The organism is Bradyrhizobium sp. SZCCHNS3052, assembly GCF_032484495.1.
Classification (GTDB): Bacteria; Pseudomonadota; Alphaproteobacteria; order Rhizobiales; family Xanthobacteraceae; genus Bradyrhizobium.
In genome coordinates, this window is record NZ_JAUETB010000001.1 from 977,977 (window position 1) to 1,756,685 (window position 778,709).

The 778,709-nt window shown below is 65.3% G+C and carries 709 protein-coding genes, 7 tRNA genes and 10 pseudogenes (1 of these 726 running past the window's edge); 339 read left to right on the plus strand and 387 right to left on the minus strand.

Features of this window, described 5'->3' with window-relative positions; translation table 11 throughout:
• A protein-coding gene (locus QX073_RS04435) for a DEAD/DEAH box helicase (protein ID WP_316225374.1) crosses the window boundary here: on the plus strand, positions 1-2,950 show its 3' portion. The gene continues 359 nt to the left of window position 1, outside the view; 2,950 of the gene's 3,309 nt are visible here — the last part of the coding sequence; its start codon lies beyond the left edge, outside the window; it ends in the stop codon at positions 2,948-2,950.
• A 46-nt stretch (positions 2,951-2,996) separates the two neighbouring features.
• Here QX073_RS04435 and QX073_RS04440 read toward each other — a convergent pair whose 3' ends face one another.
• A complete protein-coding gene (locus tag QX073_RS04440; protein ID WP_315712501.1) occupies positions 2,997-3,191 on the minus strand; it encodes a hypothetical protein in 195 nt (64 codons plus the stop codon).
• A 218-nt stretch (positions 3,192-3,409) separates the two neighbouring features.
• On the opposite strand from QX073_RS04440, the gene QX073_RS04445 reads away from it, so the two are divergent.
• From QX073_RS04445 to QX073_RS04490, 10 genes are all read left to right on the plus strand, one after another.
• Positions 3,410-3,766, plus strand: coding sequence for an ArsC family reductase (locus QX073_RS04445; protein ID WP_315712500.1), 357 nt, complete (start codon positions 3,410-3,412; stop codon positions 3,764-3,766).
• 275 nt (positions 3,767-4,041) lie between these two features.
• Positions 4,042-4,797 carry an ABC transporter ATP-binding protein gene (locus QX073_RS04450; RefSeq protein ID WP_315712499.1) on the plus strand — a complete coding sequence of 252 codons (756 nt, stop codon included), beginning with the start codon at positions 4,042-4,044 and terminating at the stop codon, positions 4,795-4,797.
• Complete coding sequence (locus QX073_RS04455) at positions 4,790-5,536, plus strand: ABC transporter ATP-binding protein (protein ID WP_315712498.1); 747 nt, start codon at positions 4,790-4,792, stop codon at positions 5,534-5,536. The genes QX073_RS04450 and QX073_RS04455 overlap by 8 nt, the downstream gene beginning before the upstream one ends.
• A gap of 113 nt (positions 5,537-5,649) precedes the next feature.
• Entirely contained in the window at positions 5,650-6,873 is a 1,224-nt protein-coding gene (locus QX073_RS04460; RefSeq protein WP_316225375.1) for an ABC transporter substrate-binding protein, read from the plus strand.
• Positions 6,874-6,952: 79 nt separating this feature from the next.
• The gene (locus QX073_RS04465) at positions 6,953-7,816 is read left to right on the plus strand and encodes a branched-chain amino acid ABC transporter permease (RefSeq protein WP_315712496.1); all 864 of its coding nucleotides are present in this window, start codon (positions 6,953-6,955) and stop codon (positions 7,814-7,816) included.
• 1 nt (position 7,817) lies between these two features.
• On the plus strand, positions 7,818-8,786 hold the full coding sequence (locus QX073_RS04470; protein ID WP_315712495.1) for a branched-chain amino acid ABC transporter permease: 969 nt from the start codon (positions 7,818-7,820) through the stop codon (positions 8,784-8,786).
• Between the two features lie 143 nt (positions 8,787-8,929).
• Complete coding sequence (locus tag QX073_RS04475) at positions 8,930-9,574, plus strand: DUF47 domain-containing protein (RefSeq protein ID WP_315712494.1); 645 nt, start codon at positions 8,930-8,932, stop codon at positions 9,572-9,574.
• A 14-nt stretch (positions 9,575-9,588) separates the two neighbouring features.
• On the plus strand, positions 9,589-10,596 hold the full coding sequence (locus tag QX073_RS04480; RefSeq protein ID WP_315749899.1) for an anion permease: 1,008 nt from the start codon (positions 9,589-9,591) through the stop codon (positions 10,594-10,596).
• Between the two features lie 140 nt (positions 10,597-10,736).
• Complete coding sequence (locus QX073_RS04485; protein ID WP_315749901.1) at positions 10,737-12,356, plus strand: peptide chain release factor 3; 1,620 nt, start codon at positions 10,737-10,739, stop codon at positions 12,354-12,356.
• Between the two features lie 250 nt (positions 12,357-12,606).
• Positions 12,607-13,140 carry a GDSL-type esterase/lipase family protein gene (locus QX073_RS04490; protein ID WP_316186910.1) on the plus strand — a complete coding sequence of 178 codons (534 nt, stop codon included), beginning with the start codon at positions 12,607-12,609 and terminating at the stop codon, positions 13,138-13,140.
• Between the two features lie 42 nt (positions 13,141-13,182).
• Here the strand turns inward: QX073_RS04490 and QX073_RS04495 are convergent, their stop codons facing one another.
• The 3 genes from QX073_RS04495 to QX073_RS04505 all read right to left on the minus strand — a co-directional run bounded on the left by QX073_RS04495 (position 13,183) and on the right by QX073_RS04505 (position 15,282).
• Complete coding sequence (locus QX073_RS04495) at positions 13,183-13,590, minus strand: helix-turn-helix transcriptional regulator (RefSeq protein WP_315749903.1); 408 nt, start codon at positions 13,588-13,590, stop codon at positions 13,183-13,185.
• Positions 13,587-14,453 (minus strand): S1C family serine protease, encoded by an 867-nt coding sequence (locus QX073_RS04500; RefSeq protein WP_316186911.1) that lies wholly within the window; start codon positions 14,451-14,453, stop codon positions 13,587-13,589. The genes QX073_RS04495 and QX073_RS04500 overlap by 4 nt, the downstream gene beginning before the upstream one ends.
• 97 nt (positions 14,454-14,550) lie before the next feature.
• Positions 14,551-15,282 (minus strand): aspartate/glutamate racemase family protein, encoded by a 732-nt coding sequence (locus QX073_RS04505; protein WP_315712486.1) that lies wholly within the window; start codon positions 15,280-15,282, stop codon positions 14,551-14,553.
• 161 nt (positions 15,283-15,443) lie between these two features.
• Here QX073_RS04505 and QX073_RS04510 point away from each other — a divergent pair, with 161 nt between their 5' ends.
• The 9 genes from QX073_RS04510 to QX073_RS04550 all read left to right on the plus strand — a co-directional run bounded on the left by QX073_RS04510 (position 15,444) and on the right by QX073_RS04550 (position 24,901).
• The gene (locus QX073_RS04510; RefSeq protein ID WP_315749905.1) at positions 15,444-16,037 is read left to right on the plus strand and encodes a hypothetical protein; all 594 of its coding nucleotides are present in this window, start codon (positions 15,444-15,446) and stop codon (positions 16,035-16,037) included.
• Positions 16,038-16,226: 189 nt separating this feature from the next.
• Positions 16,227-16,814 (plus strand): NnrU family protein, encoded by a 588-nt coding sequence (locus QX073_RS04515; RefSeq protein WP_315712484.1) that lies wholly within the window; start codon positions 16,227-16,229, stop codon positions 16,812-16,814.
• Positions 16,815-16,816: 2 nt separating this feature from the next.
• A complete protein-coding gene (gene panB, locus QX073_RS04520; protein WP_315749907.1) occupies positions 16,817-17,641 on the plus strand; it encodes a 3-methyl-2-oxobutanoate hydroxymethyltransferase in 825 nt (274 codons plus the stop codon).
• A 167-nt stretch (positions 17,642-17,808) separates the two neighbouring features.
• Complete coding sequence (locus tag QX073_RS04525; RefSeq protein WP_316186912.1) at positions 17,809-19,401, plus strand: class I adenylate-forming enzyme family protein; 1,593 nt, start codon at positions 17,809-17,811, stop codon at positions 19,399-19,401.
• A gap of 177 nt (positions 19,402-19,578) precedes the next feature.
• Positions 19,579-20,232, plus strand: coding sequence for a tetratricopeptide repeat protein (locus QX073_RS04530; RefSeq protein ID WP_316225376.1), 654 nt, complete (start codon positions 19,579-19,581; stop codon positions 20,230-20,232).
• A gap of 45 nt (positions 20,233-20,277) precedes the next feature.
• Complete coding sequence (locus tag QX073_RS04535) at positions 20,278-20,808, plus strand: hypothetical protein (protein ID WP_316173844.1); 531 nt, start codon at positions 20,278-20,280, stop codon at positions 20,806-20,808.
• Between the two features lie 82 nt (positions 20,809-20,890).
• Entirely contained in the window at positions 20,891-22,261 is a 1,371-nt protein-coding gene (gene der, locus QX073_RS04540) for a ribosome biogenesis GTPase Der (protein ID WP_316225377.1), read from the plus strand.
• A 29-nt stretch (positions 22,262-22,290) separates the two neighbouring features.
• A complete protein-coding gene (locus QX073_RS04545) occupies positions 22,291-23,544 on the plus strand; it encodes a TCR/Tet family MFS transporter (protein WP_316225378.1) in 1,254 nt (417 codons plus the stop codon).
• A gap of 136 nt (positions 23,545-23,680) precedes the next feature.
• Complete coding sequence (locus QX073_RS04550) at positions 23,681-24,901, plus strand: PLP-dependent aminotransferase family protein (protein ID WP_316225379.1); 1,221 nt, start codon at positions 23,681-23,683, stop codon at positions 24,899-24,901.
• Between the two features lie 99 nt (positions 24,902-25,000).
• Here QX073_RS04550 and QX073_RS04555 read toward each other — a convergent pair whose 3' ends face one another.
• The 3 genes from QX073_RS04555 to QX073_RS04565 all read right to left on the minus strand — a co-directional run bounded on the left by QX073_RS04555 (position 25,001) and on the right by QX073_RS04565 (position 28,251).
• Positions 25,001-26,227 (minus strand): ABC transporter substrate-binding protein, encoded by a 1,227-nt coding sequence (locus QX073_RS04555; protein ID WP_315712474.1) that lies wholly within the window; start codon positions 26,225-26,227, stop codon positions 25,001-25,003.
• 144 nt (positions 26,228-26,371) lie between these two features.
• Positions 26,372-27,511: a hypothetical protein gene (locus tag QX073_RS04560; RefSeq protein ID WP_316225380.1), complete on the minus strand. Its 1,140-nt coding sequence runs from the start codon at positions 27,509-27,511 to the stop codon at positions 26,372-26,374.
• A 101-nt stretch (positions 27,512-27,612) separates the two neighbouring features.
• Entirely contained in the window at positions 27,613-28,251 is a 639-nt protein-coding gene (locus tag QX073_RS04565) for a TetR/AcrR family transcriptional regulator (RefSeq protein ID WP_316192656.1), read from the minus strand.
• A 203-nt stretch (positions 28,252-28,454) separates the two neighbouring features.
• Here QX073_RS04565 and QX073_RS04570 point away from each other — a divergent pair, with 203 nt between their 5' ends.
• The 5 genes from QX073_RS04570 (at position 28,455) to QX073_RS04590 (ending at position 32,356) form a co-directional block, all read left to right on the plus strand.
• A complete protein-coding gene (locus QX073_RS04570; protein ID WP_316225381.1) occupies positions 28,455-29,330 on the plus strand; it encodes a DUF3313 family protein in 876 nt (291 codons plus the stop codon).
• Positions 29,327-30,568, plus strand: a complete 1,242-nt coding sequence (locus QX073_RS04575) for a patatin-like phospholipase family protein (RefSeq protein ID WP_316225382.1) — start codon at positions 29,327-29,329, stop codon at positions 30,566-30,568. The genes QX073_RS04570 and QX073_RS04575 overlap by 4 nt, the downstream gene beginning before the upstream one ends.
• A 23-nt stretch (positions 30,569-30,591) precedes the next feature.
• A complete protein-coding gene (locus tag QX073_RS04580) occupies positions 30,592-30,888 on the plus strand; it encodes a hypothetical protein (protein WP_315749924.1) in 297 nt (98 codons plus the stop codon).
• Between the two features lie 159 nt (positions 30,889-31,047).
• Positions 31,048-31,941 (plus strand): VOC family protein, encoded by an 894-nt coding sequence (locus QX073_RS04585; RefSeq protein ID WP_316225383.1) that lies wholly within the window; start codon positions 31,048-31,050, stop codon positions 31,939-31,941.
• 25 nt (positions 31,942-31,966) lie between these two features.
• The gene (locus QX073_RS04590; protein WP_316225384.1) at positions 31,967-32,356 is read left to right on the plus strand and encodes a 4Fe-4S binding protein; all 390 of its coding nucleotides are present in this window, start codon (positions 31,967-31,969) and stop codon (positions 32,354-32,356) included.
• Positions 32,357-32,398: 42 nt separating this feature from the next.
• Here QX073_RS04590 and QX073_RS04595 read toward each other — a convergent pair whose 3' ends face one another.
• From QX073_RS04595 to QX073_RS04615, 5 genes are all read right to left on the minus strand, one after another.
• A complete protein-coding gene (locus QX073_RS04595) occupies positions 32,399-33,142 on the minus strand; it encodes an SDR family NAD(P)-dependent oxidoreductase (RefSeq protein ID WP_316164687.1) in 744 nt (247 codons plus the stop codon).
• Between the two features lie 282 nt (positions 33,143-33,424).
• Positions 33,425-34,957 carry an amidophosphoribosyltransferase gene (purF, locus tag QX073_RS04600; protein WP_315712462.1) on the minus strand — a complete coding sequence of 511 codons (1,533 nt, stop codon included), beginning with the start codon at positions 34,955-34,957 and terminating at the stop codon, positions 33,425-33,427.
• Positions 34,958-34,980: 23 nt separating this feature from the next.
• A complete protein-coding gene (locus tag QX073_RS04605) occupies positions 34,981-35,607 on the minus strand; it encodes a CvpA family protein (protein ID WP_315712460.1) in 627 nt (208 codons plus the stop codon).
• A 175-nt stretch (positions 35,608-35,782) separates the two neighbouring features.
• Complete coding sequence (gene radA, locus QX073_RS04610) at positions 35,783-37,273, minus strand: DNA repair protein RadA (RefSeq protein ID WP_315712459.1); 1,491 nt, start codon at positions 37,271-37,273, stop codon at positions 35,783-35,785.
• 19 nt (positions 37,274-37,292) lie between these two features.
• Positions 37,293-38,018, minus strand: coding sequence for a sulfite exporter TauE/SafE family protein (locus QX073_RS04615; protein ID WP_315712457.1), 726 nt, complete (start codon positions 38,016-38,018; stop codon positions 37,293-37,295).
• 269 nt (positions 38,019-38,287) lie between these two features.
• Between QX073_RS04615 and QX073_RS04620 the strand changes: the two genes are divergently transcribed.
• Complete coding sequence (locus QX073_RS04620) at positions 38,288-38,575, plus strand: hypothetical protein (protein ID WP_410051858.1); 288 nt, start codon at positions 38,288-38,290, stop codon at positions 38,573-38,575.
• A 203-nt stretch (positions 38,576-38,778) separates the two neighbouring features.
• Complete coding sequence (locus QX073_RS04625) at positions 38,779-39,597, plus strand: LssY C-terminal domain-containing protein (RefSeq protein ID WP_316225385.1); 819 nt, start codon at positions 38,779-38,781, stop codon at positions 39,595-39,597.
• A 14-nt stretch (positions 39,598-39,611) separates the two neighbouring features.
• Here the strand turns inward: QX073_RS04625 and QX073_RS04630 are convergent, their stop codons facing one another.
• From QX073_RS04630 to QX073_RS04650, 5 genes are all read right to left on the minus strand, one after another.
• On the minus strand, positions 39,612-41,117 hold the full coding sequence (locus tag QX073_RS04630; RefSeq protein ID WP_316225386.1) for an MFS transporter: 1,506 nt from the start codon (positions 41,115-41,117) through the stop codon (positions 39,612-39,614).
• Between the two features lie 72 nt (positions 41,118-41,189).
• On the minus strand, positions 41,190-43,001 hold the full coding sequence (locus QX073_RS04635; protein WP_316225387.1) for an amidohydrolase: 1,812 nt from the start codon (positions 42,999-43,001) through the stop codon (positions 41,190-41,192).
• Between the two features lie 247 nt (positions 43,002-43,248).
• On the minus strand, positions 43,249-44,049 hold the full coding sequence (locus QX073_RS04640; protein WP_316173832.1) for a hypothetical protein: 801 nt from the start codon (positions 44,047-44,049) through the stop codon (positions 43,249-43,251).
• A 95-nt stretch (positions 44,050-44,144) separates the two neighbouring features.
• On the minus strand, positions 44,145-45,641 hold the full coding sequence (locus tag QX073_RS04645; protein WP_316225388.1) for an amidase: 1,497 nt from the start codon (positions 45,639-45,641) through the stop codon (positions 44,145-44,147).
• A 79-nt stretch (positions 45,642-45,720) separates the two neighbouring features.
• Complete coding sequence (locus QX073_RS04650) at positions 45,721-47,505, minus strand: amidohydrolase (protein ID WP_316225389.1); 1,785 nt, start codon at positions 47,503-47,505, stop codon at positions 45,721-45,723.
• 499 nt (positions 47,506-48,004) lie between these two features.
• On the opposite strand from QX073_RS04650, the gene QX073_RS04655 reads away from it, so the two are divergent.
• Positions 48,005-48,298 (plus strand): GlsB/YeaQ/YmgE family stress response membrane protein, encoded by a 294-nt coding sequence (locus tag QX073_RS04655; RefSeq protein ID WP_315712445.1) that lies wholly within the window; start codon positions 48,005-48,007, stop codon positions 48,296-48,298.
• A gap of 13 nt (positions 48,299-48,311) precedes the next feature.
• On the opposite strand, the gene QX073_RS04660 is transcribed toward QX073_RS04655, so the two are convergent.
• Positions 48,312-49,298, minus strand: coding sequence for a helix-turn-helix domain-containing protein (locus tag QX073_RS04660; protein WP_316194113.1), 987 nt, complete (start codon positions 49,296-49,298; stop codon positions 48,312-48,314).
• 104 nt (positions 49,299-49,402) lie between these two features.
• Here QX073_RS04660 and QX073_RS04665 point away from each other — a divergent pair, with 104 nt between their 5' ends.
• Positions 49,403-50,128, plus strand: coding sequence for an alpha/beta hydrolase (locus tag QX073_RS04665; RefSeq protein ID WP_316225390.1), 726 nt, complete (start codon positions 49,403-49,405; stop codon positions 50,126-50,128).
• 158 nt (positions 50,129-50,286) lie between these two features.
• A complete protein-coding gene (locus QX073_RS04670) occupies positions 50,287-50,790 on the plus strand; it encodes a hypothetical protein (RefSeq protein ID WP_315755755.1) in 504 nt (167 codons plus the stop codon).
• Between the two features lie 31 nt (positions 50,791-50,821).
• Here the strand turns inward: QX073_RS04670 and xth (QX073_RS04675) are convergent.
• Positions 50,822-51,589 (minus strand): annotated as a pseudogene (gene xth, locus QX073_RS04675) (exodeoxyribonuclease III); the annotation flags it as partial.
• A 156-nt stretch (positions 51,590-51,745) separates the two neighbouring features.
• Positions 51,746-52,573 carry a helix-turn-helix transcriptional regulator gene (locus QX073_RS04680; protein WP_316225391.1) on the minus strand — a complete coding sequence of 276 codons (828 nt, stop codon included), beginning with the start codon at positions 52,571-52,573 and terminating at the stop codon, positions 51,746-51,748.
• Positions 52,574-52,664: 91 nt separating this feature from the next.
• Here QX073_RS04680 and QX073_RS04685 point away from each other — a divergent pair, with 91 nt between their 5' ends.
• Both QX073_RS04685 and QX073_RS04690 read left to right on the plus strand, forming a co-directional pair.
• Complete coding sequence (locus QX073_RS04685; protein WP_316225392.1) at positions 52,665-53,555, plus strand: SDR family oxidoreductase; 891 nt, start codon at positions 52,665-52,667, stop codon at positions 53,553-53,555.
• Between the two features lie 225 nt (positions 53,556-53,780).
• Positions 53,781-54,350, plus strand: a complete 570-nt coding sequence (locus QX073_RS04690; protein ID WP_316194119.1) for a GNAT family protein — start codon at positions 53,781-53,783, stop codon at positions 54,348-54,350.
• A 166-nt stretch (positions 54,351-54,516) separates the two neighbouring features.
• Here QX073_RS04690 and QX073_RS04695 read toward each other — a convergent pair whose 3' ends face one another.
• From QX073_RS04695 to QX073_RS04715, 5 genes are all read right to left on the minus strand, one after another.
• On the minus strand, positions 54,517-55,131 hold the full coding sequence (locus QX073_RS04695) for a hypothetical protein (RefSeq protein ID WP_316184858.1): 615 nt from the start codon (positions 55,129-55,131) through the stop codon (positions 54,517-54,519).
• 475 nt (positions 55,132-55,606) lie between these two features.
• Complete coding sequence (locus QX073_RS04700; RefSeq protein ID WP_316184860.1) at positions 55,607-55,864, minus strand: hypothetical protein; 258 nt, start codon at positions 55,862-55,864, stop codon at positions 55,607-55,609.
• 900 nt (positions 55,865-56,764) lie between these two features.
• Positions 56,765-57,949 carry an alanine racemase gene (alr, locus tag QX073_RS04705; protein WP_316173826.1) on the minus strand — a complete coding sequence of 395 codons (1,185 nt, stop codon included), beginning with the start codon at positions 57,947-57,949 and terminating at the stop codon, positions 56,765-56,767.
• A gap of 45 nt (positions 57,950-57,994) precedes the next feature.
• The gene (locus QX073_RS04710; RefSeq protein WP_315712432.1) at positions 57,995-59,503 is read right to left on the minus strand and encodes a replicative DNA helicase; all 1,509 of its coding nucleotides are present in this window, start codon (positions 59,501-59,503) and stop codon (positions 57,995-57,997) included.
• Positions 59,504-60,144: 641 nt separating this feature from the next.
• Positions 60,145-61,395 (minus strand): cyclopropane-fatty-acyl-phospholipid synthase family protein, encoded by a 1,251-nt coding sequence (locus QX073_RS04715; RefSeq protein ID WP_316164701.1) that lies wholly within the window; start codon positions 61,393-61,395, stop codon positions 60,145-60,147.
• 422 nt (positions 61,396-61,817) lie between these two features.
• On the opposite strand from QX073_RS04715, the gene QX073_RS04720 reads away from it, so the two are divergent.
• A complete protein-coding gene (locus QX073_RS04720; RefSeq protein WP_316170409.1) occupies positions 61,818-62,594 on the plus strand; it encodes a hypothetical protein in 777 nt (258 codons plus the stop codon).
• 60 nt (positions 62,595-62,654) lie between these two features.
• On the opposite strand, the gene rplI is transcribed toward QX073_RS04720, so the two are convergent.
• From rplI to rpsF, 4 genes are all read right to left on the minus strand, one after another.
• Positions 62,655-63,248 carry a 50S ribosomal protein L9 gene (gene rplI, locus QX073_RS04725; protein ID WP_315826786.1) on the minus strand — a complete coding sequence of 198 codons (594 nt, stop codon included), beginning with the start codon at positions 63,246-63,248 and terminating at the stop codon, positions 62,655-62,657.
• A gap of 49 nt (positions 63,249-63,297) precedes the next feature.
• Complete coding sequence (locus QX073_RS04730; RefSeq protein ID WP_315749948.1) at positions 63,298-64,248, minus strand: hypothetical protein; 951 nt, start codon at positions 64,246-64,248, stop codon at positions 63,298-63,300.
• Between the two features lie 132 nt (positions 64,249-64,380).
• Positions 64,381-64,620, minus strand: a complete 240-nt coding sequence (gene rpsR, locus QX073_RS04735) for a 30S ribosomal protein S18 (protein WP_008963441.1) — start codon at positions 64,618-64,620, stop codon at positions 64,381-64,383.
• Positions 64,621-64,625: 5 nt separating this feature from the next.
• Positions 64,626-65,087 (minus strand): 30S ribosomal protein S6, encoded by a 462-nt coding sequence (gene rpsF / locus QX073_RS04740; protein WP_315712423.1) that lies wholly within the window; start codon positions 65,085-65,087, stop codon positions 64,626-64,628.
• A 371-nt stretch (positions 65,088-65,458) separates the two neighbouring features.
• Here rpsF and fabD point away from each other — a divergent pair, with 371 nt between their 5' ends.
• The 7 genes from fabD (at position 65,459) to gmk (ending at position 72,596) form a co-directional block, all read left to right on the plus strand.
• A complete protein-coding gene (gene fabD, locus QX073_RS04745; RefSeq protein WP_316225393.1) occupies positions 65,459-66,418 on the plus strand; it encodes an ACP S-malonyltransferase in 960 nt (319 codons plus the stop codon).
• A gap of 34 nt (positions 66,419-66,452) precedes the next feature.
• Positions 66,453-67,190, plus strand: a complete 738-nt coding sequence (gene fabG / locus QX073_RS04750) for a 3-oxoacyl-[acyl-carrier-protein] reductase (RefSeq protein WP_316170410.1) — start codon at positions 66,453-66,455, stop codon at positions 67,188-67,190.
• 437 nt (positions 67,191-67,627) lie between these two features.
• Positions 67,628-67,867: an acyl carrier protein gene (locus QX073_RS04755; RefSeq protein WP_006610957.1), complete on the plus strand. Its 240-nt coding sequence runs from the start codon at positions 67,628-67,630 to the stop codon at positions 67,865-67,867.
• 221 nt (positions 67,868-68,088) lie between these two features.
• Complete coding sequence (gene fabF, locus QX073_RS04760; RefSeq protein WP_315712404.1) at positions 68,089-69,354, plus strand: beta-ketoacyl-ACP synthase II; 1,266 nt, start codon at positions 68,089-68,091, stop codon at positions 69,352-69,354.
• Between the two features lie 277 nt (positions 69,355-69,631).
• Complete coding sequence (mltG, locus tag QX073_RS04765) at positions 69,632-70,921, plus strand: endolytic transglycosylase MltG (RefSeq protein WP_315767262.1); 1,290 nt, start codon at positions 69,632-69,634, stop codon at positions 70,919-70,921.
• Between the two features lie 124 nt (positions 70,922-71,045).
• Positions 71,046-71,933, plus strand: coding sequence for a YicC/YloC family endoribonuclease (locus tag QX073_RS04770; protein ID WP_315712651.1), 888 nt, complete (start codon positions 71,046-71,048; stop codon positions 71,931-71,933).
• Positions 71,934-71,936: 3 nt separating this feature from the next.
• A complete protein-coding gene (gmk, locus tag QX073_RS04775; protein ID WP_316170412.1) occupies positions 71,937-72,596 on the plus strand; it encodes a guanylate kinase in 660 nt (219 codons plus the stop codon).
• A gap of 12 nt (positions 72,597-72,608) precedes the next feature.
• Here gmk and QX073_RS04780 read toward each other — a convergent pair whose 3' ends face one another.
• From QX073_RS04780 to lptF, 8 genes are all read right to left on the minus strand, one after another.
• Positions 72,609-74,876: a hypothetical protein gene (locus QX073_RS04780; protein WP_316225394.1), complete on the minus strand. Its 2,268-nt coding sequence runs from the start codon at positions 74,874-74,876 to the stop codon at positions 72,609-72,611.
• Positions 74,877-75,257: 381 nt separating this feature from the next.
• Positions 75,258-76,316 (minus strand): alcohol dehydrogenase, encoded by a 1,059-nt coding sequence (locus QX073_RS04785; RefSeq protein ID WP_315712400.1) that lies wholly within the window; start codon positions 76,314-76,316, stop codon positions 75,258-75,260.
• A 27-nt stretch (positions 76,317-76,343) separates the two neighbouring features.
• Positions 76,344-77,204, minus strand: a complete 861-nt coding sequence (gene rsmA, locus QX073_RS04790; RefSeq protein ID WP_315712399.1) for a 16S rRNA (adenine(1518)-N(6)/adenine(1519)-N(6))-dimethyltransferase RsmA — start codon at positions 77,202-77,204, stop codon at positions 76,344-76,346.
• On the minus strand, positions 77,201-78,202 hold the full coding sequence (pdxA, locus tag QX073_RS04795) for a 4-hydroxythreonine-4-phosphate dehydrogenase PdxA (protein WP_316225395.1): 1,002 nt from the start codon (positions 78,200-78,202) through the stop codon (positions 77,201-77,203). Before pdxA ends, rsmA begins: the two co-directional genes overlap by 4 nt.
• The gene (locus QX073_RS04800; RefSeq protein WP_315712396.1) at positions 78,202-79,140 is read right to left on the minus strand and encodes a SurA N-terminal domain-containing protein; all 939 of its coding nucleotides are present in this window, start codon (positions 79,138-79,140) and stop codon (positions 78,202-78,204) included. The genes pdxA and QX073_RS04800 overlap by 1 nt, the downstream gene beginning before the upstream one ends.
• A gap of 104 nt (positions 79,141-79,244) precedes the next feature.
• Positions 79,245-81,755, minus strand: a complete 2,511-nt coding sequence (locus QX073_RS04805) for an LPS-assembly protein LptD (protein WP_315712394.1) — start codon at positions 81,753-81,755, stop codon at positions 79,245-79,247.
• The gene (gene lptG, locus QX073_RS04810) at positions 81,755-82,852 is read right to left on the minus strand and encodes an LPS export ABC transporter permease LptG (protein ID WP_315712392.1); all 1,098 of its coding nucleotides are present in this window, start codon (positions 82,850-82,852) and stop codon (positions 81,755-81,757) included. The genes QX073_RS04805 and lptG overlap by 1 nt, the downstream gene beginning before the upstream one ends.
• The gene (gene lptF, locus QX073_RS04815; protein WP_315749956.1) at positions 82,849-84,018 is read right to left on the minus strand and encodes an LPS export ABC transporter permease LptF; all 1,170 of its coding nucleotides are present in this window, start codon (positions 84,016-84,018) and stop codon (positions 82,849-82,851) included. Before lptF ends, lptG begins: the two co-directional genes overlap by 4 nt.
• A 339-nt stretch (positions 84,019-84,357) precedes the next feature.
• Between lptF and QX073_RS04820 the strand changes: the two genes are divergently transcribed.
• From QX073_RS04820 to QX073_RS04835, 4 genes are all read left to right on the plus strand, one after another.
• Entirely contained in the window at positions 84,358-85,893 is a 1,536-nt protein-coding gene (locus QX073_RS04820; protein ID WP_316225396.1) for a leucyl aminopeptidase, read from the plus strand.
• 9 nt (positions 85,894-85,902) lie between these two features.
• Entirely contained in the window at positions 85,903-86,355 is a 453-nt protein-coding gene (locus QX073_RS04825; RefSeq protein ID WP_315749957.1) for a DNA polymerase III subunit chi, read from the plus strand.
• A gap of 204 nt (positions 86,356-86,559) precedes the next feature.
• Complete coding sequence (locus tag QX073_RS04830; protein WP_315712649.1) at positions 86,560-87,054, plus strand: hypothetical protein; 495 nt, start codon at positions 86,560-86,562, stop codon at positions 87,052-87,054.
• Between the two features lie 15 nt (positions 87,055-87,069).
• On the plus strand, positions 87,070-87,888 hold the full coding sequence (locus tag QX073_RS04835; protein ID WP_316225397.1) for a phytanoyl-CoA dioxygenase family protein: 819 nt from the start codon (positions 87,070-87,072) through the stop codon (positions 87,886-87,888).
• Here the strand turns inward: QX073_RS04835 and QX073_RS04840 are convergent.
• Positions 87,885-88,118, minus strand: coding sequence for an acetyl-CoA carboxylase biotin carboxyl carrier protein subunit (locus QX073_RS04840; RefSeq protein ID WP_315712384.1), 234 nt, complete (start codon positions 88,116-88,118; stop codon positions 87,885-87,887). The genes QX073_RS04835 and QX073_RS04840 overlap by 4 nt on opposite strands.
• A 156-nt stretch (positions 88,119-88,274) precedes the next feature.
• Between QX073_RS04840 and QX073_RS04845 the strand changes: the two genes are divergently transcribed.
• Positions 88,275-88,673 (plus strand): avidin/streptavidin family protein, encoded by a 399-nt coding sequence (locus tag QX073_RS04845; protein ID WP_316225398.1) that lies wholly within the window; start codon positions 88,275-88,277, stop codon positions 88,671-88,673.
• A 131-nt stretch (positions 88,674-88,804) separates the two neighbouring features.
• Here QX073_RS04845 and QX073_RS04850 read toward each other — a convergent pair whose 3' ends face one another.
• From QX073_RS04850 to QX073_RS04860, 3 genes are all read right to left on the minus strand, one after another.
• Positions 88,805-90,670 carry an ABC-F family ATP-binding cassette domain-containing protein gene (locus QX073_RS04850; protein ID WP_315749962.1) on the minus strand — a complete coding sequence of 622 codons (1,866 nt, stop codon included), beginning with the start codon at positions 90,668-90,670 and terminating at the stop codon, positions 88,805-88,807.
• 51 nt (positions 90,671-90,721) lie between these two features.
• On the minus strand, positions 90,722-90,913 hold the full coding sequence (locus QX073_RS04855) for a hypothetical protein (RefSeq protein WP_315712381.1): 192 nt from the start codon (positions 90,911-90,913) through the stop codon (positions 90,722-90,724).
• Positions 90,914-91,102: 189 nt separating this feature from the next.
• A complete protein-coding gene (locus tag QX073_RS04860) occupies positions 91,103-91,372 on the minus strand; it encodes a sulfur globule protein precursor (RefSeq protein ID WP_315712648.1) in 270 nt (89 codons plus the stop codon).
• Positions 91,373-91,657: 285 nt separating this feature from the next.
• On the opposite strand from QX073_RS04860, the gene ndk reads away from it, so the two are divergent.
• Positions 91,658-92,080: a nucleoside-diphosphate kinase gene (gene ndk, locus QX073_RS04865; RefSeq protein WP_315712380.1), complete on the plus strand. Its 423-nt coding sequence runs from the start codon at positions 91,658-91,660 to the stop codon at positions 92,078-92,080.
• A gap of 78 nt (positions 92,081-92,158) precedes the next feature.
• Positions 92,159-93,022, plus strand: a complete 864-nt coding sequence (locus tag QX073_RS04870; RefSeq protein ID WP_315712379.1) for a TerC family protein — start codon at positions 92,159-92,161, stop codon at positions 93,020-93,022.
• Between the two features lie 37 nt (positions 93,023-93,059).
• Here the strand turns inward: QX073_RS04870 and QX073_RS04875 are convergent, their stop codons facing one another.
• Positions 93,060-94,145 (minus strand): substrate-binding domain-containing protein, encoded by a 1,086-nt coding sequence (locus tag QX073_RS04875; RefSeq protein ID WP_315712378.1) that lies wholly within the window; start codon positions 94,143-94,145, stop codon positions 93,060-93,062.
• Between the two features lie 118 nt (positions 94,146-94,263).
• Here QX073_RS04875 and QX073_RS04880 point away from each other — a divergent pair, with 118 nt between their 5' ends.
• Together QX073_RS04880 and QX073_RS04885 are read left to right on the plus strand one after the other, a co-directional pair.
• Positions 94,264-95,751, plus strand: a complete 1,488-nt coding sequence (locus tag QX073_RS04880) for an aldehyde dehydrogenase family protein (RefSeq protein ID WP_315826800.1) — start codon at positions 94,264-94,266, stop codon at positions 95,749-95,751.
• A 439-nt stretch (positions 95,752-96,190) separates the two neighbouring features.
• Positions 96,191-96,544, plus strand: coding sequence for a globin domain-containing protein (locus QX073_RS04885; RefSeq protein WP_316194125.1), 354 nt, complete (start codon positions 96,191-96,193; stop codon positions 96,542-96,544).
• A 7-nt stretch (positions 96,545-96,551) separates the two neighbouring features.
• Here QX073_RS04885 and ppx read toward each other — a convergent pair whose 3' ends face one another.
• The 4 genes from ppx to QX073_RS04905 all read right to left on the minus strand — a co-directional run bounded on the left by ppx (position 96,552) and on the right by QX073_RS04905 (position 101,715).
• Positions 96,552-98,051, minus strand: a complete 1,500-nt coding sequence (gene ppx, locus QX073_RS04890) for an exopolyphosphatase (RefSeq protein ID WP_316164845.1) — start codon at positions 98,049-98,051, stop codon at positions 96,552-96,554.
• Between the two features lie 42 nt (positions 98,052-98,093).
• Positions 98,094-100,289 (minus strand): RNA degradosome polyphosphate kinase, encoded by a 2,196-nt coding sequence (locus tag QX073_RS04895; protein WP_315712373.1) that lies wholly within the window; start codon positions 100,287-100,289, stop codon positions 98,094-98,096.
• A 135-nt stretch (positions 100,290-100,424) separates the two neighbouring features.
• On the minus strand, positions 100,425-101,102 hold the full coding sequence (locus QX073_RS04900; protein ID WP_316164711.1) for a DnaA ATPase domain-containing protein: 678 nt from the start codon (positions 101,100-101,102) through the stop codon (positions 100,425-100,427).
• A 58-nt stretch (positions 101,103-101,160) separates the two neighbouring features.
• Positions 101,161-101,715 (minus strand): CDP-alcohol phosphatidyltransferase family protein, encoded by a 555-nt coding sequence (locus QX073_RS04905; protein WP_315712371.1) that lies wholly within the window; start codon positions 101,713-101,715, stop codon positions 101,161-101,163.
• Positions 101,716-101,871: 156 nt separating this feature from the next.
• Here QX073_RS04905 and purM point away from each other — a divergent pair, with 156 nt between their 5' ends.
• Both purM and purN read left to right on the plus strand, forming a co-directional pair.
• Positions 101,872-102,945 (plus strand): phosphoribosylformylglycinamidine cyclo-ligase, encoded by a 1,074-nt coding sequence (gene purM, locus QX073_RS04910; RefSeq protein WP_315712369.1) that lies wholly within the window; start codon positions 101,872-101,874, stop codon positions 102,943-102,945.
• Positions 102,946-102,958: 13 nt separating this feature from the next.
• A complete protein-coding gene (purN, locus tag QX073_RS04915) occupies positions 102,959-103,612 on the plus strand; it encodes a phosphoribosylglycinamide formyltransferase (RefSeq protein WP_315712367.1) in 654 nt (217 codons plus the stop codon).
• Positions 103,613-103,757: 145 nt separating this feature from the next.
• Here the strand turns inward: purN and QX073_RS04920 are convergent, their stop codons facing one another.
• Entirely contained in the window at positions 103,758-103,967 is a 210-nt protein-coding gene (locus QX073_RS04920; RefSeq protein ID WP_315712366.1) for a cold-shock protein, read from the minus strand.
• Positions 103,968-104,333: 366 nt separating this feature from the next.
• Here QX073_RS04920 and QX073_RS04925 point away from each other — a divergent pair, with 366 nt between their 5' ends.
• Positions 104,334-105,479: an autotransporter outer membrane beta-barrel domain-containing protein gene (locus QX073_RS04925; protein WP_410052182.1), complete on the plus strand. Its 1,146-nt coding sequence runs from the start codon at positions 104,334-104,336 to the stop codon at positions 105,477-105,479.
• 4 nt (positions 105,480-105,483) lie between these two features.
• Here QX073_RS04925 and QX073_RS04930 read toward each other — a convergent pair whose 3' ends face one another.
• Positions 105,484-106,527 carry a LysR family transcriptional regulator gene (locus QX073_RS04930; protein WP_316191215.1) on the minus strand — a complete coding sequence of 348 codons (1,044 nt, stop codon included), beginning with the start codon at positions 106,525-106,527 and terminating at the stop codon, positions 105,484-105,486.
• Positions 106,528-106,582: 55 nt separating this feature from the next.
• Here QX073_RS04930 and QX073_RS04935 point away from each other — a divergent pair, with 55 nt between their 5' ends.
• From QX073_RS04935 to QX073_RS04945, 3 genes are read left to right on the plus strand one after another with little or no spacing between them, the layout of a single operon-like run.
• The gene (locus tag QX073_RS04935; RefSeq protein WP_316191216.1) at positions 106,583-107,224 is read left to right on the plus strand and encodes a hypothetical protein; all 642 of its coding nucleotides are present in this window, start codon (positions 106,583-106,585) and stop codon (positions 107,222-107,224) included.
• Complete coding sequence (locus tag QX073_RS04940; protein ID WP_316225399.1) at positions 107,211-107,834, plus strand: GNAT family N-acetyltransferase; 624 nt, start codon at positions 107,211-107,213, stop codon at positions 107,832-107,834. The genes QX073_RS04935 and QX073_RS04940 overlap by 14 nt, the downstream gene beginning before the upstream one ends.
• Positions 107,834-108,412: an isochorismatase family protein gene (locus QX073_RS04945; protein ID WP_316225400.1), complete on the plus strand. Its 579-nt coding sequence runs from the start codon at positions 107,834-107,836 to the stop codon at positions 108,410-108,412. Before QX073_RS04940 ends, QX073_RS04945 begins: the two co-directional genes overlap by 1 nt.
• 21 nt (positions 108,413-108,433) lie before the next feature.
• Here QX073_RS04945 and QX073_RS04950 read toward each other — a convergent pair whose 3' ends face one another.
• The gene (locus QX073_RS04950) at positions 108,434-108,610 is read right to left on the minus strand and encodes a hypothetical protein (RefSeq protein WP_315712358.1); all 177 of its coding nucleotides are present in this window, start codon (positions 108,608-108,610) and stop codon (positions 108,434-108,436) included.
• A gap of 28 nt (positions 108,611-108,638) precedes the next feature.
• On the opposite strand from QX073_RS04950, the gene QX073_RS04955 reads away from it, so the two are divergent.
• Complete coding sequence (locus QX073_RS04955; RefSeq protein WP_315712357.1) at positions 108,639-108,806, plus strand: hypothetical protein; 168 nt, start codon at positions 108,639-108,641, stop codon at positions 108,804-108,806.
• 90 nt (positions 108,807-108,896) lie between these two features.
• Here QX073_RS04955 and rnd read toward each other — a convergent pair whose 3' ends face one another.
• Positions 108,897-110,045, minus strand: a complete 1,149-nt coding sequence (gene rnd, locus QX073_RS04960; protein ID WP_315749976.1) for a ribonuclease D — start codon at positions 110,043-110,045, stop codon at positions 108,897-108,899.
• Between the two features lie 398 nt (positions 110,046-110,443).
• On the minus strand, positions 110,444-111,919 hold the full coding sequence (locus QX073_RS04965; protein WP_316225401.1) for a protein adenylyltransferase SelO: 1,476 nt from the start codon (positions 111,917-111,919) through the stop codon (positions 110,444-110,446).
• A gap of 260 nt (positions 111,920-112,179) precedes the next feature.
• On the opposite strand from QX073_RS04965, the gene aspS reads away from it, so the two are divergent.
• Positions 112,180-113,967, plus strand: coding sequence for an aspartate--tRNA ligase (gene aspS, locus QX073_RS04970; protein WP_315712352.1), 1,788 nt, complete (start codon positions 112,180-112,182; stop codon positions 113,965-113,967).
• Positions 113,968-114,125: 158 nt separating this feature from the next.
• On the opposite strand, the gene QX073_RS04975 is transcribed toward aspS, so the two are convergent.
• The gene (locus tag QX073_RS04975; protein ID WP_316225402.1) at positions 114,126-114,716 is read right to left on the minus strand and encodes a cytochrome b; all 591 of its coding nucleotides are present in this window, start codon (positions 114,714-114,716) and stop codon (positions 114,126-114,128) included.
• Positions 114,717-115,291: 575 nt separating this feature from the next.
• Between QX073_RS04975 and QX073_RS04980 the strand changes: the two genes are divergently transcribed.
• The 3 genes from QX073_RS04980 (at position 115,292) to QX073_RS04990 (ending at position 117,870) form a co-directional block, all read left to right on the plus strand.
• On the plus strand, positions 115,292-116,848 hold the full coding sequence (locus tag QX073_RS04980; protein WP_315712350.1) for an ABC transporter substrate-binding protein: 1,557 nt from the start codon (positions 115,292-115,294) through the stop codon (positions 116,846-116,848).
• 202 nt (positions 116,849-117,050) lie between these two features.
• A complete protein-coding gene (locus QX073_RS04985; protein ID WP_315712348.1) occupies positions 117,051-117,263 on the plus strand; it encodes a hypothetical protein in 213 nt (70 codons plus the stop codon).
• Between the two features lie 145 nt (positions 117,264-117,408).
• On the plus strand, positions 117,409-117,870 hold the full coding sequence (locus QX073_RS04990) for a hypothetical protein (RefSeq protein WP_316225403.1): 462 nt from the start codon (positions 117,409-117,411) through the stop codon (positions 117,868-117,870).
• Between the two features lie 111 nt (positions 117,871-117,981).
• On the opposite strand, the gene QX073_RS04995 is transcribed toward QX073_RS04990, so the two are convergent.
• Both QX073_RS04995 and QX073_RS05000 read right to left on the minus strand, forming a co-directional pair.
• On the minus strand, positions 117,982-118,608 hold the full coding sequence (locus QX073_RS04995) for a LysE family translocator (RefSeq protein ID WP_316225404.1): 627 nt from the start codon (positions 118,606-118,608) through the stop codon (positions 117,982-117,984).
• A 1,406-nt stretch (positions 118,609-120,014) separates the two neighbouring features.
• The gene (locus QX073_RS05000) at positions 120,015-121,991 is read right to left on the minus strand and encodes a hypothetical protein (RefSeq protein WP_316225405.1); all 1,977 of its coding nucleotides are present in this window, start codon (positions 121,989-121,991) and stop codon (positions 120,015-120,017) included.
• Between the two features lie 240 nt (positions 121,992-122,231).
• Between QX073_RS05000 and QX073_RS05005 the strand changes: the two genes are divergently transcribed.
• Together QX073_RS05005 and QX073_RS05010 are read left to right on the plus strand one after the other, a co-directional pair.
• Positions 122,232-124,544 carry an NADP-dependent malic enzyme gene (locus QX073_RS05005; protein ID WP_316184896.1) on the plus strand — a complete coding sequence of 771 codons (2,313 nt, stop codon included), beginning with the start codon at positions 122,232-122,234 and terminating at the stop codon, positions 124,542-124,544.
• A gap of 148 nt (positions 124,545-124,692) precedes the next feature.
• Complete coding sequence (locus tag QX073_RS05010; protein ID WP_316225406.1) at positions 124,693-125,148, plus strand: DoxX family protein; 456 nt, start codon at positions 124,693-124,695, stop codon at positions 125,146-125,148.
• An 8-nt stretch (positions 125,149-125,156) separates the two neighbouring features.
• On the opposite strand, the gene QX073_RS05015 is transcribed toward QX073_RS05010, so the two are convergent.
• From QX073_RS05015 to QX073_RS05030, 4 genes are all read right to left on the minus strand, one after another.
• Complete coding sequence (locus QX073_RS05015; protein ID WP_316225407.1) at positions 125,157-125,732, minus strand: dihydrofolate reductase; 576 nt, start codon at positions 125,730-125,732, stop codon at positions 125,157-125,159.
• Positions 125,733-125,751: 19 nt separating this feature from the next.
• Positions 125,752-126,714 (minus strand): polysaccharide deacetylase family protein, encoded by a 963-nt coding sequence (locus tag QX073_RS05020; RefSeq protein WP_316225408.1) that lies wholly within the window; start codon positions 126,712-126,714, stop codon positions 125,752-125,754.
• A gap of 159 nt (positions 126,715-126,873) precedes the next feature.
• A complete protein-coding gene (locus QX073_RS05025) occupies positions 126,874-127,449 on the minus strand; it encodes a glutathione peroxidase (RefSeq protein WP_315712337.1) in 576 nt (191 codons plus the stop codon).
• Positions 127,450-127,604: 155 nt separating this feature from the next.
• A complete protein-coding gene (locus QX073_RS05030; protein WP_316225409.1) occupies positions 127,605-129,347 on the minus strand; it encodes a L,D-transpeptidase in 1,743 nt (580 codons plus the stop codon).
• Between the two features lie 226 nt (positions 129,348-129,573).
• Here QX073_RS05030 and QX073_RS05035 point away from each other — a divergent pair, with 226 nt between their 5' ends.
• Both QX073_RS05035 and QX073_RS05040 read left to right on the plus strand, forming a co-directional pair.
• Positions 129,574-130,125: a CreA family protein gene (locus QX073_RS05035; RefSeq protein ID WP_315826939.1), complete on the plus strand. Its 552-nt coding sequence runs from the start codon at positions 129,574-129,576 to the stop codon at positions 130,123-130,125.
• Between the two features lie 576 nt (positions 130,126-130,701).
• Positions 130,702-131,064, plus strand: coding sequence for a hypothetical protein (locus QX073_RS05040; RefSeq protein WP_315750046.1), 363 nt, complete (start codon positions 130,702-130,704; stop codon positions 131,062-131,064).
• A gap of 53 nt (positions 131,065-131,117) precedes the next feature.
• Here the strand turns inward: QX073_RS05040 and QX073_RS05045 are convergent, their stop codons facing one another.
• Both QX073_RS05045 and QX073_RS05050 read right to left on the minus strand, forming a co-directional pair.
• On the minus strand, positions 131,118-131,891 hold the full coding sequence (locus QX073_RS05045; protein WP_316225410.1) for a hypothetical protein: 774 nt from the start codon (positions 131,889-131,891) through the stop codon (positions 131,118-131,120).
• Between the two features lie 39 nt (positions 131,892-131,930).
• Entirely contained in the window at positions 131,931-133,652 is a 1,722-nt protein-coding gene (locus QX073_RS05050) for a type I secretion system permease/ATPase (protein WP_315749991.1), read from the minus strand.
• 101 nt (positions 133,653-133,753) lie between these two features.
• On the opposite strand from QX073_RS05050, the gene QX073_RS05055 reads away from it, so the two are divergent.
• Positions 133,754-135,514 carry a 2Fe-2S iron-sulfur cluster-binding protein gene (locus tag QX073_RS05055; protein ID WP_316225411.1) on the plus strand — a complete coding sequence of 587 codons (1,761 nt, stop codon included), beginning with the start codon at positions 133,754-133,756 and terminating at the stop codon, positions 135,512-135,514.
• Between the two features lie 10 nt (positions 135,515-135,524).
• Here QX073_RS05055 and QX073_RS05060 read toward each other — a convergent pair whose 3' ends face one another.
• The 3 genes from QX073_RS05060 to QX073_RS05070 all read right to left on the minus strand — a co-directional run bounded on the left by QX073_RS05060 (position 135,525) and on the right by QX073_RS05070 (position 137,405).
• Positions 135,525-136,871, minus strand: coding sequence for an HlyD family type I secretion periplasmic adaptor subunit (locus QX073_RS05060; protein WP_315712331.1), 1,347 nt, complete (start codon positions 136,869-136,871; stop codon positions 135,525-135,527).
• A gap of 112 nt (positions 136,872-136,983) precedes the next feature.
• On the minus strand, positions 136,984-137,253 hold the full coding sequence (locus QX073_RS05065; RefSeq protein WP_315712330.1) for a DUF6719 family protein: 270 nt from the start codon (positions 137,251-137,253) through the stop codon (positions 136,984-136,986).
• Positions 137,253-137,405, minus strand: coding sequence for a hypothetical protein (locus tag QX073_RS05070; protein WP_315712328.1), 153 nt, complete (start codon positions 137,403-137,405; stop codon positions 137,253-137,255). The genes QX073_RS05065 and QX073_RS05070 overlap by 1 nt, the downstream gene beginning before the upstream one ends.
• Before the next feature lie 146 nt (positions 137,406-137,551).
• Between QX073_RS05070 and QX073_RS05075 the strand changes: the two genes are divergently transcribed.
• The 3 genes from QX073_RS05075 (at position 137,552) to QX073_RS05085 (ending at position 140,141) form a co-directional block, all read left to right on the plus strand.
• Complete coding sequence (locus tag QX073_RS05075; protein ID WP_316170426.1) at positions 137,552-138,832, plus strand: ArgE/DapE family deacylase; 1,281 nt, start codon at positions 137,552-137,554, stop codon at positions 138,830-138,832.
• Between the two features lie 125 nt (positions 138,833-138,957).
• The gene (locus tag QX073_RS05080; protein ID WP_315712326.1) at positions 138,958-139,356 is read left to right on the plus strand and encodes a PaaI family thioesterase; all 399 of its coding nucleotides are present in this window, start codon (positions 138,958-138,960) and stop codon (positions 139,354-139,356) included.
• Between the two features lie 128 nt (positions 139,357-139,484).
• The gene (locus QX073_RS05085) at positions 139,485-140,141 is read left to right on the plus strand and encodes an N-acetyltransferase family protein (RefSeq protein ID WP_409977870.1); all 657 of its coding nucleotides are present in this window, start codon (positions 139,485-139,487) and stop codon (positions 140,139-140,141) included.
• Between the two features lie 97 nt (positions 140,142-140,238).
• On the opposite strand, the gene QX073_RS05090 is transcribed toward QX073_RS05085, so the two are convergent.
• The 3 genes from QX073_RS05090 to QX073_RS05100 form a co-directional block, all read right to left on the minus strand.
• The gene (locus QX073_RS05090) at positions 140,239-140,544 is read right to left on the minus strand and encodes a hypothetical protein (protein ID WP_172109527.1); all 306 of its coding nucleotides are present in this window, start codon (positions 140,542-140,544) and stop codon (positions 140,239-140,241) included.
• 77 nt (positions 140,545-140,621) lie between these two features.
• On the minus strand, positions 140,622-141,320 hold the full coding sequence (locus tag QX073_RS05095) for a DUF2161 domain-containing phosphodiesterase (RefSeq protein WP_316173792.1): 699 nt from the start codon (positions 141,318-141,320) through the stop codon (positions 140,622-140,624).
• 95 nt (positions 141,321-141,415) lie between these two features.
• Positions 141,416-142,096, minus strand: coding sequence for an SDR family oxidoreductase (locus QX073_RS05100; protein WP_315749997.1), 681 nt, complete (start codon positions 142,094-142,096; stop codon positions 141,416-141,418).
• A gap of 131 nt (positions 142,097-142,227) precedes the next feature.
• Here QX073_RS05100 and QX073_RS05105 point away from each other — a divergent pair, with 131 nt between their 5' ends.
• Positions 142,228-142,926: an SGNH/GDSL hydrolase family protein gene (locus QX073_RS05105; RefSeq protein WP_315826818.1), complete on the plus strand. Its 699-nt coding sequence runs from the start codon at positions 142,228-142,230 to the stop codon at positions 142,924-142,926.
• 94 nt (positions 142,927-143,020) lie between these two features.
• Complete coding sequence (locus tag QX073_RS05110; RefSeq protein ID WP_315780518.1) at positions 143,021-143,236, plus strand: hypothetical protein; 216 nt, start codon at positions 143,021-143,023, stop codon at positions 143,234-143,236.
• Between the two features lie 29 nt (positions 143,237-143,265).
• On the opposite strand, the gene QX073_RS05115 is transcribed toward QX073_RS05110, so the two are convergent.
• Both QX073_RS05115 and QX073_RS05120 read right to left on the minus strand, forming a co-directional pair.
• Positions 143,266-144,009, minus strand: coding sequence for a tyrosine-protein phosphatase (locus QX073_RS05115; RefSeq protein ID WP_315749999.1), 744 nt, complete (start codon positions 144,007-144,009; stop codon positions 143,266-143,268).
• Between the two features lie 259 nt (positions 144,010-144,268).
• Complete coding sequence (locus QX073_RS05120) at positions 144,269-144,463, minus strand: DUF2735 domain-containing protein (protein ID WP_316172343.1); 195 nt, start codon at positions 144,461-144,463, stop codon at positions 144,269-144,271.
• 543 nt (positions 144,464-145,006) lie between these two features.
• On the opposite strand from QX073_RS05120, the gene QX073_RS05125 reads away from it, so the two are divergent.
• The 3 genes from QX073_RS05125 to QX073_RS05135 all read left to right on the plus strand — a co-directional run bounded on the left by QX073_RS05125 (position 145,007) and on the right by QX073_RS05135 (position 148,415).
• Complete coding sequence (locus QX073_RS05125) at positions 145,007-146,041, plus strand: glutamine synthetase beta-grasp domain-containing protein (RefSeq protein WP_315712320.1); 1,035 nt, start codon at positions 145,007-145,009, stop codon at positions 146,039-146,041.
• 188 nt (positions 146,042-146,229) lie between these two features.
• A complete protein-coding gene (locus QX073_RS05130; RefSeq protein ID WP_315751751.1) occupies positions 146,230-146,688 on the plus strand; it encodes a hypothetical protein in 459 nt (152 codons plus the stop codon).
• Between the two features lie 104 nt (positions 146,689-146,792).
• Entirely contained in the window at positions 146,793-148,415 is a 1,623-nt protein-coding gene (locus QX073_RS05135) for an ABC-F family ATP-binding cassette domain-containing protein (RefSeq protein WP_316170429.1), read from the plus strand.
• 58 nt (positions 148,416-148,473) lie between these two features.
• On the opposite strand, the gene QX073_RS05140 is transcribed toward QX073_RS05135, so the two are convergent.
• The 4 genes from QX073_RS05140 to QX073_RS05155 form a co-directional block, all read right to left on the minus strand.
• Positions 148,474-149,469, minus strand: a complete 996-nt coding sequence (locus QX073_RS05140; protein ID WP_316225412.1) for a DUF3592 domain-containing protein — start codon at positions 149,467-149,469, stop codon at positions 148,474-148,476.
• An 86-nt stretch (positions 149,470-149,555) separates the two neighbouring features.
• Positions 149,556-149,765: a hypothetical protein gene (locus QX073_RS05145; RefSeq protein WP_316225596.1), complete on the minus strand. Its 210-nt coding sequence runs from the start codon at positions 149,763-149,765 to the stop codon at positions 149,556-149,558.
• Between the two features lie 121 nt (positions 149,766-149,886).
• The gene (locus tag QX073_RS05150; protein ID WP_315712314.1) at positions 149,887-150,132 is read right to left on the minus strand and encodes a hypothetical protein; all 246 of its coding nucleotides are present in this window, start codon (positions 150,130-150,132) and stop codon (positions 149,887-149,889) included.
• Between the two features lie 168 nt (positions 150,133-150,300).
• Positions 150,301-150,735, minus strand: a complete 435-nt coding sequence (locus tag QX073_RS05155; RefSeq protein ID WP_315751747.1) for a DUF1810 domain-containing protein — start codon at positions 150,733-150,735, stop codon at positions 150,301-150,303.
• A 226-nt stretch (positions 150,736-150,961) separates the two neighbouring features.
• On the opposite strand from QX073_RS05155, the gene QX073_RS05160 reads away from it, so the two are divergent.
• Positions 150,962-152,005 carry a DUF2778 domain-containing protein gene (locus QX073_RS05160; RefSeq protein ID WP_315712643.1) on the plus strand — a complete coding sequence of 348 codons (1,044 nt, stop codon included), beginning with the start codon at positions 150,962-150,964 and terminating at the stop codon, positions 152,003-152,005.
• Positions 152,006-152,071: 66 nt separating this feature from the next.
• Positions 152,072-152,329: a hypothetical protein gene (locus tag QX073_RS05165; RefSeq protein WP_315712312.1), complete on the plus strand. Its 258-nt coding sequence runs from the start codon at positions 152,072-152,074 to the stop codon at positions 152,327-152,329.
• Between the two features lie 1,390 nt (positions 152,330-153,719).
• Here the strand turns inward: QX073_RS05165 and QX073_RS05170 are convergent.
• Positions 153,720-154,178, minus strand: a complete 459-nt coding sequence (locus QX073_RS05170) for a hypothetical protein (protein WP_316164724.1) — start codon at positions 154,176-154,178, stop codon at positions 153,720-153,722.
• 363 nt (positions 154,179-154,541) lie between these two features.
• Here QX073_RS05170 and QX073_RS05175 point away from each other — a divergent pair, with 363 nt between their 5' ends.
• Positions 154,542-154,778: a hypothetical protein gene (locus QX073_RS05175; RefSeq protein ID WP_315712310.1), complete on the plus strand. Its 237-nt coding sequence runs from the start codon at positions 154,542-154,544 to the stop codon at positions 154,776-154,778.
• Between the two features lie 129 nt (positions 154,779-154,907).
• Positions 154,908-155,498 carry an NAD(P)H-dependent oxidoreductase gene (locus tag QX073_RS05180; RefSeq protein WP_315751743.1) on the plus strand — a complete coding sequence of 197 codons (591 nt, stop codon included), beginning with the start codon at positions 154,908-154,910 and terminating at the stop codon, positions 155,496-155,498.
• Positions 155,499-155,567: 69 nt separating this feature from the next.
• Here the strand turns inward: QX073_RS05180 and QX073_RS05185 are convergent, their stop codons facing one another.
• Positions 155,568-155,816, minus strand: coding sequence for a hypothetical protein (locus tag QX073_RS05185; RefSeq protein ID WP_315712308.1), 249 nt, complete (start codon positions 155,814-155,816; stop codon positions 155,568-155,570).
• Between the two features lie 376 nt (positions 155,817-156,192).
• Here QX073_RS05185 and QX073_RS05190 point away from each other — a divergent pair, with 376 nt between their 5' ends.
• From QX073_RS05190 to QX073_RS05205, 4 genes are all read left to right on the plus strand, one after another.
• The gene (locus tag QX073_RS05190; RefSeq protein ID WP_316225413.1) at positions 156,193-157,080 is read left to right on the plus strand and encodes a LysR substrate-binding domain-containing protein; all 888 of its coding nucleotides are present in this window, start codon (positions 156,193-156,195) and stop codon (positions 157,078-157,080) included.
• A gap of 120 nt (positions 157,081-157,200) precedes the next feature.
• Positions 157,201-158,490, plus strand: a complete 1,290-nt coding sequence (gene gabT / locus QX073_RS05195; protein ID WP_316192638.1) for a 4-aminobutyrate--2-oxoglutarate transaminase — start codon at positions 157,201-157,203, stop codon at positions 158,488-158,490.
• A 40-nt stretch (positions 158,491-158,530) separates the two neighbouring features.
• Positions 158,531-159,829, plus strand: a complete 1,299-nt coding sequence (locus QX073_RS05200) for an ArgE/DapE family deacylase (protein WP_316225414.1) — start codon at positions 158,531-158,533, stop codon at positions 159,827-159,829.
• Entirely contained in the window at positions 159,826-160,752 is a 927-nt protein-coding gene (locus tag QX073_RS05205; protein WP_316225589.1) for a glyoxylate/hydroxypyruvate reductase A, read from the plus strand. Before QX073_RS05200 ends, QX073_RS05205 begins: the two co-directional genes overlap by 4 nt.
• Before the next feature lie 13 nt (positions 160,753-160,765).
• Here QX073_RS05205 and QX073_RS05210 read toward each other — a convergent pair whose 3' ends face one another.
• Together QX073_RS05210 and QX073_RS05215 are read right to left on the minus strand one after the other, a co-directional pair.
• Positions 160,766-161,143 (minus strand): hypothetical protein, encoded by a 378-nt coding sequence (locus tag QX073_RS05210; protein ID WP_316225415.1) that lies wholly within the window; start codon positions 161,141-161,143, stop codon positions 160,766-160,768.
• Positions 161,144-161,288: 145 nt separating this feature from the next.
• Complete coding sequence (locus tag QX073_RS05215) at positions 161,289-161,522, minus strand: DUF6894 family protein (RefSeq protein WP_315712301.1); 234 nt, start codon at positions 161,520-161,522, stop codon at positions 161,289-161,291.
• 207 nt (positions 161,523-161,729) lie between these two features.
• Between QX073_RS05215 and QX073_RS05220 the strand changes: the two genes are divergently transcribed.
• The 4 genes from QX073_RS05220 (at position 161,730) to QX073_RS05235 (ending at position 164,576) form a co-directional block, all read left to right on the plus strand.
• Positions 161,730-161,912 carry a hypothetical protein gene (locus QX073_RS05220; RefSeq protein WP_315712640.1) on the plus strand — a complete coding sequence of 61 codons (183 nt, stop codon included), beginning with the start codon at positions 161,730-161,732 and terminating at the stop codon, positions 161,910-161,912.
• Positions 161,913-162,135: 223 nt separating this feature from the next.
• Entirely contained in the window at positions 162,136-163,020 is an 885-nt protein-coding gene (locus QX073_RS05225) for a hypothetical protein (protein WP_316170433.1), read from the plus strand.
• Entirely contained in the window at positions 163,010-163,399 is a 390-nt protein-coding gene (locus QX073_RS05230) for a cytochrome C (RefSeq protein WP_315751740.1), read from the plus strand. The genes QX073_RS05225 and QX073_RS05230 overlap by 11 nt, the downstream gene beginning before the upstream one ends.
• 340 nt (positions 163,400-163,739) lie before the next feature.
• On the plus strand, positions 163,740-164,576 hold the full coding sequence (locus QX073_RS05235; RefSeq protein WP_315712295.1) for an HD domain-containing protein: 837 nt from the start codon (positions 163,740-163,742) through the stop codon (positions 164,574-164,576).
• A 10-nt stretch (positions 164,577-164,586) separates the two neighbouring features.
• On the opposite strand, the gene QX073_RS05240 is transcribed toward QX073_RS05235, so the two are convergent.
• The 6 genes from QX073_RS05240 to QX073_RS05265 form a co-directional block, all read right to left on the minus strand.
• Positions 164,587-165,261, minus strand: a complete 675-nt coding sequence (locus QX073_RS05240; RefSeq protein WP_315712294.1) for an HAD family hydrolase — start codon at positions 165,259-165,261, stop codon at positions 164,587-164,589.
• A gap of 194 nt (positions 165,262-165,455) precedes the next feature.
• Positions 165,456-165,863: a hypothetical protein gene (locus QX073_RS05245; protein ID WP_315826828.1), complete on the minus strand. Its 408-nt coding sequence runs from the start codon at positions 165,861-165,863 to the stop codon at positions 165,456-165,458.
• 106 nt (positions 165,864-165,969) lie between these two features.
• Positions 165,970-166,176 (minus strand): hypothetical protein, encoded by a 207-nt coding sequence (locus QX073_RS05250; RefSeq protein ID WP_315712292.1) that lies wholly within the window; start codon positions 166,174-166,176, stop codon positions 165,970-165,972.
• A gap of 133 nt (positions 166,177-166,309) precedes the next feature.
• Positions 166,310-167,206, minus strand: coding sequence for a hypothetical protein (locus QX073_RS05255; RefSeq protein WP_316164727.1), 897 nt, complete (start codon positions 167,204-167,206; stop codon positions 166,310-166,312).
• A gap of 521 nt (positions 167,207-167,727) precedes the next feature.
• Entirely contained in the window at positions 167,728-169,794 is a 2,067-nt protein-coding gene (locus QX073_RS05260; protein WP_315712289.1) for a PAS domain S-box protein, read from the minus strand.
• Between the two features lie 64 nt (positions 169,795-169,858).
• Entirely contained in the window at positions 169,859-170,596 is a 738-nt protein-coding gene (locus tag QX073_RS05265) for a Crp/Fnr family transcriptional regulator (protein ID WP_315712288.1), read from the minus strand.
• Positions 170,597-171,038: 442 nt separating this feature from the next.
• Between QX073_RS05265 and QX073_RS05270 the strand changes: the two genes are divergently transcribed.
• Positions 171,039-171,344, plus strand: coding sequence for a hypothetical protein (locus QX073_RS05270; protein WP_316225416.1), 306 nt, complete (start codon positions 171,039-171,041; stop codon positions 171,342-171,344).
• A gap of 31 nt (positions 171,345-171,375) precedes the next feature.
• On the opposite strand, the gene QX073_RS05275 is transcribed toward QX073_RS05270, so the two are convergent.
• The 6 genes from QX073_RS05275 to QX073_RS05300 all read right to left on the minus strand — a co-directional run bounded on the left by QX073_RS05275 (position 171,376) and on the right by QX073_RS05300 (position 175,238).
• Positions 171,376-171,933, minus strand: coding sequence for a DUF4142 domain-containing protein (locus tag QX073_RS05275; RefSeq protein ID WP_316225590.1), 558 nt, complete (start codon positions 171,931-171,933; stop codon positions 171,376-171,378).
• Between the two features lie 42 nt (positions 171,934-171,975).
• On the minus strand, positions 171,976-172,770 hold the full coding sequence (locus tag QX073_RS05280) for a DUF72 domain-containing protein (RefSeq protein WP_316225591.1): 795 nt from the start codon (positions 172,768-172,770) through the stop codon (positions 171,976-171,978).
• A 95-nt stretch (positions 172,771-172,865) separates the two neighbouring features.
• On the minus strand, positions 172,866-173,072 hold the full coding sequence (locus tag QX073_RS05285; protein WP_316225417.1) for a hypothetical protein: 207 nt from the start codon (positions 173,070-173,072) through the stop codon (positions 172,866-172,868).
• A gap of 128 nt (positions 173,073-173,200) precedes the next feature.
• Positions 173,201-173,398 carry a hypothetical protein gene (locus QX073_RS05290; protein ID WP_315751736.1) on the minus strand — a complete coding sequence of 66 codons (198 nt, stop codon included), beginning with the start codon at positions 173,396-173,398 and terminating at the stop codon, positions 173,201-173,203.
• Positions 173,399-173,436: 38 nt separating this feature from the next.
• Entirely contained in the window at positions 173,437-174,777 is a 1,341-nt protein-coding gene (locus tag QX073_RS05295; RefSeq protein ID WP_316225418.1) for a sorbosone dehydrogenase family protein, read from the minus strand.
• Entirely contained in the window at positions 174,774-175,238 is a 465-nt protein-coding gene (locus QX073_RS05300) for a DUF2231 domain-containing protein (RefSeq protein ID WP_316225419.1), read from the minus strand. Before QX073_RS05300 ends, QX073_RS05295 begins: the two co-directional genes overlap by 4 nt.
• Before the next feature lie 440 nt (positions 175,239-175,678).
• On the opposite strand from QX073_RS05300, the gene QX073_RS05305 reads away from it, so the two are divergent.
• The 6 genes from QX073_RS05305 (at position 175,679) to QX073_RS05330 (ending at position 180,847) form a co-directional block, all read left to right on the plus strand.
• Positions 175,679-176,530 carry a 3-hydroxybutyryl-CoA dehydrogenase gene (locus tag QX073_RS05305; RefSeq protein ID WP_315751733.1) on the plus strand — a complete coding sequence of 284 codons (852 nt, stop codon included), beginning with the start codon at positions 175,679-175,681 and terminating at the stop codon, positions 176,528-176,530.
• 794 nt (positions 176,531-177,324) lie between these two features.
• Positions 177,325-177,621, plus strand: coding sequence for a copper-binding protein (locus tag QX073_RS05310; protein WP_315712278.1), 297 nt, complete (start codon positions 177,325-177,327; stop codon positions 177,619-177,621).
• A gap of 88 nt (positions 177,622-177,709) precedes the next feature.
• Complete coding sequence (locus QX073_RS05315) at positions 177,710-178,486, plus strand: DUF2066 domain-containing protein (RefSeq protein WP_315712277.1); 777 nt, start codon at positions 177,710-177,712, stop codon at positions 178,484-178,486.
• Positions 178,487-178,599: 113 nt separating this feature from the next.
• Positions 178,600-179,442: an SH3 domain-containing protein gene (locus tag QX073_RS05320; protein WP_316225420.1), complete on the plus strand. Its 843-nt coding sequence runs from the start codon at positions 178,600-178,602 to the stop codon at positions 179,440-179,442.
• A gap of 132 nt (positions 179,443-179,574) precedes the next feature.
• Positions 179,575-180,297 (plus strand): DUF3750 domain-containing protein, encoded by a 723-nt coding sequence (locus QX073_RS05325; RefSeq protein WP_316164733.1) that lies wholly within the window; start codon positions 179,575-179,577, stop codon positions 180,295-180,297.
• 115 nt (positions 180,298-180,412) lie between these two features.
• The gene (locus QX073_RS05330) at positions 180,413-180,847 is read left to right on the plus strand and encodes a Rieske (2Fe-2S) protein (protein ID WP_315712272.1); all 435 of its coding nucleotides are present in this window, start codon (positions 180,413-180,415) and stop codon (positions 180,845-180,847) included.
• Between the two features lie 27 nt (positions 180,848-180,874).
• Here the strand turns inward: QX073_RS05330 and QX073_RS05335 are convergent, their stop codons facing one another.
• From QX073_RS05335 to QX073_RS05360, 6 genes are all read right to left on the minus strand, one after another.
• On the minus strand, positions 180,875-181,105 hold the full coding sequence (locus QX073_RS05335) for a zinc ribbon domain-containing protein (RefSeq protein WP_315712270.1): 231 nt from the start codon (positions 181,103-181,105) through the stop codon (positions 180,875-180,877).
• A gap of 229 nt (positions 181,106-181,334) precedes the next feature.
• Positions 181,335-181,550, minus strand: a complete 216-nt coding sequence (locus tag QX073_RS05340) for a hypothetical protein (RefSeq protein WP_315712268.1) — start codon at positions 181,548-181,550, stop codon at positions 181,335-181,337.
• A 475-nt stretch (positions 181,551-182,025) separates the two neighbouring features.
• Entirely contained in the window at positions 182,026-182,217 is a 192-nt protein-coding gene (locus QX073_RS05345) for a hypothetical protein (RefSeq protein ID WP_315712266.1), read from the minus strand.
• A 63-nt stretch (positions 182,218-182,280) separates the two neighbouring features.
• Positions 182,281-182,631 carry a zinc ribbon domain-containing protein YjdM gene (locus QX073_RS05350; protein ID WP_315751729.1) on the minus strand — a complete coding sequence of 117 codons (351 nt, stop codon included), beginning with the start codon at positions 182,629-182,631 and terminating at the stop codon, positions 182,281-182,283.
• 130 nt (positions 182,632-182,761) lie between these two features.
• Entirely contained in the window at positions 182,762-183,046 is a 285-nt protein-coding gene (locus QX073_RS05355; RefSeq protein ID WP_315712263.1) for a DUF2312 domain-containing protein, read from the minus strand.
• Between the two features lie 146 nt (positions 183,047-183,192).
• Positions 183,193-184,008: a transglycosylase SLT domain-containing protein gene (locus tag QX073_RS05360; RefSeq protein ID WP_316225421.1), complete on the minus strand. Its 816-nt coding sequence runs from the start codon at positions 184,006-184,008 to the stop codon at positions 183,193-183,195.
• 128 nt (positions 184,009-184,136) lie between these two features.
• Here QX073_RS05360 and QX073_RS05365 point away from each other — a divergent pair, with 128 nt between their 5' ends.
• Positions 184,137-186,206 (plus strand): methyl-accepting chemotaxis protein, encoded by a 2,070-nt coding sequence (locus tag QX073_RS05365; RefSeq protein ID WP_316225422.1) that lies wholly within the window; start codon positions 184,137-184,139, stop codon positions 186,204-186,206.
• 467 nt (positions 186,207-186,673) lie between these two features.
• Here QX073_RS05365 and QX073_RS05370 read toward each other — a convergent pair whose 3' ends face one another.
• Positions 186,674-186,868, minus strand: a complete 195-nt coding sequence (locus QX073_RS05370; protein ID WP_316225423.1) for a hypothetical protein — start codon at positions 186,866-186,868, stop codon at positions 186,674-186,676.
• A 173-nt stretch (positions 186,869-187,041) separates the two neighbouring features.
• Between QX073_RS05370 and QX073_RS05375 the strand changes: the two genes are divergently transcribed.
• Complete coding sequence (locus QX073_RS05375; RefSeq protein WP_315751727.1) at positions 187,042-187,275, plus strand: DUF2171 domain-containing protein; 234 nt, start codon at positions 187,042-187,044, stop codon at positions 187,273-187,275.
• Between the two features lie 36 nt (positions 187,276-187,311).
• Here QX073_RS05375 and QX073_RS05380 read toward each other — a convergent pair whose 3' ends face one another.
• On the minus strand, positions 187,312-187,893 hold the full coding sequence (locus tag QX073_RS05380; RefSeq protein ID WP_315826835.1) for a DUF488 domain-containing protein: 582 nt from the start codon (positions 187,891-187,893) through the stop codon (positions 187,312-187,314).
• Positions 187,890-188,126 (minus strand): DUF2945 domain-containing protein, encoded by a 237-nt coding sequence (locus QX073_RS05385; protein WP_315751725.1) that lies wholly within the window; start codon positions 188,124-188,126, stop codon positions 187,890-187,892. The genes QX073_RS05380 and QX073_RS05385 overlap by 4 nt, the downstream gene beginning before the upstream one ends.
• Positions 188,127-188,349: 223 nt before the next feature.
• Here QX073_RS05385 and QX073_RS05390 point away from each other — a divergent pair, with 223 nt between their 5' ends.
• Positions 188,350-188,637 (plus strand): hypothetical protein, encoded by a 288-nt coding sequence (locus QX073_RS05390; protein ID WP_315826837.1) that lies wholly within the window; start codon positions 188,350-188,352, stop codon positions 188,635-188,637.
• A gap of 52 nt (positions 188,638-188,689) precedes the next feature.
• Here QX073_RS05390 and QX073_RS05395 read toward each other — a convergent pair whose 3' ends face one another.
• Positions 188,690-189,046, minus strand: a complete 357-nt coding sequence (locus QX073_RS05395; RefSeq protein ID WP_316225424.1) for a CPCC family cysteine-rich protein — start codon at positions 189,044-189,046, stop codon at positions 188,690-188,692.
• Between the two features lie 257 nt (positions 189,047-189,303).
• Here QX073_RS05395 and QX073_RS05400 point away from each other — a divergent pair, with 257 nt between their 5' ends.
• Entirely contained in the window at positions 189,304-190,845 is a 1,542-nt protein-coding gene (locus tag QX073_RS05400; protein ID WP_316225425.1) for a hypothetical protein, read from the plus strand.
• 122 nt (positions 190,846-190,967) lie between these two features.
• Here the strand turns inward: QX073_RS05400 and QX073_RS05405 are convergent, their stop codons facing one another.
• From QX073_RS05405 to QX073_RS05415, 3 genes are all read right to left on the minus strand, one after another.
• Positions 190,968-191,207 (minus strand): hypothetical protein, encoded by a 240-nt coding sequence (locus tag QX073_RS05405; protein ID WP_316225426.1) that lies wholly within the window; start codon positions 191,205-191,207, stop codon positions 190,968-190,970.
• A 2-nt stretch (positions 191,208-191,209) separates the two neighbouring features.
• Positions 191,210-191,578: a hypothetical protein gene (locus QX073_RS05410; protein WP_316225427.1), complete on the minus strand. Its 369-nt coding sequence runs from the start codon at positions 191,576-191,578 to the stop codon at positions 191,210-191,212.
• A gap of 522 nt (positions 191,579-192,100) precedes the next feature.
• Positions 192,101-192,358 carry a hypothetical protein gene (locus QX073_RS05415; protein WP_316225428.1) on the minus strand — a complete coding sequence of 86 codons (258 nt, stop codon included), beginning with the start codon at positions 192,356-192,358 and terminating at the stop codon, positions 192,101-192,103.
• Positions 192,359-192,563: 205 nt separating this feature from the next.
• Here QX073_RS05415 and QX073_RS05420 point away from each other — a divergent pair, with 205 nt between their 5' ends.
• The gene (locus QX073_RS05420) at positions 192,564-193,061 is read left to right on the plus strand and encodes a hypothetical protein (protein WP_316225429.1); all 498 of its coding nucleotides are present in this window, start codon (positions 192,564-192,566) and stop codon (positions 193,059-193,061) included.
• Positions 193,062-193,317: 256 nt separating this feature from the next.
• Here QX073_RS05420 and QX073_RS05425 read toward each other — a convergent pair whose 3' ends face one another.
• A complete protein-coding gene (locus QX073_RS05425; RefSeq protein ID WP_316173758.1) occupies positions 193,318-194,829 on the minus strand; it encodes a P-loop ATPase, Sll1717 family in 1,512 nt (503 codons plus the stop codon).
• 169 nt (positions 194,830-194,998) lie between these two features.
• Positions 194,999-198,775, minus strand: coding sequence for a vitamin B12-dependent ribonucleotide reductase (locus tag QX073_RS05430; RefSeq protein WP_316225430.1), 3,777 nt, complete (start codon positions 198,773-198,775; stop codon positions 194,999-195,001).
• 817 nt (positions 198,776-199,592) lie between these two features.
• Here QX073_RS05430 and QX073_RS05435 point away from each other — a divergent pair.
• Positions 199,593-200,486 (plus strand): DMT family transporter, encoded by an 894-nt coding sequence (locus QX073_RS05435; protein WP_315751716.1) that lies wholly within the window; start codon positions 199,593-199,595, stop codon positions 200,484-200,486.
• On the opposite strand, the gene QX073_RS05440 is transcribed toward QX073_RS05435, so the two are convergent.
• The 3 genes from QX073_RS05440 to QX073_RS05450 all read right to left on the minus strand — a co-directional run bounded on the left by QX073_RS05440 (position 200,483) and on the right by QX073_RS05450 (position 206,301).
• Positions 200,483-202,741 carry a CHASE3 domain-containing protein gene (locus QX073_RS05440; protein WP_316186927.1) on the minus strand — a complete coding sequence of 753 codons (2,259 nt, stop codon included), beginning with the start codon at positions 202,739-202,741 and terminating at the stop codon, positions 200,483-200,485. The genes QX073_RS05435 and QX073_RS05440 overlap by 4 nt on opposite strands.
• Before the next feature lie 122 nt (positions 202,742-202,863).
• The gene (locus QX073_RS05445) at positions 202,864-205,182 is read right to left on the minus strand and encodes a CHASE3 domain-containing protein (RefSeq protein ID WP_316225431.1); all 2,319 of its coding nucleotides are present in this window, start codon (positions 205,180-205,182) and stop codon (positions 202,864-202,866) included.
• Between the two features lie 456 nt (positions 205,183-205,638).
• A complete protein-coding gene (locus QX073_RS05450; RefSeq protein WP_315712240.1) occupies positions 205,639-206,301 on the minus strand; it encodes a BA14K family protein in 663 nt (220 codons plus the stop codon).
• Between the two features lie 163 nt (positions 206,302-206,464).
• Between QX073_RS05450 and QX073_RS05455 the strand changes: the two genes are divergently transcribed.
• Complete coding sequence (locus QX073_RS05455; protein ID WP_315712239.1) at positions 206,465-206,875, plus strand: NADH:ubiquinone oxidoreductase subunit NDUFA12; 411 nt, start codon at positions 206,465-206,467, stop codon at positions 206,873-206,875.
• Positions 206,876-206,963: 88 nt separating this feature from the next.
• Here the strand turns inward: QX073_RS05455 and QX073_RS05460 are convergent, their stop codons facing one another.
• Positions 206,964-207,662 (minus strand): DJ-1/PfpI family protein, encoded by a 699-nt coding sequence (locus tag QX073_RS05460; protein ID WP_315826850.1) that lies wholly within the window; start codon positions 207,660-207,662, stop codon positions 206,964-206,966.
• 144 nt (positions 207,663-207,806) lie between these two features.
• Between QX073_RS05460 and QX073_RS05465 the strand changes: the two genes are divergently transcribed.
• The 5 genes from QX073_RS05465 (at position 207,807) to QX073_RS05485 (ending at position 212,039) form a co-directional block, all read left to right on the plus strand.
• Positions 207,807-208,748, plus strand: a complete 942-nt coding sequence (locus QX073_RS05465) for a GlxA family transcriptional regulator (protein WP_315712236.1) — start codon at positions 207,807-207,809, stop codon at positions 208,746-208,748.
• A gap of 125 nt (positions 208,749-208,873) precedes the next feature.
• On the plus strand, positions 208,874-209,152 hold the full coding sequence (locus tag QX073_RS05470; protein WP_316202057.1) for a hypothetical protein: 279 nt from the start codon (positions 208,874-208,876) through the stop codon (positions 209,150-209,152).
• Positions 209,153-209,307: 155 nt separating this feature from the next.
• The gene (locus tag QX073_RS05475; RefSeq protein ID WP_316225432.1) at positions 209,308-210,066 is read left to right on the plus strand and encodes an SDR family oxidoreductase; all 759 of its coding nucleotides are present in this window, start codon (positions 209,308-209,310) and stop codon (positions 210,064-210,066) included.
• Between the two features lie 22 nt (positions 210,067-210,088).
• Positions 210,089-211,339, plus strand: coding sequence for an FAD-dependent oxidoreductase (locus tag QX073_RS05480; RefSeq protein ID WP_316225433.1), 1,251 nt, complete (start codon positions 210,089-210,091; stop codon positions 211,337-211,339).
• A gap of 31 nt (positions 211,340-211,370) precedes the next feature.
• Positions 211,371-212,039, plus strand: a complete 669-nt coding sequence (locus tag QX073_RS05485; RefSeq protein ID WP_315712227.1) for an amino acid ABC transporter permease — start codon at positions 211,371-211,373, stop codon at positions 212,037-212,039.
• 127 nt (positions 212,040-212,166) lie between these two features.
• On the opposite strand, the gene QX073_RS05490 is transcribed toward QX073_RS05485, so the two are convergent.
• The 9 genes from QX073_RS05490 to QX073_RS05530 form a co-directional block, all read right to left on the minus strand.
• The gene (locus tag QX073_RS05490) at positions 212,167-213,045 is read right to left on the minus strand and encodes a transporter substrate-binding domain-containing protein (protein ID WP_315737759.1); all 879 of its coding nucleotides are present in this window, start codon (positions 213,043-213,045) and stop codon (positions 212,167-212,169) included.
• A gap of 133 nt (positions 213,046-213,178) precedes the next feature.
• Positions 213,179-214,192, minus strand: a complete 1,014-nt coding sequence (locus QX073_RS05495) for a Na+-dependent transporter (protein ID WP_316225434.1) — start codon at positions 214,190-214,192, stop codon at positions 213,179-213,181.
• Positions 214,193-214,294: 102 nt separating this feature from the next.
• The gene (locus QX073_RS05500) at positions 214,295-215,359 is read right to left on the minus strand and encodes a ketopantoate reductase family protein (RefSeq protein WP_316170459.1); all 1,065 of its coding nucleotides are present in this window, start codon (positions 215,357-215,359) and stop codon (positions 214,295-214,297) included.
• 261 nt (positions 215,360-215,620) lie between these two features.
• The gene (locus QX073_RS05505) at positions 215,621-216,235 is read right to left on the minus strand and encodes a YitT family protein (RefSeq protein ID WP_315712219.1); all 615 of its coding nucleotides are present in this window, start codon (positions 216,233-216,235) and stop codon (positions 215,621-215,623) included.
• A gap of 25 nt (positions 216,236-216,260) precedes the next feature.
• On the minus strand, positions 216,261-217,427 hold the full coding sequence (locus QX073_RS05510; RefSeq protein ID WP_316203573.1) for an amino acid aminotransferase: 1,167 nt from the start codon (positions 217,425-217,427) through the stop codon (positions 216,261-216,263).
• Between the two features lie 191 nt (positions 217,428-217,618).
• Positions 217,619-217,963 (minus strand): hypothetical protein, encoded by a 345-nt coding sequence (locus QX073_RS05515; RefSeq protein ID WP_316203574.1) that lies wholly within the window; start codon positions 217,961-217,963, stop codon positions 217,619-217,621.
• 63 nt (positions 217,964-218,026) lie between these two features.
• Positions 218,027-218,383: a cupin domain-containing protein gene (locus QX073_RS05520; protein ID WP_315712213.1), complete on the minus strand. Its 357-nt coding sequence runs from the start codon at positions 218,381-218,383 to the stop codon at positions 218,027-218,029.
• Between the two features lie 182 nt (positions 218,384-218,565).
• Positions 218,566-219,528: an alpha/beta hydrolase gene (locus QX073_RS05525; RefSeq protein ID WP_315712211.1), complete on the minus strand. Its 963-nt coding sequence runs from the start codon at positions 219,526-219,528 to the stop codon at positions 218,566-218,568.
• 45 nt (positions 219,529-219,573) lie between these two features.
• The gene (locus QX073_RS05530) at positions 219,574-220,347 is read right to left on the minus strand and encodes an SDR family oxidoreductase (protein WP_316203575.1); all 774 of its coding nucleotides are present in this window, start codon (positions 220,345-220,347) and stop codon (positions 219,574-219,576) included.
• Positions 220,348-220,560: 213 nt separating this feature from the next.
• On the opposite strand from QX073_RS05530, the gene QX073_RS05535 reads away from it, so the two are divergent.
• Positions 220,561-221,550 (plus strand): DUF2155 domain-containing protein, encoded by a 990-nt coding sequence (locus QX073_RS05535; protein WP_316164753.1) that lies wholly within the window; start codon positions 220,561-220,563, stop codon positions 221,548-221,550.
• A 6-nt stretch (positions 221,551-221,556) separates the two neighbouring features.
• On the opposite strand, the gene aat is transcribed toward QX073_RS05535, so the two are convergent.
• The 10 genes from aat to tcuA form a co-directional block, all read right to left on the minus strand.
• On the minus strand, positions 221,557-222,237 hold the full coding sequence (gene aat, locus QX073_RS05540; protein ID WP_316164754.1) for a leucyl/phenylalanyl-tRNA--protein transferase: 681 nt from the start codon (positions 222,235-222,237) through the stop codon (positions 221,557-221,559).
• A gap of 59 nt (positions 222,238-222,296) precedes the next feature.
• Positions 222,297-223,385, minus strand: a complete 1,089-nt coding sequence (locus QX073_RS05545) for a sensor histidine kinase (RefSeq protein WP_315712206.1) — start codon at positions 223,383-223,385, stop codon at positions 222,297-222,299.
• The gene (locus QX073_RS05550) at positions 223,382-223,819 is read right to left on the minus strand and encodes a response regulator (RefSeq protein ID WP_172109443.1); all 438 of its coding nucleotides are present in this window, start codon (positions 223,817-223,819) and stop codon (positions 223,382-223,384) included. The genes QX073_RS05545 and QX073_RS05550 overlap by 4 nt, the downstream gene beginning before the upstream one ends.
• The gene (locus QX073_RS05555) at positions 223,816-225,336 is read right to left on the minus strand and encodes a sensor histidine kinase (RefSeq protein WP_315712204.1); all 1,521 of its coding nucleotides are present in this window, start codon (positions 225,334-225,336) and stop codon (positions 223,816-223,818) included. Before QX073_RS05555 ends, QX073_RS05550 begins: the two co-directional genes overlap by 4 nt.
• A gap of 115 nt (positions 225,337-225,451) precedes the next feature.
• On the minus strand, positions 225,452-226,801 hold the full coding sequence (gene accC, locus QX073_RS05560) for an acetyl-CoA carboxylase biotin carboxylase subunit (protein ID WP_315712202.1): 1,350 nt from the start codon (positions 226,799-226,801) through the stop codon (positions 225,452-225,454).
• Positions 226,802-226,883: 82 nt separating this feature from the next.
• Positions 226,884-227,369 carry an acetyl-CoA carboxylase biotin carboxyl carrier protein gene (gene accB, locus QX073_RS05565; RefSeq protein ID WP_316164755.1) on the minus strand — a complete coding sequence of 162 codons (486 nt, stop codon included), beginning with the start codon at positions 227,367-227,369 and terminating at the stop codon, positions 226,884-226,886.
• Between the two features lie 50 nt (positions 227,370-227,419).
• Positions 227,420-227,899 (minus strand): type II 3-dehydroquinate dehydratase, encoded by a 480-nt coding sequence (gene aroQ, locus QX073_RS05570; RefSeq protein WP_316203576.1) that lies wholly within the window; start codon positions 227,897-227,899, stop codon positions 227,420-227,422.
• Positions 227,900-228,163: 264 nt separating this feature from the next.
• Complete coding sequence (locus QX073_RS05575) at positions 228,164-228,871, minus strand: DUF1236 domain-containing protein (RefSeq protein WP_316192618.1); 708 nt, start codon at positions 228,869-228,871, stop codon at positions 228,164-228,166.
• Between the two features lie 186 nt (positions 228,872-229,057).
• Complete coding sequence (gene tcuB / locus QX073_RS05580; protein WP_316203577.1) at positions 229,058-230,155, minus strand: tricarballylate utilization 4Fe-4S protein TcuB; 1,098 nt, start codon at positions 230,153-230,155, stop codon at positions 229,058-229,060.
• Positions 230,142-231,557 carry an FAD-dependent tricarballylate dehydrogenase TcuA gene (gene tcuA / locus QX073_RS05585; protein WP_316173741.1) on the minus strand — a complete coding sequence of 472 codons (1,416 nt, stop codon included), beginning with the start codon at positions 231,555-231,557 and terminating at the stop codon, positions 230,142-230,144. The genes tcuB and tcuA overlap by 14 nt, the downstream gene beginning before the upstream one ends.
• 205 nt (positions 231,558-231,762) lie before the next feature.
• Here tcuA and QX073_RS05590 point away from each other — a divergent pair, with 205 nt between their 5' ends.
• Positions 231,763-232,434, plus strand: coding sequence for a GntR family transcriptional regulator (locus QX073_RS05590; RefSeq protein ID WP_316225435.1), 672 nt, complete (start codon positions 231,763-231,765; stop codon positions 232,432-232,434).
• 122 nt (positions 232,435-232,556) lie between these two features.
• Here the strand turns inward: QX073_RS05590 and QX073_RS05595 are convergent, their stop codons facing one another.
• Positions 232,557-233,321, minus strand: a complete 765-nt coding sequence (locus QX073_RS05595; protein WP_315712195.1) for a DsbA family protein — start codon at positions 233,319-233,321, stop codon at positions 232,557-232,559.
• Positions 233,322-233,446: 125 nt separating this feature from the next.
• Positions 233,447-234,841 carry a M48 family metalloprotease gene (locus tag QX073_RS05600; RefSeq protein WP_316191228.1) on the minus strand — a complete coding sequence of 465 codons (1,395 nt, stop codon included), beginning with the start codon at positions 234,839-234,841 and terminating at the stop codon, positions 233,447-233,449.
• 152 nt (positions 234,842-234,993) lie between these two features.
• On the opposite strand from QX073_RS05600, the gene QX073_RS05605 reads away from it, so the two are divergent.
• On the plus strand, positions 234,994-236,193 hold the full coding sequence (locus QX073_RS05605) for a pyridoxal phosphate-dependent aminotransferase (RefSeq protein ID WP_315826864.1): 1,200 nt from the start codon (positions 234,994-234,996) through the stop codon (positions 236,191-236,193).
• Between the two features lie 7 nt (positions 236,194-236,200).
• A pseudogene (locus QX073_RS05610) lies at positions 236,201-236,353 on the plus strand (dicarboxylate/amino acid:cation symporter); the annotation flags it as partial.
• A gap of 116 nt (positions 236,354-236,469) precedes the next feature.
• On the opposite strand, the gene QX073_RS05615 reads toward QX073_RS05610, so the two are convergent.
• Positions 236,470-239,715 carry an Rne/Rng family ribonuclease gene (locus QX073_RS05615; RefSeq protein ID WP_316225436.1) on the minus strand — a complete coding sequence of 1,082 codons (3,246 nt, stop codon included), beginning with the start codon at positions 239,713-239,715 and terminating at the stop codon, positions 236,470-236,472.
• Between the two features lie 805 nt (positions 239,716-240,520).
• On the opposite strand from QX073_RS05615, the gene QX073_RS05620 reads away from it, so the two are divergent.
• The 5 genes and pseudogenes from QX073_RS05620 to QX073_RS05640 all read left to right on the plus strand — a co-directional run bounded on the left by QX073_RS05620 (position 240,521) and on the right by QX073_RS05640 (position 247,729).
• Entirely contained in the window at positions 240,521-241,843 is a 1,323-nt protein-coding gene (locus QX073_RS05620; RefSeq protein WP_315751757.1) for an N-acetylmuramoyl-L-alanine amidase, read from the plus strand.
• A 230-nt stretch (positions 241,844-242,073) separates the two neighbouring features.
• Positions 242,074-244,581, plus strand: a complete 2,508-nt coding sequence (locus tag QX073_RS05625; protein WP_315712186.1) for a penicillin-binding protein 1A — start codon at positions 242,074-242,076, stop codon at positions 244,579-244,581.
• A gap of 127 nt (positions 244,582-244,708) precedes the next feature.
• Positions 244,709-245,843, plus strand: a protein-coding gene (prfB, locus tag QX073_RS05630; RefSeq protein WP_315712184.1) for a peptide chain release factor 2 whose coding sequence is annotated in 2 segments (ribosomal slippage) — positions 244,709-244,777 and positions 244,779-245,843 — 1,134 coding nt in all. Because the reading frame shifts where the segments join, the coding sequence is not laid out codon by codon here.
• Positions 245,822-246,727 (plus strand): annotated as a pseudogene (locus QX073_RS05635) (NAD(P)-dependent oxidoreductase); the annotation flags it as partial. The gene prfB and the pseudogene QX073_RS05635, both read left to right, overlap by 22 nt.
• Before the next feature lie 57 nt (positions 246,728-246,784).
• The gene (locus QX073_RS05640) at positions 246,785-247,729 is read left to right on the plus strand and encodes a DMT family transporter (RefSeq protein WP_316225437.1); all 945 of its coding nucleotides are present in this window, start codon (positions 246,785-246,787) and stop codon (positions 247,727-247,729) included.
• A 15-nt stretch (positions 247,730-247,744) separates the two neighbouring features.
• On the opposite strand, the gene upp is transcribed toward QX073_RS05640, so the two are convergent.
• Both upp and QX073_RS05650 read right to left on the minus strand, forming a co-directional pair.
• On the minus strand, positions 247,745-248,380 hold the full coding sequence (gene upp / locus QX073_RS05645; RefSeq protein WP_315751689.1) for a uracil phosphoribosyltransferase: 636 nt from the start codon (positions 248,378-248,380) through the stop codon (positions 247,745-247,747).
• 53 nt (positions 248,381-248,433) lie between these two features.
• Positions 248,434-250,161: a cation:proton antiporter gene (locus QX073_RS05650; RefSeq protein ID WP_316225438.1), complete on the minus strand. Its 1,728-nt coding sequence runs from the start codon at positions 250,159-250,161 to the stop codon at positions 248,434-248,436.
• Positions 250,162-250,186: 25 nt separating this feature from the next.
• Here QX073_RS05650 and QX073_RS05655 point away from each other — a divergent pair, with 25 nt between their 5' ends.
• Positions 250,187-250,741 carry a DUF3124 domain-containing protein gene (locus tag QX073_RS05655; RefSeq protein ID WP_315751688.1) on the plus strand — a complete coding sequence of 185 codons (555 nt, stop codon included), beginning with the start codon at positions 250,187-250,189 and terminating at the stop codon, positions 250,739-250,741.
• A 12-nt stretch (positions 250,742-250,753) separates the two neighbouring features.
• On the opposite strand, the gene QX073_RS05660 is transcribed toward QX073_RS05655, so the two are convergent.
• From QX073_RS05660 to QX073_RS05680, 5 genes are all read right to left on the minus strand, one after another.
• Positions 250,754-252,904 (minus strand): methyl-accepting chemotaxis protein, encoded by a 2,151-nt coding sequence (locus QX073_RS05660; RefSeq protein ID WP_315751687.1) that lies wholly within the window; start codon positions 252,902-252,904, stop codon positions 250,754-250,756.
• A 792-nt stretch (positions 252,905-253,696) separates the two neighbouring features.
• Positions 253,697-254,131, minus strand: a complete 435-nt coding sequence (locus tag QX073_RS05665; RefSeq protein ID WP_315751686.1) for a GlcG/HbpS family heme-binding protein — start codon at positions 254,129-254,131, stop codon at positions 253,697-253,699.
• 35 nt (positions 254,132-254,166) lie between these two features.
• The gene (locus QX073_RS05670) at positions 254,167-254,826 is read right to left on the minus strand and encodes a glutathione S-transferase family protein (protein ID WP_315751685.1); all 660 of its coding nucleotides are present in this window, start codon (positions 254,824-254,826) and stop codon (positions 254,167-254,169) included.
• A gap of 114 nt (positions 254,827-254,940) precedes the next feature.
• Positions 254,941-256,410: a carotenoid oxygenase family protein gene (locus QX073_RS05675; protein ID WP_315751684.1), complete on the minus strand. Its 1,470-nt coding sequence runs from the start codon at positions 256,408-256,410 to the stop codon at positions 254,941-254,943.
• Positions 256,411-256,435: 25 nt separating this feature from the next.
• Positions 256,436-257,596 (minus strand): MFS transporter, encoded by a 1,161-nt coding sequence (locus tag QX073_RS05680; protein ID WP_315751683.1) that lies wholly within the window; start codon positions 257,594-257,596, stop codon positions 256,436-256,438.
• A 185-nt stretch (positions 257,597-257,781) separates the two neighbouring features.
• On the opposite strand from QX073_RS05680, the gene QX073_RS05685 reads away from it, so the two are divergent.
• Positions 257,782-258,729 carry a LysR family transcriptional regulator gene (locus QX073_RS05685; RefSeq protein WP_315751682.1) on the plus strand — a complete coding sequence of 316 codons (948 nt, stop codon included), beginning with the start codon at positions 257,782-257,784 and terminating at the stop codon, positions 258,727-258,729.
• Positions 258,730-259,082: 353 nt separating this feature from the next.
• A complete protein-coding gene (locus tag QX073_RS05690; protein ID WP_316225439.1) occupies positions 259,083-260,318 on the plus strand; it encodes a LysM peptidoglycan-binding domain-containing protein in 1,236 nt (411 codons plus the stop codon).
• Between the two features lie 63 nt (positions 260,319-260,381).
• On the opposite strand, the gene QX073_RS05695 is transcribed toward QX073_RS05690, so the two are convergent.
• On the minus strand, positions 260,382-261,746 hold the full coding sequence (locus QX073_RS05695) for a M23 family metallopeptidase (protein WP_315712165.1): 1,365 nt from the start codon (positions 261,744-261,746) through the stop codon (positions 260,382-260,384).
• 105 nt (positions 261,747-261,851) lie between these two features.
• Entirely contained in the window at positions 261,852-262,553 is a 702-nt protein-coding gene (locus QX073_RS05700) for a peroxiredoxin (protein ID WP_315826877.1), read from the minus strand.
• A 516-nt stretch (positions 262,554-263,069) separates the two neighbouring features.
• Here QX073_RS05700 and QX073_RS05705 point away from each other — a divergent pair.
• Positions 263,070-266,768 carry a DUF3971 domain-containing protein gene (locus QX073_RS05705; protein WP_316225440.1) on the plus strand — a complete coding sequence of 1,233 codons (3,699 nt, stop codon included), beginning with the start codon at positions 263,070-263,072 and terminating at the stop codon, positions 266,766-266,768.
• A gap of 50 nt (positions 266,769-266,818) precedes the next feature.
• On the opposite strand, the pseudogene QX073_RS05710 reads toward QX073_RS05705, so the two are convergent.
• From QX073_RS05710 to tyrS, 3 genes and pseudogenes are all read right to left on the minus strand, one after another.
• Positions 266,819-267,398: pseudogene (locus QX073_RS05710) on the minus strand (methyl-accepting chemotaxis protein); the annotation flags it as partial.
• Positions 267,399-267,521: 123 nt separating this feature from the next.
• Positions 267,522-268,781, minus strand: coding sequence for an MFS transporter (locus QX073_RS05715; protein WP_316225441.1), 1,260 nt, complete (start codon positions 268,779-268,781; stop codon positions 267,522-267,524).
• A gap of 55 nt (positions 268,782-268,836) precedes the next feature.
• Positions 268,837-270,090, minus strand: a complete 1,254-nt coding sequence (tyrS, locus tag QX073_RS05720; RefSeq protein WP_316164773.1) for a tyrosine--tRNA ligase — start codon at positions 270,088-270,090, stop codon at positions 268,837-268,839.
• Between the two features lie 193 nt (positions 270,091-270,283).
• Here tyrS and QX073_RS05725 point away from each other — a divergent pair, with 193 nt between their 5' ends.
• Together QX073_RS05725 and QX073_RS05730 are read left to right on the plus strand one after the other, a co-directional pair.
• Entirely contained in the window at positions 270,284-271,387 is a 1,104-nt protein-coding gene (locus QX073_RS05725) for an anhydro-N-acetylmuramic acid kinase (protein WP_316225442.1), read from the plus strand.
• 81 nt (positions 271,388-271,468) lie between these two features.
• Entirely contained in the window at positions 271,469-272,146 is a 678-nt protein-coding gene (locus QX073_RS05730; RefSeq protein ID WP_316170474.1) for a glutathione S-transferase family protein, read from the plus strand.
• Positions 272,147-272,336: 190 nt separating this feature from the next.
• Here the strand turns inward: QX073_RS05730 and QX073_RS05735 are convergent, their stop codons facing one another.
• Both QX073_RS05735 and QX073_RS05740 read right to left on the minus strand, forming a co-directional pair.
• Positions 272,337-272,984, minus strand: a complete 648-nt coding sequence (locus QX073_RS05735; protein WP_008971476.1) for an alpha/beta hydrolase — start codon at positions 272,982-272,984, stop codon at positions 272,337-272,339.
• Positions 272,985-273,302: 318 nt separating this feature from the next.
• Positions 273,303-274,151 carry a LytTR family DNA-binding domain-containing protein gene (locus QX073_RS05740; protein ID WP_315751673.1) on the minus strand — a complete coding sequence of 283 codons (849 nt, stop codon included), beginning with the start codon at positions 274,149-274,151 and terminating at the stop codon, positions 273,303-273,305.
• A 115-nt stretch (positions 274,152-274,266) separates the two neighbouring features.
• Here QX073_RS05740 and QX073_RS05745 point away from each other — a divergent pair, with 115 nt between their 5' ends.
• The 8 genes from QX073_RS05745 to QX073_RS05780 all read left to right on the plus strand — a co-directional run bounded on the left by QX073_RS05745 (position 274,267) and on the right by QX073_RS05780 (position 281,964).
• A complete protein-coding gene (locus QX073_RS05745) occupies positions 274,267-275,430 on the plus strand; it encodes a cysteine desulfurase family protein (RefSeq protein ID WP_316225443.1) in 1,164 nt (387 codons plus the stop codon).
• An 84-nt stretch (positions 275,431-275,514) separates the two neighbouring features.
• Entirely contained in the window at positions 275,515-277,011 is a 1,497-nt protein-coding gene (sufB, locus tag QX073_RS05750; protein WP_316225444.1) for a Fe-S cluster assembly protein SufB, read from the plus strand.
• Positions 277,012-277,125: 114 nt separating this feature from the next.
• Entirely contained in the window at positions 277,126-277,878 is a 753-nt protein-coding gene (sufC, locus tag QX073_RS05755) for a Fe-S cluster assembly ATPase SufC (RefSeq protein ID WP_315712154.1), read from the plus strand.
• 22 nt (positions 277,879-277,900) lie between these two features.
• Positions 277,901-279,214: a Fe-S cluster assembly protein SufD gene (gene sufD, locus QX073_RS05760; RefSeq protein WP_316225445.1), complete on the plus strand. Its 1,314-nt coding sequence runs from the start codon at positions 277,901-277,903 to the stop codon at positions 279,212-279,214.
• Positions 279,211-280,458, plus strand: a complete 1,248-nt coding sequence (locus tag QX073_RS05765) for a cysteine desulfurase (RefSeq protein ID WP_315712152.1) — start codon at positions 279,211-279,213, stop codon at positions 280,456-280,458. Before sufD ends, QX073_RS05765 begins: the two co-directional genes overlap by 4 nt.
• Positions 280,455-280,826 (plus strand): SUF system Fe-S cluster assembly protein, encoded by a 372-nt coding sequence (locus QX073_RS05770; RefSeq protein WP_315712150.1) that lies wholly within the window; start codon positions 280,455-280,457, stop codon positions 280,824-280,826. Before QX073_RS05765 ends, QX073_RS05770 begins: the two co-directional genes overlap by 4 nt.
• Before the next feature lie 61 nt (positions 280,827-280,887).
• Entirely contained in the window at positions 280,888-281,289 is a 402-nt protein-coding gene (locus tag QX073_RS05775; RefSeq protein ID WP_315712149.1) for an iron-sulfur cluster assembly accessory protein, read from the plus strand.
• 117 nt (positions 281,290-281,406) lie between these two features.
• Positions 281,407-281,964, plus strand: a complete 558-nt coding sequence (locus tag QX073_RS05780; protein WP_316225446.1) for a TfoX/Sxy family protein — start codon at positions 281,407-281,409, stop codon at positions 281,962-281,964.
• Positions 281,965-281,995: 31 nt separating this feature from the next.
• Here QX073_RS05780 and QX073_RS05785 read toward each other — a convergent pair whose 3' ends face one another.
• Together QX073_RS05785 and QX073_RS05790 are read right to left on the minus strand one after the other, a co-directional pair.
• Entirely contained in the window at positions 281,996-283,063 is a 1,068-nt protein-coding gene (locus QX073_RS05785) for a GGDEF domain-containing protein (RefSeq protein ID WP_315751668.1), read from the minus strand.
• 333 nt (positions 283,064-283,396) lie between these two features.
• Positions 283,397-284,854: a DEAD/DEAH box helicase gene (locus QX073_RS05790; RefSeq protein ID WP_316225447.1), complete on the minus strand. Its 1,458-nt coding sequence runs from the start codon at positions 284,852-284,854 to the stop codon at positions 283,397-283,399.
• A 479-nt stretch (positions 284,855-285,333) separates the two neighbouring features.
• Here QX073_RS05790 and QX073_RS05795 point away from each other — a divergent pair, with 479 nt between their 5' ends.
• Positions 285,334-286,833, plus strand: a complete 1,500-nt coding sequence (locus QX073_RS05795) for a caspase domain-containing protein (protein WP_410052357.1) — start codon at positions 285,334-285,336, stop codon at positions 286,831-286,833.
• Between the two features lie 8 nt (positions 286,834-286,841).
• Here the strand turns inward: QX073_RS05795 and QX073_RS05800 are convergent, their stop codons facing one another.
• The 4 genes from QX073_RS05800 to parE form a co-directional block, all read right to left on the minus strand.
• The gene (locus QX073_RS05800; RefSeq protein WP_316225448.1) at positions 286,842-287,609 is read right to left on the minus strand and encodes a glucose 1-dehydrogenase; all 768 of its coding nucleotides are present in this window, start codon (positions 287,607-287,609) and stop codon (positions 286,842-286,844) included.
• A gap of 30 nt (positions 287,610-287,639) precedes the next feature.
• On the minus strand, positions 287,640-287,825 hold the full coding sequence (locus tag QX073_RS05805; RefSeq protein ID WP_316225593.1) for a hypothetical protein: 186 nt from the start codon (positions 287,823-287,825) through the stop codon (positions 287,640-287,642).
• A 202-nt stretch (positions 287,826-288,027) separates the two neighbouring features.
• Positions 288,028-288,804, minus strand: coding sequence for an outer membrane beta-barrel protein (locus QX073_RS05810; RefSeq protein ID WP_315751666.1), 777 nt, complete (start codon positions 288,802-288,804; stop codon positions 288,028-288,030).
• A 238-nt stretch (positions 288,805-289,042) separates the two neighbouring features.
• Positions 289,043-291,106, minus strand: a complete 2,064-nt coding sequence (parE, locus tag QX073_RS05815; RefSeq protein ID WP_315751665.1) for a DNA topoisomerase IV subunit B — start codon at positions 291,104-291,106, stop codon at positions 289,043-289,045.
• Between the two features lie 271 nt (positions 291,107-291,377).
• Here parE and QX073_RS05820 point away from each other — a divergent pair, with 271 nt between their 5' ends.
• The 11 genes from QX073_RS05820 to QX073_RS05870 all read left to right on the plus strand — a co-directional run bounded on the left by QX073_RS05820 (position 291,378) and on the right by QX073_RS05870 (position 302,464).
• The gene (locus tag QX073_RS05820) at positions 291,378-291,908 is read left to right on the plus strand and encodes a DedA family protein (RefSeq protein ID WP_315712141.1); all 531 of its coding nucleotides are present in this window, start codon (positions 291,378-291,380) and stop codon (positions 291,906-291,908) included.
• A 245-nt stretch (positions 291,909-292,153) separates the two neighbouring features.
• Positions 292,154-292,804, plus strand: coding sequence for an FMN-binding negative transcriptional regulator (locus QX073_RS05825; protein ID WP_315712139.1), 651 nt, complete (start codon positions 292,154-292,156; stop codon positions 292,802-292,804).
• A gap of 10 nt (positions 292,805-292,814) precedes the next feature.
• Positions 292,815-293,807, plus strand: coding sequence for an N-acetyl-gamma-glutamyl-phosphate reductase (argC, locus tag QX073_RS05830; RefSeq protein ID WP_316203583.1), 993 nt, complete (start codon positions 292,815-292,817; stop codon positions 293,805-293,807).
• Positions 293,808-293,921: 114 nt separating this feature from the next.
• Complete coding sequence (locus tag QX073_RS05835) at positions 293,922-295,148, plus strand: threonine ammonia-lyase (protein ID WP_315712136.1); 1,227 nt, start codon at positions 293,922-293,924, stop codon at positions 295,146-295,148.
• Positions 295,149-295,186: 38 nt separating this feature from the next.
• Positions 295,187-296,314: an RNA ligase gene (locus QX073_RS05840; RefSeq protein ID WP_315751662.1), complete on the plus strand. Its 1,128-nt coding sequence runs from the start codon at positions 295,187-295,189 to the stop codon at positions 296,312-296,314.
• A 285-nt stretch (positions 296,315-296,599) separates the two neighbouring features.
• Entirely contained in the window at positions 296,600-297,859 is a 1,260-nt protein-coding gene (locus tag QX073_RS05845; protein WP_316225449.1) for an extracellular solute-binding protein, read from the plus strand.
• A 1-nt stretch (position 297,860) separates the two neighbouring features.
• A complete protein-coding gene (locus QX073_RS05850; protein WP_315712132.1) occupies positions 297,861-298,802 on the plus strand; it encodes a sugar ABC transporter permease in 942 nt (313 codons plus the stop codon).
• Entirely contained in the window at positions 298,795-299,643 is an 849-nt protein-coding gene (locus tag QX073_RS05855) for a carbohydrate ABC transporter permease (RefSeq protein ID WP_315826885.1), read from the plus strand. The genes QX073_RS05850 and QX073_RS05855 overlap by 8 nt, the downstream gene beginning before the upstream one ends.
• 22 nt (positions 299,644-299,665) lie before the next feature.
• Positions 299,666-300,763 carry a Gfo/Idh/MocA family oxidoreductase gene (locus tag QX073_RS05860; RefSeq protein ID WP_315712130.1) on the plus strand — a complete coding sequence of 366 codons (1,098 nt, stop codon included), beginning with the start codon at positions 299,666-299,668 and terminating at the stop codon, positions 300,761-300,763.
• Between the two features lie 10 nt (positions 300,764-300,773).
• Positions 300,774-301,418, plus strand: coding sequence for a ThuA domain-containing protein (locus tag QX073_RS05865; protein WP_316170481.1), 645 nt, complete (start codon positions 300,774-300,776; stop codon positions 301,416-301,418).
• On the plus strand, positions 301,415-302,464 hold the full coding sequence (locus QX073_RS05870; RefSeq protein ID WP_315712126.1) for a LacI family DNA-binding transcriptional regulator: 1,050 nt from the start codon (positions 301,415-301,417) through the stop codon (positions 302,462-302,464). Before QX073_RS05865 ends, QX073_RS05870 begins: the two co-directional genes overlap by 4 nt.
• A 9-nt stretch (positions 302,465-302,473) precedes the next feature.
• Here the strand turns inward: QX073_RS05870 and QX073_RS05875 are convergent, their stop codons facing one another.
• Positions 302,474-302,872: an MAPEG family protein gene (locus QX073_RS05875; RefSeq protein ID WP_315751659.1), complete on the minus strand. Its 399-nt coding sequence runs from the start codon at positions 302,870-302,872 to the stop codon at positions 302,474-302,476.
• 73 nt (positions 302,873-302,945) lie between these two features.
• Positions 302,946-304,751 (minus strand): class I poly(R)-hydroxyalkanoic acid synthase, encoded by a 1,806-nt coding sequence (locus QX073_RS05880; RefSeq protein WP_316225450.1) that lies wholly within the window; start codon positions 304,749-304,751, stop codon positions 302,946-302,948.
• A 138-nt stretch (positions 304,752-304,889) separates the two neighbouring features.
• Between QX073_RS05880 and QX073_RS05885 the strand changes: the two genes are divergently transcribed.
• The 5 genes from QX073_RS05885 (at position 304,890) to QX073_RS05905 (ending at position 310,171) form a co-directional block, all read left to right on the plus strand.
• Positions 304,890-305,309 (plus strand): hypothetical protein, encoded by a 420-nt coding sequence (locus tag QX073_RS05885; protein ID WP_316164783.1) that lies wholly within the window; start codon positions 304,890-304,892, stop codon positions 305,307-305,309.
• Positions 305,310-305,542: 233 nt separating this feature from the next.
• The gene (locus tag QX073_RS05890; protein WP_315712121.1) at positions 305,543-306,763 is read left to right on the plus strand and encodes an LL-diaminopimelate aminotransferase; all 1,221 of its coding nucleotides are present in this window, start codon (positions 305,543-305,545) and stop codon (positions 306,761-306,763) included.
• A gap of 39 nt (positions 306,764-306,802) precedes the next feature.
• Positions 306,803-308,122 carry a homoserine dehydrogenase gene (locus QX073_RS05895; RefSeq protein ID WP_315712119.1) on the plus strand — a complete coding sequence of 440 codons (1,320 nt, stop codon included), beginning with the start codon at positions 306,803-306,805 and terminating at the stop codon, positions 308,120-308,122.
• A gap of 204 nt (positions 308,123-308,326) precedes the next feature.
• Positions 308,327-309,328 (plus strand): class II fructose-bisphosphatase, encoded by a 1,002-nt coding sequence (gene glpX / locus QX073_RS05900; RefSeq protein WP_315712118.1) that lies wholly within the window; start codon positions 308,327-308,329, stop codon positions 309,326-309,328.
• Between the two features lie 123 nt (positions 309,329-309,451).
• Positions 309,452-310,171, plus strand: coding sequence for a haloacid dehalogenase type II (locus QX073_RS05905; protein ID WP_316203585.1), 720 nt, complete (start codon positions 309,452-309,454; stop codon positions 310,169-310,171).
• A gap of 10 nt (positions 310,172-310,181) precedes the next feature.
• On the opposite strand, the gene QX073_RS05910 is transcribed toward QX073_RS05905, so the two are convergent.
• Positions 310,182-311,270, minus strand: coding sequence for a methyl-accepting chemotaxis protein (locus tag QX073_RS05910; protein ID WP_315751656.1), 1,089 nt, complete (start codon positions 311,268-311,270; stop codon positions 310,182-310,184).
• A 308-nt stretch (positions 311,271-311,578) separates the two neighbouring features.
• Here QX073_RS05910 and recJ point away from each other — a divergent pair, with 308 nt between their 5' ends.
• Both recJ and QX073_RS05920 read left to right on the plus strand, forming a co-directional pair.
• A complete protein-coding gene (gene recJ / locus QX073_RS05915) occupies positions 311,579-313,420 on the plus strand; it encodes a single-stranded-DNA-specific exonuclease RecJ (RefSeq protein WP_316203586.1) in 1,842 nt (613 codons plus the stop codon).
• 869 nt (positions 313,421-314,289) lie between these two features.
• Positions 314,290-315,297: a serine hydrolase gene (locus tag QX073_RS05920; RefSeq protein WP_315712112.1), complete on the plus strand. Its 1,008-nt coding sequence runs from the start codon at positions 314,290-314,292 to the stop codon at positions 315,295-315,297.
• Positions 315,298-315,450: 153 nt separating this feature from the next.
• On the opposite strand, the gene QX073_RS05925 is transcribed toward QX073_RS05920, so the two are convergent.
• Positions 315,451-315,852, minus strand: a complete 402-nt coding sequence (locus tag QX073_RS05925) for a hypothetical protein (RefSeq protein ID WP_315751655.1) — start codon at positions 315,850-315,852, stop codon at positions 315,451-315,453.
• Between the two features lie 280 nt (positions 315,853-316,132).
• Here QX073_RS05925 and QX073_RS05930 point away from each other — a divergent pair, with 280 nt between their 5' ends.
• Positions 316,133-316,930, plus strand: coding sequence for an NYN domain-containing protein (locus QX073_RS05930; RefSeq protein ID WP_315751654.1), 798 nt, complete (start codon positions 316,133-316,135; stop codon positions 316,928-316,930).
• A 54-nt stretch (positions 316,931-316,984) separates the two neighbouring features.
• On the opposite strand, the gene QX073_RS05935 is transcribed toward QX073_RS05930, so the two are convergent.
• From QX073_RS05935 to QX073_RS05950, 4 genes are all read right to left on the minus strand, one after another.
• On the minus strand, positions 316,985-317,563 hold the full coding sequence (locus QX073_RS05935; RefSeq protein ID WP_315751653.1) for a hypothetical protein: 579 nt from the start codon (positions 317,561-317,563) through the stop codon (positions 316,985-316,987).
• Between the two features lie 317 nt (positions 317,564-317,880).
• Entirely contained in the window at positions 317,881-318,651 is a 771-nt protein-coding gene (locus QX073_RS05940) for a DUF6968 family protein (protein WP_316203587.1), read from the minus strand.
• A 91-nt stretch (positions 318,652-318,742) separates the two neighbouring features.
• Entirely contained in the window at positions 318,743-319,963 is a 1,221-nt protein-coding gene (locus QX073_RS05945; RefSeq protein WP_316203588.1) for a lytic murein transglycosylase, read from the minus strand.
• A gap of 60 nt (positions 319,964-320,023) precedes the next feature.
• Positions 320,024-320,578, minus strand: coding sequence for a MarR family winged helix-turn-helix transcriptional regulator (locus tag QX073_RS05950; RefSeq protein ID WP_316170488.1), 555 nt, complete (start codon positions 320,576-320,578; stop codon positions 320,024-320,026).
• Positions 320,579-320,632: 54 nt separating this feature from the next.
• Here QX073_RS05950 and QX073_RS05955 point away from each other — a divergent pair, with 54 nt between their 5' ends.
• Positions 320,633-321,103 (plus strand): carboxymuconolactone decarboxylase family protein, encoded by a 471-nt coding sequence (locus QX073_RS05955; RefSeq protein WP_315826897.1) that lies wholly within the window; start codon positions 320,633-320,635, stop codon positions 321,101-321,103.
• A gap of 59 nt (positions 321,104-321,162) precedes the next feature.
• Complete coding sequence (locus tag QX073_RS05960) at positions 321,163-321,345, plus strand: hypothetical protein (protein WP_315712101.1); 183 nt, start codon at positions 321,163-321,165, stop codon at positions 321,343-321,345.
• An 87-nt stretch (positions 321,346-321,432) separates the two neighbouring features.
• Here QX073_RS05960 and QX073_RS05965 read toward each other — a convergent pair whose 3' ends face one another.
• The 3 genes from QX073_RS05965 to efp form a co-directional block, all read right to left on the minus strand.
• On the minus strand, positions 321,433-321,696 hold the full coding sequence (locus tag QX073_RS05965; RefSeq protein ID WP_315712100.1) for a hypothetical protein: 264 nt from the start codon (positions 321,694-321,696) through the stop codon (positions 321,433-321,435).
• 61 nt (positions 321,697-321,757) lie between these two features.
• Positions 321,758-323,374, minus strand: a complete 1,617-nt coding sequence (locus tag QX073_RS05970) for a M23 family peptidase (protein ID WP_316203589.1) — start codon at positions 323,372-323,374, stop codon at positions 321,758-321,760.
• Positions 323,375-323,413: 39 nt separating this feature from the next.
• The gene (gene efp / locus QX073_RS05975; protein ID WP_315712097.1) at positions 323,414-323,980 is read right to left on the minus strand and encodes an elongation factor P; all 567 of its coding nucleotides are present in this window, start codon (positions 323,978-323,980) and stop codon (positions 323,414-323,416) included.
• 138 nt (positions 323,981-324,118) lie between these two features.
• Between efp and epmA the strand changes: the two genes are divergently transcribed.
• The 3 genes from epmA to QX073_RS05990 are packed head-to-tail and all read left to right on the plus strand — an operon-like array spanning position 324,119 to position 326,553.
• On the plus strand, positions 324,119-325,168 hold the full coding sequence (gene epmA / locus QX073_RS05980) for an EF-P lysine aminoacylase EpmA (RefSeq protein ID WP_316225451.1): 1,050 nt from the start codon (positions 324,119-324,121) through the stop codon (positions 325,166-325,168).
• Positions 325,165-326,259 (plus strand): lysine-2,3-aminomutase-like protein, encoded by a 1,095-nt coding sequence (locus QX073_RS05985; protein WP_315751646.1) that lies wholly within the window; start codon positions 325,165-325,167, stop codon positions 326,257-326,259. The genes epmA and QX073_RS05985 overlap by 4 nt, the downstream gene beginning before the upstream one ends.
• Before the next feature lie 36 nt (positions 326,260-326,295).
• Positions 326,296-326,553 (plus strand): hypothetical protein, encoded by a 258-nt coding sequence (locus QX073_RS05990; protein ID WP_315712092.1) that lies wholly within the window; start codon positions 326,296-326,298, stop codon positions 326,551-326,553.
• 49 nt (positions 326,554-326,602) lie between these two features.
• Here QX073_RS05990 and QX073_RS05995 read toward each other — a convergent pair whose 3' ends face one another.
• From QX073_RS05995 to QX073_RS06005, 3 genes are all read right to left on the minus strand, one after another.
• Positions 326,603-327,688, minus strand: coding sequence for a 3-deoxy-7-phosphoheptulonate synthase (locus tag QX073_RS05995; RefSeq protein ID WP_315751645.1), 1,086 nt, complete (start codon positions 327,686-327,688; stop codon positions 326,603-326,605).
• 230 nt (positions 327,689-327,918) lie between these two features.
• Positions 327,919-328,506, minus strand: a complete 588-nt coding sequence (locus QX073_RS06000; RefSeq protein ID WP_315712090.1) for an HdeD family acid-resistance protein — start codon at positions 328,504-328,506, stop codon at positions 327,919-327,921.
• Between the two features lie 129 nt (positions 328,507-328,635).
• Positions 328,636-329,664: a PrsW family intramembrane metalloprotease gene (locus QX073_RS06005; RefSeq protein ID WP_315751644.1), complete on the minus strand. Its 1,029-nt coding sequence runs from the start codon at positions 329,662-329,664 to the stop codon at positions 328,636-328,638.
• Positions 329,665-330,442: 778 nt separating this feature from the next.
• Between QX073_RS06005 and QX073_RS06010 the strand changes: the two genes are divergently transcribed.
• From QX073_RS06010 to QX073_RS06025, 4 genes are all read left to right on the plus strand, one after another.
• Positions 330,443-331,591 carry a PLP-dependent cysteine synthase family protein gene (locus QX073_RS06010; protein WP_315712086.1) on the plus strand — a complete coding sequence of 383 codons (1,149 nt, stop codon included), beginning with the start codon at positions 330,443-330,445 and terminating at the stop codon, positions 331,589-331,591.
• Between the two features lie 183 nt (positions 331,592-331,774).
• A complete protein-coding gene (hemA, locus tag QX073_RS06015) occupies positions 331,775-333,004 on the plus strand; it encodes a 5-aminolevulinate synthase (protein WP_315712085.1) in 1,230 nt (409 codons plus the stop codon).
• Positions 333,005-333,144: 140 nt separating this feature from the next.
• Complete coding sequence (locus QX073_RS06020; protein ID WP_315712084.1) at positions 333,145-333,723, plus strand: hemerythrin domain-containing protein; 579 nt, start codon at positions 333,145-333,147, stop codon at positions 333,721-333,723.
• Between the two features lie 172 nt (positions 333,724-333,895).
• Positions 333,896-334,021, plus strand: coding sequence for a hypothetical protein (locus QX073_RS06025; RefSeq protein ID WP_315712083.1), 126 nt, complete (start codon positions 333,896-333,898; stop codon positions 334,019-334,021).
• A gap of 275 nt (positions 334,022-334,296) precedes the next feature.
• On the opposite strand, the gene QX073_RS06030 is transcribed toward QX073_RS06025, so the two are convergent.
• Positions 334,297-335,049: a hypothetical protein gene (locus QX073_RS06030; protein WP_316225452.1), complete on the minus strand. Its 753-nt coding sequence runs from the start codon at positions 335,047-335,049 to the stop codon at positions 334,297-334,299.
• Positions 335,050-335,264: 215 nt separating this feature from the next.
• On the opposite strand from QX073_RS06030, the gene QX073_RS06035 reads away from it, so the two are divergent.
• The 4 genes from QX073_RS06035 (at position 335,265) to QX073_RS06050 (ending at position 336,622) form a co-directional block, all read left to right on the plus strand.
• Positions 335,265-335,597 (plus strand): Rieske 2Fe-2S domain-containing protein, encoded by a 333-nt coding sequence (locus QX073_RS06035; protein WP_316225453.1) that lies wholly within the window; start codon positions 335,265-335,267, stop codon positions 335,595-335,597.
• A gap of 213 nt (positions 335,598-335,810) precedes the next feature.
• A tRNA-Glu gene (locus tag QX073_RS06040) sits at positions 335,811-335,885 on the plus strand.
• A 165-nt stretch (positions 335,886-336,050) separates the two neighbouring features.
• Complete coding sequence (locus tag QX073_RS06045) at positions 336,051-336,308, plus strand: PilZ domain-containing protein (RefSeq protein ID WP_315826902.1); 258 nt, start codon at positions 336,051-336,053, stop codon at positions 336,306-336,308.
• 44 nt (positions 336,309-336,352) lie between these two features.
• On the plus strand, positions 336,353-336,622 hold the full coding sequence (locus tag QX073_RS06050) for a porin (protein WP_316173691.1): 270 nt from the start codon (positions 336,353-336,355) through the stop codon (positions 336,620-336,622).
• A gap of 5 nt (positions 336,623-336,627) precedes the next feature.
• On the opposite strand, the gene QX073_RS06055 is transcribed toward QX073_RS06050, so the two are convergent.
• Both QX073_RS06055 and QX073_RS06060 read right to left on the minus strand, forming a co-directional pair.
• The gene (locus tag QX073_RS06055; protein WP_316225454.1) at positions 336,628-337,269 is read right to left on the minus strand and encodes a glutathione S-transferase family protein; all 642 of its coding nucleotides are present in this window, start codon (positions 337,267-337,269) and stop codon (positions 336,628-336,630) included.
• 267 nt (positions 337,270-337,536) lie between these two features.
• The gene (locus tag QX073_RS06060) at positions 337,537-337,989 is read right to left on the minus strand and encodes a VOC family protein (protein ID WP_315712076.1); all 453 of its coding nucleotides are present in this window, start codon (positions 337,987-337,989) and stop codon (positions 337,537-337,539) included.
• Positions 337,990-338,579: 590 nt separating this feature from the next.
• Here QX073_RS06060 and QX073_RS06065 point away from each other — a divergent pair.
• On the plus strand, positions 338,580-338,882 hold the full coding sequence (locus QX073_RS06065; protein ID WP_172109121.1) for an HU family DNA-binding protein: 303 nt from the start codon (positions 338,580-338,582) through the stop codon (positions 338,880-338,882).
• Positions 338,883-339,350: 468 nt separating this feature from the next.
• On the opposite strand, the gene QX073_RS06070 is transcribed toward QX073_RS06065, so the two are convergent.
• Positions 339,351-339,500, minus strand: coding sequence for a hypothetical protein (locus QX073_RS06070; RefSeq protein ID WP_315712075.1), 150 nt, complete (start codon positions 339,498-339,500; stop codon positions 339,351-339,353).
• Positions 339,501-339,633: 133 nt separating this feature from the next.
• Between QX073_RS06070 and QX073_RS06075 the strand changes: the two genes are divergently transcribed.
• Positions 339,634-339,924 carry a hypothetical protein gene (locus QX073_RS06075; RefSeq protein ID WP_315712074.1) on the plus strand — a complete coding sequence of 97 codons (291 nt, stop codon included), beginning with the start codon at positions 339,634-339,636 and terminating at the stop codon, positions 339,922-339,924.
• 62 nt (positions 339,925-339,986) lie between these two features.
• Here the strand turns inward: QX073_RS06075 and QX073_RS06080 are convergent, their stop codons facing one another.
• Positions 339,987-340,151 carry a hypothetical protein gene (locus QX073_RS06080; RefSeq protein WP_315712073.1) on the minus strand — a complete coding sequence of 55 codons (165 nt, stop codon included), beginning with the start codon at positions 340,149-340,151 and terminating at the stop codon, positions 339,987-339,989.
• Positions 340,152-340,518: 367 nt separating this feature from the next.
• On the opposite strand from QX073_RS06080, the gene QX073_RS06085 reads away from it, so the two are divergent.
• The 3 genes from QX073_RS06085 to QX073_RS06095 all read left to right on the plus strand — a co-directional run bounded on the left by QX073_RS06085 (position 340,519) and on the right by QX073_RS06095 (position 342,373).
• Positions 340,519-341,280: an SIR2 family NAD-dependent protein deacylase gene (locus tag QX073_RS06085; RefSeq protein WP_316225455.1), complete on the plus strand. Its 762-nt coding sequence runs from the start codon at positions 340,519-340,521 to the stop codon at positions 341,278-341,280.
• A 200-nt stretch (positions 341,281-341,480) separates the two neighbouring features.
• Positions 341,481-342,134 (plus strand): cold-shock protein, encoded by a 654-nt coding sequence (locus QX073_RS06090; protein ID WP_315712071.1) that lies wholly within the window; start codon positions 341,481-341,483, stop codon positions 342,132-342,134.
• A gap of 162 nt (positions 342,135-342,296) precedes the next feature.
• A tRNA-Pro gene (locus QX073_RS06095) sits at positions 342,297-342,373 on the plus strand.
• Positions 342,374-342,697: 324 nt separating this feature from the next.
• Here the strand turns inward: QX073_RS06095 and QX073_RS06100 are convergent.
• From QX073_RS06100 to QX073_RS06120, 5 genes are all read right to left on the minus strand, one after another.
• Positions 342,698-343,390: an ABC transporter ATP-binding protein gene (locus QX073_RS06100; RefSeq protein ID WP_316170495.1), complete on the minus strand. Its 693-nt coding sequence runs from the start codon at positions 343,388-343,390 to the stop codon at positions 342,698-342,700.
• Positions 343,387-344,622 carry an ABC transporter permease gene (locus tag QX073_RS06105; RefSeq protein ID WP_315751634.1) on the minus strand — a complete coding sequence of 412 codons (1,236 nt, stop codon included), beginning with the start codon at positions 344,620-344,622 and terminating at the stop codon, positions 343,387-343,389. Before QX073_RS06105 ends, QX073_RS06100 begins: the two co-directional genes overlap by 4 nt.
• Positions 344,619-345,698, minus strand: coding sequence for an efflux RND transporter periplasmic adaptor subunit (locus QX073_RS06110; RefSeq protein WP_315751633.1), 1,080 nt, complete (start codon positions 345,696-345,698; stop codon positions 344,619-344,621). Before QX073_RS06110 ends, QX073_RS06105 begins: the two co-directional genes overlap by 4 nt.
• A gap of 42 nt (positions 345,699-345,740) precedes the next feature.
• Positions 345,741-346,145 (minus strand): translational machinery protein, encoded by a 405-nt coding sequence (locus QX073_RS06115; protein WP_315712066.1) that lies wholly within the window; start codon positions 346,143-346,145, stop codon positions 345,741-345,743.
• Positions 346,146-346,319: 174 nt separating this feature from the next.
• Positions 346,320-347,462, minus strand: coding sequence for an OpgC domain-containing protein (locus QX073_RS06120; protein WP_315712065.1), 1,143 nt, complete (start codon positions 347,460-347,462; stop codon positions 346,320-346,322).
• A 222-nt stretch (positions 347,463-347,684) separates the two neighbouring features.
• Between QX073_RS06120 and QX073_RS06125 the strand changes: the two genes are divergently transcribed.
• On the plus strand, positions 347,685-347,990 hold the full coding sequence (locus QX073_RS06125; RefSeq protein WP_315751632.1) for an ETC complex I subunit: 306 nt from the start codon (positions 347,685-347,687) through the stop codon (positions 347,988-347,990).
• Positions 347,991-348,014: 24 nt separating this feature from the next.
• Here the strand turns inward: QX073_RS06125 and QX073_RS06130 are convergent, their stop codons facing one another.
• Both QX073_RS06130 and QX073_RS06135 read right to left on the minus strand, forming a co-directional pair.
• Complete coding sequence (locus QX073_RS06130) at positions 348,015-348,503, minus strand: Lrp/AsnC family transcriptional regulator (protein WP_315712629.1); 489 nt, start codon at positions 348,501-348,503, stop codon at positions 348,015-348,017.
• A 13-nt stretch (positions 348,504-348,516) separates the two neighbouring features.
• Positions 348,517-349,161, minus strand: a complete 645-nt coding sequence (locus tag QX073_RS06135) for a TetR/AcrR family transcriptional regulator (RefSeq protein WP_316225456.1) — start codon at positions 349,159-349,161, stop codon at positions 348,517-348,519.
• A gap of 328 nt (positions 349,162-349,489) precedes the next feature.
• Between QX073_RS06135 and QX073_RS06140 the strand changes: the two genes are divergently transcribed.
• From QX073_RS06140 to QX073_RS06150, 3 genes are read left to right on the plus strand one after another with little or no spacing between them, the layout of a single operon-like run.
• The gene (locus tag QX073_RS06140) at positions 349,490-351,097 is read left to right on the plus strand and encodes a carboxyl transferase domain-containing protein (protein ID WP_316225457.1); all 1,608 of its coding nucleotides are present in this window, start codon (positions 349,490-349,492) and stop codon (positions 351,095-351,097) included.
• A gap of 2 nt (positions 351,098-351,099) precedes the next feature.
• Positions 351,100-353,103, plus strand: coding sequence for an acetyl/propionyl/methylcrotonyl-CoA carboxylase subunit alpha (locus tag QX073_RS06145; protein ID WP_316173685.1), 2,004 nt, complete (start codon positions 351,100-351,102; stop codon positions 353,101-353,103).
• A gap of 22 nt (positions 353,104-353,125) precedes the next feature.
• Positions 353,126-354,037 carry a hydroxymethylglutaryl-CoA lyase gene (locus QX073_RS06150; protein WP_316173683.1) on the plus strand — a complete coding sequence of 304 codons (912 nt, stop codon included), beginning with the start codon at positions 353,126-353,128 and terminating at the stop codon, positions 354,035-354,037.
• Positions 354,038-354,115: 78 nt separating this feature from the next.
• On the opposite strand, the gene QX073_RS06155 is transcribed toward QX073_RS06150, so the two are convergent.
• Genes QX073_RS06155 through dctP form a run of 3 tightly spaced genes read right to left on the minus strand, consistent with a single transcriptional unit; the run spans position 354,116 to position 357,042 of the window.
• Positions 354,116-355,474 (minus strand): TRAP transporter large permease, encoded by a 1,359-nt coding sequence (locus QX073_RS06155; protein ID WP_315712058.1) that lies wholly within the window; start codon positions 355,472-355,474, stop codon positions 354,116-354,118.
• Positions 355,471-356,016 (minus strand): TRAP transporter small permease, encoded by a 546-nt coding sequence (locus QX073_RS06160; RefSeq protein WP_315751628.1) that lies wholly within the window; start codon positions 356,014-356,016, stop codon positions 355,471-355,473. Before QX073_RS06160 ends, QX073_RS06155 begins: the two co-directional genes overlap by 4 nt.
• Before the next feature lie 3 nt (positions 356,017-356,019).
• A complete protein-coding gene (dctP, locus tag QX073_RS06165; RefSeq protein WP_315826912.1) occupies positions 356,020-357,042 on the minus strand; it encodes a TRAP transporter substrate-binding protein DctP in 1,023 nt (340 codons plus the stop codon).
• A 362-nt stretch (positions 357,043-357,404) separates the two neighbouring features.
• On the opposite strand from dctP, the gene QX073_RS06170 reads away from it, so the two are divergent.
• Positions 357,405-357,644, plus strand: a complete 240-nt coding sequence (locus tag QX073_RS06170) for a pentapeptide MXKDX repeat protein (protein ID WP_315755521.1) — start codon at positions 357,405-357,407, stop codon at positions 357,642-357,644.
• A gap of 119 nt (positions 357,645-357,763) precedes the next feature.
• On the opposite strand, the gene QX073_RS06175 is transcribed toward QX073_RS06170, so the two are convergent.
• Complete coding sequence (locus QX073_RS06175; RefSeq protein ID WP_315712052.1) at positions 357,764-358,117, minus strand: DUF6481 family protein; 354 nt, start codon at positions 358,115-358,117, stop codon at positions 357,764-357,766.
• 323 nt (positions 358,118-358,440) lie between these two features.
• On the opposite strand from QX073_RS06175, the gene QX073_RS06180 reads away from it, so the two are divergent.
• From QX073_RS06180 to QX073_RS06200, 5 genes are all read left to right on the plus strand, one after another.
• Positions 358,441-358,686, plus strand: a complete 246-nt coding sequence (locus QX073_RS06180; protein WP_315712050.1) for a hypothetical protein — start codon at positions 358,441-358,443, stop codon at positions 358,684-358,686.
• A gap of 11 nt (positions 358,687-358,697) precedes the next feature.
• Positions 358,698-358,868 (plus strand): hypothetical protein, encoded by a 171-nt coding sequence (locus QX073_RS06185; RefSeq protein WP_315751625.1) that lies wholly within the window; start codon positions 358,698-358,700, stop codon positions 358,866-358,868.
• 279 nt (positions 358,869-359,147) lie between these two features.
• Positions 359,148-360,032, plus strand: coding sequence for a hypothetical protein (locus tag QX073_RS06190; protein ID WP_410052301.1), 885 nt, complete (start codon positions 359,148-359,150; stop codon positions 360,030-360,032).
• 152 nt (positions 360,033-360,184) lie between these two features.
• Positions 360,185-360,571, plus strand: coding sequence for an NUDIX hydrolase (locus tag QX073_RS06195; RefSeq protein WP_315712048.1), 387 nt, complete (start codon positions 360,185-360,187; stop codon positions 360,569-360,571).
• 47 nt (positions 360,572-360,618) lie between these two features.
• Positions 360,619-360,813 carry a hypothetical protein gene (locus tag QX073_RS06200; RefSeq protein WP_316203593.1) on the plus strand — a complete coding sequence of 65 codons (195 nt, stop codon included), beginning with the start codon at positions 360,619-360,621 and terminating at the stop codon, positions 360,811-360,813.
• A 12-nt stretch (positions 360,814-360,825) separates the two neighbouring features.
• Here the strand turns inward: QX073_RS06200 and QX073_RS06205 are convergent, their stop codons facing one another.
• The 4 genes from QX073_RS06205 to QX073_RS06220 form a co-directional block, all read right to left on the minus strand.
• On the minus strand, positions 360,826-361,254 hold the full coding sequence (locus QX073_RS06205; RefSeq protein ID WP_315712045.1) for a group II truncated hemoglobin: 429 nt from the start codon (positions 361,252-361,254) through the stop codon (positions 360,826-360,828).
• Positions 361,255-361,349: 95 nt separating this feature from the next.
• Positions 361,350-361,763 carry a response regulator gene (locus QX073_RS06210; protein WP_315712626.1) on the minus strand — a complete coding sequence of 138 codons (414 nt, stop codon included), beginning with the start codon at positions 361,761-361,763 and terminating at the stop codon, positions 361,350-361,352.
• 141 nt (positions 361,764-361,904) lie between these two features.
• Positions 361,905-362,315 (minus strand): hypothetical protein, encoded by a 411-nt coding sequence (locus QX073_RS06215; RefSeq protein WP_315712044.1) that lies wholly within the window; start codon positions 362,313-362,315, stop codon positions 361,905-361,907.
• Positions 362,316-362,474: 159 nt separating this feature from the next.
• Positions 362,475-363,950, minus strand: a complete 1,476-nt coding sequence (locus QX073_RS06220) for a short-chain fatty acyl-CoA regulator family protein (RefSeq protein ID WP_315826916.1) — start codon at positions 363,948-363,950, stop codon at positions 362,475-362,477.
• 144 nt (positions 363,951-364,094) lie between these two features.
• Here QX073_RS06220 and QX073_RS06225 point away from each other — a divergent pair, with 144 nt between their 5' ends.
• Positions 364,095-365,732, plus strand: coding sequence for an isocitrate lyase (locus QX073_RS06225; protein WP_316225458.1), 1,638 nt, complete (start codon positions 364,095-364,097; stop codon positions 365,730-365,732).
• Between the two features lie 342 nt (positions 365,733-366,074).
• Here the strand turns inward: QX073_RS06225 and QX073_RS06230 are convergent, their stop codons facing one another.
• Both QX073_RS06230 and QX073_RS06235 read right to left on the minus strand, forming a co-directional pair.
• Complete coding sequence (locus QX073_RS06230) at positions 366,075-366,686, minus strand: LysE family translocator (RefSeq protein ID WP_316225459.1); 612 nt, start codon at positions 366,684-366,686, stop codon at positions 366,075-366,077.
• Between the two features lie 121 nt (positions 366,687-366,807).
• Positions 366,808-367,014, minus strand: a complete 207-nt coding sequence (locus tag QX073_RS06235) for a hypothetical protein (protein WP_316225460.1) — start codon at positions 367,012-367,014, stop codon at positions 366,808-366,810.
• A gap of 1,229 nt (positions 367,015-368,243) precedes the next feature.
• Here QX073_RS06235 and QX073_RS06240 point away from each other — a divergent pair.
• The gene (locus QX073_RS06240; protein ID WP_316164807.1) at positions 368,244-368,804 is read left to right on the plus strand and encodes a hypothetical protein; all 561 of its coding nucleotides are present in this window, start codon (positions 368,244-368,246) and stop codon (positions 368,802-368,804) included.
• Between the two features lie 441 nt (positions 368,805-369,245).
• The gene (locus QX073_RS06245; RefSeq protein ID WP_315712035.1) at positions 369,246-369,551 is read left to right on the plus strand and encodes a hypothetical protein; all 306 of its coding nucleotides are present in this window, start codon (positions 369,246-369,248) and stop codon (positions 369,549-369,551) included.
• A 1,409-nt stretch (positions 369,552-370,960) separates the two neighbouring features.
• Here QX073_RS06245 and QX073_RS06250 read toward each other — a convergent pair.
• The 6 genes from QX073_RS06250 to QX073_RS06275 all read right to left on the minus strand — a co-directional run bounded on the left by QX073_RS06250 (position 370,961) and on the right by QX073_RS06275 (position 378,542).
• Entirely contained in the window at positions 370,961-371,830 is an 870-nt protein-coding gene (locus QX073_RS06250) for an AbiJ-NTD4 domain-containing protein (RefSeq protein WP_316225461.1), read from the minus strand.
• Positions 371,831-372,062: 232 nt separating this feature from the next.
• Positions 372,063-372,668: a hypothetical protein gene (locus tag QX073_RS06255; protein WP_316225462.1), complete on the minus strand. Its 606-nt coding sequence runs from the start codon at positions 372,666-372,668 to the stop codon at positions 372,063-372,065.
• A 92-nt stretch (positions 372,669-372,760) separates the two neighbouring features.
• Complete coding sequence (locus QX073_RS06260; protein ID WP_316225463.1) at positions 372,761-373,924, minus strand: TylF/MycF/NovP-related O-methyltransferase; 1,164 nt, start codon at positions 373,922-373,924, stop codon at positions 372,761-372,763.
• A 469-nt stretch (positions 373,925-374,393) separates the two neighbouring features.
• Positions 374,394-374,469: transfer RNA gene (locus QX073_RS06265), tRNA-Lys, on the minus strand.
• 430 nt (positions 374,470-374,899) lie between these two features.
• Positions 374,900-377,605 (minus strand): glycosyltransferase, encoded by a 2,706-nt coding sequence (locus QX073_RS06270; protein WP_316225464.1) that lies wholly within the window; start codon positions 377,603-377,605, stop codon positions 374,900-374,902.
• Positions 377,606-377,960: 355 nt separating this feature from the next.
• Positions 377,961-378,542, minus strand: a complete 582-nt coding sequence (locus tag QX073_RS06275; RefSeq protein ID WP_315751613.1) for a beta-1-3, beta-1-6-glucan biosynthesis protein — start codon at positions 378,540-378,542, stop codon at positions 377,961-377,963.
• 435 nt (positions 378,543-378,977) lie between these two features.
• Here QX073_RS06275 and QX073_RS06280 point away from each other — a divergent pair, with 435 nt between their 5' ends.
• A complete protein-coding gene (locus tag QX073_RS06280; RefSeq protein ID WP_316225594.1) occupies positions 378,978-380,507 on the plus strand; it encodes a beta-(1-6) glucans synthase in 1,530 nt (509 codons plus the stop codon).
• Here the strand turns inward: QX073_RS06280 and QX073_RS06285 are convergent.
• Complete coding sequence (locus QX073_RS06285; RefSeq protein ID WP_284416120.1) at positions 380,467-380,847, minus strand: hypothetical protein; 381 nt, start codon at positions 380,845-380,847, stop codon at positions 380,467-380,469. The two genes, QX073_RS06280 and QX073_RS06285, sit on opposite strands and share 41 nt — an antisense overlap.
• Positions 380,848-380,955: 108 nt before the next feature.
• Complete coding sequence (locus QX073_RS06290; protein WP_316225465.1) at positions 380,956-382,308, minus strand: hypothetical protein; 1,353 nt, start codon at positions 382,306-382,308, stop codon at positions 380,956-380,958.
• Positions 382,309-382,443: 135 nt separating this feature from the next.
• On the opposite strand from QX073_RS06290, the gene glmU reads away from it, so the two are divergent.
• On the plus strand, positions 382,444-383,790 hold the full coding sequence (gene glmU / locus QX073_RS06295) for a bifunctional UDP-N-acetylglucosamine diphosphorylase/glucosamine-1-phosphate N-acetyltransferase GlmU (protein ID WP_315712025.1): 1,347 nt from the start codon (positions 382,444-382,446) through the stop codon (positions 383,788-383,790).
• A 9-nt stretch (positions 383,791-383,799) separates the two neighbouring features.
• Here glmU and QX073_RS06300 read toward each other — a convergent pair whose 3' ends face one another.
• Complete coding sequence (locus tag QX073_RS06300; RefSeq protein WP_315712023.1) at positions 383,800-384,027, minus strand: hypothetical protein; 228 nt, start codon at positions 384,025-384,027, stop codon at positions 383,800-383,802.
• A 228-nt stretch (positions 384,028-384,255) separates the two neighbouring features.
• On the opposite strand from QX073_RS06300, the gene glmS reads away from it, so the two are divergent.
• The 3 genes from glmS to QX073_RS06315 all read left to right on the plus strand — a co-directional run bounded on the left by glmS (position 384,256) and on the right by QX073_RS06315 (position 388,070).
• Positions 384,256-386,082 carry a glutamine--fructose-6-phosphate transaminase (isomerizing) gene (gene glmS, locus QX073_RS06305; protein ID WP_316170505.1) on the plus strand — a complete coding sequence of 609 codons (1,827 nt, stop codon included), beginning with the start codon at positions 384,256-384,258 and terminating at the stop codon, positions 386,080-386,082.
• Between the two features lie 379 nt (positions 386,083-386,461).
• Complete coding sequence (locus tag QX073_RS06310) at positions 386,462-387,076, plus strand: LysE family translocator (RefSeq protein ID WP_316225466.1); 615 nt, start codon at positions 386,462-386,464, stop codon at positions 387,074-387,076.
• 196 nt (positions 387,077-387,272) lie between these two features.
• Positions 387,273-388,070 (plus strand): DUF502 domain-containing protein, encoded by a 798-nt coding sequence (locus tag QX073_RS06315; protein ID WP_316170506.1) that lies wholly within the window; start codon positions 387,273-387,275, stop codon positions 388,068-388,070.
• Between the two features lie 44 nt (positions 388,071-388,114).
• Here QX073_RS06315 and QX073_RS06320 read toward each other — a convergent pair whose 3' ends face one another.
• Complete coding sequence (locus QX073_RS06320) at positions 388,115-388,489, minus strand: VOC family protein (RefSeq protein ID WP_316170507.1); 375 nt, start codon at positions 388,487-388,489, stop codon at positions 388,115-388,117.
• 281 nt (positions 388,490-388,770) lie between these two features.
• Between QX073_RS06320 and QX073_RS06325 the strand changes: the two genes are divergently transcribed.
• Together QX073_RS06325 and QX073_RS06330 are read left to right on the plus strand one after the other, a co-directional pair.
• Positions 388,771-390,648, plus strand: a complete 1,878-nt coding sequence (locus QX073_RS06325; RefSeq protein ID WP_316225467.1) for an autotransporter domain-containing protein — start codon at positions 388,771-388,773, stop codon at positions 390,646-390,648.
• 163 nt (positions 390,649-390,811) lie between these two features.
• On the plus strand, positions 390,812-391,663 hold the full coding sequence (locus tag QX073_RS06330) for an NAD(P)-dependent oxidoreductase (RefSeq protein WP_316225468.1): 852 nt from the start codon (positions 390,812-390,814) through the stop codon (positions 391,661-391,663).
• A 196-nt stretch (positions 391,664-391,859) separates the two neighbouring features.
• Here QX073_RS06330 and recG read toward each other — a convergent pair whose 3' ends face one another.
• Positions 391,860-393,962 (minus strand): ATP-dependent DNA helicase RecG, encoded by a 2,103-nt coding sequence (recG, locus tag QX073_RS06335; protein ID WP_316225469.1) that lies wholly within the window; start codon positions 393,960-393,962, stop codon positions 391,860-391,862.
• A 195-nt stretch (positions 393,963-394,157) separates the two neighbouring features.
• Between recG and QX073_RS06340 the strand changes: the two genes are divergently transcribed.
• Both QX073_RS06340 and mfd read left to right on the plus strand, forming a co-directional pair.
• Complete coding sequence (locus QX073_RS06340; RefSeq protein WP_315751602.1) at positions 394,158-394,445, plus strand: succinate dehydrogenase assembly factor 2; 288 nt, start codon at positions 394,158-394,160, stop codon at positions 394,443-394,445.
• The gene (gene mfd, locus QX073_RS06345; RefSeq protein ID WP_316170511.1) at positions 394,445-397,960 is read left to right on the plus strand and encodes a transcription-repair coupling factor; all 3,516 of its coding nucleotides are present in this window, start codon (positions 394,445-394,447) and stop codon (positions 397,958-397,960) included. The genes QX073_RS06340 and mfd overlap by 1 nt, the downstream gene beginning before the upstream one ends.
• A 12-nt stretch (positions 397,961-397,972) precedes the next feature.
• Here the strand turns inward: mfd and QX073_RS06350 are convergent, their stop codons facing one another.
• Complete coding sequence (locus tag QX073_RS06350) at positions 397,973-398,194, minus strand: hypothetical protein (protein ID WP_315712011.1); 222 nt, start codon at positions 398,192-398,194, stop codon at positions 397,973-397,975.
• Positions 398,195-398,409: 215 nt separating this feature from the next.
• Between QX073_RS06350 and QX073_RS06355 the strand changes: the two genes are divergently transcribed.
• Entirely contained in the window at positions 398,410-398,616 is a 207-nt protein-coding gene (locus tag QX073_RS06355) for a DUF2283 domain-containing protein (protein ID WP_315712010.1), read from the plus strand.
• Between the two features lie 86 nt (positions 398,617-398,702).
• Here the strand turns inward: QX073_RS06355 and QX073_RS06360 are convergent, their stop codons facing one another.
• Complete coding sequence (locus QX073_RS06360; RefSeq protein ID WP_315712009.1) at positions 398,703-398,996, minus strand: hypothetical protein; 294 nt, start codon at positions 398,994-398,996, stop codon at positions 398,703-398,705.
• Between the two features lie 346 nt (positions 398,997-399,342).
• Between QX073_RS06360 and QX073_RS06370 the strand changes: the two genes are divergently transcribed.
• Positions 399,343-401,457, plus strand: a complete 2,115-nt coding sequence (locus QX073_RS06370; RefSeq protein ID WP_316170512.1) for an MASE1 domain-containing protein — start codon at positions 399,343-399,345, stop codon at positions 401,455-401,457.
• Here QX073_RS06370 and QX073_RS06375 read toward each other — a convergent pair.
• Positions 401,452-402,114: a response regulator transcription factor gene (locus QX073_RS06375; protein WP_315751597.1), complete on the minus strand. Its 663-nt coding sequence runs from the start codon at positions 402,112-402,114 to the stop codon at positions 401,452-401,454. The two genes, QX073_RS06370 and QX073_RS06375, sit on opposite strands and share 6 nt — an antisense overlap.
• 581 nt (positions 402,115-402,695) lie before the next feature.
• Between QX073_RS06375 and opgC the strand changes: the two genes are divergently transcribed.
• The gene (opgC, locus tag QX073_RS06380) at positions 402,696-404,069 is read left to right on the plus strand and encodes an OpgC domain-containing protein (RefSeq protein ID WP_316192575.1); all 1,374 of its coding nucleotides are present in this window, start codon (positions 402,696-402,698) and stop codon (positions 404,067-404,069) included.
• A gap of 408 nt (positions 404,070-404,477) precedes the next feature.
• A pseudogene (locus tag QX073_RS06385) lies at positions 404,478-404,609 on the plus strand (IS3 family transposase); the annotation flags it as partial.
• 53 nt (positions 404,610-404,662) lie between these two features.
• Here the strand turns inward: QX073_RS06385 and QX073_RS06390 are convergent.
• The 3 genes from QX073_RS06390 to QX073_RS06400 all read right to left on the minus strand — a co-directional run bounded on the left by QX073_RS06390 (position 404,663) and on the right by QX073_RS06400 (position 409,394).
• Positions 404,663-405,895: a GGDEF domain-containing protein gene (locus QX073_RS06390; RefSeq protein ID WP_316194188.1), complete on the minus strand. Its 1,233-nt coding sequence runs from the start codon at positions 405,893-405,895 to the stop codon at positions 404,663-404,665.
• A gap of 112 nt (positions 405,896-406,007) precedes the next feature.
• Positions 406,008-407,516, minus strand: a complete 1,509-nt coding sequence (locus tag QX073_RS06395; RefSeq protein WP_315751594.1) for a class I adenylate-forming enzyme family protein — start codon at positions 407,514-407,516, stop codon at positions 406,008-406,010.
• A gap of 51 nt (positions 407,517-407,567) precedes the next feature.
• Complete coding sequence (locus QX073_RS06400) at positions 407,568-409,394, minus strand: extracellular solute-binding protein (protein WP_316225470.1); 1,827 nt, start codon at positions 409,392-409,394, stop codon at positions 407,568-407,570.
• A 261-nt stretch (positions 409,395-409,655) separates the two neighbouring features.
• On the opposite strand from QX073_RS06400, the gene QX073_RS06405 reads away from it, so the two are divergent.
• Positions 409,656-410,432: an invasion associated locus B family protein gene (locus QX073_RS06405; protein ID WP_315751592.1), complete on the plus strand. Its 777-nt coding sequence runs from the start codon at positions 409,656-409,658 to the stop codon at positions 410,430-410,432.
• A gap of 149 nt (positions 410,433-410,581) precedes the next feature.
• Here QX073_RS06405 and hspQ read toward each other — a convergent pair whose 3' ends face one another.
• Positions 410,582-410,914 (minus strand): heat shock protein HspQ, encoded by a 333-nt coding sequence (gene hspQ, locus QX073_RS06410; RefSeq protein ID WP_315711998.1) that lies wholly within the window; start codon positions 410,912-410,914, stop codon positions 410,582-410,584.
• A 144-nt stretch (positions 410,915-411,058) separates the two neighbouring features.
• Between hspQ and QX073_RS06415 the strand changes: the two genes are divergently transcribed.
• Positions 411,059-412,012, plus strand: coding sequence for an AEC family transporter (locus QX073_RS06415; protein ID WP_316167933.1), 954 nt, complete (start codon positions 411,059-411,061; stop codon positions 412,010-412,012).
• 6 nt (positions 412,013-412,018) lie between these two features.
• Here the strand turns inward: QX073_RS06415 and QX073_RS06420 are convergent, their stop codons facing one another.
• On the minus strand, positions 412,019-413,218 hold the full coding sequence (locus tag QX073_RS06420) for a UbiH/UbiF family hydroxylase (protein WP_315828488.1): 1,200 nt from the start codon (positions 413,216-413,218) through the stop codon (positions 412,019-412,021).
• A gap of 118 nt (positions 413,219-413,336) precedes the next feature.
• Here QX073_RS06420 and pcsA point away from each other — a divergent pair, with 118 nt between their 5' ends.
• From pcsA to QX073_RS06435, 3 genes are all read left to right on the plus strand, one after another.
• Positions 413,337-414,071 carry a phosphatidylcholine synthase gene (gene pcsA / locus QX073_RS06425; protein WP_315711995.1) on the plus strand — a complete coding sequence of 245 codons (735 nt, stop codon included), beginning with the start codon at positions 413,337-413,339 and terminating at the stop codon, positions 414,069-414,071.
• Positions 414,068-414,796, plus strand: coding sequence for a TerC family protein (locus QX073_RS06430; protein WP_315828489.1), 729 nt, complete (start codon positions 414,068-414,070; stop codon positions 414,794-414,796). Before pcsA ends, QX073_RS06430 begins: the two co-directional genes overlap by 4 nt.
• 185 nt (positions 414,797-414,981) lie before the next feature.
• Complete coding sequence (locus QX073_RS06435; RefSeq protein ID WP_316225471.1) at positions 414,982-415,956, plus strand: quinone oxidoreductase; 975 nt, start codon at positions 414,982-414,984, stop codon at positions 415,954-415,956.
• On the opposite strand, the gene QX073_RS06440 is transcribed toward QX073_RS06435, so the two are convergent.
• From QX073_RS06440 to QX073_RS06450, 3 genes are all read right to left on the minus strand, one after another.
• Complete coding sequence (locus QX073_RS06440; RefSeq protein WP_315711991.1) at positions 415,946-416,734, minus strand: hypothetical protein; 789 nt, start codon at positions 416,732-416,734, stop codon at positions 415,946-415,948. The two genes, QX073_RS06435 and QX073_RS06440, sit on opposite strands and share 11 nt — an antisense overlap.
• 121 nt (positions 416,735-416,855) lie before the next feature.
• A complete protein-coding gene (locus QX073_RS06445; RefSeq protein ID WP_315711990.1) occupies positions 416,856-417,134 on the minus strand; it encodes a hypothetical protein in 279 nt (92 codons plus the stop codon).
• A gap of 299 nt (positions 417,135-417,433) precedes the next feature.
• Positions 417,434-418,630, minus strand: coding sequence for an acetylornithine transaminase (locus tag QX073_RS06450; RefSeq protein ID WP_315751588.1), 1,197 nt, complete (start codon positions 418,628-418,630; stop codon positions 417,434-417,436).
• Between the two features lie 420 nt (positions 418,631-419,050).
• Between QX073_RS06450 and QX073_RS06455 the strand changes: the two genes are divergently transcribed.
• Positions 419,051-420,172, plus strand: coding sequence for a DUF2336 domain-containing protein (locus QX073_RS06455; protein WP_316225472.1), 1,122 nt, complete (start codon positions 419,051-419,053; stop codon positions 420,170-420,172).
• A 90-nt stretch (positions 420,173-420,262) separates the two neighbouring features.
• Here QX073_RS06455 and rimO read toward each other — a convergent pair whose 3' ends face one another.
• Positions 420,263-421,588, minus strand: coding sequence for a 30S ribosomal protein S12 methylthiotransferase RimO (rimO, locus tag QX073_RS06460; RefSeq protein ID WP_316185052.1), 1,326 nt, complete (start codon positions 421,586-421,588; stop codon positions 420,263-420,265).
• Positions 421,589-421,701: 113 nt separating this feature from the next.
• Between rimO and QX073_RS06465 the strand changes: the two genes are divergently transcribed.
• From QX073_RS06465 to QX073_RS06485, 5 genes are all read left to right on the plus strand, one after another.
• Positions 421,702-422,292 (plus strand): ANTAR domain-containing response regulator, encoded by a 591-nt coding sequence (locus tag QX073_RS06465; RefSeq protein ID WP_008965342.1) that lies wholly within the window; start codon positions 421,702-421,704, stop codon positions 422,290-422,292.
• The gene (locus tag QX073_RS06470; RefSeq protein ID WP_316225473.1) at positions 422,289-423,443 is read left to right on the plus strand and encodes a CmpA/NrtA family ABC transporter substrate-binding protein; all 1,155 of its coding nucleotides are present in this window, start codon (positions 422,289-422,291) and stop codon (positions 423,441-423,443) included. Before QX073_RS06465 ends, QX073_RS06470 begins: the two co-directional genes overlap by 4 nt.
• A 347-nt stretch (positions 423,444-423,790) precedes the next feature.
• Positions 423,791-425,584, plus strand: a complete 1,794-nt coding sequence (locus tag QX073_RS06475) for a NirA family protein (protein WP_316203606.1) — start codon at positions 423,791-423,793, stop codon at positions 425,582-425,584.
• Positions 425,581-427,182 (plus strand): sulfite reductase subunit alpha, encoded by a 1,602-nt coding sequence (locus QX073_RS06480; protein WP_316185055.1) that lies wholly within the window; start codon positions 425,581-425,583, stop codon positions 427,180-427,182. Before QX073_RS06475 ends, QX073_RS06480 begins: the two co-directional genes overlap by 4 nt.
• Positions 427,183-427,341: 159 nt before the next feature.
• Entirely contained in the window at positions 427,342-427,491 is a 150-nt protein-coding gene (locus QX073_RS06485; protein ID WP_315711980.1) for a hypothetical protein, read from the plus strand.
• A gap of 6 nt (positions 427,492-427,497) precedes the next feature.
• Here QX073_RS06485 and QX073_RS06490 read toward each other — a convergent pair whose 3' ends face one another.
• From QX073_RS06490 to pxpB, 3 genes are read right to left on the minus strand one after another with little or no spacing between them, the layout of a single operon-like run.
• Positions 427,498-428,265 carry a 5-oxoprolinase subunit PxpA gene (locus tag QX073_RS06490; protein ID WP_315711978.1) on the minus strand — a complete coding sequence of 256 codons (768 nt, stop codon included), beginning with the start codon at positions 428,263-428,265 and terminating at the stop codon, positions 427,498-427,500.
• A gap of 50 nt (positions 428,266-428,315) precedes the next feature.
• Complete coding sequence (locus QX073_RS06495) at positions 428,316-429,350, minus strand: biotin-dependent carboxyltransferase family protein (protein ID WP_315711977.1); 1,035 nt, start codon at positions 429,348-429,350, stop codon at positions 428,316-428,318.
• Positions 429,347-430,078, minus strand: coding sequence for a 5-oxoprolinase subunit PxpB (gene pxpB, locus QX073_RS06500; protein ID WP_316167951.1), 732 nt, complete (start codon positions 430,076-430,078; stop codon positions 429,347-429,349). The genes QX073_RS06495 and pxpB overlap by 4 nt, the downstream gene beginning before the upstream one ends.
• A 247-nt stretch (positions 430,079-430,325) precedes the next feature.
• On the opposite strand from pxpB, the gene QX073_RS06505 reads away from it, so the two are divergent.
• A complete protein-coding gene (locus tag QX073_RS06505; RefSeq protein ID WP_257164758.1) occupies positions 430,326-431,024 on the plus strand; it encodes a ribonuclease activity regulator RraA in 699 nt (232 codons plus the stop codon).
• Between the two features lie 48 nt (positions 431,025-431,072).
• On the plus strand, positions 431,073-431,480 hold the full coding sequence (locus tag QX073_RS06510; RefSeq protein WP_316167952.1) for a cupin domain-containing protein: 408 nt from the start codon (positions 431,073-431,075) through the stop codon (positions 431,478-431,480).
• A gap of 77 nt (positions 431,481-431,557) precedes the next feature.
• On the opposite strand, the gene QX073_RS06515 is transcribed toward QX073_RS06510, so the two are convergent.
• Complete coding sequence (locus QX073_RS06515; protein WP_316167955.1) at positions 431,558-432,430, minus strand: DUF2147 domain-containing protein; 873 nt, start codon at positions 432,428-432,430, stop codon at positions 431,558-431,560.
• Positions 432,431-432,521: 91 nt separating this feature from the next.
• Complete coding sequence (locus QX073_RS06520; RefSeq protein ID WP_316167956.1) at positions 432,522-432,998, minus strand: Lrp/AsnC family transcriptional regulator; 477 nt, start codon at positions 432,996-432,998, stop codon at positions 432,522-432,524.
• Between the two features lie 145 nt (positions 432,999-433,143).
• On the opposite strand from QX073_RS06520, the gene QX073_RS06525 reads away from it, so the two are divergent.
• Positions 433,144-434,163, plus strand: coding sequence for a 1-aminocyclopropane-1-carboxylate deaminase (locus tag QX073_RS06525; protein WP_316202341.1), 1,020 nt, complete (start codon positions 433,144-433,146; stop codon positions 434,161-434,163).
• A 908-nt stretch (positions 434,164-435,071) separates the two neighbouring features.
• Here the strand turns inward: QX073_RS06525 and QX073_RS06530 are convergent.
• Together QX073_RS06530 and QX073_RS06535 are read right to left on the minus strand one after the other, a co-directional pair.
• Positions 435,072-435,464, minus strand: a complete 393-nt coding sequence (locus QX073_RS06530; RefSeq protein ID WP_315712623.1) for a hypothetical protein — start codon at positions 435,462-435,464, stop codon at positions 435,072-435,074.
• Positions 435,465-435,536: 72 nt separating this feature from the next.
• Positions 435,537-436,328, minus strand: a complete 792-nt coding sequence (locus QX073_RS06535) for a transporter substrate-binding domain-containing protein (protein WP_315711968.1) — start codon at positions 436,326-436,328, stop codon at positions 435,537-435,539.
• Between the two features lie 84 nt (positions 436,329-436,412).
• Here QX073_RS06535 and QX073_RS06540 point away from each other — a divergent pair, with 84 nt between their 5' ends.
• Complete coding sequence (locus QX073_RS06540) at positions 436,413-436,928, plus strand: DUF1993 domain-containing protein (protein ID WP_315751578.1); 516 nt, start codon at positions 436,413-436,415, stop codon at positions 436,926-436,928.
• Positions 436,929-437,052: 124 nt separating this feature from the next.
• Here the strand turns inward: QX073_RS06540 and QX073_RS06545 are convergent, their stop codons facing one another.
• The 6 genes from QX073_RS06545 to QX073_RS06570 form a co-directional block, all read right to left on the minus strand.
• A complete protein-coding gene (locus QX073_RS06545) occupies positions 437,053-437,439 on the minus strand; it encodes a hypothetical protein (RefSeq protein ID WP_316202343.1) in 387 nt (128 codons plus the stop codon).
• Between the two features lie 193 nt (positions 437,440-437,632).
• Positions 437,633-438,631, minus strand: coding sequence for a hydroxyacid dehydrogenase (locus tag QX073_RS06550; RefSeq protein ID WP_315751577.1), 999 nt, complete (start codon positions 438,629-438,631; stop codon positions 437,633-437,635).
• Between the two features lie 28 nt (positions 438,632-438,659).
• Positions 438,660-439,760, minus strand: coding sequence for a sn-glycerol-3-phosphate ABC transporter ATP-binding protein UgpC (locus tag QX073_RS06555; protein WP_316202344.1), 1,101 nt, complete (start codon positions 439,758-439,760; stop codon positions 438,660-438,662).
• Positions 439,761-439,779: 19 nt separating this feature from the next.
• Positions 439,780-440,691, minus strand: coding sequence for a carbohydrate ABC transporter permease (locus tag QX073_RS06560; RefSeq protein WP_315711960.1), 912 nt, complete (start codon positions 440,689-440,691; stop codon positions 439,780-439,782).
• A complete protein-coding gene (locus QX073_RS06565; RefSeq protein ID WP_315711958.1) occupies positions 440,691-441,626 on the minus strand; it encodes a sugar ABC transporter permease in 936 nt (311 codons plus the stop codon). Before QX073_RS06565 ends, QX073_RS06560 begins: the two co-directional genes overlap by 1 nt.
• A gap of 124 nt (positions 441,627-441,750) precedes the next feature.
• On the minus strand, positions 441,751-443,091 hold the full coding sequence (locus tag QX073_RS06570) for an ABC transporter substrate-binding protein (RefSeq protein ID WP_315711956.1): 1,341 nt from the start codon (positions 443,089-443,091) through the stop codon (positions 441,751-441,753).
• Between the two features lie 469 nt (positions 443,092-443,560).
• Here QX073_RS06570 and QX073_RS06575 point away from each other — a divergent pair, with 469 nt between their 5' ends.
• Entirely contained in the window at positions 443,561-444,205 is a 645-nt protein-coding gene (locus tag QX073_RS06575) for a Spy/CpxP family protein refolding chaperone (protein WP_316187150.1), read from the plus strand.
• Between the two features lie 387 nt (positions 444,206-444,592).
• Positions 444,593-445,867: a hypothetical protein gene (locus QX073_RS06580; protein WP_316202346.1), complete on the plus strand. Its 1,275-nt coding sequence runs from the start codon at positions 444,593-444,595 to the stop codon at positions 445,865-445,867.
• 134 nt (positions 445,868-446,001) lie between these two features.
• Here QX073_RS06580 and QX073_RS06585 read toward each other — a convergent pair.
• A tRNA-Ser gene (locus QX073_RS06585) sits at positions 446,002-446,091 on the minus strand.
• Between the two features lie 339 nt (positions 446,092-446,430).
• Here QX073_RS06585 and QX073_RS06590 point away from each other — a divergent pair.
• Together QX073_RS06590 and QX073_RS06595 are read left to right on the plus strand one after the other, a co-directional pair.
• A complete protein-coding gene (locus QX073_RS06590) occupies positions 446,431-446,685 on the plus strand; it encodes a hypothetical protein (RefSeq protein ID WP_316167964.1) in 255 nt (84 codons plus the stop codon).
• Positions 446,686-447,017: 332 nt separating this feature from the next.
• The gene (locus QX073_RS06595) at positions 447,018-447,935 is read left to right on the plus strand and encodes a septal ring lytic transglycosylase RlpA family protein (RefSeq protein ID WP_315827623.1); all 918 of its coding nucleotides are present in this window, start codon (positions 447,018-447,020) and stop codon (positions 447,933-447,935) included.
• 87 nt (positions 447,936-448,022) lie between these two features.
• Here the strand turns inward: QX073_RS06595 and QX073_RS06600 are convergent, their stop codons facing one another.
• Positions 448,023-452,657: a beta strand repeat-containing protein gene (locus tag QX073_RS06600; RefSeq protein ID WP_316225474.1), complete on the minus strand. Its 4,635-nt coding sequence runs from the start codon at positions 452,655-452,657 to the stop codon at positions 448,023-448,025.
• 401 nt (positions 452,658-453,058) lie between these two features.
• Here QX073_RS06600 and QX073_RS06605 point away from each other — a divergent pair, with 401 nt between their 5' ends.
• The 4 genes from QX073_RS06605 (at position 453,059) to QX073_RS06620 (ending at position 455,342) form a co-directional block, all read left to right on the plus strand.
• Positions 453,059-453,601 (plus strand): phage tail protein, encoded by a 543-nt coding sequence (locus tag QX073_RS06605; protein ID WP_315751569.1) that lies wholly within the window; start codon positions 453,059-453,061, stop codon positions 453,599-453,601.
• Between the two features lie 83 nt (positions 453,602-453,684).
• On the plus strand, positions 453,685-454,212 hold the full coding sequence (locus tag QX073_RS06610) for a phage tail protein (RefSeq protein ID WP_315751568.1): 528 nt from the start codon (positions 453,685-453,687) through the stop codon (positions 454,210-454,212).
• Between the two features lie 49 nt (positions 454,213-454,261).
• A complete protein-coding gene (locus tag QX073_RS06615) occupies positions 454,262-454,810 on the plus strand; it encodes a phage tail protein (protein ID WP_315751567.1) in 549 nt (182 codons plus the stop codon).
• 55 nt (positions 454,811-454,865) lie between these two features.
• Complete coding sequence (locus tag QX073_RS06620) at positions 454,866-455,342, plus strand: GNAT family N-acetyltransferase (protein ID WP_315711946.1); 477 nt, start codon at positions 454,866-454,868, stop codon at positions 455,340-455,342.
• Here the strand turns inward: QX073_RS06620 and QX073_RS06625 are convergent.
• The gene (locus tag QX073_RS06625) at positions 455,339-456,292 is read right to left on the minus strand and encodes an alpha/beta hydrolase (RefSeq protein WP_316167972.1); all 954 of its coding nucleotides are present in this window, start codon (positions 456,290-456,292) and stop codon (positions 455,339-455,341) included. The genes QX073_RS06620 and QX073_RS06625 overlap by 4 nt on opposite strands.
• Before the next feature lie 179 nt (positions 456,293-456,471).
• Between QX073_RS06625 and QX073_RS06630 the strand changes: the two genes are divergently transcribed.
• From QX073_RS06630 to QX073_RS06670, 9 genes are all read left to right on the plus strand, one after another.
• Entirely contained in the window at positions 456,472-457,731 is a 1,260-nt protein-coding gene (locus tag QX073_RS06630) for a D-alanyl-D-alanine carboxypeptidase family protein (protein WP_315827618.1), read from the plus strand.
• A gap of 4 nt (positions 457,732-457,735) precedes the next feature.
• Positions 457,736-458,416, plus strand: coding sequence for a dTMP kinase (gene tmk / locus QX073_RS06635; protein ID WP_315827617.1), 681 nt, complete (start codon positions 457,736-457,738; stop codon positions 458,414-458,416).
• Positions 458,413-459,453, plus strand: a complete 1,041-nt coding sequence (locus QX073_RS06640) for a DNA polymerase III subunit delta' (RefSeq protein ID WP_316225475.1) — start codon at positions 458,413-458,415, stop codon at positions 459,451-459,453. The genes tmk and QX073_RS06640 overlap by 4 nt, the downstream gene beginning before the upstream one ends.
• A gap of 70 nt (positions 459,454-459,523) precedes the next feature.
• Positions 459,524-461,599 carry a methionine--tRNA ligase gene (gene metG, locus QX073_RS06645; protein WP_316225476.1) on the plus strand — a complete coding sequence of 692 codons (2,076 nt, stop codon included), beginning with the start codon at positions 459,524-459,526 and terminating at the stop codon, positions 461,597-461,599.
• Positions 461,599-462,390: a TatD family hydrolase gene (locus QX073_RS06650; RefSeq protein WP_315827614.1), complete on the plus strand. Its 792-nt coding sequence runs from the start codon at positions 461,599-461,601 to the stop codon at positions 462,388-462,390. Before metG ends, QX073_RS06650 begins: the two co-directional genes overlap by 1 nt.
• Positions 462,387-463,184, plus strand: coding sequence for an MBL fold metallo-hydrolase (locus QX073_RS06655; protein ID WP_316225477.1), 798 nt, complete (start codon positions 462,387-462,389; stop codon positions 463,182-463,184). The genes QX073_RS06650 and QX073_RS06655 overlap by 4 nt, the downstream gene beginning before the upstream one ends.
• 180 nt (positions 463,185-463,364) lie before the next feature.
• Positions 463,365-463,994, plus strand: a complete 630-nt coding sequence (locus QX073_RS06660) for an antibiotic biosynthesis monooxygenase family protein (RefSeq protein WP_316225478.1) — start codon at positions 463,365-463,367, stop codon at positions 463,992-463,994.
• A gap of 39 nt (positions 463,995-464,033) precedes the next feature.
• On the plus strand, positions 464,034-464,441 hold the full coding sequence (locus tag QX073_RS06665) for an NUDIX domain-containing protein (RefSeq protein ID WP_315827611.1): 408 nt from the start codon (positions 464,034-464,036) through the stop codon (positions 464,439-464,441).
• 110 nt (positions 464,442-464,551) lie between these two features.
• Positions 464,552-465,709, plus strand: a complete 1,158-nt coding sequence (locus QX073_RS06670) for an IS481 family transposase (protein WP_316171311.1) — start codon at positions 464,552-464,554, stop codon at positions 465,707-465,709.
• A gap of 103 nt (positions 465,710-465,812) precedes the next feature.
• Here QX073_RS06670 and QX073_RS06675 read toward each other — a convergent pair whose 3' ends face one another.
• The 3 genes from QX073_RS06675 to QX073_RS06685 all read right to left on the minus strand — a co-directional run bounded on the left by QX073_RS06675 (position 465,813) and on the right by QX073_RS06685 (position 470,488).
• Positions 465,813-467,456, minus strand: coding sequence for an acyl-CoA synthetase (locus tag QX073_RS06675; protein WP_316225479.1), 1,644 nt, complete (start codon positions 467,454-467,456; stop codon positions 465,813-465,815).
• A gap of 28 nt (positions 467,457-467,484) precedes the next feature.
• Positions 467,485-469,371: a TRAP transporter large permease subunit gene (locus QX073_RS06680; protein WP_316225480.1), complete on the minus strand. Its 1,887-nt coding sequence runs from the start codon at positions 469,369-469,371 to the stop codon at positions 467,485-467,487.
• Positions 469,372-469,459: 88 nt separating this feature from the next.
• Complete coding sequence (locus QX073_RS06685; protein WP_316225481.1) at positions 469,460-470,488, minus strand: TRAP transporter substrate-binding protein; 1,029 nt, start codon at positions 470,486-470,488, stop codon at positions 469,460-469,462.
• Between the two features lie 463 nt (positions 470,489-470,951).
• Here QX073_RS06685 and QX073_RS06690 point away from each other — a divergent pair, with 463 nt between their 5' ends.
• Positions 470,952-471,791 (plus strand): hypothetical protein, encoded by an 840-nt coding sequence (locus QX073_RS06690; RefSeq protein WP_315827608.1) that lies wholly within the window; start codon positions 470,952-470,954, stop codon positions 471,789-471,791.
• A gap of 60 nt (positions 471,792-471,851) precedes the next feature.
• Here QX073_RS06690 and QX073_RS06695 read toward each other — a convergent pair whose 3' ends face one another.
• The 6 genes from QX073_RS06695 to QX073_RS06720 all read right to left on the minus strand — a co-directional run bounded on the left by QX073_RS06695 (position 471,852) and on the right by QX073_RS06720 (position 478,407).
• Complete coding sequence (locus QX073_RS06695; RefSeq protein WP_315711925.1) at positions 471,852-473,321, minus strand: ATP-binding cassette domain-containing protein; 1,470 nt, start codon at positions 473,319-473,321, stop codon at positions 471,852-471,854.
• A gap of 8 nt (positions 473,322-473,329) precedes the next feature.
• Complete coding sequence (locus QX073_RS06700; RefSeq protein ID WP_315751553.1) at positions 473,330-474,259, minus strand: branched-chain amino acid ABC transporter permease; 930 nt, start codon at positions 474,257-474,259, stop codon at positions 473,330-473,332.
• A 2-nt stretch (positions 474,260-474,261) separates the two neighbouring features.
• Positions 474,262-475,137: a branched-chain amino acid ABC transporter permease gene (locus tag QX073_RS06705; RefSeq protein ID WP_315711923.1), complete on the minus strand. Its 876-nt coding sequence runs from the start codon at positions 475,135-475,137 to the stop codon at positions 474,262-474,264.
• Between the two features lie 75 nt (positions 475,138-475,212).
• Positions 475,213-476,445: an ABC transporter substrate-binding protein gene (locus tag QX073_RS06710; RefSeq protein ID WP_315711922.1), complete on the minus strand. Its 1,233-nt coding sequence runs from the start codon at positions 476,443-476,445 to the stop codon at positions 475,213-475,215.
• Positions 476,446-476,755: 310 nt separating this feature from the next.
• Positions 476,756-477,481 carry a site-2 protease family protein gene (locus QX073_RS06715; protein ID WP_315751551.1) on the minus strand — a complete coding sequence of 242 codons (726 nt, stop codon included), beginning with the start codon at positions 477,479-477,481 and terminating at the stop codon, positions 476,756-476,758.
• Positions 477,478-478,407, minus strand: coding sequence for a DUF2167 domain-containing protein (locus tag QX073_RS06720; protein WP_316225482.1), 930 nt, complete (start codon positions 478,405-478,407; stop codon positions 477,478-477,480). The genes QX073_RS06715 and QX073_RS06720 overlap by 4 nt, the downstream gene beginning before the upstream one ends.
• A gap of 247 nt (positions 478,408-478,654) precedes the next feature.
• On the opposite strand from QX073_RS06720, the gene QX073_RS06725 reads away from it, so the two are divergent.
• Positions 478,655-479,476, plus strand: a complete 822-nt coding sequence (locus QX073_RS06725) for a hypothetical protein (protein ID WP_315711919.1) — start codon at positions 478,655-478,657, stop codon at positions 479,474-479,476.
• A gap of 82 nt (positions 479,477-479,558) precedes the next feature.
• Here the strand turns inward: QX073_RS06725 and QX073_RS06730 are convergent, their stop codons facing one another.
• Together QX073_RS06730 and QX073_RS06735 are read right to left on the minus strand one after the other, a co-directional pair.
• The gene (locus tag QX073_RS06730) at positions 479,559-480,578 is read right to left on the minus strand and encodes a hypothetical protein (protein ID WP_316206949.1); all 1,020 of its coding nucleotides are present in this window, start codon (positions 480,576-480,578) and stop codon (positions 479,559-479,561) included.
• A 164-nt stretch (positions 480,579-480,742) separates the two neighbouring features.
• Complete coding sequence (locus QX073_RS06735; RefSeq protein ID WP_315751548.1) at positions 480,743-482,203, minus strand: GH1 family beta-glucosidase; 1,461 nt, start codon at positions 482,201-482,203, stop codon at positions 480,743-480,745.
• Positions 482,204-482,481: 278 nt separating this feature from the next.
• On the opposite strand from QX073_RS06735, the gene nthA reads away from it, so the two are divergent.
• The 4 genes from nthA to QX073_RS06755 all read left to right on the plus strand — a co-directional run bounded on the left by nthA (position 482,482) and on the right by QX073_RS06755 (position 485,116).
• Positions 482,482-483,117, plus strand: coding sequence for a nitrile hydratase subunit alpha (gene nthA, locus QX073_RS06740; protein ID WP_315827603.1), 636 nt, complete (start codon positions 482,482-482,484; stop codon positions 483,115-483,117).
• Positions 483,117-483,779 (plus strand): nitrile hydratase subunit beta, encoded by a 663-nt coding sequence (gene nthB / locus QX073_RS06745; RefSeq protein ID WP_315711914.1) that lies wholly within the window; start codon positions 483,117-483,119, stop codon positions 483,777-483,779. The genes nthA and nthB overlap by 1 nt, the downstream gene beginning before the upstream one ends.
• Positions 483,776-484,162 (plus strand): nitrile hydratase accessory protein, encoded by a 387-nt coding sequence (locus QX073_RS06750; RefSeq protein ID WP_315751545.1) that lies wholly within the window; start codon positions 483,776-483,778, stop codon positions 484,160-484,162. Before nthB ends, QX073_RS06750 begins: the two co-directional genes overlap by 4 nt.
• A 183-nt stretch (positions 484,163-484,345) precedes the next feature.
• Positions 484,346-485,116, plus strand: coding sequence for a hypothetical protein (locus QX073_RS06755; RefSeq protein ID WP_316172032.1), 771 nt, complete (start codon positions 484,346-484,348; stop codon positions 485,114-485,116).
• A 52-nt stretch (positions 485,117-485,168) separates the two neighbouring features.
• Here QX073_RS06755 and queC read toward each other — a convergent pair whose 3' ends face one another.
• Complete coding sequence (gene queC / locus QX073_RS06760) at positions 485,169-485,885, minus strand: 7-cyano-7-deazaguanine synthase QueC (RefSeq protein WP_316191247.1); 717 nt, start codon at positions 485,883-485,885, stop codon at positions 485,169-485,171.
• Positions 485,886-486,019: 134 nt separating this feature from the next.
• On the opposite strand from queC, the gene mazG reads away from it, so the two are divergent.
• Positions 486,020-486,838 carry a nucleoside triphosphate pyrophosphohydrolase gene (gene mazG, locus QX073_RS06765; RefSeq protein ID WP_316225483.1) on the plus strand — a complete coding sequence of 273 codons (819 nt, stop codon included), beginning with the start codon at positions 486,020-486,022 and terminating at the stop codon, positions 486,836-486,838.
• Positions 486,839-486,861: 23 nt separating this feature from the next.
• On the opposite strand, the gene QX073_RS06770 is transcribed toward mazG, so the two are convergent.
• Positions 486,862-487,764, minus strand: a complete 903-nt coding sequence (locus QX073_RS06770) for a LysR family transcriptional regulator (protein ID WP_315711905.1) — start codon at positions 487,762-487,764, stop codon at positions 486,862-486,864.
• Between the two features lie 130 nt (positions 487,765-487,894).
• Here QX073_RS06770 and QX073_RS06775 point away from each other — a divergent pair, with 130 nt between their 5' ends.
• The 3 genes from QX073_RS06775 to QX073_RS06785 are packed head-to-tail and all read left to right on the plus strand — an operon-like array spanning position 487,895 to position 492,727.
• Positions 487,895-489,268, plus strand: a complete 1,374-nt coding sequence (locus QX073_RS06775; RefSeq protein WP_316225484.1) for an MFS transporter — start codon at positions 487,895-487,897, stop codon at positions 489,266-489,268.
• Between the two features lie 23 nt (positions 489,269-489,291).
• Positions 489,292-490,977, plus strand: a complete 1,686-nt coding sequence (locus QX073_RS06780; RefSeq protein ID WP_316159505.1) for an FAD-dependent oxidoreductase — start codon at positions 489,292-489,294, stop codon at positions 490,975-490,977.
• Between the two features lie 16 nt (positions 490,978-490,993).
• On the plus strand, positions 490,994-492,727 hold the full coding sequence (locus tag QX073_RS06785) for a thiamine pyrophosphate-requiring protein (RefSeq protein WP_316225485.1): 1,734 nt from the start codon (positions 490,994-490,996) through the stop codon (positions 492,725-492,727).
• Positions 492,728-493,095: 368 nt separating this feature from the next.
• Here QX073_RS06785 and QX073_RS06790 read toward each other — a convergent pair whose 3' ends face one another.
• The 8 genes from QX073_RS06790 to dusB form a co-directional block, all read right to left on the minus strand.
• Positions 493,096-494,997 carry an HNH endonuclease signature motif containing protein gene (locus QX073_RS06790; RefSeq protein ID WP_316225486.1) on the minus strand — a complete coding sequence of 634 codons (1,902 nt, stop codon included), beginning with the start codon at positions 494,995-494,997 and terminating at the stop codon, positions 493,096-493,098.
• A 239-nt stretch (positions 494,998-495,236) separates the two neighbouring features.
• Positions 495,237-496,616 (minus strand): GTPase HflX, encoded by a 1,380-nt coding sequence (hflX, locus tag QX073_RS06795; RefSeq protein ID WP_315711897.1) that lies wholly within the window; start codon positions 496,614-496,616, stop codon positions 495,237-495,239.
• 27 nt (positions 496,617-496,643) lie between these two features.
• Entirely contained in the window at positions 496,644-496,892 is a 249-nt protein-coding gene (hfq, locus tag QX073_RS06800) for an RNA chaperone Hfq (protein ID WP_006613906.1), read from the minus strand.
• Positions 496,893-497,161: 269 nt separating this feature from the next.
• A complete protein-coding gene (locus tag QX073_RS06805; RefSeq protein WP_315711893.1) occupies positions 497,162-498,532 on the minus strand; it encodes a sigma-54 dependent transcriptional regulator in 1,371 nt (456 codons plus the stop codon).
• A 17-nt stretch (positions 498,533-498,549) separates the two neighbouring features.
• Positions 498,550-500,895: a PAS domain-containing sensor histidine kinase gene (locus QX073_RS06810; RefSeq protein ID WP_315751121.1), complete on the minus strand. Its 2,346-nt coding sequence runs from the start codon at positions 500,893-500,895 to the stop codon at positions 498,550-498,552.
• A 171-nt stretch (positions 500,896-501,066) separates the two neighbouring features.
• The gene (gene ntrC / locus QX073_RS06815; protein ID WP_315711890.1) at positions 501,067-502,509 is read right to left on the minus strand and encodes a nitrogen regulation protein NR(I); all 1,443 of its coding nucleotides are present in this window, start codon (positions 502,507-502,509) and stop codon (positions 501,067-501,069) included.
• A 9-nt stretch (positions 502,510-502,518) separates the two neighbouring features.
• Positions 502,519-503,706 (minus strand): nitrogen regulation protein NR(II), encoded by a 1,188-nt coding sequence (locus QX073_RS06820; RefSeq protein WP_315751120.1) that lies wholly within the window; start codon positions 503,704-503,706, stop codon positions 502,519-502,521.
• The gene (gene dusB / locus QX073_RS06825; RefSeq protein ID WP_315712620.1) at positions 503,703-504,656 is read right to left on the minus strand and encodes a tRNA dihydrouridine synthase DusB; all 954 of its coding nucleotides are present in this window, start codon (positions 504,654-504,656) and stop codon (positions 503,703-503,705) included. Before dusB ends, QX073_RS06820 begins: the two co-directional genes overlap by 4 nt.
• Positions 504,657-505,106: 450 nt before the next feature.
• On the opposite strand from dusB, the gene QX073_RS06830 reads away from it, so the two are divergent.
• The 4 genes from QX073_RS06830 to QX073_RS06845 all read left to right on the plus strand — a co-directional run bounded on the left by QX073_RS06830 (position 505,107) and on the right by QX073_RS06845 (position 508,511).
• On the plus strand, positions 505,107-506,288 hold the full coding sequence (locus tag QX073_RS06830) for a bifunctional 2-C-methyl-D-erythritol 4-phosphate cytidylyltransferase/2-C-methyl-D-erythritol 2,4-cyclodiphosphate synthase (RefSeq protein WP_316192953.1): 1,182 nt from the start codon (positions 505,107-505,109) through the stop codon (positions 506,286-506,288).
• 66 nt (positions 506,289-506,354) lie between these two features.
• Positions 506,355-506,966: a CinA family protein gene (locus QX073_RS06835; RefSeq protein WP_315711887.1), complete on the plus strand. Its 612-nt coding sequence runs from the start codon at positions 506,355-506,357 to the stop codon at positions 506,964-506,966.
• Complete coding sequence (locus QX073_RS06840; RefSeq protein ID WP_315827593.1) at positions 506,967-507,299, plus strand: hypothetical protein; 333 nt, start codon at positions 506,967-506,969, stop codon at positions 507,297-507,299.
• A 324-nt stretch (positions 507,300-507,623) separates the two neighbouring features.
• Positions 507,624-508,511: an alpha/beta hydrolase family protein gene (locus tag QX073_RS06845; RefSeq protein ID WP_316225487.1), complete on the plus strand. Its 888-nt coding sequence runs from the start codon at positions 507,624-507,626 to the stop codon at positions 508,509-508,511.
• A 36-nt stretch (positions 508,512-508,547) separates the two neighbouring features.
• On the opposite strand, the gene QX073_RS06850 is transcribed toward QX073_RS06845, so the two are convergent.
• Both QX073_RS06850 and QX073_RS06855 read right to left on the minus strand, forming a co-directional pair.
• On the minus strand, positions 508,548-508,895 hold the full coding sequence (locus QX073_RS06850; RefSeq protein ID WP_315827591.1) for a DUF1127 domain-containing protein: 348 nt from the start codon (positions 508,893-508,895) through the stop codon (positions 508,548-508,550).
• Between the two features lie 248 nt (positions 508,896-509,143).
• Positions 509,144-509,701, minus strand: coding sequence for an HD domain-containing protein (locus QX073_RS06855; protein ID WP_315751115.1), 558 nt, complete (start codon positions 509,699-509,701; stop codon positions 509,144-509,146).
• A gap of 861 nt (positions 509,702-510,562) precedes the next feature.
• On the opposite strand from QX073_RS06855, the gene QX073_RS06860 reads away from it, so the two are divergent.
• The gene (locus tag QX073_RS06860) at positions 510,563-511,825 is read left to right on the plus strand and encodes a methyl-accepting chemotaxis protein (protein ID WP_315711879.1); all 1,263 of its coding nucleotides are present in this window, start codon (positions 510,563-510,565) and stop codon (positions 511,823-511,825) included.
• Positions 511,826-512,199: 374 nt separating this feature from the next.
• On the opposite strand, the gene QX073_RS06865 is transcribed toward QX073_RS06860, so the two are convergent.
• On the minus strand, positions 512,200-512,673 hold the full coding sequence (locus tag QX073_RS06865; protein WP_316225488.1) for a type II toxin-antitoxin system RatA family toxin: 474 nt from the start codon (positions 512,671-512,673) through the stop codon (positions 512,200-512,202).
• Positions 512,674-512,683: 10 nt separating this feature from the next.
• The gene (gene lipA / locus QX073_RS06870; RefSeq protein WP_315751113.1) at positions 512,684-513,643 is read right to left on the minus strand and encodes a lipoyl synthase; all 960 of its coding nucleotides are present in this window, start codon (positions 513,641-513,643) and stop codon (positions 512,684-512,686) included.
• 135 nt (positions 513,644-513,778) lie between these two features.
• On the opposite strand from lipA, the gene QX073_RS06875 reads away from it, so the two are divergent.
• A complete protein-coding gene (locus tag QX073_RS06875) occupies positions 513,779-514,402 on the plus strand; it encodes a DNA-3-methyladenine glycosylase (protein ID WP_316225489.1) in 624 nt (207 codons plus the stop codon).
• Positions 514,403-514,510: 108 nt separating this feature from the next.
• Here the strand turns inward: QX073_RS06875 and QX073_RS06880 are convergent, their stop codons facing one another.
• From QX073_RS06880 to QX073_RS06900, 5 genes are all read right to left on the minus strand, one after another.
• On the minus strand, positions 514,511-517,375 hold the full coding sequence (locus QX073_RS06880) for a valine--tRNA ligase (RefSeq protein ID WP_316225490.1): 2,865 nt from the start codon (positions 517,373-517,375) through the stop codon (positions 514,511-514,513).
• Positions 517,376-517,684: 309 nt separating this feature from the next.
• Complete coding sequence (locus QX073_RS06885; RefSeq protein ID WP_315711874.1) at positions 517,685-518,428, minus strand: DUF2497 domain-containing protein; 744 nt, start codon at positions 518,426-518,428, stop codon at positions 517,685-517,687.
• 379 nt (positions 518,429-518,807) lie between these two features.
• On the minus strand, positions 518,808-520,193 hold the full coding sequence (locus QX073_RS06890; protein WP_316168010.1) for a TolC family outer membrane protein: 1,386 nt from the start codon (positions 520,191-520,193) through the stop codon (positions 518,808-518,810).
• Positions 520,194-520,475: 282 nt separating this feature from the next.
• Entirely contained in the window at positions 520,476-521,141 is a 666-nt protein-coding gene (locus QX073_RS06895; RefSeq protein ID WP_316170217.1) for a protein-L-isoaspartate O-methyltransferase family protein, read from the minus strand.
• Between the two features lie 133 nt (positions 521,142-521,274).
• On the minus strand, positions 521,275-521,460 hold the full coding sequence (locus QX073_RS06900; protein WP_316168012.1) for a hypothetical protein: 186 nt from the start codon (positions 521,458-521,460) through the stop codon (positions 521,275-521,277).
• Positions 521,461-521,717: 257 nt separating this feature from the next.
• Between QX073_RS06900 and QX073_RS06905 the strand changes: the two genes are divergently transcribed.
• The 6 genes from QX073_RS06905 (at position 521,718) to QX073_RS06930 (ending at position 524,949) form a co-directional block, all read left to right on the plus strand.
• Positions 521,718-521,792 (plus strand) — tRNA-Asn (locus QX073_RS06905).
• A 166-nt stretch (positions 521,793-521,958) separates the two neighbouring features.
• Entirely contained in the window at positions 521,959-522,462 is a 504-nt protein-coding gene (locus QX073_RS06910; protein ID WP_316225491.1) for an NUDIX domain-containing protein, read from the plus strand.
• Between the two features lie 15 nt (positions 522,463-522,477).
• Positions 522,478-523,323, plus strand: a complete 846-nt coding sequence (locus QX073_RS06915; protein WP_316225492.1) for an EamA family transporter — start codon at positions 522,478-522,480, stop codon at positions 523,321-523,323.
• Positions 523,324-523,553: 230 nt separating this feature from the next.
• On the plus strand, positions 523,554-524,018 hold the full coding sequence (locus tag QX073_RS06920; protein ID WP_315711869.1) for a response regulator: 465 nt from the start codon (positions 523,554-523,556) through the stop codon (positions 524,016-524,018).
• The gene (locus QX073_RS06925) at positions 523,996-524,400 is read left to right on the plus strand and encodes a response regulator (RefSeq protein WP_315711868.1); all 405 of its coding nucleotides are present in this window, start codon (positions 523,996-523,998) and stop codon (positions 524,398-524,400) included. Before QX073_RS06920 ends, QX073_RS06925 begins: the two co-directional genes overlap by 23 nt.
• Positions 524,401-524,769: 369 nt before the next feature.
• Positions 524,770-524,949: a hypothetical protein gene (locus tag QX073_RS06930; protein ID WP_315711867.1), complete on the plus strand. Its 180-nt coding sequence runs from the start codon at positions 524,770-524,772 to the stop codon at positions 524,947-524,949.
• Between the two features lie 114 nt (positions 524,950-525,063).
• Here the strand turns inward: QX073_RS06930 and QX073_RS06935 are convergent, their stop codons facing one another.
• Together QX073_RS06935 and QX073_RS06940 are read right to left on the minus strand one after the other, a co-directional pair.
• Positions 525,064-526,797: a methanol/ethanol family PQQ-dependent dehydrogenase gene (locus tag QX073_RS06935; protein ID WP_316170214.1), complete on the minus strand. Its 1,734-nt coding sequence runs from the start codon at positions 526,795-526,797 to the stop codon at positions 525,064-525,066.
• Between the two features lie 91 nt (positions 526,798-526,888).
• A complete protein-coding gene (locus tag QX073_RS06940) occupies positions 526,889-527,464 on the minus strand; it encodes a ubiquinol-cytochrome c reductase iron-sulfur subunit (RefSeq protein ID WP_316170213.1) in 576 nt (191 codons plus the stop codon).
• Between the two features lie 453 nt (positions 527,465-527,917).
• Here QX073_RS06940 and QX073_RS06945 point away from each other — a divergent pair.
• A tRNA-Cys gene (locus QX073_RS06945) sits at positions 527,918-527,991 on the plus strand.
• Between the two features lie 50 nt (positions 527,992-528,041).
• Here QX073_RS06945 and QX073_RS06950 read toward each other — a convergent pair.
• The 6 genes from QX073_RS06950 to QX073_RS06975 are packed head-to-tail and all read right to left on the minus strand — an operon-like array spanning position 528,042 to position 538,152.
• Entirely contained in the window at positions 528,042-528,215 is a 174-nt protein-coding gene (locus tag QX073_RS06950; RefSeq protein ID WP_316170212.1) for a hypothetical protein, read from the minus strand.
• Between the two features lie 50 nt (positions 528,216-528,265).
• The gene (locus QX073_RS06955) at positions 528,266-529,003 is read right to left on the minus strand and encodes a tRNA-uridine aminocarboxypropyltransferase (protein ID WP_315711862.1); all 738 of its coding nucleotides are present in this window, start codon (positions 529,001-529,003) and stop codon (positions 528,266-528,268) included.
• A 39-nt stretch (positions 529,004-529,042) separates the two neighbouring features.
• On the minus strand, positions 529,043-532,147 hold the full coding sequence (locus QX073_RS06960) for an efflux RND transporter permease subunit (protein ID WP_316225493.1): 3,105 nt from the start codon (positions 532,145-532,147) through the stop codon (positions 529,043-529,045).
• Positions 532,147-535,275 carry an efflux RND transporter permease subunit gene (locus QX073_RS06965; RefSeq protein WP_316225494.1) on the minus strand — a complete coding sequence of 1,043 codons (3,129 nt, stop codon included), beginning with the start codon at positions 535,273-535,275 and terminating at the stop codon, positions 532,147-532,149. Before QX073_RS06965 ends, QX073_RS06960 begins: the two co-directional genes overlap by 1 nt.
• A 29-nt stretch (positions 535,276-535,304) precedes the next feature.
• A complete protein-coding gene (locus QX073_RS06970; protein ID WP_316170210.1) occupies positions 535,305-536,708 on the minus strand; it encodes an efflux RND transporter periplasmic adaptor subunit in 1,404 nt (467 codons plus the stop codon).
• On the minus strand, positions 536,698-538,152 hold the full coding sequence (locus QX073_RS06975) for an efflux transporter outer membrane subunit (protein ID WP_315712618.1): 1,455 nt from the start codon (positions 538,150-538,152) through the stop codon (positions 536,698-536,700). Before QX073_RS06975 ends, QX073_RS06970 begins: the two co-directional genes overlap by 11 nt.
• A 366-nt stretch (positions 538,153-538,518) precedes the next feature.
• Here QX073_RS06975 and QX073_RS06980 point away from each other — a divergent pair, with 366 nt between their 5' ends.
• The 4 genes from QX073_RS06980 (at position 538,519) to QX073_RS06995 (ending at position 543,139) form a co-directional block, all read left to right on the plus strand.
• Positions 538,519-539,832 carry an NAD(P)/FAD-dependent oxidoreductase gene (locus QX073_RS06980; protein ID WP_316203366.1) on the plus strand — a complete coding sequence of 438 codons (1,314 nt, stop codon included), beginning with the start codon at positions 538,519-538,521 and terminating at the stop codon, positions 539,830-539,832.
• A gap of 7 nt (positions 539,833-539,839) precedes the next feature.
• On the plus strand, positions 539,840-540,682 hold the full coding sequence (locus QX073_RS06985) for a DUF1365 domain-containing protein (RefSeq protein ID WP_316203365.1): 843 nt from the start codon (positions 539,840-539,842) through the stop codon (positions 540,680-540,682).
• A gap of 108 nt (positions 540,683-540,790) precedes the next feature.
• Positions 540,791-542,023, plus strand: a complete 1,233-nt coding sequence (locus tag QX073_RS06990; protein WP_316203385.1) for a cyclopropane-fatty-acyl-phospholipid synthase family protein — start codon at positions 540,791-540,793, stop codon at positions 542,021-542,023.
• Between the two features lie 81 nt (positions 542,024-542,104).
• Entirely contained in the window at positions 542,105-543,139 is a 1,035-nt protein-coding gene (locus QX073_RS06995; protein ID WP_315751100.1) for a cysteine synthase A, read from the plus strand.
• An 85-nt stretch (positions 543,140-543,224) separates the two neighbouring features.
• Here the strand turns inward: QX073_RS06995 and QX073_RS07000 are convergent, their stop codons facing one another.
• Genes QX073_RS07000 through QX073_RS07015 form a run of 4 tightly spaced genes read right to left on the minus strand, consistent with a single transcriptional unit; the run spans position 543,225 to position 547,758 of the window.
• Positions 543,225-543,968, minus strand: coding sequence for an amino acid ABC transporter ATP-binding protein (locus QX073_RS07000; RefSeq protein WP_315711850.1), 744 nt, complete (start codon positions 543,966-543,968; stop codon positions 543,225-543,227).
• A gap of 22 nt (positions 543,969-543,990) precedes the next feature.
• The gene (locus tag QX073_RS07005; protein ID WP_315711848.1) at positions 543,991-545,511 is read right to left on the minus strand and encodes an amino acid ABC transporter permease; all 1,521 of its coding nucleotides are present in this window, start codon (positions 545,509-545,511) and stop codon (positions 543,991-543,993) included.
• A complete protein-coding gene (locus tag QX073_RS07010; RefSeq protein ID WP_315751097.1) occupies positions 545,508-546,713 on the minus strand; it encodes an amino acid ABC transporter permease in 1,206 nt (401 codons plus the stop codon). The genes QX073_RS07005 and QX073_RS07010 overlap by 4 nt, the downstream gene beginning before the upstream one ends.
• A gap of 28 nt (positions 546,714-546,741) precedes the next feature.
• A complete protein-coding gene (locus tag QX073_RS07015; protein ID WP_316203364.1) occupies positions 546,742-547,758 on the minus strand; it encodes an amino acid ABC transporter substrate-binding protein in 1,017 nt (338 codons plus the stop codon).
• Between the two features lie 315 nt (positions 547,759-548,073).
• Between QX073_RS07015 and metC the strand changes: the two genes are divergently transcribed.
• Together metC and QX073_RS07025 are read left to right on the plus strand one after the other, a co-directional pair.
• A complete protein-coding gene (metC, locus tag QX073_RS07020; protein ID WP_315827578.1) occupies positions 548,074-549,267 on the plus strand; it encodes a cystathionine beta-lyase in 1,194 nt (397 codons plus the stop codon).
• Between the two features lie 122 nt (positions 549,268-549,389).
• Positions 549,390-551,099 carry a Na/Pi cotransporter family protein gene (locus QX073_RS07025; RefSeq protein ID WP_316192957.1) on the plus strand — a complete coding sequence of 570 codons (1,710 nt, stop codon included), beginning with the start codon at positions 549,390-549,392 and terminating at the stop codon, positions 551,097-551,099.
• Positions 551,100-551,163: 64 nt separating this feature from the next.
• Here QX073_RS07025 and QX073_RS07030 read toward each other — a convergent pair whose 3' ends face one another.
• The 6 genes from QX073_RS07030 to QX073_RS07055 form a co-directional block, all read right to left on the minus strand.
• Complete coding sequence (locus QX073_RS07030; protein WP_172109779.1) at positions 551,164-551,502, minus strand: lipid-A-disaccharide synthase N-terminal domain-containing protein; 339 nt, start codon at positions 551,500-551,502, stop codon at positions 551,164-551,166.
• A complete protein-coding gene (locus QX073_RS07035) occupies positions 551,502-552,239 on the minus strand; it encodes a glycosyltransferase family 2 protein (protein ID WP_315711843.1) in 738 nt (245 codons plus the stop codon). The genes QX073_RS07030 and QX073_RS07035 overlap by 1 nt, the downstream gene beginning before the upstream one ends.
• 93 nt (positions 552,240-552,332) lie before the next feature.
• Entirely contained in the window at positions 552,333-553,124 is a 792-nt protein-coding gene (locus tag QX073_RS07040) for a phosphatase PAP2 family protein (protein ID WP_315711842.1), read from the minus strand.
• The gene (locus QX073_RS07045) at positions 553,125-554,867 is read right to left on the minus strand and encodes a glycosyltransferase family 39 protein (RefSeq protein ID WP_315711840.1); all 1,743 of its coding nucleotides are present in this window, start codon (positions 554,865-554,867) and stop codon (positions 553,125-553,127) included.
• A gap of 51 nt (positions 554,868-554,918) precedes the next feature.
• The gene (gene pbpC, locus QX073_RS07050) at positions 554,919-557,147 is read right to left on the minus strand and encodes a penicillin-binding protein 1C (protein WP_316225495.1); all 2,229 of its coding nucleotides are present in this window, start codon (positions 557,145-557,147) and stop codon (positions 554,919-554,921) included.
• Positions 557,144-562,360, minus strand: coding sequence for an alpha-2-macroglobulin (locus QX073_RS07055; protein ID WP_316225496.1), 5,217 nt, complete (start codon positions 562,358-562,360; stop codon positions 557,144-557,146). Before QX073_RS07055 ends, pbpC begins: the two co-directional genes overlap by 4 nt.
• 474 nt (positions 562,361-562,834) lie before the next feature.
• Here QX073_RS07055 and QX073_RS07060 point away from each other — a divergent pair.
• From QX073_RS07060 to QX073_RS07070, 3 genes and pseudogenes are all read left to right on the plus strand, one after another.
• Positions 562,835-562,911, plus strand: a tRNA-Arg gene (locus QX073_RS07060).
• A 131-nt stretch (positions 562,912-563,042) separates the two neighbouring features.
• Positions 563,043-563,777 (plus strand): annotated as a pseudogene (locus QX073_RS07065) (FkbM family methyltransferase); the annotation flags it as partial.
• A gap of 402 nt (positions 563,778-564,179) precedes the next feature.
• A complete protein-coding gene (locus QX073_RS07070) occupies positions 564,180-564,341 on the plus strand; it encodes a hypothetical protein (RefSeq protein WP_316225497.1) in 162 nt (53 codons plus the stop codon).
• A gap of 83 nt (positions 564,342-564,424) precedes the next feature.
• Here the strand turns inward: QX073_RS07070 and QX073_RS07075 are convergent, their stop codons facing one another.
• The 4 genes from QX073_RS07075 to QX073_RS07090 all read right to left on the minus strand — a co-directional run bounded on the left by QX073_RS07075 (position 564,425) and on the right by QX073_RS07090 (position 567,777).
• Positions 564,425-564,637: a hypothetical protein gene (locus QX073_RS07075; protein WP_315711835.1), complete on the minus strand. Its 213-nt coding sequence runs from the start codon at positions 564,635-564,637 to the stop codon at positions 564,425-564,427.
• Between the two features lie 69 nt (positions 564,638-564,706).
• Positions 564,707-565,231, minus strand: a complete 525-nt coding sequence (locus tag QX073_RS07080; protein ID WP_316225498.1) for a hypothetical protein — start codon at positions 565,229-565,231, stop codon at positions 564,707-564,709.
• A gap of 148 nt (positions 565,232-565,379) precedes the next feature.
• Positions 565,380-567,416 (minus strand): acyltransferase family protein, encoded by a 2,037-nt coding sequence (locus QX073_RS07085; protein ID WP_316225499.1) that lies wholly within the window; start codon positions 567,414-567,416, stop codon positions 565,380-565,382.
• 127 nt (positions 567,417-567,543) lie between these two features.
• Entirely contained in the window at positions 567,544-567,777 is a 234-nt protein-coding gene (locus tag QX073_RS07090) for a hypothetical protein (RefSeq protein WP_316225500.1), read from the minus strand.
• A gap of 777 nt (positions 567,778-568,554) precedes the next feature.
• On the opposite strand from QX073_RS07090, the gene QX073_RS07095 reads away from it, so the two are divergent.
• Complete coding sequence (locus tag QX073_RS07095) at positions 568,555-568,710, plus strand: hypothetical protein (RefSeq protein ID WP_315738062.1); 156 nt, start codon at positions 568,555-568,557, stop codon at positions 568,708-568,710.
• Positions 568,711-568,976: 266 nt separating this feature from the next.
• On the plus strand, positions 568,977-569,252 hold the full coding sequence (locus QX073_RS07100; RefSeq protein WP_315751081.1) for a hypothetical protein: 276 nt from the start codon (positions 568,977-568,979) through the stop codon (positions 569,250-569,252).
• A gap of 84 nt (positions 569,253-569,336) precedes the next feature.
• On the opposite strand, the gene QX073_RS07105 is transcribed toward QX073_RS07100, so the two are convergent.
• The gene (locus tag QX073_RS07105; protein ID WP_315827632.1) at positions 569,337-569,696 is read right to left on the minus strand and encodes a PRC-barrel domain-containing protein; all 360 of its coding nucleotides are present in this window, start codon (positions 569,694-569,696) and stop codon (positions 569,337-569,339) included.
• A gap of 478 nt (positions 569,697-570,174) precedes the next feature.
• Between QX073_RS07105 and QX073_RS07110 the strand changes: the two genes are divergently transcribed.
• Positions 570,175-571,188 (plus strand): SDR family oxidoreductase, encoded by a 1,014-nt coding sequence (locus QX073_RS07110; RefSeq protein WP_316225501.1) that lies wholly within the window; start codon positions 570,175-570,177, stop codon positions 571,186-571,188.
• A 171-nt stretch (positions 571,189-571,359) separates the two neighbouring features.
• Here QX073_RS07110 and QX073_RS07115 read toward each other — a convergent pair whose 3' ends face one another.
• Entirely contained in the window at positions 571,360-571,551 is a 192-nt protein-coding gene (locus QX073_RS07115) for a hypothetical protein (protein ID WP_315711826.1), read from the minus strand.
• A 684-nt stretch (positions 571,552-572,235) separates the two neighbouring features.
• Between QX073_RS07115 and QX073_RS07120 the strand changes: the two genes are divergently transcribed.
• Both QX073_RS07120 and QX073_RS07125 read left to right on the plus strand, forming a co-directional pair.
• On the plus strand, positions 572,236-578,496 hold the full coding sequence (locus QX073_RS07120) for a HAMP domain-containing protein (protein WP_409977885.1): 6,261 nt from the start codon (positions 572,236-572,238) through the stop codon (positions 578,494-578,496).
• Between the two features lie 13 nt (positions 578,497-578,509).
• Complete coding sequence (locus QX073_RS07125) at positions 578,510-580,003, plus strand: HWE histidine kinase domain-containing protein (RefSeq protein WP_315712612.1); 1,494 nt, start codon at positions 578,510-578,512, stop codon at positions 580,001-580,003.
• Positions 580,004-580,017: 14 nt separating this feature from the next.
• On the opposite strand, the gene QX073_RS07130 is transcribed toward QX073_RS07125, so the two are convergent.
• Entirely contained in the window at positions 580,018-582,300 is a 2,283-nt protein-coding gene (locus tag QX073_RS07130; protein WP_316225502.1) for an FdhF/YdeP family oxidoreductase, read from the minus strand.
• A gap of 285 nt (positions 582,301-582,585) precedes the next feature.
• Positions 582,586-583,146, minus strand: a complete 561-nt coding sequence (locus QX073_RS07135) for a type 1 glutamine amidotransferase domain-containing protein (RefSeq protein WP_315711823.1) — start codon at positions 583,144-583,146, stop codon at positions 582,586-582,588.
• Between QX073_RS07135 and QX073_RS07140 the strand changes: the two genes are divergently transcribed.
• The 3 genes from QX073_RS07140 to QX073_RS07150 all read left to right on the plus strand — a co-directional run bounded on the left by QX073_RS07140 (position 583,136) and on the right by QX073_RS07150 (position 584,719).
• Complete coding sequence (locus QX073_RS07140; protein ID WP_315711822.1) at positions 583,136-583,669, plus strand: hypothetical protein; 534 nt, start codon at positions 583,136-583,138, stop codon at positions 583,667-583,669. The genes QX073_RS07135 and QX073_RS07140 overlap by 11 nt on opposite strands.
• Before the next feature lie 440 nt (positions 583,670-584,109).
• Positions 584,110-584,301, plus strand: coding sequence for a DUF3072 domain-containing protein (locus QX073_RS07145; protein ID WP_316175373.1), 192 nt, complete (start codon positions 584,110-584,112; stop codon positions 584,299-584,301).
• A 130-nt stretch (positions 584,302-584,431) separates the two neighbouring features.
• The gene (locus tag QX073_RS07150) at positions 584,432-584,719 is read left to right on the plus strand and encodes a hypothetical protein (protein WP_315711818.1); all 288 of its coding nucleotides are present in this window, start codon (positions 584,432-584,434) and stop codon (positions 584,717-584,719) included.
• 14 nt (positions 584,720-584,733) lie between these two features.
• Here the strand turns inward: QX073_RS07150 and QX073_RS07155 are convergent, their stop codons facing one another.
• A complete protein-coding gene (locus tag QX073_RS07155; RefSeq protein ID WP_316225503.1) occupies positions 584,734-586,101 on the minus strand; it encodes a glycoside hydrolase family 3 N-terminal domain-containing protein in 1,368 nt (455 codons plus the stop codon).
• 213 nt (positions 586,102-586,314) lie between these two features.
• Here QX073_RS07155 and QX073_RS07160 point away from each other — a divergent pair, with 213 nt between their 5' ends.
• From QX073_RS07160 to QX073_RS07190, 7 genes are all read left to right on the plus strand, one after another.
• Complete coding sequence (locus QX073_RS07160; RefSeq protein ID WP_316225504.1) at positions 586,315-587,793, plus strand: DUF4173 domain-containing protein; 1,479 nt, start codon at positions 586,315-586,317, stop codon at positions 587,791-587,793.
• Between the two features lie 23 nt (positions 587,794-587,816).
• Positions 587,817-588,518, plus strand: a complete 702-nt coding sequence (locus QX073_RS07165; RefSeq protein ID WP_315751067.1) for a response regulator transcription factor — start codon at positions 587,817-587,819, stop codon at positions 588,516-588,518.
• A complete protein-coding gene (locus tag QX073_RS07170) occupies positions 588,515-590,116 on the plus strand; it encodes an ATP-binding protein (RefSeq protein ID WP_316225505.1) in 1,602 nt (533 codons plus the stop codon). Before QX073_RS07165 ends, QX073_RS07170 begins: the two co-directional genes overlap by 4 nt.
• A 285-nt stretch (positions 590,117-590,401) precedes the next feature.
• Positions 590,402-592,018: an ABC transporter substrate-binding protein gene (locus QX073_RS07175; RefSeq protein ID WP_316225506.1), complete on the plus strand. Its 1,617-nt coding sequence runs from the start codon at positions 590,402-590,404 to the stop codon at positions 592,016-592,018.
• Between the two features lie 24 nt (positions 592,019-592,042).
• Positions 592,043-593,020: an ABC transporter permease gene (locus QX073_RS07180; protein WP_315711812.1), complete on the plus strand. Its 978-nt coding sequence runs from the start codon at positions 592,043-592,045 to the stop codon at positions 593,018-593,020.
• Positions 593,021-593,022: 2 nt separating this feature from the next.
• Positions 593,023-593,853 (plus strand): ABC transporter permease, encoded by an 831-nt coding sequence (locus QX073_RS07185; RefSeq protein ID WP_316225507.1) that lies wholly within the window; start codon positions 593,023-593,025, stop codon positions 593,851-593,853.
• Complete coding sequence (locus tag QX073_RS07190) at positions 593,850-595,478, plus strand: ABC transporter ATP-binding protein (protein WP_316225508.1); 1,629 nt, start codon at positions 593,850-593,852, stop codon at positions 595,476-595,478. The genes QX073_RS07185 and QX073_RS07190 overlap by 4 nt, the downstream gene beginning before the upstream one ends.
• Here QX073_RS07190 and QX073_RS07195 read toward each other — a convergent pair.
• Entirely contained in the window at positions 595,475-596,785 is a 1,311-nt protein-coding gene (locus tag QX073_RS07195) for an FAD-binding oxidoreductase (RefSeq protein WP_316225509.1), read from the minus strand. The genes QX073_RS07190 and QX073_RS07195 overlap by 4 nt on opposite strands.
• Positions 596,786-596,935: 150 nt before the next feature.
• On the opposite strand from QX073_RS07195, the gene QX073_RS07200 reads away from it, so the two are divergent.
• Positions 596,936-597,793: a VOC family protein gene (locus QX073_RS07200; protein ID WP_316225510.1), complete on the plus strand. Its 858-nt coding sequence runs from the start codon at positions 596,936-596,938 to the stop codon at positions 597,791-597,793.
• Positions 597,794-597,833: 40 nt separating this feature from the next.
• On the opposite strand, the gene QX073_RS07205 is transcribed toward QX073_RS07200, so the two are convergent.
• From QX073_RS07205 to QX073_RS07215, 3 genes are read right to left on the minus strand one after another with little or no spacing between them, the layout of a single operon-like run.
• Positions 597,834-598,868: a 2Fe-2S iron-sulfur cluster-binding protein gene (locus QX073_RS07205; RefSeq protein ID WP_315711805.1), complete on the minus strand. Its 1,035-nt coding sequence runs from the start codon at positions 598,866-598,868 to the stop codon at positions 597,834-597,836.
• Positions 598,868-600,799, minus strand: a complete 1,932-nt coding sequence (locus QX073_RS07210) for an ethylbenzene dehydrogenase-related protein (protein ID WP_316165358.1) — start codon at positions 600,797-600,799, stop codon at positions 598,868-598,870. The genes QX073_RS07205 and QX073_RS07210 overlap by 1 nt, the downstream gene beginning before the upstream one ends.
• The gene (locus QX073_RS07215; protein ID WP_315711801.1) at positions 600,796-600,978 is read right to left on the minus strand and encodes a hypothetical protein; all 183 of its coding nucleotides are present in this window, start codon (positions 600,976-600,978) and stop codon (positions 600,796-600,798) included. The genes QX073_RS07210 and QX073_RS07215 overlap by 4 nt, the downstream gene beginning before the upstream one ends.
• 776 nt (positions 600,979-601,754) lie before the next feature.
• On the opposite strand from QX073_RS07215, the gene QX073_RS07220 reads away from it, so the two are divergent.
• From QX073_RS07220 to QX073_RS07260, 9 genes are all read left to right on the plus strand, one after another.
• Positions 601,755-603,617: a type I secretion system permease/ATPase gene (locus QX073_RS07220; RefSeq protein ID WP_316175366.1), complete on the plus strand. Its 1,863-nt coding sequence runs from the start codon at positions 601,755-601,757 to the stop codon at positions 603,615-603,617.
• Positions 603,618-603,620: 3 nt separating this feature from the next.
• Positions 603,621-605,576, plus strand: a complete 1,956-nt coding sequence (locus tag QX073_RS07225; protein ID WP_315711799.1) for an HlyD family type I secretion periplasmic adaptor subunit — start codon at positions 603,621-603,623, stop codon at positions 605,574-605,576.
• Between the two features lie 67 nt (positions 605,577-605,643).
• Positions 605,644-607,773: an autotransporter strand-loop-strand O-heptosyltransferase gene (locus QX073_RS07230; RefSeq protein WP_316225511.1), complete on the plus strand. Its 2,130-nt coding sequence runs from the start codon at positions 605,644-605,646 to the stop codon at positions 607,771-607,773.
• Positions 607,774-608,326: 553 nt separating this feature from the next.
• On the plus strand, positions 608,327-611,605 hold the full coding sequence (locus QX073_RS07235) for a hypothetical protein (protein ID WP_316225512.1): 3,279 nt from the start codon (positions 608,327-608,329) through the stop codon (positions 611,603-611,605).
• Between the two features lie 569 nt (positions 611,606-612,174).
• A complete protein-coding gene (locus QX073_RS07240) occupies positions 612,175-613,989 on the plus strand; it encodes a hypothetical protein (RefSeq protein ID WP_316225513.1) in 1,815 nt (604 codons plus the stop codon).
• A 228-nt stretch (positions 613,990-614,217) separates the two neighbouring features.
• Positions 614,218-618,444 (plus strand): sulfotransferase, encoded by a 4,227-nt coding sequence (locus QX073_RS07245; protein WP_316225514.1) that lies wholly within the window; start codon positions 614,218-614,220, stop codon positions 618,442-618,444.
• A 698-nt stretch (positions 618,445-619,142) separates the two neighbouring features.
• A complete protein-coding gene (locus QX073_RS07250; protein ID WP_315711792.1) occupies positions 619,143-619,736 on the plus strand; it encodes a formyltransferase family protein in 594 nt (197 codons plus the stop codon).
• Between the two features lie 298 nt (positions 619,737-620,034).
• On the plus strand, positions 620,035-620,385 hold the full coding sequence (locus QX073_RS07255; protein ID WP_315751045.1) for a hypothetical protein: 351 nt from the start codon (positions 620,035-620,037) through the stop codon (positions 620,383-620,385).
• 22 nt (positions 620,386-620,407) lie between these two features.
• Positions 620,408-620,875 (plus strand): hypothetical protein, encoded by a 468-nt coding sequence (locus QX073_RS07260; RefSeq protein WP_409977878.1) that lies wholly within the window; start codon positions 620,408-620,410, stop codon positions 620,873-620,875.
• A 6-nt stretch (positions 620,876-620,881) separates the two neighbouring features.
• On the opposite strand, the gene QX073_RS07265 is transcribed toward QX073_RS07260, so the two are convergent.
• Positions 620,882-621,112 (minus strand): hypothetical protein, encoded by a 231-nt coding sequence (locus QX073_RS07265; RefSeq protein ID WP_315711788.1) that lies wholly within the window; start codon positions 621,110-621,112, stop codon positions 620,882-620,884.
• 210 nt (positions 621,113-621,322) lie between these two features.
• Here QX073_RS07265 and QX073_RS07270 point away from each other — a divergent pair, with 210 nt between their 5' ends.
• A complete protein-coding gene (locus QX073_RS07270; RefSeq protein ID WP_315711787.1) occupies positions 621,323-622,213 on the plus strand; it encodes a DMT family transporter in 891 nt (296 codons plus the stop codon).
• A 198-nt stretch (positions 622,214-622,411) separates the two neighbouring features.
• Positions 622,412-623,872 (plus strand): caspase family protein, encoded by a 1,461-nt coding sequence (locus QX073_RS07275; RefSeq protein ID WP_315711785.1) that lies wholly within the window; start codon positions 622,412-622,414, stop codon positions 623,870-623,872.
• Positions 623,873-623,947: 75 nt separating this feature from the next.
• On the opposite strand, the gene QX073_RS07280 is transcribed toward QX073_RS07275, so the two are convergent.
• Together QX073_RS07280 and cysK are read right to left on the minus strand one after the other, a co-directional pair.
• The gene (locus QX073_RS07280; RefSeq protein WP_315711784.1) at positions 623,948-624,187 is read right to left on the minus strand and encodes a BrnA antitoxin family protein; all 240 of its coding nucleotides are present in this window, start codon (positions 624,185-624,187) and stop codon (positions 623,948-623,950) included.
• 2 nt (positions 624,188-624,189) lie between these two features.
• Entirely contained in the window at positions 624,190-625,152 is a 963-nt protein-coding gene (cysK, locus tag QX073_RS07285; RefSeq protein ID WP_315711783.1) for a cysteine synthase A, read from the minus strand.
• Positions 625,153-625,639: 487 nt separating this feature from the next.
• Here cysK and QX073_RS07290 point away from each other — a divergent pair, with 487 nt between their 5' ends.
• Positions 625,640-625,858 carry a hypothetical protein gene (locus tag QX073_RS07290; protein ID WP_315751042.1) on the plus strand — a complete coding sequence of 73 codons (219 nt, stop codon included), beginning with the start codon at positions 625,640-625,642 and terminating at the stop codon, positions 625,856-625,858.
• Positions 625,859-626,041: 183 nt separating this feature from the next.
• On the opposite strand, the gene tgt is transcribed toward QX073_RS07290, so the two are convergent.
• Positions 626,042-627,196: a tRNA guanosine(34) transglycosylase Tgt gene (gene tgt, locus QX073_RS07295; RefSeq protein ID WP_316225515.1), complete on the minus strand. Its 1,155-nt coding sequence runs from the start codon at positions 627,194-627,196 to the stop codon at positions 626,042-626,044.
• Between the two features lie 272 nt (positions 627,197-627,468).
• Here tgt and QX073_RS07300 point away from each other — a divergent pair, with 272 nt between their 5' ends.
• Positions 627,469-628,494, plus strand: coding sequence for an aspartate-semialdehyde dehydrogenase (locus QX073_RS07300; protein ID WP_316225516.1), 1,026 nt, complete (start codon positions 627,469-627,471; stop codon positions 628,492-628,494).
• Positions 628,495-628,533: 39 nt separating this feature from the next.
• Here QX073_RS07300 and queA read toward each other — a convergent pair whose 3' ends face one another.
• From queA to coaD, 4 genes are all read right to left on the minus strand, one after another.
• Positions 628,534-629,628: a tRNA preQ1(34) S-adenosylmethionine ribosyltransferase-isomerase QueA gene (gene queA, locus QX073_RS07305; RefSeq protein ID WP_315711775.1), complete on the minus strand. Its 1,095-nt coding sequence runs from the start codon at positions 629,626-629,628 to the stop codon at positions 628,534-628,536.
• A gap of 89 nt (positions 629,629-629,717) precedes the next feature.
• Positions 629,718-630,182 (minus strand): peptidylprolyl isomerase, encoded by a 465-nt coding sequence (locus tag QX073_RS07310; RefSeq protein WP_315799860.1) that lies wholly within the window; start codon positions 630,180-630,182, stop codon positions 629,718-629,720.
• 294 nt (positions 630,183-630,476) lie between these two features.
• On the minus strand, positions 630,477-631,040 hold the full coding sequence (locus QX073_RS07315) for a peptidylprolyl isomerase (RefSeq protein WP_315711771.1): 564 nt from the start codon (positions 631,038-631,040) through the stop codon (positions 630,477-630,479).
• A gap of 68 nt (positions 631,041-631,108) precedes the next feature.
• Entirely contained in the window at positions 631,109-631,603 is a 495-nt protein-coding gene (coaD, locus tag QX073_RS07320; protein WP_315827550.1) for a pantetheine-phosphate adenylyltransferase, read from the minus strand.
• Positions 631,604-631,896: 293 nt separating this feature from the next.
• Between coaD and QX073_RS07325 the strand changes: the two genes are divergently transcribed.
• Complete coding sequence (locus QX073_RS07325; protein WP_315827549.1) at positions 631,897-632,154, plus strand: hypothetical protein; 258 nt, start codon at positions 631,897-631,899, stop codon at positions 632,152-632,154.
• A 34-nt stretch (positions 632,155-632,188) separates the two neighbouring features.
• Here QX073_RS07325 and gyrA read toward each other — a convergent pair whose 3' ends face one another.
• The 4 genes and pseudogenes from gyrA to QX073_RS07350 form a co-directional block, all read right to left on the minus strand.
• Complete coding sequence (gene gyrA / locus QX073_RS07330) at positions 632,189-634,933, minus strand: DNA gyrase subunit A (RefSeq protein WP_316192966.1); 2,745 nt, start codon at positions 634,931-634,933, stop codon at positions 632,189-632,191.
• 171 nt (positions 634,934-635,104) lie between these two features.
• The gene (locus tag QX073_RS07335; RefSeq protein ID WP_315827547.1) at positions 635,105-635,503 is read right to left on the minus strand and encodes a DUF2306 domain-containing protein; all 399 of its coding nucleotides are present in this window, start codon (positions 635,501-635,503) and stop codon (positions 635,105-635,107) included.
• A gap of 14 nt (positions 635,504-635,517) precedes the next feature.
• Positions 635,518-636,149, minus strand: a pseudogene (locus QX073_RS34395) (HD domain-containing protein).
• Positions 636,150-636,263: 114 nt separating this feature from the next.
• The gene (locus QX073_RS07350) at positions 636,264-636,761 is read right to left on the minus strand and encodes a single-stranded DNA-binding protein (RefSeq protein ID WP_315711764.1); all 498 of its coding nucleotides are present in this window, start codon (positions 636,759-636,761) and stop codon (positions 636,264-636,266) included.
• Between the two features lie 462 nt (positions 636,762-637,223).
• On the opposite strand from QX073_RS07350, the gene QX073_RS07355 reads away from it, so the two are divergent.
• The 6 genes from QX073_RS07355 (at position 637,224) to uvrA (ending at position 645,139) form a co-directional block, all read left to right on the plus strand.
• Complete coding sequence (locus QX073_RS07355) at positions 637,224-637,979, plus strand: outer membrane protein (protein WP_315711763.1); 756 nt, start codon at positions 637,224-637,226, stop codon at positions 637,977-637,979.
• Between the two features lie 192 nt (positions 637,980-638,171).
• A complete protein-coding gene (locus tag QX073_RS07360) occupies positions 638,172-638,927 on the plus strand; it encodes an outer membrane protein (RefSeq protein ID WP_316170186.1) in 756 nt (251 codons plus the stop codon).
• Positions 638,928-639,191: 264 nt separating this feature from the next.
• Entirely contained in the window at positions 639,192-639,977 is a 786-nt protein-coding gene (locus QX073_RS07365) for an outer membrane protein (protein ID WP_315827543.1), read from the plus strand.
• A gap of 212 nt (positions 639,978-640,189) precedes the next feature.
• Positions 640,190-640,930, plus strand: a complete 741-nt coding sequence (locus tag QX073_RS07370; protein ID WP_315827542.1) for an outer membrane protein — start codon at positions 640,190-640,192, stop codon at positions 640,928-640,930.
• A 293-nt stretch (positions 640,931-641,223) separates the two neighbouring features.
• A complete protein-coding gene (locus tag QX073_RS07375) occupies positions 641,224-641,868 on the plus strand; it encodes a porin family protein (RefSeq protein WP_315827541.1) in 645 nt (214 codons plus the stop codon).
• Positions 641,869-642,145: 277 nt separating this feature from the next.
• Complete coding sequence (uvrA, locus tag QX073_RS07380) at positions 642,146-645,139, plus strand: excinuclease ABC subunit UvrA (RefSeq protein ID WP_316225517.1); 2,994 nt, start codon at positions 642,146-642,148, stop codon at positions 645,137-645,139.
• Positions 645,140-645,330: 191 nt separating this feature from the next.
• Here the strand turns inward: uvrA and QX073_RS07385 are convergent, their stop codons facing one another.
• The 3 genes from QX073_RS07385 to QX073_RS07395 all read right to left on the minus strand — a co-directional run bounded on the left by QX073_RS07385 (position 645,331) and on the right by QX073_RS07395 (position 647,366).
• On the minus strand, positions 645,331-645,660 hold the full coding sequence (locus QX073_RS07385; protein ID WP_315751036.1) for a hypothetical protein: 330 nt from the start codon (positions 645,658-645,660) through the stop codon (positions 645,331-645,333).
• Between the two features lie 237 nt (positions 645,661-645,897).
• A complete protein-coding gene (locus QX073_RS07390) occupies positions 645,898-646,212 on the minus strand; it encodes a hypothetical protein (protein WP_315711753.1) in 315 nt (104 codons plus the stop codon).
• A 161-nt stretch (positions 646,213-646,373) separates the two neighbouring features.
• A complete protein-coding gene (locus QX073_RS07395) occupies positions 646,374-647,366 on the minus strand; it encodes a lipase family protein (RefSeq protein ID WP_316165342.1) in 993 nt (330 codons plus the stop codon).
• 272 nt (positions 647,367-647,638) lie between these two features.
• Between QX073_RS07395 and QX073_RS07400 the strand changes: the two genes are divergently transcribed.
• Positions 647,639-648,283, plus strand: a complete 645-nt coding sequence (locus tag QX073_RS07400) for an HAD hydrolase-like protein (protein ID WP_315751033.1) — start codon at positions 647,639-647,641, stop codon at positions 648,281-648,283.
• A gap of 184 nt (positions 648,284-648,467) precedes the next feature.
• On the opposite strand, the gene QX073_RS07405 is transcribed toward QX073_RS07400, so the two are convergent.
• The 6 genes from QX073_RS07405 to QX073_RS07430 form a co-directional block, all read right to left on the minus strand.
• Positions 648,468-649,400 (minus strand): cytochrome D1 domain-containing protein, encoded by a 933-nt coding sequence (locus QX073_RS07405; RefSeq protein WP_315712611.1) that lies wholly within the window; start codon positions 649,398-649,400, stop codon positions 648,468-648,470.
• Between the two features lie 219 nt (positions 649,401-649,619).
• Positions 649,620-650,174: an SRPBCC family protein gene (locus QX073_RS07410; RefSeq protein ID WP_315711749.1), complete on the minus strand. Its 555-nt coding sequence runs from the start codon at positions 650,172-650,174 to the stop codon at positions 649,620-649,622.
• Positions 650,175-650,278: 104 nt separating this feature from the next.
• Positions 650,279-650,965, minus strand: coding sequence for a UPF0149 family protein (locus QX073_RS07415; RefSeq protein ID WP_316192969.1), 687 nt, complete (start codon positions 650,963-650,965; stop codon positions 650,279-650,281).
• A 762-nt stretch (positions 650,966-651,727) separates the two neighbouring features.
• Positions 651,728-652,498 (minus strand): AAA family ATPase, encoded by a 771-nt coding sequence (locus tag QX073_RS07420; RefSeq protein ID WP_315827535.1) that lies wholly within the window; start codon positions 652,496-652,498, stop codon positions 651,728-651,730.
• Positions 652,499-652,573: 75 nt separating this feature from the next.
• Positions 652,574-653,431: a PCC domain-containing protein gene (locus tag QX073_RS07425; RefSeq protein WP_316165335.1), complete on the minus strand. Its 858-nt coding sequence runs from the start codon at positions 653,429-653,431 to the stop codon at positions 652,574-652,576.
• A gap of 6 nt (positions 653,432-653,437) precedes the next feature.
• Complete coding sequence (locus tag QX073_RS07430) at positions 653,438-655,039, minus strand: acyl-CoA synthetase (RefSeq protein ID WP_316192971.1); 1,602 nt, start codon at positions 655,037-655,039, stop codon at positions 653,438-653,440.
• Positions 655,040-655,294: 255 nt separating this feature from the next.
• Here QX073_RS07430 and QX073_RS07435 point away from each other — a divergent pair, with 255 nt between their 5' ends.
• From QX073_RS07435 to QX073_RS07445, 3 genes are all read left to right on the plus strand, one after another.
• Positions 655,295-655,837, plus strand: a complete 543-nt coding sequence (locus QX073_RS07435; protein WP_315827630.1) for a DUF3828 domain-containing protein — start codon at positions 655,295-655,297, stop codon at positions 655,835-655,837.
• A 6-nt stretch (positions 655,838-655,843) separates the two neighbouring features.
• Positions 655,844-656,116 carry a GNAT family N-acetyltransferase gene (locus QX073_RS07440; RefSeq protein WP_315711742.1) on the plus strand — a complete coding sequence of 91 codons (273 nt, stop codon included), beginning with the start codon at positions 655,844-655,846 and terminating at the stop codon, positions 656,114-656,116.
• Positions 656,117-656,231: 115 nt separating this feature from the next.
• Positions 656,232-656,396 (plus strand): DUF1127 domain-containing protein, encoded by a 165-nt coding sequence (locus QX073_RS07445; RefSeq protein ID WP_315751025.1) that lies wholly within the window; start codon positions 656,232-656,234, stop codon positions 656,394-656,396.
• A 99-nt stretch (positions 656,397-656,495) separates the two neighbouring features.
• Here the strand turns inward: QX073_RS07445 and QX073_RS07450 are convergent, their stop codons facing one another.
• Positions 656,496-656,903, minus strand: coding sequence for a DUF3597 domain-containing protein (locus QX073_RS07450; protein WP_315827531.1), 408 nt, complete (start codon positions 656,901-656,903; stop codon positions 656,496-656,498).
• Between the two features lie 402 nt (positions 656,904-657,305).
• On the opposite strand from QX073_RS07450, the gene QX073_RS07455 reads away from it, so the two are divergent.
• Both QX073_RS07455 and QX073_RS07460 read left to right on the plus strand, forming a co-directional pair.
• Complete coding sequence (locus QX073_RS07455; RefSeq protein WP_315711738.1) at positions 657,306-658,217, plus strand: DUF2189 domain-containing protein; 912 nt, start codon at positions 657,306-657,308, stop codon at positions 658,215-658,217.
• A gap of 190 nt (positions 658,218-658,407) precedes the next feature.
• Positions 658,408-659,229, plus strand: coding sequence for a lytic murein transglycosylase (locus QX073_RS07460; protein WP_315711736.1), 822 nt, complete (start codon positions 658,408-658,410; stop codon positions 659,227-659,229).
• A 70-nt stretch (positions 659,230-659,299) separates the two neighbouring features.
• Here the strand turns inward: QX073_RS07460 and QX073_RS07465 are convergent, their stop codons facing one another.
• Positions 659,300-659,566, minus strand: coding sequence for a hypothetical protein (locus tag QX073_RS07465; RefSeq protein WP_315712608.1), 267 nt, complete (start codon positions 659,564-659,566; stop codon positions 659,300-659,302).
• Between the two features lie 472 nt (positions 659,567-660,038).
• On the opposite strand from QX073_RS07465, the gene QX073_RS07470 reads away from it, so the two are divergent.
• The 5 genes from QX073_RS07470 (at position 660,039) to QX073_RS07490 (ending at position 664,781) form a co-directional block, all read left to right on the plus strand.
• On the plus strand, positions 660,039-660,191 hold the full coding sequence (locus QX073_RS07470) for a DUF1127 domain-containing protein (RefSeq protein WP_006614327.1): 153 nt from the start codon (positions 660,039-660,041) through the stop codon (positions 660,189-660,191).
• A gap of 155 nt (positions 660,192-660,346) precedes the next feature.
• On the plus strand, positions 660,347-661,780 hold the full coding sequence (gene trmFO, locus QX073_RS07475; protein ID WP_316225518.1) for a methylenetetrahydrofolate--tRNA-(uracil(54)-C(5))-methyltransferase (FADH(2)-oxidizing) TrmFO: 1,434 nt from the start codon (positions 660,347-660,349) through the stop codon (positions 661,778-661,780).
• Positions 661,781-661,787: 7 nt separating this feature from the next.
• Positions 661,788-662,888, plus strand: coding sequence for a serine/threonine protein kinase (locus QX073_RS07480; protein WP_316170176.1), 1,101 nt, complete (start codon positions 661,788-661,790; stop codon positions 662,886-662,888).
• 66 nt (positions 662,889-662,954) lie between these two features.
• On the plus strand, positions 662,955-663,845 hold the full coding sequence (locus QX073_RS07485) for a TauD/TfdA family dioxygenase (RefSeq protein ID WP_316186127.1): 891 nt from the start codon (positions 662,955-662,957) through the stop codon (positions 663,843-663,845).
• Between the two features lie 243 nt (positions 663,846-664,088).
• The gene (locus QX073_RS07490; protein ID WP_315711730.1) at positions 664,089-664,781 is read left to right on the plus strand and encodes a TauD/TfdA family dioxygenase; all 693 of its coding nucleotides are present in this window, start codon (positions 664,089-664,091) and stop codon (positions 664,779-664,781) included.
• A 12-nt stretch (positions 664,782-664,793) separates the two neighbouring features.
• Here the strand turns inward: QX073_RS07490 and QX073_RS07495 are convergent, their stop codons facing one another.
• The 5 genes from QX073_RS07495 to yajC form a co-directional block, all read right to left on the minus strand.
• Positions 664,794-665,654 (minus strand): phytoene/squalene synthase family protein, encoded by an 861-nt coding sequence (locus QX073_RS07495; protein ID WP_316225519.1) that lies wholly within the window; start codon positions 665,652-665,654, stop codon positions 664,794-664,796.
• Positions 665,651-666,028, minus strand: coding sequence for an Mth938-like domain-containing protein (locus QX073_RS07500; RefSeq protein WP_315711727.1), 378 nt, complete (start codon positions 666,026-666,028; stop codon positions 665,651-665,653). The genes QX073_RS07495 and QX073_RS07500 overlap by 4 nt, the downstream gene beginning before the upstream one ends.
• Positions 666,029-666,070: 42 nt before the next feature.
• Positions 666,071-667,084, minus strand: a complete 1,014-nt coding sequence (secF, locus tag QX073_RS07505; protein ID WP_316170173.1) for a protein translocase subunit SecF — start codon at positions 667,082-667,084, stop codon at positions 666,071-666,073.
• 8 nt (positions 667,085-667,092) lie between these two features.
• The gene (gene secD / locus QX073_RS07510) at positions 667,093-668,694 is read right to left on the minus strand and encodes a protein translocase subunit SecD (RefSeq protein ID WP_315711724.1); all 1,602 of its coding nucleotides are present in this window, start codon (positions 668,692-668,694) and stop codon (positions 667,093-667,095) included.
• An 88-nt stretch (positions 668,695-668,782) separates the two neighbouring features.
• Positions 668,783-669,151 carry a preprotein translocase subunit YajC gene (gene yajC / locus QX073_RS07515; protein WP_006614336.1) on the minus strand — a complete coding sequence of 123 codons (369 nt, stop codon included), beginning with the start codon at positions 669,149-669,151 and terminating at the stop codon, positions 668,783-668,785.
• 203 nt (positions 669,152-669,354) lie between these two features.
• On the opposite strand from yajC, the gene QX073_RS07520 reads away from it, so the two are divergent.
• Positions 669,355-670,371, plus strand: a complete 1,017-nt coding sequence (locus QX073_RS07520; protein WP_316225520.1) for an ATP-binding protein — start codon at positions 669,355-669,357, stop codon at positions 670,369-670,371.
• Positions 670,372-670,422: 51 nt separating this feature from the next.
• Here QX073_RS07520 and QX073_RS07525 read toward each other — a convergent pair whose 3' ends face one another.
• Positions 670,423-671,877, minus strand: coding sequence for a LysM peptidoglycan-binding domain-containing M23 family metallopeptidase (locus tag QX073_RS07525; RefSeq protein ID WP_315751012.1), 1,455 nt, complete (start codon positions 671,875-671,877; stop codon positions 670,423-670,425).
• A 107-nt stretch (positions 671,878-671,984) separates the two neighbouring features.
• Positions 671,985-672,632, minus strand: coding sequence for a protein-L-isoaspartate(D-aspartate) O-methyltransferase (locus tag QX073_RS07530; RefSeq protein WP_315712607.1), 648 nt, complete (start codon positions 672,630-672,632; stop codon positions 671,985-671,987).
• Positions 672,633-672,899: 267 nt separating this feature from the next.
• Between QX073_RS07530 and QX073_RS07535 the strand changes: the two genes are divergently transcribed.
• Positions 672,900-673,283 (plus strand): response regulator, encoded by a 384-nt coding sequence (locus QX073_RS07535; RefSeq protein WP_315711720.1) that lies wholly within the window; start codon positions 672,900-672,902, stop codon positions 673,281-673,283.
• A gap of 8 nt (positions 673,284-673,291) precedes the next feature.
• Here the strand turns inward: QX073_RS07535 and surE are convergent, their stop codons facing one another.
• From surE to QX073_RS07595, 12 genes are all read right to left on the minus strand, one after another.
• Positions 673,292-674,059 carry a 5'/3'-nucleotidase SurE gene (gene surE / locus QX073_RS07540; RefSeq protein WP_315751011.1) on the minus strand — a complete coding sequence of 256 codons (768 nt, stop codon included), beginning with the start codon at positions 674,057-674,059 and terminating at the stop codon, positions 673,292-673,294.
• A 95-nt stretch (positions 674,060-674,154) separates the two neighbouring features.
• Positions 674,155-674,514 (minus strand): hypothetical protein, encoded by a 360-nt coding sequence (locus QX073_RS07545; RefSeq protein ID WP_315751010.1) that lies wholly within the window; start codon positions 674,512-674,514, stop codon positions 674,155-674,157.
• A gap of 102 nt (positions 674,515-674,616) precedes the next feature.
• Positions 674,617-675,948, minus strand: a complete 1,332-nt coding sequence (gene serS, locus QX073_RS07550; RefSeq protein ID WP_315751008.1) for a serine--tRNA ligase — start codon at positions 675,946-675,948, stop codon at positions 674,617-674,619.
• Between the two features lie 126 nt (positions 675,949-676,074).
• A complete protein-coding gene (gene tatC / locus QX073_RS07555; RefSeq protein WP_315751006.1) occupies positions 676,075-676,890 on the minus strand; it encodes a twin-arginine translocase subunit TatC in 816 nt (271 codons plus the stop codon).
• A complete protein-coding gene (gene tatB / locus QX073_RS07560) occupies positions 676,887-677,414 on the minus strand; it encodes a Sec-independent protein translocase protein TatB (protein WP_315751004.1) in 528 nt (175 codons plus the stop codon). Before tatB ends, tatC begins: the two co-directional genes overlap by 4 nt.
• A 116-nt stretch (positions 677,415-677,530) precedes the next feature.
• Entirely contained in the window at positions 677,531-677,764 is a 234-nt protein-coding gene (locus QX073_RS07565) for a twin-arginine translocase TatA/TatE family subunit (RefSeq protein ID WP_006614346.1), read from the minus strand.
• Between the two features lie 276 nt (positions 677,765-678,040).
• Positions 678,041-679,138 (minus strand): SMC-Scp complex subunit ScpB, encoded by a 1,098-nt coding sequence (gene scpB, locus QX073_RS07570; protein WP_316225521.1) that lies wholly within the window; start codon positions 679,136-679,138, stop codon positions 678,041-678,043.
• Between the two features lie 19 nt (positions 679,139-679,157).
• Positions 679,158-679,997, minus strand: coding sequence for a ScpA family protein (locus QX073_RS07575; RefSeq protein ID WP_315751001.1), 840 nt, complete (start codon positions 679,995-679,997; stop codon positions 679,158-679,160).
• Positions 679,994-681,022, minus strand: a complete 1,029-nt coding sequence (gene nagZ / locus QX073_RS07580; protein ID WP_316225522.1) for a beta-N-acetylhexosaminidase — start codon at positions 681,020-681,022, stop codon at positions 679,994-679,996. The genes QX073_RS07575 and nagZ overlap by 4 nt, the downstream gene beginning before the upstream one ends.
• 42 nt (positions 681,023-681,064) lie before the next feature.
• On the minus strand, positions 681,065-682,615 hold the full coding sequence (locus QX073_RS07585; RefSeq protein ID WP_315750999.1) for an SPOR domain-containing protein: 1,551 nt from the start codon (positions 682,613-682,615) through the stop codon (positions 681,065-681,067).
• 95 nt (positions 682,616-682,710) lie between these two features.
• Positions 682,711-684,696, minus strand: a complete 1,986-nt coding sequence (locus QX073_RS07590; protein ID WP_315827521.1) for an arginine--tRNA ligase — start codon at positions 684,694-684,696, stop codon at positions 682,711-682,713.
• 11 nt (positions 684,697-684,707) lie between these two features.
• Complete coding sequence (locus QX073_RS07595) at positions 684,708-685,874, minus strand: deoxyguanosinetriphosphate triphosphohydrolase (protein WP_315827520.1); 1,167 nt, start codon at positions 685,872-685,874, stop codon at positions 684,708-684,710.
• Between the two features lie 111 nt (positions 685,875-685,985).
• Between QX073_RS07595 and erpA the strand changes: the two genes are divergently transcribed.
• Positions 685,986-686,327, plus strand: a complete 342-nt coding sequence (gene erpA, locus QX073_RS07600) for an iron-sulfur cluster insertion protein ErpA (RefSeq protein WP_315711699.1) — start codon at positions 685,986-685,988, stop codon at positions 686,325-686,327.
• 18 nt (positions 686,328-686,345) lie between these two features.
• On the opposite strand, the gene QX073_RS07605 is transcribed toward erpA, so the two are convergent.
• From QX073_RS07605 to QX073_RS07615, 3 genes are all read right to left on the minus strand, one after another.
• Complete coding sequence (locus QX073_RS07605) at positions 686,346-688,661, minus strand: ATP-binding protein (RefSeq protein WP_315827519.1); 2,316 nt, start codon at positions 688,659-688,661, stop codon at positions 686,346-686,348.
• A gap of 762 nt (positions 688,662-689,423) precedes the next feature.
• A complete protein-coding gene (locus QX073_RS07610) occupies positions 689,424-690,164 on the minus strand; it encodes a metallophosphoesterase family protein (protein WP_315827518.1) in 741 nt (246 codons plus the stop codon).
• A gap of 417 nt (positions 690,165-690,581) precedes the next feature.
• A complete protein-coding gene (locus QX073_RS07615; RefSeq protein ID WP_315827517.1) occupies positions 690,582-691,487 on the minus strand; it encodes a LysR family transcriptional regulator in 906 nt (301 codons plus the stop codon).
• Positions 691,488-691,582: 95 nt separating this feature from the next.
• Between QX073_RS07615 and styA the strand changes: the two genes are divergently transcribed.
• Positions 691,583-692,830, plus strand: coding sequence for a styrene monooxygenase subunit StyA (gene styA, locus QX073_RS07620; protein ID WP_316225523.1), 1,248 nt, complete (start codon positions 691,583-691,585; stop codon positions 692,828-692,830).
• A 23-nt stretch (positions 692,831-692,853) separates the two neighbouring features.
• Positions 692,854-693,381, plus strand: a complete 528-nt coding sequence (locus tag QX073_RS07625) for a flavin reductase family protein (RefSeq protein ID WP_316225524.1) — start codon at positions 692,854-692,856, stop codon at positions 693,379-693,381.
• A 322-nt stretch (positions 693,382-693,703) separates the two neighbouring features.
• Here QX073_RS07625 and QX073_RS07630 read toward each other — a convergent pair.
• Positions 693,704-693,952, minus strand: a pseudogene (locus QX073_RS07630) (aldo/keto reductase); the annotation flags it as partial.
• 72 nt (positions 693,953-694,024) lie between these two features.
• Here QX073_RS07630 and xth (QX073_RS07635) point away from each other — a divergent pair.
• Positions 694,025-694,816 carry an exodeoxyribonuclease III gene (gene xth / locus QX073_RS07635; protein ID WP_316186114.1) on the plus strand — a complete coding sequence of 264 codons (792 nt, stop codon included), beginning with the start codon at positions 694,025-694,027 and terminating at the stop codon, positions 694,814-694,816.
• 14 nt (positions 694,817-694,830) lie between these two features.
• Entirely contained in the window at positions 694,831-695,700 is an 870-nt protein-coding gene (bla, locus tag QX073_RS07640; protein WP_316225526.1) for a class A beta-lactamase, read from the plus strand.
• Here bla and QX073_RS07645 read toward each other — a convergent pair.
• From QX073_RS07645 to pdhA, 25 genes are all read right to left on the minus strand, one after another.
• Positions 695,581-696,513 (minus strand): urease accessory protein UreD, encoded by a 933-nt coding sequence (locus QX073_RS07645; protein ID WP_316225527.1) that lies wholly within the window; start codon positions 696,511-696,513, stop codon positions 695,581-695,583. The two genes, bla and QX073_RS07645, sit on opposite strands and share 120 nt — an antisense overlap.
• Positions 696,510-697,154 carry an urease accessory protein UreG gene (ureG, locus tag QX073_RS07650; protein ID WP_316225528.1) on the minus strand — a complete coding sequence of 215 codons (645 nt, stop codon included), beginning with the start codon at positions 697,152-697,154 and terminating at the stop codon, positions 696,510-696,512. The genes QX073_RS07645 and ureG overlap by 4 nt, the downstream gene beginning before the upstream one ends.
• Positions 697,151-698,857, minus strand: a complete 1,707-nt coding sequence (gene ureC, locus QX073_RS07655; RefSeq protein ID WP_316225529.1) for an urease subunit alpha — start codon at positions 698,855-698,857, stop codon at positions 697,151-697,153. The genes ureG and ureC overlap by 4 nt, the downstream gene beginning before the upstream one ends.
• Positions 698,858-698,861: 4 nt before the next feature.
• The gene (gene ureB / locus QX073_RS07660) at positions 698,862-699,560 is read right to left on the minus strand and encodes an urease subunit beta (protein ID WP_315711684.1); all 699 of its coding nucleotides are present in this window, start codon (positions 699,558-699,560) and stop codon (positions 698,862-698,864) included.
• A gap of 16 nt (positions 699,561-699,576) precedes the next feature.
• Positions 699,577-700,254 carry an urease accessory protein UreF gene (locus QX073_RS07665; RefSeq protein ID WP_316225530.1) on the minus strand — a complete coding sequence of 226 codons (678 nt, stop codon included), beginning with the start codon at positions 700,252-700,254 and terminating at the stop codon, positions 699,577-699,579.
• Positions 700,247-700,696, minus strand: a complete 450-nt coding sequence (ureE, locus tag QX073_RS07670; RefSeq protein WP_316175322.1) for an urease accessory protein UreE — start codon at positions 700,694-700,696, stop codon at positions 700,247-700,249. The genes QX073_RS07665 and ureE overlap by 8 nt, the downstream gene beginning before the upstream one ends.
• A gap of 164 nt (positions 700,697-700,860) precedes the next feature.
• On the minus strand, positions 700,861-701,163 hold the full coding sequence (locus QX073_RS07675) for a putative quinol monooxygenase (RefSeq protein ID WP_316172807.1): 303 nt from the start codon (positions 701,161-701,163) through the stop codon (positions 700,861-700,863).
• Entirely contained in the window at positions 701,163-702,677 is a 1,515-nt protein-coding gene (locus QX073_RS07680) for an amidase (RefSeq protein ID WP_316172808.1), read from the minus strand. The genes QX073_RS07675 and QX073_RS07680 overlap by 1 nt, the downstream gene beginning before the upstream one ends.
• 86 nt (positions 702,678-702,763) lie before the next feature.
• Positions 702,764-703,465 carry an ABC transporter ATP-binding protein gene (locus QX073_RS07685; protein ID WP_315827507.1) on the minus strand — a complete coding sequence of 234 codons (702 nt, stop codon included), beginning with the start codon at positions 703,463-703,465 and terminating at the stop codon, positions 702,764-702,766.
• Entirely contained in the window at positions 703,462-704,190 is a 729-nt protein-coding gene (locus QX073_RS07690) for an ATP-binding cassette domain-containing protein (RefSeq protein ID WP_315711676.1), read from the minus strand. Before QX073_RS07690 ends, QX073_RS07685 begins: the two co-directional genes overlap by 4 nt.
• A 1-nt stretch (position 704,191) precedes the next feature.
• Complete coding sequence (locus QX073_RS07695) at positions 704,192-705,247, minus strand: branched-chain amino acid ABC transporter permease (protein ID WP_316172809.1); 1,056 nt, start codon at positions 705,245-705,247, stop codon at positions 704,192-704,194.
• Positions 705,247-706,113, minus strand: coding sequence for an ABC transporter permease subunit (locus QX073_RS07700; protein WP_315711674.1), 867 nt, complete (start codon positions 706,111-706,113; stop codon positions 705,247-705,249). Before QX073_RS07700 ends, QX073_RS07695 begins: the two co-directional genes overlap by 1 nt.
• A 65-nt stretch (positions 706,114-706,178) precedes the next feature.
• The gene (locus QX073_RS07705) at positions 706,179-707,417 is read right to left on the minus strand and encodes an ABC transporter substrate-binding protein (protein ID WP_316225531.1); all 1,239 of its coding nucleotides are present in this window, start codon (positions 707,415-707,417) and stop codon (positions 706,179-706,181) included.
• 101 nt (positions 707,418-707,518) lie between these two features.
• Positions 707,519-708,568 carry a substrate-binding domain-containing protein gene (locus QX073_RS07710; RefSeq protein WP_316194220.1) on the minus strand — a complete coding sequence of 350 codons (1,050 nt, stop codon included), beginning with the start codon at positions 708,566-708,568 and terminating at the stop codon, positions 707,519-707,521.
• Between the two features lie 198 nt (positions 708,569-708,766).
• Positions 708,767-709,243: a GNAT family N-acetyltransferase gene (locus tag QX073_RS07715; protein WP_316170153.1), complete on the minus strand. Its 477-nt coding sequence runs from the start codon at positions 709,241-709,243 to the stop codon at positions 708,767-708,769.
• A 47-nt stretch (positions 709,244-709,290) separates the two neighbouring features.
• Entirely contained in the window at positions 709,291-710,007 is a 717-nt protein-coding gene (locus QX073_RS07720; protein ID WP_409977886.1) for a tetratricopeptide repeat protein, read from the minus strand.
• A gap of 103 nt (positions 710,008-710,110) precedes the next feature.
• Positions 710,111-711,835 (minus strand): dihydroxy-acid dehydratase, encoded by a 1,725-nt coding sequence (gene ilvD, locus QX073_RS07725; protein WP_316225532.1) that lies wholly within the window; start codon positions 711,833-711,835, stop codon positions 710,111-710,113.
• Positions 711,836-712,071: 236 nt separating this feature from the next.
• Positions 712,072-713,043, minus strand: a complete 972-nt coding sequence (locus QX073_RS07730) for a tripartite tricarboxylate transporter substrate binding protein BugD (RefSeq protein WP_316165295.1) — start codon at positions 713,041-713,043, stop codon at positions 712,072-712,074.
• Between the two features lie 90 nt (positions 713,044-713,133).
• Complete coding sequence (locus QX073_RS07735; RefSeq protein WP_316225533.1) at positions 713,134-714,375, minus strand: threonine synthase; 1,242 nt, start codon at positions 714,373-714,375, stop codon at positions 713,134-713,136.
• Positions 714,376-714,500: 125 nt separating this feature from the next.
• Positions 714,501-715,922 (minus strand): dihydrolipoyl dehydrogenase, encoded by a 1,422-nt coding sequence (lpdA, locus tag QX073_RS07740; protein WP_315827499.1) that lies wholly within the window; start codon positions 715,920-715,922, stop codon positions 714,501-714,503.
• A gap of 32 nt (positions 715,923-715,954) precedes the next feature.
• On the minus strand, positions 715,955-716,191 hold the full coding sequence (locus QX073_RS07745; RefSeq protein ID WP_315827498.1) for a hypothetical protein: 237 nt from the start codon (positions 716,189-716,191) through the stop codon (positions 715,955-715,957).
• 39 nt (positions 716,192-716,230) lie between these two features.
• Positions 716,231-717,586 carry a pyruvate dehydrogenase complex dihydrolipoamide acetyltransferase gene (locus QX073_RS07750; protein WP_315711661.1) on the minus strand — a complete coding sequence of 452 codons (1,356 nt, stop codon included), beginning with the start codon at positions 717,584-717,586 and terminating at the stop codon, positions 716,231-716,233.
• A 2-nt stretch (positions 717,587-717,588) separates the two neighbouring features.
• A complete protein-coding gene (locus QX073_RS07755) occupies positions 717,589-717,894 on the minus strand; it encodes a DUF5076 domain-containing protein (RefSeq protein WP_015666657.1) in 306 nt (101 codons plus the stop codon).
• 18 nt (positions 717,895-717,912) lie between these two features.
• Positions 717,913-719,307, minus strand: a complete 1,395-nt coding sequence (locus tag QX073_RS07760; RefSeq protein WP_315827496.1) for a pyruvate dehydrogenase complex E1 component subunit beta — start codon at positions 719,305-719,307, stop codon at positions 717,913-717,915.
• 30 nt (positions 719,308-719,337) lie between these two features.
• Entirely contained in the window at positions 719,338-720,360 is a 1,023-nt protein-coding gene (gene pdhA / locus QX073_RS07765; RefSeq protein WP_315711659.1) for a pyruvate dehydrogenase (acetyl-transferring) E1 component subunit alpha, read from the minus strand.
• A 480-nt stretch (positions 720,361-720,840) separates the two neighbouring features.
• On the opposite strand from pdhA, the gene QX073_RS07770 reads away from it, so the two are divergent.
• On the plus strand, positions 720,841-722,520 hold the full coding sequence (locus QX073_RS07770) for a methyl-accepting chemotaxis protein (protein ID WP_316225534.1): 1,680 nt from the start codon (positions 720,841-720,843) through the stop codon (positions 722,518-722,520).
• A gap of 134 nt (positions 722,521-722,654) precedes the next feature.
• Here the strand turns inward: QX073_RS07770 and QX073_RS07775 are convergent, their stop codons facing one another.
• The 8 genes from QX073_RS07775 to eno all read right to left on the minus strand — a co-directional run bounded on the left by QX073_RS07775 (position 722,655) and on the right by eno (position 730,427).
• The gene (locus QX073_RS07775; protein WP_315711657.1) at positions 722,655-722,972 is read right to left on the minus strand and encodes a septum formation initiator family protein; all 318 of its coding nucleotides are present in this window, start codon (positions 722,970-722,972) and stop codon (positions 722,655-722,657) included.
• A gap of 78 nt (positions 722,973-723,050) precedes the next feature.
• Positions 723,051-723,761, minus strand: a complete 711-nt coding sequence (locus QX073_RS07780) for a GNAT family N-acetyltransferase (protein ID WP_316186103.1) — start codon at positions 723,759-723,761, stop codon at positions 723,051-723,053.
• Between the two features lie 26 nt (positions 723,762-723,787).
• Positions 723,788-724,579, minus strand: coding sequence for an aldolase (locus QX073_RS07785; protein WP_316225535.1), 792 nt, complete (start codon positions 724,577-724,579; stop codon positions 723,788-723,790).
• A gap of 145 nt (positions 724,580-724,724) precedes the next feature.
• Positions 724,725-725,282 (minus strand): NADPH-dependent FMN reductase, encoded by a 558-nt coding sequence (locus tag QX073_RS07790; RefSeq protein ID WP_316165286.1) that lies wholly within the window; start codon positions 725,280-725,282, stop codon positions 724,725-724,727.
• A 147-nt stretch (positions 725,283-725,429) separates the two neighbouring features.
• On the minus strand, positions 725,430-726,599 hold the full coding sequence (locus QX073_RS07795) for a serine hydrolase (RefSeq protein WP_316225536.1): 1,170 nt from the start codon (positions 726,597-726,599) through the stop codon (positions 725,430-725,432).
• A gap of 248 nt (positions 726,600-726,847) precedes the next feature.
• Positions 726,848-727,843 carry an MBL fold metallo-hydrolase gene (locus QX073_RS07800; protein ID WP_316186344.1) on the minus strand — a complete coding sequence of 332 codons (996 nt, stop codon included), beginning with the start codon at positions 727,841-727,843 and terminating at the stop codon, positions 726,848-726,850.
• Positions 727,844-727,962: 119 nt separating this feature from the next.
• A complete protein-coding gene (locus QX073_RS07805) occupies positions 727,963-729,105 on the minus strand; it encodes a zinc-binding dehydrogenase (protein WP_316225537.1) in 1,143 nt (380 codons plus the stop codon).
• A gap of 38 nt (positions 729,106-729,143) precedes the next feature.
• A complete protein-coding gene (eno, locus tag QX073_RS07810; RefSeq protein ID WP_315738192.1) occupies positions 729,144-730,427 on the minus strand; it encodes a phosphopyruvate hydratase in 1,284 nt (427 codons plus the stop codon).
• Between the two features lie 169 nt (positions 730,428-730,596).
• On the opposite strand from eno, the gene queF reads away from it, so the two are divergent.
• Both queF and QX073_RS07820 read left to right on the plus strand, forming a co-directional pair.
• Complete coding sequence (queF, locus tag QX073_RS07815; protein ID WP_316165282.1) at positions 730,597-731,073, plus strand: preQ(1) synthase; 477 nt, start codon at positions 730,597-730,599, stop codon at positions 731,071-731,073.
• Between the two features lie 25 nt (positions 731,074-731,098).
• Positions 731,099-731,404, plus strand: coding sequence for a hypothetical protein (locus QX073_RS07820; protein ID WP_316165280.1), 306 nt, complete (start codon positions 731,099-731,101; stop codon positions 731,402-731,404).
• Positions 731,405-731,718: 314 nt separating this feature from the next.
• Here QX073_RS07820 and QX073_RS07825 read toward each other — a convergent pair whose 3' ends face one another.
• The 6 genes from QX073_RS07825 to secG form a co-directional block, all read right to left on the minus strand.
• Positions 731,719-732,300: a hypothetical protein gene (locus QX073_RS07825; protein WP_316165278.1), complete on the minus strand. Its 582-nt coding sequence runs from the start codon at positions 732,298-732,300 to the stop codon at positions 731,719-731,721.
• Between the two features lie 736 nt (positions 732,301-733,036).
• Complete coding sequence (locus QX073_RS07830; RefSeq protein WP_316225538.1) at positions 733,037-734,248, minus strand: MFS transporter; 1,212 nt, start codon at positions 734,246-734,248, stop codon at positions 733,037-733,039.
• On the minus strand, positions 734,248-735,111 hold the full coding sequence (gene kdsA, locus QX073_RS07835) for a 3-deoxy-8-phosphooctulonate synthase (protein WP_316225539.1): 864 nt from the start codon (positions 735,109-735,111) through the stop codon (positions 734,248-734,250). The genes QX073_RS07830 and kdsA overlap by 1 nt, the downstream gene beginning before the upstream one ends.
• A 117-nt stretch (positions 735,112-735,228) precedes the next feature.
• Positions 735,229-735,555 carry an NIPSNAP family protein gene (locus QX073_RS07840; protein WP_316225540.1) on the minus strand — a complete coding sequence of 109 codons (327 nt, stop codon included), beginning with the start codon at positions 735,553-735,555 and terminating at the stop codon, positions 735,229-735,231.
• Positions 735,556-735,753: 198 nt separating this feature from the next.
• Positions 735,754-737,385: a CTP synthase gene (locus tag QX073_RS07845; RefSeq protein ID WP_315711639.1), complete on the minus strand. Its 1,632-nt coding sequence runs from the start codon at positions 737,383-737,385 to the stop codon at positions 735,754-735,756.
• A 167-nt stretch (positions 737,386-737,552) separates the two neighbouring features.
• A complete protein-coding gene (secG, locus tag QX073_RS07850; protein WP_316225541.1) occupies positions 737,553-737,936 on the minus strand; it encodes a preprotein translocase subunit SecG in 384 nt (127 codons plus the stop codon).
• Positions 737,937-738,146: 210 nt separating this feature from the next.
• On the opposite strand from secG, the gene QX073_RS07855 reads away from it, so the two are divergent.
• Together QX073_RS07855 and QX073_RS07860 are read left to right on the plus strand one after the other, a co-directional pair.
• A complete protein-coding gene (locus tag QX073_RS07855) occupies positions 738,147-738,713 on the plus strand; it encodes an XRE family transcriptional regulator (RefSeq protein ID WP_315711636.1) in 567 nt (188 codons plus the stop codon).
• Positions 738,714-738,715: 2 nt separating this feature from the next.
• Entirely contained in the window at positions 738,716-739,243 is a 528-nt protein-coding gene (locus QX073_RS07860) for a GNAT family N-acetyltransferase (protein ID WP_315711635.1), read from the plus strand.
• Positions 739,244-739,270: 27 nt separating this feature from the next.
• Here QX073_RS07860 and tpiA read toward each other — a convergent pair whose 3' ends face one another.
• Positions 739,271-740,026, minus strand: a complete 756-nt coding sequence (tpiA, locus tag QX073_RS07865; RefSeq protein ID WP_315750930.1) for a triose-phosphate isomerase — start codon at positions 740,024-740,026, stop codon at positions 739,271-739,273.
• Positions 740,027-740,248: 222 nt separating this feature from the next.
• Here tpiA and QX073_RS07870 point away from each other — a divergent pair, with 222 nt between their 5' ends.
• The 5 genes from QX073_RS07870 to QX073_RS07890 all read left to right on the plus strand — a co-directional run bounded on the left by QX073_RS07870 (position 740,249) and on the right by QX073_RS07890 (position 747,388).
• Positions 740,249-742,156 (plus strand): peptidylprolyl isomerase, encoded by a 1,908-nt coding sequence (locus tag QX073_RS07870; protein WP_316225595.1) that lies wholly within the window; start codon positions 740,249-740,251, stop codon positions 742,154-742,156.
• A 22-nt stretch (positions 742,157-742,178) separates the two neighbouring features.
• On the plus strand, positions 742,179-743,192 hold the full coding sequence (gene trpD, locus QX073_RS07875) for an anthranilate phosphoribosyltransferase (protein ID WP_315711632.1): 1,014 nt from the start codon (positions 742,179-742,181) through the stop codon (positions 743,190-743,192).
• A 16-nt stretch (positions 743,193-743,208) separates the two neighbouring features.
• Positions 743,209-744,027, plus strand: a complete 819-nt coding sequence (gene trpC / locus QX073_RS07880; RefSeq protein WP_316225542.1) for an indole-3-glycerol phosphate synthase TrpC — start codon at positions 743,209-743,211, stop codon at positions 744,025-744,027.
• A 2-nt stretch (positions 744,028-744,029) separates the two neighbouring features.
• The gene (gene moaC, locus QX073_RS07885; RefSeq protein WP_316165272.1) at positions 744,030-744,524 is read left to right on the plus strand and encodes a cyclic pyranopterin monophosphate synthase MoaC; all 495 of its coding nucleotides are present in this window, start codon (positions 744,030-744,032) and stop codon (positions 744,522-744,524) included.
• Between the two features lie 152 nt (positions 744,525-744,676).
• Entirely contained in the window at positions 744,677-747,388 is a 2,712-nt protein-coding gene (locus QX073_RS07890; RefSeq protein WP_316225543.1) for an EAL domain-containing protein, read from the plus strand.
• A 241-nt stretch (positions 747,389-747,629) separates the two neighbouring features.
• Here the strand turns inward: QX073_RS07890 and QX073_RS07895 are convergent, their stop codons facing one another.
• Positions 747,630-748,964: a S41 family peptidase gene (locus QX073_RS07895; RefSeq protein WP_315827483.1), complete on the minus strand. Its 1,335-nt coding sequence runs from the start codon at positions 748,962-748,964 to the stop codon at positions 747,630-747,632.
• Between the two features lie 420 nt (positions 748,965-749,384).
• Here QX073_RS07895 and QX073_RS07900 point away from each other — a divergent pair, with 420 nt between their 5' ends.
• The 3 genes from QX073_RS07900 (at position 749,385) to QX073_RS07910 (ending at position 752,023) form a co-directional block, all read left to right on the plus strand.
• Positions 749,385-750,521, plus strand: a complete 1,137-nt coding sequence (locus QX073_RS07900; RefSeq protein ID WP_316225544.1) for an alpha-hydroxy acid oxidase — start codon at positions 749,385-749,387, stop codon at positions 750,519-750,521.
• A 45-nt stretch (positions 750,522-750,566) separates the two neighbouring features.
• Positions 750,567-751,196 carry an HAD family phosphatase gene (locus tag QX073_RS07905; RefSeq protein WP_315750920.1) on the plus strand — a complete coding sequence of 210 codons (630 nt, stop codon included), beginning with the start codon at positions 750,567-750,569 and terminating at the stop codon, positions 751,194-751,196.
• 458 nt (positions 751,197-751,654) lie between these two features.
• Entirely contained in the window at positions 751,655-752,023 is a 369-nt protein-coding gene (locus tag QX073_RS07910) for a hypothetical protein (RefSeq protein WP_315750919.1), read from the plus strand.
• Between the two features lie 26 nt (positions 752,024-752,049).
• On the opposite strand, the gene QX073_RS07915 is transcribed toward QX073_RS07910, so the two are convergent.
• Positions 752,050-752,313 (minus strand): hypothetical protein, encoded by a 264-nt coding sequence (locus QX073_RS07915; protein WP_315750918.1) that lies wholly within the window; start codon positions 752,311-752,313, stop codon positions 752,050-752,052.
• Between QX073_RS07915 and QX073_RS07920 the strand changes: the two genes are divergently transcribed.
• The 4 genes from QX073_RS07920 to QX073_RS07935 all read left to right on the plus strand — a co-directional run bounded on the left by QX073_RS07920 (position 752,312) and on the right by QX073_RS07935 (position 755,976).
• Positions 752,312-752,929 (plus strand): alpha/beta hydrolase, encoded by a 618-nt coding sequence (locus QX073_RS07920; protein WP_315750917.1) that lies wholly within the window; start codon positions 752,312-752,314, stop codon positions 752,927-752,929. The two genes, QX073_RS07915 and QX073_RS07920, sit on opposite strands and share 2 nt — an antisense overlap.
• Before the next feature lie 216 nt (positions 752,930-753,145).
• Positions 753,146-754,357, plus strand: a complete 1,212-nt coding sequence (gene glp, locus QX073_RS07925) for a gephyrin-like molybdotransferase Glp (protein ID WP_316225545.1) — start codon at positions 753,146-753,148, stop codon at positions 754,355-754,357.
• A gap of 205 nt (positions 754,358-754,562) precedes the next feature.
• Complete coding sequence (gene lexA, locus QX073_RS07930) at positions 754,563-755,261, plus strand: transcriptional repressor LexA (protein ID WP_172109545.1); 699 nt, start codon at positions 754,563-754,565, stop codon at positions 755,259-755,261.
• A 274-nt stretch (positions 755,262-755,535) separates the two neighbouring features.
• Complete coding sequence (locus QX073_RS07935; RefSeq protein ID WP_315711618.1) at positions 755,536-755,976, plus strand: hypothetical protein; 441 nt, start codon at positions 755,536-755,538, stop codon at positions 755,974-755,976.
• A 389-nt stretch (positions 755,977-756,365) separates the two neighbouring features.
• On the opposite strand, the pseudogene QX073_RS07940 reads toward QX073_RS07935, so the two are convergent.
• The 4 genes and pseudogenes from QX073_RS07940 to QX073_RS07950 all read right to left on the minus strand — a co-directional run.
• Positions 756,366-757,436, minus strand: a pseudogene (locus QX073_RS07940) (ComEC/Rec2 family competence protein); the annotation flags it as partial.
• 38 nt (positions 757,437-757,474) lie between these two features.
• Positions 757,475-758,536, minus strand: coding sequence for a tyrosine-type recombinase/integrase (locus tag QX073_RS07945; RefSeq protein ID WP_410052361.1), 1,062 nt, complete (start codon positions 758,534-758,536; stop codon positions 757,475-757,477).
• Positions 758,461-758,775, minus strand: a complete 315-nt coding sequence (locus QX073_RS34400) for a helix-turn-helix domain-containing protein (RefSeq protein ID WP_410052271.1) — start codon at positions 758,773-758,775, stop codon at positions 758,461-758,463. Before QX073_RS34400 ends, QX073_RS07945 begins: the two co-directional genes overlap by 76 nt.
• Positions 758,776-759,081: 306 nt before the next feature.
• A pseudogene (locus tag QX073_RS07950) lies at positions 759,082-759,168 on the minus strand (IS5/IS1182 family transposase); the annotation flags it as partial.
• 92 nt (positions 759,169-759,260) lie between these two features.
• On the opposite strand from QX073_RS07950, the gene QX073_RS07955 reads away from it, so the two are divergent.
• Positions 759,261-760,004: a hypothetical protein gene (locus QX073_RS07955; RefSeq protein WP_316225547.1), complete on the plus strand. Its 744-nt coding sequence runs from the start codon at positions 759,261-759,263 to the stop codon at positions 760,002-760,004.
• A gap of 951 nt (positions 760,005-760,955) precedes the next feature.
• On the opposite strand, the gene QX073_RS07960 is transcribed toward QX073_RS07955, so the two are convergent.
• The 3 genes from QX073_RS07960 to QX073_RS07970 form a co-directional block, all read right to left on the minus strand.
• Entirely contained in the window at positions 760,956-761,663 is a 708-nt protein-coding gene (locus QX073_RS07960; RefSeq protein WP_316225548.1) for a restriction endonuclease, read from the minus strand.
• 501 nt (positions 761,664-762,164) lie between these two features.
• Positions 762,165-763,199, minus strand: a complete 1,035-nt coding sequence (locus QX073_RS07965; RefSeq protein WP_316225549.1) for a nucleotidyl transferase AbiEii/AbiGii toxin family protein — start codon at positions 763,197-763,199, stop codon at positions 762,165-762,167.
• Positions 763,192-763,791, minus strand: coding sequence for a DUF6088 family protein (locus tag QX073_RS07970; RefSeq protein WP_316225550.1), 600 nt, complete (start codon positions 763,789-763,791; stop codon positions 763,192-763,194). Before QX073_RS07970 ends, QX073_RS07965 begins: the two co-directional genes overlap by 8 nt.
• Before the next feature lie 114 nt (positions 763,792-763,905).
• Between QX073_RS07970 and QX073_RS07975 the strand changes: the two genes are divergently transcribed.
• Complete coding sequence (locus tag QX073_RS07975) at positions 763,906-764,997, plus strand: hypothetical protein (RefSeq protein ID WP_316225551.1); 1,092 nt, start codon at positions 763,906-763,908, stop codon at positions 764,995-764,997.
• A 551-nt stretch (positions 764,998-765,548) separates the two neighbouring features.
• Positions 765,549-765,758 carry a hypothetical protein gene (locus QX073_RS07980; protein WP_316225552.1) on the plus strand — a complete coding sequence of 70 codons (210 nt, stop codon included), beginning with the start codon at positions 765,549-765,551 and terminating at the stop codon, positions 765,756-765,758.
• On the opposite strand, the gene QX073_RS07985 is transcribed toward QX073_RS07980, so the two are convergent.
• From QX073_RS07985 to QX073_RS08000, 4 genes are all read right to left on the minus strand, one after another.
• Positions 765,755-765,916, minus strand: coding sequence for a hypothetical protein (locus QX073_RS07985; protein WP_316225553.1), 162 nt, complete (start codon positions 765,914-765,916; stop codon positions 765,755-765,757). The two genes, QX073_RS07980 and QX073_RS07985, sit on opposite strands and share 4 nt — an antisense overlap.
• Before the next feature lie 173 nt (positions 765,917-766,089).
• Positions 766,090-766,245 (minus strand): hypothetical protein, encoded by a 156-nt coding sequence (locus QX073_RS07990; RefSeq protein ID WP_316225554.1) that lies wholly within the window; start codon positions 766,243-766,245, stop codon positions 766,090-766,092.
• Between the two features lie 125 nt (positions 766,246-766,370).
• On the minus strand, positions 766,371-767,279 hold the full coding sequence (locus QX073_RS07995) for an ImmA/IrrE family metallo-endopeptidase (protein WP_316225555.1): 909 nt from the start codon (positions 767,277-767,279) through the stop codon (positions 766,371-766,373).
• Positions 767,269-767,658, minus strand: coding sequence for a helix-turn-helix transcriptional regulator (locus QX073_RS08000; protein ID WP_316225556.1), 390 nt, complete (start codon positions 767,656-767,658; stop codon positions 767,269-767,271). Before QX073_RS08000 ends, QX073_RS07995 begins: the two co-directional genes overlap by 11 nt.
• A 160-nt stretch (positions 767,659-767,818) precedes the next feature.
• On the opposite strand from QX073_RS08000, the gene QX073_RS08005 reads away from it, so the two are divergent.
• The 6 genes from QX073_RS08005 to QX073_RS08030 all read left to right on the plus strand — a co-directional run bounded on the left by QX073_RS08005 (position 767,819) and on the right by QX073_RS08030 (position 773,746).
• Positions 767,819-768,529, plus strand: a complete 711-nt coding sequence (locus QX073_RS08005; protein WP_316225557.1) for a multiubiquitin domain-containing protein — start codon at positions 767,819-767,821, stop codon at positions 768,527-768,529.
• Positions 768,526-768,858, plus strand: coding sequence for a hypothetical protein (locus tag QX073_RS08010; RefSeq protein ID WP_316225558.1), 333 nt, complete (start codon positions 768,526-768,528; stop codon positions 768,856-768,858). Before QX073_RS08005 ends, QX073_RS08010 begins: the two co-directional genes overlap by 4 nt.
• Positions 768,855-769,358: a hypothetical protein gene (locus QX073_RS08015; RefSeq protein ID WP_316225559.1), complete on the plus strand. Its 504-nt coding sequence runs from the start codon at positions 768,855-768,857 to the stop codon at positions 769,356-769,358. The genes QX073_RS08010 and QX073_RS08015 overlap by 4 nt, the downstream gene beginning before the upstream one ends.
• Positions 769,355-770,254, plus strand: a complete 900-nt coding sequence (locus QX073_RS08020) for a ThiF family adenylyltransferase (protein WP_316225560.1) — start codon at positions 769,355-769,357, stop codon at positions 770,252-770,254. Before QX073_RS08015 ends, QX073_RS08020 begins: the two co-directional genes overlap by 4 nt.
• A 130-nt stretch (positions 770,255-770,384) precedes the next feature.
• On the plus strand, positions 770,385-771,527 hold the full coding sequence (locus QX073_RS08025; RefSeq protein ID WP_316225561.1) for an ATP-binding protein: 1,143 nt from the start codon (positions 770,385-770,387) through the stop codon (positions 771,525-771,527).
• Positions 771,524-773,746, plus strand: a complete 2,223-nt coding sequence (locus QX073_RS08030; protein ID WP_316225562.1) for a S8 family peptidase — start codon at positions 771,524-771,526, stop codon at positions 773,744-773,746. Before QX073_RS08025 ends, QX073_RS08030 begins: the two co-directional genes overlap by 4 nt.
• A gap of 107 nt (positions 773,747-773,853) precedes the next feature.
• On the opposite strand, the gene QX073_RS08035 is transcribed toward QX073_RS08030, so the two are convergent.
• From QX073_RS08035 to QX073_RS08045, 3 genes are all read right to left on the minus strand, one after another.
• Positions 773,854-774,009 carry a hypothetical protein gene (locus tag QX073_RS08035; RefSeq protein WP_316225563.1) on the minus strand — a complete coding sequence of 52 codons (156 nt, stop codon included), beginning with the start codon at positions 774,007-774,009 and terminating at the stop codon, positions 773,854-773,856.
• 27 nt (positions 774,010-774,036) lie between these two features.
• Positions 774,037-774,357 carry a hypothetical protein gene (locus QX073_RS08040; RefSeq protein WP_316225564.1) on the minus strand — a complete coding sequence of 107 codons (321 nt, stop codon included), beginning with the start codon at positions 774,355-774,357 and terminating at the stop codon, positions 774,037-774,039.
• Between the two features lie 400 nt (positions 774,358-774,757).
• Positions 774,758-775,303, minus strand: a complete 546-nt coding sequence (locus QX073_RS08045; RefSeq protein ID WP_316225565.1) for a hypothetical protein — start codon at positions 775,301-775,303, stop codon at positions 774,758-774,760.
• 207 nt (positions 775,304-775,510) lie between these two features.
• On the opposite strand from QX073_RS08045, the gene QX073_RS08050 reads away from it, so the two are divergent.
• From QX073_RS08050 to mobF, 4 genes are all read left to right on the plus strand, one after another.
• The gene (locus tag QX073_RS08050; RefSeq protein WP_316225566.1) at positions 775,511-775,681 is read left to right on the plus strand and encodes a hypothetical protein; all 171 of its coding nucleotides are present in this window, start codon (positions 775,511-775,513) and stop codon (positions 775,679-775,681) included.
• 369 nt (positions 775,682-776,050) lie between these two features.
• On the plus strand, positions 776,051-776,371 hold the full coding sequence (locus QX073_RS08055) for a hypothetical protein (protein ID WP_316225567.1): 321 nt from the start codon (positions 776,051-776,053) through the stop codon (positions 776,369-776,371).
• Complete coding sequence (locus QX073_RS08060; protein ID WP_316225568.1) at positions 776,368-778,179, plus strand: type IV secretion system DNA-binding domain-containing protein; 1,812 nt, start codon at positions 776,368-776,370, stop codon at positions 778,177-778,179. The genes QX073_RS08055 and QX073_RS08060 overlap by 4 nt, the downstream gene beginning before the upstream one ends.
• A 3-nt stretch (positions 778,180-778,182) precedes the next feature.
• Positions 778,183-778,709 (plus strand): MobF family relaxase (gene mobF / locus QX073_RS08065; RefSeq protein ID WP_316225569.1); only part of this gene is annotated, 527 nt, incomplete at its 3' end.

Consider the following 778,709-nt stretch of genomic DNA (forward strand, 5'->3'; position numbering starts at 1 on the left):
GGTGGTGCTGCCGCCAGAGATCAGCGCGTGGCTCAATAAGATCGGCGCGGTCAGCCGTGGCGATAGCTATCCTCCCGCGGTGAGGCAGAGGTTGATCTATGGCGTGCAGCCCCATTCCGAGCCGGGAGGTGCACCTTTTCTGGTCGTCCGTCTGTGGTCGGTCCGGCTGGGCAAGGACGATAGCTTTGCCTCCGCGTTCGCGAAGGTCGATCAACTGCGGACAAGTGCCGCGCATGCGCCGGCGTTCTATCGCGACATCGACATCGCGATCGCGGCGTGGCTTGGACATCAAGTCTATCTCGACGGACAATGGGCGTTCCGGATCGGCTCTGCCGCGCTGCTGAAGCGCATCGTCGAGACCGGCCGGGCGTATTGGCGCGATCATACCGGGCCGCTGCTGCGCTGGGGCGACATCCGCGGCGGCCGCATCGAATGGCAGCCGGTCGGCCTGCGAGGCATCGGCGCAAGGCTCGTGGTCGATGGTCTGACGGCCCTGCATGCCGAGCCGCCCATCTATGCCGACGAGAACAGCGGCGTCGTCGGCGAGGCCGATCCCGGTATAGATCCGCGAACCGCGCATCACCTGCTGAGCGCGCCGACGTTGCCGAAGGCGCTGATCGGCGAAGTGTCCCGGCATCTCAGCCAGCGGCTGCCCGCGCTCGATCGCGCCCTGCTGCCGTCGCCGCCGAGCGAGGTCGTCAAGATCGAGGCCAAGCCGGTGCCTGTTCTGCGCCTGCGACGCGGACCTTATCCCGGCTATGGCTTCCGCGGCGTCCACACCAGCGGGCTTCCACTCGGCGTGATCCGCCTGGCCTTTCGTTACGGTCCGATCGAAATCGAGACCAAGAGCAGCGACAACGGGATGGAGGTGTTCCACGACGGACGGGTGCACCTCGTCACGCGGGCCAAGGCGGACGAGCGAAAGACGTCCAAGCGGCTGAGCGATCTCGGCCTCGTTCCGCTCAAGAAAGTCCAGACCTACAGCTTCGGTGGCCACGGTGACGATCTGACCTTCGCCGACGAAGGTCGCTGGCTGCAGTTCATGCATCTCGAGCTCGAGGCATTGCGGGCGGAGGGATTCGAGATACGGATCGATGATGCCTTCCCGTTCCGGATGGCCGAGTCCTCCGGCCTCATCGACATGGAGATCGAAGGGAGCGGGATCGACTGGTTCGAGTTCGGCTTCAAGATCGACATCGACGGCAAGCCGCATGATCTCGCCGAGCTGCTGGCGCGGCTGCTCGCGCAGCCCGGGATCGTTGACGCGCTGGCCGACGCCGACTCCACCGAGAAGCACATGTATGTGCCGCTGCCCGACGGCCGACACCTGGCGCTCGCGGCCGGCCGCTTCCTGCCGGTTCTGCTGGCGCTGCAGACGATGCGGCTGAGCGGCGGCGGCTTGGATGCGTCGGGCAGGCTCAAGCTGTCTCGTGCGCAACTCGTGCCGCTACTGGCGCACGATCCGGGCGCATTCAAGGGGCCCGATGATCTACGCCGGCTCGCGGATCTGGTGCGGCAGCATCGGCCGGATGAATTGAAGCTGCCGGCCGGCTTCACCGCCACGTTGCGCCCCTACCAGCGGCAGGGCGTCGCCTGGCTCGATCTTCTGCGGCAGGCCAACCTCGGCGGCGTGCTGGCGGACGACATGGGCCTTGGCAAGACCGTACAGGTGCTGGCACTGCTGGCGCTGGAAAAGGCGCGCGGCGCGCTGACGGCGCCGGTGCTGATCGTGGCGCCGACCAGCCTGATGACCAACTGGTGCAACGAGGCCGCCAAATTCGTTCCCGATCTGAAGGTGCTGGTGTTCCATGGCGCCGCTCGCAAGGAGCTGATCGCGCAGATTTCGGAGCACGACGTCGTGCTCACCACCTATCCGCTGATCGCGCGCGACCATGAGCTCATCCTGGGACGGGACTGGCACATGGCCATTCTCGATGAGGCGCAGACCATCAAGAATCCCAATGCCGCGACGACGCGCTGGCTCAATGCGATCAAGGCCAGCCACCGCTTCTGCCTGACCGGCACGCCGATGGAGAACCATCTCGGCGAACTCTGGTCGATCATGAGCTTCGTCAACCCGGGCTATCTCGGCGACAAGACTGCGTTCACGCGCAACTGGCGCACGCCCATCGAGAAGGAAGGCAATACGATGCGAGCGGCGGCGCTGACCCGCCGCGTCAAGCCGTTCCTGCTGCGGCGGACCAAGGAGGAGGTCGCGTCCGAGCTGCCGGCCAAGGTCGACATCGTGGAGACCATCGCGATCGACGGCAAGCAGCGCGACCTCTATGATTCGATCCGCGCGGCGATGGCGAAGAAGGTGCGCAAGGCGCTGGATGAGCGCGGCCTTGCCCGCAGCCACATCATCGTGCTCGAGGCGTTGCTGCGGCTGCGCCAGGTCTGCTGCGATCCGCGGCTGGTGAAGCTCGACGACAAGGTCGAGCGCCCCTCGGCCAAGTTGGACCGGCTGATGGAGATGGTCGAGGAACTGCTCAGCGAGGGGCGCAAGATCATCATCTTCTCGCAGTTCACCTCGATGCTCTCCCTGATCGAGGAGCGTTTCGAGACAGCTGATATCGACTACGAGCTGCTCACGGGCGACACCCGCGATCGCAAGCGGGCGATCGAGGCGTTTCAGAGGGGGGACAGCCCGGTGTTCCTGATCAGCCTGAAGGCCGGCGGAGTCGGCCTGAACCTGACGGCGGCCGATACCGTCATCATCTACGATCCCTGGTGGAATCCCGCCGTCGAGGCGCAGGCGATCGACCGCGCGCATCGCATCGGCCAGGACAAGAAGGTCTTCGTCTATCGCCTGGTGACGGCCGGGACGATCGAGGAGAAGATCGGTGAACTCAAGCTGCGCAAGCAGGCGCTGGCCGATTCACTGTTCGATCGCGAGGGCAATGTCGGCAAGGCGCTGACGGAGGAGGATATCGCCGCGCTGCTGTCCTGACGGCGTGTGGAGATGCGTTGCGCGTGGCATCCGTTATTTTGTGCGGTCACGCCAGCGCGATGCGCTCGCGCGTCTCCTCGACCCAGGCATGGGCGGCGAACCATTCATGGTAGATGCGGCAGTGCGGGCAGTATGCGCGCGAGAAGAACACGGGCATGCGCTGAAAGCGCGCGGCGTCCATTTCCATCCCTGTCTCGATGCTGCGGCCGGTCTGCGGACAACGGACCATGATCTTGCCCATTCGCGGTCTCCTGTTCGTGGGCCAGATACGCCGGGGATGCGAAGAAAATGTAATGCTCAGCCGACAGTTTCGTGGCAAAGGTCGGAGTGAATTCCGACCGCGGAACGCGCGGCGTCGCTGCATCAAAAGCGGGTGAATCCCGCTGCAAAATGCACGGCCGATTGTCGCAACGCGGGACATCCGCCGCGGTCGGACACGATTGTTTGAGGACGCGTGGCATGAGCATCACGATCTACGGGATCAAGAACTGCGACACGATGAAGAAGGCGCGCGCCTGGCTCGACGATCACGGCGTCGCTTACGAATTCCACGACTACAAGACCGCCGGAATCGACAAAGCTAAACTCAAGGCATGGAGCGACGAGCTCGGCTGGGAGGTGCTGCTCAATCGCGCCGGGACGACGTTCAAGAAGTTGCCCGACGCGGACAAGAACGGACTCACCGAGAGCAAGGCGATCGCGCTCATGCTGGCGCAGCCTTCGATGATCAAACGCCCGGTGCTCGATCTCGGCGGCCGCCGCGTGGTGGGTTTCAAGCCGGATCTCTACGCAAAGGACGTGAAGGCTGCGAAGTAGTTGGAGCCGCGATCGCCGCGCGCGTGCAGGAAAATGCCGGTGGTATGATTTTCTATGTCAGCGGGAAATACCGGCCGATTTCAACGCAAGGTCCGCCGGCCGCCTTGCGACGTCGTTGCCCAGCTTTCCGCCTTGCCTAACTCCCTCGATTGACGGCATATTCCGGCGCGAAGCGGTCGCGGGTGGCGACGAGGAATCGTCCAGCCGTCCGGCAGAGCCGCCGTACAGGAAGAAGCGAGGGCCAGGCGCTGACGGCGCCGGCTTGGGGGGAATCTTTGGCTGACGAGTTCATTCTCGAGACCCACGGATTGACGAAGGAATTCGCGGGATTTTTTGCCGTTCGCGATGTTTCGCTCAAGATCCGCCGGGGCACCATTCACGCGCTGATCGGCCCGAACGGGGCCGGCAAGACCACGTGCTTCAACCTGCTGACGAAGTTCCTGACGCCGTCGGCCGGCAAGATTCTCTATAAGGGTCAGGATATTACGGCGACGGCGCCGGCCGACGTGGCACGGCTGGGCCTGGTCCGCTCGTTCCAGATCTCGGCGGTGTTTCCGCATATGACGGCGCTGGAGAACGTCCGCGTCGCCCTGCAGCGGCAGCATGGCTCGTCGTTCGACTTCTGGCGCTCCAAGAGCGTTCTGAACCGCTTCAACAGCCGGGCGCTCGAGCTGCTCGACGACGTCGGCCTCAGCGAGTTCGCCAATATTCCGGCAGTCGAAATGCCCTATGGGCGCAAGCGCGCGCTGGAGATCGCGACCACGCTGGCGCTCGATCCGGAGATGATGCTGCTGGACGAGCCGATGGCCGGCATGGGCCACGAGGACATCGACAAGATCGCCGCGCTGATCAAGCGCATCTCCGCCAAATACACGATCCTGATGGTCGAGCATAATCTCAGCGTTGTCGCCAACCTCTCCGACACCATCACCGTGCTGACGCGCGGGCAGGTGCTGACGGAAGGGCCGTATTCTGAGCTCTCCAAGGATGAGCGCGTCAAGGAAGCCTATCTGGGAGCCGGACATGCCTGAGGTGATGACGGCCACGAAGCCAGGGCAGGCGGCTGCGACCAGCACCATTCTCGACGTCAACAACCTCGAGAGCTGGTACGGCGAATCCCACATTCTCCACGGCATGAACTTCAACGTGAATGCCGGCGAGGTCGTCACCCTGCTCGGGCGCAACGGCGCCGGCAAGACCACGACCCTGAAATCGATCATGGGGATCATCGGCAAGCGCACCGGCTCGGTTCAGTTCAACGGCCAGCAGCTGATCCGCATGACCTCCGACAAGATCGCGCGGCTCGGCATCGCGCTGTGCCCGGAGGAGCGCGGCATCTTCGCGAGCCTCGACGTCCGCGAGAACCTGCTGCTGCCGCCGGTTGTGCGGCCGGGCGGGCTGACGCTCGACCAGATCTTCGAGCTGTTTCCGAATCTCAAGGAGCGGCTGAAGAGCCAGGGCACCAAGCTCTCCGGCGGCGAGCAGCAGATGCTGGCGATCGCGCGCATCCTGCGCACCGGCGCGAGCTTCCTGATGCTGGACGAGCCGACCGAGGGACTCGCGCCCGTCATCATCCAGCAGATCGGCCACACCATCGCGCGGCTGAAGAAGGAAGGCTTCACGATTCTCCTCGTCGAGCAGAACTTCCGTTTCGCCTCGACGGTCGCGGACCGCTACTACGTGGTCGAGCACGGCAAGGTCATCGACGGCTTTGCCAATGCCGATCTGTCGGCCAACATGGACAAGCTGCATACTTATCTCGGCGTCTGACCAGCGCCAGCGACGCTGACCTGGCAGTTCCTTCCGCGGTTTCTCGCGGTTTCTTGGTAGAATCTCTTGGCAGTTCTCTTGGCAGTTTTCTTGGAAAGTTCTGGAAGTTGGAAATGAAGAGCAAATTCATCGCGTCGCTGTTGCTGGGAACGGCACTCACTCTCGCCGCTGGCAGCATCGCTTCGGCCGGCGACAAGACCGTCAAGATCGGCGCGCTGTCCGATCAGTCGGGTCTTTATGCCGATCTCGGCGGTCCCGGCTCGACGCTCGCAGCGCAGATGGCGATCGAGGATTCCGGCCTCACCGCGAAGGGCTGGAAGATCGACGTCATCTCCGGCGATCACCAGAACAAGCCGGATATTGGCACCTCGATCGCGCGGCAGTGGTTCGACGTCGACAAGGTCGACGTCATCGTCGACGTGCCGAACTCGGGCGTGGCGCTGGCGGTGAACAACGTCGTCAAGGAAAAGAACGGCGTCTACATCAATTCGGGCGCTGCGACCTCGGATCTCACCAACGCGCAGTGCTCGCCCAACACGGTGCACTGGACCTACGACACCTACATGCTCGCGCACACCACTGGCCAGGCGCTGGTCAAGGCGGGCGGCTCGACCTGGTTCTTCCTGACGGCAGACTACGCCTTCGGCGCCGCGCTGGAGCGCGATACCACGGCGGTCGTGACCGCCAATGGCGGCAAGGTGATCGGCGGCGTCAAGCATCCGCTCAACACCTCCGACTTCTCGTCCTTCCTGCTGCAGGCGCAGTCGTCGAACGCCAAGGTCATCGGCCTCGCCAATGCCGGCGGCGATACCACCAATACGATCAAGCAGGCGGCCGAGTTCGGCATCAATAAGGGCGGCCAGAAGCTTGCCGCGCTGTTGCTGTTCCTGACCGACGTCAAGTCGATCGGGCTCGACATCGCGCAGGGCCTCAACTTCACCGAGACCTTCTACTGGGACATGAACGACCAGACCCGCGCCTTCTCCGAGCGCTTCGCCAAGCGCATGAAGAACGGCGCGCCGCCGACCATGGTGCAGGCGGGCGTCTATGCCGGCTTGATGCATTACTTCAAGGCGCTGGAGGCGCTCGGCGAGAACCCGCATGACGGCGTCAAGATCGTCGACAGGATGAAGTCGATCCCGACCGACGATGCGCTGTTCGGCAAGGGCGAGATCCAGCCGAACGGCCGCACCATCCACACCGCCTATCTGTTCGAGGTCAAGAAGCCCTCGGAGTCCAAGGGCCCGTGGGATCTCTACAAGCTGGTCGGCTCGGTACCGGGCGACCAGGCCTTCACGCCGCTCGACAAGAGCGCGTGCGCCTTGTTGAAGAAATGAACCGCTGTGGCTCCGGCGGCTGAACGTCGCCGGGGCCGCCATCTTCTGGGAAACGCCGAGAGAAAACAGAAACAAGACGATGCAGGCCCTCTACGCACAGCTCCTGGTCGGACTGATCAACGGCTCGTTCTACGCGCTGCTCAGTCTCGGGCTTGCCGTCATCTTCGGCATGCTCAACATCATCAATTTCGCCCATGGCGCGCTCTACATGATGGGCGCGTTCTGCGCCTATTTCCTGCTGAACCTCGGCGGCATCAATTATTGGTGGGCGCTGCTGCTGGCGCCGATCATCGTCGGCATCTTCGGCATGGTCCTCGAGCGCACCATGCTGCAATGGATTGCCGGGCTCGACCATCTCTACGGACTGCTGCTGACGTTCGGACTGGCGCTGATCATCCAGGGCGTGTTCCAGAACTTCTTCGGCTCGTCCGGCCTGCCTTATGCGATCCCGGATCAGCTCCGCGGCGGCATGAACCTCGGCTTCATGTATCTGCCGGTCTATCGCGGCTGGGTCGTCATATTCTCCCTGGTCGTCTGTCTGGCGACCTGGTTCCTGATCGAGCGGACCCGGCTCGGCGCCTACCTGCGCGCGGCCACCGAGAATCCGACATTGGTGCGGGCGTTCGGCATCAACGTGCCGCGCATGATCACGCTGACCTACGGCCTCGGCGTCGGGCTCGCGGCGCTGGCCGGCGTGTTGTCGGCGCCGATCAACCAGGTGCGGCCGCTGATGGGCGAGCACATCATCATCGTGGTGTTCGCGGTGGTCGTGATCGGCGGCATGGGTTCGATCATGGGCTCGATCATCACCGGCTTCCTGCTCGGCGTGATTGAGGGACTGACCAAATATTTCTATCCCGAGGCTTCCAACACCGTGGTCTTCGTTCTGATGGTCCTGGTGCTGCTGGTGAAGCCGACGGGTCTGACCGGACGGGCGGCCTGACATGACATCCATCACCGACGCAACCCTGCCGATCACCCCGCGCGCGATGCGCGATGAGATGATCGTGTTCGTCATCATGACAGCGCTGCTGGCGATCGTGCCGTGGACCGGGCTGTACCCGTTCTTCGTCATGCAGGCGCTGTGCTTCGCGCTGCTGGCCTGCGCCTTCAACCTCCTGATCGGCTATGGCGGCCTGCTGTCGTTCGGCCATGCGATGTTCCTGGGAACGGCCGGCTATTGCAGTGCCCACGCGCTGAAGGTGTGGGGGCTGCCGCCCGAACTCGGCATCCTGACGGGCGTCGCCGGATCGTTCGTCCTGTCGGTGATCACCGGCTACATCTCGATCCGACGCCAGGGCATCTATTTCGCGATGATCACCCTGGCGCTGTCGCAGCTCCTGTACTTCATCTATCTGCAGGCGCCGTTCACCCATGGCGAGGACGGCATCCAGGGCATTCCGCAGGGCCGGATGTTCGGCATCCTCGACCTGTCCAAGCCGACGGTGCTCTATTACGTCGTGCTGGTCGGCTTCCTCGCCGGCTTCCTGCTGATCTTCCGCACCATCAACTCGCCGTTCGGCGAGGTGCTGAAATCGATCCGTGAGAACGAGCAGCGCGCGATCTCGCTGGGCTACAAGACCGACCATTACAAGCTGCTCGCCTTCATCCTGTCGGGGACGCTGGCGGGCCTCGCCGGTGCGCTGAAGGTGTTCGTCGCCCAGAATGCCTCGCTGACCGACGTCGAGGTCGGGATGTCCGGCCAGATCGTGCTCATGACCCTGGTCGGTGGGCTCGGCACCGTGTTCGGCCCCGTCGTGGGCGCGTTCGTGATCGTCGGCATGCAGCAATATCTGTCCGGCTTCGGCCAGTGGGTGACGGTGATCCAGGGCGTGATCTTCGTCGCCTGCGTGCTCACCTTCCGCCGCGGCGTCGTCGGGGAAATCGCCCATCTGTTCAAGCGATCCCTCTAAGTCATTGATCTGAAAAGAGATCGTTGAAAGGGCAGAAAGCGGTGGATGATCCGGCCACCGCTTCTGCTGGTGCGCGATCCGGAGTATGACAGTTCTGTGACTGGCCGGCCCTGGCCCGTTTCGGAATGGATGGATCTCGTCCCATGCTGCACTGGTTTCGCGCCGTCCTCCCGCGGGAGGAGCGGTTTTTCGATTTGTTCGCCCGCCACAACAAGGTGGTGATTCAAGGCGCCCATGCGCTGCAGGACATGCTGCAGGGCGGCGACGACATCCTCAGGCATTGCCAGCGCGTCAGCCAGCTCGAGAACGAGGCCGACAACATCACCCGCGAAGTGCTGACCGCTGTCCGCCGCACTTTCATCACCCCATTCGACCGCGGCGACATCAAGAACCTGATCACCTCGATGGACGACGCCATCGACCAGATGCAGCAGACCGCCAAGGCCGTGGTGCTGTTCGAGGTCAAGGAGTTCGAGCCGACCATGCGCGAGATGGGCACCTTGCTGGTCGACTGCGCCAACCTGATCGGAAAGGCGTTGCCGCTGTTGCAGGCGATCGGCCAGAACGTGCCGATGATCACTGCGATCACCGAGGAGATGACCAAGCTCGAGGGACGGGTCGACGATCTCCACGACATCGGGCTGAAGGAGCTGTTCCTCAAGCACCGCAACGCCAACACGATGGACTTCATCGTCGGCGCCGAGATCTATGACCATCTGGAGAAGGTCGCCGACCGCTTCGACGACGTCGCCAACGAGATCAATTCGATCATGATCGAACAGGTCTAGGGTAGGGCCGCGCCGTGGACGCTCAACTCGGCCTTCCGATCCTGGTCGGCCTCATCGCCGTCGCACTCGCTTTCGACTTCCTGAATGGCCTGCACGACGCCGCCAACTCGATCGCGACCATCGTTTCGACCCGCGTGCTCCGGCCGCAATATGCGGTGTTCTGGGCCGCATTCTTCAACTTCGTGGCGTTCGGCGTGTTCGGCCTCCACGTCGCCCAGACCATCGGCACCGGCATCATCGATCCCGCGATCGTCGACGCGCAGGTGATCTTCGCTGCCCTGGTCGGCGCCATCGTCTGGAACCTGGTCACCTGGGCCGCCGGCATTCCGTCGTCGAGCTCGCATGCGCTGATCGGCGGGCTGGTCGGGGCAGGGGTCGCCAAGGCCGGCATCTCGGCCACCGTGTGGAGCGGCCTGTCCAAGACCGTGCTCGCGATCGTGCTGTCGCCGCTGGTCGGGCTGGTGCTGGCGATGATCCTGGTCGCGATCGTGTCCTGGGCCTCGGTGCGCTCGACGCCGTTCGCGGTCGACCGCGCCTTCCGCATCCTGCAATTCGCTTCGGCCTCGCTCTATTCGCTCGGCCATGGCGGCAACGACGCGCAGAAGACGATGGGCATCATCGCCGTGCTGTTGTACTCGCAGGGCCGTCTCGGCGAGCAGTTCACGGTGCCGTTCTGGGTCGTGCTGTCGTGCCAGGCCGCGATGGCGCTTGGCACCCTGATGGGCGGCTGGCGCATCGTCCGCACCATGGGCCTGCGCATCACCAAGCTCAACCCGATGCAGGGCTTCTGCGCCGAGACCGGCGGCGCCATCACGCTGTTCCTGGCGACGTTCCTCGGCGTGCCGGTGTCGACCACCCACACCATCACCGGCGCGATCGTCGGCGTCGGCGCCGCCCGCCGCGCCTCGGCGGTGCGCTGGAACGTGGCCGGATCGATCGTCTACGCCTGGATCTTCACGATTCCGGCCTCTGCCATCGTCTCGGCGCTGACGTTCTGGCTGGTGTCGGTGCTCCGGCACTGATCCGGGGCGGGCGAGGGGGCAACTCGCCGGTTGGAGTTGCGGTGCAAAACGCCTATATGGAGGGCGCGCGGCGGCCGTGATCCCGCGCCTTTCCCATCAAATCGCCCGCTCTCTGGCCCCGAAACGACGTCCGCCGCCTCATGTCCGATACAAGTTTGACGACCGAACAGCCGTCCCGCTCCGCGCTCTCCGACGAGGTCGCGCGCCGGCGCACCTTCGCCATCATCTCGCACCCGGACGCCGGCAAGACGACGCTGACCGAGAAGCTGCTGCTGTTCGGCGGCGCCATCAACCTCGCCGGTCAGGTCAAGGCCAAGGGCGAGCGCCGCAACACCCGCTCGGACTGGATGAAGATCGAGCGCGAGCGCGGCATCTCGGTCGTCACCTCGGTGATGACCTTCGAGTTCGAAGGGCTGGTGTTCAACCTGCTGGACACGCCGGGCCACGAGGACTTTTCCGAAGACACCTATCGCACGCTGACCGCGGTCGACTCGGCCGTCATGGTGATCGACGCCGCCAAGGGCATTGAGGCGCGCACGCGCAAGCTGTTCGAGGTCTGCCGCCTCCGCGACATCCCGATCATCACCTTCATCAACAAGATGGACCGCGAGAGCCGCGACACCTTCGATCTCCTGGACGAGATCGAGAAGACGCTGGCGCTCGACACCACGCCGATGACCTGGCCCGTGGGGCGCGGCCGCGACTTCATCGGCACCTATGACATCCGCGACGGCGGCGTGCGCCTGCTCGAAGGCGGCGGCGCCAAGACCGGCGCGGCGCAGCAGATCGACATCGCCGAGCTCGGCAAGATCAACGCCAATCTCGACATGAGCCAGATCACCGACGAGCTGGAGCTGGTCAAGGAGGCCTGCAAGCCGTTCGACCTCGAGGCATTTCGCGAGGGCCACCTGACGCCGGTGTATTTCGGTAGCGCGCTGCGCAATTTCGGCGTCGGCGATCTGCTCGAAGGCCTCGGCCGCTACGCGCCGTCGCCGCGCGCGCAGGAGTCGAACCTGCGCAAGGTCGACGCCGCCGAGCCGCGCATGAGCGCCTTCGTGTTCAAGATCCAGGCGAATATGGACCCCAACCACCGCGACCGCATCGCGTTCGCGCGGCTGTGCTCGGGCAAGCTCAACCGCGGCATGAAGGCGAAGCTGGTACGCACCGGCAAGACCATGCCGCTGTCGAGCCCGCAATTCTTCTTCGCCCAGGACCGCTCGGTCGCGGACGAAGCCTTTGCGGGTGACGTCGTCGGCATTCCCAACCACGGCTCGCTTCGTATCGGCGACACCCTGACCGAGGGCGAGGATCTCACCTTCGTCGGCGTGCCGAGCTTTGCCCCGGAAATCGTCCGCCGCGTCCGCCTCACCGATGCGATGAAGGCCAAGAAGCTGAAGGAAGCCTTGCAGCAGATGTCGGAGGAGGGCGTCGTGCAGGTGTTCCGCCCGCGTGACGGTGCGCCGGCGCTGGTCGGCGTGGTGGGACCGCTGCAGCTCGACGTGCTCAAGGCGCGGCTCGATGCCGAGTACTCGCTGCCGGTCGAATTCGAGATCTCCGAGTTCTCGCTGGCGCGCTGGATCTCGTGCGACGACAAGAAGAAGCTCGAGGCGTTCATCGCCGCCAACAATTCCGGCGTCGCCGACGACGTCGACGGCGATCCGGTGTTCCTGGCCAAGAACGAGTTCTATCTCGGCTACACCAAGGAACGCGCCGAAGGCATCGTGTTCTCCAACGTCAAGGACGTGAAGAAGAAGGCCTGACGCTGCTGCTCTCCGGTCATTCCGGGGCATCGCGAAGCGATGAGCCCGGAATCCATTTTGCCTCTTGTACTGTCGCTCAATGGATTCCGGGCTCGCCCTGCGGACGCCCCGGAATGACGCGTAGAGAGAAACAGGACTCTTCCACAGTCGACTTGGCGCATGCTGCGTGATGAGACCCGTAGCGCCGCGCGCTTTTCGCCAGACGACTGGTGAGCTACGCTTCCTCTCACACCAAGCGGGGGAAAAGAAAATGCCAACGGGATCTTTGGGCCGCCTTGTCTGGCGCCAGATGGTGGCACTGTTAGCTGCGTGTGGCTTGGCGTTCGCGGCGATCGGAGCGGCAGACGCCGCCGAGGTGGTCGCGCTGGGCGCCAGCAACACCTATGGCAAGGGCGTCAATCGCGGCGAGGATTTTCCGGCCCAGCTCGAGGCCATGCTCCACGGCAAGGGCGTTCGGGTCAGCGTCGCCAACGCCGGCATCAACGGTGATACCACAGCCGGGATGCTGTCCCGCTTCGACAGCGCGGTCGATGGATCAACCCGCGTGCTGGTGCTGCAGCCCGGCGGCAACGACGCCCGCAAAGGGGTCGGCGACCAGCGCGCCAGCAGCATCAGCGCCATCATGGCCAAGGCCGCGCAGCGCCGCATCAAGGTCGTGATGGTCGAGAACGGCATGTTCCGTGGCCTGCCGCATCAGGTCGACGGTGTGCATCTGACCCCGGAGGGCTATCGCATGCTGGCCGCATCGCTGCTGCCCCGCGTGATGGGCGGCTTGCGGAAGTAGCTCGCCGCGAGGTCGTGAAGCGCGCCGCGCCGGCCTGCGGTCTCACAGCTCGATGATTCCCCGTCGCGCCGCATGCGCCACCGCATCGGTTCGGCCCGTTGCATCGAGCTTGTCGAGCAGCGAGCCGACGTGGAACTTCGCCGTATGTACGGAGATGCCGAGGCTGCGCGCGATCTCCTTGTTGGAGCAGCCCTCGGCCATCAGCGCCAGGACGTCGCGCTCGCGCGCGGTGAGCTGAAAATCATCGATCGCCTGGCCGTCGATCCTGTCGTCGCCGCTGCGCGCCTCATCACTGCCATGCAACGGCGCGACGGCGACGTCGGCGCTCTCGCCGGGCGCGACCAGCGTCAGGCCCGTGACATCGCCGAGCAGCGCCGCCAGCCGGTCGGCCAGCTCGGCATCGTCGACCGCGATCGCGATCCTGATCGGCGCGCGCGCCTTCTCGCTCACGCCGGCCTCTCGCCGATGGTCAGGGCGAACTGCACCGGCTCGCCGGCACGCAGCGCTGCGACCTCGACGACGGCGCCGACGCTGTCCGGACCGAGTTCGCGCATCATCGCGCGCATGCCCCTGAACGGCTCCTTGTTGAGAGCGGTGATGACGTCACCCTGGCGCAGGCCGGCGGCCGCGGCCGGGCCGCTCTTGTCGAGGCTCATGATCATCGCACCGAGTCCATCGTCGAGCCGGACCGGCTGCAGGCCGGCACCGAGATAGCCGCGAGCGATGCGACCATGCGTCTCGAGCTTGCTGGCGACCCGTTCGATCGTGGCCGCGGGTATCACGAGCGTCCGGCGCGGGCCGCGCACGGCCATTCCGATCGCGTGGCCCGCAGCGTCGAGCACGAGACCGCCTTCGGCGCTGTGCCGCAGCCTGGTGTCGAGCTCGATGCGCGCATCGATGTCGCCGCCGCGCAGGCTGCGCCAGGCGCCCGCCGATTGCGAGACCATCGCCAACGCCGCGGCCGGCTTGCCCTGATCGGCGGCGACGAGGATGGCCAGAGCACCGAGCGGCGGCACGCCGCCGGCAAGCGAGGCGGCCGCGACATCCTTGCCTTGGACGCGGAGCAGGGCGATGTCGGTGGTGTGATCACGCCCGGCGATCGTGACGGGGCGGGTCGTGCCGTCGGCGAAGGCGAGCACGATCTCGCCCTCCTCGGCGAGGGTCTCGTCCGCCGTGACGACGAGGCCCGGCTTCCAGACGAAGCCGGAGGCGCGCGTGCGGTGCGAATGGACCGAGACCAGTGATGGCGCTGCGGCGGCAACAGCGGCGGCCAGCGCGGAGGACAGTGAGGAGAGGGCGGACAGCTCGGGCATCGACGGCTCCATGGGTTGATCCCAATGTGGCGCGTCGATGGTCGTTGCGGAACTCCCCAGGTGGGCAGGCTGCGCTCATCCGGGCTACAAGTTGAAGTCAGAGCGTCGTCCGCGCCTTCGGCAGCGGAAAGGCGAGATCGCCGTGCTTCGACGTCTTCAGCCCCAGTCCGATCAGCGCCTCGGCGAAGCGCACCGCTGCGGCGACGCCGTCGATCACGGGAATTCCGAGCTCGGTGGAGAGGTCGTGCGCGAGATCGGCCATGCCGGCGCAGCCGAGCACGATGGCGCCGATACCGTCCTCGCGCAGCGCCGCCCGGCATTCGCCGAGCAGCGTGCCGCGGACATTGGCCTCGGGCTTGTCGAGGTCGAGCACGGCAACGTCGACGGCGCGCACCCTGCGGCAATGCTGCTCCATGCCGTAATTGCGCACGAGGTGCTCGGCGATCACCTTGGTGCGCGACAGCGTCGTGACGATGCTGAAATGGGTGGCGACGAAGCTCGCCGCATGCATCGCAGCTTCCGCGATGCCGAGCACCGGCACAGCCGACAATTCGCGCGCGGCGAGCAGGCCGGGATCACCGAAGCAGGCGATCACATGGGCGTGGCAGCCTTCTGCGTCTCCGGCCTCGACCTCCTTGAGCATGCCGACCGCGGCAATCGCCTCGTCGTAATGGCCCTCGATCGAGGCGGCGCCGAACCGCGCGGTGCGGCCGACGATCCGCGTCGACGGGCTTGCGCTGGCCTGGGCCGCCTTGGCGATCAATTCGGTCATCGTCGCCGTCATGTTCGGGTTGATGACGTTGATCACGGTCTCGCTGTGGCGGCTCATCGTCGCGTCCGTCTGCTGTCGCATCCTGCCGTGTTCTAGCCGAGTTCCGCTGTTACGGTCGAGAGCCGTTCGCGGCGCCGAACGCGCAGACGTGAACGGGATTGAGCTTGCGAATTCTGCGATCGGATCCAGCTTGGAGTCCATCCCAGCCCGAGAGTCCCATGCTCCGTGTCGTCGTGCTCCTCCTGCTGATGGTGGCCGCTCCGGTCGCCGCCGACGCGCGCCGCCAGCAGATCAATCCGGTGCCGTTCGCGCACACGCCGTGCAGCGTGCTCGACGAGCAGCCGTGCACGCCGTCGTTCTGCAGCGTCTTCGGGCCGTGGCCGTGTATTCCCGAGATGAACTATCCCTATGGCCAGAACCTGCAACTCACGATCGAGAGCCGGCCCGCCAAGGATCAGGAAGCCAAATATCAGAAGCCGGATCACGATCTCGACACGATCGGCGATCTGTTCGCAGCGCTGCGCGCGTGCTGGACGCCGCCGCCGGAGGACAGCGCCCGCGCCGGGATGCAGATGACGGTGCGCTTCAGCTTCAAGCGGACCGGCGAGATGATCGCGCCGCCACGCGTGACCTTCGCGACATCAGGCGCCCCGGCCGACACGCGCGCGACCTATCTGAAGACGATCAATTCCTCGCTCGACGGCTGCCTGCCGCTGAAGTTCACAAAGGGGCTCGGCGGTGCGCTCGCCGGCCGGCCGATCGCGATCCGCTATGTCGAGAATCGCGATCTGAAGAACACGTCGGAACGGTGATGGCGTCGTCCGCTGTGCTCCATCTCCCGACCGCATAGCCCGTCATGCCACTTCGGCTTTTCGAGCCGGCCCGGAACGACGGCGAGCGGGCGGGAGTGCCTGACGTTGAAATGCGCCACGTTGCGAGGCGGCCCCCGGAAATGATACCGATGCCCACGCACAGGTCGCGTGCAAGCGAAGGGGGACGCCGTGGGACTTCTGGTGATGGTGGTGGGGCTGGTGCTGTTTCTCGGCGCCCATGTGTTCACGACCCGGCGCGAGGCGCGCGCGAAGGTCATCGCGCGGCTGGGCGAGGGCACGTATAAGCTCGTCTATACTGTCGTGGCCCTTGCCGGCCTCGCCCTGATCGTCTGGGGTTTTGCCGCGTACCGCCACGACGGCGGCTGGATCCAGGTCTGGACGCCGCCGAAGGCGCTCAAGCACATCAATCTCGCCTTGATGCTGCCGGCGGTGATCATGATCGTCGCCGCCTACATCCGCGGCCGCATCTACACCGTGCTGAAGCATCCGATGCTGGCCGGCGTGAAGCTGTGGGCGTTCGGGCATCTGCTCGCCAATGGCGATCTCGGCGGCATCATCCTGTTCGGCTCGATCCTGGCATGGGCGGTGTTCGACCGCATCTCGCTGAAGCGCCGCGCCGACGCCGGCGGCCCGCCGATCCCGGTCGGCGGCGTTGGCAATGACGTGATCGCGGTGGTGGTCGGCATCGTCGTCTATCTCGCGCTGGCCTTCGCGTTCCATCCTGTCGTGCTCGGCATTCCCGTCATCGGGGGGTAGCGATGTCGGTGCAATCGACCGTCCGCCGCAAGACGGCTCCCGAGATTCGCGCCCGCAAGGGCGGCGAGCCGATCGTGATGCTGACGTCCTACCACGCCCATACCGCGGCGCTGGTGGATCGCCATTGCGATGTGATCCTGGTCGGCGATTCCCTCGGGAATGTGATGCACGGCTTCGAGACCACCGTGCCGGTGACCCTGGAGATGATGATCCTGCAGGGCTGCGCCGTGATGCGCGGCTCGCGCCAGGCGCTGGTGGTGGTCGACATGCCGTTCGGCTGCTACGAGGCCACGAAGGAGCAGGCGTTTCATGCGGCGGTGCGGATCCTCAAGGAGACGCAATGCGGAGCGGTCAAGCTCGAGGGCGGGGCGCGGATGGCCGAGACGGTCGCCTTCCTCAGCGAGCGCGGCATCCCGGTGATGGGCCATGTCGGCCTGACGCCGCAATCGATCAACACGCTCGGCTCGTTCCGGGCGCAGGGCCGCGACGAGGCGGATTGGGCCGCGATCGAGAACGACGCTGCGGCGATCGCACAGGCCGGTGCGTTCTCGGTGGTGATCGAGGCCGTGGCCGAGCCGCTGGCGCGCAAGATCACGCAGCAGATCGCGATCCCCACCATCGGCATCGGTGCCAGCGCCGCCTGCGACGGTCAGGTGCTGGTTTTGGAGGACATGCTCGGCCTGTCGCCGCGGGCGCCGAAATTCGTCCGCCGCTACGGCAATCTGGGTCCGGCGATCGACGAGGCGATCGAACGCTACGCGGCCGACGTGCGTACCCGTGCGTTTCCGGCGGCGGAACATGTCTACGGAATGAAGTCAAAGACCTGACGGGCGCCTCTCGCTTGATCGGCCCGTTGGCGTCGTGGTGCGCGCGGCGTCACGGGATGAATCTCCGGCGCTGGCGGAGATAGCCAAGCGCGTCATCCCTTGGTTATGTTTCAGGCTGGTCCGCGTCGCGGCGAACAACGACAAGAAGCCAAGCTCGGGGAAACTCCATGGACTGGTCGACCTATGTAACGCCGCCGATGCGGCGCGAAGCCCGTTTCGGCGATCGCGTGGTTCCGTTGTTCACGGAGCGGCCCGCGAACCTCTGGGCCATGGTCGAAGAAGCGGTGGAGCGCAACGGCGACGGCGAGGCGCTGGTCTGCGGGGCCGTGCGGCTGTCGTGGCGCGAGGTCGCCGCGACCGCCGCGCGGATCGCCGGCGGGCTGCAGGCGAGGGGCTTGCGCAAGGGCGACCGGCTGGCGCTGCTGCTCGGCAACCGCATCGAATTCGTGCTCACGCTGTTTGCCGCAGCCAAGCTCGGGCTGATCACGGTGCTGCTGTCGACGCGGCAGCAGACGCCGGAAATCGCCTATGTGCTGAAGGATTGCGGCGCCCGGCTGCTGCTGCACGAGGCTGCGTTGGCTGACCGGTTGCCGGCCGCTGCGGAAACGCCGGAGCTGGCGGGGCGCATTGCCGTCGACGATCGTCCGGCGCGGTCGGATTTTGCAGCGCTGGCCGATCATGCCGCGCACGAAAATCACGTCGAGGTGGCCGAAGAGGACACCGCGATGATCCTCTACACCTCCGGAACCACCGGCCGGCCGAAAGGCGCGATGCTCGCCCATTGCAACATCATCCACTCCTCGACGGTCTACGAGGCCTGCCTGGGGCTCACGCGGACCGACCGCTCGATCGCCGCCGTGCCGCTCGGCCATGTCACCGGCGTCGTCGCCAACATCACCAGCATGGCGCGCTGCGCCGGCACCTTGATCATCATGCCGGAGTTCAAGGCCGGCGAATATCTGAAGCTCGCCGCGCGCGAGCGCGTGACCTACACGGTCATGGTCCCCGCGATGTACAATCTCTGCCTGTTGCAGCGCGACTTCGACAGTCATGATCTCTCATGCTGGCGGATCGGCGGCTTCGGCGGCGCGCCGATGCCGGTCGCCACCATCGAGCGGCTGGCCGCCAAGATCCCGGGCCTCCGGCTGGTCAACGCCTATGGCTCGACTGAGACCACCTCGCCGGCGACGTTGATGCCCTCGGATCTGACCGCGCGCCATATCGACAGCGTCGGGCTGCCGTGTCCGGGCGCCAGCATCCTGGTGATGGACGGGCAGGGGCGGGAGCTGCCGCGCGGTGAGATCGGCGAGATCTGGATCGGCGGCGGCCAGGTCATCAAGGGCTACTGGAACAATCCCAAGGCCACCGGCGAGAGCTTCACCGCCGGCTATTGGCATTCCGGCGACCTCGGCTCCGTCGATGCCGACAATTTCGTCCGGGTGTTCGACCGGCAGAAGGACATGATCAACCGCGGCGGGCTGAAGATCTACTCGGCCGAGGTCGAATCGGTGCTGGCGAGCCACCCGGCGGTGGTCGAGAGCGCGATCATCGCCCGGCCATGTCCGGTGCTCGGCGAGCGCGTGCATGCGGTGGTCGTGACCCGCGAGCCGATGAGCGCCGAAGCGCTGCGCAGCTGGTGTGCCGAGCGGGTCTCGGATTACAAGGTTCCGGAAACCCTGACCGTGACCGCGGACCCCCTGCCGCGCAACGCCAACGGCAAGGTGATGAAACGGCAGTTGCGCGAAGCCTTGACGGCGTGATAGCCGCGTTCGGACCCTGTGGCAGAACCGGGGAGTAACGCCTTGATTCGGCTGGACTCGCCTTGCCACCGCCATGCCGATGCGGTATCGGCGCCGGCGCGCGGGCAACGGGCCGCTCGCGCGGCACTTCAAACGCATGCGCGCGCGCTCGCAGCGAACCTGACGGGATGTCCTTAGGTGTCTGAATTTATTGATGAAGTAGACGAGGAGGTCCGTCGGGAACAGCTCAAGAAGCTGTGGGACCGCTATTCGATCTTTATCATCGCCCTTGCCGTGCTGATCATCGCCGGCGTCGGCGGCTGGCGCGGCTACCAGTATCTCGAGGGCCAGAAGGCGGCCGAGGCGGGCTCAGCCTTCAACAAGGCCCTCGAACTCTCCGAGCAGAACAAGCATGCCGATGCGGAGAAGGCCTTTGCCGATGTCGCGGCCAGGGCCCCATCGGGATACCGCATGCTGGCCCGCTTCCACCAGGCTGCCGAGGCCGCCATGCGCGACAAGGCGGCTGCCGTGAAGATCTACGACGAGCTTGCTGCCGACCGCAGCATCGGGGCCGAGCCGCAGTCGATGGCGCGGCTGCGCGCGGCAGGTCTGCTGGCCGATACGGCGCCTTACGCCGACCTCAAGCAGCGCCTCGAAGGCGAAACGGCGCCTGGCGCGCCGTTCCGCCACGCCGCCCGCGAATTGCTGGCGCTGTCGGCGTGGAAGGCCAACGATGCCGCGGCGGCCCGTCAATGGCTCGACATGATTGCGCTGGATGGTGAGACCCCGCCGGGCCTGCGCTCGCGCGCCGAAGCGCTGCAGGCGCTATTGCCTGCAGTCGCCAAGAGCTGATCGCGAACCTCGCGACGGCGAACCGAGTTGATTGGAACGACGATCATGCGCCGCCCCCAACGTGTCATTGCCCTCACGGTCCTCGTTGCGCTTTCCGGCGTGCTGGGCGGCTGCGCGAGCGGGGGAAGTTTCGACCCCTCGGACATGCTCGACTTCCTGGACACCAAGAAGAAGCTGCCGGGTGACCGCAAGCCGGTGTTCCCGGAGGGCGTGCCGGGTCTCGAGCAGGGCGTGCCGAAGGAACTCTACAAGGGTGCCCAGCAGCAGCCGGTGACCGACCCAGGCGCTCAGGCGGCTACGCCGCCGGCGCCTCCGGTGGAGGAGCCCAAGGGTAAAAAGGGCCGGCGGCAGGCGGCCGTGAACAACCCGACGACGGCCGATCCGCAGGATGGCGAGGCTGCCGCGGTCGAGGAGGGCGCTGCCGCCGTTCCGCCGGCACCGAAGCCCAAGAAGATCGTGCGCCGCCGCACCACGGCACCACCGCCGGATGATGCTGCCCCGGCGCAGCAGCCGGCGGCCCAGCGATCCGGCGGCGGCTTCCCGGCGCCGATGCCGAGCGGCTCCTTCAGCCGTTAATCTCACCTGCGAATCGGCGGATCGCCCGTTCGGTTTTGCGGCCGAATGCGCTAAAGCTGCGCGCTCACGCGCACGGATCATCATGCCCTTCACCATCGCCATCATCGGCCGGCCCAACGTCGGCAAGTCGACCCTGTTCAACCGTCTGGTCGGGCAGAAGCTGGCGCTCGTCGACGACGTGCCGGGCGTCACGCGCGACCGCCGCGAGGGCGAAGCGAAGCTGTTCGATCTCAACTTCACGATCATCGACACCGCCGGCCTCGACGAGGGCCCCAAGGGCTCGCTGACCGCGCGCATGCAGGAGCAGACGGAAACCGCGATCGCGCTCGCCGACGCGCTGTTCTTCGTGATCGATGCCCGCATCGGCCTGACGCCCGCCGACCGCGCCTTCGCCGATTTCGCCCGCCGCGCCGACAAGCCGGTGCTGCTGCTCGCCAACAAGAGCGAGGGCAAGCATGGCGAGCTCGGCGCCATGGAATCTTACGCGCTCGGCCTCGGTGATCCCATCCAGATCTCGGCCGAGCACGGCGAGGGCATGGGCGAGCTCTACGACGCCGTCAGCAAGCTCGTTCCGCCCACCGACGACGAGGACGACGAGCGCGACGAGACCGACGAGGAACGCGCCAACAGGCCGATCCGGGTCGCGATCGTCGGCCGTCCCAATGCCGGCAAGTCGACCCTGATCAATCATCTGCTCGGCGAGGAGCGGCTGCTCACGAGTCCCGAGGCCGGGACGACGCGCGATTCGATCGCGGTCGAAATCGAGTGGAAGGGCCGCGGCTTCCGCATCTTCGACACCGCAGGTCTGCGCCGGCGCTCGCGCATCGAGGAGAAGCTGGAGAAGCTGTCGGTGGCGGACGCGCTGCGCGCGGTGCGCTTCGCCGAGGTGGTCGTGCTGATGATGGATGCGCAGAACCGCTTCGAGGAGCAGGATCTGCGCATCGCCGACCTGATCGAGCGCGAGGGGCGTGCCCTGGTCATCGCCGTCAACAAATGGGACCTGATGGACGGCAACCCCGGCCAGATCTCGATGCTCCGCCGCGATGCCGACCACTGGCTGCCGCAGGTCGCGGGCGCGCCGATCGTGGCGGTGTCGGGCCTGATGGGCGAGGGCATCGACCGGCTGATGCAGGCGATCGTCGAGGCCTACGCGGTCTGGAACCGGCGCGTGCCGACCGCGGCGCTGAACCGCTGGTTCGAGGGGGCGATCGCCGACAATCCGCCGCCGGCGGTGTCGGGCCGCCGGCTCAAGCTGAACTACATCACCCAAACCAAGGCGCGGCCGCCGAGTTTCGTGCTGTTCTGCTCGCGCGCCGACGCGATCCCGCAATCCTACTTGCGCTATCTCACCAACTCGATGCGCGAGACCTTCGAGCTGCCCGGCACGCCGGTGCGCATCACTCTGCGCGAGAAGGCCAATCCGTTCGCGCACAAGCGCAAGCGGCCGAACTGATCAGTTGCGGTAGCGGAAGCGGTCCGGCCATGGAAGCAAGTCCGCCGAGCGTCGCGACCGAAAGTGCGCCGGCCCCGCGCCGCGGCGCGGTCGCCTTCATCTTCGTCACCATCCTGCTCGACATGCTCGCGCTCGGGCTGATCATGCCGATCCTGCCGAAGCTGATCGAGAGCTTCGTCGGCAACGACACCGCGCAGGCGGCCCGCATCTTCGGCCTGTTCGGCACCGCCTGGGCGCTGATGCAGTTCGTGTTCTCGCCGGTGCTCGGCAGCCTGTCCGATCGCTTCGGCCGACGGCCGGTGATCCTGCTGTCGAACTTCGGCCTCGCCGCCGACTACGTGCTGATGGCGCTGGCGCCGTCGCTCGCCTGGCTGTTCGTCGGGCGCCTGGTCTCCGGCGTCACCTCGGCCAGCATCTCCACCGCCTTTGCCTACATCGCCGATCTGACGCCGCCGGATCGGCGGGCCGCGATCTTCGGCCGCATCGGCGCAGCGTTCGGTGCGGGGTTCGTGCTCGGTCCCGCCACCGGCGGACTGTTGGGTGACATCGATCCGCGGCTGCCGTTCTGGGCGGCTGCGGGGCTCAGCTTCGCCAACGCGCTCTATGGCTTCCTGGTGCTGCCGGAGTCGCTGAAGCCGGAACGGCGCAGTCCATTCCGGTGGCGGACGGCGAACCCGCTCGGTGCGCTGCGGTTGCTGGCATCGGACCGCATCCTGGCGGGGCTGTCGACCGTGAACTTCATCACCCAGCTTGCCCATGTCGTGCTGCCGTCGACCTTCGTGCTGTATGCGACCTACCGCTACGGCTGGGACACCCGCACCGTCGGCCTCACATTGGCGATGGTCGGCGTCTGCGCGATGATCGTGCAGGGCGGCGCGGTCGGGCTGATCGTCCGCCTGTTCGGCGAGCGCGGCGCGTTGATGCTCGGCCTGTCGGCGGGCATGGTCGGCTTCTTCATTTTCGGCGTGGCGCCGACGGGACCGCTGAGCTGGCTCGGCATCCCCGTGATGGCGCTATGGGGCGTGTCGGGCGCGGCCATGCAGGCTTTGATGACCCGCCTCGTCCCACCGGACAAGCAGGGCCAGCTACAGGGCGCAACGTCGAGCGTGCAGAGCGTGGCCCAGCTCGCGGGTCCCTTCCTGTTCACGCTGACCTTTGCCTATTTCATCGGAGCGGCCGCGCCGGCGCATCTGCCCGGCGCGCCGTTCCTGCTGGCGTCGGCGTTGCTGATCGTCGCTCTCCTGATTGCGGTGCGGACGCTGTCCTCGACAAAGAACAGCTAGACTAGCGCGCCGGCCTGAAGGTTCTCATCCGCTGACCCCACCGATGCAGCTCTCGCGCTCTCGCGGGACGGGGATTGCACACACTTCAAAATAGGTCAATAATGCTGACATAAATATCCGGATCAGGGGAGGAATATTGGTGAGCTGGAAGCCCGTCTACGCGCGCCGCGCGGATCGCATGAAGGCATCGGAGATCCGCGAGCTGCTCAAGGTGCTGGAGCGGCCCGGCATGATTTCGTTCGCCGGCGGCATCCCCGATCCCGCGCTGTTTCCTGCAGCAGCGGCGGCGCAGGTCTATGCCGATGCGCTGGCATCGCCCAATGTGGCTTCCGCTGCTCTGCAATATGCCGTCAGCGAGGGCTACGGTCCGCTTCGCCAGTGGATCGCCGAGCACATGACCGCGCAGGGCATAGCGGCCTCGCCAGACAACATCCTCGTCACCGCGGGATCGCAACAGGCGCTCGATTTTCTCGGCAAGCTGCTGCTCACGCCCGCGGATACGGCGCTCGTCACCGTTCCCACCTATCTTGGCGCGCTGCAGGCCTTTTCGGCCTACGAGCCGCGTTACGATTCGATCGGTCCACGCGCTGCGAACCGCACCCCGGCCTCCTACGCGGACGAAGCCGCGAAAGAAGCTGCGGGGGCGCGCGTGAAGTTCGTCTATGTCGTGCCGGACTTTGCCAATCCGACCGGTGAGACGCTGTCGCGTTCGGCGCGCGCCGATGTCCTGGATCTCGCCGGCGAGCTGGACGTGCCGGTGTTGGAGGACAGCGCCTATTCTGCCTTGCGTTTCGACGGCGACGAGATGCCGTCGCTGCAGTCGTTGGACGTCCGTCGCCGCGGCTCGCTCGATGCTTCCCGCGTCATCCATCTCGGAACGTTCTCGAAGACGGTCGCGCCGGGCCTGCGCATCGGCTGGATTTGTGCATCGCGCGCCATCATCAGCCGTCTCGTCCTCATCAAGCAGGCGAGCGACCTCAACGTGTCAGCGATCAATCAGATCGTGATGCACAGGCTCGTGAAAGACGGAGGGCATGCCGGGCTGATTGCACGGGCGCGCGCGCATTATCGGCTCAAGCGCGATGCGATGCTGAGGGCACTCGAGGCACAGATGCCGTCAGAAGCGAGGTGGACGCGGCCCGACGGCGGGTTCTTCGTCTGGCTCACCTTGCCGGACGGCGTGTCCGGTGCCGCCTTGCTCGACCGGGCCATGAATCAGGCCCAGGTGGCGTTCGTTCCCGGGGCAGCCTTCTTCCACGACGGCAGCGGCGCCAACACGATCCGCCTGTCCTATTCGCTGCCCGAGGAGGCCGTGATCGAGGAAGGCATCGGCCGCCTCGCGAGCCTGTTGCGCTGACGATGACGTGATTCGGCGCAGCGAATGTCGCATCGTCTGCGCAGCGGCACTGGCGGGACGCGATGCTAATCCACCGCATCCCGCATCGGAGCTATCGGCTTACTTCTTCACCAGCGGACAGTCGCTGGCCTCGAGCGGCTTGGCGGCATCCTCAGGCGCGATCTTGGCGATCAGCTTGTAGTAGTCCCACGGGTATTTGGACTCTTCGGGCTTCTTGACCTCGAACAGATAGGCCGGGATCAGGCGGCGTCCGTCGGCGCGCAGCGGGCCCTTGCCGAACAGCGGATCGTCGGTCGGGATCTCCTTCATCTTGGCCACGACCTTGGCACCGTCATGCGGATTGCCGCCGAGCGCTTCCAGCGTCTTGAGGTAATGCAGCGTGCCGGCGTAGTTGCCCGCCACCGTCATCGACGGCATCGTGCCCTTCGGCGACAGCTTCTGGAAACGCTTGGACCATTCGCGGGTCTGGTCGTTCAGATCCCAGTAGAACGACTCGGTGAAGGTCAGGCCCTGCGCCACCTTCAGCCCCAGCGCATGCACGTCGTTGACGAACAGCAGGAGTGCGGCGAGCTTCTGGCCGCCCTGGACGATGCCGAATTCCGAGGCCTGCTTGATCGAGTTGGTGGTGTCGCCGCCGGCATTGGCAAGCCCGATGACCTTTGCCTTCGACGACTGCGCCTGCAGCAGGAAGGACGAGAAGTCGGCGGTGTTGAGCGGGTGCTTCACCGAGCCCAGCACCTTGCCGCCGCTGCTGGTCACCACGGCCGAGGTGTCGCGCTCCAGCGCGTGACCGAAGGCATAGTCGGCGGTCAGGAAGAACCAGGTGTCGCCGCCGGCCTTGGTCAGCGCCTTGCCGGTGCCGTTCGCGAGCATGTAGGTGTCGTAGGTGAAGGAGATGGTGTTTGCGTTGCACGCTTTGCCAGTCAGGTCCGCCGTGGCGGCACCGGAGTTCAACAGGATCGAGTTCTTTTCCTTGACCAGGTTGGAGACGGCCAGCGCCACGCCCGAGTTCGGCGTGTCCATGATCACGTCCACCTTCTGCGTGTCGATCCACTGCCGGCCGATATTGACGCCGACGTCGGGCTTGTTCTGGTGGTCGCCGCTGATGACCTCGATGGTCCAGCCCTTGGCCTTCAGGCCGGAATCCTCGACCGCCATGTTGACGGCCGCGACCGAGTTGGGACCGCCGATGTCGGCGTAGAGGCTGGACATGTCGTTGAGCACGCCGATCTTGACGACCTTGTCGTCGGCGAAGGCGGAGCCGGCAAAGCTGAGCGTGGTGGCGGCAAGCAGCGCAGCCATCCGCCGCGCATGAGACGTCGTCATCAAAGTCCTCCCTGGTATCGTGTCACGGCGGGGCTTCTTGGGCGCCCTTTGCCGTCGGATTCCCTGGATAGCCGGTCTTGTCAGTTGCGGCAATGCGCCAAAAGGCGCGAGACGCGCCCAAGGTTTGTGCGTTTCGCTTGAGCGTTAACGCAGGGCGTCCGAGGTCAGCCGGAATTTCTGGATGCGCTTACCGGTGTCGACCTCGGCGGTATAAACGTTGCCCTGCCGGTCGACAGCCATCGCGTGCACCCAATGGAATTGGCCGGCATTGCGGCCATTGTGGCCGAAGCCGCCAACCACGCTGCCGTCATCCCGCCTGATGATGCGGATCTCATTGTTCTCGCCATCGGCAGACAGCAGGTAGGTCTGCTTCGGATCCGGCCAGATCGCGATGTCCCACACCGCGCCATTGCCGAGCGTGTTCTTTTCGAAGAACCATTCGGTCACGAATGTCCCGTCCTTCCTGAACACCTGGATGCGGTCGTTGATGCGGTCGCAGACATAGACGAGACCATCGTCGGCGATCTTCACGCAGTGCACGGGATTGCCGAACTGCTGGGCGACCGGTGCCTTGGGATCATACGGTGGCTGCCTGGCATCGTCAGGGACATGGCCATAGGCGCCCCAATGCCGCTTGTAGGCGAGGGTGGTGGCATCGAACACGATGACGCGGCGGTTGCCGTAGCCGTCGGCGACGTAGATCTCGTTCGCCTCCTTGTCGATCGCTGTCTCCGCGGGCTTGCCGAGCTGGGTGGTGTCGTTGGAGCCCTTGCTCGGCGCCATCGTTCCGATCTGAGCGACGAACTTGCCATCGAGCGTGAACTTCAGGATGGCGTTGTCATTGTCGGCATTGCCGCCGATCCAGACGAAGCCGCGTTCGTCGACCTCGATGCCATGCTCGCGGCCGACCCATTCATAGCCCGGGCCCGGGCCGCCCCAGGCGCGCAAGAGATTGCCGTCGGTATCGAATTCGAGCACCGGGGGCGCCGGCATGCAGCATTTCGATCGCGGCGGATTGAGCGTGGCGCCTTTCTCGTCGTCGGTCAGCGAGCGCGGCCGGTGAATGACCCAGATGTGGCCCTGGTGATCAACCGTGATGCCGCCGACCTGGCCGAGGATCCAGTTGTTGGGGAGCTGCTTCGGCCAGGACGGCTCGACGGCGAACGCGGGCACCTCTGCTGCGGCGCTGGTGCTGCGAGAGAAGAGGACGTTGCCGGCCGCAACGGCGAACAGCAGAATGACCAGGGCAGGCCTTGTCGCGCGTCCGCGTCGTGCTCGCGTCATGCCGTCCTCCCCGATATGTGCTGCGGTCATCCGCTTATGAACGCAGTCAATCGCGGGCATGGCGGAGTGTCAATCGCGCGGGGGGACGCCGATCGGCAGGCTCAGACCGGCGCCTGCTCCACCGCTTCCTTTTTCGGCGGCGTCCGCAACGTGGGCGGCCGCAGAAAGCGCGTCAGCATGAGCCGCAGATGCTCACTGCTCTTCTTGATGTCGACGTTCGGATTGCGGATCGGCAGCGCGCGTGCGCCGTCGACGATCACGAACAGGATGTTCGCGGTCGCCTCCGGATCGAGGCCGGGATCGACCTCGCCGCGGTCCTGTGCCTTGGTGAGGAAGTCGACCAGCAGCGCCCGCATCGCGCGCGCATGGGCATGGACGATGGCTGCAAAGTCGGCATTGCGGCAGGCCTCAGCCAAAGCCTCGGCGCTGAGAACCTGGGCCTGCGGCTGGTGAATGCTGGTGCTCTCGAGCTCCTGCACCAGGGCGTCGATCACGTCGGGCGAGGCCAGGATTGCCTGGAGGCGCGATGCAGCGTGGCTCAGATTCTGCTCGACCAGCGCCTGGATCATCGCCTCCTTGCTGGGGAAGTAATGGTAGAGGTGGCCCGGGCTGATCTTGGCGGCGGCGCAGATGTCGGTGGTGCTGGCGCCGTGAAATCCGTTCCTGACGAAGCACGACAGGGCGGCCTGGAGAATCTCCCGGCGCTTCTGCTCGTGCTTGACCGGATCGACCTTTCTCATCGCGTGTCCTGCCGGGCCAACTCTCGCCACATTCGTCGTTTCCGCCAACTGCTTGTAATATAAAATAATATTTCTCGCCGCTCTAATCTAGAGAATTTGATCTAGTTTAGTTGGACAAGCGCTACGGCTTGTGAGACTTAATTAGAGTGAGTTGTCTATCAATGGGTCTGGCCGTTTCGATGCGTCTCGCTCCGCTGAAGTCGATGACCCTGGTTTCCCTGGCGCTGGCAACGGCCGGCTGCGCCACCGCCCCGCTCGAGCGGGCCGGCTCGCTCAAGAACTACGATCATCTCGCCGACGCCAACGGCCTGGTGACGCGCGCGCAGATCAAGGCCAACAAGAAGGAGCTGCTCGAGGCCAAGACGATCCGGATCGAGCCGACCGCGTTTCCGCCGCGTCCCGACATCGCCCTCGACGAGAGCGAGCGCAAGCTGGTGGCCAACGTCATCAGCCGGGAAATGTGCCTGCGGCTCAGCGAGCGATTCCAGATCGTCGGACCCCGTGAGGAGGCCGATCTGACGGTCAAGGCGACCGTCACCCATGCCACGGCGACCAACGCGACCGCCTCGGCCGCCTCGCAGGCGGCGTCCATCGCCAAGAGCGTCGCGCTGCCGGGCGTCCCGGTGCCGGTGCCGCGGCTGCCGGTCGGGCTTGGCACGCTGTCCGTCGAGGCCGAGGCGCGCGACTTCGCCGGGTTCCAGAAGGCCGCAATGGTGTGGGCGCGCGGCGCCAACTCGGTCTCGACTGCCCGCATGGCCAATGACGGCGACGCCTACGACCTCGCTTCCGAATTCGGCGCCGACTTCGCGAAGCTGGTGTCGACCGGCGAGTCGCCGTTCGGAGGCGTCCCGTCGCTGACCTCGCTGCCTTCGGTGTCGAGCGTGCCGGCCAAGCTCGGCGCCGCTCCCAAATATGCCGCATGTGAGCAGTACGGACGTTTCCCCGGCCTGAAGGGCTTCGTCGGTGCCGGTCTGGGCCTGCCGCCGGGCTGGACCGACAAGGGCGCCGAGGAAGCCAGGCCGGACGCGCCGCAGCCGTCGCCGGAGATCGCAAGCGTGGAGCAGCAAGCGTCGCGATGAAGTCCGCCGCCTCCTTCCGCGTGCTTGTCCCGCGTGTCCTGCTCGCGTGCGCCGCGTCGCTGCTGCTGGCGGCGTGCGCAGCCGTCATGCCACGCAACGCGTTGCCGGAGGCGGCGGCTGTCAGCGCCGACCCGGTCGGCTTCCGCAAAGTCCGCTACTGGGGTGACGAGCCGGCGCCGCGCTTTGCCGAGGCCGCGATGTCACGCGCGTCGGCCGAACTCCCGATCTCGCGTCCGCTGAATTTCCTCGCGATCTCCGGTGGCGCCGAGAACGGCGCGTTCGGCGCCGGGCTGCTGGCCGGCTGGGGCGAGGCCGGCAACCGGCCGTCGTTCGACATGGTGACGGGCGTCAGCTCCGGCGCGCTGATCGCGCCGTTCGTCTTCCTGGGGCGCGAGCATGATGACAAGCTGCGCGAGATCTTCACCGCCTATGAGCGCAAGGACATCTTCACGGTCAACATTCCCGGCCTGCTGCAGGGCTCGGCGCTGGCCGACAACACGCCGCTGTCGCGGCTGATCGAGAAGTATGTCGATCGCGAGTTTCTCCGCGACGTCGCGCGCGAGAGCAGCAAGGGCAGGGTGCTGCTGGTCGGCACCACCAATCTCGATGCGCAGCGCCCGGTGCTGTGGGACATGGGCCGCATCGCAGCCGCCGATACGCCCGAGGCGATCGCGCTGTTCCGCCAGGTGCTGCTGGCGTCCGCGACCGTGCCGGGCGCCTTCGCTCCGGTTCGCATCAAGGTGCGGATCGGCGACAAGGACTACGACGAGCTGCATGTCGACGGCGGCGTGACGCGGCAGGTGTTCATCGGTCCGTCGGTGCTGCGCCTCGTCTCCGGCCGCGGCCCGCGCCGGAGCGTGAGCGGCGCGCATCTCTACGTCATCCGCAACGCCCGCATCGATCCGCAATGGGACAGCGTCGGTGCCGACGTGCTCTCGGTGACGCAGCGCTCGCTCTCCACCCTGATCAAGAACCAGGGCATCGGCGACATCTACCGCATCTACTCGGTGGCGAAGTTCAACGGCATCGACTTCAACCTCGCCAGCGTGCCGGCCGATTTCCAGGCCAAGGCCGATGGGCCGTTCGACCGCAGCTACATGACCGCGCTGTTCGATCGCGGCCACGACATGGGCCGCCGCGGCTATCCCTGGGTGAAGAGCCTGCCGGGCCTGCAAGCCAACGAGCACGGCATCACCGCGCAGATCCCGGCGCGCACGATGGCGGCTGCCGCGCGATGATCTGGCGAAGCTGCAGGTCTGTCGTGAGCTCCGCTGCGCGCGCCGTGCTGCTGATACCATTGCTGCTCGGCGGCTGCGCGACGTCGTCCACGCCGCCGCCCGACGCCACCACGCAGTTCCACAACACCTACAACTATCTCCCCGTCAACGACGTGCCGCATGACGACCAGCGTCCGGTGTTGTCGGTCGAGCAGCAGGAGAAGCTGCGTAAGGAGCTGATGGCGGTGCGCGATCGCCAGGCGCCGGCTGTGGCGAAGGCGGCTGCGGGCAAGTCGGCAGCCGCCAAACCCGCCGCGGCAGATCCTGCCGGACCGAGATAGGCGCCGGCCGCGGGCGGAGCGGCGCTGTCCGGCCCGGATCATTCACCCCGGAGAATGCGAGCCTCAACGGGGCGCCCGGCGATCAGGACGCGTCGGCCGTCTAACGTGGCCCCGCCGCATCGGGCGCGGCCGCAACGACGGACCAATCGGAGATCGCAGATGGACCATCTGACCTTGCCGCGAACCGGCGCATCCGGCGAGATCGCGACCTTCGGGCCGGTGCATCTGGAGGTCACGCATCTCGAGCGCGCGATCGATTTCTGGTGCGAGACCGCAGGTCTGCGCCTGCGCAAGCGCAACGGCGCGGCCGAGCTCGGCACGGCGGGCGAGACGCTCGTGGTGCTGCATCCCGGTGCGAAACGCCCGGCGCTGCGCGGCTTCTCCGGCCTCTATCATATCGCCATCCATGTGCCCGACCAGGCGGAATTCTCGCGGATGCTGCGCCGGCTGATCGCCAGCCGCACGCCGATCTCGCCGGTCGATCACGTGATGTCCAAGGCGATCTATCTCAACGATCCTGACGGGCTCGGCATCGAGTTCACGCTGGAGACGCCGGAGCGGTTCGGCGGCTACGGCACGTTCGAGACTGATTTCACCGTGTTCGATGCCGAAGGCCGGCCCTGCAGTGGCAGGAGCCCGCTCGACGTGCGCCACGAGCTGGCGCAGGCGAAAGGACCGCCGCTGTCGGCGCCGCTCGCCGACGCCGCGCGGATCGGCCATCTGCATCTGCACGTCCCGCGCATCGAGGCTGCGCGCACGTTCTACACCCGGCTTGGCTTCCTGCCCGGCGCATTCGCGCCACAGCTGGGGTTTGCCGATCTCGGCGCCGGCGGCGCCTACACCCACCGTATCGCATTGAACGTCTGGCAGGGGATCGATGCGCCGCCAGCACCCGCAGGCGTGGCGCGGCTGCGCGGCTTCTCGATCCGCTTCGACACCCGCGCGCGCCTCGACGCCGCGCTGCGCGGCTGTGACGAGGTGATCGTGCGGGGCGATCAGTACGTGCTGCGCGATCCCGCCGGCACCGCGCTGATGCTGACCGCCGAACCCTGATTCATCCGCCCATGGAGCCGACAGCGTGACCGACCAGACCGAGCCGACACCACCGCTCTCGAAGCGCACCAAGGCTGCCAAGGTGCGCAAGGCCGCGCAGCATCCGAAACGTCCGGGCGCCGGCTGCAAGGCCGAGCCGGGCAGCTTCGTGCCGGTCGTCGACCGCACCCGATGCGAGGCCAAGGGCGACTGCGTCGAGGTGTGCCCCTACAACGTGTTCGACGTTGCGCCGATCAGCGGCGACGATTTCCGCGCGCTGTCCTTCCTCGGCAGGATGCGCGTGCGCTTTCACGGCATGAAGACGGCCTACACGCCGAAGAGCTATCTCTGCCTTGCCTGCGGCCTGTGCGTGGTGGCTTGCCCGGAGCGCGCCATCGATCTCGTGGAGGTCGCGGCGGGTGACAGCGCGACGTAGGAGTGGAGCCTGCGACCGCCCTGGTGCCGTCGACGCGATAGTCTACGCCGGTGGCTGAAAGCTCTTCAGCGCGCGGGTCTTGTACTCGTAGAGCTTGCCGGTCTCGGTCCACGACGGCAGGCACATCGGCACGATCAATTCGGCGACCTGCTCGGGCGTCTCGAGCGTCATCGGGTCTTCACCTGGGAACACCGTGGCGCGCATGCGGGTGCGGATCGGGCCCGGGCTGAACAGGTTGACGCGCAGCGGCGTGCGCTCGGTCTCGTGCGCCCATACCCGAGCCAGGGTCTCCAGCGCCGCCTTGGTGACGGCGTAGGGGCCGAGATAGGCCTGCGCCTTGTGAGCGGCGCCTGAGGTGAGGAACACCGCGCGGCCGGCGTCGGAGGCCTTCAGCAGCGGCTCCATGCAGCGGATCAGCTGGAAGTTGGCGGTGAGGTTGACCGCGACGACGTCGTTCCACGGCTTGAGGTCGATATGGCCGAGCGGTGAGGAGGGGCCGGGCACGGCGGCATTGCCGACGAGGATGTCGAGCTTGCCATGGCGCTCATGCAGCGCGGCGCCGAGCCGGGCGATGCCGTCGCTGTCGGTCATGCTGAGCGGCACCAGGGTGGCGCCGCTGCCGGTCTCTTTCCGGATCTCGTCGTCGAGTTCCTCCAGCCCGCCCTGGGTGCGGGCGACGGCGACGACATGCGCACCGGCGCGCGCGAGCGCGCGGGCGGTCGCATGGCCGATGCCGCGCGAGGCGCCGGTGACGAGGGCAATACGATTGGCGAGGGGAAGGGTCATCACGATCATCTCTCAGCCGTCGTCCCGGCGAACGCCGGGATCCATATTCCGCGGCGGTTATGATGGAGTTGGGTGGCTGTGGCTAGTCCTGCCCGACAAACGACGGCCGGTGGTCAGGGCCTCCGGCATGTGCCGGGACGACGGCCGATCGAACGCCGTCATTCCGGGGCGAGGCCGTTAGGCCTCGAACCCGGAATCTAGAGGTCAGGCGCACAAAACAATTTCGAGATTCCGGGTTCGATGCTGCGCATCGCCCCGGAATGACGGTGTGGGGAGAGAGCCTCAGCTCGCCTCGGCCAGGAGCGACAACTGCTGCTGGGTCGGCTCGACCAGCGACTGGTCGGTGAGGTGGGTCGGATAGCTGCCGGTGAAGCAGTGGTCGGCGTATTTCGGCGCGGCGGGGTCGCGGGCCGGTTCGCCCATGGCGCGGTACATGCCGTCGATCGACAGGAACGCCAGCGAGTCGGCGCCGATCAGCTCGCGCATCTCCTCGAGCGAATGCGTCGCCGCCAAGAGGCCGCCACGGTCCGGCAGGTCGATGCCGTAATAGTCGGGGTAGAGGATCGGCGGCGAGGCGAGGCGGAAATGCACCTCCGTGGCGCCGGCGTCGCGCATCATGCGCACGATCTTGCGCGAGGTGGTACCGCGCACCAGCGAGTCGTCGATCAGGATGATGCGCTTGCCTTCGATCGCGGCGCGGTTGGCCGAGTGCTTCATGCGCACGCCGGATTCGCGGATCGCCTGCGTCGGCTGGATGAAGGTGCGGCCGACATAGTGATTGCGGATGATGCCGAGCTCGAACGGCACGCCCGAATGCTGGCTGTAGCCGATCGCCGCCGGCACGCCGGAATCAGGCACCGGCACGACGACGTCGACGTCGGGATGGCTCTCGCGCGCGAGCTGCGCGCCGAATGCCTTGCGGACCTCGTAGACCGAGCGGCCGCCGACCACTGAGTCGGGCCGGGCGAAGTAGATGTATTCGAAGACGCAGGGACGCGCCGGCTTCGGCGGGAACGGCTTGTGGCTGTGGGCGCCGTTTTCATCGAAGATCACGACCTCGCCCGGCTCGATGTCGCGGATGTAGCGTGCGCCGATCATGTCGAGCGCGCAGGTCTCCGAGGCCAGGATCGGGCAGCCCTCGAGCTCGCCATACACCAGCGGGCGGATGCCGAGGGGATCGCGGGCGCCGATCAGCTTCTTGTTGGTCATGCAGACCAGCGAGTAGGCGCCTTCGAGCGCGCGCAGCGCCTCGATGAAGCGGTCGATGAAATTGGTGCGGCGGGAATGCGCGACTAGATGCAGGATCACCTCGGTGTCGGTGGTCGACTGCATGATGGCGCCGGCGCGCACCAGCTCGCGGCGGAGCGTGAGCCCGTTGGTGAGGTTGCCGTTGTGGCCGACAGCGAAGCCGCCGGCATTGAGCTCGGCGAACAGCGGCTGCACGTTGCGCAGGATCGTGGCGCCGGTGGTGGCGTAGCGGACATGGCCGATCGCGGCATTGCCGGGCAGGCGCTCGATCACCTCGCGGCGGGAGAAGGTGTCGCCGACGAGGCCCAGGCGGCGCTCGCTGTGGAAGCGCGTGCCGTCATAGGAGACGATGCCGGCGGCTTCCTGGCCGCGATGCTGGAGCGCGTGCAGGCCGAGCGCGGTGATCGCGGCGGCATCATTGTGCCCATAAATGCCGAACACGCCGCACTCTTCGCGCAGCGTGTCTCCGTCAAGGTCTGGGTCTCTGAGGTAGGCTTGAGGTCCGAAGTCCAGATCCGCGTGAGTATCCGCTTGGGCTTCGCCGGAAGAATCGTGGTGCAGGTCCATCGCGCCTCTCTTCTGGGCTGAGCTCACTTGGCCGCGGGTTTCTCGATCAGCTTCTTCAAGCTGTCGCGGGCAGGCTTGCTATACCCATCGCCGCCCGCTCCGGGCGACTCGGTGTCAGTCTGGTCGTCGTCCGGCTTGTTCTTCTTGAATTTCTTTAAAATGGTGTTCTCGGGATCATCAGGCAAGAGCGACATCAGCCAATCCCCGGTTCCCTGCAGGACCACGCGGGATTTGGCACCGGTGACCCAGTCCGGGCGCTGCTTGTCCGGCACCAGCCAGCTGAAGAACAGGAAGGCGACGACCACGATCAGCAGGCCGCGGCCCAGTCCGAACAGGAATCCGAGGGTGCGGTCGAGCGCGCCGATGCGCGAATCGAGAATCATGTCGGAGATTTTGACCGTGATCACCGAGACGATCAGCAGGGTGCCCACGAAAGTACCGGCGACGACGACCACGCTCGCGACGGTATCGTTGTTGAAATAGGTCTTGGCGGTCGGCAGCAGCTTGGAGAATGAATAAAGCGTGACCAGGGCGGCCGCGCCCCAGGCTGCGATCGACAGCACCTCGCGCATGAAGCCCCGGACCATCGCGAGCAGCCCCGACACCAGCATCACGCCGAGCAGGATGAGATCGAGGATCGTTATCGGCATCGGCTGCTCAGGTCCGCTTCACAGGTCCAAGGTTCGCTTCGAATCGACGGAGGACCGCCCCCTCCGGGAGGAGGACAGCGAGGTTCCCCGGCAAGTCCGGACGGCTGCACGATCCCGTGTGGGCGACCGGTTGCGGCGTTGTATAGCGGCGAGTCACGCGAACGTCACGGTCCGGCTAGCCGTCCTGGCGGCGGAATCTCGCTGGTGTGGCATTTTTTTCGGCATGGCTGGGGCCGCGGCGGCCCTGGTCGCCGTCTTCGCGGCTGCTGTCGTGTCGGGCACGAGGCGTGCCGCGCGCGGCGATGTCGGCCACCAGGCTGGTCAATCCGCCGACGGTATTGAGGCTGAGCCCGGCGTCGCCGCCGGCCTCGCCGCGGGCGCGCTCCGGCAGTACCACGCGGCCGAAGCCGAGCTTGGCAGCCTCCTTCAGCCGAGCCGAGGTCTGCGCCACCGGTCGGACCGCGCCCGACAGCGAGATTTCGCCGAAATAGACCGCATCGGGCGGCAGCGGAGCGTTGACCAGCGAGGAGACCAGAGCCGCGGCCGCGGCGAGATCCGCCGCAGGCTCGTTGATGCGCAGGCCGCCGGCGACGTTGAGATAGACGTCGTGGCCCGACAGCTTGACGCCGCAATGCGCCTCCAGCACGGCCAGCACCATCGACAGCCGGCTCGGATCCCAGCCGACCACGGCGCGGCGCGGCGTGCCGAGCGAGGTCGGCGCCACGAGGGCCTGGATTTCGACCAGCACGGGGCGCGTGCCCTCGATCCCGGCAAAGACCGCGGTGCCGGGGCTGCCGAGATCGCGCTCGGACAGGAACAGCTCGGAGGGGTTGGTGACCTCGCGCAGACCCAATCCGGTCATTTCGAACACGCCGATCTCGTCGGTCGGGCCGAACCGGTTCTTGACCGCGCGCAGGATGCGGAACTGCTGCGAGCCCTCGCCCTCGAACGACAGCACCGCGTCGACCATGTGTTCGACGACGCGGGGCCCGGCGATCTGGCCGTCCTTGGTGACGTGGCCGACCAGGATGATCGCGGCGCCGGATTTCTTGGCGAACCTGATCAGCTTCTGCGCCGAGGCGCGCACTTGCGTCACCGTGCCCGGCGCCGATTCGACGGTGTCGGTCCACATCGTCTGGATCGAGTCGATCACGATCAGTCGCGGCACGCCGCCTTCGGACAGGGTCGCGATGATGTCCTCGACCGACGTCTCAGCCGCCAGTTGTACCGGCGCATCCGCAAGCCCGAGGCGCTCGGCGCGCAGCCGCACCTGGGCGACAGCTTCCTCGCCGGAAATGTAGACCGCGCGATGGCCGGCGCGCGCCAGCATCGAGGTCGCCTGGGTCAGCAACGTCGATTTGCCGATGCCGGGATCGCCGCCGACCAAGAGCACCGAGCCGCGAACGAAGCCGCCGCCGGTGACGCGGTCGAGCTCGGTCATGCCCGACGACAGTCGCGGCGCGTCGATGGTCTTGCCGGTCAGCGATTCCAACTGGAACGTGCGGCCCTTGCGCTTGGAGCGCAGCGAGACCGGCGCGGAGGTCGCGCCCGTCGTGTCTTCCTCGGCCAAGGTGTTCCACTCGCCGCAGGCCTCGCACTTGCCCTGCCAGCGCGAATAGGCCGCGCCGCAGTTCTGGCAGACGAAGGAGAGCGTGGTCTTGGCCATGAGGTGAGAATCGGTGCGGTCAGGAGTGGGTGGCGTTCCATAACATACTTAGGCCCGCGGCCAGCATGATGCCATCCATCACCACGCGGAACACATCGGGCTTCATGTGCAGCACGAAGCGCTTGGCGACGAAGGCGCCAGCCATCAGCGAGCCGCCGGCGATCAGACCCTTGAGCAGAATGTCAGGCGTCAGCGCGCCGAAGCGCTGGAAGGTGATGGATTTCGAGACATAGAGCCCGAGCGAGCTCGCGGCCTCGGTGGCGAGGAAGGCGCCTTTCGACAGGCCATAGAACAGGAACAGCGGCACGCTCAGCGGTCCGGTCGAGACCACGATGCCGGTGAGGAAACCGATGATCGCGCCGCCGAGCGCGAGATGCCAGAGGTTGGCCTTGAGGTCGTGCCGCGTCAGCCAATGCCGTACCGGTACCATCGCCATCAGGAACAGCCCGATCGTGATATCGACCGCCTGCGACGGCAGGATCAGCAAGGTGCGCGCGCCGAGTGCGGCGGCCGGAATGCCGGTGACCGAATAGGCCGCGCAGGCGCGCCAGTCGACCTCGCGCCACCACGCCAGGATGCGCGACAGGTTCGCCATGACCGCAGCGACCGCCATGATCGGCACGGCCTCCTTCGGGCCGTACTCGTAGGCCAGCACCGGCATCAGCATGATCGACGAGCCGGTGCCGACGATGCCGGACAAGGTGCCGGCCACGAGGCCGACCGCGAGAACGAAGAGGAAGCCCAAGATTTTCGCGCCTTCGTGATGGCGGGCAAGATCTCTCCCCGTCATTGCGAGCGAAGCGAAGCAATCCAGAGTCGCGCGCATGACTCTGCATTGCTTCGTCGCTTCGCTCCTCGCAATGACGGATGAGAGAAGCAGGGCCCAGGTGGTTAACGGGTGGTTCGAGCCGACTCGAAATCGGCGATGATTGTGCGTCCGCATCATTAAAAGTTGAAGCGTATTCCTCGCACGTCCGCCGATGTTCTCGGACGATGACGATGAGCAAAACGCCAATGTCCTTGCAGATGCGGCCGTCCATGACGGCAACCGCCGAGGCGGAGTTCCCCTGGTTCACGGCCGCGATGCTGGCCATGGAAGCCGGCGAGGTCATCCGACTCCGGCTGGAAAAATTCGCGCGCGGCGAAGCCGATGCGGGCGAGGAGGCGGAGCTGATGGTCAGCGAAAAGCTCGCCGCAGCCCTGGAGGCGACGGCGAAGCTGATGGCCGGCGCCAGCCCGGCGGCGGTCGTCGATCTCTATCGGGATTATGTCGCGGCCAACGCCGAGCGGCTGTCGGCGTAAGCCCCGCGCAGTCCGATTGCGTTGGACTGCGTATGTCGAGCAACCGGGCGCGGATGAGCTGGTCGAAACGCCGCCGACCGGGCGGTTTCATGCGTCCAGGTGCGGTGTTGCCATCGCGATGAAGATCGGACACCTTCCCGAAAGCACCGACTGCTGTTCACTCCTTTCGCCGGACCGATCCAGTGCGACTGCTCATACGCCTCATGCAACGCGTGCTGGTCGCCGGGCTGGGGATCTTCACGGTCTGGCTGATCGTCTTCGTGGTGTTCGAGACCGCGAACCGCAGGCTGCCTTGGATTGTCGCAGTCGGCGTCAGCTACGCGTTCGCGGCCTATGTCGTTCTGCCACGCGTGATCCGGTTGAGTCTCAGGATTCTTCAGAAGCGGCGAGTGCCCAGCTACACGATCACGGGTGATGGATTGCCCGGCGACCCCGTCAATCTCGCCCTGGTCGGGACGCTCCAACAGCTTCGCGCAAGCTTTGCTGCGGTGGGGTGGTCTGAAGCGGACCGATTGGGCCTGACGAGCTCTTGGGCCATGATCCGCGGCTTCGTCCTCGATACGCCTTACCCCACCGCTCCGTTCAGCACGCTCTATCTGTTCGGACGCGGCCAGGATATCGGCTTTCAGAAAGCCATCGGCAACAGCCCGCGACAGCGCCATCACGTCAGGTTCTGGGCTGTTGGCCTGGCACACGCAGAGCAAACCTGGAATGCAGGCGATTTCTGGTCCAACGCCGATCGGCCGGCGGTCGATGAATCCGCTCTGTGGGTCGGAGCCGGCACGAAGGACACCGGCCTATCGTTTACTCGATTGACGTTTCAGGTCACGCACGCCACCGATCCGGATGTCAACGCCGAGCGGGACTACATCATGGCCGAACTGATCAGGACACGATCGATCGAGATCGTGGAGCTGTACAAAGCCGGTCAGAGCCTCCCTGAGCGGGTCAATCACTACGTGACGGACGGTGACATTGCGTTGGCGAGCATGTTGGTCTCCACCACGGACGACGGCACATGATTGCCGTCGTCTGTCTAATGGACATGCTGACGAGCCTCTTTCGATGTCGTTCGCTCTGCTCGGGGCCGGACCAGGAAGGCGGTGCCGAGCAGGACGACCATCGCCACGCAGACGACCGTCAGGAACGCCTGATCGAAGGCGCGGTGAGCGTGCGAGGTGACGATGGCAGCGACTTCGGTTGGCAGCCGCTCGGCAGCGATCAGCGCCTCGTCGATGCTGTCGCGCGCAACGGCGGGAATGCCGAGGCCGTCGGGCAGAACCATGAACGCCGTATAGACTCCGGACAGGATGCTCCCGAAAATGCTGATGCCGATCGTGCCGCCGAGCTCGAACGACACCTCCTCGATCGACGCGGCCATGCCTTCGCGGCCTTCAGGCGCGTGATTCATCACGGAGTTGGAGGCGGCGGCAATGGATGCTCCGAGCCCGAGCCCGTTGATCGCGATGCAGACCAATTGCAGGGCCAGATTGGCGTTGTAGCAGAGCAGGTAGCCGGCCGCGCCGATGCCGGCGATCAACAGCGCGCCGGACATCGTGGTGGCGGCGCCCACGCGACGGAGCATGAGGCTCGCGAGCGGCCCGCCGATGAATGCACCGAGCGGGGCCGGCAGGATGTACAATGCCGCCTGCAGCGGCGAGTAGCCGAGGACGAGTTGCAGGCGCTGGCTGATCGCGAGCTCCGTCCCCGCAATGGCAAGTGAAGCCACGATCGCGGTGATCACGCTGAGCGTGAACTCGACGTTTCGGAACAGGGTGAAGTCGAGCAAAGGATCCTCGAGACGCAATTGACGGCGTACGAACACCGTCAACATGATGACCGTCGCGACAGCCGTGCCGCCAAGGACGACATAGGAAGACTGGCGACTGCCGAGCTCCTCGACGACGTAGGCGAAGCCGATCAGCCCGGCCATCACCTGCACTGAACCGAGGAGGTCCCAGTCGCGCTCAGCACGATCGGCCGGTGCAGGAATCAGCAGCAGGCCGGCGACCAGCGCCAGGACGACGAGCGGCACGTTGATCAGAAAGACCGAGCCCCACCAGAAATATTCCAGCAGGACACCGCCGACCAACGGGCCGACTGCCGCCCCGCTGGACGCAACGGCTCCCCAGATCGCGATGGCGAGCGCCCGTTCGTGGTCATCGGAGAAGGTGATGCGAATGATCGACAGCGTCGCCGGCATCATCAGCGCGGCGCCGATCGCGAGCAGGACGCGTCCGCCAACCAGGATCGTGGCGGTCGGCGAATAGGCGGCGACGACCGAGGCCAGTCCGAAGACGATGAGGCCGGCGACGAATGTCCTCTTGTGCCCGACGCGATCGCCGAGTGAGCCGAAGCCCGGAAGCAGACCGGCGACGACGAGCCCGTAGGCCATGACGATCCACAATTTCTCCGAAGCGGTTGCTCCGAGCTCATGGGTCAGGCTGGGCAGCGCGGTATAGAGCACCGTCATGTCGATGACGACGAGCGCCAGCGCGCTGGAGACGGTCAGGAGGATCAGCCAGCGATTACGTTTCGACATCGGCGAATCCGCCGGCGCAAAATTCTGTTCAGTCCGTGCATTCGCCATCTCGTGCACCGTCCTCATTCCCATTCAGAGTCTGTCGCGATGCGTGATCCGGCCGTTCATCATCGTCAGCTGAACGTTCACCTTGCCGATCTCGTGCGGCCCGACATCGAACAGGTTCTTCTCCAGCACGATCAGATCGGCCAGCTTCCCGACCTTGATGGAGCCGATCTTATCCTCCATGCGCATCTGGTAAGCTCCATTGATTGTGTAGCCTCGGATGAGCTGCGGCAGGCTCAGGCGTTCGGCAGCGGGCGGATGGACCAGGCCGTCGGGCTTGCCGGGCTCCTGGCGCGTATGGCCGGCCTGTACCGCCTCGAGCGGCTTGACCACGACCTTGGAGCCGGTCGCCAGGGCATCCATTCCGAACGACACTGTGACGCCTTGGTCGATGAACGTCTTGAAGCTGTACATGCGGCTCCAGCGCTCTTCGCCGTAGATCTCGCGGATGCGACGCTGGCTCGTATCCGGCACGCCCCACTGGATCTGGGTGTTCGCAATCAGGCCGAGCTTTCTGAAGCGCGCAATGTCCGAGGGCGCGGTGAGGAACGCGTGGCAGATGGTATGGCGACGGTTGCCGGGGCCCTGCCTGCCGAACGCGGCTTCGTATCCATCCAGGCTCATACGAACTGCGGCGTCGCCGACGGCGTGAAGGTGCGTATCGATTCCCTCCGCATGGGCTTCGCGCAGGATTCGATTCAACACGGGCGACGGCAACAATGGTTCGCCGCGCCAATCCTGGCGTCCGGCATAGGGATCCAGCAGGTAGGCGGTGCGGCTCAGCTCGGTGCCATCGACGATCAGCTTGAGCACCTCGGCCTTGACCAGCGGAGTGCGATAGCGCTTCCGATAGGCCCGAATGATCGGCAGCGGATCGACGTTGGGGTCGTTGTGATAGAGGCTGCCGATCACGCGTTGCAGCAGCTTGCCGCGGCTCTCGAGGTCGACCAGCATGTCGAAACCGTGATGCTGCTCGGTCGGCCAGGCGCTGAAGCCGGCATCGAAGAGGGTGGTGATGCCGGCGGCTGCGAGCTTGGGCTGCCATTCCTCGATGGCGGCGGCGGCCGACTTGAGGCCGAACGGTTCGATGCCGTGCTTTTCGAGCGTCTTCAGTACCGCGAACAGCGCGGGTACTTCCGAAATGAAGCCAGTCGGCTCGCCATTGGGATCCTTTTCGTACCAGGAGGAGCCGGGCACGACGTCGCGTGGGGTGTCCTTCGTGATGCCGGCCATCTCCAGCAGCTTGGAATTGACCCAGTAGCTGTGCAGATCGCAACTGACGAGCAGGACCGGCCGGTCAGGGAAGATCGCGTCCAGCGGTTCCTTGCGGGGACCCGAGGCGGGAAACGCGCCCGCGATCCATCCGAAGCCGAGAATGAACTTCTCGTCGGAATGCGTCTTGGCGTAATCGCGCAGGATCTCGGAGATGCGCTCAGGATCTTCCTCGTTGACCCAGGCGCCGCGGGCAAATGCCAGAGTGCAAAGATGCCAATGCGCCTCGACGAAGCCCGGCATCAGCATGCGGCCCTTGAGGTCGATGACCTCAGCCCCCCGTCTGGCAAACTTCATCGCTCCGGCATCGTCGCCGACATAGACGATCTTGTCGCCCTTGACGACGACGGCCGCCGCCCAGGGCTGCGAGTCTTCCACCGTGTAGACGCGCCCGCCGCGAAACACGGTCGTGCGATTGGGGGCGGCGAAGGCCGGAGCCGAGCCAGCGGCCGCGAATGCTGCGGCGGCAGCCGTTGTTGCAACCATCTGGCGACGGGTCAGTCCGCCGCCCTCCGGCTTCGACGCCGCGAACAGCGAACCGATGGCTGAGCCGCATGCGATGCACATTGTCCTGCTCCGAAAAGCCAGCGTTCCGCGTGAGCCGCATTATTCCCTGATCGAACGCTAAACTACGTTCCTCCGCGCCCGCCAGGATTGACCGCGATCAACTCGGCCTCAAAGGCGTCGAGCGTGCGCACGCAGACTGACGCTCTGGATGCTTGCTGATGGTGAAAATTCAAATCGAATGCCTCCAGACAGGATTGCAGACCGGATTGCTGCTCACGGCCACAGAGGCCGCTCGTTCCAAGCAGCGTCATTTTGGAAACAGGAAAGCCAGGCTGGCGCGAAACTGCCAATGCGATGCCTGGTCCGGCTTCAGCAGATTGTAGTACGCGCCCACCTCGGCATTGATCGGCTGCTTATCGACCATGAAGAGCTTGCCCACGCCGACGCCGATCGGGACGACCCAGCGATCATTGCCCTTCGCGAGCCAGTTCGCCGTAATGATGGGACTCGAGCTGATGTAGGACCCGTCGGAGAAGTTGTAGGTCACGAAGTACTGCAGCATCATCTGGTTCACCGGCGCGCGGTCGCTCGGACCTGCAAACGACCAGATGTTGTTGGCGAGCACCCCGAGCACCCATGGACCCGGCATGGTCAGCGCGACAATGGTCGGACCTGCGCTCCATTTTCCCGAACCGAGGGCGGGATCGGTCGCCGACGGATAGGAAAAGGTCGGGCCGACACCCCAGATGAGGGCGCCCGAATGGGACGGGGTGAGCGCGAAGATCTGGTTGATGTCGCCGACCCCGCCGATCCGGCCTTGCTCGGGGGAAAAGCGGATCTGGGCGATGCCGGGAATGGTCGTGCGCGTCACCAGATTCCAGTCGGCATTGAGCTGGAACGGGATGACCGGCTCGATCTTGAAGACGTCGGCCGTCTGCCGGTACGGGCCCGTATTCGGCATGGCGATATTCTCAAGGCCGACGCTGATCGTGTCCGCGATCGGGTTCTGCGCCGCCTTGGCCAGATCTTCGAGCGACGGCGTCTTGGCCTGCTGTGCCAGGGCGCCGGAGTCATGGCAGAGTGCCGAGATCAGGAGCAACAGAACCACGTGTCGGAAGGCTCTCGGCGTCCTTGTCGACCTCGCTGTCGAAGCGCCGCTCTTGCAGCCACTGTCTCGCGCCCGCACCGTGTGGCCCCGCTGCATCACGTGAAGGTCGGAAAACGCTCGCCCGCGAACAGGGACCGCCGGAGACGAGACCAGTTGGACGCGAACTGGAACGTGTCGAGATCGGTGTAGGTCTGGCCGATCACCTGCATGCCCGAGGGCATGCGGTCCTCGACCAAGCCGAGCGGGACATCGACGACCGGATAGCGGTTGAGCAGATTCCAGTGCCACGTCAGCGCCAAGCCCAGACCGGTGCCCACCCACGGGTCCACCTTGTTTTCCTTGCTCTTGAACATGTCGGCCCCGACAAGAGGCGTTGCCATGGTCGGCATGAGCAGGATGCGGTACCCCTTGCCGAACACGCGCTGCTGGACCTGGCGGTGCAGCCGCTGCAGCAGCTCTTCGGCTTCTTCGGCCTGGCGCGGTCCGACCGGGCCGACCTGGTCGAGCATTTCGGTCATGTAGGGCGAGAGCTGATCGCGATGCGCATTCGAGATCTCGATCGCAGTGCCGATGGACGTCGACATCAGCCCGCGGATGAAGACCATCTTGTGGGCCTTCGTGAAGCCGCAATCGACTTCGTCCACCGTGCAACCCGCGGCGCGCAGAGCCTCGATGCCTCTCAGCATCGCAGCCTTCACGGACGGTATGACGTCCGCAATGCCGGCGCCCCAATCCACGGCGATGCGCCACCCGGAAAGGCGCGGATAACGGGTGGGATAGTCGAGGCGAGGGCGCATCGCGGCCATCATCCGCTCGGACGGACCGACGATCGCGTTCTGGAGGCGGACGAGGTCGTCGAAGCGCCGCGCCATCGGGCCCGAGGTCGCGAACGGGATTTCCCCACCGGCCACGCGTCCGAACGGCGGCCTGAAGCCATAGAGACCGCATTGCGAGGCGGGAATTCGGATCGAGCCGCCCATGTCCGAGCCCATGGCGAGCGTCGTGAAGCCTGCGGCCAGCGCCGCGCCCGATCCCGCCGACGACCCGCCCGGAGAGTATTCGAGATTCCATGGATTGCGTGTCGTGCCCCAGGCGCGGGTGGACGCGCCGAGGAAGAGGTAGAATTCCGGCACGGTCGTCTGGAACGGCATGACGGCGCCGGCTGCCTCGAGCAAGTCGGTGATGGCCGAGTTTTCCGTTGCCGGCGGCGAGTCCTTGTAGAGGAGCGAGCCCTGTGTGGTCCGCCAGCCCGGCCTGGAGAATTCGTCCTTGATGGCTACCGTGATCCCTTCGAGCGGCCTCTGGTTGCCGCGCCGATAGCGGTCCTCGGACAGCTTGGCCTCCTTGAGCGCCTGATCGAAATGCTCGTAGGTGATGCAATTGACCTTCGTGTTGTAGGCTTCGATCCGCTTGATCTGCGCCTTCAAGAGATCGACCGGCGACGCCTTGCGGGCCCGGAACATGGCGATGAGATCGGCGACCGACGCGTAGCAGAGCGGATCGGCAGACTCGGCCCGCGCGGCCGGCAAACCGAGCTCGGACGCGACCAACGCCGCTCCCGCGCCTTTGATGAGCATTCTTCTGTCGATCATATGCGCCTCCGCATGTCCGGGAATCGGTCTGAGTATGTCGATGTGGTCCTGAAGGTGTCGGTCCGAGACGTCGCCGGAGTCAGCTTCGCTGTTCGTGCCTGACCTGACCGTTCATGACGGTCATCAGCACCTTTGTGTTGTGGATGTCGTGCGGGGCGACTTCGAAAAGGTTTCTTTCAAGCACGATCAGATCGGCGAGCTTGCCGACCTCGATCGAACCGACCTTCTGGTCGAGCCCGAGCTGATAGGCCGGGCCCATGGTGGCGGCGCGGATCGCCTCTTCGAGGCTGATCCGCTCGTCGAGCGGCACCAAAGCCGGCTGATCCGGCTTGTTCAACTCCCGCCGCGTGGCCGCGATCTCGATCGCATCCAGCGGCTTGTAGGTGCTGTAATAGCCGGCGGCCGGCCAATCGGTGCCGAGCGAGATGTTGGCGCCATGACGCAGGATCGAGCCGGTGCGAAACGCCTGCTCGGCGCGCGCGCCGACGCGCGGCCGCATCACGCCCTGCCAAGAGGCATCCGCCACCGACCATTGGGCGGAGAACTGCGCGGTGACGCCGAGCTTGGCGAAGCGCGGCAGATCGTCAGGTGAAACAAATACGAGATGCGCCAGCGTGTGCCGGCGATCGCGCGGCGGATTGGCCTTGATCGCGGCTTCGAACGCGTCCAGCGACAGGCGGTTGGCGCGATCACCGTAGGAATGGATGTGAATATTGAGGCCCGCCCTGTCGGCGCGGCGGATGATGTCCTTGAACTGCTCCGGCGGGACCAGCGTCTCGCCGCTCGTGCTCGGATCGTCGCTATAGGGGGCCAGCAATGCGGCGGTCCGTTGGGCTTCGCCGCCGTCGATGTTGAGCTTGAGAACGGGCGCCTGCACCAGTTCGGAATTGAAGCGTCGACGCAGGGCCTTCGCGATCGGCACGGGGTCGATCGCCGGATTGTTGTGGTAGGTCGATCCGACCACACGGAACGGCAGTTTTCCTTTGCGCTCCAGATCCTGATAGAGTTCGTAGCCTGTCTCCTCGGGCAGAACGAGCAGTCCGGCATCGAACACGCTGGTGATGCCGGCGGCCGACGCCTTCGGCAGCCACTGTGCGAGCGAGTCCGCAATATAGCCGGTCGTGAACGGCGAGACCGCGTTGAGGACCGGAAACATCGCCGGTGGCTCGACCAGATAGCCGGTCGGCTCTCCCGAGGCCGGGTCCCGCTCGAAGTAGCTGTAGCCGGGCAACGGATCCTTGGTCGCCTTGGTCACCTTGGCAATCGCCAGCGTCTTGGAATTGACCCAGGCGGAATGGCCATCGATCCCGACGAGAAAGACGGGCGTGTCCGGCCAGATCTGATCGAGATCCTCCTTGCGAGGGCCGGTCGGCGGAAAAGCATTATAGCGCCAGCCGAAGCCGCGGACGATGCCGGCCTGGCCCAGCTTGGCGCGATAGGCCTTCAGGGCGTCGAGCATCTCCTCCCTTGTGTCGTATTGAAGATCGACACCCCGAGTCACGACAGCGCCCGCTATCGGATGGATGTGTCCTTCCACGAAGCCGGGCAGCAGCATCCTGCCGGCGAGATCGACGACGCGGGTCTTCGGGCCGATGAAGGACCGGACGCCCGCGTCATCGCCGACATAGACGATGTGCTTTTGCTTGACGGCGACCGCGCGGGCCCATTCCCGGCCGCCGTTCACGGTGTAGACCGGGCCGTTGCGAAACACGATGTCGGCCTTGCCGCCGCCGGTTCGCGCCTCGGCGTTCGTCGGAGCGGACACCGAGGCAACGCCGGCTGCGGCGAACGCCGCGCCTGCCTGCAGGAGCCTGCGTCGTGACGGCTCGGCCTCGTTGACGGAGCCAAAATCAAGCTGGAGCAAACCACGGAATCTTGCCCAGTTGCATGCGATGCACATGCATTCACCCTTACACGCTCTGCGGGAAACGCATTCTTCTTGATTCCGCGGATCAAATGAACTCGGGGGAACTACGTAGCCCTTCGCGTGCGAAGCGTTCGCATGAGCCGTGCGTGTTCGAGACGATTAGATTCGAATGACTGTCATTTCGGGAGGAAGTACGCGACGTCCGAAGCGGAATGGCCAAGCAAGCAGGGCCGCATCACCTTGTCATGGACGCCGGCCTGCGCCAGTTTGCGATTGGGTTGCGAACTCATCCGATGTGCGGAGTTCAGCTCATGGCAACGAAATCGATGTAACCTGCAAGCGTGCGATTCGTGTGGCTCTGCGAGCAAGACCCCTGATCTGGCTGCTTCCGTGTAGCAACTGGCGGTCTCGCTTCGCTCGGCAATGTGTTCTCATGATCTTGCTGCTGGCCGTGATGCTCCAGCTGAGGGGTGACGGCAGACCGACGGAGTGAAGAATGTTCACACTGGCACATGCAGGGACTTGGCTCGTCGTCGGCTTGATTGGTGGCGGCCTTGCCGGAATCCTGGTGAAGCGCCGCCGAGCCGGTTTCGGGCTCCTCACCAACATCGGATTGGGATGCGTCGGCGCCCTCATCGGTGGTGTCTTGTTCAACCTGTTCGGGTTGTTTCCAGGCATGGGCAGCATCGTCATTTCGCTGCGCGATGTCGTCGCGGCGTTCGTCGGCTCGCTGGTCCTGCTGGCGGCAATCTGGTTGTGGGGCGCAGCCCGCGAACGGAGTCCGCGCTGACCGCAGGCGGTGGTCAGCCGGAGTGACGCGCGGTCTCCGCGCGCCAGTCGCGCGGGCGCATGCCGAAGCGCTGCTTGAAGCGGCGCGTGAAGTGCGACAGATCCGAAAAGCCCCAGTCGAAGGCGATGCGGCCGATGTCCCGGCCGCATCGGGCGGGATCGCGCAGATCGCGCGCTGCGCCATCGAGCCGGCGCTCCATCACCAGGTCGGAGAAGCTGGTGCCGGCGCGGGCCAGCAGCTTGTGCACGTAGCGCTCGCTGATCCCGACGACAGATGCGATGGTCGCCACCGTCAGGCCGGGCTCGCGCACCCGCTCGTGAATGGCGCGGCGTAGCGCCAAGGTCGTCGCATCGGCAAATGAGGTGGTCGCATGCGGCTCGCGGCGGCCGCGGCGCGCCAGGCTCAGCGCCACCAGATCGAGCAGCACGCCGAACAGCGCCGACGCATCGTCGGGCGCGAGCCGCAGCGCATTGGCGTTGAGGGAGCGCGCCGTCTCCACGATCAGTGCGCCGACGCATGGATCGTCGGACAGCCGCGTCGGCGCGATGTCCGGCTCCGCCGGCAGGCGGCTGCACAGCGCATCGGCGGGGACGCGGAACGAGATCACGCCGAGCGACGGCCCGCGATCGTGCTGCAGCACGAAGGTGCGATCGCTGTCGAAGATGCCGACCTGACCGGCGGACAGGCTGACATCGCATTCGTCCTGCAGGATGGTGCAGCGGCCGGCGAGCTTGAGGTTGAGATAGAAGCAGCGCTGGGTGGAAGCGGCGATGTCCGTGCGCGAGCGGCGTACGATGTGCTCGGGAAAGCTGACGCGGTTGATGGCGCCGCTCCCGAGGCTGATGCTTTGCACCTCCGCAGCGAATCCGATGCCGCGCGCCGGCTCCGGCGTCAAGTTCATGAAGGCCTGGCAGATCGCCTCGCGGTAATACGAGAACTGCTCCTCCGGCCGCACCGCCGCCGTATTCCAGCTCCGCTGCCGTTCCGGCTCGGCGCCCATCGGTTCACTCCGAGACCAATCGGGTTCAGTTGCAGCCAAGCGCCGCGGGCGCGGTCCGGCCCATAGTCCTTGCACCGCCTTCCATCGTGCAAAGGAACGTGATCATGTCAACCTACGTCCTGGTCCATGGCGCCTGGCATACCGGCGCCGAGCTCGAGGCGGTCGCCGCGCATATTCGATCCGCCGGCCACACCGTCCATCTGCCGACCATCCGCGGCAACCGCCCCGGCGACGCAAAGACCACCGGCCTCGACGAGGCGATCGCCTCGATCTGCGACTACTTCAGCGAGCACGACATCACCGACGCCGTGCTGATGGGGCACTCCTATGGCGGCATGGTCATCACCGGCGTCGCCGACCGCATCGCTCAGCGCATCCGCCGCCTGGTCTACTGGAATGCGTTCGTGCCCAACGACGGCGAGTGCCTCAACGACATGGTACCACCGCACTATGTTGCGCTGTTCGACGCGGTCGCTGCGGAGCGCGGCGACGGTTCGGTGGTGCTGCCGTTCCCGGTCTGGCGCGAGGCCTTCATCAACGACGCCGATCTCGCCACCGCGACGCGCACCTATGAGATGCTCAATCCGCATCCCAACAAGACCTTCACCGACAAGATCAAGCTGCGCGCCAATCCCGCCGAGATGGCAATCGCGAAATCCTACATCAACTGCACCGAGGACACGGCGCTGCCGCACTGCCTGCCATGGCATCCGCGGCTGTCCGGCAAGCTCGGCCTGTTCCGGCTGGTCCAGTTGCCCGGCAGCCATGAGCTGTGCTTTTCCGATCCCGGCCGGCTCGCGCAGGCGATCATGGATGCGGGACGCGATTGACGGCGCGTGTCGTCACGCTCCCGGTGTGGCGCCGGGCGGTCATCATTTCAGGTTGTGATCGGCATCACATTCGCCGGGAGCGCGATCGGCCAGACTGATCTCCGATGAATGCAGCCCAGCGGGGCATCCATCCTCGCCGCACCATCGGAGAACGCGTCATGGCCCAGCTCCATCTGACGTCCCCTCGCGGACTTGCATCCAAGGTGTCCGCCGCGAATGCGCCCGCGCGGCCGGCCGCGACCAAGGCCGGCTGGCTCGCGATGGCCGCCGGCGCGATCACGACCGTGTTCGCCGCGATCGGCGCGGTGAACAGCGTCCTTCCCGCGGCGTCGAACGTCGGCGCGGCCGTGCTCGAAGCGCTGAACGTGCCGGCCTGCCTGTCCTATGCCGATCGCTATGACGGCACGCAGAGCAGCTTCCGCAAGGAAGGCCAGCTCTGGCGCGAATATCCGCGCGGCTCGGAGACGTATAGTTACGAGTTCAAGGAGATCCGCCGCACGCGCCAGGAGATCATGCTGTGGAACGTGACGCCGCGTCCGAACGTGCCGGATGCCGCGAGCCTCGTCGTGCATCTGCCGGTGTGCGGCGGCATGGCGGTGCTGACTGAGGGCCTGCCCGAGCGCGCGACCAATCTGCAGCAGACCTGGCCCGACCGCGGCTGAGGCTCCGACGCGGACAGGCGAGTTCGGAATATTTCAGCACGATCCAGGCCGGTGCGTGGTCGCTGGCGCCGTCCTCGCCGCGAATGGCGCGGTCGACGCCGGCCTTGGCAAGGCGCGGCGCGAGTTGCGGGCTCAGCAGCAGGTGGTCGAGCCGCAGGCCGGCATCGCGCGGCCAGCGGTTGCGCTTGTAGTCCCAGAACGTGAACATCGGCGCGTCCGGATGCAGCATCCGGATCGCGTCGCACCAGCCTTGATCGACCAGCGCCTTGAAGGCGGCGCGGCTCTTCGGCTGGATCAGCGCGTCCTTGTCCCAGGATCGCGTCGGATAGATGTCGAGCGTAGCAGGCGCCACATTGTAGTCGCCGGCGAGCACGGCCGGCAGGTCGTCCTTGATGAAATCAGCCGCGTGTTTCTGCAGGCGTTTGAACCAGGCGAGCTTATAGTCGAATTTCGGCCCCGGCTGCGGATTGCCGTTCGGCAAATAGAGGCAGCCGACGACGAGGCCGCGCACCGCGGCCTCGATGTAGCGCGCCTCCTCGTCTCTGGGATTGCCGGGCAGGGCGGTGCGGGTCAGCACCGGCTCGGCCTTGCGCGCAAGGATCGCGACGCCGTTCCAGGTCTTCTGACCCTGCCACACCGCGCCATAGCCGGCCTTGGCGATCGCATCGACGGGGAAATCGGCCTGGGTGCATTTCAGCTCCTGCAGGCAGACGATGTCGGGCTTGGCCGCGCGCAGCCAGCGCAGCAGATTGGGGAGCCGCCGCCGGACATTGTTGATGTTGAAGGTCGCGATCTTCATGAGGCCCGTCGCCGTGGGGATGGTCCGGATGACCAAGCTCGCAATCGGCTTTTTGTTCACGCGGCAGCGTCGATGCAGCCAAGGCTGCCTACGAAAGCCCGGCCTGTCAGGCAACCCACGCGCTTCTCGGCGGCGCGAGTCGAGAGGCGCACGCATCTACTTCGGTCGCGACGTCACCAGCGCACGGATCTTGTCGGCATCCTCCGGCGTCGCGGGATTGTAGATCACCATGGTGAGGTCGGGCCGGCCATCGACGGCGAAGCCCGAAAATTCTATCGAGAGCGATCCGGCGACGGGATGCTCCAGAGCCTTCACGCCGTCACCGTGCCGCCCTTGCACATCGTTGTCGCGCCACATCGCCGCGAATTCCGGGCTCGTCGCGCAGAGCTCGTCGACCAGCGATTGGACATTGCGGGCCGCGCCGGCGCGGGCCACGTCGGCGCGGAAGGACGCGACCACATAGCGCGCCACGGCCTGCCAGTTGGGCTGTGCTGCGCGGACACGGCTGTCGTGGAACATCATGCGCAGAACATTGCGCTGGCCCTCCGGCAGGGTGCTGTAGTCGGTGAGGACAGCCGCAGCCGCCCTGTTCCAGGCGAGGATGTCCCATGTCGCCGTGCGAACGAAGGCGGGACTGTATTCCAGCGTGTCGAGCACGCGTTGGAGACGGGGTGAGATGCCGTCGATCGCGTGATAGCGGGCTTCGGGTGGCCGGCCGAGACCGAGCAGGAACAGATGCTCGCGCTCGGCGTCGGTCAGCATCATGGCGCGAGCGATGCGGTCCAGCACGTCGGCGGAGGGCGCGCCGCCGCGCCCTTGCTCGAGCCAGGTGTACCAGGTGGCGCTCACATTGGCGCGCTGCGCCACCTCTTCGCGCCGAAGCCCCGGCGTTCGCCGCCGCTGCAGCGGCAGGCCGAAGGCGGTCGGATCGAGCTTGGCGCGGCGATCCCTGAGATAGGTCCCGAGAGGGTTGGCGTCCGTCATCCTGTTAGCGATTATACCCGTATAAAGTCACGACTTTACCCGCATGAGCAGCCTAGCAATATCCCGGCGGTCTGAACAGGGAGTGTGTCTCATGCGCGTATTCGTCACCGGCGCCGCCGGATTCATCGGCTCCGAAACCACCAGGGAGCTGATCGCCGCCGGGCATCAGGTCATCGGCCTCGCGCGCTCCGCCGAGAACGTCAGCACGCTCGAGCAACTGGGCGCGCAGGTTCATCGCGGCTCGCTGCAGGACATCGAGAGCCTGAAGCGCGGCGCGAAGGAGGCCGATGCCGTCATCCATCTCGCCTTCATCCACGACTTCGCGAAATTCGCGGAGAACGGCGCGATCGACAAGGCCGCCATCGAAGCCATGGGCGACGTGCTGGCCGGTACGAACAAGCCGTTCATCGTCACCTCCGGAACGGGGCTCGTTGCGGCCAACGTGGTGGTCACCGAAGACATGCGGCGCGAGTCGTCAGCGCATGTCCCGCGCGTGTCCGAGCAGACGGGTCTCGCCTATGCGTCGCGTGGCGTGCGCGCGATGGCGATCCGCCTGCCGCAGGTGCACGGCGCCCCCGGAAAGGCCGGGCTGATCTCCTATCTCGTCGAACTCGCGCGACAGAAGGGCCGCGCCGCCTATGTCGGCGAAGGCACCGAGCGCTGGGCCGCGGCGCATCGATCGGACGTCGCCCGCCTGTATCGGCTTGCCCTGGAGAAGGGCATTGCAGACGCGATCTATCACGCCGTCGGCGAGGAGGGCGTCCCCATGCGCGAGGTCATCGAGGTGATCGGCCGCGCGCTGAACGTGCCGGTCGTGTCGATCAGCAAGGAGGAGGCGGGCGACTACTACGGTCCACTGGCGATGTTCGCGGGCCTGGACATGCCGGCCTCCAGCGTCCTGACACAGCAGCGCCTGGGCTGGACGCCCGAGGGCATCGGCCTGATCGCCGACATCGGCCAACCGGGTTATTTCAAGGCGTGAGCGTCGGCCGCGACCGCGGGAAGTGCACGAGCCAAGCGCAGGGGGCGCGCGAGTCTTGTGCACTGCCACCGGCCTCATGCGATCGGCACGACGCCGGCACCGTGTCGTCCGCGCGCCCCGCAATGACGGCGACGCGGAGATTGGGGCCTTCGGGCGAGAGGCGACTGAACGTAGCGCTCCTGCCGTCATCGCTGCTAGTCTGGTTCATCCCTGCATGAGCCCGCCATGGCAAAACAGCCCATCCCGCACCCGATCCTCTCGACCGCCCGCCTGCGCCTACGACAGTTCGATCCCGGTGACACCGAAGCGATGCACCGGTGCTTCAGCGATCCGGATGCGATGCGCTTCTGGAATCATCCGGTTCACACCAAACGGATCGAGAGCGAACGTGCCGTCCGCCGGTTCATCGATTGCACGCCGTCCTACTACCGGTTCTGGGCGGTGGCACAGGCCGAGACCGACCGCTGCATCGGTATGGTGAACTATCACGACGGCCACATGCGTGCGAAGCGCGTCACGATCGGCTACATCGTCGATCCTGCCCGGCAGCGCGATGGCATCGCCACCGAGGCGGTCGCTGCGATGCTCGATTTCTGCTTCGGCGAGCTCGGCCTGCACCGCGCGCAGGCGCTGATCCATCCGGACAATGCCGCGTCGCGCAAACTGGCCGAAAAGCTCGGCTTCCGCTGCGAGGGCCAGTTGCGCGACCACCTGCGCGTCGGCGGCGAATGGCGCGACGACATGCTGTATGCGTTGCTGAAGACGGATCCGCGCGGGTGGGGGCACAATGCGTAGCCCGGATGAGCGCCACGACATGCGGGACCCATGGCGCGGCACATCCGCAACGGTCTCGTGATTCCGGATGTCGCTACGCTCATCCGGGCTACGCTTGCTGTCTCGAGCCTTGAAAGGGACGCCGCAAATTCAGTACAGGCGGCGTCCCAAACTGTGCTGGGGCTAACTATGAGTTGGTTCGGGGCGGTATTCCTACTCGTCCAACGAGGTGTGATAAGAAGATCGCGAATAGGAGCAGATCCGTAGCAATTTGCAAACCTACGACCGTGTTTGCACCGGGCGGATAGCCGAGGGTGCCAAGAACCGTAATCGACGAAAACAGAGCGTCTTCCTTGCGTACGTTGGTTCCGACAATTTGATACCAAATAGCAAACATAAAAATGATCTGAGCGACGTTGCAGATAAATAGGATAAGTGATCGCTCCGTAGATTCGACGCTCCCCAAGACTTTTGAGAGAAAGACCACGTCCAACAATGCGACAACCGAGCTTGTCGAAAAATAAGCGCAAAGGGCGCCTGCCCATTCTCTCGGCGTAAGCCAAAATGGGATCACTAGCTCAATCGGTCGAAGCCAGAACCAAATCGTCAGTCCCAAGCAAACTGATACATAGATCTCGATCGCAATATCGGGGCGTCGGCGAGCAACGGGTATTTTCTGAAGATAAAAAGAAAGGGATAAAGGCCAGATCCAATAGAGACCAGTGGCGAGGATGGCTTCAAACCCTGCTAATGACCTCCATACTTTCGAGCCTTCCGCGGGCCATGGCAATTTTCGTTGCATATGGGTGCCCTCGACGCCTCAAGACCCGTGTGGTGTTTCAAACCGGGAGAAACTTGGCCGAAAATCTGGAAGAGTCCAGATAAAATAGAACTCACCACGCGAGTGCCGGGGGAACGCTAGCGACCCCTCGTGAGAGTCATAGAGCGTTATGGATTGGCTTGGGCGTTAGTCCCCCCGCGTTGGTCGGCAGATCGCGCCCCAGTCCCGGGCGGCCACCCGCCCCAGTGGGTGTGCGGTCGGCGGCTATGCCGCCGGCCCCCCCGTTTTATACAGTTCAGCACTGTCACCTTAATACCCATCCACCTGCTCATTGCGGGGACGTTGCCACTGCGTTCCAGCTGATTTCTTAATGATTGGATCATATCGATGATCCTGGTCCTCAGGCGGCGGTCATGCGTGGAGGTTAGGCATGAGTGACGATGTGCCTTGGTACGTAAGTCTCGTCATAGCCTGGTTGCCATTGATCATGTTCGTCTCAGCCGTTGTATGGAGCACGCGCCGGCTTCGGAGATCTCTGATGACCGACGACGGTCGCTCGCTGGTGCAGGTCGTCGGTGATCTGGCGGAGGAGATGAAGCGCGTGAATGATAGAAGATGGTAACCCGCCGCGCGGATCATCTGAGCCAGACTGACTGATATCGAAGGCAATCGTAGGGAAGAGCTCGGGTATGGCTAATGATGTGCCTTGGTATGTAAGCCTGATCGTCTCCTGGCTTCCCTTTTTCATGTTCATTGCCGCTATCCTATGGAGCTCACGGCAGCTTCGGAAATCGCTGACCACTAGCGATGGACGCTCGCTGGCACAGGTTGTTGACGATCTCGCGCGAGAGATGAAGCGGACGACCGAGATCGGTGACGAGGGGCGATCATAGGACTTGGCTCGCGTCTTGCTGTGCCCCCCATTCGGCGAGGCGCAGGAGCGATCGGCTGGACTAGAATCACCTGCGCCAAAGCACGATTTTCTCAGCAATCTCAACGCGAATCAGCCTGTCCAGTCCCTACCGCGAAAATATTCGACTTTCGTTTTTCAGAAAATTATGGTTCACTCCCGCCGTCCCGCCTCGACACGAGGGGCGTATCGCGATCGTCATGACACGCGGGGTGGGATGTGGTGGGCGCTTGGGGTCGCAGCATGGCTTGAGGCCGTGCGGACGAACGGCACGAGGCGCACGTCGAAGACGTATGGTCCTGGCATCCCGACGCTGATGCTACGCCGGTGGTGATGATGATCCGCCGGTCACGGGGGCAAGACAGCCGATCCCCGGGGAGAGTACGCATAAGGCGTAAAGCCATCGCGCGGGGAATGCCGGTTGACCGGCTGAACCTGTGGTGACTGCCGCCTGCTTTTTTTCTGCAGGCGGGCCATGGGTGAGGCCTTCACCCGGCATTCCCTGCGCCCTCGTCTTTCGAAGAGGGTGAAAAAGAGATGCAAGCCTCGGGCGTTACATGCCGCGAGAACGATGGCTCATGTCAGTTCACCGTCATTGCGAGCGCAGCGACTTGTCCGCCGTAGCTCGAAGAGCGAAGGCGGAAGCAATTCAGGGTGGTGTGCGGGACTCTGGATTGCTGCGCTCGCAATGACGATGTGGAAGCAGCTGTATGCACGTCAGACAGAGAGCGTTGCTGCGCGCGATCAGCTTTCCGCGGCCGCCGCGCCGCCCTTGTAGATGCGATGATAGCGCCGGCCGAGATTGGTCAGGACCTCGTAGCCGATGGTGCCGAAATGATGCGCGAGCTCGTCGACCGTGATGCCCTCGCCGAGCAGCGTGGCGAAGTGGCCGCGGCGGGCTGCCTTCGGCGGCAGGTCGGTGACATCCACCGCGATCAGGTCCATCGAGATGCGCCCTGCGATCGGGCAGCGTTGGCCGGCAATGATGACGTCGGCGCCGCGGGTGCCGTCGTTGGAGCTCGCCGCGCGGAAATAGCCGTCGGCATAGCCGGCGGAGAGGATCGCGATCTTTGTCGGGCGGCGCGCCGTCCAGGTGCCGCCATAGCCGACCGTGTCGCCGCGCGCGAGGTCACGCAGTTGCACGATGCGCGCCTTGATCTCGGCGACCGGCTGCATCGGATTGTCGGCCTCGGGCGTCGGATTGACGCCGTAGAGCGCGGCACCGGGCCGCACCATGTCGAACTGGAAGGCGGCACCGAGGAAGATGCCGGAGGAGGCGGCAAGCGCGGCGGGCACGCCGGTGAACACGCTGGCGACCTCGCGGAACGCAGTGAGCTGGCGCGCGTTCGACGGGCTGTTGATCTGCTCGGCGGAGGCCAGATGGCTCATCACCAGCGTGATGCCATGGTCGCCGCCCTGGATGCGCGGGATCATGCCCTGCGCATCGATCGGGCTGAGGCCGAGCCGGTTCATGCCGGTGTCGACATGGATGGCCGCGCCGCCCTTCCAGCCGGTGCGGCGGCAGAACATGTCCCATTCGGCGAGCTCGTTGAGGTCGCCGATGACAGGACGGCAGTTGATCGCCGCGTAGTCTTCGCCGGTGTTCTGGAAGAAGCCGTCGAGCACGTAGAGCGCGGCGCTGTCCGGCAGGGCGGCGCGGGCGACTTTTGCCTCCGCGAGCGTCGCGACGAAGAAGGTCTTGCAGCCGGCCGCGGCGAGCGTGCGCGCCACCTGGGGAATGCCGCAGCCATAGGCGTCGGCCTTGATCACCCCGGCGCATTCGGCCGGCACTGCGGTCTTTTCCAGTTTGCGCCAATTGGCGGCGAGCGCATCGAGATCGATGGTCAGCACGCCGGTGGCGCTGGCCGGGACAGCGTCGTCGACCGCCGAGACAGGTTGCTCGGCGGGTTTCTGTTCGGGAACACTCATGTGGCGCTTTTACGCGCCGCGGCGTCACGGTTCAACCGCGTCAGGTCAATAGTCGTGGTGCTGCGGCGGCAGGCCGTCATGGGCGAGGTCGCCGAAGCGGGTGACCGAGGCGTCGAAGTGCAGCTCGACCGTGCCGGTCGGGCCGTGGCGCTGCTTGCCGATGATCACCTCGGCCTTGCCGAGCGCCAGATCCATTTCCATCTGCCACTTCTGGTGCTCCTCGGTGCCGGGACGCGGCTCCTTGGCGGCCAGATAGTACTCGCCGCGATACACGAACAGCACCACGTCGGCGTCCTGCTCGATCGAGCCGGATTCACGCAGGTCCGACAGTTGCGGCCGCTTGTCCTCGCGATTCTCGACCTGGCGCGACAGCTGCGACAGCGCGATGATGGGAACGCTGAGCTCCTTGGCCAGCGCCTTCAGGCTGGTGGTGATCTCGGTGATTTCCTGGACGCGGTTGTCGTTGCCGCGCTTGCCCGAGCCCGACAGCAGCTGGATGTAGTCGATCACCAGGAGGTCGAGGCCCTTCTGGCGCTTCAGCCGGCGGGCGCGCGCCATCACCTGCGCGATCGAGATGCCGCCGGTCTCGTCGACATAGAACGGCAGCGACTGCAGCTCGATCGAGCACTCGCGCAGCTTCTCGAAATCGGCCTCGGTGATGCCGCCACGGCGGATGTGGCTGGAGGGAATGCCAGAGCGCTCGGCGATGATACGGGTGGCGAGCTGCTCGCCGCTCATTTCGCAGGAGAAGAACCCGACCACGCCGCCCTGGGCGGCGCGATAGGTCCCGTCCGGCTGCAATTCGGGAACATAGGCCTGGGCGACGTTGTAGGCGATGTTGGTCGCGAGCGAGGTCTTGCCCATGCCGGGACGGCCGGCGAGGATGATCAGGTCCGAGTGCTGCAGGCCGCCCATCTTGGCGTCGAGATCGCGCAGGCCGGTGGAGATACCGGACAGCTTGCCGTCGCGCTGGAAGGCCTTGGCGGCCATGTCGAGCGCGGTCGTCAGCGCCTGGGAGAATTTCTGGAACCCGCCGTCATAGCGGCCGGACTCCGCGAGCTCGTACAGCCGGCGCTCGGCGTCCTCGATCTGGTTGCGCGGCGCGAAGTCGACCGGCGCGTCATAGGCGACGTTGACCATGTCCTCGCCGATGCCGATCAGGTCGCGGCGCAACGACAGGTCGTAGATGGTGCGGCCATAGTCCTGGGCGTTGATGATCGTGGTCGCTTCGGCCGCGAGCCGTGCCAGATACTGCCCGACGGTCATGCCGCCGATGTCGACGTCGGCCGGCAGGAACGTCTTCAAGGTCACGGGCGTCGCGACCTTGCCCATCCGGATCAGGCTGGACGCGGTCTCGAACACGGTCTGGTGCAGCGGCTCGAAGAAATGCTTCGGCTCGAGGAAGTCCGACACGCGATAGAACGCGTCGTTGTTGACCAGGATCGCGCCGAGCAGACCCTGTTCCGCCTCGATGTTGTGAGGAGCGCTGCGATAGGCCGGCGTTGCTGCGTCAGCCGACGCCAGCTTGTGAACGTTCGAATCGGTGAGTGCCATGACCGCGTGTTTAGCAGCTTTGAAGGGGAGGGGATAAAGCGCCAGTCGCGCGCGAAGCGGAAGCGAAAGCTGAGCGCAATTCACCGTCTGGTAAATCTGGTGGATGAATCCGGACTCGCCAGATGCCGCGCTTGACGGAACCGACAGGACTCAACGCCGCGCGAGCGCGAGCGACACGCCGGTGCAATCAACCGGCGCGATCGTTCGACACGTCGGCGAGGCGGGAACGAGAGCCGGTACGGCAGGGCGTGCCAGGGCCGCGCGTGGATCCGCGCCCGGCATCAGACCAGCAGCAGATACAGGAGGGCGATCAGGGATGCTCCCACGCCCGCGGCGATCAGCGCGTAGTCGGTGCTGAAGTCGGTCTGGGGTTCCAACATGGCTCTGGCGGGGCTCGGGGACATGCCAGGACACTACGGCCGGGCTTCCCCGGGGTCTGTGAGCCAGTTCACAGACCGCACGATTTGTTTGAAAATTTGAGTCGGATGGGCATAATCTCGCGTTTGGGATGCAAGGCGTCCATCGAGCATCTCAGAATTGAAGTCGAGACCGGCGCGGCGCAGCCGAGGGAATGCGGCCGTCCGTCTCTGCAGGACCATTGCACTGGCGCCGCCCTCCGCTGTCGTCGCGGGCCGCGCGCGCTACTCACCCGCCATCTGCAGCGCCGGGCGGCTGCCGCGCTCGCGCGCCCGCAGCCGCGTCTCCTCACGGTGGACGTAGTCGCGCGTCATCGGCACGACGCCCTGGCGCTTCGTCAGCTGGATCTGGACATTCATCAGGTTCTGCTTGCGGAACCCCATTTCCGCGGCCGCCAGGTAGAACTCCCACATCCGCGCGAAGCGCTCGTCATAGAGCTGCACGGCCTCGTCGCGCCGGGCCATGAAGCGTTCGCGCCACGCCTTCAGGGTCTCCGCGTAGTGCAGGCGCAGGATCTCGATGTCGCAGACGAGGAGCCCGGCGCGCTCGATCGCCGGCAGAACCTCCGAGAGGGCTGGGACGTAGCCGCCGGGGAAGATGTATTTGGCGATCCAGGGATTGGTCGCATCAGGGCCCACGGAGCGTGCGATCGAATGCAGCAGCATGACGCCGTCGTCCGCGAGCAGCTCGGCGCTGCGGCGAAAGAAGGAGTCGTAGAAGGCGACCCCGACATGCTCGAACATGCCGACCGAGACGATGCGATCGAACGTGCCGGGCACGTCGCGATAATCCTGCAGCAGGAAGCGGGCGGAGGCGGAGAGGTGCCGTTCGGCCGCGCGGGCCTCGGCAACCTGCAACTGCTCGGCCGACAAGGTCACGCCGGTCACGTCGGCATCACACATCTCGGCCAGGTAAAGTCCAAGCCCGCCCCAGCCGCAGCCGATGTCGAGGACGCGATGGCGGCGGCCGATCAGCAGCTTGGCCGCGAGATGACGTTTCTTGGCGAGCTGGGCATCGTCCAGCGTCGCGTCCGGCGTCTCGAAATAGGCGCAGGAATATTGCCGGTCGGCATCGAGGAACAGCGAATACAGCCGCCCATCGAGATCGTAATGATGGGCGACGTTGCGGCGCGCGCGTGCCCGGATATTGAGCTGGCGCAGGTGCCGGATCAGATAGCGCAGCCACCATTGCGGCCTGGCCCAGTCGGGCACCACGGCCGGCTGGCTCATCACGATCGACAGCAGGTCCGCGATCGTTCCTCGTTCGACCACGAACGAGCCGTCCATATAGACCTCGCCGAGCGCGAGCTCGGGGTTGGCCAGAATCCGGCGCTCGGCTTCACGAGTCAGAAATCGTGCCGCCACGGGGACGCCGGTTCCATCCCCGCAGCTGAACGACGTGCCGCTGGCGGTCGTAAAGCTGATCGAGCCACGGCGAATGAAGCTACTCAACAGACTTCGCAGCAAACGGTCCATCCACACCACCCAACGAGCTATTCCCGTGAGTTGCTGACTTTCCCGGCCGTCGCACTCGACGCGTTGAGAACCGATTGGTTCCCTATCATCACGTTGTTATGTTACCCGGCGGGCACAAGCCGACGCCACTGCCATGAACACAACGCCGATATTCCGAACCGTCATTGATCGATGGACATCTCGGCGCAGGAACATCTGTGCGCTTTCATTCGCTCCGCAATCCGTTAAAAAGGCCGCGGCCGCCGGCCTTTTGGCCGGTGTCCGGCATCTGACCGCCGGACGAGGTCTGAAGGGATCGCCGTCGAAGGCGTGGAGCGACCGCAATGTCCGCTGTCACGTTCGGCTGATAGCGAGAGGAAACACGGCAGCGGATGTCGCGCGGGGCGGCGCCGTGTGGGCGAAACCATAGCTGGAGAATGAGAATGGTGGGCCGAGCGCTCAATTTGGCGACGGTGGTGGCGGTGTTCTGCATGGGCTTCGCGGGGGCCGCCGTTGCGCAGGAAAATCTCGATGCGGGCAAGAGTCCTGCGCAGATCTACAACGGGACCTGCGTGGTCTGCCACAAGTCGCCGCGCGGCCTGGCCAAGAACACCTCGGCCAGCTCGCTGCCCGGGTTTCTGCGCCAGCATTACACGACGAGCCCCGAGATGGCCGGCGTGCTCGCCAACTACCTGATTGCGAACGGCGCTGCGGATGCGCGATCAACGGGCCACTCCGGCAAGGAGACGCGGTCCGAGCGCCGCGCCCGGTCAGCCGCCACCGAGCCGCCCGAGGCGAAACCGGCCGCCGCGGATGCTGCTGCGAGCCCAGGCGAGCCGCGCCGCCGTTCGGGTCATCACTCCAAGCGCTCCGCGCCGGCCGAGGCGAGGCCCGACGCGGCAGCAGATCCAGCCGCTGCGCCGGCCGACGGCGAGGGCAGCGCGCCCGCGAAGAAGGGCCGGCTCGGCAAGCGCAAGAAGCCGGCCCAGGAGGGCTCGGCTGCGGAAGAGACGCGCGGCGAGCCGACCGGTGCGACCCGCCCGTCGGCGTCGCGCGAGGACAGCGCTGCCGGCTCCGAGCCGCCGCGGGTCGAGCCGGCAAGATCGAGCGAGGCCGCGCCGGCGCTGCGCGCCGACCCGGTCCCGCCGGTGACGCCGGCGCCGGCCACGACCCAGTCGGTGCCGTCGGATCCCTCGGTTCCGTCCTCGCCCTCGCGGTGAGACGACAATGAAAAAGCCCGGCTCGGGGAGCCGGGCTTTTCCGCAAATGGGCTGGCGCGCTTACTGCTGCGCAGGCTCGCCGGCAGCGCCCTCGTCCTGGGCCTCCGGATCGAAGAACTCGCCGGCGGCCGCGATCGCTTCGGCGGCGGCGTCGCGGTCCTCCTGGCGGGTCGAGATGTCCTCGCCGCGCTTGATGCGCTCGGCCTCGTCGGCGCTGCGGGCGACCGTCACGGTCACCGAGGTCTCGACCTCCGGGTGGATTGCGATGGTGATCGTCTGCTTGCCGATCGTCTTGATCGGGGCGTCGAGCCAGACCTGCGGCCGGCTCACGGTGATGCCGTCGGCGGCGAGGGCGGCGACGATGTCGCGCACCGAGACCGAGCCGAACAGCTGGCCGGATTCGGAGGCCTGGCGGATGATGACGATGTCGCGGCCGTCGATCTTCTCGGCGACCTTGGCCGCCTCGCCCTTGGCCTTGATGTTGTTGGCTTCGAGCTCGGCCTTCATGCCCTCATACTTGGCCTTGTTCTCGGCGGTGGCCCGCAGCGCCTTCTTGCGCTTCAGCAGGAAGTTGCGGGCGAACCCGTCCTTGACCTTCACGATCTCGCCCATCTGGCCGAGCTTGGCGACACGTTCCAGCAGAATGACTTCCATCGATGTTCTCCTTGTGATGTTCGGAAGCGGTTGGTGTGAGGTTGAACTTTTACGGCACCGGCAAAGGCGGCGGCTGCCGCGGGCCGTAACGGTGACGGAGGTCGAAGGCGGCGTCGGCGAGGCCGAGGACGATCATCGCCAGCATGGGGATCGGCCAGATGAAGGTCAGCATCAGCGCGTAGGCGAGACCGAGCCAAAGCGGCCGGGTGCGCAGCGGCAAGGTCAGCGTATGCAGGACCGCGAAGCCGGTGAGCGCATAGGCGGTCAGCAGCGCTGCGGCGGCGATTCGCGCCAGCATGCCGATCAGCCCGCCCGGGAAGCAGAACGCGATGATCGCAAACAGCGCCGGCAGCGTCATCAGCGGCAGCTTGGTGTCGCGCAGGCGCGGCCATGGGCGCATCAGCCGGCCGGAGATCGCCGTGATCTTTGCGGCCGCCAGGACGTTGAGCGACAGGATCGTGGTCATGATCACCGCGGCCATCGGCGGCGCCATGAAGACCAGGATCTCGACCAGCCGGGGAATGTCGACCGCATCGGTCGACGTGACGGTATTGCTGAGCACGCGCGACAGCAGCCGCCTGAGACCCTGATTGGTGGCCGTCATGTCGGTGCCGAAGGAGAACGCGGCAATCAGCGCTGCGATCACCGCGATCCACAGCAGGATGTTGCCGGGCGGATACCATTCGATGCCATCCTGGCCGGACGGGCTGGTCGTCGGACGGCCGAGCAGGACGAGGTGGCCGAGCCACCAGGCCGGCAGCGTCACGGAGACGGCAAAGGCGAGAGCGCGATCGAAGCCGAAGATGGCCAGCACGCAAGCGGTTGCTACGAGACCGCCGATGACGGCGCAAAGCCGGCCCCAGGCGATTGCAGCGACGAGCAGCGGCACGGGCGCGAGCAGCGCAAGCACGAGCGCCGTCATCACGCCCGATCCGGTCGAGGCGAACATGACCGCGGAGGCAGCGCCTGCCGCGAGCGCGATGAGAAGCGTTCCGATCATCAGCTGTCCCGCTCCCTTCGAGCGGTTAGAGGCGCCTTCGCCCCAACCATCGGCGACCGGACGACCCGGAAGCCTTATGAGAATTCAACGGAAGGAGCCGGCGGCGCGGGGCCGCCGGTCCGAGGTCCGCAATCAGCGGATGACGTAAGGCAGCAGGCCGAGGAAGCGGGCGCGCTTGATGGCGCGCGCGAGTTCGCGCTGCTTCTTGGCGGACACGGCCGTGATGCGGCTCGGCACGATCTTGCCGCGCTCGGAGACGTAGCGCATCAGCAGCTTGGAGTCCTTGTAGTCGATCTTCGGCGCGTTCGGCCCGGAGAACGGGCAGGTCTTGCGGCGGCGGAAGAACGGGCGACGTGCGGGGGCTTCAGCCATTGATCTTACTCCTCGTCCGCAGTTTCTTCGTCACGGGGCCGGCGCGGGCCGCGATCGCCACGGTCACCGCGATCGCCACGGAAGCCGCCGCCATCGCGCTCACCACGGAAGCCACCGCCGCGGTCGTCGCGCTCACGGTCGCGATCGGCCTTGCGCATCATCGCCGACGGGCCTTCCTCGAGCTCGTCGACGCGGACGCTGAGGTAGCGGATCACGTCTTCGCTGATCCGCTCCTGGCGCTCGATCTCGGCGATCGCCGCGGACGGCGCGTCGATGTTGAGCAGCACGAAGTGGGCCTTGCGGTTCTTGTTCATGCGGTAGGTGAGGGAGCGAACGCCCCAATTCTCGGACTTCGTGACCTTACCGCCGAGACCTTCGACGATACCGGTCATCTGAGCCGTCAGTTCTTCCACCTGCTGGGTGCTCGCGTCCTGACGCGCGAGGAATACATGCTCGTAAAGCGGCATGGCTGTCCTTTCCAAGTTGGCGCAAATCCCGGCGTCAAGCCCTTCGAGACCTTGTGGAAAGGACTCGCAGACGTCAGCTCAGAAGGCGGGAACACGGGACGACGGGCCGACTGGCCCTGCCACATCAAAGTCGCCTGGACAGCTTGGAGAGGTTAAATCCCCAAGGTTGAGCAAGGTGATTTGCTGGGACCGTCCGTTCAGCTCCCGGCTCGGGATCCACGGATGGCGCGCCTTATACCGATTTTCGGGGCCAAGGCAAGGGAAAGTGGTCGAATTGCGCCCGTCACGTGCTTGACATCACAGGGCCGGCCAGTGTCTTTCCGGCCAAAGTTACTCAATTCCAGGGATTTTGGAACGTTCAGGGGGCGGCCATGACGGCAGCATTCACTTTTCCGGGGCAGGGGTCCCAGGCCGTCGGCATGGGCAAGGCGCTCGCCGACTCCTTCCCGGTGGCTCGTTCGGTGTTCGAGGAGGTCGATGCCGCCCTCGGTGAGAAGCTGACGACCATCATTTGGGAAGGTCCGGCCGAGACCCTGCAGCTGACCGAAAATGCCCAACCCGCTCTGATGGCGGTCTCGATGGCAACCTTGCGGGTGCTGGAAACCGAGGCCGGATTCTCGGTTGGACGCGACGCCGCCTTTGTCGCAGGTCACTCATTGGGCGAATACTCGGCGCTGGCCGCCGCCGGCAGCCTGACGATTGCGGATACTGCCCGCCTGCTGCGCACCCGTGGGCTTGCCATGCAGAAGGCCGTTCCGGTGGGCGTCGGCGCCATGGCCGCGCTGCTCGGGATGGATTATGAGGCGGCTGTTGCGGTCGCCGAAGAGGCGGCCCAGGGCGAGGTCTGCCAGGCCGCCAACGACAATGGCGGCGGCCAGGTGGTGGTGTCCGGCAACAAGGCCGCCGTCGATCGCGCCGTCGAGATCGCCCGCGCCAAGGGCGCGAAGCGCGCCATGCTGCTGCCGGTCTCCGCGCCGTTCCACTGCAAGCTGATGCAGCCGGCGGCGGACGTCATGGCGGAGGCGCTGTCCAAGGTCACGATCAAGGCTCCGGCCTCGCCCCTGGTCTCGAACGTACTCGCGGCGCCGATCAGCGATCCCAACGAGATTCGCCGTCGCCTGGTCGAGCAGGTCACGGGTACGGTGCGCTGGCGCGAATCGATCGCATATATGGCGGGCCAGGACGTGACACGGTTCTTCGAGATCGGCGCCGGCAAGGTGCTCAGCGGCCTGGTCAAGCGGATCGCGGATGGTGCGGTCGGCGTCGCCGTCGGCGGCCCGTCGGATATCGTGGCCGCGAAGGATGCGCTGGCCGCGGCGAAAACGTCGTAAGTGGCCGCTTGGAAGCGGCATTGAGGAGAGTTGGATGTTCGATCTGAGTGGCAGGACCGCGCTGGTGACTGGCGCGACCGGCGGCATCGGCAACGCGATCGCGAAGGCCTTGCATGCCCAGGGGGCGACCGTTGCCGTTTCCGGCACCCGGCGCGAGGTGCTTGAGACCCTCGCCGGCGAGCTGGGCAGCCGTGTGCATGTGCTGCCTTGCAACCTGTCCGACGCGGCCGAGGTCGAGGCGCTGGTGCCGGCCGCCGAGCAGGCGATGGGGCAGGTCGACATTCTCATCGCCAACGCCGGCATCACCCGCGACAACCTGTTCGTGCAGCTCCGCGACGAGGATTGGGACGAGGTGATCAAGGTCAACCTGACCGCGACATTCCGTCTCTCGCGTGCCGCCACCAAGCTGATGATGCGCAAGCGCTTCGGCCGCATCATCGCGATCACCTCGATCGTCGGCGTCACCGGCAATCCGGGGCAGGGCAATTACACGGCGTCCAAGGCCGGCATCATCGGCATGATCAAGACGCTCGGCGCCGAATATGCCAAACGCGGCGTGACCGCCAACTGCATCGCACCCGGCTTCATCAAGACACCGATGACCGACGCTCTGAACGAGAAGCAGCGCGAGTCGATCCTCGCCAAGGTGCCGGCGGCGCGGTTGGGCACGCCGGAGGACATTGCTGCAGCTGCGGTGTACCTCGCCTCCAACGAGGCGGCGTATGTCACGGGGCAGACCATCCACGTCAATGGCGGCATGGCCATGATCTAGGCTCTGCCGTGGCTCGGAATGCGGCGAAAAGACGTCGCGACCACTATACCGGGCCGTGTGGTCAATGATTCGCGTGTATGGTAACCGGGCGGCTGATGGGGGCACGAAGAACGCCATTGCAGGATTTCCAAACCCTGTATATTGGCGGGGCGAGCTGCCATCGTTCGCCGGGCCTCCGTCGGCTGGTGCTGCTGATCCGGGTTCCTGTTTGAGCGCTCTGGATCGGAGGCGTACCGGCCGCATGGAGAGTGTGGATTGGAGTTTGTGAGTGGCCCCGTTTCCGAAGTTTTCGGACCGCAAGTCGTCCGCCAAATTTCGGTAAAGGGGCGCTGCGGGGCAAATCTGGTTTTGCGCGATCGCGAAGGAAGTTTAGCGGCCGGGGTGATGCGGATCATCCGGGGGTCGGGTCTTAAAGGAACAAGCACGAGGTTTGAACGATGAGTGAGATTGGCGAGCGGGTTAAGAAGATCGTGGTCGAACACCTTGGTGTCGAGCCCGAGAAAGTGGTCGACAACGCGAGCTTCATTGACGACCTCGGTGCTGACAGCCTCGATACGGTCGAGCTCGTCATGGCCTTCGAGGAAGAGTTCGGGTGCGAGATTCCGGACGACGCCGCGGAGACGATCCTGACCGTCGGCGACGCCACCAAGTTCCTCGAGAAGAACGCCAAGAGCTGACGCTCCGGCGAGAGTTGCGCGAAACCGGCCGATCCGTCTTGTGCGGTCGACCGGTTTCTTGCTGTTGGCGGCGTCGTGATGAGCCGTCATCTGGCGGCTGGCGATGGACGATTCGGACGCGCTGCCCGGCCAGAACGTGTTACTCGAACAATTGACCCGAGGTGCGGCGACGGCCGTCAGCCGATGCACAAGCGCTCAAGGTCGGGTCTGGAGAAACGAACATGAGGCGGGTTGTCGTCACTGGCCTTGGCATGGTTTCGCCGCTTGGCTGTGGTGTGGAAACGACCTGGCAGCGCATCCTTCAGGGCAAGAGCGGTGCGCGCTTGATCGAGTCGTTCGAGGTCTCCGATCTTCCCGCCAAGGTGGCCTGTCAGGTGCCGCGCGGCGATGGCTCCGACGGCACCTTCAATGCCGACCAGTGGATGGAGCCGAAGGACCAGCGCAAGGTCGACGATTTCATCATTTTCGCGATGGCTGCGGCGCGTCAGGCGCTCGATGACGCCAACTGGCATCCTGCGACGGAAGAGGACCGCTGTGCCACCGGCACGCTGATCGGGTCCGGCATCGGGGGCCTCTCGGGCATTGCCGACACTGCGATCCTCCTGAAGGAGCGCGGTCCGCGCAAAGTGTCGCCCTTCTTCATTCCCGGACGTCTGATCAATCTCGCCTCGGGCTATGTCTCGATCGAGCACGGGCTCAAGGGTCCCAATCATTCGGTCGTCACTGCGTGCTCGACCGGCGCGCATGCGATCGGCGACGCCAGCCGCCTGATCGCGCTCGGCGATGCCGATGTCATGGTCGCCGGCGGCACCGAATCGCCGATTTGCCGAATTGGCATGGCCGGGTTCTGCGCGGCGCGCGCGCTGTCGACCGGATTCAACGAGACGCCCGAGCGCGCGTCGCGCCCTTACGATAAGGACCGCGACGGCTTCGTGATGGGCGAGGGCGCCGGCGTGGTCGTGCTCGAGGAGTATGAGCACGCCAAGGCACGTGGCGCGCGGATCTACGCCGAGGTCTCCGGCTACGGACTCTCCGGAGATGCCTATCACATCACCTCGCCATCTCCGGACGGCGACGGCGGTTTTCGCAGCATGAGTGCGGCGCTGAAGCGCGCCGGTATCACGGCCGCCGACCTCGACTACATCAACGCGCACGGCACCTCGACTCAAGTCGGCGACGAGATCGAACTCGGCGCGGTCGAGCGCCTGCTTGGCAATGCCGCTTCGAAGATCTCGATGTCGTCGACCAAATCGTCGATCGGACATCTGCTCGGCGCGGCCGGCGCCGTCGAAGCCATCTTCAGCATTCTCGCGATTCGGGATAACATCGCCCCGCCGACGATCAATCTGGAGAACCCGTCGGTGGAAACCGCGATCGATCTCGTGCCGCATGCACCTCGCAAACGCGAGATCAACGTGGCACTGTCGAACTCGTTTGGTTTCGGCGGCACCAACGCGTCGGTGGTTTTACGGCGCGTGGTGACCTAGTGCGGAAGGACGGATGCCGCGCGGGCCGATTGTCGCTTGGTCACGCGGATATCCGACTGCAGCCACACTAGAACCCAAGACTTCGCGTGTCTTTCGCAGGTCGGCCTTCGGCGCCGATGCGGTAAGTGGATGCGCATGGCGGTGAGGCCCGGCGAAAACACCTTTTCGCCGTATTCGATGACGAGATGACGAATCGTTAAATGGGCGTGGACTTCAGGTCGCTTGCGTTGGGGAGCGCACGGCCACGACGAGAGCGACAGGACTGAAGGTTGCATCGATGAGTGAACGGCCGCCCATCTCGCCCCGCAGCCCGCGCGCAGCGCTGGAGCCGGAACGCGTGCCGCCGCCGCCGCGCCGCTCCGACCGCGCCCGCAATCCGTTCGTGGTTGTCGGCAACGCGATCATCACCTTGCTCATCCTGGCCATGCTCGGCGTGGGCGCGGCCTACTATTATGGACGGCAGATCCTGGAAGCGGCAGGACCGCTGCAGGAGGACAAGGTCGTCAACATCCCGCAGCGCGCGGGCAAACGCGATATTGCCGACGTGCTCGCGCGTGAAGGTGTGATCGACGTCAATCCGTGGATCTTCATCGGTGGAGTCTATGCCCTGAAGGCCAGTTCCGACCTCAAGCCGGGCGAGTATGCGTTCCAGAAGAATGCATCGTTGCGCGACGTGATCGGCGTCATCGTCGAAGGCAAGGTCGTGCAGCATTCGGTGACCGTGCCCGAGGGCCTGACGTCAGAGCAGATCGTGGCCCGCCTGTCCGAGAACGAGATCTTCACCGGCAGCGTCCGCGAGATTCCGCGCGAAGGCACGTTGTTGCCGGAGACCTACAAGTTTCCGCGCGGCACCAGCCGCGATCAGGTCGTGCAACGCATGCAGCAGGCGCAGAAGCGCGTGTTGGCCGAGATCTGGGAACGGCGTAGTCCGGATCTGCCGGTCAGGACGCCGGAGCAGCTGGTGACGCTGGCTTCGATCGTCGAGAAGGAGACCGGCAAGCCCGACGAGCGCAGCCGGGTGGCCGCAGTATTCGTCAACCGGCTGAAGCAGAGGATCAAGCTGCAGTCCGATCCGACCATCATCTATGGTCTGGTCGGCGGCAAGGGCACGCTGGGCCGTCCGATCAAGCGCAGCGAGATCACCCAGCCGTCGCCCTACAACACCTATGTGATCGAGGGCCTGCCGCCGGGACCGATCTCCAACCCCGGCCGCGCCTCGCTGGAGGCGACAGCCAATCCGGCGCGCACGCGCGATCTCTATTTCGTCGCCGACGGCACCGGCGGCCATGCTTTCACCGAAACCTACGACCTGCACCAGAAGAACGTCGCCAAGCTCAGGGCGATGGAGCGGCAGACCCAGAACGACACCGTCGAGCCCGACGAGGCGCCGCCTGCCGTCGCGGGTGGCGCGGCCGATCCGGCGGCCGGAGCGACCCCACGGGCGCCCGCAGCGGCAAAGAAGCCGCCGGCCAACCGCGCCACCGGCGGAGTTGCACCGGGGGCCGCACCTGGCAACGGCGCCCGTCAGGGGGCGGCGCAGCCGAGCCCGCCGGTCGTTCAGCAATAATTTCCCACGCATGTCGGCCGCGCAGAACCGGGCTTAACATTTGCCCAAAAGGCCGTAAGGTTCGCGCACTTTCGGCGGGGGTTGAGTCTGTCCCCGTTCCCAATGTGCCGGAGACATGGACGAAATGGCGCTGTCGAGCATGACCGGCTTTGCCCGTAGCCACGGGGCAAGCGGTCCCTACTCGTTCGAGTGGGAGTTGAAGTCGGTCAACGCCAAGGGATTGGACGTCCGGGTGCGATTGCCGCAGGGCTGGGACGAGGTCGAGGCCTTCGCCAAGAAGCGCGCGACGGAAGTCCTGTCGCGCGGCACGGTCTATGCGAATCTCACCGTCAAGCGCACCGAGACCGGGTCGACGGTGCGAATCAACGAGGACGTGCTGGCTGCGGTGGTGAAGATGGCGAGCTCGCTCGCCGGCAGGATTGACGCGGTCGCACCGAGCATTGACGGGCTGCTGTCGATCAAGGGCGTGATCGAGGTGGCCGAGCCGGAGAGTGACGAGGCCGAGGACAAGGCCGCCAAAGAGGCGGCGATTGCAGGCTTCGACACCGCTCTGAAACATCTCGTCGAGATGCGCCGGCGCGAGGGCGACACGCTCGGTCAGATCCTCAATCAGCGCGTCGACGAAATCGAGGCGTTGGCGAAAAGGGCGGAGGCGTCGCCGGGCCGCAAGCCCGAGGCGATCAAGGCGCGGCTGGCCGAACAGGTGGCAGCCCTGCTCGAAACCTCCGACCGCTTCGATCCCGATCGCCTGGCGCAGGAGGCGCTGCTGATCGCGGCCAAGGCCGACGTGCGCGAGGAACTCGATCGCATCGCCTCGCACATCGCGCAGGCGCGCGAGATGCTCGGCAAGGGCGGGCCCGTCGGCCGCCGGCTCGACTTCCTCGCCCAGGAATTCCATCGCGAGGTCAACACCACCTGCTCGAAGTCGAACGACATCGAGCTGACGAACATCGGCCTGGAGATGAAGACCGTGGTCGAGCAGTTTCGCGAACAGGTTCAGAATCTGGAGTGATCCATGGCGGCTCACGACGGAAGCTTCGATGGGGTCGAGCGGCGCGGGCTGATGTTCGTGCTGTCATCGCCTTCGGGGGCAGGCAAGACGACGCTGTCGCGCCTGCTGATCGAGCGCATGTCGGGCCTGCGGATGTCGGTCTCGGCGACGACGCGTCCGATGCGGCCTGGTGAGGTCGACGGCCGCGACTATCACTTCGTCGACCGGGCGCGCTTCGAGGACATGGCCAAGCGCAACGAGCTGCTCGAATGGGCCACCGTGTTCGACAATCGCTATGGCACGCCGCGCGCGCCGGTCGAAGCGGCGTTGTCGGCGGGCCAGGACGTGCTGTTCGACATCGACTGGCAGGGCACGCAGCAACTGCGCGAGAAGGCGCGGCAGGACGTCGTCAGCGTGTTCATCCTGCCGCCGTCCGCCGCCGATCTGGAGAAGCGTCTCCACACGCGCGCGCAGGACTCCAACGAGGTCATCCGCGGGCGCATGAGCCGCGCCAGCCACGAGATGAGCCACTGGGCGGAGTACGACTACATCGTCATCAACCGCAACGTGGACGATGCGTTCGCCGAGGTGCAGTCGATCCTCAAGGCCGAGCGCCTGAAGCGCGAGCGCCGGACCGGATTGACGACCTTCGTGCGCGAACTGCAGCGCCAGCTCGAGAGCTGAAACGCCTTCCGTCTACGCCCGCCGGCCGAGGCGCGCCAGGATGTCCTGGATGCCGTCGAGCTCATCATCCTGCTGAATGTTGCGCGGCCGCGGCCGCAGCGCCGGAGGCCGCGGAATGAAGTCGAGCGGCGGGGTCGCCGGATCCTCGAACGGCGTCGGCACGAACAGGGGACGCTGCTGCGACGGGCGCTGTGGCTGCTGCTGCGCCTGCGGTCTGTCGATAGGTAGCGCGGCGGGGATCGACGACCGCGATTCCAGGAGACTCATCAGTCGGGCCGCGGGATCATCATGCATGTGCACGACGTCCTGCTGAGCCTCGACGGAGAACTCCTCATGCTGCGGCTCTGCCTCCAGCTCGTCTTCGGGCAATGAAAAGCGCGACTGCAGAAGGTTGATCAGCGCCGCCGCAGGATCGTCGAGCTCATCGTCTTCGGCGGCAGGGGCTTCCGACATCATCGCGGGTCCGCCCACGGCGATGTCATCGTCAGGCTGAGGGGCCGGTTGTCGTGCCGCATGCGCGCGAAGCGTCTCGATCAGTGCGGCCGCTGGATCGGCTGGCGCCGTTGACGGCGCGCGCGGGGAGGCAGGCTGATCGGGCGTCCCGGGAACGGGCTGAGCGACGGGCTGGCCGCCACGCGGATGGTTCGTCAGATGTTGCGACGCCTGCGTGGTCCGGGGTGCAGCGTCCGCCTGCGTTGGCGGAGCCGTCTCAGCGAGGGCCGCTGCAGCCGGATCATCGCTAGCCTCGCCGGGTTGCGTGGCGTGCCGCTTGGCCGCGCGCGACACCAGCAGCGCGGCAATCACCTTGGCGGCGTCGATCGGAGCGCCGGCAGAGGGGGACGTGACATCGCTGCTTCGGGCCTTGCGCAGCGCCGACACGATTTCGCTGACGTCGACAGGGGCAGGTGGGGCGGCGGTCGCGGCAGCTTGCGCCGGTGGCGGGGCGGCTGGCGGCATTGCTGCGGCTGCCTGGATGCGGGTGGGATTCGCTGGTTCAACCCGCTGCGCCGCCGGCCAGGGCTCGGCGGGCGCGGTCGGTGCCGCATAGGTCGGCGAGCGCGGCGAGGCGGCTGCAGCGGCGGCGCTCGCCTGGGCTGCTGCAATCTTGGCGGCAGCGGCCTGCGCGGCGGCCATCTGGGCAGCCGTCAGTTGTGCCTGCGCCGGAGCAGCAGGCGATGCGGCAGTTGCGGCAACCGGCGATGGCGGCGCGTTGGTCGCAGCGATCTGTGCCCCGGAAGGCTCGGCCCGGCGCACTGCTGCGCGATCCACCAACTCATCGACCGCCTGCCATACTGCGTCGGTGGATTGTGATCGTTGCATCTCCGCAGCCGCGTCCCGGTCGCGTCGGCGTGCGGCCACGGCCGGGTGATCCTGATGCTGGGGAGACGGCGCCGGTCGCTGCGCACGGGGGTCGATCTGGTCCGTTGAAGCGGACAGCCGCGCGCTGGCGAGGTCGAGCGCCGAAGCCGGCTGGGAGCCGCGGCCGCCGCCTGGATGGGATGGTGCCGCCGGCATGCTGCCGCGGCTCGCACGCATCCCGCCCTGCGGCGCCTTGGACCGTGGTTTGATGCGACTGCGGCGCATCCGTACTGCGTCCGCGTGCCAGCTGCCGTTGCGCCGTTGCCGCCGCCCCATCCGGCTGAGCCGATAGAGCGCGCTGGCCAGCAGTCCTGAAATCGCGAGTGCGCCGATGACCACGAGCATGAGCACGTGGATGGGCGCTTCGGGCTTGCTCGGCTTGGGTGCGATGATCGGCCCGTCGGCAGTCGGCGCCGCATTCGCGTCCGGCTCCGCATTGCCGTCGTCGGCCATTGCCGGTGGTGGCGCATCGGCCGCGATCGGGTCCGCCTGTTGCGGCGGGGCAGAGGGCCAGGGCGAGCTATCGAGGCTGCGCGGCAGGCTGGTGTCCGATGCCGTCAGCGTCGTCGGCGTGGCGAGATTCTGCGGCTTCGGCGTGCCCCGCACGGCGAGATCGGCACGCAGCCGCGGCTGCGGCGCTTCGGCGAGGGCGTCGCTGGTGCGAGCGACTGGGCCATCGGTGCGTCTCGGCGTCAGTTTGGGTGGAGCGGGCTGGGCGAAGTCCCAGGGAGTCGGCTGCTGCGCGGCCCGCATCGGTGCCGCGGCGTCACGGGTATTGCCGTTGGCGTCTTTCAGATACCAGCAACGCCGATTGGTGCCACGATCGAAACGATAGTACCAGCGTTGCGCGTCAGACTTCTCTCCCGTCGGCTCGGTCAGACATTCCTCCGCCGCCAACACGACGCGCGGCAGCACGAGCACGACGGTGCCGGCGATTCCGGCTGCAATGGCAAACGCAACTCCTGCCGTTCGGCTTGCCATTGAAGACTCCGGATACGCTTACGCAACGGCGCGTTCTCGGAGAGAAGTTGGGTGGCAATGAGCCGCAATTCCGGATTAATTCTGTCGCGATCCTTTCGTGCCCGAGTGCGGCTTTTTTCCCACAAAAGGATCCGCATCCCGCCTCGATTTTGGCCGCGCTAGCGCGCCAAATCGGTCACATCCGTGAAGATGGACCTGACTTTTCACCCTCAGGGATCCGAGGCGCGGCGCCGACAACCTCTACGTTTGTGGACAAATGATTGGCCACGGCGGCAGCGGTGCAGCACCGCCGCCGCGTGCGATGTCGCAACGGACGAGGGATCAGTTCGTCAGCACCACACGTCCGACCACATGGCCGGCGCGCAGTGCATCGATCCACTTCTGTACGTCAGCCATCGGCTCCTCGCGCATCGGCGGCGGCTTGATCTTGCCGGCGCGCGCGAGCGCCATCAACTCGTGCGCCTCAGTCAGCGTGCCGACCATGAAGCCCTCGATGGTCATGCGCTTGTACACCCATTGAACCATCGGCAGGGTGAACTGGCCGCCCATCAGTCCGGAGACGACGATCTTGCCGCCGCGTGCAACGACGGACACCGCAAAGGCCATCGACTTCTCGTTGCCGGCGAAGTCGACGACCTCGTCGAAGCCGCCCTCGGTCTCCTTGAGGATGCGCTTGATCACATCCGGCTCGGCCGGATCGTAGGCCGTCGCGGCGCCATTCTTCAGCGCGGTCTCGCGCGCGGCCGCCGAGAGGTCGGCCACCGAGATCGGTTGCTTGAACATCGCCTGCGCGAACGACAGGCCCATCATGCCGACGCCGCCGAGTCCGATCAGCAGCAGATTGCGCTGGCGCGGCCGATCCACGAGGCGCTTGAGCGCGCCATAGGCCGTTACGCCGGAGCACATCAGCGTCGCGGCCTGATTGACCGGCAGCGGATCGTATTCCAGCAGATACTTCGCATCCGGCACCAGCACGTGGGTGGCGAAGCCGCCGTCAATCGAGACGCCGAGGAAGCGCTGCTTGGCGCACAAATTCTCGTCGCCATTGGCGCAGTCGCGGCATTGGCCGCAGCCGATCCACGGAAACACTGCGCGGCGCGCGCCGATCAGTTCCTTCGGCACGTCGGGTCCGACCTCATCGACGACGCCGGCAATCTCGTGTCCGAGCGTGAAGGGGAGGGTCATGCCGCGCGTGGTGTCCAGGCGCTTGCCGCCGCCGAGATCGGCATAGCCGTCCTGGATATGCAGGTCGGAGTGGCACAGGCCGCAGCGCTCGATGCGAACCAGAACTTCCCGGCCTTGCGGCTTCGGCGTCTCGACGATGGTTTCGCACAGCGGTGCGTCGAACTTGACGAGCGACTGACGGCGCATCAACGCCATGATGAAACTCCCTGAAATGCTTGTTGATTAAGACTTGTTCGCGTCGCGACTATTGGTCAATTCGCGGGCCATGGCAACAAAGCCCGACACCGGAATGGTCTCGGCGCGGCGGGTGGGATCGACGCCTGCGGCGGCTGCGAGCCGCGCGGGATCCGCCGGCAGCGACTTCAGGCTCTGCCGCAGCATCTTGCGGCGCTGGCCGAAGGCGGCGGCGGCGACCTGCTCGAGCGCGCGGCGGTCGCAGGGTTCGGGCGACGGGCGCGGCACCAGCCGCACCACGGACGACGTGACCTTCGGCGGCGGCACGAAGGCGGACGGCGAGATGTCGAACAGGATCTTGGTCTCGCAGCGCCAGTTGGCGAGCACGCCAAGCCGGCCATAGGCGTCCTCGTTCTCGCGCGCGACGATGCGCTCGGCGACCTCGCGCTGAAACATCAGCACCATCATGTCGTACCAGGGCGGCCACGGCTCTGCGGAAAGCCAGCCGATCAGGAGGTGCGTCGCGATGTTGTAGGGCAGGTTGGCGACGATCTTCGCCTTGGTGCTGCCGAGGTAGGGCCGGACGTCGAAGGTGCGGGCGTCGGTGCAGACGATTTCGAGCCGCCCCGGATAGCGCGCGGCGATCGCCTGCAGCGCCGGGATCGCGCGCTCGTCGTGCTCGACCGCGATCACGTGGCGCGCGCCGAGCGCGAGCAGCGCCCGCGTCAGGCCTCCCGGACCGGGGCCGATCTCCACCACGGTGGCGTCCTCCAGCGGGCCGGCGGCGCGCGCGATCCGGGCGGTGAGATTGAGATCGAGCAGGAAGTTCTGGCCGAGTGCCTTGCGAGCCGACAGCTGATGATCGCGAATGACCTCGCGCAGCGGCGGGAGGTCGTCGATCGCGCTCATGACGACTGGCTGGCCATGCGCGCCGCGAGCTCGAGCGCCGCGATCAGGCTCGCCGGATTGGCGGTGCCCTTGCCGGCAATGTCGAACGCCGTGCCGTGGTCGGGCGAGGTGCGGATGAAGGGCAGGCCGAGCGTCACGTTGACGCCCTCGTCGAACGCCAGCGTCTTGATCGGGATCAGTGCCTGATCGTGGTACATGCAGATGGCGCAGTCATAGGTCTTGCGCGCGGCTTCATGAAACATCGTGTCTGCCGGCAGCGGTCCCTGCACGTCGAGGCCGGCATTGCGCAAGGTTGCGATCGCGGGCGCGATGATCGTGTCCTCTTCGGTGCCGAGCGTGCCGTCCTCGCCCGCATGCGGATTGAGGCCCGACATCGCAATGCGCGGCCGCGATACGCCGAAATAGCGGCGCAGGCTCGCCGCGACGATTCGCGTCGTCGACGTGATCAGCGGGCTCGTCAGCTGGTCGATCGCATCGCGCAACGCGACGTGGATCGTCACAGGCACCACGGCGAGAACAGGCGACCACAGCATCATGACCGGCTGTGGCGTGGCTCCGCCATCCGCGGCGAGCTCGGCGAGAAATTCGGTATGGCCGGGATGCGAGAAGCCGGCACGGTAGAGCACGGCCTTGGCGATCGGGTTGGTCACGACGGCGCTCGCGCGTCCGGCCCTCACGTCGGCCACGGCCTCCCGGATCGAGCCGATGGCCGCCTCGGCACTCGTCGTGTCCGGGCGGCCCGGCAGGGCCGTCACGGCGTGCCCGGTGGGGACCACGGGCAGCGCGGTCGCAAACGCCTGCGCCGCTTGTTCGGGACGAACCTCGTCCACGGTGACGGGGAGGTCGAGCAGCTTGGCGCGCTGAGCCAGGAAGGCAGGATCACCGCGCACGTAGAAGGCGGGGAGTCCGAGCTCGGCGCGGCGCAGCCACGCCTGCAGGGTGATGTCGGGGCCGATGCCTGCCGGTTCCCCCAGGGTCAGCGCGAGCGGCTTCGTCATCAGCGATATTCGATCATCGCCGCCTTGCGGACTTCCTGCAGATAGGCCTTGGAGGTGGCCTCGTATTTCTTGGTGTACATCTGCTCCTTGATCTCGCGCTTCTTCGGCGTGTCGATCGTGGTCGGAGTCCGCGAGCAGAGCGCCACCATCTGAATGCCCTGCCGCGTCGCTTCCGGCGGTGTCAGGTGGCCGATCGGTGTGTCATCGAGCAGCTTGCGCAGATTCGGCGGAATGTCGGCGGACGTCTTGACGACGATTTCCTTGATGACCGCGTTCGCCGTCGTCTTGAAGATGTTGTTGGCTTCGGCGCAGGTCTGCACCCGTGAGCGCAGCGCCTCCGCCTCCTTGTGACGTGCTTCCATCAAGCCCTGGTTCGAGGAGTTCGACACGATCAGCACGATCGGCTGCATCTTGTACTCGAACGCCTGGCCCTGCTGATCGCCGTCGCCGCCGGCGGCGGCGACAGCCGCGGCGACGTCCTTGTCGGAGACGAGCAGGCGCTCCTTGTAGCGGCCGCGCACCAGGCTGCTCCAGACGATCTCGGCCTTGATGCGGGCCTTCAGCGTCTCCGGCCGCACGCCCTGGCTCTCCAGCGATTTGGTCAACTGTTCCGGGTTGAGTCTCATGCGAGAGCCCATGCCAGCAAACGATTGGTCGACGTCGGAGGCGGTCGGCTCGACGCCGAACTTCTTGCCTTCCTTGATTTTCACCTTGTCGTCGATCAGCTCGTCGATGATCTCCTGGCGGGACTGATGCTTGCGCGTGCTCAGGAAGTTCAGCTTGGTGCGCTGCTCGATGTCATAGTCGGTGATGGGATCGCCATTGACCATGACGACGATGCTCTGGGCGCGAGCCGACATCGTTCCGATGCCGCAGGCGAGTGCGGCAAGAGTGCAGATGGCCAGGGCCCGAAGGCGAGGAGAGAACGCGATCGTCATGACCAAGCTTCGCTGTCGCTATTGATCCAACTGGAAGCCGCGCCACGGCTCCCGACGAGGGACTTTCGAACCCCACGGAGCGGCCCGTCGGAGACTGGCCCGCACTACTGAAGGCCGCCAGCCCCGGTTCCCGTCGACGAGGTCGTGGCAAGCGTCCGAAGCCCGATCTGGAGCATATAGGCATGGCTCAGAACGGGTGGAGTGGTGCCTGCCGTATAGTTATACGACGTTACATAGTTGGCGGCCAGCACGAAACAGTCGTCCACATAGCCCGCGCCGATCACATACTGGTTGATCTTGTTGGCAGCGAGGTCCCACCGCGCGGCGCCCGTCACGACCCAGTTCGGTGCCACCTTGACCGAGCCGCTGCCCAGGATGCCCTCACGACGGGTGAGGTAACCGATCGCCGGATCGGCAGCATAGTTGCCGTAGGTCAGGGCCACCGACCAGCGGTCGAAGTTCGCCTTGGCTTCCGCCTCGAAGCGCTGGATGTTCAGGGTCTGCTGGTCGAACCGGCTGCGCATGCTGAACGTGTAGGTGCGGTTCGGCGAGTAGTCGACCCGCGCCACGTAGTCCGAGACGTTCTTGTCCAGGCCGGAGCCGATGGCGGTGTTGTTGGCGTCCTGCACCGCGAACGAGTTCATCCCGAACAGGTGATAGGACTGGCCGAACAGCACGTTGATGGTGCCGCCGCGGTCGAACTGCGTGGTCGCCTGGACGCCGACGTTGGCGCGCCCGCCGCCCTCGACGCGGTCGTAGCCGGAGAACTTGTCGACGCTGAACAGGTTGCTGGCGTCGAACACCATGCTCTGGGCGTCCTCGTTCGGCAGCCGGCCGGCATAGGTCTCGTTCGGCCGGATGATCACTTGCGCGATCGGCTCGATCGTCGTCGTGCCCCACGGCTGAACGTTGATGAACGGGTAGCGATATTCCAGGCCGACCGTCGGCATCAGCCGCAGCGCCTGGGTGTCGCCGGTCTGCAGGAAGTTGCCCACACCCGGCTGGTTCGAGACGTTGGCGTTGATCGCATCCGCGCGCAGGATCGCGAACGGCGTCCAGATCTGGCCGTAGGGATCCGTGAACGACCGCCGCCACTCCGCCTGCGCAGTCAGGCGGGTGTAGGTGCCGGGCGTGGCGCGCAGCAGGCACTGCGTCGGCAGGCGCGCAAGCGGGTCAGCCGATGTCGTCGTGCACAGGCCGTTGGTGTTGGCCGTGGTGGTGATCGGATCGAACACCGCCGTCTGGCGGCTCAGATTGACGAAGTTGGTCTTGTAGCTGAACTCGCCGCCGAACACGGGATAGTTCAGCACGTTCGAGTAATCCAGCACCGGATAGACCACCGGCACGGTCTGCTGGTTGCCCGAGAAGCTCAGATAGTGGATCGCCCTGACGTCGAAGAAGCTGCGGCTGCCAACGCCGGTCAAATACAGCTGCGAGATCGCCTCGGTCGGCAGGCTCATGAACGAGTTGAACGGGTCGCGGTACTGCGCCAGCCGGTAATCCGACAGGAACATGTAGTCGGACAGCAGGATGCCGTCCCAGCCCCAGACCCACTTGTCGTTGAGCGCGAACTGGCCCTTGGTGTCGACACCGCCGCGGAACTGGCGGTCGCCCGGCTGGCCGGCGAAGGCGTTGCGGTCGAGCTGATCGATGCCGTACAGGCGCACCTGATAGCCGCCATTGCTGAGGCGCTGGCGGAACTCGGTCTGCAGCAGCACGCCCTGCTTGGAGGTGATGCGCGGCGTGAAGGTCGCGTCGTAATCCGGCGCGATCGCCCAGTAATAGGGGATGTCGACGCCGAAGCCGTAGCCGCCGGTCTGGGTGACGCCGGGCATCAGGAAGCCGCTCTTGCGCTTCACGGTCGGATCGGGCGTCGAGAAGTAGGGGATGTAGGCCAGAGGAACGCCGAAGAATTCGAGCTGGGCGTTCTCGAAATACAGCATCTTCTCGGTCTGGTCGTGGATGATGCGCGCACCCTTGACCTGCCACAGCGGCGGCTTCTTCGGATCGTCCTTGCACGGCGCGCAGGCGGTGTACACGCCGTTCTCGAAGACGGTGTAATTGCCCTTGGAGCGGTCAGCGCGGGTCGCCGCCATCCGCGTCTGATCCTCGGTCTCGACGCGCAGCGAATCGACGAAGCCGTCACGATAGTCGTCCGACAGATCGAGGCTGTTGGCGTAGGTGATCTTGCCGTCGGCGTCGGTCATGCGGATGTTGCCTTCCGCATGCAGGCGCTTGGTCTTCTGGTCGTAGATCACCCGGTCGGCCTCGACCGAGGTGCCGTTGTAGAACAGTTGCACGTTGCCGACCGCCGACACGCGCGAGTTGTTGTAGTCGTAATCGACCTCGGTCGCCTGCACCAGCATCTGGTTGTCGTTGGCGACGCGCGGCGGCGGCGCCTTGGGCGGGCGCGGATTGTAGGTGAAGCCCTGCGCGACGGCAGGGGTCGGCGCCACGACCGCGGTCGCAGCAGCGACCATCAGGCCGAGCCCGCAGGCCAAAACGAATCCAAGTACGCCAGACCCGGCGCGACGCACGCGCGCGCAACCAACGCGCGCAACGGCATGCTGCCGAAGCGCGGCGAGCGCTGTCTGACGGACGGCAACGAACGACACTAGCCGTCCTCCTGGTAGAGCAAGGCCATGAAGCCCGTGAGGCCGCCGACGAACACCGGCAGCCACGCCGCAGCGATCGGATTCATCAACTCAGCCTTGCTCAAATCTTCAGTTACTTTCGACAGAACGTAGAGCAGAAACCCGGCGCCCACGCCACTCAAAACCATTTTCTGTACGCCACCCATTCGGAAGAACCTGAGCGACACGGACGCAGCCAGCATGACCATCGCAGCCAGCAAAAACGGCTGCGCGATCAGCTTATGATACTGCAGTTTGTACCCCGCGGTCGCGAAGCCCGAGCTCTCCGACGAGCGGATGTATGTCGGAAGTTGCCAAAACGACACAGTTTCGGGGGTGGAGAAGCTGTTTCGGACCTGTGCCGGCGTCAGGCTGGTCGGAAGAATGTACGTCGGTTCGTCGACCGGCGGCGCATCGAGGGAGAATCGGCGCACGGACCGGAAGACCCACCGGCCTTCTTCCAGGGTCGCCTCGCGCGCTTCGATTCGTTCCTTGAAGTGCTTGTCCGTATCAAAACGGAACAGGGTCAGTCCGGTCAGGCGGACGCCCTGCTGCTCGCTGCGCGCGGCATTGATGATGACAGAGCCGTCGGGGTTGATCTGGTTGAGCCAGAAGCCGGCCGCGTCCTGCACGCCGCCGCCCGGGGCGGCGCCGAACAGCTCGGCCTCCATGCGCTTGGAGAGCTCGCGCAGATTTGCCGACATCGGGTTGTAGAGGGTCGTCGCCATCAGCCCGAGCACGATGGCGCTTGCCAGCGCCGGCGCGATGAACTGCCAGGCGGAGACTCCGGCCGCGCGTGCCACCACGAGTTCGAGTCGGCGCGACAGCGCGAGATAGCAGGTCATGGCGCCGATCAGGACGCAGAACGGCATCATCTTCTCGAGCAATTGCGGCACCCGGAACAGCGACGTCTCCGCCACCATCAGCGCCGAGGCCGAGGCGAGCCCGGAGGTCTTGCGCACCATCTCGATGTAGTCGACGAGCACGAGCAGGATGAAGATGCTCGCGAACACGCCGACCGCCGAGACCAGGAAGCGGCCGGCGAAATAGCGCCCGAGCGTGTTGGTGACCATGCTCATGCGGTGGCCGGCCTTCCGAACAGGCGTGCGATCCGCGCGTTCGACCGGTTGATGGCTTCCATCAGCCGCGCCGGCGGTTCGACCACCACGCCGCCGATGATGATCCAGATGCTGAGGCCGAGCACGCCGAACAGCATGAGGTACTGCACCAGCGCCGCCATCGGCGTCTTCACAGTCATGACCGAGCAGGCGAAGCCCGCCATGCGGACGCCGAACACGGCGAGAATGGCGCTGCCGAACGAGAAGTTGCGGCTCTGGCGTGTCGTCCGCGGCGCGCCCAGGAATGCGAAGGTGAGGGCCGCGAAGGCGAACGGATAGATCGGCGCCAGGAAGCGGTCGTGCAATTCCTGGCGGAATTGTCCGGGGATCTGCTTGTAGATCGGATCGTTTTCGGCGGGCGCCATCAGTTCCCACAGATAGCGCTCGCGGATGCCGAGCGTGACGTCGCGGCCCTGGTTCGAAAACTTCGACATGTCGAAGGCGTAGCGGGCGAACGCGACCATCGCCGGCTCGCGCTTGCCGAGCTCGAAGCGTTCGAGATTGCCGTCCTCCAGCACCAGGAACGAGCCGTCGGCATTCTTCACGACGGTGCCCTTCTCGGCGATGATCGTGATTCGCTCCTTGGGGTCGCGGCGGTCGTCGATCAGGATGCCGGACAGCTCACCGCCGGGTTGGCGCTCGCGGATCCGGATGGTCAGGTTCTGGTCGAGCTGCGCGAACCGCCCGGGCTGTAGGATGTTGGCGAGCACGTCGGCGGTGATCTCGGCATCCCACTGCTTGATCCGACGCAGGCCGTCGGGGGCGAAGAAGGCGGCGATCACCGTCACCAGCACGGCTACCGCGCAGGTGGCATAGGCGAACGGCACGAACAGCCGGATCGGCGACATGCCGGCGGCGTTCATGACGATGATCTCCGAATCGGTCGCCAGCTTGTTCAGCGTGTGCGAGACCGCGATCATCAGCGCGATCGGCGCGATGACGCCGAGCAGGGAGGGAATCACGAGCCCGGTGATGCCAAGGAAGGTCAGGATCGTCTGGCCCTGGCTGGTCATCAGGTCGATGCCGCGCAACGCCTGCGTAATCCAGATCACGCCGGTGAGGCTGACCAACACCAGCGCGAACGACGCCAGCGTCGTGCGAAAGATGTACCTGTCGATGGACCCCATCGTCTGCGCTCGATCCCCAATCAGCAGTCCCGGAACGAGCGCTGCAGCCCCCCTTGAAACGGGTCCCCCAAGGCCGCTGTCGCCGTGACGTTCCAAGAGCAGTGAATATCATTACCATCTCGTTGATCCGTCGACAAAATGGCTGTGGCGTGGCGCCCCGAAAATACGGTCAAAATTTCATGATTGTGACTGGCCCGCCACGCGGCGCTTGGCAGCCGCGGTCCGGGCAGGCCATACTGCTGCCAAGTTGGGTTCCGAACTGCCGCCATCCGCGTCTGGCCCTTGAGGTTTTCGGCCGGACGTGGCGGCTCATCACGTCGAAATTTGGAGGATTGCTTGATGTCCGACGCCGTCAAGGTCGGCTTCGTCCCGCTGTCGACCGCCCCGCGTGGCATCGTTGTGGCGTTCTGCGATGACACCCTGCGACTTGGAGTCGCGACCGAGAAGGCGCTCGGGGGAGCCTCGGACCTGATCAAGCGCGCGGCCGGCGCAGCCCGGTTCAAGGGCAAGGATGGCGCGGTGTTGGATCTGCTGGCTCCTGAGGGAATCAAGATTCAGCGCTTGATCGTCATCGGCATCGGCAAGGGCTCGGATCTCAAGGACAAGGATTTCCTCAAATACGGCGGGACTTTAGCCGGAAAGCTGAACGCCGGAACTGAAGCGGTGGCGGTGCTCGCCGAGCTGCCTTCGGGACCGCTGTTGCCGGATCAGGTCAGCTCGCTGGCCGCCGGGATCCGGCTGCGGGCCTATCGGTTCGACCGTTACAAGACCAAGAAGAAGGATGAGGAGGGCGCCGTCAGCGCCAATGTCTCGATCGCCGTGGCGGACGTCGCGGCGGCCAAGAAGGCCTTCGCGCCGCGATCCCACGTGACCGACGGGGTGATACTGGCGCGCGATCTCGTCAACGAGCCGCCGAACGTGCTCTACCCGGAGGAGTTCGCCAAACGCGCTGCCGCCTTGCGCAAGCTAGGCGTCACCGTCGAGATCCTCGACGTGCCCGCGATGAAGAAACTCGGCATGGGCGCGCTGCTCGGCGTCGGCCAGGGCTCGGCACGGCCGAGCCGCACCGTCGTGATGCACTACAATGGCGGCAAGCGCGGCGAGCAGCCGGTCGCCTTCATCGGCAAGGGCGTGTGCTTCGACACCGGCGGCATCTCGATCAAGCCGGCCGGCTCGATGGAGGATATGAAGGGCGACATGGGCGGCGCGGCCTGCGTCGTCGGCCTGATGCATGCACTCGCCGCACGCAAGGCCAAGGCCAACGTGATCGTCGCCATCGGCCTGGTCGAGAACATGCCGGACGGCAACGCCCAGCGTCCGGGCGACATCGTCACCTCGATGTCGGGCCAGACCATCGAGATCATCAACACCGATGCGGAGGGCCGCCTCGTGCTCGCCGACGTGCTGTGGTACGTCGCGACCAAGTTCAAGCCGAAATTCATGATCGACCTGGCGACCTTGACCGGCGCGATCATGGTCGCGCTCGGCACCGAGCATGCCGGTCTCTTCACCAACAATGATGATCTCGCCGACAAGCTGTTCAAGGCGGGGCAGGAGACGGGTGAGAAGGTGTGGCGCATGCCGCTCGGCCACGAATACGACAAGCTGATCGATTCGCAGTTCGCCGACATGAAGAATACCGGCGGGCGCCATGGCGGCTCGATCACCGCCGCGCAATTCCTGCAGCGCTTCGTCAACGACACGCCGTGGGCGCATCTCGACATCGCCGGCACCGCGATGGGCGCGCCGAAATCGGAGATCAACCAGAGCTGGGGATCGGGCTATGGCGTCCGGCTGCTCGATCGGCTGGTGTGGGACTCCTACGAATCCAGATCCGACACCAAAGCCGAAGCCAAATCCGGCGCCAAGGCGTGACGCGGGGCGATGACCGAAGTCCTGTTCTACCACCTGCAGAACATGACCGTGGAAGGCGTGCTGCCGCCGCTGCTCGAGAAGTCGCTCGAGCGCGGTTGGCGCGTCGTGGTGCAGTCGACATCGGAGGAGCGCGCGGATGCGCTCGATGCGCATCTGTGGACCTATCGCGACGATTCGTTTCTGCCGCACGCCACCTGGCGGGTGGCCGATGTGGCCGACCAGCCGATCGTGCTCGCGGTGGAAGAAAGCAATCCCAACGGCGCGAACGTCCGTTTCCTGGTGGATAACGCGGCGCTGCCATCGGACTCGCACAGCTACGAGCGCATGGTGCTCGTGTTCAACGGCGATGATGCGGACGCGCTCGCGGCTGCGAGATCGGCGTGGACCGATTGCAAATCGCGGGGATTCGAGGTCACCTACTGGCAGGCGGATGAACGGGGGCGCTGGCAGCGCCGACAATGATACGGAGGCCCGTGAAGCGCCGATGATGGCAGCGCCGCGTGATTAATGATAATCTGCCGATTTACCGGCAGAGCGTTGGCAAAGTCACGAACGTGCCGCAAAGTGATGTTGGGACAACACGTTAGAGTGTCCACAGGTTGCAATTCAGCAAGGTTCATCGTGCGAGACCACACCAAACAGCTGACGCGCGCTCTGGCGTTCCTTGTGCTTGCCCCGGTCGTCGCCGGATGCTCGAGCACGCCCGATTTCCTGTCCAAGGACGCCGAGTGGTTCAACCGGCCGCAGCGCCTGTTCATCAGAAACATCTCGATCGACGCGCCGCCGCTGACGCCGGACAAGCCGGTCACGGCTGAGGATCTTGTGAGCGCCGAAGGCGCATGCCCGGGCATGGCGCCTGCGGCCGATGCTGCGGGCGCGAACGCGCTGGCGAATGATCCCGCCGCCGCGACGCCGGCTGCCGGCGGCACCGTCGCACTCGGCCACACCGAATGCGACGTGGTGCGCGGCATCGGTGCACCCGACAACGTCAACATCTCGAGCAATGGCGGCGAGCGCGTGGCCACGGTGACCTGGCTGCGCGGCGCACGCGCCGGCGTCTACACGTTCAGCTCCGGCCGCCTGACCTCGGTCGAGCGCGCGCCCGATCCGGGACCGGCGCCGAAGGTGGCGAAGCCGAAGGCGAAGAAGCGGACGAGCTGACGGCGGGAGGCGGCCATGCAAATAACCGGCCTCCGTCGCGAGTTGGAGGAGGCCGGGTATGCGGTGCGCCGTGATTTTCTTCCTCGCGAATTGTTGGAGGCCGGCAATCGAATCAAGTCTCGGGCCAGTCGTGAGGCGAGAGCGGAGCCCCATCTCGGGCTTGTTGTCTCGGTCAACTTTTCGGTCGATTTCGCGCCGATCATTCTCTTCGATGCACAATATGAATTGTTGGAGCGCGCCGGATACCGGGATGCGCGCTTTTTTGCTGGATTTCTGATCTCCAAGCCGGCCGGATGTCCGAGGCTGCACTGGCACCAGGATTGGTGGGGCTGGTCGAGCGCCGTGAGTTACGGCGCCACGCCTCCAATTCTCTATTTCATGTACTATTTGACCGACACGAGCGCTGCAAACGGATGCTTGCGCGTGCTTCCCGGCAGTCATCGGCGCAAGAACGATCTACATGAATTGATCGAGGGCAGGCCGACACATCCCGATCGGGTTCTGCCTGTCGACGACGTGCTGGTTTCCACAAGGCCAGACGAAGTTGATGTTGCTGTTCGGAAGGGGGATCTCATCGTTCGCGACGGCAGGCTCCTTCACGCATCCCATGCGAACAATTCGAGCGAAGACCGAGCCCTGATCGTATTGTCCTTCGTGCCGTTCTGGTCGGATCTCCCGGAGGGGCTGCAATGCGCCTTCGACAGAAAGCGGCCCAAGATCGAAAGATCCTGGCCGTCCGCCGAGGCCGAGCGCGTGCTGGATCGAGCGACGGTCTACAACGGCGCGTCGTCGCCGATCCATCTGCAGAGGACTCCGAACTTCGGCGACGATTAAGCTGCCGCGTCCTCCGCATCCAGCTCCATCACGACATCGGTCGCGTTCAAGGTATCGCCCGCTTTGCGCCTGACCTGACTGATTGTCCCGGAGTAGGGAGCTTTCACCGACAGTTGTGATTTGGCCGCCTCGATGACGTAGAGGACCTCACCGGTCTTCACCTTTTGGCCGGCCTTGACGCAGACGTCGTAGAGCAGGCCGTCAAGTCGAGCGTAAAGCTGCTTGTTCATGTTTCGTCCTCCTGAATCGCCTCAATCGAACCTCAAACATCAACGTCGGCTACCAAAAGTAGAGCAATTTTGATTCTGCTACAATGGCGCTTTCAATCTTATGGATGTATGTAGTCATCGTTGCTACCTCTAGCTCTGGGCATAGCGAGGCGCGCCATGAAGTGGTTCTTCAGCAAGTATCTTTTCGCAGGCATGATTGTCGTGGTTTCGTCGATTGCTGCGCTTGCCGACGTCCTGCCGGCGCCGTCGAGATGGACCAATCAACGAGGCTCGGTTCTCGAGATCTGGTCAGTCACCGATGGGCAGGTGCGAGGGCAATTCACCAACAACGCATCTGGGTTCGCATGCCAGGGTATTCCCTATCCGGTATCCGGCAGATCCGCCGGCAGCGCCGTTATGCTGGTCGTGACTTTTGCTCAGTGCAATTCCATCACGCGTTGGAGAGGCCAAGTCGGCGGCAATCAACTTCGGGCGAATTGGAATCTCTTCTACATTCAGCCCAACGGTGATCTCGGCAATCTGCCGGGTGCCGACCTGTTCCAGCGAACCAATTGATCCGGTCGCTCGCACCGATCCCGCCTTCAGCCGTGCTAGCCGCCGACCGCGAAGGCTTTCGGCTTGGAAGCAGCTGAAAGCCGAGCTATCGGCGACTTTCGGCCGAATGCCGATCCGAGGCTCGGGGCACTTCAGCTCCCCGCCTCGTCATGCAGCGTGCTGGCTTCCAGCCACTGCTCCTCGGCGCGCGCCAGCGCGTCGGCGGCATTGGCCCGCGCCTTCGACAATTGCGCGGCCTGCTTCGGGTCGCGCGTGAAGATGTCGGGCAGCGACAGCGCGCCGTCGATCTTGGCGATGATCTCGGTGATGCGGGCGATCTCGGCTTCGGCTGCCGCAATCTTCTGCTTCAGCCCGCTGCGCTTGTTGTCGCTGCGGGGCCGCTCGGTCTTCTCGGCGACCTGAGAGCGCTCGTTGTCGCGGGCCGGCGCGCTGCGCGTCGACAAGACCATGCGCCTGTAGTCATCGAGGTCGCCATCATAGGTCTTCACGGTGCGGTCGGCGACGACCCAGAGGCGGTCGGCGCAGGCCTCGATCAGATAGCGATCGTGCGACACCATGATCACGGCGCCGGGAAATTCGTTGATCGCTTCGGCCAGCGCGGCGCGGCTGTCGATGTCGAGATGGTTGGTCGGCTCGTCCAGGATGATCATGTTGGGGCCGAAGAAGGTCGCGAGCCCGAGCAGCAGCCGCGCCTTCTCGCCGCCCGACAGGCTCTTCACCAGCGTGTCGGCGGCCTTGCCGGAAAATCCGATCGCGCCGGCGCGCGCGCGCACTTTCGATTCCGGCGCATCGCCCATCAGCTTGCGCACGTGACTATACGGCGATCCAGTCTCGTCCAGCTCATCGAGCTGGTGCTGGGCGAAATAGGCGATCGACAGCTTGTCGGCGCGCGTGACCTTGCCGGAAAACGGTGTGAGCCGGCCGGCGAGCAGCTTCACCAGCGTGGACTTGCCATTGCCGTTGGCGCCGAGCAATGCGACGCGGTCGTCATTGTCGATGCGTAAGGTGACTCTGTTGAGCACCGGTTGCGCGGGATCGTAGCCGACCGAGGCGTTGTCGACCGCGATGATCGGCGGCGACAGCAGTCGCTCCGGTGCGGGGAAGGTGATCTCGTGCACGTCCTGGGTGACGAGCGCGGTGATCGGCTTCATCCGCTCCAGCATCTTGACGCGGGACTGCGCCTGGCGCGCCTTCGAGGCCTTGGCCTTGAAGCGCTCGACGAAGGCCTGCAGCCGCGCGCGCTCCGCTTCCTGGCGCTTGACCGCCTTGGCATCGAGCATCTCGCGGGTGGCGCGCTGTTCCTCGTAGGAGGAGTAGCTGCCGCGATACAGCGTGAGCTTGCAACGGTCGAGATGCAGGATCTGGTCGACGGAGGTTTCCAGGAGATCGCGGTCGTGGCTGATCACGATCACCGTGCGCGGATAATGCGCCAGATGATCCTCGAGCCACAGCGTGCCCTCGAGGTCGAGATAGTTGGTCGGCTCGTCCAGCAGGAGCAGGTCGGGCGCGGCGAACAGCGTTGCCGCAAGGGCGACCCGCATGCGCCAGCCGCCGGAGAACTCGGCGCAGGCTCGCGCCTGATCCGCGGCGGAAAATCCAAGGCCGCTGAGAATAGCGGCCGCGCGCGCTGGGGCGGAATGCGCGTCGATGTCGACGAGCCGGGTCTGGATCTCGGCGATGCGGTGTGCGTCATGGGCGGTCTCGGCCTCCTGCAGCAGCGCATGCCGCTCGAGGTCGGCCCGGAGAACCACCTCGATCAGGCTTTCGGGCCCGCTCGGGGCTTCCTGGGCCAGGCTGCCGATGCGCCACCGCGGCGGCACGGTGATGCTGCCGGTCTCCAGCGACAGTTCGCCGCGGATCGCCTTGAACAGGGTCGACTTGCCGGTGCCGTTGCGGCCGACCAGTCCGACGCGCGCGCCGGGCGGAATCTGCACTGAGCTCTGGTCGATGAGAAGCCGTCCGGCGAGGCGGATGGAGATGTCGGTGATGGAAAGCATGCGCGCCTTGTCACCGCGCGCGCGGCCAAAGGCAACCGCTTTGTCGCGGTCTCAGCGGCCGGAGAGGCTCATCCCGGTCTCGTCGCGCTTTCGCAACTCGTTCATCAGGTCCGCAAGCTGAGCCGGCAGACGAGAGCCGTCCGGCGGCAGGCTGCGTTGCAGGCGTTCGCCGACGGCCTCGCAGATCGACCGGCTGGTCTTGCGATCGAGCGCCTCGCTGAAATCGGCGGTGCGGCCAGACATGAGGGAGTTCCACGAGCAGTTGCAGGACGATGCCGTAACAAGTCGTGACCGCTCGATTTGTTTCCCGCTCCCGACCGGAAGACCCCGAAATGAGGTTGAAAATGCACAAAAAAAGCCCCGGCGTGGGGGAGACGCCGGGGCGATGCGAGTTCGGTGCGGCGGGGGGCGGGTGCCGCGCCGAGGCTCGTATCAATAGCAGCGGTTGATCCACCGCCAGCGCGGTCCCCACGGGGTCGGAACCACGCGGCGCACGTAGCAGCCGCCATAGCCGTAGCTGTAGACCGGGCCACCGACGAAGAAGCGCGGGCCGTAGAACGGACGGTGCCATCCGCCGTAGCCTCCGTGCCAACCGCCCCCATGCCAGCCGCCATGCCAGTGAGCCGAGGCGGCAGTCGGGGCGAGGGCGGCTGCGCCGAGGGCAACGGTGGCCGCCGCGATGAGGGAGAGTTTGCGCAACATGATCGTCTCCTGGATGACAGCGCTGGTGGCGCCGAAATTGTCCGACGGATGAGGCTGGGAGAGGGCGGCCACCGGTCGTATTGCTGGCTCGTCCTCGCCCGATGCCAACACCCTAGGAGCTTCGAGCTGAACACGGGTGGCACGGAGCCTTCAGACTATGTTCAGAATCGTGAAATTGTCGTAAGGCGTCGCGCTCCGGCAGGGAGCCCGGTCGCTTGCCGTCGGCCGATCGCGTCGATATAAGCCCGCAACTCACCGAAATCCCGCACCTCCAAGGACGATATCATGGCGATTGAGCGCACCTTTTCGATCATCAAGCCCGACGCGACCGAGCGTAATCTCACCGGCGCGATCAACGCGCTGATCGAGAAGGCCGGCCTGCGGATCGTGGCCCAGAAGCGCATCCGCATGACCCGCGATCAGGCCGAGACCTTCTATGCCGTGCACAAGGCGCGGCCATTCTTCGGCGAACTGGTCGATTTCATGATCTCCGGCCCGGTCGTGGTCCAGGTGCTGGAGGGCGAGGGCGCCATCCTGAAGTACCGCGACGTGATGGGCGCCACCGACCCGTCGAAGGCGGCCGACGGTACCATCCGCAAGCTGCATGCGAAGTCGATCGGCGAGAACTCGGTGCACGGTTCCGACGCGGCGGAAACGGCAGCGATCGAGATCGCGCAGTTCTTCTCCGGCAACGAGATCGTCGGTTGATCGATCCTCGTGCGGCTGAGGCCCCCTCAGCCGCACGACCTTCGTGCTCTGCGCTGAACTTATCTGAAAGGCCCGGCCGTGAACTGGCTATCGCAACTCGCCGATTCCGCCAGCTTCGGCCATGTGCTCGCTCAATTCGAGGCCGACCTGCAGAGCCCGGGCTTCTGGCTCGCGCTCGGCAAGATCGTCTGGATCAACGTGCTGTTGTCGGGCGACAATGCGCTGGTCATCGCGCTCGCCTGCCGCGGCCTGCACGGCAAGCATCGCTTCTGGGGCATGGTGGCCGGCTCCGGCATTGCCGTCGCATTGCGCATCGCCTTTACCGGCATCGTCGCCACCCTGATGGCGCTGCCATACCTGAAATTGATCGGCGGGCTGGCACTGATCGTGATCGCCGCCAAGCTGCTGGTGCCCGAGGACGAGAACGACGAGATCGCGGCCGGCACGACGCTGTGGCATGCGGTCCGCATCGTCGCGCTCGCCGACCTCGTGATGAGCCTCGACAACGTGATCGCGGTGGCTGCGGCCGCCAACGGCCAGGCGTCCCTGCTGATCATCGGCCTTGCCATGAGCATCCCGCTGATCATCGCGGGTGCCGCGCTGATCATGCTGGTGCTCGATCGGGTCCCGCTGCTGGTCTGGCTCGGCGCGATGCTGCTCGGCTGGGTGGCCGGCGAGGTGATCGCGACCGATCCCGCGATCGAGCCGATGCTGCACCATCTGCTCGACGGCACCGTCCTCATCAACATCGAGGCGACCTCGGCGCTGTTCGCCGGCAAGACCAATCTCGCGAGCCATGTCGATGTCATGGAGACGCTGATGTCGCTGATCGGCGCCGGTGTGGTGCTGATCGCCGGCTCGATCTGGCGCGGCCGCGCGCTGCAGCGTCAGGCCGAGAGCGAGCTGCAGCCGGTGCCGGCGCGCGGCGTCGATCTGCCGTAGCTGATCGTCAGGACGCGCCGCATCCGACCGGGCGGCGTCAGGACTCCGCATCCAGCCGATCGAGGAATTCGCGGACGGTGTGGACCGATCCCGTGGCCGCTGGCTGGTAGCCGGGCAGGGCAGCAACGGCGCGATGGAATTCGTCGCCCTTCATCACCTCGAGCACCCGCCGCATCGGGTCGGTTTCCAGAAACGATTTATGGCAGGCGAAGAAATAGTCCTCGGTGAGGATACGGATGAAGTCGAGCCCGAACTGCCGCGCGGCAGCCTCGACGCCGAAGCAGACGTCGGCCATGCCGCTCGCGACATAGGCGGCGACGGCGGCATGGGTGAACTCGATCTGCTGCGCGCCATTGATGCTGGTTTCGTCGATGCCTTGTGACGCGAGCAACTGATCGAACAACAGGCGGGTGCCGGAATCATGATCGCGATTGACGAAGCGCGCCCTGCCGTCGGCAAGATCGGCCAATGAACGGATGGACAGCGGATTGCCGCGCTTGACCATCAGCCCCATCTCGCGGGTCACGAAGCTGATGACGCAGTCCTGCTTGGGATCGAGCCAATCCCGGCAGGCCTGGATGTTCTGGGCACGCAGCTCGCCGCGCGGCAGATGCAGCCCCGACAGGTCGCATTCTCCTTGCGCCAGCGAGGCCAGCGAATGCTGGCTGCTGACATAGCGGACATCGACCCCGACGCCTGACTCGCGATCCAACAGCTCGCGCAGCTTGGCGACGGCAAAGCCGTGGCTGGCGTGAACGCGGATCACGCCAGGATGCGACTGCAGGAACGGCTTGATCTCGGTCACCAGCTCCTGCGCCAGATTGTCGAGCTGCGGGCCGAGGCGAGCCTGCATGCGCTCGCCCGCCCAGACCAGCTTGTCGCCGAACGCCGTGAGCTTCGATCCTTTGCCGCGCTGGGTCTCGACCAGCGGCACGCCGAAGAATTCAGACCACTGCTCGATCAGATTCCAGACGTGACGATAGGAAAGATGCGCGTCACTGGCCGCGCTGGTGATCTTACCCGTCCTCCCGATTTCACTGAGCACGCGGAGCATCACGACGATGCTCTGCGGGCCGTCGTCCTTGTAGAAGCGCCAGACAGGTTCGATCGCGATCCGCAACATCAGGGCCCGCTTGTGAAGTCGGCTTCATATGACCGCCGGCCATAGGCAACAGATATCATATTTACGAACAGATATTTGTTCTTACCTTCATTGGTATACAACAAACGGAGGAAATATGATGTCGATTGCATATGATTACGAGCGCGGCTCGAGGGGGACGTCCTATCTGACGAAGCCGTTCCAGCTCCTGATCGGCGGCAGGCATGTTCCCTCGGTTTCGGGACGCACCTTCACGTCGCTCAATCCTGCAACCGAGCAGGCGATTGCGACGGTCGCCGAGGGCAATGCCGAGGATGTCGATCTCGCAGTCGCCGCGGCCCGCAAGGCCTTCGAAGGGCCGTGGCGAACGATGCGTGCGGCGGAGCGCGGCGCGATCCTTCTGAAATGGGCGCAGCTGTTGCGCGACCATGCCGACGAGATCATCGAGCTCGAAAGCCTCGATGCCGGCAAGCCGGTGTCGGCGATCCTGCGCCAGGATCTTCCCGCCGCCATCGATACGCTCACCTATTACGCCGGATGGGCCGACAAGATCAGCGGTGAAGTCGTCTCCACGCGCGATGATGCGCTGACGTATACGGTGCGCGAGCCGGTCGGCGTGGTCGCGGCGATCGTGCCGTGGAATTTCCCGCTGATGATCGGGATGTGGAAGCTAGCGCCGGCGCTGGCCTGCGGCTGCACCGTCGTGATGAAGCCCGCCGAGCTGACGTCGCTGTCGGCGCTGCGGATCGGGGAGCTCGCGCTCGAAGCCGGACTGCCGCCCGGTGTTCTCAACATCGTGACCGGCCCCGGGCGCACCGTCGGCGAGGCGCTGGTCAACCACCCCGATGTCGACAAGGTCACGTTCACCGGCTCGCCCGGCGTCGGCCGCGGCATCATGAAGGCGGCGGCCGGCAACTTCAAACGCGTCTCGCTCGAGCTCGGCGGCAAGTCGGCCAACATCATCTTCGACGATGCGAACATCGAGGCCGCCGCGAAGGCTGCGGCCAGCGGCATCTTCTTCAACACCGGGCAGGTGTGCTCGGCCGGATCGCGGGTGCTGGTGCACGAGCGCGTGTATGACGAGGTGGTCGAGCGCCTGACCGAGCGCGCACGGGCGCTGCGGATCGGCGATCCGCTCGATCGCGCAACCTCGCTCGGACCGGTCATCTCCGAACGGCAGATGAAGACGATCCTCGACTATGTCGACATCGGACGCAACGAAGGCGCCACGCTCGTCACCGGCGGCCAGCGCGCGGCCGCCCGCGGCTATTTCGTCAGCCCCGCCGTCTTCGCCGGCGTCACGCACGACATGCGGATCTCGCAGGAAGAGATCTTCGGACCCGTGGTCAGCGTGATCAAGTTCAGGGACGAGGCCGAGGCGCTGCGGATGGCGAACGGCACGGCCTACAGCCTGGCCGCCGGCGTCTGGAGCCGCGACATGGGGCGCGTCCATCGCTTCGCCAAGCGCCTGCGCGCCGGCACCGTGTGGATCAACACCTATGGCTACACCGATGTGCGGCTGCCTTGGGGTGGCGATCGTGACTCCGGACTGGGCCGCGAGCACGGCACGGCCGCGCTGGACAACTTCACGGAGCCGAAATCCGTCTGGATGAACCTCGCGGTGTGAGCCAGGCGTCGGCTGACGCGGACGGCCGCCATTCGCATCGGCGGCCGTCTGCGCGATCCAACGGATCAGTCGGCCTTGGCGCCGGTCGGCGGCTGGCGTGTCGGCGTCCTCCGATGGCCTGTGAGAAGCACGATGGCCGTCGTGTTTGTTGCCGTTACCGTCTCCGATCACTGAGTCGGCCAGCCATCTTGGCGGCAGGATCACAAGCCAATCCACAGTGCTGCGGCACGGTGCCGCGCCTTTGCCAGGTACCGCAGGGCGCGGTCCTCTGTTTCTTATAATCTTGAACCCGTTCGCGCCGCCGCGACACCACCACGTCGAGCTCCACTGATCGGGCCATGATTGGAATTGTTTCGAATTGGACTTGCGCCTGTTGACTGCAGATGAGATTGCGCACGTCAAGTCGTCGTTCGACTTGGTATTTGCCAATGCTACACGGATGACGACGACGTTCTATGACCGCGTCTTCGAGCTCGCGCCGGAATGTCGGGCGATGTTTCCCGCCGACATGGACGTGCTGAAACGGGACTTCATCGCGACCCTGGCGGTCCTCGTCGGCAGCCTCGATCAGACGACTGGTCTGTTGTCGAGCACCGACATCCTCGGCCGCAATCATGCGCGCTATGGGGTCCGGCCTGAGCACTATCCGGTGGTCGGCGAAGCACTACTGTGGAGCCTCGCCAAAGGACTTGGTCCGCATTGGAATGATGAGGTCGAGCAGGCCTGGCGCAAGGTCTATGGCGTCATCGCCAAGCGCATGATCGCAATTTCGGTCGGCGCTCCGCGGTCCTGATCCGGATCTAGCTGCGCACGATCGAGCCGGAGCGGCCGACGAGGCGCGCGAGCTGCTTGAAGCGTCCGCCGACGCGGTCGGCGACGAGGTCGACCATCTGGTGCTCGAACACCAGCATCAGCTTGCGGTCCTGGGTGCGGAAATGCGTTGCGGGCAGCACGCCGGGCCGCGCCGCCGAGATCAGATGCGCGACGCGAAACGCGGTGCCGAGCAGGCGCGCACGATCGATCTGGGCCGGGCTCAGCTGCTCGGTGAGGGCAGGCGCCGCCGCCTCGTCGCGCAGGCCCTCGTAGCGGAAGAACACGGACAGCGCGACGAAGATGCGGCCCTCGTGGTTGATCGAGCCGAAATTGCCGTTCAGAACGATGCCGTAGGTCTGCTCGCCGCGATGGTCCGGATGCATGCGCCAGCCGATGTCGGACAACAGGCAGGCGGCGTGCCGCAGCCGGCGCTCGTCCTCGGTCTCGCGGATGTGCATCACGCGGAACAGGCGGTCGGTCCAGTCGATCAGCTCGCGGGCATGCTGGGCCGAGCGCGACAACAGCTCGTTGAGGCCCTGCGCCGCGCACAGCAGCCCGTCCTTGGCGCGCTCGGCGTCCGGAAGCTTGGAGTAGAGCAGGCCCTCGCGCACGCCGAAGGTCGAGAACACGACGGTCGTCGGCCTGGCGACGCGGATGATGTGCTCGAGCACCAGCGCAGCATAGGCAAGCAGCGGGCGCCGCGCCTCGGCGATCGCTTCGATGTCGGCCAGCATGTCGGCGGCGACGAGACGGCGCAGCCGGCGCACGAAGGCCAGCGCATCGGCCGCCGGAATCGCATAGCCGTGCATCACCCCGAGCGGATAGCCGCTCTGGATGATGTGGATGCGCGCCAGCGCGCGCCAGGTGCCGCCGACCGCATAGAAGGTGCGGTTCTGGCCGGCCAGCAGTTGCGGCAGGTCGGTCAGCGCCTCGCTCGCGATCCGCTGCGCCTTCTTCAGCGATTTCTCGGCGAGATCCTGCAGCGCCAGGCTGCCGAGCGGCAGGGTAACGCCGCTGCGGACCTGGTGCCCGCGCACGTCGATCAGCTCAAGTGAGCCGCCGCCGAGATCACCGACGATGCCGTCGGGCTTGTGAATGCCGGAAATGACACCGAGCGCCGAATAGCGCGCCTCTTCGGGGCCGGTGAGGATCTGGATCGGGACGCCGCAGATCTTCTCGGCCTTGGCGATGAAATCAGCGCCGTTCGAAGCATCGCGGCAGGCGGCGGTCGCGATGGCATGCACTTGCCCCACCCGCTGCACCTTGCACAACGCGCGGAAGCGCTTCAGCGCGGTCAGCGCCTTGTCGACGGCATCGGCCGCGAGCAGGCCGGTGGTCTGGACCTCGCGGCCGAGCCCGCACAGCGCCTTCTCGTTGAACACGGTCACGAGGCTGCGTTCCATCGCCTGGTAGACGACGAGACGGACCGAATTCGAGCCGATGTCGATGACACCGACGCTGGCGGACCTCGTGCCGGGCCGCTTCACCACGGCATGTCCCGTTGCAGAAGGCCCCGGTGCAGACAGCCCCTATGAAGGAGAGCGTTCATTCCGGCGCGTGAGCCGGCGCGGCGATGATTCCTTGAGCGACTTTCCACGGCCGGACAGACTCGGATTCGTCATGAAGTAATTGTGCAGGTTGAACGGCTCCTCGCCCTTCGCGGCCTTCATACGCGTTGACGACCCATCCGGCAACAATTGCCAGCTCTGCTCGGTGTCCTTGAGGTTCGCGACCATGATCTGTTCCAGAACCTGCTGATGCACGGTCGGGTTCTGAAGCGGGCAAAGCACCTCGACGCGGCGGTCGAGATTGCGCGGCATCATGTCGGCCGAGGAGATGTAGACGGCGGCCTTGGCGCTCGGCAGGCCCTGACCCATACCAAAGCAGTAGATGCGGCCATGCTCGAGGAAGCGGCCGATCACCGATTTGACGCGAATGTTCTCCGACAGTCCGGGGAGGCCGGGACGCAGGCAGCAGATGCCGCGCACGATCAGCTCGATCGAGACGCCGGCCTGCGAGGCCTCATACAGCGCGTCGATGATGTCTGGATCGACCAGCGAGTTCATCTTCATCCAGATCACGGCCGGCTTGCCCTGGCGGGCGAAGCTGGTCTCACCGTGGATGTGCTCGATCATGCGCTTGCGAAGCGTGAGCGGCGACACCGCCATCTTCTCGATGTCGATCGGCTCGGCATAGCCGGTGATGTAGTTGAACACCCGCGTGACGTCGCGGCCGATCACCGGGTCCGATGTGAAGTAGGACAGGTCGGTGTAGATGCGCGCCGTCACCGGATGATAGTTGCCGGTGCCGGTGTGGACATAGGTGGTGAGGCTGCCGCCCTCGCGGCGCACGACCATCGACAGCTTGGCATGCGTCTTCAGCTCCAGAAAGCCGTAGACGACCTGCACGCCGGCGCGCTCCAGATCGCGGGCCCAGCGGATGTTGGCCTCCTCGTCGAAACGCGCCTTGAGCTCGACCAGCGCCGTCACCGACTTGCCGGCTTCGGCAGCTTCCACCAGCGTGCGCACGATAGGCGAGTTGTTGGAGGTGCGGTACAGCGTCTGCTTGATCGCGACGACGTCCGGGTCGCGCGCCGCCTGCTGCAGGAACTGCACGACGACGTCGAACGACTCGTAAGGGTGATGGACGATCAGGTCCTTCTGCCGGATGGCGGCGAAGATGTCGCCGCCATGGTCGCGGACACGCTCGGGATGGCGCGGCACATAGGGCGCGAATTCGAGGTCGGGCCGGTCGACGCGCGTCAGTTGCGACAGCTCGTTCATCGCCAGCACGCCGTCGACCAGGAACACCTCGTCATCGGTGGTCGAGAGCGCATTCTGCACGAAGCGGCGCAGCTCCTCCGGCATGTTGGCCTCGATCTCGAGCCGGATCACCGAGCCGCGACGGCGCCGCTTCAGCGCGGTTTCGAACAGCCGCACCAGGTCTTCGGCCTCTTCCTCGATCTCGATCTCGCTGTCGCGGATGATCCGGAAGGCGCCCTGGCCCTTCACGGTGTAGCCCGGAAACAGCCGGCCGATGAACAGGCCGGTCGCCTGTTCCAGGGTGATCAGGCGGATCACGCCATCCTTGGAGCCGGGGAAGCGGATGAAGCGGTCGATCTTGCCGGGCATGCGGATCAGGGCGTTCATCGGGCGCCCGTCGGCGGAGCGGATCAGCTGCAGCGCCACTGTGAAGCCGAGGCTCGGGATGAACGGGAACGGATGCGCCGGATCGATCGCGAGTGGCGTCAGCAGCGGGAAGATGTTGGCGAGGAAGTGGTCCTCGATCCAGGCGCGCTCGCTCTTGGTGACGTCCTGACCGTCGACGAGCACGATGCCGAGTTCGCCGAGAAACTTGCGCAGGTCGCGCCAGATCGCCTGCTGGTCGATCGCGAGCTGCGACACCGTCTCGTTGATCAGCTTCAGCTGCTCGGTCGGGGTCAGCCCGTCGGGGCTGCGCTCGGCGATGCCCTCGCGGACCTGGGCGCGGATGCCGGCGACGCGGACCATGAAGAATTCATCAAGGTTGTTGGCGGAAATCGACAGGAAGCGCACCCGCTCCAGGGCGGGATGGCGCGGATTGACCGATTCCTCCAGAACGCGGCGGTTGAAGTGAAGCCAGGACAATTCCCGATTGATGAATCGCTCGGGGCTCGAGGCAATCTCGATGGACGGCGCGGCGACCGGTTCTTTCTCTGAGATTTCAGTAACTTGCTCGGTATCCATCGGAATTCGATCCATATCCATCCAGTCGCGAACCAGTCGCGAACGGTCGACCGTAGCCCAATCTGGGTAACCAGGGGATGACGTTGCCGGCACCATTGGGGTTCCGTGCCCGTCCGCCGTCAAGATGGCCGCGGGTCACAGCGGGCGGAGCAGCTCCGCCGCCAGCGCCCGGGTGACCGGCCGTCCGAGCCGCAGGGACTCGTCGTCCAGCAGTGCGACGGTCTGGCGGGCGGCGGCGTAGGACCGTTCGATGTGGCTTGCGAGATAGCTGACCACGGTCTCGTCGATCGCCAGTTGCCGGTCCGCGGCCAGCTTGACGATCAAGGCGCGGAACAGCTGGTCGTCGGGCGGTAGCAGCGTGACGACCGGGACGGCGCGCAGCCGCGACCTCAGATCGGCCAGGGCGATGGGCAGGGCCGCTGGGGCCTCGCGCGCCGTGATCAGCACGAAGGCCTCGTCCTGGCGGGCGAGGTTCAGCAGGTGAAACAGCGCTCGCTCGTCGAGATCGGTTGCCGTCAGATCCTCCAGCACCAGCGCGCCGGTGGCGAGCGCCCCAGGGACCACGCTCGCCTCGAGGGCATGCGCGGACAGCGATCGGGCGCCAGCCCGCTCGGCCCAGATGGCGGCGAGGTGGCTCTTGCCAGAGCCGTCGGGGCCGACCAGGAACATGGTCCGCGCCGGCCATTCCGGCCAGGCGTCGACCAGAGCGAGCCCGGCCGCGTTGCCCGGACCTTCGAAGAAATTGTCCCGCGTCAGGCTCTCCGCATGCGGCAGCGCGAAGGCCAGCTGACGAGGGGGGATATGGCCAGCCAAGATCGAATTGCTCCGTATCGTGTGGTGCGTGAGGTCGGGACGGGCCCTCCGCGGAGGATCACCGGACCTCGATGGTGCTCATGTGGCGCACCCAGTCGACGAGATACAGCCCGACCGACACGAGGGTAAAGACGGTGACCAGCACCATCAGCACCACATCGTAGGGCTGGGGCTCGAAGCCGAAGCTGAGCGAGGCCAGCACGAGCGCCGCGAATCCCACCTGGGCGACCGTGTTCAGCTTGGACACCATCAATGGCTTCATCGCGACCGGCCGGTCGAACAGCCAGGACACGATCACCGCCGAGACGATCATGATGTCGCGCGAGACCACCAGGATGACGATCCAGCGCGGGATCGCGCCCCAGATGCCAAGCGTGACGAAGATCGAGACCAGCAGCGCCTTGTCGGCGAGAGGATCGAGCAGCGCTCCCAACTCGGACCGCAGGTTGAAGCGCTTGGCCAGGAAGCCGTCCACGGCGTCGCTCACCCCCGCGACCACGAAGACCAGAAATGCGATCTCCATCTGGCCGGCCGCAATGGCCCAGACGACGATCGGAACCAGCAGGATTCGACCCAGCGTGATCAGATTGGGGATACTGTGGGGAATGGTCACGCAGCGGGTCCCGACGACGACTCGATCAAAAGACAATCCGATTCCGAAACAGGGCGAACCGGTCCGTTCCTAGATAGTATGGGGACGAGCCCCTTGCGAGCCATTGCGCGCGGCCGGATTCCGACGTAACCAGCGGCCAGATTAGGGGTTTTTACCATGACCGAGCGCAAGAACGGGCTCACTTATGCAGATTCGGGCGTCGATATCGATGCCGGAAACCGTCTGGTCGATCTGATCAAGCCCATGGTGCGCGCAACCGCCCGCGCCGGCGCGGATGCCGAGATCGGCGGCTTTGGCGGCCTGTTCGACCTCAAGGCCGCCGGATTCAAGGATCCGGTGCTGGTCGCGGCAACCGACGGCGTCGGCACCAAGGTGAAGATCGCGATCGAGACCGGGCTGCATGGCGGCATCGGCATCGACCTGGTCGCCATGTCTGTCAACGATCTCGTCGTGCAGGGCGCCGAGCCGCTGTTCTTCCTCGACTACTTTGCGTGCGGCAAGCTCGACCCGGAGGCGACGGCGTCGATCGTCGCCGGTGTCGCCGAAGGCTGCCGGGAATCCGGCTGCGCGCTGATCGGCGGTGAGACCGCGGAAATGCCGGGCCTCTACAAGGACGGCGACTACGATCTTGCCGGTTTCGCGGTCGGCGCGGCGGAACGTGGGACGCTGCTGCCGTCTCCCGACATCGCGGCCGGTGACGTGGTGCTGGGACTCGCATCCTCCGGCGTCCACTCCAACGGCTATTCGCTGGTGCGCAAGATCGTCGCCCAGTCCGGCCTCGGCTTCGATGCGCCGGCACCGTTCGCGCCGGTCCTGACTCTCGGCGCGGCGCTGCTGACGCCGACCCGGCTCTATGTGAAGTCGTGCCTTCGCGCCATCCGCGAGACCGGTGCGGTGAAGGGGCTCGCACACATCACGGGCGGCGGCTTCACCGACAACATTCCGCGCGTGCTGCCGAAGCATCTCGGCGTCTCGATTGACCTGACGGGCCTGCCGGTGCTGCCGGTCTTCAAATGGCTGGCGGAGCAGGGTGGCATTGCAGAGCGCGAGCTCTTGCGTACCTTCAATTGCGGGATCGGCATGATCGCGATCGTCAAGGCCGAGGCCGTCGATGCCGTCATCGAGGTGTTCACCGCGAATGGCGAGCACGTCGCACGGCTCGGCGAGGTCGTTGCTGCGACAGGGGACGAGCGGGTGATCTACACCGGCGCCCTCGATCTGGCTCTGTGAGACGGGTGAGCCGATGAAGCGCCGCGTCGCCATCCTGATCTCGGGCCGTGGGTCGAACATGGCCGCGCTGATCCACGCGGCGTCGCAGCCGGATTTTCCGGCCGAGGTCGCCATCGTGATCTCCAACCGAGCCGATGCGGCCGGACTGCAGAAAGCGCAGGAAAGCGGCGTCGCGATCGAAATCATCGAGAGCAAGCCGTTCGGCAAGGACCGCGCAGGGTTCGAAGCCAGACTGCAGCAGGCGCTCGATGCACGCGGCATCGAGATCATCTGCCTGGCCGGATTCATGCGCCTGTTCACGGCGGAGTTCGTGCAGCGCTGGTATGGCAGGATGCTGAACATTCATCCGTCGCTGCTGCCGTCGTTCCCCGGCCTTGATCCGCACGGCCAGGCGCTGCGTGCCGGCGTCAAGCTGTCAGGCGCCACCGTGCATTTCGTCATTCCGGAGACGGATGCTGGTCCGATCGTGATGCAGGGCGCGGTCGTGGTCAGGGACGACGATACGCCGGACACCCTGTCGACGCGCATTCTCGGCGTCGAGCATCGCATCTATCCCGAGGCGCTGAAGCTGCTGGCCAAGGGCCTAGTGCGGCTCGAAGGCGATCTCTGCCGGACGTCGTCCGTGGAGCAGGGCGATCACGCGCTGATCTGGCCCGTCGTCCGGTAGCTGTCGCCGGACGAAAAAAATCCCCGGCGGGGCCGGGGTACATCAAGGCTGACGAAGTCTGATCATCCGCGGCGAGCGAGCGTGACGCGGAGCTCGTGAGTTGGTTTACGAACCCGCGCTGTGGCGCCCTCCGCCGGGACGATGCTCACGAGAGCTTCAGGTTCTCTGCCGACGTCTTGCCGCGGCTCTCCACCAGATCATATTCGATCGTCTGGTTCTCGTTGAGCGTGGTCAGTCCAGCACGCTCCACGGCCGAGATGTGGACGAACACGTCCTTGTCTCCGCCAGCCGGTTTGATGAAGCCATATCCCTTGGTCGGGTTGAACCACTTCACGCTGCCCTTGTAGGTCGGCATCGCTGTCTCCTTCGTCTAGACGAAAAAAAGACGCGGCCACGCTCGCGCGTGCCACGCCACAAACGGGCTTCCCGGGATCTGCTCAATTTCCGAAGTCGCGAAACGCACAGTCGAACGGCCAATCCGATTGTACGGGAGATTGCAACACGATTTTCCGCCGATATCAAGGTTGGCGGACTGATGAGAACGCGTCGCGGCGTCGCGTCGCCGGCTGCTGCTGCAACTGCGTGGCTTGTGGCGCTGGAACCACAAATCCTTGCAGGGCAGCCGCGACATGGCAATCCTCATTGACCGCGATCGGGAACTGCGGGCAGAACATCGCTGCAATATTGAAGCGAATTTGAGCGGGCGGCGAACGGGGCATCGATGCGCGGGGCGTCTCAGGCCAGGCTGGATTGGCGAATGCGCAGCGGTGCATCCGGGGCGATGCTGCTCATCGGCGGGCTCGGTTTGGTCGCCGCTTCTTCGCCGTGCGCCGCGCAGGCCAGCCTGCCGAGCATCGCCGCAAGCCCGACACCAACGCCGAGCCCGCTGCCCAGTCCTGCACCGGGCGCGATCAGTTCCGAACGCTCGGCCGACCGAACCGTGCTCGATCTCGGCGCGAGCTTCCTCGAACGGCTCGGTACCCAGGCCACGCAGGGCGCCACCCGGCTGCAGCGGAGCAATCCCGGCGGCGGCGGCGCGCCGGAGGCTTCGGAACAGCCTCGGTTCCGGACCTGGGGCGAGATGTATGGCGTAACCGTCCGCAGCAATGCGCAAGGCGACTTCGTCGGCGACAAGAGGACGACTTGGGGCGGCGTCGCCGGTATCGGCATGCGTCTCGTGCCGGGTGTGAATGTCGGACTATCCGTCGACCAGAGCCGGACCTGGGTCGATGTGCCGCTGGCGCTGCAAGCGGCGACGCTCGATCTCACACAGTTCGGGTTCAACGCCTCGGTCGACCAGGGACCCTGGACCTGGGCGATCGCGGTCGTCCATGGCTTCGGCGGGATCAGTGCGCGGCGCGACACCAGCCTCGGTACGGCGACGTCGGTCTACGGCGCCCACATCACGGGCGTGCTGAGCGAGCTTGACTACTACTGGAGCATCGGTGAGAGCCGGATCGTTCCGAAGCTTGCGTTCGAATACACGCGCGCCACGACGGCGGCATTCCAGGAAGCGGGCGGGCTCGATCCGCTGTCGGTCAGCGGTACCTCGCTGGAGCGCGCCCGCGTTCTCGTCGGCGCCGAGTTCGGCCGCTACTTCATTGTCGACGGCAAGATCCTCGACGTCTCGGCCTATGGCAAGCTGGTCGACAATTTCAGCCAGAATCTCGGCGCGGTGACCGTCAGCCTCGGTCCGCAGAGCATCACGCTGCAGGGCCTTGGCGAGGGCCGCTACGGCGCCGACGCCGGCGCGGCAGTGTCGCTATCCCTGAATCGAACGGCACGCCTCTATCTCAACTACGATGCGAAGCTTCGCTCGGTGCTGCAATCGCACCAGGGCACGCTCGGCGTCGAGTTCAAATGGTAGCTCCTCATACGGGTTTCGGCGCGACGTAGCCGTTGAAGCCGACGACATCCCGCGCGGGCGCCATCAGAGGCACGAGATTCAGCGGATGGATGAACTCGTCCCGGAAGCAGGCATGGACCTTCGGATCGAAGATGCGCTTCAACCAGTCGATGACGACCTTGTGCCGGTCGGAGTTGCGAAACTCCTTGTGATAGGTCAGCCACAGATCCATGTGGTAGTTGATGCCGAGATCCACAGGAACGAGCGGCGCCCCGAGCGCGACCGCCGAGGTCGGCAGAAAGCCGATACCGGCGCCGCGCTCGACCGCGTAAAGCACGGCAACGCTCGAATTGGTTGAGATGCCGACGATGCCTTCGAGGGACTCCAAGCCGAGGATGCGCGCATAGCCGGTCTCGTCGAGCTGCACGCCGTGCTGCTTGATGATGCGGTGATCCTTGAGCTCCGCCAGTGATGTCGGCAGTCCATGCGCGTCGCGATAGGCTTCCGACACGAAGCCGTAGATGTGCAGACGGCCGAGCTTTGCAACGATCACGTCAGGGTTGGTCGGCCGTTCGAACTGGATCGAGATGTCAGCCTCCAGCCGCGACACGTCGGCCTGCTGCATCGCGCAGCTCAGATCGACGGTGATCCTGCGATAGGTCTTCTGGAAATCGATCAGTCGCGGCAGGATCCAGAAGTTGCCGGGGCCTTCGGTCACGGCGACGCGCACCGACCCCTGAGTGTCGGTCGACAGCGAAGCGCGCCGGAAGATGTTGAAGCTCAGCCGCTCCATCTGCTCGACGTCGAACAGCAACGATCGTCCCTCGTCGCTGAGCGACAGGCCGGATTGATCACGGATGAAGAGCTTGCATCCGAGCTCGTCCTCGAGCCGGTCGATCTTGCGCATCAGGGTTGTGCCGGTCAGTCCGAGAACATCCGCCGCGTTTCGGAAGCTGCGGTGACGCGTACAGAGCAGAAATGCTCTCAAATCCTCCCATGAGGGGTTAAGCGTTTCGTCAGACTTCCTGCGCTGCGTGGATGCAGCACCCCGATGCAAATGTTGCCGCATACACTCCAGCTCCGACAAGTATGATGACGTCATCAAAGCCAAGCTGGAAACATAGATGCAGAACCCTCACCGCGGAAGCACAGAATTCACGCTGCGACATCAGCTCGACGCGCTGCCGCGGACGGATCGGGTCGCGGCTCAGGCGGTCACGCTCGATCGGCTCGGCGAGCTCACGGCGCTCGCACGCCGGGAAATACCGGGCGTTCGTGCCTCAGAACACGAGCTTGCGGAGTTCTTGCGGCACGATCCGGAATCGATCTTCGCGCTCTACCGCGGCAGGAACCTGCTCGGCGGCATCGCCTTCCTCTATCTCAACTGCTCAGGCCTCGATGCGTTGCTCCTGGATGAGTTCAATTTGAATGATCCGCCGCGCAGATTTCTGGCGCGGCCGGACGAAGACGTAGCCGCCATCTATGTCTGGGCGCTCGTCGCGCAAGGGCGAGGAGCGATCGGTCTCGGCAATGTCGCGCAGGCGCTGCAAGGCGCGAGATTTCGCGCAGCCGACTACTATGCGCAACCATCGAGTCCGGAAGGGCGCGCGTTTCTCGGCGCGCTCGGCTTCACGCCGGTGCCGAGCTTTCAGCCCGATCTCTGGTGGTATCAGCGGCCGTGGAACCGGATGCCGGAGATGATCGCGCCTTCGATCCAGTCGATGAAGGGTTTCGAACAAGGGAGCATTGCGGATGCACAGCATTAGTTCGGCCATGGCGGCAAAGACAAATTCCCGCGCGATCACGGTGCGCATCGCGCGCGATCCGAATGACCTCATGCTCGTTACGGCGATCCGCTCGGCGGTCTACCTGACCGAGCAGGATTGTCCCATGGAGGAGGAGTTCGACGGCAACGATCTGGTTGCAGCCCACTTCCTCGGTTTCGTCGGCAAGGAGCCGGCGGGATGCGTACGCGTGCGCTTCTTCGGCGACTTCGCCAAGGTCGAGCGGCTGGCGGTGCGCCATCAGTACCGGCGTTCGCGGCTGTCGTTCAAGCTGGTTCGCGAGGCGCTCGACTATTGCAGGCGAAAGGGCTTCAAGAAGGCTTATGGCCACGCGCAGGATCGTCTCGTCGATTTCTGGGCGCATTTCGGCGCCAAGCCGCTCGGCCATAATCGCAAGCTCACATTCTCCGACTTCTCCTACACGGAGATGGTGCTGGACCTTGAGCCGTGCGACGATGCGATCACGCTCGACAGCGATCCCTACATGATCATTCGTCCGGAAGGCGACTGGGATCGGCCGGGTGTGCTCGATCTCTCGGCCGGCCGGCCGGCATCGTCGCCCTTGCACGACTTCGCCGCAGCGAGACCGTGATGGCGGGCCGAGATCTGTTCGGTGCCACCGAGGCGGATCCGCCTGTTCTCGTCTGCGCCGATCTGCAGTGCGAATATCTCGCCGAGGGACGCAGGCATCTGATCGCCGATGGCGACGTCGTCATGGCGCTGTGCCGGCAGTTGATCGCGCTCTGGCGCGACAACCTGTGGCCGGTCGTCCATCTCAAGCGGATCGCACAGGCAGCCTGGTTCAACCCGGCCTCCAACCTGACGAACTGGCTTCCGGACTTCAAGCCAACCCCGGGGGAGCTCGCGTTCGAGCATCCACTGCCCTCGGCCTATAGCTCGGCCCGGTTCGCCGAGTACATGGCGAACATGCGCAGCATGCGCTGCGTGCTGCTCGGCTTCTCGCTGGACGAGACGATCCTCTCGACGGTGGTGGACGGCTTTCACCGCAGTCACCGCTATCAGGTGATCGGAGACGCCGTCGCCTGCCGGCAGGCCTGCGCCGGCGACGCCGCGTTGTACAAGCTGGTTGTAACCAAGGTGATCGGCAATTTTGCCGGCGTCCTCGACAGCGCCGAGCTTATCGGCGCCGGCGGCCGGCTCGCGGTGTGACCGCGGCGGCTATTGGCGGTATCATCCTGAGGCGAGTCGTTCGGCCAGATCGATAATCATACGGCGATCGGCCGGATCGCTGATCTTGTTGAACGCGACGACGAGGCGAAGGGCCTCGACGACGTGCAGGTCGACCGGATTCTCGCTGAGCAGCCGCAGCAGCCTCTGTTCCGGCGGTTCGCAATCGTCTTTGCTCACGCGGCAGCTCCAGGACCGAGACCACGACATGACCCGAGAGGAAGAGCTCAAAGAGCTGGCGAGCAGCCTCCGGGCAGCCATCGCAAAGGCGCGCCAGCTCAATCTGCCGACCAGCGCCTACATCCTTTCGATGGCTCTGGTTGAGGTGTCCCAGACAATCGAGGCGGAGTTGAGGGGGCAGACCAGCGCCGAATGATGGGCGGCATCATGACCACCCGTGCCGCCTGCTGCAATCAACTTGGCAGACTCGGGAAGACGCAGCCGGCCAGAGCCGCTGCGACGCCGATCAGGCCCGGTCGACCCGGACGACGCGGCCCTTCTCGATGGCGAGTGCGAGCTTGCCGTGCTTCAGCGCGAGCGCGGCCTCGCCGAACAGCTCGCGGCGCCAGCCCTGCAGCGCAGCAACGTCGGCATTGTCATCGGCGGCGATCTGCTCGAGATCGTCGACGGTGGCGATGACCTTGCTCGCCACGGCGTGGCGTTCCGAGGTCATGCGCAGCAGGACCTTGAGCAGCTCGACGATCGCAGCGCCGTTGGAGTTGTTGCGCGGCTTTTCCAGCTTGGGCAAAGCGGCGAGATCGCGCGCCAGACCGCGCTGCACGGCGGCAACGATGTCGGAGCCCCATTTGGAGCGCTCGAAGCCCTTGGGCAGCGAGCGCAGATTGCCGAGCTTCTCGATCGTTGTCGGGGCATGGGTGGCGATGTCGCCGACCGCGTCGTCCTTCATCACGCGGCTGCGCGGCACGTCGCGGCTCTGCGCCTCCTGCTCGCGCCAGGCCGCGACCTCGATCAACACGGCCAATTCCTTCGGCTTGCGGACGCGGGTCTTCAGCCGCTCCCAGGCGCGCTCGGGGTGGAAGTCGTAGGTCTTCGGCGAGGTCAGGATCTCCATCTCCTCGCTGACCCAGTCGCTGCGCCCGCGCTTCTTCAGATCGGCATCGAGCGCGGCGAACACGTCGCGCAGATGGGTGACGTCGGCCTCGGCGTAGTGCGCCTGCTCCTTGGTCAGCGGCCGGCGCGACCAGTCGGTGAAGCGGTGGGTCTTGTCGGGGCGATGGCCGGTGATGCGTTCGACCAGTTGGTCATAGGCGATGCTATCGCCATACCCCAGCACCATCGCGGCGACCTGGGTGTCGAAGATCGGATGCGGCACGATGCCGGCGCGGTGCCAGATGATCTCGATGTCCTGGCGGGCGGCATGAAAGACCTTGAGGACCTTCTCGTTCGCCATCAGCTCGAAGAAGGCTTTGAGATCGATGCCCTCGGCCAGCGCATCGATCACCACGGCCTCGTCCGGGCTCGCCATCTGCACGACGCAGAGCAGGGGATAGTAGGTGGTTTCCCGCAGGAACTCGGTATCGACGGTGACGACCGGGTGGCGGGCGAGGCGGGCGCAGGCGGCTGCGAGGTCCGCGGTGGTGGTGATCAAGTCCATGAACGATCCATGACGAGGCTCTTACGCCGTCGTCCGAAAACGCTGACAAGTCAAGGGTGTCGGCAAAGGGTACGGGACGAATTCGTGTCCGCTTGTCGGCCCAATCCGCCCCGAACGCAAGCACCGCGACGCGAGCTGATCGCTCTATGGTTGATGATAGGGCGCGTCCGGCGCCGGTCAGCGATGCCGGACGCGGCCCGCAGGCCGGCGCGCCGAGGGCACCGCGAGCACGATCAGGCACAAGGCGATCATCGCCAGACCCATGAATTCGAACACCAGCGCGTCCACGTCTCAGGCCTCCCCGACTTGTTGGTTCAACTTGTCGGGGCTGCGTTGATCGTTTCTTAAGGGCCCGGGCGCTGTCAGGGCGATGGTGGACGCGAGGTTAAGACCGCGTGTCAGGTGCCGCAGAAGGTCTGCAACACCTGCTCCTCCGGCTGCGGCGGATCGGCATAATCAGCCCGGTCCGGCTGGTCGTCATAGGGCCGGGCCAGCACCGCATGCAGCTCCTCGAACGGCGCGTAGTCGTCGTTCTCGACCGCTGCCGTGATCACCGCCTCGATGCGGTGGTTGCGCGGGATGAAGGCGGGATTGACCTTGCGCATGGCCGCGCTCCGCTCCGCCGCCGTCTGCGGTTCCTCCGCCAGGCGCTGGCGCCAGCGCTGGGCCCATTCGTCGAAGCCGGTGGGATCCGCGAACAGGACGCGGACCTCGCTGAGATCGCCGCTGCCGGCGGCGTCGCTGAGACGGCGGAACGTCAGCGTGAAATCGGCTCGGGCCGCCGCCATCGCGTCGAACAATGCCTGCGCCAGCGGCTGGTCGCCCTCGCGCTGCGTGGCCAGGCCGAGCTTGCGGCGCAGGCCCGCCTGGTGCGCGTCCGTAAACTGGGTGGCGAAGCCGTCGAGCGCAGCCTCGGCCTCCTTGATCGCCTGGTCCTTGTCGTCGCCGAATAGCGGCAACAGGCACTCGGCAAGCCGGGTCAGGTTCCACATCGCGATGCGCGGCTGGTTCGCGAAGGCGTAGCGGCCGAACTCGTCGATCGAGGAGAACACCTGCTTGGGATCGTAGGCGTCCATGAAGGCGCAGGGGCCGTAGTCGATGGTTTCGCCGGACACCGAGGTATTGTCGGTGTTCATGACGCCATGGATGAAGCCGACCAGCAGCCACTCGGCGATCAGCTTGGCCTGGCGGGCGATCACGGCATCCAGCAGGGCGTGGTAGGGGCGCTCGGTACCGGCGAGATCCGGATAGTGCCGGTGGATGACGTGGTCGGCGAGCCGGCGCACGGCGTCCACGTCCTGGCGCGCGGCGAAATACTGGAACGTGCCGACCCGGATGTGGCTGGTGGCGACACGGGTCAGCACCGCGCCGGGCAGGGCGGTGCCGCGATAGACCTGCTCGCCGGTCACGACCGCAGCGAGCGAGCGCGTCGTCGGAATGCCCAGGGCCGCCATCGCCTCGCTGACGATGTATTCGCGCAAGACCGGCCCCAGCGCCGCGCGGCCATCGCCGCGGCGCGAAAATGGCGTCGGGCCGGAGCCCTTCAGCTGGATGTCGCGGCGGACGCCGTTGCGGTCGACGACCTCGCCGAGCAGGACCGCCCGGCCGTCGCCGAGCTGCGGCACGAAATGCCCGAACTGGTGGCCGGCATAGGCCATCGCGATCGGCTCGGCGCCCTCGGGCACGGTCTTGCCGGCCAGGATCTCGGCGCCCTCCGGCGTCTCCAGCTCGGCCGGGTTCAGCCCCAGCTCCGCGGCGAGAGGCCGGTTCAGCTTGATCAGACGAGGCGCTGCGACCGGGGTCGGCGCCACCCGGGCAAAGAAATTGTCCGGCAGCGTGGCGTAGGAGTTCTGGAAGGGGAAATGCACGGTCATGGCTCCAAGATAGGCGCGGGGCGGCCGCTTTTCGAGCCCAAACGGCCGTCAGGTGAGCGTTTCGGCGCCAGCTCAATTCAGCATCGGCGCCGACGTTGCGGTGAGGCCCAGGGCGGGCGGCCTTTTCCGGCGCGAAGCCGAAAAGGCCCGTTCCTGCGGTTGCCGCGCCGGGGCGGCTCGGCTAAACCCTGCGCGCATTCGGAGCGCGCCCCTGCGGCTGCGCCGATTCCTTCTCCTCACGACGACCATTCAGGACGACCATGCATCGCTACCGGACCCACACCTGCGGCGCGCTCCGCGAGAGCAACATCGGAGAGACGGTCCGGCTGTCCGGCTGGTGCCATCGCATCCGCGACCATGGCGGCGTGCTGTTCGTCGACCTGCGCGACCATTACGGCATCACCCAATGCGTCGTCGATCCGGACTCGCCGGCGTTCAGCCTGGCCGAGAAGCTGCGCTCGGAATGGGTCGTGCGCATGGAGGGCAAGGTGCGCCGCCGCCCGGCCGGCGCCGACAACAAGAGCACCGACAATGACGATCTGCCGACCGGCAAGATCGAGCTGTACGTCTCCGACATCGAGGTGCTCGGCCCCGCGGACGAGCTGCCGCTGCCGGTGTTCGGCGAGCAGGAATACCCGGAGGACATCCGGCTGAAATACCGCTTCCTCGACCTGCGCCGCGAGAAGCTGCACCAGAACATCATGACGCGCGGCGCGATCATCGATTCGATGCGCCGGCGCATGAAGGAGCAGGGCTTCTTCGAATTCCAGACCCCGATCCTGACCGCGTCGTCGCCGGAGGGCGCGCGCGACTTCCTGGTGCCGTCGCGCATCCACCCCGGCAAGTTCTACGCGCTGCCGCAGGCGCCGCAGCAGTACAAGCAGCTGCTGATGATGTCGGGCTTCGACCGCTACTTCCAGATCGCGCCGTGCTTCCGCGACGAGGACCCGCGCGCCGACCGCCTGCCCGGCGAGTTCTACCAGCTCGACGTCGAGATGAGCTTCGTCGAGCAGGAGGACGTGTTCGCGGCGATGGAGCCGGTCATCACCGGCGTGTTCGAGGATTTCGCCAAGGGCAAGCCGGTGACCAAGGGCTGGCCGCGCATCCCGTTCGCCGAGGCGATCCGCAAATACGGCTCCGACAAGCCCGACCTGCGCAACCCGATCGAGATGGCCGACGTCTCCGAGCACTTCCGCGGCTCCGGCTTCAAGGTGTTCGCGCGCATGCTCGAGGACCCCAAGAACCAGGTCTGGGCGATCCCGGCGCCATCCGGCGGCAGCCGCGCGTTCTGCGACCGCATGAACTCGTGGGCGCAGGGCGAGGGCCAGCCCGGCCTCGGCTACATCATGTGGCGCGAGGGCGGCGAGGGCGCAGGTCCCCTGGCGAACAACATCGGTCCGGAGCGCACGGCTGCGATCCGCAGCCAGCTCGGCACCAAGGAGGGCGACGCCGCCTTCTTCGTCGCCGGCGATCCCGACAAGTTCTGGAAGTTCGCAGGCCTCGCCCGCAACAAGGTCGCCGATGAGCTGAACCTGTCCGACAAGGATCAGTTCAAGCTGGCCTGGATCGTCGACTTCCCGATGTACGAGTACAACGAGGACGACAAGAAGGTCGACTTCTCGCACAACCCGTTCTCCATGCCGCAGGGCGGCCTGGAGGCGCTGCAGACGCAGGATCCGCTGACCATCAAGGCGTTCCAGTACGACATCACCTGCAACGGCTACGAGATCGCCTCCGGCGGCATCCGCAACCACAAGCCGGCGGCGATGGTGAAGGCGTTCGAGATCGCAGGTTACGGCGAGCAGGAGGTGGTCGACCGCTTCGGCGGCATGTACCGCGCCTTCCAGTATGGCGCCCCGCCGCATGGCGGCATGGCCGCCGGCGTCGACCGCATCGTGATGCTGCTCTGTGGCACCACGAACCTGCGCGAGATCTCGCTGTTCCCGATGAACCAGCAGGCCATGGACCTGCTGATGGGCGCGCCGTCGGAGGCCAGCACGAAGCAACTCCGCGAGCTGCACATCAGGACCAACTTGCCGAACAAGTAGTTCGGCGGACTGAGGGTGATGCACGAATCTTTGTCATTGCGAGCGCAGCGAAGCAATCCAGGGTGGCACGAGGACTCTGGATTGCTTCGTCGCCTGCGGCTCCTCGCAATGACGATCGTGTGGGGATCGCAGAGCGGTCGTCACGGGTCGCGCATCGTTCACGCGGCCGAACGGCCCGGCAGCATCCGTGTCAGGACGCCGTCGCGGCGGACGACGTGATGAAACAGCGCGGCCGCGACGTGAAGGGCCACCACGATCCACGCGATCCACTTGCCGACGACATGGTGGATTGCGTCGACCGGCGGCTCGAACGCCTCCCAGGTGATCCCCCAGCGCGTCTCGATCCAGCCGAATAGCGCCGTCTCACGGAAGTTCGGCAGCGCGAACGCTCCGAAGTCGGTGGCGGCATCGGTGCCGATATAGCCGGTCAGCGGCATCAGGATCAGCAGCACGTACAATCCCCAATGCGCTGCGTGCGCGAGCCACGCCTCGGCATCTGATGCATGCGGCTGATCGGGCTGAACGTTGACGAGCCGCCACAGCAGGCGAGGCAGGACGGACAGGCCGACGATCATGCCCAGCACCCAATGGACGTTGAGCACGGGCAATGCTTCCGGGGAAGTGTCGTCCATGAACCAGATGACATAGTACACGACGGCATAGGCCGCGATGAAGGCCGCGGCGCCGGTCCAGTGGAAGAGCTTGGCGATCGCACCGAACTCCATCGTCGTATTCTTCCATGGTATCACGAACCTCTTCCCACTGTTATGAGCTGCGATCTGCTGCTATCGCCAAAATCGGCAGCGAGCCAGCGATGGGCCGGCGGGTCAAGACGCTTCTCCCGTCAATTCAGTCTCACCTCGTCGTTATCGGATGCTGAGCTGCGGCATGTCGTCGCCGGTGACTCGAGACTGCGGCGCAAGATGACCCGGCCTTAAAGGCGTCGCTCTGCATTTGATGTTCTCGCGTTAATGCTGGTTAAGACTGCGAACAACTTCATCCGGGTCTCCGGTCGCGTCCAGGCAGCGCCGGACGCATCGGGAGCATCGCGCTGACGTGGTCGAGCGGCCGGCCAGAGCGGTCATCGTGCCCCTACGGCAAACCGTTGATTCTGAGAACTAATCGTTCGTGCCGCTTGTTAGTTCGGCACCTTGCGCGACGCGGCGCGTAACGCGATCGAGCGGTGTGGGCCGCTATGAGTTCCAGGCGGCACCGATCAGTCGAATGGCGGTTGCGGTGTCATGCAACCTGTCCTTAATAGGAAGCCTGTCTGACTCATGTAGTGAACATAGCCAACCAATCACAAGAAGACGGATAGTTCAAAATGACCGTTCGCTGGTGTGCGCTCCTGCTCGGAACTTGCCTCTTCGTCCCTGCCGCCTCTGCTGTCCCCATTTCCCCCGATGTCGTTCGTGATCTCGCCGCCCGCGTCGGACCGGTCGTCGGCCAGGCCGCGACGTGCCGTGAGATCGCCCAGGGGCGCGTCCAGACCATCATCGATCAATTCAGCGAAGTGATCCGCCAGGGCTCTTCGAATGGCGGCGAGCGCGATGGGCTCATCCGCACCTTCAACAGCTATATCGCCGAGGGGCGCGGCCGGGTCGCGTCCTCGCAGGTGAACTGTCAGACCGCAGAGCGCCAGTTGGCAGAGCTTGAGCGGTCACTCAGCCAGCAGCAGTCGGCGGCTCCCTCGCTGTCCTTCGCGCTGGCGCCGTCGACCGCGGCCGCGTCGACGCAGCCCACGGCCAACCTGCCGCCTCCGCTTCCGCACGGCGTCAGCGACACCGAGATCCGGTTCGGCACCGTCATCCCGTTCTCCGGAGTCCGCAAGGAGTCCGCGCGCCAGATGAAACTCGGCATCGAGACCGCGTTCGCCCGCGCCAATGATGCCGGTGGCATCAACGGCCGCAAGCTGCGGCTGATCGCTGCCGACGATGGCTATGATCCGACGCGGACGCTCGGTGCGATGACGCAGCTCTACGAGAAGGACCAGGTGTTCGGCTACATCGGCAACATGGGCACCGCCAACAATGCGGTGGCGATCCCCTATGCGCTGGAGCGTCGTGCGCTGTTCTTTGCGCCGTATAGCGGCTCCGCCGTCGTCCGCCGCGATCCGCCCGACCGCTACGTCTTCAACTATCGGGCGAGCTATGCCGAAGAGACCGCGGCGATCGTGCGCTATCTGATGAAGGTCAAGCGCATTCCGGCGAAGCAGATCGCCGTATTCGCGCAGAACGACGCCTATGGCGACGACGGCGCCAACGGTGTCGCCAAGGCGTTCCGCGCGAACGGCATCACCGATCCGATCATCCGCTATGGTTTCCCGCGCGGCACGCTCGACGTCGACGAGGCCGTCGGCAAGCTGAAGGCGCAGACCAAGCCGCCGATCAAGGCCGTGATCATGATCGCGACCGACCGCGCGGCGGCGAAATTCATCGAGAAGACCCACGAGGCGGTTCCAGGGCTGATCTATGCCAACATCTCGGCGGTCGGATCGTCGTCGCTCGCGGCCGAGCTGAAGCTGCTCGGCTCGAAATACACCAACGGCGTCATCGTCACGCAGGGCGTTCCCTCGGTCGCCGGCTATTCGAGCCTGGTGCTCGACTACAAGACCGCGCTGGAAAAGTACTTCCCCGGCGAAGCGCCGGATTACACCTCGCTCGAAGGCTTCATCTCGGCAAGCATCCTGATCCAGGCCCTGAAGCAGACGACGCCGCTCGAGACCGAGCGGCTGGTCGACACGCTGGAGTCGATGCAGAGCATCGACCTCGGCCTTGGCAGCAAGCTGTCGTTCGGACGCGCTGAGCACCAAGCTTCGCACAAGATCTGGGGCACCGCACTCGACGAGACCGGCACCTACCAGGCGATCGAGCTGGAATGACGGGCGGGGGGAGGCAGCCGAACTTGTCGTCCCCCCGTCAACGCCGCAGTGCAAACAACGTCCCCCGGCCGGCTTGCGGGCGGCCGGGCGACACGGATCCGACCTCGAGATCATGCCGGAACTGTTCGACGGATGCTTCATTGACTTGCAGGCGCAACAACCGTGAGCGACCGCAATGTCCATGCGAACACAGATTTCGGCGATGGTCTTCATGATGGTTCAGGCCGTGCTGTTCGGTGCGGGAGTTCTGACGATTCTTCTCACGCCGCTCAGCAATCACGCGATGCTCGCAATGCCGGTCATGATTGCCCTGAGCGTGGTGCTGTCAGCCATTGTCTCGTGGCAGATCGCACCGCGGCTGCGTGCGCGATATTGGCGCCGGCGTGGAATCAACCACGACCTGATCTCGGGCTGACGCCAGAGAGCGGCCCGCGGCCGCCCCGGCCCAGCTCGCTTCTGCGTCCGGCTGTCATCTGTGCGGCGCAGCACCAAAACAGGCGATGTCGTTTGAACCAACGCTGACCCGCGCGGTTAGACAGCATTCCCTTGGAGGATGAACCATGCGCGTTCCAGCAGCAGCGACCGTCGTGTTACTATCCTCTTGTCTCCTCTCCGCAGGCGCGTGGGCCCAGCAGGCCGACAGCACGCCGGGAACCAGCCAGACCCAGGCCGTTCCCGTGCAGCCGGAACGCACGCCCCAGCAGTCGGACCAGGCCCGTGAACGCGAGCGCCAGAGGGCCGAAGACACGCGGGTGAACCGCGACTGGACGACACAACAGCGCGATGACGACCGCATGGGCATGGATCGCATGGACATGGATCGGATGCGCCAGCACCGCATGGGCCGCATGATGGACCAGGACATGGACCATCGCACCACGGGTCGAAACGCGCGAATGCAACGCGATGATGACGATATGGATCGTCGCGCGCGCAGTTTCGATGGCGAACGGCCCTACCGGCGCGTCAAGATCTGCTACGAATACGAAAATGGCGACGAGTTCTGCCGCTATCGCGACTAGCTCAGCGGGGGTGGTCGCAAAGCAGCATCGGCTCGTGTGCGCCGGCATGGCGCTGCCGGCACGCCGCGCAAATGTGCGTATGAACGTGACGACTTGGCGCCAGTCTGGTCGTCAGCTCGTGCGCCGCGCCAACAACAGCGCGCCGCCAAGGCTGCACATGACGGCGCCAGACGCCTGCCGCATCCGCGTCACGAGGCTTGGCCGCTGGGCGAGACGATGCCGCGCCTTGGCGGCCCAGAACGTCACGACCAGGTCGACGCTGGTGTTGAGCGTCACCGAGATCAGCCCAAGCACGACGAACTGCGCGGCGACGTCGCCGGCGGGATCGACGAATTGCGGGATGAAGGCGAGGAAGAACGCCGCCGTCTTCGGATTGAGCGCCTCGACGATGATGCCCTCGCGAAACGCGCGCCGGCTGCCTGTCGTCGTCACCTCGGCCGGCTGGGCGACCCGGGCCTCCCGCCACGTCTTCATGCCGAGCCAGATCAGATAGAACGCGCCCGCGATCTTCAGCACCGTGAACGCCTCCGCGCTCGCCATCACCAGCGCCGACAGGCCGACCGCACCGGCGACGACGTGAACCAGGCCGCCGAGCCCAAGCCCCACGCTGGACGCCAGTCCCTCGCTTCGCCCGCCGGCCAACGTGCGCGCCACGATGTAGAAGATACCGGGGCCGGGCGTGAGCGCGACGACGAGGGCGGCGGAGAGGAATAGAAGGAAGGTGGGGAGGTCGGGCATCGGATTTCTTTGTTGGGTGAGGAGATGTGTAGGGCAATCCTTCGGACGTGGCAAAGCGGACTCAGACAGGGGGCGGCGTTTTTCGAGAGACGGCTGTAGGGGCCTGCCTCCGCTGTCGTCCTGTGCAAGCCGTGCCGTGCGACAGCGCGGTGCGGCGCCGACCCAGGACCCATCACCTCAGCGGGTTTGTGAGGAAAGGTTTGAGCGACGTGTGCGCGCCCTCCAACCAAATCCCGTGAGTATGGAGCCCGTTTGGTGCAAGCCCGGCCGGGTTCGCCTGGACGACAGCATTGGGGAAGAACAAGTTCGCATGTCCAGCAATCAATCTACTCCTGACAGATATCTGTTGCCGGGAACGGCGGTCCGTTATGATGGTGTCGAGGATGGTGTCCCGGAATATGGCGTCGTCGTGCACTGTTGGCTGGAGGAAGAGATCGGCGGCTACGATTGTTATGTTGCGTTCTTTGGATCACGGCATCCGGCGGGGAGGCCGGCCCATAAGCCCTACATCTTGCGATGCGCGTCGACATCTCTCACGGTTCTCACATGATCGCAGTAGCTACGTTGCACTCTGCCCGACAGGCAATCCCAGCAACTCCGCCATGCGCTAATTGCCCGTCGTGTTAGTTTGCCGCAGCTTTGCCCCTTGTACCGTCGGGCAAATCACCTTCACATTTCCGGCCATCCCGCCTCGATGAAGAGGGACGGTTCGCGGTCGTCACGAGGCGTGAGGCGGGGAGGCGGTGGCTGCACCGTGTTCGCAACGTGCTGATAGTGCGCGTCGACGAACGGCACGGTGCAGACGGTCAAGTCGCGTGGTCCTGACACCCCGATGCTGGTGTCAAGTTCGCGTCGATGCCTTCGGGCATCGCGCGGATGACGGGGGCAAACAAGCCGGTCCCCGAGGAGAGCGCGAAGCAGCCGAAAAGCCCATCGCGCAGGGAATGCCGGATGATCGGCAGCACCTGTGGTACCTGCCGCCTGCATTTTTTCCGCAGGCGGGCCATGGGTTGCGGCCAGCACCCGGCATTCCCTGCGCCCTCTTCGGATGAGAGGGCCGAACGACCGGACAAACTCGGGCGATCGCGCCGCGGGATTGAGGACGCGCGTCTTGGGGTGAAGGGGACTTGCCGTGTTCATCGATGGCGTAGCGCGAGTCCCAGTGCGCAGCATCGGCGGTTACGAGCACGCTCCCTCAGCGAGTCATTCCGGGTGCGCGCAGCGCGAGCCCGGAATCCATAACCACGACCGTGCGAGAAGGATCGAGATGCCTGCACCGTCGACTCCTTCGCCAATCATTGTCGGGAGTATGGATTCCGGGCTCGCGCTGTGCGCGCCCCGGAATGACGGAGGAGAGGAGGGCGGACTCTCTTCTCTCTCTCTCTCTCTCTAGATCAGGAAAGACATCACGGCGTGGTCTGGGCCTCGATCTTGAATTGCGCCAGCGCGCTTGGTGGGTCGATGGCGATGAGCTGGGCGAGCTGCAGGGCCGGGACCTTGGCGCGCGGCGAGAGCTTCAGCGTGAGGGTCTGGCGCGGGGTCTGGACGAAACGGCCGATGGCGTCGACCGCACCGGCGACATCGATGTTGTCGGCCGCGACCTGGGCGCCGATCGCCTTGATGCTATCGACCAGCGCCTTGCGCGCGGCATCGCGCGTGATCGCATGACCGCGCGCGTAGTTGGCGACGAGCAGGTCGACCGCGCCGAGATCGTGCAAGGTCAATTCCAGTCCGCTGGCTTCGATCTGCGCCGCCGCGGTGGTCGCCTGCTGCAGGTCGATGGTGAAGACGTCGCGCGGCACCTGCGACAGCGAGACATTGGCGGAGGCCGCGATGAGGTTGCTGACCTCGAGCTTGAACGGCTGGAGCGCGAACGCGCCCGAGCTCTCGGTCCAGCCGAGGCCGAGATCGGCGTCGAACGCGGCGGTGTCGATGCCGGCGATGAGGAGCGGCAGCAAGGCCGGATTGGACGCATCCAGCGGACCGGCCATCTTGGCCACCAGGTGCGCCTGGGTCGGGATGGGACCGACGAACTGGCCCCAGTCGAGGCTGAAATTGTCGATCTGGACCGGCTTGGTGCTCGCCTTGTAGGAGGTCGTCAGCCCCTTCAGCTCGATGCCGCCGATCAGCTTGAACAGCGCCATGGCTTCGGCCGCACCGGGCTTGGCCCCGGGGACGGCGAATTTGGCGGTGTGGCGCAGCAGGCCGCCCATGTCGAAGCGCTTGACCGCGAAGCGGCCGAGCTTGACGGGGCCGTTCGGGGTCCGTCCGTCGAAGCCCTCGAACGCGACGTCGCCCTTGCCGTCGTCGAGGTCGAACCGCGTCAGCGCGACCTTGACCGGGCCGTCGGGCGTCTCGACCGCCAGGCCTTTGACCTCGACGTTCTTGAACAGGACGCCATCATAGATGCTGGCGACCTTGTCGATGAGGTCGGGCGTCATGGCGCTCGTTCGCGGCGAGGTCGGCGTCAGGGCGGCGACCAGCGCCGGAAGCTGGATGCGCGACGGCCGCACGCCGAACTCGTCCATCGTCAGGCTGTCGATGTGGATGCGCATGCCGAGATCGGACGTGATCTCGTAGAGGCCCATCCCGGCGGAGCCGCTCAGGCGAATGGCACGATCGTCCTTGGTGGACTCGGCCGCGAACAGGCCGGCGATGGCGTTGACGTCGATGTCCTTGGTCACGATGTCGAGCATGCGGCCGCGCACCGTCTCGACCTTGCCGTTCGGCGGTTGCGCCGCCGTGCTGAAGGTGACCTCCTGGATCTTGTAGTTGCCGATTCGACCGTCCTTGATGTCGTCCACCACCAGCCCGGAATAGCCGAACTCGGTCGGCCCGACCGAGGGGCCGCCTTCCATGGTGCCGGTGACCCGCGGCACCGTGGCCGAGGTGGCGCTGATGGTGGCGAGCTGTTGGGCGAGGGCGCGGGCGGTCTCGAGCGCACCCGCACCGGCCGGGATCGCGGCGAGCCGCGCGGGGCCGGCGTAATCCCTCACCACCAGTTGCGGCAGCTTGTAGTTCAGGCGGAGCGGCGAGGGGCCGGCGATCTGGCCGGCCATGGCGATGTCGCTGATCTCGATGCTGGCGGCCGTGACATGCTCGGAATCATGCTGGCTCAGCCCGGTCGCGGTGATGGTGCCGAACGTGACGCTGGCCGGCGGCTGCGTGGCCGACTCGAGCTTGACATCGGCGATTGTCAACTTGCGGCTCCACAGGTCGAACGCGACCTTGCCATGGGTTGCCGTGGCGCCGCTCTGTCGGATCTGGGCAAAGCTTGCCTCGACCTCGCGCTCGGCGCGGCCCTGGGCGTACCAGGGCACGCCGACGAAGGCGGCGACGGCCAGCGCGACGGCCGTGACAATTCCGATCAGGATACGGGTCATTTGATGTGCTCCGCCCAAGGCTTAGGCAGCAAGTGGTGATGGTCTCAATGAAATCGATGGAGTAGGGATGTGCTTCTGCGAACTGGGGAATCGCTGGCCCGGGATGCCGGCGAGCATGGTTTCGGATGTTGCATGAAAGCCGCCCAACGTGCATCACATGCGCTTCCACCGGCCGGAAAAACCGACGTCTGACCGAGACTCAAGAGACCAAAAATCCGGGTCGGAAACGCTGGAGCACGTATGTCGTCGTCCTATTCTGAAGATCTTCGTTCCGCAGCCCTGGCCTATCACCGCCTGCCGCGGCCCGGCAAGCTGGAGATCCAGGCCACCAAGCCGCTCGCCAACCAGCGCGACCTGGCGCTGGCCTATTCTCCCGGCGTTGCCGCTGCGTGCACCGAGATCGCCGGCAACCCGGCCGAGGCCGCCTCACTGACCGCGCGGGCCAACCTGGTGGCCGTCGTCTCCAACGGGACCGCCGTGCTCGGGCTCGGCAATATTGGCCCGCTGGCCTCCAAGCCGGTGATGGAGGGCAAGGCGGTCCTGTTCAAGAAATTCGCCGGGATCGACGTGTTCGACATCGAGATTGCGGCCGACACGATCGACCGGGTGGTCGAGACGGTCGCGGCGCTGGAGCCGACCTTCGGCGGCATCAACCTCGAGGACATCAAGGGACCGGAATGCTTCGAGATCGAGGCGCGGCTCAAGGAGCGCATGAAGATCCCGGTCTTCCATGACGACCAGCACGGCACCGCGATCATCGTCGGCGCCGCGATCAAGAATGCGCTGTCCCTGGCGGGCAAGCAGCTCTCCGAGGTCAAGATCGTGACCTCCGGCGCGGGCGCCGCTGCCATCGCCTGCCTCAACCTGCTGGTGTCGATGGGCGCGCAGTGCAAGAACATCTGGGTCTGCGACATCGACGGTGTCGTCCATGAGGGCCGCAACACGCTGATGGATCCCTGGAAGGCGGTCTATGCGCAGAAGACCGACAAGCGGACCCTGGCCGAGGTGATCGGCGGCGCGGACATCTTCCTCGGGCTGTCCGCCGGCGGCGTGCTGAAGCCGGAGCTGCTCAAGCAGATGGCCGAGAAGCCGCTGATCATGGCGCTCGCCAATCCCAACCCCGAGATCATGCCGGAGGAGGCGCGCGCGGCACGGCCGGACGCGATGATCTGCACGGGGCGTTCGGACTTCCCGAACCAAGTCAACAACGTGCTCTGCTTCCCGTTCATCTTCCGCGGCGCGCTCGACGTCGGCGCCACCGCGATCAACGAGGCGATGAAGCAGGCCGCGGTCGATGCGATCGCGCAGCTCGCCCAGGACCCGCCGTCGGACGCGGTGTCCCGCGGCTTCGATACCGGCGAGACCCAGGGCTTTGGTCCGGGCTCGTTGATCCCCTCGCCATTCGATCCGCGCCTGATCCTGCGCATTGCGCCGGCGGTGGCGAGGGCGGCGATGGAGTCCGGCGTCGCCACGCGGCCGATCACCAATTTCGACGAGTACACTGCGCTGCTGGAGCGTTTCGCGTTCCGCTCCGGCCTGGTGATGAAGCCGGTGTTCGCCAAGGCAAAGACGCAGCCGGTCCGCGTGATCTATGCCGAGGGCGAGGACGAGCGCGTGTTGCGCGCCACCCAGGTGGTACTGGAGGAGAAGCTGGCGAGGCCGATCCTGGTCGGCCGTCCTTCCGTGGTCGAGGCCCGCATCAAGCGCTTCGGCCTGTCGATCAAGGCCGGGCGTGATTTCGACCTGATCAACCCCGAGGACGATCCGCGCTACCGCTCCTATGTGCAGAGCTATATCGAGGTCGCGGGACGGCGCGGCGTGACGCCGGATGCGGCGCGCACGGTGGTGCGCACGAATGCCACCGTGATTGCGGCGCTCGCTGTCGTCAGGGGCGAGGCGGATGCGATGATCTGCGGCGTCGAGGGACGCTATATGAGCCATCTGCGCCACGTCCGTGAGATCATCGGCTTCATGCCGGGGGTCAGCGACTACGCGGCGCTGGCGCTCACCATCACCAGCAAGGGCGCCTATTTCATCGGCGACACCCAGGTGCGGCCGGATCCCACCGCCGAGGAACTCGCAGAGATGGCCTCGCTGGCGGCCAACCACGTCACGCGTTTCAACATCAAGCCGAAGATCGCCTTCGTCTCGCACTCGGATTTCGGCGGCTACGACACGGATTCGTCGCGCAAGATGCGGCAGGCGACGGCATTGCTGAAGCAGCATCGTCCCGACCTCGAGGCCGACGGCGAGATGCAGGGCGACACCGCGCTGTCGGCGACCGCGCGCAAGGCGATTTTGCCGCATTCGGATCTCGAAGGCTCGGCCAACGTCCTGATCATGCCGAATCTCGACGCCGCCAACGTCGCCTATCAGATGATCAAGGTGCTGGCGGATGCGGTGCCGGTGGGGCCGATCCTGATCGGTCCGGCGCGGCCGGCGCATATCCTGACGCCGTCGGTGACGGCGCGCGGCATTCTCAACATGACAGCGGTGGCCGCGGTCGAAGCCCAGGAACGGGCGGGGAGGGCGCAGCCGACGCTGTTCGCGTGACGCTGCTGGCGTGATCGAAGTGTGGCGGAATTCGTCCGGTTTCGGTCGTATTCCGCCCGCCTTTATTGTTGAAAAGCGTTCGCGACGTCACATATCCGGCCCGGTGGGCCGGCGACACATCGTTTGAAGTTGATCCGTGAGGGCGAGAATGCCGGGTTTCATTACATTCGGGCGCGTTCTGTTCGCCGTGATCTTCATCTACACGGGCGCGACCAAGCTGTTCGGCATTCCCGCCACCGCCGATCTCATCGCCGCCAAGGTCACGATTCCCACGATGCTCGCGCCCTATGCGGCGCAGCTCGAGGCCGCTGCCAAGATGCCGATGCCGCAGATCCTGGCGATCGCGGCCGGCGCGTTCGAGGTGCTCGCCGGCGTGATGATCGCGCTCAACCTTCTCGGGCGTTTCTTCGCAGCTCTGATGATCGTGTTCGTCGGCGCGACCATCTTCTACTTCCATGACTTCTGGAACCAGGCCCCGCCCGACAACGCCAAGACCCTGATCGACGCGCTGAAGAACCTGTCGATCATCGGCGCGCTGTTCATGATCTTCGGCTATGGCAAGGGTCCGAGGGCACCGGATCAGAGCGCGTATGGAGACATCTAGAGGGAGCTCTAATAGAGGGAGCTCTCAGCGTTGCGTTTCCAGGCGGTCACGCTGACGTCGTGGGCAGGATCGAGCATCAGGTGATTGGCGGGCGTGTAGCCGTGGGCCGTCAGCACCTGCTGCGGCGAACGGTCGGGACCGACGCCGGGAAAGCACGGTGCGCCGCCGGGCAGGGAGACGTGGGGGGCCATTGACAGGAAGAAGGTGTCGTAGCGGTCCATGAACATCTCGAACACGACGGGACCGCCGATAACCGCCACCGTGCCAGAGCTGACGCCCGCGGCTTCACAGGCGGCTTCGAAGGAGGCCCCCGCCGGATTCCAAAGGGCGGAGAGCGGCTTTTCCGGATCCGGCGCCAGTCCCGCCACCTTCCCGGTCACGACGATGCGCCGGCGCTTCGGCGAGTTCGGCTGGTCCTCATAGGAGTTGCGGCCGTGGACGATCAGATCGGCGCCATCGAGAGCCTGGGAAAAGAATGCGGCGTCGCCGGGAAATTTCAGGGCGGGCGGCATCGCATTGCTCGCGTCGGCCAACATCCCGTCGGCCGACACGATCACGTAACCTTCGATACGAAGCTGGGTCACTGACGAAAGGAATCCCGTCTCATTCGGACACTGTCGTCACAACGCTCGACACCGGCCGTTGGCTCACCGTCGGCAGCTTCGCGACCTTGCTGAGCTGCTCGTCATACTGCGGCAGCGACTGCACCGGCGCCTTGGCGCGCATCGCGACCACCTTGTAGCCGCCGGCCTTGAGGCGGCGCAGCAGCTCGGGCAGGGCCTCGGCGGTGTGCTTGTGGAAGTCGTGCATCAGGATGATGCCCTTGCCGAGCTTGTCGAGCTTCTTGAAGGTGACGTCGATCACCGCCTGGGCATTGCGCGCCTTGAAGTCGAACGAGTCGAGATCGCAGGAGAAGATGCCGATGTTGCGGGTGCCGAGATAGGTCACGATCTCCGGCGGATGCTGCAATGCCGGGAAGCGGAAGAACGGCGCCGGAGAATTGCCGCCGAGCGCCCACTTCACGGCGCTGATGCCGAGTTCGATCTCTTCCTTGCGCTGATCCTCGGTCAGCTTCTTGTTGGTCAGCGCCGCATGCGACCAGGTGTGCGTGCCGACCGTATGGCCGGCATTGTAGACCTGCTTCAGGATCTCCGGATAATAGGTCGCATGCTTGCCGATGATGAAGAAGATGCCGGTGGTGCACTGGTCGGCAAGCGCCTTGAGCACGCTGGGCGTGTTCTCCGGCCACGGACCGTCATCGAAGGTCAGCACGACCTCGTGATCCTTCAGGAAGTCGAGGTCCTTGAAGTGCTCGAAGCCGAATCCCGGACCTCCGGTCGTATCGATCTCGACGGTGCGGCCGACGCCGAGCGCATCGGGGTTCATGCAGGGCGCGCGCGGCGGCTGCGTCTGGGCAGCGGCGGCGGGAACGGGGGCCGGTGCGGGAGCAGCAGCGGCCGGGGTCGGCGCCGCCGCCGTGCGCTGCGCCTGGGACCAGGCCGCGCCAGACGTCAACAGCGAAGCCGCCAAAGAGCTTGCGAACACCAATCCTGCTGCAATCCGCATCGTGTTTCCTCGGGGTTGTTGCAACGGGAGCGCCAGCGTCGAGAGTCGCTCCGTCATCCGGCCGGGATATTAGCCCAGCAGCCGGAGTGGCGCCAAAAGGAAACAAGGCAAAAACACGGGGAAGTTGCCAGCTTCCGCCGCATTCCTGCCGAGTGTTGCTCAGCCGTTCGCCAGCAACCGGGCAACTGCGGTCTTGACCCGCGTATCCGTCGGCTCAACCGAGGAGGCAAACACGTCGGCGATGTAGCCGTCACGGCCGATCAGATATTTGTGAAAGTTCCAGCGCGGCGTCTCCTTGGGCCGCGCCTCGGCGGCCCAGCGGTAGAATGGGTGGGCGTTGGAACCGGTGACCACCGCTTTTGCGGTCATCGGGAAGGTCACGCCATAGTCTTTGTTGGCCTGCTCGGCGATGTCGCCGGCGATCCCAGGCTCCTGGTTGAAGTCGTTGGACGGCACGGCGATGATCGTCAGCCCGCGCTCATGGAACTCGCTCCACAGCTTCTGGAGCCCGGTGTATTGCGGGGTGTAGCCGCACTGGGAGGCCGTGTTGACGACCAGCACCGGTTTGCCCGCGAAATCGGCGAGCCGAATCGGCTCACCGGCCAGCGCCGGGAAGGAGAAGCGATAGGCGGTCATCTTGCTGGCCGCATTGTCGGCACGAGCAGCCTGCGACGTGAGCGTCGCACCCGACAACGAGGCGCCGATGCCGAGAACAACCATCCTGCGATCGATCATGTGAATCTCCCTGAGCAGAGCCAGCCCCGTCAGCATGAATGTGCCCGCGCTCGACCGGCCGCTGCTTCAACGGCCGCCACGTTGCGCTGGATCAGACTGCGTTCCGGCACGGGGATACCCCTGCCGTGGGGCGGAAAGAGGGACGTCGTCGGTCGTCAGCGCAGCGAAAGGATGAACTCGGTGCCCTCGCCGGTTTCGCCCTGATTGATGCCTTGATCGGACACGATCAGCGAACTTCCGGTCGACAGGGCTTCGCCGAGCCACGTCATGACATCGGCGGGAATGGTGATGCGATCGAGCGCCTCGGCCGCGCTGCTCAGCTGAACGACCTGTTTCGGCTCGGCATCGGCGCCCGCGGACTTCTTACCCCGCCGGACCGCCCTGGCAGTGCCATCGTTCGCCTCGGTGCTCCGCGCCGAGGAGGGCAGCGAGACGACGGACCAGCGCATCGTCGCCGGATCGGCCTTGTCAGCCGTCGCGGTGAACACGTGGGTGCCGAGCGGCTTGTCGCCCGGTGCGATGGTGATCGGGGTGTTGAACACCGGAGCGAAGTTCTGCCGCACGTACAGCTTCGAATCCTTGCGGCTGATGAAGATCGCGATCTGGCTGTTGCGCTTCAATTCGGGCTTGGGCGCAATCGGCTTGTCCGGTGCGGCAACACGCGACTGATCCTTGGCGAGATCGTTGGGATCGACCGGCTTCGCCGGTGCCTCTGCCGCCGGTGTGGGCGGCGACGCAGGCTGCTCCGCGATCGGGGCGTCGGCAGGCTTGGACTCTACCGACTTGGACTCAGCAGGCTTGAGTTCGGTCGAACCGGTGGCTTCGGCGTTCGCCGATGCCTCAGCCGGCTTCTCGACAGCCGGAGCGGCCACCTGCGCAGCATTCGTGGGCTCGCTCGCCGGAGCGACGTCGCCGGGGGCAGACTTCGCCTCTGCGTCGGCGGTCGCGGGCTCAATCTTGATCTCGGCGACACTGGGCTTCAGATCGGCAGTATCGCTTTGAACCTCCATCGGGAGCGAGCGCGATGGTTCGGCGCTTGGGGAAGCGTCCGAGACCATCGGAGGGAGTCCGTTGGCGTTGCTGGCATCGGCGGTCCGCACCTGGCGCGACGCGGCGGGCGATCCTTCGCCGGAGCGCGGGCTCTCGGCATGACCGATCGTGGCGCGCAGATCCGTCGTCGCGACTGTGATCGCGGTGGTGACGGCGGCGCCCTTGTCCGACTTGATCGCTGCCGGCGCAGTCGCATCGGGTTGCACCGATGCGCTCGGCTGCGGTGCCTTCAGGGCAGCGAGCATCGGATGCGAGAAACTCGCAGGAGCCACTTCGCTCGGCGTGACCAGGACCCGGGATCCCATGCGCGTCCAGCCATAGAAGCGGGTTGCAAAGCTTGCCGGCATGCGGATGCAGCCATGCGAGGCTGGGTAGCCGGGCAGCACGCCCGCATGGAGCGCGACGCCCGACCAGGTGATGCGCTGCATGAACGGCATCGGGGCGCCGCTATAGATGTTGGAGCGATGGAATTTCTGCTTCTGAATGACGCTGAACACGCCCAACGGCGTGGAATGTCCCTTCATGCCGGTCGAGACCGGTGCTTCCGCGAACAGACCGTTTGCGTCGTAGACCTTGAGCTGCTGCTTGTTGATCGACACCGCGATCGTGACCGGTCCTTGCGGCTTGGCAGCCTCCTTCTCGGTCTTTGTCAGCTTGTCGAGGTGGCGCGCCTTGGGCTTGCGCGGCATGGCCGGGCGTATGGTCGGAGCAATGGTGACGGGCTGAGCGTCGTTCCAGTAGTAATATGACGCTGCGTCAGCCTGTGAGGTCGCTGCTATGGCAAGCGGAACTGAAACGATTGCTGCACAATAGAACCGCCCCCTGGCGGCTGCACGAACGCAGAGCATTCCGGCAAATCCTCAAGAACCATCTGGTCTTTAGTGTCGCAGACGGAGTCTGCGTTCACCAGCTTGGGGCTTCTGCCCTGCGTGATTTCGTTCCAATCGTAGCAGAAAAGCCTCACATCCCGTTAAACGGGTAGTGGAAGGTCACGGGCTGGAGCGCCTTCCTTGCAGGCATTTGTGTCCCTACATGGGCGGTATGCCGAGCATCGGCGGTATAACGGAGACCGACATGTCGTTCAGAGCCACCAAACGGTTTGATCTGTGGCTGAAAACCCTCGCTTGCCTGCTGCTTATCGGATTGTCCTCGCCTGTGATCTCAGCATACGCCGCGGACGAGCCGGATCTGATCTTCCGTCGGTCGACCGTGTTCAAATTGCTCAGCCCGAATGACAAGCTCGCGACCTATGGCGTTGATGATCCAGAGGTCGAGGGCGTTGCCTGCCACTTCACGGTGCCGCAGAAGGGCGGCTATGTCGGTTGGCTGGGCCTGGCCGAGGAGGTCTCCGACATCTCGCTCGCATGCCGGCAGATCGGCCCGATCAGGTTCAAGCGCAAGCTCGAACAGGCCGACGACATGTTCCGGCAGCGGCGGTCGCTGTTCTTCAAGAAGATGCAGATCGTTCGTGGCTGCGATGCCAAGCGCAACGTGCTGGTCTACATGGTTTACTCGGACAGGCTGATCGAGGGCTCACCGAAGAACTCGACCTCCTCCGTCCCGATCATGCCTTGGGGCAAATCCGATGACGGCGCAGTCCAGAAGTGCGGTGATTTCATTCAATAAGGGACCTGCCAAGGGACGATCGGCTGCCGAAAGCCTCGCTGGGCAATTTGTGCTTGGCAGGATCGTGGCAGCCGATCAGCCGGACCAGGCTCTGTGGCGTCGAGCCGGCATAGCCCTCGGTTCGCTGCTGCGCCATCGGCGTAGCCGGCGAGCCGCGGCGAGATACCTTCGGTTTGGGTGTGTGCAAGCGCCTGCCCATGGTGACCCTGCGGAGCAACGTCGGCCCCCAAACGCGCCGCGCTGCTGGGTCGCCGTAGCGATCTGGGAGGTTCTCCCTGCCGGCCACGGTTAACGCCAGGTCGTTAAGAAGCTCTCCATCGACAGATTGACGGTCGCCCCGGATCGCGCTGGCTCGGCCAAAGCAGGTGGCGCTTTAGATCACTCTCGTTTTGATTGTATTTTGTGTCGTCGGGTGGGTCGCGATGAAACGGAGCGGCGGGCCCATGAAACCATTTTGTGCCCGTGCCGCAGGCCGCTTGAAACGTGAAGCGGGTATGAAAGCGTGAGCGGCATGCGAATCGTGTCGTCGCGGCCTGCGTGGATGACATGACGAAAAACAAACACCAGCGGTCCACCATGCGTTTTCGACTGGATGCTGCGGCGCTTGCCGTGCTGCCGTGCCTCTTCTGGTCCTTCGTCGAGGCGCGGACGGCGACCCGATTGCCAGATCTGCGCGGCGAGTTCGTACGGCAGTGTGCGCCTCATATGCTCGACCGGTGGACGCATCCTGAAGCTGTCTGCTCCTGCCTGCATGACCATGCGGCCGCGATGGTGGAGGATGCCGACTTGCGTGAGGCGCTGCTGCGCGGGATCAGTGAGACCGGCGTGCCGACCATCGAGACCGATTGGGTGCCCGCACCGAAGCGAGCGGAGATCGGTCCCACGTTCACCAAGATCGCGAAGCCCGCGCTGCAGTGCATGTTCGATCCGGCCAACTGATTGGCTGCCTGAACCGAATGTCGATCCGCGTCCATCGTCCGCGGTGCTCGTCGTCAGTCCAGGCCATATTGCGACATCAATGACTGCACGTCCGGCCGGCGCATGATGCGCGAGATCCGGGTACTGATGGCATCCTCGTCGCTGTGTCTCGACGATCTCGCAGTAGGCTTGGGCGCAGGGCGGGCCGCTGCCGCGCTTGCACGGGTTGGCTGATGTCCCGCAGGAGCGGGCTTTTCGGCGGACGACGAGGCGGCCGGTTGCGTCCCCGTGGTCTGGGTGGCCGCCGCGGCCGGCAGGCCGGACTGGGGCGGCGCGGCAACGGGAGCGGTCGCGGGGACGAGGGCCGGTGAAGCTGCGGCCGTGACGGGCGGCGTCGCGGCCGGTGCCATCGGGCGTGTTTCGGTGGTGGCGGCCACGGGCGGTGTCGCGAGCATTGGATTCGACTTCTTGGCAGCTTCAGCAACGGGGGCGGCGGCCGTGAGCGAGTTGGTACGCGTCTGCGACGAAGCTGCCTCAGGCGCCGGGACGGGCGCAGCCAGTGCGGTGAGCGCCGGGGCTGGCGGCGAGATCGGCGCCGGCGGTTCGATCACCGGAAGCGGGGCGGCGATGGCTGCATTGCCTGCGGAGGCGGCCTCGCTGGTGATCTTTTCGCTGCGGTCGAGCTCGGGCTTCCTGATATCGCTGGGGACATTGAGGGCTTGAGTTTGCGCGTGGGCCAGCATCTGCCGCGCGGTCATCGGCGTCTCCGCCGAGGCCGAGATCGGCAACAGGACGGCGGTCGCGAAGGCCAGCTGCAGGGTCCTCGTAGACGATGTGAACTTGATCATGGCCGGCTCCTTGCGGTGTGAGATCTGCACTGGGTTCGTTCAGGCCGCGGCGCTGGCCGTCGCCCGGTCGTGGGCGACGACGACACGCTGGCCGCGCATCTTGGCGATCACCTCGTCGCGCGGGCCGAATGCCAGCGTCTTGCCGAAGGCCATCACCATGATGCGGTCAACATGCGCCAGAAGCTGCGGGCGGTGCGTGACGACGATCACGGTTCGGCCGGCGGCCTTCGCCTGGGCCATGGCCTGCGCCAGCGCCCGCTCGCCGTCCTCGTCGAGGTTCGAGTTCGGCTCGTCGAGGATCAGGAGCCGCGGATTGCCGTAGAGCGCGCGGGCGAGGCCGACGCGCTGCCGCATGCCGCCGGACAATGCCACGCCGCCTTCACCGATCGGCGTGTCGTAGCCGTTGGGCAGGCGCAGGATCACCTCATGCGCGCCGGCGGCCTTGGCGGCAGCGACAACGGCGGCCTCGTCGACCTTCGCAAGCCGGGCGATGTTGTCGGCGACGGTCCCCGAGAACAGTTCGATGTCCTGCGGCAGGTAGCCGATATGCTTGCCGAGCCGGTTTGGGTCCCATTGGCTGTAGGCGGCGCCGTCGATGCGGATCACGCCTTCGCGCAGCGGCCAGACGCCGGCCATGGCGCGCGCCATGCTCGACTTGCCGCTGGCGGAGGCGCCGACGATCGCGAGACTCTCGCCGGCCTTGAGTGAAAAGCTGACGCCCTTGACCGAGGGGCGGCCGGCCGCCGGCGGCCACACCACGGCGTTCTCGACGTCGATGTCGCCGCGCGGCGTCGGCAGCGCGGTCGGGGCGGCCGTGACCGGCAAGGCCTGGAACAGCTCCTCCAGCCTGCGGTAGGCCGAGCGGAATGCGATGATGCGCTTCCACTGCCCGACGACCTGCTCGACCGGGGCCAGCGCGCGGCCCATGATGATCGACGTCGCCATCATCGCGCCGGGCGAGATCTGCTGCTCGATCGCGAGCCAGGCGCCGATGCACAGCAGCGAGGTCTGCACCGCCATGCGCGCGAACTTGGTGACGGAATGCATCGCCGCGCCCCGCTCGACGAGGGTGCTGTGGGCATCGACCATCGCCGACTGCCGGCAGCTCCAGCGGTCCATGACAATGTCGCCCATGCCGAGGCCGCGCACGACCTCGCCATTGCGCAGCGCCGCCGCGACGAAGCGCGAGGCCTCGTTGGCCAGCGCGTTGGTGCGCTCGACGCTGGCGCGCGTGTAGAATTCGGTGAGCAGCGCCAGCGAGAACAGCACGATCGCGCCGAGCAGCGAGAGGATGCCGAGATAGGCATGCTGCAGAAAGCACAGCGCGACGAACACCGGCGTCCACGGCAGATCGCAGGCGATGGCGGCGGTGCCGCTGGAGATGCAGTCGCGGATGGTCTCGGCGTCACGGATGATCTGCTGGCCGAAGCGATGCCGCGGCGACAGCTCCGCCTTCATCATCGTCTCGAACAGCGGGTGGCGCAGCGTGCCTTCGAACTGCACGCCGGCCCGGGCCAAAACGCCGGAACGGGCGAATTCGAGGACGCCATACAACACCAGGAAGACACCCACGATGAGCGTCAGCATGACCAGCGTGCCGAGATTGCGGCTGGTGAGGACGCGGTCGTAGACCTGCATGGAATAGAGCGGCGAGGCGAGCATGCTCGCATTGATGAAGAGGCTGAGCACGAAGGTCGCGGTGAGCGCGGGAAAGCAGGCGCGGAGCGCGGTTCCCAGCGGGCTTCGGGTGGTGCTCGTCATGTCGGATCCCCTTGCGATGGTGCTGGGAGCTTCGCCTGGGGCACCCGTCGTCGACCGTGACTGACCTCACATAGCTCGAGGCTGATCTGCCGGCGCTTGAGTTGGCCGGTGGCAGCCGCTACCGGATGGTTCAGCCGTGCTCAGATTTCGCAGCTTGCCTGAATCACAGTGAGCTCATGCCTGCCGTAACGTCCCAGAACATCCGGCTCATGTCCGGCCTCGTCCTGTTTGCGTTCGCCGCGACGCATTTTCTCAACCATGCGGTGGGTCTGTTCAGCCTCGAGGCGATGGACGAGGTGCAGGAATGGCGACTGGTCGTCACCCGATCGTGGCCGGGAATGATCGTGCTGTCGGCGGCATTGCTCGCGCATGTCGTGCTGGCGTTCGCCAAGACGGTTCAGCGCGGCACGTGGCGGCTGTCCTCGTGGGAGTTTGTTCAGATCGCCACCGGATTTGCGATCCCGCTGCTGTTGCTGCCGCATGTCATCGAGACCCACATGGCTCATGCGCTGTTCGGCGTTCAGGATGGCTACCTCTATGCGCTGGCGTTGCTGTGGCCCAAGGCGGCCTGGATTCAGACCGCTCTGCTGCTGCTGGTCTGGATCCACGGCTGCGTCGGCCTGCATCACTGGCTGAAATTCCGGAGCTGGTACCGCCTCGTCCAGCCGCTGCTGGTTGTTCTCGCCGTCGCGGTGCCGATGGCGGCGCTGATGGGGTTCGTGGTGTCCGGACGCGCCGTCGCCACGTTTCTCGGCAATCCCGGCATGGCCGAGCAGATGCGCCAGGTCACCCATTGGCCGAGCAAACTCGACGGGAAGTGGATCGCCCTGCTGCAGGTTTCGGCGCAGATCGCGGTCGTCGCGCTGCTCGTTGCAGGCGTGACGATCATCGTGTTCCGTCACGTCGCGTCCCTCGCGGCGCCGAAGATCGCCATTGCTTTCACGGGTGGTGCGACGGTGCGGGCCGCGGTCGGTCCGACGCTGCTGGAGATCATCGGCAGCAATGATCTTTCGCAGCGATCCGACTGCGGCGGCCGTGCCCGCTGCGGTCTTTGTCGCGTCCGCGTTGATGAAGGTGCGGAGACGCTGGCACCGCCCGGCCACGCGGAGCGCGTCATGCTCGCCGACTTGGCGGCACCGGCGAATGTGCGCCTGGCCTGCCAGATCCGTCCGGCGGCGCCGCTGACGATCACGCGTCTCCTCGGCGGCGATCAAGCGGAGAGGGCGCCCCTCGTCGACCACCTTCCCGCCGAGCGCCGTGCGGTATGCCTGGTCCACGTCCGCGTCCGTCCGCTTGCGGCCATTGCGCGCGACCGGCTGCCATCCGACCTCGGGTTCATGATGAACGAGATCTTCGGCGCCATTGGCAGGGCGATCGAAGCCCATTCCGGGCGCATCGATCGTTTCCTCGGCAATGGCGTGCTCGCCGTCTTCGGCGAGGAGCAGGGAGCAGAACAAGGCTGCCGCGATGCGCTGCAGGCGATCGGCGCCATGGACGTGGTCATGGACCGCGTCAACGAAAAGATCGCCGCGGAGATCGGTCGGCCCGTCGAGCTGGCGATTGGTGCTCACCTTGGCGACATCGTCGTCGGGCAACTGACCCTTGGACGCACGTCGCAGGTGGCTGTGCTCGGGCTCGGGACGGAGTGGCCGGCGCTTCTAGCTGAATTGGCCGACACCAGAGGTTGGCAGCTCGCGATGTCCGGGGGCGTGGCGGCAGCAGCCGGCCTTGCTGATCTTGATGGAGCGATACGTGAGAGGCTTGCCGATCCGGAACAGGGCAGCGAGCTGGACGCCATCGGCGTGCGGCGTGCCCGCGATCTTGCTGTCGTCGCGGGCGCGCCACCGGTGCCGTCGGCATAGGTGTCTCGGCTCATTTCTCACGGAACGTCTTGGCGAGCGTGTTGAGCAGCGGGCCGACCAGATATTCGAGCACGGTGCGCTCTCCCGTGGAGATGATGACGTCGGCCTGCATGCCCGGCAGGATCTTCTCGGCGATCTCGGGCGGGATGGTCGAATAGTCGATCACGACGCGCGCCGAATAGTAGCTCTGCTTGGTCGCCTCGTCCGACATCGCGTCCGCCGAGACGCTCGAGACCTTGCCGAAGATCGTCGGCGTCGTGCGCGAGGAGAAATTGGAGAAGCGCACCTCGGCCCTCTGGCCGATGGCGACGCTCTCGATGTCGCGCGGCGAGACGTGCGCCATCACGTCGACGCCTTCGCCGACCGGAACGATCTCGGCGAGCGTATCACCGGGCTTCACGACGGCGCCGACGGTGTGGACTTTCATGTTCATGACGATGCCGTCGCGCTCGGCGCGGATGTCGACCCGGCGCAGCACGTCCTCGGCGATGACCAGCTTCTCGCGCAGGTCCGACAGCTTGGCCCGGGTACCGTCGAGCTGCTGGCCGACTTCGGTCAGATATTTCTGCAGCGTCTGGTCGATCTGCAGGCGCGTCTGCGCGGCCGTCTGCGTCAGCCGCGCGACGTCGGCCTGCGCCTGGCCGAGATCGCCTTCGACGCGGGCGCGCTCGCGTTCCAGCTCGAGGAACTTGTTGCGCGGATAATAGCCTGCGGCGACCGCCGGGCGCACATTGTTCATCTGCGTCTCGAAGCTCGCGAGCTGCGCGGAGAGCGCGGCGCGCTGGCGGTCACGGCCGGCGAACTCCTGCTGCTGCTGGGCGATCTGCGAGTTGAGGATGTTGATCTGGCTGATCAGGCCATTGCGGCGCTCGACGAACAGCCGCTGCTGGTCGGCGATGGCAAGCGCCGCCTCCGGCACGTTCTGGCGGTTGAGCAACGTGTCGGGAAACGTGATCATCCGCGCATTGCCGCGCTCGGCGAGCAGGCGCGCCTCCTCGGCCAGCGACGCGTCCATCTGCTTGCGAAGGAGGTCGGTGTTGGCCTGGGCCTCGGTCGGCTGCAGCCGAAACAGCAGGTCGCCGCGATGCACGGCGTGAGTTTCCTTGGCCAGGATCTCCCTGATGATTCCGCCCTCACGGTGCTGAACCACCTTGTGATCGCCGGAGACGGACACGGTGCCCGGTGCGATCGCCGCGCGATCGAGGGGGGCGTAGGCGGCCCATACGCCGAAGCCGCCGAACACCAGCGCAATCGACAGATAGCCGAGCAGGGCGTAGCGGCTGAAATCGGCCTTGACCGGCTGCGGCCGGTCGGCCGCTTCGAAGAAGCCGTGATCCTGCACCGCTGACATCGACATGCTGCGTCCCCGCTTGTCCACGGGCAGGAGCATCGTCGATGCGCGGCTGTGGGACTGTGCGGAAGGTCACGCGCCGGAGGTCGGCGGCGAGAGCCGCATCGAACGAGGTCAGCTACTTCTTCTTCGGCCCGAAGCGCGGCACGCATTTCGTGGTGCGGACAATACCGGTTTCAGCCATCTTGGAGCCGGAGACCTCCTTCACCTGGCCGGCGGGGCAGGTGCCGTCATCGACCAGCACGCGCTGGCCGAGCCGGAGATCGGTGATGTCCTGCTCGCGCCCGACATATTGCGCCTGCGCGGGTGCGGCAACCAAAAGCAGGACACCGAGGACGCCGAGAGGGCGCGCTGCGACATTCGCGAACGAGGAGATTTGAGAACGCATCACTTTCCTTCGATCTTCAGTCCGTTTGGCCCGATATTGATCTGGACACCCTCCGGCTGCTTCTTGGCCTGATAGAAATTGTAGCCGAGCACGATGATCGCCGCGCTGAGAATGCCGAGGAGGAAATAAAGGATATTGCGGTGATCCGACATGTTAAATTCCAAAGTATGTTGCGGTCATTTTCGTATGCGCGAATGTACGGGCGGCCTTGCGATTCTGAAAGCAGCGGCGAATCCGGTGCAACTCTGCATGAGATTGTGATTTGCTGCAGTCATCGGCAATTGGAACCTCGACAGGCATGATCACCCAGGACATTACGCAGCGCATCGTCGACGCCGTCGATGCCGACTTCGACCGGCAGCTCGCGACCACGAGCGACTTCGTCGCCATTCCCTCGACCCGCGGCGCCGAAGGGCCGTGCCAGGACATGTTTGGCGATCTCCTGCGCGCGCGCGGCTACGAGGTCGACGACTGGCACATCGATCTCGACGATCTCAAGGAGATGCGCGGCTACGGCCCGATCGAGCACGACTTCTCGAGAGCACGCAGCGTGGTCGGAACCTACCGGCCGGCGACGTCGGCCGGGCGATCGCTGATCCTGCAGGGCCATTGCGACGTGGTGCCGGCCGGTCCGCTCGACATGTGGGAGACGCCGCCGTTCTCGCCGGTGATCCGCGACGGTCGGATGTATGGCCGCGGCGCCTGCGACATGAAGTCCGGTACCATCGGCGCGCTCTATGCGCTCGATGCCATCAAGGCGGCCGGCTTCAAGCCCACGGCGCGCATTCACATCCAATCCGTCATCGAGGAGGAGAGCACCGGCGTCGGCGCCCTGTCGACCCTGCAGCGCGGCTACCGCGCGGATGCCTGCTTCATCCCGGAGCCGACCAGCGGCAAGATGGTGCGTTCTCAGGTGGGCGTGATCTGGTTCCGCCTGAAGGTGCGCGGCTTCCCGGCGCATGTGTTCGAAGCCGGCGTCGGCGCCAATGCGATTCAGGCGAGCTATCATCTGATCCATGCGCTGGAGAAGCTCGAAGCCGACTGGAACGAGCGGGCCAAGAGCGATCGTCATTTCAGGACGCTCACGCATCCGATCAACTTCAATCCTGGCATCATCAAAGGCGGCGACTGGGCCTCGAGCGTGCCGGCCTGGTGCGACGTCGATTGCCGCATCGCCATCCTGCCGGGCTGGTCGGTCAAGGACTGCCAGAACGAGATCCTCGCCTGCGTCGCCGCGGCTTCGCGTGATCACCGTTTTCTCTCCAACAATCCGCCGGTCGTCGAGTGGTCGGGCTTCCTGTCCGAAGGCTACGAGTTGACCAATTCGGCCGAGCCGGAGGCGGCGTTCGGCAAGGCCTTCACCGCCGTCTACGGCGGCGAGGTCCAGGATCTCGTCTTCACGGCGCTCACGGATACCCGCTTCTACGGGCTCAACTACAACATCCCCAGCCTCTGCTTCGGCGCGACCGGCGCCGCCATGCACGGCTTCAACGAATATGTCGAGCTCGACTCGCTGCGCCAGGTGACCAAGACCATGGCGCTGTTCATCGCGGAGTGGTGCGGGATCGAGAAGGTCTGAGCGGCGGCACGATCGGACCGAAGCAATGACCTCTCAGGTCATTGCTTCGGGTTCGAAGCCCGGCGCATCCAGATGCGGCGCTGACCCGCGAAGACGGGTCGTCCGATCAACGGGGGAGGGAAGGCATGACGCCACTCGACAAGATCAATGCGATGAAGATGCCGTTCGCGGAATTGAAGGGTGTGACCTTCACCGAGGCCAGCGCCGATCGCGTCGTGGCGCAAATGCAGGTGCGGCCGGATCTCTGCACTCTGCATCACACCATCCATGGCGGCGCCGTCATGGCGCTGGCGGATTCGGTCGGCGCGGCCGCAACCGTGATCAACCTGCCGCAGGACGCCAAGGGCACCACGACGATCGAGAGCAAGACCAACTTCATCGGCGGCGCCAAGGAGGGGACGGTGGTGACGGCAACCGCCACGCCCGTGCATCGCGGCCGCCGCACCCAGGTGTGGCAAACCCGGATCGAGACCGACGACGGCAGGCTGGTCGCACTCGTGACCCAGACTCAGCTCGTGCTGTGATGATTCGTACACAAACGAATCGTTAACTCACGCGATCCTTGCATGGCCGCATGTTCTCTCCGTAGAGCGCGGGGCTTGCAATGAATGTTGCGATGCACAATATAGCTCCTGTCTAGGGAAAGACGTCTGTGTGCGAGGGCTCTCGAGAGGAGTCTCAGGCAGTGTCACAGGTAGATACTTTTCGTCCCCGGCCGGGCTTCGGCTATGTGCGGACCCTCAGCCAGCACGAAGAACTGCCGTTGCTGCGCGATCATCTGTTGCGGCTCGATGCGGAAAGCCGGCACGATCGATTCAACGGCTTCCTCGATGACAGTTTCATCGAACGCTATGCGGCCCGCTGTGCGGCCGATGGCACGATCGTCGTCGCCTACATGGAAAATGGCATGGTGCGCGGCGCCGCCGAGCTGCATCCGCCGGAGCAGTCCGAGGACGGGCTTCCGGAGATTGCGTTCAGCGTGGAGGCTTGCGTGCGTCGTCGCGGGGTCGGCAGCCTGCTGTTCCAGCGCGTGATCTCGGAGGCGCGGTGGAAGGGCTATCGCAAGCTCCGCGTCACGACGGGATCGCAGAACCATGCGATGCGGGCGCTGGCTGCCAAGTTCGGTGCGCATCTGGCGTTCCGTCACGGCGAATCGACCGGCACGATCGATCTGACCGAGCAGCCCCAGGATGAGCTGGCGAAGCTCGTGATCGATGCGCCGATCGCGGCAGCGCGCGCGTTCTTCACCCTCAATCGCGCCTGCTGGAAGCTCGTGACCCGGATGTACGGCGACAAGCGCGCCGCCTGATCCGAGCCGTTGCTGCGACGACAAAGGCGCGACAGCGATCACCGCTGCCGCGCCTTTTCGTTTGATTGCATTGCCGATGCGCCCCGGAGGGCGGCGTTCAGGTGCCGGTGCGCTTGTCGAAATTGAAGCGGCGCACGGTGCGGCGTTCGACCACGACGGCACGCTGCTGCGTGCCCTGGTCGGCCGTGATGACGCGCGTGTTGGTGCGCGCGGCAACGCGGACTGCCTTCTTCACCTCGGGGAGCACCTGCTCGAGCGGCAGACCCATCAGCGCCGACGCGATCTCGGCCTGAGCCTGCACATCGTCGGTGATGCCTGACGCAGCGAAGATCGCTTCTTCCAGTGTCGGGGGATCACGCCTGACGCGACGCGGACCGTACTTGGTGTTCCAATCTTCGCTCATGGGGGCCTCGTGAATCGTCCGGGATACCTAGAAGCAGGATTGTTGCATTGCAATATATATTCCGCGGGGCAGCCCAGCTATGCGTTCACCATGTCGCGATTGGGCAACGCTGCCTGCGTCATGTGGATATCCTGGGGCCAGCGGCGCAAGGCCGCGAGCCCGGCTTTCGTGAGGACATAGACGCCGCGCTCGGCGCGGTCGAACCAACCATAGACGTTACGCTGCAAGATCTTCGGCGCATCCGGAATGTCCGCTCGGAGGTCGCGGACGCGTTTCGGCCCGCCCGACAGCGCCGAGGCGCAGGCCAGCGCCTGCTGCCGATAGGCCGTCATGATGGGAGCCCGGGTCGAGCCGCCAGCGACGGGGTCGCCCTTGCGCCGCTGATGCTCGATCACGAGACGCGAACGTTTCTTGGGGTTCTTGCGCGGCGCCGTGGTGGGCGGCTGCACCAGCACTTCGATGTGTCCGGCTGAGGTCACGGCCAGCATGCCGAAGCCGAGCCGGCGGCACAGATTGCGGTAGCGGGAGTCGCTTTCGCGGCCCTTGCCGCGTGCCGACAGGTTCGCCGCAACCCACACCTCGTCACAGGCACCGGCCCGATCGACTGCCTGCAGCAGCAGTTCCAGGTTGAAGACCTGCTTCAGCTCGCAGACGACGACCACCGGCGGGTCGTCGCCCTTGAGCGCCACCACGTCGCAACCGCCGATTTCCCCTTTGACCGAGAAGCCGAGGTTTTCGAGGAAGCGTTTGACGGGAAGGTAGAGCGCGGTTTCCAAGGGGCCGTCCGATGTGTGCGACTCAGAGCGCGCGCGAGTCTAGCCCGCCGAGTCCGGTGATGTCAGCGCCAAGTCGGGGTGAACGGCTGGCTTCGCTACACCCGGCCGACAACCGGTAGCAGCGCGCCGGTCACGCCGCTCGCGGCGTCGCTGGCTAGAAACAGAATGACCTCCGCGAGTTCCTGCGGCGTCACCCATTTGTCGAAATCGGCCTTGGGCATGCTGGCGCGGTTGGCCGGCGTATCGATCGTCGACGGCAGGACGGCGTTGACGGTGATCTTGCCCTTCCATTCGGCCGCGAGTGCTTCCGTCAGGCGATGCACTCCCGACTTGGAGGCCGCATACGGGCCCATGCCGGCACTGGCCTGGAGCGCGCCCATGGCGCCGATGTTGACGATGCGGCCCGTGCTGGAGCGGACGAGATGCGGAATCGCCGCGCGCGATGCGTGCAGCGCGGTCATCAGGTTGCGCGCATGCATCGTCTCCCAGACGGAATCGTCGCCGTCGGCAGTCGTCTCGAACGCGAACGCGCCGGCGATGTTGATCAGCGCATCCAGAGTGCCGAAGTGGGCGGCGACGGAGTCGATCGCGACCTTTGCCTGCTCGGGGTCGGAGAGATCGACGCCTCCGAGCTCGATGCGGTCGTCACTCGCCGGGATTTCGGCCTGGGCATGATCGATCCCGGCCACATGCGCGCCCCGTGCGAGCGCGAGATCGGCCACGCTGCGTCCGAGCGCCCCTTGCGCACCCGTAATGACAATCACTGCTCCGTTCATTCCGTCCCTGGTCTCCGTTGACGCGCCCCACAGCGCCGCTTGTTATACTATGGCCCTGCCGATGAGTTGCAATGGCCGGGCGGCCGGGGCATGCAATTGCAATCAGAAAGCGTGGTTCGTCAGAGGTGACCATGACCGCGACAGGCTCTCTCGAATTTCCCGACGTTTCCACCGGTTTTCCTCGTCCGATCAGACGGTTCAGGCAGAGTCTGGATGCGCAGCGCAAGACCCGGATCGTGGCGCTTGGCTCATCTTCCACCGCCGGCACCAACGGAATTGTCGCTTTTCCGGCCCGGATCGAGCAGTCGCTGCGCAAGACCAATTTCGGCTGCCTGATCGACGTCCTCAATCGGGGTGTGGGCGGACAGGAATCCCCGGAGGAGCTCTCGCGTTTCGAATGCGACGTGATTGCGGAGCAGCCCTCGCTCGTCATCTGGCAGGTCGGCACCAACGCCGCCTACAGGCCCGAGGTCTACAGTCCCGATGACGTCGAGGCGGCGCTGCGCGTCGGCCTTCGATGGCTGGCGGGGCTGGCCATCGATGCCATCGTGATGGACCTGCAATATACGGCTGCCATCGTGACGGTGCCCAGCAGGCTGGCGCGTGCCGAGGACATTCAGCGTCGCATCGAGAAGGTCACGTCTGCGGCCGACGTCAATGTCTTCAGGCGCTGGAATCTGATGAAGAGCTGGCATGAGGCCGGCCAGATTCCGTTGTCGGCGCTCGACGACGGGCACGGCGACCGCTTGCATGTGAGCGAAGCCGCCACCGCGAAGATCAGCGACGTTTTGGCCAGCGCCATCATGACGGCGCCGGTCGCGCTGGCCTGATCGATAAAATTAGCCGGACTTTCGTAAGTGGATTGCCAGCGCGGCCCGCTAGCCTGTCGCTATGCCGCTTGAGGGGCGTTGGAGCTTTGACATGATGAGACATCTGCCGGACCATGGTTTGCCGCTGGTACAGCTGAAGGAGCAGCGGCGGGATCTGGTGGTCGCCTTGCAGAACCGTGCAGGTCCGGTGACCGGCTGGGAATTGATGCAGATCGCGGCGGTTCAACAGGCGATTTCCGCATTCGAGGAGGTGATTGCCGATCTCGACGCGATGGAAGCCGCCGAGACAGCCGATATCGAAGCGGCCTGATCGCTCAAGCGTATTCGGGCCGCCCAGGCTCACAGCGTGAGATAGCGCTCCTGTAGCGTCTTCCGTGCCGCGCCGTCGATGCCGAGACCGTCGCGCAGGTAGGTGTCGACGTCGCCGAAATCATCACGCATGGCGTCGAACGCAGCTGCCAGGAACGAGGCCTGGACTGTCCCGATCGTCTGGACGACATCAGCGGGAAGATCCGGGTGAGCTGCAGTCTCGCGACGATAGAGCTGGTTCGTGAGCAGGTAATCTTCCAAGATGGCGTCATCCGGAACCTCGAGCGCGTGCAAGACCAGCGCGCAGGCCACACCGGTGCGATCCTTGCCGGCCGTGCAATGGATCACCAACGGGGCGTCCTCATTGAGAACATGCTGGAATAGCGCGCGGAAGCGCGGCGTGTAGCTGCGGACGTAGTTGCGGTAGGACTCGCGCATCAGCTCCAAGGCATGGTCGGTTGTGAGCTGTCCTCGTGTCGCCAGAGCCCGCAGCGCCGGCACCACGCTCGGCTCGATCGGCACGGAATGCACGGTGATCTCGGCGATGGTGCAGAGACCGGCAGCGCGCTCGTTGCGACCGCGGAAATCGAACGCCGTCCGAACGCCAAGCTCCCGCAGGACCGCGACGTCGGGCTCGGTCAGCTGTCCGAGATGGTTCGACCGAAACAGCTGCCGCCATCGCACGTGCCGGCCGTCCCTGCTGGGATATCCGCCGAGATCTCTGAAATTGCTGGCACCGTGAAGGCCGAGATGGCGGAGCGGATGGGCAGACATCAACCCATTCTAGGGGATGCGGGCTTCGATGTGAAACGCCGTTTCATCGACGCGACGCGTATGCGTAGCCTTCGACAGGACAGGGAAGACCATGAAACGGGTCACGACGGCGGCCTGTTTGACCCTGGCACGTCGAGCCCGCCGGCGGCCGTCAGCAGCGGCGAGAGACATGCAGACAGCGGCGCAAGAAAAAAGGGCCGGAACCTTGTCGGTCCGACCCTTCAGCAAAGGCGTGCTGGCGTCACGGTACAGTCTGACATCAGCGGTCCCACACCGGCTTGGCTTCCTGAATCGCCTCGTCATGATACCAGCTCGCGCTGTAGATCGTCGGCTGGATCGACGGCGCGATCGGCCGCTCAGGCGGCGATCCGGATTGGCGAGGTGCAAGACCCGCTCGCCCTCCGCGCGGAAACTGGTAGATCCTTGCGGATCCCTCGTCCACATTGGTGCCCATTCCTCATTCTCCTTCCATCGGCCACACATCAGGTTGCGCCCGACTCGTTCCGTTGTGGTTACCAGCGTCGATATCAGTGCTGCCCGGAGGTAATGCAACATGATCAAAACGAAATCACATGTTGCGCGTTTTGCAGGCATTTCTGCATGTGCTCCCCCAGCAGCAATGTTCATCTGACCAACACTTGGGCTGGACCAAAGGTTGCGGACAGAGCTCCAACTCTTTTCGAAAATGTCCCGTAACTGCTGACGGCTTGTTCGGCCTCTCTTGCGCGTCGCCGCAAATGCCAAGGAATCAAGCGGGTTTTCGACAAGCTCTCCGCTCCGCCATGCGCTCCGTGCAATCCCGGTCGCGCTGCTTTGCCGCACCCCTGACGTGCAAAACCGGCCGGCAGCTCGGCCCCGATCGGTCTTCGTCCATGCGACGGGACGTCGCGGGACTTGGCACATTCCATGCTTAAGAGTGCGCTGGCCGATCGTGGCCGGGTAAGCGGGGAGCCTTCGATTGCTGGGCTCCCACCTTTCGATAAGACAGAGAGGCTCAATGACGAAATACAAGCTCGAGTACATCTGGCTCGACGGCTACAAGCCGGTGCCGAATTTGCGCGGCAAGACACAGATCAAGGAATTTTCCTCTTTTCCGACCCTGGAACAGCTGCCTCTTTGGGGCTTCGACGGCTCGTCGACGATGCAGGCCGAAGGCCATAGCTCCGACTGCGTGTTGAAGCCGGTCGCCGTGTATCCCGACGCCGCCCGCACCAACGGTGTGCTGGTGATGTGCGAAGTGATGATGCCGGACGGCAAGACCCCGCATCCGTCGAACGCCCGCGCCACCATCCTGGACGATCCAGACGCGTGGTTCGGCTTCGAGCAGGAGTACTTCTTCTACAAGGACGGCCGTCCGCTCGGCTTCCCGGAATACGGCTATCCGGCGCCGCAGGGCCCGTACTACACGGGCGTCGGCTTCAAGAACGTCGGCGACGTCGCCCGCAAGATCGTCGAAGAGCATCTCGACCTCTGCCTCGCGGCCGGCATCAACCACGAAGGCATCAACGCCGAGGTGGCGAAGGGCCAGTGGGAATTCCAGGTGTTCGGCAAGGGCTCGCGCACGGCTGCTGACCAGATGTGGATGGCCCGCTACCTGATGCTGCGCCTGACCGAAAAGTATGGCATCGACATCGAGTTCCACTGCAAGCCGCTCGGCGACACCGACTGGAACGGCTCGGGCATGCACTGCAACTTCTCGACCAAGTACATGCGCGAAGTCGGCGGCAAGGAGTATTTCGAGAAGCTGATGGACGCCTTCAAGGAAGCTCGCGCCGACCACATCGCCGTGTATGGTCCGGACAACCACATGCGCCTGACCGGCAAGCACGAGACCGCTTCGATCGACACCTTCAGCTGGGGTGTGGCCGACCGTGGCGCCTCGATCCGGGTGCCGCATTCCTTCGTGAACAATGCCTACAAGGGCTATCTGGAGGACCGCCGTCCGAACTCCCAGGGCGACCCCTACCAGATCGCGTCTCAGGTCCTGAAGACGATCGCGATGGTTCCGACCGGCGCGAAAGCCGCAGCCTAAGACGCCGACCACAATACCCCGGGGCCGGGGGCTGATATGATGATCCGCCGGAGCAGCCGCTTCGGCGGATCATTCGTTTGGCGGGCTCGAACGATCGGAGGCCGACTCGGCCTTGATCAATCGCAAGTCCGGTTTCGATCGCAGCGGTATGTCTTTCCGTAGCGGTTTGTTTGGAAGCGGGGCATGGAATGAGCTATCGCAAGTGGGTTTCAGGCGTTCTGATCGCCTGTTCGGCCATCTCCCTGGCTGCAGGGCAGTCGCAGTCCAGTGCAGAACAATATCTGCCGCGGCTCGGCGACATCATGAATCTGATTCAGGTCAGACACGCGAAGCTCTGGTTCGCGGGACAGTCCAAGAATTGGGATCTCGCGTCCTATGAGCTCGCCCAGTTGAGGCAGAGCCTGACCGACGCCGCGGTCTTCTATTCGGGCCTGCCGGTGAACAATGTCACCACGCTCGGCCAGCCGATCCAGTCGATCTCGGACGCCATCGCCGCCAAGGATGGCAAGCGTTTCGCTTCCGCCGTGACCGAGCTGACGTCGGGATGCAACGCCTGCCACGCGACCATGGATCGGGGCTACGTCGCGATCCGCATCCCGACCGACAAACCGTTCGGCAACCAGGATTTTCGGCCTCCAGGCCGCTGACCGGCGCGGGGCGGACGGTGCGGGGAGGGCGCCCAAATTGCGCCTTCCACCGGCGCCGCGCATCGACTAAGAGCGGCGGCAACCTGTCCACCGCCTGAGCCCTCATGATCCGCCTCGATAACGTCAGCAAGCAAGTCGGCCACCAGATTCTCTTCATCGAAGCCTCCGCCGCGCTCCAGCGCGGCGAAAAGATCGGCTTGGTCGGCCCCAACGGGGCCGGCAAGACGACGCTGTTCCGGATGATCTCAGGCCGCGAGCAGCCCGACGAGGGGCAGGTCTCGATCGATCGCGGCGTCTCGATCGGTTATTTCAACCAGGATGTCGGTGAGATGTCCGGCCGCAGCGCGGTGGCGGAGGTGGTGGACGGCGCCGGGCCGGTGTCGTCGGTCGCCGCCGAGCTCAAGGAGCTCGAGGCCGCCATGGCCGATCCGGACCGCGCCGACGAGATGGACGACATCATCGCGCGCTATGGCGAGGTGCTGGCGCGGTTCGAGGAGCTCGACGGCTACGCGCTCGACAGCCGCGCCCGCGAGGCGCTGGCCGGCCTCGGCTTCTCCGAGGAGATGATGGACAAGGACGTCGGCCTGTTGTCCGGCGGCTGGAAGATGCGCGTCGCGCTGGCGCGCATCCTCCTGATGCGTCCCGACGTGATGCTGCTCGACGAGCCGTCCAACCATCTCGATCTCGAGAGCCTGATCTGGCTGGAGCATTTCCTCAAGGGCTATGAGGGCGCGCTGCTGATGACCTCGCACGACCGCGAATTCATCAACCGCATCATCAACAAGGTGATCGAGATCGACGCCGGCCAGCTCACGACCTATTCCGGCGACTACGATTTCTATGAGCAGCAGCGGGCGTTGAACGAGAAGCAGCAGCAGGCGCAATATGAGCGCCAGCAGGCGATGCTCGCCAAGGAGATCAAGTTCATCGAGCGTTTCAAGGCGCGGGCCTCGCACGCGGCGCAGGTGCAGAGCCGGGTCAAGAAGCTCGACAAGATCGAGCGGGTCGAGCCGCCGAAGCGGCGCCAGACCGTGGCGTTCGACTTTTTGCCCGCGCCGCGCTCGGGCGAGGATGTGGTAGCGCTGAAGAGCGTGTCCAAGAGCTACGGCAGCCGCCGCATCTACGACGGGCTGGACTTCATGATCCGGCGCCGCGAGCGCTGGTGCGTGATGGGCGTCAATGGCGCTGGCAAGTCGACCCTGTTGAAGCTCGTCGCCGGTAGCGCGGAGCCCGATGACGGTTCGGTGACGATCGGCGGCAGCGTCAAGATGGGCTACTTCGCGCAGCATGCGATGGACCTGCTGGACGGCGACGAGACCGTGTTCGAGTCGCTCGAGCATTCGTTCCCGCAAGCCGGTCAAGGCTCGTTGCGGGCCCTGGCGGGCTGCTTCGGCTTCTCCGGCGACGACGTCGAGAAAAGATGTCGGGTGCTGTCGGGGGGCGAGAAGGCACGGCTCGTGATGGCCAAGATGCTCTACGATCCGCCCAACTTCCTGGTGCTGGACGAGCCGACCAACCATCTGGACATGGCGACCAAGGAGATGCTGATCGCGGCCCTGTCGAACTTCGAGGGCACCATGCTGTTCGTCTCGCACGATCGTCATTTCCTCGCCGCGCTCTCCAACCGCGTGCTCGAGCTGACCCCTGACGGCCTCCATCAGTATGGCGGCGGCTATACCGAGTATGTCGCCCGCAGCGGCCACGAAGCGCCGGGCCTGCGCAGCTGACGACGCGGCCATACTCGTCGCTCGTGCTCTGCTTGCGCCTTGTTCGCATCATCCCCGGCTAGCTCATCTGGACGTGGGTGAAGACGAACAGGAACAGCGCGCCGATCGCGATCAGGATAATGCCGACCCAGAGCGGCGCCGCGACGCCGCTCTTGTTTGTGGGATCGAGCACGGCCGTCTCGGGTTGTATCGGATCGTAGTAGACGGTGACGTCGGTGTTGACCGGGTATTTGGCGGCGACGGCTTCAGCGCTCGACCTGTCGGAATGCAGCGCGGTCCAGCCCCAATTCCAATGCGTGCTGTGGAAAGAGCGACCATCCACCGTGTAGCTGTATTCGATCGTGACCCGGAAACGCTCCTCTTCCGTTTCTCGTCCGCGATCGTCCTCACGTCGTGTGATCTCCATCGTCACGCCGGAGCGCGTGATGCGTCCCGGCGTATTCGGCCAGGAGCGGCTCGCCAGGCGCTCCTGCCGCAGCTTCCAGTAGGAGGCGAGCGCGACGGCTCCGAAGCCGAACAGGGCGAACGGCATCAGGAAGGCGAACAGCGGCACGCCAGCCTCGGTCGTGAGCACCTTGCCGGCGAGCGAATGCGCCACCAACACGGCGGTCACGGCCGACAGCACGACGAACAGCGCCACAAGCGCCGCCGTGCCGCTGGCATTGGTAGGCTCGAGCACCGATTGCGAGGGGCGTTTCGGATCGTAAAAAACGCGGACCTTCGCGCCTTGCGGATATTTGCCGGCGATCTCGTCGGCTTGCAGGCGCGTGACGCGGCTCGGGCTGCCGAAACGGATGCGGCAACCTTCGTAGCTCTTGCCCAACACCTCGTAGCGGTAGCGGATGTCAGGCTTGGCATCGGTGTCATCTGCCGACCGATGCGTCGCCGCGACAGACACCGCCGAGGCCACGATCTCGCCCTCGACGACCGGCCAGGCGCGGCCGCCGCTGGTCTTCTTGCGCTGAAGCCAGAGTCCGTAGCCGGAATTGAGGGCGAGAAAGCCGAAGATGCCGGCGGCGACACGGGTCCAGAGCAGGGCGGATGCGGTGAGCATGTTGATCTCGCATGGGCCCGCCAGGGCGGGCGACATGCAGTGGTGTCCTGCGGGTTCCCCTCGGTTCAACAGTGTGCCGGTCCTCCTCAGCTCTCCACCACTCGCCCATCGAGTTCTTCGACGGTCCGCAGGGCCCGCTGAGCGATTACGTCCACGTTGAAGCCAACCCGGCCTACGCCCTGCATGCGGGCATCCTGAACGTGATCGGGCAGAAGGTCCGCGAGATGGTGCCGGCCGAGGGCTGGGTCGAGCTCTATGGCGGCGTGCTGCGCACTGCTGACCAAGCCGTTCGACATCGAGGCGCTCGCCGCCCGCGTCGTAGCTTGCCGATACGCTTCGCGCTGATGGAGCCCGCCGGCATGGCTTTGCCCCGCCAAGCATCATGGCGGGGCGCCAGTGTCGTCGGCCGCCAGCGCGTCAGCCGCCGGCCTCGCACTTCTTCATGAAGCTGGTCTTGGCCGCGCCGGCGAGCTTCTTGCCGTCGGAGCCGACCGCCTTGGTCTCACACGTCTCGGCCATGCACTTCTTCATGAACGAGGTCTTGGCGGCGCCGGCGAGCGCCTTGCCGTCCTTGCCGACGGCCTTGGTCTCGCAGCTGTCTTGGGCGAAGGCAGATCCGGCGGCGAAGGTCGCGAGCGCGGCAATCAGGAAAAACTTCTTCATGAGCGTGTCTCCTTGGGACAAACAACGCGGCGGATGGGACCCGCAAATCTGGGCGCGATCAAGTTTCCTGTTCGGGCTTGTCACCCGAAATCCGGCCGCAGGGCAGAGTTGGTTCATTACCGTGTCAGCCCTATGAGGCCGAGATGCGCATCTGCGGTAACCGTGTGCTCATGCGGTGCTGTGCTGCAGAAACGCGAGCGTCGCCGGGTCGCGCGCACCGTCGCAATAGCGATCGAGCGCCTGCGCGAAGATCCCGTTCGGGCTGATCGAATCGAACAGCGTCATGCATGAGCGGAATTTGGCATCGTCCGGAACACCCAGAATGTCGCGCAGCGACTTGCCCTGCACCGCGAGCACCAGTCGGGTGCATTCGACGAGCCGCGGGCCGAGCAGGGGATGCGCCAGATAGGCCTCGGCCTCGGCGCGGGAGCGGATCGCGTAGCGCTGCGCCATGGCGGACCTGCCGAGCCCCTCGACCTGGGGAAAGATGAACCACATCCAGTGGCTTTGCTTGGCACCGGCCGCAAGTTCGGCGGTCACGCGCGAATAAATCGAATCCTGTGCGTCGGCAAATCGGCCGAGATCATCCCATTCGGCGTTCATACATTCCTCCAACCGGCTGATTCATCGATATAATCGGCTTTCTGGGACGGTTGCGGCGCAGCCCGTGCGAGGCTTGGGCGTCGGTTCACGCCGGATCACTCCGGGCTGGCGTTTGTCTAGATTATGCCGCACTCTTGCCATCCTATGTCATGACGGGTCGAATCGTACCCCTTGGGGTCGGTCACCTTTCCCGGGTGGTCCGAAAAGGGGGTATATCGGGGACGTGATGGCTTCCAGTGAAGCAAGCGTAGACGTTCTGTTGTCGCAAGGCCGCTTCGGGCGCTCCGAAGCGATCGCACTCGTGCTTGCAGCACTTGCGGTCGCAGCGGGCGCGGCTGCATGGGTCGGAGCCAACAGCGATGAGACGTCGCTTGCGAGCGCGGCGATTCCGGCCGCCGCCGCGCCGTCCATGACCTTCGAAACACGTTTCGCGCCGGCCTCCGCCTCGGCCACGGCCTATTCGGAAAAAGACGCGGTTCGCGCGCTCGACCGTTTCGCCCTTCGCGGCGCGATCGACCGCCAATTGCTCGATGCCCGGGCCGCGCTGGTGAAGGGCATGGAAGCGCGTGATCCGGGCGCTCGCGACCCCAGCAACAGCGATTGGCGGCCGATGTTGACGGAGGGCAATACCGTCACGATGCCTGCACCGGGCGTGCCGCTGCCGCGCCCGCGCCCGTCCGTCGCCAACCTGCCGACCAGCCTGGTTTCGGCCAGTGCGCCTGAAGCGGTCGGACGCGTCGACGATCGCTCCATCCTGCAGAAGCTGTCCGACCTGTTGCCGAGCCCGACCAAGTTCGCCTCGCTCGGTCCGGATAGCGGCATCGTCCGATCCGGAATCGATCTCGGTGCGCTCGGCTATGACAAGACCGCCGTGTACGACATCAAGGCCAAGATGGTGTATCTGCCGTCCGGCATCGGGCTCGAGGCCCATTCCGGCATGGGCAGCCTGCGCGACGACCCCGAGCACGTCAATCAGCGCATGGTTGGCGCGACCCCGCCCGCCACCTATGACCTGAAGCCGCGCGAAAAACCGTTTCACGGCGTTCGCGCCCTGCGCATGAACGTGGTGGAAGGATCGACCCTCGGCCGGAGCGGATTGCTGACCCACCCCTATATGCTGGGTCCGGAGGGTGATTCGAACGGCTGCGTCTCGATCAAGAATTACGATCGCTTCCTGAAGGCGTATGATGACGGCGAGTTCAACCGACTCGTTGTCGTCGTCGGGCTCGAGGCTGGCACCCCGACGCGGACCGCGCAAAAGACCGAGTGACGTTTTGTTGCTGGGCCTCGGCGCGACCTCGGCGGTGACGCCCGTCGCATCTTCCGGAAGGTCCCCATGATTGATCCCGCAAACTCGGAAACGCGTCTGCGTACTACCTTCAACATCAAGGTGAACGGCAAGCCGGTCGTGATTTCGACGGTCGGGCAGGCCCATCAGTTCCTCACCAGCCTCAACGCCGTCGAGTGGATGGAGTTCAAGTCGCTGCACGACCAGGCCATGGCCGCCCTGCAGGCCGCGGCCGACAACGCCATCATGACAGTGCAGGCCACCAACGCCGTGCGCACGCTGTTCGTGAGCGCGAAGCTGTTGTGAGACTGGATCATCCCCCAGGGCACCCGCGGCCTCTGGCTCGTGTTGATGCCTGCTTTACATTCGGTGTCATCGCCCGGCTTGCCGCCTCCGCTAAAGCTGCGGCGCGCCCTGGCGCTCGTTGCCGCGTCGAAGCCCATCGGGCGAAGACGGGACCGGGCGACCCAGTACGCCGCCGCAGTCGTGATTGATCGAGAGGCCGCGGCGTAGTGGATGTCCCGCCGGAGCCTGTCCTCGGGCTCGCCGAAGGCGAGACCCGGGGGCGGGGCATGACGGCGGGTGGCGCCACGGTCTCTCAACATCGTCATGCCGGGGCGCGCGCATGCGCGAGCCCGGCATCCATAACCACGAGCGGGCGTGTCGGGCAGGTGTGTCGCTCCAGCGTGCTCCATCAGTTCTGCTGCAGCGTATGGATTCCGGGCTCGCGCTCCGCGCGCCCCGGAATGACACCGAGCGATTTGAAGCACCGTCCTGCGAAGTCTCATTCACGCACGCCCTCGCGTTCTCGCCGCGCTGATGCGCCCGAGTGATCCATCCGTCTTGCCCTCCGCACAGCAGAGGGCGCGGGGAATGCCGGGATGCTGGCCGCAACCCATGGCCCGCCTGCAGAAAAAAAGCAGGCGGCAGTCACCACAGGTTCAGCCGGGCAACCGGCATTCCCCGCGCGATGATCTTAACGGCTGCTTCGCGCGCTCCCCGGTGCGCCGGGCGTTCTGGTCACCGTGCACGACAACGCGTTTTGGGCGCGCCACCGTGGGGGCATCAGCGTCGGGATGCCAGGACCACGCGACTTGACCGTACGCGACGTCAGCGTTCGTCGGCGCAAGATGCGCTGCGCTGCCATCGCGTCCACCGCTCCTCCCGCTCCACGTCCGTGACGACCGCGAACCGCCCCTCCTGCGAGCGGGAGATGGCGCGACAAAAGCACTGAATTAGATTTAGGAAAAGCAGAATATTTTCGGCGGCGGGACTGGACAGGCCAAATCAGCTTGATGGGCCTGCGGAAAATCGTTTCCGCGCGCACCGCCGTTGCTGCCGATTCAGGCCCTGGAGGTGACGCCGCGAGATGGAAATGCGCCTTGATTTGCCCGACGGGCAGATGGTCGCTTCGTTCCGATGATCGTTGTTCGACCGAGAGCCGCGGGGCGAACATGTTTGTTAGTCGCCCGGCGCGCGCTGATCGCGAGGAAGCGAAGGCAGGCCGAAGCACGCTCGATCCGCGCCACGCGAAGCGACGGGGGATGGTCTTTGCGTGCATGCGGCGATGCACGCATGGGGGAGTCCAACGCCATTGCGCGGGAGTGGATCGGCGAGACCCAGGCCGGGCTGCCGCTGGAGCTGTTCTACGAAGGCGGCGAGTGACTCTCGCTGATGCTGCGGCGCGGCCGCAGCGTCAGTCGGCCATCTCGGCGGCGTCGAGCGCGATCTCCTCGCGCTCGGCCTTCTCGGCCGTCGGAGCGTTGGCGGTCTCGGCCGTTTCGAAATCGTCCTCGGCGATCTCCTGGACAGGAGCCTCCTGGACCTCGGCCGTCTCGACCTGCTCGGCGGCGAGTTCGGCGGCCACGACGGCCTCCGGCCCGGCGTCGTCATTGGCCGGCGTTGCGAACAGGTTGGGGGCGGGAATGGTGGTGGGCACCACCGGCCGCTGCTTGGCCTTGTACCAGGACGAAAACTTCTGCGAGATGCCAGCTTCGAACTCGGCGAGCGGCATGCTGTTGCCGTCCTCGTCGGTGATGACGACCTGCCAGCCTTCCGCCTCCATCACCTGTGCGTTGGCGAGAACGATGAGGGCGCTTTCGCGCTGCTTGCGGATTGTCTGCTGCTCCCGCTCAGCCACCATCGTGTACGCCATGAACCTGACTCCCACACCTGAACTCGGGACACGTGATGGTCCGAAGCACCATCAGGACGCCGCCACTACGCCGTAAGAGTGTGAGCGCGGCTGGGCCGGATTGCGTTCGCCTAATGACAATTTGGCGGCGTCTCACGGGTTCCGGCAGCGCAAAAGGAGTCGAAGATGCAACAGGCCGCAAAATTGTGGTGCAGGAACGAGAGCGCTTGTTGAAGGCGCGCCGCGACGTGTCATCATTTGATTCTGCGGCGGCAACTGCTTCGCGACATCAGTGAAAGCAGCGGGTGAACCGGACAAACAGCGGGCGAATTGGGGACGGCGATGCGAACTCATCTGTTCAGGATGCGGAATTGGAATGTGGCAATGGCAGGGCTTGCGCTGGCGATGGTCGCCAGCCCGCGCGCAGGCCATGCCTTCACGGAGGACGACCAGCGGCGGCTGTGCACGGGCGACGTGTTCCGGTTGTGCTCGTCGGAGATTCCCGATCGCGACCGCATCATTGCCTGCATGATGAAGCAGCGCGCCAGCCTCAGCGACGGCTGCCGCAGCGTGTTCGGCCGGCCATCCGAGCGCTCCGCGTCGGCCACGGTGACGCGCTGAGCCTGCCTCGCCTCGTTTCTGCAACCACGCGCCGCCGGTCCATCGATCTGCGGCGTGACCATAACTACCTCCATGACATGACGGCGTGGTAGTCTGGCGCGGATCGTCCGCGCCAGGAGTTGACGCGCCATGAGCTTCCGCATCCTCGTCCTCTACGGCTCCTATCGCTCCGACCGGATGGGCATCCGGCTCGCGCAATTCGTCGTGGACGGGTTGCGCGCCAAGGACCAGGACGTCGAACTGATCGACGCCAGGGCGGTCGGCCTGCCGATGCTCGACCGCATGTACAAGGAATATCCGCCCGGCCAGGCGCCAGCGGCCATGGCCGAGCTTGCGGCCAAGATCCGTGCCGCCGACGGCTTCGTGTTCGTCACCGGCGAATATAACTGGGGCATGCAGCCGGGACTGAAGAACCTCACCGACCACTTTCTCGAGGAATGGTTCTGGCGTCCGGCGGCGATCGCGAGCTATTCCGCCGGCCGGCTCTCCGGGGCGCGGGCCGCTACTGCGTGGCACGGCACGTTGTCGGAGATGGGCATGGTGGTGGTGTCGAGCACGCTTGCCGTCGGCCCGATCGGTCAGGCGCTGTCCGCCGACGGCAGGCCGACCGGCGATTCCGGCCAATCGCTGGAACGCGCGTTTCCGCGTTTTGCCGACGATCTCTTGTGGTGGGTCGAAGCGGGCAGGGAGCAGCGGGCGCGCCGGGCGCCACCTTACTGAGCGCGGGCATCAGTGCAGGCCGGAGCGCAAGCGCTCCGGCTCTCGCGCCAAGTCCGCGAACCAGGTCCGCTAACGTTGTTCGGCGCTGCCGGTCCCGTTGGTGACCGCGCGCTGACGCGCCGGGGCGCTTGCGCCCTGGCCCTGACAGGGCCGCTCCATCCAGGTCCCGTCGGGGGCCTGCTGGTAGGCGCGGCACGGCAGGGACGACGTGGTCTGATCATCCGGCTTGGGCGTCTGGGAGCTTTTCGCCAGTGCGGGGGCGGCCGTCGCGACGAGGGCTGCCAGCGAACCGACGTAGATCATTTGGCTGATCCGCATCTTGGGGGTTCTCCTGCTCGAAGCACTCCCGATTCAAAGTCGAATTGTGGAAACTTTTAGGCAAATGGCGCCTGCCATGGCGGGAGGCTTAAGGATCGTTTGCGACGTGGCCTGCCTCGTAAGGCGTCCGCGGAGGTCCCGGCCGCGCGTGTGGCTTTCTCCGGGCTGGCGTTGCGCCAATGCTGACGCTAAGAGCGGCATGACGCGCGAAAGCGCCCTCGTGACCGCGATGCGGCGCTCCGCCCGGAACGCCTTGTGCGGTCAACGGACGCCGCCATGGCAGCCGGCGCTCCGACATCAGCCGCGCGACAGACGGATCGTGGCGGTTCCGCTTCAGGGCGGGAGGGAGATCGCGCAGGCTGAGAACTGTGCGAGCATGACGAGACCCCGATTGCCCTCCCTGATCGCGCTGCGTGCCTTCGAGGCCGTCGGCCGCAAGGGCAGCGTGCGCGCCGCAGGCGACGAACTCGCCGTCAGCCACACCGTGGTCTCGCGTCATCTGCAGAACCTGCAACGCAGCCTGGGCGTGGCGCTGGTGCGTGCCGAGGGGCGGGGCCTCGCGCTGACCGAGGCCGGGCGCCAGTTTCATGCCGAGGTCAGCCAGGCCTTCGACATCATCGCCCGCGCGACAATTTCGGTGCGGCCCGCAGCGCGTCCGACCCTGAACATCTGGTGCATTCCGGGCCTCGCGAATCGCCGCCTGCTGGCGCGGCTGCCCGAGCTGAGCGGCCCGCCGCGCAACTGGGACATCAATCTGCAGCCGACGCTGGCGCACCCCGATTTGCAGCGCGGCGAAGCGGATGCGGAGATCGTCTATGCCGAAGCGGTCGACCGGAGCGGCGGCCTGGTCGCTGAGGAGCTGGTGCGCCCACGCGTATTCCCGGTCGCAAGCCCGGCCTATCTGGCAAGGTTTCCGGCGATCGCGACACTCCCGGGCCTCGCCAGGGCCTCGCTGATCCACGAGGAGTCCACCGCGCAATGGGAGCAATGGTTCGAGCTGGCGGGGTATCGGGAGCCGGTCACGTTGCGCGGCCAGCGGCTGTGGCACGCGCATCTCGCCATCGAGGCGGCCCGCTTCGGCCAGGGCGTCGCGCTCGCCAACGAGGTGCTGGTCGCCGATGATCTGCGCAGCGGTGCGCTGGTCGAGGTGATCCCCTCGGCACTCCGCATGGGAGCCTATCAGCTCGTCGCCCTTCGGGAGCGCTGGGACGAGCCCGCGATCGTCGCGCTGCGGGCTTGGCTGAAGAATGTGCTCGCCGCGTAGCTGCGCGCTCATCCCGCTGGGTCCGGTGCATTGCAGGCACCTGTCGTCGGGAACAAGCTGATTGATCGCGACGGCTCTCGGCGTAGCCTGCGGCTCGATTTTCCCACGAGGAGTTGAGCCATGGTTGCGAATTCGGCTGCGAACGAAGACCTGCTGGCGCGACGACACGAGGCCGTCGTCAGGGGCGTGAGCTATGCGACGCCGCTGTTTGCTGACCGCGCCCTCAACAGCGAGGTGTGGGACGTCGAGGGCAAGCGCTATGTCGACTTTGCCGGCGGCATCGCGGTGCTCAACACCGGCCACTGCCATCCGCATGTCGTTGCCGCGATCCGGGCGCAGCTCGACCGCTTCACCCACACCTGCTTCCAGGTGCTGCAATACGAGCCGTATGTGCGGCTGAGCGAGCGGCTCAACGCGCTGGCGCCGATTTCGGGGCCGGCCAAGTCGATCCTGCTGACGACCGGCGCGGAGGCGACCGAGAACGCCATCAAGATCGCGCGCGCGGCCACGGGGCGCAGCGGCATCATCGCCTTCACCGGCGCGTTCCACGGCCGCACCGCGCTCGCCAATGCGATGACCGGCAAGGTGATGCCGTACAAGAAGCATTTCGGGCCGCCGCTGCCAGGCGTCTGGCACGCGCCGTTCCCGATCTCAGGCAGCAACGTGACGGTCGAGGATACGCTGTCCTACATCAACTTCATCTTCAAGGCCGACATCGACGCCTCGCAGGTCGCGGCCATCATCATCGAGCCGGTGCAGGGCGAGGGCGGCTTCCACCAGGCGCCGCCGGACCTGATGCGCGGCCTGCGCCGCATCTGCGACAGCAATGGCATCGTGCTGATCGCCGACGAGGTGCAGACCGGCTTCGGCCGAACCGGAAAGATGTTCGCGATGGAGCACTACGACGTGCAGCCGGACCTGATCTGCGTCGCCAAGAGTCTCGCCGGCGGCATGCCGCTGTCCGGCGTGATCGGACGTGCCGCAATCATGGACGCCGCGGAGCCGGGCGGCCTCGGCGGCACCTATGGCGGCAATCCGCTGGCCTGCGCGGCGGCGCTCGCCGTGCTCGACGTGTTCGAGCAGGAGAAGCTGCTCGACCGCGCCAATGCGATCGGCGAGCGGCTGCGCGCGGCGATCGAGCGCTTCTCGCGCGCCAACAACCTGGTTCCGGTTTCCGGGCCGCGCGGTCCTGGCGCGATGGTTGCATTCGATATCCTGAAGCAGCGCGGCAGCGACGAGCCGGATTCCGAAATGACCAAGCGCGTGACCCGCGTGGCGCACGAGAACGGACTGATCCTGTTGTCCTGCGGCGTCACCGCGAGCACCATCCGCATCCTGGTGCCGCTGACCGCGTCCGACGAGATCGTGGACGAAGGGCTCGCGATCCTGGAGAAGTGCCTGGCCGCCTGACGCGCGGCCGAGATGAACGGGAAGGCTGGAGGTTTGAAACGTGACTGACGCTGCGGCGGCTGTGCCGAATGACGTGATGGAGCGGCTCGCCGCCGCTGTCGATGCCAACTTCGCCAGGCAGGTCGCCTTCCTGCAGCAGCTCGTGCAGTTCCGCAGCCTGCGTGGCGAGGAGGCGCCGGTGCAGGACTGGCTGGCTCGCGAGTTCGCGACCCGCGGCTATCAGGTCGACCGCTTCAGCCTCGAGGATGTCGACCTGATGCGCCATCCCAAGGCGGCGCCGATGGACAGCATCGCGCTCGACGGCTCGCAGCAGGTGGTGGCGACGCTGGACGGCGCGGGCAAGGGACGCAGCCTGATCCTGCAGGGCCACATCGACGTCGTGCCCGAGGGCCCGACCGATCTCTGGAACGATCCACCCTATGAGGGGATCGTGCGCGACGGCTGGATGATCGGCCGCGGCGCGCAGGACATGAAGGCCGGCGTCTCCGCGATGATCTTCGCGCTCGACGCGATCAAGGCCGCCGGCTTCGTGCCGGACGGACGCATTCACCTGGAGACCGTGACCGAGGAGGAGAGCACCGGCAACGGCGCGCTCTCGACCTTGATGCGCGGCTACACGGCGGATGCCTGCCTGATCCCGGAGCCGACCGGCCACACGCTGACCCGCGCGCAGGTCGGCGCCATCTGGTTCCGGCTGCGCGTGCGCGGCACGCCGGTCCACGTTGCCTATGCCGAGACCGGCACCAACGCGATCCTCTCGGCGATGCATCTGATCCGCGCCTTCCAGGAGCACACCCAAGGGATCAACGCGCGCGCCAAATCGAACGCATGGTTCGCGTCGGTGAAGGACCCGATCAAGTTCAACGTCGGCATCATCAAGGGCGGCGATTGGGCGAGCTCGACGCCGGCGTGGTGCGATCTCGATTGCCGGCTGGGCGTGCTGCCGGGCGAGACGCCGGCGCAGGCCATGGCCGGCATCGAGCAGTGTCTCGCGAAGGCGCAGGCCGCAGACAGCTTCCTGTCGGAGAATCCGGTCGAGCTGGTGTGGAGCGGCTTTCAGGCCGATCCTGCGGTGTGCGAGCCCGGCAGCGCCGCGGAGGCCGCGCTCGCCGAGGTACATGCGCGCGTGTTCGAGCAGCCGCTCGACGTGCGGCTCTCTACGGCGGTCAATGACACCCGCTACTATCAGGTCGACTATGGCATCCCGGCGCTGTGCTACGGGCCCTATGGCATCGGTCCGCACGCGTTCGACGAGCGCGTCGATCTCGACAGCGTGCGCAAGACCACGCTGTCGATCGCGATGTTCGTCGCGCAATGGTGTGGACTGCGGCCGGCATGATCACGGTCGCGCTTCTCAGCCGTCCCGGACTGATGGATCCGATGCAGGCGCTGCTCGCGCGCGAGCTGCCGGGCGTGACCGTCGCGTCATGGCCGGAAGCCGCGGCGCGCGGCGCCGAGCTTGCCGTGTGCTGGAAGCCGGAGCCCGGCGCGCTGGCGGCGATGCCGAAGCTGAAGCTGATCCATTCGATCGCAGCGGGCGTCGACAACATCCTGTCCGATCCGACCGTGCCGGACGTGCCGCTGTGCCGGATCGTCGATCCCGATATCTCCGCGGCCATGACCGAGTTCGTGCTGTGGGGGACGCTGTATTTCCACCGCGACTTCGACCGCGTGGTCAGCAATGCGCGCAACGGCGTGTGGCGGCGTTACGAGCAGCGTGCCGCGAAGGACCGTCGGGTCGGCATTCTCGGGCTCGGCGAGCTCGGCTCCGCGGCCGCGATCCGTCTCGTCGATCTGGGCTTCGCGGTGAGCGCGTGGTCGCGCTCGCCCAAGGCGCTCGCCGGTGTGCGGACCTATAGCGGCGCCGATGCGCTCGACGCCTTCCTCGGCGAGACGGAGATCCTGATCTGCTTGCTGCCGCTGACGGCCTCGACCGTGGGCCTGCTCGATGCCGGTCGCCTGGGCCGGCTGCCCAAGGGGGCCGCGCTGATCCTGTGCAGCCGCGGCGAGCACCTGGTGACGGAGGATCTGGTCGCGCTGCTTCGCAGCGGCCATCTGCGCGGCGCGGTGCTCGATGTCTTCGCGCATGAGCCGTTGCCCGCGGACCATGCGCTGTGGCGCGAGCCGGGCGTGCTGGTGACGCCGCACATGGCGGCGATCGCCTCCTGGGAGGTGATCGCGCAGCAGGTCGCGGAGAATGCGCGGCGGTTGCTGCGCGGAGAGCCGTTGCTGAACGTCGTGGATCGCGCCCGCGGCTACTGATCAGCCTGCGGGTCTACTCGAGCGTTTGCACCGGGGGCGCCACCGGACCGCGCGGCGCCGGCGGAGCGACAGCGATGGTCCGTGCAGGCGGGGGTGCGCTGCGCGGCGCGGCCTGCGGCTGCGACTCGGTCATCGCAGCCTGGCTGTCCCTGACCGGACGCCGGACCTGCTGCGACCGGGCTGCACGCGAGCGGCGGAAGCCCCAGGAGCGCGCGATCGAAGGACCTGCGGTATAGCCGACGACGGCGCCGGCAACGGCCCCGACCGGTCCAAATACGACGGCGCCCGACAAGGCGCCCAGCGCGGCATCGCCGCCGCGGTGCTCGTCGGCCATCGCCGCCGATGCCGTCAATGTCAGCGCCAAGGCCGCGGCCGTCAGCAGTCTGGTCATGAGATGTCCCCTCCGTCGCAACAGCGCCGAAATGGCGGACAAATGTGGCGAGAAGAATGCGAGGAGCGGAACTTGTAAGGAAGCCGGTAACCCTAATGCGGACACAATGTCTCAGCGCCGGGGAGGGCGCAGTTCGCAGCTCCGTTCAATGCATCGGGCCGAGCACCGACGTGAATGGCATGGCGATGATTTCCTCGCCGAGATCGTCGGAAATGTGCAGCACCCAGTCGCGCCAATCCTCCTCGCTCTCGGACGAGATCAGCGACTGCATGACGCGCTCGGCGTGATCACAGGCCTCGGCGAGATCGATGACCGCGGTTCCACGCCGATCGACGAGGAACTCATCGGGATTGGAGCAGTGGAAGAAGACCTGCGTCATGTCCGTCTCCTCAATCGCCCTCCGGCGAATCTCAGTCAGAAGTAACAGCGTGGCGGCGCGCGCGAAATCGGATTGATCACGTAAGGTAAATTACGGGGCGCAGTCTGGGCCGGTGGAACCGGACGTGCAGTGATCCAGCTCACGGAACGCATCGGCGCAGAGGAAGTTGTCGCGGACCATTCGATCCGGCGACAGGAGCTCGACATGATGTCTGAAGTCCAGATCCACGCGATCGCCCGGCAGATGCTCGAGATGCACGGCGCCTCGGCCGTCGCGCAGGCTGCGCAGAAGGCGCAGCAATGCGAAGCCAGTGGCGAGGCCGAGGAGGCCCGCGAATGGCGCCACATCGCGGACGCCATGAGGATGATGCGCGGTCCGCATCAGAGCTGACATCGGATTCCATTTTACCGAATATCGCCGCGCGGTCCGTCGGATCCGCCGACTGATGCTCCGCACCAGCCGGCGGTGGATACGTTCCGTCAAGGGGGACGTGTGCCGCATCTCATCCTGGTTTCCGACCCATTTTCCACGCAAGAATCGGGCAACATGATTCGGCAGTGGATTCGCCGCTGACCAACGTTGCCGGCGCGCCCGCCGTCCAGGGATTATTGCCATGGTCTTCTTCAAGCGTGAGCTGAGCCCCGTCGAGATCTTCGAGCGTGCGCTGAAGGACAAGCAGGCCGCGCGGCAGCGGCTGACGGACCGTCTCCGGGTGGCCGAGGCGGCACTGGACGAGAAGCGCGTCGCAGCGGAGCGGCTCGCCAAGGCCGGCGCCAGCAACGGGCAGCTCGATCGTGCCGAATCGAAGATGCAGGCCGTCGAGCAGAAGGCCAAGGCGCTGCGCGCATCCGTCGCCGAGTGCGACGAGCAGATCATCCTGGCGGAGCGCGCCTTCGCCGACGCGGTGGCGCAGCGCGACCGCGACCGCGCCGCCAACGACATCGAGGCCGTCGCCACCGCCATCGAGCAGGCGGTTCCTCGCTTCGAAATCGGTGCGGCGGCGCTCGTCGATGCGGTCACGCGCGGCCGCGCGGCGCTCAGCGAGGCCAGTCGTTTCGCATCCGATGTCGACGACATCCGCCGCGAGGTGCTCTCCGCCGCGGAGCTGATCTGCTGGGAGCTGCGCGCGGCCGCAAGCCGCACGCGGGCCGGCAACATCAATGTGGCCCTGCTGGCGCCGCCCGAGACGCGGCAACTGCCGGCGCCCGAGACCGACCGTCAGATGATCTATACGCTGAGCCCCCTGACTTGGCGCGAGGGCGAGGAGGTGAAGCGCGTCGCCGCGTTCACCATGACCGCGCTGCCCAAGGCCCTGCTGCCGCTGGCGCTGGCGCATCAGCACGTCGACTATCTTAACGCGCGCCGGGTCCAGACGCTGATGCACGTCCATGGCGGCGGACAGCAGCAGAGCGAGCCGATGCCCGACGATCCGGCGCTGGTCGATCTCGATGCGCTGGGTGCGCAGGCCGAGGAAAGCCCGCAGGCTGATGTCGCCTGAGCGCGTCCACGCGCGCAGGCGCGCCGGAGCGCGGCTGAGGCTTGTTGGATCGGCCGTGCTGCTGCTGATTGTCATCAGCGGTGCACGGGCGGAAAATCTCGATGCCGGCAAATCCGGTGCGCGGCTGTTTGCGGACAGCTGCGCCACCTGTCATCGCTCGGCACGTGGGCTCGCCAAGGGGCGCTTTCGCCTGACGCTCTATCTGTTCCTGCAGAAGCACTACACCAGCAGCGACGACGCCGCGTCGGCCTTGAGCACCTATCTGCAGTCGGTCGATGCCCCGGCAGCCGCACCGGCCCGCCGTCCCCCTTCGCGGCGCCCGGCCCATCGTGGTGAGACACGACCGCCGCGGCCGCCGCTGCCGGTGCGGGGACGTTAGCGAGCGCGCTGCACGTCGCGCTCCGCCTCTCTCGTCACGTGAGGTGAACGGGCCGCGGCGATCGAATTTGAGCTGCTCAGGTGCAGCCGCTCGGCCCGCAGTTTTCCGGTGTGTGCTCGTCCGGGTGTGGCCGATATCCTCGACCTGGGCTATGCTCGTCGGCCAAGGTGCTCGACGCCCCCGGGAGGCCGATCTCGCGCGTGTCCGTGCGAAGCTGGCCGTCCCGAGCCGGATCATCGTGACGTCTCAATCGTGCCACGAGCCGCGTTATCGTGATTGTGTTTTCGGGCGTTATGTCTTTTGACGTTGTGTTTAGGCTGTCTGAGGCGGGGCAGCGGCGATGATGACCTTACCGGAGCTCGCGGCAGCGGCGTTGGAGCGTTTCCTCAGCTCCTATATGCGACGCCGTTTCGGATCGTCTCATACCCAGTTGACGGAGATGCTTCCGGCAGCTGCGCGCATTGCGCTGGAATGCATCGGCAACAGCGATGCGCTGTATCACAACGTCGAGCACACCTTGCTGGTGACGTTGGCCGGCCACGAGATCCTGCGCGGCCGTGCGCTGCACAGCCACATGACGGCAGACGACTACGTCCACGTCATCCTGGCCTGCCTGCTTCACGACATCGGCTATGTCCGCGGCTTGTTCAGGGAAGACGATGTCAATGGCTTCGTCGTCGATCGCGGCGGCCGCAAGATCTGCCTGCCGCGCGGCTCCTCCGATGCCAGCCTGATGCCGTATCACGTCGACCGCTCGAAGCTGTACGTGATCAACCGCATCGAAGGCATGGCGCCGCTGGACAAGGACCGCATCGCCCGCGCCATCGAGGGCACGCGCTTTCCGCCGCTCGCCGGCCAGCAGTTCGACGAGGAGCAGTCGATCGTGCGCGCCGCCGACCTGATCGGCCAGCTCGGCGACCCCAACTACATCCGCAAGGCCAACGCGCTGTATCACGAGTTCGAGGAGGTCGGCATCAACCGGCAGCTCGGCTATGAGTCACCGGCCGACATCGTCAATCGTTATCCGCAGTTTTATTGGAACAGCGTCGCCCCGCACATCCAGACCGAGATCCGCTATCTCAACATGACATCGACGGGGCGCCAGTGGATCGCCAACCTCTATGCCAACGTGTTCCGCGCCGAACGCGACATCTCGCTGTCGGGCCCGCAGAGTTGACTGGCTGGAGTCAACGCCGGCCGCCGACCTCGTCGATGTGGTCGAGCAGGTCGGCCGGGTCCTCGTAGACGCGGATGGCGCCGGACTGGCGCAATTCCTCCGAGCCATAGCCGCCGCTCAACAGGCCGACGCCGAGCGCCCGGCAGCGGGTTGCGGCAAGCATGTCCCAGATGCTGTCGCCGATCACGACCGCGCGCTCGATCGGCGCGTCGAGGCGGGCGGCGGCGGCGAGAAACAGGTCGGGATCAGGCTTGGCGTAGCGGACCTCGTCGCGGGTCACGACGGCGCTGGTCTTGGGATCGACGCCGAGCGCGGCGAGATTGACGGCCGCCGTTTCCATTCTGCCGCTGGTCGCGATCGCCCAGGGGATGCCGGCATCGGTCAGGAAACCCAGCAGCTCGCGGGCGCCGGGCAGGGGCCGGACCTGGCCTCCGAGCTTCTGATAGGCCGCCGCATGCGCTTTCCGCAGCCGCTCGATCCGCTCGGGCTCGATGGCAAAACCTGTCTCGCGCAGCAACTGATTGGTGAACAGGCCGCCGCTCATGCCGATTTTGCGGTGGATGCGCCAGACCGAGAGCTCGATGTTCTCGGCATCCAGCGCCGTCTTCCAGGCGAGCACGTGCTGATAGACGCTGTCGACCAGCGTGCCGTCGAGGTCGAACAGGAAGGCGGTTTCGATGCGCATGGCTCGCTCCGGGCTGGATGTCTGCTGCGTAGCAGCTCAAGGCCAAGCGGCAGCGGCCATCCGGGTTCCTGCCCGCCGCAGGGCTGTGCCGGTGCCCGCTATGGCGGTGCGCTGGTCGACGACCGGCGCGTCATTCGGCCATTGCCGGCAACGCGCCGCGAGGTCTTTCCGCCAGCCTCGCGGCCGCTCCGGGGTCAGCCCTTGGGACGGATGAAGCCGGCCAGCGTCTTCTTCTGCTCCTCGCACCAGTTCGTCATGCCGAGGCGGCGCTGATCCATGTCGATGGCCTGCGTGGCGACGGCGACCTCCGCCATCAGCTCGTCGTCCTGCTTCTCGCCCATCTTGCCGCCGGTGTGCATATAGGCGATCGCCTTGCGCACTTTCTCGGTCGTGCCGTCAGGCATCTTCATGTCCTGCGCCTTCTGGACCAGATCCTGATAGACGACATCGACGCCGGGACATTCGACCTTGGTGGCGAACGCCTCCAGTACCATGGTCGTATACATGTGGCGTGGCTCGGCGCTGCCCGGTGTCAGGGCCGCCAGCAATGCCGCAATGGTCAATGCCGCAAGGGTTGACGTGTAAAGCAGACCGTTTCGCATTCTCTGGCTACCTCCCGCTTGTTTTCGGCGAGGCTAGCCTGTGGGCGAAGCGCGGGCAACAACGAGCGCAGTGCAGCACGCGCGAATTGATCGAAGGGGTCGCCGGCTACTTGTTCAGCCGCCGCTCCTGCTCCTTGAGCAGAACGTCGAGCTCCTCGCTCTGCTGCGCGAGGCGGTCGGCGTTGCGCTCCTCGTCCGCGGCACCCGACTGCGAGGCGGCCTGCTCGGTGATCTGGCGGATGTTGTCGCGCAGGATCGCGATGCGGTCTGCGAGGTCGGAGGCGGACAGGACGGTCGGATCGGTCAGGCTCATGAACCCCTCGGGGATGCGCATTGTCAGGCGCAGTTCCTTAGCTCGGAAAGCCGCGTCGCCACAAGTGGATCGACGACATCGATCACCGCTGCGCCGATCGGCGCGGACCAGCGCGGGCGCCTGTGCGGATCCTTCAGCGCACCGGCATTGGCGGGCGCACCACGGGCTGATCCGGATCGACCGGCGCCGACGGCAGCGGCATCGGGGCGGGCGGCGGAGGGGCCATGCTGGTTGCGGCCGGCGGCGGCATGCGCGGCCGGTGCGGTGCTGCCGCACCAGGCTGTGCCGGGGTCACGGCCGCCGTTGCAGGGCGCGCGGCCGGGCGCGGCGGCCGGATCGTCTGCTCGATGGCGCGCGGATCGAACGACCGTGCTTCCGCGGTCCGCTCGCTCGGCCGCTCGGTGGGCCTGTCGCTGGACTTGGCCTCGGCGACCCGCGCCATGTCGCGGACCATCTGCTCCTGCCCGGCCTTCAACTGTGCGAGGCTCGTCTTCAGCTCGCCGATCTGCTGGCTCAAGGCAGCGAGGTCGTGGGCCATCGATTGCAGCAACTGCGCCTGCTCCTGCGAGGTCGCGCCAACCGCGCTCGTTGCGTGCTCCTGCGCCTCGGCCGGCGCTTCTGCGGCCGCCTGCTGGGGCGCGGTCGCGGCTGGCTGTGCCGCGGCATCCTTGTCGGCGTTCGAAGCCAGCGAGATCCGCGGCATCCAATGCGCGATCATCTCCTGGGCCTGGTCTCCATAGCTCTGCCAGGCGGCTGCGGCGACGGCGCTGCCGACCGCGAACAGCACCGCCAGAATGGTGCGCACGGCCCAGGTGGCGAACGTGCTGCGCTCTCCGGTGACCGCGAAGTCGCTGGTCGCCTGCGTCCTGTAGTCAGGGTCGATCTTCGGCGAGGGCACGTCCGGTGGCCGTTGCGAGCTGCGCCTGTCCGCTTCGGCGGCAGTGCGATCGGCGCGGGCCGCCAGCACGATCTCGGGATCGATCACGGCATGAGGCTGCTGATCGCCGTCCTTGGTCGTCGTTGCAAGCATTGACGCTCCGTCCTCCGTTGTCGTCCGCCTCGCAGGCGGCGCTCGGCTCTGTTCCGATGCGTCGTCCTACCAACGCCTCGTGCACCCACGCTTCGCGTACTCACGCTGCATCGTACTGACGCTTCGTGACACCAACGTCGGATGACGACTGCGCCACGAAACGCTCGGCCTCTCCGGCCGCATCAGCACAGAACCTGGATACCGGTTGTCCCTCGTGCCCACGCATCTGCATGTTCACGGTGATCCATCTTGGCCAGAGCCGCATACTCGGGAACGTCCCATCATCGTTCCGTCGCGCCGACGCTCTGCTGATTCCCATTCTCATCGACACTTGGTCATATCCGCCCCAACCAAGGCGAAGACATGGCGGTTGCGCGACCCATGCGACCTCCACCTCTGGCCGCAGGCGGAGCATACCCCGAATGCACCGCGAAGGCTATGCCGACAGCGTTTCGCCGTGCCGGCGAGATCCTGGCCATTGTTACCGACCGGTGCCGCGAAATGAAGCGTCGATCGGCCCGTCAACGCTTGAGAATGTCGCCCGTGGGCACTCGGATCTCGCAGCAGAGGCCGCTCGGCTCGAAGCGCCGGACAACGCGGGCACCGACCTCGTACGGCAGCATCTGTTCCAGCAGCACGGTTCCAAAACCCTGGCGCTGCGCACCCAGCGGACGGCCGGACATGCCGGTCTCGGTCCAGTCGATGACCAGCCAGTCGGCCGCGTCGCGCTCATCGAGCCGCCATTCGATCCTGATGAAGCCCCGCGGCACTGTGAGCGCGCCGTATTTCAGCGCATTGGTCGCGAGCTCGTGCATGGCAAGCCCGATGCTCTCGGCCGCCTTCGGCTTCAGTCGCACCTGGGGGCCCGACAGCGAGAATTGCCTGTCCTCGCGCGCGGCACCGGCGCGCAGCTCATCGGCGATCAGTTCGGCCAGATCGAAACCGGCGAGGGGATCGCGCGTGACGACCGCCTGGATGCGCGACAGCGCAGTGATGCGGCCTTCGAGGTGACTGGCGAAATCCTCGACACTGTCGCTCGAGTCGCCCGTGCGGCGGATGATCGAGCGGATCACGGCGAGCATGTTGCGGACGCGGTGCTGCAGCTCGGCGAGCAGCAGCTTCTGGTGCTCCGAGGCCGAGACCAGCGCCGTGATGTCTTGGGTGATGCCGCCGATGCGCTGCACCCGTCCCAGCTCGTCGACCATGGGAAAACTACGGATGCGCAGCCAGCGCGTGACGTCGTCCGGCTGGCTGACGATACGGACATCCAGGCTGTCGCGCTGGCCACGCCGGGCGCGCTCGAGGCTCTCGATGGCGCGGGGCCGGTCCTCCGGCAGCATGAGCTCGGTCCACGATGCCAGATGGTCGCCGCGGAGCACAGCGCTGCGCGGGACGCCATAGATCGTCTCGAATGCGGGGCTGAGATATTCCCAGCGCAGGGTCTCGGCATCGCGGATCCACACGACGTCGGAGGATGCTTCGCCGAACTGGCGGAAGCGCGCCTCGCTGTCGCGCAGCGCGGCCTCGGTGCGCTTGCGGTCGTCGATGTTCATCGCGAGCCCGACCAGGGTGCCGTCGCCGAGGTCACGGCCGGCGAACATCATCCAGGCGCGTTCCCCGTCCTTGCGAAAATACTGCTTCTCATAGGGACCGATCCGGCCCGTCTGCCGCAGCAGCTCGATCTGGTCGCTCGATGTGCGCATCCATTCCGGGGGTGTCAGGCTCTTCCAGGTCAGCTCGCCGCTGTCGATGTCCTGGCGCGAATAGCCTGTCATCGCCAAGAAGGCCTCGTTGGCGTCGATCAGGGTGCCGGCTGCATGATCGAAGAACAGCACGCCGACCGAATCGATCTCGAGGAGGCGGCGCAGCCGATGATCGCCGGCATCGCCGCCGTTCGAATGCGGCTGCCGTGCGGACGGCCCTGCCTCCGGCAGCTCGCTGCACCCGAGGCAGACGGCAAGCTCGGGATCGGTCTGTGCGAGGGCAAGCACGTCCGAATCGATCGCAAGCAGGTGTACATCGGCCCAGAAATGGGCTGTGCGCAGATAGGCGAGGAAGGCCGCCAGCAGATCGAACCTGGTGTTGCCGAAGGCATGTCGGATTGCGCGCCGCGAGCGGTCGGAATCAGCACGCTGCATGAACAGCACCGACGCGGCCTCGAACAGGTCCGCCTCACCATCGCTGCCCGGCTCCGGGATGTCGAGCGGGGGCTGGACGAGTTCAAGCCGGTCGAGCGCCGCCGCGGCGCGCGCGGGATCCGCGAGCGGCCGCGCGAGCAGGTGACGCGCCCGATCGATCGTCTCCGGGCGAGACGTCGAGTCACCCGCGGGCTTGCCCAATCCGACCAGAAATCCGAAATGCCGGGTCAGACAATAAGGCGAGCGGTTGAGGCGCGACAGATGGACGGCGAGCCGCTCCTTGAAAAGGGCCGGAAGCGGGGTGTCGAGATAGGCGCATTTGGCGAACTGCCAGAGCTGTCGGGTCGCCTCAGGCGCTGACGGCGCCGACCTGAACAGGTTGGGCATCAGCCCGAGGCGCTGCACGATCTCCTGCTCGAAGGGTCCGTCCACCATGCGCTGTTCGACCATCGCCGTTTCCCCGGCAGAGTGCCGACACGGTCAGCATAGCGCAAGCGCCAGCGCTCCGAACCTCTCACTCATTCGCGTCGAGCTGACGGCCTTCGCGGTCCAAATGCAAGTAATTCGCGTTGAACAGGCCGGCGCTCATCAGGCGCTCGAGGTCCGGAAGTACCAGCATCTTGCCCTTGAGCACGATCAGGTTGCTGGCGCGCAGTTCCTGCAGCGTGCGGTTGACGTGGACCTTCGACAGGCCTGTCGCCTCGGCGAGATCTGCCTGGGTGAGAGGGAAGCTGCAACTGCTGTCGTCGGCCAGGCCCGCCAGGCGCAGCCGGAAGAACAGTTCGCACAACAGGTGAGCCATGCGTTCGGACGCGGTGCGTTGCCCGAGATTCATGGTCCATTCGCGCTGGATTGCGGCGTTGACCAGCGTCTCCCACCAGAACGCCGTCGCAATGCGCGGATAGCCGGCGCTGATCTCGTCGAAGAACTCGCGCGGCAGGTCGGCGATCGACACCGGCGTGATGGTGCCGATCGAATGGTCCATCTCGCGCAGGATGAAGATGTTGAGATCGCAGATATCGCCAGGCAGGAAGAACGAGACGATCTGGCGGCGGCCGTCCTCGAGCTGCTTGTAGCGGCAGGCCCAGCCGTTCAGGATCAGATGCACGTCCTTGGGCTTCTCGCCTTCGCGCGCGATGTCGGTGCGTGGCGCGAAGGTCCTTACCCGTTGAGCCGCCGCGCGGTTGAGCATCAGGCGGTCGGCCGCAGAGAGGCGGACGAAATTCTCGAGCTTGCGGACCAGATGACTCAAAGAGTGGTTCCCCCGAGTTGGTTTATTGGGGTTCCATTCGGTGCGACTTCAATAACTTATGTTAGCATGATACCGCGTTGACCGCTGATCTTTCTGCACCTGCGCGCGGAACCAAAGTGCGGCCCGCGGCCGGGGACTGCTGCGGCATCTTGGCGATGCTCCTGCCCTCAGCGATGCTCGGAGCTGGTCGACATCGCGCGAGTCCGACCAGTCCTTCGCGCCCCTGTCGTGGAACTCTCATGAAATCTGATGCGGCATCACCGTCGAAGCCCGTGAAATTACGGGACCCGATGCGTGATCGCGACGATCTGGCGCTCGGCGAAACCTGTGTAGTTAAGGCCCCCTTAGTTCCGGCTTCTGGGTTGATCAAAACAAGCAACTGGAAATGCATCAATGCGAGCCGGTCAGCTCTTTGCGGCATCGATGCTCTCGGTCACGGCGCTTGCCTGTGTTCTCGGGGGCCGAGGTGCTGGTATCTCACTATCGCGCCTACGCGAGCAGAACCGAAGCGATCAAGTCCGTCGACAAGGCCGGGCAGCAGGCCGACGCCGCCTTCGCCAAAGCGAAAGCGGCCGTTGAGACGCTCTCCGACAGCCAAGCCATCTTCGACGGACTGAGCGCTGCCAAGGCAAAGCTCACCGACGTGCGCGCGATGGTCGACCGCGCCGCAAGGCCGGATCGAGGTCGATCGCGTACGGATCGAGTCGAGCATCGATCAACTCGGCAATCCTCCGTCCGCGCCGCCTGACGACGGGACTGCACGGCACAGCATCCGAACATCATGAGGGCCAGCTCGGACCGGCGCTCATATCGTTCGCTCGCTTGCCCTTGTCGAGGTTCTGCGCCATTTCGAGATGATGCTGCAGGGCCGGCAGGGTTTTGCCGGCCCATTCCTTCAGCGCCGGATTGTCGCCGCCCTTCGCATAGCGCTCGAACAGCGACACCGCGTCCTTGTGGGCGCTGACCTGCATGTCGTCGAAATCCGAGCTGAAGTCCTTGCCGCTCGCGGCCTTCAGCTTGTCGAGCTTGCTCTGATGCGCGCTGTCGAGAGCGGCGGGCAGTTGGACCTTGACCTTGCCGCTCTCGACCATGCTCTTCAGCTCGGTCGACGTCTTGGTGTGATCCTTGACCATCTGCGCGGCGAAGCTCTTCTCCTGCGCGTTGCCCTTCTGCTCGGCGAGCTGGTTCGACTGTAGTTCGAACATGTCGCTGATGGCGACCTGCTTGACGAAGTCCTCCGTGCCCGGCGCAATGCCGAGCGCCGAATTCACCCCGGTCTTTTCGCCGACTGATTGGGCGAGGGCAGGGCCGGCCAGAATCAGGAAGCCGAGCGTGATGAGCGTGCGTCGCGCGGATCGTTCCTCTCGTTGGTTGCAGACCTAAACCGAGAGATGTGCACGATGTTCCGACGAGCTGGCGCGCGCTGCGCGGCCTGCCCGGTGAGAAGACGCCGCGAGCAGCCGGCGTAGCCGCAGAGCGTCGGCGGGTGCCGCACTCTTCTGGTCGTTGTCGAAATAGACGTAGACGTCGATGCCGTGCGACGCCCAGGCGCGCATGCGCTTGGCCCAGGCCTCGAGTGTCGCGTCCGGATAGTTGTCCTTGTAGCGGCCGCCCGGACCATGGCCGCGCACATAGACGAAATCGGCGGTGCGCCTCCACGGCGCCGGCGCGTCGTGATGGTCCGACAGGCAGAGCGAGATGTTCGCATCCCTCAGCAGGCGCATGATGGCCGGTGTGTACCAGCTCGGGTGACGGAATTCGAAGCTGTAGCGCCGGTGCGTCGGCAGCAGCGGCAGAAACGACTCGAGCCGTTCTGGATTCGCTTCGAATTGCGGCGGCAGTTGGAACAGCACGGGGCCGGCCTTGTCGCCGAGCAGCGACAGCCGGCTCTCCATCAGCGCGATGCTGTTGACCGAGCGCGCAGACAGGCGCTTCCAATGCGTGATGAACTTGGAGGCCTTCCATGCGAAAACGAAATCGGGCCCGGTCTGATCGCGCCAGCCGCGGACGGCAGCTTCCGTCGGTGTCCTGTAGAACACGCCATTCAGCTCGGTGGTCTCGAACTGGCTGGCGTAGTAGGGCAGCCGATGTCTGATCAGCAGTCCGGGCGGAAAGAACGCGCCGCGCCAGGACTCGTAGTGCCATCCCGATGTGCCTATCACGACCCGGGCCATCATCGTCCTCTCGCCGAGACAAGACCTCGAAAGCAAAGCGTCGTGATGGCGTTCGGGTTCCTTTCAAAGCCGCGGCAGACGATACGGCGCGTGGTCTAGCGCGCCGCGGCGTGCAGCACCGGCGCGCTCAACAGCTCGTTGATATGCGCCGCCGTCTCCGCCTGCATCGCCTTCTTCAGCATGATGTCGCGTTCGGGGCCTGCGGGAAGACGTGCTGCCGCCTCGCGGGCAGCGGTTGCAGCCTGCTGCAGCCGCTGGCGGAACGACACTGTCTGCTTACGCCGGTTCCGGGTGACGCTCATGGCGAACTCCTGTTGCTTCGAGCAGAAGTCTGCGAGCCTGTCGGCCTGGTGTCGCTAACACACGTTAGCGTGCAGTTCACTATCCCTGGAGGTTCTGTTGGAACAAGACGACAGTGTCGTGGTGCTGATTAGTTGTTCGATCGATCGGGTTCATTGCCCGGAACGCTGAGATGCACCTCGTGGCCTTGCTTGATGGCAAGCGTCGCAGCCGATGCAGCGGATTCGAACGCAGCCTCTTTGGTCGCGTAGTCGCCATGGGCGTTGCCGTCATGCAGCACGCTCCAATGATCGCCGACTGCAACGATGGCGTATTGAGCCAGTCCCATATCGTCCTCCATTCTTCGCGTCATTCGGCTGAAGGCCGTCAGCCGCCGGATGCCGTGACGCGCCAGACCGTATTGCCGACATCGTCGGCAATCAGCAGGGCGCCGGTCTTGTCGACGGCGAGACCGACCGGCCGGCCGCGCGCCTCGTTCCGATCATTGAGGAAGCCGGTCACGACGTCCTGGGCTTCCCCGTTCGGCTTGCCGCCATCGAAGGGGATGTAGACCACCTTGTAGCCGTTCAACGGCGTGCGGTTCCAGCTGCCGTGCTCGCCGACGAACGCGCCGCCGCGATAGGCCTGCGGCAGTGCGCTGGCGGTGTAGAACGTCATGCCGAGCGGCGCGACATGCGAGCTGAGCGCGTAGTCCGGGACGATGGCCTTTTCGACCAGGTCCGGCCGTTGCGGCTGCACGCGGGGATCGACATGCTGGCCGTAATAGCTGTATGGCCAGCCATAGAAGCCGCCGTCCTTCACCGAGGTCATGTAGTCGGGCACGAGGTCCGGACCGATCTCGTCACGCTCGTTCACGACCGCCCACAGCGCGCCGCTCTGCGGCTCGAAGCTCAATCCGTTCGGATTGCGCAGGCCGCTCGCGAATACCCGCCAGCGTCCCGTGGTGCGATCCACCTCGAGAATGGCGGCACGGTTCTTCTCGGCCTCGATGCCGTTCTCGGTGATGTTGCTGTTGGAGCCGACGCCCACATAGAGCAACCGGCCGTCGGGGCTCGCCACCAGGCTCTTGGTCCAGTGATGATCGATCGGGCCGCCCGGCAGCGCGGCAAGCGTCGTGCCCGCGTCCTTCATCTGGGTTTCGCCCGGCGTGTAGGGATATCGAACGATGGCGTCGGTGTTGGCGATGTAGAGATCGTTGCCGACCAGAGCGATCCCGAACGGCGAATTGAGATGGTCGATGAACACGCTCTGCTGTTCGGGAATGCCATCGCCATCGGCGTCGTGCAACAATGTGACGCGGTTGCTCGTTCCGGTGTTGCCGCCCGACGTGGCCCAGGATTCGACGAGGGTCATCACGATGTCCTTCGGCCGTTTCGCCGGCGGCGGGGGCGGCGCTTTCGATTCCACCACCAGCACGTCGCCGTCCGGCAGCGTGTAGAGCGAGCGCGGATGCTGCAGGCCGGTCGCGAGCGCCTCGATCTTCAGGCCCGGCGCGACTTTGGGAGTCTCGCCCTGTTTCCAGCCGACCACCGTGGCGACGTTCATCGGCGGCAACAGGTATTGCGTCAATGCGGGGAGCTTGACCTTGGCGCCGATCTCGGCGTTCGGATCGCCGCCTTCGTTGCACGCGGTGAGAGCAAGCGCGGATATTCCGAGCAGGAGGGCTGTGAGCAGAGGCGCGAGGCGGGAGGAGCCGGACGGCGTCATCGTGCGACTCCCACCCTGTGACGATACACGAGCGACCAACCGAGCCAGCCGGTGACGGGCAGGATCAGCACCGTGGCGAGCGACAGGATGAGGCCGGTCGGCACGACCGAGGTCCAGGCATCGCGTGAATGGACCAAGTTGTTGAAGAAGGCCAGCACCAGGGCGATGAGGTTGCCGGCCATGTGCGGCCAGGCCGGTGCCTGCGACCGGATCAGCCGATTGCCAAGGAAGTCGATGAGCCCGGCGATGCCGGCCAGCACGCCCATGATCAGTCCGACCAGCAGCAGCCAGGCGGAGATATCCGCCCACATGATTTCAGCGGTCCGCCAATAGGCGATGTCGGTGACGAACGCTCCGATGAAGCAGACGATAGGGAACGGCACCAGCATCGGGTGGATCGGATGCCGCGCGATCTGCGCCGTTGGCTCCAGGGATGGTCGGGTGGTTTCGGCGGTCGCCACGGCGGTCTCCTCGATTGGACCTGTTGCAGCGTGGAGAACCGTCGGCCTCAACAGGTGTTCCGATGACACCGACGGATTTGGCGTGGCGCTCACGCAACGTCACGCGACGGCCGCCGCCGCCCGGTCGCCCGTGCCGGCGTGTCGGTCAGCGGCTCCTGTTCAGCGGCCCGGTGCCGCGCGCGCTGTCGCCGGCCACGTCGTTGCGCGGCGCCGTCGGCGCGGGTGCGGGCGGCTGGCTCTGGCTGGGCGCCGTGCCAGTTGTCTGCCGGCTCTTCGTTTGGACCCCGGGGCGACCGTTCGCTTCCGATGCCGCCGAACCGCGGGGCAGCCGGCCCCTTCTCAGCCCGCCGCCTTGGGTCTACCCGGCCGGCCGATAGCCTGTTAAGCAACGGCGCAGGACGGGGCGGTCCCCGCGGATACGAGATTGAGAGGAAGCGGCAATGATTCAGACGGTCGGCATCATCGGAGCAGGCACCATGGGCAACGGCATCGCGCAGGTGTGCGCCGCCGCGGGCGTTCCGGTCGTCATGGTCGACATCTCGGAGCAGGCCGTGGCGCGCGGGCTGGCGACGGTGGGCTCCAGCCTCGATCGCCTGGTCAAGAAGGAGAAGATGACGACCGCCGACAAGGACAGGGCGTTGTCGCTCATCACCGGCACCGCCGACAAGGCGAAGCTGTCGAACTGCGACCTGGTCATCGAGGCCGCCACGGAGAACGAGGAGTTGAAGCTCAAGATCCTCAAGGACCTCTCTGCCGGTCTGAAACCCGAGGCGCTGATCGCGACCAACACCTCCTCGATCTCGATCACCAAGCTGGCCACCGCCACCGACCGGCCCGACCGCTTTATCGGCATGCACTTCTTCAATCCGGTGCCGATGATGGCGCTGCTCGAACTGATCCGCGGCCTGCAGACCTCGGATGCGACCCATGCGGCCGCCGCCGATTTCGCCAAGCGGATCGGCAAGGTCGCGATCACCGCGAAGAACAGCCCGGGCTTTGCCGTAAACCGCATCCTGTGCCCGATGATCAACGAGGCGATCTTCGCGTATTCGGAAGGCATTGCGACCGCGGCCGACATCGACGAGGGCATGAAGCTCGGCTGCAATCACCCCATCGGTCCGCTGGCGCTGGCCGATCTGATCGGTCTCGACACGATGCTGTCGGTGATGGAGGTGTTCTACAACGGCTTCAACGATCCGAAGTATCGGCCGGCGCCGTTGCTGAAGGAGATGGTGGCCGCAGGCCAGCTCGGCCGCAAGACCGGCAAGGGCTTCTACGACTACAGCAAGTAGCTGCGGCAGATTGCTTCGGCGGCGGGTGACGCCTGCACCCGCCGTGCATCAGGCGATGAAGGATTTCGTTTCGGGGACATTGGTCGGGGACATTGGGAATGCGGCGATGCCGCGAGCAGAGCCGCAGATAGCTACCACGCTCGCGCTGAAGCGATCCAGATGGACGGAACAGCGCCGGGCGGGCAAGGGGCCATGCCTCGCTGATGCAGCCCACTAAGCCGCGACCCGGCGTGCCGTTCGTGATTTGCCGCTATGCGATGGTCCGAAGCGAGTCCCGTCGCACTCAGCGGATCTGGTACGGAGGTGGAGTCATAGAACCTCCCTGCAATCAGATGGGTTGTTGTCGTTCGGACATCGCGGCGTCGTCAGGAACGGCCACCGAGATTGGACGACGCGGTTATCGTCCTCCCGGCTGCCTGTGCTGTCAAGGCGCATCCTGACGCATTGATGAATTCGGCGTTACGGGGCGTCGATACTGCGAGTGCAGGAAAACTTTGATCACGCGCTGGTCTGATGACAAATCCGTGCAAATCACTACATGAGGGTGGCCGAGCCGTGTCGGTCGAAGAAGGTTCGCGATTGCGCCCGGTCGAGCGCGCGTCGTCCGCAGCGGCGGAGACGATCAGCATGTTGTATGTAGGCGTAGTGCTTGGGGGCGACAAACGGGCTGCACGGCGCATTTGATTGTGGCGCGTTAGACGGCCCAAAGTCGTCAGCGACGAAGCTGAAGGTTCCGGGAACCAAAGAATTCGTGGTGTTTTGTTTGCCGCGAGAAGCAAGGCAGGAGAACAGCGATGAGAGCAGTTGGCATTACTCTGGCGACGGTCGCCCTGTTTGCGGGGACTTGGCCCGCTCTGGCAGCGGAGCAAGACACGGCGGGCATGGTCACGGGGATCAACCGTCTCAACGGCACGATCGCGATCAAGCGCGTTCCCAACGGGACCGTCGGCGCCAACACGGCCGGAGCGGCCCAGGAGTTCAAGATCAAGGACAATGCCATGATCGAGAACATCCACGCGGGCGATCGCGTGACGTTCTCGACGTCCGACGCCGCCACACCGACGATCGTCAAGCTCGACCGGCAGAAATAGCCGACATAGCCGGATCGAGGGCGCGATGAGGCAGAGGCAGTGCGGTGCTCTCCGCGGTTGGGGCGTATGGCGTCTCGGGCTCTGGGCGATGATGGTCGTCGGGGCCTGCACTATTGCGAATGCGGCCCCGACCGACCTGTACCAGGCGCAGACGGTCGTGACCGGTCAGGGCGAGGACAATCGCCGGGCGGCATTTGCAGCATGTCTGGAAGACGTGCTGATCAAGGTGTCCGGTGCATTTCAGCTCAGGAACGACGCAAGGCTCGCGCCACTCGAGGCGCGGGCAGCGGAGTTCGTCACCGGCTTCGATTATCACGATCAGATGTCGGGCAAGCCGAAGCACGACGAGCAGGGCACGCGCGACCGTCCATATGACTTGACTGTGTCATTCGATCGCGCGCGGATCGATCAGTTGCTTGCGAGCTTGAACATCAAGCCGTGGCCGGCGCCGCGCCCGTCGATTGCCGTGATCGTGGCGATGACGTCGGGCGGTCGTACTTTCTTCGTTGCATCCGACGACCGGAGGTCCGATCTGCAGCGCGACGCGCTGCGCGCAGCGGCCGTCAAGCGTGGACTCGAGATCGCTCTGCCAAGCGCCTCCGAGGTCTCGAAGGCCGCTATTGAGCGGACCAAGTTGAACGATGTCCAGCCCGCGGCGGTTGCGTCGTGGTTTCCCGGCGCTGATGTCATGCTCTTTGGAGATCTCACCTGGGACGATGCCGAACTGGGCTGGGTCACGCAATGGCGCCTCGATCGCGCTGGCAAGCAAGATCGGTGGCAATTCCGTGGCGTGACGTTCGACGAGGCATTTCGCCGTGCTCTCGGTGGAGCAGCGCAACTCCTCTCCGACAACGGAGCGCCGTGAGGTTGCCGCGATAGTCTGCAACCATCCCCGTGGACCGGATGCCTGAGCCGCGCATGCGGGGCGCGAGAGTCTCGCGCCCGAGCTCGCTCGGGCAAACAGACAGGAGGGCGCCCGTGGTGAAACTCAGACCGTGTCTTGTTGCTGCGCTGTTGATTGTCACGCCCGCCTCGCTGGCGGTGGCCGCGCCGGGCCTGGTGCGCACCGCGGCCACCATGCGCGCAGGACCCGGCCCCGGTTTTCCCGTCGTCGAGCGCATTCCAGTCGGCGCCAGGATCACCATCCATGGCTGCATTCAAGGCGGCGCATGGTGCGATGTCAGCTTCGGAGGCGAACGCGGCTGGGTCGCGGCGCGGACGCTCGCCTATCTGTATCGTGAGCAGTACGTCTACCTGCCCGAATATGTCGAGTACGTGCCGACTGTCGGCTTCACGCTGACCACCTATTGGAGCAGCTTCTATTTCGGACGGCCTTGGTATCATCGGCACGCGTTCTGGAACCGCTACTGGCATCGCCATCCGCCGGTCATGGCGCAGAATCCGCCTCAGCCTGGCATGACCCCGGGGATGCCGGGTCGTGGTCCCGGCGGGATGATCCAGCCTGGCGCCGGAGCGGGCGCGGTCGCCGGCACGGGCCAACGATCCGGACCGCCTTCGGGCATGCAAGGTCGTGTGCCGCCTGCGACTGCCGCCGGCCCCGGCGCACCTCCGGTCGTGGCTGGTGCTCCCGCTCGAGCTGCAACGCCACCCATGGTGCAGCCATTGATGAGCCGAAGCAGCGGTGCGCCGCAGAGCGCCCGCGCGCAGATGGGCGGCATGCGCATGATCGGGACTTCGCCGCAAATCGGTTTGGCGCATATCGGGGGCGGCCCCGCCATGGGCGCTGCGCGTGTCGGCGTCAGCGGCCCTCGCGGCGGCGGCGGGCGTTCCGGCCCGGACGGTGGTTTCCGCCGGCACTGAGTCTTCAGCGCTGCCCTGGTGTCCGGATTGTGAAGGTGGCGTGCCGGCCGGCGCTGGCGACGGCGGGCGCGATGACTACATGGCTGTCATTCCTCGGTGCCTCCATTGTTCTCGCCCATCGTGAAAAAGCCCGTGCTCGCTTTCCTCCTGCTCATCTTCGTGCCCATCTCGCTGTCGGCCGCGAACTATCTGCGCGGCGATCGTCGCGGCAGCTGGCAGACTGCGGACCGTTCGAGCGCGGGCCTGCTGCCATCGCCGGCGCAGCATGCCGACGCGATGGTGCGCGTATTCGCTGCGCGCACGGTGCGTTGGCGCGGCATCTTCGCGGTCCACACCTGGATCGTCGTGAAGGAGAAGGGCGGCCCGCGCTACACCCGCTACGACTACACCGCGTGGGGTGAGCCGATCCGGGTCGATGGCTTCGCGCCCGACGGTCGTTGGTTCGGTGCATTGCCGGAGACAGTGCTGGCCGTCGACGGCGATGAAGCCGAGCGGGTGATCCCGAGGATCCGCAGCGTGATCGAGAACTACCGCTTCCGCGCCCATGGCGACTACAACGCCTGGCCGGGGCCGAATTCGAACACCTTCGTGCAGGCGGCGCTGAACGCGGTTCCTGAGCTGAACGCCGTGCTGCCGCCGACTGCAATCGGCAAGGACTTCCCCTTTGACGGCTGGTGGGGGCGCACGGCCTCCGGGACCGGTCTGTTCGTATCGCTCGGCGGCTATCTCGGTGTCACCGTCGGGTGGATCGAGGGCGTCGAGCTGAACTTCTTCGGGGGAGTTCTCGGCGTCGATCTGCGCCGGCCGGCGCTGAAATTTCCCGGGATCGGCCGCCTCGGCATGCCAGCGGCCTGAGGCCCGCGATCTGCCTGTCAGGCACTGGCTGGCATGCTGCTTGCTGCGACCCTCTTCAGCGCGCCTGTGATGTCGCGGATGCGCCAAGAACGCCGGGCGAGGCGAGAAGAGGCGGATGATGAGCACGCTGTTTGCGATCTGCGCGACCTATGAGGTGGACGATGGCGCGGCGCGGGGCTTCGTTCTCCAGCGCCGCGAGCCCGACGGCAGCGCCAAGCCTTGGCCGATCCTGGTCACGCGCAAGGGCAACAATTTCTATGGCTTCGAGAATGCCTGCCCGCATCAGGGCGCCCGCCTCGACAAGCATCCGGGCGAGTTCATGGACGAGGAAGGCAATTTCCTCGTTTGTGGCGAGCATGGTGCGCAGTTCGACCTCGATACCGGACAATGCTTCATCGGGCCCTGCCAGGGCCGGACGTTGTCCCCGGTCGAGCTCGTGATCGACGACGGTGACATCTGCCTCTCCGGGATCGATCTGGACGAGGAGGATGGCCTCGACATCGACGATCCCGAGGATGACGTGCCCGAGGTGCAGATCACGTCGGACTGAGGCCGAGGGCCGGCGGCCGCGGCCGGGTCAGCGCTTCTTCCGTTCGGCGCGGCTGTAGTTGCTGAGGTGCCCCTCCCGTGCTGCCTGGCTGCGCGCGGCCTTGATCAGGCCGGGGCTGCGCGCTGGCGGCGCCGGCAGCGAGGGTAGGCGGGTCAGCTTGCGACTGCCGCAGGTCGGACAGACTGGCCTTTCAGAAATCCCGATCAGCAACTCGACATCCTCTGCGCAGGCTGCGCAATGGAAGCTGTAGAACGGCATGACGTCATCCCCTCATTGTCGCTGAGGGGCATTGCACGAAGCGGGCCAGCGCCATTGCGCATCGAATTCGCCGATTCAGGGCGCGTTTGCACGCTAACGGCAGCGTTTTTTGCTGCGCATGTCCCGAATGCGACGCGGCTGGGGTCGAACATTCGACAGCAGTGCAGAGCTCTTCCGCCCGGCCGGCAGGCCCCGGATATCCGGGCGCCAGCCGGACGTGCAAAGCGGATCAGGCGTTGGTCTTCGGCACGTACTTGCCGGCGACACACTTGTAACCCTGCAGATGCCACTCGTGATAGGGACCCTTGGACATCCAGTCTGCGATTCCGATCTGCGCGCTGACGGCGCAGGATGTCATCGTGATGCCGGACATCTCGCTGTTGGTGACGACCTTCTCCATGCAGAGCTGGCCGTTGCATAGCATTGCGACGAGAGTGACGAGCACGTTGATTCTGCCTCCAAAGAGTGGGACCCGGTCAGGATCGGGAAAGCAGAGTTCATGCCAAGTTATGAATCCACGCCGTGCTGCTACGGAACGGATTGCTACGGGTGTCACTTCATGGCGACAGAAGCGTGACGGATTCACTGCTTGGATCACGCAGCGTTCGGCAACCGGCCTGCGTTTGCTGCTCGATCAATTGGCGATTTGCCCGTGTTGTGCTGTTCGGCCTGAGTGCCGGGCCTGAGCCGGACCTGTTGCGTCAAATAACAGGCAGCGCCTGCGCAGTCCTGCGGCGCCCGCGGACATTGTTTTCGGTCTTCGGGCGGAATATCGCCGTTCATCGGGTGAATCAGAGTTCGATTCGCAAGGGTGTCTGCACGAACCGCCGATTCCCCGCATGATATTTGGCCGGATGCCGGACTTTCCGGTGGCGCTGATACCGACGCCCCGATGCCCGGTGCTGCGAGCCTCCGGTCCGTCAGGCCTCGTTCAATCCGGCACCTCGATCGGTCAGGATCTTCTGCCCCTTCGCCGTCAGCTCGTAGATGTCGCCGTCCTTGGCGACATAACCTTCGCGGATCAGTCCATCGAGTTCGTCCTGCCGGTCGGGCGAGAAGGCGATCGCCTGGCCGATATCCGAAAGCGTCGCGATCTGGTCGTCCGTCAGCATGGCCATCCTCCCGTTGTTGATCCGAACGCCATGGCGTCGCGAATGTTCCGGGAGCACTAGGCTCTACGCCTTGCGCACGAACTCCGACTTCAGGTTCATCTGGCCGATGCCGTCGATCTTGCAGGCGATGTTGTGGCCGTCGCTCGCCTCCTGCAGGCGGATGTTGCGCACCTTGGTGCCGCCCTTCACCACCGACGACGATCCCTTCACTTTCAGGTCCTTGATGACGATGACGCTGTCACCGTCGGCCAGAACGTTGCCGTTGGCGTCGCGGATGCTGGCGTCGTCGCCGGCCGATGCCGCAACGGCGGCGTCGCCGCTCCATTCATGGCCGCATTCGGGACAGACCCATAGCGCGCCGTCCTGATAGGCGTGCTCGGAGCGGCATTGCGGGCAGGTCATTGCGTCGGTCATCTCATCCTCGGGCGCGGGCAGAAGCGTAGCGCAGCGTTAGAGGCTCGGATGGAACCGGGCAAGGAAAATCCCGGGGGAGGGCAGCGCGCGGCGCAGATGGGCTGCGCGCCGCCATCGTCGGTCGGCAGCGTCACGCCGCCTTGCGCTCGGGGGTTTTGCTGGCCGGCCCGGTCTCGGCCGCTTCCATCGCCCGGAGATAGGTGTCGAGCAGCGTCTCGTGCTCGTCGCGCTCGTCCTGGTCCTGCTTCCTGAGCTTGATGATCTCCTTCAGGATCTTGACGTCGAAGCCTTCGCCCTTGGCCTCGGCGAACACTTCCTTCTTCTGCTCGTTCAGCTCCGCCAATTCGCCATCGAGGTGCTCGATCCGCTCGATGAAGGACCGGATGCGCGCGCCGGGAATGCCGATCTCTGACATGGTGACTCCTGTACTAATGGGACGGAGAAAATGCGCGGCAGTTCGTTGCCAATGTCTTAACGGGCGCGCTTTGCCCACATCAGTGAATCCGACGTGCTTAACGCGGAACCGGGCGGGCTGCGATGTTGCCGAGCGGGCGCCATGCGCTAGCTCTGCTCCGCCGTCGAGAGCTTCTGAAACTGCTTCTTCATCGCATTGACGCGGCCGAGATAACCGGCGACCGAATGGTCGCCGCAGCGCTCGCCATCCGCCGGCTTGAAGCCACGGCGCACGAACCCGGCCGCCGGCCCGGCGCCGCACAGATGAATGACGGCCGCGAGATCCTGCCGCTGCTGCGCGCTCGGCTTGGCACCAGGCTGCCGCGTGAGCACGGCGGAGACCTGGCGGTCGAGCGAGATCACCGTGAGCGCCACCGCATGCGCCGGCCATGCGCGGACGTACAGGCTCGGCGACCCACAGCCGTCGCTGACCACCTCGTGATCCCGGATGCAGAACCGTGCGGCGTCGGCAAAGGCGCCGTCGGTCATCTGGAACAAGCCGACGGCGCTGGACGCCGGCTGATACAGCGCGAACGGATTCCATGCGAAGCGCCAGCGCCAATAGGTGCGCGCCACCGGATTGCCCGAGCTCTCGGTCTGCGCCAGGGCGGCGAGCAGCTCCGGCGTGATCGATCGTGTCGAGCTCTCACGGAACAGCGCGCCATATTGGCGCCAAGTCTCCTCCGGCTCCTTGTCGAGCGAATGACCCGTCACCACGAACAGCTCGGTCGGCTTGCGCAGCACGTGATAGGCCAGATTGACCAGCGCGAAGGTCACGAGCAGCACGAAGGCGCCGCAGGCGATCTTGATCCACCGCGGCGCCGCGCCCGCCGTCCGGCCCAGCCACTGCGCACCGCGCCCCGCGATTCGCTTCGCATCGCGCAGCAGCGCGCGCCAGCGGCTGCCGCGTTGCGGCTTGCGCATTTTTTGTTGGTGTGGGGCAGGGGATTTCGGCAACTGATTACCTCGGCCGCCGGTGTGCCGGTCCATGGTTAAGGAAGAATTTGCGCAATCGCGTCATCCTGCCACTTTCTGGTGTGGGGCGGGGCGTGATGAAGAAATCGGTCAGTACTCTGCTGATGGTGCTGTTGTCGGTGCTGGCGGCGGGCATCCTGGTGTCCACGGCGATCCTGATGAGCGGCGCCGCGGGCCGCTATCGCGAGAGCGTCGCGACCGAGCAATTGACTGCGGCCGACAAGGCGATCTTCCAGAACGTCCTGGTCATGCGCGCCCACCGCGGCGACATCCAGAGCGTGCTGCTGAGCGAGGACGATCCGCGCGCCAAGCTCACCGAATATCAGGGCATCGAGGCCAAGGGCTATGACGGCATCGGCGCCGCGCTCGCCGGCGTCGACATGCCCGAGCGCGACGACCTCATGGCCGGGTTGAAATCGAGCTGGGACGCCACGGTTCCGCAGTTCAAGCTGCTGTTCGATGAAGCCGCGAAGCCGCGCTCCGAACGCGTGCTGGCGCGTACGCAGGCCTGGTACCAGGCAATGACCAAGACGCTGGACGTCGCCAACGCTGCCTCGCTCGCCGTCTCGAACCGCGCCTGGATGACCGATCCGGCGATCGCCAAGATGGTGCAGGCGCGGCGGCTGGCCTGGCAGGTCCGCGACCGCTATGGCCTGCAATGCTCGGCGCTGCGTCCCAACATCAACGCCTCCAAGCCGCTCGACGACACCCAGAAGGGCGCGATCGCGCAATGGCGCGGCACCGTCGCGGCCGGCTGGTCCGGGCTCGACGACCTCTTGGCGGGGGGCGGCAGCACCGGGCTCGCCGGGGCCGTGAAGACCTCGCGCGCCGAGGTCGAGGCCGCGCATCAGCGCATGGACCATCTCGCCAAGGGGTTTGACGGCAGCGGCAAGCCGGCGATGCCGGCGCCGGAATGGAACGCGTTCTGCCAGGGCCCGTTCGCCGGCATCATCGCCATCGGCATGACCGCGCTCGACGGCTCGATCGCGCGCGCCGAGGAGATCAAGACCGCGGCGCTGAGCAGCCTGATCGTCCAGTCGCTCGCCTTCATCACCGCGCTCGTGGTGGCCGGCCTAGCGCTGCGCGCGGTGCGCGTCCGCCTGATGCGCCCGGTCGGCGTCCTGATGCAGGCGATCCAGCGCATCGGCCAGCGCGACTACCAGACGCCGGTGCCGCAGTTCGCTCATGCCGACGAGTTCGGCGCCATGGCTGCCGCCCTCGAGGGCCTGCGCGAGAGCGCCGCCACCGCCGAGCAGCTGTCGCGCGAGCGCGAGCTCGACCAGGGCCGCCGGCTGGAGCGCTCGCAGGCGATCGACAGCGCCTGCAAGAGCTTCGACGACACCGTGCAGGCGGTCATCGTCAGCATGGGCAACTCGACCGGCCAGCTCGATTCCAGCGCCGGCGAGGTCCGCAAGCTGGTCGATGAGTCCACCGAGCAGACGGCCGCGGTCGCCAGCGCCGCGGAGACCGCGACCACCAATCTCGAGACCATCGCCGCCGCCACCGAGGAGCTGACCGCGTCGGTCTCCGAGATCGCGGCCCAGGTGCAGGCCTCGGCGGCCGATGCGCGCCAGGCGGTGGAGAAGGCGGCGCAGACCAACGCCACCGTCGAGATGCTCGACCGCGCCGCCAACCGCATCGGCGAGGTGGTTAAGATGATCACCGCGATCGCCGCGCAGACCAACCTGCTGGCGCTCAACGCGACCATCGAGGCGGCGCGCGCCGGCGAAGCCGGCCGCGGCTTCGCCGTGGTCGCCGGCGAGGTCAAGAACCTCGCGGCGCAGACGGCGACCGCCACCGACGACATCACCCGCCAGATCGCCGAGATCCAGGCCGCCACCGGCGAGTCGGTCGAGGCGATCCGCGCCATCAGCCACAACATCTCCAGCATCGACGAGAAGATGACGGCGATCGCCGCGGCGGTCGAAGAGCAGCGCGCCGCCACCACCGAGATCTCGCGCAACTTCCAGCATGCCGCCCAGGGCACCCGCGCCGTGACCGACACGATCGGCTCGGTCGCAGCGCTCAACCGCCAGACCGGCAATGCCGGCGCGGCGATGGTCGACTCCGTCCGCCGCATGTCCACCGATGCCGATCGTTTCCGCGTGGCGGTGGAGGGCTTCCTCGGCACCGTGCGCAAGGCGTAGCATCGCCAAGCGGGCGCGATCCCGCGACGCAGATGGCGCCCGAGCCTTGCCGGTCGTCGGCCCTCTGAAGGGAGAGGGCGCGGGGAATGCCGGGCGCTGGCCGCACCCATGGCCCGCCTGCAGAAGATAAGCAGGCGGCAGTCACCACAGGTTCAGCCGAGGCATCCCGGCATTCCCCGCGCGATGGTTTTCACGCTTATGTCGCGATCTCCCCGGTGTCCGGCTTGTTAGCCACCGTCGCACGGCGCGATCATCATCACCACCGCACTTGGCGCCAGCTTCGGGGCGCCAGGACCACGCGTCTTCACGTCCGCAAGCGTGCCGTTCGTCGGCGGGCCTCAAGCCCGCTGCGGCACACTCACAGCCACCGCATCTCCGGCCCACGTCTCGTGACGATCGCGATACGCCCCTCTCGGCGGGCCGGGATGGGCGTAGACAATCATGATTTTTGAAAAAGCGAAAGTAATTTATTTTTCACCGAAGGACTGGACAGGCCAGATCAGCTTGAGGCCGCTGATGAAAATGGCCTGTCGGCGCAGGCGGATTTTCGCGTCATTGCCAGCCGACGGGTCCGCGCCGAGGCGCAGCCCGTGGCAGGATCCGCGGCACTCCAGAATTCTCGTGCCGCCCTGGATTGCTTCGTCGCCTTCGGCTCCTCGCAATGACGAGAGTCCGTAGGGCGGGGTTTGGCGCAGCCGTAACCGCTGCCTGCGGAGGAATGGCGGATCACGCTGCGCTGATCCGCCCGACGGCTAGGTACGCGGACGGAACAGTTCGGGCACCCCGCCGGTTGAGGCAGTTTCAGACCCATCATCAGCCACGAAGGAGACGCGTCATGCAGGACATCAGGGAACACATGGAAGTCATCGGCGCCGACGGCGTGCATGTCGGCACCGTCGACCGCGTCGACGGCAACCGCATCAAGCTGACCAGGAAGGACAGCGGCGAGGGCAGCCACAAGGGGCATCATCACTTCATCGACAAGGGTCTCGTCGCCGAGGTCGAAGGCGACAAGGTGCGGCTGTCGGCCATCGGCGCCGTCGCGGTGACGATGGAGGAGGAGACCTAGCCTGCGGAGCGCGTCGGCTGCGCCGCGAGTTGCGTGTCATTCGTTGTTCGAGCCGGGATAGGTCAATTTGTCGCCGGCTCGCACCGCACCCTCAGATAACGTCGCCGCACGAACCTCGTCGTGGCCCATGAGATGATACACGGCGCGGCCGGCATCGATCAGGTAGTCGGCGACGATGCGACGATGACAGCGCCACCACACCGCCTCCGCGCACATGATGGCCGTGCGTTGCGCGGCCGACACGGTCAGCAGGCGATCGAAGCCGCGCCGGAAGTCATCGGACAGGGCGTAGTCAGCGTAATGATGGAAGCTCTTGTTGGTCCAGAAGCCGTTCGTGTCCGGTGAAATGCCGCTCGTCTTGCGCAGGCCGCCGAGCTCGGCAATGCGCAGATGGCCGATCTGATGGCGCGCGAGCTCGGCCGGAAGCACCTCCGAATTGTACTGCGGGTTGGTCCGCGAGCGCGGGATGCGCCTGATATCGACGACGAGCTGAACCTCGCCGGCCCGCAACAGCGTGACGAACTCGGCGATCGTCCGCGTGGAGTGCCCGATGGTGAAGACGGGAAGCGCGTCGCGCGCCCGTGTCATTGCGGTCTTGGCGGGTGAGTGCTCGGTCATCCCTGCGAACCGCGAGCCTCATCGCCGCTCACCCTGGTCAAGGCGCTCTCCTTGTGAGCGGCGATGTGCTCGCTCTTGTCGCTCTTGATCTCGTATTGCGGAGAGTCCTTGCTGGCGCGGTGACGATAGCCCTTGTAGTCGAAGTCGCGCACATGCACCGCGACGATGCGTCCGGTCACGCGGCCGGCCTCCGAGTTCCAGGAGACGTGGTCGCCCTTCGCAAACTTGGTCATCTGTCTGCTCTGTAAACAGCCGCGATCCGCACTTCACCCAGGAACGGCTCAGGCAAAGGCATGTTCCATCCATCGCTGGTCAATCCGCTCCGGCGAGCCGCGATTGCCTGGTCCCGCGGGATATCTGATCCAGATCAATCCGCAGCCGTCCGCGACCTTCAGAGTGCTCCTGTCGAGGTCGTGGCCGGATGGTCGATGTGACATGCAAAGGGAGAGCCGTTCCATGCGTACTTTTGCCTTCATGATCGTCTTGCTGGCGTCAGTCAGCCTCAATCCCTTGTTCGCTCAGGGGCAAGGAAAACCTTCCCCCAATCCCGCGGAGACCAAAGCGAGTTCAGGCGTGCCGGCAAGAGAGAAGGGGCAGTCGACCAGCGAACGTCAGAAGCAGCACACGCTGCATCGGATGGGACCCGGCATCGATTGGGACCACCGTAAGGCAGGTCGCGACTGGAAGATCTCTCCTCAGCGCGAGAAGAACGACGCTCATGGCAAACGAGACGGAGCGAGCTGAACGGCTCGTTCCCTGCGACATGACGCTAGCGCTTGGTGCTCGCCTGCGATCGCTATGCTGGCGTGGTGGCATCCAGCGATGACAACATCCGGCGTCTCCCGTCGGGCCGATGACGGTCCCGCATCGTGCGACGAGCTAGCGTTCGTCGTCCGCCGGGGGGGCGGACGCACGCACGATGCGCCGCCTCCGAGGCGCCGTGGGTCTTGAAATTGGCGCGTGCCTCGGTCAGCGACAGCGCTCCATTGGGACCACCACGGACGAGGTCGGCATCGTGGTCGTCCTGGCCGTCGTCCTCCCAATAGCAGACCGGGCAGATCTCGAACCCGCCGCGCTCACCCAGGGTGAGGAAGCGGCAGCACGGGCAGCGATAGCGCACCTCCGACGGCGGCTCGGTGACATCGCGATACATCAGGGCGTGATGATGCGAGTCTGAAAGACCTGCGTCAACGGCGAGCCGTCGGCGGGCCAAGCAGCGCGCATCTTTGCGAAGGCGATGCATTTGTCATAACAACTATAGGTTGATATTTTGATCGAGATGGGGACAAATCATCCTCGCCGAATCCGCGAGGCAAGCCTCACGCAGCGTTTCGTGTGGCTTGAGAGACGTGGCGTTTGGCCATGGTTCAGCTCCCGACCGGCTGGATTTCAATCACCAAGGAGTTTTTCATGCGCATTGGCTTTGCATTGTCGACCCTCTCCGTCGTCGTGGGATCGTCCGTTCTCGGCTGGGGCCTGACCGCGCCGCACCCCGCGCAGGCGTTCCTGGAGGACATCTGTATCCCGCGCGTGAAGGAAGGCTTGAGGAATTGTCTCGCGCCGGCCAGCGCGTGCCGCAATCCGGCGGAAGCGCTCAACCGGGGCTGCCTGCTCGAGGCGGTGCAGTTCGCCGTCATCCCGCCGGGCCGCAGCATGATCCACGCCGACTCCACCTATTTCATCGCCCAGGCGCTCGGCTATCGCGCCGACGTGGCGTATTGGATCGCCGCCTACAACGAGAATTCCGACTACGCGCAATATGCGCCGATCGATCAGTGCGGCGGGCAGGCGACATCGACCAATTCGGGCGCCAGCTACATCACCGCCAAGTTCAACGGCTTCCAGCGCACCAACAACACCACCGACGGGCCGCTCTATCATTATCTCCTGAACTTCTCACCGAATGGGCAGGGCACCGACGTGCACGGCGCCAGCGGCGTGCAGGCGGTGTATCCGTTCCACTATCCGCCGCCCGGCTATCCCGTGACCATCGACAGCGTCTATCAGGGCACGCTGTACGATCTCCGGCAATGGGCGATGAAGCCCGACGACGGCCCGGGCCTGCTGTGCACCGCCGGATACACGGTGCCGAACGGCTCCTCGAACTTCAGCGGCCCGCAATGCCTGGCGAACGTGCCGATCAGCGGCAACGTGCCGCTGCTGGAGAACTACGCCATCGGGCCGGCCCTCAACATCACCTCGGGACCGAAGGTGCTCGACAACAGCAACGGCGTCGTCGACTACACCCAGCTCAAATCCTGGCTGGACGACAAGAGCCGGACCACCGGCGTGCTGTTCGACGACCCCGGGAAGCCGCCGGTGCCGGTGCAGATCGCCAGGATCGGGCTCTATCTGCACTCCCTGCAGGATGCCTCGTCGCACGGCACCTTCTGTGGTGACGACGCGCCGTCGCCGCCGGGCGGCTCGGATGTCGGCAGCTACATGGCCATGAGCTCCGGCAGCATCAAGCTCAGCTTCGGCACCTATTGCGCGACGGGGCCGCATCTCGCGAGCCACGTCCAGGAGACCGGCACCGGCGACGCCAGCCTGCCGCTGCGCGACTATGTGGCGCTGAACAACACCGTCGACGAGCTGATCCTGTTCGGCAACACCGTCGCCAAGCCGCGCGGCTGGATCGTCAACCCCAGTCTGCTGCCGCCCAACGTCGTCGGCGCCAAGAGCGCCGCCGGCGACAGCGCGGCCGACCTGAAGTCCCGCCTCGTCGGCCGCATCGTGCAGGGCCAGCAATGGTCGCGTGCCGAGGTCTACGCCTCTGGCGTGGTCACCCTGCCGCTGCAACGCACCGGCGCCCAGGACCGCCTGAACACGATGAACGCCGCGCTGGGCGCCTATTCGAAGCGGCTGCTGGCCGCCAACCCCAAGCTGACCGCGCTGCGCCCGATGCCGGGCAATTCGTTCGACCCGAACGACAAGTCGGTGTGTTTCAAGTAGCGCCGTAGGGCGGGCAAAGCGCCGCCGCAAGGCGGCGCGTGCCCACCATTGCGAACCGCCCGCACCCTACGGGCTGTCCCGCTCATCCGAGCCTCCTGATGTTTCGTGCGCCGCTTTAGGGGTTATTCCGTCGTCGAAAGCGTCTTCCAGAGCAGATATCCGCCCAGCACGATCAGGATCATCGGCATGAGCGGCAACGGCAAGGCAAGAAGATCCCACAGGCCGGCCGCAAGAATGATGACCCCGATGACCACGCCGAACCTGTCGACCTTTAGGCTCCGTTGCGTCCGCACCATCTGTGCGCCCAGGATGAGGATGCCGACGCCCACCAGGAACCAGCCCCAGGGAAGCCCTGCGAGCATGACTACGCCAAGCCAGATGAAGAAGACGGCCCAAGCGGCTGAATCGATTTGACGGTGCGGATCGGGCGCGTCGTGGGATGGGACGAGAGATGCTTGCGAGTCGGCCATGATACTGCCTCCGCTTCTCTGACGATGACAGCTTGATGCGGATTCACTTCGACGCTGTTGATGCAGGTCAACCAAAGCGCGCGGGAAGCGCGTGGTCGTGTCCACAGCGTGGCGCCCGCAAAGCGTACGCCCGCGAGCACGACCGCCTCGTTCTCCAGCAGATGCACGCCGAACCGCGCCGCCTCGGCGCGCGCCAGCTTCAGCTCTTCGGGAAAGGTGCGGTGATCAAATTCATGGTTGCCCATCACCATGACGATCGGCACGCCATGATGTGGAGGTTCATGGCGGGCAGGGAGGCGGAGCCCAGGGCTCGCCGCGTAGGGCGCGTTAGCGAAGCGTAACGCGCCGCCCTGGTCAAGCGGCGGATTACGCTCCGCTCATCCGCCCTACGCTTGCTAACGCTCCTGGTCCGGCCGATCAGCACCATCCCTTCTTCCAGTGGCCCGGCGGACAGTGATGGCCGCGCCAACCCACCTTTCGGCCGCGACTCCAGCCGAAGGCCCGGTGACCGCCGCCGCGGCCCCAGCCATGACCATGACCATGGCCATGACCGCCTCTCACCTCGATGAGATCAGATGCGCCGCGATCGACCTGAAGGGGAGCGCGAGGCAACGCGCTGGCGGGCACGACCAGCGCGGTTGAAATCGATGTTGCAAGGATGAAGATCGCTTTGCGCATGTGACTCCCTCGGATGTCTGACGATGAACTGAGAGGCTTACGGCTTTTCTGTGTCTTCAAGCGAAAGGGGGGCCGGGAAGCGGGATCGAATCCCGTTCGCGCGCCCACTACTTCCTATGCGTGCTGGAGCCGGTGGTCGTCATGCGCTGGCCGGGAGCGCTCTCGGAATGCCCCGGGCCGGCGGCGGTGTTGCTCTGATGACCGGGCGCGTACTCCGAAGCGCCGGGCGCCGTCGACGTCTTGTTACGCTGCATCTGCTGACCGGGCGCTTTCTTCGACGCGCCGTGCGAACTTGCGCCGGTCTCTGCGGCGAACACAGGCGAAGCGGCGAACAGAGCCGCCGTCAAGACGATTGCCATCTTCATGAACGAACCTCCTTCGTTGTTGGTTCGTAGTAAACTGCGGCGTGTCGGCGATCGTTCCGCTGCACCGGGAAATCCTGGGGATCGTGTAGCGGACGCGGTATGATGTTCGGGGGCCTGAGAGTGCATCCGTCTCGGCAACCGCGATCCCGGATGTCGCTCTCGCTCATCCGGGTTACGAACGCTCATTCATGACAGGACCATCACCATGTCCCGCCTGAACCGGATCGACCTGCCCACCGCCGGCCGCCTCGCCATCGCGGCGCGGCCGAGGGCGGAGGACTGGCTGGCGGAGGACATCGCGGCCTGGGTGGGCGAGGGCATTGCCGTCGTCGTCAGCCTGCTGGAGCAAGCTGAGGTGCATGATCTCGGCCTGCGGCGCGAGGCCGCGCTGTGCGAGGGCCACGGCATGGTCTTCGTCTCATTCCCGATCCCCGATCGCCGCCTGCCTGACAGCCGCAGTGCGGCGGTGCGGCTTGCTGAGGGCCTAGCGGTGCGGCTGACGGAGGGCGAGACGGTCCTGATCCATTGCCGGGCCGGTATCGGCCGCTCGGCCGTCATCGCGGCGTGTGTGATGATTCGGCTGGGCATTGATGGAGCTGAGGCCTTCGACCGGATCGCCGCCGCACGCGGCGTGCGTGTGCCGGATACGGAAGATCAGCGGGAGTGGGTGAGGGCGTTCGAGCGCAAACAGATCGATCAGTAAAGTGCAGCGTCACCGTAACTCCCGCCCCCTCGCCAACATCGCCGGCGACCACGACCACATCGACCCCGGGCAGGGCCGCGATCGGCTTGATGTCGGCCATGTCGGCGTGGAGATCGGAGAAGGTTTGGAGGTGCATTGGGGCCGGGAGGTGGAGCCCAGGGCTCGCTTCGTAGGGCGCGTTAGCGAAGCGTAACGCGCCGCTTTCGGTAAGCAGCAGACTGCGCTCCGGCAATCCGCCCAACGCCTGCCAGGCACACTATCGATGACGAATATTGAAATAGTTTAGCAAGCCGTCGTGTACGGTTACGGGCATCTCATAGTCTAAATACTCCTCCTGTCGAAAGCTCCAGAAAAAACGAGGCTTTCCCTTCACGTGATCGATGTTGCCGATAATCCCGACCATGTACAATTGTTCTACCAGTTTCGCTGGGTCGACATCGACGTGTGGCTTTAGTGCTTCAGCAAGATCATTGGCGTTCGAGTAACGACGTCTCCGTATACCCATTCTGATTCCGGCTAGGACGTTCGCGGGATATTGTACCGAGATCTGTTCGAAGAGTTCAGTGGCAGAAATCCTGGCGTACTCGTTCAAGCACTCCTTTGTACCTTCTTCGGTTATTCGAGTGTGCCTTGGATGTACCTTTGCGTAGACCTTGAGAAACCGGATCATATCTCGGGGCTTGAACCACGAATTGTTCAGAAGAAACGACATGAAGTCGATTGGGTGACCAAAGTTGATAGTTTTTGGGATAAATTCGTCTGCGTTGATCTCAGTTCCGCGCGGAGCGCCAACAACGATTTTTTGAGTCAGAATTTCAAGAAGGGAATCTCGGTCCCAGCCCAAGAAGACGTCATTTCCGTCCATAACCTTACTGATTTCTGGGTCGAGCTCGTTGAGCTTGGTGCGTATTTCCGGACGCAGATTGCAGATAAAGTGCATATCAAGATCATTTGTTACGCAAAAATCGTTCAAGTAACAGCATGTACGAACGATGTCGCGGATGAGGCATAGTCTGGCTCGATACTCATCAGACTTCGTGTTGAGGTTTGAAATGACAAGTTCATCGACAAAGAAGTAGAGGCGGTATTGTACGCAATCGGCGACGAGCAATTGCTCTGCAATCCTATTGAATTCTGGAACAGTGAGTTCGTTGGATTGCGCTGCCAGCTTCGATGGGTCGAACTCAAGTTTCGTTTCCAGAAAATGCAGTGGTACCTTGACCTCGACCTTGAGGCTCTTTTTTATTCCGTCGATGATGCTGTTTGTACCCCCTGTGGTGCTTAGGCAAAATGCTGTAAAGGAATTGCTGAATCCTTCTGCTTGCAGGATCTTGGCGATCCTAATGAATAATATTCGTTTCCAGACTTCCTTGAAGTCGTATTGGCTTTCGATCGATGTCAATTGATCTAAACTAATAAGATTCATTCGTTGCGTTGAAGCGAAGTCTGTGTAGTCGTCCGGAGTAAGGTCGTCATAGAAGCTTATGAGGCCGCTCAAATATCCTTGACGTTGAGCTCGGTCGCTTTCCAAATACAGCTGACACGCCGTTTTTCCGGCGCCTTTCTGGCCAACGATTATGTAATTGGTTTTGTTGCTTAATGTACCAAGCGGAAAGGATATTGGATCGATGAAGGTTTCCATGAAATAGGATTGGCTGCGGAGGAATTCGCGCCTTGCGTCGTATTCGCCAAAATTGAACTCCGACAGCGTAATTGGTCCGGTGTGGCCTTTTGGCAAAGGAGCGCTCCCCAAAAACTTGGCAATCAATTCTGCGTATCTACTATTCTAGCTATTGATGTGATCCTTGCAACCATTGCGGGTTATTCTTGTGAAAGTGCTTTTGCTCTTGGTTCGATCGCAGCACTGCTTCAGCCCGGGCGAAACGTTTTCCCCCGGGCTGCTGCTCATATTCGTCGATCAAAGAATCTCGCTTCTCTTACGAACACCCCGTCGTGCTGCCGCAAGTATCGCACTTCATGCAGGTGCCATTCCGCACCAGGGTGAAATTCCCGCACTCCGAGCACATCTCGCCTTCGTAGCCCTTGGCTTTGGCCTCCGCACGGCGCTCGGCCTTGGAAGCCACTTGCGTGTTCGCCGTGCCGGCCTTGCTCCATTGCAGGGCCTCGAGCTTCTCGGTGGGCGAGAGGTCGTGCTGCGGCTCCTGCTTCAGGGCGACGGCGCCGTCGAGGGCGTCGCCGGTGCGGGCATGGGAGAGGGCGGTGAGATTCACCCCACCCCGATCGGAAGCGGAGCTTCCGATCGACCCTCCCCCTGCAGGGGAGGGTGACGAGGAGCCGCCGCGCATCACGACGAGGTTGTCGGTGCGGGAGCGGGTCAGGCCGCGCGAGACGTATTTCGTGGCCTGCTGGCTCGGGCCGTCCTCCGACGGCTTGCCTTCGTCGACACCGCGGCCGAGCGCGTCGAAATTGCTTTCGGACGGGTCGACATGGGCGAGGTCGAAGCGCGACATGTAGCTGACGGCGAGCTCGCGGAACACGTAGTCGAGGATCGACGTCGCATATTTGATCGAGTCGTTGCCCTGCACGGGGCCTGCCGGCTCGAAGCGGGTGAAGGTGAAGGCGTCGACATACTCCTCCAGCGGCACGCCGTATTGCAGGCCGAGCGACACCGCGATGGCGAAGTTGTTGATGAAGGAGCGCAGTGCCGCGCCCTCCTTGTGCATGTCGATGAAGATCTCGCCGAGACGGCCGTCATCATACTCGCCGGTGCGCAGGTACACCTTGTGGCCGCCGACGACCGCCTTCTGGGTGTAGCCCTTGCGGCGATCCGGCATCTTCTCGCGCTCGCGCATCACCACGATGCGCTCGACCAGCTTCTCGACGATCTTCTCCGAGACCTGGGTGGCACGCGCGGCCATCGGTTTGTCGTAGAAGGACTCGACCGCATCATCTTCGTCCTCATCGTCGGCGATGAGCTGCGAGTTGAGCGGCTGCGACAGCTTCGAGCCGTCGCGATAGAGCGCGTTGGCCTTCAGCGCGAGCTTCCACGACAGCAGATACGCCGCCTTGCAGTCCTCGACCGTGGCGTCGTTCGGCATGTTGATGGTCTTGGAGATCGCGCCCGAGATGAACGGCTGCGCCGCCGCCATCATGCGGATGTGGCTCTCGACCGAGAGATAGCGCTTGCCGATCTTGCCGCAGGGATTGGCGCAGTCGAACACCGAATAATGCTCGGCCTTCAGATGCGGCGCGCCCTCGACCGTCATCGCGCCGCAGATGTGCACGTTGGCGGCCTCGATCTCGCGCTTGGTGAAGCCGATCGCGGTGAGCAGGTCGAAGGTGGGGGCGGCGATCGCATCAGTGGTGACGCCGAGCTGCTTGACGATGAAGTCCTCGCCGAGCGTCCACTTGTTGAACACGAACTTGATGTCGAACGCGGTCGGCAGCGCCTTCTCGACCTTGGCGATGGCCTCGTCGGTGAAGCCCTTGGCCTTCAGGGTGGTGGCGTTGACGCCCGGCGCGTTCGACAGCGAGCCGTGACCGACCGCATAGGCCTCGATCTCGGCGATCTCGCTCTCGCGATAGCCGAGCACGCGCAGGGCTGCGGGCACGGCGCGGTTGATGATCTTGAAGTAGCCGCCGCCGGCCAGCTTCTTGAACTTCACCAGCGCGAAATCAGGCTCGATGCCGGTGGTGTCGCAGTCCATCACCAGGCCGATGGTGCCGGTGGGGGCGACCACGGTGACCTGGGCGTTGCGATAGCCGTTGGTCTCGCCGAGCGCGAGCGCGTCGTCCCAGGCCTGGATGGCGTGGCTGACGAGCGAGACCTGCGGGCAGTGGGCGTGGTCGAGCGGCACCGGGGCGACCGAGAGCGCCTCGTAGCCGGTCGCCTCGCCGCGCGCGGCGCGGCGATGGTTGCGGATGACGCGCAGCATGTGCGCGGCGTTCTTCTTGTAGCCGGGGAAGGATCCGAGCTCGCCGGCCATCTCGGCCGAGGTCTTGTAGGCGATGCCGGTCATGATCGCCGAGAGCGCGCCGCACAGCGCGCGGCCTTCCTTGGAGTCGTAGGACAGGCCCATGGTCATCAAGAGGCCGCCGATATTGGCATAGCCCAGGCCCAGCGTACGGAACTCGTAGGAGAGCTCGGCGATCGCCTTCGACGGGAACTGCGCCATCAGCACGGAGATCTCGAGCACGACGGTCCAGAGCCGGCAGAGATGCTCGTAGGCGCCGACGTCGAAGTGCTTCGTTTCCGTGTTGTAGAACGTCAGCAGATTGGCCGAGGCCAGGTTGCACGCGGTGTCGTCCAGGAACATGTATTCCGAGCACGGATTGGACGCGCGGATGTCGCCGGACGCCTTGCAGGTGTGCCAGTCGTTCATCGTGGTGTTGAAGTGCAGGCCGGGGTCGGCCGAGGCCCAGGCGGCGTGGCCGATCTTCTCCCAGAGGTCCCTGGCCTTCAGCGTCTTGACGACCTTCTTGTTGGTGCGGCCGATCAGGCTCCAGTCGCCGTCGGTCTCGACCGCGCGGAGGAAGTCGTCCTTCAGGGACACCGAGTTGTTGGAGTTCTGCCCCGAGACGGTGAGATAGGCTTCCGAATCCCAGTCGGTGTCGTAGATCGGGAAGTCGATGTCCTTGTAGCCCTGCTTGGCGAACTGGATGACGCGCTTGATGTAGTTGTCGGGCACCAGCGCGCGGCGCGCGAGCTTGATCTCGCGACGCAGCGCCGGGTTCTTCTCGGGATCGAAGCAGTCGTCGCCGGAGCCCTCGCAATTGACGCAGGCCTTCATCACGGCCTTGAGGTGCTTCTGGTTGATCTTGGAGCCGGTGACCAGCGCCGCGACCTTCTGCTCCTCCTTCACCTTCCAGTCGATATAGGCCTCGATGTCCGGATGGTCGGCGTCGACCACCACCATCTTGGCGGCGCGGCGCGTGGTGCCGCCCGACTTGATGGCGCCGGCGGCGCGGTCGCCGATCTTGAGGAAGCTCATCAGGCCGGACGAGCGGCCGCCGCCCGACAGCCGCTCGCCTTCGCCGCGCAGCCGCGAGAAGTTGGAGCCGGTGCCGGAGCCGTATTTGAACAGGCGCGCCTCGCGCACCCACAGGTCCATGATGCCGCCGTCATTGACGAGGTCGTCCTCGACGCCCTGGATGAAGCAGGCGTGCGGCTGCGGATGCTCGTAGGACGACTTCGACTTGGTCAGCTTGCCGGTCTTGTAGTCGACGTAATAGTGGCCCTGGCCGGGGCCGTCGATGCCGTAGGCCCAGTGCAGGCCGGTGTTGAACCATTGCGGCGAGTTCGGCGCGACCATCTGCTTGGCGAGCATGACGCGGAGCTCGTCATAGAACGCCTGCGCGTCCGCTTCCGAGGAGAAGTAGTTGCCCTTCCAGCCCCAATAGGTCCAGCAGCCGGCGAGACGGTCGAACACCTGCTTGGCCGAGCGCTCGCTGCCGTAGCGCTCGTTCTCAGGGAGAGCGGCCAGCGCCTCGGTGTCCGGCACCGAGCGCCACAGCCACGACGGCACGCTCTCTTCCTCGACCTTCTTCAGGCGCGCGGCGACGCCGGCCTTGCGGAAATACTTCTGCGCCAGCACGTCGGAGGCGACCTGCGACCAGAACTCGGGGACCTCGACATTCTCGAGCCGGAACACCACGGAGCCATCCGGATTCTTGATCTCGGACGTGGTCAGGCGGAAGTCGATCCCTGCATAGGGCGACTGTCCTTCGGTGGTGTTGCGCCGTTCAATCCGCATCGCGAGCCCCAATAGTTCTTGCCGGACCGCGCTTGGCGGCCGGGATCATTGCATCCAAGGGCGACGGCTGGAAGTCCCCGGACGCTGCCGGAAAATTCGTCTGCCGCCGCAGTTCAACCGGTTGCCCGGTCCGCATCTGTTCAGCCTCGAAGGCGAAGGCCTTGCGCCGTTGTCCGGCGTCTCGCCCCGTCTTCCTGCGCGGGGCGTGCAGCCCGTCCGCTGCCCGCACCGTCCGTTCTCAACGCGTCACTCCCGCCGTTCCGCTCCGTCGTCCCTGCAGGGGAGGCCCCCACATCTAGTGGGTTCCCCGTTGGGGCGCGGCGGCGCAGCGATGGTCCACAGGGCAGACGGCGACCCACGCCCGCTGCCGTGGCGACGGCGGCGTGGTCGTCTTCGAACCCTCTCGAGGGAAGCGGCCGGCCAGACCCGAAACATGACTGTGCGCCGAACCGGGCCGGAAGCTAGGACGACTCCGCTTCCCGCGTCAAGGACTAGTGGGGGTTCCCTAACCAAACACTAAATATGGGGGAAAGTACGGGATAACCAGGGCGTGTGCCGGTATCGTGATGGCCGTAACTATCGGCGAGTCCTCGCGGATTCGAAACCGAAAAAATTTGTGCCGCAGGCTGTCCACAGGGCTTCGTCCCGCTGTTCACAGGGGCAGATTTATTCGCGTGCCAATGACGTGTTTCGCTTGCATCGGCGGGACTCACGGGCGCCTACGGAGCGTTCGCGGGGCAGGCATGCCCCACAATCCCTGGTGTGGCCGGGAAAACGCCGGCAAGCTCATTGTCCCACGGACGGCGCCGGTGATTCCATGACAGACAAGCCAGTGGCCAGCGGGCGGATCACGCCCGCCGGGCTGATGTTCCTCGCCATCACCTCGCTCGGCTGGGGCTTCAACTGGCCGGTCACCAAGCATCTGGTCGGCGTGCTGCCGCCGCTCACTCTGCGCGGCACCACCGGGGTGGTCGGCGCGCTGCTGCTGGCGCTGCTGGCCGTCATCCGCAGCCAGAGCCTCGCCGTGCCGCGGGAGGTCTGGCCGCGGCTGATCCTGGCCGGGATGCTCAACGTCACCGCCTGGATGGTGCTGATGGGGCTGGCTCTGCTGTGGCTGCCGGCGAGCGAGGCGGCGCTGATCGCCTACACCATGCCGGTGTGGGCCTCGCTGCTGGCCTGGCCGATTCTCGGCGAGCGGCCGACGCTCTTGCGCGTGCTCGCGCTGGTGCTGGCGTTCGCGGGGCTGGCTTCGATCATGGGCAGCAACGGGCTCACCGCCAGCCGCGACAAGCTGCCGGGCATCCTGATGGTGCTCGGCGGCGCGTTCGGCTTCGCGCTCGGCACGGTCATGGCCAAGAAGCTCCCGATCAGGCTGCCGCCGCTGTCGGCGGCGGCCTGGCAGATCGGCATCGGCTGCGTGCCGATCGTGCTCGTGGGCTTCGCGGTCGAGCATTCCGACTGGACGAAGCTGGATCAGCTCGACTGGGCGCTGATGTTCTATTCCACTGTGATCCAGTTCTGCGTCGCCTATGTCGCCTGGTTCGCGGCGCTGTCGCGGCTGCCGGCCTCGGTGGCGGCGATCGGCACCATGGCGGTGCCGGTGATCGGCGTCCTGGCCTCCGCGATCGCGCTGCGCGAGCCGCTCGGGGCAGGGCAGGTGGCCGCGCTGGCCTTCACGCTGGCCGCGGTGGCGATGGCGACCCGCGGCTAGCGCCAGCCGGCCGCCGGCTTGCCGTCCAGCGCCTGCCGCACCATCTGCGCGAGCTCGGCGCGGCGATAGGGCTTGGTCAGCAGCAGCGCGTCCGGCACGAGCTGCCGGTTCTCGACCATCTCATCGCCGGTATAGCCGGAGGTGTAGAGCACTGGGAGCGCGGGGCGCGTGGTCATGATGGTTTCGGCGAGCTGCCGGCCGCTGATGCCGCCGGGCATGATGACGTCGGTGAACAGCAGGTCGAAGGGCTGGTTCCGCGCGGCGATGGCCAGCGCCTCCGAGGCCTGCGAGGCGACGAGGGTGGTGTAGCCGAGGCCCTGCAACTGCGCGAGCACGAAGTCGCGCACCAGCGGATCGTCCTCGACCACCAGGATCGTCTCGCGGCCATGCGGCAGCGCCTGCTCGTGCTCCGTCTCGATCTGCTGCGTCGCCTGCGCCGCCGGCAGATAGAGCCGGATCGTCGTGCCGCGGTTCTGCTCGCTCTGAAGCTTGACGTGGCCGCCGGACTGCCTGACGAAGCCATAGACCATGCTGAGGCCGAGACCGGAGCCCTTGCCGGCATCCTTGGTGGTGAAGAACGGCTCGAAGGCGCGGTCCTTCACCTCCCGCGGCATGCCGCTGCCGGTGTCGCTGACCGCGACCATGACGTAGGAACCGGGCACGATGCCGGGATTGGCCGCTGCATGGGCCGCGTCGAGCGTGGTCTTCGCCGTCTCCAGGAGCAGCCTGCCGCCATCGGGCATCGCATCGCGCGCGTTGATCGCCATGTTGACCAGCGCGTTCGCGAGCTGCGCGGAATCGACATGGGCGATGAGATCCTCGTCGGCAAGAACGGTCCTGATCTCGACCTGCTCGCCGAGGGTCGGCCGCAGCAGCTTGGCGATGTCCTCCACCGTGGCGTTGACGTCGATGTCGCGCGGACGCAGCGGCTGCTTGCGGGCGAAGGCGAGCAGATGCCGGATCAGCTCGGTGCAACGATCGGTGGCCCTGCCGATCAGGGCCGCGAACTCGGCCGCCGCCGGCCGGTCCTGCACCGCGTCGATCAGGACCTCGATCGACCCGGTGATGATCGTCAGCATGTTGTTGAAGTCGTGCGCGACGCCGCCGGTGAGCTTGCCGATGGCATCGAGCTTCTGCGCCTGCTGCAGCAGGCGCTCGGTCTCGTGCACGTCGGTGACGTCGTGATACACCAGCGCGGCGCCGCTGATCGCGCCTGCGGAATTGCGCAGCGGCCGCCCGCTGACCATCAGGCGAAACTGCGGCCGGCCGTCGGTCGGCTTGACCACGACCTCGCGGCGGTCGAACGACAGCCCGCACAAGGCGCGCGCGATCGGGAGCTCCTCATCGACGATGCGGGTGACGGCGTCGCTCTCGTAGAACTGGTTGGCGGCCTGCATCTCGGCGAAGGTCTTGCCCACATTCGTTCCCAGGAAACGTCCCATCGCCTGGTTCGACAGCATGATCGTGCCTTCGGGATCGACGACGAGGACGCCCTCGGCCATGCTGTTGAAGGTGTTCGTGAGAATGGCGGAGAAGCGGCGCAGCGCGTCATAGGCGGCGGCGAGATCGCTGCGCTGCTGCACGGCCTGGGCTTCCAGCGAGGTCGCGGTCTCCCGTGACCGGGTGAGGGACGAGCGCAGCGCCCGGTCGGAAAGATGAGCGCGCCGGACGAGATAGGCCGACATCAGGAGCAGCAGGCCGACGCCGGCGAGGTCGATCGCCAGCAGCCAGGATCCGGTTCGTCGCGAGATCGTGGCGCGGTCCGCCAGCAGCCGGCGCTCCTCATCGGTAAAGGCGTCGAGCGCCTGGTTGATCGTCGTCATCGCCGCCGGACCGGCCGCGCTCGCCGCCAGCGCCTGCAGGCCGTCGCGATCGTTCGCCGCGTGGCGACGGATCAGCTCGCCGGCAAGCTGAATGCGCCGCTGCACGATGCCATAAATCGATCGCAGCCGCTCGCTCTGCGAGGAATTGTCCCGGACGAGCCCTTGCAGGTCCGCCCAGGCCGCAGGAATAAGTCCACTCGTCGCCTGAAACTCTGCGATGAACCGGTCGGCTCCGGACAATGCGAAGCCGCGCGAGGCGGCTTCTGACTGTCGCAGCAGGGCGCGGAGCTCGGAGGATTTCTCCAGCACCTCCATCGTGTGCTCGACCAGGGCGGTATCGTTGCGCGCCTTGATGTCCAGTCCCGTCGACGCGGCGCCGATCGCGAGCAGGGTTCCAAGGCCGAGCCCGATCACCACCCGCCGACGGATCATCGGTGGCCTCCAATGGCGCGGGATGCCGTCGCGTCCTGCCAATTGCATGGGGTAGGTTTCCATTGGAATTTGTGGCGCCCAGATCCGTGACGATCGCAGTTCCGATCCGCGCGATGGTCAAGTCAGGAGAAGTGAGCGCGCGTCGGTGCGTCCTCGGAAAAGGCGTTCTCGGCCAAGGCATCATCGGCCAAGGCGTCATCCACGGGGCCTGCCAGCGCCAGCCGCACCATCTTGGCGAGCTCCGACTTGCGATAGGGCTTGGTGAGCAGCAGCGCAGCCTGGTCGAGGCGACCGTGCTCGACCATCGCATTGTCGGTATAGCCGGACGTGTACAGCACCTTGGTGCCGGGCCGCTGCCGCAGCGCCTCCTCGGCGAGCTCCTTGCCGTTGACGCCGCCGGGCATGATGACGTCGGTGAACAGGAGATCGAAGCTTTGGCCGGAGTCGATCTTGGCCAGCGCCTCGACCCCGGTCGATGCGGTGATGGTCTTGTAGCCGAGGCTCTGCAACTGTGAGACGACGAAGTCCTGCACCAGTGGATCGTCCTCGACGATGAAGATGGTCTCCTCGCCGCGCGGCGGCGGGGGCTCGGGCGGAGCAGGGCTCGCAGCCTGTCCCTTGGGCACAGGGATGTAGAGCCGGATCGTGGTGCCCCGTCCTTCCTCGCTGTAGATCTTGATGTGGCCGCCGGATTGCTTGACGAAGCCGTAGACCATGCTGAGGCCGAGGCCGGAGCCCTTGCCGGCTTCCTTCGTCGTGAAGAAGGGTTCGAAGGCGCGGTCGCGGACCTCCGGCAACATGCCAGTACCCGTGTCGCTGACGGCGACCATGACATAGGGGCCGGGCGTCACGCCGGCGTTGGCTGAGGCATAGGCCTCATCGAGCTCCACCCTGCGCGATTCCAGCAGCAGCTTGCCGCCATTGGGCATCGCGTCGCGGGCGTTGATCGCCATGTTGACCAGCGAGTTGGCGAGCTGCGCCGAATCGATGTGCGTGATCAGCGTCTCCTCTTCGAGGATCGAGTTGATTTCGATCTGCTCGCCGAGGGTCGGACGCAGCAGCTTTGCGATGTCGAGAATCGTGCTGTTGACGTCGCTGTCGCGCGGATGCAGCGGCTGCTTGCGGGCGAAGGCGAGCAGATGCCGGATCAGCTCGGTGCAGCGGTCTGCCGCCTGTCCGATCAGCGCCGCGGTCGCCGCGGCGGCGGGGCGGTCCTTCACCTCGTCGGCCAGCGTTTCGATGGTGCCGGTAATGATCGTCAGCATGTTGTTGAAGTCGTGTGCGACGCCGCCGGTGAGCTTGCCGATCGCATCCAGCTTCTGCGCCTGCTGCAGCAGCCGCTCGGTCTCGTGCGCCGTGGTGATGTCGTGATAGACCATCGCCGCGCCGGTAATGCCGCCCGCGGCGTCGCGCAGCGGGCGGCCGGAGATCATCAGCCGCAGCGTCTCGTCCCGGTCGGGCCGGTAGACGATCAGCTCGCGGCGGTCGAAGCTTTCGCCCCGCAACGCTCGCGGCGTCGGCAGGTCGTGTGCTGCGACAGGCGTCACGCCGTCGCTTTCGTAGACGCGGAGGCGCGCGCGGACGTCGGCCAGATTCTTTTCCGGGCTGTAGCCGAGCAGATGTTCGACCGCGGGGTTCGAGAATACCACCGTGTCCGTGGCATCGATGACGAGCACGCCCTCTGCCATGCTGTTGAACGTGTTCTGCAGGATCTCGGCGGAATGGCGCAGCTTCTCATGGGCGGCGATCAGGTCGAGATGCTGTTGCTCGGCCTTTTCCGCCAGCGAGTTGGCCTCGGCTTCGGAGCGGACCAGCGACGCGCGCAGCGCACGATCGTGGAGATAGGTCCGCCGGATGAGGTAGAAGGCGATGATCAGCAGCAGCGCGAGACCGCACAGGTCGATCGTGAGCAGCAGCGATCCGGTGGATTTCGACGTCATCGAACGCTGCGTCAGCAGCTTGCGCTGATCGGCAACGAAACGGTCGAGATGGGCCGTGATCTCGCTCATGGTCGCCGGCCCTTCGGCGCGGCTTCTGAGGGCTTCGAGCCCCGCACGATCCGAGGCGGCGTGCAACCGGATCAGCTCCGCAGCGAGCTCGACCCTGCGGACAATCAGGGCTTCGGTCTCGGTCAGAAGCTTCAGCGGTTCGGGATTGTCGGCCACGGCGCGCCGCAGCTCGACCATGGCGACCGGAATTCTCGTGCTGACATCGGCAAACTCCGTCCTGAACTGATCGTCACCGACGAGTGCGTAGCCGCGAGAGGTCGCTTCCGCTTCGCGTAGCAGCAGACGCAGATCGGAGGTCTTCTGCAGGATGTCGAGCGATGAATTCACCCAGGCCGCGTCGTGGCGCGACTTGATGTCGAGCGCCGTGGACGCGGCGCCGATCGCCAGCAGCGTTCCAAGACCGAGCCCCAATGCGAGGCGCTGATAGGTCATCTGCGTTTCTCAATCATCGACATGTCCGCCAGCTGGGCCGGGGATCATCGCGGCCAGCCCCATGCATCCGAGTTTCGATGCAGCTGCGTCCAAGCAGTGAAGATATGTCGGCAAGGCGCGCCTCCTTGTTCGAAGTTCTTGGCGCGTTCGCGGGCGGCAGGCCCAAGCTGCTCACCCGCGGCGTTTGCACTGCGCGAGTCCCGCGAAAATCCATGTGTCCATCAACTGATATCAACCAAGCCTGCGAAGCGGCCAAACGGGCAGAATCACGAGCTCAAACAATATTGGACCGAAACGGGACGATCATCTGCACGTCGCGGGGCACATTTTGGAATATGGGCGAAAATCGGCCTGCAACGTGGCGCATTAGACACAGAACAAACAACAATACGGCACGAAAAAGGCGGCGAGCATAGGCTCGCCGCCCTCTGTTGTCGCAGCTACTATGTCAGACTCTTACGGACATGGATGGCGAAAGCCATCATAGCCGAGATAGGTTCCCGAAGCCGGATCATACGAGCGGTACCTGCGTGCGCAGTAGCTCGGGTCGACGCCTTCGGTTCCAACGATGGCGACAGGCGCGGAGTCGTCATAGTACGAGTAGTCGGAGTAATAGTCGGGCCCGTAATAATACGGATCGTTGTAGTAGGCATAGCTGCTGCCCAATCCGATCCCGACGCCAACGCCGACACCCGGCCAGAAGCCGCCGCCGCGGTGATGCCAGCCGCCACGGTGACCGCCCTGCCAGCCGCCGCCACTCCAATTGCCGCCGCTCCAGTTGCCGCGGCCGCCACCCGTGTTGACGGCGACGTTGGCGCCGGCCGCCGGACCGCGACCCGCCAGCGCTGCGCCGCCAACGGCTGCGCGTCCGGCGAAGCTGCCGCCGCTCATCCCGGCGCCACCCGGGCCGGCCGCAAAGCCGCCGCGTCCGCCGCCGCCGATCGCTCCGCCGCCGCCACCACCGATGGCCGCGCCACCGCCCCCGCCGATGGCGGCACCACCACCGCCGCCCGGACCACGACCGCCGCCGGGACCCTGGGCAAAGCTCGTCGTCGCTGCCGCCAGCGGCAGAATCAGCGCCACTGCCGCCGCAGTGCTCCATCTCTTCAGTCTGGTCATCGCTATCGCTCCATCAGGGGGGAAAGTGACCTAACCGCAGGCCGCGGATGTCGTTCCCCGCCGCGAACCGATACATCGTCGCGGGCGGAGCGGTGCAACACTGGACAAGATGCGGGCGGGGTGGCATCAGAACCGGGACCTTCACAGAACCGGCCCCAAGCCCATGAAACAGTTCTTTCTAAAGCTCTTCACGTGGTGGAACGGCCAGACTTTCGGCACGCAATTGTGGACCTGGCGCTTCGGCGAGCTCGTGGGGCAGGATGCACAGGGCAACCGCTATTATCGGACTGCCGGCGGCAAGATCGACCCGGTGCTGCATTTCGAGCGGCGCTGGGTGATCTATAACGGCCTGGCCGAAGCCAGCCGTATTCCGCCCGAATGGCACGGCTGGATGCATCATATGGTCGACGTGCCGCCGACTCAGGAGGGCTACAAGCCGCGCGAGTGGGAAAAGCCGCATGAGCCGAACCTGACGGGGACTGCGCTGGCGTATCGCCCGGCCGGCTCGACCTTGGGCAGCGGTCGCAGGCCAAAGGCCACCGGTGATTATCAGCCCTGGACTCCTGGCGGCTGATTCGATTTCGCTCGAGATGACCCGATCGGAAAAGGCCGCCCCGAGCTCCGGGCGGCCTCTTTACTTTCGGGAGCCTGCCAAGCCTGCGCTACGCCGGGTTGGTCCTGAGGGCGGTCGCCGCATGCTCCGCTGCCTCGATTCGCCGCTTCCGGAACGGTGCGATCCGCTCCAGCATGCGTGACACCACCTCGGGCGGCGCCGTGTCGGGGGATCCAGCGGTGAAAGGGGGCGCCGGATTGTATTCGAGTCTGAGCTGGATTGCCTCCGCCGTCTGACGATCGACCAACTGCGCCACCAGGGTCAGCGCGAAGTCGATGCCGGCCGTGACGCCGCCGCCGGTGATCCGGTTGCGGTCGATGCAGACGCGCTCGGTGCTGACGGTTGCCCCGAACAGCGGCAGGCACTCGCGCGCGCTCCAATGGGTTGCCGCGCGATAGCCATCCAGCAGGCCGGCGGCGCCGAGCGCGAGCGAGCCCGTGCACACCGAGGTGACGTACCTGGCTCCTTCGGCCTGGCGGCGGATGAAGCCGATGACCTCGGCGTCATCGAGGATGGCGTCGACGCCGAAGCCGCCGGGAATGCAGATCACGTCCGCCCGCGGACAGTCAGCGAAGGTGGTGGTCGGCATCAGTGTGAGGACCGAGTCGGTCGGAATCGGCTCGATCCTCTTCCACGCCAGATGCAGTGTCGCCCCCGGCACGCTGGAGAACACCTGCACCGGACCGGTGAGATCGAGCTGGGTCAGATGTGGAAACAGGACGAGAGCGATCGAGAGCGGTTGGGCCATGGCGGTGCTCGCAGGTGTGGTGCTTGACGGCGGGCATTCTGCATGGTCCGCTGGATGGCGCATATGCCAAAGTTCCCTCGTTTCCGGACGGGCTTGGGATTTCACACTTGGGCTCACGGACTTGGGCTCACGGAGCCATCCACCATGATCGGCGTGCTCATCTACCCCGATTTTCAGTTGCTCGACGCCGCCGGACCGATCTCGGTGTTCGAGATCGCTTCGCGTTATGCGCGCGCCGCGCCATCGATCAGGGTCGTCGCCGCCACGCCCGGACCCGTGCGGTCGTCGTCAGGGGCCGAAATGCTGGCGCGCAAATTCGGTCCGGTGTCGGCGCTGACCACGCTGCTGATCGCTGGCGGCGAGGGCGTGGAAGCTGCGAGCCGCAACGCATGCACGCTGAACTTCGTTCGTAAGGTCGCGCAGCGCGGCACCCGGCTTGCCAGCATCTGTTCCGGCGCCTTCGTGCTGGCCGAAGCGGGCCTGCTGGACGGCCGGCGCGCGACCACGCATTGGCAGCGCACGCGGCAGTTCCTGCGAGCCTACCCCCAAGTGAAGCTCGAGCCTGACAGCATCTACGTCCGCGACGGCAATGTCTGGAGCTCGGCTGGGATCACTGCCGGCATCGATCTCGCACTCGCCATGGTCGCCGACGATCACGGCGAGGAGATCGCGCAGAAGACCGCACGTCAGCTCGTGCTGTATCATCGCCGCAGCGGCGGGCAGTCGCAGTTCTCCTCGCTGCTGGAGCTGAAGGCGCCGAGCGGCCGCTTCGCCGAGCTCCTGACCTGGGCGCGCGAGCATCTCGATGCGCCGCTGACGGTCGACGACCTTGCCGAGCGTGCCGGCATGAGCACGCGGCATTTCACCCGCGCCTTCGTGGCCGAGACCGGCACGACGCCGTCGAAGGCGATCGAGCGTCTCAGGCTGGAGGTGGCGCGCGATCGCGTGCAGGCTTCGCATCAGCCGATCGAGCTGGTGGCCGAGGCGACCGGCTTTCGCGATCCTGAGCGGATGCGCCGCGCCTTCATTCGCGCCTTCGGCCAGCCGCCGCAGGCCCTGCGGCGCGCGGCACGCCTCACCGCCTGACCTGGATCAGTGGACGAGCGGCCGCGGGCGACGATCCTCGATGGCAGTTGAGACAATTTAAAGTTGTGTGAGATGCGCGAAGCGCGCATAGTACGCGCATTGCCACTTTGTCCATGGAGGATACGATGCGCGTATTTCTGTCCCTGATTTTGTTTGCTGCTGCCGCGGTCGGCAGTGTCGACAGCGCTTTTGCGGCAAAAGCCGAAGTCACCGGAATGTGCGTCTGCAAGAAAGGCGGCAGCACGATCGAGACCTATAGCGAGACGATCTGTGTGAAGAACGATCATGCGGGCTGCACATCCGCGAAGGTCGCCTGCGTGAATGCCTATGCCGCCACCTGCAGCGGCAAGGGCGGCACGATTTCACAGTCGACCAACAAGTGCAAAGTCGGCGGCAAGTGCTGAGCGGCGAACTCAGCCGTTCGACCTGGACGTTCTGAACGTCCGAGGCGAAAGAAGTCCCGCGCGACGGACATCGGCGCATGTCCGTCCGCGTGTTGGCATCGGCAGATGTGAGACCTATAGTCCGCCCCGCGAAACCGAGGGGTAGACGAGGCGCGATGCGTGTCACCATCATCACCGGCAGCGGGGCCGGCATCGGCGCTGCGGTGGCGCGCCGCATGGCCTCACCTGGGCAGGCCTTGATGCTGCACGGGCAGGGGGCTGACGAAGCAGGTCTCGCGCGTCTGCGGAACGTCGCCGCGGCGTGCCGGGAGGCCGGCGCCGAAGCCGAGTTTCATTGCGGCGATCTGGCCAGGCAGGGCGTTGCCACCGAGCTGGCGGCTGCGGCACGAACGCGGTTCGGCCGGATCGACGCGGTGGTGCATGCTGCCGGCTTTGCCGACCGCCGCAGCTTTCGCGATCTGCCGCGCGACGGGCTCGACCGCTCACTCGCAGTGATGCCCGCGGCATTTCATGAGCTCGCCAGCGCCGCGCTCCCTGACCTCGTGCAGAGCACCCATGCGCGCGTGGTCACGATCTCCAGCTTCGTCGCGCACCGCTTCGTGCCGGGCGGCACCTTCCCGGCCTCGGCCGCCGCCAAGGCGGCGCTGGAGGCGCTGGTGAAATGCCTCGCCATCGAGCTGGCTGCGTGCGGCGGCACCGCGAATGTCGTCGTGCCCGGCTATACGCGCAAGGATGCGGGACGGCTCGGCTCGCTCGATCCGGCCGCGTGGCAGACGGCGGCGGCGGCCAATCCGCAGCAGCGCCTCGCCGAGCCCGACGACATCGCCGCGGCCGTGGCCTTCCTGCTGTCGAAAGACGCCGGCCACGTCACCGGCGCGGTGCTGCCGGTCGATGGCGGCCTGACCCTGATGTAAGCAGCAGATGGATCGAGAGACGATGGAGCGTGTGCAGCAGACAGCCGACGTGGTCGTGCTGGGAGCGGGGATCGTCGGCGTCTCCTCCGCCTACGCCATCCGGGAGCGCGGGCTCTCGGTGGTGCTGGTCGACCGCAAGGCGCCGGGCGAGGAGACATCGTACGGCAATGCCGGCATTCTCTCCTCCGGTTCGATCCTTCCGCTCAACAAGCCCTCGCTGTTCAAGGCCCTGCCGTCCTATCTCGGCAACAAGAGCGCGGCGCTGCGCTGGGATCCGGCATGGACGCTGCGCAATGTCGAATGGGTGCTGCGCTTTCTCGCCAATGCCGTGGAGTCCCGCGTCAAGCCGCGCGCCACCGCGCTGCATGGCCTGATCGGTGCGTCGCTGAGACTGCATCGCGACTGGATCGTTCGCGCCGGCGAGCCGCAGCGGATCCGCGAGACCGGCTGGCTCAAGGCGTGGCGCAGCGACGCTGTCGGAGCGGCCAAGGCGGAGCAGGCTTTCCTGGCCGAACACGGCATCAAGAGCGAGCTGCTCGACCGCCAGGGCATTTCCGCGCTCGAGCCCAATATGCTGCCGGTCTACAAAGTGGGACTGCTGCACAGCCAGACCGCGTCGGTCGACTCGCCCGGCAATGTGACGAAAGCCTATGCGCGGATGTTCGAGGGCGCGGGCGGCGTGCTGCGGCAGTCCGAGATCAGGGCGGTGCTGTCCGACGGGGACGGCTGGCGTGTCGTGCTCGGCGACGGCGAGATTCGCGCCCGCCATGTCGTGGTTGCGCTCGGTCCCTGGTCGCCGGATATTCTCAGGTCGCTCGGCTACCGGGTGCCGATGGCGTTCGAGCGCGGATATCACCAGGAGTTCACGCCCAACCCGGCGCGCATGCTGCACCGTCCGATCCACGACGCCGAAGGCAGCTTCCTGATGACGCCGATGGAGAACGGCGTGCGCGTCACCTCCGGCGTCGAGCTGACCGATCGCGATGCGCCGTCGAATTTCGCCCAGCTCGAGCAGGTGGTCCCGCTGGCGCGCGGCGTGGTCGAGTTCGGCGAGGCCGTGGCCCAGCCATGGCGCGGCGCGCGGCCGACCTTGCCGGATTCGCTGCCGATGATCGGGCCGGCGCCGCGCCATTCCGGCCTGTGGCTTGCATTCGGCAATCAGCATATCGGCTTCACCACGGGGCCGGCCACGGGCGCGGCGATTGCCGCGATGATCACGGGCGAGACGCCGTCGTTCGACGTCTCCGCCTTTGCTCCGAGCCGGTATCTGTGAGGGGCCGCGACCGCGTCACGCCGGAGCTGCGATGAACTATACCTGGGATTTCGCCATCCTCGCCAAGTACAGCCATCTGTTCTGGCTGGGGCTCGGCTGGACCATGGCGTACACGCTCGGCACCATCCTGCTCGGCTCGGTGATCGGGCTCGTCGTCGGCATCGTCAGGCTGCGCCGTCCGGTCGTGATCGACTGGCTGCTGATCGGCTATATCGAGCTGTTCCGCTGCACCCCGCTGCTGGTGCAGATCATCTGGTTCTACTACGCGTTCCCGGTGGTGATCGGCGTCAACATTCCGGCGCATGTCGCCGCGGTCACCGTGCTGTCGCTCTACGCGGGGGCGTTCTATGCCGAGATCGTGCGCGGCAGCATCGAGAGCGTACCGCGCGGGCAATGGGATGCGGCGCGCGCGCTCGGCCTGCGCCCGTGGCGGATGATGCGGCTCGTGATCCTGCCACAGGCCCTGAAGCCGATGCTGGCGCCCTACGTCAACCAGTCGGTGACGCAGTTGAAGAACACCTCGCTGGTGTCGGTGATCGCGGTGCCCGATCTCGTCTACAACGCGACGCTGATCAACGCCGACACCTATCGGCCGCTCGAGGTCTACACCATCATCGCGCTGATCTATTTCGCGATCCTGTTTCCGGCGACGCTCCTGGGCCGTCGCTTCGAGCGCGGCATGACGTACGACAAGGCGTGAGGCGATACATCATCGAATGCCTCCGTCATTGCGAGCGAAGCGTAGCAATCCAGGGCGGCACGCGCGGTCCTGGATTGCTTCGTCGCTGCGCTCCTCGCAATGACGCTAGGAGAGAGCGTGGCTTCGCTTAGATATTCACCTCGACCGGCACGTCCTCGGCCTTGACGCCGGCCAGCCCCAGGCCCTTGACGAACCATTCGCGCATCTGGCCGATGCCGCGGTTGTAGTCGATCCACACCGCGAGGAAGTCGCGCCAGCGCTTGTCGGCCTCGCGGCGCACGCCCATGCTGGAGGGGATCGCGACCGAGGGCGACTGCAGGATCTTGTAGGTGCCGAGATTGGGGTTCTTGGCGATTGCGGTGAGGCCCAGGATCAGCGCGTTGACGACGACGTCGACGCGGCCCGAGGCCATCTCCAGCATCACCTCGTCGCGCGACTTCAGCGACTTGATGGTCGCGTTCGGCGCAAAACGGCGCGCCACCGCCTCGTTGGCCGAGCCGACGTCGACGGCGATCTTGACCTCGGGCTTGTTGATGTCGGCCCAGGTCTTGGCCTCCATCCCCTTCTTCAGCATCGCGCCGAACGGATGCGGAAACACCGTGCCGCAGAAGTCGATGACCAGCGCGCGCTGCGGCGTCGGGTTGAGCGCGAAGCCAAGATCGATCTTGCCGGCCTGCAGGTCGAGCACCGAATTGCCGTAGGTCGACTCGACATATTCGAGCTTCACGTCGAGCAGCTTGGCGATGTCGTTGGCCATCTCGATCGAGAAGCCCGACCACGTGCCGGAGGCGAGGTCCTTGTTGAAATAGGGCAGCTCGCCCGGCAGCACGGCGATGCGCAGCACCTTGTTGGCGCGGACCCGGTCGAGCGTGTTGTCGGCCGCTTGCGCCGAGGCGGGCGTCGTCGTCATGGCGGACGCGAGCGCGGCACCGGAGCCGATGGCGAGCGCGTAGCGCAGCGCATCGCGGCGGTCTTCGGAAATTTTCTGATCGTCTGACGTGGTCACATAATCCTCCTGCACCAACAGCCACGGAGCGTAGCGCCGGCCTTGCACGCCAGCAACAACCATGTCGGCCTTGATAGTAAGCGGCTGGCCGTCGCGTCATGCCGAAGCGGCCGCATGCCGTTGCTGCTCTGCCTCATTCCGATGCAGGGCTGGTCAAGCCGTGATCGGTCCCGCCAGATGGAAGCGCCTTCGGACGCAGGCGCTCGGCGAGCGGCCGCAGCAACTGCGGGGCAAGGTGAATCGGGAACTGGCTCATCGCGAAATACAGCCAGGTGGTGCCGGGGATCGCGCCCTCGGTCGCCGCCAGCATCAGCCCCATGTTGCGCAGCGATACCATCATGCCGAGCGCCATGGCGCGTTCGCGGCCCGCGCCGCGAAACAGCAGCATCGTGGTACCAAGCAACAGCAAGAACACGGTGAAGGCGAGCAGCGCCAGTCCCAGCATGCGGAACGGGCTCGCGGCCAGGTCGGCCAGGAAATGAGCCATGATGGCGGAGGCGAACACGAACAGGATGAGGACGTTGAAGCCGTCGATCGGCGCGCGATGGCGGCGGATCGTATCGATGCCGAAGGCAAGGCGGATCGCGGCGGCCGCAGCCAGCGCGCCCGCAAGGATGGCGGCGAGCTTCAGCCCGAGCGCGGCCGGAGACAGTGACAATGTCTCGCCCAAAAACACATAGGCGAACAGCGGCGCCGTCAGCGGCACCAGCGCGGTCGAGGTCACCAGCGTGATGAGAACCAGCGTCGCGTCGAGCCCCATCAGCGCGGCGAGTGCGGGCGAGGCCATCATCGGCGAGGCCGTCCCCTGCAGCATCAGCGCGAGATACAGGTCGGGCGCGGTGGCATCGACGCCGGCGATGCGCCCAATCGTGCCGACCAGCGTCGGCACGGCGATCGTGGTCCATGCGGTCGCGGCCACCACCAGCAGCGGGCGGCGCAGATGCGCTGTTAGCATCGCGACGTCGACGCGCATGAAGGAGATGCAGAGCAGCAGGAAGATCGCCTGTGTGACGTAGGGCCGCGCCAGCTCGCCCAGCGGCGGCACGGCGATTGCCGCCAGCAGAACCGCGACGATGGCGCGGGTGCCCTGATTGCCGAGCCAGCTCAGGGCCTGCAGAGGAAAAGCGAGAGGCCCGAAGGACGGCATCTTCATTCCGAACGATGGGAATCAATGAACGCGCGAACCATGCGTCGGCCGCGCGTTCATGCAAAGTCACATCTGGTTACGGACGATGTCGGCGCCTGCGCATCACTGCGCGCTGGAGCCGCCGACCACGATCTTCTCGTTGAGCTTGAAGTCGACCGTCTGCACCGTCTGCTCGATCTCGGGGTTGGGCATGCCGAGCTGCTGCGAGATCAGCTTCACCAGAAGGTCGACGCGTTCGATGAACGGCGCGCCCGCGGCGACGGCGCGCGCGGCCGACGACGGCTTGAGCAGGCTCTCGGCCGCCTTGGCGTATTTCTCGAACGGCACCTGGTCGCTCGGATCGGCGCCGAGCTTGCGGGCGATGGCATCGACATGCTCGTAGATCGATTTCGACTGGGCGAGATTGCCATGAACGGCATCGCGGATCGCCTGCGGTTCACCGCGGGTGATGCAGCGGTAGTTGCCGGTGAGCAGCATCGACCACTTCGCCAGCGGCACGAACAGCGAGTCGAACACCTTCAGCTTCACGGGCACGTCCTGGCCGTCGAGCCTGACCGCGTCGATGTCGCGCTCCAGCTCGCGGAGCAGCGCGTTGTGCGTCTCGTCCTCGAACGCGGCGGCCTTGAAGTTGGTCGGCAGGCCGACATGCAGCACGTTGGCGGCTTCCTCCGGCGGACGGAAGGCCTGCGGATCCGGCGAGCACAGCGTGACCAGCCCGGGCGTGAAGCGTTCCCACACCGCGGGATTGGTGTAGGCCTCGTCGAGGTCGACGTTGGCGAGCGCCGGGATGCGCTTGAGATAGGGCAGCGGCGGCATGTTCATGATCGAGAGGCACGGCAGCTTGGCCTCGGCGATCTTCACCATCAGCACGCGAATGGTGTGGTTGGTGTACTGCGGCTCCTGCATCGCAAGACCGACCAGGTCGTAGCGCGACAGGTCGACGCTATCGGGCGTGGCCGCGTCGAGCTTGCCCGGCAGGTCGCGCGAGAAGATCGAGCGATGCGCCGGCTCGTCGCGCAGCTTGATGCGGACTTCCGTGCCGTCGCGGTTGATCAGCTCGGCTGTCTTCTTGCGGCAGACCAGCGTCACGTTGTGGCCGGCCATCAGCAGCTTGGTGCCGAGGAGGGAGCCGTAGGAGGCCCCGAGAATCAGAATGTTGCGTGCCATACCTTGGTCGTCCCCAGAGATCGGTTCGAGATTTTGCGTTCGCGTTTCTTGTTGGCGATCCAGCCGTACCGACGAGTCCGTCAGGCGTCCGGCAGGAGCGGACGGATGCGGTAACCCATTGCCTCGGTTGCTGGCATACCAGAGCTTTCATCCCACGGAATGCGCCGTCTGGCAAGGTGCAGCGCACTCGTGCGGCATCCGGCGCGTGTCACGGTGGGGCTATCCGAGCGCAGATCGACCTTGCGCTTGGAGCTCGGCCGTTCAGCTCAGCGCCATATAGCGCCCCGGCTTGTGGTTGATCGCGATGATGACGTTGACGATCACGATGCCGAGGATCGACAGCGCCAGCCGGTTCACGGGGATGACGAAGAACGCGGCGATCATGATGAGGAAATCGACGGCGAGCTGGAAATAGCCGGCGCGGATCTTCCAGTGCTCCTGCAGATACAGCGCCAGAATGTTGATCCCGCCAAGCCCGGTGCGATGCCGGAACAGCATCAACAGGCCGGTCCCGGTCAGGCCGGCGCCGATTACGGTGGCATAGATCGGATCGATATGGCTGATGTCGATCCATGACGTCGTCAGCCGTGAGAACAGGGCGACGAGCCCGACCGCGACAAAGGTGCGGATCGTGAACGGCCAGCCCATGCGCCGGACGGCCAACGCATAGAACGGCAGATTGATCAGGAAGAAGCTGACGCCGAAACCATAACCGCTGATGTAGCTCAACAGCAGCGACAGACCGGCGGTGCTGCCGACCAGCAGCACCGTCTTGCTGTAGATCAGCATGCCGAGCGACACGAACAGCGTGCCCAGCGTCAGCGCCATCGCGTCCTCGTAGAGCTTGTGCCGCTCCTGAGCGACGATCTCTGTCACGGCCTTGATCCTTGCAGGCGATGTTTCAAAGCGACTTGAACAGGCCGGCAACGCGCGCGACCTCGGCGAGCTTCAGGCCTGCAATGTTGATGCGGCCCGAGGTCGGCATGTACACGCCGTGCTTTTCGCGCAAAGTCATGACCTCGGCCGGCGTCACCGGCAGCAGCGAGAACATGCCTTCCTGGACGCCGATCGCGATCGTGTTGGACCAGCGCCCGCCGAGCGCCTCGGCAAAAGAGCGGCGCAGCGCGGCGAGGCGCTGGCGCATCGTCTCGAGCTCGCTGCTCCAGTCGGCATAGAGGTCCGGCGTGTCGAGAATCGTCTTGACGATCGCCGAGCCATGGTCGGGCGGCATCGAATAGCTGGTGCGGGCGATGGAGACGAGATTGGAGCGCGCGGTCTCGGCTGCGGCCTGTGCCGAGGCGACGGCGTAGAGCGCGCCGGTCCGCTCGCGGTAGAGTCCGAAGGACTTCGAGCAGGACACCGCCAGCAGCGCCTCGGGCAGGGCCGCGACCATTGCCCGCAGGCCGGCGGCATCGCCCTCGAGACCGGCGCCAAAACCCTGATAAGCGGAGTCGATCAGCGGCACGAGGCCACGCGCGGCCATCACGGCGGTGATGCGCGCAAAGTCCTCGGTGCTGAGCGGGGCGCCGGTCGGGTTGTGGCAGGAGGCGTGGATCAGGACGGCGTCGCCGGGCGCGGCGCGCTGCAGCGCCTCCAGCATGCGGTCGAGCTGCAGCGTCTGCGACGGAACGTCGAAGTAGGGATAGGTCTCGACCTCGAGCCCCGCCGCGGCGAAGATGCCGGCGTGGTTGGGCCAGCTCGGCAGTCCGAGCCAGATCTTGCCGGTGCCGGCCTGGCGGATCAAATCGGCGGCGAGGCGGAGCGCACCCGAGCCGCCCGGGGTCTGCACGCCTGCGGCATGGACCGAGGGCGCGGGGCCGCCGACGAGCGACCACAACAGGTCGAGGAAGAGCTGGTCGCCTTCCGGCGCCACATAGCTCTTGCTGTCCTGGCTCTCCCAGATGATGCGCTCCGCAGCTTTCACAGCGCGGAAGATCGGCGAATGGCCGGCCTCGTCGCGATACACGCCGACGCCGAGATCGACCTTGTCGGCTCTCGGGTCAGCCTTGAAGATGCCGATCAGAGCGAGCAGGGGATCCTCGGGCTGGCGGGTCAAGCGGTCGAACATCGGAGCGATCCTATTGGAGGAGGGGCCTGCCAGACGGCCATAAGCCGTCCTTGCGGGCGACGGGACACTATCTCGGTTGCAGCGCAAGAACAGCGGACATTTCGGCGATGCTCCGCTTCGTTCGCTGCATGGGCGGCCGTTGCGCCCTCAGAACTTGCCGTGGCCCGCCTGAGCGAACTGAGCGACAAGCGTCAGCGACTGCCTTCTGAGCCAGAACGGGGCTCGGGAGCCGGCTGTGGGGACTCGTTGCGGATCTTGCGCGCGCGCCTGGCGGCAAGCTGTGAGCGAACCCTGCCATCGACTTTGCGGCCTGTCGCACGTTGCCATTTCCGAAGCTCGGCCGCGGTCAGGATCACTTTCACGATCCGCTCGTCCGGGCGACTGCCGATCGTGTCGATGACCTCCTGAGCGCTGGCCAGCCATTCTTCATAAGTGTCGTGCAGATCCGGGCAGATCCGCCTGATGTCCTCCCACTCTTCGGGCTTGAACCAAGCCAGCGCAATCTCCAGAGTTGGCTCCGTGTTTATCCTGCTCACCTGTCCGCTCTGAATGATATCTCAAGCTCGCGGAGGCCCGAAGGTCTGACGCCTTCCGGCGAGTCAGATGCGCGGCTTGGGCGCGGGCACCCGGTCGGAGTCGCCGGAGTTCGGTTCGCCCTTGGGTTCGATCAGGAGCACCTTGACCTCCTTGGCCGCGCGCGGCCGGTGGACGACCCCTTTGGGGACGACGAACAACTCGCCGGCCTTCACCGTCCGCGACGGCTGCCCCTGAATGTCCATCTCCATCTCGCCTTCCAGGACCAGGAAGAAGTCATCCGTCGTGTCATGCTTGTGGAACGGGAATTCTCCCATGAACTTCACGACCATCACGTCATTGTCGTTGTAGTCCGCGACCACGTGCGGGTCCCAATGGCCTGAGAATTGGCTCAGCTTGTCGGCGAGGTTCACGGTCTTCATGTGGGAGTCTCCTGCTGCGAGGAATGAAATGTGAGCTGTCCAGTCGTCCCGGCCGGCTTGCGCGGGATGTAGCTGCTGCTCGAGCGCGAGCAAGCCGATCTCACACGCGACGACTTCGGCCGCATGTGAGCACGACCCGCGAACTCGCGGGTCGGTGCGTTCTGAGCTCAGCGCGGTAACGCTCAGATGCCGCCGGGCCGGTCGAGCTGCTTCAGCCAGGCGCCGATGTCGCGTGCGGCGACATTGGCCTGGTCGAGCAGCTTGCCCATCGTGAAGAAGCCGTGGAATTGGCCGGGATGGTTGCGATGCGTCACAGGCACGCCGGCCTCGCGCAAGCGGCGCGCGTAGTCGTCGCCCTCGTCGCGCAGCGGATCGGCGCCGGCCGTGAGCACATAGGCGGGCGGTAGCCCGGCTAGGGTTTCCGCCTTCGCCGGGGAGGCCCGCCAATCGTGGACGTCGGCGGCACTGTTGAGATAATGGTCGCGAAACCAGCGGATCACCGAATGCGTCAGCAGCACGCTGGTCTCGGGCTCGCTGTGCGAGGGATGGCTCATCGAAAAGTCGGTGGCCGGATAGATCAGCACCTGGCCTGAGAGCTTCGGGCCCTTGCCGTCACGCGCCAAGAGCGCGACGACGGCGGCGAGATTGCCGCCGGCGGAATCGCCGCCGACGCTGAGCCTGGCGGCATCGATGCCGAGCGCGGCAGCATTGTCGGCGATCCATCGTATGGCCGCGGCGGCGTCGTCGACCGCGGCCGGAAACTTGTGCTCGGGCGCGAGGCGGTAGTCGACCGAGATCACGATCAGTTCGCCTTCGTGCGCCAGCGCGCGGCAGACCACGTCATGCGACTCCAGATTGCCGATCACCCAGCCGCCGCCGTGATAGAACACCAATCCCGGCGCAAGACCGTTGGTCTGCCGCACCGTCCTTGGCCGATAGAGCCGTGCCGGGATTGTGCCATGCGGGGCAGGGATGGCGAGGTCCTTGACGTCCGCAAGCTCGGGCGGCTCGGGATTGCTCACGACGCGCGCGGCCAGATAGTAGTCCCGCGCCTCCTGTGGTGTCAGCGTCTCATAGGCCGGCCGACCGGCCTCCTGAAATGCTTTGTAGACGGCAGCAGCATCGGCATCGAGTTGCACGGGCATTGCAAAAACCTGTCGGGTTGAAAAGACGGTCACGTTGAAGGGACGTCAGGCGGCGGTGCGGCCGCCATCGACGGTGTAGGCCGCGCCGGAGACGTAGCTGGCATCGTCGGAGGCGAGGAAGGCGACGATCGAGGCGACCTCCGCGCCCTGGCCGAGCCGGCGCGCGGGGACGCGATCGACCACCTTGTCGGCCGGAACCGCGGCGCCGCTGCGCCCTTCGATGATTGCGCTCAGCATGCGGCTCTCGATCAGCCCGGGGCAGATGCAGTTCACACGCACATTGGTGCCGGTGCACTCCCAGGACGCGCTCTTGGTCAGGCCGATGACCGCGTGCTTGCTGGCGCTGTAGACGGCGATCTGCGGCGAGCCGATGAGGCCGGCGATCGAGGCGGTGTTGATGATCGAGCCGCGGTTCTGCTTCAGCATCATCGGCAGCACGTGCTTGAGGCCGAGAAAGACGCCGACGACGTTGACGTCGAGCACGCGACGGAACGCCTCCAGCGGATATGCGGTGATCGGCTTGATCTCGCCTTCGATGCCGGCATTGTTGAAGAACACGTCGATGGTGCCGAACCGATCGCACGCTTGTCGCACATAAGCCGCGACCTGGTCCTCGTCAGTGACGTCGGCGGCCACGGCGAGCGCCTCGGCGCTCGCCGGCAGGGCGGCCGTCGCGGCGGCGAGATCGGCCTCGCGCCGGTCCACGGCGACGATGCGGGCCCCGCGCGCGGCCAGCAGCCGCATGGTCGCGGCGCCGATGACGCCGGCCGCGCCGGTAACGACGGCCACTCGGCCGTCGAGACGGATCGAATCAGACATCGATTTCCTTCCCTTTGGCGCCGGTTCCGATCCGGCTCTTGATCACGACTATCTCATTGGAAGAACCGGCTGACCAGCACGCGGAGTGCTGGCAGCTCGCCCTTCCCCCGCCGTATTCGACATGTTAACGGGAGGGCTGATCGAGAGCGGCGGATGGGTCATGACGCGATTTGATTGTCCCGAACCCCGATTCGCCTGATAAAGCCGCGCGAGATGCACCGAACAATCGTCCTGACCGGTATCGCGGCATTGCTGGCCGCCACATCCCTCACGCTGTCCGTGCCGGCGCGCGCGCAGATCGGTACCATTTTCTCCGATCCCGTTCCGCGCCCGCCGGGCAACATTCCGCGCCGTGGCGAGCCGATTCCGCCTCCCGAGGAAGAGGAGGAGATCCCGGAGCTGCCGCAGGGCCGGGTGCTGCCGGCGCCAACCCGTCCGCCGCCAGGGCAGGGCGCCGCCCTGCCGGGTCCGGTCCAATCCCAGCCGCTGGCGCCGCCGCCGGGAACGACGATCCTGCCACAGAACAATCCTCCGGTCGCGGCCGTGCCGCCACCCGGCCAGCCGGGGGCTGCGCCTGGTCAGCGGCAGGCACCGCCACGCGGCGCACCCCAGAATGCAGCGATCCCGCCGAACGGCGCGGTACCGCAGACCCCGGCCACCATCCAGCCGGGCGACGAGGTCGTGACCGAACCGCCGGCGCAGAAGATCGTCAACAAGAAGGCGAGCTTCTCCGGGCTCGACAAGATCACCGGCCGCATCATCAATTTCGACGAGGATATCGGCGAGACCGTGCAGTTCGGGGCGCTCCGGGTAAAGACCGACGCCTGCTACACGAGGCCAGCCACCGAGGCCGCCAACACCGACGCGTTCGTGCAGGTCGACGAGATCACCTTGCAGGGCGAGGTGAAGCGCATCTTCTCGGGCTGGATGTTCGCGGCCAGCCCCGGTCTGCACGGTGTCGAGCACCCGATCTACGACATCTGGCTGGTTGACTGCAAAGAGCCGCAGACCACGGTTGTCAGCGCCGCCGCGCCGGATCAGAAGCCGGCCGCGGCGCCGCAGCCTGCGCAAAAGCGTCCGCCGCAGCAGCGGCAGGCGGCGCCCAGGCCGCCATCGCCGCCGCAGCAGAATCAGACCCAGCAGGTGCCGCCACCACCGCCGCCGCCCCAGGCGGGCGGACCGTTCGGCGGAGTGTTCAGATAACCTCGCTCAGCCGCGCGCTGCGATGATCGCGAGTGCCTCGGTGCCCGAGATCGGCCGATCAACCGCCAGCCTGGCGAAATTGGCGGCCGGCCCCCTCAGGGCCTTTTCGAGCAGCACGGTGTAGCGCCGGCGCGGGATCTCAACGGCGCCGAAGGTCTTGAGGTGCTCGGTGACGTATTGGGTGTCGAGCAGCTCGAAGCCCCCGGCGATCAGCCGCGCGACGAGATGCACGAGCGCGACCTTCGAGGCGTCGCGGGTGCGGTGAAACATGCTCTCGCCGAAGAAGGCGCGGCCCAGGCTGACGCCGTAGAGGCCGCCCACCAGCTCGCCATCCTGCCAGCATTCGACGCTGTGGCAATGGCCAAGCGCGTGGAGGCCGGTGTAGAGCTCGCGGATACGCTTGTTGATCCAGGTGTCCTCGCGGCCAGGCTGCGGCTCGGCGCAGCCATCCATCACCGCCTTGAACGCCTGGTTCACGGTCACGGCGAAGGCGTCCGACCGGACCGTGCGCGCAAGGCGCGAGGCGACGCGAAAGCCGTCGAGCGGAATGACGCCGCGCAGCTCCGGCTCGACCCAGAACAAGGTCGGGTCGTCGGCACTTTCGGCCATCGGGAAGATGCCGCAGGCATAGGCACGCAGCAGGACCTCGGGCGTAATCTCGGACGCTGCAGAGTCGCGCGTATTCATGGGATCAGCATAGCAGGCCGATGCCGGGCGCGCGATGGTTGCGTGCCGGCTGCGTCGGCTCAGCCGACCGCGGCAGCCGCGGGCTTGGGAGCATCTTTTTCGAGGCGGAAGCGGACCACGATCCTGGTGCCGGCATGGCTCGGATCGGGGCCGACGGTGGCGTCGAGCTTGGTCGCCATGGCGCTGACGATGCGCTGGCCCATTCCGGTCGAGCGCGGATCGCTGGTTGCGTTGAGGCCGACGCCGTTGTCGGCGATCGACAGCACGATGTCCTCACCTGCAAGCTTCAGCTCGACATGGATCGGGCCCGGCCCATCGGGGTAGGCGTATTTGACCGCGTTCATGACCAGCTCGTTGACGACGATACCGATCGCGACCGCGCGATCCGGGTCGATCTCGACCGGCTCCGCCTTCAGGGTCAGCCGCGACATCCGGTTGCCCTCGGCCGAGCGGCGCAGGTCGTCGAGCAGCGAATCCAGATACTGGTTGAGCAGCACGCTCTTGAGATCCTGAGACGTGTAGAGGCGGCGATGCACCTGCGCCACGGCGGCGACGCGGCCCATTGCATTGGTGAGCGCGGCCTTGACGTCGTCCTGGGTGCTGGAGTTGGCCTGAAGATGCAGCAGCGAGGCGATGATCTGCAGCGAATTGCCGACGCGGTGATTGACCTCGCGCAGCAGGACCTCGCGCTCGGCCGCCAGCGCCGCGTAGCGGTCGCGTGACGCCCGCACTTCCGCCTCCGCCTCGTCGCGGGCCTTCTGCAGCCGGGCCTGGCGCACCGCGCCTTCGGCCGCGACCTGCAGCAGGGGAATGAACTCGCCCTGCACGTCCTTGACCAGGTAGTCCGCCGCGCCGGCCTTCAGGGCCGTGACCGCGATCTTGGAATCCTGTGAGGCGGTGACGAACACCACCGGCGGCGGTTCGGGCAGCGCCATGATGCGCTCCAGCGTCTCGAGCCCGTCGAAGCCTGGCATGTACTGGTCGAGCGCCACGACGTCGATGCCGCCGCGCTCCAGCCGCTGCAAGCCCGCGCTGCCGTCGGCGGCGTGTTCCACCGTGAAGCCCAATCGCTTGAGCCCGCGCTCGACCAGCCGCGCCAGCGCTGCGTCGTCGTCGATATAGAGCAGCGTGGGGGCGGCGGAGCTCATGCGGCGGGCGGAACCTGGATGACGGAGAAGAACAGGCCGAGTTGGCGAATGGCGTTGGCGAAGCTTTCGTAGTTGACCGGCTTGGTGATGTAGACGTTGCAGCCGAGTTCGTAGCAGCGCTTGATCTCCTGCGAGTCGTCGGTCGTGGTGAGGATGACCACGGGCGCGCTCTTCAGGAAACTGTTCTGCTTGACCATCTTGAGGATGTCGATGCCGGTCATGTCCGGCAGGTTCAGGTCGAGCAGGATCAGCAATGCGTGCCCCTTGTGATCGAGGCCGGTGCCGTCAGCACCCAGCAGATACTTCACGGCATCTGTACCATTGGTGAACGGCTTGATCTCGTTGTTGACGCCGGACCGGCGGATGTTGCGCTCGATCAGGCGGGCGTGGCCTTCGTCGTCCTCGATCATGATGATAGTCACGGGCATGGTCATCGGTCTGAGTTCCGGTTTGAGGCGTTCCAGTTGATCGGGAGCGTGATGGTGAACGTGCTGCCCTGGTCGAGTTCCGACGCAACCGACATGGTTCCGCCGAGCCGGCGCACCAGCGCGCGGACATGCGCCAATCCAATCCCCTGACCCGGACGGTCCTGGGTCCCGGCGCGGCGGAACAGATCAAAGATACGTTGATGATCCCTGGGATCAATCCCCCGGCCGTTGTCCGTAACCTCGAAGATGGCAAAACCGAGCTTGGTACGGGCGCGAATGGCGATGTCGCCGGGAACGCCCGGCTTGAGATATTTGATGGCGTTGTCGATCAGGTTGGAGAAGATCTGCTCCAGCGCCAGGCGGTCGCTGACGATGGCCGGCAACGGTTCCACGCGGATGGTGGTGTCGGTTTCCGCAGCCTGATGCGCAAGCGTCGAGACGATGCCCTCGATCAGCTCGCGGGTATCGATCCGCACCGGCACGAACTCGCGGCGGCCCTCGCGGGTCAGGTTGAGGATGGCCGTGATCAGCCGGTCCATCTTGGCGATCGAGGATTTGATGAAGCCGAGCGCCTCGCTGAAATCCTCCGACAGCTGCTGGTCGGCGCCTTCGAGCTCGGGCTCGGCGCCTTCCGCCGGCGGCGGCGCGTCGGAGGCCGCCCGCGCCAGCGTCGCGATCCGCCGGAAGATGTCGTTGCGCAGCTCGTCGAGCTCGCTGGTGAAGCCCATGATGTTGACGAGCGGCGAGCGCAGGTCGTGGCTCACGATATAGGCGAAGCGCTGGATCTCCTCATTGGCCTCGCGCAGGTCCGCGGTGCGCTCGTCGACGGTGGCTTCGAGGTTGAGGTTGCTCTCGCGCAGCCTGGCCTCGGCCTCGTCGCGCGCGCTGGTCGAGCGGCGCACAAGGAGCACCGAGATGATCGCGAGCAGGACGACCAGGGCCGAGCCAGTCACCGTCACGACGGTCGCCAGCTGCTGGCTGCGGTCGGCATTGGCGGTGCGCAGCACGAACAGCCGCTCTTCCTCCAGCCGCATGCGATTGGCGAGATCGCGGATGTTGATGCTGGTGTTGCCGGAAGCGGCGCTCCGTACGAGCGCGGCGGCGGCGGCGAGGTCACCCTGCGCGGCCAGCTCCTTCTCGCGCCTGAACTGGCCGAGGCGGGTGTCGATTTCGGCGCGGACCTGGCGGAGCAGCTCGACCTGGGCAGGATTGTCGGCCACGAGTGTTCCGAGCTTGTCGAGCACCGGCGCGATCGCGGTGACGGCGGCGTCGTGATCGGTCAGAAACGTATTGTCCTGGGTCAGCAGGTAGGCGCGGGCGCCGCTCTCGGCCCGGCGGACCTCGAGCAGCAGCGCGTTGATCTGGTTCTCCGCCTCGATGGTGTGCACCACCCAGGCGTTGTCTTTGCGGGCCTTGTTGACGAGCAGCACCGAGGCCGTGCTGACGACGACCAGCACCAGGAATCCCGCCGACAGCAGCAGGATTTGTCCCAGCGTGCGCCTTTGTCCAATCTCAGGCGCCACCGCTCACTCGCATGCCAATTGAAATACCTGCCCCCTCAGCGGAACCGCCGAAAGAGCAGAACGCAGTGCGGGCTGAAGGGTTCCGGCGCGTCAGTGGAATTTTGCGGTTGGCCGCTCACTCCGCCTTCTGGCCAGCGAGGTACTGTTCGAGCCAGTGGATGTGATAGTCGCCATCGATGATGGCCGGCTCGCGGACAAGGGCCCTGAACAGCGGCAGGGTGGTCTCGATGCCGTCGACGACCATCTCGTCCAGCGCGCGCCGCAGCCGCATCAGGCACTCGACCCGAGTCTTGCCGTGGACGATCAGCTTGCCGACCAGCGAGTCGTAATAGGGCGGAATCACGTAGCCCTGATACACGGCGGAATCGATGCGGACGCCGAGGCCGCCAGGCGGGTGGTACTGCAGGATCTTGCCCGGCGAGGGCCGGAAGGTGACAGGGTTTTCCGCATTGACGCGGCACTCGATGGAGTGGCCGTTGATGACAACCTGGTCCTGGGTCATCGGCAGGTCGCCGCCGGCGGCGATGCGGATCTGCTCCAGCACGAGGTCGATCCCGGTGATCATCTCCGTGACGGGATGCTCGACCTGGATGCGGGTATTCATCTCGATGAAATAGAATTCGCCGTCCTCGTAGAGGAATTCGATGGTGCCGACGCCGATGTATTTCAGCTCCTGCATCGCCTTGGCGACGGTGTTGCCGATCTTGGCCCGGGCCGCTGCGTCAAGCACCGGGGAGGGGCCTTCCTCCCAGACCTTCTGATGGCGCCGCTGCAACGAGCAGTCGCGCTCGCCGAGATGGATGGCGCCGCCGCGGCCGTCGCCGAGCACCTGGATCTCGATGTGGCGCGGCTTCTGCAGATACTTCTCCAGATAGACCGAGGCGTCGCCGAACGCCGATCTCGCCTCGTTGGCCGCTGTGGTCAGCGCCAGCTGCAGGTCGGCCTCGGTGTGGGCGACCTTCATGCCGCGGCCGCCGCCGCCGGCGGCTGCCTTGACCAGCACCGGGAAGCCGATCTCCTTGGCGATCGCCATCGCGTCGTGGTCCGGAGTGACAGCGCCATCCGAGCCTGGAACGACGGGAATGCCCAGCCGCTTGGCCGTTTTCTTGGCCTCGATCTTGTCGCCCATCAGGCGGATGTGCTCCGCCTTCGGCCCGATGAAATGCAGATTGTGGTCCGCGAGAATCTCGGCGAAGCGCGCGTTCTCCGACAGGAAGCCGTAGCCGGGATGCACGGCGTCCGCGCCGGTGATCTCGCAGGCGGCGAGCAGGGCGGGAATGTTGAGATAGCTGTCCTTCGACGGCGGCGGCCCGATGCAGACGCTTTCGTCGGCGAGGCGGACATGCATCGCATCGGCGTCGGCGGTGGAATGCACCGCGACGGTGGAGATACCGAGCTCCTTGCAGGCCCTGAGGATGCGAAGGGCGATTTCGCCGCGATTGGCGATGAGGATCTTGTCGAACATGGTGCCTCGGGCGCGAGTGGCGAGTAGTGAGCGGCGAACATGGAATGGTGGACCATTCGCTTTCGCCGTCCGCTAGTCGCGCTTATTCGATGATGACGAGCGGCTCGCCGTACTCCACGGGCTGGCCGTCCTCGACCAGGATCTGCGTCACCGTCCCGGCGCGCGGTGACGGAATCTGGTTCATCGTCTTCATCGCCTCGATGATCATCAGGGTCTGACCGACGGACACCTTGGAGCCGACCTCGACGAACGGCTTGGCGCCGGGCTCGGGCGCCCAGTAGGCGGTACCGACCATGGGAGAGGGCACCACGCCGGGATGTTTTGACAAGTCCGCGCCGGCGGCTGCCGCGGTGGCGGCTGCGACCACGGGAACGCCAGCGGCGGCTGTTCCGATGGCCGAATGGACGGCCGCCGCAACGGTCACGTTGCGGGCAACGCGGATGCGAAGGCCGGCACGCTCCAGCTCGATCTCGGTCAGGCTGGTCTCATCCAGCAGCGCTGCGAGCTCGCGAATGAGCTGGCTGTCTTCGGATTTCGCGATGGTCTTGTCGTCGGGCTGGGGCGCCATGATCTGATCCGGAACGTTGGGTGCGTGAGGACTGTGACGTCAGGCTTGCGCTAGATGTCGGTCTGCGTGACGGCTTTGGCGCCGATCTTGGCGGCGAGGCCGGTGATCGCCAGCCGGTAGCCGTCGATGCCGAAGCCGCAGATCGAGGCAAACGCGGCCTTCGCGGTGAAAGAATGGTGCCGGAAGCGCTCGCGGGCGTGAATGTTGCTGATGTGCACTTCGACGGTGGGGATCTTCACCCCCATCAGCGCGTCGTGCAAGGCAATGGAGGTATGCGAGTAGGCGCCGGCATTGAGGATGATTCCGACCGCACCGCGGCTGCGGGCCTCATGGATGCAATCCACGAGCACACCCTCATGGTTCGACTGCCGGCACTCCGCCGTCAGGCCGAAGCGCGCGGCCGTCTCGACGCAGAGCCGTTCGACGTCTGCCAGGGTGGCATGGCCATAGGTCTCCGGCTCGCGGGTGCCAAGCAGGTTGAGGTTGGGTCCGTTGAGGACATAGATCGTGTTGTGCGCGGCGTCGGCCATTCCCATCCCGGCGGTGTGGCGGCAGTGGGCGGCGTTATAGGTAACAAAGCCGCCAAGGGGAAGCCTTTCGGCAGCCGGGCCGGCTGCCCGAGGCTTGGTCCGTCAGACGAAAAAACCGTCTTAAGTGTACGAAATTGCTGGTTAACCAGGTTTGTCCACGGGGCTGCACGGGCTGCGTGTGATCGCCCTTACGTGCTCTTTGCGCAATAGAATGGGGCGGGCATTGCTGCCCGCCCCATGTCCTCATCGCCTGCCTGGTCGGGATCAGGCGTCGAGAACTGCGACGATCTCGTAGGTGCGGGGATCGATCACGATGATCTGCTCACGCACCAAGATGAAGTCGTATCCGCGCCATTCCGGATAGATCGTCACGACTTCCGCAGGGAGCCGGTGGAAGTGAACGTCGCGCGGCACCCGGGTGCCGACCGAGATGTTGAAGTTCACGTTGGTCACCGGCTCGACGCGCTGGCTGCGGATCACGCTGGTGATCTTGGTGCGCTGCTCGGTGGTGAGCTTGGCGCCGGCGCCGGCCTGTCCGGTGGTGGTCTGCGACCGGTCGCTGCCGGTCTTGGTTTCGGCGTTCGTGCTGGTGCCGCTCTTGCTGTCGCGACCCTCGGCCTTCATGTTCTTGGAGCCGGCCTTGTCGGTCTCGGAGGTCGCGCCCTTGGCATTCGGACCCTTCATGCCTTCCTCGGCGCGCTGGCCCTTGGTCGCACCGGGCTTCTGCTCGGACTGACTGGAGCGCATGTCGGACGCAGGCGAGCCGCTGTCGCGATGCATCGCGCCGCCGGGCGCGTTCATGCCACCGCTCGATGCTCCGCCGGCAGCACCACCGGTCGCACCGCCCTGCATGGCTGCGCCGCCGGACTGTCCAGCTGCGCCGCCCGCACCGCCGGTACCTTGCGCATGAGCAAAACCTGCACCCGCCAGGAGCGCGATTGCAGCAACTGATACCATCAAGCGATTGGTCATCCTCTATCCTCCTCGTATTTGCACTGCCCGCGCCGACAACGGCAGGAGGTAGGAGTCGTTCCGTGCGTCGCCGATCGTTCCGGAAAAATGTCGCAGATCGCAACTTTATGAACGGATGCTCAGGGTCATGAATGCTGCATGACGACAACAGTGATCCGTTGCGTGTCGTCGGCGACCTCGCATGAGCTACGCGCCGTGACGTTCGCGCGCGTAGCGGACGAGCGCCAAGAATCGATAGAGGCCGTGCACGAACTTGCCGTAGGGCATCGTGATGAAGAGCGCGAACACCGCACCGAGATGGAGCGCGAGCAGCAGGCCCATCGTGCTGGTCTCGCGTAGCAAGAGGAGGGCGAGCCCGGTTGCGCCGGTAAGGACGAGCATCGCCAGGAACGCGACGTCCATGGCGCGACTGCCCGCATCCATCATCGCAGGCTCACGCCTGCGCTTGGCGGTGTAGAGTCCGAGCGGACCGACCACGATGCCCAATCCGCCCAGCGTGCCGAGCACGACCGGCAGGTCCCACAACGGATAGGGCGCCTCACGGTGCAGAAGATAGTGATAGAGCGTCGCGACGCTGGTCGATGCGACGCAGAGCATGAAGCCCCAGAACGTCAGATGGTGATAGAACCGCCGGGTGTCGCGTGGCCGCTCGTCCTCGTTGTAGCAGCCGACGCCGCCGCCATCGAGATAGCGCAGGCTGGCTGCGTCGCGAACGGCGCGCAGCAGTGGACGTGGGCGCGTCAAGGTCGAGCTCGGCTCGCCGATATCATTCCAGAACGCCCGAGCGCCCGTGATGAAGGCGATGATGGCCCACAGGAAGGCGGCGCCGAACAACAGCGCCATCGCGTTGTGGGGCATGAGCGCGTAGAACGAGCCGGGGCCGTGCCGGCTTGCAAACACCGCGGCGGGATCGTTGAAGGCCACGATGCCGACGATGAACGCGGCCATGCTGACCACCGCGATGAGCGACACCGCGAGACCATTGCGCCTGAACAGCGGCGCCAGCGCGTGCGGCCAGGCATAGTCGGCATAGCTCTCGTGCCGCAGCCGGGCCAGAACGGAGGGGACGCGAACGTCGAACTCGTGCGGGGGGGAGAACTGGCAGTCGACGTAGCAGGCCCCGCAGGCATGGCAGAGATTGGCGAGATAGTTGAGGTCGCCGCCGGTGAAGGCGCGGCGCATCTCCATTGCCGGAAACACGGCGCAGAGTCCCTCGCAATAGCGGCAGGAATTGCAAATCGTCATCAGCCGATCCGCCTCGGTCAACGCTTCACTGCGCTGCATGTGTCGCTGCTCCCTGGCCGGCGATACGCCCGAACACGCTGCCGATCGTCATGCCGATTCCTGCGGCATAGCCGCGGCCGAGCACGTTGCCGGCCATGATCTCGCCTGCGGCGTACATGTTGTCGGCGGGACCGCCGGACTTCATCATCATCTTTGCGGCGTGATCGACCCGCACGCCGAGATAGGTGAAGGTAATGCCGGGCCGAACCGGATAGGCGTAGTAGGGGCCGCTATCGATGCGGCGCGCCCAATGCGATTTCGGCGGCGTCAGGTTCTCGGTGCGGCAATCGTCGAGGATGTCGGGATTGAATTGTCCGTCGCGCACCGATGCGTTGAAATGCGCGACGGTGGCGGTCAGCTTGTCCGGATCGAGGCCGAGCCTGCCGGCGAGCTCGGTGATGCTGGCCGCCTCGATCGCGGGGTAGAGCGACGGCATGAACAGGTTCGCCGATTTCGCGTCGAAGATGATGTAGGCGATCTGGTCCGGCTGAGCGGCAACCAAGCGTCCCCAGATCGCGTAGCGCTTCGGCCAGACGTCCTCGCCTTCGTCGTAGAATCGCTCAGCGTTGTTGTTGACGACGATGCCGAACACGACGCAGTCGAGCCGCGTGATGATGCCGCCGTCATATTTGGGGGCGCGCGCATCGATCGCCACCGCGTGGCACTGGGTCGGATCGCCAATGCTGTCGACGCCGGCGCCGAGCAGCATGTCGAGCACCGTACCGCGATTGTTGGGCGTGCCGCGGATCAGGAAGTTGCGCGCGATCTCGCCCCAGCCCTCGACCAGCCTGTCGATGTTGGCTTCGAAGCCGCCCGCTGCCGCAACCAGCGCCTTGCCGCAGATTCGCGTCCTGGCGTCACGCTGTCGGATGATCGCAGCGTCGAAACGGGTCTCATCGATGTCGAGCCCGACGACCTCCGCCTCATACAGCACGTCGACGCCGAGCCGCTCGGCGGTGAGATACAACGCATTGAGCATGGCCCGGCCGCCGCCCAGGAAGAACGAGTTGGTCCGCCCTAAGCTCAGCGTCCCGCCGAGCGACGGCTGGAAACGCACGCCCTGTGCGACGATCCAGTCGAGCATGTCCTTGGACTCGCGGATCATCAGGCGGGCCAGTTGTTCGTTGGTCTGGCCTTCGGTGACGCGCAGGAGATCGTCCCAGAACTCGTCCTCGGTGTAGGGGCCGCTCAACGTCGCGGTCGCCGCGTCATGGGCGCAGCGCATGTTGCGGGTGTGGCGCGTATTGCCACCGCGATAGAACTTGGAGGCGGCCTCCAGCACGATGACCGAGGCCCCGGCGCGCCGTGCCGCAATGGCGGCGCAGAGGGCTGCGTTGCCGCCGCCGACCACGACGACGTCGTAGGTCAGGGGATGGTCGGCGAGATCGCTCTGATCAGTCATTGCAGGCCCTCGCGGACGCAAGGCGGCGGGGCCTGGATCGGCTTTGGTCCGCACAGCAACGCCATCGGCATGTCAGCCGTCGGCCAAGCGATGATGGATGGTACGGAAGTAAAGGCTACAGTGGGCATAGAAATAGTATGCTATTGTATACAAAAATATGCAAGATAGGCTGTTGTTCGCAACGAGATTGTGAAATGGTGACCCCATGTCCTCGGAAGCGCCATCGCTCACCATCGATCGTGACAACGTCTCTCTCGGCGAAGCGGTATTTCGTGCGCTGTGCCATGCGCTGGAGAACGGCTTCTATCGCTCCGGCGATCGGCTGCGTGAGGACGAGGTCGCCCAGAAGCTGAACGTCAGCCGGACGCCGGTCCGTGAGGCCTTCGGCAAGCTGGTGGCCAAGGGGTGGGTGCAGCCGGCTGGTGGACGCGGCCTGATCGTGCGCAGTCTCGACGAGAATGAAGTCCTCGAGCTGTACGCGATGCGGGAAATTCTCGAAGGCGCCGCCGCCCGGCTCGCCGCGCAGTATGCCGTGTCGGCCGAGATCGCGGCGCTCCGCGACATTCATGCACGCTTTGTCAGCGGGGGGGACGACGCCGCCGAGCTAGCGCGGCTGAACCGGCTGATGCACGGTGCGATCCAGCGCGCGGCGCGCAACCGCTACCTCGATGCCGCCCTCGAGGACATGCATGTCGCGACAGCGCTGCTGGGAACCACGACGTTTGCGGCCGAAGGACGTGCGGCAACTGCCGCGGCCGAGCATGGTGAGCTGGTCGAAGCGATCGCGATCCGCGATCCCGATCGGGCCGAGGCGATTGCACGCGGGCACATCCGCGAGGCACTTCGAACCCGGCTCGGCATGAAGCTGAAGGGATAGGCGAGGGCGCTGCCGCCACCCGGCTGCCGCTTCGCCACCGGCTCACGGCAAAAGCAGAAGGCCGGCTGAGACAGCCGGCCTTCGATTGATCCCGTGATGGCGAGACGCTTTGGCAGAGATGCTCAGCAGCTCGCCTTGCCGCAGCGGGCCGCGCTGATCTTCTCGCGCAGGCCCTCGACGCCGACGGCGCCGATCACGACCTGCTTGCCGATCACGTAGCTCGGCGTCCCGTTCATGCCCATCTCCTCGGCGAGCTTGAAGTTTTCCTCGATCGTCGCCTTGGCCTCGGGGCTCGCCATGTCCTTCTCGACGCGCGCCATGTCGAGCCCGAGATCCTTGGCGACCGCGAGCGCATGGGCCTTGTCGGCCTGGCCGCGGCCGCCCAGCAGCTTCTGGTGGAAGTCGAGATATTTCTGCGGGGCCTGCATGCGAACGGCGACGGCGACCTGCGCGGCCTCGACGGAGCCCTGGCTCAGCACGGGAAATTCCTTGAGCACGACCTTCAGCTTCGGGTCGCTCTTCATCAGCTCCATCATGTCGGCCATCGCGCGCTTGCAGTAGCCGCAATTGTAGTCGAAGAACTCGACGAAGGTGACGTCGCCATCCTTGTTGCCGAGCACGACGCCGCGCGGCGAGTTGAAAATGGTCTCGGCGTTCTTGCTGACGCTGGCCTCGTGCTTGGCCGCCTCGGCTGCCGTCTGGCGCTTCTGCAGCTCGGCCATCGCCTCTTCGAGCACCTCGGGATGCGCGATCAGGTAGTTTCGGACGATGGTCTCGATCTCGCCCCGCTGGCTGTCGGAGAAGCTCTCCGCCGACGCGAGCTGAGGCACGCCGCAGAGCGAAAGCGCGAGCAACATCGCGGGAATGAGCGTGCGGACTGACGGCATGAAGGAGGTCCTCTGGGTCAAATGATCGGGTCCTTGTCGATGGTCGTGACGGTATTTTGATATTCTGGATCGGATGATAGCAGTAGTTCAAAACTTCAGCGGGCGCCAACTCCGCTGTCCGACACCTACTGGCCGGAAAGCGGCTTTGCCGTGACGATGTCGTCGGCCCTGACCCAGCCCGGCGAGCCGACCGCGAAGCGGGTTTTTGCACGCGAGGCAAGCTCGCGCGCCGTCTTGTTGTCGCCACGCAGGAAGGCGGCCTGCGCCGAGGCGAGATCCGCCTCCGCATAATCGCCCTTGCGACCGTAGGCCATCGCGAGCTGGGAATAGCCGAGCGGCGCCTCGGATTCGCGCGCGACCGCCGCGCGCAAGATCGAGATCGCCTCGTCAGTGTAGGCTTTGTTCTCGGATGCCACCAAGGCCTGACCAAGTAACATCTCGATGAGCGGGGCGTTATTGGACAGGTGCACCGCCTTGCGCAGCGGAGCGATCGCCTCAGTGGGGCGGCCGCCCTCCAGCAGGGCCTGGCCGCGGACCTCGTAGAAATAGGCGTTGTTGGGTTGCACCTGGATCAGGGCATCGATCTGGCTCAGGGCGCTGCGCAGGTCGCCATGCAGGTAGGTGGAGATTGCCCTGGCGTAGCGGGCGGGCAGGCCGGTGTCCGACAATGGATAGCGCCGTGCCACCGTGTCCGGCCGTTCCATGAAGGCCGAGATCTTGGCACGGACCATGTCGTGGCGGAGCTGCAATGCGGGGTCGTCCTTCTTGTCCCAATAGGGGCTTTGGCGCGCGAGGCCCTCGAGCGCCTCGACGCGATCGGCCGGCATCGGATGTGATTGCAGATAGGGGTCGGCGCCGCGCGCGGCGAACAGGCTCTCATTGGTGAAGCGCTTGAACGTCTCGTACATGCCCTTCGGCGATTGCGCTGTCGCAGTGAGGAATTTCACCCCCGCACGGTCGGCGTTCTCCTCCTGCTGACGCTGATACGACAACAGCGATCGGCGGATGACCTCGCCCGGGGCCGACAGCGTCGCGGCGCCGGCATTGGCAAGGCCGCTGCCGCCGCCGCGCGCGCCGACCGCGAGGGCGCCGGCGCCGAGAATGGTGGCGATGATCATCTGGGTCTGGGCGGTGGCGAGCTGCTGGCGCAGCTTGGCGAGATGGCCGCCGGCGAGATGGCCGGTCTCGTGCGCGAGAACGCCGATCAGCTGGTTCGGATTTTCCGACTGCAGGATGGCGCCGTAATTGACGAAGATGCGGCGGCCGTCGGCAACGAACGCGTTGAAGGACGCATCGTTGATGATGACCATCTGGATGTTCTGCTTTTCGAGCCCGGCGACGCGCAGGATCGGCCGGGTATATTCACGCAGCAGCACCTCGGTCTCGGTGTCGCGCAGGATCGGCGGTCCCTTGCCTTGCTGCGCCGATGCAGGCGCGAGCGGCGCCAGCGTCACGGCCGCCGCGACGACCGCGGCAAGCCCGCCGGACAGTTTCTTGCGAAGCACGATACGGAGCGACATCAGGCGATCTTTGCAATTGGCGCGAGGCGCGAGACGGGCTATTGCCCACCAAACGGCGGAATGCGGCTCATCTGCGGCGAACGAGGCCCATGGGCTGACCCCGACCGGTTCACGGAGCGGGTCCGAACAGCCGGGGTCAATAGCAGATATCGATGGTGGATGCGACAGTGATACCGACATTGGAACAGCGGATCGCCGACCTGACGGCACCGTCCGCGCGCAGCAATGTTCCGCCGTTCATGGTGATGGACGTGATGGCTGCGGCCGAGCGGATCGAGGCGGGCGGTGGACATGTCATCCACATGGAGGTCGGCCAACCGGCGGCGCCTGCGCCACGAGCGGCCATTGCGGCCGCGCATGCCGCGCTCGATCAGGCCCGCATCGACTACACCTCGGCGCTCGGTCTGCTGTCGCTGCGACAGCGAATCGCGCGGCACTATCGCGAGACGCACGCTTGCGAGGTCGATCCGGCGCGGATCGTGATCACGACGGGATCCTCGGCCGGATTCATCCTGGCGTTCCTGGCCATGTTCGAGCCCGGCGACCGCGTGGCCGTGACCGTGCCGGGCTATCCGCCCTATCGCCATATCCTGACGGCGCTGGGCTGCGAGCCGGTGCTGATCGAGACCACGGCGGAGAACCGTCACGCCCTGACCGGCGAAGCGCTGCTCGCCGCGCACCGCAAGACGCCGCTGAAGGGTGTGCTGGTGGCAAGTCCCGCCAATCCGACCGGCACCATGATGTCGCGTGAGGCGCTGGGCGGTGTCATCGCAGCCGCACGCGACGCCGGCATCCGCTTCATCTCCGACGAGATCTATCATGGTCTGGACTACGCGTTTCCGGCGGTGACGGCGGCGGAGCTGTCGCGCGAGGCCCTGATCATCAACTCGTTCTCGAAGTACTTCTGCATGACGGGCTGGCGCATCGGCTGGATGGTGGTGCCAGATGCGCTGGTGCGGCCGATCGAGCGTCTGCAACAGAACCTCGCGATCTCGGTTCCGACCCTGTCGCAGATCGCGGCGGAAGCGGCGTTCGACGGCCGGACCGAAATGGAGGCCATCAAGCACGGTTACCAGGAGAACCGGCACATCCTGATCGAGGGTTTCCCGAAGGCCGGCCTGACCCGGTTCCTGCCGGCCGACGGCGCCTTCTACCTCTATGCCGACGTGTCCGACTTCACCTCCGACAGTTTCGACTTCGCCAAGCGGATGCTGGAGGAGACCCATGTGGCGGCCACGCCGGGCGTCGACTTCGATCCGATCCACGGCCGCAGCTTCGTGCGCTTTTCCTATGCGCGTTCGGCCGAGGACATGCGTGAGGCGGTGGCCCGGATCGCGCGCTGGTTAGGCTAGGGCGCGCGAGCCGCGTGCACTGACCAACATCATCGGCAACGGCATCGCCGCCGTGTTCGTCTCGTGGCGCGAAGACGAACTCGACCATGATCTCCTGCAGCGACGGCTCAATCAGCAGATCGATCCGTCGGATGTCGAGCCGGCCGTGACGACCGGCTGAGCGGCCTCCGGTCGGTCGTCACGGTCAAGAACGATCGCCATACGAAGAACGCCATATGAACAACGCCCGGCCAATCTGGCCGGGCGTTTTGCATCGAAGCGTCGGAGAGCGGGGGCTTACTGCCCGCCACCGAAACGGCGGGACCACCAGCCGGCCCGGCGCGGGGCCGCAGGGGACGAGGAATCGGTGGCCGCCGGTTCGGAGGCAACCGGTCCGGACGCCGCGACGTCGACAGCCGGAGTGGGTGCGCTGCTCTCGGCGACGTTGACGGCTGAAACCGCGCCCTCCGGCCTCGGCTCGGTGAGGAAGCTGACCTTCTCGCGAACCGTCGAACGGCGTGGGGTCTTCTCGGATTCCGTCTTCGGAGCCTCGCTCTGCTGCACTTCGGGCTGCCCCGGAGCAGCCTGTGGCATGGGCACGGAGGCGCCAGCGACTGACTCATCGGCCTCGGTTGCGGCCGACGCATGGACCGGCGCCGCAGGTTCTGCCGGCTCTTCCTCGTCGTGGTGGGAAGCGCCATTGCCGTCGAAATCGGCCACGGCGGCCTCTGCCTCCGATGCCGAAGCCGGCGCGAGCTCGTCGCCGATCGACGCGGCGAGACCTTCTTCCGCGCCACCGCGCCGACGACGACCGCCGCGGCGTCCACGCCGGCGCGGACGCCGCTCGCCGCCAGGCTGATCCGTCTGCTCGCCTTGTGCGAACGCAGGCTGTTCCTCCGACTCGTCGTCTTCGCCGTCGGTGTCCTCGGCTGACTGCTCGGCGGCAGAGCCCGGCTCGGCGGGCTGCAGTCCGGCCGTGCCTTCTGGGAGCGCGCCCTCGCGGGCCTCGCTGCCGCGGCCACGCCGGCGCCGTCGCCGCTTGCGGCGCGCGCCGTCCCGCTCGCCTTCGGCTGCGCTGCCGTCGGCTGCGTCCTCGGACAGGCCTTCGGTCTCCTCGGTCTCGACCTCGGATTCCGTCTCGATATCGAACGGTTCTTCCTCGTCGTAGATTTCCTCGGCCGCCAGCGGCGGGGCGGAGGCCTGCGCGGCGAGCAGCGCCTTGGCGGCCTCGAGCGTGTGCACCTGCTCGCCCCGATCGATGATGAAGGATTGCTGGCCGCTCACGCTCGGATCGGCGATGACGGCGAGCGAGACCTTGAAGCTGTTCTCGAGGTCACGCAGATGGCCGCGCTTGTGATTGAGCACGTAGAGCGCCACCTCGGTGCGGGTGCGGACCACGAGATTGTGGGTGGCGCCCTTCATCAGCGTCTCTTCGAGGCTGCGCAGCAGTTGCAGCGCCACCGAGGACACCGAGCGCACGTGACCGGTGCCGCCGCAATGCGCGCACGGCTCGGTCGAGCTTTCGAGCACGCTGGCCCGGATGCGCTGCCGCGACATCTCCAGAAGGCCGAAATGCGAGATCCGGCCGACCTGGATGCGCGCGCGATCCTGCCGCAGGCAGTCCGACAGCTTGCGTTCCACGGAGCGGTTGTTGCGCTTCTCGTCCATGTCGATGAAGTCGATGACGATCAGCCCGGCCAGGTCGCGCAAACGGAGCTGCCGCGCCACTTCCTCGGCCGCCTCCATATTGGTCTTGAGCGCTGTGTCCTCGATGTGATGCTCGCGCGTGGCGCGGCCGGAGTTCACGTCGATCGAGACCAGCGCCTCGGTCTGGTTGAGCACGATATAGCCGCCCGAGCGCAGCTGCACGGTCGGCGAGAACATCGCGTCGAGCTGGCTCTCGACGCCCATCCGGGAGAACAGCGGCTGGCCGTCGCGATACTGCTTCACCGCCCGGACATTGGTCGGCATCAGCATCTTCATGAAATCGTGCGCCTCGCGGTAGCCGTCTTCGCCGGCCACGAGGATCTCGTCGATCTCCTTGTTGTAGAGGTCGCGCAGCGAGCGCTTGATCAGCGAGCCTTCCTCATACACGAGGGTCGGGGCCTGCGACTTCAGGGTCATGTCGCGGACCGTTTCCCAGAGACGCAGCAGATATTCGAAGTCGCGCTTGATCTCGGGCTTGGTGCGGTTGGCGCCGGCGGTGCGCAGGATCACGCCCATGCCCTCGGGCACGTCGAGGTCCTGCACCACTTCCTTCAGGCGCGAGCGGTCCTGCGCCGAGGTGATCTTGCGGCTGATGCCGCCACCGCGCGCCGTGTTGGGCATCAGCACGGCATAGCGGCCGGCCAGCGACAGATAGGTCGTCAGCGCCGCGCCCTTGTTGCCGCGCTCCTCCTTCACGACCTGCACCAGCATCACCTGGCGGCGCTTGATGACTTCCTGGATCTTGTACTGCCGGCGCGGACGGAAGGTGCGCTCCGGCACTTCCTCCAGCACGTCATCGCCGCCGACGGATTCGACGAGCTCTTCCTCGATCTCCTCGCCGTCGTCCTCGTCGTCCTCATGGTCGCCGGACGCGGTGTCGGAGCCGTTCTCGTCGCCGGGCACGATGGTGACGCCGTGATCAGCATGTTCGCCCACGGCAGCGACGTCATCGTCGTCGTGCTCATCGTGATCATGCTCATGATGGTGGTATTCGTGATGCTCGTGCTCATCATGCTCGTGCTCGCCGTCATGATGCTCGTCGTGACCGTGGTGCTCATGGTCATGCTCGTCGTCGTGCTCGTCTGCCGCGACAGCCGGGCTGGCCGCCTCGGCAGGGTGCGAGCCGCCGGTCTGCGCGCTCGCGGCCTCCGCAGCTTCGCCGGAGGGCTGCTCGGCAGCAGCGTCATGGTCCTGCGCGGCGACGGCATCAGGCTGGCGGTCGGCATGCTCGCGCGATTCGTCGGCTGCGCCCTGCCAAGCTTCGCCCGAGGCGTCCCGACCTTGAGCCTCGACCGGGCCTTCGGAGAAGCCCTGCGCCTCGCTGGGAGCGGTCGCGTCGGCGTGCGGCTGATCGTCCTGCGCATAGGCGCGGTGGTCTTGCGCCTCGTGGTCGGCCTCGTGCCCTTCGGTCGGGGCAGGGAGGCCCGCCTCGGCGACCTCGACGATCTCGCTCTGGACCCGTTCGCCGCTGCCGCGGCGCCGTGAACTGCGGTGCCGGTTGCGGCGGCGGTTGGAGCGGTTCTCGCTTTCCTCTTCGGCTTCGCGGTGCGCGCGCTCCTCGGCCTCGATCAGAGCCTGCCGGTCGGCGACCGGGATCTGATAGTAGTCCGGATGGATTTCGCTGAAGGCCAGGAAGCCGTGGCGGTTGCCGCCATACTCGACGAAGGCGGCCTGCAGCGAGGGCTCGACCCGGGTAACCTTGGCCAGGTAGATGTTGCCGCGGAGCTGCTTGCGTTGGGCCGTTTCGAAATCAAATTCCTCGACGCGGTTGCCGCGGACGACAACGACCCGGGTCTCTTCCGGGTGGGTAGCATCGATCAACATCTTGTTGGGCATATTGGAACTCTTGGAGGCGACGGGCGCGATTGGCCGCGAGCGCGTGGCGCGCTGTCGGATGACGCGACGGTCCACCTGATTCGGGGGTGAGGGGAAGGCCTAAACGCAGCTGGTCGCGCCGCGCCAACCCTGATGCCGGCGGGGCGATTGGCCGGACGGGGGTCTGGCCCCGCATCGGCGCGGATCGTCCGCTGGTCATGGTTGGCAACTCAGTCTGGCGCATCAAGCGTCGGCCCGTCTGGAATATGTGGGCGGCAGCGGGTGCCGCCTTCTCTGTTGCCGAAGGCCAGATTGCGCCGAAACGCTTGCCTGGATCGAATACCCACCCTGTCACGGGTGCGGTATCAGGCTATACCGTGTCTGACCTGGTGCCCGGGCGGTCTCTGCGAGGAGGCGCCCTGACAGGCGCCACTCGGCTCGTGACCGGCTCTCCGTTGCGGCCGCGCGGGATCGCGCAGGCTTTGGTGGAGCGTCGGAAAGGCGCTGGACTCTTCGCAACGACCGAGGACCCGATATCGAGCACCCCGATCACGAAGCTTCCGGCGTTTCACCGGAGGTTGAACGCGACACAACCGGCAGTAAGGATTAGCCTTCAGCCCTTCGTACATACGAGGAATGGTCAGGTCGCGCAAGCGAAGCGTCGCGGAACCGCAACAATCGGTGGCCTTTAACGAAAATGACAAAATTTGGCGGTTAACCCCTGGGATTGGTTGCGGTAAGACGATCCCGCGGAGGCATCGATTTGGCAATTGGCCGGGCGAATTACCTTTCCTTGCTGGGATGCGCGTCGCTGTGCGTCACGCAAATGTTATGTGCGGCGGTCATTCCGGCCCGCGCCCAGAGCGGGCCGGTCGGCCAGGTGCCGCCTGCCGTGGTCGGGCCCGGGTTCCCCATCGCCACCGACGCACGGGTCGCCGGCGATTCCCGACAGACCCGATTCGTGCTCGATCTCGACCGGACGGTGCCGTTTCGAACCTTCCTGCTCAGCGAACCCTATCGCGTCGTCGTCGACCTGCCCCAGGTCAGCTTTCATCTGCCCACTGGAGCCGGGACCAGCGGCCGTGGTTTGGTGAAGGCGTTCCGCTATGGGATGGTGATGCCCGGTGGGTCCCGCATCGTCTTCGATCTCACCGGCCCGGCTCGAATCGCCAACTCCACGGTGCTGGATGCCGCCAACGGTCAGCCGCCGCGGCTGGTGCTCGAACTGGAGGAGGTCGACGAGGCGACCTTCGCCCGCGCCATCGGCAGCGACAGCCGTCTTGCGCCCAGGCCTGCCGATTCAGGTTCCGCGACGGCGTCGGTCGCGGTCGCAGGAAACCCCGCGCCGGCAGTCCGGCCGCCGCCGACGACGGTCGCCATCGCCCCCCCTCCGACGGATGGTCCGCCGGACACCCGGCCCGTGGTCGTGATCGACCCCGGTCATGGTGGTATCGACTACGGCACCCAGGGCGGCGAGGTGCCGGAGAAGAATCTGGTGCTCGCCTTCGGCCAGGCGCTGCGCGACCGGCTGGAACGGTCGGGCAAGTTCCGCGTGATCATGACTCGCGACGACGACACCTTCATCCCGCTTGGAGACCGGGTCCGCATCGCCCAGAAGCAGTCGGCGGCTCTGTTCGTCTCCATCCACGCCGATGCGCTGCCGCGAGGTGAGGGCACTGCGCAGGGCGCGACCATCTATACGCTGTCGGACAAGGCGTCCGACGTCGAGGCGGAACGGCTGGCCGAGGCCGAGAACCGGGCCGACCAGATCGGCGGGGTCAATCTGACCGAGGAGCCGGCTGACGTCGCCGACATCCTGATCGATCTGGCCCGCCGGGAAACCCGCACGTTTTCCAACAGGTTCGCCCGTGTGCTGATGAACGACATGAAGACGGCGGTGCATATGCATAAGCGCCCGCTGAAATCGGCCGGTTTCCGCGTGCTCAAGGCGCCCGACGTGCCATCCGTGCTGGTCGAACTCGGCTATGTCTCCAATAAGGGCGATATGGGGAACCTGGTCTCCGACGCATGGCGGTCGCGCACGGCGGACGCAATGGCGCGGGCGATCGATGCCTTTCTGGCCAAGCGCATCGCCAACGCGGGCCCCGAGAGGCCGGACAAGCCGGCGGCGGTACGCGCAAAGCCCTAGTTTGGCCACAGCAACATCCGTATAAACGTGCTGCGAGGCACCCGGAATCAGTGAGGATTCCTTCTCGGCAGACTTGTGATAGGCTTGACCGCTGATAGGCTTGACCATGCGTTTCTCTGGCATGGGTCACGCGGCATTGCAGCCGACCGTGTGATTTTTGGCGGTAGCGCCTGTGGGTGCGCCGCGTCCGAGCCGAGAGACGAAACAAGAGTTGGAACGGATATTCGCCGATGCGCTTTCTGGTGCGGTTTTTGGGCTTCCTGTTCGCGGCCGGTACCGTCTTGTTCCTGGTCGGTGTGGCAGCAGCGGCCGGCCTGATCTGGCATTTTTCCAAGGACCTGCCTGACTACTCCCAGTTGCAGGATTATGAGCCGCCGGTGATGACGCGCGTGCACGCGGTCGACGGCTCGCTGGTCGGTGAATATGCCCGGGAGCGCCGGCTGTACCTGCCGATCCAGGCGGTTCCCAAGCTCGTGATCAACGCCTTCCTCGCCGCCGAGGACAAGAACTTCTACGAGCATGGCGGCATCGATTTCACCGGCATGGCGCGCGCCGCCGTGGTCTACGCCCAGAACTTCGGCTCCAATCGCCGTCCGCAGGGCGCCTCCACCATCACCCAGCAGGTCGCCAAGAACTTCCTGTTGACCAACGAGGTGTCGTTCGCCCGCAAGATCAAGGAAGCGCTGCTGGCGATGCGCATCGAGCGCACCTACTCGAAGGACAAGATTCTCGAGCTCTATCTCAACGAGATCTATCTCGGCTCGGGCGCCTATGGCATCGCCGCGGCGTCGCTGGTCTATTTCGACAAGTCGGTGAACGAGCTCACCGTGGCGGAGGCGTCCTATCTCGCCGCGCTGCCGAAGATGCCGGGCAGCCTGCATCCGATCCGCAATCGCGACCGCGCCATCGAGCGCCGCAACTACGTCGTCGATCGTCTGCTCGAGAACGGCTGGATCAAGCAGGCCGACGCCGACAAGGCGCGCAAGGATCCGCTGACGATCGCGAGCCGCAACACCGGCGCCCACATCTTTGCGGGTGAATATTTCGCCGAGGAAGTTCGCCGCGACATCTTCGAGCGCTATGGCGAGAAGAAGCTCTACGAAGGCGGCCTGTCCGTCCGGACGACGCTCGATCCGAAGATTCAGGTCATGGCGCGCAAGGCCATGGTCGCCGGACTCGTGAGGTACGACCAGGAGCAGGGCTATCGCGGGCCTGTCTCCAAGCTCGATACTTCGGGCGATTGGGGGGTGAAGCTCGCCGACATCAAATCGCTCTCGGACATCTCACCGTGGCGGATGGCCGTGGTGCTCGAGACCAGTGACCAGTCCGCCCGCATCGGCTTCCAGCCGCCGCGCGAACTCGGCGGCGCCGTCAGCAAGGAACGCCAGACTGGCCTGATCACGCTTGACGGCGTGAAATGGGCGCGGGCTGCGACGGCCAACGGCCGTGGCAAGGTGCCGACGTCGGTCGCCCAGGTGCTGCAGCCGGGCGACGTGATCTATGCCGATCCGCTGTACAAGGAAGGCAATCCGGTCGAAGGCCAGTATCGCCTCGAGCAACTGCCCGAAGTGTCCGGCGCGATGGTTGCCATGGACCCGAACACCGGCCGTGTGCTCGCGATGGTCGGCGGCTTCTCCTTCGACCAGAGCCAGTTCAACCGCGCAACGCAGGCCTACCGGCAGCCCGGATCGTCATTCAAGCCGATCGTCTATTCTTCGGCGCTCGACAACGGCTATACGCCGTCGACCCAGGTCGTCGACGCACCAATCGAGATCGACCAGGGGCAGGGCGGGCAGGTCTGGCGCCCCGACAACTTCTCGAACGGCAAATATCTCGGGCCCACGACCTTGCGCAACGCGCTGCGTCTGTCACTGAACACGGTGACCGTGCGTCTCGCGCAGGACGTCGGCATGCCGCTGATTTCCGAATACGCCAAGCGGTTCGGAGTCTATGACGAACTGCCGAATTACCTCTCCTACGCCCTCGGCGCCGGCGAAACCACGGCCATGCGCATGGTCACGGCCTATTCGATGATCGCCAATGGCGGCCGTCGGGTGAAGCCGACCTTGATCGACCGCATCCAGGACCGCTACGGCCACACCATCTTCAAGCATGATGCTCGCGAGTGCCGCGGCTGCGACGCCCCGGACGGCTGGAAGAACCAGAGCGAGCCGCAGCTGGTCGACCGCCGGGAGCAGGTTCTGGATACGATGACGGCCTACCAGATCACCTCGATGCTCGAGGGCGTGGTGCAGGCGGGCACGGCGACCGTGCTGAAGGAGGTCGGCAAGCCGATCGCCGGCAAGACCGGCACCACCAACGAGGCCAAGGACGCCTGGTTCGTCGGCTTCTCGCCGGACCTCGCCGTCGCCATCTACATGGGTTACGACAAGCCCCGGCCGCTCGGTAGGGGTAATGCTGCGACCGGCGGTCATCTGGCCGCGCCGATCGCAAAAGACTTCATGAAGCTCGCGCTGGCCGACAAGCCGGCCACGCCCTTCAAGATCCCGGCCGGCATCAAGCTGGTCCGTGTCGATGCCAAGACTGGCATGCGCGCGAGCCCCGGCGATGGCGGCCGCACGATCATGGAAGCGTTCAAACCTGGTACGGCGCCGCCGGACAACTACTCGGTCATCGGTGTCGCCGACGCCGATGGACGCGTGATGCCGTCGCAGAGCGGCGGCCAGCCTGATGCTGGCAGCTTCATCATCCGTCCAGGCACGGGAAGCCTCTATTAGGCATTGGGCCGGGCTGAAACTGATGCTGGTGCGGTGCAGAGCGATTGCGCTTTGCGCCGAGCGCCGTTACATCCCCCTGTGAGAGATGATGCTGCGGCGCTTCGAGCCGTGGCCTGAAGAGAGCGACATGCGCGCGGAAATCGAGAAAATCGTAGAAGAGATCAAGCAGTCGGTCGGGCTGCTGAGGAGGCATCTTTGACGTCGAGACATCGACGGCAAGGCTGGCCGAGCTGAACAAGCTCGCCGAAGACCCCAATCTCTGGAACGACCCCCAAAAAGCTCAGCGGCTGATGCAGGAGCGGACCTCGCTGGAGGATTCGCTCACCGGCATTGGCAAGGTCGAGCGTGAGCTCAGCGACAACATCGAGATGATCGAGCTTGGCGAGGCCGAGAACGATCCCGGTGTCGTCACTGAAGCCGAGAATGCGCTGAAGGAGCTGAAGAAGGAGGTCGCGCGGCGCGAGCTCGAGGCGCTCCTGTCCGGTGAGGCCGACAAGTTCGACACCTATCTCGAGGTCCATGCCGGCGCCGGCGGCACCGAGAGCCAGGACTGGGCGCAGATGCTGCTGCGCATGTACGCCCGATGGGCCGAGAAGCACGGTTTCAAGATCGAGTATCTCGAAGAATCGTTGGGCGAAGAGGCCGGCATCAAGTCGGCGACCATCCAGATCTCCGGGCATAATGCCTATGGTTGGCTGAAGACTGAAGCTGGCGTGCATCGCTTGGTCCGAATCTCTCCGTTCGATTCGAATGCACGCCGCCACACCTCGTTCTCTTCGGTGCAGATCTTCCCGGTCATCGACGACAGCATCAAGATCGACATCAAGGAGTCCGATGTCCGCGTCGACACCATGCGGTCCGGCGGCGCCGGCGGCCAGCACGTCAACAAGACCGAATCGGCGGTCCGGCTGACGCACATCCCAACCGGCGTTGCCGTGGTCTGTCAGGCTGGCCGGTCACAGCACAAGAACCGCGCCCAGGCCTGGGACATGCTGCGCGCACGTCTCTATGAGATCGAGTTGAAGAAGCGCGAGGAGAAAGCGGCGGCCGACCAGGCGGCCAAGACCGAGATCGGTTGGGGCCACCAGATCCGCTCCTACGTGCTGCAGCCGTATCAGATGGTGAAGGATCTGCGCACGGGCGTGCAGACGTCCGACACCGCCGGCGTGCTCGACGGCGATCTCGACGAGTTCATGGCGGCGACGCTGGCGCAGCGCGCGTTCGGCACGACGCCAGGCGCTGCGATCGAGGACGTCGATTGAGCGTGGCGCGCGTTGCCTTCATCGGGCTCGGGCGCATGGGCCATGGTATGGCCGGTCGTTATCTCGACGCAGGCTATTCCGTGGCGGTCTGGAATCGCAGCCGGGCGAAGGCGGAGGATCTGATCGCGCGCGGCGCGCGCTGGTCGACCTCGCCAGCTGATGCGGCAATCGATGCCGATGCGGTCGTTACGATGGTGGCTGATGACGACGCCTCGCGCGCGGTTTGGCTCGGGCCGGATGGCGCCGCGGCCACCATGCGGGTCGGCACGATCGCGATCGAATGCTCGACCGTATCGCGCGACCATGCGCTGCGTCTGTCGCGCGAGCTGGATGCGCGCGGCGTGACCTATCTCGACTGCCCGGTGACCGGGCTGCCCGACGCGGCCGCGAGCGGCAAGCTGACCTTGCTGGTCGGTGCCGACGCTGCCGATCTCGACCGCGCGCGGCCGTATCTGGCGCCGATCGGCTCGGCCATTCGCCATTTCGGGCCCGTGGGCGCCGGGACAGTCTACAAGCTGATCAACAACCTGCTTGGCGCGATGCAGATCGCAGGTCTTGCGGAGGGGCTCGCAATCGCCGAGCAGGCCGGCCTCGACATGAAGCTCGTGCTGGAGGCGATCCAGAGCGGCGTCGCGGCGAGCCCCCAGGTTCTGCGCCACGCGCCGCGCATGATCGCGCGCAACTTCGCCGATGCAAGCTTCACCGCGGCGCTCCGTCACAAGGATGCAGCCTATGCGCTGCAGCTCGCCGAGCAGCTGCTTGGTGAGCGTCCCATCATGGCCCAGGCAGCCGTCGATGCCTATGCGCGGGCGAAGGCGGCGATGCCGGATGAGGACGAAGGCCGCATGATCGAGCTGGTGTCGCGGCCGAGATCCATGCCGTAGACACACCAACGGAAAGCGGGTGGACGGCGCGAGTCTTCGCCTGCAAGGCTCGCGCAGATGAAACAGCGGCTTGCGGCGATGACATCCCAGAACGAGAGCATGGACGCGCGGGACTGGTCGCTGCTCGGCCTGCTCTCGCTGCTGTGGAGCGGATCGTTCATCTTCAACGGCCTCGCCTTGAAGGAACTGCCCCCGCTGACGCTGGTGCTGCTACGCATCGTGCTGGCGGCGGCGATTCTGCTGCCGGTGGCGCGACTGCGCGGGCTCGGCTTTCCCAAGGGGGTTGTCGGCTGGCTGCCGTTCCTTGCCGTGGCGCTGTTCAACAATGTCGTGCCGTTCTGCCTGATCGTGATCGGCCAGACGTTCATCACCTCCGGCCTTGCTGCCGTCCTCAATGCGACGACGCCGCTGTTCACAATCGTGGTGATGGCCGCCGCGGGAGAGGAAAGGCTGTCGGCCCGGCGGGCAGCGGGTCTGGTCGTCGGCCTCGTCGGGGTCGTGATCCTGCGGGGCGGACCGGGGCTCGGCGGCTCGGCAGGCGGCTACGGCATTCTGTTCGGTCTTGGCGCGTCGCTCAGCTACGGCATCGCCGCGCTGCTGGTGCGCCGCCATCTCGCCCATTCGCCGCCGCTTGCAACCGCCACCTTCCAGCTCTCGGCGTCCAGCGTGATGATGCTGATGGTCGCCGGCGCGGTCGACCAGCCCTGGCGTCTCCCGCTTCCCGGACTGCAGACCTGGGTCGCGGTCATAAGCCTTGCGGCGCTGTCGACGGCGTTCGCCTATATCGTGTTCTTCCAAATCCTGCGCCGCTCCGGGGCGACCAACGTGATGCTGGTGACGTTGTTGATCCCGTTGACGACGATCCTGCTCGGGTCGCTGGTGCTCGGTGAAAGTATCTCGTTGGGAGAGATCAGCGGTGCGCTGGTGATCGGGAGTGCGCTGCTGGTGATCGACGGTCGCATCTTCAGCGTCATTCGCCCTTCACCGCGACCGTTCTGCTGAACTGCACGCGCACCATCACTTCGTGCCGAACATCCGATCGCCGGCATCGCCCAGACCGGGCACGATGTAGGCGTGGTCATTCAGCTTCTCGTCGATCGCCGCGGTCCAGATCGGGATGTCCGGATGCTCCTTCTCGAACTTGGCGATGCCTTCCGGTGCCGCCAGCAGGCAGACGAAACGGATGTCGCGGGCGCCGCGCGTCTTGAGCAGCTCGGCAGCCGCGCAGGCGGAGTTGCCGGTCGCGAGCATCGGGTCCATCAGGATCACCGTGCGGTCGCTCAGGTCCTGCGGCGCCTTGAAGTAGTACTCGATGGCCTGCAGCGTGTTGGGATCGCGGTAGAGTCCGATATGGGCGATGCGCGCGGACGGCATCAGCGCCAGCATGCCGTCGAGGAAGCCGACGCCGGCGCGCAGGATTGGCGCAAGCGTCAGCTTCTTGCCGGCGATCTTCGGCGCCTTCATCGGCGCGATCGGCGTTTCGATGTCGACCAGCTCGAGCGGCAGGTCGCGCGTGACCTCGTAGGCTAGCAGCATGCCGATCTCGTTCAACAGCTCACGGAAGCCCTTGGTCGAGCGGTCACGCTCGCGCATCAAGGAGAGCTTGTGCTGGACCAGCGGGTGATCGACGACGTGAACGCTCGTGTTTGCCATGATTCAAGTCCAGCAGGATCGCAGGTTCTGTGGGAGATGGATGCGTGCCGGGCTCATGGCAGCACCTCGCGGCGGTCGGCGAGCATCGTCTCCGCCTGGCTGCGGCGCTCGGAGAGGAGCCCGGCGCTGACGTCCTGGATCAGGTTGAGCAGCACCTGCGCTTCGCTGAGCCGCGGCACGGTCACGTAGTCGGCGCCGGCAGCGTAGAGGTCGTTGACGTCGGCGAGCAGGTCGGCGGTCGCGATGATCTTGGCCGTTGCATTGATGCTGCGGACATGGCGCACCAGCTTTTCGTTATTGGCACCCTTGAGCAGCGAATCCGGGATGCTCAGGATGATCAGCTCGGCCTGGCCCACCCCCGCATGAATCAGCGTGTCGACGTTGCTGATGTCGCCATAGGTCACCTGGATGCCGCGATCGGACAAGGTTCGGAATACGACCGGGTTGAAATCGACCACGCCGATCTGCTCCAGCAGCGCCGGCTCGTTGCGCTCGATCTCGCTGAGCAGGGCGCTTGCCGTGCGGAAGAATCCGAGGAGAACGATCGGCCGTCCGGCGCCGTGTCCGCCCTCATGACCGGCCTCGCCATCCTTGCTTGCATCGAGGTCGCGCAGACCGATCCGCTTGAGCAGCGGGATGCTTCGCCGCGCAATCGGATCGGAGCGCACGATGACGAAGGTCGAGAGCACCGCGAGCAGCACGAAGGCAAAGGACGCCGCGCTCGACGTGCCGTTCTTGAGGTGCCCGGCGGCGGCGCCGGTCTGGATCACCACCAGCGAGAATTCGCTGATCTGGGCGAGGTTGAGCGCCGGCAGCAGGCTGGCACGCAGGCCCTGCCGCATCATGTAGAGCGGTGTGAACGTCGTGAGCAGCCGGCTCGCCACCGTGAACAGCGCGATCACGAGCGCCAGCCCCACCACGGACATCGTCGGGATCGGGATGGTCATGCCGAGCGCGACGAAGAACAGCGTGATGAAGAAATCGCGCAACGTGGTGACCTTGGCGGTGACGTCGAGCGCGTAGGGGAAGGTTGATAGCGAGACGCCCGCGACCAGCGAGCCCATCTCGCGCGACAGGTGCAGCCTTTCAGCGATCTCGCCGATCAGGAAGCACCAGGCCAGCGCGCCGAGCAGGATCAGCTCCGGAGTACGCGCGATGCGATGGAACACCGGCGGCAAGACGTAGCGGCTGAGGAGCAGGGCGATCGCGACCAGTGTGCCGGCGCGGGCGAACGACAGCAGGATCACGCTGACATGGAGGTCGTCGAGGCTCGGCTGCACCGCCAGGAACAGGATCGCGAACACGTCCTGCAGCACGAGCACGCCGAGCGTGATGCGGCCGGGCAGGGTGTCGAGCTCGCGCTTCTCGTACAGCACCTTGACGATGATGACGGTCGAGGACAGCGCGCAGGCGACGCAGAGATAGAGTGCGTCGTAGCTCTCGGCGCCCATCCGCATGCCGATCGCGACGAAGAACAGGATGCCGAGCGCGGCACCCCCGAGCAGTTGGACCCCACCAGCGATCAGAATCACCGGGCCGGCACGGATGATCTTCTTGAGGTCGATCTCGAGCCCGATCATGAACAGCATGAAGATCAGGCCGAGCTCGGAGATCACCGAAATCGACTCCTGGGACTTGACCCAGCCGGTGCCGAAGGGGCCAATGGCGAAGCCCGCGACCAGATAAGCGAGAATCGAGGGCTGGCGCCATCTATGTGCCGCCAGTCCAAGCACCCACGCAAACAGGATGCAGAGCGTGATGTCGCCGATCAGTTCATGCATGAAGCAACCCCCAAGGCGGCAACTTATGTCGTGCCGCCGCGCAAGGAAACCCGCAATCTGTCACATCCGGACGGGCGCATTCGCGCTGCTGCTCATCGCAGCTGTTGCGGCCGGCGCGGCGCAGGCCGCCGACGACGTGACCACCGGTTTCGCGAGCTCGCTGACGCCAGTTCCGGCGGAGCCCGTCACGGTCACGGGCGCCGTCTATGTCCCCGTCTATTCCAGCGTCGCGATGACCCCGGGCCGGGTCCAGGCCGATTTCTCGGTGACGCTGAGCATCCACAACGCCTCCGAGCAGCGGCCGCTGATCGTCCGGCGCATCAACTATTACGATACGGCCGGCACGCTGGTGGAGGCGCATCTGCGCGAGCCCGTCGCCTTGAGGCCGTTCGCGACCGTCGAGGTCTTCGTGCCCATCAAGGACACCCGCGGCGGCACCGGCGCCAATTTCGTCATCGACTGGGCCGCGACCGGTGAGATTGCCGAGCCCGTCGTCGAGGCGCTGATGGTCGGCGGCATCGGCGCCGGCCATTACGCCTTCATCAGTCAGGGCCGCCCGATCCGGCTGACCGGGCGGTGAGCGCGGGGCGGCTCAGGCCGCCCGCACGTTGCCGAGAAATCGGTCGACCTCCTGCCGCAGCCGGTCGCTCTCCCGCGACAGCGACTGCGCCGCCGACAGCACGTTGCCCGAAGCAGAGCCGGTCTGCGAGGCGCCGCGCTGGACGTCGACGATGTTGGTGTTGACCTCGGTGGTGCCGCGCGACGCTTCCTGGATGTTGCGCGAGATCTCCTGCGTCGCCGCGCCCTGCTGCTCGACGGCGGCGGCGATGGTCGAGGAGATTTCCGACAGCCGCTCGATCGTCCTGCTGATCTCGCGGATCGCCGACACCGATTCCTGTGTCGCTGCCTGGATGCCCGAGATCTGCTGGGCGATCTCACCGGTGGCCTTCGAGGTCTGCTCGGCGAGCGCCTTGACCTCGGACGCGACCACGGCGAAGCCGCGGCCGGCATCGCCGGCGCGCGCCGCCTCGATGGTGGCGTTCAGCGCCAGCAGGTTGGTCTGGCCGGCGATGGTGTTGATCAGCTCGACCACGTCGCCGATCCTCGCGGCTGCCTTCGAGAGCTCGTTGACGCGGTCGTTGGTGGTGCGCGCCTGATCGACGGCGCCGTTGGCGATGCGCGCCGATTCCTGCACCTGGCGGCTGATCTCGGTCACCGACGAGGTCAGTTCCTCGGTGGCCGAGGCGACCGACTGCACGTTCGTCGCGGCCTGCTCGGACGCGGCGGCCACGGTGGTGGCGAGCTCCTGCGAGCGCGTCGCGGTCGAGGTCAGCGTGCCGGCGGACGTCTCGAGCTGCGACGAGGCCGAGGACACCGTCTGCACGATGCCGCCGATCGCGTTTTCGAATTCGCTGGCGAGCTTGTTCATTCCGGCCTTGCGCTTGACCTCGGCCGAGTGCTGCACGGCCTTCACTTCCTCGCTGTTGAAACGGACGATCGCCTGCACGGTCTGCAGGTTGCGCAGCGCCTCGCCGAGCTCGTCGTCGCGCTCCACCGGAATGCGGTTGTCGAGCTTGCCGGCGGTGATGTTCTGCATGGCGTCGTTGAGCACCTTGAGCGGCCGCAGCACCGCGCGGATGCTCTGCAGGCTGAACGTAGCGCCGATTCCGATACCGGCCAGGATCATCACAGAAATGATCGCGAGCACCACCAGATATTGTCTCTCGGCCTCCTCGTAGAGCGCCTTGCCTTCCTTCACCTGGATCTGAACGAGCTTGTCGAGTTCGTGCTTGGCGGCCTCGAACAGATCATGCCCCTTGGTGGCGATATGCTGGCTCGCCTCGTCGAACTTGCCCTGCTCGAGCAGAGCCAATCCCGGCCTGATGCCTTCCTCCAGATAGGCCTTGCGCTTGATCGCGAAGGCATCGGCGACGATCTTCTCCTCCGGCGTCAGGTAGCTCGCCATGTAGTCGGCCCAGACCTTGGTGATCCTGGCGCTGTTTCCGTCCACCAGCGCCCTGATGCCGTCGATCGGTTTTCCGGCCTTGCCGTTCGCCGCCGCAGACTGTTGCGACGACATGTTCTGCAAGGTGCGATCGTTGATCTCGAGCAATTGCGCCAGCGGGATCGTGCGATCCTCGTACAGCGACTTCATGGCGACGTTGGTGGAGCGGGTCGACAGCAGGCCGGCCGCGCCGATGATCAGCATGAACACGCCCAGCACCGCGGCCAAGGTCGTCAGGCGCGCCCTGAGCGTACCCGTGAAGAGCGACAGGCGGTCGAACACCGAGCGGCGGCGGATGACGCCCGCGCTGATCGCGTAGCCCTGCGCCTTGTTCTGATTCAACAGCCCGTAGACCTTCTCGGCCTCGGCGCGCTGCTCGGCCGGCAGCTTGGTGCGGATGGAGGTGTAGCCCGTGATCCGGCCGTTCTCGCGGATGGGGGATGCGCTCGCCAGTACCCAGTAGAAGTCACCGTTCTTGCGGCGGTTCTTGACGGCGCCGGCCCACGGCTTGCCTTGCTTCAGCGTGTCCCAGAGATTGGCGAATGCGGCCTCCGGCATGTCGGGGTGGCGGATGATGTTGTGCGGCTGGCCCATCAGCTCGTCGGGGGTGAAGCCGGCGGCATCGACGAACTGGTCGTTGAAGTAGGTCAGCTTGCCCTTCAGATCGGTGCGCGAGACGATCAGCGTCTCGTCGGTGATCGGGTATTCGTTGTGGGTGACAGGCAGATTTTTGCGCACGGTATGACTCCAAATTGTCCCACCTGCATGCGGACACTGGATGCAGAGTTTCAGATCACCGCTTAGAAGGCGCCGACTCCTTAAAAGTTGCGTAAAACCTAGGCACCGTACGACTACGCACTGCTCATAAAGGTTGCAATTTGTATGGAATGCTCGCTCTCGCGCGCAAGTATGTGATTCAGCGTGCAGAAAGAGCTCCCGCGGCGCGGTGCACCCGGGGTCTTCGGCAGCGCCCCCTCGACGCGAGGGTGCAGGGAATGCCGGGTGAAGGCCTCACCCATGGCCCGCCTGCGAGAAGAATGCAGGCGGCAGGTACCACAGGCAAAGCCGTAACCGGCATTCCCTGCGCGATGGTTTTAACAACTTATACGCGATCTCCCCGGGGACCGGCTTTCTTGCCCCCGTCATCCGCGCCAGCGCATCTGCACCGGCACGAACTTGGCGCCAGCATCGGGGCGCCAGGACCACGCGACTTCATCGTCCGCGACCGCCATGCCCGTCGTGCATCGCAGCCCGCGTCCACCGCATCCCGCCCCAACGTCCGTGACGACGCGTACGCCCCTCGCAGAGAGGGCAGGATGGGGGGATCATACATGATTTCTGGAAAAAAGAAATAACAAAATCGCGTGGGAGAATTCGGATGAGGGAGTTGCTGCCGGGCGTGGTCCTCCCCTTCAGCCGAATGATGGGCACCCGCCCGCGGTGGGGCCGGCCACGTCTTCGTGCTCCCGGCCAAGCGATGATCAGCCGCGTGGACCGTTTCGGCGGTCCGCTTGGCCGTTCTTCACCGGTTCACGCGCCGGGCGGCTCTTCCGTTCGAAAGCCCGCCGCGGCGATGCCGGCGATCGCGCAGGCTTCGTCATTGTCGCCGAGATCGCCGGAGATGCCGACGGCGCCGAGCACCTGCCTGTCCGGTCCGAGCACCAGGACGCCGCCGGGCGAGGCGACGAGGCGGCCGCCGGTCGTGGCTGATAGCATCGTGAAGAATGTCGGCATGTTGCCGGCGCGACGGCTCAGCTCGCGTGATCCGAAGCCCATGCCGAGCGAGCCGAAGGCCTTGCTGAAGGCGATGTCGAAGCGGACGATGCCGGCGCCGTCCTCGCGCTGATAGGCGATCAGGTGTCCGCCTGGATCGAGCACGGCGACCGCGAGCGGCGCGAGGTTCTTCGCACGCGCTTCGCGCAGCGCGGCGTCGATGATGATCACTGCGTCGGCGAGCATCAGCATGATGTGCGGTTCCTCATTCAATCTGCGATAGTGCCTCAGACGAACATCGCGAGGATGCCGAGAGGGTTCTCGGGCCGCGGAACGCGGAAACTGATCGTCTTCCAGTCCGCAGCGGCCGGCCGTTCCAGGCAGCGATCGAGCCAGCGGTCGACATGGGGCCATGGTGACATGTCGAGCGTGCCGAGCCGGGCCAGCGTCATGACGGCGGCGACATTCAGGTCGGCCACGGTGAAGCGGCCGCTGACGAGATAGGGCCTCTCGGTGAGATGCCGATCGAGGACCGCCAGCGGACGGCCGAGCTTGGTGAGCGCGATCCCGAGCTCGTCGGCATCGCGCTTGTCGGCATCGAACAGGACGCGATTGGCTGCGGCGAGAAGCAGGGGCTTCTCGATCTCGGTCACGACCCAGAAGCTCCACTGGGTGACGAGCGCGTCTTCTTCCAGGGTGGCCGGAGAAAGGTCGCTGCGGTAGCGGCGCGCCAAATGAAGGTTGATCGCGAGCGACTCGAACAGGCGGATCTCGTCGGAGACGAACGCGGGCACGCGTCCGTTGGGATTGATCTTCAGGAAGTCCGGCGTGTGGGTGCTGCCGTCGGTGAAGCCGGTCGGAACGTGCTCGAAGTCGAGCGCGAGCTCCTTCAGCATCCAGGCGCAGCGATGCGCGCGCGAGTGCATCGAGCCGTACAGACGTATCATGGTGTTTCCCCGGTTGTGACAGGCCTGCTGCGAGGCTCTTTGTCATTGGAGTGTTTGTCGTTCAGCGCGAGGCGCTGGCGGATCCGCGGCTGGCGCCTCCGGTGGCCGGATGCGTTAAAGGACGTCGGCGTTCACCCAGATGCCGTGGAAACCCTCGTGCACCCGGCACGGGAAGCGGATTGTCGCAATGGGGCCGGCCGACAGATTGCGTGCGTCGAGGATGACGAGATCGGTGCGGTTCTCCGCCCGCCGTCCGACGATGCTGAGCAGCCAGCCGTCGCCCTCGGCTGCGTGCGCGCTGCGGGGAACGAAGCATGGCTCCTCGGGCGAGCTCTCGGGGCCGGCGTAGTAGAAGTCGAGCTTGCCTGTCTCCTCGTCGAAATGTCCGAGGCAGGTGAAGGGCGGTCCCTTGGGGCCGAAGGGCAGCATCGGGCCGAGCTTGGGATTGTTGGTGCCGAACCAGAAGTGCCGGACGCGGGCCATCGCGAAGCGCTGGTCGATGACCGGCATCTCGCCGATGTGTCCGATGAAGCGCGAGATGTCGATGGCGCCAGATGCACTCGACAGATCGATCGTCCAACGTTCGCCGAAGGGCGGCAGCTCCTTGGCCTCGGGATCGCGGATGTCCGGGAACTGGCTGAGCCAGCCGGACTCCGTGACGAACTGGTCGAGCACCAGGCGGCTGCCGTGCTCCCAGGCGTTGAAGGTGTGGGTCTGCATCGCGAGCTTCGGCGCGGTGAACCAGCGGATGCCGGCCACGCCCTGCCGGCGCGGGATCACGGCGACATGGGTCTGCCTGTGGCTGTCCCAATGCCAATAGGGCTCGCCCTTCCTGACGCGATCCCAGTCGCAGACCATCGGGCAGATCACGAAGGCGATGTAGTTGCGTGATACCAGGAAGTCGTGGACCATCGAGCAGTAGGGCGCGGTAAAGCGCTCGGTGCGGGTGAACTCGCCGTCCGGCGCGATGGTGTAGAGCTCGATGTCATTGCTGGCCGTGCCCTCGCAATTATAGGCGAACGCGATGCACTCGCCGGTGAGCGGGTCCATCTTGGGATGGGCGGTGAAGGTGCGGCTCCGGAGCTGGCCGCCGAAATCGGTCTCGCCACGGGTCTCCAGCGTGACCGGATCGAGCTCGTAGGGGCGGCCGGATTCCTTCAGGGCATAGAGCTTGCCATGGTGCCACATCACCGAGGTGTTGGCGGTGTTGGCATCCTCGCCCGCCACCTCGGGTGAATCGGTGAACGGATTGCGATAGGCGCCGAACAGCGCCTTGCGCGCCTGCCGCTCGATCAGGAACTTGCGGGTACGGACGTAGCGCATCGCCAGATCGGCATGACCGTTCTGGATGCGGACCATGTGCACCATGCCGTCGCCGTTGAGGAAGATGTCCTTGCCCAGCAGAGGCGGGTAGGTGTGGTCGGCGCTGTTGCGGTAGTAGACGCCTTCCAGCCCCGCCGGAATGCGGCCGATCACCTCGAGGTCGTGCACCTCGCCTTCGATCCGCACCGGAGCTGCATAGCCGGAGAACACGATATCCTGCGGAAACTCCAGGCCGTTGTGCTGCGTGACGTGTTTGTTCATGGGACTCTCCTTGGGGGCAGGGGGCTCAGGCGGAGCGCAGCATGGCCGGTGATGCGGCGGTGCGTGCCTTGAAGGTCAGCATCAGGACGACGGCGAGCGTGGATATCGTTCCGGCCACGTAGCTCAGGCCGCCGTAGCCCAGGCTCTCCACGATCGCGCCGGCGACGGCGGGTCCCGCGGCCGATCCGATCATCATCATCGCCGGTGTCGCCGCGACTGCGCGCCGGCTCGGGTCGATCTGCGACAGCAGTCCGAACAGGAACGTGTGGGTGAAGATCACGATCGAGACGTAGGGGATCGCAAAGGCCGCGTAGGTCGAGAAGCCCTGGGCATTGACGATCACGAAAGCCAGCATGGCCTGCAGCAGCGGGCCGGCAATGCCGATCGCGATCGGCGACAGGCGTCGTTGCAGGGCCGCCGCCAGCGCGCCGGGAAGCAGGTTGATGAAGCCGACGGCGATCAGAACCTTGGTGACGTCGTCCTGCGACAGCCCCTTGTGATGGCCGATGCGCTCCAGGAAGGAGAAAACGAGCGACTGGTTGAAGGCGAGGCAGATCACGACGGCGATGATCAGCCAGGCTCGGCCGGGCATCGCGTGCAGCATCTCGCCGCCGGTCTCGGCGGCGGCGACGGAGCGCGGGAAGCCGAGAGAGGCCAGGAGCGCCGCGACCGCCATGCTGGCTGCGAACACCGCGAACAGCAGGCGCGGGCTGATCGCATGGATCAGGGCCGGCACGGTGGCGAAGAAGGCGACGCTGAAGACGGCGAGCGCGACATTGGCGAGGCCGAACAGGCGGTGCGGATTGTCGGTACGGCCCATCGTGCCGTGCGTCATCGACAAGGCGGCACCGGCTGCGAGGCCCGCGATGGCGTGGATGATCGGCAGAACCCAGAATGGCACCAGCTCTGGCGGCCTGCCGGCGAGATAGCCGAACGCCGCAGCGGCCACGATGAAGCCGCCGACCACGATGCTGCGCGCGTCGAGCCGCGTGAACGATCGCGCGGTCACCAGGCTCGCGAGCACGATGCCCGCCAGGAAGCTGGTGACGGTCGCACCCGCCTGCGCGGGCGACAGACCGTAGAATTCGATGAACGTTCCGACCCAGACCGGCAGCGCCACCAGGTCCAGCATGCCGGCCACGTGGCACGTGGCGAGCACGACTCCACCCGAGCTCGATCGGCTCATGTTTCCCTCCCCGTGAACGGACCAGTCGCGGGGGCCCCTTGGCCCGGGCTTTCGCGCCCTCTGCCGACGCTGGTCCGAGCACACGCTAGGTCGAACCCGTGATCCGGCAAAATCGATTGAATTGCGCATCGTCATCGATACGATCGATACCAAGTGACAAGTCCAGGGGAAGGGAGCGCGCTGCGATGCGGCTGGACAGGTTCGATCTCAATCTGCTGGTGGCGCTCGACGCGCTGCTCGACGAGCGCAACGTCACGCGGGCTGCGGATCGCCTCCGGCTCGGTCAATCCGCGACCAGCGCCGCGCTGGCGCGTCTGCGCGAGTTCTTCGAGGACGAGTTGTTGACCCAGGTCGGACGGCAGTTCGAGCTGACGCCGCTCGCCCAGGCGCTGGTCGAGCCGGTCAAGGACACGCTCGTTCGTGCGCGCGCCGCGATCAGCACGAGGCCGGACTTCGATCCCTCGACGATCAGCCGCACGTTCCGGATCTGTGCATCCGACTACGCGACCTATGTGCTGGTGTCGCGAGTGGCGATCGCGCTCGCGCAGCGCGCGAGCGGATTCCAGCTCGAGATCGCGCATCTGCCCAAGCATGTCGAGCAGGTGTTCGGGCTCGGCGACATCGACCTGCTGATATTGCCCGAGCAGTATGCATCACGGATAGCGCATCCGCAGACGCATCTGCTGTCGGACGATCATGTCTGCATGATGTGCCGGGAGCGGCCGTTGCGGCGTGGCAAGCTGTCCGAGGACGATTATTTCGCGGCCGATCACGTCAACGTCCGCCTCGGCGAAGCCGGCTCCTTCTCGTTCGAGGAATTGTTCTTCCCGCGCGCCGGCCGGCCGCGAAAGATTGCCTGTACGGTCGATTCCTACTGCCTGCTGCCCAGGATGCTGTGCGGGACGGACCGGATCGCGACACTGCATCGGCTGCTCGCGCAGGATCTGGCGCTGCATTATCCCGTGAAGTTCGTCGGCTTCCCGTTCGAGATTCCGCGCCTGAACGAGTCCATGATCTGGCCCTCGTTCAGGGATCAGGACCCCAGCCACAAATTCCTGCGCCAGGTGTTCGCCGAATGCGCGGCGCAGATTGCGTCCGAAGGCCGGAGCAGGGCACGCGCGTCGCGCAAATGACCGGATGTTGTCTCGTGCCCGTCGGTCGGCGACCATTCCGACCTGCTGCTCGGCCCGATCGCGGCGAAGGATCTGGCCTTGCGCAAGGCGCTCAAGGATGTGCTGGTGCGGCTCAGCATCGGCCTCGAGGAGCCGGGCGAGTTGGGGAAAGATTTGTCGCGCTTTGTCGATGCGCTCGGCGCGGCGTGAGCCGGCCGGGTCCGGGCGCGGCCGGGCCAGCCATGGGCGGCCTCGGCGGCCGGTATCCCGGAATTGTCCGGTGTCGTGCCCGCCCGGCTGCAATGGTGTTTCGCCGGACCGGATGGTATGGCTCGACACACGCGCGATCGACGCGACCAGCAATGGACCGAGGCATGATCATGAGCGGCAAGCCGGTGATCCGGATCATTCTTGGGGTCGCGGCCCTCATTGTCCTGGCGGCAGCGCTGGTCGTCGTGTTCGATCCCGCCCTGGTCCGTGACGTCCCGATCATCGGGCGGGACAAAACGGCCGCGAGCGGAGCGGCAATCCCGGCGGCCGAAGCGCCGGGGCAGTCCGCATCGGTTCCGACCGCCGAGCAAGCGCCGTCCGCCGCGGACCATGGTCGCGGCGCGAGCCCGCTTGCGACGATGCAGCAGCAGGCGAGTGGTCTTGCCGACGCGCTGGGCCCGCTGGTTCCACAGTCGGGCGCCGAAAGCGATGGTCCGGCGTTCGATGTCGTCAACGTCGCTCCTTCGGGTGACGCCGTCGTCGCCGGGCGCGCAGCGCCCGGCGCCACCGTGGAGCTGCTGCGCAACGGCGAGGTTCATGACCGCGTCGTTGCCGACCGGGCCGGACAGTTCGCCATGGTGCCGCCCCGTCTCCCTGCCGGAACCTACGATCTGACCCTGCGATCGAAGCTCGCCGACGGACACGAGGTGACGTCGAAGCAGAGCGTGGCGGTGAACGTCGAGGCCGGGCGGCAGCAGGCCACGGTGGCTCTGCTGTCGCCGGATGAGCCGACGCGCGTTCTGTCGAAGCCGGCCGGCGCGATCCCGCAGGCGCTGGCGGTGGACGCGGTGGATCACGAGACGAATGGCGTCCTGCGCGTCAACGGCCGGGCGCGTCCGGGCGCGACGGTGAGGCTTTATTTGAACGATCGCCTGATCTCATCGACGGTGGCGGGTGCCGACGGACGTCTCAGCATCGCGATCGGCAAGGACGTCAGCCGGGCGGGCAAAGACCGGATCAGGCTCGACGAGGTCGATCCGGCATCCGGCTCCGTCCAGGCGCGCGCCGAGGTCCCGTTGAGCCTGCCCGACGACGCGACGACTGCATCGCTGTCCTCGGCTGTTGCGGGGACCGAGAGGGCCAAGGCTCGCGCGGCCGCTCAGTCCACGCTGGTCGCAGCTGCAGGCAACCCGCGTGAGGCGATCGTGCCCGCTGCCAGAGGCGAGCCGAAGATGACGACGGTCACGGTCGCCCGCGGCGATAGCTTGTGGCACATCAGCCGCCGCCTGCTCGGGGGCGGCACGCGCTACGCGGTCATCTACAAGGCAAACCGGGAGCAGATCCGAAGTCCCGATCTGATCTATCCGGGGCAGGTCTTCATGCTCCCGGCCAAGCGATAGGCCCGGCTCCGGAGCGCCCCCGCGGGGCGCTGCACCGCACCAACTTGATGTGAGCTGACTGACCTAGCCCGCGCTCAGCCGGACGCCGGCGCGCAGGAATTTCTGCGGGTCGACGGCTTCGCCGTCGATGCGGGTCTCGTAGTGCAGATGCGGGCCGGTCGAGCGGCCGGTCGAGCCGACCTCGCCGATGATGTCGCCGATCTTCACATGCTGGCCGATCTTGACGTTGATCTCGGAGAGATGGCCGTAGCGGGTGGAGAGGCCGTTGCCGTGATCAACCTCGACCATGCGGCCGTAGCCGCCGGCCCAGCCGGCGTTGACCACCTTGCCGTTGGCGGTGACGCGGACCGGATCGCCGGTGGCGGCGCGGAAGTCGAGGCCGGTGTGCATGGCTGGGCGGCCGAGGAACGGATCGGAGCGCACGCCGAAGCCGGAGGTGAACTCGACCTCGCCGATCACCGGCTTGCGATAAGGCACCAGCGACAGCGTGCGGTTCATCTTCTCGACCTGGGCGCGGGTGATGCTGATGCGGTAGAGCTGGCGCTCGAACGGACCGGATTCGGCGCCGAGCTTGACCGGCACGAACGGGCCGCCCATGCCGCCCTTCGGCGCCGCCGCTTCGAGCTGACCCATGTCGAGGCCGAGATCGGTGATGACGCCGCGCATCCGGCGCAGCTTCGATTCCAGCGTCTCCTCGGCCGAGGACAGCATCGCGATCTGCCGCGCCTCGACCTGGTCGAGCGAGCGCGTCAGCCGCGTCAGCACGTTGTCGACGCCGGCGAGCTTGGTCGATGGGTTCGGCTGCGCGTTGGCCATCACGGGGCTGCGCGATTCGAGCCGGGCCTCGCGGTCCGGCGGCGCGGTGAAGATCACGGTGTCGCTGATCGGCGACGGCTTGGGCGTGGCTGGCGCCGACGGCGGCTCGATCGCGACAGGCGCGCGCGCCGGGGCGCGGATCGAGCCGGTGATGTCGGGCATGCTGCCGAGCGCGGTGGCGCGGCCTTCAAGCGCGCTCTGGCGCTTCAGGATCTGGTCGAGCTTCTGGTCGAACTGCTCCTGGTCGAGCAATTGCCGGCTGGTGGCGCGATCGACCTTGGCGCGTAGCTCGGCGATGCGGTCCTCATAGGCGTATTGCATCTCGGCCTGGCGCGCGATCAGCCGCGTCAGCACGTCGTCGCGAAACGCGAAATAGGTCGCGGTCGCCGCCGACCACAGCCCGAGCAGGCTGACGGTGCCGACCACGATCCAGAATACCACCGGGCCGATGCGCACCTGCTTGCCGGCATGCACCAGCGTGTAGTCGCTCTGCGACGCGGCCGCGACCGGCGCCGGATGGCTGACGGGGGCGCGCCGATGGTGATGGGCGTGCCCACGGTCATGAGAATGGTGCTGGGGATATTCGGCGTGATGGCCGGAACGATACGACATCGGCACTCCCGCGCCGGCCGGAGATCGTCGTTCCAGCGGCGTCATTTACGGGAGCGATTTGACCCCTGCATGGTTAATTTTCCGCCAACGCCGTCAGGCGCATTCTCAGAGCGCGCGCGCCGCCGCGAGCACCGCGTCGGCATGGCCGTCGACCTTGACGTTGCGCCACACTTTGGCGACGCGGCCGTCGGCGCCGATCAAGACGGTGCTTCGGATGATGCCGAGAAACTTGCGGCCATAGAGCGACTTCTCGCCCCAGGCGCCGTAGGCCTCCAGCATCTCATGTGTCTCGTCCGAGATCAGGGGCACGGCGAGATCGTGCTTGTCGCGGAAATTGTCCTGCGCCTTGACCGAATCGGCGGAGACGCCGAGCACTGCGGCGCCGGCGGCGGCGAAGTCCTTCGACAGGCGGGTGAAGTCGATCGCCTCCTTGGTGCAGCCGGGCGTATTGGCCTTGGGATAGAAGAACAGCACGAGCTTCTGGCCGCCGTAATCGGCCAGCGAAACGGTTCCGCCGCCATCGCGCGGCAGCTTGAACGCGGGTGCCTTGACGCCCTCGGCGAGGCCCGTTCCAGTGGTGGCTGGCGTCCTGGGCCCGGCCTTCGCAGCTCCCGTTTTGGTGGTCGCGGCTTTGGACGTCGCGGTCTTTGCGGAGGTCGTCTTTGCGGAGGTCGTCTTGGTGGCTTTCGTCACTGCCGGTTTGGCCGTCTTCTTGGTGGCCTTCTTGGCCGCGGTGGCGAGCCGGTTCCCGTCAATCGCCCCGTAGGACGCCGGGTTGGAGGATTTCTTTTGTGATTCCTTTGACATACGCCTTCCTTTCGTCGCTTTCGGCGGCTCAAAAATGAAAGTATCTCGGTTCTTGTCCGGTGTCCCGGGATCGATCTGGAATCCGTGCTTCGCGGCGCGCAGGGGATCGTGTCTCTTGCGATGAAGCGAAGATCACGGCTACCAGCAGGCGTGAGCACCAGCGCAGTTGAGCACAGTGCAATGACGACTCTCGTACCGTCTCCGGATCAGACGTCCCCGCCACAGAATTCGTCCGGCGGTGGAGAGGCGCCGGTCCGCTGGCGCGAGCAGGTGGGCAAACCTGACGGCGGCGGGGTATAGTGACGAGGATGTCGCGCGTCGTCCGCGCCGCCGGCGAAGCGCCAGCGGCGTGTTGACAGCACCCGCCGAAGCGTGACGGGATCATTTGGGGCATCGAGTCCTGCCGGCAGTGAGCACGCGCGCTGCGTGAACGGGCGGGGCCACACCGGCGACCAACCTGGCCGAGGCCAGGTTGGCACGAATGTTTCGGACACGAGGGGCCGGCACCGAGAGGCAATGGCAAGACAGACATCACCCCACCGGCCCCATCTGCAAGCGGACACCCAGGGCCAGCAGTGGGATGAGGCCGACTGGGATGTGGCCGACCAGTATGAGGCTGCCGCCGAGCACGACGAGACGGTCGGGCAGCGCGCCCGGCGCCTGTTGTCGCGGCCCGATTCGGGCGGGAGCACCGGTCGATTCGGCTGGGCGCGTCCGCGTCTGCCGGGCGGCCGCGTGGCCAAGCGGATCGTCATCACGCTGGCATCGCTCATGCTGCTCGTCGGGCTCGGCTTCGCCGGCCTGTGGCTGCGGCTCGGTGCGGGCCCGATCAGCCTCGATCTGGCGACGCCGTGGCTCGCGGCGGCGATCGAGGACAATATCGGCCACGGCAACACCGTCGAGGTCGGCGGCACCCAGATCGAGCGTGCCGGCCGGATCAGGATCGCGGTCCGGATCCGCGACATCATCGTGCGCGATCAGGATCACGCCATCGTCGCCAGCGCGCCCAAGGCCGAGGTGCGGCTGTCCGGCGCCGCGCTGCTGATGGGCCAGTTGCGTGCCGAGAGCCTCAAGCTGGTCGACGCCGAGCTCGCGATTCGCATCACCCCGGACGGCACCGTCACGGTGTCGACGGGGGAGACCACCAAGCCGCTGGCAACGGGCGTCGCCTCCAAGCGCGATGCCGGCCTGCCGCCGACATTCCCGCGACCGGGACAGGCCGCGCCACCGCCCAACGCACCGGGACCGCAGGCCGGCTCGCAGCCAGCACCGCCGGCCATGTCGACTGTGTCCGCGACCGCTGCGCCGAACGGCCTGCTCGCCGGCCTGGACTGGCTCGACAGCCTCAGCCTCACCGGGCTCGATGGCCAGAACCTGAACGAGATCGGGTTGAAGAACGGCGTGCTGATCGTCGACGACCAGCAGCGCGGCAACAAATGGACGTTCGAGAACATCAGCCTCAGCCTGCGCCGGCCGTCCGGCGGCGGGGTGGCGCTGAGCCTCGGCGAAGAGGGCGCCAAGCCGTGGCAGCTGCGCATCCTGGTCGGGCCCCAGGCCAACGGCGTGCGCACGGTGGACATCAAGGCCGACAAGGTCTCCACCAGCAACATCCTGCTGGCGATGCGGCTCAAGGATCTCACCTACATGGCGGACCTGCCCATGACCGGCGAGATCAAGGGCGAGCTCGCGCGCGACGGGCTGCCGACCTATCTGCGCGGCAAGATCAACATCGGCGCGGGCAAGATCATCGACACCGATACGCCCGACTATCCGATGGCGATCGACTCCGCCGAGATCAGCATGGAATGGGACGCCGGGCGCCGCGTGCTGATCGCGCCATTGAAGGTGATCTCGGGCGCCAACCGCATCACGCTCAACGCCAATCTCGAGCCTCCGAACGACACCGCAAACGACTGGCGGCTGGGTCTCAACGGCGGCACCATTCTGCTCGGCGCCATCGAAAACGAGCCACCGCTGATCTTCAACCGCATCTCGATCAACTTCCGCTTCGACACCGAGGGCAAGCGCGTGCTGCTGACGCAGGCGGAGGTCTCCAATGGCGAGATCGGCGTCGCCGGCACCGGCAGCGTCGACTATGCCGGCGAGCCGCGGCTGAAGCTCGGCTTCGCGGCGACGCCGATGCCCGCGCTGGCGATGAAACGGATCTGGCCGGCGCTGATCGTGCCGGAGGTGCGGGCCTGGATCATCGAGCGCATCGAGCGCGGCTCGGTGCAGCGGATCGACGTCGCCGTCAATTCGCCGACGCGCAACCTGCCGCGCAAGGGGCCGCCGATTCCCGACGATGGTCTCGACGTCAACATCGTCGCCACCAATGTCACCGTGCATCCGGTCGACGGCCTGCCGTCGGTGCGCGATGCCGACGTGAAGGCGCATGTCACCGGCCGCACCGCGACGGTGACGATCGGGCAGGGCGTCGCGGATACGCCGGCCGGGCGCAAGCTCAACTTCTCCGACGTCGTGTTCGAAGTACCGGACATGGCGCCGAAGCCGTCGCCGTCGCGGGTACGCATGCGCGTCGAAGGGCAGGTCGCCGCTGCCGCCGAGATCCTCGCCTCCGACCGGCTCAACGATCTGTCGTCGATGCCGATCGATCCCAACCAGACCAAGGGAACGTTCCAGGCCAGCGTCAATCTCGCGATGCCGGTCAAGGGCGAACTGACCAAGGCCGACACCAGCTACGCGGTCACGGCCGATCTCAATGGCTTTGCCGCCGACAAACTGGTGATGAACCAGAAGCTCGAGGCCAACACGCTCAAGATCGTGGCCAACACCGCCGGCTATCAGGTGAAGGGCGACGTCAAGATCAACGGCCAGCCGGCCACGCTCGACTATCGCAAGCCGACGGAAGGCGACGCCGACATCAAGATGCAGGCGATCCTCGACGATGCCAGCCGGGCTCGGCTCGGCATGGATCTGGGCACCGCGATCACCGGCAACGTGCCGCTCAAGCTCAATGGCAAGATCGCCGGCTCCAGCGATCGCGACAGCCGCATCGGCGTCGAGGCCGATCTGACCCAGCTCAAGCTCGACAACCTGCTGCCGGGCTGGGTGAAGAATCCGGGCAAATCCGGCAAGGCCACCTTCAACGTTGTCGCCAAGCAGCAATCGACACGCTTCGAGGACATCAACATCGAAGGCGGCGGCGTCTCCATCAAGGGCTCGCTGGAAGTCGACCAGAACGGCGACCTGATGAACGCCAACTTCCCGACCTATTCGCCGTCGGAAGGCGACAAGACGCAGCTCAAGGCCGAGCGCGGCCAGGACGGCGTGCTGAAGCTGTCGATGCGCGGCGACGTATTCGACGGCCGCGGCTTCCTGAAGTCGGCGATCTCGGGCACCAACAAGGACGCCGACAAGAACAAGGCACGCTCCAACCTCGACTTCGACGCCGAGGTCAAGCTCGGCGCCGTCGCCGGCTTCAACGGCGAGGCGCTGCGCAGCGTCGACCTCAAGTTCTCCAGGCGCGGCGGCGCCTTCAAGAGCTTCAATTTGACCGGCAAGGTCGGCCGCGACACGCCCGTCACCGCCGACATCCGCGTCGGCCGCGAGGCGCCGAGCGCCGATCCTCGCGCGCGTCGCCAGGGCCGCGAGGTGATCTATCTCGTAACCAACGATGCCGGCGCGCTGCTGCGCTTCGCCGACACCTATTCCAAGATGGCTGGCGGCGAGCTGGAACTGGCGATGGAGCCGCCGACGGCCGACTCCAGCCCAAAGGAAGGCCTGGCGATCGTTCGCAACTTCACCGTCAGGGGTGAGCAGGCGCTGGATCGCGCCGCCTCCGGCGCAGCACAGGGCGCCTCGCAAGGCATCGCCTTCACCATGCTGCGCGCGGAGTTCACGCGGCAGAACGGGCTGCTCTCGATCCGCGACGGCGTCGTCAAGGGACCGACGCTCGGCCTGACCATCGAGGGCAGCATCGACTACAACGTCAACCAGGTCCGGGCTTCGGGCACGATCGTGCCGCTGTACGGGCTGAACAACATGTTCAACCAGATCCCTATCGTCGGGCTGTTCCTCGGCGGCAGCAATGAAGGTCTGTTCGGCGTGACCTATGAAGTTGTGGGCACGCCAAGCCAGCCTGTGGTGCGCATCAACCCGATCTCGGCCATGCTGCCGGGCGTGACGCGCAAGATCATGGACTTCAACACCGGCAAGCAGCCATACCCGCCGGCGGAGCTGCCGCCGAACAATTGACGCTGCCGGCCGCCGGCGTTCGGCGACGTCAACGAACCGATCGATGCGGTTCAGGCCGCTCTGACGCCAGCAAGGAAGGTGTCGACCTCGCGGGAGAGCTGCTCGGCCTGCTTGGAGAGGTTGCCGGCCGCGATCCGCACGTGGCCGGCGGCGCTCCCGGTCTCATTGGCCGCCGTCGAGACGCCGCCGATGTTGGCGGTGACCTCGCGGGTGGCCTGCGCGGTCTGGGTGACGTTGCGCGCGATCTCCGCGGTGGCCGTTCCCTGTTCCTCGATCGCCGATCCGATCGTGGCCGCGATCGCGGACACCTCCTCGATGGTCAGGGTGATGCCGTCGAGCGCGCCGACCGCTTCCCGCGTCGCGTTCTGGATCTGGGCGATGCGGTCGCCGATCTCCTGCGTGGCCTGTGCCGGTCTGGCTGGCCAGGCTCTTCACCTCCGCCGCGACCACGGCAAAGCCGCGCCCGGCTTCACCGGCGCGCGCGGCCTCGATCGTGGCGTTGAGCGCCAGCAGGTTGGTCTGGCCCGCGATGCTCGAGATCAGCTCGGCGACGTGCTCGATCTGCTTGGCGCCATCGGCCAGGGCGCGGACGATCCCGTCGGTATGGCGCGCGCTTTCGACGGCGCGTCCTTGCCGAAACAACTATCATCAAGCTGCTTACTAAGCATGAACGCGTGGTTGTTGTGCGCCGTCCACTATGTGGACGGGCGGCTGTCGGAGCGCGAAGCACATCGTGCTTGGACCGCGGGCCAACTACGTGCGAAGGGCCGGAACGACCAGGAACGGGATCATGCCGATGACGACGCTCACGAGCGCGAGCAGAATGACGGCATCATAGCCGTGGGTGAGATCGTGGATGACGCCGCCGCTCCATGATCCCAGTGCCGATCCGAGCCCGCTGCCGATCGTGATCGTGCCGTAGATGGTGCCAAGCCGCCTGCCGCGGAAGATCTTCATCGCGGTCGCCGACAGGAGCGGCCCGCGCGAGCCGATCATGCTGCCAAAGCAGACGACGAAGCCGGTGAGCAGGAAGATGTTCGGCGAGAATTGCAGCGCCCACAGCATCAGGATTCCTGCGATCGATACGGCGTAGGAGAACAGCACCGACGGCCGCCGGCCGATCAGCCCGTCGAGGGCCGAGACGCCGAGCATGCCGAACAGCAGCACCACGCCCGAGAAGCCCCAGGCGGTGGCGGCCTGCAGCGGCGCAAAGCCGGCATCGATCAGATAGGCGACGACCTGCGGCGCGATCGCATACATGCCAACGGCGGTGAAGAAGAAGGTCGAGAACAACGCCCAGAAGGCGTGATGGCGCAGCGCCCGCGACAAGGTCCAGGCATCGCCGGCGAGTTCGTCGGCGACGGGCCTGGTGATGTGGGGCGCGCCGGCGGCAAACAGCCGCCAGGGCAGCAGCGCCAGCGGCACCAGCAGGATGAAGGTGGCGGCGCCGAACGCCTGATATGTGCTGCGCCACCCGATCGCGTCGATCAGCAGTTGCGAGCCCGGCAGCAGGATCAGCACGCCGGCGCCGGTGGCGGAATAGATCACCGCCATCGCGGTCGGTAGCTTCTTGCCGAACCAGCGGCCCAGCAGGATCGAGTTGGGGACGTTGCCGATCAGCGCGATGCCGATGCCGACGCACAGGCCGATGCTGATCTGGAACTGCCACAGCGCCTGCGCGTGCGCCGCGGCCGTGAAGGCGGAACCAAGCAGCAGGAGGCCGAGCGCATACACGGTGCGTGGTCCGGAGTGGTCGAACAGCCGCCCGATCAGCGGTGCGGCGAGGCCGCCGGCGAGGGCCGTCAGCGAATAGATCGAGACGACCTCGGAACGGTCCCAGCCAAAGCTGTCGGAGATCGGCTTGAGAAAGACGGTGAAGCTTTCTCCCAGCCCGCGGCCAATCACCGACAGCGCAAAGCAGAGACCCAGCACCACGAACGCCATGCGCGCGCGTGGTGGAGCTGTCGGGGTTTCCTCGGCTTGCGCAGGCTCTCGCGGCGCGCTGATCGTCATGCCCTGAGGGAGCGCCTTTCGGCCTTCCCTGACAAGCAGGCAAAAGCGAATGCGGCTATGCAGGCCTGACCAGCACGTGGCGCTTCTTGCCCAGCGACAGCTTGATCACGCCCTCGCTGGTCAGTGCAGCCGGCGTCAGCGCCATCTTCTCGTCGGTGACCGCAACGTCGTTGACGCGCAGGCCACCGCCCTTGATCTGCCGCCGCGCCTCGCCGTTGGAGCCGACGAGGCCGGCCTTGACGAAGGCGTTGAGCACGCCAAGGCCAGCGTCGAGCTCGGCCTGCGGCACCTCGACCGTCGGCAGGTTCTCGGCGATGGCGCCTTCCTCGAAGGTGCGGCGGGCGGTCTCGGCAGCGGTGCGTGCCGCCTCTTCGCCATGCAGCAAGGTGGTGGCCGCATCGGCCAGTGCCTTCTTGGCCTCGTTGATCTCGGCACCCTCAAGTGCACCGAGCTTCTCGATCTCGGACAGCGGCAGCGTGGTGAACAGCTTGAGGAACTTGACGACGTCGGCGTCCTCGGTGTTGCGCCAGTACTGCCAGAAATCATACGGGCTGCACTGGTCGGCATTGAGCCAGATTGCGCCCTGCGCGGTCTTGCCCATCTTGGCGCCGGATGCGGTGGTCAAGAGCGGCGTGGTCAGCGCGAAGAGCTGCTCGGTGCCCATGCGGCGTCCGAGCTCGACGCCGTTGACGATGTTGCCCCACTGGTCGGAGCCGCCCATCTGCAGCCGGCAGCCGGTGCGCCGCGCCAGCTCGACGAAGTCGTAGGCCTGGCAGACCATGTAGTTGAACTCGATGAAGCTCATCTCCTGCTCGCGCTCGAGCCGCAGCTTGACCGAGTCCATGGTCAGCATGCGGTTGACCGAGAAATGCCGGCCGATGTCGCGCAGCATCTCGATCCAGTTCAGCTTCGTCAGCCATTCGGCATTGTCGAGCATGATGGCATCGGTGGCGCCATTGCCGTAGCGCAGCACCTTGGCGAACACGCCGCGGATCGACGCCTTGTTGGCCTCGATCTCCTCGACCGTGCGCATCGCGCGGGTCTCGTCCTTGCCGGAGGGATCGCCGACCATCGTCGTACCGCCGCCCATCAGGGTGATCGGCTTGTTCCCGGTCTGCTGCAGCCAGTACAGCATCATCATGGTCAGGAAGTTGCCGATGTGCAGCGAGCGTGCGGTGCAGTCGTAGCCGACATAGGCGGTCGCCTGGCCCTTGGCGGCGAGGGCATCCAGCCCCTCGAAATCCGAGCACTGATGAATGAACCCGCGGCTCTGCAGCACGTTCAGGAAATCAGACTTGAAGCCAGTCATTGTCGGCGACTCTGAGCATTTGTTTACGGTATTGACCGCTTGTCGCGGGGACGTGCGGGAGGCACATGCCACGGATACGGGCGTTGTGGCATTATAAGATGCGCCGGGCTTGTACAAGCATGTGCACGGCCTGGGCGGGACCTCAAATCGGCCGTACTTGGCAAGCAGGGCAGGGTTTTCAGGTTCGACTGCAATGATTCTGACCGCACTTGGCCTCATGAGTGGCACCTCGCTCGACGGGGTGGACGTGGCCCTGATCGAGACCGATGGGCGGCAGATCAAGAGCCTCGGTCCCTCGGGCTACCGGGCCTATAGCGCCGCGGAGCGCAGCCTGCTGCGCGAGGCGCTCGCCGATGCGGTGCAGATCGAGCGGCGCGATGCGCGCCCCGGACGGGTGCGCGACGCCGAGCGCGTCGTGACGGTGGCGCATGCCGAGGCGGTCGCCGCGTTCCTGGCGCAGCACCGGCTCAAGCCCGAGGACATCGATATCATCGGCTTCCACGGCCAGACTGTGCTGCACCGCCCCGAGCGCCGCCTGACCGTGCAGATCGGCGACGCGGCCGTGCTTGCCAAGTCCGTCCACATCCCGGTGATGCACGATTTCCGCGCCGCCGACGTCGATTTCGGCGGGCAGGGCGCGCCGTTCGTACCCGTCTATCACCGCGCCCTGGCGCAGTCGCTGTCGCGCGCGGGGCCGATCGCCGTGGTCAATATCGGCGGCGTCTCCAACATCACCTATATCGACGGCGACGACGTGCTGATCGCCTGCGACACCGGTCCCGGTAATGCGCTGCTCGACGATTTCATGCACCGGACCACGGGACAGGCATTCGATCAGGATGGCCGCGTGGCGGAGCAGGGCAACCCGGACGAGGCCTGGATCACCAGCGCGCTGGAAATGCCCTTCTTCGCGCTGCCGCCGCCGAAATCTCTCGACCGCAATGATTTTGCCGCGCTGAAGCTGGGCGATGTGAAGCCGGCGGACGGGGCCGCGACCCTGACGGCGTTCACGGCCGCAGCGATTGCCCGCATCGTCCCGCTGCTGCCGAAGCCGCCGGCGAGCTGGATCGTCTGCGGTGGCGGCGCCCGCAACCATACCATGATGCGGATGCTACGGGAGCGTGTCGCGCCGGCGAGCGTGGAATCGGCCGATGCGCTGGGCTGGTCGGCGGACGCCATGGAGGCCCAGGCGTTCGGCTTCCTGGCGGTCCGCGGCATGAAGGGCCTGCCGCTGAGCTATCCCACCACCACCGGCGTGCCGTTTCCGATGACCGGCGGAGTGATCGCGCGACCATGATCCATGCATCTGCATGGACCTTGACAGTTCCATGCGCATGCATCTAGTTTGATGCGTCTGCATCAAACTGCCGAGGATGTCATGGCGCCTGCCCTGAAGCTGATCAGCCACAAGCTCTGCCCCTATGTGCAACGCGCCGTCATTGCGCTCACCGAGAAGGGCGTCGCATTCGAGCGGATCGACATCGATCTCGCCAACAAGCCCGACTGGTTCCTGAAGATCTCGCCGCTCGGCAAGGTGCCGGTGCTGGTCGTGCCGACGGCGCAAGGCGAGGTGGCGCTGTTCGAGAGCAACGTGATCTGCGAGTACATCGAGGACACGCAAGCCGGCGCGAGGCTGCATCCGGAGGACGCGCTCGCGCGTGCGCAGCATCGCGCCTGGATGGAGTTCGGTTCAGCGATCCTCGGCGATCTCTGGGGCCTGGAGACGACGCAGGATGCCGCGGTGTTCGCGGCCAAGCGCGAGGCGCTGACGGCGAAGTTCGTCCGCGTCGAGGCCGCGCTGGGCGAGGGGCCGTATTTCGATGGCGTCCGCTTCAGCCTGGTCGACGCCGTGTTCGCGCCGATCTTCCGCTACTTCGATGTGTTCGATGGCTACGGTGATCTCGGCATCTTTGCGTCGACGCCGAAGGTTCGGGCGTGGCGCGATCGGCTCGCGCAACGGCCGAGCGTGAGGACGGCGGTCAGCGCCGACTATCCGCAGCTGCTGCGCGCGTTCCTCGCGCGGCACGATGCGTATTTGTTGAAGCAGGCGGCGTAGGGAGGTTGTTGTCGTACCGAGCGCTCACGCCGCTCACAGTGCCATCGCCCGGCTTGACCGGGCGATCCAGTATTCCGAGACGCTGATGATCAGCCGAGAAGCCGCGGCGTACTGGATCACCCGCTTTCGCGGGTGATGACAGCAGTGCGTCAAGGGGCGTCCGTTCGAACATCCGGCAACGCGCGCGACCTCACCTCACATTGGCGAGGCGCATGTCGAGATAGGCGGTGATGGTTTCCATCAGCGGCTCGAGCTTGCCGTCGAAGAAGTGGTTGGCGCCGGGGATGACCTGCTGGTCGATCACGATGCCCTTCTGCGTCTTCAGCTTCTCGACCAGCGTGTTGACGTCCTTGGGCGGCACCACCGCATCGCGCTCGCCGTGCACGATCAGGCCCGAGGACGGGCAGGGCGCCAGGAACGAGAAGTCGTAGAGGTTGGCGGGCGGCGCGATCGAGATGAAGCCCTCGACCTCCGGGCGGCGCATCAGGAGCTGCATGCCGATCCAGGCGCCAAACGAGAAGCCGGCGACCCAGCAGGCGCGAGCTTCGGGGTTGATGGTCTGCGCCCAATCGAGCGCGGAGGCCGCATCGGACAGCTCGCCGGTGCCGTGATCGAACGAACCCTGGCTGCGGCCGACGCCGCGGAAATTGAAGCGCAGCACCGAGAAGCCGCGATGCGCGAAGGCATAGTAGCACTGGTACACGATCTGATGGTTCATCGTGCCGTGGAACTGCGGATGCGGATGCAGGATCATCGCGATCGGCGCGTTCTTCTGCTTCGCCGGATGGTAACGGCCTTCGAGGCGGCCGGCCGGACCGTTGAAGATGACTTCAGGCATCAGAGAATCCTTGGCAGAGCGTCGACCGACTTCGTCCATGCTTCATCTGGCGCCTCGCCGACGAGTTCAGCAGGAAAAGTGGTGATCGAGCGCCATCCGTTCGCTTGGACGGAGCAGCGCTGGCGTGACTGGAAGTTGGCCTTCTAGCATGGAGCGCGGGGCAAAAAGCAAGGATTTTCAACGCCCGGCAAGGCGGCTGCGGCAGGGATGCAGACCGGGCCGCCGATACAGCGGCGGGGCGAAGCGGTCGCGGAACGTGATCCGAATGCGCCTGCAATTCGATGAAAATACTGGCGTTTTCGTCTGCGGCCCGGCCGTTCAGCGCAGCGACGCCGTGTGCTCCAGTTGCGCAACGGCGCTGCGATAGCGGCGGCTGCCTTGCGCGGATTGTCCGTTGTCGAAGGTCAGGCCGAAATCGCCCGTTGGCAGGACCGAAAGCGCGGCGACCCGGGCCATGTTGACCAGCCGGCCACGGTGGATGCGGACGAGCGCGAAGCGGGCGAGCTCGACCTCGGCGGCTGACAAGGTGCCGCGGATCAGATGTCGCCTGCCGTCGGCCATGGCATATTCGACGTAGTTGCCGGCCGCGGCGACCCACAGGATGTCGGCCGGCGAGATGCGGATGCGGCTCGCGCCGTCGCGCAGCCAGAGCGTGGCAGGGGCAGGCGGCTCGGATCGCCGTGTCGGCTCTCGGACAGCGCTCGCGCGATAGCCGTCGTACAGCCAGAGCGTGGCACCGATGAGGAGCGCCGTCATGACGTCCTTGCGGAACTCGTACACGATGGTGGCCAGCGAGAGCTGGAAGTCGTACGCGCCGCCCGCGGTCCACATCAGCAGCTTGCGCAGCGTCACCATGCCGATCATGTGAAGCGCAGAGAAGGCGACCACGGCGGCAATTGCGAGCGCGATGTGACGTGCCATGGCAGCCGGGCCCAGCCGGATGGAACGAACCGTAGCGACCAGCAGCGGCGCCAGCAGGATGAGGACGACAATGCTCGTCATCTCCCACAGCAACTGCTTTTCCAGATCATAGGCCGCGCCCCGCCTGACGGCATCGTGGGCGGCGGAAAGGGCGTTGACGACGCCGATGCCGAGCGAGAGCCCGGCCATGATCGCGTAGAAGGTCCGATCATTCGGACGCAGCATCGAGCCGACAAGCTTGTTCATGGCACGGGACCCGCTATCTCAATCTTGCGCCCGACGATATCACGCTGGCCGTCGCGCATCATCATGGCGCGGGCGAGCGATGGTCGTTCGTGGCCCGAGTTGATAAGAACGAGCCATGGCCGACAGGATCTATCTCGACTGGAATGCGACGACCCCGCTGCGACCGCAAGCGCGCGCGGCGATTCTCGCCGCCATGGATCTGGTCGGCAATCCCTCGTCGGTTCACGCCGAAGGCCGCAAGGCGCGGCGGCTGACCGAGGAGGCCCGCGAGGTGATCGCCCGGGGGCTCGGTACCGTCGCGCGCCACGTGGTGTTCACCTCCGGCGGAACCGAGGCCAATGTGCTCGCCCTGAGCCCAGGCCTGCGCGCGCCGGCCGGCCCGGTCGAGCGGCTGCTGGTGTCGGCGGTCGAGCATGCCTCGGTGCTGGCCGGCGGCCGGTTCGCGCCATCAGCGGTGCAGACGATCCCGGTCGACGCCTCCGGCGTGGTCGATCTCGGCCGCCTGGAAGCCCTGCTGGCCGGAGGGCCGCCGGCGCTGGTATCCGTCATGGCCGCCAACAACGAGACCGGGGCGCTTCAACCGGCTTCGAAAGTTGCTGAGATCGTGCACCAGGCGGGCGGCCTGCTGCAGGTCGACGCGGTCCAGGCATTTGGGAAAATACCCCTCGATATCAAAGAGATGGGCGCAGACCTTGTAACCATCTCTGCGCATAAGATCGGCGGACCCAAGGGCGTCGGCGCGCTGGTTCTGGGCGCTGGTGTGGAGGAGCCGATTCCGGTTCTCCGCGGTGGCGGCCAGGAGCGCGGTCGCCGGGCCGGAACCGAAAACGTGGCAGGAATTGCCGGATTTGGCGCCGCGGCCGGTGCTGCCCTGGCTGGGCTCGAGGTCGACCTGCCTCGGATCACGGCGCTGCGCGACCGGCTGGAAACGGGCCTTCGTCAGACCGCTGGCGTGACGGTATTTTCCTCCGAAGCGGCGCGGCTTCCGAACACGACGCTGTTCACGGCGCCGGGGCTGAAGGCCGAGACGGCCGTGATCGGGTTCGATCTCGAAGGAATCGCGGTGTCTTCCGGCTCGGCCTGCTCGTCCGGCAAGGTCCAGCCCTCCCATGTCCTGGAAGCGATGGGCGCCAGTTCCGCAGCGGCCCAGGGAGCGGTGCGCCTCAGTCTGGGCTGGTCCACGACGGAGGCGGACGTCGATCGCGGCCTGCAGGCTTGGCGAAAGCTGTCATTGACCCTACTTAAAGGTGGCGACGAAACCGTGCTTGAGCGATTCTAAGGGCGTGATTTCGTCGAGGAAACGTCGTAAGACGGTTCCAGAAGATGTCCACCGCGGTCCTTGAAACCGCGAGCGGAGGATGGAATGCCAGCCGTACAAGAGACGGTCGACCGCGTCAGGCGGATCGACGTCGACCAATATCGCTATGGGTTCGAGACCGTCATCGAATCCGAGAAGGCTCCGAAGGGGCTTTCCGAAGACACCGTCCGCTTCATCTCGGGCAAGAAGAACGAGCCCGCCTGGATGCTCGAATGGCGCCTCGAGGCCTATCGCCGGTGGCTGACCATGACCGAGCCGACCTGGGCGCGCGTCGACTATCCGAAGATCGATTTCCAGGATCTCTACTACTACTCGGCGCCGAAGCCGAAGAAGCAGCTCTCCTCGATCGACGAGATCGATCCGGAGATCCTGAAGACGTATGAGAAGCTCGGCATTCCCTTGCGCGAGGTTGCGATCCTCGAAGGCGTCGAGCCCGTGCCCGGCGCCGGCAGCCCCGAGACGCGCAAGATCGCGGTCGACGCCGTGTTCGATTCGGTGTCGGTGGCGACCACGTTCAAGGAGGAGCTGAGGAAGGCCGGCGTGATCTTCATGCCGATCTCGGAGGCGATCCGCGAGCATCCTGAGCTGGTACAGAAATATCTCGGCAGCGTGGTGCCGACCTCGGACAATTTCTATGCGACGCTGAATTCGGCGGTGTTCTCCGACGGCTCGTTCGTCTACGTGCCGCCGGGCGTGCGCTGCCCGATGGAGCTGTCGACCTATTTCCGCATCAACGAGCGCAACACCGGCCAGTTCGAGCGCACGCTGATCATCGCCGACAAGGGCGCCTACGTTTCCTATCTCGAGGGCTGCACGGCGCCGCAGCGCGACGAGAACCAGCTGCATGCCGCCGTGGTCGAGCTGATCGCGCATGACGACGCCGAGATCAAGTACTCGACGGTACAGAACTGGTACCCGGGCAATTCGGAAGGCAAGGGCGGCATCTATAATTTCGTCACCAAGCGTGGCGACTGCCGTGGAAACAATTCCAAGATCTCCTGGACCCAGGTCGAGACGGGATCGGCGATCACCTGGAAATATCCGAGCTGCATCCTGCGCGGCGACAATTCGCGCGGTGAGTTCTATTCGATCGCGATCTCGAACGGCTATCAGCAGGTCGATAGCGGCACCAAGATGATTCATCTCGGCAAGAACACGACCAGCCGGATCATCTCCAAGGGCATCGCGGCAGGCCGCTCGCAGAACACCTATCGCGGTCTCGTCACGGCGCATCGCAAAGCCACCGGCGCGCGCAACTTCACCGCCTGCGATTCGCTGCTGATCGGCGACAAATGCGGCGCGCATACCGTGCCGTATATCGAGGCCAAGAATTCCTCGGCCACCTTCGAGCACGAGGCGACCACGTCCAAGATCTCCGAGGACGTGCTGTTCTACTGCATCCAGCGCGGTCTTTCGCAGGAGGAGGCGGTCGGGCTCGTCGTCAACGGCTTCGTCAAGGACGTGCTGCAGCAGCTCCCGATGGAGTTCGCGGTCGAGGCGCAGAAGCTGATCTCGATCAGCCTCGAAGGTTCGGTCGGCTGAGGCCACATTGCAGCGGGGCCGCGGCGCGGCCCGCTCGTGCTGACATCGATATCATTCGCCCTCGGACCCGATGGAATCGGTGGCGCCAGGGCAAGCGTTGAGCGGAAACAGATCATGGCACTACTCGAAATCAACAACCTGCAGGTTCGCGTCGAGGAGCGCGAGATTCTCCACGGCCTGACGCTGTCGATCGACGCCGGCAAGGTGCACGCGATCATGGGGCCGAACGGCTCCGGCAAGTCGACGCTGTCCCACGTCATCGCCGGCAAGCCGGGCTACGAGGTGACCGGCGGCGAGATCCTGTTCAAGGGCGAGGATCTGCTCGCCATGGCGCCGGACGAGCGTGCCGCCAAGGGCGTGTTCCTGGCGTTCCAGTATCCGGTCGAGATCCCCGGCGTCGCCACCATGACCTTCCTGCGCACCGCGCTGAATGCGCAGCGCAAGGCGCGCGGCGAGGAGGAGTATTCGACGCCGGACTTCCTCAGGAAGGTGCGCGAGATCTCGAAATCGCTCAGCATTCCGCAGGACATGCTCAAGCGCGGCGTCAATGTCGGCTTTTCCGGCGGCGAGAAGAAGCGCAACGAGGTGCTGCAGATGGCCCTGTTTCAGCCGTCGCTCTGCATCCTCGACGAGATGGATTCCGGCCTCGACATCGACGCGCTGCGCATCGCCGCCGACGGCGTCAACGCGCTGCGCTCGCCTGAGCGCTCGATGATCGTGATCACCCACTATCAGCGGCTGCTGAACTACATCGTCCCCGACGTCGTTCACGTGATGTCGAAGGGCCGCGTCGTGAAGAGCGGCGGCAAGGAGCTCGCGCTCGAGCTGGAGGCGTCCGGTTACGCCCAGTTCGAAGACGCGGCCTGAGCCTCGCGTGAATGGATCTGTGATGAACGTAGCTTTGGTCAAGAACGACAGCGGTCCGGCGGCGAGCAGCTTGCTCTCTGCCGCTTTGGGCCGTCTGCCCGGCACCGGCAAGGTGGCCGATATCCGGCGCGAAGCCTTCTCGGCTTTCGAGCGCACCGGCCTGCCGCACCGTCGTATCGAGGAATGGAAGTACACCGATCTGCGTGCGCTGATGCGCGAGGTGCTGCCGCTGGCCGACGCGCCGGACGCGGCGGCGCTGGCGCGGGCAAAAGCCGTGCTAGCTTCTGTTGCCGTCGACGGTGCTCGGAAGCTGGTGCTGGTCGACGGCGTGTTCGTGGCGGAGCTCTCGGATATTTCGGCCTTCGAGGATGGTGTCAAGGTTCACACGCTTCGCGAGGCGCTGCAGAGCGCCGGCAGCGAGCGGCTGCTGGAGACGACCGTCAACGATGCGATGGTCCTGTTGAACGGGGCGCTTGCGACCGACGGAGTCCTGATCTCCGTGGCGGACGGTGCAAAGCTCTCGCATCCGCTGCAGATCATTCACATCGCGACAGCATCGCAAGCATCGCGTGCCAGTCGCTCACATCTTTCGGTAGGGAACGGCGCGCAGGCCACCTTGATCGAAAGCGCGATCGCCGCCGATGGTGCCTCAGGCTATCAGGCCAATGACGCCGTGGTCGTCTCCCTCGGTGATGACGCTGCGCTGTCCACCATTCGCCTGATGCGCGATGCCAGTGACGCCGTTAACATCACTTCAGCCAAGTACGAGGTCGGTGCGCGGTCGAAACTCAATCTCTTCAACATGACGACAGGCGGCGCCGTCAGTCGTCTGCAGGGCTTCATTACTCTCAAGGGCGAAGGCAGCGAGCTGATCATCAACGGCGTCAACCTGCTGCGTGACAAGCAGCATGGCGACCTGACGCTCGTCGTCGACCACGCGGTGCCGGGCTGCACCAGCCGCGAAAACTTCCGCGCGGTGCTCGACGATCGCGCTCATTCCGTGTTCCAGGGCCGCATCATCGTCCGCCCCCACGCGCAGAAGACCGACGGCAAGATGATGACCCGTGCGCTGCTGCTGTCCGACGAGGCCGAGGCCGACTCGAAACCGGAACTCGAGATCTTCGCCGACGACGTCTCCTGCGGCCACGGCGCCACCGCCGGCGCGCTCGACGACAGCCTGTTGTTCTATTTGCAGGCCCGCGGCCTGCCGGAGAAGCAGGCCCAGGCGCTGCTGATCCAGGCCTTCGTCGGCGAGGCGATCGAAGCGATCGAGGACGATTCCTTGCGCGAGCGCGTCATTGCTGCTGCCCAGGACTGGATGGAGGCGCGCGCATGAGCACGCATCCCGCCGTCTCCAACGGATCCTACGACGTCGCCCGCATCCGCGAGGATTTTCCTGCGTTGGCGCTGCAGGTCTACGGCAAGAAGCTCGTCTATCTCGACAACGCGGCGTCTGCGCAGAAGCCGCGCGCGGTGCTCGATCGCATGACGCAGGCCTACACCAGCGAATACGCCAACGTGCATCGTGGCCTGCACTATCTCGCCAACGCCGCGACCGAGGCCTATGAGGGCGGCCGCGAGCGGGTCACGCGCTTTCTCAATGCACGGCGCAGCGAGGAGATCATCTTCACCCGCAACGCGACCGAGGCGATCAATCTCGTGGCGTCGTCGTGGGGCGGACCGAACATCGGCGAGGGCGACGAGATCGTGCTCTCGATCATGGAGCACCATTCCAACATCGTGCCCTGGCACTTCTTGCGCGAGCGCCAGGGCGCGGTGATCAAGTGGGCTCCGGTCGACGACGACGGCAATTTCCTGATCGACGAGTTCGAGAAGCTGCTCACGCCGAAAACCAAGCTGGTCGCTATCACCCAGATGTCGAACATGCTCGGCACGCTGGTCCCGGTGAAGGAGGTCGTGCGCATTGCGCATGCGCGCGGCATTCCGGTGCTGGTCGATGGCAGCCAGGCCGCCGTGCACCTCGCCATCGACGTCCAGGACATCGACTGCGACTTCTACGTCTTCACCGGCCACAAGCTGTACGGGCCGACCGGCATCGGCGTGCTCTACGCCAAGTACGACCACCTCGTTGCCATGCGCCCCTACAATGGCGGCGGCGAGATGATCCGCGAGGTTGCGCGCGACTGGGTCACTTATGGCGATCCGCCGCACAAGTTCGAGGCTGGCACCCCGATGATCGTCGAGGCGGTTGGGCTCGGTGCCGCGATCGATTACGTCAACTCGGTCGGCAAGGAGCGCATCGCCGCGCATGAGCACGACCTGCTCACCTATGCCCAGGATCGGCTGCGCGAGATCAACTCGCTGCGGCTGATCGGCACCGCCAAGGGCAAGGGCCCTGTGATCTCGTTCGAGATGAAGGGGGCGCATGCCCATGACATCGCGACCGTGATCGATCGGCAGGGCGTCGCGGTGCGTGCGGGCACGCACTGCGTGATGCCGCTTTTGGAGAGATTCAACGTCACGGCGACCTGCAGGGCCTCGTTTGGCATGTACAATACGAGGGAAGAGGTCGATCAGCTTGCACAGGCATTGATCAAGGCGCGGGAATTGTTTGCATGACCGACACGGCCGACGTCAAAACTCAGTCCGTCGAAACGCATTCGGCGCTGCCGCCGGAGGAGACCGAGCGGCTCTCCAGCGAGATCATCGCGGCGCTGAAGACGGTGTTCGATCCGGAGATCCCGGCCGACATCTACGAGCTCGGCCTGATCTACAAGGTCGACATCAAGGACGACCGCAGCGTCGACGTCATGATGACGCTGACGACGCCGAACTGTCCGGCGGCCGGCGAGCTGCCGACCATGGTGGAGAACGCGATCGCGAGCGTCCCGGGTGTCGGCGTCGTCAACGTCAGCATCGTCTGGGAGCCGCAATGGACGCCGGACCGGATGAGCGACGAGGCCCGGCTCGTCCTGAACATGTGGTGAGACGAGCGGGCACGAAGTTTGAATAGTAAGGGCGGATCACATACCCCGCCGGGATGACGCCATGACCAGCACGACGAATTCGACAGCGCCTGTTGCCAAGCCCAAGCCGCGGCCCCGCCCGCAGGTGATGCGGCTCACCGATGCGGCGGCCAAGCGCATCCGTGAGCTCACCGATCGCGCCGAGTCCGAGATCATCGGATTGCGTGTCGGTGTCAAGAATGGCGGCTGCGCCGGTCAGTCCTACACGGTCGAGTATGCCCATGATATCCGGCCGACCGACGAGGTCGTCGAGGACAAGGGCGTCAAGATCCTGGTCGATCCCAAGGCCGTGCTGTTTCTGCTCGGCACCGAGATGGACTATCAGGCTGACAAGATGCAGGCCCAGTTCGTCTTCAACAATCCGAACCAGATCAGTGCCTGCGGCTGCGGCGAGTCGGTGCAGCTCAAGCCGGCCGAGGTCTGATCGTCCGCTTCCAGCCAGTGCGGCTCCGGAGCTGTCGCGTTCCGGACATTGACACGCGCCACCTTCCCGACCGAAAACTCCGGGCGAGCAAGTGGGGTGTTGGCGGGAGCTGGCGCGATGGACCGCGAATTCCTGATCGATCTGTTCGCCGGCTTCGGTCCGGTCACGATCCGGCGGATGTTCTCCGGCTTCGGCATCTCCGCCGACGGCATCAACTTCGCGCTCGCGCTGCGCAGCGGCCTTTATCTCCGTGCTGACGAAACCAGCTTTGCCAGATTCGAGGAGGCCGGATCCAAGCCGTTTTCCTACGAGACCCGCGCGCGGACCATGACGGTGCGGTCGTATTGGCAGGTGCCGGCACATCTGTTCGATGACACCGACGAGTTCGCGGTCTGGGCGAGAGATGCATTCGCAGCGGCCCAGAGGGCGGCCTTGAGCAAGCGGACCAGCAAGAAGGGGGCGGCGCGGGGCAACAGACTGGTCCCGACCCGGGGTGGGGCGAAGCCTGGACCAACCAGGCCGGCAGTGAAAAAGACCAAGTCGGCCAAGACGGGAAAGGTGGCCAAGAGCGTTGACAAGAGCGCAGACAAGGGTCCCGCCGGTCGCAAAACACGCAGCGCGACAGTGGCGCGGGGCCGGCAGACGTCGCGCGCAGCATCATCGCGAGCACGCTGATGCTCCATATGCGTCGCTGGCGACCTTGCCGTCAGGCGACCTGACCTCGCGTCGTCGTCGCGTATTCGGGATCGTTCTCGCATACCACCTTGTTGCGGCCGTTGCGCTTGGCGGCATAGAGGCAGGCGTCCGCGCGCTCGATCAGGGCGTCGGTGTCATCGCCGGCCCGCAGCACGGATACGCCGACCGAGATGGTCACACGTCCGAGAATCTCTCCCGTCGATTTCTTCTTGAGCTCCTTTGCCGTGACGGCGCGGCGGATGTGATCGGCCACCGTCAGCGCGTGCTGTAGCGAGGTGTTGGGCAGCACGACGGCGAACTCCTCGCCGCCATAGCGCGCTGCGATATCCTGGCCCTTGATGGCGTGCTTCAGGGTCATCCCGACCAGGCGCAGCACCTGGTCTCCGGTGAGATGTCCGTAGGAATCGTTGAAGGACTTGAAGTGGTCGATGTCGAACATCAACAGCGACAGCGGCTGCTCGGTCGCGAGCCCCGACTGCACCGTCGTCTCGATCATTCGGTCGAAATATTTGCGATTGCCGAGGCCGGTGAGGGGATCGGTCAGGCTCTCGGCCCGAATCACCTCCAGGCTGTGCTGCAGCCCGCTGATCTCGTCCTTGGACAGCGTCAGCCGCTCTTCGAGGATCCGGTTGGTTTCGCGCATCTGCTTGGTCGAATGGGCCAGCGCCTCGATGATGTCGACCAGTTGCTCGCGGCTGGTGGCCGACGCGAGTCGTTGATCGGCGCCCGCGAGGCTCGCATCGTAGCTCGCCGTCCTGCCGAGAGCATCGGTGAGCATGTTCACCAGGTCGTCGATCTCGCCGACGACGCGCGCGCCGACCTTGTCGATGCGATCCGACGTCTTGAGCTGCGCGAGGTAGGAGTCGTAGAGCTGATCGAGATCGGACTGCGACAGCTTGCCGTTGCGCGAAAGCGTCTCGTTGATGATCTCGTTCAGCGGTGCGTTGTAGCCCGTCGCGTAGACGTACCAGACCTCGTAATTGCGCGGATTGGCCGAATGGCGGAGCGTTCTGATCTGGCTGAGCGCGACTTCGGCGAAGCCTATCGTGCGTTCGTGTTCGTCAAGCGCATTGACCACCACAGGTTCCCCCCAATCGCCCGCGTCGCCGTCGTCGTCACAGCAATGAAATAAACAATGCCGGCCAAGCTAAAGGACGTTTGTGAACCAGGGGTAAATACGGCCGTAGAGTCCCGGATGCGCCGCGCCGTGGATACGGGAACGGCAGCTCATATGTTCAATGAGCTACATAGGATGCTGCCGGGAACTTGCTGACGCGGGCTGGAACTGTTCGCTCGACGCACGCCTCGCCGAGAGCTCAGCGCTGTCGACTTAAGTCAGGTCTACGAATGCAGCGGCTGATGTTCCGGGCGACCGCATTGGGGGGAGCAGCCCGGAATCTTGTGCCCGCGCTCAGGGAAGCGGTGCCCGCACCGGGCGAAGCAGGAAGGCGGGCAGATGTGAGTGATCGGCGGGCTCGTTGTCGTGGTCGCGCCGCGGTCGCCGCGCTTCATTGCGAGGCTGTTCGTTGCGAGGCTGCTCCTTGCGAGCGCTCGGCGCAGGCCGCGGAGAATTTGCCTGTGCGGCGCGCGGAGCTGCCGCGCGCGGCTCGCGCTCCCGCGGGGCTGGATCACGCTCGCGCGGGGCCGCATCGCGCTCCCGCGCCTTGCCGCGGCTGCCGCGACGCGCGGCGTCACGCGGACGTCGCTCACGCGTATCCTCGTCGCTCGAGGATTCCTGCACTTCGTAGTCACCCTCGATCGTCGGAATGCCCTGTCCGATCAGCTTCTCGATGGCGACCATCGACTTCTGGTCGGCCGGGGCCACGATCGAGATTGCCGTGCCGGTCCGTCCGGCGCGGCCGGTACGGCCAATGCGGTGAACGTAGTCGTCGGAATGATGCGGCACGTCGAAATTGAAGACGTGGCTGACTTCGGGAATGTCGAGGCCGCGTGCGGCGACGTCGGAGGCGACGAGCAAGGGCAGTTCGCCCTTGCGGAATTGATCGAGCGCCGCGGTGCGGGCCGACTGGTCCATGTCGCCGTGCAGGGCGCCAACACTGAAGCCGTGCTTCTGCAGCGACTTGTGAACGATGGCGACGTCGCGCTTGCGGTTGCAGAAGATGATCGCGTTGTTGAGATCCTTGGCGTTCCGCAACAGCCTGCGCAGCACCTCGCGCTTCTGATGCGCCTCGCGTCCGGATGGGACCTGCAACTGGGTCACGGTGACGGCGGTCGTGGCCGGCTTGGAGACCTCGACCTTCTGCGGGTTGTGCAGGAAGGTTTCGGTGATGCGCCGGATTTCCGGCGGCATGGTCGCGGTGAAGAACAGGGTCTGGCGGGTGAAGGGGACGAGCTTGCAGATGCGCTCGATGTCGGGGATGAAACCCATGTCGAGCATGCGGTCGGCTTCGTCGATGACCAGGAGCTCCACGCCCGTGAGCAGCAATCCGCCGCGTTCCGTATGATCGAGCAGTCGGCCTGGCGTGGCGATCAGCACGTCGACCCCGCGGGTCAGCTTGGCGTCCTGGTCGCCGAAGGAGACGCCGCCGATCAACAGAGCGACGTTGAGCTTCTGTCCGGCGCCGTAGCGATCGAAGTTCTCTTTGACCTGGGCGGCCAGCTCACGGGTCGGCTCCAGGATCAGGGTGCGCGGCATTCGGGCGCGGGCGCGGCCCTTCTCGAGGATCGTGAGCATCGGCAGGACGAAAGCGGCGGTCTTGCCGGTGCCGGTCTGGGCGATGCCGAGCACGTCGCGGCGCGCCAGCACATGAGGAATCGCCTGTTCCTGAATGGGGGTCGGGGTGGTGTAACCAGTGGCCGCAACTGCAGCCAACACCTTGTCGGACAAGCCGAGATTGGAAAAAGACATCGAGCCTCTATGTCACGCGCCGATAGGCGACGGGGCCTCTATTCGACGCCGCCGTTAGGAATCGAGGGTAAAAGGCTGTGGTCGCGCTCAACCCCGAAACGGCATGCTCTAACGAAGCTGGGGGTTTTCTGACTAACGCCGACCCGCGGTCAATCTCTCAGGAATCGGATGCGATCCGGCCGCGCTGCTGCGGAAGATAGGGGCGAATTCTGCAAAGTCAATGGAAGAGGGGAGCGAAGTACCGAAAAAGCTTAATGTTTTTGCATTATTTGCAGGCAACCTGTCGTCGAGCTGTCGTATTCGGGTGCTCCGAAGCTTCCTACGGCCGGTCGCGGAAAGCGCTCTGGTCGAATTGTCGACGGAATTGCGGCGTGTGTTCGGCAGGGGAGCAGCCGCGTGTGCCGCCGGCATGAACCGGTGGCGCGGTGCCGTCGACTATCCGAAGGCGGCAGCCCACGCGATGAGGGCAGGGACGAACGATGAGATCGATGCGGACGTGGCTGGCGTGCGGGCTGGCGATGCTGGCAATGGTTCTGGCGCCGGCGGCCGCGCGTGCCGAGAAGCGCGTTGCGCTCGTGATCGGCAACAACGACTACCGCTTCGTGCCGAAGCTGCAGAAGGCCGTCAACGACGCGCGGACGATGGGCGACACGCTGAAGCAACTCGGCTTCAATGTCATGGTCGCGGAGAATCTCAATCGCCAGCAGTTCAGCCAGACACTGCTGGCGTTCGACAACGCCGTCGAGCCGGGCGACACTGCGTTCTTCTTCTATGCCGGTCACGGCTTCGAAATCGCCGGCCAGAACTTCCTGTTGCCGACCGACGTGCCCGCGGCCACCGAAGGCCAGGAAGAGCTGGTACGCGACGCCTCGATCCTCGCGGACCGCGTCATCGAGCGGCTGCAGAACAAGAAGGCGCGCACCTCGATCCTGGTGTTCGACGCCTGCCGCAACAATCCGTTCGAGCGCTCGGGCACGCGCGCGGTGGCGGGCGGGGGTGGCCTGGCGCCGATGACGCAGTTGCCGGAAGGCGTATTCTCAGTGTTCTCGGCCGGTCCGCGCCAGACCGCGCTCGACCGGCTCTCCAACGACGACGTCAATCCAAACTCGGTGTTCACGCGCACCTTCGCCAAGGAGCTGACGCAGCCCGGCGTCAATCTGGTGCAGGTGGCGCAACGCACCCGTCGGCTGGTCAGCGAGCTCGCCGAGACCGTGCGGCACAAGCAGATTCCGGTCTATTTCGACCAGATGGTCGACGATGTCTTTCTCAACGGCATGGCGAAGGGGCCGGCTGCAGCCGACAAGCCGGCCGAGCCGCAGCAGAAGCTGGCGGCACTGCCTCCCGTCTCGGCGCCGCGCATTCCGCCGGCGAACGAGAGCCTGAACGCACCGATTGCGATGTTCTCGCGCCACAATGGCGGCTGGACCGTCACCTTCTCGATCGCCGATCCGACGCTCGGCATTTCCTGGCGCATGGGTGAGGCAGGAGAGTTTCGCGAGACCGGCTTCATGGACGTGCTCGATCCGCGCACGCGCAAGCGCATGCCCAATCCCTCGATCCAGCTGCCGTCGGATGCGCCCGCGGGCACCATCCAGGTCCGCTATGTCGATGCATCGGGCGAGATGCAGGGACCGTTCCCGATCCGCTTCGAGCCGGAGGCCGCGCTGGTGCATGACCAGCGCAAGATCCTCGACATGACCGCGACGAGCTGGCTGTCGTTCCGCGAGTTCAACGGTCTCCTGGTCTACTACACGCACCTGATGTCGTATCGCTGCGCCATCCGCGAGGTCCGCATCGGCATCGACACGGCGGTGCCGGACAAGGTCCTCAACATGCCCGGCTGCGACATGCGCGATCCCATTGCGATTCCCTCCAACGCCACGCCCTATTTGAAGCTGCCGCCAGCGACGAAGTTCGTCTCGGTGGAGTTGACCTATCGCGACGGCAGCGTCTCCGAAATCAAGAGCTTTCGACGCTGAGACCTCGGCTAGGCCATGATCGAATAGCCACCATCGACGGGAATGGCTGTGCCGGTGACGAAGTCCGAGGCCGGCGAGCTCAAGAACGTCGCGATGCCGGCGAAGTCGTCGATGTCGCCCCACCGTGCCGCCGGCGTGCGCGCCAGCACGCGGTCGTGCAGGCCGTCGATCTGGCTGCGCGCCGCGCGCGTCAGGTCGGTGTCGATCCAGCCCGGCAAGATCGCGTTGACCTGGATGTTGTCGGGCGACCAGGCGCAGGCACAGGCGCGCGTGTACTGCACGATGCCGCCCTTGCTGGCCGCATAGGCCGGCGCGAAGCTGGCGCCGAAGATCGACAGCATCGAGCCGATGTTGATGATCTTGCCGCCGCCGTTCGCCTTGAGGGCCGGGTAGGCGGCCTTCGAGCACAGGAAGGCGCTGGTGAGATTGGTGTCGATCACCTGCTGCCACTCCTCCAGCTCGAGCACGTGCGGCGGCTTGCGGATGCTCATGCCGGCATTGTTGATGAGGATGTCGATGCGACCGAGCTCGCTGGTCACGCGCGCGACCATGGCGGCGACGTCGTCCTTGTCGCTGACGTCGGCTGTGACGGCGATGGCACGGCCGCCGCGACCGGCGAGATCAGCCACCGCCGCCCGTGACTTGGTTTCGTTGCGGCCGACCACGGCAATGTCGGCGCCGGCATCGGCAAGCCCGCGCGCCATCCCCAAGCCGATTCCGCCGTTGCCTCCCGTCACGATCGCAACCTTGCCACTCAGGTCGAAACGGCCCGCCATGTCGTGTCTCCATGTCGTTGTTGTCAGACGTCAGCAGGTGCCCTGCCAGATCATCACCAGGCCGAGTGCACCCATGCCGACGCCATAGCCGGCCCATTGCAGCTGGTTGATCATGAAGCTCGTCCGCGGCCATGCCACCACCCCGGTGCCCTGACCGACCCAGAGCAGGCCGATGGCGAGCACGAGCAGGCCGCCGATCATCAGGAATTTCCGCATGACCATGTCCTCCCTCGTCGACCGCGTCACAGCATCGGAAACGCTGCTGCCGTCTTTTTTGTGAAGTTTTGTGACGAGGAGGCTAGCGGCCGGCGCGGCAGATGACCAGCGGCTCCAGCCGCCAATATCCGAGCCAAAAACAAAAAGCCCCGGATCAACCGGGGCTTTTCGCAGAATTATTGAAAGACCGAGTGCGTTCGGCTCAGTACTTGACGACCGGGCCGGTCCAGTTGAAGCGGTAGACCAGCGAGGTGCTGATGGTCTGCACCCACGGCTTGAAGCTGACGGAGTCCGTGCTCAGAGCATTGGTGCCATCGAAGCGGACGGCAATGTCCTTGCGGTCGTAATAGGCCGCGCGATATTCGGTCTTCATGAACCAGCCCGGCGCCGAGATGCCGAAGATGTTCAGGTTGTTCTCGACGCCGCCGCCGACGAACCAGCCGTTCCGGTTGAACGAGTCGGTATGCAAGCCCGAGGCAGCACCGGTGAGGGTGGTCAGACCAGTGCCCGACCAATGCGATCCGGAGTAACCGGCATTGACGTACGACAGGACATTCGGAGCAACCAAATAGCCAATGCGAGCGCCCGCGGCCCAAGCATCCTGCATCTTGATGCGGCCAGTGAGGGCCGGCGCAATCTGATCCTGCACGGTGCCGCGCATGCTGCCGAACTGACCATCGGCGAACACGCCGAAGACCCAGGACGGATTGAACTGCCAGTCGTAGCCGGCGCCGACGGTGCCGAACCAGCCGTCGCCACCGACGCGCTGATCGATCGTCACCGGCACGCCGTTGAAGTTGGTGTGCGAGTCGGCATCCCAGATGCCGCCGCCGGCACCACCGAAGATGTAGAAGCCGGTCCAGCTCGGCGCCACCGGCATCATCGGAGCCTTCACGTAGGGGCGAGCTGCCAGATCAGCAGCCGAAGCGGCACCCGTGATCGCAACCAGCGCAGTGGCAGCAAGCAAAAGCTTTTTCATATTCAATTCCCCAAGATCGTCATGTCGCAGGTGCCGGGTTGCGGCGGCGATTCCCTCGCCAGATGTGCCCGAACTATAGCCGATTGGTGCCCAAAAGCTGTTGCAGGTTGAGCACACCGGAGGGGAAAGTGCGCTGCGGGATGCTCGGGATTCTCGTAACCCTCTGATTGGAAAGGTCGATTGTAGGCTCGCGCGAGCCAATGGAACCTGCAATCGAGGCGTGAAATCGGGTCAAAAGCTAGACGTCGAGCAGCTCGTCGCTGGCGAATTCGGCCTTTTCCGAAATGAAGGCGAAGCGGGCCTCTGCCTTGGTCCCCATCAGCCGCTCGACCGAGTCGGCGGTGCCGTCGCGATCCTCGGCCAGCAGAACCACGCGCAGCAGGGTGCGCTTGGCCGGATCCATGGTGGTTTCCTTGAGCTGGGCCGGCATCATCTCACCGAGACCTTTGAAGCGGCCGATCTCGACCTTGGCGTTGGCATTGAACTCGCGCTTCAGGAGCTCGTCCCGATGGGCATCGTCGCGCGCGTAGAACGTCTTGCTGCCATGGGTGAGCCGGTAGAGCGGCGGCACGGCGAGGTAGAGATGCCCCTCGTCGATCAGCGGCCGCATCTGCCGGTAGAAGAAGGTAATCAGCAGCGAGGCGATGTGGGCGCCGTCGACGTCGGCATCGGTCATGATGATGATGCGCTGGTAGCGCAGATCCTCCTCGCGATACGACGTGCCGGTGCCGGCGCCGATCGCCATCACGAGATCGGCGAGCTGGGCGTTGGCGGTCAGCTTGTCCTTGCCGGCGGAGGCCACGTTGAGGATCTTGCCGCGCAGCGGCAGCACCGCCTGCTTCTTGCGGTCGCGCGCCTGCTTGGCGCTGCCGCCGGCCGAATCGCCCTCGACGATGAACAGCTCGGAGCCTTCGGTGCCGGCGTCGGTGCAGTCGGCGAGCTTGCCGGGCAGGCGCAGCTTCTTGGTCGCGGTCTTGCGCGCCGTCTCCTTCTCCTGCCGGCGGCGGATGCGTTCCTCGGCGCGCTCGATGACGAAATCGAGCAGCCGGTTGGCCTGCACCGGATTGCCGGACAGCCAGTGGTCGAACGGGTCCTTGACGGCCTGCTCGACGATGCGCTGGGCCTCTGCCGTGGCGAGGCGGTCCTTGGTCTGGCCCTGGAATTCCGGCTCGCGCACGAACACCGAGAGCATGATGGCGGCGCCCGCCATGATGTCCTCGGAGGTGATGTTGGCCGATCGCTTGCCCTGGCCGACGCGCTCGGCGTGGTCCTTCAGGCCGCGCAGAAGCGCGCTGCGGATGCCGGATTCGTGCGTGCCGCCGTCCGGCGTCGGAATCGTGTTGCAATAGGAGGACAGGAAGCCGTCGGCATCGGCGGTCCAGGCGACCGCCCATTCACAGCCGCCATGGCCACCGGTGCGGCCCGACTTGCCGGCGAAGATATCCGGATGGACCAGCGTGTCGGCATGGATCGCTGCGGCCAGGTAGTCCTTCAGACCGCCGGGGAAATGGAACGTCGCCTCGGCCTGGACGTCCTCGATGCCCTTCAGCAGCGACGGATCGCACTTCCAGCGGATCTCGACGCCGCCGAACAGATAGGCTTTCGAGCGCGCCATCTTGAACAGGCGCTGCGGCTTGAACGTCGCCTTGGCGCCGAAGATGGTCGGGTCGGGTTGGAAACGCACCCGTGTGCCGCGCCGGTTGGCGACCTTGCCGACCTCCTCGAGCTTGCCCTTGGGATGTCCGCGTTCGAACACCATGCGGTAGAGCTTCTGGTTGCGGGCGACCTCGACCTCGAGCCGGGTCGACAGCGCGTTCACCACGGAGATGCCGACGCCGTGCAGGCCGCCCGAGGTCTCGTAGACCTTGGAGTCGAACTTGCCGCCCGCGTGCAGCGTGCACATGATGATTTCGAGCGCCGACTTCTTCGGAAACTTGGGATGGGGATCGATAGGAATGCCGCGGCCGTTGTCGGTCACGGTGAGGAAGCCTTCGGCGTCGAGCTCGACCTCGATGAAGGTGGCGTGGCCGGCCAGCGCCTCGTCCATCGAGTTGTCGATGACCTCGGCAAACAGGTGGTGCAGCGCCTTTTCGTCGGTGCCGCCGATATACATGCCGGGGCGGCGCCGCACCGGCTCCAGGCCCTCGAGGACCTCGATGTCACGGGCAGTGTAATCGCCCTCGGCACTCGCCGAGCGGGCGGCTGGCTTGGCCGGAGCCTTGCCCTTGGCGGCGAACGCCGCCAACGGGTCCGTGACGCTCTTGGCCTTGGCTTTTGCAGCTGATTTCAACGGCTTACCCATGGAATCTGATGTTGCGTGTGCGCAAGATGGAACGAATCGTTGGGCCTGACTATGCCATGGACCGGCATAAAACAATGACCCCGGGAAACAACGACGTTCACCGGCCCGCCACGTCTTGGCCGGTTCCGAACGTCGGATCGCCGCTGTTCACGCGGTTCAGCCGGTTGTTGTGACTTGAAGTGGGCGGGTTCGGTGGCGTACCAGTCTGCGCCATGGAACCGCGAAGGCCTTCAAGCACTTAAGCGCCGCGGAGCAGAAAGGCGTCGAGCAGATGGAAGATTTTGGCCGCGCGGTTGCCGACTTCGTGCGCGACCATCAGGCCTGGGCTGCTCCGATCGTCCTGCTGCTTGCCTTTGGCGAGTCCCTGGCCTTCGTCTCGCTCCTGATTCCCGCCTGGGGCGCCCTGGTCGCGATCGGCGCCCTGATCGGCGCCACCGGGATCAGCTTCTGGCCGATATGGCTGGCCGGGGGCATCGGCGCCGCGCTCGGCGACTGGGTCTCCTACTGGTTCGGCTACCGCTACAAGGACCGCGTCGCCCAGATGTGGCCGCTGTCGCGCTACCCGGAGCTGCTGCCGCGCGGCGAGGCCTTCGTGCGCGATTGGGGCGTGCCGAGCATCTTCATCGGCCGGTTCTTTGGCCCGTTGCGCGCATCGGTGCCGCTGGCGGCGGGCATTTTCGAGATGCCCTACATGGTGTTCCAGATCGCCAACTTCGTGTCGGCGCTGGTGTGGTCGGCGGTGCTGCTGCTGTTCGGCGACATCATCGGGCGCATCATGGAATGGCTGTGGCATGCGGTCTGACGCCAGCCCTGAACGCGCCGGGCCGACTTGCGAGCTTGACGCAGGAACCCGGCAGCCTTATAGGCCTGCCCCCATGATCAACGCAGCGACCCACATGATCGCCGAAATGCGCCGTCGTACCTCCGCGGTACGGGCGATGATCTGCGTCTAGATCACAGCCCCTGCCGCCGGATCCGATCCCGCGGCAGACTTTCTCCTTGCAGCGCGATTGATCAGGCGGCTCCTTCGTCCAGCAGGAGTTTCCGATGTACACGCCACCGCCCTTCAAGCCCGATCGCGCCGCGAGCCTCGGCTTCGCTGACGCGCGCGGCTTCGGCATGGTCTGCGCGTGGGACGGCACAAAGCCGATCGCGTCACCGGTACCGTTTCACCTGGGCGCCTTGAACGATGGCACGCCGCAGGCGTTCTTCCATGTCGCGCGCGGCAATCCGCTGGCAAGGATCGCCGACGGTACGACGCCCTGGCTGTTGGCCGTCAGCGGCGCCGATGCTTACGTCTCCGCCGATTGGTATGTGTCGCCCGACCAGGTGCCGACCTGGCTCTATCAGGCCGTGCATCTGACCGGTACGGCGCGGATCTTGTCGGAGGCCGAGCTCGCGCGGCAGACGGATGAGGTCAGTGCGAAGTTCGAGCAGCGGCTGCTGCCGAAGAAGCCCTGGACCTCGGACAAGATGACGGCGGGACGCCTCGAGGCGATGCGCAAGGCGATTGTGGGCATCGTCATGACGATCGATCAGGTCGAAGGCAGCTTCAAGCTCAACCAGCACAAGTCCGAGGCCGACTACGCGACGATCGCGACGAGGCTCGGCGAGCAGCCCGACATTGGCTCGCAACAGATTTCCTCTCTCATGCGGCAGGCGCGGCCCCAGGCCTTTGCCGGCGAAACCCAGACCTAAGGAGCGTGTCATGACCGTGATCGACAGCAACGTGCCGAAAGCTCACGCCGCCTCCGGGACTGCGACACGCGCCGTGTTCGTCGACGGCGGCTCGGGAACGACCGGCCTGGGAATCGCCGAGCGTCTCCGGCACCAGCCGGACATCGTCGTGAAGACGATCGCCGAGGACAAGCGCAAGGATCCGGCGGCCAAGCGGGCGCTGATGGCCGAGGTCGATCTCGTCATCCTTTGCCTGCCGGACGATGCGGCCAAGGAGACGGTGGCGCTGATCGACGGCATGGGCAGCTCTGCGCCGAAGGTGCTGGACGCGTCGACCGCATACCGGGTCGCGCCGGACTGGGCCTATGGCTTTCCCGAGCTCGCCGCCGACCAGGCCGACAAGATCCGGAATGCGCGCAAGGTCTCCAATCCCGGCTGCTATCCCACCGGCGGCATCGCGCTGCTGCGGCCGCTGGTCGATGCCGGACTGATGCCGCAGGACTATCCGGTCACGGTGAACGCGGTGAGCGGCTATTCCGGCGGCGGCAAGACGATGATCGCGGCCTTTGAGAATGGCACCGCGCCGAACTTCGAGCTGTACGGTCTCGGCCTCGAGCACAAGCATCTGCCTGAGCTGCAGCTCTATTCGCGGTTGACCCGGCGGCCGATCTTCATTCCCTCCGTCGGCAACTACCGGCAGGGCATGCTGGTCTCCGTGCCGCTGCAACTCGACACACTGCCGGGCAAGCCGTCAGGCTCGGACCTGCAGGCGGCCCTGACGAAGCATTATGCCGGCAGCAAATACGTCTCGGTGATGCCGCTCGATGGCGCGGCGGCCAAGAGCGGCCGGCTCGAGCCGGAGGCGCTGAACGAGACGAACAAGCTCGAGCTCTACGTCTTCGCCAGCGACCAGCATCACCAGGCGGTGCTGGTGGCGCGGCTCGACAATCTCGGCAAGGGCGCCTCGGGCGCGGCCGTGCAGAACATGCGGCTGATGCTCGGACTGCCCGATCTCGGGAGCTGAGACCGATCTGGATCGTCCGGCCGCAGACGCGCCGGCACGATCGGCAACATCATGCGAGGTCGGCGCGCCGCCGGCATCGCGTGCAATGACGCACGCTGAGGGATGGGCAGACCCATGACCGCCACTGATCTGAACGCGCTGCCCGTCACCGCCAACGATGTGCGGGCCGCCGCCGAGACCATCGGTGGCGCCGTGCTCGCGACGGCCTGCAACCAGAGCCGGACGCTCGGCGAGATCTGCGGCTGCAACGTCTGGCTGAAATTCGAGAACCTGCAGTTCACGTCGTCGTTCAAGGAGCGCGGCGCGCTGAACCGGCTGAATGCGCTGTCCGCCGAGCAGCGCGAACGCGGCGTGATCGCGATGTCGGCCGGCAACCACGCGCAGGGCGTCGCGTATAACGCGCGGCGTCTCGGCATTCCCGCGACCATCGTGATGCCGGTGGGCACGCCGATGGTGAAGGTGGAGAACACCAAGCGGCACGGCGCCGAGGTCGTGATTTCCGGCGCCACCTTGGAGGAGGCGGGCGCGTTCGCCAGGGAGCACGGCGCGGCGCACGGCATGACCATGATCCATCCTTACGACGATCCACTGATCATCGCAGGGCAGGGCACGGTGGCGCTGGAGATGCTCGCGGTGGTCCCCGAGCTCGATACGCTCGTGGTGCCGATCGGCGGCGGCGGGCTGATCTCCGGCATGGCGGTCGCGGCGCGCGCAATCAAGCCGGGCTTGCGCATCGTCGGCGTTCAGGCCGAACTCTATCCGTCGATGTACAACGCCATCCGCAGCAGTCAGCTGCCGATGCGCGGCGACACGCTCGCCGAGGGCATCGCGGTGAAATCGCCGGGCCGGATCACGACCGAGATTATCCGCCATCTCGTCGACGATATCCTGCTGGTCAACGAGCCGCAGATCGAGCGTGCGCTCGCCACGCTGATCTCGATCGAGAAGACGGTGGTCGAAGGCGCCGGCGCCGTCGGTCTCGCCGCAGTGCTCGCGCACCCCGCGCAGTTTGCCGGCCGCAATGTCGGCCTGGTGCTGAGCGGCGGCAACATCGACACCCGACTGATCGCCTCGGTGCTCACCCGCGAGCTCGCTCGCGAGGGGCGGCTGACGCAGCTGTCGATCGACATCGTCGATCGTCCCGGACAACTCGCTGCCGTGTCGACGCTGCTCGCCGATGCCGGCGCCAACATCATCGAGGTGTCGCATCAGCGAACGTTCTCGGACCTGCCGGCCAAGGCGACCCTGCTCGAGCTGGTGATCGAGACGCGCGACCAGGCGCATCTCAACGACGTGATGGCGAAGCTTGTCGCCGCAAATTTCAAGGCGCGCTGCACCTGAGCGCGCCTCCCAACGATACGGATTGTGGAACGTCAACGATGTTCAAGACCATTCGGCACATCTCCGACGTCGAGCCTGCGGTCGCTGGGAAGAAGGAGATTCGTTTCCTCTCCCAGCCCAACGGCATCACGCTCGGCTGCTATCTGTTCATGGACTCCAAGACCTTCGACTCGCCGGAGGCGCTGGAGTGCCGCGGCATCGCGTTCGACCGCTCCGGCCACATCGTTTCGCGGCCGCTGCACAAGTTCTTCAACGTCGGGGAGAAGGAATGGCTGGCGCCGGACCGGCTGCTGTCGCGTGACGACATCGTCGCGATCTACGACAAGCTCGACGGCAGCATGGTCGCGACCGCCTGGGTCGAGGGCCAGCTGAAGTGGCGGTCGAAAAAGTCTTTCAACTCGGATGTGGTCCATTTGGCTGCAGGGCTGCTGGACCAGCCAGAGCACGCCCACATCAACGCCTTCGCCAAGGAGGTCGCGAGCGCCGGCATGACCGCGATCTTCGAGCTGACCCATCCGGATGCGCGGATCGTCGTCGCGCAGGAGCAGCCCGAGCTGCGGCTGCTGCATGTGCGCGACAACGTCACCGGCCAATATGTCATGCTGGACAGCGGTCATGCCGTTCATGACCTGGTCGCCGGCCACGGCGTTCCGCTGGTGCATCGGTTCGACGGGCTGTCGCTTGCCGCCGCCATTGACTCGCTGGCCGACATGGAGGGCAGGGAAGGCTACGTCATCCAGTTCGCCAATGGCGACATGGTCAAGATCAAGTGCCCCTGGTACCTGCGCATCCATCGCAGCCTGTCGTTCCTGCGCGAGCGCGACATCGCCTGGCTGGCGCTCAATGAAGAGCTGGACGACGTCAAAGGCCACTTGGTCGAAGCAGGTGTCGATCTGGCCGCGGTGAATGAGGTGGAGGCGCGACTGAAAAGCATGCTCTCCCGCTTCCTGGATGAGATCGAGGCCGTCTATCAGCGTGACCGCGATCTCGACCGCAAGAGCTTTGCGATCGCCAACAAGGACAATCCGCTGTTCGGCCTGGCGATGCAGCGCTATCTCGGCAAGGAGGTCACCTTGCTCGACTGGTATGGACGCACGCGGCTGAAGGACGATTTCAGCCTGCGTCCGTTGGTCGACGAAACGCTGATCGACGCTCTCGACGGCTGAGGCCGCCAGCCGCCTCGCGCAGCGAGGTCGTGGACGTCCATTGCATTGCAGCAACACGCCTCCGCCGACGCGGTGCTTGCTGCCTTATCTGCACCTTTCTCGCTTCTTTGCGCCACGACCTGCTCACGCGGTCGAATGGAACTCACGCGCGCGGAGTGAGGCACGTCATTCCGGTCGCACGCGCGACGCTCATCGTCTGAGGTTGTCAGGTCAGTTTTTTAGTTGCGTACCTCAAAAAATGAGGACAGGATTACCGCAACAAAAAGGACGGTTGGGAGGATTGTGATGAGAGTGCTCGCGAAGCTGGGACTCGCGGCTGCCGCATGCCTGCTCTGGACCACCGCCGCGAGCGCCGACATCACCGTGAAATGGCTGCATATCGAGGTCAATCCGGCCCAGGTGAAGATCTGGGAGGAGGTGGCCCGCGCTTATGAGGCGTCGCATCCGGGCGTCAAGATCGAGATGCAGTTCCTCGAAAACGAGGCCTACAAGGCCAAGCTGCCGACCATCCTGCAGTCCAAGGACCGGCCGAACATCATCTATAGCTGGGCTGGCGGTGTCCTGAAGGCGCAGATCGAGGCTGGCGTGCTCGAGGACATCACCGAGCAGGTGAAAGGCTACAGCGACAGCGTGACTCCGGCGGCGCTCGCGGCATTCACCGATGGCGGCCACGTCTACGGCCTTCCGATCTCGCTGTCGCAGGTCGGCTTCGCCTGCAACAAGGAGCTGATGGCCAAGGCCAAGGTCGATCCCACGGCGATCAAGAGCTGGGACGATCTGCTGAGCGCCGTGAAGACGTTGAAGGCGGCCGGCGTGACCCCGATCGTGGTCGGCGGCGCCGACAAATGGCCGCTGCATTTCTACTGGACGCATCTTGCGGTGCGGATCGGCGGCAAGCCGGCATTCGACGCGGCGCTGCGCGGCGAGAATGGCGGCTTTGCCGGCGACACCTTCGTCAAATCAGGCGAGCTGTTCAAGCAGCTCGTCGATCTCCAGCCATTCCAGAATGGCTTTCTTGGCTTCAAGAACCCGCAGGCCGTCGGATATTTCGGCGATGGCAAGGCGGCGATGACGCTCGCGATCAGCTCCGTCTACAATCTGCAGCGGGCGCTCGCCGCCGACAAGGTCGGCTTGAGCGAAGACAAGATCTGCTGGTTCGATTTTCCGGTCGTGCAAGGCGGCAAGGGCGCGCCGACGGATACGCTCGGCGGCATCACCGGCTGGTTGGTCACCAAGGGCTCGCCCAAGGAAGCCGTCGATTTCCTGAAGTACTTCATCTCCAAGGACGTCCAGACACGGTTGGCGGCGGGAAATTTCATCATCCCGGTGGTGCAGGGCGCGGACGCCGGCCTCAACAATTCCTTCATGAAGCTGATCGCGTCCAATCTGGCCAAATCGAACTATCACCAGAACTTCTATGACCAGAGCCTCGGCCCCTCCGTCGGTCGCGTCGTCAACGATGTCTCCGCGGAGATCGCCGGCGGCAGCATGAGTCCGCAGGAGGCTGCCAAGGCGATCGAGGCAGCGCGGAAGCAGGGCAACTGACGTGGCACGTCCGATCGCGAGTTCGCCGGCGATGGGTGTATCGCCGGCATCGCTCTCCACGCGCGCGGTGGGCGGCCCGAGCTGGGACGGCCGCTTCACCGTCCTGATCCTGTTCCTGCCGCCTGCGCTGCTGCTGTTCACGCTCTTCGTGGTGCTGCCGATCGGCGAGGCCGCCTGGTACTCGGGCTTCAACTGGAATGGGTTCGGCAGGCCGACCCATTGGATCGGCTTTGACAACTATCGTTTCGTGCTGGAGACGCGCGCGTTCTGGCTCGCGCTGCGCAACAACGGCCTGATCATTGCGGTCTCGCTGTGTGTCCAGTTGCCGCTGGCGCTGACGCTGGCCCTGATGCTCGCGGAGCGGTTCCGCGGCGCGGTGGCGCTGCGGATGCTGTTCTTCATGCCCTATATCCTCGCCGAGATCGCGACCGGGCTGATCTTCAGCTTCGTCTATGACGGCGATTATGGCCTGGTCGCGTCGATCTGGCGCAGCTTCGGCGCCGAGCCGCCGCATCTGCTGGCGTCGACCGACACCGCGATGCTGGCGGTGCTGATCGTGATCGTCTGGAAGTATTTCGGCTTCCACATGATGCTGTTCATCGCCGCGCTGCAGAGCATCGACAAGAGCCTGATCGAGGCCGCCCGGATCGACGGTGCGACGCGGTCGCAGAGCCTGCGCCACATCGTCATTCCCTTGCTCTACCCGACGATTCGGCTCTCGGTGTTCTTCGCCATCGTCGGCTCGCTGCAGCTGTTCGACCTGGTGATGCCGCTGACGCGCGGAGGGCCCGCCGACTCCTCGAATACAATGGTGAGCTTTCTCTACAACAACGGCATCTCCCGGATGCGGGTCGGCTATGGCAGCGCCATCGGCGTCATCCTGTTCGTGATCTGCGTGACCTTTGCCTTCACCTACAAGCGATGGTTCATGCGCGATGAATAAGGTGGAGACGTTCCGGGCACCATTCGATCCCGCCGTGCTGTTCAAGACGGTGTTCCTCGCGATCGTCGCCATCTTCGTGCTGGTGCCGCTGCTTGCGACGCTGCTCGGTGGCTTCAAGTCGCTCGGGGAATTGCGCGTGAATCCGTTCGGCCTGCCGCAGCACTGGGCGTGGCAGAACTATGCCGATATCCTGTTCTCCGGGCGCTACTGGCAGCTCCTGCGCAATTCGCTGATCATCTCCACGCTGACGGTCGTTCTGACTCTCATCGTCGCGTCGATGGCGGCCTTCACCTTTGCCCATGTCCGATTCTACGGCAGCTCGATGCTGCTGAGCTATTTGACGCTCGGCCTGCTGTTTCCGGCGGCGACCGCGGTGTTGCCGCTGTTCATCAAGGTGCGCGATCTCGGGCTGCTCGACACCTATTTCGGCGTCGCGCTGCCGCAGGTCGCCTTCAGCCTCGCCATGAGCGTGCTGTTGCTGCGCCGCTTCTTCAAGGACATCCCCTACGAGCTGCTCGAGGCCGCGCTGGTCGACGGCTGCAGCTATATCAAATTCTTCCGCTACGTGACGTTGCCATTGTCGCGCCCGATCCTGGCGACGGTCGGCACCATTACCTTCGTCAACAGCTGGAACGCCTATCTGCTGCCGCTGGTGATGCTCAACACCGATGCGCTGTATCCATGGCCGCTCGGCATCATGGTCTATCAGGGCGAGTATTCGTCTGAGTGGCACCTGATCCTCGCCTTCATCACCCTGACCATCCTGCCAACGATCATCCTCTTCCTCCTGGCGCAGAAGCACATCGTTGCCGGCCTGACGTCGGGCGCGGTCAAGGGATGAACCGGACCTCACGGAGACCCCAATGAGAAAAGTCGGCATCGGCATCATCGGCTGCGGCAACATCAGCACCGCCTATCTGAAGGCGGCCCAGCGCTTCCCCGTTCTGGACATCAAGGCGCTCGCCGACATGCGCAGCGACGCAGCCGAGCGACAGGGCGCAGCCTTCGGCCTGCCGGCGATGCGGGTCGATCAATTGCTGAAGCGCGATGACGTCGAGATCGTCATCAATCTCACCGTGCCGCTCGCCCATACCGACGTCAGTCTCGCCGTGCTAAATGCCGGCAAGCACGTTCATTCCGAGAAGCCGCTCGGAATCGACGTCGCGGAAGCCCGCAAGGTGATCGAGCTTGCCGCGCAGAAGAACCTGCGGGTCGGCTGCGCGCCCGACACGTTCCTCGGCGGCGGCCACCAGACCGCGCGCAAGCTGATCGACGACGGCGCGATCGGCACGCCTGTCGCGGGCAGCGCGTTCTTCGGCTGTCCCGGCCATGAGCGCTGGCATCCGGCGCCGGGCTTCTATTACCTGCGCGGCGGCGGGCCGATGCTCGACATGGGCCCGTACTACATCACCGATCTGGTGCAGTTGCTTGGCCCGGTCGCGAGCGTGATGGGCTCGACCGCGCGCCCAAGATCCGAACGCCTGGTCACCAGCCAGCCGATGAACGGCACGCTGATCCCGGTCGAGGTCGCGACCCACGTCGCGGGCACGCTCGAGTTCGAGAGCGGGGCGGTGGTCTCGGTCACCATGAGCTTCGACGTTCCGAAGCACCGGCACGCGCCCATCGAGATCTATGGCGCCGAGGGCAGCATGCTGGTGCCGGACCCCAACCGCTTCGGCGGCGAGGTGCAGGTCGCCAAGACCGGCGGCGACTGGCAGACGATGCCGTTGACGCATGGTCACGTCGACGGTGAGTTCCGCTCCATCGGCGTGGCCGATATGGCGACCGCGATCCTGAACGACCGGCCGCATCGGGCCAGCGGTGCGCTCGCCTTCCACGTGCTGGAGGTCATGGAGGCGTTCCAGACCTCCGCAAGCGAAGGGCGGCGGGTCAAGATCGAGAGCCGCGTGGAGCGGCCGGCGATGTTGCCTGTTGGACGCGACACCGGACAGATCGACTGAGGACAGAGACATGCGCAAGGCAATGATTGTATGGGGCGGCTGGCCAGGACATGACCCCGATCTCTGTGCCTCGATGATTCGCGGCTGGCTCAAGGCGGAAGGCTTCGAGGTGCGGATCGAGACCACGACGGCCGCGTTCGCAGATCCTGCGATCCACGATCTGTCGCTGATCATCCCGATCTACACGATGTCCAAGATCGAGAAGGCGGAAGCGCTCAACCTCTGCGCGGCGGTGCGCCGCGGCGTCGGGCTCGCCGGCCATCATGGCGGCATGTGCGATGCCTTCCGGGATTCGGTCGACTACCAGTTCCTGTGCGGCGGGCAATGGGTCGCCCATCCCGGCAACATCATCGACTATCGGGTCGACTTGACCAGGCCGGACGATCCCATCATGAAGGGCCTGACAAGTTTCGAGCACCGTTCAGAGCAGTATTACATGCACGTCGATCCGGCCAATGAGGTGTTGGCGACCACGACCTTCACCGGAGAGCACGCCCCGTGGATCGAGGGGGTGGTGATGCCGGTGGTCTGGAAGAAGCGTTACGGCGCGGGCAGGGTGTTCTATTCCTCGCTCGGCCACCGTGCCTACGAGCTCGACGTGCCGGAGATCCGGACGTTGATGACCCGCGGCATGCTATGGGCGGCGCGCGAGTGACGGCTGACGCGAACCCGTTACCGGTCCGGGCCACGCTGGAGGACGTCGCGCGGACGGCGGGCGTGTCGCTCGCCACCGTCGACCGCGTCATCAACCGGCGCGAGGGCGTGCGTGCCAAGACCGTTGCCCGGGTGGAGGCCGCTGTTGCCAAGCTGGGTTATCGCGCCGACGTCGCAGCGGCACGGCTCGCGCGCGGCCAGAGCTTCCGCTTTGCCTTCGTGCTGCCGACCGGTGGCAACAGCTTCATGACCATCCTGACCGAGCAGGTCCAGCGCACGGCAGAGTGGCTGGCCGGTCAGCGCGGCTTCATCGATATCCTCCACGTCGACGTGTTCGATCCTGACGTGCTGGCCGGTGCGCTGGAGAACCTGTCGCCGGCCTATCAGGGCGTTGCGGTCATCGCGCTGGATCACCCCAGAGTGCGCGCCGCGATCGACGAACTCACCGCGCGCGGCGTCGCGGTGGTGACCCTGGTCTCGGACGCCCCGAGCTCGCGCCGCCTGCACTACGTCGGCATCGACAACCCTGCCGCGGGGCGGACGGCGGCCACGCTGATGGGGCGCTATCTCGGCGGTCGCGAGGGGACGGTTGCCGTGATCGCGGGATCATTGTCGCTGCGCGATCACGCCGAGCGGCAATTCGGCTTTCACCAGATCCTGTCCAGCGAGTACCCGAACCTGCTCGCGCTTCCGGCAATCGAAGGCCGCGATGAGAGCGAGCGCACGCGGGAGCTGACCGCCGCGCTGCTCGCGCGCCATCCGGATCTGCGCGGCATCTACTGTTGTGGCGCCGGCAACCGTGGCATCGCCGATGCCCTCGAGGCATCCGGCCGCGCCCGGGAGGTGGTCTGGATCACCCATGAGCTGACCCAGCACACCAGGCGGTTCCTGGTCCGCGGCACGTGCGACGCCATCATCAACCAGGATCCCGGCCACGAGGCGCGCTCGGCTGCGCGGGTCCTGCTCGCGCATTGCTCGGGCGAGCCGATCAGCCCCGATCAGGAGCGCATCCGCATCGACATCTTCCTGCGGGACAATCTTCCCTAGCCGACAGGCCTAGAGCCAGCCGAAGATCGCGAGCGCCAGGACGGCCTGGGCGATGAAGCCGACGACGAACGCAAGGGTGCGAAATACGGGCAGGCCGATCGCGTAGACGATGACGTGGGCGACGCGCGACCAGAAATAGACGGCGCAGGCGAGCACGGTCCATTTGGTCGAATAGTCGATCGCGTTGAGGATCAGCACCAGCGGCGCGAAGATCACGAGGTTCTCGACCGCGTTGTCGTGCGCGAACATCAGCCGGGTCGCCCACGGCGCGTGCGGCTTGTCGTTGCGGGAGGGGTTGGCCATCGCGCCCGTCAGGCCGCGGACCTGGCAGCGGTTCAGGATGTAGGGAACCCACAGCAGGCCGGTCAGAATGACCGTGAGCGTCAGCCAGAACAGTTCGCGCGTCATCGAGATCCCCTCAACTGATTCCCGTCCCGTCCCGGCGGGACGGAGCGTTTATAGTCAATCGCGGCGGATCGCGCTATGCGCGGACGCGGACATAGGAGCCCGGCGCATCCTCGAGCGGTGGATAGGCCTCGCTGCCGACGCCGCGCGCGGGAACCTCCTCCGGATCGAGCTGGCTCAGCCATTCGCGCCAGTCCGGCCACCACGAGCCCTTGTGCTCCAGCGCGCCCTTCATCCAGTCCTTCAGCGAGATGTCGTGGATCTGGTCATTGGTCCAGTACTGATACTTGCCGGAGGAGGGCGGATTGACGACGCCGGCGATGTGGCCCGAGCCCGAAAGCACGTACTTCACCGGACCGCCGAAAAATTGCGATCCGTACAGCACGGAGTCGGCCGGCGCGATGTGGTCCTCGCGGGTGGCGAGGTTGTAGACCGGCACCTTCACCTTGGAGAGATCCAGCAGCGTGTTGTCCAGCACCATCGTGCCCTGCGTCAGCCGGTTCTCCAGATAGCAGTTGCGCAGGTAGTAGGAATGGTTCGCCGCCGACATCCGCGTGGCGTCCGAGTTCCAGTGCAGCAGGTCGAATGCCTGCGGCGGCTGGCCCTTCAGGTAGTTGTTGACGACATAGGACCAGATCAGGTCGTTCGAGCGCAGCATGTTGAAGGCCATCGCCATCTTGCTGCCCTCGAGCACGCCCGAAGCCTGCATGTCGCGCTCCAGCGCCGAGATCTGGGTTTCGTCGACGAACACCAGCAGATCGCCGGCATGGGTGAAGTCGACTTGGGCGGCGAGGAAGGTCGCCGAGGTCACGCGCTGGCGGCGCTTGTCGGCGAGCCAGGCCAGCGTGGTCGCGAGCATGGTGCCGCCGACGCAATAGCCAAGCGTGTGCACCTTCATCTCACCCGTCACCTTCTCGATCACATCCATCGCGGTGAGCGGACCTTCCTTCATGTAGTCTTCCCAGGTCTTGGTCCCGAGCTTCTTGTCGGGATTGACCCAGGAGATCACGAACACCGTGAGGCCCTGATCGACGCACCATTTGATGAAGGATTTCTCGGGGCGCAGATCGAGGATGTAGAACTTGTTGATCCAGGGCGGCACGATCAGCAGCGGCGTGCGCAGCACGTTCTCCGTCGACGGCGCGTACTGGATCAACTGCATCATCTCGTTCTGGAAGATCACCTTGCCCGGCGTCGTCGCCATGTTGACGCCGACCTCGAGATTGGCCGGGTCGGATTGGCGGATCTTCAGCGAGCCCTTGCCGGCCTCGATGTCCTCCGCGAGCATCTGCATGCCACGCACAAGATTATCGCCGCTCGACGCTACCGTCTGCCGCAGCACCTCCGGATTGGTCAGGACGAAATTCGAGGGCGCCAGCGCATTGGTGATCTGGTTGACGTAGAACTCGGCCTTCTTGCGCGTGTGCGGATCGAGGCCCTCGGCATTGTGGACAAGGTCCTGCGCCCACTGCGTCGTCAGCAGATAGGCCTGCATCACGAAATCGAAGAACTGGTTCGACTTCCATTCCGGATCGGCGAAGCGCTTGTCGCGCGGGGAGGGCGAAATGGCCGGGGGTACGTCTTCGCCGGCGAGACGGCGCGCGGCCGAGCCCCACAAATCGAGATAGCCCTTGGCGATCTTGGTCTGGATGTCGCTGGCGCGATCCTTGTCCGACAGCCAGTAGTCGGCGACGGCGGTGAAGGATTTGACGACTTCGGTCAATTCGGTTGGTGGCCGGTCCTGAACTTCGCCCGTCTCGCGCGGCTTCAGGTAGGCCGAGAGCGCCTTGCCGCTGCTTTCCATGGCTTTCGCGATGTTCATCGCGAACGCTTCCGCATCGAATGTTTTTTCTGGATTGCTGCTGTTCTGAACGTCGGTCATGGCTGGATCACACTATCGCGTCGGGACCGTTTCGTCACCGAGCGAGATCAATAATCCGCGAGTTTGCGGCAAATTCGATTTCTGATTGTTGCGCTGCGAAAAAATCTCTCGCTTCCGACATCATGATCACGTAGCTGGATGAAATTCCTGTTCAAGCCGGTCACGTTTCGAGTGACAATTGGTTGTGCTGCGGCAAAATGCGCCGCGTTGCGGTTTGGCCGGGGACCGTCGACTGGAAGTTGGGGGCTGAGGGACGTGCGCGTGGGGACGCAGGGGCGAGGCTGGAGTTCGGGACGGCGCGCCCTTGTTGCGGGGCTCGTTGTGTTCGGCGCGCTCGCGCTTGCCGGGTGCTCCAGTCCAATAGCGGACATGCCTTCGCTCGACGCGGATGCGATCGCCCGGCCCAAGGAGCCGGGCGGGTATCTGCCCGTCAACGACGTGCCGCGCGACCGCGATGCGCCGATCATCTCGCCGCAGGAGCGCGACAAGATCGAAAAGGAGCTGCTCGCGGCGCGCGACCGCCAAGCCTCGGCGGGCACCAGCACCAGGCCCAAATGATCGGCCAGGGACAAGGGCTGGGCGATCGGCCGCCCGGAGCGGCGTAATTGTCTGGCGCGGCGCGGCGGCCATGATAAAACAACCGGAATCAACACCTCCGCGTGTCGTTGCCAGCCAAGCCGCGAGCCCGTGCTAAGCTCCTGATCCAGCACCGGTTTCAAGGCATGGCGTGCGCCGCCGCAGCGCCAGCTCTGCTGGCGAATCCGCCCCCGGTTGCCGGAGCCGAGAGACCCATGGAAGATTTCTATCGCATCCGCCGTCTGCCGCCTTACGTGTTCGAGCAGGTCAACCGGGCCAAGGCGGCCGCGCGGAACGCCGGGGCCGACATCATCGATCTCGGCATGGGCAATCCGGATCTGCCGGCGCCGCCGCACGTGCTGGAGAAGCTCAGGGAGACCCTGGGCAAGCCGCGGACCGACCGCTATTCGGCCTCGCGCGGCATCGTCGGACTGCGCCGGGCGCAGGCCGCCTATTACGATCGCCGTTTCGGGGTGAAGCTCAATCCCGACACCCAGATCGTGGCGACGCTCGGCTCCAAGGAAGGCTTTGCCAACGTCGCGCAGGCGATCACCGCGCCGGGCGACGTCATTCTCTGCCCGAATCCGAGCTATCCGATCCACGCCTTCGGCTTCCTGATGGCGGGCGGCGTGATCCGGTCGGTGCCTTCCGAGCCGACGCCGCAGTTCTTCGAGGCGGCCGAGCGCGCGATCATTCATTCCATCCCGAAGCCGCTTGCGCTGATCGTCTGCTATCCGAGCAACCCGACCGCCTATGTCGCGAGCCTCGACTTCTATCGCGACCTCGTCGCATTCGCGAAGAAGCACGAGATCCTGATCCTGTCGGACCTCGCTTATGCCGAGGTGTATTTCGACGACAAGAACCCGCCGCCGTCGGTGCTGCAGGTGCCTGGCGCGATGGATGTCGCGGTCGAGTTCACCTCGATGTCGAAGACCTATTCGATGGCCGGTTGGCGCATGGGCTTTGCCGTCGGCAACGAGCGCATCATCGCGGCGCTCGCGCGCGTGAAATCCTATCTCGACTACGGCGCGTTCACGCCGGTGCAGGTCGCGGCCACGGCTGCTCTGAACGGTCCCGACGACTGCATTCGCGAGATGCGCGACGTCTACCGCAAGCGCCGCGACACACTGGTCGAGGCGTTCGGCCGGGCCGGCTGGGAGATCCCGTCGCCGGAGGCGTCGATGTTCGCCTGGGCGCCTTTGCCGGAGAAGTTCAAGAGCCTCGGCAGCATGCAGTTCGCGACGCTCATGGTCGAGAAGTCCGGCGTCGCGGTGTCGCCGGGCGTCGGCTTCGGCGAACATGGCGAAGGCTATGTCCGCATCGCGATGGTCGAGAACGAGCAGCGCATCCGGCAGGCCGCGCGCGGCGTCCGCCGCTTCCTTGAAAGCGGGATCGAAACGTTGCACAACGTCGTTCCCATCGCCAACCGGCGCTGAGCCCTCCCGTACTTTCCTTTCGACAGGTTCTTTGATTCCATGGTCGCACCCCTGAGAGTGGGCATCGCGGGCCTCGGCACCGTGGGTGTCGAGGTCGTTCGTCTCATCGAGCGTGAGGGACGCGTGCTCACCGAACGCACGGGGCGCCCGGTGAAGGTCGTCGCCGTGACGGCGCGGTCGAAGGCCAAGAAGCGCGGCATCGATCTGTCCGGGATCAAATGGGCCAAGGATCCGATCGCGCTGGCGAGCGATCCCGAAATCGACTGCCTGGTCGAGCTGATGGGCGGTGCCGGCGATCCCGCGCTGTCGGCGATCGACACCGCTCTCAAGGCCGGCAAGTCGGTGGTGACGGCCAACAAGGCGCTGATCGCCAAGCATGGCCTGAAGCTCGCCAAGGCGGCCGAGAAGCATGGCGGTGCGCTGAACTTCGAAGCCGCCGTCGGCGCGGCCATTCCGGTGGTCAAGACCCTGCGCGAAGGGCTCACCGGCACCGGCATCAGCCGCGTCTATGGCATCCTCAACGGCACCTGCAACTACATCCTGACTCGGATGGAGCAGGAGGGGCTGTCGTTCGACGAATGTCTGAAGGACGCCCAGCGTCTCGGCTATGCCGAGGCCGATCCGTCGTTCGACATCCATGGCCACGACACCGCGCAGAAGCTCGCGATCCTGGCGAGCCTCGCCTTCGGCACCCAGGTGGCGCAGAACTCGGTCTATGTCGAAGGCATCTCCTCGATCGCGCCGGAGGACCTGCGCGCGGCGGCGGAGCTCGGCTACCGCGTCAAGCTGCTTGGCGTTGCCGTGCGCACCGCCAAGGGCATCGAGCAGCGGGTGCACCCGACGATGGTGCCGAAATCCTCCTCGATCGCCCAGGTGATGGGCGTCACCAACGCGGTCACGATCGACGGCGACGGTATCCCGCCGATCACGCTGGTCGGTCCGGGAGCAGGGGGCGCCGCGACGGCGTCCGCCGTCGTCGCCGACATTGCCGACGTCGCGCGCGGCATCCGCGCCGCGCCGTTCGGGCGTCCGGTCGACAGGCTGCAGGCGACCGAGAAGGCGCCCATGGAGCGGCACGAGGGTGGCTATTACATCCGCCTGATGGCGCGTGACCACGCCGGCACGGCCGCGACCATCGCCACCCGGCTCGCCGAGCAGAAGATCTCGATCGAATCGATCGTGCAGCGCCATCCCAATGGCAGCGAGCCGGCGAAGACGGCCGGCAAGTCTGCGCCGGTGCCGGTCATCCTGATCACCTATGCGACACACGAGGACGCCGTGCATCGCGCGCTCCAGGCGGTGCAGCGCGACAAGGTCATCAGCGGCAAGCCGCAGGTGATCCGGATCGAGAAGAACTAGCGCATGATGCCCAGGGAACCACTTGTCCCTGCTCAAACAAACGCGTGGCGTTTGGTATAGGTTCATGCTCAAACCGGGAGAATAGACAGGCGGGGAGCGGCCGTTCGTGCCGACCGCCTGACCCGGATGCCGCCCAGGGGGGCGGCGTGCGAGCGGTAGATTTTGATGGCGGATGTCCGCCTTGACGTCTTGAGGAGTTGATCGATGTCGACGCAGATTTCTGTCCCGCAACAATTGCTGCTCGAGCGCATCCTGACGCTGGAGCTGGTGCGCGTGACCGAACGGGCGGCGGTGTCGGCGGCGCGGTTGCGCGGCCACGGCCAGGAAAAGCCGGCCGACCAGGCGGCCGTGGATGCGATGCGCCGCGAGCTCAACAAGCTGCCGATCGAGGGCACGGTCGTGATCGGCGAGGGCGAGCGTGACGAGGCGCCCATGCTCTATATCGGCGAGAAGGTCGGCCTCAATGCCGGGCCCAAGGTCGACATCGCGGTCGACCCGCTCGAGGGGACGACCTTGTGCGCCAAGAACATGCCGGGCGCGATCGCGACCATGGCGATGGCCGATGGCGGCACGCTGCTGCATGCCCCCGACGTCTACATGCAGAAGATCGCGGTCGGCCCCGGCTACGCCAAGGGCGTCGTCGACATCGACGCGACGCCGGCCGACAACGTGCGACGGCTCGCCAAGGCCAAGGGCGTCGAGCCCGGCGCGATCACGGTGCTGGTGCTCGACCGTCCGCGCCACGCCGACATCATTCAGGGCGTCCGCTCGACCGGCGCTGCGGTGCGCCTGATCACTGACGGCGACGTCGCCGGCGTGATCCACTGTGCCGATCCCGACAACACCGGCGTCGACATGTATCTCGGCACCGGCGGCGCGCCGGAAGGCGTGCTGGCCGCGGTGGCGCTGCGCTGCATTGGCGGCCAGATGCAGTGCCGCCTGATCCTCGACACCGAGGAGAAGCGCGAGCGCGCCCACAAGATGGGCGTCGGTGATCCCAAGATGATCTACGGCATCGAGGACATGGCCCGCGGCGACTGTCTGTTCGCGGCCACCGGCGTCACCACCGGCTCGCTGCTCTCCGGCGTCAAGTTCCGCAAGGACGGCGTGATCGAGACCGAGACCGTCGTGATGCGCTCGGTCACCGGCACGGTGCGCTACATCCGCGCGGAGCATCGCCAGTTGGCGAAGTTCCACCTCGACTGATCCAGCACAGTCGTTCCGGGGCACGCGGAGCGTGACCCCGGAATCTCGAGATTGTGGCGCGAGATCCCGGGTCTGCGCGCTGTGCGCGGATCCCGGAATGACGAAATTGGAGAGCGGCTCAGCATGTCCGACCTGTCCATGGTCAAGGCGCTGGTGTTCGATGTGTTCGGCACCGTCGTCGACTGGCGCACCAGCCTGATCAACGACTTCACCGCGTGGTCGAAGACCCGCGGCATCCAGGGCGACTGGACCGCGCTGGTCGATGGCTGGCGCGGGCTCTATGTCGGCTCGATGGACGAGGTCCGCAGGCATCCGGAGCGCGGCTACGTCATCCTCGACGTGCTGCACCGGCGCTCGCTGGAGACGCTCGTCGCCCAGCTCGGCATCACCGGCTTGACCGAAGCCGATCTCGATCATCTCACCCGTGGCTGGCACCGGCTGCATCCGTGGGCCGACAGCGTCGCCGGGCTGACCCGGCTGAAGTCCAAATACATCATCGCGCCGCTCTCCAACGGCAACGTCGCACTGCTCACCAACATGGCGAAGTTCGCGGGTCTGCCCTGGGACCTCGTGCTCTCCGCCGAGCTGTTCGCGCACTACAAGCCCGACCCCGAAGCCTATCTCGGCGCCGCGCGTCTGCTCGGTCTTGCGCCCGGCGAGGTGATGATGGTCGCCGCGCACAACAATGATCTCGAGGCGGCGCAACGCTACGGACTGAAGACCGCCTTCGTCGCCCGCCCCACCGAATACGGCCCGCTGCAGAGCCGCGACTTCGAAGCCACCGGCGCCTGGGACATCGTCGCCGATGATTTCAACGGCATCGCCGACCGGCTCGGCTGCTGATCGCCCTGCCTCACGCGCCCGACACGATCACGCCATACCAGCCGAGCCCCTTGTAGGTCTCGTAACCGGGCGTGGCGTGGAACGCGACCATGCGCCCGGAGATGTCCTGATAGAAGCCGCTGCGTTTGCCATCGAGCTTCAGCGACACCCGCTCGCTGAGAATGCCCTGACCGTCCGAGGATGCGATCACGCGCAGATTGGAATCCACCAGCAGCACGCGGGCCTTGTCGCTCTCGCTGACGCGCACGCCCTGGACGATCGCGCGCGCCTGCGCTTCCCAATCGAAATGGATCGCGAGCACGCCAAGCGGCTTGCCATGCGCCTTGCCGTCCTCGCGCACCGAGGCGCAATAGGTCGCGACCTGGGCGTTGCCGAGCAGCGGCTGGCACTCGACGTCGCCGGCGACGTAGTCGTCGCCCGAGCGCAAGCCCCGCGCCTCGCGAAACCATTTGGTGTCGGCGACGCTCTGGCCGACGACGTTGAAGCGGTCGGCGCGGCCGTTGGCGATCACCTTGCCGCTCGGATCGCACAGCCACAGATCGAGATAGACGGTGTAGGCGGAGAGAATCACCGCGAGCCGTTCGGAGACGTGCGTGACGCGGGCGGCATCGGGCGCGGCGGCGCAATCGACCACGGCGGAGTCGGTCGCCCACCAGCGGACGTCGCAGGTCCGCTCATACAGATTGCGGTCGATCAGTTCGATCGCGTTCAGCGCCAGATCGACCATGCGCTCGCCGCGGGCGCGTTCGGTCATGCGCTCGATCGAGCTCTTCAGATTGCCGGTGCGCGTCGTGAGCTGGCCCTCCAGCTCGCGCGCGATGGTCTCGACGAGTTGGCCGACGGCGCGCACCTCCTGGGCCACCACGGCGAAGCCTGCGCCTTGCGCGCCGACCCGCGAGCTCTCGATCAGCGCGTTCAGCGCCAGCATCTTCATCTGGTTGGTGATCTGCTGGATCGATTTGGTCTTCTCGCAGGCGATCTGATTGACCTCGCCGGTGAGCCGCGCGATCAGCGCCGAGACGTCGGTCTCGTCATCCTTGGGAGTCGTTTGTGCCGGAGCGGCGGAGGGCTGCGTCTTCAACTCGGGCGCGGTCAGCATCGGCAATGAACTCCATGTTGCCGCGCCTCCTGGTCGGCACGAAGAGGGCGGACAAATCGGACGTAATAATTGATTGAAATGTTACGGAGTTCGCCTAATGGCTGTTTAATGCACTCCATCGAACGCAGCTCTAATTTTAGGCAACCAGCCGTATATGGCGGCATTTCCCTGATTTCCTGTGAGTTCCGCCAAGTTCTGGGACGATTCTGGTGGGTTTCATGGATGGAACCTGCTGAGGCAGGCCAGTTGCTGTAGATTCGACTGCGTCCATTTCGAATCGCTGCGCTGCAAGCGAGGCCCCGCGCATCATGGCACCATCCGCCCTTGCACTGCCCCTGAGCGCCCCGCAGGCGTTCCTGGGCGTGCGGCTGTCGCTGACCAACAAATTGTGGCGCGACCGGCTGGATGCGCGCGGCGCGGCGCGCGCGCTTACGATGGTGCAGCGCTATCAGTTGCCCGAGATGCTAGCGCGCGTGCTCGCCGGGCGTGACGTCGAGATCGACGCGGTCAACGACTTCCTCGATCCGACCATCCGCAAGCTGATGCCGGATCCGTTCACGGTGACGCAGATGGAGGCGGCGGCGCAGCGCATTGCCGACGCCGTGGTCAAGGGCGAGAAGGTCGCGATCTTCGGCGACTACGATGTCGACGGCGCGACCTCGGCGGCGCTGCTCGCCTGGCATCTGCGCCATTGCGGGCTCGATCCGCTGATCCACATTCCCGACCGCATCTTCGAAGGCTACGGCCCGAACGTCGACGCCATCCGGGCGCTCGCCGGCAAGGGCGCGACGCTGCTCGTGACGGTCGACTGCGGCACCACCAGCCTCGAGCCGCTGGCGGAGGCGCGGCGGCTCGGCATGTCCGTGGTGGTGATCGATCACCATCAATGCGGCGAGGAGCTGCCGGAGGTCGAGGCGCTGGTCAATCCGAACCGGCCGGATGATCTTTCCGGCCTCGGCTATCTCGCCGCGGTCGGGCTGACGCTGGTCACGCTGGTTGCGGTCAATCGCGAGCTGCGCGGCCGCGGCTTCTGGAGCAGCACGCGCCCGGAGCCGGATCTGCTCAGCATGCTGCATCACGTCGCGCTCGGCACCGTCGCCGACGTCGCGCCGCTGATCGCGCTCAACCGCGCCTTCGTCGCCAAGGGCCTGATCGCGATGCGCCGGCGCGACCATGTCGGGCACACCGCGCTGATGGATGTCGCCCGGCTCAACGGTCCGCCCGAAGCCTGGCATCTCGGCTTCATGCTGGGACCGCGCATCAATGCCGGCGGGCGCATCGGCCGCGCCGATCTCGGCGTGCGCCTGCTCCTGGAAAGCGATATCTCCGAAGCCGCGCGCATCGCCGCCGAGCTCGATCGGCTCAACAGCGAGCGCCGGATCATCGAGCAGCAGGCCGAAGCGCAGGCCGAAGCGGAGGCGCTGGCCTCGCTCGGGCTGGAGGACAAGGGCGCCGTCATCGTGACCGCATCCGAAGGCTGGCATCCCGGCGTGGTCGGGCTGGTCGCATCCAGGCTCAAGGAAAAGTTTGCCCGGCCGGCGTTTGCGATCGCGCTCGAGCCGGGCGGCATCGGCACCGGGTCGGGCCGCTCGATTCCGGGCGTCGATCTTGGCAAGGCCGTCCGCCACGCCGTGGAGCAGGGCATCCTGATGAAGGGCGGCGGGCACGCGATGGCCGCCGGCGTCACCTTGCGCAAGGAGCGGTTGGCCGAGTTTCGCGCCTTTCTCGAAAGCGCGCTCGCCGCCGACGTCGCCGACGCACGTCACGTCAACGAGATCCTGATCGACGGCGCCATCAGCGCGCGCGCCGCGACACCCGAGCTGGTCGCGACGCTCAATCGCGCCGGTCCCTTCGGCAGCGGCAATCCCGAGCCCATCGTGGCGCTGCCGTCGCATCAGCTGGTTTACGCCGACGAGGTCGGGCAGGCGCATCTCAAGCTGCGCTTCAAATCCGGCGACGGCGCCGCCGTGAATGCGATCGCATTCCGCAGCGTGGGCCAGAAGCTCGGCAACGCCCTGGTTCAGCATCGCGGCCAGATCCTGCACGTCGCCGGCACCCTCACCGTCGACCGCTACCAGGGTGTCGAGCGCGTGCAGCTGCGCGTGCTCGATGTCGCCGTGCCGGACCATGGGCCGGCGATGATCAGGTAGAGCAACATCGACGAGTCGTCCCGGACAAGCTGCGTGCGTCGTCGAAGCGCCGATCCTGACCCATATGCCGCAGCCGTTGTTGTGAGAACGAGATGCCCACCTCGATCGTGCCTCGAACTGCTCCCGGTAGGTATGGGTCCCGGCGCGGAGGCCGGGACGACATCGGAGTATGACGGCCGTCGCGCTTCCCATAATGCGCGCATGATTTCACATCCCGCCGCGCCATCGCGCCCGAGTGATGCATCGTCAAGGACCCTCCCGATGAAAGAGGGCGCAGGGAATGCCGGGTGAAGGCCTCACCCATGGCCCGCCTGCAAACAAAAAGCAGGCGGCAGTCACCACAGGCAAAGCCGTTTCAACCGGCATTCCCTGCGCGGAGGTCTTAACGCTTATACGCGATCTCCCCGGTGTCCGGCTTGTTAGCCACCGTCGCCCCCGGGATCATCATCTCCCAAGAGCTTGGCGCCAGCATCGGGGCGCCAGGACCACGCGATTTCACGTCCGCAACCTGCCGTTCGTCCGCGTACATCGAGCACGCTGCAACACGATCGCGGCCACCGCATCCCGCCCTCCACGTTCATGACGATCGCGAAACGTCCCTCTCATGAGGACGGGATGCGGATGTTATTTCCGATTTTCGGAACAAAAGCAAGCGGAAAGTTTGAGGGCGGGGCTGGCTGCGGCGGCCATCTGGCTGATGCTGCGGGTGAAAATAAAAAAATTGCAACGGGGCATGTTGCGTCATCGAGCGGTGGAGATCCGCGGCCATGCAGACAGAGACATCGATGGCCGGTGACCTCTGTACCGTCCGTCGGTCTTGCTCTAGCATTCTCGACATCGGTTTTGTCGAGACGGGAATGAACGTGCCAATGCGACGTCCGCTTGCCGTGCTGGCAATCCTTGCGATGGGTTGGTCCTGGGCTCAGGCCGAGCCGGGACTGCATTGGCGGACGGCAAGCCCGGACGAGACGCCCTGGTCTGCACCGATCGCACGCGAGGTGCAGGAGTTTGCGGTCGAACAGAAGCCGACAGCGATCATGGTCGTGAGGGACGACGACATTGTTGCCTCGTTCGGCGATCTCGGTGCGAAGGTCAATGTCCGGTCCGTGCGCAAGAGTCTGCTCAGCGCGTTGTATGGCATCGCCGTCGAAGCCGGCCGGATCAACCTCGACAGCACGCTTGCCGCGCTCGAGATCGACGACGTTCCGCCGGGGCTTTCGCCGGCCGAGCAGACCGCGACTGTGCGTCAGCTACTGATGGCGCGCTCCGGGGTCTATCATCTCGCGTCCTATGAGACGGGGCAGATGAAGCAGAGGCGGCCGGCGCGCGAGAGCCATCCGCCGGGCAGTTTCTGGTACTACAACAACTGGGATTTCAACGCGCTCGGCACGATCTATCGGCAGTCCGTCGACGACGTGTTCGCAAGCTTCGACAGACGGATCGGCCGGCCGATCGGGATGGAGGATTTCTCCGCCGCAGACGGCGTGTACGTGAAGGAAGCCTCCTCGTCGCATCCGGCCTATGTGTTTCGGATGAGCGCGCGAGACCTGGCGAGGTTTGGCCTGCTGTTCCTGAACGGCGGACGCTGGAATGGGGCTCAACTGATCCCGCCGACATGGGTGACGGAATCGACCAGCCGTCTCTCGGACACCGAGCAGCCCGGACGGGGTTACGGCTATCTCTGGTGGACCTTCAGCAGCGTCCGATCCGGCATCAGCGGCTATTTTGCCTCCGGCTACGGCGGACAGCAGATCGTGGTCGTTCCCTCGAAGCACCTGGTGGTCGTCGAGCTGGTCGATCTGGCCGTGAATCGGACAGGCGTCCGAACGCAGCGCTTCCTCGATCTCGTCGGCAAGATCAGCGCGTCGGTTCCTTGAGCAGGACGTCGATGGCCCTGGCGATCAACCTCCGATGCGATTGATTGCGTCGTGTTTCCGCCGGTGCGGATCGTGGCCGAACGCAAGCTGCCGCTGGCGACCGCGTAGGCGTTCGGTTCCCAGGGGAAAGGATGACGTCAATCGCGTCGGATGCTAGCGCCAGGACGGCTTCGGCAGATGATCGGGACTGAATTTTGCCGTCGGCCGGGGCGCGGGCGGAGATGGGGCGTCGTCGGACGCCGAGAACAGCAGCAACGCCTCGAACGGCACGTCGGGTGCTTCTGCGGCATAACCGGTGCACGTGACGGGCGTGCCTCTGCAGCATCCTTCGAGGCTGAGCGTCAGCTCGTCCGGGCCGAACAACGACGGCTGTCCCGGGGCATGGCGCTTCGTCTTGATGATGGCGGTGAAACGATCGCCATGGGCCTCGTAGCTTCCGGCATAGCTCAGCACGGTGTCGCCGCCGCACACCTTGCCGCCCACCAGCTCGACGATCCCGGTTCCCTGGCCTTTGGGGGTCCTGAACCAGGCCGAATAAGTGCCTTCCTTGATCATCTGCCGCAGATCCCATCGTTGGGTGGGCGCATCGTTGTGCGACCCAAATTAAGGGAAGGTGAAAACGATCGCCAGAACAGGCCGGGAACCCGGAATTTGTTCGTATACGAATGGTGGGGGGCGCAGCAGCGCATATCTCTGTGGCCTCTGCACGCCGCGCCTCGCGTGGCCGCGCCCTGTCGCGCATCGCGAGTCTCGTCATTCGCCTCAAGAAAATCATTCGAATGGACGTCGGCCCGCGTATAAGGAATGAGACCAAGGCCTACTCAAGGACCATCTGATGCCGTCCGAACCCCGCTCGCCGCGTCTGGCCGTCCTGATCGACGCCGACAATGCCTCCGCCAAGATCGTCGACGGGCTGTTCGAGGAGATCGCCAAGATCGGCGAGGCGAGCGTGCGCCGGATCTATGGCGACTTCTCCAGCCCGCGCTCGAGGCCGTGGGCCGATACGCTGGCGCGCCACGCGATCGTGCCGCAGCAGCAGTTCGCCTACACGACCGGCAAGAACGCCTCCGACATCACGCTGGTGATCGATGCGATGGACCTGTTGCATAGCGGACGCTTCGACGGCTTCTGCCTGGTGTCGTCCGACAGCGACTTCACCCGGCTGGCGGCGCGCATCCGCGAGCAGGGCATCGACGTGTTCGGCTTCGGCGAGCAGAAGACGCCGGAGAGCTTTCGGCAGGCCTGCCGCAGGTTCATCTACACGGAGAATTTGCGCAGCGACGCGGCGAGCAGCAAGGACGCGGACAGCGCTGCGGCGCCGAAGTCGCTGCTGCCGATCAGCGCGGCGACGCCGATGATCAAGAAGGTCATCACGCAGATGGAGAGCGAGGACGGCTGGGTCGCGCTCGGCGAGGTCGGCAAGCAGCTCTCCAACCTGGTCTCCGACTTCGATCCACGCACCTATGGCTGCCGCAAGCTCAGCGACCTCGTGCGCAAGACGGGCGGCTTCGAGATCGAGGAACAGTCCAAGGGCGGCGGCTCGGTGCGCATCCGCGTGAAGGCGGCGAGCGCGTCGCAGCCCAAGGCGCGGGCGTCGAGGTCCGGCCACCGCGAGGCGACGGCCAAATCGTGATCCAGTCGGTGGCAGCGTGTCGTGGTCGGAGAGAACTTGCGAGCGGCCACGAACTCAAGAGTACATTCGGCGGTGCACGGCCGCGAACATCACTCCTATGCGCGTATCGCCAGGTCGGAACATGAATCCGACGACAACGATAAGCAGCAACATTGAGCCTACAACGATCAGGGCGACGCCATAAGACTCCGCGCCGGATTCGGCCTGATGTTTGGAATTTGACGCTGCGGGTATGGAGGCGGGGAGGCTCTGGGGTAGAGACACTGGACCAACTTGCGCGACATCGATCCACCGCGCTGACCAGTTGGATCTGGTCATCGTCGTCTCGGGCGGGTCGTCTGATTCAGTGCTCGGCTCAAACGGCCGGGCGGCGGCCAACATTTCCGATCGCGCGTCGCGCCAATGCGGCGGCTGCTCCTTCTGCAGCTTGCGCTCGGCAGTTTGGCGTTCAACTCTCGCTATGTGGCGGCGCCTCGTCATTGGTGTGGCGTCCCAACAGTGGTTTGAGCCATGCCAGTAAATATGCACCGAACCGAAGTGATGACGCGCCTCGCTCTTGTTCATACACGAAGGAGACGCTTGCGATGGAGACGTCATGGTTGCCATGACGATGAGGATCAACGCGACACGCATGGCGTCGCTCCGTTGTTAGTTGATGTACACACGCATACTGATAAACATGCCGTCAGATGCTCGAAATCAGATCAAAAGAATGGGTAAATTGTGTCCAGTTGGACAATACGACTGTCCTATGAAGTTTGAGTTCCCATGGTGTAGTTCACGGAACCTGCAAACAATCCCCGCAATTCGTATTCGCCGCCCAGAGCTAGGGCACCGAAGTCTAGCCGGCGTGTGGGCGGCCAAGGTGTGACCGTGGCCGCAATCGAGGAGGCCCTCAGCCCTCCGTCATCGCGAACAATGACCAGTGGTCGTCGTACTCCGCGCCGTCGCTACGGCCGGGCCTCCGTCGTGAGCTTGTCGCGCATGTCGCGATGGACCTCTTGCTTCGCCTCGGGCGGACAGAACGAGATGAAGGGAAGATTGGCGTCTCCCGCCGGTGCGCCGTCCACGGCATCGGCCAGGTGATGCTCGTGCTTCTCCAGATGGACGCAGATCCGGTAAAGGCCCAGATACAAGGCCTGGAACGAATCCACGCCGGAGATGGCCATTTCGAACGGGTTGCCCAAGCCGCGAATTTCAATGTCACAGTACCAGGATCTCGGTCCGGCCCGTCTGGGCGCGGACAGTCTGGCGACGACGGCGGTGTCCGTCGTCACATCGCGCAGCACACGCTCGGCGACGACCTCGGTCAATTTCGTCTCGGGTACATTTTCCGGCGGCACCGACGGGATCGGACCAGGCAGGGCGTCGAGCAGCTCGCGGTCGCGCTCGGTGATGAAGCGCAAAGCCTCGGTCCGCGTTTGCGGAAAGCAGCAGTCTGCGATCAGCGGGACATCGACGTCACCGGGGTCTCCATTGAGGAAGGCGAGGCTCCCCTCGTCCTCCGTAAGCAGCCTGCAGAGGAGTTTCAGCCCCAGACACAGCGACTGAAACGAGTCGACACCGCTGATCCACTTGTCGACGGGGCTCTCCAACCCCTCGATGGCAATCCTGCAGCGCCACTCGAAGTCGTCGACCCGTTCGGGCGCGAACACCCGCGCGGCGACATCGTTGCCTGTCGCCACATTCCGGTAGGTGCGCTCGGCCACGATCATCGTCATTGCTCACTCCGGTCGATAGGTTCCTGATCCCGATGAATTCGTGCGGCGAGCGGTAAGCACGTATGCGCGATCCGACCCGCGCGGACGGCCGTCAGCCGCCTTGCCGCAGCTTCGCCAGCACCTTGAGCCCGCCATAGCCGTCGGCCGGCTGGAGGCCGGCCTTGGCCTGGAAGTCGCGGATCGCTTTCATGGTGTCGTTGCCGACGCGGCCGTCGGTGCCGCCGGTGTCGAAGCCGGCTGCGGTCAGGCGCTTCTGCATCTCCTGCACCTCGGCCAAGGTCAGCGCGCGCTCGGAGCCGGGGAAGGGCTGCAGGAACGGCGGTGCCCCCAGGATGCGGTCGCCGAGATGGCAGATCGCGAGCGCGTAGCTCATGGTCGGATTGTAGGATTTCACCGAGTAGAAGTTCGGGCCGAGCAGGAAGGCGGGGCCGCCTGCGACCGGGATCCAGAGCTGCGCTGACGCATTGGGCTGCGGGAACGGCTGGCCGTCGGCGCGGGTGACGCCGGCCGCCTGCCACGCCGCATAGCTGCGACTGCCAGACATGTTGCCGGGCGCGCGCACCTCGTAGCCCCAGTGCTCGCCGCGGTGATATTTGCCGCGGTTGACGAGATAGCGCGCGGTCGAGCCGAGCGCGTCGTCGGGCCGGCCGAACGGGTTGATCTTGCCGTCGCCATCATAGTCGAAGCCGACATTGAGCCAGACCTCGGGCATCCATTGCGTGTGACCCATGGCGCCGGCCCAGGAGCCGCGCATCTCCTCCGGCGTGCTCCAGCCGCGGTCGACGATCTTCAGCGCATTGGTGAGCTCGGTCTCCCAATAGGCCTTGCGCCGCGGCTCGTTCCAGGCGAGCGCGGCGAGCGCCGGAAACACCGGGCGCATGTGGTTCTGCTGCACCAGGGGATCGCCGAACGCGGACTCGACGCCCCACAGCGCGAGAAGCGTGCCGCGCTCGACGCCGAAATCCTTCTCGATGCGCGCGAACAGCGCCTCGTTCTTCTGCAGCGCGATCTTGCCGTTGATGACGCGCCAGTCGGAGACGCGACGGTTGATGTATTGCCAGAGCTGCTCCTTGAACTCCGGCTGGTTGCGCATCTCCTTGAACACGGTCATGTCGGGCTCGAGCCGTGCCATGACGCGGGTCCAGGTGGCCTGCGAGATGCCCTTGGCAAGCGCGCGGGCGCGAAAGCCGTCGCGCCAGGTCTCGAATTCGGCTGGGGCAGCCGCCGCTGGCAGCGCGGGGACGAGCAGCGCGGCAGCGCCAAAGCCGGAGCGGAGCAAGGCGCGGCGGGTCATGGAATCGGGCTGGGTCATGGCGCCAGTCTACCCGGTCAGGGCGGGGCGCGGCAAAGCCTTGGGAGCGGCGGGAACCGGCTAGGCGCCGTGGAGGTCGGCCGCGACGTGCGCCAGCCAGCGGCGGATGGTCGCGAGCTCGCTCCGTTTCAAGCCGCGGGCCAGCCTGCGCTCGATGATGGTGGCCTGCCGGCGCGCCTTGGCCAGCAGCGCCAGCCCGCGGCGCGTCAGGCTCCATCGCAGCATCCGACCGTGGACGGGATGCGGCGTCCGCTCGATGGCGCCGTCGCGTTCGAGATTGCCGATGATCACGTTGACGGTCTGCGGCGTCAGCAGCGCGACGCGGGCGAGGTCGGCGCCGGACTGCCCGGGATAGGCCTTCAGCATCGTCAGCACCACGAATTGCGGATGCGTCAGCCCGGTCGCGATGAGCGCGCGGTCGAGCGACAACCGCGCCGCGGCCTGCGCCTGGCGCAGCAGATAGGCAAGGTAGCCGTCCTCGCCGCGCTTGCCCTCGCCGGGCGATGGCGGGCGGGCCGCCGTCCTGGGTCGAGTCTGGGTTTGACTCCTGGGCCGACGCGCGGGGCCGGCCTTTCGCGGCGCTCGCGCGGTCGTCAATTCCGGTGCCTTGCGCATATCATCAGAGCCCTGATAAGTTGTCAGACATCTGATAACACGAGAGACAGGCCCATGTCACATGCGCGAAGCGAGTACACCGCATTCCGGAGCCAGGCGCCGGAGCTTTACGATGCCATCCTTGCGGTGAGTCAGCAGGCGGCGAAGGCCGGCCTCGACAAGCAGTTGCTCGAACTCGTCAAGATCAGGGCGTCGCAGATCAACGGCTGCGCATTCTGCGTGCAGCATCATGTGCTGCTGGCCGAGAAGCTCGGCGTGTCCGCCGACAAGATCAATCTCGTCGTGGTGTGGCGCGAGGCGCCGCAATTCTCGGCCCGCGAGCGCGCGGCGCTGGCGTTCACCGAGGCGCTGACCACGCTGCAGGGCGGCGTCAGCGACGAGGTCTATGCTCAGGCCCGGGCCGAATTCTCGGAAACGGAGCTGGTGTTCCTGACGTCGGCGATCGGCGTGATCAATCTCTGGAATCGCTATGGCGTCGCCTTCCGCTGGACGCCGGCGGAGCGGCCGGTGCGGGCGGCCTCGTGAGTTGTCCGGAACCGCAGCACGGCCCGGCGGGTTATACGCGGGAGGCAGAGGAGGCGCGCATGACCGGGACGGACGAACCGCTCAAGCCGGAGGATTTTCCGCTGGAAGCCGACAAGGAGCGCGTGCAGCGCCAGGACGGCAAGCCGATCGCAACGACGAAGAACGAGGCGATGGCGCAAGAGATTGCGGATCGTCTCAACGCCGAGGAGCACCGCCGCGAAGAGGACAAGTGGTCGGCATGACTTCTTGCTCCTTGGCCGTCTCCTTGGAGTTGCAAGAGACACATGCCGCTTGCAGTCAGCTCGAACCGATCAGCAAGGGGGCTGCGCTCAAAACGGATTCGCCGGCTGCGCCCGCTGGGGACCTTCCGGCTTCGGCTCGACCGCGAGGCTGGGGTCGGTCGGCATCACGCGCGCGCCGGCGGCGCGGGCGACCTGGCCGGTCATCGAATGCCGTGCCGCCTCGGCGGACTTGATTTCCGGCGGATGCCAGCGGTCGCGCACCAGCATCGTCAGCGCGCCCACGCAGAGCAGCGCAATCGCGGTTGAAACGAGCGCGGGTCCGGCTCTGCGATGCGGGTTGGCTGTCATCATCTGCGATCCTCCTGACCAGACAACCCGGAGCGGTGGGTCTCGGTTCCGGGCCCGCCGGCGATCAGTTCCGGTCGCGCCCTGCGGCGGCGTCGGCCGCTGGTCCGAGCGGTGACGATCCGAGTGCGCCGGTCGTCGACGGCGGCGACGCGGCGATCTCCTCCAGCCCGACCTCGCGGCCGCGGCCGCCGATCAGGCGCTCATAGGCTGTGATCAGCGTCACGTAGGGATTGACCCAGATCCAGCCGTCGCGCGTGAACAACTGGACGTCGAAATGCAGATGGCGCGTGGTGCCGTTGGGATGGTCGAGATAGTTCGAGACCACGCCGATCGGCTCGCCCTCGCGAAGGCTGCGGCCGTTGAGCAGGCCGTCGGCATCCATCGCCGCTGGATTCATGTGCATGTAGCGGAAGCGGATGTGCTCGGTGCCGCTGTTGACCTGCACCGTCACCGCCTGCTGCCGGGTCGAGCGGATCACGACGCCGTCGCGCACGGCGAGCACGCGCTGCCGCCACGGGTTGCAGCCGTCCGCGCCGTCGCGGCGCACAGGGCAGGCGCCCGGCCTGAGATCCTGGCCCTGATGGCCGAAGCCGCTGGCGCACTGCCCGACGTTGAAGCTGCGCGCCTCGCAGAAATTGTCGCGCCAGGGATACTGGCTCCATGGCTGGTCGAATTTGTCGCTCGCGCGCCGGCGGCCGAACGACTGCGAATGCACATAGGCCGGCGCATCCAGCGGATAGCGGATTTGCGAATAGACGGTGCGGTCGGCCCGCCCGCTCCGGCCGCGTCCGCCGCTGTTGGCGACGATGTCGCCAACAGGCCGATAGGTGAAATCGGCATCCAGCGTGAGCGGGCGCTCGGCGGCGAGCGGCGCGATCTCCGGCGGGATTCGCGACGGCTGTCCGCCGGCGATGCGCAGCGCCTTGAGAAAGCGTTCGGCGATGGGATAGGCCTCGCGGCAGGCGAGCCGGCGCGGCCGCGGCGCGCTGTCCAGGCACTGGATCGAGACCACGTAGGGCACGCCGAAGCGCGTGAAGGCGTAGCGGACATAGCCCTCGCGGATGAAGCGGCGCAGATCGGGATATTGCGCTGACAGCGCCTTGACGCCTTCGCCCTTGCCGCCGGCGGGATCGGCGACATCGTAGGTGAGGAGCGAGCCGGTGATCTGGATCTCGACCGGCTTTGCGAAGACGCGCGGCGGAAGGCCGGAGGTCATCTCCGGCGGCAGCGAGAACACGGCGTCGTAGCCGGACGGGCCGGCATCGAACAGGTCGGTCTGGAAGTCGGCCTGATAGCGCGGCAGATCGCGCGCCGCGATGGCGGCGCTGCGGCGCGCAGCGAGATAAGACGTGGCGTCGAACGGCAGCAAAACAGGGACCGGACTGCGTCCGATCCCCGTGAAGATGGTCGAGGTCACGCCGTTGAGCTGGACCAGCGCGGGCCTGCGCCGCGCATCGCCGGCCGAAACGCTGCTCCGGTGCGCGGACAGAGCGAAGTCGGCAGCGACCTCGGGCGCCGCGTTGAGTTCGGAGCGGAGCTGCTCCAGCGCCGCGCGCCAGTCGGCGCGGTTGATGGTGAGGGCGGGCGGAGCAAAGTCATCGGCCGCGCGCGTCGTGGACGGCGCGGCCAGCGTGATGATCGCCGCCAGGGCGGCGATGAGTGTGATGACCCGTGCCCCCAAATCCCCCCGCGCCCCCCGGCGTCAGATCCTCGAGATGCCTCAGTCCTTGGCGCGCTCGCAGTAGGAGCCGTCCTCGGTCATGACGACGATGCGGGTGCCGACCGTGATGTGCGCCGGCACGCCGGTGCGAACGCCGTTGGAGAGCACCGCCGGCTTGTAGGACGACGACGCGGTCTGGCCCTTGGTGACCGGCTCGGTCTCGACGACCTCGAGCGTGACGCGCTGCGGCAGCGTGATCGCCACCGGGACCACGTCGTGCATCGACAGCTTGACCGTCATGTTCTCCTGGAGATAGGCGGCCTGGTTGCCGACCACGTCCTTCGGCACCTGGACCTGGTCGTAGGTCTCCGGGTTCATGAAGTGGAAGCCGTCCGCATCCTCGTAGAGGTACGTGAAGTTGCGCTCCTCGATCGTAGCCTTCTCGACCTGGTCGGTGGTCTTGAAGCGCTCGGAGATCTTCACGCCGTCGCTGATTCGGCGCATTTCGATCTGGCTGACCGGGGTGCCCTTGCCGGGATGGATGTTCTCGGCGGTCACGACGACATAGAGCTTTCCATCTTGCTCAATGACGTTACCCTTGCGAATAGAGCTGGCGATGACTTTCAAAGCTGTTTTCCTGACACTGAAAAGGGGGCGCCGGACCAAGCCGGGGCGCCACGCGACGCGGAATGCGGTTTCGGGCGGCAACATACTGATTTTGTCCGGGGTTGCCAGTCTTTTGCGGCCCGAACGGGCGACCTCCTGATGTCCCGGGAGCCCGCGCCTTCGCCCTGGTGGTCGCCGCAGCGGCACGCCGATGTCAGGCCGTTCCTGCTCGCCCGGGCCGCCATCACCAGGGCGTTGCGGGCCTGGTTCGACGAGCAGGGGTTTACCGAGGTCGAGACCGGCATCCTGCAGGTGTCGCCGGGCAACGAGACCCATCTGCACGCACCGCGCACCGACCTGACGGCGCCGGACGGAACCCGGCACCGGCGGTATTTTCGAACCTCGCCGGAATTCGCCTGCAAGAAGCTGCTGGCGGCCGGGGAGCGGCGGATCTTCGAGTTCGCCCGTGTGTTCCGCGACCGCGAGCGCGGCGACCTGCACCTGCCGGAATTCACCATGCTGGAATGGTATCGGGCGGAGGTGCCCTACGACGCGATCATGGCCGACACGGTCGTGGTGATCGCCCATGCGGCTCAGGCGACCGGAATCCGGCGGTTCGCCTTTCGTGGCCGCACCGCGGATCCCTTCGCCGAGCCAGAGCTGCTGACGGTTGCCGGCGCGTTCGCGCGCCATGCCGGGATCGACCTGCTCGCGACCATCCGCGACGGTGCGGGCGACCGTGGGGCGCTGGCCCAGGCCGCCGCCGGCAAGATCCGGATCAGCGACGACGACACCTGGTCGGACCTGTTCAGCAAGGTGCTGGTCGAACATGTCGAGCCGCATCTCGGGCAGGGTCGGCTCACGGTGCTCCATGAATATCCGGCGCCGGAGGCCGCGCTGGCGCGGGTGGCGGCCGACCCCCGCGTCGCCGAGCGGTTCGAGGTCTACGCCTGCGGCGTCGAGCTCGCCAACGGCTTCGGCGAGCTCACCGACGCCGCCGAGCAGCGCCGCCGCTTCGAGCAGGAGATGGCCGAGAAGGAGCGCCGCTATGGCGAGCGCTATCCGCTCGACGAGGACTTCCTCGCCGCCGTGGCCGCGATGCCGCAGGCGAGCGGCGTGGCGCTCGGCTTCGACCGCCTGGTGATGCTGGCGGCCGGCACCACCAGGATCGATCAGGTGGTGTGGACGCCGCCGGCAGGTGAGCGATGAACAGGATCGAACGTCCGACCACGTTGCGCAGCGCCGAGGATCTCGTCGCGCAGGGCTTGGCTGACGCGGCGGACCAGCCGGCGCTGGCGCGCGTGGCGCAGCGCTATGCCGTGGCGGTGACGACGCATCTCGCCGACCTGATCGACGTCGACGATCCGAATGATCCGATCGCGCGCCAGTTCGTGCCCAGCACGGATGAGCTGAAGGCCGCGCCTGGCGAGCGCGGCGATCCGATCGGCGACGATTCGCATGCGCCGGTGCCGGGCATCGTGCACCGCTATCCCGATCGGGTGCTGCTCAAGCTGGTGCATGTCTGCGCGGTCTATTGCCGCTTCTGCTTCCGTCGCGAGATGGTCGGGCCCGGCAAGGACAATGCGCTGTCGGAGGAGGCCTATCGCGCGGCGCTCGACTACATCCGCGCACATGACGAGATCTGGGAGGTGATCCTCACCGGCGGCGATCCGCTGATGCTGTCGCCGCGGCGGCTGAAGGAGATCATGGCCGATCTCGCCGGCATCGATCACGTCCGGATCGTCCGTATCCACACCCGTTTGCCGGTCGCCGATCCCCAGCGCATCACGCCGGCGCTGGTTGACGCGCTGAAGGCGCCGGGCGCAACGACCTGGATCGCGCTGCATGCCAATCATCCGCGCGAATTGAGTCCGCCGGTGCGCGCGGCCTGCGCGCGGCTGATCGAGGCCGGCATTCCCATGGTCAGCCAGTCGGTGCTGCTGCGCGGCGTCAATGATGACGCGGCGACCCTGGAGGCGCTGATGCGCGGCTTCGTCGAGACCCGCATCAAGCCGTATTACCTGCACCATGGCGACCTCGCGCCGGGCACGGCGCATCTGCGCACCACGCTGGCGCAAGGGCAGGCGCTGATTCGAACGCTACGCGGCCGGGTGTCCGGCCTGTGCCAGCCCGACTACGTGCTCGACATCCCCGGCGGCTACGGCAAGGCGCCGGTGGGGCCGCAATACCTCACTGCGGATGAAACTGTTGAGCAGGATCATGCGGCAGCTGCGCAAACGCGCTATCGTGTGATTGACTATTGCGGTGAGGCGCACCTCTATCCGCCCGCCGCGGGATGAAGTGTCCTGCCGATTCCGCTGACACGGAGGAGCAACATGAAGAAATTTGCGATCGCGATGGGGCTCCTGATGGCCGTCACCGATGGCATCGCGCTGGCGCAGAGCGGCAGCGGCTCCTCCGCCGGCACCGGATCGAAGAGCGGCATGCCGCCGCAGGCGCCGGTCGGCCATCGTCAGGTGCGCCCCAGCGACCTGCCGAAGGCCGAGCAGGCCGAGGACAATTCGATGAGCGGCACGACCAAGGAAGACCGCGAGCTCGATCGCAAGATCAAGGGCATCTGCCGCGGCTGCTGAGCGCGATCTGCGGCGCGCCCGACGCGCGCCGCTTGATCGGTCGTGAGTGTTACGCCGAGCGCTCACGCGGGGAGTTGCGAAGCGCCGCACGCCGGGCGGCGACGGCTTCGGCGAGCTGCTCCAGCACCTCCACCGTCGTGTCCCAGCCGATACAGCCGTCGGTGATGCTCTGGCCGTAGGTCAGTGCCACGCCCGGCTTGACGTCCTGGCGTCCCGCGATGAGGTGACTCTCGATCATCACGCCCATGATGCGCTGCTCGCCTGCGGCGAGCTGGCGGCCGACGTCGGCGGCGACCAGCGGCTGGTTCTCCGGCTTCTTGCTCGAATTGGCATGGCTGGTGTCGATCATCAGCCGCGCCGGCAGTCCGGACTTGATCAGCTCGGCCGCGGCCTGCTCGACATGGGCGGCGTCGTAATTGGGGCCGCTGCCGCCGCGCAGGATGATGTGGCAGTCCTCGTTGCCGGTTGTGGCCGCGATGCCCGAACGGCCGCCCTTGGTCACCGCCATGAAATGGTGCGGGTGGGCCGCCGATTTGACCGCATCAGCGGCGATGCGGATGTTGCCGTCGGTGCCGTTCTTGAAGCCGACTGGGCACGACAGGCCGGAGGCCAGCTCGCGGTGGATCTGGCTCTCGGTGGTGCGCGCGCCGATCGCGGCCCAGGCGACGAGGTCGGCGATGTACTGCGGCGTCGTCATGTCGAGGAATTCGCATCCCGCCGGCAGGCCGAGATTGTTGACGGCGGACAGCACGCTGCGCGCGAGCCGCAGGCCCTTGTTGATGTCGAAGGAATTGTCGAGGCCGGGATCGTTGATCAGGCCTTTCCAGCCGACGGTCGTGCGCGGCTTCTCGAAATAGACCCGCATCACGATTTCGAGGCGGTCGGCGAGGCGCTCGCGCAAGGCGGCGAGGCGGCCGGCGTAGTCGACCGCCGCGTCGGGATCGTGGATGGAGCAGGGGCCGACGATGACCAGCAGGCGGTCGTCGCTGCCGGTCAGGATGGCATGGATCGCGTTGCGCGCGGCCATCACCACACGGGTGGCGGTGAGGGTGCGGGGGATTTCACCCATCACCTCCGCCGGCAGGCTCAATTCCTTGATTTCCTTGATACGAAGATCGTCTGTGGTGCTCAGCACGGCGGGCTCCTGGGTCTCTTGGGTGGGCACCTGCCGGCAATAAAAAAGCCGCCAGGTCTGGCGGCTCGTTCGGATATCTTGCTGCAATGTGTCAGATTGAGCGCGATCCTCCCGCCGCCAGCGAGTTGTCGTAGCTAAAGTACCAATAAAAGCTGGTGGCGGCGTTGATCATGCCCATCCTATAGCGGCCGCGCGGCCGCTTGTCATCCCGAAAATCGAGCCCTCCGGCGTCAACCGTTGCGCGCGGCGAGCGCCATGCCGATCATCGACAGCCCGCCGAACAGCAGGTTGATGCCGACCAGCAGACCGATCGCCCACAACGCCGTGCCGGGCAGACCGGAAATGATGATGCCGGCGATCGCGATGTCGACCACGCCCGAGATTGCCAGCCACGACCAGCGCCCGGACAGCTCGCGGCGGTGCTCCAGCGCATACATGATGGTGGCGACGCCTTCTGCGAGAAAATAGACGCCGATCACGATCGTTAGCGTCACCGTCCCCTGGACCGGCTGCGCCACCAGGATGACTCCGGCGACGATGGCGAGCACTGCCGACAACAGCGACCACCAGAAGCCGGGCATGCCGCGGGCCCAGAAGGTGAGCGCGAGTCCCGCGATGCCCGAGATCAGGAACATCCAGCCGAGGAAGATCGTGACCGCGAGGCTTGCCAGCGGGGTGAGGATCATCGCGAGCAGGCCGAGAACGGCGAGCAGGATGCCCTCGATCAGGAAGGCCTTCCAATGCGCGCGCACGGCTGCGCCCATCTGCGACTTCATGCGCTCGAGCTCGGGCGGAATCGTATCCTGGGGAAGGGTCATGATCGTCACTCCGGGCAAGCTCACGCGCTTAACGCCGCGGCCGCCTGCCCACGCACATGGTGAGGACCTGCGGCCCGGACAAGCGCGCAATGCGCATTTGGTTGCTCTGCCGGCCCCGCGATGCCGGGATTATGCCGTCGTCCGAATCCGGTTGCGACCGAAAACATAGATCGTCGTTGTGACAATCAGAAGGGCCATCCCGACGATGATCGCGGTGAGACCGAGGGGAACCAGAACCGCGGCGACATTGCGGTCAGGGTTGAGCAGCCAATGCCGGATGGAGGTCAGCACGAATCCGAGCCCGACGAAGCCGGCGGCGCCGCCGAGCAGGAGCAGCGCCCACATCCTGCGCAGCTGGCTCAGCCTTGCCCGCGCCACCTCGGTGCGCGGCGTGTGGTGATGGGCGACCCGGCGCACCAGCCGCACGGCAAGGGCGATCGACGAGAACCCGATCAGCACGCTGATGCCGCCGAGCCAGAGGCGCGCGGCGGTGTCGAGGGTCGATGCCCGCTGCAGCAACAGCAATGGATAGTCGAAGGCCGCATGCAGCATCACGGGTGCGGCCAGCACCAGCGCCCAGCTCGACAGCCGCGCCCCTTCGCGATTGTGGCGGTTGGCGCCAAGCGCCGTACTGGTGCGGGCGATCGCGAGATAGGCACCGGCAATGATGCCGAGCGCGCCATGAAACGGCACGGTGAGCACGCTGCGCAGCACCGCCAGCGAGCGCCACATCTCGGCATGCTGGACGAGATAAGCCAGGTTCTCGTAAGCCGCGAAGCCGAGCCCGACGGCGGCACCGTAGAATACCGTGTCCATGGCATTGCCGACCTGCCGGCGCCGCGACCACAGCGCGGCGATCACCGCGACCTTGGCGAGCTCTTCCGGCAAGGCGACGCCAAAAAGGGCCCGGACCGCCTGGGCGATCCAGGGATTCTCCAATGTCAGCCCGACATGCTGGAACGGCGTCCTGATAATGCCGAGCAGGAGCACGCTGGCTGCCCCGAGCAGGAAGGCGGTCCAGATCTTGAGCGGAGGGCCTGAATTGTCACCGGCGGCGACCACCAGCCAGAGGATCAGCAGCGCGGGCGCGATCGCGGCGGTGCCGATCACGGTCGCGAGGGCTTCGAGAAGGTTCATTTGCGATGGCAAGTAAGCCATGGTCTCCGATCATCCAATGCGGCGGGGCCGAACCGACCCTCCACCACCCGCGCGGAGAATGGATTTGACATCGGTCCGTGGCCGCACGGCAAGATCTACATGTCGGCAGAATGAGCCGCCCTTCAAGGGAAAGAACCCCGTCCGGGGGCTCGATTGGGGGAGGGACCGCTGCAGGGCCGAGTGCAGCCGCCGTCGGCTGCCGCCCGGCTGGTCTCAACGGGGCCGGGAGGCTCTCGGCGCCGTCGCATCGCCGCCGCGCACCGGGGCCTCCTGGCGCGGTTCGACCGGGGTCCAGGCGTCGGTGCGGGAGGTGGTTGGCGCCTGGGCGGTCGTCGGCGTTTCCACGCAGCTCAATCGTGGTGTCGGGTCGGCCACACGCCGGCATTCCAGACCTTCAGCGAAAGCGGCCTGACTGATCGCGCACGCGACCAGAACAATCGAAAGAACTCTCATGGTGCCCCTCGGAGCAGGCTTGGGTCGCCCGTGATGCAGGCTCGACTCGGTCGTGCCATTCGATGATGCCCAGCTTGGCCGCAAAAGCGTGCAAATATTTGACCATTCTCGCCGTCATTCAAAAATTCTTCCGAAATTCGCGCGTGCATTCCATGAGTTGCAAGCGATGCGAGCGTTTTTCGCTGGCGCAAACGCGAAGCCCTTTCGCTCCGTTGCGGTGCCAAGGCGCGGCAGCCGGCGCCGAACTGCCATTTGCCCCCAGCTTGCTCGGCATGGGCGGCCGGGCGGGCTTGATGCGGCGAAGGGATCATGGTCGGTTGCCGCGATGAATTCGCCGTCTTGGTCAGCTTCCGACAGAGCCTGTGGTCCACGCTATCGCCGTGGCTGGGTCGACGACGCCGTGGCGGCCATCGAGGCCGACCAGTGCCGGACCGCCGACACGCACTTGATCCGGCTGATCGTGCCCGCGCTCGCCGGCATCGACATCTACCTGAAGGACGAATCGACCCACCCGACCGGGAGCCTCAAGCATCGGCTGGCTCGATCGCTGTTTCTCTATGCGCTTTGCAACGGCCACATCCGGGAAGGCACGCCCGTGGTCGAGGCCTCCTCCGGGTCGACAGCGGTATCGGAAGCCTATTTCGCGCAGATGATCGGCGTGCCGTTCTACGCGGTGATGCCGCGCACCACCTCGGAAGAGAAGATCGCCGCGATCACGCATTACGGCGGCAATTGCCATCTCATCGATGACGGCCGGTTTCTCTATGCCGAGGCGGCCGCGCTCGCGAGCCGGCTCGGCGGCCATTACATGGACCAGTTCACCTTCGCCGAGCGCGCTACCGACTGGCGCGGCAACAACAACATCGCCGAGTCGATCTTCAACCAGTTGCAGGGCGAGCGCCGTCCGCTCCCGGAATGGATCGTGATGGGCGCGGGCACCGGCGGCACGTCGGCGACGATCGGCCGCTATCTGCGCTACCGCCGGCATCCGACGCGGCTGTGCGTCGCCGATGTCGAGCATTCGGCCTTCTTCGACGCCTTCTGCAACGGCGACAGCGCCCGGACGTGCGAACGGCCGTCGCTGATCGAGGGCGTCGGCCGTCCGCGCTGCGAGCCATCCTTCGTGCCGGGGGTCGTGGATCGCATGATGAAGGTGCCGGATGCCGCCTCGGTCGCGGCGATGAACGTCCTGACGCGGCGGCTGCGCCGGCCGGTCGGCGGCTCGACCGGGACCAACTTCCTGGCGCTGTGCCGGCTGGCGGCCGAGATGCGGCAGGATGGACAGAGCGGCTCACTGGTCACGCTGATCTGCGATTCCGGGGAGCGCTATCGCCAAACCTATTACGAGCCGCAATGGCTCTCCGCGCGCGGTCTCGACCCCGCGCCGTACGAGGCAGCTCTGTCCGCCTTCCTCGACACCGGTGCGCCGCTGCGGCTCGAGGTTGCCGATGCGGAGAACCCGCTGCGCGCCTGAACGCCTCCGAGGGCGTCGCGGACCGCGGCGAGCGGCATCCGGATGCCCGGCATCGTGCGCGATCCCTGATCTGGATCAACGAAGGACGCGACGGATTGCGCTTTGGTCCGACCCCGAACAGGCCTCCAAGGGCGCGCCGGAACGCAGGTTCGGGACGCGAGCAGGGGAAGGACGGATCAGGTGATGAACTACGACAGCTATTTCGACCGCGCCCTCGACCAGTTGCACCAGGAACGGCGCTATCGCGTCTTCGCCGATCTGGAGCGCCTCGCCGGCCGCTTCCCCCGCGCGATCTGGCATTCGCCGGAGGGGCCGAAGGATGTCGTGATCTGGTGCTCCAATGACTATCTTGGCATGGGCCAGCATCCGAAGGTGATCGGCGCCATGGTCGACGTTGCCGCGCGCATGGGCACCGGCGCCGGCGGCACCCGCAACATCGCCGGCACCAACCATCCGCTGATCGAGCTCGAGCGCGAGCTTGCCGATCTCCACGGCAAGGAAGCGGCTCTGGTGTTCACCTCGGGCTACGTCTCCAACGAGACCGGCATCTCGACCATCGCGAAACTGCTGCCGAACTGCCTGCTGCTGTCGGACGCGCTCAACCACAATTCGATGATCGAGGGCGTCCGCAAGGCCGGGAGCGAGAAGCAGGTCTGGCGGCACAACGACCTCGCCCATCTCGAAGAGCTGCTGCGGGCGGCCGATCCCGACCGTCCCAAGCTGATCGTCTGCGAGAGCCTGTATTCGATGGATGGGGATGTCGCGCCCTTGCACCGGATCTGCGATCTCGCCGAGCGCTATGGCGCGCTCACATACGTCGACGAGGTCCATGCGGTCGGCATGTACGGCCCGCGCGGCGGCGGCATCGCCGAGCGCGACGGCGCGATGGCCCGCATCGACATCCTCGAGGGCACGCTCGCCAAGGCCTTCGGCTGCCTCGGCGGCTACATTGCCGCCAATGCCAATCTGATCGACGCCGTCCGCTCCTATGCGCCGGGCTTCATCTTCACCACAGCCTTGCCGCCGCCGGTTTGCGCCGCCGCGACCGCCGCGATCCGCCATCTCAAGACCTCGCAGTGGGAGCGTGATCGGCACCAGGACCGGGCGGCGCGGCTCAAGGCCGTGCTGAACGCCTCGGGCCTGCCGGTCATGCCGTCCGACACCCACATCGTGCCGGTGCATGTCGGCGATCCCGAGAAGTGCAAGACGGCGTCCGACCTGCTGTTGTCCGAGCACGGCATCTACATCCAGCCGATCAACTATCCGACCGTGCCGCGCGGCCTGGAGCGGCTGCGCATCACGCCATCGCCTTACCATGATGACGGCCTGATCGACGCCCTGGCCGAGGCGCTGGTCGACGTCTGGGACCGGCTCGGCCTTGCGCGGGCGCCGCAGGCGCTGGCCGCGGAGTGAGCCGTTTCCGCTGACCCGTCACATCGGTCTGTCAGTTTGATCTGCCGCAATGCCGCCCGCGCTCGCGCGGGCGTAGTCTGTTGCGTTCAGGGAAAATGCCGGTTCGGCAAGGCCCAGCCGGCGCACAGGCGAGGGCGGCCATGGCAAGGATCATCGAAGCGCTGCTGCAGGAGCACGAGAATCTCGAGAAGCTTCTCTCGGTGCTCGAGCACGAATTGGAGCTGTTCGATCACAATCGGCGGCCGGACTACGACATCCTGCAGAGCATCATCGCCTATTTCGAGGACTATCCGCAGCGCTGTCATCATCCCAAGGAGGAGATGATCTTCGGCAAGCTGCGCGAACGCGACCCTGCCGCGGCCGCAGCCTATGGCGACGTCGACGACGAGCACGAGACCGAGGCGCAGCGGCTGCGCGGCTTTGCCGACGCCGTGAACGCGGTGCTGTCGGACCAGGAGATCCTGCGCGAGAGCTTCCACGCCGCCGTGCATGAGTTCATCGACAGCCAGCGCGAGCATCTGCGCAAGGAGGAGACCCTGCTGTTTCCGGCGGCGCTGCGCGCCCTTCAGGCGGAGGATTGGGCCGATATCGACGCCCGCATGTCGGACCGCAAGGACCCGCTGTTCGACGGCGACGTCGCCGAGAAATTCCACAATCTCGAGCGGACCATCCTGCGCTGGGAACAGGAGGCGGAGCAGGCGCGCGCCACCGCCGGCTGATGGCGTTTTGCCCAATTGCGCCCCGCGACCGGTGGACTATAGTTCCAGTGGGGGCAGGCACTCTTTCGCGGAGCTGGCTATGGCCGCTTTGAACACTGGGCTCGATCCGGTCCGAGGTTCGTCGAATGCAGGGGCAGGGGCAGATGCGGCCCGAACCCCTGCGCAGGTCCCGATGGCGCAGCAGAGTGCCTTTGGCAGCCATGGCTATGACATGTATCCCCAGGAACTCGTCCGGCTGTCGGGCTGCCAGGAGCAGGCGCTGCGCCGTGAGACGAAGCGCGCCTTGCAGCTGAGCTGACGGCCTTGTCCGATCTCGCCGCTCGATGGTCCCCGCGCTGGTTCATGGCCGGAACGCAAACCCGGGATCATGGTTGTAGTTCATGATCGTGGTTATTCCGGTATACGTGCGTTAACCTATCATTAACCAGATCGCGCGACCCTGTTCGCATACCCCAGGAATGCGACGGAACCGGACGGCCGGAGCCGGCAGTCGCGACAAGAGGCCGGCGGCGTAACGCCCGCCGGCCTTTTTGCGTGGGCGGGTCGGCTGGAATTGACCACCGCACCCTTGCGTCAGTTGCGCCGCGCCAGCGAGCGCAGGAAGCCCTGATATTCCTCGTTCAACTCCATATCGACGGCAGGCGCGAGCTTCAGCAGGACATTGGCGATGAACGCCTGGTCGTTGCGCGGCTCCTCCAGCACCTCGCGCAGCACCGGGACGTTGTCCTCGATGTGATGCAGAAAGGCGACGCCTTTCTCCGCCGTCTCGGTCCAGCACGCCCGCGTCCATTTCGCCAGCGGATACATGATCTCGTGGACGAAGTTCGACTTGCGCGCCTTCTCGAAGAAGCGCAGTCCGGCGCTCCAATATTCCTTGGCGCGCAGCGGCGGTGGCGGCAGATCGCCTGTCAGCATCTTCTTGCCGGCCTGGCCGACGAAATCGTCGAGCGTGGTCGGCGCATCGATCGTGGCGCGGAAGTGCCACAGCGCGAACGAGCCGGGAAAATCCTTGCCCATGCCGTCGAGCAAGGCGGTCTCGACCTTGTCGACCGCGGCCTTGTCGCCCTTCAGCGACGCCGTCATCGCGAAGGCGAACAGCGCGTCGTTGCCGACCTCGTGGACGCCGCCGTTCTGCAATTGCGCCGCCGACAATACGGGTGTCTTGCCGTCGGCAGGCACCACGGCCTCGCCGGCGCGCTGCGCCTTGATGAAGGCGGTGATCTCGAGCCAAGCCATGAGGTTGGCGATGAAGGCGTCGGGATCGACATGCACGATGGCGAGATTGAGCGGCTCCTTGCGTGTTCTCAGCTCGGTCATGTCGGTCATGTCGCACTCCGCCGCAACTCGCCGCCGAGCGGTCTGTCGCCTTTGCGACACGATGGCTCGTTCGACGAGAGATGCCGGGAAGGGCAGCAAGAAGGGTGCCATGGTCTTGTCGGGCTTGGTCTTGTCGGGCTCGCGGCCACAGCGCGGTCCGCGGAACGAGTTTTGCTCGTGGTCCTTCGATTGCGATGGGTCGCAATGGAGCATGAGGCCCGCGAATGTTCACCCGCGTCTGCAAGGCCGACACCATCGACGAAGGCGGCATGCGCCTCGTCATCGCCGACGCCCAGCTCATCATCCTTGCCTGGCCCGACAATGGCGAGCTCAAAGCGTTCCAGGGCGTCTGCCCGCACACGGCGGCGCCGATGGAGGAGGCCGGCTTCGACGGCCGCGTGCTCAGTTGCCCCGTGCACAATTGGACGTGGGATGCTTTCACCGGTACGCCGCTCCGCCCGCCGGAGAGCGCGCTGGCGCAATATCCGGTCAAGGTCGAGGACGGCGTGGTCTCCATCGACACGGACGGCATCGCTCCGCTGTTTGCGGCCCGTTGAGCACGCGGGAAGAGACCGGAAACACCGCCACGGGGTGGCTTGCCCGGCCGGCGAAACGCCTCTATACGTTCGGCGCGCGGCACGGAATCACCGTCGGTGGTTCAGCCGACCTCGCAGATCATCGCCTCAAGCGGCTGATTTGCTGAAGGTTTTACCGAAACGTGCAAGCGGCGATGGCACCGGGGCCTCGTGCCCTCTGGCATCGTGCGTATTGCTCCCTTCGTCTATCGGTCAGGACGCCACCCTTTCACGGTGGAGAGAGCGGTTCGATTCCGCTAGGGAGCGCCACTCCGCGCCGGCTTTCCTTCCATCTTCGATATCGAAACGGACGGTTTGCGCCGAGACGCGGTCGGCGCGAGGTTCTGCAGCGATGAATCGCACGCGCAGTCGGGGTCCGGTCAACCGTCCATTAGGGTCCTTGCCGTACTGCAACGGGCGAGCAGGAGCAGGATGATGGCCGCGCCCAAGAAGCGGGAAGCCCGCAAATCGATGAAGCAGCCGGCGTGGATCACGCTGGATGGCGGGTTCGCCGTGCGCCATTGCCTGGTTCAGGACATTTCCAGCGCCGGCGCCAAGCTGACCCTGCAGGACGCGGCGGCGCTGCCGGCGACCATCCGGCTCGCCTTCGCGCGCGACGCAAGAACGGGCCGCCAGTGCCGGGTGGTGTGGCGCCGCGGCGCCTCGGTCGGCGTCAAGTTCATCGGCAAATAGACGGCCGGTGTCGCTTCGCTGCGGCAGACGCGCTAACAAGCGGCATGTGTCGATCTCTCATCCTGGGCGCCCTCGCGGTGCTCGCCGCCGTGACCGTGGCAGCCGCCGGCTCGCCCGGGTCGTCGCTTCTTGCGCCATCGCTTCCCGGGCCGAAGGCGGCTGGACCGAATAAGGCCGCATCCCGTTCAGGCGCCGCTACCAGCAATCCCTGCGCGTCCTACGGCGCCAACTTCGTACGCGTCGAGGGAACCGATACCTGCGTGAAGGTCGGCGGCGCCCTGCGCGTCGAGATGGGCACCTCGACCAGCCGCTGAGGTGCTCACGACAGCGGCGGCGCGATGTGGAGGATGAAGGCCGGGCGTTGCGCGATCTGTCCGTACCAGCGCGCGAGGCTCGGCAGCTCCGGCTTGACGACACCTTCGACTCCGAACCAGCGCCGGGCATAGGCGCCAAGCGCAATGTCGGCGAGCGTGAAATGCTCGGCCTCGACGTGGCTGCGCGTGGTCAGATGCGCGTCGAGGATGCGCCACATCGCCGCGGCGTCGTCGGCCGCCTTCTGCAAGGCGGCCATGTCGCGCTGCTCCGGCGGCGTTCGCACCAGTCCCCAGAACAGCGGACGCTCGATCGGCTGCACCGTCGACAGCGTCCAGTCCAGCCAGCGCTCCACCGCGGCGCGGTGCCGCGGTGTCGTTGGATAAAGCGGCGTGCCGTCGCCATAAGCGAGGCAGAGATAGCGCATGATCGCGTTGCTCTCCCACAGCACGAAATCGCCCTCGACCAGCGTCGGGATGCGGCCGTTCGGATTCATTGCGAGATAGTCCGCCTCGTTGTTGCGGCCGTACTGCATGCCCGCGTCGATACGGTCATAAGCGACATCGAGCTCGGCGAGACACCACAGCACCTTCTGCACGTTCACCGAATTGGGGCGGCCCCAGATCGTCAGTCTGTCGTCGGCGGACACGTTCGGCTCCTCTCTGGGCGAGCGTCATCATTAGCCCATGTTACGCAAAAAGCCCCGCTCGAAGCGGGGCTTTTCCGACGAACGCATCGTTCGCGGCGATCAGTGGCCGAAGAACAGCCAGAGCAGAATGATCACCGGAATCGGCACGCCCAACAACCACAATAGAAGTCCTCGACCCATCTCGGCCTCCTCGTATCCTCTCCATCGATCGGAGCGACAACGCGAGGGTGGCCACGATGTTCCGGCTGGATCATGAAGGCGAATGACTCACCAATGTCCGGTGTTCGGCATCGACAGCCAGGGCTCGGCCGGCGCCTTCGGCTCGCCCTTCTGCAACAGCTCGATCGAGTGCAGATCGGGCGAGCGGATGAAGGCCATGTTGCCGTCGCGCGGCGGCCGGTTGATGGTGATGCCGAGCTTCATCAGCCGGTCGCAGGTGGCGTAGATGTCGTCGACCTCATAGGCGAGATGGCCGAAGAAGCGGTCCTCGCCATAGCTCTCCTCGTCCCAATTGTAGGTGAGCTCGACCAGCGGGGCGCCACGCGTCGGCGGCAGGCTCTTCAGCAGGTATTCATCTTCGGGTGCGCAGAGAAACACCAGTGTGAAGCGACCCTTGTCGTTGTCGATCCGGCGCACCTCCTTGAGGCCGAGCGCATCGGAATAGAATTTGAGCGCGGCGTCGAGATTGCGCACGCGCAACATGGTGTGGAGATAACGCATCGTGTCTTCTCTCCCTGAACTCGAAGCGGATGGTCAACGGCCGCCTGCGGACGCCGATCCATAGCAGCAATTCGCCCGCCCGTGTATCGAGCCTGATGCTGCGGCGGCGCCGGCTCGCTCGGATGTGCGGTGCGCGCGACGACGCATTCGACGGGGCTGCGCGGTGTTGCGAGAGCCCCTCCGTATGCCAGCGAATCGCTGTTTTGGCAGTGATTCGCGGCATGGATGGACGAGCGCGATGCGACCGCATGTAGGGATTTCAGCATGTTTCGCCTGCAATGTGCGGCCAAAATCACGCAGGACCGTCGAAAATGCCTGGAAATATAGGGGAAAATGAATCGCTTGCTCCGTTCGATCGCCATCGCAGCTTGACTTCTGCGCGCTCCGTTGGAATTTTGGCGCCGCTGTGGGTGCTTCGGGGCCCCTTGAAATGCAGGAGAATCCCGAAAATCGCGGGGTGATACGCCACTAGACGACTGAAGTCCCGGCTGTGCAATGCAGCCAGAAAGCCCCGACCAGTCTGCGCAGCAATGCGCTGATAGCCGCGCAGTCGTCACGTCATTCACCGGTATCAATCACAAGGAGATACGATGGCTACCCAACTTTCCAAGTCGCAACTGATCGAGAAGATTGCGACCTCGACCGAGCTGTCCAAGCGCGACGTCAAGAACGTCATGGAGACGCTCACCGACGTCGGCCACAAGGAGCTGAAGAAGAACGGCGTGTTCCTGGTGCCGGGCTTCGCCAAGTTCGTCGTCGTCAAGAAGCCCGCCGTGAAGGCGCGCAAGGGCACCAACCCCTTCACCGGCGAAGAGATGATGTTCAAGGCCAAGCCGGCCCGCAAGATCGTGCGCGCCCGCCCGGTCAAGGCCGCCAAGGACGCGGTTGCCTGATCTGAACCGTCAGTCACGGTCGTGATCACGTCAAAGGCCTCCTGAAAAGGAGGCCTTTTTCGTTGCGGGCTGTGTGGTTGCAGCGCGGCTGAGTGTTGCGGTCGCCGAAGCGCCGGCGTCCCCGGACCGCGAAGGTTGGCACCGCGGGGGCCCGAAAAACGACAGCAGCGCCAGCGCGACGGAATATCTTCGTCGCGTGGCGCCACCCTCGAAACTGGGCCCTGAAATCCCCAGTACTGATGTGTCTCGGGGAGGGGCAGGAAGGTTCAAAGGTCTTTGCGGGAAGATTGACCGGCCCGTACGCCCTCCGGCCTGCGCGGGAGCGCCGTCGCGCGCGCTGGGGAGAAGCCGGTGGATACGGCGCAGCAAGCCGTTGATCCGCGATCCGAAGAGCCCAGCCGAGGAGCTGTGGATAAGCGTTGGATCCGCTGTGGATGAAGGCCCGGCGCTCGCCCGCAAAGCTCGGCTTCAGCGGCGCTCGCCGGTCAGATCCGCTCCGTCGTCCGCAGCTATTTCAGGCGCCGCACCGGCCGCCTCGGTCCTGGGATGACAGGACGCAAGCACGACGAATCCGCCATAGCCGATGATGTTGAACAGAAGTTCCAGCCAGGATGCCATCGGGGATTTCCCTCATGGCGGTGAACGTGTGGCGACGGTCACGGTTCCAACGCGCGCGGCGGTGAGCCGGGCTGCAACCAACTCCCCCGCATCTGCGTTGTTTGGACGCATGGGAATTGGAGGACATTCGATCATGAGAAAGACATTGGCTGTTCTGGCGACCGCGGGCGCCGTCGCCATCACCGCGCTGGCGGCACCCGCGCCGGCACAGGCGCGCGGCATCGGCCCGGGTCTCGCATTCGGCCTCGCGGCGGGAGCGTTGACTGCCGGCGCGATCGCGGCCTCGCACCCGTATTACTATGGTCCGGGCTACGGCTACGATTACTACGACTACGGCCCGCGTTACGTCTACGCGCCCGGGCCGTATGCCTATTACGGCGGACCGTACTATCATCGCTACCACCACTGGCGTCATCACTGGTAAGCGCCAGTCGTGACAAGGAGAGCCCGGATGGCGAAAGCCTCCGGGCTCTTCTTTCATCCCTGCTATTCCGCGGCCTCGCCGCGCTGCGCCTTCTTCCACGCCAAGCGGGCATATTCCTCGCGTTCGCGCGCGAACTTCTCCTGGGTCGACTTGAACCGTGCAATCCTTGCGGTGATGTCGGCGCGCTCCTTCGCGCGGCGGTCGTCCTGCGTCTCGTTCTGCCTCACGGATCCTCTCTGCTCCGGTCGCTATCCGGCGAGCCTCGCCCTGAGACGCGTGACAAACTTCCTGGCGAATCGCTGGCGCGATGTGGATGTCCGATTGGGGCGTGATTGCGGACGGTCGGCCCCGGCTGCAGGCGGCTCGCGCGTTTTGCTGGGGACGGAAGGCGAGCAACGCCAACGTCTTCCGGTAGACACGAAACAATCTGACTCGCTTTGCTTGCAGTTGCGTCGTTCACGACCGGTTCCGGTGGATGCGGAGTGGCGCAACGACGCAGCCGAGCCGGACACGCCCAGAGGCGGGGGCCAGCTTGCCGTGCTATGAAGGGAGGACAATGATGATGCGAGGTTTCATGCTTCGGGGCCGCCGCTGATGATTGCATCCGATCTGCACGACGGGGTGAACCGCCTGGGAGACATGATCGCTGCGGCGCGGGTGATCGTCCCCTTCACCGGTGCTGGAATATCGACCGAGACGGGCATTCCGGATTTCCGTTCTCCCGGCGGTCTATGGACGCGCAACCGGCCGATCCATTTCGACGAATTCGTCGCCAGCCAGGAGGCGCGGGACGAGGCTTGGCGGCGGCGCTTCGCGATGCAGGAGACGTTTGCCGCGGCGCGGCCCGGCCGCGGCCACCTGGCGCTTTCGTCGCTCTACCGTGCGGGGAAAATTCCGGCCGTCATCACTCAGAACATCGACAACCTGCACCAGGACTCCGGTTTCGCCCCGGATCACGTCATCGAGCTGCACGGCAACACCACCTACGCGCGATGTATCGGATGCGGGCAGCGCTATGAGCTCAACTGGGTGCGCGAGCGCTTCGAGGCCGACGGTGCCGCGCCGGATTGCCCCGAATGCGCGGAGCCGGTGAAGACCGCGACGGTATCCTTTGGTCAGTCGATGCCCGAGCATGAAATGCAGCGTGCCAGCGAACTCGCGCAGCACTGCGATCTGTTCGTCGCGATCGGCTCATCGCTGGTTGTGTGGCCGACCGCGGGCTTTCCATTGATGGCAAAGCGGGCTGGCGCGCAACTCGTGATCATCAACCGGGAACCGACCGATCAGGACGACGTTGCAGACCTCGTTATCCACCACGACATCGGCGAAGTACTCGGATCGTTCGTCCGTAATTGAACGGAAATTGATGCATTTTTGTCGGCATCTCTGTTCATATGCCTCACTGAAACCGATTTTTATCTATGCGCGGCACGAGGGAATGTTATCTTTGATTCGAGAGATTCGCGTGACTCATCGTGGGTATAGGTGGTGAGCACGTGTATGAGGGCGCCGTTGCAGGGGTGGCGGCTCACAATTCATATGTGAGGTCCGGGGTTATGGGGTCGGACGGATTTGAGTCCAAGAAGCTTGGGGTGCCGGTCGTTGGTGTATCGACACCAACCCGGCTCGGGGCGGAATATCAAACCGGCGTCGCGCGCGACTCGGCAATCGATGCGATGACCGGTCTTGGCGAGAACCTCGTCGAAATCAGCGGTGTCATCAAATGGTTCGACGCCTCGAAGGGATACGGTTTCATCGTTCCCGACAATGGCTGGCCGGACGTGCTGCTGCACGTCACGGTGCTCAGGCGCGACGGCTACCAGACCGCCTATGAAGGTGCTCGCCTGGTGGTGGAGTGCGTGCAGCGCTCCAAGGGCTACCAGGCCTTCCGCATCGTCTCAATGGACGAGTCGACGGCGATCCATCCGGCGCAGATGCTGCCGCCGCGCACCCATGTGACGGTCACGCCGACCAGCGGGCTGGAGCGAGCCCAGGTCAAGTGGTTCAACCGGCTGCGCGGCTTCGGCTTCGTGACCTGCGGGGAAGGGAGCCCGGACATCTTCGTCCACATGGAGACCCTGCGCCGCTACGGCATGACCGAGCTGCGCCCCGGCCAATGGGTGCTGGTCCGCTACGGGCCCGGCTCCAAGGGCATGATGGCGGCCGAGATCCACCCCGAGACGGGCTCGCCGGCATTGTCCTCGCACTGAGCGAATGCTTGCTGCGACCACCGCATTTGACGGCCCCGGAACGGCGTTTCCTGGGGCCGTTTTTCATGCCGGCTCCATCTTCACGGACGGGCCGCAGTCTTGCTGCGGAGGCCGCGACCGTGTAGTGACGGGTCCTCGAGGACAATCGTCCTTCGAGACCATCGGGGTATAGCGCAGCCTGGTAGCGCGGCAGTTTTGGGTACTGCAGGTCGTTGGTTCGAATCCAGCTGCCCCGACCATCTCCGCAGCGGCGCGGCTTCCCAGGTGAGGCCAATTGCTGGTGCGAACTCCGGCTCGACGCTCACGATAGCGAGAAGGATTTCGGCCAGGCCGCCAGCCGTCAATCGGCACGAGCGACCGCGAGCGCGGCTGGGCCAAAAAAATTCGGATGCTCCCGCAGCGGCAAAACCCGGGAGCATCCGAAGTGTGCGGGTGAATCCGGGGAAGGAACATCCGCTGGTCGTCAGCATCCTCTGAATCGAAATCTCGCGTCTTTGCGCTAAATCAAATCAGGCGCAGGAGGCGGTTCGCGCGTCGGCCGTGCCGAGGTCGCCGGGGGCGGATCAGCGCGCCAGCTCGCCCTGCGCCAGCCGGCCGTCGATGATGTGCACGCGCCGTTGCATCTGAGCGGCGAGGTTGAGATCGTGCGTAACCGCGACGACGGTCTTGCCGCGCAGCGTGACCAGATCGCGCAGGATGCCGAACACCTGCGCGGTCGCGGCGGTGTCGAGGCTGCCGGTCGGCTCGTCGGCGAGGATCACCGGCGGATCGTTGGCGAGCGCGCGCGCCACCGCCACGCGCTGGCGCTGGCCGCCCGACAATTTGTCCGGCGTCTTGCGCAGATGCTCGGCCAGCCCAAGCGACTCCAGCAGCTCCTCGGCGCGCTGGGTGATGGCGCGCGGCGACAGCCGTGCCAGCGCGCGCATCGGCAGCGCGACGTTCTCGGTGATCGAGAATTCCGGCAGCAGGAAATGAAACTGGAAGACGAAGCCGAGCCGCGACAGTCGCACCTCGGCGCGCTCATCCTCGCTCATGCCGGTCGTCGAGCGGCCGTCGATCAGCACGTCGCCCTGGCTCGGCAGGTCGAGCAGGCCAAGCAGGTAGAGCAGGGAGGATTTGCCCGAGCCCGACGGTCCGGTGATGGCGATGAGCTCGCGCGGATGGATTACGAGATCGATGTTGGCGACCAGCGTCACCGGCACCTCGCCAGGCAGCACCTTCGTCACTTGCCGCGCCTCGATCAGGGGCGGGTTCACGTCGCCCCCCGGATGATGTCGACCGGATGCAACCGCGCCGCGGCGCGGGCCGGAAAGTAGCCGGCGACCGCGCTGGAGATCAGCGCGACCGCGCCGGCCAGCAGATAGTGCTTCAGCGAATACAGCACGGGCAGATGATTGTAGTCGGAGAACGGCGTCTTGAACTCGAGCGAGGCCAGCCCGCGGGTAAGCAGGTAGCCGAGCGCCCAGCCTAGGGCGGCACCGGTCAGGCCGATGAACAGCGCCTCGACGATGAAGATGGTGCGGACCGTGCGGTCGCGGAAGCCGAGCGACTTGAGGATGGCGATGTCGCGGGTCTTCTCGTGGGTGATGGTCGAGATGATGTTGTAGGTGCCGAAGCTCGCGACCAGCAGGATGGCGCCGACGATGGTGTACATCAGCACGTTGCGCAGCGTGATCGCCGCCAGCAGGTCCTCCTGCGCCTCCTGCCAGGAGACCGCCTTGTAGCCGGTCTGCTCGCCGATGCGCTCGCTGATCAGGCGCGCCTGCATCGGATCGTTGGTGCGGACGCGGATCTCGTTGATGATCCCAGTCTGGCGCTCCAGGATCTGCGCGGTGCGCAGCAGCACGTAGCCGGTGGTCTCGTCGGTGCCGCGGAAGCCGGAATGGAAGATGCCGACGACGGTCGCGTTCATGCTGATGCCCTGGGCCGAGGCGAGCGTGATGTTGGAGTTCACCCGCGCGCCGATCTTGGCCGCGAGCCGGTCGCCGAGCAGGATCGCGTGCGAGGACCGGTACAGCGAATTGAGATTGCCCTGCCGCATGTGGCTCGCCAGCGTCGAGACTTGGCCTTCAGTGCGCGGATCGATGCCGATGATTGCGACCGTCAGGTTGCGGCCGGCGAAGCGCAGCACGGCCTTGGACTGCACCGACGCCGTCAGCGCGCCCGGCACCCAGCCCTGCAGCGAGGCGATGGTGGCCATCGGGTTCTTGATGCCGGGGCGGCGGATATTCGGGGTCAATCGATGATATTCGGCCGCCGCATAGACCTGGTCGGCCGGCTGGCGGGTCGGCTGGCGCAGCTCGTCGGTGATCGAAATGTGCGGCAGCGCGTCGACCAGCGTGCGGATGAAGTCGTCCTGGGAGCCCTCCATCATTGCCGCCATCATCACCGAAAACGCCACGCCGGTCATCACGCCGGCGATCGCGACCAGCGTCTGGCGGGCGCGATGGCGCACATGGGTCCAGGCGATGGTCAGGACGAGGCTCATGGCACGGACGTCTCGGGCTCGATCACGCGAATCCGCTCGCCGTCCTTGATGTCGGCCGTCGCCGGCGCCGCGACCAGCTCGCCCTCGCGGGCGCCGTCGAGGATCTCGACCGCCGCGGAGCCGCGGATGCCGATCCGCACCGCGCGCCGGTGCACACGGCCGCCATCGATCACCATGAGGCTGTTGTTGACGACGGCATTGGCCGGCGCGAGCAGCGTGTCGCCCGTCTCGCGGCTAACGATGTTGGCCTCGACGCTCATGCCGACGCGCAGCGGCGTGTTGTCGGGCAAGCCGATCCGCACTCGGAACGTCTTGGCCACGGGATCACCCGCCGGCGTGATCTGCTTCACCGTCCCGGGCAGGGCCTGGTTGCCGAACGCATCGGCGCGTAGCAGCGCCTTCTGCCCGACCTGGACACGGGGGATGTCCTCCTCGTTGACGTCGGCGACGACCCAGAGCGGCTTCTCCAGGCCGACGCGGTAGAGGATGGTGCCGGGATCGACCATGTCGCCGACCTCGCCGTCCTCCTTGAGGACGACGCCGTCCATCGGCGCCACCAGCTTGAAGTAGTCGAGGCGCTGGGTCTGGGCCGCGATCTGGGCGCGGATGCGGGCGAGATCGCTTTCGGAGCGCTGGTACGCTTGCGAGGTGGCCGCGCCGCGTGCCAGTAGCTGCGTCTGCCGCTCGAATTCGAGGCGCTGGAATTCCTCCTGTGCGCGCAGATCGTTCAAGGTGGCCAGCGCCTCCTTGTCGTCGAGCCGCGCCAGCACGTCGCCGGCCTTGACCAGCTTACCCTCGCAGCGGCAGCGCTCGACGATGCGGCCGCGGACCAGGGGCGTGCTCCGCGACCACGTCTCAGGCTCCACCGCGCCGGTCGCATACACGATCTCGGCCGCCGTGCCGCGGGTGATGCGGGCGGTCGCGATCAGCGGTCCACGCACCCACCATGCGGCAAGCCCGGCCAGCGCGCCGAACAGCAGGATGATCGAGAGCAGGCCGCGCCACGGAAAACGACGCCGGCCGCGATCGACGGCCGGCGGGGCAGCAATGGCGTTGGATCGGTCCGGCGTCAGCATGTCCATGATCGAACGGACCCTGCGACGGGAGAAAGGCTATACTTAGCCGGCAGTACCCGTCGCCACGCGGGGCGGAGCCATCTTGAAGTGCTGTTTGGCATAGGCGACGATCTGGCGATCGGTCGGGTGATCGGCAGCTTCGACGCCGACGATGCGCTTTCCGACCGCAGGATGCTTCTCGTGCAGGTACTTGGCAAGCTCGGTCTTGGCGCCGGCCGGGCCGATGATCAGGATCTCGCCGGCGTCATCGAGCGCGTGCGCGACCTCCTCGAGGAAATTCTTGTCGGGCGCCGCGTGGCCGCTGCCGATCTCGTTGGCCTTGTGGTGCAGGTGCTTGGTCTGCAGGTGTGGATGCAGCGTCAACTCGTCGGCACCGGTCAGTCCGATATGGAACACCTTGGCCTCGCTGTGATCGAGCCACACGACGGCATGGAAATGGGTGGGCATATTCTGGTCCTTGTCAGCAAATCGCCGCGTGGCGGCCTTGCGCGTTCGCCATGGAACGCGCGCCGCCGAAGGCGGCACTCGTTGTGAAGCAAACCTTAGCGAGCCCGATCGTGGCCGGCTTGATGCAGGTCAACTGACGCGGGGACCACCCCCCGCGCCCATGATGCGCGGGGTTTACTTCGGCGCAGGCGGCTTCGGCAGCGGCTTGTCCTGCCGCTTCGACCAGGAGATGTAGTAGGCCACGGTGGTCATGATCGCGATGCCCGCCGCGCTGACGAGGATCTGCGCCAGCAGCGAACCTGAGCTCAGCATCAGGGTGAAGTGGCCGATGAAGGACAGGAACACGCCGACGCAGAACACCGCCAGCGACTGTTGGCCGCAGACGATGAGGGGATCGAACGCCTTCCACTCCAGGCCCGGCCATTCCTTCGGCACGAACCGGATGACCAAAATGACGATCACCACGAAATGTAGGAAGCGGTACGGCGCGAGATTGGTCTTGTCGTTGGGATTGAAGGCCGAATAGAGCCAGTTCGGAAACATCGATCCGAGCTCGGGGAAGCGGCCGGCCATCGTCATGACCAGGGCGAGCACCATATAGGCGATGCAGAAATACAGCGTGGCCGGCGCCATGATGATGCCCATCGAGCGGCGGGCACCGCCGAGCGCGCACCACGAGCCGAACACGAACAGCACCTGCCAGCAATACGGATTGAAGTACCAGGTGCCCGCCGGATAGGCCGCGAAATTCCAGCCCATCTGTCGCGCCACGAGCCAGAGCACGATCGAGGCGATCATGGTCAGGTCGGGCTGGCGCAGCATCATCCACAGCACCGGCGGGAAGAAGCCCATCAGCACGATGTAGAGCGGCAGCACGTCGAGATTGACCGGCTTGAATTTCAGGATCAGTCCCTGGGCCAGCGTATCGCTGGCGTGGTCGACGAGGCCTGCGACGTTGAACTCGTCGATGATCTCGGAGACGCCGAACCGCGTCGCCAGATAGCTGATGGCCACGATATAAATCACGAACAGCACGATGTGGGCGACGTAGAGCTGCCACACCCGCTTGAACAGCCGGGTGGCGCCGACGATGAAGCCGCGGTCGATCATCATGCGCGCATAGACGAACGAGGCGGTATAGCCGGAGATGAACACGAACAGGTCGGCTGCGTCGCTGAAGCCGTAATTCCGCGTGGTGATCCAGTTCACCACATTGTCCGGGATGTGATCGAGAAAGATCGCCCAGTTGGCGATTCCGCGAAACAGGTCGAGCCGAAGGTCGCGCCCTCGCTCGGGCAGCGTGGCATTGATTTTCATGGCCGCTTCAACGCACTGTTTTGAATGGAAAGCGTTCGGGGAGCAGAGGCGCCGTGGCAGTCGACCGAGATTGTCACGGGACGGCAGAATGACTATACGGGGCACGATAGACGGTCATGTCCAGGATGGGAATCACCGTTCCGTGCCGACGCTCGCCTGTACCCCATCCCGGCCGTTTCCGCCAAACGCATGACGACGCAGCTTCCAGGGGCTCTTCCAGCCATGACCGCACGCATTTTCAAGCCCGCCAAGAACGCGATGCAATCGGGCAAGGCCAAGACCCGGGACTGGCAGTTGGATTATGAGCCGGAGCAGCCGCGTTCGGTCGAGCCGCTGATGGGCTGGACGTCCTCCTCGGACATGAAGCAGCAGGTCACCTTGCGCTTCGACACCAAGGACGAGGCGATCGCCTATTGCGAGCGCAAGGGCATTCCCTATCAGGTGATCGAGCCGAAGGAGCCGGTGAAGCGGCAGATCGCCTATGCCGACAATTTCTCGTTCCGCCGCGGCGAGCCCTGGACGCATTGAGGGGCCGGCCCGGCCGTCATCCGTTCACCCTGTTTGAGGCGGCCCGCCGGGGATGGGCAGTGGAGCGTCCTTGGACAGGCCGAGCACCGGGAAGCTCCTGATGGCCCGGACGCCGGGCAGGGCGGCGAACTGGCGGAGCTGGCGGCTCATGCCTTCGACCCCGGTCGACACGCATTTCAGCAGAAAATCCGCATCTCCCGACAGCCGCCAGCATTGCTGGACCCAGGGCAACGTCACGATCGCGGCCTCGAACGATTCCAGCGCCGTCTGGTGCTGGCTGTCGAGCTGAATCGACACGAACGCGACCACCTCATAGCCCAGCGACCGTTCATCGATGCTGGCGCGGATGGACTTGATCACGCCGCTGCTGCGCAGCGTCCGCACCCGGCGCAGGCAGTTCGGATGCGAGATCCCCACCCGGTCGGCGAGCTCGTTGATGCGGATCCGGCCATCGGCCTGGAGCTCCGCCAGGATCCTGCGATCGATCGCGTCGAGCTCCGGGCTGCCAGCCATCGGCGCGGCCCGTTCAGCCGGTCGGGTGATCAGGCCGGCCACCGCCGCCCTGATCAGGCCCGGCGGTGCGGGGCATGACGCCCGAGAGCACGAGCTTCTCGTGGGCCGCGATGATCGCCTCCCTGGTGAGCCGGCCGCCAGGACGGTACCAGCTGCACAGCCCGGTCAGGAGCGCGATGATGGCAAAGGTCGCGACCTGGATGTCGTCGACGTCGAACACGCCTTGCGCCACACCGTCGCCGAGGATGTCGGCCAGCCGGCGCTCATAGGCGCCGCGCAGCGCCACCACCGCCTCATAGTTGCGGGGGTCGAGGCTGCGCAGCTCCGAATTGGCGATGAAGACCTCGCGCTTCCGGGTCATGTGATAGCTGACGTGGAAGGCGACGAACGCCCTCAGGCGTTCGACGGGGCCATGGGTGTCGCGCAGCGCTTGGTCGAGCTCGCGCAGGAGATTGTTGATGTGGTCCTGGATCAGCACCGCCAGCAGCTCCTGCTTGGTGCTGATGTGATTGTAGAGCGAGCCTGGCTGGATGCCGACCTCGGCGGCGAGCTGGCGGAGGCTCATGGCCTCATAGCCGTGCTGGAAGATCAGCCGCAGGCCGGCCTTGCGGATCGCCTCCATCGTCGTCGGACCATGTGACCCGATCGTGCGCGCCATCTCGTCCTCGCTGGACCATCCCGGTGCCGATCGCGGCGGATCCGCCACGATAGGGGGTCCCGTAGTGAAGTCTGAAAATTCCGTGGTCTCAAGCAAATGCTGCTCGCCCCGGACCCTACAACAATCCGCTTGAGAATAGAATTTAAAAACGTATGATCGTTTAATTCGAGAAGGACGGATGGCCGCGGACCGGGCCGCCGACGGGCAGGGAGGACAGCATGCGGGCAAAGATGGTACACCCGGGCTCTCAGCGGCCTGAACGGCCGCGACCGCTCTGACGCGTGCTCCCACGGCTTCCCCCTCCAGCCTCGCAACGAAGACGCCGGTCATGACGCTTCACTCCACGATCGATCCATCGTCCTCCGATTTCGCCCGCAATGCCGACGCCATGCGCGCGCTGGTCGCCGACCTCAGGACGAAGCTGGGGCTGGTCGCCGAGGGCGGCGGCGAGGCCTCGCGCAAGCGGCACCTGTCGCGCGGCAAGATGCTGGCGCGTCAGCGTGTGGACCTGCTGCTCGACCCTGGAACGGCGTTCCTGGAGCTGTCGCCATTGGCCGCGCACGGGCTCTATGGCGGCGACGTCCATTCGGCGAGCATCGTCACCGGCATCGGCCGCATTGCCGGCCGCGAATGCGTCGTCGTCGCCAACGACGCCACCATCAAGGGCGGCACCTACTACCCGATGACGGTGAAGAAGCACCTGCGCGCCCAGGACATCGCGCGGCAGAACAACCTTCCCTGCGTCTACATGGTCGATTCCGGGGGCGCGTTCCTGCCGCTGCAGGACGAGATCTTCCCGGACGAGCGGCATTTCGGCCGCATCTTCTACAATCAGGCGCAGATGTCGGCGCAAGGCATCCCGCAGATCGCGATCGTGATGGGCTCGTGCACCGCCGGCGGCGCCTATGTGCCGGCGATGTCGGACGAGAGCATCATCGTGCGCAATCAGGGCACGATTTTTCTTGGCGGCCCGCCGCTGGTGAAGGCGGCGACCGGCGAGGTGGTCACCGCCGAGGAACTGGGCGGCGCCGACGTGCATTCACGCCAGTCGGGCGTCACCGATCACTACGCACAGAACGACGCCCATGCGATCGGCATCGCGCGTCGCATCGTCGGCACGCTGAAGCCGCCGGGCGCGCGCAGCGCGCTGAACATGCGCGAGGTGCGCGAGCCGCGCTATGCGGCGGAAGAGATCTACGGCGTCGTGCCGGTCGACGGCCGCAAGCCGTTCGACGTGCGCGACATCATCGCGCGGGTGGTCGACGGCTCGGAGTTCGACGAGTTCAAGAAGCTCTACGGCCAGACGCTGGTGTGCGGCTTCGCCCACATCTGGGGCCATCCGGTCGGCATCATCGCCAACAACGGCATCCTGTTCAGCGAGAGCTCGCTGAAGGGTGCGCATTTCATCGAACTGTGCTGCCAGCGCAACATTCCGCTGGTGTTCCTGCAGAACATCACCGGCTTCATGGTCGGCAAGAAATACGAGGCCGGCGGCATCGCCCGCGACGGCGCCAAGCTGGTGACTGCGGTCGCGACCGCGTCGGTTCCCAAGTTCACCGTGGTGATCGGCGGCTCCTACGGCGCCGGCAATTACGGCATGTGCGGCCGCGCCTATGCGCCGCGTTTCCTCTGGATGTGGCCGAACGCGCGCATCTCGGTGATGGGCGGCGAGCAGGCCGCGATGGTGCTGAGCCAGGTCCGCCGCGACGGCATCGAGGCCAAGGGCGAGAGCTGGCCTGCGGAAGAGGAAGAGAAATTCCGCAGCCCCATCCGTGCGCAATACGAGGCCCAGGGCAATCCCTACTACGCGACGGCGCGGCTGTGGGACGACGGCGTGATCGATCCCGCCGATACCCGCCTTGTGCTCGGGCTCGGATTGTCTGCCGCCGCCAATGCCCCGGTCGAGCCGACCAAATTCGGCCTGTTCAGGATGTGATCATGGCTCGTCCCGGATTGTATCGTCGTTTTCGCAAGCTCCTGATCGCCAACCGCGGCGAGATCGCCGTGCGCGTCATCCGCACGGCACGCGCGATGGGATTGAAGACCGTCGCGGTCTACTCCGAGGCGGATCGAAACGCGCTGCATGTCGCGCTCGCCGACGAGGCGGTGCTGCTCGGCCCCGCACGCGCCCGCGATTCCTATCTCAACATCGAGCGCTTGATCGAGGCTGCGAGGCAGACAGGCGCCGAGGCGGTTCATCCCGGCTATGGCTTCCTGTCCGAGAGCGCCGAATTCGCGCAGACCTGTCTCGACGCGGGCCTGGTGTTCGTCGGGCCGACGGCCGCGATGATCACCGCGATGGGTTCCAAGTCCGGCTCCAAATTCCTGATGGAGCAGGCCGGCGTGCCGCTGGTGCCCGGCTATCACGGCGAGGCGCAGGACGAGGCGACGCTCGCCAATGAAGCCGCGCGGATCGGCTTTCCCGTTCTGATCAAGGCCTCCGCCGGTGGCGGCGGCCGCGGCATGCGCGTGGTCGATGCAGCCGGCGATCTCGCTGATGCCGTCACCAGCGCCAAGCGCGAAGCCAAGGCGGCGTTCGGCGACGATCGTGTGCTGATCGAGAAATTCGTCCAGAACCCGCGCCACATCGAGGTGCAGATCATCGGCGACAGCCACGGCAATCTGGTGTCGCTGTTCGAGCGCGAATGCACCTTGCAGCGTCGGCACCAGAAGGTGATCGAGGAGGCGCCGTCGCCGACGCTGACGCCGGAGCAGCGGGAGACGGTCTGCGCCGCGGCGCGTCGCGCGGCCGGCGCGGTCAACTATGTCGGGGCGGGCACCATCGAGTTCGTCTCCGACGGCCGCGACGTGTTCTTCATAGAGATGAACACGCGCCTGCAGGTCGAGCATCCCGTCACCGAGTTGATCACCGGCGTCGATCTCGTCGAATGGCAGTTGCGCGTCGCCTTCGGCGAAGCGCTGCCGCTGACGCAGGACCAGATCCGCTTGCATGGCCATGCCATCGAGGCACGCGTGTACGCGGAGAATCCCGCCAAGAATTTCATGCCCTCGGTCGGCACGATCAAGACCTGGCGGCTTCCCGCTGAAACCGGCGGCCTGCGCATCGATGCCGGCTATCGCGAGAGCGATGTGGTCTCGCCCTATTACGATGCGATGCTCGCCAAGATGATCGCCTGGGCGCCGACCCGCGAGGTTGCGATCGAGCGGCTCAACCGCGGCCTTGAGGACACCGACGTCCGAGGCATCGTCAGCAACATCCCGTTCCTGTCGTCGCTGCTAACGCATCCCGACGTCGTGGCCAACGCGATCGACACCGGTTTCATCGAGCGCCATCTGACACATCTGACCCAGTCGGGGGCGGTGGCCGGCGACCTCGAGCTCAGTGCCGCCGTCGCGGCCATTCTCATCGGCGAGCAGACCGCGGCCAAGGAGCAAGGCTCGCCGTGGCGCGCATCCGGTTGGATGCCGGTGGGACTGCGGCAGCGCGTGTTCTCGTTCCGCCAAAGCGCGGCGAATGAACCGCGGACCGCCACGCTGGCCTATGGTCCCAGCGTGCAGCGCCTGTCGATCGAGGGCCGTGAGACCTCGTTCTCGGCACTTCCGACTGATGACGGCGGCTTCGACCTTGTGTGCGACGGCGTCAAATCCCATGTGGTGGCCGTCATCGAGGGCCATGAGCTGTACCTGCGGACCCGCAACGGCCGTTTCGATCTGCATTGGATCGATCCGTTCGGCGGTGACGACGAGGAGCAGGCCGGCGAGGACAAGATCGTGGCGCCGTTGCCGGGGACCGTCGTGGCGCTGCTTGCGCAGGAAGGCGCCGTCCTGGAGAAGGGTGCGGCGATCCTGACGCTCGAAGTCATGAAGATGGAGCAGACCCTGCGAGCGCCGTTCGCAGGCCGGCTCAAGGCGATCAAGTGCAAGGTCGGCGACATCGTGCAGGAAGGCGTCGAACTGGCGGACCTCGAACCGTCCGCCTGATCCTCGAACCGAAGAGGTCGGCATGAGCGAGAGCGTGCGCATCATCGAAATGGGCCCGCGGGACGGCCTGCAGAACGAGAAGATGTCGATCAGCGTCGCCGATCGCATCGCCTTCATCCGCGCGCTGGTCGCGGCGGGCCTGACCACGGTCGAGGTCGGCGCCTTCGTCTCGCCCAAGGCGATCCCGCAGATGGTGGGCTCGGACGAGGTCATGCGCAGTGTGGCTGCGCTGCCCGGCGAATTCCATGTGCTGGTGCCCAACGTGAAGGGCTATGAGGCCGCGCGCGCTGCCGGCGCCAGGGTGATTTCCGTGTTCACTGCGGCCTCCGAGAGCTTCTCCCGCGCCAACATCAACTGTTCGATCGCGGAGTCGCTGGAGCGCTTCAAGCCGGTGATCGCCCACGCCAGGACCGACGGCATCAGGGTGCGCGGCTACGTCTCCTGCGCGCTGGGCTGCCCGTATGAGGGCGAGATCAAGCCGCAGGCAGTAGCCGGCGTGGCCAAGGCGCTGTGGGATCTGGGCTGCTACGAGGTCTCGCTGGGTGACACGATCGGTGTCGGGACGCCGCTCAAGGCAAAGCAGATGCTGCGCGCCGTCTGCGACGACGTGCCGGTGACGCATCTGGCGATGCATTTCCACGACACCTACGGCCAGGCGCTGGCCAATCTCTATGCGGGCATGGAGGAGGGCGTCCGCGTCATCGATGCCGCGGCCGGCGGCCTCGGCGGCTGCCCGTTCGCGCCGGGCGCGACTGGCAACGTCGCGACCGAGGACGTCGTCTACATGCTCGAAGGCATGGGCATCCGCACCGGCGTCGACATGACGAAACTGCTGGCCGCCACCAACGACATGAGCCGGCTGCTCGGTCGGCCACCCGTCAGCCGTGTTGCAGCGGCGCTGAACGCGAAGAACATGCGAGCAGCAAATGGCTGAAGGGGCGAATAGCGAGTAGGGAAAGGCAGACTCGCCGTATTCCCTATTCGCCACTCCCTATTCGCCATTCGCCGCGTGTCAGCGGCTGAGATCCGGCCCCATCACGAGATCCGGCAGCGCCGTCGAGATCTGCGGCACGAAGCAGAGCAGCAGCACGGCGGCCATCATCAGCAGGACGAACGGCAGCGTGCCCCAGATCACCTCGCGCAGCGGGATGTCCGGCGCGACGTTCCTGATGACGAAGATGTTCAGACCCACCGGCGGGTGAATCAGGCCCATCTCCATCACGATCGTCATCACCACGCCGAACCAGATGATGTCGAAGTTTGCTGCCCGCAGAGGCGGCAGGATGATCGGGGCAGTCATCAGGATGATCGATACCGGCGGCAGGAAGAAGCCGAGCACGACCACCATCAGCAGGATCGCGAACAACAGTTCCCAGCGCGGCAGGTGCATCGCCACGATGGACTCCGCAACCGACTGCGAGATGTGCAGGTAGCTCATCACGTAGGAGTACAGCAGCGACATGCCGATGATCAGCATCAGCATGGTCGATTCGCGCAGCGTCGCCTTCATGATGGGCGCGAGATCGGCCGGGCTCCAGACGCGGTAGATGATCGCGATCAGCACGAGCGCGAGGATGCCGCCGAGACCGGCTGTTTCCGATGGCGTGGCGAGGCCGCCATAGAGCGCGACCATGACGCCGGTCAGCAGCAGCACGAACGGAATCACGCGTGGCAGCACGGAGAAGCGCTGCGCCATCGTAAAATCGTCCTTGGTCAGGATGTCCGACCACGCGCCCGATTTCTCATAGACGGCTTTCGCGCGCGCATATTCCTGCCGGAAGCGCACCACCGAATAGACGCCGAACAGGGTCACCAGCAGCAGCCCGGGGCCGATACCGGCCAGGAACAGCCGTCCCAGCGATTTCTCCGCCGCGATCGCGAACAGGATCATCGTAATCGAGGGCGGCAGCAGAATGCCGAGCGTGCCGCCGGCCGCGATGATGCCGGCGGCGAAGCCGCCGGAATAGCCGCGCTTGCGCATCTCGGGAATTCCGGCCGAGCCGATCGCCGAGCAGGTCGCGGGGGACGATCCCGCCATCGCCGCGAACAGCGCGCAGGCGAACACGTTGGCGACGCCCAATCCGCCGGGCACGCGATGCAGCCACGCATGCAGCGCCGAGTAGAGGTCCTGGCCTGCGCGGGAGCGGCCGATCGCCGCGCCCTTGAGGATGAACAGCGGGATCGATAGCAGCGTGATCGACGCCATTTCCTCGTAGACGTTCTGCGTGACCGTATCGAGCGACGCGGCAGGCATGTAGATGGCCATGAACACGACGGCCACGGCGCCGAGCGCGAACGCGATCGGCATGCCCGCGAACATCGCAAACAGGGTCGAGAGTCCGTAGGCAACCCCAATTCCGAACACGCTCATCGACGCGCTCCGGTCAGCGGAGCCACGATCTGCAGCAGCATCTGCAGGCACAGCAGGGTCATCCCGGCGGCCATCAGGCCGTAAGGGATCGCCAGCGGCGGCGACCACATCGAATTCGAGACCTGACCATCGACCCAGGCCTCATGTGTCAGGGTCCAGGATTTCCAAGTGAAGAAGGCACAAAACAAAAAGCTCGCGACGTCGACCAGCCAGAGCCTGATCTTGTTGGCGAGCGGCGACATCAGCCCAACGAAGGCTTCGATGCTGACGTGGCCGCGATGCTCCTGCACATAGGCCGCAGTCATGAAGGTGGCGCCGACGAGCAAGAACACGGCGGCTTCGTCCTGCCAGTAGTTGGCGGCCTTGAACAGTGCACGGCCCGCCACGCTGTAGCTCAGGATGAGGCAGGCCGCGACCAGTGCGAACGCGGCCAGAACCACGATGATGCGATTGAGCAGCGAGACAACACGCTGGAGCGGCGCCAGCGGACCGCTGGCGCCGATGGCTGTCGTGGCCTCGGTATCGATAACGGGCGCGTGCATCAATCAGGCCGCGACGTCGGAAGCGAGCTTGAGGAGCTTGGCGCAGTTCGCAGACTTGCCGCCATAGTCCTTCCAGGCCGTGTCGCGGGCAATGTCGCGCCATTTGTTGACGGTCTCGACATCGAGCTCCACAACCTTCGCGCCCGCCTTTTCGTAGACCTTGGCAACTTCGATGTCGTCGTCCTGCGCGCCCTTGCGCCCGAACGCCTCCATCTCCGCGCCGACCGCCAGGAGGATGTCCTGCTGGTTCTTCGGCAGCTTGTCGAACGAGGCCTTGGACATCATCAGCGGCTCGAGCATGAACCAGTACGACGCCTTGGCGCCGGAGGTCAGGGCCTTCGACACTTCCTCCAGGCGGAACGAGATCAGGCTGGTCGACGAGGTGATGCCGGCATCGCAGGCGCCGGTCTGCATCGCGGTGTAGATTTCGTTCGATGGCACCGACAGCACCGAGGCGCCGGCGGTCTGCAGCACCATGTCCATCTCGCGCGAGCCGCCGCGCACCTTCATGCCCTTGGCGTCCTCCGGCGTCACCAGCGGCCGCGATCGGCTTGCAACGCCGCCCGCCTGCCAGACCCAGGTCAGCAGGATGATGCCCTTGTCGGCCAGAAAATCGCTCAGCGTCTTGCCGACCGGCTCATTCTTCCAGCGCATGCCCTGGTCGTAGGTCGTGACCAGACCCGGCATCAGCGCGATGTTGGTCTCAGGCACTTCGCCGCCGGCGTAAGGCATCGGATAGAGGCTGATGTCGAGCGCGCCCTTCCGCATGGCCGAGAACTGCGCGACGGTCTTGATGAGCGAGGAGTTGGGATAGATCTCGGTCGCGATCTCGCCGCCGGAGCGCTTCGCAACCTCCTCGGAGAACACCCGGCAGAGCCGGTCGCGGAAATCGCCCTTGTCAATGGTGCCGCCGGGAAACTGGTGAGAGATCTTCAGCGTCGTTGCTGCGTGGGCCGTACCGGTTCCAAAACGCAGCATGGCCGGCGCAGCGAGCGCGGATGCGATGACATGACGGCGTGTGAGCATGAGATTTCCCCTGAACAACTTCTGGTTGGGTTCCCGACCCGGTTCGTTGGCGTGACTTATACCAGCCAATCTGTCGAGCTTACCTCTAGCCGAACTAGACAGTTCGTTCGAGGCCAAATGCATGGGAAGCGACATATTGCTGCGGCGCACGTACCGGCCTGTGAATCCCTTGCGCGGTTGTACTAACATGATCTTGCCGGGCAAAATTGTGTCCTCGATTCCGGAACGGGACGCATTCGAGTCAAATTTGATCGAACAAAATTCTCGCCCGCGCTCGTAACAATCGCCTTCATCGGAACGTCGATATCCAAGAACGGCGCGTCCGTCGCCGTCGAACCCCGTCATACGAAGGAGCGATCATCATGACCAATCGTAGCCGCCTCATCCTCGGTATCTCCGCTGCCGCCCTCGCGTTCAACGTGGCCGTCGCGCCGGCGGCCTTCGCGGAGGACAAGATGAGCAAGGACGATGGGATGAAAAAGGGCGCGATGTCCCACGACGGCATGAAGAAGGACTCGATGGCGAAAGACGCCATGAAGAAGGACGATGCCATGTCCAAGGACGGGATGAAGAAGGACGACGGCATGATGAAGAAGAACTAGCTCGTCTCGCACGGCATCGTGCGATGGGACGACCGTATCAGTCCCATCGCCGATGAATTGAGGAGTCGCGCGATGCCGGACGCGACGACGCGCAGGTCTGGTGGCGGCGGCGTCGCTGCTTACTTCTTCTTTCCACGGGCCTTGCGCGCGGCGTAGCGCGCATCACGCTTCGCCTTCTGCTCGGCTTCCATCTCGGCCAAGCGGGCGGCTTCTTCTTCCGCCTCGCGCGCAAGCCGGGCACTCTCGGCGGCCTTGGCCTCTTCCTCGAGACGCTGCTGCTCAGCCTTGGCGGCCTCGCGCTCCAATCGCTGCTGCTCGCGGCGGGCGGCGGCGGCCTCGCGCTCCTGCCGTCGCTTCACGACTTCGGGATCGTCCGGTCCCGGCTGCGATTTGAACTTCTGCACGATGCTCTGGCGGGCCTGCTGCGCGGCCTTCTGCCGATCGGCAAATCCAGGTTCCTTGAATCCTCTCATGGAGACGTCGTCACTTCGCTATTTGGGTGTTCGATCAGGGTGTGGTCGGTCAGGGGCTGCACGCGCCGCCAGGCAATTCTTCCACGAGTTCGTGAACACGAGCGGAGGCCGACGCGAGCCCGTGTGTATAGGATCGCATGCGTCGATGACAAATGCTTTATCGCCGCTCCTCCACATCCGTCCTGCCTGGCGCTTGCATGGCGCTCGCCGGAGGCTATGTAACCATCCCCGTCGCTGACGCAGGTCGGCCGGCCGTGAGTCGCTTCACGCCTCGCGGGCACCAGCGCACCGCCCGGGTGCGACATCCAACGGAGTTGACCGGCATGACCTCTGTTCGCCGCGGGCGCATGGCGCTCGGCCTCGCGCTCGTCGCTCTCGTGGTCAGCGCATGCGTGATGACGGCGGTCCTCGCCCGCCCGAGGCCCGTTTCGGCCGGTGTGCTGGGTTCCGAATGGGAATGCGGGCAGCTGTTCTGGGTGACGAGCTGTACCCGGATCGAATCGATCTCGCCGGCATCGCGCCAGCAGCAGCAACCGCACGGTGAGGCCGCTGGCCTGCGTGCCGCCTAGGCGCACCGGCGATGAGTACGCAGGGGCCGGATAGACGTGGCGCCGTGGCGGCACTCGTGTTCGCGGCGCTCGTCGTGGCCTTCGGCTTGTGGCTGGCCCGCAGCCTGACCTCCGCAAGCCGGATGCAGGACTGCCTGATGTCGGGACGAACCAACTGCAATGTGATCGTGCCCGACCGGTGACCGCCGATCTGCCCGTACGGGATCGGCAAGGCCGCGCCGGCGAGTTTGCATGATCGGAGCGGCGAATCAGCCGGCGTCTCGGTTAACCTGACGGCAGCAGGTTGACGGCAGCAGGTTGACTTGGCCGCAAAATCGTCGGGATTCTACCCGTTTGTCGCGCAAACTATGGTGTGTCCGGACCATCCACGCCGAAGCCGGCGATCCGGGATCATCAATCCGCATCACACCCCGCGTGCGCGGCAACCAGCGCAGACGGCGGGCGATCAAGGGTAGGGGAGAATGACGTTGTCCAACCAGAGCACACGGTGGCTGCCCGCGTTCGCGATCCTGACCGCGGTCGTGATCCCCGCCCAAGCCTGGGCGCAAACCCAGGACCAGGCTGGTCCTGGCGCCGGGCATTCGCCCCAGGCCCGCCCGCCGGCTGTCATTCGCCAAGCGCCGACCCAGGGAGGGCAACCGGCCGGCCAGCCCCATGTCCAGATCCCGCGGCAAGCCGGCCCCATGGCCGGCCAGCCGCAGGGAGCACAGCCGGGCGCACCGCCGCGGGCTGCCGTTGGCCCTCAGGGACGTCCGCCGGGAGCCGGTCAGGGCTACGCAGCGGGCCACGGCCCGGGCCCTGGTCCGGCGATGGCCGGGCGGGGACCGGATGCGCGTTATGCGCACGGCCGGGTCGCGGTGCGCGACTATGGTGGGCAGTCTTATCGCGGCCGGGTCGGCTGGGAGGGTGGCCGATGGCGGCACGAGGTTCACAACGGCCGCCCGGGCTGGTGGTGGGACGTCGGCGGCGTCTGGTACTATTATCCCGAGCCCATGGAAGGGCCGCCGACCTACGTGTCGGAGGACTATGCTGACGATGTGGTCTATGCGCCGTCGGCGGCCTACGAGGCGCCCCCGCCGGTTGCCTACGAGCCGGCGCCGCCTCCGGCCGAAGTCGATCCGGGCGCCAGCGCGCTCGGGGGCGCGATCATCGGCGGGGTGCTCGGCGGTATCCTCACCGGCAAGGCGGGCGGTGCCGCGGCGGGCGCCGTGCTTGGTGGTGCCACCGGCGCGATCGCCGGCGCTACGGCTGCGGCGCGACCAGGCTACTATCTGTCGCAGGGCGATTGCTACTATCGATATCCGTCGGGAGAGTATGTGGCGGTCGATCCGCGCTCCTGCTACTGAGCGCTGCCGACGGTCGCGCTGCAGTGAGCTTGGTTGGCCGCTGCGGAGCTCTGGCCGAATCTCCGCAAAGCTCCGGAGCGGGAGTTGGAGCGAATCTTGATAGACTCCACTTCATTGTTCGTCACTGTTCGAGAGGTGAGAGCTCCGGGGCCATGACCAAGGCGTCCAAGCTGGTTGCCGCCAAGGGCGGAAGGGTTCTCCTGGTCCGGCGCCGGGCCGACGGGCGCTGGATGTTTCCGGGTGGCCGCAAACGCGCGCAGGAGACGGCGAAGGACTGCCTGAAGCGCGAAATCAAGGAGGAGCTTCCCAAGCTCAAGCTCGGCCGGCTGCGGCTGTGGAAGGAAGTCACCGCCAAGAACAAGCGCTCGGGTCGCAAGATGAGCGACGCCATCTTCATCGCCAAGCATGCCAAAGGGCGCCTGGAGATCGGAGACAAGAAGGAGATCGACCGCGCGGTGTGGCAAAAGCCCTACGGACTCAGCCTGACGCCGACGTCGCGCTACATCCGCGACCAGCTGTTTCCACGAAAGTCGGACTGAACCATCGTATGCTGGGAACATCCCGGCCGCTTGGGCGTTATCTGCCCATGCCTTACGATAGCACAGACAGACAGCCTCGCGTCCTCTCGCCGGAAGAGCGTCGGGCGCGTGACGCCACCCGCAGGGCTGATGCCGAGCAGGCCATGCGCGATCACGAGGCGGCCCAGCGGGCCTTTTACGCCAACCGCGAGCGGCTCAGGGCCGAGCGTCTGGCGCGGGAGGCCGCCACCAAGTCGGGCTGACGGGCGTTCCTGTCAGCTCGCCTTGCGGCTCCGGAACGCGTTCGCCATCCGCAGGAACGCTTGATCCAGCAACGCATACATGTCGCCGGTGATGTCGCAATCGAACATCGCGCGGCGCATGCATGTCATCCACTCGTCGCGCTCGGCGTCGCCGATCGGATACGGACGGTGCGCGGACATGATGCAGCGATGTTCGGCCCGCTCGAAATAAAGCGCTGGCCCGCCCAGCCATCCACTGAGAAATTCGAACAGCAACTGCTTGATCGGACCGAGATCGGCGTCGTGCATCGCGCGGATGCGGCTGGCGCCGGGCTCCTGGTCCATGATGGTGTAAAAGCGCTCCGCCAGACGGCGCACGCCGGCTTCGCCGCCGACGAGCTCATAGGGCGTCGCCTCGTTCACAACTGCTTCTGCTTCGCTGGCCGAATTCGCTGCCGTCATCGCATCTCATTTCCGCTCGCCCCTCTGCAGCCAACAAGCGGCAGAGGTATGGCGCCTTGATCTGGATCAAGCGGGAAAACGAGCGTGCGTTCGGGCTAGCGGATGCTGGCTTTGACGAGGCGCTGCCGGTCGGTGTCGGCGGCGATCTGGCGCAGCGTCTGTCGGAGCAAAGCGAGGTCGACCGGCTTGGAGAACGGCGGATAGACATTCAGGCCGAGGATCTTGCCGGCGCGGACCGTGACGTCGCGGGTCTGATCGTCGGAGCCGCTGATGATCAGCACCGGGGTGCGGGATTTGATGTCCGCCAACAGCTGCAACACCTCGGTGCCGGAGCGCTCGCCGAGATTCAGGTCGAGCGTGATGCATTCGAAATTGCGCCGGCGAAGCACGCTCATCGCGCCGTCGACCGAGTTCACGCCGGTCGTCGCAAAGCCTGCCTGCACGGCGATCTTGCGCAGGATCGACAGATGAACGTCGGCATCTTCGATCACGAGAAGTTCGTTCAGCATGGTCCCCGCGCGGCTGGTGTGTCGGCTACAGATGGACCCGCGGAACTTAAGAGGGGGTTTCTGATTTCCTCGTAAACATTCGATCCCGTAGAACAACGGAAAATCTGCACGCTATCCGCCATTGCCGCGGCGTCGCGCGGCTCAGAACGGCCGCCGGCTCGACATCGCGTTGGAGGAGCCTGGCAGATTGGTCGTCGGCGTCGAAGCGGGCGGTGGCAAGCGGCCGCGCGATTGGCGCCAGTGCTGGACGTGCAGGAGGATGCCGGCCACCAGCAGAGGCGCGACGGCGGCCACCGCCAGCAGCGGCGACAGCGGCTTGGGGGTGACCATCTCCATCGTCATCTCGCAGACCATCCAGATGGCTGCGGACGCCAGCACGAAGTCGCGGGAGGGGATGCGGAGCCAGTACAGGAAGCCGGTGATGATCGCGGCCGGCGCAATGATCGGGCCGATCATGTAGAAGTTCAGCTCGGGCGGCGTCACGGCGTCCAGAACCATCGATGCCAGCAGCCACAGGCTGAGGAACATCACAACGCCGTCGACGTATCTCATGGCCAACCTCCGCCGCGACATTTTGGCGCAATCTTTGTCCGGTTTATGGCTGTTCCGTCAAGGGGCATGGCGTCCCGGGCCGATTTGCAGCCCGATCCGGCGGATTCTCGCTCGCGCCAGGGATGCGGACCAGTTCCTGGTTCCACGACCATCCCCTGCTCAATCCGCCGAAAACCCGAACGGAACCGACGACGTCCGGAAATCGTCCGGCAGGATCTCGCGCCCGATCGGCGGCGCGGAGCGTGCCGCGCATTTCGGCCGGTGGCAGACCCGGCAGGCGACGCCGATCGGGGTCGGCGCGTCGGCGTCAGGCCCGTGGCCGTCCCGGGTATAGATCAGCTGGCCCGCATGCTCGGCGGCGCAGCCGACCGCAATCGCCCGCTCGACGCGGACGGCGCCATAGGAGCCGCCGCCGGCGGTCACGGTGCGGGCGATCGAGAAGAACCGGCGGCCGTCGGGCAGCTCCAGCCATTGGGTCACGATCTGGCGCGGCGTCTTGAAGATGCCATGCACCGACCACAGCGGGCAGGCGCCGCCATGCCGGGCGAACGGGAAGCCGGCGCCGTCGAGCAGCTTCGACACGTTGCCGGCGGGATCGACGCGGATCAGGAAGAACGGGATCCGTTCCGCGCCCGGCTTCTGCAGGGTGGTGACGCGATGCGCCGTCTGCTCGAAGCTGGTGCCGAACTGCCGCGCCAGCGCCTCGAGATCGTAGGCCCTGGCATCGACGGCTTTGGCGAAGATCGAATAGGGCATGATGATCGCAGCCGCCGCGTAGGCCGCGAGCGCGCGGCGCGCCAGCAGCTCGGCGGTCTTGCTGGCGAACTTGCCATCCTCGAGTGCCGCGCCGATTTCGGTGTCGAGCTCGAGATAAGCGAGCTGCCGGGCGAGCTCGAATTTCAGGCTCGCGCTGTCCAGCGAGTCCTCGATCAGCAACTGACGGCGGTGCAGGTCGAGCCGCCTGAGCGAGCCGAGCATCACGTTCGGCGGCATGTAGCGGACCTGGAGATTATGCCGGGCGCGAAAGCGCTCGATGAAGCCGGCCGGCCCGGCGGAGACCTGCGGAGCCCCCGTCGGCGCCCCCTGGAAGATGGCCTGCGCCAGCCGCTCGGCGGCATCGTCGAGCTGGGCAAAGTTGTTACGGCGGGCGGCGAGGAAGCGGCGGACATCGGCGACGGGATCGTTGGCGTCGAAGCCGTCATTGCCAACGCGCGGCGCGCTGCCGGCCGGCACCGGAGCGCGCTGCTCGGCCAGCGCGAGCTGCTCCTCGCGATACGCCGTGTAGAGGCGCAGGAAGGCCTCGGTCATGCCGGGATAGCTGACGGCGAGATCGCTGATCTCCAGCGCGGGGATGTCGATGTCGGAGAACATCGGGTCCTTGAGGACCGACTGCATCCGCGCGGTGTGGTCGGCGCCGCCGTCGCCGGCGAGATCGGCGAGGTCGATCTTGTAGGTCCGCGCCAGCCGCAGCAGCATGTCGGCCGTCACCGGCCTCTGGTTCCGCTCCAAGAGCGCCACGTAAGGCGCTGAGATTTCGAGGTCCGCGGCCATGTCGGCCTGGGTCAGGCCGAGCTCGCGCCGGAGCCGGCGCAGGCGCGGGCCCATGAAGATCGATCGTGCCGTGGCGGTGGTCATGGCCAAATTCCGGTCTTGTAATCTCCTTACAGCTATACACGAGAAGTTTGTAAAGTGTGACAAGTTTTCCGCGCAATGTCTGGTCCGCCGGCGCCGGGTGCTTACAACAGGTCCCAGGTTGTCCTTAACCAAGGGATCACGGACATGAACTTTCAACCGCGTGGACTGAACGACCAGGCTCTCCAGGGCCCCTCGTCCTACCAGGCCGAGGTCGAGGCGGCGCGTGCGCTGCTCGAGACCAACCCGACCTGGAACGGCGTCACCGCCGAAGCCGTGGCGCGCATGCGCCTGCAGAACCGCTTCAGGACCGGCCTCGACGTCGCCCGCTACACCGCGGCCGTGATGCGCGCCGACATGGCCGCCTATGACAATGATAGCACCAAGTACACCCAGTCGCTGGGCTGCTGGCATGGCTTCATCGCGCAGCAGAAGCTGATCTCGATCAAGAAGCATTTCGGCAAGACCGACCGCCGCTACCTCTATCTCTCGGGCTGGATGATCGCGGCGCTGCGCTCCGAGTTCGGCCCGCTGCCGGACCAGTCGATGCACGAGAAGACCTCGGTGCCCGCGCTGATCGAGGAGCTCTACACCTTCCTGCGCCAGGCCGACTCGCGCGAGCTGAACGATCTGTTCCGTGCGCTGGATGCGGCCCGCAAGGCCGGCGACAAGGCCAAGGAGACCGAGATCATCGCCAAGATCGACGGCTTCCAGACCCACGTCGTCCCTGTCATCGCCGACATCGACGCCGGTTTCGGCAATGCGGAAGCGACCTATCTGCTCGCCAAGAAGATGATCGAGGCGGGCGCCTGCGCGCTGCAGATCGAGAACCAGGTGTCGGACGAGAAGCAGTGCGGCCACCAGGACGGCAAGGTCACCGTGCCGCATGACGTCTTCCTGGCCAAGATCCGCGCCTGCCGCCACGCCTTCCTGGAGCTCGGCGTCGAGGACGGCATCATCGTCACCCGCACCGACTCGCTCGGCGCCGGCCTGACGCAGCAGATCGCCTTCTCCAGCCAGCCCGGCGATCTCGGCGACCAGTACAACAGCTTCCTCGACTGCGAGGAGGTCACGCCCGAGAACGCCCGCAACGGCGACGTCATCATCAACCGCGACGGCAAGATGCTGCGTCCGAAGCGGCTGCCCTCCAACCTCTACCAGTTCCGTCCCGGCACCGGTGAGGACCGCTGCGTGCTCGACTGCATCACCTCGCTGCAGAACGGCGCCGACCTGTTGTGGATCGAGACCGAGAAGCCGCATATCGAGCAGATCGCGAAGATGGTCGACCGCATCCGCAAGGTGATCCCGAACGCCAAGCTGGCCTACAACAACTCGCCGTCGTTCAACTGGACCCTCAACTTCCGTTGGCAGGTCTATGACGCGATGAAGGAGGCGGGCCAGGACGTCAGCAAGTACAACCGCGCCGAGCTGATGAAGGCGGAGTACGATGACACCCCGCTGGCGAAGGAAGCCGACGAGCGCATCCGCACCTTCCAGGCGGATTCGGCCAAGCGCGCCGGCATCTTCCACCACCTGATCACGCTGCCGACCTACCACACGGCCGCGCTCTCGACCGACAACCTCGCCCGCGAGTACTTCGGCGAGCAGGGCATGCTGGGCTACGTCAAGAACGTCCAGCGCGCCGAGATCCGCCAGGGCATCGCCTGCGTCAAGCACCAGAACATGGCCGGCTCCGACATCGGCGACGACCACAAGGAGTACTTCGCCGGCGAGAAGGCCCTGAAGGCCGGCGGCGCGCACAACACGATGAACCAGTTCGGCTGATCTCTGCCGGGTGAACTGCTGAACTGATGAGACCCGTCTGGAGCCAATGGCTTCAGGCGGGTCTCGCTTTCTGATGGTACGCCTAACGGCGGAGTGCGGTCGCGTACGCGGCTTAAGGTTTGTGGCGCACTCGCTCCACACCGTCATGGCCGGGCTTGTGCCGGCCATCCACGTCGATCGGCGTCCTTGGAACGCCATGGATGCCCGGGCCTTCGCCGAGCCGAAGCGGCTTCGGCCGCGCAGGCGGGACAAGCCCGGGCATGACGAGTAACAAATTGACCAACTTCGTGTGGCTGAGGATTGTCTCGTCATCTGCGACCGCTTCGCCCCAGCGCGACCACCTCAGCGCTCGCTCAGCGCCAGCCGCGCGCCGAGCAGGGCGAAGCCGCCGGCGAACGCCCGGCGCAGCCACGCCATCACCCGGGGGCGGCTGACGACGCGATCGCGCACCGCTGAGGCGAACAGCCCGTAGACCACGAACACTGCAAACGTCATTGCCATGAACGTGCCCGACAGCTCGAGCATGGCGGCGAGCGGATGCACGTCGTCCGCGGCGATGAACTGCGGCAGGAAGGCGAGGAAGAAGATCGACAGCTTGGGATTGAGGATGTTGATCAGGAAGCCGGTCAGCACCACGCGCCCGGCCGAGCGCGCCTCGTCCTTGGCTTCCACGGAGAGCGCGCCGCGCTCGCCGAGCGTCTGCCAGGCCATGTAGAGAAGATAGGCGACGCCGCAATATTTCAGCGTGGCAAAGGCCAGCGCGCTGGTGTGCAGCACGGCCGCGAGGCCGACGATGGCGGCGAGCATCGCCGGGATGATGCCGAGCGTGCAGCCGAACGCAGCGGCGATGCTCATCCGCGACCCCTTCGTCAGCGCCACCGCGAGCGTGTAGAGCACGCCGGTGCCGGGCGAGGCCACCACGATCAGCGAGGTCAGGAGGAAGGCGTAGGACATCGGGGAAGCTCCTTGGGAGAGACGAGGCGCATCAGCGGGCAAGGCGCGGCCGCAGTCCCAGCGGTGCCGTGCTCGATCTCGGCGAGTCGCCGACCGCCGACCACCGGTGACGGCCACGATGTCAGGGAGCCCTCGCCATTTCAACCGGCTCCGGCGCCCGATGCGGCCGCTGCATCGCCTCGAGGTGAGGGCCGGCGGCGTCGGCCTCGCCGCAGCCGGCGAGCACGATGGCGCCGATCGTGAGCCGTGGACTCGTGCCGCAATGTGACGGCCAGGCGATGATGGCGGCGATGTTGCCGAGAAAGAGAACGACGAGCAGGACGAGCATGGCCCGCCGTCCTGTTGGCGTGGGTGACGACATCGGGACTTCCTCACGATTCGGTTGACGCGGTCGCGGCTACACCGCGACGATCGCCATCGGTTCGATCGCGTGCGGCCACAGATGCGAACACACGCCGCGGACGCGGCGCTTTTGCGCAGGTCGGATGTCGCCATGTAAGATCTTGTTGCTGTTCGTGCGCGCGCTCCCGGCAGCCGGTGATTGAAAGCCGCGTGCGTCCGCACCGCAGGGGCGCAACGGGCGACGGCGCTCAGTCCCGCCGCATGACGATCGATCGGCCTGATCATCTGAACCTCATCACGATGCAGGAGGGGGGGCGGGGCAGGGGACGTGTTCGACCGTCATCGCGACGCCTTGCGCGCCCGAGCTGTGCCGGTCGTCTTGCCCTCCAGCAAACAGAGGGCGCGGGGAATGCCGGGCTGCTGGCCGCAACCCATGGCCCGCCTGCAGAAGAAAAAGCAGGCGGCAGTCACCACAGGTTCAGCCGGATCAACCCGGCATTCCCCGCGCGATGGTCTTCACGCTTATACGCGATCTCCCCGGTGTCCGGCTTGATAGCCACCGTCGCCCTCGGGGTCATCATTCCCCGGAGGACTTGGCGCCAGCTTCGGGGCGCCAGGACCACGCGATTTCACGTCCGCACGGAGTCGTTCGTCCGCGCGCCTCAAGCACGCTGCGACCCGCCTGCGGCCACCGCATCCCGCGCCCAACGTCCGTGACGATCGCGATCCGCCCCTCTCGAGGAGCACGGGATGGGGACAGTCAATCATGAGTTTCGGAAAAATGGAAGAGGAATATTTTTCAGAAGCGGACTGGACAGGGGTGATCGTGTTGAGCGGCCTGATGAAATAAGTTTGTCCGCGCATCCTCACAGCACATGTTGCTGGAAAGCGCAGCGCCGTCGCGCCATGATCCGGGCTGCCCACCGGTCACTGCAACCTGTGCGGGTTCCGAACGCGCCGCCCTGGCATTGATCGCGAGGAAGGTTGTGGCGGAGCAACCGCGTCATGTTGATGACCCTGAATTCCCGCCGCTGGCGATCGTCTGACACATGACCACCGACGTATTTGATGCTGGGACGACAGCGACTGTGTCCTGTCCGCAACGTCATCGGTTTTTGATAGTCGCTCTATTCCCCCTAAGGTTGCGGCTATTGTTCCCCAGATCGGCCCCTGCTACCGCTAGTCAACAACAGTAGGGGTGCTGTGGGGGCTCAAATGGACTATTTGCGTTGGATGGCCACCTGGCTGGCCATCCTTGGAGGGGCGTGTCTTGGCGGGTGTGCTGCGCCGCTTGCGGTCAACAATGTGACCGACATCAGGTCCAGCACGGGCAGCCGAGGAATTGACGTCTACGAGCCGAAGCGCCGAACCGACGCAAGCGTGCCCGAGTTCGCGGGTGACCAGCTTGTGGAAGTGCGGACTTTTCACAATCCCGGCGGAGGAGGCGAGGTCGAGATGGCCGGGGCCTCATGCTCACTGGAAGCCTCCGGTTTCAGCGCAACCATGACGAGCCCCGCGAAGGTGCGCGTGCCGCTCTATCGCGGACAGTCGAGCACGCTTGCCGTGACCTGCCAAAAGCCCGGCTATCAAAAGCGGATGATCACGGTCGCGCCGTTCGATGCGACGCGCCAGGCTCGTCTGGCCAGCGGCGTCAACGGCGGTATCCTTGGTGCGGTCATCGTGGCAGGCATCGATGCCGCCGCCGACAACACGAAGAACGACTGGCGTTATCCCGTGGCGAAGGTCGTGCTGGAGGCCGATGCCCCCGGCGGGTAAGGGACGGATCTTTCGTCATTGGCGGTTACGGTTGCGGTGACAGTGCATGAAACTGCCGCGCCAAGTAGCGAGGTCAATTTAGCGCACGGGAATTCTCGCTCAAGGCCGCCCGACCGGAGGCAGTCCCCGGGCCTGCCGCAAGCACTCGGTTTCGGACTGTCCGCGCCACCGGCAGTCGTCATACTTGATACTTGGTCGACAGGAGCGCGACCATCAGGACAGCGATCAGCACCATGCACGCCAATGCCTGACGATTGTCTGCCTTCATGGATGGCTCACGCCAGTCTAACCTGTCCCGGCGCATCACGCTGGAAAACGTTGCGCCGTCGCGCCATGATCCGGCCGTGGCCGCATTTCATGCTGGCCGGCCGCTGCAACCTCGGCAGGCGCCACGCGTGGCGACGGCGCGTCGCCGGACACTGAACCCTGGAGTGGACGACCATGAGAGCCCTCGCGCTGATCCCCCTGATCGCATGCCTCGCCGGCTGCGGGATGGTCGACGCCGTTCAAAACGGACTTGCCTACAGCCGGGCTGTCGAAGCCGACCTCCTCGCCGAAACCGGCGTGCGTCCCGCAGTCGGCTTCAACTGGAACAACGGCACGCTGACGTCGGTCATGGTGACCTTCCCCAAGCTCTACACCGCCAAGCCGCTGCCGGAGCTGTCGGAGAAGGTCCGGGCCGCGGTGATCAAGGAATTCAAGCAGAGTCCGAAGCAGCTGGTGCTCGGGTTTGCGGTGAGCGGGTGAGGGGCTAAGGCAGTGCGGCCGCGTTACCTGACGTCGACGGAAGTTTAGTGCACTGTTACCGTAACCCGAAGAACGACTGGCGTTATCCCGTAGCGAAGGTCGTGATGGAGGTCGATCCCTCCGGCAGGTAAGGGACGGATCTTTCGTCATTGGCTTGAATGCAGCAGGCCGCCCCATCGTCTCGGCGCACTAATAGCAATAAGTATTCTGCGCGCACGAGTTAAAGCGATCAATCTGCTTTTTTCTCTCCGACGCCATATCGTCAAATTCCATTCGCAGACAATCCTGATATTCAACAGATCTTCTTTGATAGCGCTCCACTTCATCCCGACACGTTTGAAAAGTCACTTCATCACGACTTATGGCCATTGCGTCGACACAAGACGGCTTTCGCGGGCGATCGCAATAGTACGTCTGGGCGTATGCCGCCGACATCTGGAAGGCAACCTGCATTACAATTGCCGATATAGCTGCAGCTGTTGCGCATAATGCCGTGTTCATGTCAACTCGCTCCTCTTCGTCTTCAGCTTGATCTCGATCAGCCGACGGATCGGCTCACCTGTTGATCGAGTATCGTCACGGCTTTTCGCCCGCGATACGCGGGATACGGTGACAGCACACAAAACACAATGTTTGGTTTGGCGGGGCGGAAATCGTCGAACCGCGCATTCCGTATAGGCGGGGATGGACAAGAAGATCAGGTCTGAGGAATATTTAGCCCCCCCTTTTTGAAAGGTACATGACCATGCTCCTTGAGACCCCGGAAGCAACCGTACGTCGCATCCATGAGTGTAATCCGGAGACGGCAGCGAAGATCATCAGCAACCTTTCACCCGGCGAGGCAGATCAGGTCTTGCTAGTGTATCGAGACCGATATGAGAGGCCGGATGGCGATCGTAATTTTCGCCTATTGGAGCGCCGCTTATTCGAGCGGAAATAAGGTGCCAGCACGCTTAATCAAGTAGTTCAGCCTCCTGACAGTCGCGCAAGAGAGGGCTATTCAGCGCAGCGTCGCTCTTTCCTTGCGAACCCTTCGTCACGCCCCCGCAGGCGCCTGTGACACCTCGACGACGTGCAGATCGGGTCCCTACGGCGATCACGATCGTGTAGGTCTTCGCTGCGCCGGCCTGGTCGGTCGGGAAGGGCCAGATGGAGTGTCCGCCGTAACGCTCGCCCGGGCATCACGGTATTGGCCTTGATCACGGCCTGCTCCAGCATCGCCATGTTGCGCTGACCGGTTTCGATGGGGATTACGGTGACAGTGTACTAATTAGCTGGGTGAAAGCGACGGCTAATATTGTGCACTGTCACCGTAAGTCCCTCTTGCTGCCACAGGTCCTCGAAATGCCTGTCACAGAAATTATCTGTGTCTCACTTAAGGGGGGCGGTCCAGCACTGTCACCGTAATTCTAGTCAAAAAGGCCCGTTACTCGTGCTTTGTGCAAAAGATAGGAAATGAAGGCGGAACAGGCCCCAATCATGAACAAGGCATCTGCCTCGTCGACATCGGGCGCGCCCTTGTCTAGTAACGCGTGCCGAATTCCTTGCTCGTCGCTCGTGAAGCCATATATCGCGAGAAATCCCTTCTTCAACGCGCCATGTATGTTGGTCTTCGTTTCGAGGTTCGCCAAAGCCTTGCTGAAATCGGCATGAGGCTCAAGCACGCGAACTACAGATTCTACGGCGTGCATACTTTCTCGTACGCTATCCGCGAAGTTGCCCGCGGTCAAAGCCTGACTTGCGAGCCGAAGATGCTCCCGTCCGCCGGTCAATCCGGGAGCGACCTTCAGGTCTACGAAAGCGCGCTCGACCGTCGCGGCTTCCTCATCGGAACCGAGGGGGCAGAGGATGGCGCCATCTACAACCCGGTAATGTGATAGACAGGAGGTTAGGATGCGCTGAATGTCATGTGAGAATTGAGGTGTTGGCTTGAGGCGGAGAATGTGATCAATCCAACCGTAGAACGTCAACCAGTTTCCTCTCATGATCACCGACTTCACTTCCTCCGTAGCGCGCGAGAAACGAGCGTCAAATTCATCGATCGGCAGGTGGAAAAGGTGCACATGCGCATGCATCAGCGCATTCTTCCAATTTCCGCCGACGTACGCATACGTATTCCGAACGGACGTGCGTCCAAGTTCGGTGTGTATGTAGCTCCAAAGAATGGCCCTTAGTTTCCGACTCACTTCGGTTCGCTTCAACTGAGAAGGCAGTGGTTCTTCACCCTCTGCCTGAGCGAACGTGAGCGTCTTGCGCCGAGCGATTTCATCGTCATTCATGGGCCTGTTTACCGTTTAGCGTGACATGACGGCGCCGTTCTTACTTCCGACGGCAAGTCGCGGCTAAAGACCCGCCGAGGGGTAGCTCGGGCCGAGACGATAAGAATTCGAATTGCGGTGCACTGCACGTAATAACCCCGATGGGGTGGGTTACGGGAGACTCATGAAGCCGCTCCTGATCAACTCGACGATCCGATGATGCCCTTGCGCTGCAGGTCGTCAAAAATCGCCGCTACTGAGCTCGAAGCATTTGCGCCATCGCCGACGAACAGAAGGCCGCCGGCGTTGACCTGACCATTTCCAACCCAAAGGTTTCGTCCGGTGCTTGCCTCAAGAAGCCGGGCCGTGAACGTGGTCTGACGCTCGGCGCCGCGGTGGCAACCACCATGCCTGATGACGTCCCATTCATGGATATGGTCGACGTGTTGCCGAAGGTGTTGACGATACCGATCGAGCTCGATGTTCCGGTGTATTGGCCCGACAAGATCGTCCCGGCGTATTGTTGCTGCACACCGCTATCGCCCACGCTGATGACGAGGACGCCTTCAATCGCGTCACGCGCGAGTCCCTGCTGAACCTCGGCATTGGTGTAGGTCCGTGTCGGCGGAAACAGCATCAGCGCGTCGTCAGCGACGACGCCGCGTTTCCGCGCCTCCTCGGCGATGTTGGTCTGAATGCTCGTGACGAGCGGACCGGGTCCAGAGACGTAAGCGACCATGCGGCCGATCGGCTTCGCCGGCAATTGTCGGTCGGCATATCCCTGCATCGATGTCGTGATGCAGCCCGACAAGGCAATGGCAGCCAATGGAATCGCGTCGACCGTTCTTGCCCAATTCATCGAAACGCCCCGGCAATAATTCAAGGACTGCAACGCTCGATTGTGCCTTGGATTGGCCGAACAAGCCAGTCGGCATGTGGACAACCTTAACCTTACGCCGTCGTCATCCCAAAAAGCCGCTTCACGGTGGCGGTGCACAAAAATAGAGCTATGAAGCGCCGCTTCCGGCGTACAGCCCCCGGCGCCGGTGGCGGCTTGATGATCAGGCCTTGTCCTGTGGGAAGCGCGAGAATGGCGACGCCATGCTGAGAGGCCCAGGCGTCAAACGCACGCTTCTGGGCCTCGTAGCGAACGAAACCATAGTCGTCGAGCAGAACCGGGGCGCCGGGCTGGAGCTTGCTCCAGAAGTGGTCGATGGCCGCGATCTCGGGCGTGACATTGTTCATGTCGATCGACAGATAAGCGACGGCATTGATGTCGACGGTCGACAGGCTCGATGGGACACTGCCACGAATGATTTCGACGTTGTTGTATTCGGAGAAGTTGCGAACGGCATCCTCATAGATGTCGGTCTTGTACATCTCTCTGAAGTAGCCGAGGTTGCCGCTTGCGACCTCCTCATCGGTGACGAGGCGCTCGTCGACACCGGTGAACGTATCAAACAGAAAAAATCGACGTTGGAGGTTGTTCCAGTCGAGATAGTGCATGATTGAAGAGCTGAGCATGCCGCGACATACGCCGCATTCGACGAAATCGCCGCCAAGGCTGACGCCGATGCTGGCGCACCAGAGCGCAACGTGCGTCCGCCAGAAATAGCGAGGCTCATAGCCCTCGGCGGCGGCGCCACGTTCGTAGGCGGCGACGAAGCGGGGATCCCGCATGAAGTCATGGTTGTGCACGATCGCGGGATCGGTTCGCAATCCCGCGTAGTCGTATACGGGCGTGTAGAGCCGGGGGCCGGCAACGTCCGGAATCGAGGGCTCGCTCGAGTTGGTGCCGTCGTTCGCTCCGGCCAGTTGCAGCTTGAGCTTGATGAGCTCGGTCGACATCTCACGAAGCGCCAAGCTCTCGCGCTGCAGGTTCTGGAGATAGCTGGCCGATACCGTCTCCGTCGGTTCGCTGGCTTGCGAATCCGTTGGGACCTGATCCTCACCTTCGTTGCCCAATCGCGCGGGATCGAGTTCGGCGGCGTCGTTCGGTCCTGCCTCGTTGTCCTGCTCGCTTGCATGTCCATTGTGGGCCGACGAGACCAGCTGATGGAGCGTCGATTGGCGAATGAGTTGGAAGCCGACGCCGTTGAGCAGCCGGTTGATCACGGCGCCATAGCTTGCAGACATGCTGGCTCCACTGGCGCGAACGCCTTGCCAAAAAGGCCTTACTGGAATTCGATGAAAATGACTTGCGATACCTTTGGTTGTCGACCTTAGCACCCTGCTTGCGCAGACTGCAATTCCGGCAGACGTGGAGGTGCCGACATGATCGAGCTGCCGCGCGAGAGCGACGCGCGGTGATCGGGCAGCTTCTTCGTGACATCGCCTTGGTGGAAGAGATCATGGAGACGTCTCGCCAGGTTCGCACGAGCATCGTAGCCAAGGAAATGACTGAGGATCCAAAGCCGCGTGAGGATCGAGGGCGTTCGACTCATCGACTATGAAATCGAGTTTGCGATCGAGACCCATCCAGCCCGCCGCTTACGGGCGATCGAGGCCACGCATCGTCTTACCGATGTTCCGACGTGGCCAAGGGAGGCGTCTGCCAGGCTGACTATTCGATCGTTCGGGATCTTGGTGAGCGCGCCGGGACTCGAACCCGGGACCCCATGATTAAAAGTCACGTGCTCTACCGGCTGAGCTACGCGCTCGCTTCCAAGAAGCGGTGCGACGGCAGGGCCGTCACGGTCCGGATCGTCGGCAGGTCCCCATCGGAACGCTTTAGGCGTGGCCGTGGTTCACTGCGGCATGAGATCGGGGCGGCAAAAAAACCCGACCTTGGGCCGCATGCTGTCGTGGGCGCTGTGTAGGGGGTGGGTCCGTTCCGGTCAATAGGGCGGGCGGGGGAAACCACGGGAGATCGACGATCGTTTCGGGCGCGGCGATGACGGTGCCGTAGCCCGCCATGAGCCGCCATCATGAGCCGCCGTCGGCGCTCGACAGAGCGACGGCGGAGGCGACATGCGGGGTCTCATGGGCCGTCGCGATGACCCCGGACGTCGCTGTCGCCTGCGCCCTTCGGGCCCTTGCGTCCGCTCATTCGGGCTACGCGGCGCAGGCTTCCGCAGGCCTCGCTCGGCGCTACGCCTTATCCGCCGCCTTCGTTGCCGCCGCGCTCAACGGCGCCGGTTGCATCCCGGGCCCCGCCAGCTCGGGCACCCAGACCGGGCGCAGGCCGATCAGCTCGGCGGTGCGGACGGTGGCGTGGCGCCAGAACTCGAAGGAGTTGATGCGGGACATCTCCAGCAGCGCGATGGCGACCGCTGAGAGGAACGGCAGGCTCTCCAGGATCAGGACGGCGGCGAAGATGTAGAGCTCGGTGATGGCAAGCGTGTTGGTCACGATCAGGATGGTGGCGCCGATCAGGAGCAGGGCGCCGATCACGGCCTCCCAGAACGCCTGGAACTCGATCGACATCCGCGACAGGCCGCCCTTGGACGTGCGGGCGAACGCCAGGTGCTCGGTGATCAGGCCCTGGGCCACGGCGCGGCTGACCGTCCACTGCACGCTCATCGCCGCGACCATCGCGCCCAGCATCTGCCACGGCTTCACCGCCACCCGCAGCCGGTAGAGGATCAGGAAGTGGGCGAGCGAGACCACGAAGGCGGCGAGGATCGGGATGGTCAGGATCTTGTCGGGAATGGCGATGCCGGCGAAGGCAACGATCGGCGTCCAGATCAGGTTGAGGATCGCGACGACGACGCCGAGGCTCTCGGCACCGAGCCAGTTGAGCCAGCCGAGCGAGAACTCGCGCTTCTGGTCCGAGGTCAGCCGGCTGTGGCCGGGCAGGAAGCGGCGCCAGTGCTTCTTGACGATCTGGAAGCCGCCATAGGCCCAGCGATGGCGCTGCTTCTTGAACGCCTCGTAGGTGTCGGGCAGGAGGCCCTGGCCGTAGCGGGTGTTGGTGTAGTGGGTCTGCCAGCCCAGCTCCTGGATCGCGAGGCCGAGATCGGTGTCCTCGCAGATCGTGTCGCTCGACCAGCCGCCGGCCATGTCCATCGCCGCGCGCCGGATCAGGCACATCGTGCCGTGCACGATGATCGCGTTCTCCTCGTTGCGCTGAACCATGCCGATGTCGAAGAAGCCGGCGTACTCGCCGTTCATGATGTAGTGCATCAGCGACAGGTGCTCGTCGCGATGCTCCTGCGGCGCCTGCACCAGGCCGACGGCGGGGTCGGCGAAGGCGGGCACGAGGTCGGAGAGCCAGTCCGGCGTCACGACATAGTCGGCGTCGATGATGCCGATGATCTCGGCGTCGACGGCGGTGCGCTCCATCGCGATGCGCAGCGCGCCGGCCTTGAAGCCCTTGACCTTCTCGGCGTTGATGAACTTGAAGCGCTCGCCGAGCATGCGGCAGTGATCCTGGATCGGCTGCCAGAACGCCGGGTCGGGCGTGTTGTTGATGATGCAGACGACCTCGTAGTTCGGGTAGTCGAGCCGCGCCAGCGCATCGAGCGTCTGCTTCATCATGTCGACCGGCTCGAAATAGGCCGGCACGTGGATCGACACCTTCGGGCAATAGCCCTCCGGCATCGCGGCGCGCTCTTGCGCGACCTTGTCGCGGGTCAAGAGGCGCTGCGGCTCGCGGCCGAAGGCGATCGCGGCGATCTCCTCGATGCGGGCCATCGCAATGAGGATCAAAGGAACCAAGAGGATCAGGCCGAGGGTCAGCGCGAAGGTCGAGCCCCAGACGAAATAATGCACGTTCCAATAGGCGAAGACGTTGGAGACCCAGGCACCGACGCCATGTGCCGTGATGGCGAGCATCATGGCCTGCAGCACGGTCGGCTGGCGCAGCCGCACGATCGGCAGCGACAGCAGCACGCCGACCAGCAGCGCGATGGCCGCGAGCTGCCAATAGTCGGGATTCACGATCGGGCCGCTCCAGGCGAATTTCGCCTCGCGCGCGGCATTGAGGACGCCCCAATACGGGCCGACGCCGCCTTCGAAATATTTCCAGGGCTGATCGATGGCCTCGACGATGTTGTATTCCATGCCGATCGAGGCGGCCTGGGCGAGAAAATTGCGCAGCACCTTCGCCTGCCGGAGCGGGCCCGGCACGGCGGGGCCGCGGTTGTCGCCGCTGCGGCTGTAGCCCTGGCTCGGCCAGCCGAACTCGGCGATCATGATGCGCTTGCCGGGGAACTGCTTCTTCAGAAGCTGATAGCGATCCACCGCCTGGTCGACGGCCTGGTCGTCGGTGAAGAATTCCCAATAGGGCAGCACGTGCGCGGCGATGAAGTCGACATTGGCCGCGAGCTCGGGGTTGTCGCGCCAGCTGTTCCAGACGTCGCCGGTGGTAACGGGCACGTTGACCGACTTCTTCACGCGCTTGATCTTCTCGATCAGCTCATCGACCTTCTGGGTCGCCGTGAGGATGGTCTCGTTGCCGACCACGATGCCGATGACGTTGCTGTTGCGGCGGGCGAGGGTGATGGCCGACTGGATCTCGCGCTCGTTGCGGTCCGGATCCTTGTCGATCCAGGCGCCGAGCATCACCTTCAGTCCGGCCTCTGCGGCCAGCGGCGGCACGATCTCGAGGCCGCCGGTAGAAGAGTAAAGCCGGATGGCCCGCGTCATCGTGGCGAGCTTCTTCATGTCGGCGCGGATGCGTTCCGGCGAGGCCACGGTGTTGGCGCCGGGAGCCCCGGTTCCTTCATGCGGATCGTAGGAGACGCTCTGCAGCAGGCCGGTAAAACTGGGGGCCTCCTGTTTGTCCTGCAGCAGTCCCCAGAGGGCGGCGTGCACAGCGGTGACGAGGAGCAGGACGGCGACAACGGCACGCATTGGAGGGGCAACCATTCCTAGGATCAAGTCAGCGGTGAAGCGGAGCGGTCGATCGCCGTTCCATCTCGGGTATCCGATGCTACCGGGATCACGTTCGCGGGCGACGTCCGACGACGAGCGGCGAAGGCGATCATTCTCACGCCGTCACAGCCGAAGGCCGCGACATCATATGTCATCCCAACAGAGCCCAATCCTGCTGAACGGTGCCTGAACCGGGGCGAGGCTCAGGCGCGCGTCGAGGACCTCGATCGTATCTCGGCCGTATCCTGCCACGTGATCGGAGCGCTGTCATGCCGCAGCCGCGCATGGCGCCTGGTCGTCGGGATCGTGCGTCCCGCCTGCCTTCAGGCGCCGGTCACTTCGCCGGAGGCTGCGCGGGCGAGGGCGATGCCTGGGGAGCGGGCTGCTGCGTCGGCGCTGGCGAAGCCTGCGCGGCCGGGGTCGAGGCCGGGCCCGGCGCAGGCGCCGCAGCCACCTGCGGCTTGGCGTCCGGATTGATCCAGCAGCCGTGGACGTGGTTGTTCAGCGAGTTCGGCATCTTCGGATCGATCTGCGGGATGAAGCGCGTCAGGCAGCGGAAGGCGGCCTGAACGTGGCCGCCGGGGCAGCCGAACCGGTCATAGAGATCAAGGTGGCGGAAGGCGGTATCGAGGTCGTCGTTGTACATCAACTGGACGACGCGGCGGCCGAGCCAGACGCATTCGGGATTGCCGGCCGGGCCGCCACTGAGCGCCTGGGACGCTTCGGTGAATTCGTCGGCCTTGCGCTGGTTCTCCTTCGACACGTCGGCCGGATTGGCCGCCTGCGGCTTTTGGTCCTGGGGATGGTCGCTGCCGCTCTGGGCGAGCGCGCCGGGCGCGCCGATGAGGAGCACGAGGCCCAGAGCCGCCGACAGGCGCGAAACCGAAAACTTGGAGTGGAGCACGCGTCGACCCATAAATTCCCCGATTGTTGCCTTCGTGCCGTCCCCTGACGGACGCAGTGTTGATGCCGATCAAATCAGCCCCGATTGCGGCGGGAGATTGATTCCGACTGTCGCAGAGCGTTCCTAACGGGCGCTTGCGCAGGGGCCCAATCTGGGTTGCGACGTTGCGACGGCCGGGGCCAACCGGGATTCCCAATGACCGGAATCTCGGATTTTGTCCAGCAACGTACCAACTTTCTCGCGTCATCGTAAAAGGGCGATGTGGAGCGGGTACGCCGGGAGCGCCGGAGGGCCCGATCGCCTACTTGGCAGATCGCCGCCGACCGGGTAATCGACACCACCCTGCCTGGAGACACGGAACTGAAATCCCTTCCTACGCCGCTGGCGCTTCTGCTCATATCCTTGGGTGTCATCGCCGCCGCGTGGTGGTGGCTGGCCCAGCCGATCATGCTCGCGCGCGCGCCGATCGAGCCAGCTTCGAAGCTGCAGTGCGTGTCCTATGCGCCGTTCCGCGGCCAGCAGAGCCCGCTGGATCCGACCACCCATATCGACGCCGAGCAGATCGAGCAGGACCTGGTGCAGCTCGCCAAGATCTCCGAATGCGTGCGCACCTATTCGATCGAGAACGGTCTCGACCAGGTGCCGGGAATCGCCGCCCGCGTCGGCATCAAGGTGATCCAGGGCATCTGGCTCGGCTCCAACAAGCTGAAGAACCAGCAGCAGATCGGCATCGCGGTCGACCTGATCAAGCGCTATCCGAAGGTGATCACGGCCGTCGTGGTCGGCAACGAGGTGCTGCTGCGCGGCGAGATGACATCAGCCGATCTGGCCGCGACCATCCGCGGCGTCAAGGCGCAGGTCACGATTCCCGTCACCTATGCCGACGTCTGGGAGTTCTGGCTGCGCAACCGCGAGCTCTACGACATCGTCGACTTCGTCACGGTTCATATCCTGCCGTACTGGGAGGACATCCCGGTGCGCGCGAAATTCGCCGCCTCCCATGTCGACGCCATCCGCCAGCAGGTCGGCGTCGCCTTTCCGGGGAAGGAGATCCTGATCGGCGAGACCGGCTGGCCGAGCGAGGGGCGCATGCGCGAGGGCGCGCTGCCGTCGCGGGCCAACCAGGCCCGCGTGGTGTCGGAGATCCTCAGCCTCGCCAAGCGCGAGAACTTCCGCGTCAACCTGATCGAGGCCTATGACCAGCCGTGGAAGCGCAAGCTCGAAGGCACGGTCGGCGGCTATTGGGGCCTGATCAGCGACGATACGCGGGCGCTGAAATATCCGCCGGGCGAGCCGGTCAGCAACTATCCGCTGTGGAAGCTGCAGATGGGCGGCGGCATGATCCTGTCGTTCGTGGTGTTCCTGGCCGGCTGGCTGACGGTGCGGCGCCGGCCCTGGCCGCCGCACCTCTCGGCCTGGGTCGGGGTCGGGATCTCCGCGACGACGGCGGGCGTGCTGTTCGGCATGGCCGCGGACAAGATGTTCTATGAGAGTCTCGGTGCCGGCGGCTGGCTGCATTGGGGGGCGCTGCTCGCGGCCGGCGTCCTGGCGCCGATCCTCAGCGCCAATGCGACGATGGCCGGGCGGCCGTTGCCGACCTTTCTCGACCTGCTCGGACCGAATGACGGCCGCAAGCAGTTGAAGATCACCTACCTGCTGGGCCTGGTCCTCGTCGTGACGGTGCTGATTGCGGCCGATACGGCGCTCGGCTTCGTGTTCGACCCGCGCTACCGCGATTTCCCGTTCGCCAGCCTGACCATGGCGGTGGTGCCGTTCGCGATGCTGCTCGGCAATCGTCCGGCGCAGGGTCCCCGGCCGATCGCCGAGGCCAGCTTCGCCGGCCTGCTCGCGATCTCCTCGGTCTACGTGATCTACAACGAGGGCCGCGACAACTGGCAGGCGATGTGGACCTGCGCGATGTATCTGCTGCTGGCGTTTACGCTGTGGCGGGCGCGGGCCGCGCAAAGCCGAGGATGAGCAGGCCGATCGCCAGCCCCGACAGCACGATGTTGTAGAGCACGATGCCGAGGCCAGCGGCGATCAGCCCGCCGGTCAGCAGCACGATCGACGGCCGCATCACGTGCAGCACTGCGATCACCAGCGCCGTGGCGCCGAACACCGAATTCTTGAACAGCGTGGTCGCAACCGCCCGGCTCTTGCAGGCCAGCGTCTGCAGGCCGGCGTCGCAGGCGAGCGCGACGCTCGACAGCTCGATCGCCAGATAGCGCAGATAGAGGGCATAGCCGACGGTGACGAAGCCTATGATCAGGAGCCATTGCACCTGATAGGGCGAGAGGCGGAACGGGGTCTTTTTCATGCGCGGGACTATGCTGCGGAAAGGACGTGCGGACAAGCCGCAAAGCCGGTTCGCGGACTGCTTTCACAATCCGTCCCAACCGGCTTTGGCCGCACGTCGATTCGAGCCTCAGGAGCGGCGGAAGAACGACGACAGCGCCGACGGCTGTTCGGGCTTGGGCGCCTCTGCCGGCGGCGGTGCCGGCGCTGCCGCAGCCGGCGGCTCCTCGCGCTTGCCGTGACGCTGCTGCTGGGCCTGCGGCTGATACGTGCGCCGGCGCTGCACCGGCTTCTGGGCGGCAGCCGCGGGAGCGGCCGGCTTGGCCGTCTCCGGCTCCTCGCGGACCGCGAGGCGTTGGCCGTCATAGACGGTGGTCTCGCAAGCGCGCTGGCTCTCGGCGAGGACCGCGCAGATCTTCGCCGCCGTCGCCGCGTCGCCCAATGGGCCGGCGCCGAGCCGCAGTTGCATACCTGGACCGCTCCGGCCTTCCTTCAGGATGATGATCGGCCTGAGCAGGGCGAGGTCGGCATGGGTCTTCACGAGATCCCGCCACAGCGCCCGCAGGCCGCCGAGCGAGTTGGCTCCGCCGAGATCGACGGCGAATTCGGTCTTCTGGACCGCCGTGACCGCGGCGTCGGTGCTGTCACTGCCCTTGGCGCCGGCGGCCTCTGCGGGTTCGGCTCTTGCGAGCTTGTCGGTCTCGGCCGGCTTGCCGGCCGGGTCCGAGGCACCACCAGTCGGCTTGGAACCGGTCGCAGCCGGCGATGCGGACGAGGCTGACGGTGTCGGCGAAGGGGCGGAAGAGACCGGCGATGACGAAGCCCCCGATAGCCCGGCCGACATCGGCTTGGCCTGCTCCTGTTTCGTCTTGTCGGCGCTCGCGGCAGCCGGCGGGGTACTCGGCTGAGCCGGACTGGTTCCGGCCGCCCCGTTGGGAACCGGCATGAACGGCGACGCGTTCGCGTATGCGGGCAAGGGGCCGGGTGGCGGGGAACCCGACGGGGCCGCCACCGGGGCCTGGGACTCGACGGCAGCGATCTGTGGCCCGGAGGGCGCCTTGCTGCCGGGGGCGGGATTCGCGGTCGCCTGGGCGCTCTGCTTGGCCAGCGCGCCGGTCACCGAGTCCAATCCCTGCTCGAGCACCGTCACGCGCGCGTACAGCCGGTCGCGATCGGTGTTGAGCGTCTCGATGGCCGCGCCGAGCTGGCGCGCCTCGCCCTGGGTCTCACGGGCCAGCGACTGCAGCAGTTGCGCCTGGCGCGACAGATCGGCCGCGGAAACACGGTCCTGCCGCCATCCCTGTGCGGCCTGATTGGTGAAAACGGCCAGGCCGACGGCGCCGACGGCGCCAGCCCCCCACCAGCCGAGCCGCCACAGCGCGCGGCGATCGAACTCGTTCTCGTCGGCAAACAGTCCGGACAGAGTCGCGCCCGTCTTCTCAGCTCCATTCGTGCCGGCGGATTTGCGGGAGTCCCTAGCCATGAACCTGCCTTAATCGAATCACGAAGCGAACATTAACAGGAAAACCACCAGGGGCTTGAGCCGGTGCGGCTTGCCCCGCGCAGAAAACGCATTATGACAGCGCGACCTATGCGCTCCCTTCATCCCAGGTGTTTCATGACCGCTCGATCCAGTCTGACCATCGTGCTTGCGGCAGGCGAGGGCACCCGGATGCGCACGAGCGTGCCCAAGGTGTTGCATCCCATCGCCGGCGAATCACTGCTCGCGCACGTCCTGGCGGCGGCGCCGCACGGGGATGGCGCCAGCATCGCGGTGGTGGTGGGGCCGGGGCACGACGCGGTCGAGAAGGAAGCCAGGCGCCTGCGCCCGGATGCGGATATCTTCGTCCAGCACGACCGGCTGGGGACGGCGCATGCGGTGCTGGCGGCGCGGCAGGCGATCGCGCGCGGCGCAGACGATCTGCTGGTCGCATTCGGCGACACGCCGCTGATCACGGCCGAGACGTTCGCGCGGCTGCGGGCGGCGCTGGCGCAGGGCGCAGCGCTCGCCGTGCTCGGCTTTCGCGCCGCCGATCCGACCGGCTACGGTCGCCTGCTGCTCGACGGATCGAAGCTGGTCGCGATCCGCGAACAGGCCGATGCGAGCGAAGCGGAGCGGGCGATCACGCTGTGCAATGCCGGGGTGATGGCGATGGACGGCCGTTGCGCGCTCGCGATCCTCGACCGGATCGGCAACGCCAACAGCAAGGGCGAGTATTATCTCGTTGACGCGGTTGCGATCGCGCGCGAGCAGGGGCTCGACGCGGTCGTGATCGAGACGTCTGAAGACGAAGTGCGCGGCATCAACACCAAGGCGCAGCTCGCCGAGGCCGAGGCCGTGATGCAGACCCGGTTGCGCCGCGCGGCCATGGATGCGGGCGTGACGCTGATCGCGCCGGAGACCGTCTATCTCGCCGCGGATACGACGTTCGGCAAGGACGTGACCATCGAGCCGTTCGTCGTGATCGGCCCCGGCGTGTCGATCGGCGACGGCGCGGTGGTGCATTCGTTCTCGCACATCGTGCAATCCAAGCTCGGCCGCAACAGCCTGCTCGGGCCGTTCGCGCGGCTGCGGCCCGGTACGTCGCTCGGCGAAGGCGCCAAGATCGGCAATTTCGTCGAGGCCAAGGCCGCAGTGCTGGAGGCGGGCGTGAAGGTCAATCACCTGTCCTATATCGGCGACGCCCATGTCGGCGCCAATTCCAACATCGGTGCCGGCACCATCACCTGCAACTATGACGGCTTCAACAAGCACAAGACGAACATCGGCGAGGGCGCCTTCATCGGCACCAACACCTCGCTGGTGGCGCCGATCAACATCGGCGCCCGCGCCTATATCGGCTCAGGCTCGGTGATCACGCGCGACGTGCCCGACGATGCGCTGGCGCTGGAGCGCAGTCCTCAGACGACGCGCGAAGGCGCCGCGGCGCGCTTTCGGAATGCCAAGCAACGCCACAAGAAGTGAGCTGAAACATCAGCTTTCGTCGTCCTGGAACTCGGCGAACATCGCACGTGTCAAACGCCAGCCGCGGCGGGTGGCGTGCTTGACCGGCTCGTTCGTACGGTGCTTGATAGGCATCGGCTTGAGCTCGTTGCTCAAGGTCGGCGGCGGCCAGTGCGCCAGATGGCTCCCGGACGTCGGATGCGACAGGCTCAGCGGGCTGGTGCCCTTGGGATCAGTTGGGCGGCGGCTATAGGTCATGGCGTCCTCTCCGACGCGACAGTCTCTGCGCAAAAGCGTTGACCTGGCGTTAAGTGCGCTCCGAACTGGACCTCCGCATCGAACCGGAGTTGCCTGCAGGCCCTCGGTTAGGGCTCTCACTTAACCCTGTCGCAATCCGCAATAATTATTGAACCTGAAAGCGCGCCGTTTTCGTTAAGACAATGCCACGCTTTTGAATCTCTCTCGACGATTTGGGGACTGGCGCTGATGTGCGGAATCATCGGGATCCTGGGACGCGGGCCGGTTGCCGAGCATCTCGTCGATTCCCTGAAACGTCTCGAATATCGCGGCTACGATTCCGCGGGCGTCGCCACGCTCGAGGGCGATCATCTGGACCGGCGGCGCGCCGAGGGCAAGCTGAAGAACCTCGAGAAGCGGCTCGGGCAGCAGCCGCTGAAGGGACACGCCGGCATCGGTCACACCCGCTGGGCCACCCACGGCAAACCGACCGAGAGCAACGCGCATCCGCATGCGACTGACAACGTTGCCGTGGTGCACAACGGCATCATCGAGAATTTTCGCGAACTACGGGCCGAGCTCGAAAAGCAGGGCGCCAAATTCGCATCCGAGACCGACACCGAGACCGTCGTCCATCTGGTCAATTCCTATCTGCTGAAGGGCCACACCCCGCAACAGGCCGTGGCTGCGTCGCTGCCGCAGTTGAAGGGCGCGTTCGCGCTGGCGTTCCTGTTCAAGGGCCACGGCAATCTCCTGATCGGCGCCCGCAAGGGCTCGCCGCTGGCGATGGGCTATGGCGACGGCGAGATGTTCCTGGGCTCGGACGCGATCGCGCTGGCGCCGTTCACCGATACGATCAGCTATCTCGATGACGGCGACTGGGTCGAGATCACCCGCGACGCCGGCATCATCCACGATGCAACGGGCGCGGTGGTGAAGCGCGAGGTGCTGAAATCCGGCGCGTCGTCGTTCCTGGTCGACAAGGCCAACTATCGCCATTTCATGGCCAAGGAAATCCACGAGCAGCCGGAGGTCGTCGGCCACACCTTGGCACGCTACGTCGACATGGGCACCGAGCGCGTGATGCTGCCGGCGCGGCTGCCGTTCGACTTCAAAGATATCCAGCGCATCTCGATCACCGCCTGCGGCACCGCGAGCTACGCCGGCTTCGTCGCCAAATACTGGTTCGAGCGCTTCGCGCGGGTGCCGGTCGAGCTCGACGTCGCCTCGGAGTTCCGCTACCGCGAGGCGCCGCTGCGCCAGGGCGATCTCGCCATCTTCATCTCGCAATCCGGCGAGACCGCCGACACCCTGGCGGCGCTGCGCTACGCCAAGTCGCAGGGCGTCCATACGCTCTCCGTCGTCAACGTCCCGACCTCGACGATCGCGCGCGAGAGCGAGATCGTGATGCCGACGCTTGCCGGCCCCGAGATCGGCGTCGCCTCGACCAAGGCCTTCACCTGCCAGTTGATGGTGCTGGCGGCGCTCGCGATCGCCGCCGGCCGCGGCCGCGGCGAGCTCTCGGAAGCCGACGAGGCCAAGCTGGTGCACGGCCTCGTCGAGGTGCCGCGGCTGATTGCGGCGGCGCTGACGGTCGAGCCGCAGATCGAGAAGCTCGCGCGCGAGATCGCCAAGTCGAAGGACGTGCTCTATCTCGGCCGCGGCACCTCCTATCCGCTGGCGCTGGAAGGCGCGCTGAAGCTGAAGGAGATCTCCTACATCCATGCCGAGGGCTATGCCGCCGGTGAGCTCAAGCATGGCCCGATCGCGCTGATCGACGAGACCATGCCGGTCGTCGTCATCGCGCCCTATGATCGCGTGTTCGAGAAGACGGTGTCGAACATGCAGGAGGTCGCCGCGCGCGGCGGCAAGATCATCCTGATGACCGATGCCAAGGGCGCCGAGGAGGCGACCGTGGACTCGCTGGTCACGATCATCATGCCGGACATGGCCGCGACGTTCACGCCGATCGTCTACGCCATCCCGGTCCAGCTCCTGGCCTATCACACCGCCGTGGTGATGGGGACGGACGTCGACCAGCCGCGCAATCTCGCCAAGTCGGTCACGGTGGAGTAGCAGCGGGTTTCTCTTGGCTGATGCTCTCGCATCGCCTTGAGAACCAGTTCGGCGTAAGTTGCGACGCGGCATCTTCACATTCGCTGTCATCCCGGCGAACGCCGGGATCCATAGCCACAGTGCTTAATGGTTCGCAGCGCCGGCGGCTCCAGCCTGTCTCAAACGACCTCTCGGGATTATGGGTCCCGGATCTGCGCCCGCCAACGCTATCGCGTTGCCGGGCTTGTCCGGGACGACACCGTTTTTTTCGCGCCCACACCTCACGGGGGGCACGAGCGTGCAAACTCGGCCGTGCTTGCCGTCTGATCCGCAATCCGACATCAGTTTCAGGCGATGTCCCCGACGGAGTTCGGCGGTCCGCTCCATCACGGGGATCACGATGGCTTTCGACACTTGGCTGCTGTTCCTGCTCATGAGCATCGGTATCTCGCTCACGCCCGGCCCGAGCGGCCTGCTGGCTCTCACCCATGGGGCGCTGCATGGCGGGCGCAGGACGCTGTTCACGATCGCCGGCGGCCTGATCGGCTTCGTCCTCATCATCGCGCTCTGCATGTTCGGCATCGGCGCGCTGGTGCAATCCTCCATCACCTGGCTGGTCGTCCTGAAGTGGGTGGGCGGGCTGTATCTCGCCTGGCTCGGCATCAAGCTGTGGCGATCGCCGCCGGTGGCGGTCGATGCCGGCAGTGAGCCCGCCGTTGCGAGCGGGCAGGTGCTGTTTCGCCAGGGTTTCCTGACCGCGGCCACCAATCCCAAATGCCTGCTGTTCTTCAGCGCCCTGTTGCCGCAGTTCATCGACCCCGAGCGCAGCCTTGCGGTACAGTTCGGCATCGTGGCCGTCACCTATACGGTGACCGAGTTCCTGACCGAGGTCGCCATTGCCAGCGCGGCGGCCCAGGTTCGTCCATGGCTCGCCCGGATCGGGCGGCGCTTCAACCAGGTCTGCGGCGGCATCTTCGTGGCGGTCGGCCTGGCCCTGCCGCTGCGTAGCGCCTAGGGCAGCGCGTTTGCCCTTTTGAGTGGCTCCTCGCCGCAGCAGGGATTGAAAAATCGACGCCTTGCGCGTTGACTTGGTGCCCGGCTGCCGGGCCACAGGTCAGCGGCAAAGCGCGCATGTGTCGGAAAGAGGGCCTTCGCCCTTCAAAAATCTGCTAAGACCCCTAGGTGAGATTTGATCCGACCCGGAAGTTCGCATGAGTTCCCGCGACGACCTGCCGCCTGAGACCGATCCCTTGGCCGATGCTCCGGCCGAGACGCCCCACCATGGGCTGATGTTCCGGTTTCGCAACTATTTCCTGACCGGCCTCGTCGTCGCCGGTCCCGTTGCCATCACGCTCTACATCACCTGGTGGTTCGTGACCTGGGTGGACGGGCTGGTCCGGCCGTTCGTGCCGCTGGTCTATCGTCCGGAGACCTATCTGCCGTTCGGCGTGCCCGGCTCCGGCCTGATCGTAGCCGTGATCGGGCTGACGCTGCTCGGCTTCCTGACGGCCAACCTGATCGGCCGCACCCTGGTCGACCTCGGCGAGCGGCTGCTCGGCCGCATCCCGGCGGTGCGGGCGATCTATCGCGGCCTCAAGCAGGTGTTCGAGACGCTGTTCTCGGGCAAGGGCTCGAGCCTGCGCCGTGTCGGCCTGGTCGAGTTTCCCTCGCCCGGCATGTGGTCGATCGTCCTGATCTCGCAGCCGCCGAGCGCGGAGATTTCGAGCCGGCTGCCCGGTGACGACGAGCAGATCTCGGTGTTCTTGCCGTGCGCACCGAACCCCACCACCGGCTTCTTCTTCTATCTGCCGCGGAGCAAGATCATCGAGGTCGACATGAGCGCCGAGGACGCGGCGACGCTGATCATGTCCTGCGGCGTGGTGCAGCCGGGATCGGACCAGCAGAAAAAAGTCGCGGCGCTGGCCAACATGGCCAACGCCGCGCGCCTCGCCAACGCACCCGCGCAGCCAGCGCCGCACCGCGAGCCCGAGCCGGCCAAGGCGGACTAGGCTGAAAGGCCGACTGGCGCGAAAGGCCAGCCACTGCGGAAGAGCTAGGCCGCATCCTGCGGAACGAACACGCGCAGGCGATGCCCGTCCGGATCGAGCGCGACGAACGTGGTTCCGAAATCCATCCGTGTCGGCGCCTGCGCGATCGAAAGTCCGCGCGCCTTCCAGTCGTCGTGCAGCCGCTGGACCTCGCCGGCATCGCCGACCGCGAACGCGACCTCGCCGAAGCCTGCGGCGCCCGTCGCTGGCGGCTCGACCGTGTGCCGCGACCACAAGCCCAGCATGACGCCCTCGCGCAGCGGCAGCATGGCAAACGTCGGCGATTGTTCGATCGCGGGCCGGCCGAGCAGATCCGCATAGAAGGCCGCGCTCCTCGGCGGATTGTCGACATAGAGGATCAGGAAATTGAAGTCGGGCATCGTCATCTCTCCGGTGGCGGCGCCGGCTGCGGCGCTTCAGCCACACGACTAGCCGAGCCCTCTGCCAGATTCTGTCAGCAGCCTTCGTGAGCATGGTCGGTGGCGGTCCGGTCCGCCCAGCGGGCGAACGTGCGCATCGCGGCGCTTTGCACTGCATGATGATGCGGGGAAAGCACAGCCACGGATGTCATCGTTCCTACAACCAATGGGCGGTGGTGTTTCGAATGGTCACCATGGAAACATCGGGCAAACAAAAGTAGGGCGTTGGGGAGGCGCGTAGGATGCCTGTGAGTAGGACGACATTGTTGTGCGCGGTCGCGCTGTCTGCGGCGTCCCTGCAACTGACCGCGCCGGCAGCAGCCCAGACCACCTATGCGCGCATTCAGGCTTTTGGCGACAGCTACGCCGACACGGGCAATCTCTGGACCTTCACCGGCGGCGCCGGCAAGCTGCCGCTCTATCCCACCGGTCGCTTCAGCGGCGGTACGAATTTCGTCGACACGACCTCGGCGCTGCTCGGCATTCCCCAGCTCAACTACGCGATCGGCGGCGCCATGGCGGGCAATACCAACGTGGTGGCGCCCGGCATTCCCGGCTTCTTCCAGGAATGGAGCGGACTGACGGGCTTCTCCGGCACGATCTCGTCGACCGACCTGGTCGAGATCTCGGTCGGCGGCAACGATGCGCGGGCCTATTACCGCGCCGGCGGCTCGCTCGCTGGCGCGCCGACGGCCGCGGCCGTCACGGCCCAGCAGGCCATGGCCGGCATCAACGCGCTGGTCGGGGACGGCGCGCGCAGTATCGTGTTCACGGCCGGCGATGTCAGCACCTTGCCTGAGGCCGTTGGCAACGCCAATGCTCCGGCCGGCAAGGCCTACAGCACGACCTATAACAGCCTGATGCAGCAGTCGCTCGCTGGCGTCGCGCGTTCGGGCGTGCGTGTCGAGTACGTCGACACCGGACTGATCGGCACGCTGATCCAGGCCAATCCGTCGCGCTATGGCTTCACCAATGTCGGCGCCTGTCCGATCGCCTGCATCGGCAATCCTGCGCTGCAGAACCAGTATCTGTTCTACGTCGATGGCGTGCACCTGACGTCACACGGCTTCGAGGTGCTGGGGCAGTACATCGTCAACCGCCTCAACGCGCCGCTGACCTTCGCGCCGCAAGGCGAGGTGGGGTCGATCACCGCGATGGGCTTCGCCTCGACCCTGTTCGGCAAGCTCGACATGTTCCGCGAGGCCGCGGGCTTTGCTCCGTCGACGATGAACGCCTATGGGGCAATGGGCCGCCCGCCCTACACCAAGGCGCCGCCGCTCGCGCCGGTCGGTCCATGGTCGTTCTACATGCAGGGCAATGGTGGCGTCAGCGACCGCCAGGGCAGCGCCGCCTCGAACGGCTTCAATCTCGACAGCATCGGCGGCACCATTGGCGTCGAGTACCGGCTGTCGGCGAACACCATGATCGGTACCGCCTTCGACTATTCCAATCCAAAGGCGAGGCTGTTCAACAGCGCCGGCACCACGGATGCCAACTCCTATCAGTTCGGCCTCTACGGGGCCTGGGCCAGCAGCAGCCTGTTTGCCGAGGGCCTGGCGACGATCGGCCATCAGGACTATCGCAACACGCGGCCGGGCGTGGTCGACACCATCACCTCCAATCCCGGCGGCACCACCTTCGTCGCGGCCGGCAAAGCCGGTTACCTGTTCGATGCAGGCACGGCGAAGCTCGGCCCGATCGGCGGGCTGACCTATGCCCGCGCCCGTGTCGACGGCTTCACTGAGACCGGCGATCCTGCGCTCACGCTCGCGGTCGGCTCGCAGACCGCCGAGACCCTGATCGGCAGCGTCGGCGTGCAGCTGCGCACCCCGTTCCAGGTGCAGGGCAACGTCATCAATCCGTACCTGAACCTGACGCTCGATGACGACATCATCGGCAACGGCCGCCTGATTCAGTACAGCGCGACCTCGGCGCCCGTCATCGTCAACAACTGGACGGTTCCGAACGGCACCTCGCACAACGTCTACGGCCGGGTGAGCGCCGGCGTCGTGGCGCCGTTCTGGAGCAATGTGGCGCTGACGGTGAACGTGTCGCGCACCATCGGACGCACGGGTGGCGACGATTTCTTCGGCAGCGGGGGATTGAAGATCGCGTTCTGAGGTCTGCCGCGGCGGTCAGCGTTCTCGGGGGCTCTGAGGGGAGCGTTGACGCTGCGGCCAAGGCGAGGGCAGCCCGGAAGGGCTGCCCTTCGTTTTCGTGCCTTCAATTTTGTCATGGGGTGCGCATAGTCTTCGAGACCATCGTTGGAATCGGAGCGTCATCATGCCTCCCAGCATTGCCGTCATCGCGCCCGGCGCCATGGGCAGCGCCATCGCCGCCCGTCTCGTGGAGCACGGCTGCAAGGTTCTGACGTCGCTCGAGGAACGCAGCGCGGCGACGCGGGCGAGGGCGGCCGCATCCGGCATGGTCGGCGCCAGCGACGCCGAGATCGCCAATGCCGACATCATCCTGTCGATCGTGCCGCCGGGCGAGGCTGTGGCGCTGGCGGAGCAGCTCGCGACGGTCATCAACCGGAATTCGAAGAAGCCCATCATCGTCGACTGCAACGCCGTCAACGTCGAGACCATCCGGACCATCGAGGACATCGTGCTGTCGTCGGGCGCGCGCCTGGTCGACGCCGCCATCATCGGTCTGCCGCCGAAGCCCGGCACGAAGGGACCGGCCTTCTATGTGAGCGGCGAGGCGGCGGCCGATGTCGCCGTGTTGGGCGAACTCGGGCTCGATCTGCGCCGGATCGAAGGGCCGATCGGCGCGGCTTCGGCGCTGAAGATGTCCTATGCCGGCATCAACAAGGGACTGACGGGGCTCGGCGCCGCGATGGTGCTGGCCGCCACCCGCGCCGGCGCAGCCGACGCGCTGCGCGACGAGCTGGCGCTGAGCCTGCCGCACGTCCAGGCCCGTCTCGCCAACGCACTGCCGGACATGCTGCCGAAGGCCTATCGCTGGGTCGCCGAAATGCGCGAGATCGCGGGGTTCCTCGGCGAGGATCATCCGGCTGCTCTGATCTACGAGGGCTTTGCGCGGTTGTTCGAGCACATTGCGGCGGACGTGCAGGGCGAGGGCACCGACGCGGCGCAGCTGGTGGCGTTCGCCGAGAGTTGCAGAACGAAGTAGACGATTTCAGCTCGTCGTCCCGTGCAAGCCACGACGCGCGATAGCGCATCGTGGTGCAGACCCGGACCCATACTCCGCGGCGGTTGTGAGGTACGAAAAAGCCCATCGCCATCCTGCCTCAAACTGATCCCTGGGGTTAAGGGTCCCGGCTCAGGGCCGGGACGACAGGGGAGTTTGTTGATGCACCTTCTGCTGATCAACCCGCCGTCAGCAGCGGGATCGCCTCGTCGCGTTCGTAGAGATACAGCAGGCAGCGCAGCGCATCGCTGCGCGGGCCCTTCAGCTTCGGGTCTTCCTTGAGTATCCGCAGCGCCTCGTCGCGGGCCTGGGTGATCAGTTGGGCATGCACCTCGGGCCGCGCGATGCGGTAGCCGGGCAGGCCGCTCTGGCGGATGCCGAGCACGTCGCCTTCGCCACGCAGCTTGAGATCCTCCTCGGCGATGCGGAACCCGTCTGTGGTCTCTCGGATCACGGCGAGGCGGGCCTTCGACATCGGCCCGAGCGGTTCGTGATAGAGCAGGATGCAGGTCGAGGCTTCCGAGCCGCGGCCGATCCTGCCGCGCAGCTGGTGCAACTGCGCCAGGCCGAAGCGCTCGGCGTTCTCGATCACCATGATGCTGGCCGCCGGCACGTCGACGCCGACCTCGACCACGGTGGTCGCAACCAGCAGGCGCAGCTCATGGGCCGCGAACCGCCCCATGACCTCGTCCTTCTCGCTGCCCTTCACTTTGCCGTGGACGAGGCCGACCTTGTCGCCGAAGCGCTCGCGCAGGCTCTCGAAGCGATCCGTCGCGTTGGTGAGATGATCGATGCCCTCGGCCTCGGATTCCTCGACCAGCGGGCAGATCCAGTACACCAGCTTGCCGGCATCGAGCGCGCGGCCGACGGCGTCGACGACCTCGCCGAGCCTGGTGTCGGCCACCGCGCGGGTGTCGATCGGCTGCCGACCGGCCGGCTTCTCGCGCAGCTCGGAAATGTCCATGTCGCCGAAATAGGTCAGCACGAGGGTGCGCGGGATCGGCGTCGCCGACAGAACCAGCACGTCGACGGCCTCGCCCTTCGAGGTCAGCGCCAGCCGCTCGCGCACACCGAAGCGATGCTGCTCGTCGACGATGGCGAGCGCCAGCGACTTGAAGACCACGTCGTCCTGGATCAGCGCGTGCGTGCCGATAAGGATGTCGATCTCACCGGCTTCGAGCCGGGCGAGGATGTCGCGGCGTTCCTTGCCCTTCTCGCGTCCGGTCAGGATGACCACGTTCATGCCGGCGCGAACGGCGAGCGGCGCGATGGTCTTGGCATGCTGGCGCGCCAGAATCTCGGTCGGCGCCATCAGGGCCGCCTGCTTGCCGGCCTCGGCGACGGCGGCCGCCGCCAGCAGCGCTACCACCGTCTTGCCGGAGCCGACGTCGCCCTGCAGCAGCCGCAGCATCCGCACCGGCTTTTCGAGATCGGCGGCAATCGCGGCCATCGCCTCGGCTTGCGAGTTCGTCAGCGCATAGGGCAGGGCGTCGATGATCTTGCGGCGCAGCCGGCCGTCGCCGGCATGGCGGTTGCCCGCGGGCCGGCGCAGCTGCGCCCGCACCAGGGCCAGTGCCAATTGGCCGGCGAGCAGCTCGTCGAAGGCCAGGCGGGACCAGAACGGGTTCTCAGGCAGGATGTCGGTCAGCTCCTGCGGGACGTGCACCCGCGTCAGCGCCTCCTTCAGCGAGGGGAAGTTGCAGCGTCGGAGCACCTCCGGACTGATCCATTCCGGCAGCTCAGGCAGCTTGGTCAGCGCCACAGCGATCGCCCGCCGCAGCGAGCCGAGCGCCAAGCCTTCGGTCAGCGGATAGACCGGATCGATGCCCGAGAGCTTGGCGAAGCCGGCCTCGTCCAGGATGCGGTCGGGATGCACGATCTGCGGCACGCCGTCATACATCTGCACGGTGCCGGAGACGTAGCGCTTGGCGCCGACCGGAAGCATCTTCTCGATGTAGTCGCCCTTGGGCCGGAAGAACGTCAGCACGACGTCACCGGTCTCGTCGCTGGCGTAAACGAGGTATGGCGCGCGCGCGTTGCGCGAGGGACGGTGGCGGTCGACCGTGACTTCGAGCGTCACCACGGTTCCGACCTCGACGTCGCGGACCTTCGGCCGGTTGCGGCGGTCGATCACGCTGGCCGGCAGATGCAGCAGCAGGTCGACCAGCCGCGGCGTCTCGGTGCAGCCGAGCAGGTAGCGCAGCAGCTTGTCCTGCTTCGGTCCGACCCCCGACAGGGTCGTGACCGGCGCAAACAGAGGATTGAGGATGCTGGGGCGCATGGAGCGAACACTTAAAGCGGTTTGGGAGCCGGAATAGCCGCGAATGCCGAGACATCCACGTCTTTTTCTCAGGTTCGAGGTGCCGGGCATGCCGGTTCTGCAGCCCGGGAGGGGCTGACAGGGGCGCTGTGCACCGCTATATCAACCGCGCCCGGCACCGTCCGGGCTTTTGGCGTTGAACAGCAGGATGTCGCGATGACCGGAACGACCCGATCGAGCCAAGGCCTTGACGACCGCCGCAAGCGGCTCCTGTTCCGCTGCTGGCATCGCGGCACCCGCGAGATGGATCTGATCCTCGGCCGCTTTGCCGACGCCGAGATCGGCGCCCTCAGCGAAGGCGAGCTGGCCGAGCTCGAGCAACTGCTCGAAGTCCCCGACCCGGACTTCTATGCCGCGGTCACCGGCGCCCGGCCGCTGCCGCCGGAGCAGACTCCGGCGCTGTTCGAGCGCATCAAGGCGTTCCGCGCGGTGGGCGCCGATTGATGAAGAGCCCGGTCAAGTCGCCCGCCGAGCACCTCGCGCCGGGGCGCGCGCTCACGCTCGCCAACGTCGCGGAGGGCGCCGAAGGCCTCGTCGTCTCCGACCTCGCGCGCGCCACCGCGGCCAAGCCGAAGCCGCCGGCGGTGAGCCTCGCCGTGGTCTGCCGCGACGGCAACCGGATGCAGCAGCTGGCGCGAGCGCTCGACTTCTTCGCGCCGGATCTGCCGGTGATGCAGTTCCCGGCCTGGGACTGCCAGCCCTATGACCGCGTCTCGCCACATGGCGGCATCCTCGCCCAGCGCGTGACCACGCTGGCACGGCTGTCGCGCCTCGCCGGCAGCGACAAGCCGCTGATCGTGCTGACCACCGTCAACGCCATCGTGCAGCGCGTCCCCTCGCGCGACACCATGGCGGGGCAGGCGCTGTCGGTCGCTCCGGGCCATGTCGTGCCGATGGATTCGGTGATCGCCTGGCTCGAGCACAATGGCTACCACCGCTCGTCGACCGTCCGCGAAAGCGGCGAATATGCCGTGCGTGGCGGCATCCTCGACCTGTTCCCGGCCGGCCTCGACCAGCCCGTGCGCTTCGACTTTTTCGGCGATAGCCTGGAATCGATCCGCACCTTCGACGCCGAGACCCAGCGCACCCTGCTCGACATGCGCTCGCTCGACCTCGTGCCCGTTTCCGAATTCCAGCTCGTCACCGACACCATCCGCCGCTTCCGCATGGGCTATGTCGCCGAGTTCGGCGCGCCGGAGCGCGACGATGCGCTGTACGAGGCCGTCAGCGAAGGCCGCCGCTATCCGGGCATGGAGCACTGGCTGCCGCTGTTCCACGACAAGATGGAGACCTTGTTCGACTATCTGCCGAACACACCCATCGTGATCGAGCCGCAGGGCGAGGATGCCGCGCGCGAGCGCTTCAAGCAGATCATCGATTATTACGACGCGCGCCGCGAGGCGATGGAGCATCCCGGCGGCGGGGCGATCTACAAGCCGCTGACGGTCGACCGCCTCTATCTGACGTCCTCCGAATGGGCCGAGCGGCTCGCCGCCGTCCCGCTGGCGCGTGTCACTCCGTTCGCGGTGCCGGAGAGCGCCAACGTCGTCGACATCGGCGCGCGACAGGGCCGCAACTTCGCGCCCGAGCGCAACGATTCCGCCGTCAACGTATTCGAGGCCGTGGTGGCGCACGTGCAAGCGCTGCAATCGGTGCGCAAGAAGGTCGTGATCGCGCTGTGGAGCGAAGGCTCGCGCGACCGCATGGCGAGCATGCTGAAGGATCACAAGCTGATCCATGTCACCAGCGTCAACACCTGGCGCGTGGTGCAGGCGACGCCGCGCAACGAGACCATGCTCGCGGTGCTCGGTCTCGAGACCGGCTTCGAGACCGATCAGATCGCGGTCATCTCCGAGCAGGACATTCTCGGCGACCGCCTGGTGCGGCCGCGCCGGGCGAGCCGCAAGCTCGACAATTTCATCTCGGAGGTGACGAGCCTCGCGATCGGCGACATCGTCGTTCATGTCGATCACGGCATCGGCCGCTTCGTCGGGCTGCAGACGCTCGAGGTCGCCGGCGCGCCGCATGACTGTCTCGAGCTGCGCTACGCCGGCGAAACGAAGCTGTATCTGCCGGTCGAGAACATCGAGCTGTTGTCGCGCTACGGTTCCGACCAGACCAATGTCGAGCTCGACAAGCTCGGCGGCTCCGGCTGGCAAACACGCAAGGCCAAGCTCAAGAACCGAATCCGCGAGATGGCCGGCGAGCTGATCAAGATCGCCGCCGAACGCATGCTGCACGAGGCGCCGAAGCTGCCGGTGCAGGCCGGCCTCTATGACGAGTTCTGCGCGCGCTTCCCCTATGACGAGACCGAGGACCAGCTCGCCGCGATCCAGGCGACGCTCGCCGATCTCGAAGCGGGACGGCCGATGGACCGGCTGGTCTGCGGCGACGTCGGTTTCGGCAAGACCGAGGTGGCGTTGCGGGCCGCGTTCGCGGTCGCGCTCGACGGCAAGCAGGTCGCAGTCGTCGTGCCGACCACGCTGCTCGCGCGCCAGCATGCAAAGACTTTCGCTGAGCGCTTCAAGGGCTTTCCGGTCAACGTCGCACAGGCGTCGCGGCTGGTCAGCACCAAGGAGCTCAATCAGGTCAAGAAGGGCCTCGCCGACGGCTCGGTCGACATCGTCGTCGGCACCCACGCGCTGCTCGGCAAGGCGATCAAGTTCCGCGATCTCGGCCTCGTCATCGTCGACGAGGAGCAGCATTTCGGCGTCAGCCACAAGGAGCGGCTCAAGCAGCTGCGCGCCGAGGTGCATGTGCTGACCCTGTCGGCAACGCCGATCCCGCGCACCTTGCAGCTCGCTCTCACCGGTGTGCGCGAGTTGTCGATCATCGCCTCGCCGCCAGTCGATCGTCTCGCCGTTCGCACCTTCGTCGCGCCGCATGATCCCGTGATGATCCGCGAGGCGCTCTTACGCGAGCGCTATCGCGGTGGCCAGGCGTTCTACGTGGTGCCGCGCATCGACGATCTCGCCGAGGTCAAGGAGTTCCTCGACAAGACCGTGCCGGAGATGAAGGTCGCGGTCGCGCACGGCCAGATGGCGCCGACCGTGATCGAGGACATCATCGGCGCATTCTACGACGGCAAGTTCGACATCCTGCTGTCGACCACGATCGTCGAATCCGGCCTCGACATTCCCCGCGCCAACACGCTGATCGTGCACCGTGCCGACATGTTCGGCCTTGCCCAGCTCTATCAGCTGCGCGGCCGCGTCGGCCGCTCCAAGCTGCGCGCTTATGCGCTGTTCACCCTGCCGTCGACGCACAAGATCAGCCCACTGGCCGAAAAGCGCCTGGGCGTGCTGCAGTCGCTGGAGACGCTGGGGGCCGGCTTCCAGCTCGCCAGCCACGACCTCGACATCCGCGGCGCCGGCAATCTGCTGGGCGACGAACAGTCCGGCCACATCAGGGAGGTCGGCTTCGAGCTCTATCAGTCGATGCTGGAGGAGGCGATCGAGAACCTCAAGGCCGGCATCACCGAGCCGACGGTCGACCGCTGGTCGCCGCAGATCACGATCGGCATGCCCGTGCTGATCCCCGAGGACTACGTCTCCGACCTCTCCGTGCGGCTGTCGCTGTACCGCCGGCTCGCCGATCTCGAGACCGACGACGAGATCGAGAACTTCGCCGCCGAATTGCGCGATCGCTTCGGCAAGCTGCCGGACGAGACGCGCTATCTGTTCAAGGTCGCCGCGATCAAGAACTACTGCCGCCGCGCCAATGTCGAGAAGGTCGATGCCGGCCCGAAGGGCGCCGTCATCGCCTTCCGCGACAACAGTTTTGCCTATCCGGACCGCCTCGTCGCCTTCATCAAGCGTCACGGCCAGGCCGCCAAGGTCCGCCCGGACATGAAGGTCGTGTTCCTGCAGGTCTGGGAGACGCTGGAAGAGCGGCTGGCCGGGACCACGGATATTCTGAAGGACCTGGCGGAGCTCGCGGAGAAGAAGAAGGCGGCGTAGCGCAATGGAGCGTTAGCGAAGCATCCAGCCGAAATGCAACGCAAGGCTGGCGATCGTGAAGACTGAGACGATCGCGATCACGCTGATCCAGTCGGTCTCATCGCGAGATTGTCGGTTTTGCATCGCGCCATCCTTCGCTTCGTCAGACGCCCCCGAACTAAGGGTGATAGCATCAGACGAGTGGGGCAAATGCGCGATCTGAAGATGCCAGTGTTCGGTTGAGATCGTGGCCAAGCCGATGAGATCTGACGACCGAAGTCAGGATATGCGAGCCACGCGCACACGCCGTGTCTTGGACTTGCTGGAAGCGATCCCTTACAATTTATGGTACGCTCGGCTAATTTCTTGCGATGGCGGGCACGGCGCCGTCTTGCGCTCACATATGGCGAGATCGTGCATGCGCGTGTACCCACCTTACGGACGTTGATGCGCCTGCTTGGGAGATGTCGATGACGCAACGTAACATCGCACTTCGCATCAGTGCAGACGATCCGAACGTGGCGTATCTGATGTTGCCTGAGCATCCCGGGTCAGGAACAAAGGGGTGCTCTGCCAGGCAAGTACCATTGTCTGACCTTCTTTCATACGTTGGCGCCGACATAATCCTGGATCTCGATGCGGATGGGCGGCTCATCGGAATTGAAGTGCTTGCCTGAGGCAGGCTTACTAGTGGGCTTCACGACGCCGCGCGCTGCGGCTCGCCATAGACCCGGGCCAGCAGCGTGCGTGCGGTGTCGCCCTGCTACAGCGCGGCGACGGTCACCGCCGTCTCCATGCGCGCGTTGCGCTTGCCATGCGAGGTATGGCGCATCACGGCTCGACAGCCGCCGCACGATCGCATGGCCGAACGCAGATCGGTCTCGGCGAACACGACCACGACCGAGCCGTTGTCCTCGTGGGTCCCGAAATCCATCCGGCGCATCAGCCGGCTGATGATGCGCGCGCCGTCATATTGGGCGCGGGGGTTGACGTGATCGAAGGCGAAGCGCGCGACGGCAAGGCCGCCGCCATTCTTCAGCCGCCAACCTCCCCGCAACGGGCGAACGGCTGCGCAACCCCGACCAGCTCCGCCAATCGCCCGTTGCTGCACCCGCGCCACTCGGCGTCAAACCCAACAGGACTCTAAATCCTACCGGATGAAACTTCGGTGGCAGGTCAGTTGCAGAACAGGGCGGGCCTGCGATGCTCGCCGGTATCGGCATCATGCGAGCGCTAGCTAAGTCCGGCTCGAACGCGTGTGCAACCTTGAGATGGTCGCACGAGTCCCTAAAGAGGATTAATGTTTCACAGATTTTTATCAACGAGATCAGTTTCGCAGATCTTCAAGAAGATCAAAGGTCAGTTGTGGGGGGCGATCCAACTGCCTAGTTCAGGCATCGACGATGTCCGATCCACGATCACTATCGCCGGAGATAAATTTCCGCCGAGGCATTAGCTATGCCGGCGGTCTGGTCGCAATTGGACTGATCTATTTCGCCCTGGCAAAAGGTGGCCTTGCTCTCGCCTCTATTCATCCCAGTGCAACGCCAATTTGGCCACCGACAGGTGTCGCGCTGGCGGCGGTGCTGTTGTGGGGATATCGGACTTGGCCCGCAATTTTCACGGCGGCGGTGATCGCCAATGCGACGACCGCCGGCTCGGTTGCCACCGCGATTGCGATTGCGACCGGTAACTCTCTTGAAGCGGTTGTTGGCGCTTACCTAATCAATCGATGGTCGAGCGGATGTAATACGTTTTCGACGCCATATTCTGTCGCGAAGTTTACCTTGATTTGCCTCGTGATCGCGACACCGATCAGCGCCAGCATTGGACTGTCCAGCCTGGCAACCGCCGGGTACATCGAACGGACGAATTTCGCAAACGCCTGGGTCACATGGTGGCTGGGAGATGTGACCGGCGCGCTGGTCATTGCCCCCGTTATCGTGCTTTGGGCATCAAGCCCCTACCATGCTTTCAACCGCAAGGAATTTTTGGAGACGGTCGGCGTCCTCGCAACAGCGGCGGCTGTTGGACTCATTGCTTTCAGCCCCCTGATCGAGCAAACGCCGAGCCGAAATCCATTGGGTTTTCTCGCGATCCTGCCAATGTTGTGGGCGGCGCTGCGCCGCGGTCCACGTGACACCGCAACGGTTGCGCTGGTGCTTGCGGGGATCACGATTTGGGGGACGCTCACGGGCGGCGGCCCCTTCACGACCGTGGATCTCAACGTTTCATTCCTGCTAGTATTGATGTTTTTGATCAGTATTGCCGTTCCAAGCTTGCTACTGAGCGCCGACGTCGAGGTGCGCAAGAAAGCGGAGGAAAGTCTGCGCCACGCGCAGATGGAACTCGAACGGAAGGTCGCTGAGCGTACGCAAGAGCTGGAGCTCGCCAATGCAGCAAAATCGCGCTTTCTTGCCATGGCAAGCCATGATTTGCGGCAGCCATTACATGCACTAGGCCTGTTCGTTGCACAGCTGCGCACGCCGCTCAAATCGGGGGAAAGGACAAAGACGATCGAGCGGATCGATGCAACGCGCAAAGAAATGGATGAAATGTTCAACTCGCTCCTGGATATTTCCAGGCTCGATGCTGGAATCCTTACACCCAAAATTACCGAATTCCCGATCGCGCGCCTGTTGCAAACAATTGAGACTACGTTTGATCAGGCAACGCGAGAAAAAGGCTTGCGTCTACGCGTTCGGCGAAGTGACGCCTGGGTGCGGAGCGACGCCATGCTGCTCGAACGCATACTGCTCAATCTGGTATCCAATGCTGTGCGCTATACGTCACGGGGCGGGATCATCGTCGGATGTCGTCGGCGCGGTGAAATGTTGCGTATCGAAGTATGGGATAGCGGTCCCGGCATTCCTGAGGATCAGAAGCAGAATATCTTTGGCGAGTTTTTTCAACTACCCGGCCCAGAACGGAACCGGTACGGCGGCCTGGGGCTCGGCCTGGCTATTGTCGACAGGCTTCGCGTACTTCTCAACCATCAAGTCGACTTAGCTTCGACTGTGGGCCGAGGTTCGCGATTCTCAATCCTGATTCCGATGGCCGATAAATGCGTCAGGTCCACTGAGCCCGTCGACTCACCTCGCCCCGCAGCGGTCGAAGGTAAGGTAATTCTTGTTATTGCCGATGCTCCAATTGTGCGAGAGGAGACGGGCGGATTGCTTGGCAAATGGGGATACTCCGTCCTTACCGCCGGATCCGACGAAGCTGCGCTCATCCGACTGGCTGAGCGCCAACAACGCCTCGATCTTATAATCTCGGACTATCATCTTGCCAGCGGAAAGACCGGTATCCGAGCAATTGAACAAATTAGTGCGGCGTTTGGCTCGTCAATTCCAGCTATCCTCACCAGCGGCGATACGGCACCCGAACCATTACGTGACGCTAAGGACAGAGGGTACATTTTGCTGCACAAACCTGTCGACCCAATGCGGCTCCGCGCTGTCATGCACGAGTTCTTGAGGGATCAAGGCGATCGGAGAGACACCGGGGCGGCGTTATGAATCAGATTTCGGCGACAAGTCCCAGCCCATTTTTCCTACTTCTATTACTGCCTCGGTGCGACTCGTTACATTGAGTGCCTTGAGAACGACCGTGATGTGGTTCTTCACGGTCGGCACGGCCATATCGAGGGTCTTGGCAATGATCTTGTTGCTTTTTCCCTTCATCAGGAGCGCAAGCACTTCAATCTGCCGATCGGTCAACCCGAGACCCTTGGGAGAGTCCCGCGTCGCTAGCTTATTTGCAGGCCGCGGAGACGTTGGTTCCTCAAGTATCTCCGAGGGAATGTAAATGCCGCCAGAGAACACTAACTTGATGGCGTTGAGCATGACCTCACGTTCGGTAGTTTTCGGGATGAAACCCAGAGCGCCAAGTTTGAAGGCACGCTTGACTGTATCTTGATCATCCGAGGACGAGAGAATGACGATAGCAATGGTCGCATAGCGGTCACGCAGTTCGCGGAGGACAGAGAAGCCATCTCGATCAGGCAAATTGATATCAAGCAAAATGAGGCTGATGTCAGGATGTTCCTCGACTATGTGCACTGCCTCACGGCCGTTCGAAGCTTCAAAAATGACGGAGTCTCGCTTCAGTTGTTTCACGACAGCGTGCAACGCCTCGCGGATTAATGCATGGTCGTCGACAATAAGAACTTTCATAAAAGCTCTCCGTCATCCCATTGCACGGAGATCCAACTCAAAAAACATACACCCACCTTCGGGTCTTTGGCGAGGAAGAAGCTGGCGGAAGACTGGCTCTCGATACCGTCTATCCACCATCATCCTTGGCCCAACCAGCGGTGCGCCGCCGGGCACTCAAGGTAGGAGCCGAATGCCGTTGTGTGGTGTAATTGTAGTCACCGCACGGTAGGAGCGCGAGTACGGACCACGAAAGTCGTGGGACTCAGGGTCTCCTTCGCCTGTAGGCAAAGGTGATTGATGCCGAGATCTGTACGGTACCTTGATCATAGGACCTAGGAACCTCTCTCTGTGGACCTCCGGCTGATTTACGCGCTCTGCCGTTTGAACGATGATCGTCAAACGGACAGCCTCACGCGCCAGCAGGTTCTACCAAGCGCCGCCAGCCGCCATATGATCATTATCGTAATAGCTTTGGTGGCCGGGGTCGGCGTGAAGCAAATCTAGATTGCGGCGTTGTCACGATCCGGCAGCGCGGCGGTGACTTTCTGTCAAATTCGGTCCCTCTTGAAGCGTGCTCGTACGCCGGACGGGGCAATCAGATGCATGATCGAACTGCCGACCTGAAGCCATCGGTAGGCGCGTTGCCGGAGCTGAAAGGCTACGGCCGCGATTTGCGCATTGATGCCTGCCGCGGCATCGCGCTCTGGTGCATCTTTCTTGATCATGTCCCCAACAACATCGGGAGCTGGCTGACACTGCGGAACTACGGCTTCAGCGATGCCGCGGAAGTGTTCATGTTCGTGTCGGGCGTAAGCTGCACGTTGGCCTACGGCAAGGCATGGCGCTGCGGGGGGTGGACCGGCGTGATCGGCCGGACGCTGTGGCGAAGCTGGGATATTTATGTCGCATTTCTGCTGCTCACGCTCGCCTGCGCCATCATGGTTCACCTCGCAGGCGGCGGCCATCTTGCCGACGAGAGCAATACGCGCATTCTGTTGGAACAGCCGGGCGTGACGCTCGCGCACGCGGCGATCCTGCAATACTGCCCCGTCAACACCGACGTCTTGCCGCTCTTCGTGCTTTATCACCTTTTGTTCGCGCCGCTGCTGTGGCTGCTGCTGCGAGCGCCGAACGCAACGCTCGGCGCGTCGCTGTTGCTTTACGCACTGGTGCACGTCTTCGGATGGACCATCCCGGCATGGCCGAACGGCCACTGGGCCTTCAATCCGCTGGCTTGGCAGCTGCTGGTCGTGCTTGGCGTGTGGTGGATGATCGAAGACAAGAGAGCCCGGCCATGGGTGACCTCACGCACCGCGCTTGTGGCTGCCGCTCTCTATCTGGTGTTCAGCCTCATCATCGCATTGAGCTGGAGCATCAAACCGCTGGAAGCGCTGCTCCCGCAGGCGCTGCTGACGCTGCTTTACCCGATGGACAAATCTAATCTCGATCCGTTGCGACTGCTGCATTTCTTGGCCCTTGCGGTTTTGGTGGTATGGTTAGTGCCTCGCAATTGGCGAGGGCTGACGACGCCGGTGATGCGCGGCGCCATTCTCTGTGGCCAGAATTCGCTGCCAATCTACTGCCTCGGCGTTCTGCTGACGTTCGCCAGCCGCCTGGCGCTGCTCGGCATCTCGGAGGGGCTGACGATGCAGATCGCGCTCAGTGTTGGTGGCGTCCTGGTGATGATCGTGGCGGCGACGCTGCTGAACTTGATCAAGATCAAGCCGAGGCAGCAGCCGGACGCGAAGCCCGTCGAGCAGACAACCAGGTTTGAGCTGGTCGTCAATCTCAAGACAGCCAAGGCGCTCGGCGTTGACATTCCGTCCACGCCGCCCGCCTCGGGCCGACGAGGTGGCCGAACAAAGATTCTGTTTGCTCCGGCGCGCGAGTCCGGCTGCGGCGCTGATCCAGCGCCAGCAATCGCGCACGCCTTCGGGCCACCAGCGAAAACTGTGGGTCAGGTCGTGAATTAGTTCACAAGGACTGTGGAGCCTGCCCTTTATTCTTCCGGCCATCGTACAGGAGCCAAGGCCATGATTTCCCACCCAAGGACCCACAAGGGAGCGGTGCTGATCGCGGCGTGCGTGATGTTTGCCAGCGTAGCGGCATTATTGTCGGTCAACGTGACGTCACCCACTAGCGCCGCGCTCGGCGCTGACTGGCAGTGCAGCCGGCTTGCGCTCGTTATCACGATCTGCACCCATGTGCGTGCACACGAGACCGTTTCAACTGGCGTGCGTAAGCGGACCTGGTACCCGGAATCATAGCTCGGTGATACGGCGGTCTTTGAAGCGGCGTTGCCGGGCCTTTTTCTTGGTCCAGACGAAGGGCTCAGATCTGACGTTATATACTTTGTTGTAGTGACCTGCCCCTAGGAGTTTGCGGCCTATGCGGCCAATCTCACCGCAACGGGCGATCGGATGCGCAACCACCACCAGCTCCGCCAATCGCCCGTTGCTGCACCCACGCCACTCGGCGTAAAACCCAACAGGACTCTAAATGCTACTGGATGAAACTTCGGTGGCAGGTCACTCGCAATGACGCCCGTGACGCAGGCAACATCGTTCTATGAAGCCGCGCGTTGCGCCTCGCCGTAGACGCGGGCCAGCAAGGTGCGCGCGGTGTCGCCCGGCTGCAGCGCGGCGACGGTGACCGAAGGCTCTGTGCGCGTGTCGCGTTTGCCGTGCGAGGTGTGGCGCATCACGCTGGAGAGGCGGCGGGCGATGGCGTGGGCCGAGCGCAGATCCGTCTCGGCAAACACGACGACGACGGAGCCGTTGTCCTCGTGGGTGCCGAAATCCATCCGCCGCATCAGGCGGCTGATGATGCGGGCGCCGTCATACTGGGCGCGCGGATTGACCGGATCGAAGGCGAAGCGGGCCACCGCCAGGCTGCCGCCGCTCTTCTGGGTCTGGCTGACGGCGGTGGCAAAGTCGCGCGCAAAGGCGTTCCGGGTGAGCAGGCCGGTCTGCGGGTCGAGCATGCCGCCGGCTTCGATGGCGCGCAGCGTGCGGTTGAGGCGCGCTTCGAAGGCGTGCTGGCGGATCAAGGGCAGCGCGCTGGCCGCGATGTGCGCGGGAGCGCCGGCGATGATCTCGAGATTGGCGAGTTCCTGCAGCGGCGCCGGCTGGTTGGCAGTGACGACGACGGCAAGGTTGCGGAAGCGGGTGTCCTCGGCGAGCACCGCGAGGAACGCATCGACCACGCGCGGCGAAAACCCTTCGCCGAGCACGATGCCGTCGATGTCGCGGCTCGACAGATGTTTGGCGGCGGCTTCGATGCTCAGCGCGCCGACGACCGCCATGCGTTCGCCGAGCGCGACCGACAGGCCGGGCAGGGAGCTGCCGCGGCCGAGCAGCAGCACGGTCGCGTCATCGAGCGGATCTGTTTCCGGCAATGTGGCGTCGGGTGCTTTCTTCTCATTGAGACGGCGCAGCACGGTGGTGTGCAGCGTGCGGACGCGCAACGCCGCGCGCAGCCGCGCCAGCAGCCGCTCGTGATTGTCGCTGCCATGCAAGGGAATGGCGTGGTCGGGCAGGACAGCGCCACCGGGTGCGATGGCGATCAGCGGCACGTACGGCTTGCGCGCGCCGACATGACGCGAGAACGCCGCAAGCTCGGTTGCATCAGCATCCTCGACGACGGCAACGACCGCGGCCGGCTGAACCTTGGACATCATGCTGATCGCATCAGCCCAGCGCGTCTCGACGGAGGGGAGAATTTGCGCCACCGCGAGGGCCGCACTCAGCGAAGGCCGCGTGGACGAGGAGACGATGAGAAGCGGGCCTTGTGGGGACATCCAGGGAACTCAGGATACGCTGACGTTACATCGCGATCCTAGGTCCCTCCCGTTAACGCAGCGTCAACACTGTTCCAAACATGACGGTTCCGTAGCTGTCCGGACGGCAGGATCAGCCGCCCGAGCCGGCGCGGTCGCGGAAGGCCTCGACCATCAGCGGATTGAGTCCCAGCTCGGCGAGCGCTTCCCGCGCGCGCGCATTGTCCATCGCGCGGCCCGCGAGGCGGTGACCGCTGAGACGGTCGGGCAGAGCGGTCAGCAGCGCACCCTGGCCGAGCCGCCTCGACCATTCGTGCAGGTCCTGGGCGAGGAAGCGGTAGCCGCCCACGGCCATCACGCCGGCCGGCGGCGCCGTGATCGAGATCGTGTCCTGGGCGCGGTCGAGGCGCACGGCGTATTCGGTGTCGACGTAGTCGCGCGGCGCTGCCGGCATCAGCGAGTCGCTCGGCGGTTGCGGCGGCGCGTAGGCGGCCAACACGACCATGGGCCCACGCAGCCCGAGCGTGCCCTTCGGCGTCACCAGGATCTCGCCGGCGATCGACGAGCCCGGCTGTTCGCGCGGCGCGCCCTGGCGGCCCGGCTTGACCGGCCCGGGACTGCCATCGGCCGCGGTGCGGCGCACGGCGAACAGTCCGGCTTCGCCGAACAGATAGACGTCGGTCATCTCGATGTCGCGCGTCTTCCACGATGCGCTCGACGCCACCTGCTCGGGCGCGCGCCACAGGCCGAGCACATAGCGCAGGTTCGGCAGCCGCGCGGCCAGATTGCCCTCGTCGAGACGCAAGGCGAGTTGAGCCGGGGCGACCAGCGTATCGCAGGCCAGCTCCGCGAGCTGCTGTTCCAGCGCGTCGGCGTCGAACGGGTGGTGCAGCGCAAGGGTGCCGCCGGACAACAGCCATGTCACGACCGAGGCGGCGAGGCCGGCGAATGACGACGGCAGGAAGGCCGACATCATGTTCACGCCCTGCGGCAGATCGCTCTCGAGCGAGACGGCGAGCCCACCGGCGATCAGGCTCAAATGGGTGCGCGGCACGGCGCGGAAGCCGTCGGCGGTCACGTCGAAGGAGACGATCGCGGCCTTGCGGCCGTCCGGCATGAGCCCGCGCGTCGAGCGCGAGGGTTTTGCGATCGACTGGTCCAGCGAATACATCCCCTCGGGCAGGTCGGAGCCGAAGCCGCAGACGTGGCGGATCGAGAACGCCTCCGCCGCCGCATTCATCGCGAGATCGGAGTGAATCACGCCGTCGATCTTCGACATCGTGACGATGGCGCGCGCGCTGGTGCGGTTCAGCGCCGCCACGAGCTCCGACTGACGCCACAGCAGCGGGAATACGGCGACCACGAGGCCGGCGCGATGCGCGGCCAGCACCGTCAGCACGAACTCGATCGTGTTGGGCAGTTGGACCGCGATCACCGAATGAGCCGGCAGGCCGGCGTCGACGAAGTGCGCGGCCAGCGCCGAGATCACGCGATCGGCTTCGGCATAGGTCAGGCGCATCGGCGGTCGCCCGGTGACGCGCTGCTTGTTGATCGGATCGACCAGCGCAACCGCATCCGGCTTGCGCGCCAGGATGCGTTGAAACAACGCGTCGAGCGTCGGCGACGTATTGGCCTGATTCACCTGTTGCCCCGTACTTTCACGGACCCGGCCACGACCAATTGCCCCGATTGGTCACTTCCGTGCCGGCTCCGGCCGCTGCCACCAGCTCTCCGGGAGCGCTCCCGTCAAAGCTGTCCTCTCTGGCCGTTCTATACGATTCCACCGCGCGATCCATTCCTCGGCGGCATTGAGCACTGGAATAGCGTAGAACCCCGCCATCAGGGTACGGTCCAATGCGCGAACCGTCGAGATAAATTCCGGCCTGTCGCGGGCGCGCAACAGCGCCGCGATCATGGCGTCGATCGCCGGGTCCTTGGCGCCCATGTAGTTGCGGGTTCCGGTGCGGTCGGCGGCCTCGCTGCCCCAATAGAACGCCTGCTCGTTGCCGGGAGACAGCGACTGGTCCCAGCGGTTCTGGATCATGTCGAACTCGAAGCTCAGGCGGCGCTGGTCGAACTGCACGGGATCGACGACCCTGACGGACGCATTGATGCCGGCCCGCTTGAGACTGCCGGCGTAAGCCAGCGCAATACGCTCCTGGTCGCGCGTCGTGACCAGGATCTCGAAGGCGAGGGGGGCCCGCGTCGTCCGATACCGCAAGACCGTCCCGTCGAAGCCATAGCCGGCCTCGCCAAGCAGATCGAGCGCCGCCTTCAGCGTTGCGCGGTCGCGGCCGGACCCGTCGGTGATCGGCAGGCGGTAGCTGCCGTCCATGATATCGGGGGGGATCTGCGCGGCGTACGGCTTCAACAGATCGAGCTCGGCCGCATCGGCTGGACGTCCATAGGCCGAAAGCTCGGATCCGGCGAAATAGCCACCGCTGCGGCGGTACAGCCCGAAGAAGTAGTTGCGGTTGATCCATTCGAAATCGAACAGCAGCGTCAGCGCACGGCGCACCTTCACGTCGGCGAACACCGGCCGCCGCGTGTTGAACACCAGGAACTGCGAGGGCTGCGGCATCCCCGAGGTGAAGCTGTCGCGGATGACCTCGCCATTGCGCGCGGCCGGGAAGTCGTAGCCGTCGTGCCAGCGCAGCGGTTCGGTCTCGACGCGGAAGTCGTACAGCCCGCGCTTGAAGGCTTCGAACTGTCCATTGGACTCGCGGTAGTAATCGAGCCGGACCTCGTCGAAGTTCCACAATCCGCGGTTGACCGGCAGGTCGCGTCCCCAATAGTCCGGATTGCGGGTGAGGGTGACACTGGATCCCGGCTGCACCGCGGTGACACGATACGGGCCCGACCCGAGCGGCGCGGTCATCGTCGTGTCCTCGAAGCTCGCCAGGTCGGTCGCGTGCTTCGCCAGAATCGGCATCAGGCCGAGGATCAGCGGCAACTCGCGGTCTTCGGCGCCGCCGAAATCGAACCGGATGGTCAGCGGATCAAGCACGTCGACCCTGGTGACCTTGCCGTAGTATTGCCGGTGGTTGGGGCGGCCGTGATCACGCAGCAGCGCAAAGGAGAACGCCACGTCCTCGGCGCGCACCCGGCTGCCGTCGGAGAAGCGGGCGCGCGGGTCGAGCCGGAAGGTGACATAGGTCCTGTTCTCGTCGGTCTCGACGGTTTTCGCCAGCAGGCCATACAGCGTGAACGGCTCGTCATTGCCGCGGGTGAGCAGGCTCTCGACCACATAGCTGCGGATTTGCTGCACTGCGATGCCGCGGACGATGAACGGGTTCAGGCTATCGAAGGTGCCGAGCAGTCCCCAGACCAGACGACCGCCCTTGGGCGCGTCGGGATTCGCGTACGCCATGTGGTCGAAGTCGGCGGGCAAGGCCGGGTGACCATGCATGGCGATCGCCGCAGTTTCTGCCGCTTTCGCCATGGGAGTGTAGACCTCGGGCAACAATGCCAGGATGACGGCGACACATCGCACGGCCGCGCTGAACATGCGCTGCAGCATCAGGATCGGGGCGCAAGCATTTGATTCGGAACAGGTCACAAGGGGCTTTTACCACAGGCTCGCCAGCGCTAGACCGCGGCTTCGACATGGTCTCGCGGCATTGATTCTTCCGCGCACCGCGTTAAGAAGGCGGGCGATTGAGTTACGGCGGTAACGCCTGTCACTTAACCGCCTCATTTCCTGAGGAGACAGCCGCTTCAACGGCTTGGTGTGGCGCCTTTGGCGGTCTCGGGCGCTGCCGTTCAGAAAGGGTTTTCCGCAATGAATTTCCGTGACTTGGCCTCGTCGGTTGGGCCGCGTGGGCGGCTTGTCGCGCTGCTCGCGGTCACCGCGCTGGCCGTTTCCTTCGCTCCTTCGGTTGCGCAGGCTCAAGCGCCGAAGGCGAAGGCTCCGGCTGCCGCTCCCAAGGCTCCCGCTCCGGCCGCCCAGGCCCCTGCCACTCCTCCCGCCGGCGGCCAGCCTCAGGCCCAGGCTCAGCAGGAGATGCCGCAGCTGATCTATGCGCCGTGGACCAAGTTCTGCCTGAAGGGGCAGGATGCCAACGCCAAGCAGGTCTGCTTCATTGGCAAGGACGGCCGCATCGAATCCGGTCAGCCTGTGGTTGCAGCGGTCATCATCGAGCCCGAAGGCGAGCCGAAGAAGATCCTGCGTGTGACCCTGCCGCTCGGCATGCAGTTGCAGCCCGGCACCCGCATCGTCATCGACAACAACCAGTTCATGGAAGGCAAATACGTCATCTGCTTCCAGAACGGCTGCATGTCGGACTACGAAGCAACGCCCGAATTCGTGAACAGCCTCAAGAAGGGCCAGACCCTCTACGTCCAGGCGATCAACTCGAACGGCACCGCGCTGACGCTGCCGCTGCCGCTGCAGGAAGGCAACAGCAGCTTCGCCAAGGCCTATGATGGTCCGCCGACCGACCCGAAGCAGTTCGAAGAGACCCAGAAGAAGCTGCAGGAAGAGCTGCAGAAGCGCGCCGAGGAGCAGCGCAAGAAGCTCGAGCAGACCCAGCCAGGCCAGCCGCAGGCGAAGCAGTAACGCCGGTCGGGTCCATTCCGCAAAATCAAGGGCGCTCCATTCGGAGCGCCTTTTTCGTTCTGCGGACGGATGTGAGGGGAACTTGCGCGCCGGGACCAAAGATCAAGCCTGCGCCGGCGGCGCTGGGTTGAAACCCTCCGGTCGACAGGTCAGTTCATCAGCGGATTGCGCGGACGATAGCCGCCCGACTTGTCCTTGATGAAGATCTCCGCAACCTGGGAATGGCGGATCGGCTCGCCGGACTCGTCGGGAACCAGGTTCTGCTCGGAGACATAGGCGACGTATTCGGATTCCGCGTTCTCGGCCAGCAGGTGATAGAATGGCTGGTCCTTGTGCGGACGGACCTCCTCGGGAATCGACAACCACCATTCCTCGGTGTTGTTGAACTCCGGATCGATGTCGAAAATCACGCCCCGGAACGAGAACACCCGATGCCGGACGATCTGGCCGATCTGAAACTTGGCAGTTCGCGCTTTGATCATCCCAGTCGAATAGACCAGGATGGGGAGCGATGCTAGTGCCCCGCGGGCGGATTTGATCTAGACCGATCCGATTCGCGTCAAGCCGCGACGCCCCCGCATTCCAGGCCCTTCCCAGGCCCCCTCAGGGGGTCATCTTCCGAGCCCATGTTCGACATTCTCAATCTGGCCCTGCCTTATTTCGGCGTCGTTTTCATAGGCTTCGCCTGCGGTAAGTGGAGGAGGCTGCCCGAAGCCGGGCTCGCCTGGATGAACTTCTTCCTGCTCTACGTCTCGCTGCCCGCTTTGATGTTCAACCTCATCGCGCGCACGCCGTTCACGGAGCTGAGCAACCCTCCCTTCCTGGTTGCAACGACGCTCGCTACCATGCTCACCTTCGCCCTGGCGCTCGTGCTCGGCAAGGCCATCGGGCGGCTGTCGCTACGCGAGGCGACCATGGCCGGGCTCGCGGGCGGCTACGGCAACATCGGCTATATGGGGCCTGGGCTGGCGCTGGCCGTGCTCGGGACCAAGGCGGCGGCGCCGACCGCGCTGATCTTCTGCTGCGACAGCATCTTCCTGTTCTCGATCGTGCCGCTGCTCGTCGAGCTGACCGAGCGCGACCACGCCTCGGTGGTGCATGCGCTGCGCACGGTGCTGCGCCAGATCCTGCAGAACCCGCTGATCATGGCGACGGCAGCCGGCATCCTGGCGGCGGCGTTTCAGCTGCATCCGCCGACCGTGCTCGACCGCACCCTGCAGTTCCTGCAGAACGCCGCCGCGCCGACGGCGCTGTTCGCGCTCGGCGTGACCGTGGCGCTGCGCCCGTTCGAGCGGCTGCCCTGGGAGGTGCCGGTCCTGACCGTGGTGAAGCTCGTCGTCCACCCGCTGCTGTCGTTCGGGCTGATGCTGCTGTTCGGGCCGTTCGCGCAGCCTTGGGCGGCGACTGCGGTGCTGATGGCGGCGCTGCCGCCGGCGCTCAATGTGTTCGTGATCGCGCGCCAGAATGACAGCTGGATCGAGCCGGCCTCATCGGCGGTGCTGATCGGCACCTTCGCCTCGGTGATCACCCTGACCAGCGTGATGTGGCTGATCCAGACTGGCCGGCTGGTGTTTCCCTGACGGTGCTCAACCGGCCTTGCGCGTGGCTCTCCATGACGGCGCCAGGCCCTCGCGCATCGCGAGCCGCCGCAGCGGACCGATGCCGCTCATCAGGTGCATGCCGACGGCGCGCAGCGACTGCATCGGCAGGAGATCGCTGAGCAGCGAGCGGTTGGCGACGTCGATGGCGAAGGTGCGGCTCAGGATGTCGGCGCGGCGCGCGGCACCGTAGCGCGCGAGCACCTGCGGGGCACCGATATCCTCGCCGGCCGCATTGGCCTTGCGCACGACATCGGCGATGTCGATGCCGTCGCGCAGGCCGAGGTTCAGTCCCTGCGCACCGATCGGCGGCACCACATGCGCGGCCTCGCCGACCAGGGCGATGCGGTTTTGCGCGTAGCGCAGGGGCCGCTCGATCGCGAGCGGAAACACATGGCGGCCCGGCTCGACGCGAACGCGTCCGAAGATCGAATGCGACTGCCGCTCGGCGGCGTCGGACAGGGCGTCGTCGTCGAGCGCGAACAGCCGGTCGGCCTCCTTCGGGGCTGCGACCCAGACGACGCTGGAGCGGTCGCCCGGCAGCGGCACGAACACGCAGGGGCCCTGCGGCGTGTGGAATTCCGTCGACACGTTGTGATGCGGCCGCGCATGGGTGATGTTGAAGGTCAGCGCAGACTGCTGCAGCGTGCGCCGGCTCACGCCGATGCCGGCGGCCTCGCGGCACAGCGAATGCCGGCCATCGGCGCCGACCACGAGCCGCGCCGTCAGCACGCGGCCCGATGCGCTGGTGACGGTCACCGCATCGGCATCGCTGCGCACGCTTTCCGCATCCTCGGCGATCCGCACCAGGCCGTCGATTTCGCTGGCGCGTTGTTCCAGCGCCTCGACCAGGATGGCATTGGCGATGTTGTAGCCGAACACGTCGAGACCGATCTCGTCGGCGACGAAGCGCACCTCCGGGGCTCGGAACAGCCGGCCGGTATCGTCGACCAGCCGCATCGCCTTCAGGCCGGCGGCGCGGTCACGACACGATGACCAGACGCCGATCTCGTCGAGGAAATCGACCGAGCCGCCGAGCAGGGCGGTGGTGCGGTTGTCGGCATATGGAGCCTTGCGGGCCACGAGCGCCGTCCGCGCCCCGGTCTGCGACAATGCAATCGCGGCGGCGAGCCCGGCGGGTCCGCCGCCGACGACGATGACATCAAAGCTGGCGTCTGTGTTGCTCATGCGGGAACATTTGACGTTCCTGCAGGGCTTTTTCAAGGGTATTGCGTGAGCCTGCGCGGCGCATGGCCGCAACGGCGGATATGCAATTGGCTCCGATTCCTGATAGCACTGGCGTCGCATGGATCAGTTGAGACCAGAGAGCAGGGTGGCCGCAACGCCCGCGCATCGTGCCGCGGCGTTCTCGGTGCACGTCTTCACCGCGCTCGGTGCGGGCGTCGCGCTGCTCGCGATGCTCGAGGCCGTGCGCGAGCATTGGACTGCGATGTTCTGGTGGCTCGGCGGCGCGCTCATCATCGACGGCATCGACGGGCCGCTGGCGCGCCGGCTCGACGTCGTCCATGTGCAGCCGGACTGGTCGGGCGACGTGCTCGATCTGGTGGTGGATTTCACGACCTATGTGTTCGTGCCGGCCTACGCCATCACCGCCAGCGGGATGCTGCTGCCGCTCGCCGCGCCGGTCATCGGCGTCGGCATCGCCGTCACCGGCGCACTGTATTTCGCCGATCGCCGCATGAAGAGCGACGACAATCATTTTCGCGGGTTTCCGGGACTCTGGAACATCGCGGCATTCTACCTGTTCCTGCTGCATCCCTCGCCATCGTTGGCGACCTTGGGTCTCGCGGTCCTGATCGCGCTGACCTTCGTCCCATTCCATGTCATCCACCCGGTGCGCGTCGAGCGGCTGCGCTGGCTGACGCTGCCGCTGGTCGCGCTCTGGGGCGTCCTGGTCATCGACGCGCTGGGAAACAACTTCGCCGTGGGCCCGATTGTAACGACGCTGTTGTGCGCGATCGCCCTCTACATCGTCGCGAGCGACTCCGCGATCCGCCTGTTGAGATCCTTGAAAGCATGATCGACCTTCTGACCAGTCCCGAAGCGTGGGCCGCGCTGCTCACCCTGACCGCCCTCGAGATCGTTCTCGGCATCGACAACGTCATCTTCCTGTCGGTGATCACCTCGCGCATCCCGCAGCCGCAGGCGACACGCGCCCGCCAGATCGGGCTGGCGTTGGCCTTGATCTTCCGCATCCTGCTGCTCAGCGTGCTGGTCTGGCTGATCGGGCTGACGCAGCCGGTGTTCACGATCGGTGGCCTCGGCTTCTCCTGGCGCGACATCATCCTGATCGCCGGCGGCCTGTTCCTGATCGCCAAGGCCACGCACGAGATCCATGCCGAGGTCGAGGCGCGTGAGGGGGAGGAGGGGTCGCAGGGCGGCGGCGCCAACAAGTTCTTCTGGGTGATCCTGCAGATCATCGTCATCGATCTCGTGTTCTCGCTGGACTCGATCATCACCGCGATCGGCATGGCCCAGGATCTCGAGATCATGATCGCCGCCGTCATCATCGCGGTCGTCATCATGTACGTGTCCTCGGGACCCGTCGCGCGTTTCGTGGCGAACCATCCGACCACCAAGATGCTGGCGCTCGCCTTCCTGGTGCTGATCGGCGTCGCGCTGGTCGCCGACGGCTTCGAGTTCCACATCCCGCGCGGCTACATCTACTTCGCGATCGTCTTTGCGCTGGCAGTCGAAGCCTTCAACGTGATGGCCTCGCGCAACCGCAGGAAGCGCAACGCCTGACAGGCGCCGAGTTGACAAGGCCGTCGTGATCGCCTTCGCTTTTGCCGCCGGCAGCGCCCGATGCGCGGCCGGAGGTCGGCTCCTTCAACGGAGCCGGATGTCCGATGAGAATCAGGTAAGTGTCGAAGGTTCTTTCGCCGGCTTCCCGGACGCGGCGATGGAGAGTCCGAAGGGGAGATGGCGGGATGGTCAAGGCGGTGCGCGTGCACAAGGTGGGAGGCCCCGAAGCGCTCGTCTATGAGCCGGTTGATCTCGTCGCGCCCGGCCCCGGCGAGGTCCGCATCCGCCAGCACGCGATCGGCCTCAACTTCATCGACGTGTACTATCGCACCGGACTGTACAAGGCGCCCGGCCTGCCGTTCATCGCCGGCAACGAGGCGGCAGGCGAGGTGATCGCCGTGGGGCCGGGCGTCACGCATTTCCATCCCGGCGACCGCGTCGCGTATTATGAGAACCTCGGCGGCTATGCCACCGAGCGCAACATCGGCTGGCAGCGGCTGGTCAAGCTGCCCGACCACATCACCTATGAGCAGGGCGCGGTGCTGATGCTCAAGGGGCTGACGGTCTGGTACCTGCTGCACAAGACCTTCAAGGTCGAGCCGCACCATCGCGTCCTGATCCACGCCGCCGCGGGCGGCATCGGCCTGCTGGCCTGCCAGTGGGCGCGCGCGCTCGGCGCGCACGTCATCGGCACCGTCGGCTCCACAGCGAAGGCGGATCTGGCGCTGGCCAATGGCTGCGACCACGTCATCCTCTACAACGAGGAGGACTTCGTCGCGCGGGTCAAGCAGATCAGCCGCGGCGAATTGTGCGACGTGGTCTATGACGGCGTCGGCAAGTCGACCTTCCCCGGCTCCTTGTCCTGCCTGAAGCCGCGCGGTCTGTTCGTTAGCTTCGGCAATGCCTCGGGTCCGGTGCCGCCATTCTCGATCGCCGAGCTCAACAATCACGGCTCTCTATTCGCGACCCGGCCGAAGCTCAACGACTACATCGGCAAACGGTCCGAGCTGCTGGAGGGCGCCGACACGCTGTTCTCGGCGGTGATCAGCGGCAAGCTGCACGTGCAGATCAATCACGCCTATGCGCTGAAGGATGCGGGCCGGGCGCACGCCGATCTCGAAAGCCGCGTCACGACCGGGGCCTCGATCCTCAAGCCATAGGAGATTGGCGACCTGGCTCTGCCTCTGGAACCTCGTCCCGGATCGAAGCGTCACCCGCCGCCGAGCTCCAGAGCACCGCGTCCGTCTGCGCTGCCGTCGTCGACGCCTCGATCCGCGCCGGCGCGAGGCTGTCCTGTCCGTCGCGCCAGGCGCGCTCGCGCTCGGGGGCGTCGAGCGCCAGAACGAGACCCTGGTTGAGCTCATAGAGGCCGGAGGCGAGCCCCGCAGCACCGAGCGCGTCCCTGAGCGAATCCTGCACCAGGGCGCGTAGCGCGACGTGTGGCGCCGAGACCGGCACATCGACCTCGCGGCCGGCCATGGCCTGCGCGCAGGCGCGCCGGTCGAACGAGGCATGGCCGCGGCAGGCGAGCGGACGCGCGGGATGGATGATGCAGCCGCCGCGCACGACGAATGGGCAAGGCTGGCGTAGCTTCATTCGCTCGGTCTCGCTCAGGCCACGCGTCGCGCGGTTGGCGAGCTTGATCCGGCGTGACAGCGAGCCGAGCGCGGTTGCCGGCATGCGCTGATCGATCTGCCGGGCGTAGCGCGCGAGCAGGAAGATCTCCGGTGCCGTCGCGGTCACGCGCAGCGCGCAACAGGAGGGGCAGCCCTTGGCGCAGGCGAGGGTGGGCAGATGCGCCGTCTGGGCATCGATGTTGGCTTCGAACAGATCGAAGGCGCGGTCGGCGAGCATGTCTGCCAGGTTCTGCGAGGCCAGCCCGGACGCCAGCAGCGCGTTGAAGACCCGTCGCAGTCCGTTGAAAGCCGCTTCGCTCAATGTTGTCCTCCGACGCGCGCACGGACCAAAACGCCAGCGACCGCGGCGCACCCGGCGCACCGCGGTCGAAGGGATGAGGCAGAGAGGACGCCCGCGGCCTCATCCGGAGAGAGAGCCGGCGTCAGGCAGCAACGCCCTTCAGGATCGCCTCGAAACAGGGGCGGGGAATGCGGAAGAAGCCGCGGCCGCCGGCGAAGGTCTGATAATGCGGACGCGCCATGTCGAGCAGGCGCTCATACCATTCATTGGCGGTCAGGCTGGCGGGCTTCTCGCCGATCGAGTTGATGTCCGAGTTCGGGAAGAAGCGAACGTGGATCAGCACCTCTTCGGTCGCAGCCAGGGCGATTTGGCTGCCGCTGTCTTCGACCGGCAACGCCCGAGCCAGATTGTCTCTCGCCATTCTTGCATCTCCTCTATCGTGCCGACCTCGTTGTCGGCGGATGATCATCAGCTGGGTCCCGGCAAGCCTCTTTCCTCCGAGCTGATCACATCCCGTACAACGCTATATCAGTATAGACATAACGTAGGTCATCGGATCGCAGGTGTTTGGCGCGATCAGGATCGTTGTTCAGAGGGACGGCTGTCCTTGATCCAAGTCAAATGGCGGCGAGCCCGACCTCGATGTTTGTGCCTCATCTGTAGGCAGCGGGACGCAGGCTTCGCGTATGGCACGGAGCCTGCGTCCCGAACGGCATTCGATCAGGCGACGCAGCGCGCAGCGCCGACCTTGGTCAGGATTCCGTCCAGCGTGTCGATCATCGCCGCGATGTCATCGCGAGTCACATTGAGGGCCGGCATGAAGCGCAGCGCATCCGGACGCGGCGCGTTCAGCAGCAGGCCGAGCTCGAAGGCATGCGCGACGATCGCCGGCGCGATCGGCCTGATCACGTCGAGCGCAAGCAACAGACCACGGCCGCGCACTTCGCCCAGGCCGTGCCTTGCCGAGATTCGCTGCAACTCGCTCTCCAGATAGATCCCGTTGTCCGTGACAGCCTTCAGAAACTCCGGCTTCTCGATGACGTCGAGCACGGCGAGTCCCGCCGCACACATCAGCGGATTGCCGTTGAAGGTACCGCCCTGATCGCCATGCTCGAAGCAAGACGCCGCTTCGGTCGCCAGCAGGGCGGCGAGCGGAACGCCGCCGCCGATGCCCTTGCCCAAGGTCATGATGTCCGGGAGGACGTCGGCGTGCTCATAGCCGAACAGCTTTCCGGTGCGGCCCATGCCGGTCTGGATCTCGTCGACGATCAGCAGCAGCCCGTGCCTGGTGGTCAGCGCCCGCAACTGCTGCAGGAAACTGTCCGTCGCGGGCCACACGCCGGCCTCGCCCTGGATCGGCTCGAGCATGATCGCCACCGTCTTGTCGGAGATCAGGGCCTCGACCGAGGCGATGTCGTTCAGGCGTGCCTTTGGAAAGCCCGGGACCTTGGGCTCGAACAGCGGCTCGAACGCCTTCTTGCCAGAAGCCGACATCGTCGCCAGCGTGCGGCCGTGGAAGCCGCCCTCGAAGGTGATGATCTCATACGCGCCGTTCTTGCGCAGAGCGCCGTATTTGCGCGCGAGCTTGATGGCGCCTTCATTGGCTTCGGCGCCCGAATTGGTGAAGAACACCTGGTCGAAGCACGAGCGGTCGACGAGTGCCTTGGCGAACTGCAGGCTGGTGTCGTTGAAATACGCTGGGCTCGGGGTGATCAGGCGCGCCGCCTGGCTGGCGAGCGCGCTGGCCAGCTCCGGCGGCGCATGGCCGAGCGAGTTCACGGCCCAGCCCTGGATGAAGTCCAGATAGCGCTTGCCGTCGTCGTCCCATAGCCAGGAGCCCTTGCCCTGAACGAAGACGGTGCGCGGACGCGCCGTGATCTCCATCAGAGCGTCGTAGGGATGGGAGGCGGTCAGCATGTGCAATCTCCTGTGCTCAGGGGTGAAACGGTGGGCCAAAAAGCGAGAAGGCCGCTCCTTTGCGGGAGCGGCCTTCTCGAAAACCTGGAGCTGATGAGCTAGCTGATCAGCAACGTCTTCGGACATGGCGCGCCCCGGCATCGTCACGGCGGTGACGACGGCAAACGGCGGCGCGGCGGTTGGTCCGGTTGAAGATCATGCGGCGGCCATACAGGCAAATCGCAACCGGTGTCAAGATGCCGGCCTGCAGGGTGCAATACGGGCCGCCGCTCCGGGAAGCGGCGAGGGAAGCGCCGGCCGGCGCGAAGGCCGCACGATCCAATCTCGGGTCTCGCGCTTTAGTGACAACTTTACCAAACATTTAGCGGCTGCGTTTACTTTGCCGGCCAGCTTGAAAATGCAAGCTGCTCAGGATGAGCGATGTCGAACCCCCATCTCACGATCGCCGAAGAAGTGCAGGCGGCCATAGCCACCGGCTCAGCCGACCGCTGCTCCGGCGTGGCCGAGCGGGTCGCCTCCCTGTTCGTCGCCTCCGCCGGCAGCCTGGATATCGAGCAGCACGCGGTGTTTGCCGACGTCTTCGAGCGTCTCGTCAACACCATCGAGCTGCGCGCGCTGGCCGACGTCGGTGCCCGGATCGCACTCGCCGAACTCAGCGCCCAGCTTGCCCCGATCCCGCAGGCGCCGGCTGGCGTGATCCGGCGGCTGGCTCATCATGACGACATCGCCGTCGCGGGGCCGGTGCTTTCGGAATCGCCGCGGCTGAGCAGCGAGGATCTGATCGAGATCGCGCAGACGCGCAGCGAGAAGCACCTGGTGGCGATCGCCGGGCGCTGGTGGCTGCAGGAGATCGTCACCGATGCGCTGCTCGCGCGACGCTATCCGAGCGTGAGCCGGCAACTGATGAAGAATCCCGGCGCGCGGGTGTCTCCCGCCGGATTTGCCGCCATCGTGGCGCAAGCGGCTGGAGATGCGGAGCTCACGGTCGCGGCCGGCATCCGCGCCGATCTGCCGGCAGCCTTGCGCAGGACCCTGTTGCAGCGCGCGACGGAGGCGGTGAGGGTGCGCCTGCTCGCCTCGGCGCCGCCGCATCTCTACGAGGAAATCCGCAGCGCCATTTCAGCGGCCACGCTCGACGCCGAGCGCGATATGTCACGAAACCGCGTCGGCGGCAGCGCCAAGGCGGCGATCGGCCAACTCAAACAGGGCGGAAAGCTCACCGAGGCCGAGTTGCTCGAATTTGCCCGCCAGCGGCGCTACGGCGAGACGATCGCGGCCATCGCGGAGCTCGCGAAATGCAGTATCGAGCTGGTACGGCCGCTGATGCAGAGCCTGCGCAGCGACGGCATTCTCGTGCCGTGCAAGGCCGCTGGACTGAGCTGGGTCACGGTTGCCGCGATCCTCGATAGCCGGTTCGTTTCAGGTGCAACGCCCCCCGACGAGCTGACCAAGCTCAAGAACAAATATCTCGAACTGAAGCAGGACGAGGCGCTTCGCCTGCTGAATCTCTGGTCGGTTCGCACCACGGGCTCCTCGCACTGAGGGGCGGTCGCAGGTCCAGGACTCATTTACACGCCCGTCTGCGATTACCCCGAGTTCCCGGCGGGTGGCCCGAGACGCGACAGAGCCGCGCTAGAACCCAGCAACCGTGCCGTGCAGGTCGTATTCGTCGGCACGCTCGATCTTGACCGTGACGATCTCGCCGACACGCAGCGGCCGCCGGCTGGACAGATAAACGGCGCCATCGATGTCGGGGGCATCAGCCTTGGTGCGGCCCTTGGCGACGCTTGGCCCGACCTCGTCGATGATCACCTGCTGACGCGTTCCAACCTTGCGCTTGAGCCGGCGTGCCGAGATCTTCTGCTGGCGAGCCATCAGGGCGTCCCAGCGCTCCTGCTTGACCGCGTCCGGGACCTGGTCGGGTAGGGCGTTGGAGGTCGCGCCGGCCACAGGCTCGTATTTGAAGCATCCGAGCCGATCGATCTCGGCCTCATCCAGCCAGTCCAGCAGATAGGCGAAATCGGCGTCCGTCTCTCCGGGGAAGCCGACGATGAAGGTCGAGCGCAGCGCAAGGTCAGGGCAGGTGGTCCGCCACGCCTTGATCCGGTCCAGCGTCTTGTCCTGCGCCGCCGGGCGGCGCATCGCCTTCAGGACGTTCGGGCTGGCATGTTGGAACGGGATGTCGAGATAAGGCAATATTTTACCGTCAGCCATGAGGCCGATCACCTCGTCGACATGCGGGTAGGGGTAGACGTAATGCAGCCGGACCCAGGCGCCGAGCTCGCCGAGCTCGCGCGCCAGATCGAGGAAGCGAGCCCGGACGCTGCGGTCCTTCCAGGCGCTTTCGGCATATTTCAGGTCCAGCCCATAGGCCGAGGTGTCCTGCGAAATGACCAGGAGTTCCTTGACCCCGGCCGCGATCAGCCGCTCGGCCTCGCGCAGCACGTCGGCTGCGGGGCGCGACACCAGATCGCCACGCAGCTTCGGGATGATGCAGAAGGTGCAGCGGTTGTTGCAACCTTCGGAGATCTTCAGATAGGCGTAGTGCCGGGGCGTGAGCTTGATGCCCTGCGGAGGAACCAGGTCGAGATGAGGGTTGTGCGCAGGCGGCGATGCGCGGTGGACGGCGTCCAGCACACTCTCGTACTGCTGCGGGCCGGTGATCGACAGCACGCCGGGATAGGCCTGCTCGATCTGCTCCGGCTCGGCGCCCATGCAGCCGGTCACGATGACCTTGCCGTTCTCGGCCATGGCCGAGCCGATCGCCGACAGGGATTCCTGCTTGGCGCTGTCGAGGAACCCGCAGGTGTTGACGATGACGACGTCGGCGCCGTCATGCTTCCGGGCAAGCTCGTAGCCCTCGGCGCGAAGGCGCGTGATGATGCGCTCGGAATCGACCAAAGCCTTGGGACATCCGAGCGAAACAAAGCTGATCTTGGGCGCCGAACCCTGCTGCATCTTGGAACTGCCTGATGAGATAGGCGTCAGCTAGTCCGAATTGCCCAGAAAGACAAGGCTTTGACGCGGCCACGTCCATGCTATGGGTGAGGGCCCGGACAACCTGGTGATCGATGAGCGCCGAGCAATCGCCTAAAATCGTGATCGTCGACGAAAGCCCGATCCGCGCGGCCATCCTCGAGGAAGGCTTGCGGGAAGCGGGCTTTACCGGCGTCGTGCATGTCAGCGAGATGCAAGGTCTCCTGGCGCGCATCTATGCCCTGGATCCGGACGTCATCGTCATCGACCTGGAGAACCCGAGCCGCGACGTGCTGGAGCAGATGTTCCAGGTCAGTCGCGCCGTCCGCCGGCCGATCGCGATGTTCGTGGACCAGAGCGACGCGGCTTCGATCCAGGCCTCGGTGGAGGCGGGCGTCTCCGCCTACATCGTCGACGGCCTGAAGAAGGAGCGGATCAAGCCGATCCTCGATCTCTGCATCTCCCGCTTCAATGCGTTCTCCAAGCTTCAGGACGAGCTCGAGCGCACCAAGTCCGCGCTCGAAGACCGCAAGGTGATCGACCGCGCCAAGGGCATTCTGATGAAGATGAAGGGCTTCACCGAAGAGGAAGCCTATGTGCTGTTGCGCTCCACAGCGATGCGCGAAAAGAAGAAGATCGGCGAGATCGCGCAATCGATCCTGACCGCCTCGGAGATGTTGAAATGACCGGCCCGCTTCGCATTGGCTTCATCCCGCTGGTCGATGCCGCCGCGCTGATCGTCGCCGTCGACAACGGATTCACCGCGGCTGAAGGTCTCGATGTCACGCTGGTCCGCGAAGTGTCATGGTCGAACGTGCGCGACAAGCTCAACATCGGCCTGTTCCACGCGGCGCATCTGCTGGCTCCCGTCGCCATTGCGTCGAGCCTGGGCATCGGCCATGTCAAGGTGCCGATCGTGGCTCCCTTCAATCTCGGAGTGAATGGCAACGCGATCACCGTGACGCCAGCGCTGCATGCGGCGATCATGGCCCACCTCGAGGGGGATCGTTTCGACCCGATGGCGACGGCCCTGGCGCTGGCGCGCGTCGTCGCTGAACGGCGCAAGGCCGGCGCCGAGCCGCTGACGTTCGGCATGACGTTCCCGTTCTCGACCCACAACTATCAGTTGCGGTTCTGGATGGCCGCAGGCGGCGTCGACCCCGACGAGGACGTCCGTCTCGTGGTGCTGCCGCCGCCCTACATGGTGGAGAGCATCGCCAACGGTCACGTCGACGCGTTCTGCGTCGGAGCACCCTGGAACTCGATCGCGGTCGATCTCGGCATCGGCCATATTCTCCACTTCGTGTCTGACGTGCTGGTGCGCGCGGCCGAAAAAGTGCTGGCGGTCAGGCAGAGCTGGGCTGACAAGAATCCCGACGCCCTCGCCGGCCTGGTCCGCGCCTGCGCCAAGGCCGCCGAATTCATCGAGCAGAACCACGCAGAAGCCGCGCGTATCCTAGCCCAGCCGGAGCGGATCGGCGTCGATGCGGAGGTGCTCCAGCGCACGCTGGACGGCCGCCTCAAAATCTCGCCGGACGGCACCTTCCGCGAAAGCTCGCGCTATCTGCTGGTGGGCCGGGAAGAAGCGGGACGGCCCGAGAAGATCCAGGCGGCCTGGCTCTATGCCCAGATGGTGCGGTGGGGCCAGACGCCGCTCAGCACTGAAGCCCTGGGCACCGCCATGGGAGTGTTCCGGCCGGACATCTACGACGCGGCGATGGGCACGGCCGCGGTCGGCACGGATGGCGCCATCGGCGCCTTCGCAGGTCCGCCTTTCGCGGCGGACGACGTGATCGGCCACCTCAAGGCCTTCAAGATCGGCCGCTGGACGCCCTGAGGTCTTCCACTCAGTACTCAATTTGGGCAACTCGCTCCGCCGATCAAATTTTGGGCGAAGTGCCCGCGTTTGAAGGCTTGAGCCTGCCAGTGCGGGTTCGCCGATTCGAGCAGCCCTCTGAATTCTCTTACATTTCCTGCTTGTCCCGGCTGGCACGCAATTTGAATATTGCAGTGCAGTCAGCCGCCACAGATGCCGCTGACTGCAGTCCATTACCGGATTTCCGCAGCAACGAAGCTGGTCGGATCGCTCATTTGAACCGCCCCCCCATCGGCCGTTCGACGACGCGATCCTCGTCCCATCCGCAAACGCCATTCGTCCTGGCCGCTGGAGCTTCGTCCGCCATCATGAAAATCGAACCCTTGTCAGTCGACTTCAACGACGAGCAGAAGCGCTACCTTGAGGGGTTGGCCGCCGGCCTCAAGGTCACGCTGGCCGGCCGCGGGCAGGCTGCTGCCGCGACGACGATTGCCGAGCCGACCGGGCCTGACGCCATTCACATCAAGGCGCAGGACAAGGTCATCGCATCCGGGCGCAAGCTCGCCGACCAGGAGAAGGTCAAGCGCGAGCTGCACCCGTTCGATGCCTATGAGCGGCTGAAGGAGCAGGCCCGCAGCAATGCTGCGCCGTCCGCGGCGGACAATTTCCGCTGGCGCTATTACGGCCTGTTTCATGTCGCGCCGGCGCAGGACTCCTACATGTGCCGCCTGCGCATTCCCAACGGCGTGATGAAGCATTGGCAGCTCGCGGGGCTTGCCGACCTCGCCGACCGGCTCTGCGGTCCCTATGGCCACGTCACGACGCGCGCCAATCTGCAGCTACGCGAGATCCCGCCCAAGCATGCCGTGATGCTGCTGGAAGGTCTGTCGGATCTCGGCCTGACGGCGCGCGGCTCCGGCGCCGACAACATCCGCAACGTGACGGGAACGCCGACCGCCGGCATCGATCCGCAGGAGCTGCTGGACACGCGTCCTTTCGCGCGCGAATGGCACTTCCACATCCTCAACGACCGCTCGCTCTACGGCCTGCCGCGCAAGTTCAATGTCGCCTTCGACGGCGCCGGTCGGATCGCGGCGTTGGAGGACACCAACGACATCGCGTTCTCGGCGGTCGAGGTGAAGGACGGATTCGGCGTTGCGCCGGGCGTGTGGTTCAAGCTCGGCCTCGGCGGCATCACCGGACACAAGGATTTCGCCAAGCCGACAGGAATCATCGTCGAGCCGGAGCGGGCGACCGAGTTGGCCGACGCCATCGTGCGGCTGTTCATCGAGACCGGCGACCGCACCAATCGCCTCAAGGCGCGGCTCAAATACGTGCTCGACAGCATGGGCCACGACAAATTCATGGAAGCCGTTGAAACAAGGCTCGGCCGCAAGCTGGCGCGCGTCCCCGACGAGGCGCTCGAGCCGCGTCCCGATTCGGACCGGATGGCCCATATCGGCGTGCACCAGCAGAAGCAGCAGGGGCTGAACTGGATCGGCGTCGTGCTGCCGCTGGGCAAGCTGACCACGGATCAGATGCGTGCGCTCGCCAAGGTCGCTGCGGATCTCGGCGACGGCGAGATCCGGCTCACGGTCTGGCAGAACCTGCTGCTCTCGGGCGTTCCCGACGACAAGGTCGCGCTGGCCTGCGCCGCAGTCGAGCAGATCGGACTGTCGGTCAAGGCCTCGCACATCCGCGCCGGACTGATCGCCTGCACCGGCAACGCCGGCTGCAAGTTCGCAGCATCCAACACCAAGAAACATGCGGCCGAGATCGGCGACTGGTGCGAGAGCAGGGTGGACGTCGACACGCCGCTGAACATCCATCTCACCGGCTGTCATCACTCCTGCGCCCAGCACTACATCAGCGACATCGGCATGATCGCGGCAAAGGTGCCGGTTGGTGACGGCGATGAAACGGTCGAAGGCTATCATCTGTTCGCCGGCGGCGGCTTCGGCCCGCAGGCCGACATCGGCCGCGAGGTCTATCGTGACCTCAAGGCGGCGGATGCGCCTGTAACCGTCGAGAAGCTGCTCAAGGCCTATCTCGCCCATCGCGCCTCGCCCGAGGAGACCTTCCTGTCGTTCGCACGTCGTCACGACGGCGAAACGCTGCGCAATCTCGCCGAAGCCCAGATTTCGTCGGAGGTCTCAGCATGAACCAGATCACGCCCATGTCCAAGATCGAGATCATTCCTCCGACGGCGCCATTTTCCGAGGCGCAGCGCTCGTGGCTCAACGGTTTCCTGGCCGGAGCGTTCGGTCTCGACGGCGCGACGGCATTGTCGCCGGCGCAGAACGGCGCCGTGCTCGCGCTCGCGGGCGACGGTGATGACGGCGAGGCGCCATGGCACGATCAGACCATGCCGATCGGCGAGCGCATGAAGCTCGCCGAGGGCCGTCCGCTGCGCCGGCGCATGATGGCGGCCATGGCACAACAGGACTGCGGCCAATGCGGCTACAATTGCAGCGACTATTCGGATGCGATTGCCGATCGCAGCGAGGCGCGGCTCAACCTGTGCGTCCCCGGCGGCAAGGAAACCGCGCGGATGCTCAAGGCGCTCTACGAGGAGATCGACAAGGCTCCGGCCGCGGCCAAGCCCGCTGCGGCTGCGCCGGCCACGGTCTCCGTCGTCGTCAGCGAGCCCGGTCGCTCGCGCGACAATCCGGTCGAGGCGACGTTCCTGTCGCGGCGCCTGCTCAACAAGCCGGGCTCGGAGAAGGAGACCTGGCACATTGAGTTCGATCTCGGAGAGAGCGGGATCGACTACGTCGTCGGTGATTCCTTCGGCATCTTCGCCAAGAACGATCTCGGCCTGGTCGATCAGATTATCGCATTGCTCGGCGCCTCGCACATGACCGAGGTGAACGGCAAGCCGCTGCGGCAGTGCCTGCTCGAGGACGTCTCGCTGGCGCCGGCGCCGGATTCGCTGTTCGAGCTGATCTCCTTCATCACCGGCGGCGCGACCCGCGAGAAGGCGCGGCAGCTGGCGCAGGGCGAGGATCCCGATGGCGACGCGGCGACGCTCGATGTGATGGCGGTGCTGCAGAAGTTCTCCGGCGTCCGGCCGCATCCCGAGGCCTTCGTCGAGGCGCTGGAGCCGCTGCAGCCGCGGCTCTACTCGATCTCGTCGTCGCACAATGCCACGCCCGGCAAGCTGTCGCTGACGGTCGACTGCGTCCGCTACGTCGTTGGCAAGCGCAAGCGGCTGGGACTTGCCTCGACCTTCCTGGCCGAGCGGATCAATCCCGGCGACAAGCTGCGCGTCTATGTGCAGAAGGCGCATGGCTTCGCGCTGCCGGCCGATCCGAAGACGCCGATCATCATGGTCGGCCCCGGCACCGGCGTCGCGCCGTTCCGCGCGTTCCTGCACGACCGCAGGGCGACCGGCGCGCCGGGCAAGAACTGGCTGTTCTTCGGCCATCAGCGCAGCGACTGCGACTTCTTCTACGCCGACGAGCTCAACGCCATGAAGACCGCCGGCCTCTTGACGCGGCTGTCGCTGGCGTGGTCGCGCGACGGCGACAAGAAATTCTACGTCCAGGACCGCATGCGCGAGGTCGGCCGCGAGGTGTGGACCTGGCTCGCCGACGGCGCCCATCTCTACATCTGCGGCGACGCCAAGCGCATGGCCAAGGACGTCGAGCGCGCCCTGGTCGACATCGTCGCCCAGTTCGGCGCGCGTTCGACGGACGAGGCGGTGAGTTTCGTCGCGGACCTCAAGAAGAAGGGCCGGTTCCAGCTCGACGTCTACTGAGCTGGAACCCGGCGGAGAATATTCTCAGTCGCAACATCGGCCGAGAATTTTTTGGTTCCAAGCGGACCCGAAACAGGGGGCTTGTCGTTATTTCGCCGGTTGCCTTGCACCCGGCCGCGGGAACGCTTTTCTCATGGCCGGAACTTCAGGAGACCGGCCATGCGCACGATATCCACGCCCCTGCGACAGATGCCCCAGGCCCGCGCCATTCGCGAACGCGGCGCAACCGTCGCGCTGGTTGCCTTCTACAGCGCGATGGCGCTGATTGCCGCGATCACCCTGGGCACGTCTTTCACGCATCCGTTCTGATTCTCATCACCTCTTGAACGGCGCGACCGTGATGGCGGCCGCGTCGAGCGCCTTGCGGACCTCCCGCGCAATCTCGACCGCGCCGGCGGTGTCGCCATGGATGCAGACGGTGTCGGTCCGCATCTTCATCACCTTGCCAGTCACCGAAATCACCGCGCCGTCCTGAACCATGCGCACCACACGATCGGCGATGACCTTGGGATCGTGCAGCACGGCGCCGGGCTTGCTGCGCGACACCAGGAGTCCATCGTCGCCATAGGCGCGATCGGCAAACACCTCGTGAGCCATCCTCAGATTGGCCTTCTCGCCAGCGGTCACCAGCTTGGAGTTGGCGAGCACGACGAAGATCAGGCTCGGATCGACGGCCTTGATCGCCTTGGCGATGGCGTTCGCCGTCATGTCGTCCTCGCAGGCGACATTGGACAGCGCGCCGTGTGCCTTCACATGCGTGACCTTGTGACCGGCCGCGGTGGCGATCGCCTGCAGGGCGCCGATCTGATAGGCGACGAGGTTCTCGATCTCCGATGATTTCAGCCCCGGCATCGGACGCCGACCGAAACCATGCAGATCGCGATAGCCGGGATGCGCGCCGACGCTGACGCCTTTGGCCTTCGCCATCTCGACCGTCCGCCGCATGATGTCAGCGTCACCGGCATGAAAGCCGCAGGCGACGTTGACCGACGTCGCCAGCTCGATCATGGCGGCGTCATTGCCCATTTCCCACGGGCCAAAACTCTCTCCGAGGTCGCAGTTCAGATCGACGGTGCTGGTCATGTCAGGGTCCGCTCGTTGATGGGTCCGAAGCAACGTGAGATGTGATCAAACTAATCGGGAGTGACTCCGGGCCAGGTGGTGGCGTCGGTTGCGCTGACGGCATGACCGGCCACATTGGCCGTGAACAGCGCATCGACGTTGAAGTCGCTGCTCGCAAGCTCGGTGACGCGGCCGGGCAAGCTGCGCAGCAGATCCTTGTAACGACGCAGTTCGGCCTGCGCCTCGGCCATGCTCACGGCCTTGAAGCGGAATGGCGTGCCGGCCGGCGTCTGCGCCAGGCGGCCGAAATCGGCCGTGATGACGGTCGCGATCTTCGGATAGCCGCCGCTGGTGCCGCGGTCCGACATCAGCACGATCGGCGAACCGTTGCCGGGCACCTGGATGCTGCCGTCCACGGTGCCGTCCGAGACGATGTTGTGACCGTGCAGGTGGCGCATCTGCGGCCCCTCGAGGCGATAGCCCATGCGGTCGCTGGTCGCCGAGACCATCCAGTCGCTGCCGAGGAATAGCGCTTTCATCTCGTCGCTGAACTCGTCGTCCTGCGGTCCCATGACGACGCGAATCGCGCCGCCGGCTTTCGGCAGATCGATCCGCAGTTCCGGCGCATCGCCGGCGGGCGCGACTTCGAACACGTCGCCGGCCTGAAGCGGGCGGGGGTAGGGGCTGCCGAGCCCGGCGCGCGCATTCACCGAGAGACTGTTGAACATCGGTTCGCCGGCGATGCCACCGGCGATGGCGAGATAGGTGAACGAGCCGCCGCGCGCAAAGCCGAGCGTGAGCTGCTCTCCGTCGTTCAGCGTCACCGACGTGTTGATCTCGACCTGCCGCTTGGCGACATCCGCCAGCCGTTGCGCGCCGGCGAGCGCCACGCGCACCGCGCCGCCCTTCGCCGCGAACGTCGCGCCGAATGGGCCGATCTCGATCGCAGCCGCCATCAGCTCATTGCCGACGAGGCTGTTGGCTGCCGCCAGCGCCAGCTTGTCCATCGCGCCGGACGGCGTCAGCCCGTAGCGCTGCGCGCCGAAACGCCCGCCATCCTGGACCGAGCTTGCCGGGCCGATCTGTGAGACGACGAGCGTGCTCATGCGGCGATCCGCTCGGCGATGAGCTCGCCGCCCTCGGCGGCGCGCTCCTGCTCCGCGAAGGTCTTGACGTCAACGGCATAGAAGCTGACCTCGTCGCCGGGCTCGAGCAGAAAGGTCGGCTCGCGATGCAGTTGAAACGTCCGCATCGCGGTGCGGCCAAGCAGGTGCCAGCCGCACGGGCCGGCAAGGCATTGGATGCCGGTCTGGATGCCGCCGATGGCGATGATGCCGGCAGGCGTCCAGAGCCGCGGATTCTGGCGGCGCGACATCTGCAGCGTGGGATCGAGACCGGACAAATAGGACCAGCCCGGCGTGAAGCCGATCATTGCGACGCGATAAGTGCTGGCGATATGGCGTGCGACGACTTCGTCCGGCGTGAGGCTCAACGCCTTGGCGACATCCTCGAGGTCGATGCCATTCTCTCCGCCATAGCAGACTGGAACCCGCCAGCGCCTGACCTCACTTTCCGGCGCGAGCGACCCGGCCGACAGCGCCAACAGCTTTGCTCCAAGGGTGTCGTGGTCGATCACACCTGCATCATAGTGCACGAGCAGCGAGCGATAGGTCGGCACCGTCTCCGTGATGCCCTCGATCCCGGCCGCTGCCACCGCATGGTCGAGCGCCAGGACGCGGCGGTTGGCGGTCTCGTCGATCGTCCGGCTGAACTCGACGGTGACGGCGCTGTCGCCGCTGGGCAGCAGGCGAGGAGGTGGAAAAGGATCGGCCATGAGTCCGAAGTGATCCGCGTTGGTGTTCCTCATCTAGCTGTTTTCATGCGCCAGTGGAATTGGGTCCAAGGCAAAAAGTCTCGAAAATTCAATAAATTAATCGGATGTCTTGCGATAAGGAGGCCTTATCGGGTGCACGCAAGCCCCGCATGCGCCGGACGCACCGCGCATGCCCTTGACGCCGCCTTCGTCGCTCGCAAGATGCGCCTGCTTTTTCAGCCAGCCCGTTTGGAGCGCCAGTCTCAAGATGTCCCTAACTCCCGAAGCCATCGCCACCCTGTCTCAAGTCACCACCGCGACCATCACCACGGTCCTGCTGAAGAAGGGGTTGCGCAATGTCTGGCTGCGCGGCGCCAAGCCGCTGCGCCCGGGACAGAAGCGGCTGGTCGGTCCCGCCTTCACGCTGCGCTTCGTGCCGGCGCGCGAGGATCTGGCGACCCCGGAATCCTGGTCGTCGCCGATCTCGACCCGCACCGCGATCGAGGCCATGCCCGAAGGCTGCATCGCCGTGGTCGATGCGATGGGCGTCAAGGACGCCGGCATCTTCGGCGACATTCTGTGCGCCCGCATGGTCAAGCGCGGCGTCACCGCGCTGATCACCGATGGAGTCGTGCGCGACCTCGAAGGCGTGCTCGGCACCGGCCTTCCCGTGTGGTGCGATGGGTACGCCGCGCCGCCGTCGGTCGCAGGGCTCACCTTCGTCGGCTGGGGCGAGGCGATCGGCTGCGGCGGTGTTGCCGTGTTTCCGAACGACGTCATCGTCGCCGACCAGGATGGCGCCGTGCTGATCCCGCAGGCGATGCTCGATCACGTGCTCGCGGAAGGTCCCGAGCAGGAGCGCATGGAAGCCTGGATCGTCGATGAGGTGAACAAGGGCGCGGTGCTGCCGGGTCTCTATCCGATGAACGCCGAGACCAAGGCGCGCTACGCCGCGTCGAAGAAGTAGTTCACGGCGCCGATTGATCAACGACACAGCTTCAGGAAAGGCAGAACAATGGTCGATGTTTATCTCGCGGGCTCGCGCCCCACGCGCCGCGCAGCCGCGGAAAGCTTTACGGGCACGGTCTGGCAGGACCCGATCATCACGCCGCAGGCTCCAGCCCGCGTCGCCTCGGCGCGCGTCGCGTTCGAGCCGGGCGCGCGCACGGCCTGGCACACCCATCCGCTCGGTCAGACGCTCTATGTCATCCAGGGCGTCGGCCGGGTGCAGGCCAAGGGCGGGCCGGTGCGCGAAATCAAGGCCGGCGACGTCGTCTGGATCCCGCCGGGCGAGAAGCATTGGCATGGCGCCGCGCCGACCACCGGCATGGTCCACGTCGCGATGCATGAATCGCTCAATGGCGAGCACGTGACCTGGATGGAGCACGTCACCGACGAGGAATACGCAATCCCGGTCGGCTGATACATCACTGAGAACGGTGCGAGCGCGCGGTCGCAGGGCCGCGCGCTTTGCGTTTGGAGGCGCGTCGCGCGCCGGGCTCAGTTCACCCGCGTCCAGGTCTGGCCGCCGCAGAACATGCCGCCGAAGGCGCAGCCCTGCACGCGCAGACTGTCCGCCCCCTTCAGTGCGATGGTCGAATCGTAGGTGCTGCCGCTGTTCGGATCGAAGATGCGGCCGGTCCACTTCTTCTCCTGGGCCTTGTCGCTCGGCCGCATGTTGATCAGGATCTGCTCGCCGTTCTGCTTGGTCTTCGCATCCACGGTGTAGCCGCAGAGATTGGTGCCGCAGGGCTCGATGCGAATCTGGCCCTCCTTCTCCTCGGTCAACCAGATGCCGACCGGCGAGCTGGGATCGCGACCGGCGGTCTGCGCCGCGGCGGGCGGCGCGGCTGCCGTGGTCACGGCAGGCGTCTGGGCTGGCCGCGGTGGCGGCGGCGCGGCGGCGGGAGCCGGCGCGGCAGCAGGAGCCGCAGCGGCCGTTGCAGCGGCTGGCGGCGCAACCGGTGCCGTGGCGTTGGCGGCTGGGGCCGCCGGAGGTGGCGGCAGCGGCGCCGGTGGCGCGGCCGCCTGGACGGGAGGAGGCGCCGCCGGCGGGCTCGCTGGTGCGGCTGCCGTCGGAGCGGGCGCCGCAGGGACGGGAGCAGGGGGCGCGGTCGTAGCCGGAGCCTGCGCGGGCGGGGCCGGCGTGACCGCCGCCTCGGTGGGCGCCGGAGGCGGCTTGGCCGTATTGTCCTGGTCGCGCTTGGTGCGCTTGGTCTTCTTCTGCTCGGTATTGTCGTAGACGCCGGGGATCTGCACGGTGCCGCGGTCGGGATCGATGCGGATCGTCTTGCCGCCATACTCGATGACGTATTGCGCCTCGGCGGCACTGCTGGCCAGAACCAAAGCCGCGACGGCCAACAGCCTTTTCATCCGTGTCTCCGCGATGTCGGTTGCTGATGTGAGCGAGCTCACGCGCTGGTAAGTCGCCGATGCGGCGCCACCGGTTCAATGCCCGGCCTGCTCAGAAATCGAGCGGCGCATTGTCGACCACCTCCTTCATCACAAAGAACGTGCGCGTCTGCCGCACGCCCGGCAGCGAGATCAGCTGGTCGCCATGCATCCGGTTGAAGTCGTGCATGTCGCGAACGCGGATCTTCAGGAAGAAGTCGAAATCGCCGGCGACGAGATGGCAATCGAGCACGAATTTCAGTTTGCGGATCGCCGCCTCGAAGGTGCGAAAGCTCTCCGGCGTCGAGCGATCGAGCACGACGCCGACCAGCACCAGCGCGCTGCGCTCGACCTTCTCCGGCGCGATCTGGGCGCGCACGCCCTTGATGTAGCCCTCCTCGAACAGGCGCTGGGTGCGGCGATGGCAGGTGGCCGGACTGACATGAACGGTGGCGGCAAGCTCGGCATTGCTCATCCGGCCGTCCTTCTGCAGCAGTTGCAGGATGCGCCGATCGACCCGGTCGAGATCAATAGTGGAAGATCCTCTCATTTTTTCCGTCATATGCGGACATATCTCTTGCCGGTGTCAATTCTTGCGGACGTAAGCACGAAAACGCAGGCCAATAAAGAGAGCACCTTTCTCCGCCTTTTTCGTATGTTTCGGCCGGCCCTTTCATCCACCCACGGAGAGACCCGTGCTTCGGCTCGACAAGTTCAAGAAGTATCCGCTCACCTTCGGTGCCACCCCGATCGAGCATCTGCCGCGGCTGACCGCGGCGCTCGGCGGCAAGGTGCAGATCTATGCCAAGCGCGACGACTGCAATTCCGGTCTCGCGATGGGCGGCAACAAGCTGCGCAAGCTCGAATACATCGTGCCCGATGCGATCGAATCGAATGCCGACACCCTGGTCTCGATCGGCGGCGTGCAGTCGAACCATACCCGCATGGTGGCGGCGACAGCGGCCAAGATCGGCATGAAGTGCGTCGTCGTGCAGGAGAGCTGGGTGCCGCACGAGGACGCCGTCTATGACCGCGTCGGCAACATCCTGATGACGCGCCTGATGGGCGCCGACAGCCGCATCGTCGAGGACGGTTTCGACATCGGCATCCGCAAGAGCTGGGAAGATGCGATCCAGTCGGTCAAGGATGCCGGCGGCAAGCCCTACGGCATTCCGGCCGGCGCCTCCGTGCACAAGTTCGGCGGTCTCGGCTATGTCGGCTTCGCCGAGGAGGTGAGGGTGCAGGAAGCCGAGATGGGCATCAAGTTCGATTACATCATCGTCTGCGTCGTCACCGGCTCGACCCAGGCCGGCATGATCGTCGGCTTCGCTGCCGACGGCCGCGCCGACCGCGTCATCGGCATCGACGCCTCCGGCACGCCGCAGCAGACCCGCAGCCAGGTGCGGCAGATCGTCGACAACACCGCTGAGCTCGTCGAGCTCGGCCGCAAGGTCCGCGACGACGAGATCGTGATCCTCAACGACTACGCCTATCCGGCCTATGGCGTGCCGAGCGCCGAGACCAACGAGGCCATTCGCCTGGCCGCCCGCACCGAGGCGATGATCACCGACCCGGTCTATGAGGGCAAGTCGATGCAGGGCATGATCGACCTGGTCAAGAAGGGCTACTTCCCGGAAGGGTCGAAGGTGCTCTATGCGCATCTCGGCGGCGCCCCGGCGATCAACGGCTACAGCTACACGTATCGCAACGGGTGAGGGCGGCTTCATCGTCCCTCGCAGCGTCGCGGTGAGCCGGGCTCCCACGCCACACTCCGCTGTCGTCCCGGCCTCCGAGCCGGGACTCATAAGCACCGGCCGTGGTGTCGTCGCGAGCCATCCACACATGACGCCGTCATTCCGGGGCGCGCGCAGCGCGAGCCCGGAATCCATAACCACACGTGGACGTGTTGGGCACGCCGGCTGCTCCATCTCGTTCCAACAAAGTCCGCTTCGGAGTATGGATTCCGGGCTCCGCTGCGCGCGCCCGGAATGACAGCGAGTGTGCTGACAGACTTTCGCTTGCATGACATCGCTACACATGAGCTGGCGTTCTCGCGACGCATGGCGTCCGAGTGATCCATCAGTCGAACCCTCTCAATCAGAAGAGGGCGCAGGGAATGCCGGGTGAGGGCCTCACCCATGGCCCGCCTGCGAAAAAAATGCAGGCGGCAGGTACCACAGGTGCTGCCGATCAACCGGCATTCCCTGCGCGACGGTCTTAACGCTTATACGCAGTCTCCCTGGTGCGCCGGGCTTGTTGGCCACCATGGTCCGCGCGGCGCGTTAGCGCCGCCGCGAACGTGACACCAGCGTCGGGGTGTCAGGACCCTGCGACTTCACGTCCGCAAGCTGCCGTTCGTCCGCGTGCAAGCACGCTTTCGGCATCTCGCGGCCATCGCCTCCCCACCTCGCGTGTCGTGACGATTGCGCGCGACGCCCCTCTTCGAGGAGGCGGGATGGCGGCAGTGAACCATATTTTTCTGAAAAACGAAAGTCGAATATTTTTCGCCCAGGGACTGGACAGGGGTCTTCCTACTGAAATTGCGAAAGAACATTTTGTTTCGGCGCAGCTCTTCCTTGCGGGTTCTCCTCAGGTGCCGGCAGACGGCAGCGACTTCCAGGGACTATGCACTCGGCAAATCGAGGCCGTCAGGCAGCCTGATCCACAGGACGGTTTGCGCGTCCGCGGAGTGACGCGACAGATGACCCTTTCCGTGCGTGTCCTCCACCAGCACAAACTCGCCTGCGGAGACGCGCCGCACCTCGCCGTCGCTCGTCTCGTATTCGACCGCCCCGCTCAGTCTGACGGTCAACACCCGCCCCGGAACGGTGTGCCAGTCAACCTGGCGCATACCGGCGGGGATCTGCGTAAACTCGACGCTTGAGGCGATATAGCGCTTGGAAACTTGAAACGGCTTGGCGCCGGGGGCGACGGTCACAGCCGCCGCCGTCGGGATATCCACTTCACCGAAGCGGGACTCGCCGTCGGGCGTTGCGTAGATCCGAAGACACTTCATCGCATGTCGTCCTTTGCTGGCGGGCCAGAAGATCATCCGGTCATCATTGCCCGACGGAAGACCGCGGACATGTTACTCGAACCAATTCTTGTAGATCGCCTGGTAGCTGCCGTTCTCGGTCGAGATATGCAGCCACTGGTCCACGAACGCTTTGAGCGCCACGTCGCGCTGCAGCCAGTAGGCTTTCTCGGAGAAATCGAACGGCTTCTCCGGGTGCACGGCGCAGAGCACGCCGGGATGCAGCTTCTGCTGATAGCGCGTCTCGGAGGCGTCGGTCATCATCAGGTCGGCGTCGCCCTTGGCGATCTCGTCGAAGATGGTGACGTTGTCGGGGTGGACGCGGATGTCGGCTGACTTGATGTTGGCGCGGGCGAAGCGCTCGTTGGTGCCGCCCGGATTGACCACGACCCGGGTGCCGGGCTTGTCGATGTCGGACAGCGTCTGGTACTTCGAGGTGTCGGTGCAGCGCGCGATCGGGGTCTTGCCCTCGCGCATGATCGGCGTCGAGAACAAGCCCTTCTTCTGGCGGTCGAGCGTGATCGATACGCCGCCCATCGCGACATCGAACTTGTCGGCCTCGAAATCCTTCATGAGCTGCGGCCAGCTCGTCGGCACGAACTCGACCTTGACGCCGAGCGCCTTGCCGAGCGCCTCGGCCATGTCGACGTCGAAGCCGGAGAATTTTCCGGTCGCCTTGTCGAGATAGGTGAAGGGCTTGTAGTCGCCGGTCATGCCGACCCGTAAGCTGCCGCGCTGCACGATCTCGTCGAGGCGCGAGGGCTGGTCGGCGAGTGCGGCAGTGGCGAGACCGCAGGCCAGCACGGCTGCGGTCACGGCGGCGACGGTCCGGTTGAAAAATCCCATATTGAATCACCTCGCATGATGTGGCCGCGCTATTCATAGCGGAGGTCGCCACGCGCGACGAGGGGCAAGCAGGAAGGTTGGTTGATGAGCATTTCCTTGGTGCAGGCGTCGGTCGAGGTGTTCGTGCCTTATCTTCACAACCTCTCGGGGGTGCTCGACAAGGCCGCTGCCTTTGCCGAGGCGCGCCGCATCGATCCCGCCGACCTGCTGCAGGCCCGGCTGGCGCCTGACATGTACAACCTGATCCGGCAGGTCTGCGAAGCCAACCGCCACGCCACCATCGCTTGTGCGCTGCTCGCCGGCCGCGCGCAGCCGACCGTTGCCGACAGCGACACGGATATGGCCGGGTTGAAGGCGCGGATTGCAACCGCGATCGACGATGTGCGCAGCGTGCCACCTGCGGCGATCGAGGAGGGCGCGAAGCGGGAGGTCAGCTTCACCTTCCGCAACGGTGCGACGCGCAGCTTCGACGATGGCCGCTCATTGCTGCTCACGTTCAGCCTGCCGCAGTTCTTCTTTCACGTCACCACGGCCTACGACATCCTGCGTCACGCCGGCGTGCCGCTGGCGAAGCCGGACTATCTGGGCGCGCGGAGGTAGGCCCTTCCGGAGCGGGACGGCAGGCGGCCTCAAGGTCCACAAAATACGAATGGCCAGGATGGAACCCGGCCATGGGATTTGGAGACATCGCAACGAAGACGGAGTGGTCCGGGCGGCCGGAGCGCTACCTCTCGCTGGGCGCAACCGGGCCCTTGCCGGTCATCTCGTTCTTCAGCGCCTCGAAGCGCTCGATCGCCTCTCGCGCGCGGGTGTCGACCGTCTTGACGGCAGCTTCGGCGGTCATCGGTCCGCTGCTCACGGCGATCGAGGTCGGCCCGACGGTCTCGTCGACATAGTAGCCGTCCTCGCCCCGCCGTGCCGTCCAGCGGAAGCGGATCGCGGAAATCGGCCCAGGTCCGAGCTTGGTGTAGCCGTCGGCCTGATCGAGAGAGACGACAGCCGCGGCAGCCTTCTTCGACGACGGCGCCGCCTTGTCTGCCGACCTCGTCGCTTCAGGCTGATCGAGAATGCTCGCTATCGTTGCGAGCGCGTGCTCGGTCGCAACACTCATGGCCGCCTCTGTTCCTACCGGCGCGCGTAAAATCCGGCGCCGATAGTCACAGTTGTAGCTGGATTTGGCCAAGTTGCAAGAATGCGTTGAAAGTTGGGCGCCAAAGCGGTGGAGAAAGGTCCTGACATCCGCGTGATGAGGGCGGGTCCTGCCTCGTCGCCGACGGGACAGGACCATTGCACCGGCCGGACGACTACAAGACATCCTGATTGATCACGTTCTGCCGAATCGGATCGCCATCGAGCACGCTGAGAATGTTGCGCGCCGTCTGCTCGCTCATGCGGTCGACCGCCTCTCGCGTCACGCCAGCGACGTGCGGAGCCATGATCACGTTGGGCAGCGCATGCAGCGCGTGGCCGACCGGCGGCGGCTCCTGCTCGAACACGTCGAGGCCAGCGCCGGCGAGCCGGCCCGAGGACAGCGCGTCATAGAGCGCGGCCTCGTCGATCAGGCCGCCGCGCGCGGTGTTGATCAGATACGCCGTCGGCTTCATCAGCTTGAGACGCGCGGCGTTGAACAGGCCGATGGTCTCCGGGGTCTTCGGGCAGTGGATGCTGACGAAGTCGGCGCGCGGGAGCGCAGTGTCGAGATCGGCAACGGGCTCGCAGCCCGCGGCGGTGATGTCGGCTGCGGGCTTGTAGGGATCGTAGACCAGGACCTGCATCTCCATCGCGAGGCAGCGCTTGGCGGTGCGGGTGCCGATGCGGCCGAAGCCGATGATCAGCACGGTCTTGCCGTAGAGATCGAACGGCAGCACGCCGAGCCGCGCGCCCCAGGTGCCGTCCTTGACCATCGCATGCATCTCGTTGGCGCGCTTGGCCAGCGTCAGCATCATGAACAGCGCCTGCTCGGCAACCGAGGGCGAGTTCGCCGTGCCCGCGACCATCAGCGGCACCTTGTGCCTGGAGAGCGCGGGCACATCGACCGCGTCGAAGCCGACGCCGATTCGGGTGACGACTTTCATGTCGCCGGCCGCGATCAGCTCCGGCTCTCCAAAGCGCGTGGCGCCGAGCGCGACGCCGTGCACCGGCGCGTGGGACTTCAGCAGGTCGGAAAAATCCACCGCCGAGATCATGTTGGGGAACTCGATCATCTCGACATCATCGCGCGCCGCCAGCAGCGCGCGGCCCTTGGCCGAGAAGGATTCCGTGACGAGGATCTTGTTCTTGTTGGTTGCCGTCCTGGTGGTCATGTCCTGCCCTTGAAGCGTCTTATGCTCGTCAGATGACGAGGCCTGAAGCCTCATTTAGCAGGTGCATGTTGTTGAGGTCCATTGCCATGCGCAGAGGGCTGCCATCCCGCGCGCCGGCATTGGGGTTGACCCGCCCGCAGACCGGCGTCTCGTTGAGGGCGAAGTAGACAAGCGTCTCCATGCCCATCGGCTCGGTGACGTCGAGCAGCGCCTCGAACGGCTCAATCCCAGGCTCCGCATGCGGCTTGGTCTCGGCGATGTGCTCCGGCCGGATGCCGAGCAGCAGCGGCTCGTTCCGTGACACGGATTGATAGCGCGCGGCGCGCGCCGGCGGCAGCGGAAAGGCGATCCGGTCGGTGAGGCGGATGTGGAGCCGGCCATTGGCCTCCTCGAGCCGGCACGGCACGAAGTTCATTGCGGGCGAGCCGATGAAGCCGGCGACGAAGCGTGTCGCCGGATTGTGGTACAGCTCGTTCGGCGTGCCGATCTGCTCGATGCGGCCCTTGTTCATGACCACGACACGATCGGCCAGGGTCATCGCCTCGACCTGGTCGTGGGTGACGTAGACCGTCGTGGTGCGGACCTTCTGGTGCACCTTCTTGATCTCGATGCGCATCTGCACGCGCAACTTGGCGTCGAGGTTGGACAGCGGCTCGTCGAACAGGAACACCTTGGGATTGCGCACGATCGCACGGCCCATCGCGACGCGCTGGCGCTGGCCGCCGGAGAGCTGCTTGGGCTTGCGGTCGACGAGGTCGGCGATGTCCAGCATGCGCGCGGCCTCCGCCACGCGGCTCTTGATCTCGGCCTTCGGGTAGTGCTTCAGCCGCAGCCCGAACGACATGTTCTCGGCCACCGTCATGTGCGGGTAGAGGGCGTAGTTCTGGAACACCATGGCGATGTCGCGATCCTTCGGCGGCACGTCGTTGACGACATCGCCGCCGATGGTGATGTCGCCGTCGGAGATGTCCTCGAGCCCTGCGATCATCCGCAATGTCGTCGACTTGCCGCAGCCGGACGGGCCGACCAGCACGACGAACTCGTGGTCGGCGATATCGAGATCGATGCCCTTGACCGCCTCGACGTCGTCATAACGCTTCACGACCTTGCGCAAGCTCACTTCAGCCATGTGTGATCAACCCCCGTCATCAGCCTTTGGTCGCGCCGGCGGTGAGCCCGGCAATGTAATAGTCCATCAGGAACGCGTAGATGATCAGCGGCGGCGCCGCGCCCAGCAGCGCGCCGGTCATGATCTGTCCCCAGTTGAAGACGTCGCCCTTGATCAGGCTCGTGACGATGCCGACCGGCAGCACCAGTTGGTCGGTCGAGGTCGTGAACACCAGCGGATACAGGAACTGCGCCCAGGAGACGGTGAAGGCGAAGATCGTCGCGGCGATCAGACCGGGCAGGGCGACGGGAATGAAGATCCGCGTCAGCGTCTGCAGCCAGGAGGCGCCGTCGATGATCGCGGCCTCGTCGAGCTCCTTCGGGATCGAGGCGAAATAGCCGATCATGATCCAGGTGCAGAACGGCACCGTCAGGGTCGGATAGATGAACAGCAGCACGTACCAGCGATTGATCAACTGGATGCCGGTGACGTCGCCGATCAGCGCGAACATCTTGAACAGCGGAATGAACAGCAGGCTGTCCGGGATCAGATAGGTCAGGAATACGCCGGTCGCCAGCGTCGCCGAGCCCCAGAACTTCATCCGCGACAGCGCGAATGCGGCGGGGATGCTGATCAGCATGGTGATGATCACCACGACGATCGAGACCATGGCCGAGTTGAAGAAGAAACGCTGAAACTGGTTCGAGGTGAGCAGCTCGACATAGTTCTCCAGCGTCGGATGGAACACCCACCACGGATTGGTCGCCGCGGAGATCTCCGCGCTGCCCTTCAGCGAGGTGATCAGCATGTAGAGCGGCGGCACCAGCGAGAAGATCGCGAACAGCGTCAGGAAGAAATACGACCAGCGCAGCGCCCAGGCGCGGTCGCGGCTCATCGAGCCATATTTGACGGTACGGGTCGGGCCGGCCTTGTCGATCGTGACGGTGCTCATCAGGACTCGTTCCCCCGCTTGTTGACGTCGCGCAGGATGAAGATGGCGGCGACCGCCAGGATCGGCACCATGAACAGCGAGACGCTGGCGCCGAGCGGAATGTCGCTGCCCTCGATGCCGACGCGGAACGCCCAGGTCGCGAAGATGTGCGTCTTGTCGAGCGGGCCGCCGGCGGTGAGGATGCGCACGATGTCGAAATTGGCGAACGTCACGATCAGAGAGAACAGCGTCGTGATCGCGATGATGTTGCGCATCATCGGCAGGGTCACGTACCAGATCCGCTGCCACCAATTGGCGCCGTCGATCGCCGCGGCCTCATAGAGCTGATCCGGGACAGATTTCAGCGAGGCCAGGTACATGATCATGAAGAACGGCGCGCCGTACCAGATGTTGACCAGGATCACCGAGAACCGCGCCCAGGCGGCATCCCCGGTCCACGGGATCGGGCCGATGCCGAAGAAGGCGAGCGTGTAGTTGAAAGCGCTGTAGGACGGGTCGAACAGCCACAGCCAGGCCAGCGTGCTCATCGCCGGCGGGATCACCCAGGGTACCAGCAGCATGCCGCGCCATTTGCGCTGCCCCTTGGCGGGGATGTTGTGGACGAAATGAGCGACGATGAAGCCGATCAGCGCCTTGAACACGACGGCCGTGATGGCGAAGATGCAGGATTGCTTGACGACCAGCCAGAACGTGTCGCGCTTGAACAGGAACTCGAAATTGCCGAAGCCGACGAAGCGCTGCATCGACTTGTTCAGGGTCGCCAGATGCACCGAATACAGGGCGGGATAGACGACCAGGAGCACGATCAGCAGGATCAGCGGCAGCGTCATCAGGAAAGCGGCGGTCGATTTCCGCTTCAACGCCCTGTGCAGACCATTGCGGCGGGCCGCGCGAGGGCGGGCGACGGCGTTTTCACCGATGGCGGCATCAACCATGAGAAAAGGCTCCTCGTGATGTCCCCTGCGACAGCGGGGTCCTCACTGGATGGGAAACACTGACAAGGTGAAAGGGGGCGGCCCGCCTGCTGAAGCGGACCGCCGGCGTTGCTTCGAGCATGCCTCAGCTGCGCATGAAGCCCTCGCACTCGCCTTCGGCCCAGGCGAGGGTCGATTCCATCTTCTCGCCCTGGGCGTAGCGCAGGCACATCTTGGTCATCGTCGCCTGCGCATAGATCTGCTGCGCGATCTTGGGCGGAGCAGGGGAGGCTGCGATCGACAGCGTCTGGTGATTATAGGGGTTGGGATAGTGATAGAGGGTCCCCTTCGGCGGTCCCTCCTCCTGCCACACCTTGAGCGTCGTCAGCTTCTGATAGGCCGGCAGATCGTAGCCGCCGCTCGCCACCACCATCTTCTCGATCGATGACGGCTTCGACAGGTGCACGATCAGGCTCTTGGCCGCCTCCTTGTTCTTGGAGAACGACCAGATGCTCCAGAAGTAGGGCAGGAACGGCGCGAAGCGGCCCTTGGGGCCGGCCGGGAAGCCGTGAGTCCAGCACTGCTCGGCGATCTGCGGCGCGTCGCGCTTGGCCACCGCCCAGGCGCTCGGCGGATTCATGATCATCGCGCCCCTGCCCGAGACCAGCCATTTGTTGTTCGATGCGTCGTCCCACGAGGCGACATCCGGCGGCAGCGCCGCGATCAGCCGCTTGTAGAACTCGAGCGCCTGGCGCACGGCATCCGTCTTCACCGTGACATCGCCCTTGGCGTTGACGAGATCCGCGCCGAACGCCTGGAAGAACGCGCCGGCGGAGTCCACGCTGTCGGTGGTTTCGCCAAGCCCGATGCCGAACGGCACGCCAGCCTTATGGCAGGCCTCCGCCGCTTTCAGGAAGGTCTCCGTGGTCCAATTGTCGGCCTTCGGTGGAGATCCGGCCGGATACATCTCCTGCACGTCGATGCCCGCATGCTTCTTCATCAGATCGATGCGGGAGCAGGGACCCTTGATCTGACTGCCGACGCAGGCCGGCACGGCGAGCCATTTGCCGCCGGACTGTCCGAGATATTTGACGGTGCCGTTGACCTCGCCGTTCTCCTGGATGATCGGCTCCATGATGTCGTTGACCGGCTCCAGCAGTTCCGCATGCGCATGCGGCCACCAGGTCGGCATGGCGATCAGATCGTGGCCGGACTTCGCGGCGCCCTCGGCGGCGATCGTCAGCTCGATCTTCTTGCCCTGGCTGGTGATGTAGTCGATCTGAACCTCGACCTTCTCCTTGGCGGCCCACTCGTTGACGAGATCGGTCGAAGCCTGGTTGGCGCCCGGAACCCAATGGTCCCAGAAGCCGATCGAGAGCTTGCCGGCGGCGTGGGCGCCACGCACATAGGGCGCGGCAATCATGACCGCCGAGGTGGCAGCGGTCGCAGCAACGAATTGTCGGCGGTTCAGCTTCCTCCGTGACATGGCGTTCCCTCCCTGGTGAGCCAAGCATTCTGTCGATGCGAATCCGATTTGTTAGTTGTTGCGTCGCGTCATGCGCGCATGGATTTCGCTTGGATGCAATCAGAGCAGAATTGCGAGCGGCTGTCGAGAAAGCCGGTGAGGCGAATCCTAGAACTAATGGCGTGCACATTTCGTCGCAGGTTCCGCAACTGATTGCATCGCAGTGCTGAGCGTTGCAGTGCAAAGCGCGTCTCGGCCGAGCAGGAAGCCGAGAGGAACCAGTGCAGCTGGGCACGTCCGATGCATCGCGCCGCGTGCGGCAGATGGACTTGCGCGTTGCGGCAACGGTAGAATTCGTTGGAATCATGGTCGTCACGACCAGCGACTGCGCACGGAGCCTGAACTGATGATGATGAGCCCCGGCATCTGGCGCCGGTCTTTCCGGTGCATCGCAATAGGAGTGTCAATAGGCCTCATTGGCCTTGTGGGCCTGCCGCGTCAGCCTGCCGCGCAGGGCCTGTTCAAGGGCGTCGAGCAGGGTGCGCGCGAAGGCAACAGGGCGGCGGGCCCGGTCGGCGGTGTGCTCGGCGGCGCGATCGGCGGTGTCGTCGGCGTGGTCACCGGCGTGACCGGGGCGTTCACCGGCAACAGCGGCCAGCAGAGTGCGCAGCCCGAGGCGCCGCCGGCCGAGGGCAGGAAGGCGAAGCCTTCCAAGGCGACGAAGACGAGCAAGGTCGCCAAGGCGACGCCGATGCTGACGCAGCCGGGCGCCCCGCAACTCACGGCCGAACAGATCGTCGCCAACAGCGATAGCAATATCGAGCGCCTGAAGACCGGGCTGAACCTGACGGAAGAGCAGGCGAAGAACTGGGGTCCGTTCGCCAACGCGATGCACGCGCTCGGCCGCAACGGCGCGGATCGACTCGAGCTGCGCATCGCGCGGTCGAAGCGCGATCCGCCGGACGACATCGTCGAGCAGATGCGCAACGAGGCTCAGTTCCTGGTCGATCGTGCCGCCGACCAGCGCGCGGTGGCCGACACATCGGAACCGCTGTTCACCAGCCTCGACGACAAGCAGAAGCAGATCTTCATCGACGAGATGGTGCGCCTGAGTCGCGAGCGCGGGCTGGACTAGCTCAACGGAGTTGGCGTCGTCGCGGCCGTGCCCGTTGGCAGCAGCGGCGTGCCTTGACGCATGACCACCGCGCCCGCGCCGCATCGCGGTGTATTAATACCCTCAAATGGCCATTGGTCGCGCGGCATGCACATTTTTCGGGCACGAGCGGGCGCGGCTCGCGCAACGTGCCGGCCAACATCGCTGCCTCTGCAACCGAATTGCGATGCAGTTTGATGTACATTGCAATTGTATTACATGGAGAGCCGGAGCCGGCAGGGCGGTCTTCGCAGGCGTGCTGAATCGCAGCAGCGATCGGGCGGCTGACGATCAGCAGGCCGTTCGGCTCGATTTCTTGGAGGATTATTGTTGTCGAGAGTGCGACTGCGCCGGTGGATCGAGAACCGGTTGGGGATTGACACCGCCAGCACCGAAAGCCGCCTCGATGCGGATGTGAAACGCTTCGTCGATGCGCTGCAAGCGGAGTTGATCGCCGCGAAGGACGAGTCCGAGCGGTACAGGCGCATCACGGAAGAAAGGGGCGTGATCATGGGCCGCCTGCGCGACGAGCGCGACGGCTATAGGCTGGAGTGGGAGGCGGCGTCCGCGGAGCTTCGCCGGCTGGCGCGTAAGCGCCTGGCCGTGGTCTCGGACAATGGAGCGACGCGCCCCTCCGGCAATGGCCGCGACGCGGCCCTGAGGAATTCTCCGCCTTCCACGCTGCGGGTGCTGTGCGTCGGCACCGGCCGGGACGGCACGACGTCGCTGACGCGGATGATGCAGGAGGTGTTCGACAACCAGGGCAACGGCGACAGGGCCGTGCACGAATGGGCGTCGAGCGAGCTCAATGAGCTCTTCTGCCAGCTCAAGGAAACCAACGATCCCGGCTTCACGGATCAGATTCGTCAGACGATCCTCGATTGCCCCCATGCGTGCGTCGTCGGCAATGGTTATGCGGCCGTGCTGCCGATCATCGCCGAGCTCCTCGGCGATCAGGTCACGCTGGTGCATCTGCGCCGGCGTGACCGCGCGGCATGCATCGCAAGCCTGGTGGAGAATGCCGAGCTGTCGCCGCAGAACCACCTCTACTACGCCGACTCGCCGGCCGCGCAGCGCAAGCGTCCGACCGCTTTCCACTTCGGAGAGACGTCGAAGCAGCAATGGATGGATCTGTCGCTGGCCGACAAGTTCGGCTGGTACTACGACAAGACCCACGCCTTGATCGAACGCTACAAGAGCATGTTCCCGAACACGCTCTCCGTCGATACCGAGGACCTCAACGCGGACAGCGTGCGCCTCGCGCTGGCCCAAGCGGCCGGCAGTGCCGAGGCGCCGCGCGCCTTCCACGTCAACCGGTTCGTCGATCTGCGCCATGTGCCGCCCGATCGGCGCAGCTTCGTGCAGCGGCTGCTCGGCCAGCTCGACGTCCAGAAGCTCGCCCATGACGACCTGTACGGGCTGCGGCAGGTGCTCAACGAGATGATCTATCATCTCTCGCATTTTCCCGACGCGGCGCCGGGCGCGGTGGATGAGCTGCGCTGGACGCTGACTGAGATGCACGGCCTTCTCGACAGCCGCATCCGCGACGTTCGCGAACTGATGGAGCGGGTCGGCGTGCCGCCCGACGAGCCGAACGGTCACGGTGCGCCGCGAGCGATCAACGGCGCGCACATCAGCCACTGATCGGCGCCGCGACGCGGCGGGCAAGCCCAGCTGCTCAGCGGCGGGATTTCTCAGCCTGTCGCGTCTGCCAGTATCGATCCGTGAACGCCGGGCCAATCGGGCTGCCTGCAGTTTGCTGCCAGCAAATACGTGAATGGCGGAAGGGGTGGGATTCGAACCCACGGTACCCTTGCGGGCACGCCGGTTTTCAAGACCGGTGCCTTAAACCACTCGGCCACCCTTCCATCCGGCGTCGTGTCCGGGACGTCGGCGACGTCCACGCCACGGCGGCGCGGTATCGACGCGATCCTTGTTTAGGGTGCGGGCTTGCGGCTCGTCAACGGCGCATTCACGCCTGCCCGGACGGCCTCAGCTCAAAGCCCGCGCTCACCTGAGCGCAAAAGCCATCAGGCCGGAGCACAAGATTGCCGTGCTCAGCGCTGCCAGGGCGAGAAAGCTCCCCGAGAGCAGGTCTTGGTGTCGCAACGCTTGATGTCGTAAATCTTGGTGTCGCATGGGCCACCTGCTGCGGCTGCGCTACCGGTCCGATCTCGCACCGGCCGGAGAAAACCGAGGGCCGGGCGATGAGCGGTCTGGATGATCTGCTGGTCGAAACTGCCAGCTTCAGGGATGCTCCTGAAGTGTCGTTATTGAAGCGGACGCAAACATCGACGCGGACGAGAGCCGACCATGGCGTCGGCTGTCCGATCTGTCCGGACTCAGGCCCGCGAGCGGACGCCTTCAAACGCATGAGCAAGGAAGATCCCGGCGCCAACCAAGCCCATCACTGCCGTCATTGCTTCGATCATAGCGAACACACCCTGTTGCGCCCCACGTGAAGCAAACGACGTGCAGCCCTGCACAGTCAAAATGATTCAGGTCCCGGGAAATGAGAACACTCGTAGGTGAGGATTTCACGCAACATATGTGTCCAAAAAGGTGCACTCGCAACACGGAGGCACAGCGGAGTGCACGCCTGGGCGGCCACCGTCCACGTCACAACCGCAGGAAAGCTCCGGTTAACCACGGCGGTACCCACCCCATTTCCGCCGTGTTCGGGTTGCGTTATCCTTGCGCATTGAGTTGCGGGGATGCGACTCGGGGACAAGCCGGGACGCGCGGGCCTGATGGGAGGGCTCGGCTGCGACCGGCACATTGGTAATTGGGGTCGATGGGGATTGGTCAAACAGATCCGGTCGAGAGAGCGGTGCGCAGTGCCGTCGCCGTCCTCGCCTGCCTGATGGTCGCGAACTGCGCCTCTTCCAACAAGTTCGCCAGCAAGGTCGATCCGAAATACGGCGTGTCGTCGAGCCCGCGCGTCGTCGGATTCGGCGAGCCGGTGCCGAAGGGCGGTGGCGTCTACCGCATCGGCAAGCCCTATACCGTCGCCGGCAAGACCTATGTTCCCGAGGAGGACACCAACTATCGCGCCGAGGGCATGGCCTCCTGGTATGGCGATGATTTTCACGGCCGGCTGACAGCCAATGGCGAGGTCTTCGACATGACGTCGCTGACGGCCGCCCATCCGACGCTGCCGCTGCCGAGCTACGCCCGCGTCACCAATCTCGCCAACGGCAAATCGCTCATCGTCCGCATCAATGATCGCGGCCCGTACCACGGCAACCGGCTGATCGACGTCTCCAACAAGGCGGCCGATCTGCTCGAGTTCAAGGGCAACGGCGTCGCCCGCGTCCGCGTCGAATATGTCGGCCGCGCCCCTCTCGAAGGGTCCGACGATACCCAGCTGATGGCAACCCTGCGCACCGGCATCCCGGCGCCGGCGCCTTCTCTCGTCCGCGTCGCCTCCGCCCGGCCGTTCGTTCCCGAGATCGGCGCAGGCCGCCCGATTCGCGGCGAGGTCCCGCTGCCCGAGGGGCGTCCCTACACGCTCGGCAACACCTCCGCCGACCTGGCATCGGTTGCCGCGACGTCGGAGATGTCGGCCTCCAGCCGGACCCGCGGACGGAGCCTCGATAACCCGCGCGCGGTGTCCTACGATCAGGGCGGCCGATACGTGCCGTCATCGAGCGGCGCGGCGGACGGCGCTGACGAGGCCCGCGAGATCCTTGGCGGCCGCGGACTGTACTGATCTTCCATACGATCTCGCACGTCGAACCAGCCGCCCCAGCCGGGGCGGTTTCGATTCGAGTGCGCCGCCAACGGCTATTGGGAATGCCTATTGGGCGCTGAACGGCACCCTCGCCTTGGCCGAAAACGACCAGACGCGGGTGTTGCTGCCGATGCCGCCGAGCTCGGCACCGAGGCCGACACCGATGCCGCCGGCTGTCTGGATGCCGAGACCGCCGGTGGCGCGGGCCGACCAGCCTTGCAGCAGCGGCGTCGAGGCCAGCGCGCCGGCGGCGAGCGTGTTGGCATCCTCCCTGGTGAAGTAGTAGTCGCCGTACAGGCCGACGAACGGCGTCAGAAGAAGCCCGCTATCGAGCCAGGCGACAGGGTAGGCGGCGCGCAGGCCCCCCGACGCGCGGCCGCTGGCGAAATCATTGGTGCCCTGCCGCGTGCCCAGCGAGTCCGTATATGCGTTCTGGTGTTCCCACAATGCATAGACCTTGGTGGACGGCTCCAGCACCAGGCCGGCCCATTTATACGTGCCGGTCAGACCGGTGGAAACCATCCAGCGCTGGCCGCTGAAATTGCCCTGGGCGGTTCCGGCACTGCCGTCATAGCCGATGCCGGAATAGGCCACGGCTGCATCGAAGCGCAGCGTGGGAATGATCTTCCAGCCGAGATAGGCGCCGGTGGTCCAGCCGTCGCCCTTCAGCTTCCCGTTGATGTCCTGCTGGGTGTAGCTGAAGGTCTCGTAGCCGCCGAGCACGCCGACGAGGAAGTTCGGCGCGGCGCGGTAGGTCAATCCCATCGTGGCGTTGAGCTGCTGGCCATAGATCGAGGCTTGGCTGGCCTGGGTGACGCCGCCGATGCTGGTGCTGCCCCAGCGGTCGACGCCAGAACCGCGCACATCGGCCCACAGCAGCCACTCCTTCTGCTCGTGCCATTTCGGCGCGGCCTGCTTCCTGTCGCCACGATCGATTGCCGCGAACGCATCGTCGATCCGGCCGCGACCACGTCCACGTGGCTGGGACGCGCCCGGCAGCAGCGAGGAATAGGCGTTGCTGTCGCCGCTGCCAGCGCGGTCGCCGGCCGGGGACCGCTCGTCCTGATCGCGCGGATCGGCCGAGAAGTTGAAGCGCATGCGGGCATTGCCGGGCGTCAGGAACGAACCGCCATCGTTGAAGCCGTCGGCGATGGCGTCATCGATCGCGCCGGAGATCGCCTGCCCGGAATTCTGCGCGACCAGCTTGCTCACGGTCTGCTGCAGCGAGCGCAGCCGAACGCTGTCGACCGGCACGTTGACGGTCTGGGCAAGGCCGGGCGAGGTGCTCGCCGTGAACAGCGTGGTGCCGGCATAGCTCGCCGTGATCGTATGGCTGCCGACCGCGAGCGTCGAGGTGGCGAACGTCGCAACGCCGCCCGCCAGCGTCGCCGTGCCGATCGGGGTGCCATTGTCGTTGAAGGTGACCGTTCCGGTCGGCGTGCCGCCCGACGCTGAAACCGTGGCCGTGAAGGTCACGGGCTGCCCGAACTGGCTCGGGTTCTGCGACGAGGTCAGCGCGACCGTCGTGACCAATTGGCCCACCGACAGATTGAAGGTGGCATTGGCCGAGGCACTGTTGGTGTCGGTCACGGTCACCGTATACGTGGTCATTGCCGCCGGAACCGTCGGCGTGCCGGTGATCTGGCCATTGCTCGTGTTGAAGCTCAAGCCGGCCGGCAGGGCCGGTGAAACGGCAAACACCAGCGTGCCCGTACCGCCCGAGCCCGCGACCGGCGTGAATGGCGTCACCGCCTGGTTGATCGGCAGCGAGCTGGACGGCACGGCCGTCGTGGCCGTCACCGCACCATTGATGGTCAGGCTGAATGTGTTGCTCGCGGTCGCGTTGGCGGCGTCGGTCACGGTCACGGTGAATGTCGTCGCCGCGCTGGTCACCGTAGGCGTTCCGGAGATGCTGCCGTTGGCCGCATTGAGGGACAGTCCCGCGGGGAGCGTCGGCGAGACGGAATAGGCGAGCGGCGCGGTACCGCCGCCGCCCGTGACCGGCGTGAACGGCGTCACGGCGTGGTTCGCAGTCAGGGTGGTCGACGCGATCGCCTGGGTCGCGCTGACCGCGCCGTTCACCGCCAGGCTGAACGTATTGGTCGCCGTTGCAGTGTTGGCGTCGGTCACCGTGACCGTATAGGTCGTGGCGCTGCTGGTGGCCGTCGGCGTGCCCGTGATCGCACCCGAGGTCGTATTGAAGGCGAGCCCTGCGGGCAGCGCCGGCGCGATGCCGTAGCTCAGCGGCGAGGTGCCGCCGGCGCCGGTGATCGGTGTAAAGGAGGTCACCGCCGTGTTGACGGTCAATCCTTTGGACGCGATCGCCTGGGTCGCCGTCACGGCACCGTTGACGGCCAGGCTGAACGTGTTGCTGGCGCTGGCACTGTTGGCGTCGCTCACGGTGACCGTATAGGTCGCGGCCGTGCTGATCGCGGTTGGCGTGCCCGTGATGGCACCCGTCGAGGTGTTGAAGCTGAGCCCGGCGGGCAGTGTCGGTGCGATGCCATAGGTGAGCGGCGACGTGCCGCCGCCCCCGGTCACCGGGGTGAAGGATGTCGCGGCGACATTGACGGTCAGGGACTTGGCCGGGATCGACTGGGTGGCGCTGACAGCGCCGTTGACTGTCAGGCTGAAGGTGTTCGTGGCGGTCCCGTTGTTGGTGTCGGTGACGGTCACGGTGTACGTCGCGGTCGCCGCGCTCGTCGAAGGCGTGCCGGAGATCGCGCCCGTGGAGGCGCTGATGCTGAGGCCGGCCGGAAGGGACGGAGAGATCGAATATGTCAGTGTCCCCGTGCCGCCGCCACCGGTGACCGGGGTGAAGGCGGTGATGGCCTGGTTGGCGGTGAAGGTCCGCGAGGCGATTGCCTGCGTCGCGGTGACCGCGCTGTTCACCGTCAGGCTGAACGTATTGCTGGCCGTGGCAGTGTTGGCGTCGGTGACCGTGACCGTGTAGGTCGTAGCGCCGCTGGTCACGGTCGGTGTGCCGGTGATCGCGCCGGTCGAGGTGTTGAGCGTCAGGCCCGTCGGCAGCGCGGGGGCAACGCCGTAGGAGAGCGGCGGCGTGCCGCCCGATCCGGTCACCGGCGTGAACGACGTCGCTGCGGCATTCTGCGTCAGCGTCTTCGAGGCGATCGCCTGCGTCGCGCTCACCGGCCCATTGACGGTGAGCTGGAAGGTGTTGCTGGCGGTGCCGCCGTTGGAATCCGTCACCGTCACCGTGTAGGTGGTCGTGCTGCTGGTCACCGTCGGCGTGCCGCTGACCTGGCCGGTGCTGGTGTTGAAGCTGAGTCCGGTCGGCAAGGTCGGCGCGATGGCATAGGACCGCGGCGTTGTGCCGCCACCGCCGGTGACAGGGGTGAACGTCGTGATGGCCGTGTTCACGGTCACCGTGGCCGAGCTCACCGACTGCGTCGCGGTGACGGCGGTGTTCACCGTCAGGCTGAACGTATTGCTGGCTGTGGCACTGTTGGAATCGGTGACGGTCACCGTGTACGTGGTCGCGCCGCTGCTTGCGGTCGGCGTGCCCGTGATCGCGCCGCTGGAGGTGTTGAGCGAGAGGCCGGCGGGCAGCGCGGGCGCGATGCTGTAACTGAGCGACGGGGTGCCGCCGCCGCCGGTGACCGGCGTGAACGATGTCGCGGCCACATTCTGCGTCAGCGTCTTCGAAGCGACCGATTGGGTCGCGGTCACGGCCGAGTTGACTGTCAGACTGAACGTGTTCGAGGCGGTCGCGCTGTTCGCGTCGGTCACGGTCACGGTGTAGGTCGTGGCGCCGCTCGCGGCCGTCGGCGTGCCGGTGATCGCGCCGGTCGATGTGTTGAGCGTGAGACCGGTGGGCAGGGACGGTGACACGCTGTAGGTGTAGGCCGGGGTGCCGCCGCCGCCGGTGACCGGCGTGAAGTTGGTCGATGGTTGATTCTGCGTCAGCGTCTTGGAGGCAACGGACTGCGTGGCCGTCACCGCGCCGTTGACCGTGAGGCTGAAGGTATTGCTGGCGGTCGCGGAGTTGGCATCGGTGATCGTGACCGTGTAGGTGGTCGCGGCACTGGTGACCGTGGGCGTACCGGTGATGGCGCCCGTGGACGTGTTGAAGGACAGACCGGTCGGCAGCGTCGGGGCGATGCCATAGCTGAGCGGTGCGGTGCCGCCGGAGCCGGTGACCGGCGTGAAGGATGTCGCGGCGGTATTGACGGTCAGCGACTTCGACGCGATGGCCTGCGTCGCGGTCGGGCCGGGCAACGTGACGGTGATCGTGAACGAGGTGTTGGTGGTACCGGCGCCGCTACAATTGCCGGCGGTGTGCGAGCAGTCGCTCGCATAAAAGAGCGTGATGTTCTCGGTTCCCGATCCGGACAGCGAATCGATCCGGATAGTGTATTCCGGCACCTGCGTGAAGTCGCCGCCGATCGGCACGGGAATCAGGGTGTAGGTCGCCTTGGCGCCGGTGTAGCTGAGATTGGTGTAGCTCAGGCCGCCCGCCGTCATCGGGAGATTGTTGAACGCATCAATCGGCGGGCTGTTGGTGCCATTCGAGTGTCCGTAGAGACCCCAGAGCACCACGTCGTTGGTGACGCACAGACCGACGGCATTGCCGGCGCCCGTTCCGTTGATGGTGATGCTGGTGCTGGTGGTCGAGCCGGTCGTGAAGTTACAGGCCGCCTGCGCGCCCACCATCGAGGCGAGCATCAAGGCAAGAACCACCGAAACAAAACCCAGCGCACGCCGCAGAGGCGTGCATGCCGCATGAAAATTCCGGCGCCAAGTCCCGGTTGACAATTTGGTCGTGCCCCTTACGGCCCCTCATTGGCTGAGAGTGCCGCTGAAAAAAATTGGTTCGAAGAAATTTTGGTAACGCAATCGTAACCTTGGAGAAGCAGCGCCTTCCGGGCAAGTCGATTCAACCAGACCGGGCACGACTTCTGCTTGGCGTTGCATAGCGGCAACAGCGCAATCTACGGAACTTTATTGTCTTGACGGATCCGAGCGACGCAACCTAGACTTCTCCTACAGGTTGTTTCTCACGCTCTCAAAAATTTCAATGCGGAGGCTGTTTGATCAAGCCGCCGCCATTCGTTTCAAAATGACATTGGGGAGAGACGCGCATGCCGTTGACGCCTGTGTTGGGGCAGATCATGCCTTTTGCGGGATCTCAGCCGCCGAGAGGGTGGGCGTTCTGCAACGGCGCGCTACTCGCCATCCAGACCAACCAGGCGCTGTTCTCACTGCTCGGCACCTATTACGGCGGCAACGGCGTGACGACATTCGCGCTGCCGGATCTGCGTGGCCGGGCCATCCTCGGATCGACGGGCAGCTCCGGTCAGTTTCCCGCAGGGATGGTCAGCGGCGAAACGACCGTGACGCTGACCCTCGCTCAGATGCCGGCTCACAATCACCTGGTGCAGGCCTCGACGACCAATGGTGCCGGCCGAAGCGCGGGTCCCACGAACAATCTGTTCGGGACCAATACGCTGCCGGCGGACGATCCCAAGAAGATCTTCGCGACCGCAGGATCGGGCGAGGTCCCGCTGGCCGTGGGCACGAACATTCCCGAGATCGGCGGCGGGCAGGCGCACAACAACATGCAGCCCTACCTCGTGATCAACTACCTGATCGCGATGCAGGGCGTCTTCCCCTCGCGCAACTGAGCGTCTTCGGATCGATCGAATCCCCCCAGTTCCGCGCCGCGCCTGCTCTCGCGGCGCCCACGGCTCAATGAAAGGATGTCGGGATGTCAGACCCGTTTCTCGGTGAGATCAGGCTGTTCGCCTTTCCGCGCATACCGGACGGCTGGCTGGCCTGCGACGGCAGCTCGCTGTCCATTTCAAACTACGATGCGCTCTATACGATCCTCGGAACGACCTATGGCGGCGACGGCATCCAGACCTTCAACCTGCCCGATCTGCGCGGCCGCGTGCCGCTCGGGCAGGGCACGCCGCCCGGTGGCGCGACGTATGTGCTTGGCGAGGTCGCGGGCGAGGACGAGCACCTGCTGATCACGACCGAGTTGCCCGCGCATAGCCATGCCCTGCTGTCGTCGACGGTCACGGCCGACACGGCGATCCCCGGACCCACGGTCCATCTGGCGACCGCGTCCACCGGGAATCTCGATGCCCCCATCGCCGATGCCGGCACCTACTCGGTCATGGCGCCCTGCGTGGCCGCCGCGGGACAGAGCGTCCCGCACAACAACATCATGCCGACCGTCGTGGGCAACTACTGCATCTGCATCAACGGCGTCTATCCCTCGCCAGGCTGAGGCGTCGCGGTTCGACCGGCTTCATCGCACATTCTCGAGGAGAGACGACGTGTCTGATCCCTTTGTTGGCGAAATCCAGGCCTTTCCCTTCACTTTTGCAACCGGCGGCTTCAATAGTGCGTGGTTGCCGTGCTTCGGCCAGCTGCTTCCAATTCAGCAATACACGCCGTTGTTCGCCTTGATCGGCACCTATTTCGGCGGCAACGGCACGACCAACTTCCAGCTCCCCAATCTGAGCGGCGCGATCACCAACGGCCAAGGCGACGGACCCGGCCTGCAGCCCCGCGTGATCGGCGAGATGATGGGCAGCAGCACTGTCGGGCTGGTTTCGGCCGAAATGCCCGCGCACACGCATAACCTGCAGCTCGGCAGCAGGTCCGCGCCGAACGCGGCCCCCGGGCCGGGGACGCCCGGGACGATGGTGGCGATCGATCCCTCGTTCAACGGCTTCGTGGCGCCGCCGGCGAACGTCAACCTCGCTCCCAACGCGGTCACGACGTCCGGGCAGAGCATCCCGCACGACAACATGCAGCCGACCCAGGCACTGATCTGGTGCATCTGCTATGCGGGTATCTTCCCGTCGTTCAACAACTCCTGAGCCGAGCAGGCTCGGAGTGACGACCGGGAGCGAGATCGTCTCGCGGGATGTTCGCTTGCGGCTGCGGCCCGCCGAGACCGCCGACGAGCCGTTCCTGCGCGACCTATTTGGCTCCGTCAGAGGTGCGCAGCTCGCCGCGGCCGGTCTGCCGCCGGCGATGCTCGATCTCGTGCTGGCGCAGCAATATCGCGCCCAGGTCGCGGGCCACGCGGCGCAATGTCCGGCAGCGCAGTCGCTGATCATTCTCCGCGATGCCGCGCCGGTCGGGCGGCTGCTGCTCGACCGCGCGGCGTCGCGATGGCACGTGGTCGACCTCGCGCTGCTGCCGGGCGCGCGCAACGCCGGTGTCGGACGCGAGATCATGCAGGCGGTCGCAACGGCGGCACGGGAGCAGGGCGCCGACGTGCTCTCGCTCGCGGTCGCGACGACGAATGAGGACGCGATCCGGTTCTACGTGCGGCTGGGGTTCCGCGATGTGGCGGACGAGGCGATGGCGTCGCATCGCATGATGGAGCTGCCGCTCGCGCGCTAGCGAGCAGGAGCCACCTCGCGCAGGAACGCGATCAGCGCCGCATTCACCTCGGCAGAGCGTTCCTGCTGGATCCAGTGCCCGGCCCCCTCGATGATCAGCTTGCGCCGCAGATCCGGCAGAACTCGCGCCATGTCCTGGACGCGCTTGGCGCCGATCAGCCCGGTGACGACGGCGTCCGCGCTGCCGGCGATGAACAGCGACGGCTGGCGGATCTGCGCGTCCTGCCACGGCGCGGTGAGCTCCCAGTTGCGATCGATGTTGCGGTACCAGTTCAGGCCACCGCGGAAGCCGGAGGCGCCGTAAGCCGCGACGAACTCGGCGAGATCGTCCTCGCTCAGCCACGCAGGCAAAGGCAGATCGGGGGCGACGTCGCCGAGAAAGCCTTTGTCCGGTGCGACGAACAGCGACTGCGGATCGGAGAATCCGCGCGCCAGCATCGTGCGCATCGTCAGCGCCACGTCACGCTCGAGCTCGGCCTCCGCCACGCCGGGCGTTTGAAAATACTGCCAGTAGAAGTTCTCGATGCCGCCGGCACTGAGCGTGTCGAGCGGCCGGGCGCGACCGCGAAACGGGGAAGGGACGCTCAAGCCCGCGACGGCCGTGAACACGTCCGGCCGGAACAGCGCCGCATGCCAGGCCACCGGCGCGCCCCAGTCGTGGCCGATGATGACGGCCTGACGCTCGCCGAGCGCCCCGACCAGTCCGACCATGTCGCCGACCGTGTCGAAGATGGTATAGGCGCCGATATCCTCAGGCGCCTGCGAGCGGCCGAACCCGCGCATGTCGGGCGCCACGACGCGATAGCCGGCGGCGGCGAGGGCCGGGATCTGGTGCCGCCACGAATAAGACAGTTCGGGCCAGCCGTGGCACAGCACCACGAGGGGGCCTTCGCCCTGTTCGCGCACGAACAGCTCGATTCCGTTGGCCTTGATGATCCGCGTCGATGACACTGTTTCCACCCTCGATCGCTCGATTTTCGAGTTGGCCGTGTTGATTGCCGGCGCTCGACCTATCGCACCGCGCGACGGGCCGTGCAAATCCACGGGACAGCGGACGCATCCGCGGGATTGCCGAGTTGTTTGCGTCCCCCGCAACTGCTAGAATCCCAGTGCGCTCCAGAGCTTAGCCGATGAATTTCATGACCTTACCGCTGCGCCGCTCCGGTTTCACGTCCGGACGGGCGACGCGTGCGCTCATCGCCTTGACGGTGGCGGTTGCCGTCGGCTGGAGCGGCGCGCTGTACGCCGCCAACCAGAGCGTCCAGGGCGCGCGCAAGGAGGATGGCGGCTTCGACGGCGATGCGCCGACCGCGATCCTGATCGAGGCCAACAGCGGCAGTGTGCTGTTCGAGAAGAACGCGGACGAGCTGCGGGCGCCCTCCAGCATGATGAAGCTGATGACCGCCGAGGTGGTGTTCAACGCCGTCAAGGAGGGCACGATCAAGCTCAACGACGAATACCGCATCAGCGAGAATGCCTGGCGCCGGGGTGGGGCGCCCTCCGGCACCTCGACGATGTTCGCCGCGCTCAACAGCAAGGTGTCGGTGAGCGACCTCCTGCATGGCGCGATCATCCAGAGCGGCAACGACGCCTGCATCGCGCTTGCCGAGGGCATGGCCGGCAACGAGAAGATCTTCGCCGCCGACTACATGACCAAGCGGGCGCGCGAGCTCGGCCTCACCAAATCGACCTTCGCCAATTCCAACGGGCTGCCCGATCCCGGCAACAAGATGACGGTGCGCGAGCTCGCCATGCTCGCCCGGCACATCATCCTGGATTTCCCGGAGTTCTATAAGATCTTCGGCGATAAGGAGTTCACCTGGAACAAGATCCGCCAGCAGAACCGCAACCCGCTCTTGAACGCGATGGAAGGCGCCGACGGCCTCAAGACGGGTTTCACCAAGGAAGGCGGCTACGGCATGGTCGGCTCGGCCGTGCAGAACGGCACGCGGCTGATCGTGGTCGTCAATGGCCTGGAAGATTCCGAGGACCGCGCCACAGAGGCCAAGAAGATGCTGGAATGGGGCTTCCGCAATTTCGAGACCCGTACCCTGTTCGCCGCGGAGCAGCCGATCGGCTACGCCAAGGTGTTCGGCGGCGAGAGCCGCTCGGTCAAGCTGTCGAGCCCGGTGCCGGTCAAGGTCATGGTGCAGAAGAACGGCGGCGACAAGCTGATCGCCCGCATCGTCTACAGCGGCCCGGTCAGGGCTCCCATCGAGCCCGGGCAGAAGGTCGGGGTTGTCAGGGTCTGGCGCGGCCCCAATATCGCCATGGAGGCCCCTGTCTATGCTGCGGAGGCGGTGAGCAGGGGATCCACGATGCGGCGTGCGATCGATGGGGTCAGCGAGCTCGTGATCGGGATGTTCCGCGCCGGGGCCGAGAAGCTCTAGAGACATGGCGGAAGCAGCTTTGAAACGTGGTCCTGGCCGCGGCCGATTCGTCACCTTCGAGGGTGGCGAGGGCGCCGGAAAATCGACGCAGATCAAGATGCTGGCGGACCATCTGCAGAAAGAGGGTGTGCGCCTGGTGCTGACCCGCGAGCCCGGGGGATCGCCGGGCGCGGAGATCATGCGCCACCTTGTGCTGTCGGGCATGGGCAAGCTGCTGGGCCCGGAGGCCGAGACGCTGCTGTTCGCGGCCGCGCGGGACGACCATGTCCGCAACGTGATTCTGCCGGCGCTGAACCAGGGCAGCTGGGTGCTGTGCGATCGCTTCTTCGATTCGACCCGGGCCTACCAGGGCAGCCAGGGGAAGGTCGCGCCGGACGTGCTCAATGCGATGCAGCGGGTCACGATCGGCGACCTCAAGCCGGATCTGACCCTCATCCTCGATGTTCCCGTCGAGATCGGTCTGCAGCGTGCCGGGGCGCGGCGCGGCGCCGGAACCCCGGACCGGTTCGAAGGCGAAGACATCAAGTTCCACAAGGGGCTGCGCGACGCCTTTCACAAGATCGCGGCCGAGGATCCCCGGCGCTGCGTGCTGATCGACGCTACGGCGAGCGCGGAAACGGTCTCGCAGCTCGTTTGGGACGCCGTGCGCGAGCGCCTGTTCACGGAAGTGGCGGCGGCGTCATGAGCGCACGCAAGGTCGAGCCGGAGATCGCGGTCCGCCATCCACGCGAAACCACCGCCTTGTTCGGGCATCGCGACGCCGAGGCGGCGCTGCTGTCCGCCTACCGCAGCGGACGGATGGCGCATGCCTGGCTGATCGGCGGCCCACAAGGCATCGGCAAGGCCACCTTGGCCTACCGCATGGCGCGCTTCGTGCTGGCCCACCGCGATCCCACCACCGCCGAGGTGCGTGCCGCCGATTCGTTGTACGTCGACGCGGAGGACCACGTCGCGCGCCTGATCGCCTCCGAGGCTCATGGCGGGCTGCTCACCTTGGAGCGCTCGGCCAACGACAAGGGCGTCCTGCGCACCGTCATCACCGTGGACGAGACCCGTGAGACGATCTCGTTCTTCGGCTCGACGGCGGCGGTCGAGGGCTGGCGGGTGTGCATCGTCGACACCGTCGACGAGCTCAATCCGAACGCCGCCAACGCGCTGCTCAAGATCCTCGAGGAGCCGCCGCAGCAGTCGCTGTTCCTGCTGGTCAGCAACGCCCCGGCGCGGGTGCTCGCCACCATCAAGTCGCGCTGCCGCCGGCTGGCGCTGCGGGCGTTGTCCACCGACGACGTCGTCAGCGCCGCGGCCGAGGCCACCGGAATGGACGGAGCCGATCCGGCGCTGCGCGAGGCCGCCAGGGCCTCCGAGGGCAGCGTCGCCCGGACCCTCATGCTGTTGGGCGGCGACGGGCTGCAGCTGCAGACCCGGACCGCCGCGCTGCTCGCGAGCCTGCCCCGGATCGACCCGGGCGAGCTGCACGCCCTGGGCGATGCGCTCGGCACCAGCGACCGCGTCGCGCTGGCGAGCTTCCTCGACAGCATCGAGCGCTGGGTGGCGGAGCGGCTGCGGGCCGCAGATCCGAACGCGGAACTGCCGCGCCTTGCACGGCTGGCGGAGGTATGGGAAAAGATCGTCCGCGCCGCGCGCGACACCGAATCCTATAATCTGGAGCGAAAACCGCTGGTTTTCTCGGTGTTCGGGATGCTCGCCGAAGCCACGCAGTAACCGCGCCGACCATCATCCCGGGATCATCAGGATCAATCCGTCGACCGACGTCGTCAAAGAGGAATCTGCCGTGGCGAAGGCCAGCAAGACAAGCGTGAAGAAGGGCAAGCCCGCGAGCAAGAGCGGCGCGAAGAAGGCTGCCGCCAAGGGGCCTGCGAAGGGCAAGGCCAGCGTCGCCAAGGCGAAGGCGGCGAAGGACAAGGACGCCAAGAAAAAGACCGCCAAATCCAAGACGGCGCCCGCGAAAGCCAAGAGCAAAGCCCCGGCGGCGAGCGCGGCCAAGAAAGCGTCGAAGAGCGCCGCCAAGAAGGCGGTCAAGAAAGCTGTGAAGGCTCCAGCCAAGAAGGCCGGGGCAAAGCCCGCCACACCGCCGGCCAAGAAGACGGCCGCCAAGCCCGCGGCAGCAACGAACAAGCCTTCGGCCGCGAGGAAGCCCGCCGCTCCGAAACAGCCGGCTGCACCGAAGAAGGTCGCGCCGGCCATCGTTGAAGCGCCGAAGCCGCCACGCGCCGCGAAGCCGAAGGCACCGCGCAAGCCGAAGGTCGAGGCCGTGGTCGTCGAGATCGACGAGATCGTAGTGCAGGTCGCCGCAGCTCCCGTCGATAAGAACACCTTCTACGTCACGACAGCGATCGCCTATCCCAACGGCAATCCGCATATCGGCCACGCCTATGAGGCGATCGCGACCGACGCCATCGCGCGCTTTGCGCGGCTCGACGGCAAGGACGTGTACTTCCTGACCGGCACCGACGAGCACGGTCTGAAGATGGTGCAGACCGCGCAGAACGAGGGCATGACGCCGTCCGAACTCGCGACCCGCAATGCCGGCCGGTTCCGCGAGATGGACGAGCGGCTGAACGTCTCGTTCGACCGCTTCATCCGCACCACCGAGCCCGCGCATCATCGCTCCGTCCAGGCGATCTGGAACCGCATGCGCGAGAATGGCGACATCTATGCCGACAGCTATGCGGGTTGGTACTCGGTACGCGACGAGGCCTATTACGCCGAGGACGAGACCGTCGTCGGCGAGGACAACGTCCGCCGCGGACCGCAGGGCACGCCGGTGGAGTGGGTCGAGGAGAAGAGCTATTTCTTCCGGCTGTCGGCCTATCAGGAGAAGCTGCTCGCGCTCTATGAGAGCCAGCCCGATTTCATTGGGCCGGATGCGCGCCGCAACGAGATCATCAGCTTCGTCAGGGGCGGGTTGAAGGACCTGTCGATCTCGCGCACCACCTTCGATTGGGGCGTCCGTGTGCCTCATGACGAGGAGCACGTGATGTATGTCTGGGTCGACGCGCTGACCAACTACATCACCGGCGTCGGCTTTCCCGACGAGAGCGATGCAAACTGGAAATACTGGCCTGCCGACGTGCACGTCATCGGCAAGGACATCATCCGCTTCCATGCGGTGTACTGGCCGGCGTTCCTGATGTCGGCGGGCGTGCCCGTGCCGAAGCGGGTCTATGCCCACGGCTTCCTGTTCAACAGGGGCGAGAAGATGTCGAAATCGGTCGGCAACGTCGTCGATCCGTTCAATCTTGCCGACCAGTATGGCGTCGACCAGCTGCGCTATTTCTTCCTGCGCGAAGTGCCGTTCGGCCAGGACGGCAACTACAATCACGAGGCGATCGTCGCGCGCATCAACGCCGATCTCGCCAACGACCTCGGCAACCTCGCACAGCGCTCGCTGTCGATGATCGCAAAGCAGCTCGGCGGCGTGCTGCCGGAGCCCGGCGAGTTCTCGGCCAATGACAAGGCGATCCTGGCGGAGGCCGATGCGATGATCGGCGCGGCGCGGAAAGCCATGGCGACGCAGCAGATCCACCAATGGCTCAATGCGGTCTGGTCGGTCGTGGCCGAGGCCAACCGCTATTTCGCGGGCGAGGCGCCGTGGGCGCTGGCGAAGACCGATCCGCAGCGCCAGCATACGGTGCTCTATGTCACCGCCGAGGTCATCCGTCAGGTCGCGATCCTGACCCAGCCGGTGATGCCGGCCGCGTCGGCAAAGCTGCTCGACAGCCTCGGCATTCCCGAGGACGAACGGAATTTTGCGCGACTCGGCGGCGACGTCCGGATTGCGGCTGGCACGCAGCTGCCGGCACCGCAGGCGGTGTTCCCGCGCTACATCGAGCCGACGGCGGCGTGATGCTGGTCGACAGCCATTGCCATCTGGATTTTCCGGATTTCGCCGAGGATCTGGATGGCATCGTCACGCGTGCCGCCGCCGCCGGCGTCGGCCGCATGGTGACGATCTCGACGCGGGTGCGCCGGCTTCCTGAGCTGCTCGCCATCGCCGAGCGGTTCGAGAACGTGTTCTGCTCGGTCGGCACCCATCCGCACAATGCGGACGAGGAGGACGGCATTCCGGCCGAGGAGCTGATCGCGCTGACCGATCACCCCAAGGTGGTCGCGCTCGGCGAGGCCGGACTCGACAACTTCTATGATCACGGCTCGAAGGACGCCCAAGAGCGCGGGTTTCGCGCGCATATCGCAGCCGCCCGCGAAACCGGCCTGCCGCTGGTGATCCACACCCGCGAAGCGGACGAGCAGTGCAGCCGCATCCTCGAGGAGGAGATGGCGCGCGGACCTTTCCAGGCCGTGCTGCATTGCTACACCGGCGGGCGTGAGCTGGCGATGAAGGCGATCGACCTCGGACTGCACATCTCGTTCACGGGCATCGTGACGTTCAAGAAGTCGGACGCACTTCGCGCGCTGGCCGCCGAGGTGCCGGCCGACCGCATCATGGTCGAGACCGACGCGCCGTATCTCGCGCCCGGCAAGTTCCGCGGCAAGCGCAACGAGCCGGCCTACGTCGTCGAGACCGCGAAGGTGCTGGCGGAGACCCGCGGCGTCTCGTTCGAGGAATTCTCGCGCCAGACCACCGAGACCTTCTTCAAGCTGTTCTCCAAGGTGCCGCGGCCAAAGGAGGCTGCATGACGCTGACGCTCACCATCCTCGGCTGCGGCTCCTCGGCCGGCGTGCCGCGCCCGGCGCTGGGGTGGGGCGCCTGCGATCCCAACAACCCGAAGAACCGCCGCAGGCGCTGCTCGCTCCTGGCTGAGCGCCGCGGAGCCCATGGCGTCACGCGGGTCGTGATCGACACGTCGCCGGATCTGCGCGAGCAGTTGATCGACACCAACGTCGATCACATCGACGCGGTATTCCTGACGCACGAGCATGCTGACCAGACCCACGGCATCGACGATCTGCGCTCGGTGGTGATGCATCAGCGGCGGCGCATTCCGGTCTACCTGAACCAGTCGACCGCGAATGACATCATGCACCGGTTCTCCTATTGCTTCATCTCGCCACCGGGAAGCGACTATCCGCCGATCCTGACCCAGCACGCGATCGAGGCGGGCGAGACCCAGGCGGTGGAAGGCAAGGGCGGCGAGCTGAGGCTGACGGCGTTCCTGGTCCAGCACGGCAACATCCCCGCGTTGGGCTATCGCATCGGCAACGCCGCCTACACGCCGGACCTCAACGACATCCCCGAGGAGAGCTGGGGCGCGCTGGAGGATCTCGACCTCTGGATCGTCGACGGCCTGCGCCCTGCCTCGCATCCGAGCCATTTCTCGGTCAACGACGCTCTGGCCTGGATCGAGCGCTTCAAGCCGAAGCGCGCCGTCATCACCAACATGACCGCCGATCTCGACTACGAGGTGCTGCGCCAGAGCCTGCCGGCGGGCGTGGTGCCGGCCTATGACGGGATGCGGCTGGAGGTCGGGTAGGGCGATCGTCCGTCGGCCAAGGCCGTCATTGAGAAAAGCCGAAGGCGACGAAGCAATCCAGAGTCGTCGGAATGCTTCTGGATTGCCTCGCTTCGCTCGCAATGACCTTCATGCGCGGCCGGCTGCGATGGCCACCGCGTTTGAAGTTCAGCCGACGTCCAAAAACACGGAGACGCTGCCATGCTGTCGCTGTTCTTCGAGGTCGAGGTCAAGCCGGGCCGCCTCGACCAGTATCTGCAACTCGCCGCGGCGCTGCGGCCCGAGCTCGATGCGCTCGGCGGCTGCCTGTTCCTCGACCGCTTCCGGAGCCTGTCGCGCGACAATCTGATCCTGTCCTACCAGATCTGGCAGGACGAGGGCGCCATGACCGCCTGGCGCGTCCATGCCCATCATCACGACATCCAGACCCTCGGCCGCGACAAGGTGTTCTCCGACTACCGCCTGCGCGTCGCGGAGTTGGTCCACGAGGTGAGGCCGGGGCAGGCGGCGTGGCAGCCGGAGCGGCGTGGCACCTACAACGATCCGAAGCGGCGTGCGCCGACCTATGTGCTGGCCGTCGAGACGGCGGCCCCGCAATTGAGCGGCGTGAAGGACCTGCCGGTCGCGAGCTTCTCCAGCGTCTATCGCGAGGGCCGCTTCGCGCATTTGGTCGAGCTGCCGGACGAGGCGACCGGCATCGCGCTGAGCGAACGACTACTCGCCGAACCGGGTGCCGACAGCATTCGCGTCGTCGAAGTCACCCGCAATTACGGCATGTATGACCGCCGCGAGGCGCCGCAATATTATCCGGAGAAGAGCAGGGACGCCTGATCCCTGCTCCGCAAATTCAGTGGAATATTGATCAACACCATGTCGCAATCGTCCAAGACTTTCAACGTCGCCGCGGCGGCCGTCGTGTCGCAAGGACGTCTGCTGCTCGTGCGCAAGCGAGGCACGGCGGTCTTCATGCTTCCTGGCGGAAAGCTCGAACCGGGCGAAAGCGATCGTGAATGCCTGTTCCGGGAAATCGAGGAGGAGTTGGGCACTCAGGCGCTCGATCCGGCCACGCATCTCGGCACCTTTGAAGCCGATGCTGCCAACGAACCCGACCATCGGGTCGTCGCGCGGGTCTATCGCGTTTCGCTGAGGAATGAACCAAAGACGTCGCGTGAGATCGCCGAACTGGCTTGGTGCGACCTTGATCATCCCGCCAAGCATCTCGCGCTCGCGCCGCTCGTCGCCAAATTCGTTATTCCGCAGCTTCGACGGCAGCTCTAATTCTCGTCATTGCGAGCGCAGTGTTCAGCCCGGGGACATAGCTGACGGGTGTTCGGGGAGATGGTTGACACTTCAAAATCGGCTCGATTCGTCAAGCAGAGGGGCGAGCGATGCCGTGGCGAGAGGTGTCTGTCATGGACCAGCGACGAGAGTTTGTGATGCTTGCCAAGCAGGAAGGGGCGAACCGGCGGGAGCTGTGTCGGCGGTTCGGCATCAGCCCTCAGACGGGCTACAAATGGATCCAGCGGCATGACGCTGGGGACACGGCGCTGGCGGATCGGTCGCGGCGGCCTCATCGAAGTCCGGAGCGCACCGCGGCTGCGACCGAGCAGCAGATTGTCGCATTGCGCGATGCTCACCCGGCCTGGGGCGCGCGCAAGCTCGCACGGTGTCTTGAGCGTGATGGTCAAGCTGTCCCGGCGATATCTACCGTGCACACCATCCTGCGCCGCTACGATCGAGTGGTCGAGCCTGCAGGCGCGCCCGGACAGCCCTACACGCGGTTCGAGAAGGATGCGCCCAATCAGCTGTGGCAGATGGACTTCAAGGGGCACAGTGCGCTGGAGAACGGTGTGTCCTGTCATCCGCTGACAGCGTTGGACGATCACTCCCGCTTCTCGTTGTGCCTGGCGGCTTGTGACAACGAGCGCGGCTCTACGGTCAAAGGACATTTGGAGACGACGTTCCGCCGTTATGGACTGCCGGATGCGATGTTCGTCGACAATGGTGGCCCCTGGGGATTTACCCTCGAAGACCCCTGGACCGCGTTGACGGTCTGGCTTCTGAAGCTCGGCGTTCGAACGATCCACAGCCGGCCCTACCATCCTCAGAGCCGCGGCAAGAACGAACGCTTCCACCGTAGTCTGAAGGCCGAGGTGTTTGCCTTCAGGCGCTACCGTGATCTTCCCGATGTCCAGCGGGCACTCGACGGATGGCGCTCCATCTACAATCTCGACCGGCCGCACGAGGCCTTGAACTTCGACGTGCCGGCAAGCCGCTATCAACCGAGCCAACGTGCGATGCCAGACCGGCTTCCGATCGTCGAATACGACGAGGGTGAGAGCATCCGTTCCGTGTCGAGCACGAAGGCCTACGTCAGTTTCGAGGGGCGGCTCTGGAAAGTCCCGCAAGCCTTCCGAGGTGAGCGGCTGGCTATCCGGCCACTCAGTGCCGACGGAAAGTTCGGAATTTTCTTTGCCGCACATCAGATCGCAGCGATTGATCTGCGCGACCCCAAAACTGTCAACTATGTCCCCGAACAGGTGTAATCTATGTCTCCGGGCTGAACAGCAGCGAAGCAATCCAGAGTCCTGGTGACGCCCTGGATTGCTTCGCTGCGCTCGCAATGACGCGATGATGTTGCGATCGCCTCTACGCGGAGATCGCCTTCGCCGAGTTGACCTCGTTGCGCAGCAGGAATTTTTGGATCTTGCCGGTCGACGTCTTCGGGATCGTGCCGAACACCACGACCTTCGGCGTCTTGAAGCCGGACAGGTGGCTGCGGCAATAGGCGATGATCTCGGCCTCGGTCGCGTGCGCGCCGTCCTTCAGCTCGACGAAGGCACAGGGGACTTCGCCCCATTTTGGATCGGGCTTGGCGACGACGGCCGCGAACATCACGGCGGGGTGCTTGTAGAGGATGTCCTCGACCTCGACGGAGGAGATGTTCTCGCCGCCGGAGATGATGATGTCCTTGGAGCGGTCCTTGATGATGACGTAGCCGTGCTCGTCGAGCACGCCGAGGTCGCCGGTGTGGAACCAACCACCGGCAAAGGCTTCCTGCGTCGCCTTCTCGTTCTTGAGATAGCCCTTCATGACGATGTTGCCGCGGAACATCACCTCGCCGATGGTCTCGCCGTCGCGCGGCACCTCCTGCATCGTCTCCGGATTGAGCACGGTGACGGCTTCCTGCAGCGGATAGGGCACGCCCTGGCGCCGCTTCAGCCGCGCGCGCTCAGGCGCCGGCAGGTCGTCCCAGCCGGGCTGCTCGGCGCAGACCGAGGCGGGGCCGTAGACCTCGGTCAGGCCGTAGACATGCGTCAGCTTGATGCCGATGCTCTCGGCACCTTCGAGCACGGCGACCGGCGGCGCGGCGCCCGCGATCAGCCCCACCACCGGCTTGTCGCGCTTGCCCTTGGGCGCGTCGGGCGCGTTGATCAGGACGTTGTAGACGATCGGCGCGCCGCACATATGCGTCACGCCGTGGGTCTTGATCAGCTCGAAGATCCTGGTCGGCTCGACCTTGCGCAGGCAGACATTGACGCCGGCCGCGGCGGCCATGGTCCAGGGGAAGCACCAGCCGTTGCAGTGGAACATCGGCAGGGTCCAGAGATAGACCGGATGCTGGCCGAGCCCGCCGGCGAGGATGTTGCTGACGGCGTTGAGGTACGCGCCGCGGTGATGGGTGACGACGCCCTTGGGATTGCCCGTCGTGCCAGACGTATAGCTCATCGCGATCGCGTCCCATTCGTCGGTGGGACGGCGCGGCTCGAAGCTGGGATCGCCCGAGGCGACGGCGGCTTCGTACTCGATCTCCCCGATGCGGCTGCCGCCGGCATAGGAGGCGTCGTCGACGTCGATCACGAACGGCTTTGCGCCGCTCATCAGCTTCAGCGCCTCGCTGATCACGCCGGAGAATTCCGGATCGACCAGGACGATCTTGGCCTGGCCGTGGTCGAGCTGAAACGCGATCGAGGACGCATCGAGCCGGATGTTGAGCGTGTTGAGCACGGCGCCGGCCATCGGCACGGCAAAATGCGCCTCGTTCATCGCCGGGATGTTCGGTAGCATCGCCGCCACGGTGTCGCCGACGCCGATGCCGCGGCCCGCGAGGTACGACGCGAAGCGCCGGCAGCGGTCATAGGTCTGGCGCCAGGTGAAGCTGCGGCCTTCATAGACCGTGCTGACGTGGTCGGGATAGACGGCCGCGCTGCGCGCCAGGAAGCTGAGCGGGGTCAGCGGCACGTAGTTGGCCGGCGTCTTGTCCAGACCGAGCTGATACTGGTTCGTGCTCATCACCACCCTCCCTCGTCATCTGAAGAGTTTACAGGAACCCGATCGAAATCCACGGAAAAATCGCAACGATGACGAGGCCGATGAGAAGCGCCAGCAGGTAGCCCCAGATCGGGCGGATGCCCTCCGCGGGATCGACCCGGCCGATCGCGCAGGCGGCGTAATATCCGACCCCGAACGGCGGTGCGAACAGACCAATTCCCATCGCCAGGATGATCACCATGGCATAATGCACCTCGTGCACGCCGACGGCACGCGCGATCGGAAACAGCAGCGGCCCGAACAGCACGATCGCCGGGATGCCCTCGAGCACGCTGCCCAGGATCGTGAAGGCGACGATCGAGACCGCGATGAACGTCGCCGGGCCGCCCGGCAGCCCGGTCATCGCCGCCGCCAGCGCGCGTGAGAAGCCGGACTGCGTCAGGCCCCAGGCCATGCCGGTCGCCGTCCCGATGATCAGCAGGATGGCGCCGGACAGCGCCGCCGTTTCGATCAGCATCGGCATCAGCCGGCGCCAGTCGAAGCGGCGATAGACCAGCAGGCCCGCCAGCACGCCATAGACGATGCCGATGGTCGAGACCTCCGTCGCCGTCGCGACGCCCTCGACGACGGCAGCGCGGATCACGAAGGGCAGGGCCAGGGCAGGGAGCGAGACGATGAAGGCCTTGCCGATCTCGGCTCCGGTCGCGCGGCGGACACCGCTCATGTCCTCGTTGCGGTAACGCCACCACACCAGCGCGCACAGCGTGATCGCCAGCACCACGCCCGGCAGCAGGCCGCCGGTGAACAGCGCCGCGATCGAGACGCCGGTGACGGAGCCGATCGTGATCAGCACCAGGCTCGGCGGGATTGTCTCGGTCTGTGCGCCGGTGGCGGCGAGCAGGGCGACGAGATCGCCGGGCTTGGCGCCGCGCGCCTTCATCTCCGGAAACAGCACCGGCGCGACCGCCGCCATGTCGGCCGCCTTGGCGCCGGAAATGCCCGAGACGAGATACATCGCGCCGACCAGCACGTAATGTAGCCCGCCGCGGACGTGACCCAAGAGGCTCGCCAGGAACGCGACCATGGCGCGGGCCATGCCGGTCATTTCGATCAGCAATCCGAGAAAGACGAACAGCGGCACCGACAGCAGGATGAGATGGCTCATGCCCTCGTCCATGCGCCCGACCAGCACCATCAGCGGCGTACGCGTCGTCAACGCCAGATAGCCGAAGATCGCGAGCCCGAAGGCGAACGCGATCGGCACGCCGGCGAAGACGCACAAGCCGACCACGCCGACGAAGAAGATCACGAGGTTGATGTTGCCGAGCGGCTTCAGCAGCGGCTGCGCCACCCAGAACAGCGCGATGATCGCTGCGATAGAGACGACAGCCAGCAGCATCATCCTGACGCTGGCCGTGCGGGCGAGACGGATGAGGGCGAACAGCGCCATCAGTCCGATGCCGACCGGCAGCGCGGCGGCGCGCCAGATGTTTTCGATCTGCAGCGCCGGCGTCGTGATGAAGCTTTCCTCGTAGGCGTACTCCCAGGACGGCCAGACGATCATGACCAGGAACGCCAGCGCCGCGGCGGTGGCGACCAGATCGAGATAGGCGCGCAAGCCGGGGCTGGCGCGCGCCACCATTGCCGTCATCCGCATGTGCTCGCCGCGGCGGAACGCAACCGCAGCGCCGAGCATCGCGAGCCACAGGAACAGGATCGAGGCCAGCTCGTCCGACCAGATCAGCGGCCGGTGCAGGACATAGCGCGCCACGACGCCCGCGAACAGGATGACGATCTCGGCCACGACCAGCAGCGCGGCTGGGATCTCGACCAGGAGACCCAGCAAGGCATCCAAGCCATCGAGCCAGGACCGGCGGCGAGGGATCTCGATGACCACCTCGCTGATCGCAATTTCCGTGAACTCGGCATGCGCCATGACGTCACCCGAACGCGTCTACGTCATTCTTGTTTTGAGCATGATCGTTTCGGAAAACCGGTCCCACTTTTCCGGATCACGCTCGAGGTTACGACAGCTTGCCGACGGCCTTTTCCAGGAGCGCCCAGGCCTCGTCGCCATATTTGCCCCTCCACTCGGCATAGAAGCCGGCGGTACGCAGCTTGTCGCGGAACGGCGCGACGTTGGGCTGATTGAAGGTCAGGCCCTTCGACGCGAGCTCTGCTTGCAGGCCAGCATTGAGCTTGGCGACGTCCTCACGCTCCTTCACGGCGGCCGCGTTGATGTGCTTGGCGACGATCGCGCGCATGTCGGCCGGCACGGCCTCCCAGGCGCGGCGGTTCGCCAGGAACCAGAAGCCGTCCCACATGTGGTTGGTCAGCGAGCAGTATTTCTGTACCTCGTAGAGCTTGGCGGTCGAGATGATCGCCAGCGGGTTTTCCTGGCCCTCGACCACCTTGGTCTGCAGCGCCGAATAGACCTCGCTGAAATTGATCGAGGCGGGCGCGGCCTCGAACGCCTTGAACATCGAGGTCCACAGCGGCGACACCGGCACGCGGATCTTGAAGCCCTTGAGATCGTCGGGCCCATTGATCGGCTTGGTCGACGACGTCGTCTGACGGAAGCCGTTGTCCCAGATCTTGTCCATGACCACGAGGCCGGCCTTGTTGATCTGGCCGCGCACGTAGGCGCCGAGATCGCCGTCCATGGCCTTCCAGACCGTGTCGTAGTCCGGGAACGCGAAGCCGATGCCGTTGATCGACGCGGCCGGCACCAGGGTCGCCAGGATCAGGCCGGACAGCGTGAAGAACTCGACGCCGCCGGAGCGGATCTGGCTCAGCATGTCCGTGTCGGAACCGAGCTGGTTGTTCGGGAAGATCTGCAGGTCGAACTTGCCGGCGGTCTCGGCCTTGATCGCCGCCGCCATCTCCTTGGCGCGGACGTTGAGCGGATGGGAGTCGGGCAGGTTGTTGGCGTATTTGTAGGTGAACTCGGCGCTCTGCGCGCGCGCCACATGCGGCGCTGCGACGGTGCCAATTCCACCCAGTACGGCTGTCGCCGCGGAGGCCTTCAACAGCGCGCGTCGTGACAGGCTCATGCTCGTTTCTCCCTGGAGAAGCTTCTTCTTGTTGCATCGCGCCGCCGCAAGCATCGCCGGACGAATCCAGCGACATCAGCGACGTCGTCTGCGCTTATTGCAGCGATGGGCCGCAGCAGCAATATCGGCGTTCGCAGCAGGTCATGCGCAGCGCGAGTCTCGGCTATGGCGAACGCCCGTCAGCTCGGGCTGGCCGGGGGTTCTGAAGGGCCCGCGGCTGCCGCAAATTCGAGGATTTGGCGCCAAGTCGTTGAACTCGCTACGCATATAAATATTCCATAATATACCTTATGCGAATAGGCTATGGGCGACTGCCTGACGGTGGAAGCCGCACATCGGCCCGCCCAGCGCACGTCGGCGCCTGTGCGAAATCGCCCCCGCCTCGTCACCCCGCAGTCTTCGTTTGGTCAAAGCCCAGAGGTCAAAACCGCATCCTTCAGGATTGGGCACGGGCGTATCGTGAATGGGATCCGAAGACATGCCAGTTCAGTCGACGTCGAAGGAAGTTGATCCGGGTGATGTCGCGCTGCCGCCTGACGACGCTGTCTGCGAGGAGATCTATCAGCGGGTGCTGGCCGAGGTGCGCGCACGTATCGATCAGCGGATCGCCGACATCGAGGCCCAGGCCGCCGCTGATGCGGTCGAGGCTATCGAACCCGCTGCAGGCAGCGAACACGTGGAAACGCCTCCTCCGGCCCGGCGCCGGCCCGTATTGCGGGCCATGATCACGCTGATGGCGTCGGCCGGGCTCATCGGCGCTGCCATCACCCTGGCGCGGGACCATACCGAGACCATCACCTCCGTCACCGACCGGATCGAAGCGGCGGTTCAATCCATCCGGCGTGAGAATGCTCAGGCGGCGAATCCGCCGGTGGTGGCACTGGAGACGGCGGCGAACGGATCGAGTGCGGCCGAGACGGCCCCTGCCTCACCATCACCATCCGTTTCACCAACACCGGAGACGTCATCGGCATCGACGTCAACGCGCGCCAGCGATCCATCCTCCGCGATGGCGGAGGCTACGCCGGAGCATGACGTGCCCTCTGCTCCCGACCGGGACGTCGCGCCGCTGATCGACAAGATCGCGCATGACGTGGCCGAACTGCAGAGCGGGTTTCAGGAGTTCAAGTCCAGCCAGGAGCAGGCCAACCGCGATCACGCCAGGGCGATCGAACAGCTGCAGGCCAGCCAGGACCAGCTCGCACGCGCGTTCCGCGCAGCGAAGACCGAGCCGACGACCGTCGGCGCCGCGGCGCGCCTTGCGCCCCGGCCGCCACAGGCGCGCCCGCCTCGTTTCCCGTAGCTCCGAACTCATGAGATCCGGGCAGGGAGCAGGGACGCCCCTGCTCCCTGCCCCCGTCCCTCACAGATAGTTCGCCGCGGCTTCGGCCTCGAACCGATCCGGCGGGCCTTCCCAGACGATCTTGGCATGATCGAGCACGTAGACGCGGTCGGCGTGCGGGAGCGCGAAGGTGACGTTCTGTTCGCCGAGCAGCACCGTGATCTTGGTGGTCTCGCGCAGTCGATCGAGCGCCTTCGACAACGTCTCCAGGATCACCGGCGCAAGTCCGAGCGTCGGCTCGTCGAGGATCAGGAGCTTCGGCTTCATCATCAGTGCGCGCGCGATCGCCAGCATCTGCTGCTCGCCGCCGGACAGCGTGCGCGCCAGCTGCGGCTGCCGCGACTTGAGGATCGGAAACAGGCCGAATAGCCATTCGAGCCGCTCGGCACGCTCGGCGTCGGACAGCGCATTGCCGCCGAGCTCGAGATTTTCGCGCACGCTCATGTCGCCGAACAATTCGCGCGTTTCCGGACACTGCACGATGCCGGATCGCGCGATCTGCGCCGCCGTGCCGCCGGCAAGGCTGCGCCCTGCCCACTTCACGTCGCCCGAATACGGCACCAGGCCCGAGATCGCGTTGAACAGCGTCGTCTTGCCGGCGCCGTTGAGGCCGACGACCGAGACGAACTCGCCCTCATGGACGTGCAGCGAAACGTCCTGCAGCGCCTGCGCCTTGCCGTAGAGCACGCCGACCTTGTCGACCTGCAGCGCCGGCGTGACGTCCTTGAAGCTCCCCTCCGGCCGCGCGGTCGAGACCAGCGCGCCGCCGAGATAGACCCGGCGGACGGTCTCGTCCTGCATCACCTCGGTCGCCCTGCCCTCGGCGATCTTCTCGCCGAGATACATCGCGAGCACGCGGTCGACCAGCGCCGACACGCTCTTGACGTTGTGGTCGACCAGCAGCACCGCGTGGCCGTCGTCGCGGAATTCGCGGATGAGCTCGGAGAAGTCGGCGACCTCGGACGCCGTGAGGCCGGCGAAGGGTTCGTCGACCAGCACCAGCTTCGGGCTGCGCGCCACCGCCTTCGCAAGCTCGAGCCGGCGCAGATCGGCAAATGCCAGCGTCGGCGGCCGCCGGTCGATGACGCCGCCGAGGCCGACGCGCTCGGCGATCGCGCGTGCGCGCGCATCGACGTCCTTGTCGGCGAACAGCCGCGTCAGCTTGTCCGGCAGCAGCGCGACCTTGATGTTCTCCAGCACGGTCTGGCGCGCCAGCGGCCGCGAATGCTGGAACACCAGCCCGACGCCCATGCGCGCGATGCGGTGCGACGGCAGGCCGGCGAGCTCGATGCCGTCGAGCCTGACCGAGCCCGCGGTCGGCCGCTCGACGCCCATGACGCTCTTCATTGCGGTCGACTTGCCCGAGCCGTTCGGCCCAATCAGGCCGAGGATCTCGCCGGGATGGATCGAGAAGCTCAAATTCTTGACGGCGACGAGGCCGCCGAAGCGCTTGGTGAGGCCGCTGACTTCCAGCATCGGAGCGCCGCTCATGCCTTGCGTCACGCCTTGGCCCCTCCCCTGATCATGCCGAGGAAACCGTCGGGGAAGAACAGGATGACCACGAGCGCGATCACCGAGACGATCAGGGTGGCGAGCTCGCCGAGCGGCCGCAGCAGCTCGCCCATGCCGATCAGGAAGATCGCGCCGATCGCGGCGCCGATGACGGTGCGGCGGCCGCCGAGCACCGCGGCGATGATGATCTGCACGCCGACGCCGACATCGACAAAGGTCGAGACCGAGGCGGTGCCCATGTAGAACACCATCAGTGCGCCGGCGAGCCCGGAGAAGAACGCGCTGACGACGAAGGCGGCGAGCTTGTGCTTGGTGACATTGAAGCCGAGCGCGCCGGCCTGGATCTTGTCCTGCCCGCTCGCCTGCAGGATCAGCCCGATGGCGCTGCGCGACAAGCCGAACAGGATCGCACCGCTCACCAGCATGAAGCCGAGCGCGATCCAGTAGTTGGTCTTGGCGTCGATCGAGATCACGTCCGGCACGGCGAGGCCGATCTCGCCGCCGGTCAGCCCCGCGGCGACGACGATGAAGTTCTGCAGCATCAGCACGGCGACCAGCGTCGTCAGGCCAAAATACGGCCCGCTGACGCGCAGCGCCGGCAGCGCCAGCACGACGCCGCCGACGACCGCCGCCAGGGCGCCGGCGGCGATGCACAGCCAGATCGACAGGCCCGGCGAGAAGTGCGCATCGAGAATGCCGGCCGTATAGGCGCCGACGCCGATCAGGAAGGTCGGTCCGAAATTGACCTCGCCGGCGAAGCCGAACAGCAGGTCCCAGGACATCGCGAACACGGCCGTGTAGTACGCAACCGTCAGCAGCCCGAGGACGTAGCCCGAGACGTAGGCCGGCAGGACCAGAGCCACGATCACGGTCAGGAGCGCGATCCAGAACAGCCGCGACGTAACGAATGCAGGCATGCTCACCTCCGTCCGAACAGCCCTTGCGGGCGCAGATACATGACGACGACGAGCAGCAGCAGCGCCGGGATCGTCCGGTAGGCCGGCGAGATCAGATAGGCCGTTCCGGTCTCGAGATAGCCCACCACATAGGCCGCGATCAGGGAGCCCGACACGCTGCCGAGGCCGCCGAGCACGACGATCGAGAACGCGCTCGCCGTCAACGGCCCGACGCTGTAGGAGCTGACCCCCAAGAACATGCCGAGCAGGATGCCGGCCACTCCCGCCAGCAGGCCGTAGATCGCCCACACCGTCAGGTAGATCGACGATAGTTCGATGCCCAGCAAGGTGACGCCGCGCGGATTCATCGACGCGGCCATGACAGCCTTGCCGCGCCTGGTGCGGTTGACCAGGAACCACAACAGCCCGATGGCGACCCAGCAGATCACGGCGGTGAAATACTCGTTTTGCGGCGTCCGCACGCCGAACACCGTCGTGACGCCCTCGACGATCGGCAGCACGGTCTTGGCATTGTTGGTGAAGAAATAGGCGATCGCCTCCTGGATGATGATGCCCCACAGCAGCGTCGCGGTCAGGATGAAGATCTCCTTCTCCGATTCAGCAATCACCTTGGAGCGCTGGATCGGCCTGACGGCGATGAAGTAGGTGGCGAAGGCCAAAATGAAGCCGGCGAGGACTCCGATCAGCGCGCCGGTGTAGGGCCCGACACCGAATTCGCTGGCGGCAGCCCAGGCGGCAACCGCGGCGCCGACCATGATGGCGCCGTGGGAAAGGTTGAGCACGCCCGAGACACCGAAGATCAGTGTGAAGCCGGTCGCGCCGAGGGCATACAGCGCGCTGATGGCAAAGCCATCGATCAAGATCTGCCAGAAAAGCATTGAAAATCGACCTGCAACGTCAGACTGAGGCACCAAGAAAATGGGCCGCTCCTTGAAGGAGCGGCCCGCGATGCGTCAGTTGCTGGCCGCCTTGAGCTTGATGAAGGACGGCCAGGTGGCGGTGCCGGCGGCGAGCTCCTTGGGCCAGACGTTGACCTGCTTGCCGTTCTGCCATTGCAGCATCAGCCCGGTGATGTAGCCCTTTCCGGTCCGCAGCGCGTGCGGGTTCGGGTCGCCCTTCGGCTTGAAGGCGATGCGGCCGATCGTCCCGACATAGTCGGTCGCTTCCATCGCCTCGACCATCTTGTCGGGATCGGTGCCGCCGGCCCGATGGATCGCATCCGCGATCATGTAGACGTCGTCATAGGAGGTGTAGCCGGCATAGGACGGGAAGTTTCCGAACTTCTTCTGATAGGCCTCCACGAACGGCAGCGTCTTCGGCGTCACCGCGACGCCCGGTCCCGACACGGCATTGTACATGACGCCCTCGACGGCGCCGTTGGTGTCTTTCCAGAAGGTCGAGTTGGTCGCCTGCGAGGAAATGCCGAACATCGGGATCGGCACCTGCTGGCTCTTCCACTGCACGGTCGGCTGGGTGCCGACATGCGAGATGCCGGTGATCATGACGTCCGGCTTCAGGCCCTCGATCTTGTTGAAGATCGGCGTGAAGTCGGTGGTGTCAGGCGACATGCGGATATGGTCGACGACCTTGAGCCCGATCTCCGGCAGGCATTTCTCGTAGCCGGCGTCGAGCGGCGTCGTCCACGCCGCGTCCTCGCTCATGATCACCGCGGTCTTCATCTTGTAGGGCTCGACCAGCAGGTCCTTGGCCGCGTCGCAGACGAGGCCGGCCAACGAGGTCGAGGTCAGATAGCCGTGGAAGGTGTATTTGAGCTGGTCGTAGTTCTTGGCGATGTTCTGGGTGATGACGTCGGACGCGGCACCGGGCGTGATCATCAGCGTCTTGAGGCGCCCTGCCCACGGCTCCAGCGCCAGCACGACCTCGGAGATGTAGCTCGCGATGACCGCGTTGACCTTGTCCTCGCTGACGGCGCGCTGGAAGGCGCGCACCGATTCCGCCGAGGAGGAGTGATTGTCGTAGACGACGATCTCGATCTTGCGCCCGTCGATGCCGCCCTTGGCGTTGATCTCCTCGGCGGCCAATTGCGCTGCGGGTGCGATCGACGAGCCGGCGACGGCCTGTGCCTCGGAGATGACACCGATCCTGATCGGGTCTGCGGCCCAGGCGGCCGAGGAGACGAGCGCAGTTGCGCAGCTCGCAAGCAAGATGGACTTGAGCGAAATCATGAAACCTCCCGAATCCTTATGCCTCTGACGGGCAGGCTCGACTTTGGTCTCCCACATGCCAGTGAGCAAGGGAACATCCCGAGACGTGCTCTGCGCTCAGCGCATTGTGATAGCGCGCCGCGCTCATGGCTCACGGAATGTCTTACAGGACTGCATGGTTCCTGCGCGCGGACCAAATATATCCGCTGCATTGCAGCAGCGGATATTCCGAGTTGAAGAGGGCCACGTCCTTACGACGAGGCGATCCCTTACGACGAGGCGGTGCCCTTTGACCTACATGAAGCTTCTCGACTGAAGCGGCAACCTCAACTCAGCCAAACTGACGCACGTGCCCAAGCATCTCGTGCACGTCGTAGGTCATGACGGCGAGAAGCGCCGCGATCGCGAGATAAGTCCCGGCATATTCGAGCTTCGTCTGCAGCGTCGTGCCATAATAGGCGACGTTCTCGGGCGCGCCGGGATCGTAGCGCCAGGCCTTCATCAGTTGCGGGGCTGCGAGGATGGCGATGATGATCAGCATCGGGCTCGGCCGATAGAGCATCAAGGCCAGCAGCATGGGAACGCCAAGCAGCCAGATGCGCGGACTCAGCACGCTGGTGACGCGGCCGCCGTCCAGCGGCGAGATCGGCAGCAGGTTGAACAGGTTGAGGAACAGGCCGGAATAGGCGATCGCAAGCAGCAGATTGCTGTCGTCCGATCGCGCCCACAGATAGACCGCAAGCGCGGCCGCGGTCCCGACTAGCGGACCGGCGAGTGCCACATAGGCCTCCGTCTCGACGTCGACCGGCTGCTCCTTGAGCGCGATCCAGGCGCCGACGAACGGGATGAAGGCGGGAGCGCCGACGTCGAGGCCGCGCTGACGTGCGGCGACGTAGTGTCCCATCTCATGGGCAAACAGGAGCGCAATGAAGCCGGCGGCATAGCGCCAGCCCCAGATGCCGGCATAGACGACCAGCGACAGCAGCATCGTGCCGCCGCTCATGGCGAGCTTCCCCCATTTCAGGCCGGAGAACAGGATCAGCAGGAGAGCCTTCACGTCGGCCCGCCCGCGTTGTCGCCGCGCGGCTTGCGGCGCAGGAAGTTCATGACAGCGGCCCCGGCGCCGACGACGGCGAAGATGATGATCTTGGCGAACTTCAGGACGAACGCACCGGCCAGCGCCAGCAGCCCGAGCTTCTTCGCGGCAACGCCGCCGACCAGCGCCAGCAATCCATATTCGGCGATCCGATCCGTGCTGGCACTGAAATCCTCATAACGCTTGCCGGCATTGTAGGAGAGATCGGACAGCAGCTCGTGCGCCACCGCCTTGTCGCCCGCGATCCGCTCCGAGCCGGACAGGAGGTTCAGGCTGAAATAGCCGTCACGCCCGAGTGCGTAGGTGTTGTAGTTGACGTTCTTCGGCGCATCGTCGGGCTGGCCCTTCTCCTTGGCGAGCAGCGACCAGACGAGACGATGCGTCGTGGCGTCGTAGGCCGGCGGCTCGACCCAGCCGACCACGGCCATTTCCGGAAATCCGCGCGCCGCACGGTCCTTGTTCGCCTCGTCGGCGCCGGCGCGAAGGTTGCTCAGCAGATCGTCCGCGTTCCAGCTCTTGGCGTCGTCGTCTTTGATGTAGCCTTCCTTGATGTGCTTGATGACCACCATCCAGTCGTCGTTCTGGCGTCTGCCGACGACCAGCCCGACGAAGGTCGCGTCGTTGACGACGTTGCCGAGCGCGCGAAGGACCCGCAGGCCTTCGTTCTTCGGGACGTAGAAGTAGTCGGCCGGCAGCTTCAGCGTGCCCTGGTCGATCAGCACGATGTCGCTTGGTCCGTCGGTGCCCGCTTGGCTCGCCGCCTGCCAGGCCGCCATCAGTTCAGCCTTGCGCGTGGCCTCATCCAGAGGCACGGCCTGCGCGTGAGCGGACAGGACGACGAACGCTGCGCACAACATTGCGCGCGCAATGACAATCAAGCTTTGCACCGGCCCCAATCCCCCCAAGAACATCGGTCGGATAGTACCTCGAAGGCTCGGCAGCGCGCAACAAGAGGGCGATTCAGGCCTCTCGAAGCGATCGACTGGCGCTGCAGCGAGGGAGAGATGGTCCGAAAAGGCCCCCTCCTCGTCACGACGCTGTCTTGCTTTCGGCCAAAGCGGCGGGTCGAGTCACGTTTGAAAATTCAAAGAGAACATCGGCGTCGGCGGCGGGCCAAGGGTTTGGGGATCAGCAATGCAGTCCACACAGAACGTGCAACAGATTGATCAGAGCGAGATCGGCCTCGCCCCTGGGAAGCCCGAGAAGACAAGCTATGATCAACTGTACCGGCGGGTCCTGCGTGAGGTGCTGACCCGGATCGATACGCGGCTCGCGGCGATCGAGAGGCCCGGCGTGGCGGCGGATGCCGCGGCGGCAGCGAGCACGAGCGGGGCGGCAGACGCCGGGGCCAGCCGCTGGGCGCGGATGAAGGCACCGCTCGGCAGGCTGCGCGGGCGCAACGCCGTGGGTCTCGCTCTGCTGGTCGTGCTGGTCGGTGGCTCGGTCGCCTGGTCGCAGCGCGACGCCGGCACCTCGCTGATGGACCGTTGGATGCCGGGCGCCAGCGAAGCTCCGCAGGACGAGGCGTCAGCCCAGCAGGGTAGCGAGGATGCCATGATGTCGAATGCCTCGCTGAGGGGAGCGGAAGACACCACCGGCCCCCGCGAGCCCGCGACGTTGATGCAGAGGATGGCGCGTGACATCGCCGATCTGCAGCAGGGCATCGAACAGATCAAGTCGACGCAGGATCAGGCCAGCCGCGATCACACCCGCGCCATCGAGCAGCTGCAAGCCGGCCAGGATCAGCTGATGCGTCTGGTGTCACGAATGTCCAACCAGTCGGTGCAGGCACGCGGCACGGTGCCCCCAGGCCCGCCCCAGCAGATCATCGTGACGCCGCAGCAGCGGACCACCACGGGAATGGCCCGGCCGCAGCCGGCGCAGCCGCAGGGCTCGACGTTCGGGACACTCTTTACCCGCAACACCTCGGGCATTCAGCCGCCGATGCCGCGTTGATGGTGTGATCGGCCGTGCTCACCGGTGGCGGTCTTGGCCGCCGCCGATCCGCGCGCTTGCCGATCGGCCCCTTATCGGCCCGTTACGAGCAGGTGTGAACGCGCCCGTCGTAGCCGCGGTAGATGCCCTTCTCCGCGTCATAGGTGCGGAAGCTCTTGCAGTTCACACCCCGCCTCTTCGCCTCCCGCTTCATTTCGCTCTTCTGTTCGCTCTTGGGCTTGCGGACGCGTTGCTCGCGCTTGGCGGGCTTGGCGTCGTCCTCGGCATGTTGGGCATGCGCGTGGCCGTGCCGTCCGGGCTTGGCCGACGGGGACGCGGTGTCCTGCTTCGCAGCCGCCTTCCCCGGCGTGGCCGCGGAAGAAACTGCGGCCGGCGGCGCGGATGTCTTGGGCTCGGCCGGCGCAACCGCGGGCTTCACCTCGGCGGCGGCAGCCGGCTTTTCGGCGGGCGCCGCGGCTGCGGGCTTGCTCTCCGCAGCCTTCTCTTCGGCTTTCTCCGGTGCGGGCGCGTCCTTGGCGACGGCGGCGGGCTGAACGGCCGGAGCGGGCTCTGCCGGTTTCGACTCGGTCACGGCCGGCTTCTGGCCGACGTCGGTGCCGGAGTTCGGTTCGACCTTGGTCTCGGATTTGGCCTCGGCCGGCTTGCTCTCGGCCGCAGCATCCGTCGCGGTTTTTTCGGTTGATACTTTGTCCGCCGGCTGCTGGCTCGCGCTGTCTGTGGCCTGAACGGGTTTGGTGTCCGCAGCGGCTGGCTCGCCGGGCTTCTCGGCCGTCTTCTTAGGCTCGGCCGCAAGCTTGCCGGCGGCATCCGAGGGCTGCTCGGCGGGCCTGGTTTGAGCAACCGCGGGTTTCGGCTCGGACTCTACGGGCTTTTCGGCCGTCGGCGCGGCAGACTGCTCCGTGGCGGGCTTGGCCGCATCGTTCGCGGCTCCCTGGGCCCAGGCGCTGGAGCCAGCGATCACTCCGAGGACGCAGAACAGAACGCCCGCGCGGACGGCTGGCGGACAAACAACGGAAACTTGCATGCTGGAAAACTCGCTTGAGGGGCCGGCAGATTGCCGGTTTACGTCATCTGCAGCCAGCTTTCGCCACGAAAACGGCATGCGCGCAAAAGAGTCGCACGAGGTGTGCTTTCCGCATCATGGATTTGCAATCGCGACGTGAAGGCCGGCGCGCCGACACTCAATGCGTCGGATGCCGACGGCACATCGGCCGCCTGAATGGCGCGGACTGCGCCCGGCGGGACCCCGGGTGGCGTCGCGGCGCTTCACGCGCTCACGGCGTTGCGGCTGATCACGTGATGGTAGTACGACGCGCTGAGCTTGGGCGTGCGCACCTGGGTGTCGAAGTCGACGTGATAGATGCCGAAGCGCTGCTTGTAGCCGAACACCCACTCGAAATTGTCCAGCAGGCTCCACAGGAAGTAGCCCTTCACGGGCACGCCCTCGGACGTTGCGCGCTGCAGCTGGGCGAGATAGTTGCGCAGATACATCACGCGGTCGAGGTCGTGGACCTTGCCATCGGCGGTCAGCTTGTCGTCCGAGGAGGTGCCGTTCTCGGTGATGTAGATGGTCTGGAGATTCCAGATCTTGGCGGCGAGCTTCGGCACCCAATAGGCCGTCTCCGGACCGACCAGCAGCCAGGGTGAGCTCATGTGCGGGAACGAGGACGGCATCGGCAGCACGTCGAATCCGGTCGCGCGGTCCGACGCGACGACATACGCTTGCGGCGCGTAGATGTTGAGGCCGACGAAATCGACCGGCGCCGAAATGATCTTCAGTTCGTCGGCGGTGAATTTCGGCGCATCCTTGCCGGACCACGCCAGGAAACCCTCCGTGTAGCGCCCCTCGAGGATGACGTTGAGGAAGCCGGCATTCAATTCGCGCGTCGCGATCTCGGCGGCGCGGATGTTCTCCGGCGTGTCGATCGCCGGCAGGCAGGCCGTGATGTTCTCGGCCATGCCGACGCGCATGCCGGCGCGCCCGCCGGATCGGATGGCCTGGACGGCGAGACCGTGCGCCAGCGCCACGTGATGGCGCGCCTGGTTGACCTGCTGCTGCGGCAGCTTCAGCCCGGGCGCGTCGACGCCGAGGCCATAGCCGAACGGAACGAAGCGGCCGCATTCGTTGATGGTGAAGATGGTCTTCACACGGTCGCCGAGATGCTCGGCGACGTAGCCCGCATAGTGCGCAAAGGCCCTGGCCGTGTCGACCGAGAGCCAGCCGCCGACGCGGTCCTGCAGCGCCTGCGGCAGATCCCAATGATACAGCGTTGCGTACGGCGTGATGCCGTTGGCCAGGAGCTCGTCGACGAGGCGGTTGTAGAAGTCGAGGCCCTTCGGATTGGGAGTCAGCCCCCCGTCGGGAAACAGCCGGGGCCAGGCGATCGAGAACCGATAGGCCCGGCAGCCGAGCTCCTTGATCAGCCGCACGTCGTCCTTGTAGCGGTTGTAGTGATCGCAGGCGACGTCGCCGGTGCTGCCGTCCTCGATGTTGCCCTGCAAATGCGTGAACACGTCCCAGATCGACGGCCCACGGCCATCGGCCGTTGCTCCGCCCTCGATCTGGTACGACGACGTCGCCGTCCCCCACACGAAATCGGCGGGAAACCGCCGCCCGGCATCCTCCTTCACCGCGCCCTCCTCCGCTTGCGCCGGGCCATTGGCCGCCCCGAGGGCGGCCAGCCCGGCCAGCTTTGCAAGATCACGGCGGGAGACGTCGTTCGGCATTGATGAACCTCAAACCTCTGTTGCTATCGTGCCCGATCGGGACGGCGAAAGCATCACGAACCATATCTGCGCTCCGATTTGAACAGTCCGAGGTGGCGGCAAGGGAGCGGCCTCGATCACATCTGCGTCCGGAATCGGCGCGTCAATGACCGACGGCGCCGCGCCCGGCATTGTGACCGCCGCACGGCTCCGGCAGCGTTGAAACGCGACTGCTCGCACCGTCGGTTTGTAACGTCCTCGGCTCGACAGCGGTGCCCGATTACGCCTATGGTTGTACCATGACCGATCACGACCACCATCACGACCATCCGCACGATCACTCGGACCTGTCCGAGACCGATCTGCGGGTCCGCGCGCTCGAAAGCATCCTGACCGAGAAGGGATATATCGATCCCGCTGCGCTCGACGTGCTCATCGAGACCTATGAGAGCAAGGTCGGTCCCCGCAACGGCGCCCAGGTCGTGGCGCGGGCCTGGACCGATCCGGCCTATCGGGCACGCCTTCTTGCCGACGCCACGCCGGCGATCGGCGAGCTCGGCTATGCCGGCCGCCAGGGCGAGCACATCGTGGCGGTCGAGAACACGCCGGATCTGCACAACATGGTCGTGTGCACGCTGTGCTCCTGTTATCCGTGGCCCGTGCTCGGCCTGCCGCCGGTCTGGTACAAGTCGGCGCCCTATCGCGCCAAGGCGGTGAAGGATCCGCGCGGCGTCCTGAAGGATTTCGGCTTCGACTTGCCGCCGACGACGAAGATCCGGGTGTGGGATTCGACGGCCGAGGTCCGCTATTTCGTGCTGCCGATGCGTCCCGCGGGGACCGACGGCTGGAGCGCGGAGCGGCTCGCCGAGCTCGTCACGCGCGACAGCATGATCGGCACCGGCCTGCCGAAGCAACCGCACGAGGTCGGCCGCTGATGGATGGTGCGCATGACATGGGCGGCGTCGCCGGCTTCGGCCCGGTCCGCCCCGAGCCGAACGAGCCGGTGTTTCACGCCGAATGGGAGCGCCGCGCGTTCGCCATGACGCTGGCGATGGCAACCCCCGGCGGCTGGAACATCGACATGTCGCGGTTCGCGCGCGAGAACCGTCCGCCGGACGACTACCTCGGCATGAGCTACTACCAGATCTGGCTCGCGGGCCTCGAACGGCTGATGCAGGAGCGGCATCTGGTCGACGCCGATGAGATCGCCGCCGGCAAGGTGCTGCATCCGGCCAAGCCCGTCGCCAAGATCCTCACTGCAGATGCCGTCGCGCCGACACTGCGTCGCGGTGGCCCGACCGAACGCGTGGCGACGCAGCCGGCGCTGTTCGCCGTCGGCGACAGTGTACGGGCCAAGGACATCCATCCGTCGACGCACACACGGCTGCCGCGCTACGTGCGGGGCCATCTCGGCCGCGTCGCGGCGGTCAGAGGCATGCACGTGTTTCCGGACAGCAACGCCCATGGCGGCGGCGAAGATCCGCAATGGCTCTACACGGTGGCGTTCAGCGGCGCCGAGCTGTGGGCCGATGCGCCCGATCCGCTGCTGGAGGTTACGGTCGACGCTTTCGAGCCCTATCTGGAGCCAGCCCGATGAAACCGGACCGTGAGGCGGCGGTCGCGGCGACGCGCGCCCTGCCCGGCATTCCTGTCGATGACAGCGGGCCCGTATTTCGCGAGCCGTGGGAAGCGCACGCCTTCGCGATGGCCGTCACGCTGCACGCCCGCGGGCTGTTCACCTGGCCCGAATGGGCCGCCGCGCTCGCCCAGGAGATTTCACGCGCGCAAGCGGCCGGCGACGCCGATTGCGGCGATACGTATTATCGACACTGGCTGGCGACGCTCGAACGTCTGGTCGCCGAGAAGGGCGTCACCTCCGCCGATGCGCTCGCGCGCTACCGCGACGCCTGGGATCACGCGGCCGATCGCACCCCACATGGCAAGCCCATCGAGCTCCGGCCCGAGGATTTTGCCGGCTGAGCGTTTCGCAAGGGTCGCGAGGATGCTTAATGCCCGGTGAGCGGGCGATCCTGCTTTTGATGGTGCGGTCTTAACGGCCGGCTATTCATGCCGCGAACAGCCGTATTCGTTCGAAATTGAACATTCATCAGTGCGTCCGTAGCGTCCCGCATCTTCTTTGCCGAAGTTGAGGGGACGTTGAAAATGCCCGCGCCAGAGTTCGCCACCATCGTCGACACGCTCGCCGGCGTGCGTCAGGACTATCACGAGAAGCTCAAATCGATTCCGCAGTACGAGGCCTTCCTGCTGATCGAGAGCTCGACCGAGAAGGCCGCCGGAGCCCTGCACGGCACCGAAGCGTCGGGCTCCTCCATCGCCACCGACGTGATCGACTCGCTGCAATATGCGCGCAACCGGTTCGAGCAGCACATGGCCTCGATCCCGGAATATCGCGTGCTGGTGGCGATCGACCGCGTGATCAAGGAGATCTCGCAGCATCTCGGCCTCGCGCCGCATGATGATGCGCCGGCCACAGAGAGCCTTGCCGCGGCCGCCGAACAGCCTGCCGAAGCCGCCGAGGCGGTGGCCAGCGCTGCGAGCGCCGACACGGATGCTCCCGCCGAAGAGGCCGTCGACCCGGCGCCGGAGCAGGCAGAAATGGCCGAGGACGAACCGGCCGCAGCGGAGCCGGTCGAGGCCGAGGCCCCGACCCTGCGTATCGTCGACAAGCCGGTGAAGTCGCCGTCGATCGTGCCCGCCGATCACGACGGTGCCGCCCACGACGACGACATCGTGGTGCTGAACGCGCCTGCCTGGGAGAAGAGCGGCAAGGACGCCAATCACGACATCACCGCGCGCCTCGTCGCGCAGGCGGCCTCCGCCGCAGCCAGTGAGGCCGATGACGGCCACGACCTCGCCGATGCGGATCTCGTCATCGTCAGCCAGCGTGAGCCGTCGGACAACGAAGCCGCCTGAGCGCTCGCCTGTCGCGCAACTCTCCGCGGGGCCCGAAGGCCCCGCTTCCGATTCAGGATGGCCCGCCCGCCGCGATGTATTCGCGCCATCCTTTGGCGCGCAGCTCGCAGGCGGGACACTGTCCGCAGCCGTGCCCCCAATCGTGCCGCGCGCCGCGCTCGCCGAGATAACAGGTGTGCGACCGGTCGCGGATCAGGTCCACGAGCCCGGTGCCGCCGAGATCATGCGCCAACTGCCAGGTCGCGGCCTTCGACAGCCACATCAGCGGCGTGTGCAGCTCGAACGCGCGCGCCATGCCCAGGCTCAGCGCGCTCTGCAGCGCCTTGATGGTCTCGTCGCGGCAGTCCGGATAGCCCGAATAGTCCGTCTCGCACATGCCGCCGACGATGTGGCGGATGCCGCGGCGATAGGCGAGCGCCGCCGCAAAGGTCAGGAACACCAGATTGCGGCCCGGCACGAAGGTGTTGGGCAGGCCGTCAGCGCCCATCTCGATCGCGACGTCGCGCGTCAGCGCCGTCTCGGAGATCGCAGCCAGCGTTGGAATGTCCAGCGTGTGGCTGTCGCCGAGCTTTGCCGCCCAGTCGGGACGCAGGCGCGCGATGCCCTCGACCAGCCAGTCGCGGCAGGCGAGCTCGATCGCATGGCGCTGGCCGTAGGCGAATCCGATCGTCTCGACGCGCGCGAAGCGGTCGAGCGCCCAGGCCAGGCACGTCGTGGAATCCTGCCCGCCCGAGAACAGCACCAGGGCTGTCATGTCCTGCTCACTCATGGCCCCCCGCTTAGCATCATCGACGGGTCGGGCCAACCCGCGGAGCGATCCCGCGTAATCGCCCTTTTTGCTGGGAGCCGCGCGCGGCTTGGGGCATACAGGACACGATCGAACGATGCTGTCAGGACCTGCCCATGATCCCCTCCCGCGACATCTCACGCCTGATCGAGATCATGGCGGCGCTGCGCACGCCGGTCACCGGCTGCCCGTGGGATATCGAGCAGACGTTCCGGACCATCGCGCCCTACACCATCGAGGAAGCCTATGAGGTGGCCGACGCGATCACGCGCTACGATCTCGACGATCTGCGCGAGGAGCTCGGCGATCTCCTGCTGCAGGTGGTCTATCACGCCCGCATCGCCGAAGAACAAGGCGCGTTTGCATTCGGCGACGTCGTCGAGGGCATCACGAAGAAGATGATCCGCCGCCATCCGCATGTGTTCCCGGACAAGGACGGCAACGTCACTCAGCCGACCAAAGGCACATGGGACCGCATCAAGGCCGAGGAGAAGGCCGAGCGCGCCGCGCGACGGCCGCCCGAGGCGGAGACGGGCAAGTCCTCGCTGCTGTCGGGCGTCAAGGCCGGACAGCCTGCGCTGGTCCGCGCGATGGAGCTGCAGCGCAAGGCCGCGACCGTCGGTTTCGACTGGAACGATCCGCGCGCGGTGTTGCAGAAGATCCGCGAGGAAGCCGACGAGATCGAGGCCGCGCTCGACAACAAGGATGCGACCGAGCTGACCGAGGAGACCGGCGATCTCCTGTTCGCGCTGGTCAATCTTGCCCGCCATGCCGAGGTGGATCCGGAGACCGCGTTGCGGGGCACCAACGCCAAGTTCGAGCGCCGTTTCGCGCACATCGAACAGGCGCTGACGGCCAAGGGCCGCACGCTCGAAGAAGCGTCGCTCGACGAGATGGACGAATTGTGGAACGAGGCGAAGCGACTGGAGAAGTAGCGTCCCCGTCTCCGAAGCCGTGATCAGCCGCCCTTCCGCGACAGCACGGCCTTTGCGATCTCGACGAAGCGCTGCGCGGCCGGCGACAATCCAAAGTCGGCGCGGCTCAACAGCGAGACATGCCGATGGATCGTCGGCTGCGACAGCGGGATCGCGGCAAGCGTCGGAAATTGTGCCTTCGGCAGCATGTGCGCGGGCAGGATGCTGATGCCGGCGCCCTCCGCCGTGAGCGCCAGCGCGGTCGTGATCAGCGACACCTCCCACGCCGGCTTCAGCGCCCGCCCCGTCTGCGCCAGCGCTTCGTCGATCTGACGGCGGATGCGCGTGCCGTGACGCATCGTGATCAGATCGGAGCTCATGATGCCGTCCCAGGTCAGACGGCGGTGCTTCTCGAACCGGCCGTCCTTGATGCCGATCGCCGAGAGCGGACTTTGCATCAGTGTATCGATCCTGACCTCCGGCACGCCGTCGTCCTCGACGCTGCCGAGGCCGAACTCCGCATGCCCGGCCATCACGATCGCGAGGAGTTCGTCGGGCGCGACATCGCGCAGATCGATCCTCACCTCGGGATGGCGCGATCGAAACGTCGCAAACACGCGTGGAAGCAGCGCCGACGCGACGCCCGCTGAGACCGCGATGGAAATTCGGCCGGCCTTGATCTCGGCAAGGTCGCGCATCCGCTGCGACAGCCCCTGCGTCCCCGCCAGGATGCGTTCCGCGGCGGTGATCGCCTCACGGCAGGCCGCCGTCGGGTGCAGCGCCCGCGTCGTGCGATCGAACAGCTTGAGCTGAAAGTTCTCCTCGATCTGCCGGATCAGCAGGCTGATCGCCGACTGCGTGACGCGCAGCTCGGCGGCCGCCCTGGTGATGCTGCCGAGCCGATACACCAGGACCAGGGCCTCCAATTGCCGCAAGGTCGGGGGCATTAGCTTTCCTCATGAATGAATGAGAATTTTGTGGCTAATCGAAAGAGTTTGATCATGCAACATATTTGCAAACAGCCGGCGGCTGCTGCGAAGCGCGCCAGGCAACAACAAGCACATGGGGGAGGGACATTTGACGCAAGCGATCAATCTCACGCGCTACGTCGACGAGCGGCCGCTGTCGGGCTTCCAGATCAGGGTGATCTGCCTGTGCGCGCTGGTCGTCGGGCTCGACGGCTTCGATGCCCAGGCGCTCGGCTTCGTCGCCCCTGCCCTCAGCAAGGACCTGCATCTGGCGCCGGGCGCGTTGGGGCCCGTGTTCGGTGCGTCCCTGTTCGGCGTGATGATCGGCTCGCTGGTGTTCGGCGCGCTGGCCGACTATCTCGGGCGCAAATGGCTGGTCGTCGCCGGGGTTCTCGTGTTCGCGCTTGGATCGCTGGCGACCACCCAGGCCACCAGCGTATCCGACCTCGTCATCATTCGGTTCCTCACCGGCCTCGGGCTCGGCGGCGTCCTGCCCAACACGATCGCTCTGACCGGCGAATATTCGCCGCAGCGTCGCAGGACCCTGTTGATCATGCTGATGTTCATGACGGTGTCGCTCGGATCGGCGATCGGCGGAGCGGTCGCGGCGAAGCTCATCACCGCCTATGGCTGGCAGATCATCTTTCTCATCGGCGGCATTCTGCCGCTCATCCTCTGTCCGGTCCTCATTATCTGGCTGCCGGAATCGCTCTCGCTGCTGGCTCTCGACGACAACAAGAATGATCGCGTGCGCGCGCTGCTGAGCCGGATCGATCCGTCGGACCGCCTCCCCGCCGACGCGCGCTTTACGATCATCGAGGAGAGCGGCAAGGGCTTCCTGCTGCCGCAGTTGTTCACCAAGCGGCGCCTGCTCCCGACCCTGCTGCTGTGGGTGATGTTCTTCATGAACATGATGGACATCTATTTCCTCAACAGCTGGCTGCCGACGCTCACACATGGTGTCGGGCTTGACGTCCAGGCGGCGATCGCCGTCGGCATCGCCTTCCAGCTCGGCGGCATGCTTGGCACCGTCGGGCTCGGCCTGCTGATCGAAAAGTTCGGCTTCGATCGCGTCCTGTTCGCGACCTACGTTGCCGGCTTCCTCTCGATCATCACCATCGGTATCGCGGGAGCCTCGTTGCCGATTCTCGTGCCGGCCGTCTTCATTGCCGGCGTCGCGGTGATCGGCGGACAGATCGGCTGCAACGCCTACGCGGCGCGCATCTATCCGACCTACATCCGCGGCACCGGCATCGGCTGGGCACTGGGCATCGGCCGCTTCGGCTCGATCCTCGGCGTCACGATCGGCGGGTTGATGCTCGCAGCGAAATGGGACGTGTCCTCGCTGTTTCAGGCCAGCGCGGTGCCGCAACTGTTCTCGGCACTGGTGATCCTGGGCCTTGCCGTCCTCGGCATGCGCGGCAGTCTTCCGACCGCCGACGGCACGCAGCGGGATGCGCTTTCGACAGCCGAGCGTGCCTAGGTTCAGAGCAGAAGAGAACTGACATGAAGACGATTCAAACCCAGGTGCTCATCGTGGGCGCCGGTCCGGTCGGACTGACCGCCGCCATGGATCTCGCCTCGCGCGGCATCGAGGTCGTGGTCGCGGAGATCAGGCGCGCCGGAGAGCCGCCCAACGTAAAATGCAACCACGTCTCCGCGCGCTCGATGGAGGTGTTCCGCCGCCTTGGCATCGTCCAACAAGTGCGCGAAGGCGGCCTGCCGGCCGACTTTCCCAACGACTGCGCCTATCGCACCACGGTCGTCGGCCGCGAGCTGACGCGCATCCCGATTCCGTCCCGCAAGGACCGCTATACGGCGACCGGTGGACCCGACACCGATTGGCCGACGCCCGAGCCGCCCCATCGCATCAACCAGATCTATCTCGAGCCCATCCTGTTCGCTTGCGCCGAGGCGCAACGCGGCATCACGATCCTGAACCGCGTCGAGGTCGATCGGTTCGACCAGGATGAAAACGGCGTGATCGCGCGGGCACGCGATCTCGACGCCGGCCGAGACATCACCATTTCGGCCGATTATCTGATTGGCTGCGACGGTGGCCGCTCCGCGGTGCGCAAGCTGATCGGCGCGCGGCTCAGCGGCACCGATGTCGTGCAGCGGGTGCAGTCGACCTACATCCATGCCCCTGCGCTGAAGGACCTGATCACCCAGAAGCCGGCCTGGATGACGATGTCGCTCAACCCCCGGCGCTGCGGCACCACCGTCTCCATCGACGGCCGCGACAACTGGCTGATCCACAACCACCTCGCGGCCGAGGAAGTCGAATTCGACAGTGTCGATCGCGATTGGGCGTTGCGCACCATTCTCGGTGTCGACGACCGCTTCGAGTACGAGGTCATCAGCAAGGAGGACTGGATCGGACGCCGCCTGGTGGCGGATCGCTTTCGCGATCGCCGTGCCTTCATCTGTGGCGATGCGGCGCATCTGTGGATTCCCTATGCGGGCTACGGCATGAATGCCGGGATCGCCGATGCGGTCGACCTGTGCTGGATGCTCGCCGGCGTGCTGCACGGCTGGGCTGCCCCTGCCCTGCTGGACGCCTATGAGGCGGAGCGGCAGCCGATCACCGAACAGGTGTCGCACTTCGCGATGAACCATGCGCTCGCCGTGATGAGCCAGCGACGCAGCGTGCCTGCCGAAGTCGAAATGGACGGCCCCGTGGGCGATGAGGCGCGCCGCAAGGTGGGACAGGCCGCCTACGACCTCAACGTGCAGCAATATTGCTGCTCCGGCCTGAACTTCGGCTACTACTACGACCGGTCACCGGCCATTTCGTACGATGGCGAGACGCCGCCGCCCTACGGCATGGGCCATTTCACCGCGTCGACCGTGCCGGGCGCACGCGCCCCGCATGTGTGGCTCGCCGATGGCCGCTCGCTGCTCGACGCGCTCGGCCCGGCCTATACGCTGGTCCGGTTCGATCCAACCATCAATGCCGAGGCGCTGGTCGAGGCCGCAGCCCGCCAGGGCGTTCCCTTGACGCTCGTCGACGTCGACCGGGCCAAGGGCGGCTACGACTTCGCTGACAGCCTGCTCGTGGTGCGACCGGATTCGCACATCGCCTGGCGCGGCGCGGCCGCACCTCAGGAGCCCGACGACCTGTTGGACCGCCTGCGCGGCCTCACAACCCAGGCTGAGGCCGTGCGCCGTGACAATGCCGTCGTCGCCTGATCCTCGCCACCGCGCCATGACACGCCACACCACCGCGCACTACTTCCTCGAGGCGCTCGTCGAGAGCGGCATCGACTACATCTTTGCCAATCTCGGCACCGATCATGTCTCGCTGATCGAGGAACTTGCACGCTGGGACAGCGAAGGTCGACGGCACCCCGAGGTGATCCTGTGTCCCCACGAGGTGGTCGCTGCGCACATGGCGATGGGCTATGCGAGCGCGACCGGCCGCGGTCAGGCCGTGTTCGTCCACGTCGATGCCGGCACGGCGAACGCGTGCATGGCCATTCAGAACGCCTTTCGCTACCGGCTGCCGGTGCTGCTGTTCGCTGGGCGGGCTCCGTTCGCGCTGCATGGCGAGCTGCCGGGAGGACGTGACACCTACGTCCACTTCGTGCAGGAGAACTTCGATCAGGGCAGCATCGTGCGGCCCTATGTCAAATGGGAATACACCCTGCCGTCGGGCGTCGTCGTCAAGGAGGCGGTGGCCCGCGCTGCCGCGTTCATGCACAGCGATCCGCCCGGCCCGGTCTACATGATGCTGCCGCGAGAAACCCTTGCCGAGACCTGGGACGAACAGGCGATGCCGGCCTACCCGGCCGCGCGCTATGGCAGCGTCAAAGCGGGAGGCATCGAGCCGGAACGCGCGCAGGCGATCGCGGACGCGCTGATGAAGGCGGACAATCCGATCGCGGTGACCGCATATCTCGGACGCAGCGCCGAGGCGGTTTCTGTGCTGGAGCGACTGGCGCTGGTCTGCGGAATCCGGGTCGCCGAGTTCAATCCCATCACGATGAACATCTGCCAGGACTCCCCTTGCTTTGCGGGCGCCGATCCTGCCGCGCTTATTGCTGGCGCCGATCTCGGGCTGCTCATCGACATCGACGTCCCCTTCATTCCGCAGATGCTGAAGGCGGCCGATCGGCTGCGCTGGATCCAGATCGACATCGACGCCCTGAAGGCGGACATCCCGATGTGGGGATTTGCCACCGACCTCCGCATTGAGGGCGATTCGGCCGTCATTCTTCGGCAGGTCCTGGAGCTCGTCGTCGCACGTGCCGACGATACATATTTGAGGAAGGTGCGCGACCGGATCGCGAGCTGGCAGCCAACCCGCAAGGCCGCGCATGCGAGACATACGTCGGCGGCCGCGCAGAAGGGCTCAATCGGCGCGATCAACCCGGCCCATTTGTTCGCGCGGCTGCAGGCGCATCTGTCGGAGCACGACATCGTTGTCAACGAGGCGGTCCGCAACGCGCCGGTCCTGCAGCAGCAGCTTCGCCGCACCAGGCCGATGACCTATGTGGGCCTGGCGGGCGGCGGCCTCGGCTTCAGCGGCGGCATGGCGCTCGGACTCAAGCTCGCCAATCCCTCAGCGCGCGTGGTGCAGATCGTCGGCGACGGCGCCTATCATTTCGCCGCGCCGGATTCCGTCTACGCCGTAGCGCAGCAATATCAGCTTCCGATCCTGACCGTGATCCTCGACAACAACGGCTGGCAGGCGGTGAAGGCTTCGGTTCAGCGCGTCTATCCGGACGGCGCGGCACAGCAGACCGACTCATTTCTTTCCCGGCTCTGCACCGGCCGTCAGGACGAGCAGCGTCGTCTCGCCGACATCGCCTGCGCATTCGGCGCCCATGGCGAGCGGGTCGACGATCCCGAGGCGCTCGATGCAGCCATCGAACGCTGCGTCGCAGCCGTCGACGGCGGTCGCGCCGCAGTGCTGCACGTCGACATCACGCCCCTTTAGTTCGATCGAGCGCGACCAAATGGCGGTCTGATCCGGCGCGACGGTCAGTTGTGCAGAGATGTAGACGACCAGTGCGGCCTACCCACGGCAGCAAACAACGATTCACTCCACCACGATATCACATTTGACGCTATCAGCGCGTACCGCTCATACTGCGCGGTACCTGTGAAGATTGGCGAGAAGCCCAACGAGATCGAGACCACGCTTCGTGACAGTCGAGCGGTGCCAACGACGATCTACAACACCTCCATGCCTACATCGAACTCGCCCCTGCAAACGGGGGCACTCTAGACGTGGTCTTGCCTGAAGGCGTCGACAGCTGTGGACCGACACGGAGAAAGCAACTTGGACACGAGGTATAAAACGCATCATGCGGAGCTTCGAGACAGACCAGGTGAATCTTCCAATCTGGCTAGGGACGCTTCTAGATCAGCGATTGCGCTCCCATATCGCGCGCTTGCCACGCTCCGGGCTCTAAGCAGGTGCGCACGTGCTTCCTCCAGACGCTTCACATGCAAGCAGGCCCGCACACGTGCAGCATGTATCGGAAACCTATGCCCTCCATAGCGACTGGCGCGTTCGAAAAACCGCATTGCGAGATCCAGATCAGATCTACAACGAGCAGTTAAGGTGCCTAGCATCGTCCAGAACTCTGCTTCATCGACACCGAAGAGCACGTCGTGGCCGAATGCGTCTTGTCCAAAAAAGCGCCGCCGCGCATCCGTCAAGATGTTCGCGAGTTGGTTCGGAGCTTCGAGATCCGTCTCAAACTTGGATAACAGATTAATATCGAACCACTTTTCATCCACAATGGACCTGCAAGCAATCCAAGCCTTGAAATTGTGGGCATGATCGAAGCCCTGACGCAATGCCTCCGAAAGAAACGAGAGTGCATCATTCACAATTGTCAATCCTCTGCTTCGATCTTGCGAATATGCAGCAGTCGAAGCCTCGCCTATGACGTGTGCCACACGGCTCAACGCAGGACGAAATCCGAAATCGATGCCCGTCCAAAATGCGTCTATCGACTTGATATATTGAAATGTTTGTCGATAGAAGATTGGACGATATTTCGCAGCCGCGCCGTACTCTAAAAGCTCGGGGCTCTCTAAGGTTTGGCCTATAGCGGCTATTCGTTCATCGTACTCCGCGACCGACCTCAGGGGGAGCAATCTTGCTTTCGAGTATTCCACGAGCAAAGACTGCAGCAACGCCGACGAGGATCTAACGAGAGAAAGGCTGCGTTTCGCGCAGCGTTCAGCTTCGCTGAACGAGCGTTCTTGGTGTGATTGAAGTCGCTGCAAGCGACCTCGCCACCTGACCACGGATGACTTTACAATTAAACTATAAGCCAACGCGTCACGATCGTCAGCTGAACTACTAACGGAATCGAGCTTGTCGTTCAGCGACTTCGCCAGCGTTAGCTTTTTCTGTGCATCGAATACACCGTATTCATCCCTTAAGAAAAGCAGCATAAGCGAAACCGCGACGGGCACTTTTCGCGGGTCCACTATCGTTTTCAGTATAGCGATGCTCGCCTGCAGCCCCTTCTCCCATCGAGACGAGGAATAGTCGTTCTCCAACGACGTAGTTTTGAGCTCAAGTCGCGCCAGCTCCACCCATTGCACGGCAGTTTCAACCAAGGGATTGAGCGCAATGTCGCCAAGGACACGCTCTGCCTGCCGGAGAAGACTGCGCCCCTCTTTTGGTCCACTCAGGGTCGCCTCATTCATCAGGTCATATATTCGACCGACCCTGACATCTTGCGCCAACTCGTGGTGGTCGAACCTAAATGGACTACTCTGAAACAAGTCGTCCACGAATCTGGCGACGTGACGAGCCTTGTTAATGACCATCTGGAAAAGAATCGCCGGCGGGTATTCGCTCGGCTTCTCTTGATCGATCAGGTGATGGTGCTTTCGGCAAAGCAGCATCAAGTTGTTTTCAGAATCGAGATCGACGTGCGGAAACGACGCTTTGAATTCGGATCGACTACCCTCATTCACCGGCAGGATGTGACAGAGTTCGCCGATCATCTCGATGTGCCCATTGGACCATCTTGCTGCGATTTCCCCACAAGCCCCGTACTCACAGCGGCCAATCGATCTCATAAAGATCGAGGTTCGGACACTCTGTCGGATTTTTTCTCTTGAGGCCATACGCGCAACCCGCATGTCGCTCGACAAAATAATCTCATTTAAACGAAAGGCGCTTCTGAACGGCGTGGCTGTCGGCAGCTTTTGATACAACGCAATATTGGTAATTAACACGTTTTAGTTGTAAGTTTTCCATGTGTAAAGTCATCTGCGTCTATGAGCCGAGATGGCTGTGAGAGCCGTTCAATCGGCTGCATCCATTTGATTTTGCTGCGCGATGATGCTGGTGTGGCTTACTAGGCGACCGCCGGAGACGTTCAAAGAATATAGCGTATAAGCGCGTAAATCAGTTGATTTGGATGATTGCCGCTCGATCGAGCGGCAATTGATAGTGGTCGGATACCTTTGCTGCTTTACGCCACCCGGGGCACGCCGTGATAGCGCTCGACCACGATGTCGCGCTTGGTGGCGTCGACGCGCACGGTCATGTCGTAGCGGCCTTCGTTCAGCTCCTTGGCCAGCACCTCGGCGTTGCGGTGCAGCCAGGAGATGCCGGCGCCGTCGGCCGCGTCGATGGTGAGATCGAGCGTGGTCCGCGCCGCCGCGAGACGGTCCTCGATCGTCTGCAGGAGCGCGTCGACGCCGTCCCCGGTCTGGGCCGAGACCAGCAGGCATGGCCGCTCCGGCGGCCGACGCCCGGCGATGTTGGCGAGGTTCTCGCGCGCTGCCTGGTCGAGACGGTCGATCTTGTTCCAGACCTCGATGATGGTGTCGGTGGCCTCGGGATCGATGCCGAGCTGGCTGAGCACCAGCTCGACATCGTGCTGCTGCGCCTCGGCATCCTCGTGCGACATGTCGCGGACGTGCAGGATCACGTCGGCCTCCAGCACCTCCTCGAGCGTGGCGCGGAAGGCGGCGACGAGCTGCGTCGGCAGGTTGGAGATGAAGCCCACGGTGTCCGACAGCATCGCCTTGCCGCCATGCGGCAGCGTGATCGCGCGCAAGGTCGGATCAAGCGTCGCGAACAGCATGTCGGCGGCCTGGACGTCGGCGCGCGTCAGGCGATTGAACAGCGTCGACTTGCCGGCATTGGTGTAGCCGACCAGCGCCACGACGCGATACGGCACGCGCTGGCGTCCGGCGCGATGCAGCCGCCGCGTCGCCTGGACCTTCTTCAACTCGTTCTCGAGCCGCGTGATGCGGTCGCCGATCAGGCGGCGGTCGGCCTCGATCTGGGTCTCGCCGGGACCGCCCATGAAGCCGAAGCCGCCGCGCTGGCGTTCGAGATGGGTCCAGGACCGCACCAGACGGCTGCGCTGATAGTTGAGATGCGCGAGCTCGACCTGCAGCGCGCCCTCCTTCGTCTTGGCGCGGCGGCCGAAGATCTCCAGGATCAAGCCGGTGCGGTCGAGCACCTTGGTGTTCCAGGCCTTCTCGAGGTTTCGCTGCTGGATCGGCGAGAGCGCGCAATCCATCACCACCAGCTCGACGCCATGGCCGGCGATCACGCCGGCAATCTCTTCGACCTTGCCCTTGCCGAGATAGGTCGCAGGGCGGATTTGCCCGATCGGCGCGAGAATGGCCTCGGCCACCGTCAGGTCGATGGCCCGCGCGAGGCCCGCCGCCTCGTCGATCCGTGCCTCGAAATCACGCATGTCTGATTGGCCTGCTTGCGCGCCATCGTCGCCGCGGCGCGCTCGCAAGTAGGGGCCGACCACGATGACGAGCCCGGTCCCCTTATTGTCATCCGGCCTCGACAGGCCGATGGTCCCTTCGCGATCGCGGGGTTCCAATCAGGTCACTCTCACGTCAGGTCACACTCACGCAGACGCGTCCTCGCCGCCCTCGAACAACTGGATCGGCGCGCCCGGCATGATGGTGGAGATCGCATGCTTGTAGACGAGCTGCGAGTGACCGTCGCGCCGGAGCAGCAGGCAGAAATTGTCGAACCATGTGACAATCCCCTGCAGTTTCACGCCATTGACCAGGAAGATCGTGAGCGGCGTCTTGGTCTTGCGGACATGGTTGAGAAAGGTGTCTTGTAGGTTTTGTGCGCGGTCGGCCGCCATTGTTGTTATCTCGCAGTCTTGTGCTTTTTCTTATTGAACCTTCGATGACCCGATCGCAGGCCCCGGATTCATCGAGGTGGCCCATGGTCCATTGAGATCCCCCTCGAGGGACCACGGGATGCCGGATTAGAAGACAGGCGAGCATATTAGGCAAGCCGCTTGCAAGGAGGCCGGTTCCAAAAGAACCGGATTCATCCGTAAAATTCCGGAAATGGACGAATTTTCCAATGTAAATTCGTCCAGTCGGCAAGTTTGGCCGAGCGGGAGCCTCAGCCGACGCCGAGCGCCTTCAGCTTGCGATGCAGGGCGGACCGCTCCATGCCCACGAACTCGGCCGTGCGCGAGATGTTGCCGGAGAAGCGGCTGATCTGGGCGATGAGATAGTCGCGCTCGAACACCTCGCGTGCCTCGCGCAACGGCAGTCCCATGATGTGCTCGCCATTGTTGCTGGTCGGCATCGCCGGCACCATCGATCCCACATCCGGCGGCAGCATGTCGGCGGTGATGATCACCTCCGGTCCGCCGGCGGCCAGAATCATGACGCGCTCGACGTTGTTGCGAAGCTGACGGACGTTGCCGGGCCACACATGCGACTGCAGCACGGCCATGGCGTCCTGGCCGATCTGCCGCTTCGGCAGGCCGGTCGTGGCCGAAATCTGCTCCATGAAATAGTCGATCAGCTCCGGAATGTCCTCGCGGCGCTCCGACAGCGGCGGAACCCGGATCGGAACCACCGACAGACGGTGATAGAGGTCCTCGCGGAAACGCCCGGCGGCAATCTCCTCCTCGAGATTCCGTGCGGTCGAGGAGATGATGCGCACGTCGACGTGCACCTTGGTGGTGCCGCCGGCGCGCTGGAACGTCTGGTCGACCAGCACGCGCAGGATCTTGTTCTGCGTCTCGCGCGGCATGTCGGCGATCTCGTCGACGAACAGCGTGCCGCCGTGGGCCTCTTCGAGCGCGCCGGTCTTGCGCGCCTGCTCGCCATTGGACTGCTCGATGCCGAACAGCTCCTCCTCCATCCGCTCCGGCGTGATCGCGGCGGCGTTGATGACGACGAACGGGCCCTCGGAGCGCGGCGACTGAGCGTGCAGCGAACGCGCGGCGAGCTCCTTGCCCGAGCCGGGAGGGCCGACGATCAGGATGCGGCTGTTGGCCTTGGCGGCGCGCTCGATGGTCTGGCGCAACTGGTTCATCGACGGCGAGCGGCCGGTCATGCTGCTCGCGGTCGGCGCCAGCTGCTTGAGCTCGCGCACCTCGCGCTTGAGCCGGGAATTCTCCAGCGCACGCGTCGCTACCAGAATCAGCCGGTCGGACTTGAACGGCTTCTCGATGAAGTCATAGGCGCCGCGCTTGATCGCGGCGACCGCCGTTTCGATGTTGCCGTGGCCGGAGATCATCACGACCGGAAGGTCGGGATGGTCCTTCTTGATCTGCTCGAGGAGCTGCAGACCGTCGAGCTTGGAGCCCTGCAGCCAGATGTCCAGGAACACCAGGTTGGGACGGCGGCTCGTGATCTCCGCGAGCGCCGAATCGCTGTCGCGCGCGGTTCGCGTCGTGAAGCCTTCGTCATCCAGGATGCCGGCGACCAGCTCCCGGATATCGGCTTCATCGTCGACAATCAGAATATCACTCGCCATGGGTCACGCCTGTCTCGTCAGCTGCCGGTTGCGGCTTGGATTTTTGGTTCATCATTGGTCGTTTGAACCGTGTCAGCGGTTTCGCCGCCAACCTCGGTCTTCTGCGCATTGTCAGACGCCGCCGCCTGCTCCTTCGCGCCCGTCTTCGCGGCCTGGCCGGAGACGGCAAAGCGCAGCCGCATCCAGGCGCCGCGCTGGCCGGGACGGAAATCGGACGCGTCCTTCAGCTCGAGCTTGCCGCCATGGTCTTCCAGCACGCGGCCGACGATCGCGAGCCCGAGGCCGGTGCCCTTGGCGCGGGTCGTGACATAGGGCTCGAGCAGCCGCTGCCGCGCCACCTTCGGCAGGCCGATGCCATTGTCGATGACGTCGATCAGCACGTCCTCGCCCTCGCGCGAGGCGACCACGTCGATACGGCCCTTGCCGAGCTCCGCCTCTGGCACCACCTCGATCGCCTCGGTGGCGTTCTTGATGATGTTGGTCAGCGCCTGCGAGATCAGGCGGCGATCGAACTGCGCGCGCAAGGGGTCCTGCTTGATCTCGGTCTCGATGTCGATCTCGGGATGCGCGACCTTCATCAGGAACACGGCCTGCCGCACGGTGTCGGCGACGTCCTCGCCTTCCATCACCGGCTTCGGCATCCGCGCGAACCGCGAGAACTCGTCGACCATTCGCCTGATGTCGTCGACCTGCCGCACGATCGTCTCGGTACATTGCTCAAATATCGCCTTGTCCTCGGTGATGACCTTGCCGAATTTGCGGCGAATTCGCTCTGCGGACAGTTGAATTGGCGTCAGCGGATTCTTGATCTCATGCGCGATGCGCCGCGCGACGTCGCCCCAGGCCGAGGTGCGCTGCGCCGACACCAGCTCGGTGATGTCGTCGAGCGTGATGATGTAGCTGTCGCGCGCCTGGTTGGTCTGCTCGGCGGTGACGCGCACCGACAGATTGCGCTCGTGGCCGTCGCGCTGGATCGTGATCTGACCCTGCACCAGCCGCTGCTTGCCCTCGCGCGCGGTCTTCATCATGTCGTCGAGCTCGGGCAGCACGTCGGAGAGCGGATGATCGAGCACCTCCTGCTCGGCATGTCCGATCAGCTTCTCGGCCGAGCGGTTGAGGATGCCGACGCTGCCAGAGGCATCGACGCCGATGATGCCGGCGGAGGCCGACGACAGCACCGCCTCGATGAAGCGGCGCCGGCTGTCGATCAATTCGCTGGCGCTGACCAGCTCGTCGCGCTGGGTGCGCAGCTCCTGCGTCATCTTGTTGAAGGTCTGGCCGAGCTGGGCGAGATCGCCCTCCGAGCGATGCACCGGGACCTGGACGTTGAGATCGCCGGTCGACACGGTGTTGGCGGCATTCATCAATTGCCGGATCGGCGCCACCAGCCAGTTGGCGAAGTTCAGCCCGATCAGCACCGAGGCCATCAGGATGGTCAGCGCGATCACCGCGAACATCAGCGCGAAGGCGATCTGGATGCCGAAGCGGCGCGCCTCGACCTGGGCGTATTCGGCGACCGACAGCTCGGTCTGCTTGAGCTGCTCGACGACCTGCGGATCGAGCGGACGCGCGACGTAGAGGAAGGTGTCGTTGAATGCGCGCAGCCGGATCACCGCGGCGACGTAGTTCGACTCCGGCAGGACCGCGATCTCGGGCTCCTCCTCCCGGACATTGTTGAGGAACTCCGGCGCCGGCGGCGAATAGGCCAGTTGCACCCCGCCGGTCTCGGCCCAGACGATCGGGTTGGTGTTCTTGTCGATGATCATCGCGCCCGGCAGGTTGCGCGACGCGGCGCTGGTGGTGAGCAGCTCGCGGAAGCTGGCGCGGTCCTGGTCGAACAGCGGCCTGGCGCGTGCGATGTCGGTGGCCATGCCGATGATGTCGCCGCGGATGAACTGCGCGTGCTCCTGCATGTAGGCGCGCGCGATGGTCAGCGAGTTCTGGATCGCGACTTTCGCTGGTCCGGAGAACAGCCGGTCGAGGCCGCGATCGATGGTGACGTTGGCCGCCACGGCGACCAGCACCGCCGGCAGGACCGCGATCACCGAGAACAGGCTGACGATCTGGACGTGCAGCCGTGCCGCCGCCCGGCCGCGCCGGCGGGCCTGCACCACCTGCCAGACCTCGCGGATGATGATCCCGACCAGGACCAGGATCGTTCCGGCGTCGATCAGGTAGAAGGTCTTGACCACGTCGGTCGTGGGCTCGACCGGGGTCAGCCCGACCAGCACGATGAAGGTGAGGAAGGCCGACAGCAGCGCGAGCGCCACCGCCACCGGCGCCAGCCAGGTGCGCCAGGTCCAGCGCCGGCCCTCGGTGGACGACGAATCGAAGGGGGTGGCCGATGTCTCTGCGCTGGTCATTCCGGCAAGGTGATGCTGAACGCGGCACGTCCGGGAATCGGACTGATGCATTCCTACCACGCTGTTGCCAAATTGCGACAAATCCGCGGCGCCGGAGCGCGTCGCGGATTTGTCTACATTAATTCTCACCTGAGGCGGGTCCGAGCCCGCCGTAGAGGTATCAAATAACCGTCAAGCACCGCTGCGGTACACTTGAATGTCGAGGTCGCGGATCTTCTTGCGCAGCGTGTTGCGATTGAGGCCGAGCAGATCGGCGGCGCGGATCTGGTTGCCGCGCGTCGCCGCCAGCGCTGCCGTCAGCAGCGGAATCTCGATCTCCTTGAGGATGCGGTGGTACAGCCCCGGCGGCGGCACGCCGTTGGGAAATCCCTGGAAGTGCGAGGACAGATAGGCCTCCACGGCTCCGCCCAGATTGTCGATCGAGGTCGGCGTGTTCGAGCCGGTGGTCACCGCCGGCGGCGCCAGCTCGCCATCGATGACTGACGCCGTGATGACGTCCTGCGGATACAGGGCGGCCAAACGCCGGGCGAGATTCTCCAGCTCGCGGACATTGCCCGGCCAGCGGTGCTGCTTCAGCCGCTCGAGCGCCGCGGCATCGAGCTTCTTCGGCGGCAGGCCATCCTTCTCGGCCAGCGCGAAGAAATGCCGGACGAGATCCGGCAGGTCCTCGATGCGCTCGCGCAGCGGCGGCAGCCGCAGGGGCACGACGTTGAGGCGGAAGAACAGATCTTCCCGGAAAAGCCCCTGCTGGATCAGGATGCGCAGGTCCTTGTTGGAGGCGGCGACGATGCGCACATCGGTCTTGATCGGGGTGCGGCCGCCGACGGTGGTGTACTCGCCCTGCTGCAGCACGCGCAAAAGCCGCGTCTGCGCCTCCATCGGCATGTCGCCGATCTCGTCCAGGAACAAGGTGCCGCCCTCGGCCTGCTCGAAGCGGCCGGAGGCGCGGGTGTTGGCACCGGTGAAGGCGCCGCGCTCGTGCCCGAACAATTCCGACTCGATCAGGTCGCGCGGGATCGCCGCCATGTTGACCGCGACGAACGGCCCGTTGCGGCGCTTGCCGTAATCGTGCAGCGCGCGCGCCACCAGCTCCTTGCCGGTGCCGCTCTCGCCCGAGATCATCACCGTGAGATCGGTCTGCATCAGCCGCGCCAGCACGCGGTAGATGTCCTGCATCGCCGGCGAGCGGCCGACCAGCGGGATCGATTCGAACTCGCCGTCGTCGGGCTGGCTCGCCGCACGCTCCTTCGGCTCGGCCAAGGCACGGCCGACGATCGCGATCAGCTCCTTCAGGTCGAACGGCTTCGGCAGATACTCATAGGCGCCGCGCTCCGACGCCTTGATGGCGGTCATGAAGGTGTTCTGCGCGCTCATGACGATGACCGGCAGGTTCGGCCGCATCTTCTTGATCCGCGGCAGCAGGTCGAACGCGTTCTCGTCCGGCATCACCACGTCGGTGATGACGAGATCGCCCTCGCCCTGGCTCACCCAGCGCCACAGCGTCGCGGCATTGCCGGTCAGCCGCACCTCATAGCCGGCGCGTGACAGCGCCTGGTTCAGGACCGTGCGGATGGCCGTATCGTCGTCGGCAACGAGAATGCTACCTGCAGGCATAGGTGGTCCTCAATTTGATCCCTGTGAGGCATGCAACGGCGTCCCCGAAACGTCATCGCCATGGCTGTGATTTGGGCTTTGATCTGGTTGTTTGGTTGCGCTGTACATCGGCATCAGCACCCGGAAGGTCGTCTTGCGCGGCTGCGACTCGCACTCGATGATCCCGCCATGGTCGCCGACGATCTTCGCGACCAATGCAAGTCCGAGGCCGCTTCCGGTCGGCTTGGTGGTCACGAACGGATCGAACAGATTGGGCATCAGGTCTTCAGGCACGCCGGGGCCGTTGTCCCTGACGCAGAACTCCAGCGGCAGCGACACCCGCGACTTCTTGCCGGGCACCGACAGGCGCACACCCGGGCGGAACGCCGTGGTGAGCTGGATCTCCGCATCCGAGCCGAGATCGACGACCGCTTCCGCGGCATTCTTGACCAGGTTCAGGAACACCTGGATCAGTTGATCCTGGTTGGCGAGCACCGGCGGCAGCGACGGATCGTAGTCCTCGACGAAGCGGATGTTGCGGGCAAAGCCCGACTGCGCCAGCCGCTTCACGTGATCGAGCACGGAATGGATGTTCACGGGCCCGCGCGCCACCGGGCGGTCGTCGCCGAACACCTCCATGCGGTCGACCAAAGTGACGATGCGGTCGGCCTCGTCGCAGATCAGCCGGGTCAGCATGCGGTCCTCGGAGGAGGCCTGCTGCTCCAGGAGCTGCGCAGCGCCGCGGATGCCCGACAGCGGGTTCTTGATCTCGTGCGCGAGCATCGCGGCCAGTGCGATCACCGAGCGCGCGGCGCTGCGATGGGTGAGCTGGCGGTCCATCTTGTCGGCGATGGTGCGCTCCTGCAGCATGACCACGATATGGCCGGGCCGCTCCGGCAGCGGCGCGACGTGCAGGTCGACGAGCCGATCGGCGCCGGTGCGCGGCGTGCCCAGATCGACCTTGTACTCGTTGACCGGCGCGCTGGTGGTGCGGACCTGATCGATCAGCGCCAGCAGCGGAGAGCCGAACGGCACCAGCTTCTTCAGCGACTGCCGCTGCAGAAACTGGGTGGAGGAATCGAAGAACGATTCCGCCGCCATGTTGGCGTCCATGATCATGCCGTCCGGGCCGATGACGAGGACCGGATTCGGCAGGGCGTTGAGGATGGCGTCGCCATCCGATGGAAGTCGCTTGCGCTGTTCTGCGGCTGAGCTCATGCGGCTGCACTCCAGGCAAAATCGTCGAAGGCCTCACGCAGCGCCCGATGCACCAAGGACGGCTGCTCGGACGTCAGGATACGGTCGCGCCAGGCCTTCAGTTTTTCGGCCGGCGCTTGCGCGTGCTGGGCGGCGACGTCGAGCCCCCAACTGAGATGCTTGCGGGCGTGGCGCAGGCCGACACGCGCGCCATAGTGACGGCAGATCTCGTCATAGAGCGCGGTGAGAAGACCGAGCTGCTGCGCCAGCTCCGGCGCGCCCTCTTCCGCACCGCCCTCGAGTCGGCGGCCGATCTGGCCGGGCAGCCAGGGCTGGCCTTGCGCGCCGCGCCCGATCATCACGGCATCGGCGCCGGAGGCGTCGAGCGCCTCGCGCGCGTCCTCATAGCTGGTGATGTCGCCGTTGACGACGACCGGCAGATCGACGGCGTCCTTCACGGCGCGCACCGCGCTCCAGTCGGCTTCGCCCTTGTAGAACTGCTGCCGCGTACGGCCGTGCACGGTGATCAACTGCACGCCCGCGGCCTGCGCGCGGCGCGCCAGCTCCGGCGCATTCAGGCTGCGCTCGTCCCAGCCGAGCCGCATCTTCAGGGTCACGGGCACATCGACGGCCTCGACCGTCGCCTCGATCAGGGTCAGCGCATGATCGAGATCGCGCATCAGGGCCGAGCCGGACTGGCCGCCGGTCACGTGCCGCGCCGGGCAACCCATGTTGATGTCGATGATCTCGGCGCCGCCATCCTCGGCGACCTTCGCGCCCTCGGCCATCCAATGCGCCTCGCAGCCGGCGAGCTGCACCACATGCGGCCCGACGCCGCTCGCCTCGCAGCGCAACCGGGATATCCACCGCCCGCGCACGAGATCGTCGCTCGCAGTCATCTCGGACACCACCAGCCCGGCGCCGAGCTCGGCCGCGAGTCGGCGGAACGGCGCGTCGGTGATCCCCGACATCGGCGCGAGAATGGCCCGGTTGGCGAGCGAAACGTCGCCTATCTTCAAGGCTTTGGCTTGTGTATTGGCCGGACCGGTCACGAACGACTCTTAAAGCTCTTTGGACGCATCATCGCGTCTGCGCTGCACTCTCAAGCACAAATCTTGTGCAGTCAAGCGTCATGCCTACACTTTAGCCAAGACGATCGGCATTTCAAGTGCAGTGCAGCAAAATATGCTTGTTCGGCAGTCATGGTAAACCCGTGAGCCGCCGGATTTTTGCATGGCTCGGCAAGGTGCTCGCAGGCGGCAGGTGCGAGCGCCCCCCTCAACGCGCCAGCGGATCCCGGCGCTTGTGTCGCGATCGCAGGTGCCGTTCATGCGACGTGTGATCCTGCTCGCTTAACATCTTCTGCAGATGTAAGAAGCCGCGAACCCCATCATCCTCATCAGCATCGATACCCTGTTCCCATGACGACTTCTCAGCGGACTGCAGCCATTCTCGTCGCGGCCGGACGTGGCCTGCGCGCCGGCGCCGGCGGTCCGAAGCAATATCGCATGATCGGCGGCCGCACGGTCATCCATCGCGCGCTCGCCGCCTTCGCCGATCACCCCGAGGTGGCGGTGGTCCAGCCGGTGGTGAACCCCGACGACATCGACATCTTCAACACAGCCGTCTTCGGCCTGCGCCACGAGGCCCCAGCGCATGGCGGTGCGACGCGACAGGCCTCGGTGCTCGCGGGCCTGGAAGCGCTGGCGCTGCACAAGCCCGACATCGTGCTGATCCACGATGCCGCGCGTCCGTTCGTCACGCCCGCCGTGATCTCGCGCGCGATTCGAGCGGCCGGCAAGACCGGTGCGGCGATTCCCGTGGTGCCGGTCACCGACACCATCAAGGAAGTCGGCACGGGCGGCGACATCACCGCGACACCGGAGCGCGCGAAGCTGCGCATCGCCCAGACGCCGCAGACCTTCAAGTTCGACACGATCCTGGAGGCACACCGCCGCGCCGCGCGCGACGGCCTCACCGAGTTCACAGATGATGCGGCGATCGCCGAATGGGCGGGATTGACCGTCGCGACCTTTGAGGGCGATGTTTCCAACATGAAGCTCACCACACCGGAAGATTTCGTGCGCGAGGAAGCGCGCCTTGCCGCGCAGCTCGGCGACATCCGGACCGGCACCGGCTACGACGTCCACGCCTTCGGCGAAGGCGACCATGTCTGGCTGTGCGGCCTGCGCGTGCCGCATAGCAAGGGGTTCCTTGCCCACTCCGACGGCGACGTCGGTCTGCACGCTCTGGTTGATGCAATTTTGGGCGCCCTGGCCGATGGCGACATCGGCTCGCACTTCCCACCCTCCGACATGAAGTGGAAAGGCGCCGCATCCGACCAGTTCTTGAAATACGCCATCGAGCGCGTGACCGCGCGCGGCGGCCGCGTCGCCAATCTCGAGGTCACGATGATCTGCGAGCGCCCGAAGATCGGCCCGCTGCGCGACCAGATGCGCGCCCGCATCGCCGAGATCACCGGCGTCGACATCTCGCGCATCGCGGTCAAGGCCACCACCAGCGAGCGGCTCGGCTTCACCGGCCGCGAGGAAGGCATCGCAGCGACGGCGAGCGCAACGATCCGTCTGCCGTGGAGCGCCTAGAGGCGCACCACCCTGTCACCGCTCATGGAGCTTTCGATCTGACGGTCGGATGAGGACAACGCAGCCATGGCCAGCGAACGTCAAATCGGCTCTACCAGCGCGCTGGCCCGCTCGCTGCTCGACCTCTGCCGGTCGCGCAAGCTGATGATCGCGACCGCCGAGTCCTGCACCGGCGGCCTGGTCGCCGCGGCCCTGACCGACATCCCCGGCTCCTCTGATGTCATCGACCGCGGCTTCGTCACCTACTCGAACGAGGCCAAGCGCGCGATGCTCGGCGTCGAGGCTTCGACGCTGCAGACCTTCGGCGCCGTCTCCAAGGAGACCGCGATCCAGATGGCCGTCGGCGCCCTGGAGCGCGCCGACGTCGACCTCGCCGTCGCCATCACCGGCATCGCCGGCCCCGGCGGCGCCACCCCCGGCAAGCCGGTCGGCCTGGTCCATTTCGCCGTCGCCGCCCGCGACGGCCGCATCACCCACCGCGAACACCGCTTCGGCGCCATCGGCCGCAGCACCGTGCGCACGCGCTCGGTGCTGGAAGCCCTGCGCCTGCTGATGGAGCTGGCGCGGCCACAGGTCGCTGCCAAGCCGAAACGCGCGGCGGCGACGCGACTACGTCCGCGCGTGGCCCGCACGCCGCGGCTGCATCCGGTCAAGCGGCCGAGGCGGCCCCGGACGTAGTTGGAAGTGACGCGCGCGGCTCTCGCCGCATCGTCATCGCGGGCGCAGCGACGCGATCCAGTTCTACCGACCTGCATCGTCGAGCTGGTGCTCCTGACGGATCGATCGCGAACCGAACCGCGGCTGGAATTGCGCTTCATCGGCGCGGTCGAGGTCAGGATCGGACACCTGGACCGCATGGACGGTTTCCGTCTGGACGTCAGGGACATCGGTCATTGGCAGCAGGAGAGAATACGCTTCGAGGTGGTCGATGACGAATCGCAGTTGCTATCTCTGCAATGTGCCGATTTTGAATTCCTCCTGATCGGTTACGCTGAAGGCACGATCAATTGAGCATCGAAAGTGCGCCTCGCAATGATGATAAACGGAGAGTTGCGGCACGATCTCGAAAGCGTGATTTAACAATGTTGTCATGAATCAAGCTTGGGCTGGCGTTGAACCGTCAAGGACATCGCGACGACGGACGCGAAGCGCTCCTGACAGCATGACAAGCTCGCTAGACCATCGCGCACCGCGAACTTGATCGACGCAACCCCCGCGAGAGCGCGCCGAGCTACATGTCAGGAGGAGATCATATTGCTAGACCGCACATTCGCTGCCCTCTCGTTCGTCCTCCTGCTCCTGACCTCCTCCGCCCAAGCCGCTGGCTTGCAGCTCTTGGAGGTCGATCACGGATTCCACGGCATCATCTGGACGCCTTGCGCCGCAGACGCCGGTAGCGTGCCGGTTGGAAGCCTCGCGATCCCAGGGCTGGAGACACTGCCCGGGGTAAAGAATTGTCCAATCAATGGCAAGAAGCTGCCATTGGTCGTCATGTCCCACGGTCGCGGCGGCTGGATCGGTGGAAACCACGATGTTGCGGAAGCGCTGGCGGACGCGGGATTCATCGTCGCGGCGATCAACCATCCCGGCGACAGTGTCGGTGACCTGGCGCAGCGCGACAGCCTGTCGGTCTGGCTCTCACGGCCGCAGGACATCATGCATCTGATCGATTTCATGTTGAACGATTGGACAAGCAGAGCCGCGATTGATCCGGACCGGATCGGCTTCTTCGGCTTTTCGCGCGGTGGCTACACCGGAACCGTTCTCGCCGGCGTCGACCCGGACTTTCAAAGGGTGGCGCACTACTGCACGCAACAGAACCCGTTCTGCGAGCAGGTCCGCAATGGCGAGTTTCCCAGAAGTTGGCCGCACGACGAGAGGATCAAGGCGGCCGTGCTGGCCGACGCCGCCCACACGGTCGGATTCACGCGAGCAAATCTCGCGAGCATCAAGATTCCCCTCCAGGTCTGGCGCTCGGAGCTCGGCGGCAACGGGGTCGATCCGGAAGGGACCGCCCGCGTAACCGCGAGCCTTCCCGGCACGCCCGAGGTCCACACCGTGTCCGCCGCGCATTTTGCTTTCCTCGCGCCGTGCTCCGCGGAGCTCGCGGCCGCCGTCCCGCGCATCTGTGCTGATACGCCTGCGGATTTCGACCGCGCGGCGTTTCACCGAGAGTTTGACGCCCAGGTCGTCAGGTTCTTCTCCGAGAAGCTGGGCAAGTAGGATCCGTGGCAGAACCTGCGTTCCGCCGCGTCGCTCTCAAGCGCGCCAGAACGGGCGCCGGCACAGCCGCCGCGCCTCGTCGCGTGTCAGGCCGTAGTCCTGCAGCACCTCGTCGGCGATCCGCGGCAACTCCCGGGCAAAGCGGCGGCGCTCGCGCCAGCGCTCCCACCAGAGCCGCAACAATGACGCGGGCTTGAGGTCGGCGAAGCTTTGATGGGGAGCCGGTGGCGCCAAGTAGTAGATCTTGGCGCCCGGCCTGGGCGAGATGGGATGGCGCGACAAGGGATCACGACCGAGCGCGCAGAGCCCCGGCGATCGCGAGGCGCCGCGGAGCATACGCTCCTCGATGGCGATGACCCTCGGATCGTCGGTCGTGCTCGGCATGGCGGGCTCCCCTTCAAATGAAGAACCTGCCGGCAACAAAAAAGCCGCCAGGTCCCTGGCGGCTGTTCGGATCAAATGCTGCAAATCGTCAGATTGAGCGCGATCCTCCCGCCGCCAGCGAGCTACGGTGCGTGATGCGACCAAAACGATGGGTGGCGGCGGTGATCATGGCCGGCTCTATAGCCGATCCATCTGAGGTTGTCATCCATCGAATGGATGCGAGGCCGAGCGGCCTCCCCCAAATTTGCTCAGGACGGAAAAGCACCGACGGTCCGCGCAAGTTGCCGCGCCAACGGTCCAGGCAGAGCCTCATCGAAAATCCGGCTCAGCGTGCGGTAATACCAGATCGTGCCATCCCTTCCACCGGTGAAGCGTTGCCACACGACGTCGCCGACCTCATCAAGGTCGCTCGCGATCGCTTCCGCGTTGTCAACCTTGTCAGCGAGCGAGACCAGCAGCGATGACACCGGCTTGAGCGGCAGCCGGGCGAGATAGGCTTCCTTCCGCGGGCGCCATTCGGGTTTCGGATCGACCCAGGAATCCGTGCAGTCCGCGACGATCCCGGCGACGCCATCGCCAAAACGCCGGCGGATCTCATCCAGCGTGGCCTGCCCGCCCTGGTCCTCGGCGGCGTCATGCAACAGGCCCGCGATAGCCTGCACCTCGCTGCCGCCCGCCGACAGCACGCGGCTGGAGACGCTCAGCAGATGCGCGATGTAGGGTACGTTGCTACCCTTTCTCAATTGGGTTCGGTGCAGCCTTGTCGCATAGACGAGCGCTTCGTCGTAGAGATGAGAGAGTGACATTGCTTGCTTTCTTCTCTGGCTGACGCAGGGTCAGACCGATGGTTCGTCGTTGGTCATTATCGGCATTGTTCCAATCATTGGGCACCACGTCGAGCATCATCCTAGCCGACCCGTCGGGCAAATCAGCTGGCGTGCGGAATAGCGAAGAGCCCGTATCCGGTGCCTTGCTGCGATCAAAGCGCATCGCGAGGGCGTGCGCCAAGACACTGATTTCCTCAATCCGTTCAATGTCCGACTCACTGTCCAGTCCTACCGACGAAAATATTGCCGTTTCTATTTTCCAGAACTCGTGTTTCCCTCCCCTCATCCCGCCTCGACACGAGGGGCGTATCGCGATCGTCACGACACGCGAGGTGGGAAGGCGATGGCCGCCGAGGGGCCGCAGCGCGTCTTGGACGTGCGGACGAACGGCTCTTGGCGGACGTGAAGTCGCAGCGTCCTGACACCCCGAAGCTGGTGTCACGCCGGTGGAGATGATGATCCGCCGGTCACGGGGGCAAAACAACCGGTCCCCGGGGAGACTGCGTATAAGCGTGAAGACCATCGCGCGGGGAATGCCGGGATGTCTCGGCTGCACCTGTGGTACCTGCCGCCTGCATTTATTTCGCAGGCGGGCCATGGGGGCGGCGAGCTCCCGGCACTCCCCGCGCCCTCGTGATCTCAGAGGGTTCGTTGACAGCCAGAGCCCGGGCGCGGTGGCGCCGCGGAGGTTGCGGCTGCTCGTCCGCTGGATGCCGTCCCTCACCAGCCGGATCGCGATCCGCCGACGATTATCGCTCGCGCCGCCACGGCTAAAGGTTTTGGTTAATTTTGTCCTGCTACGTCTCGCGCATTCTTCTCTGACAGTGGATTCGGGACCCCATGGCTTTCTTCTCCGGCAAGTCGGCTGATCGCACGCATAACCTCCTGATGACGGAGCTGTTCGAACGTCATCGCGACGCCATCCTGGTGATGTCCGACGGCAAGATCATCGCCTGCAACGAGACCGCGGTCCGATTCGGCGGCTTCCGCAGCAAGCAGGACCTGCTGTCGCGTTCGCCGGCGACCATGGCGCCGGAGTTCCAGCCCGATGGCAAGCGCTCCGCCGACGTGGTGCGCGAGATGGATGCCAAGGCCAGGCGCGAAGGCCACGCGACGTTCGAGTGGACCACCAAGCGCGCCGACGGCAGCCCGGCGCTGGTCCAGATCACGCTGGTGCCGACCCAGGTCGAGGGCCAGACCTACGTCATGAGCTTCCGCCGCGATCTCTCCGACCTTGTCGCCGCACGCGAGGAGAAGAAGCGCGCGCTCGACCGGATCGCCAAGGATTTCGAGACCTCGGTCGGCGCCATCGCCAATGCGATCTCCGGCGCCTCGCGCGAGGTCGAGACCACGGCGGCCTCGCTGACGACGACCGCGGATCAGGCCGCGCAACGCGTGGCGCTGGTGGCGTCGGCGTCGAACTCCGCCTCCTCCAACGTGCAGTCGGTGGCCGGCGCCACCGAGGAGCTGTCGACCTCGGTCAGCGAGATCAACCGCCAGGTCGCGACCTCCTCGACCATCGCCGCCGAGGCGGTCGAGGCGTCCTCGCGCACCAACGACCTCGTCAACAGCCTGGCGGACGCGGCGGCCAAGATCGGCGCGGTCACCGACATGATCAACGCGATCGCGAGCCAGACCAACCTGCTGGCGCTGAACGCGACGATCGAGGCGGCACGCGCCGGCGATGCCGGCCGCGGCTTCGCCGTCGTGGCCTCGGAGGTGAAGAGCCTGTCGAGCCAGACCGCCAAGGCGACCGACGAGATCAGCGCGCACATCAGCGCGATGCAGCGCGCCACCAGCGACACCGTGGCTGCGATCCAGGGCATCGGCGGCACCATCGGCCAGATCAGCGAGATCGCCAAGACCATTGCGACCGCGGTCGACCAGCAGGGCCACGCGACGCAGGAGATCGCCCGCTCGGTCAGCCAGGCCGCCAGCGGCACCCGCGAGGTCGCCACCAACATCGGCTCGGTCAGCCAGACGGTGGAATCGGCCGGCGGCGCAGCGCGGCAGATGCTGGGTGCAGCTGGCCAGCTCGCCAAGCACGCCGACGAGCTGCGCGGCAAGGTGAAGGACTTTTTGACCGCCGTGCAGGCGGCGTAGGTTTCGGTCGCGGCTCGACGTGTCCGCGATCAGAACGGCTCCGCGGCGATGTCGCGGAGCAGCTGTTTGAAGCGTGGATAGGATTTTGAAGCCAAGTTGCGCTGGCCACGGCTTCGTGGGTGCAACTTGCTGTGAGTTGGCAGGCCGCCAGCCTCACCCTCCGCTGTCATCCCGGGCAAGCCGCAGCGGCGCAACGCGCCGCGGAGGCGCCGACCCGGGATCCATACGCCGCAGCAGATGTGGTGAGACGAGCTCGGAGTTACCTGCCTGCCGCCACAAGCAGTCCTGTGGTTATGGATCCCCGCTTTCGCGGGGATGACGACGGAGGGTGAGGCGCCCTCTATCGTCTACCACTGGAAGACATGGAGAAAGACTTACGTCGACGACACCGCTGGCTTGCGGCCGTAGATCGCATCGGCGCGCTTTTCGAACGCCGCCGACATGCGCGCGAAGATGGTGTCGAACATCGAGCCCATCAGCATCGCCAGCATACGGCTCTTGAACTCATAGGCGATGAAGAACGTCACCTCGCAGGCGCCCTGCTCGCGGGGCTCGAAGCTCCAGCGGTTTTCCAGGCTGGAGAACGGCCCGCTGACATACTCGACCAGGATGTTGCGCTTGGCCCGATCCAGCGTAACCCGGCTGGTGAAGGTCTCCTTCACGAGCTTGAACGACACCGTCATGTCGGCGACGACGACCTCGATGCCGTCAGGTTTCTGGCTGCGCTGGCGCACCACCAGCTTCTCGCACAGCGGCACGAACTCCGGATAGCGCTCGACATCGGCGACGAGGTCGAACATCTGCTCGGCCGTGTGCGGCACGCGCCGCTTGTTGGAAAATCTCGGCATCTCGTCTCGATCAGCGCGCCATGGCTTCGCGCGCGGCCTTCAGCTTGGCGAAATCCTCGCCGGCGTGGTGCGAGGAGCGCGTGAGCGGGCTCGCCGACACCATCAGGAAACCCTTGGTGTAGGCGACGGTCTCATAGCCGGAGAACTCCTCCGGCGTGACGAAGCGCATCACGGCGTGGTGCTTCCTCGTCGGCTGCAGATACTGCCCGATGGTGAGGAAATCGACCTCGGCCGAGCGGAGGTCGTCCATCACCTGCAGCACCTCGTGGCGCTCCTCGCCGAGGCCGACCATGATGCCGGACTTGGTGAAGATGGTGGGATCGATCTCCTTGACCCGCTGCAGCAGCCGGATCGAGTGGAAGTAGCGCGCGCCGGGCCGAACCGAGAGGTAGCGCGATGGCACGGTCTCGAGATTGTGGTTGAAGACGTCGGGCTTGGCGGCGACGACCTGCTCCAGCGCGCCGTCCTTGCGCAGGAAGTCTGGCGTCAGCACCTCGATCGTGGTGGTCGGACATTTCGCGCGGATGGCGCGGATGGTCGCGGCGATATGGCCGGCTCCGCCGTCGGCGAGATCGTCGCGGTCGACCGAGGTGACGACGACATGGGCGAGGCCGAGCTTGAAGGTCGCCTCCGCGACGTGCTCCGGCTCGCCGGCGTCGAGCGCCTCGGGCAGGCCGGTCTTGACGTTGCAGAAGGCGCAGGCCCGCGTGCAGGTGTCGCCCATGATCATGAAGGTGGCGTGCTTCTTGTCCCAGCACTCGCCGATATTCGGGCAGCCGGCCTCCTCGCATACGGTGACGAGGCCGTTCTCGCGCACGATGTTGCGGGTGTCGGCGTAGCCGCGGGTGGTCGGCGCCTTGACGCGGATCCAGGCAGGCTTCGCCGGCGAGATCGAGTCCGGCCGGTTCGCCTTCTCGGGGTGGCGGGGGCGCAGCGGCGTGTTCGCGTTGATGTCGACGATGGTGACCATGGGATTCGCACAAACCTCTGTTGCGCCCTAGCTATTCCGTGCCGCGGCGCGCCGCAACCGGCTGGCCGAGGATACCAGGGCATGGCAGATATGGGCAGCGCGGAACAGCGCTCAGCACGGCGGATTTCCTTGAGAATGGCGCAAAAACCGGCAAAAGCCCCCGGGGTTTCACGGCCCCGGCGCAATGCTACGGCCAAGCGGCTGACGCGGGCGTTCTTCGCCCGCGAGGTGCTCGCGGTGGCGCCGGAGCTGATCGGGGCGACCTTTCTGGTCGACGGCGTCGGCGGGACCATCGTCGAGGTCGAGGCCTATCACCACACCGACCCCGCGGCGCATTCGTTCCGGGGCCCGACACCGCGCAACCAGGTGATGTTCGGCCCGCCCGGTTTCGCCTACGTCTACCGCTCCTACGGCATTCACTGGTGCATGAACTTCGTCTGCGAGGTGGAGGGCTCGGCGAGCGCGGTCCTGATCCGGGCGATCGAGCCGACCTTCGGGATCGACGAGATGCGGCGGCGGCGCGGGCTGGAGGATGTCAAGGCACTATGCTCGGGGCCGGGCAAGCTGACCGAGGCGATGGGGATCACGATCGCCCATAATGGCCTGGCGCTGGATGCTCTACCGATCGAGCTGTTCGCCCGACCTGAGGATGTAGAGATCGTCACCGGCGTCCGCATCGGCATCACCAAGGCGGTCGAGCTGCCGTGGCGGTTCGGGCTCAAGGGCTCTAGGTTCGTGAGCAAGCGGTTTCCGCGCTAAGCCGCCGGCCGTCGTTCCGGGATGGTCCGAAGGACCAGACCCGGAATCTCGAGATTCCAGGTTCGATGCTTCGCATCGCCCCGGAATGACGAAGGAGAGAGGACGACGTCACGCGCCCTGAAGCCGCGACAACGCCTCCTGGAACTTGGCCTTGCGCGCCAGCGCCGCCTCGCGCTTTTCCTTCTCCTCCTCGACCAGTTCCTCGGGCGCGTTGGCGACGAACTTCTCGTTGCCGAGCTTCTTGTCGACGCGCTCGATATCGGCCTCGGCCTTGGCGATTTCCTTTCCAAGGCGGGTGCGCTCGGCGGCGAGATCGACGACGCCCTTGAGCGGCAGCGCGGCGACCTCGCCGCGCACGACGAGCTGGGCGGAGCCTTCGGGCGCCGTATCGGCGAAGGAGATGTCGGAGAGACGCGCAAGGCGCTTGATGACCTCGCTCCAGCGCGGTGCGCGCTCCCTCGTCTCGGCGGAGGCACCGACGAGCGCGAGCGGCATCAGAGTCGCCGGCGGGATGTTCATCTCGGCGCGGACCGAGCGGATGGACGTGACGAGATCGACCACCCAGCCGATCTCGGCCTCGGCCGCCTCGTCCTTGAAGCTGGCGGCGTCGAACGAGACCAGCAGCGGCGGCACCAGGGGGTCGCCGAAGCTGGCGGCCGACAGCGCGGCGATCTCGGCGACCGTCGGCCTGTCGGTGCGGTGCGGCCAGGGTGACAGGGTCAGCAGACCGTCGCGCTTGGCGGTCGACTCCCACAGCGCCTCGGTGATGAAAGGCATGAAGGGATGCAGGAGCTTGAGGATCTCGTCGCGCGCCCAGGCCACCATCGCGCGGGTCTCGGCCTTGGCGGGGCCGTCCTCGCCGAGCAGGGTCGGCTTGGAGAGCTCGACATACCAGTCGCAATAGACGTCCCAGACGAAGCGGTAGATCGCATTGGCCGCGTCGTTGAAGCGATACGCCTCCAGCGCCTCGGTGACCTCGCGCGTGGCGGCGGCCGCCTCATGGGCGATCCAGCGGTTCAGCGTCTCCTTGGCGGAGCCCGGATCGAAGCCGTCCGGCACGGTGCAACCGTTCATCTCGGCGAAGCGGCTGGCGTTCCAAAGCTTGTTGGCGAACTTGCGGTAGCCGTCGACGCGCTGGGTCGACAGCTTGATGTCGCGACCTTGCGCGGCCATCGCGGCCAGCGTGAAGCGCAGCGCGTCGGCGCCGTGCTCGTCGATCAGCGCGAGCGGATCGATGACGTTGCCTTTCGACTTCGACATCTTGGCGCCCTTCTCGTCGCGGACGAGCGCATGGATGTAGACGGTCGAGAACGGCACCTCCTTCATGAAGTGGATGCCCATCATCATCATGCGGGCGACCCAGAAGAAGATGATGTCGAAGCCGGTGACCAGCACGTTGGTCGGGTAGTAGCGCTTCACCTCCGGCGTGGCGTCGGGCCAGCCGAGCGTCGAGAACGGCCACAGCGCCGAGGAGAACCAGGTGTCGAGCACGTCCTCGTCACGTGTGATGAAGCCGTCGCGCTTGTTGCGGTCGAGCGCCATCTCCCGCCCCTGCTCGGCCGTGATGACCTCCTGCTCGACGTAGTAGCCGAGTGCGTTGGACACCGCCTCTTCCTCGGTCTCGGCGACAAACACCTTGCCGTCGGGCCCGTACCAGGCCGGGATCTGGTGGCCCCACCACAGCTGGCGCGAAATGCACCAGGGCTGGATGTTCTCCATCCAGTCGAAATAGGTCTTCTCCCAGTTGCGCGGCACGAACGTCGTCGCGCCCGACCTGACGGCCGCGATCGCCGGCTGCGCCAGGGTCTTGGCGTCGACATACCACTGGTCGGTCAGATATGGCTCGATCACGACACCGGAGCGGTCGCCATGCGGCACCATGTGCGTGTTCGGCTCGACGCGCTCGAGGAAGCCGAAGGACTCCAGCCGCTCCAGGATCTTCTTGCGCGCAGCAAAGCGCTCGATGCCGTGGAACTCCCTGGCAAACTCCTCGGAGCCCTCAGGCAGGCCGCGCAGATAGTCCTCGTTGTCGACCAGCGCGATGCAGCCCTCGCGGTCGAGAATGCTGATCTGCGGCAGGCCATGGCGGCGGCCGACCTCGAAGTCGTTGAAGTCGTGCGCCGGCGTGATCTTGACGGCTCCGGTGCCCTTCTCCGGATCGGAATAGGTGTCGGCAACGATCGGGATCTCACGCCCGACCAGCGGCAGGATCACGCGCTTGCCGACGAGGTGCTGATAGCGCTCGTCGTCCGGATGCACCGCGACCGCGCTGTCGCCAAGCATGGTCTCGGGACGCGTGGTCGCGACCACGATGAAACTCGTGGGATCCTCGGGGCTGAACGTCGTCCCTTCGATCGGATAGCGCAGGTACCAGAGATTGCCCTTGACCTCGATCTGCTGGACTTCGAGATCGGAGATCGCGGTCAGCAGCTTCGGGTCCCAGTTGACCAGCCGCTTGTCCTTGTAGATCAGGCCCGTACGGTGCAACTCGACGAACACCTTCACGACGGCCTTGGACAGACCCTCGTCCATGGTGAACCGCTCGCGACCCCAGTCGCAGGAAGCGCCGAGGCGTTTGAGCTGGTTGATGATGGTGCCGCCGCTCTCGTCCTTCCACTGCCAGACGCGCGCGAGGAACTTTTCGCGGCCCATCTCGCGGCGGCCGGGCTGCTGGCGCTCCATCAGCTGACGCTCGACCACCATCTGGGTGGCGATGCCGGCATGGTCGGTGCCCGGCTGCCACAGCACGTCGCGGCCCCGCATGCGCTCGAACCGGCACAGGATGTCCTGCAGCGTGTTGTTGAGCGCGTGCCCCATGTGCAGCGAGCCGGTCACGTTCGGCGGCGGGATCACGATGGTGAAGGGATCCGCATTGCGCCGATCGGGGCGACCGGCGGAGAACGCGCGGGCATCCTCCCAGACCAGGGACATGCGACCTTCGAGATCGGTGGGCTGATAATTCTTATCGATCATGGCATTTCCAGCGGCGCGGGGCCGGCTGTCCAATTCGGGATGTCGCGGAACTCGTCCGGGCCTTTTGTGACACGACCTGAAAAAGCTCGCGCAAGCTGTTGGTGCTTGGGCTGTTTTCGGACTGATGCCCGACCGCGGACCGCGCTCCCGGAAGAGCCCTCTCGATCCGTCCGGCAGGGATCAGCTTGACAGGGCTAGAAAGCCGCCGCGGCGCGCCAAGTCAACAGCAGCGGCGAACATTGACGGATAGCGTCTACCGCCCGCCGCGGCTCACTCCAGAACGGAACGCGAGATCGTGCCGTCTCGGCGTCAGCGGCCGCGCGAGACGCGCTCGATCTCGGCCTTGACGATGCGCTCCACCAGGGCCGGAAGATTGTCATCCAGCCACGATTTCAGCATCGGACGCAGCATCTCCTTGACGAGGTCCTCGAGCGTCCGGGCGTTGTTGCTCAGCACCGTATTGGCCAGCGCGTTGAACGCCGATTCGACGGCGTTCACCGTCGATGGGGCCAGGATCGGCTGCTTCGGTGTGACTTGCTCAAACGCGGACTCGAAGCTGGCAGCCTTCTGATTGAGCCGCCCGGCCTCGATGAACTCGATATCGTCCCGCGGATCCACCTTTCGGAAGGATGCCGCGGCGGGGGCTGGCGCTGGAGCGGGAGTCGGTGGGGCCACTGCCATGTCGTCCGTCAACTCGAGTACTTCAGGTTCGGGCTCGGGTTCTGCCGGCCGGACCTCTGCAACCGGAGTCGTTTCATCCAAACCCGCCAGCAATGCGTCAATGTCATCCTGGTTGTTGCTTGCGGACGCCGCCGGCGGCGCGGGAGGCGGAGGTGCGGGCTTGGCGGGAGCCGCAGCAGCGATCTTCGAAGGTGGGATGTCGTTCATTACCGGCTTCGCAGCCGGGGCCGCCGGCTTCTCGGCCTTGACCGGCTCCGGCGCGGCGGCCTTGTCTGCCGCCGGCGGCTTACCCTCGTCGTCGGCAATGATACGCCGGATCGACGCCAGAATCTCCTCCATGGAGGGTTCTTGGACCTTCGCAGGCTGCGTCATTTCCGACTCCAAATCAGCAACGCTGCCGCACGAACCGGCTCAGCGCAAAAGTCCCGGGCGCCGGATCCAAGTGGCTTGGAGTTCTCAACGGGCATGCCAACTTGTCTCCGGACAAGGCCTGATCGATGCAAAACAACAGAACGATACTGCCCATGTCGGAGTCTATTCTTGGAAGAACTTCCGACGCAGTCCGAATCGTTCGGCGGCCATTTTGAGGCTATGTCATGGCAACAAATGAATGCAAGCAACGCCCGCCGCGAACCCGGTGGAGCACGGAGGTCGCCTGTCAAGCGTCGCCCATTCGTCACAACCACAGCATGTGCCACAAAAAAATCCCCCGGCCAAGGACCGAGGGATCAGGGTCGGTATTAAGAATGTACTAATGACCATCCGGCGTCCGTACACCCGCCCAGTTATCCCGGACCTGCTGGTAGTGCACGCTGGGATCGTAGGTGGTCGTCGGCAGGTTCAGCACCTGCGGTGACAGCCGCCCCACGGTCTGAAGCACCGTATAGGATGCCACCACGCGGTCATGCTGGGCGTTCACCAGCGAATTCCGCGCGTTGACCAGCGCCTGCTGAGCGTTGAGGACATCCAGCGTGGTCCGCTGGCCCGCCTTGGCTTCCTCGCGCACGCCGTTCAAGGCGATCTCGGAGGCCGCCACCTGGGCCTGTGCCGACTGCACCTGTGCCTTGCCCGCGAGCAGCTTGCCCCAGGCAGATACCACGTCGGAGCGAGCCTGATCGCGGGTCTGCTCCAGGACCAGACGCTGCTGCGCCAGCGACTCCTTGGACTGCCGGATCAGCGCGTATTCCGCCCCTCCATTGTAGATCGGGACGTTCACCGAGGCGACAGCCGACGCGCTGAACCCACGATAGGATTGCAGGCTCGACTCATAGCCCTGCTGCGCCTGAGCCTGGACGTTTACGGTCGGCAGCAGAGCACCCTCGTTGATCCTGACCTGCAGATACTGGACGTCGATGCCGTACATCGCCGAGGTTACGTTCGGGTTTTCCGTCAGAGCCGTTTCGACCGACTGCTGGAGGGTCGCCGGCAAATAACGGTCGACAGGAGAGCCCGGCGCCAAGTTCTGGGGATCGTTGCCGATGATTCGGCGGAAGTTCGAGCGGGTCGCCGTTAGTTGGGCCTCTGCTGTGAGCTGCTGCGTGCGGCCGGCGGCGAGCTGAGCCTCGGATTGCGCGACGTCGGTGCGGGTGACCTCGCCGACGTTGAACCGATCGCGGGTCTGCTTGAGCGTCTGCTCCAGCACCCGCGTGTTGCTGCGCTGGACCTCGACGATCGCCGCATCGCGCAGATAGTCCATATAGATCGTGGCCGCCGCTAGCAGCACCTGCTGCTCAAGAATGCGGAGAGCCTCGCGTTGCGCCGAGACGTTCGCCTCGGCCTTGCGCACGCCGTTTGCCGTCTGCTGACCGTTATACAGATTCTGGTTGACCGTCAGGCCGACGCTTCGCGGCCTCTGCACGCCGTTCACGGCCGGCGTCGCGGGTGCCGCTTGCAAATCCGTATACTGAATGCCCGCCGTCGCATTCAGACTGACCTTCGGCCGATACCCCGAGAGTGCCTGCGGAACGCCTTCGTCGACCGCACGAGCCTGGGCCCGCGACGCGTTCAGTTGCGGGTTGTTCTGATAGGCACGCACCAGCGCAGCCTCGATCGTGTCGGCCAGCGCAGGCGTCGGGCCTGCACAAGCCATCACGAGGACCGCAGCCGCCGCTGCGGTGACGAGCTTCACCCCAAACATCCCTGTTCCATTCATTTGTTACCGGCTCGAACGCCAGAGCCGGGCCGTAACCTGTTGAAGAGACTCCCGCGCACCTCGCACCTTATTCCCCATGCAAGCGCAACGGAACCACCCAAGCCTGGAACCCGTATCGAAAACTGTCAACGTGCAGCATCCAGGCCACACTTCTGATTTAAAACAGAATTTTGCCCGCCCGCGGCCGCGAAGACGACGCACCAAACCGTGCTGCGCGACGGGCGGCCCGGCAGTTCAGGAGAGTCGCTAAGGACCTCGTCGGACGACTTAAAAAACGAACTCGGGGACCCGTTCGAGACCGGAAATGACCGGCGCCGCAGCATCGAACAGAACCCTGCTGCCGATATCACCATGCGATCGCGTAAAGATCATGGCGCGGGCGGGACGCGCGGTGGCGAAGACGCCGACCAGGCGGCCGCCCTCCTTCAATTGACGGCACAGACCGTCCACGGCGACCTCGGTCGCTCCATTGAGGAGAATCACGTCGAAGCGGCCGTCCGCCGGATCACCCTCCGCGGCCGGCGCGACCCGAATCGTAACCGGGCAGCCATCGACGGCGGCAAGCAGCTGCTTGGCGCGCCCTTCGATGGCAGAATCGACCTCCGTCGCCGTCACGCTGCCCGCCAGTCGGGCGGCCAGCGCGGCGAGATAGCCCGTTGCACATCCAACCACCAGCACGCTGTCGGTCGGCTTGATCTCGGCAGCCTGCAGCAGTTTTCCCGTCAGCATCGGCTTGATCAGATACCGCTTGGCCGAGGCGGATTCGGAGACGTCGAGATCCAAGTCGAGATAGGCCAGCGCCTGCCGATCTGTGGGAACGTAGGCTTCCCGCGGCACGGTCAACAACGCATCCAGCACGCGGTGATCGGTGACGTCGTTGGTCCGGACCTGACCATCGACCATTTTCTGGCGCGCCGTCGCGAATGAAGACATGAGCAGACCTGCAAGCAAAGCGGATGGACCGCGGACGATCTGCGCAATCTTTTGGTACAAGGCCCTGGAAAAGGCAACATGCGGGTTTCAACGGAGCCGCTGGGACGCCGCCTGTGAGTGCGCCGACCGCCGGCTACTCGATCACCACGGCCAGTCGCCCGAGCAACTGCACGATCTCGTCAATATGTTCGGAATCACCGCGCGTCATCATGTCGGCCAACCGCGTGAGACATTCGTCATCGCTGAGACGCTCGACCTGGTCGGGAATCAACGAAGGCGCGGAGACTGCTTCAGCGAATGGGACGACGGTGTTTGGCATCTACGACACTCCATGACCGCGGGCACTGGCCGGTTCCAGCAAACTATCGGGGCCGGTTTGCTCCCCTCCAAGTGAATTTCCTGTCATCGAACTGTGGGCGACCGCTGCCCAGCAAGTGTTCAAAATCAATCTAACCATCTGAAATTTCGGTATTTTATTCCTGAGCCCGCAATCGTCGCAAAGATGCGATTTCGTTCTATGCAAGGCGAAACGGCTTTGTTATACGCAGCCGCATTCGCGAACATTGCTTCGCCTGTTCCTCGGTAGCTCAGCGGTAGAGCATTCGACTGTTAATCGAATGGTCGCTGGTTCGAATCCAGCCCGGGGAGCCATTCTGGCCATGCCGAATGGTTCTATATATCCTCCCAATCCCTCTTTCTTGTGACGCGGGACATCCGCCGATTGGCCGCGAACGTGCGCCGATCTTCGCTGTCTTGCCTTGACCGCGCATGGAGCGTCGGGCAAGCGGGGCGAATCTCTTGCAAGTGACGACCAGCGATGCCGATTTCCGATCATCTGAGAGCCGTCCGCAGCAAGATCGGCCATGATCTTTTGGCGACCACAGCGGTTTCCATCTCCGTGTTCGACAACCAGGGCCGCATTCTGCTCGGGCGCGACGCGGAGACGGGCCTCTGGACGTTGCCCGGCGGCGCCATCGATCCGAATGAGCACCCGGCCGACGCGGCCACCCGCGAATGCTTCGAGGAGACCGGGCTCGTGGTCCGGCCGATTCGCCTGCTCGGGGTGTTCGGGGGCCCGGAGTTCCTCATCCGCTATCCCAACGGTGATCTGACCTACTATACGGTCATCGCCTTCGAGGCCGTCATCGAAGGCGGCGCGCTTGCGCCCGATGGCGAGGAGATCGCGAGCCTCCGATTCGTCGATCGTGGGGAATGGGACCAGCTCCCGGTGTCGCCATCGAGCCGGATCATCTCGCGGCAGGCGCTCCAGCACGACCCCACCCCCTACTTCGCTGCCGCGAGCTGGCGGCCCGAAAACTGAACCGGACTCGAGTCGTTGGATCCTGTCGCCGCAATTCTCATGCTGATGGCCGGTCTGCTTCACGCGAGCTGGCACGCCATCGTCAAGACCGGCAGCGGCCTCTCCCTCCTGGCTGGCATGGGTCTGGTAAGCAGCGCCCTGATCCTGCCCTTCCTGTTTCTCGTTGCCGTCCCGGCGGTCTCGACCTGGCCGCTCATCGTGGCCTCGCTGGTCTTGCACGCGGGCTACAAGGCGAGCCTCGCAATGGCCTACCGTTCGGCCGAGCTTGGACGCGGCTACCCGATCGCGCGTGGCACCGTTCCGCTGTTCGCAACGCTATTTGCCTCGCTGGGTCTGCAGCAACTGCCACGGAGCGGGCAGTTGATCGGAATTGCCATAATCGTCCTCGGCATCACCGGCCTGGCGCGCGACCGCATCCACGGTCCGATCGACCGCCGCGCGTTCTGGGCCGCCGTCTGCGCCGCCGCACTGGTCGCCGGCTATTCGGTGGTCGATGCGGCAGGCACCCGGCAGACCGAAGGCTGGGCTTCGTTCACGGTCTGGATGATCGTGCTCGACAGTGTCGTGTTCTTTCTCGTCGCGATGATGCTGCGAGGACCTGCTCTGGTGGTGGAGATCCGAGACGCCTGGCTTCCGGTGCTGATCGCAGGCACCCTGGGGCTGACGTCATTCGTGGTATTCCTTTGGGCCTTGAGCCGCAATCCGATTGCCAATGTGGTCGCGTTTCGCGAATGCAGCGTCCTGTTTGCGACGCTGATCGGCGTGCTGTTCCTGAAGGAGCGTGCAACGCCGCGACGGCTCTGCTGCGCAGCGTTGATCGCAGTGGGGCTGGTCACGGTCGCCCTGCTCAAGCCGGACTGAGATTCTTCAAACAACCGGAGCCATCCACTCCCGGAAATCATAGTTCCATCTTCATCGCATGATGCACAACAGGCGGCCGGCCTGCGGCCCGGACAGGAAAGTTCCGTAAAACCGCTAGTTGCAGAATCGGGACAACTAATTCAGTGTTAACTACTTTGCCATTTTCGAGCCTCAGCCTATTGTCCTTGTAGCGTGAGCGTCCTTCAGTCCTGCTGATACTGAGGTGGCCCATGCCTACTGTCCTCATTATTGACGATGATTGTGCCACGCGCGCTGCGCTGGAAACATTATTGAAGAAGAAGCGGTTCTGCGTGTTTCTCGCGCCGGATGGTCCGACCGGCATTCGATTGATCGGCAGCGTGTCCTTCGATGCCGTCGTGATCGACATGTTCATGCCGGGCATGGACGGCATCGCAACCATTCGCGAGCTCATCAAGCTCGATCCCACGGTCCCGTTCATCGCGATCTCCGGCTACGCGTTCACCGACAAGAAACTGGGTGCTCCAGACTTCCTCGGTATGGCAATCAAGCTCGGAGCGACGGCAGCGTTGCAGAAGCCGTTCGACATCCTCGATCTGCTCGAAGCGGTCGATCGTGCGATCGAGGTGCGCCAACGACTTCTGAGCGAGGCGCGGCACGTCGCTCCTCATCCACGTCTGTCAGGAAGGGCTCATGATGAACATCCTGGTCGTTGATGACGAAGTCGGCGTTTGCTGTGTCATCCAGCACCTTCTGGTTCGCGAGGGCTACGCGGTCACTGCCGTCACCGACGGTCGGCTGGCCATGGATGCCGTGTCCCGCGATGATTTCGCCGCGGCTCTGATCGATCTCAACTTGGCCGACATGGACGGCAACGAGGTCATCCGGGCTGCACGGGCGGCCCGGCCCACGATGCCCATCGTGATGATGTCGGGCATGGTGCTGGAATCAGGACGCGGGACGCCTGATTTGCTCGGCCCCTCGCCCAGAATGGTCGGCCTTCATCGTTTGGCGAAGCCGTTCAAGCCGAAAGACCTGTCGCAGCTGATGCGCGACATTCTGGTGCAGGACACCGAGCTTCTCGCCGTCGCGGTTTGACCGCCAGCGATTCTGCCGCTTGCGTCGAGCCGGACGTTTGGAGCGGGTCGCCTCTTCGGCCTTTGCCAGTGAAGCGGCCTGCGACTCGCGGCAGGCGTTGCGGATCTCTTGCTCCCGGTCGGCTACGGGCCGGATCGTGATCGCTGCACGGCATCACCTGCCGCGCGGGCAGACGGGTCACCGACGACGCGAAGCCTTGGGATGTGAGCCCGTTCACACTGGAACAAAGCGGACCGCGGTATATTTGGAACGAAGGGCACCGCTAACCAATTGGGTCCGTCGTGCCCGATCGTTAGAATTTGAACGATCCGCTCAATTTGAAAAAAGTGGAATTTCGCCATCGTGGCTCGCAGTTTGCGCGAGGGCGAGATGAGCGAAGCCGAATACGAGTTGTTGATGGACGTTGTGAGAACCGCTATTGCGCCCGAGACCGAGACCGATTCCATGGCCCGCTTGTTCTCAATTCTGCATTTCCCCACGGCGGCCAACGACAACCAGGGCGCCTGGCCGCTGATCCCGTTTCCGGACGGCTGGTTCGCGGCCTGCTGACGCGCGATCTTCTGTCGTCATGCAAGCCAAGGGATCGGCACGCCGGAACGCTGCCGCGGTCTTCATTTTCTGAGATGGCGACTGCCGAGGCCGCCGCCCTTCAGATCACCGGCGCTACTTCCTGACTGCGAATACCCAGACGACGCCGCCCTGCGGGACGTTGTCCTCCAGACCAATGTCGCCTTTCGAGAGCGCATCCTGGATGCGCTGCGCATCGACGCCCCAGCCGGATTGCACGGCGATGTACTGCGTGCCATCCGCCTCATAGGCGACGGGCATGCCCATGATGCCCGAGTTCGTCTTCTGCTCCCACAGCAGCTCACCGGTCTTGGCATGGAACGCCCGGAACATCCGGTCGTTGGTGCCGCCGACCAGAACGAGATCGCCCGCCGTCGCGGTCACCGACCCGAACAGCTGGGATTTCGGGAAATTGTGCGACCACACCTTCTTGCCTGTCGCCGGATCCCAGGCCTGCAGCTCCCCGAAATGGTCGGCACCGGGCCGCACCGTGAGCCCGATGTCCTCGGCCTTGGTGCCGAGCCAGAGCTGGCCGGGAACGAGCGGCAGCTTCTCCCCGGTGAAGCCGCCGCAGAAATTCTCGTTCGCCGGCACGTAGACGAAGCGCGTCTTCTGGCTGTAGGCCGCGGACGGCCAGTCCTTGCCGCCCCACAACGAGGGACAGAAGTCGACACGCTTGCCGAGCGTCGGCTTGTGCGCGGGATCGACGATCGGCCGTCCCGTCTCGGGCTCAATTCCCTTCCAGACATCGGTGTGGACGAAGTTCCAGCCGTTGACGTAGTTGATTCGCTCCGGCGTGCGCTCGAGCACCCAGAAGATGGCGTCGCGTCCGGGATGGATCAGGCTCTTGAAGCTGCGGCCGTCCCGCTGCAGGTCGACCAGCATCGGTGCATCGACCTCGTCCCAGTCCCACGAGTCGTTCTGGTGATACTGGAAATGCGTCTTGATCTTTCCGGTCGCAGGATCCAGCGCGATCACCGAGCTGGTGTAGAGATTGTCGCCGGGGTGCAGGCCCCCCGGCCAGGGCGCGGCGTTGCCGACGCCCCAATACACCGTCTTGGTGTCCTTGTCGTAGGTGCCGGTCATCCAGGCAGACCCGCCGCCATTCTTCCAGTCGTCGCCGCTCCACGTGTCATGCCCGGGCTCGCCTTCGGAAGGAATCGTGAAGGTGCGCCAAAGCTCCTTGCCGTCCTCGGCGTCATAAGCGGCAACATAGCCGCGGACGCCGAACTCGCCGCCGGATCCGCCGACCATCACCTTGCCGTCGACGATCAGCGGCATCAGCGTGAGATATTGTCCCTTCTTGTAGTCCTGGACCTTCTTGTCCCAAAGCACCTTGCCGGTTTGGGCGTCGAGCGCGACCAGATGATCGTCCGTCGTGGCGAGGTAGAGCTTGTCCTGCCAGAGGCCGACGCCGCGATTGGTCGGATGCAGCTGGAACAGATCCTCGGGGAGCTCGCGCTTGTAGCGCCAGTACTGGTCGCCGGTCTTTGCGTTCAGCGCGATCACCTGCCCCATCGGCGTCGTGATGAACATGACGCCGTTGTTGACCAGAGGCGGCGCCTCGTGCCCTTCGACGACGCCGGTGGCAAAGGTCCAGACCGGCACCATGTCCTTGACGTTCGTGGTGTTGATCTGGTCGAGCGGACTATAGCCTTGGCCATCATAGGTCCGACGATAGAGCATCCAATTGCCTGGCTCGGGATTTTCGAGCCGTGCGGGCGTGACAGGACTGTAGTTGTCGATCGGGCCGGCCACGGCTGCCGGTGCGGCGAGACAGGTGAACGCCACGGTGCTCGATAGCAGCCATTGCTTGATCGCGGTGGACATGGACAAACCTCCCCTGCTTCGTTTTTCGATTCACTTGTTGTCGTGACGGGTGTCGAGACGATGCGAGTTCCGATAGGCACATGGGATCTCATCAGCCCTGTTGGCCACCTACCTTTCCAATGAAGGGCGCAGCGATCATGAGCGCGCCGTCCTTGAGCACGAGGGGAAGCGCGGCGAGCCGCCGGGGCGCGGGGCCGAACACGACCTGCGCCCCGCGCCTCGGGTCGTACTCGGAATTGTGGCACATGCATTTGAAAACATCGTCGTTGCCCTCGGTCGCCTTGATCCAGGCCGTGACCGGGCACCCCGCATGCGAGCAGATGGCCGAATAGGCGACGATGCCTTCGGCCGCACGCTGACGCGTGTCTTCGTCGAGTTCGTTTGGATCGAGCCTGACGAGCAGCACCTCGTTCAATCGCGACCCGTCACGCACGATCGCATTCGCTGGATCCTTCGGCCACCCATGAACCGGTGGCTCGCCAATCTTCAAGTCATCAGGCGTGATCGTCTGCCCTTCGCGCTCCCCTTCCGAGAACACGAGCAGGTCGCCCTTTTGCGGCCGCTTCTCCTTGCGCGGATCGTCGTCATCGGCCGCCGCGCTGGCAACCGTTGCGCATGCGGCAAGCGTGCCGAAAACCACCGAGCGGCGTGTCGGGTGATCATCCATGACAGATCTTTGCGTGTGAAGTTGTGTGCGAGTCGCGGGCGTGCTGTTCTAGAGAGCTCGGCTCCCCGCAACGCACCCTGACATAGAACAATTAGAACTACACAACCTGACGAAATCAAGGCGCGTTGCGCGATTTCGCCGCGATGTCTTCAACTATCGTCGCTGCTGCGCGCCATTGCCGGTGCAGCAGTTCGGCGAAAGCTCCTAGCGATCGGGAGCGACGGTGTCGCCAGCTCCGTCTGGAATTGCGACCACGCGAGTTGTGGACCAGGGTTCGCGATGAGGGCGGCGCGACAATCCCTCTCTGCGCTGCCGTGCCCGATGCGACCAGTTCGAAACGCGGCTGGGCGGATCGAAATTCCAGCTGGCCGAAGGCCCGGATCGACGACGTCGGCCTTCGCGACGAGAGTGGTTGCCTAACCGAGAGATTGCCTATATTGCTCCGCCCACAGGGGCCACGTGGCGGAGTGGTTACGCAGCGGTCTGCAAAACCGTTTACACCAGTTCAATTCTGGTCGTGGCCTCCACTCAATCAAGATCAAGCGGTTGGACTACCCATTGGGGCCGCGAACCGGCGCTAGATGGGCAGATCGTCGATGCCGCCGGGATAGCTGACCTGCGCGCGCGGCCAAGTCAGAATTGCCCCTCGTTCACCGGCCGAGACGCCCGTCCGATCCGAGCCGGATCTGCCGGCCAGCCGGGGCGCGTAATCCCGGAGCTGCACCACGTTGGACTTTTCTGCTTCCGGCATGGCTCTCATCCTCGTTCCATGCTGCAATGCAAGAAGCGTACCTCCGGTTCCTAAACCCGCCGTTTACGGTTGCGCCAATCCGGCTTGCGGGCCTTTGGGCGGGGCGTGAGCTCCGGCTGCGCTTTTTCCACCTCCCGATACCGCGCCAGCATGCGCTCGAAGCTCGCGTCGAGGGCCGTGGCAATCTCCGGCCGCCGTTCCAGCGCGGCCATCAGCATCCCGGCAGCCTCGATGGTCGACAGCCCGTCGCGGCGCGGTTCGCGGCGCAGCCGGCCGTAGCGCGACGGCTGCCGCGGCCCGAGGATCACGCGCTGGCATTTCAGCATCCACGGATTGCGCCACCACAGCGCTTTGGCCTGGCTCCAGGTGCCGTCGAGCAGGATCACGCCCTCGATCGACTTGAGGATGGCGCGCTGGTTGTCGGCGACCTCACCCTTGCGGGTCACCGCGACCACCTCGCTCTCGGGATCGAGCTCGGCCGCCTTCGCCGAGCCGAGATAGAGAATGGCCCAGCGCGCGGGATCGGCGACCGGCCGTCCCAGTGCCTTGGCGAGGCTCGGCCAGGATAGCCCGACCTTGACCACCGCGTTCTTGAAATGCAGGGCGGCGAGCCGCGCGGTGCCGAGCGCGCGATCCTGCTCCTGCGGATGCTGCAGGATCAGGAGCCCCAGCCGGCTCTCCAGCGGTGTGACGCTGTCGCAGATGCACAGCGGCAGCGGTTTCTGGCAACGCGGGCAATCGGGCGGCGCCTCGGTGGCGAGCGGCGGATGGTCGTGTGGTTCTGGCATGCGGCGGCTATACGCGCCCGCGGACAGGGCCACAACGGCTCATTCAGCGGGCGCGGCGAGCGGCTCCGGGGTCGAGCGGCGGCGCAGCCGGTCGATCAGCAGGTAGATCACCGGCGTGGTGTAGAGGGTGAGGATCTGCGACACCAGCAGCCCGCCGATGATGGTGATGCCGAGCGGGCGGCGCAGCTCGGTGCCCGGACCGGTCGCGATCACCAGCGGCAGGCCGGCGAACAGCGCGGCGAGGGTCGTCATCAGGATCGGGCGAAAGCGCACCCGGCAGGCCTCGAAGATCGCATCGGCCGAGGACATGCCGCGCTGGCGCTCGGCCTCGAGCGCGAAATCGACGAGCATGATGCCGTTCTTCTTGACGATGCCGATCAACAGGATGATGCCGACGAAGGCGATCACTGTCAGCGGTGTGTTGGTGACCTGCAAAGCGAGCAGCGCGCCGAGCCCGGCCGACGGCAGGGTCGAGATGATGGTCAGCGGATGCGCCAGGCTCTCATAGAGCACGCCGAGCACGATATACATCGCGGCCAGGGCGAACAGGATCAAGAGCGGCTGGCGGCCGCTGCTCTTGTTGAAGTCCCCGGCATTGCCGTCGAAGCTGCCGCGGATGCCCTCCGGCATGTGCAGCTCGTCGACGGCGCGCTGGATGTTGGCGGTCGCGGTCTGCAAGGGCACGTCCGGCAGCAGGTTGAACGACACGGTGGTCGAAGGGAACGATTGCGAGTGATACACCGCCAGCGGTGACAGGCCACGCTCGGCCTTGACCAGCGCCGACAACGGCACCTGCGCGTCCCCTGCCCCGGCCACATAGATGCGGTCGAGATTGGAGGGATCGGTCTGGAATTTCGGGTCGATCTCCAGCACGACCATGTACTGGTTGCGCTGGCTGTAGACGATCGATATCTGGCGTTGCGCGAAGGCGTTGTTGAGCGCGTTGTCGATATCCTGGACGCGGACGCCGAGGCTCGCCGCCTTTTGTCGGTCGATCCGCAGCGCGAGCTGCAGGCCACCGGGATCGCGGTCGCTGGAAATGTCGGTGATGCCGTCAACCGTCTCCAGGCGCTTGGCGACAATCGGCGCCCATTTCTGCAGAAGGTCGAGATCGGGGCTGCTCAACGTGTACTGATAGTCGGAATCGCTCTGACGGCCGCCGGTGCGCACGTCCTGCGCGGCGAACATGAAGAGCCGAATGCCGGGGACCGTCGCGAGGCTCCGCCTGAGGCGGTTGATCACGAGCTCAGTGGAGACGCCCTCGCGCTCCGCCGGGGGCTTGAGATTGATGAACATGGTGCCGCGGTTGGACGTCGCGCCACCCGGCCCGCCGCCGCCCCCGATCGTCGAGCCGATACCGGCCACGGCGGGATCGGCCATCACGATGTCGGCGAGCCGCTGCTGCAGACCAAGCATGGACTGGAACGAGATGTCGGCCGAGGCGCGCGTCGCACCGATGACGAAGCCGGAATCGTCGGTCGGGAAATAGCCCTTGGGCACCTTGATGTAGAGCGTCACCGTGAGCGCGATGGTGGCGAAGAACACGATCAGGGTGAGAAACGGATAAACCAGCACGCCGCGCAGCGTCCAGGCATAGAAGCGGACCATGCCGGACAGCGCGCCTTCGACGATACGGTCGAACCAGGTGGCACGATCGGACAGCGTCTCCTTGATGTAATGCGCGCAGATCATCGGCGTCACCGTCAGCGACACCAATGTCGACACGACGATTGCGAAGGTCAGCGTCAGCGAGAACTCACGCAGGAGACGGCCAACGACGCCGTCCATGAAGATCAACGGCACGAAGGCCGCAATCAAGGAAAGGCTGATCGACAACACGGTAAAGCCGATCTGGCGGGCGCCGTCGAGCGCGGCGCGCATCGGCGACAGGCCATGCTCGAGATTGCGGTACATGTTCTCGATCATGACGATGGCGTCGTCGACGACGAAGCCGACGGAGATCGCGAGCGCCATCAGTGACAGATTGTCGATCGAGAAGCCTGCGAGCCACATCGCCGCGCAGGTGCCGGCGAGCGCCAGCGGCACCGAGACGCCGGCCGCGACCGTCGGCACCAGGCGGCGCAGAAAGAGGAACACGACGACCATCACCAGCACGGCGGTCGCGAGCAAGGTCCACTGCATGTCCTCGACCGAGGCGCGAATGGTCCCTGTGCGATCGACCAGAGTGGCGATCTCGATGCCAGCCGGCAGCCATTGCTTGAGCTCGGGGATCAGCGCCTTCACACGGTCGACGGTCTCGATCACGTTGGCGTCGCCCTGTTTCGCGATCTGGATCAGCACCGCCGGCTGCTTGTTGAACCAGGCGATCGAACGCACGTTGCGTACGGAATCCTCGACGTCGGCGACATCCGACAGCCGCACGAAGCTGCCATTGCTGCTCTTGATCAGGATGTCGCGGAATTCGGCCGCGCTGCGCATCTGCCTGTTGATGGCAATGGTCTCGCTCTGCCGCGCGCCCTCGAAGATGCCGACCGGCCCGATCGGATTGGCATTGATGATCGCCGTCCGGACATCGTCGGTCGAAATCCCGGCATTGGCGAGCGAGACCGGATTGAGTGCGATGCGCACGGCAGGCTGATCGGCGCCGCTGACCGTGACATTGCCGACGCCGGGCACCTGGAACAGACGCTGCGCCAGAACGGTGTCGGCGACGTCGTACATCGCGCTCGGCGTCATCGTCTTCGAGGTCAGGGCCAGAACGAATACGGGAGCCGCGGCCGTGTTCGCCTTGCGGAACCGCGGCAGCGCCGGCAGGTCGCTCGGAAGGTCCGACAGCGAGGCGTTGATGGCCGCCTGGACGTCACGCGCGGCCTTGTCGATGTCGCGGCCGATCGAGAACTGGATCTGGATGTTGGTGGTGCCGAGCGAGCTCGTCGATGTGATCTGGTCGACACCTGCGATTTCGCCGAGCCGCCGCTCCAACGGCGCCGCGACCGTCCCCGCCATGACGGACGGGTCCGCACCCGGGCGCGACGCGCTGACGAAGATCGCGGGGAAATCGACGTTCGGCACCGGCGCGACGGGAAGGAAGATATAGGCGACGATCCCGACCAGGAACAAGCCGATCGAGAGCAGCGTGGTGCCGACCGGCCGGCGAATGAACGGCTCGGAGATCGAGGCCATCACTGGATGCCTTCGGTCGCACCTGCGATCGGCGGCGACGGCAGGTTCGGCGCCGGCGGCAGCGCGCGCTCGAAGCGACGATTGATGCGGTCGAGCGCGAGATAGATGACCGGCGTCGTGTACAACGTCAGCAATTGGCTGAGCAGCAGGCCGCCGATGATGGAGATGCCGAGCGGAAAGCGCAGCTCCGAGCCGGTGCCGCTCTCGATCGCCAGCGGCAGCGCGCCGAACAGCGCGGCCAGGGTCGTCATCATGATCGGGCGGAAGCGCAGGAGACACGCCTGCACGATCGCGTCGTAGGGGGTGCGGTTTTCGTGACGCTCCGCCTCGAGCGCGAAGTCGATCATCATGATCGCGTTCTTCTTGACGATGCCCATCAGGAGGATGATGCCGATCAGGCCGATCACCGAGAGATCCTGGCCGAACAGCATCAAGGCCAGGATGGCGCCGACGCCGGCGGATGGCAGCGTCGACAGGATCGTGATCGGATGGATGTAGCTCTCATAGAGCACGCCGAGCACGATGTAGATCGTAACCACGGCCGCGAGCAGCAGCCAGGGTTGGCCGGCCAGCGACTTGGCGAACTCGGCGGCATCGCCCGAATAGACGCCGATGATGCTGCCGGGCATGCCGATGCGGTTCTCGGTCGCATGAAGCGCGTCGACCGCCTCGCTGAGCGCCGCGCCGGGCGCGAGGTTGAAGCTCAGCGACACCGCCGGAAACTGCGCCTGATGCGAGATCGCCAGCGGCGCCGTGGTGCGCTTGAGGCTTGCCACCGCAGAGAGCGGCACCTGGCCGCCGGCGCCAGGCAGATAGAGCTTCGACAGGACCGACGGGTCGCGCTGATACATCGGCAGCGCCTCCAGCACCACGCGGTACTGGTTGGCCTGGCCGTAGATCGTCGAGATCTGCCGCTGCGCGAAGGCGTCATTGAGCGTGTCGGTGACGCCCTGCAGGCTGACGCCGAGCTGGCCGGCGCGCTGGCGGTCGATGGTCAGCTCCGCGCGCAGGCCGCCCTCCTGGGCTTCGGAGGAGACGTCGCGGAATAGAGGGTCGCGGCGCATTTCTCCGACAAGCTGCCTCGCCCATTTCGACACCTCGGCGGCATCGGCACCGGTCAGCGTGTACTGGTACTGCGAGCGGCTCGCCTGGGTCGAGATCTGCACGTCCTGGACCGGCTGGAAGTACACGGTCATGCCGGGCACGCCCGAGGTCTTCTGCTTCAGCCGGTCGATCACCTCGGCGACCCCGTCCTGCCGCTCGCCAAGTGGCTTCAAGGTCATGACGAGACGGCCGACATTGGTGGTCGGATTGACCGATCCGGCGCCGATCACCGAGACGACGCCGACGACGTCGGGGTCAGCCTGGATCGCGGCGGCGACGTCCGCCTGACGCTTCTTCATTTCGGCGAACGACACGTCAGGGCCGGCTTCGGTCACCGCCGTGATCGAGCCGGTATCCTGCAGCGGCAGGAAGCCCTTGGGCGCGACGACGTAGAGCGCCAAGGTCGCCGCCAAGGTCGCGAAGGTCACGACGAGCGTCTCGGTCTGGCGGTCGAGCACCCAGAGCAGGCTGCGGTGATAGACCGCTACCGTGCGGTCGATGAAGCGGCTGATGGCGTTCAGCCCCGGCAGCACCCATTCCTCGCTGGCATGCTTCAACAGCCGCGAGCACATCATCGGCGTCAGGGTCAGCGAGACCACCGCCGACGTCACGACTGCGATCGTCAAGGTCAACGCGAACTCGCGGAACATGCGACCGACAAGCCCGGACATGAACAGCAGCGGAATGAACACCGCGATCAGCGACACGGTCAGCGAGATCACGGTGAAGCCGATCTCGCGCGCGCCGCGCAGCGAGGCGTTCATCGCGCTCTCGCCATTCTCCATGTGGCGCACGATGTTCTCGATCATCACAATGGCGTCGTCGACGACGAAGCCGGTGCCGATGGTGAGTGCCATCAGCGAGAGATTGTCGAGACTGAAACCGGCGAAGTACATCACGCCGAAGCTCGTGATCAGCGACAGCGGCAGCGCGACGCCGGCGATGATCGTGGCGCGCAGCGAGCGCAGAAACAGCAGCACAACCAGCGTCACCAGCACCACGCTGAGCACCAGCGTGAACTGCACGTCGTGCACCGAGGCGCGGATGGTCACGGTGCGATCGCTGACGATGGCGAGCTTCACGCCGGCGGGAAGCGTGCGCTGCAGCTTCGGGATCTCGGCACGGATCTGCTTGACGACCTCGATGACGTTGGCACCCGGCTGGCGCTGGATGTCGAGGATGACCGCAGGGACACCCTGGTACCAGCCGCCGGTCCGATCGTTCTCCAGACCATCGATAATCGTTGCGACATCGCCGATCGTGACCGGCGAGCCGTTGCGGTAGGCGATGATGATCGGCTTGTAGGCGTCGGCGGCTCCGATCTGGTCGTTGGCCGTGATCAGATAGGCCTGCTGGGCACCGTCGAGCGACCCCTTGGGACCGGAGACGTTGGCGCCTGCGATGGCGGCGCGCAGGTCCTCCATCGAGATGCCATAGGCGGCGAGCCGCGCCAGGTCGGCCTGCACGCGCACCGCGGGCTTGAGTCCGCCGAGCACCGAGACGCGGCCGACGCCGGAGACCTGGCTCAGCCGCTGCGCCAGGATCGTGTCGGCCATGTCGCTCATCGCGCGCAAAGAGATCGTGTCCGAGGTCAGCGCGAGCGTCATGACCGGTGCGTCGGCCGGATTGACCTTGGCGTAGGTCGGCGGATAGGGCAGCGACTTCGGCAAGACGCCGGCGGCGGCATTGATCGCCGCCTGGACGTCCTGCGTGGCGCCATCGATGTCGCGTCCGAGATCGAACTGCAGCGAGATCTGGCTGACGCCGAACGAGCTCGTCGAGTTCATCGCCGAGAGCGACGGGATCTGGCCAAGCTGGCGCTCCAGCGGCGCCGTGATCAGCGAGGCGATCACATCGGGGCTGGCGCCCGGCAGTTGCGTCGTCACCTGGACGGTCGGGAAGTCGACCTGCGGCAGCGCCGAGACCGGCAGCGCGAGATAGCCGAGCAGCCCGCCGATCAGCAGCGCGACGCCGAGCAGCGAGGTCGCGATAGGACGGCGGATGAAGGGTTCGGAGACGCTCATCGCGACTGCTCGTCACTCTTGCGGTCGCGTCATGGCTGCGCCTTCGCGCCGCGACCTGCTTCACTCCCTCCCTGGGGCGCTGCACCGGCATCGGTCTGGCCCGCGGCCTGAGGCCTGCGACGCAGCTCGCCGTCCTTCGGCGCGCCGTCAGGCGGAGCTCCGCCCTCCTTGGCCTGGTCCTTGCCTTGATCCTTTGCTTGCGGATTGCGGCCGCGTTTGCGTGGCGCCAGATCGGCCTGCGGCGTCTGCTCGGCGCGCCCGACCACCACTTTGACGCCCTCGGCGAGGTTGGCAAAGCCTGTCGTCACCACACGGTCCGAGGGGCTCAAGCCGCTCGCGATCACGGCCTCGCTCTCATTCTGCTGCACGACCGCCACCGGATGCGCAGAGACGATGTCGCCCTCGCCGATCACGTAGCTGAACGTACCTGCCGGCCCGCGCTGCACGGCCGACGTCGGCACCGTGATCGCCTGCGACAGGGTCTCGACCTTGAGGCGGACATTGACGAACTGTCCCGGCCAGAGCTGAAATCTGCCGTTGGGGAATTCTGCTTTCAGCTTCAGCGTGCCCGTCGTCTGATCGACCTGGTTGTCGATGCCCCGCAACGTGCCGGTGTCAATGACGGTGACGCCGTCATTGCCGAACACGTCGACGGCGAGCGGTCCCTTGGCGGCGGCCGCATTGACGCGCATGATCTGCTGCTGGGGCAGGCTGAACTGAACCGCAATCGGCTGCAGCTGCGTGATGACGACGAGGCCGGTCGCGTCAGAGGCATGAACGATGTTGCCCTGGTCGACCTGGCGCAGGCCGGCGCGGCCGGAGAGCGGCGCCACGATCTTGGTGTAGCTCAAGGTCGTCGCCGCATTGTCGATCGCGGCCTGATCCGCCTTGATCAGCGCCTGCTGCTGCGCCACCACCGCGCGCTGCGTGTCGGCCTGCTGCTTGGAGCCGGCATTGCTGGCGGCGAGCTGCTCGTAGCGGGCGAGGTCGAGCTTCTGGTTGGCGAGTTGCGCCTCGTCCTGCGCCTTCTTGGCAACGGCCTGATCGTACTGCGCCTGATAGATCGCCGGATCGATCTCCGCGAGCACGTCGCCCTTCTTGACGTCCTGCCCTTCGACGAAATTGACCGCGATCAGCTTGCCGTCGACCTGCGAGCGCACCGTGACCGTGTTCAGCGCGCGCACCGCGCCGACGCCGTCGAGATAGACCGGCACGTCCTTGATGGCAGGCGAGGCAGCCAGGACCGGAACGGGAAGGTCGGGCCGCGCGAAGCGGTTATTGGCCTGCTGCTTCTGCTGCATCGCCGACCAGCCGATATAGCCGAGGCCGCCGAGGATCAGCAGCGTGATCGCGATCGACACCAGTCGCCGTGCCACGCTGGACCGCGCGCGCTTCACTGCCGCTGCTCCCTTCTCGTCCGGTTTAAAGAGCATCGGCCGACTTCTCCATGCGCGGCTCCCAGCCGCCGCCGAGCGCCTGGTAGAGGCTCACAAACGCCTGCAGGCGCGCCAGTTGCGCCTGCGATAGCGCGTCCTCGGCCTGGAACAGCGTCAATTGCGTATTCAAGACGGTCACGATGTCGGCAGTTCCCGCGCGCAACTGCTGCTCTGACAATTCGAACGCACGCCGCGAGGCGGCGACGACCTGGCGCTGCAATTGCAGTCGGATCGTGGTCTGCTTGATCGAGAACAGCGCATTGTCGACGTCGGTGAAGGCCTGGATCACGGTCTTGCGGTAGGTCTGCAGCAGTTCATCCTGCCGCGCCTTGGCGTTCTCGAAGTTGCCCAGAATCCGGCCGCCGTCGAAGATCGGCTGGGTCAGGCTGCCGGCGAGGCTGAAGAACGCCGCATGCGGCTGAAACAGCGACACCAGTGCCGCGCTCTGGTAGCCGCCGTTGCCCGTGAGCTGGATGCTCGGAAAGAACTGCGCCCGCGCGCTGCCGACATTGGCCGTTGCCGATGCCAATTGGGCCTCCTGCCGGCGGATGTCCGGACGCTGCGTCAGGATCTCCGACGGCAGACCAGGCGTGACCCGCGGAGTCCTGATCTGATCGAGCGAGCCGCCAATGACCCGAATGCCTTCGGGCGATCGCGCGACCAGCACGGCCAGGGCATTGACGTTCTGATCGAGCGTCTGGCGCAGCGGCGGCACCGCCGCCTTCTGATTGGCGAGCACGCTCTCCTGCTGCGCGACGTCGAGATCATTGCCGGTGCCAGCCTTCTGCCGCTCGCGGATGGCATCGAGCACACGCGTGGCGCTGGCGATGTTGCGCTCAGCCGTCCGAATCCGATCCTGCGCGGCCAGCACCTGGAAATAGGCATTGGCGACGGTGGCGAGCGTCGTCAACTGCGTGACGTCGCGGTCGAAGCGGTTGGCTACCGCGGTTTCCTCGGCCGCCTGCAGCGCGTCGCGATTCTGGCCGAAGAAGTCGAGCTGGTAGCTCGCAGAGAGCGAGGCTTGGTAATTGACGACCTCGCGGCCGCCATTGGTGAGCCCGCTGGAGCTCGACCCGGACGTGCGCGAATAGGTCTCCTGCCCCGTGCTCGACAGGCTTGGCAGCAGCGCCGCGCCGGCCTGCCGCGCCAGCGCATCGGCCTGCCGGAACCTTGCCACAGCAGCGGCAATGTCGAGGTTGACGCTCTGCGCCTCCTCCATCAGCTGGGTTAGCTCGCGTGATCCGAAGCCGCGCCACCAATCCAGCGGCGGCGGCGCCGCCATATCGGAACCGGACGCCGCCTTGTAGCGCTGGGGCAAGTCGAGGGCCGGATCGGGAATATCCTGGGTCAGCAGGCAGCCGGCCGAGTTCGCCGCCAATCCGATCGCCGCCAGCCAGTGGACAAATCGCCGCAGGGTAGCCGGCACACGGCGCTCCCGCATCCCGGCGACGATCCGCGGGTCAGCGGACGCGCGGCAAGGCTCGTCGACGGCGATCGGCACGATGGACACTGGCGTGATGCTTCCCTGTAGTCTTGGGAATCATTCTAGCCGCAGCCCACGGCGGCGGACAGCCCTGCAGCCCCCCGTCGCCCCAGCAGCGATGGTGCCGATAAAGTCCACCGAATCGACGAATCTCCCGTAAATCAGCGGAGTTTCGTGAAGGCAGAGCCACGGGCCCCCGGCTGCCGCCTTACCAAGATTTCATCTGTCGAATGCCGTTTTGGCCGGGGTGTGACGCGGCGAGCGCGCCCGTGAAACCCTTTGGCGGGGACTCCGTAACTTGCACGTGAACTTCAGGGGGCATTCATGCGAGTTGCGGTGGTCGGAACGGGTATTGCGGGTAACGCCGCGGCCTGGTCCTTGGCGAAACGTTATCCGATCACCGTCTACGAGCGCGATCTCCGTCCGGGCGGCCACAGCCATACCGTGACGATCGACTATGACGGCGCTCCGGTCTCGGTCGACATCGGCTTCATCGTCTACAACGAGCTGAATTATCCTGAGCTCACCGCCTTGTTCGACCATCTGGGGGTCGAGACGGTCGACAGCAGCATGAGCTTTGCCGTCACCGCGGATGCCGGCCGCTTCGAATGGAAAGGTGGCGGAAACACCTGGCTCGACACCGCCAAGGGGCTGTTCGCGCAGCCGAGCAACCTGCTGTCGACATCCTATCTCTGGATGCTCAGGGACATCCTGACTTTCAACGAGCAGAGTACAGCCGACTTCAAGGCCGGCCGCCTGCATGGCCTTATGCTCGGGGATTATTTCCGGCGCAACCATTTCGCTCCGCGACTGCTCACCGACTATCTGGCGCCGATGGGGGCCGCGATCTGGTCAGCCCCGGCGTCCGAGATGCTGGACTTTCCGGCCGAGAACTTCGTTGCGTTCTTCAGCAACCACAGGTTGCTGCAATATGACCGTCCGGTCTGGCGCACCGTCAAGGGCGGCAGCCGGCGCTATGTGGAGAAACTGACGTCGAGCTTCCGCAACCAGATCAGGCTCGGCAGCGCCGTGACCAGCATCGAACGCACCGCCCACGGCGTCGTCGTTCAAGACAGCAGCGGGCGTCGGGACACCTATGATCACGTGGTGATTGCCGCACACAGCGACCAGGCCTTGTCGATGCTCACCGACGCGGACGATCGGGAGCGCGGCATCCTCGGTGCGATCAAATATTCGCCCAACACGATATATCTGCACCGTGACAGCAGGCTGATGCCGAGGCGCCGCCGCGCCTGGGCCTCGTGGAATTTCCTGCGCTGGCAGCGTGAGGGCGTTCCCATGAACGACGTCGCCGTCACCTATTGGATGAACAACCTGCAGGACATCGACGACGCCAAGCCGCTGTTCGTCAGCCTCAACCCCCCCTTCGCTCCGGCCCCGGAGCTGACCTTTGGCAAATATATCTGTGAGCACCCACAATATACGGCTGCCGCCTTTGCGGCGCAGAAGCGTCTGGCAGCGATTCAGGGGCAGCGCCATACTTGGTTCTGCGGGGCCTGGACCGGCTACGGCTTCCATGAGGACGGGCTGCGCTCGGGTCTCGCCGTGGCGGAGGCGCTCGGCGCGAGCGTGCCATGGCGCGGGTTTCCCACCGAGCTCGCCGAGGCTGCGGAATAGGCGCGATATGGACATGGATCACTCGGGACAGGATGACCGAACGGAAGCGGCCGCGCTCTATGTCGGAGAGGTCATGCATGCCCGCATGCGGCCGACCACGCACCGCTTCCGGTATCGCGTGATGAGCCTGCTGATCGATCTCGGCCGGCTCGACCAGGCGGACCGGCAGGCCTCGCTGTTCGGGGTTAATCGGCGAGCGCTCTACAGCTTCCACGAGGCCGACCACGGTCCGCGAGACGGCTCGTCGCTGCTGGCCTATGCGCAGACCTGCGCGGCGGATCAGGGGATCGATCTCGGCGGCCGCGTGCTGTTGCTGTGCTATCCGCGGCTGCTCGGCTACGTGTTCAATCCGCTGTCGGTCTATTTCTGCTATCGCAGCGACGGCACCCTGGCGCTGATGATCTACGAGGTCCGCAACACCTTCGGCGAGATCAAGCCCTATGTGCTGCCGGTCAGATCCAATGAGCTGTCCGCGGCAGGGCTGCGCCAGACGCAGGACAAGACCTTCTACGTCTCGCCGTTCATCGACATGGCGATGCGCTACCATTTCCGGGTCATGCCGCCGGGCGACAAGGTCAAGTTGCGGATTCTGGAAACTGGCTCCGACGGGCCCCTGCTCGCTGCAACCTTCTCTGGCCGCCGTCGCGGGCTGACGTCTGGCTCCCTGCTCGCAGCCTTCGTCTCGCTCCCGCTGGTGACTGTCAAAATCTTCGCCGCGATCCATTGGGAGGCACTGCGGCTGTGGGCCAAAGGCGTCCGCCTCGTCCCGCGTGGCGAAATCAGTGCAAGCCCTGGAACCAATACCGGCTTGGCGGGGAACGGCAGCCACGCTTATATGTCACGACGCTGACCGGAAACGGCCGGCTCGCTCTGCGTCCGTGATCCCTGCCCGCACAGGTGCCGCACCGGCCAGCCGACGGGGACGTGGGCTGGAGCCGTTTGCGTGAGTGGACCTGCCATGCCGGACGTCATCCCAGTCACCCCTGATACCATCGACAAGGTGCTTGCCGATCTTCCCCGCCTGCCCCGCCTTGCCCTCGGCTTCGGCTCGCGGTTGCGAAAAGGCACGCTCGACGTGACCCTGCCGGACGGACGGGTGATCCGGCTCGGCGGCGTTGAGCCCGGGCCGGCCGCCGCAATGATCCTGGCCAATTACGGCTTCGCATCGCGTCTTCTCAATGGCGGCGACATCGGCATCGCCGAGGCCTATCTGAACGGCGACTGGGATACGCCGGACCTGACGCAGTTTCTCTATCTGTTCTGCGTCAACCAGCACCTGCTGCAGTCGATGCTGGAAGACAAGCCGCTGATCCGGTTTGCCCAGCTGGTCCGGCACTGGTTGAACCGCAACACCAAGCGTCAGGCGAAGCGCAACATCTATGCCCATTACGACATCGGGAATTCGTTTTACTCGGCCTGGCTGGATCCGAGCATGACCTATTCCTCGGCCTTGTTCGAGGAGCACACCACCGACCTCACTGCCGCGCAGACCAACAAGTACAAGCGGCTGGCCGAGGCGATCGATCTCAAGCCCGGGCAGAAGCTGCTCGAGATCGGCTGCGGCTGGGGCGGCTTTGCCGAATATGCCGCCAAGACGTTCGGCGCCAAGGTCGTTGGGTTGACGATCAGTCAACAGCAGCGCGACTTCGCGCAGCGCCGCATCCAGGAGGCCGGGCTCGCCGAGAAGGTCGAAATCCGCCTGCAGGATTACCGGGACGAGCGTGACCACTACGATCGCATCGCCTCGATCGAGATGATCGAGGCGGTCGGCGAACAATTCTGGCCAAAATATTTCTCGCAACTGCGAGACCGCCTGCTGCCGGGCGGACTGGCCGGTGTCCAGGCAATCACCATCCAGGACAGCCTGTTCCAGCACTACCGCCGCGAGGTCGACTTCATCCAGCGCTACGTCTTTCCCGGCGGCATGTTGCCGACACCGCAGATTCTGAAGTCGCTCGGCGACCGCTTTGGCATACCCGTCATCCGCGAGCGGATCTTCGGGGAAGATTATGCCAGGACGCTTGCGATCTGGCGAAATAACTTCCGAGAGGCTTGGCCGGACCTCACGCCCTCCGGATTCGACGAGCGCTTCAGGCGGCTCTGGGAATATTATCTGTCCTACTGCGAAGCAGGTTTCCTCTCCGGGAATATCGATGTTCGCCAGGTCGTCTTTGCGAAATCGGGGGGCTGATCCAGCCGGCTTACGCTCCCCTGGATATCAGGCTAGGGTCCTCTTAAGTGTGCTCGAGGAAACTCCTACGGTATCTGCAAAATGACCATTCATAACGACGTCGTCGCGGCGATCGGCAACACACCGCTGATCAAGCTCAAGCGCGCCTCGGAGGCGACGGGCTGCACCATTCTCGGCAAGGCCGAGTTCATGAACCCGGGCCAGTCGGTCAAGGACCGCGCCGGCAAGTGGATGATCCTGGAGGCCGAGAGGCGTGGCGATCTCAAGCCCGGCGGCCTCGTGGTGGAGGCCACGGCCGGCAACACCGGCATCGGTCTGGCCGTGGTCGCCAGCGCGCGTGGCTATCGCACGCTGATCGTGATTCCGGAGACGCAGAGCCAGGAAAAGAAGGACATGCTGCGGCTGTGCGGCGCGGAGCTGGTCGAGGTGCCGGCGTTGCCGTTCAGCAATCCCAACAACTATCAGCACGTCGGCCGCAGGCTCGCCGACGAACTGCGCATGACCGAGCCCAACGGCGTGCTGTTCGCCGACCAGTGGAACAACCTCGACAACGCCAAGGCGCATTATGAGTCCACGGGACCCGAGATCTGGGAGCAGACCGACGGCAAGGTCGACGGCTTCATCTGCGCGGTCGGCACCGGCGGCACGATCGCCGGCACGAGCCGCTATTTGAAGGACAGGAACAAGGACATTGTCACCGCCTGTGCCGACCCGCACGGCTTCGCGATGTACGAATGGTTCAAGAACGGGGTCGTCAAATCGACGCCCGGCGATTCCATCACCGAAGGCATCGGCATCGGTCGTGTGACGCCCGTGATCGAGACCGCCAAGGTCGACGACGCGTTCCTGGTGTCCGACGAGGACGCCGTCAACACGATCTACGACCTCGTGCAGCATGAAGGCCTGTGCCTGGGCGGCTCGACCGGCGTCAACGTCGCTGGCGCGGTGCAACTCGCCAGGAAGCTCGGCCCCGGCCACACCATCGTGACCATCCTGTGCGACTCCGGTGCGCGCTATCAGTCGAAGCTGTACAATCCGGAGTTCATGCGTTCGAAGAACCTGCCGGTGCCGGCCTGGCTGGAGCGGCGCAGCGGGATCAAGCCGCCTTTCGTTTGAGGGCGAGTAGCGAGTAGCGAGTAGCGAGTAGCGAGTAGAATTTCTCGCCCTATTCGCTATTCGCAAGTCCCGATTCGCTTCCTCATCAATGCCGCAGGATCTGGCTCAGGAACAGCTTGCTGCGCGCATGCTGCGGGTTGGCGAAGAATTCCTGCGGAGTGTTCGATTCGATGATCTGGCCGGCGTCCATGAACACGACGCGGTTGGCGACCTCGCGTGCAAAGCCCATCTCGTGGGTCACGACCAGCATGGTCATGCCCTCCTTGGCGAGATCGACCATGGTGTCGAGCACCTCCTTCACCATCTCGGGATCGAGCGCCGAGGTCGGCTCGTCGAACAGCATGACCTTCGGGTTCATCGCCAACGCGCGCGCGATGGCAACGCGCTGCTGCTGACCGCCCGACATCTGGCCCGGATATTTCTGCGCCTGATGCGGGATCTTGACCCGCTCCAGGAACTTCATCGCAGTCGCCTCGGCTTCCTTCTGCGGGATGTTGCGCACCCAGATCGGAGCCAGGGTGCAGTTCTCCAGCACGGTCAGATGCGGAAACAGGTTGAAGCTCTGGAACACCATGCCGACCTCACGGCGGACTTCGTCCACCCGCTTGAGATTCGGACCCAGATCGATGCCGTCGACATTGATCTCGCCCTCCTGGAATTCCTCCAGCGCGTTGATGCAGCGGATCAAGGTCGACTTGCCCGAGCCCGAGGGCCCGCAGATCACGATGCGCTCACCCTTTCCGACGGAGAGGTTGATGTCGCGCAGGACGTGGAATTCGCCGTACCATTTGTTGAGGGCGGAAATGCTGACGATCGAATTTGCAGTCATGGATCTCTCGACGATCTCTGGGTCAATGGCGCCGGTGCGCGTTGAGGCGGCGCTCGACCAGCATGGAGTAGCGTGACATGCCGAAACAGAAGGCGAAGTAGATCATTCCTGTGAAGGCAAAGCCGGTGAAAGCCGTGGTCGGTGTCGCCCAGACCGGATCGGCCAACGAAGCCTTGAGGCTGCCGAGCAAGTCGAACAGCGCCACGATCGAGACCAGCGAGGTATCCTTGAACAGCGAGATGAAGCTGTTGACGATACCGGGGATGACGTGGCGCAGCGCCTGCGGCAGCACGATGAAGCTCGTCGTCTTCCACCAGGACAGGCCGAGCGCGCTCGACGCCTCCGCCTGGCCGCGCGGAATGGCCTGCAGGCCGCCGCGGATCACCTCGGCCATGTAGGCGCCGGAGAACAGCGCAACGCCGATCAGCGCCCGTACCAGGCCGTCGACCCTGACATTGCCAGGCAGGAACAGCGGCAGCATGTAGGTGGCGAAGAACAGCACGGTGATCAGCGGCACGCCGCGCACCAGCTCGATGAAGGCGATCGAAAAGACGCGGATCAGTGGAATGGTCGAGCGGCGGCCGAGTGCAAGCGCAATGCCGATCGGCATCGACGCGACGATGCCGATCACCGAAACGACCAGCGTCACCAGCATGCCGCCCCACAGCCTTGTGTCGACGATGGGAAGGCCGCCGCGATCGAGGCCCATGATCGCAATGACGATGGCGATGCCGGCGAAGGTCGCGGCCGTGGCGATGACGCTGCGCAGCGCCCTGCTCCCGCCGCCGATGATGAACACCAGCGCGGTGACAATGATCGCGGAGAGCGCGAGATCATTCCACACGGGCTGGTGAGATTGCTGCAGTTCATTGCGGATCCAGACCAGCGGCCAGATCACGAGCGATGCGAGCGTTCCGATCAGCACGACCAGCTTGCCGAGCAGCCACAGCAGCATGCCGACCACCGGCACGTTATCGCCGGCGCGCACCAGCGCGTTGCCGGCCGTATCGATGCTCTCGACGAACAGCTGGAGGGTGCCTGTGGCCCAGCTCACGCCGAAGCCCTCCAGCCCACCGCCATAGAGCAGGAAGAACGCGACCATCGGCAGCGCGAAGAAGAACAGACCCGCATTAAGGCCTTTGGCCGGCAGGCGCGGAATCAGCAGCGGCACGAGCAGCACCACCGCCAGCACATAGGTCAGATTGACGCGCCAGCGGTCGGCCTCCGGGTAGAAGCCGTACATGAACTGGCTGAACTTCGCCGAAATGTAGGGCCAACAGGCGCCGACCGGATGGCCGGCGTTCTGCGCCAGGCATGCATCGCGGTCCTTGCCGACCCACACCGCGTCGACCAGCAGGAACTTGACCGCCGGAATCACGGTGAACCAGATCAACAGTGCGCTCACCAGGGTGAGCAGGATATTGGTCGGCGAGTTCAACAGCCTCGTGCGGACGAAGCCGACGAAACCGGTCGTCTTGATGGGCGCCGGGCGTTCTCCAGCCATGTCCTGACGGATGAAGGTTGAGGCCGTGATGTCGGTCATGCGCCAAGTCTCTTCCCAAGCCGCCAGCTATAGAAGCTCATCATCGCGCTCGTAATCAGCGACAGCGCCAGATAGACGCCCATCGTGATTCCGATGATCTCGATGGCCTGCCCCGTCTGGCTCATCGTCGTGCCCGCGAACACCGACACGAGATCGGGATAACCGATAGCGACCGCGAGCGAGGAATTCTTGGTCAGGTTCAAATACTGGTTCGTCAGCGGCGGCAGGATGACGCGGAGCGCCTGTGGCACGACGATCAGGCGCAGCACGGTGCCGCGGCTCAGTCCAAGCGAGAGCCCCGCTTCCATCTGTCCCTTGTGGACCGAGAGGATTCCCGCCCGTACCACCTCGGCGATGAACGACGCCGTGTACATGGTGAGCGCCAGGGTCAGCGCAACGAGCTCTGGAATGATGCGGGAGCCGCCGGCGAAGTTGAATCCCTTGAGCGCCGGCACCTCGAACGAAATCGGCACGCCGAACACGAGCATTGCAATTAGCGGCAGGCCGATCAGCAGCCCCAGCACGTAGGGCCAAATCCGGATCACATGGCCGCGCAGGAACAGCTCACGCCGCGCGTAATAGTGCAGACCGATCGAGACCACAATCGCCACACCGAGCACGATCGCGAACGGCGTGAAGCCGGGCTCCTCGATCGGGCGCGGAACGATGAAGCCGCGGTTGTTGAGAAAGAAGGTCGAGAAAAGAGAGATGCTCTGCCGCGGTCCGGGCAGAGCCGCCAACACCGCGAGATACCAGAACAGGATCTGGAACAGGAGAGGCAGGTTCCGGATCAGCTCGACATAGGCGCCGGAGACCCGCGAGAGCAATACGTTCGGTGACAAGCGGCCAAGCGCAACCAGAAAGCCAAGGATGGTCGCCAGCACGATACCGATGACGGAGACCAGCAGCGTGTTCAGCACGCCGACGATCAGCACGCGGCTGTAGCTGTCGGAGCCGGAGTAGCTGATCAGGGTCTGGTTGACGTCGAAGCCGGCCGTATTGTTGAGAAAGCCGAAGCCCGACGTGATCCGCTGGGTGGCGAGGTTGCTGCGTGCGTTGGCCACGATCTCGTAGCCAACCCACACCAGCACTGCGACGAACAGGATCTGGAGGATGATGCCGTTCCATCCTGCCTTGCCACCCAGCATACGCTTCAGCCGAAGCCCATATTGCGTAGGCGGTAACCTTGCTTCGATGCTCATTCGCCGCAGCCCCGCTATCGTGCAGTGATCAGCGGATCGGCGGCGCGTATTGCAGGCCGCCCTTGTTCCAGAGCTGGTTCAGACCGCGCGCGATCTGCAGCTTGGAGCCGGCGCCGACGTTGCGGTCATACATCTCGCCGTAGTTTCCGACCGCTTTCACGATCCGGTAGAACCAGTCCTTGGTGAGGCCGAGCTGCTCGCCGAGATTGCCGTCGGTGCCGAAGGCGCGCTTGAACTCCGGCTTGTCCGACTTGGCCATTTCATCGACGTTCGCCTGCGTCACGCCGAGTTCCTCGGCCGTCACCAGCCCGAACAAGGTCCACTTGACGATGTCGAACCACTGGTCGTCGCCATGGCGGACCATCGGGCCCAACGGCTCCTTCGAGATCACTTCCGGCAGCACCACGTGATCGGCCGGATTGGCGAGCTTCAGCCGCTCGGCGTAGAGGCCGGAAACGTCGGTCGTGAAGACGTCGCAACGGCCAGATTCGTACGCCTTGATGGTCTCGTCTTGGCCGGCGAATGCGATCACCTCGTACTTCATCTTGTTGGCCTTGAAGTAGTCGGCGAGGTTCTGCTCAGTCGTCGTGCCGGTCTGCACGCAGATCGAGGCGCTGTTGAGCTCGAGCGCCGAATTGACCTTCAGGGCCTTCTTCACCATGAAGCCCTGGCCGTCGTAATAGGTCACGCCGGCGAAATTGGCGCCCAGCGAGGTGTCACGCGACAGGGTCCAGGTGGTGTTGCGCGACAGCACGTCGATCTCGCCCGACTGCAGTGCAGTAAAGCGATCCTTGGCGGACAGTGGAACGAACTTGATCTTGGTCGGATCGTTGAAGATCGCGGCGGCAATGGCGCGGCAAACGTCGACGTCGAGCCCGGTCCAGTTGCCCTTGTCGTCGGGCGCCGAGAAGCCAGGAAGGCCCTGGCTGACGCCGCAGGCGAGCATGCCGCGATCCTTGACGGTCTTGAGCGTTTCGGCCTGGGCGCCGACGCTCGCCAGCACCGGGGCGAGAGCAAGAGTAAGAGCCAGAGTGACGCGTTTCATAAATACAGCCTTTCGCGGGTCGTCCTTGGGAGCGATGAATCTCAGCGCGTAGGAGGGGCCGACCTGAATCCGCCTCTGCAAACGCCATACCAAGAATATGGCGCGCGCCATGCACGACGGAGCCGTGCATGCGAGATGAAGCGGAAATCGCGGCAAGCCCCTCAACGTGCAGCGATCGAATTGCGCCGGCATCACAGAACGACTGGCGGCCCGGGTCAAGGGGTTGACGGGCCTGTTCTGCATTCTGTTATTAACGACCGCAGTGCGGCCTGATTTCCAGCTATCCCGACAGGTTTAAAGAGAAAAGACACGCGAATGGCATCATCGAACGACCCCGCTGCGGCGGTGCGACAAAACGTCGAGACATGGCTGGTCACGGCGGGGCGGGACACGAAGGCGCAGCACGGATTCGTGAATCCTCCTGTCGTTCATGGTTCAACGGTCCTGTATCCAACGGCTGAAGATCTGCATGCACACCGCGGCGAATTCCAGTACGGCCGCCACGGCACCCCGACCACGAAGGCGCTGCAGCAAGTGCTGATGGCGCTCGAGGGACCGCAATGCGCCGGCGTCGGCATCGCGCCGTCGGGCCTCGGCGCCATCTCGACCACCCTGCTGTCGGTGCTCAAGGCCGGCGACCACGTTCTGGTGTGCGATAGCATCTATCGTCCGACCCGAAATTTCTGCAACGGCATGCTGGCACGCTATGGCGTCGAGACGACCTATTTCGACCCTTTGATCGGCACAGGAATTGAGCAACTGCTCAAACCGAATACACGCGCGGTGGTTGTCGAGGCGCCGGGCTCGCAGTCCTTCGAAATGCCGGACATCCCCGCCATCGCCGCGGTTGCGCATGCGCACGGCGCGCTGGTCATCGACGACAACACCTGGGCGACACCGCTCTACCACCGCTCGCTCGACCAGGGCGTCGACATCAGCATGCAGGCGGCCACCAAATATATCGGCGGCCACTCCGACATCATGTTCGGGACGATTTCGGCCAATGCGAAGGCGTGGCCGCTGATCTCCGAGGGCATCCGCCTGCTCGGCGTCTGCGCCGGACCGGACGACGTGTTCCTGGCCTTGCGCGGCGTACGGACGCTTGGCGTGCGCCTGGCGCAGCATCACCGGTCAGGCCTGGAGATGGCGCGCTGGCTCGCCGCGCGTCCCGAGGTGATCGAGGTGCTGCATCCCGCGCTGGAAAGCCATCCGGGGCACCCGATCTGGAAGCGCGATTTCACCGGCGCCTCCGGCCTGTTCAGCATCGTGCTGCAACCAAAGGCGCAGGCCGCCGTCGACGCCATGCTCGACACGCTCACGCTGTTCGGCATGGGCTATTCCTGGGGCGGCTTCGAGAGCCTGGCGATCCCGTTCGACTGCGCAAGCTACCGCACGGCGACCACATGGGCACCCGGCGGTCCGACACTGCGGCTGCACATCGGTCTCGAGAATACCGAGGATCTCAAGGCCGATCTCGATCGCGGCTTTGCCGCGTTCAACGCCGCTTGACCACGCCGCCCGCAGGGGCGGAGCGCCGCGCGATCGGGCAACCGGGGCCGCCAAATTGGCGTTGATCCCCGGCCGATTGGGCGTAGCCTTGGTCTGAAGACAAGCGGGAACGAACGGGAATCATGGTTCTGCTCGATCTGATGGGTGGCGTGGCGCTGCTGCTGTGGGGCCTTCACATGGTCCACAGCGGCATCCTGCGCGCCTTCGGCCCGGATCTCAGGCTGCTGCTGTCGCGAGCGCTGCGGAACCGTTTCAGCGCCCTCGCGGCCGGACTCGGCCTCACCGCGCTGCTCCAGAGCAGCACGGCAACGGCGCTCATCACCACCTCCTTTGCTGCGGAAGGCCTCGTCGGCCTGATCCCCGCGATGGCGATCATGCTGGGCGCCAATATCGGCACCACGCTGATCGTCCAGGTGCTGTCGTTCAACGTCGCGGCCGTCGCGCCGATCCTGTTCGTGCTCGGCCTGGTGGCGTTCCGCAGCGGGCCGCGATCGCGCATCAAGGATCTCGGCCGGGTGTCGATCGGCCTCGGCCTGATGCTGCTGTCGCTCCATATCCTGATCGACACGCTCGCGCCGGCCGAGGAGGCGCCGGCGATGCGCGTGTTCATGCAGGCGATCACCGCCGACGTCACGCTGTGCATCATCTTCGGCGCCGCCGTCACCTGGATCGTGCATTCCAGCGTCGCGAGCGTGCTGCTGGTGATGTCGCTGGCCTATGCGCATTTCATCACGGCCGATGCGGCCATGGCACTGGTGCTCGGCGCCAATCTCGGCAGCGCCGTCAACCCGGTGTTCGAGGGCGCCCGGCGCGACAATCCCGCGAGCTATCGCCTGCCCGTCGGCAATCTCCTCAACCGCATCATCGGCGTCACGCTGATCGCACCCTTCCTGCATCCGCTCGCGGCTCAGCTGCAGCAATGGCAGCCGGATCTGTCGAAGCTGACCGCGCAGTTTCACATGGCATTCAACCTCGGCACGGCGCTGGTTTTCATCGGTCTGCTCGGCAGCATCGAGAAGCTGCTCGTCAGACTGTTCCCCGACCGCCCGGCCGAAGTCGATCCCGCCAAGCCGCGCTACCTCGACGAGACCGCGCTGGAGACACCGTCGCTGGCGCTTGCGGACGCGGCGCGCGAGGCGCTGCGCATGGGCGATCTGGTCGAGACCATGTTGCGCAATGTCATGACCGCGATGATGACCAACGACCGTGGCCTCGTGGATCAGGTGTCACGCGCGGACAATGTCGTCGACCGGCTCGACGAAGCCATCAAGCTTTACATCACCAAGCTGACGCGGGGCAGCCTGGACGACCGCGAGGGCAAGCGGGCGATGGAGATCATCTCCTTCGCGATCAACCTTGAACACATCGGCGACATCATCGACAAGAACCTGAGCGAGCTCGCGACCAAGAAGATCAAGCGCAGGTTCCAGTTCTCCGCGGAGGGCGCCGACGAGCTGCAGGCCTTTCACCGCCAGATCATGGAGGCGCTCCGCGTCGCGTTCGGCATCTTCATGTCCGGCGATGCGCAGCAGGCGCACCAATTGCTCGATCAGAAAGCCGAGCTCCGCAACGCCGAGCTCGGCGCGACCGAGCGGCACCTCGAACGTCTGCGCGACGGCCGCTCGGAGACGCTCGAAACCACCTCACTGCATCTCGACGTGCTGCGTGACCTCAGGCGGATCCACTCGCACATCTGTTCGGTCGCCTATCCCGTGCTCGATGCCGCCGGCGAGGTTGCGACGCGCCGCGGCGAGGCGGCTGACAGCGTGGCGACGACCGTGCCCGTGCCCGTGACCCTGCCCCCATCCTCGGCCCAGCCGCTGCCGCGCTGAGCGCAGGACGGCCCCACGAACGGGCGACGGCACATCCGCCCTGTGAACCTGAAGCCCGCTCCGGTCAATTGCTCAGCGTCTGCGACTCGCGCTGACGGTTCTTGAAGATCAGCATCACGTTGCGGACGTAGATGATGTTCGACAGCAACTGGCCGAAGATGATGACCGGCTCGCGCTTGACGAGACCATAGATCAGCGTCATGAGGCCGCCGCCGATCGAGAAGAACCAGAAGGCAAGGGGCACCACGCTCTTGCCCGCGCGCTCGCTGGCGATCCACTGCACAAGGAAGCGCGCGGCGAAGGCCAGTTGGGCGGCGAGGCCGAACACCAGCCAGAAATCGAATTTGGCGATGAAGATGTCGTAGAGATAGTTGCTGAACGCCTGCCCGAATTGAATCAGCATTACTTTACCTCGATCACAACCGGCGTCGGCTTCTTGCGGCGGATCAGCCACCACACGCCGGCGAGATCCATGATCCCGATCCAGAGCCGGTCGAAGAACCCGTAGTTCGAGACACCGGAGTGCCGGGGTCGATCTGTCACGTCGATGTAGGCGATGTCGTAGCCCTCACGCCGCACCAGGGCGGGAAGGAAGCGGTGCAGACCATCGAAATACGGCATCATCAGGAAGACGTCGCGGCGGACCGCCTTGAGGCCGCAGCCGGTATCGCGGGTGCCGTCATGCAGCACCGCATTGCGGATCTTGTTGGCAAGCCGCGATTGCAGTTTCTTGAAGCCGGTGTCCTTGCGACCGACGCGCTGGCCTGCGACGAGGCCGACACCCGCCCCGCCCTTTTCGAGCGCAGCGATGAGGTCGGGCAGGAAGGCGGGATTGTTCTGCCCGTCGCCGTCCAGCGTCGCAACCATCGCGCCGTGGGCCGCGCGGATGCCGCTTCTGACGGCCGCCGATTGCCCGGACGACTTCTCATGGCGCAGCACGCGCAGGTTCGGCCGCCGCGCCATCTCCTCGGCGAGCCGTTGCGCGGTGTCATCGGTCGAGCCGTCGTTGACGTAGATGATCTCATAGGCCCAGAGACCGTCGAGCGCGGCCGCGATCTCGGTGATCAGGGGCGTGATGTTGCCGGCCTCGTTGCGCACGGGAACGACGATGGAGACGGCAACGGGGGTTTCGGTCGACAAGATGAGACTCGCGATGGCGTGACTGGACCGGTTCCTGCCCCGGGCGATGCGGCGGAGGCTTATTATGGGGCTTGGGGCCGCCTATCAACCCCTTTAGCGCGGTACGATTTGGCCGTCCTTGCCCAGGCGAAAGCCCAGCCGTCGTGCTGCGAACCAGTAGCGGACCAGCATGGCGCAGGCCAATCCGACCACGGCGCCGGCGACCACATCGCTTGGATGATGCGCCAGCAGCACCAGCCGACTCAGGGCAATCACGATGGCATAGATGAACATTGGTATCCGCAGCCGCGACCAGACGGCCGCAATGGCGAATGCGAGCGCGAAGGCGGTCACCGCATGCGCCGACGGCATGCTGAAATAGGCCGGCGTGCCGTTGAAGGGTTCGAAATTGAACGCGTTGGCCTTGCCGCCGACGAAGGGACGGCCGCGCCCGATGATATATTTCAACACCTGGGCCGATAGCACGGAGAGCAGAACCGCGAAGAAGAAAAACTGAACATGCGTCGCAAAGTTCAGAAGGCGGCTGCGCGAAGCCTCAGGCCACAACGGCGCGATCAGGATCGTCGCGACGACCCCCACTGCCAGCAGTCCCAGCACGTATTCGTCCTGGCCGAATTCGGTGATGATGCGCACCGGCCACAGGCTCGGTGTTCCACGCGCCGGCATCAGCCCGATTTCGTAGGCATCGAAGGTGAACATCAGCACCGAGACCACACTCAGGCCGATGGCACCGAGCAGGAGAAGCTCGCGTTGCAGGCGTTGCCGGCCCGCAGCGTCCGGCGCGGTCTGCGGCCGCCGAACCAGCCGGCCGAACGAGAATTTGCCGACCAGCGCGAGCTGGGCGAGATAGCCTGACGACAGCGAGGGCGTGTCTGGCGCCGACATCTACTCGGTGCCTTCCGAACGATAGATCGCAATCGAGACCGGGCGGCCTTGCGAGATGTTGTAGCCGTCGATGCGCTTGGCGACGTTGTAGCGCAGCCCGATGGCCTCGGCGCGCTGCACGAACGCCCGTTCGGTGCGCTGCTCGACAAGCGCGAAGCGGCACGCGCCATGGTTGAGGAAGTCGGCCGCCCCCGAGCCGTCGGTGAGCTGCGTCGAGGTTCCTGTCATGAACACGAGGCTAGGTTCGTGGAAACCTGCCGCTGCCGCCTTCGGCCCGACGCAGACCACGTTGCGCAGCGCGCGCGCAATCTCCGCGCTGGGAAACAGCGGTGTCAGCGCCGGCAGCACGGCGCCATACACCACGAACGCCAGGAACATCGCCGCCACGCCGGCATTCAAGAGCGAGCGCTCGGCACGGCCGTCGTCATAGAGCCACCAGGCGAACAGGCCGAAAATCAGCGACGCCGCCACGAACGGCCAGGCCAGGAACACCGGCTGGTGCGTGACGATGATGGCGCCGATCACGGCCACCACCGATGTGATGGCGGGAATCGCGAACCACCAGGCGGCGCCGCGCCGCAGCCAGTTGCGCGCCAGCACCCGCCGCTCCAGCGCGCCCACGGTGAGGATGGCGATTGCCGGATAGAGCGGCAGCACATAATGCGGCAGCTTGGTCAGGACGGCCTCGAACACGACCCAGGACGGCAGCAGCCAGGCCAGCAGGAACTGCGCCCCCGGCTCGCGCCGCGCGCGCCATACCGCAGGCGCCGCCATAGCGGCCAGCGGCGCGCCGGGCCAGAAGGTGATGAACAACAGCAGCAGATAAAGTCCCGGCGGTGCGCCGTGCGACTCCTGGGCGCCGATCTTGCTCAGCATGTCGCCGCCGACGGAATCGGCGAAGAAGGTGTCGCCGGCGCGCAGGAAGATCAGCACGAACCAGGGCAGCACCAGCACCAGCATCCACATCAGTCCCCATAGAGGGCGCAGACGCGATAGCCAGCCGGCACCACGATCCATGATCGCCAGCGCCACGATCGTCAGTCCTGCGAACATCAGAATCAGCGGGCCCTTGATCAGGATGCCGCCGGCGAGCGCCGTCCAGAAGATCGCAGGCGGTCCCCACGGTGGATGCACCGGATCCTCGCCGCGCTGCCACGACAGATACACGCGGGCCAGCGCACCCATCGCAGCCACCACGGTGAACAGCAGCATCGCGTCGGTCTTGGCGAGCCGGGCTTCCGCCCCGAGCAGCACCGAGCAGCACATCAGCAGGGCGGCGAACACGGCGCCGCGCCGTGTCACGAAGGAGAGCGCGGTCCAATAGGTCAGCAGCACCGCGCCGATGGCACCGATCAGCGAGGGAATGCGGTAGACCCAGATGCGCAGCTGCGCACGCGGCAGACCGATCGCCGACGCCGTCTCGACCGCAGCCGATTGCAACCAGTAGATGCCGACTGGCTTCTTGTAGCGCACGTCGTCCTGGAAGCGGATATCGACGTAATCGCCGCTCTCGACCATCTGCTTGGTCGCCTGGGCGAAGCGCGCCTCGTCGCGATCGATCGGCGGGATGGTGAAGAAGCCCGGCAGGAACAACAGCAGCCCGCAGACGAGCAGGAACGTCACCGCCCTGGTGTGGCTCACGGTGACGACATCGATCATCCGCGCCAGCCGATTGCCTGGATTGACCAGGTTCTTCGGCTCGCGCGGCTCTCCAAAACGGGGGCGGGCAAAGGTCTCGACCATGGGGTTCCGAATACGCTGAAACCGCTATGTCGACAACCGCTTAGCGAACCCTCACTGGATTCTGACCACAACTGTGTCCGCAGCGCCCGTGGCATCGATCACGGTGAGGCGGGCAAAGCCGGGCCCGGGCGGATCGATCAGGCGCTGGCGCCGGCTGTCGATCTCGCCGACGGCTAGTCCATTGACCAGCATGGTCAGCGGCAGCACGCCCCCGGACACTTTCACCGGCATCACCGACGCCTCGGGACCGGCGGACCGGTCGACATCGATGCGGGAGCCGTTCAGCGGGAACTGAATGTGCGGCGCCTGCTCCGCGCCGGTCCGCACCAGTTCTCCGACCGGCCGGAACCGGCGCAGGGGCAGCGGCAACTTTGAATTGCTGGCGACAAGCGCACCCTTGGGCGGCTTTGGCAGTGTCGCCGGCAGCCTGCCGCTGCGGGCAAAAGCGTCGAACAGGATCGGCGCCGCGGCGACGCGCCCGATCAGGCCGGGCACCGGCGCGCCGTCGGGCCTGCCGACCCAGACGCCGATCGTCACGCGGCCGTCGAAACCGACCGACCAGGCGTCGCGATAGCCGTAGCTGGTACCGGTCTTGAAGGCGATCCGGTTGCGGGCTGCGTTTTCCGGCGGCGGGGTCCCCAGCAGCACGTTGCCGACCTGCCAGGCGGCCGCCGAATCCATCAGCCGCAACGGCTCGCGGGCATCGTCGGTGCCCTCCCCGGTCATGATCTCACGCAGCGGCCTGGTGGTGCCCAGGCGCGGGAATCCGGCATAGAGCTGGGCGAGGTCCTGCAGGGTCACGCCGACGCCGCCGAGGCCCATGGCGAGGCCTGGGGCTTCGTCCTTCGGCAGCACCAAATTTCCGCCGGCCTGTTTCAGTCGCGACGACAGCCGGCTGGCGCCGACACGATCGAGCAGCACGATGGCGGGAACGTTCAGGGACAGTTGCAGCGCCTTGCGCACCGGCACCGTGCCCTGGAACGTCATGTCGAAATTTTCCGGCGCGTAGGAGCCGAAGCGCACCGGGCGGTCCTCGATGAGGCTCTCCGGATGCACGAAGCCGTCCTCGAAGGCGAGCCCATAGATGAACGGCTTCAGGGTCGAGCCTGGCGAACGCACCGCGCGGGTCATGTCGACCTGCCCTGCCCGCTTCTCGTCGAAATAGTCGGCCGATCCGACATGGGCGAGCACGTCGCCGCTGTCATTGTCGACCACGATGATGCCGACCGAGACGTTCGGTCCCAATGCGATGGCGCGATCGCGCGCCAGCGGCTCCAGCACCTTCTGCAGCGAGGCATCCAGCGTAAGGCGGATGATCGGCTGATCCTTGACGGTCGCCGAGGCCTGGTCGGCGGCATGCGGCGCCAGGATCGGCATCGGCTGGCGGAAGGCCGGCACGGCTTGCGCCTTCGCCTGCGCCGCGTCCTCGGCGGAGATCACGTTCTCCGACACCATGCGGTCGAGAACGCGGTCGCGGCCGCGTCGAGCGGCCTCCGGATGCCGGTCGAGCCGCCGCGTCTCCGGCGACTGCGGCAGCGCCACCAGGAGTGCCGCTTCCGCCAGTGACAGCCGCTTCGGCTCCTTGCCGAAATACGCGATCGAGGCGGCACGGATGCCTTCGAGATTGCCGCCATAGGGCGCGAGCGTCAGGTAGAGATCGAGGATCTCGTCCTTGCTCAGCTCTCGCTCGAGCTCGAGCGCGCGCACGATCTGCCTGAGCTTGGCGTGCAGCGAGCGCTGCCGCCTGGGCTCGAGCAGCCGCGCCAGCTGCATCGTGATGGTCGAGCCGCCCGACACGATGTGGCCGTGCGCGCCGAGCTGGATCGTCGCGCGCGCCAGCGCGCGGGGGTCGACGCCGTGATGGTCGTAGAAGCGCTGGTCCTCATAGGCGAACAGCAGTTTCAAATAGGTCGGATCGACGTCCTTCTTCGCGCTGACCGGCAGCCGCCAGCGCCCATCCGCCATCGCATAGGCGCGCAGCAGCTTGCCGTGGCGGTCGACGACGGTGGTGGACACGGCTTTGGCCTCGCGCAGCGGCAGGGGGCCGAGGGAGATGGTGTAGGCGGTGAAGGCAAGGATGACTGCGACGAACAAGAACAGCGCGCCCGCGAGCGGCCGCTTGACGCTCCGCCATCTCCTCGGGTCATGGCCGGGCTTGTCCCGGCCATCCGCGCCTTCGTCGCCGCGAGCGATGGATGCCCGGGTCAAGCCTGGGCATGACGGAGTGTGCGGCTCCGTCCGGCCACCCAACTCACGATCACTCGTTCCACACTCGCTCATTTCGCCGCGCGGACCTCCACGGAGCCCGTACCGGTCCGACCATAGCGTGAGGGATTGTACATGTCCTCGACATAGGCCTGTGGCAGCACGTATTTGCCCGGCGATACCGCCCGCACCACATAGGCAACCGTGAACACGGACTTGGAATCCGCGGCGCGGTCGAGCGCGGCGGTGAAGCGGTCGTCGCGGAACTCGGTATTGACCGGTTCCTGGCCGTCCTCGATCCAGTCGAGCGTGCCGCTGTCGCCCGACGACACCAGATGCGGATTGTCGATCTCCAGGCCCGCCGGTAGATAGTCCGACACCATGATGTGCCCGTATTCCGGCTTGGCCTCGGTGACCTTCAGCACGACAGCGAAACGGTCGTTCTGCTTCGCGGTTCTGATATCGGCCGGCTTGCCGTCGAGCGTGTAGTAGCCACGCTCGATCTTGAAGCCGTTCGATGCCGCCGGCTCCGGCGTCAGCGGCGAGCCGGAGACGGAGACCACCGCCTGCACCGGCGCATCACCGGTGTTGGTGATCTTCAGCGGCTGGCCTGAGAGCTCAGCCGCCTTGTAGCTGCGGTACAGCGCCTGCTTCACCGCCTGCCCGTTGACATCGAGTGTCAGCGTCTCCTTGGCGAGCGCACGCGCCGCCAGCACCATCCACGCATTCTCCTGCGTCGAGGTGTACGGCGTCAGGCCACGCGCGGCCTCGACGCGGGTCACCGCCTGCGTCAGCGTCGCGCGCGGCGCATTGCCTTCGCCGGCCAGCGACACCAATGCCGCCGCGTCACGCAGGTCAGAGCCGTAGTCGGTGCGGCCGAACACCAGCACCGGTTTGGGCGCGAGGCTGTCGGCGGCTGCCGCATAGACCCGCTCGGCGCGGACGCGGTCGCCAACCAGCGCCAGCGCCGCGGCGAGCTGCGCCTTGGCAATTGGAGTTGCGAGATTGCCGAGCTTGGTGTCGGCGAGATAGCGCAAATCGCCGATCGGCGCCGCGCCGTTGCGCGCGAGCACGTAGAGGCCGTAGGCGAGATCGCGGCCGCCGCTCTTCTCCGGCTCCTCGGCATTGACCACCGAGTTCCTGACACGGTCGAGCGCGCTCTTGAACAGCACGTCCGGCACCGCAAAGCCCTTTTCGCGGGCGCGGGTCAGGAAGTCCGTCACGTAGGCATCGAGCCAGGGATCGTCGCCGCCGGCCGACCACAGGCCGAACGAGCCGTTGGAGCCCTGACGCGCCAGCAAGCGGTCGATCGAGTCGCGGATGCGCTGGTCGACCTCGGTGTCCATCGCGAGATGCGCGCCGGCTGCGAGCTCGTTGACATAGAGCAGCGGCATCGCGCGGCTGGTGATCTGCTCCGAGCAGCCATGCGGATAGCGGTCGAGCGCCTTGAGGATGGTTGCCGCATCGAGCGCGGTCGACAGTCCCGCCGACAGCGACACCGTACCGGTGCCCGCCACGAGATCATTGAACATGTCCGATGTCAGCGTCAGGCTCTCGCCCTTCGCGAGCGTGCGGATCGAGCGCCGCGCCAGCACCTGGGTCGCCGGCTTGACGTCGAGCTGATAGTGCCGCGCCAGCGCCAGCCCGTTGGGGCCCTTGATATCGACGTCGAGCTGCGCCGTACCGGTGCCGCTGGCATCCAGCGGCAGCGTCGACGACGCCCGCTGCTTGGCGGCGAGCTTCAGCGTGACGTTGGCATTGCCGGAGACCTTGACCGGGCCGCTGGCCTTGACGCCGACGACATAGTCGCCCGGCGCACCCTCGACGTTATCGAGGTCGAACGACAGCGTGCCGCGGTCGCCGCTCAACAAAAAGCGCGGCAGGGTCGCGGTCAGCACCACCGGATCGCGCACGGTGACGTCGACATTCGCCCGGCCGACTTTCGTGGCGCTCCATGCGACCGCCATCACCCGCGCAGTTCCTGCGAACTCCGGAATATCGAAGCTGACCTCGGCGGTGCCATCGGGCCCGACGGTCACGATGCCCGAATACAGCGCCAGCGGCTTCTGCGTCGGCGGCGAGCCCTGCAGCTCGGCTCCGCCACTGTCACCGCCCGAGCGGATCTGGCCGCGCGTGCCCTGCATGCCGTCGATCAGCTGGCCATAGAGGTCGCGGATCTCGGCGGAGAGCTGGCGCTGGCCGAGATAGTAATCGTCGGGCGCCGGCGGCTTGTAGTTGGTGAGGTTGAGAATGCCGACATCGACCGCCGCGATCACGATCTTGGCGTCCTCGCCGGGATTGAGCCCGCCGACCTTGACCGGAATCTTCAACGCCGAGCCCGGACGTACCAGCGCAGGCGGCGTCAGAGCCACGTTGAGCGTGCGCGCTGATTTGTCGATGCCGAACCAGGCGACGCCGAGCGCGCGGCCCGGCATGCGCTGCGCGGCCGCATCGAGCGGACGACGCAGCGTCGTGACGACATAGGCGCCGGTGCCCCAATCCTTGCCGACCGCAAGCTTGACTTGGTTGGTACCTTCCTTGACCTCGGTGGTCTGCGTCGTCAGTAGCCGGTCGCCGAGCACGTTGACCGTCAGCTTGCCGGCAGTGCGCGCATTGACCGTCACGACCATGTTCTCGCCGGACTGGTATTGCGGCTTGTCGAGCGAGGTCTCCAAGAGATCCGGCGTGTCTGCGCTGCCGTCGGTGTACCAGCCGACATCGAACTGCAGCGACGTCACCGGGCCGTCGGCATCCGCCGACTTGACGTCGAGGCGATAGCGCCCGGCCTCCGGCTGGAAGCTCAGCCGCGCCGGCTTGTTGGCTGATATCGTGACGTCGCCGTCGCCCACGCGCCGCGTCGATTTCACCGGCTCATACTCCCAATAGGAGTTCTGCCGATACCACTGGTAGCGCGACTCGATCTTCAGCAGCTCATAGCGCAGCCCGCTTCGCGCCAGCGTCTTGCCCTCCGGCGAGACGAACACGACGTCGAACTCGGCCTTGTCGCCCTCGCCGACGCTCTTGCCGGAGAACGACGGCTTGATGCCGATCTGCGCCGCCTTGGGCGCCACGGGGAGCACCAGCTTGCGCTCGACGGCGCGGCCGCCGGTCTCAGCCAGGCGCACATAGATCTGCGCCTCCTGCGGCCGGCTGGAGGACGGCGGCTTGGGCAGGCTCACCGGGAACGTCGCCGCCCCCTTCTCGTCCGTTTCCGGCATGCCTTCGATCGGGGTGCGCTCGTTGGAGGCGCTCTCCTCGTCGGCGACGCCGAACTGGTAGCCCGGGAACCCCGGCCGCTCGGGCGCGGTCGTCACCAGCAGGTCGCCCTCGAGCTGCAGGCCGGAGGCCGGCGCACCGTAGAGGAAATGGCCGTCGACCTTCACCTCCACCGGAGTCTCAGCCTTGATCTGCTTGTCCTTGGAGCTCAAATCGAATTCCAGCCGTTCGGGGACGTAATCCTCGACCATGAAGGTGGTCTCGCCGACCGCCGTCCCCTTTGGGTCGGTGAAGGCGCGCACGCGGTAGGTGCCGGTCGGCACCGCCGAGTTCAGCGCCACGCTGAACGAACGGCCGCCGGCGCCCTGGTCCGGCAGCACCGCGCGGCGAAACTCGACGCCGTCGGGACGCTCGACGACCAGCGTCAGCGGCGTGCCGGTCATGGCATTGCCCTTGCCGTCGCGCAGCAGCGCGGTGAGGTAGACCGTCTCGTTGGAGCGGTAGACGCCGCGCTCGGAATAGACGAAAGCGTCCGGCCCCGTGGGCGCTTCGCGCCCGGCGACGCCGCGATCGGACAGGTCGAAGGCTGACGTCTTCAGGCTGAGGAAGGCATAGTCGGTCTTCTCGCCCGACACGGTCAGCATCGCCGGCGACAGCCCGCCCTCGCCACGCGCCAGGCCCGTCTCGAACAGCACGTGGCCGGCGTCGTCGGTCTTGCGCGTCGCGAGGATCTCGTTGTTGCGCGCCACCAGCCGCACCTCGGCGCGCGCGACCGGATCAGTCGAGGCCAGCGAATTGACGAACACGTGAATGCCGTCATTGCCGGAGAACGCGGCGACTCCGAGATCGGAGACGATGAACCATTGTGTCGCGAGTTGGCCGCCGTCCTCGTCATTGCCGCTCGTCGGCCCCTTCGGCGCCGCCGTCATCACATACACGCCGGGCTGCATGTCGCTCAGCGCCTGATCGACCGGGAAGGCGGTGGTGACGTCCTGGTTCAGGGTCATCGCGGTCGACAGCTCGCCGCTCCACACCTTCATGCCGCGCTCATTGCCGAGATCGGTGAGCTGATAGCTCGACAGCGGCCGCTGGAAGTCGCTGTCGATGACGGTGTTGATCAAATTGCGGTCGCCGATCCGGAACACGTTGACGGTGACCGCCGGCGTGTTGACGCTGACCAGCGGAATGCCCTTCTGCCCGGTGCGCGGCAGCACATAGGCCTTGCCGGTGAAGCGCACGAACGGCTTGCGGTCGCGAACATAGATGTTGAACTCGGCCGATTTCGGCAGGCTCTCCTTGACGCCCGACGGCAGCCCGGCGCGCAGATTGATGTTGTAGCGCTCGCCGTGCTTGAGACCCTCGACGCAGAGCTGCTTGTCCTCCGAGGTCAGCGCCGGCTTGTCATTGCCGGCCTGGGCCACGAACGGCGAGAAGTCGGTGCGCTTGGCGAGATCCTCGGAGAACTGGAAGCAGGCGCGCGGGCTCGCCGAGTCCGAATCCACGGTGTAGTCGAGCAGCTTGAAGCCGTGCTCGTCGCGCATCCGCTCATACTGCCCACGGACATCGGCCACCTCACGCAGCTCGAGCGACATCCTGAGCGAATCCAGCGCTGGCCGCCACAGCTTGCGCTCGGCCATGGTCTTGCCGAGCACGGCCAGCGCATCCGCCTCCTCGCCGGCATTTCCGGCGCGCTGATAGGCGATGTAGGCCGCCGTCGAGGCCCGCTCCAGGAGGAAGGTCTGCTCCGACGGATTGATCGGCTTGATCTGGTTGAGCACGGTGCGCGCCAGCCGCAGCCAGTTACCGGAATCATCCGGCGCAGCGGTCGCGATCTGCCCGAGGATCTGCAGGCCGGTCCGTAGGTCGTTCCGCCGCAGCGCCGCGTCGGCATCGGTGCGAAGCGTCGCCAGCGGCTTGTTCACCGCCCCCGCCTCGCTCTTGATCTGCGCCTCCAGCTTGATCGCGGCATCGGCGAGGTCGTCGCGCTTGAACGCCTTGTCGGCGGCAAGGGCAGAAGCAAGACCGAGCGCCATGATGGCGCAGAGGACGGCGGCGCGAACCAGACCGATCATGGGGCAGCTCCTTGGACGGCGATTGGGGCGGCTGTTCCGGACACGCGGAGAGATGTCCGTGTTTGGCCGATTCGTGGCGAGAATGGACGCGAAATGGTGACGGACTGATGGCAAAGGTTGCAGCGGACCGGCGAGCGGCCCGTCCCAGGCGCGACCATCGGCACGCACATGCGACAGGAAAATCTGTTCATCAACGGGCAATTCACAGGACATGGCATACAGACAAGCCGCGGCGGCCGTCGATCCGGCGCCGCTGACGCGCAAATGGGGCGATAGACCCACCTCCGCCTCCGCTTGGTCTCGCCGGGCCTCCGTCGGGTTCGGCCGCTCTTGGCGAAACGGAAGATTTTTCATATGACCCGTGCTATGGAAAGCGCGCCGGCCGGGCTTTGCCCTCGGCACCCATCCCATGACGCTCATCCTCCGGACGTTCATCTTGGGATGGTCACCGGGCGATAGTCGTCTCGCGACGCCGGTCCCATAGCTCAACTGGATAGAGTAGCGGATTTCTACTCCGCGGGTTGCAGGTTCGAGTCCTGCTGGGATCGCCAGTCGCCACGCCAGCGCCATCTTGGCGCCCCGCCACTCGTCCATTTTGAAACATTGCCGTGAACGACAGGGCGTGCGCACCCGAGCTCGCCCTCGTTTGGCGGGCGCGTAGCCATGGCGTTGGGGGGCTCGGTTGGCGAAACATGAGGCATCCCGGTTTCTGGTCAGAATCCTGCGGTCCCGATTCCGCGACCACAAGACGGAGCTGTCCGAGTTGCAGCGTCACATCCGGCGCGGCGACATCGTCTGCGACATCGGCGCCAACAAGGGCAGTTTTCTCTACTGGCTGGCACGGTGGTCGGCGCCGGGGCGGGTCGTCGCCTTCGAGCCCCAGCCGGATCTTGCCGAACGATTGGCACGGCTCTGCTCCCGGTTCTCGCTCGACAATGTCGTCGTCGAACCGCGCGCCGTCTATTCGTGCTCCAGCAGGAAAACCCTGTTCGTTCCCGAAGGGCATCAGCCCGGAGCTTCGCTGCTCCGGCCCGCCGAGACCTCGAAGGCGATCCAGGTGCAGACGACGTCGCTGGACGACTATCTCCCTGACACCGCAAACGTCTCTGCGATCAAGATCGACGTCGAGGGTGCCGAACTCGACGTACTGCGCGGCGCCGAGCGCACCTTGCGCCGATGCCGGCCGTTGATCGTGGTCGAGTGCGACCGCCGCCTAGCGACGCTCGACAGGGTGAAGGAGACATTCTTGCTCCTGCGGGGTCTCGGCTATCGGGGCCAATTCCTGAGCCGCGGGAGATTGCTTCCGTTGTCTGCCTTCGACCCGGAAATCCATCAGCGCGCCGATGGCGAATGGTTCTGGAAGCGGAAGGACTATTGCAACAACTTCATCTTCAGGAGCGTGCGCGCGCCGACGTCCTGTGACCACGAAGCTTTCCTGGCACCGATCGAAACCACTTCGCCGGGCGCACGAAGTCGTCCTGAAACAGTCCCCCGGCACGTTGCCAAGCATCACATCGACTGATGGGGGTTACCGATGTCCACGTTGCTGAGCTTTATTTTCGAATCCTATTGCCTGAGCTGCCGGGCGATGTTTCCGGAGCTTGATACCGGTCAGTCGACCGTCGCTGAGTAGCGCGCGCCGAGCGGCCGGACTCTCGACCCGAGGTTCAGCCGCGCGGACCCAGCGGTTCTGCTTTGGCTGTTCGCCTGCAACGCAGGATGCCTCGCGTGCATTAAGCTTTCCTCTTCAGCTTAACGCCAGCTTCCATTTGACGCCGACGCCCTTCATCCGCCACGTGCTGGGCGATGGAGTTGAACCATGTTCGAACTAGCCATTTTGACTGCAATCTGTTTCATCGCCGCCGTCGCCCTCAGGATCATTTACCAGCGGCGCCAGGATGTCCTGTACGGCCCCTACATTATCGATGTCTCGTGGCCGACGGCGCTCCCCGACGACCGCGTCGAAACGTCGTCATCCTGAGCCTGGACGCACTCCCGGAATGCTCTCGCACAAGCCGTCGCGATCACGCCAGGGAAGAGTGGCGGTGCGCCCGACGCCCGATTTCAGAAGCCGATGCGCCCGCCAGAATCGTTGAGCAGCGCATCGAGCCGGTCCGGGCTCATGCTTTGTCCGCCCGGCATCTCGATGCTGACGCAGGCGGCGCCGAGACGCAGATAGGCATTGGCCGTCAGCAGCGCGTCCTGCGCGCTGCGGCACCTGATGGTGGCGATCGCGCTGGCGCTTTCGGCCCGTACGGTGAAGGACGCTGCGGCCATGAAGAACTGGCTCATCTGTAAGCGGCGGCTGAAATGAAGCCGAAGCTTATTCAGAGGAGCCCGACGGTATCATTGAGGTGGATCAAAGCAGCCAGCCGAAGACTTCGCTAAGCGCCCCCCTCTGCTTCGGTTCAGCGACAGGCTGATGCGGGTGACGATGCCGTCCCAAGCGCGCTCCCAGACCCGGGGGTAGTTGATCAGCACGCAATGCACGTAGCCGCCAACGAAGTTGCAGCGATTGTACCAGACATAGTCGCCCTTGTAGCTCGACACCGCGAAGAATCGCGAGGTGACGCGCTTGTATTGAATATTCGGCGGAGGGTTCTTCCTGGCAAGGAACCGCGCAGGTGACTCCCGCGCGTTATTCGATACCGACTGCACGGTCAGATTGGCGCGGCCGTCGGCAGTCTGGAAGCGTTGGCCGTAGCCCTCGGGTTGGCCCGCCGTGTCGCTGAAGATCGAGACCGGAATGTCGACCGATGTGCCGGTCTCCGGGATCCTATAGGTGTTCCAGCGAACCGATTGGGCCGTCGCGGCGGTGCTCCAGCAGGCGGCGCACGCAAGCACTGCCATCGCCTTGATGATCGGATTCATGTGTGTCGTCCCGAACGGCTTGAGAACGCGATGACGTTGGATCACTTTCGCGGCCGCGCGAAGGCAATGTCCGACATCAACGGCAGGCGAACGCACGACACCCGCCGAAGTTCATGGCTCCCGCAGGTCCCGTGCTCGATCGCTTCCATCATTGAACGCGGGAGGGGGTGAGGTTCCGGGTTGCCGCCGGACCGTCACCAGCCATGAGCTCGTTCGTTCCGGTCTCGGAGGGCTGCTCCAGCCTTCGCAAGAAGGCATCCAGTTGCGGCGCGAGTTGCGAGACGACGAACCTCGAGCCTTCCGGGGTGAAATGGATGGTATCCCAGACGATCGGGGTTTCCGCGTCAATCGTCAGCGGACAACGCCTCTTGCTGCAAATCGTGTCGAGAATCGAAACGTATTGAACGAGCGGATACGCGCGGGCGATCTCTCTCAGACGATCGTCCGCCTCGAACGACGCATCTTTCGGCACCAGCGAATTGCCGATCGGGACGTGCGTCTGCTCATGGTTGAACAACGTCGAAGCCAAGGGAACTGGAAACTCGATCGAGGGACCGAGCAGCAGAACGGGAACGCCCGTTTCCTGAGCGACCGCCAGCAGCGCGTTCAAATAACCGTCGACGCGCCGTGCGGGAGGCCGGCCATAGGTTTCGAGATAGGCGCGCCAATTGCCGGAAAGAATGATGGCGTCAAAGCGGTGCGCCTTGATCTGATCGCGCAGCAGCTGATTGACGTCGTTACAGTTTCGCGAGCTGCTCAGCTTGAGCTCGACGAACGGCGGGCAGCCCCCTGACGTGAGCTGCAGAAGATGGTAGGCATCGGACGACAGGTAGCTGCGCAACGCCCAGGCATAATGCGCGGCAAGGCTGTCGCCGGCGAGCAGAATGTTGCGCTTGTTCGCAGCCGGTTTCAGGCACGCCTCGAAATCGTAGGCCGATGCCGGCTCATCGGGCTGCAAGAAGCAGCTGTGCGCACGATAGAACGGCTCCATCGTCCGGGAATCGTACCGGAGCATTCGTGCCTGTGATTGCGGGAAGCGATCGGCGTAGCCGTCATGCGCGACGCCGTGAACTCCGACCGCGACCATGACGGCGGCAATGCCCGCGATCACCGGGGAGCCACGCACGCCACCCCATACCGTTCGTGCGCGCGCAGGCCGCTCGACGATGACGTAGGACAGATAGGCCAGCAGCAGCGAGCACAGCAGGAGTCCAACCGTAGCTGCCGCCGAGGTCGCCACATCCAGCGGCAGCGCGGCCCTGCCGAGGACGAAAACCGGCCAGTGCCAAAGATAGAGCGAGTAGGACAAACGGCCGAGGAATGCTCCGAGCTCACTGAATGGCAGCCCGGGTCTGCCCTTCTCCTGATTGAACGCGACGATGTAGACCGCAGCACCGACACAGGGGACCAGCGCGTGCAATCCCGGGAAGCGGGTCTCTGCGCGGAAGATGACCACGGCAAGCAGCATGGAGACCATGCCCGCGGCCGCGAAGGCCAGGCGCGTCACGCTTCCAACCGGCGACCATCGATGCAGGAAAAACGCAATGCTTCCGATCAGGAACTCCCAGGCCCGCAGCGGGGCGATGTAGAAGGCGGTCGAGGGCGATTGCTTGATCCAAAGCTCGTCGAGCACACACAGCGCGATCGTTCCGAGGATGACCAGCCCGAGCGACGGCTTCGACGTTGGATCGGGAAACAGCCGGCTCCAGAGCCAAGTCACGACCGGAAACAGGAAGTAGAACTGCTCCTCCACCGACAATGACCAGGTGTGGATGAGAACCTTCCCGATCGTTGGTAGATCGAAATAGCCGGTCTGCGACCAGAAGAAGACGTTCGACGAAAACAGCACCGTGGAGATCGCGCTTCCGAAGAACATTCGGTAGTCGCCTGGAGGCGCCAAGAACCACGCGACCATCCCGGTGACGACGATCATCAAATAGAGCGCCGGAAGCAGCCGCCTCGCCCTCCGTTCGTAGAACTCAATGAAGGAAAACGAATCGGATTGAATGCCCGTCCAAATGAGCCGGGAGATCACATAACCGGAGATGACGAAGAAGAGGTCGACGCCGACAAACCCACCGCCAAAGCCCGGCAGCTCGTAATGAAATCCAATGACCGAAACCACGGCTACGGCGCGCAGCCAATCGATGTCCGGCCGGTATTTCAAAACCTTTGTGCGCGTCATGCTGGCAGCCTGGGCGGGCCGTTCGCCCTAACAGGTTACCTGCTGACATGTTCCAAAATGAATTGCAACGTTCAGAAACACACGGAAATACCGTTGTTGGTTGGTGTATCCGAATTGCCGCACCGCCTCAGGAGCCCATCACGCGGGGATGCTGGAGGATAGCGGGCACGCCCGGCGCCCATTCCGCCTGCGGCGTCATCCGCTTCGCATCGGCAGGATTGGCGATCGGTCGCGACATCCCGGTACTGACATGGGGACGGTGATCGAGAGCTCGACAGAGCAGCGAGAACGCGCAGCATCCGTCCAGGCCCACCTTGCGAGCAAGCCAGATCCATGCGCCGCGCTCGCGCGCGCTGCCCAACGCAGCCTTCGACCCGACGGCCGCTCGGGTGTCGGTAACTGCTCAACCTTGGGCCTTCTCTTCTTGCTCAAGCCTAGCAACGCGCCTTCATCACCGAGGGCGGGCATGCCACGCGCGCTTCCTCCATCATGATTCATGAACTGCCCATCATGCTGGCGCCTCAACTGGGCTCGACACGAGACGCCCGTGCGATCCCCGCTCGATGATGGTGGGGCTGTTGTATGATCAGCACACCCGCCAGCGAGATTTCAGCGACCCGCTTCCGTCGTCACCACCCACATGATACCAGTCATGCCAAAGAACCCGGCGAGCGAGTGGCGACATCGCCATAGCCGTTAACACCTCGCCACAAATTGGCCGAGGTCGAGGTGAGCTGCCTCTATACTTCGAGTTGCTTTTGCAACCGCATTGGCGCCGTGGCCCGGACGGTGCTCATCGGCACCGGGCCGCACAGGCTGAGCACGTTCAAACCGCCTCCCTGAAGGAATTAAGCTTAAAAAGGTGCGGCGCCGCTTCTCCGCAACCTGGCAACTTCTTTCAACAGCCGAGACGTGCAACAATACTGCACGCAACTAATATCAACCTCAGATTTAATTTACTGATCATTTACTTTCCGCAACTTTGCCCCAAAAACTGCACGATGCTGGGTTCCTCTTTCACAATTAGAACTCTTCTGGGACTCTACAAAAACCACCTCCCAGAAACGGGATCTAACAACCTCGGATATACTTTTCATAACTCACTCTCCGTCTTCGTTTCGCGTACAGAGGTCCCACAATGACAACACTCATCAAGGCTCTCCCGACCCATCTCGAAGAGACCCGTATCGACTCCGAGAAGCTGCGCACGATCCTGATGCTCTGCGGCGCCACGGCGTTTGGCTTCATTCTCCACGCCACCTACGGTCTCGATCTCAGCTACGCCTTCTTCTGATTTGATTAGTCCACTGGTCGCGGGCTGGCGACTCTTCATTGCCGGACGCGATCGGCGTCGGTCCCGACTCGCGGGGTTATTGAACAGCCCCGCGCGTCGCCTTTTCGAAGCGCTACGCCCCACGCGAAGAATATGGCAGATGCCGTCAATCACAGGCTTGATCGTGCTTTTGCACAGCCTCGCCGCGCCGCTCCCACAATTCCGCCGCGACGACGCGACACGCTGAGGGTGTTGAGAATTGCGGTTGCTTGAGGACGAGTAGCGTCATGCGTTCACCAGTATATGATCTCTATCAGATGAAGCAGGATCGCCTGCCGAAGGGAGCCCGTTCGGCATGGCTGAGGACAAGGCCGAATGAGCCGCCCCCCACCGCCGATGACTGGGTCTTCGTCGGCAAGGAACGGCATCCGAGCCGGTGGACGGTCGCAGAGATGAATGAAAAAGGCACCTGCTACCGCGAGATTCCGATCTGGCTATCGAGCCGCCGCAGCATGATGGCTGGATCGGCGGCCGAAAACGGCGCTCAGCCGCCGGCCGCCTGAGATTTCATCGGGGGTCGCGGACAAGGCCGCGATACGCGACGTTCGTCGGCATCCTCGCCAGCGCAATGAACGAGGGCGGCGGTCCTAAGCGAGTTGGACGCCGTAATAGTCGTCGACCTTGCGCCCCGCCCCGGCATCCCCCCAGTCCCACTCGCGCTCGTCGGAATATTTCGGCGCGCCCCGCAGCTGGTTCTCGGTCACGCCGGTAACGTAGCCGCCGAGTCGCGTGTCGTACTTCAGGGATTGCCAGGGCAACGGGTAGTGATCATTGCCAAGCCCGAGGAAACCGCCGAAGCCCAGGACGGCATACGAGACCCGCCCGCTGAGCTTGTCGATCATCACGCGTTCGATGGTGCCGATCTTGGTGTCGTCGGCGCCATAGACGGCCGTGCCTTCGACCTTGTCGCTTCCAATCAGGTTGCCATATTCGCGTTCATCGAGCATCGATGTCACGTGATCCTCCCGGTGCTAATGGATCGATAACGTTCGGCCGTCACCGGCCGTTCCCAAGGGCCTGAAGGGCTCTCAGTCACTCGCCGACGGGTTATACTGTCCTGCTCGGGATGACGTGTCGCCTCGCGGGACGGAGCATCGGGAGATGTGGTCCTATGAACCTGCTGCGCACGCTCCTTGTCGGCGGGCTGATCCTCCCCGCGTCCTGTCCTGACGATGCCTTGGCCTTGCTGCGCCATCGGATGGCTCTCCTTGGTTGGTGATCCACGAAGGGCGTCGGATTGGATAGTGCCGACGCCACTCCGATTCGATCGAAAACGACGCCGGCCGCGCCTGTTCGTTCCTCCCTGAGCCAACAGGCCGCAGAGCCGACCAGTGCATCTGGCGCGCGACACGGTGCTTTCAGCGATCCAAATGAAACGTTGGTGGTCTCAGGCCGTTGACCACGTCCCTCGAGAGGAGACACCGCATGGCAGGCGATCGCACAACGTCGATGTCCCGCCGCGAGATGGTCGGAGGCACCGCAACACTTGCGGCCGCATCGCTGACCTCGGCAACAGCGAAAGGACGCGAGACGATGGCCGCAAATTCAATCCCGCCCGAACCGCTCGTCGACCCCAAGGACAAATATCCGAAGCCGCCGTTCGAACACCAGTCGCAGCCCTGGCCGGGTCTTGCGAGCAAGATGTCGCCGCGGCCGGATCACGGTGAAACCAGCTACAAGGGTTCCGGGCGTCTCGCCGGGCGCAAGGCGCTGATCACTGGAGGCGATTCCGGCATGGGACGCGCGGCCGCCATCGCCTATGCGCGGGAAGGGGCCGACGTCGCGATCAACTACTACCCGACCGAGGAGCCGGATGCGCAGGAGGTCATCGCGTTGATCGAGGCCGAGGGGCGGAAGGCCGTCGCCATCCCCGGCGATCTGCGCGACGAGGAGTTCTGCCGGCGGCTGGTGCAACAGGCCGTCGAAGCGCTGGGCGGACTCGACATCGTCGTCAACAACGCCGCGCGGCAGCAGGCACGCCAGTCGATCCTGGACGTCTCGTCCGAAGATTTCGACGCGACGATGAAAACCAATATCTATGCCCCGTTCTGGATCATCAAGGCCGCCCTGCCCCATCTGAAGCCGGGATCGGTCATCATCGGCACTTCATCCGAGCAGGCCTACGATCCCTCTCCCGACCTCTATGACTACGCGCAGACCAAGGCGGCGACCATGAACTACGTGAAGTCCCTGGCCAAACAGCTCGGGCCGAAGGGCATTCGCGTGAACGCCGTCGCTCCCGGGCCGATCTGGACGCCCCTTCAGGTCTCAGGCGGGGCCACTATGGAGAAACTCGAAAAATTTGGTGGTCAGACTCCACTCGGTCGTCCTGGCCAGCCGGTGGAGCTTGGATCGATCTACGTCCAGTTGGCCGCTGCGGACGCGAGCTACGCCAACGGGCAGGTCTATGGATCTTCGGGAGGGTCCGGGCAGCCCTGAAGCCGCCCGCCTCGCTCAAATGCGGGTGACAGGCTGCGGAAGCGAATACGCTTCCGTATGCACCTGACGGATCGTTGTGAACGCAGCGACAGCCGACGCCAAGCTGAACGCAGTCAGTAGCGCAATGAGAATCGTTCGTGGGGTCATCGGACGCTCCTGCATTCTAATTGGTTACTCGTGCCGCGCAGCCTTCGGCTCGCCGAGCGGCGCAATCTCGCCGTCGAGCCAGTCCTGCTGGAGGGCGAGCGCATTCCAGCCCTGGGCCATGCGCCGATAGCGCCGGAAGGCCGGCTCTTCCTGCGTGCGCTCCGCAAGCTGGAGGCAGTTGTCCGCGTTCTCTCTGAAAAGATCTGATTGTTTCATACAAATTTAGCTGGTGGGCGCCGCGCGCCGATGCAATCGTGTTACACGATATTAATGATCATGGAACTGTCGGCAGTTCTCTATCGAAAGCGGGGAGCAGTACGTTCTGTTCCAAGTTGCAAGATGGTCGTGAGACCGAGCATCACAACGCTCTGCCGTGGTTTGCTGACTCTCTGACCTCTTCCCCTTCGGGATCGCGTCGCAGCCCTGGACTGCATTGTCATCCCGCGCTCCGAACAACGAGGTCCCCGCTGCACCCGCTACTTGCTGCGCTGCGGTCGGAGCGTTGCGGAACTGGCGGGCGCATCGCCCGTCGCTCCCGGGCCGCGGGACTTGGCGGTGGACGACCATGAAGGCGGCCACGACACTGAGTTGAGAATCGTGCTTCTCGTAACCCCTCGGCACGACCAGCGAAGGCTAATCTCTGGCTTGGTTCCGGAAAGGGATGGCTCATCCTCGCAAGAGAGAAAAAGAATTCTGGAACGTTCCGCCTGGAGTGGAGTTGAGCCATTTGTGCCGGCAAATGCCGGTTCCATCAGTCGGAGAAATCGGCCTCCCGGCTTGATTTGATTAGTTGCCGCGGCTTCTATGCCGCCCGTCATAAGTGTCTCAGATTCTTGATGGTAGACGATTCTGACTTGGGGGAACTTGATGAGCGATGATGCTGCTGCCGGTGCGATGCCCATGCGCCAGGGGTTCGGTCGCCACGGCAACGGAGTCGAGGCGGCCGATGCCAGCCAGGATCTGCTCCGCGTCCTGCAGGCCATGCGTTCCGGAGATTTCTCCGTGCGCATGAGCGGCGACTATCTCGGCATCGACGGCAAGATCGCCGACACGTTCAACGAGATCATTGCAGCCAACGAGCGGATGGCGCAGCAGCTCGAGCGCGTCGGCCAGGTCGTGGGACGCGAGGGAAAGACGCGCCAGCGCGTGCGGTTCGGCATCGCCAGCGGCTCCTGGGCGGATATGGAGAGCTCGATCAACACGTTGATCGACGATCTTCTATGGCCCACGCGCGAGGTGACTCGCGCGGTCGCCGCCGTGGCCCAAGGCGACCTCCTGCAGACCGTGAAGCTGGATGTCGATGGCCGGCCTCTGGGCGGCGAGTTCCTGCAGTCGGCGACCATCGTCAATACGATGATCAAGCAGCTCAGCGTCTTCACGTCCGAAGTGACCCGCGTGGCGCGCGAGGTCGGCACCGAGGGCAAGCTCGGCGGACAGGCCCAGGTTCCCGAAGTCACGGGCGTCTGGAAGGACCTGACCGAGAGCGTCAACTCGATGGCCAACAACCTCACCGGCCAGGTCCGCAATATCGCGGAGGTGACGATCGCGGTTGCCAATGGCGACCTGTCGAAGAAGATCACGGTCGACGTGCGTGGTGAAATTCTGCAGTTGAAGGAGGCGATCAACACGATGGTCGACCAGCTGCGCTCGTTCGCGTCGGAGGTGACGCGCGTGGCCCGCGAGGTCGGCACCGACGGCAAGCTCGGCGGTCAGGCCATCGTTCCCGGCGTTGCCGGCACCTGGAAGGACCTCACCGACTCCGTCAACGCGATGTGCGGCAACCTCACCGCTCAGGTCCGCAACATCGCCAACGTCACCACTGCGGTCGCCCGCGGTGACCTGTCACGCAAGATCACGGTCGATGTGCGCGGTGAGATCCTGGAGCTGAAGGACACCATCAACACGATGGTCGACCAGCTCAACGCCTTCGCATCCGAGGTGACGCGCGTGGCGCGCGAGGTCGGCACCGAGGGCAAGCTCGGCGGCCAGGCGCAGGTGCCGGGCGTTGCCGGCACCTGGAAGGATCTCACCGACAACGTGAACTTCATGGCGTCGAACCTGACGGCACAGGTCCGCAACATCGCCGACGTCGCGACCGCCATCGCCAGCGGCGATCTATCAAAGAAGATCACGGTCAACGTCTCCGGCGAGATCCTTCAGTTGAAGGAGACGCTGAACACGATGGTCGACCAGCTCAATGCGTTCGCCGGCGAGGTCACGCGCGTGGCGCGCGAGGTCGGCACCGACGGTCGGCTCGGCGGCCAGGCCAACGTGCTCGGCGTTGCCGGCACCTGGAAGGATCTCACCGAGAGCGTCAACTCGATGGCGTCGAACCTGACGGCGCAGGTCCGCAACATCGCCGAGGTGACGACCGCCGTCGCCAACGGCGACCTGTCGAAGAAGATCACCGTCGACGTGCGCGGCGAGATCCTGGAGCTGAAGGACACCATCAACACGATGGTCGACCAGCTCAACGCGTTTGCCGGCGAGGTGACCCGCGTCGCCCGCGAGGTCGGCACCGAGGGCAAGCTCGGCGGCCAGGCCATGGTGCGCGGCGTCGCGGGCACCTGGAAGGACCTGACCGACAGCGTCAACTCGATGGCCTCGAACCTGACCGGCCAGGTCCGCAACATCGCGGAGGTCGCCACCGCCGTCGCCAAAGGCGACCTGTCGAAGAAGATCACGGTCAACGTCTCCGGCGAGATCCTTCAGCTGAAGGAAACGCTGAACACGATGGTCGACCAGCTCAACGCCTTCGCGGGCGAGGTGACGCGCGTGGCGCGCGAGGTCGGCACCGACGGCAAGCTCGGCGGCCAGGCCGAGGTGCCCGGTGTGGCCGGCACATGGAAGGACCTCACCGACAGCGTCAACTCGATGGCCGGCAATCTGACGGCGCAGGTGCGCAACATCGCCGAGGTGGCGACGGCCATCGCCGGCGGCGACCTGTCGCGCAAGATCACGGTCGACGTGCGCGGCGAGATCCTGAGTCTCAAAGAGACGCTGAACACGATGGTCGATCAGCTCAACCGCTTTGCGGGCGAGGTGACGCGCGTCGCGCGCGAGGTCGGCACCGAGGGCCGGCTCGGCGGCCAGGCCAACGTGCCCGGCGTCGCCGGCACCTGGAAGGATCTCACCGACAGCGTCAACTCGATGGCCGGCAATCTGACGGCGCAGGTCCGCAACATCGCCGAGGTGACCACGGCGGTGGCGCGCGGCGACCTGTCGCGCAAGATCACCGTCGATGTGAAGGGCGAGATCCTGGAGCTGAAGAACACCATCAACACCATGGTCGATCAGCTCAACGCCTTCGCATCGGAGGTGACGCGCGTGGCGCGCGAGGTCGGCACCGAAGGCAAGCTGGGCGGCCAGGCCGAGGTGCCCGAAGTCGCAGGTACCTGGAAGGACCTCACCGACAGCGTCAACTTCATGGCCTCGAACCTGACCGCGCAGGTCCGCAACATCGCCGAGGTCGCGACCGCGATCGCCGGGGGCGACCTGTCGAAGAAGATCACGGTCGACGTGCGCGGCGAGATCCTGCTGCTCAAGGACACCCTGAACACGATGGTGGAGCAGTTGCGCTCGTTCGCGGCCGAAGTGACGCGGGTCGCGCGCGAGGTCGGCACCGAGGGCCGGTTGGGCGGCCAGGCCGTTGTGCCCGGCGTCGGCGGCACCTGGAAGGATTTGACCGACAACGTCAACCTGCTCGCGGCCAATCTGACCACGCAGGTCCGCAACATCGCCGAGGTGACCACGGCAGTGGCGCGCGGCGACCTGTCGCGCAAGATCACCGTCGACGTGAAGGGCGAGATCCTGGAGCTGAAGAACACCATCAACACCATGGTCGATCAGCTCAACGCCTTCGCCGGCGAGGTGACGCGCGTGGCACGCGAGGTCGGCACCGAAGGCAAGCTCGGCGGACAGGCGCAGGTGCCGGGCGTTGCCGGCACCTGGAAAGACCTCACCGATACCGTCAACTTCATGGCCGCGAACCTGACCGAGCAGGTCCGCGGCATCGTCAAGGTCGTGACCGCCGTCGCCAACGGCGATCTCAAGCAGAATCTCACGGTCAAATCGAAGGGCGAGGTCGCAGCGCTCGCCGACACCATCAACAACATGACGGAGACGCTGGCGACCTTCGCCGACCAGGTGACGAGCGTGGCCCGCGAGGTCGGCGTCGAGGGCCGGCTCGGCGGCCAGGCCAACGTGCCCGGCGCGGCCGGCACGTGGAAGGACCTGACCGGCAACGTCAACCTGCTCGCGGCCAACCTGACGTCCCAGGTGCGCGCCATCGCCGAGGTCGCTACGGCCGTGACCAAGGGCGATCTCACCCGCTCCATCCAGGTCGATGCCCGCGGCGAGGTGGCCGAGCTCAAAGACAACATCAATACGATGATCACCAATCTGAGGCTCACCACCGACCTCAACACCGAGCAGGACTGGCTCAAGACGAACCTCGCCAAGTTCACCAACATGCTGCAGGGCCAGCGCGACCTGACCACCGTCGGCCGCCTGCTGCTGACCGAGCTGACGCCGCTGGTGAACGCCCACCGCGGCGTGATCTACCAGGTCGAGACCGAGTCCGCGCCACAGCTGCGCCTGCTCGCCTCATACGCCGATGACGGCATCTATCCTCACCGGACGCACGTCCAGTTCGGTGAGGGGCTGATCGGGCAATGCGCGATCGACAAGCGCCAGCGGCTGGTCTCGGAGATCCCATCCGACGTCATCCCCGTGGGCTCCGCCCTGCTCCGCGCCGTCCCTAAGAACCTCGTGGTGCTGCCGGTGTTGTTCGAGAACCAGGTCAAGGCGGTGATCGAGCTGGCGTCGCTCAGTCCGTTCACGACGTCGCAGATGACGTTCCTCGAGCAGCTCACCGACTCCATCGGCATCGTGCTCAATTCGATCGAAGCCACGATGCAGACCGAGGGACTGCTGAAGCAGTCGCAGCAGCTCGCCGCGGAGCTTCAGACCCAGCAGCGCGAGCTGCAACAGACCAACGAGCAGCTCGAGCAGAAGGCGCAACAGCTCGCCGAGCGCAACGTCGAGGTCGAGCGCAAGAACCAGGAGATCGAGCAGGCCCGCCGCGCGCTCGAGGAAAAGGCGACCGAGCTCGCGCTGACGTCCAAGTACAAGTCCGAGTTTCTCGCCAACATGTCGCACGAGCTGCGCACGCCGCTCAACAGCATCCTGATCCTCGGCCAGCAGCTGACCGAGAATCCGGACGGCAATCTCACCCTCAAGCAGGTCGAGTTCGCCCGCACCATCCATGGCGCCGGCACCGATCTGCTCAATTTGATCAGCGACATCCTCGATCTCTCGAAGATCGAGTCCGGCACCGTGACGGTCGATGCCGAGGAGATCCTCACCACCAACCTCCTGGAGACCGTGGGGCGTCCGTTCCGCCACGAGGCGGAAAATCGCCTGCTCGCCTTCAACATCGACGTCGACCCGAACCTTGCGCGTAGCATCGTCACGGATTCCAAGCGCTTGCAGCAGGTGCTGAAGAATCTGCTCTCGAACGCCTTCAAGTTCACCGCCGAAGGAGGGGTGCGCTTGAAGGTGTCTGCGGCGCTCGGCGGATGGAGCGCAGAACATCCGGTGCTCAACACGGCACCGGCCGTGATCGCGTTCGAAGTCTCGGACACCGGCATCGGCATTCCGCAAGACAAGCAGAAGCTGATCTTCGAGGCGTTCCAGCAGGCGGATGCCGGCACGAGCCGCAAATATGGTGGCACTGGTCTCGGGCTCGCGATCAGCCGCGAGCTCGCCAACCTCCTGGGCGGCGAGATCCACCTCAAGAGCGCCCCCGGCAAGGGCAGCACCTTCACGCTGTATCTGCCGCTCAAATATTCAGGTCCCGCAACGGCGCCGCGCGTCAGTCCGGCATCGCCCGTTCCCTACGTTCAACCTCCAGCCCTACAGCAAGCGGCCGCGCCAGAGCGCGGGATCGAGCCCCCGCCGGACGATCGTCTCGATCTCGAACCCGGCGATACGATCCTGCTCGTGGTCGAGGACGATCCACACTACGCGCGCGTCCTGATCGACCTCGCGCGCGACAGGGGCTTCAAGGTCCTGACCGCCAGCCGCGGCGCCGAGGCGCTGGATCTCGCCAAACAGTATCAACCGGCCGCGATCTCTCTCGACGTCTTCCTGCCGGACATGCTCGGCTGGACCGTTCTGAGCCAGCTCAAGCATAATCCGCTGACGCGGCACATCCCGGTGCAGATCATCACGCTCGACGAAGACCGCCAGCACGCTTTGGCGCGTGGGGCCTTCTCCTTCGTCAGCAAGCCCACGACAACGGAAGGCGTCAGCGCGGCCCTGTCGCAGATCAAGGAATACGCGAAGCCGCGACGCAAGCGGCTGCTGATCGTGGAGGACAACGCGGCCGAGCAGCTCAGCATCCGCCAGCTGTTGGATCACGACGACATCGAGATCATCGCGGCGGATACGGGAGCTGCGGCGCTCGAGACGCTCCGCAGCGCACCGTGCGACTGCGTGGTTCTCGATCTGCGGCTGCCCGACATGAGCGGGTTCGACGTGCTCGATCAATTGCGCTCCGACGAGTTCTTGTCGAGCGTTCCGGTGGTCGTCTTCACCGGGCGGGAATTGTCGGCCGAAGAGGATGCGGAACTGCATACGATGGCGCGGAGCATCGTCGTCAAGGGCGTGGAATCGCCGGAGCGGCTGCTCGACGAGACGTCGTTGTTCCTTCACCGCGTGATTACGGAACTGCCGCTCGAGAAGCAGCGCATGCTCGAGAAGCTGAACAGTTCCGACGAGGATCTGATCGGCAAGACGGTGCTGCTGGTCGACGACGACGCCCGCAACATCTTTGCTCTCTCCAGCGTGCTGGAACGCCGCGGCATGAAAGTGCTGACGGCCACCACCGGCAGCGAAGCGATCGACCTGGTGCAGAGCAATCCCGCTATCGCGATCGTCCTCATGGACATCATGATGCCGCAGATGGATGGTTATCAGACGATCGGCGTCATTAGGCAAAACCCCGCCTTCGTCCGGCTCCCCATCATCGCGTTGACCGCGAAAGCCATGAAGGGAGACCGCGAAAAGTGTCTCGAAGCTGGCGCCTCCGATTATCTGGCAAAACCCGTCAACACCGAGCAGCTGCTTCTTGCGATCCGCATGTGGCTGCACCGCTGAACGGCTCATCATGATGGAACATGCGAAGGTCAACATCCTCTTGGTCGACGATCAGCCGGCGAAGCTGCTGGCCTACGAGGTCATCCTGAAGGAACTCGGCGAAAACCTCGTAGTCGCCACGTCTGGTCGCGAGGCGCTCGAAATTCTGCTGAAGAACGAGATCGCGGTGATTCTCGTCGACGTCTGCATGCCTGAGCTCGACGGCTTCGAGCTGGCGCAAATGATCCGTGAGCATCCGAGGTTCCAGAAGATTGCGATCATCTTTATCTCCGCCATCCAGGTGAGCGACTTCGATCGCCTTCGTGGCTATGAGATGGGCGCCGTCGACTACGTGCCGGTTCCTGTCGTGCCGGAGGTGCTGCGCGCCAAAATCAAGGTTTTTGCCGAGCTCTATCGCAAGACACGCGAGCTGGAACATCTGAACCTTGAGCTGGAGGACCGGGTACGGGCCCGCACCGCCGAGCTTGAGCGATCGACAGCAAAGCTCGTCGAGAGCGAGCAGCGTCGGAGCATGGCGATCGCGGCCGGCAGGATGGGCTCGTGGGACTGGGACGGTGTCAATGGCGACTGGATGTGGGACGAGGGGCAGTACCGCATCTTCGGCGTCACGCCGCAGAACTTCGAGCTGAACACCGTGAACATCATGGCGCTGCTGCACCGGGAGGATGCCGAGCGCGCCCGCCAGGTGGTCGCGGAATTCAGCCGTGGCGCGACGTCGTATGAGGCTGAGTTCCGGATCCACCGGCCCGATGGCGAAGAGCGGTGGTGCGTGGGAACGGCCGCGGCGACCACCGACAGGACCGGCCGCGTGGTCCGCGTCAGCGGGGTCACGATCGACATCACCGAGCGCAAGCGCGCCGAGGAACGCCAGAACCTGCTGACCCGCGAGGTCGATCATCGTGCCAAGAATGCGCTGACCTTGGCTCAGTCGATCGTTCGCCTGACCAAAGCCGACAGCGTGAAGACCTATGTCAACGCGGTAGAGGGGCGCATCAGCGCACTGGCCCGCGTTCACACCATCCTCTCGCTATCAAGCTGGGAAGGTGCGAAAATAGGTAGGTTGGTGGCCGAAGAGCTCGCGCCCTATGCAACCGGCGGCCAGGTCGCCTTTGACGGCGTCGATCTGCAACTTGAGCCTGCGACCGCGCAGACGCTGGCGCTGGCGCTGCACGAGCTGGTGACAAACTCGGCCAAATACGGCGCGCTGTCGGTCCGCTCCGGGCATCTCTCGGTCAAATGGAGCATCGAGGATGAGCGCCTGGATCTGATCTGGATTGAAACCGGGGGTCCATTGGTGCGCGCGCCGACCTCGCGCGGCTTCGGCACGCGCAGCCTGATGGCCAGTGTGGAAAGCCAGCTCGGTGGGCGCGCCTCGTTCGACTGGCGTCCCGAGGGATTGGTGTGCCGGCTGGTCGTCCCGCTCCGCCCCGGCGCGACCCCGCCGGAGATCACGAGCCCTTGCGCAACGGCGGCGCCGGGCGACGCACGACAACGGGCTGCTGGCTGACCGCTCCGGATAGCTCAGGCCATGTCGCGCGAGATCCGGACCGGGATCGACTTGGCGGCGGGCACCTTGCTCCCTTCCGCGTAGTGCCATAGCGGAATCAATCCGTTGCATTCGGGGTAGTAGGCCGCAACGTTGTAGCGCGGAATGTCGAACGCCACTGCCTGGAGCCCGCCCAGCGAGCGCTCCACGCCATCATCGGCCTCGGTCGAGAGCCGAACCGGCTCGCCCTGCTTGATGCCCAGATCAGCCATGTCGCTCGCGTTCATGAAGACGATCTGACGGCCACCGGTGACGCCGCGAAACCGGTCGTCCTCGTTGTAGATGGTGGTGTTGAACTGGCCGTCGGCGCGCAAGGTCATCAGCTGGTAAACGCCATTGCCTTCCTCCGGCGGATTGAGCGCCGCCTTGGGCACGGTGAAGTTCGCCTTGCCGGTCGGCGTATTCCATTTGCGTTCGCGGGCACCAAGCGGCCGCGGAAAGCCGCCGGGCTCAAACAGGCGCTTGTTGAAGTCTTTGAACTGCTCGGGATAGGTCCGCTCGATCGCGTCTCTGACGCGCGCGTAGTCGCCCACCCAGGCATCCCAATCGACGCGCGGATTTGGCTTCAGGGTGGCCTTGGCGAGACCGGCGACAATGGCTGGTTCCGACAACAGGGTCTCTGCGACGGGTTGGCGCCGCCCGCGCGAGCCGTGAATGCAGGTGGTGGAGTCCTCCATCGAGACCGCCTGATCTCCGCCTGCCTGCCGGTCGATTTCGATGCGGCCGAGGCACGGCAGCAGATACGTCACCTCGCCTGGCACGATGTGGCTGCGATTGAGCTTGGTTGCGATCTGCACCGACAGCCGCAGCTTCGACCACGCCGGCTCCATCAGCGAGCGTTCAGGGACGGCGCGCAGGAAGTTGCCGCCGAGACTGACGAAGCCCTTCACGTCGCCCTTGATGATGCCTTGGCAGGCATCGACCGTGCTGAGACCGTCCCAACGCGGCGGCTCGAACGAATAGAGCTCGGCAAGCTTGTCGAGCGGCACCAACTTGGTCTTCTCGGAGATGCCGACGGTGCGTTGCCCCTGAACGTTGGAATGGCCACGAACCGGCGAGATGCCGGCCCCCGGCTTTCCGATGTTGCCGCGCAACAGCAGCAGATTCACGATCATCTTGGCTGTCTCGACGCCATGCCGATGCTGGGTAATTCCCATCCCATAATTGGCGATCACGGCGTGCGAGCCTGCATAGACCTTGGCAGCCTCCAGAATGGCGCCGCGCGTGAGGCCGGAGGAGCGTTCGATATCGCTCCACGACGCCTGCCGGCAGAAGGTCGCAAAAGCCGCGAAGCCGGACGTGTGCTGCTCGATGAAGGCGACATCGAGCACACGCGGGCCCTTCGTGGCGACCGCCGCGTCATCCGCCTCAATCACCGCCTTGCACAACCCGAGCAGCGCCGCCCCGTCTCCGCCGACGCGCAACTGATGGTATTGCGTGCTAATCCGCGTCCCACCGGTGAGCACCATCTGAATCGGGTTCTGCGGATCAGTGAAGCGCTCCAGTCCCCGCTCACGCAGCGGGTTGAAGGTGATGATGGGTACGCCGCGTTGCGCCGCCCGCTGCAACGGATGCAGCATGCGCGGCGAGTTTGTCGTCGTGTTCTGGCCGAAGAAGAATATGCAATCCGCTTTGTCGAAATCCTCCAGCAGCACCGTGCCGACGGGCACACCGATCACCTCCGGCAGCGCCACCGACGTCGACTCGTGGCACATGTTGGAGCTGTCGGGAAAATTGTTGGTGCCGTACATGCGGCCGAAAAGCTGATACATGTAGCTCGTCTCGAGCGAGGCCCGACCCGACGTGTACATGACGACCGAGCGTGGATCGAGCCTGTTCAACTCCGCCCCGATGTCGCGAAGGGCCTCGTCCCAGCTCACGGCAACATAGCGATCCGCCGCAGCGTCATAGCGCATGGGATGAGCAAGACGCCCCTGCTCTTCGAGCTGATGATCCGACCAGGATCGCAATTCTGTCAGACTGTGCCGAGCAAAGAACTCCGGTCCGACTGTCTTGCCGGTGATTTCCCACGCGGTCGCCTTGGCGCCATTCTCGCAGAATTCGAACGGGTGCGGCTTTGCCGGCTTGGCCCAGGAGCAGCTGACGCACATGAAGCCGCCTGGCTTGTTCTGTTTCAACAGGATCTCGCTGCCAAGCAGGGTCACCTCCTCCTGCGTCAGGATGCTGGCGACCGCGTGCACCGAACCCCATCCGCCGGCCGGAGCCCTGTAGTCCTGGATTTTTGCTTTCTCGCTCACGACGCTCTCCGCGGCCTGTTCAAAAGCGGCAAACCCGGGATGAGCAGCGAAGTTCCGATTCCTCGCTGAACGTTGCGAGGCTATCGTCGAAGTCCCGCGGGCGAAGGTCCGCGCTAGGAATTGGGAACGACCCGGCCCGCCGCGAGTCATTTCCATGCCTCTGGCGGCGTTCCCCCATCTCGCTGGAGGCACTCCGTGTGGACTGCGGCCCAGCGTTCGACCCCTCGGGCGCTGGGCCCGTCCCACTGAGGTAGCCGGGTTTTCTCCCGGCTTCCGATCTCAGCATCAAGCCGCGCTGCGCTTGAGATGGCGGCCTTCCTTGACCTCTTCGATGATCTTGGCGCTGAAGGCTTCCAGATCTCCGGGATTGCGCGAAGTGATCACGCCCTGATCGACCACGACCTCCGCGTCCTGCCAATGCGCGCCGGCATTGGCAACGTCCGTCTTGATCGATTTGTAGGACGTCATCTTTCGCCCCTTGGCAATTCCGGTCTCGATCAGGAGCCACGGCGCATGACAGACCGCCGCAACGATCTTCTTGGCTTCAAAGATCTCCTTGATGAACCGCAGCGCCTTCGGCTCGAGCCGCAGCAGATCCGGATTGATCTGACCGCCCGGCAGCACGACGGCGTCGTAGTCCGAAGCAGACGCCTGGTCCAACGTCTTGTCGACCTTGACGGTCCGTCCCCAGTCCTTCTCATCCCAGCCCTTGATCTCGCCCGGCGCGAGCGAGATGATCTCGACGGTCGCGCCCGCCTGCTTGAGACGATCGCGCGGCACTTCGAGCTCGGATTGCTCGAACCCGTTGGTTGCGAGGATCGCGATCTTCTTTCCCTTGATATCCATTGGACTCTCCTGGCCATTCGACACCGCCGGCAACCTCGCGCTGGCCTCCATGTTCCGCCTGGCAGGCCAGGCGGATCGTCACAACTGGTCGATCGAGTCAGCGCTCGCCTGGGTGGAACCAGCCTGCCTATGGCGCCGTTTGTTTGGACGTCCCTGCCTTGAATGGATGGGCGGCGTCGAGCGGCACGGCATCGCTGCATCGGCGGATCGCAATCTGGAGGCGCTCGTGCCCTACGCATTGTTTGAGAATGACGAACAGATGACCCGCCCGTTTCGCACCGAGCGCGAGGTCTGGGAGGCCGCGGAACAGGCCGATCTCATCACGCTCGGCACGCATGGCGAGAAAATCCTCGACAACAATTTCGAGATCAAATCATGCGAGGCCACACCGGAAGAGCTTACCGCCGCGCCGCCGGACATCGTATTGCCCGAAGCTCACACGCCCGATGCTGATCGAGGGAGCCGGACTACCGACCAATCTTTCTCCTCACCGGCCAAATTGAAGATGCGGACGTCCTCATGACCCGGCGCAGGTTGGCCTTTGCGGCTCAGGTGATCGTCGGCCATGTCGGTTCCTGGCCTGATCATCGGACTACGGACGAGCGGCGGATCGCTCGGCCTTACCGCCAGCCTCTCATGCGCGCCGGGCGCCGCGCTGCTTGCGAGGCAGTCGGCTCGCTTCCTCCAGCTTGAGCCGCTCTCGCTGTTGCCGCAGCCGGTCAAGCGTCTCCAGCATGTGGTGCAGAAGCACTTCGGCGGCCGCCGTCGAGGCCCGAGCTCGCCGTAGCTGCACGATTTCACGGCGCTGCCGCCCGACCCGGAGACGCATACGGTCGATTTCGGCTCGAACCACACATAGATCGCGCATGAAGCACCCGAGCAAGAGTAGGATCGCACAATAGAACAAAATAGGAACACTTTGCAAGCTTCCCCGTTGAAGCCGGGCAACAACGGGAGATCCCCATGGCCGAACAGCTGCAGAAAGATCCCGAGGACTGGGTGTCCGGAGCCGATCCGATGACGGATACCCAAGCTTCCTACTTGAGAACGCTCAGCGAGCAGGCTGGCCGATCCGATCCCACGCGAGCGGAGATGACGAAGGCTGAAGCGTTCGAACTGATTGATGAGATGAGACGCGCCGCAGGGTTGGATTGAACCGGCATATTCGACTCACCAGGACGATGGGTCGGCAGATCGGTATTCCAATGTTGGCGATGCCGGTCCGAAGCTGTCGCGAATCAGAAATCGGTCGTTTAGTCTCCGCGGCATTTCGCGGGAGTCCACCATGGTTGCGGACAGTGACAGCAAGGTTGCCTGGCATCGCGCCCAGCTCAAAAAGAATCGCGCGACCTTGAAACAGATCGAGACGGCGCGGTTCACGGTGGGCGAGAGCGCCGATGCGAAGGCGCTCGAACAGACCAAGCGGCAGGTTGCGGAACTCCAGGTCAAGATCCGCGAATCCGAGCACCTCATCGCTCAGCACGACAAGCAGACGCGACGCCCGCTGGCGACCGACCTGCGAAGTCTCTCGAATGTCGCTTGGCGCAACTGGACCGGCAATGGCCCGCGCTGAGGGCTTGCTGCCATTCAGTCCACGATCTTCTGATGCACGCCTCCAGGCTCTTGCAGAACCGTAGACACATTCGACGGCTGTGATTTGTCAACCGTCGGCGCCCAGCGCTTCAGCCGTTCATCGCTCCTGCCGATTGCATCGAGGTCGATGCGTCCTTCCGCCAGAGCCTCCTTGGCGCAGGCGAGCGCGCGGTGGAACTGGGTGCCGTCATAGGCCACCAGCAACAGATCGGCGCCGCCGTTGAGAGCCTCCACGACAGCTTTGCAGAGATCGCGGCCGTAGATCGCCCCCATCACGAGATCATCCGTCACGATCACGCCCTGATAGTTCCAGCGACCGCGAATGAGTCCCTCGAGCACGGCTTTGGAATGTGAGGCAGGCCGCTCTGGATCGATCGCATCGACCGTCACGTGACCGACCATCATCGCCGCGTGCGAGCCCTGCAGCACCTGTCGGAACGGCCGCCAATCCGACCGTTCCAAGACATCTGCCGGCGTGCCGAGCTGTGCCGAGAAATGATGCGTATCGGCTGCGACGCGCCCCAGACCAGGGAAATGCTTGACGGCCGCGCGGACACCGCTTGCTTCCAGGCCACGGACGTAACCGAGCGCAATGTCGCCAACCACCGCGGGATCGTTGGAGATCGCGCGACGGCCGATCAAGGTGTGAAAGTCCAGTCGGTTGCGTGTCCAGCTCGGGCGAAGGTCGACGACCGGAGCCAAATTGAAGGTGATGCCGGCAGCCGCGAGAGCCTCCCCCTGGGCGCGCCCCATCGCGAACGCATCCTGCGCGCGCCGCGAGGCCGGCAGATCGGCCAGCGTTGCGAGGCCGGGCATGTTCGGCAGGGTCGGAGACAGGTGTGCGACGGCGCCTCCCTCCTGATCCGCCGCAACCAGCAGAGGCGGCAGCCCGGCACTCCGGCGCGCGTCCTGCAATCGCGCCATCTCGGCGCGCAGCTGAGGCTCGGTCCGGCCGCGGATGTTGTGGTGTGTCACATAGACGCCCGCGATCAACCCCTGTCGGGCCAACGCGGCTGCGTCATCGACGGCCGTGTAACCGACGATGAAATGCCGGCCGAGCAGATGCGCCACGTCGGGGGGCGTCCGGAACGTCTCGTACTTGCGCCAGGCAAACATGAACTGCGTCGACGTCAGCATGATCAGCGGAACGCACCATGCTACGACCAGAGCGCGTCCGGCGGGCCCCCGCCGCCACCGACCGCCGAGCATCAGCAGCAGCGGAACGGCAAGCCCGATGAGGAGCAGGGCTGCGTGGCCGCTGCCCCGCAGCCGAACCAGATAGGGCTCGTTGCTGTTCAGCGTGACGAAAATGAAGAGCAGAGCAAGGATCCAGAGAACCGCGGTCCTGATACGTCCGAGCATGTGTGCAGCCGATCATCCCAGGGGAAAGACGGCCATTGCGTAACAATCACGTTTCCCCCGCGCCAGATGTGGAATCGCGTCTGCACGAAATCTGCAAACAAATCCTGAAATGCTGCAGATCCCCTCGTGAGCTGCTGCATGGGCAGGCGTCATGCTTAGCTCATCGGCTTGTGCCTCCCGGCCCGAACGATGACCCAAACCAAGGATTCCTCCATGACGACTCTCGCCGAGCCGACGGCTGCGCCCGTCGCGCCCGATTCCATGTGGCTCAAATTCGCCATCACTGCCGGTCTCGTCGGCCTCGCCGACACGCTGCTCTACAACGGCCGGCCGATCGGCCTGGCATTCCCGCTGTTTTTCGCCGCGCTCGCCGCAGTGAGCATTCTCGCCAATCTTGCCAAGACCGATCGAAACCGTCTGGTCGGAGCTGCAGTTCTCTTCGTTGCCGGCCTGGCTCCCGCCATCGAGGAGCTGAACCTGCTTTCTTTTCCTGTCCTGCTGCTCACGACGCTGTCGGCTATCACGCTGGCGACCAACCGATCCGCGCGCGGCTTCCGGCTTCCGCTGACCGCCGCGCGGCAGTTGCTCCTGATCGGGCCGTTTCGACTGATACCTGATGCGATCGTGACGCTGCGCGCGAACATGATCACGCGAACTCTCGTTGTCTGGAGCATTCCGCTGGCACTCGGCTGCGTGTTCTTGGCTCTGTTCGCAGCAGCCAATCCGGTCATTGAGCGGTGGTTCGCCGTCCTCAGTCCCGAGCGCGTCGCCTCCCAACTCACGATGGGGCACGCGATCTTCTGGCTCGTGACGTTGTCCATGGTCTGGCCATTCGTCAACCTTCGCTGGCGCGAGCGGACCACGACCTCGAGCCCGCCGATCGAAAGCGAGCCCGATCAGCCGTCAATGCTGACGACCGTGCTCGGCCCTGAAACCGTGATCCGGGCGCTGATCCTGTTCAACATCCTGTTTGCCCTCCAGACGGCGCTCGACGGCGCATATCTGTGGGGACATGCTGCGCTTCCGGACGGCATGACCTATGCGACCTATGCGCACCGAGGCGCCTACCCCTTGATCGTCACGGCGCTGCTCGCGGCTGCCTTCGTCATCGTCGCCGTCCGCTCCGAGACCACGGCAAACGAGTCGCGACTGGTCCGGCCGCTGGTCTATCTCTGGGTGGCTCAGAACGTGATGCTGGTCGTGTCCTCGATTCAACGGCTTCACATGTATATCGAGACTTATGCTCTGACCTATTGGCGAATCGCGGCCCTGATATGGATGATCCTGGTCGCGATCGGCCTGATCCTCATCGTGCTCAGGATCGCTCTCGACAAGTCCAACGCATGGCTCATCCGTATGAACCTGCTGGTGCTCTCGGCGACCATCTACGGCTGTGCGCTGATCAATTTCGACCGGCCGATCGCAGACTTCAATGTCTCCCATAGTCGTGAGGCGGGACAGAGCGGCCCTCTCGTCGACGGCTCCTATCTCGTCTGGCTCGGGCCCGAGGCACTGCCGGCCATCGAGCGGGCGATGCTGTTGCGACCGACGGACCGAGGGCTGGCCAGCGACCGTGATCGGCTCCTTGAGCAACAGGAAAGCAGCATGGCGTCCTGGCGATCCTGGAGTTTTCGCGGCTGGCGCCTGCAGCGCTATCTCGATACACATCCTGTGTCGCAGAAACCAAGCTGATGCCTCGCCGCGGAGTAGAGCTCGTGTCTCCCCGAATCCTCATCGTCGACGATGACCCGCATATCCGCGAAGTCCTGCGCGTGGCCTTGAGCAAGGCCGGCATGGCGGTGAGGGAAGCCGCCGACGGCCGCGCTGCGCTGGCCAGGGTCACCGAAGACCGTCCGGACCTGATCGTGCTCGACGTCGGCATGCCGGAGTTCGACGGCCTCGAGGTCTGCCGGCGCATTCGCCGGACCTCGCAAGTGCCGATCCTGTTCCTGTCGGCCCGCGACGAGGAGATCGACCGCATTCTCGGGCTCGAGATCGGCGGCGACGACTACGTGACAAAGCCGTTCAGTCCGCGCGAGCTGGTCGCCCGCGTCAACGTCATTCTCCGCCGGGTCGCGAACGGCGGAGGTGATCGCTCGGCCGAGCCGGAGAAGCTCGTCCATGGCCGGCTCCGGCTCGACCCGCAGCAGCACCTGGCCCGTTTCGATGACATGCCGCTGACGCTCACCGCGCTGGAGTTCAGCATCCTGCGCACGCTGATGACGCGTCCTGCGGTCGTGTTCAGCCGCGAGCAGATCATGGCCGCCGCCTATCAGCTCAACATTCAGGTCTCCGACCGAACGATCGACAGCCACATCCGCAACATCAGAGCGAAGCTCGCAGCCGCGCATTGCGAGGACGCGATCGAGACGGTCCATGGCGTGGGCTTCCGGCTCGGCCGCTGCGGCACCCCATGATCGCGCCCAAGCCCAAGGCAAAATGGCGGCCGTCGCTGGGACAGATCGTCTTTGGCGTGCTGGCGCTGGTTGGCACCTTGCCGCTCGTCGGGCTGTTCTTCTTTCGCATCTATGACAACCAGCTGATCCGTCAGACACAGGCGGAACTGATCGCGCAGAGCCGTGTCCTCGCGGCAGTCTTCGCCGAGGAGGTTTCCGCGCGCCTTGCCACCGGCGTTCCGCTCGGCGCCGAGATCCCGCCCGAGTCACGTCCGGATTCGTCCGACGAGGTGACGCCCATTCGCCCCCTGCTCGATCTTCTGGCCAACGATCTTTTCGTCCGCCGCCCGGACGCCCGCGACGCGGTCCATCCTGCCGATCCGGCCTACGTCGCGATCGGCACGCGGCTGCTGCCGATCGTCAGGGAGACGCAGAAGGTCACCTTGGCCGGGTATCGCGTGCTCGACCCCCAGGGGGTCGTGATCGCCGGCCGCGATGAGATGGGCAAATCACTCGCTCATATCGACGAGGTGGCTGCCGCCCTGAAGGGACGCTACAGCGCCGCGCTCCGCATTCGCATTCCGGACAAGGCCCCGCCACCGATCTATTCGATCAGCCGCGGCGTCGGCGTCCATGTGTTCTCGGCCATGCCCGTGATCGTCGACGATCACGTTGCCGGGGTCATCTATACCTCGCGCACGCCCCGCAACATCTTCGAGCATCTCTATCAGGAGCGCGGCAAGTTCATCGCTGCCGGCTCCACCATTGTCCTCACGACGCTGCTGGTCGGCCTCGTCGTGGCACGCACGATCACACGGCCGATGCGCGAGCTGGTCGATCGCGCCGGCAGGATCGGACGCAACGATCCCGCGGGTTTCCGTCCGCTTGCCCATTACGGCACCCGCGACTTCGCGGAGCTCGCCGAGCACTTCTTCGCCATGGCCGAGCAACTGGCGCAACGCTCCAACTACATCAGGAGCTTTTCCGCGCATCTGACGCACGAGCTCAAATCGCCGCTGACCTCGATCAAGGGCGCAGCCGAGCTGCTGCTCGACTCCCTGGCCAGCCCTTCCGAGACCCTGACCCGCGCCGAGCAGGAGAAATTCCTCACCAACATCCTTGGCGACGCCGACCGCCTCGCGGCGCTGGCCCAACGCTTGCGCGAGCTGGCACGGGCGGAGACGGTGTCGACGGTCGAGTCTGGTAGCATAGCCGAGGCCGTCGGCACGCTGCGAGTGCGTTTCCCCTCGACTGTCATCGAGACGTCCGGCCCGGTCGAGCGCAGCACTAGGCTCCCGAACGAGACCGTGCTGATCGTGCTCACGCATCTCGTCGACAACGCCGTCCGGCATGGCGCCCGGCGCATCCGCCTCGAGGCCGAGGAGAGCAAAGGGATGCTGATCGTCATCGCCAGCAATGACGGCGATCCGATCTCGCCGGAGAACCGCGACCGCATCTTCGATGCCTTCTTCACGACCCGGCGCGACAGCGGCGGTACCGGCATGGGGCTGGCGATCGTGCGCGCCATCATGGCAAGCCATGGCGCCGAGATCTCGCTGGGGCCGGGCGACAAAGGTGTCGCGTTCGAGCTGCGGCTGCCGATCGAAGGCGCCCCATGACGTCGATCTGAGATAGCGCAGTCTATTGGCGCCGCGTCAGAGTTGCCTCCGGTTGTTCGTGGCAGCCGGCAATCCCCACCTCAGTCAAGTCCCTGTCGGCGAATATCTTCTCCCAATCGTTCGTATACGAGCAATGTATGCCACGGTGCCGCCGGCTGCATGGGCCGGCCGAGAATGCCGCAGAACTGCATGGCAATTCGCAAATGACTTGGACCCGCGATCCGCGTAATCTTCGCGCCGATTGCGCCATCGGCCAGCGTCCCGCTTGGCCTTCGGGAGACCTTGATGAATTCGAGACGTTTCGAGATCAGCCGCCGGACCGCCCTCCTGACCTCCGCTGCCATCGCCGCGAACGTGGTCAATCCACTCCGCGCCTTCGCCCAGGAGACGCCGCGCAAGGGTGGCGTGTTCAACGTTCACTACGGCGCCGAGCAACGCCAGCTCAACCCGAGCCTCCAGGCTTCAACCGGCGTCTACATCATCGGCGGCAAGATCCAGGAGAACCTCGTCGACCTCGATGCCAACGGCCAGCCGGTCGGCGTACTTGCCGAGAGCTGGGAGGCGACGCCGGACGGCAAGACCGTCACTTTCAAGCTGCGCAAGGGCATCACCTGGCATGACGGCAAGCCGTTCACGTCGGAGGACGTTGCCTTCACCGCGATGAACATGTGGAAGAAGATTCTGAACTACGGATCGACCCTGCAGTTGTTCCTGACTGCGGTTGACACGCCAGATCCGCAAACCGCGATCTTCCGCTACGAGCGGCCGATGCCGCTCAACCTGCTGCTGCGCGCCCTGCCCGATCTCGGCTACGTCTCGGCCAAGCACATCTACGAGAGCGGCGACATCAGGCAGAACCCCGCGAACCTCGCCCCCATTGGCACTGGTCCGTTCAAATTCGTGAAGTACGAACGCGGCCAGTATATCATCGCCGAGCGCAATGCCGACTACTGGCGGCCGAACGCGCCCTATCTCGACCGCATCGTGTGGAAGGTGATCACTGACCGTGCGGCGGCGGCGGCGCAAATGGAGGCAGGCGAGCTGCACTACAGCCCGTTCTCGGGCCTGACCATCTCCGACATGGCGCGGCTCGGCAAGGATAAGCGCTTCATCGTCTCGACCAAAGGCAATGAGGGCAACGCGCGCACCAATACGCTCGAGTTCAACGTCCGCCGCAAGGAGCTGGCGGACGTGAAGGTCCGCCGCGCCATCGCACACGCGATCAACGTTCCCTTCTTCATCGAGAACTTCCTCGGCGATTTCGCCAAGCTGGGCACCGGTCCGATCCCGTCGACCTCGACCGACTTCTACCCCGGCGCCAATACGCCGCAATATCCCTACGACAAGGCCAAGTCGGCGGCGCTCCTGGACGAGGCCGGCTACAAGCCCGGCGCTGGCGGCACCCGCTTCTCGCTGCGGCTGCTGCCCGCGCCATGGGGGGAGGACATCTCGCTGTGGGCGACCTTCCTCCAGCAGTCGCTGGGCGAGGTCGGCATCGCGATCGAGATCGTGCGCAACGATGGCGGCGGCTTCCTCAAGCAGGTCTATGACGAGCACGCCTTCGATCTCGCGACCGGCTGGCACCAGTACCGCAACGACCCCGCGGTTTCGACCACGGTCTGGTATCGCTCCGGTCAGCCCAAGGGCGCGCCGTGGACCAATCAGTGGGGTTGGGACGATGCCAAGATCGACAAGATCATCGATGACGCGGCGACCGAGGTCGATCCGGCCAAGCGCAAGGCGCTCTACGCAGATTTCGTGCGCGAGGCCAATACCGAGCTGCCGGTGTGGATGCCGATCGAGCAGATCTTCGTCACCGTGATCACGGCCAAGGCGCGCAACCACTCGAACACGCCGCGCTGGGGATCGTCGAGCTGGCACGATCTGTGGCTTTCCGCCTGAGCCGGAATCCGTCAGGATAAGGCCATGCGCATCTTGAGCCTTGCGGGGCGGCGGCTCGCCGCCTCGATCCCCACCCTGTTCCTGATCCTGATCGGCGTCTTCCTCCTGCTGCAGCTCGCGCCGGGCGATACGGTCGACGCGATGATGGCTCAGATGGGCGGCGGCGATGCGGCGACCGCCCGTGAGCTGCGCCGCTTCTACGGGCTGGATCTGTCGGTCCCGATGCAGCTCGCCAACTACCTGTGGCGGCTGGTGCGTCTCGATCTCGGCTTCTCCGCGATCTACGGCAAGCCGGTCGCCGCCGTGATCCTGGAGCGGCTGCCGCCGACCCTGCTGCTGATGACCTCCGCTCTCTCCTTTGCGTTCTTCTTCGGCCTCGTGTTCGGCGTGATCGCGGCGCGCGGCGTCAATCGCTGGCCGGATACGCTGATCTCGACGGTCGGCCTGATCTTCTACGCCACGCCCTCGTTCTGGTTCGGCCTGATGGCCATCGTGGTGTTCTCGATCTATCTGCAATGGCTGCCCGCGGGCGGCTTCGAGGACATCGGCGCCGTCAGCACCGGGATCTGGCGCGTGCTCGACATTGCGAGCCATCTGGTGCTGCCGTCGCTGACGCTCGGCCTGATCTTCCTGGCCATCTATCTGCGCATCATGCGCGCATCCATGCTCGAGGTCCTGAACCTCGATTTCGTCCGCACCGCGCGTGCCAAGGGCCTCGACGAAACCCGCATCATCACCCGCCACGTGTTGCGCAACGCGCTGCTGCCAATGGTGACGCTGATCGGACTCCAGGCCGGAACGATGCTCGGCGGCTCGGTCGTGGTGGAGACCGTATTCTCGCTGCCCGGCCTTGGGCGCCTCGCCTATGAATCGGTGGTCCAGCGCGATCTCAACACGCTGCTCGGAATCGTCTTCGTCTCCGCGCTGCTGGTGATCCTGGTCAACTTCGTCACCGACCTGCTCTACGCGCGGCTCGATCCGCGCATCACGGCGGAGGGCTGAACATGGACGCCGCGAAGCGCTACTTTCGCAGTCCGGCTGCGGTGCTGGGCCTGATCCTGCTGCTGATCGTCGTAGGCATGGCGATCAGCGCCGGCTATCTGTATCCGCGCGATCCGCTCGCCCTCGCCGGCCGGCCGCTGATCTGGCCGTTCGCCAATCCACGGTTCCTGCTCGGCACCGACAATTCCGGCCGCGATATCGCCGCCCAGATCTTTCACGGCGCCCGCATCTCGCTCCTGATCGGCGGCGTCGCCACGTTCATTGCCGTGGCGATCGGAATCATGGTCGGCGCGCTCGCCGGCTACTACGGCGGGTGGGTCGACAACGTCCTGATGCGCATCACCGAGGCCTTCCAGACACTGCCGAATTTCGTGCTGCTGCTGGTGCTGGTCGCGGTGTTCGGCTCGACCTTGACGACGGTCACGATCGCCGTCGGCATCGTCTCATGGCCGGCGCCGGCGCGGTTGACGCGGGCTGAGTTCCTCTCGCTGCGCAGCCGCGAATTCGTCCAGGCAGGCCGCACCCTCGGCATGCGCGACACCCAGCTGATGCTGGACGAGATCCTGCCCAACGCGCTGCCGCCGGTGATCGTCTATGCCGGCGTCGTGATGGCGGTTGCGATCCTTCTGGAGAGTGCACTCGCCTTCCTGCGGCTGTCCGACGCCAACGTCGCCTCCTGGGGCAATCTGATCGGCCTGGGACGCGATGTGCTGCGCGTGCAGTGGTACGTATCGGCGATCCCCGGTGTTGCCATCCTCATCACCGTGCTTGCGGTGTCGCTGGTCGGCCAGGGCCTCAACGATGCACTGAACCCCCGGCTGAAGCAGCGATGAGTCCAGCCAAGCCCGTTCTGACCGTCGACCGCCTCAGCGTACGTCTGCCGAAAGGCGCCGACCGCATGCATGCGATCTCGGAGGTCTCGCTTTCGATCGCCGAAAACGAGATCGTCTGCATCGTCGGCGAGTCCGGCTCCGGCAAGTCGATGATGGCCAACACGATCATGCGGCTGCTGCCGGACGGCGTGACCACCGACGGCGGCCGCATCCTGTTTGCCGGCCACGACCTCTGCACCGCCACGGCGGCCGAGATGCGCCGCATCCGCGGCGCCGAAATCGCGATGGTGTTCCAGGAGCCGATGACCGCGCTCAATCCATTGCGCACGATCGGCGACCAGATCGGCGAGGTCCTGGACATCCATACCGATCTGTCGAAAGTCGAGATCAAATCGCGCGTGCTGTCGCTGCTCTCGGACGTCAACATTCCCGATCCGCCGCGCGCGGCGAAGGCCTATCCGCACGAGTTGTCCGGCGGACAACGCCAGCGCGCAATGATCGCCATGGCCTTGGCGCTCGATCCGAAGCTGCTGATCGCCGACGAGCCGACGACGGCGCTCGACGTCACGACGCAGGCCCAGATCCTCAAGCTCATCCGCGAGCTGCAGCAGAGGCGCAAGACTGCGGTGCTGTTCATCACGCATGATTTCGGGGTCGTCGCCGAGATCGCCGACCGCGTCGTCGTGATGCAACATGGCAGCGTCGTCGAACAGGGCGCGGCGGCGGATGTCCTACAACGGCCGCAGCATGACTACACCAGGCAACTGATCGCCGCGGTACCGCCGGTAGCAGCGCCCCCGGCACGCAAGCTGTCGGACCGGATGATCCTCACCATCTCCGGTGTCTCGAAGACATATCGCACCGGCGGCTTCCTCGGCCGCGGCGAGCGCGTCACCCATGCGGTCAGGGACGTCTCGCTCGCGCTGCCAAAGGGCGCGACGCTCGGCATCGTCGGCGAGTCGGGCTCCGGCAAATCCACTCTCGCCCGCTGCATCATTCGCCTGATCGATCCCGACGCAGGAACGATCCTGCTCGACGGTGAGGACTGGGCGCGCCTCTCTCGCAGCGAGGTCAGAAACCGGACCCAGCAGATGCAGATGGTGTTTCAGGACCCGTTCGCCTCGCTGAACCCGCGGCGCAAGGCGGTCGATCTGGTGGCGCAGGGACCTATCGTGCACGGCACCTCGCGAGAGCAGGCGCTGACGGAGGCGCGCGAGCTGTTCAGCCTGGTGGGGCTCGACCCGTCGGCCGCCGATCGCTTCCCGCATGAGTTCTCCGGAGGTCAGCGTCAGCGCATCGGGCTGGCGCGCGCGCTGGCACTGAAGCCCAAGGTGCTGGTCGCGGACGAACCGGTGTCCGCGCTCGACGTCTCCGTTCAGGCGCAGGTGTTGAAGCTGCTGACCAGCCTGCGCGAGCGCCTCGACCTGTCGATCATCTTCATCACGCACGACCTGCGCGTCGCAGCCCAGATCTGCGATCTGGTCGCGGTCATGAAGGACGGCGTCGTCGTCGAGCATGGACCCACGCACGACGTGTTCGGCAACCCGCAGCATCCGTATACGCAGGCTCTGCTCGAGGCCATTCCGGGCGGCGACTTCGCCCGGACCGAACATCCCACGTCTTAGCCGATCTCACGCGCGTCGCGATATCGGTACAACAGCAGCATCAGCGGCGCGAACGGACGCAGCAGGGCGTGCGCCGGAATGGTGACCGGCTCCGTGAACGGCAGCGCCAGCTCGTTGGCCGGCACGCCCCGCACCGCTTTCGCAAGCTCCGCACCGAGGGGGATCGTGAGCGCGACCGCGCGGCCGTTGCAGCCGGTCCAGCCATAGGCATCAGGACCGAGGCGATGAATCCGCGGCATGTAGTCCGTGGTCATGCCTACATAGCCGTTCCAGACATAGTCGAACCTGACCTCGCCGATCTGCGGCCACAGGCGCTGCAGGCGTTCGGCGACCCGCGCCTTCAGCCGCTCGGCCTTATTGCCGGGGCCGATCACGGCGCCGCCGGTGACCAGTCGGTTGCGGGCGTCGTAGCGCGCAAAATAGAGTTCGCCATGGGTATCGGACATCGCCTGCCGCGCCGGGACGACGGTCTTGCGGACATTGTCCGACAGCGGCTGCGTCGCCATCTGCCACGACAGCACGGGCATCACCTCGTGCGCGATATCCGGTGCGAGCGCCTTGGAGAACTCGCCGCTATAGGCATTGCTCGCCAGCACCAGCGCGCGCGCCGACAGCTCCCCCCGTGCGGTGCGCACGATCCAGCGATCCCCCCGCCGGGCGAAGTCGATGACCGGTGAGCGCGCATAGATCCGGCCGCCCAGGCTCAGCACCGTCCGCGCCAAGCCACGCGCCAGCGCGAGCGGATTGATGTGGCCGCCGGTCTTGTTCCAGAAGCCGCCATGCCAGGCGTCCGAGCCGAGCATGTCTCGCGCCTGATCGCGCGACAGCAGCTCGACCGGCGCGCCGAACTTCGACCACTGCTTGAACCTGCGCTCGGCGATCTTGATGCGGCCAGGCGTATGCACCGGCTGGACCCAGCCGGCCTGTTCATGCTCGGCGTCGATGTTGTACCGTCTCACGGTATCGAACAGATTGGACGCGCTGTCGCGCAACATCGCCACGAAGCGCTCGCCCGCGGCGCCATGACGCGCGACGAGGTCATCCGGATCGGGACGTGACAGCGTCGGAATGACCTGACCGTTGTTCCGGCCGGATGCGCCCCAGCCGGGCTCCATCGCCTCGACGATGGCGACGTCCGTCCCAGCTTCGCGCAGATGCAGCGCCGTCGACAGCCCGGTGAAGCCGCCGCCGATGATGACCACGTCGGCCTGCACACTGTCCTGAAGCTCGGACAGGTCGGGTCCAGGCGGAGTCTGCGCCGCCCAAAGGGATGGCGGCCATTGAACGGAATCTGTGGTGGTGCTCATCGCGGACAGCTCATCCTTGCTGGTCGACCGCCCTGCCGGAGATCGATCTTGCCTTGCGCCCAGCGCCCCGCAGCGCCGGTTGCGGCGCATGGGTCGATTGGGCATAGTTCGGCCGCCAATATGCCAAGTTCGCTGCAAGGAGACAAACGCGTGGCCCTCAAGAATGTCATCGGTATCGATCACGCGGTCGTCGTGGTGAAGGATCTCGACGCCGCGGCGGAGACCTGGAAGCGGCTGGGTTTTACGCTGTCTCCGCGCGGCACGCACAGTGCCAAGATGGGATCCGGCAACTACACCATCATGCTCGATCCTGACTACATCGAGTTGCTCGGCATCCTCGCCGAGACCGATCACAACGTTCCAACCCGCAATTTCCTTGCCCAGCGCGGCGAAGGCATCGAGCGCATCGCCTTCACGGCGATCGATTCCGCGGCCGGCGCCGAGGAAATCCGCGCGAAAGGTTTTGAGCCGATTGGTCCCATCGATTTCGAGCGCCCGGTGCCCCTGCCCGACGGGACCATCTCGGCAGCGAAATTCCGCGTGTTTCAATGGCCCGTCGCGGAGGCTCCGGGCGGCCTGCGCATCTTCGCCTGCCAGCACAAGACGCGCGAAACGGTGTGGATCCCGGAACTGATGCGCCATGCCAACGCCGCCAAGCAACTGAAGCAGGCGCTGATCGTGACGCCGGATCCGGCCAAGGACGCGGCTCACCTGTCGCGCCTGATCGATCGCGACGGCCGGGACGAAGCCGACGGCGCCGTGACCGTCACCTCGGGCGGTGACCGCGCCGATTTCGTATTCCTGACCAGGGACCAGCTCGCAGCGCGCTATCCGGGTGTGTCGCTTGCCGGCCTGCCGGAGCGAGGCGGCGCAGGCCTGGTGCTGGCCTCACACGATCTGACCGCCACCGAAAAGGCTCTGGGCGCGGCAGCGGTGCGCAGTGGCGCGAGCCTGATCGTTCCGCCCGCGTCGGCCACCGGCACTCTGCTCGCTTTCATGGCCGGCTGAGCGCCGGACTGCGGCCGCGCGCGTCGCGGCCGCAACGATCTCATTCCGCCGGCTGGAACATGGCCGGCCGGCCTCGCTGGCTGTCGAGCCACCCGACCAGCCGATCCATGAGTCCGCCGCTCGACTCGGAGGGCTGCGCCGACGAGACGAACGGATCGCAATGACACTTCGCTCCGGCCGCGCGCGACATCTTCGCGACCGCCTCCGTCATAGCCGGCGCGCCGCAGGTGTAGACGACGTCGTTCGGCGTGAGCTCCGGCATGTGTTCGGTCGGCCGGCCGCTGCGAATCGCCGGCGAGACGTTCTGCGGCTCCGACACGATCGGGATGATCTTCACGTTCGGGAAGCGCGCCAAGCGGCACAGCGCCTGATGCATGTAGAACGACTGCAAGGTGCGTGACACGACGATGAAGACGATCTCGCGCTTCGGATTCTCCGTGATGGCGGCGACCGCGATCGCCCACATCGGCGCGAAGCCGGTGCCGCTCGCCACCAGGATGATCCGGCCGCGATGCTTCTGACGGAAGAACGCGGTGCCGAGCGGAGCCGTCAGCTTGACGCGATGGCCGACCTGGATGTCACGGCCGAGCGCCGAGGACACCAGGCCATCCTTCAGGATGCGGATGTGCAGATACAGCAGATGGCTATCGGGTGCGCCGACCATCGGATAGGTCGGGCTGTAGCAGCGTGTCGGAAAACCGCGGTACTGGACCTTGGCGTATTGTCCGGGGAAGAATCGCAGCGGCTTCGGCATCTCGAGGGTGACACCGACGACGTCGGGCGCGAGCCGCACGAGATCGCCCACCTCGCAGTTCATCGTCACCGTATCCGGCACGGGCTCCGTGATGATCTTGAGGTCGGACACGACACGCGCCTGGCACGCATGCGCCATGTCGCCCTCCATGCCGCCGAACAGCTTGCCGTCGATGACCGTCACTTTGCAGGAGCCGCAGATTCCGCTGCGGCAGTCATGGGGCAGATCCACGCCACTGTTGATGGCGCCGTCGAGCAGGATATCGCCCACATTCGCGTAGAACGTTTCCCTGTTGTACTGGATCTTGCAAATCTTACCCATTACTGCACCTCAAGTCGCATCGGCCGGATCTGCCTGGTATGTCTGATCTGGGTATGGTCGAACGCTGCGACACGCATGAACACGCCATTCTTGATCGGAACGTCGTACTTGCTTTTCGTGTCCATTTTGCGGGCAATTTCGAGCGTCCAGTGGCCCGCGGCCCAACGCGCAGCGCAACGGATGTCCGCGCGATCACCGGTGAACTCGCCGCTGACGAGAACACCGGGCACGACGGTCCCGATCGGCGTCTGGGCATCCGCCTCGGCCGAATAGGGCACCGATTCGGCCTCGGTCATGAACCAGCGTGCGCCTTCACTCTCGCCGATGTTCGGATCGAGATTGATCTCGCCCATCGCCGCGGTCATCGCGGCGACGTCCTTCGGAAGGCGCTTCGGTCTCACGCCCCGATTCCCCAGTCTTGCGGCCTCCCTGTCGATCACGAAATTGTCCGAATAGTTCGCGGTCCCCGGATCCGGTGCGAACCCGCCCTTGTAGGGCGTGAGTCCCTTGACCTGATCCGGCGTCGGCTCGGCAGGTGGACCGAAATGATCATCGTCCATCCATCCGGTCGGGCCGCCGCTCGTCGCCTTCCACAGCCAGGCGTCGGCATAGAGATTCGGCGCCGGCGTGTAGTGGATGCCGCGACCCGACAGCGTCGGCGGCTTGTCCGGCATCGGCTGCGAGCTCATGTGAAACGTTCGGTCCGCGGCCAAGGTGATCGGCAGCGTCGTGAACAACAGCGAGAACTTGTCCTCGTTGAAATCGTTCTCGTCGCCCTTGTCGAATCCATTCTGCAGGAGATGCCAGCCATCCGCCTTCTTGATCAGCGGCAGCTGCTTCAACGATCGCGTCGGATCCTCCCAGATGACGAGGAAGTAGACCCACGTGCCGTCATGCGCCGCCTTGATCCAGACGCGCGATTCGCCGGTACCGTCGAAATTGTCGCCCTGGTTGGTCGTCACCATGTGCGGCTGGATGTTGCGCCAGACACGATCCGACGAATCGCCGTCAAGCGTCGGCGCATCCGATGTCGCGATTCGATACACCGTGACGGTGTCCTCGGCGTAGTAGTCGGCGGCGAACATCGCCGAACCGATCACGATGGCTGCGGCGATCGCGACCATGAACGGGTTGGATTGGAAGCTCGGATTGCGGCGGCGGGAATTGCCCTTGGCAGGTGTCGGCGGCGGACGCATGCGGCCCGGCGGCACACGCGGCTCGGAGCGGGCCCGCATCGGCTCCTCCATGCGCCGCGGCGCCGGCATCGGCTCACGCGCTGCAGGCCGCGCAGCTGGCGCCGGCCTCCTCGGAGGCGCCTCCGCTTCCTCCAGCTTTTCCGACTGCTCGACCAGCATCGTGAGGAGTTCGACGGGATCGAGCTTTGGCGGCGGCGGCGGCAAGGGCGCCGGCCGGAACACGCGATAGAGCTGCATCTTTCCGCCGATGCTGAAGTGAACCAGGACGTGCAACACCACGAAGGCCGGGATCACCCAGGTCGCGTACCAGTGGATCATCATGGTGACGTAGCCGGAGGCTACGCCGAAGAAGAGCATGCCTCCGGTGACGATCAGGATCGCCATGGAGATGAAAAGCACCCAATGCAGCATCACGCTGATCGAGCCCAGCCGCGCCGGCCGGCGGCCGAGCAAGCCCTTGAAGCGCATCTTGTCGATGGTGACGCGACGGCCGAGCCCTGACTTCGAGATATAGATCATGTAGGCGACGGCGACGCTCGCGAGCACGACCCCAGCCGGCATGTGCCAGGTCCAGGTCCGGTGCCGGGGCAGCAGCCAGTCGAGATTGTTGGCGATCCATGCGTGTCCAGGCGCTTCGGTCGCCATGCGAAGCCCCGTCAGGAACGCGATCACCGTGGCCCCAACCAGGGTCCAGTGCAGGATGATCGTTCCATAGTCGGTCTTGCGGATCTTCATGCGTGCGCCTCCAGAGCTGCGCGCACGCGATCGGCGCGATTCACCGCCGACCTGGCGACCGTATTTCGTCTCAGCGGACCGATCCGGCGCAGGATGATCAAGTATTCAACCCTGCGGGCCGCCCCTCGACCCGAATCCATTCCCGCATCACGCGTCTCGATGGTGATGTCGTCCAGCAACTTTGTCGTCCCCCGGATACGCTTTACTAAGTGAGCAACTTCGTCCGACTTCGGCGTTACGGCGCCGTTCTGCACCCAATCGTTGCCCCGCTACGCTTGAGCGTGATCGGTTGGATCACGCCTATGGTTGATCAGCTGCCGTGGCCCGAGCCGGTGACGAGTTGCTCGGATCGCACGCGGACTGATCTGCTTCGTCCTCCCTGGAGTTGATGTTGATCTCGTGCGCCCGATGCTTGGCGGGTCACCGGTTCCACAGCGGCCGCACGTTCGATGATAGAACACATCGTCGGTCGCCATGCCCGGCTGAGCTGATTGCACGTCTTGGATTGGTGCGCGGAGCCGCATGTCCTTGTGTTGCCGCCGCCATCATGATCGTTCTCCGCACCATCATCGAATACCGCATGATCGAGATGACAACGCCTGTGCGTTGCACCGCAGGAAGATTTATTCGGCTTCGTGGCGTCATTCGGCCCGGACCGCGACCAATGCGTACGGAACCAAGGTGATAGACGGACGAATGTGTGACACGCGTCGCGTGCCGATGGCTGCTATCACGCTGCAACTATCGACGATCGCGGACGGATTTCGCACGGACCCGATCGCGCTGAACGATGCCACACTTTTTCAGAGCCGCCCCGGCGCATCGCGCCTCGTGCCGGTCGTTTGCCCGCGACGCTGCGACGGAATTGCCCACTTGTCCAATTGTTGCCGGAAAATCGTCGGTATCGACTGTCAATAGCGCGGAGTGAAGCACTGTGTTTGGGAGACGCGCCTGGATGAGTCTGGCTCAAGACCGCCCGAGAACGAAAGCCGCGGCTGCCCTCAACGACCTTCTCTCGGGAAGCGACGATCCGGTGACGCGCGGGTTGCGCCAGGCTGTCAAACGCATGGCCGGCATCGGCGTGTTCAGCGGCGTCATCAACATCCTGATGCTCTCGGGCTCGGTCTATATGATGCAGGTCAATGATCGCGTCGTTCCGAGCAAGAATCTCGCCACGCTCGTCGGCCTGTCGGTGATGATTCTAGCCGTCTATCTGATTCAGGGTTATTTCGACGCGTTGCGCACCCGCATGCTGTGCCGGGTGGCGACCGTGTTCGACGCGAGCTTGCAGGACGCGATTCATCACGCTCTGGCCACCCTGCCCCTGCGCGGCACCAAGCCGATGCTGATGCAGCAGCCGCTGCGCGATCTCGACCAGCTGCGCGCCTTTATGTCGAGCATGGGACCAACCGCCTTTCTCGACATGCCATGGATACCGATCTTCCTGATCGGCATGTTTCTGTTTCATCCGCTGATCGGCATCACGGCCGTCATCGGCACGGCCGGAATCATCTCGATGACGCTGGTGACCGACCGGTTGTCGCGTCAGGCGAGCAAATCCGCCAGCGATACGAGCGCCGCGCGGCAGGTTCTCGCCGATGCCACCCAGCGCAATGCCGAGGTGATTCGCGCGCTCGGAATGCTGGATCGCTTCTCGGCACGCTGGAACGCCGTCAACGAGCGCTATCTGAAGGACAACATTCGCGCGAGCGATGTCTACGCCAATCTCGGGGCCGCCGCGAAAGTGCTGCGCTTCATCCTGCAGTCGGGCATGCTCGGCATCGGCGCGGCGCTCGTCGTCTCCGAGCAGGCCTCCGGCGGCGTGATGATGGCCTCGTCGATCCTGATGGGCCGCGCGCTCGCCCCGATCGAGATCGCACTTGGCAGCTGGAAACAGCTGGTCGCCGCGCGCCAGGGCATCGCGCGTCTGCGCGATATCTGCAAGGCCACCGCCAGGCCGGAAGCGCCGCCGGTCGCGTTGCCCCGCCCGTTCCGCGAGCTGACCGTACAGGACCTGACGGTCACCGCGCCGGGCACCGATCGGCCGATTGTTCAAAACGTGTCGTTCTCGATCAAGGCAGGCACGGGTCTGGCACTGCTCGGCGCGAGTGCCTCCGGCAAGACCTCGCTCTCGAAGGCGCTGGTCGGCATCTGGCCTGCACAGCATGGATCCGTCCGCCTCGACGGCGCAGCGCTCGACCAATGGAGCAACGAGGATCTCGGCCGCCACATCGGCTACCTGCCGCAGGACGTTGCCCTGTTCGACGGCAGCATCGCCGACAACATCTGCCGCTTCGACGAGAATGCGAGCTCGGATGCGATTCTGAAGGCGGCGCAGATCGCCGGCGTGCACGACATCATCCTGCGGCTGCCGGAAGGCTATTCGACGCGAATCGGCCAAGGCGGCATGTCGCTGTCGGCCGGTCAACGGCAGCGCGTGGGTCTGGCCCGCGCGGTGTATGGCGATCCCTTTCTCATCGTCCTCGACGAGCCGAATGCCAATCTGGACACCGACGGCGAGAACGCGCTCAGCCGCGCCATTCAGATCATGCGGCAGCAGAACCAGAGCATCGTGATCGTGATTTCGCACCGTCCCAGCGCGCTGAATGCGCTCAACATGGCGCTGGTGCTGTACGAGGGCAAGGCGATCGCATTCGGTCCCTGCCAGGAGATCTTTGCCCGCGTCGCCGGAGCCAACAAGGCCGCGGGACCCGCCGTCGCGCATGCCCCCGCTCCGCCCAGGGTTGCTGCTCCCGCAGCGGCGCCAAATCCGAACGCCCGCTCGCTTCGTCGCGCCGCCCCAGCAGAAAGCGCTTGATCAATGAAACACATCAACGACTTCAGGCCGTTCGACGACGACGACTATGTGCGACCGAAGACTCGCGCGGTCGGTCCGCAGGGCGATGCATTGATCCTCGAGCTGCAGCGGCTGCAGGGCGCATTCGACGACGGCTCCGACGAGGACCCGCGGCAGCGCCACGGCACACGGGACGGCGGCAAGAAGCGACGGCGTCCGCCACCGTCGCCAGGCAGGCCAAAGCCGCGTTCGAAGAAGAAGGGCAGCACCATGGGCCGCGCCCTCGGTGCGTCGCTGTCGCTGTTCGGTCTCGGCGCCCAGGCGCCCCGGACACGCCGGGGTGAAGGCATCCGCGAGATGGACTGGCAGCAGCCCGCACCGATGCGCGGCAACGAGCCGGAGCTGTCGCCGCCGCCGCGCCATCCGCCCGCGCGCATGGCGGGCAGCAATTCGGCGCCCCTGCTCGACCTGCAGGATGCACGACGCGACGGCAATTTCGGCGTCGGCGCGCCGCGCGCGGTCGGGCAGCAGAACCTTCCCGCCCGTCTGGCGCATGCGCCTGCCGTTCCGCAAACCCGTGTCGGCCGCCTGGTCGGCACCGCCGGCACGGCCTTGACCACCGGCATGACCTTCATTGCGACGCAAGGAACGGCGGCCGATCTCGACGACGGCTCGGACGAATCGCTGGTGCCGCGCGTCAGCCGCATGTTCGAGAACGAGCTACGTCTCGGCTTGCGGGTGCTGCTTGTCGCCGGCGTTCTCGGCGGCGGCTGGCTGACCCTCGTGCCGCTCGCCGGCGCGATCGTGGTTCCCGGCAATCTCGTGGTGCAATCCAACGTGAAGGCCATTCAGCATCCGACCGGCGGCATTGTCGCGGAAATCAAGGTCGACAACGGCAAGCGCGTCGCGGCGGGCGATCTGCTCGTGCGGCTCGACGCTACGCAGAGCCAGGCCCAGCTCCAGGCGATCACCAAGCAATTGAACGAGCAGCGCGCCAAGATTGCGCGGCTCTCGGCCGAGCGTGACGGTCTCGATCAGCCGGACTATCCGTCCACGCTGACCTCACGACAGGACGATCCGAACGTCCGCACCGTGATCGCGTCGGAGAACGCGCTGTTCAAGGCCCGTGCCACGACCCGCAAGAGCCAGAAAGAGCTGCTGCAGGGCCGCATCGTTCAGCTGAACAACGAAATCAGCGGCATGGAGTCTCAGCTCGAATCCAAGAACAAGCAGATCGAGCTGATCAAGGGCGAGTTGGCCGGCGTGCAGGAACTCTATGACAAGCGGCTCGTTCCGCTGACGCGACTGACCACGCTGCAGCGGGAAGCCGCTCGGATCGACGGTGAACGCGGCCAGCTGGTGTCCAGCGTGGCGGAGACGAGGTCCAAGATCAGCGAAGCCGAGCTCCAGACCGTCAAGATCGATCAGGATTTCCGCAGCGAGGTGGTCAAGGACCTCAGCGAGTCCCAGGCCAAGGAAGGCGATCTGGTCGAGAAGGGCGTCGCCGCACGCGACCAGCTCGATCGCATCGAGATGCGCGCGCCGAACTCCGGCACCATCCACCAGCTCGCGATCCACACCATCGGCGGCGTCATCAAGCCGGGTGAGACCGTCATGGAGCTGGTCCCCGATTCGGACGAACTGCAGGTCGAAGGGCACGTCCAGCCCAAGGATATCGATCACGTTCACACCGGGCAGGATGCGATGGTCCACTTCAACGCCTTCAACCAGCGCACCACGCCGAAATTGAGCGGCCAGGTCTCGTTCGTGTCGCCTGATATCACCAATGACCCGCGAACCGGCTCCACCTTCTACACGGTCAGGATCACGCTGTCCGACGAGGAGCGCAAGCGGCTCGGCAACGTCAACCTGATGCCCGGCATGCAGGCCGAAGTCTACGTTCAAACCGGCAGCCGGACGATGCTCAGCTATCTGATGAAGCCGGTTCTCGATCAGTGGCGCCGCGCCTTCGTGGAGTAACAAGACCGAACAGCCGCGGTCGGCGTCATCGCTCACGAATGAACGCAGACCGCGTCAGCACCTCGACATGAACGTTGCAAATTTTCCCCGCACCTCAGACCCGGCGATGGTGCCGACAAGTGCGTTACCGTCGGCCCAGCCCGGCGCCCGCACCGAGGCGTCTGATCACGCACGCAAGCCGCGACTGCCGCCGCCAGCGGCCGTGCCGACCCAGGAGGGTCCCCAGGGGCTGCGCTTCGACTTCAACGACGGCTGTCGTGTCATGCTGCCCGACACCGGGCACGCCTGGCACGTCCGATTGAGCGATCTCGAGACCGCCAACGTCCTGTTCGACATCGACCTGCGTTCTGGGCACGTCAACAGCAGCAAACGCTACTTTGTCCCGTTCAGGCTCGAAGTGTGGTCAGGGCCCGAGCTGCTGCTGTGCCACGACTATGACGCCACCGACCGCGACGTCCTGATCCAATTCCCGGTCGGCACGATCGGCGACATCATCGGCTGGATGAGCTATGCAGTGAAGTTCAAGGACCTGCATCGGTGCCGCCTGAGCTGTGCGATGGGCGAGCCGCTGATCCCGCTGTTCCGCGACGCCTACCCTGACATCGCATTCCTCAGCCACGAGACGGTCCAGCCGGAGCGATACTACGCAACCTACTCGGTCGGGCTGTTCTTCGACGATGCCGAGCTGGTCCATCAGCCCTGTGATTTCCGGCAGGTCGGCCTGCATCGGACCGCGGCTCACATTCTCGGCGTGGATCCGGCCGAGCGTCCACCTCGCGTTGCGTTGAGCGAAGACAGCCGTCCCATCGAGGACCCCTATGTCTGCATCGCCATGCAGGCAACGACCGCGTGCAAGCACTGGAACAATCCTGAGGGCTGGCAGAGCATCGTGGCCTTCCTCCGCGCGACCGGCTATCGCGTGATCTGCATCGATCAGACCGCGGAGCGCAGCCACGGCGCCTACCGGACGCAAATTCCCGCCGCAGCCGAGGATCAGACCGGCGACCGGCCGCTGCCCGAGCGCGCCCGCTGGCTCAAGCATGCCGCGTTCTTCATCGGCCTTTCCTCGGGGTTGTCATGGCTGGCCTGGGCGGTCGGCACTCCGGTCGTGCTGATCAGCGGCTTCACCCACCCGACCAACGAGTTTGCGACCCCCTATCGGGTCATCAACCATCACGCCTGCAACAGTTGCTGGAATGATGCCAGTCATCGCTTCGACCATCAGGACTTTCTGTGGTGCCCGCGATGGCAGGGCACGTCCCGACAGTTCGAATGCACGCGCCTGATCACGGCCGCGCAGGTCGAGGGCATGTTGCGCCGAATTCCCGGCTTCGGACAGGGATTGCATTCGCAACCGCGCACCTCTCAGCAGCAGGCAGCGCCCGCGCCCTTTGATCGGCATCGCACCTCGAGGGCAGAGTCTGCGCCGGAATCCGTGGAGAGCGACGAACCGGTCGCGCTCGCAGCACTGCTGGCGCGACCGTGCGGCGACGTTGCCCGCGGGGGCCTTGCAGTCGGCGTCACGGTCGCCGCCGGCAGGCTGCTGGATCAGGCTGCCGCCGGCATCGCGGAAGGCGATCGCGCAGCCACCGCGAGCGATCTCATGGGCGCGCTGCAGAACTACAAGCAGAGCATCGCCATCGTCAGGTACCTGACCGCGGCCAATCCGGACGACGCCGGGTTTCAACGCAACCTCTCGGTCGCCTTGAACCGCATTGGCGCCGTGTTGTTCGTTCAGCGAAACCTCGAGGCTGCGCATGCCGCCTATTCCGCCAGCCTCGCCATCATCCGGAAGCTGACCGCAGCTCACCGCGGCAATCTCAGCTTTGAGCGCGACCTCGCGTGGTGCCACGCTCTGCTGGCGGACGTGCTCGCCGCCCAGGGCCGCCATGCCGAAGCCTTCGAGCAGCGTCGCGCCAATACCGCGCTGATCACCCACCTCGCCCACACGGTCGCCAACGATCCGTCGCTGCAGCAGGCGCTTGCAAATTCCTACCAGAGTCTGGGCGATGCCTTCATTCCACTCGGCAACATCGACGGCGCGCTCGCCGTCTACCGGATCAGCCTGGGCCTGACCAAGCAAGGGCTGGACGCGAACGGGCAGAATGACCCGGCCTGGAATCAGATCTACACTACACTGCTGCAGAAGATCAGGACTGCGCTCCTGGCACAGCGTCAGGCCGCGCCGCCGTCCTGAACGGCGCACGGCGAGGTCGGCCTATACGCCCAGGCGCGTTCGCCTCTCACTCCCCCGGACAGACGATCCATCGTGGCGTTTTTCCAGCAATCGCGCTGCGACAATGCCGCGCGCCCTCGTCGCTGGGCAGCCTTAGGCGCATCAGACCAACCCTGCGTCTCATCTCCGGAGACCGGCCACTCACCGGCGAGATGCAGGCAGCATCTTGACGACAACATGCAATTCGCGCCCGATCGCCGCACCCCGCATTTGCTGCTTGCCGCCAGAAATCAATCACTTGGCACGCGATCGCGGCGCATCTGTCACAGATCCGCGATGTCCCGAGAACAACATATTTGCGGACTCCCCCACGCCTTTTTTGGCCCGATTGCTCCGAGCATATAGCGAGGTGCGACAAAGTAGCGCGCGTCAGAAAAGCGCGCGACACAGCGGCGCACGGGCGTGAGGCGCGGCGCAGCACGTCCGACGCAGGGCCGATGCGCTTCCGCATCGTCCGGCCAGTTTCGGTACGGGGCCCTGCCGGGCGTCGGATGAACTTGGGGAGAGATGATCTATGGCGAATAACACCTTCAACCCGACGGCGCTGGCCAACGGAACGTCGAACCTGCTGGTGCGCGCCTCAGCGCTCAAGATGTCGACCGACCTCGTCCAAGCCGGCGTGGTGTTCAACGATGCGGTGCGCGCCTCGCTCGGCCTGTTCACGCAGGCAGGCAGCGGCAACTCGAACCCGTTCCTCGGCAGCTACACGACCGATCTCCACGCCGTACAGAACGACATCGCCGCGATGCTCGCAAATCCCGGCCAGGTGACCCTGGGCGGCCAGGCCTTCACGCTGAATGCGACCGACACCGCCGTTCTCACCAACGTGCAGGCGCAGATCTCGACGCTGCTCACGGCCGCACCGCAGACCACGAATGCTGCGACGATCACAGCCGCGGATCAGACCCTGCACGCGGTCCAGCAGGAGATCCTGCAGGAGATCAACGGCGACGCGCATCTGTCCGGCGCGCTCAACAAGGTCAACTTCCTCGCCAACACCGGCGGCCAGGACGTCGGCTTCCAGAACACGCCGGCCGGTGCCGATGATGCGGCGACCTTGGCCGCAGCGACCGCAGGCAACACGCTGAAGGATGTCGGCCTCGTCTTCAACAAGGTCGTCGACCTCGCCTCCGGCGGCATCAGCACCGCGAACCTGCAGGAGGTAACGAACGACCTCACCGCAATCTCGCAGGGCCTGACCAACATCCTCAACAACAAGACCCAGCTGGCGCAGATCGAGAAGGGCGAAACGGCGAACGCGGCCGCGCTCACGACCATCCATCTGCAAACGGTGCTCGGGCAGATCAATCTCGAGCTCAACCAGTATGCCAAGGCGGAAACAACCGGCAATCAGGCTGCGCTGCGCGGCACGGCGGACAATCTGCTCGACAGCATCGACATCATTCAGAACGACGCCAATCTGAACAAGGCCGCGGGCGGCAACGGCATGCCGGGCCATGCCGGCGGGTTCGCGGAGGATCCGGGCGGGTTGACCGGCACGGTCACCAAGTTCCAGGACAACCAGGCGCAGACGAATTTCTGGGCCGCCTTCTTGGCGGAAGGCAACACCATCAACGCGACCCTGCAGAAGATCGCAACCGGCGGAGCGCAGGCCAGCGCCGCACTGGTCACTCAGATCCAGAACTATCAGGCATTTGGCGCCAATTTCGATGCCGCGCAAGGCAACGTCTTCCGTGGCCGCTTCGACAACGAGCTTCTGAGCGGCACGCTCGAAGCCGACACGGCGGCCGCGGTGAAGGGCCTGCAAGGCATCCTGAACGGCGATACGGGCGCTGCGCTTGCCGCAGACAAGGCGATGCTCGCCGCGGCCGGCCAGGGCTTCGCGGCCGACGCCATGGACGTTTCCGGCAACAACATCGCGATCGGCGGCGCGACCTATGTCGGCTCGGCGACCACGGTCTCGACGGCCACGTCGGTGCACGGACTCGCCCAGGGCACGATCCCGGTCACGGCAACCCCGAACATTGCCAACGGCACCGGCGGCTCATCGTCGACGCCGCCGGCTGGTGGCGCCACGCCGGTGAATTTCAGCCCGACCGCGCTTGCCAACGGCACCTCGAACCTTTTGACCCGTGCCACGGCGATCCAGCATTCGACCGACCTGGTGCAGGCTGGCGTCGTCTTCAACGACGCGGTGCGCGCCTCGCTCGGCCTCTTCAGCCTCGCCAACAGCGGCAACTCGCCGGCCTTCCTCACCAGCTACCAGGCCGACATCACGGCGGTGCAGACCGATATTGCGGCGATGCTGGCCAACCCTGGTCAGGTCACGCTCGGCGGCAAGACCTTCGCCCTGAACGCGACCGACACGGCGGTGCTGACCAATGTCGAGGGGCAACTGGGCACACTGCTGCAGGCGGCGGGACAGTTCGCCAACGCCAGCACATCGGCAGCGGCAAGCCAGACGATCCACGCGCTGCAGCAGGAAATCCTCGGCGAAATCCACAACGACGCGCATCTGGCGAACGCGTTGAACAACGTCCCCTTCCTCGCCAATACCGGCGGCCAGGACGTCGCCTTCCAGACGTCGCCCGCGGGCGCGGACGATCCGGCGAGTCTTGCCGCCGCTACCGCCGGCAACAGCCTGAAGGACGTTGGTCTGGTCTTCAACAAGGCCGTCGAGGTCGCCTCGGGCGGCATCAACACCGGTAACCTTGCCGAGGTGACCGCGGACTTCACCGCCGTCCAGCACGGACTGACGGCCATCCTCAACAACAAGACCCAGCTCGCGCAGATCGAGGCTGGCGAGACTGCCAATGCCGCGGCGCTGACGACGATCCATCTGCAGACAGCGCTCGGCCAGATCAACCTGCAGCTGGGCAAGTATGATCAGGCTGCGACCACCGGCAATCAGGCCGCTCTCCGCGGCACGGCCGACAACCTGCTCGACATCATCGACATCATCCAGGGCGACACCAACCTCAACATGGCGGCAGGTGGCAACGGCAACGCCGGCCATGCGGGCGGCTTTGCCGAGGATCCGGGCGGGCTCAAAGGGACGGTCACCAAATTCCAGGACAACCAGGCACAGACGAATTTCTGGGCCGCATTCCTGGCCGAGGCCAACACCATCAATGCCACGCTGCAGAAAATCTCGACCGGCGGTGCGCAGGCGAGCGCGGCCCTGATCACGCAGATCCAGAACTACCAGCAGTTCGGCGCCAATTTCGACGCCGCCCAGGGGGCCGTGTTCCAGGGTCGGTTCGACAACGAACTGCTCAGCGGCACGCTCGAAGCCGACACCGCCAACGCGGTCAAGGGCCTGCAAGGCATCCTCAACGGCGACACCGGCGCGGCACTTGCGGCAGACAAGGCGATGGTCGCCGCGGCCGGCCAGGGCTTTGCCGCCGACGCCATGGACGTCTCCGGCAACAACATTCCGGTCAATGGCGGCACCTATGTTGGGACGGCCACGACGGTCTCGGCGGCGACCTCAATCAAGGGGACCGCGCACGGCACCATTCCGGTCACCGCGACACCGAACCTGGCCAACGGCACCGGCGGCACTGCTGCGGCAGGAACCACCGCCGCCGGTGGCGCTGCAGCCGGTGGCACCGCGGCGAACGGAGGCACGTCGACCGGCGGAACGGCGGCTGGCGGAACGGCGGCTGGCGGCACGTCGACGGGTACCACGGCCAACAACGGCAGCAACGCCACGCATCACAGCGATCATCACCATCATCACGATCAAAGCCAGGGCGCGCATATGAGCCAGGCCGCGGCTGCCGGGCCCGACATGTCGCATCTCCACGCGATGCATCACATGTGGGGTTGACGAGGCAGCCGCAGCAGCCGCTGCGGCTGGGATACGGATACCCGGGAGCACAAGCAGATGAGGTCCACTCGCGCAGTGCTCCCGGGGGAAATGAGAAGGACAATGAGCCGGGCGAGACGACACGCGTTGAAGAAGGAGGCCTCGGAAGATCAACAAAGATGCACGTTCCGTTCCGCACCGCGGAGGCTCGTCACGCTGGAACTTTTCTAAGGAGAGATCGGTGACCGGTCGCAAGATCGGGGCAACTTCTTGTCTGGACCGTGCGTCGAGGCGCCGCTGAGCGACGATGTTGCGGGGATGCCACGACAGAAATCAACGAGTTAGTAAGCTTCCGACCGCCGCCGTGACCCGGCTGCGACAGGAGCCATTTGCCCGAACAACATCATATTTGAGGACTCCGCGGCGCTTCTTTTGGCCCCATTGGAGCAAATAATTCCCAGGTGCTCTGAGGCTGCGACATTTCGCCCGTTCCGCGAAGGAGCGAACGAGACGTCGCTGCCCGATCAACGCCCGCGTGCTGCCGATACGCCAAGCAGCAGACGCCGGGTTGAAACTTGGGGAGATGATCAATGGCAGCCAATACCTTCAACCCGACGGCGCTGGCGAATGGCACGTCCAATCTGCTGGTTCGCGCCTCTGCGCTCAACCCGTCGACCGACCTCGTCCAGGCCGGCGTCGTGTTCAACGACGCGGTTCGCATCTCGACCGGTCTGTTCTCGACGCCCCAGAACAGCGGCAACTCCAACCCGTTCCTCGGCAGCTACACCACAGACCTGCATGCCGTGCAGAACGACATCAACGCGATGCTGGCCAATCCCGGAGATGTCACGATCGGCGGCAAGGCATTCACGCTCAACGCGACCGACACCGCGGTGCTCACCCAGGTCTCGAACGAGATCACGACGCTGATCAACGCCGCGCCCAACACGACCAACCCGGCGACCCTCGCCGAGGCCGACCAGACCATCCACAACGTGCAGATGCAGATCCTGGCGCAGATCCAGGGTGACGCGCATCTCTCGGCCGCGCTCAACAACGTTCCCTTCCTGGCCAACACGGGTGCCATGGACGTGGCGTTCCAGAGCCTTCCCGCCGGCAACGACAGCGCCACCAATCTCGCTGCAGCGGCCGCGGGCGACCTGACCGCCATCGGAACGGTGTTCAATGCCGCCGCTGACCTTTCGCTGGGCGGCATGAGCGCCAACAACATCAACCAGATCCAGGCTGATTTTACGGCCGTGACGCAGGGCCTTCAGGCGATCCTGAATGACCCCGCGAAGCTCGCTGCGATTGAAGCCGGTGAAACCGCCGTTGCGGCCCAAACGACGACACTTCACCTGATGACGCTGCTCAGCCAAGCAAACCTTCAGCTGAACAAATACGATGTCGCCGAGACGATGGCCAATCCGACGGCGCTGCGCGGCTCCGCCGACAACATCGTCGACATGATCGACGTGTTTCAGAACGACGCGGCGCTCAACGCAGCGGCGGGCGGCACCGGCGCGCCTGGTCACATCGGCGGGTTCTCCGAAATGCCCGGCGGCCTGACCGGGACCGTCACGAAGTTCCAGGATAATCAGGCGCAGACCAATTTCTGGGCGTCGTTCCTCGCCGAGGGCAATACGCTGGGTGCGAAGTTGGTTGCGGTCGCAAATGGAACAGGTACGGCGTCACAGGCCCTGATCGACCAGATCACGAACTACCAGAACTTTGGCGCCGCGTTCGATGCGGCGCAGGGGGCGGTGTTCAAGGGACGGTTCGACGACGAGCTCGCCGCCGGAGCTCTACAGTCTGACACCATCATGGCCACCAAGGCATTGATGGGCATCATGAACGGCGACACGGGTGCAGCCCTGGCGACCGATCAGGCGATGTTGAAGGCTGCCGCCGCGAACTACATCGGCAATGCCGGAGACATTGCTGGCAACAACATCGCGATCGGCGGATCGGCCTACGTGACCTCAGCGACGAGCTTCGTGACAGCGACTGCGGTCAATGGCATTGCCCAGGGCACCGGCATGCCGGCGGGCGCCAATCCGAACATCGCCAACGGTACGGGCGGCGCCCCGGCGAGCCCGACCACGCCCGGCGGCGGCATGGGCGGAGGTGGCACGACCGGTGGTGGCACCACCGGAGGCGGCACTGCGGGCGGCGGCACCACGGGTGGTGGGACGACCGGTGGCGGCACGACGGGCGGTGGAACCGCCGGCGGAGGAACCACCGGCGGCAACAACACCACCACGACGCATCACTGCGGCGGCCACCACAGCCATCATAGCAGCCACCACACGGCGGCAGCCGCGGCCACAGCCGCAACGGCGGCAGCAGCCTCGAGCGGTCCGGACATGTCCCACCACCACGCGATGCACCACATGTGGGGCTGACGCCTTCAGCAACCTGACCAACATTGGCCGGCGCAGACCCCCTTGGGTCTACGCCGGCTCGTTGCGTTGTGGCAGCACCGGCCATCGACGCTGCACGTGGTCGGACAAGCTCCATGCGCTGCTCGAAGGGTTCTAGCCGACCGTTTGCGATCGGCCTCGCCTAAGCCTCCGTTTCGCTTCAATCCGCCTCGACAACGGCATTCGTCGAACATTCAGCAAGTTGCCATCATGAACGAGCTCGCCGTCGCCTTCCGTCCCCGCCTCGTCCCCGCAGCGTCCGACGGCAGACAGCCGTCGGCGGCCGCGCTCAATGATCAAGCCTTGCGCATCGCCGAGCAGGCCTACCGGAAGGTTCTTTCGCTTCAGCCCCGTCATTTCCGCACCCTGTGCAGCCTCGCCATGGTCCGCCTGCAGCTCGGCGACACACATGAGGCACGCGACCTGCTCGACCAGGCCGCAGAGGAAGCCGGTGACGCCGCGGATCTGCACCTGTCGCTCGGCAAGTCCTTCGCAGGCCTCGGCGACCTCGCCAAAGCGAGCGCGCATCTGCAGCGCGCCGTCGCGCTCGACGAGACCTCGACCGAGGCTAGGCTTCTGCTCGGCAGCGCGCTCACCAGCCTCGGCGATCCTGCCGGCGCGGTTCGGCATCTGGAGCTGTTGCTGGCTGCGGACGCGGGCAGCGCCGATGCGCACCAGGCGCTCGGCTTTGCCTTGCAGCGCCTCGACCAGTACGAGCGCGCGCTCGCGCATCACGAGGCCGCACTCGACGCGCGGCCGGATTTCGCCGCAGCCGCCGCCAGCCTTGGCGACGCCTGCCGCATGCTTGGGCGGCACTCGGAAGCCATTGTCCACTACTCGCGCGCGCTCGCGATCCAGCCCAACGCGCCGGTCGTGCTGCTCAACATCGGCGGCTGTCAGCAGGCCACCGGTCAGCTCGACGCCGCGATCCACACCTATCAGCAGGCCCTTGCCCTGAACCCCCGGCTCGCAGAGGCGCACTACAATCTCGGCAATCTGCACCTGGAGATGAAGAGCGGCCCTGCCGCCATCTTCCATTACGAGCGTGCCATCGCCGCGCGGCCGGACTTCCCGGAGGCCCATAACAACCTCGCCAATGCGCTGCGATCGCGCGGCAAGCACGACCTGGCGCTCGCGCATTACGACGAGGCGGTACGCCGGCGCCCCGACTATGCCGTCGCCCACCGCAACCGCGGCGATGCACTGCGCGACATCCAGCGCTACGAGGACGCCGTCGCGAGTTATCGAACCGCCCTCGCCCACGATCCCCGCGATGCCACGACGATGAACCATCTCGCTGGCGTGCTGATGATCCTGGGGCGGCTCGACGAGGCGGCGCTCGCGTATGAATCGGCCCTGGCTGTCAACCCGCGCAGTATCGGCACGCACCTCAATTACGGCGTGGTCAAGCCGTTCGCGGTCGACGACGCGCGCTGGGCACCTCTGCAGGATCTGGCCGCGAGATCGGAGACACTCACCGAGGATGCGCGCATCGCCCTGCACTTCACCCTCGGGCGGGCTTATGCCGACATCAAGGACGGCGAACGGTCGCTGGTGCACCTCAACGCCGGCAATGCTCTCGAGCGCCGCCGCATCAACTATGACGAGAACCAGACGCTGCGCCAGATCGAGCGCATCCGCGCGGTGTTCTCCAGGGACATGCTACAGGCGCGCGCAGGCCATGGCGATCCATCGCACGCGCCGGTGTTCGTCATCGGCATGCCCCGGTCCGGCACCAGCCTGGTCGAGCAGCTCCTCGCCAGCCATTCCGCCGTGCATGGCGCCGGCGAGGTCAACTATTTCGCGGCCGCCGCGGGGCTGTTCACCGATCGTGACCGCGGTGACTATCCGGAGATGCTCGCCAAGCTGTCCGACGCCGACATCACGACCCTCGCGCACGCCTATCTCGACCGGTTCACGGACCTGCCGGCGGACACCAAGCGCATCGTCGACAAGATGCCGTCGAACTTCCTGTTCGCCGGGCTGATCCATCTCGCGCTGCCGAATGCCCGGATCATTCACGTCCGGCGCAATCCGATCGACACCTGCCTGTCCTGCTACACCCAACTGTTCGCCGAGCCGCAGCCCTTCGCCTACGATCTGGCCGAGCTCGGCCGCTACTACCGGGCCTACGACGCCTTGATGAGCCATTGGCGCTCGGTGCTGCCAGAGGGCGTCATGCTGGAGGTGACGTATGAGGACATGGTGCGCGACTTCGATGCGCATGCCCGCAAGATCGTTGCGCATTGCGGGCTCGATTGGGATGACGCCTGCCTGTCGTTCCACGAGAACGAGCGTCCGGTGAACACCGCCAGCCTGGTCCAGGTCCGTAAGCCGCTGTTCTCCGGATCGGTCGGCCGCTGGCGCATGTATGGCGACCGGCTCAAGCCGCTGCTCGATGCGCTCGGCAGCGAGGCCGTGCGGCCGACGATTGCCGAGGCGATCGCGGGCGCCAAGCCGCCCCAGCCGGTGAACGTCGCTCCGCCCGTGGTGACGCCGACGACAGCATCGCTTTCCTTCGCTTCGCAGCAGGCCGGATCGCTGCAGACTCTGGCCGAAGGCGCCGCCGCCGTGGCAAAGAAGCTGCAAGGCCGCGGTGACTTCAAGGATGCCGAGACGATCTTCAAGCTGATCCTCGCGGGGCAGCCGAACCAGTTCGACGCGCTGGTCGGGCTCGGCATGGTCTGCACCACCGCCAACCGGCTCGACGAGGCCAAGGAGTTCTTCCGGCGCGCGGTCGCGGTGAACGACAAGTCCGCCGAGGCCCATGGCAGCATCGGAGCCGTCGAGGCCTCCGCCGGCCATTATGAGACGGCCGTCCAGCACTACGAGACGGCACTTGCGCTGGCGCCGAGCCACGCCGGCATCCTCTATGCCTTCGCCATGGTGCGCCAGAACCAGGGGCTGATCGACGAGGCGATGGCCCTGCTCCGGCGGGCGATCGACAACAAGCCGCAGCACCTCGATGCGCATTTTGCGCTCGGCAACCTGCTCTATACGGCGGGCAAGGATATCGAGGCGGCGAAGCACTATCTCAAGGTTCTCGACTTCAGTCCTGAACACGCCGAGACCCACAACAACATCGCCAACGTGCTGCTGCGCCAGGGCCATCGCGAGCGCGCCATCGAGCACTACAAGCGGGCGATCGCGAGCCGGCCCGACTATGCCGACGCCTATGGCAATCTCGGCAATGCCTTCCTTGAGCTCAACCGGCTCGAGGAATCGATCGAGCAGAACCTGCTGGCCATCAAGATCAAGCCGGAACGCTTCGGCTCCTACAACAATCTCGGCGTCGCCTACCAGGCGCTCGGCCGCTTCGACGAGGCGACGGCGGCGTTCCAGAAGGCCTTGGAGCTGGCGCCGGACGACGCGCCGATCCATCTCAATCTCGCGAACATGTCGAAGTTCAAGCCGGACGACAGCCGGCTTCCTGGTCTGCGGCAGCTCCTCGAACGCGTCGACCGTCTCGATCAGGAGAAGCAGATCGCAGCCCATTTCGCGATGGGCAAGGCGTTGTCCGACCTGAAGGACTACGACCAGGCCTTCTCGCATCTGCACAAGGCGAACACCCTCAAGCGCAAGACCTTCGACTACGACTCCGAGCAGCGGCTCGGCATGATGAAAAATGTCGCGGCGCGCTTCACGCCGGAGTTCTTTCGCATGGTTGCAGGGCACGGCGACGACTCCTGGGCCCCGATCTTCATCGTCGGCATGCCGCGCTCCGGAACCACCCTGATGGAGCAGGTGCTGGCCAGCCATTCCAAGGTCTTCGGCGCGGGCGAGCTCGAGACCTTCAAGGATCTCGTCGGCGAATGCGCCAACCGCCAGAAGATCGTTCCGGCGTATCCCGATCTGATCACGCTGCTGCCACCCGAGGAGATGACGAAGATCGGTCAGGAGTACACCGCCCGCGTTCGGACGCTGGCGCCCGAGGCCGAGCGCATCGTCGACAAGATGCCGCTGAACTTCCTGTTCGTCGGGATGATCCATGCGGCGTTCCCGCGCGCCAGGATCATCAACACGCGGCGCGACCCGCTCGACAATTGCGTTTCCTGCTACTCGCTGCTGTTCACCGGCTCACAGCCCTTTGCTTACGACCTGACCGAGCTCGGCCACTACTACCGGGGCTATGAGGGCGTGATGGAACACTGGCACCAAGTGCTGCCGCCCGGCGTCCTGATGGACGTTCGATACGAGGATCTGGTCGACGACCTCGAGGGCGTGTCGCGCCGCGTGCTCGATCATTGCGGCCTCGACTGGGAGGATGCCTGCCTCGACTTCCATCGCACCGAGCGCATGGTGCGCACGGCGAGCCTGATGCAGGTGCGCGAGCCGATCTACCGCCGGTCGATCGGAAGCTGGCGCCGCTACGAGAAACATCTCGGACCGCTTTGCGAAGCCCTCGGCATCGACCTTCCGCCGCCCGAATCCACATGACCGCCGGCAAATAACCGGGTGCTGTTGCCCAGGGATTGGTGACAGGCGCGGCACCCGGCTATCCGGCCGCGCGGCGGAGCGGCCGGAGCATTGTGCTCCGTGGCCTTTAAGAAATTATCTTCGTCATATGCAGAAGCGTCAGTTTTAATACGCAGACCGACAACTAATTACACAATCAAAGGTTTATCTATCCACTCAGCCATTGGCTGAGGCGAATTGCGTTCGCAGACCGGTCAGATCGAACCCATGAGCCACCAGGATAGCACCTTCGGTCGTCCTTATCAGTTCAATTGATAGTTCGCTCCTATGGGGTTTGAGGCCTGTCGACGGGCATGCCGCGATGCGGCACCGGTCCGGACACAACCTTTCGGCGAGTTTCGGGTATCGGTCCTGCCTCGCGGTCCATCTGATGCTGACGCCGGTCCCAACGAGGGTGTGTCATCCGCCACGGTCATCTCGGCCTGCACCTTGATGGCCCCCACGGCATTCGGCGAGGTTGAAGCGCCCGCCCAACTCTGGCTCGCAGCAGCTTTCTCCTTTCCCGTTTGAATCCCCCGGCGCCTCCACCGGCCGGACGAAGCCAGACTGTGACGACGGCCCAGCAGGCGCTTGACCTGGAGGCCAAGGCTTGGTTTGACCCGTTTCATCCGGTCAGAGCCCGACCGGATCCAGCCCCCAACCGTGGAAGATCCCTGACCATGCGCATCACTCTCGTCGGCTCCCGCCATTTCGGTGTCGCCACACTGAACATGCTGCGCGAGAGAGGAATCGAGATCGCGCGGGTCGTCGTTCATGATGGCGAGGACCGGCTCGCAGCCGCGGCGCGAGCAGCCGGGATCGAGGTCGTGGTCCAGGCCAATCCGAAGGTCGTGCCCGCCGGTGAGATCGCCCCCGACACGGACCTGATCGTCACGGCACATAGCCACGCCCGCGTCACCCACGAGGCCGTCGCAGCCGCCCGGCTCGGCGGCATCGGCTACCATCCCTCGCTGCTGCCGCGCCACCGGGGCATCGCCGCAGTGGAGTGGACCATCAAGGAGGGCGATCCGATCGCGGGCGGCACCATCTACCACCTCGCCGACCGCATGGATGCCGGCGCCATCGCCGCCCAGGAATGGTGCTTCGTCAAGAAGGGCGAGACCGCGCGCGAGCTGTGGGAGCGCGCTCTCGCACCGCTCGGGCTCAAGTTGCTCGGCGATGTCGTCGAATCGGCCAAGGCGACCGGCACGATTCCGGCCAAGCCGCAGGACGAGCAGTTCGCGACCAACGCGCCCAGCCTCACCCCGCACTGAACATCTGATCGCATCGCCCCGATAAGTTGTGGACATCCTCCCCGCTGGCGCCTTCGCGGTGCCCTGCGAACGGCAGCATGGGCGGTCAGCGGAAGGATGTGGGCGGTCGTCCGCTCATGTGGTGGGCGAAGGCGCAGTTTGCGCACAATGCCGCCCGAATGGCTCAAAGCCGGGTTCCGCATTAATCGTTAATGGACTGAAATTGCTCGATAAAAATTCGTTGCGGCGCTGCGGCAAATTTTCGTCACAATTCCTCCAAATAAGGTACCAATCAAACGACATTGAGGGACAACGATTCATGCGTCTCGACCGCATTGGAATGGCTTTCGCCGCGTCGATCCTGGTGGGTAGCTCGGCCGCCCCCGCATTCGCCCAGTCGCCCTATGACGGTCAGTGGCAGGTGACGATCGTCACCAACAGTGGCAGCTGCGAGCCAACGGCCAGCTCGACCTTGATCGTCGCAGACGGTAAGATTTCTGCGGCTGGCGCCAATGTGTCGGGTTCGATTGGACGCGAAGGCCTCGTCAAGGTCTCCATCAATGGCGCATATGCGAATGGGCAGCTCAACGGCAATTCTGGCTCGGGCAAGTGGAACGGCGCCTCGGCCGGCATCCCCTGTAGCGGCCGCTGGCAGGCTTCGCGCCTGTAACGGCGCGCACACGCTCCTGAAGATGGTGCGGCGGGCCGCGGCCGCCGCCGTCGTTTTGACAGCGGGTATGACCGCCTCGCCGGGACACGCCGATCCGGGCCCCTTCACCGGCATGGCCGGAACGTGGGGCGGCAGCGGCACGGTTGCCCTTGAGGACGGCTCAACCGAGCGTATCCGGTGCCGGGCCAATTACGGCGTCTCGGGACCGCGGATGACGCTCGTCCTGACCTGCGCAAGCGATGCCTACAAGTTCGGGCTGCAGGCCGAGGTGATCGCCGAGGGCTCGGCCATCTCGGGGACCTGGAGTGAGACCAGCCGCGGCATCAATGGCGTGCTGCAGGGCCGTGGCGGCGGCGGCAACTTCCAGCTGCTCGCGACCACCGCCGGCTTCAACGCCAACATCGCGCTCGCCACCCGCGGCAAGAGGCAGTCCGTGTCGATCCGGGCCGACAGCCAGTTCCGCGCAGCCAACATTTCACTGTCGCGGTGATCTCGATCAACCGCCACGCTTGGCGCCGGGGATTGCACCTGCGGAGGGCGCCGGAGCAAGCTGCGCGGCGGTGCGCTTGATGGTCTTGGCGACCAGCAGCGCCTGCTCCCGCGTCATGGCGAAGTCCTGCACACCTTTATGGGTGGTCAGCGACAGCACCATGAGATGAGGCTCCCGCTCCGGCCAGCCGGTGGCAAAGGCGGTCACGAAGTCGGCTGAAGCGGCGCGTTCGGTCATGTCGTGTCTCTGGCTGCCTTGGGCTGTATCGCGGCGGTCGCTTTAGGACGAAACACAGCCACACTCCACGTTTTTCTCGATGACACGCGTCCGTCGCGAGCGAACCTGGCGCGGCGTTGGTGCACTGCACCGTTGATTTCATTTGCATTGCTCTGCACGCGAGGTGATACAGCCCGCCTTCGCCGCCCTCCTCCCTCTCCCCGCCACCTCATGAATCGTCCCGCTTCGAAACTGATCGCCGCACTGTGGATGACGGGCTGGCTCGGCCTGATGCTGGTGATGGCGGTGGCCGGACGCGAAGCCATGCGCGAGCTCAACGTGTTCGAGCTGATGGAGCTGCGCTGCCTGATCGGCCTGGTGATGCTGTCGCCGGTCATCGCATTGAGCGGCGGCTTTGCCAGGCTGCGCACCTCGCGCCTCAAACAGCACGCGGCGCGCAACCTCGTCCATTACGGCGCGCAGCTCGGCTGGTTCTTCGCGCTCACCTTGATCCCGATCGGCCAGGTGGTGGCGATCGAGTTCACGATGCCGATCTGGACGGCGCTGCTGGCGGCGGCCTTCCTCGGCGAGCGCATCACCCTGTTCAAGCTGGCGGCGATCGGGCTCGGCCTCGTCGGCGTCGTCGTGATCGTCCGCCCGGATACCGGGGCGATCAATCCGGGACAGCTCATCGCGCTGGCCGCCGCAGTCGGCTTCGGTATCTCGATCGCGCTGGTCAAGCTGCTGACGCGCACCGAGCCCACCGTGTCAATCATCTTCTGGATGCTGGTGGTGCAGTCCATCGCCGGCCTCATCCCTTCGCTCGTATTCTGGACGCCGCCCTCGGCCGCGACCTGGGGCTGGATCCTCCTCGTCGCCTTCTGTGGGACCTTCTCGCATTTCTGCATGACGCGGGCGCTGCTCTACGCCGACGCCACCATCGTGGTGCCCATGGATTTTCTCCGCGTTCCGCTGACCGCCACCGTCGGCTGGCTGGTCTATGCGGAGCGTCTCGACGGATTGACCGTGGTTGGCGCTGCGTTGATTCTCGCCGGAAACCTGCTGAACCTGCGTCCGCCGCAGCCTCGGGCCGTGCCGATGGGCAGTTCGGCAGGGACCTGAGGCGCCGGGGGCCCCTCAAACGGCGTGATCCGGATCACGGAACCGGCGCGCCACACGCGATCGTCGTGGATCGGGCGCAACACCCGCGAACTGGTTTGTGGCGGAAGCGTGATTTTTTGCCTGGGAACAAGACTTTTCGCGCCGATCCGCGACAAATGCTGCAGTGAACGCTTCGCTTGATCGTTGGGGGATCTCCTGATGCGCTATCTCACCGTCGCCCTGTCCCTGCTCTGCATGGTGCTGACCGCTGAAGCCGCCAAAGCCGACCGCCGCGTCGCCTTCGTCGTCGGAAACGGCGCCTATAAGAGCGTGGCTCAACTGCCGAACCCGCCGGTCGACGCAAAGGCCATGGCGGCCACCCTGCGCAACGTCGGCTTCGACGTCGTCGAGGGCACCAATCTCACGCGCGACAAGATGACCGAGAAGCTGCTCGATTTCGGTCGCAAGGCGCAGGGCGCCGACATCGCGGTGTTCTATTACGCCGGGCACGGCATCGCCATTGCGGGCACCAACTACCTGCTGCCGGTCGACGCCGACCTGAAGTCGGAAATGGACGTCAAGCTGGGCTCAGCCATCAATATCGACGTGACGCTCGACCAGACGATGGGGGACGCCAAGGTCAAGCTGGTCTTCCTCGATGCCTGCCGCGACAATCCGTTCGCCGCCAAGATCAAGTCGAACTCGCCAACCCGCAGCGTGTCGGTGCAGACCGGTCTGGCCGAGATGAAGTCCGGCGAGGGCACGCTGATCGCGTTCGCCACCGGCCCGGGCCAGACCGCCCTCGACGGCGAGGCCGGCGCCAACAGCCCGTTCACCCGCGCGCTGATCTCGCACATCGCCCAGCCCGGCGTCGAGATTCAGCAGGCCATGACCGCCGTGCGCGCCCAGGTCAATGAGGAGACCAGCAAGGGCCAATTGCCCTGGGGGCATACCAACCTGATCGGCGCGGTCTACCTCAACCCGGCGGCTGCCCCCGCTGCAACGGCCGCCACGGCCGGCACGACGCCGGCCGTCGCGACGGCCACCGTGACCGCAGGCGAAGCCGAGCTCGAATTCTGGCGCTCGGTGAAGGACTCCAACAAGCCGGAAGAGCTCAACGCCTATCTCTCGACCTACCCGAACGGGCAGTTCAAGTCGCTGGCGATGGCGCGCATCGCCGCGATCGAGAGCGGGGCCATCAACACCGCCACCCGCAACGTCGCCAAGGGCGTCGATCCCGCCACCTACACCGAGGAAGGCACTCAGGTCAGCGAGGATCAGATCGGCCTCGACAAGACCAAGCGCCGCGACGTGCAGCGGCGGCTGACCGGTCTTGGCTTCGACACCAAGATGACGGGCGTGTTCGACGACCAGACCCGCGGCGTCATGAAGCGCTGGCAGGCGGCCCGAGGCTATCCGTCGACCGGATTCCTGACCAAGCTGCAGCACAAGGCGCTGCTGGCAGAGCCGCAGCCGGCGCCGGCGACCGCCGCAGTCGGCGATGAGGCCAGGCCGCGCCGCGCCAAGCCGGCGGGCAACGTCGCGGCCGGCGGCCCGCCGCCGCAGGGTGCGCCGGTCTATCGCAATCCGCCGCCGCAGGACAACGCGGGCAACGCCGCCGGCGCCGCCTTCATCGGTGGCATGATGGGCGGTGTGCTCGGCAGCGCGCTGCGCCGGTAAACGTCTTCGTCTTTCCCGCGTAAAAAAAGCCCGGAGCACGAGCTCCGGGCTTGTTCGTTAGAATGCAGCCGGCCCTCAGAGCCCTGCCGCCTTGCGCAGCGCCGCATTGATGCGGTCCTGCCAGCCCGGCCCTTCGGACTGAAAGTGCTCGAGAACGTCCTGGTCGATCCGCAACGTCACCTGCTCGCGCACGCCAGGAACCGCCGCCTTCTTCGGCGGCGCCTCCACCGGCTTGGTGGTCACCTTCTTGAACGCGGCCTCGGCCTCGGTACGGGCGTCAGCGAGCGTGCGGGGCCGCCGCGGCTGGTCGGCCATGGTCAGATCCCCTCGAACAGTGCGGTGGACAGATAACGTTCGGAGAACGAGGGCACGATCGCCAGGATCGTCTTGCCCGCGCTTTCCGGTCGCTTGCCGATCTCGATCGCGGCCGCAATCGCCGCACCCGAGGAGATACCGCCGGGAATGCCCTCGTTGCGGGCCAGCGCGCGCGAGGTCTCGATGGCGGTGGTGCTGTTGATCTTGACGATCTCGTCGATCACGGACCGGTCGAGAATGTCGGGCACGAAGCCGGCGCCGATGCCCTGGATCTTGTGCGGCGAGTGCTGGCCGCCCGACAGCACCGGGCTCTCCTCCGGCTCGACCGCGACGACCTTGAGGCCGGGCTTGCGCGCCTTCAGCACCTGGCCCACGCCGGTGATGGTGCCGCCGGTACCGACGCCGGCGACGAACACGTCGATATTGCCCGCCGTGTCGTTCCAGATCTCCTCGGCGGTGGTGCGGCGATGGATGTCCGGGTTTGCGAGGTTCTTGAACTGCTGCGGCATCACCGAGTTCGGCGTCGTCCGCAACAGCTCCTCGGCGGTGGCGATGGCGCCTTTCATGCCCTGCGACGCCGGCGTCAGCACGATCTCAGCGCCGAGGAACGCGAGCATCTTGCGCCGCTCCACCGACATCGACTCCGGCATCACCAGCTTCAGCTTGTAGCCGCGCGCCGCAGCAACGAAGGCCAGCGCGATGCCGGTATTGCCCGAGGTCGGCTCGATCAGCACGGTGTCGGGCTTGATCACGCCGGCCTGCTCCATCGCCAGGATCATGCCGACGCCGATCCGATCCTTCACGCTCGCGGCGGGATTGAAGTATTCCAGCTTGGCGAGGATGGTCGCCTTGACGCCATGTTGCTCCGGCAGCTTTCGCAACCGCACAATCGGCGTATTGCCGAACGCGTCGACAATTGAATCAAATACGCGCCCGCGTCCGGGACGCTGTGCTGACGACTCCATGAAATCACTCCTCTGCGCGCCCCGCGCGACGTCGACAACGCTTCCGACCATCTTCAGCGAGCCTGTTGCGCTGCGCAAGCACGTTTGCGCGATCTTAGGACGATCGCGGCGCACAACAAGTCGTGGCTAAATTGCGAAAAACCAACGCATTTGTGTTGCGACAAGGTCAATAAACTCGGTGTATGCTTGATTTCAGCCGGACGAAGATTCACGGTGCAGGTCGACTGCAACCCGGGCGGACATCAGCAAGATGTCATCTTCGGAGTGATACAATCGGGGCGTTCGTGCCAAACGACAGCACCGTTGTAGAATAGACATAAGAACAGACCACCCAAACAAACTCTTTGTGTGACGGACTTGATATCCGCGAAAGTTGGACTCGTCGGAATAGACCCGTTCGAACGCGACTCGTTCGAAATCGACCCTTTTCGAAATTGACGTCGTTCAAGCAGAGATCGCCAACAAAGAGATCGTCCAGGAGGTCAATATGTCAGCACTCGCTGATCTCGTGTCGACCGCAACCGCACGCCCGAATCCTCGCGGCTGCGATCTGCCGACATGCCCGGTCTGCTCCGACTCCATGATTGCCGCGGAGGCGTCGGCATATTTGGCTGACAATGCGATCAGCTATCTCTGGACCTGCGACACCTGCGGCTATGGCTTCGTCACCAAGCACTCCGTGAAAAGCCGCTTCGTGTGCAACTGAACGGTCTGCAACTGAACGGCGCCAGGGCGAGAGAGTTCCGCGACGTGATGTCGCGGCCGTTCCGTCGCTGAGGATAACGCGACCGTCGGGCAGGTCGGCAATGCATGATCAGCACAATTTCAAGAGGGCCGGCGCATAGGGCCGGGCTCACAACGAGCTGGCGGCCTTCACCTGAAGCGGCCGTCAGCCGGCGCGCGGGGCGATGTCGCCGCGCGCCCAATCGGCCTTGGTGCGCTCGTAGAATTCCGTGAAGCGCCCTTGTGCGATCGCCGCGCGCATCCCGGCCATCAATTGCTGGAAGTAGGCAATGTTGATTTCCGACAGCAGCGTGGCGCCGAGCGCCTCGCCGGCCTTGATCAGATGATGCAGATAGGCGCGGGCATAGCTGCGCGCCGCCGGCCACGGGCTCTCCTCATCCAGCGGCCTGTCATCATCGGCATGACGCGCATTGCGCAGGTTCACCGGCCCGAAGCGTGTGTAGGCGACGCCGTGGCGGCCGTTGCGGGTCGGCAGCACGCAGTCGAACATGTCGATGCCGCGCCGGACCGACTCCAGGAGATCGTCAGGCGTGCCGACGCCCATCAGGTAGCGCGGACGGTCGGCCGGCAGCACCGGCGCGGTCGCCTCGATCATCTCGAGCATGACCGCCTGCGGCTCGCCGACGGCCAGGCCGCCGATCGCATAGCCGTGGAAGCCGATGTCGACCAGCGCCTGCGCGCTGGCGACGCGCAGTGCGGGCACATCGCCGCCCTGCACGATGCCGAACAGCATGTAGCCTGCCGGCGCACTCTCGAACGCGCGGCGGCAGCGTTCGGCCCAGCGCAGCGACAGCCGCATCGCGCGCTCGATATCGTCGCGCTCGGCCGGCAGCCGCACGCATTCGTCGAGCTGCATCGCGATGTCGGAGTTGAGCAGGCGCTGCACCTCGATGGCGCGCTCCGGTGACAGCTCGATTTTCGCCCCGTCGATGTGCGAGCGGAACGTCACCGCCTGCTCGGTCACCTTGCGTAAACCCGACAGCGACATCACCTGGAAGCCGCCGGAATCGGTCAGCATCGGCCCGCCCCAGCCGGTGAAGCGCTGCAGGCCGCCGAGCGCGGCGATGCGCTCCGCCGTGGGCCGCAGCATCAGGTGATAGGTGTTGCCGAGCACGATGTCGGCGCCGGCCTCGCGGACGTCGCGCCAGTGGATGCCCTTCATGGCGCCGGCGGTGCCGACCGGCATGAAGGCCGGGGTGCGGACCACGCCATGCGGCGTCGTCAGCCGGCCGGTGCGGGCCGCGCCGTCATTGCCGAGCAGTTCGAAATGGTTGGGAAGGTCGGCGGCCGAGGAGCTCATGGCCGGCTTATTGCGTCAGGATGGCCCCCGATTCAACCGCGATGGCGCCGTTTTCGTCCATTTCGGCCGTTGACGGCGGTTCCGACCGCCCCTATGGTCCCGCGCCATGTCGATCTCGACCAAACGCACGACGAAAACCACCAAGCCCACGAGGGCCTCGGGAGGCGTGCGCGCGTAGTCGAACTCGATTGCGACCATCTTCGAACCGAAGCCCCGCCTGATGAAGGTCCGGGGCTTTTTTATTGCCCGAATTTCAACCGGAGACTTGAGACGTGTCCCACGATCCCACCATTGCCATCGTCGGCGTGACCGGCGCCGTCGGCGCCGAATTCATCGCCACCCTGGACCGCCGCAACGTCCGTGTCGGCCAGCTCAAGGCGCTGGCGAGCGCCCGCTCGGCCGGCCAGACCCTGACCTTCCGCGGCCAGACCATCGTGATCGAGGAGCTGACCGAACGCTCCTTCGAGGGCGTCGACATCGCGCTGTTCTCGGCCGGCGGCGGCATTTCCAAGAAGTTCGCGCCCATCGCCGTGCGCTCTGGCGCCGTCGTGGTCGACAATTCCTCGGCCTTCCGCATGGATCCGAACGTGCCGCTGGTGATCCCGGAGATCAACGCCCGCCGAATCCGCGACCACAAGGGCATCATCGCCAATCCAAACTGCGCGGCCATCACGGCGCTGGTGCCGCTGTGGCCGATCCATCAGAAGAATCGCATCAAGCGCGTGATCATCTCGACCTATCAGGCCGCCAGCGGCGCCGGTGCGGCGGCGATGGACGAGCTGATGCAGTCGACCCGCGCGAGCCTCAACGGCCAGGTCTATGCGCCCAAGGTGATGCCGCATCCGTTCGCCTTCAACCTGTTCAGCCACAACACCGCCATCGATCCCGAGACCGGCTACAACGACGAGGAAACCAAGGTCATCAACGAGACCCGCAAGATCTTTGAGGACGAAGGCATCGCCATCGGCGTCACCTGCGTCCGCGTGCCGGTGCTGCGCGCCCATTGTGAATCCATCACCTTCGAATGCAAGAAGCCGATCTCGGAGGACGACGTCCGCCGCATCCTGGCGACCGCGCCCGGCGTGCGCGTGGTCGACGACCGCGCCAAGAACTACTTCCCGATGCCCGTCGACGCCTCCGGCCAGGACGACGTGCTGGTCGGCCGCATCCGCAAGGATCTGTCCGATCCGTCAGGCCACTCGATCGCGATGTTCGTTGCCGCCGATCAGTTGCTCAAGGGCGCTGCGCTCAATGCGGTACAGATCGCCGAGCTCCTGCCCGAGCGGGCGATGGCGTAGCTCTCAGGGCGAACTTGCAGGGTGGGCCTTTTGCCCACCCTACGGCTCGACGATGCGCTCGTCTGGCTGACGAAACAACAGGCACGCATCGCCATACGAATAGAAGCGATAGCCGCTGCGGATCGCATGCGCATAGGCCGCGTGCATCGTCTCCAAGCCGGCGAAGGCTGAGACCAGCATGAACAGCGTCGAGCGTGGCAGATGGAAGTTGGTCATCAGGATATCGACCGCGCGGAAGCGATAGCCGGGCGTGATGAAGATCGACGTCTCCGCCTCGAACGGCGCGATCGTGCCGTCGGGCTGCGCCGCGCTCTCCACGAGCCGCAGCGACGTCGTGCCGACCGCGACGATGCGGCCGCCCTTGGCGCGCGCCTCGTTCAATGCGGCCGCCGTGTCCGGCGTGAGACTGCCCCACTCCGCATGCATGCGGTGGCCTTCGGTGTCATCGACCTTCACGGGCAGGAACGTGCCGGCGCCGACATGCAGGGTGACACGCTGCAGCCCGACGCCACGCTCTCGCAGCCGCTGCTCAAGCGTCGGCGTGAAATGCAGCCCAGCCGTCGGCGCAGCCACCGCGCCCTCTTTGGCCGCGAACATGGTCTGATAATCTGTCGCGTCCTGCTCGTCTGCGGGCCGCTTGCCGGCGATGTAGGGCGGCAGCGGCGGCCGGCCGAGATCGGCGATCGCTTGGTCGAGCGCGGGCCCATGGAACACAAAGGACAGCGTCAGCTCGCCCTCCTCGCCCTTGGCCTCGACGGTGGCGTCGAGATGGCCGAGCAGGCAGACCTTGCCCTCGTTGCCGAACCGGATCGTATCGCCTGGCGCGAGCTTCTTGGCGGGCCGCACCAGCGCCTGCCAGCGCGAGCCGTCGAGGCGCTTGATCAGGGTCGCCTCGATCTTCGCCTCGGTCTCGCGGCTGATGCGCCGACCGGACAGCTGCGCCGCGATCACCTTGGTGTCGTTGACGACGAGCTGATCACCGGGCTCCAGCCAGTCCGGCAGGTCGGCGACCGTGCGGTCGCGCAGGACACCGTCGCCCTGCACCACCAGCATGCGCGCGGACTCGCGCGGGCTCGCCGGGCGGAGCGCGATGTTTTCGGGGGGAAGATGGAAATCGAACAGGTCGGTGCGCATGATCAGAGCGAGTAGCGAATAGGGAATGGCGAATAGACGACTCGCTATTCGCTACTCCCTACTCGCGTATTGCGGCCTTTGCCGCGATACTAAGCCGCGTCGGCGGCCATGTAGGCCTTCACGATCTTGTCCGGGTTCTGCACCGGCTCGCCGCGCTTGATCTTGTCGACGTTCTCCATGCCCTCGGTGACCTTGCCCCAGACCGTGTACTGCTTGTCCAGGAAGCGGGCGTCGTCGAAGCAGATGAAGAACTGGCTGTCGCCAGAATCAGGATTGGCCGCACGCGCCATCGAGGCGGTGCCACGAACATGCGGCTCGGCGTTGAACTCGGCCTTCAGCTTCTTGCCGGAGCCGCCGGTGCCAGTGCCCTGCGGGCAGCCGGTCTGCGCCATGAAGCCGTCGATGACGCGGTGGAAGACGATGCCGTCGTAGAAGCCCTCGCGGACGAGCTCCTTGATGCGCGCGACATGGCCGGGCGCGAGATCGGGACGCATCTCGATCGTGACGGGGCCCTGAGTGGTCTCGAGGATCAAGGTATTTTCGGTCACAGCCATTCTGGTCTCTCGGTTTTTGTAGAATTGACGGGGGTCAGGACAAAGCAAATCCTGGGTCTGAAATGTCGCGGCGCCTTCCCATGTGCGGCCGTCACCCCTCCTGACGGCAATCCGAGCACGACGAGGCCCGCGATGCTGGCCCAGAATAGACCCAATGCGCTTAAAGCTGAAGCCACCGGCCCTGTCGATGTGACGGGGCGGCAGAATCGGCATGCCTCCGCGACGTGGCAAAAGGTTCCTTAAGGCTCGGGGGAACCCGGGCGCGAGACCCGGGCATGCCCCCGCTCTGCCTGCCTACTTGATGTCCGAGGCGACCTGAACCTTCACCATCTTGTCCGGATCGGTGACGGCACCGCCCGACGAGCCCGGAGGCGCCTTCTTGAGCTTGTCGACGACGTCCATGCCCTGCACGACCTCGCCGATCACGGTGTATTGGCCGTTGAGGAAGGACGCATCGCCGAAGCAGATGAAGAACTGCGAGTTGGCAGAATCGACGCTATCGCCCCGACGCGCCATGCCGACGGTGCCGCGCTTGAACGGCGTGCTCGAAAACTCCTGCTTCAGGTTCGGGTACTTCGAGCCGCCGGTGCCATTGAAGTTCTGGCCGTCGCCGGTCTGCGCCATGAAGCCGTCCATGACGCGGTGGAACGGCACGTTGTTGTAGAAGCCCTCGCGCGCCAGCGTCTTCAGTCGCTCGGCATGCTGTGGCGCCAGATCGGTGCGCAGCTTGATGATGATGCGGCCCTTGGTGGTGTCGATGACCAGGGCATTCTGCTTGTCGAGGCCGGCAGGCAGCGACTGGGCCAGCGCCGGCAATGCGAACACGAGAGCAAAGACGAAGGCGAGAGCGCGGATCATGGCAACTCCGATGACATGAGACGATGAGGAGAGGAAGGCACCGCCGGAAGCGGCCGGTGCCCGAAGGATCACTTGAACTTGGCCTTGAGACTTTCGGCCACCGACGGAGGCACGAAATGCGAGATCTCGCCGCCCATGGCGGCGATCTGGCGAACCAGCGTGGCCGCGATCGGACGGACACCCACCGAGGCTGGAACGAACACCGTCTGGACCTGCGGTGCCATGGTCTGGTTCATGCCGGCCAACTGCATCTCGTAGTCGAAATCGGTACCGTCGCGCAGGCCCCGGATCATCATGATCGCACCGGCCTTTTGCGCGGCGGTGACGGTCAGATTGTCGTAGGTCGAAGCCTCGAAGCCGCAGCCCGCCGCGGCTGCGACGGGACCGAAGATCTCGTGCGCCATCGCCAGCCGCTCCTCGGTCGAGAACAGCGGCTTCTTGCCGTGATGCACGCCGACCGCGACGATCAGGCGATCGCAGAGATGAACGGCCTGCCGGACCACATCGAGATGGCCGTTGGTGACGGGATCGAACGAGCCCGGATAGAGCGCAATGCGTTGCATGCGCCCGTCCTATACCGCCCGGAACAGGCCGGCAAGCCGCCGTCAGGCCCGCTGGCGTGGCTGTGATGGGCAAAGAGCGGCCGAGAGGCCGCACCGCAATGAAATGGGTTGCGACACCGGGGAGCCGGAACTGTGGTCGGCTACCGCGATTGTTTCATCGGAACTCGGGACACGAAACACGCTCGCGCCGAGACGAAACCAATTCGCCCGTTCCGCGAAGACGTCTCGAAACCCGAACTGATTATCAAATCCTTAACGAACAACGGGCCGAACGGCCCAGACAGGGGACCGTCATGATCAAAGCGCTATCTGCAGTCGCAGCGGCCGGCTTGGTGGCTGCCGGCATCACCCTCCTGCCCGGCTTCGCTCCTCAGGTCGAAGCCAGCGTGCCGCGTCCGCTCGCCAAGGCGGACCGCCTGGACATTCGACCGATCGGCCGCGACTGCTCACAGCAGGCCTGGCCGAACTTCGAAGCGGGCTGCCTGCGCAGCGCCGGAACCAGAGGAACGGTCCGCGAGGCCAGGATGGTCTCCGTCGAGCGGACGGAGTAAGCGAATAGCTGCTCACTATTCGTCGGTCGCGCCTTCACTCGCCATTTGCCTGCTCGCTGGCCCCGTTGCCGTTCTCGGCCTCCTCGCCGATATGCTCCACCGACACGACATGCTCATCATCGGCGGTGTCGAACACGATGACGCCCTGGGTCGAGCGTCCCGCGATGCGGATGCCGTCGACGGGGCAACGGATCAACTGCCCCTTGTCCGTCACCAGCATGATCTGATCGCCATCCTCGACCGGGAATGAGGCGACGAGCTTGCCGTTGCGGTTGTTGACGGACATCGCGACGATGCCTTTGCCGCCGCGGCCGGTGGTGCGGTACTCGTAGGACGAGGTGCGCTTGCCGTAGCCGTTGACCGAGACGGTCAGCACCACCTGCTCCTGCGCCGACATCTCGACATAGCGTTCCTGCGACAGCTGGATCGCGCCAGCGGCCGCCTCCTCGCCCTCGGTCTCGACCGGCTCCTCGGTGGCAGCATCGCCCGACATCGCCCGGCGCATCTTCAAGTACGCGGTACGCTCGTCCGAGGTCGTTTCGACATGGCGCAGGATCGACAGCGAAATCACCTTGTCGCCGCCGGCGAGCGCGATGCCGCGCACGCCCATCGAGGTCCGCCCGGTGAAGACGCGCACGTCGGTGACGGGGAATCGGATGCACTGCCCGCCCGACGCCGTGAGCAGCACGTCGTCACGCTCGGTGCAGATCTGCACGTTGACGATCTCCTCGCCCTCGTCGAGCTTCATCGCGATGATGCCGGAGCGGCGCACGTCGACGAAATCCGACAGCTTGTTGCGGCGGACGTTGCCGCCGGTGGTGGCGAACATCACGTCGAGATTGGCCCACGAGGATTCATCCTCCGGCAGCGGCATGATCGTGGTGATGCGCTCGCCCTGCTCCAGCGGCAGGATGTTGATCAGCGCCTTGCCGCGCCCGTTGGGCGCCGCGATCGGCAGCCGCCAGACCTTCTCCTTGTAGACCTGGCCGCGCGACGAGAAGAACAGCACCGGCGTGTGCGTGGAGGCCACGAACAGCCGGCTGACGAAATCCTCCTCGCGGGTCTGCATGCCCGAGCGGCCCTTGCCGCCGCGGCGCTGCGCCCGATAGGCCGACAGCGGCACGCGCTTGGTGTAGCCGGCATGCGACACGGTCACGACCATGTCCTCGCGCTGGATCAGGTCCTCGTCCTCGACCTCGCCTTCCTGCTCGGCAATCACGGTGCGGCGCGGCGTGCCGAACTCCGCCTTGATCGCGGCGAGCTCGTCCTTGATGATCCCCTGCACTCGCGCCCGCGAGCGCAGGATGTCGAGATAGTCGTTGATCTCGACCTTGAGCTTGTCGAGCTCATCGGAAATCTCTTCACGGCCGAGCGCGGTCAGGCGCTGCAGACGCAGGTCGAGAATCGCCTTGGCCTGCTCGAACGACAGCCGGATGGTGCCGTCCTCGGCGAGGCGATGACGCGGATCGTCGATCAGCGTGATGATGGCCTCGACGTCGCGCGCCGGCCAGTCGCGCGACATCAACGCCTCGCGCGCGGACGCAGGATCGGGCGAGGTCCTGATGACCCGGATGACCTCGTCGATATTGGCCACGGCCACGGCGAGACCGACCAGGATGTGGGCGCGGTCGCGCGCCTTGTTGAGCAGGAACTTCGTCCTGCGCGTGACGACACGCTCGCGGAACGCGACGAAGATCGTCAGCAGGTCCTTCAACGTCATCGTCTGCGGGCGGCCGCCGTCGAGCGCCAGCATGTTGGCGGCGAAGCTCGTCTGCAGCGGCGTGAACTTGTAGAGCTGGTTGAGCACGACGTCCGGCACGGCGTCGCGCTTCAGCTCGACGACGACCCGGTAGCCGTCGCGATCGCTCTCGTCGCGCAGGTCGGCAACGCCTTCGACCTTCTTCTCGCGCACCAATTCGGCGATGCGCTCGACCATCGTGGCCTTGTTCACCTGGTAGGGAATCTCGGAGATGATGATCGCCTCGCGATCCTTGCGGATCGTGTCGATCGTCACCTTGCCGCGCATCATGATCGAGCCGCGGCCCAGATGATAGGCCGAGCGGACGCCGGCGCGTCCAAGAATGATGCCCCCGGTCGGGAAATCCGGGCCCGGAATGATGTTGATGAGTTCGTCGATCGTGAGCGTGGGATTGTCGATCAGCGCGATGCAGGCATCGATCACCTCGCCGAGATTGTGCGGCGGGATGTTGGTGGCCATGCCGACCGCGATGCCGCCGGCGCCATTGACCAGCAGATTCGGATATTTGGCCGGAAGAACCGACGGTTCCTTGTCCGAATTGTCGTAGTTCGGCTGGAAGTCGACGGTATCCTTGTCGATGTCGTCGAGCAGCGGGATCGCCGACTTCGCGAGCTTCGCTTCGGTGTATCGGTAGGCGGCCGGCGGATCGCCGTCGACGGAGCCGAAATTGCCCTGGCCGTCGATCAGCGGCACGCGCATCGAGAAGTCCTGCGCCATGCGCACCATGGCGTCGTAGATCGACTGGTCGCCATGCGGATGGTATTTACCGATGACGTCACCGACCACGCGCGCGGACTTGACGTATTTCTTGTCGGGCGTGTGCCCCTGCTCGTACATCGAATAGAGGATGCGCCGATGCACCGGCTTCAGGCCGTCGCGCGCATCGGGCAGCGCTCGCGACACGATCACGCTCATCGCGTAATCGAGGTAGGAGCGCTTCATCTCATCGAGGATGGAGACGGGACGAATGTCGGAAGGTCCGCCCGGCTCGCCGGGCTTCTCATCTTCTTTATCGGACAAAGGGGATACCGGTCGGTTTTGACACGCGAAAATCGCTTAGAATCATATAGCGCAGGAGCGTGCCGCAGGCCACCCCCAAGGCGATCCGAAGAGCGCTTTTTCTGCTCGCCTTTCCAGTCACTTAACCGGTTGCCGCGGCCGCCCATGGCAGGCTCCGGGAACCGTCTTCGGCTACGGCCCGAAGACGACCTTGTGCATGATGCGTCCCGGCAGCAGCGTGAACAGTCCGGCGATCACCAGGGCGCCGGAAAACAGCATGATCATGGCCCGGCGATGGGCCGCCACCCGGTGCCGGTGCGCAGCCCACACCGCCAGCGGCAGCACGGCCAGCGTGTAGATCGACAGCAGGTGGATCGGGCTCCATGGACCGACCAACCGGATGGTGTGAATCCAGAACGAACTGGCTGCAACGGCAACCATGAGCGCGACCCAGATCCAGCCGACCGTTCGATGCGGCACGGTCCCCTTCGGGGCGGCGAACTGAACGAGCCCGAGCGCGAACGCCGTCATCGCGGCGACGGCGTGCAGCTGGACGGCGGGCTCGGCGTCGAGCAGCGGCGCGAAGCTCATGGCAGCCCCCAGAGCTAGATCGCAGCCCGCAGCTCGTGCAGACGTTCCTTGATTGCGTCGACATCCACGCTGCCAGCACGCATCTTGGCTTCGGCTTGGCCTTTCACCAGCCCGCACAGTTCGACGAGCATAGCGTCATGGGCGCATACCGCGTCCATCTTGGTGTAGACGAGATTGTACTCGACGGGCTCCCAGGTCCCAAGATCGGCAAGGTTGTGCTGCATCTGAACCTCGAGGTGATCGAGCGCCGCGGCGAACTTGGCCTCCGCCGTGAGCTTCGCCTCAAATTCATGGAACAGGTCGAATATCTCCTGCCCGCCTCCCCGGGCAAGCGCGACCGGATGACTTCGATCGCCTCGCGCTCCTTGGCGACCTTGGCATCCTTTCGGCTGCCGGTCTCGAAGAAGGGGACGTCTCCGACCAGCGCCTCGACGAGGTCGTGGACGATGATCATCTTCAGCACGCGATCGATCTCGACCGGTCTTTCGAGATGACGGTGCACGAGCAACGCGAGCAGAGACATGCTCCAGCTATGCTCGGCCACGCTCTCGCGGCGCCCGTCAGACAGCCAGCTGTGGCGCAACTCGCGCTTCAGGCCCTCGGCGAGCCGATAGAAGTCGAGGGTCCTTGCCACAGCCTCCATCATCGTACCAACCTCGCACGATCGCTTGCAGCACCCCGGCCGCCCCCCTCGGATGACCGCCGGCCTGCCGTCCAGACACGGGCAAGCCGGCTCGCATCAGCAGCGTCCGCGCGCGCCTCAGAACGGAATGTCGTCGTCCATGTCGCTGTTGCGTCCGCCACCGCCCGCCGAAGCAACCGCGCGGCGCGGCGGCGCCATCGACGGACCGCTGCTGCCGAAATCACCGCCACCCATGTCATCGGAGAAGCTGCCGCCACCGCCGCCCCGGCCATCGAGCATCGTCAGGGTGGAGTTGAAGCCCTGCAGCACGACCTCGGTCGAGTACTTCTCGACACCGCTCTGATCGGTCCATTTGCGGGTCTGCAGCGCGCCCTCGATGTAAACCTTGGCGCCCTTCTTCAAATACTGCTCGGCGACCTTGCAAAGACCTTCGTTGAAGATCACCACGCGGTGCCACTCGGTCTTTTCCTTGCGCTCGCCTGTCGCCTTGTCGCGCCACGTTTCCGACGTCGCAATGCTCAGATTGGCGATCGGCCGCCCATCCTGCGTGCGCCGGATCTCGGGGTCCTTGCCGAGATTGCCGACCAGAATCACCTTGTTCACACTACCCGCCATCACCACTCTCCCGCGGTTCTCGATCATCGGACCGGCCGTCCACACCGGCCTCACGGCGTCCGGTGGCTAACCCTTCCTCTCGCGGCGGACCCTATACGGTTGCCGCGCGGTCCACCCGCCCTGTCCGTTGTTTATCCACATATAGCAGGCGGAAGGCCATTGTTCCAGTTTTGTTCGCGCGCATATGTCTACAACCGTGCGTCGAGTTCCACGGAACTCGATGGAACCGCAAGTTCTCGCAATGGAACCCGGAAAAAGTTCCCTTATTCACGAAAAAGGGATTAACTTTCATTAAGTTAGCCAGCCTCACTTCCTCCTCGGCTGTGGCTTTTGGGAGACGGTATCCAGGGTTGAATCGCGTATATTTGAGGATGGATTGGGGCCGCAAGCGTGGTCGCACCAACTTCACAGACGAGCGTCTCCGGGGACCATTTTGGAGACGCCCAACGCGGGAGACTTGGGATGAAACGAATTTTTCTCGGAGCTGTCAGCTTGATGGTTTTGGGGGCGCTGACGCCGGCGGGAGCCGCCGATCTCGCCGCCCGCCCGTACACGAAGGCCCCGGTGATGGCGCCGGCGCCGCTTCCGACCTGGGCCGGCTTCTACCTCGGCCTGCAGGGCGGCGGCGGCTGGGGCCGCAGCAACGAGACCTTCTTCGGGGCGCCGAATACGGCGATCTTTGCCGGCACCCAGAACTATGACACCAGCGGCGGCTTCGTCGGCGGTGTGGTCGGCTACAACTGGCAGGTCGACAACATCGTGTTCGGTCTCGAGGGCGACTATCACTGGGCCGACATCAACGGCCGGTCGGGCGTCGTCAACGCCGGTCTCGGCGATACCTACTTCACCAGGCTGCGCGGCTTCGGCGACATCAAGGGCCGCCTCGGCTGGGCTGCGGGTCCGGCGCTGTTCTTTGTCAGCGGCGGCGCTGCCGTCGGCGATCTCCAGCACCGCTACGACGCGGCGCTCAATGGTGGCGCGGCCAATAGCTTCGCTCAGAACAACTGGCGCTGGGGTTGGACGATCGGTGCCGGCGCCGAGTACATGTTCGCGCCGAACTGGTCGGCCAAGGTCGAATACAACTATCTCGACTTCGGCAAGAGCTCGATTCAGTACAGCGCGGTTCCGACCAACCGCTCCGAGTGGAGCGACACCGTGCACACCGTCAAGGCGGGCGTCTCCTATCACTTCGGCGGCCCGATCGTGTCGCGCTACTGATTGCACGCAAAAAGCGAATATGTCGAAAGGCCGGCCTCGCGCCGGCCTTTTTTGTGTGCCAGAACCGGCACTTGCCGAGCCGTTGTGTCCTTTGGGTGACGGCTTTTTACGGCGGAAGGAGCTATCAACGTCCGGCGGGTGGGCGTTGGTGAGAGCGTGCGTGCGGGCGTCGGACGTGGTTTGGGGAATGCGATGAGAAGGCTGTTGCTGGGGGCGACAACTTCGCTGGCGCTGGGGATTGCGCCGGCCATCGCTGCCGATCTGCCCGCGCGCACCTTCACCAAAGCGCCTGCGATGATCACGACGATCTATGATTGGAGTGGCTTCTATATCGGCCTGAATGCCGGTGGCGCAGCGGCCCGCACCTGCTGGACCAACAAGGTCAGCTTTGCCGGCGTGGCCGCAACCAACGCGGAAGGCTGCCATGATGCGACCGGCGCGCTGGCGGGCGGCCAGATCGGCTATCGCTGGCAGGCTGGCGGCTGGGTGTTCGGCATCGAAGGTCAAGGCAACTGGGCCAACCTCAAGGGCAGCAACACCAGCCAGTTCGCCCCGGCCGTGACCAACCAGACCAAGATCAACGGCATCGGCGTGTTCACCGGCCAGATCGGCTATTCCTGGAACAACGTGCTCTGGTACGTGAAGGGTGGCGCCGCGGTCGCGGGTGAGAAGTACAACGGCCTCTCCACGGCCACGGGCGTGGTGCTCGACGTGTCCAGCGCCACGCGCTGGGGGGCTGCGGTCGGGACTGGTGTCGAGGTCGGCTTCGCCAAGAACTGGTCGGTCGCAGCCGAATACGAGCACCTGTTCATGGGCAACCGCACCTTCGGCTTCTCGGGTGTTCCCCTTGGAGCCGCGGGCCGGACCGATGCGGTCGGCCAGGACGTCGACATGGCGACGGTCCGCGTGAACTATCGCTGGGGCGGTCCCGTCGTTTCCAAGCACTGACCCTCGAGGGCTGACACTCGGGATCTCACGCGGCGGCGCTTGCCCGGCCTGTCGTCACTCACGCTGTGACACAGCTCCCCCCGTCGGCTCTGGCAGTCGCCGTCTTTACCCGCGCTTAAGCACGATCGGCACATCCCGCCACACGGCTCGTCCCGGTCACGAGTTTGGAAAGCAGTCTCCCTTACAACCAGCCACAGGCCACCTTCGCGTGGGCCCGGATCGGAGGGATCCGGAGCGTGGTGTATTGGGACTGGGGAGAGACGAATGCAGAAGACGACCTTGATCTTGACCGCAAGCGCCGCGGCGCTGGGACTGGCGCCGGCCTCGGCGGCCGACTTCGCGACGCGCCCTTACAGCAAGGCGCCGCCGCCGGCCTATGTCACGCCGCTGCCGAGCTGGGCCGGGTTCTACCTCGGCGTCAATGGCGGCGCCGACTGGAGCCACAATTGCTGGACGCTCAACCGCGTCGGCGGCGTGGCGGTCGTGCCGACCCAGTCCGAAGGCTGCCACAACGCCTCGAGCGGCCTCATCGGCGGCCAGGTCGGCTATCGCTGGCAGGCGGCGAGCTGGGTGTTCGGCGTCGAGGCCCAGGGCAACTGGACCGACCTGAAGTCGTCCAATGCGAGCACGGCTGCGCTGGCCGCGGGCATCACCAACACCACCAAGACCGATGCGATCGGCCTGTTCACCGGCCAGGTCGGCTACGCCTGGGGCAACGTGCTCTGGTACGTGAAGGGCGGCGCCGCCGTCACCCACAACAAATACACCGGCACGGCGAATGCGGCCGCGCCCTTCCCGGTCGGCACACTGCTGGATTCCGCCAGTGAGACCCGCTGGGGCGGCACCGTCGGTACCGGCGTCGAGTTCGGCTTCGCGCCGAACTGGTCGGTCGCCGTCGAGTACGACCACCTGTTCATGGGCTCGCGCGACATCAGCTTCCCGGCCACCGCAACCGTGCTGTCGCGCGTCGATACCATCAAGCAGGACATCGACATGGCGACCGTCCGCGTGAACTATCGATTCGGGGCGCCGATGGGCACGCGCTACTGAAAAAAGCCGCCGCTCGCACGCATTCGGAAAGGCCGGCCCTCGCGCCGGCCTTTTTCGTGTCAACAGCCCGGCAGCGTCGCGGCGTTTTTGTGCTAAATATATGATATATAACGCTTTTTCATTTCTGTGGCGGGCGCGTTACAGCCTCTCCGGGATGCCCTGTGTATGACTTGCCCATCGCTTGTCATTCCAACCTCCCGGGGGAGAATTTGATGAAGAAGTTGCTTGTGATCACGACGGCGCTCGTCGGCATCGCATCCGCCACATCCGCGTCGGCGGCCGACATGGCGGCCCGCCCGTACACCAAGGCGCCGCCGATGGTCGCGCAGATCCTGAGCTGGTCGGGCCTCTACGCCGGCATCCAGGGCGGCGGCGGCTGGGGCACCAGCAAGGAGACCTTCCTCGGCCGCTTCAATGCGCCGGGCTTCCTGGGCACCCAGAACTACAACACCAATGGCGGCTTCGTCGGCGGCGTGGTCGGCTACAACTGGCAGGTCGACAACGTCGTGTTCGGCCTCGAAGGCGACTATCACTGGGCCGACATCAACGGCCGCTCCGCCGTGGTCAATGCCGGCGTCGGCGACACCTTCTTCACCAAGCTGACCAGCTTCGGCGACATCAAGGGCCGCCTCGGCTATGCCGCCGGTCCCGCCCTGTTCTTCGTCAGCGGCGGCGCCGCGGTGGGCCAGTTGCAGCATCGCTATGACGGCGTGCCCGGCAACGTCTTCAGCCAGAACACCACCCGCTGGGGCTATACGGTCGGCGCCGGCGCCGAATACATGTTCGCGCCGAACTGGTCGGCCAAGCTCGAGTACAACTATCTCGACTTCGGCAAGAGCACGATCCAGTACAGCGCTGCGGCGCTCAACCGCTCCGAGTGGAAGGACACCGTTCACACGGTCAAGGCCGGCCTCAGCTACCACTTCGGCGGCCCGGTCATCGCAAAGTACTGATGCCTGCAAACCGACAGGTTCCGAGAAGGGCCGGCGAAAGCCGGCCTTTTTTGTTGCCCTGATGCCACCTTGCCGGCTCGCCACACCCGGAACCAAGTAACTGAGTGACATAGGCTTTCTGGAACTTGGCCGTAAAAACGCGGTTTGGGCGCGAGTGTGTCTTCAGGGTGACGGTAATCCGTACGGAACCGGGCTATAGGAACCTCGTCAACTTGAACGGGTGAGTCTGTTTCGTGCGTAAGCTTATCGGTGCGATGCGGACTTCGAGGAATAAAAATAAACTGGAGACTGGAATGAAGAAGATCCTGCTCGCGACCGTGGCCTTGGCCGCCCTGGCCGCTCCCGCTGCCGCCGCTGATCTTGCCGCACGCCCGACCTACACCAAGGCCCCGGTTGCCGCGCCGGTGCTGACCTGGACCGGCTTCTACATCGGTGCCATGGGCGGCTATGCCAACGAGAATGCTGACTTCGCGGCCATGAAGGGCGGCTTCGCCGGCGGCACCGTCGGCTACAACTGGCAGCAGGGTGCTGTCGTGTTCGGCCTCGAGGCCGACGCCGCTTGGGCCGACATCAACGCAAACGTCGGCGCGCTCGGTGTCAACGCCGAGTCCAAGATCCGCGACTGGGGCACTGTCCGCGGCCGCATCGGCTACGCCTTCGGCCCGACCCTGCTGTACGCGACCGGTGGTTACGCCTGGGCCGACAACCGCATCTCGCTGACGGCCCCCGGCTTCGCCGCTGCCGACAGCAAGATCCACTCCGGCTGGACCGTCGGCGCTGGCGTCGAGTACATGTTCGCCCCGAACTGGTCGCTGAAGGGCGAGTACCTCTACAAGAGCTTCGGTGGCGAGAGCTACACCTTCACCGGCCTCGGCACGCTCACGACCGGCACCCTCAACGTGCATTCCGGTCAGGTCGGCATCAACTACCACTTCTAAGTTTTTGCCTCCGGGCCAACGCACACAGCCTCCGCTCTGCCAGAGCGGAGGCTTTTTCTTTGTGGGATCGTGCACAAAACAGGACGGAACCGGTCCGCCTCCTGCCAGTCGCTGCCATTCCCTGAGCGCATTGTTGATGATTCGCTGACGGCACTGGAAATCCAGCTCCGTTCTTCCTACGTTCCGACCATACCTTTTCCCCCTGGCGTCCGATGGCCGGCTTCCGGCGAAACGCGCCTGCAACGATGGCGCGACTCTGCGCCGTGGGACGATCGTCATGGATGAAGTGCTCAAGGCCAAGCAGCGCGCGCAAGCCAACCAGTCGAGCCTGCGGGCCATCACCATCCGCGGCGCCCGCGAGCACAATCTGAAAAACATCGACGTCGAGATCCCGCGCGACAGGCTCGTCGTGTTCACCGGCCTGTCCGGCTCCGGCAAGTCCTCGCTCGCCTTCGATACGATCTACGCCGAGGGCCAGCGCCGCTACGTCGAATCGCTGTCGGCTTATGCCCGCCAGTTCCTGGAGATGATGCAGAAGCCGGACGTCGACCAGATCGACGGCCTGTCGCCGGCGATCTCGATCGAGCAGAAGACGACCTCGAAGAACCCGCGCTCGACGGTCGGCACCGTCACCGAGATCTACGACTACATGCGCCTGCTGTGGGCGCGCGTCGGCGTGCCCTACTCCCCGGCGACCGGCCTGCCGATCGAAAGCCAGACCGTCTCGCAGATGGTCGACCGCGTGCTGGCGATGCCCGAGGGCACCCGCCTCTATCTGCTGGCGCCGGTCGTGCGCGGCCGCAAGGGCGAGTACAAGAAGGAGCTCGCCGAATATCTCAAGAAGGGCTTTCAGCGCGTCAAGATCGACGGCACCTTCCATGAGCTCGCCGAGGCGCCGACGCTCGACAAGAAGTTCCCGCACGATATCGACGTCGTCGTCGACCGCATCGTCGTGCGCCCCGACATCGGCCAGCGTCTCGCAGAAAGCTTCGAGACTGCGCTGAAGCTCGCCGAAGGCCTGGCCGTCATCGAGTTCGCGGACGCTCCCGCCTCGGCCGCGCCGGCGGAGGAGAAGGAAAAGAAGAAAACCGCAAAGATCCACGACAAGAGCGGGCCCGAGCGCATCCTGTTCTCGGAGAAGTTCGCCTGCCCGGTCTCCGGCTTCACGATCCCCGAGATCGAGCCGCGGCTGTTCTCGTTCAACAACCCCTACGGCGCCTGCCCGGAATGCGGCGGCCTGGGGGTCGAGCAGCACGTCGATGCCGACCTCGTCATTCCCGACAAGGACGTCACCCTGCGCAAGGGCGCGATCGCGCCCTGGGCCAAGTCGTCGTCGCCCTATTACCTGCAGACGCTGACCGCGCTCGGCAAGTTCTACAAGTTCACGCTGGACACCAAGTGGAAGGACCTGCCGAAGAAGACGCAGAACGCGCTGCTGCACGGCTCCGGCGACGACGAGATCAAGTTCACCTATGAGGACGGCGTCCGCGCCTACGACACCAAGAAGCCGTTCGAGGGCGTCATCACCAACATCGAGCGCCGCTTCCGCGAGACCGAGAGCGAGTGGGCGCGCGAGGAGCTCGGCAAATACTTCAACGACGTGCCCTGCGCCGGCTGCAAGGGTTTTCGGCTGAAGCCCGAGGCGCTGTGCGTCAAGGTCGGCGGCAAGCACATCGGCGAGATCAGCGACCTCTCCGTCAAGGCCGCCGGAGAATGGTTTGCCGAGGTGCCGAAGGCCCTGAACGCGCAGCAGACCGAGATCGCCACGCGAATCCTGAAGGAGATCCGCGACCGCCTCACCTTCCTGCTCGACGTCGGCCTCAACTACCTGACCCTGGCGCGCTCCTCCGGCACGCTGTCCGGCGGCGAGAGCCAGCGCATCCGCCTGGCGTCGCAGATCGGCTCGGGGCTGACCGGCGTGCTCTACGTGCTCGACGAGCCGTCGATCGGCCTGCACCAGCGCGACAATGCCCGCCTGCTCGACACGCTGAAGCGGCTGCGCGACCTTGGCAACACCGTCATCGTCGTCGAACATGACGAGGACGCGATTCGCCTCGCCGACTATGTGCTCGACATCGGTCCCGGCGCCGGCACCCATGGCGGCCACATCGTCGCCGAGGGCACTCCGGCCGAGATCATGCGCAATCCGGCGTCGCTGACCGGCAAATATCTCACCGGCGAGCTCGAGGTCGAGGTGCCCGAGCGGCGGCCGCCGAACCATCGCCGCACCATCAAGGTCGTCAACGCCCGCGGCAACAATCTGAAGAACGTCTCGGCCGAGATCCCGCTCGGCCTGTTCACCGCGATCACAGGCGTGTCCGGCGGCGGCAAGTCGACGCTCCTGATCGACACGCTCTACAAGGCGATCGCACGCAAGCTCAACGGCGCCAACGAGGCCGCCGCGCCGCACGACCGCATCGAGGGGCTGGAGCATATCGACAAGATCATCGACATCGACCAGTCGCCGATCGGCCGCACGCCGCGCTCAAACCCCGCGACCTATACCGGCGCGTTCACGCCGATCCGCGAATGGTTCGCCGGCCTCCCCGAATCCAAGGCGCGCGGCTACGAGCCGGGCCGGTTCTCGTTCAACGTCAAGGGTGGCCGCTGCGAGGCGTGCCAGGGCGACGGCGTCATCAAGATCGAGATGCACTTCCTGCCCGACGTCTACGTCACCTGCGACGTCTGCAAGGGCAAGCGCTACAACCGCGAGACGCTCGACGTGCTGTTCAAGGGCAAGTCGATCGCCGACGTGCTCGACATGACGGTCGAGGAGGCCGCGGAGTTCTTCAAGGCGGTGCCGCGCGTGCGCGACACCTTCGAGACCCTGCGCCGCGTCGGCCTCGACTACATCCATGTCGGCCAGCAGGCCACCACGCTGTCCGGCGGCGAGGCCCAGCGCGTCAAGCTCGCCAAGGAGCTCTCCAAGCGCGCCACCGGCCGCACGCTCTACATCCTGGACGAGCCGACGACGGGCCTGCACTTCCACGACGTCAAGAAGCTCTTGGAGGTGCTGCACGAGCTGGTCGCGCAGGGCAACACGGTGGTCGTGATCGAGCACAATCTCGAGGTCATCAAGACCGCCGACTGGGTCATCGACCTCGGCCCCGAAGGCGGCGACGGCGGCGGCGAGATCGTCGCCTGGGGCCCGCCGGAAGATATCGTCAAGGCGCCGCGCAGCTACACCGGGCAGTTCCTCAAGCCGGTGCTGGAGAAGTCGGCCAAGCCGAAGAAGCGCGGCCGCGGCGCCGCCAGCGAGGCGGCGGAGTAGTTGCCCTCAACTCCCTTGTATCGATCGTCATTGCGAGCGAAGCGAAGCAATCCAGGGCCGCGTACGCGACTCTGGATTGCTTCGTCGCTGCGCTCCTCGCAATGACGCATGTGGTCGATACCGGTTCATCACAGCAAAGCCCGCCGCTCCCTGCAGAGCGGCGGGCTCGATGTTTCTGCAACGAACTCAGATTACCACTGGCGATAATACCCGCTCCGCGTGCCGTTGTTGTTGCCGCGCGGGCCGACGTCGCCCTGGGTCGAGCTTGGGGTCGGGTGGTTGGTGCCGTTGTAGCCGGCGCCCCAGCCCGGGCCGTCATACGGGCCCGGCGCGACGGCGACGTAGCCTTCCTCATAGACCGGCCCTGGCGCCCAGGCGAAGGAATCGCGGTAGGCATAGGTGCTGGTGACCTGGCCGCCATAGCCGTAGCCGCCCGGCCCGTATTCGCCGGCCGAGGCGCCGATCGTGCCGGCGACCAGCGTGACGGCGGTGAGCGCTGCCAATCCAAACGTGCGTGTCATGAACTTGCTCCGTTGTTCCCAATTCATCGAGGAACAAACCATCGTCATGCCCCGGCAGTTCCGCCACCCGCCACAACATGTGTGCGACACAACGTGGCGCTCACGTTGCCGCGATCAGATGATCCAGAATGCTGGTCGCATCATCTCGCAAGCGCCTGGGCGCCCTCTCAGACGACAAACCCGCCGCTCTTGTCCGAGCGGCGGGCTTGATCGACTCACTTCAGCGCCAGACGGCAACTACCACTGCCGGTAGGCGCCGGTCAGCGTGCCGTTGTTGTTGCCGGACGGGCCGACATCGCCCTGGGTCGAGCCCGGGGTCGGATGGTTGGTGCCGTTGTAACCGCCGCCCCAGGCCACTGGGCCAGCCACCGGACCCGGCGCGTAGGCCGGCGCCGGCGCTGCGCCATACACCGGCTCGGAATCGGAGGTCTGCGCCGGCGGCACCCAGGCCATGGAGTCGCCGAATCGGGCATAGCCCTGCGCGGACGCAGCGGCGGTGCCGATCACCAGCGTGGCTCCGGCCAGCGCGGCCATCTTGATCGTGCGTTGCATGTCTCTCTCCTTGCTTCTGTGCGGGGTCAACCACCGCACGGCGCCAGGCGTTCCCGCAGCGCACACTCACAATAATCGTGATGAAAGGTTGATTGGCCGACGCACCGAGCCCCCTTGCAGGACTGAGCGAACCCAGCCCCGCAAAAGCTGCCCTGCGGCGCTCAGGCCGCGACGGCGACCGCCCGTGGCCGCGCCACGCCGGTCTTGGTGACTCCCGGCAGCGGCGGCGCCTTCGTGCCGGTCGCATGCGGGAAATACTGCAGCTGCATGGAATGCATGTAGCCGGCTTCCGCGGTCCAGGAGTCGTTCGCCTCGACGATCGGCGTGATCGTGAACAGATCCGGATTGCTCGGCGCAATCGACGTATAGGTCGGGATCGCTGCGCTGAGCCACTCGAGCGGTTTGTAGATCGAGTAGTAGTTGGTATCCTTCAGGACCGGCGCCGGCGGCGGATAGGTACCGAGAATTCCGTTCAGGTTGGCCCAGGCCATCGGCACGATGTCGTTGCTGTTGACCGCCGCGTAATAGGTGTAGCTCTTTGCGAAGGTCGTCGCGAAGCCCGCGTTCCACATCGTCGGAGCCGCGAAGGTGTGCGGCCACAGCGTGAACGTCAGCGACGAGTTCAGCTTCGGCAACTGGTCCTGCAGCCACGCCGTCGCCACCACGGCGAGCGCGCCGCCGAGGCTGTGCCCGGTCACCATCAGTTGCAGGTTCTGCTTGGCCGCAAGGCCGCGCAGATAGTCCAGCAGCGACAGGTCCGTCGTGGGATCGGTGAGCGCGATGACCAGCGCCAGCGCGTCGTTGATTCCGGCGCTGATCTGCAGCGGCGCTCCGGCCTGCTGCGGATACAGCCACGGCACCTGGAAGACAGCATCGGCATCGGCGAGCACGTTCTCGAACGCGCCGGCGACCGAGCCATCAACATCGGTGCCGCGGAACGCCACCGCGTAGCTCCCGTCGCTGCCTTGCGCGACGTAGGCGAGCACGCCGTTGTTGACCGCCGGGCCCCAGCATAGCGACCACGGACCGTTCGCCGCACCCGATGGGACGGACTTCAGCATCGCCACGAAATCGCTCGGCTGAACCACATCGAGCGCGTCGTCGATATAGGCGAAGTAGGACAGATACGCTGCAGCAACCTTGTTGAGGGCCATGTGAAATCTCTCTGGCTTGAATGATGAAAACAATTTCGATCAAATCGGGCAGGCAGACCCTGATCCGCCGGCCCACCGGGATGATAGACCGCGTTATCTCCAGGTGCACATCACAACATGTTCAACCCCTGATCATCGAACGTCACCGTGGAGCTGCGACACGCAATGATCGCATCTCATTGCGCGCCGCCCCTCCCATTGCTATGGCGCAGGCTGTCGCAGGACGACACGCCTCGACGATCATCAGCTCCTCGCCACGCTCACCTCGCGCGATGCCCTACTCTCTCGTCATCTTTGATCTCGACGGCACGCTCGCCGACAGCTTCCCGTGGTTTCGCACCCACGTGAACGTCGTCGCGCAGCGCTTCGGCTTTCGTCAGGTGAAGGACGAGGACATCAACGGGCTCCGCCATGCCTCGACCCGTGAGATCCTCGATTTCCTTCAGGTGCCGCGCTGGAAGCTGCCCTTCATCGCGCGCCACGTGCGCCAACTGAAGACGGCGCATGCAGCGAGCATCCCGCTGTTCGCAGGCGTCGACATCATGCTCGACACCCTTGCCGCGAACGGCACCATGCTCGCATTGGTCTCGTCGGACAGCGAGGCCAACGCGCGGCAGAAGCTCGGATCGCGCGCCGGGCTGTTCGCCGATTTCGATTGCTCGGCCTCGGTGTTCGGCAAGGCACGGAAGTTTCGCCGGGTGCTGAAGCGGCTGCGCGTCGACCCGGCAGAGGCCATCGCGATCGGCGACGAGACCCGCGACATCGAGGCGGCGCGTGCCGCCGGCATCGCCTTCGGCGCGGTGACATGGGGCTATGCCGCGGAGCAGGCGCTGCGCGACCACCAGCCGGAGATGCTGTTCACCCGGATGGACGAGATCGTGGAGCGGTTGGTGGTGCCCGCCAGACGAGATTCGTAGCCTGCATCAGCGCCGCCGGCGACATGCAGGGATAGTGACGAGCCTCGATAACCTCACCGCGTCATTGCGAGCGCAGCGAAGCAGTCCAGAGTCTTCGCGCGGCCTCGATTGCTTCGCTGCGCCGCTGCGCTCGCAGTGACGGAGGCTGCAGATGCAACTCCATTTCCGCCACCGGCGGACCTGCTCACCGCCGCAGGAACGCGCCGAATGCGCGCGGACCGTCGCCGACCTTGATCTCTCCGGTGACCTTCAGCGCGGCCACGTCGATGACGCTCAGAATGTTGCTCTCCCAATTGGCGACGATGACGCGCTGGCCGTCGGCGGTCGCCTCGATGCCCTCCGGATAGTCGCCGACGCTAATGCGCTTGAGCGGCTGCAGGCTCGCCAGGTCGAACACGCTGACCGTGCCGTCATACTGGTCGGTGGCGAAGCCCCTGCCCTGCGCCAGCGCCACCGCATAGGGCCGCAAACCGGTCTTGACCCGGCCGATCTCGCGGCGCTCGGCGAGGTCGATCACCGAGACGTCGTTGGAGGCGACATTTGCCGTGTAGGCGCGCTTGCCCTCGGCGTCGATGGTGACACCGAACGGCCGCGTGCCGACCTTGATGGTCGCAAGGCGCTGGCGCGTCGCCGTGTCGATCACCGAGACCATGTCGTCATCGCGGTCGGCGGAGAGCAGCAGCTTGCCGTCTTGTGTCACCGCAAGCCCCGACGGCGAGGCGCCGACCGCGATGCTGCCGGTCACGGTCCGGGTCTTCGCATCGATCACGCGGATTGCGGCGTTGTACCAGTCTGCGACGTAGACCGTCGAACCGTCCGGCGTCACGGCAATGCCGAGCGGCCCGCCACCGACCTCGACCCGTCCAACCACCTTTCGCGCGACAGCGTCGACGACGCTCACGCTCTTGTCGTCCGGGCTCGCCACATAGGCGAAGCGTCCGTCGGCAGCCACCGCGACGCCGGCCGGCTTGCCGCCGATCGGGATCGTCGCCACCGGCTTCGAGGTCGCGAGGTCGACGATCGTCAGATCGTCGCTGAGCTGGTTGGTGACGAAGGCCTCCTCGGCATGGGCACTGGCGCAGCAGACGAGCAAGGCTGCGAGCAGAAACGCTCGAATAGGATCTGGGAGACGATGAGTGGTGCAGCGCCTTGCCTTGTACCCACCTCGCCCCGCTTGCGGGGAGAGGTCGGATTGCATCGCCAGATGCAATCCGGGTGAGGGGGCACAGGTCCCACCACCCACACCACCCGTTCGGCAGCCCCTTACCCCAACCCTTTCCCCGTAAGAACGGAGAGAGGGAGCGCAGCGCTGACTTGGCGACATGGTCGTATCCAATCAGCTCCCGCTTTCCACCTTCTTCTTCAGTCCTTCGAGCCCGCCCTTGTACAGGCCGGTCACCGCATTGACCGCGGCCTCGTCGTTCAGTTCCGGTGGCGGATCGTTGTTGGGGAAGCCGCGGTAGAACGCGCCGGTCCATTCGACCACGCTGCCCTTGCCGTCCGCACTCGGCGTCACCGCGATGGTCGACGAGTAGTTCGTCACCGGCAGCACCTTCACGTCGACGGCGGTGATACGGTACGAATAGCTCATCTTCTCGGCGTCGTATTTGTAGAGCTCCTCGTCGACGGTAGCGCCGCCCTTCAGGGTCAGCTTGCGCGTGGCGCCAATCTCGTTGCCCTTGTCGCCCGCGGTCTTGTCGACGACGCCGAGCCAGCTCATGTCCTGGAAGTTGCCGATCACGGCCCACACCTTGGCGGGCGCGGCGTTGATCTCGACGTGCTCCTGCACCTTGCGCCGGGTCGGACCATGCGCATCCGCTGTGGTCAGGGCCGTCGTTGCGATCGCGAGCGCCGCCGTCACGGCCAGCGCCTTGCCGAACACCATCCTCATGTCGTTTCCTCAGTCACTCTCATTGGCCGGCGCATCCGGCGCGCGGCGGCGCATCTTTGCACCGCTCCCGATTGTTGCAACAAAAAAGACCGTGTCGTGGCCGATCAATTCGCGCCGCAGCAGCGCTTGTATTTCTGGCCGGAACCGCAGGGACAGGGGTCGTTGCGGCCGACCTTGCCGAACGACGCGAAGGGATTGGGCTGCCGGGCGAAGCTGGTGGACGCGGGCAGCGGAGCCCCGCTCTGCCGGTATTGATGCAGCGTCAGCACCGCCTCGCGGATATTCTGGGGCGCGTTGCGACTGAGATTTCGATATTCGACGGGATCCGGGTTCTCGTCGAGAGTTGCACCGATCATCATCATCAGACCGACCGCAGCCATGGCGACTTCGCCGCCCACCCGCTCATACGCATCGAACCTGTCACGACGCAGGTTCGTGGCCGCCGCGAAGCCGTCGATCCACAGCTCCCAGACGACCTCGCCGTTGAAGCCGTCGATCGGAAAGCGCGGCTGGTACTGCTCCGGATGATGCGCGAGCGTCAGCGCGATCTCCCGGTGATAGTCCATGACCAGCCCGAGCACCTCGTTGGCATGGTCGATGCTGGTGAACACGGAGCGACGGCCCTTGCCGAGCCCGAAGGCCGCCGCGAACCATTCGCCCGGCGGAATCGGCTCAGGGAGCACGAGCAGGCCGGCGATGAAGCCGTCGAGCTCCTCCAGCACCATGGCGCGATCATCCAGGGCCAGGAGCGCCTGTTCGAGCTTGTCGTGGCGACCGATCTGCTCCGGCATGCAGCCCCTCTTCCTTCGCTCCTGTCACGTTCCGAGTCGCCCGACGGGCACGGCGCGCACATGGCCGAGCCACGACGCGGCCGTTTTGACACCAAAACGGCCATGCGCGCAAAACCTAAATTTGCGCACGGGATCAGCGGCATCACCCTTGTCCAGTCCTGCCGTGAAAAATATTCCTGTTTCGCCATTTCGGAATTTCTGTTTTCCTGCATGCGTCCTGTCCTCACGAGAGGGGCGCTTCGCGGTCGTCACGGGCGTGGAGGGCGGGATGCGATGGACGTCACGGGCCCGGCGCTTTTGCGCAGACGACGGGTTTTGTGGCGGACGGCGAAATCGTGTGGTCCTGACCTCCCGACGCTGAGGTCAAGTGGGTGTCGATGCCTTCAAGGCGTCGCGCCGATGACGGTGGCCAGAAGGCCCGGCGCACCGAGGAGAGCGCGTATAAGCCGGTAGAAACCGTCGCGCAGGGAAGGCCGGTTGTTCGGCCAATCCTGTGGTTCCTGCCGCCTGCATTTTTTTCGCAGGCGGGCCATGGGTGCGGCCTGCACCCGGCCTTCCCTGCGCCCTCTCACTGAGGAGGGCGGAATGAACGTCAAAGCTCGGGTGCACCTGGCACGGCGAGAACGCGCAGTCATGTCTCTCCGTCATCGCGAGGAGCAAAGCGACGAAGCGATCCAGAGTCCTCGTGGGATCCTGGATTGCTTCGCTTCGCTCGCAATGACGGCCGAGCAGGCTTCGCTCTGCTCGCCTATCATCCCGGCCTCACTCCGCCAGCACCGCCTGCACGAAGCCGTCGGGGTCGGCGCAGAACTCACGCATCGCCTTGAAATGATCCGTATCCTGCACCGCGACCTTCTCCAGGCCGTATTTGGTCAGCCGCAACAGGGTCGCGCCGGGATAGGCCATCAGGACCGGCGAATGCGTCGCCATCAGCACCTGGCAATGGCTGGAGTCATCCATGCGCCGCATCAGCTTCAGGAACTCGATCTGGCGCGCCGGCGACAGTGCCGATTCCGGCTCGTCGAAAATGTAGATGCCCTGGCGCTGGCAGCGTTCCTCGAAGAAGCGCAGGAACCCCTCGCCATGCGAATGGGACAGGAAGTCGGGCGGCGGCCCGCCGAACGGATCGTCCAGTGCGGCCTGATCGAGATAGCGCGCCACCGAAAAGAAGCTCTCGGCGCGGAAGAACCAGCCTTGCGTGATCTTCGGCAACCAACTCGCGCGCAGCGCGGCGGCGAGTGCGCCGCCCATACGCTCGATCGCACGCCCATGGTCGACCGGCATGTAACCCTTGCCGCCGCCAGCTTCGTCGTAGCCCGCGAGCGCGGCAATGCCTTCGAGCAGGGTCGATTTGCCGGTGCCGTTCTCGCCGACGATGATGGTGATGGCGTTGGTGAAGCTGAGCTCGAACGCGTCCTGCAGGAACGGCAGGCAAAACGGATAGGCCGCGCGATCGGAGATCTTCGCCGGATCGAGCCACAGCCGCTTCAGATAAGGGGCCGGCAGCCGGATCTCGCGTTGCTTCCTCGCCATGACGCCTTCACAACCTCGGTAACATCACCGGCAATCTCGCACATCGCGCCCGCATCGGCCACCGGCCCACGCGGGCTACGCCACGACCTCCAGCACCAGCTCCATCGTCATCAGCACCGGATTGTCGCCGCGGACGAGGCGCCCCCGCGCGAGCGCGCCGGTGTAGTCGACCAGCGCGGCGTCAACAGTGGCTTCAAGGCCGTCGTCGCCCGGCGCGATCGCGCCGGCGGTGATCGTCAGCTCCGTCGCGAACGGCTCGACGACGACGCCGTCCTCGAAGCGCGCCCCGATGGTCGAGCCGACGCCGCCGCGAATGCGCGCTTTGCTGATCCCCTGCGCCCGGCAGAACGCTTCCAGGCAACCGGCGAAATCCTGGTTCGGCCGCAGCCGGAGCGCGAAGGCGCGGCAGTCCGTCGTGGCGCCGCTTGGTGCGGCCGCTACCGGCCCGAACAGCTTGAAGCCGGTCTCGACGTCCGGCTCTGCCGTGAAGATCGCGCCGTCGAGCCCGAAGGCGTCGACCTCGAACGGCTCGGCGACGATGGTCTCCTCCGGCAGGATGTGCCCGCCGCCGTTGCGGCTCCCCTCCTCCATCCACAGCGCGTGGCAATGGAAGAATGGCGCGCCGTCGCGCACGCCGAGCGTCATCGTCCCCGTCGACAGGCGCGTCACACCGGCGGGACGATAGGTGTCGCTGTAGAACGCGGCATGATCCGCCGTCTTCGACAGCGCCGGCATCACATAGGCGAACGGTCCGAGCGCACCGCCTTTGATATCGAGCACACCGCCGGCAAAGCCATTGGCCGCAAAGCCGCGGCGCGCGGCGTCCAAGAGCGGCAACCCCTGCTCCATGGTGAAGGTGAACACACGGCCGCGGGCCTCGACCCACTGGATGCGATCCGCGACGGGCGCACCGGGCTGGGTGATGGATCGCATCACGCGTCAGCCCTGCCTGGTGAGATCGAGCAGGCCGCGCGCCTCGAGCTCGTCGCGCACCAGACGCTTCGGAATCTTGCCATAGCCCGATTTGGGCAACGCGTCCCAGAAGAAAAAGCGCTTCGGCATCTTGTAGCGCGGCAGCTTGGTGGCGAGATAGCCGGCGATCGCGCTCTCGCTCGGCGCGGCCGCACCTTCGCGCGCCACGCAGACGGCGACGCCGACCTCGCCCCAGACGGGATCAGGCACGCCGAGCACGGCGACCTCGCCGATGTCGGGATGGGTCAGGATCTTCTCCTCCACCTCGCGCGGATAGATGTTGGAGCCGCCGGAGATGTACATGTCCGACGCGCGGCCGGTGATATAGACGAAGCCCTGCGCGTCCATGTGGCCGAGATCGCCGGTGCGGAACCAGCCGTCGCGAAACGCCTTCGCATTGGCGTCGGGATTGTCGTAGTAGCCCGCAAACACGGCCGGACCGATGACGCAGATCTCGCCGGTCTCGCCCGGCTTCAGCTCACGCCCCTGATCGTCCTGGATCGAGACCTGCATGCCCGTGCGCTCATAGCCGCAGGTGCCGATCCGCGCCTCCGGTCCATCCTCTTCCTCGTGCGCCGCGGCCGGCAGCACCGTGATGTTGCCGGTGACCTCGCCGAGGCCGAAATACTGGACGATGACCTTGCCGAGCCGCGCCAGCGCGCGCTTCTGGTCCTCGCGATACATCGGCGCGCCGGCATAGATCACATGGCGCAGCGAGGAATGATCGAATTGGTCGACGGCGGGATGCTCGACCATCATCTTCAGGATGGTCGGCACCGTGAACAGGTTGCTGATGCGATGCATCTCGATCAGGCGGAAGGCTTCGGTGATGTCGAACTTCTCGCTCGGCAGCAGCACGGTCTTGGCACCGCGCGCGCTCTGCATCAGCTGGTGCACGCCGGCGCCGTGCGACAGCGGCGCCACGACGAGCGACGCGTCGTGCTCGGTCGTGCCCGGCGTCAGGTCTGCAAGATGGTTCGTGATGACGAACGCCATCTGGCCATGCGTCAGCACCGCCGCCTTGGAGCGACCGGTCGTGCCGGAGGTGAAGAAGAACCAGCAGGGATCGTCATGCTCGACGGCCGCGTTCGCGACGTGTGCGCCGACATGCGCCTTCATTGCGTCGGCCACGGCCCCCGTGCCGAAGCTGCCGCCTTCACCGATGCGCCAGGTAAAGTCAGCAGTCGTCACTGCGGCAGCATGATCCGGAAAGTCGCCGTGGCAGAGAAACGCCTTCGCGCCCGAGGCGGTCGCGAGATAGGCGACCTCGTCCGGCATCAGTCGGAAATTGGTGGGCACCCAGACCGCGCCGAGCCGGAACGCGGCGAACATCGAGACGAACATCTCCTCGCAGTTCTTGGAGTGCACCAGAATGCGATCGCCCTTGGCGATCCCCTGCTCGGCCAGCGCCGCCGCGAGCGCCGAGACCATCGCGTCGATTTCGCGCCAGGTCCACGACCTCTCGCCCCAGACGAAGCCGACGCGGTCGCCGAGCCGGCGGCCATTTTGCGTGACGATATGCGCGAGGTTCATCACCCGGCGGGACATGCGCAGGGGTGCCGGTGTCATCGACAATCTCTCGCGCCGCTGCTGCTGACGAACAGACCCATGGAAGCGTCCCCTCGATCGATCCTTCAGGCGATCTCAGCCGCCCGATACCTTTGGGCCTGTTTATCCCGGTCCTGCTCGCCCTCGCAAGGCCGGCCTCCCCATCCCACCCATGCGGTGGCGTGTTTCGAACGGATGCGGATGCCGCGCGACAAACCGTGGCCGGCCGCGCATTTCTTCATATCACCGCGCGCCGAATCTGATTTGAGGACAACCATGATCGATCGTCGCTTCCTGCTTCTCGGCCTCGCTGGCGTGCTCGCCGCTTCTCCGCTGCACGCGCAGGCGCCTGCTTCCAGCGAGCCTGTCGGCATCATGACTGCGATCTACACCCGCGTCGCCAAGGGCAAGGGGGAGGATGGCGGCACCTTCGTCATCGAGGACAAGGCAGCGCGCGCGAAATATCTGTCGAAGTCGCTGGCCGCCCAATGGGCGAAGATGGACGCCCGCACGCCCAAGGGCGAGGTCGGGGCGATCGATTTCGATCCCGTCACGAATTCGCAGGATCCCGATGTCGCCTCGTTCAAGGTGACGTCGGAAATGCAGGACGGCGACAAGGCAACCGTCGCGGTCAGTATTCGCGGCCACCGGACCGAGCGCAAGGAACAGGCCGACGACATCATCCGTTACGACCTCGTGCGCGAAGCGGGCCAATGGAAGATCGACGACATCCGGGGTGCGGTCGATGGCAAGCCATGGTCGATCCGTGCACTGCTGGCGGAGTTCCTCAAGATCACCGAGAAACCTAAACGAAAGTAGAGGCGCATGACTGATGTCCGTGACAACAAGGCCGGGAGCCGCTTCGAGCTCGACATCAACGGCCACGTCGCGTTTGCCAATTACCGGGCCACGCCGCAGGGGGTGATCATCACCCACACCGAGACCCCGCTACCGCTGCGAGGCCGCGGCATCGGTTCGCAGCTCGTGGAAGGTGCCCTCGCGCTGATCCGCGCCGACGGCCGCAAGGTCATCGCGGGCTGCAGCTTCGTCGCCGACTACCTCCGAGACCATCCGGAGAACCGGGACATCATGGCCTGATGGGCCGTGGAATTACCGGGCGAGACGATTGGACGGCGCGCCTTAACGCAATGGCTACCTGGATGGATCAGCAATCCCCCGCCGAGCAAGCAACCAGACCCATGGGGAGAGGCAGATGTTCATCACAGCCATTTTCGACGTTCTCAAGCGCTACGTTCACTACCGCACGCAGCTCGCCTATCTCGACCAGCTCGACGAGCGCACGCTGCGCGACATCGGCTTCGACCGCGACCAGCTGCATGCGGAGGCCTGGGAACGCGCCGGCTTCGTGCACGTCTGAGGCGCTGGCGCGGCCTCACGCCAGACGCGTCCAAAGACGACAAAGGCCCGCACGATGGCGGGCCTTTCGCTTCTTGTTCTTGCCGCGAGCGGCACGCGCTCAGTGCTTGATCTCCGGCGGCAGTTTGCCGCCATTGGCGGCGAGCTTGCTCATCACCTGCTTGTGCAGCCACACGTTCATGCTGGCGGAGTCGTTGGTGTCGCCGCTATAGCCGAGCTCCTTGGCGAGCTCCTTGCGCGCAGCGAGGCTCGAATCGATATCGAGCGCCTTCATCAGGTCGACGATCGAGGTTCGCCACTCCAGCTTCTCGTGCTTGGCAGCCGCCGCCTTGTCGACGATCGCAGCCACATCGACATTTTGCGGCGCAGCAGCCGGGGCCGCCGTCGGGGACGCAGCCGCGCCGCCGGCCGGCGCGGCGCCGCCCGCGGCGGGCGTGCTGCCGCCGGCCGGTGCCGCCTCGGCATGATGGCCGAAAATCGCGCCCATGATCTTTCCGAAAACGCTCATCAATGGCTCCCAATGGATGGTGATCGTAAGAAGAACTCGGCCGGCGATGTTCCGTTGCAGAGACGCCCGTCGGAGCCGCTCCGCCACCGCCGTGGCCTGCCAAACGCGAACACGGCGACGAATGTGAAGCTTACCCAAGGCGGAATGACGGCGGAACGACTTTATTGGACCATGCTCAAGCTTCTGCGTAGGCGTACCAGGCTAATGCACTGCGACATTCACAGCCCTCACCGAGGCGTGAGTAGGCGCAGCCTGTTTTGCTACTATCCTGATGACTTCCGTTCGCGAATGGCCGCCCCGAGGTTCGTCGCGTCTGGCCATCCGCGAATTTGTTCCAACGAGAAGCGCAGCCCGCCTGCGTGGTTGGGAAGCGCCCCGCGCAAGTTGAGGGAGCACACGACGATGGCTACCTACCACAGCAATGCTGCCTCCCACGTTCGGGCGGCAGACGAGGTCGCGGCTGAGCTGACGATTCGTACGATCGACATGTCTAGCCTGATGCGTGCGCTGCGGCTCGGCTGGGATGACTTCAAGGCAGTGCCGAGTCACGCCGTGATGCTATGTGCGATCTATCCCGTTCTCGGCCTGGTGCTGGCGCGTGCAGTGTTCGGCTATGCGGTGGTGCCGCTGTTGTTTCCGCTGGCGGCCGGCTTCGCCCTGCTCGGCCCGTTCGCCGCGCTCGGTCTCTATGAGCTCAGCAGCCGCCGAGACCGCGGCGAGGACACCAGTGCCTGGGATGCCCTGGAGGTGCTGCGGTCGCCGTCGTTCGGCTCGATGCTCGGACTGGGCACGCTGCTGTTCGCGCTGTTCGTCACCTGGGTCGCGACCGCGCAGGCGATCTACGTCGCAGTGTTCGGCTATGGCGGCGCGACCGGTGTGAGCGATTTCCTGCAGCGGGTCTTCACTACGCCGCAAGGCTGGTGGCTGATCGCGGTCGGCTGTGGCGCAGGCTTCCTGTTCGCGTTGCTGGCGCTGTGCCTCAGCATCGTGTCCTTCCCCTTGATGCTCGACCGTCACGCCGGCGCGCTCGAAGCGGTCGTCACCTCGCTGCGCGTGGCGGCCAAGAACCCAGTTCCGGTTGCGGCCTGGGGCCTCATCGTCGCAGTGCTTCTGGTGGCCGGCACGATCCCGTTCTTCCTCGGTCTCGCCGTCGTGATCCCGGTGCTCGGCCACGCCACCTGGCATCTCTACCGTGAGGCCATCGCGATCCACCCCGACGCCGCCCGGATCGTGCCGCCGGTCCCCCGCAGCTCCAAGCCCGCGGCCGATTTCCCGGCGAACCTGTTCCCATGGCGCTCGCGTGACCAGATGTGAGGACGCAGCGATGAGTTTTCACTGCCGCCGGCCTCCGGGCCGGCGGTCGCGTCGAGCGGCCGCAGAGTGTGGCGGCGCTCACGAAATCCGACGCCAATGTGATCGAAAGGCCTTGCTGCTGCCGCGGTTACGCCCGACATGGAGCACGCCCAGCAACGCTTTTTGAATCCATTGCCGTCCAGGTGTTTCGATGATTGCTCGCGTTCTCGCCGTGTCCGCTCTTGCCTGTCTCGCTGCCCTTACCCCCCTGTCAGCGCCAGCGCACGCCGCGGTACCTTGCGGCAACGGCAATTTCGACGGCTGGCTCGCCGAGTTCAAGACCGAGGCTGCGGCCAAGGGCATCTCGCAAAACACGATCAATGCGGCGCTGACGGGCGTGACGCCGGACCAAAGCGTGCTGAACCGCGACCGCGGTCAGAAGGTGTTCAGCCAGACCTTCGAGGAGTTCTCCGGACGCATGGTGCCGCCGCGCCTGACCCGCGGCTCCAACATGCTGAAGCAATACGGCTCGGTGCTGTCGCGGATCGAGCAGAGCTACGGCGTGCCCGGCGAGGTGCTGGTCGCGATCTGGGGCCTTGAGACCGATTTCGGCGTCAATGTCGGCAAGTTCCCGACCATCCGTGCGCTCGCGACCTTGGCCTATGACTGCCGCCGCGCCGAGCAGTTTCGCGGCGAGTTGCTGGATGCGCTGCGGATCGTCGACCGCGGCGATCTCCAGCCGGCCGAGATGCGCGGCGCCTGGGCCGGCGAGATCGGACAGACCCAGTTCATGCCGTCGTCCTGGATCAAATATGCCGTCGATTTCGACGGCAATGGCCGGCGCGACCTGATCCGCAGCGCGCCCGACGTTCTCGCCTCCACGGCGAACTATTTGAAGGGCTATGGCTGGCAGAAGGGCAAGGACTGGGAGCCCGGCGGCCCGAATTTTGCGGTCATCCAGCAGTGGAACAAGAGCGAGGTCTATGCGCGGACGATCGCGACCTTCGCGACGCAGCTGGCGCGGGCGCCATAGCCTGCCCGGAAAAAGGCCGATCGCGGTGACGCGATCGGCCCTTGGTTCAACGATGCGAACGACTGACGCGCTACTTGATCATCCCGGCCTGCATCGCCTTCGTCAGATGAACGCTGCAGGCGCCCATCTTGCCGCTCAGCAGCGCATCCTGGGCCGCCGCGATCTCTCGCTGCGCCGTGTATCTGGCATCGCCATCAGCCATTGCCTCGATCGCCGTCTCAGTCTTCTCCAGGTTGGCCCCGCTGCAGCCGGCGCCGTGCATCCGCGCCGCCTGAGCCGGACCGAACGCGGTCATCGCCGCGATGACGAGCGCGGCCCCCAACAGTTTGCTGTTCATTGTTTTTCCTCGCTGGTGCGACGGCGCAGGCATCATTGCCGGACGCCGCGACATTCTGTCGCACCACCTCGATATTCTCGCGAAATGAAATCACTGCGAGCCGCGCGTGATCGTGGACATCGGTTCACCGTCGCAACATCAAATAGTGAATATAAATTCATTCTGCTCGACCCATGCACCCCGTCGAGGCTCGAGATGATCAACGCTTAACGGCGTCGTAGCCGCGGTGACAGTCTATCGATCGGGCTTTTCAAACGAACGATTGAAAAACAGCATGATTACGGAGGTTTCCGACAGATCGCACCCTCTGATCCCCCTGCCCGATTCTTACCCAAGCGTTACCCAAGCTATGCGCCGGAGGTTTAGCTGCATCGCAACATCAGCGCTTCCGCATCGCAACAATCTCTTCTATGTTCATTTCAACGATGAGGTTCCAATGAAGAACTGAATCGTGAACTAAAGGAGATTTCTCATGTTGCTCTCGCTCATCCGCATGGTTCAGGCGTTCCGTGAGTATCAGCGCAACGTTGCCGAGCTGTCGCAGCTCAGCGATCGCGAACTCGCCGACATCGGTCTCGATCGCTCGGACATCCCGCGCGTTGCCGCCGGTCACTACAACGGCTGATCGGCCTTCTTCCGATATCTACCGGACATCGCCCGCCTCGCTGCGGGCGTTGCCGCATCTAGGCCTGGCGCAGCGAAACACATGCGCCCGCTTTCTCGCGCCGAGCCTCATTGGCGCATTTGCAGCGCTCGGGAAAAGCGCTACCTGTCCCGCGCATGACAGGCTCCAAATCACCTTCGAATACCGTCCACGTTGTCGGTGCCGGCCTCGCCGGCTCTGAAGCCGCTTGGCAGCTCGCCGAGTCTGGAGTCGATGTGGTGCTGCATGAAATGCGGCCGGACCGCATGACCGAGGCGCACCGAACCGCCACCCCGGCCGAACTGGTGTGCTCGAACTCTTTCCGCTCCGACGATGCGGCCAACAACGCCGTCGGACTGCTGCATGCCGAGATGCGCCGGCTGGGCTCGCTGATCATGCGCGCTGCCGACGCCAATCAGGTTCCGGCCGGTGGCGCATTGGCCGTCGACCGCGACGGCTTCTCGGCGGCCGTCACAGCGGCTCTCGAAGGGCATCCACGTATCGCGCTGCGCCGCGGCGAAGTTACCGGCTTGCCGCCGGCGGAGTGGGATCGCGTCATTGTCGCCACCGGTCCCCTCACCTCGCAGCCGCTCGCCGAGGCCATCCGGGACCTGACCGACGAGACGGCACTTGCTTTCTTCGACGCCATTGCGCCGATCGTGCACAAGGACACGATCGACATGACCAAGGCGTGGTTCCAGTCGCGTTACGACAAGGTCGGTCCGGGCGGCACGGGGGCTGACTACATCAACTGTCCGATGACGAAGGAGCAGTACGACGCCTTCGTCGCGGCGCTGCTCGCCGGCGAGAAGACCGACTTCAAGGAGTGGGAGACCAACACGCCCTATTTCGACGGCTGCCTGCCGGTCGAAGTGATGGCCGAACGCGGCCACGAGACGCTCCGTCACGGCCCGATGAAGCCGGTTGGCCTGACCAATCCGCACAATCCGACGGTCAAGCCCTACGCGATCGTGCAGCTGCGCCAGGACAACAAGCTCGGCACGCTCTACAACATGGTCGGCTTCCAGACGAAGCTGAAATATGGCCCGCAGCAGCAGATCTTCCGCACCATTCCCGGGCTGGAGAACGCGGAGTTCGCGCGGCTCGGCGGCCTGCATCGCAACACCTTCCTCAACTCGCCGAAGCTGCTCGATGCGCAGCTCCGCCTGCGCGTCCAGCCACGGCTGCGCTTTGCCGGCCAGATGACGGGATGCGAGGGGTATGTGGAGTCGGCGAGCATCGGGCTGATCGCCGGCCTCTACGCCGCCGCCGAGGTGCGCGGCGCCAATCTGCTGCCGCCACCACCAACCACGGCGCTCGGTGCCCTGCTCGGCCATATCACCGGCGGCCACATCGAGACGATCGACGGTGCGACACGCTCGTTCCAGCCCATGAACATCAATTTCGGCCTGTTCCCGCCGCTGGCGACGACCCCGATCCGCAAGCCGGACGGCACGCGGCTGAAGGGCAACGAGAAGACGGTGGCGAAGAAGCAGGCGATGAGCGCCCGCGCGCTGGCCGATCTCGACCGCTGGATCGCCGAGCACTTGCCCGTCGCGGCCGCTGCGTGAGAGCCCCATGAGTTTGCCGAAGACTGATTTCGCCGTGCTGGCGGCGCGCTGGAGCGAAGGCGTTCTGCTCAAGCGCGACGTGTTCTCGACCGTCGAGCGCGGCCGCTTCAAGAGCGAGGCCGGTGACGTCGACGCCGTGCTGCGCCGGCTCGATGAGGTGCCGTGGTGGTCGTTCGTGCTGGCGCGGCATTTGTTCGCGCGCGAGCGCAAGGCGCTGATGCGCGCCAAGGGGCTCAACGCCGGCCCTGATCTGCTATGGGCTGGGGATCGCGCGCTGGTCCGCGGCTTCATCAATGGCGTGGCGCTGCATCTGGCCAAGCCGCACGGCAACGCCGCCTATTTCCGCTCGGCCAAGCGGATGATGCGCCGGCTGCATCGCGCCGGAATCACGCACAACGATCTCGCCAAGGAGCAGAATTGGCTCGTCGGTCACGACGGCCATTGCTACGTCACCGATTTTCAGTTGGCCGCCTGCTTCGAGAGCCGCAGCCGGCTGTTCCGGATCGCGGCCTATGAGGACCTGCGTCATCTGCTCAAGCATAAGCGGAGTTACGCGCCCGAGGCGCTGACGCCGAAGGAGCGCAAGATCCTGGCACGCAAATCGCTGTTCGCGCGCGTCTGGCTGATGACCGGCAAGAAGGTGTATCGCGCCATCACGCGCGGCATCTTCAATTTCACCGACCGCGAGGGTGGCGGACGACGCCTGGTCAACGATGCGCCGGTGCTGATGGACATGATCCGGAAGAACCCGGCCGTGCGCGACGCGGCGATCGTTGCCTTCGCAGACCGCCGGACCGGCGTCGGGCTCTATGCGTTCGTCGAGGGAGAGCAACCGACGCTTGAAACTCAGCTGCAAAACGAGCTTGCTTCAGCCAAGGGCCCGAAGCCGCCGGAGCATATCCAGGTCGTGCATGCCCTGCCGCGCGACGCCAGCGGCAGGCCACGCACTGAACTGTTGCAGCTGGTCGCGATGAACCAGATCGACCTGATCGAACCGATGCTCACGAGCGACAGCGATCGCGCTTTCCTCAAGGACATCCTGGACTCGCGCAAAAACCTGCGCGACCGGTTCAATTTCGAGGCGGACCTGAACCTGCCTTCGGCCTGAGCGGACGAGACTTCGCGGACCGACCATTGTATCCTTTGGTTGCAATGTCGTTTGGGAGGATTGGCAATGAACGTCGAAACCCGCGCGGCCACAACGTCTCGGTCGTCGAACATCGAGATCATCCCGACCGGCCGGCAACTCGGTGCCGAGATTCGACATGTCGATCTCAAGCATCTGGACGATGCGGGCTTCGGCTCCCTGCTCCGTGCCTTTCACACGCACTCCGTTTTGCTGGTGCGCGGCCAGGGTCTGACGGACCAGGACTTGATCGCCTTCAGCCGCCGCTTCGGCGATCTCGACTGGGCGCCGGTGCAGGAGAACGGGCGCCGCTTCGTCGACGGTCTACCCGAAATCTATATCGTCTCGAACGTGAAGGTGAATGGCGAGGCGATCGGCAGCCTCGGCGCGGGCGAAGCGGTGTGGCATACGGACATGTCGTATCTCGACACGCCGCCGATCGCGAGCGCGCTCTACGCGCTGGAAATTCCCCCCGTCGGCGGCAACACGTCGTTCTGCAGCATGTACGCCGTGTACGACGCGCTTCCTCCTGAACTGAAGCGCCGCGTCGCAGATCTGAAGATCAAGCACGACGGCACCTACAACAGCGGCGGCTTCGTCCGACAGGGCGTAACGCCGACCGATGATCCGCGCACATCGCCGGGCGCGATCCATCCGCTGGTCTGCACGCATCCCGATTCCGGCCTGCGGATGCTTTATCTCGGCCGCCGGCGCAATGCCTATCTGGTCGGCCTCGAGCTCGCCGAGTCGGAAGCATTGCTCGACGCGTTGTGGGCCTATGTTGCCCGTCCGGAATTCTCCTGGGAGCATGTCTGGAAGGTCGGAGATCTCGTCATCTGGGACAATCGCTGCACCATGCATCGGCGCGATCCGTTCGATGATCATGCGCGGCGAATCATGCATCGGACCCAGATCAAGGGAACAGATCGTCCACACTGATTCGCTTGCGCGCGGGATCAGCACGATCAAGCGCCAGATTGCCTGCGAATGAGTTGCAGGTTGCTGGATATTTCCTCGCGCATCGCCTTGAAGCGTCCAACTTCCGACTCAGAGCGGCAGAGTGTGCCGACAATCGGCAGATCGTGCCGCGATCCTTCCGCGAATTGCCTCCGAGCCGAAACACCCCCGACAAATTACGATGGTTGATTTGCAGGCACTGGTGAAACTTGGGAGATGACGCAAGTGAGTCTCAGAAGCAACGTTGCTCGAAGCGCCGAAAGCAGCCTCATCCAGGTCATCCCGACGGGAAAGACGCTCGGTGCCGAGGTCTGCAATGTCGATCTCGGATCCTTCGACGATTGGGCGTTCGCCTCGTTCATGCGCGCGCTGCTCAAGCATCAGGTCCTGCTGGTGCGCGGCCAGCGGCTTGGTGAACGTGACATCGCGGCCTTCAGTCGTCGCTTCGGTCACGCGGATCTATTTTACACCTCCCCCGGGGGCTTGCTGGGCGACAGACTGTCATTCTGCAGCCTCTACGCCGCTTATGACGCGCTCTCACCGGCGCTGCGCAGCCGCGTCGCTCATCTGAAGGTTCGTCATCTCGCGACCGACACCGCCGATGATGGCCGTCGCACCGTCATCGCAGGCCCGGTGCATCCGCTGGTCGGCAATCATATCGATACCGGCCGCTCGATGCTCGCGCTGGGGCAGCGTCGCCATTCCTATGTCGTCGGCCTCGAGCAGGACGAATCCGACGCGCTGCTCGACGATCTCTGGCAGCTTGCCGAACGGCCCGAGTTCAGTTGGACCCACACCTGCCGACCGGGTGATCTCGTCGTCTGGGACACCCGCTGCACGATCCACCGGCACGAGCCGCCGGACATGCCGAGACTCCTGCACAGCCCGCCGCTCTGGAGCACGATGCCCTCGGCCTGAGCCCGCGACGGGTCAGCGCGCGCGAAAACTCGTCGTCCCCGCAGCCCGCCACAGCGTCCACAGCGTCGCGAGGCGCGAGCGGGAGCGCGGCTGAAACGGATCGTCGCGGGGTCCGGCCCGCGCGAGGTCGCGCCGGACCAGCGCGAGCGGCAGCAGAACCGGCCGCACGGCCGGTGGCGCCTGACGCGCCAGCTCGAGGGTGTGATCGAGATGCTGCCGGGCCTGCCCGCGCAGGTCCATGATCACCTCCTGGATCGCCGGCGACGCCTTGCCGGAGAACATCTCCTCCTGGCCGACGCCATGCCGCGCGAGAAGATCGAGCGGGACATAGAGCTGCCGGTGGGCCGCATCGCGCGGCAGCGCCGCGATCACCTGGAGCAACCCTTGCGCGATGCCGGCATGGTGCGCGAGATGATCGGCGTCCGCAAACGGCGGCGCAATGATCTGCGCGGCCAGCGCGAACAGCGCGCCACGCGTGTCGCCGAGATAGCCGTCTAGCGCCGCCATCGTCGGCATCGGATCGTTGTAGAGATCGAACTGATGCTCATCGACCAGGCGCGTCAGCCGCTCGACCGGAAGCGCGAAGCGCTGCACGGTGAGCAGCAATTCGGCCGCAACGGGATTTCCCTCCGCGCCGCCATGTTCGTGACCCGTCAGCGTGTCGTGCCACCACTGCAGGCGGACTTCGCCCGGCAGCGGCTGCGACACGAGATCTCGAATGCGGCTGACTTCGACGTTGAATGCGTACAGCGACAACAGCGCACGCCGGGGCTCGGGCGACATGAACAGCGTCGAGGCGTAGCGGTCGAAATCGTGCTCGCGGACAAGGCCTGCACAGAACGCGGCGTCGCTGTTGGCGGTCGTCTCGCTCATGGGACGGCGATGAGCGCTGCCGCAACCCGGCGCCGCTCGCCGATCATGACGTTGTAGGTGCGAATCGCGGGGCCGGTCTGCATCGCATCGAGCACGACGTTCACGCCACGCAGGGCCGCGCGCAGCGGTGCCGGCGCAATCCAGACTTCGTTTCCGGTGCCGATGATGAGCGTGTCGATCCTGTTCGCCGCATCAAAAACGCGCTGCAACGAATAGCGGTCGATCTGATCGGGCTGGATGACGTCCCAGGCCCAGATCGAGTCGGGCAGGCACAGCAGCGAGCCGCGATGCGACATGCCGGCAAAGGCGAAGCCGCCTTTGCCATAACCGTCGATCGGCGCGGACCGCGGGAAATGCGGGGCGTCAGTTGCCATGCGAGACCAACATCTCAACCCCGATCCGGGTCCAACGGCTGATCAGGGCTTCTTTTTCGGCTCGTCGATCTGATCACCCCGAACGGTTCCGACGCCGAGATAGATCAGGATCGGCGCGGCGATGAAGATCGAGGTGTAGGTGCCGACCAGCACCACGCCGAACATCATCACCGCGGTGAAGCTGTGGATCGCCGGGCCGCCGAACAAGAGCAATGCCAGCAGCGCCAGGGTCACCGTGACGTGCGTGATGATCGAGCGCGACAAGGTCGAGTTGATCGATTCGTTGAGCAGCTGCGGCATCGGCATCTTCTTGTAGCGCCGCAGCATCTCGCGGATACGGTCGTAGATGACGACGGTGTCGTTGAGCGAATAGCCGAGAATGGTCAGCAGCGCCGCGATGCTGGTGAGGTCGAAATCGACCTGGCTGATCGACATGAAGCCGATCGTCAACACGATGTCGTGGACGTTGGCGATCATGGCACCGAGCGCGAACTGCCATTCGAACCGGAACCAGAGATAGATCAGGATCGAGATGATCGCGAGCATCAGGCCGAGCATGCCGACGGCCAGGAACTCGCCGGAAACGCGCGGCCCCACCACCTCGACCCGGCGATACTCTACGGAATCGCCGATCGCCGCCTTCACCTTGTTCGCGGCCTCCTGCTGCGCGGCGTCGCCGCCCGGCTGTTCGGCAATTCGGATCAGAACCGATGCATCGGCCGCAGTGCCGAACTGCTGCAGCTGCACCTCGCCCAGACCGAGGGTCGCCAGCGTCGCGCGCATCCCCGCAATGTCGGCGGTGCCGGACTTGGCCCGCACCTCGAGCAAAGTGCCGCCGCGGAAATCGATGCCGAGGTTCAAGCCATGGGTGAAGAACAGCACGATGGCGAGGATCGACAGCGCCGCAGAAATCGGAAAGCTGATGCGGCGGAACTGCGTGAAATCGAAATGCGTGTCGTCGGGAACGATGCGCAGCGACGGCAGCAGGCCGAGCGCGCTGACCACCGTCAGCACCGCGATCAGGATGCCAAGCCCGATGAGAACCCAGTGTGTCACAGTAGCTCCTAGATTGGCACGCTTTGCGGCCGCTTCCACCGCACCCACCCCGCGACGATCAGACGGGTGAGCGTGAAGGCGGTGAAGACCGTGGTGAGGATGCCGATGCCCAAGGTCACGGCGAAGCCGCGCACGGGGCCGGTGCCGATATAGAACAGCACGGCGGCGGCGATGAAGGTGGTGATGTTGGAGTCGAGAATGGTCGCCAATGCGCGCTTGAAGCCGGCGTCGATCGCCGAGATCGCATTGCGGCCGCCGCGCAGCTCCTCGCGGATGCGCTCATAGATCAGCACGTTGGAGTCCACGGCGATGCCGACCGTCAGCACGATGCCGGCGATGCCCGGCAAGGTCAGCGTGGCATTGAGCAGCGACAGCACGCCGAAGATCATCGCGACGTTCACCACCACGGCGATGTTGGCGAACACGCCGAACAGCCGGTAGGTCAGCAGCATGAACACGATGACGAGGATCGAGCCGACATAGGAGGCGAGCTCGCCCTTGGCGATCGAGTCCGCACCGAGGCCCGGACCGACGGTGCGCTCCTCGATGACCGTCAGCGGCGCGGGCAGCGCGCCGGCGCGCAGCAGGATCGCGAGCTCGTTGGCGGACTGCACGGTGAAATTGCCGGAGATCTGGCCCGAGCCGCCAGTGATCGGCTCGCGGATGACCGGCGCCGAGATCACCTTGTTGTCGAGGACGATGGCGAACGGCTGCCCGACATTCTCGGTGGTGGCTTGCGCAAACTTGCGCGAGCCGGCCGAGTTGAAGCGGAAGGTGACGATCGGCTCGTTGGTGCGCTGGTCGAAGCCGGTCTGCGCATCGGAGAGATCACCGCCGGAGACAAGCACCTGCTTCTTCACGACATAGGGCTGGTTGGGTGGCGATGCGCTCTGGAGCACCTCGGAATCCGGCGGCACCCGCCCCTGCACCGCCTGATCCGCCGGCACCGAGGTATCGACCATCCGGAATTCCATCTTGGCCGTGCGCCCGAGCAGGTTCTTGAGCTGCGTCGGATCCTGCAAGCCCGGCACCTGCACCAGGATGCGATCGTTGCCCTGGCGCTGGATCACGGGCTCGACGGTGCCGAGCTCGTTGACGCGGCGCTCGACGATCTGCATCGACTGCTCGATGGTCTGGCGGATGCGTTCGGTGATGGCCGCCGGCGGGATCGTCAGCCGGACCAGTCCGCCGCCGGCATCGCTGACTTCGAGGCTGCGCTGGCCGCTGGAGCCGAGCAGCCCGCCGAGCGGCTGCGAGAGATCGCGCAGCTTGGAGATCGCAGTTCCCGTGTCGCTTTCCTTGGTGATCCGGACCTCGACCCCATCACCCCGGCTCACCAATCCGGTGTAGCCGATCTTGGCATCGCGCAGCGTACGGCGAACGTCGTCGCGCACGGCATCGAGCCGCTCCTTCTTGATGTAGTTGGAGTCGACCTCGAGCAGCAGATAGGAGCCGCCCTGCAGGTCGAGGCCGAGCACCAGCCGGCGCTGCGCCCAGGCCGGCCAGGTCTTGACCGTCGCTTCGGAGAAGAAGTTGGGCACCGCGCACAGGCACACGACGAGCGCCGTGAGAATGATGCCCAGCGCCTTCCACCGCGTGAAATACAACATGGAGGTTGTCCGTAAGGGCCGTAGCCGGCCCGGAAAATCAGAACATCACAAAGAGCGAAGGCCGGCGTTCAACCGGCCAAGTCGGCGATCAGCTCGCTGCCTTCTCGTCCTTCTTGTCGTCCTTTGCGTCTGCCTTCGCGGGCTCGCCCTTGGTGCGGACGCCCGTGATCATCTGGCGCATCTGGCGCACGCGCACGCCGTCGGCGATCTCGAACTCGACCTGGTCGTCGTCGACGACCTTGGTCACCTTGCCGACCAGGCCGCCCTGGGTCACGATGGTGTCGCCGCGGCGGACGTTCTTGACGAGATCGGCGTGCTCTTTGACCTTCTTCTGCTGCGGCCGCAGGATCAGGAAATACATGATCACGAAGATCAGCGCGAACGGCAGCAGCGACATCAGCATGCTGTTGGTGTCGCCAGCGCCGGCGGCCTGGGCATAGGCAGGGGTGATCAGCATGTGGTCGATCCTCGTGGGCAGCGCCCGGTGAGACGGGAATAGCCGGCGAACCACGCTTGTCTCGGCGCGGGCCGGCCTCTTGCGAATTTCGCGCGGAATATAGCGGCAGCAGTCCCAATAGCAAGGCGCCCCGCCCCTTCATTTCGCCCCGCTTGCGGCAGCCGGCGAGGCCCGATATGGCTGCCCCATCAGGAACTTGCAGCATGTCGAAAAAACCAGCCAGAGCCTCGTCCCGCGCCCCCGCCAAAAACGCCCTCAGACCGCTCGCCAAAGGCCCCCGGCCTGCAGCGCAAAAGCCACCAAAGATCGCGGCAAAACGTCCCGCCGGCCCCGCCTCCGATGATACGGCTGACCGGATTGCCCGTGCGCTGGAAGCAATTGCCGCGCATCTGGCGACAACCCATGCGGGTGCCACGCCCGCGCTGGACCTGAACGCGGCCGACGCCTTCGTCTGGCATCCGAACGGCCGGCTCTCGACGGTGCCGCGCGTCAGCCGTGTCGAGATCGACCTGCTCAAGGGCATCGACCGGATGCGCGACATCCTGATCGAGAACACCGAGCGCTTCGCCAACGGCCTGCCGGCCAACAACGCCTTGTTGTGGGGCGCGCGCGGCATGGGCAAATCATCGCTGGTGAAGGCCGCCCATGCCAGCATCAACGTCACGCGCAAGCCCGCCGACCGGCTGAAACTGATCGAGATTCACCGCGAGGACATCGAGAGCCTGCCGGCGCTGATGGACATCCTGCGTGCCGCGCCGTTCCACTTCATCGTGTTCTGCGACGACCTGTCGTTCGACGGCAATGATGCGTCCTACAAATCGCTGAAAGCCGTGCTCGAAGGCGGCATCGAGGGACGCCCGGAGAACGTCATTCTCTACGCCACCTCCAACCGGCGCCATCTGTTGGCCCGCGACATGATCGAGAACGAGCGCTCCACCGCGATCAATCCGGGCGAAGCGGTCGAGGAAAAGGTCTCGCTGTCCGACCGTTTCGGCCTATGGCTCGGCTTCCACCGCTGCAGCCAGGACGAATACCTCGCGATGGTCAAAGGCTATTGCAGCCATTTCGACGTCGCAGTCGCCGAGGATCAGTTGGAGCGCGAGGCGCTGGAATGGGCCACGACGCGCGGCTCGCGCTCGGGCCGCGTCGCGTGGCAGTTCACGCAAGATCTGGCGGGCCGCCTCGGCGTGCGGCTGACAACGCAAAAAGCCGCGCAGTAATCTGCGCGGCCCTGTGTCGTCCACGATTGCGTGGGGTCAAACGACCGGACCTCACGCCCCGTTGAGGAATTGCAGCGGGTCAACCGGAGACGATCCCTTGCGGATCTCGAAGTGGAGCTGCGGCGATCCGACTTCTCCCGATTGACCCGACTTGGCAATGACCTGGCCGCGCTTGATCGGATCACCGCGCTTCACCATCAGCTCACTCGCATGGGCATATGCGGTGACATAGCCGTTGGAATGCCGCACCAGGACCAGATTGCCATAACCCTTCAATTCATTGCCGGCGTAAGCGACGACGCCATCTTCGGCCGCCTTCACCGGGGTGCCCTCGGGCACGGCGATGTTGATGCCATCGTTGGACTTGCCGTTGGTCTTGGCGCCGTAGCTGGTGATCACCTTGCCGCGCGCCGGCCAGCGGAAGGTCGGCAGCGAGCTGGTGGTCTCGGCCGGCCGTGCCGGCTCCTCCTCCTTCTCGGGCGCCGGATTGGCCTGGGCCAGGCGGGCGGTCTGGACCGGACCGGCGGCCGTCGCGACCCGCGTTGTCGGCGCTGGCGCCGGCACGGTCGCAACCGCCTGGGGAACGGTTGCGACCGGAGCCACCGGCGCAGCTGCCGCCACGGCCCTGCCAGGGACGGTCAGCCTGGTCCCGAGCTTGAGCGGCGAAGCCTGATCGAGATTGTTGGCGCGGGCGAGCTCAGCCGCCGTCAGATGATTCTGGCGGGCGATGCTGGCGAGTGTCTCGCCGCGGTTGACGAAATGGACGGTGGACGGTGCGACGGCCGCCACCGGCTTCGGCGCGACCATTGGCGCGGCGGCAACGGGCTGGGCCGCGGGCGCAGCCACCACCGCGCCAGGATGCGGAATGATCAGCTGCTGGCCTGGCGACAACGCGCGCGGGCCCTTGTAGCCGTTGGCAGCCAGGATCTCAGCCGGCGTCACGCGGTAGCGCTTGGCAAGGATGTCGAGCGTATCGCTGGTGCCGACGATGATCTTGGTGCCACTGGCAGGACGCGCGGCCGCGACCGAACGCGGCGGCACGGTGCCGGTGGTCTCGAGGCGCGGCTGGGCCGGCGGAGCATAGGAATGCGCGGGCTGTGCATAGGCCGGGGGTGCGGCGACGGCGGGCGCCGCGACCGGGACCGCAGCGGGTGGCGCATAGGACGCGACGCCGCGCCCGCCCGACGACATGCCTCCGGCGCCGCCACCGGTCGGATAGGATTGCGGAGCCCCGACCGCCGGGGGCGGCAGCGCCGAGGACGAATAGGCAGGCGCCGGCGCGGGAGCCGGCGTGTAGGACTGGCTGTATTGCTGGTGCTGCCGGGGCGGCTGCGCCTGCACCGACCCGGTGGAATCGGATGCAAAGGGGTTTGAAAACGGATTTTGCGTCTGCGACAGCCGCGTCGACATGTCGGCGCTGCAGCCGGCGACGCCGAACGACATCAGCGCCAACGCCGCAACTTGCGGCAGGCGGCGCGAGCGAAGCAACTCGACAGTGGCGGGCATGGTTACTCACTCGTACGCAACAAACAACGAATTCGAGTAAACACAGCCGCGGTAAATAAGCGCTTAAGCCGCGAATAAAGCGTTGTGCGGCCTGCTGATCCGCACGTTTAAAGTTCGCGCGCAATCCCCGGAATTGCCGGCACAAATCGCACGTCGACGAGCTCCTTTCGGTCGAAACGATCACCCGTCCGCGTGCTCCTGACGAGCGTCTGCACCCCGTGTTGCGGCCCGACCGGCGCGATCAGGATACCGTCCGGCTCCAGCCGGTCGAGCAGGCTCTGGGGAATCTCGTCCATCGCCGCCGTTACGATGATGCGGTCGAATTGGCCGCCCCCCGGCGGCAGCGCGTAGCCATCGCCGAGCATGACCTCGACATTGAAGCAGCCGAGCTTCTCCAACCGTTCCCTGGCCTTGTCGGCCAATGTCCGGAAGCGCTCCACCGTCAGGACGTTGGTGGCCAGCCTGGACAGAATCGCGGCCTGGTATCCTGACCCCGTCCCGATTTCGAGTACACGATGGGACTTCTGCAGCTTGAGCTGCTCGGTCATGTAGGCGACGACGAAGGGCTGGCTGATGGTCTGCCCACAGGCGATCGCCATCGCGCTGTCGCGATAGGCCTCCGGGCGGTCGGCCGGCAGAACGAACTCCTCCCGCGGCACCTCTTCCATCGCGCGCAACACCGCCTGATCGCTGATCCCCCGCCGACGCAGGGTCAGCTGAAACATCATTTTCTCGGGAGGAGCAGCTGGGGGCATCGGGATGTCGGTTGGTGGGCTCGTGCGCAATTTACCTGCCGGGCGAGGGTTGCGCACCGATTTTCCGCACACCCGTCGCAACCGGATGCACCGTCATGGTCCCGACGACGGACCGCGTTCCGCACAAGGAACCAAGTCGGGTCCGGTTCGTTCACTTTATGGGCGATCGTGCCCACGCCGCACGACCGTGAAAGACGACATTGTTGACGTTGCGCCATAAGCCGTTATTTGCGAGCGTCAAATCGGGTATGGGCAAGGACTGACATCATGACTGCACCGCGGCCGCCGCGCGGCTCTGTGTTTTTGGTTGAAGACGAAGTCATGATCCGAATGATGGTCGCCGACATGCTGGAAGAGCTCGGCTACACCGTCGCGGCCGAAGCCGGCGAAATCGGCGAAGCGATGCGGCTGGCCGAGAGCACCTATTTCGACGTCGCCATTCTCGACGTCAACGTCAACGGCAAGGTCATCTCGCCGGTGGCCGATCTCATCAAGGCGCGCAACCGTCCCTTCATCTTCGCAACCGGCTACGGCTCGTCGGGGTTGCCGGAAGAATATCGCGACCGGCCGGCCCTGCAGAAGCCATTCCAGCTCGAGACGCTCGGAAAGGCGATCGACCATGCCCTGCGTGGCGCTGGGCCACAGGGGTAGAAGGCGCTTCAGCCGAGAATGTCGCTGAGCTTGCCGGAGAACGCCTCGTCCGTGCGATCCAGGCGAAGCGGGGTCACTGATACGTAGCGCGCCGCGAGAGCTGCGAGGTCCGTCCCCTCGTCGGGCACATCGAGCGCGGCAGCCCGGTCGAAGCCGATCCAGAAATAGGGGTTGCCGCGGCCGTCGCGCCGCTCATCGACTTTCAAGAAGCCCAGATTGCGCTTGCCCTGGCGGGTGACCACGACGCCCCTGACCTCTTCCGGTGCACAGGCGGGGAAGTTGACGTTGATCACTGTATTCCTCGGCACGCCGGCTTCGAGCACCTTGCGCACGATCTGCGGGCCGAATTTGAGCGCGGTGTCCCAAGACGGCTTGTCACGCGTTGCGACGCTGAATTCCTGCGACAGGGCAAACGACGGCAGACCGAGAATGGTGCCTTCGAGCGCGCCGGCGATGGTGCCCGAATAGACCACGTCCTCGGCAACGTTGCGGCCCTTGTTGACGCCGGACAGCACCACGTCGGGCAGCTTCGCCCCCAGGATATGACGGGATCCCATGATGACGCAGTCGGTCGGCGTGCCGCGCACCGCGAAATGCCGCGGGCCGACCTCACGCAGCCGCAGGGGGTCATTGAGCGAGAGTGAATGGGACACGCCGCTCTGGTCCAGTTCGGGAGCCACGATCCAGACGTCGTCGGACAGGGCGCGTCCGATCTCCTCGATCACCTTGAGACCCGGCGCATGGATTCCGTCGTCATTGGTGCAGAGAATCCGCATGGCCAACCTTCCGTCCCTCCGAAAGCATCGTTCGGGGGTGTCTTATCTGCTGTGCAGCATCGAGGCAAACCTGAGCGCGCTGCGGCACCACCCGGTCAATGCCGGATCCGCCACTGCGGCAGGAACCTGGCGAACTGCCCTCGCGTGCCCAGCCTCAACGGTAGGCTGGATGTGCCGGATCCGCCGGGTGCCTGCTGGACAGGAGGCGCCGGCACCGCTGAAGGCTCCGTCCGCGGCACTGCCGCAAACCGGACCCGCGCGACACTCAACGCCTTCTCGAAGTCGACGGGGTTGAACCAAGCCTGATCGCGCAGCGAGTCGTGCAGGCCCTCGTCCCAGACCCTTGAGGATTCGATATCGAACGCTCCCTTCAGGCGCTGATCGACCGCCTGGATGCCGGAGCCGGTGACGGCCCATTGCCGCCCGATCCAGAAAATATCCCGATGCAGAGCCATGATGCCGGTATCTGAAAAGCAATTGCTGAACAGAACCGAGGATACGACCCGCCGGCGCGTACGCAATGGCGGCGACCTGAGCGGATGCAATTTGCCGCGACGCTATGGCTCCGCGGCCACCACCTTGAGGCCGCCCATATAAGGCTGCAGCACGTCGGGAATCGCGATCGAGCCGTCGGCCTGCTGATAGGTCTCCATGACCGCGATCAGCGCACGGCCGACAGCCGTGCCCGAACCGTTCAATGTGTGCACGAAGCGCGGCTTGCCATCGCTTCCGCGATAGCGTGCATCCATGCGGCGCGCCTGGAAGTCGCCGCACACCGAACAGCTGGAGATCTCGCGGAAGGCGCCGCCATCGCCCTGCCCGGGCATCCAGACCTCGATGTCGTAGGTCTTCTGCGAGGAGAAGCCCATGTCGCCGGTGCACAGCGTGATGACTCGATAGTGCAGATCGAGCCGGCGCAGCACTTCCTCGGCGCAGGCCAGCATGCGCTCATGCTCGTCCTTGCTGGTCTCCGGCGTCGTGATCGAGACCAGCTCGACCTTGGTGAACTGATGCTGACGGATCATGCCGCGGGTGTCGCGGCCGGCGGCGCCCGCCTCGGCGCGAAAGCACGGCGTCAGCGCCGTGAGCCGCATCGGCAACTCCTTCTCATCGACGATGGACTCGCGCACCAGGTTGGTCAGGGCCACCTCGGCAGTTGGGATGAGACCCAGCCGCTCGGTCTTGAGGCGATCATCCGGCTCTGCAATCAGCTCGCCCTTCACGGCCCAGAACTGGTCGTCCTCGAATTTCGGCAATTGGCCGGTACCGAACATGACGTCGTTGCGTACCAGCAGCGGCGGATTGATCTCGGTGTAGCCGTGCTCATTGGTATGAAGATCGAGCATGAACTGCCCGAGCGCGCGCTCGAGCCGCGCCAGGCCCCTCTTCAGCACGACGAAGCGCGCGCCCGACAGCTTCGCAGCCGATTCGAAGTCCATGGTGCCAAGAGCCGCACCGAGATCATCATGCGGCTTCGGCGCGAAGGCGTAGTTGCGCCGGGCGCCGAACATGTGGCGCTCGACATTGTCGTGCTCGTCCTTGCCGTCCGGCACCTCGTCGAGCGGCAAATTGGGAATCGCCGAGAGCTCGCGCGCCAGCTCCTCATCCGCCTGCTTCGCGGCTGCCTCCAGCTCCGGCATGGTGGTCTTGAGCTTGGCGACCTCCTCCATCAGCGCCGATGCGCGCGCGTCATCCTTGGCCTTCTTGGCCTCGCCGATTTCCTTGGAGGCGGCGTTGCGCCGGGCCTGGGCCTGCTCGGAGGCCAGGATCGCCGCGCGCCGCCGCTCGTCGATGGCGAGCAGATGCGACGACAGCGGTGCCAGACCCCGGCGCGTCAGCGCCACATCGAAACCTTGCGGATTGTCACGGATCGATCTGATGTCGTGCATGGTCGTTCGGTCCTGGGAACGAAGAGTATCGGCGAGTCGCCTGGGCTCGCGGGCCGGCCTGCACTACCGCGAATGGCGCCGGATGGGAACAGGCAACGCCCTGGGATGTCCCCGAGCGCAACCGTTCTATTCGGAAGGGTCGGCCGGGAGATTCCCCGAGCCGGACGACGAGCCGGACTTGGCCGCAGCCGCCTGCTTCTCGACGATGCCGACCGCGATGATCGCGCCCTCGTAGAGCGCCAGCAGCGGCAGCGCCAGCGAGGCCTGGCTGAGCACGTCCGGCGGCGTAAGCACGGCCGCGATGATGAAGGCGATCACGATGAAATAGCGCCGCTTCTCCTTCAGCATCTGCGAGGTGACGATACCGATGCGGCCGAGCAGGGTCAGGATGACCGGGAGCTGGAACGCGATGCCGAAGGCGAAGATCAGCGACATCATCAGCGACAGATATTCACCGACCTTGGGCATCAGCGCGATTTGCGCCGTCTCGGGGCCGCCGAGCTGCTGCATGCCCAGTGAGAAGCGCACGATCATCGGCCACACCGCAAAATAGACCAGCATGGCGCCAAGCACGAAGAAGACGGGGGTCGCTATCAAGTAGGGTAGGAAAGCATTGCGTTCGTGGCGATACAGCCCCGGCGCCACGAACTTGTAGATCTGCGTCGCGATGATCGGGAACGAGATGAAACCAGCGCCGAACATCGCGAGCTTCAACTGCGTGATGAAATATTCGAGCAGCTGGGTGTAGATGAACTTGCTGTTCTCGGCACCTGCGACCCAGACGAACGGCAGCACCAGGATGTTGTAGATCTGCTTGGCGAAAAAGAAGCAGAAGATGAAGGCCACGCCGAAGCCGAGCAGCGCCTTGATCAGCCGCGATCGCAGCTCGATCAAGTGGTCCATCAACGGGGCCTTGCTGGCCTCGATATCTTCGACGGTCATGACGCTTTGGCGTCCTTCAGGCGGTCAGCTTCTGCTGACGCAGACATTTCAGGCTGCGGCTCGGGTTTGATTTCACGGACGATCGCCAGCGGCTCGCCCACGGATTGATGGACTTCAGCCTCTGCGAAGGTCTCGGCCACTGGAGGTTCGGGGGTGGTCGGGGTCATCACAGGAGGCTCGGGCGAAGCAGCAGCCACATCCGATGCGGGCGCCGGCTCGGCGGGCTTGTCGATCCCCTCGATATCGAGAGCCTTGTCGACGTCGCGCTGCAACGAGGAGATCACCCCGGTCGGGGTGAAACCGCTGGCCGCCTCGCGGACCTCATCGAAACTCTTCTTGAGGTCGGCCATCTCCGCTTCGCGCATCGCCTCCTGGAACTGGCCCTGGAACTCCGAGGCCATCCGGCGCGCCTTGCCGATCCATTGCCCGACCATGCGCAGGACGCCCGGAAGCTCCTTGGGACCGATCGCGATCAACGCGACGACCCCAATGACGAGTAGCTCACTCCAGCCGATATCGAACATGAAACAATCCGCCTACGCGACGACGCCTCTGATCCCGCCTGTCCGGGCCTGTTGTCTGAACAGGTCCCCGGTGCCGTCCCTGCGGGAGCGCGCCGCCGGCGCCTTTCACGCGCAGATCAAACGGCTTTGCTGCCGACATCCGTGCGGGTGGCCGAAGGCGTGGCGCCGTGATCGATCGACTTGACGGGCTCGGTCTTCTCCGGCGCCTTGTCGTCGTCCTGCATGCCCTTCTTGAACGCCTTGATGCCCTGCGCGACGTCGCCCATCAGATCGGAAATCTTGCCGCGCCCGAACAACAGCAGGACGACCGCGATCACGACGATCCAGTGCCAAATGCTAAGCGAACCCATCCTGCAACCCTCCAAACACCGGCGCAGCCTTCACCCGACTGCCCGTCGACGCTACCGCCGAAACCGCGTCATATCCACGGACTTGGCCGCGACACTTCGCTTCTAGCATTCGATTGCGAAACATCAACACGAACGCGGCGCATCAGCCGAAAACCGCCCGCGGACAGCCCGATCTGGCCGGAAGGTAGGCGCCAACGCCCCCAAAAACAAGCACTTAAGGTCCGACAATTCGCGGCCGGACCTACGTAATAACGCGAGTGTTAACAGCCCCGGCCGCTAGCTTTGGTGCGGCGAGCCGTCGTCGTCGGTATCGCGGTCGTGCGCGTCATCGGCCGCGTCGATCTCCTCATCCGCCGCGTCGACCTCGGCCTCGGCCTCTGCCTCGTCGTCTGCCTGAGCGTCAGCGTCGGCAGACAGCTCGACGAGCTCGATAACGGCCTCGTCGTCCGGCCCGACCTCGATCTGCTCGACGGCCAAGTCCACCTCGGTGATCTCGGTTTCCGCATCGGCGCCCGGCAGTTCCAGATCGCCAACGGCGACCTGCGACGAGGTGTCGTCCCGAACGGCGGCCTCAGCGGTCGCCATCTGGCCTTCGGCGACCTCGGCCGCAGCCGTGTCGGCTGCGACCGTTTCCATCTCGGCCGTTTCGTCTTCGGCGGCTTCGGCCTCGCCAGGCTCGGCCTCCACCGCCGGCGCAAGCGCCAGGTCGAGATCGCCCGGATCCAGCGGCTCCTCGTCCTCCCGCAGCGTCGGATCGTCCGATGGCGTCGGGACGGTGAAGCCGGTCGGCAGCCGGGAATCCAGCAGGCCGGTTCCCTTCAGCTCTTCCAGGCCAGGCAGATCGCCCAGGGTCTCCAGGCTGAACTGAGCCAGGAACGCATCGGTGGTTCCGAAGGTCAACGGACGGCCCGGCGTCTTGCGGCGCCCCCGCGGCTTGATCCAGCCCGTCTCCAGCAGAACGTCCAGCGTTCCCTTGGAGGTGACGACGCCGCGGATCTCTTCGATCTCGGCACGCGTCACCGGCTGGTGATAGGCAACGATGGCCAGAACTTCGATCGCCGCGCGCGACAGCTTGCGCGTCTCGGTGCTCTCGCGCGTCATCAGCCAGGCGAGGTCGCCGGCGGTACGGAAGGTCCACTTGTTGGCGACGCGCACGAGATTGACGCCGCGATTGGCGTACTCCGCCTGCAGCTGCGCCAGTGCGGCCTTGATGTCGACACCTTCAGGCATACGCTTGGCGAGCGCAGCCTGCTCAAGCGGCTCGGCCGAGGCAAACAGGAGAGCCTCGAGGATGCGCAACTCTTCGGGGCGCGCTACAGGCTCGATCGCGATCTCGTCGGGCTCTTCCATGCGCAGTTCCGCCAAGCTTGCCATGGCAGGGTCTCCTTGTTCGTTACTCAACCGTCAAGTCCGGCGCAGCCATGGCGCCTGGCTGGATCGGTGGACGCTTACGAAAGTACAGCGGCGCGAACGCCTGCTTCTGGTTCAGCTCGAGCTTGCCTTCGCGAACCAGCTCGAGCACGGCCGCAAAGCTCGATGCGAAGACGGTGGCCTTCTGTGCAGGCTCGACGACGTAGTCCAGCAGGTAGTCGTCGAGACATCCCCAATCGTCCGAGACCTCGGTCATGCCGACCAGACGCTCGAGCGAGGCGCGGGCCTCGGCAAGCGACCAGACCGTGCGCTTGGCCATATGAACGGACGTGACGACCCGCGACTGCCGCTGGATGGCATAGGCCGACAGCAGGTCGAACAGGGTCGCGGTGAACTTGGGACGACGGACCTCCGCTATGGCCTCCGGGTTGCCGCGCGGGAACACGTCACGCTGGAACTGGGGCCGGTTCATCAGGCGATTGGCGGCTTCGCGGATCGCCTCCAGCCGGCGCAGCCGGTTGGCAAGTGCCGTGGCCATCTCCTCGGCGCTCGGACCTTCCTGCGCTGGCGGCTCGGGCAACAGGAGACGCGACTTCAGAAAAGCGAGCCAGGCCGCCATCACGAGATAGTCGGCGGCGAGCTCCAGCCGGATCTTGCGGGCAGCCTCGATGAACTGGAGATATTGGTCGGCGAGCGCCAGGATGGAGATCTTGGCAAGGTCGACCTTCTGCTGCCGCGCCAGCGCGAGCAGCAGGTCGAGCGGGCCCTCGTAGCCCTCGACGTCGACGACCAACGCCGGTTCGGCCTCGGCCAGCTCCGTCGTGGGACGGCCGGTTTCAAACGACAGAATTTCAGCGGTCATGCGCTAGCGGATCCCAGCCGGTTGATCAAGGCGTCGAGCTCGCCGCGCGCGGCGTCACGATCGAAGCCTGTAGGTGCCTTGCGCGCCGCAAGCGCGCGATCGGCGCGGATCAGAGCCTGCCCTTCAAGCTCAGGCGTCTCGGCGGCCACGGCCTGCATCTCGTCGAGCTTGCCGTTGCAATGCAGAACCATGTCGCAGCCAGCCGCCACGATCGCACGCGTGCGCTCAGCGATCGATCCGGCCAACGCGTTCATGGAAACGTCATCACTCATCAACAAACCCTGGAACCCGATCCGTTTGCGAATCACCCGTTCGACCATTGTCGCAGAAGTCGTGGCCGGATGGGCGGCGTCGATCGCCCTAAACACAACATGTGCAGTCATCGCCATCGGGAGGTCGGCCAGCGGCCTGAACGCGGCGAAATCGGTTGCGTCGAGTTCCGCTTCTGGCGCGTCCACGGTCGGCAGCCGGAAATGGGTGTCGGCGGTGGCCCGGCCATGCCCCGGAATGTGCTTCAGCACCGGCAGCACGCCGCCCTGCTCCAGCCCCTCCGTCACCGCCCGGGCGATCGCCGCCACCTTTTCTGGCGTCGTGCCATAGGCTCGATCCCCGATCACGGCATCGGCGCCGGCGACAGGGACGTCGGCGAGCGGCAGGCAATCCACAGTGATGCCGAGCGCGAGCAGGTCGTCGGCGATCAGGCGAGCGCTGAGCCAGGCGGCACGGAGGCCTGCGGCCGAATCAAGGTCGTAGAGACGGTCGAACACCACGCCGGCGGGATAGGCCGGCCAATGCGGCGGCCCCAGCCGCTGCACCCGGCCCCCCTCTTGGTCGATCAGGACCGGAGCGTCGGCGCGGCCGACGCAGGCCCTTAATTCCTCAACCAGCGCAGTCACTTGGGCGGGCGACTGGACGTTACGTTTGAACAGGATGAAGCCCCAGGGCCTGAACTCGCCGATGAACGCGCGCTCGGCGTCGGTGAGATCAGGCCCGGAGATGCCGGTAATGAAAGCCCGCATGGTCATGCGGGCCGCATAGACCCCGCCTCGGGGGCGGTCAAGCAGGCCTTAATTGTTGCTAAACGGGAAACACTGTCCGCCGGCAGTTTTCAACGATCCGCACATCTTGTTGGCCTCTTCCTTCGTCGCGAAGGGCCCGACGGCTGCGCGGTACCTGACGCCGCCCTTCTCACCCAGATCCATCCGCTTGATGATCGGCTCATATTTGCCCAGCACGGCGCCGTACTTGTCCTGCACCGCCTTGTAGGACGACATCGCCTCCGCCTCGCTGGCCTGCGACGAGATCGAGACCAGGTAGCCGCCGGTACGATCGGTCTGGGTCTGCTCGGTGACCGGCACGGCCGCGGCGATGCGCGCCGGTGCGGCCGGCTGCGGTGTCAGCGGCATCGGGCTGTCGTTGGCGGCCGACGCGTTGGCGTTGGCCGGCGACTTTCGGCCCTTCGGCGTCGCCGCCGGCTTGGTTGCAGGCGTCGCCGGCATCGGCGGATCGGCCGCAGCAGCCTGATTGCCCCCCGTCACGGACAGCGTCTTGATCGGACGCGGATCACTGTTGGGCAAAATGCCGTTGGCGTTGGCCATCTGCGACATCGGGGCCGCCCCGGCGCTGACCGGTGGCGGAGCCGCATTCTGGTTCATCTGCGGGAACACCACGCGCGGATTGCCGCCGCGGGCGTTCAGATCCATCGGCGTCTCCTCGCGGGACACCAGCTTCTCGCCGCCGTCATTGCCGAGCAGACGATCCGGCACCTTCGGCGTCGGATCCTGCTGGGCCATGATCTTGGTCGGACTGTTGTCGGCGCGAATGATCGGCGGCTCGCCGGTACGGCCGGACGAGATGTAGGTCTTGTAGCCGTAGGCGCCGCCGGTGCCGACCACCGCAAGGGTCAGCACGGCGAGCACGGTGCTCATTCCGCTGCGCCGCCGCGGCCGCTCCTCTTCCTCGCCCTCGTCGTAACCGTCCTGATAGCCGTATTGGCCGTCCTGGAAATCGTTGTCGCCCTGAAACCCCTGCTGTCCCGAGCCCATCTGCCCGAACAGCGCATCGTCATAGCGCGAGGAGTCCGGCTCGTTGTCGTCGAAGCCGTTGTCGCGGTTGTAGTCGCGGTCATTCTCGGCGAACCCGTGGCGCGATTCCCCGACGCTGTAGTCGAGCTTGGACAACTGATCGGCGAACTCCGCGTTCGGATAACCCTGCTGCTGCCGGGGAGCGGGCGCGGGCGCGAAATCCTGGTCCGGGAAACCCGGCTGGCCGCGCGGATCCTGATAGCCCGCCGGAAAGGCCGGCGGTGCAGGCGCCGGCTGCGGCGGCTCGCGGCCGATGTCGGCGAAGGGGTTGGCGGCGGCAGGCTGGGCACGTTGCATCCAGGCCGGAGCGCCGGCCGGAGGCATGCCGGGAACCGGCTGTTCCGGCGCGGGCGCCGCGGGGCGCGCCATCGGACGCGGTTGAGATTGCGGAGTTGCCCGGCCCGAGGCGGCAAAAGGATCGTTCTGCCCGATCAGGCGAGCGAGTTCGGCGAGCGGATCGGCATCGGCCTGCTGGTTTCCACCACGGCCAAAACCATCAGCGGGAAAGGGTCTGTCCTGGTAACGATCAGCCATCGTGATGAAGCGTCCCTGCGGGTGAGCCGCATATGCGTCCTAAGGCGGACCCTGCCAGATTGAGGCCCCCAACTGAAGTCGTGTGTTTCCCCCAATCAGCGCATTGCATCAGGAGCATTAACGCCCAAGATCGCAAGTCCCGACGCCAGAACCGAGACGACGCCCTGAACCATGGCCAAACGTGCCTTGGTCAATTCTGCATCATCATCGATAATGAAGCGTAAATAGGGCAAATCCCGCCCCCGCGTCCAGAGGGCGTGAAATTCGCTTGCAAGTTCATACAGGTAGAAGGCGATCCGGTGCGGCTCATGCGCCAGCGCTGCGCTCTCCACCGTACGTGGGTACAGTGCCAGGCGTTTCAAGAGGTCGTGTTCGGCCGAGTCGGAGAGTTTTTCGAGGTTGGCCTCGCGGAGGAACGCTAACCGCGCCCCCTCGTCCTCCGGCAGGTCCTGGAGGCTCTCCCGCGCATTGCGGAAGATCGAATGCCCCCGCGCGTGGCCATACTGGACATAGAACACGGGATTGTCGCGCGACTGCTCGATGACCTTGGCGAGGTCGAAATCGAGCACGGCGTCGTTCTTGCGGTAGAGCATCATGAAACGGACCGCATCACGCCCCACTTCATCAACAACTTCCCGCAAGGTGACGAAGTCGCCGGAGCGCTTCGACATCTTCACCGGCTCGCCATTGCGCAACAGCTTGACGAGCTGCACGACCTTGACGTCGAGCACGGCCTGTCCGGCCGTCACCGCTTTCACCGCCGCCTGCATGCGCTTGATGTAGCCGCCGTGATCGGCGCCGAATACATCGATGAGATCAGTGAAACCACGCTCGTATTTGTTCCGATGATTAGCAATATCGGAGGCAAAATAGGTATAGGAGCCGTCCGACTTGACGAGTGGACGATCTACGTCATCGCCGTAAGAAGTCGCCCGAAATAGGGTTTGATTGCGATCCTCCCAATCATCGGGCAATGCCCCCTTGGGAGGAGGCAGCCTTCCCTCGTAGATTAACCCTCGATCCTTAAGATCTTTAAGCGTTTGGCCAATATAGTCTGGCTGTCCTAAGGAGGCCGGCATCGAGCTCGCACCAAATGTCGCCGTCCTGGTCTCGCTTGTGAGCGGGCCCGTTTCTTTTAGCTTCTGTTGAGCCAAGTAGGCCCGAATCCCTCTGTGTCCCTTAGGGCTTAGAGAGTACGCTTCCTTAGCAAAATAGAACGTTGGTCGACCGTCTGGCGCCGTAAACTTCACAGCCCCTTCGAGAAGCGCCTTTTCCGAGAAAAAGACATCAAAGGTGATGTTGAGCTTTTTCAAATCCTCAAGAATCTGAACAAGCATCTCCTCAAGAGCTGCTTGTCTCACGATTGGCAGCCAGTCGGTGTCCTGTATCCTTGTCAGCTTGTCGCCATAGTCGTCGGCGAGAGCCTTACCAACAGGTTTTAGATAGTCGCCAGGATACAAGCCGTCTGGAATTGTGCCGATTTCCTCGCCGAGGGCTTCGCGATATCTAAGAAACGCAGAGCGTGCGAGCACGTCAACTTGGGCCCCCGCATCATTGATATAGTATTCGCGCGTAACATCGCGGCCAGCGAACTCCAGCAAGCTGCAAAGAGCGTCGCCGAACACGGCGCCACGGCAATGGCCAACATGCATCGGCCCGGTCGGGTTGGCCGAGACGTATTCGACGTTAACCTTCGGCGCCCCTGGGACAGGTGCTATACGCCCGTAATTGACACCTTCACGCAATATCTTCCGAAGTTCGTCCGTCCAAACGAAGGACTTCAGCGTCAAGTTTACGAAGCCTGGCCCAGCTACATCAACTTTCTCGATCCGGCTATCTATCCGCAGAAGCTCATCCGCAAATCGGCCTGCAAGCTCCCGAGGGCTTTTGCCTGCCTGTTTAGCAAGCACGATCGCACTGTTCGTTGCTATGTCTCCATGGGCCGGATCTTTGGTCGGCTCTACCACGACCTTCGACTGGTCAACGTTCTTAGGGAGAAAACCAACGTCAACCAACGCCGCGTTGGCGGACGCGACGCTACTGCCTATCGTGATGAAGAGGTGCTGATGTTTTTGGGTCATGCTACCGCCGCCTAACGCAAATCCGGAGTCGAGTCAAAAAGCCGGTGGTGCTCGGTTAAGGCGAAACGGTCCGTCATTCCGGCGATAAAATGGCCGATGCGGCGAGCCCGATCGCCCTCGCCGTCGCAACCGTCCAGCCAGCCAGCGGGCAGCGCCGAACCGTCCTCATGGTAGCGGCCGTACAGGTCGGCGACGATGCGCTCGGCGTCGCGCATCACCCGCATCACCCGCTCATGGCGGTACATCCGCTGCCAGAGGAACCCCTTGATCGTCGCCTCGTGCTCGGCGACATCGGCCGGAAACGCCACCAGCGGCCCGCTATGCCGCCTGATGTCGTGAGGCGACATCGGCTGCGCCCGCGCGATCCGGCGCTCGGCCTCGGCCGCTACGGCTGCGATCAGGTAGGAGATCAGCTCGCGCACCAGCTCGGCGCCGCGCCGGATCGGATCGAGCGCCGGATATTGGCGGTCGATCTCGGCGATCATCGCGGCCAGCAGCGGAATCTCCTTGAGGTCGTCGACCGTGAACAGGCCGGCCCGCAGCCCGTCGTCGATGTCGTGGGCGTCATAGGCGATGTCGTCCGCGAGCGCCGCGACCTGGGCCTCGAGCGAGGCGTAGCTCCACAGCTCCAGGTCGAACCGGGTATTGAACTCGGCGATTCCCGGCGGGATCGGCTCCTGCAACGGCCCGTTGTGCTTGACGATGCCCTCGAGCGATTCCCAGGTCAGGTTGAGTCCGTCGAAATCCGGGTAGCGCTGCTCGAACGACGTGACGATGCGCAATGTCTGGGCATTGTGGTCGAAGCCGCCATGGTCCGCCATGCAGCGGTTCAGCGCGCGCTCGCCGGCATGGCCGAACGGCGGATGGCCGAGATCATGCGCCAAGGCCAGCGTCTCCGTCAGGTCCTCGTCGAGGCCGAACTGCCGGGCCAGCGCGCGGGCGATCTGGGCCACTTCCAAAGAATGGGTCAGGCGGGTGCGGTAGTGGTCGCCTTCGTGGAAGACGAACACCTGGGTCTTGTGCTTCAGCCGGCGGAAGGCGGTCGAATGGATGACACGGTCGCAATCCCTACGGAACGCGCTGCGGGTCCGGGACGGCGGCTCGGCGAACAGGCGGCCCCGGCTGCGATCGGGATCGCAGGAATAGGGAGCGCGGGGGGCAGCCATTCCGACCGACACGGGCGATTGTTCCTTTTGCGGTTTGATTCCTCGGCGGAGCCCACTTAACTATGGGGAGCGCCCGGCACCAAATGAATAGGGCATGACGCGCTACCTCGGAGACCTCCTGCCATGACTGATGCCTCGACCGGCCCCGTCACCATCAGCGAACGCGCCGCCCGCCGCATCGGAGAGATCCTCGGCAAGGAGAGCGCCGGCGCGATGCTGCGCATCTCGGTCGAAGGCGGCGGCTGCTCCGGCTTCCAGTACAAGTTCGACATCGACCGCGCCAAGGCCGACGACGATCTCGTCATCGAGCGCGATCGTGCGGTCGTGCTGGTCGATCCGGCCTCGGTGCCGTTCCTCGCCGGCTCGGAGGTCGATTTCGTCGACGACCTGATGGGCGCCTCGTTCCGGGTCAATAATCCCAACGCCACCGCCTCCTGCGGCTGCGGCACCAGCTTCTCGGTCTAGCGTCCCCTCGTTGTCGGCTCAGGCCTCCGCCGTCGCAGCCGGGACATCGGACGGCGCAAGCGCCGGCGCCTCGACGTTTGGCGCGGGCGTTCCGATCGCCTTCAGCATTGCCGCCACCATGGCCGGCTTGCGCAACGGCTTGGCCAGAAAGTCGGTCATGCCGGCCTCGCGGCATTGCTTGATGTCGTCCGGGAAGGCGTTCGCGGTCAGCGCGATGATCGGCAGCTCGGCGAGCCGTCCACCCTTGGCCCGGATGGCCCGGGTCGCGGCGATGCCGTCCATCTCCGGCATGCGAACGTCCATCAGCACGAGGTCGAACTCCTGTTCGTCGGCCGCCTTCACCGCCTGCAGGCCATCCGGAACGATGCATTTGTCGACCGGGAACTCCTGCAGCATCTTCGACACAACCATGCGGTTGGTGGCGTCGTCCTCGGCGATCAGCACGCGCAAGGGACGGCCGAGCGCCTCGATCCGTGCCTTGAGGTCGCCGGCGCCGACCCGGTCGCCGCGCTGATCGGACACCTGCTTGTCGCTCCACGGCAAGGTCAGGCTGAAGCGGAAGGTCGAGCCTTCGCCCTGCACCGACGACACCGCGATGACCCCGCCCATCTGCTCGATGATCCGCCGGGAGATCGCCAGCCCGAGCCCGGTGCCCCCGAAGCGGCGGTTGATCGAGGCATCGGCCTGGGCGAAATCCGTGAACAGCTTGCCGACCCGATCGGCGGGAATGCCGATGCCGGTGTCGGAGACGCGCCACTCGATCGTCGCCCTGTGGTCGTCGCGCGTGCGGCAGGCCACGGCGATGGTGATGCCCCCCTGTTCGGTGAACTTCACCGCGTTGGAGGCCAGATTGATCAGCACCTGACGAATGCGCGCCACGTCGCCCTTGAGCGCCGGCGGCAGCTTCGGATCGATGTCCGCTTTGACCAGCAGGCTCTTCGATTTCGCGTTGACGCCCATGATGGCGGTGACCGCCTCGACCAGCGCCGCCGGCGAGAAATCCACCGTCTCGAATTCGAGCTTGCCGGCGTTGAGCTTGGACAAATCGAGGATGTCGTTGAGGATGCGCTGCAGGTTGTCGCCGGACTCGCGGATCGTCATGACCGCGTGACGCTGCTCGTCGTCGAGCTTCGTCTCCAGCAAGGTCGAGGCGAGCCCGAGCACGCCGTTCATCGGGGTGCGGATCTCGTGGCTCATCATCGCGAGGAAGTCGGATTTGGCACGGCTTTCGGCTTCCGCCTGCTCGGCCCGCCAGCGCTCGGTGACGTCGCGGCCGAAGCCGCGATAGCCTGCGAACTTGCCCTCATGGTCCCGCGCCGGCCGCGCCGTCAGCGCCCAACGGCGGCGCTCGCCGCCAGCCACCACGACATGGATCAGAATCTCCGGGATCGACAGCCGCTGCGCCATCCGATCGGCCAACGTCTTGAGCGTCGCCGTATCGGTCGGGCAGAGATATTTCAGCGTATCGATCAGCCGCTCGCCCTTGAGCTGATCGAGCGGAAGCTGGGCCACGTCGGCGAAGCGCTGCGGCGCGTCGATCAGACGGCCCTCGGCATCGGTCTGCCACAGCCAGCTCGCGGCGTTCTCCTGGAATTCCTTCAGGAGCAGCGAGATCGTCTCGTTCTGGCGCTCGTGCCGGATCTGCGCCTTCAGGTTCTCCAGGAACACGTTGCCGTGCGACACCAGGTGCCGCACCATGAACGACGTGTAGAGCAGCAGAAACACGACGAGCACGAGATAGGTCGCGCCGCCGCACAGAAACAGCGAGCCCACCGAGGCGAGCATCAAGGTCCAGGTGTAGGCGAGACCAGCCCGCGGCACGCTCGACATCGCGAACGCGCCACCGGAGATCATCCCGGTCATCAGCGAACCCACGATGATCTGCAGATGCGGATCGACCTGCGGCATCACGATCAGCGGCAGCGATCCCCAGATCGTCGCCAAGAAGAACGCCTGCAGCGTCATCCGGGAGATGGCGCGCTCGGACGCCTCCTGCGGCCGCGACTTGCGCGCGCGCCACCAGCCGCGCAGCGCCATGCCGCCGGCCACCGCGATCGCGGCGCCCCACGCGATGAGAAAGAGATTGGAGACGGTGTTCCAGAACACGCCAAGAATGATGGCCGCGTTGGCGAAATTGATGCCGATGGTCACGGGGACGAGGCGCGCGACGGCATCGACCTGCCGCGCCCGGATGCGCCGGCGATCGCGCTCGGTGAGCGCTTCGTCGTCGAGACCCTCGATGGCGCCGAAGCCGCCGATCCAAAGGAAGAACGCGCCCAGCGGACTGGCGCTTGCGGTTCGCTTCGAACTCGTGGGATCCCCAGGCCAATTCATGAGGGCGCGATGCTTTCCTTGTGGTCCCTTGCCATGCCTGATCGGCTGCTTCAGCCGCGTTAATTGTTCCGCCCGTAGAATTACGGAACCTCCGAATGCGCGCGCTGGCAGCGCCGGATGCAACTCATCGTTCCCGCGGCACGATGTGCCCGAGTCATGATCGTCCGTTTCCCCCTCGTTCAGGTCGAGGGCGCAGGGAATGCCGGGTGCTGGCCGCAACCCATGGCCCGCCTGCAGAAAGAAAGCAGGCGGCAGTCACCACAGGTCCAGCCGGTCAACCGGCATTCCCTGCACGACGGCTCTACGCCTTATACGCATTCTCCCCGGGGACCGGGCTGTCTTGCCCCCGTGACCGGCGGATCATCGTCACCACCGGCGTGGCCTCAGCGTCGGGAGACCAGGACCATGCGATTTCGGCGTGCGCCCTGTGCCGTTCGTCCGCACGGCATCACGCCATGCTGCGGCCCACGACGCCCATCGCATCCCACCCCGCGTGTCGTGACGATCGCGATACGCCCCTCGTGCCGGGGCGGGACGGCGACATAGGAGCATGAATTCTGTAAAAGCGAAACCACGATATTTTTCGCACCGGGACTGGACAGGGCAAATCAGCTTGAAGGCGCTCGTGAAATCAATCTCTCGGCGCACGCTATTCGACGCCGGCTGCGCCCAATTGGCATCGCCAACATGGGTCATGCGGTGGATCGATTTGCCCGACGTGCACGCGGGATCGCAATCACCACGTCGTTGTTCGCTGATCCCTCACAGCACCGCGCCGGAGGCGTAGGCACTGGCCCAATGCGGAAAACCGTTTTCGGCGGCACGCGCCGCCGCGTGATCCCAGTCATAGGTCAGCGCCAGCAGCTCGGCCTGCCAATGTCCGCGTCGCTCGGTCAGAACCGCATAGCGCGCGTGCGGCGAGCGATGTTCGAGCTGGGCTGCGATCGGGATGTCGCCGAACACCGGGCAGCCGACGCTGCCGGGGTTGATCACCAGCGGCCCACGGGGCACCTGCACCACCGCCTGCCGATGGCTGTGGCCGCACAGCACCAGCGTGGCGCCGCCGATGTTGGTGAGCCGTGAGATGAGCACGTCGCGACGCGCCGGGACGTAGCGGCCATCGTCCAGCATCTCTTCGAGCAGGAGGGCACAGTCATCGTCTGGCGTGCCATGCACAGCGAGGATGCCATGCTCCAGCGCGATCCGCGCCGGCAGGGCATGCAACACACGGCGCTGTTCAGCGGTCAGCGCGACCTGCGCGAAGCGGCCGGCCGGCGACAACTTCTCCTCCGGCCATTCCTCGATCCAGCGGTCATGATTGCCGCGCACCGTGGGCAGCGTCACGGATTGCAGCAGATCGAACGTCTCCCGCGGCCACAGCGGGCTGGTCACGCAGTCGCCAAGATTGACCGTGGCGTCGACACCGCGCATCTTGATGTCCGCGAACACCGCCTCCAGCGCCGGCAGATTGCCATGCACGTCGGAAATCACAGCCAGCCGCATTGTCGCCCCCTCGCAGTCCCGTCTCTCTTCAGTCGCTTGAGGTAGAACTCTAGCATCCTCGTCATTGCGAGCGAAGCGAAGCAACCCAGAGTCCTTGGCGGCCCTGGATTGCTTCGCTTCGCTCGCAACGACGGTGGAGACGCCGGATGGACTAAAGCGCGGCGCCTCCTCGCTCCGTCTATACTGCAGCGGAGGCGGTGGCCTCGGCGCTCACGACGCTGAGGCGTCGCTGCGCGTCTTCAGCTCCCATGCAGCCACATCCTCCCCGTCATGCCCCCGCAGGCGGGCATCCAGTACGCCGCGGTCCATCGGTATCGCCACAACCGCCTCGGCGCACTGGATCACCCGGTCGAGCCGGGCGAAGACAGTCGCGTTTGTCGCGAGGGCACTGCTCCCTTGGTGGTTGCGAAAATTCCCTCACTGCAGCGCCCCGATCGCGAACACATCCGCGCGCTCGATGATCAGGTCGCGGAACAGGCGGGCGCGGTGCGACATCCATTGCGGGTCGGGATAGACGACGTGAAGCGGCAGCGACGGAACGTCGTAGTCGGGTAGCAGATGGATGAGCCTGCCTGACGCAATGTGTTGAACCGCGCACCAGTCCGGCAGCACGGCGGCGCCGAGGCCTTCCAGCGCCGCCAGGGTCATGATGTCGGCGTCGTCGCAGGTGAGCGAGGGCGTGATGCCGACGACGTGGCGGCCGGTTTCGGATTCGAGGCTCCACTCGTTCTTCGGCGACAGCCGCGAATAGGTCACGCAGGGGAGCTGGCGCAGATCATTGGGCAACCGCGGCGGGCGGTGTCTTGCGAGCAGCGATGGCGCCGCAACCAGCAGCCGCTTGACCGTGCCGACGCGGCGCGCGACCAGCGAGCTGGAGCTGAGCACGCCGATGCGGATGGCGAGCTCCGTCCCGGTCTCCACGAGGTCGACGAACTGCTCGGTGAAGCGGATGTCGAGCCGCACCTCGGGATAACGGCGGCCATATTCGGCGAAGACGTCGCTGAAGAAATGGCGGCCGAACGAGGTCGGCACCGTCATCCGCAAGGTGCCCGAGGGCGCGCCGACGCGCTTCGGCGACGGCATGCCCGCGCTCTCGAACAAGCTGACGATGTCCTTGGCGAGCTTGAGGACGCGATCGGCCTCGGCGGTCGGCCGGAGCTTGCGCGTGGTGCGGACGAACAGGCGACAGCCGAACTGCTCCTCCAATAGCGCGATGCGCTTGGTGATCGCCGGCTGTCCCAGGCCCAGATCGGCCGCGGCCTGGGTGAAGCTGCCGGCTTCCATGACGCGGATGAAGGTCTGCAGCGCGTCGATCCGGTCCATCCATTCCTCCCCGGAATGAGTTTTATTCTCGTCATTCCGTATACGTCAGGAGGCGGGCCGGTCTAGCCTCTCAAAAAATCAAACGGAGGGAGACCATGGAGAAGTCGATTGGCATCGTCGGGGCCGGCATCGGCGGGCTGCACCTGGCGCTGTATCTGCAGAAGAAAGGCATCCAGGCCACGGTTCTGACCGACCGCGAGCCGGAACAGTATGCTGCAACGCGGTTGATGAACACGGTGGCCCATCACGGCATCACCGTGGCGCGCGAGAACGAGCTCGGCGTGAACCACTGGGACAGTCCCGAATTCGTCTATCACCACCACGATCACTACTTCAATTTCCCCGGCAGCCCCCTGCTCTTTCGCGGGGCCTTCAAGCAGCCGAGCCGCGCGGTCGACTACCGGATCTACCTGCCGGCGCTGATGAAGGATTTCGAGGACCGCGGCGGCGCGATCGAATATGCCAGCATCCAGGACGACGACATTCCGGCGCTGGTGGCGCGCTTCGACCTGCTGGTGGTCTCGACCGGCAAGGGCGCGCTGGGGCGGATGTTCAGCCACCGGCCGGAGCTGTCGCCCTACAACCAGCCGCAGCGCCTGCTCTGCGTCGGCCTCTATGACGGCGTCGACCACGGCAGCCCCGAGGGCGACGATCCGCGCGGCGTGACGCTGTCGGTCTCTCCGGGCCATGGCGAGATGATCGTGATTCCGACGCTCACCTTCGGCGGCATGAAGACGGCGCTGCTGATGGAGAACATTCCCGGCGGTGACATGGCCGAGCTGGTGTCGCTCAACTACGACGCCGATCCCTCGGCCTTCCGGCAGACGCTGCTCGACAAGCTGGAGAAGCACCATCCGCACACCTACAACCGGATCGACACGCACCGCTTCGATCTGCAGCCGCTGGACCTCTTGCAGGGCGCCGTGGTGCCGACCGTGCGGCGCTCCTCGGTCAGCTTCGACGACGGCAAGATCGCGATTGCGCTCGGCGACGTGCACTCCGTGGTCGATCCGATGATGGGCCAGGGTGCCAACATGGCCTCCTATGCCGCGTTTGAACTCGGCAAGGCGATCACCGAGGCGGTGGCGTTCGACGACCGCTTCGTCGAGACGGTCGATCGCGCGCGCGAGAACCGCGTGCTCGCCGCAGCGCGCTGGACCAACCTGATGCTGCAGCCGCCGTCGGAGGCGATGGGCCGGCTGATCTTCACCATGGCGCAGGATCGCGGGCTCTGCGACGAGTTCACCGACAATTTCAACTATCCGGAGCGGCAGTGGGACCGGCTGGCGAGCGAGCGGCGCATTCATGCCTGGATCGACGAGCGGACGCGGCTCGCGGCGTGACGCGTGATGACGGAGAGCGGCCGATGAGCCATCATCCCGATGTCGCGGGTTTTCGCGCAGCCGCGTCGCGGTTCTCCACCGGCGTGACCGTCGTCACCAGCAACGATGGCGACGGCGCGCCGGTCGGCATGACCGCCAACAGTTTCACCACGGTCTCGACGCAGCCGCCGACGGTGCTGGTCTCGCTCAAGCGCGGCCGCACCTGGCAGGCGGTGAGCGCGTCCGGCCGCTATGCGGTGAATGTGCTCGCGGCCGATGATGTCGCGATCGGCCGGCATTTCGCCGGCGCGGCCCTCGCACAGGGCGCGCCTGCCTTGGACGCGCGTGACGGCTTCTTCCTGCTGCCGGCGGCCATTGCGCAATTCGGCTGCGAGGTCGTGAACACGGTCGAGATCGCCGACCACACGCTGTTCATCGGCGAGGTCCGCTGGTGCCGCCACCAGGACGGCCTGCCGCTGGCATTCTACGCCAGCCGGTTTCGCAATGGGCTGGGCGCGGAGATATTGCCAAGCGATGGGCTGGCGTATCCGGCGGAGGGGTGGACGATCTGATCGTGGTGCGCGGTGGGCACGGCGCTGCGCGCCTTTGCCCACCCTCCAAGTCAGTGGAAAATCTGATGCGGTCCGCCGGGACGACTTAGTGAGCCAAACATCGTCACATTGAAGACTGCGGGTCCGGCACAGTCGTGAGGCTCAACCGCCGATCGGTCCGGGGTCGATGCCCCCCGTTGTGGCGGCTCCAGAATGACCGAAGCGCGGCCACGTGACGATCGAACCTAATTTTACGTCCCGTCCGGCGTCGTCGTCAAATGGATCGGCACTGCAGGTACGAGGCCTGAGGCTGATGATCCACAGCAGTTCCGCTCGTGCTGGACTAGCGACGCTCGTTCAGCATCGGGAAGCCGCGCTGATGCCGGACCGGATAGGCCGCCGGCGTGTCGCTCGCGGCGTCGAGCGTGGCCACCTGCTCCGCCGTCAGGCTCCAGCCGACCGCGCCGATATTCTCGATCAGCTGGCTCTCGTCGCGGGCGCCGACGATGATGGTCGCGACCGTCGGGCGCTGCAGCAGCCAGTTCAGCGCCACCCGTGGAATGTTGCGCCCGCCTGTGATTCCCACGCCATCCGCCTTGACCGGAGTGGTCGCGGCTTGATCTAACCGGGGCCGTTTCTCCTTCCCCCCGGGAACCTCAAGCCAATGCGTATCGCAACTTGGAACGTCAATTCGGTCCGGCAGCGGATCGATCACCTCCTGACCTGGCTCAAGGAATGCTCCCCGGACATCGTCTGCCTGCAGGAGATCAAGTGCACGGACGACGCATTCCCAAGGCTGGAGATCGAGGCGCTCGGCTACAACGTGGTGACGCACGGCCAGAAGACCTTCAACGGCGTCGCGCTGTTGTCGAAGCTGCCGTTCGACGAGACCAAGTCAGGGCTCGACGGCGATGCCGAGGACGTCCATGCGCGCTTCCTGGAGGGCGTGGTCAGTCTCAAGAGCGGGGTGGTGCGCATCGCCTGCCTCTATCTGCCCAACGGCAACCCGCCGAACACGGAAAAATATCCCTACAAGCTCAAATGGATGTCGCGGCTTCGTGACTACGCGCGTGAGCGGCTGAAGACCGAGGAGCCGCTGATCCTCGCAGGTGACTTCAACGTGATCCCCGCTGCCGCCGACGTCTCCAACCCCGAGGCCTGGGTCGAGGACGCGCTGTTCCGCCCGGAGACGCGCGAGAGCTTCCAGTCGCTGCTCGGCCTCGGGCTCACCGACGCGCTGCGCGCCGTCACCGATGCGCCGGGGCAGTACACGTTCTGGGACTATCAGGCCGGCGCCTGGCAGAAGAACGCGGGGATCCGGATCGATCACCTGCTGTTGTCGCCGCAGGCCAGCGACCGGCTGGTCGAGGTCGGCATCGACAGCTATGTCAGGGCCTGGGAGAAGCCGTCGGATCACGTGCCGGTGTGGGCCGATTTCGATCTCGAGACCGCGTAACTCGAGGACGGTCCATGACGATCTACACACGGCGGCAATTGTTTCCGCTCGCAATCGTGCCGCTGCTGGCGGCGAAGCCGGTGCTCGCCGCCGACCTGCAGGCCACCATCGCCGGCATCGAGGCCGGCAGCGGCGGACGACTCGGCGTGGCGCTGCTGGACACCGCGAGCGGGGCGCTGAGCGGCCATCGGCTCGACGAGCGCTTCCCGATGTGCAGCACCTTCAAGGCGCTGCTGGCGGCGGCCATTCTCGCCAAGGTCGATGTCGGCACCGAGCAGCTGGCGCGGCGCATTCCGATCGCGCAAGCCGACATCCTGTCCTACGCACCGGTGACCAAGGCCTATGTCGGCACGTCCGGTCTCTCGGTTGGTGAGCTGTGTGACGCCGCGGTGACGCTCAGCGACAACACGGCGGCCAACCTGCTGCTCGCGACGCTCGGCGGCCCGTCCGGCCTGACCCGTGCGATCCGCGGCTTCGGCGACGCCATCACCCGGCTCGACCGCATCGAGCCCGAGCTCAATGAAAGCGTGCCGGGAGATCCGAGGGACACGACCACACCAGCGGCAATGGCCCAGACCCTGGCGAAGCTGACAACCGGCAATGGGCTGTCGCCGGCCTCCCGCGATCAGCTGACGGCTTGGCTGATCGCCTGCAAGACCGGCGGTGCCCGGCTGCGCGCCGGCCTGCCCGGCGAATGGCGCGTCGGCGACAAGACCGGGACAGGTGAGCACGGCAGCGCCAACGACGTCGCCGTGATCTGGCCTTCAGGGCGCGCGCCGGTCATCGTGAGCAGCTATCTCACCGAGACCAAGGCCAGCGACGACAAGCGCAACGCGGTTCACGCAGCGGTCGGGCGGGCTGTTGCGGACGTGCTCGGGGCTTGAACCGCGCGCGCCGAGATCAATCTCGCGATAGACCGCTGCAATCGCGTCGAAGCCGGCGCGGAGCTGGCGCATCTCGCGGCCCGCAAGGCGCACGTTGATGCCGGCATCGTGAGGTAGCAGGCTCGCCGCGGCATACAGATCGTCGATCCGCGCAAGTGCACCGACGGAATGCTGACGGAGCGCAGCGCGATCATGCCCCGGCGGTAACACCAGCACGGCTGTCCCAAAGGCGCGGTGGCCCTTGAACATCGCCATCGCGGGAGCGCGCAGATGCATGCGGTCGATCAGGAGTGGCTCATCGCCCGGTCTGCGGACGATAAGGGTGGAGTTAAGCTCGCGGAACAGCCGCCCCTGCCCGTTCGGATCGTGCATCGTGAAGGCGTCCGTGACGAGCGCCGAGGCGTCTTGCGCACAGTCCAATTCGAGCACCTGGCACAAGGCAGCATCGGGAAACAGGATGCGCGGCTCGGGCCTGTAGTCGAGCGACGCATGGGTCTCGACACGCAGCAGCACCTGCTCCATGGCGCGCGCGCCCGGCTCGGCGCGATGGACTGAGGTGGCGCCCTGCGTGGTCACGCAAACGGCTGCACCCGCATGGAGCGTGAAGCGCTGCGTCAACCGGTCCTCGCCATGCACCGCGCCACTGCCGGTCTGCAGGATCACGCTGAGCAGGTCCGGCCGCGCAGCATCGGTGTGGAAGCTGCGTGTCAGCACGAACGGCCACGCGAACAGCCGGCGGTCGATCATGGTGCGGCCGCCGCGGCGAACGAAGGAGAGATCGAGCCGCGGCGGCTTTGCGCTGAGATCGCTCACGTGCGGAACAGCACCTCGCGTTCGAGCAGATCGACGATGGCGTTGATCCCTTCGCCACGGCGGCAATTGGTCAGCAGCACCGGCCGGCCGCCCCGCACCTCTGTCGCCTCACGCTGCATGCGGGCAAGATCGACGCCGACATGCGGGGCGAGATCGACCTTGTTGATCACAAGCAGATCGGCGCGGATCACGCCGGGGCCGCGCTTGCGCGGGATGTCGTCGCCGCCGGCGACGTCGATCACGAACATCCAGAAATCGGTGAGGTCGCGCGAGAAGGTCGAGGCGAGATTGTCCCCGCCGCTCTCCAGCAGGATCAGCTCGACGCCGGGAAAGCGCCGCTCCAGTTCGTCGGCGGCCTCGATGTTGAGCGTCGGGTCCTCGCGGATCACGGTGTGCGGACAGGCGCCGGCTTCGACCGCCGACACGCGCGCCGGGTCGATCAGGCCCGAGCGGCGGACGCGCTCGGCATCCTCGGCGGTGACGAGATCGTTGGTGATGACCGCGATGTCGATGCCGCGCGCCTGCAGCGCCGGGATCAGGCGCTCGACCAGAGCGGTCTTGCCGGAGCCGACCGGACCGCCGATGCCGACGCGCGCGGCGGTCATCGGCGCATCGGTGCGGGTGAGAGCGAGACGGCTCATCGCAGCATGAACCTCCTCGCGAGCGGCACGGTCGTCGCGGGCGGGCACATCAGCAGCTTGCCGTCGGCGCGGACCTCGAAGGTCTGCGGATCGACCTCGACATGCGGCATCGCCGCGTTGCGGACCATGTCGGTCTTGCGCAGCCGGCGCACGTTCTTGATCTGCACGGTCTCACGGCCGAGCCCAAGCTTGGCGCGGATGCCGGCGTCGACCGCGAGCTTCGACATGAAATTGACGCCGAGCCGCTGTGGCGCTGCGCCGAGCGCGCCCCACATCCGCTTCTGGATCATCGGCTCGGAGAGACCCAGACTGCCATTGCCGTCGCCCATCGCGGCCCAGACAGGGAAGCCGTTCTTGATCACCATGTAGGGCTTGAGGCCGAACGAGGCGCGCGGCCACAGCACGAGATCGGCCATCTTGCCGACCTCGATGGAGCCGACGACATGATCGATGCCGACCGCGATCGCGGGATTGATGGTGAGCTTGGCGACGTAGCGCTTGATGCGCTCATTGTCGGCGCGCGCGGTCGTCTCCTCCGGCAGCCGGCCGACGCGGTCCTTCATCACGCTGGCGAGCTGCCAGCATTTGGCGACGTTCTCGGCGAGACGTCCCATGCCTTGCGTGTCCGTGCCGAAGATCGAGATCGCGCCCATGTCGTGCAGGAAATCCTCGGCCGCCATCGACTGCGCCCGCACCCGCGCCTCGCCGAACATGACGTCTTCGGGCGCGTTGTAGTTGAGCTGATGACAGATCATCGTCATCGGCACGCCCTCCTCCATGCCGTAGGAGGTGTAGGGATTGGTCGGATTGGTGGAGGACGGGATCACGTTCGGCCAGGACACCACCTTGAGCAGATCGGGTGCATGGCCGCCGCCGGCACCCTCGACGTGATACATGTGGATGGTGCGGCCGTCGACCGCCGCCATCGTGTCCTCGCAGAAGCCGTATTCGTTGATCGAGTCGGTGTGCAGATGCACCGCGAAATCGTTGCGGTCCGCGGCGATCAGGCTCTTGTCGATCACGTCGGGCGCGGCGCCAAAGTCCTCGTGGATCTTGACCGACATGCCGCCGGCCGCGACCGCCTCCTCGACCGCTTCGGGGTTGGAGCCGCCGCGGCCGAACAGCGCGTAGTTCAGCGGCGAGAACTCGATCGATTTCAGGAAGTGCCCGAAATTCGGCCCCGAGCCCGAGCCGACATCGAACACCGGCCCCGAGCCGTTGCCGATCATGGTCGTGGTGCCGCCGGCCAGCGCGTGATCCGACTGCTCCGGCGAGATCAGATGGGCGTGGCTTTCGATCGCGCCTGACGTGACGATGAACGGACCGCCGGCGATCGGCGCCGTGGTGTGGCCGACCACCATGTCCGGATGCACGTCGGGCATCACGTCGGGATTGCCGGCCTTGCCGATGCCGACGATGCGGCCGTCACGGATGCCGATGTCGGCCTTCACGATGCCGATGACGGCATCGACAATGGTCGCGTTCTTGACGACGACGTCGAGGGCCTTGTGCTGCGAGGTGCGGTGCGCCGCGACGGCCTCGCCGTCGCGCAGATTCTTGCCGGCGCCGACCAAGAGCTCATGGCCGTAGGTCGTGTAGTCGTGCTCGATCTCGGCGAGCAGGCTGGTGTCGGCGAGCCGGATCATGTCGCCCTTGGTCGGGCCATACAGCTCGGCATAGGCGCGGCGGGTCAGCGTGGCCATGAGTTCAAGCTCCCAGATAGCCGCGCGACTGCGCGAGTTTCAGCCCGGTCTCGCGCGCGCCGGCCGCGTCGAGCGGGCCGTTGACGAGTCCGGCCTGGCCGCGCACGATCCGGTCGCCGGTGATCGGCACGAGGCGCACCGATTTGGTGACGCCCGGCTCGAAGCGGACGCCGAGTCCAGCCGGACGATCGATCTTCATGCCCCAGGCGGCGGCACGATCGAACAACAGCGCGCGGTTGACCTCGAAGAAGTGGGTGTGGCTGCGCACCTGGATGTCGCGGTCGCCGGTGTTGACGACGTCGAGCGTGACCGCCGGCAGCTCGGTGAACATCGCGATGTCGTCGCCGCCCGCAATGATTTCGCCGGGCACGAACTCGTCACCCGCAGTGCCGTCGGCCGGCTGGATCGGCTCGAACAGCGCCATCACCTTGGTGCCCTCGGCGAACATCAGCTCGACATAGAGCATCGGGATCATCTGGGCGACGCCGGGCTCGACGTCGTCGGTCGTGAGCAGCCGTCCGGCCATGTCGCGGATCTCGGCATAGGGCAGATTGCGGCGCGCTGCGGTCATCACCTCATCGGTGATGTAGGCCACCGCCTCCGGATGGCTGAGCCTGATGCCGAGCAAGCGGTTGCGCCGCGCCATCTGCGCGGCGTTGAAGATCACGAGACGATCCATCTCGGTCGGCGACAGGTTCATCATGGCGCGGCACCTCTGGTCAGGTCGTGAACATGCGCACGTGCCGCAGCGGACCGCGCGACACGGCGATGTCGATGAAGGGCGTGAAGCTCGACGGCATCGCGTCGTCGTCGGGTGTCTCGTCGAGCAGATCAGCGAGCCTTGCGCGGGCAAGCGCGAGGCTGCGCTGCGACTCGATGTGGCCGATCAGGCCGAGCCGCACGGCAGCGCTGACGAGGCCGGCGACGAGGGTCCAACCGGAGACCAGTTCGGCCGCGTCGAGGCCAAGGCCGGCATCGCGGCCGGTGATGGCTTGTACCACCGGCAGATGTCCGAGCCGCGCATCGGCAGAAGCGCGGGCACGGTACGCCTGAGATAACGGACCGGCGAGCTTGACCCAGACGCCGAGCAGCGCCCTGCCCGCGCGCCGCGAGCCCTCGCGCATCTCGGCCGACGGCGTCGTCGCCTCGGCGAGGCGATCCACGGCGGCGATCGCGGCAATGTCGTCGGCGTGCCAGGCGCGGCGGAGCAGGATGCGATCCATGCTGGCCCAGCGCTGCGCGAGGTGATCGGCAATAACGCCGTCGAGGTCGGCGCGACCGGACAGCAGGCCGTCGGCCGCGAGGCCTTCGATGCCCCAGGAGAACGCAAAGCCGCCGGAGGGAAAGGCACTGTCGCCGAGCTGCAGCAGCGCGAGCGCCTCGCCGCGGTCAAACATGATCGCGCTCCACGACCTCGCCGGCATCGAGCAGCGGCTGGATGCGGGCGCGATAGGTGTCGAGCGGGGCATCGAGCAGCACGATCAGATGATCGTCTTCGAAGCGGACGCGCCAGTGCAGGTTGCCGGCGTGCCAACCGAGCTTCAGCGCACAGGCCGGATCGCGCGCGCGCAGGCGCCAGACCTGCTCCTCACCGAAGCGGGCGATGATCGCGCGATCGGAATCGAGATGCAGCAGCGCGCCGTCGACGAGCTGTTCGTCGCGATCGAGGCTGACGGCGCAGTCGGTGCCGCGATCGGTGGTCCGCCGGAAGCGCTTGCGGCCGGCGTCCTCCGGCGGCACGAACAACAGCTCGACGCCGCCGCGATGCTCCAGCGCATGGAGCCGGCCGGCATAGGCCCTGTCGTCGGCGCGTCCTATGATGCCGTGCAAACGGAGCATCGGCGTGATTTCCTCTCGTTGACGTCATCACTGTCATTCCGGGGCAGCCCGCCAGGGCTGAACCCGGAATCTCGAGATTCTCAGGTGCGCAATTGCGCACCATAGTTCGATGCTGTCGCATCGTCCCGGAATGACTGTGGAGACGGTTGGTACCTCCCAGCGCATTACCGCAGCGTCGCCGACACCTCCTGCGACGTCACGAGAATGACCTCGCCGTCGAGGATCAGCTTGGCGATGCCGAAGAAGGTCGCCACCGCGGCGGAGCCGTTGTGGCGGTCCATCGCGGCCTTGTCGGCGAAGCGCTCGTAGGTCGTGAACAGACCGGGCTCGGTCTCGCTCTGCGAGATGAAGAACCCGATCGTTTCCGGCTCGTTGGCCGCGACATGGGCCGCGACGGCGACGAGAGCGTCGCGCATCGTGGCCTCGTGTCCCGCCTTGGCCCTGATGACCGCGGTGATGGTGATCATCAGAAGGTCTTCCAGTCGCCGTCGGCCTCGAACGCCGCCGCCGCCTGGTAGATGGTGGATTCGGCGTAGTCCTTGCCGATCAGCATCAGGCCGACCGGCAGGCCGTCCGAGAGGCCGCACGGCAGGGTCATCGCCGGATGGCCTGTCACGTCGAACGGGCTGGTCGTCGCGGTCATCTCGAAGGCGCGCTGCACCACCTCGGCGAGCGGCGCATCCTTGGCCGGGATCGGCGTGGCGACGCACGGCAGGGTCGGCATCAGCAGCAGGTCGTAGGAGCCGAACATGGCATCATAGGCCGCCTTGGCCTGAATCGCGATGTTGCGCGACTTGGCGTAATAGCGGCCACGATAGTGCTCGAGGCCCCACTGCCCGACCAGCATGGTCAGCTTCAACGTCACCGACAGATCGTCGGCGCGCGTGCGCCAGCCGGAATGCGCATCGAGCAGACCGACATCGTAAAGGCCCTTCCAGTTGAACCCCATGCCGTTGCCGAGCATCATCTGCACGAGGAAGCCTTCGAGCGTGATCGGATTCCACGCCGCCAGCGCATGCATGTGCTCGGGGATCGAGACTTCCGACACGCTCGCGCCCATCTTGGCGAAGCGCTCCGCGCCAGCCTTGACCTTGGCGACCACGCCCTCTTCCATGTTGGGCGCGCTGAAGCCTTCCTTGAGGACGCCGATCTTGAGACCCTTGACGCCCTTGCCGAGCGCCTCGGTGTAGGCCGAAACCTTCGGGGCGTATTGGCGCGGGTCGAAGCCGTCGGCACCGGCCAGGACTTCGAGCAGCAGCGCATTGTCCTTGACGTTGGCCGTCATCGGGCCGGTGTGGTCGATCGTCGACTCGATCGGCATCACGCCGGTGTAGGGCACGAGACCATGCGTCGCCTTCATGCCGTAGATGCCGCAATAGGACGCGGGGATGCGGATCGAACCGCCCTGGTCGCCGCCGATGGACATGTCGACCTCGCCGGCCGCCACCAGTGCGGCGCTGCCCGAGGACGAGCCGCCGGCCGAATAGCCCATCTTCCAGGGGTTGTGCACCGGCGCCGGATCGGAGGTGTGGCTGCCGCCGGACAGGCAGAAATGCTCGCACACCGCCTTGCCGACGATGGTGCCGCCGGCATCGAGGATGCGGGACACGATGGTGGCGTCGGCGGCCGGGATGAAGCCCTCGAGGGTGGTCGAGCCGTTCATCATGGGAACGCCGGCGAGAGCGACGTTGTCCTTGAGCACGACGGTGCGGCCCGCGAGCTTGCCGCCCGCAGCCCCCTTCACCTCGGTCTTGATCGCCCAGGCGTTGTACTTGTTCTCCTTCGCCGGCGGCTTGGCGCCTGGCGTGCGCGGATATTTCACCGGCGGCAGCGGGTTCGGCAGCTCATCGATGATGTCGTACTGATCGAACATCCCGCCCATCAGCGCGAGATATTCGGCGGCCTCCTCGACCGTCATGTTCATGTGCAGGCTGGCGGCGAGATCGGCGACTTCCTCGGCATTCGGGCGTTTGATGGACATGAGTCATCCTTTCTTGTGAGGACAAGCTGGGCAGAAACAGCAAATTGTCAGTTCAATGGGCCGGCGCAGCTGCGCCGGTACGGGCTCTAGCTCGGGACCATCTGACCTTCCCGGGCCAGGAGAGTCTCACGGTCGAGTTCCTCGGTGATACGCCCCTTCTGGATGTGCAGGATGCGGTCCGATAACGACGTGATGAATTCGAGGTTCTGCTCGACCACGATCAAAGACATCTTCCAGCGCGACTTCAACGCCAGCAGCGTCTCGATGATCTCCTCGATGATCGACGGCTGGATGCCTTCGGTCGGTTCGTCCAACAGGATCAGCTTCGGCTTGGTGCACAGGCAGCGTGCCAGCGCCAGCAATTGCTGCTCGCCGCCGGACAGCGCGCCGCCGCGGCGGTCGAGCAGGCGGACCAGCCGCGGAAAATCCTGCAGCACAGCATCGATGACGCTACGGTCCTCCTTGGGAGCCGCGGCGAGCCCCATGCGCAGATTTTCCATGACCGAAAGGTCCGGAAAGATCTCCCGGCCCTGCGGCACCAGACCGATGCCGAGCCGCGAGCGCTCGTGCGGCTTGAGATGCGTGATGGCTCGGCCTGCGAACACCACCGAGCCGTCGGTGGTTGGCAGATGCCCCATCAGCGTGCGCAACGCCGTGGTCTTGCCCATGCCGTTATGGCCGAGGATGCCGAGATATTCGCCGTCGGCGACCGTCAGGTCCACGCCGAACAGGATCGGGATCCGGCCATAGCCGGACTTGAGCCCGTTGACTTCGAGAAGCGCACTCATGCCGCCACCTTCTTGCCGAGATAGACGTCGCGGACGCGCTGGTCGGCGAGCACCTTGTCCACGGTGTCCTCGACCAGCACGCGGCCCTGGTGGAACACCGTCACGCGCTTGGCGATCTGCTTGATGAACTCCATGTCGTGCTCGACGACCACGATCGCACGGGTCTGGTTGATCTCGCGGATGATCGCAGCGGTGTGGAAGGTCTCCTCGTCGGTCATCCCCGCGGCGGGCTCGTCGAGCAGGATCAGCTCGGGCTCGGCGGCGAGCACCATGCCGATCTCGACCCATTGGCGCTGGCCGTGCGACAGCGTCGCGACGATGCTGTCGGCGTAGTCGGTCAGCCGGATCATCTCGAGCACGGCATTGACCGCCGGGCCCTGCTGGCGCGGGGTCGCCTTGCGGCGCACCGCCATCCAGATGTTCTCGCGCACCGAGAGGCCGTTGAATACGTTCGGGACCTGGGTCTTGATGCCGATGCCCATGCGCGCGATCTCGTGCGACAGCTTGCCGGCGATCGGCATGCCGCGGAACGCGATGCTGCCCGACGTTGGCACCAGTTGTCCGGTCAGCGTCTTGAAGAACGTGCTCTTGCCGGCGCCGTTCGGGCCGATCAGGCAGCGCAGCTCCATCTCCTGCAGGGTGAAGGTGATGTCGTCATTGGCGACGACGCCGCCGAAGCGCATCGTCAGGTGCTCGGCCTTGAGCAGAGGAACGAGGTCTGCCATGTCATTCGGCTCCTGCAGGATGCGGCGCCGCAGCGGATTGCACCGGTGGACCATTGGCTTTCGGCTTGGAGGCCGGCATCAGCCGCATCACGAGATCGCGGGCGGTCGGCACCATGCCCTTCGGCAGCAGCAGCACGAAGATCACCAGCACGCCGCCGAGCACGAGGTTGGAGTTCAACAGCTGCTGCGAGCCGATATAGGCGACGATGTATTCGATGACGACGCAGCCGATGATCGGCCCCAACAAGGTGCCGAGGCCACCGACCGTGATCCAGATGATGATCTCCGCCGACAGCGACAGGCTGAAGATGGTCGGGCTGACGAAGGCGCCCCAGTTGACGTAGAGCGCGCCGGCAAGCCCGGCGATCGCACCGCCGAGAATGAAGGTCAGGCACTTCACCAGCCGCGGGTCGTAGCCGAGCAGCGAGACCCGCACCTCGTTCTCGCGCACCGCGACGATGATGCGCCCGGCCGGCAACGCCAGCAACAGGCGCAGCATCAGGAACACGGCCAGCAGCACGCCTGCTGTGGTCCACCACGACTGCTCGGGCGACAGCACGGTCGAGGGATCGAACGGCATGTTGAAGGTCGGCACGGCCGGCATGCCGTTGAAGCCGCCGAGCAGCGCCTTGCCGATCTTGTACGCATCGCCCGAGGTCGAGTTGACCGAGTTGAACAGGATCAGGGTCACCGTGAGCGTGATGACGCCGAGATAGACGTCGGAGATGCGGCCGAAGAAGATGAAATAGCCGAGGATCGCCGCGAACGTCGCCGGGACCGCGATGGCCACCAGGATCGCAGGCGTCGAGTCCTGGAAATTGATGGTCGCGATCGCATAGGCATAGCCGCCGAGCCCGAAGAACGCGGTCTGTCCGAACGACAGGATGCCGCCGAAGCCCCAGATGAAGGCGAGGCTGAGCGCCAGCACCGCCATTGCAGCGAACAGCGTCAGCTGCATCAGCGCGAACAGCTCGATCACGCTCGGCACGATCGCAATCGCTACGATGGCAAGGACGATCGCGCCCACCTGGCCGGAAAGACGGAGGTGCTTGTCCATCACAGGTTTCCCTTGAAGAAGCGCCCGGAGATGCCCTGCGGCAGCAAGCGGATCAGCACGATCGCGGTGGTGAAGACGATCACCTCGCCATAGACGGGCGTGGTGAAATAGGCGCCGATCTGGTTGACCGAGCCGAACAGGCTCGCGGCCGAGAGCGTGCCGGAGAGGATCGCGGCGCCGCCGCCGACCACGGTCATGAACGCCTTCGCGACATAGGCGCCGCCCATCACGGGGGTGATGCCGGACACCGGCGCCAGCAGGCCGCCGGCGAGGCCGGTCACGGCCGCACCGAGCGCGAAGGTGCTCATGTAGACCCGGGCCGGGTTGACGCCGAGCGTGGCCGCCATCGCCGGGTTCTGCATCGTCGCCCGGGCGACCAGGCCGAAGCGGGTGTAGCGCATCACGCCATAGATGATCGCCATCATGACCGCCGCCATCAATGCGAGGAACAACGTGTAATAGCTCGACTGATATGAGCCGATCGAGAAGCCGCCGAGCGGCGTCGGCACGCCCTGCTGGGTGTTGCCATAGATCGTCGTGATGATCCCGATGATAAGGAGGCTGAGGCCCCAGGTCGCAAGCATCGAATCGACGAGACGGCCATAGAGGAAGCGGATCAGGCAGCGCTCGATCACGAGCCCCACGATGCCGACGAACAAGGGCGCGATGATCAGCATCGCGATCCAGATGTTCACACCGGCATTGGCGGAAATGACGGTCGCATAGGCGCCGAGCATGATGAACTCGCCATGGGCGAGGTTGATGATCTTCATCATGCCGAAGATGATCGCCAGTCCCAGGCAGAGCAGGAACAGCGACGAGATTCCGTTGAGGACATCCAGCGCGAGGATGACGTAGATCGCCATGCGTCAGGTCTTTCAGGGCCGTCCAGGGACACCGGGCCCCGCCGGATGGCGGGACCCGGCAGGCGTCAGAGATTGATGATGTACTGCTTGGTATCGTTCGGGTTCTTGACGAGATCGCAGACGCTCGCGGTGTCGGCAGGCTTGGCGTCGGTGTAGGTTTCCAGCACCGACCATTTGCGATCCTTGACCTCGGCCAGGAACGCGTTGCGCACCGTGTGATGGGTCGGCTTGTCGAGCGAGACCTTGCCGCTGGGGCCGTCGAAGACGAGGCCGCTTTCGAGCGCCTCGATCACCTTCATGCGGTCGATGCTGCCGGCCTTCTTGACGCCCTCGGCCCACAGCATCACGCCTTCATAGGTGCACGAGGCGAGCTCGCTGATGTAAGGCGAATCCGGATGCGCCTTCTTGATCTTCTCGACGAAGCTCTTGGAGGCCGGCGTGGTCAGCTCCTCGAAATAGCCGTAGGCGCCAATGACCCCATCGCTTTCCGCCGCGTCCAGCGTCGAGGGCTCGTTGACGAGCCCAAAGGTGGTCGAGGCGATCGGGATCTTCGATTTCATGCCGGCGGCGGTCCACTGCCGGTAGAATGCGGTGTGGTTGCCGCCGACCAGCGCCGACAGGATGAGGTCGGGCTTGGCCGCCTGGATCTTCGAGATGGTCGAGCCGAAATTGGTCACGTCGAGCGGGAAGAAGTCGGTCGAGAGAATCTCGCCGCCATTGTCCTTGCAGTACTTGGTCATCCACTTCGCGGTGATCTGACCGTAATTGTAGTCGGCCGCGATGATGTAGGCCTTCTTGCCCGCCTTCTTCATCGCGCTCGGCACCAGCTTCTCGACCGTCTGCGCCGGCGTGGTGCCGGTGCAGAAGGTGTTGCGGTCGCAGACGCCGCCTTCGTACAGCGTGTTGTAGAAGTACAGCACCTTGAAGCGGTCGAAGGTCGGCCGGATCGCCTCGCGCGAGGCCGAGGTGATGCCGCCGTGCACGACGTCGACCTTGTCCTTCACCGCCAGCTGCTGGGCATATTGCGAGTACAGCTGGATGTTGGACTGGGTGTCGTAGTGGATGACCTTCAAGGGACGTCCGAGCAGGCCGCCGGCGGCATTGATCTCATCGACGGCGAGCTGCAGCGCGTAGACCATCGGCGTGCCGGAGGTGCCGATCGGGCCCGACTGGTCGTGCAGGCTGCCGACCGTGATCGGGTTCTCGGCCGCGAGCGCGCCTGAGCGGAACACCGCAGGTGCCGCGATCAAGGTCGACGTCGCGATGGCCGAGCGTTGCAGAAAACGACGGCGGGAAAAAATCATCAGGGGTCCCCATCGGTTGGTGATGCTGTTGCACAAGTCGCGCAAAGTTTAAAATTACAATATTTGAAAAGGCAAGTGTTTTTTGGGGCGCACCTTGCGCGTCAGCGCGAGGCGACGACCGCGAAGTCGTAGCCGTCCAGCTCGGCGAGGTGGATCGGGTGCCGGCCGCCAACCACCGGCTGTGCCTCCGTGCCGCGCGCGGTGCGCCGCTGCAGCGTGCGCCCGAAGAAGCGCCTGAGAACGCGCGCATCGAAGCTCTCGGCGCGCTCGATCAGCGCGGCGAGCGCGTGAATGCCCTCGTAGCAGGACTCGCCATAGCCGTTCGCGGGCGGCGGGTTGTCGCCGAATGCCGTGTAGTAACGCTCCAGGAAGGCGCCGTTGTTGCGCGAGCGCAGCGATGCAAAGTAGCTGGAGGCGACGAACACGTTCTCGGTCTCGCTGCTGTCGAGTCCATAGACGATGGTCTCGTCGAAGGCCGAGGAGAAGCGCAGAACGTGGCGGCTGAGCCCGGCGGCGCAGAAGGCGCGGCTGAACACGATGCAGTCGAAGCCGAGAAAGACCGGGAGAACGACGTCGCTGCGCGTGGTCTTGATACGATCGAGCATCTCGTCGAAATCATGCACGCCGACCGGCACGTAGTGCTCTCCGGTGACGACGCCGCCGTATCGCGCGATCAGGCGCTTGGCGATGTCGAGCGAGGAACGCGGCCAGATGTAGTCGTTGCCGCAGAGGAAGAAGCGCCGGGCGCGCTTGCACTCCGAGAGCCATTGGATCGCGGGTGCCAGCAATTCGCCGGCGGTCTCGCCCGTGGTCATCACATCGCTGTTCGCCGGCAGGCCCTCGAACTGGGGCGTGTAGACGAACGGCACGCGGCCGCGCGCGGCTTGCGCGACAGGATCTCGCGCGTAGCTCGGCAGCATGCCGACGAGGCCGTCGACGGCGAACTCGTCGACCGCTTCGACCGCGGCCCGACCCGCGCTGGCGGCGGTTGCGCCGGCGTCGATGACGATCAGCTCGACCTGTCGGCGGCGGATGCCGGCGGCCTGGTTCAGCTCGGTCACGGCCAGCCGCCCACAGGCTTCCGCGGAGGGTGCCCACAACCCCGCCGAGCCGCGCTGAGGAATGATCAGGCCGATCCGAACGCTGTGCAAACGTGCCGCCTCTGCTGTTGCCGAGGATTTGCACTCACGAATCGTGCCAAGCGCGTTTTGGCGTCATCGCGGTCGTTCGGTACCAAAGTTCGCCGATTTTGGTTCTGGAACCTGACGCTGGTCAGAACATCGGCGCGCCGACGCCTATTCGTTAGGCATCCGCTGCCTTGGCCTCGATGTGTCGTCGCGACCCGCGACTCACCGCGCGGGACCGAGGGTTTTGCGCATCGGATAGGAGGCCGCGGTGCCGAACTTGCCGGCGGGCACGCCGACATCGACGTAGCCGCGGGCGAGATAGAATCGATGCGCGGTCTCGGTGCTCAACAAGGCGATCTCCCTTGCACCAAGCGCGACCGCCCGCCGCTCCAGCTCGGCCACCAGCGCCGAGCTGATGCCGCGAAACCGGGCTTGCGGCGACACGTAGTTGACCGTGATCTCGCCGGGATGGGCGAGCCCGCCGACCGCGAGAATCGCACCATCCTCGACCGCGACCAGCAGTGAGCGCCCCTGCCCGTCCGCCCACTGCGCCACGTTCTGCGGTGTCTTGTTGGCCAGCCAGCGCGCCAGGATCTGCGGGTCGCCGCGGTGGTCGTCCCTGCACAATTCGGAAATCGAGGCCCGCAACACGGCGCAGGCCGCCTCGGCATCGTCAGCCGTCGCATCGCGGATGATCATCGCAGCCCCTCTCTCGAACGGAGGGAACGCGATGCATTCCGCTCCTGCTACTCGCGCTTGCCCTGCACCCAGCTCTCGAGCATCTGCAGCGCCGAGGCGCGGTCATCGTCCGAGGCCTTGGCGAAGGCGCGGTTGTAGCTCTCCTTGATCCAGGCTTCGTCCGGACCGGCGCTGTCGCGCGCCAGCGTGAGCCACATCAGTCCGCGCGCCGGCTGGCGCGGCAGCCGGTCGCCGTTGAACAGCATCTGACCAAGCAGCGCCTGGGCCTGGTGCTGGCCCTTCTGCGCGGCGAGGCCAAGCCAGCGCGCACCATAACGGAAGTCGTCGCGCGAGGCATCCGCGGTCTTCAGGTACATCCGCGCCAGGTCGTACTGGGCGTCCGCATTGCCGAAGTAGGACGCCGCATAGGAGAACATCTCCCGCGCGCGATCCGGATCGGCCTTGACCTTCGTGTTGGGGATGCCGCTCAGGTAATAGCGGCCGAGCGCGACGAAGGCATTGGCGACGATCTGCGCCTGCGGCGCCGACGGGCTGTCCTCCGCATGCGCATTGGCGATGCGGCTGAAATAGTCGAAGGCGCGCATGTCGTCGCGCGCAACGCCATCGCCCGCCGCATACATGCGGCCGAGCTTGAACTGCGCAATCGGGTGACCTTCCTCCGCCGCGTATTGCAGCGCCGTCAGGGACTGCGTGGGTGAGGTCGAGGACGTCGTCGCGGGCAGCGCCTTGCGCAGCGCGCCGGCGCCAGCCTGCTGTCCAGCCACGGGGATCGCCGGCTCCTGGTTGACCGGAGCGCCATCGAACGCGAACGATGGCGTCGGCAACGCGAGCGGGGCAACCCCCAGCATCAATGCGAAAAGGATCCGATCAGATGTCCGCATAGCAATACTTCTCTTGCGCACCACCTGGATGGGTCACGGCGCCCGCCACGGCCGGCCCCACCTGCTGGGCATATTTCCAAAGTGCACCTGACGTGTGATGCGTCTCACGCGGCGTCCACTTGGTCTTGCGTGTCGCCAGCTCGGCATCGCTCAACTTCACGTTAAGGATGCCCGCCTCGGCGTCGATCTCGATGATGTCGCCATCCTCGACCAGCGCGATCGGTCCGCCGACCGCCGCCTCCGGTCCGATATGGCCGATGCAGAAGCCCCGGGTCGCGCCCGAGAACCGGCCGTCGGTGATCAGCGCGATCTTGCCGCCCATGCCCTGCCCTGTCAGCGCCGCCGTGGTCTGCAGCATTTCCCGCATGCCCGGACCGCCGCGCGGCCCCTCGTAGCGAATGACGATCACGTCGCCTTCGCGATAGGTGCGCTTCTGGACGGCGTCAAAGGCGTCCTCTTCCCGATCGAAGCAGCGGGCCGGCCCAGAGAATTTCAAGTTCGACATGCCCGCGACTTTCACGATCGCGCCCTCTGGCGCGAGATTGCCTTTCAGACCGACGACACCCCCGGTTTCAGTGATCGGCTTGTCAGCCGGCATCACCACGTCCTGGTGCGGATTCCACTTCACGCCTTTGAGGTTTTCGGCGATCGTCCGGCCGGTGACTGTGAGGCAGTCGCCGTTCAAATAGCCATGGTCGAGCAACGTCTTCATCAAGAGCGGAATGCCACCAGCCTCGAACATGTCTTTGGCGACATAGCGGCCACCCGGCTTCAAATCCGCGATATAAGGTGTCTTTTTGAAGATTTCGGCGACGTCGAATAAGTCGAACTTGATGCCGGCCTCGTGCGCAATCGCAGGTAGATGCAGCGCAGCATTGGTCGACCCGCCGGACGCCGCCACAACCGCAGCGGCATTCTCCAGGGATTTTCGCGTGACGATGTCGCGCGGGCGGATATTGGCGGCAATCAGCTCCATGACCTGTTCGCCGGCGGTCATGCAGAAGGCATCGCGGATTTCGTAAGGCGCCGGGGCCCCGGCCGAATAAGGCAGCGCCAGCCCGATCGCCTCGGACACCGTCGCCATCGTGTTGGCCGTGAACTGGGCGCCGCAGGCGCCAGCCGACGGACAGGCGACGCGCTCGAGCTCGTCGAGGTCGTCGTCCGACATGGCGCCCACCGAATGCTTGCCGACAGCCTCGAACATGTCCTGCACGGTGACCTGCTGGCCGCGGAAATTGCCGGGCAGGATCGAGCCGCCATAGATGAAGATCGAGGGCACGTTGAGCCGGACCATCGCCATCATCATGCCCGGCAGCGATTTGTCGCAGCCGGCGAGGCCGACGAGCGCATCGTAGGAATGGCCGCGAATCGTCAGCTCCACGGAATCGGCGATCGCCTCGCGCGACGGCAGCGACGAGCGCATGCCGTCATGGCCCATCGCGATGCCGTCGGTCACGGTGATGGTGCAGAATTCGCGCGGCGTGCCGCCGGCGTGCGCGACGCCCTTCTTCACCGCCTGAGCCTGCCGCATCAGCGCGATGTTGCAGGGCGCAGCCTCGTTCCAGCACGAGGCGACGCCGACGAAGGGCTGATGGATCTGCGCCGTGGTGAGGCCCATGGCGTAGAGGTAGGACCGATGCGGCGCACGCTCGGGCCCTTCCGTCACATGACGGCTGGGCAGCCTGCGCTTGATGTCGGTCTTCGCGTCCATCGCTGTTTTGGCCTCCCGGTGCCGCGGAGAACGCTCAAAATCCGGCAAGTGGATTTTCGGCAGCCTCACACGCACTGGTTATGTTCTGATCAAAGTATTTCACGACCAGGTGTGGCTAAAAAGCGGCGCGTTTGCGGAGCGCCGGAGATTGTTACCAAAACTTCGTAAACTGTGGCGACGTCGCAACATTCGTGGCCGATGCGCAACCATGTGCGATTGGGCGTGGCAGGGTGAACCTACTCCGGCACCACCCCGGCGGCGCGGATCATCGGCCACCATTTGCGGATCTCGGCGCGTTGCAGGGTTCCAAGCGCGGCGGGGCCCCGTTGGTCGGCCGCGGGCATCTGCAACCCCAGGTTTTTCAATTGATTTTTCACATCCGGCTCGTCCAGCGCAGCCACCGCCGCAGCATTGAGGGTGTCGACGATCTCCTTGCTGGCGCCCTTCGGCAGCCAGAGGCCCGACCACAGGGTCATGTGGAAGCCCGGCAGGCCGGCCTCGTCGGTGGTCGGAATCTCCGGCGCGGACTCGAGCCGCTTGGCGTCGGTGACGGCGTAGGCGCGGATCGTGCCGGCACGAACCTGGTTGATGGCGTTGGAGGTCTGGTCGACGATCAGATCGATCTGGCCGGCGACCAGATCGTTCATCGCCGGTCCCGTGCCGCGATACGGCACATATTGCAGCTTGAGGCCGGTGACCTGCTCGAAATAGAGCCCCGCGATGTGGCTGCCGGAGCCATTGCCCGCGGTGCCGGCCGACACGGGGTTCGGCTGCGACTTCACCCAGGCGAGAAACTCCGGCAGCGACTTCGCCGGGATATTGTTCCTGCTGACGATGATCATCGGATTGCTCGGCAGCAGCACCACCGGCTCGAGATCGGCTTCGAGGTCATAGCCGAGCCGGTAGACGGCGCCGTTGGCGACATGGGTGCCGAGATGGCCGAAGCTCACGGTGTAGCCGTCGGGCTTCGAGCGGACGGCACGGCCCACGCCGATCGAACCGCCCGCCCCTGTCACGTTCTCGATCAGAACGGGCTGGCCGAGCGTCTGTCTCATGTGCTCGGCGAGGATGCGCATCATCGCATCCGATGGGCCGCCGGCAGCGAATGGCACGATCACGGTGATCGCGCGCGAGGGATAATTGTCGGCGCGCGCCGGCTGCATCAGCGCAAGACACACCAACAGCACGGCGCAAAGAGCTCGTCGCATCACGTCCTCCCTTGTGTCGCACGCACCGGCGGCAGACGCGAATGCGTCTGCGCCGGAGCATGTGCCCGAGGCCGCGGTGCTGGTTGTTAGTTAGAACTGCCCGAAGTCGATCGGCTGGTGACGATCGAGCGTGCGGGTGACCGGCGGCAGCGGATATTTAAGTCCTGTCGCGCAATTGAACAGCATGACGCGATCGTTTTTCGTTACGCGCCCGTCGGCCAGGCTCTGCTTGTAGGCGGCATAGGTCGCCGCGCCTTCCGGGCACAACAGCAGCCCCTCCTCGCGCGCGACTTCGCTGAGCGCAGATGAAATCTTCTCATCATCGACCGCAATGGCGAAACCTTTGCTCTCGCGCACCGCGCGCAGGATGAGAAAATCACCCACCGCCTGAGGCACGCGGATGCCGGACGCGATGGTGTGGGCGTCTTCCCACCGGGTCGCATGCTCGACGCCCTGCTCGAAGGCCCGCACCATCGGCGCGCAGCCCGAGGCCTGCACCGCGACCATGCGCGGACGCTTTGCGCCGATGAAGCCGATCTTCTCCAGTTCGTCGAACGCCTTCCACATGCCGATCAGGCCAGTGCCGCCGCCGGTCGGATAGAAGATCACGTCGGGCACGTCCCAGCCGAGCTGCTCGGCAAGCTCCAGGCCCATCGTCTTCTTGCCCTCGATGCGATACGGCTCCTTCAGGGTCGAGGTATCGAACCAGCCGACCTTGGCCTTGCCCTCGCCGACGATCTTGCCGCAATCGTCGATCAGTCCGTTGACGCGGTAGACGGTCGCGCCCTGCAGCTCGATCTCGCTGACGTTCACCTCCGGCGTATCGGCCGGACAGAAGATCGTGGTCTTGATGCCGCAGGAGGTCGCATAGGCCGCGAGCGCAGCACCGGCATTGCCGTTGGTCGGCATCGCCATGTGCTTGATGCCGAGCGCCTTGCCCATCGACACTGCCATCACGAGGCCGCGCGCCTTGAACGAGCCGGTCGGCAGCCGGCCCTCATCCTTGACGATGATCTCGCCGCCGCCGAGCTTCTTCGACAGCTTGGGCAGGCTGATCAGCGGTGTCATGACCTCGCCGAGGCTGACGATGTCCCGGCATTTGCGCACCGGCAGCAGCTCGCGATAGCGCCACATGTCGGCCGGACGCTGCGCCAGCGCGTCCTTCGTGAGCGCCCGCTTCACGCCCGCGAGATCGTAGCGCACCAAGAGCGGCTTGCCGGCCTTGGAGAGGTTGTGGACCTGATCCGCCGGATAGTGATCGCCTTCCATCGCGCATTCGAGATGGGTGACGAAGGTCGGACGTTCGATGGTGAGATTGTCGCTGGATTTCACGGCAGTGACTTTCTGGCTGCTGTCGTCATTGCCGGGCTTGACCCGGCAATCCATCCGCTTCGCAGAGTTTCCCGAAGCGCGATGGATGCGCGGGTCAAGCCCGCGCATGACGAGCGGGGACGGAGCTACATGTTCAGCACGCGGCCGTAGGCGTCGAGCACGGCTTCCTTCATCATCTCCGACAGGGTCGGATGCGGGAAGACCGTGTGCATCAGCTCTTCCTCTGTCGTCTCGAGGTTCATCGCCACGACATAGCCCTGGATCAGCTCGGTGACCTCGGCGCCGACCATGTGGGCGCCGATCAGTTGTCCGGTCTTCTTGTCGAAGATCACCTTGACCAGGCCCTGGTCCTCGCCGAGCGCAATTGCCTTGCCGTTGCCGACGAAGGGGAAGCGGCCGACTCTGACGTCGCGGCCCTGCTCCTTGGCCTTGGCCTCGGTGAGGCCGACGGAGGCGACCTGCGGATGGCAATAGGTGCAGCCCGGAATGAGGTTCTTGTCCATCGGGTGCGGATGCAGGCCCTTGATGGCCTCGACGCAGACCACGCCCTCATGCTCGGCCTTGTGCGCGAGCATCGGGGGACCGGCGACGTCGCCGATCGCGTAGACGCCGGGGACGTTGGTCTTGCCGTAGCCGTCGATGACGATGCAGCCGCGATCGGTCTTCACCCCGAGCTTCTCGAGGCCAAGATTCTCGATGTTGCCGACAACGCCGACCGCCGAGATCACGCGATCGAACTCGACCGACTCGGTCTTGCCCTTGCCGTCGTCGATCGTCGCCACCACGCTGTCGCTCTTCTTGTCGAGCTTGGTGACCTTGGCGCCGGTCATGATCTTGAGGCCCTGCTTCTCCAGCTGCTTGCGCGCGAGGCCGGCGATCTCGGCGTCCTCGACGGGCAGGATCTGCGGCAGCACCTCGACCACGGTGACGTCAGAGCCCATGGTGCGGAAGAACGAGGCGAATTCGATGCCGATCGCGCCAGAGCCGACCACCAACAGCGACTTCGGCATCTTGTCAGGAACCATCGCCTCGAAATAGGTCCAGACCAGCTTCTTGTCCGGCTCGAGCCCCGGCAGCACGCGCGGCCGCGCGCCGGTGGCAACGATGATGTGCTTCGCCTGATAGGTCCCCTCGCCCAGCGCGCCCTTGGGCGCCTCGACGTCGGATTTGGTCACCGTGATCTTGCCAGGCGCGTCGATCGCAGCCTTGCCCCAGATCACCTGGACCTTGTTCTTCTTCATCAGGAAGCCGACGCCGTCATTGAGGCGCTTCGAGACGCCGCGCGAGCGCTGCACAACCGCCTTCGGATCGTAGGAGATCTTCTCCGCCGACAGGCCATAGTCCTTGGCATGCTGCATGTAGTGATAGATCTCGGCCGAGCGCAGGAGCGCCTTGGTCGGGATGCAGCCCCAGTTCAGGCAGATGCCGCCGAGATAGGACTTCTCGATGATCGCGGTCTTGAAGCCGAGCTGGGCGGCGCGGATCGCGGCGACGTAGCCGCCCGGGCCGGACCCGATGATGATGATGTCGAAGGATGTGTCGGCCATGACGGCTCCCATTCAACTTAAGCAGTCGGAAATCAGACGGTGGGGCTGCGGACGGAGCGTCGCCAGATCATGGCTCGCATGACGGCTTCCAGGAGCATCAGCAGGGTGCAGATAGCGAATCCGGCGAGCGCGATCGGCGCCCAGATGCCGCGCGACAGCGCCTCGCCGGAGAAGAAGGCAGAATAGATGACGTCGATCCCGAGCGGATTGGCAAACAGCGCGGCGCTCACCAGCGCCGTGATCCAGGGCCACCGCGTTCTGATGCGCATGCGTCGGCCCCGTTTGCCATCCCGCTCCGGAAAGCAAGATCACACCATCATCATCACGGGATTCTCGATCAGCTGCTTGAAGGCGCCGATCAGCTCGGCGCCGAGCGCGCCGTCGATCGCGCGGTGATCGCACGACAGCGTCACGCTCATCATGCTCGCGATCTCGATCTTGCCGTTGCGCACGACGGGGCGTTCTTCCGAGGTGCCAACCGCGAGGATCGTGGCATGCGGCGGATTGATCACGGCGGTGAAGTGGTTGATGCCGTACATGCCGAGGTTGGAGACGGCCGTGGTGCCGCCCTGATATTCCTCCGGCTTCAGCTTGCGCGAGCGGGCGCGCGCGGCAAAGTCCTTCATCTCGCTGGAGATCGCCGACAGCGTCTTGGTCTCGGCCTTGCGGATGATCGGCGTGATCAGTCCTCCGGGCATTGCGACGGCGACACCGACATCGGAATGCTTGTGCTTGACCATGCCGCCTTCGGTCCAGCTCACGTTGCAGTTCGGGATCTTCTGCAGCGCCACCGCCATCGCCTTGATGACGAAATCGTTCACCGAGAGCTTGTAGAGCGGCTTCTTCTCCTTGTCCTTTGGAGCTGCCGCATTGATCTCCTCGCGCGCGGCGAGCAGCTTGCCGATGTCGCAGTCGATCGTCAGGTAGAAGTGCGGGACGTTCTGCACCGACGCCGTGAGGCGCTGCGCGATGGTGCGGCGCATGCCGTCGTGCGGGATGACCTCGTAGGAGCCGGGCTCGAACAGCGCCAGGATCTGCTTGTCCGACATCGACGGCGCCAGCGCGGGCGCGCCTGTCGCGGCAGGTGCCGCCGACGGCGCGGCCTTCAGGCCCTTGCCGGACTTGGCGTCCTCGACGTCGCGCGCAACGACGCGGCCGTGCGGGCCGGTGCCGGTGATGCGGCCGAGATCGATGCCGGCATCCTTGGCGAGACGTCGCGCCAATGGCGACGAGAAGATGCGCGCATGACCGTTGACCTGAGGGGCCGCCGCAGGCGCGGCTGGCGCAGGAGCCGTAGCCGACTTCGGCGCGGGCGCCGCGGCCGGTGCAGCCGTCGCAGCGGGAGCCGCCGATGCGATGGGCTTGGCCTCGGGCTTGGGAGCTGCCGCAGCCGGTGCGCTGCCGGCGGCCTTGACGTCCTCGCCCTCGCCGGCGAGCACCGCGATCACGTCGTTCACGGGCACGTCCTGCGTGCCTTCCGGCACCAGGATCTTGGCGAGGGTGCCTTCGTCGACCGCCTCGACTTCCATCGTGGCCTTGTCGGTCTCGATCTCGGCGATGACCTCGCCTGACTTGACCTGGTCGCCTTCCTTCTTGAGCCAACGGGCGAGGTTGCCCTTCTCCATCGTCGGCGACAGCGCGGGCATGAGAATGTTGATCGGCATGATCAGTGACCTTGTTTCGACCTGGGGCTGGTGGTGCCCGTATCGGTCGGCCGAGCCAGCTCGGCTTCGAACATCTCGACGATGCGCTGCAGCGCCTCGTCTTCGGAATAATCGCTCTCGCGCGCATAGGCGCGCGCAGCATGACGGGCGACGTCGACCAGGAGCAGCCCCCACACGTCGGGCTCCTCGAACGCGCGCTGGAAGGCGATCGAGAGCCCGCCATCGAGCACGAAGGCGCGCAACACTTCGGTGGCGTCCTCGCGGCCGATTACATCGGGCGGCAGCGGCTGCTCCTTGGGTCCGGCCATCTGGGCGTCCTCGACGGCTTACCGGTAGCAGACGGATTTGGCGGCCTGAACGACCTCCGCGGCCGAGGGCAGCGCGAGCTTCTCGAGATTCGCCGCATACGGCATCGGCACGTCCTTGCCGGACACGCGCGCGACTGGGGCATCGAGATAGTCGAAGGCGTGCTCCATGATGCGCGCGGCGATCTCGGCGCCGACGCCGCTCTGCTGCCAGCCCTCCTCCACCGTCACCGCGCGGCCGGTCTTCTTGACCGAGGCGACGATGGTCTCGGTGTCCATCGGACGCAGCGTGCGCAGGTCGATCACCTCGGCCTCGATGCCCTCCTTGGCAAGCTCATCGGCGGCCTTCAGCGCGTAGGTCATGCCGTTCGACCACGAGATGATGGTGACGTCCTTGCCGCTGCGGGCGATGCGCGCCTTGCCGATCGGGATCACATAGTCGTCGAGCTTCGGCACTTCGCCGGAGTGGCCGTAGAGCACCTCGTTCTCGAGAAAGATCACCGGGTTCGGATCGCGGATCGCGGCCTTCAGCAGGCCCTTGGCGTCCGCCGCGGAGTACGGCGCGATCACCTTGAGGCCGGGAACGTGAGAGTACCAGGACGCGTAGTCCTGGCTGTGCTGCGCGGCAACGCGGGCGGCGGCGCCGTTCGGACCACGGAACACGATCGAGCAGCCCATCTGGCCACCCGACATATAGAGTGTCTTCGCCGCGGAGTTGATGATCTGGTCCATCGCCTGCATGGCGAAGTTGAAGGTCATGAACTCGACGATCGGCTTCAGGCCGGCCATCGCGGCACCGACGCCGATGCCGGCGAAGCCGTGCTCGGTAATCGGCGTGTCCATCACGCGGCGGGCGCCGAACTCCTGCAGCAGGCCCTGGGTGACCTTGTAGGCGCCCTGATATTCGGCGACCTCCTCGCCCATGATGAAGACGTCGCCGTCGCGGCGCATCTCCTCGGCCATGGCGTCGCGCAGCGCCTCGCGGATGGTTTGCGTCACCATCTCGGTGCCCGCGGGCACCTCGGGATCGGGCTCGGCCACGCTCTGCGGCGCAGCCACGCCGGTCGGCGCAGGTGATGCCGACACCGAAGCAGCCGGCTCGGCCGGCGGCGCCGACTGCGCGGCCTTCATCTCGGCAGCGGGTGCCGCCTTGCCGAGATCGGCCACGCTCTCGCCATCCGCGAGGATGGTCGCAATCGGCGTATTGACCGCGACGTCGGCGGTGCCTTCGGGGATCAGGATCTTGCCGAGCGTGCCCTCGTCGGTCGCCTCGACCTCCATCGTGGCCTTGTCGGTCTCGATCTCGGCGATCACGTCACCCGACTTGATCGCCTCACCTTCCTTCTTCAGCCACTTGGCGAGATTGCCCTTTTCCATCGTGGGCGACAGCGCAGGCATCAAAACTTGAATAGGCATATCAGCTCCAGAGAAACAGCTTGCGCGCGCTCAGCGGTAAACGTCGGTGTAGAGCTCGGCGACATCGGGCTCGGGATCGGCCTGCGCGAAATCGGCGGCCTCGTTGACGATCTTGCGCACGTCGGCATCGATCGTCTTGAGATCCTGCTCGCTGACCTTGGCCGCCAGCAGGCGGTTGCGGACCTGCTCGATCGGATCCTGGTCGTGACGGACCTTCTCGACCTCCTCGCGGGTACGATACTTCGCCGGGTCCGACATCGAGTGGCCGCGATAGCGGTAGGTCTGCATTTCCAAAATGTAAGGGCCCTTGCCCTCGCGGCACCAGGCAACGGCCTTCTCGCCCGCAGCCTTCACGGCGCGGACGTCCATGCCGTCGACCTGCTCGCCCGGGATGTTGAAGGAGATGCCGCGCTTGGAGAAGTCGGTCTGCGCCGAGGCGCGCGACACCGCCGTGCCCATCGCATAGCGGTTGTTCTCGATGACGTAGATCACCGGCAGCTTCCAGAGCTCCGCCATGTTGAAGCTCTCATAGACCTGCCCCTGGTTGGCCGCGCCGTCGCCGAAATAGGCGACGCTGACCGAGTCGTTGCCGCGGTAGCGGTTGGCGAGCGCAAGGCCGGTGCCGAGCGAGACCTGGGCGCCGACGATGCCGTGGCCGCCGAAGAAGTTCTTCTCCATGCTGAACATGTGCATGGAGCCGCCCTTGCCCTTGGAGTATCCACCGCGGCGCCCGGTGAGCTCGGCCATCACGCCCTTGGCGTCCATGCCGGTGGCCAGCATGTGGCCGTGATCGCGATAGCCGGTAATGACCTGATCGCCCGGCTTCAGCGCCATCTGCATGCCGACCACGACGGCTTCCTGGCCGATGTAAAGATGGCAGAAGCCGCCGATCGCACCCATGCCATAAAGCTGACCCGCCTTCTCCTCAAAGCGACGGATCAGCAGCATGTCGCGCAGCGCAGCCAATTCCTGTTCTCTGGTGAATTCCGGCGGCGGGCCGTTGTCTCTGTCCTGCCCTTGTTCCTTTGCGGCGGTCTTCTTCGGTGCGGCCATGGCAATTCCGGATGAGAGAAAAAGTAGCTCTCTCTAGCTCAACTCCAGGAGACGTAAAAGGACCGCGTGGCGCGTCCGAAGGCTTTGGCGTGCCGCGCTGCAATGCACACGAAATATTGCAAATACAATTCCACCATTTTTGGAATCCGACCGCAGGCCGCTACAAAAATGAGCAGCCATCTCAGCGGATGGGACGCTTGAGGCCAAGCCGACGACGCCCTCGACGACACCCTCATCGTTGGATCTTGACGACGCCGACAGCGACCAAAAAAACCCGACATATCGAACATCGGCATAACGGATATTCCGACCGAGCAGCGGCAGAGGGTCTCCGTGTTCCTACGGGCCTTCGAATCAATCAATTCTAAACCTTCCGCAGCGCACAATTATTCCGAATTCATCAACGAAATCAAATAACTAAACGAAAATCCCTGGCTGCCTGGACTGTCCGGCTGCCTGGGCCCTCTGACAGGAACGAACATGGTTCTCACCATCCCTCGCCGCTTTGCGGTTCTGGTCGCGTTATCCATCGGCGTCTGTATCGTCGCCGTGGTCAGCCAGCTGCTGGCCACCCGAACAGCCCTGGTCGAAGAGCGTAAGGCTGTAGTCGTCGGACAGGTGCAATCTGCCGTGTCGATCGTGAAGGGCTTTGCCGATGCGGCGGCGAAGGGGGCCCTGACCGCGGACGAGGCGCAGAACCGCGCCAAGGCCGTGCTCCGCGGCATTCGGTTCGGCAAGAACGACTACATCTTCGTCTACCAGCCGGACGGCGTGAACCTCGTGCTTGGCCCGAAGCCGGATTGGGAGGGCAAGGGTCTGCTCAACGAAAAGGACGCCAATGGTCTGCCCTTCGTACGCGAGTTGATCGCGGCTTCGACCCAGCCTGGTGGCGGCTTCGTCAGCTATATGTTCGCGCGCGCCGGCAGCAGCGTCCCGGTGGCGAAGCTCGGCTACACCATGAAGGCCGATCCGTGGAACTGGGTTGTGGGCACAGGCGTGTATGTCGACGATCTCGACGAGGCGTTCTACGCCTCCGTCAAGGTGACGCTGATGTGGGCCGTCGGACTGATCGCCCTGCTGTGCGTTGCGACCCTGATGATCGCGCGCGGCCTGGTCCGGCCGCTGCAAGCGATCACCCGGACGATGACCGAGCTTGCGAACGGGAATCTCGCTGTGCAGATCCCGAACTCGGAACGGCGCGACGAGGTCGGCGAGATGGCCCGTGCCGTCGAGGTGTTCAAGGTCAATGCCGTCGCCCGCCAGCGGCTCGAGGCCGAGCAGAACGAGCTGGAGGCACGCCAGGCCGAGCAGCGCAAGATCGATACGATGCGCCTTGCGAACGATTTCGAGACAGCGGTCGGCCAGATCATCGAGACGGTGTCGTCGGCAGCGACCGATCTGGAGTCATCGGCCCAGTCGCTCAGCGCAACGGCCGAGCGCTCGAAGGGTCTTGCCACCGTCGTAGCCGGCGCCTCAGGCGCCGCCTCCAACAACGTCCAGTCGGTCGCCGCCGCCACCGAGGAAATGTCCTCCTCCGTGAACGAGATCAGCCGACAGGTGCAGCAGTCTTCGGCGATCGCCAGTGAAGCCGTTGAGCAGGCCCGCAAGACCAATGAACGCGTGGGCGAATTGTCGCAAGCGGCGGCTCGCATCGGCGACGTGGTGGAGCTCATCAACACCATCGCCGGCCAGACCAACCTGCTGGCCTTGAACGCCACCATCGAGGCGGCGCGGGCGGGTGAAGCTGGTCGCGGCTTCGCCGTTGTCGCCTCGGAGGTCAAGGCGCTCGCCGAGCAGACTGCCAAGGCGACGGGAGAGATCAGCCAGCAGATTGGCGCCATCCAGACCGCCACTCAGCATTCGGTGACCGCCATCAAGGAAATCGGCGACACGATCGGCCGGATGTCGGAAATCGCCGCCACCATCGCAGCCGCTGTCGAAGAACAGGGCGCCGCAACCCAGGAAATCTCGCGCAACATCCAGCAAGCCGCCAGCGGTACGAAAGAGGTCTCCGCGAATGTTGCCGACGTCCAGCGCGAAGCAACCGAGACGGGGACGGCTTCGTCCCAGGTGCTCAACGCTGTGCAGTCACTGTCCCAGGACAGCAACCGCCTGAAGGCCGAGGTCCACAAGTTCCTCGCCACCGTGCGGGCCGCATAAGGGGCAGCCCATCAGCGATCGTCGAAGGCCCGCGCGCAGCGCGGGTCTTCCTCGTCATGGGCTTGTCGTGCCTGCGTTCGTTACGCAGACGCGAGGCGAGTCTCACAACGGATGCATCGCGGAGACCGGCTCGCTCAGTTCGGCCGATTGATCCGGATCAGATCACGCGGGTTAGCGTAGCCGAGCTGGAAGCGGGCGCGCTCATCGAGCATGTCGGGATCGACCCGGTCGGAGCGCAGCAGCGACACGCGCTTCTCACCCTCCGCCCGCTCCTGCTTCAGCCGGGCGAGCTCGGAGGTGAGCGCAATGATCTCCTGGTCGAGCTCCTGACGCGCGGTCAGGCCGTAGCGGCCGGTATAGGCGTTGATGCCGAAATAGCCGATGATGGCGGCCGCCATCGTGTAGAGGGCGAGCCCGGTCAGGAACGATTTGAGCCGCGCGCGGGAGACCATGGCCGGAAGATGGGGCGCCTTGGTTAAGGATCTGCTAATCTACGCCGCGCGGCTTCGTTCCGAAGGTCCCATCACGCGTCACTGGCTGACGGATTGCCGAAGCACCGTGAAACACAAGGTGGCTCGCGACACGAAGCCGAGACGCTCATACAGCGCGATCGCGGCATGATTGTCGTCTATGACGTGGAGAAACGGCGTCTCGCCCCTGCCCCTGATGGCCGTCATCAGGACCGTGACGAGCCTCTGGGCATAGCCAAGGCCGCGATAGTCCGGATGGACACAGACTGCGCTGATTTCCGTGAACCCGTCGAGGCGCATGCGCTCCCCGGCCATGGCCGCCAGTCGCTCCCCGTCGCGAATGCCGATGTAGCGGCCCAGCTCGCGGGTCCTGGCCAGGAACGGACCGGGCTTGGTCAGCGCAGTCAGTTCCAGCATCGCCGGGATGTCGCGCTCGTCCAGCACCTCGACCGCGGCATCCCCCACGGGATCGACCGCCCCGACGGCAACCATCTGGCGGACGCTGGCTCTGAGCCGGGCGTCAAGGCCACGCACATCGCCCGGGGGTGCAGGGGTCACGATCGCAACGACATCCTCGTTGGCAAGGTCGGCGAGTTCAGACCACGCAGCATCGCTGTCGTCCGACATGGCGGCAAATGGCGCAATCGCCGCCGGATAGCGACGAGCATGCGCGGCGCCCTCCGCAAGCGCTCGGTGCCCGGTGGTCAGGGCTGACCAGACGGGGCGATCCAGCGCTGCGTGCTGCTCGGCAGAAAGCTCCAATTTGGACATCGAACCAGCCTCCAGACGATCCGTCCTCAGCTCCGGTAGACCGGCTCTTCGAGGTCGAGCATGCGCTTGACGGCCTCGAGGTGCAACCGAGCCGATTCCGCATCTCCTTCGCGCATCTGGCGATAGGCGGCCTCGGCGATCTCGGGCGCGACCGGCACCACCTTGCGGCCGGTCGACAGCGCCAGGCACTGCACCTGGCAGGCGCGCTCAAGGTAGTAGAGATCGTCCCAGGCTTCGGCGATGGTCGGCGCCAGAACCATGACGCCATGATGCTTCATGAAGACGATGTCGGCATCACCGACAGCCCCGGCGATGCGATCCCCCTCCCGCGCGTCGAGCGCCAGCCCGTTGTAGTTCGCGTCGACCGCGGTTCGCCCATAGAATTTCAGCGCCGTCTGCCCGGCGAAGATCAGCGGGTCGCCTTCGGTCATCGACAGCGCGGTGGCGTAGGGCATGTGGGTGTGGAACGCGACCTTGGCGCGCGGCAGCGCCTTGTGGATGCGGGCGTGGATGTAGAAGGCGGTCGCCTCCGGGCGGCCGTCGCCGGCAATGACGTTGCCGTCGAAGTCGCACACCAGGAGCTTCGAGGCCGTCAGTTCGCGGAACGCATAGCCGTAGGGATTGACGATGAAGAGGTCGTCATAGCCGGGGACCAGCGCCGAGAAGTGGTTGCAGATGCCCTCCTCGAACCCGTGCCGTGCCGCCATCCGGAAACAGGCCGCGAGGTCGATCCGCGTCTGCCAGACGGCCTCCGAGTCGAGATCCGGCTGGTTCGGGCCGGGCCTCGACGACGACGCGGGTGTGAACGAATGGGCCATCGTGCTTCCTTGGCAACGCGCATCCTTGCGCAAGTCCGGCATCGCCTTGAAACGGATCGGGCAAGGCGCGTCAACGCCCTGCCCGCATCATACCCGTCATGCAGTTGCCGACCGCCGCAGGTGGACGCGGCGGCGGCGAACGCGATCAGCCGTTCTGCTTGGCCACGAATGCGGCGAATGCATCCAGATATTGCTGCAACACCGTCTTGAGCGAATCCTTGACCAGCTCGCCCTGGGCGTCGAAGGCGTCGCCGACGCCATTCAGGTAGATTTCCGGCTGCCCCATGACCGGGCCAGAGATGCCAGGCATGATGTTCTGCAGATGCTTGGCCGCCGCCACGCCACCGAGCGGGCCCGGCGAATTGGAGATGAGGCCGACCGGCTTGCCCAGGAACGAACTCTGCCCATAGGGACGCGAGGCGACGTCGATCGCATTCTTGAGCACGCCGGGAATCGAGCGGTTGTATTCCGGCGTCAGGATCAGCACGCCGTTCGAGGCCTTCAGCTTCTCCCGCAGGGCGAGCCAGTCGGCCGGCGGATTGGCTTCGAGATCCTGGTTGAAGAACGACAGGCCGTTGAGCGTGGTCACGTCGATCTTCAGGCTGGCCGGCGCCAGCTTGGCGAGCGCATTGGCGATCTTCAGGGTGAAGCTCTCCTTGCGGAGACTGCCGACGAGGGCGACGATCGAATAAGGTGCGGGCATGGGGAATCCTTTGAGGAGCGGGGTGTGGAGCGCACTTAAGGCGCGCGAGCAGGAACATGCAAGTGCATGGACCATCCTCACGCGAAACACTGCGTTTCATCGCAAGCAACGCCCGAGTGTTCCCGACCCTTGCCCGCGTCGTGGAGCTCAGCCGGTCCCCTTGAGACAGCGCGTGAATTCCGCCACCGCCTGATGTGTGAGCCAGATCGCCTGCCCGTCGACCGGCTGCGCCCATGACGAGACCTTGGCGATCACGATGCCGTTGGCGGCATCGACGAACAGGTTCTGGCCGTGAATGCCCATCGCGAACATCAGCTGCGGCGCGTCGTTTGTGACGTACCAGCCGCTGCGATAGTGCATGTTGCGGCTGATCGCGGCAAAACTGTCGCGCCATTGGCCGTCGCGCCAGGCCTGCACATCGCCATTGTGCCTGATGTCGTCGATCCAACCTTCGGGAATGATCGTGTGAGAGCCCCGCCGCCCGCCTGACAGCACGAGCTGGCCGAGCCGGGCGACGTCGCGCAAGGTGGCGCAGAAGCCGCCGGTGCAGCGCGGCGCGCCGTTTCGGTCGAGGGTGATGAAGGCCTCGCCGCTCGCCCCCATCGGCTTCCACAGCAGGCTGCCGGCGAGGCTCGCGAAGCTGCGGCCGGTGGCGCGCTCGATCGCCCATCCCAGCAGATCGGTGTTGGACGAGACGTAGCTGAAGGCGCCGCCATGCGGCGCCGCCTGAGCGCGCATCGTCGCAAAGAAATCGTGCAGGTTTGGCGTCGTGCCCGGCGCGACCGGCTCCCAGCCCGCGGCGTCGGCATAGGCCTGCAGGCCGGCACCATCGAACACGACGCCCGCACGCATGTCGAGCAGCTGCCGGATCGTGGCGCCGCGATAGGCCGTGGCGGCCACTTCCGGCACATAGCGCGTGACCTCGGCGTCGACGTCGAGCTCGCCGCGATCCGCGAGGATTCCGACCATCAGCCCGGTGATCGACTTGGTCGCCGACATCAGGATGTGCGGCGTGTCGCGGTCGGTGCCGCCGTCATAGTGCTCGAACACGATGCGGCCGTCGTGGAGGATCAGGAGCCCGTCCGTCGCCGTCGCTTTCAGGAATCCGTCCAGATCGAGCATGCCGCCCTTCGGCAGCCGCAGGCTGAACTGATCGAAGGAGATCGGACTTGCCGGCAGCGGCCACGCGCTGCCGGGCGCGCTCTCGATGTCGGCGACCGGGAGGATCGACCGAATGTTGTGGAAGGCCCAGCGGCTGAACGGCGCGGAGCGCCAGTTGGAAAGATCGGCGCTGGAAGCTGAGAGATCGGTCGACATGCAAGGCCCTGCGGACATCCCGGGAGGTTCGACATAGGCGCTCGCGCGAGCCGCGGAAAGCCCGACATTTCGCATATGCAAAAACGAGCAGGCCGCCCGAAGGCGGCCCCCTCTCTCCTCCGTCATTGCGAGCGAAGCGAAGCAATCCAGGGCTCGGTTGGGAGTCTGGATTGCTTCGTCGCGGAGCCTGTCCTCGGGCTCGCCGGAGGCGAGACCCGGGGGCTCCTCGCAATGACGCTAACCGATATTCAGATCACCGGATTCCACGGCGCCGGAATCAGCCGGTACTTGGCGCCGTCCTTCTCGACATAGCCCACTGAAGGGAAAGAGAAGTGGAAGCCGATCACCTTGGCCTTCTCGGCGGCGGCCATGTCGTAGAACCTGTGCCGCGTGGCCTGCGCCATCTCGGCATCGGTGTCGAACATCACGTGCCAGTCGGGGTTGCGCAGGAACAGTTCGGGGACGTTGGTGACGTCGGCCTGGATCAGGACCCTGGCGTTGCCGGACGCGACCGCGAACGAGGTGTGTCCCGGCGTGTGACCGGGCGTGCCGAGCGCGGTGATGCCGGGCGCGACCTCCTTGTCCCACTCGTACTGAGTGACATTGCTCTCGAGCCCGCCGAACACCTTCTTGAAGTTGGCGAAGTTGCCCTTCATCAAGTCGGTCTGCGCCTTGGCGGCGTTCTCGTCGCTATTCCAGAACGCCCACTCCTTGGCCGGCACCTTCAGCTCGGCGTTCGGGAACGCCAGCGAGCCGTCCGCGAGCTTGAGGCCGTTGATGTGGTCGCCATGCATGTGGGAGAGCACGACGACGTCGATGCTCTTCGGATCGACGCCGGCGGCAGCGAGGTTCTGCAGCGTGCGGCCAACCGCGCCCTTGCTGGCCTCGAAGGCGCCAGCGCCGTTGCCGGTGTCGATCAAGACCAGCTTGGAGCCGGTGTTGATCAGCTGCGGATTGAAGGGGATCGTGATCATGCCCTTCGGCATGTAGGCGCTTTCGGCAGCCGCGAGCGCGTCGTCCTTCGCCGTGTTGACGACGAACGTGTCGGGCATCGGGAAGGTGCGCGCGCCGTCATTGACGGAGGTGCATTCATAGTCGCCGACCTTGTAGCGATAGAAGCCGGGCGCCTGCGCGCCGGCGGGTGCAACCGCTGCGCGTGCCCGTCCGGCCAGCGGCGGCAAAGCGGTTGCAGCCCCGGCGAGGGCCGCACCGGCCAGAAATCGACGGCGATCCAATCGGGTCATGACAAATCTCTCCTCAGTGCTCCATGCGGCTGACACCGCCCCCAGACAAACGGGGCGGATTGTCTCCGCATGCGGGCCAAACGCAAGCCCGTCAGCAACGTCCGAGGAGCGACGTTAGGTCACTTCTCTTTGTTGGGGTCGATGAGGAATTTTTCGCCGGTGGCCCGTTTGGCGTACGCGGCGAGGTTGGCCGGATCGAGCGCCTCGGACAAGGAAACGACCTTGGTGTAGTGGCTCGCAAAGGTCGTCTTCAGCTCGTCGACGACGCGCTGGCGCAGCCGCTCGGTATCCGCCTTGCCGATCTTCATCAGGAACGGAAACAGCAGCCAGCCGCCGACGCTCCAGGTCATGCCGAAGCCGCGCGTGATCTCGGTCGGGCGCGTGTCCAGGCTGCCGTAGATGTAGACCTGCTTGTGCACGTTCGAGCCGTAGCGGCTGTAGGGATGCTTGCCGGACTTGTTGATCGCGGCTTCCATCGCGTTGAGGATCTGGCCGGCGAGCTTGCCGCCGCCGATCGCATCGAAGGCGATGGTCGCGCCGGTCTCGACCAGCGCCGCGATCAGGTCGTCCATGAAGGTCGGCGCCGTCGAATCCACGATGTATTTCGCGCCGATGCCGCGCAACAGCTCGGCCTGATCAGCGCTGCGCACGATGTTGACGAGCGGGATGCCGTCCTTGAGGCAGATCTTGTTGAGCATCTGCCCGAGATTGGACGCGGCGGCCGTGTGCACCAGCGCAGTATGGCCCTCGCGCCGCATCGTCTCGGTCATGCCGAGCGAGGTCAGCGGATTGACGAAGCAGGAGGCGCCGTCGGCCGGCGTGGTGCCGGCCGGCAGCGGCAGGCATTCGGAGAGCTTCAAGCAGCGATACTGGCTGTACATCGCGCCGCCGATGGCCGCGACCGTGCGGCCCATCAGCGCCTTGGCGGCATCCGAGGAGCCGGTCTTGACCACCACGCCCGCGCCCTCGTTGCCGACGGCCAGGGACTCGTCGAGCCGGCCGGCCATCGCCCGCATCCCCGCCTCCGGCACCTTGGCGGTGATCACGGGCCGCTCCTTGGTGCCGGACGCCTGCAGGGTCGACAGGTCGGCGGCGCCGACGAGGAGGCCGAGATCGGACGGATTGATCGGCGCCGCCTCGATGCGCACCACCACCTCGTCCGGCCCCGGCTCGGGGGTCGGCACGTCGACCAGCGAGAGCTCGAGCTCGCCGCTGCGCCTGATCAGCGTCCGCAGTTGCAGGCCCTGTGTCTCGACACCCATGCGCGCCTCCCTTTTTTCTTTGGTTAGCTTGTCCAGACTCAGGCCAGCGCCTTCAGCGCCGCCCTGCCCGCATATTTGGCCTGCGCGTCCAGCTCCTGCTCGATGCGCAGCAGCTGGTTGTACTTCGCGGTGCGGTCGGCGCGCGCCAGCGAGCCGGTCTTGATCTGCCCGCAATTGGTGGCGACCGCGAGATCGGCAATCGTCGAATCCTCGGTCTCGCCGGAGCGGTGCGACATCACGGCGGTGTAGCCGGCCTTGTAGGCCATCTCGACCGCGGCCAGCGTCTCGGTGAGCGTGCCGATCTGGTTGACCTTGATCAGGATCGAGTTGGCGCGGCCGTTGCGGATGCCGTCGGCGAGACGGTTGACGTTGGTAACGAACAGGTCGTCGCCGACGAGCTGGCACTTGTGGCCGATCAGGTCGGTCAGCTCCTTCCAGCCGTCCATGTCGTCCTCCGACATGCCGTCCTCGATCGAGGCGATCGGGTAGCGGGCGACCAGATCCGCAAGATACTTGGCCTGCTCGGAGCGCGAGCGCGACTTGTTCTCGCCCTCGTAGACGTACTTGCCGTCCTTGAAGAACTCGGTCGCGGCGCAGTCCAGCGCCAGCATCACGTCCTCGCCGGCGGTGTAGCCGGCCTTGCCGATGGCGCTCATGACGAAGTCGAGGGCTGCGTCCGCCGACGGCAGGTTCGGCGCGAAGCCACCCTCGTCGCCGACATTGGTATTGTGACCGGCCTTCTTCAGCTCGGCCTTGAGCGTGTGGAAGATCTCCGAGCCGCAGCGCAGCGCCTCCGCGAAGCTCGGCGCGCCCACCGGCATGATCATGAACTCCTGGAAATCGATCGGATTGTCGGCGTGGACGCCGCCATTGACGATGTTCATCATCGGCACCGGCAGGGTGCGGGCCGAGGTGCCGCCGACATAGCGATACAGCGGCATGTCGTAGGAGATCGCCGCCGCCTTGGCGCAGGCGAGCGAGACGCCGAGAATGGCGTTAGCGCCGATCCGGCTCTTGTTCTCGGTGCCGTCGAGCTCGATCAGGATCTGGTCGATCTGGACCTGGTCCTGCACCGACATGTCGCTGAGCGCCTCATAGACCTCGTCGTTGATGGCTTCGACGGCCTTCAGCACGCCCTTGCCGAGATAGCGGTGCTTGTCGCCGTCGCGCAGCTCGACCGCCTCGTGGGCGCCGGTGGAGGCGCCGGACGGCACCGCGGCGCGGCCGACCGAGCCGTCCTCCAGCACGACGTCGACCTCGACCGTGGGATTGCCGCGGCTGTCCAGGATTTCGCGGCCGATGATGTCGACGATGGCGGTCATGGGGTCCTCTTACGGCGTTTCCGGGTGGGCATTGCTGCGCCGCTTCTACCGCAAGGTCACGGGGGCGAAAAGGCCAAGTGGAGCAGAACTCGCGTCGAAATCACGAACCGGATGACGCACGCCCGGCGATTGGCTAAACGGGCGCCAATCGCGACAGGTGACACGACATATGGCGAAAAGATCCAACACCACCATGACATCGGCCGGCCTTCAGCTGGGCCGCCATGTGGCCGCCCCCGACAGTCCGGAAACGGCAACGCTCGACCGCGTTCCCAATCCGCAGAAGGACACGGATTACCTGGCCCGCTTCACGGTGCCCGAGTTCACCTCGCTGTGCCCGGTGACGGGACAACCGGATTTCGCCCATCTGGTCATCGACTATGCCCCCGGCCCCTGGCTGGTGGAATCCAAGTCGCTGAAGCTCTATCTGGCCAGCTTCCGCAACCATGGCGCGTTCCACGAGGACTGCACCGTCGCCATCGGCAAGCGCCTCGCCGCCGAGATCAAGCCGAAATGGCTGCGCATCGGCGGCTACTGGTACCCCCGCGGCGGCATCCCGATCGACGTGTTCTGGCAGACCGGCAAGCTGCCGAAGGGCCTGTGGGTGCCAGACCAGGGCGTGGCGCCGTATCGTGGGCGGGGGTGAAGCTGATCGAGGAAGGAGGTACGCCGTGAACGGCGCAGTAAAGCATGCCCGCCTGTCGGTGCACTGTCCCAAGTGCACCATAACCGTCACGTGGCCGCCCTCGCTGTCAGCAGAACACAAGGCGAGGATCGCAAGGGAAATCCGCCGCAGTCAGATTGCGGGCCACAAATTGCTCGCCGCCGAGTTCGGCTTCTCCATGGCGGAAGCAAAGGCCCTGACGCTACACGTCACACAGACCGCGGGCACGTGTCACCGCTGCCGCCGTCCCCTTTCCCGGAAGGACGATGTGATCGTCTGCGAGATGTGCCGGTCGGCAAATCTCGACTGGTAGTCGCCGATCGCGCGCGGGCCTGAAGGCCGCCGGTCCCCGGCGCCTCGTACGCACTTTCGCACTACCGCTAAACTACATTATTGAGAAGTGCTTCCAAACCTCTCCCAGGCGGGTCTTACGAGATTCAATTTGCATGGATTTGATCTCTTTCGTTTTTACATCTCTCCCCCGCATCACACATCCTTCTCCGCTTATGACAAACTTGCTTTCCTGCAAAAACGACTTCGGGAAAGGAGTCGCCAAAACGAAATCCAGGAGGGAGGCAAGATCGCTTTTCGATCGATTCGAGTTCTTCTTCGACCCCTTCAACATGATTACCCCGTACATTCTTCCGTTTGAAAACGGGTAGGCTGCATCATCATTGAAGTCGGTATCAAAAGAGACGAGCGTGTATCCGAGCCGCGAGCAGTACTGGAATGAAAGTCGTCAGACCGACCCTGATTGCCTAGCTCTACCGCACTAAGCACCTTCACCTTCTTTTTCCACCAAGATCGCTTCCTAAAATTATCAATGATCGACGCTGGAATATTTTCGTCGAAATACAAGAGCGGCTTCTGCTTGCCCGTTTCGCCGGTGCTTAGCCTAATACCACTCAAGCTCAACCGAGGTGCTTCGGCAACGCCAAAGGTTGCGCCACAAAGGCTTTCAATGACCGCCGGAACGAACCCAGTGAACTCCAAACGCTTCTTTGCTTGGGTCCTCGCGATGGCGTTGCAGCGTCGTGGGACGACCAGCGGTGGCGGACCGTAAATGCGGGTACAGCAGCCGCAGCCCAGCGTCGATCCATGGTTCTGAGTCGCCCGACGGGTGCGTTCCCGTTTGACTTTCCCGTTCTCTGCAACCACCAAACCGCTGCTCCTGAAAGCCGATTTTTCCTGCGCCTTCAAACCGATCACCCCTGTCCAGACCTTCCGCGAAAAATATTCTACTTTCGTTTTATCAGAATTCGTGATTGACTATCGTCGTCCCGTCTCGATCAGAGGGGCGCTTCGCGGTCGTCACGGACGTTGAGGCGGGATGCGGTGGGCGTGTCGGGTTCGCAGCGTGATCAGTCATGCGGACGAACGAGCCTGATACGCCGGCGAAGTCGTATGGTCCTGGCCTCCCGACGCTGAGGCTCCGCTGGCGGTGATGATGATCCGCCGGTCACGGGGGCAAGACAGCCCGGTCCCCGGGGAGAGTACGTATAAGCCGCCCAACCATCGCGCGGGGAATGCCGGGATGTCTCGGCTGAACCTGTGGTTCCTGCCGCCTGCATTTTTTTCTGCAGGCGGGCCATGGGGGCGGCCAGCTCCCGGCATTCCCCGCGCCCTCTTCTCAGAAAGAGGGCATGTCCCAAGGCAAAGCTCGGACGCAGACGCGCCGCGAGATGGCGGCGGTGCGTCCCGCGGCCAACGAAAGCGCCGATATGTCTCAGCCGCGCATCTTCAGCATCGAGAGCGAGAAACGCCCTCGCCGCACTTCCCCAGGACCATCGCAGCTAACGATGGGCATTTTACCCTCGCCCGTCTCCACGTCGTCATGCCCGGGACAAGCCCGGCCATGACAGAGCAACAAATTAGCAGGCGTTGCTGCCGCGACGGGACCATGTCTTCAGATGCAATGGGCCCGCGCCCGTGTCCGACATGGCCGTCAGCTGACCGCCGCATCTGCCGGCGGCCGCTGCCGCAGCAGCGCGGCGCAGGCGAAGCCGAGCACGACCATCATGATGGCGGCGATCAGCAAGGTCGGCTGCTTGCCACCGTGGACCAGGCCGAAGCCGTAGGCGATCGGGCCGACCGTCTGGCCCATGAAGAAGAAGAACGAGTGCAGCGACATCGCGGTCGCGCGCGCCCCGATCGACAGCTCGCTGGCGAACACCTGCAGGCAGCCATGGATCATGTAGAAGCCCCAGCCCATCAGCAGCATGCAGCCGAACTGCAGCTTCCAGCCCGGGCCGAAGGCGAGCGCGGCGAGCTGCAACCCGACCAGGGCAGCGCCCGTGATCATCATGCCCTTGACGCCGAGCCGCGGCAGGAAGTTCGAGACCGTGAACGTGTAGAACAGGCCGCCGACCGCGAAGCCTGCGATGACGATGCCCGCGATCGACAGCGAGGTCTCGCCGAGATCGAACAGGAACGAGGCGATGAACGGAAACAGCCCGAACACGCAGCAGCCTTCGACGAACACCGCCGAGAAGCAGAAGCGCGAATTGGGGTTGGTGAAGATGGTGCGGTAGCCCTTCCTCAGCGCGGCGAGATCGGTGGTCGGCGCATGCGTGACCTTGGCGCCGCGAAAGCCTGCCGCCACCGCGAAGGAGGCGATCAGCCCGAGCGCGCCGAGGATCGCGAGCACGCCACGCCAGCCGATGAAATCGCCGATGATGCCGGATGCCGTCGCGCCGAGCAGGTTGCCCGCCATCGAGCCCGCGAGCGTGCGGCCGATCGCGACCTGCCGCTTGTCGGGCGCAACGAGATCGCTGGTCAGCCCGAGCGCCACCGGAAACACGCCGCCCGAGGCGATGCCGGCGAGGATGCGCGTCGCGAACAACAGCGGAAACGAGGTGGCGAGCGCACCGAGGATGCTGGCGACACCGAGCAGCGCCAGGCACAGCGTCATCAGCCGCGCCTTGCCGAACAGATCGGCGGCGGCGCCGATCGCCGGCTGGATCAGCGCGTAGATCAGCGCATAGCCCGCGGCGATGCTCGCCGCCGTGGTGATGCTGATCGCGAAATCCTCGGCGACATGCGGCAGCACCGGATCGAGCGCCCGCGTCGACAGCGCCGCCGAGAAGCCTGCGAGGGCGATGATGTTCACCGCCGGCGGAAACTTCTGCCCCGCGGGCTTGGCGGCGGTCTGGTGCATCAGCGCCCGGCGTCCGCCGCCGGCGCCTTGGCGAGTGCGTCGAACGCCATCAGCGTTCGCAGCAGCCCCTCGAACTGCGCGAGCGGGACCATGTTCGGCCCGTCGGAAGGCGCATGATCGGGATCGGGATGGGTCTCGATGAAGACGCCGGCGACGCCCACGGCCACCGCCGCCCGCGCCAGCACCGGTACGAATTCGCGCTCGCCGCCCGAGGACGTGCCCTTGCCGCCCGGCTGCTGCACGGAGTGGGTCGCATCGAAGATGACCGGCGCGCCGGTCGTGCGTGCCATGATCGGCAGCGCGCGCATGTCGGAGACCAGCGTGTTGTAGCCGAACGAGACGCCGCGCTCGGTGACCAGCACGTTGCGATTGCCGGAGCCCGTGATCTTGGCGACCACGTTGGCCATGTCCCAGGGCGCCAGGAACTGGCCCTTCTTGACGTTGACGACCTTGCCCGTCGCCGCGGCCGCCAGCAGCAGGTCGGTCTGCCGGCACAGGAACGCGGGGATCTGCAGCACGTCGACGGCCTGCGCCACCTCGGCGCACTGGCTGGCGTCATGCACGTCGGTCAGCACCGGCAGGCCGAGCGAAGACCGGATCTCGGCGAAGATCGGCAGCGATTGCGAAAGCCCCAGCCCGCGGGCCGCCGAGGCGGAGGTGCGGTTGGCCTTGTCGAACGAGGTCTTGTAGACGAGGCCGATGTTCAGCCGCGCCGCGATCTCCTTCAGCGCCGAGGCGACCTCGAGCGCATGCGCGCGGCTCTCGAGCTGGCATGGGCCGGCGATCACGGCGAGCGGCAGGTGGTTGCCAAACTTGACGGAGCCGAGGCTGACGACCGGCGCGGCAGAGATCGAAGCGTTCACGACATCATCCTCATGAGAGCGCGCGACCATGGCCCAGCGCCGGCTGCCGGATCAACCGGCGTTTGCCTGCGAATAGCAGGGTTGCGGGGATCGGTCATCCCAGCCCCTCCCCGGGCTCTATTTCAACGCCGAAAACGCCGTCGGCACCAGGAACTGGCTGGTGATGTTGGCAACGATCTGGCCGTCCTCCTCGCTCTTGGCACGCGCCGAGATCCAGTCGGGATCGGACATGAACTTGGTCCACTTGGTCTCGCGCTCGGCGAGCGATTCCCAGGCGATGAAATAGGTGAGGTCCTGGTTGGATTCGCCGATCAGGGTCGTGAAGAAGCCCACGGGGCGGATGCCGTGCTTCTCCCACAGCTTCAGCGTCGTGTTTTCGAAACGCTTCAGCAGCGCCGGCAGCCGGCCCGGAATGCAGCGATAGATGCGGCTCTCGTAGATCATCTGATCCTCCCTGATCTTTTCTGGCTTCGCGCGATCGGGGAGCGTTGTCGCAACAATCGTCGCGGCCGTCAAAGGTCGCGTTGCGCGCCTCGGCCGTCGTTGCGAGGAGCGTCAGCGACGAAGCAATCCAGAGTCCCGCCCGCGACTCTGGATTGCTTCGCTCCGCTCGCAATGACGGGACTTGGCACCACGAGCCCGTTACACCAGTCGCGACTGCACCACTGCGGCCTGAATGAACGACGCGAACAGCGGATGCGGCTCGAACGGGCGCGACTTCAGCTCGGGGTGGAACTGGACGCCGATGAACCACGGGTGGTCCTCGTACTCCACGATCTCCGGCAGCACGCCGTCGGGCGACAGGCCGGAGAACTTCAACCCGTGCTGCTCGAGCCGGTCCTTGTAGGCGGTGTTGACCTCGTAGCGGTGGCGATGCCGCTCGGAGATCTCGGTGGCGCCGCCATAGACCTCGGAGACGCGGCTGCCGCGCTTGAGCGCCGCAGGATAGGCGCCGAGCCGCATCGTGCCGCCGAGATCGCCGCTCTTGGAGCGCTTCTCCAGCTCATTGCCACGCAGCCATTCCGTCATCAGGCCGACCAGCGGCTCCGGCGTCGGACCGAACTCGGTCGAATTGGCCTCGGCGATCCCGACGAGATTGCGCGCCGCCTCGATGACCGCCATCTGCATGCCGAAGCAGATGCCGAAATACGGCACGTCGCGCTCCCGCGCGAATTGCGCCGCACGGATCTTGCCCTCGGCGCCGCGCTGGCCGAAGCCGCCGGGCACCAGGATGCCATTGACGTGCTCGAGGAATGGCGCGGGGTCTTCGTTCTCGAACACCTCGCTCTCGATCCAGTCGAGCTTGACGCGGACCTTGTTGGCGATGCCGCCATGCGACAGCGCCTCGATCAGCGACTTGTAGGCGTCCTTCATGCCGGTGTACTTGCCGACGATCGCGATCGTGACGTCGCCTTCCGGGTTGCGAACGCGCTCATTGATCGTGTGCCAGCTCGAAAGCGCCGGCGGCACCCGCGGCTCGATGCCGAACGCGGCCAGCACCTCGTCGTCGAGGCCGGCGGCGTGATAGGCCTCCGGCACGGCATAGATGTTGTCGACGTCACGCGCCTCGATGACGGCGCTTTCGCGCACGTTGCAGAACAGGCCGAGCTTGCGCCGCTCCTCCTTCGGGATCGGGCGGTCGGTGCGACACAGCAGGATGTCAGGCTGGATGCCGATCGAGCGCAGCTCCTTGACCGAATGCTGCGTCGGCTTGGTCTTCAACTCGCCGGCGCTCGGGATGTAGGGCAGCAGCGTGAGGTGGATGTAGATCGCGTGATGGCGCGGCAGCTCATTGCCGAGCTGCCGGATCGCCTCGAAGAACGGCAGGCCCTCGATGTCGCCAACGGTGCCGCCGATCTCGACCAGCACGAAATCGTACTCGTCATTCCCGGACAGGACGAAATCCTTGATCGCGTTCGTCACGTGCGGGACGACCTGGATGGTCGCGCCGAGATAGTCGCCGCGCCGCTCCTTGGTCAGGATGTCCTGATAGATCCGGCCCGTGGTGATGTTGTCGGCCTTGGTCGCCGGTCGGCCGGTGAAGCGTTCGTAATGTCCGAGATCGAGATCGGTCTCGGCGCCATCATCGGTCACGAACACTTCGCCGTGCTGATACGGCGACATCGTGCCTGGATCGAGGTTGAGATAGGGGTCGAGCTTGCGAAGCCGGACCTTGTAGCCACGGGCCTGCAGCAGCGCGCCTAACGCGGCTGAAGCCAGACCCTTTCCGAGCGAGGAAACCACGCCGCCGGTGATGAAGATGTACCGCGCCATGGGACCCTACCTTTAATGCCGCGCGCTCGATTCGCCAAAACGAATCGCTTGCAGCCCGCAACGCTGTCGCGGGCCTGTGGGTTACTTCAAAATCTGAATGGTCTCAGGTACTTGAGACCGCCTCATGACGCAGGACGCCAATTGCGTTCCTGCATGGCTTATCCGCGTTATTGCGATTGCGGTGCCTGCGGCGCAGCCGGAGCCGCGGGAGCCTGCTGCTCGTCGGCCTTCTTGAGCTGGTCGAGCACGCCGCCCCCGGTCGGCGCCACCGGGCTCGCGCCGCCTGACTGGGTCTGCCCAGGCAAGGTGCCGAGAATCGAGGTCGGTTTGCGATCCAGACCCGCGAGCCAAGTCAGCGCCAGGCTGGTGAGGAAGAAGAGGAGTGCCAGGATCGCGGTCGTGCGCGTTAACAGGTTGGCCGTGCCGCGGCTCGACATGAAACCGGCGCCGCCGCCCATGCCAAGGCCACCGCCCTCGGATTTCTGCAACAGCACCGTACCGATCAGGACGGCGACAATCATGAGGTGGATGACGATCAAGACAGTCTGCATGGTGACCTTCCGTCACAAGCCCTCGCAGGCCCCGGCCGGAGGCCGGGATCGCGAGAGCTTCGCGGGCTATTCGGAAATTTGCGCGGTGTTACACGATCATGTCGGGCAACGCCACCCCGCAGATAATCGCAGCCGCGCTTCTCACAAGCGCTGCCGCGCCGCCCGTCGTCGAGGCTTGCCCGACCATCCATTTTCTACTATTAGAGACATATGGATCAAATAATAGACGACTTCAGCCAGCGGCTGGCGCGCCGCCTGCTGCTGGAACGGGACAGCCGCGGCTGGTCGCTGGCCGACCTTGCCGAGCGCTCGGGAGTGTCAAAGGCCACCATCAGTAAGATCGAGCGCGCCGAGGTCAGCCCGACGGCGGTCATCCTGGTCAAGCTGGCAAGCGCGTTCGATCTCACGCTGGCCGGCTTGATGCTCCGAGCCGAGGCCCAGTCGGAGCGCCTGTCCAAGGCGGCCGAGCAGCCGGTCTGGCGCGATCCGGACACGGGCTATGTCCGGCGCCAGGTCTTTCTCAGGCCGGATCATCCGATCGAGTTGGTGACCGTCGAGATGCCGGCGCACCGCAGCGTGACCTTGCCGGCCTCCTCATACATCCACATCCGCCAGCTTCTCTGGGTGCAGAGCGGGCAATTGACCATCACGGAAGGCGCGGAACGCCACGTCCTCGGCCCCGGCGACTGCCTCGGCTTCGGCCCACCGATCGACACCACCTTTGCCAACGAGTCGGACGCACCCTGCGTCTATGTCGTGGCGCTTGCCCGGAGTTGAGAATGTCCGCGATTCGAATTGCATCCCTATCGGACACACCGGTCGTGCGAAGCGCGCTTCGCGCCATGCTGATCGAAACGGTCGCCGATGGTGGTTCGGTCAGTTTCATGCACCCGCTTCGCGAGGAGGATGCCGACGCCTTCTGGCGGGAATCGCTTTCGGCCGCGGCGCGCGGCGAACGAGCCGTTCTTGGCGCCTTCGACGGCGAGGATGTGATTGCGACCGTCACGTTGCAGCTGAAGCTGCCGCCGAACCAGCCGCACCGCGCCGAGATCGCAAAGATGATGACGCGCATCAGCCACCGCAAACGCGGAATCGCGACCGCGCTGCTGCGCGCGGCCGAAAACCTCGCCCGCGCGCACGGTCGGACGATGCTGGTCCTCGATACCGCCGAGGATGGGGGCGCCTCACGGCTTTATGAAAGCGTCGGCTTCCAGCTGAGCGGAACCATTCCGGACTATGCCTTGAAGCCGCATGGCGGCCTTACCGGCACGAAGATCTATTGGAAGCGAATCGAACAGGCGGACTGAGGCGTGCGCTTTCGCTCACGTTGCTTCTCAACAGCCCTTCGCAATGGCGAGAAAGTCTGAGGCTTTCAGGCTGGCGCCGCCGACCAACGCGCCGTTGACATTCGCGACCGCCATCAGCTCGGCCGCATTGGAGGGCTTCACCGAGCCGCCATAGAGGATGCGCGTCCGCGCTCCCTCCTGCTTGAAGCGATCGATCAGCAGCTCTCTGATAAAGGCATGAATCTGCTCGACATCCTTGGCAGTCGGGGTCAGGCCGGTGCCGATCGCCCAAACCGGCTCATAGGCCACGACCAGGTTGCCGGCCCGTGATTCCTGCGGCAGGCTGAGGTTGAGCTGGCCGCGCAGGATGTCGAGCGTCTGCCCTGCATCGCGCTGCTGCTGGGTTTCGCCGACGCAAACGATCGCGACCAGCCCGGCGCGCCACACCGCCTCGGTCTTCTGGTGCACCACAACATCGCTTTCGCCATGATCGGCACGCCGCTCGGAATGGCCGACGATGATGGCGGTGGCGCCAGCATCGGCCAGCATCTCCGCCGAAATGTCCCCGGTATGGGCTCCCGACGCCTTGGGGTGGCAATCCTGAGCGCCAACCGCGATCGCGTGGGAGCCGCGCGCCCTTTCGGCGAAGCCTGCCACCAGGGTGGCGGGAGGACAGACCAGCAGGTCGGCCTTTCCGGTGACCTCGGCGGCTCCGGCCAGCATGGCGTCGAACTCGGCGGTCGAGGCCTTCAGGCCGTTCATTTTCCAATTGCCGGCGATCAGCGGCCGGATGCGGTCGGTCATGGCGGGATTCCAGCAAATGTTGTGACAGACATCGGCTAGCAGAGCCCTTCGACGAGCACCAGAGCGGGAGCCGTCTTCCCACCGCTTCAATCGGCCTCAGGGCCGAGGTTGCGACCGGGCGGCCGCCTCTTTATAAGCCGTTTCAACTCGGTGACGGCCTTTTGCGGAATCTGCTTTAAGGCGCGGCCTCTTCATCCTTTTTCCTGCAGACAGACTGGACCCATGCTTCGAGGATTACGCAAGGCCTCATCAAACTGGCTCGGCAAGACCATCATGGCGGTGGTCATGGGCGTTTTGATCGTCAGTTTCGGCATCTGGGGCATCGCCGACATCTTCCGCGGCTTCGGGCAGTCGACGGCTGCAACCGTGGGACGCACGGAGATCTCGGTCAACGAGTTCCGGCAGATCTATACCGACCGGCTGCAGCAGATCGGCCGCCAGCTCGGTCGTCCGCTGACCACCGAGCAGGCCCGCATGTTCGGGCTCGACCGCTCCGTGCTGCAGCAGACGATTGCGGAAGCCGCCCTCGATGAGCAGGCTCGCCGTCTCGGTCTCGCCCAGTCCGATGCGGAGACCATGCGGGTGATCCTCAGCGATCCCAACTTCAAGGGCCCGAACGGGGCGTTCGACCCGCAGCGCTTCCAGGCCATCATCCGCAATTTCGGCTTCACCGAGCAGCGCTACCTGGCTGACCAGCGCCGACAGTCGCTGCGGCGGCAGATCACCGGCACGATCGCGGCCGGGCTGGAGCCGTCCAACACGATGCTCGAGGCGCTCGGCCGCTTCCAGAGCGAGCAGCGCTCGATCGATTACATCAAGCTCGACGCGGCGCAGGCCGGCACCATCGATGCGCTCTCGCCCGAGGTTCTCGCGTCCTATTTCGAAGAGCACAAAGCCCAGTTCAAGGCGCCGGAATATCGCAAGATCTCCTTCGTCGTGGTGACGCCCGAAGAGATCGGCAAGTGGACCGACGTATCTGACGAGGACGCCAGGAAGCTGTTCGACCAGCGCAAGGCGCTGATGGGCACGCCGGAGAAGCGCCAAGTCCAGCAGATGACCTTCTCCACCATGGAGGAGGCACAAGCGGCGCGCGCCCGGATCGCCTCGGGTGAAGTCACGTTCGACGAACTCGCCAAGGAGCGCAACCTCAACCCAGCCGATCTCGATCTCGGTCTGGTGACGAAATCGGCGATTCTCGACCCTGTCGTTGCCGATACCGCCTTCTCGCTGCCGACCGGCGAGGTCAGCCAGCCCGTCAAGGGCGCATTCAACGTGGCGCTGGTCAAGGTCAGCGCGATTCAGCCGGGCCAGCAGCCCGAATATGAGAGCGTCGCTGCCGACATCAAGAAGGAGATCGCAGCCGACCGCGCCAAGTCGCAAGTCGCCAATCTTCGTGACAAGATGGAAGACGAGCGCGGCGGTGGCGCCAGCGTCGCCGAGGCAGCCAAGAAGCTCGGTCTCAATGCCATCACGCTCGAAGCCGTCGACAGGTCCGGCAAGCACCCCAACGGCCAGCCCGTTTCGAACATCCCGCTTGGCCTCGATGTCGTTGCGCAGGCCTTCACCAGCGATGTCGGTGTCGACAACGAGCCGATCTCGTTCCGCGGCGGTTATGTCTGGTTCGAGGTTCTCGGCATCACCCCGCCGCGCGATCGCCCCCTCGACGAGGTCAAGGATCAGGTCGCCGCGCGCTGGCGCGATGACGAGGTCGCCACCAAGCTGCGCGCAAAGGCCACCGAGCTGGTCAAGAAGCTCAGCGAGGGCGGCAAGCTCGCCGACGAGGCGGCATCGCTCGGCGTGAAGGTCGAGACGGCCAGTGCGTTCAAGCGCGACGCCTCGGTGCCCGGCGTCCCCACCGGCGCGATCACCGCCGCATTCCGCACGGCGAAGGACGGCGTCGGCCAGACCGAGGCTGATGGCGGCCGGCGGTGGATTGTGTTCCGTGTCACCGACATCATCGAGCCTAAGGTCGACCTCGCGTCCGAAGATACCAAGAAGCTGAAGGACCAGTTGCAGCGCGCGCTCGCCGACGAGCAAGGCACGGCCTATGTCATGAAGCTCGAGAAAGACATCGGGACGACGATCAACGAGGCTGCGGTGGCCCAGGTGGTCGGCGGCAACAATCAGTGACGGTTTGCTAGGGGCACGCGTGATGGACGATCTCAAGTCGATCATTGGCAAGGTGGCGACCGGCGCGCCGCTGTCCCGCGAGGAGGCGGCGTCCGCCTTCGACAGCATGATGTCGGGCGAGGCGACGCCGTCGCAGATGGGCGCGCTGCTGATGGCGCTGCGCGTGCGCGGCGAGACGGTCGAGGAGATCACCGGCGCCGTCAGCGTGATGCGGGCGAAGATGCTGCGCGTCGATGCGCCGGCGAGCGCGGTCGACATCGTCGGCACCGGCGGTGACGGCTCCGGCTCGGTCAACGTCTCGACCTGCGCCTCCTTCATCGTGGCCGGCGCCGGCGTGCCGGTCGCCAAACACGGCAACCGCGCACTGTCGTCCCGCTCCGGCGCCGCCGACGTGCTCGCCGCGCTCGGCGTCAAGATCGACCTGAAGCCTGACCAGGTCGGGCGCTGCGTGCGCGAGGCCGGCATCGGCTTCATGTTCGCGCCCGCGCATCATCCGGCGATGAAGAACGTCGGGCCGACCCGGGTCGAGCTCGCCACCCGCACGATCTTCAATCTGCTCGGTCCCCTGTCCAATCCGGCCGGCGTCAGGCGCCAGATGGTCGGCGTGTTCTCGCGGCAATGGGTCGAGCCGTTGGCCCACGTGCTGAAGAATCTCGGCTCGGAGGCCGCCTGGGTCGTGCACGGCTCCGACGGGCTCGACGAGATCACCTTGACCGGCCCGACCTTTGTCGCCGCGCTGGAGAACGGTCATATCCGCACCTTCGAGGTCACGCCCGAAGAGGCCGGGCTTGGCCTGTGCGGCAGCGACGGTCTTAAGGGCGGCGACGCCGAAGCCAACGCGGTGGCCCTGCAGAGCGTGCTGGACGGCCTGCCGAGCCCCTATCGCGACGTGGCGCTGCTGAACGCCGCGGCGGCCCTGGTCGTTTCCGGACGCGCCAAGACGCTGAAGGAAGGCGTCGCAATCGGCCGGGATTCGCTCGACAGCGGCGCCGCGGCGGCGCGGCTGAAGCAGCTGATCGAGGTCTCCAACAGCTGATCCACCGGAGCGTGCCATGTCGGACATCCTGACCAAGATCGAAGCGTATAAGCGCGAGGAGATCGCGGCCGCCAAGCGGGCATGCCCGTTGCCGGAGCTCGAGGCCCGCGCGCGTGACGCTTCGCCGCCGCGCGGCTTCGTTGCCTCGATCCGAGCCAAGCATGCGAACGGCGACTACGCGCTGATCGCCGAGGTGAAGAAGGCCTCGCCGTCCAAGGGACTGATCCGCGCCGATTTCGATCCGCCGGTGCTTGCCAAGGCCTACGAGGCCGGCGGCGCGGCCTGCCTGTCGGTGCTGACAGACACGCCGTCGTTCCAGGGCCATCTCGACTTCATGGTCGCCGCGCGGGCCGCGACCGCCCTGCCCGTGCTGCGCAAGGACTTCATGTTCGACACCTACCAGGTGATCGAGGCGCGTGCTCACGGCGCCGACTGCATCCTCATCATCATGGCCGCGCTGGACGATGCCGCCGCTGCGGACATCGAGGCTGCCGCGCTCGCCCACGGCATGGATGTGCTGATCGAAATCCATGATCGCGCCGAGCTCGATCGCGCGCTGAAGCTGCGCTCGCCGATGATCGGCATCAACAACCGCAACCTGCGAACCTTCGAGACCACGCTGGCGACCTCCGAAGCGCTGGCGCCGCTGGTCCCGGTCGAGCGTCTTCTGGTCGGCGAAAGCGGCATCTTCACGTCGGCCGATCTCGCGCGCCTGGCGCGCGTCGGCATCCAGACCTTCCTGGTCGGCGAGAGCCTGATGCGGCAGGCGGACGTCAGGGCGGCGACGCGCGCGCTGCTTGCGCGCAATGCCGCCTCCGCCAGCGCGGCTGAGTGACCATGGCCGACAAGTCGCCCGACGCTCCCGCCCTCACCCACATCGACGCCCGCGGCGAAGCCCGCATGGTCGACGTGTCGGACAAGGCCGCGACCGAGCGAACCGCGACCGCCGAGGGCCGCGTCGTCATGAGCCCGGCGACGCTTGAGCTCATCCTGTCCGGCAACGCCAAAAAAGGTGACGTGCTCGGCACTGCCCGCATCGCAGGCATCATGGCCGCCAAGCGGACCTCCGAGCTGATTCCTCTGTGCCACCCGCTGGCGCTGTCCAAGGTCACCGTCGACATCACGCCCGATGCCGCGCTACCCGGCTGCCTCGTCAGCGCCACCGTCAAGGTGACCGGGCCGACCGGCGTGGAGATGGAAGCCCTGACGGCCGTGTCCGTCGCCTGCCTGACCATTTACGACATGATCAAGGCGGCCGAGCGCGGCGTACGCATCGAAGGTATCCGCTTGACCGAAAAGATCGGCGGCAAGTCCGGGCACTATCGCGCCTGAAGAGATTACGAAGCCAAATACAACTTCGAATTAATTGTTCGCTAACTCAACTTCCTAACCTCACTTCCATTGCGGACCGATAGCAATGGTTGTGGGAGGGACATCGTAGCGGTTCCATCCCGAAGCGCCGATCGCAAGCGTATTCAGGACCGATGACGACCAACGCTAGTCCAGGGAATGCCCTCAGAGCTTCGACCGACCGCGGTGGACCGATCCGCTGGCTGGTCGGCGGAGGCCTCGTGCTGATTGCAGCCATCGCGATCGGTACGACCATCATGGCCGACAGTTTCCGGGAACGCGCGCTGAACAGCGCGACGCGTGAGCTGGAGAACACCGTCCTTCTGCTGGCGCGCCATTTCGATCAGCAGATGGAGGATCTCGGCGCGATCCAGCGCGATCTCGCCAACTACGTCCGACAGAACCACATCGACAGCGGCGCCCGCTTCAAGGAGCAGATGGGAAGCGCCGCCGTCAATGCCATGCTGAAGGACAAGCTGAGCGCGGTGACCTATGTCGGCGGTTTGAACATCTTCGACTCCGACGGCAACCTGATCAACTCCGGAGCGGCCTGGCCGGTGCCGCCCGTCAACATTGCCGATCGCACCTTTTTCAAGCGGCTGAAATCCGATCCGACCGCGCCGCAACTGCTGATCGAGCCGGTGGTGGGCCGGATCACCGGCACATATGTCGCAGTCATCGCCCTGAAACTGACCAGTCCCAACGGCGAGTTCCTGGGCATCATCAGCCGCAGTCTCGAACCCATCAATGTCGAGCGGTTCTTCGCCTCGGTCGCGCTCGGGCCCGACGCGGCGATCTCGATGATGCATCGCGACGGAACCCTTCTGGCTCGCCATCCACGCCATGAGGGCATGCAGAACCAGAACTACAAGAGCGCGCCGATCTTCCGCCAGATCCTGGCCGGCGATGGCAACACCACGGGCATTTTCAGCAGCCCCGTCGACGGCGAGCACCGCATCGGCGCATCGCACCGGCTGACGAGCTATCCCTTGATCGTGACCGCGACGACGACGGTCTCGGCGGCGCTCGCCGACTGGCGCGAGCAGATGCGCTTCCTGATCGCCGTCGGCGTGACGTCGGTCCTGCTGATCGCCGGCATGCTTTACGTCGTGGTGCGCCGGCTGATCAGCGACCACGACGCCTCCAGCCGCCGCTTGACGCTGGAGAAGGAACGGCTCGACAAGGCCGTCAACAACATGACCCAGGGCCTCTTGCTGTTCGATGCATCGGAGCGCCTGGTCATCAGCAACCAGCGCTACGTCGACATGTACGGCCTGTCTGCCGACGTCGTGAAACCAGGCTGCACGTTTCGCGCGCTGATCGCGCACCGCAAGGCCACCGGCTCGCTGGCGGGCGACGACGTCGAATATGCCGATGCGGTGCTGCGCGACATCGGCCGCAAGACCTCGCAGATCATCGAGACCACGGACGGTCGCTGGATCCAGATCGTCAACGAGCCGATCGCGGGCGGCGGCTGGCTCGCCACCCACGAGGACATTACCGAGCGCAAACGGTCCGAGGAGCAGATCACGCATCTGGCGCACTACGACGCCCTGACGGATCTGCCGAACCGCACCCTGTTCCACGAGCGCCTCAAGGAGGAGCTGACCGGCGTCCCCCACGGCCGGCGCCTCGCGCTGCACTACATCGACATCGACGAGTTCAAGGGCGTCAACGATTCGCTCGGCCACCTCATCGGCGACGAGCTGTTGAAATCCGTCGCGGCGAGCCTGAGCGCCTGTGTCGGCAGCGCAGGGTTCGTCGCCCGCCTTGGCGGCGACGAGTTCGCCGTGGTCCAGACGGCGATCCGCAACCGGGAGGATGTCGAACAGCTGATCGAGGATATTCTCGGCGCGATCCGCGCCCCGCGTGACTGCCTCGGCCATCAGCTCACGACCGACGCCTCGATCGGCGTGGCGTTGATCCCCGAGCACGGCACCGATCTCGACCAGATCATGAAGAACGCCGATCTGGCGATGTACGCCGCCAAGGCCGCGGGACGCCGCACCTGGCGCTTCTTCGAGCCCGAGATGGACGCCCAGATCAAGGCGCGCCACCAGCTCGAGGTCGACCTGCGCCAGGCCATGGCCGACGATCGACTCGAGGTCTACTACCAACCTTGTCTGAGCCTGCAGGACGACCGCATCGTCGGTTGCGAGGCGCTGGTGCGCTGGAGGCATCCGACCCGCGGCGCCGTCTCGCCGGCCGAGTTTATTCCGATCGCCGAGGACACCGGCCTCATCAACCTGCTCGGCGAACGCGTCCTCCAGGTCGCCTGCACCGAGGCGGTGAGCTGGCCGGACGACATCCGGCTCGCCGTCAACGTCTCGCCGGTGCAGTTCAAGAGCGGCACCCTGGCGCTCAAGGTCGCCAATGCACTTGCGACCTCCGGCCTGCCGCCGCATCGGCTGGAACTCGAGATCACCGAAGCGGTGCTGATCCGCGACGACGACGCGCTCGACACCCTGCACCAGTTGCGCGCGCTCGGCGTCCGCATCGCGCTCGACGATTTCGGCACCGGCTATTCGAGCCTCAGCTATCTCCAGCGCATTCCGTTCGACAAGATCAAGATCGACCGCTGTTTCGTCAAGGACATCACCGATAGCGAGGGTTCCGCGGCGATCGTCCAGGCCGTGGTCAACATCGCCGCCATCCGCAAGATGTCGACGACCGCCGAGGGCGTCGAGACCGAGGCGCAGCGGCAGGTGCTGAAGCGGCTCGGCTGCTCGGAGATGCAGGGCTATCTGTTCAGCCCTCCGAAGCCCGCAGCCGACGTGCGGCAATTGTTCGCTGCGCAGCGCGCCAATCCCTCATCCGGCCGCCATTCGCGCTCGGACGCCGCCTGAGCCGGTTCCGAACCGATAAATACCGTTGCAATTTGAGGCTTTTCCGCAAGCCAGATTCAAACCCTGCCGACTGGTCGTGCCTTGAAGTCCACGGCTCCGCCATGATCTACGGGACACAGACGGACATACTCCGTGTTCGCCTGTACACACTGGTCGAAAACCACGGCGGGACGGCCTCAGGGCCGCCCCGTCGGGTGTGAGCATCGCGCGTCGCGAGCCGCGCACCCGCCCGCTTCGCAGATCAGTTCGGCACCGCCGCCTTGGCGCGGACGTCGGCGTTCACCGTGACGCCCCGCAGCACGTTGAATGCGGCGTGCAGCGCCTTGTCGTCCTTCTCGTCCGGCGGAACGTAGGACTGCGAGCCGGTCTGCTCGGTGCCGTCGGCAGCGGAGAGATGGCCGCGCATGCCGGCCTCACCCTTGAGATCGCCGCGATCCTTCAGCTCGTCCGGCACGTCCTGCTTGACCTCGATGTCCGGCGCGATGCCCTGCGCCTGGATCGAGCGTCCCGACGGCGTGTAGTAGCGCGCCGTGGTCAGCGCCAGCGCGCCGTTGCCAGCGCCGAGCGGAATGATGGTCTGCACCGAGCCCTTGCCGAACGAGCGCGTGCCGACCAGGGTCGCACGCTTGTGATCGTGCAGCGCGCCGGCCACGATCTCCGACGCAGAGGCCGAGCCGCCATTGATCAGCACCACGAGCGGCTTGCCCTTGGTGAGGTCGCCGCCGCGCGCGGTGAAGCGCTGCGTCTCCTCCGGATTGCGGCCGCGGGTGGAGACCACCTCGCCCCGCGGCAGGAACGTGCTGGAGACCGACACGGCCTGATCGAGCAGCCCGCCCGGATTGTTGCGCAGGTCGACCACGTAGCCGGCGAGCTTCTCCTGCGGGATCTCCTTGGAGATGCTGGCGACCGCCTTGCGCAGACTCTCGGTGGTCTGCTCGTTGAAGGATGTGATGCGGATATAACCGATGTCGCCGCCTTCGGTGTGATAGCGCACCGGGCGCACCTTGATGATCTCGCGCGTCAGCGTAACGTCGAGCGGTGCGTCCTTGCCCTTGCGCATGATGGTGAGCTTGGTCTTGGTGTTGACGCCGCCCTTCATCTTGGCGACGGCCTGCTCGAGCGTCAGTCCCTGCACCGCCTCGCCGTCGATCTTGGCAATGAGATCGCCCGAGAGAACGCCGGCCTTGGACGCGGGCGTGTCATCGATCGGCGCGACGACCTTGACCAGGCCCTCCTCCATGGTGACCTCGAGACCGAGTCCGCCGAACTCGCCGGACGTGGTCTCCTGCATGTCGCGCCAGGACTTGTCGTTCATGTAGCGCGAATGCGGATCGAGCGAGGACACCATGCCGTTGATGGCGCCTTCGATCAGCGCGGGATCGCTCGGCTTCTCGACATAGTCGGCGCGAACACGCTCGAACACCGCGCCGAACAGATTGAGCTGCGAATAGGTGTCGGCCATGCCGGCCGCGGCCTTGGCCTTGGCCACGAGTTGCGCGCCGTCGGGACCCGTGACCATCAGGGTCAGCCCGACGCCGGTCATCGTGCCCGCCAAGAACAGCCAGTTTTTTCGCATTGTTTGCTTCCCGAGCGTTTGTTGGATGGCCGGCCGATCAAATGGTCCGCACGCATCGCCGGCGCGATTTGTGTTGCGAACACACACCACATTTCCGGTTTCTTCAAGGCCGATATTGCGCCGCCGTACCGGGGCCCGACCGCCGGCGCTCGCATCCGAAATGGACGTTCACAGGCTGAAATCAAGCTCAAGGCTGCGCCGGCGCCGGGCCCGGCTGAACATACCCCGTCTTTCACGGACACCCATGATCACAATTCGACGAGCCGTGTACCACGCCGCGATTTGATGGCCTGGGCCTGCGGGGCGCCGCTCCCCGCGCGCGCCCGGGAAGCTCGAGTTCGGAATGGCTTGCTCCCGGCCCGCTCGATGGGCAATGCTCCGCAGCAAAACCGCAAGCATGACAGTCGCTGGGAGGCAAACATGAACCAACGGACCCCGATCGAGGCCGGGTGGCGGAACGTCGAACTCGGCTCGAGCGACGAGAAGTTCCAGAACCTGCACGAGCTCATCCGCAAGGCGCGCGCCCAGCTCAACCAGAACGCCTGGGACTACATCATCGGCGGGGCCGAAACCGAGACCACGCTGCGTCGGAACCGGATGGCGCTCGACGAGATCGCGTTCCGTCCGCGCGTGCTGCGCGACGTGTCCAGGGTCGACGCCTCGGTCGAAACTTTCGGCCGCAAGCTGCGCCTGCCGGTGGTCATGGCCCCGGTCGGTGCGCTCGAAATCTTCGATCCGGCAGGGGCGGCCAGCGTGGCCCGTGGGGCGGGCCGATTCGGAGCCGCGCACATGCTGAGCTCGGTGTCGGAACCCGGGCTGGAGAAGACCGCCGAGGCCGCGCCCGACGCGCTGCGAATCTTCCAGCTCTATGTCCGCGGCGACGACGCCTTCGTCGAGGACTATGTGAGCCGGGCGGTCGCCAACAGCTACACCGCGTTCTGCCTGACCGTCGACACCGCCCATTACAGCCGGCGTGAGCGCGACATCGCCAAGCGCTACGTCCGCGAAAGCCGGCTGCGCGCGACCGGCGGCGACCACCAGAAGGCGCTGAGCTGGCACACCGTCAAGCTGATCAAGGACAAGTTCAAGCTGCCGCTGATCATCAAGGGCATCGCGACCGCCGAGGACGCGCAGATTGCGGTCGATCACGGCGTCGACTGGATCTACGTCTCCAACCATGGCGGCCGCCAGCTCGACCATAGCCGCGGAGCCATGCATGTGCTGCCAGAGATCGTCGCCGCCGTGAAGAGCCGGGCAAAGATCATGGTCGACGGCGGCTTCTGCCGCGGCACCGACATCGTCAAGGCGATCGCCTCCGGCGCCGACCTCGTCGGCATCGGCCGGCTGCAATGCTGGGCGCTCGCCGCGGCCGGCGAGGACGGCATCCTGCGCATGCTCGAGCTGCTGGAGGACGAGGTCATCCGCGCGCTCGGCCTGCTCGGCGTCACCTCGTTCGCGGAGCTGAACGCGTCCTATCTGCATCCGGCGGCCGCCACCAACCTGCCGAGCGTGGTCAGCGCGTTTCCGCTGGTCGACATCGAGCCCTACCGGTATTGAGGAGGCGCCGCTTCCGTCCCACGCAAGGCATCGTCGACCCGCCCCATGCCCGCCTCCGCTCTCCGCCCCGGCGCCGCCGACGCGCTGCTGTTCGACCTCGGCCGCGTCGTCATCGACATCGATTTCGTCCAGGTTGTCTCGCGCTGGGCAGCGCATGCCGGCTGTCCGCCGGAGCGCATCGCCGCGCGCTTCGTGCGCGACGAGATCTATCACGGGCACGAGCGCGGCACCGTCTCCGATGCCGCGTTCTTCGCCAACCTGCGCCGGCAGCTCGGCATCGACATCACCGACGCGCAGTTTCTCGAGGGCTGGAACGCGATCTTCGTCGGCCCGATGCCGGGCATCGCCCCGCTGCTCGCACGCGCGGCTTCGAGACTGCCGCTCTATGCCTTCTCCAACACCAACCAGCCGCACATCGATCACTTCTCGCCGCGCTATGCCGACCTGCTTGGTCACTTTCGCGAGATCTTCCTGTCGTCGTCGATCGGCCTGCGAAAGCCGGATGCCGAGGCGTATGATCACGTGGTGCGGGCGATCGGCGCGCCGGCCGAGCGGATCGTTTTCTTCGACGATCTCGCTGAAAACATCGACGGCGCGCGAACGAGCGGGCTGCAGGCGGTGCTGGTGCGCTCGACGGCCGACATCGCCGCGGCGCTGGAGGCGCTCGGGATCTGATCGCGTCGCGCAAGGGTGCGTCATGGCCGGCGGCGTGACGTTCTGAAAGGCTGCGCTCGCAATGACGGTGCCCACTCGTGCAAAATTGTTCTCGCGACACGATGTGCCCGAGCTTTGCTGCTCTCATTTCACCCTCCTCCAATCGGAGGGCGCAGGGAATGCCGGGCTGCAGGCCGCAACCCATGGCCCGCCTGCAGAAAAAAAGCAGGCGGCAGTCACCACAGGTCCAGCCGACATCCGGCATTCCCTGCGCGATGGTCTTCACGCTTATACGCGATCTCCCCGGTGCCCGGCTTGTTGGCCACCGTCGCCGACGGGATCATCAGCACCCTTCGGCTTGGCATCAGCTTCGGGATGCCAGGACCACGCGACTTCACGTCCGCGCCATGCCGTTCGTCCGCGCGCCATCAGGGCACGCTGCGACACGTCGCGGCCACCGCATCCCGCGCTCCACGTCCGTGACGATCGCGAAGCGCCCCTCCTGTCGAGCACGGGACCAAATCAGCATAGCAGCTTTTTCCGAAAAAGCGAATCCTAAATGCGACCGCCGGCAACGGCGCCATCCGGCCCGTCTCCCGCCACATCCGCTGGCCGCAGACGAGCCGGCGCCTAAGCGCATCGGCATCGGCGGCGAGATCGTCAAGATCGCGCCGTGCTCGATGACCATCGTCGGCACGCTCGCCGATTGGTCGCAATGGACCGGCGTGACCTTCGACAGCTCGGGCGAGATCGAGGTCCCCGGTGCTCTCGTGCCCGTGCTCGCGTCGGTCGAGCACGACCATGCCGCCTATGTCGAGCCGAATGTCTGGATTCGGCATCCGCTCTGACGCGGTGCAGGTCGTCCGCGCGACGATCAACGCGCCGGCACGACGCGCTCGTTGAGAAATCCGATCACCACGTCGAACGCCTGCCGTCGATTCCGCTCCATCAGGATCATGTGCGTGCCCTGCCCGATCTCGACCAGGCGCTTGTATGGCGCGCTCACGAGGCGAACGAACAGGTCGTGCGCCATCCCGAAGCGGACATCCACATCCCATTCCGTCGCGAGCACGAGAACCGGGCAGTCGATCGTGCTGGGATCGTAGATCGGCTGGTCCACGGTCCAATGCTCGTCCATGTGGCGCGTGCAGATCGAGGGCGTCGCGGCAACGCATATGACGATCGCCTATGACCGGCGCGGATTTGGTGAGACGGTCGCCTATGAGGAAGCTCATTCTCCGGTCGAGGACCTGCTCGCCGTCGTCGACGCGCTCGCGCCGGCGCGGCCGGCGACGCTGATTGCCTGCTCGCAAGGAGGCCGCATCGCGCTCGACTTCGCGCTTCGCCATCCGTCACGTATGGCATCGCTGGTGCTGATCGCACCTTCGATCAGCGGCGCGCCGGAGCCGGTCTATCCACCGGAGATCAAGGCGCTAACGGCGTCGTTGGCCGCTGCCGAGGCCGCACAGGATTGGGATCGGGTCAGCGCTATCAAGGCGCATCTGTGGGTCGACGGTCCCTTGCAGCGCGAGGGACGCATCTCCGGCGAGCCGCGCGAGACGTTCCTGAAGAAGAACGCCGCCGCACTCCGCGCGCCGCCAACCGGCGCGACTCTCGATGTGGCACCAGCCTTCCCACGCCTCGCGGAGATCGTCGCGCCATCGCTCGTCATCCGGGGGGACTTGGACTTTCCTCACATCCAGCAGCGAAGCAGGCTGCTCGCCGCAACAATGCCGAACGGGGTCAGGACATGAGCTGGCCGGAACGGCGCACCTGCCGAGCCTGGAACGTCCGCAGGAGGTCATGCGGTTGATTGCGGACTTTCTCGCGCGATCGTGAGGCAGCGGCCCGGAAACGGCCCACAGCAGACGGTCAGAACGCAGGGAGCGGCCTAGGCCCTTGGCCGCGCCGTGCGCGTTCGGTTAGAAGGCGATTCATTCGATCTGCCGTCTCCGTCCGAAGGAAATCCCATGGCCCTGATGCCGGTGTCTGATGCGTTGTCCGCCGTGCTCGCCGGCGCCGAACCGCTGGCCGAGGAGCAGGTCGGGCTGGACGAAGCGTTTCACCGCATCCTGGCGCGGGACATCGCGGCGCTGCGGACGCAGCCGCCCGAGGCGATGTCGGCGATGGACGGCTATGCCGTGCGCGCGGCGGACGCCGCCCAGGCCAAGGCGCGGCTGAAGATCATCGGCGAGGTTGCGGCGGGGCGGCCGTTCGATCGCGTGGTTGGACCCGGCGAGGCGGCGCGGATCTTCACCGGTGGCGTTGTTCCGGAGGGCGCGGACGCGGTGGTGATCCAGGAGGACACGATCGCCGAAGATGGCCACGTCGTGATCACCGAGGCCGCGATCAAGGGCCGGCATATCCGGCCGGCGGGCGTCGACTTTCACCAGGGCATGGTGCTGCTGAAGTCCGGGCGCCGGCTCAGCGACCGCGACCTGTCGCTGGCGGCCAGCATGAATCATCCGGCGCTGCCGGTGCGGCGCCGGCCGAAGGTGGCGCTGCTCGCCACCGGCGACGAGCTGGTGATGCCGGGCTCGACACCCGGCCCGGGCCAGATCGTCTATTCCAACGGCTACGCCTTGCGGGCGATGGTGCGCAACGAGGGCGGGACCCCGATCGATCTCGGCATCGCCGCGGATACGATGGAGGCGACGATCGCCGGCATCCGCCGGGCCCGAGAGGCCAAGGCCGACATCCTGATCACGACCGGCGGCGCCTCGGTCGGCGATCACGACCTGGTCAAGCAGGCGCTCGAAGCCGAGGGCGTCGAGATGGCGTTCTGGAAGATCGCGATGCGGCCGGGCAAGCCGATGATGCACGGACGGCTCGGCGACGTCAGGGTGATCGGACTGCCCGGCAATCCGGTGTCGTCCTATGTCTGCGCCCTCCTGTTCCTGGTGCCGCTGATTCGGCGGCTGCTCGGCCGCGACGAGGCCGTGATGCCGCGCGAGACCGCCCTGCTCGGCCGCGAGCTCGGGCCGAACGATTCGCGCGAGGACTATCTGCGGGCGCGGCTCGAAGAGCGCGCCGACGGCACGCTGGTTGCGACCCCGGTGAGCCAGCAGGATTCGTCGCTGCTTGGGAATCTCGCGCTCTCGCAGGCGGTGGTGATCCGGCCGGCGTTTGCGCCGAAGGCGCCTGCCGGCAGCCCGTGCGAGATCCTGCGCCTGCCGAACTGAGCCGCTTCCCCGGTAAAGCCCGGTCTGTTCATCATATTTTTAGGATTGCGGAACACACATCGAACATATAGTGTCCGTTCATGATTTGTTTTTAGTATGTTGCGGGCGACGCGATGACGGTCCGACTCCAGGGCGCTCTCAGCCGGTTTGTGCGCGAGGCGCAGCTCCTGGACTCGGACGACAACAAACCGGGGACCAGGTCGAGATGCTGACGCGCAAACAGTACGAACTTCTGCGGTTCATCAACGAGCGGCTCAAGGAAGCCGGCGTGCCGCCGTCCTTCGACGAGATGAAGGATGCGCTCGATCTGCGCTCGAAGTCCGGCATTCATCGCCTGATCACGGCGCTCGAGGAGCGCGGCTTCATCCGCCGGCTGCCCAACCGCGCCCGCGCGATCGAGGTGATCAAGCTGCCCGAGCTGTCACAGGCCGCCAACAACCGCCGCGGCTTCACCCCATCGGTGATCGAGGGCAATCTCGGCAAGGTGCGCACCAGCACTCCCGCGCTGGACGATGGCGAGCGCCCCGTCGCAGTGCCGGTGATGGGCCGCATCGCCGCCGGTACTCCGATCGAGGCGCTACAGACGCGCAGCCACACCATCAGCGTGCCTGCCGACATGCTCGGCAACGGCGATCACTATGCGCTCGAGGTACGCGGCGACTCCATGGTCGATGCCGGCATCCTCGACGGCGACATGGCGCTGATCCAACGCAACGAGACCGCCGACACCGGCGACATCGTGGTGGCGCTGATCGACGATGAGGAAGCGACGTTGAAGCGCTTCCGCCGCCGCGGCGCATCGATCGCGCTGGAGCCGGCCAACACCGCCTACGAGGTACGCATCCTGCCGCCGAACCGGGTGAAGATCCAAGGCAAGCTGGTCGGGCTGTACCGCAAGTACTGATCGCGAATGGGATCGGTCGATGGGCGGCGGGCGCACGCGCTTTCGCCGCCGATCGGAGGCTGCCCAGCAAAATACGTCACGCGCGAATGCACCTCATGATGTGCAGCGCGGCATGCTCAAACGCTTGTGATCGGCCGCGGGCACACGCGATGCAGATCAGCGCAGAATTGCCGCGAAGCGCGCGCTAACATCACCATCGATGTCCACTCTGATAGAGGCCTGCGCCTGTCCGGGGGGAGCGTGGGTCGGCTATCTCTCAACGAGGAGCGATCCGATGTGTGACTACAGCCTCCATGCGGTTGCGTCCCGTCCCGCCAAGGTCGGCGAGACGTTGATCTCGATGACCTTCCGTGGCACCGCCACCCGCGGCTTCGCCCTGGAGAGCGAGCCGACCGTCGCAGTCTGCATGCTGCCCGGCACCGAGTTGGCCTTCGCCGAGGACGTCCGCTACGACAGCCGCTGGCTCTGGACCCGGACGATCCGCGAGCGCGTCGCAAAGTTCAACAGCATCGAGACTCACATTCCCGATCGCCATCACGACGCGATCGAATTCGCCGACGGCCGCCACGTGCTGGTGACCCAGCTCTGCGAGGGCCAGCGCGTCACCGTGCTGCAATTGCCGGTCAGCAAGCAGCCGGCGGAGCGACGCCCGGACATCGCCGAGGACGTGCCGCCTTCGCAGGCCACACCGATTCGCCGCATCAGCATCACCTGAGGGGTCTCCGCATCGGCATTTCTCTCGGTCGTGAGCGAGCTTTCGACCGTGGGAGATTTGGGTTCTGCAAGCGCAAAGTCCTCTCGGGCGAACCTCACGCCCCGGCATCGCATCGGATAGGAACGACATCCCTCGGCCGGCATGATGTGCCGGGGGAGCCTGCCGCCGTGGTCAACAAGATCGATTGGAACAAGGCCGCCGGGATCACCGAGCCCGGCTGCGATATGCTTGTGTTCGGATGGCTGACAGGGCTGACGACATCGCCATCTGGCAACGCTATCCGCGCGCTGCGTTCACGCTGGCCGAAAGCCCCTCGCGGTTCGATGGACTTGGCAACATGGACCTGGCGACACCGAGTATCATCTCGGCACGCTCGAGCTGCCCGGCACTCAGTCTTCCTCGCCCTGCTCCGTCTCCGGCGGCGTCGCGTCCTGAGGCCGCGCGGCCGGCGCGCGCGGCGTCAGCGTCGTGTCGAACTCGCCGGCCTCGGCGGGCGCCGGCCACCATGGGCGGTCGGTGCCGCCGGCGCGCGCCGGCGTGACGGCGAAGCTCCTGCCCTGCCGCACCAGCATCAAGGCGCCCTGCTGCCGCAGCCGCTCGCGATCGATGACGGCCGCCGCGCAGGATGACGGCGCGGCGCGCGCGGTGACGATGAGCGCGACGCGGGCGCAATCATCGGCGAGCGCCTCGGCGCGCAGGGTCAGGGCGGCGAATCGGCCGTCGGCCATTGCGACCACGCAGCCCGCCTCGTCGCAGGAGACGCCATCGGTGAGCGATGAATCCGCCGGCAGCCGGGCATCGGCGTCGGCCGCGAGCCACTCCTTGGTGGCGAACACGTCCTTGCCGATGCGCATCGCATGCAGACGCCCGTCACGGCCGCGCACCGCCACCGCGCGCCCATCGCCGGCGATCAGCGCGTCGGGCAGCGGCGTCGCGGCGGCCCACGCGGTGGCCACCACGAGCCCCACGGCGCCCGACCAGCGCAGCGGTGTGCGCAGCAGGCCGATCAGGATGACACCGAGGCTGGCCAGGATCAGTGGACCGATGCCGAAGGCCGGGATGCGCCCGACCGCGCCGGGCAGCGCCGCCACCCAGCGCGTCACCGCGATCATCCAGTCGATGCCGAGGCCCATCAGCGTCCACCAGGGACCGTCGAGCCCGAACGGCGCCGCCACGAGGCCCATCAGGCCGGCCGGCATCACCAGCGCCGAGACGACCGGCATCGCTGCGAGATTGGCGAGCACGCCATACGGCGTGACGCGATGGAAATGGAAGGCGGCATAGGGCGTGGTCGCGAGCCCCGCGATCAGCGAGGCCAGCAACAGCATCGCAAGCTCGCGGCCGCCCCACAGCGCGATGCGCTGGGTGGTCGAGCTGTCCGGCGTCGCGAACAGTCTGGGCAGGCCGAACTGCACCAGCGCGACCAGGCCGAGCGTTGCCGCGAACGACATCTGGAAGCTTGTCGCCATGATTACAATCTAACAACACAATCAGTGTGTTAGCTTGCTTTTCGGGTCGCAGTCCGGGACTTTTTCCGGGACTTCGCCACAGCTTCCACCGCACTGGCCACATCAGCATCAAGGACATGGGCGTAGCGGAGCGTGCTCTTGATGTCGCGATGGTTCAAGGCCTTCTGCACGAGCTTGAGATTGCCGGTCGCACGCAGGAGTTTCGTGCCAAAGTCGTGCCGGTAGTCATGGAAACGAAAGTCCTTCACGCCCGCCTTAGCCCGCATCTGCTGCCACGCGGACTTCGCTCCATTGATAGTTAGCGGGTAACGCTCGCCACGCACCCTGCCCAAACGCCGGTTTCCATAAACGGCAACATAGGTGAAGACGCGCTCTCGGTGTTGCCCCTGGAGCGGAAACAGAATTTCCCGGATCGACTCTGTAATCGGAAAGACCACGCGGCGGCCACCCTTCCCAAGCCGAACGATCTGGCGCGTCGCGAAATTCACTTCGGACCAGCGCAGCGTGATGCACTCCTTCTGCCGCATGCCGCTCGCCCGAACGAACTCGAAGAACGGCTCATAATCCGTCCGCATGGCGCCCTCGAACGCCAACGCCTCTTCCTCCTGAAGCTCCCGGACCCGCTCCTCGGGCTCAGGGAGCAGAAGCTCTGTCCATTTGGGCTCGCGATCGAACTGCGCCCCCTCTGCCTTCGCGAAAGAGAAGAGCCGCTGCAGCACCTTCGTGCTCGACCTATTGACAGTGCCATTCGAAATCAGTGGCGCTTCTGCCCGGCCCTTGATCCGGTGTCCGCGACGCCAAGCAACCATCTTCTTGACCGCACCGTGGTCAATTTCCGTCAGCGATTTCGATTTGCCAAAATAGTCAACGAGCCGCGCAAAGTTTGTTTCCGTGGCGTCAGGATCAGCATCGTATTGGGCCTGTTCGTTCCAGAGCCTCGCTGCGACATCGTCAAGCAGCAACGAAGCCTTCGACCGCTTCATTGCCTTCACGAGCTCCTTGGCCTTCTCTCGCTCTACGGCCTCGACTTTTTCGGCTTCTTTGCGGACCGTGCATTCCGTTGAGCCGTAAAACCGATGGCCACGGAGCACGAAGTCGAACTGGTAGTACGGACTTTTCTTGACCTTGAAGACGGACACCGAGCTTCCTCGCGCGCGCGGTTAGCCTCAATGAACTCGTTCAAATCCGCGTCGGCGAAGCGATAGCGCGGGCGCTTACTGCCGCGGCCGATGTTGACGTATCGCAAGCGGCCATCATCGACAAGCGCCCGCACATGATCGACAGAAACACCGAGCCGCTTCGCTGCTTCTTTGAGATCGAACAATTCCACGATGCATCCCAAAACCTAACATCATCGCCTAGCAGTGCGCAACGGGCTGCACGCTTACGCCAAGCAGCGCAGTTTTTACTCGCAATGTCCGAGCTGCTGCTATCCGCGGAACCCGCAGGTTAAACCCACCGACCGGAGCTAGATCGTTGTCATAGGCCGGACGAGGCTCTTCTTGTTCCTCGTCCATAGCCACTCCGCCAATCTCTCGATCGAACGAAAACAAGGAGTAAGCGCAGCACGGAAGTCAGAAAGTCGAGCTGTCGCAGTGGAGCGTAAAGATACTTGCGGCCGGCGGTTTGGCGTGCAGCCCGTCGAACCGCTCTGGTCCGGCCGACCGATAATGAAGCCGGAGATACGATCCCATTGCGCCTCCCTCAAAACGAGCCGGTCCATGACACCCAAGACTTTCTCCTAAAAGAAAGTCTTGAATCACGTTCCATCTGATTTGAGAGTCCCAAGAGTCCACACGACCTCGGGGAAGGGCAATGGCCAATTTCGATGCCTCCAGACTCAAGATCGTCCGGTCACGTACCCATGTCGGAAGCCCCGTAGAGGTGATACGGGCATTTCTGCTGCGAACCCCGCTTTACATCGTAGTCGAGCTGGATAACGGCCGGAAGTATTGGTGCGTCCGCGTCAGGGAGCCGATGCCAGCTGAGTTCTCGGCCATCCAGGGCGACGCGATTCATAATCTCCGCGCCTCTCTTGACCTGTTGGCGTGTGAACTCGTCAGGCTCAACAATCAAAGCGACGACGATGTCTACTTCCCGTTTTCAAAGACGCAGAGCGATTTCCAGCAGATGTTCACTAGGCGGCACATGGACCGGGCGAGCCAGCGGGCCCAGGCGCTCGTCCATGCCCTTCAACCGTATCCGGGCGGAGACGACGACCTTAGGGCGGTCCACGATCTTGATATCATCGACAAGCACCAAATGCTCATACCGGCCGCCGACATGGTTGGGATGCCTGATTACGCCGGGCCCAGCGGCCTTGTGCAGGGCCAAAAGGTCAGCCTCCGCGATGGGGCACGGGTCCCAGTGGACAGCTACCTTGAGCCGTACGTTTCCACCAGCAGACCCTATCACGGAACGTTCTCTCTTAACCTTCCCCTTACCACGGCCAACGGCACACCATTTCCATTGGCTGGCCGCGAGGTCGTCCCGACCATCATCCAGCTCTCGACAAAAGTGGAAAACATCATCAGTCAGTTTGCGGCGCTCTATCCCTGAAGGTCTCTTGGTCTAACTGAACTTCAAAAACGGCAGCGCCTTCCGCTTACGCCCTAGGTTTGCGCGGAGCCAACGTCCGTTAAGGGCTGTTCGGGTCGTATCGACCACCGACCCGCCACTTCTGGTCTGCCCCAATCAACGGACATATTCCGATACTGTCCAGGTTGAAAACGAGCCCCGCGCGGGCGCGCGCATTTCGAAAGCGCGACCGAGACGCTCCTACAGCGGTCACCCATCGATGGTCTGACTCACCTGCCCCAGCATCTTCGAGCCGCGCGACCATAGCTACGTATATGGCCCATAGTTATATCGCGACCGACGAAACCTGCGCGAGAACGTCAGCTTGGAAGGGTTTCGGCGACTCAATACTTTCAAAGTGTATTCGGACAAAAAACAGCTAAGGGAGTTATTGAACCGCAATAGCCTTTCCAGGTTGTCCGAACTGGCATCGGCCAAAGGTCGCTCCCCCCCCGGGCCGGAGGCGATCACTCCGCCTGAAAACAGTGCGGCAGGACGCCGCATGCGACCGAACATGTAGGAGGCCCCATCTAGAGGCGCCGGGGGGATTGAGTCAGGTGTCCGCTACATCGCGAAACCCACTATCTTGGAGGCCCTGTTTTCTTACCCGGAGAGCAGCCTAACTCGTACATCCAATTTCGATAGATCGTCAAAGACGGCCATTCGTACGCGATCCGTCGCCGGCAAAGATGCCGGCCACTCGGTTCGAAACGGCGAGGCGCAACCACCGATACCGACATTCGGTGCAAGTTGCGATCTGACCAAGCCGGCGGCTGCGTCCCGAACGCAATGAATATCTTCTAAGACCTCCGGCGAGCGCCCCAATACATGTGCTCGCGCGAGGGATTGTCACCCGGAGGCCGAGACCTCAAGGCTTGGCGACAGCCGTGAAAGCGGCGGGAGTAAAGCCCTGTCCGCCGAGCGGACGCGCCATTATGGCGACGCTTGTCCCTGTTTCAGTTCAGCAATCTGAACATCAAGCCGGTCAAGAAGCTCAGAAGCTGCCGCAACAAATTCATTAAGGCTATTCGCGCGCACGATCCTATCGCTGTCGTTCAAAACAGGAAGCGGAGCTGGAAATCGCCCAAGCATTGCCTGTTCAACACCCATGCCGAGTATCGAGACGGCACCGCCGATTCTCAAAGCCAGTGCGCCGTCGACCTCCGCTCTGATTCTGCTCTCGAAATAACCTGCCGAATGCTTCGTGGTCTCCCAAAGCGAGAATACATAACCCTTCATTTGAGCGGCACGTTTGTGAACCTGCGACAGGCCAAGTGAAAGCAAATCGGCGCGGGCGGCGGATCTCAAGTCCTCCAAAGAGATAAGCGTGATATTTGTCAGCCGCGCGGCATCGATAGCGCCAGCCTGGTGCCCGGACTCTGATACCAAAATGCCGCGATCAGCGCCGGTGTCTTCTACGATGGACTTGAGTGCGAGCACTTTCTCCTTCGGTACAGCACTCTTCCAATATTTGCACTCGACGATCCAATGCTGGTGAAGGCCAAATCGGGAAAACCGCACCGAGACGTCGACAAGATGCCTCCCGCGCACGCCCTGCACCTCCTTATCGGTCTCAGCCTCGCAGCCCAGCTCGCGAAACAGCGCTGCTGTATGTTCCTGGTACTGCCGCCATGCAACCATAAAAGCCCCCGAAACAATCTCGCACAGTCAGCAAGTAATGATGAATCGGCTTGCCACCAACGTCTCTGGTTTCCTCCAACCAGTTGCACAAATCACGACCTTTCGTCTGACGCGTCGCACCGTTCGTGGGCTCTGACGCAAGTCCTCTCTTCGTTCCGGTAGCAAGAGATGCGTCCGCCTCCTCCGTCACTGATGGACGCGCAGACGGCCGCGATTGGCGCGACCGAACGATGGCTGCCGTGATGCAACTTTAGAGAATCAGTTAATTGATGAAACGAACGTGTTACAAATTATGCGACCTGCACCGTGACGATCGATGCCGGTTCCTGCGATCAAGAGCGGGATGGGTCGCGCGTTCAGTGCGCTCGTATGTCTGGAAAAATTCGGCGGGTCCGGGCACTCAAGCGTTGTCAACCATGCGCCTCGAAGTCGCTTAATCGGCGCTTGCTGGCGTCGTCGAGCTGCTCATTCTGCACGCGCGGCGGCAAGGACGAGATTGAGTTATCGGCTGTTGGCGCGTTGCTGAAGCTGTTCGCAGCGCTTCATCAGCTCGTCGAACGGCTCGGCATCGTCCGGCAGGATACCGTCTTCGGCCATCTTCTTGTAGTCGGCTTCGAGTTCCTTGCGGGTCACCTCGTCGGGCACCAATTGAAGCCCGCCGGTGACGGCCGCATGGTAATTGATGGGATTGCCATCCCGGTCGCGCGCGCGAAAGAACTTGGATTTCCAATCGGCAACTTCGCGGGCGAGAGCACTATCTGCCAGCGCTTCGTCGGCGATGCCCGCATCATCAAGCCGAACGAGATCGTGCCAGTGGCGCGACAACCGGTCGCCCTCTTCGAGGCCCTGCAGGCAGAACACGTGGACGGCCGTGGCTTTCTCCCAGAAGGTGCGTTTCGGCAACATGATGCGCGGGGCGGCCGTGGGAAAGCTCACGCCGGAGACGAAGGGAGCGGCATCGCAGCTGATATCGCGGGTCTCGGCAGGCTCGCCGGTCGAGCGGGCACCAAACTCCAGCTTCACCGATGGCGGGACATAGCCGGTGCCTTTGGCGAGTTGGTCGTAGTCGATATAGATGACGTCACCCTCGACCCGGAACGTGACATCGGCGCCGGTCGCTTTGGCGTGCTGCTCAAGCACGGGAAGCGCGGTGTCCTTGACCCACGTCTTCAGCCGCTCGCGTGCGGTCTCGGTCCATTTTTTGGCTTGGCTGTTGTTCGCGGGAAGCGGTGGATTGCCGGTGACAAGCTCAGGAATGATCTGGCGTACGTCATAAGTCAGATCGACGTCTTCCGAGAAACGCTGGATGATGTCGTAGCCCTTGGAAAGTGACGTGCCGCCCTTGAAGACGAGGTGCTCCCCCAATTCAGATTCGAAAAGCCCCTGCAACGCCCAAACCACCCAAATGTCCTTCTCTAGCAGATGGGCGGCACGGCCCGAGACGGTGGCGGCAACGCCGAGCGCCGCGAGCCGGTCCTCGCGCGACAGAGTGACATAGGATTCCGGCGGCGGTTCAGCCGCGATTTGGTCAGCCATGGGCGACTAGATTCTGGCTGATGGATTTGGACATCCAGCCGGGCAGCGCGGGCCTCAGCGCGACCAGTTCCTGCAAGGTGTTTTCCGGCAGTGTCTGTTTAAGTGCGATCAGGGCTCGGACGGCGTGTTTCTGGCCAAGCCAGTCGAGCGCACGGACAACCTGTCCAGCGGCAGGATTCGTTGGCAGCAGCATCCATTGCGGCGCCTGCTTGAGCTCGATGATCTGCGCGCCAAGTTTGAACTCTCGGCTCCGGCCTGAGGTGAGATAGACAAGCTTGGTCGGGACCTGCGTCGTCAGACCGAGCGTGTTGGCGGCGGCGGCCCCGTGCGGAACGATGGTTTCCGCGCGGGTCGCCGCAAGCTGCTCGACAACTTTTTCAGGTGCAGGCGCGCGCGTGCCGAATCGCGTCTTGACCGGCAGCACATAGAGACCCCAGCCAAGGCGCATCAGTTCCCTGCGCTTCTCAAGCCGGCTCAAAGCCTTGTCGACGGCCTGACGAGTACCGAGATACAGAAGTTCCTTGGCGCTGATCAGAGCACCTTCCGGCAGTGACCGGGCATGGCTCAAAATGAGTTCGGCAACTGATTGCATCGTTCATCCCTTCTGTCAGAAATGTAGTACAATTTCCGACCAAAAGCAAGAAACTGCAATTTTCACACTATATTTCAGATACTTAGCTAGCCGAAAGCTCGACAAGGCCCGAACATGTGGACGCGGCAGGCTGACGACACGGTAATCGATGAGGACGGTAAGGTCGTGTATTTCGGCCTGGAGCGGTTCGTCCGTGACATCTGCCTTGGTGATTGCTGCTTCGTCTGCGGCGCCCAGCCCGGCACCGTCCCCTTCAACGATGAGCATGTGATCCCAAAATGGTTGTTAAGGCGGTACGACCTCTTCAAGCGCAAGATCAACCTTCCGAACGGAACGACACTTCGTTACGACCGATACACGGTGCCGTGCTGCGAAGCCTGCAACATCATGATGGGGCGGGTGATCGAGGAGCCGATGCGCGAGGTCATTGATGGCGATTTTGATGCTGTTAGCGTGCATCGTGACAAGCACGGCATCTTGAAATTCTACGTGTGGGTCGGTTTGATCTTTCTGAAGACCCACCTCAAGGACCGCAAGCTGCGCGCACATCTCGACCCTCGCAAGGGTACCGCGCCCATCGCGGAGGACCTGCAATATGACTGGAAAGGGCTGCATTATCTGCACACGCTGGTGCGCTGTTTTGCGACAGACGCCGGAATTCAAGCGAGTGCGCTTGGTTCGTTTGTCATCTTACGGGCCCAGCCTGCCCCCGCAGGTGAAGCATTCGATTTCGGTGATTTCTATGCCGCCCAGTCGATCATGCTGCGCATGGGCGAACTTGCCTTCCTCGCGGCGTTCAATGATGGCGGCTGCGCGCAGCTCTTCCTCAAACAAAAGCTCGACCGAATCACGGGACCGGTTTCCGACGTCCAGTTGCGCGAGCTTGCGACGGACCTTGCTTTCCTGAACCTGCACCTTAAGGAGCATCCGATCCTTGAGTCATCGTTCGGACTGAAGGAAGAGCGTCATGTTATTTCAGGCACGCTTGTCCTGCCGGAACTCGAAACATTGGACTACGCGGTGCGCGGAAACATCATGCTGTATCTGTTCCGCGACCGGCTCAAGACTATGAAGTCCTATCGATTCAGCGAGACCGAGATCGAGAACATGATGCGGGAAGGCCGCCTGACATTTCTGTTCGATGACAAAGATGGCAGCTTCATCACGAACAGCAACGCCACGCCGCCGGTGACGAATCCAGAATAAGGTTGGAGCGGAAGGCAAATTGGGTTGCCTTCCGCTCCCACCACGCTATTACGCGCTCCCTAGGCAACCCGCCCGAACATGAGCGACAACCAGCCTCAGCCCGCACAGCCTCGCCTGCTTCTTGAAGCCCATGGTCTGGCGGATAGCCCCTTCGCCTGCTCCTCGGTGAAGCTGCTTGTCCCTGGAAGCGAAAAATATCCCGCGTTCAATTGACCTTCGCTGCGTCGGAGCCCGCAGCTTGCCGCGAACGACCATCGTCGGGCTCCCGTCCAAGCGTTGGAGGGCAACGTCTCGAGCGTGCAGCCTTTCAGAAGCCAGGGATCGGCGCTCATTTTCTTGCGGACGGTGTCGGACCCCAGCACGTAAGGGCACCTGAAACTTGCGGCAACGTCGCAGTCATAATAGGAGTGCGTTCCTCGCCACCACTCATCGTTCGGACCGCGCTCAAAGGAGTAGTAGCCCTTGCCGACCGTGGCGCCATCGAAGCCGGCGAAGATGGTGTTGTTGTGGGTCGCGCCATCGACCGGCTTCTGATAGCCGGAAACGTTGCCATGACCGACGCCGTCTTCGTTGGTGATCGGGCTACGGATGGCGTGCCCCGATCGGCTGATCGTCCACTTCTCGATCTCGAAGCTCTTGCCGGTCTCAAGGTTGAGCTCCGACGCGGTAATTTTCTGCGTGCAGGCCCCACCCGTCTTGAGCTGAGCCGCCGGAACGTTGACCTGACCCGGCTCATTGGGCTGGCTGAGAATGCCGACTAGCTTTCATTGGTCATGGAATCGTACGCTGTCGTGAAGCCAAGCGACGCCAGCGCGACCAGGCCAGCGCCGGCGGCACCGGCGGCGCCCGTGACGATGTGCTTCGGAACGGCCGGAACGCTCGCACGAAGCTGCAACAACCACTTCTGAAGAATACCCATTTTGCCTCTCCCCTCAAAAGAAACGGGCCATCGCCGAAACGATGGCCCAGTTGCGGTCGGTGTGGCCCTCAGTAGCACTTCACGGAAGGTTTCCACGCGTCGGTCGCCGATGACGCTTTGCCGCGGGTCTATTTGGCGTGGCCGGCCGAGACTGGCTGGCGGCTTATGTTTATTCAGCCCGTCGTCCACGGCACCATGATAGTTGGCCTTTCCCTGCTGGCTCCTGTCGCGGCGCCCGAGCCGCCGGCAAAGGGCGCGACACCACGCTCCCGCATGAAGCCGATCAATATCGAGGCTCCAGATAACTTCAGATCGAACTCAAAATCCATCGCGCACACCGGAAGACAAGCGTACACCATGTGATCCCGAGCGCCTTTGTCAAAGACGGCTTCACGGAGGCCGATATGATCGAGGATGAGCGCCGTTTGCGTGGCCGCGATCCCGGTCAGATCGTCTAGAGAATGAATGTCGTAGTGGTCAGAGCCTTCACGGGATAGACCAGCAGCAGAACGTTGAACGTTGTGTCGAACGCTTCGGCAACGCATTCATGCGCCTGACCGTTACGATCAGTGATCGATACCGTGGTAGGCCGCGTCATCTTCCGGCCGACCGGCAACACCCTGCCTAGGGAGTGGTCGAACGTGATCTCGGCTTCATCAGGCCGGCGAAACTGGCGCAGATAGGCAGGTGATGCCTCGATCCGGCGGACCTCGGCGCGGGCGCCAGTGCGTTCGCAGTACGTGACCGGCTCGAGGATGTAGATGACGCATGCCCGGTGATGCGTCCGCACAAACTCGCGGCAAGAAGCATAGACCGATGCCCCGAATTTACCGGCCAGCTTGATCGGCGTGCGCAGCTCGAACCTATGATCGACGGCCATCGACGAGTAACCGTCGCCCTGAAACAACACGAACCTGGCGAAGTTATTTGCTTCCCGCTCAAAGAGGTCGGAGATCGCAGGATCCAGGGTTTTTTCGCAGTCGTGGAACAGCCGGAAGGCGCTGCGATGAGCAGGGAGCTCGTGGTGCCCGGCCTCGTGCAGTTTGAGAAAGTTCTGTTTGGACTTGTGAAGCTTGTCGTCGATATGGATCAACTGCTCACCGGCATCGTAGATGCCGAACACCTTTGCAATTGCGGACTTGAGAGCCGTGGCTGCGCTCTCGGCCTTGCCCAGCAGAAACTCGGTAATCCGGCGCGGGTCGAATGCGCTCTTTGGCGCGATTTTCAGGCTTGCCGCTTCAAGGATGACCGAAGTTGGTGTGGGATAGACACCCCATGCCGACGCCCGGTCCAGTGCGCGCCGTGCAGCGGCATGCACGGCGCGCACCTCTTCGGGATCGAGACTACTGTCGTCAGCTTTCACCAGGCTTCTTCCTGCTGCGCAAATATCCCAGAAACTCGACGAGCTTCGCTTCCTCTTCGTCCGTCAGGTTATGTTCTGCGAAGGTGGCGACGCGCCCGTGGCGCTGCCCTGCGCCGCGCGAACGCGTGGGCGCGATGTAGCCCGCGCGCTCCATCAGATCCTCATAGCTGATCGCGTAGAGCTCCGAGAGCGCATGCAGGATGTTCGGATTCGGTTTTTTGATCAGACCGTTTTCGATCTGGGACAAGTACGCATTGGACACGACTTTGCCGGTGGCCTTCTCGACATCGCGCTGCGAGAGGTCGCGGTCTTCACGAATTGAGGCGAGATATTGTCCAAGCGTGAGCTTGACCTCGGGCTCAGCGCTCTTCTTGGCCATGCACATCGTCCTCCAAACTGCTTGATTCCGTTATTGTATTTAGCGCAACCCGATAAGAACGTCAAGCGTGCACGCAAGATGCTTGACATTCTTTGCATGCCGCCTTATCTTATCATCACCGAGCTGGCGATGGGCCGGCAGAAAGGCAAGGACTATGACGATGGAAAATACCCAGACTGGCGGCCAGGGCCGCAGCCAACATGTCGAGGCCGAAGCGGCGCGCCGCCCCGGGCCGGACGGCAAGTTCTCGACGACCGTGAATGGCACCACGGTCGAATTCGGCGATGCGCAGCCCAAGGGCGACCGCATTCTGGAGAAGGCGGGCTTCAAGCCGGGCGGCGATTACGTGCTGATCCAGCTGATGCGCCACGGGACCCGCTCGATCGGACTCGACGAGACGGTCGACCTGACCACGCCGGGCACCGAGGCGTTCCGGGCCTTCAAGAGCGACCGTATCTTCCGGTTCACCCTTAATGATCACGGCTTCGAATGGGGGATCCGCAATATCGGGGAGCCGGAGCTGCGCGTGATCGGCCAAGTCCGCGACGACGAGGTCATCATCCAGGACCGCGACGGCGACGACGTCGAGCTTAAGCGGGGCGACGAACTCGACCTTAGCGACGCCGGCACCGAGCACCTGCACACCGAGAAGCGGCTCATCACGGTGTTCTTCGAGAACAAGCCCCGTGAAATCCCTCGCGGGACCTACACCACCGAGCAGCTCAAGGACCTGTTCGGCGTGCAGCAGGGCTACGTCCTCGAGGTCATCAACGAGGAAGGCAACCTCACCGAGCTCAAGCCCGGTAAGAAGCTCCGTGTCAAGGATGGGATGCGCTTCTTCGAGCAGGTGCCCTGCGGAGGTTCCTCGTGACCGACGCCTCCGCGAACTTCGCCGGGCTGCAGGCGATGCACCGTGAGGCCGTCCTCCTCAAGGAGGGCGGCCAACCGGTCGCACTGCTGCCCTCCTTCGGCTTCATGGCGGCCGACATTGCGTACCGCATGGACCTGCTGCTCGTGCCGTTTGCTCACTCGGGCTACGACACCCGCCTGTTCTTCGAGACCAAGATCGAAGGGCGCGGCGCCAACTGGAACCCGCACCGCGTGGTCGAGCGCAACTGGTGGGCACCGTCGTGGAATCACGTGCCGGCCTCGCTGCGATGGACGCAAATGTTGCTGGCGCATCTGAGGGCCGTCGCATGAACATTCATTTCAAGATCAACAAGGCCTTGCTGGCCGGCATCCGCGCCGATCTGCGCCGCCCTCACGCCTTCGCGCACGAGCGCGTCGGTTTCATCGCCGCCGGCCTTGCCGCCGCCCACGACGAGCTGATGATCCTGGCCCGGGAATACCGTCCCGTGCTCGATGAAGAATATCTGCGCGACCCGAGCGTCGGCGCCATGATGAGCGCGGAGGCGATCCGCCGCGCGCGCCAGTGGGCCATGAACGACCGCGCCGCCATCTTCCACGTACATTCGCATGGCGGCCATGGCGTGCCGGGATTTAGCGGCGTCGATAACCGTGAGAACGCCAGGTTCATCCCGAATTTCGTGTCAGTCGCGCCCCATGCGGTCCACGGCGCGATCGTTCTCAGCGACACGGCCGCGTTCGGCCAGGTCTGGCTTGGTCGCGACGCGCCACAGCTGTTTATCGCCCGCTTCACCGAGGTCGGCATGCCCGTTCACACATGGAGGGCTGCATGAGCCGCCTCGACCGACAAAGCTTCCTGGGGCCCAACAGTGACGCAACCCTGGAAGGCGCAACCATCGGCATTGTCGGCCTCGGCGGCGGCGGGTCGCACGTGGCGCAGCAGACGGCGCATATGGGCGTGGGCGGGTATGTGAACGCCGACCCAGACGTGATCGAGGATACGAACACCAACCGCCTGATCGGCGGGACGCTAGCCGACGTGGACTCGCGCATGCCCAAGGTTGCGATTGCAGCGCGCCTAATCCGCGACCTCAATCCCGGCGCGCGGATCATCTCGGTGCAGAACGACTGGCATAACGCCGTCGATGATCTCAAGCGCTGCGACATCATCGTCGGCGCGGTCGACGGCTTTCGCGAACGCGAACAGCTTGAGCGTTTCGCCCGCCGTCACCTTATCCCGTACATCGACATCGGCATGGACGTGCACGATCTCGGCAAGCAGGGGTACCTGGTCAGCGGCCAAGTCATCCTCTCGATGCCGGAAGCACCATGCATGCGCTGCTGCGGCTTCATCACCGACGAGAGGCTCGAGCAGGAAGCCCGCAAGTACGGCGCTGCAGGCTCGCGCCCCCAGGTGGTCTGGTCGAATGGCGTGCTCGCGTCGACAGCGGTCGGCTTGCTGACCCAGGTGCTTACGCCGTGGTGCCCGAACCCACCGTCGTTCGTGTTCCTCGACTACGACGGCAACAAGGGAACGGTCACCCGCAACGCCCGCATGGAGCTGCTCAAGGATCACGTCTGCCTCCACCACCCTCACGACGAGGCCGGAGATCCGCTGTTCGACATCCGCAAGCAGGCCTTTGCACCGCGGCCGGCGCCGGCATCGGAGAGAGTGCAACTGCCGTGGTGGCGCCGTCTCTGGATCTGGCTGAACGGACATATCGCATAATTTCGTCCACGTACATCCAATTGTAATTGCTTTATTTTATTGCCTTGTGGACGAGTTTTCATTTCTCATGTGAAAACTCGTCCACCCCTGCTAGCGTGCAGGCCTGTTGAACCCTTGTACTGAATGAGTCATGCCAGAACCTGCGAAGACCAATATCGAAGCCGATTTTCTCCAACTTGCCCGCACTGCCCTCTCGGGCCGCATACAGGACGTCCAGGTCGTCCTGCGGCGCGCGGCCAAGCGCTACCACCAGGCCGTGCCCCAGTTCGCCGAGGCACTCACGAGCCTGCTTCACGAATCGCCCTCTCCGGCTTCCCCCTTGCGCCGGCAGGCCGAAGTGCCTTTGCCGGTCGACATCGACTCGCGGCTTCACCTCATGCGGGTCGAATCCGAGCCTGTGCTCGATCACGACCCGATCTTTTCACCCGCGCTGGAACGCGCCTTGCGCCAGGTCGTGGAAGAACGCCGCAATCCACAGGCACTCACCCGTGCCGGTCTCGATCCCACACGGGCGGCCTTGTTCGTGGGGCCTCCCGGCGTCGGGAAGACGATGGCGGCGCGATGGCTGGCGCGCGAGCTCAACCGCCCGCTCCTCATCCTGGACTTGGCCGCTGTCATGAGCAGCCTCCTCGGCAGGACGGGCAGCAACCTGCGCCATGTTGTGGAATACGCGAAGACCATCGACTGTGTCCTTCTTCTCGATGAACTCGATGCCATCGCGAAACGCCGCGACGATCGTGGCGAAATCGGCGAACTCAAGCGGCTTGTCACGGTCCTCATTCAGCAGATCGACGACTGGCCGACATCAGGCGTGCTTCTTGCGGCGACCAACCACCCCGATCTTCTCGATCCCGCCATATGGCGACGGTTCGAGCTGCACGTTGAATTCCCTCTGCCGGACCAGGAGGCAATTGCGCGCTTCATTGAGGCGACACTCGCCCCTTATTTTCCAGCAACGAAACAGTGGAGCGGTTTGCTTGCTACGGGCTTCGCCGGCCGATCCTTCAGCGACATCGAACGCGACCTATCTGCCGCGAGACGTGGCGCAGCGCTAGGCAATGTCCCGCTCGAAGAGCAACTGGCAGGGCTGCTCACCAACAAGTCCATTGCTAAAGCTAAGCGCGTTCAATTCGCGACAGCAATTGTCAATCGCGGTCTCCTCTCGCAGCGCAAGGCTGGCGAGCTTACCGGCGTAGCTCGCGACACCATCCGCAGCCGCACGGCCAAGCCGGGAAAAACGATGAAACGGAAGAACAGTAGAGATACGTCATGACCAAACGCAATTTTCTATTAGGTAAGGGCGAACGCCTTGTCGAAGATGTTGCAGGCGTTCGCGGTGGCGCGCCGAAGAGCCACCCGTACACGTTCTCCGAGGCGAAGGAGCGCATTGCTCCCATGCTCGCGCGCGTGGTCCGCGGCATCGACCAGCTGCCGGACGCGGCATGTCCGGACAATCGCGCCGTTGCAACGGTCACGCTCAACCCTGAATACATCGCAAAATCGTATTTCCCGGAACGTCTGCTCGAATCGGTCGGGCTAGAGCCGATCGGAAGCCGCCCGCGGCGCATCAAGCCGCAGAAGCGCTCGAAGGGTCGCGAGCCCGAAGAGACTATCACCACCGAGCTGTTCGTCGCGGGCAGCCGCGATGCCTTTCGCGCCTGGCGCAGCGCACTGCCCCGGTGGGGTGAGGAGGTGAAGGGCGCCGATGAGCTGCCGACCATCGAGCAGGTGGCCGCGCCGACGCCGCGCGACAAGATCAAGGGCAGGCTCCCGAAAACCGGCGAGACTGTCTTCGAGATCGTCCTGCACACTGACGCCGGCACCGGCTCCAACGGGATCATTCCGCTGTTTCGCGAATATCTCGAGGAGATCGGCATCGATCAGGCCCTCGGTCGGCGATTCTCCGCCGGCGGACTTTGTTTTGTCGAACTCGAGGCCCCCGTAGAGCTCGTCGACGAGATCGCCACCTTCACACCTGTCCGCGCTTTGCGGCAGATGCCGAGCCTGCGCATGCTGCGCCCGACATTCCGCTCGTCGCGCGTGCCAATGGAGAACATCGTATTGCCGACTGTCGGTCCGGTCGATCCAAAGATCCGCGTCGCGATCTTCGATGGTGGCATGCCGAAGAATCACCCGATCGGCAAATGGGTCAAGCCCATCGACCCCCCCGGGATCGGCGGCACCATCCCCGATTTGCAGAAGCACGGCGTGGGGGTCAGTTCCGCATTCTTGTTCGGGCATATCGATCCAGCAAACCCTGTTCCGCGTCCGTATGCGGCGGTCGACCACTATCGCGTTCTCGATACCGCCCCAAAACAGAATCCGCACGAGCTCTACGAGGTGCTCTCTCGTATCGACCAGGTCCTGGTCGAGAAGCACTACCATTTCATCAACCTCAGCATCGGCCCCCGGCTTCCCATCGAAGACGATGACGTTCATGCGTGGACCGCCGTCCTCGACGACCGACTGTCAGCGGGCACTACTCTGGCGACCATCGCGGTCGGCAACGATGGAGACGGACCGGCTAAGGGCGGTTTCAACCGCATCCAGGTCCCGTCAGACTGCGTGAATGCTCTCGCGGTCGGGTCATGCGACAGCCCCGAGACCCCGTGGCAGCGCAGCGGCTACAGTTCAGTTGGCCCAGGACGCAGCCCCGGTGTCGTCAAACCCGACTTCGTGGAATTCGGCGGCTGTCTGCAACGGCCGTTCATCGTCGTCAGCGAGACGCCCGCAGCGGCATTCGAGGCCACGGAAGGCACGTCCTTCTCCGCGCCGTCGGTCCTGCGCCTCGGCGCCGGTGTTCGCGCGCATTTTGGTGATAGCCTGGACATACTTGCTATCCGGGCGCTGCTCATCCACACGGCCGAACCATCAGAGCATCCCGCGGAGGATGTCGGCCGCGGCCGTGTCGCCCGATCCGTGCAGGACATCGTCCTGTGCGACGACGACACAGTGCGCGTCGTCTACCAGGGCAAAATCACGCCGACCCGCTATATCCGCGCCCCGATCCCCATGCCATCTGGCACCGTACCCGGCAAGGTCACAATTACTGCGACGCTTTGCTATCCGACGGGCGTCGATCCGCACCATCCCGGCAATTACACCCGCGCCGGGCTCGAGCCGACCTTCAGGCCACATGACCAGAAGCGCAAGGATCCGAACCAGGTCCACGCTGACAGCAAGAGCTTCTTCGGCAAGACACAAAGCGGCCTGATGGAGGATGAGCTCCGCCGCGATGCCTGGAAATGGGAGAACTGCCTCCACACCCGCGTCACCTTCATGGGCAAGACGCTGCGCAATCCTGTTCTCGACATTCATTACAATGCGCGTCTCGGCGGACGTAATTTCTCGCCGAAGGAGGATCTGCCTTACGCACTTGTCGTCAGCGTCCACGCCAAGCACCTTGGTGACCTCTACGACAAGATCATCCGCAAGTATGCACGCCAGCTCGAAGCGCTGCGGCCGGTTGTCGAGATCCCGGTCACGACGTAGCCGAGGGCCGGGATACTCGGGTCTCCTTTCCGCGATTGCTCTTGATCTTGGACGCTTCTAAACGGTCCTCTGCCCTGGACTAAATTAATCTATATCATTGCTCTGAATTATTCGTTCGAGAACCACTTCGAAGCGACCGCCTCGCTCGGAACATTGGATGCCGAAATCGGCCTGAAGCCGAACGTATCGCCCGCCTTGCGGGCGCTAACGCCGCCGCCGAACAGGTACTCGGAATTATAGGGCTTGGACGCATCTTCGGGCATTTTGATTTCCTGTGGCCACGTCGACGATCAGTCGGCGGATGCAACCGCGCTCAGGGCCTTATCGAGTGAAAACGTTTTCGAGGTCCCATCCGCGAAGCGAACGCCGAGGCACCGGGTGTATCCTTTGTTCCGCTTCACCATGGTCGGGAAAAATGCCGCTACCGTAGATGGTAGGAGGAAGTCGGTATTGGCGCAGTATCGTTCGTAGAGCAACTTTAGCTGACTGAATTGATCCGGTGGCACGTCCTGGTTCAACTCCCCACCCGTCCGGAATGGGTCGAAGTGCTTCTTCGCGAGCGTGATGGTGGCGAACTCGAGTGAGGGGCCGATCTTGAGGGATTTGGGCATGTGAGGGTTAGCTCCGAAGGTGCACATCCTAATCCAAGCGCAACCATCGCGGGAGAGCAATGAGACTTTTTTGGCCGCGGCGGAGCCTTCGCTGTACGCCTGCTGGAGATGAGGCGCTATCGGACGCCTGCCTCCGAGTTCCTGCGGAAGTGACATGCCAACGAAATTTCGCCGATTGGCAATTAGAGTTTCGTTGGGTTTGCAGCAAGATCGACTTTGGACCACCCTTGTGCCTCCCACAGACCAAATTTGCTCGCTGGGAATCTGTTTTGATGGAGCGGGATGTGTGCCGTTTGTCGCAAGTCGGAGATATCCGTCCCGCTGTTCTCGTCTGGCGGTGCTTTGGAGCTTCGACCAAGACCTGGTTTCCTCATCCCGCTCGTTCTAAGGCACGCAATCGTTATCGTGAATCAACACCGCCATTCGGAGCAGCGAGACCGGCCGCAGCACAGATCGCACGTTCTGTCGAGAACAGCAGGAGTCGGTATCCGTCCTCCTCATAGAGGGGATACTGGCCGACTTCGTAGCACTCACGCACATACTGCAGCGCCGCGGCTGCTCCTTTCAGGCTTCCTGGCACGGTGATGGCCAGCCGACGCGAGGCCTTCATCTCAGCACGGCCGAGAGTTCCTTCCGCCTCGCAGAGGGCCGCCAATTTGGCCTCCAGCTCGGTCCGCCTGCCGCTAGGCGCGCGGCGCAGCTCCCGCTCAGCAGCATCCTGCTCCGCGAGCAGGCGCCCCAGCTCCTCGAAGGCCCGGCGGTGGCCCTCGATGGCAACGAGGACTGGGTCGGGCGCGGTCGAAACAGGAACGCTTTCAGCACGTGAAGAAGTGATGACCCCGGCTAGGGCGGCGGCGCCGCCGGTGACGAACTGCCGGCGCCGAACGGCCGGGCCGCCAATCAGAATCGAACGACTCATGGTATAAACAGAATCAGCCTGAGACATGGCTCAACTCCATGTTGAGGGTTAGGCTCGTGCAGGTGTTCCACCACCTGTGCGGGCCGCTTGGCTGGCCGGTAGCGGCCAGTGCAGCGAATCGAATCACGGCCGATTCGTTGCGTCAATGGATATGAGCGACTTTCAGCAGGACACGCAGGGATCGCCCCCCAGAGGATCCCGAAAGTCTCTCGCTGAGTCTTCAACCGAGCAAAAGTGCTCGTCTCGGCTTCTTGTGTTTCTGCATTCGCAATTCGAGCGATCGCGACAGCTCTGGCGGCGACATCTTCTTTCGTTATCGAAGATGAGCAACTGATGCTCGGCGCTCTCACCCATTGCTCAAGTGCGAGCGTTCTGATGGGCATCATCGCCTCCGCCGCGATCTGATCATTAGATAGTGAATGCAAAAGCATCGCCGTCGTACAGAGGAGACCATCAGCATGCGGCGTGCGAGATTGGCGTAGAGCGTCGTAGTTCTGGCCACTCCGAATGCTACCCGCCTGATCGTGCGATCCTCAGTCCAGCGATACAGAAAGAACATATTGTTTGAACGACATCCGATGCGGGGCGACGACCGAACCCGATCGATGTTGTTCGCTGGTTTCAGACCTCCGGCCAATGATCTCTGCCACTCCTGCGGCAAACAGTCATAACATAAGCGCGCTGCTAGCACGTTGCTGTCAACGGCCGGAATCAAGCGGCGCCTCTGGTTGGGTTCGTGATCGATCGCCTCAGCAACCCTCAATGAGGCCTTTGATGAGTGACAAGACAAGACCGGTGTCGATACGCCTAGCAAAAGCCGAGATCGACCAGCTTCATGCGCGTGCTCACAAGCTTTCAGCAAACATCAGCAGCATCACTCGCGACTTGATCCGCACCGGGCTTGCCGACGGCGACAACAAGGCGCTCGCCGATCGCTTGATGCGGATCGAGCGTCGGATTGCCGCGCTTGAACAGCAAAGCCAGCAAACGTACGTGCAGATTCAATCGACCGACAAGGCAGCGCGCGATCTGCTCGCGATGTTCGAGGCGCTGTTGAAGGCCCTGACCGGCGAGAGCTCTGGGAGGGCAGCATGACCCGACGTGTGCGGATCACCTGCTTTCTCGCTGCCATGGGTTGCTTTGCGGTCGCGGCGAGCATCTCGTATCTCGGGTTCGAGGTCTGGCCGCCGAGCGCCACGCTGGCAGACGGAAGGAGCGCCGAATTCCAGCCAGCAGACATTCAAGCCTGCATCAGAGGGCGTGGCCTAGCCTGGCTGGCAGACCGCTCCGGCGAGGCCCATTGGCAGGCTTGCCGAGACTGGCTCGCGCGATATCAAGCTCTGAACGGCTTCGAGCTTCGTTTCTGGAGCGTGATCGGCGCCAGTCTTGCGGGCCTGCTGGCGCTGTTCGGCTTTGCGCTGAGTCTTCGGTTAGACTCGGTCTCGCTCAAGGTCCTTCGCGGAGCACGGCTGCAAACCGGCCGTCAAGGCCTGAAGGCGTTCGCCCGGGCGGCCGCCGCTGAGTGCCAGGTCCATGGCAAGGGCGTTGAGTTGATGCCATCGGTGCCCCTTGGGCGCGAGCGGGAGGCGCGGCATTTCTTGATCGTGGGCAGCGTCGGCGGAGGCAAGACGCAGACCATGCTTCACCTGATCGATGAAGCGCTCTCTCGCGGAGATGGCCTCCTGGTGCTCGACACCAAGGGCGACATGATGGGCGGGCTCCCAGCCGATGGAGAGCCCCTCCTCCTCGCGCCCCACGACCGGAGGTCTCTGGTCTGGGACGTGGCAGCCGACTGCAGCATCAAGCAGGACGCCCGCGAGCTAGCCGCCCGCTTCATCCCACCAAGTTCCGATCCGATGTGGTCACAGGCGGCACAGGAGATCCTCGTCGCCTGTATCGTCTATCTCCAGGCGACCAGGGGCAAGGAGTGGGGGTGGGTTGATCTGCAACGAGTCGTGACCGCTGATGTCGGCACGCTCGCAGCGTACGCCAAGGATCACAATCCCAATGCGCTGCGACTGCTCGACCAGCCGGAAAGCAAGACAACCCTCAGCATTCTGACCACCTTCCAGACCCACATGCAGATTGTCTCGGTCCTGGCGGAGGCCTGGTCCGATCCAACGGCCCGCCGCTTCTCGATCCGCAACTGGCTGCATCACCCCACGCCCTATCGCCCCCTGATCCTGCAACACGACCCCGGCTATCCCGAACTGTCACGAATCTGGATTGGCAGCATGCTCGGCCTGCTTGCCTCGGCCGTGGGCAGCCCGACCCTCGCCGAAAGCCGCGAGAGACGTGTCTGGCTCTTCCTGGATGAGTTCCCACAGCTGCCGCCGATCAAGCAGTTTCCGACCTTCCTCGAGCTCGGCCGCTCCAAGGGCATTGCGGTCGTGATCGGAGCACAGGACACGGCCCAGATCCGCGCAGTCTATGGTCAGGACCAAGCCAAGTCCTGGTTCGGCATGACCGGCACCAAGATCATCACCAGGATCAATGCCAGCGAGGCGGCCGAGGACATCAGCCGCCTGATCGGCGAGCAGGAGGTCGAACGACGTACGAAGAGTTCAACCCACGCCGGCGGCAAGACCAGCGTCACCGAGAGCACCCAACGCGAGATGCGCCGGGTGATCACGGCATCAGAACTCGGCTTCCGTCTCGGCCCGACCAAGAACGGCGTACGAGTCCTGCTCATCGGCCTTGGCGAAGACGTCTACGAGCTGGAGTTGCCCTATCTCAAGCTGCGTCAATTGCGTGAGCCGATCATGCCGGCGGATTGGACCCGGCCCTTTTCTGACGAGAGGCTCTCGCGACAAGACGGCGGAGAGGCCGGTCCAACTCCAACGCCACCATCAGCTCGCCTAACGAAGGACTTGGCGGCACAAATCCTCAAGCGGCGGGAGTGAGCCATGGTGGCGTCCATCTCAGCCCGCGGGAACGCGGCTTCCGCTGCGCGCTACTACAGCCACCTGCAGCGCGACGACTACTACAGCCGGGACGGCGAGCCGCCCGGCCGCTGGGCCGGCAAAGGGGCCGAGCGGCTCAGCCTCGACGGGCCGGTGACGCAAACCGAGTTCGACGCTGCGCTACGCGGAATCGATCCCAAGACCGGCGAGCGGCTGGCGCAACTTGGCGGCCGCGGCCGGGAGCATGCAGCCGGTTGGGACATGACCTTCAGCGCGCCCAAATCGGTCTCGGTGCTCTGGGCGCTTTCTGAGGCTCCCGAGCGCCAGATGATCGGCCAGGCCCATCGGTCGGCTGTGCTGGCGGCTTCCACTCAACTGGAAGCGACCGCCGGCTGGGCCAGGCGAGGCCGGGCCGGCGCCACCCGAGAGCAGACCGCGGGGCTACTGATCGCGCAATTCGATCATCACACCAGCCGCGAGTCCGACCCGCAGCTGCACACCCACACCTTCGTCTTCAACCTCGCCCCACG

Bases quoted from the DNA above. Each gene is read 5' to 3' on its own strand.
- QX073_RS08015 (WP_316225559.1), top strand. From the start codon at position 768,855: ATGAACATTCATTTCAAGATCAACAAGGCCTTGCTGGCCGGCATCCGC.
- panB (WP_315749907.1), top strand. From the start codon at position 16,817: ATGTCGGTGCAATCGACCGTCCGCCGCAAGACGGCTCCCGAGATTCGC.
- QX073_RS06630 (WP_315827618.1), top strand. From the start codon at position 456,472: ATGAATTTCATGACCTTACCGCTGCGCCGCTCCGGTTTCACGTCCGGA.
- QX073_RS04860 (WP_315712648.1), bottom strand. From the start codon at position 91,372: ATGTTGCGCAAACTCTCCCTCATCGCGGCGGCCACCGTTGCCCTCGGC.
- QX073_RS07045 (WP_315711840.1), bottom strand. From the start codon at position 554,867: ATGGTCGAGACCTTTGCCCGCCCCCGTTTTGGAGAGCCGCGCGAGCCG.
- QX073_RS04585 (WP_316225383.1), top strand. From the start codon at position 31,048: ATGGACCATCTGACCTTGCCGCGAACCGGCGCATCCGGCGAGATCGCG.
- QX073_RS07250 (WP_315711792.1), top strand. From the start codon at position 619,143: ATGCGCATCACTCTCGTCGGCTCCCGCCATTTCGGTGTCGCCACACTG.
- aspS (WP_315712352.1), top strand. From the start codon at position 112,180: ATGCATCGCTACCGGACCCACACCTGCGGCGCGCTCCGCGAGAGCAAC.
- QX073_RS06565 (WP_315711958.1), bottom strand. From the start codon at position 441,626: ATGGTTGATGCCGCCATCGGTGAAAACGCCGTCGCCCGCCCTCGCGCG.
- QX073_RS05865 (WP_316170481.1), top strand. From the start codon at position 300,774: ATGCGCAAGGCAATGATTGTATGGGGCGGCTGGCCAGGACATGACCCC.
- QX073_RS07120 (WP_409977885.1), top strand. From the start codon at position 572,236: ATGCGCCAGGGGTTCGGTCGCCACGGCAACGGAGTCGAGGCGGCCGAT.
- QX073_RS05530 (WP_316203575.1), bottom strand. From the start codon at position 220,347: ATGTCTGATTCGATCCGTCTCGACGGCCGAGTGGCCGTCGTTACCGGC.
- QX073_RS06390 (WP_316194188.1), bottom strand. From the start codon at position 405,895: ATGTCCCCACAAGGCCCGCTTCTCATCGTCTCCTCGTCCACGCGGCCT.
- surE (WP_315751011.1), bottom strand. From the start codon at position 674,059: ATGCGGATTCTCTGCACCAATGACGACGGAATCCATGCGCCGGGTCTC.
- QX073_RS04485 (WP_315749901.1), top strand. From the start codon at position 10,737: ATGTCCGATACAAGTTTGACGACCGAACAGCCGTCCCGCTCCGCGCTC.
- QX073_RS06475 (WP_316203606.1), top strand. From the start codon at position 423,791: ATGAAAATCGAACCCTTGTCAGTCGACTTCAACGACGAGCAGAAGCGC.
- QX073_RS07195 (WP_316225509.1), bottom strand. From the start codon at position 596,785: ATGAGCACCACCACAGATTCCGTTCAATGGCCGCCATCCCTTTGGGCG.
- QX073_RS05575 (WP_316192618.1), bottom strand. From the start codon at position 228,871: ATGACCAATCGCTTGATGGTATCAGTTGCTGCAATCGCGCTCCTGGCG.
- QX073_RS05950 (WP_316170488.1), bottom strand. From the start codon at position 320,578: ATGCGCAAGGCACCGGAATTGACGACCGCGCGAGCGCCGCGAAAGGCC.
- QX073_RS05245 (WP_315826828.1), bottom strand. From the start codon at position 165,863: ATGCGAAACGGTCTGCTTTACACGTCAACCCTTGCGGCATTGACCATT.
- QX073_RS04985 (WP_315712348.1), top strand. From the start codon at position 117,051: ATGGTCTTCATGATGGTTCAGGCCGTGCTGTTCGGTGCGGGAGTTCTG.
- QX073_RS07315 (WP_315711771.1), bottom strand. From the start codon at position 631,040: ATGATCCGCGCTCTCGCCTTCGTCTTTGCTCTCGTGTTCGCATTGCCG.
- QX073_RS07055 (WP_316225496.1), bottom strand. From the start codon at position 562,360: ATGATCGGTCTGGTTCGCGCCGCCGTCCTCTGCGCCATCATGGCGCTC.
- QX073_RS07460 (WP_315711736.1), top strand. From the start codon at position 658,408: ATGATTGCTCGCGTTCTCGCCGTGTCCGCTCTTGCCTGTCTCGCTGCC.
- QX073_RS07465 (WP_315712608.1), bottom strand. From the start codon at position 659,566: ATGAACAGCAAACTGTTGGGGGCCGCGCTCGTCATCGCGGCGATGACC.
- QX073_RS07605 (WP_315827519.1), bottom strand. From the start codon at position 688,661: ATGAATTGGCCTGGGGATCCCACGAGTTCGAAGCGAACCGCAAGCGCC.
- QX073_RS05840 (WP_315751662.1), top strand. From the start codon at position 295,187: ATGTTCAAGACCATTCGGCACATCTCCGACGTCGAGCCTGCGGTCGCT.
- QX073_RS05890 (WP_315712121.1), top strand. From the start codon at position 305,543: ATGGAAGATTTCTATCGCATCCGCCGTCTGCCGCCTTACGTGTTCGAG.
- QX073_RS06655 (WP_316225477.1), top strand. From the start codon at position 462,387: ATGACGCTGACGCTCACCATCCTCGGCTGCGGCTCCTCGGCCGGCGTG.
- QX073_RS04990 (WP_316225403.1), top strand. From the start codon at position 117,409: ATGCGCGTTCCAGCAGCAGCGACCGTCGTGTTACTATCCTCTTGTCTC.
- QX073_RS05050 (WP_315749991.1), bottom strand. From the start codon at position 133,652: ATGACGAGCACCACCCGAAGCCCGCTGGGAACCGCGCTCCGCGCCTGC.
- QX073_RS06110 (WP_315751633.1), bottom strand. From the start codon at position 345,698: ATGCTGACGCCGGACCGATCCAACGCCATTGCTGCCCCGCCGGCCGTC.
- QX073_RS06730 (WP_316206949.1), bottom strand. From the start codon at position 480,578: ATGCCGTTTTCGTGGCGAAAGCTGGCTGCAGATGACGTAAACCGGCAA.
- QX073_RS08025 (WP_316225561.1), top strand. From the start codon at position 770,385: ATGCCAGAACCTGCGAAGACCAATATCGAAGCCGATTTTCTCCAACTT.
- QX073_RS05455 (WP_315712239.1), top strand. From the start codon at position 206,465: ATGAAACAGTTCTTTCTAAAGCTCTTCACGTGGTGGAACGGCCAGACT.
- QX073_RS06375 (WP_315751597.1), bottom strand. From the start codon at position 402,114: ATGAAAGTTCTTATTGTCGACGACCATGCATTAATCCGCGAGGCGTTG.
- QX073_RS05810 (WP_315751666.1), bottom strand. From the start codon at position 288,804: ATGAAAAAGCTTTTGCTTGCTGCCACTGCGCTGGTTGCGATCACGGGT.
- QX073_RS07760 (WP_315827496.1), bottom strand. From the start codon at position 719,307: ATGCCTATTCAAGTTTTGATGCCTGCGCTGTCGCCCACGATGGAAAAG.
- QX073_RS07695 (WP_316172809.1), bottom strand. From the start codon at position 705,247: ATGGACAAGCACCTCCGTCTTTCCGGCCAGGTGGGCGCGATCGTCCTT.
- QX073_RS07455 (WP_315711738.1), top strand. From the start codon at position 657,306: ATGGCTACCTACCACAGCAATGCTGCCTCCCACGTTCGGGCGGCAGAC.
- QX073_RS06990 (WP_316203385.1), top strand. From the start codon at position 540,791: ATGCCGGACGTCATCCCAGTCACCCCTGATACCATCGACAAGGTGCTT.
- QX073_RS05385 (WP_315751725.1), bottom strand. From the start codon at position 188,126: ATGACCAAGTTTGCGAAGGGCGACCACGTCTCCTGGAACTCGGAGGCC.
- QX073_RS06000 (WP_315712090.1), bottom strand. From the start codon at position 328,506: ATGACCCTTCCCCAGGATACGATTCCGCCCGAGCTCGAGCGCATGAAG.
- QX073_RS07155 (WP_316225503.1), bottom strand. From the start codon at position 586,101: ATGCTCGGACGTATCAGGACCGCGGTTCTCTGGATCCTTGCTCTGCTC.
- QX073_RS05955 (WP_315826897.1), top strand. From the start codon at position 320,633: ATGTCACATGCGCGAAGCGAGTACACCGCATTCCGGAGCCAGGCGCCG.
- QX073_RS05825 (WP_315712139.1), top strand. From the start codon at position 292,154: ATGTACACGCCACCGCCCTTCAAGCCCGATCGCGCCGCGAGCCTCGGC.
- QX073_RS07110 (WP_316225501.1), top strand. From the start codon at position 570,175: ATGGCAGGCGATCGCACAACGTCGATGTCCCGCCGCGAGATGGTCGGA.
- QX073_RS07805 (WP_316225537.1), bottom strand. From the start codon at position 729,105: ATGGGTGTCGAGACACAGGGCCTGCAACTGCGGACGCTGATCAGGCGC.
- fabG (WP_316170410.1), top strand. From the start codon at position 66,453: ATGTTCGATCTGAGTGGCAGGACCGCGCTGGTGACTGGCGCGACCGGC.
- QX073_RS04685 (WP_316225392.1), top strand. From the start codon at position 52,665: ATGCGCGTATTCGTCACCGGCGCCGCCGGATTCATCGGCTCCGAAACC.
- QX073_RS06130 (WP_315712629.1), bottom strand. From the start codon at position 348,503: ATGGCTGGCAGCCCGGAGCTCGACGCGATCGATCGCAGGATCCTGGCG.
- QX073_RS05940 (WP_316203587.1), bottom strand. From the start codon at position 318,651: ATGACGATGATCGTGGCCGAGCGCACCTACCGGAATGTGGCGACAGGC.
- QX073_RS05990 (WP_315712092.1), top strand. From the start codon at position 326,296: ATGAAGAAATTTGCGATCGCGATGGGGCTCCTGATGGCCGTCACCGAT.
- QX073_RS07240 (WP_316225513.1), top strand. From the start codon at position 612,175: ATGGCAGCCAATACCTTCAACCCGACGGCGCTGGCGAATGGCACGTCC.
- QX073_RS07350 (WP_315711764.1), bottom strand. From the start codon at position 636,761: ATGGCGGGTAGTGTGAACAAGGTGATTCTGGTCGGCAATCTCGGCAAG.
- QX073_RS06220 (WP_315826916.1), bottom strand. From the start codon at position 363,950: ATGACCACCGCCACGGCACGATCGATCTTCATGGGCCCGCGCCTGCGC.
- QX073_RS05365 (WP_316225422.1), top strand. From the start codon at position 184,137: ATGAAGAAATCGGTCAGTACTCTGCTGATGGTGCTGTTGTCGGTGCTG.
- QX073_RS07785 (WP_316225535.1), bottom strand. From the start codon at position 724,579: ATGGCCCATTCGTTCACACCCGCGTCGTCGTCGAGGCCCGGCCCGAAC.
- rpsR (WP_008963441.1), bottom strand. From the start codon at position 64,620: ATGGCTGAAGCCCCCGCACGTCGCCCGTTCTTCCGCCGCCGCAAGACC.
- QX073_RS05855 (WP_315826885.1), top strand. From the start codon at position 298,795: ATGAATAAGGTGGAGACGTTCCGGGCACCATTCGATCCCGCCGTGCTG.
- QX073_RS07395 (WP_316165342.1), bottom strand. From the start codon at position 647,366: ATGGCCCTCAACAAGGTTGCTGCAGCGTATCTGTCCTACTTCGCCTAT.
- QX073_RS05460 (WP_315826850.1), bottom strand. From the start codon at position 207,662: ATGGCCCAACCGCTCTCGATCGCTCTCGTCCTGTTTCCACATCTGACC.
- QX073_RS07015 (WP_316203364.1), bottom strand. From the start codon at position 547,758: ATGAAACGCGTCACTCTGGCTCTTACTCTTGCTCTCGCCCCGGTGCTG.
- QX073_RS04885 (WP_316194125.1), top strand. From the start codon at position 96,191: ATGACGACGACGTTCTATGACCGCGTCTTCGAGCTCGCGCCGGAATGT.
- QX073_RS07905 (WP_315750920.1), top strand. From the start codon at position 750,567: ATGCCCGCCTCCGCTCTCCGCCCCGGCGCCGCCGACGCGCTGCTGTTC.
- QX073_RS04825 (WP_315749957.1), top strand. From the start codon at position 85,903: ATGACCGAAGTCCTGTTCTACCACCTGCAGAACATGACCGTGGAAGGC.
- QX073_RS05590 (WP_316225435.1), top strand. From the start codon at position 231,763: ATGTCCTCGGAAGCGCCATCGCTCACCATCGATCGTGACAACGTCTCT.
- QX073_RS07445 (WP_315751025.1), top strand. From the start codon at position 656,232: ATGTTCATCACAGCCATTTTCGACGTTCTCAAGCGCTACGTTCACTAC.
- QX073_RS04460 (WP_316225375.1), top strand. From the start codon at position 5,650: ATGAAGAGCAAATTCATCGCGTCGCTGTTGCTGGGAACGGCACTCACT.
- QX073_RS05805 (WP_316225593.1), bottom strand. From the start codon at position 287,825: ATGCGGAAATTCCTGATGATCGGCGGCCTGCTCGTGCTCGCCATCGGC.
- accB (WP_316164755.1), bottom strand. From the start codon at position 227,369: ATGGCGCCCCAGCCCGACGACAAGACCATCGCGAAATCCGAAGACAGC.
- QX073_RS07730 (WP_316165295.1), bottom strand. From the start codon at position 713,043: ATGCGACGAGCTCTTTGCGCCGTGCTGTTGGTGTGTCTTGCGCTGATG.
- QX073_RS07745 (WP_315827498.1), bottom strand. From the start codon at position 716,191: ATGCGCATCAGAACGCGGTGGCCCTGGATCACGGCGCTGGTGAGCGCC.
- QX073_RS05140 (WP_316225412.1), bottom strand. From the start codon at position 149,469: ATGCTCACCGCATCCGCCCTGCTCTGGACCCGTGTCGCCGCCGGCATC.
- recJ (WP_316203586.1), top strand. From the start codon at position 311,579: ATGGCACCATCCGCCCTTGCACTGCCCCTGAGCGCCCCGCAGGCGTTC.
- QX073_RS07590 (WP_315827521.1), bottom strand. From the start codon at position 684,696: ATGACCCAAAAACATCAGCACCTCTTCATCACGATAGGCAGTAGCGTC.
- QX073_RS04620 (WP_410051858.1), top strand. From the start codon at position 38,288: ATGTCCTTGCAGATGCGGCCGTCCATGACGGCAACCGCCGAGGCGGAG.
- QX073_RS06010 (WP_315712086.1), top strand. From the start codon at position 330,443: ATGAATTCGCCGTCTTGGTCAGCTTCCGACAGAGCCTGTGGTCCACGC.
- QX073_RS06970 (WP_316170210.1), bottom strand. From the start codon at position 536,708: ATGCTCTTTAAACCGGACGAGAAGGGAGCAGCGGCAGTGAAGCGCGCG.
- QX073_RS04755 (WP_006610957.1), top strand. From the start codon at position 67,628: ATGAGTGAGATTGGCGAGCGGGTTAAGAAGATCGTGGTCGAACACCTT.
- QX073_RS05230 (WP_315751740.1), top strand. From the start codon at position 163,010: ATGTCGCCTGAGCGCGTCCACGCGCGCAGGCGCGCCGGAGCGCGGCTG.
- QX073_RS04715 (WP_316164701.1), bottom strand. From the start codon at position 61,395: ATGGACCGTTTGCTGCGAAGTCTGTTGAGTAGCTTCATTCGCCGTGGC.
- QX073_RS05480 (WP_316225433.1), top strand. From the start codon at position 210,089: ATGGAGCGTGTGCAGCAGACAGCCGACGTGGTCGTGCTGGGAGCGGGG.
- QX073_RS06235 (WP_316225460.1), bottom strand. From the start codon at position 367,014: ATGCTCGTCCTGCTCGTCGTTCTCTTTCTCGGCAACATCGCCGCCATC.
- QX073_RS07470 (WP_006614327.1), top strand. From the start codon at position 660,039: ATGTTGCTCTCGCTCATCCGCATGGTTCAGGCGTTCCGTGAGTATCAG.
- QX073_RS05775 (WP_315712149.1), top strand. From the start codon at position 280,888: ATGACCAGCACGACGAATTCGACAGCGCCTGTTGCCAAGCCCAAGCCG.
- QX073_RS06995 (WP_315751100.1), top strand. From the start codon at position 542,105: ATGACCATTCATAACGACGTCGTCGCGGCGATCGGCAACACACCGCTG.
- QX073_RS07955 (WP_316225547.1), top strand. From the start codon at position 759,261: ATGGCCAATTTCGATGCCTCCAGACTCAAGATCGTCCGGTCACGTACC.
- QX073_RS05035 (WP_315826939.1), top strand. From the start codon at position 129,574: ATGTCGTTCAGAGCCACCAAACGGTTTGATCTGTGGCTGAAAACCCTC.
- QX073_RS04625 (WP_316225385.1), top strand. From the start codon at position 38,779: ATGCAACGCGTGCTGGTCGCCGGGCTGGGGATCTTCACGGTCTGGCTG.
- QX073_RS07530 (WP_315712607.1), bottom strand. From the start codon at position 672,632: ATGCCCCCAGCTGCTCCTCCCGAGAAAATGATGTTTCAGCTGACCCTG.
- QX073_RS07275 (WP_315711785.1), top strand. From the start codon at position 622,412: ATGCGCTATCTCACCGTCGCCCTGTCCCTGCTCTGCATGGTGCTGACC.
- scpB (WP_316225521.1), bottom strand. From the start codon at position 679,138: ATGGCAAGCTTGGCGGAACTGCGCATGGAAGAGCCCGACGAGATCGCG.
- trpD (WP_315711632.1), top strand. From the start codon at position 742,179: ATGGACGATCTCAAGTCGATCATTGGCAAGGTGGCGACCGGCGCGCCG.
- QX073_RS07775 (WP_315711657.1), bottom strand. From the start codon at position 722,972: ATGGTCTCCCGCGCGCGGCTCAAATCGTTCCTGACCGGGCTCGCCCTC.
- QX073_RS06060 (WP_315712076.1), bottom strand. From the start codon at position 337,989: ATGCGTTATCTCCACACCATGTTGCGCGTGCGCAATCTCGACGCCGCG.
- QX073_RS04835 (WP_316225397.1), top strand. From the start codon at position 87,070: ATGCAAATAACCGGCCTCCGTCGCGAGTTGGAGGAGGCCGGGTATGCG.
- lipA (WP_315751113.1), bottom strand. From the start codon at position 513,643: ATGGTCACCATCGTCGACATCAACGCGAACACGCCGCTGCGCCCCCGC.
- QX073_RS05305 (WP_315751733.1), top strand. From the start codon at position 175,679: ATGATTCAGACGGTCGGCATCATCGGAGCAGGCACCATGGGCAACGGC.
- QX073_RS07030 (WP_172109779.1), bottom strand. From the start codon at position 551,502: ATGCTGATTCAATTCGGGCAGGCGTTCAGCAACTATCTCTACGACATC.
- QX073_RS06770 (WP_315711905.1), bottom strand. From the start codon at position 487,764: ATGCCCCCGACCTTGCGGCAATTGGAGGCCCTGGTCCTGGTGTATCGG.
- QX073_RS05065 (WP_315712330.1), bottom strand. From the start codon at position 137,253: ATGCGTTCTCAAATCTCCTCGTTCGCGAATGTCGCAGCGCGCCCTCTC.
- styA (WP_316225523.1), top strand. From the start codon at position 691,583: ATGGAGAAGTCGATTGGCATCGTCGGGGCCGGCATCGGCGGGCTGCAC.
- QX073_RS05390 (WP_315826837.1), top strand. From the start codon at position 188,350: ATGCGTACTTTTGCCTTCATGATCGTCTTGCTGGCGTCAGTCAGCCTC.
- QX073_RS04595 (WP_316164687.1), bottom strand. From the start codon at position 33,142: ATGACCCTTCCCCTCGCCAATCGTATTGCCCTCGTCACCGGCGCCTCG.
- QX073_RS06705 (WP_315711923.1), bottom strand. From the start codon at position 475,137: ATGCTTTTCTGGCAGATCTTGATCGATGGCTTTGCCATCAGCGCGCTG.
- QX073_RS07585 (WP_315750999.1), bottom strand. From the start codon at position 682,615: ATGGCTGATCGTTACCAGGACAGACCCTTTCCCGCTGATGGTTTTGGC.
- QX073_RS05295 (WP_316225418.1), bottom strand. From the start codon at position 174,777: ATGACGCCGTCCGGCTCCTCCCGCCTCGCGCCTCTGCTCACAGCCCTC.
- QX073_RS05315 (WP_315712277.1), top strand. From the start codon at position 177,710: ATGATGGTCGTCGGGGCCTGCACTATTGCGAATGCGGCCCCGACCGAC.
- QX073_RS07335 (WP_315827547.1), bottom strand. From the start codon at position 635,503: ATGAGCTTCGCGCCGCTGCTCGACGCCGAGCCCGCCGTCCAGCTGCAC.
- hemA (WP_315712085.1), top strand. From the start codon at position 331,775: ATGAACTACGACAGCTATTTCGACCGCGCCCTCGACCAGTTGCACCAG.
- QX073_RS05790 (WP_316225447.1), bottom strand. From the start codon at position 284,854: ATGTCTTTTTCCAATCTCGGCTTGTCCGACAAGGTGTTGGCTGCAGTT.
- QX073_RS07985 (WP_316225553.1), bottom strand. From the start codon at position 765,916: ATGGGTATTCTTCAGAAGTGGTTGTTGCAGCTTCGTGCGAGCGTTCCG.
- QX073_RS05120 (WP_316172343.1), bottom strand. From the start codon at position 144,463: ATGGGCACCAATGTGGACGAGGGATCCGCAAGGATCTACCAGTTTCCG.
- QX073_RS07970 (WP_316225550.1), bottom strand. From the start codon at position 763,791: ATGCAATCAGTTGCCGAACTCATTTTGAGCCATGCCCGGTCACTGCCG.
- tcuB (WP_316203577.1), bottom strand. From the start codon at position 230,155: ATGCAGCGCAGTGAAGCGTTGACCGAGGCGGATCGGCTGATGACGATT.
- QX073_RS05640 (WP_316225437.1), top strand. From the start codon at position 246,785: ATGAAACAGCGGCTTGCGGCGATGACATCCCAGAACGAGAGCATGGAC.
- QX073_RS06160 (WP_315751628.1), bottom strand. From the start codon at position 356,016: ATGCACGCGCCCGTTATCGATACCGAGGCCACGACAGCCATCGGCGCC.
- QX073_RS06985 (WP_316203365.1), top strand. From the start codon at position 539,840: ATGGACATGGATCACTCGGGACAGGATGACCGAACGGAAGCGGCCGCG.
- QX073_RS06875 (WP_316225489.1), top strand. From the start codon at position 513,779: ATGGCGCAAAAACCGGCAAAAGCCCCCGGGGTTTCACGGCCCCGGCGC.
- QX073_RS05605 (WP_315826864.1), top strand. From the start codon at position 234,994: ATGGTGGATGCGACAGTGATACCGACATTGGAACAGCGGATCGCCGAC.
- QX073_RS07070 (WP_316225497.1), top strand. From the start codon at position 564,180: ATGTTCGAACTAGCCATTTTGACTGCAATCTGTTTCATCGCCGCCGTC.
- QX073_RS07145 (WP_316175373.1), top strand. From the start codon at position 584,110: ATGGCCGAACAGCTGCAGAAAGATCCCGAGGACTGGGTGTCCGGAGCC.
- gmk (WP_316170412.1), top strand. From the start codon at position 71,937: ATGGCGGCTCACGACGGAAGCTTCGATGGGGTCGAGCGGCGCGGGCTG.
- QX073_RS06415 (WP_316167933.1), top strand. From the start codon at position 411,059: ATGTTCGACATTCTCAATCTGGCCCTGCCTTATTTCGGCGTCGTTTTC.
- QX073_RS06310 (WP_316225466.1), top strand. From the start codon at position 386,462: ATGGCTTTCGACACTTGGCTGCTGTTCCTGCTCATGAGCATCGGTATC.
- QX073_RS07205 (WP_315711805.1), bottom strand. From the start codon at position 598,868: ATGGGTAAGATTTGCAAGATCCAGTACAACAGGGAAACGTTCTACGCG.
- QX073_RS07965 (WP_316225549.1), bottom strand. From the start codon at position 763,199: ATGGCTGACCAAATCGCGGCTGAACCGCCGCCGGAATCCTATGTCACT.
- QX073_RS07705 (WP_316225531.1), bottom strand. From the start codon at position 707,417: ATGATTTTTTCCCGCCGTCGTTTTCTGCAACGCTCGGCCATCGCGACG.
- QX073_RS04695 (WP_316184858.1), bottom strand. From the start codon at position 55,131: ATGCAACGAAAATTGCCATGGCCCGCGGAAGGCTCGAAAGTATGGAGG.
- ntrC (WP_315711890.1), bottom strand. From the start codon at position 502,509: ATGCCTGCAGGTAGCATTCTCGTTGCCGACGACGATACGGCCATCCGC.
- QX073_RS07425 (WP_316165335.1), bottom strand. From the start codon at position 653,431: ATGCGATCCATCACCCAGCCCGGTGCGCCCGTCGCGGATCGCATCCAG.
- QX073_RS07075 (WP_315711835.1), bottom strand. From the start codon at position 564,637: ATGGCCGCAGCGTCCTTCACCGTACGGGCCGAAAGCGCCAGCGCGATC.
- QX073_RS06065 (WP_172109121.1), top strand. From the start codon at position 338,580: ATGGCTACCCAACTTTCCAAGTCGCAACTGATCGAGAAGATTGCGACC.
- QX073_RS07685 (WP_315827507.1), bottom strand. From the start codon at position 703,465: ATGAGTGCGCTTCTCGAAGTCAACGGGCTCAAGTCCGGCTATGGCCGG.
- ureB (WP_315711684.1), bottom strand. From the start codon at position 699,560: ATGATGAACCTGTCGCCGACCGAGATGGATCGTCTCGTGATCTTCAAC.
- QX073_RS06400 (WP_316225470.1), bottom strand. From the start codon at position 409,394: ATGCTGCAGCGCATGTTCAGCGCGGCCGTGCGATGTGTCGCCGTCATC.
- QX073_RS04565 (WP_316192656.1), bottom strand. From the start codon at position 28,251: ATGAGAAAGGTCGATCCGGTCAAGCACGAGCAGAAGCGCCGGGAGATT.
- QX073_RS05925 (WP_315751655.1), bottom strand. From the start codon at position 315,852: ATGATCAAGGAAGGCACTTATTCGGCCTGGTTCAGGACCCCCAAAGGC.
- pbpC (WP_316225495.1), bottom strand. From the start codon at position 557,147: ATGAGCGAGTGTGGAACGAGTGATCGTGAGTTGGGTGGCCGGACGGAG.
- QX073_RS05350 (WP_315751729.1), bottom strand. From the start codon at position 182,631: ATGACCGACGCAATGACCTGCCCGCAATGCCGCTCCGAGCACGCCTAT.
- QX073_RS07675 (WP_316172807.1), bottom strand. From the start codon at position 701,163: ATGATCACCATCACCGCGGTCATCAGGGCCAAGGCGGGACACGAGGCC.
- QX073_RS05930 (WP_315751654.1), top strand. From the start codon at position 316,133: ATGCCGTCCGAACCCCGCTCGCCGCGTCTGGCCGTCCTGATCGACGCC.
- ureG (WP_316225528.1), bottom strand. From the start codon at position 697,154: ATGAGCCGTCTCGCTCTCACCCGCACCGATGCGCCGATGACCGCCGCG.
- QX073_RS06240 (WP_316164807.1), top strand. From the start codon at position 368,244: ATGGACTATTTGCGTTGGATGGCCACCTGGCTGGCCATCCTTGGAGGG.
- pdhA (WP_315711659.1), bottom strand. From the start codon at position 720,360: ATGGCCGCACCGAAGAAGACCGCCGCAAAGGAACAAGGGCAGGACAGA.
- QX073_RS07440 (WP_315711742.1), top strand. From the start codon at position 655,844: ATGACTGATGTCCGTGACAACAAGGCCGGGAGCCGCTTCGAGCTCGAC.
- QX073_RS07755 (WP_015666657.1), bottom strand. From the start codon at position 717,894: ATGGCCGGACCCAAGGAGCAGCCGCTGCCGCCCGATGTAATCGGCCGC.
- tgt (WP_316225515.1), bottom strand. From the start codon at position 627,196: ATGAGCTCCTCGGCCGCCGACCTTCCCAACCATTTCGAACTGCTCGGC.
- QX073_RS05945 (WP_316203588.1), bottom strand. From the start codon at position 319,963: ATGACCCAGCCCGATTCCATGACCCGCCGCGCCTTGCTCCGCTCCGGC.
- QX073_RS07325 (WP_315827549.1), top strand. From the start codon at position 631,897: ATGATCAAAGCGCTATCTGCAGTCGCAGCGGCCGGCTTGGTGGCTGCC.
- QX073_RS05545 (WP_315712206.1), bottom strand. From the start codon at position 223,385: ATGAGCTCCGCCGCCCCCACGCTGCTCTATATCGACGACGACGCAGCG.
- QX073_RS05025 (WP_315712337.1), bottom strand. From the start codon at position 127,449: ATGATCGATCGCAGGATGGTTGTTCTCGGCATCGGCGCCTCGTTGTCG.
- QX073_RS07115 (WP_315711826.1), bottom strand. From the start codon at position 571,551: ATGAAACAATCAGATCTTTTCAGAGAGAACGCGGACAACTGCCTCCAG.
- QX073_RS07085 (WP_316225499.1), bottom strand. From the start codon at position 567,416: ATGACGCGCACAAAGGTTTTGAAATACCGGCCGGACATCGATTGGCTG.
- QX073_RS08020 (WP_316225560.1), top strand. From the start codon at position 769,355: ATGAGCCGCCTCGACCGACAAAGCTTCCTGGGGCCCAACAGTGACGCA.
- queF (WP_316165282.1), top strand. From the start codon at position 730,597: ATGGCGAAAAGATCCAACACCACCATGACATCGGCCGGCCTTCAGCTG.
- QX073_RS07525 (WP_315751012.1), bottom strand. From the start codon at position 671,877: ATGCCCGCCACTGTCGAGTTGCTTCGCTCGCGCCGCCTGCCGCAAGTT.
- QX073_RS06930 (WP_315711867.1), top strand. From the start codon at position 524,770: ATGAGCGAAGCCGAATACGAGTTGTTGATGGACGTTGTGAGAACCGCT.
- QX073_RS05835 (WP_315712136.1), top strand. From the start codon at position 293,922: ATGACCGCCACTGATCTGAACGCGCTGCCCGTCACCGCCAACGATGTG.
- QX073_RS05165 (WP_315712312.1), top strand. From the start codon at position 152,072: ATGATTGATCCCGCAAACTCGGAAACGCGTCTGCGTACTACCTTCAAC.
- QX073_RS05125 (WP_315712320.1), top strand. From the start codon at position 145,007: ATGACGAAATACAAGCTCGAGTACATCTGGCTCGACGGCTACAAGCCG.
- QX073_RS06150 (WP_316173683.1), top strand. From the start codon at position 353,126: ATGAGCGAGAGCGTGCGCATCATCGAAATGGGCCCGCGGGACGGCCTG.
- QX073_RS04955 (WP_315712357.1), top strand. From the start codon at position 108,639: ATGACCCGAGAGGAAGAGCTCAAAGAGCTGGCGAGCAGCCTCCGGGCA.
- QX073_RS07370 (WP_315827542.1), top strand. From the start codon at position 640,190: ATGAAGAAGTTGCTTGTGATCACGACGGCGCTCGTCGGCATCGCATCC.
- QX073_RS06250 (WP_316225461.1), bottom strand. From the start codon at position 371,830: ATGAATGACGATGAAATCGCTCGGCGCAAGACGCTCACGTTCGCTCAG.
- QX073_RS04670 (WP_315755755.1), top strand. From the start codon at position 50,287: ATGGCCCAGCTCCATCTGACGTCCCCTCGCGGACTTGCATCCAAGGTG.
- QX073_RS06320 (WP_316170507.1), bottom strand. From the start codon at position 388,489: ATGCCCGACTTCAATTTCCTGATCCTCTATGTCGACAATCCGCCGAGG.
- QX073_RS07310 (WP_315799860.1), bottom strand. From the start codon at position 630,182: ATGGCTGTGACCGAAAATACCTTGATCCTCGAGACCACTCAGGGCCCC.
- QX073_RS04800 (WP_315712396.1), bottom strand. From the start codon at position 79,140: ATGACGATCGCGTTCTCTCCTCGCCTTCGGGCCCTGGCCATCTGCACT.
- QX073_RS05765 (WP_315712152.1), top strand. From the start codon at position 279,211: ATGAGCACGCATCCCGCCGTCTCCAACGGATCCTACGACGTCGCCCGC.
- QX073_RS06085 (WP_316225455.1), top strand. From the start codon at position 340,519: ATGATTGCATCCGATCTGCACGACGGGGTGAACCGCCTGGGAGACATG.
- QX073_RS05020 (WP_316225408.1), bottom strand. From the start codon at position 126,714: ATGCGGATTGCAGCAGGATTGGTGTTCGCAAGCTCTTTGGCGGCTTCG.
- QX073_RS04785 (WP_315712400.1), bottom strand. From the start codon at position 76,316: ATGGCGTTGATGCGCCGTCAGTCGCTCGTCAAGTTCGACGCACCGCTG.
- QX073_RS05525 (WP_315712211.1), bottom strand. From the start codon at position 219,528: ATGCCCGTGCAACTCGATGCCGATGCTGCTGCCGTCTACAAAGCATTT.
- QX073_RS07790 (WP_316165286.1), bottom strand. From the start codon at position 725,282: ATGCCCGCACCTTATTCGATCGTCGCCCTCGTCGGCAGTCTCCGCAAG.
- QX073_RS07225 (WP_315711799.1), top strand. From the start codon at position 603,621: ATGAAACACATCAACGACTTCAGGCCGTTCGACGACGACGACTATGTG.
- QX073_RS07500 (WP_315711727.1), bottom strand. From the start codon at position 666,028: ATGGCAACTGACGCCCCGCATTTCCCGCGGTCCGCGCCGATCGACGGT.
- QX073_RS06325 (WP_316225467.1), top strand. From the start codon at position 388,771: ATGCCTGTGAGTAGGACGACATTGTTGTGCGCGGTCGCGCTGTCTGCG.
- upp (WP_315751689.1), bottom strand. From the start codon at position 248,380: ATGGCAAACACGAGCGTTCACGTCGTCGATCACCCGCTGGTCCAGCAC.
- QX073_RS06925 (WP_315711868.1), top strand. From the start codon at position 523,996: ATGATGAACATCCTGGTCGTTGATGACGAAGTCGGCGTTTGCTGTGTC.
- QX073_RS06545 (WP_316202343.1), bottom strand. From the start codon at position 437,439: ATGAGTGTTGCGACCGAGCACGCGCTCGCAACGATAGCGAGCATTCTC.
- fabF (WP_315712404.1), top strand. From the start codon at position 68,089: ATGAGGCGGGTTGTCGTCACTGGCCTTGGCATGGTTTCGCCGCTTGGC.
- QX073_RS06530 (WP_315712623.1), bottom strand. From the start codon at position 435,464: ATGAAGTGTCTTCGGATCTACGCAACGCCCGACGGCGAGTCCCGCTTC.
- QX073_RS04525 (WP_316186912.1), top strand. From the start codon at position 17,809: ATGGACTGGTCGACCTATGTAACGCCGCCGATGCGGCGCGAAGCCCGT.
- purF (WP_315712462.1), bottom strand. From the start codon at position 34,957: ATGGACCTGCACCACGATTCTTCCGGCGAAGCCCAAGCGGATACTCAC.
- QX073_RS04820 (WP_316225396.1), top strand. From the start codon at position 84,358: ATGTCCGACGCCGTCAAGGTCGGCTTCGTCCCGCTGTCGACCGCCCCG.
- pcsA (WP_315711995.1), top strand. From the start codon at position 413,337: ATGGATCAGTTGAGACCAGAGAGCAGGGTGGCCGCAACGCCCGCGCAT.
- QX073_RS06725 (WP_315711919.1), top strand. From the start codon at position 478,655: ATGCAGTCCACACAGAACGTGCAACAGATTGATCAGAGCGAGATCGGC.
- QX073_RS07005 (WP_315711848.1), bottom strand. From the start codon at position 545,511: ATGACCGACATCACGGCCTCAACCTTCATCCGTCAGGACATGGCTGGA.
- QX073_RS05845 (WP_316225449.1), top strand. From the start codon at position 296,600: ATGAGAGTGCTCGCGAAGCTGGGACTCGCGGCTGCCGCATGCCTGCTC.
- mazG (WP_316225483.1), top strand. From the start codon at position 486,020: ATGATCCCCTCCCGCGACATCTCACGCCTGATCGAGATCATGGCGGCG.
- QX073_RS05040 (WP_315750046.1), top strand. From the start codon at position 130,702: ATGCGTTTTCGACTGGATGCTGCGGCGCTTGCCGTGCTGCCGTGCCTC.
- QX073_RS06480 (WP_316185055.1), top strand. From the start codon at position 425,581: ATGAACCAGATCACGCCCATGTCCAAGATCGAGATCATTCCTCCGACG.
- QX073_RS06435 (WP_316225471.1), top strand. From the start codon at position 414,982: ATGGTCAAGGCGGTGCGCGTGCACAAGGTGGGAGGCCCCGAAGCGCTC.
- QX073_RS07000 (WP_315711850.1), bottom strand. From the start codon at position 543,968: ATGACTGCAAATTCGATCGTCAGCATTTCCGCCCTCAACAAATGGTAC.
- QX073_RS06900 (WP_316168012.1), bottom strand. From the start codon at position 521,460: ATGCCAAACACCGTCGTCCCATTCGCTGAAGCAGTCTCCGCGCCTTCG.
- QX073_RS07520 (WP_316225520.1), top strand. From the start codon at position 669,355: ATGTCGAAAAAACCAGCCAGAGCCTCGTCCCGCGCCCCCGCCAAAAAC.
- QX073_RS05360 (WP_316225421.1), bottom strand. From the start codon at position 184,008: ATGCGCAAGCCGCAACGCGGCAGCCGCTGGCGCGCGCTGCTGCGCGAT.
- fabD (WP_316225393.1), top strand. From the start codon at position 65,459: ATGACGGCAGCATTCACTTTTCCGGGGCAGGGGTCCCAGGCCGTCGGC.
- QX073_RS06650 (WP_315827614.1), top strand. From the start codon at position 461,599: ATGCTGGTCGACAGCCATTGCCATCTGGATTTTCCGGATTTCGCCGAG.
- QX073_RS06965 (WP_316225494.1), bottom strand. From the start codon at position 535,275: ATGAGCGTCTCCGAACCCTTCATCCGCCGTCCTATCGCGACCTCGCTG.
- QX073_RS06125 (WP_315751632.1), top strand. From the start codon at position 347,685: ATGACCGCACGCATTTTCAAGCCCGCCAAGAACGCGATGCAATCGGGC.
- QX073_RS06910 (WP_316225491.1), top strand. From the start codon at position 521,959: ATGCCGATTTCCGATCATCTGAGAGCCGTCCGCAGCAAGATCGGCCAT.
- QX073_RS05400 (WP_316225425.1), top strand. From the start codon at position 189,304: ATGCGCATTGGCTTTGCATTGTCGACCCTCTCCGTCGTCGTGGGATCG.
- QX073_RS07270 (WP_315711787.1), top strand. From the start codon at position 621,323: ATGAATCGTCCCGCTTCGAAACTGATCGCCGCACTGTGGATGACGGGC.
- QX073_RS06605 (WP_315751569.1), top strand. From the start codon at position 453,059: ATGCCGTTGACGCCTGTGTTGGGGCAGATCATGCCTTTTGCGGGATCT.
- QX073_RS04470 (WP_315712495.1), top strand. From the start codon at position 7,818: ATGACATCCATCACCGACGCAACCCTGCCGATCACCCCGCGCGCGATG.
- QX073_RS04630 (WP_316225386.1), bottom strand. From the start codon at position 41,117: ATGTCGAAACGTAATCGCTGGCTGATCCTCCTGACCGTCTCCAGCGCG.
- QX073_RS06890 (WP_316168010.1), bottom strand. From the start codon at position 520,193: ATGTTTGGGGTGAAGCTCGTCACCGCAGCGGCGGCTGCGGTCCTCGTG.
- QX073_RS06140 (WP_316225457.1), top strand. From the start codon at position 349,490: ATGACGCTTCACTCCACGATCGATCCATCGTCCTCCGATTTCGCCCGC.
- QX073_RS04475 (WP_315712494.1), top strand. From the start codon at position 8,930: ATGCTGCACTGGTTTCGCGCCGTCCTCCCGCGGGAGGAGCGGTTTTTC.
- QX073_RS06455 (WP_316225472.1), top strand. From the start codon at position 419,051: ATGTCGAACCCCCATCTCACGATCGCCGAAGAAGTGCAGGCGGCCATA.
- QX073_RS05780 (WP_316225446.1), top strand. From the start codon at position 281,407: ATGGACCGCGAATTCCTGATCGATCTGTTCGCCGGCTTCGGTCCGGTC.
- sufB (WP_316225444.1), top strand. From the start codon at position 275,515: ATGCCAGCCGTACAAGAGACGGTCGACCGCGTCAGGCGGATCGACGTC.
- dctP (WP_315826912.1), bottom strand. From the start codon at position 357,042: ATGCTCACACGCCGTCATGTCATCGCATCCGCGCTCGCTGCGCCGGCC.
- QX073_RS06520 (WP_316167956.1), bottom strand. From the start codon at position 432,998: ATGAGAGGATCTTCCACTATTGATCTCGACCGGGTCGATCGGCGCATC.
- QX073_RS05615 (WP_316225436.1), bottom strand. From the start codon at position 239,715: ATGCCCAACAAGATGTTGATCGATGCTACCCACCCGGAAGAGACCCGG.
- QX073_RS07980 (WP_316225552.1), top strand. From the start codon at position 765,549: ATGACCGACGCCGTCTTCGTTGGTGATCGGGCTACGGATGGCGTGCCC.
- QX073_RS05685 (WP_315751682.1), top strand. From the start codon at position 257,782: ATGCGGCTGGACAGGTTCGATCTCAATCTGCTGGTGGCGCTCGACGCG.
- QX073_RS05380 (WP_315826835.1), bottom strand. From the start codon at position 187,893: ATGACCGAGCACTCACCCGCCAAGACCGCAATGACACGGGCGCGCGAC.
- QX073_RS05470 (WP_316202057.1), top strand. From the start codon at position 208,874: ATGCGCGTATTTCTGTCCCTGATTTTGTTTGCTGCTGCCGCGGTCGGC.
- QX073_RS05880 (WP_316225450.1), bottom strand. From the start codon at position 304,751: ATGACCGACGTTCAGAACAGCAGCAATCCAGAAAAAACATTCGATGCG.
- QX073_RS06935 (WP_316170214.1), bottom strand. From the start codon at position 526,797: ATGTCCACCGCGATCAAGCAATGGCTGCTATCGAGCACCGTGGCGTTC.
- QX073_RS06190 (WP_410052301.1), top strand. From the start codon at position 359,148: ATGACGTTGTCCAACCAGAGCACACGGTGGCTGCCCGCGTTCGCGATC.
- QX073_RS06495 (WP_315711977.1), bottom strand. From the start codon at position 429,350: ATGAGCACGCTCGTCGTCTCACAGATCGGCCCGGCAAGCTCGGTCCAG.
- QX073_RS07495 (WP_316225519.1), bottom strand. From the start codon at position 665,654: ATGAGCGAGACGACCGCCAACAGCGACGCCGCGTTCTGTGCAGGCCTT.
- QX073_RS05260 (WP_315712289.1), bottom strand. From the start codon at position 169,794: ATGGTCGAACAGCGCATGGTGGACGGACCCTTCGAGCAGGAGATCGTG.
- QX073_RS05445 (WP_316225431.1), bottom strand. From the start codon at position 205,182: ATGACCTATCAGCGCCTCGCATTGGGGCTCGGTCTTGGAACGCTGCTG.
- QX073_RS04455 (WP_315712498.1), top strand. From the start codon at position 4,790: ATGCCTGAGGTGATGACGGCCACGAAGCCAGGGCAGGCGGCTGCGACC.
- QX073_RS06355 (WP_315712010.1), top strand. From the start codon at position 398,410: ATGACGCAACGTAACATCGCACTTCGCATCAGTGCAGACGATCCGAAC.
- QX073_RS05595 (WP_315712195.1), bottom strand. From the start codon at position 233,321: ATGCCGTCAGTCCGCACGCTCATTCCCGCGATGTTGCTCGCGCTTTCG.
- QX073_RS05705 (WP_316225440.1), top strand. From the start codon at position 263,070: ATGGCAAGACAGACATCACCCCACCGGCCCCATCTGCAAGCGGACACC.
- QX073_RS05920 (WP_315712112.1), top strand. From the start codon at position 314,290: ATGCGACGTCCGCTTGCCGTGCTGGCAATCCTTGCGATGGGTTGGTCC.
- QX073_RS04850 (WP_315749962.1), bottom strand. From the start codon at position 90,670: ATGCTTTCCATCACCGACATCTCCATCCGCCTCGCCGGACGGCTTCTC.
- QX073_RS07160 (WP_316225504.1), top strand. From the start codon at position 586,315: ATGACGACTCTCGCCGAGCCGACGGCTGCGCCCGTCGCGCCCGATTCC.
- QX073_RS06665 (WP_315827611.1), top strand. From the start codon at position 464,034: ATGTCGCAATCGTCCAAGACTTTCAACGTCGCCGCGGCGGCCGTCGTG.
- QX073_RS05310 (WP_315712278.1), top strand. From the start codon at position 177,325: ATGAGAGCAGTTGGCATTACTCTGGCGACGGTCGCCCTGTTTGCGGGG.
- QX073_RS05700 (WP_315826877.1), bottom strand. From the start codon at position 262,553: ATGTCAAAGGAATCACAAAAGAAATCCTCCAACCCGGCGTCCTACGGG.
- QX073_RS06940 (WP_316170213.1), bottom strand. From the start codon at position 527,464: ATGGATGATCACCCGACACGCCGCTCGGTGGTTTTCGGCACGCTTGCC.
- QX073_RS06225 (WP_316225458.1), top strand. From the start codon at position 364,095: ATGAACTTTCAACCGCGTGGACTGAACGACCAGGCTCTCCAGGGCCCC.
- QX073_RS07435 (WP_315827630.1), top strand. From the start codon at position 655,295: ATGATCGATCGTCGCTTCCTGCTTCTCGGCCTCGCTGGCGTGCTCGCC.
- QX073_RS04575 (WP_316225382.1), top strand. From the start codon at position 29,327: ATGAAGTCCGCCGCCTCCTTCCGCGTGCTTGTCCCGCGTGTCCTGCTC.
- aroQ (WP_316203576.1), bottom strand. From the start codon at position 227,899: ATGGCCGACGCCGCGCACAACACGATCTATGTCCTCAACGGACCCAAC.
- QX073_RS04665 (WP_316225390.1), top strand. From the start codon at position 49,403: ATGTCAACCTACGTCCTGGTCCATGGCGCCTGGCATACCGGCGCCGAG.
- QX073_RS06330 (WP_316225468.1), top strand. From the start codon at position 390,812: ATGCCTCCCAGCATTGCCGTCATCGCGCCCGGCGCCATGGGCAGCGCC.
- QX073_RS05520 (WP_315712213.1), bottom strand. From the start codon at position 218,383: ATGAAGACCGTGAACCTCGCCGACAAGCTGAGCCAATTCTCAGGCCAT.
- QX073_RS06750 (WP_315751545.1), top strand. From the start codon at position 483,776: ATGAAACCGGACCGTGAGGCGGCGGTCGCGGCGACGCGCGCCCTGCCC.
- glmS (WP_316170505.1), top strand. From the start codon at position 384,256: ATGTGCGGAATCATCGGGATCCTGGGACGCGGGCCGGTTGCCGAGCAT.
- QX073_RS07625 (WP_316225524.1), top strand. From the start codon at position 692,854: ATGAGCCATCATCCCGATGTCGCGGGTTTTCGCGCAGCCGCGTCGCGG.
- QX073_RS06490 (WP_315711978.1), bottom strand. From the start codon at position 428,265: ATGACCAGCACCGTCGATCTGAACTGCGACCTCGGAGAGAGTTTTGGC.
- QX073_RS08005 (WP_316225557.1), top strand. From the start codon at position 767,819: ATGGAAAATACCCAGACTGGCGGCCAGGGCCGCAGCCAACATGTCGAG.
- QX073_RS06285 (WP_284416120.1), bottom strand. From the start codon at position 380,847: ATGAAAAAGACCCCGTTCCGCCTCTCGCCCTATCAGGTGCAATGGCTC.
- sufD (WP_316225445.1), top strand. From the start codon at position 277,901: ATGAACGTAGCTTTGGTCAAGAACGACAGCGGTCCGGCGGCGAGCAGC.
- QX073_RS06595 (WP_315827623.1), top strand. From the start codon at position 447,018: ATGGGGATTGGTCAAACAGATCCGGTCGAGAGAGCGGTGCGCAGTGCC.
- opgC (WP_316192575.1), top strand. From the start codon at position 402,696: ATGCATGATCGAACTGCCGACCTGAAGCCATCGGTAGGCGCGTTGCCG.
- QX073_RS05875 (WP_315751659.1), bottom strand. From the start codon at position 302,872: ATGACGCGCGAACTGTTCTGGCTGACGCTCACGGTCATTCTGACCGGC.
- QX073_RS06810 (WP_315751121.1), bottom strand. From the start codon at position 500,895: ATGACCAGCGCAGAGACATCGGCCACCCCCTTCGATTCGTCGTCCACC.
- QX073_RS07450 (WP_315827531.1), bottom strand. From the start codon at position 656,903: ATGAGCGTTTTCGGAAAGATCATGGGCGCGATTTTCGGCCATCATGCC.
- QX073_RS05735 (WP_008971476.1), bottom strand. From the start codon at position 272,984: ATGCCTGAAGTCATCTTCAACGGTCCGGCCGGCCGCCTCGAAGGCCGT.
- rimO (WP_316185052.1), bottom strand. From the start codon at position 421,588: ATGCAGCAGGGTTCGGCGCCCAAGATCAGCTTTGTTTCGCTCGGATGT.
- queC (WP_316191247.1), bottom strand. From the start codon at position 485,885: ATGAGTGAGCAGGACATGACAGCCCTGGTGCTGTTCTCGGGCGGGCAG.
- QX073_RS06515 (WP_316167955.1), bottom strand. From the start codon at position 432,430: ATGAAAAGGCTGTTGGCCGTCGCGGCTTTGGTTCTGGCCAGCAGTGCC.
- QX073_RS06025 (WP_315712083.1), top strand. From the start codon at position 333,896: ATGGCGCAGCAGAGTGCCTTTGGCAGCCATGGCTATGACATGTATCCC.
- tatB (WP_315751004.1), bottom strand. From the start codon at position 677,414: ATGTTCGATATCGGCTGGAGTGAGCTACTCGTCATTGGGGTCGTCGCG.
- QX073_RS07870 (WP_316225595.1), top strand. From the start codon at position 740,249: ATGCTTCGAGGATTACGCAAGGCCTCATCAAACTGGCTCGGCAAGACC.
- QX073_RS06145 (WP_316173685.1), top strand. From the start codon at position 351,100: ATGGCTCGTCCCGGATTGTATCGTCGTTTTCGCAAGCTCCTGATCGCC.
- QX073_RS05740 (WP_315751673.1), bottom strand. From the start codon at position 274,151: ATGAACAAGCTTGTCGGCTCGATGCTGCGTCCGAATGATCGGACCTTC.
- QX073_RS06785 (WP_316225485.1), top strand. From the start codon at position 490,994: ATGACACGCCACACCACCGCGCACTACTTCCTCGAGGCGCTCGTCGAG.
- QX073_RS05215 (WP_315712301.1), bottom strand. From the start codon at position 161,522: ATGACGCAGGTCTTCTTCCACTGCTCCAATCCCGATGAGTTCCTCGTC.
- QX073_RS05010 (WP_316225406.1), top strand. From the start codon at position 124,693: ATGCCGGGTTTCATTACATTCGGGCGCGTTCTGTTCGCCGTGATCTTC.
- QX073_RS07385 (WP_315751036.1), bottom strand. From the start codon at position 645,660: ATGACACGCACGTTTGGATTGGCAGCGCTCACCGCCGTCACGCTGGTC.
- QX073_RS06195 (WP_315712048.1), top strand. From the start codon at position 360,185: ATGACCAAGGCGTCCAAGCTGGTTGCCGCCAAGGGCGGAAGGGTTCTC.
- QX073_RS04445 (WP_315712500.1), top strand. From the start codon at position 3,410: ATGAGCATCACGATCTACGGGATCAAGAACTGCGACACGATGAAGAAG.
- QX073_RS07190 (WP_316225508.1), top strand. From the start codon at position 593,850: ATGAGTCCAGCCAAGCCCGTTCTGACCGTCGACCGCCTCAGCGTACGT.
- hspQ (WP_315711998.1), bottom strand. From the start codon at position 410,914: ATGATCAAAGCGCGAACTGCCAAGTTTCAGATCGGCCAGATCGTCCGG.
- QX073_RS06555 (WP_316202344.1), bottom strand. From the start codon at position 439,760: ATGGCTGAAGTGAGCTTGCGCAAGGTCGTGAAGCGTTATGACGACGTC.
- QX073_RS04995 (WP_316225404.1), bottom strand. From the start codon at position 118,608: ATGCCCGACCTCCCCACCTTCCTTCTATTCCTCTCCGCCGCCCTCGTC.
- QX073_RS07040 (WP_315711842.1), bottom strand. From the start codon at position 553,124: ATGTCGGCGCCAGACACGCCCTCGCTGTCGTCAGGCTATCTCGCCCAG.
- QX073_RS06675 (WP_316225479.1), bottom strand. From the start codon at position 467,456: ATGAGCACGAACCAGTATCAGCTCGGTCTGGACAAGACGCCGGCCAAC.
- nthA (WP_315827603.1), top strand. From the start codon at position 482,482: ATGACCGATCACGACCACCATCACGACCATCCGCACGATCACTCGGAC.
- QX073_RS06035 (WP_316225453.1), top strand. From the start codon at position 335,265: ATGTTCACCCGCGTCTGCAAGGCCGACACCATCGACGAAGGCGGCATG.
- QX073_RS07010 (WP_315751097.1), bottom strand. From the start codon at position 546,713: ATGAGCATCGAAGCAAGGTTACCGCCTACGCAATATGGGCTTCGGCTG.
- QX073_RS07290 (WP_315751042.1), top strand. From the start codon at position 625,640: ATGTCAGCACTCGCTGATCTCGTGTCGACCGCAACCGCACGCCCGAAT.
- QX073_RS07855 (WP_315711636.1), top strand. From the start codon at position 738,147: ATGGATCAAATAATAGACGACTTCAGCCAGCGGCTGGCGCGCCGCCTG.
- QX073_RS04605 (WP_315712460.1), bottom strand. From the start codon at position 35,607: ATGCCGATAACGATCCTCGATCTCATCCTGCTCGGCGTGATGCTGGTG.
- QX073_RS07095 (WP_315738062.1), top strand. From the start codon at position 568,555: ATGACAACACTCATCAAGGCTCTCCCGACCCATCTCGAAGAGACCCGT.
- QX073_RS07750 (WP_315711661.1), bottom strand. From the start codon at position 717,586: ATGCCGATCAACATTCTCATGCCCGCGCTGTCGCCGACGATGGAGAAG.
- QX073_RS06865 (WP_316225488.1), bottom strand. From the start codon at position 512,673: ATGCCGAGATTTTCCAACAAGCGGCGCGTGCCGCACACGGCCGAGCAG.
- QX073_RS04845 (WP_316225398.1), top strand. From the start codon at position 88,275: ATGAAGTGGTTCTTCAGCAAGTATCTTTTCGCAGGCATGATTGTCGTG.
- QX073_RS07680 (WP_316172808.1), bottom strand. From the start codon at position 702,677: ATGTCCATCAAACGCCCGAATGCCGAGGAAGTCGCCGATCTCGCCGCC.
- QX073_RS04945 (WP_316225400.1), top strand. From the start codon at position 107,834: ATGGCGGGCCGAGATCTGTTCGGTGCCACCGAGGCGGATCCGCCTGTT.
- lptF (WP_315749956.1), bottom strand. From the start codon at position 84,018: ATGGGGTCCATCGACAGGTACATCTTTCGCACGACGCTGGCGTCGTTC.
- QX073_RS05435 (WP_315751716.1), top strand. From the start codon at position 199,593: ATGACAGACAAGCCAGTGGCCAGCGGGCGGATCACGCCCGCCGGGCTG.
- QX073_RS06105 (WP_315751634.1), bottom strand. From the start codon at position 344,622: ATGAGCCTCGTCCTGACCATCGCCTGGACCCATGTGCGCCATCGCGCC.
- QX073_RS07770 (WP_316225534.1), top strand. From the start codon at position 720,841: ATGGTTCTCACCATCCCTCGCCGCTTTGCGGTTCTGGTCGCGTTATCC.
- QX073_RS06280 (WP_316225594.1), top strand. From the start codon at position 378,978: ATGCTCGCGCGCGCGCCGATCGAGCCAGCTTCGAAGCTGCAGTGCGTG.
- QX073_RS04840 (WP_315712384.1), bottom strand. From the start codon at position 88,118: ATGAACAAGCAGCTTTACGCTCGACTTGACGGCCTGCTCTACGACGTC.
- hfq (WP_006613906.1), bottom strand. From the start codon at position 496,892: ATGGCGGCCGACCGCGCACAAAACCTACAAGACACCTTTCTCAACCAT.
- QX073_RS07485 (WP_316186127.1), top strand. From the start codon at position 662,955: ATGAACGTCGAAACCCGCGCGGCCACAACGTCTCGGTCGTCGAACATC.
- trmFO (WP_316225518.1), top strand. From the start codon at position 660,347: ATGACAGGCTCCAAATCACCTTCGAATACCGTCCACGTTGTCGGTGCC.
- QX073_RS06835 (WP_315711887.1), top strand. From the start codon at position 506,355: ATGGCCAGCGAACGTCAAATCGGCTCTACCAGCGCGCTGGCCCGCTCG.
- QX073_RS05070 (WP_315712328.1), bottom strand. From the start codon at position 137,405: ATGTCGGATCACCGCAATATCCTTTATTTCCTCCTCGGCATTCTCAGC.
- QX073_RS04700 (WP_316184860.1), bottom strand. From the start codon at position 55,864: ATGAACATGAAAAAGGGAAGCCAGGAGACGATCAGGCTTACATACCAA.
- QX073_RS04465 (WP_315712496.1), top strand. From the start codon at position 6,953: ATGCAGGCCCTCTACGCACAGCTCCTGGTCGGACTGATCAACGGCTCG.
- QX073_RS05185 (WP_315712308.1), bottom strand. From the start codon at position 155,816: ATGCGGATCAGCCAAATGATCTACGTCGGTTCGCTGGCAGCCCTCGTC.
- QX073_RS07800 (WP_316186344.1), bottom strand. From the start codon at position 727,843: ATGACCCGATTGGATCGCCGTCGATTTCTGGCCGGTGCGGCCCTCGCC.
- QX073_RS07535 (WP_315711720.1), top strand. From the start codon at position 672,900: ATGACTGCACCGCGGCCGCCGCGCGGCTCTGTGTTTTTGGTTGAAGAC.
- QX073_RS04635 (WP_316225387.1), bottom strand. From the start codon at position 43,001: ATGTGCATCGCATGCGGCTCAGCCATCGGTTCGCTGTTCGCGGCGTCG.
- QX073_RS07615 (WP_315827517.1), bottom strand. From the start codon at position 691,487: ATGGACCGGATCGACGCGCTGCAGACCTTCATCCGCGTCATGGAAGCC.
- QX073_RS07575 (WP_315751001.1), bottom strand. From the start codon at position 679,997: ATGACCGCTGAAATTCTGTCGTTTGAAACCGGCCGTCCCACGACGGAG.
- QX073_RS05080 (WP_315712326.1), top strand. From the start codon at position 138,958: ATGACGCCACTCGACAAGATCAATGCGATGAAGATGCCGTTCGCGGAA.
- QX073_RS07390 (WP_315711753.1), bottom strand. From the start codon at position 646,212: ATGCAACGCACGATCAAGATGGCCGCGCTGGCCGGAGCCACGCTGGTG.
- sufC (WP_315712154.1), top strand. From the start codon at position 277,126: ATGGCACTACTCGAAATCAACAACCTGCAGGTTCGCGTCGAGGAGCGC.
- QX073_RS08030 (WP_316225562.1), top strand. From the start codon at position 771,524: ATGACCAAACGCAATTTTCTATTAGGTAAGGGCGAACGCCTTGTCGAA.
- QX073_RS05820 (WP_315712141.1), top strand. From the start codon at position 291,378: ATGGAAGATTTTGGCCGCGCGGTTGCCGACTTCGTGCGCGACCATCAG.
- QX073_RS05170 (WP_316164724.1), bottom strand. From the start codon at position 154,178: ATGGCGTACACGATGGTGGCTGAGCGGGAGCAGCAGACAATCCGCAAG.
- QX073_RS06695 (WP_315711925.1), bottom strand. From the start codon at position 473,321: ATGAGCGGCGCTCCGATGCTGGAAGTCAGCGGCCTCACCAAGCGCTTC.
- QX073_RS04645 (WP_316225388.1), bottom strand. From the start codon at position 45,641: ATGATCGACAGAAGAATGCTCATCAAAGGCGCGGGAGCGGCGTTGGTC.
- QX073_RS06535 (WP_315711968.1), bottom strand. From the start codon at position 436,328: ATGGGATTTTTCAACCGGACCGTCGCCGCCGTGACCGCAGCCGTGCTG.
- QX073_RS06860 (WP_315711879.1), top strand. From the start codon at position 510,563: ATGGCTTTCTTCTCCGGCAAGTCGGCTGATCGCACGCATAACCTCCTG.
- eno (WP_315738192.1), bottom strand. From the start codon at position 730,427: ATGACCGCCATCGTCGACATCATCGGCCGCGAAATCCTGGACAGCCGC.
- QX073_RS06980 (WP_316203366.1), top strand. From the start codon at position 538,519: ATGCGAGTTGCGGTGGTCGGAACGGGTATTGCGGGTAACGCCGCGGCC.
- QX073_RS05670 (WP_315751685.1), bottom strand. From the start codon at position 254,826: ATGATACGTCTGTACGGCTCGATGCACTCGCGCGCGCATCGCTGCGCC.
- QX073_RS04545 (WP_316225378.1), top strand. From the start codon at position 22,291: ATGGAAGCAAGTCCGCCGAGCGTCGCGACCGAAAGTGCGCCGGCCCCG.
- QX073_RS05130 (WP_315751751.1), top strand. From the start codon at position 146,230: ATGAGCTATCGCAAGTGGGTTTCAGGCGTTCTGATCGCCTGTTCGGCC.
- QX073_RS05250 (WP_315712292.1), bottom strand. From the start codon at position 166,176: ATGAGCCTGACCGATCCGACCGTCCTGTCCGCCTCCGACCTCGCAGAC.
- QX073_RS04555 (WP_315712474.1), bottom strand. From the start codon at position 26,227: ATGACGACGTCTCATGCGCGGCGGATGGCTGCGCTGCTTGCCGCCACC.
- QX073_RS05345 (WP_315712266.1), bottom strand. From the start codon at position 182,217: ATGCTGACGGACGACCAGATCGCGACGCTTTCGGATATCGGCCAGGCG.
- QX073_RS06450 (WP_315751588.1), bottom strand. From the start codon at position 418,630: ATGCTGACCGCCTCCCATCCCTACGACGCTCTGATGGAGATCACGGCG.
- QX073_RS07420 (WP_315827535.1), bottom strand. From the start codon at position 652,498: ATGGCGAGGAAGCAACGCGAGATCCGGCTGCCGGCCCCTTATCTGAAG.
- QX073_RS06755 (WP_316172032.1), top strand. From the start codon at position 484,346: ATGCCCGCGCCAGAGTTCGCCACCATCGTCGACACGCTCGCCGGCGTG.
- QX073_RS06510 (WP_316167952.1), top strand. From the start codon at position 431,073: ATGGTCGATGTTTATCTCGCGGGCTCGCGCCCCACGCGCCGCGCAGCC.
- QX073_RS05030 (WP_316225409.1), bottom strand. From the start codon at position 129,347: ATGCTCTGCGTTCGTGCAGCCGCCAGGGGGCGGTTCTATTGTGCAGCA.
- purN (WP_315712367.1), top strand. From the start codon at position 102,959: ATGAAGCGCCGCGTCGCCATCCTGATCTCGGGCCGTGGGTCGAACATG.
- QX073_RS06485 (WP_315711980.1), top strand. From the start codon at position 427,342: ATGCGCACGATATCCACGCCCCTGCGACAGATGCCCCAGGCCCGCGCC.
- QX073_RS08060 (WP_316225568.1), top strand. From the start codon at position 776,368: ATGACCCGACGTGTGCGGATCACCTGCTTTCTCGCTGCCATGGGTTGC.
- QX073_RS06895 (WP_316170217.1), bottom strand. From the start codon at position 521,141: ATGTCTTCATTCGCGACGGCGCGCCAGAAAATGGTCGATGGTCAGGTC.
- glpX (WP_315712118.1), top strand. From the start codon at position 308,327: ATGTCGACGCAGATTTCTGTCCCGCAACAATTGCTGCTCGAGCGCATC.
- QX073_RS07100 (WP_315751081.1), top strand. From the start codon at position 568,977: ATGCGTTCACCAGTATATGATCTCTATCAGATGAAGCAGGATCGCCTG.
- QX073_RS07935 (WP_315711618.1), top strand. From the start codon at position 755,536: ATGTGTGACTACAGCCTCCATGCGGTTGCGTCCCGTCCCGCCAAGGTC.
- QX073_RS06540 (WP_315751578.1), top strand. From the start codon at position 436,413: ATGAGCATTTCCTTGGTGCAGGCGTCGGTCGAGGTGTTCGTGCCTTAT.
- QX073_RS04690 (WP_316194119.1), top strand. From the start codon at position 53,781: ATGGCAAAACAGCCCATCCCGCACCCGATCCTCTCGACCGCCCGCCTG.
- accC (WP_315712202.1), bottom strand. From the start codon at position 226,801: ATGTTCGACAAGATCCTCATCGCCAATCGCGGCGAAATCGCCCTTCGC.
- QX073_RS05475 (WP_316225432.1), top strand. From the start codon at position 209,308: ATGCGTGTCACCATCATCACCGGCAGCGGGGCCGGCATCGGCGCTGCG.
- QX073_RS06660 (WP_316225478.1), top strand. From the start codon at position 463,365: ATGCTGTCGCTGTTCTTCGAGGTCGAGGTCAAGCCGGGCCGCCTCGAC.
- lexA (WP_172109545.1), top strand. From the start codon at position 754,563: ATGCTGACGCGCAAACAGTACGAACTTCTGCGGTTCATCAACGAGCGG.
- QX073_RS06405 (WP_315751592.1), top strand. From the start codon at position 409,656: ATGAATTTCCGTGACTTGGCCTCGTCGGTTGGGCCGCGTGGGCGGCTT.
- QX073_RS05105 (WP_315826818.1), top strand. From the start codon at position 142,228: ATGACCGCGACAGGCTCTCTCGAATTTCCCGACGTTTCCACCGGTTTT.
- QX073_RS07415 (WP_316192969.1), bottom strand. From the start codon at position 650,965: ATGCCGGAGCAGATCGGTCGCCACGACAAGCTCGAACAGGCGCTCCTG.
- QX073_RS06300 (WP_315712023.1), bottom strand. From the start codon at position 384,027: ATGACCTATAGCCGCCGCCCAACTGATCCCAAGGGCACCAGCCCGCTG.
- QX073_RS04510 (WP_315749905.1), top strand. From the start codon at position 15,444: ATGCTCCGTGTCGTCGTGCTCCTCCTGCTGATGGTGGCCGCTCCGGTC.
- QX073_RS06805 (WP_315711893.1), bottom strand. From the start codon at position 498,532: ATGGCGAGTGATATTCTGATTGTCGACGATGAAGCCGATATCCGGGAG.
- QX073_RS06210 (WP_315712626.1), bottom strand. From the start codon at position 361,763: ATGCTGAACGAACTTCTCGTGATCGAAGATGCCGACGTTCATCTGTCG.
- QX073_RS05675 (WP_315751684.1), bottom strand. From the start codon at position 256,410: ATGAACAAACACGTCACGCAGCACAACGGCCTGGAGTTTCCGCAGGAT.
- QX073_RS07900 (WP_316225544.1), top strand. From the start codon at position 749,385: ATGAACCAACGGACCCCGATCGAGGCCGGGTGGCGGAACGTCGAACTC.
- QX073_RS07960 (WP_316225548.1), bottom strand. From the start codon at position 761,663: ATGGTTGCATGGCGGCAGTACCAGGAACATACAGCAGCGCTGTTTCGC.
- tcuA (WP_316173741.1), bottom strand. From the start codon at position 231,557: ATGACTGATCAGAGCGATCTCGCCGACCATCCCCTGACCTACGACGTC.
- radA (WP_315712459.1), bottom strand. From the start codon at position 37,273: ATGGCCAAGACCACGCTCTCCTTCGTCTGCCAGAACTGCGGCGCGGCC.
- QX073_RS05145 (WP_316225596.1), bottom strand. From the start codon at position 149,765: ATGTCGAACGGCTTGGTCAGCAGTGCGCAGCACGCCGCCATAGAGCTC.
- QX073_RS04655 (WP_315712445.1), top strand. From the start codon at position 48,005: ATGTTCACACTGGCACATGCAGGGACTTGGCTCGTCGTCGGCTTGATT.
- QX073_RS06465 (WP_008965342.1), top strand. From the start codon at position 421,702: ATGAGCGCCGAGCAATCGCCTAAAATCGTGATCGTCGACGAAAGCCCG.
- tpiA (WP_315750930.1), bottom strand. From the start codon at position 740,026: ATGACCGACCGCATCCGGCCGCTGATCGCCGGCAATTGGAAAATGAAC.
- QX073_RS04935 (WP_316191216.1), top strand. From the start codon at position 106,583: ATGCAGAACCCTCACCGCGGAAGCACAGAATTCACGCTGCGACATCAG.
- QX073_RS04505 (WP_315712486.1), bottom strand. From the start codon at position 15,282: ATGAGCCGCCACAGCGAGACCGTGATCAACGTCATCAACCCGAACATG.
- QX073_RS07170 (WP_316225505.1), top strand. From the start codon at position 588,515: ATGATCGCGCCCAAGCCCAAGGCAAAATGGCGGCCGTCGCTGGGACAG.
- QX073_RS06610 (WP_315751568.1), top strand. From the start codon at position 453,685: ATGTCAGACCCGTTTCTCGGTGAGATCAGGCTGTTCGCCTTTCCGCGC.
- QX073_RS06470 (WP_316225473.1), top strand. From the start codon at position 422,289: ATGACCGGCCCGCTTCGCATTGGCTTCATCCCGCTGGTCGATGCCGCC.
- QX073_RS05240 (WP_315712294.1), bottom strand. From the start codon at position 165,261: ATGCGCATCGAAACCGCCTTCCTGTTCGACCTCGACGGCACGCTGGTC.
- QX073_RS07700 (WP_315711674.1), bottom strand. From the start codon at position 706,113: ATGGCGATCTACGTCATCCTCGCGCTGGATGTCCTCAACGGAATCTCG.
- QX073_RS06045 (WP_315826902.1), top strand. From the start codon at position 336,051: ATGGCCGCGCCCAAGAAGCGGGAAGCCCGCAAATCGATGAAGCAGCCG.
- QX073_RS05965 (WP_315712100.1), bottom strand. From the start codon at position 321,696: ATGATGACAGCCAACCCGCATCGCAGAGCCGGACCCGCGCTCGTTTCA.
- QX073_RS07665 (WP_316225530.1), bottom strand. From the start codon at position 700,254: ATGTTTGACCGCGGCGAGGCGCTCGCGCTGCTGCAGCTCGGCGACAGT.
- QX073_RS06290 (WP_316225465.1), bottom strand. From the start codon at position 382,308: ATGGCTAGGGACTCCCGCAAATCCGCCGGCACGAATGGAGCTGAGAAG.
- QX073_RS05715 (WP_316225441.1), bottom strand. From the start codon at position 268,781: ATGACGATCAGCGCGCCGCGAGAGCCTGCGCAAGCCGAGGAAACCCCG.
- QX073_RS07360 (WP_316170186.1), top strand. From the start codon at position 638,172: ATGAGAAGGCTGTTGCTGGGGGCGACAACTTCGCTGGCGCTGGGGATT.
- QX073_RS05045 (WP_316225410.1), bottom strand. From the start codon at position 131,891: ATGATCAAGTTCACATCGTCTACGAGGACCCTGCAGCTGGCCTTCGCG.
- QX073_RS05665 (WP_315751686.1), bottom strand. From the start codon at position 254,131: ATGCTGATGCTCGCCGACGCAGTGATCATCATCGACGCCGCGCTGCGC.
- QX073_RS05330 (WP_315712272.1), top strand. From the start codon at position 180,413: ATGATGAGCACGCTGTTTGCGATCTGCGCGACCTATGAGGTGGACGAT.
- QX073_RS07890 (WP_316225543.1), top strand. From the start codon at position 744,677: ATGACGACCAACGCTAGTCCAGGGAATGCCCTCAGAGCTTCGACCGAC.
- tmk (WP_315827617.1), top strand. From the start codon at position 457,736: ATGGCGGAAGCAGCTTTGAAACGTGGTCCTGGCCGCGGCCGATTCGTC.
- ureE (WP_316175322.1), bottom strand. From the start codon at position 700,696: ATGCTCCGTTTGCACGGCATCATAGGACGCGCCGACGACAGGGCCTAT.
- QX073_RS07830 (WP_316225538.1), bottom strand. From the start codon at position 734,248: ATGCACCAGACCGCCGCCAAGCCCGCGGGGCAGAAGTTTCCGCCGGCG.
- QX073_RS05355 (WP_315712263.1), bottom strand. From the start codon at position 183,046: ATGTCAGAGATCGGCATTCCCGGCGCGCGCATCCGGTCCTTCATCGAG.
- QX073_RS06255 (WP_316225462.1), bottom strand. From the start codon at position 372,668: ATGAATTGGGCAAGAACGGTCGACGCGATTCCATTGGCTGCCATTGCC.
- QX073_RS07265 (WP_315711788.1), bottom strand. From the start codon at position 621,112: ATGACCGAACGCGCCGCTTCAGCCGACTTCGTGACCGCCTTTGCCACC.
- QX073_RS05280 (WP_316225591.1), bottom strand. From the start codon at position 172,770: ATGGCCCGGGTCGTGATAGGCACATCGGGATGGCACTACGAGTCCTGG.
- QX073_RS05625 (WP_315712186.1), top strand. From the start codon at position 242,074: ATGCGCTTTCTGGTGCGGTTTTTGGGCTTCCTGTTCGCGGCCGGTACC.
- QX073_RS05335 (WP_315712270.1), bottom strand. From the start codon at position 181,105: ATGCCGTTCTACAGCTTCCATTGCGCAGCCTGCGCAGAGGATGTCGAG.
- QX073_RS07280 (WP_315711784.1), bottom strand. From the start codon at position 624,187: ATGGCCGACCAGCCGCGGCGGCCCCGCACGCTCGCTGACGCCCGTACC.
- QX073_RS05885 (WP_316164783.1), top strand. From the start codon at position 304,890: ATGAAATTCCTGTTCAAGCCGGTCACGTTTCGAGTGACAATTGGTTGT.
- trpC (WP_316225542.1), top strand. From the start codon at position 743,209: ATGTCGGACATCCTGACCAAGATCGAAGCGTATAAGCGCGAGGAGATC.
- QX073_RS05510 (WP_316203573.1), bottom strand. From the start codon at position 217,427: ATGTTCGACCGCTTGACCCGCCAGCCCGAGGATCCCCTGCTCGCTCTG.
- QX073_RS05440 (WP_316186927.1), bottom strand. From the start codon at position 202,741: ATGATCCGTCGGCGGGTGGTGATCGGGCTCGGCCTTGGAACCCTGCTC.
- bla (WP_316225526.1), top strand. From the start codon at position 694,831: ATGACGATCTACACACGGCGGCAATTGTTTCCGCTCGCAATCGTGCCG.
- QX073_RS07135 (WP_315711823.1), bottom strand. From the start codon at position 583,146: ATGGATATCAAGGGAAAGAAGATCGCGATCCTCGCAACCAACGGGTTC.
- QX073_RS05770 (WP_315712150.1), top strand. From the start codon at position 280,455: ATGACCGACACGGCCGACGTCAAAACTCAGTCCGTCGAAACGCATTCG.
- QX073_RS05420 (WP_316225429.1), top strand. From the start codon at position 192,564: ATGTCCCGCCTGAACCGGATCGACCTGCCCACCGCCGGCCGCCTCGCC.
- QX073_RS07375 (WP_315827541.1), top strand. From the start codon at position 641,224: ATGAAGAAGATCCTGCTCGCGACCGTGGCCTTGGCCGCCCTGGCCGCT.
- QX073_RS05910 (WP_315751656.1), bottom strand. From the start codon at position 311,270: ATGCTGACCGCGCCCGAGTTGAAGACGCAGCCCTCCGCCGCTCCGGCA.
- QX073_RS06155 (WP_315712058.1), bottom strand. From the start codon at position 355,474: ATGAGCGTGTTCGGAATTGGGGTTGCCTACGGACTCTCGACCCTGTTT.
- QX073_RS07480 (WP_316170176.1), top strand. From the start codon at position 661,788: ATGAGTTTGCCGAAGACTGATTTCGCCGTGCTGGCGGCGCGCTGGAGC.
- QX073_RS06955 (WP_315711862.1), bottom strand. From the start codon at position 529,003: ATGCCAGAACCACACGACCATCCGCCGCTCGCCACCGAGGCGCCGCCC.
- QX073_RS07025 (WP_316192957.1), top strand. From the start codon at position 549,390: ATGGTTCTGCTCGATCTGATGGGTGGCGTGGCGCTGCTGCTGTGGGGC.
- QX073_RS07255 (WP_315751045.1), top strand. From the start codon at position 620,035: ATGCGTCTCGACCGCATTGGAATGGCTTTCGCCGCGTCGATCCTGGTG.
- xth (WP_316186114.1), top strand. From the start codon at position 694,025: ATGCGTATCGCAACTTGGAACGTCAATTCGGTCCGGCAGCGGATCGAT.
- QX073_RS04660 (WP_316194113.1), bottom strand. From the start codon at position 49,298: ATGGGCGCCGAGCCGGAACGGCAGCGGAGCTGGAATACGGCGGCGGTG.
- QX073_RS07365 (WP_315827543.1), top strand. From the start codon at position 639,192: ATGCAGAAGACGACCTTGATCTTGACCGCAAGCGCCGCGGCGCTGGGA.
- parE (WP_315751665.1), bottom strand. From the start codon at position 291,106: ATGGGTAAGCCGTTGAAATCAGCTGCAAAAGCCAAGGCCAAGAGCGTC.
- QX073_RS07610 (WP_315827518.1), bottom strand. From the start codon at position 690,164: ATGCGGCTGGCTGTGATTTCCGACGTGCATGGCAATCTGCCGGCGCTG.
- QX073_RS06880 (WP_316225490.1), bottom strand. From the start codon at position 517,375: ATGATCGATAAGAATTATCAGCCCACCGATCTCGAAGGTCGCATGTCC.
- QX073_RS04895 (WP_315712373.1), bottom strand. From the start codon at position 100,289: ATGGATACCGAGCAAGTTACTGAAATCTCAGAGAAAGAACCGGTCGCC.
- QX073_RS07105 (WP_315827632.1), bottom strand. From the start codon at position 569,696: ATGCTCGATGAACGCGAATATGGCAACCTGATTGGAAGCGACAAGGTC.
- QX073_RS05255 (WP_316164727.1), bottom strand. From the start codon at position 167,206: ATGCTTGCAACGACGACCAAGGACGGCGATCAGCAGCCTCATGCCGTG.
- QX073_RS05655 (WP_315751688.1), top strand. From the start codon at position 250,187: ATGTCGTGCCGCCGCGCAAGGAAACCCGCAATCTGTCACATCCGGACG.
- QX073_RS06270 (WP_316225464.1), bottom strand. From the start codon at position 377,605: ATGCGTGCCGTTGTCGCCGTCCTGCTCCTCGTCACCGCTGTGCACGCC.
- gabT (WP_316192638.1), top strand. From the start codon at position 157,201: ATGGTTGCGAATTCGGCTGCGAACGAAGACCTGCTGGCGCGACGACAC.
- queA (WP_315711775.1), bottom strand. From the start codon at position 629,628: ATGCGCACCGACCTGTTCGATTTCCATCTTCCCCCCGAAAACATCGCG.
- moaC (WP_316165272.1), top strand. From the start codon at position 744,030: ATGGCCGACAAGTCGCCCGACGCTCCCGCCCTCACCCACATCGACGCC.
- QX073_RS05860 (WP_315712130.1), top strand. From the start codon at position 299,666: ATGAGAAAAGTCGGCATCGGCATCATCGGCTGCGGCAACATCAGCACC.
- QX073_RS05535 (WP_316164753.1), top strand. From the start codon at position 220,561: ATGCACCGAACAATCGTCCTGACCGGTATCGCGGCATTGCTGGCCGCC.
- QX073_RS06640 (WP_316225475.1), top strand. From the start codon at position 458,413: ATGAGCGCACGCAAGGTCGAGCCGGAGATCGCGGTCCGCCATCCACGC.
- QX073_RS06315 (WP_316170506.1), top strand. From the start codon at position 387,273: ATGAGTTCCCGCGACGACCTGCCGCCTGAGACCGATCCCTTGGCCGAT.
- QX073_RS07715 (WP_316170153.1), bottom strand. From the start codon at position 709,243: ATGATCATCCGCGATGCGACGGCTGACGATGCCGAGGCGGCCTGCGCC.
- pdxA (WP_316225395.1), bottom strand. From the start codon at position 78,202: ATGACGAAGCCGCTCGCGCTGACCCTGGGGGAACCGGCAGGCATCGGC.
- QX073_RS05450 (WP_315712240.1), bottom strand. From the start codon at position 206,301: ATGACCAGACTGAAGAGATGGAGCACTGCGGCGGCAGTGGCGCTGATT.
- cysK (WP_315711783.1), bottom strand. From the start codon at position 625,152: ATGGAGTCGTCAGCACAGCGTCCCGGACGCGGGCGCGTATTTGATTCA.
- QX073_RS08045 (WP_316225565.1), bottom strand. From the start codon at position 775,303: ATGTCTCAGGCTGATTCTGTTTATACCATGAGTCGTTCGATTCTGATT.
- yajC (WP_006614336.1), bottom strand. From the start codon at position 669,151: ATGCTGATCACCCCTGCCTATGCCCAGGCCGCCGGCGCTGGCGACACC.
- QX073_RS05100 (WP_315749997.1), bottom strand. From the start codon at position 142,096: ATGAACGGAGCAGTGATTGTCATTACGGGTGCGCAAGGGGCGCTCGGA.
- QX073_RS04925 (WP_410052182.1), top strand. From the start codon at position 104,334: ATGCGCGGGGCGTCTCAGGCCAGGCTGGATTGGCGAATGCGCAGCGGT.
- QX073_RS07125 (WP_315712612.1), top strand. From the start codon at position 578,510: ATGGAACATGCGAAGGTCAACATCCTCTTGGTCGACGATCAGCCGGCG.
- QX073_RS05395 (WP_316225424.1), bottom strand. From the start codon at position 189,046: ATGTATCGCGATGTCACCGAGCCGCCGTCGGAGGTGCGCTATCGCTGC.
- QX073_RS05620 (WP_315751757.1), top strand. From the start codon at position 240,521: ATGTTATGTGCGGCGGTCATTCCGGCCCGCGCCCAGAGCGGGCCGGTC.
- QX073_RS06185 (WP_315751625.1), top strand. From the start codon at position 358,698: ATGAGTACGCAGGGGCCGGATAGACGTGGCGCCGTGGCGGCACTCGTG.
- QX073_RS05235 (WP_315712295.1), top strand. From the start codon at position 163,740: ATGATGACCTTACCGGAGCTCGCGGCAGCGGCGTTGGAGCGTTTCCTC.
- QX073_RS04875 (WP_315712378.1), bottom strand. From the start codon at position 94,145: ATGTTGCGGATCGCGATCGAACCTGTCTGGCGCTTCTACAAGGACGAC.
- QX073_RS05985 (WP_315751646.1), top strand. From the start codon at position 325,165: ATGAACAGGATCGAACGTCCGACCACGTTGCGCAGCGCCGAGGATCTC.
- QX073_RS06920 (WP_315711869.1), top strand. From the start codon at position 523,554: ATGCCTACTGTCCTCATTATTGACGATGATTGTGCCACGCGCGCTGCG.
- QX073_RS08035 (WP_316225563.1), bottom strand. From the start codon at position 774,009: ATGCCCGAAGATGCGTCCAAGCCCTATAATTCCGAGTACCTGTTCGGC.
- QX073_RS06030 (WP_316225452.1), bottom strand. From the start codon at position 335,049: ATGACCGACATGACCGAGCTGAGAACACGCAAGGAGCCGCTCAATCTC.
- QX073_RS06205 (WP_315712045.1), bottom strand. From the start codon at position 361,254: ATGACGGCAGCGAATTCGGCCAGCGAAGCAGAAGCAGTTGTGAACGAG.
- nagZ (WP_316225522.1), bottom strand. From the start codon at position 681,022: ATGACCATGCGGGCTTTCATTACCGGCATCTCCGGGCCTGATCTCACC.
- QX073_RS05205 (WP_316225589.1), top strand. From the start codon at position 159,826: ATGATCACGGTCGCGCTTCTCAGCCGTCCCGGACTGATGGATCCGATG.
- QX073_RS06885 (WP_315711874.1), bottom strand. From the start codon at position 518,428: ATGACGCAGCCTGCGAAGGTCCAAGAACCCTCCATGGAGGAGATTCTG.
- purM (WP_315712369.1), top strand. From the start codon at position 101,872: ATGACCGAGCGCAAGAACGGGCTCACTTATGCAGATTCGGGCGTCGAT.
- secD (WP_315711724.1), bottom strand. From the start codon at position 668,694: ATGTTGTATTTCACGCGGTGGAAGGCGCTGGGCATCATTCTCACGGCG.
- QX073_RS05180 (WP_315751743.1), top strand. From the start codon at position 154,908: ATGAGCTTCCGCATCCTCGTCCTCTACGGCTCCTATCGCTCCGACCGG.
- QX073_RS06820 (WP_315751120.1), bottom strand. From the start codon at position 503,706: ATGAGCTCAGCCGCAGAACAGCGCAAGCGACTTCCATCGGATGGCGAC.
- QX073_RS07895 (WP_315827483.1), bottom strand. From the start codon at position 748,964: ATGCGAAAAAACTGGCTGTTCTTGGCGGGCACGATGACCGGCGTCGGG.
- QX073_RS07975 (WP_316225551.1), top strand. From the start codon at position 763,906: ATGTGGACGCGGCAGGCTGACGACACGGTAATCGATGAGGACGGTAAG.
- rplI (WP_315826786.1), bottom strand. From the start codon at position 63,248: ATGGAAGTCATTCTGCTGGAACGTGTCGCCAAGCTCGGCCAGATGGGC.
- QX073_RS06550 (WP_315751577.1), bottom strand. From the start codon at position 438,631: ATGACCACCAGGACGGCAACCAACAAGAACAAGATCCTCGTCACGGAA.
- argC (WP_316203583.1), top strand. From the start codon at position 292,815: ATGACCGTGATCGACAGCAACGTGCCGAAAGCTCACGCCGCCTCCGGG.
- QX073_RS04720 (WP_316170409.1), top strand. From the start codon at position 61,818: ATGGTGGGCCGAGCGCTCAATTTGGCGACGGTGGTGGCGGTGTTCTGC.
- coaD (WP_315827550.1), bottom strand. From the start codon at position 631,603: ATGCAACGCATTGCGCTCTATCCGGGCTCGTTCGATCCCGTCACCAAC.
- tatC (WP_315751006.1), bottom strand. From the start codon at position 676,890: ATGACCGTCGAAGATATCGAGGCCAGCAAGGCCCCGTTGATGGACCAC.
- QX073_RS05285 (WP_316225417.1), bottom strand. From the start codon at position 173,072: ATGAGCGTCACCCGGAACCGGCGTAAGCAGACAGTGTCGTTCCGCCAG.
- QX073_RS05550 (WP_172109443.1), bottom strand. From the start codon at position 223,819: ATGACCATGCCCGTGACTATCATCATGATCGAGGACGACGAAGGCCAC.
- QX073_RS04440 (WP_315712501.1), bottom strand. From the start codon at position 3,191: ATGGGCAAGATCATGGTCCGTTGTCCGCAGACCGGCCGCAGCATCGAG.
- QX073_RS05600 (WP_316191228.1), bottom strand. From the start codon at position 234,841: ATGTCGCTCCGTATCGTGCTTCGCAAGAAACTGTCCGGCGGGCTTGCC.
- QX073_RS05465 (WP_315712236.1), top strand. From the start codon at position 207,807: ATGATCGGCGTGCTCATCTACCCCGATTTTCAGTTGCTCGACGCCGCC.
- QX073_RS06370 (WP_316170512.1), top strand. From the start codon at position 399,343: ATGTCCGATCCACGATCACTATCGCCGGAGATAAATTTCCGCCGAGGC.
- QX073_RS05680 (WP_315751683.1), bottom strand. From the start codon at position 257,596: ATGAGCCGATCGAGCTCGGGTGGAGTCGTGCTCGCCACGTGCCACGTG.
- QX073_RS05155 (WP_315751747.1), bottom strand. From the start codon at position 150,735: ATGAACGCCGAATGGGATGATCTCGGCCGATTTGCCGACGCACAGGAT.
- QX073_RS07210 (WP_316165358.1), bottom strand. From the start codon at position 600,799: ATGAAGATCCGCAAGACCGACTATGGAACGATCATCCTGCACTGGACC.
- QX073_RS06070 (WP_315712075.1), bottom strand. From the start codon at position 339,500: ATGGCATCCTGGCTGGAACTTCTGTTCAACATCATCGGCTATGGCGGA.
- QX073_RS05485 (WP_315712227.1), top strand. From the start codon at position 211,371: ATGAACTATACCTGGGATTTCGCCATCCTCGCCAAGTACAGCCATCTG.
- glp (WP_316225545.1), top strand. From the start codon at position 753,146: ATGGCCCTGATGCCGGTGTCTGATGCGTTGTCCGCCGTGCTCGCCGGC.
- QX073_RS05220 (WP_315712640.1), top strand. From the start codon at position 161,730: ATGTCTGAAGTCCAGATCCACGCGATCGCCCGGCAGATGCTCGAGATG.
- QX073_RS06445 (WP_315711990.1), bottom strand. From the start codon at position 417,134: ATGGCGAGAGACAATCTGGCTCGGGCGTTGCCGGTCGAAGACAGCGGC.
- erpA (WP_315711699.1), top strand. From the start codon at position 685,986: ATGACTGATGCCTCGACCGGCCCCGTCACCATCAGCGAACGCGCCGCC.
- QX073_RS06505 (WP_257164758.1), top strand. From the start codon at position 430,326: ATGTCCCTAACTCCCGAAGCCATCGCCACCCTGTCTCAAGTCACCACC.
- QX073_RS07080 (WP_316225498.1), bottom strand. From the start codon at position 565,231: ATGAATCCGATCATCAAGGCGATGGCAGTGCTTGCGTGCGCCGCCTGC.
- QX073_RS07545 (WP_315751010.1), bottom strand. From the start codon at position 674,514: ATGGCTCTGCATCGGGATATTTTCTGGATCGGGCGGCAATGGGCCGTC.
- QX073_RS05500 (WP_316170459.1), bottom strand. From the start codon at position 215,359: ATGGCACGCAACATTCTGATTCTCGGGGCCTCCTACGGCTCCCTCCTC.
- dusB (WP_315712620.1), bottom strand. From the start codon at position 504,656: ATGTCGGGGATCACCGACGCGCCGTTCCGCCGACTCGCGGCCGAGCTC.
- pxpB (WP_316167951.1), bottom strand. From the start codon at position 430,078: ATGGCCGATCCTTTTCCACCTCCTCGCCTGCTGCCCAGCGGCGACAGC.
- QX073_RS06975 (WP_315712618.1), bottom strand. From the start codon at position 538,152: ATGCGGGAGCGCCGTGTGCCGGCTACCCTGCGGCGATTTGTCCACTGG.
- QX073_RS05135 (WP_316170429.1), top strand. From the start codon at position 146,793: ATGATCCGCCTCGATAACGTCAGCAAGCAAGTCGGCCACCAGATTCTC.
- QX073_RS05060 (WP_315712331.1), bottom strand. From the start codon at position 136,871: ATGTCGATGTCAGCGGTGCAGGATCACGGCTTCTTCGAAGCGGCCGAC.
- QX073_RS05225 (WP_316170433.1), top strand. From the start codon at position 162,136: ATGGTCTTCTTCAAGCGTGAGCTGAGCCCCGTCGAGATCTTCGAGCGT.
- QX073_RS06855 (WP_315751115.1), bottom strand. From the start codon at position 509,701: ATGTCACTCTCTCATCTCTACGACGAAGCGCTCGTCTATGCGACAAGG.
- QX073_RS07230 (WP_316225511.1), top strand. From the start codon at position 605,644: ATGAACGTTGCAAATTTTCCCCGCACCTCAGACCCGGCGATGGTGCCG.
- QX073_RS04965 (WP_316225401.1), bottom strand. From the start codon at position 111,919: ATGACCGTGCATTTCCCCTTCCAGAACTCCTACGCCACGCTGCCGGAC.
- QX073_RS04770 (WP_315712651.1), top strand. From the start codon at position 71,046: ATGGCGCTGTCGAGCATGACCGGCTTTGCCCGTAGCCACGGGGCAAGC.
- QX073_RS06090 (WP_315712071.1), top strand. From the start codon at position 341,481: ATGGGGTCGGACGGATTTGAGTCCAAGAAGCTTGGGGTGCCGGTCGTT.
- mfd (WP_316170511.1), top strand. From the start codon at position 394,445: ATGAAGAGCCCGGTCAAGTCGCCCGCCGAGCACCTCGCGCCGGGGCGC.
- QX073_RS06685 (WP_316225481.1), bottom strand. From the start codon at position 470,488: ATGAGCCTGTCACGACGCGCGCTGTTGAAGGCCTCCGCGGCGACAGCC.
- QX073_RS06120 (WP_315712065.1), bottom strand. From the start codon at position 347,462: ATGAAAATCAATGCCACGCTGCCCGAGCGAGGGCGCGACCTTCGGCTC.
- QX073_RS04680 (WP_316225391.1), bottom strand. From the start codon at position 52,573: ATGACGGACGCCAACCCTCTCGGGACCTATCTCAGGGATCGCCGCGCC.
- serS (WP_315751008.1), bottom strand. From the start codon at position 675,948: ATGCACGACATCAGATCGATCCGTGACAATCCGCAAGGTTTCGATGTG.
- QX073_RS05430 (WP_316225430.1), bottom strand. From the start codon at position 198,775: ATGCGGATTGAACGGCGCAACACCACCGAAGGACAGTCGCCCTATGCA.
- QX073_RS06245 (WP_315712035.1), top strand. From the start codon at position 369,246: ATGAGAGCCCTCGCGCTGATCCCCCTGATCGCATGCCTCGCCGGCTGC.
- QX073_RS07400 (WP_315751033.1), top strand. From the start codon at position 647,639: ATGCCCTACTCTCTCGTCATCTTTGATCTCGACGGCACGCTCGCCGAC.
- QX073_RS06430 (WP_315828489.1), top strand. From the start codon at position 414,068: ATGATCGACCTTCTGACCAGTCCCGAAGCGTGGGCCGCGCTGCTCACC.
- QX073_RS06960 (WP_316225493.1), bottom strand. From the start codon at position 532,147: ATGGCCTCGATCTCCGAGCCGTTCATTCGCCGGCCGGTCGGCACCACG.
- QX073_RS05650 (WP_316225438.1), bottom strand. From the start codon at position 250,161: ATGCATGAACTGATCGGCGACATCACGCTCTGCATCCTGTTTGCGTGG.
- uvrA (WP_316225517.1), top strand. From the start codon at position 642,146: ATGGATGAAGTGCTCAAGGCCAAGCAGCGCGCGCAAGCCAACCAGTCG.
- QX073_RS04940 (WP_316225399.1), top strand. From the start codon at position 107,211: ATGCACAGCATTAGTTCGGCCATGGCGGCAAAGACAAATTCCCGCGCG.
- ndk (WP_315712380.1), top strand. From the start codon at position 91,658: ATGGCGATTGAGCGCACCTTTTCGATCATCAAGCCCGACGCGACCGAG.
- QX073_RS06275 (WP_315751613.1), bottom strand. From the start codon at position 378,542: ATGGGTCGACGCGTGCTCCACTCCAAGTTTTCGGTTTCGCGCCTGTCG.
- QX073_RS05960 (WP_315712101.1), top strand. From the start codon at position 321,163: ATGACCGGGACGGACGAACCGCTCAAGCCGGAGGATTTTCCGCTGGAA.
- QX073_RS07840 (WP_316225540.1), bottom strand. From the start codon at position 735,555: ATGATCTACGAGAGCCGCATCTATCGCTGCATTCCGGGCCGGCTGCCG.
- secG (WP_316225541.1), bottom strand. From the start codon at position 737,936: ATGCAGACTGTCTTGATCGTCATCCACCTCATGATTGTCGCCGTCCTG.
- glmU (WP_315712025.1), top strand. From the start codon at position 382,444: ATGACCGCTCGATCCAGTCTGACCATCGTGCTTGCGGCAGGCGAGGGC.
- QX073_RS08040 (WP_316225564.1), bottom strand. From the start codon at position 774,357: ATGCCCAAATCCCTCAAGATCGGCCCCTCACTCGAGTTCGCCACCATC.
- QX073_RS08055 (WP_316225567.1), top strand. From the start codon at position 776,051: ATGAGTGACAAGACAAGACCGGTGTCGATACGCCTAGCAAAAGCCGAG.
- der (WP_316225377.1), top strand. From the start codon at position 20,891: ATGCCCTTCACCATCGCCATCATCGGCCGGCCCAACGTCGGCAAGTCG.
- QX073_RS05745 (WP_316225443.1), top strand. From the start codon at position 274,267: ATGGCCGACAGGATCTATCTCGACTGGAATGCGACGACCCCGCTGCGA.
- QX073_RS04980 (WP_315712350.1), top strand. From the start codon at position 115,292: ATGACCGTTCGCTGGTGTGCGCTCCTGCTCGGAACTTGCCTCTTCGTC.
- QX073_RS07990 (WP_316225554.1), bottom strand. From the start codon at position 766,245: ATGGATTTTGAGTTCGATCTGAAGTTATCTGGAGCCTCGATATTGATC.
- QX073_RS07185 (WP_316225507.1), top strand. From the start codon at position 593,023: ATGGACGCCGCGAAGCGCTACTTTCGCAGTCCGGCTGCGGTGCTGGGC.
- QX073_RS06135 (WP_316225456.1), bottom strand. From the start codon at position 349,161: ATGGCGCGCACGATCGGGTCACATGGTCCGACGACGATGGAGGCGATC.
- QX073_RS05730 (WP_316170474.1), top strand. From the start codon at position 271,469: ATGGCGCCTGCCCTGAAGCTGATCAGCCACAAGCTCTGCCCCTATGTG.
- QX073_RS05210 (WP_316225415.1), bottom strand. From the start codon at position 161,143: ATGACCAGACTGCTGACGGCCGCGGCCTTGGCGCTGACATTGACGGCA.
- QX073_RS05090 (WP_172109527.1), bottom strand. From the start codon at position 140,544: ATGAGCGAAGATTGGAACACCAAGTACGGTCCGCGTCGCGTCAGGCGT.
- QX073_RS06950 (WP_316170212.1), bottom strand. From the start codon at position 528,215: ATGCCGGAAGCAGAAAAGTCCAACGTGGTGCAGCTCCGGGATTACGCG.
- lpdA (WP_315827499.1), bottom strand. From the start codon at position 715,922: ATGGCCGACACATCCTTCGACATCATCATCATCGGGTCCGGCCCGGGC.
- epmA (WP_316225451.1), top strand. From the start codon at position 324,119: ATGTCCCGGGAGCCCGCGCCTTCGCCCTGGTGGTCGCCGCAGCGGCAC.
- QX073_RS06200 (WP_316203593.1), top strand. From the start codon at position 360,619: ATGCCTTACGATAGCACAGACAGACAGCCTCGCGTCCTCTCGCCGGAA.
- QX073_RS07180 (WP_315711812.1), top strand. From the start codon at position 592,043: ATGCGCATCTTGAGCCTTGCGGGGCGGCGGCTCGCCGCCTCGATCCCC.
- QX073_RS05115 (WP_315749999.1), bottom strand. From the start codon at position 144,009: ATGTCTGCCCATCCGCTCCGCCATCTCGGCCTTCACGGTGCCAGCAAT.
- QX073_RS05190 (WP_316225413.1), top strand. From the start codon at position 156,193: ATGACGAGACCCCGATTGCCCTCCCTGATCGCGCTGCGTGCCTTCGAG.
- QX073_RS06340 (WP_315751602.1), top strand. From the start codon at position 394,158: ATGACCGGAACGACCCGATCGAGCCAAGGCCTTGACGACCGCCGCAAG.
- QX073_RS05375 (WP_315751727.1), top strand. From the start codon at position 187,042: ATGCAGGACATCAGGGAACACATGGAAGTCATCGGCGCCGACGGCGTG.
- QX073_RS05075 (WP_316170426.1), top strand. From the start codon at position 137,552: ATGATCACCCAGGACATTACGCAGCGCATCGTCGACGCCGTCGATGCC.
- QX073_RS05725 (WP_316225442.1), top strand. From the start codon at position 270,284: ATGATTCTGACCGCACTTGGCCTCATGAGTGGCACCTCGCTCGACGGG.
- QX073_RS06215 (WP_315712044.1), bottom strand. From the start codon at position 362,315: ATGAGATACGTCGACGGCGTTGTGATGTTCCTCAGCCTGTGGCTGCTG.
- QX073_RS06180 (WP_315712050.1), top strand. From the start codon at position 358,441: ATGACCTCTGTTCGCCGCGGGCGCATGGCGCTCGGCCTCGCGCTCGTC.
- lptG (WP_315712392.1), bottom strand. From the start codon at position 82,852: ATGAGCATGGTCACCAACACGCTCGGGCGCTATTTCGCCGGCCGCTTC.
- QX073_RS06420 (WP_315828488.1), bottom strand. From the start codon at position 413,218: ATGAGCAACACAGACGCCAGCTTTGATGTCATCGTCGTCGGCGGCGGA.
- QX073_RS06020 (WP_315712084.1), top strand. From the start codon at position 333,145: ATGGCAAGGATCATCGAAGCGCTGCTGCAGGAGCACGAGAATCTCGAG.
- QX073_RS04930 (WP_316191215.1), bottom strand. From the start codon at position 106,527: ATGCGGCAACATTTGCATCGGGGTGCTGCATCCACGCAGCGCAGGAAG.
- QX073_RS05895 (WP_315712119.1), top strand. From the start codon at position 306,803: ATGGTCGCACCCCTGAGAGTGGGCATCGCGGGCCTCGGCACCGTGGGT.
- QX073_RS04730 (WP_315749948.1), bottom strand. From the start codon at position 64,248: ATGATCGGAACGCTTCTCATCGCGCTCGCGGCAGGCGCTGCCTCCGCG.
- QX073_RS06700 (WP_315751553.1), bottom strand. From the start codon at position 474,259: ATGCCTGCATTCGTTACGTCGCGGCTGTTCTGGATCGCGCTCCTGACC.
- QX073_RS07565 (WP_006614346.1), bottom strand. From the start codon at position 677,764: ATGGGTTCGCTTAGCATTTGGCACTGGATCGTCGTGATCGCGGTCGTC.
- QX073_RS06570 (WP_315711956.1), bottom strand. From the start codon at position 443,091: ATGTCACGGAGGAAGCTGAACCGCCGACAATTCGTTGCTGCGACCGCT.
- QX073_RS06710 (WP_315711922.1), bottom strand. From the start codon at position 476,445: ATGATTTCGCTCAAGTCCATCTTGCTTGCGAGCTGCGCAACTGCGCTC.
- QX073_RS04560 (WP_316225380.1), bottom strand. From the start codon at position 27,511: ATGACGCGAGCACGACGCGGACGCGCGACAAGGCCTGCCCTGGTCATT.
- recG (WP_316225469.1), bottom strand. From the start codon at position 393,962: ATGCGCCCCAGCATCCTCAATCCTCTGTTTGCGCCGGTCACGACCCTG.
- QX073_RS06735 (WP_315751548.1), bottom strand. From the start codon at position 482,203: ATGCCGAACGACGTCTCCCGCCGTGATCTTGCAAAGCTGGCCGGGCTG.
- QX073_RS07220 (WP_316175366.1), top strand. From the start codon at position 601,755: ATGAGTCTGGCTCAAGACCGCCCGAGAACGAAAGCCGCGGCTGCCCTC.
- QX073_RS05935 (WP_315751653.1), bottom strand. From the start codon at position 317,563: ATGCGTGTCGCGTTGATCCTCATCGTCATGGCAACCATGACGTCTCCA.
- QX073_RS05795 (WP_410052357.1), top strand. From the start codon at position 285,334: ATGAGATCGATGCGGACGTGGCTGGCGTGCGGGCTGGCGATGCTGGCA.
- QX073_RS05110 (WP_315780518.1), top strand. From the start codon at position 143,021: ATGAGACATCTGCCGGACCATGGTTTGCCGCTGGTACAGCTGAAGGAG.
- QX073_RS04570 (WP_316225381.1), top strand. From the start codon at position 28,455: ATGACCCTGGTTTCCCTGGCGCTGGCAACGGCCGGCTGCGCCACCGCC.
- QX073_RS06170 (WP_315755521.1), top strand. From the start codon at position 357,405: ATGACCAATCGTAGCCGCCTCATCCTCGGTATCTCCGCTGCCGCCCTC.
- QX073_RS06830 (WP_316192953.1), top strand. From the start codon at position 505,107: ATGACGACTTCTCAGCGGACTGCAGCCATTCTCGTCGCGGCCGGACGT.
- QX073_RS04920 (WP_315712366.1), bottom strand. From the start codon at position 103,967: ATGCCGACCTACAAGGGCAGCGTGAAGTGGTTCAACCCGACCAAGGGA.
- QX073_RS07235 (WP_316225512.1), top strand. From the start codon at position 608,327: ATGGCGAATAACACCTTCAACCCGACGGCGCTGGCCAACGGAACGTCG.
- aat (WP_316164754.1), bottom strand. From the start codon at position 222,237: ATGAATACGCGCGACTCTGCAGCGTCCGAGATTACGCCCGAGGTCCTG.
- QX073_RS07410 (WP_315711749.1), bottom strand. From the start codon at position 650,174: ATGAGGATGGTGTTCGGCAAGGCGCTGGCCGTGACGGCGGCGCTCGCG.
- ureC (WP_316225529.1), bottom strand. From the start codon at position 698,857: ATGGCCACGCTGACCCGCCGCGCCTATGCCGAGCTGTATGGCCCGACC.
- mltG (WP_315767262.1), top strand. From the start codon at position 69,632: ATGAGTGAACGGCCGCCCATCTCGCCCCGCAGCCCGCGCGCAGCGCTG.
- QX073_RS07260 (WP_409977878.1), top strand. From the start codon at position 620,408: ATGGTGCGGCGGGCCGCGGCCGCCGCCGTCGTTTTGACAGCGGGTATG.
- QX073_RS06230 (WP_316225459.1), bottom strand. From the start codon at position 366,686: ATGTCCTACGCCTTCCTCCTGACCTCGCTGATCGTGGTGGCCTCGCCC.
- rpsF (WP_315712423.1), bottom strand. From the start codon at position 65,087: ATGCCGCTTTACGAGCATGTATTCCTCGCGCGTCAGGACGCGAGCACC.
- QX073_RS06590 (WP_316167964.1), top strand. From the start codon at position 446,431: ATGAGCGGTCTGGATGATCTGCTGGTCGAAACTGCCAGCTTCAGGGAT.
- QX073_RS05415 (WP_316225428.1), bottom strand. From the start codon at position 192,358: ATGAAGATGGCAATCGTCTTGACGGCGGCTCTGTTCGCCGCTTCGCCT.
- QX073_RS06175 (WP_315712052.1), bottom strand. From the start codon at position 358,117: ATGAGAGGATTCAAGGAACCTGGATTTGCCGATCGGCAGAAGGCCGCG.
- QX073_RS07355 (WP_315711763.1), top strand. From the start codon at position 637,224: ATGAAACGAATTTTTCTCGGAGCTGTCAGCTTGATGGTTTTGGGGGCG.
- QX073_RS08000 (WP_316225556.1), bottom strand. From the start codon at position 767,658: ATGGCCAAGAAGAGCGCTGAGCCCGAGGTCAAGCTCACGCTTGGACAA.
- QX073_RS06050 (WP_316173691.1), top strand. From the start codon at position 336,353: ATGTGTCGATCTCTCATCCTGGGCGCCCTCGCGGTGCTCGCCGCCGTG.
- QX073_RS07915 (WP_315750918.1), bottom strand. From the start codon at position 752,313: ATGGACGAGCATTGGACCGTGGACCAGCCGATCTACGATCCCAGCACG.
- QX073_RS07780 (WP_316186103.1), bottom strand. From the start codon at position 723,761: ATGTCCAAATTGGAGCTTTCTGCCGAGCAGCACGCAGCGCTGGATCGC.
- QX073_RS06075 (WP_315712074.1), top strand. From the start codon at position 339,634: ATGAGAAAGACATTGGCTGTTCTGGCGACCGCGGGCGCCGTCGCCATC.
- QX073_RS04710 (WP_315712432.1), bottom strand. From the start codon at position 59,503: ATGGCACTCACCGATTCGAACGTTCACAAGCTGGCGTCGGCTGACGCA.
- QX073_RS04490 (WP_316186910.1), top strand. From the start codon at position 12,607: ATGCCAACGGGATCTTTGGGCCGCCTTGTCTGGCGCCAGATGGTGGCA.
- tyrS (WP_316164773.1), bottom strand. From the start codon at position 270,090: ATGACTGGCTTCAAGTCTGATTTCCTGAACGTGCTGCAGAGCCGCGGG.
- QX073_RS06670 (WP_316171311.1), top strand. From the start codon at position 464,552: ATGCCGTGGCGAGAGGTGTCTGTCATGGACCAGCGACGAGAGTTTGTG.
- QX073_RS07920 (WP_315750917.1), top strand. From the start codon at position 752,312: ATGTGGCGCGTGCAGATCGAGGGCGTCGCGGCAACGCATATGACGATC.
- QX073_RS06005 (WP_315751644.1), bottom strand. From the start codon at position 329,664: ATGGCTTACTTGCCATCGCAAATGAACCTTCTCGAAGCCCTCGCGACC.
- QX073_RS04855 (WP_315712381.1), bottom strand. From the start codon at position 90,913: ATGTCTGGCCGCACCGCCGATTTCAGCGAGGCGCTCGATCGCAAGACC.
- QX073_RS05405 (WP_316225426.1), bottom strand. From the start codon at position 191,207: ATGCTCGCAGGGCTTCCCTGGGGCTGGTTCCTGGTGGGCGTCGGCATC.
- rnd (WP_315749976.1), bottom strand. From the start codon at position 110,045: ATGGACTTGATCACCACCACCGCGGACCTCGCAGCCGCCTGCGCCCGC.
- QX073_RS05495 (WP_316225434.1), bottom strand. From the start codon at position 214,192: ATGCCGTCCTTCGGGCCTCTCGCTTTTCCTCTGCAGGCCCTGAGCTGG.
- QX073_RS06115 (WP_315712066.1), bottom strand. From the start codon at position 346,145: ATGCCCACCCATTTCCATGCCGTCGTGTGGCTCGATCACAGCGAGGCC.
- QX073_RS05695 (WP_315712165.1), bottom strand. From the start codon at position 261,746: ATGTCGTATCGTTCCGGCCATCACGCCGAATATCCCCAGCACCATTCT.
- QX073_RS07150 (WP_315711818.1), top strand. From the start codon at position 584,432: ATGGTTGCGGACAGTGACAGCAAGGTTGCCTGGCATCGCGCCCAGCTC.
- QX073_RS05005 (WP_316184896.1), top strand. From the start codon at position 122,232: ATGTCGTCGTCCTATTCTGAAGATCTTCGTTCCGCAGCCCTGGCCTAT.
- QX073_RS05175 (WP_315712310.1), top strand. From the start codon at position 154,542: ATGGCAGGGCTTGCGCTGGCGATGGTCGCCAGCCCGCGCGCAGGCCAT.
- QX073_RS05690 (WP_316225439.1), top strand. From the start codon at position 259,083: ATGATCATGAGCGGCAAGCCGGTGATCCGGATCATTCTTGGGGTCGCG.
- QX073_RS04535 (WP_316173844.1), top strand. From the start codon at position 20,278: ATGCGCCGCCCCCAACGTGTCATTGCCCTCACGGTCCTCGTTGCGCTT.
- QX073_RS05000 (WP_316225405.1), bottom strand. From the start codon at position 121,991: ATGACCCGTATCCTGATCGGAATTGTCACGGCCGTCGCGCTGGCCGTC.
- QX073_RS06680 (WP_316225480.1), bottom strand. From the start codon at position 469,371: ATGGCGCATGCCGAGTTCACGGAAATTGCGATCAGCGAGGTGGTCATC.
- QX073_RS07845 (WP_315711639.1), bottom strand. From the start codon at position 737,385: ATGGCGCGGTACATCTTCATCACCGGCGGCGTGGTTTCCTCGCTCGGA.
- rsmA (WP_315712399.1), bottom strand. From the start codon at position 77,204: ATGAGCGCGATCGACGACCTCCCGCCGCTGCGCGAGGTCATTCGCGAT.
- QX073_RS04500 (WP_316186911.1), bottom strand. From the start codon at position 14,453: ATGCCCGAGCTGTCCGCCCTCTCCTCACTGTCCTCCGCGCTGGCCGCC.
- QX073_RS07175 (WP_316225506.1), top strand. From the start codon at position 590,402: ATGAATTCGAGACGTTTCGAGATCAGCCGCCGGACCGCCCTCCTGACC.
- QX073_RS07860 (WP_315711635.1), top strand. From the start codon at position 738,716: ATGTCCGCGATTCGAATTGCATCCCTATCGGACACACCGGTCGTGCGA.
- QX073_RS06850 (WP_315827591.1), bottom strand. From the start codon at position 508,895: ATGCCGAGCACGACCGACGATCCGAGGGTCATCGCCATCGAGGAGCGT.
- nthB (WP_315711914.1), top strand. From the start codon at position 483,117: ATGGATGGTGCGCATGACATGGGCGGCGTCGCCGGCTTCGGCCCGGTC.
- QX073_RS05160 (WP_315712643.1), top strand. From the start codon at position 150,962: ATGGCTTCCAGTGAAGCAAGCGTAGACGTTCTGTTGTCGCAAGGCCGC.
- QX073_RS05905 (WP_316203585.1), top strand. From the start codon at position 309,452: ATGTCCGACCTGTCCATGGTCAAGGCGCTGGTGTTCGATGTGTTCGGC.
- ilvD (WP_316225532.1), bottom strand. From the start codon at position 711,835: ATGGACGCGAAGACCGACATCAAGCGCAGGCTGCCCAGCCGTCATGTG.
- QX073_RS07245 (WP_316225514.1), top strand. From the start codon at position 614,218: ATGAACGAGCTCGCCGTCGCCTTCCGTCCCCGCCTCGTCCCCGCAGCG.
- QX073_RS06780 (WP_316159505.1), top strand. From the start codon at position 489,292: ATGAAGACGATTCAAACCCAGGTGCTCATCGTGGGCGCCGGTCCGGTC.
- metC (WP_315827578.1), top strand. From the start codon at position 548,074: ATGGCATCATCGAACGACCCCGCTGCGGCGGTGCGACAAAACGTCGAG.
- QX073_RS04880 (WP_315826800.1), top strand. From the start codon at position 94,264: ATGTCGATTGCATATGATTACGAGCGCGGCTCGAGGGGGACGTCCTAT.
- QX073_RS05150 (WP_315712314.1), bottom strand. From the start codon at position 150,132: ATGAAGAAGTTTTTCCTGATTGCCGCGCTCGCGACCTTCGCCGCCGGA.
- alr (WP_316173826.1), bottom strand. From the start codon at position 57,949: ATGAGTGTTCCCGAACAGAAACCCGCCGAGCAACCTGTCTCGGCGGTC.
- QX073_RS07690 (WP_315711676.1), bottom strand. From the start codon at position 704,190: ATGGCAGACCTCGTTCCTCTGCTCAAGGCCGAGCACCTGACGATGCGC.
- QX073_RS05800 (WP_316225448.1), bottom strand. From the start codon at position 287,609: ATGGCGGGCCGTTTCGACCTGAGTGGCAAGGTTGCGATCGTGACGGGA.
- QX073_RS07795 (WP_316225536.1), bottom strand. From the start codon at position 726,599: ATGTCGACCGATCTCTCAGCTTCCAGCGCCGATCTTTCCAACTGGCGC.
- QX073_RS07430 (WP_316192971.1), bottom strand. From the start codon at position 655,039: ATGACACCGGCACCCCTGCGCATGTCCCGCCGGGTGATGAACCTCGCG.
- QX073_RS06560 (WP_315711960.1), bottom strand. From the start codon at position 440,691: ATGAGCACCGTCACGATCGACAAGGCCGGCCCGACCCGTACCGTCAAA.
- QX073_RS06690 (WP_315827608.1), top strand. From the start codon at position 470,952: ATGGGATCCGAAGACATGCCAGTTCAGTCGACGTCGAAGGAAGTTGAT.
- QX073_RS05290 (WP_315751736.1), bottom strand. From the start codon at position 173,398: ATGGGACTGGCTCAATACGCCATCGTTGCAGTCGGCGATCATTGGAGC.